Below are 922,746 nucleotides of genomic sequence, written 5' to 3'. Positions count from 1 at the left end.
AACTGTTAAGCTCAGTAATGCACGATGCAAGTAAATTGGAACAATATATTAATGAAGCAAGGCAGGTTGGAATAAACGTCTTATTACCATCAATTAATCATAGTTTTGGAAAATTTACAGTAGAAGGACCTAAATCCGTAAGGTTTGGTTTGTTAGCTATTAAAGGGCTTGGTAAACAGGCTGTTGATGAGATTATAAGAGCCAGGTCCAATAAAGGGTTTAAGAATTTATTTGACTTTTGCCAACGTATTTCATTAAAAGTTATTAATAGAACATTACTTGAATCATTGATTATTGTTGGAGCCTTTGATGAAACCCATTCTAATCGCGCTCAGTTGTTGGCTTCTACGGTACAAGCTATGGATCAAGGAGAGTTATTCTCAGACATAGATGAACAGTCAAACTGGGACTCTGACTTATTTGAAGTCAAAGTGGAATATACAGAAGTTGAGCCTTTTCCGATTTTAAAAGAATTAAATATGGAAAAAGAGGTTATGGGATTTAGAATTAGTCAACATCCGTTATCGACTGTTCGGCGTGCACTGATGCAAAAAGGTTTATTGACGATTAATGAATGGTTAAAGAGACATGCTAATTATGGTGGCACGATTGCAGCTTCTATATCCCGTTTGAAACCAATCCGCACTAAACGTGGGGAACAAATGGCCTTTGCGACGTTACAAGATGAAACGGGGGAAGTAGATGCCGTCATTTTTCCCAAAGTGTTTAGAGAAGTTGGAAGGTGGTTATCTGAGGATCAAATGGTTCAAATAGAGGGACGACTGGATGAGAGAGAAGGTAAATGGCAGGTGATCATTAACCAAATTAAAGAAATAGAACTTGATGAACTTCCTAAAAATAGTGAACACCAAATCTTTATTCGTTTAGAATCAAGTGATGAGAAAGCCCAATTACAAAAACTAAAAGAGATTCATCATCAGTTTCCTGGTACAACACCTATAGCTGTTTACTCGTTAAACTATCGGAAATTGTACCAGCTTTCGCCTAAATTTGACCTTGATTTGAACGAAAAGGTTATTACTATTTTAAAGTCAGAATTTAAACCTGAAAATGTTGTTATTCAGGAGGGTAAATAAAGAATTTTTATCATTTTGATATTTTCAACAATGAGGTAAGAAATACTTTACATGAGCATGAATTTTGTTATAATTAATTCGGTTAGTGGTCAGACCATTTTAATATGGATTGATAATAAAGGAGCGGTATATGTGGCTAACTTAAAAGCAGAAGCACTACACATTCATAGAGCAAATCAAGGTAAACTAGCAACTCATTCGAAAGTACCAATTAAAAACGCTAGGGATTTAAGCTTGGCTTATTCTCCAGGTGTAGCCGAGCCTTGTAAAGCAATATATGATAATAAAGAGACTGTATATGACTATACCATGAAGGGTAACATGGTTGGAGTTATTACCGATGGCTCTGCGGTATTAGGTTTAGGTAATATCGGTGCTGAGGCATCTCTACCAGTTATGGAAGGAAAGTCTGCATTATTCAAAGGGTTTGCGGGTGTCGATTCCTTTCCAATCGCGCTAAACACACATGATGTTGATGAATTTGTACAAGCTGTTAAATTGATGGAACCGACTTTTGGTGGAATTAATTTAGAGGACATAGCAGCTCCCAACTGTTTTGTGATCGAAGAGCGTTTAAAGAAAGAAACAAATATTCCAATATTCCATGATGACCAACATGGTACAGCAATTGTTACTGTAGCTGGTCTTATTAATGCTTTAAAGTTATCAGGAAAAAGCTTTTCTGAAATCAAGGTTGTTGCCAATGGTGCAGGAGCTGCAGGGATTGCTATTATCAAGTTACTTTATAACTTTGGTGTACGTGATATCATTATGTGTGATTCTAAAGGGGCAATCTTTGAAGGTCGTACATATGGAATGAATGAGGTAAAAGACCGCATCGCTCAAATGACTAATAAAGATAAAGTAGAAGGTTCATTAGAAGAGGTAATTAAAGGTACCGATGTCTTTATAGGTGTTTCTGTTGGGGGAGCATTATCTAAAGAAATGGTAGAAAGTATGAATGATGATCCAGTTATTTTTGCCATGGCTAACCCTGATCCTGAGATAATGCCTGAAGATGCTAAAGAAGCAGGCGCTAAAGTTATTGGAACTGGACGTTCAGACTTTCCAAACCAAGTGAACAATGTCTTAGCTTTTCCTGGTATCTTTAGAGGAGCATTAGACGTTCGAGCCACACGAATCAATGAAAAGATGAAAGTAGCAGCGGCTGAAGCTATTGCTGAACTTGTCGGAGACGATCAATTGTCACCAGACTATGTGATTCCAGAACCTTTTGATTCACGTGTTGCACCGTCAGTCGCAGGAGCTGTTGCTAAAGCTGCTATGGAATCAGGCGTTGCTAGAGTTAATGTAGATCCAGAAGAGGTTAGAAAACATACAGAAAAGTTAACACAAATTGATGAATCATAAATCGTAGGAATCGATTGCTGGGGTGCGTTATATGACAAATCGGTCAAAAATGAAGGTATATCAAGAAGTCCTGAATAAAATACGTCATTTTATTGAGGATAATGAACTAAAAGACGGCGACCGTTTACCTTCAGAACGCGAATTATCCGAACAGTTAAATGCAGGACGTTCTTCGATTCGTGAGGCGCTAAGAGCTATTGAACTATTAGGTTTAATCGAAACGCGTCATGGTGAAGGAACGTTTTTACGCACCTATCGACCTTACCATTCCGTCGAGTTATTATCTACCTTTGTCTTGAGGGAAGTAGAAACTAAACAAGAACTTCTTGAAGTGAAGTTTTTATTAGAAAAAATTTGTCTCGAGAAATTAAATGATGGTAGCTGTGATGTTGGAGATATTAGTGATTTTTTCAACGAGAAATCGGCTTGTAATCTCCATACACAGCTTTTCTTACACTTATTTAGCAAAATTGAAAATCATTTGTTATTAAAAATATGGCACCTTGTCGCAGGTTTTACTGAAACGATTGATCAGCCAAGGGTAGATGATTCACAATATCACCAGTTTTATCAATTGATCAAAGAAGGACAATTTAATGATGCAGCTAATTTACATGCCTCCATCTACCAATCGAGTTTAATTAATACGTCTTAAAAGGACTATTTTCATACTGATTACGAATAAAAATCGACAATATTTTTTCCTGTGATCAGTTATATTGAGAGTGTCCGGGCTAAAGGAGGAATCAGCTTGATTAAAGATATGTTTAATAAGAAAAGGAAATATGCAACCATTTCCAAACAAGAAGAATATGAAGATGTCCCAGAAGGTTTAATGGTCAAATGTCCTTCTTGTCGTAAAATTTATTATCGCAAGGAATTGGAAAAAAACTTATTAACTTGCCCAAATTGTGACTATCATCACCAAATGTCAGCCCCTAAACGAATTGAATATTTGTTAGATGAAGGCTCTTTTGAAGAGTGGGATCAAGATATGATTTCAGAAAACCCACTAGAGTTCCCTGATTACATTAAAAAACTAGAAAAAGACCAACAGAAGACCGGTATAAATGAAGCAGTTGTAACTGGAAAAGGAACGATTGATGGTTATCCAACAGCCATTGCAGTTATGGACGCTCGTTTTCGTATGGGAAGTATGGGGTCAGTTGTAGGTGAAAAAATTGCAAGAGCAATCGAAAGAGCTAATGAATTACAAATCCCGATGATTTTGTTTACTGCTTCGGGTGGTGCAAGAATGCAAGAAGGTGTATTAAGTCTTATGCAAATGTCTAAGACCTCGGTTGCTTTAGAACGTTTTGACCGTGCGGGTGGTCTTTTTATTTCTTATATGACTAACCCGACAACTGGTGGTGTTTCAGCTAGTTTTGCCTCTTTGGGCGATTACAATTTTGCAGAGCCTCAAGCATTAATCGGGTTTGCTGGGCGTCGAATTATTGAACAGACGATTCGTGAAAAACTACCAGATGACTTCCAAACAGCTGAATTTTTATTTAAACATGGACAACTTGATCGTGTTATTCCTCGACATGAGATGAAAGGAACGCTGTCAACTATATTAGGAATTCATCATGTTGGAGGTGACGTGTCATGAAAAATGTCTTACCGTTTGAGAAGCCAGTAGTCGAACTAAGGGAGAAGATTGCAGAGCTTAAAAACTTCACGAATGAAAGTGAAGTTGATCTTACCGAAGAAATTGCCACACTTGAAAGTCGCTTGGAAAGGCTTGAAGAAGAAGTGTACGGTAACATGTCACCTTGGGATCGCGTGCAAATGGCAAGGCATGCCGAACGCCCGACGACACTCGATTATATTGATCATATTTTTGAAGATTTTCTAGAGATGCATGGTGACCGTTCATATGGGGATGATGAAGCTATTGTAGGTGGAATTGCCAAATTTAAAGGACAACCTGTCACGATTATTGGTCATCAACGAGGTAAGGACACCAAAGATAATATTCGCCGAAACTTTGGGATGCCGCATCCAGAGGGCTATCGGAAAGCATTACGCTTAATGAAGCAGGCTGAAAAATTCAACAGACCTATAATTACGTTTATTGATACAAAAGGCGCTTATCCCGGTAAAGCTGCAGAAGAGCGTGGTCAAAGTGAAGCGATTGCGAGGAACTTAAGAGAAATGGCCGGCTTAACTGTCCCTATTATTTGTATTGTGATCGGTGAAGGAGGTAGTGGAGGTGCACTAGGCATCAGTGTTGGTGATCGCATCTTGATGTTAGAGAACTCAACATACTCCGTCATCTCACCAGAGGGTGCGGCTGCTTTACTTTGGAAGGATTCCAATTTAGCACAAAAAGCTGCAGAATCGATGAGAATTACTTCTTATGACTTAAAAGAGTTAGAAGTTATTGATGAGGTTATAGAAGAAATTCAAGGTGGAGCTCATCGTGACATAACCAAACAATCAGAATTTATTTCAACGAATATTGAGACATATTTACAAGACTTAAAAGTTTTATCAGCTGAAGAATTGCTTGAGAAGCGTTGGGAAAAGTATAAACAGATTGGTGCAGTGACGACTGTTGTTCAATCATAAAAAGTGGAGCTGTTAATCAGCTCCGTTTTTATTTCCTTTAGAATGGCTTTTATCGATTTTTTGTTTTAAAATATGAAATACAGATGGAGATAGCAATGAGGTGAAAAAATGAAAGCAATAGGAGTACTAACAAGTGGTGGAGATGCTCCTGGTATGAATGCAGCTATACGATCAGTTGTTAGAAGTTGCATTTACCACGGTGTTAAAGTATATGGAATCTATTATGGTTACCAAGGTCTAATTGAAGGAGAAATTAAAGAACTGACGATCGGATCTGTTGGTGATATTATTCAAAAAGGTGGAACTATGTTATATTCCTCTCGATCAGAGGAGTTTAAAACACCAGAAGGTCAAAAGAAAGCGATTGAGCAATTAAAGAAGTTTGAAATTGATGGTCTTGTCGTAATCGGTGGAGACGGATCGTTCCGTGGTGCGAAAAAATTAACTGAACAAGGTTTTCCTTGTATTGGTGTACCTGGTACGATTGATAATGACATTCCTGGTACTGATTTTACCATTGGGTTTGACACAGCACTTAATACGGTTATACAAGCAGTAGATAAGATTAGAGATACGGCAACTTCTCATGAGCGTGTTTATGCGATCGAAGTCATGGGAAGAGATGCAGGTGATTTAGCACTTTGGGCTGGATTAGCAGGTGGTGCTGAAAGTATTTTAATACCTGAGCGTGAATCTAGCTTTGATGAGGTCATTGAAAAGATAAAGCGTGGTCATGAAAGAGGTAAGCGTCATAGTATCATCATGGTAGCAGAAGGTGTAGGAAGTGCGGTTGATTATGCTGATCAAATCAATGAGAAATTAGACCTCTCAACACGTGTTACCGTTCTTGGGCATACACAACGTGGTGGCTCGCCTACAGCTACTGATCGTGTGTTGGCAAGTCGCTTAGGAGCTTTTGCTGTTGACTTGTTAATCAACGGAAAACAAGGCAGAATGGTAGGTATAGAAAATAACCAATTAATCCATCATGATATTATTGAAGCATTAGAACAACAACACAATATTGATGATGGCCTCTATCAATTATCTAATCAACTTTCAATATAAGAACATATATACTTAGGAGGAAACACCCATTATGAAGAAAACAAAAATAGTATGTACAATTGGACCGGCGTCAGAGTCAGTAGAGACACTTAAAGAGCTAATCGATGCTGGAATGAATGTTGCGAGGCTCAATTTCTCACACGGAGATTATGAAGAGCATGGTGCTCGTATAAACAACATTCGCCAAGCAGCAAAAGAAAAAGGACAAACAGTAGCCATACTATTAGATACAAAAGGCCCAGAAATAAGAACTGGAATGTTTGCTGAAAAGGAAGTCGAATTAGTTGAAGGTTCAACTGTCTACTTAGCTATGGATGAGGTAGAGGGAACCCGAGAGCGCTTCTCTGTATCGTATCCAGGTCTTATTGACGATGTGGACCCAGGAGCTACTATCTTATTAGATGACGGACTAATCGGCCTTGAAGTTGTAAATATCAACAAAGAGCAAAATGAAATTGAAACGAAAGTCATGAATACGGGAATCATTAAAGATCGTAAAGGTGTTAATGTCCCAAATGTAAGCGTGAACCTACCTGGCATAACAGAAAAGGATGCGAATGATATTGTCTTCGGTATAGAACAGGGTGTTGATTTTATTGCGGCATCTTTTGTAAGAAGACCTTCAGATGTATTAGAGATTCGTGAGCTATTAGAGGAACATCAGGCAGATCATATCCATATCATTCCTAAGATTGAAAACCGTGAAGGTGTCGAAAATATTGAACAGGTTATTAAAGTTAGTGATGGAATAATGGTTGCACGTGGTGACCTAGGTGTTGAAATTCCAGCAGAGGAAGTTCCATTAGTACAAAAAGACCTTATTTATCAATGTAATGTAGCAGGTAAACCTGTGATTACCGCTACACAAATGCTTGATTCTATGCAGCGTAATCCTCGTCCAACTAGAGCAGAAGCTAGTGACGTAGCTAATGCGATTTTTGATGGAACCGATGCAATTATGTTATCTGGTGAAACTGCTGCTGGTGACTACCCGGTTGAAGCGGTAAGTACCATGAATAATATTGCAGTGTACACAGAACAGGCTTTAGAAGATCAAGGCTCATTTGTACAAGATTTAGGACAGTTAGATATGACGATTACAGATGCCATTAGTCATTCAGTAGCGAACCTGGCAGAGGACTTATCAGTAAAAGCCATCGTTACCCCGACTGAGAGTGGTAACACGGCAAGAACTGTTTCGAAATATCGTCCAAAAGCAAGTATTGTTGCGGTGACGTCACAAGAACATGTTAGCCGTCAGTTAAACCTTGTATGGGGAGTACATGCCATTCAGGGTAGTCGAGTTAATTCAACCGATGAAATGCTTGCACTAGCTGTTGAGAAAGGGTTAGAGACTGAACTCTTTCAACATGGTGACCGGGTTGTGATTACTGCAGGTGTACCTGTTGGCGAAAGTGGTACAACGAACTTAATTAAGGTGCATGTTGTTGGTAACATTGTTGCTAAAGGTCAAGGAATTGGAAAGTTTGGGGCTGCTGGTAAAGCAGTTGTAGCTAAAGATATAAAGGACTTAGAAAAGAATTTTAATGACGGTGATATTATTGTCACATATGGAACTGATAAGGATATGATGCCTTATATTGAACGTTCTGGAGGCGTAGTCGCTGAAGAAGGTGGACTAACAAGCCATGCAGCAGTGATCGGTTTAAACTTAGGCAAACCTGTTGTTGTAGGTGTTACTAAAGCAATGGATCAGATCCAAGATGGTGAAGAAATTACTATTGATCCAACCAATGGTAACATTTATCAAGGCCGAACAACGGTGATCTAGTTTAAGTCCTACTCATCTTGTACTGCTCGAAAGGAGCAATTCCGATGTTTCGTATTATATTTTTGCTGATTGTGATCGTTTCAGCAATAGAAATTGTGTTATTTATTTGGCTAGGCAATCTATTTAACGTTTGGTTTGTACTAGTTGGGATTATTCTAACTGGAATCTTAGGTGCTTTGCTTGCAAAGTATCAGGGGTTAGAAACGCTAAGGAGAGCCCAATTTGAGCTGGCTAATGGACGAGCCCCACGAGAAGAAATCTTTGATGGAATTGCCATTTTAATCGGGGCAATTGTCCTATTCACACCAGGTTTTTTAACCGACTTATTTGGGTTTCTGTTGTTAATTCCTTCTACTAGGAACCCAATCAAACGATGGGGACAGCGAATGATTTACTCCTTAATAAAAAGAGGATCAGTTACTGTTATTCGCCGATAAAGGTCAAAAGAGGCTGGGACATAACGAAGTGAAGAGTTGCTAAAGACGAACAATGAACTGGATTAGCGCAGGAAATATACGTAAACTCCTGGTCGGTGAAAACGCCACGTCCTGTGGCATTACCGACACTAGCACGTCCTGTGCGTCGCGGGAGGAAAGGCCAAGGTGAGACCCCACAGCGCGATAGCGCGAGGAGGCTCACGAGCCGCCCGCGGAAAGCGGAGTATATTTCCGAAGCGGGGTTGAACCAGTCGTTCGGATTTCTTTAGCCAAATCACTTTTGTCCCAGCCTCTTTTTATGTTACTTATCATTTAGTGACATATCTTTTAATGGCTAATAAGAAATCTGATCTTAGTAAAGAAACGATTAGGATCGTAAGGATTGGACTTAATACGATCCCTAATATACCAAAAGTTTTGATCAACACAAAAAGTAGAACTAGCACCACAAAAGGGTGAATACCTAAAGAAGACCCGATTAATTTTGGCTCTAAAATATTTCTCATAATAATGATAATGATCAAAAGGATACTTAATTGAATTGTTAAAGTAAATTGGTTATCAATAAATAGATAGAGAATCCATGGTATGAATATTCCACTAACTCCAATTAAAGGAATGATATCTAGGAACATAGCCACTAAGGCAATTGCTAGAGCGTGCTCGATATTAAAAATAACTAGGCCAACATAAACGATACATCCCGTGATTAAAATTAATAAAGCTTGAGCAAACAAATATTTTTTTATTAAATAATTACTTTCCGACTTTAGCTTTTGTATGAAAAGTAAGTTAGATTGAGGAATGCATGTTTTAATATAATTCATCCAGGTGGGCCCGTCTTTACTAATGAAATAAGTAGCAATTAAGATAAAAATGATGACATAACTATTTTGAATAAGACTACTTAACTGGCTCATAGAGGATTGCAAAAAGCCAACTAGCCAATTCTTACTCGCGTCTTTCATCGATTGTGTCATATCAGTCAATAACGATTTCATCATCTGCTGAGATTCAGGGTGAACGTTACTAGCGAAGTTTTCTAAGGTTTGATAGACTTGTTCAACTGTTTGTGTTGTATAAATTTCAACCTGTTCAAATAAGTCCTCTAAAATAGCTGGTGTCGTTGAGGTAAGGTATTGAAGCAGTTGAATGAATTCAACAACTGCTAACGAAATAACTGAAATAAAACTTATAAATAATAAACATAATACAAATAAGACTGATAATGCTCTGTTTCTTATTAATAATTTTTGAGTTGAGTTTACAATCGGATTAATCGAAATCGCTAACAAAAAACTAATTAAAATAGGTAGAAAGAATGAAAGTCCAAAATATAAAAGTAAGATCAAGCCTATTAAGGCACTGATTAATTTTAACAAATTAACATAATTAATTTCCATATTAAATGCTCCTAAGCTTGTCCATTTAAAAACGATAGAAAGTAGGGTCAACGTGTTATCAACATCTACATTATTTTTATTAATTTTATTAGGGCTAGGTTTTATAGCTAAAAATCAGGCTATTTTGATTGCTGTTTACATACTATTAGGAATTAAGTTGTTTAATTTAGAAGATCGTTTGTTACCTTTTGTTGAGGCTAAAGGGATATTTATTGGCGTGATTATTATTACCATAGCTGTGTTAGTTCCGATTGCTACGGGTGAGATAGGTTTCGCAGAATTATTCGATAGCATGAAATCGTATTATGCATGGATTGCTGTAGCATCAGGTGCTTTTGTAGCCTATGTTGCTAAGGATGGTTTAGATTTACTGGCTAATGAACCTCATTTAACAACGGCCCTAGTTCTTGGCACAATTTTAGGTGTCGTCTTCCTTCAGGGAGTAGCTGTCGGTCCATTAATTGGTGCAGGAATTGCTTATTTAGCGATGCAAACAGTAGATACCTTAATGCGTTTCTTCTCATAAGAGTGCTCCTAATCCAATGTTCTGTCTTATTGGAGTGATGATTCATCGTGACGTTTATGTATTTATTCATAATTAAGGAATGTATAATAACGAATATGCAAGGAATGATATATTTATGAATTTTATGGGAATAAATAGTTTCACTTTCATTTAAATTTTGTTTATAATGGGGATTGGGATATATAGTAGAAACTATGTAGATAGAAGTGTACATACACTAACTGAAATCATTATTCTAAAAAGGAGAGATTGTATGTCAAACACTAAAGGGCTTGAAGGTATTGTTGCAACAGAATCATCCATTAGTTCAATTATCGATGACAAATTAACTTATGTTGGTTATGACATTGATGATTTAGCAGAAAACTCTAGTTTTGAAGAAGTGGTTTATCTACTTTGGAACCTTAAGCTTCCTACAAAAGCTGAATTAGATCAGTTTAAAAATGAATTAGCTGAAAATATGGAAGTGCCTCAAGGAATTATCGACCACTTAAAATCATATGACTTAAAGACAGTACATCCAATGGCTGCGTTAAGAACAGCTGTATCAATGTTAGGTTTATATGATGATGAAGCTGATGAAATGAATGAAGAGGCAAACCGTCGTAAAGCGCTTCGTCTACAGGCTAAAATTTCTACGATTGTAACAGCTTTTGCTCGTATCCGTAAAGGTGAGGAACCAGTTTCTCCGAAGAAAGATTTAAGTTTTGCAGGTAATTTCTTATACATGTTAAATGGTAAAGATCCTGAAGCTATTGAAGAAGAAGCTTTCAATAAAGCACTTGTTTTACATGCTGACCATGAGTTAAATGCTTCAACATTCACGTCACGTGTTTGTGTGGCTACATTGTCTGATGTTTATTCAGGTGTTACAGCAGCAATTGGTGCACTTAAAGGGCCACTTCACGGTGGAGCGAATGAACGCGTGATGAAGATGCTTTCTGAAATTGGTGAAGAAGATAATGCCATTGATTACATCAAAGACAAGTTCGCTAAGAAAGAAAAAATCATGGGTATGGGGCACCGTGTTTATCGTCAAGGTGATCCACGTGCGAAACACCTAAGAGAGATGTCTAAACAATTAACAGAAATCACTGGTGAAACTAAGTGGTACAATATGTCTGTTAAAATTGAAGAGTTTATTAAAGAAGAAAAAGGATTACCAGCGAATGTAGACTTCTACTCAGCTTCTGTTTACCACAGCCTAGGTATTGACCATGACTTATTTACGCCGATCTTTGCAGTAAGTCGTGTATCCGGTTGGCTAGCACATATTCTAGAACAATACGCTGATAACCGTCTCATCCGTCCACGCGCTGACTACGTTGGACCTGGTAAACAACAATATGTACCTGTTGATGAAAGATAAGAATACCAAAAGCCGGGGTTACCGGCTTTTGTGATGTTCAACCCTTTGAAAATTGGCTCTGTTAAAGTTTAGTATTGTTGATTTAAAGAATAGCACTTAGTTGTTGTATGGTGAGAGCGAAGGTGGTGACTCCTGCGGGAACAGCACGAGCTGAAGATCCACTTGGGAAGTGCTTTTTCTTCCCAAGTTAGCTGAAGCCGTGCCCGCGGAAAGCGTCCACCGAAAGCGAAGCACCATAACAACAACGAACTTTAACAGAGCGTTAAAATTATAGAAATTTGTATGGAACTTATAGGAGGTTATGACATTGTCACAAGGAGAAAAAATCACAGTAGAAAACGGAAAGATGAATGTACCTAATCAAGCGATCATCCCATTTATTGAAGGTGATGGAACGGGGCCAGATATTTGGGCAGCAGCTTCTCGTGTGCTTGAAGCAGCAGTTGAAAAAGCATATAACGGTGAAAAAGGCATCGTATGGAAAGAGGTTCTAGCTGGTCAAAAAGCGTTCGACCAAACTGGTGAGTGGTTACCGGATGAAACATTAGAAACTATCCGTGATTATAAAATTGCTATTAAAGGTCCTCTAACAACTCCAATCGGTGGAGGAATTCGTTCATTAAACGTTGCCCTACGTCAGGAGTTAGACCTATTCACATGTTTACGTCCAGTACGTCACTTTGAAGGAGTACCATCTCCGGTTAAACGTCCTGAGGATGTTGATATGCAGATCTTCCGTGAAAATACAGAAGATATCTACGCAGGTATTGAGTGGCAAGAAGGTACTGAAGAAGTTGGTAAAGTCATCGATTTCATCCGTAACGAAATGGGTGTTGATAAGATTCGTTTTCCTGAAACATCAGGAATTGGGATTAAGCCAGTTTCTAAAGAAGGTACAGAGCGTTTAGTTCGTTCTGCAATCGAATATGCACTTAATGAAGGTAAGAAGAGTGTTACACTTGTACACAAAGGTAACATTATGAAATTCACTGAAGGTGCATTTAAAGCATGGGGTTACGACCTTGCAGAGCGCGAATATGGTGATAAAGTCTTCACTTGGAATGAATACGATCAAATTGTTGAGGAAAAAGGTCGTGAAGCAGCAGACCAAGCTCAAAATGAAGCGGAGGAAGCAGGCAAAATCATCATTAAAGATGCCATTGCTGATATTTTCCTACAACAAATCTTAACTCGTCCTAAAGAGTTTGATGTTGTTGCAACCATGAACCTAAATGGTGACTATATTTCAGACGCATTAGCTGCTCAAGTTGGTGGAATTGGTATCGCTCCTGGTGCTAACATCAACTACGAAACAGGTCATGCGATTTTTGAAGCAACTCATGGTACTGCTCCTAAATATGCAGGCATGGATAAAGTAAACCCATCATCAGTAATTCTCTCTGGTACATTAATGCTTGATCACCTAGGTTGGAGAGAAGCTAGTGAGTTAATTCATAAGGCTATGGATAAAACTATTAGTGAGAAAGTGGTTACTTATGACTTTGCACGTCTTATGGACGGTGCAACTGAAGTTAAAACTTCTGAGTTTGCTGATCAATTAATTAAGAATATGGATTAATCCTTTAAAAAGGTTTGAGGAGGAGATCAATGACTATTAAGCGTAGAAAAGTATCAGTGATAGGTGCGGGTTTTACTGGTGCTACAACGGCTTTAATGACTGCCCAAAAAGAACTAGCTGATGTCGTACTAGTTGATATTCCGGACATGGAAGATCCAACTAAAGGTAAGGCACTAGATATGCTTGAGGCTAGCCCTGTACAAGGGTTTGACTCTAACATTATTGGTACTTCTAATTACGAAGATACAGCTGGTTCGGATGTAGTTGTCATCACGGCAGGCATTGCAAGAAAACCTGGTATGAGTCGCGATGATTTAGTAGCAACTAATGCAAAGATCATGAAAAGTGTTACGAAAGAAGTCGTTAAGTATTCACCAGAGTGTTATATCATTGTCCTTACAAACCCTGTAGATGCGATGACTTACTCAGTATTTAAAGAGTCTGGATTCCCTAAAAACCGAGTGATTGGTCAATCAGGTGTTCTAGACACTGCTCGCTTCCGTACGTTCGTCGCACAAGAGCTTAACGTCTCTGTTAAAGATGTAAACGGCTTTGTATTAGGTGGCCATGGTGATGATATGGTACCGATGCTACGCTATTCATTTGCAGGTGGAATTCCACTTGAGAAGCTTATTTCTAAAGAGCGTTTAGATGCTATTGTTGAACGGACACGTAAAGGTGGCGGAGAAATTGTTGGCTTATTAGGTAATGGTTCAGCATATTACGCACCGGCTGCTTCCATTACAGAAATGGTCGAAGCAATCTTAAAAGATCAGCGTCGTATTCTTCCTTCAATTGCTTACCTTGAGGGTGAGTATGGTTATAGTGATATGTACCTTGGTGTTCCTACCATTTTAGGTGGAAATGGCCTTGAGGAAATTATTGAACTAGACCTAAATGAAGAAGAGAAAGCACAGTTAGATAAATCTGCTGACTCTGTTAAAAGTGTGATGAAAGTACTAGCAGATAACGAATAAAATCCATATTAAAACCACTCGCTTATAAGCGAGTGGTTTTGTATTGGTTAAGATCATATAACAGGAATTGATTTTGTCCTAACCTTATATATTGAAAAAGTGTATTAAATGGAAGGTGGAAATATTTACACCACCACATTTGAAATAGAACCCAATGATGTCATCAAAGTTTGTATTGACCAATACTATTCTAACGCTTATTAAATGATTAAGGATTTTCTCACCAACCATACTATGGGTAGATCATGAGAGTAAAGGGTGGTTCGTATGTATTTTGAACAAAATCACAACTTTAAAACTGGAGACGAAGTTTACGTATTATATCGTAATCCCAATGACCATGACCAGGCGAGAGTATTTGAAGGTATTGTAAAAGAGGATCCTAATCAGGCAGAGGAAATGGGTGTTATATTTAACAATGAGTTTCATTCCGTAGATGAAAATATAGCACTTTTTCCAACAGAAATAGAGGCAATGAGAGCTTTTAATTATTATTTTGGAGAAGATGGGAATTTATATAGCTAATAATAAATAATCGGGAATGTGCATTCTCATGCAATTCCCGATTAATTAGGTTAGGATAAACGTATTCCGGTTCGTTCAATTTCAATGTTGTAATTAACCTCAATTTCGATGTCTGGGAACATTTCCTGCCAGTTTTCTTTAGTTCGAATATGTTCGTCCCAGAACTTGGAGTGTTTACCTCTAACGAATTCACCAATCCCGAATATATCGGAACCATCTTCTTGTAGTTGGTCTAGTAAATTTGTCGCGGATTTTTCTGCCACTTTAGCGATTTCCTCCTCTAAACTCCTAAGGTATTCAGGGTCATCTTGGATTCCTTGTTCAACCTTGTTCTCCTCTTCAATAAATCCTTTAGATGTTACATCGAAATGTACGTATGGTTTTCCATCTTTAATCTCAACTTGAATATCACTTTTTCGAGTTTGGCTACGATACATAAATACACCATCATCATTTGGTAATTCAGTGGCAATTGTGTATCCACCTGGATTTTCTGCCACCATGGACATATAAGTGCCAATTTGTAGAGGAGTTGTTTTCCCAACCATCCTATTATCGATAAAATATGCCATCCCATTTATTTGAATATTACCATCAGACATCACTTTTATATGAGGTAAAATTCCTTCCTTACCACTACGAGAAGATGAAATCCAGAAGAAACCCATGTACTCTTTAGGAAACTTTCCGAATTCAACAGTATTATTCATCGTCTCTGCAAGATATAAGGATGGAACCTCTTCTAAGGGAGGAGCCGCGTGAACGGCCTCTTCAGCCCTTCCATGATGAACCAACATCCATGCTGTTCTTCTGGCCTCATGATTTCTTTTAAAAAAATCATTTATATCTGCTAAACCCGATTTAGCAACCTCCTCAGATATGATGACTAACTGTAAGTGGCCTAGATACAGTTCTTGAGCTATTTGTTGTTGAAGGTTTTGAATCGCATCGTCGACTGTGTGACCAATTACCTCGACAATCCATACCTTCTCCTCTGAGGTTCCACCACTACCACCACTGGGTCCAAGGGGAATTCTACCTGGTACGGCAATCTGAACAGTCAGCTTTATTCTTTGGGTATCAATTGGAAAACCTTGTTCAGGGTGGGTAACTTCTGATTCGGTAAATGATTCTTCTTCCTCTTTAGTTAAATAATCAATACCAATCCCCAAAATGATTGCCCTTTCCTCAATTTCAGATCTATCCCAACATCCTGTTAAAACCAGGGAAAAGGATAACAGAGCAAGAATTGACACCAATAATCTCATGAAGGTGTTCCTCCTTTTACCTTGTAGCCTTTAACTTTGGCTACAATGAAAAGTAGTACTGGTACACCTAGTGTTAAGAATAAGGCATTATTGGCAATATAAGTTCCAAGTAGATCGTAAAGATGCAAAATGTCATTAGGCCAAAGAGCAATCAAAAAAACTACTGGATAAATGAAAATGGATACCTTTACTTGACTTTTCCATTTAAACAGCTCTCTTAGTACACGAACAGCAAAATAGTAAGTAGCAAAAACAGTTGTAAAGGCAGCGACAATCCACGCGATCAATAAAAATGCATCAATTCGTTGGAAGATTTCAGCAGGAAATCTAATCAGCCTTCCTAAAACAAGGGTCGGCCACGTCATATCACGTACCTCATTCACTCCAAATACAGCCAAGACGAATGAAACAGTCATGATTAAAACAAGCGCTGAAATTAACCAGCCCCAAACTCCAGCCTTCATCGCATCTAATGGTTTTCTCATAAATGGGATAATAACTGAGATAATGATAAAATTTTGCATGACTTGAGTTACAACAAGTCCACCTTGAGCAATATTATAATATGAAGCCTCATTACCTAAAATCGGCATAATATTAACCCAATCCACATCAGTTAGTGACATTAATAGAATAAACATAATAGGTGCTACTGTTAACGGTATATAGAAATAATGAATATAAGCAAAAGTAGTTGGTGCATGAAAACTCGCTGTTACAAATAGAAGCCCTAATAAAAGGATTGAAACATGGATTGGTGTATCAGTTAATAAAGCACTTTTGATAATTTCACCAAAGTGTCTGGACTCAAGTCCAGTGATGATAATAGCATAAATAGCTAAGAGAAATACCAGGAATTTTCCAAATCGTCCTAACAGTAATTCACTATAACCAACAATCGTCTGCTTGGGAAAAATCTTCCCTAAATAAGTGATCAGTAAAATGCCAAATAATATTAATAATGCCCCAAATAGGCTGGCCGTAGGTGAAGCTGTTTTGGCATAATCAATAACCATACGGGGCATTCCAAGAATCGCTATACTTACTGACGTACTGATTAGAATCATTGTAAATTGAAGTACAGTAATATCTCGTTTGTTATCCATCCTCATTCCCCCGATTTTCCTTGGGACCTAAAACATTCTTTTTCTTAATATTATTTTTTTCAGAAAGCCTTTTGGTATTGTGTGTGTGTAACTCTTCTGGTCGCTTCTTTAACCATTTCAGTGGCGAACGAAAAATAGAATCTTTGAAACCTTGCCAATCTGTCGGTGCGACAGGGCTTAAATAGGGTACACCAAAACTTCTTAAAGAGAGCATATGGTTAATAATGAACATGGCACCAACAGCTAGCCCCAAAAGCCCTAGTGAACCAGCTAGAATAATTAATGGGAATCTAAGTAACCGAAAGGCTACTGCAGCGTTATAAGCTGGGGTAGCAAATGAGCCGATGGTTGATAACGCGATAATTACAACGGTAATTGGTGACACAAATCCTGCCTCAACAGCAGCTTGTCCAATGACAAGCACACCAACAATGGAGATCGCGCCCCCAACTTGTTGTGGCATTCTTACAGTTGCTTCTCGTAATACTTCCATTGCTATCTCCATAAGCAGGACTTCTAAGAATACAGGAAATGGCACACCTGACCTTCCGCTAGTAACAGCTACAGCAAATTGTGCTGGAATTAGCTCGGGGTGAAAGGCCAAGATTGCGACATATAAAGACGGAAAATAGAGAGAAAAATTGAGGGCAAGGAAACGGATAATTCTAACAAAGCTAGACATAAGTGCCCGTTCGTTGTAATCTTCTGGTGTATGATAAAATTGATTAAGAGTTGCAGGACATACAAGTGCAAGAGGAGATCCGTCCATCATGATGACAACCCGCCCCTCGACAAGATTTCCTACTGCGCGATCAGGTCGTTCAGTAAACACGATCTGAGGAAACGGGGACCGAGGATTGTCTTGAATATATTGTTCGATATAACCGGTATCTAATATTTTGTCAGTATCAATCTGTTGAAGTCTTCTTTTTACTTCATCAACTAACTCCTGATTTGTCGTTCCATCTATATACCCGACGACAACTTTTGATTTGGTCATTTCACCGATTTCCATATTTTCCAAACGCAAGTCCGGAGTAGGAAGACGAGATCTTAATAGAGATATATTGGTTTGGAGATGTTCGATAAAACCGTCTCGAGGACCACGAATAACTTGTTCCCCGTCTGGTTGGTCTACACTCCGTTTATCAACCTCTTCAACGGCAAATAGCAAAGCTTCTTTCATTCCATCAATTAATAAGACAGCTTTGCCTCTAAGAATTCCATCAATAATTTGGTCGATTTGAGTAACAGTTTGACCTTCAGCATTATAAATTACTTGATTAAGTAATATATTAGGTGAATCCTTGATTACATCTTCTTTATTAGGCTCAAAGTTCATAAGAGGCTTAATAATATCTTTGTTAATCGTATCTTTGTTAACTAGTGTACTTAAGTACATAATGACTGCTTGATGCTTACCTATAAATTTAAGATCACGTTGAACAAAATCTAGATCATTCTTCAAGACTTGATTGATTTCCTGAACAGTCGGATCAATGTTCTTTTGTGTCTCTTTCTTCTTTTTGTCTTCTAGAGTTTTACTTGGAGGAGCAGTATGTATCTTATTCTTTTTAGAACGTCTAAAAAACATCAGATTCCCCCCTTTTTATCTTTATAGAATGTCCAGAGAGCTAACTGTTATTCACTTATATGTACCTGTTGTTATCTTATAAAAATGATAAGAACCCTCACTAAAATTAACGGTTTATCAACATAAAACGAATAAAAAAGCACATCATAAACGAAAGTGGAAATGGAAAGTATGTGTATCAAGATGAGGAACAAGAAGAGATAAAGGAGTTTATGCATAACCATTTAGAACATTATTTTCCCGAAGCTAAATTTGAGTATTTTGTTTAATAATACGGCAACAATCTAATAACAGGTTGTTGCCGTATTTTTAATGGAATTATTTTATGATCATGACCGCACAATTAGCTCTTTTAGCTACTTTGTGACTGACACTACCTAACACTAACTCTTGAAACCGATTGCGCCCCCTACTTCCAACAACAACAAGATCGAAGTTATTCTCATTAGCGTGTTTAACAATTGAAGGACCTGGTTCTCCGTGTAAAAACTCAATTTCATATTTAATATCAGCGTTCTCAATTTTTTCGACACTTGGACGAACTAGTTGCTTTCTTTGTTCCTGCACACCAAGAGTGTTCCAGTTTTGCAGAACGTCCGATTTTGAGTCCTCTGATACGTAGACGACATGGATAACAGTTTTTGGATTGCATTTAGCAATCTCTATGGCTTCTTCTGTTGCACGTACCGCAAATTCTGAACCATCAGAAGCTAATAATATCTTGTTGAACATCTAATGATCCCTCCTTTTAATGACTGCTTAATTTATCTTTCATTTTATTTACTAATAAGGTGCTGGCTTCATTCATTCCGGTAATTTCAACTTCAGTCCCATTATCATTAAATTTGTTAACGATCTTTTCCATAGCTGCAACTGCTGAATCATCCCATATATGTGCGTGAGTGAAATCTAACTTAATAGAACTAAGACCTTCTTGATAATCAAATTTGTCAATCATTTCTGTTACTGAAGCAAAGAATAGTTGACCTGTTATCACGTAAGTTCTAACTTGGTCCTGTTTATTGAAGTGGCTGTCTACATCCACTTTTGAGATCTTGGAGACAAAGAAAATAGCACTTAATAAAATCCCAGCGAATACCCCAATTGAAAGGTCATGCGTATAAACGACTACCACCACTGTTACAATCATAACTATAGAATCTGTTCGAGGTACAACACGTAAGTTTCTAATTGAACTCCAATCAAAGGTACTAATGGACACCATAACCATAACGGCAGCCAAAGCAGCCATTGGAATCTGAACAACAATATTCCCAGTCAGTATAATTAACAAGATTAAGACGATTCCTGCTACGAGTGAGGACAACCGACCTTTACCACCAGATTTAACATTAATTACAGATTGTCCAATCATTGCACAACCAGCCATTCCACCAAAAAAACCAGCTGTTATATTAGCTACACCCTGCCCTTTACTTTCCCTATTTTTATTACTATCTGTATCTGTCATATCATCAACAATGGAAGCAGTTAGTAAAGATTCAAGAATCCCGACCACTGTTAAAGCTAAGGCTGTTGGAAAAATAATAGATAGTGTTTCAAGATTTAGAGGGATCTCGGGAAATAGAAAAACAGGTAATGTTTGTGTCAATGTTCCCATATCACCAACCGTATAAACATTTGTTCCAGAAAACATCGTAAAAGTGGTTATTATGACAATGGCTACGAGTGTTGAAGGAATTGCTCTAGAAATGTAAGGAAAGAGATAAATAATAACCAGTGTAGCTGCGGCAAGGGCCAATACGACCCAATCCTGTTCAAAAATATAAGGAATTTGTGACATGAAAATGAGTATGGCTAATGAGTTTACAAATCCAACCATGACTGAGCGTGGAATAAATTTCATGAAACGGGCCAATTTTAAATAGCCAAATACTATTTGCAAAATACCAGTTAAAATCGTAGCCGCCAGTAAATACTGGAGCCCATATTCTGCAACTAGATCCACCATTAATAGAGCCATTGCTCCAGTTGCTGCTGAAATCATACCAGGTCTTCCACCTACAAATGCAATGACGACTGGTATGAGAAATGAAGAGTATAGTCCTACCATTGGGTCCACGCCAGCAATAATCGAAAAAGCAATCGCTTCAGGAATAAGTGCGAGCGCTACTACAAGTCCTGCAAGTACGTCCCCTTTTATATTTCCAAACCAATGATGTTTAACTGTATTCACAGTAAGATCCCCTTTTTATATAGTTTCAGTAATTAGTTTGACTAAAGGGACGACTAATATGACCAGAAAATAAAATTCTATAAATTAGACGGCCAAAGATCAATTACCACTGGATGATGACTAGACAGATATCCTTGGAAATAAACAACCATAAAATATAACAGAACACCTTAGAATGATTTAGGCTAAAATGGCATAATTATAAAATTACCTGTAAACATCGATGGGGTAAGGGTTGTTTGTTAATTTCATGTAAAGTCTGAGTCCTGCCTATTGCTTATTTGACAGATAATTATGTACAATTAGTAAAAAGAATTGAGAAGAACCTGGATAATAATGACAAACTATATGTAATTAGGAGAGAGAAGACATGGCTACAAAGGTATTAATTGTCGATGACGAGGAATCCATTACAACATTAATTGATTATCATTTGCAGCAAACAGGCTATCGTACTCAAGTTGTGCATGACGGTGAAGAAGCATTAGACCAGTTAAATAATCAACATTTTGACTTAGCTGTTTTAGATTTGATGCTACCTAATAAAAGTGGATTAGAGATTTGTGAAATGATCCGTAATCAGGGAAATAATATACCGATTATCATGTTAACAGCTAAAGGTGAAGAAGAAGATAAGATTAAAGGGCTTAACGTTGGGGCAGATGATTATGTTACCAAACCATTTAGCCCAAAGGAATTAATTGCAAGAGTTGATGCGGTTTTGAGAAGGATTCCCCGTTCAGATAATGAATCTGATCTCATTAAATTTAGAGGCATCGAAATTAATACTCAATATTACGAAGTCTTTAAAAACGGAAAATCTATTGAATTTACTAGAAAAGAATTTGAACTATTGGTCTATATGGCAAAACAGATCAACAAACCGATTAAACGCGATACGATTTTAAAAGATATTTGGGACTTTGAATATGTTGGAGATACTCGTATTGTAGATGTGCATATTAGTCATCTTCGTGAAAAGTTAGAAGATGACCCAAAAAAACCGACACTCATCAAAACAGTAAGAGGTGTTGGGTATAAAATTGAGGGATAGTATGAAAAACATTGCGGAAAAAAGAACCATTTACGTTTATATTGTGTTAAGTGTTGTGTTTCTAATAGTGATTGGTGTCATTTTTAACCAAATAGGTAGGCATTACCTTGTTAATTCTCATGAAGATCAACTGTTATCTGAAGGAGGGTATATTTCTGAACGAATTGCCAGTGAAGGTGAAGGTGTCAACCAAATACAAAGCGAATTAACCTACTTTCATGATCATTTTAATGTCGATTTATTTTATCAACATTTAGAGGATCAACAACTAATACATACATTTACAGATGGCATGAACATTCCCCAAGAGTTACGATCTGAATCACCATATTTGGATGAAGTGGTGCTATTTAATCAACGCTTAGTGACCTCGTTTGCTTTAGATGATGGGGCTTATTTAACAGTCATATCAGAGCCATTACCACTAGATTCTCTTAGTTCAACAGTATGGTGGAGCGTCTTTTTCTTCTCCATTTTTGTGGTTGTTTTACTTTGGAGTTTTGGCTCTCGGTTATACGATAGTTATGTTAAACCAGTCCGAAAAGCTGCCGACACGACAAAAGCATTAGTAGAAGGTAATTATAAAGCAAGGATTCATGATGCCCCATATGGAATAGCTTCACAATTAAGTCAATCGATTAATCGGTTGGGTCGTTATTTAGAATACATCACTTCAAAGTATGAGAATCAGAATGTTCGACTAAAGACAGTTGTTAATAATATGGAAAGTGGTGTTTTACTAATTAATGAACGAGGATATACTCGTTTAGTTAACGATGCTTTTCTTCAACAATTTTCATTAAAAGCAAACCTCTTTATTGGTCAAATCTATTATGAGGTGATTGACCATCAAGAATTAAATGATGTGATTCAGGAAGCTATATTTAAAGAGAAGAAAAAACAAGTAACCATTCAATTAGAAGGTGATCGATATGTGGAAGCTTATCTCGCCCCGATTAATGACCATGATCAGAATTGGAAAGGTGTCGTTATTGTTTCTCATGAGATTACCGAAATCAAACGTTTAGAAAGAGTACGCAAGGATTTTATTGCTAATGTTTCTCACGAATTAAGAACACCAATAACTTCTATACAAGGATTTGCAGAGACGATTTTAGAAGATAATGAATTAGAGGACGACAAGCGCGAACAGTTTCTTAAAATTATTAAGAAAGAAAGCAAGCGGCTAAATATACTAGTTCAAGATTTATTAGACTTATCCGTCATAGAAAAGGAAGATTTTGTCCTTAAAAAATCAAGGTTCTCTGCTGCTAAGTTAATGAACGATGTTATGGCAATCATGCATGAGTCAATCGAAGAAAAACAACTTAACTTATCCGTTAAAGTTGATGATGATTTAACTATTTATGCTGACTATTATCGGTTGTATCAATTAGTTCTGAACTTACTATCCAACGCTATTCAATATACAAACGAGCAAGGCGAAATTTCCTGGGAAATTGAACAAGAAAATCAATATGTCGCCCTAAAAGTCAGCGATACAGGTATTGGAATCCCTAAAGAAGACCAACCTAGAATATTTGAACGCTTCTACCGTGTTGATAAAGGAAGAAGTCGCAATTCTGGTGGTACTGGACTAGGCTTATCGATTGTTAAGCATATTGTTGAGGCTCATGATGGAAACATTGAGATTGATAGTGCTGAAGGAAAGGGTACTAAGATCACTGTTTACCTACCACAAATAGATGACTAATTTTTTTGTTATAATAGAAACAGTAATCATAGGAAAGTAAAAAGAGGTGTTTCGCTTGTCAGATGATTTAATATTAATTGATGGTAATAGTATCTTGTATCGATCATTCTTTGCATTACCTTTATTAAGTAATGATCAAGGGGTGTATACTAATGCCGTGTTTGGGTTTACTAAGATGTTATTAAAAGTGTTAAAAGAAAATGATCCTTCTCATGTGCTCGTTGCTTTTGATGCTGGTAAGACAACATTTAGGCATGAAACGTATAAAGAATATAAAGGAGGTAGGCAAAAAACACCTCCAGAGTTATCAGAGCAATTTCCTATTATGAGAGAGTTGTTAGATGCATTTGGGGTTAAATATTATGAATTAGATCAATATGAAGCGGATGATATTATTGGTACGATCGCCAAACAAGCTAACGAATCAAATCTCAAAACAACCATCTATTCTGGAGATAAAGACTTGTTACAATTAGCCTCAGAACATACGACTGTTTCTTTAACCCGAAAAGGAATTTCAGAGATTGAAGAGTATACACCTTCGTCATTAAAGGACCGTATGGAAATATCTCAAGATCAAATTATTGATCTAAAAGCCTTAATGGGAGATAAATCAGATAATATTCCCGGAGTTCCTGGAGTTGGTGAAAAAACGGCTATCAAATTGTTGAAACAATTTGGTACACTTGAGAATATTTATGAAAATATTGATGATGTAAGTGGCAAGAAGCTAAAGGAAAATTTAATCGCTCATAAAGATGATGCCCTTATGAGTAAGGAATTAGTAACAATCAATCAAGAGTCACCTGTTGAGCTGACTCTTGAAGACTTAGCTTATGATGGTTATCAAGCTCATGATGTTGTTTCAGCATTTAAAGCTTATGGTTTTCAGTCTTTAATGAATCAGGTTGAAGGTGAAGAAACTGAAGTAGAGCTTGAAGAGATAGATTATGAAGTAGTTGGTCAAATTAATAAGGACATGCTTCATGGTGAAGACAATATATTAATAATGGAAATGTTATCGGATAATTATCACCTTGGTGATATTATTGGATTTTCTCTTATTAATAAACAAGGAAAGTATTTTATACCGACTGAAGTAGCCACTGAATCAGATTCATTTAAGTCATGGCTGACCGACGAGTCGAGTTCGAAAATAGTTTTCGACCAAAAAGGTTTGAGCGTGGCTTTAAAATGGCGTGGATTGAATGTGAAAGGAATCACCTTTGATTTACAACTGGCTTCTTATATCGTTAACCCCTCTAATAGTGATCATGACCTTCCTGCTATTGCTAATGGGTACGGAATCACTGATGTCTCTTATGACGAAGAGGTTTATGGAAAGGGTGCAAAGCAACAAATTCCTCCTGAAGACACTTATCAAGAACATGTTGTAAGAAAGGGAATTGCTGCACAGAAACTCTATGATCGTTTAACCGATGAGCTAAAGAATAATGAACAAGAAGATCTTTACTATCAGCTTGAAATGCCATTATCCGAAGTTTTAGCTGATATGGAATTTAAAGGTGTGAAAATCGATGTTGATCGGTTAAATGATATGCGTGAGGAACTACAGGGACGATTGGAAGCTATAGAACAAAAAATTTATGAGTTAGCTGGTGGATCATTCAATATCAATTCACCTAAGCAATTAGGTAAAGTGTTGTTTGAAGATTTACAGCTACCTGTTATAAAAAAGACGAAAACAGGCTATTCAACATCAGCTGATGTATTAGAAAAATTGCAGCATGAACATGAGATCGTCGAACAAATTTTATTATATCGTCAGTTAGGTAAGCTACAATCTACTTATCTTGAAGGTTTATTGAAAGTGGTCCACAAAGATACTCATAAGATTCATACACGCTTTAATCAAGTTTTAACACAGACTGGAAGACTTAGCTCGATTGAACCTAACCTTCAGAACATTCCAATTCGCCTTGAGGAAGGACGAAGAATAAGACAAGCTTTTGTTCCTTCTAATCCAGGCTGGGTTATGCTAGCTGCAGATTATTCTCAAATCGAGCTTCGTGTACTGGCTCATATTGCTAAGGATGAGAAATTAATTGAAGCCTTTAATGAAAATAAGGACATTCACACACAAACAGCTATGGACGTTTTCGGTGTTAAAGAGGATGACGTTAATGACCTTATGCGAAGACAGGCCAAAGCTGTAAACTTTGGAATTGTTTATGGTATTAGTGATTATGGGTTAAGTCAGAGTTTAGGGATTACTAGAAAAGAAGCGGGACAGTTTATTAATAAGTATTTTGAAAGTTATCCTGGTGTAAAAGCTTATATGGATGAGATTGTCCAGCAAGCAAAACGTGATGGTTATGTTGAAACGATGATGAACAGACGTCGTTATTTACCAGACATTAATAGTCGTAACTTTAATAAGCGTAGTTTTGCTGAGAGAACTGCTATGAACTCCCCTATTCAAGGGAGTGCAGCAGATATTATTAAAAAAGCCATGCTTGATGTCATCCGTGATTTAAAAGCCAGTAATCTTGAAGCAAATATGCTGCTCCAAGTCCATGATGAATTAATCTTTGAAGTGAAAGAAGAAGACGTCAAAGAGTTGGAACAATTAGTACTTCGTGCGATGGAGCAGACGATCCAATTATCTGTCCCACTAATTGTGGATGCATCGTATGGAAGCACTTGGTATGATGCAAAGTAAGAGGGGAAGAGAAAAACGATGCCAGAGTTACCAGAAGTAGAAACAGTTAGACGAACTTTAGAACCTATTATTAAAGGTAAAGCTATTCAACAAGTTAACATCCTTTACCCGGGAATTATCAAAGAGCCTGATGATGCTGAAGCATTTGCTCATCGTTTAGTTAAGCAGCGATTCGGATCAATTGGTCGCTTAGGTAAATTCTTATTGTTTTACTTGGATGACGATGTGTTGATTTCACACTTAAGAATGGAAGGAAAATATGGTGTCTTTGAAAAGGATGAACCATATGATCATCATACACATGTCATTTTCCGGTTAGATGATGGCCAAGAACTTCGTTATCGTGATGTACGTAAATTTGGAACAATGCATGTCAAAACGATTGGTGAAGAATTTAGTACAGCTCCCTTAAATAAGCTTGGTTTAGAGCCCTTTAGCGATGCCTTTACACCTGAATACCTACATGACCATCTTCAAAAAACAACACGATTGATCAAACCGACCTTACTTGACCAATCGATCGTTACAGGTTTAGGGAATATCTATGTCGATGAAGCGTTATTTAAGAGTCGTATTCACCCAGAGCGCGTGGCAAAAACGTTATCATTAAAGGAATGTGAAAAACTACAACAATCCATTGTACAAGTAGTGACTGAGGCCGTAGAGCAAGGAGGAACATCGATTCGTTCTTACCTTAATTCATTGGGGGAAATTGGGATGTTCCAACTAAAGCTAGCTGTATATGATCAAACGAATCAGCCTTGTAAAGAATGTCAAACACCTATCGTCAAGATTAAAGTAGGGGGGAGAGGAACCCATTTTTGCCCAAATTGTCAACCGATTGGGTCATAAACACAGGAATTAAGCTCTTTTCATAAGATATCTTGAATCGCTTATGGAAGGAGCTTTTGCTGTGCTTGATTTAATCTTCCTGACGTTATTGTTAAGTTTTGCCGTAAGTTTCGACAGTTTCTTTTTCGGATTAACCTATCGCATCCGTTCAATCACGGTTAAGAAAACAACGGTACTCATGATTGGTGTGTTTACGTCTGTCAGCTTTTTACTTGGAGGTTGGGCTGGCGAGTTCGTTAAATTTATCATGCCTTTCATTTCTCATATATTAGGTGGCTTGATTTTTATAGCTATTGGTTTATGGGTCATATGGCAATGGATAGAGGACCAAAAAGAAAAAGTACGTTATTACTACCCAATCGAGAATGTTACATTTAATTTTAAGACGATTTGGGAAATATTAAAACAACCACAGATTGCTGACCGTGATCGCTCTGGATCTATTACCGGTATGGAATCTGTCGCAGTTGCAATTGCTTTATCATTAGATTCATTTGCAAGCGGCATAGGCGCAGCCTTTATTGAACTTCCATCATTAGTCGTAGCCTCTGTTGTTGGGTTATCTTCTATGTTCTTCTTACTTTGTGGTAGTGGATTAGGTAAATGGATGCACCGATTTGCTTGGATCCACCCATTATCATTTATTCCAGGGTTAATACTTATAAGTTTAGGAATTTGGAATTTTATAAGGTAGGCGATTAAATTGACACTAGTTATTGGATTAACAGGGAGTATAGCAACAGGAAAATCAACGATAGCCAAAATGTTTAGGGAATGGGAGATTCCTGTCATCGATGCTGATTATATCTCAAGAGAAGTGGTCGAAGTAGGAGAGAAGGCGTATAAACGAATTGTCGACCATTTTGGTAAGGAGATCTTAAATAAGGACGACACCATCAATCGCGAAAGGTTGGGTCAGGTCGTTTTTCAGGATGAAAGCGAACGAAAACAATTAAATGCGATCATTCATCCAGAAATTAGAAAAAAGATGCTACAGCAAAGGGATCGATACATTGAGAAAGACGAAGAGGTTGTCGTCCTAGATATTCCCTTACTTTTTGAAAGTGATTTATTTCATTATGTGGAGAAGGTTCTAGTCGTTTATGTTGATCCAGAAATACAATTACAGCGATTAATGGAACGCGACGAGAGTACAGAAGAAGAGGCTAAGAAAAGAATTAACGCACAAATTCCGATTATTAAAAAGAAAGAACGGGCAGATGCGATTATTGATAATGGTGGCACGATCAAGGAAAGTCGTCAGCAACTTAAGGTACTACTATATAACTGGGGAGTCAAACGAAATTTAGCATAACCCTCCTCTTATAACAAATAATTTTTTATCTTAAATTGTCATAAAAAAACTAACCTATATCCGTTAAATGTGTTATACTATTTTTGAGATTTTAAATAAAGAGTATAACATTAATGGGTAGGGGGAATCTAAATGAGTGTAACACGTATTGCAATAAATGGATTTGGTAGAATTGGAAGAATGGTTTTTCGTCGAGCAATGAAAGATAATCAACTAGAAGTCGTAGCAATTAATGCTAGCTATCCAGCTGAAACGTTAGCTCATTTAATTAAATATGATTCCGTTCATGGAATTTATGACGGTGAAGTTGAAGTAAAAGATGATGAGATATTCGTTGATCGACAACTGATTAAAAAAGTATCTAACCGTAATCCAGCTGAGCTTCCTTGGGATGAATTAAATATTGATATTGTTGTTGAAGCAACAGGTAAGTTCAACTCTAATGAAGAAGCAAAACCCCATATAACCGCAGGTGCCAAGAAAGTGGTTTTAACTGCACCAGGGAAGCCTGCAGACCACACGATTGTGATGGGTGTTAATGAAGAGACATACAATGTAGATGAACATCATGTTATTTCTAATGCGTCTTGTACGACAAACTGTCTTGCACCAGTAGCAAAAGTCTTACATGAACAATTTGGTATTGAAAATGGCTTGATGACCACTGTTCATGCTTTTACAAATGACCAAAAGAATCTAGATAATCCTCATAAAGATTTGCGACGTGCACGTGGTTGTACCCAATCAATCATTCCAACTTCAACAGGTGCAGCTAAAGCAATTAACGAAGTCCTACCAAACCTGACCGGTAAATTACATGGTATGGCACTGCGTGTACCAACACCTAATGTTTCGTTAGTTGATCTAGTTGTCGATTTACAAAAAGACGTAACAGAAGATGAAGTAAATCAAGTGTTTTATGATGCGATGAATGGCTCATTAAATGGAATTTTATCCATTAATAATGACCCGTTAGTCTCAATTGATTATACAACATCTCCATATTCTTCAATTGTCGATGGATTATCAACGATAGTGATGGATGATCGTAAAGTTAAAGTGTTAGCTTGGTATGATAATGAGTGGGGTTACTCTTGTCGAGTGGTTGATCTAGTGAAGTATGTAGGTAATCAATTGTAACCACTACAAAACTGATGAATTGTATATATCTTCTAATCCCAAAAGCCTTGTTTATTACAAGGCTTTTTTCATTTATAATAAAAACATGAGTTAGTATATCCTTAATATTCTTTGTTATAATGGACTAAATGTTGACAACATTCTATACCTAATTTAAGGTGGCGAGAATATGAAATGCCCGAATTGTGATGATAAAAATACTAAAGTATTAGATTCGCGACCGATTGACGAAGGAAAATCAATTAGAAGACGTCGTGAATGTGATGTTTGCCAATATCGTTTTACCACATTTGAACGTTTAGAGGAGATTCCACTGATCGTCGTAAAGAAAGAAGGTACACGTGAGGAATTTAACCGTGAAAAGTTAAAGCGTGGACTCATTAAATCTTGTGAAAAGCGTCCCGTTTCATTAGAACAAATAGAGCAAATTGCATTTCAAGTCGAAAGAGAATTACGTAATCAAGGTCACTCTGAGATTATGAGTCAAGAGATTGGTGAATTAATTATGGATCGCCTAGCAGAGGTTGATGAAGTAGCCTATGTTCGCTTTGCCTCGGTTTATCGACAATTTAAGGACATCAATGTTTTTATGAATGAGTTACAAGATATGATCAACAAAACCAAAAATAATGAACAATCGTAGTATATAATTTGAAGGGAGGGGTGATTGTGCAAGAGAGAATGAAACACCTGTTACCCAATGATCGAATGAAAATCATCCAACAAAATTCGTTCTTTCAGGACGTAGAATCTGTTTTAACTTTACTATACCAACCACTTATAGGAATGAAGAGTATTGCCGTATTCCAAGCCTTATGGAAAGAATCGGATAATAGATCAACACAATCATCTATCTCCCATCATCAAATGATGAGTTTGTTGAATATATCTTTAGATGAGTTTTATGAGGCTCGTAAAAAGTTAGAAGGAATTGGCTTACTTAAAAGTTATAAAGAAGAAGCAACGTATACAACATTCTATTATCTTTTGAAGCGTCCTGTATCAGCTAGACAGTTTTTTGAACATCCAACTTTATCAGTGCTTTTGGAGCACCATGTTGGAAGAGAGGTATATCATCAATTACAAAAAAGGTTGGCGCCCAAGCTAAGTTTCCCTGCAAATGTAACGGAAGTCACTAAAACTTTTGATGAGGTATTTACTACTGTTGCAACCCCTAAGCCGAAAACTTCTCCTAAACAGAGTAAGGAAGAAGATTCCGTGGTCATTGAAACGGATCTTCCGATTGAGTGGCTGTACAAAATGTTGACCCAACAACAAGTCGAACCTAAAAAAATCTTAACCCCATCTAACCTTAATTATATGGAGAAAATGATCAAAATTTTTGATGTGGATTACTTAGAGTTAGAAAAGGCTTTGTTGTGGGCAGTTACAGAAGATGCTATATTTGATCGACAAGAATTTTTAGATATGTGTAAGGATATTTATCATAAGAAGCATGGAACGGTTCCCCCTAGATTATATGCTAAAAGTGAAATGACTGAAGTAACCAATCCTGAGCCAGAAACAGGACAGGCCTCCGAGAGTACACCATCGAAAGAAGAAGCTGTATCTAAAGAGGATCAGTTAATACACCATTTTAATTCGATTACCCACAGGGAACTACTAGAGGACCATTCAAGCTCAGGTATCGCTTCTATGAAAGAAATTGAAATGATTACGAATCTGATGGAAGAGCATGGGTTGACGCAACCAGTGACGAACGTATTAGTTCATTATGTGTTGAAGAAAAATGGCAATAAATTATCGAGAAATTATTTAGATACGATTGCAGCACATTGGAGCCGTGAGAAAATCACGACAGCTAAAGAAGCGATGGACATAGCCAAACGTGAACATCACATGTATCAGAAGTGGCAAGAGAAGAAGAAACAAAAAAATGAAAAACGGTCTGCTGCGAAATCGAATGAAGTTTTACCTAAATGGTTTAAAGAGCAAAAGCAACAAGAACAGGCTAAGCAAGCCACACCAGCTAACGAAAAGCAACCTGATGAAGGTAAGGATTTAGAAGCTTTCTTTAAAAGCTTTTCACAATCGAAACATGAAGGATGATTGATAAATGGAACCGATACAAAACGCTATAAAGCACTGGCTTAAAGGTAAAGAGAGTTTTCAGGCCTCTATGGAAGACATGCGTGAAAAAATATTATCATCAAAACAAGTCCAAGAGCTGTTAGTAAACAATCCGGAGTTGACGCAAGAGAAAATTGATCAGCAGTTAATTAAACTCTATGAATATGACTATCAATCGAAGCGTTGTGAGAAGTGCTCTTCTCTAGGTAGTTGTATAAACGTTATTCCAGGATATGTACCTGAAGCCCGTGTACAAAATGGTAGAATTAAGTTGATCTATCATGAATGTCCACGTAAAGAGAAACAAATTCAAAACCAAAAACAGCGCTCTTTTGTTCAAAGCTTACACATGCCTAAAGAAATTGAAGAGGCTTCATTTTCGCAAATAAAAGTGAGTGAAGAAGGTAGGGATGAGGCGTTAAGAAAGGTTAGAGTATTTTATGAAGAATGTAACCAAAGCTTACCTAGAAAAGGGTTATACCTTCATGGAAGCTTTGGGGTGGGCAAAACCTATTTCTTAGCTGCTTTAGCTAATGAGCTATCGAGTAAACAAGTGGATACGATGTTAATTTATATGCCCGAGTTCGTTCGGGAAATGAAAGCTTCCATAAGTGATTCAACGATTAATGAAAAAATTGATAAATTTAAGCGTGCCTCTGTACTCGTTTTTGATGATATTGGAGCTGAGTTCTTATCACCCTGGTTCCGGGATGAGGTGTTAGGTGCCATTTTACAATACCGAATGATGGAACGGTTACCGGTATTCTTTACATCAAATTATAACTTGACCGAATTAGAATCGATGCTTGCTAAGTCAGGTAAAGGTGAAATTGATCAGTTAAAGGCCGCGCGAATTATGGAAAGAATAAGGCAAGTTAGTGAACCTGTTGAAGTAACAGGTAAAAACCATCGTAATTAGTGAAACTTTATACGCTGGTTGTCTCATGTTTTAGCTTTCTCTTTCATAAACTGTACTACCTTGGTGTATGAAAGAGGGATGTGTTGTGAAAGAAACGAGTTTTTTATTTAGAAACGATCATGAGGCAAACCAGTTTAATTTGTATCTAATTACCACTGAGCATGGAGGTATCGCCAACATAGATAGTCGCACCATCACGTTACCGAATTATCAATTTAATCGGACAAGCTTAATTGACTTTATTTATCCATTTATTTTAGATGTTTATGTTCCAAGAATTGCTCAAAAAATTCTTCAAGAAGCCTACTATTTTGATCAACGAGAAGTTGAACAAATTATTCCTTATGTCATCTCACTTAGTACCACTCCTAAGATCCTGCATAGTGAATTCAAGCACTCTTTATATGAAAGGCTAGTTCAGTTTATCTATCACCTAGAAGATTTGACGGAAATTAATATGAATGAGATTTATCAACAATTATTTCTTCTTGAAGATGATTGGTTTGAGATTGTTGGATATGGAATTGAAGAATGGAAAGAAGAAATGCTTTTCCAAGATCGAATGCACCAGCTAAGGACGTATATTGAAGATCAAGAGCCATTCTTCAGCCACGTGATCGTTTACTACAGGAATCATCCAATTTTATTTCGTCAGAACGGGCAGATCATCCAAGACCACATTATTTCATCTGCCTCAATACCATTTCAAGAGCAAATGGACCAGTCAAAAGTTATTAGTAAATTGTTAGCTATTGCACCTGAGAAGGTTGACGTGTACGCTTCTAACGGTAAGGTTCATGAAATTTATAGCTTAATGAATATTTTTCAAGAGCGTATACGTTTATATCCAATTGAACAATTTCCATTTCAGTCAAAATTAAAAAGAGCTAACGATTAATAATTAACTGACAAAGCGCATCATGATATACCCGTGCTTGATTTTCTCTGTGGATACCGTTATAATACTACATAATTAATTTTATACGGTTAATGCTTTGATGAGGACACGAGCAAAGTGAAACAGCTTTACAGAGAAGAAAGCCTAGGCTGCGAGCTTTCAAGCATGACATTTTGTTTACCACCTCTGAGCATTCATTGTGAAATGATTGAGTAGCAATGAACGTCTATCGGCGATAACGATCGACTGAGTGCTGCAATTTGCAGAATCAGGGTGGAACCACGGGTATATCACTCGTCCCTTTTGTGACATAGGGACGAGTGTTTTTTATTTTTAGGCAAAATTAAAATAATGAAAAGGAGTGCGCATGATGTCAGAAATGATCCAAGTTACATTTCCAGATGGTAATGCAAAGGAGTTCCCTAAAGGAACAACCACTGAAGATATAGCTGCTTCTATCAGTTCTGGGTTAAAGAAACAAGCCTTAGCCGGTAAATTTAACGGTGAGATGGTTGATCTACGTACAGAACTTGTAGAAGACGGTGAAATTCAAATCATTACATACCGTGATGATGAAGGGTTAGAGGTGTTAAGACACTCAACAGCCCACTTAATGGCACAAGCGATTAAGCGTTTGTATGGGAATGTGAAATTAGGTGTAGGTCCTGTGATTGAAGGTGGATTCTATTACGATATTGACATGGAGGAGACCATTACTCCTGAAGATCTACCAAAGATTGAAAAAGAAATGAAAAAGATTGTCGATGAAGCATTAGAAATTCGCCGTGTTGAAGTTTCACGTGAGGAAGCAAAAGAACGTTACCGTGAGATTGGTGACGAACTCAAACTAGAATTAATTGATGATATTCCTGAAGGTGAAGATGTAACGATTTACGAACAAGGTGAATTCTTTGACCTCTGTCGTGGTGTCCATGTACCACATACAGGTAAGATTAAAGTGTTTAAACTATTATCAATCTCAGGTGCATATTGGCGTGGTGATAGCAATAATAAAATGCTTCAACGTATCTATGGAACAGCTTTTGAGAAGAAAGGTCAGTTAGAAGAGCATTTACGATTATTAGAAGAAGCTAAGGAGCGTGACCACCGTAAATTAGGTAAAGAGTTAGAAATTTTTACCGTTTCTCAAAAGGTGGGACAAGGCTTACCACTATGGCTACCTAAAGGTGCAACGATTCGCCGTACGATTGAGCGTTATATTGTTGATATTGAAGAGCGTTTAGGCTATGACCACGTTTATACACCTGTTTTAGGTAGTGTTGACTTATATAAAACAAGTGGTCACTGGGATCATTACCAAGAGGATATGTTCCCAACTATGGAAATGGATAATGAAGACCTAGTTCTGCGTCCAATGAACTGTCCACACCATATGATGGTTTATAAGAACCAGCTTCATAGCTATCGTAATTTACCGGTACGTATTGCGGAACTAGGGACGATGCATCGTCATGAAATGTCAGGTGCCCTAGCAGGATTACAACGTGTACGGGGGATGACACTTAATGACGCACATATTTTTGCACGTCCTGATCAATTAAAAGACGAGTTTACGCGAGTAGTACGTTTAATTCAAAACGTATACAAAGACTTTGGAATTAATGACTATTACTTCCGCTTGTCCTATCGCGATCCAGAAGATAAAGAGAAGTACGTAGATAACGATGAAATGTGGAATAAGGCAGAAGCATTATTAAAAGAAACGATGGAAGAGATGGGCGTTGAACACGTTGAAGCTCAAGGTGAAGCGGCTTTCTACGGTCCAAAGCTAGACGTTCAAGTGAAAACGGCTCTTGGAAAAGATGAGACGCTATCGACAGTTCAATTAGACTTCCATTTACCGGAGCGCTTTGACTTAACTTACATCGGAGAAGATGGTAAGGAACACCGACCAGTCGTTATTCACCGTGGTGTTGTATCAACTATGGAACGGTTTGTAGCTTTCTTAATTGAAGAATACAAAGGAGCTTTTCCAACTTGGTTAGCGCCAGAACAGGTACGTATTATTCCAGTATCTTTAGATGCCCATATGGAATATTCCAAAAAAGTAGAAGAACGGTTGCAAGAAGCTGGCGTGCGTGTCGAGTTAGATGTACGTGATGAAAAATTAGGTTATAAGATTCGCGAATCACAAACGCAAAAGATTCCGTACTCATTAGTATTAGGGGATCAAGAAATGAATCAAGAGGCCGTTAATATCCGTAAGTATGGAGAGAAGGATAGCCAGACAGTTAGTTTAGATGAATTTATTAAGAATATAGTTGACGAAATTACTCATCGTCAGTTATAATTTTTAGGCAGTTGCGTGTTTAACGTGACTGCCTCATATTTTTCTTGACAACTATCAACTACGTCGTTATACTTGATAGAGTAATTAAATAAGGCGAATTAATGACAAGTAGAAGCACCCGCTTCTCACCTGATCGACGCTTGGAGCAGTTGGCAGGTTTGATTTATTTTCTATTTATACGTTTGATCGTATACCATGAGAAAATTGTCGTGTGGGTGCAGTATGTGTACCGACACTTTTTTTATGTTGTTTTACAGAAATCACTTGTCGAGATTGCCTTAATTTTCAAAGATTTTGTGGAGGTGGCTCACTATTAGCAAGGATATGAATGTTAATGAGGGAATTCGAGCTAAAGAATTAAGACTCATTGACGTGAATGGTGAACAATTAGGCGTGAAATCACGCCAAGAAGCATTGGACATTGCAGAGAATGCTAACTTAGACCTCGTCTTAGTTGCACCAAATGCAAAACCGCCTGTTGCTCGTATTATGGACTACGGTAAATACCGTTTTGAACAACAGAAGAAAGAAAAAGAGCAGCGCAAGAAACAAAAGGTGATCAATGTTAAAGAAGTACGTCTGACACCTCAAATTGAGGATCATGACTTTAACACAAAAGTAAGAAACGCTCAAAAGTTTCTTAACAAAGGTGATAAAGTGAAGGTTAGTGTTCGATTCCGTGGTCGCGCAATCACGCATAAAGATTTAGGTCAGAAGGTACTTGAACGTTTTGCTGATGCATGTAGCGAACTAGCTAATGTTGAAACAAAACCGAAGATGGAAGGGCGCAATATGTTCTTAATGCTTGCTCCTAAAAACGAAAAATAAGGTGAGCAACAAATACTGAAGGAGGATTTTATTATGCCAAAAATGAAGACGCACAAGAGTTCACAGAAGCGTTTTAAGAGAACTGGTTCAGGTAAATTCAAGCGTTCTCACGCATTTACAAGTCACTTATTCCGTAACAAAACGAAAAAGCAAAAGCGCCGTCTAGTTAAGAGCGGTTTAGTTGCAAAGAGTGATGAAACTCGTCTAAACAAATTAATGCCTTATAAAAAATAAGTTCGTTTTAAGATAACTAGAAAGATCGATTACAGGAGGGATTACCATGCCACGTGTTAAAGGTGGAACAGTTACACGTCAACGTCGTAAGCGTACGTTGAAACTAGCTAAAGGTTATTATGGTTCGAAAAGAACGTTATTTAAAACAGCAAAACAACAGGTTATGAAATCAGGTCAGTATGCATACCGTGATCGCCGTCAGAAAAAACGTGATTTCCGTAAATTATGGATCGCACGTATTAACGCGGCAGCACGTATGAACGACATTTCATACAGCCGTCTAATGCACGGTTTAAAGCTTGCTGGTATCGAAGTAAACCGTAAAATGCTAGCAGACTTAGCAGTGAATGATGAAAAAGGTTTTGCTCAGCTAGCCGACAAAGCAAAAGCAGCTTTAAAATAAACGTTGATTAAAAGCTTCTCCTAAATAGGGAGGGGCTTTTTTTGTACTAAAGATGATGCTTAACTTATTTGAAGAAAAATTTCCTCAACAAGAAGGTTACGAGATTCAAGTCACAGAGTTTCAAACAACAGGTAAACGTATTCAAGACTTAGAACACTACTTGCAAGCATAATTCGGAGGTAGACATGCAAAAGAGAGAAAAAATAACAAAGGATAAGCGTCTAAATAATGAAATAAAACTAGCAGTATTTTCATTATCATTAATGATATTTACGATTATACTATTAGTTTTGGAAAGGTGAGTTAAAATATGATAAATACGTTTACAACAGAAGAAGACGTAAAAAGATTATTAGAAAAGCGAAATGAAACGTTAGAATACATACAGACTTATGACGATAAACCTCGAAACAACCATCTCTCACGAGTGATTGCTCATAGTGAGTCAGAAGAGTGCTATATTTTTTATATTTATAACGGTGATTATAACATTCTCACAGTACACAGGTACTTTAAAACAATGAATGAGGCTAGATCCTATAATGAGTTTAGATTTAAACCGTTATAGAACAAGGCTCTAACCATTAAGCTTGTCTTTTCGGTTATTATGATAACATGGGCATGTTGCAACTTAGAAACGTTATCGAACAATTCATTTTTTAACACACACATTATTTAAGAGAATCAGAGATGGTTGGGTGATTAAATGAAGAAAAAAGCAGTTATTGCCACAATCATAATATTTCTTTTATCCATAATAGGAATGTTTACCTTGACGAATGATGAACAAGGAATATATACGCATACCAACCACCACTAATTTTGCGTGATTATACATGAACGGTAAGAACATCATCACTTACTGGATATCTAATTTTCAAAAGTATCTTCATAAATATCATGTTTTGAATAATTTAAGTAAGTATTTATAATATCATTCACTTCGTCTAACGATAAATCAGGATTTTCCTGTTCACTTAGGTTCGAGTGCAATTCTTCTTGAGCTTCTGATAAGTAATCCCTAATCGTTTCTAACAACGCTAAGTCATCATCATCAAGCATACCATTTTCATTCATTGGTGGAACTTCGGGGCCAGGGTAAAAATTAACTCCATATAAAAATTCAGCCGCATTAAGAAAGAATTTGCTAATATATAGATCATTATTCATCAAGGTTCTTCCATACGTAATAACAGAATTAGCTTTCCGTAGTTCTCTATCGGTTTCCCGTAAAAACGCATCCAAATCATCGTCTTTTGGTTGCATTTCGATTAAATAGTCAATGCGGTTTATAGAATGTTCGTGCGCAAAATAAAAATAGTTTAAAAATAGTTCCCACTGTCTTTGTTCTTCTTTATATTGATTAATAAATTGATAGGATAACATTCCTACAACTAAAACTAATACAACCATAAAAACTCGAACAACCTTTTGCTTTCTAGATTTAAACATATTATTCCCAACCTTTTTATCAATTCAATATTTCAAACTCAAATATTATGTTATCTAAAATCTTATTAATATTCTATATAATATTCCTATAATTATATATATTCAACATAAATCGAAAAAAAAAGCGAGATAATTAGAAGTAATATTATTACACACGCCTAGATGTTGAATCAACATATGACCTAATTATGATATGTTTGATTCTAATAGAAAGGAGAGAGTAATATGAAAAAAATTCTTGTTTTATTAATGGGTATTCTATTTATGTTGGGTGCAATTAATGTTCAAGCTGACCAAAAAATTGTTTTTTCTGGTGAAGCGTATTTGGACATCCCTCAACGAGATTGGACTTCTTTTGATGATGTTAAAAACATTAAGGCAAGGGCTTCATTTGACGATTTAAGTTTAGAGAACGAAGAGTTAAGCTTAGATGGTTCTATTACTTATGATGGCACTGAATTCGCAATTAATTATGATTTAGAATTAATGAATAGTGTTCAAGACGCAAATAATGCATTTATGCTCGTTTCAGATGAAAAATTACTTAAGGAAGATAACGGAGATGACTTAAAGTTAGTACATGGGGCTATTAGGAATGAAACTCCAATGAATAAAGCATTGATTAATAATAAACTCAGGGAAAAACCAATGATCAGTTTATATTTCTTCAATGAGAACACTAATGATCTATTAATGTTTGAACAACCTATACCTGGTAAAATAAAAAAACAACTAGATTTGATCGACCCAAACTCCCTGGGGGAAACAAATACTGACCTGTGGGAACACAGAGTTGTTGAACCAAGGTTTGAGAGTGGTGATAATATAAGTCCGATGGCTGCTGAAACTAGAACAATTTCTAAGTATGCGTACTATGAAACAGCATTTGGTTTAGCTACGCATTATATTGAACTTTCACTTCATGGTAACATGAATAGTTATCCTGGAAACTCTGATACTCAAGTTAGTAGCATAGTAGAAGTAGAAGAGGCTTATGCAAGAGCATCAACAGGTGAACAAGAAAATGGCTGGTCTAATATTAGAGCTACTCCGACTCAGCATTGGGAAACTGTAGACCTAGGAAATGGAAAGGATCTCTTTTTTGAAAAGAAATTTGACGGTGATTTTTCAGGTAGTGCACCAGAAGTTTCACTTTCAATAGGGTGGGGCCCTTTGTCCACAAACCTTTATAATACTGGTGATCATCTCCCTAACGATTCAATCGAGCGTGGAGGGTTCGAACTAATTAAAGTTGAGCATGATGGAGACTATAACGTTTCTACTGAGAGTGATTATAGTGGGTCATATATCAGAGATGTAGAACAAAAGTATGATACTGCTGTAAAAGTTAGAAATGAGGATGGAACTCGTGGCCCTAGAGCAGTGAGATCAACATGGACAGTTGATTTTGAAGCTGTAAATTACGATGGTAATTTAAGTTCAGAAATTGCAGTAGTTTATTTAAGGTACGATAGGCAGTTTTAATAAGAAGTCAGCCATTATGGCTATTTGGGACTAGCGACAGCCTTTAGATTTTTATTATAGTTTGAATGAGCGCTGCTTGACCTAGGTGGCATATAAAAAACGTTTTGAACCTAAAAATTATGCAATACAAGAGTAGTATACAATAATGTTGTAAATATTCAACATTCTTGTATTATTTAAAAGAATTTCATCTTAGAAATATAAATAACAAATAAAAGCCTTCCTTAAACATACTAAGGAAGGCTTTTCAAGCGTATTTCTATTTAATCCAATGTCCCTAAATCATCCTCAATTTCACCATTTGTGCTAACGTAATCATGTGTTGAAGTGACTACAGTTTGAGAAGCAACTTCTTGTGAATTGTTAACTGCAACAGGCATTAAAAGAGAAATAGTAAATAATATATATAGGATTTTCTTCATATTGACCCTCCTTGTATACTCTGAATTAATTATATATCATTATCATAAAGACAGTTTCTGTCACTTACTCTTGTTTGGTAAAAAAATAGGCATTAAAGATTCAAATAGATTAGTAAGTTTTATTTTCAATAACAATAGTTATATTTTAGATTAGAAAAGGGAGTGTGTAAAAATGGATCGCCAAGGGATGGGCGAAAGAATTACGAATGCTTTATGGGCTTTCACAAAAAGAGCTATCAGAAGGAATATGTACCCAGGCATATATTAGTAAAGTAGAAGCGGGTAATGTTAACATCGCATCCGACATATTATATCAACTTACTGAGCGTTTAGGAGTAGATCCTAATTATTTTCTGTTTTCTTCATATAATGATAAATTTGATTATATGCTTGAGGTGGAGAAACAGGCACGACTCCTAGTAGAAGAAAAAGATTATGAATCACTAAGAAATTTAATAAAAGCAGAGGAAAACAGCCCATTGATTAAATTCCACTACTTTAAGCAATTGATCATTTGGCATAAAGGCATCTGTATTAGGTATATAGATAATGATTTAGACAAGGCGCTAAATTTACTCTATCAATCTTTGAAATTATCAAAGACAAGCCACAAAACAATCTCTCAACGTGAAGTACAAATTTTTTCAAACATCGGAAGTGTTCTTTCTGAGAAAAAAGATTATCCTGCTGCTATAAGTACATATGAATCAACGATAAGTAAATTAAAAACTATACCAAATTATGATATCAACGTAGAAACAAGTTTACTATATAACCTTAGCAGAGCTTATTTACTCAATAATGAAGTAGAGAAAAGTCTTGAGAATAGCCGCAAAGTAATTCAATTATGTGAAAGACATCTACTTATTCAAGGACTAGGTCATTCTTATTTTATACAAGGTCATTGTTATAAGGAATTAGGTAAGCTAGATCAGGCAAAGGAAAGCTTTGAGAAAGCCAAAAACACCTTTGATTTAACCAATCAAAAATCTTATTTAGCAAAAGTAGTGAATCAGTTAAATAAACTATAATTCAAAGCTCACCCATTCAATAAATAACAAGGGAACCTTTCTAATCTAACGATTGTTCATTTATGTACAATCGTTTTTTTATATAACTATGTTTATGTTTCAATTGAAAAAAAGGAGTAATTTGACGATTAGTGTAACTTTTTTGCACACAAACACACACCTTATACAGATAATTCTCAATTATATAAAAACTGGTATATTAACATTAAGCTTTATCGGGAGAGAAAAAGTATCAACTTTAAAAGAATACTTGCATAATATTAATTTTGGTATTACTCTATTTATTTTGCTTTTGATACAACCTAAAAAATACAATGTTTCAGTTTAAACTAAATTAGCCTTTTTATTTAGTTCGATGTTTGCTAAAATATAACTATACTATTATTCTTTTCTTTTTAATTTTTTTGACGCTACTTCTTCCCCTAAAGAAGTATGCCGTTATTTAATATTAGACAACCTTTGGGTTGATTGATTGAATACACTTGTTGTGTCATCAAACAGCCAAATAGGTTGTCTTTTTTTGTATTTAAGAAAAGATGGTAGTTAATAATAACTTTGCAAGGGAGGTATAGGTGTGCAAGATTATGGCATTCACATTTATGATCAAGATGATTCATGGTTTACCGTGGAGCTCTATGAATCTACACCAGACAACGGTTTACAAATGGTTGACCGTGTGCAAGAGGTTAACCGTGATGTAGCTGATAGCTTCATGTTGAAGGTAACTGAAGGTTATAACCTTCATCGTGATACGCCGGTTACATATTACTTGATCAGAGAACATTATCATCATAACAAAGTGATAACAATCAAATGGACTTTGGTATAATTGATGAATCATATAATAGAAATAGGTGTTAACATTGATTGAAACCTTAATAGTCTTAATTCTTTTAATAAGTTTGGTAGGAATGGTTATTATGGGGATTGATAAACAGTTTGCCCGAGCTAAAAAGAAAAGAATACCAGAAAAAACGTTATGGAAAATTGCTTGGTTTGGTGGGGCAATTGGCATGTGGATTGGTATGCTAGTTTTTCGCCACAAAACTAAACATCTATCGTTCAAGCTGGGGCTTCCATCATTATCTATTATTTGGCTTGTCCTATTAATCCTTCTTGTGTCATAAAGGCTCGTCTATTGTCATATCATTAAGTGAATAATTGATTAAATGGGGGGAAGTTTATGGAGGATATTATTTCCTTGGTTGACGAGTTTGATCATCATACAGCTTTATTGGCACCAGCCGTCTTCATTCTTTTCCATATTATCCGCCCATTCTTATTCATACCAGTAGCTTTTATTTGTATTACAGGTGGTCTATTCTTTGGTATCACTTACGGAGCAATCTATTCGTTAATAGGTGTTACTTTGTCCAGTATTTTGTTTTATTTTTTAATGCAGTCGATGCCTTCATTAAGTGCTCGGTTCAGTCGCTTACGTGAAAAGATGTTTGGGCAGCACCAACAATTAAGTGTGCCTCAAGTTATATTATTACGCGTAACTCCATTTATCCATTTTCATTTAATTTCATTACTGATTATTGAAATGACACGCAACTTTAAAGAGTATACGAAACTTTCCGTCTTATCGAATATTCCTTTAGCAATAATATATACAACATTTGGTCAGTGGATCCAATCTCTACAATGGCCTTATATTATTACGTTATTGATCGTGATCTTGATGTTATTTTATTTATTAAGAAGAAAAGAGATCGTTGTGAAATGGGAAGATTTCTTTGCAACTCAGCCAGAAAGGTGACAAAATAGTAATGAAGGATAAAGGGGGGTGGTTTAGCTTGGATTGGAATCGACTTTATGAGTTGCAGGAAATCTTAGATAATCGAATTATTGAAACCATTTCTAAAAGTCGTGAGGATGTGCAAGGTGATAAGTACCTTGCCTTGATGGTTGAAATAAGTGAGTTAGCCAATGAGACAAGGTGTTTTAAGTATTGGAGTCAAAAAGGAGCAAGCGAACGAGAAGTCATTCTTGAAGAGTATGTTGATGGAATCCACTTTTTATTATCAATAGGGATCGATTATGATTATCGATTTGATCAAGAGAAAATTGACTTATGTACATATCCTACATTGACAGAAGCGTTTCACCAGGTGTATGACCAGATTGCAAGGTTCAAAATGGATCCTACAGTAACTAATTATAATCGATTGATGAATGAATATTTAACAGTTGGTGACATGCTTTCATTCCAAACTGATGAAATAGTACAAGCTTACTTAGATAAAAATGAAGAGAATCATCAAAGACAAAGTCAAGGGTATTAAGTGAAAGTTCTGTCTGGTCTAACAAGTATCACGGCAACTAGACAATCAGTACTTGCGTTACCTTAAGAAATGTCAACTTCAGCTCAGTACGATGGTCTCTTCACTTAATCAATTGAGAAAACCCACTAAAGACGTTATAATAACAAGGTGTCACAAAATTTTAAAAAAGGAGGAAGCAGACATGGCAAAATTAGATGAACAGTTAACCATGTTAAAAGATCTAACTGATGCAAAAGGGATTCCTGGAAACGAAAAAGAAGCACGCGAAGTTATGACTCAATACATAACCCCTTATGCGGATGAAGTTACAACAGATCATTTAGGAAGCTTGATTGCTAAAAAGGTAGGGCAAGAAAACGGCCCGAAAATTATGGTGGCAGGCCACTTAGATGAAGTTGGCTTTATGATTACACGCATAGATGACAAAGGATTCCTATATTTCCAAACAGTTGGTGGTTGGTGGAATCAAGTCATGCTAGCACAGCGCGTTACGATTGCAACTCGTAAAGGTGATGTGACAGGTGTGATTGGCTCTAAACCTCCACATATTCTTTCACCAGAAGCTCGTAAAAAACCAGTAGAAATTAAAGACATGTTTATTGATATTGGGGCTTCTAGTAAAGAAGAAGCTGAGGAATTTGGTGTCCGTCCTGGTGACTCAGTCGTTCCTTACTTTGATTTTACAGTTATGAACAATGAAAAGTTACTACTAGCTAAAGCCTGGGACAACCGTATTGGCTGTGCGATCGCTATTGATGTACTAAAGGAACTTCAAGGTGAAAACCACCCGAATGAAGTGTATGGTGTCGGTACGGTACAAGAAGAGATCGGCCTACGCGGTGCGAGAACTTCAGCTCACGCAGTCCAGCCAGATATTGGCTTCGGTGTCGATGTTGGTATTGCTGGGGACATGCCAGGTGTTTCCGATAAAGATGCAGCAGCTAAAATGGGAGATGGTCCACAAATTATCCTATATGACGCCTCAATGGTTTCACACAAAGGTGTACGCGACTTTGTCGTAGAAACGGCTGAAGAAAATGACATCCCATTCCAGTATGATTCTATGGCTGGTGGTGGTACTGACTCAGGTTCAATCCATCTAACAGCAAATGGTGTACCTTCATTATCCATTACTGTACCAACACGTTACATTCACTCTCATGCTGCAATGTTACATCGCGATGATTATGAGAACGCAGTGAAGCTTATTGTTGAAGTAATTAAGAAGTTAGATCGTGAGACAGTCGATAAAATTACTTTTGATTAATTAAAAACACCACTTCGCATTATAGCGAAGTGGTGTTTAACTGTAATTACAGCTTACTTACTTCGGATTCTAATGTAGTTAATACGGTGTTTTTCTCTTCTTCAGATGCATGTTCCCAAAATATTTCAAATAACACACCAAGACCTGGAAGCATCTTCTCTTCACCACTTTCAATAGCATCCACTATTGTAGCTTCAAGCTGTTCTTCATTATTTCCAGCAATATTACTTTTAATAGCATGACGTAAATTTAAATCCATTTGAACACCTCAATTCTCACTTTTGGCTATAGTTTGACCAGAGTGTACATAACTATGTATGATAGATAAAAAACGATTAGGAGTAATAATAAAATGATCGAATCCAAACAAAATCCTCGCGTGAAATACTGGAAGAAATTACATAAGAAGAAATACCGGGAAGAAGAACAGTGCTTTTTAGTCGAAGGCTGGCATTTAGTTGAAGAAGCCATCCATAGTGATTGGCAAATTCAGGAGTTGATCATATCGAATCAAGTTGATTATCCAAGTGAATGGGAATCTGAAAAAATCCAATTGGTTAGCGAAAATGTCTTGGACGAAATTGCTCAAACCGAAGCATCTCAGGGTGTTATCGCTGTCGTTCAACAGCATGAAATAGAGCACAATCAAGATTTCAACCGTTTATTGTTGATAGATCAAGTTCAGGACCCTGGAAATGTTGGTACCATTATACGTAGTGCACTGGCCTTCGGAGTTGATGTAGTTGTTTTAGGAAAGGGAACGGTTGATTTGTTTAATGATAAAGTGATTCGTTCTACTCAAGGAGCTTTTTTCCATCTCCCTGTTGTAAGAGCTGATTTAAATGACTGGATTCATCATTGTCAGGCTAAGAACATAAAAATATATGGAACAGCACTAGATCAATCAGCTCAAGCTTTACCTAATGTCACCCCACTTGAGAAGTTTGCTGTTATTGTTGGTAATGAAGGGGATGGTGTTCAACCGAAAGTTCTTGAACAAGTAGATGAGACCCTGTATATTCCTATTGCCAAAGCAAGCGAATCCCTTAATGTTGGGATTGCAACAAGTATCGTGTTGTATCATTTTAGTTTTAATTAATGTTTTGGCTCGATGGTTGAATATATTGATGGATAGAGAATTCGATTGAACCTTACTTAGAGGGGAGAAATAACCATTTGGAGGAGAAAAAGAAACAAATAATTATAAAAGAAGTCATTTCTTGGGGCAAAACGATTGCTATAGCAATTGTTGTTGTTCTTGTCTGTCGTTATTTCCTTATGACACCCGTTTCTGTCCAAGGTGAATCCATGTTCCCAACTCTTGAGCAGAACAATAAACTTGTCGTTACCAAAATAACTCCGTTAGAAAGATTTGATTTACTCGTTTTTGACTCACCAGATCACGATGATGAGCAATACATAAAAAGAATTATTGGTTTACCTGGAGACACGGTCGAAATGCGTGATGATGTCTTAATTGTTAATGACGAAGTTTATAATGAATCTTATGTCAATAAAGAAGTTGATGGGGAAACCCCGGAGAAAATAACGAATGATTTTACGCTAGAGGATCTAACGGAACGATCTGTTGTACCTGAAGGTCATTATTTTGTATTAGGAGATAATCGTATGAGAAGCCGAGATAGTCGAGACTTTGGATTTATAAGTGAAGACCTTGTTATTGGTGAAGCTAAATTTAGATTTTATCCATTTACTCATTTCGGTGTCGTAGAATAGAAAGGTCTCTAAATATACGACTTGATTAATCCAACATTTTTCTCTATAATATTTGTTTAGAAGAAGTGAATATAAAAAGCAATGAATGAGTTCAGTAATCTTTCGGGTAATTCGTTTACAGGGATGAAGTGTCTTGGACTGAAAATACTTCAAGCGAACGAAAAGATGAATTTCACTCAGGAGCTGGCGCTTGGACCTTATGGATCATAAGTAAAGGTGACCCGGAGCGAATCCGTTAACATGAATGAAGTGGGTATATATCATTAATATACCAACGAGGGTGGTAACACGGAATACAACTCGTCCCTTATTTTTAGGGGGCGAGTTTTTTATATGCTTTGGTTTGTTAAAAAAATCTTTATAAATCGGTAATTTAACAACACCATTTGCCTAAAAAAGGAGGAGCTAGACGTGAAGGAACGATTACAAACGTTAAAACAAGAAGCATTAGATCAAGTTAATTCAGCTTCTGATCAAAGAGCGTTACAAGATGTAAAAGTTTATTACTTAGGTAAAAAAGGACAAATTACAGATGTTCTTAAAGGAATGGGTAAGTTATCAAAAGAAGAACGCCCAGTTGTTGGCCAATTAGCCAATGAAGTAAGAGATGAGATCACAGAAGCCATAGAGACAAAACAACAAACATTAGAAAAACAGGCAATCGAAAAACAGCTTCAAGAAGAAGCAGTGGATGTCACTTTACCAGGTAAGCCATCTCAAATTGGTGGCTCTCATTTACTAATGAGTGTCATCAGAGACATTGAAGATTTATTTACCAGTATGGGTTATCAGGTTGCAGAAGGTCCTGAGGTGGAGACAGACTATTACAACTTTGAAGCCTTAAACTTACCAAAAGGACACCCGGCTCGAGATATGCAAGACTCTTTTTACATTACTGAAGAGTTATTAATGCGTACGCATACTTCACCGGTTCAAGCCCGAACCATGAACAAACACGAAGGTAAAGGTCCCGTTAAAATTATTTGTCCGGGTAAGGTGTATCGCCGTGATACGGATGATGCGACCCACTCACACCAATTCACACAAATCGAAGGGCTTTATGTCGATGAAAATATTCGCATGAGTGATTTAAAAGGAACGCTTAATGTTCTGGCTAAGCATTTATTTGGTGAAGACCGTGAAATTCGCTTACGCCCAAGCTTCTTCCCATTTACAGAGCCATCCGTTGAAATGGATATTTCTTGTAAAGTATGTGGGGGAGACGGTTGTTCTGTTTGTAAGAAAACAGGGTGGATCGAAATACTAGGTGCAGGTCTTGTTCATCCAAATGTTCTTGAAATGGCAGGCTTTGATTCCAATAAATATTCAGGTTTTGCCTTTGGTATGGGGCCTGAAAGAATTGCAATGCTTAAGTATGGCATTGAAGATATCCGTCATTTCTATACAAACGATGTCCGTTTCTTAAAACAATTTCACCGTGTGTAAAGGAGGAGAAAAGAGATGTTAGTATCAACCAATTGGTTAAAGCAATATGTCAATTTGGACCATGTATCGGTGAATCAACTAGCCGAAGATATTACTAAAACAGGTGTGGAAGTTGAGCAAGTGATCCCACCATTAGTTGATAGTGAACATTTAGTTGTTGGATATGTAAAAGAATGTGTTCAACACCCTAACGCTGATAAACTAAACCTATGTCAGGTCGATGTTGGTAATGGAGAGATTGCCCAAATCGTTTGTGGTGCCACAAACGTTACAGAAGGTCAGTACGTTGTTGTGGCTAGACCTGGAGCAGTTTTGCCAGGTGGGTTTAAAATAAAGAAAGCTAAACTACGTGGTGAAGCTTCTGAAGGGATGATTTGTTCGCTTCAAGAACTCGGTATTGATGAGAAGTATATCGACGAAAAATACAAAGATGGCATTTACGTTATTGAAGAAGAAGTTAAAGCTGGTCAATTAGCAGCACCATTACTGAATTTAAATGATCATATTATTGAATTTGACTTAACTCCAAACCGTGCTGACTGTTTAAGCATGATTGGTGTAGGTTATGAGGTTGCTGCAATCTATAATCAGGAAATGAAAACACCTGAATTAAATTTAACGACAGCAGATGAACAATCTAGTGATTATATTTCAGTTGAAATTGAAGACGAACAGGCTAATCCTTATTATGGTGCGTGGATTATTAAAGATCTACAGGTAAAACCGTCCCCACTTTGGTTACAAAATCGCTTGATTAGTGCGGGCATTCGCCCAATTAATAACGTGGTTGATGTGACTAACTACGTATTACTTGAGTATGGTCAACCATTACACGCATTCGATTATGAGCGATTTCAATCAAATAAAGTCGTTACTCGCTTAGCGAAAGACGGTGAAACAATCAAAACGTTGGATGGTGAAGAACGCACGTTAACAGCTGATCAGCTAGTCATCACAAATGGGTCTGAAGCTCATGCCATTGCAGGTGTCATGGGTGGAGAGCATTCGGAGGTACAAGAGGATACGTCAACCGTGCTTCTAGAGGCTGCTTATTTTGAACCACAAACCGTACGCCAATCGTCTAAATACCATGGCATTCGTAGTGAAGCGAGCATCCGATATGAAAAAGGGCTCGATATCACTCGTGTAAAAGAAGCTGCTACTCGCGCGGCGCAACTACTCGCTGAACTAGGAGAAGGTCAAGTTTTAGGTTCGATCGTAGAGGCTGGTTCAACAGAGTGGACAAATGATGTCATTACATTTAATCAGGTAGAAATGGCTGAGAGAATTGGGGCGAATATTTCATTAGAGAATATGACATCTATTATTGAACGTTTGCGTTTTGATTATGAAGTGAATGGTGAAGATATTTCTGTAACGGTCCCACCACGCCGTCGTGATTTAAAGATTAAAGAGGATATGGTAGAGGAAATTGCGCGACTGTACGGATACGACAATATTCCATTTACATTACCAACTGGTGTGATGAATCAAGGTGGATTAACGAAACGTCAAAAACATTTACGTGCCGTACACGGTTATCTTCAGTCTTCAGGTCTTTATGAGTCAGTAACTTACTCTTTAACAACTGAAGATAAGGCTAATCAATTAGTTAGCCCCGAAGTTGAAGTGTTAAATGTCAAGCCAGTTCGCTTAGCAATGCCAATGAGTGACTTGCATAGTCACTTGAGGCTAAGTGCTGTTCCTGAACTCATTTCTAGCCTTCAGTATAATGTTGCTCGTAATCAGTACAATGTCGGTCTATACGAGGTTGGGTCCATTTATACACAAACAGAAGGCGAAGGAACGCAACCAACAGAACGTCTTCGTGCATCTGCAGCCATTACAGGTCTTTGGGAAAATCACCCTTGGCAAGGAGTCAAAAAACCTGTAGATTTCTTTGTCATTAAAGGCATTTTAGAAGGCTTGTTTGATTACCTTAAACTTAATGATGTTGAGTTTGAACAAGCTAACTTAGAATCCTTACACCCAGGACGTACAGCTGTCATAAAGTTATCAGGAAGTGTTGTTGGTTATGTGGGGCAACTACATCCAATGACGCAAAAGCAATATGACATTCAAGAAACTTATGTGTTTGATTTGGATTTAGAAACCATTCTTGGTGCGATGGACGAACGTGATGTATATGAACCTATCACAAAATATCCTGCGATTGCTCAAGACTTAGCCTTTGTGGTGAGCCAAGATCTTCCAGCAAGAGTGCTTGAAGAAGCGATCATGGAACAAGGTCAACCACATCTAAAGTCGGTACGTGTTTTTGATGTTTATGAAGGTGAGCATATGGAAGAAGGTAAAAAATCGATTGCATTCAACTTAATTTTCCAAAACAACGAGCGTACATTAAAAGATGAGGAAATTGAAGAAGCGAGAAAGAGTATTGTTAGTTATTTAGAACAACAGTATCAAGCAGTTTTAAGAGGATAAATAAAAGCTGAGTTTAAGGGAGATCTCAACACTCCCTTTTAACTCAGCTTTTTGCTTTCTTTGTATTGGCAAAATGAACTTTACCAATTTGATTTAAAAATGCTTCTCCTTTTGAGTTGATAATTCGTTTAATCTGTTGGTCGACTTTTGGTGAGGCACCTTTTTGTAAGCTGAATCCAACTTTTTTAGATAGTTGATCCATTTCTTTGACAAAGCGATAACGTGCCAGCATAGACGCTGCAGCCACACAGGTGGATTTGCTTTCTGCTTTTGTAAGGAAAGTAATATTTTCGTGTGGCTTAGCTTTTGTTGCTCTGACTTTGTTGTAATAAACTTCAGGCTGACAAAATTGGTCAATTACGATTCCACTTGGTGATACATGATCTAACTTATTAAATACATGCTGAATGGCGTGGTGATGCATCCAAGCCTTCATTTGCACCTGTGACCAATTTTGCTTTTTTAACTGGTTGTACTTCTCATTATGTAAAGTCACTGTGCTATAAGTGATATCTGTCTTGACGATATCTTTAACAATACGAGTGATCGTATCGTCATTCATACTTTTAGAATCCTTAACCCCTAACTCACGCAATAATTCTTGTTGCTTAGCTGTAGCGTAAACTGCACCAACCGTGATAGGGCCGAAATAATCACCAGTACCTGCTTCATCAGAACCGATGTGATCTTGATTTAAAACTTCGGGCAATTGTTTTGAACGGTTTGATGTTTCATTAGAACTCGATTTTAAATTTTTGTCCCATTGTCCTGCTTCTTCACTGTGACGATCACCTTGAAACATGACTTTTCCAGATTGGTATGCAGTAATTGTACAACCGTTATGTTTAGCGACAAAAACGGTATAAGGTGGTTGTTTATTAAGTTGATAGGGCTGATAGCTTTGTTCCATTTTCTTTAAAGTGGATTGATCCACTTTAATAACTGTTTGTGACATTATAAACTCCTTCTAAACGTTTTTTCGTATTCTCAATGTTTATTTTCGTGATGAGAACATCTATCTCAGCAGGTTTTTTAGTGGGTTGGACTAATTTTGGTGTAGAGAAGTCCTCTCTAAACTATTTTTGACGTGATGAGTATCCATTTTAATATAGAGACGTTTTTTCTATACGTTTTTTCACATCATGGGCATTCATTTTAGTGTAGAGAGCTGAAATGGTATTTTGCCTTAAGTATATCATGTGATTAAATAAGTCGCACCTTTAGTCCGATACTTTCCTAAATAGCTAAAAACGTGTTACTATATGGTTTAGAATAACGGTGAGGAGGCCCCTTGATGTCAGATTCTGAAAAGAATAAAATTACCGTAGAAATACATAAGCGTAAATATACGGTTGTTGGAGAAGAATCACCTGAACAAATTAAGATGGTAGCTAGTCTCGTTGATCAAAAAATGGATGAGATTCAGTATGCCAAATCTTCCTTAGATACAACTCAATTGGCTGTTTTAACAGCTCTAAATACGATGAATGATTACTTAAAGCTGAAACAAGATTATGATGCACTACTACAAAAAGAGAGGAAAGAGGATCGTAATTAATCATGTTTGATATTATACTATTAATCTTACTTATTTTTGGTTTTCTATTAGGTTTAAAACGGGGATTTATTCTACAGCTAATGCATTTAGTAGGTTTCATTGTGGCGTTAATCGTTGCTCGCTTGTATTATCAAGATTTGGCTGCAATTATTGAGTTATGGATTCCAAACCCTAATTTATCGGATGAACATTTTTGGGCGTCATTAATGGACACGTTTAGTATTGCGGATGCCTTTTATAATGGCATGGCATTTATCATTATTTTTATCATTGTTAAGATTATCATGCAAATAATTGCTAACATGCTAAACTTTGTTGCTAATATCCCAATCTTGAATAGTTTAAATAATTTTTTAGGTGCGATTATCGGCTTTATTGAAATGTATTTTATCATTTTCATTATCTTATTTTTATTCTCATTAATATCAGTGGAATTTATACAGGATACCGTTCAAAATTCGGTAATTGCGTCGTTTATGATTGAGAAGACACCTATATTCTCTGAACGAATAAAGGATTGGTGGTTTACTTATTTAGACTAAATGTTGAAGGGGGTTACTCAAGTAGGGGTTAACCTCTTTTCTTTTATGAAGTCATGTAAAAGGTGGTTTCAAATGGATAAAAAACAAGTGATTAAACATCTTGAACAGATTGCTACTTACCTTGAGCTAAAAGGTGAGAATACTTTCAAAATATCTGCTTACCGTAAAGCAGCTCAGGCTCTAGAAAGAGATGATCGTTCATTAAGCGAAATAACTGATTTCGGTGAACTACAAGGAATCGGCAAGGGAACAAAGTCAGTGATTGAAGAGTTGATCAAAAATGGTGAAACTAAAACACTTAATCAACTGATGGAAGACGTCCCTAAAGGTCTTGTTCCACTATTAAAAGTTCAAGGCCTTGGTGGAAGAAAACTAGCTAAACTTTATCATGAATTAGGAGTAGTGGATGAAGCTACCCTACGAAAAGCATGTGAGAGCGGACAAGTTGAAGCATTAAGTGGTTTTGGAAAGAAGTCTGTTGAAAAAATCTTAAAGGCAATTGATGAAGTGGGCACCCGACCGGAACGTTTACCTTTACCAAGTGTCTTACCTGTTAATGAGATCATCCAGCAGTCTCTTCAACAAATAGAAGCAATTGAGCAATATGCAATAGCTGGTAGTCTTAGACGGTTAAAAGAAGACGTTAAAGACCTTGATTACATTATTTCAACCGATAGACCAGACGAAGTAGCTGAACAGTTAACGCAGCTACCCATTGTGAAAGAGGTCGTATCAAAAGGTACGACAAAAGTTACAGTTGTCGTAAGTGGTGAATGGGATTTATCAGTTGATTTTCGATTAGTCGAGCCGACTGCTTTTATTACGACTTTACATCACTTTACAGGCTCAAAAGATCATAACGTTGAAATGCGTCGATTAGCCAAACAACGAGGATATAAGATTAGCGAATATGGGGTTGAAGATATCGAAACAGGACAACTTCATACGTTTGAAACGGAAGTTGAGTATTTTCAGTTTCTAGGTGTACCTTACATCTCGCCAGAGCTAAGAGAAACCGGAGAAGAAGTTAGTCTTGAGAAGCAACCCAACCTAGTTGAGTTAGCAGATATTCAAGGAGATTTACACATGCACACAACTTGGAGTGATGGTGCTCAATCGATTGAGGAGATGGTGACAAAAGCGATCTCATATGGTTATCGTTATATGGCGATTACCGATCACTCCAAATATCTGCAAGTAGCCAACGGGTTAAATGAAGAGAGGTTAAGAAAACAGCGAGAAGTTATACAAACACTGAATGAAAAATATCCTGAAATAACGATTTTCTCAGGTGTTGAAATGGACATTTTACCTAATGGTGAGTTAGATTTCTCTGATGAATTTTTACAGGAAATGGACTTTGTTATTGCTTCAATTCATTCGAATTTCAACCAATCAAAAGACATGATCATGCATCGTTTAAAACAAGCGTTGTTCAACCCTAATGTAGATATGATCGCCCATCCAACTGGCAGATTAATTGGAAGAAGACAGGGTTACCCTATAGATTACGAAGAGTTCATCGACCTCGCTATTGAAACAGGAACGATCATTGAGTTAAACGCTAACCCTAACCGTTTGGATTTGGCATGGCAATGGTTACAAGTCGCCAAAGAAAAAGGGGCAAAAGTAGCGATTAATACAGATGCGCATAACTATCAAATGCTATCTGATATGAAAACGGGTGTCCAAGCAGCTAAGAAAGGCTGGTTGGAGAAAGAAGATGTGGTCAATACGTGGTCTGTTGATGATTTACAACGGTTCTTAATGAGAAAAAGGTGAGTTAATTGGACGAAAAAATCTTATGGCAATTAGAATTTAATAAAATTAAAGAACAACTCCAAGAGCAAACCGAAACAAGCTTAGGTAAAGAGTTAGCTATCAAATTGAAGCCTTCAACTGATTTAGAAGAAGTCACCACATGGCATGAAGAAACGGATGAAGCAGCACAAGTTCTAAGACTTAAAGGTAACGTTCCATTAGGTGGTATTACCGATATCCGTCCACATTTAAAGCGAGCGAGTATTGGAGGGACACTATCGGCTTCAGAGTGTCTTGATGTTGCAAGTACAATATACGGTGGTAATCAGTTAAAGAAGTTTATTGAAGACTTAGAAGATGAAGAGATTAAGATCCCAATCTTAGAGGGTCTTACAGATCAAATTGAAACATTAAAAAATTTAGAGCAATCGATTAAAAGTTGTATTGATGACTATGGACAAGTAATGGATGGAGCATCCAGTAAGCTAAGAACAATTCGTAGTCAGATTCGCTCTTATGAAAGTCGAATTCGTGATCAATTAGATTCTTATACAAAATCGAAAAGTAATATGCTTTCAGATGCGATTATCACGATTCGTAATGAGCGCTATGTATTACCGGTGAAGGCTGAGTATCGCTCTAACTTTGGTGGGATTGTTCATGATCAATCTGCTTCCGGTCAGACTTTATTTATTGAGCCCCAATCAGTGGTTGAGGTAAATAATAAACTTCAAGAAGCAAGAGTTGAAGAACAACATGAAATCGATCGCATTTTGTTATCGTTATCGACGTTAATCAGTGAAGATAGTGGGTTTTTAAGACAAAACATTGATGCATTGCAACAGGTTGATTTTATGTTTGCTAAAGGTAAGTTAGCACGTACTATGAAAGCAGCTAAACCTACTATGAATCAAGAGGGAATTATAAAAATGAGACAGGCTCGTCACCCACTAATTCCTGAAGATGAAGTAGTGAGCAATGATTTTGAAATGGGGGAAGATTATACAGCTATTGTCATTACTGGACCTAACACAGGTGGTAAAACCGTTACACTTAAGTTAGTTGGTTTATGTACGCTGATGGCACAGTCGGGACTTCAGGTTCCAGCTTTAGACGGTTGTCAAATGGCTGTTTTCGATCACGTTTTTGCAGATATTGGAGATGAGCAATCAATTGAACAGAGCTTAAGTACTTTTTCATCTCATATGACCAATATAGTTGATATTTTAGAACGAGTGAATCACAATACATTGGTTTTATTTGATGAATTAGGTGCAGGTACCGACCCTCAAGAAGGCGCGGGGCTAGCTATGTCAATTTTGGACTTTGTAGTAAGTAAGTATGCGCGTGTAATTGCAACTACCCACTATCCTGAGTTAAAAGCTTATGGTTACAATCGCGAGGAGGTAACGAATGCCTCTGTCGAATTTGATGTTAATACATTGAAACCGACTTACCGTTTGTTATTAGGTGTTCCAGGACGGAGTAATGCTTTTGAAATCTCTAAACGATTAGGGTTAAAAGATGAGATTATAAGCCAGGCACAATCGATGATAAGCGACGATTCAAGATCAGTTGAAAATATGATCGCTTCGTTAGAAGAATCAAGAAAAAGAGCAGAGGCGGATTATGATGAAGCTGCCAAACGTTTAGAGGAAGCAGAAGAATTATATCGGACACTCAAGAGTGAATATCATGACTATTTGAATAAGAAAGATCAATACGTTGAAAAAGCAAAGGAAAAGGCAGCCAAGATCGTCAATAATGCTGAAGAAGAAGCAGAATCTGTTCTGAATGATTTAAAGCAAATGCGTCACCAAGCAGAAATTAAGGAACATCACTTCATTGACGCTAAGAAAAAATTAACTGATCAAAAAGAAAGCTTAAAATCGACGAATAAGGGTCATAAACAATCGAAAAGCGTGAAAGAGGATCAAAACCTATTACCAGGTGACGAGGTTCATGTCACATCCTTTAATCAAAATGGACATATCGTCAAGCAGGTCAATAAAAAAGAATACGAAGTCCAATTAGGAATTATGAAGATGAAGGTTTCAAAGGACCAATTGCAGTTTATTAAGCGACCACAAAAAGTTGAGACAAAGCCATTAGCTACTGTTAAAGGTAGTGGCTACCATGTTAAACCTGAATTAGATTTACGTGGTCAAAGATATGAAGATGCACTTTATCAATTAGAAAAATATGTGGATGATGCAGTCTTAGCAGGACATCATCAAGTATCCATTATTCATGGTAAAGGAACAGGCGCACTAATGAAGGGTGTACAGCAGTTTGCTAAAAATCACCGGTCTATTAAAGAATATAAATTTGGACATGCAAATGAAGGTGGTCATGGTGTGACAATCTTTAAGCTGAAATAGTCTAAATAGCTTAACCATTTCATATCATGATAGAAAGGAATGGAAAATGGAAACATTATCAAAAGTTTTAATGGTCGTAGCTGCCATCTTTGTCGTAGTTGGAATTTTATTCGTATGGATGAATTAATTTTAAGCAGTTTCTGGAGTATTTTGCTCGACCAGAAACTGCTTTTTTGATAGCTATTTCACAAAAAAAGATTTTTGACTCAAATAAAGTGCATTCTAATTTGTTACCACTAATCCAACAAATTAATACAATTACCGACATTATATTCAGATAATTTCAAATAATGTTTTTAATTTGAGGTTGTTTATGTTTATAATATTTATAAAGACTGTATCTTAAAGGAGGATAATTTAATGGGGGTTGACGTTTTAAGGCCATGGTTAAAGCACTACCCTGATGAGATCCCACAAACAGTTGAATACGACAATAGGCCGTTACAAAGTTATTTAGAGGAAAGTGCCACTAACTATCCCGATAAGTCAGCTATTTATTTTATGGGGAAAGAGCTAAGTTTCCGAGAAGTTTATGAATCTGCTAAGAAACTAGCGAGTTACTTACAAGGTTTAGGTTTAGAAAAAGGTGATCGCGTTGGAATTATGCTTCCGAACACCCCACAATCGGTTATTTCTTATTATGGTGTGTTAATGGCAGGTGGAGTGGTTGTGCAAACGAACCCACTCTATACTGAAAGGGAGCTTGCCTATCAAATGAAAGATTCAGGCGCAAAAGTATTAATATGCTTAGATATTTTACTCCCTCGTGCAAACGCTATCAAAAATGATACAGATCTAGAACATTTAATCGTGACACGCATTAAAGATTATTTACCATTCCCGAAAAATATGATCCAACCATTACTCCAAAAGCGTGAATATGGGATCTCTGTGAAGCCTGAACATGGTAGTAATACTCATGTTTGGACCAACGTCTTAGCAGAAGCTTCAGGTGAGGTCATGCAACCTGATATCGCCCCACAAGAGGATTTAGCGTTACTGCAATATACAGGTGGTACAACAGGCTACCCTAAAGGAGTTATGCTAACTCATTATAATCTTGTATCTAATACGCAGATGTGTCAAAAATGGCTATATAAAACTGAATACGCTAAAGAGATTGTCCTAGGAATCTTGCCATTCTTCCATGTTTATGGAATGACAACCGTGATGAATCTATCGATCATGATGGCCCAGAAAATGATTTTAGTTCCTAAATTTGATGTTGATAGTGTGCTTAAAGCCATTGAAAAAGAAAGGCCGACACTATTCCCTGGAGCCCCAACTATTTATATTGGTTTATTAAATCATCCTAAGCTAAACCATTATGATTTATCCTCAATAGAGGCTTGCATTAGTGGTTCTGCGCCATTACCGGTCGAAGTACAAGAACAGTTTGAAGAAGTTACTGGAGGTCGCTTAGTTGAAGGATATGGGCTTACTGAGACTTCTCCGGTTACTCATTCTAACTTTGTCTGGGAAAATCGTCGTTCTGGAACGATTGGCGTACCTTGGCCGGATACAGATGCAATAGTAGTCAAAAATGATCAGCTAGAAACAGCAGAGATTGGAGAAGTAGGAGAAATTGCTGTTAAAGGACCACAAGTGATGAAAGGTTATTGGAATCGTCCTGAAGATACTGAGAATTCCTTGAAAGATGGTTGGTTCTTAACAGGTGATATGGGTTATATGGATGAAGATGGGTATTTCTATATTGTTGATCGCAAGAAAGATATGATTATTGCAGGTGGGTTTAACATTTATCCCCGTGAAGTTGAAGAAGTATTATACGAACATGAATCGATTCAAGAAGTAGTTGTTGCAGGTATACCAGATCCTTATCGTGGTGAAACCGTTAAAGCTTATATCGTATTAAAAGATGGAGTTGAGTTAACAGAGGAGGATTTAGATCAATATTGCCGTGAGAACTTAGCAGCATATAAAGTTCCTAAGTTATATGAATTTAAAGATGAACTACCCAAAACAGCAGTAGGTAAAATCCTTAGAAGGAAGTTAGTCGATGAGGAAAAAGAGAAGTTGCAAAATAGTGAAACAGAATAATATAAAAATGTTGACACTTTTCACATTTCTTTATATGATGATAGGTGAATGACCGTTCATTCACTAGTTGTGTTAACAGGGAGAATTAATATGGATAACAAGTCAAAACCTAAGTATAAATTGATACTTGACGCTGCAGTTGAGGTAATCGCCGAAAACGGCTACCATCATTCCCAAGTTTCTAAGATAGCTAAAAAAGCTGGTGTAGCAGATGGGACGATTTATTTATACTTCAAAAATAAAGAAGATATCTTAATTTCTTTGTTTCAAGAAAAAATGGGGCAGTTTGTAGGTAAGATAGAACATGAATTAAAAGATATTCATCAAGCCGATCAAAAACTTTATAAACTTATTGAAATGCATTTCCGTCAATTGTCAGAGGATCCTAATTTGGCAATTGTTACTCAGTTGGAGTTACGCCAATCTAATAAACGGCTTAGATTAAAAATTAATGAAGTGCTAAAGGGGTACCTAACATTAATGGATCAGATTTTAAAAGGTGGCATGGAGGATGGAACTTTCCAAGATCAGCTCAATGTCAAATTAGTAAGACAGGTGATTTTTGGTACCTTAGATGAAGTTGTGACCAATTGGGTAATGAAAGAGCAACGATATAACTTAATTGATCAAGCAAAAGAAGTTCACTATTTAATATATAATGGGCTTCGAAAACATGACTAAAAAGGAGATGTCGTATGAACCACCTCAAATGGACTAAGGAAGATAGTATAGCTCAGGTTGTCATAGACAGCCCTCCAGCAAATGCATTATCATCTGGAATATTGCAGGATTTATCAACTGTATTAGATGAAGTAGAAGCGGACAAATCTATTAAACTCATAATCTTAAAAGGAGAAGGGAAATTCTTCTCGGCTGGAGCAGATATTAAGGAATTTACGTCATTTCAAAAGGCAGATGATTATGAACAATTAGCTAAGAAAGGTCAGAATTTATTTGACCGAATTGAACAATTCCACATTCCAGTAATGGCATCAATTCATGGTGCTGCTCTAGGTGGCGGGCTAGAACTTGCGATGTCATGCCACGTTCGAGTTGCGACAAAAGATACAAAATTAGGATTACCTGAACTAAACCTAGGGATTATCCCAGGATTTGCAGGCTCACAACGCTTACCACGATATGTAGGGTTACCAAAAGCTTATGAAATGATTTTATCGGGGGAGGCCATAACTGGAGAAGAAGCAGCTCATTATGGATTAGTTAATCATGCCGTAGAAGAATCAGAACTAGAGATGAAAACGCTTCAACTAGGTAAGAAGTTTGCTAGTAAAAGTGGACCTTCAATTCAAGCAGTTATGAAACTATTACCATATGCCCATACATCACAATTTGGTCTAGGTGTAGAAGAAGAGGCTAAAGAATTTGGAAAGGTCTTCGGAAACGAAGATGCCAAAGAGGGGATTCAAGCATTTATTGATAAAAGAAAACCTAACTTTAAAGATCAGTAGACCCAAAAGGAGGTAATCCCATGAACATTTTTGTTCTAATGAAAAAGACATTTGACACTGAAGAGAAAATCCAAGTCAATGGAGGCGCCATTGAGGAAGAAGGAGCAGAATTCATTATCAACCCATACGATGAGTATGCGATTGAAGAAGCGATTAAGATTCGTGATGAACACGGTGGTGAAGTGACGGTTGTAACCGTTGGTGATGAAGATTCTGAACAGCAGCTTCGAACAGCTTTAGCGATGGGTGCTGATAAGGCAGTACTAATTAATACGGAAGATGATGTGGAAGATGGTGATCAATTCACAACAGCTACCATTTTAGAAGCCTACCTAAAAGACCAAGACTATGATTTAATCTTAGCTGGTAACGTAGCCATTGACCAAGCAAGTGGGCAGGTTGGACCACGCGTAGCTGATAAACTAGATATCCCTTATGTAACGACGATTACAGCGATTACGATTGATGGTGAAGAAGTTCACATTGATCGTGATGTAGAGGGGGACGTAGAGAAAGTACGAACATCTCTACCTTTATTAGTAACGTGTCAACAAGGTCTAAATGAACCACGTTATCCATCACTACCAGGGATTATGAAAGCTAAGAAAAAACCACTTGAAGAATTAGAGATTGATGACCTAGATTTAGATGAAGATGATATCGAAGCGAAAACGGAGACAACAGATGTTTTCCTTCCACCTGAAAAAGAGGCAGGTAAAGTGTTAGAAGGCGAAATTGATGAGCAAGTGAGTGAGCTTGTATCTCTACTAAGAACAGAAGCGAAAGTACTTTAATTTCAGACAGGTGCAGAAAGGAGAATATGTATCATGAGTAAGATTTTAGCTTTTGGAGAGGCACGTGAAGGTGAATTACGTAACGTATCATTTGAAACCATTGCTGCTGCACGACAAATTGATGAAGATGCAGAGGTTATAGCGGTCGTTTTAGCAGATGGAAATACAGAAACTTTAGCTAATACCATGATTCAATACGGTGCTGATCGCGCAGTAACCGTTGAGCACGCAGACTTAAAAGAATATACGTCAGATGCGTTTACCCAAGCAGCTATGGCTGTTATTGACGAAGAAGACCCTGAAGGAATCGTGATGGGTCACACCTCTGCTGGAAAAGATTTATCCCCACGTTTAGCCAGTAAGTTAGATAGTGGGTTAGTCTCAGACATTACTGGAATTGAGGGATCGGGGGAAGATGCTGAATTTGTCCGTCCAATATACTCTGGTAAAGCCTTTGAGAAGAAACAGATTAAAGAAGGTAAAACGTTTGTCACGATTCGACCAAACAACATTGTCCCATTAGATCAAGATGACAGTCGTTCAGGTGATGTAAATCAACTCGATGTAGACATTAAAGATCTTCGTACGATCATTAAAGATGTTATTCGTAAAGCATCTGATGGAGTTGATTTATCAGAAGCTAATATTATTGTAGCTGGTGGGCGCGGTGTCAAGAGTGAGGAAGGGTTTGAACCATTATTTGAATTAGCCGATGAACTAGGAGCTGCCGTTGGTGCATCACGTGGAGCATGTGATGCAGGATACTGTGACTACTCATTACAGATTGGTCAAACAGGTAAAGTAGTTACCCCGGATCTTTACATTGCTATCGGTATTTCAGGTGCCATTCAGCACTTAGCAGGTATGTCAAACTCAAAAGTCATTGTGGCAATCAATAAAGATCCAGAAGCCAACATCTTTAATGTCGCTGATTATGGAATTGTTGGAGATCTATTTGAAGTCGTTCCCAAACTGACTGAAGAAATTAAAGCCTTAAAGGTATAATAGTCTATCAAAAGAAGCTCTTTGTCTAATGGCAAAGAGCTTTTTTCATGTAAGATACCTTACAAACAAACTATTGGCATGGATTAAAAACATCGTGCTATACTAAGTTTGAAATTGAATGTTTAGGAGGAATTAAATAATGGCAATTGTAAATGCAACAGATCAAAATTTTAATGAAGAAACTTCAGAAGGTTTAGTTTTAGTTGATTTCTGGGCTCCTTGGTGTGGTCCATGTAAGATGATTGCTCCTGTATTAGAAGAATTAGATGCCGATATGGGTGATAAGGTTAAGATAGTTAAAGTTGATGTTGATGAAAATCAAGAGACTGCTCAAAAATTTGGTGTGATGAGCATTCCAACATTGATCGTCTTTAAAGATGGAGAGCAAGTAGATCAAGCACACGGTTTCCAACCAAAAGATGCTTTAGAACAGTTAATTAATAAAAACGCATAATGACCTTATATAATTGGGGCTGACTCGTACGTGGGTTAGCTCTTTGTTTTGGAATAATTTATGAACTGAATCCTTGTTTAGTTTAAACGGATCAAATCTTGAGGTGGGTATGATGAACGAACAGATCAGGGAAAAACTTGCATTGTTGCCCGATAAACCAGGTTGTTATCTAATGAAAAATAAACATGCAGAGGTCATCTATGTCGGAAAATCAAAATTATTAAAAAATCGAGTACGATCCTATTTTACAAGCGCGAATGATTTGAAGACACAACGATTGGTTAATGAAATTGTTGATTTTGAGTATATTGTTACGGGCTCTGAGATGGAAGCACTAATCCTAGAAATGAATTTAATTAAAAAATACGACCCTAAATATAACGTGATGCTAAAGGATGATAAGAGTTATCCTTATTTAAAAATAACCAATGAGAGACATCCACGTTTAATCGTGACCCGTAAAGTTAAAAAGGATCAAGCTAAGTATTTCGGCCCTTACACAAATGTTTATGCTGCTAGAGAGACGAAAAAATTATTAGATCGCATCTACCCATTGCGTAAGTGTAACATTATGCCTAAACGCGTTTGTTTATATTATCATATCAACCAATGCCTTGGACCTTGTGAAAACCATATCAGTCAAGAAACGAATGAGGAAATCGTTCAAAAAATAACTGCATTTCTTAACGGTGGCCATAAAGAAATTAAAAAAGAGCTTGAAGATAGAATGCAGGAATTTGCGGAAAGTTTAGACTTTGAAAAGGCTAAAGAGTACCGTGATTTGATCGAGCATATTGAACAGGTAATGGAAAAACAAACGATGGACTTACAAGATTTAACCGATCGAGATGTGTTTGGTTTTTCCTATGATAAAGGTTGGATGTGTGTTCAAGTGTTTTTCGTACGACAAGGTAAATTGATTGAAAGAGATGTTTCGATCTTTCCTTTTTATAATGAGCCCCAAGAAGCTTTCGTTAGTTTTATTGCTAGTTTTTATACACACTCGAATCACCTTAAGCCTAAAGAGGTTAATGTCCCTGTAGGAACCAAAACTGAGCTTATTGAAAACTACTTAGATGTTAAGGTGAAGGTTCCTTATCGAGGACAAAAGAAGAAACTTGTAGAATTAGCTATGGAAAACGCTCAAATTGCTCTTAAAGAGAAGTTTTCTTTAATAGAAAAGGATGAGGAACGAACAATTAAGGCAGTTGAAGAGCTTGGTGATGCTTTGAACATAGAAACACCACATCGTATCGAGGCCATTGATAATTCAAATATTCAAGGTACCCACCCCGTTTCTGCATTAGTCGTATTTATTGATGGTCGGGCCAAGAAGAGTGAGTACCGAAAATATAAAATTAAAACAGTCCAAACACCTGATGATTATGAAATGATGCGTGAAGTCGTTAGAAGGCGATTTAAGCGAGTTCTTAAGGAAGGATTACCCCTACCAGATTTACTGTTAGTCGATGGTTCGAAAGGACAAATGTCGGCAGCTAAGGATGTCTTAGAAAATGAACTTGGCTTAGATATTCCACTTTGTGGTTTAGCTAAAAATGAGAAGCATAAAACTAGTGAGCTGCTCTATGGTGATCCACCCGAAACTGTTCCGCTCAAACGTAACAGTCAGCCTTTTTATTTAATACAACGTATACAGGATGAGGTGCATCGATTTGCTATTACATTCCATAGACAATTAAGGGGAAAAGGTGCAGTTCAATCGACACTGGATGAAATTGAGGGGGTTGGGCCAAGGAGAAGACAATTATTATTACAGCATTTTGGCTCAATTGACGACATTAAACAAGCCTCCGTTTATGATCTCACAAAGTTAGGAATCCCGAACAATGTTGCTGAGAGTATCAATCAGTATTTTAGTTCTCATAAAAATGAAGATTCCAGTGAAACTTAGTAATAATAGACCTTAAGAGAGAGCCATTTTTTTGAACTAAGTATTCTTGACGCTTTTACGCGTTAGAAGTACAATAAAACATGTCATGTATACTAATATTTGCATAAGGCATGTGAAACTTATTTAAAGTATTGACTTACATCAGATGAGGGGGGTAACACATGGCGGAAAACCGTGAGTTCTTTAATCGCAGGCTTCATTCTTTGTTAGGGGTTGTTCCAATCGGCCTATTCCTAATGCAGCACTTGGTAGTTAACCATTTCGCTACATATAGCCCAGAGGCATTTAACCAAGCTGCACACTTTATGGAAGGTTTACCATTGCGTATCTTTCTAGAATTTGCCGTGATTTATATACCATTACTTTTCCACGCGATTTATGGTGTATATATTGCATTTACAGCAAAAAACAATGTATCACGTTATGGATTTTTCCGAAATTGGATGTTCTTGTTACAGAGAATAACAGGAATTATTACATTGATTTTTATTGTATGGCACGTATGGGAAACTCGTTTGGCATATGCGATTTATGGAACGGAAGTAAACTTTGATATGATGGCCACCATTCTATCATCACCATTTATGTTCTGGTTCTACGTAATTGGTGTCATCTCAGCTATATTCCACTTTGCTAATGGTTTATGGTCGTTCTTTGTTACTTGGGGTATCACAGTAACTCCAAGATCACAGAAGGTCTTAACATATGCAACGCTAGGAGTATTTATTATCTTTACTTACATGGGAATGGCTACGTTAATTGCGTTCGCATACTAAAACTTAATTGACAGTTTATTAATTGACTAAAAAGGGAGTGAAACTTCATTATGAGTAATAAAAATATCGTAGTAGTAGGCGGTGGATTAGCTGGTTTAATGGCAACTATTAAAGCTGCTGAAGAAGGCGTACACGTCGATTTACTTTCGCTTGTTCCTGTAAAACGCTCCCACTCTGTGTGTGCACAAGGTGGTATTAACGGTGCTGTTAATACAAAAGGTGAAGGTGACTCACCTTGGTTACACTTTGATGACACTGTTTATGGTGGTGACTTCTTAGCTAACCAACCACCAGTCAAAGCGATGTGTGAGGCAGCTCCAAGCATTATTCATATGCTTGATCGTATGGGGGTTATGTTTAACCGTACTCCTGAAGGGTTATTAGACTTCCGTCGTTTCGGTGGTACACAACACCACAGAACTGCTTTCGCAGGGGCAACAACAGGACAACAATTATTATACGCACTTGATGAACAAGTTCGCCGTCACGAAGTAAATGGACTTGTTACTAAATATGAAGGTTGGGACTTCTTAGAAGCGGTCCTTGATGAAAATGGAGTATCACGAGGTGTCGTTGCACAGAATATTCAATCTCACGAAGTTAAAGTATTTAAAGCTGATGCGACGATTATGGCTACTGGTGGTCCAGGTATCATCTTTGGTAAATCGACAAATTCTGTTATTAATACAGGTTCTGCAGCATCTAACCTTTATCGTCAAGGTGCTATTTATGCGAATGGTGAGTTTATTCAGATTCACCCAACAGCAATCCCAGGTGACGATAAATTACGCTTAATGTCTGAGTCCGCACGTGGTGAAGGTGGCCGTGTATGGACATATAAAGATGGTAAGCCTTGGTATTTCCTAGAGGAAAAATATCCAGCTTATGGTAACCTAGTTCCACGTGATATTGCAACACGTGAAATTTTCGATGTTTGTGTTAACCAAAAGTTGGGTATTAATGGGGAAAACATGGTGTACCTCGACCTTTCTCACAAAGATCCTAAAGAACTTGATGTCAAGCTTGGTGGTATCATTGAAATTTACGAGAAGTTCGTAGGTGAGGACCCACGTAAAGTACCAATGAAGATCTTCCCAGCTGTTCACTATTCTATGGGTGGATTATGGGTTGACTATGATCAAATGACAAACATTCCTGGTATCTTTGCTGCTGGTGAGTGTGACTACACAATTCATGGTGGTAATCGTCTAGGGGCTAACTCATTACTATCATGTATTTATGGTGGTATGGTTGCAGGTCCAAATGCGATTAAATACATCGATGGTTTAGATGAATTAGCAGAGGATCAATCTTCACAATTGTTTGAAGACAAGAAGAAAGAAGAAGAAGAAAAATTCGAAAATATCATGAGTATGACAACTGGTAATGAAAACGCTTATCAAATTCACCGTGAACTAGGTGAGTGGATGACTGATAATGTGACTGTTGTTCGTGAAAATGATAATCTTCTTAAGACTGATGAGAAAATTCAAGAGTTAATGGAACGCTTTAAAGATATTAATATCAATGACACGTCAAGATGGAGTAACCAAACTGCTATGTTCGTCCGTCAACTAGAAAGCATGTTACACCTAGCGCGCGTTATTACACAAGGTGCTTACAACCGTAATGAGAGTCGCGGAGCTCACTATAAACCAGAATTCCCAGACCGTAATGATGAAGAGTGGTTGAAGACAACGAAAGCCACATTCAACCCTGAGACAAATGCTCCTGAGTTTGAGTATGAGGATGTTGATACATCATTAATCGAGCCTCGTAAGCGTGACTACTCTAAGAGTAAGTAATACAAAAAGGGAGGGGGAAACAACATGGCTGATCAAAAGACTATTAAAATGATCATTCAGCGACAGGATGAGCCAAACGCACAGCCTTATGAAGAGGAATTTGAAATTCCCTATCGTAAGAATATGAACGTTATTTCTGCATTAATGGAAATACGTCGTAACCCAGTTAATGCAAAGGGAGAAAAGACAACTCCAGTTTATTGGGATATGGGATGTTTAGAGGAGGTTTGTGGTGCTTGTTCTATGGTGATTAATGGTAAAGCGCAGCAATCATGTACTGCCTTAATCGACCAATTAGAACAACCTGTACGTTTAGAACCAATGAAAACTTTCCCAGTTATGCGTGACTTAGCTGTTGATCGTAGTCGTATGTTTGACTCACTTAAACAAGTTAAAGCATGGGTTCCAATTGATGGTACTTATGATTTAGGTGAAGGTCCTCGTATGGCTGAAAGTAAGAGACAATGGGCATATGAGTTATCAAAATGTATGACTTGTGGTGTTTGTCTAGAAGCATGTCCGAATGTTAATAGTAAATCAGATTTCATCGGACCAGCACCTCTATCTCAGGTACGTTTATTTAACGCCCATCCAACTGGCGCTTACCATAAAGCAGAAAGAATGGATGCCTTATTAGATGACGGCGGTTTACAAGATTGTGGTAACTCACAAAACTGTGTACAAGCATGTCCAAAAGGTATTCCTTTAACGACATCTATTGCTGCGTTAAACCGTGAAGCAACTGTTCATTCATTCAAGAGCTTCTTTGGTAGTGACTATCACAACTAAGAATTAAATCTACTAAACTTAAAGACTATGAAAGGGCTGACGATTAATGTCAGTCCTTTTTACTTTAATATTTTTAAAGATTGAACGCTCAATGCCATTAGCAATTAAATAGGTGAAAGGTCCGGTGGAGTCAGTTTCAATGCCGATAGAGAGTCCGAAGCCAGTGATAAGGTCAACGAGAAGCGATCTCTCCGCGAAATACCACTTGACAAAGGCCTAAAACATATTAGCACAACCTCACCACGATTACCACGATCTACTTGCCTTTGCCGATCCATCATATCCAATTAAAAACTCAAGGGAGTGTTCTTAATGAAATTACCAAGTTACATAACAGACTTTGACTCGTGGAAAAAAGGTTTCCAGTTTTACACAACAATTAACATTCGCTTTTCAGAAACCGATATGTTTGGCCATGTCAATAATGTTTCACCATTTATTTATTTTGAAGAAGCTCGTATTAATTACCTCAATAAATTAGGGGTATTTGGAACATTAGATCAAGAAACGGAGAAGGTTCCTGTTGTCGGTGATTTGCAGTGTGATTTTTTGCAACAAATGTATTTTGGTGAACAAATTAAGCTATTCGTTAAAGTAGATTACGTAGGCAAAAGTTCGATAGATATTCATTATATGGCAAAAAATGGTAAAGATGACATCTGTTTAACTGGCCGTGGTCGTATTGTTCAAATCAGTTCCAAAACTGGAAAATCCGAACCATTTAATGAAGAACAAATTAAGATTCTTCAACATAAAAAATAATAATTACTTAAAACACATGACATATATCGCGAACGAAGAAAGTCATAGCATCATAGACTATGGTGACTAAGCAATTCCTCATGTAAGAAGTAGCTCACTTCTTTTTAATGGAGGAGGGGTTACCGCTTGGACAGCAAACAGTATAGACCTAGCAATATATTAACAAAGAGAGAAAGAGAAGTTTTTGAATTGCTTGTTCAAGATAAAACAACAAAAGAAATAGCAGAGGAGTTATTCATTTCAGAAAAAACCGTAAGAAATCATATTTCGAACACAATTCAAAAATTACAGGTTAAGGGGCGTTCACAAGCCGTTGTTGAATTAATTCGACTAGGTGAAATTAAACTGTAAAGAATCGGCTATTTTTAGCCGGTTCCTTTACAGTCTTTTTTGCTCTTATACTTGCAATTTTTGTCCAAAAAAGTGAAAATAAAAAGAAAGGCTTGGTTTGGAGGAGGCAATCCATGAATTCAATAATTGATTTAAAAGAGATTGCAGCGTTAGAAAAAAATGTTAGATACATATCACATATGGTCAAACAAAGAGGTCGTGAAATTTTAAATCATTATCCGATAACGCCCCCACAGTTTGTTGCGTTACAATGGCTATTGGATACAGGTGATCTGACTATTGGTGAGTTGTCAAAAAACATGTACTTAGCTTTTAGTACGACGACTGATTTAGTTGATCGAATGGAAAAGAACGAGTTAATTGAACGTGTCAGAGATCCAAAAGATCGTCGCGTTGTTCGTATACATTTGCTACCTAAAGGTAAAGAAATTATAGATGAGGTTATTCAAAAGCGTCAGGAATATCTTCAGGAAGTTCTTAAATCATATTCTGAGGAAGAGGTTGACAAATTAAAAACTTCTATGAATCAATTGTTCGAAGAGATGAGAGAGCATGAAAAACAACATTCAAACAAGTAGAAGGAGTCATCATTGTGGATAAACCAATTGGAGTCATTGATTCAGGAATTGGTGGATTGACTGTTCTTTATGAATTGAAAAGACAGTTGCCTAAAGAAAATTATATTTATTTAGGAGATACGTTACGTTGTCCCTATGGTTCTAAAAAACCTGAAGAAGTTAAGCAATATACTTGGGAAATGGTTGAGCACCTGATGACTTACGATATCAAACTGTTAGTTGTCGCATGTAATACAGCAACTGCGATTGTGCTGGATCAATTGAAGGAATACTTGGATATTCCCGTCATCGGTGTGATTGAGCCGGGAGCACGTGCTGCTATTAAAACAACTAAAACGGGCCATGTAGGTATTATTGGAACTGAGAATACGATTAAGAGTGGCGCTTATGATGATGCTTTAAAACAAATCAATCCAGTTATACAAACAATTAGTTTAGCATGTCCTCAGTTTGTTCCTATGATTGAGTCAGGACAATTTGCAAGTGATGAATCACATAAAGTTGTTCAGGAAAACTTAAAACCGATTATAAAGAACCCTTCGATGGATACATTAATCTTAGGATGTACTCACTATCCAATTATCCAACAACAGATTGAATCTGTGTTAGATCAACAAGTTACAGTGCTATCTTCAGCTTTAGAAACCGGTGCTGAGGTCAGTACAATATTAACTTTTTATGATTTGCATATAAAAGAAATAACAAACGAAAATGTTGATCCATTAATTTTAACAACTGGCACGTTACAGATGTTATATCGCTTAAAAGATGAGTTATTCCAATTTAATAACAGCCAAGTAAGACGAATTTCACTCGTGTAAGAACTTATACCATGAGAAGGTTAGGTATAAGTTTTTTCGTTTTTTATCCTGGTGAATCTTGAAGCTTTATTTTGATAAAATGAATACATTTCTTAGATTAAAGTTATAAATAACATAGAGAGCTATTTGAATGAATTTCAAGACGTTGAGGAGGACATAAGTTAATGAGAATAGATGGAAGACAAAATGATGAGCTAAGAAATATTGAAATTATCACAGATTATACTAAGCATCCTGAAGGTTCCGTATTAATTACAGTAGGAGAAACGAAGGTCATTTGTAATGCAACTGTTGAGCAAAGAGTTCCTCCTTTTATGCGTGGTGAAGGTAAGGGTTGGGTAACTGCTGAGTATGCCATGCTTCCACGTGCTACAGAGCAACGCAACATACGCGAATCATCTAAAGGAAAAATAGCCGGACGTACGATGGAGATCCAACGCTTGATTGGACGCTCGCTCCGTGCGGTGATCGATTTAGAAAAGTTAGGTGAGAGAACACTGTGGATCGATTGTGATGTCATTCAAGCTGATGGTGGTACAAGAACTGCCTCTATTACGGGGGCCTTTGTGGCAACAGCTATAGCTTGTGCAAAACTAGTGAAAGAAGAAAAAGTAGAAAAAATGCCAATTACTCATTACTTAGCAGCAACATCTGTTGGCATATCTCCTAAAGGTGAGGCTATTTTAGACCTGTGCTTTAAAGAGGACTCAGAAGCTGATGTTGATATGAACATTGTCATGACTGATCAAGAAGAATTTGTGGAATTACAAGGGACTGGTGAAGAAGCCACTTTCACGGGTTCACAATTGAATGACATGTTGCAATTAGGCACTAAGGGCATTAATGAATTGTTTACAAAACAAAAAGAAGCATTAAAAGAACATGCAGACTTAATTGGTTAAGGTAAGGAGTACGAGTATGAATAACATTTACATTGCAACTACAAATCAAGGAAAAGTAAAAGAGTTTAAACAAATATTAGCTGACCTTTCAATTGAAGTCGAAAGCTTGTTAGATCAGTTTCCAGATATGGACGATGTTGAAGAAACTGGTAAGACTTTTAAAGAGAATGCGATCTTAAAAGCAGAGACTTACTCATCTAGATACCAGGTCCCAGTGATTGCTGATGATTCTGGATTAGAAGTTACAGCTCTTGATGGAGAGCCAGGTATCTATTCGGCACGCTATGCAGGAGAAGCTAAAAATGATTCGAAAAACCTTGAAAAAGTATTAGCTAAGCTAGAAGAAAAACAGGCGACCAATCGAGAAGCTGCCTTCGTTTGTGTTATGGCTTTTGCAAATCCGGGGCATGATACACTAACGACTGAAGGGCGTTGTGAGGGGAGTATTACAACACAGCCTCAAGGTGACCAAGGTTTTGGTTATGATCCGATCTTTCAACCTAAAGGCTATGAATCAACTCTAGCCGAATTAGGACCTGAGGTAAAAAATGAAATTAGCCATCGAAGACAAGCAATTAATAAGATGGTGGAGCAGTTAAAGACTGTTCTATAAAGGAATTTGGAATGGCTAAGAGAGCAAAACCTTAGCCATTCCAAAAAAAATTGCAAGAATGGTTGACATTTGATTGGTTAATTTTATATAATAAATCTTGTCGCAACAAAGAGCTGAATCTTTAGAGGTCAATCGTGCTCGTTGTTGGATACATAAATTAAATAATATGCGGGTGTAGTGACGAGCAACACATCTGATGAAATGACTACGAGTTGTCCCGAAGCAGAAAACAACCTGAATAAGCTAGAAGATGCAGGGACATAATGGGACTCAGTAATAAGCGTGCTCGTTGTTAAATACATAAATTAAATAATATGCGGGTGTAGTGACGAGCAACACATCTGATGAAATGACTACGAGTTGTCCCGAAGCAGAAAATCAACCTGAATAAGCTAGAAGATGCAGGGACATAATGGGACTCAATAACAATCGTGCTCGTTATAGATACATAAATTAAATAATATGCGGGTGTAGTGACGAGCAACACATCTGATGAAATGACTACGAGTTGTCCCGAAGCAGAAAAACAACCTGAATAAGCTAGAAGATGCAGGGACATAATGGGATTCAATAACAATCGTGCTCGTTGTTAGATACATAAATTAAATAATATGCGGGTGTAGTTTAATGGCAAAACCTCAGCCTTCCAAGCTGATGTTGTGGGTTCGATTCCCATCACCCGCTCCATTTTTATGAAAAGTGATTATGTCCCGGTAGCTCAGCTGGATAGAGCAACAGCCTTCTAAGCTGTCGGTCGCAGGTTCGAATCCTGCCCGGGACGCCATTTACTAATATGCTCAACCTCTTTAATCACAAGAGGTTGAGCTTTTTTAATACCATAAACATTAACTTTAGCTAAGTAAAGAACAACTTGAATTGGGGCAGAATTTTGTATTAAAATTTGTAAAGATTGGTTGAGTGACGATAACTTGGTATGAAGTGTCGTTAACATAATCTTAGGTGACGTTATCATAGCGTGAGTGTTGTTAAATTGGAAAAAAGTATCTTTATTCCACACAGTAGTGACGTTAAATGGGGAAGAAGTGTCGTTATTTCGAAAGTCCTTAATCCAGTTTTAACTTGATAGGGGGAAGGAAAGATGAAAAACAAAATAAGTTCTTTATTAGAAATATTTTTAGTTTCTACTAGGCTCGGTTTCACATCATTTGGTGGCCCCATTGCCCATTTGGGTTATTTTCATGATGAATATATTAAAAGAAGAAAGTGGATGGACGACAAAAGCTTTGCAGACTTAGTTGCACTTTGTCAATTTCTACCTGGACCAGCTAGTAGTCAAGTAGGAATTGGGATCGGTGTAATGAGGGCAGGAGTTCTTGGAGGAATCACATCATTTCTTGGCTTCACGTTTCCTTCGGTAATCGCATTAATTATATTCGCCTTATTACTTCAAAGTATGGGCTTTACTGAAGCAGGTTGGATTCATGGATTGAAAATTGTAGCTGTAGTAGTTGTTGCTCATGCGATCTTAGGTATGGCGCAAAAATTAACACCTGATGTCACTAGAAAGTCTATTGCTTTATTTGCTGTTGTCGTGACCGTTATTTGGCAGACAGCTTTTACTCAAGTTGGGTTAATATTATTAGCAGGAATTGTAGGTTACTTAATTTATAAACATCAAACAAGTAATCAAGAATCACATGAGATGAACTTTCCGATTTCTAAACGATTTGGTGCTATTTCTTTTTCTATTTTCTTTGGTTTATTAGTTGTTCTTCCTTTATTAAGAGAAGCAACAAATTTGAATTGGGTAGCTATGTTTGATAGCTTCTATCGTTCTGGTTCGCTTGTCTTTGGGGGAGGTCATGTCGTATTACCTTTATTAGAACGAGAATTTGTTCCAACTGGTTGGTTAAGTGAAGAAGAATTTCTATCAGGATATGGTGCAGCTCAGGCTGTTCCTGGGCCTCTTTTTACCTTTGCTGCTTATATCGGTGCTGTCATTAACGGATGGCAAGGTGGCCTATTGGCAACAGTCGCGATTTTCTTACCTGCATTTCTACTTATTTTAGGCTCCTTACCATTTTGGGATCTGTTACGCTCCAATTCAAAGATTAGAGGGGCATTATTAGGGGTGAATGCGGCTGTTGTAGGTATTTTAATCGCAGCTCTTTATAACCCTATTTGGACGAGTTCTATTTTATCTCCTGTTGATTTTGCCTTTGCAGCTGTTTTATTCACCATGTTGGTATATTGGAAGCTCCCAGCATGGGTGATTGTTTTAACCGGAGCAACAGGTGGTTTTATACTCTCGTTGATCTAGATTTGACAAAAATGTAGTGAGGCCGGGTCATGTTTTTAGCCCAACCTCACTGCATTTTATACCTAATTCCTCTTCTACCACCTAATGACCATTGTTAATATACAACAATCAGAGCCTTCTACTTGCGAATGCATTTCTAATGTCAGTCCGTCAGGGTTATAATCTATATCTACATTACCGTGAACTCCCGTTGATTCCACCAATTCCTGGACACGTTGTACATCATCAACTTGTGCCGCTTGCATGACTTCAAAGGCGAACTCTTCTGATTGAGCTAACCTTTCAAAAATTTGACTAGCATCATTCATCAAACGTTGAAAAGACTCTGCCGACTTTTTGAACTGAGTAGGATCTACATCGGGGTAGGTTCTATAATACGTACTAACTTCGATGGGTCTCGGGTTCGGGTAATGATAATACGGGTTGACATATACCGGATGAAACATATTATGTGGGTACAATGATTACCCTCCCTTGTTATGTCCTCACCTACAATATATGTCATATTACCCTATTTGTGCTGCTTGACATTAAATATCATTTCAGTTTCAGAAAGAGACATTCTGTTTTACTATTGGTCATTTGATTGGTTCGTTAATAATCGTGTCACACTAAAGTGGTGAATAACTGTTAAAACTAAAATAATAATATTTAGAACACTAATCCATGTCATCTTTCTGACTAAATCATCGTATAAACCTTTATAAGACACTTAAATCACACCTTTTTTTATTATTTTGCCTAGTTTGAGTAGATTATATTCTTTAGCTTAATGTACTGACTCTTATCATTATTGGATCGTAACATCACTTAATTGGTTTTGATATTAACGGTCTATTAATGTAGGTGTCGCTACAAAAAATGAAATGCAATTGTAAAATGGGAATTATAGGTTCAAATAACACGTTATGTTATACTTTTTTTAGGTGAATTTAATAGAAGCTATGATATATAAAAAATGTTATGTTGAAGAAGTTAGGGTCCATCATTTTACCTTATTAATGGGATTATTTTTTCTACCAATAGCAATAGCAAAAAATTGAACTTATTTCGACAAAAGATAGACATCTCAAAACCTCAAACAGTGAGATGTCTTTTCATTTTTGAAAAGATATTTGCTAAAGGAAGATTTCTATGATCAGAAAAATTATCACAGAAGCGTTACAAGAAGTAGGGGATTTCACTAACATTAAAAAGGTGGAACCAGTTCATGGTGGTGAGATAAACCAAAGCTATTATGTTGAAACGGATGAGCAGCAGTATTTTCTAAAGTATAATCCTGATGCTCCGAAAGATTTTTTTAGGTTAGAAGTTGAGGGGCTTAGGCTCATAAAGAGTACTAACACAGTTAACGTGCCTCATGTCATTACTTATTTAGATCAACCAGGAAAATCGATTTTAATGACTGAATGGATTGAGGGGCGAAGTAACACAGATACTGAATATCTGTTAGGTGAACAGTTAGCCAAGCTTCACCAAACTTATGCTAAGCAGCACGGGTTTAAAGAGAAGACATATATAGGTACCTTGCCACAAAAAAACGACTTTTATGACGAATGGGTTGACTACTATCGTGATAAACGGTTAATCCAACAATATCGATTAGGGGTTGAACGAGGACTTATATCAGGTGAACGTCAAAAAGGCTTACAACAGTTAATGGATCAACTACATAAATGGATTCCTACTGGGATTAAACCATCGTACTTGCATGGTGATTTCTGGGGAGGGAATTGGTTGACTGGTCCTAAGGGTGAACCTTACGTTATTGACCCGTCGTTTTTATATGGAGATAGACATTTCGAATTGGCATTTACCGAATTGTTCGGTGGTTTTTCTAAATCATTTTATCGGGGATACAATAGCATTCTTCCTGAAGATGGCTATTATCCACAGGTCAAAAAGCTGTATCAACTATATTATTTATTAGTGCATTTAAATATTTTTGGTGAGATGTATGGATCCTCTGTTGATTCTGTGATTAAGGAATATCGAGTTAGATAAGAATATTTTCCCCTTATATGGCAAAAACTTAGCCTGAATACAAACAAAGGGGATGTCATCGTGGAACAGTTTGAAAAGTTGAATAAAAGCTTTATAGATGGTGACTGGGTGGAAGGTGCTAGTGGTCGTTCTTATGAGAATTTAAACCCATATGATCAATCAATCGTTAATGAAATTCCGTTAGCAACCGAACAACAGTTAGAAGAATCATACCTTAAAGCAAAGGAAGCTCAAAAACAATGGGCGCAAACCCCTGCAGAGGAAAAAGAACAAGTGTTAAGTAAGGTTGCTAAGTATCTTGATGATCACCGAGAAGAGATCATCGCTATTATTACAAGAGAAACTGGTGGCAGTGTCATTAAAGCGAATGTGGAAGTTGACTTAACAATCGGTCTTGTTAAGGAAGCTATTAACATGCCTAAAGAGTTAGATAAAGTTGAAGAAGTAGATGCAATGGTTGAGGGGAAAGTTAATAAGATTCACCGAATTCCTTTTGGAGTGATAACATCGATTTCACCTTTTAACTTTCCAATGAATTTATCTATGCGAACAATTGCCCCTGCAATAGCCTTAGGAAACTCTGTGGTTCATAAACCGGATATCCAAACACCGCTTACTGGTGGTTCAATTATCGCAAGAGCTTTTGAGGTGGCTGGACTTCCTAAAGGTATCTTTAATTGTATCTTAACCGATTTAGAAGAGATTGGTGACCATATGTTAACAACGCCACATTCTCATCTAGTTAGTTTTACAGGTTCGACTCCAGTTGGTAAACATATTGGTGAAACGGCAGGTAAGATGCTGAAACGGATGGCTCTTGAGTTAGGTGGTAATAATCCGTTTATCGTGTTAGAAGATGCGGATGTTGACCGTGCCGTTGACGCAGCAATTTTCGGTAAGTTTATTCACCAAGGGCAAATTTGTATGATCATCAACCGAATTATCGTCCATGAGAAACATTATGATGAATTTATCGAAAAGTTTGTTGAACGTGTCAAGGATTTACCAAGTGGTGATCCAACAAAAGAAGACACCATTATTGGACCAGTTATTAATGAAGATCAAGCGGACCAAGCAATGAAAATTATTGAAAAAGCTAAACAGGATGGAGCTAAAGTCGCTCTTGAAGGAAAACGGGATGGAAACTTATTAACACCGACAGTATTTATCGATGTAGATAATCAAAGTGAGTTAGCGCAGACGGAATTATTTTCTCCGATTGCTACGATCATTAAAGCAGAATCAGACGAACAAGCGATTGAATTCGCGAATGATACTCCGTATGGGTTAAGTTCTTCAATTTTTACAAATGATTTATCACGTGGTGAAGACTTAGCCTTGAAAATAGAGAGTGGAATGACTCATATCAATGATCAGACGGTTAATGATAACCCGACTATTCCTTTTGGTGGAACCAAGGAAAGTGGTGTTGGGAAGTTTGGTAACCCGTGGATCGTTGACAAATTCACAATTACTAAGTGGGTGTCGATTCAAAAGGAATTCAGAGATTACCCTTTCTAACTGATCAAGCTGTAGAGGTGAGGCTAACTATAAATCATTTAGTATTTGTCTCGCCTCTATTTTCATCTTGTAAAGTTATCTTGATCGTCTAACCTATTTAGTTTTGTGAACTTGTCAAAAATCGATGATCTTAATATAATCTGTTACAATAAGTAGAAGTAATCACTTTTAGTTTTGATGTTTTTATACATAGAAAATCGGTTAAATTAGATAGTATCGAAGGAGGTGAGAAATATGAGCCTTGAACGACATGATATAGTTATGTTTCCTGGTTGGAGAAAAGACTTAGAACAAAAAGCATTTGATGCGATTACGCAGAAAAATTTCGAAGAAGCTTTATTACATATCAAAAAATTAGAAGAATTTAATGAAGCACATAGTGAAATTATCACGGCTAAAACAATAGCATTGGTCGAGCTTGGTCGTTATGATGAAGCAATTGGCCTTTGTCGTCAATTAATGAAAGAAGACGAGGATAACTATTATAAATACTTACATATTTATTTATCTATTCTATTCCAAAATAGCCAGTACACTGAATTAATTGATTTACTTGATGAAGTTTTTGAAACGGAAACGGTACCTCCAGAGTATCGTGAAGTGTTCATGCAACTTCATAATTTGAGTAAAGATATGCGTACATCTCAGCCTGAACAAGAAGCAGAAACCCATATTAGTCATTTTTTTGACTCACTGGAGCATGGCAACTTTCAAGAGCAGTGGAAATTATTGTCCATACATAGAAGGAATAATATCGAGCCTTATTTGAAAGGTTTAATACCTTACCTGAGTGATGCCAGGTTAAACCCAGTGATTAAGACAGGAATTTTGTTATGGTTAGTGGAGCAAGGAGTAGATGAAGCAATCGAAGTAGAGAAGTTTGGAAATTCTGATTATATAACGCCGGCAGAGCTGAATGATGTCATGGAGACAGGCTTTGCTAAGAAAGTGTTATCATGTTTAGAAGATGTTGAACAAGAGGATCCAACATTATTTGAATTTACTAAACAAATTTTGTACCGTTTCTTATATATTAAGTTCCCTCAAACTCCTGGAGATGAGGAAGTAGTTGATATATCAGAGGCTGTACTCTTATTAGCAAGAAAATATCTACAACTAAATCATAGTAAGATCATTGAGTCACAAGCAAGTGACAACCAGAAAAATTGGATGGAAGAAATCGAGCATTTAGAGAAAATATATTATTCACAAATTGGTGAATAAAATACGTAAGCAAGAGTGTTGAACCGATTATTTTCTATGTTATAATATAGTGGTTGCATTATGCGTGAGCGTAGAAAATGCATGAACATAACAAAAAATATATGGTATGAATAGATGTTGGAGGGAAAAATTATGTCAGCAAAATGGGAAAAGAAAGAAGGTAATGAAGGCGTCTTAACGGTAGAAGTAGATGCCGAGCAGTTTGATCAAGCACTAGATCAAGCCTTCAAAAAAGTAGTCAAGGATATTCAAGTGCCAGGTTTCCGTAAGGGGAAAGTACCACGTTCAATTTTTGAAAAGCGCTTCGGTGTTGAAGCATTATATCAAGATGCTGTTGATATCGTACTTCCTGATGCTTATATGAAAGCTGTCGAAGAAGCTGGAATTACTCCAGTTGATCGTCCAGAAGTAGATGTAGAGCAAATTGAAAAAGGACAACCATTAATCTTTAAAGCAACTGTTACAGTTAAGCCAGAAGTTGAACTTGGCGAATATAAAGGTTTAGAGGTTGAAGAAGAAGATACAACGGTTACAGATGAAGATGTTGAAGAAGAAATTAAAGCATTACAAGAAAAGCAAGCTGAATTAGTGGTCAAAGAAGATGGCCAAGTCGAGAATGGTGACACGGTTGTCATCGACTTTGAAGGTTTCATGGATGGTGAAGCTTTTGAAGGTGGTTCAGCTGAAAACCACACATTAGAAGTTGGTTCTGGTTCATTTATTCCTGGATTCGAAGAACAGCTTGTAGGAAAGTCAGCTGGTGAAGAGTTAGATGTTGAAGTAAACTTCCCAGAAGATTACCAAGCAGAAGAACTTGCTGGTAAACCTGCAACGTTCAAAGTAAAAATCCACGAAGTAAAAGCGAAGGAATTACCTGAATTAGATGATGAATTTGCTAAAGACGTAGATGATGAAGTAGAATCACTAGATGAACTAAAAACTAAAACAAAAGAACGCTTAGAAGAGCAAAAACAAACTGATACAGAAAACCAGAAGCGTGAAACATTAGTTGAAAAAGCTTCTGAAAATGCTGAAGTTAATATCCCGCAGGCAATGGTTGATTCTGAGTTAGACCGTATGATGCAGGAGTTCGAACAGCGTTTACAAATGCAAGGTATGACATTAGATATGTACTTCCAATTCTCTGGTCAAGATGAAGGTGCACTAAAAGACCAGATGAAAGAAGATGCAGAGAAGCGTGTTCGTACGAATTTAACATTAGAAGCAATTGCTGCAGAAGAGAACCTTGAAGTAACAGAAGAAGACGTTCAAGAACAACTTCAAGAAATGGCAACCATGTATCAAACGGACGTTGACCAGTTAAAGCAAATGCTTGGTGGCAATACCGATGCATTAACGGAAGACTTAAAGCTGAAAAAAGCAATCGACTTCTTAGCTGAGCATGCAAAAACAGTATAAATTTTTTGATCAAGGCAAGGCGCGTATATAACGTGCCTTGTTTTGCACTATAATTAATCTTTTTTTATTATGATACATAGAGTATATTAAATACATTCTTTATTGGATGTAATTTTTGCTAGTAATCGTTCATCAAGATACATATAATGTAAAAAGTTTTTCTTTTGACTAATTTTGATTTGAAGTACATAATGGAGATTATGAAGGAGAAAGATTAGAAAACAGGTTACTTTAAAATTGTTGTTTACGATGGTTTGAATAATTATAAGCGAAATTGGTATGGTTAAATATAGAATTTTTATGGGGTGAAAGTATGTTTAAATTTAGTGATGAAAAAGGGCAGTTAAAGTGCTCGTTTTGTGGGAAAACTCAAGACCAAGTCCGTAAATTAGTAGCAGGACCAGGTGTTTATATATGTGATGAATGTATTGATTTATGTACAGAAATTGTCGAGGAAGAATTAGGTACGGTAGAGCAGGAAGATTTTAAGGAAGTTCCTAAGCCGAAGGAAATTTGCGACATTCTTGACGATTATGTCATAGGTCAAGAAATGGCTAAAAAGTCATTATCCGTTGCTGTATATAACCATTATAAGCGAATTAATTCTAATGTTAAGAATGACGATGTTGAGTTATCAAAGAGTAACATCTTGTTACTTGGCCCAACAGGTAGTGGTAAAACATTATTAGCTCAAACATTGGCTCGTATCTTAAATGTTCCGTTTGCGATTGCTGATGCGACATCATTAACTGAAGCGGGTTATGTTGGTGAAGATGTTGAGAATATTTTATTAAAATTGATTCAAGCTGCGGATTACGATGTAGAAAAAGCTGAAAAAGGTATTATTTACATTGATGAAATTGATAAGGTAGCCCGTAAATCTGAGAACCCATCGATTACACGTGATGTATCTGGTGAAGGGGTTCAACAAGCGTTACTTAAGATTCTTGAGGGGACTCAAGCGAGTGTACCACCTCAAGGAGGACGTAAACATCCTCATCAAGAATTCATTCAGATTGACACAACGAACATTCTCTTTATTGTTGGTGGTGCATTTGACGGTATCGACCAGGTAGTTAAACGCCGTTTAGGTGAACGCGTTATTGGATTTGGTTCAGAATCCACAAATGCAAGACTTAGTGAATCTGAACTATTATCGAAAGTGTTACCTGAAGACTTACTTCGTTACGGATTGATTCCAGAGTTTATTGGACGTTTACCAGTGATCGGTAGCCTACAGCCATTAGATGAGGATGCACTAGTTGAAATATTAACCAAACCAAAGAATGCTTTAACGAAGCAGTATGAAAAGCTATTTGATATTGATGGTGTTGAATTAGAGCTGCAAGAGGAAGCTTTACGTGCAATTGCTAACAAAGCGATTGAACGTAACACAGGTGCCAGAGGTTTACGTTCCATTATCGAAAGTATCATGTTAGATGTGATGTTTGAGTTACCTTCACGAGATGATATTGAGAAGTGTATAATTACAAAAGAAACAGTGGAAAAGGAAAATGGTAAGCCTACTTTAGTCATGGAAGACGGTTCAGTGGTCGATCAAAACAAAGAGACACCTGAAAGTGCATGAAATTAATGAGTTAACATGACATTAGAGGGTACTCTCCTCTTAATTGGTGAGAGTACCTTTTTATTTTGTTTGAACAGCATTCTAAATATTAAGTCAAAATAGTTTAAGTCGAAATGTATATAATAATGTTAGAAGATTACTTAACCTGAACACCCGTGTTATATAACATGAGTGTGAACCGTTATTTGGAGGTGTGTGTTCGTGGGTAGCGAATCTAATCAAGAGATCCCTCTACTGCCTTTAAGAGGAGTCATTGTTTATCCATCGATGGTCCTTCATTTAGATGTAGGCCGTGAACAATCAGTCAAAGCCTTAGAGCAAGCCATGGTGGAAGACCATAAGCTTATGTTAGCAGCCCAAAAAGACTCATCTATAAATGAGCCATCTGAAGAAGATTTATATGAAATGGGAACGATCGTCTATATCAAGCAAATGGTTAAATTGCCGAACGGGACAAGCCGTATTTTGGTTGAAGGCTTAGAACGTGCAGAGATTCAAGCTTTTAAACAGAGTGAACCTTATTTTGCAGTCGATTATGAAGTTATTGACGATGAACATGGCGATGATGTAGAAGAACAGGCTTTAATGCGTATGCTAGTTAGTCAGTTTGATGAGTATACTAAAGTCTCTAAGAAAGTAAAAAGAGAAACTTATGAAACCGTTAAGGATATTACTGAGCCTGGACGGTTAGCTGATATTGTAACTTCTCATTTATCCTTAAAACTTAAGCAAAAACAGCGTATATTAGAAATCATCTATATTCCTGATCGACTAGATCATATTATTCAGATGATTCATAATGAAAAAGAAGTTTTATCAATGGAGAAGAAGATCGGCCAACGTGTTAAGCGATCGATGGAGCGTACGCAGAAAGAATACTATTTACGTGAACAATTAAAAGCCATTCAAAAAGAATTAGGCGAACGTGATGGAAAGAATAGTGAGGTAGCTCAGCTGAAAGAGAAGATTGCAGAGGCTGATATGCCAGAGCGTGTGGAAAAAGTTGCTTATAAAGAATTGGATCGCTATGAGAAAGTGCCTCAAAGCTCAGCAGAAAGCTCAGTAATTCGTAACTATATTGATTGGTTAGTTGCTCTACCTTGGACTAACGAGACTGAAGACAATTTAGATGTTAAACATGCTCAAAAGGTTCTTGATGAAGATCATTATGGCTTAGAGAAAGTAAAAGAACGTGTACTTGAATACTTAGCCGTTCAACAGTTAACCGAATCACTTAAAGGTCCGATCTTGTGCTTAGTGGGTCCACCCGGTGTTGGTAAAACCTCATTAGCTCGATCCATTGCCCGTTCAATCGATCGCCATTTCGTACGGGCATCACTTGGTGGTGTACGTGATGAAGCAGAGATTCGAGGACATCGTAGAACGTATGTCGGTGCGATGCCTGGCCGAATAATTCAAGGAATGAAAAAAGCAGAGACCATTAATCCAGTCTTCTTATTAGACGAAATTGACAAAATGGCAAGCGATTTTCGTGGTGATCCATCTTCAGCTATGCTTGAAGTATTAGACCCAGAGCAAAATAGTACGTTTAGTGATCACTTTGTTGAAGAGCCGTATGACTTATCTAAAGTCATGTTTATCGCAACGGCTAATAACCTTGCGACAATCCCAGGTCCATTATTAGACAGAATGGAAGTTATCTCAATTGCAGGTTATACCGAATTAGAAAAACTTCATATAACCAAAGAACATTTAATTCCTAAACAGCTAAAAGAAAATGGTTTAACCAAATCACAACTTCAGTTTAGAGACGAAGCAATTCTAAAATTAATCCGCATGTATACTCGAGAAGCAGGGGTTCGTAATTTAGAAAGAGAAGTCGCTTCTATTTGTCGTAAAGCTGCTAAAATTCTCGTGTCAACTGATAAAAAGCGTGTGGTCTTAACGGAGAAACAAATTGAAGAATTACTAGGTAAACCTAAATACCGTTATGGACAAGCTGAACATGAGCATCAAATTGGAGCTGCTACTGGTTTAGCTTATACACAAGCTGGTGGAGATACGTTATCAATTGAAGTGTCCGTTGTACATGGAACAGGAAAATTAACGTTAACCGGAAAATTGGGAGATGTCATGAAAGAATCTGCTCAAGCCGCGTTAAGCTATGTTCGTTCTAGAGCAGATGAGTTAGAACTTGAATCGGATTTTTATGACAAATACGATGTGCATATCCATATTCCTGAAGGTGCTACACCGAAAGATGGTCCGTCCGCTGGGATCACGATTGCGACCGCTTTAGTTTCGGCTTTTACCAATCAGCCTGTACGTAAGGAAGTGGGGATGACGGGAGAGATTACGTTAAGAGGACGTGTCTTACCTATCGGTGGCTTAAAGGAGAAATCTTTAAGTGCACATAGAGCGGGGCTAACAACGATCATTATGCCTGAAGAAAATGATAAGGATTTAGAAGAGATCCCTGAAAGTGTTCGTGAAGGTCTAACGTTTATTAAGGTAAAACATCTTGATGAAGTATTGGACCATGCCTTATTGAAAAAGGAGTAAGTGCAAATGAAAGTCAATGAAGCAGAAATCGTACTAAGCGCAGTAAAAAAAGATCAGTATCCCAATGAAAACCTCCCAGAAATTGCGCTTGCGGGTCGTTCCAATGTTGGAAAATCATCGTTTATTAATAAGATGATTAATCGAAAAGCATTGGCTCGGACATCGTCGAAACCCGGAAAGACTCAAACATTAAATTTTTACCGAATTAATAACCATCTGATGTTTACGGATGTACCAGGATACGGCTACGCTAAAGTCAGCAAGAAAGAAAGAGAAAAGTGGGGCCGAATGATGGAGGAGTATTTCCAGACTCGTGATGAGCTCAAATTAACGGTCCTCCTTGTTGACTTACGTCATCCACCAACTGAAGATGATATTATCATGTACGACTTTCTTAAACATATCGGTATACCGACATTGGTTATTGCTACCAAATTAGATAAGGTGAAGAAATCCCAACGTGCTAAACATGTCAAAGTGATTAAAGAAGCACTTGATTTAGAAGAAGGTGACGAACTGGTTCCGTTCTCGGCTGAGACAGGGGAAGGAAAAGATCAGGCCTGGAAAATTATTAGACAAGCTATCTAATAAATGAAAACCACCTTGTGTGGATGAAAACGTAATATACCCCTGAACTAGTCTATACTCCCACGATGTATAGCACATACGGTTAAGTAAAACCTCCCTTTCCACCAAGAAAGGGAGGTTTTTACGTTTACAAAAAGGTCTTTCTACGTCCTGAAGATCCTCCACGAGTATAATACCTTTCTTCTTGATGTGTTTTTTCAAGGATTAAATGGTAATTGTATTCAAGAGCTCTTGTGAGTCTATAGAAGATGAAAGCTGAAAATATAAATTGAAGAATGGTCAGTAAGGTTAATGAAGGAAATGAAAAGTAAAATGCGGTTGCTAAAATACCTTGGATGCCCAATATTGGTAGGTTCTTTAGCATCACACTCATTGCTACAGCAATAATCATGGCTATCATCATAAATTCAGTATTAATAGCCCATAAGTTGATACTTAATAAGTTCATTCTAACACTCCCCTAATTTTTCGCTCTGTTAAAATTTGTTAACAAGAGCCAGTTTTTTTTAAACGTTCCTCCCCTACATTTCCAATATAACAAGATTTAAATTATGAAGAATTGACGTGTGTCAATTAATTAAAATTCGCCTCGAATTATACTTAAGCTAAGAGGTGATCACTTATGCTCTTCTATAAAGTTGTATTATTTTTACACATATTATTTTCCATTCTTTGGTTTGGTGGTGTGTTGTTTATAGGTTCTTGTATATTTCCAATTCTAAGAAAAGTTGATGCTGCTAGTGCTCGAAATTTGCTATTAAAGGTAATGTATTATAGTCACCCTAAATTAGTTTTAGCTGGCATATTAGTGATCTTGACTGGGACTGTTTTAGGGGTTGTGATCGGGCCAATCGACACGATATCTGATCTTTGGCAAACGGACTATGGTGTTTGGTGGTCTAAAGCCTTGATTGTAGGGATTTTAACCCTTGGATACGGAAGTTTCATTGGCTATAAACAAACCGTAAGTGTATTAACTGACGATCTAATTATTCACCTAACTAATAAGGGGCACAGAGGTTTGTTCAATCAAAAGCTTTTTTACTCGTTCTTAATTAGTTCAGTTGAAGGTGTTGGTTTTTTAACTCTTTTATATTTGATGATTTTTAAATAATCGAGGTGAAATCTCAAATGAGTGAACAATTTGTGAAAAGATTTATTTTTAGAAGAAATTGGTTTCAGTTAGCCAGGCCATTAACATTATCTGCCTCTTTAGGACCCATGATTGTTGGATTTTTATTAGCCAATCGATCCTTAGATCTAGACTATTTGTTGCTGATGATGTTTTTGGTGACAGGCTTATTCATGCAATCTTCAGTCAATATGTTAAATGACTATTTTGACTTTAGGTCAGGTCAGGATGTTAATAGGTGGTTTTATTCATATAAGCGTCATAAATCCTGTCCAACCTTGGAACAAATTCCCTGGGTAGCGCTAATATTAGTAGGGATTGGTTCACTGATTACTTTATATATGGCTACTATGACCACTTATTTTATTATTGTCGTAGGAATCATTGGTTTAGGTATAGGGGTGTGGTATTCTGCCTCACCGTATTCATTAGCAGCTCTGGGCTTAGGAGAAGTTGCAGGAGCTATTAGCCTAGGATTTCTGCCAGTTGCAATTGCTTTTCTTTTAAGTGATCAACTTATTTGGAGTGAAGTTTTGTTCGTATCCTTTCCATTTATAGCTTTAATGGTCACCATGGTTCTGTCGAATAACTTAAGAGACCTCGAAAAAGATAAGGGATTTAGAAAAACTCTTCCCATGCGAATTGGTGAAAAAAGAGGGGTTGTACTCTTAGCCATCTTTTTAACACTTCCTTATCTATTCCTCATTGTATTTCATTTGACGTTTGCTACCTCTTACTTTGGAGTTATAGCATTTATTCCAATGTTATTAGCCTTTAAAGTGTTTTCTCTTTTTAAGTCTTATGAACCAAAGGAAAAAGTGAAAGGAATGCAATGGGCAGGTTATCATCACTGGACATTTAGCACGTCATTGATTGTATGGATTGTTTTAGAGTTAGTTTTTTAGTTTTTGTCAAAAAAGTGAAATCTCTCATTTAGTGACTTAGGTCACTAGATAGCTATCTTTGTTGATTTACGCTTAAAGTAACCAAAAGGAAAGGTGGGGAATCCAATGCTAGGTAAAAAGAAATTAGAGTTTAACGAAGAAGATTACAACTCTAGAAAAGGAACATTAGTCTCGGTTTCACTTGTTGGATTGTTTATAGTCGCACTTTGGTTTGGAATATGGGGACTATACATGATGCGCTTTTAAGAAAAGGGGAGGAATAGATTATGCATCGCTATGAGAAGATTTGGTTAACTGCTAGTACAGTTATCATAATTGGATTTATGTTGATTATTGGATATCAAGCATTTGCTTTAGACATGGGGCCACCAAGTGGTCAGGAAACCATTGATCCACAAAATGTTGAAGAGCATCCACCATTTGATGATACTGGAATCCATCAAATCGGTGAAAACGAATATGAAGTGGTTATGACTCTACAAATATTCAGTTTTGATCCTATGGAATTAGAATTCCCAGAAGGGTCTACTGTTCACTTTACATTAACGTCTAAGGATGTCGTACACGGGTTCCAAATTGCTGGAACGAATGTGAACGCGATGATCACACCAGGTCATGTAACAACTATTTCACATACGTTTGATGAACCGGGTGAGTATCTGGTTGTTTGTAACGAATATTGCGGAGCTGGCCATGAGTTAATGGCTACAGAAATTACGATTAAGTAGTTGGAGGTGAATAATGATGACAAAAGCAACGAAAGAAAAAATTACGATGAAGGAAACAAGAGAAAATATAAAGAGTTGGAGTCAAGAACGACCTGGTGATGCATTACTTTCTAAATGGTATATGATTGTATCATTTATTGCATTGTTGGTCGGTGGAACGCTTGGTTTACTTCAGGGTTTAAATCGAGCTGGACTATTTGAACTCCCAAGCTGGTTTAGCTATTATCAAGTCTTAACATCACACGGACTATTATTAATCCTTGTGTTTACAGCATTCTTTACAATAGGTTATTTCTATGCAGGTCTATCTTATACATTAGGTGGTCTACTACCTAAAGTTAAGAAGTTGGGATGGATTGCATTCTTTACCAAAGTATTTGGTTTTGTAATTGCAGTGGTTCCAATCTTAATGAATGAAGCAACTGTACTTTATACATTCTATCCACCTATGGCTGCGTCAGTGTGGTTCTACATTGGTTTAGTATTTATTGTCCTTGGTGTATGGATGAGTGCAGCAGGTGCGTTTATTAGTGTTGCAAACTGGCGTAAGAATAACAAAGGGCAAATTCTACCGATTCTTTCATTCTTCGCAACAGGTGTATTTGTCTTATTAACATTCTCAAGTGCTTTTGTTGCAACAGAGGTATTCATGATTATCCCTTGGGTGTTAGGTTGGGTAGATACGATAAACGTTATGTTATCACGTACCTTCTTCTGGGCGTTCGGTCATACGTTAGTTAATATTTGGTACCTAACAGCTATCTCAGCATGGTACGTCATGATGCCTAAGATCATCGGAGGTAGACGCTTTAGTGATACCTTAACAAGGGTCGTCATCGTACTATTAGTTATTCTAAACATCCCTGGTGGATTCCACCACCAAATCATTGACCCAGGTATTTCAGAACCGATTAAATATATGCACGCTTACATGAGTTTAGCAGTTGGTTTCCCATCACTAATGACAGCTTACGCTATGTTCCATATTATGGAGAGAGCTGGACGTCTTAAAGGTGGAAAAGGCCTATTTGGTTGGTTTACTAAATTACCATGGAAAGATGCAAGATTCTTAGCTTTATTTATAGCGATGGCAGCATTTGTTGTCGGTGGTGCAGGTGGTCTAGTACAAACAATGCACCAACTAAACCAAGTGGTTCACAATACGTTATGGGTGGTTGGTCACTTCCACGTCACACTTGGTATGACAGTCGCCTTAACATTCTTTGGGGTTAGTTATTGGTTGATTCCACATTTATCAGGAAGAATCCTAACTAAACAAATGAATAAATTAGCTTTATTCACAACGATTTTATGGACAATTGGTATGACAGTTATGTCAGTTGCTATGCACCTAGTTGGTTTACTAGGAAGTCCAAGAAGAACAAGTTTCACAAACTATGCAGAAAATGCAACAGCGTTATCATGGGATCCATACCTAATCTTCTTAGCAATCGGTGGTACGGTTCTAATGCTAGCTGTTCTATTACAAGTTTATATCGTATTCCATTTAATGTTCCGCGCTCCTAAAGGTGTAGAGGAATTCCCTATTGGAGAAGTGGAAGAAAACGCAAGTCCAACTCCTTATTGGACAGAAAAGTGGGGCAAGTGGATTGTGATCATGTTATTAGTCATAGCTATGGGATATGTCATTCCTGTAGTTGATATGATTGTTGATGCACCTCCAGGATCACCTCCATTTAGAACTTGGTAATTCAATAATAATTACCATTAACCTAAAGGCTCTGCTAGATTCATATTAGCAGAGCCACATTAAAAGGGGTTTATGATTATGAAAAATCGGCAGACTCTCATCTCACTAAGTATAGTTGTTGTTCTCTTATCGTCCATTTATTATATTGGTACAGACGGGTTCACTGCCTATACTGCAGAGACATCACGTACCAACCAATTAGTGAATTCTCAGCCGGAGTTTCCAGAAGTCGTTTTGGAAGACAGTCTCAATAGAGAATATAACTTTTCTCAATTTGAGGGTCAGTACGTGTTTATTACCTTTTTCTACTCAGCATGTTCGACTGTTTGTATACAGTTAGAGGAAAACATGGGTGAGGTATATGAGGCGCTGCCTGAAGAGTTTCTTGGAGAAGATGTTACGTTTTTAAGTATTAGCTTTGACCCTGAAAGAGATACACCAGAGGTTCTAAATAGTTATCAACAGTATTTCGGCAGTGATGGTGAAACATGGCGAATGGCCAGAATTAATGACGATCAAGAATTAAATAATCTTTTAGATACATTTGAAGTGGTTGTGATTCCAACAGATGATGGCCACTTTACACACAATTCAGCTTTTTATGTTGTTAACCCTGATGGTCATTTGACAGCTGTATTGGACTATCAGGATATCGATTCAGCTGTTGACTATTTATTAGAAGAGTTAGAGGACTAAGAACAATCAAGGGGAGGAGTGATGGTAATGACACAAGGTTTTTATGGGGTGCTACTTCTATTGTTCTTGTTTGCTCCTCCCGTTAGAGATTTCCTTGAATCAATCATGATTTTACACATGCACATGCAAATGCCAATGATTATCATCGCAGGATTTTTAATAGGTGACTATCTAATCAAAAAATTCCCGAATTTCTTCTCTAAATGGAATGAGAATGGAATTCCTGGAGCTGTATTGTTAGTGTTTGTAACTTTGTATTGGATGATCCCTAAAACGATGGATGATGCATTGATTAGTTATACATGGGAAGTATTTAAGTTTATCAGTTTAGCCTTTTTGGTAGGTGTTCCACTACGTGATAGTTGGAAGAGATTATCTGATAGGGTGAAAGACATCGTTATTATCATTTTTGTCTTCTCATTTATTTTAATGGGGGCTCTGTATATCTTCTCGGAGCAGCAATTATGTAATAACTACTTACAAGTTGAACAACTAACACTTGGATGGGGCTTTATAACAATGGGCATCTGCGGCATTATCTACCTCATCCAAGAGTGGTTTATTGATTCCAGTAAATATGAATAATTAATAGAGGATTTGTTCGTGTAAAACATCAAATTCATAATATAAAAATCCATTTTTATTCATATGAAGTAAGTTGTTCTTTTTCAATTTAGTCAATGAACGACTGACCGTTTCACGACTTGAACCGATGATGTTAGCTAATTCCTGATTAGTGATCTTGACGGTAAGAACCGTATAGTCACCTTCTTTTTTACCATTAGCTTCACCAATCCTTAAGATCGCCTTGATAACTTGTTCATAGGCTGTATCAACCATTTTGGATTCTAATCGGTTTTGTAAGTCTACAATTAAGTCGCCTAGAACACTAAGAAGACGAATACAAATTTCCGGGCGTTGGTATAGAAATGATTCAAATTCCATAATTGGGATACAAATCAATTCAACATCGCCAGATGCCTGTGCGTGGGCAGGGTAATTATCTTTTCGGAAAAAACCTTGGTGTGGGAACATATTACCTCTCTTTAAAAAATTAACAATTTGTTCATTCCCGCTATAGCCAGTACGATAGATTTTTACCTGTCCACTAATCATAAAGTATACATGAGAAATAACATCGCCTTGCATAAAGATGTGATCATTCTTCTTAAATTTTCTTATATGTGAAAAGGAAAGAATGGATTGGATTTCATCATCATTTAAATCTTTAAAAATCGTAAAGCTTTTTAATAAATCAATATGTTGTTTCATTATAGTCACCTACTTATAAGGAATATTTAGTACTAAAAAACTCAATGGAGTGATTAACATGTTCAATCGAGACTATCATAAGAATCCCTTTATCGTTATATGGGAATTAACTAGAGCTTGTCAGTTAAAATGTTTACATTGTCGTGCTGAAGCCCAACATCATAGACATCCACTTGAAATTTCTTTTGAAGAAGGTAAAGGGATTGTTGATGAGATTGTCAAAATGGACTATCCAATCCTTGTATTTACCGGTGGCGATCCACTAGAACGAGATGATGTCTTTGATATCGCATCTTATGCAATTGAAAAAGGTGTTAGAGTATCTATGACGCCTTCAGCAACACCAAATGTAACTAAAGATGTCATGCAAAAAGCTAAAGACATTGGTTTATCAAGATGGGCCTTTAGCATTGATGGTCATAACAAAGAGGTTCATGATTACTTCCGTGGTACTGAAGGTTCCTTTGATTTAACGCTAAAGTCAATTGAGCACTTAAAGTCTCTTGAGATGCCTCTGCAAATTAACACCGTTATTTCCAAGTATAATGTTGATTATTTAGAAGAAATGGCCCAACTAATGGAAGAGTTAGAATGTGTCTTATGGAGTGTATTCTTCCTTGTTCCAACCGGACGTGGTAAAGAATCGGATATGATTTCACCAGCTGAACACGAAAAAGTACTTAGATGGCTTTATCAAAAGTCTAAGGAAGTTCCATTCGACATCAAGACAACTGCCGCTCAGCACTACCGAAGAGTTGTTATTCAGCAAAAAATGCGTGAAAACAAACAGCGACCAGATATCATAGATTACCAAGACTCATTAATGTCTGGTAACCTTGATCAGGTAGACGGACTTGGCAGAGCACCTAAAGGAGTAAATGATGGAAATGGTTTCTTATTCATTTCTCATATAGGTGATGTTTACCCAAGTGGTCTCTTACCAGTCAAAGCCGGTAACATTCGTCAGACACCGTTATCAGAGATTTACCGGGAATCAGAAGTCTTCAAACAATTAAGAGACCCTGATTCATACAAAGGTAAATGTGGTGTTTGTGAATTCCGCCATATTTGTGGTGGTTCGAGATCTCGTGCCTATCACGCAACAGGTGATTATATGGAAAGCGAACCATATTGCGTATATATTCCAAAAGCGATGAGAAAACGCAAGAAGTCATCTTAATCATCTTGCAGTAATAGTTTTTCTTCATCACGGCTATGAATTTCATTGACTATGATTAAAGATTCAAAATGAAAGATGATATCATCTGAGAATCCCTCTTCTTTCATTTTGTCTTTAATCTTTTTAATGATAATCCTTAAGATGTCGTGGTCGCGTGTTAATGCGATCACTTCTTCTTTTAATTCAGGTTTTTGTTGTAGTACCTCTTGATAAAACCCGTTTTCTTCTTCTTCTGAATCTGCATGAGTTAAGATACGATTCTCCCAATAGTAGATAAGATCTTCTACAGATTGATTAATCTTTTCTAAGTCTCCTGTTTTTGATACTTCCTTTAAATATTCTATTTTCTGAACTGCGCCTGCTCTACCACCTTCATGAATGGCGTGGTGAGCATGAAGCTGTTTTAATGATGGTCCTGACATAACATATTCCTCCTTTAAGGTTATCAATTTAAAGATTAGCATATGATTTTTTTAATTGAATGGGGGAATTCCCTTAAAATTAAGCTTTAAATGACTAATCAACTTATTTTTGACAGATTCGTAGATGAATCTCTTCAAATAATAGAGGGAGTTCCCCAATTACATTTGAATTCTAAAAGTAAGATAATTAAAGCAACAAATCTTGGAGGGATTCAAATGCAAACAATTACAGAGAGGTCCATTGTTTCTGATATCGTTAGTGATCTTCCGAAAACAAGTGATTTATTTAGGAAACATAAAATTGATTTTTGCTGTAGGGGTAAAGTTCCACTTAAAGATGCTTGTGAAAAAAGAGGATTAGACGTTAAAGGAGTTATTAGTCAACTAGAAGACATTCAACAATTTAGCAAACAATATAATGAAATGAAGCCCAAATCGATGGATGAGGAATTATTGATTAACTATATTCAGTTAAAACATCATCGATATTTGAAAGATGAATTACCAGCATTAGCGCCATATATTAAGCGTGTCTCTAAGGTTCATGGACCCAAGCAACCTCATTTAATTGAGATTGCTAAAATTTATGAGGAGTTAAGCAGTCAGCTATTAGAACATACAGCTATTGAAGATGAACAATTATTCCCGAGTATTAAAGAGTTTATAAGTCAACCAAGTATTGAGGCGTTTGAAAGATTACAGTCACAATTTAAAACGATTGAAAAAGCACATGAGAAAACCAGTGAATTACTCACAGAATTAAGAGAGGCAACGGATAACTTCACGCCACCAGCAAGCGCATGTGGAACATACCAACTTATTTATAAACGTCTTGCAGATATTGAAAAGGATACCTTTGATCATATACACTTAGAAAATAACGTTCTCTTTGATAAAGTAAAAAGTGAATTTTAATACTAGTATGCCACTTCTATTTAGCTTAGAAGTGGCATGAATATTGACTCGAGGTAATCTAAATGAAAAATATCATTTTTATGATGATCTTCGTTCTTCTAATCAGTGGATGTAGTCAAAATACAACCCCTTCACAAACTAATCAAGTCACGATTTTGGCTGCATCAAGTCTCCATTTAATTTTAGAGGACGTAAAAACTGAAATTGAAGAAGATACTAACATAGATATTAAAATCTTATACGGCTCATCTACACAGTTGAAAACACATATCCTTAGAGGACAGGAATTTGATTTGTTCGTCTCGGCCAGTGAGTGGGATATGGATGAACTAGTCAATAAAGGTTATATAAGTGAGCGATACTTAGAGCCCTTAATCTATAATGACCTTGTGTTCATTTCAAACAACGATATAGCTGACCTGAAACATTTAGCCGAAGAACTTCAACAAGGGGAGATTGATTTTATAGCACTTGGCGAACCCAATAGTGTCCCATTAGGTAAATACACTTATGATTATCTATCAAACATAGATATGTGGGATTTATTTAATGAGAATTCTGTGTATGGTAAAGATGCTCAGCAAGTGTTTAATTATGTGAATAATAAACAAGCACAAGCTGGGGTTGTTTATGGGTCTGATCCTAGGATGAGGCAGTTAGATTATATAAGTACAGATTATTATATTTCTTATCAAATGGGGATTAATCAAGATAGAGATGATAAAATAGAAAATCAAGTGATTTTTGAACATCTTTTGTCAGAAAAATGGCAGGAGTTGTTTCAAGATTATGGTTTTATTAGTCGTTAACAAGAATAGATCGAGGGGTAAAGATCATGTTTGATTCGTCTTCACCATTATATTTGTCACTAAAAGTAGGCATCGTTGCAACTTTAATCGTCGTCATTTCAGCGGTAGCCCTTGCCGCTTTATTAGATAAAAAAGAGTTTAAAGGAAAACATTTTATTGAATCTTTAATATTAGTTCCAATGGTTCTTCCACCAACAGTGATCGGCTTTGCGTTAGTTTTTTTGTTTGGAAGAAATGGGCCTTTTGGAATTTTGTTAGAGAATTTATTTGGTATTCATGTTTATTTCTCTTGGTTAGGGGCTGTTATAGCTTCGGTTGTCGTTTCATTTCCATTGATGTACCAAAGTGCCAAAGCTGCTTTTCAAAAAGTCGATTCAAGGTGGCAAAATATTGGCCGGACGATGGGAGCATCAGAGTGGAAAGTATTTAAAGATATCACGATTCCTTTAGCATGGCCAGGTCTATTAGCAGGAGTGATTCTTACTTTTTCACGAGCCATTGGTGAGTTTGGTGCGACACTAATGATAGCGGGATATATTCCTGGAGAAACAGATACTTTACCAATTGCGATATACTTTGCTGTTGAAAGTGGGCAAATGGAGCAAGCTATTATATGGGTTGTTGTCTTATTTTCATTCGGACTAATGATTGTTTATTGGTTGCTGTATTTAAACAATCGTAAGACATCGAAGTGGCTTCAATAATTATTGGGTATAGGGGTAGGAATATGATTGTTAATTTAAGAAAGCAATTAGAAACATTTGAGTTAGCTGTTGACCTTGAGTTTGGTCGTGAAATTACTACTATAGTTGGTCACTCAGGTGCAGGAAAATCAACTTTATTAAACTGTATAGCTGGAATGACTTCCCCAGATGATGGAGAGATCATTTTAGATAATCAAGTTTTTTTTCACTACAAGAAACGGATCCAGTTACCGATCCGCAAACGCAATGTCGGTTATATATTTCAAGAGAATGGACTGTTACCACATTTAACGGTGCAAGAAAATATTTTGTTTAACCATAACCATCAACTTAAAGACCCTCATATTGATAGGTTATTAAATCATTTGCAGGTTGCTCAACTACTGGAGCAATACCCACATCAAATTTCCGGTGGGGAGAAGCAACGTGTTAATTTAGTTCGAGCTTTAGCAGTTAAGCCTGATGTCCTTTTATTGGATGAACCTTTTTCATCATTAGATGACGAAAATCGATTAAAGGGACAAAATCTATTAATGGAGCTTCAAATGGAATGGGAGATTCCGTTTGTGATGGTTACTCATAGCATGGAAGAAGCTGAGAGAACCTCCGAAAGACTGATTAGAATTAACAAAGGTACAGTAACTTTTGATTCATCTAATGAGGAGTAATGGTTATTTAGATAATAAAAAATCTTCCATCAAGTGTGAAGGTTAATAGTGATTAGAAACCGATTCCGTCATAAAAGGGGTGATTCACCAATTAATGTTGGCGATTCATCTATAATAGCTCATATTCAGCAATTATTTTTGCGTATTCATCAAATATGAGAGATGATTCATTAATAAAATAACGTATTCAGTAATAAATTGAGCTATTCATCAATAAAAGCTTCATTCATTAATCATACCACTGATCCATCAATAATCTCACCGTCACTACTCGCAAAAGGCTAATTTAGTATAAATCCCCAACTTTTGTATACGTATTAAACCTCTCGAAAAAAATCATCCACATCCGTAATATTTCGGTGAATTAAGAAAAACTTGGTCAGCTGACCAAGTTTTTTTATTATAGGGGAATTTCTAATGATAATAGGTAATTCCCTAATACATGCAAATAGTAGATTTCTTCATAATGTATGTATGCTAAGTTGAATGATTTAGTATTCCTAGTACGTTAGGAATCGAAAGGTGGAAAGCAAATGAAAGAGAAATTTGGCTTGCGTTATTTCAAACCAGTTGAGCGTTATTCCGGCAATTGGTCTTTGTTAGAGGAGAAAAACCGTGATTGGGAAAATATGTATCGTCAGCGTTGGTCCCACGATAAAGTTGTCCGTACAACTCATGGGGTTAACTGCACAGGATCATGTAGTTGGAAAGTTTTTGTGAAAAACGGCATTATCACTTGGGAGAATCAACAAATTGATTATCCGTCATGTGGTCCGGATATGCCTGAATTTGAACCGAGAGGATGTCCTCGTGGTGCATCATTTTCTTGGTATGAGTATAGTCCATTACGTGTTAAGTACCCATATATGCGTGGTAAATTGTGGCGTTTATGGAAAGAAGCACGTGCTAATTATGAGAGTCCTATTGATGCATGGGCGAGCATTGTAGAAGATGAAGAGAAGGCAAATCTATATAAGAAAGCAAGAGGTAAAGGTGGGCACGTTCGAGTTAAGTGGGAGGATGCTTTAGAACTTATCTCAGCCCAGCTAATTTACACAATTAAAAATTATGGCCCAGACCGTATTGCTGGATTTACGCCTATTCCTGCAATGTCGATGATCAGTTATGCTTCTGGTGCTAGATTTATTAATCTAATTGGTGGCGAGATGCTTAGTTTCTATGATTGGTATGCTGACTTACCACCATCATCACCTCAAATTTGGGGTGAGCAAACAGATGTACCTGAGTCATCTGATTGGTATAACTCTGGTTATGTCATTATGTGGGGATCAAATGTTCCATTAACTCGTACTCCAGATGCACACTTTATGACAGAGGTTCGTTACAAAGGAGCTAAAGTTGTGTCAGTTGCACCAGACTACGCAGAGAACGTTAAGTTTGCGGATAACTGGTTAGCACCTAATCCAGGTACTGATGCAGCAGTTGCTCAAGCCATGACTCATGTCATCTTAAACGAGTTTTATGAACAAAGAAAAGAACCATTATTTGTTAATTATGCTAAGCAATATACGGATATGCCATTTTTAATCATGCTTGATGATGAAGGCGATCAACTAAAAGCAGGTAGATTTTTACGTGCAAGTGATTTAGGTCAGTCTTCTGAAAATGCGGATTGGAAACCTGTTATCTTTGATGAAGCCGCTGATGAAATCATCGTGCCAAATGGAACAATGGGACAGCGCTGGGAAGAAGAAAAAGACTGGAATCTAATTTTAGAGAATGAAGATGGTTCTCGAGTGGAACCTGCGATGTCTGTTGAAGGTCACGACTCAAAGATGCACGAAATTGTATTCCCTTATTTCGACAACCAAGGAAATGGAACCTTCAAACGAATGATTCCAGCTAAAAAGGTCCAGCTAGCCGATGGTACAACAAAGCTAGTTACAACGGTTTATGATTTAATGATTAGCCAATATGGAGTTCCTAAGTTCGGTAATGATTTAGAAGCAAAAGGTTATGATGATGCAGATTCACACTATACACCAGCATGGCAGGAAGCTATTACAGGGGTGAAAGCTTCTGTCGTCACACAAGTAGGTCAAGAGTTTGCTCAAAATGCAATCGACACGGATGGTCGTTCAATGATCATTATGGGTGCAGGAATTAACCACTGGTTTAATAGTGATACTATCTATCGATCTATTTTGAATCTAGTGATTCTTACAGCATCTCAAGGTAAAAATGGTGGTGGATGGGCGCACTACGTTGGGCAAGAAAAATGTCGTCCAATTGAAGGTTGGTCTACGATTGCATTTGCTAAAGACTGGCAAGGCCCACCACGTTTACAGAATGCTACATCATTCTTCTATTTTGCAACGGACCAGTGGAAATACGAAGAAATGGGTACAGATTCGTTAAAATCACCAACTGGTGGGGATCTTCGTTATCAACACCCAGCTGATTATAACGTGTTAGCTGCAAGGTTAGGCTGGTTACCATCATATCCACAATTTAATAAAAATAGCTTAAGTTTAGTTGATGAGGCTAAAAAAGCAGGTAATGATCAACAACAAGATGTCATCAATCACATTGTGAATCAGTTAAAAAATGGTGAGATGAATTTTGCAGTAGAGGACCCAGATGCTGAGGAGAACTTCCCGAAATCCATGTTTGTTTGGAGATCAAACTTAATCTCTAGTTCGGCTAAAGGTCAGGAATACTTCATGAAACACCTATTAGGAACATCGGACGGATTAATGTCCTCCCCTAATGATGTAGATAAACCTGATGAGATTGTTTGGCGTGAGGATGTAGAAGGTAAGTTAGATCTTCTGGTTGCTTTAGATTTTCGTATGACTGCAACGCCAATGTATGCCGACATTGTACTTCCGGCTGCAACTTGGTATGAGAAGACAGACCTTTCATCAACAGATATGCACCCATTTGTGCATCCATTTAATCCAGCTATCGATCCATTATGGGAATCCAAATCAGACTGGGACATTTATCGCTCGTTAGCTAATAAATTCTCTAAGATGGCTGAGGATCATTTGCCTGGTACTTATCATGATGTGGTAACATCACCGCTTGGTCATGATTCTCCAAGTGAGATTGCCCAGCCAAACGGACTTGTGAAAGATTGGAAGAAGAATGAGATCGATCCAATTCCAGGAAAGACCATGCCTTCATTATCAATAGTCGAAAGAGACTATACCGATATCTATAACAAGTTTATTACATTGGGGCCTAAGCTAAAAGATGGAAAAATAGGAGCTCATGGAGTTAACTTCCCTGTCGGTGAAGAGTATGAACAATTAAAACGAATAAATGGCACATATGAAGATGAAACGGTTAAAAATGGTCTACCAAAATTGTACTCAGCTCGTCAGGCTGTTAATGCGGTGTTACATGTTTCGTCTGCAACTAATGGTGAAGTGGCGCAGAAAGCTTGGAAACAACAGGAAAAAGATACTGGAATGGAATTGGCCGATATTTCATCAGATCGAGCTGGTGAGAAAATCACGTTTGACCAAATAACTGCACAGCCCCGTGAAGTTATTCCTACACCAGTTTTCAGTGGGTCAAATAAAGGTGATAAGCGATATTCACCATTTACGACAAATATAGAAAGACATGTTCCATTTAGAACGTTAACTGGTAGACAACATTTTTATATTGACCATGAAATCTTTATGCAATTTGGAGAGTCACTACCAATCTATAAACCAACCTTACCTCCAATGGTTTTCGGACCACGTGATAAGAAGGTAGTGGGAGGCGATGATACGTTAGTACTTCGTTACCTAACACCTCATGGTAAATGGAACATTCACAGTACCTATCAAGATAATTTACACATGTTGACGTTGTTTAGAGGTGGGCCAAATGTGTGGATTAGTGATGTTGATGCGAAAGCACACGGTATTGAAGACAATGATTGGATTGAAGTGTATAACAGAAACGGTGTCGTAACAGCACGTGCAGTTGTTAGTCACAGAATGCCTGAAGGAACCATGTTTATGTACCATGCTCAGGATAAGCACATAAATGTCCCAGGTTCTGAACTAACAGGACAGCGTGGAGGAAGCCACAACGCACCAACGAGAATCCATGTTAAACCAACACAAATGGTTGGTGGCTATGCACAATTAAGTTATGGATTTAACTATTACGGCCCAATTGGTAACCAACGTGATGTCTATGTTGCCGTTCGAAAAATGAAGGAGGTTGATTGGCTTGAAAATTAAAGCACAAGTAGCAATGGTAATGAACTTAGATAAATGTATTGGGTGTCACACGTGTAGTGTGACATGTAAAAGCACCTGGACGAATAGACCAGGTGCAGAATACATGTGGTTCAATAACGTTGAGACGAAGCCAGGTATTGGTTATCCCAAACGTTGGGAGGACCAGGAGCAATATAAAGGTGGTTGGCAATTAAGAAAAGGTAAACTTGAATTGAAATCCGGTAACAAACTATCAAAAATGGCTTTAGGTAAAATCTTTTATAATCCAGATATGCCAGAGATGAAAGATTATTATGAGCCTTGGACATATAACTATGATCATTTAACAAATGCAGAAGAACAAGAACATCAACCAGTAGCAAGACCTCATTCAGCAGTTACAGGCGAAAAAATGGATCTTGAATGGGGACCGAACTGGGAAGATGACTTGGCTGGCGCACATGTAACTGGGCCCCAAGATCCAAACATTCAAAAGATTGAAGAAGAAATTAAGTTTAACTTTGAAAATGCGTTTATGATGTACTTACCGCGTTTATGCGAGCACTGTCTAAACCCGAGCTGTGTGGCGTCATGCCCATCAGGTGCTATGTATAAAAGAGACGAGGATGGTATTGTATTAGTTGACCAAGAGGCGTGCCGTGGTTGGCGTTACTGCATGACAGGATGCCCATATAAAAAAGTTTATTTCAACTGGCAGACTAATAAAGCTGAGAAATGTACTTTCTGCTTCCCAAGAATTGAATCGGGGTTACCGACTGTATGCTCTGAAACTTGTACGGGACGAATCCGTTATCTAGGTGTTCTTTTATACGATGCTGATCGTGTATTAGAAACAGCTGCGACCCCTGATGAAAAAGATTTATATGAAGCACAGTTAGATTTATTTTTAGATCCTAACGACCCGGAAATCATTGAGCAAGCGAAAAAAGACGGAATTGCTGAGGATTGGATCGAAGCAGCTCAGAATTCTCCAATTTATAAATTAGCAATTGAATATAAATTAGCATTTCCATTACACCCTGAGTATCGTACACTGCCGATGGTTTGGTATGTACCACCATTAAGTCCAATCATGAGCTATTTCGAAGGTAAGGATTCTATTAAAAACCCTGATATGATCTTCCCAGCAATAGAAGAGATGCGTACACCAATTGAATATTTAGCAAGTATGCTAACGGCTGGAGATACAGAAGCAGTTAAAGAATCACTACAACGTATGGCGATGATGCGTTCTTACATGCGTGCATTATCAAGTGGAAAAGAATTTGATGAATCAAGATTAGAGCGAGTAGGTCTAACAGCTAGTCAAACACAAAAAATGTATCGTTTATTATCTATTGCTAAATATGAAGATCGCTTTGTCATTCCAACCTCTCATAAGGAAGGGTATATGAACACATATCGAGCACAAGGTTCAGAAGGATATGACATGGATTGTGATGGTTGTGGTCCTGCGATGGGCGTAGGAGCTAAATCAGGTAAAGAAATGTACGAAGATAACTTCTATGGAGGTATTTGGCGTGATTAATTTACAAAAATTACACGATTATAAAATATCTTTTGGATTTTATGCACAGCATCTGTCATATCCAGAATCTGATCACCTTTTTGATGATAAAAAGTTATCGGAAGCGTTTTATAATCAATTAGATAATAAGATTGAAATTTTCTCGTACTGGGAACAGTTAAAACATCAATCACTTGAAGAATTACAAGAAAGATATATCAATACGTTTGACTTCCATGACGAATCAACTTTATATATGACCTACTTCAAGTTTGAAGATAGCAAAGAGCGAGGTCAAATGCTTGCTAAGCTAAAGCTGTTGTACGAAATGTATGGGCTAGAAATGCCAAAAGGGGAGCTTTCGGATTATTTACCATTAATCTGTGAGTTTATCTACGCGGCGGATTGGTTAAATGATGAACGTAGTCCGAAAAGTTTCTCGATGCTTTTTGCTGTATTAGAAGACGGGACGTATCATTTAATGAAGGAACTAGAAAACTTAAATAGCCCCTACTTTCATTTAGTTAAAGCATTAAGAGAGACGTTAAAAGCTTGTGTAGAAACACAGGAGGTGACAACATGATTGACCAACTGTTATGGGTAATCTTCCCATATGTCTGTATGGCATTCTTTGTTTTTGGACATTTCTATCGATATAAGCATGACCAATTTAGTTGGACAGCTAAATCTAGTGAATTTATCGAAAAGAAACAATTAATGATTGGTAGTTTATTATTCCATATCGGGATTATACCAGTTATTTTTGGTCATATATCAGGATTAGGTATTCCTAAAGAGTGGATGAGAGCACTTGGTGTTAATGACCATTTATACCATATAGGTGCAGTATATATAGGAGGTTTTTTTGGTATAGTCACTTTAGCAGGTATGTTGTTATTGACAACCCGACGTCTAGCGAAGCATAATGTTCGTAAACTAAGTGCGACTTCGGATATTATTGTGAACGTCCTTCTTTTAACGATTGTCTTTTTAGGTGTATATGCGACGTTGGTAACAAATCACGCTGTTCCTGATTTTGATTACCGTCAATCAATTTCAGTATGGTTTAGAGGATTATTGATCTTTAACCCAGACGCTAGTTTGATGACAGATGTTCCATTAACATTTAAGATGCACGTTTTATTTGGATTTTTAATATTTGGTTTATGGCCGTTCACCCGCCTTGTTCACGTTTGGAGTGTCCCGTTAAATTATGTAGGAAGAAGTTATATATTATATAGAAGACATCAAAGGAAATAGCAAGTATAATGGAGTGGAAGGAGGAAATCGAGTGCCTAATTTTAACTATCAAGTGGAAGTTGACCAAGTTCGCAACTACCTTAATGCCGATTTAGTACTTTTAGCTATGACCAGTTCAGAGACCAACTTTGAACTGAGATGGCACTACGCTAGTGGAAATAAGAATAATAAATATAAGAGGTTTGTATTGAAATCTGGTAAAGGGATTGCCGGACAGGTTTTCAAAGTTGGGAAACCTATGATTATAGAAAATATAGTCGAAAGTGAAATTAATCAACGACTTTATGAATATCCAATTGTTTTATTTGAAGATATAAAGAGCTTCTTAGCTATCCCATTATGGAAAAATAGTCGTGTCAAAGCAGTGCTATTAGTTGCCTCGAGAGAGAAAAATGATATCACTAATCAAACTTTCAAAGAGTTGATGGGCTATTTGGGTAAATGCTTTGGCTCGTTTGATACACAGGAGATGATGGTATAATGATTCAAATGACGAATGAACAAATGATGTCATTCTTAATGAAAATGTATAAGAATAGTTCGGAGGCGATCTTCTTTCTAGATGATCAAAACCAAATTCTTGCATTGAACCCTTCTGCTGAAAACATCATAGACCCTAGCGTACTTGAGTCGATCAAGGGTGGAGGAATAAGTTCTGTTTGTTCATTCTGTCGTGGTTATTCCAGTGAAGAACAAGAAATAACTTGCACTGAATGTTACCTTCAAGAACCAAGCAAAGATTTTTCATCCTTCCAAGTATATTTAGAAACAAAAAACAGAGGGATCGTTCCTTATGCTGCTACTTATCATTCCGTTGATGAAAATGACAAAGTGTTTGTCTTTATGTTAAGAGATTTGACGACTCAGTATAAAACACAAGAAAGCCTATATAAAAATCAATTAACCAAAAAAACAATCCAAGCGCAAGAAAATGAACGAAAGCGTATTTCCAGGGAATTGCACGATAGTGTCGTTCAGGAGCTTGTAAGTATGTTGGTGGATATGAGAGTCTTGAAATATATGGATAATAAGGATTCGATTGTTGAGCAGGTAAAACAATCAGAGGAATCCTTGAATCGCCTGTTGGAGGATGTTCGTGACTTATCCGTATTTTTAAGACCGGCATCACTTGACGACTTAGGGTTAGAAGCAGCTTTTAGGACGCATTTTAAATGGTTGGAAAATAACTATGGTGTTCAAGTGAATATGCAATCAACCTTAAATCAAAACCGATATTCACCAGATATTGAAACAGCTGTTTATCGTATCTGCCAGGAAGCCGTACTGAATGCAACCAAATATTCAGGTACTGACCAGATTCATGTATTATTGAGTGAAAACAGTGAAGGATTAGAATTAATCGTGCGAGACCATGGTAAAGGATTTAATGTAAATTCGCCTGAAGTCATAGGGACAGGTCTTGGTTTAGGTGGTATGGAAGAACGTGCTGAGATTGTTGGCGGGAATCTAAAGGTTTATTCTGTCCCAAATGAGGGAACAACCATATACTTTAAAGTTCCTGTTGTAAGTCGTGTAGAGGAGGAAGTTCATGAAAATAATCATAGCTGATGATCATGCTGTTGTAAGAAGTGGTTTTTCCATGATTATAAACTATCAAAAGGATATGGAGGTCATTGATACAGCAGCAGATGGGATTGAAGCATATGAGAAGGTTGCTGAACACCAGCCCGATATTATACTACTAGACTTAAGTATGCCACCTGGTGAAAGTGGGTTAATCTCGGCGGGTAAGATTCATGAAGACTATCCAAAGACAAAAGTCCTTATTTTAACGATGCATGATGATGAAGAATATTTATTTCATGTATTAAAAAATGGGGCATCAGGGTATGTATTAAAAAACGCCCCCGATGAAGAACTGATTTCAGCGATACGGACCGTTTATAACGGTGGCACTTACATTGCTCCTAAAATGGCTAATTCACTGGTTAATGAGTTTGTTAAACAAAGTAGTGATGTTGTCGACCCAACGGATCCTTTTCAAATTCTTTCTAAACGAGAATTAGAGATCTTACCATTAGTTGCTAAGGGCTATGGTAATAAGGAAATTGGGGAGAAATTGTATATTTCTGTTAAAACGGTTGAAGCTCATAAAGCAAAGATTATGGAAAAGCTTAATTTGAATAGTAAACCGGAGTTGGTAGAGTATGCTCTTAAGAAAAAACTATTAGACTTTTAAGGTGGTGGGAGTGCAAATGGTCGAAACTCCTTTTCAAAATAGAAATAAGGCGATGCGAATCCTAGAAAATGAACACCGCTATTTACAACACTTAATGGGAGAATGGCATGAGATTATCTTGAAATTTGAAGGTGATGCTTATGAGTCGGAAGAGGAAGCAAGAGTGGCCTTCATAACTTTAAGAAAGAAACTGATTGAATTTCTCGACCCATTAAAGAACCATACTAACAAAGAAGAGAAATATTTCTTTGAAATGTTAGGGTTATATATTGGTAAAGAGCAAGGTCCGATCATGTCTATAGAAGAAGAGCATCAAGAGATCGATGCCTATATCGGGCATTTCCTGCATCATACCATGGATGATCTTAGCCAATATAGCTATGCGGACATGAAAAAGAAGATTACTGATGCCTCTGAAGCATATGAAGTGTTAATGGTTCATTTTGTTAAAGAGGAGAATGTTTTATTTCCAATGGTTGATCGGGTCATGAAAAAAGATGATTTAGATAAGTTAACTGAACAACTCAATACATTAATTATATGAATAAGGGAGTCCTTTGTTAAGAACAGGGGACTCCCTTATTTTTTGATTTACCGGTACCCATTACAATTAGAATATAAAATAAATGAAAATAGGTGAACAATCATGATTAAAAAATTCCAGTTACCATTACAAACAATGAACTTAGTCGTCGGTTTTATGATCTGGGTGATTATCTCAGCATTGATTCCATTCATTCAAGAGGATATCGCTATTGCTCCAGAGAATATTGCAATCCTAACAGCGATACCTATTATTCTAGGTTCTATTTTAAGGATACCACTAGGATATTTGGCCAATTTAATTGGAGCAAGGTTAGTTTTTACTATTAGCTTTGTATTACTTCTATTCCCAGTCTTTTACATTAGTGAAGCATCTAGCTTTACTGATTTAGTTATCGGGGGTCTATTTCTAGGTATCGGTGGTGCGGTTTTCTCTGTTGGTGTTACCTCATTACCGAAATACTACCCTAAAGAAAAGCACGGGTTAGTCAATGGTATTTATGGTGTAGGTAATATCGGTACAGCTATTACTACATTTGCTGCACCTGTTATTGCCACGCAAATAGGTTGGTCATTAACGGTTAAGCTTTATCTAATTTTAATTCTAATCTTTATTGCTTTGAATATCTTTTTAGGTGATCGTAAAGAAGAAAAGATCAAAACACCTATGATGAAGCAAATCAAAAGTGTCTATAAAAATAATAAACTATGGCTCTTCTCATTATTTTACTTTATTACTTTTGGATCTTTTGTTGCTTTTACCGTTTATTTACCAAACTTTTTAGTTTCACACTTTGGGTTAGATAGCGTTGATGCAGGTCTACGTACGGCAGGTTTTATAGCGATCGCCACTTTAATTAGACCCGTAGGTGGTTGGTTAGGCGATAAATTTAAACCATTGTTCATTTTAATGGGCGTATTTTTCGCTATTACAGTTTCTGCGATCATTTTAGCTTTTTCACCATCTATAGGTTTATATACTGTAGGAACCATTTCAATTGCGTTTGCTTCCGGTATTGGTAGTGGTGTTGTATTCAAGCTTGTCCCAACATATTTTAATAAGCAAGCGGGTACAGTAAACGGGATTGTATCTATGATGGGTGGTTTAGGAGGTTTCTTCCCACCTATTATTCTATCAACTGTATATTCATTTACAGGCCATTATGCAATTGGATTTATGCTTTTATCCCAAGTTGCATTAGCAAGCTTAATCTTAGTGATTTGGTTATATTATCAAGATAAATTAGAGATACAAAAAGAGGTCTTCAACTCAACAGGACAGGGGATCATCGTCACAGAAACGGATGGGAAAATTATTTCGGTCAATCCAGCATTTGAATCTCTTACTGGTTATAAAGAAGAAGAGATATTAGGGAAAACCCCTGCTGTTTTAAAATCAGGTAAACAGACAAAAGAGTTTTATGAGAAAATGTGGGAAAGCATTTTACAAAATAATCAATGGCAAGGTGAAATTTGGAATCGTAAAAAGAATGGTGAGCTTTACTTACAATGGCTAAACATAAGTGCGATTCTAGATGATCAAGGAAATCACATACAGTACGTCGCAACTTTCTCAGATATAACGAATCACCGAGTTCATCAGTAAAGGAAATGAGACTAATGGAAAGATATTCGCGCCAAATATTATTTCAGCCAATAAATGAATCAGGCCAACAGAAAATCCTAAGTGCAAAAGTAGCAGTAATTGGTTGTGGTGCTTTAGGTACAGCCATTTCTGAAACATTAACTCGTGCAGGTGTTGGAGAACTTCATTTAGTTGACCGAGATATTGTTGAGTACTCTAACTTGCAAAGACAACAATTGTTTAGTGAATCAAATGCTGATGAAATGAAGCCTAAGGTTGAGGCTGCAAGAGAACGTCTTGTACAGCTTAACAGTGAGGTTACGTTGTATACTTATTTGGATCATGCCGGGGTAGATTTGATTACAACTCTTTGCAAAAGGGTAGACATCATAATAGATGCAACTGATAATTTTGAAACACGTTATATGATTAATGACCTGACCTATAAACATGGAATTCCGTGGATCTACGGCGCTTGTGTGGGAAGCACAAGCGTTGTTTATCCATTTATTCCCCCTCAATCAACCTGTTTAAGGTGTTTGATTGATGTCATTCCTACAACAACGATGACCTGTGATACTGCAGGAATTATTAGCCCAGCTGTTCAAATAACAGCAGCTAGGCAATGTGCTGAAGCTTTAAAATATATTACAGGGCACCAGGACCGAATGGAAACTAAGCTACAGTTTGAAGATGTGTGGGAAGGAATTTCTAAAAAGATAGGTATTCGTAAATTGAAAAATCCAAACTGTCCCACTTGTGGTGAGAAGCCGGAATATCCAAGCCTAACAACTTATCAGCTAGATTCGAATGTATTGTGTGGTCGAAACACCGTGCAATTAATGACATCTAAGGAAAGGCAGTTTTCACTTGAGGGATTAACGACCACATTAGATCAGCAGCAAATTGACTATAAGCGAAATCAGTTTTTTGTTCAGTTCTATTACACGGATTTTAGAATCATAGCCTTTAGTAATGGACGGTTTTTATTCCATGGAACGAAAGATTTAAAAACAGCTAAAAAAGTGTACCACAGTTTGTTTGGTTAGGGGGAAATTTGATGCACAAAGATATAATAGATGACCAAGTCAAAGTCGGTGTCGTTACCATTAGTGATACCCGTGATTACACAACCGATCGTGGAGGTGAACGGGTCCAAAAGTTTTTAGAAGAACAGGGTTATGAAGTGACAAGAGAGATTGTAAAAGATGATATCATTGAGATTAGAAACATCATTGATCAGTTTGTCTATCATCCCTCAATTCATGCAGTGGTGACAACAGGGGGAACAGGTATTGCTTATAGAGATGTTAGTATTGAAGCAATTGAACCATTATATGATAAAAAGATCGACGGATTTGGTGAGATTTTTAGATATTTGAGCTATACAGAGGATATTGGATCCAAGGCAATACTAAGCAGGGCCACTGCTGGTGTTATCAATAGTAGTCCTATCTTTGTCTTGCCTGGATCAGTTAAGGCAGTAGAATTAGCGATGTCAAAGCTGATTTTACCAGAGTTACATCACTGTCTAAATGAATTACACAAATAGTTTTATGAGTTTCTCTGGTAGTCACCTGACTTCCCACCGGATTTATAATCAAGAAATGTGTCACCAATGACCATACCTTTATCGACAGCTTTACACATATCGTAGATCGTTAAAGCGCTAGTAGAAGCGCCTGTTAATGCTTCCATTTCAACACCAGTGTTGCTTTTTGTTTTTACTTTTACACTGATATCAAGGATGTGTTCTTCACTTTCAGAATCACGCCATTGCATGTCAATTTCAACATTCGAAATGGCGATTGGATGACACATAGGGATGAGCTGAGAGGTTTGTTTAGTAGCCATGATCCCAGCCACTCTGGCAACACCTAGAACATCACCTTTTTTATTTTGATGGTTGATTATTTGCTCATAAACTTCTTTATTGGTTCGTATAGATGATTTAGCGATTGCGATTCTAGTCGTTTCATCCTTATTAGAAACATCAACCATGATCGCATTCCCTTTAGAATCAAAGTGGTTGAAATTTGTCGACATCATTGTTTCACCGCCTTTATAATATTTATGTTAGTCATTATACCATGTATCTAAGGAGGGGAAGAAGTGGTAGAAAGAAGAAAGCCTATATTAGTGTCTGAAGCTATTGAAAAATGCATAAAAGAAGTTCAGTTAACTCATGCCACAAAGGTTCCTTTAGACGAAAGCTTAAATTATTTTTTAAGTGAGGATATTATGGCACCATCTGCCGTACCTCATTTTGATCGTTCTCCATTTGATGGTTTTGCCATTCGCTCAACAGATACCGAAAATGCTAGTGGCGATAATCGTATTGAATTTCGAGTGGTAGATCATATCGGAGCAGGGCAAGTATCTGATGTTAAATTAGGTGAAAATGAAGCTGTTCGGATTATGACAGGGGCAGCACTTCCTGAGTTAGCAGATTGTGTAGTTATGTTAGAGCAAACAGTTGAATATGAGGGCAGCTTCACGATCAGAAAGCCTTTTGAAAAAGGAGAGAATGTCTCATTTAAGGGTGAAGATATTCAAAAGGGGGAACAGATTTTAAGTCAAGGTACCAAGATTACCCCTGGCGTTATCGCCGTATTAGCAACTTTCGGATTTGCCGAAGTACCAGTTAGAAGAAAGCCATTAGTTGGAATCTTATCAACTGGTACAGAGCTTTTAGAGGTAAGTGAACCATTAGAACATGGAAAAATCCGCAACTCTAATGGTCCAATGGTAGCTGGGCAACTTAAACGGTTAAACATTCCCTATCGCTTCTATCAAATTTCTAAAGATGACCTAGATACGACCATCGAGTCAGTCAAACAGGCCTTAAACGAGGTCGACTGTTTAATTACAACAGGTGGAGTTAGTGTTGGTGACTTCGATTATTTACCTAAGGTGTATGAAGCTTTAGGTGCAACGGTCTTATTTAATAAGGTTGGCATGCGACCAGGTAGTGTCACAACGGTTGCTAAATACAACGAACAATATTTATTTGGATTATCAGGTAATCCATCAGCTTGTTATACAGGTATTGAATTATTTGCACGACCGGTTTTATTAAAGATGTTAGGGTCCAACCATCCCTTCTTACCTGGCGGAGATGGGGTGTTACAAGAAAGCTTTGAGAAGCCCAATCCGTTTACAAGGTTTATACGGGCCTTTTATGAAGAGAAGGATGGAGAAGTTTACGTTACTCCTGCAGGATTTAATAAGTCAAATGCTATTTCTTCAATTGCGCGTTCTAATGCTTTGATTGTTCTACCTCGAGGGACGCGGGGGTATCAACAGGGTGATGCTGTAAAAGTACTGTATACAGATCGTGATGAAGGAGCGCTGACATGGGCAATCCCAGAGTAATTCAAGTGGTTGGGTATAAAAATAGTGGAAAAACGACTCTTGTATCTTCATGGGTCAAACTTGCGAAGCAAATGAATAAAAAGGTGCTTACTATAAAGAATCATGGACATCAGTCCGATTTGGAGCTCCCAGATTCTTCTGTTGATTCAATGCAACATTTTAACCAAGGGGCAGACTGTTCAATCGCTTTTGGGAATGGTGTCCTCCAAATGCATAAGCGAGTTAGTCAGACAGTTAATTTGGAAAATTTTTTATCTGATTCGGATTTTCAAGAGTATGATCTTATCATCGTCGAAGGGTTTAAACACGAGCGATTTCCTAAGGTTGTTATACTTAGAAATGAAGAGGATCATACGCTAATTAATGAATTGACAAACATAAAATTAGCGATTACACATGGTTCAATAATGAATAGCTTTGATTTAGTTTCGATCAATGATACGGATAAAATAAATACTTGGTTTAAAGGTTGGGTTCATAATGGTGAAAAAATTTGAAATAACAGATCAACCACTTGAAGAAAGGCGAGATACTGATAAGGTTCTCAATTCCAGTCACGGAGCAGTGACGACTTTTACAGGACATGTTCGTGAGTGGACTAACGGTTTAAGGACCGAATATTTATCGTTTGAGGCATACACTTCTATGGCTGAAAAGAAGATGGAAGAGATTGGTGAGGAAGTTAAGCAAAAATGGAAAGGATGCGATATAGCAATCGCTCACCGTGTCGGGTTACTGAATATATCTGATATTGCGGTTGTTGTAACCGTTTCTTCTCCTCACCGTAAAGCAGCATACGAAGCAAATGAATACGCAATGGAACGTCTAAAGCAAGATGTTCCTATTTGGAAAAAGGAAATTTGGGATAATGGGGAAGTATGGGTTGGCCATCAAAATTATAAACCAAAAGGTAGTGAACGGAATGATTAAGGTATTGTACTTTGCGAGTATAAAAGATTTAACTGAGAAAACTGAAGAAGAATTTCACGTAGAGGGTATTACAGTACGTGAGCTATATGAGCAGTTAAAAAAGAATTACGGATCACTCGATCAGTATGGGTTAAGGTTTGCTGTAAATGAAGAGTTTGTAACAGAGGATGAAATATTAAAAAGCGGGGATATTGTTGCCTTAATTCCCCCAGTAAGCGGTGGTTAATATGGAAGTAGTCGGTGTAATGCTAGCAGGAGGGCAATCTAGAAGGTTTGGTTCACCTAAAGCATTTGCCAAAATTAATAATCAACACTTTCACGATTTAGTTTATCAAACGTTGGAAAGAACATGTGATCATATTGTTGTCGTAACACGATCTGAACTGGTAAAGCACTTCCCAACTGATTACGACGTCATTACTGACTTAGAGCAGTATTCTGGGCTCGGTCCTTTAGCAGGAATTTATTCTGCCATGGATTATATTGAGGCACCATCTTATGTAGTGCTTCCATGTGACACACCATTTATTAATCAGGAATTGGTGAACGCTTTGATAAGACAGCGAGATACCAATCATTTTGTCGCGATTGAAGTCAATAATCAACCTTACCCATTAATTAGTTTGTTAAGCTATTCCTTAAAATTGACAGTGAAAAAGGCCTTAGATCATAGGGAATTAAGTATGAAAAAGTTTGTTAAGCGTGTCGGGGGATTTTATATTAACGGAGAAAAGGTTACCCAACACGTTCAAGATTATGTGGAGAATATTAATACAATAGAGGATTTAGAAAGGAGCAGGACTGTATGGGAAAACAAATATTAGATCAGTTTGATCGACCAATGCAAGATTTGAGGGTGTCAGTAACTGATCGTTGTAATTTTCGATGCTCCTACTGTATGCCTAAAGAAGTGTTTGGTGATGACTTCCCGTTTCTTCCGAAAAATGAACTACTTTCCTTTGAAGAGATTGAAAGGATCGTCCAACAGTTTGTTCATTTAGGCGTTAAGAAAGTAAGAATAACCGGTGGTGAGCCACTGATGCGTAGGGATCTAGCTGATTTAATTCAAAGGCTATATGATATCTCAGGTTTAGAAGATATCGGACTGACAACTAATGCCATGCTGTTAAATCATCATATACATGATCTAAAAAGAGCTGGCCTAAAAAGATTGAATATTAGCTTGGATGCCTTAACACCAGAGTTATTTAAGGAAATGAATGGTCGGGGGGTTGGACCAGAAAAAATTCTTAAAAATATTGATCTAGCTCAAGGACTTGGGTTTGAAATAAAGATTAACATGGTTGTACAAAAAGGTGTGAATGATCAAGAGATTATCCCAATGGTCAATTATTTTAAGGATAAAGGGATTACACTACGTTTTATCGAGTTTATGGATGTCGGTAATGATAATCGGTGGTCTTTTGAGAAGGTCGTATCTAAAAAAGAAATTATAAACAGACTAAGTGAAAAGTTCTCTTTGACACCTGTTGAAAGAGATTACTTTGGTGAAGTTGCTTCACGTTATTCAATTGGTAATAGTGAAGTCGGTTTTATCTCGTCAATTTCAGAGTCCTTTTGCTCAACATGTACGAGAATCAGACTATCCTCTGACGGTAAGTTATTTAACTGTTTATTTGCTACTCATGGTAGAGATCTAAAATCACCAATTCGTTCAGGTATTAGTAATCAAGAATTGGCTGAGCTAATTACGAATAATTGGAGAGCTCGAACAGATCGTTATTCTGATGAACGCCATGAACTAAAGGATGTTAGACAAGGCAAAATAGGTATGTCTTACATTGGTGGCTAAATAGCAAGAGAAGAACGGGGCGTAACAAAATGCTTAAATTCATCTATTTTATTGTCATTGTCACCTTTATAGATACCTTTATTCAACTACCAATTATAACGCCATTTGCGTTAAGTTTGGGTGCGAGTGAGGTACTAACTGGGTTCATTGTAGCTATCTATTCTTTATCAAATGTCATTGGTAATGTTATTGGTGGTCATTGGGTAGACAGAATAGGGAGAAAACGTGTTTTAGTTACCGGGATGTTTTTAGTTAGTATTGTTTTACTTGCTTACCCTTTTGCTCAAACTGGTGAGCAGCTATTAGTTATTCGCTTTTTTCACGGTGTTGCAGGTGGTGTGTTAGTTCCTGGTGCTTTTGCTTTAATTGGTGATCGTTCAAGACGTAATGGTGACGGTAAAACCATGGCTTTTGCTGGAGCAGCAATTGGAATCGCTGCTATCGTGGGCCCAGCAATTGGTGGAATGTTAGCTGCTCTAGGGCGAATTGAGTTTGTGTTTATATTCGTTTCGATTGTCTTTATAATAAGTGCGACATTAGGGATCAAGCATATTCCTGAATCACTTAAACAAAGTGATCGGGGTAAGGTAGAGTGGGCAGCCTTTTTGAGTTTATTGAAAAACAGACGATTAATGCAGGCTTCAGTCATTGCATTTGCGCTTATGGTAAGTAATGGAACTTTAGCTTTTGCCTTACCAATCCTTGTTGAAGACATTGGATTTACAACAGCTGCTACCGGCTTATTATTAAGCTTATATGGTATAACAGCGTTAATGATCTTTGTTACAGCGTTAAATCGTGTTTATGTTCGCTTTTTACCACGAGGATTAGCAGTTGCGGGGCTAAGTTTAATTGCAGCATCTATGCTGATATTAAGCTTTTCTTCACACATCATCTTAGCAGTTATTGCCATGATGGTATATGGAGTTGGTTTCGCATTCGTCTTTCCATCTATGAATCAGATGGTTGCCAATGCAACAGATGAACAGAACCGTGGGAAAGCTTACGGTGTATTTTATGCTTTCTTTTCAATTGGAGTTGTCTCAGGTTCTATACTATCTGGTTTTATCACCCAAATATTAGGTCTGCCATTTATATTTTGCGTCTTGATTATCTTACTTAGTCTATTGGTTATGCGAGTAATGAATAAATGATTACCCCTTTTTAAATAATAAGATAAACCCAAATAGCATTAAAAGTGCAGGCCAGAATTGCTCAAGTGTATCGAAAAGCATATCAAACCAATTAAACCATGATGGCATCGCGATAGATGAAATCGCTAAAAATGAAATGACTAGTAAGATTAATCCTGGAATGATGCCATTATTGGTTTTATGAGCTTTAATTAAAAAGGCCAAGCCTATTATTAGGGTGTACATTCCCCAGTGGTCTATCCAGTTTTGCGTATGTTCAAGAGCATGAAAGTGAACTCCCAATCCGGTTAGCACAGCCCCGGGGAAGATATTGTCTCGTTGTTTATTCGCGTAACCACTAATTAAAAAAGCAGCTCCGATAATAACTAAAATAGAAGGCCACGTATTAAAGCGTGATATAAAAGGAATATGAAATTGTTGGATAAAGAAGTAAAACCCGATCCCAATTAAAAATACAGCTAAGAATGTTTTTTGTTGTTTCATAGTTTAAAACGCTCCTGAGTTGGTTTTTTTGAAGGGAAATGATGACTATGTTAATCTACATAATGAGTGTATTTATAATCATTCTAAATTAATACTACCATAAATTTTCATAATATGTTCATTAATATTCATGCGAAATTTGTAGTGAACTGTTATACTATAAAATAGTGAAATGTGCGCCTATGAAGGGGTGAGAAAAATGCATGTTATCGTAACTAGTATAAATTACCGAACCGCACCGGTTGATATACGCGAGAAACTATCTTTTTCTGACCAAGAAGTTGGTGATGCGATGCGCCAACTAAATGAAGAAAAAAGTATTCTTGAGAATGTAATAGTTTCTACTTGTAATCGAACGGAAATATATGTTGTAGCTGATCAACTCCATACAGGTCGCTATTACATGAAACGGTTTTTAGCTGAGCAATTTAATATGGATATTGATTATTTGGCAAACTTTATCGATGTAAAAGAAAAAGAGGAAGCCATTAAGCATTTATTTAAAGTCGCAGCTGGTCTTGATTCAATGGTACTGGGTGAAACACAAATTCTTGGACAAGTTAAACTTGCTTTTCAAATTGCTCAAGAATATGATGCGTCAGGCTTATTGTTTAACCAGTTGTTCAAACAGGCCATTACGAATGCTAAGAAAGCACATAAAGAAACGGGTATAGGCGAGAATGCTGTATCCATAAGTTATGCTGCTGTAGAATTATCAAAAACTATTTTTGATCAACTGAAAGAACAACACGTGGTCATTTTAGGTGCAGGGAAAATGGGCGAGCTGGCTATTAAGAATTTACACGGCTCAGGTGTCCATAATGTGACGGTTGTTAATCGAACATTAGAGAAAGCTGAAGAAGTAGCGTCTCGTTTTTCAGGACAAGCGGCTTCACTTGATCAGTTTGAAAACGTACTAGAAAGTGCAGATATTTTAATTGCTTCTGCCAGCACAGATGAGTATATCTTAACTAAGGAAAAGATGAAACCATTACTTAAGAAACGTCATGGTAAACCACTTTTCTTAGTTGATATTGCTGTACCAAGAAACCTTGCCCCAGATATTAATGAATTAGATGGAGTATTTCTTTACGATATTGACGATCTACAAGGGATTGTTGATCAAAATTTATCAGAACGTAAACAAGCAGCAATTGAAATTGAACAAATGATTCAAGCTGAAATTGCTGATTACGAGGAATGGGTAAAGACGTTAGGTGTTGTACCTATTATTTCCGCTCTACGCAACAAGGCTCTAACTATTCAACAAGAAACGATGGCATCAATTGAAAGAAAAATGCCAGATTTAGATGATCGTGAGCGTAAAGTGCTTCGTAAGCATACGAAGAGTATCGTTAATCAAATGTTGAAAGAACCTATTATGCAAGCCAAGGAAATGGCTGGAGAAGAACATTCTGAAGATATGCTTAAGCTATTTGTACAAATATTTGGTATCGAAGAAGAGGTCAAACAGGAACTTGAAGAACAAAGCAAAAAACACAAGAGTCATGAATCAGTCAATCAATCATTACCAATTGCAAGTTTGATTAAGGCTTTAGGTACCTAAGATGTGAGGGACGCTCATATGAGTGTTTTTGAATATTTCAGGGTTTATGAAATTATCGTATTGTTATATGGTTTGAGTTTAGTTTGCTACTTTTACGATTTCGTCAAACGAGACCGGAAGGCTAATCATATGGCCTTCTGGTTACTTTTATTGGTTTGGGGATTACAAACCATTTTTTTATTTACCAAAATATATATAACAGGTGCATTGCCTGTTTTTAATATAATTGAAGGTTTATATTTTTACACATGGTTAATATTGTTAGTATCGATCGTTATTAATTATTTCTTTAAGATGGATTTAATTGTTTTTGTCATTAATGTGATCGGCTTTTCCATGATGTTAGGATTTCTGGTTTCAAGCCATATGCAGCAGGAAATGGTGTTAAGCGAAAGGTTTATAAGTGAATTACTGTTATCTCATATTGTTCTTGCCTTCATTGCTTATATATTATTTACCCTATCATTTGCTTTTTCCGTTCTTTATCTACTTCAGTTTCATTTACTTAAAAGGAAGAAAGCGCTGCAATTATTAAAACGAATAGGTAATCTGGGTCAGTTAGAAAACCTTTCATTCATATTAATTGTATTAGGCATTCCAATGTTATCAATTTCTCTAATGATTGGAATATCGTGGGCGTACTCAACAGATGATCTATTTTACTGGCTTGATGCTAAGACACTTGGTTCATTTGCTGTTATTGTTATTTATAGTTGTATCTTATACATGAAAACTATTAAGAAAAAAGTGGGTAGAAGTATTGCGATATTCAATTCAATAGCATTTTTGTTTTTATTGATTAACTACGTGATCTCATCTGTATTTTCAAATTTTCACTTTATATATTAAGAAATTGTTGACCCAAACGAATGGGTCATATATAGGAGGAATTAACATGCGTAAGATAGTCATTGGTTCAAGAAGGAGTAACCTCGCTTTAACTCAAACAGAGTGGGTTATCGACCAATTAAGTCAACTAACTGATGAGTATAGTTTTGAGGTCAAAAAGATTGTTACTAAAGGTGATAAAATCTTAGATGTAACTTTATCTAAAGTTGGTGGAAAAGGATTATTTGTTAAAGAAATAGAACAAGCGATGTATGACCATGAAATTGATCTTGCCGTACATAGCATGAAAGACATGCCTTCTACAATGCCAGAAGGATTAGTAATTGGCTGTGTCCCAGAACGAGAAGATCATCGTGATGCATTCATATCCGAGGATCACACTAAATTGGATGATCTAAAAACGGGAGCAGTAATTGGTACGAGTAGTTTACGTCGTGGTGCACAACTATTAGCCTATCGCCCTGATTTAGACATTCAATGGATCAGAGGAAATATAGAAACGCGTTTACGTAAATTAAAAGAAGAAAACTTTGATGCCATTATTTTAGCAGCAGCAGGCTTAAAGCGTATGGGTTGGTCAACAGAGTTGGTTACTGAATTTTTAGAGCCTGAAATCTGCTTACCTGCAGTAGGCCAGGGGGCATTAGCATTAGAATGTCGTGAAGATGATGAAGATTTATTGCAGCTTATAAACCAAATTAATGATGAATACACGGCTAAAACAGTTGAAGCAGAGCGTAAATTCCTAAGTATGCTTGAGGGTAGCTGTTCTGTACCAATCGCAGGATATGCCGTATTGGAAGGTGAAGAGGTTGTTTTACAAGCTCTAGTTTCATCCTCAGACGGTAAAACCATTCTTAAAGAAACAGCGCGGTCTAATGATCCAATAGAAGCTGGACGCAAAGCTGCTGAGCGATTAATTGAACGAGGTGCAAAGGATTTAGTTGAAGAAGCTAAACAAGAATTGGATGGACAATAATGGCTGATTCAAATCAAAAACATGTATTTTTTTCACGTGACTTAAGCAATAACGATCCCCTTGTTTCTAAACTTTCACAACATGACATCGTGGCAACGGGTATTCCTTTGATTAATTGTACTTTATATGATGATCCGGCAGTAACCCAAATGCTAACTAACTTAGCGTCTTTTGATTGGATAATCTTTACGAGTGGTAATGGTGTTAAATATTTTTTTGAAACATTAAAAGTATTCGATAAAGATATTGTTATACCCCCTAAGTTGAAAATAGGTGTTGTTGGCGAAAAAACTGCATCCGCTCTATACACATATGGTGTTAGTGTTGATTTTATCCCTGATGTATTTGATGCTGAACATATGGGAGAACAATTTCTTAATCAGTACCAGCCTAATAACGTCCTACTCGTTAAAGGCAAACAATCACGAAATGTACTCGACCGACTATTTAATGAACGGGCTGTAAATTTTGAAAGGTTGATTGTTTATGAAACAATAACTAATCTAGCAAAGAAAAGTCACGTTCAATCAATTGTTGAAGAAGATTCGATCGACGCCTATTCTTTTACATCGCCATCATCCATTAGGGCTATGCTAGAAATGATCAACAACCATCAGGTAGAAACAGTTATAGAAAAACCTTGTTTTTCTATAGGAGAGACAACCGCAAGTTATGCCAAGGAAGTGGGCTTTAAAAAGACTTTGATCCCGAATCAATATACTTTAGACAGCTTGGTAGAGCGAGTGATACAGTATTATAAGGAGGATTAATATGACTGAGTTAAACTTTGAACGTCATCGCCGTTTACGTAAAACTAGTTATCTAAGAGACATGGTCCGTGAAACTAAACTTCATAAAGAGGATCTTATTTACCCGATTTTTGTTTTAGAGGAAGAGGGTAAAAGAAATGAAGTGGCATCAATGCCAGGAGTGTATCAAGTTTCGCTTGATTATTTGTTAGAGGAAGTACAACAAGTAGTTGACTTAGGTATTCGCTCTATCATTCTCTTCGGTGTACCCAAGGATAAAGATGATGTTGGATCTGAGGCTTACCATGATGAAGGGGTTGTCCAACAAGCGACAAGGTTAATCAAAAAGGATCATCCTGAACTAGTCATTGTAGCTGATACTTGCCTATGTCAATACACCTCACATGGTCATTGTGGTGTGATAGAGCACGACTATGTGAACAATGATCGTACCTTACCGTTATTAGTAAAAACTGCCGTATCCCAGGCAAAAGCTGGAGCAGATATTATTGCTCCTTCAAATATGATGGATGGATTTGTCGCCGCGATTCGTCAAGGACTTGATGAAGCTGGTTTTGAGGAAACGCCAGTTATGTCCTATGCGGTTAAATATGCTTCTGCCTTTTACGGACCATTCCGTGATGCCGCTCATAGCTCGCCACAATTTGGTGATCGTAAAACGTATCAGATGGACCCAGCTAACAGATTAGAAGCGCAACGAGAAGCAAAGTCTGATGTTGATCAAGGTGCAGATTTCCTTATTGTAAAGCCAGCTTTAAGCTATTTAGATATTATGCGCGATTTAAAAGAACGCCATCAACAACCAATTGTTGCTTATAACGTTAGTGGGGAATATTCATTAATCAAAGCAGCCGCACAAAATGGCTGGGTTAATGAAAAGGAAATAGTTCAAGAGAAAATGCTTTCAATGAAAAGAGCAGGAGCTGACCTTATTATTACTTATTTTGCTAAAGATTTAGCAAGATGGATGAATGAAGAAGGAGGTAATTAATATGGCTGAAAATCGATCAAAAATGTTGTTTGATGAGGCAAAAGATTTATTTCCTGGAGGCGTTAATTCACCAGTAAGAGCGTTTAACTCAGTTGACGTCGACCCAATTTATATGGAAGAAGGTAAAGGGTCTAGGATTAAAGACGTAGATGGTAAAGAATATATCGATTATGTCTTGAGTTGGGGTCCACTAATTGTTGGACATGCTCATGACCGTGTACTTAATACGTTACAAGAAGTTATGGCTAAGGGAACTAGCTTTGGTGCTAATGTAGAATATGAGAACAAGCTAGCTAAACTAGTCATCGATCGAGTACCATCTATTGAAATGATTAGAATGGTTAACTCTGGTACAGAGGCTACTATGAGCGCACTAAGATTAGCGCGTGGGTATACTAAGCGTAGTAAAATTCTTAAGTTCGAAGGTAATTACCATGGTCATGGAGATTCCTTATTAATTAAAGCTGGTTCTGGTGTGGCTACATTAGGTTTACCAGACAGTCCAGGCGTACCAGAATCGATTGCTAAGAATACCATTACGGTTCCATATAATGACCAAGAAAGTGTTAAGTATGCTTTTGAGCAGTATGGAGATGATTTAGCAGCTGTCATCGTTGAGCCGGTGTCAGGGAATATGGGTGTCGTACCACCTATTAATGATTTATTAAGCTTTTTACGTGATATAACGAATGAAAATGGGTCTCTACTTATTTTTGATGAAGTGATGACAGGTTTCCGAGTTGGATATCGAAGTGCTCAAGGCCACTTTGATGTTACGCCTGATTTAACGTGTTTAGGTAAAGTGATTGGTGGTGGCTTGCCAGTAGGTGCCTACGGTGGTAAGCGAGAGATTATGGAGATGGTTGCACCAGCTGGTGATATTTATCAAGCAGGTACATTATCTGGTAACCCATTGGCGATGGCAGCAGGGTATGCAACATTAAGTGAATTAACAGAAGAGTCCTATGTTGAAATCAATAAGAAAGCCGACCGTTTAGTAGAAGGTTTTGAAAAAGCAGCCGAAGAAAACGGTGTCCCACTACAAGTAAATCGTGCAGGATCTATGTTGGGCTTCTTCTTTACTAATGAAGATGTCGTCAATTTTGAAACGGCCAAAACGTCTGATTTAAAATGGTTTGCCAAGTACTATCGTTTAATGGCTGAAGAAGGTATTTTCTTACCACCTTCACAGTTTGAAGGGGTGTTCCTGTCGACCGTACACACAGATGAAGATATTGAAAAGACTATTGAAGCAGCACAAAAAGCATTTCAACAGTATCAATAATAATTAATGATGTCACACCTGACTATTTTAATATTTAAATAGTTAGGTGTTTTATTGTGGTTAAGTAAACTTCTATTAAAGGATAAGCTTTTAAATAGCAGACCATCTTAGGTTGACGTTTCCTCATATCGTGAGTCACTAAATTGCTGCACAGTATATGGAGAATGTTCATTAACTAATCTATGTGATCGGGATAAATGGCGTTATGAGTAGCTTGGTGGGGTGAATTGTCCAGGAGATGTGACCTCAATGACGTTTTGCCCTCGTGTGAAGCGCAAAATGTCATCGAGAACCCCGCTCAATGACGTTTTGCCCTCATGTGAAGCGCAAAATGTCATCGAAACGCCACTCAATGACGTTTTGCCCTCATGTGAAGCGCAAAATGTCATCGAAACGCCCACCTAACAAAAAAGATAATGAACTTCATAGCGATAATTTCCCCTAACAAAATTTCGCTTACAACCAAGTTTAGATCACTTCATCCCTTTTCCATAATAATGGACATAGTTCTGAACCCCACGTAATACACATATAGTAATGGATAAAGTGACTATATGAGGGGGATTTTCATTGAATAACTATGATCAAGTACCATATCAGTTTGAAGTAAGGGAGAATATTAGCTTTCGGCGAGGGGAGGAAATTGATGACCTGTATAGTATAGCAATTGACCCCGATGTTAATGTGATTCATGAGAATAGTTTTGTCCAGGTCCGTGGTGTTTTGGTTGTTCGGGGAGATTACCAAACTAATGAACAAAATCTACAGTCACACTACATTGTTGATGAAGATGAACAAAATACGGTGCAACAGGTTAGAGCATTAGATAATGGCTTTATGGAATTTCAGTATCCGATTCCAATCGATATAACCATTCCTAAGAATCGACTAAGAACAGATGATGACATTCAGGTTGTTATTGATTATTTTGATTATGAGCTACCTGAACCTAACACATTGAAAATTTATTCTAATGTACGTTTAGATGGAACTGTTGCATTAGACGAGGCTACCCGAGCAGATGAGAATGATCTGACACAATCAGATTTTGAGTTGAAAGAGTTTCCTACTATGCAAGAAGATAGTTTTGATTCTAACTATGATGATGGTAATGAAGTAACAGAAGCTAGTTCCTTTAATGAAGAATCAGCATATCAAACAGAGGAAACGAATGACTATGATGGTGACCATGATGGTGAAAATGAAAAAGGACGAGAATTATGGAAAAAGCAACAAAAAACTCAATCAATTCAAGAATTCTTTAAAAAGAAAGACCCATATGAGGGCCAGACAGAAGAGGTTGCTCAGGATACTAATGATCCTACAGGAGTTTATCCTGAACAAAGTGACGCAGAATCAGAACATGATGAATATGAGAATTATGATGAAGATTATGATGACCTGGATCCAACTGACTATGATGAGGACCATGATGCAGATGACCATTACGACTCTGAAGATGAAGAGAAGAAGCCGAAGAAGGGAATTAGCTATTTATCTAAGTTTTTCAGAGAGGAAAGTTCTGGTAAAGTAAAGGTGCGTATGCGATTCGTCCAAGAAAATGAGACTTTACAATCGATAGCGAATAACTATGACGTGTCGGTTGCTAAATTAGAAAGAATAAATGGGATCCAGGCTGGTGATGAATTGAACGAAGGTGATGTTATCTATGTTCCCGCAGAAGCTAAGCAACCGTTAGATTAAATCCATTCTAAGTAAAAGGCAATAAATATCCCAACTAATAAACCAGCTAAGAACACATCTAGTGTGGAAGGAAACAATAACGTTCTTGTTAGTTGGAAAATCATAATAGGTAATATACACCTTTCGATCGTATAAATACATTGTCTTGCCCATGGCGGGAGGCGGTAACGATAATATCTGCCCACTTTTAAACCCTCCTCTTATGTTAATGTATGATCAAATAAATTAATTGTGTAAAATAATTGACTTTCTCTCCTCAATTTGTATACAATAATATACAAATTAAATGATCAAAAATGCTGGTAAGAGAGGAGTACAAGTGGAATACTGTACAGAGAAGGAAGCCATGGCTGCAAGCTTCCTCAGTTGAAAACTTGGAAGGTCGCTCTGAATATGCAGCTTCTTTGAAATCTTAGTAGAAGAAGCCGGGAAAACCGTTATGAATTGAGGTGTACAAACGATATAGTTCGTTTGTAAATAAAGGTGGTACCGCGATTGAAAAGCTATTCGTCCTTTTGATAAGGGCGAATAGCTTTTTTATATTTTTTACTTTAGTAAGAGATCTTTTGTTTGGTCAAATTAATCAGATCAAATTGAATGATAAGTAATGTTGAAGGAGGATTTAAAATGGGTGAACAAAACGAAATGTCCATGGCCCCAAAATATAATCCAAATGAAGTTGAAAAAGGGCGCTATCAAAAGTGGGTTGAAGGAAAGTTTTTTGAAGCTAAAAATGATGAATCGAAGGAACCTTTTACTGTAGTTATTCCCCCACCTAATGTCACTGGTCGTCTCCACCTAGGGCATGCATGGGATACAACCTTGCAGGATATTATTACACGCTATAAGCGTATGCAAGGTTTTGATGTTTTATGGTTACCAGGAATGGACCATGCTGGGATTGCTACTCAGGCAAAGGTTGAAGCTAAATTAAAAGAGGAAGGTCAAAATCGTCATGATTTAGGAAGAGAAAAGTTCCTAGAAAAATCTTGGGACTGGAAAGAAGAGTATGCCTCTTTTATTCGTACGCAGTGGGAAAAATTAGGATTAGGTGTTGATTACTCCAGAGAACGCTTTACATTGGATGATGGCTTATCTAATGCCGTACGTGAAGTGTTCGTGACGTTGTATGAACAAGGGTTAATTTATCGTGGAGAATATATTATTAACTGGGACCCAAGTACTCAAACGGCTCTTTCAGATATTGAGGTCATCTATAAGGAAGTACAGGGTGCATTTTATCATATGAAATATCCTTTAAAAGATGGTTCAGGTCACATTGAAGTAGCCACAACTCGTCCAGAAACGATGTTAGGCGATACAGCCGTGGCTGTACATCCAGATGATGAACGTTATCAACATTTAATCGGTCAGAAGGTTACTTTACCTATTATTGGGCGAGAGATTGAAATTGTGGCTGACGATTATGTTGATATGGAGTTTGGTTCTGGTGCCGTTAAGATTACACCAGCTCATGACCCTAATGATTTTGAAATTGGTAACCGTCATAACTTAGAGAGAGTTCTAGTGATGAATGAAGATGGTTCAATGAATGAAAATGCAGGTAAATATAAAGGGCTTGATCGGTTTGAATGTCGTAAGCAGATTGTTGAGGATTTACAGAACGAGGGTGTTTTGTTTAAGATCGAGGAACACACTCACCAAGTAGGTCATTCTGAACGAAGTGACGCCGTAGTTGAACCTTACTTATCAACTCAATGGTTTGTAAATATGCAACCATTAGCTGAACAAGCAATTAAGCTACAAGAGACAGATGATAAAGTTGACTTCGTTCCAGATCGGTTTGAGAAAACTTATTTACACTGGATGGAAACCATTAGAGACTGGTGTATTTCCAGACAACTGTGGTGGGGTCACCGTATTCCTGCTTGGTATCATAAGGAAACAGGAGAGGTTTTTGTCGGGCGTGAAGCACCAGAGGATATCGAGAATTGGGAACAAGACGAAGATGTATTAGATACTTGGTTCTCTTCTGCTCTATGGCCTTTTTCAACAATGGGGTGGCCTGATCAAGACAGCTATGATCTAAATCGTTATTTCCCAACAGATGTTTTAGTGACTGGTTACGATATTATCTTCTTTTGGGTTTCTCGAATGATCTTTCAATCAAAGCATTTTATGGATCGTCGTCCTTTTAAAGATGTCCTAATCCATGGATTGGTTCGTGATGCTCAAGGTCGGAAAATGAGTAAGTCATTAGGTAATGGTGTTGACCCAATGGACGTCATTGATCAGTATGGGGCTGATTCATTACGTTATTTCCTAGCAACAGGTTCTTCCCCTGGTCAAGATTTAAGATTCCAATGGGAAAAAGTTGAATCAACATGGAATTTTGCCAATAAGATTTGGAATGCTTCTCGCTTTGTGATTATGAATTTAGAAGGCTTTAAATATGAAGATATAGATTTAAGTGGCAAAAAATCAGTAGCAGATGAGTGGATCTTAACCCGACTAAATGAGACTGTAGAGAACGTCACTCGTAATATAGATCGTTATGACTTCGGTGAAGCAGGTAGACACCTATACAACTTTATATGGGATGACTTCTGTGATTGGTATATTGAAATGGCTAAGTTGCCATTATATGGTGACGATGAAACAGCTAAACAGACGACAAGGTCTGTGTTAGTAACAACATTAGATAGTATACTTAAGATGTTACATCCATTCATGCCGTTTATTTCCGAGGAAATATGGGAACATATTCCGCACCAAGGTGAATCCATTACGACTGCTGAGTGGCCACAGGTTAAAGAAGCATACAATTATCAGCAGTCACGTAATGAAATGGACCGACTTGTATCAATTATCCGTTCGGTCAGAAATGTACGTGCTGAAGTGGATACACCAATGTCTAAGGAAATTAATATCATCATCAAAGCAAATGATGAGGCAATTGTAGAAGAATTGAACAAAAACGACCATTACCTAAACCATTTCTGTAATCCAGAAAAGCTAACGATTGGTACATCTGTAGAAGTACCTGAACAATCGAAAAGCGCTGTTGTTACTGGAGCAGAAATCTTCTTTCCACTAGAAGGATTAATTGATATTGACGCAGAAATCAATCGCTTAAAAGGTGAGTTAGAAAAGTGGAATCAGGAAGTTGATCGTGTTCAGAAAAAGCTAGCTAATGAGAACTTTGTTAATAAAGCTCCTGAGAAAGTTGTTCAAGAAGAGCGCGACAAAGAGAAAGATTACTCAGAAAAACAAAAGCTAGTTAAAGAACGAATTGCAGAATTAGAGAATGTAAAATAATGATGGTTGGATCGTTGAGCTATCTTTTGATAAAAGGGGTAGCTCAACGATTTGTTTAAAATAGACTAGTAGAGAAGTGAGTGACAAAAATGAATGAACAGGAAGCTATTGACTGGATCCATCAACAGTTGACTTTTGGAATCAAACCGGGGTTAAAGCGTGTTGAGTGGTTATTAGAACAGTTAGATCGTCCACATGATGAACTGAAATTGATTCACATTGCTGGTACGAATGGGAAAGGATCTACAGTTACCTATTTAAGGAATATCCTTCAAGAGCATGATTATCAAGTTGGGACTTTTACTTCTCCATACATAGAAAAGTTTAATGAACGAATAAGTATCAACGGTATTCCGATTCCGGGGTCACAATTAGTTGAATTAGTCCAACAAATCCAACCTTTATGCAAACAATTGTCTGAAACAGATCTTGGCTCACCAACAGAGTTTGAAATTATTACAGTAATGGCCTTCTTACACTTTAAAAAAGAAGGTGTAGATTATGCGATTATAGAGGTGGGGTTAGGTGGAAGGTTGGATTCTACCAATGTAATCAATCCCCTACTTTCAATCATTACAACAATTGGTTATGATCATATGAATATATTAGGAGATAGCCTAGAACAAATTACTTATGAAAAAGCTGGAATCATAAAAAAGAAGACTCCTGTTATTTCTGGTGTTCAACAATCTTCGGCTAAACAGATTATTCAGAAAGTTGCTCAGGAGAATCAATCCCCTCTTTACCAATTAGGTCAGGAATTTAAGACTGTGAATCACCATTCTAGTGCAACGGGGGAACAATTCCACTATATGTCTAAAAAGCTAACCTTAGATCATCTCAAGATCACTATGTTTGGAAGACATCAAATCAATAATTCGGCTTTAGCAATTCATGGTTACTTAGCCTTATCTGAAATAGAAAACTTTTCTTATTCAAAAGCAGCAATTAAAACCGGGTTGACGCAATCAAAGTGGCCAGGACGTTTTGAATATATTCAAACTGAACCAGATATTGTCTTAGATGGAGCTCATAATTACGAAGCCTTAGAAACGTTAGTTACTACTCTTAATCAGCGTTATCGAACAGATCAAATCCATATACTTTGCTCAGTTGTTAAAAACAAACCTATTGAACAAATGGTCAAGCTGTTAACCAAAAACTATCGTCATATTACAATAACTACATTTGACTTTCACCAAAAATATGGATATTATGAACTAAGAGAAAAGTTTGAAAAAATAGACATTTTGGTAGAAAGAGACTGGAAGCTAGCTTTGGAACAGCTGCGAGATAAGTTGAAAGCTGATGAGGTCTTGGTTGTGACGGGTTCTTTGTATTTTATTTCTGAAGTGAGGCAATATTTGAGCACTTTAAATCCTTAAAAGGGGTCTTGTTATGACGCGATCTAAGAATATTATAGTCTGGTTGATTTGGCTTACTTTTTTTCCAACGATTTTGTTTTATTTATATAATACTTTAGAACCATCATTCACTAATTATTGGTTTGATTTAATCGCTTTTGCAGTTGTCATTTGTGCAGTTGCAGTCTTTCCGATACAAGTCGGATCCATAACGATCTTTTTTATAAACGGCGTTAGTTTTGCAATTTTTCTATACTTTGGTTTATTCGCTGAAATTATATTAACACAACTTGCCCTTGTGGCTTTATTCATTAAAATTAGATTGAAGAAAAATGAATTCCACCGTATTGCCACGAATTCAACGATGTTGCTACTAACATCGATCTTTTCTGCAGGAGTCTATTATACTTTAGGTGGCACACACGGTATTCTATCCTTAAGTACTGTAGATGAAATCGTCCCATTAGTTGGCTATATTGTTGCCTCCATTTGTATTAATCAGTTTTTATTAACTCTAATAGATGTATATATTAAGGGGAACAAGCTGTTATCTGTTCCAAAATCGTTATTTGTAGATGGCTTAATAACGATGCTTATCTTCCCTATCGGTCTTATTCTATATATACTATATCTAGAAATTGGTGTAGCAGGTATATTTATAGTAGGTTTTCCTGCTATTCTGTTATCTGTTGTCATTTCTACTTATCATAAAGGAACAAGGGTCAACACTTACCTTCATGAAACAAGTGAAATAGGACATGAACTGTCAAAAAAGTTGAATGTCAAAAGTGTTTTAGACACGTTTATTAATGAAGTAGTCAAGCTAATCCCTCTTAGTTATATCTATGTCTATGATATAACGAGGTCAAGTCAAGTCATGAACGTTATTCGCTTCGCAAACAGTGATGATCCTTCAAGAGATAAACTTGATCTTTCACTAGAATACGGAGAAGGCTTTGCTGGACGAATTTATGAAACTAAGAAAGGTCAAATGTTACTAACTCGTAACCAGATAAATGAAATAACGGATCACGAATTACCTGACGATGTCTATAGTGTCTTAGGTGTTCCGATTCTAAGAAATAATCAGGTTGTTGGGGTATTAGTCGTTGCCTCAAAACAATCACGCGCTTATGAAAAGTATCATCTGATGTTGTTAGAGATCTTAGGTAATTTCTTGTCAGTTGCGATTGAGAATGCTAGACACTACCAAAATGAGAAAAATAAAAGTCAACGTGATCGTCTGACTGGACTATACAATTATCGATTTTTTATGGAACATCTTGAAGAATACGCATTAGACCTAGAAGAAAAAGGATTAGAAGAAAGATTATCTGTTATCTTATTTGATTTAGATTCCTTCAAGCAATTAAATGATACATATGGCCACGAGGCAGGAAATGAAGTGTTAGTTGAACTTGCTAAAAGGATAGAGGAATATATGGGGAATCTAGGCATTGTTGCTCGATATGGTGGAGAGGAATTCACTGTATTATTGAAGGGAATAAATCATGATGAAGCGTTAGGTATAGCTGAGGAGATTTTAAGAGTCATATCTGCTCGTCCGTTCGTACTCAAGCCTTTGACCAACGAGAATGAAAATGTAAAAGTATATGTAACAGCTAGTATTGGTGTTGCAACTTATCCAGATCATTGTGATTCTCCAGAAGAACTTATCCGTCAAGCCGATCGTGCTATGTACGTAGGTGCGAAACGTAGTGGAAAGAATCGTGTTGCTTCTATTGCTACTTAATTTAGATATAATTACTCAGTAAACCTATGTGAATGAAAGTCATTCATATAGGTTTTTTTGTCTTAAAATGGAGAAAAGACGTGACAAAATTTTCGTATTTTTTTACTTGGACTATGATAGGATTCTATCAACACGAATGAAGGTGGTAAAAAAATGGACGAGCAAAAAAAAGTACGCGTCATGTTGAACCAACAATCAAACAATAACCGTCATTCACATGATTTAGAGAAGATTTTGACACCTAAGAAAAAGAAAAAAGGACTTGGTGGACTTTCTAATCAAAAAGGATCTTCGGTAAAGATCTTGCGAGCAGTAATTCTAGCAATTGTACTCGGATCCTTATTTGGTTTTTCAATGATGTATTTCTTTGCTGACATATCTGGTGATCAACAACCTCCAACAGCTACACCAGTTGATTCAAATGAAGAGCAAGAAGAGGAAACCAATGAGGACAATGAAGGTGCAGAAACTACAGCTTTAGAGATTGAATTACCTACTACAGAAGTCGTTCAGCTAGGTATGTTTTCCACAGAAGAAAATGCAGTAGAATTTCAAGATGAACTAGCTCATCTTCCATCAGTTATAACTGATGATGAAGAGTATTATTATTTACTAACGAGCTTGTTACCTACTGATCAATCAAAGGATTTGGCTGTTGAGTTTTTGGAATCTGAAGGACTTGAAAAAAATGAAGATTACTTAGTGAAAAGTTGGTCATTTACTAACGTTGAAATAGAAGAAACTGATGAAGTTAACACTTGGTTAATGGAGGGGCAGGATATTATTCATTCAGATGATCTTTCTGACGAGTGGCTTGCCCAAAGTGAAGAGTGGTTGAGCCAGGTTCCAAGTTCTTTTGAAAACAATCCCTATCTTCACCAAGCCAATGTTATTGTTAATCGGTTAGAACAAGATGATGAGAGTTCGTTTGTACTTGGACAACAGACACTTCTTCTATGTTTTTATTTATTTTTCGATTCAATTTAAGTAAAATTTGTTTAACTTAACTATTTGTAAAACATCTTCATAAATATGACTAATATTCAAGGTTTGTCAGGGGGGAAATAAGTTTTCCCCTCTTTGTTTATATTGTCAGTTTTTTGTAGAATGTAAATGTTTAATGAAAAGAGAGGAGCAAGTTCTATTGAAAACTGATACGATCCTAATTAGAGATGTTCCAAAAGATGAGCGACCTAGGGAGCGCTTGATTCAAAGTGGTCCAAGAGCTTTGTCAAATCAAGAATTAATAGCTATTTTAATTGGAAGTGGAACAAAAGGAAATTCAGCACTATCATTAGCCACCCGGGTGTTAAAGCATTTTGAAGGTTTATCATTACTTCGTGATGCTACCATTACGGAGCTGAAAATGATCAATGGAATTGGAACAGCTAAAGCTGTTCAACTATTAGCAGGTATAGAGTTAGGTAAACGAATTCAATCCTACAAACTAAGTGATCAATACACTATTAGAAGTCCTGAAGATGGTGCTAATTTCTTGATGGAGGATATGCGTGGCTTAAAGCAGGAACATTTCGTATGTTTGTATTTGGACACTAAAAATCGCATTATTCATCGTCAAACTATTTTTATCGGAAGTCTTAATTCATCGATTGTCCATCCTCGAGAGGTGTATAAAGAGGCGATTAAACGGTCTGCTGCTTCAATTATCTGTGCTCACAACCATCCTTCAGGTGATCCATCCCCCTCAAATGAAGATATCCATGTTACAAGGCGTTTAGTTGAATCTGGTAAAATGATCGGAATTGAATTGTTAGATCATTTAGTCATAGGTGATCACAAGTATATTTCCTTAAAAGAAAAAGGGTACTTATAAGCCTTACCTTAACAACCGTCTATAATTTAGTCATAAAAGACTAAATATTTGCGAGCTGTAAATCTATCTATTTCTTTTTTTTTTTCGTATAATATAAATATTAATGTTTATTTAAGCGCCACAATAAAATTATGTTTAAATGTGGTGCTTATTCATTTTTAACCAGACCTGAGCGTACTTTATAGTAATAATATTTACTACGTAGAGAGGACGATCAGGTTGGGTACATCTTTTATTAACAAAGATTTTGGTATTGATTTAGGGACTGCTAATACACTTGTTTATGTTAAAGGCAAAGGAATCACTGTGCGTGAATCTTCTTATGTCGCTAAAAATAACTATAGTGGAGAAATTGTAGCAGTAGGTGATGAAGCTAAAAGAATGATCGGAAGAACACCTGAAAATATATCGATCATAAGACCTATGAAAGATGGGGTAATTGCTGATTTTCATACGACAGCTGCCATGATGAACTATTATATCCGTAAGGTCGTTAACACCAAGTCACTTTTTAACCGAAAACCGAAAGTGATTGTAGGTGTCCCTTCTGGTATTACCATGGTTGAAGAGCGTGCAGTTTTAGATGCCACTAGGCAAGCTGGGGCTAAGGAAGTATACACAATTTCCGAACCATTTGCAGCAGCGATCGGAGCGGGTTTACCTGTTTGGGAACCAACTGGTAGTATGATAGTTGATATTGGTGGAGGCACAACAGAGGTATCTATCATCTCGCTAGGGGGAACTGTGACAAGTCGTTCCCTCAGAATGGCTGGAGATCAAATGGACCATCAAATTGTTCAATATATTCGCAAAAAATATGGTTTATTGATTGGTGATTCGACTGCTGAAAAGTTAAAATTAGAATTAGCCTCTGCACGTAAGACTGAGGAAAATGATATGATGAAAATTAAAGGTCGTGACCTAGTCACGGGTTTACCTCACACGATTTCAGTTAGTAATGAAGAATTAGTAGACGCAATTAGAAGCATAATTAATCGTATTGTAGAAGCCGTAAAACAGGCGATGGAGGAAGCACCACCCGAGCTTTCATCAGATATTGTCGAGCGAGGTATTATGTTAACGGGTGGTGGTGCTAAGCTATTATATTTAGATGAGGTGATCAGCGAGGAAGTGGATATACCAGTATCCGTTTCGGATCATCCATTAGATTGTGTCGCTGTTGGAACGGGTAGAGCCCTTGAGAAAATCGACTATTTTAAAAATACACCAAATGTCTCAGAAAGAAATATAGAAAGTTAAGTAGGTGCAAGAATTATGCCATCGTTTTTAAGAAAGAGAAAGTTAATTGTCTTTTTAACATGTATTATATTAATCGTAACTTTAATTGGTTACTCTCTAAGATCTGATGTATCGACAAGTCTTCCTTCACAGTTCGCTTTGGATACGATCGGTTTCTTCCAAAACATTATCCATACTCCTGTTAATGGATTTATTGAGGTGTTTGATAATGTGGGAGAAATGAGAGATGTTTATCAACAGAATCAAATTTTAAAAGAAGAATTACAAGATTATAAGACGTTGGCATATGAGGTCAATGAACTACAACGAGAGAATGAAGAGTTACGTGAAATAAGCCAAGTAGAATCATCCATTAGCGATTATCAGTCGATCAATGCGACGGTCATTGCCAGAAGTCCAGAAAGATGGTTTGAACAAGTGACGATTAATCGTGGTAAACGTCATGGGGTTGAGCCTAACATGGCAGTTATAACACCAGAAGGAATGGTAGGTAAGGTGACTAGCTCATCACAGCTTACCTCAACAGTTCAGCTGTTAAGTGGCTTTGGAGTTGAGAACCAGGTATCGGCAATCGTTGATGACGATGATTCTATATTTGGCCTTGTAGAGGATTATGACGAGCAAGAACAACAATTGATTTTTCGTGAATTAACCAATGAAGAGGAAATAGAGGAAGGACAAGCCGTGGTTACATCAGGACTGGGAGGAGTGTTTCCAAGAGGGTTAATGATTGGTGAAATAACTTCAGTAGAAGTAGATTCTTACGGCTTAACAACTATTGCTTATGTTGAGCCTGCTGCAGATTTACATGATGTCAACCATGTAATTGTCGTTGACCGAGATATTCACTCAACAGAAATTGATGGTGAGGAGGAAGGTTCATGAAGGTCTTCCTCTTACCGTTATTTATGTTTTTATTTTTAGTTCTAGAAAGTGTTGCTGTGGAGTTAATCCCACAAACTTGGTGGTTAAGTAATCTTTATTATATACCACATTGGACATTAATTTTGGCAGCACTTATGGTTGTGTTTTATGATCAAGAGCACTCATATGTAGGATTACTAAATGGGATTGTATTTGCGTTTATAATTGACTTAGCTTATACAAATGTATTAGGTGTTTATTTGTTGGGCTATGGAATTGCGTTGTATTTAATCCATGTATTAAAGCGGTTTTTTCACCGTAATATGCTTGTCATGCTGTTATTTATTGTGATTGCCTTAGTGAGTGCTGATTTTATTATATACGGTTTGTATTTAGTGATTGGTCAAATTTCACTAGATCTTAATGATTATCTATTAAGTCGGTTAATACCAACAGTTATGATTAATATATTATTTTTATTACTTATTTATCCTATTTTTGCGAAAAGATTTTCCAAATGGAAGCAAGAGATTGAAAATATGAAGTAATACTTATAGTAGTGATGGGGTGTGCCTCAATGACAGAATCTAAAGAATATCTTACAATGAAAGGTACAAATCAAGGGATCATCGTATACTTAGATGATCAATGTACTTTTTCCAAGTTATTAAAAGAACTTGAAAATCAAATTCAATCAAATATGACTCATAATAAGACTTATATCACCATCCATTGTCAAAATCGTTACTTGCACCCATGGCAAATTGAAGAGATTAAGCAAATGGTTGAAAGGGACAGCTCATTAATCGTCAAATCGATTAAATCCAATGTATTAACACATGATGAAGCTCTGACTTGGTTTGAGCATGCGACGGTTAAAACCTTTGTTAAAACGATTAGATCAGGCCAAGTTCTAGAAGTAAATGGGGATGCTTTAATACTAGGTGATGTCAATCCGGGTGCTACAGTTATTGCTACTGGGAATATATTTGTGCTTGGGAAGTTGAAGGGAATTGCCCATGCAGGTTATACTAGTAATGAGCAATGTGTCGTCGTAGCGTCTCATATGAACCCAAATCAAATTAGAATTGCTAATAAGATTAGTAGAGCACCAGATTATGAAGTTGAAGGTTCTGAGCGTGAATTTGCATTTATTAATCAAGCATCAGAGCAAATAGAACTTGATGAGATACATAACCTTCAAAAAGTCCGTCCTGAAATAGCGGATCTAGCAGAAAGGGGATTTTAAGATGGGGGAAGCAATCGTTATAACATCTGGTAAGGGTGGCGTCGGTAAAACGACGACTACAGCAAATGTGGGGACTGCTTTAGCATTGCAAGACCAAAAGGTGTGTCTAATTGATACTGATATTGGTTTGCGTAATTTAGATGTGATCTTAGGTTTAGAAAATAGAATTATATTTGATATTGTTGATGTTTTAGAGGAACGTTGTAAGATTCAAGCCGCATTAGTTAAAGATAAGCGATTTGAGTGTTTACATCTGTTACCTGCAGCACAATCTAGTGATAAAAATCAAGTGACTCCTGAGGGTATTAAACAAATTGTTAACGAGTTGAAACCTGATTATGATTACATATTAATCGATTGCCCTGCAGGTATTGAGCAGGGGTATAAAAATGCTGTAGCAGGTGCCGATAAAGCTATTGTTGTGACTACTCCAGAAAAATCTAGCGTTAGAGACGCTGATCGGATTATTGGCTTACTTGAACAAGAGGAGTTAGAAGCCCCACATTTAATCATCAATAGAATTCGTAAACACATGATGGATAGTGGAGATATGCTTGATGTTGATGATATTGTTTCAACTTTATCGGTTGAGCTTTTAGGCGTTATTATGGATGATGAAGAAGTGATTAAGGCTTCTCATCACGGTAACCCCGTAGCGTTTCAGCCGGATACTAAAGCCTCTATTTGCTATCGCAATATCTCGAGGAGAATTCTAGGTGAATCGGTACCACTAATGTCGTTTGCAGAAGAAAAAGGGTTTATGACTAAATTTAAAAAGATATTAGGAATGAAATAATCTCTATTAATATCTAAGAGTTTAAGCGTTCGGTCGTTTAAGCTCTTTTTTTTGCTCAGCTTTATTTATCATAATTCTCTCGTGCCTGAATAAGCTAGTACAAATGCCGAAAAGGAATGGTGAGTTATGAGTCGAAAATTAAATGAAATCCGTCATAATATTGCAAAGAGAAAACAGACAAGCCGTTCAAAGTTAGAACAAAACAGTTCTATTTTGCCATCAAAAGAAGAAAGTCACGGTTATATACCTGTTTCAGGTGATGAAAAGCTTGGTCTTCCCAAGTTGAAACCAACGTTATTAACTAAATTATTTTTATCAATCTGTTTATTTTTTGTCTCGTTCTTTATCTATCATTCTCCAGCTCCTTGGATGAAGCAAGCTCAAACTCAGGTTCATGACTGGATGACTGAGGATTTGCCATTTGCTACTGTACAAGCTTGGTATGACTCACGTTTTAAATCGGTATTTGTGTCTTCAGCATTAGATCGGCCTGCGAGCCATCAACATGATTCCTCCGAGACAGTACCAGTGAGTGGATTACAGGTGGACGGTGTGACAGAATCAAATGGAGGAGTTCATATCGAAGTAGCTGAAGAACAAGGGGTATATCCAGTTGAAAGAGGTACTGTCTTATTTGCTGGTACGAAACCTGAAACAGGACGAACAGTGATTATTCAACATGAAGATGGACAGAAAACAGTCTACGGTAATCTCAGTGAAATTGATGTATTCCATTATCAGTTTGTTGACCCGAATAAGCAGATTGCCACCGTTAAGCCAGACGAGCTATTAGGGCGCTCTGAGTTATTCTTTGCAATCCAAGAAGGTCATCAATATGTCGATCCGATGCAAGTCATATTAGGTGATTAATTATGTTCGCCCAACAAAAATTCCAAATACACCCACTTTTTCTACTCGTATCGATTATTGCCTATTTCTTAGGTATGTTTGTAGAATTGATTTGTTTGAGTGCTATTGTTTTAACCCATGAGATGGGCCATTATTTAGCAGCAAAGTACTTCAGGTGGAATGTTTCTAAGATTGTCCTATGGCCATTTGGTGGAGTGATGGAAACGGAAGATTATTATAATAGACCAAGTAAAGAAGAGTTGATTGTGACGGTAGCCGGCCCCTTACAGCATATATGGATTTATGGATTCATTTATTTATTATCATACTGGGGAATCAGTACCTCGCTAACTTCGTTGTTATTAATTATGAATACCGTGATCTTGATATTTAATCTATTACCTATTCTTCCGTTAGATGGCGGAAGGTTTCTTTTTATTGCCCTAAATAAAGTGATTGCATTTCATCGCGCGATCGCAACGATGACGATTATTTCGATGCTGATGATTGTTTTAATGAATGGTATACTTTTAATTATCGGCTGGTATAATATCCAACTGACTTGGTTATCCGTGTTTTTACTATTAGATAATTGGTTCACCTGGCAAAGTAAGCATATCTTTTTGTTAAAACACTTACTCTCGCGGTATTTTGTCAGTAATGTGGATCGATCAGACGTCCATATATTACAAATACCTAGTGGAACTCCTGTAAGTGAGTTAGTTAAACAGTTTAAGAAAGGCTGTTATCATTTTGTACATATTGAGAATGAAGGGGTTCTGACAGAAGATGAGTGTTTAAAGATTCTGTTCACTCAGCACCAGTGGGATCTATCACTAAATTTACAATCAGAGGTTAGTTAAATGAGAAAAATTTATTTGCAAACTAAAACCAACCACCAACTTTTATGGGACCTTCTTGATGGCCAAATAACTCATGTACAGTATCAGCAGAAGTCTGCTTACCAAATAGGTGATATGGTTATGGGTGTAGTTCAACAGATTGACGAGCGTATTCAAGCTTGTTTTGTTGATATCGGTTTGAGTGATTTGGCTTATTTACCATTATCATCTATTGATCGAGAGAGCCGTATTTTCAGAGGACAAGCATTGTTACTACAAGTTAAACGGCTTTCAGGTAAAGGCAAAAGTATGACACTTTCACCCCAGGTTGAATTGAAAAATCCATATATGATCTATTTGCCTGGGGAGTCAGTTATTAAGTATTCTAATAAATTGAACGAAGATGACTATTTGAGGGTGAAACACCATCTAGAAGAGGTGGTTGCACCCGATGAAGGAGTTATTGTCAGAACAAGGGCTAAAAATGCAACTAAAGAGCAGTTGCATCAGGCCTTTTTTAATTTAAAAACCACTTGGGAAAGAATTGAAAGATTTCGAGCTAAGGGTTATAAGGGATTCGTTGATCGGACACAGGATCGAATGTATCAATACTTATCTAGATTAAAACCTGAAGAAGTGGATGAAGTAGTGTGTGATGATTTAACGACCACCCAGCATCTAAAAGAATCTAATCCTCAATTGAATGAAGTGATTCATTATGATCGACGTTTTGCCATTCATAAACCTTTTTCTTTTGAACGAACAGGTGAAATGTTAACAAGTCGGAAAGTGAAGCTAGCATCTGGAGCTTCTATAACGATTGACCGTGCCGAAGCCTTGACGGCTATAGATATTGATACGGGATCGTACCGGGGAAATAAATCAAAGGAAGAAGCAGTTAAAGAAATTAATCTTGAAGCGGCTAAGGAATGTGCTAGACAGCTTAGGATAAGAGAGTTGTCAGGAGCGATCATTATAGACTTTCTCAATGTGAAGTCAAAACATCATCAGCACGATATAATCAAAGTCTTTAAACAAGAAGCTACTGTAGATGATGTACCTGTTCATATTGCTGGCTTCACCAACTTAGGTATGCTTGAAGTTACTCGCAAAAGAATGTATCAGGACGCCTATCAATTTTTTGGCATGCAAGATCGCTGCATGCAGTGGGCAAATAACCATTATCAGGCGAAGTTAGAGGAGGATTTATTGACTTATGAAGCATCAATAGTAGAATATTTACAAGTTAAAGTTCGGTCTGATGATTACCATTCTTATAAAAAGTATATTAAGGAGTTAAATGAGCAACATCAGTTTCACTTTGACTGTTATTTAACACAGGATTCCTCTTTACAAGCCCCTTACCAATTGTTTAAAATAGGAGAGGTCGCTTGGTTACTCAACCGAATGAAAGAAGAGGGTAATCATGTTGACAAACTTTTTTAGTTCGTGGTATTATCTAGTATGTTATGTTTTAATGTAGCACCCGTGCTACAACCGCTCAGAAAAGGTTTTAAACTTATAGTCTTATAAGTACCTTGGATGGCGAGTCTGAGTTATTAGAGGAGGTGCAGAGAATGTACGCAATTATCGAAACAGGTGGTAAGCAAATTAAAGTAGAAGAAGGTCAATCAATCTTCATCGAAAAGCTAAATGATGAAGCTGGTGAAGAAGTAACGTTTGACAAAGTACTTTTCGTTGGTGGAGATGACGTAAAAGTTGGCTCACCATACGTAGACGGTGCATCTGTAACTGGTAAAGTTGAAAAGCAGGGTAAAGGTCGTAAGATTACTGTTTTCAAATATAAGCCAAAGAAAAATTACAAGCGTAAACAAGGTCATCGTCAGCCGTACACAAAAGTAACTATTGATAAAATTAACGCGTAAGGATTTTAATTCATGATTGAAGTAATCATTGAACGTCAACCAAATGGAATAATTGAAGGTTTTCAAATGTCGGGTCATGCTAATAGTGGTCCTTATGGTCATGATTTAGTATGCGCTGCTGCATCTGCAGTATCCTTTGGTGCTGTCAATTCGATTATTTCAATATGTGAATGCGATCCTCATATTGAACAAGGTGATGATGGTGGCTATTTAAAAGTGTTACTTCCATCTGATTTAACAGAAGGTCAGCTTGATAAAGCTCAAACACTTTTGGAGAGCATGATCATTTCACTTGAAACAATTGAAAGAGACTATGGTCAATATATACACATTTCGAAAACTTAAGGAGGTGCATGCAAATGCTACGCTTAGACTTACAGTTCTTCGCACAGAAAAAAGGTGTAGGTAGTACGAAAAACGGTCGTGATTCTGAATCTAAACGTTTAGGAGCTAAACGTGCAGATGGTCAGTTCGTTTCTGGTGGATCAATTCTTTACCGTCAACGTGGTACGAAAATTTACCCGGGTCACAATGTTGGCCGTGGTGGAGATGACACACTTTACTCAAAAATTGACGGTGTTGTTAAGTTCGAACGTTACGGACGTGACCGCAAAAAAGTAAGTGTTTATCCTGAAGCACAAGAAGCATAAACGTTTAAAACCGGCTCTAATCAATTAGAGCCGGTTTTTTAAATTCATCAATGTCGTATATGGCATGTTGATGAATTGTGATAAGATAAATGTAAAACAATAAGTGTAGGTGATTTTCTTGCATTCTAAGGAATTTTTAGATTGGTTACGATTATATCGCCATGATTTAATGAATGATTTACAACTTGTTCAAGGCTATGCTTCTATGGGGAAGCACGACAAATCAAAAGAGAAATTAAATAACCTAATTGAACGACTTAATCGTGAACGAAAGTTACAAACTCTTAATGCTCCAGAATTTGTAAGATGGTTACTTACCATTAATTTAGAAGAAAATCATTTGGCTCTCTCTTTTACAGTAGAAGGTGATTCAAATGAATCCGTCATATTTAATGACATTGAGATGAAAAACGATGGGGAACAATTAGTCCGTAAAATTAATAGTTATCTCTCTGAATTTGATCAGTACATAGTTCATGTGATTATTAAACATCAAGAAAATTGGCAGGTTATATATGAGTGGCCTAAACAATTAGAACAGCATGACTCTTTAATGGAAGCTATTCATCATATGACCAACTGTCAAGAGATTAACCAAACAGAAGAGATGATACAATTTGTATTCCATTATCGTTAAATTTAATAAGAGAATAAAGGAATTGGTTTGAAATCATAGTAAACGAACTAAATTCCTTTACTAAGTAGGTGAGTATGATGTTTATAGATCGTGTACAAGTATATGTTAAAGCTGGAGACGGGGGAGATGGTTTAGTCGCCTTCCGTCGTGAAAAATATGAACCGATGGGTGGCCCTGCTGGTGGTGACGGTGGAAATGGAGGCGACGTTGTCTTTGAAGTTGATGAAGGTCTAAATACCCTAATGGATTTTCGTTACCAAAAGCATTTTAAAGCCTCACGGGGTGAAAATGGCATGAGTAAAGGGAAACATGGTAAAAACTCAGAGCCTTATGTTATTCCAGTACCACCGGGAACAACGGTAAGAAATGCTGATACAGGTGAAGTGATTGCTGATTTAGTTGACCATCGACAACAGGCAGTGATCGCTCAAGGTGGACGAGGTGGTAGAGGTAACATTCGTTTTGCAAATGCCAGAAATCGTGCGCCAGAATTGGCTGAAAAAGGAGCGCCTGGGGAAGAACTTTATGTCGAACTAGAGTTAAAAGTTCTTGCAGATGTCGGGTTGGTAGGATTCCCAAGCGTTGGGAAATCCACATTACTATCTGTAGTGAGTGCAGCTAAACCGAAAATTGCTGACTATCACTTTACCACGTTGGCCCCTAATTTAGGAATGGTGAGAACAGATGATGAACGTAGTTTTGTAATGGCAGACTTGCCTGGGTTAATACAAGGTGCACATGAAGGTGTCGGCTTAGGCTATCAATTTTTGCGTCATATCGAACGAACCAGGGTGATTGTACATGTCATTGATATGTCTGGAGTTGAAGGCAGAGATCCTTATGAGGATTATTTAGCAATCAACCACGAATTGGAACAATATGATAAAAAACTGCTAGAACGTCCACAGATTGTTGTTGCTAATAAAATGGACATGCCTGATGCAGAAGATCATCTAGAAATGTTCAAAGAACAACTTGAGGATGATTTACCTATCTTTCCAATCTCTGCATACACAAAGTCAGGCCTTAGAGATTTATTATTTGAAATCGTGAATACGTTAGAAGAGATCCCGAAAGATACTTTCGAAACACGTGATCAAGAAGAAAGTGAAGAGCGAGTCGTTTATAAATTTGAAGGTGATGACGATAGCTTTAATATTACAAGAGATCCAGATGGGGCTTATGTTCTGTCGGGGCCAAAGATTGAACGCTTATTTAAGATGACAGATTTTAATCGAGATGAATCTGTTCGTCGATTTGCTAGACAAATGCGCCATATGGGAATTGATGATGCTCTTCGTGAACGAGGTGCTGAAGCGGGTGATACAGTTCGCTTATTAGATTTTGAATTTGAATTCATCGAATAACGGTTCCTATCCAAGAATATAGATCATCTGGGTAAGTCTTTATTTTTCCAGTGGACCCTGAATTAATGGGTTCGCTGGAAAAACATACATACTAATAACATGAGCTTTATTAGAGATTTGGATAAAATAATATGAATTTTCATTGATTAATCATGCCTTTCTAATATGAATGGTCAACATTTTTACTTTTTTTGCATAAGTTGATACTAGCGCCTAGGTACGACTTCAGAAAGGAGTATGCAAAAGTGAAAATTCATATTGTCAAAAAAGGGGAAACGATGGCCTCCATTGCAAACAGTTATGGGATTACTGAAAGTGAACTACATCAAATGAATAAACAACTTCGTGACCCTAAAGACCTGTTATCGGGGATGAAACTTAAAGTTCCTAAAGATCAGTCGCCAAAACAAGATGATCAAACGACAGATTCAAAAGTGGAGACCACATTAACTGAAGAAAATAGTGAACAAGTCGTAGAGGAAGTATCTTCAGAAAATACTGAAGAAGTAGCCAAGAAAGAAGAAGCTATGACACAAGCTAAATCGAACGAACCAACACAACAACAAAGAGTTAAGACGAAAGAAGACCTACCTTCATATTATCGACTAAGCCCGCCCCCTTCTAAAGAAACAAAGCCAAAACCTATTCCATTTATTCGCGAAGATGAACAATTTGTTTTTGATAAGGAGATTAAACCATATAACGAAGATCAGCAAGAGAAAGAACAAGAGGAACTTTTAGATCCATCGACATTTTATAACCACCAGCAGCCTGTAACTTATTGGTATAATCCTGTTCAAGAACCTGTTAATGCCTATTATAACCCGAATCATTACACCAACTATTATCCTAATCGTTCCTATATGTATTATCCTTATTACCAGCGTCATTGTGGGTGTACAGCTGCACCAATGAATTATTATCATTACGGTTATATGAGAAATTATTATTAAACAATATGTGTTAACAGACTGCTCCCATTTGGGGACAGTCTGTTTTTATTTTGCCATATTTTATGATAAAATTATTTCTATTAATAAAGGGGAGATTATTTATGGATAAACATGTCGATCAATTAGTCAATTGGCTGAAGCAAACCGTTGAAGAAACCAACACAAATGGATTAGTTGTAGGATTAAGTGGGGGTATTGATTCTTCGGTCGTGGCATATTTAATCAAACAAGCACTACCTAATCATTCTTTAGGTGTGATTATGCCGTGTAGTAGCTCCTCAGAAGATGCAGAAGACGCTCAGTTAGTTGTTAATGGTTCGGGAATTAATCAAGTTACTGTTAATTTAACCGAACAACATCAATTATTATTCGATAATATCAAACAACAAGTTCAAAATAAAAATGAATGGAACGAAGAGAAAGAACGGCTAGCAGATGCAAATTTACGAGCACGTCTGAGAATGAGTACACTATATACAATCGCAACGAATTATAATTATTTAGTAGTCGGTACAGATAATGCAGCAGAGTGGTATACCGGTTATTTCACAAAATTTGGTGATGGTGGTGTTGACTTAGTTCCATTATTGCATTATACCAAGTCTGAGGTACGCGAGCTTGGAAAGGCTTTAGGTGTACCTGAGAAAATTATCAATAAAGCACCGAGCGCAGGGTTATGGCATGGTCAAACAGATGAACAAGAGATGGGGGTCTCTTACGATTCTATAGATGCTTATCTAAAAGGTGATAAGATAGATGAACAAGATGCAGATATCATTGAGAAAATGCATCAACGTACTGCTCATAAACGTGCTTTACCAGTAGCACCACCTAATTTCCATCATTTCACACAGGAATAAATGTATGATGAAACACCTCTCATTTCAAACTAATGAAACGGAGGTGTTTTCATGTTCAAGAAGCTAGGTCTGTTGTTAACGTTTACTTTCCTGTTAACTGCTTGTACTTACGTGAATCCAGATGACCCAGATGATTCATCTTTAACGAATAGTGAACAAAGTACTGAGATGCAACTAGACGATGAGGTGACAGATGAGGAATTAATCCGCATTAATATGTATGAAAACCCGCATGAATATTTCAAACACGAAGAGATTGATGATTCATTAGAAAACTCAGATGGACAACCTCATATCTCTGAAGAAACGTCTGAGAACAATGAACAAATGCGTCAAGTTTATTATCAGGTCATGCACTTAGATGAGGTTCGACAAGCAGGGATCTCCATACAAGACGACCAAATTTATGTAGCGATTAATGTTGCAACAAGAACAGATGAAGATGAAGCTATTGCAAAAGTTAAGGAAGTAGTGGAAAATATAACAGACAGATCTGATATTACGGTCTATGTAGATCGCGAATTCCATAATCGCATCGAAGACCGTAAAGACTAATAAGTTGAATCGAGCAGGAGATAATGACTCCTGTTCGAATATACATAGTTATTGGGGGAATTATGATGAAGTTTGCTATTGTAACTGGTGCAAGTAGAGGTTTAGGTGAAGAGGTCGCGAAAAACTTATTAACAAATGATTACCATGTAATCACTATTTCCCGTAAGCGTAAGACGAATGACTTTAAGAACTTTGCAAATGAAAATCGTCAATCTTATTTTCATTTTTCTTGTGATCTAAGTGATTTAGAATCCTTAAATGACACTGCTCATGAAGTGGTCAAAACGCTTAATAAGAATACAGTAGAGGAATTATTAATCGTTAATAATGCAGGTATGGTGACACCCATGGGACCTGTAGGAACATTGGAGAATCATGAAATTGCTAAACATGTTTCATTGAATCTAACTGCTCCCATGCTATTAGTGAACACATTAAAGGCCCATGTAGAAGCAGATCGTTTCACAGTTGTTAATGTTACCTCTGGTGCGGCTGAGAAGACAATTTATGGATGGAATGTCTACAGTTCTACAAAGTCAGCTATTAACATGTATACGCAAACTGCCGCTTTAGAGTCGGATGAACGGGGTACAAATGATTTACATATTGCTTTTAGCCCTGGCGTCATGGATACGGATATGCAAGGGGAAATTAGAGAAAGTGATCAAGATTCATTTAAAGATGTTGAATCGTTTAGAGCTTTAAAGAAAGAAGGAAAATTAAGAAGTGCTAAAGAAGTAGCAGATGCTTTACAAAAGGTTATTAACAATAGAGACCAGATAGAAAATGGTAAAATATATCGTGTCAATGAATTGATTTAAACAATCCTAGGGAGGGGATTATATATGGCTGGACATTCAAAATGGCATAATATTAGACATAAGAAAAATGCCAAGGACGCTAAGCGTGGTAAAATTTTCATGAAATTAGCCAAGGAAATTTACATGGCTGCAAAACAAGGGGGAGCAGACCTAGAAACCAATGCAGCGCTTCGCCTAGCCGTGGATAAAGCTAAAGGTAATAACATGCCGAATGACAATATTGAACGTGCAATTAATAAAGCAACTGGAAATGTCGACGGTGAGAATTATGAAGAGTTTACTTATGAAGGTTATGGTCCAGGTGGAGTGGCCGTCATGGTTGATGTCCTGACTGATAACAAAAATCGAACGGCATCAGAAGTTAGGCATGCTTTTAGTAAGAATAACGGTAATTTAGGGGAAAATGGCTGTGTATCTTTTATGTTTCATCGAAAAGGGTATATAGTTGTTGATCGGACAGAACTTGACTTAGATGAAGATGAATTTATGCTCGAGGCGATTGAAGCAGGTTGTGAGGAAATCGAGACGAATGAAGAGGTTTTTGAGGTTTTTACAGAACCAGCTGATTTCGAATCGGTAAGAGATACTCTAAAAGAAAAGTTTAAACTTGAAGCAGCAGAGATGACAATGGTTCCAGATACTTATACAGAGGTTCCAGAGGACCATTCAGAAGAGATGGAAAAGTTAATTGATATGTTAGAAGATTTAGATGATGTTCAAGAAATCCATCATAATATGCAACAGTAGTATACCAGCCTCTCCTTTACGGGGAGGTTTTTCTATTTTAGCTAGGACTCCTTAGGGAAGACATGTTAAACTATATGATAGAACGTTTGTTCATTTGTATTTAGGAGGAGCCATATGTACGCATATATAGAAGGTGAATTAAAAGATTTGAACGAGGATTATATTATCATTGATGTATTTGGGATTGGTTATGAAGTTTGGTGTCCCAACCCTTATCGCTTTCAAAGTCAGCTAAACCAGAAGACAAAAGTTTATACATACTTATATGTACGTGAAGATTCACAAATGTTATACGGTTTTAAACAGGCCGAGGAAAAGGACCTCTTTAAAAAATTATTGAATGTATCTGGTATTGGACCTAAGAATGCTTTAAGTATTGTTAGTCAAACGTCTGCACATGACTTTGCTGTTGCTGTCGAACAGGAAAATGATGCCTATTTAACAAAGTTTCCTGGTGTAGGGAAGAAAACAGCAAGACAAATGATTCTAGATTTAAAAGGTAAAGTAGATGAGTGGATGCAGGTCCAGACAGATGACATTTTAACTATAGAAAGCGAAGTGTCGACAACCGATCAAAAAGCTTTTGAAGAGGCAATTCAAGCATTACAAACTTTAGGCTATACGAAAAAAGAAATTGATCAAATTAGTCCTAAATTAAAAGCAGAAACGTTAAGTTCAACTGATGATTTAGTTAAACATGGGTTAAAATTATTAATGTGATGGTTAGTAGGTGATAATATGGATGATCGGATGGTTTCAAGTGAAGAACAATGGGAAGACTTAGAAGTAGAACAGAGTTTAAGACCATCAACTTTAAAGCAATATATTGGACAGGATAAAACCAAAGAGAACTTAAGTATTTTTATCGAAGCAGCTAAAATGCGTGAAGAACCACTTGACCATGTGTTATTATATGGTCCACCAGGATTAGGTAAAACGACTTTGGCATCGATTATAGCTCATGAGATGGGCGTGCAATTTAGAACAACATCAGGACCAGCGATTGAACGAGCAGGTGACCTAGCAGCAATCTTATCTTCATTAGAAGCTGGGGATGTCTTATTTATAGATGAAATTCATCGCCTACCAAGATCCGTTGAAGAAATTTTATATCCAGCAATGGAAGACTATGTTTTAGATATCGTAATTGGACAAGGTGATAGTGCTAGGTCGGTCAGGTTGGATTTACCCCCATTTACATTGGTAGGAGCTACAACACGTGCCGGTTTATTATCAGCACCTTTAAGAGATCGTTTCGGTGTATTAAGTCGTTTAGAGTTTTATGATGAGAAGGATTTGCGTTTTATCATCGAAAGAACTGCCACGATCTTTGATTTTACAATCGATGATGAAGCAGCATCAGAAATCGCCTCTAGGTCACGAGGAACCCCGAGAATTGCTAACCGATTACTAAAGCGTGTCAGGGATATTGCTCAAGTGAACCATGAGACAACGATTTCTTTAAAGACGGCCAATAAAGCTTTATCGATGTTACAAGTCGATGCATCTGGGTTAGATCATATCGATCATAAATACTTACTGGCAATCATCGATCAATTTAAAGGTGGACCAGTTGGGTTGGATACATTATCAGCGACGATAGGAGAAGAGTCTCAGACCATTGAGGATGTTTATGAGCCTTATTTACTGCAACAAGGTTATATCCAAAGGACTCCACGAGGTCGTTTGGCGACACATCAAGCATATGAACACTTTAATCGGGAGGTTCATGAAACTTGAGTTTTGGAAAATTATTTATCTTTATCGGTTTACTTTTCATTATCATTGGATTAATTTGGACTGTGATTGGTAAGCTTCCGGGAGATATAACGTTTAAAAAGGGAAATACCACTATATACTTTCCTATTGTGACATCCATTGTCGTCAGCATTATTTTAAGTGTCATTTTTATGATTATCGGTAGGTTAAGATAGAGAGGTAAGGTAACAGCTATGAGAGTAGAAGATTTTGATTTTGAATTACCAGAAGAATTAATTGCTCAATCCCCATTAAAAGATCGGGCAGCATCAAGAATGATGGTGGTTAATCGTGAGACAGATGAAGTTCGTCACGATCGTTTTCAGTCGGTTATAGATTATTTAAATCCTGGCGACTGTTTAGTATTAAATAACACTAAAGTACTACCTGCACGGTTAATCGGTGTGAAGGAGGAAACAGGCGCTAATGTGGAGCTTCTCTTGCTTCACCAAAAAGAAGGAGATCAGTGGGAAGTTCTTGCTAAGCCCGCTAAAAAGTTTAAAGCTGGAACAACGGTTTCTTTCGGTGATGGACTATTAAAAGCCACTTGTATCGAAGAATTAGAGCAGGGTGGTCGGATTGTTGAGTTCTCATATGAGGGGATATTTTTAGAAGTTTTGGATCAATTAGGCGAAATGCCACTTCCACCGTATATTAAAGAAAAACTAGACGATCGTGATCGTTACCAAACAGTTTATGCTGAACAAGTGGGCTCTGCTGCAGCACCTACTGCTGGTTTACATTTTACTCATGAATTACTAGAGCAAATACGAGCTAAAGGTGTTCATATTGCTTATTTAACTTTACATGTCGGTTTAGGAACCTTTCGTCCTGTACAGGTCGACAACCTTGAAGAACATGATATGCATGCGGAGTATTATCAATTAGATCAAGATACAGCTGATTTACTGACTGAAACGAAACAATCTGGAGGACGTGTCATTGCAGTTGGTACGACATCTATTCGAACTTTAGAGACAATTCAAAGGGACCACGGACAGTTTTGTGCAGCCTCAGGATGGACAGATATTTTTATCTATCCTCCTTATCAATTTAGAGCTGTTGATGGATTAATTACAAACTTTCACTTACCTAAGTCCACGTTAATTATGCTAGTAAGTGCCTTTTCTTCTAAAGAATTAATGATGAAGGCATATAAAGAAGCAGTCCATGAACGTTATCGCTTTTTTAGCTTTGGCGATGCGATGTTGATTATATAAAATAGGAGAATCGATATGGCAATTACTTATGAATTAATTAAAACATGTAAACAAACAGGGGCTCGGTTAGGGCGCGTCCACACTCCACATGGCTCTTTTGATACACCAGTCTTTATGCCTGTTGGTACACTTGCGACGGTTAAGACGATGGCACCTGAGGAGTTAAAGGAAATAGGTGCAAATATCATCTTATCAAACACTTATCATCTCTGGTTACGACCTGGAGAGGATATTGTTGAAGAGGCAGGTGGACTGCATAAATTCATGAATTGGGATGGGTCGATTTTAACAGACTCAGGTGGATTTCAAGTGTTCAGCTTGAGTGACATGCGCCAAATTGAAGAGGAAGGTGTCCACTTTCGCAATCATATTAGTGGTGCTAAACTATTCTTATCTCCTGAAAAGGCGATGCATATACAAAATTCACTAGGCTCTGATATCATGATGGCTTTTGATGAATGTCCACCTTATCCGGCAACATACGATTATATGAAATCATCTGTAGAAAGAACTAGCAGGTGGGCTGAGCGCTGTTTAGCTGCTCACCAAAGACCAGAGAGCCAAGGTCTATTCGGCATCGTTCAAGGTGGAGAATATGAGGAATTACGCAAACAGAGTGCGAGAGACTTAGTTAGTTTGAATTTCCCTGGTTATGCGATTGGTGGGCTTTCAGTAGGGGAACCAAAAGATGTGATGAACCGTGTATTAGACTTTACAACGCCACTATTACCAGACGATAAACCAAGATATCTAATGGGCGTGGGCTCGCCAGACTCATTAGTTGACGGTGCAGTACGTGGGGTAGATATGTTTGACTGTGTGTTACCTACCCGAATTGCTAGAAATGGTACTTGTATGACTTCAACTGGGCGATTGGTCGTTCGTAATGCGAAATTTGCGCGTGATTTCACACCATTAGATGAAAATTGTGACTGTTACACATGTCGAAATTATACCAAGGCGTACATTCGTCATTTAATCAAAACCAATGAAACTCTAGGAATAAGATTAACTACTTATCATAACCTATACTTTTTGGTAAAATTAATGGGACAAGTACGAAATGCCATTATGGAGGATCGCCTCGGTGACTTCCGTGATGAATTTTTTGAGCAGTATGGTTTTAATAAACCAGATGCTAAGAATTTTTAGAAAGGGGGCTATAAATATATGGATTTAATTATGACATTAATGCCAATCTTGTTATTTGTGCTGTTGTTTTGGGTTATTTTAATTCGACCACAGCAGAAGCGTCAAAAACAAATTTCAGAAATGCAGAATAACTTGGAAAAAGGTGATGAGATCATTACAATTGGTGGTCTTCACGGTAAAGTTCATGCATTAGATGAAGGGACGATTGTTCTCGAAGTCAATGATGGTCAAAAGCTTACATACGATCGTTCATCTATTCGTGAGAAAAAAGCATAATCACTTAATTAAAGCAGGAAGTGCATAGCGCCTTCCTGCTTTATTCTTATCTAGTTTTACACTAACTTTCAGCTTGTTCCCCTAAGTTAACTCCTAGCATGCTTCCTGTAGTCGTAGCAATGATAAAGATCGTGAAATAAAGAAATTGGTGACTATAAATCCACTCGTTATGAGCTAAAAATTGGTATAACATCACCCCTATGATATAAACAAAACCGATCGATAACCCGGTGACCCATCCTTTATACAAGGTCATCTTACCTCCAATTAATCCTCCGACCATCATAATTAATAGACTCGAGATAAAGGTAATCCATTGTAGGGTCTGACTAGCCAGAAAATCAAAGTGAATAAATAAGGCAAAAACTAGACTTACAACAATCATTAGCACCAAGATAGCTGTCAGCCCATAAAAGATTGCTTTCAGACGTTCATTCATCATCATTCCTCCCCTTTAAGGTACTTAAATGTAAAATCAATGGTTAAAAGTATTAAGTTATAAAGCTGTCCATTGTTGTCCTATTGGTATAAAACTATGCATGTTTTACCAGAAAAAGACGTACTTATTTCATAAGGACATATAAAGATAAAGGGGAATGAACATGGAAGCGATCATTGCTGTAACGGTTTTTGTTATCAGTTACATTTTTTTACTTTTGGAGAAAATTAATCGTGCACTTGTTGCCCTATGTGGTGCGGCCATCTTAATTGTGTTGGGCATTTTTACGATAGATAGTGCTTTGAGTACCTATGTCGATTGGAGCACAATCGTCTTACTATTCTCAATGATGGTACTGATCACGATTACACAAAGAACAGGTATATTTGAATTTATTGCGTTATGGATGATTCAACGAGTAGAAGGTCGCCCTATCCCATTATTTATTTGGGTAGGTGTGTTTACTGCATTTGGCTCGGCATTATTAGATAATGTCACAACAGTGCTACTATTTGTGCCAGTATTACTGCACATGATTCGAAAGTTGGATTTGCCTGCTTTTCCTTACCTAGTCATGGTTATTATATCTTCAAACATTGGAGGAACTGCTACCATGATTGGGGATCCTCCTAATATTATGATTGGACAAGCAGTTGAACATTTTACCTTTATGTCATTTTTAGTCCATTTAGCACCAGTGGTTATTTTTATTTTTGCGATAACCATGTTGATTTTACTGGTGTTATTTAGTAAAACCCTACAGAAAGCGGGACGGATGCGTTCAGATCAACTTGCAGAACTAGATCCAAAAGACTCATTGAAAAAAACACCGTTACTCTATCAGTCGCTAACTGTTCTAGCGTTAACCATATTAGGTTTTATGTTTCATGGTTTTATTCATGTTGAGTTGAATACAATAGCTCTTATGGGCGCATTACTTTTGCTATTGTTGTCTGAGAAAGATGCCTATTGTGAGACGATATTTGCCAAGATAGAATGGACAACGCTTTTCTTTTTTATTGGATTATTTGTATTGGTCGGAGGACTTGAACAAACAGGTATTATTGACGAAATGGCGATAGCCTTTATTAATTTAACAGAAGGGAATCAGATGACCTCTTCTTTTGTGATTTTGTGGTCAGCAGGTCTGCTATCAGGATTTTTAGATAACATTCCTTATGTCGCATCGATGATTCCAATTCTATTTGAGTTAGAAGAATTTGGAATGAGCGCAATCGATCCGATGTGGTGGGCATTAGCATTAGGAGCTTGTTTAGGAGGAAATGGCTCCTTATTAGGTGCTTCTGCTAATGTTGTTGTTGCTGGTATAGCTAGTACACATGGCGTTCGTATCCGTTTTATTAAGTTTATGGTATACGGTTTATTTGTTGTTTTAGTTTCATTAATTATATCTAGCGTTTATTTATATTTCAGGTATTTTTAACTAAGTATAAAAATGTCTGGTTCGTAAATCATAATGGCGAATGATATTAATGGGGATGAACAAGATGTTACAAGAAGTTTTAACGATCATCGTTCGCACTTTTGGCATATACTTAGCTATTTATACCGTATTTAGATTAATGGGTAAAAGAGAGATCGGTGAATTAAGTATACTTGATTTAGTCATCTTTATTATGTTAGCTGAAATGGCTGTTTTGTCGATTGAGCAAACAGAAGAGCCTTTTTGGTTAATGATTCTTCCTATGTTTATCTTATTACTGATTCAGCGCCTTACAGCAGTTATATCGTTAAAAAGTACGAAATTAAGGACCTTATTGGATGGGACACCGTCAATTATTATTCGCGATGGAAAAATAGATGAGAAGGTAATGAAGAAACAAAGGTATAACATGGATGATTTATTAGTTCAGTTAAGAGAACAAGGGGTTGTTGATTTAAGAGATGTAGAGCTTGCCATCTTAGAAACGACTGGCAAGCTTTCTGTATTTAAGAAAGATGATCAACCACCCACTTATTTTGACCCTGTTATTTTGGATGGTGAGCCACAAGAAAAAGCCTTGCAACAGCAAGGCTTAACTGAGGAAACGTTAAAAATTGAGTTGAAGAACTATGGTATACAAGATCTAACCAAAATATCTATAGCTCAACGTTTTGAAGATGGGTCGTTTTTTGTTGATTTCAAAAATAACTAAAAACGGCCCTGTTTTAACTGTTTCCACTCATCTTTAGAAACAATTTTGAAAGCGAATAAACCAATTAGATACAAAATAATAAGTATTACGATCATTAATGTCGTTGCAAGAATGGTTTCGATTAGAATGTTTTGTTCAATTTTACGACCTATTAGATAAATGATTACGACGAGTAATCCCATTCTAAAGGTTAACCATATAGGCATGGTAAACCTAATAAGCTTATATAAGGTGATAAAATGAAGAAATGTTACAACTAATACACCGACAACGATTGCAATAACTACCCCATCTATACCAAATGAAGGTTTAGTAGCTAAAAACCACAGTGTTCCTAATTTAACAACAGCACCTATTAGACTATTAATCATTGCGTGTTTAGCATAATCTAATGCCTGTAATGCGGCTTGAAGAGGCGCTTGAAAATAGAGCATTAAGAAAAATGGGGCCATAAACATTAAAAAGTTAGCTCCGTTATCATTACTATACATGATTTGTAAAATAACAGGAGCCAAAAGCATAAAGACGATCGTTGCAATTCCTCCCGAGGCAAATGATAACCTCAAGGCTTGTCTAATTCGATAATGCACCGTTTGTTGATGGTTCAATGCATTCGATTCACTGATGGATGGAATTAGTGCCACTGATAATGAGTGAGTAATAAATGTTGGTAGTAAAAGTAATGGTAAAACATAACCACTAAGCTGCCCATATAATTTAGTGCTTTCCGAAATGGTATAACCGGCAAGTACTAAACTTTGTGATACGAGAATCGGTTCTAAGAAATAGGTGGTTGAACCTATAAGTCTTGTACCTGCTGTTGGTAATGCAATGTGTAGAATACTGGATAATGTCGATCTCATTTTCCTTTTAGCAACGTTAACACCTAATTGAATGATCGATGCTTTCGTTTTTCGGAAGCAATAGTACATATAAATGAGTGATATTAACTCACCAATAACGATCGAAACCATTGCTCCTGCTGCTGCGTAGGTAATACCGTAAGGCAAGAATGCTTTTACCATTATGACCACAAAAACAATTCGGACTACTTGTTCAATAACTTGAGCAGTAGCTTGTGGTTTCATATTTTGTAAACCTTGAAAATACCCTCTTAACACCGATGAGATCGCAATAATAATGATAATCGGACTTATCATTAGCATAGGTAAATACGTTCTCTCATCAAGAATTAAATAACTAGATACAAATGGTGCTAAAAGAATAAATAGAGTAGTTAAAATGAGACTAAGGGAAATGGTAATGATAAATGATAGTGTCAGTATCTGGTTGATCTTTTGCCGATTATTTTCTGTGTTAGCTTCTGCCACTAATTTGGAAACAGCAACAGGAATACCAATTTGGGATAGTGTAATCATTAGGAATAAGGCAGGTAATGTTAACATGTAAATACCGATTCCTTCTTCACCTAATAGCCGAGCAAGTACAATCCGATTAATCGAACCGAATAGTCGACTAATCATACCTGCAATAATTAAAATGATGGCTCCTTTAATAAAAGTCTGCTTGGACAATTTCAATACCTACCTTCTCAAAAGAGTGAAATTTAGGTACAATAATTTATATGCTTGTATTTGTACATGTCATGATAAATCTTTGTGAAAATACAAAAGAGTTTTTGATGGAATGTAAATACAATTGATCATGAAGTGCTTGATTCGATACCATTTGACTTTAAGAAGAAACGGGGCTACCACTTGGAGACTAGCCTAGTTGGATAAAGGAGGAGTTTTTGTGGAGCCGGTTAAAAAGCATGTAAATGAATGGAAGCCGTATATTAATGAAGTGATCCAGAGTAAAGTAGAAGAATTGGTTATGCTCGGATATGATGGAGCTAGTCAAGCTGAAGTATGGGAGTGTCTTAATCAAAAAGTATGGCGTAAAAATAAAGACAAACAGTTACATGAAGTCGTTCAGGATATATTACATATGAGCGGAAGTGTGTATATGAGCTTTTTAACGGTTCAAGCGCAGCAACAGGATGATCAATTACTAGAACAAATTGAAGCGTTAACCCAGTGGGAAGCTGGACAAGTGGAATCATAACTTGTTCAACCGGTGCTAATAAAGGAGGTAACATAACAGATGAAGAGGAAGGGCAGAATCGTCGCCTTTTTCCTAATTGTTCTACTTTTAGGGGGATTAATCGGTACGACGACCAATTCAATTACAAAGGATATTACACTTGGTTTGGACTTACAAGGTGGCTTTGAAGTCTTGTATGAAGTTGAACCAATCAATGATGATCAAGAAGTTAATGATCAAATGTTAGAAGCTGTGGTTCAAAGCCTTTATCAGCGTGTGGACGTTTTAGGGGTGAACGAACCGTTTATCGATATAGAAGGAGATAATCGGATTCGGGTACAGCTTGCGGGTGTCACCGACCAAAACGAAGCAAGGGAAATCCTATCAACTACTGCACATATATCATTTAGAGGAACGGATGACGAACTATATTTTGATGGTACCGAGCTAGTTGATGGTAGTGCTAGACAAGACTTTAGTGAAATGAATCAGCCTATTGTTACATTGGAAACTAAGCGTAACTTTGAAGAAAGTGATTACGAAAATTTCCATGACGTCACTAGGGAGGTTGCACAACAACCTGAAGGTGAAAACCTTTTAGTTATTTGGCTGGACTATGAAGAAGGGGATTCTTTTGAAGAGGAAATGGGGTCAGATGATCCGAAATTTATCTCTGCACCACGAGTGAAGGAACCCATTCCAGGTACAGACGTGATGATTGAAGGTAGCTTTACGGTTGATGAGGCTAAACAATTAGCTGACCTACTCAACTCAGGCTCCTTACCAGCTGATCTAGAGGAAGTTTACTCAGTGGCAGTCGGTGCTCAGTTTGGTGAACAAGCACTTGAGAAAACGGTATTTGCCGGTATATTAGGAGTTATTCTAATTTACTTATATATCATTGGCTATTATCGATTCCCAGGAATTATATCCGCTGTTACTTTAAGTGCTTATATCTACTTAATTTTACTAGTATTCGAGGCGATCAATGGTGTGTTAACCTTGCCAGGTATTGCTGCGTTGGTGCTGGGTGTCGGTATGGCTGTTGATGCCAATATTATTACTTTTGAGCGTGTCAAAGAAGAGGTTAAATCAGGCAAAACCATAAAATCTGCCTTTAAAGCTGGTAATAAGCGCTCACTATCTACGATTCTCGATGCGAATGTTACGACTATTTTAGCTGCAACAGTCCTATTTATCTTTGGTACCAGTTCAGTTAAAGGTTTTGCGACCATGTTAATAATTAGTATTATTTTAAGTTTTATTACAGCGGTATACGGTACACGTTGGTTAATGGCACTATGGGTTAATAGCAAGGTTTTAAACAATCGTCCGAAATTATTCGGTGTTAAACCTGATGAAATAAAAGATATTACAAAAGGCGAAGAAGTCGAGCCACATTTATTTGGAAAGCAATTCAACTTTGTTGGACATAGGAAAAAGTTCTTCCTCATTTCTAGTTCATTAGTGTTAGCAGGCGCGATCTTCCTAACGGTATTCGGGTTGAACTTAGGAATTGATTTTGAAAGTGGATCTCGTGTACAAGTACTTTCAGAACAATCATTAACAACTGAAGAAATTAATGAGGAGTTTGGCACACTAGGTATGGAACCAACTCAGGTTGTCCTAGCTGGTGATTATGAAGATCAAGCTATGGTTCGTTTTGATCGTGTCCTTGATCAAGATGAAATTGCTGAGGTAAATACACACTTTACTGAGGTTTATGGAAATGAACCAAGTGTCAGTACGGTTACTCCAAAGGTTGGTCAGGAATTAGCCATGAACGCAGTTTGGGCAGTGTTATATGCATCAATCGGAATTATTATTTATGTAACGTTCCGATTTGAACTATTCTTTGCTTTAACTGCCATAATTGCTCTGTTACACGATGCGTTCTTTATCTTGGCGTTGTTTAGCATTTTCCAAATTGAATTTAACATTACGATCATTGCTGCGATATTGACCATAGTCGGTTACTCGATTAACGATACGATCGTTACCTTTGATCGAATACGGGAAAACTTGCGACTGGAAAAACGAGTAAAAACGTTTAAGAATTTAGCTTCGGTCGTGAATAAGAGCTTAATGCAAACTCTTGCTCGTAGCTTTAACACAGTTATTACAGTTTTCTTTGCAGCACTAATGCTATTCCTGTTCGGTGCTCAGGATATTACCTATTTCGCATTTGCATTAATGGTCGGCTTATTAGCAGGTACTTACTCTTCCTTATTCCTAGGTGCTCAGCTATGGTTAGTTTGGAGAGGTAGAAATATTTCAGAAAAGCCGATCGACCTACAGAAAAAGAAACCATCAGGTGGACCACAAGTCTAATCCTGTTTATAAAAACTATAACGTTTTACAAACTAAGAAGGTAAGGGGTAAATTATCCCCTTACCTTTTCCTTTTATTTAGTCCTTCATGTTTTAGGGAAAGGCAAGCTTATTAATGAATGTGGCTTATTATTGGTGAATAGCTCGTTTTATTAATGAATACGGGATTTTATTATGGAATATCCTTCCATAAATGATGAATACGCATGAATAATTAATGAATATGGACTTTTATTTATGAATCACCTACATTAATTGCAGAATGGTTCCATTTATAAAGGTAGTTTTGCCCTTATGTGAAGTGCAAATTGTCAGAGAGAAGCACCACCTAACAAAAAGTTCTGAACATTATATCTATTTTGTGACCTAAACTACTTAAGAACAAGATGTGAATATATCGACAAGTGTTAAGAATTTTCGATATACTATAAATATGAGGAGGTATTTGATGAGACAACAAACATGGATTATTCTCACGTTAATATTTGCAGTCATTATCGCCGTTTTTGCAGTTATTAATGTTGATTCAGTACCAGTTGACTTTTTATTTACACAAACCGATGCACCGTTAATTCTAGTCATATTATTTTCAGTATTATTAGGTGCATTGCTGGCTTTTGGAGTTAGCTTTACTAAATTTTATCAACTTCAAAAAGAAGTCAAACAACTAAAAGAAGATAATCGGGCCTTGCGTGAATTGGCTCCACCGGTAGAAACTGATGAATCTTCAACTTCCCCCAACCAAGAAGATGAAGAAGAGCAAGAAAAAAATAAAGACTAGTTATATTATGACATTGATACCCCTGTGAAGCTCTTGTATAATGAGTGAGTCAGGGGTGAAATTATGTTAGAGAGTACAAAACAATGGATGTTAACGAATCCGAGTCAGACACCTCAATTCGATCTACACATCTCCCCCGTTATTAAACGGATGTTAGCTAAACGAGGTATACATACTCAAGAAGAAGCAGAAGCTTTTTTGTATCTTAATCTGAATGATTTGCATGATCCGTTTTTATTTAATGATATGGAGAAAGTAGTTAAGCGAATTAATTTAGCAATTGATCGTGAAGAAAAGATTTTAATATACGGAGATTATGATGCTGATGGAGTAACATCCACGGCAGTTTTAGTTCATACTTTACGCTCAATGGGAGCCTTGGTAGATTATTACATTCCCAATCGCTTTACAGAAGGTTATGGACCAAATGAGGCAGCTTTTCGAGAAGTGAAAGAAGCGGGTGGTTCATTAATTATAACGGTTGATAATGGTATTGCTGCCCCATATGAAGCTAAAATTGCCAAGGAAATTGGCATTGATCTTATCATTACTGACCACCACGAGGAACAAGATGAACTTCCTGATGCATATGGAATTATCCATCCTCGTTTAGCACCAGATTATCCCTTTAATGATTTAGCTGGTGTAGGTGTTGCTTTTAAACTTGCACATGCTCTTTTAGGAGAACTACCTAAGCATTTACTTGGTTTAGTTGCGATTGGAACGGTGGCAGATTTAGTTCCTTTAAAAGGAGAAAACCGAGTATTTGTTAAACATGGTTTATCAATATTATCCAATTCTGAACACCCAGGGATTAATGCACTTAAGAAAATTGGAAAAATCGATCAAGGGATGACAACTGACCACATCGGTTTTATTATTGGTCCACGACTAAATGCAGTAGGTCGTTTGCAAGATGCTTCTCTTGCTGTTGATCTCTTATTAGAAGAAGATGAGATTCTAGCAGAGGATATAGCCTTAGAAATTGATCAATTAAATCAAGAACGTCAACAAATTGTAAAAAAACTAGCGGATGAAGCTATTAAAGAGATCGAAGCATATCATCGTGATGACTACGTGTTTGTTTTAGCAAAAGAGGGTTGGAACCCGGGAGTATTAGGGATAGTTGCTTCAAGAATAGTCAATAAGTATTATCGCCCAACCATTGTGTTAGGAATAGATGAACAACAGGGAATCGCCAAAGGTAGTGGAAGAAGTATTCCAGCCTATGACTTGTTCAAGCAAGGAATGGAAGTTAATGACCTTTTCTTGCAGTTTGGTGGACACGCACAAGCTGCGGGTATGACGGTTGAAATTGATCAAATTGATGAATTACGTCGTCAGCTCAATGAACAGGCAAAAGATAAATTACAGCCAGATGACTTCATTCCAACTTTGTCTATAGAAGATGAGGTAGATTGGAGTGAGGTAGATCTTAATTTTCCTAATGAAATTCAGTTGTTGGCACCATTTGGAATGGGTAACGAAAAGCCTGTATTCCAAGTCAATGATATTCAACTAAAAGAAATAAGAAAAATAGGAGCCAACCAAAACCATATTAAGTTAAAAGGAAATAAAGGCGATGAATCCATCGAAATGATTGGCTTTAAACTTGGTCATTTAGCGGACCAACTGTCACCAGGAGTACTTGTCGATGCTGTCGGTGAAATTGAAATAAATGAGTGGAATGGCCATCGTAAACTACAAATAAAACTCCAGGACTTACGTTGCAATGAATGGCAATTGTTTGATTGCAGAGGGCAAAAGTTAGTTAATCAGATTGTGGAGAAATTGCCAAACGATGAAACATTAGTTGTTTATACGAATGAACAACCGTCCATTAAATCTGTTGAAATTCACCAATATAATCAACTTCAAGAGGATATAGTGAAGGATATAAAACACTTGGTGTGTGTAGATTTACCGGAGAGATTAACTGATTTTGAAAAGTTACTAAATATAGGATCGTTTACATCTATTTATTTATGCTATCAGAATCAATCACAACAACTTTTCTCACCTATGCCGAATCGAGAGGATTTTAAAATCCTTTATAGCACTTTAAAAAAGCATCAAGTCATTAAAGAACAACAGAAAAAACAGTTAGCACAGGCAAAAAATTGGACTATTGATTGTTTAGACTTTATGTTACAAGTGTTTTTTGAATTAAACTTTGTTAAAATAAACCATGGTGAAATTATTTTTCAAGATAATGTTGAATTTAAACCACTTAACCAATCCATCACTTATCAAAGAAAGCATGAGTTAATGAAGGTTGAGGAAACACTTTATTACTCTTCATATACCGAATTAAAAGAATGGATCGGAAGCAGATTAAGTGTAAGTCTGCAATCGAAGGAAGGGGAAGTTGTACATGGATTATAAGCAGTATATAACAATAGTTGAAGATTGGCCTAAAAAAGGAATACGATTTAAAGACATTACGACGTTAATGGATAATGGACCAGCTTTTAAATCAGCTGTCGATGAAATTGTGCAATATGCTAAAGATATAAATGTGGATGTTATTGTTGGCCCAGAGGCAAGAGGTTTTATTGTAGGGTGTCCGGTGTCCTACGCGTTAGAAGTTGGATTTGCACCAGTTCGTAAAGAAGGAAAGTTACCAAGAGAAACGATTAAGGTAGAATATGGGCTAGAGTACGGTAACGATGCTTTAACTATTCATAAAGATGCTATAAAGCCTGGTCAGCGTGTGTTGTTTACAGATGACCTATTAGCAACAGGTGGAACGGTGGAAGCGACAATTGATTTAGTCGAGCAACTTGGTGGTGAAGTAGTCGGTTGTGCTTTCTTAATCGAATTAAGCTATTTAAACGGTCGAGAAAAGTTAAAAGATTATGATATACTATCATTAATGGAGTATTAACATGATATGGCTGACCTTAATAAAGGGTCAGCCAATGTTTTATTTTAATAAGCAGAAAATAAGTCAAATATCTTTACAATTTTCAATAAATTATTAATAATGTTTAAAAGATACTGAAAATGAACACCCAGGTGATGTTATGGCTAAGCATGAAACAAAGACAATTGAACAAGTTTTAGAAGAGGCTAGTCGTTATTTAAATGAAGAGCATACGACGTTTCTTAGGCTTGCTTATGAATATGCAAAGGAAGCACATAAAGGACAGGTGCGTAAATCGGGTGAGGATTACATTGTCCACCCAGTTCAGGTTGCTAGCATATTAGTAGAGTTAGAGATGGACCCTGCAACCATTGCTAGTGGGTTTTTACACGATGTGATTGAAGACACTGGAATAACGTTTGATGATTTATCAGAAGAGTTTGGAGAAGAAGTAGCATCACTTGTTGAAGGTGTGACCAAGCTTGGTAAGATTAAATATAAATCAAAAGAGGAACAACAGGCCGAAAATCACCGTAAAATGTTCATTGCCATGGCAAAGGATATTCGTGTTATCTTAATTAAACTCGCTGACAGGTTGCATAATATTCGTACACTCGATCATTTACCAGAGCACAAACAAAGACGGATCGCTAATGAAACGTTAGAAATTTTCGCTCCATTAGCTCATCGATTAGGTATTTCTACCATTAAGTGGGAATTAGAAGATATATCACTCAGATATTTAAATCCACAGCAATATTATCGCATTGTTAACTTAATGAAACAGAAACGTGATGAACGAGTTTACTATATTGAGAAGGTTATTGATGAAATTAATGATCAATTAAATGATGTTAATATCTCAGCAGAAATATCTGGACGACCTAAACATATTTACAGCATTTATCGTAAAATGGTTCATCAAAAGAAGGACTTTAATGAAATTTATGATTTGTTAGCTGTACGAGTAATTGTAAAAAGTATTAAAGAGTGCTATGCCGTTTTAGGGATCATTCATACATGTTGGAAGCCAATGCCGGGTCGTTTTAAAGATTATATTGCGATGCCAAAACCGAACCTTTATCAGTCTTTGCATACGACGGTTATTGGACCTAAAGGGGATCCTTTAGAGGTCCAAATTAGAACTCAAGACATGCATGAGATTGCAGAGTATGGTATCGCAGCACATTGGGCCTATAAAGAAGGCAAAGGAGCTAATAATCAGGAGAACATGTCTAAGCAATTAGCGTGGTTCAGAGAGATCCTTGAGTGGCAAAGTGAAACCAACGATGCAGAAGAATTCATGGAATCACTAAAAGTCGATTTCTTCTCCGATATGGTTTACGTATTTACACCTAATGGGGATGTGATGGAATTACCTAGTGGCTCTGTCCCACTCGATTTTGCTTATCGAATTCACACAGAGGTCGGTAATAAAACAGTTGGAGCAAAAGTTAATGGTAAAATTGAACCACTTGATTATAAACTAAAAACGGGTGACATTATTGAGATATTAACCTCTAAGCATTCTTATGGACCTTCAGAAGATTGGTTGAAGATCACCCAGACATCACAGGCCAAAAATAAAATTAAGCAGTTCTTTAAAAAGCAACGCCGTGAAGAGAATGTTGAACGTGGCCGTGAGATGATTGAAAAAGAACTAAAAAATATGGATCTGTCACCTAAAGAGGTATTAGTCGATGAAAATATTGAAAATGCATTGGGTCGTTTCCATTTAAATACTTTAGAAGACCTCTATGCTGCTGTTGGATACCAAGGGATTACAGCGCAACAAGCGGCTAATCGTCTGGCGGAGAAAATAATTCAAAAAGAGCGTGCAGTTGATCTAGAGGACTCAATTAAAGAGGTTCAGCAAGAAGTGGAGACGAGACGTAAAAAATCTCGTGGTGTTGGTGTTAATGTAAAAGGGATCGATAATTTAATGATCCGTCTATCAAAATGCTGCAACCCTGTTCCTGGTGATGAAATTATTGGTTTTATAACTAAGGGTCGTGGTGTTTCTGTCCACAGAGAAGACTGTCCTAACATTCAGCATGAAGATGATACTCGATTAATCGAGGTTGAGTGGGAAACAGGACATCAACAACGCAAAAATTACAGTGTTGATCTTGAAATTTCAGGGTTTGATCGTAACGGTTTATTGAACGAGATCTTACAAGTTGTTAATGAGTCTAACACCGATATCGTTGCTGTGACAGGTAAATCTGATAAGAATAAAATGGCGACGATTAATCTAACGATTTTGATTCATAATGTTGATCATTTAAGACGTATCGTTGAACGAATCAAACATATTAGTGACGTATTTACCGTGCAAAGAACAATACAGTAAGGGGATTTTTATGAAAGCAGTCATACAACGAGTTACTGAAGGTTCAGTAGAAGTTGAGGGCCAAACAACGGGTTCTATTAAAGATGGACTTGTCGTCTTACTCGGTGTTACTCATGATGACACTGAAGAAGATTTAAAGTATATCGCTGATAAAGTAACGAATCTTCGCATTTTTTCTGATGAAGAGGGCAAGATGAATTTATCGATCAAAGATATAAAGGGAAAGATTTTATCGATTTCTCAATTTACTTTATATGGCGATAGTCGAAAAGGTAGACGGCCAAATTTTATGAATGCAGCCAAACCAGATCAAGCTAATCAACTTTATGAACAATTCAATGAGTATGTCGAGTTATTAGGAGTACCAGTTGAAACAGGTGCGTTTGGCGAACATATGAAGGTCTCATTATTAAATGATGGGCCGGTTACATTGATTTTGGATTCTAAAGAATGAAAAAGGCTTGACATTTTCGTTAACGATATATATGATGATTTAAACATTAATGTGTAATTATAGTCTTAAACAATTTCATATTCAAAACCGATGAAGGAAAAAGTAGCAGAATGAGGACAATTACAGAGAAGGTTTATCCTAGGCTGAAAATAAACCTATTCGTTCCATCTGTGAAAGACATTCCCGAGGTGTGGTACCGAACGCGAAACAAACTAGTAGGTATCCATCGCTTATAGCGTTATCTTAATGAAGTGAAAGCGTGACTATTTATCATGCTTTAATCAGGGTGGCAACACGGGAAGAGTCTCGTCCCTATCAAGAAATTGATAGGGGCGTTTTTTATTGTTTAACAAAAAATAATAGTGCCATCGCAAAAGTATAACTGAGTCCTAGAAAACAGAAGATCTAATAAGGAGGTTGACCATGAATATTAACGTTCCACGTGGTACAGAAGATTTATTACCGGAGGATACACAGAAATGGCATGTCATAGAAGAGAGGTTAAAACAATTAGCAGAGCTTTATAATTATCAAGAAATCCGAACGCCTATATTTGAAAGGACAGAGCTGTTTCAACGTGGTGTAGGAGATACAACGGACATTGTCCAAAAAGAAATGTACACTTTTAGTGATCGAGGCGACAGAAGCTTAACATTAAGACCTGAAGGAACTGCATCTGTTGCAAGAGCTTATGTTCAACACAAACTACATGGTTCAGAGCATCAACCTAACAAGCTTTACTATTTAGGGCCTATGTTTCGTTATGAACGACCACAACAAGGACGAACTAGACAATTCACACAATTTGGCATTGAGGCTATTGGAAGTGATGATCCTGCTGTTGATGCAGAAGTTCTTGCTTTTGCGATGGAGTGTTATCAAACACTTGGATTGAAATCATTAAAACTAGTCATTAACAGTCTTGGTGACAAAGAGAGTAGAGAAGCACACCGTCAGGCTTTAATTGACCATTTCAAGCCACACGAAGAGGAGTTGTGTACAGATTGTCAAAATCGCTTAGAACAAAATCCACTTCGTTTATTGGATTGTAAAGTCGATCAGGATCACCCAACGATGCAAAATGCACCATCAATTTTGGACTATCTAAATGATTATTCTCTTAATTATTTTGAGGAAGTTAAAAAGCATTTAGATCAGATGAATATTCCATTTGTAGTTGATGAGACTTTAGTGCGGGGGCTCGATTATTATACACATACCGCTTTTGAAATTATGAGTGAGGCTGAAGGTTTTGGCTCCATTACCACATTATCTGGTGGAGGACGTTATAATGGATTAATTCAAGACCTTGGTGGACCCGAAAAATCAGGAATTGGTTTTGCTTTAAGTATTGAGAGGTTACTAATGGCCTTAGATGCTGAAGGTGTGACATTAGACACCCAGCAAGGAATTGATTGTTATGTGATTACAATGGGGGAAGAAGCGAAATACACTGCTTCCAAACTTGTTTATGAATTAAGAAAAGCTGGAATAAAAACTGATCAGGACTATCTTGATAAGAAGATGAAAGCACAATTTAAAGCAGCAGATCGCTACAAAGCCAATTATGCAGTTATTATTGGTGAGGAAGAAGTACAATCTGGTGTTGTTAATATTAAAAGTCTAGACGATGGAAATCAAAAGTCTGTGTCATTATCAGATATTGTGCAAGAGATCAAGTCAACTATTTAAGGAGGGTCATCATGAAGCGTAATCATTGTGGACATATATCAACCGAATTAGTCGATGAAAAGGTATTATTAAAGGGATGGGTGCAAAGGCGCCGTGATTTAGGTGGGCTAATCTTTATAGATTTACGAGACCGATCTGGAATCGTCCAAACTGTTTTTAGTCCAGAACATAATCAAGAGGCTTTGCAAACTGCCGAGAAACTACGCAGTGAGTTTGTCGTTGAGATTAAAGGATCGGTTAAAAAAAGAGATAGTGAGACGATCAACGACAAAATGAAAACTGGAGAAGTGGAAGTATTAGTTGATGAAGTAACAGTTATTAACCAGTCCAAAGCCTTACCAATCAAAGTCGATGAACATAAAGATTTAACTGAAGAAACTCGGTTAAAGTACCGTTATCTAGATTTAAGACGACAGCCGATGCAGGAGACGTTAATCTTAAGACATCAAACTACTCAGGCGATTAGAAGCTACTTAAACACAAATGGTTTCTTAGAAATGGAAACGCCAATTTTAACCAAGAGTACACCAGAAGGCGCGCGCGATTATTTAGTACCAAGTCGTGTTCATCCTGGTGAATTTTATGCTCTACCTCAATCACCACAGCTATTTAAACAGTTACTTATGGTGTCAGGGTTTGAAAAATACTATCAAATTACACGTTGTTTCCGTGATGAGGACTTGCGCGCAGACCGACAGCCCGAGTTTACACAGGTTGATATCGAAACATCCTTCTTGTCACAAGAAGAGATCATGAGAATGACTGAAGAGATGTTGAAATCAGTGGTTCAAGAAGTAAAAGGTGTTGAGATTCCTGTACCGTTCCCTCGTCTTACTTACACTGAAGCGATGGAACGTTTTGGTTCAGATAAGCCTGATACTCGTTTTGGCCTGGAATTAGTTAATATGAGTGAACTGTTTAAAGATAGTGGGTTCAAAGTCTTTAAACAGGCAGTAGAATCCGGTGGAAAAGTCAGCGCAATTAATGTTAAGGATTCAGCGAATAATTTCTCACGAAAAGATATCGACCAGTTAACTGAATACGTCTCTGTTTATGGTGCGAAAGGCTTAGCTTGGATGAAAGTTGATGAGAATGGTTTAACTGGCCCAATTGCGAAGTTCTTTGAAGAAGAAGAACAGCAAGCCATTAAACGTGAACTAACAGCAGAAACGAATGACTTATTATTATTTGTAGCTGACCAACCAGGTGTGGTTGCAGACAGTCTAGGTGCTCTTAGATTAAAGTTAGGAAAAGAGTTAGGGTTAATTGACGACTCGAAATTTAACTTCTTATGGGTGACGGATTGGCCATTATTTGAATATGATGAAGACGAAGGTCGCTATCATGCAGCACACCATCCATTTACGATGCCACAAACAGAAGATATCGATCAGCTAAATAGTGATCCGGGTTCTGTAAAAGCACAAGCTTATGACGTCGTTTTGAATGGGTATGAATTAGGTGGTGGATCCTTACGTATTTATCAAAAGAATATGCAAGAAAAGATGTTCAAAGCGCTTGGCTTTACTAAGGAAGAAGCAGAAGAACAATTTGGATTTTTACTTGAAGCATTAGAGTTTGGTGCACCACCACATGGAGGTATTGCATTAGGGTTTGACCGTTTAGTGATGTTATTAGCCGGAAAATCAAACCTTCGTGATACAATTGCTTTTCCTAAGACTGCATCAGCTTCTGATTTATTAACTGAAGCACCAGCAAGTGTTGATCAAAAGCAGTTAGAGGAGCTTTATCTAAAGCAAATTCCTAAGAAAAGTGAGTAAGAATAAATGGATTTTTAGTTAATTTATGACCATTGACCTAATGAAATTTACTTGAAACTAACGAGATAACATGCTATTATTTAAATACAAAATTACAAAGCAACTTTATCTTATCAATCCTAATGTGTACGTCGATTCCTCATATGTTTTGACCGAACACTTATATAAAAGGGAGTCTGTAGTTTCCATATTGCGTAAATGCCTTTTTTAAGGACTTACAAAAAGATATGGAACAGGACACCCACCTGCCTTGAGCGGGTTCAAAACAACACGGATAGACGGCACAATTGGGATTGATACATAACAAAAAGGTTATTTCCATTCTTGGAAATAACCTTTTCTTTGTTTATTTAGCAATCTGTTCTAAATTACCGTTCTTCTCCATCTTAAAAGAAGGAGCAGAGACTTCTTCTTCATCAAAAACCATCATTTTTCTAGCTCGATCCATAATGTTGATGAATGTCTGATAATCTTCTTGTAAGCTATTGTATTGTTTTGTGAGCTGATCCACTTGCTCTTTTAAATCTTCATTGTCTTCTTTTAATCGTTCATTCTCCTGTTTAAGAGCTTCAACCTCACTGTTCATCTGTGTATTCTCTTGATTAATATTTTTTAATTGCTTTAGTTGATGAATAATAGAATCTATAGATGGATCTTGTCTCTCTGAACCAGCAGCCATTGGTAGATTTTGCTGAGCGACTTTTGTCTTAGTTTGATATGATGATGATTTCTGTTGTTGTTGTGATCTCTTGCGCTGCTTACGCTGTCTTTTGGCTAAATCTACTGCTTTTTCATAGTTTTTTCTTACTTCAGCATTCCATCTAAAACCACATGCAGCTGCTGTACGATTTAGCTGATCACCAACTTCTTCAAATGCGTTTAACTGTGTACTTCCCTCTCTTATATGGCGTAATACCGTCTCAGCAAGTAGTAAATCATCTTCATGAGACCATGCATCTTGCCTAACCTTTACCATACACTATTCATCCTTTCTATTTTGAAATTTGTTTGTTTGACGATTTAGAATGTTTGTCAGAATTAGGAATCTCTAAGGGTTAATTGATAGTTTCCTATTTCTATCATGCGCAAGAAGATTTATTTATATACATGGATTCGTTATGATTATTCGTAAAAAAGGATGAGAATATAGTAAAATAATAATCAGTTCGACAAAATAAAGGGGTTTGATCTATGTTTTTTAAAGAGCCTTTAGCGTATAGAATGCGACCTGAAGTCATTGAAGAAGTTATTGGACAAGATGACGTCATTGGACGTGATACACCATTATATAAAATGATTCAACAAGGACATGTACCTTCAATGATTTTATATGGTCCACCCGGAACAGGTAAAACTTCATTAGCATATGCTATTTCTGGTACAACCAATAAAGACTTTTATGCCATCAATGCAACCACATCTAGTAAGAAAGATATTGAAGAAATTACAGCCAAGGCGAAAGTAAGTGAGGGTGCTATTTTGTTTATAGACGAAATTCACCGCTTTAATAAAAGTCAACAAGATTATTTATTAAAAGCTTTAGAGGAAGGTGTCATTACCTTAATTGGAGCAACAACTGAAAATCCGTTCCACAGTGTGAATAATGCTATTCGCTCGAGATGTGGCCAGATCAAGCAATTGTCTTTATTGTCATCAAGTGCCGTATTACAATTGTTGAATAAAACTCTTGAAGATGAGATGAAAGGGTTAGGTCATATAAGGGTTGAGATTGATAATAAGCTACTGGAACAAATCGCTTCAGTGACTGGCGATGCCAGAACCGCATTAACCTTATTAGAAGATATTGTCTATGCTTCAGATCAAGATGAGAATGAGGTCTTTCATGTTAAACCAGAGACAGTTGAGTATTGTATAAAAAATAAAGGCTTCACCCACGACAAAAAAGGTGATATTTATTATAATTTACTATCAGGTTTTCAAAAGAGTATTAGAGGCAGTGATGTCAATGCAGCATTACACTACCTTGCCAGATTATTAGCAGGTGGCGATTTGGAGGCAATTACTAGAAGGTTATTAGTTATTGCCTATGAAGATATAGGGTTAGCTAACCCTGCTTTATGCTCTCGAGTATTACCTGCTGTTGAGTCAGTTGAAAGGCTAGGGCTGCCTGAAGCAAGAATACCATTATCAGTCATTACAGTGGAATTATGCTTATCTCCTAAATCTAATACTGCATACAAAGCTCTTGATAAAGCGATTCAACATGTACAAAAGGGAATTACAGATGAAATCCCAGATCATTTAAAGGATGCTCATTATAGTGGTGCTAATCAGTTAGGTCACGGGATTAACTATAAATATCCTCATAACTATCCAAATGGTTGGGTCTATCAGGAGTATTTGCCACAATCACTTAAAAATGCATCTTATTATCAACCGAAAGAAGTTGGTGAGGAGAAAAGATATGCACAAATTTATGAAAAGCTTCGCAATTTACAGTTGCAAGGGAGAAAAGAGCAAGAGTAGCTCTATGTTCAATTTATGGCTTATCATGCTATAATTATCGTTGGTTTTTTGATCCATGTTATAATAAATTCAAAAGTCGCCTTAGTTGTAGAAGGAGGAACATCGTTTTGAAGATATCAACTAAAGGTCGTTATGGGTTAACGATCATGATTGCATTAGCTAAAAACTATGGCAACGCACCGTTACCCTTAAAAACGATTGCTAATGATTATAATTTATCTGAGCATTATTTAGAACAATTAATTGCCCCCTTACGTAATGAGGGGCTAGTGAAGAGTGTGCGAGGGGCAAAAGGTGGATATTTATTAACAAGAGAACCCAAACTAATCACAGCAGCCGATATTATTCGTACCCTAGAAGGACCTATTCGTCCAGTCGAAGAAATGGATGATGAAGAACCAGCCAAGCGAGAATTATGGAAAAGAATTCGAGACGCAGTTAAGGATGTGTTAGATACGACAACCCTTCAAGACTTATCTAACTACGATGATTCGAATTACCAAGAAGAACATATGTTTTATATTTAAAGTAGGTGAAAGGAAATGAAACACATCTATATCGATCATGCAGCGACTACTCCGATTCATGAAGAAGTACAACAGGCAATGACCGAGGCGATGAAAACCCAGTTTGGTAACCCATCAAGTATCCATCAATTCGGTCGGGAAAGTCGTAAGCAATTAGATGATGCTAGGACAACGATAGCTAAAAGCATTCATGCTGATTTCCCTTCAATTATTTTTACAAGTGGAGGTACAGAAGCGAATAATTTAGCGATCTTTGGAACGGCTTATGCTTATCAAGAACAAGGTAAACATATTATTACGACTCAAATTGAACATCATGCGGTGCTTCACCCATGTGAGGAACTAGAAGAAAACGGTTTTGAAGTGTCGTATTTACCTGTTGATGAAACAGGTCGAATCTCAGTTACTGATTTGAAAAATGCATTGAGAGATGACACGATATTAGTAACGGTGATGATGGTTAATAACGAAACAGGTATTAGGCAGCCAATTGAGGAAATCGGCCAGGAATTAAAGGATCATCAATCCATCTTTCATACCGATGCGGTACAAGCATTAGGTGTGGAAGCAATTGATGTGGAAGCTTTACAGGTTGATTTACTATCAGCATCATCTCATAAGATTTACGGACCAAAAGGAATCGGATTTTTATATAAACGCGAAGATATTCATTTAAAGCAGTTAGTTTATGGTGGCGAACAAGAGCGTAAGTGGCGCTCGGGTACAGAAAACACGTTATCAATCGTTGGGTTTAAACGCGCGATTGAACTTGTCTTGGGAGAAAGAGAACAGCGTTTATCACATTATCGTCTCTTGTCAAAAACCTTGTTAGAGGAATTAACCCAACAAGGGGTTGATTTTTCCGTTAACGGCAATGAACCATATAGAACACCAAACATTCTAAATATAAGTTTTCCGGGTACTGATGTTGAGATGTTTCTAACTAATTTGGATTTATCAGGTATCGCCGTTTCGTCTGGATCTGCTTGTACAGCGGGCTCGATTGACCCTTCTCATGTGTTGAAGGCGATGTACGGTTCTGATGATGAACGACTTCGTAATTCTATTCGATTCAGCTTTGGTATGGACAACACTGAAGAAGAAATGAAATTAGTCGCAGAACGGATCAAATCAATTGTAGACCGTTTAACTAATTTATAATCTAGGGATAACAATATTTACCTAAAAACAAGATTCATGGGTAACCAAATCAAGTGTAAGACAATTAATAGAAGGTGGTGAAATCATGGAAGATCGCTCAAACATTAGAGTAGTTGTTGGGATGTCTGGTGGTGTTGACTCATCAGTGACAGCTTTATTATTAAAGCAACAAGGCTATGATGTTGTTGGAATCTTTATGAAAAACTGGGACGATACAGATGAATTTGGTGTTTGTACTGCAACGCAAGATTATGAGGATGTTGCACGTGTTTGCAATCAGTTAGATATTCCTTACTACTCAGTTAACTTTGAGAAACAGTATTGGGATAAAGTTTTCCAGTACTTTTTAGATGAATATAAAGCAGGTCGAACACCGAATCCTGACGTCATGTGTAATAAAGAAATTAAATTTAAGGCGTTTTTAGATCATGCTATGGGCTTAGGGGCAGATTATTTAGCTACTGGCCACTATGCTCGTGTGCGTGAGCAAGATGGTCAGATAGAAATGTTGCGTGGAGTAGATGACAATAAGGACCAAACGTATTTCTTGAATCAAATTCCGAAAGAAATTCTTCCTAAAATTTTGTTTCCATTAGGTGAAATCAATAAAAAAGAAGTAAGGGAAATTGCAGAGAAGCACGATTTAGCAACAGCTAAGAAAAAAGATAGTACAGGTATTTGTTTTATTGGAGAAAGGAATTTTAAAGAATTTTTAAGTGAGTATTTACCAGCTCAACCAGGCAACATGGAAACCTTAGACGGTGAAGTGAAGGGCAGACACGATGGACTTATGTACTATACGATCGGCCAAAGACAAGGACTAGGTATTGGTGGTGCCGGTGATCCGTGGTTTGTTGTCGGTAAAAACCTAAAGGATAACATCTTATATGTTGAACAAGGGTTTGATCATGAAGCACTTTATTCAGATGAATTACATGCTGTTGACGTAAATTGGTTAGTTGACAGAGACTTATCAGAACCCATTAAATGTACGGCTAAATTTAGATACCGTCAACAAGATAGTGGAGTGACTGTTCACGTTCAAGATGATGGTTCGGTAAATGTTATTTTCGATGAGTCTCAGCGTGCTATTACTCCTGGACAAGCGGTTGTTTTTTATGATGGTGAAGTTTGTCTAGGTGGTGGAACGATTGAAACAGCCTATAAAAACCAACAAGCATTGACTTATTTAGGCTAGTTTTTAAGAAAAGTCAGCACAAATAGTGGTGGCTTTTTCTTCTGTTTTTGTCGAAAATATATGAGCCATTTAGGAAGGGGAGTCAGCTAAGATGAGTGAGTTACAAAAGGGAATTGAATACATGCAGGAGCATAAGTTTGAGGAAGCAGCTCAAGCTTTTAATAATTACATTGAAGAAAATCCAGAAGACCCAGTAGGATATATCAACTTCGCTAATCTTTTGGTACACTTAAATGAATATGATAGTGCTGAGCGATTTTATCGTAAATCTTTAGATTTAGAAGAAACACCAGCTGCTCATTATGGATTGGGTAATCTTTATTTTGAACAAGATCAATTTGCCGAAGCTACTAAACAGTTTCAAGAGGCGATGAAACAAGGTCTTGATGATCAGGATCTTTATTTTATGCTGGGTATGTCATTATTGAATCAGGAAATGCCAAAGCTGGCATTACCTTATATGCAAAGAGCCAGTGAGATCAGTCCTAAAGATGTCGACATTCAGTTTCAATACGGGTTAACACTAGCGTATGCCAACATGATTGATCAGGCCTTGGAGCAGATGAATAAGGTTTTATCATTAGATGATCATCATAGCGATGCATATTATAATAAGGGTGTTTGTTATTTATATCAAGAGAAGCCCAACGATGCTTTAGTACAATTTGAACAGGCGTTAGCTATTCAGCCGGATCATTTATTAGCGGGGAACGGAAAGAAACAAGTGGAACAGTTATTGAGAGATCAAGATTCATAAGGGAGAAGCCACATGATGGAAGAAAGAAGTTTTGCAAAGGCTCAATTAAACCATATGATTTTTCATAACTCTGAGGCGCAATTTTCGATTGCGTCTGTTTCTGTTTATGAAACCGATTTAGACCTTGATGAGGAAGAGTTAGTGGTGAAGGGTCATTTTCCACCTTTAACTCATGGCAATGACTATATCTTTTACGGCACCATTCAAAATCATCCTAAGTTTGGTGAACAATTAAATGTCTTTACATATGAAAAAGAGTTACCTAAAACAGAAGAAAGCTTAATTAAATATTTATCCAGTGATTTATTTTACGGAATTGGTAAGAAAACAGCTGAGAGAATTGTCCATACACTAGGAATTGATGCTATTGACCAAATATTAAAAGACACTACAAAACTTGACCAAGTACAAGGGATTAAGCCAGAAACTAAAAAGCAGTTAGTAGCTGATTTAAGAATTCACCAAGGGTTTGAGCAAGTTACTTTAGAGCTTGCTAAATATGGAGTTGGTTTACAGTTAGCTCAAAAGATCTATGATGTGTATCAAGAAAATACCATTAGTCAGCTGCATGAAAATCCTTATCAATTTGTTTTTGATGTGGAAGGTTTTGGCTTTCAGCGAGCTGATGAAATTGCTGAGTCGATGGGAATTAAGGATGACCATCCAACGCGAGTAAAGGCTGGAGTCTTGCATGTATTAGAAAAAGAATCACTAAATGGTCATGTATTTGTTGAAGAGCATGTCTTATTAACCCAACTAAATGGTTTGCTTTACCAGGGGGCACAGGTGGAAGACCAAGATTCATTAGTACAGCATCTTCAATCTTTAATCGAAGAGGATTTAGTTGTACAAGAGCAGAGTCGAGTTTATTTACCCCATCTATACTATGCAGAAGAAGGCGTAGCATCGCAATTAACAAGGATACTCGAAATGGAAGAAGAACAGTCTTTCAATGAAAGTGAATTGTTAAAGGTAATTGGTGAAATTGAAGAACAAGAGGGCATTGCATACGGCGAAGAGCAATATGAAGCTGTTAAAAAAGCATTAACCGAGAAAGTGATGTTACTTACTGGTGGTCCAGGAACGGGGAAAACAACGGTTGTCAAAGGAATTATTCATTGTTATGAAACATTATTTAACCAAGGAAAGGCTAAACACACATCGGATTATATTTTAGCTGCTCCAACAGGTCGCGCAGCAAAAAGACTATCCGAATCAACCGGTCTAAAGGCTAAAACCATCCATAGTTTATTGGGATGGTCAGGTGAGGAACATTTTGAGTACCATTCAGGTAATCAGCTTAAAGGAAAATTAATGATTGTAGATGAATTTTCCATGGTCGATATCTGGCTAGCCAATAGCTTATTAAAAGCAATTCCGAGTGAAATGAAGGTGATTTTTGTTGGCGATGAAGACCAATTACCTTCAGTTGGCCCTGGTCAAGTCCTTGCCGATTTATTAAAATCGAACATTGTCCCGGTTTGTCAGTTATCGGAAATTTACCGACAAAAAAATGATTCGTATATCGTTAAGTTGGCCCATGATATAAAAAATGATCAAATCCCCCTTAAGTCAGTGGGGAAAAAGGATGACTTTAATTTTATTGAAACCACCACCGATCATACACTTCATACGATTAAACAAATCGTTGAAAAGGCTATAAATAAAGGATATTCACAGCGCGATATACAAGTGTTAGCGCCAATGTATAAAACCCAAGTAGGAATCCATCAGCTAAATGAAACGTTACAAAACATATTTAATCCAAAAGTGGAAGGGAAAAGAGAACTACAACACTTCCAGTATACTTATCGTACGGGGGATAAAGTAATTCAGTTAGTGAATCAACCTGAAAAGGACGTATTTAACGGTGATATTGGTGAAATTATTGCCATAAAAGGGTCTAAGGAAACCGAATCTAAAAAAGAGGAAATGGTGATTGACTTTGACGGATTAGAAGTATCCTATACTAAGCAGGATTTTAATCAAATCATGTTAGCTTATGCTATTTCTATCCATAAGTCGCAAGGTAGTGAATTTCCTATTGTCGTGCTCCCGGTTGTAAGACCTTTTAAACGGATGTTAGTTAAAAATCTGATTTATACAGCCATTACCCGTGGTAAGTCTTCTTTAATCATTTGTGGTGAGTATGATGTATTTTTAGAAGGAATGCAAAAGCAACAAGTATTCGATCGAAATACCAGCTTAGTTGAACGAATCCAGGCTTTTAATCAAGCAACACCATCAGAAAGTAAACATGAGACAACAAATGAGGAAGATATTTCTCCTTATGATTTTATGTGAAGCGTGTAAACTAAAAATGTTCATACCTTAGTGGTATAGAACACGGATGAATCGGACAAGATGTAGGCAAAAAAGAAAAGAGGGGTTTGTATGAATTGCCCAAATTGCCATACATCCAATGTCGGTAAAATAGGTGACCAACATTATTATTGTTGGGACTGTTTTATTGAGTTGACCATAGAAGATGGCCAATTGCACGTGCATGAAGTACAAGAGGATGGAACGGTTTCCTCTTTAGATGACCTGTTTTCGGAGTAGTATGATTTTAGGCGAAGTTGACCTTTCTTACAAAGGTGGAATTTAGTGAAAGTATTTGAAAAGGCGTTTGTTAACATCTAGAGTGTCAGTGAAGGTTGGTGATCAACTTTGAACCGAGTTATCTCAACAGGAGTCATGGGAGCAGCAGCCCTCTATCTAATGCGCAACAGAGGTGGAGGTATTTTAAGTAGACGAAACGGGTTAGTAAAACAACTTAGAAAATCAGGTCGTCGCTTAAGAAGACGAGTATTCTAGTGCTCTAACTTGACTGAGGCTGGGACAATACTAAGTGAAACGTATTCGATTATAACACTGCTGTCCCAGCCTCGTTACATAATGATCTTGATTGACATAATGATTACCGTTTTCTATAATAACCACATGAATACAAATATTTAATTAGAATGATGAATAAATCTATGATGGATCGAGTAGATGACAGTCCCACTTAAAGAGAGGCATTTTTTTAGCTGAGAGAAATGCTAAGTGAAGGGTCATCGAAGCTAATCCTGAGAGCGGCTAATCCCCGACGTTACACCACGTTACGGTGACATTGAGTTGATAGGTTTTACCTATAATTAGGGTGGTACCGCGGAATTAACCGTCCCTACATGTAAATGTAGGGGCGGTTTTTTAATTTGTCGTTAATCTAAAGGAGGAAGACTCATGAAACAGCTACAATCACATGAAGTAAGACAGATGTTTTTAGATTTCTTTAAGGAAAAAAACCATAGCATTGAACCTAGTCGGTCTTTAGTACCACAAGACGACCCTACTTTATTATGGATCAATAGTGGGGTCGCGACCTTAAAGAAATATTTTGACGGACGTATTATTCCTGATAACCCGAGAATAGTTAATGCTCAAAAATCAATCCGTACGAATGACATTGAGAATGTAGGTTTCACAGCAAGACACCACACATTTTTTGAGATGTTAGGGAATTTCTCTATTGGTGATTATTTTAAAGAAGAAGCGATTGTGTGGGCTTGGGAGTTTTTAACGAGTGATCGTTGGCTTGGGTTTGATGAGGAAAAATTATCTGTCACCGTTCATCCAGAAGATGAAGAGGCGTATGAAATCTGGTTACATCAAGTAGGCATTCCTGCTGAACGTATTATTCGCATTGAAGAGAACTTTTGGGATATTGGTGAAGGACCAAGTGGGCCAAATACGGAAATATTTTATGATCGTGGAGAAAAATATGGCAATGACCCAAATGATCCTGAATTATACCCTGGAGGAGAAAACGAACGTTACTTAGAAATTTGGAATTTAGTATTCTCACAGTTTAATCACAATCCAGATGATACTTATACTCCTTTACCAAAGAAGAATATAGATACGGGTATGGGGCTTGAACGTGTGGTATCTGTCATTCAGGATACCCCGACGAATTTTGAGACAGATTTATTTAAACCCATTATTAAACATACTGAAGAATTATCTGGGAAAACATATGGAAAGTCTGTCAAAGAAGATTCCGCATTTAAGGTTGTTGCAGACCATGTCAGAACCGTTGCGTTTGCAATCGCAGATGGAGCTTTGCCTTCTAATGAAGGAAGAGGGTATGTGTTAAGGAGGTTGCTACGTAGGGCGATTCGCTTTGCAAAGGACCTAAATATTAATGAACCCTTCATGTATCGATTAGTTGATGATGTAGCTGAAATTATGAATGAATTTTACCCAAATGTTTATGAAAAGAAAGACTTTATTAAAAGCGTGATGGAAAAAGAAGAAGAACGTTTCCATGAAACCTTACAAGAAGGACTTGCGATTTTAGAGAAGGTCATGCAGGTTGAAAAAGATAAGGGGAGCAATGTATTCCCTGGTGAGGAAGTCTTTACTCTTTATGATACTTATGGGTTTCCAAAAGAATTAACAGAAGAATATATTCAGGCTGAGGGCTTTACAATTGATGAAGAAGGCTTTGAAAAAGAAATGAAAAAGCAGCGAGATCGTGCACGTGAAGCAAGACAGAAAGTTGATTCAATGCAAATTCAAGATGAGGTTCTCCAGACGATAACACAAGAAAGTAAATTTATTGGATACGATCAACTACAAGCAAATTCCAAATTAGAAGTCATCGTCCACAACCAAGAGAAAGTTACACAAATCTCACAAGGTGATGTAGCAACCATTGTTCTTAGTGAAACACCGTTTTATGCTGAGAGTGGTGGACAAGTCGCTGATAAAGGAACAATTGAAACAGAATCTGGTAAAGCCATGGTAACAGATGTTCAAAAAGGTCCTAATGGTCAACATCTTCATCAAGTTGAAGTTGAAGAAGGAAATTTAGCAGTTCAGCAACTAGCTAATGCAACAGTTATTAGAAATGAGCGACAACAAACAATTAAGAACCACTCAGCCACTCACTTGTTACATCAAGCTTTAAAAGATGTTTTAGGGGACCACGTCAACCAGGCTGGCTCATTAGTTGCACCTGACCGTTTGCGTTTTGATTTCACGCATTTCAACGCAGTTACCGAAGAAGAAATAAATGAAATTGAAACCATTGTTAATCAGAAGGTTTGGGCATCGATTCCAGTTACAGTTGAACATAAAACCTTAGAAGAAGCTAAAGAGATGGGGGCTATGGCTCTATTTGATGAAAAATATGGTGAGAGTGTAAGAGTTGTTTCTATTGGCGATTATAGTATTGAACTGTGCGGTGGCTGTCATGTGATGAACACAGCTGAAATTGGTTTATTTAAAATCGTACAAGAAACAGGTATCGGTGCAGGAACCAGAAGAATTGAAGCATATACTGGCCCTAGCGCTTATGAATATTACCAAGGTCGCGAACAATTATTAATCGATTCTGCCAATTTGCTTAAAACCACACCTGAGCAAGTGACGAATCGAATTGAGTCCTTATTTGAAGAAATTAAAGGCTTACAAAGAGAAAACGATTCCTTATCAGCTAAACTTGCTAATTACGAATCCGCCAATATTTTAGATCAACTAGAAACTATTGATGGGGTCCCATTATTGGCTCAAAAAGTTTCTGTTAGTGATATGAATGCGTTAAGAAATATGGTAGATGAACTTAAGCAAAAATTGAATTCAGGTATTATATTGTTAGCTATGGAGAATGATGGTAAGGTACAATTAGCTTCAGGCGTATCAAAGGATTTAAATGAAAAAGGTTTTCATGCTGGTCATCTAATCAAAGAAGCTGCTATTCGTTGTGGCGGTGGTGGCGGTGGCCGTCCTGATATGGCACAAGCAGGAGGGAAACAGCCAGAAAATATTGATGCAGCATTAGCTTCTGCAAAAGAATATATTAAAACTGTTTTAACTTCATAGCTTTTACGTTTATAATGATGTTAAAGTGGTATGAGGGGGATTTATTGATGACAAATGATCACACAATGAAATTTCAGTTTTCAGACGACTCTCAAGAGCAGTTAGTTAATGAAATACTGCATACAGTTTATCAGTCACTAGAAGAGAAAGGTTATAACCCAATTAACCAGATTGTCGGTTATTTACTATCGGGTGACCCTGCTTATATCCCTCGTCATAATGATGCACGAAACTTAATTACAAGAGTCGAAAGAGACGAAATTATCGAAGAGGTCGTTAAATATTATTTGAAAGCGAATAAAGAGGAACATAGATGAAAATATTAGGATTAGATGTTGGTCAAAAAACTATAGGTGTAGCTATTTCAGATGCACTTCATTTTACTGCTCAAGGGATTGAAACGATTAAGTGGGATGAAGAAGATTATTCTACGATCAATAATCGTTTTGCCGAATTAATTTCCCAATATGAAGTGAGTAAGATTGTCGTTGGTTTGCCTAAAAATATGAATGGAACAATTGGTGAGCGTGGAGAGGCATCAGAAAGATTTGCGCAATACTTAGAGGAGCAATTTGAATTACCAGTCGTCCTATGGGATGAACGGTTAACAACTATGGCTGCTGAGCGAGTCTTAATTGATGCTGATATGAGTCGTAAGAAACGCAAGAAGGTTATTGATAAGATGGCGGCGGTCATGATTTTACAAAGTTACCTTGATGCAAAACGGTAAAGGAGGGGTTACCATGAGTGAAAAAGAACGAATTATCATCCCAGATGAGTCAGGAGAAGAACATTTATTTGATGTTTTATTTACATTTGATGCAGATCATACAGAGAAATCTTACTTAGTAGCTGTCCCTGCTGAACAAGCAGAGGAGGAAGAGGTAGAGGTATTTGCTTTTCGTTATGAAGAGACGAATGAGGACGAAGATGACTTAACACTTTATCAGATTGATACAGAAGAAGAGTGGGAAATGGTCGAAGAAATGTTAGCTACCTTCACTGAGGAAGAAGAAATCGAATAATTTGTTGATAGCATCAAATAGGGGACTGTTCCAAAGTCATGAAAGGTGACGGATTGGAACGGTCCTCTTTTCTTTTGGTCGACTTTCCTAAATAATTTATAGGTAAAGATAGAAAATTATCGAATTTTATTTTATACTTTAAAATGGTAGCTGAATTGGTTAAGAATAGGGGGATGTACGTTGCCATCCAACGAACATAACGATCAAATGAAACAAGAACGAATTAAAGAGGCTAGCTTAGCAAGAAAGATTATTCTCATTGTATTATTAGTATTTATAATCCTAATATCAATAGGTGGATATTCTGTTTACAATTATATCAAAACAGGTTTAAGCCCGGTTGACCCTGAAGACAATGAAATTATAAATGTTGAAATTCCAATGGGCTCAGGTGTAGGTGATATTGGAGAAATACTGGAGGAGAATGAAGTAATTAGCAACGGTAGTATTTTTCGTTACTATGTTGCTTTTAAAAATGAGTCTGGTTTCCAAGCTGGTGAGTATCAGTTTTCAAAAAGTATGGAAATAGATGAAATTATCGAGTCATTAAAAACGGGTGTTATTTTAGTTGATCCACTATTTACGGTGACTATACCAGAAGGATCTAATATTGAAACAATCGCTGAAATTATTGGAGAGAACACATCTGTTGATGAGGATGAATTTTTAGACCATATGACTGATGAAGAATATATTGAGTCCTTAATTGAGCTTTATCCAAATCTATTGTCAAAAGATATTTTAGATGAAGATATCCGTTATCCTCTAGAAGGGTATTTATACGCGATCACTTACCCATTCTATAGTGAGGATCAAACGGTAAATGAAATAGTTGAAATGATGCTACAACAAACACAAAATCAAATTTATGCTTACATTGATCAAATGACTGAGCAAGGGCTTTCCATCCATGAAGCGATAACAATGGCCTCTCTGATAGAAATGGAGGCTGTTGAAGAAGAGGATCGTCATATGATCTCAGGTGTGTTTTATAATCGCATAGAAGAGAACATGCCTTTACAAACAGATCCGACAGTACTATATGCAATGGGAGAGCATAAGGATCGGGTGTTATGGGATGATTTGGAGTATGAACATCCGTTTAACACATATCTCAATGAAGGGTTACCACCTGGCCCAATCTCTAACATCCATCAGAATGCTATGGAAGCAGCCCTATACCCAACAGAGCATGATTATTTGTATTTTGTGGCTTCATATGAAGGTGACGTTCATTATGCTGAAACTTATGCAGAGCATGAAGAGAACATTGAGGAGTACCGCCCATCTAGGGAGGAATAATTAACAATTGAACAAGAATAGAGGGGGTGCGTAAATCATTCGCATTCCCATCTTTTTTTGTGGTAGAATGACCTCGTTATAAAGGTTGTTTATCATAGGAACCATAAAGGAGTATCATCATGGAGCAAACCAAACAGTATATTCAATCGTTATACAAAGATCAGGACGAATTATTAACTGAGATGGAGCAATATGCCGCCAACCAACAAGTACCGATTATGGAGAAGGACGGAATCGAGTTTTTAAAACAAATTATCCGGATTCATAGGCCTAAGAAAATTATAGAAATTGGAGCGGCTATAGGTTATTCAGCGATTCAAATGGCTAAAAGTGATTCGAATGTGATCATACAGACTGTTGAACGTGATGAGAAACGTTATCATGATGCAATAAGCTTTGTAAAAAAAGCCAACCTTGACCATCGAATTGAAGTGAATTATAACGATGCAGTAGTATGGTTAGAAGAAACAAAACCATCATCTGTTGACCTTGTTTTTATTGACGCAGCAAAAGGTGAATATCAAAAATATGTTGAAGTGGTTCATCCGTTTCTTAAGTCTGGGGGATTAATCATCGTTGACAATGTCCTGTTCAAAGGATATGTTTCTAAAGCAGTACAGGAAAATAAACGATGGGTTAAAATAGGTGAGAAAATAGCCACTTTTAATGAATGGTTATTTAGCCATCCACAGTATGAAACGACGATGATCGAAACTGGTGATGGTATAGCAATTGCTTTGAAGAAATAATTGAATAGTTTACTTAGATTAAGCATAATGGGAAGGGAGTAGTCATAAATTGAATGACAAACCAATCATCATTGGAGTGGCTGGTGGGACAGGCTCAGGCAAAACAACAGTCACAAGAAGTATTTGTGATCAATTTCAAAATACTTCAATACTAATGATCGAACAAGACTCTTACTACAAAGATCAATCTCATCTACCTTTTGAAGAAAGGTTAGGAACAAATTATGATCATCCTTTAGCGTTTGATAACGATTTATTAATTGACCATTTGAAAAAATTGTCTAACCGGCAAACGATTAAAAAACCGGTTTATAATTATGAATTGCATACGCGATCTAATGAATCAATTTTAGTAGAACCAAAAGATGTTATCATTTTAGAAGGAATTTTAGTGTTAGAGGACGAAAGATTACGTAATATGATGGATATAAAAGTTTTTGTTGATACGGATGCCGATATACGTATCATTAGACGAATGATGCGTGATATCAAGGAAAGAGGCAGAACGTTAGAATCTGTCATGGAACAATATATTAATGTGGTGCGCCCTATGCATTTACAATTTGTTGAACCTGCCAAAAGGTATGCTGATATCATTATTCCAGAAGGTGGACAGAATCACGTCGCAATTGATTTGCTTTCTACGAAAATTAAAAGTATCATTGAGAAAAAACAAATCTGAATGAAAATGTAGAAACTTATAGCATAACATACAGAGATCAATAAAGGAGTGTATAAGTCATGGCAGAAGAAAAAAGCTACTATATGACTGAAGAGGGGAAACAGAAATTACAAGACGAATTAGAGGAGTTAAAAACCGTTAGACGTCCTGAGGTAGTTGAACGGATTAAAGTTGCCAGAAGTTTTGGAGATCTATCCGAAAACTCTGAGTATGACGCAGCGAAAGATGAGCAAGCTTTTGTTGAGTCACGCATCTCTCAACTAGAAAACATGATTCGCTACGCGGTTATTATTGAGAATGATGAAGACAATAATGAAGTGGTTCAGCTTGGTAAAACAGTCAAATTTGTTGAACTTCCAGAAGGTGATGAAGAAGAATATCAAATTGTTGGTAGTGCAGAAGCTGATCCTTTTGAAGGAAGAATCTCAAATGATTCACCTATGGCCAAAAGCTTGTTAGGTAAAAAGGTTGGCGATAAAGTCATGGTTCAAACACCAGGTGGGGAATTTGAAGTTGAGATTGTTGAAGTTAAGTAACCCGTTTAAGGATTAATCCTACACAACAAAGTGTAGGATTTTTCTAAAGACAGGTATAATGGTTATGTAAAGGGGGAGACGAATGGATCATCAATCACCAGATATTAGCCGTTCTGAGCGTTACGAGAAACGTCGTAAAAGTACTAGGACTATCAATTATTTAATCTGGTTAATCGTTTTGTTACTCTTAGGTTTAATAGTCATTTGGTTTTTTGGTGGGGACGATGAAAATCAAGATCAATTAAATGAGGAATCTGCTCAATCTGAAGAGTCTGCTAGTGATGAAGAAAATAGTGACGAAGAAGATGGAGATCAAAAGACACCTAATGAACAAACTGAAGGTGATCAAGAGGACTCAAATGATCAAGAGGAAAGCGCAGAGGAAACTGGAACTGAATCTACTTCAGATTCAGATGATGAGAATGTCATTCGTGTCCTCGAGCAAGATTGGCAGCCAATTGGCACTGAACAAGAAGAACCTCATGTGATTGATTTAACCGAAGAATCACAAGATCGCCAGGAAATGGAACAAGCTATTCAGTACGCAACAGGTTTAGAAGAGGATAATATTATTTACTGGTGGTTGGAAAGTGGTGGTGTTCCCGATCGAATTATTGGAACAGTAACAGATCTTGAGCAAAACGATATTTATCGTGTCTATTTAAATTGGGTTGAAGATGAAGGATGGCAACCACAAAAAGTAGAAGAATTATACGTTAACGATAAACACCCAGATTTTGATGAAGAAGAGTTAGAAGATGATAATCATGGCTACGAAGAGTAGAATCTAAACGAAAGGTCGATCAACTATGAAATACGGTATTATTGGTGCAATGGAAGAAGAACTAGAATGGTTAAAATCTCAAGTGGATATTAAAAATGAAATTACAGTCGCGAACTGTAGGTTTTATGAGGGTACTTATGCCGGTGAGGATGTTGTCTTATTACAATCAGGTATAGGTAAAGTTAATGCTGCTCTATCGACAACGATTTTGCATGAGCAATTTCAGCCTGATTATGTTATAAACACGGGTTCATCAGGGGGAACAGATCCAGAATTAGATGTAGGTGACATTGTCATTGGTGAACAGACAGTCCATCATGATGCCGATGCTACGGGTTTTGGTTATAAGTACGGTCAAATTCCACAAATGCCAGAAACTTATCATTCAAATGAAGAACTGATCAAGAGAGCTGAAGAGGTCAAAGGGGTCTTGCCTGATGATGTTAAGGTTATTAAAGGTTTGATAGGTACAGGAGATTCCTTTATGTCAGACCTCGACCGAGTGGAACAGGTGAAGCAGCTATTACCAGGAGTTAAAGCGTTAGAAATGGAGGCAGTATCTATTGCGCAGGTTTGCTATCAATATGGTACACCGTGCTTAATTATAAGGTCTTTATCAGATATAGCAGGAAAAGAATCTAATATCTCATTTGAACAGTACCTCGAGCGTGCAGCTAAAAACAGCGCGAATTTTATTCTAAATATACTCAAATAAAAACCACAGCTACTTCCTTATTTAATGTGAGGAGTAGCTGTGGTTTTTAAGAATAATTTGAGCCTACTATTTAGTGAACTGTGTTAAGTTGAAGTTAAGAAACTAATTGTATTTATCTGGTTGTATAGACATAATAACCACCAAGAATAAGCAGTAGCAATAACGTTACAATCAATAAACCGAAATCGAAACCACCAGAGTCATACGGAGGGTAAGGAGGGTAGTAGGGATAATAAGGTTGACCGTAATACATATCTTCCACTCCTTTTTTAAGACCTTTCATATGATTAATTTATGATGGAGTGGGTGAATGCGGTTATGGTACCTGCCTAATTATAGGACTGATTTTCTCTTTTTTTCTTCTTTTTTTCCTCATCACGATAAAAAGCGTGAAACATCTTCATTAAAGCACGCTTCTCAATTCTAGAAACATAACTACGAGAAATATTTAATGATTTGGCTATTTCACGTTGTGTAAATTCTTTTTGGTTACCTAGGCCATACCTTTTAGTAATCACTTCTCTTTCTCGTTCATCTAATAAATGGATATACTTAAAAATTTGTTCAATTTCTAAAGCTGTTTGGATTTTTTCAGTCAGATCGGGTTGGTCAGATTTCAGAACATCAATCAGACTAATTTCATTGCCTTCTTTATCATGCCCTATTGGGTCCTGCAAAGAAACATCCTTATTACTCTTTTTAGAGGAGCGTAGAAACATCAGGATTTCGTTGTCTATGCATCTTGCGACATATGTAGCTAGTTTAGTACCCTTATCAAGAGAAAAGCTCTCTACGCCCTTTATTAAGCCAATAGTGCCGATTGATATTAAGTCTTCCTGATCTTCCTTGTTTTGTTCGTACTTTTTGGCGATATGGGCGACTAAACGCAAGTTGTGTTCGATTAACTTATTCCTTGCTTCGACATCTCCGTGCTGCCATCGTTCTAGATAATGCTGTTCTTCTTCTGGGGATAAAGGTTGTGGAAATGCGTTGCCTTTAACATAAGCAACGAAAAAATAGGGATTCTGAAAGAGGAGTGAAAGTAATTTTAGAATACTTAACATGTCATCAACTCCACCTTATCTAGGTTGTAGACTTATACTTAAATTGTATGGTGGAGATTGGGTTTCTGTGCGTGTTCAATGGTGATTTTTTATAAAATAATTATGTCATAAATAAAAAGCTGCCTTAAGCTTGCCTGAGATCAGCAACTTTGAAGGCAGCAATTAATTATTTTAGTTCATTTTTTAGGTGATCTTTCTTTGTTTGATGCCATAACTCAACACCAGAGTTATACGCAGCGCGAGAGATCATGTGACCACTGATAGGAGCGGTAATTAAGACGAAGAAGATTCCTAACAATAACTTGCCACTAACAATCCCGACATCTACAAATAAATAGACAAATGCACCTAGAAGTATACCTGCTACTCCTAAAGTTGCGGCTTTCGTGGCTGCGTGTAACCGTGAATAGACATCTGGGAAACGCAAGATGCCTAATGAACCAGAAAGGGTAAAAAATGCTCCAAGTAATAATAGTACACTAACGATTATATCGATCAATGATAACACCCTTTTCTAAGAATTTCGCAATCGCTATTGTCCCGATAAATAAAAGAATACCGATTAATAGTACAACATCATTTAATTTATCGGTCCCAAGATTGATCGCTTGTAGGCCAACCAACGCCATCATATTAATACCAATTGAATCCAACGCTACAGCGCGGTCAGGATTAGTTGGGCCAACGATCACACGATAAACAAGAATAACAATTGAAATTGCGACAACGATAAAGCAAATCGGTAAAACCAATTCCAACATAGAGGAGCCAAATTCATCTAGCATTTAACGTGTCACCTCCATGATTGCTTTCTCGAATGTTTCTTTGATCTCATTAATAGACGATTCTACGTCTGGTAGGTCCATAGCATGAATGTAAATTTTAGAGTTGTCATCAGCTACAGCTACAGATAAGGTTCCAGGTGTAAGAGAAATTAGATTGGCTAATAAAGCAATCTCCCAATTACTTTTTAATTCAATTGGTAATGCAAAAATTCCCGGCTCAATATCCAACGTAGGCTTGTATGCTAATTTGACAATACTAATACTAGATAAGACAAGCTCACGTAAAAATAATAAACACATTTTGACTGTTCTGTACAACCTTGTCATATAGTATATATCAGGTACAAATCGTCTTAAGAAGAAGAGTAGGACTATCCCGATTAAATAACCAGTGAAAAATGACAAAAATGTATATGTTTCTTGAAGAAACATCCACATTAAGGCTATGAGTACATTAAAGATAATCTGAATGGCCATAATAACATTACTCCTTTAAAACAGTACTGATATATTCAGTTCTGTCTAGTAACATATTTGCAATCGCTTCGATATGAGGATAAACCGACTCAGCAGCGATCCCTAAATAAACTGATATACTTAATAGTACTAAACCAGGGATGGTCAAGTTTCTTACTCGCTTACGATTATCTGAAATACCTTCCATCAATTCTCCCCAGAAGCCCCGTATAAAAATGCGCATCATAGAAAACAAGATAAGTAAACTTGAAACTAAAGCGACAATCACGAGTAAAAATTCTTCCTGATCAAGCCCACCCTGTAATAATAGAAGCTTTCCAATAAAACCACTAAAAGGTGGAACTCCAGCAAGTACTAATGATGCGATGAAGAAAAGCCAACCTAATAACGGGTATTTCTGAATGACGCCGGTCATCTTCGTTAAGTCTTTAGTACCCGCAGCTACTATTAGAGCACCTATGAAGAAAAAGAGAGCTCCCTTAATTACCATATCGTGCATTAAATAATAAACAGATCCTGCTATAGCGGTTTCGGTAAACAAACCGACACCCATTAACATAAAACCGATTGCTGGAATAATGTTATAAGTAATAATTAACTTTACATTATTCGTGGATAATGCCCCAATCACTCCGAAGAGCATCGTTAACATGGCTAACCAAATAAAAATTTGGTGAGTAACGCCAGTATCGTGCACGAAAATAAGTGTGAATACACGTAGGATAGAGTAAATACCTACTTTAGTTAATAAGGCACCAAATAATGCGGACACAACCGGATTTGGTACAACATATGAGTTTGGTAACCAATAATAGAGTGGAAATATCGCTGCCTTAACAGCAAAAACAAAGAACAATACAATAGCTACTGTGGTTAAAATCCCTTGTTCTTCAATTTCCCCAACTCGCTCAGCTAAATGAGCGAGGTTGACGGTTCCAGTAATGGCGTAGATAAAAGCCACAGACGTAACGAAAAGCATGGAAGAAAATAGATTAAATAGGACATATTTAAATGATTCTCTTAATTGTATCTTTCCGTTACCAAGTACAATTAATCCGTAGGAAGCCATTAATAATACTTCAAAGAACACGAACAAGTTAAAAAGGTCACCCGTCATAAATGCACCTGATACACCTGATATCAATAAGAAATAGAACGTGTAGAAATAAAACTTTTCTTGTTGTTCCTCTAAAGCAGAAGGTGCATAGAAAATGGCAGCTGTACCAACGATCGAACTTGTTAACACCAATAACATGGATAAGGAATCACCTACAATGGAGATTCCAAATGGTGCATCCCACCCCCCCGACTGCATCACAACTGTTTCATTCGTGAAAACATACCAGGCGAGATAGGCAGCAACAGCTGTTAATAAGACTGAAGTTATTTGCGAAAATTTACGTGCGATATTTAACTTTTTTGGAAAGAACGCTACGATCACACTTGCCACGAGTGGTAGGATGATTGGTAAAACGATTAAGTTATTCATGTTCACTACCTCGCAATTCTTCCATATTATCTGTCTTGTTTAACGTATAAGTACGGTAAGCAAGGACGAGTAAGAAACTCGTCACTCCAAAGCTAATAACAATAGCTGTTAATATTAGCGCTTGTGGCAGTGGATCAGTATATTGTGTCACACCATCTACCACCAATGGTGGGGCACCTCGTTTAAGTTGAGACATAGTCAATAAAAAGAGGTGTGCACCATGAGATACTAGCACGGTTCCTATAACAATTCTTAATAACTGTTTTTGTAACAAGTTATAGATTCCGGTAGCAAATAAAATTGACGCTAACACGGTCATAATAATCTCCATTTATTTCGCCCCCTTATTTCGGCGAAGTTTAATCATAGCATAGACAGCTAAAGCCGCTCCAAATAACACAGCTACTTCAAATAGGGTATCAATTCCCCGGAAGTCGACTAAGATAACGTTAACCATATTATCGCCCCCACCTAATGGGTAGCTGTTTTCAATAAAGAAGTCTGAAATTGGATCAAAAGCGCGACTATTATAGGCACTTATACCAACAACCATCATTAATAAGCCAAATCCAACTGAAATGGCAACATTGATGCCCTTTTGGAATAATGGTGCTTTTGTTTTACTGAGATTTGGTAAGTGATAGAAACAAAGCATAAACAATGCAACCGTAACTGTTTCAACAATTAGTTGTGTTAATGCTAAGTCAGGTGCTCGGTAAAGCACGAATAGTATGGATAAACCATACCCAACAACACCAACCGTTAAGATGACGGCTATTCTGTTATGTGTAAAGATAGTTGCAATAGCTGCAAAAGCAATAAATAAGGCTACAATTACCTCCGTAACTGTTATAGGCGCTACGTCTGTAACTTCCAAATTGATTCCACCTGTTTGAACAAGCACTCCACTCGTAATGACAAAGATCGCCGTTAATAAGAGCACCATATAAAGTCTTAATGAGCCAGTCATATAAGATGTCGTGATCCTATTAGAGGTGGATTCTATCTTTTCTACTAACCAGTCATAAATCCTATTAAAGCTTAGTTTACCTGGTAAGATAGAGTAAACGCCTTCCCATTTGTGTTTTGTTAAATATAAAGCAACGCCTAACACGACAACTGCTAAAGACATATAGAATGCCGGAACTAAACCGTGCCAGAAATAAATGGATTTATTGATTTCCTCACCAAAAACAGCATCTGCTGCATGCGTAATGAGTGATTGGTTAAACACCTCAGGTATTAGGCCAATAAGAATAACTCCTAATACTAATAAGAATGGTGGCAGAAGCATCATTTTTGGTGCTTCATGTGGTTTCTGAGGTAGTTCTTCTTCACGATATTTACCTCTAAATGTCCCAAAGAACAAGTACATAGAATAAACGAATGTAAAGATACTACCAACGACCGCTAATACAGGTATAGCAGCAACTAAGAACTGACCGAATGGTCCAGCTGCTTGATTAAGCAAGGTCGCCTCAAAGAACATTTCTTTACTGTAAAACCCATTTAAAAACGGCAATGGCACCCCTGCCATAGAGAATGTACCAAAGATGGCTAATGTACCCGAAATTGGCATTAGAGTGAATAACCCACCAAGTTTTCGAATGTCTCTAGTACCAGTTTCATGATCGACAATACCAGCAATCATAAACAAACTACCTTTAAACGTTGCGTGATTTAGAATATGGAAAACTGCAGCGAATAAGGCTACATCGGTACCAAAGCCTAACATAGCCATGATCATTCCCAATTGACTGATGGTTGAATAGGCAAGAATTCCTTTTAAATCGGTTTGTCTGACTGCCATATAGGAGGCCCATGCAAGCGTGACAATACCAAATAAGCTAACCACGACAAAGAAGTTTGGTTCCCCAGCAAATATAGGAGAAAAACGAGCAATTAAATAGATCCCGGCCTTAACCATCGTGGCTGAGTGTAGATAAGCACTAACTGGAGTTGGTGCTTCCATAGCATCAGGCAACCAAATATGGAATGGGAACTGTGCAGATTTAGTGAACGCACCTAGTAATAAAAAGACCAGAATAAGTGGGAAATAAGGGCTATCCAAAATAACTTCTGATTGTGCAACCATCTCACGTATACTAGTGGTTCCTGTAACGATATTTAGTAGGATTAATCCCCCTAGTAAACTAAACCCACCGAAAACAGTGATTAACATCGATTTAAGAGCACCGTATCGTGAACGCTCACGGTAATGCCAGTATCCGATTAGTAAAAATGATGAAATAGATGTCATTTCCCAAAATGTGTAAAGAACATACACATTATCAGATAACACAACACCTAACATAGCACTCATAAAAATATAGAGGTATGTATAAAAATGGCCAAGCTGCTCTTTATGATTTAAGTAGTAAATGGAATAAAGAACAACTAACATACCAATTCCACTAATTAGTAGTGAAAAAAGTAAACTTAACCCATCAAGATAAAAACTCAAAGAGATATTGAGTGATGGGATCCAATCAACAGACATGGACTGTGGTTCGAAATTAGGTCCAACAAACTGAAGAAAGTAGATAAAGATTGCTAAAGGTACAGGAAGAATTAGCCAACCTGTATGTACTCGATCCTTCCATCGACTTAAGAAAGGTATAAGTACTGCGAATAATAATGGGGCAAAAACTGCATAAATCATACCGATTTTTCATCCTTTCGAAAACTAAGCCACATAATACAGTAACATTATAACGATATTATATGTCTTTTGAAAAGCAAAACTATCTAAATAAAAGCATAAAAAAACTGACACAACAATATGTGTCAGTGCCTATATATATAGGAAAAAACCAAGACATTAAGAAGTTTCTTTCAAATGATCAGCCAGCCCTCTTTTTTTCAATTCTTTTTCGATCAAAGCAATGAAATCATCATTTAGATCTAATGCTTTTGCCTTTTTGTACGATTCGATTAACAGTTGATCTGATAAGGTTTCCATATGTCGTTAAGCCCTCTTGGCTCGCACCCCCCAAACGATTCACTTTCAAATTTGAATCTATAATACCACTACCGGTTCAGTTACTCAACTTTGTTGCCTTGTGTGTAACCTGTGCATAACTTGTTGATATTCATTAGTAAAAATGTATCAAACCTCGACAGATAGCTATATTAGTTGTGTGTAAAGTTATCCACAATGAAGAATAATATCGTTAATTGTCGAACGAAAATTAGTCCATTTTAAGAATTTTAATATCCTTCTAAGCATAATATGGTGGATTTACCCCTTGAACAAAGACTAGAAAACACCAAATATCTTTTGAAACATTTGAATCGATTGTTTATGATGTAATATAGTGAGAAAGAATTAGAGGTGAATCAATTGTTAAGGAAATTTTTACCTAATGATCATGTTGAGACTGTCGTGGATATTACTCCAGAAAGTTTATTAGAAAAAGGCATTAAAGGTGTTATTACCGACTTAGATAACACATTAGTGGCATGGGACCAACCTGATGCAACACCTGAAATTGCTAATTGGTTTAAAGATCTAAAACGAGCTGGAATCAAAGTGACCATTATGTCGAACAACAGTGAGGACCGTGTGTCAGCTTTTTCAGAACCATTAGATATATCATTTATTCCTAAGGCGAGAAAGCCACTAGGAAATGCTTTTCGAAAAGCAAAGCGTCAAATGGATCTAAATAATGATGAGATCGTAGTGGTTGGCGATCAACTTTTGACTGACGTTTTAGGAGGAAATCGTGCCAAATTCCATACGATTTTGGTTGTACCAGTTGTAGAAACAGATGGGTTTTTTACTCGATTTAACCGTAGAGTCGAACGAAGAATTATGGAACACTTTAGAAAAAAAGGTCAGTTATATTGGGAGGATTAATATGGAAGTTATTTATTGTCAAGGGTGTGGTGTTGAAATCCAAACCGAAGACGAAAAACAGCTAGGTTACGCTCCTCCATCAGCGTTACAACGAGATGATGTGATCTGTAAGAGATGTTTTCGTCTTAAGAATTATAATGAAGTCCAGGATGTAGATTTAACTGATGAAGACTTTTTAAATATGCTGCATGAGATAGGTAATCATGATGGATTAGTTGTTAATGTTGTCGATTTATTTGATGTACATGGCAGTTTTGTTAAAGGGTTAAATCGATTTGCAGGGAAAAATGATGTCGTCTTAGTAGGAAATAAAGTTGATCTCTTACCTAAGTCGACAAACTTAAATAAAATTAAACATTGGATGCGTAAGGTTGCTAATGAATTTGGTCTCAAGGTAAAAGAGATTTATCTAGTTAGTTCAGTAAAAGGAACAGGTATGGAGGAAACCGCCTTTGAGTTAGAACGCATTCGCCAAGGCAAGGATATTTTTGTCGTCGGTTGTACCAATGTGGGAAAATCTACATTTATTAACTATTTAATAAATAAATCTTCCCCCAAGGATCAAGTTATTACAACGTCTTATTTTCCTGGTACCACCTTAGGTTTTATAGACATTCCATTAGATGATACGTCCTCTATGATCGATACGCCTGGAATTATCAATCACCATCAAATGGCACATTATCTATCACGATCTGATTTAAAGCTGGTTACACCTAAAAAGGAAGTAAAACCAAAAGTTTATCAGTTAGAGTCTGCACAAACATTATTTATTGGTGGACTAGCCCGACTTGATATTGACAAAGCCGATCAGCAAAAAGGGTATATTTGTTACTTTTCAAATGATTTGAATGTTCATCGGACAAAGACTGAAAATGCTGATCAACTTTATCAAAACCATCTAGGTGACATGTTAGCACCTCCAACAGAAGAAACCTTGACTGAATGGCCTAAACTTGAAGCAAAAACTTTTCAATTAGACGGTCCAAAAAAGGATGTTGTTTTTTCAGGATTAGGTTGGATCACCATCCCTGAAGGTAAGACAACGGTTACAGCTCATGTTCCAAAAGGTGTTAAAGTTATGATACGAGAAGCTATTATTTAAGGAGAAGAGTGTATGTATCGCTTAGCTTTAATTGGAAATCCAGTCAAACAGTCTAAATCACCAGAAATTCATCAACAGTTCTTTGAACAAACAAGCCTCAAAGGAACGTATGAGTTAATACCTGTAGATCAAGTAGAGCTTGAAGGAAAAATTAATTGGTTGAAAGCAGAAGGTTATCATGGTTTTAATGTAACCGTACCTTTTAAAGAGAAAATTATTGAATATCTAGATGAAATAGTTGGCCCTGCGAAAGCGATGCAATCGGTTAATACGGTGAGCATACAAAATAATCGTTTAGTCGGTTATAATACAGATGGAGAAGGGTATGTATTATCTTTAAATGAGGCTTATCCCGACTTTTTAAGTGATGTTAAACATAAACGAATTCTTATTATTGGAGCTGGAGGAGCTGCCAAAGGAATCGCATATCAATTAAATAAGTATGCCTTTCAATCGATTGATATCATCAATCGAACGGCAGAAAAAGCTAGACAAATCAGTAGAAGTTTAAATCATAGCCGAGCTCTTAGTTTAGGGATGGCAAAAGATATTCTAGAACAGTATGATTTAATTATTCAAACAACAAGTGTAGGTATGAGTCCAAATAATCATGAGCAAATCATATCATTACAAGGTGTTAAGCCAAATGCAATTGCAAGTGACATTATCTATAAGCCAAAATGGACCTCTTTTTTACAAGATGCCGAGCAAAGAGGATGCCGAATTTTATTTGGTGAATCAATGCTACTGTACCAAGCTGCAAAAGCATTTCAAATATGGACGGGACAAGAAATAAAGGATTTCGTCAATTAATTAGGAGGATGAATGTTGTTAACTGGGAAACAAAAACGTTATTTAAGAAAAGAAGCTCATCATCTTACCCCTATTTTTCAAATTGGAAAAAGTGGTGTTAGTAAGAATATGATCGATCAAATAGATGATGTTTTAGAAAAACGAGAACTCATTAAAGTAAGTGTTTTACAAAATAATTTTGAGGACAAACACGAGCTTGCTGAACAAATCGCTAAAGGTACCGATGCCCATATTGTTCAAGTTATTGGAAACATAATTGTTTTATACCGAGAATCAGCTGAGCATAAGCAGTTGGATTTACCATAAGGCGGGTTGTAACATGAGTAGAATTGGTTTGTTTGGCGGAACGTTTGACCCACCTCATATTGGTCATGTATCTATCTGTCAAACGGTAATCAAAGAGCTAAAATTAGACGAGGTTTGGTTAATTCCTACTTATCAACCACCACATAAAGAAGATGCTAAAGCTTCATTTCAAGATCGATATGAAATGTTGAAATTACTCTTTCAAGATCATTCAAATATTCATATTTCTACAATTGAACAAGAGAGAAAAGGTGTCTCTTATACACTTGATACCGTTCGTCAGTTAAAAGAGCAATTTCCGGATAATGATTTTTATTTTATTATTGGTGGGGACATGGTTGAATACTTGCCCAAGTGGCATCGTATTAATGAGTTAAAAGAATTAGTTCAATTCGTAGGGGTTAGTCGAGAAGGTTATGGCTTTTCAGACCCTGATGTTTTGAAGGTTGAGATGGAGGAGGTATTAGTCTCCTCAACTGAAATCCGCCAACAGCTCTTTCAGAATAAGGATCCAATAGGGCTTCCGGATGATGTTTTAAATTATATAAAGGAGAATCATTTATATGCACGTTGAAGAAGCCTTGAAACATGCTAAACAAGTATTACCACAAAAACGTTATGAGCATGTAGAAAGGGTAACAGAGACTGCCCTAGATTTAGCGAGGCACTATGGTGCTGATCCATATCAGGTAGGTATTGCTGCTGCTATGCATGATTATGCTAAGCATATGGAGAAAGATTTATTAAAGAAATGGATCCTGAGCTATACCGATCTTCCCAAAGATTTGCTTAATTACCATCATGAATTATGGCATGGACCAGTAGGAGCAAAAATGATTGAGCATTTATTTTTAATTAAGGATTCGGAAATAATAAACTCAATCCGCTACCACACAACTGGTAGACATGGGATGACATTAGTTGAAAAAATTATTTTTTTAGCGGATTATATTGAGCCAGGAAGACAATTTGATGCCGTACACGAGGCTAGGAAGCTAGTGGATATTGATTTAAATCGTGCTTGTCAATATGCATTAAAACAATCCATTATATTTTTAATGAGTAAGGGCCAGCCTATTTACCCAGACACATTCCAAGCATATAATAATTTAACAAAAGAGATTCAACAACTTAATGGAGGTTTTTAATCAAATGGATAGTCATAAATTATTACAATTAGCAGCGCAAGCTTGTGATGATAAACGTGCCGAAGATCTCGTTGCTTTAGATATGCGTGAGTTATCATTAATTGCAGACTACTTTTTAATTTGTCACGGTTCAACTGAACGTCAAGTTGATGCCATTAGTAAAGGGATTAAGGATGTTGTAGAAGAACAAGGCGTTGAAGTAAAGAAAATAGAAGGTAAAGATCAAGCTCGTTGGGTGTTAGTGGATTTAGATGATGTAGTTATTCATATTTTTCACAAGGAAGAAAGAGGCTATTATAATTTAGAAAAATTATGGGGCGATGCAGATACGGTCCCATTGTCAATTTAGGCATTTGAGGGTGAATGATGTATCAACGAATGGCACAAGTATATGACGACTTGATGAAGGATGCCCCATACCAATCATGGGTTGATTTCACAAATAAACAATTAGGTGATCGCTCAACCAACATTCACATATTGGATGCAGGTTGTGGTACTGGTGAAATATCGGTTCGCTTGGCACAGGATGGCTATCAAGTATCAGCTTTTGATCTATCTGAAGACATGATTGAGCTTGCAGAACAGAAACAAAGTCTGTCCTCTTTTTGTGTGAATTTTTTTCAAGCAGATCTTCGTAGTTTTCAGACTTCAGACTTATATGACGTGGTTATTAGTTATTGTGATGTGCTTAATTATTTGACTGAGGAAAACGAGCTGGAACAGGCGTTCAGTCAAGTTTATCAGCATCTAAAAGAAGAGGGTCAATTCATTTTTGACGTTCATAGTGAAAATTATATAAAGTATTTAGTTGATTCGGAGCTTTTTTCTGAAGTTGGTGATGAAATTAGTTATGTATGGTTTTGTGAAGAAAGCCAAAGACCATCCGAAGTCATTCATGATTTAACGTTCTTTGTTAAAGATGATCGAACAACATATTATGAGAGGTTTGATGAGTCCCATATCCAACGTACGTTTCCAGTTGATGTATACCTTTCTTTATTAAAATCAGTCGGCTTTAAGGAAGTAAAAGTGAAAGGTGATTTTAATCATCAACCTTTAAAGGGATATGAGGATACAGATCGTCTGTTTTTCATCTGTCAAAAATAAATAAATGCAACAAAAGAGTTAGTTGGACTAACTGTTTTTGTTGCATTTTTCTTTTTAACCTGTAAAATATAACTATACTTAATAATGTCTTAATTTTTAGTTAATTGAAAGATCCAATCATTAGCGTTGTCTTGTTCATGGTAAAATTTATCATGTGTTGCATTAAATACTTCGGTGAACCCTTTTGGAAGAGCTTTTTCTAAAGCTATCATCCCCTCTCCAGTTATACCACCTTTCACCATCACTTTTTGTTTTAATGAATCTAAATCATAATATTGATCTTCCAGTAATTTCCCGTAACCAATAATCATGCATTCGACTAGCTCTGTAGCTTGCTGTTGATTGATTCCGGTCTTCTCATGGGCATCAGTAATCATTAACTGTAATAAATAGCTGATAAATGCAGGGCCACATGATACTAAATCTGAAGCGATTCTGACGTGTTCTTCTTCAATTTCCACCGGTTCTGAGAAGAGTTTGCAAGTCTGCAACAACAAATGCTTCATTTCCTCAGTTATATTATTTCCAAAAGTTAACAATGTGGTGCCATACATTGCTCGGTTCGTAATACTTGGTATCATTCTTGCTGTTTGACAGCTCAATAATTCCTCAAGGTTAGCTAAGGTAATCGAACTTGTAATAGAGATCACACATTGGTTTTCACTCACTTGTTTCTCTAACTGATTGGCAATCGAGATTATTTCTTTTGGTTTTGTACAAATAAAAATAATATCACAGGATTCGGCTATGGCATCGATGGTTTGAACGACATGGATTCCAGGGTGATCTTCCTTTAGCTGATAGGCTTTTAAAAAGGTTCGATTATTTACATAAAGGTTTCTTTCATCCACAGCATTACTCGAAATCAGTGCATTCATAATGACGGTTCCCATGTTTCCTGTTCCGATAATTCCCCAATTCATAATGGATCCTCCCTTATAAAACGAACTTACCCTCTACATCTATATGAAGAAAGAAGGTTTAAACGATGAACGTTCCAAAAAAATGGCTAGTTGTTATTATTATTATTTTTATGATAGTGCTAACAGCGATATTACTGTCAAAACCAAAAGAGGAAATTGATTATCAAATTGATGGTTTACATGATTTAGATGATCTTGAGCAATTAGATGAAATCAATGAATTGGAAGAGGAGCCGGAAAAATCGATTTGGATGGTAGATTTAAAAGGGGAAGTTGTTCAGCCCGGGGTATATGAAATTGAACAAGGTAAAAGGGTAGTAGATGTAATCGAGCTTGCGGGAGGCTTTTTGGATTCTGCTGATTTGCATGCAGTTAATTTAGCAGAACATGTATATGATGAAATGGTGATATTCGTTCCTGATCTTCAAAATGAAAATACACAAAATAGTGGGGAGTACCTTCTCTCGGATAGTAAGGTAAGAGTAAATCAAGCTTCACTCTCTGATCTGATGCAGCTTCCTGGTATTGGTGAACAGAAAGCTCGGGATATTATTGATTATCGAGAAGCGCAGGGGCCTTTTTCTAGGCCTGAAGACTTATTGGATGTCAGTGGGATCGGTGAAAAAACTTTAGAAAAATTTTTAGAACAAATAATTGTGCCGTAGTTAGTTTACGTCTTTAAAAGGATTCTATAAAATATGAATAAAAGGAGGATCAAATAATGGAACGAATTTCTTGGGATCAATATTTTATGTCACAAAGTCAATTGCTAGCATTAAGAAGTACGTGCGAAAGGTTATCTGTTGGAGCAACGATCGTTCGAGATAAACGAGTGATTGCAGGTGGATACAATGGGAGTGTATCAGGAGGTGTCCATTGTATAGATGAAGGTTGTAAGGTGGTCGATGGCCATTGTGTTAGAACGATTCATGCTGAAGCGAATGCAATTTTGCAGTGCGCCAAATTCGGGGTTGCGACTGAAGGAGCTGAAATGTATGTGACACATTTTCCGTGCTTAAACTGCTGTAAAACCATTATCCAAAGTGGAATCAAGAAGATTTTTTATGCGTACGACTATAAGAATAGCTCATATGGAATAGAGCTATTGAATGATGCTGGTGTGGAATTTGAAAAGGTCGAACTCGATTATTTACATATCGATACGAATACTAAAGACAAGCTTTATTTTATTTCATCGTTACTTGAGAAGCTTGAAGCTCGTGGGGTCGAAAGTGAAGAATTAAAGGAACTAAGGTTGGAAGCTAATAAATTATTTACATTCGTTGATTAATGCGTGGTCATTGGTACACGATTGTTATTTGTTATTTAGCAGGCTATTTACCAACAGTAATTAGTATTATTTTGTTCATGATTATACTCCTTATTTTCTTAACTTTTAATTCGATTAACCGATTACTGTTGGTGATATCCCTTTTTGCTTTCATTCTCTCCTTCTTCATATCCCCCAAGGTTACAGAATTGACCATGGTTGAAGACTCCCAGGCTTTTAGTGGCCAAGTAAAAGTCACTTCAGTAGAAACCTCAAACAACGACTACCAATATATTTTCAAAATTAAAGGTAGTCAATACTTTCTTCAAGCACGATTTGATCGCTTAAGTCATGATGAGATCTATCCTTTAAAGCATGGGATGGTATGCTCAATGTCAGGTGAACTGACAAGACCTATGGACCCTAGGAATCCCGGACAATTTGATTATCCAGGGTTTTTAAAAAAACAAGGGATTATTGGCATCATGTTTGAGCCTGAAATAAGTGATTGTAATGGTCGTTCTCTACTATCTTATCCCCTAGAAGTACGTGGTCTTTTATTCGATTCTTTAACCTCCCAGTATCGTGAGGAAACAATAACTTGGATTAATGCTCTCATATTCGGTGATCGTTCTTTGTTGGACGATCAAATTATTGAAACATTTCAGTATTGGAATATATCACATTTACTCGCTATATCTGGCTTACATGTAGCATTTTTCTTAGGTTTTTTATATGGTATTTTTCATTACGTTTTAAGGCTGTCAAAAGACCATAGTAAATGGTTAATGCTGATCATCATCCCTTTTTATGTCTTAATAGCTGGGTCTAATCCTCCTGTGGTGCGTGCGGGTATGATGGCCTTTATTTTGGTCATCATAAGTAAATTTCATCGGAAATGGGATACAACAGATGTTATATCATTAGTTTGTCTTATCTTGTTGATTACTAACCCTTATCTTCTCTATCAGCTTTCCTTTCAGTTTTCGTTTCTCGTCACAGTGGCTATTGTCCTCTCTAAGCGAATCATACAAGACGGGAATTGGTTAATGATCTCTCTAAGGATTAGTTTAATCAGTCAGTTGGTCATTTTACCTCTACAATTTATATATTTTCACTTTACTAACGTATTTTCATTTTTAGTTAATCTTTTATTTATCCCATATTATACTTGCTTTGTGATTCCGTATTGTCTAATTCTTCTTTTGACTTCTTGGTTTCCAAACTCCTTTAATCGAGTGTTAGAGGATCTCTTCTTGGTCATCCAAAACTTCACTCATGAACTTCTTATCAACATTGGTGAACCTTCTTTATCCACATGGGTTGTCGGAACACCACATATTATAAGTATCCTCCTGTTTTACGCTCTTTTTGTAGCTATGATGCGATATTGGGATCAACAAAAACTCAATAAAGCTGCTATTTTGGGTACGATGGCTCTATCTGTATTTTTAATCGAACAACTTATTCCACATTTGGATGATACCTATTCCATCACGATGCTTGATGTAGGACAGGCGGAGTCGATTATTATTGAATTACCGAATCGTACCGGTGTATTCATCGTGGATGTAGGTGAAGAGGTTAGTCACTGGACGGATGAAGAGAGGAATAATAATTACCACCATGTCATCAAACCATATTTATGGTCTCAAGGAATTAGCCAAATAGATGGTGTATTTATCAGCCATTTTGATCATGATCATGTAGGTTCGGCCCCTTTATTAGTCGATGATTTTAATCCTCAATATATATTTACTCACCCCTATGTAACCGAATCATCATACTTAGAATCGATAGCGAATAAAAAATTACAGCCATTGTTTGAAGGTGTGTCCTTTGAAATAGGGAAAGCAAAGTTTACGGTTGTTTCTCCTGAGCTGATTAAGGAACCAATCCAGGATGAAAACCAATTGTCTGTAGTTTTTATATTGGACGTTCAAGGTCATCGAACATTATTTACTGGGGATATAGATCAATCTGTAGAAGAAGGGTTGTTAGTATTTGAGTCGCTTCAGGAAGTTGATTTACTAAAGGTTGCACACCACGGAAGTCAAACATCATCCAGTGAGGAATTTCTAAGCGAAATAGCACCTCAACATGGACTTATATCGGTAGGTAGGAATAATATGTACAAACACCCAAATGAAGAAGTGGTTGATCGTTTATTAAAACAGGGGATAGAGTTATGGAGGACTGATCAGAATGGTGCGATAAAAGTTGAAATTCGTAAAGGACAAAGCACAATAAAACCATTTTTGCCATAGATATAAAGTAAAAAGGGACTAAATCATTTAGTCCCTCTGGTGACACGATTTTCATTTAGTTTGCAAAAAGTGTGAAGATCGTACCAATGGCGAAAATTCCAAAGAAGAAAATGAAAGAAAAGCCAAACCCTTTAATGGAATCGACGACATCATTGTTCTTTGATTGCACATCTTTTTCAAATTCGTTCACGACCATCCCTCCTAAATCACATACAGTATAAGTGATTCAACCAAAAAAATCCATTGTTTTTTGCTGAATGTCAAAAAGTTGTAGAAAACAAATTGTTAAGACTTAACAGCCATAAACATACTGATAATACACACAATAAGTATACCACCAAATGTCGCTAAAGACAAAGCTTCCCGGGGGTTTGTTTTTAGCGTTTATATAGATATTGGGGGGGACTTAAAACAGTTCCCCTCTTTACTATGTTTAAACAATTTGCCCCACATTAATTTTTTTATTGTGCTTTCAGCAAAATCAGTATAGGATAGCATCATAAGGGGGAGAGTATTATGCATGCCCAAGAATTTTTACAAAAAAATAATGAAAAGGTATCACCTATTTACCTATTATTCGGTGAGGAACCATTTTTTATACAAAGAGTTAGAGATCAAATATTATCAATGGTTGGCTCCCAATTTAACCAAGAACAAGATGTACAAGCTTATGACATGGAGTCGATTGCCGTCCAAGAAGCTCTTCATGATGCCGAAACGTTTCCTTTTTTTAGTGATCATAAAGTTATTCTGATCAATCGCGCTAGTTTCCTCACGGGTCAAACTAAAAGCGAGGTAGAACATCGATTAGACGACCTTATAGAGTATGTAGAACAACCTGTTGATTTTTCAACAGTTATAATTACGGCACCTTATGAAAAGTTAGATCAAAGGAAGAAGGTTGTCAAAACACTTAAGGCCAATAGCGTTTTGATTGAATGTTCTCCGCCAAATGCACAGGATATGAGGCAAATGACGATTCAGATGGCCAACTCATTAGGACTATCACTGCCGGGTCCTGTTATTGACCTACTGATTGAGCGAGTCGGTGACCATTTAGAAGCATTAACACAAGAATTACATAAATTATCGCTTTATTTCAAGGACTCTGAAGTGAATTTTGAAGCTGCTGAGGAACTGATTAGTACTTATGCTGAAACAAGTACATTTTCATTAATAGATGCAATTGTTGAAAATAATTTAGGAAAATCATTAAATATTCTTAAAGAGCTGAGAAAACAAAATGAGGAACCAATTGCCCTATTAGCGTTATTAACATCACAGATACGGTTGATTTTACAAAGTAAATTACTAAAACATAAAGGATACCAGCAGCAACAGATTGCTAAACAAGTAAAATCACACCCATATGCTGTGAAAATGGCTTTACGTAGAGAGCGATTATTTGATGAGAAACAATTAAAACAGATGATTATAGATGGGACAAAGACCGATGAGAAAATGAAAACAGGAGCCATGGATAAGTGGCTTGCATTGGAGTTGTATTTACAAAGCATTTCCACTAATTATCATAAATAATATAAAAAACGTTCGCAAATGATTAAGCGAACGTTTTTTTATGTTCAAAGGAAATTAGTTTGCGATTTTGCTTACCTGTGACATGAGCTTTCCTTTTTTACGGTCTCCATTGTTTGAATGAAGGATACCACGCTGTACAGCTTTGTCAATTTTACTAATAGCTGTTTTTAATGATTCTTGTGCAGTTGCCACATCATTTTGCTTAACAGCTTCCTCTACACGTTTAACAGCACTACGCATATCAGTACGTACGACCTGATTTTGTGCACGCTTGTCTTGATTAATGCGAATGCGCTTTAGGCCTTGGCGGTTATTTGCCATAATCTTTCACCTCCTGATGAGATTGTCCGTTTCCAATGATTACGTTTCTTGGACAAAAGTATTTTACCAAAGCATCGTAAAGTTTTCAATAGCTGACTGTCAAGATTAATCACTTGTCGTTTAATTTAAAGTAATTTGGAAACGCTAAAGATAGATAGGAGGTATAAAAATGGAAGAGAAATCTTTTCAACCACGAACCGATTTAGCACTTGAAGCAAGGGAGATGTTTGTTGAACAAAATCCCGATAAAAAAGAAGAACTCGATGGAATTATTATTAAGGAATATAAGCATGAAGAAGTTAAATTAACACGTGTGACGATTGATGAACAAGGCAGTGAACGAGTTGGAAAGAATCCAGGTGAGTATATTACGCTTGAATCTCATCGGTTACGTGATTTGGATTATCATTTTGAAAAACAAATCGCTACGATGCTTGGTAATGAATTAGAACGTCTAATCAAAAATCATGATATCCATCCTGATGCAAAATGTATGATGGTCGGATTAGGGAATGATTATGTTACTCCTGATGCATTAGGGCCTCAAACCGTCAATAAAACGTATATAACTTCCCATTTATTTAAATTATATCCTGAATCTGTTGATAAAGGGTACCGTCCTTCAGCAGCGTTCACACCAGGTGTTATGGGCCTAACCGGGATTGAAACTAGTGATACGATATTCGGGGTAGTTAATCAAGTAAAGCCTGACTTTATTGTTGTTATTGACGCTTTAGCTGCTCGGTCAATTGATCGTGTTCATACGACTATTCAATTATCAGATACCGGTATCCATCCCGGTTCAGGAGTCGGTAATGATCGTAAAGAAGTAAGCGAAAAGACACTTGGAATTCCAGTCTTTTCTATTGGCATGCCGACAGTTGTCGATGCGGTGACGATTACGAGCGATACGATTGATTACATCCTTAAGCATTTTGGGAAAGAGTTAAATGAAGGAGATAGAGCAAGTAAGTCATTAACCCCTGCTGGAATGACATTTGGTGAAAGAAGAGAGCTAACTGATGAAGATTTACCTGATGATGAAGTGAAAGAAAAATACTTAGGGGTAGTGGGGGCTTTATCTGTAGATGAGAAGAGACAATTAATTAAAGAAGTGTTAAGCCCAATCGGCCATAACTTAATTGTCACACCAAAAGAAATAGATGAAGTCATTGATCGCATGAGTACAGTTGTTGCATCCGGGATTAACCAAGGGTTACATGCTAAAATTAATCAAGAAAATGCTAAAGATTTTATTGATTAATTGGTTCTACCTTTTCAACTAGCTGAATAAAGTTTTAATAGAACTTTAATAGAAGGGTTGAAAAGGTGAATATGAAAAGACAAATTAATTTCAGGCAATTACGTAAGAACCCAATTGTTTTATTTGTAGTAATTTTCCTATCTTTATGGTTGTTAATCCCATTATTTTCAGTTAAAAACTTCTCAGAAGCATCTACGAACATTCTTCAAGACTGGATGAATGATGTCGATGGTGCTTCTTTTTCTTATTTAATGACAATTGACCAACCAATTATGGATGGTGTTTTAGACGAACAAGAGGAGCCTTTAACATTTGCTAGTGTCATTTTGCCATCGATTACGAGTCTTCCTTATCAGGATCTTCGCATGTTATTTGGACATGAACTACCTAACTTTCCGGGGAAGGATAGCACCATTGCCATTGCCGGTAGTGGAACCAATGTATTTACCGCTTCGGTTGAATCGGCTCCCCCAGAGTATATTTTTGAAGAAGAAGAGCCGGAAGAGGAAGTTGAAGAACCGAAACCCGAGGATAATGATTATTCTGATGAATCGATATTTATCTTTAACTCACATAATAGGGAATCTTTTTTACCTTATATGGAGGATGGAACCACAGCAAACGAAGCGTTTAGTAATGAAAATAACGTCGTTGATTTGAGCTTTACGATACAGGACTTACTTGCTAGTTATGGTATTGAATCGCATGTTGACCAGACTGATCATTACCAGTTGCTTCAACAAAATGATTTAACCTATGGGGATTCATATGATATGGCAAGAAATGTTGTCGAAGAAGTTGCAGCTAATCAAGATGATGTTAAGTATTTTATTGACATCCACCGTGATGCACAACCACATCACATAACAACAACTGAGATTGATGGTGAATCTGTTGCAAAGTTAATGTTCGTTATCGGAGGTAAGCATGAAAACCACGAGGAGAATTTACAACTTGCTGCTAAACTTCACCAGAAGCTAGAAGAAAAATATCCTACCATCAGTCGTGGGGTTGAGGTTAAAGAAGGGCCTGGAACAAATGGTGTGTTTAATCAGGATTTATCAGATAATATGCTTCTCCTTGAAGTAGGTGGAGTTGATAATACCTATGAGGAAATGAATAGAAGTCTGGAAATATTTGCTGAGGTGTTCAGCGAACTATATTTTGAAGAACAAGGCGCGGTTAATCAATAGAAAGGAGATTGGATATGAGGTTGATTGGGTGGTTAGTTGTTATATTTATTGTCTTTCAAATGGGTGTCCAATTTGGTCAAGGTAATGACGAATCAGAAACACCTGTTATCGAGAAAGAAGAGCAAATTGAAGCAGAAATCGAAGAAAAAACTAAAAATCAGGACTCAGACTCCTTTCTAGAGCGTCACGAAGAAGTGATTGCATCTTCAGATGAGGTTCAAGAGGGGCAACAGACAGGTCTATTTTCTGTTGCCTCAGTCCTAGAGTCATATGTCAAACAAATATTCACGTTCTTATTTCATATTTTTTATCGACTTGCAGATACCTTTGGAATCTAAAAAGTTGTCTTTGAATATATTCCAATGACTTAAGAAGTAACTTCATCAATCAGTGTAAATATGACTGTGCTAATATTAATGTAATTGAATAATATTGTTTCTATTGCTATAATCGAGATTATCGAGTTGACGTGATAACAGGAGTGATGAATCTTGACAAACCATAGACAGAAAAATATTCGTAATTTCTCGATTATAGCTCATATCGATCACGGGAAGTCAACCTTGGCTGATCGAATTCTTGAGAAGACTAAAGCACTAACTCAAAGAGAAATGAAAGAACAATTTTTAGACGCAATGGATTTAGAGCGTGAAAGAGGTATAACCATCAAGCTAAATTCAGTGCAGTTAGAGTATGAAGCGAACGATGGAGAGGACTATACGCTCCATTTAATTGATACACCTGGGCATGTCGACTTTACATATGAAGTCTCCCGTAGTTTGGCTGCTTGCGAAGGAGCCATATTAGTAGTGGATGCCGCTCAAGGTATTGAAGCACAAACGTTGGCGAATGTATATTTAGCGCTTGATAATGACCTCGAAATTATCCCAGTCATCAATAAAATTGACCTGCCAAGCGCTGATGTTGACCGTGTTAAAAAAGAGATCGAAGACGTCATCGGAATTGATGCAGAAGACGCTGTTCTTGCATCAGCTAAAGATGGTGTCGGCATTGATGAAATCTTAGAGAGAATTGTCTCTGATATTCCTGCACCCACAGGAGATGTTGAGGAGCCGACTAAAGCATTGATTTTTGATTCGTTATATGATTCCTATCGTGGGGTTATTGCTTACATTTGTGTGAAGGAAGGTTCATTAAAAATCGGTGATAAAATCAAGATGATGCAAACCGATAAGGAATTTGAAATTAATGAACTAGGCGTATTCACCCCAAATCCTGTTGCTAAAGATGAGTTATCAGTGGGAGATGTAGGTTTCCTAACTGCTTCTATAAAAAATGTAAAAGATACAAAAGTCGGGGATACCATTACTCTTGCTAATAATCCTGCGCCACAGCCTTTACCTGGCTACCGACGAATGAATCCGATGGTTTATTGTGGTTTGTTCCCTGTCAGTGCAGATGACTACAACGATTTACGTGAAGCACTAGAGCGTTTAGAATTAAATGACTCTTCATTACAGTATGAGGCAGAAACATCACAGGCGTTAGGCTTTGGATTCCGTTGTGGCTTTTTAGGATTACTTCATATGGAGATTATCCAAGAACGGATTGAGCGTGAATTTGATATTCAACTAATCACAACCGCTCCAAGCGTTATATACGAAGTAGAATTAAACGATGGTGAAACAATTGAGATTGAAAACCCATCTTTAATGCCAGACCGTCAGCAAATTAAAGAAGTACGTGAGCCATTTGTGACAGCCTCTATTATGGTGCCGAATGACTACGTCGGTCCGGTGATGGAAATTTGCCAAAAAAAACGCGGTCAATATTCGGATATGCAATATATGGATGAAAACAGAGTTAACATTGTTTATGATATTCCATTGTCAGAAATCGTCTATGATTTCTTTGATCAATTGAAATCACACACAAAAGGTTACGCTTCTTTTGACTACGAACTGAAAGGGTATAGTCCTTCAGATCTAGTAAAAATGGATATCTTACTAAATGGAGAAACCATTGATGCGTTGTCTTTTATCGTGCATAGAGATTTTGCCTTTCATCGAGGAAAACAAATAGCGGAGAAGTTAAAAAAATTAATTCCACGTCAACAATTTGAAGTGCCGGTACAGGCTGCAATTGGTAACAAAGTCATTGCTCGATCAACAATTAAGGCGATGCGTAAAAATGTCCTTTCCAAATGTTATGGTGGTGACGTTTCCCGTAAGCGTAAGTTACTAGAGAAACAAAAAGAAGGTAAACAACGAATGAAGATGGTTGGGAAAGTAGAAGTACCTCAAGAAGCCTTCATGTCAGTATTAGAAATGGATGATGATCAGAAATAAAAGGTCGGCCGGCATAGGTCTGGCCTTTTGTTTATGATTAATTATGATTTTAAGAGAGTGGGGAAGAAGATGAATGTCACGGCTGTTTATATACACATACCTTTTTGCCATGAGATATGTCACTATTGCGATTTTGCTAAAATGTACTATCACGAAGCAATCGCCGATCAATATTTAGAGTCCCTAAACCAAGAAATGGGGATGTATGTCGAAAATAAACCCATTGCGGTTAGAACCGTATACATTGGTGGGGGCACTCCAACTAGCCTAAACCCTAAGCAGCTTGAACGGTTACTGGAAACCATTTCAACATACATTAATATTGATCAAGTTGAAGAGTTTACAATTGAAGCTAACCCAGGAGAGTTTGTAGAGGATCATGTAAAAGTGATGAAAGCTTATGGAATCAATCGTGTTTCCTTGGGGGTACAAGTATTAGACAACGATTATTTAAAACAACTTAACCGTCACCATACGGTAGAAGATGTTAATCAATCAGTTAAACTTCTACAGGAGTATGACTTAACTAATATTAGTATGGATTTTATCTATTCTTTGCCTGGACAGACGTTAGACCATTTTAAAAACACCTTAAAACAAGCGATCGCTTATGGTCTGCCTCATTATTCTTCGTATGCTTTACAAATCGAACCCAAAACCGTTTTCTATATGCGCTATCAAAAGGGGCAATTGCATAAGCCAGTTGAAGAAGTAGAAGCGAAAATGTTTACAACGTTAATAGATGTAATGGAGGAAAACGGGTTAAGTCATTATGAAATAAGTAACTTTGCTAAACCGGGTTTTGAAAGTCAGCATAACTTAACTTATTGGGCTAATGTGCCATACTATGCCTTTGGTGCCGGGGCTCATGGTTACTTAGATGGATATCGCTATGTCAATTTACGACCAGTTAATCACTATAATGATCGAGTGATTAAGGGAGAAAAACCGATTTTACATCAGGAACAAGTCACTTTGAAAGAAAAAGTTGAAGAGGAACTGTTCTTAGGGCTTAGACGCAGAAGTGGCGTATCTAATTGTCATTTTCAAGAGAAATTTGGTTTTTCTATGTATGAAATTTATCAAGACACGATTGATTATTTACTTAAAAAAGACTGGGTATATGTGAAAGAAGATACTGTTGCTATGACTCGTAACGGTATGATGTTTGGGAATGAAGTCTTCTCAGAATTTCTAATTGATGATCATATATGGGAATCAAAGTTGTCAATTGACAGTCATAAAGGAGTTTGATAATTTATATATAGAATTAGCACTCGATGTGATTGAGTGCTAACAGGGGTGATATGGATGTTGACAGAACGACAATCTTTGATTTTACAAGTGATTGTAGATGAGTTCATCGAAACGGCTCAGCCGATTGGCTCACGTAACATTGCTAAAAAGAAGCAGATCACTTATAGTCCAGCGACCATTAGAAATGATATGGCTGACTTAGAAGATTCTGGTTACTTAAGTAAAACCCATAGTTCCTCGGGGAGAATTCCTTCTGAAAAAGGGTATCGTTTTTATGTGGACCATATTATGTCACCACTTAAATTATCACAAGAGGAAGTCTCTATAATCAAAGGTCAATTTGATGAGCGAATGATCGAGCTTGAAAAAGTGATGCAGAATTCAGCTCATATATTATCTGAGTTAACTAAATACACAACATTAGTATTAGGCCCAGAGGTTTATGAAACAAAACTTAAACAAATACAAATTGTACCAATTAATAAGCAATCAGCTATTGCTATTTTAGTAACTGATACAGGACATGTTGAACATCGTTCGTTCGCGATTCCATCCAATGTTGACCAATCAGATTTAGAGAAAGTCGTTAATATACTGAATGAAAAATTGGTTGGAGTTCCAATTATTTATTTAGATCAGATGATTGAAAGTGAAGTAGTCGATTTAATAAATCGTTACACATCAAATTTTGAACAATCATACCGTATACTCCAACAAGCTTTATTTGGTTCACAATCATCAAGTTTGTATGTGAGTGGTAAATCGAATATTTTAATGCAACCAGAATTTAGCGATATTGAAAAGGCTAGATCTTTATTCAATATGATGGAAAGTGAAGAACAAATCGCCCCTATATTAAAAGCAAATAAACAAGGACTAAATATTTCAATTGGTCATGAGAATCAGGTTGAGGCTATGAATAATTGCACATTAATTACCGCCACCTACAATATGGGAGAAGATCAGGTCGGGACGATTGCCCTACTAGGACCTACGAGAATGGAATATGCAAAAGCAGTCTCCCTGTTAGATTTATGGTCAAGTTACATGAGTCAATCCTTAGATTCTTGGTTTAACGAAGGATAAATCGGGAATCCTTGTAGTGGTTGACGTTCGTAATGTTTTCGATTGACTTGGCAATTAACATTTGCCAAGTTTTCTTAAGGTTTTTTATTTTGTTTTTAGGTTAAAAATGGTATATTAAACAATTGGATTAAGTGATTCGCTACACTAGGAGGTGACAGAAATGGATGAAAAAGTGAACAGTCAAGAAGGTATTGAACCACAAGAAGAGCAACAAGATGAAGAAAAGATTGATGAAACTAATGTAGTTGTCAATGAAGATATTGATACAGAGGAACAAGTTTTTGACGAAGATCAGCGGGACGACGAAGTTACTCGGCTTAAAGAAGAGAACGCGCAGCTCAATGAAAAGATAGCTCGTCTTCAAGCAGACTTTGATAACTTTCGTAAACGTACAAAGAAGGAAAAAGAGAAAGACTTAAAATATAAGGCACAAGACCTAGCTACCGATTTGATTCCTGTTATCGATAATTTTGAACGTGCGCTTCAAGTTGAAGTAAAAGATGAAGCGACTAAATCTTTTGCTGAAGGAATCCAAATGGTTTATGACCAGCTCAAACAGGCATTAGAACAAAATGATATTGTTGAGATTGAGGCAGAAGGTGAACAATTTGATCCACAAAAGCACCAAGCTGTTATGCAAGCTCAAGAAGAAGGATATGAATCTAATCAAGTTATTCAAGTGATGCAAAAAGGTTATCAACTAAAAGATCGCGTTATACGCCCTGCAATGGTTAAAGTTAATGAATAAGATATCTATTAAGTGATTAATAAAGGAGGAAGATTGACATGAGTAAAATCATTGGTATTGATTTAGGTACAACTAACTCTTGTGTTGCTGTGATGGAAGGTGGGGAATCTAAAGTCATTCCTAACCCTGAGGGAAATCGTACAACTCCTTCAGTTGTTTCATTCAAAAACGGTGAACGTCAAGTAGGTGAGGTTGCTAAACGTCAAGCAATCACAAACCCAAATACGATCCAATCTATTAAACGACATATGGGTACAGACTATAAAGTCGAAATAGAGGGTAAAGAGTATACTCCTCAAGAAGTATCAGCAATTATTTTACAACATATCAAATCATATGCGGAAGATTACTTAGGTGAAGAAGTATCTAAAGCAGTTATTACGGTTCCTGCATACTTTAATGACGCAGAACGTCAAGCGACTAAAGATGCTGGTAAAATCGCTGGCTTAGAAGTAGAGCGTATTATTAACGAACCAACTGCAGCTGCTTTAGCTTACGGTATTGACCAAGATCAAGATCAAACAGTACTAGTATACGACCTTGGTGGAGGTACGTTTGACGTATCGATTTTAGATATTGGAGACGGTACGTTTGAAGTAGTGGCAACAGCTGGTGATAATAAACTTGGTGGTGATGACTTTGACCAAGTGATTATTGACCATATGGTAGCAGAATTCAAAAAAGAAAATGGAATTGACCTTTCACAAGATAAAATGGCCCTTCAGCGCTTAAAAGAGGCGGCTGAGAAAGCTAAGAAAGATTTATCAGGTGTGGCACAAACACAAATTTCGCTTCCATTCATTACAGCTGGAGATGCAGGTCCATTACACCTTGAAATGAACCTTACTCGTGCTAAATTTGAAGAGTTAGCTAGTGAATTAGTAGAGCGCACAATGGGACCAACTCGTCGTGCTCTAAAAGATGCTGATATGTCTGCATCAGATATTGATCAGGCTATTCTCGTTGGTGGTTCTACACGTATTCCAGCTGTGCAAGAAGCAATCCAAAAGGAAATTGGAAAAGAACCATCTAAAGGGGTTAACCCTGATGAGGTTGTTGCTCTTGGTGCTGCAATCCAAGGTGGTGTCTTACAAGGTGATGTCAAGGATGTTGTCCTATTAGATGTTACACCTTTATCATTAGGTATAGAAACAATGGGGGGCGTATTTACGAAGTTAATCGAACGTAATACAACCATCCCAACTAGTGAGTCACAAGTATTCTCAACTGCTGCAGATAATCAGCCTTCTGTTGATATTCACGTCTTGCAAGGTGAACGTGAAATGGCTGCAGATAATAAGACACTAGGTCGTTTCCAACTAACTGATATTCCACCTGCACCTCGAGGTGTACCACAAATCGAAGTTAAGTTTGACATTGATGCAAACGGTATTGTGAATGTAAGTGCAAAAGACCTAGGTACGAATAAAGAACAATCTATTACCATTAAATCTTCTTCAGGTCTATCAGAAGAAGAAGTAGAAGAAATGGTTAAACAGGCAGAAGAAAACGCTGAAGAAGATAAGAAACGTCGTGAAGAAGTTGAACTTCGCAATGAAGCAGACCAACTAATCTTTACAACAGATAAGACAATCAAGGACCTTGGTGAAAATGTAACTGAAGATGAAAAGCAAAAAGCAGAAGCAGCTAAGGATGAGCTTCAAAAAGCTCTAGAAGGTGAAGATATCGAGGATATTAAAGCTAAGAAAGAAGCTTTAGAACAAGAAGTTCAAAACTTATCTGTTAAAATGTATGAACAAGCACAACAACAAGCTCAGCAAGCCCAAGAACAAGGTGAGGCCCAAGCTGATGACAATGTTGTAGATGCTGAATATGAAGAAGTAAACGAAGACGACAAGAAGTAAAAAGACAATTCAACTAAAAGTCAAAGTCAAGGGCTGATATTCTTGGCTTTGGCTTTTTTAACGAATACCATCTATTACACTAGGATTGCAGAATCAATCTTTAAAATGTTATGATTAACTTTATGCGAGAAGATACGGGAGTGTGGTCTTCAATTGAGTAAACGAGATTATTATGAAGTGCTGGGTGTGTCTAAAGATGCATCTAAAGATGAAATTAAAAAAGCATATCGTAAATTAGCGAGAAAGTATCATCCTGATGTTAGTGATGACCCAAATGCTTCTGAAAAATTTAAAGAAGCTAAGGAAGCTTATGAGACATTAAGTAACGAGCAGAAAAGACAGCAATATGATCGTTTCGGTCATGCAGGTGCTCAGCAAGGTCAAGGCTTTGGTGGTGGTGCTGAAGGCTTTGGTGACTTTGGAGATATATTTGATATGTTCTTCGGTGGTGGGGGTAGACGAGACCCTAATGCACCGAGACAAGGTCAAGATCTACAATATACGATGGAAATAGAATTTGAAGAAGCCATCTTCGGCAAAGATACAACCATTCATATCCCAAAAGAGGAAAAGTGTGATACGTGTGATGGTTCAGGTGCTAAACCAGGTGCAAAAGTGACTACTTGTTCGCACTGTAATGGCTCAGGTCAACTAAATGTTGAACAAAATACTCCGTTTGGGCGTGTCGTTAACCGAAGAGTATGTAACCATTGTTCTGGTACAGGTCAATTTATTGAGGATAAGTGTACGACGTGTGGTGGAGCAGGTAAAGTTAAAAAACGCAAGAAAATTGATATTAATATTCCAGGTGGTATTGAAGATGGCCAGCAAATTCGAGTTTCTGGACAAGGTGGACCAGGTGTAAATGGTGGACCTCCTGGGGATTTATATGTCGTCGTTCGAGTGAAGAGACACGAATTCTTTGAGCGTGACGGTGACGATATTCTTTGTGAAATTCCGATTACATTTACACAAGCAGCTTTAGGTGATGAGTTAGAGGTACCAACAGTGCATGGTCGTGTGAAACTTAAAATACCTGCCGGAACACAAACAGGTACGCATTTTAGACTAAAAGGAAAAGGTGCACCGAATGTTCATGGTTACGGTCAAGGAGATCAGCATATTCTAGTAAAGGTAATCGTACCTAAGAACTTAAATGACCGTCAAAAAGAGCTGTTAAGAGAGTTCCACGAATTAAGTGGTGAAGATACCTTGGATGAGCAGCAAGATAGTTTATTTAAAAGAATGAAACGTGCATTCAAGGGAGAATAAATGATTAAAGTGAGTTGATGGTACGTGAAATGGTCTGAAATAAAAATTCATACGACTAATGAAGCGATTGAACCTATTTCTAATATTCTGCACGAGTCTGGCGCAAGTGGTGTAGTGATTGAGGATAGGCAAGATCTATATCAAGAAAGGGTTCCTTTATATGGGACTATCTATGAATTAGATCCAGATAATTATCCAGAAGAAGGCGTCTATATTAAAGCTTATTTACCAATTAATAGTTTTTTAGGTGAAACAGTCGATGAAATTAAAGAGTCTATAAATAACCTAGTTAAATTTGATATAGATATTGGGAAGAATAATGTCACCATTTCTGAAGTTAATGAGGAAGAGTGGGCAACCGCTTGGAAAAAATACTACAAACCGGTTAAGATCTCCGAGAAGATTACGATTATTCCTACTTGGGAAGACTATGATCCCGTTAATAGTGATGAGTTAATCATTGAATTAGACCCGGGTATGGCCTTTGGAACAGGAACTCATCCAACAACGGTTTTAAGTCTTCAGGCATTAGAAAGGTATGTTAAAGATGGGGATGTCGTATTAGACGTTGGCTCAGGTTCTGGAGTATTAACGATTGCATCGGCTCTTCTAGGAGCTAAAGAGGTCCATGCCTTTGACCTAGATGAAATTGCTGTTAAAAGTACGACGATTAATGTAAAGTTAAATGGTGTTCAAGATGTAGTATCAGCTAAACAAAATGATTTGCTAAAAGGTGTTGATCAACAAGCTGACATTGTTGTTTCTAACATCCTAGCTGAAATTATTGTACAGTTCACAAGTGATGCTTATGATTCGATTAAACCAGGAGGATATTTGATTACCTCAGGCATTATTAAAGGTAAAAAAGAACTGGTAAAAGATGATTTAATTAAGCATGGGTTTGAAATCCTGGAGATTAACCAGATGGAAGATTGGATTTCGATCATTGCTCAGAAACCTGAACAAAGAGGTTAGAATGATGCAAAGATATTTTATTTCGGCAGAAGAACAATGGGATTTTAATCGTCAAAAAATACTGCTGAATGGTAATGACTACCATCATATTGTCAATGTTATGCGTATGCAATCTTCAGACCAAGTCATTTGTTGTCATCCTAGTCGACATAGTTACTTGGCTCAAATCATCGATATTGATGAATTGGGGAAGCAAGTGGAGTGTAAAATTGTCTCAGAGCTTGATGAACAAAGTGAGTTGCCAATCGATGTAACGATTGCCCATGGTTTACCTAAAGGTGATAAACTTGATTTAATTGTTCAAAAGAGTACGGAGTTAGGCATGCGTGAATTAATCCCGTTAAAAATGGATCGTTCTATTGTGAAATGGGATGCTAAAAAAGAAAGTAAAAAGGTAGAAAGACTTAGAAAAATTGCAAAAGAAGCTAGTGAACAGTCACATAGACAATCGATTCCACAGATTACATCATCAAAATCGATTAAGGATGTGCTAGAAGAGTCAACTTTTGATGAAGTCATTGTCGCTAGTGAATATGAAGCGAAAGTTGATAAAAAACACCACTCGACATTTATCGATGTTTTAAGTAATCTAAAATTAGGTGCAAGGCTTTTAGTCATTGTTGGACCTGAGGGTGGTATCTCTGATGAGGAGATTGAAATATTTAACCAGTATGAATGTAAGCCGATAAGGTTAGGTCCTCGGATTCTAAGAAGTGAGACAGCACCACTTTATATTTTATCTGCAATATCTTTTTATTTTGAAGAATGGAGGTGAATAGCATGACAACTGTTGCATTTCATACCTTAGGTTGTAAGGTTAATCATTATGAAACTGAAGCTATTTGGCAATTCTTTAAAGAAAATGACTATGAGCGTGTGGATTTTGATCAGCGTTCAGACGTATATGTCATCAATACTTGTACTGTGACGAATACTGGTGATAAGAAAAGTCGCCAAGTGATTAGACGGGCTATTCGAAAAAATCCTGATGCGGTCATTTGTGTAACAGGATGCTATGCACAGACATCCCCTGGTGAGATTATGGAAATTCCAGGTGTCGATGTTGTCGTTGGGACTCAAGATCGACGAAAAATGCTTGAGTACATAGAACAATATCAACAAGAACGTCAACCGATTAATGGGGTTTCTAACATTATGAAGACGCGGGTCTTTGAAGAGATGGATGTTCCTTCATTCACTGATCGTACGCGTGCTTCGTTAAAGATACAGGAAGGCTGTAACAATTTCTGTACCTTCTGTATTATTCCTTGGGCTAGGGGGCTGATGCGCTCACGACCACCAGAAGAAGTGGTTAAACAAGCCCAACAGCTAGTTGATGCGGGTTATAAGGAAGTTGTTTTAACAGGTATCCATACTGGTGGCTATGGTGAAGATTTGAAAGATTACAATTTAGCTGCATTACTACGTGATTTAGATGAGAAAGTTGAAGGCTTAAAACGAATTCGTATCTCATCGATTGAAGCTAGTCAGATTACTGATGAAGTAATTGACGTTCTTAACAAGTCTGATAAGGTAGTACGACACTTGCACATCCCTTTACAAGCAGGTTCTGATACTGTCCTTAAGCGAATGAGACGTAAATATACGATGGAGTTTTATCGTGGTCGAATTGAGAAAGTGAAACAGGCATTACCTGGATTAGCCATCACTTCTGATGTTATTGTCGGGTTTCCCGGTGAAACAGAAGAGGAATTTATGGAAACCTATCGCTCAATTCAAGAAATCGGTTACTCTGAGTTACACGTATTTCCTTATTCAATGCGCACGGGAACACCAGCAGCTCGAATGAAGGACCAAGTTGATGATGACGTTAAAAATGATCGAGTGCACCGCTTAATTGAACTTTCTAATCAGCAAGCAAAGGAATATGCTTCACAATATGAAGGTGAGGTTTTAGAGGTTATTCCTGAAGCACCCTTTAAGGAAAAACCGGATAGTGGATTATATGAAGGTTATTCAGACAATTACTTGAAGGTAGTTTTTGAATGTCCTGAGGAATATGTCGGCCAAATCGTCCGTGTCAAAATGACTAAGGCGGGGTATCCTTATAATGAAGGGCAATTCGTTCGCGTAATGAATGACACAGAGGCTGCTCAAAAATCAATACTGTCCTCATAAGTTAGTAAATTTGATGAAGTATGTGTATTAACTCACTTTCTGGTTGTATTCAGTGCTATATTATTCTGCTTACGCTAACGGTGATTTTTCAACGAATATAAGATCATATAAGATTGATAAATAACCTTACTAGCGTAGCGTATTTCCGTAGCGCATTAAAAGCAATACTAACTATTGTATTAAAGTTACTGTACATCAAACTGTTTTATGTCACACGAACCATCTATAAACTAGTTTTTAAGACAAAGGAGAGTTTTAAATGGATAATCAAATTGCAAGCATGATTGATCACACACAACTTAAACCTGAAACACAAGTAGAGAAGATTAACCAAATCTGCAAAGAAGCGAAGGAAAATCAATTTGCTTCTGTTTGTGTTAACCCGACTTGGGTAGCCCACTGTCACGAACTATTAAAGGACACTGAGGTAAAAGTTTGTACAGTTATCGGTTTTCCTTTAGGTGCAACCACACCTGAAACTAAAGCTTTTGAGACCAAACAGGCAATTGAAAACGGTGCAACAGAGGTTGATATGGTTATTAATATTGGTTCATTAAAAGATGGTCATTATGAAGAGGTTCAAAACGATATTGAAGCTGTTGTTAACGAAGCTAAAGGTCAAGCTCTTGTAAAAGTTATTATTGAAACCTCACTGTTAACTAAAGATGAAAAAGTTAAAGCATGTGAAATCTCCAAACGTGCAGGTGCTGATTATGTAAAAACTTCTACTGGTTTCTCTGGTGGAGGTGCCACAGTTGAAGATATTCGCTTGATGCGAACAACTGTAGGCCCAGAAATGGGTGTGAAAGCTTCTGGTGGTGTTAGAAGCCTAGAAGATACAAAAGCAATGATTGAAGCAGGTGCAACTCGTATTGGAGCATCTTCTGGTGTTGAAATTGTTAAAGGTGAGACTTCTACTTCCGATTATTAATAATTTAGGGATTGAGTTCATGATGAGCTCAATCCCTTTTTATTTTTGTGAACCATTGTGACAAAATGGCTGAATGGTTTTAGTAAGATAAGGAAGATGACACCAATTAATACATTGTATAGAATTGAAACATAGACAATTTGTTGTTCAGGATTAGTCGTTAACCATGCCGCTATATTGATCACAGGTTCTCTAAGGATACTAGGAAAAGCAATGATTGCACCCAAAACATTAATCCAAATATGAGAATAAGCTGTTATTTTTCCATAAAATGGCTGACTGATAGATACAATTAAGATGGTAAGGCATGTCCCAATATTGGCACCTAATAGTAAGTAATAAGTATGTGCCAGAGGAATGATTCCCTCGTGAGAAAAACTCATTAATATCCCTGTGACAGTAGTTGATGATTGAATAATCGCAGTTAAAGCAAATCCTAAAAACAATAACTGTAATGTGGACTGTTGTTCACCACCTATTAATTCTTCGATTCGTGTGGTTGGTACAACACTAGCGAGATTTTCAAGGCCGTGTAAGGCTGTAAAAATAACGCCCAGGCCAAATAATATGACACCGGTTGAAAACCATAAATAATGATTTAAAGGAATTAATATTAAAAAAACCCCAACTAATAAACAAAACCACATAAGCTCCAAGTTATTCCACACAAAAAGTTGAGCTGTAAAGGTTGTCCCAATATTGGCCCCAATAATAAAACTAATCGTAAACCGTAGCGAACGATTTACTGATGCCATAAATGTAATTAATAATGCAATTGAAGCAGAGCTACTTTGAAGTAATGCTGTTAGGATTAATCCTGCTACAAAGCCATTCATCGGTGATAGTTTAGGAGTGAATTGTTTGATATGTGTATAGGTTAATGTTTGGAATCCGATTCGCATTAAAACAATACCAAAAATAAATATTCCAATGTAAATAAAAATGAGTAACGATAATGTATACATAATTAACACCTCATTTCATTGTATGTTAACAATAACAAGTCATTCTAAAAGATTGACCTAATGACAAATGTTTAATATAATAAGCAATGATGTGTGATATGATACACATATTGATTTATGCGTTTTATTTGGAGGGAGGGTAGAGCATGTCAAATTCAACTCGCGTTAGAAAGAATGAGTCTATTGAGGATGCTCTTCGACGCTTTAGACGTTCGGTTTCTAAGAACGGTACATTATCTGAGTACCGTAAACGTGAATTCTACGAAAAGCCGAGCGAACGTCGTAAGAAGAAGTCAGAAGCTGCAAGAAAGCGTAGAAAGTAGTAAAAGAGGGTGTAATTTTTAATGGCTTTGCTTGATCGTTTAAACGAAGATATGAAACAAGCTATGAGAAACAAGGAAAAAGATAAGCTTAATGTTATTCGTATGATTAAGTCTTCATTACAAAATGAGGCAATCAAGAAAAGGGATGGAGAGCTGACTGAAGAAGAAGAGCTTCAAGTCCTGACTCGTGAAGTAAAGCAAAGGAAAGACTCCCTCCAAGAGTTCAAGAGTGCTAATCGAGAAGATTTAGTCGAAAAAACAGAGCAGGAATTAGCTCTTATTGAAGGATATTTGCCAGAGCAATTGTCTGATGAAGAATTGCAACAAGTTATTGATGAAACGATTCAAGAGATTGGAGCAACTTCAAAACAAGAGATGGGCCAAGTGATGAGTGCTGTTATGCCTAAGGTTAAAGGAAAGGCTGACGGATCTAAAGTCAATCAAATGGTTCTTAAACAATTGCAATAAAATCAGAAAGATAGGTGCTAGGCACTTTTATAGTGAATTTGTGTAGAAGTTCTCTACACCAGTTCATTATGTGAGTTGCTTAGTACCTATTTTTTGTTATATTGTTGTTAGAATAATAAAAAATTAATTAGTTTTGTCGTATAATAATAATAAGCATCTTTATATAGAAATAAAAAGCCAATTTTGATAGAGAAAGGAGGGAGTAGATGAACAAGAGAATATACTTATTATTGACATTTTTATTAGCTTTTATGTGGTTAAATCATGCAACTATTCATTCTGATAATGATGCGTCGACACCGGTCGTTTATGTCGTTCCAGTCGAGGATGAAGTTGAGCGTGGACTTGTTGCTTTTATGGAGAGAAGTATTCGTGAAGCTGAAGAAAACTTTGCTGATTATATTATTTTTGAAATTGACACACCTGGTGGTCGGGTCGATTCTGCCAATGAAATTGCCGGTTTACTTAACAATTTAACGATTCCAAGTGTTTCCTACGTCAAAAGTCAAGCACTATCGGCAGGCTCCTATATCGCTCTGATGACAGATGAAATTTATATGGGGACAGGTGCTACGATGGGGGCATCGGGAGTCATAACAGGTGATGGGAACGCTGCTGATTCCAAAGCACAATCTGCATGGGTATCTGCAATGGTTGCAGCAGCTGAGCGTAATGACCGTGACCCGATTTATGCACGTGCGATGGCAGATGATTCGATTGATCTTTCGGAATACGGTGCTGGACCAGACAGCTTTTTAACTTTGTCACCTTCACAAGCTTATGAAGTAGGTTATGCTGAAGGGGTGGTTAACAGTCGAGATGAAGTCCTAGAGCAATTGGGTGTGGAGAATCCTCAGATTGTTGAAACTAGCCCAACATTCTCAGAAAATATTGCTCGCTTTGTCACAAGTCCAGTTGTTATTCCGATTTTACTATCGGTTGCAAGTATTGGGTTAATTGTTGAATTATACTCGCCTGGCTTCGGAATTCCTGGTATTATGGGAGTATCTTCTTTATTATTATTTTTCTATGGACATCTGATTGCTGGCTTTGCGGGATATGAATCGATGATACTACTATTAGTTGGGTTAATCTGTATTATACTAGAGATATTTTTCCCAAGTGGTATTCTTGGTGTGATTGGTGGAGGTGCCATATTGGGAGCGATGGTCATATCTGGAGCAGATATGGGTCATATGGCCTTCAGTATTGGAATCTCACTTTTAGTCGCGATTATATTGGCTATTATTCTTTTCCGAAAACTAGACACAAATAGAGGTATATTTAAATTATTAGTACTTAGAGATCAGACGAGTACTGAATTAGGTTATGTTTCTAACGAGAACCGAACAGATCTAATCGGAAAACGAGGTAAAGCACTGACATTTTTAAGGCCATCTGGTGCGGCAGTATTTGATAATGAAAGGTTAGATGTGGTTTCTGAAGGGGCTTTTATTAACCGAGACCAACCAGTAGAAATTGTTAAAGTGGAAGGTTCTCGAATTGTCGTTCGAGAAGTTCACGATAAAGAATAAACATTTAGGAGGAGATTTATAATGGAATTAGCAGAACTGTTTCCACTCATTATTGTTGCAGTACTGATCATTGCTATTGCGATCTTATTCACCTTTGTTCCAGTCATGCTATGGATCAGCGCTTTAGCAGCAGGTGTTAGAATTGGAATTTTCACGTTAGTAGGTATGCGACTACGCCGAGTTGTTCCTAAAATGGTGATTAACCCTCTTATTAAGGCTCATAAAGCAGGGTTAGCAGTCAATACGAACCAACTTGAGAGCCACTATTTAGCAGGGGGGAATGTTGACCGTGTCGTCAATGCTTTAATTGCAGCTCAACGCGCAAACATCGAGTTAAGTTTTGAACGATGTGCTGCAATCGACTTAGCTGGTCGTGATGTATTAGAAGCGGTGCAGATGAGTGTTAATCCTAAAGTGATTGAAACACCGTTTATCGCAGGTGTTGCTATGGATGGTATTGAAGTTAAGGCCAAAGCGAGAATTACTGTACGTGCAAACATTGACCGTTTAGTCGGTGGTGCAGGAGAAGATACTGTTATTGCTCGTGTTGGTGAGGGTATTGTTAGTACAATAGGTTCTTCTGAAAACCATAATAAAGTGTTAGAAAATCCTGATACGATTTCACAAAACGTATTATCTAAAGGATTAGATGCAGGTACAGCTTTTGAGATCCTGTCAATTGATATTGCTGATATTGATATTGGTAAGAACATTGGTGCGATCTTACAAACAGACCAAGCTGAAGCAGATAAGAATATTGCACAAGCTAAGGCTGAAGAACGTCGCGCAATGGCGGTGGCTCGTGAACAAGAGAATATTGCCAAAGTTCAAGAAATGCAGGCTAAAGTTGTCGAAGCAGAGGCACAAGTACCACAAGCTTTAGCTGAAGCACTACGTAGTGGTAATATGGGTGTTATGGATTACGTTAACTACAAAAACGTCCTCGCTGATACAGACATGCGTGAGATGATTGGTAAGTTAAGCAAACACGAAAATGATGAACAAGATGATAAAAAGTAATCTCCCACACTAAGGAGAGTCGATAGACATGGGTGGACTTTTTGAACTGATTGCAGGTAACATATTTATATTGATAGCCTTAGTTGTTGGGTTACTCAGCTTATTTCAAAAAGATCAAAATTCCGATCAACGAAACGAGGGCCCTGTCTTTGGTGAACGCATTCCCAAGCGACCAACACCAGAAACTATACAAGAAACAAGAAGAAACGTTGAAGACAAAGCTCAACAGAAAATGGATGAAATCTCCACTAAAGCAGCGAGTGAATGGTATGAGGCGATGGAAGATTCGAAAGAACGTCTTAAAGAAAGTTCTACTGAAGCTAAAGACTCAATTCAAAATGAAGCTATTGGTGGAATGGATGCTATTAAAGGTGGATCGTTAGTGGATGATGATCGTTCATCAATTTCACGGATTTCCGTTCATCAAAATATTACCCGGAGAAGAATTGTTGAAAGTATTGTCATGAGTGAAGTATTAGGTAAGCCAAAAGCTAAGCGTCAAAAGTCAATATAAATTGAATTGAAACACAGGATGTAGTATACATCCTGTGTTTTTTTCATACATTGATGATGATAGGGGGTAACGATATGAAATATATCCCAAGGAAAGTGAATCGTTTACTTGATCGTTATGGAATGTTACCAAAAGATATTATTTATGATTATCCTCGGATAACAACGGTTGGGAACATACATTTATACATAGAAAACCATAGAGGGTTATTAAATTTTGAAGAGCATGAAATTGTTGTTAAACAAGACCAAGGAACGATTGTAATTAAAGGAAACCAAATGGTGATTAAAAGTTTACTGTCAGAAGAGATTGTCATCGAAGGAACGATTGATCAAGTTTTATGGCAAAAATAGCCTAAGTATGGGAGAGGGGGGATTAATATTAAGAAGCACTTGTCTTTTAAAGGCGTAGTTGATGTAGTAATTAAGAGTGGACAAGTAGAAGCTTTTCTAAATGAATTAGTTGATGAAGGAGTGTCATTACACAGTGTCACACGTATTGATGAAAATACCATTGAGGTAAAGGTTAATTATGCAGCCATTCCACTGATGAAATCAAAAAGAAAAAAATATAAGTGTCAATTGAAATTCAAAAATAGAGAGGGGCTCCCTTTTTTATATAGCCAACGAAAGAAATGGTTACCCATTATGTTAAGTGTCATAATCGCTTTTCTTTTTACTTTTATTTTATCTAATATTGTCTGGAATGTCACCGTTGAAGGTGGGTCCCCTGAGGCTCGATATGAAGTTGATGAAATGCTAGGTGATTTAGGATTAAAACAAGGTAATTGGGTGCAAAATATGAAGGACATCAGTACAATTGAAAGGGAGATTATGAATAACATTGAGGAAATATCCTATGTGGGAATTAACCGCAATGGTACTTCCTATCACGTTTTGATCGAAGAATCTGAAAAAATGGAAGAAAATACACAAAGAGCTCCATCGGATTTGATAGCCAGCAAATCTGGTACGATTGAATCGATGTTTGTGATCAATGGTCAACCTTTAGTTCAAATAGACGATTTTGTTCAAAAAGGGGACAAGTTGGTAACTGGCATTTTGGATCTGAAAAATGAAGCCTTTACCTACTCAGAAGGTGAAGTTATGGCAGAAGTCTGGTATGAGTTAGATGTTACGGTCGACCTTTCACAGTACATGTTGTCATTAGTACCGGATACAAAAAATCGGTACTCGGTCTCATTATTTGACCGATTTGAATGGCTATTTAGTCGAACAGAGGGAAGACGTCTTTTAGCAAAAGATGAGAAACCCCTTTATTTCTTACATTGGGAGTTACCGATTTCAATTAATAAGCATTATTTTTATGAAGAGACTGAAGAAGTCATGGAAACAGATATTGAACAACATATGGAAATGATCATTGATGACCAAATAAAACGACAATTAGGACAATCTGTTGAAGTCATATATCAAAAAGTTTTGCACGAAGAACGGGACAGTGATAAAGTTAAATTAGAAATGTTTGTCAAAGTTTTAGAAGATATTGGCGAGGAACAATTGCTTTCAGAAGAAGATATGAACCCTGAAGAAGATGAAGAAGAAAATACCGACCAAGGAGACTGATTTATGCAAGCAGGAAGCAAAACGATTGACCTACATCTTGAAGATCACAATGATACGTTGAACTTATTTGGAACTAATGACCGACATATTAAACAGATTGAAGAATTTGTACCCGTATCCATCATTACCCGTGGTGGACAAATTAAAATAGAAGGTAAGAACCATGATGATGTTGAAATGGTTCATGAACTGTTACAAAAAGTTCTTAAAGTGATAAAAAAAGGGATTACTGTTACTGAGCGTGATGTAATTTATGGTATCGAACTAGCTCGAACAGGCAAGCTCGAACAGTTTGAGACGTTGTTTGAAGATGAGATTACTAAAAATCAAAACGGCAAGCCTATTCGTGTTAAAACATTAGGACAACGTGATTATGTTTCAGCGATGAAGGCGAATGATTTAGTATTTGGAATAGGTCCAGCCGGGACGGGTAAGACCTATTTAGCAGTTGTGATGGCTGCCAAAGCACTCCGGAATGGTGAAGTTAAACGCTTAATCTTAACAAGACCGGCAGTAGAGGCTGGAGAAAGCTTAGGTTTTTTACCAGGTGACCTAAAAGAGAAGGTGGATCCGTACTTACGTCCACTTTATGATGCTTTACATGATGTGATTGGTACCGAGCACACTGCTCGCTTGATGGAGAGAGGAACCATTGAGATTGCTCCTTTAGCCTACATGCGTGGTCGTACTTTAGATGATGCCTTTGTTATACTTGATGAGGCACAGAATACGACGCCAGAACAGATTAAAATGTTTTTAACGCGACTAGGCTTCGGATCAAAGATGATTATTACAGGCGATATAACACAAATAGATTTGCCTAAAGGTGTGACATCTGGGTTGAAGGTTGCTGAAGATAAATTGAGCAATCTTAAAGGAATTTCGTTTAATTACTTAAAAGGCTCCGATGTCGTTAGACACCCACTTGTACAAAGAATTATTGAGGCTTATGATCAGTAACATTGTAAAGTAGGGATATGATGGTGGGGAAGCGAACAATGGTGGACAATTATCAAAGCATGTTTCCAAAGGTTATCTTTTCAGCAATTACCGCCCCAATGCTTTTTGTCTTGATCATGACGGTACAAATGTTCCAAGGTGAGATTAGTGAATATCATCTGGGCATGACTATATTAATTGCGATATTATTTACGGTAATTATTTCTTTTGAAATTAGTCATTATAAATTTTGGACGAAGAACATGTCTTTGGCTAATTTGTTACTTAGTGGTGGGATGGTGCTACTCATAGCGGCTATTCAAGCGTTCAGTCCCACCATTGATTCAATATTTTATATAGTTCCTATAGCCGCATACGCGGTTTTATTAAATTACCTAGTCCACGAACGTTTTGCCATGGTATCTTCTGTTTTAATGGCTATTATGGGTAGTTTTGTTTTTGCGTTATTCGACTCCGTGTCCTACTTTATGAATGCATTTTTGTATTTTTTAATGTCTCAATGGTTTGCTATATTTCTTTATGATTTTATTAAAGATCGGGTTTCTTTGTTTAAAACATCGATCCCCTTAATAGTGTTACATTTTTCAATGGTATCGGTATTTCAGGTTAGGTCATTTTCGGATTTATTGTCTATAGATTTCATGATGGCAATCGTGTTTTCAGTTTTGTCTACCTTTGTCTCAGCAGTCCTAATTCTAGGTCTACTTCCTTTGTTTGAAGCTGGCTTTAATTTATTAACTGAGTCTAAATTGTTAACGCTATCCAACCCTAACCATTCTTTATTAAAAAAAATATTAGTCGATGCGCCAGGAACGTACCACCACAGTGTGATGGTGGCAAACTTAAGTGAATCCGCTTGTGAAGCAATTGGAGCTAATGGATTATTAGCGAGAGTTGCCGCATATTACCATGATATTGGTAAGTCTTTTCAGCCAAAATATTTTATAGAGAATCAACAAAATATGAAAAATCCACATGATGATTTAGAACCAGAAGTTAGTGCTGATATTATTCTTAGACATCCCTATGAAGGTGCAAGAGTTTTAAGAGAATATGGCTTACCTCAGGAAATTATTGAAATAACACTAGAACATCACGGAACAACGTTACTTAAATATTTTTATTTCCAGGCAAAAGAACAAAATCAAGAGGTTGATGAATCTCGTTTTAGATATAAGGGTCCTACTCCACAGTCTAAAGAATCGGCTGTTATAAATATTTGTGATTCTGTGGAAGCCGCAGTCAGATCTAAATCGAACCCGACTTCCGAAGAGATTAGAAACGTTGTCCGTGCGATTATTCACGATCGTTTACTAGATGGACAATTAGATGAAAGTCAGTTAACTTTAAAGGAATTACGAGTAATTGAAGAAACCATTTGTGATCTGTTAAATGGTATTTTCCATTCGCGGATCGAATATCCAGACGAAAACGATTCAAAGGCCGTCAAGGAGGGCTAGCTAATGCAACTAGAATTAATTGATGAGACAGGAAGTGTAACAGAACAGCAACAGAATCTTCTAAAAAATGTTCTGGAACTAGCAGCAAAACGTGAATCGGTTGAACCAAATGCTGAAGTCTCTCTAACTTTTATAACCGATGAAGAAATTAAAGAAATTAACCGAGATTACAGAGAAAAGGATCAAGTGACAGACGTGATTTCATTTGCATTAGAGGAGCACACAGAGGATGAGTTAGTTGTTCAAGGAGAAGACATTCCCATCCATTACGGTGATATTGTTATATCAATTGATCGCGCCTATGCCCAAGCAGATGAGTATAATCATTCGATTGATCGAGAGTTAGCATTTTTAGCTGTACACGGTTTGCTACATTTAATCGGCTATGATCACCAAACAAAAGAAGAAGAACAGATGATGTTTTCTAAACAAGAGGAAATCCTAAACGAGTATGGGTTAAAACGTCATGAAAAATGATCGGGTTGGATTTAAGTATGCATTTTCGGGTGTGTATTCAGCTTTAAAGACAGAGCATAATATGAAAGTCCATTTTATTATTATGTTCATTACGATCTTTACCGGTTTGTTTTTAGGTCTTACAACTATTGAATGGCTTTTTGTTTTATTAGCTATTGGGTTAGTATTAGCTTTAGAGTTAGTCAACACCGTTGTCGAATTAATAACTGATGTGTTATTTGAGTCACAACACGAAACTGCTAAGTTAATTAAAGATATTAGTGCCGCTTCTGTCTTAGTTGCAGCTATATTCGCCGCACTGGTAGGTTTGATCATATTTTTACCCAAAATATTAGCAATCTTATGATGAATAGTCATAACCGTGTGGTGATCGCACGGTGTTTTTTGTTTTATGTCATAAACATTTGTCGATTATGTGAAAAGTAACTTGATTTGTAGTAAGATTATAAACAACATCTTGAATAGGAGATATGTACAATGACAGAACAATTTCATTCCGGTTTTATTGCCATTATCGGACGACCTAATGTAGGAAAATCAACTTTTATGAACCGTGTGATAGGTCAAAAAGTGGCAATTATGAGTGACAAACCGCAAACAACAAGAAACAAGATTCAAGGGGTCTTAACCTCTGAACAAGCACAGTTCGTTTTTATTGATACACCAGGTATTCATAAACCAAAGCATCGCTTAGGTGATTTTATGGTGAAATCAGCAATTAACACCCTAAATGAAGTCGATGTTATTATGTTTATGGTTAATGCTGATGAAGGATATGGTAAAGGTGACCAGTATATTCTAGAGCGATTAAGTCAAGTCTCAAAGCCGGTAGTATTAGTGGTAAATAAAATCGACCAAGTTCACCCCGATCAACTATTACCCTTGATTGATACGTACAGGGAAAAATTTGACTTTAAGGAAGTTGTGCCAATCTCTGCACTAAATGGCAATAATGTTGATCAATTATTAAACGTTTTACAAGATGAACTGCCTGAAGGACCGCAATATTATCCAGAAGATCAAATTACTGATCACCCTGAACGATTTATCATTAGTGAACTTGTTAGAGAGAAAGTGTTGCACCATACGCATGAAGAAATTCCACACTCTATTGCGGTAGTTATTGACTCAATTAAGCCTCGAGATGGCAAGGATATGATAGATGTACAAGCTACCATTGTTGTAGAGAGAAAGTCACAAAAAGGCATTATTATAGGTAAACAAGGGAAAATGTTGAAACAGATTGGTTCAGAGGCACGTAAAGATATAGAGACGTTATTAGGTTCAGGTGTATTTTTAGAATTGTGGGTTAAGGTCCAAAAGGATTGGCGTAATCGAATGTTTTACTTACGAGATTATGGGTATCGAGATGATGAATATTAATAAATTAACCGCTGATTAAGTCTTATTCATTTTTATAACTGGTAATTATTTTTACTTATGAACTATATCAATCAGGTGAAAATATGGTTGAAAAGGATTTCAGTTAAACAAAGCTGAAAGGTGGCGAATATGATGTTACCATGGAAGATTTTTGAGAAGACAGGTAATGTTGAGGCTTATTTATTAATGAAACAGGTTGAAGGTTTAAATGAACGTAAAAATGACCAGCAATTAAAACGGAGTAATACTTTATCTAGTGTCAACCCCAAAACATAGAACTGAAAGTGGGGAAACTATGCTTGAAAAAGTGAATGGTTTGATCTTAAGAACACAAGATTACGGAGAGACAAATAAAATAGTCACTTTCTTTACAAAAGAATATGGTGTCCTTAGTGCAGTTGCCAGAGGTGCTAAAAAATCAAAAAGTCGAATGGCTGCGGTCACGCAGCCATTTATATATGGCCAATTCTTGCTGCAAATTGGCAAGGGGTTAGGAACAGTTCATCAAGGTGATCCACTTCATAGTATGAGACATATTAGAGAAGACATAATTAAGACTGCCTATGCTACATATATGGGAGAACTCACTATTAAAACATTAAATGATCGTGATAAAAACGTTCCTTTATTCGAGGAATTATTAAAGAGTTTTGAGCGATTAGAAGAAGATGTTCCACCTTTAGCTATAGCGCTAATCTACGAACTTAAAGTATTTCACGTCGGTGGTTACGGCCCTGTTGTTAGTCAATGCGTTAATGGCCATGAGGACTTACCAATAGTCGGATTTTCAGTTTCTGAGGGTGGAGTTGTATGTGAACAGTGCCGCCATCGTTCAGCAGATGTGGTTCCCCTTTCGCCCAAAACATATAGTGTGTTAAGATTAATGAGTCATACAAGTATAGCTAGAGTACGCAACATTTCAATTAAAGAAGAGACGTTGACTTTAATCAATCAAATATTAAACGATTATTATGACTATTACGGTGGGATGCCTCTAAAATCAAAACGTTTTCTAGAACAGATTCATCTTTTTGAGTCATAAATCCAAACAGAGTGACAATATTATCACAAAAAGTCACCCTTTATTTAATAAATCCTTAAAATAGTATATAATAATTAAAATGAGTATGACCTAATTAAGGGTGGTGAAAGACGATGGATTTAACTCACCGTCAAGAACTAATCATTGAAATCGTTAAAAAACATGGTCCGATTACAGGTGAAAACATTGCAGACCAATTAGATTTAACTAGGGCAACACTAAGGCCTGACTTAGCAATCTTAACAATGGCCGGCTTTCTCGATGCACGCCCTCGTGTTGGATATTTCTATACGGGAAAAACAGGCAATGAATTATTAACTGATACATTAAAAAAATTGAAAGTTCGTGATTATCATTCCGTTCCGGTCGTTGTTAATGATCAAGCTAATGCGTATGATGCTATTACAACCATGTTTTTAGAAGATGTTGGTACGCTATTTGTTGTGGATGGACATGGAATGTTAGTAGGTGTCCTCTCACGTAAGGATCTATTAAGGACAAGTATGGGACAACAGGATCTCAACGATGTTCCTGTACATATTATTATGACTCGTTTACCTAAGATAAAAGTTTGTCAAAAAGATGATTTGTTAATTGATGCAGGTATTAAGTTAATTGAAAACCAAATTGATGCACTTCCTGTGGTGGCTGAACATGATAAAGGCGTAGAGGTTATTGGGCGATTGACGAAAACGAACATAACGAAAGCTTTTGTTGAGTTGGTGAAAAATGAAGACGTATAAGGGGGGAAGTTTTAATGCACCCATTAAGATTTTATATCATTTCTGACTCTGTAGGGGAAACGGCAGAGTTATTAGCTAAAGCAGCCCTAAGCCAATTTGTAAATAGTGATATAGAAATTCAACGTATTCCGTATGTTGATGATTTCAAGACATTAGAAGAAGCTGTCTTAACCGCTAAAGAGAACCATAGTTTAGTGGCCTATACACTGGTTAAGCCAGAGTTCAGAGAAAAAATCGATGAATTAGCTAAACAATATGATGTTGTTGCACTAGATTTGATGGGCCCACTTTTAGATCGTTTGCAAAGCCATCTAAAGCAAGAACCTGTGTTAAAACCAGGTTTAGTTCACAAATTGGATGAAGATTATTATAAACGGATCGAAGCGATTGAATTTGCGGTTAAATATGACGATGGACGGGATGCTAAAGGGATTTTAAAGGCAGATTTAGTTTTAATTGGAGTATCTAGAACGTCTAAGACACCACTATCACAATTTCTCGCTCATAAACGATTGAAGGTAGCTAATGTTCCAATTGTACCAGAGGTTGACCCACCTGAAGAGCTATTTCAGGTTCATCCTGATAAATGTATTGGTCTAAAGATTAACGCAGATAAATTAAACCATATTAGAACGGAACGGTTAAAATCTTTAGGACTTGACGGTTCAGCGAATTATGCAAGATATGATCGGATACAAGAAGAAATTAATTATTTTAATAAAGTGGTCGAACAAATAGGGTGTAAAACCATCGATGTTTCAAATAAAGCGGTAGAAGAAACAGCCAATGCTATATTAAATGAGTTAAAGAAGTAATGGATACCCATTACTTCTTTATTTGTCTTCTTTAAAATAATAATAAAATTTTGTCGAAATGAATCAGATTTTTTAATCAAAGTATTAGCATATGATCTAATTTTAAGTTATAATTTTTATTTGTGATGAATAGAGAGAGTAGCCATTAATCAAGAGTATCGGTGTTATTTAGCTGAATTTGGCACAGTAATTTCAACAAAAGTGTGACAAGCTATAATGATCTTAGAAAAAATGTCGATAATTGAAGGTATTTTCTTTTTAATATCGAATATAAAGTTATATGGTGATGCCCATGCAACAAAAAATACCAGAAGAACTGATTGATCAAATTGTTTCACAAAATGACATTGTCGACGTAATTAGTGAGCATGTCAAACTGACTAAGAAAGGTAGAAACTACTTTGGTCTATGCCCTTTTCATGGGGAAAATACACCATCTTTTTCTGTATCTCCAGATAAGCAAATCTTTCATTGCTTTGGCTGTGGAAAAGGTGGCAACGTTATCAAGTTCATTATGGAGTTAAACTCGACAAACTTTGTTGAAGCAATCCAAGCACTTGCTGAGCAAAGTGGTGAAACAATCCCTGAACAATTTATACCTCGGCAAATCGAGGAGACTCTCTCTGAAAGCGAAAAGGATGCATTACAAGCATATGAATGGTCGACGAAATTATTTCATCATGTGCTTAAACACACGACTGATGGTAGAGAGGGTCTGAATTATTTACAAAAAAGAGGGTTTCAACCAGATGATATCGAACAATTTCAATTAGGGTATTCTCCCCCTAAAAACCAATTTTTATCAACGTTTCTACAAAAGAAAGGCTTTTCTTTAGAAAATTTGTTAGATGTTGGTTTATTAAGCAGCCGAGATGGGAATACCTTTTTTGACCGTTTTAAAGGGCGTGTCATTTTTCCGATCCAAAACCATCAAGGAAAAGTAGTTGGCTTTGGAGGAAGAGCTGTTGAAGATGGTGTTGAGCCAAAATATTTAAATAGTCCTGAGTCTAAGCTTTTCCAAAAAGGTAAAATTTTATACAACTTTTATCAGGCTAGGAAACATTTTCAAAAGCAAAAGAAAGCCGTATTATTTGAGGGCTACGCTGATGTTATTAAAGCTCATCGATCAGGTGTTTATCATAGTGTGGCAACACTTGGGACAAGCTTGTCACCTTATCAAGCTAATTTGCTTAAACGATATGTCGATACAGTTATCATTTGCTTTGACGGGGACCAAGCGGGAAGAGATGCAAGTGATCGAGCTGCTAAAACTTTAAAAGAGGCTGGATTAGAAGTTAGAGTAGCAAGCATTCCGAATCAGATGGACCCCGATGACTTTATTGAAAATTATGGTTCTGAGAAATTCCATAAGCAAGTACTAACTCCAGCAGAATCATATATTGCATTCTCACTTAACTTTATGAAAAAAGATTTCAACTTACAGACTGAACACGATCAGTTAGCCTACATCGAAAAAGCACTCGATCTAATCGCCACCGTAGACCATGCAGTTGAAAGAGATGTATATCTTAAAGATTTATCGGAAACATTTGATTTATATCGAGACACTTTAGAACAAGAGATCCAAGAGCGCAGAAGAATAAATAAGCGTGATCATGATAAAGATAATCATGTTAAGAATAATGAGAAACAACCTAAACAATGGAAGAAAAGTGAAAAGATTTATTTAGCGTATCAAAATGCTGAACGTTATTTGATCGCTCACATGTTACAAGATGATCATATAGCAAATCAAGTTCAGCAAAGACTTGGGTCGAAATTCAATATGGAAGAACATCAAGTATTAGTGACTTATTTATACGCATATTATGAGGAAGGGAATCAACCAGATGTTAGTCGGTTTATGCAACGCTTACCTGATGATTCATTAAGACAATTAACAGCCGAACTAGCACTAATTCCGATAAATGAATCTCTAGAACGAGATGAATTAAATGATTACCTTTTTGCCATTACTAAAGAAAGCGATGTAGAACAAGAAATTCGCTCTCTTGAGCAGATGTTAAAAAAGGCTGAAAAAGAAAACGATCCAAAATCTGCAGCGCGAATAGGTATGAAAATACTTGAATTGAGGAAGAAAAGTAATAAATCCAAGCTATAGCAGTCGGTTTGGAAGGAGGGGTATACATGGCTGAGAAGCCAATTGAATCAAAAGAGGTAGATCAAGATCTCACACTAGATCAATCTAAAGAACAGCTTTTAGAAATGGGCAAAAAACGAGGTGTTCTCGTATACGAGGAAATTGCTGATAAACTGGGCCATTTTGAGTTAGATTCAGAACAAATGGACGAATTTTACGAACAGCTAGCAGACCAGGGGATCGATATCATTGGTGAAAATGATGACCCTAGCATGCAAAAAATAGCAAAAGAAGAAGAGTTCGACTTAACTGATTTAAGTGTACCACCAGGTGTTAAAATTAATGACCCCGTTAGAATGTACCTTAAGGAAATTGGTCGCGTAGACTTGTTAACCGCTGATGATGAAATCGAGCTAGCAACAAGAATTGAACAGGGTGATGAAGAAGCGAAAAGACGCTTATCTGAGGCGAATTTACGTTTAGTCGTCAGCATTGCAAAACGCTATGTTGGTCGAGGAATGTTATTTTTAGACTTAATTCAAGAAGGAAACATGGGTCTTATTAAGGCTGTTGAGAAATTTGATTACCGTAAAGGCTTTAAGTTTAGTACCTATGCAACTTGGTGGATTCGTCAAGCAATTACCAGAGCAATTGCTGACCAAGCCCGAACTATTCGTATACCAGTGCATATGGTTGAAACGATTAACAAATTAATTCGTGTCCAACGTCAATTACTACAAGACTTAGGCCGTGAACCAACACCTGAAGAAATTGCAGAAGAAATGGATTTAACACCTGATAAGGTTCGTGAAATTCTAAAGATCGCTCAGGAACCTGTATCCTTAGAAACGCCAATTGGTGAAGAAGATGATTCACATCTTGGTGATTTTATAGAAGACCAAGAAGCCACTTCACCATCAGACCATGCAGCTTACGAGCTACTTAAAGAACAACTTGAGGATGTATTAGATACTTTAACCGATCGAGAAGAGAATGTATTGCGACTAAGATTTGGCTTAGATGATGGTCGCACACGTACTTTAGAAGAAGTAGGGAAAGTTTTTGGTGTGACAAGAGAAAGAATTCGTCAAATAGAAGCAAAAGCCTTACGTAAGCTGAGACACCCTAGCAGAAGCAAACGCCTGAAGGACTTCTTAGAGTAAGTCTTCAGTTTGCTCTCCCGGGAGGGGCGAAGATGGGGAATGACCGTAAAGAAATTATCATCGATGAAATTAAACATTGGAAACAATCAAAGTTACTACCTGAAAAATACTGTGACTTTTTATTAGCCCTTTACACTTATGGGGAAGGAGTTCATGGAGAGAATAAACAAACGGGAAGTGGTTGGCTTAACAATGCATTATTCTCTATTGACATTCTGTTCTTAATCCTCCTTCTACCAATTTCATTTTTAATTACGCATGTTTTACAAGTAAGCATTGTCCTTGAAATAGTCTTGTTTATCAGTTTATTGATAATTATTTTAATCCATTTTTACCATTTTAAACAACATAAAAAGGCGTATATTCACATACCAATAATCGCTTTTTTCCTAGTGTTTCTGATTAGTTCAATATCTGTCTTTCATCACTTTATTGGACAGCAAGGTTGGATTAGTATTGTGATTTTTGCACACTGTTTATTATGGGTAATCTATGGATATAAACGCCAGTATTATTATTTGAGTGCTTCTGGAATTGTTGGGATGATTCTATTTATCGCATTAATATTTATATAATATTCACAAATTATCCCTTTCCTAGCTAGATGTTTTCGAGTAAAATGTATATAGTTTAGTATGCATACATATAGGTGGACACAAGGAGGAAAAGTAACGATGAGAAGAAATCCAGTTGTACCTTACGTAGTAATTGGAATATTAGGTATTTTAGCTATTATTATTATGAGTGGAGTAGGACTTGAACAAATGAATAAAGCAGAAGAAGCTGATGATGGTGAAGAAACTACTGAAGAAGCTTCTGCGGATCCTGAAACCATTTATGAAAATAATTGTATGAGCTGTCACGGTGGTGACCTTGAAGGTGGTACAGGTCCTGAATTAGCTAATGCCAGTGATCGTTTCTCAATTGAAGAGTTAGAAGAAATTATCGCTAACGGTGTTGAAGGTAGTGCTGTTATGACTGGTGATTATGCTTCTGATGAAGAGGCAGAGATATTAGCTGAATGGTTAATGGAACAATAATTTTACCCATTAAAGTCCAGAAGCATCCTTGTAAGTAGTTGCTTACAAGTGTTTCTGGATTTTTATTATGGTAGATTAATGCAGACACACTTCTTATAAGAGGTTATTTTTGTCATATAATGGATAGGATGTGCAGTAACTTTTTGTTTCGTGGTCAGTGTTTCTCAATGACGTTTTGCGCTTCAAACGGCGGTGAAACGTCATCGAGAGAGCGTCTCGCTTACGTTTTGCGCATCAAACAGTGGTGAAACGTCATCGAAAGAGCGCCTCGCTGACGTTTAGCGCTTCAAACGGTGGAGAAACGTCATTGAGGGCGCGTCTCGTTTACGTTTTGTGCTTCAAACGGTGGTGAAACATCATCGAAAGAGCGCCTCGCTGACGTTTAGCGCTTCACACGAGGTCAAAACGTCATTGAGGGCGCGTCTCGTTAACGTTTAGCGCTTCAAACGGTGGTGAAACGTCATCGAAAGAGCGTCTCGCTTACGTTTTGTGCTTCACACGAGGTCAAAACGTCAATGAGACCACTTCTCCTGTACAGTTTAACCCACCGAATTGCTCATCATTTCATTGGGACAGACACAAAACTAGTTAATGAACATCATCCATCAATTTTTCAACAACACTCATGAAGAGCTACACCTAAAATCAAGTGAAAAATGATCGTAATAGGAGCGAATCAAACTATGACAGGCATTCAATTGTCAACGAGGTTAGAACGAGTCAAAAAATACATAACTGATCAGATCAATGCATTTGCGGATATTGGCTCGGACCATGCTTATTTACCCTGCCAAGTATGTCTTGAACATCCTAATATTAAAGCAATTGCCGGTGAAGTTAATCAAGGGCCTTATCAAGCAGCAGTCACCCAAGTTCAAAAAGAAAATTTGCAAGATAGAATTGATGTAAGATTAGGTGATGGGTTAAACGTTATTGCACCTAATGAAGTTGAATGTGTGACGATTGCCGGAATGGGAGGCACACTAATTACAAGTATTTTAGAAAATGGATTGGACCGACTTGAAGGTGCGAACAGGCTAATTCTTCAACCAAATATCGATGCATCATCAATTCGGCAGTTTGCCATCCATCATCAATATGAGATTATAAACGAAGAGATTTTAAGTGAAGATGGTTATATTTACGAAATAATCGTCCTGGAACCGACATCATCTCCAATAGAATATACAGCAAAAGAAGTCTATTTAGGTCCTAAGATTTTGGAGAATAAAAATCAAGCATTTGCTAGCAAATGGCGAAAAGTTTACGATAAGAAAAAATCTATTATCAAACAAATGAAACAGGCAAAAGAACCAGATCAATCTAAAATTGAAAAGTTTGAACAACAATTAGAATGGATTGAGGAGGAATTGTAAATGAGTCAGACGACGGTGAAAGGTGTTACTTCACTACTTGAAGAAATCGCCCCCAAGTCACTAGCTTTTGAAGGTGATAAGATTGGCTTGCACGTTGGTCAAATGAATGCCAAGGTAAAACGAGTAATGCTAGCTTTAGATGTACTTGAAAATGTTGTTGATGAAGCCATTGAAAATGACGTGGATTTAATTATTGCTCATCATCCATTAATTTTTAAGCCACTAAAATCGATTCAATTAAATAGTGAAAAGGGACGAATTATTCAAAAATTAATTAAGCATGACATCAACGTGTATGTGGCTCATACTAACTTAGATATTGCCAGTGGTGGAGTAAATGATATGTTAATGAGCCAATTGGAGATTAAAAGTGACGATGTTCTTGTTGAAACGGAAAGGGAATCATTGTATAAGCTAGTTATTTTCGTTCCAACATCACATGAAGATGAATTAAGAAATGCATTAGCAGAAGCAGATGCAGGTCATATAGGTAATTACAGTCACTGTACATTTAACAGTGAAGGGTATGGTACCTTTAAACCTGAAGAAGGGACAAACCCATATATTGGCAGTACAGATCGGTTAGAAAAGGTATCGGAGCTTAGAATGGAAACGATTGTACCTGAATCTAAATTAGATCAAGCAATTAAACTTGCGACAAAGGCTCACCCTTATGAGGAGATGGCATACGACGTTTATCCATTACAGATCGATGGTGAAAGAAAAGGATTAGGTAGAATTGGAAAACTACCTGAGTCTATGACTTTAGAACAATTTGCTAATTTAGTTAAAAATAAATTTAATGTACCACAACTTAGGTATGTAGGGGATTCAACAAAGAAAGTTAAACAGGTAGCTGTCATTGGAGGAGATGGTAATAAATTTATCCATCAAGCTAAGCATAAAGGTGCGGATGTGTTAATAACTGGGGATGTATACTACCATACAGCTCATGATGCGTTAGGGATGGGTCTTGCATTAATTGACCCTGGTCATCACATTGAGCAAGTTATGAAAGATGAGCTTCTCAAACTGTTAACAAGTAAGGCAGAACAACATCAGTTGGACGTGTCATTTATTTCATCGAACATCGCTACTGAACCTTTTAACTTTTTATAAGAAGATTCTCTTTATTATGAATATTGTTATTTATTCGAGCTTTGTTGACAGTCGTCTATGCGATTGATAATCTACTAATAATATTCAAAATAGAAAGGGGATAGGTTAATTGTGTGGGAGCAAAAGTTTGCAAAAGAAGGCCTAACATTTGATGATGTTCTTTTATTACCTGCTGAGTCAAATGTGGTTCCACGAGAAGTTAATGTCGCAACTGAGTTGACGGAGACGTTGAAGTTGAATGTACCGATAATCAGTGCTGGAATGGATACGGTCACTGAGGCTCAAATGGCAGTAGCCATGGCACGTCAAGGTGGTTTGGGCGTGATTCATAAGAACATGTCGATAGAAGAACAGGCAGAGCAAATCGACAAAGTAAAACGCTCTGAGCGAGGGGTTATTACAAACCCGTTCTACCTAACGCCAGATCATCAAGTTTTTGATGCAGAGCATCTTATGGGTAAATACCGTATTTCAGGTGTTCCGATTGTTAATAACAAAGATGAACAAAAACTTGTAGGAATTATTACTAATCGAGATTTACGTTTTATTGATGATTATTCAATGGAAATCTCTAAAGTGATGACTAAAGAAAATCTAGTAACAGCACCGGTTAATACGAGTTTATTAGAAGCTGAGCAAATTCTTCAAAAACATCGCATTGAAAAACTACCTTTAGTAGATGAGAATGGTGCTCTAAAAGGCCTAATTACGATTAAAGATATCGAAAAAGACGTTGAATTTCCTCAATCTGCGGTTGATGAACAAGGTCGTCTATTAGTTGCTGCAGCAGTAGGGGTCTCTGGTGATACGAAATTGCGTGTTGAAAAACTAGTTGAAGCAGGCGTTGATGCGTTAGTAATTGACACTGCTCATGGTCATTCACAAGGAGTTCTTAACACGATTAAACAAATTCGTGATCAATATCCTACCATGAATTTAATCGCCGGAAATGTGGCAACTAAAGAAGGAACGAAGGCCTTGATTGATGCAGGGGCAGATGTCGTTAAAGTAGGAATTGGTCCAGGTTCAATATGTACGACTCGCGTAGTAGCAGGAGTTGGTGTTCCACAAGTTACAGCAGTATATGATTGTGCAACTGAAGCAAGAAAACATGGTGTGCCAATTATCGCTGATGGTGGTATTAAGTACTCAGGTGATATCGTTAAAGCATTAGCTGCTGGGGGACATGCAGTTATGTTAGGTAGTATGTTAGCAGGAACCAAAGAAAGCCCAGGGGATGTAGAGATCTATCAAGGTCGTCAATTTAAAGTCTACCGAGGTATGGGCTCTGTTGCTTCTATGGAAAAGGGGAGTAATGACCGTTATTTCCAAGAAGGAAAGAAGAAGTTTGTCCCTGAAGGAATTGAAGGTAGAGTTCATTATAAAGGGCCAGTTGGTGATACCATTTATCAAATGATCGGTGGCTTACGCTCAGGTATGGGCTACTGTGGGGCACATGATTTAGTTGATTTAAGAGAACAATCTCAATTTGTAAAGATCACAGGTGCTGGACTTAAAGAAAGTCATCCACATGATGTGCAGGTAACTAAAGAAGCTCCTAACTATTCTTTGTAAATCAGCAAACTTTTAATTAACCTTATAACCTTAAATAAATTAAGTGGCTTCATATATACTCACTAATAAGGTGTGAGAGTATCTACCGGGTTGCCCTAAACAACCTGACTATGAAGGCAGTTTTTGAAGTACAATTCTGCCTTTGTATATCCTTTAGGTGGAGTTGTACTTTTTTATTGTTAAAAAGGTTAATTAAAAAAATCAGTTTAAGGGTTAAAGTAAAGAGGTGAATTCATTGAATCAAATTGATGAAAAGATAATAGTATTAGATTTTGGCAGTCAATATAACCAACTTATAACAAGGAGAATTCGTGAATTAGGTGTTTATAGTGAGTTACATTCTAACCGAATCACTGCAAAAGAATTACAGGAGATGAACCCTAAAGGGATTATTCTCTCTGGTGGACCAGGTAGTGTATATGATGAAGATGCTAAACACATGGACCAAGGAATCTATGACCTAGGAATCCCTATTTTAGGGATCTGTTATGGTATGCAATTAATGGCTAAACAACTTGGTGGTGAGGTGAAAAAAGCGAGTCATAGGGAATATGGTAAAGCAACGATTGATGTGACCAATCGTTCTTCACTGTTCCAAACTTTACCAGAGGAGCAAGTCGTATGGATGAGTCATGGTGACTTAGTGACCGAGTCGCCTAATGGGTTTATGGTTGATGCTACAAGTTCCAGTTGCCCAATTGCTTCCTTCAGTGATGAAGAGCGTCACTTTTTTGGTGTTCAATTTCATCCGGAGGTTAAACATTCTCTTTATGGCAATGATTTGTTAAGAAATTTTGTCTTCAACGTTTGTCATTGCGAGGGCGAATGGACAATGGAGAACTTCATCGATATGCAAGTTCAGGAAATCCAAGAACTGGTGAAAGACCGTAAAGTTTTATGTGCTTTAAGTGGTGGGGTTGACTCTTCCGTTGTCGCTGTATTGTTACATGAGGCGATTGGTGATCAGTTAACTTGTATTTTTGTTGATCACGGGTTACTAAGGAAAAATGAAGCAGACGACGTGATGAAGATGTTCCGTGAAGGTTTTAATATCAATGTTATTAAAGTGGATGCCAAAGATCGCTTTTTAAACAAACTAAAAGGAGTCCATGATCCTGAACAAAAACGAAAAATTATCGGTAACGAGTTTATTTATGTTTTTGACGACGAAGCAGATAAGCTTAAAGAAATGGATTATTTAGCTCAGGGGACATTATATACAGATATAATCGAAAGTGGGACAGAAACAGCTCAAACGATTAAATCTCATCATAACGTCGGTGGTTTACCAGAGAATATGGACTTTCAGTTAATTGAACCTTTAAACACTTTATTTAAAGATGAGGTGAGGAAACTGGGAGAGGAGTTGGGGATTCCACAACATATTGTTTGGCGTCAGCCATTTCCAGGACCAGGATTAGCCATACGAACCTTAGGAGAAGTGACTGAGGAAAAACTAGAAATTGTTCGTGAGTCTGATGCAATTCTTCGTGAAGAGATTAAATTGAATGACTTAGAAAAAGACGTATGGCAGTATTTCACCGTTTTACCAGGTATACAAAGTGTCGGGGTGCAAGGCGATGAACGAACTTATAATCATACGATAGCTATTCGAGCAGTGACTTCTGTCGATGGTATGACCTCTGATTGGGCAAGAATCCCATGGGATGTATTAGAGAGAATATCAACCCGTATTACCAATGAAGTAAACGATGTTAATCGAGTTGTTTATGATATTACAAGTAAACCACCAGCAACAATTGAATGGGAATAAAAATGGATATGAGTCAAATGTTGGGGTGCTCTTGCTTAATGGTCTAAGTAAATTTTGAAAATTTAGGAGCTTCCACCACATTTAGTATCGAGGTTCTGATATATATTGGGCCAAAAAAATAACCACGAAAGGCGTGGTTATTTTTTTATACTTTTTTGGGCTTAACTTTTGGTAATATTTTATTATTTGTAATTTTACTGTTTTGATCCCATGTTGATTGATCTTCAGGATCGTATTGCTCAATAAAGCGTATCACTTCTTTAGTTATTGGAGTAGGAGTAGAAGCACCTGCTGTTATCGCAACTGTATTACAATCTTCTAACCATTCTCTTTTAATTTCACTAACATCAGCAATTCGGTATGCAGTTGTGCCGGCCTTCTCTTTAGAGACTTGAGCTAAACGATTTGAATTGTTACTCTTGGGATCACCGACAACTAACGTCAAGTCAGCGTCTTTAGCTTGTTCAGCAACAGCTTCTTGTCTAACTTGAGTTGCCATACAAATTTCTTGTATCATTTCTGTTTGAGGATATTTTTTCTGTACCTCAAGCATAATATCATAAACATCCCATTGACTCATGGTAGTTTGGTTCGTCACCACAATTTTAGCATTCTTATCTAGATCTAGTTGCTCAACATCTTCTTCAGTTTGAATTAAATGAACATGATCAGGTGCAACGCCTACAGCACCTTCTGGCTCGGGGTGCCCTTTTTTTCCGATATAGACTATCTCATAATTTTCACTTACTTTTTCACGTATTAAATCGTGTGTGCGTGTTACATCTGGACAAGTTGCATCGAGTACAGTTAATCCTTTAACTTCGGCCATCTTTTTAACTTCTGGTGAAACACCATGCGCAGTAAAGATGACAGTACCTTCGTTTATATCTTTTAATAACTGATCACGTGTCTGGTTTTTACCATCTAAGGTAATTACCCCTTCATCTTCAAAAGCTTGAGTCACGTGACTATTATGAACTATCATTCCGAGTATATAAATTGGTCGTGGTAAATTAGGGTCTTTGGCTGCATTACTTGCTATGACCATCGCATCCACCACACCATAACAGTATCCCCTTGGAGCAATTTTAATGACTTCCATGAAAACATGGCCTCCTCATATAATCATCTCTATTCGTTATTATAAAGGTTATGAACAACTTTGACAAAATCTTTCTATGAGTGGCATTTATATTTCGACTCATTTATAATAAATGTTGGTATAAAAAGGAGTTTGAGTACTATGAAAAGATATTTCCAAGCCTATCAGTTAACGGACCATATGCTTGATATTATTGAGGAGTTAAATTTCAAGCATGCAACAGAAATTCAGCACCGTGTCATTCCTCAAGCATTAAGAGGAAAGAACATTATTGGACAGTCACAAACAGGAACAGGTAAAACACATTCATACCTAATACCAATGTTTGACCAAATTAAATCAGATGAACAACAGGTACAAAAGCTTGTGATTGCTCCGACGCGAGAGTTGGCTATGCAAATTTACGAAGAAGTTAAAAAAATGATTTCATTATCAACGACAGAGCCAGAGTGGAGAGCAAAATTGGTTGTTGGTGGAACTGATAAACAAAGAATGCAACAAAAGCTGCAAACACCACCCCACCTGATTGTTGGAACCCCAGGTCGAATACTGGATTTTATCGATGAAGAAGTGATCAACCCTTCATCTGTGGAGACGGTTGTGATCGATGAAGCGGATTTATTGATTGACCTTGGGTTAATGGAAGAAGTGGACCAAATCTTGTATCGTATGCATGAAAATGTTCAGACAATGGTATTTTCTGCGACAATTCCTAAAGGTTTGCAACCATTTTTAAAGAAGTATTTATCCAACCCAGAGCACATTGAAGTTGATGGACAAGCTTTAAGTCCAGAAAAATTAGAACACCGATTAATTCCATTGCGCCATCGAAAACAGGCTGACTTGATTGTAGAAGCTTCAAAGCTTATTCATCCATACATTGCCTTAGTATTTGTTAATAAGAAAGAAGAAGCAGATCGTTTGGCAGGTGAGCTATTAGATCGAGGTTTAGAAGTTGGGGTCATTCATGGTGGTTTGAAACCACGAGAACGTAAACGAGTTTTAAAGGAATTAAAGACCTTACGCTTTCAGTACATCGTTGCAACTGATTTAGCGGCAAGAGGGATTGATATACCTGGTGTTAGTCACGTCTTTAACGCTGAATTACCAACGGATATGGATACGTATATTCATCGTGTTGGGAGAACTGCGAGAGCTGGTTTAGAAGGAACAGCGATTAGCTTTTACCAAGAAGAGGACCTGAAGTTGATTGAGGATTTGGAAGAAAAGGGTATCCAATTTACGAATTATGATATTAAGAAAGGTGCTTGGGTAGAAGTTAAGAAATGGAATGAAAGAAAGAAGCGAGAAAAGAAGGAATCAGAAATAGAGACAGAAGCTTGGAAACGTGTACGCAGACGTAAACAAGTTAAGCCCGGGTATAAAAAGAAAATGAAAAATGAAAAAGAAAAAATAAAGAAAAATTTAAAAAGAGAGCAGTACCGTAAAGGGAAAAGAAAGTAATTGGAGAGGAGATTTCACATGAAGTTAGGTTCACATGTATCCATGAGTGGGAAGAAGATGCTGTTAGGTTCGAGTGAAGATGCTGTATCATACGGGGCAAATACGTTTATGATTTATACGGGTGCTCCTCAAAATACTCGCCGTAAAGCAATTGAGGATTTAAATATTGAAAAAGCTAGAGAGCATATGGTGGATAATGGTATAGAAGAAGTCGTGATACATGCACCATATATTATTAATATCGGAAACACACAAAAACCAGAGACTTTTGAATTAGGTGTCAACTTCTTGAGATCTGAAGTGGAACGAACGGAAGCCATTGGAGCAAAACAGATTGTCCTACATCCAGGTGCACATGTAGGTGCAGGAGCCGAGGCAGGTATCAAAAAGATCATTGAAGGATTAAATAAAGTTTTTGAAGTCAAAGAGGATGTTCAAATTGCTTTAGAAACGATGGCAGGGAAAGGATCAGAATGTGGTCGCAGCTTTGATGAACTAGCACAGATCATTGATGGAGTTACTCATAATGAACGTCTATCAGTTTGCTTTGATACCTGTCACGTTCATGATGCAGGCTACGACATTGTTAATGATTTTGACGGTGTTTTAAAGGAGTTTGACGATATTATTGGTTTAGATCGCTTAAAGGTCCTTCATATCAATGATAGCAAAAATGAACGAGGTGCCCGAAAAGACCGACATGAAAATATCGGGTTTGGTCATATCGGCTTTAAGGCACTTCATCATATTATACACCATGATGATATTATGCATTTACCGAAAATTTTAGAAACGCCTTTTGTAGGAACAGATAAGAAAAACAAGAAACCACCTTATAAGTTTGAAATTGAAATGCTAAAAGGTGATGATTTTGACGAAGAATTAAAAGATAAAATAATGAACCAATAACTTATAACCAATCATCAACATTATATTGTTTAGCTAGTCGGTATAGTAGTTCTGAGGCCTGTTTGGCTTCCTGACTGCCAATTTTCTGTTCAATATATTTAAATGTTTTTAATCGATCCTTTTCAGAGAAAGGGTCGATTTTATTTTGTTTAATGAAGTCCAACAGCATAGTAGCCTGTTTATGATTGATTGGTACTTGGTATTCATGGCTATAACTGACCACTTCATTAGGTGTTGCGTTATATAAACGCGTAGTTATTAATTGTTTTAACATGTTTAAACATCCTTTTTTGCGTATTATCTAATGTTTATGTATATGAATTTTTGGGAAGCGTGTGTATCGAGGCATTTTTTTTGCAATTAACTCGTGACTTGTTTACTATTTATGGTTGGGTGCAATATATAATGATAGGACCTTTAGCTTAGAAAGGAGGGGTAAGCAATGAATTCGAGAGGTTATTTAGTATTATTTATAACAATCTTTGTGATGACTACCGCATTTATAATTAATAATATGTATTATGAACAAACAATTAATGAATTAGAAAATGAAAATCAACAATTAAACACACAGCAGGAATTATTACAATCCAATCAGCAAGCTTATCAAGAATTTAAACAAACAACTAAACAGCAGTTAACTTATTCTGAATGGAATGAGATGGAAGCCCAAGCAGATTATATGGTGATCGATAGTGATGGTCACTTTGACAAATCATGGGCACTATTTTTAGTTCAAAAAGCTAAGGATTATGAAGTTGATCCCTTCATTGTGTACGAGCTTATCAAGGTAGAAACTGGAGAAACCTTTGATCCTGAATTAGTCGGTCCGGCGACTGCATTTGGACATGCTTATGGCTTGTCACAATTTATGGAAAATACAGCTCCGTGGATTGCTGACATGGCAGACTTGCCTTATGAGAAGGAGCTCCTTTTTGATCCCACTTATAGTATTGAGCTTTCTGTTGTTTATTTAGATTTTCTGTATGATGAATTTAACAATTGGGATGAGGCATTAACAGCTTATCATCGTGGTCTTGGTGGTTTAGAGCAATATAAAAAGGATCATGGCGATGCTAAAAGTTGGTATGCTGTAGAAATTCAAGAAGAGGCTGACAAAAAGCGATCTATCGCTTTCGCTAATAATTAATATCCTGTTCATTTCCTTATTTGAAAGGTTTGGAATGGACTGTTAGTATAAAATTTATCTTCCCTCACACAATAAGAATACTTTCAAGGAAAGTGAGGGAAGATGAATGAGCAACCATGATGATCAGCGTCCAAAAAGCTACAGTGAAGACGACAATTATTTTGAGCAAAATAATGAAGTTCATAATGAAGTCAGTCAAGACATTAACCCAACAAATGATCCAATTACAGGTGTTCATAATGCCGAGGCAGACAATATAAATCGAAATAATGATGATGTAGAGTTCGCAGAGGCTGCAACATTTAATCCAGATGAGTTAGATGAAGATAAGGTCAGAATTGAAGAACGCGAAACAAGAATGGAAGAGCATGTTGATGCTGGTTGGGGATGGATCGCTTTAGTCGTATCACTATTGTCTTTTTTCGTTTGGACACTGCTATTTGCAGTTGTCGGTGTCGTAATGGGTATTTACGCTAAACGTCGAGGCGCTGATACGCTAGGTAACATTGCGATTGGTTTAGCTATTGTTGCCGTTGCAGTCCGATTGTTCCTATTTCCAGTCATATAGATTAATCATCCCTTAAATGATTATGAATAAAAATGGTCTACCTATATCTAGGTAGACCATTTTTTATACTTGATGTTTCTCTTCTTCTTGTTTTTTATAATACTCTTCAGCCAGTTTGTCGACTTCTTTTTTTAGCTCATCGACCATAATTTCTTCTGGTACTTTACGGATTATTTCACCATGTCTAAATAATAAACCTTCACCTCGTGCACCAGCAATTCCGATATCTGCTTCTCTTGCTTCCCCAGGTCCGTTCACCGCACAGCCTAAGACGGCTACCTTTATAGGTGCCTTAATTTTTTGGATATACTCTTCAACTTCATTAGCGATTGAAATTAAATCAATTTCAATACGTCCACAGGTAGGGCATGAAATTAATGTAGCCGCGTTAGACGCTAATCCAAATGACTTTAGTAATTCTTTAGCAACCTTTACTTCTTCAACTGGGTCAGCACTTAATGAGATTCTGACTGTATTTCCAATTCCTTTACTTAAAATGGCACCTAAGCCAGCTGCACTTTTGACGGTTCCAGCAAATAACGTACCCGACTCGGTAATACCTAAGTGAATAGGGTATTGAATTTGTTGCGCAGCCTTCTCATATGCCTCGATAGCAAGTTTTACATCAGATGCTTTTAGAGATACAACAATATCATGGAAATCAAGATCTTCTAAAACTTTAATATGGTGTAAAGCACTTTCAACCATTGCATCAGCTGTTGGATAACCATATTTTTCAAGCAAGTGACGCTCTAAGGAACCAGCATTTACACCGATTCGGATTGGAATACCCTTTTCTTTTGCAGCGTTAACAACTGCTTCTACTCGTTCACGTTTACCGATATTTCCAGGGTTGATTCTGATTTTATCAGCGCCACCCTCAATGGCTTTTAAAGCTAATCGATAGTCAAAGTGTATATCGACAACTAATGGTATATTAATTTGCTTTTTAATCTCAGGTATCGCATTTGCAGCTCTTTCATCAGGGCAAGCTACACGTACGACTTGACATCCGGCTTCTTCTAAACGGTGAATTTCGTTAACCGTTGCTTCAACATCATGTGTTTTCGTTGTGGTCATTGATTGGATAATGACCTCATCTTTACCGCCGATCACGACGTTCCCCACACGAACCGGTCGTGTATCTTTACGATGTGTAATCGAAGACATCTTCTCAACTCTCCTTTTATTAACCATGGAAAATATTATAGAACAATCCATCAATTATCATAACATAAATAAAGGTTAATGTGCTAACCTTGTCTCTTGCTATAATAAATATATATTGTATTATTTCCAACTAAAATGATATAAAATGATAAAAGGGAGAGAAAAGGAGGAGAAACGTTTGGTTGAATCGGTATTAGGTGTCTTCGTTGTGACATTTTTGGCTATGCTGCTATTATTTGGTGAAATCTTAGTAAGGTTAAAGGGTATAGGCGCCATCTTAGGCATTATTTCGATCGGTTTTTATTTTTCCACTTTCTTAACATCTACCGACTTAATTTTAGTAGGAATAGGTTTTGTTGTAGGTCTTGCTTTGATTATCATGGATGGTAAATTCATTAATGATGGGATCCTGGGATCGATTGGTTTACTTGTTGTTATATTCTCAGTAGCATTTGCTGCACCAAATGGGTTATTTGCTACATACAGCATTGCAGGCGTCATATTAGGTGCGATTAGCAGTTTGATTTTATTAAAGATCTTTCCAAAGCGAAAGATGTGGGGGAAAATGGCACTATTTGATCAATTGACTAGTGACAAAGGGTATAATTCAATGAATGACACTTATAAAGATTTAATTGATCAACAAGGTAAAACAGTTACTGTCCTTCGTCCAATTGGAACAGTCGATGTGAATGGGCAGATGTACAGTGCTATCTCACGTGGAAAATGGATCGAACAAGGAGTGACTGTTTCAATTGTAGAAGTTGACGGAACGAAAATCGTTGTAGAAGAAAAGCTTATGAATGAGGAATAAACCTCAGTCATAAGCTTATTTTTTATTCAAACTGTTTTGGGATATTGGATAAAATCGTGTGTAAAATAATAAAACGGTTAATCCAAAGGTTCTGTCCAGTGAGTTCTGGTTAATAGTGTAATGGTAAATTCACCTCCTATGGAAAGTATAAAAGAAGGATAACGATATTGGTTTTCATGATTTTATTACCGGCTTGTTAAATTATCTGAAAGAGGTGTATAAAAAACGACTTCTTAAGCCAAACTACTATTTTTGATCGTTTTGTAAAGTTTTTGTTAAGAAAACCGGGAAGCTGTTTACGAATAAGGACGAATCAAACATAATAGAATTGCTTTACACAGCAATGATTCGACATTTTATGAATATGAGGTGAGAGTAATGGAAGATGTATCAATTCAAGAGATGTTATTCTTGTTTATTGGTGGATTGGGTATTTTCTTATTTGGTATTAAGTACATGGGGGATGGATTACAACGTTCCGCTGGAGACAAATTGCGTGATATTCTTGATCGTTTTACAACTAACCCATTTATGGGAGTTTTAGCAGGTATTATTGTTACGGTTCTTTTGCAAACAAGTACCGGTACAACTGTTTTAACGATTGGTTTAGTTAATGCTGGATTTATGACTCTAAGACAAGCTATTGGAGTTATTATGGGTGCCAATATTGGTACGACTGTTACTGCATTCATTATCGGAATTAATATTGAAGCATATGCTTTACCAATTATTGCAGTAGGTACATTCCTGTTATTTTTCTTCAAGAGTAAGAAAGCGACTTACCTTGGACAAACGATTTTTGGATTTGGTGCTTTATTCTTAGGTTTAGACTTTATGGGTGAAGGTTTGAAACCCTTACGTTCATTAGAAGCATTCCAAGACTTGACAGTAACGATGAGTGAAATTCCTATCTTAGGTGTAGTAATTGGTACTGTCTTTACAGTTATTGTTCAGAGTTCATCTGCTACCATTGGGGTTTTACAACAGTTATATTCTGAAGGTGCGATCGAATCTCTAAATGCAGCACTACCTGTCCTATTTGGTGACAATATCGGTACCACCATTACGGCTGTATTAGCAGCAATTGGTGCTAGTGTCGCAGCTAAAAGAGCTGCCGCAACCCACGTTATTTTTAACTTGATTGGTGCTACTCTATTTTTAATCTTGTTAGTACCATTTACAGCACTTGTAGAATATCTAACAAATCTGTTAGAACTGGGACCAAGAATGACAATTGCGTTTGCACATGGAATTTTTAATGTAACAAATACGGTTATACAATTTCCATTTATTGCATTGTTAGCTGTTCTAGTCACAAAAATCATCCCAGGTAAAGGTAGCGTTATTGATGGCAAGCCAAAACATTTGGATCCAATATTTATCGAGCAATCTCCTTCAGTCGCCATCTCACAAGCGAAAGAGGAAGCTTTACACATGGGTGAAGTTGCGATAAAAGGTTTGGAAGAAACACGTGAATATTTAAATACAAACCAATCCAAGCATGCTGAAGTTGCTCTATCTCTAGAAAGTGCACTGAATAATTTAGATAAGAAAATAACTAATTATTTAGTTCAAGTTTCTAGTACTGACCTTACAGTAGCAGATGGTAATACACACTCTGCAGTAGTTGACATCGTTCGTGATATTGAACGTATAGGGGATCACTTTGAAAATATCATCGAACTTAATGAATATAAAATTACGAATAAAGTAAACTTAACTGAACAAGCCATGGAAGATCTTAACCAAATGTATAATTTAACGATTGAAACAGTTGGCCAAGCGCTAAAAGCTTTTGACACGATGGATGAAGATTTAGCCAAAACTGTTATGAAAAAAGAAGATGAAATTGATAAGATGGAAAGAGTATACCGTAAGAAACACATTATTCGCCTAAATGAAGGACACTGTAGTGGTACTGCAGGCATAGTCTTTGTTGATATTATTAGTAACTTAGAGCGTATTGGAGACCACGCGCTAAATATTGCACAAGAAGTTACTGGTAAAGGAGAAGAAGAGTAGGGTTCGTGTTTTTTACTAACTCAAAACATAAAACCAACCGGGATTAATGGACATCCCGGTTGGTTTTAATCATGATCATTTTTCTAAGTAACAATCTCTTTAATAAAAAATTAGCGATAGTGTTGACAAGTTATTCGTATCATGGTAAATTATATCTCGTCGCTGTTGATAAGAACCACTCAAATACGACAGATACTTTATAGCTAACATATATTCATATTCCAGCGTAGCTCAGTGGTAGAGCAGTTGGCTGTTAACCAATTGGTCGCAGGTTCGAATCCTGCCGCTGGAGCCATTTATTTTGGCGGCGTAGCTCAGCTGGCGAGAGCGTACGGTTCATACCCGTGAGGTCGGGGGTTCGATCCCCTCCGCCGCCACCAATTATCATTTCATTTAAATACATATCCATATGGCGGTCGTGGCGAAGGGGTTAACGCACCGGATTGTGGCTCCGGCACTCGTGGGTTCGATTCCCACCGATCGCCCCATAGTGGACCCTTAGCTCAGCTGGTTAGAGCTATCGGCTCATAACCGATCGGTCGCAGGTTCGAGTCCTGCAGGGTCCACCATAACTTAATAAACGGAGGAGTACCCAAGTCTGGCTGAAGGGAGCGGTCTTGAAAACCGCCAGGGGCTTCACGGCCCGCGGGGGTTCGAATCCCTCCTCCTCCGCCATTACATACCAGAACAAGCTAATTGCTTGTTTTTTTTTAATTGAGAGAATGTTATTCAATTAAAATGTGTTTATTCGCCTGCTTTCTATTTTGCTTATAATATTCGATCACTTTGGGGATATAGCTTGTCAAATTTGGACAGCTGATATTAGCTTCATGTAAATCATTAATCGCATTTGTACAGTCAAACTGAGAGCGATAATTGAAATAATCTAATGCTTCCTTCTCAACTTTTAGCCATTTCCTTGTTGAAGAAAAAGATAAAAATTTTTTACTGATAGTAAATGGGACCGGCCCCGTTGGTTTTTTTCCTAAATAGTTTTTCATAAAAAGTTGATAAATTTCTTTAGCCTGATAGGGGTTAGGGTCCGTAATGTGATAGGTTTTATTAACACTTATTTTTGAATGGGCTAAATATAAAACAGCATCAAGGACATAATCAATAGGAACCATATTCACTATGCCTTCCCCGGTGCCTAAATAGGGAATAACAGGCAAATACCTTAGGCGAGTCAGATAATTTAAGATCATATAAGGTCCATCAAACTTAGAAGTAACACCAGTTTTTGAATGACCAATAACAATACTTGGTCTTATAATAGTTGTTGGTACATCGTCTTTTAAATCCTCAACTAATTTTTCTGCTTCAAATTTTGATTGTTCGTAGTAGTTTTTAAATGATTGTCCTTGGTCCAGTTCATGTTCATAAATAATTCCTTCTCTCGTTCCTGAAATAAATGCAGTGCTAAAATAAATATAGCGTTCAAGATGATGACATTTTTTAATAAATTGATTAACCTGATGTGTTCCATTGATATTAATGTTACGTGAAATCTCTTCTTCTACAGCTAGATCGTAAACGGCTGCCAGATGGAAAAAATGAGTAATTTGATTAAATAAAATGTCATGCCAATCCTTTTGTATGTTGAGGTTTTCCTTAGTGATATCACCTTCAAGAATGGTTATTTTATTAAGGTTCAGATCTGAGTTATGATTCATTTCTGTTAAATTTTGTTCTGCTTGCTTACGTGTTTCTCTAAGGGTTAGTAAGTAAATGTGGTCTATGTTTGACTGGTGTTTACATAAGGAGTGTAGTAAATTAGCTGTGATGAACCCAGGAAATCCAGTAAAGAAATATGTATGACCCATAAGGAGTGCCTCCTTTCATATGGTTTAATTTTAACAAACTTTTTTGACAATTGGTGTTAAGTGTTAATGAGAGGTATATGATTCTAACGGAAAATATATGCAAAAAGCTTGCATGTCATCTTTGCGGTTGTTAATCTTTTATTTAGAGTGGAATTCAGAATCATTCTGAATTAAAACTCTGATGAAATTATGATTAAGGAGGAATTACATTATGGCTAAATTTGAACTACCAGAATTACCTTATGCTTATGATGCATTAGAACCACACATTGACAAGGAAACGATGAACATTCATCATACGAAACACCATAATACGTATGTAACTAAGCTAAATGCTGCACTAGAGGGTCATGCAGATCTTCAAGATAAGTCTTTAGACGAATTACTTAGCAACTTAGATTCTTTACCAAGTGATATCCAAACGGCTGTTCGTAACAATGGTGGAGGTCATGCAAACCATACATTATTCTGGACGATTCTTTCACCAAACGGTGGTGGAGAACCAACAGGAGAGTTAGCTGATAAAATTAACGAAGCATTTGGTAGCTTTGATCAATTTAAAGATCAATTTGCTCAAGCAGCTGCTGGCCGTTTTGGTTCTGGTTGGGCTTGGTTAGTTGTAAAGAATGGTAATTTAGAAATCACATCAACACCTAATCAGGATACACCTGTAATGGAAGGTATTACACCAATTTTAGGTTTAGATGTTTGGGAGCATGCTTACTACTTAAACTATCAAAACCGTCGTCCAGACTATATTAACGCTTTCTGGAATGTCGTTAATTGGGATGAAGTAAGTAAACGCTACGATGCTGCAAAATAAAAACATAAGTATAAAAAATCTTAAGACTTGTATCTAAAAAGATACAAGTCTTTTTCTTTTCTTTTAATTCTGTATAAGCGTTTTATCATTGCAAAAACTAACCGGTAGAAACGAGGGAGAAGTATGATGTTAAACCGGTTAAATGTCAGTGATCATGAACGCAAAAATTTATATTTGTTGTTAGCCATTGGTTGGCTATATACTTTAGGAATTTTCTTATCCAATATTTTCGTAAATATTTTTCTATGGAAGCAATCTGAAGATATACAAGTCGTTGCTTATTATAATTTGTTCATTGCCTTAGCTCAAATCTTTATTTATGTTGTTTTTGGTAAATGGGCGAAAAAAATCGACCGTATCTTAATTCTCCGTGGTGGGATTGTTTTAATTTCTATATTTTTTATTTCCGTTCTTTCTTTTGGTGAAAATGCTGCCAATTATAATTATCTCTTAGGTGGATTATTAGGTGCTGGTTATGCATTTTTCTGGTTAGCCTATAATATCCTGACATTTGAGGTGACAGAACCTTATACAAGAGATTATTTCAATAGTACGTTAGGCATGCTGCAATCATCGAGTGGTATGATCGGTCCTATAACAGCCGGTTTTATAATTACTGTACTGAAGGGTTATACGGGATATCTGACAATCTTTTTTATATCTTTTATCCTGTTTATACTGGCTGTTGTGTGTAGCTTTTTTATCGAAAGACGATCTGTTGAAGGACAGTATTCAATTCGGGTTGCAGTTAATGAAAGAAATCAAAATCACCATTGGCGACTACTTCTAAATGCTCACTTTTTTCAAGGTACGAGAGAAGGGGTCTTTTTATTTTTAGTTGGATTATTAGTTTACATGGGAACAACAAGTGAGATGACTGTGGGTGTCTATAACTTTATTTATGCAGGAACTTCTCTTCTTGCTTATCAAGTGGTTGCTCGTGTAGTCACTCCGAAAAATCGAATTAAACTGATTACAGTCGGGGTTATTACACTATATCTGTCCATTTTTTGGTTGTTGATTGCCGATGTTCCTTACGAATTTTTTATCTATGGTGCTGTCGTAGGAATTGCTGTTCCTTTCTTTTTTGCACCTTATATGTCAATCTCATATGATGTGATTGGTAAATCAAGCCAAGCACGTGTGTACCGGATTGAGTATATCGTCTTACGTGAAATTGCGTTAAATATGGGACGAGCTGTTTCGTTAACCCTATTTTTAATCGGCTTATTATTTATTGAACAAAATACTTGGATTCATTATGCCATTATTATTTTTGGTGTAGGATATTTGGTTTCCAATATTTGTGTTGCGAAGATTGTGCGTCATCCTAAGAGTGAATAGAAAACCATTAGTTTCTTCCCTTATAAGTGATCACAAAAAATGCTATAATGAACGTAGTTATATGGGGGAGGAGAAAACATTGGTTAAGAAAAAGAAGAAATCACACTTACCTCTTCGATTAAATTTATTATTTTTTGTGATTTTTTTACTTTTTTCAGTATTGATTTTACAATTGGGTGTTGTTCAAATCTTATATGGACAAGATGCGCAAGATGAGATTAATCGTACAGAACAAGTAACATCACAAACCCCTGTACCAAGGGGGAGAATGTTTGATCGCATGGGGAATTTAATTGTAGATAATGAAGCACAGTTAGCGATAACATACACGCCTAGAAAACATGTACAACCTGAGGATAACTTGAAGTTGGCTAAAGAGCTAGTTGAATTTTTAGAGATGGATACAGACTCAGTATCAGAGAGAAACATGAAGGATTTTTGGATTTTAGAAAATCATGAGAAAGCTTTTAGTCGATTGACTCCGGAAGACTTAGAGGGTGATGACTTAGACCAGTATTACGCGGCTTTAGATTATGTAACTGAGGATGACCTTGATGAAATTACGAATGAGGATATGAAAGTCATTGCAATTAAAAGAGAGCTAGATCAAGCCTATGAATTGACACCGCATATTATAAAACGTGATCAAGTTACTCAGGAGGAGTATGCTATAATTGCTGAAAATTTAAATCAATTTCCTGGTATTAACGTTACAACAGACTGGGAACGTGACTTTTTATACGATGGTACATTCCGTAATTATATCGGGAGTATTACAACAAGTAGGCAGGGGCTACCAAGTGATGATTTAGAATATTTTATTACACGAAATTATAACCGTAATGATCGTGTCGGTCGTAGTGGGATTGAAGAAGAATATGAGCTTTCCTTAAAAGGTCATAAAGAAGTAAGAGAACATATCACCGATTCCAGTGGAAACGTGGTTACGAGTGAGTTAGTTAGAGAAGGTGAACGAGGAAAAGATTTAGTTCTTTCCATTGATATAGAGCTTCAAGAAAGGCTAGATCAAATTGTTCAAGAGGAATTAGAGACAGCCATTGAAATGTACCCTGAAGAAAATCGGTTTATGAATAATGCCATGGCCGTTATGATGGATCCGAATACTGGAGAAGTATTAGCCATTTCTGGTCAGGATTATGATCGCGATGCTGAGGAAGATGAAACTCCATTTAGCGATGAATCATTTCGAGTCATTTATGATTCCCATCTACCGGGATCATCAATAAAAGGTGCAACATTATTAGCTGGATTAGATAGTGGTGTTGTTTCACCAGATGAAGTCATAAATGACCGCCCGATTAAAATTGCTGGTGACGAAGAGAAAAGCTCGATTCGTGATATGGGTAATGTAAATGATATTGATGCTCTACGCCGATCTTCTAATATTTATATGTTCTTTATTGCCATGCGTATGGGTGGAGAATTTAATTATAGTTATGGTGATTCGATTAGCTATGACCAACAAGGTTATGTGGATATGGTCAACTATTTTAAGCAGTTTGGCTTAGGTGTTTCCACGGGTATCGACTTCCCTTATGAGGGAACGGGTGTAAGTGGTGATGGTGATCAAGCTTATGAACTTATTGACTTTGCTATTGGTCAATATGAATCCTACACAACTTTACAATTAGCTCAATACGTATCAACAATAGCTAATGGTGGCTATCGAATAGCACCATCATTGGTTAAACAAATTCATAGTTCAGGCGAGACGGAGAAACTAGGCCCAATCTATTCGGTTAACGAACCTAAGGTATTAAATAAGCTTGGGGTGTCTGATGATCATTTAGATCGTGTTCACGAAGGATTTCGCCAGGCTTTCCAAGAAGAGGGAGGCACGGCTTATTACCAGTTTAACGACGTGGATTATAGCCCAGCCGGAAAAACTGGAACCGCAGAGGATTATGTTTTTATCGATGGTCAAAGACATTACGTACAAAACTTAACGTTAGTTGGTTATGCTCCACATGACCAACCTGAAGTGGCCTTTGCTGTAGTTGTTCCTCATACGGGTGTGATTAGTGGTGGTGAATCACAGCATCCGATCAACTTAACGATTGGAAGACGTGCTTTGGATAGTTATTTTGAACTACAAGAAGAGCGTGAAGAAGACCTTGAAGATGAGCTTGAAGATAACGAGGTTATTGATGATGAAAATGATTTAGAAGATATTGATGAAGTGGACAATTTAGAACAAGAATAAGCTAAAGCCCCTGTTAACAGTGACAGGGGCTTTAACAATGGTATATCTTTCGATTCGATATAATATAATCAACAGGAATATCATAATGATCAAAAGGTAAGTTCTTTACAATTTGCTCTTCCATTGCTATGGATATTTTAGCTTGATTGAAGTTAGCTAAATATCGGTCATAGTACCCCCCACCATAGCCAATCCGATACCCTTGGTGATCAAACAATAAGCCTGGTACGATGATTAGATCGATATCTTCCTTATAAACAAGTTTATGTCTCTCCTCTTTAGGTTCGTAAAGATCTAAATAGACATTTTCTAATTCATGACGATTAGTAAATGAGTAAAACTTCATTTGATGATCATTATTAGGATAGCATTTAGGGATGACGACGTTTTTCCCCTCTTTCCAGGCTTGCTCAATAAGAGGGAATGTATCTAATTCAATTTTTCGAGGGATAGTAACCGCTATGGTATTAGCCTTTAACCAGAGGTTTGAATTAAACAGGTGTTTGGAGATATCATGGATCGCGGTTTGCTTATAGTTCTGGTTAATATTAGTTAAGAGACGTTTACTTAATACTCTAAAGGTTTGTTTATACATAAATTCATCTCCTAGCAGGTATTCTAGAGGATCATAAAAGAGTTTTAGGTAAAGAAAAAAACAGCAGGAGTCTCCTACTGTTTTACTTCGTTTCACGGTGTAACGTATGCTTTCCAAGTCTTGGAGAATATTTTTTCAATTCTAAACGATCTGGATTTGTACGTTTATTTTTAGTAGTGATGTAGTTACGATCACCAGTTTCAGTGCAAGCTAATGTGATTTGTACACGCATGATTATTCCCTCCATTCTACATTCAACATTTTGACCTAACTATCATACCAAAACTGACACAATTATTCAAGGTATTACATGAACATGCTGTTAATTAAACAATGTCTTAATTTAGATAAATTTAATTTGCGATTTCGAATCATGCAAATGATCTAAGGTCAAAGCTTTAAGGATTCAAAGGTCAAAAAGAAGGTAGAGTTACTATTTTGCAAAAACTAATAGCAGAATGGATTTCCTATAAAAGTAATTTCTATTATAAAATGAACGTGGTAAACTATTAGTTGAACAAGTAAATAGAGGTGAACATTATGTTTAATACCATTATTACCTTATTAGTTGTAGGTATTATTTTGTTTATTATATCTTTTTTCATGAATAATCGATTCGATGAACTTGAAAAAGAACTAGAGCAACTGTCGATCAATCAGGCTCAAGATCACTTTACCTTAAAAAACAAAGTAAAAGTATTAGAAGAGGAACTGTTGAAGGATACGGTGAATTTGAATGATCTAACCAAAGGCCATACCAATAGTCAATCTAGTAAACTTCAAACAAGGCGTGATCAAGAACCACCTATTATCAAGGAGATCAAAACTTTGTATGAACAAGGTTTAGGTGTAGAGGAAATCGAAAATAGAACGGGATTAGACCGAAATGACATCAAGGTTATTATCCAACAAAAATCTAACCATCAGTTATTTGGATAAACAGAAAGGGATGAAAGTAGTTGAGAACAGTAGTTATGTCTTTTTCAATTGGTATTCTTGTCTCAACTAGCATTTTAGCAGGTGCATATTATTCAACAGATAGAGAATTAAGCCAGGAACAATCAACTAGTAATCATGAATTGGAACTAAGTGAAGAAAAGGCGACTGAATATTTAACTGAAAGAGGCTTCATGGTTATAGACTCAAACGAATATGATGAATTAAAAGAAGAAATTGAGCAACAGCAGGCATTGCTTGAGGAACAACAGGAAGTAATTAATCAAAATTCATCCGAAGAGGAATTAGACACACAAACTGAAAAAGATAACGACCAAGAACAGACAGCTATTTATACACTCGAAATTACAGATGGAATGAGTTCAAGGGATATTGCATTAGAACTTGAAGAAGCTAACGTGATTTCTGATGCAAGTGAATTTAGTCAATATTTAGGAGAGAACGATTATAGCCGTTCCATTCAAATCGGCTCATATGTTCTAACATCAGAGATGAGTTATCATCAAATAGCCATTACCATTGCTAATTAATCTATCGTATTAAGATTGCTTCAAGCGGGGAGTTGTTCGTTTGTTTGTAACTGAAAAATATGTGATGTTAAAATCCATTGATCATCTGATAAAAGAAGGTCAAGCAGATATACGTTTTATTTCGGAACAGAGGAATGTATTTATTTTAGAGAGGTATGAGAAACAAACAAACACAAGTCATGTAATCATGTTTCAACATAAACAATTCGATTGGTCTAATCATCTGAAACGTGATTTTCAGCAAAATGTTCAATACCTTGATAAAAATATACGAATGCTTCGTGGACGTAAAATCCATTACCATGTGGTGTATGTAGCTAATTTAGCACCTGTTGATGAATGGAAGGATATTAGAACAACCAAGCAAATTAAAGGCGCTAAAAACATCCATACCACAGCGTATTATTTAAGTGAGGAAGATCGAGACGAAGAGCTGCAGAGGTTGTCAAATTACGTACAGCTAGACACGTCGATCACAATCACTTCTTTACCTACTCATGAAGAACAAGAACAACAATCCTTATATCTTGAACAAAAATTATATGGGTTGCATAGAAAGAAAGAGCGAGAATTTAAGCAGGTATTTCACTTTGGAAAAACAAGGGTGACCTTTGTTTTAATTGCTCTTAACTTAGTGATCTTTGCTTTATTAGAAAGGAATGGCAGTAGTACAGATACGTTTCATCTCATTGATTGGGGAGCTAAGTTTAATCCCGCAATCGCCAATGGTGAATGGTGGCGTATAATAACTTCGATGTTTCTGCATATAGGAGCACTACATTTGTTTATGAATATGCTTGCTTTATTTTTCCTTGGCGATGTTGCAGAAAAAATTTATGGGACGAAAAGGTTTTTGTTTATCTATTTTACTGCTGGTGTCTTTGGAGGGGTAGCTAGTTTTGCAACTAATGATGCTGTAGCTGCTGGTGCATCTGGAGCAATATTTGGATTGTTTGGTGCTTTACTGTTCTTCGGGGTACATTACCGGGATTTATTTTTCAAAACCATTGGTTCCAGTTTATTAATCATTGTCGCCATCAATATTGTCTTTGGTTTTACGATTCCACAAATAGACAACGGAGCCCATCTAGGTGGATTGATTGGTGGTTTTTTCGCTGCCCAAATTGTACATTTGCCCAAAAAGAAAGATATAATGAAACAAGTTGTCGCAATTGTTATCATTGTCATATCCATCGTGACTATGGGCAATTATGGCGTGAAACATGCTGAATCTTCTGAAGACCCCCAGACCTTAGCTTTAATTGCCCAACAGTATATCAATGATGAATCTTATTCTCGTGTAGAAAACGTTCTAACTGATGCGATCGAGCAGGGAATTGAGCATGAGTACTTATATTTCTATCGTTCCGTGGCGCTTATTGAATTAGATGAATTAGAACGTGCAGAAGAGGATTTAAAGAAGGCAATAGAACTTAATGAATATTTTTCAGAAGCATACTATAATTTAGGGGTCTTATATGAACAAAAAGGAGATATTCATACAGCAATTGACCATGTCAAACGCGCTTTAGAAATCAGACCAGATGATGAGCAATTTAATCAATATTATGAACAATTGATTGAGTCTTGATCTTACTTTTAGTTGAAAGGAGAAAAAGATGAAAAGCTTCTATGAAGTTCAACAACTACTAAAGCGATTTGGTACTTTAGTATATGTAGGTGACCGTCAATCCGATGCATTATTAATGGAGGAAGAGGTTAGAGAACTATATCAAAACCAATTAATTACTATTGAAGAGTATCGAGATGCTATATTAATATTACAGAAAGAGAAAAAAACTTAAATTGATGATTAACGATAATTAAAAAGGGGTAATAAATAGTTATATTTATGAAACTTTTTTTAGTTCAGATCGTCTAATTATTATGGAAGACCTTTTGATATGTCTGGTTTAGGAAGTGAGGGGTAGGTATGAACCGGATTAAACAAATACCATTGTTTATTGTTGCTGCAATCCTTGTCGGGACTAAAACATATATTGTATATCGATTTTACTTTGATTTATCGATCGAAACAGCTTTCCAAGAAATTATTCTATTCATTAATGCGTTAGCTATTAGCATGTTTATTTTCTTTATTGCTGTATGGTTCCGTCCAAAGAGGCAGAAGCGTTTTATCATCATAACGGCTATAGTTATGTCGTTTGTGATCATCGCTAATTTAATGTATTACAGAAACTTCACCGATTTTGTAACGTTACCAACACTGTTTCAATTTAATAACGCTGGCGACCTAGGAAGTAGTGCAGTATCACTCTTTTATATTTCTGATTTACTTTTATTATTAGACCTTGCGTTAATTTTTATGTTTATAAAATTAGACTGGTTTACTATAAAAGAGTATTCTGGAATGTTTCGTAAAAGAATCGTCGCTGTATCATTATCAGCAATTATGATTAATATGGCCTTAGCTGAAATTGAAAGACCGATGTTATTTCAACGTGGCTTTGACCGAGAATATCTAGTTAAAAATGTTGGTCTATTCACCTTCCATGCTTACGATGCAGTCATAACCGCATCAACCCAGTCAAAACGTTTATTTGCTGATGGATCTGGCATGGATGAGATTGATGAATACGTTAATGACCATGTTCGAGAGATCGAGGAGCCTATTGACTTAACGGGTATTGCTGAGGATAAGAATATTATTTATATTGCCTTTGAATCAGCACAATCTTTTATTATAGATGAGGAATTGAATGGAGAAGAAATAACCCCGTTTTTAAATGATTTTATTGACGATAGTTATTATTTTGAGAACTTCTATCATCAAACAGGCGTAGGTAAAACATCTGATCACGAGTTTGTTATTGATAATGGATTATATTCCTTACCTAATAGTGCTGTCTTTTTCACACACGCTCAGAATGAATATAATTCGTTACCTAAAATCATTGAAGAGGAAAAGGGCTATAAATCTTATGCTTTCCACGCCAATAATGGAAGTTTTTGGAATAGAAACGTCATGTATGAAACACTAGGTTATGATGAGTTCTACGATGTAGAATCTTATGATTTTGAACCTGAAGATGAAATTGGGTGGGGGTTAAATGACAAAAAGTATTTCGAACAATCTATTGATTTAATGAAAGATATAGACGAACCTTACTTTGCGAAGTTTATAACATTAACTCACCACTTCCCATTCGAGATTCCGCCTGAGGAAGCGAGTATAGAACCACATGATTCGGATTCAGTGACTTTGAATCAATATTTCCAAACTGCTCGTTATACAGATGAAGCAATAGAGCAATTTATTAATCAGCTAAAAGATGAAGGTATGTATGAAGATTCAATTATTATCATTTCAGGAGACCATTATGGTATTAGTTCTTATCATAATGAAGCAATGGGTGAGTTTCTTGGAAAAGATATCACACCTTATGAAGAGGCCCAACTCCAAAGAGTTCCGTTTATTGTGCACATTCCTGATCGTGATCATACAGGAACTTTATCAAGGCTGTCAGGTCAAATCGACTTTAAGCCAACGATTCTTAACATGTTAGGTATCGAGAATGAGAAAGACATTGTCTTTGGTAATGATTTGTTCTCACAAAATCGCAAACCATTCATCGCTCTGCGAGACGGTCGTGTAGTTGGTGAGGATTATCTATACGCATCAGGTAACTGTTATGAACATGAAACAGGTGAGGTTGTAGAAGGTTCTTATTGTGATGACATTCGTGAACAGGCTGAACAAGAATTGAACTACTCAGATGAAATAATCTACGGTGATCTCTTCAGATTTTATGACTTTGAAGAAGGCGAGATCGTTGAAGAATAAATTAAACCCTAACAAACTCCAAAATATGGAGTTCGTTAGGGTTTTTCGTTAAGATGGAACCCGGAGTTACAAGCATTATCTGCTTTAAATCTAAAAAATGGCTAACGAATATTCGTTAGCCATTATAATTTAGGACCACAAACCTGGGAATAACTGATTTGTTATTGTCATAAATGAATACCATCCAAATAGGCCAAATGATACTGCTGCAAATGCTACAGCAAAGAAGTTCCGTTTTTTTAGTTCACGTAATACAGCCCATGCACTTAAAATAGTTACGATTAACATTAATATTCCAAAAACAAATTCTCCTACTTCCATGTCTTTTCCTCCTTGAATCAAAAGCTCGCTCTTTGTTATGATTACAATAATACCAAGAATTTATCCGTTTGGCTTCTCCCTTATATTCTATATAAAAATAAACTTTGTGTCGAGTCATTTCCGTAAAAATCAGATGAAAAAGGTGGAAACGTTTTGTGAACATTTATACATTTTCCTTAGGTCTATTAGGAACAAATTGTTATGTTATCGAAAAAGATCAACTAGCCTTAATTTTTGATCCAGGTGGAGATGTAGAAAAACTAGAACAATTGTTTAATGAGAAAGAAATTAAACCTAAGGCTATTGTCTTAACTCATGCACATTTTGATCACATTGGAGCTGTTGAGCCTCTTCGCGAAAGGTATGATGTTCCAGTATATATGCATGAAGCTGAAAAAGAATGGCTAACCAACCCAATGCTAAATGGTTCAGAACTCTTCCAAGTAGGGAAGATCATGGCCCGTGAAGCGGATTATTATATAGATGAAGGGGTTCAGGAGATCGAAGGGTTTAAGTTAGAGATACTTCATACTCCAGGTCATTCTCCTGGAAGTCTTTCATTTTGGCTTAAGGATGAACAGACTTTGATCGCGGGGGATACTTTGTTTCAAATGGGGATTGGGAGAACAGATTTACCACTTGGAAACTATGATACATTGATCAAGAGCATCAATGAGAAGATCTTATCTCTACCTGAAGAAACTTCTGTCTTACCTGGACATGGTCCAAAAACAACGGTTAAAGCTGAAAAACAAAGAAATCCTTTTCTAAGTTAAATAACTGTTATAGAAATGGACGCCATTCCACTTAGTATAGAGCCAAAAGTATTTTAGAGCTAATAAAAACGGCTCATCCTATTTAAAGGACCGAGCCGTTTTTTGTTTGCCAGATAAGTATAAAATTCGGTGTTACTATAAGTACAAATACATTTCTGACTTTGCTCTGATCTCGTTAACGAGTGTTTTAGTGAGCAAATGATGGTTCTAGAAGGAATGTTACGTAATACGTAAAACCTACCATAAAAACAGTTAAATAAGCGCCAAAGATATACATATAAAGACGTTCAGATAGGTTTAAGTAACCGATTCCTAAAAAGAAGATCGTTTGTGCTAGAAATAATACGGATAACCCAATCATATCACCTGCATAGAATAATACGGTGAAAATACCCGTCCAGAATGATATAACACGAAACATACGATCCATGTCTTTTCCTCCTTTGTACAGGAACTCGTCAGACATATTATATACGATGAACATGACGATGTAAATGAACATTTTTTGTCCGATGGGATTTGTTGCTAATCAACTATCTATTTTCGATTATACCATATTAAAACCGTGACTTAAAACGGATCACCCCATCGGTGAGGTACTTAAAAACTTTTAATTAATTTGAGACGTAAAAAGAACTGGGCCACCAGGATTCGAACCTGGGAATCACGAGACCAAAACCCGTTGCCTTACCGCTTGGCTATAGCCCAATTACAGTTATTATTATATATTGATTTTCTTTTGTTTATACATCGTAATATGTGAAATGTTGAAATGTTAGACCTGTATCTGTTTCAACGGTTATTTCTAATTGGAGGAGACTTGAATCCAGTGAATAAAAATCCACCATAACGCTACCCGTCTCATAGTGAAGGGAGAGTTGTTGTTTTTCTGCTGAGGGAGTTAGTAACTCTAATTGTTCGAGTTCATGGATTGAGATTGAAATAAGGTTTTGAATTTTATGTTGTTCATAAGACCATTGATACTGTTCTTGATGATATAAATTCTGCTGCATAGTTATTAACATAAGGGAAGACACCGTTAACAAAATAATCAGTAAATATGGGAACACAAAACCTTTTTCAGAATTAAAATATGTCAATTGATCTATGTGAATAGACTTTTTCAAACTCAGAACCGTCCTTTCGCTTACAGTAGATGGTGAATGTGTGGTCATTAATCATGGTGATTTTGAATTCATCAACGTCAAAGATCATAACCTCATGTCCGGTCCCATTTACTCTTCGTCTAACTAAGCCATCGTATTTTTCTAAGACAGTTTGATCACCGTTATGTTTATAAAAACGTAACTTATCTGGGCTGACCTTAACTACTTTAGACCTATTTAATTCAAAGGCAATCAGAAAGTCAAACTGTCTTAACTCTAAGTGCGACTGATGATTGACGTCTTGTCTCATTTCAGTCATTTTTAAGACAGGAAAAATCATTGGAGTGATCACGATTAAAATTGATAGGGAAATGAGTAATGACACTAAGGTGTAACCTTTAGGATTATTCGTAAGACGGAACATATTGACACATTCTTTCTTCATTATTAGATCGGTTTTTCCAATTAATACAAAAGAGGGTAAACCTTTCATGTGGTTGTGACGTGATGACATAGTCTTGAAGCATTTGATCACTTAAGTTATTTGTTTTAGTTTTCTGTGATAATTGTCCGTCCTTAATATGCTCTTGTAAGACGGTGATAGCCTCATTTTTATGACGAAGATCTTGTTCAGTTATATGAACATGGGCCAATAGTGGAATTAAAAAAGTCGTTATGATCAATAAACAGCTTAGGGATAGTAGTAGGTCATACATGATTATTCCTTTACGACAGTTGAGTAACATAGTATCGTCCTTTTCCAAAAGGGAAGGTTATGCGGTAAGTTTGGTTATGGATAATTACTTCAAAGCTGCCTGGTTGTGAGATGTTACCGGTTGTATTGAAACGGATCTTATGGTTTAGATCGGTTGTATGAAATATAATAGTATCGTCAAATTGACGGACTATATGAGCAGGCATAAGGGGGTTATCATAAATTCGATAACCATGACTATGTGGTTGAAAGGTTAAGGTCAAACGACTCTGATTTAAAAGTGTATACTGTTGTATATAAAAGATATCTTGTTCAAACGTCGCAAAGAATTGATTAATAGTTCTTTTGTTCTGGATCTCTTGGAACATGTTTAATGAAAAATAGGTAATTGTAGTGACTATGCTTAAAACGATTAACACCTCAACAAGCGTGAAGCCTTTACTATTCAATGTCGACACGACCATCAACAAGGCTTAATGAACGATTGTCTGGGCATGATGTACTGTTAATATAATCTTCTTCTTCTAGACTTGTTAAGTCTGATGGATATTCACCAGTGTCTAACTTATAAAGTTGAACCTGGGATTGAACAAGCTCCATATAGGCCTCGCATCCTTTTTCATCTACAAATGTATTGTGCTTGACGACATTTGGAATAGTTAAAATTAATAAGACGGAAATAATGAGTAAAACGACTAACATCTCAACAAGTGTAAACCCTTTGCTATTGTTATACATTTTTTTCACACCTTTATAAATTATTAATGACTTGAAACATTGGAAACATAGCTAATACGTAGATAGAAATGATTAGAATCCCGAGAACACCGTAAGTAATAGGTTGAATGACAACGACTAAGTTTTTGGATTTTTCCTCTAAAGAAGCTGTAACTAATGATGTATAAGCATTTAAGTCTTGAACTAAAGTGCCTTGTTCAGTACTACGTTGGATCAACAATTTTAAATCCTTTTCAATTAACGTTAGTGAATAGAAGCTGTCTACTAGTGGTTTACCATCTTGAAGTTGAGTAATGACTTCGCTAGCATAGTTTTGTAATATCGGTAATTCATATTGATTGTCAATAATCGATAGGGCTTCCTTAATCGTTTTACCGTTACTCATCATTGAAGATAAATGGTAGGAGAATTGTGCGGTTGTGGAGAGCCGATAAAAGGAGCAAACGATAGGTAATCGACTGATGAATGCAATTCTTGTCTGGATAGATGCTTGTTTATGAACGATTAATATAATGATCACCCCCAAGGCGATAATTGAGATAAACACGGTAATGGACAATTGGAATACCTTAATTATTGTGTTAAGCCAAACCATAGATTCTGCATTTCCAAAGCTCTGAAAAGCGGTTTGGTACATAGGGATTAGAAATAGAGTCATAGAAAAAAGGATGATCAATGAAAAAATCATTAAGAATATTGGGTAGCGTAATATTTTCTGGAGTTTCTTTTGAAGCTCATATTTTGTTTTTAACATATTATTACAATTAATTATTTGCTGAGATAAATGGCCTGTTGTTTTAGAGAAGTAAAGAAAAGCAACAACGATTGGTTGAAAGTTTAATTGCCTAAAACAATCCTCAATCGAGATACCCTTTTGTAAGAAATCAACAAATGATCGAGCTAATTTATAGAATTCAGGGTCATACAACATAAACTCTAACGATTGCTTAATGGAGTAATTTTTACCAAGAAGTTTGGCAAGGCGGTCAAGAAAGTCAATTTGCTTCTTTAAAGGAAGGCGATTTCTTTTAAAATACGTTTTTAGTATAGCCGAGTGCATAGGCTTTTCTCCTTAATCGATTAAATGTGTAAAATTCTTGGTTATTCTCTGGTTTTAATCCGTTAACTGCTCTGGTTAAATACTCACCATCAAGTAATTCTGCTATAGCTGCTCTTCCATCTCCTCTTTTTAATTGAATTGTTTTTGAAAGTGGCAAAAGCTGTTGTGAAGCGATACCGATTAGGGTTTGATGCAAATCAGTTTGGCTAATCCCCATTTCCTGTAAACGGTGGATTGTACCATAAGCGTTTCTAGCGTGCACAGTTGTTAAAACCAAATGTCCGGTTAAGGCCGCACGAAATGCAAATTTGGCTGTTTCGCTATCTCGCACTTCACCTATTAAAATAATGTCAGGGTCATGACGTAAAGCTGCCTTGAGTCCAACATCATAATTAAAGCCGGCTTTCTCATTGACTTGGACTTGTAGTATATCAGCAACTGCCTGTTCAATGGGATCTTCTAGCGATATGGTTTGAAATCCATACATTTTTGAAGCTTCACGCATTAAAGCGAACATTGTTGAAGATTTACCGCTACCTGTTGGTCCTGTAAATAAAATGATTCCTGAACGATTTTTGATCCAGTTCAACAGGGTATCAGCCTGAGAAGGAAATAAAAACAGTTCATTAAGGTGAGGGTAATCATACTTAGGTAGGATTCTGATGGCAAGGCTTTCGCTACTTTTCAATGGTAAAGTAGAAAGCCTGAGATCATATGAATGGTTTTCCCGGTTAAAAACTTGGGTCCCGTTTTGTGGTACTCTATTTTCAGCAATATCCATTCCCGATGAAAATTTGAAGTAACTTAAAAGTATTTGATATTCTTGTAAAGTAGTGCGTTGGTAAAACCAGCGTTCACCATTAATTCGAAAGTAGATAGATACATTAAATTCATCGGGTGAAAAATGAATATCTGAGGCCCCCTTTCTGATCGCATAATTGATGATTTTATCGGATAGTTGATCTGGATTATTCAATGCATTCCCCCCTAAAAATTTATAAACAAGTAGGTGATAGTAGAAATGAAGTCTATTGCGTTGGTTGGTTTTATGGGTTCAGGAAAGTCTAGTGTCGGAAAAAAACTCACAGATTATTTAAATATTCCTTTTTATGATACAGATGAAGTTGTGGAAAACCAGTTAGGTATGCAAATTAAGGATATCTTCAAAAGACATGGAGAGGATTATTTTAGAGAAGTAGAAGAAGAGGTATTGCTCTCGATGCCTAGTGATGGCGCAGTAATTGCAACAGGGGGTGGGATCGTCGAATCTCCTGTCAACCGGGAAACATTGAAAAATAACTTTAATTCTATATGGCTACAAGCCTCTTTTCCAACGATTTCGAAACGTTTAGAAGCTGATGCCAAAAGGCCCCTGTGGAATAACAATGATCAGTTAAAGCATGAGCTATTTAGATCTAGACAAAACTTGTACCAACAATCGACCGTTAAAATAATCAAGGTTGACGAATTGGAGATTGACGAATGTGCCCAAGAAATTTTATGTTACTTAAATTTATAACGGACTCTGATAACTAAGTCAATCCACCACAAAAATTCCAAAATGGTGGTTAAGTAAATTATTTTGTGTTTAAAAGAGAAGTTTTATGAAAATAGAAAGAAAACTCTGTTTTCCTTAGACTGAAAAAAATCTAATAAAAAATTATATTGATGTTAACTGATTCGTTTTATCTTTTGAAAGATAAAAAATGCCACCATTGACCCAATTTAATTCAACCTTAGGATAAAGTCGCTCGTAGATCTGTTCTTTATTTTGCTCATAAAAATTTTGACTCTCTTCATCGTTCAGATCAGTTAAATCATCTAACATCTGTATTTCTTTCTCATATAAGGCAACTGATTGATCATAGAAATTTTGTGAGTCCTCTTTGATCCGTTTTGAAAGTTCATAGGTAATTTGTTCCATGGCCCGCTGCGGTGAGATAATTAAAGGTATTGTGTAAGCATAATCTGGAATCGTTTCTGAATACTCCTCATGCATATTTTCTTCCATCCAGTTGAATCGCATGGTTCCATTTGTCAATAATATGCCGAGACTGACCAATTCATCATGAACATACCACCCACGATATTTCACCTGTAAATTACACACAAACCAAGGATAAAGTGGTGTCCTATTTGTTTTCTCTTCCAACTGTTCATATAGGGTCGTATATTTTCCTTCTTCTTTAATGATATCAAATATTTGTTGTAGTCTTGGTGAACCGAAGTGGACCCATTCACCTTCCTCTGAAGTGTTTTCTTTTGATTGAAAAGTCACTGATAACGGTTCACCTTCTTTCCCCATAGCCTGGATATACTGCCAGTAGAATGGGCGATTCATAAGCTTCTGGTCTAGTTCTTTAGTCAATTTAACTTTTAGCAAACCATCTTCATTGTGAAGTATATCTGCTTGTCGTTTGGTAAAGAAGTCATAAAGAAATCCGTGTATCTCAGCTTGATTCATCTCTTAGTTCCTCCTCAGGTTGGTTACTTTGAATGATGGATACTAAGTTATCTATCTTTATTGCTGCTTCACGTTCAGACCGTGATTCATCGAGAATCTCGCTTACTTCGTCTTCAAAATTATCGATACCGAAGTTACTTAAGATCTGATCAATCTCACCAATAACCCCTTTAAATACGGATAGTTTATCGTATAAGAGATGTAGTATTTTTTCATCGATAGTATTCTTTAATACGACATAGTAGATGTTGACATCTTCTTTTTGACCAAAGCGATGAATTCTTCCAATTCGTTGCTCTAATTTCATAGGGTTCCAAGGTAGATCGTAGTGAATCATTGTTCGGCAGAATTGCAGGTTAAGGCCTTCTGCACCTGCATCTGTTGCAATTAATACTTTAGCATTGTTTTTAAATAGTTGTAGCATCCATTGTTTTTTACTTTTTCTAAAGTCTCCATTATAAGGGACAGCACTAATTCCATTCTGCTGACATAACCATTGTAAGTATAGTTGAGTTGATTTATATTCAGTAAATATAATCACTTTTTCATCTAATTCCTGGATCAACTCAATCGTTCTTAATGCTTTTGAGTGATGAGGAAGCTGCTCAATCTTGTTCATTAACTCTTCATTATTAATATTCTCTTGTTTTTGCATGGAAAGATAGCATGCTTCTCGACTAGAACAAAATTCTCTTTTTAAAGTTAAATTAGTTAATGAATGGGATGTGTTGATGCCTTCAAGGTCATGATAAACTTCTTTTTCTTCTTCATTAAAATCAACTTTTATGGTTGAGATGTCTCTTGTCGCCCACTCATCCAGAACATCGCTTTTCTTGGTTCTTACCATCGATTGTTTAATTAAAGTTTGAACTGCATCATAGTTACTTTCTTTTACTTGTTCTTTAAAGATCTTCTTGTCACCTAACAAACCTGGACGAACAATTTGCATTAAGTGATAGATTTCATCAATTTTATTCTGAATTGGTGTTGCAGTTAATAATAAGCAATAGGTTGATTTAATTTGCTTAACAAACTGATAATTTTTAGTGTTAGCATTTTTAAGGCGATGTGCTTCGTCAACAATAAGTAAATCATATTCTTGTTCGATGATTTGTGATGCATGGGGTTCTTTTTTGGCTAAATCAATTGATGAAATGACAATATCGTAAGCTTCCCATGGATAAGAGCGATGTTTCGCTCTTGCTGGTATGAAGAAGGTCTGGTTCATTTCACCAACCCACTGTTGGATGAGCGATGATGGAACTAAAATAAGAACCTTTTGGACAAGACCTTTAGTCATAAGTTCCTTTAAGATTACCCCTGCTTCAATTGTCTTACCCAACCCTACTTCATCAGCTAAAATGGCACGTCCATGCATATGGAATAATACTTTCTCAACTGCTTCTTGCTGGTGGGGCATTAACTCAAGGTTTGGTAAATATTTTAAAGATGTAATTTCATTTCTGTTAGTCATGGATAATTGATTGAGTTGGTAAGCTTTTTTAAATGTATCCCAATCACCACTCGGTGAATCTTTCATTTCATCAACGGCGTTATTAACATGATTAGTCTGAATGTTCAATTCCATAATACATTCCCCTAACTTATTTAGCTCAATTAAATGACAATACTTACACATTTACGTTTCATATGCTATAATGACAAGTGGATTTATTCATACTTTTTGAACAATTAATCTTTTAAATTAGAAAGATTCTAAGTCATATTAGTGTAAGGTTGTTAAGACTTTCAAAAATTTATTATGTCCTAAAAAATAAATATTATGATGCGAATGATTACAAGGGGAGAGTTCACATTAAGTGGCGCCGACGGAGCAAATACGAAAGTATGAATCTCTCAGGCAAAAAGACTCTTGTATGACGCACCTCTGGAGAGAGTTCATGAGTAATGAACCACCAACGATGAAAGCAATACATATTGCAAAACTTTCAGGTGTCAGGACAGAGAGAATTCCGAATGTTTATTTGGTATTCTCTTTTTTAATGCTTAAAAATGGAGGTTATGTTATGGCAGAAGTTAAAAGAACACCATTGTATTCCGAGTATGAAGTACATGGAGCTAAGACGATTGACTTTGGTGGGTGGGACCTACCTGTACAATTTTCTAGTATTAAGGATGAACATCAAGCAACAAGGGAAAGAGCTGGATTATTCGATGTATCACACATGGGCGAAATTACTGTCAAAGGTTCAGGTAGTGAGGCATTCTTACAGAAGATGGTAACAAACGATGTTAGTAAGTTGAAAATTAATCAAGCACAATACACAGCCATGTGCTATCCAGATGGTGGAACCGTTGATGATTTCCTGATTTATAAACTTCAAGAGCAAGATTATCTATTAGTCGTTAATGCGGCCAATACAGAAAAAGATTTTAATTGGTTGAATCAGCACGTTGAAGGAGATGTTGTTTTAGAAAATATTAGTTCGGAAATTGTTCAATTGGCGTTACAGGGGCCAAAGGCAGAGCAAATTCTGCAAAAGTTGACTGATGAAGACTTAAGTGAAATTAAGTTTTTCCGTTTTAAGGATCACGTGAATTTATATGGTATTGAGCACGGTGCACTTGTTTCTAGAACAGGTTATACAGGTGAAGATGGTTTTGAAATCTATATCAATAAGGATTCAGGTCGCTCTTTATGGAGAGCCATTCTTGATGCAGGTGAAAGTGAGGGTGTTCAACCGATTGGTCTAGGCGCGCGTGATACCTTACGCTTTGAAGCAAACCTAGCACTTTATGGGCAGGAACTATCTAAAGATATTACACCAATCGAAGCGGGGATCGGTTTTGCAGTAAAAGTAAAAAAGGAATCTGATTTTATCGGTAAGGAAGTACTTAAAGAACAAAAGGAGCAAGGTCCTTCCCGAAAACTTGTAGGAATTGAAATGTTAGATAAAGGGATACCAAGACATGGGTATGAGGTCCTTAAAAACGATCAAGTGGTTGGTTTTGTTACATCAGGAACGCAATCACCAACGTTAGGGAAGAATGTTGGCTTGGCTTTAGTAGAAAGTGATTTAGCTAAGGAAGGTGAGTCTTTAGCTGTTCAAGTTAGGAAGAGAACTTTGTCAGCGAAAGTTGTTCCAACACCATTTTATAAAAGATCATAAAGAGGGGTGAGGTTTTATGCAACATCGTTATATTCCAATGACAACAACAGACAAACAAGCGATGCTAGATACTATTGGTGTAGCTTCTACAGACGAATTGTTTAGCGACATTCCTGAAGCAGTTAGGTTTAAAGGTGACCTTAATATTAAGCCGGCGAAGTCAGAATACGAATTGACTAAAGAATTAACAGAATTAGCAGGCCAAAATAGTCATTTACAATCACATACTTCATTTTTAGGTGCTGGGGTTTATCACCACTACATCCCATCAATAGTCGATCATGTGATTTCGAGATCAGAGTTTTACACAGCCTACACACCATATCAGCCTGAGATTTCTCAAGGTGAACTACAAGCGATCTTTGAATTCCAAACAATGATTTGTGAAATGACAGGAATGGAAGTGGCAAACTCATCAATGTACGATGGTGGGACTGCTCTAGCAGAAGCTGTGAACTTAAGTGCTGGTCAAACTAAGAAAAAGAAAGTTTTAGTTTCTAAGGCGATTCACCCTGAATCCATGGAAGTTATCTATACTTATGCTAAAGGTTTTAATTTAGAGATTGTTGAAATTGACCATCATGATGGGCTAACTGACTTGAATCAGTTAAGGAATGAATTAGACGATGAAACAGCCAGTGTCGTGATCCAATATCCGAATTTCTTCGGTCAAGTTGAGCCACTTAAAGAGGTTGAAAGCTTATTAGCTGACCAAAAGAAAACGATGATGATTGTCTCTAGTAATCCACTAGCACTAGGATATTTAACACCTCCAGGAGAATTTGGTGCTGATATTGTTGTTGGTGATACTCAAGTGTTTGGTATTCCAGCTCAATTTGGTGGACCACATTGTGGTTACTTTGCAACGACGAAAAAGTTAATGCGTAAAGTTCCAGGACGTTTAGTTGGTCAGACTGTAGACGAAGAGGGCCGTAGAGGTTTTGTATTAACATTACAAGCTCGTGAACAGCATATTCGTCGTGACAAAGCGACGTCAAATATTTGTTCAAACCAAGCTCTCAATGCTCTAGCTTCGTCTGTTGCGATGACGGCTTTAGGAAAACAAGGGATTCGTGAGATGGCAGTCCTGAACATGAAGAAAGCACGTTATGCTAAAAAAGCTTTTGAGGCAGCTGGCTTTGAAGTGCTTACTAACGGGCCATTCTTCAATGAATTTATCGTTAAGGTAGACCAACCTGTTTCAAATATAAATGAAAAACTATTACAACGTGGCTTTATTGGTGGTTACGATTTAGGTCGGATTGATCAAAATCTAACTAATCACATGCTAGTGGCTGTGACAGAGGTTAGATCGAAAGATGAGATCGATCAATTTATTAAGGAAGTTGGTGAGATCAATGGCTAATGAGCAAGATTTTCCAGTCATTTTTGAATTGAGTCAAGAAGGACGAAAAGGGTACAGTTTACCGGAGTTGGACGTAGAGGATTTAGATCTGGATGTTGAATTTGACCAAGAATATGTCCGTCAAGAAGCACCTGATTTACCTGAGGTTAGTGAACTTCAAATTATGCGCCACTATACAGCTTTATCAACAAGGAACCATGGTGTTGATTCTGGGTTTTATCCTTTAGGTTCATGTACGATGAAATATAATCCAAAAATCAATGAGGATATTGCCAGAATTCCAGGGTTTAGTATGATTCATCCTTACCAAGAAGAGAGTTCAATTCAGGGTGCGTTAGCATTAATGTATGACTTACAAACATCACTAAGTGAAATTACGGGAATGGACTCTGTCACCTTACAATCAGCAGCAGGTGCTCAAGGTGAGTGGACTGGGCTAATGATGATTCGTGCATTCCATGAGGCAAATGGAGATGACCACCGAACAGAAGTCATCGTACCAGACTCAGCTCACGGAACTAACCCTGCATCAGCTACAGTAGCAGGTTTTGAGGCAGTTACCGTTAAATCAGATGAAAATGGTTTAGTCGACCTCGAAGATCTTAAACGTGTGGTTAATGAAAATACAGCTGCTTTAATGTTAACAAACCCAAACACCTTAGGACTATTTGAAGAACATATATTAGAAATGGCCACAATTGTTCACGATGCAGGTGGAAAGCTGTACTATGATGGTGCCAATTTAAATGCCATTATGGGTTATACTCGTCCAGGAGATATGGGTTTTGATGTCGTTCACTTAAACTTACACAAAACCTTTACGGGACCACATGGTGGAGGTGGACCTGGTTCAGGACCAGTTGGTGTGACAAAAGAGTTAGCACCATATCTACCAAAACCATTAATCGCTAAAAATGATGAAAGCTATTTCCTTGATTATGACCGACCACAGTCAATTGGACGAATTAAGCCTTACTTTGGAAACTTTGGTATTAACGTGCGTGCTTATACCTACATTCGATCTATGGGACCAGACGGCTTAAAACAAGTAAGTGAAAACGCGGTTTTAAATGCCAATTACATGATGCGTCGTTTAGAAGAAGAGTTTGAGTTGCCATTTAATCAGCATTGTAAACACGAATTTGTTTTATCAGGTAAAAAACAAAAGAAACTAGGTGTTCGCACGCTAGATATGGCGAAACGCTTACTTGATTTTGGTTATCATCCACCAACAATCTACTTCCCACTAAATGTAGAAGAAGCATTGATGGTAGAACCTACAGAAACAGAGTCAAAAGAGACTCTCGATGAATTTATTGATGCAATGATTCAAATATCGAACGAAGCTAAAGAGGACCCTGAGATTGTTCAGGAAGCACCTCATAATACCGTCGTTAGTCGAATGGATGAAACAACTGCAGCAAGAAAGCCAGTTTTAAGGTACTATAAAGAATCTTAAATTGATAAATCAAATAATAAGAGGTTGAAGGAGATCCTGGGAAACCAGAATCTCCTTTTTTTGAGCAAAATAAAAATCTAAACGGGTAAGTAGAGCTCATTTCTTTTCTACTTACACAGTTTAGATTTAGTTAAAATAATTATTCCTTAGTATCCCTTTTGTTTAACTTTGATCTTGCCTGTCCACTTACTGAAGCCACCTTTTAATTGGTTTAAGTCTTGATATCCTTTTTTACGCAAAATATTAGCAGCTTTTGTTGACCTAGAACCTCGCTGACAGTATAGATATACAGCTTGGTCTTTTCGTATTTCACCTAAACGCTGTTTTAATTGTGATAACGGAATGTTTCTTGCACCAAGAATGTGACCTCTCTCAAATTCACGTGGCTCGCGTACATCAATTAATTGCGCTTTCCGGTAGCCTTGTTTGAACTGTTCTTCTGTAAGCGTTTTTAAATGCTTTTGAATACGAAGGTTCCTAAAGACCCCAAATAAAATGAGTAAAGCTATAACTACTAAGATAACTAATAACGTTCCCATCACGCTTCCTCTCTTTCTTCTATGTCTATTCCTATTATATGAAGGATTTCTAATACTTTCAAAGTTTTTTTCTATTGGCTTGTTCTAAATCTATGTTACAATATATTTTCCTTATTGTCAGAAGACAGGATTATGTTACTCTTTTTTTAAATAGTCTTCTGATCGGTCTTGTTAAATAGTTGCCAAGCTAAAACTAATAAGATAAATATAATAAACCATTCTAACATGGTTATCACCCTTTCTAAACCTGTTAAAATTCTATGTTACAATATCATCGTTTTTTTGTCACAACCCCCTAACCATTTAGGTGAAATTGGATAGAAAATGAGTCCTTTTACCGTGTTGACTTTTTTGTAGAAATATGTGCCGAACACAATATATTGTTATTTAATTAAAAACGAAACACTATATATTGATTTATTTTTCATCCTTTGTTAGTGTAATGGTAGATTAATCATTTACTCGATTGAGACTAACAATTTTATATTACATGACGTGGAGGAGGAAACACAATGCAAGGTGTAGTAGAAAAAGACTTAAAATTGGATGTTGACTTATTGAATGAAGACATCAAGCTATTTCCTCACGTACATCCGATTACAGATGACATGACCACAACACATAAAGGTGTGTCGAGATTGGTCATGTTAGATCGATATGCATTTAAGGATACGGAGAAGAAAACGTTAAAGGCAGGAGACTTTGTTGTTCTAACTATAAAAGAGGACCCGAAGTTTCCAGCAAGAGGTACAGGTTTTATTGTTGATTTAGATGTCGAGAACAATAAAGCACTAGTAAGAGTTGAAAGCGATTATGCTAATTTACTAGAAACAGAGGCTGAACAAGAAACAGGAATCATTGAACGATCTTTAAGTGTGATTGATAAGCCATTAGAAGTTTATTATGAGCAAATTGCTTTAAGAAATGCAACTGGACTGGCAGAGGTTGAGACCTCAGAAGAAAAAAGGCAAGAATGGTTTCAACGATTCTATGATGAGTTATCGTCACTAAACTTCATCCCAGCCGGTCGTGTTCTTTATGGTGCAGGTTCTAACACAGATGTGACATATTTTAACTGCTATGTGATGCCTTTTGTTAAAGATTCAAGAGAAGGAATTAGTGATCACCGTAAGCAAGTTATGGAGATTATGTCACGTGGTGGTGGTGTTGGTACCAATGGATCAACTTTAAGACCACGAAATGCTTTAGCTAGAGGGGTAAACGGAAAATCGTCTGGTTCAGTTTCTTGGTTGGATGATATTGCGAAATTAACGCACTTGGTCGAGCAAGGTGGTTCAAGACGTGGTGCACAAATGATTATGCTTAACGATTGGCACCCTGATGTTATTGAATTTATTATTTCAAAAATGCAAAACCCAAGAATTCTACGTTATCTGATTGAAAATATTGAAGATGAAACGGTTCGTCAGTTAGCAAAGGATAAATTAAAGTTCACACCACTATCAAACACTGAAATTCAAATGTATCAAGGTATTGTCAATTATAAACATATTGAAGGCCATGGTGGGTTTACAGAGGAGAATATTAGAGAAGCGGAAATGAAATTGCGTGATGGTGGTACATATAGTGTTCACAATCCAGAGTTTCTAACGGGTGCTAATATTTCTGTTTGTATCACTGATGAATTCATGAAAGCAGTCGAGAACGATGATTGGTACGAGCTTCGTTTTCCAGATGTAGAGAACTATACGGATGAAGAAATGGAGTTTTATAATAGCTACTGGAGTGAGGTAGGAGATGTCCGTGAATGGGAGCAAAAAGGTCTCGCGATTAAAACCTATCAAAAAATCAAAGCTAAAGAATTATGGAATTTAATTAATATTTGTGCCACTTATTCTGCAGAACCTGGGATTTTCTTTATTGATAATGCCAATAAAGAAACAAATGCTTCAGCTTATGGCCAGAAAGTCGTGGCTACTAATCCATGTGGAGAGCAACCACTTGCTCCTTACTCTGTTTGTAACTTAGCTGCAGTTAATCTTGCGGCAATTGCTGATAAGGACGAGAAGAAGCCAGACTTTGAAAAATTAAAGCTCACCGTTGAAACAGGAGTAAGGATGCAAGATAACGTCATTGATTCTACACCTTACTTTTTAGATGAGAATCGAAAGCAAGCATTAGGAGAGAGACGTATTGGTCTAGGTGTAATGGGCTTACACGATCTATTAATCTATTGTGAGACAGAGTATGGCTCTGAGGAAGGTAATGAGTTAGTTGATCAAATTTTTGCGACCATTGCAACGACTGCTTATCGTGCTTCAATTGAACTTGCGAAGGAGAAAGGGAGTTTTCCTTTCTTAATCGGTGATACTGAAGAAGAAACACAACATCTACGTGAAAATTTTATTAATACAGGTTATATGAAAAAAATGCCAGAAGATATACGAGAAGATATCTTGAAATATGGTATTCGAAATTCACACTTATTAACCGTTGCACCAACTGGTTCTACAGGAACAATGGTCGGTGTATCAACCGGTTTAGAACCATACTTTTCTTTCACTTATTATAGAAGTGGTCGCTTAGGCAAGTTTATAGAGGTGAAAGCTGATATTGTTGAAGAATACTATCAACGTCACCCTGAAGCTGAACAAGATACCTTGCCAAATTGGTTTGTGACGGCAATGAGTTTATCACCTGAAGCACATGCTGATACGCAGTGTGTGATTCAACGCTGGGTTGACAGCTCGATCTCTAAGACCGTTAACGCTCCAAAGGGGTACCGAGTCGATCAAGTAGAGCAGGTTTATCGTCGTCTTTATAAAGGCGGTGCCAAAGGTGGTACTGTATATGTAGACGGCAGCCGTGACACACAAGTATTATCTTTAAAAGCAGAAGAGAACGACTTCTCAGAACAAACGGAGCTTTTTGAGGAAGAAGAGCAAAAAGTAGTTTTAATGGACACCGTACAGGAACTTGATAAAACGAATGTAACAATTGGATCTGAAGTCGGTGATACTTGTCCAGTATGTCGGAAAGGCCATATTGAAGATGTCGGTGGTTGTAATACATGTACCAATTGTGGAGCGCAGTTGAAGTGTGGGCTATAAATCATTTAAAATTAGGAGTTTGATCTCTTTGAGGTCAAACTCTTTTTTCATATTTCTGCATTTCAATACATAAAATGAATAGTCAATTCATCTTAAAGAGGTGCTCTTACGTGTATGTGGATGGTGTATTTTCTGGTGGTGGAGTAAAAGCTTTTGCCTATTTGGGAGCTTTAGAGGTACTAGAAGAAAATCAAATCGAATTTAAACGACTCGCAGGCACTTCAGCAGGTGCTCTAGTAGCTGCTTTGGTGACTGCAGGTTATACAGCTAATGAGCTGGAACATATTTTTCAAGATTTACACCCTAAAGAGTTATTGGATGAATCCCCATGGTTTAAAAAGGTGCCATTTTTGAAATGGCTAAATATTTATTTTCGAATGGGTATTTATAGAGGTGACAAGTTAGAGGAATGGTTAACAGAACTTTTATGGAAAAAGGGTATCCATACATTCGCTGATATAGAAGAAGATCAGTTACATATAATTGGGACCGACCTAACCAATGGAAGAATTACTGTTTTTCCTAATGATTTACATAACTACTATGGTATTGACCCTACAACATTTCCTGTTGCACGTGCAGTAAGAATTAGTGTGAGTATCCCCTATTTTTTTCAACCGGTAATCTTACCGACTAAATCGCGCTATAGAAGTGTCTTAGTTGATGGTGGTGTATTAAGTAATTTCCCGTACTGGATATTTAAGCCGGAAGAAAATCAGTCATCAGAAAGACCAGTTTTAGGTGTGAAGTTAAGTTCGAGTGATGCTTATATAGATAAAGCAATACCGGCTCGAACAATCGATAACGCTTTAAATATGTTGGATGGGTTATTTCAAACATTAATTAGGGCACACGATGCTCGTTATATCTCCAATGAGGATGCAAAGAATATCATTTTTATTCCTATTGATCAGGTGAATGCAACTGACTTTCATCTTGATGAGGATGAAAAGAACTACTTACTAAATCTAGGTCGAAGTAAGGCCAAAGCCTTTCTTAAAAAAAGAGGTTATCTTGAGTGAAGTAACCCCACATGATCGAGGTCATGTGGGGTTATTAATTTTTTTATTTTTTATTTCCTCTAATTACTTTTAAATGACTTTTTTGAACATGATTCCGTTTTGATAATTTAGATGGTTTTCTCACTTGTGATTGATATCCCATATGGTGATTTGTGGTTCCATACTTCTGTTTAGATTGTTTAACAGCTTGATGATAGCCTGACTTAGGTGATCGACCACGGTATATTAAAAAGTAGTAGACAGCTGCACCAATTAGAGCTGTGAAGCCAAGCATCATAAGAATACCTTGAATGAATTCGATTGGACTATTAAATAATTGCCCAAATATTCCAATTAAAGCTAGAGAACCAACAATGTATATGATGATTGCATTCTTGCTTCTTGGCATAACGAACCCCTTTCCAGAATAGCAAACGTTTTTACCGTTACCAATTTTTTGATTTGGTTCCATTATACCACGTAAGCGTTTGTTTATACATTTCATCACTATTTAAGCTAAGAATTTTATTTGCTACACGATCGCATGAAATTAAACTGTTCGTACAAGATAAAAACAAAAGGGGTGTAAAGAGTAATGGAACAAAAATTAACGTTAATTTTAAAAAGTTTAGTGACTGGATTCATTGGAGCGATCATTTTTGGCGCATTAGGAACAATCGCTTATTATTTAAATTTCTCTGAAGTATCTCATGCAACATTTATTATTCGTTCGATCTTTGATGGTGAATGGACGACTGGGATCCTAGCAGAACTAATTAGTTTAATGGTTTTAGGTTTCATCGGGGTGATTCCAGCTTTAATTTATTATTTAGTATTGAAAAGGTCGAATGGAGTAACTCCAGGTCTGTTATATGGAATGGTCTTGTGGGCGATCCCGTTTATACTCTTAAACCCATTATTTGAATATGTCCCTAGCCTATATTCAATGGATAGTGATACAATTGTAACAACCGTTTGTCAGTTTATCTTGTATGGAGTTTTTGTAGGATATACTATATCTTATGAGTATCATGGTGAGCGAATTGAGCAAAAAATCTCACAAAATAGCTAAATACTATGATAAACTGATATCTGAAAGGCAATAAAGGGAGACAAATATATGCGTAAACTCTTATTATTAAATGGTCCTAACTTAAATTTATTAGGAAATAGAAAAACAGATACTTATGGAACAAAGTCATTACAGAATATTGAGGAAGAACTAGTTGAACTTGTAGCTACCATGGGCTTTGAACTCGATACACACCAATCCAATCATGAGGGGGAATTGATTGATTGGTTACACAAAGCGAATGAAACTTATCTGGGAGTAGTCTTCAATCCTGGTGCCTATACACATACAAGCATAGCTATTCGTGATGCAATTGAAGCTATAAAGGTGCCAGTGATTGAAACTCATATTTCCAACATACATAATCGGGAGTCGTTCCGAAATCATTCCTATATCTCACCAGCTGCAGCTGGGCTAGTTGTTGGGTTTGGTCCATTAAGTTATAAAATAGGAGTCTATGCATTAATCGAAAAGCTAAATGAAAGGGAGAGAGAAGATGGAGAAAATTAGTCGTTTACGTCAAAAGATGCAAGAAAAAGATATCGATGGTATGTTAATTACCAACGGTCAAAATCGTCGTTATATGACCGGATTCACAGGAACGGCGGGAGTTGTATTAATTACGCTTGAACAAGCTGTTTTTATAACTGATTTTCGTTATACAGTCCAAGCGAGAGAACAGGTGACAGGCTTTGATTTGGTAGAGCACCGTGGACCGATCCATGAAGAAGTTGCTGAACAAGTAAAAAACTTGGGCGTTAATCGTTTAGGCTTCGAAAAAAACCATGTCACTTATCAGGTGTTTGAAGCTTATCAAAATGTATTAACAAGTGAGTTCATCCCAGTAGATGGACTTGTTGAGCAATTACGCTTGTTTAAAACAGAACATGAGATTAACATTTTAAAAGAAGCTGCTGAGATTGCTGATGCAGCATTTGACTATATTCAAACCGTTATTAAACCAGGTGTAAAAGAGATTGAAGTTTCCAATGAACTTGAGTTCTTTATGAGAAAACAAGGGGCTGTCTCTTCATCATTTGACATCATTGTTGCTTCTGGGTATCGTGCAGCATTACCACACGGTGTCGCTTCTGAGAAAACGATCGAATCAGGTGAACTAGTGACATTAGACTTCGGTGCACTCTATAAAGGGTATTGCTCAGATATGACGAGAACCTTTGCGGTTGGTGAGATTAGTGACCAACTTAAAGAAATCTATAATACGGTTCTACAAGCACAGATTCGTGGTATGGAAGGAATTAAGCCAGGTATCACGGGTAAAGAGGCAGATGCCTTAACACGTGATTATATTAAAGAAAAAGGTTATGGTGATTATTTTGGACACTCAACTGGTCACGGCTTAGGCATGGATGTGCATGAAGGCCCATCACTTTCAGTCAAAAGTGACACCGTCTTAAAACCAGGCATGGTTGTTACAGTAGAGCCAGGAATTTATGTGCCAGATGTTGGAGGCTGTCGTATTGAGGATGATACGGTCATTACAGAAAATGGAAACAAACGATTAACACATTCTACAAAAGAATTAATTACGCTGTAAGGAAACATAGAGGAGGCTTTTTACATGATTTCAGTCAACGATTTTAAAACAGGATTGACTATTGAATTAGAAGGATCTATATGGCAAGTTATTGAATTTCAGCACGTAAAACCAGGAAAGGGTTCTGCCTTTGTTAGATCTAAATTAAGAAATTTAGAAAATGGTAATATCCAAGAAAAGACATTTCGTGCTGGTGAGAAAGTGAATAAAGCACACTTAGAACGCCGTCAGATGCAATACCTATATGCAACGGGAGAAAACCACACCTTTATGGATACTGAAACTTTCGATCAAATCGAAATTCCTGGAGACAAAATCCAGCATGAGTTAAACTTCTTAAAAGAAGGTTTGCAGGTTCAAGTCCTAATTTATGATGGAGACACACTCGGTATTGAGCTACCCAATAACGTTGAGTTAGAGGTAGTTGATACAGAACCAGGTATTAAGGGTGATACAGCGAGTGGTGGAACAAAACCTGCAACGCTTGAAACAGGTTATACCGTTCAAGTACCATTCTTCATTGATAAAGGCGAACATCTAGTGATCAGTACAGGTGAGGGTAAATACGTATCACGTGCTTAATTTTTTAAAATGACAAATAATCTTATTCAAGAAGACACCATTTTTTAGAGGTGTCTTCTTTTTTTAACCCACCGGCTCATCACATTGAGCCTGAAAAACCACATTCGTTAATGAAACTTGATCATCAATAATCTCACCGTCTCTCCTTACAAATGACTTAATCTCACCACTCAAATACGCAATTTAAAACCTGATCACGCTTCGAAATAAGTCTATTTTTACTGTGAAAATGATCCCCAATTGAATATAAATCTATTAAAACATAACGGATTTTTTATGTGCTGTTTGTTCATAACATTGCTAGAGCAAACATATGATAGTGATAAACATAGGGGGATTATAAAAGTGGATCAAAAAGTACTTAAATTTTTACCAGAAAGTCTCGTGAACTATATAAATTATACTTTTAACCTCCAACAACTAGAGGATTTAGAAGAGATTAGACTTCGTGTTGATAGACATCCTCAGCTGATTTTTCATGATCAAGAACGAACTTGTCACAGCTATATTTTTCGGAAGGAAGACGCCACAACGTTATTAGCTAGAATTAGTGAATTCTCTGTCTATCGGTTAGAAGAAGAACTGAGGAATGGTTATATAACCGTTCAAGGTGGGCATCGAGTTGGGATTAGCGGGAAGGTGGCTGTGCACAATGGACAAGTTAAAGCTGTTACACATGTATCATCATTTAATATTCGAATGGCGTCAGAAAAAAAGGGAGCAGCCAAGCATATATTACGTCATATCTCAGATAAAAATCTATTAAACACTTTATTTATTGGGCCACCCAAAAGCGGTAAAACAACTATTTTAAGAGATGTCATTAGAACAATCAGTGATGGTGAAGGTGAACTGTTGCCTACAAGAGTTGGACTTGTAGATGAACGTTCTGAGATAGCGGCCTCCTATCATGGTGTTCCTCAACATGATGTTGGATCAAGAACAGATGTTATGTCAGATTGCCCTAAGGCAGAAGGCATGATGATGATGGTTCGCTCGATGTCACCTGAAGTGTTAGCCGTTGATGAAATCGGACGTGAGGAAGATGTTAATAGTTTAATGGAGGCAATATTTACAGGTGTACAAGTTCTATGCAGTGTCCATGGTTATTCGATTAAAGATATTTTGAATCGTCCGAATTTGGCGCCATTAATTGACAGTCAAGTCTTTAGTAGATATGTCGTACTAAGCCCTAAACCAAAACCTGGTCAGATCATTGGTATTTATGATCAACAATTTAAACCATTAAATTCAAAAGTTAGGAGTATTAAAAATGAAATGGGTCGGAGCAATCATGATTCTGTTCACGTGCACGTGGGTAGGAATCGATATCGCTAGGAATTATTCCAGAAGACCAAAGGAAATACGTGAGTTACTACAGGCCCTGCAAATTATGGAAGCTGAAATAGTTTATGCACAAGAACCCTTACATCGTGTTTTTTCATATATATCAAAACAATTATCATTTCCCGTTTCCGATCTCTTTTACGAGTTAGGAGACGAACTAACTCATAGTGATCGCTCTTTACAGGAAATATGGGATGAAACGTTTTCAAGAAAATGGCGAAACACCGCTATGAAAAAGAAAGAGAAAGAAGTTCTTATTCAGTTTGGACAATCACTTGGACTTCACAATTTAGAGCAACAACAGAAACAAATTCAATTAGCTAAAGTTCACCTACAACATGAATTAGACGATGCTTTGGAGGAAGAAAAGCGATTCTCGGGGATGTTTAGAACGTTAGGGGTCTTATCTGGGATTCTTTTCGTCTTATTATTTATATAAGGAGGTCGATTAAATGACCGATATGTTTCTACTGTTTCAGGTTGCTGGTATAGGGATCATCGTCGCGATGATGCATACTCTTCTTAAACAGATGGGAAAAGAAGATTTAGCACATTGGATCACCTTAATCGGTTTTATACTTGTTCTTGTAATCGTGATAGATTATTTGTCTCGATTATTTCAACAAATAAGGTCTGTGTTTTTATTCCAGATGTTAATGTAAAGGATCGAATAACATGCCATTTCTTCAAATGTTATCTGTCATAATTGTAGCTGCTATCTTGATTATTGTTGTCAGGGAAAAAAACGTATCAATTGGTTTTTTATTGACCCTATTAACAGGGGCTCTTGTATTTTTATTTATCCTAACACAAATAAGTGAATTGATGTCAGTCTTTCAACAGGTTACGTCACGGATGGATGTATCCTTGCTACATTTGGATACGATCTTCAAAGTGATTGGAGTTGCTTACATAACCGAGTTCGCATCACAAGTATTACGTGATGCGAATTTAAATTCAATCGCTATCAAAGTAGAAATTGTAGGTAAATTGTTTATCTTACTGATGGCACTACCAATCTTCATAGCTGTAATAGAAACGTTGATGTCATTTATACCTCAGTAGATTTAGAAGGAGATGTAAAATGGTTAGATTCATAATATCCTTCATAGTAATAGGAATGTTGTTGAGTTGGGGTAATTCACCTGTTGTTGCTGAAGAGGAATCTGATCAAGTTATCGAACCAGAATTAGAGCAGATTCTAGAATCAGATGAAATTGAGGAACAATGGCAAAGTCTATTAGCGGAATACCGAGAATATATGCCTCTCAACCAAACAGATAATTGGCGTGACATTATTGATGATGGATCTATTTTTTCGCCATCTGACTGGATGCATGGTTTGACGGCTTTTTTTTTAGATGAATGGCTAACTAATGGTAAAACCTTAGGTATGTTGATATTTCTTACGTTATTGAGTGTTTTACTAAAAGTACTGATTCATTCGTTTGAGAATCAGTCTGTTGCGAAGGTTAGTTATTTTGTCATTTTTGGCGTATTAATGACCATTGCTGTTGCAAGTTTTAAACAAGCAGTTGATTACACAGTAGAGGCTATAGACGCGATGAGTCACTTTATGGTTTCACTTTTACCTTTATTTTTAAGTATGATGGCTGCTTTTGGCAATGTCGCAACAGTTGCTTTTTTTAATCCTTTCATCTTATTTTTCACACAGATTAGTGGTATTTTTATTTCTTCAATAATTATTCCGTTATTTTTCTTATCAGCTATTTTACACATCGCTACAGAAGTGAACGAGGAGTACAACGTTTCTCAGCTGGCCAATTTATTAAGACAAGTTGCCTTTATCTTAATGGGGGGTTTTTTAACCGTATTCTTATCAATTATGTCGTTACAGGGTGTTAATACGGCAGCTGCTGATGGTTTGGCAGTTCGGGCTACTAAATTTGTAACAAGTAATTTTATACCGGTGATCGGTCGGATGTTTACAGATGCTACAGATACGGTATTGTCGGCTTCCTTGTTGATTAAAAATTCGGTGGGAATAGCTGGAGTTGTTATTATCTTAATCATTACTTTATTTCCAGCTTTAAAGGTGTTGGTACTTGGATTAATTTTCCGTGTAGCTGCCGCACTATTACAACCTGTTGCCGAAGGTCCGATCGTTTCAATGATTGATTGGATGGGAAAGCATATTCTTTATATATTACTAGCATTATTAACGGTTTCAATTATGTTTTTCTTCTCTTTAGTCATGCTCGTTATTATTGGAAACATGTCTTTAATGATTCGTTAAACATTTAAAAATAAAAGAAATCGTTATATATATGGACAACCCAGTCATATAGTATTAATAACTTCATATTTTAACTATGGAGCATGAATTGTCAGGAGTTAAAATTGCCACTAGTGGAAGGGGTCTAAGATGTCATTTTTAATTGACTGGATCTCACAGATCGTTCTATTTATATTTCTAGCAACGATTATTTCTTTGTTAATACCAAAAACTTCTCATGAGAAGGTAATCAAAGTTGTATTTGGAATGGTCATTTTCTTATTGTTTCTACATCCTTTATCAACTTTATTTCAAGTTAATCCAGAGTCTATTATTTCTTCTTTTGATATGCCAGAACTGTCTATAACAACTGAAGAGATGGAAAATGAAATTTCCGGCAAAAAAAATGAAATACAAGCCTCAACTGATGCATATATATTAGAACAGCTAGAAGAAAGTATTAGATCATCAATAGAAGAGGAGTTGATACAAGAATATGAAGTTGTGATAGAGGATGTTTCGATAGAGCTCAATGATGATTCAGATGGAGAAGTCCAGGAAAACATTGAAACCATCACCTTTCTCTTGAGTGAAGATGACATCGTTCAGGAGGTGGAAACAGTTCAGATCCCTGCTGAACAGTCAGAGGAGAACACCAACCAGGAACAAATTAAACGAACGATTTCCTCCTTCTTAGGGTTATCGATCGATTCCATTATTATCGAATGGGAAGGAGAGTAAAACATTGAATTGGAAATCCATTTTCAAAATGAAAGATGAATCGGACCGACCAACTAAACGTTCTTACATTTTGTTGATAGGTCTTATAGGTCTACTATTCTTAATCGTTTCAAATATTTTTGGTGGACAATCTGAACCTGAAGATCCTTCCTTTGAAGATGAACAGGAAGTCTGGCTTGGAGATGACGGAGATGAACAAGCATCATCAGAAGGTGACGAGATTGCAGAAATTCAAAAAGAGATGCAAACCGAACTCGAACGAGCATTAGAAGCAATCTATGGAGTATCAGATGTCGAAGTTGTCCTGCAGTTAGATTCATCCGCTCTCAAAGTCTATGAAAGAGATACGATTGAGGGTTATCAGAAAACAGAAGAAAATGATCAAAATGGTGGGGATCGTATTGTTGAAGATGAAACCATCGAGCACCAAACTGTTCTTGTTAGAGATAATAACAGTGAAGAACCACTGTTAATTCAAACGAAAAGTCCTGCTATAAGAGGTGTTTTAGTTATTGCGGAGGGGGTTGATCGAATTCAAGTAAAGGAGATGGTTATTGAATCAGTATCGAGGTTATTAGATGTTTCAACACATCGTATTGCAGTAATGCCAAAAGGTGAGGAGGAATAATATGGTATTGAAAAAACAGACTGTGTGGTTAATTACCATGTTAAGTTTATTAATTGTACTGAGTGTGTACTACATGACTTCCCCAGGGGGTGAACAGGTGGCTTTGATCCCGGATGATGATGAGGATCCACGTCATGAACAACCGGATGAAGACTCCGAAGGTTCACCTGATTCTACAGATACGACTTCTGCTGTTGATGTAGAAATGGACGACCTTTCAGCTGGTGAGTTATTTACAACGATTCGTTTAGAGACAGAAGACACAAGAAGTGAGTTGAAAGAAGAGCTATCTTCTATTGTTGCCTCAGATTCAGCGTCAACTGATGAAAAAAATGAGGCCTGGGAGCAAATGTATGCTCTACAAACAACGGCACAAAAAGAATCAATTTTAGAGCAGATGATTCAACAAGAGAAAGAATTTCGTGATGTCCTAGTTAGACAGGAAGATGATGTCGTTAGAATAACCGTGATCGCAAACGAATTGTCAGCTTCAGATGCTAATCATTTAATGCAGATGGCTAGAGATGAGTTTGGAGATCTAGATGTTCGCGTGAAACTTCAAGAAGAAGAGGCGTAAAGGTACCTCCATATCCGTTTGGGTATGGGGGTTTTCGTTTAAACACTCCTAAATAGGAATAAAATAGTACAAGAATCTTTTTAAATGTTCTTAAAGTTAAAGTTGAAGATATGCTACTATTTATCGTACAATGTTTATTAGGAATTATTAGTACCTGTTAATAAAAAAAAGGAGTGCTAATCGTATGTTAAAAGTACAAGAAATTCGTGAACTAATTAAATTAGTAGATGATTCATCCATTTCTGATTTTACTTATGAATCAAATGGAACTAAAGTAACGATGAAAAAAGAAAATGGTGAGGTTGTACCAGTGACAGCAACTAAACCGGTTACAGTAGAAGCTAAACCGGAACCTCAGCCAGAACCAACACAAGTTGCAGAACCAGCTAAAGAGGAAAAATCAGAGCCCAAGAAGCAAGAGGAAGCACCTCAAGCTGAAGCAACGACTGACTATGATCATGAGATTGTATCCCCAATGGTAGGTACATTTTATGAATCACCATCTCCAGATGATGATCCATATGTACAAGTTGGAGACCAAGTAGATGCAAGCACGGTTGTTTGTATTGTAGAAGCAATGAAACTCTTTAACGAAATTGAAGCAGAGGTTAAAGGAGAAATTGTTGAAATATTGGTTGACAACGGAGAGTTAGTTGAATACGGACAACCATTGTTCCGAGTGAAAAAGAAGTAAGGAGGGATTGTCCGTGATACAAAAAGTATTAGTTGCTAATCGAGGAGAAATTGCCGTACGAATAATACGTGCCTGTAAAGAATTAGGAATTGAGACGGTTGCGATCTATTCTGAGCCGGACCGAGACTCATTGCATGTTCAGATAGCTGACGAGGCTTATTGTGTAGGTCCAACATTGAGTAAAGACAGTTACTTAAATAAAACCAACATTATGAGTGTTGCTAAGTTAACGAACTGTGACGCAATCCACCCAGGGTACGGGTTTCTTTCTGAGAACGCTGATTTCGCAGAGATGTGCGAAGCTTGTAATGTCACTTTTATCGGTCCTAGCGCTGATTCTATATCAAGAATGGGAACCAAAGATGTGGCACGAGAGACAATGAAGCAAGCGGGTGTTCCAATCGTACCAGGTTCTGACGGAATCATTGAGAATGTAGAAGAAGGTAAGAAAATAGCTGAAGAAATTGGTTACCCAGTCATTATTAAAGCCACTGCTGGTGGTGGAGGTAAAGGGATAAGGGTAGCTAGAGATGAAGAAGAATTGATTAATGGGATTAGAATGACTCAAAATGAAGCGGAAACAGCCTTTGGAAATCCAGGTGTTTATTTAGAGAAATTTATTGAGGACTTTAGACACGTGGAAATCCAGGTATTAGCCGATCAGCATGGTCACACCGTTCATCTAGGTGAGCGTGATTGTACCATTCAACGTCGCCTACAAAAACTTATTGAAGAAACACCATCACCAGCTATCAATGATGAGCTACGCCATAAAATGGGAGATGCGGCTGTTAAAGCTGCTCAAGCAGTTGATTATGTTGGAGCTGGCACGATTGAATTTATTTTTGACCAAAAGCAAAACGGTTTCTATTTTATGGAAATGAATACAAGAATCCAAGTTGAGCACCCTGTAACGGAGATGGTAACAGGAGTTGACTTGATAAAAGAACAAATAAAGGTTGCTAATGGGGATCAATTAGCTTTCACCCAAGATGAGATTACCTTTAATGGCTGGTCAATTGAATGTCGGATTAATGCTGAAGATCCATATAAAAACTTCATGCCATCAGCAGGCAAAGTAGCTATGTATTTGCCACCAGGTGGTTTTGGTGTTAGAGTGGATTCTGCAGCGTATACAGGCTGGAATATTCCACCTTATTATGATTCGATGATTGCTAAGCTTATAACACACGGGAAGACACGTGAAGAAGCGGTTGAACGTATGAATCGCGCTCTTGATGAGTTTGTCATTGAGGGGATTCATTCTACAGTTCCTTTCCATAAAAAAATGATGAATCATCCAGTCTTTGTTGGTGGAGATTTTAATACTAAGTTTCTTGAAAATTATCGTGTGATGGAAGATGATGAATAGAGGTGACCAGGATGGATGAGAACCAATTGTTAAATGTGAGTGCTGATAACTCGTTAGGTCGAGTTGAAATTGCTCCTGAAGTCATTGAGGTAATTACAGGTATTGCCGTTAATGAGGTAACAGGTGTTGCTAACATGCGAGGCAATATCGCTTCTAATGTGACAGAAAGATTGGGTAAGAAAAAGCAGCATGGTAAAGGAGTCAAGGTTGAGCTAACTGATGACGGAATTGAAATTGACGTCTATACGGTACTTGACTATGGTGTTTCTATTCCTAAGGTAGCTGAAAAGATTCAAGATAACATTCGGACAACTTTAAAAAATATGACGGCACTAGAGATTATTGAGATCAATGTTCATGTTGTCGGCATACAGATTGAAGAAAAATCAGATGAATTAAAGCCTGAAAAATAAACAGAAAAGTCTAACTCATGGGGTACGATTACTTCGCGTGAGTTAGGCTTTTTTTTGAGTATGTGTTTGAAGTTTGGGGAAACTCTAGTTACGCAAATGAACATTTCAACATGTATGTTTGTATGACCATAAGAATAATAAATTATTTTTTGTATATCACCTGTTTCATGGTAAACTAATTTTGAACGTGATAGGATTAAAAAAAGCAATATAGAAGGAGTAAGACAGTATGAGTCGGAAACATAGTCGAGAAAAAGCTTTTCAAGTGTTATTTCAAATAGATATCAATCCAAATAGCACACCAGATCAGTTAATTCAAGCAATGGATGAGGATTTGAGTGATTTTGCAAACCAGCTAATAAATGGAGTATTAGAACAGAAAGTTGAGTTGGACCAAGCCATTAGTGAAAATCTTGATCATTGGTCTTTCTCTAGAATAGGAACTGTAGAAAAAACATTGTTAAGAATTGCCGTATTTGAAATGAAATACGTTGAAGAAATTCCTGAGAAAGTATCCATCAATGAAGCTGTTGAATTGGCAAAGAGGTTTCATGATGAACAGTCAGGGAAATTTATTAATGGTGTTTTATCGAAATTTATACGGAGTTAGAAGGTGAGTAGTGAATGAGTACGACCATTATGTATGGAAATGTGGTTGCTGACCAAATTCGGTCAAACTTAAAAACAGAGGTTGAACAGTTGAAAGAAAAGGCCATTTTTCCGAGGTTAGTTGTTGTGATCATAGGGAATAATCAGGCATCAAGTACTTATGTTAGAATAAAGAAAAAGGCCGCAGAAAAAATCGGAATTTCATCAGCTGTCTATGAACTTGAGGAAGATACCTCAGAAGACTATTTAATTAATCTTATCAAGCAGTTTAATGAAGATTTGAACACACATGGGATTCTCATCCAACTCCCACTGCCTAAGCATATTAATGAGAAGCGCGTTCTTGAGAGTATTTCGCCAGATAAAGATGTTGATGGTTTTCACCCAATTAATGTAGGACGTTTATCAATTGGTCAAAGAGCATTTCTTCCCTGTACGCCGTTAGGAATTATCAAGCTATTAGATTATTACGGTGTTTCAGCTCAGGGTAAGCATGTCGTTGTTGTTGGAAGAAGTAATATTGTGGGGAAACCCGTGGGGCAAATGTTACTAAATCAACATGCTACCGTTACCTACTGTCATTCCAGGACTAAGAATTTGTTTGATTATACGAAACAGGCTGATCTTTTAATTGTAGCAGTTGGTCAAGCTCACTTGATAACTAAAGAAGCAGTGAAAGAAGGGGCAGTTGTTGTTGATGTAGGTAACACCTTTTTAGAAGACGGTAAAGTGGTTGGTGACGTGGCATTTGACGAATTAAAAGATGTAGTTAGCCATATTACACCAGTACCTAAGGGTGTTGGCCCTATGACAATCACGATGTTATTACATAATACAATTGAAGCAGCTAAACGCTTAAATTAAAGGAGTTATGATCGTGGAGCAAAAATATTTAACAGTTACAGCTCTAACGAAATATATTAAAAGAAAATTCGACATGGATTCACACCTTAAGGGAGTTTGGTTACAAGGAGAGATTTCCAACTTTAATCATCATGCTCGTGGACATATGTATTTTACGATTAAAGATGAAAATGCCAGAATCTCAAGTGTTATGTTTGCCTCCAGTAACAGGAGCTTGAAATTCAAGCCCGAAAATGGGATGAAGGTGCTGTTATATGGTGATGTGAGTGTTTATGAACGAAGTGGCCAATACCAACTGTACGTTCAAAACATGGAACCAGATGGTGTTGGGGCGCTTTATTTAGCTTATGAGCAATTAAAGAATAAACTTCAAGCAGAAGGTTTATTTTCTAATGACCGAAAAAAAGCCATTCCAAGATACCCAATGAATATAGGGATTATTACTTCACCTACTGGAGCTGCTATAAGAGACATATTAACGACGATCAAACGTCGATATCCAATGGTAAAGTGTACGGTTATTCCTGTATCTGTTCAAGGTGAAGCCTCACCACAATCTATTGTAAATGGGATACATAAAGCTAATGAATTAAAGATGTTTGATACTCTAATTATTGGACGTGGTGGAGGTTCTATTGAAGAGCTATGGTCTTTTAACGAAGAAGTGGTAGCTAGAGCCATAGCGTCATCACAGGTACCGATTATTTCGGCAGTTGGCCATGAAACGGATTTCACCATTAGTGATTGGGTCGCCGATTTACGAGCTCCAACTCCAACGGCAGCAGCTGAACTTGCTGTCCCTTCATATGAAGAGTTGAAGCAGCAAGCAACTTCATTAACGCACCGGTTAAATCAACAAATGAAACAAACTCTAAACACCAATTTCGATAAACTTAATTCATTAAGAAATGCTTATGCCTTTAAGTTCCCTGTTCATTTAACAAGACAAAAGGAACAGGACCTAGATCGTCATGTATGGCAACTGACCAAAAATTTTAGAAACTTAACCGATCATAAAGCTCATCATATTAACTCGATGAAAGAACGCCTAAAAGCCAATTCTCCAAAACAAATGATAACAGAGAAAGTACAACAGAAGGATTATTTAACCAATCGTCTAAAATCAAATATGACTAGTTATCACCAACAACAAACTAATCAATTTCAAAAGCACATGGAGAAATTAGCCATTCTCAGTCCATTAGAAACGATGAAACGAGGGTATTCGATCACTTATGATGACTCAAATACGATTATTAAGTCGTCTAAACAAGTAGGCTTAGGTGAGCAAATAAAGGTCTCATTAATTGATGGACAAATAAGTTGTCAAGTATTAGATAAAGAAGAGAGGGATGGTCAAGATGGATAAGGAGAACCTTACTTTTGAACAGGCAATGGATCAGTTGGAGAAAATTGTTGAACAGTTAGAACAAGGGGATGTTCCTTTAGAAAAAGCTATTGAATATTACAAAGATGGTATGCACTTATCTAAAGTTTGCCATCAAAAACTAAAGCATGTAGAAAAAGAAATGACAGAAATTCTTAATGAAGATGGTCAACCAGAGCCATTTTCGGTGGAGGAAGAGTAATTGTGAATAAGCAAACGCTAACAGAGAAACAGAACTGGATTAACGAAAAGCTCTATCAAACGACTAACCATATACAATTACCTAATAAACTAAAAGACGCTTTAATGTACGCTATAGAATCTGGTGGAAAACGATTAAGACCTATATTAATGTTATCTGCATTTGAAGCTTTTTCTAACCATCGTGATAAAATAATTACGCCCGCTGTTGCATTAGAGTTTATCCATACTTATTCGCTTATACATGATGATTTACCGGCTATGGACGATGATGACTTAAGAAGGGGGAAAGCAACTCTTCATAAAAAGTTTGACGAGGCAACGGCCATTTTAATTGGAGATGGTCTATTAACTTTTGCTTTTCAAACGATTACGACCTCCTCGAAACTAGAAGCTGAGGAGAAAGTATATGTTTTAAGTCAATTGAGCAAATCTGCTGGTTTTGAAGGAATGATCTCTGGACAGTTTATGGATATCGAAGCTGAGAACCGTCACATTTCGCCTGAAGTATTAAGTGAAATTCATCATAAAAAAACAGGTGAATTAATTCGCTCTTCAGTAAGAATCGGAGCATATTTAGGAGGGGCAACACCACCACAAATTGAAGCCCTTGATGAGTATGCAAGGTATCTAGGCATTATTTTTCAAGTTCAAGATGATATACTAGATGTCATTGGTAGTGAAGAAGTGATCGGTAAACCAGTTGGCAGTGATGAATCACTAAATAAGAGCACGTACCCACAACTCTTAGGTATGGATGGGGCTATTAAAAGGCGTGACCATTATATGTTACAGGCTAAAAAATCATTAGAAGAAGCTAATGTTGCTCAATCAGATTTATGGGAATTTATTGAGCTGTTTGGTAATCGCACCCACTAAAGCCAATAATAATTGTTAGAAATAAAACGATATGATAAAATATACGTACGCGAGGGATGGTGCAGTATTCTAGTCGGTTCTCCATTTCTGAAGGCGGGCCTAAAAATCCGCCAAAGGGCACATCGATGAAGTTTCTGGTGTTGGCTTGAGGCGCCCAGCCTTGGGTCGATGCTGGGAGTTAAGGTTGTAGGGCGATCCACAATGGCATGTGGGCGTTGACCCTGCTTCCGTGGAGGCCCATATTTGTGCTCTATTAATCTCAATTAATAGGGTATGAAATGGGGTATGAACCTGCATGATAGGAAAAGAACTATCTGCAGCGTAGCCTGCCTTGAGTGGTGTTTAGGGGATTACAATTAATACATTCTTACTCGTGTGGCCAACGTTAAGAATGTTTCACGTTGTATGAAATAGACACTGCAAAAGAGGCTAGGAAATGGTTAAGAACTGTCGAGGAAAACTCCTAGACTGTTCCATCGACACTTGAAAGGGATTATGGTGCGGACTAAGTGGTAATCCAGTCTAGCCTACGGTGACGTGGCTAAAGTCATCTTAAAGGGGAACCGCCGTTGTGGCAACACACGGTGATGACTTGGGAAAACCAACTGGACCTAAGCCGCAATTTTTACCTTTTGAGTGACCATCCCTCTATCGTACATAAGGGTTCTAAAGGATGGCAACAATACGTTTGAGGTTGTAAAATGAAAAAAATAATAAAACAATCAATTAAATTTTGTCTTAGTATAGCCGTTATCACCTTTGTGTTAGCGGCCATTTTTACAATTATATCGCAGTCTATTTTAAGTGGTGTTGGATGGATTGTTGGTATGATTATTGTTTTGTTGATCGTACTAATAGGTGTAGCTTCAGATATGATGGGAATAGCCGCTACTGCAGCTAGTGAGGCACCCTTTCATTCGATGGCCTCAGAGAAGGTTTATGGAGCGAGAAATTCTATCACGATCGTCAGGAACGCAGATAAATTTGCTACTTTTTGTAACGATGTAATAGGAGACATAGCTGGAATTATAAGTGGTACAGCCTCTGCTCTCGTTGTTATTCAATTGGCAGTAGCCATAGGTGACGGACAGTCGTCCACTTTCCAATTTACGATATCTGTTATTTTTACAAGTCTAGTAGCTGCTATAACAGTCGGAGGTAAAGCTCTAGGAAAAGCTATTGCTATTAGGGCATCGACTGATTTAATTTTATTTGCTGGAAAGGTAACGACATTTTTAGAGGAAAACTTACGTATCCGTGTGTTACCATCACATAAAAAGTAAAAGACTAAGACGACTCGAAATTTTAATAAAGGTGAGTGATCCGATATGGATCTTAAAGACATTAAACATCCATCACAGATTAAAAACATGTCAGTAGAACAGTTAAGAAATTTAAGTGAGGAAATACGTACTTTCTTAATAGAGAACTTATCAAAGACTGGCGGACATTTGGGCCCTAATTTAGGGGTGATTGAGTTAACCTTAGCGCTACACCATGCTTTTGATAGTCCGAAAGATAAGTTCTTATGGGATGTTGGGCATCAGGCCTATGTTCATAAGATGCTGACTGGTCGTACAGAACAATTTGATACGCTTAGGCAATATAAAGGGCTTTGCGGCTTCCCGAAGCGTAATGAAAGTGAGCATGATGTTTGGGAGACTGGGCACAGCTCTACTTCATTATCAGCTGCAATGGGAATGGCAATTGCTAGAGATATAAGAGGTGAGAACCATTCGGTAGTGCCGATTATCGGCGATGGTGCATTAACAGGTGGTATGGCACTCGAAGCTTTAAACCATATAGGTCACGAACAAAAAGATATGATTGTCATTTTGAATGATAATGAAATGTCAATTGCACCGAATGTGGGGGCACTACACAATGTTCTTGGACGATTAAGAAGTGGACAAAAATATAATTGGATAAAAGACGAGTTAGAAGTGCTACTTAAAAAGATTCCTTCAGTTGGTGGTAAAATCGCTAATACCGCTGAACGGATTAAGGACAGTATGAAATATATGGTTGTTCCTGGAATGTTTTTTGAAGAACTTGGCTTTACTTACTATGGTCCTGTAGATGGTCATGATTTTGATGATTTGTTTAAATCCATTAACTACGCTAAGAAAACTGAAGGGCCAATTATTATTCACGTACTAACAACAAAGGGTAAAGGATATCAACCAGCAGAGACTGATACAGTTGGTACTTGGCATGGGGTTGGACCATATAAGATTGAATCTGGTCAATCTTTAAAGAAATCCTCTAGTGGCCCTGCTTGGAGTAAAGTAGTAAGTGATACATTAATGCAGGTTGCCGAACATGACCAAGAAGTTGTCGCTATTACTCCAGCCATGACAGTAGGCTCAAAACTAGAAGAATTTAAAAAGAAGTTCCCAGATCGCTTATTTGATGTCGGGATTGCTGAACAGCATGCTACAACAGTAGCTGGTGGATTAGCTACCCAAGGTATGAAGCCATTTTTGTCGATTTACTCAACCTTTTTACAACGAGGTTTTGACCAGGTTGTACACGATATATGTCGACAGAATTTAAATGTTGCATTTGGTATTGACCGAGCTGGTTTAGTTGGAGCAGATGGAGAAACTCACCAAGGTGTGTTTGATATCTCTTTCCTGCGAGATCTACCCAATATGACATTAATGATGCCAAAGGATGCTCAGGAATGCCAAGATATGGTACACACTTCACTCTATCATAATGATGGACCTATTGCTGTTCGTTTTCCACGAGGAAATGCCAAGGACCATCCCGAGAAAGGAAAGTTTAATCCTGTCCCAATTGGTAGTTGGGAAGTGCTGAAAAATGGCGATGATCTGGTTATTCTAACTTTTGGTACCATGGTTGAAAGAGCGTTAACTGCTGCAGCTTCATTAGAGAACTATGATATATCCGTAAGAGTTGTTAATGCGCGATTTATTAAGCCATTAGATCATCAGATGTTAAATCAAATTGCAAAGGAAAATTTACCAATCCTTACCGTTGAGGAACATGCATTGCAAGGTGGCTTTGGTAGTGCCGTTTTAGAATATTATGAAGAACAAAACATCCATGCCCCATTAATTAACCGGATGGGGATCCCAGATCGTTTCATCGAACATGGAAGTGTCGATATGTTATTAGAAGAAGTAGGCCTAACTGTAAGTAATATTGAAAATCAAGTTAGGGAAATGGTACCAACTAAAGAGAAAAGGGCATGAAGAATGAAGAAAGTTCGTTTAGATACTTTATTAGTTGAACAAGGTTACTTTGATTCCAGAGAAAAAGCTAAAAGGTCAATTATGGCAGGTTTAGTCTATACTGATCATGAAAGGTTGGAAAAGCCTGGAGTTAAGGTTGATCCTTCCATAAATATTAATGTAAAAGGCAAAGCAATTCCGTATGTAAGTCGCGGTGGTTTAAAGTTAGAAAAGGCGATCAAAAATTTCAACGTGGATCTGTCCAATCGGTTAGTAATGGATATTGGCTCATCAACTGGTGGCTTTACAGACTGTGCCTTACAAAATGGTGCAAAGGAAGTTTACGCTATTGATGTTGGCTATAATCAATTGGACTGGAAGCTTCGTAAAGACGAGAGAGTTCATGTTATGGAGCGAACCAATTTCCGTTATGTTACCCAGGATGACTTAAAGGAAGGTTTGCCTAGTGTTGCTGTTACAGATGTATCTTTTATATCACTAAGACTTATTTTCCCTGTACTTAAAAACCTTCTTGTTGATCATGCAGATGTAATCGCGTTAATCAAACCACAATTTGAAGCAGGTAAAGATCAAGTTGGGAAAAAAGGCATCGTTAGAGAACGGAGCATACATGTTCAAGTGGTAAAAGATATGATTAAGTTTATCGGTGAACAAGGATTTAGTGTTATTCATTTAGATTACTCCCCGATAACAGGAGGAGATGGAAATATAGAATTTTTAGTTCATGCGAAGTGGACCAAGGGTGATATACAACCCCTTTCTATAGAAGATAGTGATGTTAATCGTATTGTAGACGAGGCTCATGACAGTTTCAAACGTAAACGTGCCAAGGAATAATGAATCGATTATCATCTGTTTTCACACAATGTATTTCAGTAATCAACATTGTAATAATCAAGTTGGTGAGGGTTAAGAGTGAAAAAAGCACAAAGATTATTAAAAATTAGAGATCTTATTTACAAGTATGATATCGAAACACAGGATGAGCTTGTTAGAAAGTTCCATGAGCTTGGTTATGATGTTACCCAAGCAACAATTTCACGTGACATCAAAGAGCTACAGTTAGTTAAAGTGCCAACTAATAATGGTGGATACAAATACAGCCTGCCTGGAGATACAAAAGTTAATCCAACTGAAAAACTTCAAAGAACTTTAATTGAAAGCTTTGTTTCTTTAGATCGTGCAGACCATTTTATCGTGCTAAAAACAGTTCCTGGAAATGCACAGGCTGTTGGAGTACTTGTTGACCAGCTTGATTGGGAACACATTATGGGTAGTATTTGTGGAGATGACACGTGCTTAATTATTTGTCGAACTCCAGATCAAAGCCAACAGATATATGATGAGTTTATGAAAATGCTCTAGAATTTGAGGTGGCTATTCGTGTTAGCACAAATTTCGATAAAAAATTTTGCTATTATTGACGAAGTGAATTTAAGTTTTAATGATGGGTTAACGGTATTAACTGGGGAAACAGGAGCGGGTAAATCGATCATTATTGATGCTATACAATTATTGGCTGGTGCAAGAGCGTCGGTTGAATTTGTAAGACACGAAGCAGATAAAGCATCAATAGAGGGTTTATTCTTCATCGATAACCCTGATCACCATGTTTATCAGACAATGGACCAATTCGACGTTCCAAAAGATGAAGAAGGAAGTATTGTAATTGAGAGGTTTATTACTTCTAAAGGCAAAAGTATTTGCCGTATTAACGGAAAATTAGTTACGTTAGCAATTCTAAAGGAAATCGGATCACAATTAATTGATATTCATAGCCAACATGAGACCCAATCGTTAATGAATCCTGATCGACATATACAACTGCTAGATCAATTTTTCGAAGAAAAGCTAAAGGAGTCAAAGTTACATTATTATGAGCTCTTTGAACAACTTCAGTCATTGAATAGTCGCCTTCAAAAGCTCTCACATGATGAACAAGAAATCGCCCAGCGAATTGACTTACTTAAATTTCAATATAATGAATTAACTGAAGCCCAATTGGAACCAGGAGAAGATGTGCAACTAGAAGATGAGCGAAAGCAGTTGATGAATTACGAGCGTATTTATGAAGGTTTACAAACGGCTTATAATTCTCTTTCCGGAGAAGAACGTGCTTTAGATTTCTTAAGTCATGCCATGATCTCCTTAGAACAGCTTGAGGATGTTGATTCTCACTTTGAAGAATTATCTCAGCAACTAAAGTCCAATTTTTATCAACTCGAGGATCTTTCTTTTCAGATCAGTAATCGATTAGAAGGTCTTGAATTTCAACCGAATCGTTTAGAAGAAATAGAGTCGCGCTTGTTCGAAATTAATCGGTTGAAACGTAAATATGGAAAAGAAGTGGATGAGCTGTTAATTTTAATGGCAGAAATGGAAGAAGAATTGGAGCAACTGGAGAACAAAGATAGTCACCTTCAGTCACTGGAAAATGAAATTGAAGAAATAACTAAAGATGCACTAATGGAAGCTGAACATTTGCATAAGTTAAGAAAAGAAGTTGCCGTACAGTTAAAAGACGCCATTCAAAAAGAACTTAAGGAGCTCTACCTTGAAAAGGCTGAATTTGACACAGAGTTTACAACGTTACCAGGTAATATCTTATGGAAAGACAAAAGTATTAAATTAATAAGACAAGGTCTCGATCACATTCAATTTTTAATAACAACAAATCCTGGAGAACCACTTAAACCTTTACATAAAGTTGCCTCTGGTGGTGAAATATCACGCATCATGCTTGCAATGAAGAGTATCTTTTCACAGCATCAAGGGATGACGAGTGTCATATTTGATGAGGTAGATACTGGCGTAAGTGGACGGGTTGCTCAGTCTATTGCTAAAAAAATCCATCAAATATCAATTGATTCTCAAGTTCTTTGTATAACCCATTTACCACAAGTAGCTGCGATCGCAGACCATCACTACTTAATCGAAAAACAAGTAATTAACAACAGTGTTACTAAGACTCATGTACAGCCACTTAAAGATGATGAATCCATTAATGAAATTGGTCGAATGATCTCAGGGCATGATTTAACAGACACTACTAAGAAACATGCCCAAGAATTAATTCAACAAGCTCAAGAACTTAAAAGCCAAACCACCTAAAGTTAGTATAGGTGAGTTTGGCTTTTTTTATTAATTGGTTTATACAGAAAAACAAAATGCATTGTAGGAAATGATAAACTGATTTACATTTAGTTTTATCGTTTAAAATGACCAGAAAAAGTTCAAATTAACGTTAAGGCTTCAATTAGAAGAAATGAGGAGTGTCAATTTAATGAACCATTCACGTATAATTCTGCATTTAATTCTCCTTGTTTCGTTTGTTCTGCCATTTACAGTGTCTGATCATGTTGCTGCCGATGCCATTAATGAAGTAGAAGAGATAATACCTGGTGGGCATTCCATAGGAGTTAAACTCCACACATCAGGTGTTGTCGTTGTAGGTTTTAGCCCCATACAAACCGATGATGGAAAAATATCACCAGCTGAAGAAACAGGTATCGAAATTGGTGATATTATTTTGCAGGTCAACCAACAAAAAATTGAGGACATGCAAACATTTACTCACCTGATCCAGAAGTATAAGGATGATGACACCCCGATTGAATTATTAGTTAAACGACAGGAGCACATTTTTCCTGTAACCATCACTCCTGTTTCTGATGAAGATGATGAATATCGCCTTGGTTTATTTATAAGAGATGCTACTGCAGGTATTGGCACGATGACTTTTTATGATCCAAAATCAAAACGCTATGGTGCATTAGGACATGTGATTACCGATCACCAAACAAAGCGCCCGATTGATATTTATAATGGAAAAATTGTTCCTTCTAATATTACTTCCATTAATAAAGGTGAAAGTGGTTCACCTGGTGAAAAAAGAGCACGCTTCTCAATGGAAGATAAAAGCTTAGGGACCATTCAAAAGAATAGTGATTATGGAATTTTTGGTAAGCTTGAAGATGAAGGCCCATTTTTAGAAGATCATGTTGATCCATTACCCGTAGCCCAAGCACACGAAGTTAAAGAAGGAGAAGCAAAAATCTTAACTGTTGTTGAGGATAATAAGATTGAAGAATTTGAAGTTGAAATTGTCAGTAGCGTTCCATCGAAACATCCAGAAACAAAAGGAATGGTCGTTCAAATAACAGACCCAGACTTATTAGATGCAACAGGTGGAATTGTACAAGGGATGAGTGGTAGCCCAATCATTCAAGACGATAAGATCGTCGGAGCTGTCACTCATGTGTTCTTAAATGATCCTACAAGTGGTTATGGTGTTCATATAGAATGGATGTTAAATGAAGCTGGTTTGGAAATTAAGGATGAACAGAAGGAAGCAAGTTAATTAATGGAAAGCTGTCTCAAAGGTCACCAGACTTTTAGGGGCAGCTTTTTACTTTCTATTCACGAGCATTAATGTCGAATAATGTATGATTTTGTAGAAGAATATGTTAAAAATAATAAAATATTATATTCATTTAAAAAATTTACATTTAAAAAAGGGATTTTTACCTGTGTGTCGAAATGGTTATATGTGACCGAATGCAATATTTTTAGGAGGGAATAATAAGATGGGAACAATTAAATTAGGTATAGCTGATGACAATCGCGAGCTTGTGGCGATGTTAGAGGAACATTTTTCTGAAGAAGAAGAAATGGAGGTTGTAGGTACGGCTTATAATGGAAATGATTGTCTAACCATGATTGAAGAGAAACAACCGGATCTCCTTATTTTAGATATTATTATGCCACATATTGATGGATTGGCGGTATTAGAGAAGCTACGTAATATGTCATTAGAAAAAACACCGAAAGTTATTATGTTAACGGCCTTTGGACATGAATCAGTCACTAAAAAAGCGGTAGAATTAGGCGCTACATACTACATGTTGAAGCCTTTTGATTTGGATATGTTAAGAGATCAAGTACTAAATATTGCGGGTTCTAAGCAAAACTCAACAATTAAGCAAGAGGTAAGCAGTAGTGCCAGTAAACCTCAGAAGGTTGACTTAGATGCGAATATAACGTCGATTATTCATGAGGTTGGAGTACCAGCACACATTAAAGGCTATCTTTATTTGCGTGAAGCAATATCAATGGTTTATCACGATATTGAATTACTCGGCTCCATCACTAAGGTTTTATACCCGGATATCGCTAAAAAATATAATACAACCGCATCTCGTGTCGAACGTGCGATCCGACATGCTATAGAAGTGGCCTGGAATCGAGGTAATATTGATTCATTGTCAGCTATTTTCGGCTATACAGTTAGTGTATCAAAAGCCAAACCGACAAATAGCGAATTTATCGCGATGATTGCAGATAAACTACGTTTAGAGCATAGAGTAAGTTAATAAGGAATTTTAAAAATAATAATTGCATGTTCGATTAGGAATTATTTTAATATTATTCAAGGTATATGCAACTTTATGCACCTTTTAACATTGCCATATGAAGAGCTTGTCCTATGTGAGGGGCATTCTTCATATGAGCAATCCCTTAAGTGGTAATAAGATATAGCTGTACATAGTTAATTCCCTCTTCAAGATGAAGAGGCTTTTTTTGTGAGTGAGTGGTTGTATAATTTATACATTAATACCTAAATGATTACGCTTTTTGGAAAAATAATAACTACTTATTTTTTTTCGTGATTTAACATGGTAAAATGGTGAATCGAGAATATAAAGAGATAAGTGGTGAAAATAATGAAAGTAGCAAAGTTTGGTGGAAGTTCAGTTGCCGATGCTAACATGTTAAGGCAGGTTTCAAATATTATTAAATCAGATAATGATCGTAAGTTTATCGTTGTTTCTGCTCCAGGGAAACGTTTTTCCGATGATGTTAAGGTCACTGACTTGTTTATTCAATTAGGTAACCAATATAATAGTGGGCAAAGTTATGAACAAACGTTGGAATCAATTTCTGAGCGCTTTTTATCGATAACTGATGACTTAGGTCTCTCACCAGATATCGTCACACGAATCAAAAATGAAGCTAGTCGCCTCCTAAAGGAAACAACCAATACGTGGCAGCAGATGGATTCATTAAAGGCAATGGGTGAGGATTCTTTGGCACGTGTTTTAAGTGCTTATTTAAATAAGATCGGCCTACATGCAACATACGTAAATCCTAAAGAAGCGGGAATAATTGTTAGTAATGAACCAGGTGGAGCTCAAATTTTAGAAAAAAGCTATCAACAAATTTATCATTTGCGTGAACGGGAAGGAATACTTGTTATTCCAGGTTTTTATGGGTACACAGAATCCGGAGTATTAACTACATTTCCTCGTGGAGGCTCGGATATTACGGGTTCGATCATTGCTGCCGGTGTACAAGCAGAGCTTTATGAAAACTTTACCGACGTTAGCTCTGTATATTGTGTAAATCCTCAAATGGTCAAAAACCCTAAAGAGATTACCACTTTGACTTATAAAGAGATGCGAGAGCTATCGTATGCCGGTTTTTCTGTTTTTCACGATGAAGCATTAATCCCGGCTTTTAGAAAAAACATTCCTGTTTGTATTAAAAATACAAATGAGCCAAATAAAAAAGGAACAATGATTGTTGCTAATAAAGAAGATAACGGTCAACCAGTGGTTGGTATTGCAGGAGATAAAGGGTTTTCATCGATCTATGTAAGTAAGTATTTGATGAATCGGGAAATCGGGTTTGGTAAGAATTTATTAGATATTTTGGTTGAGGAGAATATTTCTTTTGAACATGCACCATCAGGAATTGACGATATGTCAGTTATTGTTCGTTCTAGTCAGTTAACACCAGAGAAAGAAGAGCTTTTAGTTAACCGGATTAAAAATGAGTTGCAAGTTGATACGATTACGATTATTCATGGATTAGCCATGATTATGCTAGTAGGAGAAGGGATGAGTAATCGTTTAAATGTTGCAGCAAAAGCAACAAAGGCATTTTCTGAAGCTGTTGTAAATATTGATATGATTAATCAAGGTTCTTCTGAGGTGTCTATGATGTTTGGGATCCATGAGGAAAGCCTTACTGCAGCGGTACAATCATTATACCGAGAGTTCTTCTTATAAAGTTGATTTGACAAAATTGTCAGATAAATTTATATTAAATATATAGTGTTTAATAAAAATCATTACTATTAATAGGATATAGTAATGATTTTTTATTATTTAAAAGGGAAGGGTGAAAGCAGATGGAGTTACATTTAGTTTCATTAACCCCTTGGACCTGGTTTTGGTTTCTTGTACCAATGCCACTACTTGTAGTTTGGGCGTTAATAACATATTTTAAAGAAGGGAATGAAGAAGACTAATGAACCCCACTTATGTAACTTTTATATTGTACTTAGTTGTTTTACTTACCATAGGTGTGATTACTTATCGAATGACAAATACCTTGTCTGATTATATTCTTGGTGGACGCCGGCTTAATAGTTGGGTAGCTGCTTTTTCAGCACAAGCCAGTGACTTTAGTGGTTGGCTATTATTAGGTTTACCCGGTGCAGCCTATGCTGCTGGTTTTGGACAGTGGAGTTTATGGATAGCTGTTGGTTTAGCGATCGGTGCTTTATTTAACTGGCAGTATGTTGCTAAAAGGTTACGTGTTTATACACAATACTCTAATGATTCAATCACGTTACCGGAATTTTTAGAGAATCGATTTCAGGATGGCTCGAGTTTGATTAGAGTGATTGCTGCTGCATTTATTTTGATTTTCTTCTTGTTTTATACCGCATCAGGCTTAGTTGCTGGTGCAAAATTGTTTGAAGGTACCTTTGATTTTGACTATCAAAATGCCTTGATCCTTGGAGCTATCATTATTGTTGCCTATACCTTCTTAGGTGGTTTCTTAGCAGTTAGTTGGACAGACTTTTTCCAAGCTGCACTAATGTTTATTGCTTTAGTTATTACAGCTCTCGTTGGTGTTTACCAAATTGGTGGTTTTGGTGAATTATTCGCTGGTTTAGCTAATGTTAACACGAGCTTAGTCGATGCATTTCAGGGGACAGAGTACGATTTAGCTGAGACGGTTCCATGGGCGTCAGTCGGTGCAATTGGCTTCTTTGGAATTATTTCAGCTTTAGCATGGGGACTTGGTTATTTTGGACAGCCACATATTCTGGCTCGTTTTATGGCGATTCGAGATAAAAATGAGGTGAGAAAATCACGTTTAATCGCGATTACCATGGGGGTTGTTTTACCACTTTATGGAGCGTTATTAGTAGGAATGGTTGGTATCGTTCAGATTGATCAACCACTAGAAGACCCAGAGCAAGTATTTATTGTTCTAGTACAAATGACCTATGACCCTTGGATTGCAGGATTCCTATTAGCAGCAGTATTAGCAGCCATCATGAGCACGGTTGACTCACAACTACTTGTATCATCTAGTGCTCTAACGGAGGACTTCTATCGTCGTTTCTTTAGACGGGAAGCATCTCAATCAGAGCTTGTCTGGGTCGGTCGTATTGCAGTAGTGGTCATTGCACTTATTGCTGTTAGTATTGCCTGGAATGAAACTAGCTCAGTCTTAGATTTAGTTTCCTATGCGTGGGCTGGCTTCGGTGCAACCTTTGGCCCGGCGATACTATTTGCATTATTTTGGAGAAGAGCGACTCGAAATGGTGTTTTAGCTAGTATGCTAGTTGGGGGAATAACCGTATTTGTGTGGGGAGCAATTGATCCACTAGCAGGTTTCTTATACGAAATGGTACCTGGCTTCTTGCTAGCCACCTTAACAATTATTCTCTTCGGATTATTTGGTGATGGACCATCTGATGAAGTAACGGAGGAATTCGATAAAGTTGTTAAAGAAACTTAATAAGTATAAACTATATGGTTAAGAAGGGGCTGTACTTCAGCCTCTTTTTATGAATTACGAACAGGAGGGCACATAATGACGAATTATATTTACGGTAATACTCCATGTTTTTTAGGCGGTAGTAAAGTCACTTTAGATAGTCAAGAGGTTGATGAAAAAGACGTACTTATTTACGGTGTTCCGTGGGAAGGTGCGGTAACTTGGGGCGATTATACAGGAGCTGAATTAGGTCCTAAAGTGATCCGACTAAGTTCAGCAAGATATAGTGGTTATTTACCTGAGCTTGATGATATTGATGTTTTCGAGCATTATAATCTAGGCGATTTAGGTGATGTGGATGTTGTCCCAGCTAATGTTGGAGAAACTATGGAAAGAATTGAAAAGTTCTCCTCGAAAGTTTGGAAAACAGGAAAATTCCCTGTAGCTTTTGGAGGCGACCACGGAATTACTTATCCAATAGTTAAATCTCTTAGTGAACAAATTGATGGAAAAGTAGGGATCATCCATTTGGACGCTCATTATGATAATATGCCTGACCATGAAGGAGATAAATATGCGCGTTCAACTCCATTCGCACGTCTGTATGAAGCAGAAGAGGTAAGAAATGAAAGTATTGTTCATATGGGCATTCATGGACCACGTAATAAGCCAGAGTCTGGTAGGTATGCGAAGGAAGCAGGGGCTACGACGATTTCTAGTCGAGAAATCCGTATGGCTAACGATATTCAAGCTATGGCTGATAAAGCCTATCAGATAGCCAGTGAAGGTACAGAGGCTGTTTATTTATCCATTTGTAGTGATGTCTTAGATTTTGCTTTTAATCCGGCTGGACCGGTTGATGGTAATGGATTAACATCGTTTGAATTAGTTGAATTAGTTCATGCATTTGCTAAAAAAGGTGTTAAGGGAATGGATTTGGTTGAAATTTACCCAATTCAAGATCCAAATGATTTTTCTTCCCACCTTGCATCTACCATTATCTTATATGCATTAGCAGGTAATATCTTGAAAGATCAGTAAACTTATCGCTCTGTTAAAATTTAGTGTTGATTATTATAAGTTTTACTCTTATTTGTTGTATGGTGAAAAGTGAAGGCGGCAACTCCAGGTCGGTGAAAACGCCACGTCCTGTGGCATCACCGACACTAGCACGTCCTGTGGCCAACATCGACATTTGACCGTCCAGGTCTTCAACAAGCCCAATGAAAGCGGTTCATCATAACAACAACGGACTTTAACAAAGGCAAACTTATAAAAAGGAGGCCAACGCGTCAACGATATGACGTGTTGGCCTTTTTTTGTACCTTATTTATTCCGATTAGGAGTTCGGTTTCGTTTACGATCTCTGTGTAATATAAACCCACCAATAAATCCAATACCAACAATAAAGAAAATAACCCCAGCAAACAATTGCAAAAGTACACTATTAAAATAAATAACAGCTGCTTCACCAAAAAAGGAATCACGAATGAGTTTAATACCGTATGCAGCTAACACACCAGGCAGAACAACTATTAGTAATGCGATTAATCTAACCATATTTTCTCTCCTAACTTAATCTATTGTAGTATATCAAATTTTCCTTTGATAAAAAATGAAAAAAACTTGCAAACTTAAAGCGCTTTCATTATGATGGAAGTATGCAAAAATTTGCAAATGTAGGTGTGTAATCATGCAAAAAGTGTTGATCGTCGGGGCGGGCCAAGGTGGAACAGCGATATTGAACTTGTTTCAACAAGTAGAAATTCTTCATGTTAAAGCTGTTGCAGATATTGACCCACATGCTCCAGGTATAAATTTAGCTAAACAATATTCAATCACGACATACCATTCATACGATGAGGCTTTAAATGAGCCTGTAGATATCATTGTAGAAACAACTGGGAAAGAGCAAGTGTTTCAAGATATAAAGAATAATAAACCACAGCAAGCTGTATTGATTCCTGGATCTGTCGCACATATTATGTTTGATCTATTAAATGAAAAGGAATCTTTACTAGCACAATTAAGAAAAGAAACAAACGCTCGTGATTTATTAGTTAATTCGATTCATGATGGTTTAATTGTGATCGGACTTGATGAAAGACTGACCTTTGTTAATGAGGCAGCAGAAAATATTCTCAACCTAAGGAAAGAGGAAATTACCGGTCAGTTCGTCACAGATGTTATTGAAGACTCAAAGCTACCTGAGGTCATGAAAACTAGAAAAAAAGAATTAAATCAATCTTTGAAACTAGCAAATGGTAAGCAAATCATCACAACAAGAATCCCCTTAATAACAGATTCTGGAGAATTATTAGGGGCCTTTGCTGTGTTTAAGGATATAACTGAAGTGGTAAGTCTGGCAGAAGAAATAACAGACTTAAAGAACATTCAAACCCTTCTAGAAGCTATTATCCAATCAAGTGAAGAGGCGATTTCTGTTGTTGACGAAAATGGTCAAGGTTTATTAATTAACCGGGCCTATACTAAGATTACTGGATTAAGTGAATCAGATGTCATTGGAAAACCTGCTACAACAGATATTTCTGAAGGCGAAAGTATGCATATGCAGGTGTTAGAAACGAGAAGGCCTGTGCGTGGAGCTAGAATGAAGGTTGGGCCACTTAATAAGGATGTCTTAGTTAATGCGGCTCCTATTATTGTAGATGGAAAGTTAAAGGGTAGTGTCGCTATTATTCACGACCTCTCAGAAATTGAGTCATTGACATCTGAACTAAAGAAAGCCAGACAAATTATTAGAAATTTAGAAGCGAAGTATACCTTCGATGATATTGTTGCGGTTTCCTCTGACATGAAATTGACTCTAGAACAGGCTAAGGTAGGAGCTAAAACGCCAGTAAGTGTTCTTTTAAGAGGAGAATCTGGAACGGGGAAAGAATTAATCGCACATGCTATTCACAATGAAAGCGAGCGACGCCATCATAAGTTTATTCGCGTCAATTGTGCCTCTATAGAGGAAAAGGCGTTAGAAAAGCTATTATTTGGAGATGAATTAGGCCCTCCGGAAAAACAAAAAGGTTATTTTGAAGAAGCTCATAATGGTACATTGTTTCTAGATGAGATTGGTGACCTATCACTACATTTACAAGGAAGAATCTTGCACGTTTTAGAACATCAAGAAGTTATTCGGGCTGGTGGTAATAAACCGATTTCTGTAAATGTTAGAATTATTACTTCAACCAATGTTAACCTAGAGAGGGCGATGATGGAAAAAGAATTTCGGGAAGATCTGTTTTACCGACTCAATCGTTTGCCGATCATGATTACTCCTCTTAGAAATAGGGTTGAGGATATCAAGCCTTTAGTAAACCATATTATCACTCATTTAAATGAAAACTTTGGCAGGCATGTTTCTAGTATTAGTGATGGTGCATTGAAGCGCTTGAAAAATTATAATTTCCCTGGAAATGTGCGAGAGTTAGAAAATATTTTGGGTCATGCCATCATTAATATGGGAGCGAACGAATTTAAAATTGAGGAACGACACCTTCCAACATTAAGAAGGAATTCGTTTGATGGTTTGGATTTGATTGGTGACTCTAAGGAAAATGAAGTCATTCCTCTTCAAGAAGCCTTAGATGATTTTGAAAAACAGCTAATTTTAGAGACATTGGAGAAGAATAATTATATTAAGTCTAAAACTGCCAAACAGCTTAATATTTCAATACGCAACCTGTACTACAAAATGGAGAAGCATAATTTAGGTAAAGATGTGCAAAGTTAAACGACAAATATTAAGGCCAACAAGAAGGAGATAATCATGGATTTTGAACAGTTAGTCAATGGCTTATGCCAATTAGATACAAAGAAAACAGTTGCCGTAGCAGAAGCTACTAATGTAGAGACGCTAAAAGCAATAAAGGAGGGGGTAGAAAGAGAATTAGCCGCATTTAAGCTATTTGGTAATCTTGAAGAAATTAGGCAAGCAGCTGATGAGATTGATCTTGATTTAAACCAACCCCAGATTACACTTCACCATGCAACCTCGACAGAAAATGCTGTCGAAAAAGCTGTTATGTCAGTTTCTGAAGAACGTTCAGATGTTTTAATGAAGGGGAATGTAGCGACGAAAATTGTCCTAAAAGCGGTATTAAAAAAAGACTCAGGATTACGAAATGATCGAATTTTATCACACGTAGCTTTATTTGAAATCCCAGGACGCGAAAATCTATTGTTCTTAACTGATGCCGGTATGAATATCGCGCCTACTTTAGAAGAAAAAGTGCAAATCATTCAGAATGCTGTTGATGTTGCTAATCGTCTTGGTAATGATGAGCCAAAAGTTGCTCCATTAGCTGCTGTTGAGATTGTCAATCCTGCTATGCAGGCTTCTGTGGATGCAGCTGTTTTATCACAGATGCAAAAACGAGGACAAATCACCAACTGTATCGTTGATGGTCCTCTAGCTTTTGATAACGCCATATCTTTTGATTCTAAAGAAGAGAAAAAGATTGAATCAGATGTCGCTGGGCAAGCAGATATACTGGTTTGTCCGTATATTGAAGTAGGTAATACATTATATAAATCTTTTACTTATTTTGCCGGAGCTAAAGTGGCCGGAATTATAAGTGGGGCTAAAGCTCCAATTGTGTTAACCTCTCGTGCTGATACAGCGGAGAGTAAAATATATTCTTTAGCTTTTGCCTTATCATCATCATAAATTATGGGAGGAATGGAAGATGGAATTATTTACGTATATGGAAGAGTATGATTATGAACAAGTAGTATTTTGCCAGGACAAAAATTCTGGTTTGAAGGCGATTATCGCTATTCATGATACAACATTAGGTCCTGCACTTGGTGGGACTAGAATGTGGACTTATGACTCAGAAGAGGATGCTGTAATTGATGCGTTACGCCTTGCAAAAGGTATGACTTATAAGAATGCTGCAGCTGGTTTAAACTTAGGTGGAGGGAAAACGGTCATTATTGGCGATCCGAAAAAAGATAAGAATCCGGAAATGTTCCGTGCTTTTGGACGATACATTCAAGGATTAAATGGCCGTTATATTACTGCTGAAGATGTTGGAACGACTGAACATGATATGGACTATATTTATATGGAAACAGATTATGTAACTGGTATTTCCCCAGAGTTTGGCTCATCAGGTAACCCATCACCAGCAACTGCCTATGGGATGTATAGAGGTATGAAAGCAGCAGCTAAAGAAGCATTCGGTACCGATTCATTAGAAGGAAAAGTTGTGGCAGTTCAGGGAATCGGTAATGTTGCTTATCATATGTGTAAACATTTACACGAAGAAGGAGCTAAGCTAATCGTAACAGACATTAATAAGAGTGCTGTAGAACGTGCGGTTGAGGACTTTGGAGCGCAAGCAGTAGACCCAGACGATATTTACTCAGTTGATTGTGACATTTACGCTCCTTGTGCATTAGGTGCAACGATTAATGATCAAACGATTCCACAACTAAAAGCAAAAGTTATCGCAGGATCTGCTAATAATCAGTTGGCCGAGTCAAGACATGGTGACAAATTGCATGAAGCGGGTATTGTCTATGCGCCGGATTATGTCATTAACTCTGGTGGAGTTATTAATGTTGCCGATGAGTTAAATGGTTATAACCGTGACCGTGCATTTAAGCAAATTGATGCTATTTATGATAGCTTATCCAAGATATTTGAAATCTCTAAGCGTGACAATATTGCTTCTCATATTGCAGCAGATCGCATGGCAGAAGAGAGAATTACTAGCATGCAGAGAACGAGAAGTACATTTTTACAAAATGAACATAGCATTATTTCAAGAAGAAACTAATTAATGGAGGGCGTCCAGATTGCAACAAAGTTATCGCATATTAGTTATTAATCCTGGGTCAACATCTACTAAAATTGCTGTATTTGAAAATGATAAAAGTTTATTCGAAAAAACAATTAGACATGACACAGATCAATTAAACCAATACTCAAGAATTATTGACCAATATGAATTTCGTAAAGAAGTCATTGTTGAAGCGTTAGATCACGAAGGTTTTAATATCTCTAAGTTGAATGCTGTTTGTGGCCGAGGTGGTCTACTAAAGCCAATTGAAGGTGGCACGTATGAAGTCAATGAAGCCATGCTTAATGATTTAAAAGAGGGTCATTATGGAGAGCATGCGTCTAACTTAGGTGGGATTTTAGCGTTTGAGATAGCTAAGCAAGTTAATATATCTGCTTATATTGTTGATCCTGTTGTTGTTGACGAGTTAGATGATTTAGCAAGATTATCAGGAGCTCCCCAACTTCCAAGGAAGAGTATTTTTCATGCGCTTAATCAAAAGGCAGTCGCTAGAAAAGTGGCACAATCATTAGGTGAAACTTATGAGCAAGTTAATCTTATAGTTTGTCATATGGGTGGAGGAATTACGGTTGGTGCCCACAAAGCAGGAAGGGTCATCGATGTCAATAATGGCTTGAATGGTGATGGACCATTTTCTCCAGAACGCTCCGGCACGTTACCAGTAAGGCAGCTAGTTGACCTCTGCTATTCTAATGCATATTCCAAGGAAGATATTCATAAGTTGATAGTTGGAAAAGGCGGACTCATGGCCTATTTAGATACCTATGATGCTGTCGAAGTTGAGAAGAGAATCGAAAACGGTGATGAAGACGCCAAGTTAGTCTATGATGCGATGGCTTATCAAGTTGCAAAAGAACTTGGAGCAGCTAGTGCAGTTTTACAAGGGGACATTGATGCAATTGTCTTAACTGGTGGGTTAGCATATGGTAAAGGTTTCGTCAGTCAAATAACTAAACGAATCAGTTGGATAGCTGATGTCGTTACGTATCCAGGAGAAAACGAGTTACAAGCTCTAGCAGAAGGAACTTTACGTGTGCTTAAGAATGAGGAATCAGCTAAACAATACGCGTCAATGCCTATTAGAAAGGAGTTTTAGTTATGGCCAAAGAATATGATGTTGTCATACTGGGTGGTGGTACTGGAGGCTATGTTGCCGCTATTAGGGCCAGTCAACTTGGGTTAAAAGTTGCCATAGTCGAAAAAGGTAACTTAGGAGGAACATGTTTACATAGAGGGTGTATCCCTTCAAAAGCTTTGCTTCGTAGTGCAGAAGTTTTTAAGCAAACTCAAGAGTCTGATCAATATGGCATCGAGACGGAAAATACAAAGCTTAATTTCTTAAAAGTACAAGATCGTAAGCAAAAGATTGTCGATCAATTACATCAAGGTGTCCAGGGACTTATGAAAAAAGGGAAAATTGATGTCATTGAAGGACATGGTCGAATTTTAGGACCTAGTATTTTTTCACCTACTGCTGGAACTATTTCCGTCGAGATGAATAATGGTGAGGAAAATGAAATGATTATTCCTAAAAATGTGATCATTGCAACAGGTTCAACCCCAAAAACCCTTCCAGGACTTGAGATCGATGGTGAAAGTGTAATGACCTCTGATGAAGCCCTGCAAATGGAAAGCTTACCCAAATCAATCCTCATAGTTGGAGGTGGAGTGATTGGTATAGAGTGGGCCTCCATGCTTGCTGATTTCGGTGTTGAAGTTACCGTTGTTGAATATTTAGACCAGATTCTACCAACAGAAGATGAAGCTGTGGTAAAAGAAGCTGAAAAACAACTTAAGAATAAGGGAATCAAATTCATAACTGGAGCTAAAGTATTGCCAGATACCTTAGATCGTTCTAACGGTATTAAAATTGATGCAGAAATAGAAGGTTCAACTAAGAGTTTACAAGCAGAACGAATGTTAGTTTCTGTTGGACGTGCACCAGTTGTAGATAACATTGGTTTAGAGAATACTGATATTCAAGTTGAAAATGGAGCCATTAAAGTTAATAAATTTAATCAAACGAAAGAGTCACATATTTACGCGATAGGTGATGTGATCGGTGGTACGCAGCTAGCTCATGTTGCTTCACATGAAGGAATTTTAGCGGTTGAACATATCGCAAATCATAACCCAGATCCAATTAACTATAACCATATCGCTTCATGTATTTACTCTAGTCCAGAGATGGCAAGTATTGGATTGACAGAAAAACAGGCAAAAGATGAAGGTTTTAATCTCAAAGTGGGGAAATTTCCGTTCCAAGCGGTCGGTAAAGCTCTTGTACATGGCGAAACAGAAGGATTTGTTAAGATTATCACGAATAAAGATAATGAAGACTTATTAGGAGTACACATGATCGGACCTCATGTAACAGACATGATTTCTGAGGCTGGTTTAGCCATGGTATTAGATGCAACGGCATGGGAAATCGGTGAAACGATTCACCCACACCCGACACTTTCTGAAGTCATGGGTGAAGCTGCGTTAGCAGTGGATGGTAAACAAATCCACGGATAATTAAAAGGGAGGTATATATGATGGGACAAGTTGAAAATCGTCATCAAGAACTGGGCTTATCTGATGATCAAGTGCTTGATATGTATCGCACAATGCTTCTTGCGCGTAAGATTGACGAAAGAATGTGGCTTTTGAACCGGGCGGGTAAGATTCCTTTCGTTATTTCATGTCAGGGGCAAGAAGCGGCACAAGTTGGTGCAAGTTATGCTTTAAACAGAGAGGAAGACTATGTTGCACCGTATTACCGTGATCTAGGAGTTGTATTAGCTTTTGGCATGACAACAAAAGAATTATTTTTAGCAGCTTTTGCTAAAGCGGACGACCCCAACTCTGGAGGCCGACAAATGCCAGGTCACTTCGGCCAAAAGAAAAACAGAATACTAACAGGTTCTTCACCTGTTACGACGCAATTACCACATGCAGTTGGTGTGGCATTAGCAGCAAAAATGGAAAACAAGAATATTGCTTCATTTGCGACTTTAGGTGAAGGTTCATCTAACCAGGGTGATTTCCATGAGGGATTAAACTTCGCTGGTGTACACAAGTTGCCTGTAATCACAATGGTAGAAAACAATAAGTATGCCATTTCAGTACCACTAGAAAGACAGTTAGCAAGTCAATCAGTTGCTGACCGTGGAGTAGGGTACGGCATGCCTGGATATCAAGTGAACGGTAACGATCCACTAGAGGTGTATAAAGTGGTTAAAGAAGCTCACGAGCGTGCGTTAAACGGAGAAGGACCAACGTTAATCGAAGCGATGACTGAACGTCTAACTGCTCATTCTAGTGATGATAATGATAAGGCTTATCGTTCACAAGAAGAGCTTGATGAGATGAAGAAGAAAGATAACATTCTCTCTTTCGCACAGTACTTAAAAGATGTTGGGATCCTAACTGAGGAGAAGGAAGAAGCTCTGAATAAAGAAATTGATGATGAGATCAATGTAGCAACAGACGAAGCGGAGAATGCACCTTACGCTGAGGCAGAACACGCTTTAAAATATGTATATGCGGAAGAAGGAGGGGAATAAGATGGCTGTCATGTCTTATATTCAAGCTGTTACAACGGCTTTAAGAGAAGAAATGGAACGTGATGAGAAGGTATTTGTACTCGGTGAAGACGTTGGTAAAAAAGGTGGGGTATTTAAGGCAACAGAAGGTTTATATGATCAATTTGGTGAGTCTCGTGTACTAGATACACCTTTAACTGAGTCTGCCATTGCCGGTGTTGGTATTGGCGCTGCTATGTATGGGATGCGCCCAATAGCAGAGATGCAATTTGCTGACTTCATTATGCCTGCAGTTAACCAAATTATTTCGGAAGCCGCTCGAATTAGATATCGCTCTAACAATGACTGGAATTGTCCAATGGTCATTAGAGCACCGTATGGCGGTGGTGTCCATGGAGCTTTATATCACTCACAATCTGTTGAAGCGGTTTTTGCTAATCAACCAGGTTTGAAGATCGTCATGCCATCTACTCCTCATGATGTGAAAGGTTTGCTTAAAGCAGCCATACGAGATGAAGACCCAGTTTTATTTTTTGAACATAAAAGAGCTTATCGCTTAATTAAAGGTGAAGTGCCTGATGATGATTATGTTTTACCAATTGGAAAAGCAGATGTTAAACGTGAAGGTGATGATATCACCGTCATCACATATGGTTTAGGTGTCCACTTCGCTTTAGAAGCGGCTGAGAAGCTAGCTGAAGAGGGGATTTCTGCCCATATTCTAGATTTAAGAACTGTTTATCCGTTAGATCAGGAAGCTATTATAGAGGCCGCTAAGAAAACAGGGAAAGTCCTTCTTGTAACAGAGGATAACAAAGAAGGAAGTATCATGAGCGAGGTTTCAGCAATTATTTCAGAGAATTGCTTATTTGACCTTGATTCACCTGTTGAACGTCTTGCTGGGCCAGATGTTCCGGCGATGCCTTATGCTCCAACAATGGAAAAATACTTTATGATTAATCCTGATAAAGTTGAAAAAGCAATGCGCGATTTAGCAGAATTTTAATCTGGTTTCATTTTTGGAAATAAGGAGGTAAAGATTAATGCCTGTAGAAAAAGTAACCATGCCACAGCTAGGTGAAAGTGTTACAGAAGGTACGATTAGCTCGTGGTTAGTAGGCGTGGGTGATCATGTCAATAAATATGACCCGATCGCAGAAGTAATGACGGATAAAGTAAATGCTGAAGTACCGTCATCATTTACCGGGACCATTAAAGAATTAGTTGCTGAAGAGGGTGACACCATTGAAGTCGGTGGTTTGATTTGTTATATGGAAATAGAAGGTGGAGGATCTGAAGAATCAGTTGACGAAGGTGATTCTTCAAGTTCAGAAGAAACAGAAGATAATCAAACTGAAAACGTACAAGATGAGCAACCGATGAAAAACCGTTATTCTCCAGCTGTATTAAAGCTTGCACAAGAAAATGATATCGATTTAAATCAAGTAGAAGGTTCTGGTAGAGGTGGACGGATTACTCGTAAGGACCTAGAGAAAATCATCGCGTCAGGTGCGGTTCCTCAGCCGAAAGAAGAGCCTGCAGTTGCTCAACAAGCACCTGCCCAACCTGAACCAGCCACGGAAGCTAAACAGCCAGAACAGCCGAAACAGAAAGCGTCAAGTGCACAGCCAGGAGATGTGGAAATCCCGGTTTCAGGCGTACGTAAAGCAATTGCACAAAATATGGTTAAGTCAAAAACAGAGATTCCACACGCATGGATGTCGGTTGAAGTTGATGTGACGAAATTAGTTAATTATCGAAATCAACTTAAAGACGAATTTAAACGAAAAGAAGGATATTCATTAACCTACTTTGCATTCTTTGTTAAAGCTGTTGCACAAGCATTAAAAGAATTTCCAGAACTTAATAGCACATGGGCAGGAGATAAGATTATTCAAAAGAAAGATATTAACTTATCAATCGCCGTAGCGAGTGACAATCAATTATTTGTTCCTGTTATTAAGCATGCAGACGAAAAAAGTATTAAAGGGATTGCTAGAGATATTGTTGAACTTGCAAATAAAGCACGGGATGGAAAACTAACTAATGATGATATGCAGGGTGGCACATTCACCGTCAACAATACAGGATCATTCGGTTCTGTCCAATCTATGGGTGTCATTAACCATCCACAAGCAGCTATTTTACAGGTAGAGTCCATTGTTAAACGTCCAGTTTATATGGATAATGGTATGTTTGGGCCTAGAGATATGGTCAACCTTTGCTTATCATTAGACCATCGAATTTTAGATGGTTTAGTCTGTGGAAACTTCTTAGCACGTGTCAAAGAAATATTAGAAAATATGTCCAAAGAAAATACGTCAATTTATTAATTTGATTCGGGTTGAATTAACATAAACGTCTACTAAAAAAGTAGGCGTTTATTTATGCGCGATATTTGAAACAACCCATATTAATTGATATGATAAAATTAGCATTATTAAAGAAAAAAGGAGCCATGCGATATGGATTTTAACATTTATATGGAAGACTTTGTTAACCAAGCTAGAACTGAAATCAGTGGTGCAGGTTATGAAGAATTAAAGACACCTGAAGAGGTCGATCAAGCATTCTCAAGAGCAGGAACAACACTAGTTGCGGTTAATTCAATTTGTGGTTGTGCTGGTGGAGTTGCGCGTCCAGCTGCTGCTAATTCAATTCATTATGATAAACGCCCAGACCATTTAGTGACTGTATTTGCCGGACAAGACCGTGAAGCAACAGAGCGTGCAAGAAGCTATTTTGAAGGTTACCCACCATCTTCACCATCATTTGCCCTACTTAAAGATGGGGAGATTGTTACAATGGTTGAGCGTCATGAAATTGAAAGCTCAACACCAATGGAAGTAGTTCAGAAGCTTCAAGGCTTGTTCGACGAGCATTGTCAAGAAGTTTAATAATTACGAAATAGCCTGATAACCAATTTAGTGATTCAATAAAACATACAAAATAGCATGTAATTTCCCTAAAGGGAATTCACATGCTATTTTTATTTGTGTTTATGGGTGATACGAGTTTTATAAGTTCATTAACAGGGGTATAGTTCAATATTAGAATGATCACTTTATTTTTTGGACAAATTGACTAATTAATTTTATGATAATAAAGACAATACGATTAAGAGAGGACATTCCATGTTTAAAGTAGGTTCACGTACGGTTAAAACAGCAATTGGTGCTCCTGTGTCAATTATCATTGCACAGGCTTTACAATTAGATCATGCAATTTCAGCTGCGATTCTTACGATTTTGTGTGTACAAGTTACCAGGCAACGGTCTTTTCTAACGGCTTGGTATCGATTCTATGCATGTGTGATTGGCATCGCAATGTCAGGAATCATTTTTGAACTGATTGGTTATCATCCACTCTCCATAGGTCTTGTCTTAATTCTCTTTATCCCTACAACAGTCATGTTGAAAATAACGGAAGGGATTGTGACAAGTTCGGTTATTATTCTACATCTGTATGGAGAACAGGCGATTTCATTTTCTTTGGTAGTTAATGAGTTAGTCTTGTTAACTGTTGGTTTAGGAGTGGCGTTATTATTAAATTTATATATGCCGAGTCTTGACTCGGAGCTGGAGAAGGTTCGGGATGAGCTTGAAGAGAATTTCTCATCGATTCTTAGGGAAATTGCTCATTTCTTAAGAACGGGTGAATACCATTGGTCTGGTTTTGAAATTAGTGAAACAGCACGCTTAATAGAAGAAGCTAATGAGTTAGCTTCTAGAGATGTTGAAAACCATATCTTAAGAAGTCACCATCCGTTTTATCATTATTTCCATATGCGTCAAAAACAGTTCGAAATTTTAGAGCGAATGTTACCTTTAATTAGTCGAATCAAAGCGACAGAAGACGAGTACGTCTATATTAGTGAGCTGTTTGAAGAACTTGCTGACCATGTCCACCCTGGGAACACAGCTGTTCGCTATTTGGAGAAGTTAAGCAAGATTCGTGAAAAATTTAATCAGGAGCCTCTACCTGAGGAAGTCGAAACGTTTGAGGAACGGGCTAACCTTTATTTACTTTTAAATGAAATTGAGCAGTATTTAATTTTAAAACGTTCATATAAAAAAAGTGATATCTAGTTAATTTAACTCTAAGTCAAATATTGCAGAGCCATATTTTTACATTATTAAAAGCTGTCCCTTATTGATAATCTGATAAAGGGACAGCCTTCTTCTTAGTTTGAGTTAAGCATTCTATTTAGAGCTAGTGTGGCTTCTTTGGCAATTTGAGGATCTACTTCAATCCGATTAATGGGATCATCATTTACAAGTGAATCTAGGCACCAGGCAAGGTGAGCTAAATCAATTCGATTCATCGTTAGACAAGGACACATGTGTGGATTCAGTGACATAATGTACTTATCTGGATTCTCTTTTATTAATCTTTTAACTAAGTTCATCTCAGTTCCAATAGCCCATGAGCTACCAGCTGGTGCATTTTCAATCGTTTCAATGATTTTGCGTGTTGAGCCAGACTCATCCGATATTTGAACGACTTCATGACTACATTCTGGGTGAACAATGATGTTCATTTCAGGATGTTTTTCACGAACATCATGAACATTTTGAACGGTAAAGTTTTCATGAACTGAGCAGTGACCTTTCCATAAGATCACTTTGATGTTTTGTTCATCTCCTTCAAAATGAAGTTTTTCTAAGATAGGATCCCAAATAGCCATTTGTTCTAACGGTACCCCTAGTTCATAAGCCGTGTTTCTCCCTAAATGTTGATCAGGTAAAAATAAGATTCGTTCCTTTTGTGTGAATGCCCACTCGATGATACTTGTAGCATTTGATGATGTGACAGTTGCCCCACCATTTCTGCCAACGAAGGCTTTAATCGCTGCAGTTGAGTTGACATATGTAATAGGTAGAATGGTATCACCTAGTTGACTAGTTAAGCTATTCCAGGATTTTTCAGTTTGTTGAATATCAGCCATGTCAGCCATTGAACAACCTGCACGTAGATCTGGTAAATAAACATGTTGTTCATCTGTCGATAAGATGTCAGCTGTTTCCGCCATAAAGTGAACGCCACAAAATACAATATGTTTAGCACTTGTATTCGCTGATAACTGTGCTAAGCCTAAAGAGTCACCACGTGCATCGGCAAAAGCAATTACTTCTTCTTTTTGATAATGATGCCCCGGTATAAATAAATCTTCACCTAGTCGATGTTTTGACTCTTGAATGATTTGATTTAGTTCAGCTTCACTCATCTCTTTAAATCGATCGGGAATTTGTGAAACTGACTGTTCAAGCTGTTGCAAAAAAGACATAGTTGTTCCTCCTTTTAATTACTAAAGGTATTCATGCTAAGGTCGAGTGATTCAATTTGGTGTGTTAAGCACCCTAATGAAATCACATCAACCTTTAATGACCGATATTTGGGTAAATCGGAAATACTTATCCCACCTGATAATTCTACTATGATCTCGCTTGGGATGATTTCTAACAATCTTCTAAGTTCATCAATCTCCATATTATCAAGCATGATGACATCGACATTAGCAGCAATGGCTTCTTTAAGCTGTTGTTCATTTTCCACCTCAACTTCAACTTTTACCATATGGCCAATCTCTGACCTTACTCGTTTCACTGCCTCAGTAATCGAGCCACAAAATGCAATATGATTATCCTTAATTAATACAGCATCGTCTAGCCGAAAACGATGATTGGTTCCACCACCCACTCTGACAGCATATTTCTCAAACATTCTTAGTCCTGGAGTAGTTTTACGTGTGTCAGAAATATTTATTTTGGGATCGTTCAGTAATTGAACGGCTTTTTTAGTTTTAGTGGTAATACCTGATAAGCGTTGCACCATGTTTAATATAACTCTTTCACCATGCAATAGGGTGTTAATGTTTCCATTTATGGAGGCTAGCCTTTGACCCTTCTGAATAGCGTCGCCGTCTGTAACATTCATTTGAACAACAGCTTCTTTGTCTAACAGTTGATAGCCTGTTTTAATAATTTGTTCCCCACAAAAATACCCGTTAGACTTTGCGGTAAGTACAACCGTGCCTTCTTCATTTTTAAAAATACTATCAGTTGTTAAATCGAGATCGCCAATATCTTCTTTAAAATAATAGATTAATTGATCTTTAAGTTTAAACTTGTTCAAGATATTCCCTTCTTTCTATGGAATGCTGAATTCGTAAGCTTTTTAATAAATCATTTTCTAGAGGGAAATCCCTTCTATAATGGGCACCACGACTTTCCTGTCGCTGAATAGCTGATTGACTGATTAGATAAGCTGAAATATAAGCAAACCCTTTGGATGCTAGTGTTAGGCTTGCTTGATCAAAGTGAGCCGACGTTAGCTTATTTACCCCACAGTTTTCTAACCATTTGATTTGATTACTTAAAGCCTCTTGTGTTCTAACAATTCCTACATTCTCCATCATCGCCTCTCGTAAGGCAGACAAAGAAGGAAGCGAGACAAGGGTATCTGTGTTGTGGTTATGATTAGTCACTCTTTTAGGTAGTCTTTCTCTATAAGTGTGTTTGGTGTGGTTGATGTTAATCGCAAGTTCACGACCCATAACTAACCCCTCTAGTAGAGAATTGCTGGCAAGACGGTTGGCACCGTGAATTCTCGTATTAGCTACCTCACCAATTGCGTACAGGTTATTAATTGTTGTTTCACCTGATAAGTTAGCATTTATCCCTCCAATCATAAAATGAGCACCTGGTGTTACAGGAATCAGTTGACGACTCATATCGACTCCGGCTTCATTACACATTTTTGTAATTGAAGGGAAGCGTTTATGAAAGTTACGTATAGGTGATATATCTAAATAGACTTGTTTACCTCTAGAAATTTGCTGGTAAATAGCTTGTGAAACCACGTGTCTAGGGGCCAATTCTTTTAAAGGGTGTACATACTCCATAAACCGTTCTTGATCAGAGTTGACAAGAATTGCCCCCTCACCACGAACAGCTTCTGAAATTAACCCTTTCCCTTTCTCGTCTACAGATAATAGAGTTGGATGAAATTGAATAAATTCCAAATCTGAAACAGTTGCACCAGCAAGATAAGCTAAAGCGACACCGTCACCTAGAGAATACGGATGATTCGATGTATAGGAATAAATTGCTCCACACCCACCGGTCGCTAAAACGGTGTGAGTTCCGATCAGCTCGTGGTGATGATCTTGATCATCTTTGTATTTAACTCCATAACACTGATTGGACTCTTCGTTAACTAGTAATTGATAAGCAAAGGCATTTTCGATCACCTCAGTATGATCTCCTAGTTGATTCATCAGCGTTTCGACGATATGCTTTCCAGTTTGATCTCCACCCGCGTGTACAATCCGGTGATGTGAGTGAGCTCCCTCTTTTCCTAGAGCGAGGTTTTTCTGGGCATAGTCAAATGAACAGCCTTTGTTAAGTAGATCCTGAATGATGTCTGGAGCTTGAATCGTTAGGTATTCAACAGCTGAATAGTCATTTATGTATCTTCCAGCTTCTAATGTGTCTACTGAGTGTGCGTGGAAATGATCTTTTCTTCCTATCGCAGCTGCTACTCCTCCTTGTGCCCTCGCTGAGTTATTTTGGTTAAGCTTTCCCTTAGTAATGATGACTACTTTTAGAGAATTTCTTAACCGAGAAGCTAATTGCAATGCTGCAATTCCACTCCCGATAATGATGACATCAGCATGCTGCATATTACCACCTTATTTTACATGTGTCTTGACACCTATGTTTACATATTATTTAATAGTTTGCAAGAGTAATTTTAATTAATATTTTTGGAGGTCTGTCAATTGTGATATATTTTGATTATGCAGCCACGACTCCCATGAGTGAAGTCGCATTAGAGGCATATGTTGATACAGCTAAGAAATTTTACGGTAATACAAATAGCTTACATGATATAGGGTCAGTTTCTGATCAACTACTTAAGGCGTGTAAAGCCAAAATGGCATCTTTTATAGGTGGGCTTGATTTTCAAATATTCTTTACTAAAGGGGGTTCTGAAAGTAATTTACTTGGTATTGATCAGTTAATCTCACAATCTAAAGGAAATCACGTGATTATTTCTCAAGCTGAGCATAATTCATTACAACAGACAAGACAATTGTTAGAAAGTCAAGGTTATCAGGTCAGTACGGTTTCATTTGATGAATATGGCGTTGTCGATCTGGTACAACTAAAATCTCTTAAAAGAGATGATACTTGTTTAGTCATAGTTCAACACATTAATGGGGAAATAGGGACAATCCAACCGATTAATGAGATTAGTGACTGGTGTAGCCGGCATGGTATTTTCTTGCATGTAGATGCAGTACAAAGTTTTGCTAAGCTTGACTTATCTCAAATTGCTGAGCAAGTGGATAGCTTATCTGTTTCAAGCCATAAGATTTACGGGCCTAAAGGAATTGGCTTTCTATATTTAAGAAATCCGTTAGTTCACCAAATAGAAAGGCAGTCTAGTTATCTATTAAAAGGTAATACAGTTGATTTACCAAGTGTGGTGGCTTTTACAGCTGCAGCTGATCAACAGATTTCTATCATCGAAAGTGAAAATGAACGAATGCTAAGGCTACGACAGTTAATGATGAGTCATCTCGGTAATGAAAAAGCATTTACCATTTATGAGTCTGACGAGATAAAACAGTTGCCATCAATTGTAGGTATGGGTTTAGATGGAGTTGAGGGACAGCTAGTCATGTTAGAATGTAATCGAAAAGGGTTTGCCATTTCTACTGGCAGTGCTTGTGATGTGAAATACCAGAAATTACCGAGTTCGATGTCAGCTTGGAGTGTAGAACCTAATAAAGCTAAGGAATTCTTTAGAGTTTCATTTGGAAAATATACAACTGAAGATGATGTAATTAAATTAGCGAGGGTTTTGAATGATATTGTATTACATCACGTATCAATATAAGTTCGTCAAATTGTTAAATAATTTATGAGGTGATTTTATATGTCTGATCAAAAGAAGCTTAGAGGAGAAGAACGCAGGCAACAAATACTGCAAATGTTAACTGAAGCGAAACAAGCAATTTCAGGTAAAGAGTTAGCTAATCAATTCTCAGTAAGTCGCCAAGTAATTGTAGGAGATGTTGCTTTATTAAAGGCAAAAAACAACCCGATTATCTCCACTAGCCAAGGATATGTCTTCATGAATGAGTCAGAACAAGGGCAAAGGTATGAACGAAAAATTGTTTGTAAGCATAACCGTCAAGAAACGATGGAGGAGTTAAATATATTAGTTGACCACGGTGTGTTTGTTGAAGATGTCATAGTGGACCATCCGATATATGGAGAATTTACAGCTTTACTACATATCGCTAACCGTGTTGATGTCAAACGATTCATTGAGCAACTTGAACAATCCCAAGCAACCTTGCTTCTAGAATTAACTGGTGGGGTCCATATTCATACAATTACAGCTGATGAATATGAGTTACTAGATCAAGCGGAACAAGCTTTAAAAAAGGCGGGGATTGTTGTTGGAGAAAGTGATTAAAACGATTAGTTCAATGTACGATCTTTACTTTAGTAATACACCTTTGTCCCAGCGTTATTTTTAGATCTATATGCAAATTTAATTAATCGATTATAACAATTAGTTATATTACATAATTAACCCCAGTTAGGGATTTTTTATTTAGTCCTTAACTGGGGTATAGTTCATTATTAAGAGACAGCATCTTTTTTGCTTATACAAACATGGCTAAGCCCATCATCAATGAGCTAAGTAACATGGCGATAATCATTAAATAAATTACGATCGTTGTCCACTTCTTTTTCTTTCTACGTGTAGAAGCATAAGGAGCGCGAGGCTTGTTATTCTTTGACACTGTGATTCCTCCCTTTTAATATCCATTAAAAACATTGTAAAAGAAAAACAATGTTTGGACAAGTTAAATCTTTGCTTTACAATTAAAGTGGATGACTAATTATTCGTAAAATTGTAAAATGTAATACGAAGGGAGAGTTTAATATGAGTGAACAATTCCATGATCGCTTCCAAAAATGGAAAGAGCAAGTCAATCGTACTAATGAGAAGTTCCCCGAGCGAAAAGAAAAGTTTGTTAACAAATCGGATATTGAAATTGACCCATTATATATCCCAAAAGAAGATCAGTTGACGAACGATTATTTAGAAAAGATTGGTTTTCCAGGACAATTTCCTTATACCCGTGGAATTCAACCATCGATGTATCGTAACCGTTTTTGGACGATGCGTCAATATGCAGGGTTTGGCTCTGCTAAAGAGACAAATCAACGCTTTCGCTATCTATTAGATCAGGGACAAACAGGATTGTCTGTCGCCTTTGATTTACCTACACAAATTGGATATGACTCTGACGATGACTTAGCAGAGGGAGAAGTAGGTAAAGTTGGAGTTGCCATTGATTCTTTAGAGGATATGGAGACGTTATTGGAAGGAATTCCTTTAGATCAAGTAAGTACTTCGATGACGATTAATGCACCTGCTTCGGTCCTTTTATGTATGTATATTGCAGTAGCAGAAAAGCAAGGTGTTCCAAAAGAAAAAATTACAGGAACCATTCAAAACGATATTTTAAAGGAGTATATCGCCAGAGGGACCTATATTTATCCACCGAAGCCATCCATGCGACTAATCACCAATATTTTCGAATATTGTGCTAAGCATGTTCCAAAGTTTAATACCATTAGTATTTCAGGCTACCATATTCGAGAAGCTGGTTCGACAGCTGTTCAGGAGGTCGCTTTTACTTTAGCAAATGGGATGGCTTATGTTGACGCAGCAATTGAAAGCGGTTTAGAGGTTGATGAGTTTGCACCTCGATTGGCCTTCTTCTTTAATGCACATAATAATTTCTTTGAAGAAGCCGCCAAATTCCGTGCTGCCAGAAGAATATGGGCTAATTTAATGAAAAATAAATATCAAGCCAAAAATGAAAAAAGTTTACGGTTACGCTTCCATACCCAGACTGGGGGCTCTACCTTAACAGCACAACAGCCAGATAATAATATTGTACGTGTCGCACTACAAGCTTTATCTGCAGTCTTGGGAGGCACCCAAAGTTTACATACTAACTCAAGAGATGAAGCATTAGCTTTACCAACTGAGGAATCAGCACGAATTGCTTTAAGAACTCAACAGATCATCGCCCATGAAAGTGGTGTTGCCGACACGGTTGATCCATTAGCAGGTTCATATTATGTCGAGCAATTAACTGATCAAATTGAAGAGGAAGTCTTAACATATTTGGAGCGCATTGAAGAAATGGGTGGAGCTGTTCAAGCGGTCGAAGAAGGATATATGCAGCGCGAAATTCATCAAACAGCCTACGAAACTCAGAAGAAAATTGAGTCTAAAGAAGAAATCATAGTTGGATTAAATGAGTTTCAAGTAGAAGAAGAAGTCCATGAAGATATACTAAGAGTTGATGAACAGTTAGAACAAGAGCAGGTTAGTCAAGTGCAACAAGTACGTCAGAAAAGAGATCAAGAACTAGTTAATCAGAAGTTGGAGAAATTAAGAGCAGCCGCTCGTGATCAAAAAGAGAATTTAATGCCTCATATTCTAGAAGGTGTGAAGGCTTATGCCACGGTTGGGGAAATCTGTCACGTTCTTCGTGATGAATTTGGTGAATATTCTGGAGTGTAATGCGAGAAAGGATGATGGATAATGGAGCGTAAAATACGAGTTTTAATCGCTAAGCCAGGTCTTGATGGCCATGATCGAGGGGCGTTAATTATTGCACAGGCGTTACGAGATCATGGTATGGAGGTCATTTATACAGGATTAAGACAATCAGCATCACAAATTGCTCAAGCAGCAATTCAAGAGGATGTTGATGTCATTGGACTTTCATCATTGTCTGGGGGACATAATACTTTATTTCCGAAAGTGGTGGAATCACTAAAGGAAAAAGGGGCTGAGGATATCCCAGTCATCGGTGGGGGCGTGATTCCAGACGAGGACATACCGTATTTAAAAGAGAAAGGGATCAAGAAAATTTTCACTCCAGGTACGCCTACATCTGAAACAGTAGAGTTTATTGAGTCATGTGTACGAGGTGATCATAGTGAATAAGATTGCTCATATTGGAATTGCTGTATCAAACTTGGAACAAACGATTCCCTTTTATCGTGATCAATTAGGGTTAAACTATCAAGGAAAAGAGTTAGTGGAATCAGAGCATGTAAAGGTGGCATTTTTTAAGATAGGTGAGAGTGCTATTGAATTACTTGAGCCATTAAATGAACAATCACCTATAGCTAAATTCATTGATCGCAAAGGAGAAGGAATTCACCATATTGCTCTAGATGTAGATGATGTTAAGTCACGCCTTGAACATTTAAAGGAAAATGGTATTCCATTAATTCATGAAGAACCTAAAGAAGGTGCACATGGTAGTGAGATTGCGTTTTTACATCCAAAGGCTGCCAATGGTGTTTTATTTGAACTATGTAAGCAGAAATAGGAGGTATCAGTATGGATATATTTGATAAGATTAATGAGCTCTATGATAAGCGCCGTAAAGTCGAACTGGGTGGTGGAGATGACAAAATTCAAAAACAACGTGATAAAGGGAAAATGACCGCTCGCGAGCGAATTGATTACCTATTAGATGAAGGCTCATTTGTTGAACTGAATCCTTTTATGGAGCATCGTGTAACCGATTTCGGTATGGATGATAAAGAGGTTCCTGGTGAAGGAGTCGTAACAGGTTACGGAACGGTTGATGGTCGGCCTATATATCTTTTTGCGCAAGATTTTACGGTCTATGGTGGTGCTTTAGGTGAGATGCATGGTAAAAAGATCGCAGCAGTCATGGACCTAGCAGCCAAAAACGGAACACCTTTTATTGGCCTTAACGACTCTGGTGGTGCTAGGATTCAAGAGGGGGTAGCTTCACTAGATGGTTATGGTCACGTATTCTACCGAAATTCAATCTACTCTGGTGTCATCCCACAAATCTCTGTTATTATGGGTCCATGTGCCGGTGGAGCAGTTTATTCACCTGCGATTACCGATTTTGTTGTGATGGTGGAAGAAACCTCGCAAATGTTCATTACGGGGCCAAAGGTAATCGAAACGGTTACAGGTGAAAAAATCACATCTGAAGACCTAGGTGGAGCAGATGTACATAATACGAAAAGTGGTAACGCCCATTTAAAAGCAAAAACTGAGGAAGAAGCCTTAGATCAAGTAAAGCAGCTAATAAGCTATTTACCACAGAACAGTCAAGAACAAACACCATCAATTCCCAATGGAAAAAAGACTGATTTTCGAGAACAGTTAACTGATATCATTCCTTTTGATCCAATCCGACCTTATGATGTTCGTACGGTAATAGAGGAAGTGGTTGATGATGAAACGTTCTTTGAAATACATCCAGACTTTGCTAAAAATATTGTGGTTGGGTTTGCTCGGATTAAAGGTGAAACAGTTGGTCTAGTTTGTAACCAACCGAAATTTTTAGCAGGTGGTTTAGACATAGACTCAAGTGATAAAGCAGCTAGGTTTATTCGTCTATGTGATTCATTTAACATTCCTATTATCACGTTTGAGGATGTAACCGGATTTTTCCCTGGAATCAAGCAAGAGCACGGAGGGATTATTCGACACGGTGCAAAGATTTTATATGCATATTCAGAAGCGACTGTTCCTAAGATCACCGTGATTACAAGGAAGGCCTATGGTGGAGCTTATGTAGCGTTAAATAGTAAGTCAATTGGAGCAGATCTAGTTTTCGCTTGGCCAAATGCTGAAATTGCTGTCATGGGACCAGAAGGAGCAGCTAACATCATTTTTGCTAAAGACATACAAGAAAGTGCAGACCCTGAGAAAACACGTCAGGAAAAAATCACTGATTATCGAGAAAAATTTGCCAATCCCTATGTTGCAGCTGGTTTAGGGATGGTCGATGATGTGATCGATCCTAGGGAAACAAGAATTAAACTGGCACAGAGTTTAAACATGTTGAAAAATAAAAAAGAAGAAAGACCAAAGAAAAAACACGGAAATATCCCGTTATAACAACCATGGAGGTAACTTATGATTAAGGTAAATAAGCAAAGATTAATCGATGAATTTTTAGAATTAGTACAAGTTGATTCAGAAACGAAACATGAAGGGGAAATTGCTGAGGTATTAAAGGAAAAGTTCACTAAACTCGGCCTCGAAGTCAAAGAAGACCAGGCAAAAGCTGAAACGGGTCATGGTGCAAATAACTTAATATGTACATTGAAGGGATCTAAGGAAGATGTAGAGCCGATTTATTTCACTTCACATATGGATACGGTTGTTCCTGGTCAGGGTATTAAACCATCCATTGACGGCGATTATATCGTATCAGATGGTACGACAATCTTAGGAGCAGATGACAAAGCTGGATTAGCTGCAATGTTAGAAATGATCAAACGATTAAAAGAAGAGGAAGTTGAACATGGTGATATTCAGTTTGTTATTACAGTAGGTGAGGAGTCAGGTTTAGTCGGTGCTAAAGCTCTTGATTCATCATTGCTATATGCCAAGTACGGCTATGCTGTTGATAGTAACGGACAAGTTGGTAATATTATCGTTGCAGCGCCTTCACAAGCCAAACTAGAAATTACCTCAAAAGGGCAAACTGCTCACGCAGGAGTTGCCCCTGAAAAAGGAATTTCAGCTATTACTTTAGCGGCTAAGGCTGTTTCTAAAATGCCATTAGGTAGAATAGATGAGGAAACAACAGCTAATATCGGACGTTTTGAAGGTGGTCAAGCAACCAACATTGTTTGTGATGAGGCTTATATTTTAGCAGAAGCTAGATCACTGGAAGCAAAAAAGCTAGAAGACCAGATTGATAAAATGAAAGAAGCTTGCCAACAAGCAGAGCAAGAAGTTGGTGGTGAAATCGAGGTTAACGTTAAATATATGTATCCAGGTTTTAAACATAGTCAAGGTGATCAAGTCGTTGAAGTTGCACAGGCTGCTGCAAAATCGATTGGCCTATCAAGCGAACTAGAAGCTAGTGGTGGAGGTAGTGATGCTAACATTATTGCTGGGTTCGGTATTCCAACAGTGAATTTGTGTGTAGGTTACGAAAACATTCACACAACTGAGGAACGTATGCCGGTAGATGAATTAGTTAATATCTCAGAATTCTTAACAGCCATCGCCATCCAAGCTAGTCAATAAAATGTTATCATGAGGTTGGGACCGTATTAATTGATTAAATTGAGAATACGTAACTTGTGGCAATTTAGCCATATTAACGAAGTTACACCCTTTCTCCTTTTAGTCTGGACTATTCTGTTAAAAGATACTTGATCCCAACCTCTTTTTAGTAGGTGGTAATATGACAAAACGTCGGATTATTTTTCATGTAGATATGAATAGTTTTTATGCCTCCGTTGAAATCGCTTATCGCCCTGAGCTCAAAGGCAAGCCAGTAGCGATCGCAGGTGACCCCGAGAAGCGTAAAGGAATTATTGTCACTAGCAGCTATGAGGCAAGAGCAAAAGGAGTTAAGACGACGATGCCACTATGGCAAGCGTATGACTTGTGTCCAGATTTAATTGCTCTTAAGCCTAATTTCCCACGTTATAAAGAAGCATCCAATCAAATATTCTCACTCTTAGCTGAAATAACTCCGTTTGTACAACCTATTTCTATTGATGAAGGATATATGGATGTGACGGACTATGATGGAGAATTAACACCGGTTGAATTAGCCCAATGGATTCAAAGAAGAATTCTTGATGAGCTTGATTTACCTTGTAGTATTGGGATTGCTCCTAATAAATTTCTTGCTAAAATGGCTTCAGATATGAAAAAGCCATTAGGAATAACTATTTTAAGAAAACGAGAAATTCAAGAAAAGCTTTGGCCTCTACCCATTGGTGAGATGTATGGAGTTGGAAAGAAGACAGAAGAGAAATTAAAACAAATTGGAATTGAAACTATTGGCGATTTGGCAAAATGTAATATATTAACTTTAAAAAATTTATTAGGGGTTAATGGTGAACGATTACAACAAAGGGCTAACGGAGTTGATAATCGCGAAGTTGATCCAGATGCCGTTCATGACTTCAAAAGTATTGGTAACTCGCAAACTTTATCCTTCGATACGACAGATGAAAATGAAATTCAGCGATTAATCAGCCAACTGTCAAAAAGCGTTTCTGATCGTATGGCTAATAAACAAGTTGTTTCTGAGAACATTCAATTGATGATTCGTTACCATGACCGGAAAACGATTACACGTAGTAGACAGCTAAGAGAGTTTGTCGAGTCGAAAGAAGAGATAAATGGGTTGGCTTTAGATCTTTTTTATGCCCATTGGAATGGGGAGCCCATTCGGCTAATTGGGGTTACAGCTCAGAGCTTAACACATAAAGACGAAGTATCGAAACAACTGGACTTATTTAATTATGAACAAGAGGCTAAGAAGGAGCCTTTGTATCAAGTGATAGATGAAATGGAAGAGAAATACGGCAAGGATGTTTTTGTAAAATTAAAGAACAAAGGAAGCGAGCATATAAGTACTAGTTTTCAGAAAGATTTTCTTGGAGACTACAAAGAAAAAAGATAACCATCCAGTCTGAATAAAAATAAGGACTGGATGGTTTTTTATGTGCTCTTTTAATACGAACGATTAGAACTATGGTTTAAAGATTTTGTTTAATACTTTTTTTGCCATTTTAGATGATGGGTAGCGAAAGCTTAGATCGAATCTAGTTGTTTGTTTTAGGACACTTTTACGATGGGTAAAGGTCGTAAAACTAGACTGACCATGATAACCACCGATTCCACTTGTACCGATTCCACCAAATGGTAGATGGCTATTTCCTAAGTGCATGATGGTATCATTGATACAACCACCACCAAATGACAGGTTTTTAATGATCCAGTCTTGTTTTTGTTCATTCTCAGAAAAATAGTATAGTGCTAATGGGTTTCTAGCTTGATCTACATGATCATTTAGCTCCTCAAGATGCTCGAAAGTTAAGATAGGTAGGATTGGACCGAATATTTCCTCTTGCATGACAGCAGACTCCCAATGAACTTCATCAACTATTGTAGGGCTAATCTTTTGTTTTTGTTCGTTATAGTGCCCACCATAAACAATTTTTTCATCTTTAAGAAGCTCCAATAGCCGATCAAAGTGTTTGTCGTTAATGATTTTCGTGAATTCGTCATGGTTGATGGCATCAGCTGTATACATCTTTTCAATTTCATTAATAAGAGAATGAATCAACTTGTCTTTTATAGATTTATGAACTAAAAGGTAATCGGGAGCGACACAGGTTTGCCCTGCATTGATTAATTTCCCCCAAGTAATTCGGCGTGCAGCTAAGTTAATTTTCGCATCTCGATCAACAATACAGGGGCTTTTGCCTCCTAGTTCAAGAGTTACAGGGATTAGCCTTTGACTAGCCTTTTCCATTACTTTTTTTCCGACTTGAGTACTCCCAGTAAAGAAAATATAATCAAATGGTTGTTCTAATAATTCTTCACTGATCTCTTTTTCCCCTTGTATAACTGTGACATAGTTTCTATCAAATGTTTTTTGAATCATTTGTTCTAATAGCTCACTAGTTTGTTGGGTGAATTCAGAAGGCTTGATCACAGCTGTGTTCCCAGCTGCAATCGCACCAATTAAAGGTGCAATTGCTAAATGTAATGGATAATTCCACGGACTAATAATTAAAGTGACGCCATATGGCTGTTTATATATATAGCTTTTCGCTCCTTTATGACTAGTAGGTGTTTTGACTTTTTCTGGCCTCATCCAATCTCTAAGCTGTTTAATCGTTTCGTTTATTTCATTATATAAAAAGCCTAATTCAGTCAGTAGTACTTCGTAAGAGGATTTATTTAAGTCTTTTTTTAAGGCTTCATATATCTCTTCCTCGTGGCGATTTAACATGTCTTTTAGCTTCTGTAACTGATGATTTCTGAAAGTGTGTGTCATCGTTTTACCAGCGCGAAAAAGCTTTTTCTGACTCTGGACAAGCTGATTAAACTGACTCATGATGATCCTCCTTTCTGTCAATTGTGTAATTATCAAAATCAAAAGCAAATAATGTCTCGTTGAAAATGGTCTTAATATGTTTGAGTTCTTGTTCAAGGTCTTTACTATGATATCTAGAGGAGATATGCGTTAATAATAATTGCTCTACTTGGGCCTGTTTGGCAATTTTAGCAGCATCTTCGCTAGTTGAATGGTTGTATTGTTGGGCCAGCTCTTTGTCTTGGTGAGTAAATGTAGCTTCATGAATAAGAACATCTACCTCCTTAACAAAGTCAGCAAGATCAGATTTAGGTAATGTGTCTCCCATAATGGCGACTTTTCGACCTGGAATGGGTGGGCCAGTGACCTCATCACGAATAATCACGGTTCCATCTGACAATGTCATTCGCTCATTTGCTTTAATATCCTGATAAATAGGTCCAGGTTTTACTCCTTTTTTCTTTAACTTTTCAGGGATCAGTCGGCCTATCTGATCTTTTTCGCGTATTAAAAAACCGTAAGATGGTACACCATGAGCTAACTTTTTTGCATCAACAGAAATTTGCTCATCATCAAAGACGAGCCCCTCTGTTAATTCATGATAATAAATAGGATATTTAAGTTGGGTTGAACTGACTGAAAAGCTTGTTTCCACAAATGCTTTAATCCCCTGTGGGCCATAGATATGGACTGGTGTTGTACCGTCCTGGAAAGAGCGACTACTTAATAATCCAGGTAAGCCAAAAATATGATCACCATGTAAGTGGGTGATGAAGATTTTGGTGATTTTCCTAGGTTTGATTGTTGTATGCATAATTTGATGTTGTGTTGCTTCACCACAGTCAAATAACCAGACTTCATCACGTTCTTGTAGCATTTGTAAAGCCATTGATGAGACATTTCTTATCTTTGAAGGCACTCCTGAACCTGTCCCTAAAAATGTTAATTCCACCGTACGTTCCTCCTATTAACTGGCTATGACCATCCACGCTTGTAAGGTGTTGGTGCTTGAATTTGTGTATTTAAATCGTCAGCTGCCTTTTTTGGCCAGTATGGATTGTTTAAAAATTCTCTTCCTATAAATACTAGGTCTGCTCGTTCATTTTGAATAATTTCTTCTGCTTGGACACCTGATGTAATTAATCCCACAGCTCCAGACAAAATATTAGCCTTATGTTTAATCATTTCTGCAAAAGGGACTTGATAGCCTGGATAAGGAGAGATTTTGGCTGGAACGACTCCACCTGAACTACAATCGATTAGGTCAATTCCTTGTTTTTTCATTTGTTGCGATAAATAAACCATATCATCTAGTGTGTTTCCATCAGAGTGATACTCAGAGGCAGAAATTCGTACAAAGATTGGTCCTTGCCATTCCTTTTGAACAGCTGTGATAATTTGACTTAAAAAGCGATAACGGTTCGTTCTATTTCCTCCATATTCATCACTTCTTTGGTTGGTTAAAGGTGATAAAAATTGATTAATTAAATACCCATGAGCTCCGTGAATTTCAACAATATCAAACTGAGCTTCCCGAGCCCGTCTTGCGGCATGTTGAAAAGCCTCAATAGTATCATCAATATCAGCTTCAGTCATTTGTTTAGGAGTTTGATAATTTTCATTATATGCTAAAGCACTTGGAGCATAGATCGTATCGTTTAACTCAGCTTTTCGGCCTGCATGGGCTAATTGGATTGAGCTTTTAGCTCCATGGTCGTGGATGCGTTCATTCAGTTTCTTTAATCCATCTACATGTTCATCTGACCAAATTCCAAGGTCTTCATACGAAATTCTTCCTTCAGGTTGGACTGCACTCGCTTCAAGCATAATGAGTCCAGCTTGTCCAATTGCGCGACTTTCATAATGGGTCATATGGAATGGCGTGACTTTTCCATCCCTTGTAAAACAGGAATACATACACATCGGAGACATCACAATTCTATTTTTTAACTGAACATCTTTTATAGAGTAAGGTGAAAATAATTGACTCTTCATAATTAGCCCTCCAAATTTTTAGTTGTGAATTGTTTTACTGCTCGGTCTGGAACGTCTGTTATGATGGCTTTTGCTCCTAGTGAAAGACACTTATTCATTGTCTTCAATTTGTTAACTGTATAGACTCTAAAAGGAATATGATGCTGAATAATTCTTTTCATCATCATAGACGGTAAAATTCTTGTATGAATGTGTATACTATTAGCGCCAATTTCTTTTAATAATGAGTCAGTGTTTTTAACTCTCAATTGTGTTAACCACGCGAGTTCGATAGGTGAATCCATTTCACTTAGACGACGAATGGAGTTTGCATTAAAACTAGACAATACCGTTCGATTGTTAAGCTGGTAGTGATCAATGAGTTCTACCACTTTCTGTTCGATATTTGGATATTCGATAACATTTGTCTTTAATTCTACATTAATTTGCAATTGAGTTGAACGTACCCAACTTAAAAAGTCTGCTAAAGAGGGAATGGTTGTTCCTTTATACTTAGCATCGTACCAATAGCCAGCATCAAGCTGTTTCAATTCAGCATATGTATAATCTTTGACCAGGCCTGTTCCGTTTGTCGTTCTCTTCACATTTTCATCATGGATCACCACAGGTACTTGGTCCTTTGTCATTTGAACGTCTAACTCTATGCCGGAAGCTCCCATTTGCTTAGCTAGTTCAAACGCAGGCAAAGTGTTTTCAGGTGCATAATAACATGCTCCTCGATGTGCGAAGATTTTTGTTTGAATAGTGAACACCTCTTTCGATTCTCTGTTATGATTGTGGTGTAAGTCGATTAAAAAGTCAATATTGGAGGGATTTATATGGGTAAATGGCAATCCAAAGAGTCATTAGTACAGTTGTTGTCTCAATTGGTCCAATATCAAAGTATCACAGGTGAAGCTGATGAAATAGCTATTATTGAATATATAGAGCACTTATTAAAGGATTTCACGTACTTTCAACAACATTCAAATCACTTACATATTGAACCTTTAGATGATGGTCGACAACTATTAACTGCACTCGTAAAAAAGAGTGAGAAACCAGATACACTTATCTTATTAAGTCATATTGATGTCGTCGCTGTCGAGGATTATGGTTCCTTTAAACACCTTGCTTTTAGGCCACAAGATTTAACTACAACACTAAAGAAATTTCCTGAGCAGTTGCCTGATGATGCTAGAGAGGACCTCTTCACTAGTGATTGGTTGTTCGGAAGAGGTACGATGGATATGAAAGCTGGAACCACCTTACATTTATCGATGCTTGAACGATTAATCAATGGTGAATGGGAGGGTAACATACTACTTTTAGTTGTACCTGATGAAGAAGCGAACTCGTTAGGAATGTTAAAAGCGGTTTCGGTTCTTAAGCAAATTAAGGAACAGGAATCGCTTTCTTATAAATTGTGCTTAAATAGTGAACCGATGTTTAGACAGTATCCTAATGATGAAAATATGTACCTCTATACTGGTTCTTTAGGGAAGGTTTTACCTGGATTCTTATGCTACGGCAAGGAAACACATGTAGGTGAGCCATTTCATGGAGTTAACGCCAATCTATTAATTAGTTATCTTAATAAAAACTTAGAACTTAACGATACATTCATTGAAAAGCGGGGAAGTGAGGTTACACCACCACCTGTAAGTCTGATGAATCGTGATTTGAAAGAACATTATTCGGTGCAAACTCCAGTAACGGCTGTTTCCATGTATAATGTCTTGTTTATGAAACAGAACATTGGCGAGATCACGGATAAGCTTTATCAGGTAATGAAAGAAACCAAAGAGGAAGTGGAACAACACTTAAATCAACAAGTAATGAAATATCGCTCCTTGATCGGAAAGGAACATGCTGATCCGATACACCAGGTTAAAATCATGGACTATCAGCAATTATATAAAGAAGCAGTAAAACGTCATGGTGAGAATGAGGTTTTACGTAGACAAAACCTTTTATTACATGAAAGAAAATCCGGAGATCGGGATTTCACTACGACTTTAGTTCAAGATTTAGCTTACCTTTGCAAAGACATAGCTCCAATGATTATTTTATTTTACAGTCCACCTTATTATCCAGCTGTCACAAGCTGTGAACACCCAGTTGTTAGCCGAATAACTGAAGCAATTCAAACCTATATGGAAACAGAATATGGCTTAAATTCGACGTCCCTGGCATACTTTAATGGAATATCTGACTTAAGTTTTGTTGGTGAAGCAAACAAGGAGGATCAGCAAAATCAGCTAAAAAATAATATGCCGTTGGAGTTAGCAAGTGGTGAAAAATATCTCCAACAAGCACAGCTTTCAGTCCCAACCATTAATATAGGTCCTCTTGGGAAAGATGCCCACCAGTGGACAGAAAGACTTGAAATAAATTATTCATTTCAGACACTGCCAAATATTATTGCAAAAACAATTTCTTTACTATTTTCAGACTAATTAAACAACATTACTGACAAAGTACATTTTTGTAGTATAATAGAATGAACAACCATTCATTATGGAGGCGTATTATGACCGGTTATTCTATACACCAAATAACGATGCCAACACCGTTTGCCGTAGGAGATGTTCACGCGTATGTCGTTGTTGGAGAGTGCGTAACGCTTTTCGATGCAGGAGTTAATACTGAAGAGGCATGGAATACTTTAAATCAACAATTAAAGGAAATTGGTTACCAACCCGTAGATATCGAACAGGTTGTCTTAACTCATCATCACCCTGATCATATCGGATTATTAGATCGCTTGGATCATGTAGAGCATGTTTTAGGTCACGAATTAATTGATTTATGGTTAAAGCGAGACCAATCTTACTTTAGAAGTTATATTGACTTTTTTAATACCATGTATGATCGATGGGGTGTACCCACACAGTATAGAAACATCACAAAGTACTTAGAAAATGTGATGAGATTTGCTTCAAATAGCGCTTTAAGTCAAACGATAAAAGAAGGAGATCACATTCCTGGATTAGAAGAGTTAGTAACAATTGAAACACCGGGACATGCACAAAGTCACCTTTCTTTTTACGATCAGAAGACTGGGAACATAATAGCTGGAGATCATTTAATTAAGCACATCTCATCCAATCCATTGTTAGAACCACCGTATAAAAGCAATTTAGAGAGACCTAAGCCCTTATTAGCCTATCGAGAATCGATGAAGAAGATGCTGGGTTATAACATTAATCTAATTTACCCTGGACATGGCGAGGTGTTTTCTGGGCACCATCTTCTAATCTCTGAGCGTCTTGAAAAGCAAGAAAAAAGAGCCCATAAAGTGCTATCGTTCTTAGAAGACCAGCCACTAAATCCATTTGAAATTTGTAAAAAGCTATTTCCAAAACATTATGAGAATGAATTTGGCTTAACAATGTCTGAAACGGTCGGTCAACTTGATTATTTAGAAGCGGTTGGGGAGATCAAAGAGATTTATGAAGGCAATCGAGCTTTTTTTGTTGCAAATAAAAATTATGTTTAATGAATCAATTAAAGTTCTTTAGCTACCATTTGTAGCTAAAGGCTTTTTTATTTGGATTAGTTTACAAGGCGTTATGACGATTTTCTATTAAAAATAGATATTTAATAGAGACGGGGTTTGACCTTCTACATAACTTATTATTGATTGACAAGTAAAGGAGGGGTAACAATGGGAAATAACCAAGGCTTGAATCTTTTAAGCCCGGAGGCTCTAGCAGAAGCGATTGCTCTTGCTCTTCAAAATCAAGATCAAAATCAATCACAAGGACAATTACAACAAAACGAACAGGACCAAGAAGGGAAATTTCACGTATACAACGGAAACTCTTATCTAAAAAATAGTGGAAACAGTAGCAATAGTAACGAAACCAATTTAGTGATTTTGATCATAATCATTATCATTTTTGGAGGATTCGCCCCACTTAATGATTAAATAAAACGTTCTTGGAAGGTGTCCATTTTGGGCACCTTTTCTATTGTAAATGCCCTCTCATGATTTTAATAACTCCATACATCTATAATTAAGGATAGTTATGGAGGGGACCCGTATGGAAAGTGAAGCTCGACTTAGAGAAATCATTAAAGAAGAATTAGATCATTATATGGAAAATCAAATGGCTGAGATGGCAAAGCGTTTTTCAACCGAACTTATTAATGAAAATGGAAACTCAAGTGTTAAGCAAAGTGGAAATGGGTTCGTTTATGTTGATAATACAGGGATTGCATATGCGTTAACGTTATTTTTTTATCAGTTTATGTCTGAACAATATCAACAAGATATTCATTTGGATCAAATATTAACTCGATTAGATCAGCATGTTAGTGAAAATAGAAAAATGTTTGAAGATGTTATTAACTATTTTGCTGATGAGAGTCAACACTCTCAGTAAATTTCGTGGTGAAAGGGGTGTAGCCGTGAATTATTTCATTAGACAATTTAGGAACAGTCATCCAGACCAAGTATTAGAAATAACCTTAACAAATAATCAGAGTATTTACTTAACAGATATAAAATTATTGAATAACAATTTTGTTATGGGGGTTAACGAACAAAATGAATCAGCGTACATCCCATTAAATAGAGTGGAAAGTTATTCGGTTATGAACGAATTTCCGCATAATCAAGCATTAATCAATAATTCGATCAAACTTAATCAACCTTTAAATCAAGAGCAAACTCAATATAATCAATCGAATATAAAAGCTACTGAATCCGAGGAACATCTACCAGGAGTTGAGGAGTTAGATGAGAGTTCTAGCAATGATAAAAAGTCAGAGGTTGAAGAAGTAGGGGAAGGTTCTGTGTCTGAACCCTCAAAGACTTACGAAGAGAATGAAAATACAGATCATAATTCGGATGCAAGTGAGCAAGTAGAATCTTTTGAATCCTCGGTAGATGAGAATATAGACTCTTCAACTAGTAAAGATATTTATAGCGAAAATGCTAATTCAATCATTAAGGATAGTGGATCATTTAAGTCAAATGAGCAGTAGGTGGAGATATAAGAAAATGACTGAACGAATAAAAACAGTTGCCATCATCATATGATCGCAACTGTTTATTTATTGTTAACGGTGATTTTGATAAAGACTAGCCTTGGTTATTTGTTGTAGTTTAGTATATAGTTCATCTGAAATAGTTGCTTGGTGATAGGCTTCAATATTGGCTGTTATTTGTTCAGGTTGGCTAGCTCCTAGGACTAAACTACTTACAGTTGGCTGTTTTAATGCATAGCCAATTGCTAAAGATTGTGGCGTAATCCCAGAGTCGCTCGCTAAAGTTTGTAATTCTTTAATCGTTTCAAGTAACGTGTCTGAATTATAGTCAAGAAAGCCTTTTTGTCCTTTAGTGCTCCATTTCTTCATCCCGAAGTTTGTTAACATTCCTTTTCCGAGTACTCCACGGGCTAGGAGACTAATCTGATTTTCAGCAAATAAATCGATAATTTCCTCTTCAGGGCGTCTATCTAGTAAGCTATATTGCATCATCACACTTTCGATGTTTGCTTTCTTAACGAATTGTTTAATGACGTTAGGACGAATGGATGAAAGGCCATAATGTTTAATTAGCCCTTCTTGTTTTAACTCTTCAAAGGTTTCTATCACTTCATCTATTAGGTCATCAATAGTTCCACCATGAAGTTGATATAAATCAACGTCATCTAAACCTAACCTTAAGAGGCTATTCTTAATCGCTTCTTTAAGATATCCTTTAGAAGGGTCCCAATACCATCCCTCTTGACTTGGGTCAAAATGATTCCCCCCTTTAGTCGCGATTACAAGATCATCACGTCTACCTTTAATAGCACGGCCCACAACCTTTTCGTTCTCACCGTAATCGTATAAATCTGCTGTATCAAGATAATTAATACCTGAATCAATCGCTTCGTTAATAATGGACTTGGCTTTGTAAGCGTCTGTTCCTAAGTTCATACAACCTAATGCGATTTCTGAAATATGTAGATTTGTACTTCCTAGTTGGCGATGTTTCATCCAATACCTCCTTTTTCAATCTATTGTAAATACAAAACAGCCCTGATGACAAATGATCGCTACAAGGGAGAGTAAGATATCGAACTTGTGATAAAATAAATGTGAATGTGAGGGGAGGATGAAAATGAAAAACTTTGAAGAAAAAACGATTAATCGACAAACCATTTATCAAGGAAGAATTATTGATCTTCATGTTGATGATGTCGAATTGCCGAATGGTGAAAGTTCGAAACGTGAGTTAGTGTTTCATCCAGGAGCTGTTGCCGTAATCGCGGTTACCGATGAAGGAAAAATCGTGATGGTTGAACAATATAGAAAAGCTTTAGAAAAAAGTATTATCGAGATTCCTGCAGGCAAGTTAGAACCCGGTGAATCACCGGAAATAACAGCTGAAAGAGAATTAGAGGAAGAAACAGGCTATCAAGTGGATTCATTAACCTATGTGATGTCTTATTATACATCACCAGGATTTGCTGATGAAAAGATTTACATTTATCATGCGACAGGGTTACGCCCTTCTTCAAAGCGATCATTGGACGTGGATGAATTTGTAGAATTAAAGGAAGTGACCATTGATGAGGCGTTAGAATTCATTAAGCAAGAAAAAATTCATGATGCTAAGACAATTCATGCGATCTATTATTTACTTCAACAGCAAGGGTGACGTTTGTGGATTTATTGACGTTTTACACAGATCTACATGTACATATTGGCTCAACCTATAACGGAAATCCTGTTAAAATAACAGCGTCTAGTAATCTTACCTTTTCTAATATTATTCATTATGCACATGAATATAAGGGAATAGATATGGTTGGAGTTATCGATGCCCATTCACCAGAAGTGTTACTAGAAATTGATCAATTAATTTCACAAGGACAGTTAATAGAACTTGCTGAAGGTGGAGTATCCAATGGTGAAGTTACTGTTCTGCTTGGAAGTGAAATCGAAATTTACGATCATAACTGTTCTGGCCCAATTCATGTCCTATGTTTTTTACCGTCTTTAGAGAAGATGAAGGAGTTTAGCAACTGGTACCAGTCTTATGTGAAAAATCCCAATTTGAGCTCTCAGCGTATGTATATTGACGCCGTATCATTACAGCAAAAAGTACGGAGCATGAAAGGTTTATTTATACCTGCACATGTATTCACTCCATTTAAGAGCTTGTATGGTAAAGGGGTGAAGTCAAGTTTGACTGAAGTATTGAACCCTGAATTAATAGACGGGGTTGAACTTGGTTTAAGTTCTGATACTCAGATGGCTGAGCAGGTTGAAGAGTTAAAGAACTATACATTTTTAACTAATTCAGACGCTCATTCTTTAGAAAAGATTGGTCGAGAATACCAATCATTAAAATTGTTAAGACCAACCTTTCAAGAATTAAAAAAGGCTCTGTACCGTTTTGAGGGTAGAGAGGTTATCGCAAATTATGGGATGAACCCTCTATTAGGTAAATACTATACGACTAGGTGCCGTGAATGCGATCATTCTTTGCCACAGTATGGCAAGTGTGACTATTGTGGTTCAACTAAAATCATAAAAGGGGTAAAAGAACGGATTTCCGAGTTGAGTAATAAACAAGTAACTAAAAATGTTGATCGCCCACCTTATATCCACCAAGTACCACTACAATATGTACCTGGAATTGGACCTAAAACATTAGAGGTTCTACGTTCACACTTATACCACGATATGTATATCATTCATGATGCAACTTATGAAGAAATCAAGAAATTAACTAATCCTGCAATAGCTCGAAGAATTTATGATCTTAGACAGGGACGCTTAACCGTTAAACCGGGTGGTGGGGGAAAGTATGGGCAAGTTATTGATTAAGAATTCTCTTTAATTGTTCTACATTCATTTCTATTAACATAGTGTTTTACTAGAGTAGAAATGAATGGAGGAACAAACATGAAACGATGGGTAAGAGCATTTACAGTACAAATTCAACCCTACTATAGTTTATATGTCTTTTTATTTGTTCTATTTGTCATTGGAGTGATCTTTGGCTCCATGATGGTTAGTAGTTTAAATTTTATTCAACAGCAAGATTTATATTTCTTTGTTGAACAGTATTTCTTTACGATGACGGAACAACCGGCGGGTAACTTCATATCGTTATTTTGGGATGCATTATGGACACACGGAAAATACATTACCTTTTTATTTTTATTTGGTTTATCTTTTGTAGGCTTACCCGTTGTATGGTTTTTATTATTTATAAAAGGGGTCGTAATTGGTTTTACAGTTGGTTTTTTAGTAAATCAATTGTCTTGGCAAGGTTTTTTCCTTTCTGTTATGTCAATTGCCCCACAGAATCTATTGATTGTACCAGCCTATTTGATCATCGCAGCTAGTAGTATGATCTTCACCATTCATGTGATGCGTATTCTGTTCATTAAACATCAAAGTTCGCATACTATTGCCGATGCGAGTGCGTTATATATTAAATCCTATATCGTTGCGTTAGGATTAATCGCATTTGGATCTGTGTTAGAAACTTTTATCTCAACCAATATGTTACAAATAATAGTTGGTAATTTATAATATTTATAAAATAATATTAATTTTAATAAACTGTTTAAAATAATTATAATTTGACACTGATTTCCCCCTTTCTTATAATTAAAATGAAGCTACGAGGGGAGAGATGGTGTTGGAAAATCGTATTGAGCAAATAAAAAAACAATTGCATTCTCAGAGTTATAAATTAACACCACAACGTGAAGCGACTGTTCGTGTGTTGCTTGAACATGAAGAAGACCATTTAAGTGCTGAAGACGTATATCTCCTCGTCAAAGATAAAGCACCAGAAATTGGCCTTGCAACCGTTTATCGAACACTTGAATTGCTGACAGAATTAAAAGTAGTGGATAAAATTAATTTTGGTGATGGTGTTTCACGTTATGATTTAAGAAAAGAAGGAGCTGAACATTTTCATCACCATTTAGTCTGTGTCGAATGTGGTTCGGTTCTTGAAATAGAAGAAGATTTATTGGGAGATGTTGAGAAAGTAGTCGAATCTCGGTTTGAGTTTGAAGTGCGTGATCACCGTTTGACTTTTCATGGTGTTTGTAAAAGTTGTCAATCCAATTCAAAAAGTTAATAATGATAGTAGATGTAAATATGGCCTTTTATCCACTTAGGAAAAAGGTCTTTTTCATTTTGTACTGTTAAGCGTTTATGACATATAACCTCAATTAAGTAACAGCATGTACGATCTTAAAATTTTTAAAAAAGGGGATCTTGCTATGAAGGATGCTGTCCAGGATTTTATCCATTTTCTAAAAATCGAAAAGGGCTTAGCTGATAACTCGATTAGCTCTTATCAGCGGGACTTGAAACAATATATAACATTTATGAAAGAACAAGAACAGTTAACAAATATTGAAGAGATAGAGCGTCATCATATAAGAAGTTTTTTAAGTGAATTGCATCTTCAAGGCAAGTCATCGGCTAGTATTTCTAGAATGATCTCTACGATTCGCTCATTCCATCAATTCATAGTTCGTGAATATCAAGTTACTCATGATGCTAGTTTACATATCGAGAAACCAAAAACTGAACGCCAACTACCTAAGGTTCTCTCTAATCCAGAAGTCGAACGATTATTAAATATAGAGGGTGACAAGCCCATTGACCTGAGGAATAAGGCGATGATTGAAACGCTTTATGCCACAGGTTTAAGGATTTCAGAATTACTTGCATTAAAAGTAGACGATCTGCATTTATTAATGGGATTTGTTCGTGTCTTTGGTAAAGGTGGTAAAGAACGCATTATCCCATTAGGCCGGCATGCCCAACATGCCATTCAGCAATATGTTGATGAAGCTAGACCTATATTACTGAAAAAAAATAAAAATGATGCTTTATTTCTAAACCATAGAGGGAATAACATGACTAGGCAAGGCTTCTGGAAAGTATTAAAAGCCCTAGCAAAATCGCAAGGAATAGTTAAAGAAATTACCCCTCACATGTTACGGCATTCATTTGCCACACATTTGTTAGAAAATGGGGCAGATTTAAGAGCAGTTCAGGAAATGCTCGGCCACTCCGACATTTCAACAACTCAAATATATACACATGTATCGAAATCTAGGCTAAAAGATATCTATAAGGACTATCACCCACGTGCATAATGAATATGACTTATGTTATATTTGTTAAGCATTTGCTAAAGTTGAATGGTTAAATGGAGGTTATTTAAATGTCATTTAAAAGAGTATTTTTAATTGTAATGGATTCAGTTGGGATCGGGGAAGCTCCTGATGCACAACAATTCGATGATGAAGGGGCAGACACGTTAGGTCATATAGCGCGCCATATGAACGGTCTAACTATGCCTAATATGGGGCGTTTAGGCTTGAGTAATATTCGTGAGGTTGAAGGGATTGAAAAAGCTGAACAACCATTGGCTCATTATACTAAGATGCAAGAGGCATCAGCAGGGAAAGATACAATGACAGGACATTGGGAGATCATGGGTTTACGTATTGATCAACCATTCAGAACCTTTCCAGATGGATTTCCAGATGAGTTAATCAACCGTCTTGAAGAGAAAACAGGGCGTAAGGTGATCGGTAATAAACCAGCTTCTGGAACTGAAATACTTAAAGAGTTAGGGCAAGAACATATGGAAACGGGTGCATTAATTGTCTACACATCTGCTGATTCTGTTCTGCAAATTGCGGCCCACGAAGATGTCATACCAGTTGATGAACTATATGAAATTTGCGAATTTGCAAGAGAAATTACTAAAGATGATCCTTACATGATTGGCCGTATAATTGCAAGACCGTTTATTGGCGAGCCGGGATCTTTTGAACGTACTCCTAATCGTCATGATTATGCACTTAAGCCGTTTGGACGTACGGTTATGAATGAGTTAGAAGATCAGGGGTTAGATGTTATTGCCCTAGGTAAGATTTCTGATATCTATGATGGTGAAGGTGTCACAGAAGCAATCAGAACAGAAGATAATTCAGATGGTATGGACAAGTTAGTTGCATCTATGGACCAAGATTTTCATGGCTTAAACTTCTTAAACTTAGTTGATTTTGATGCTAAATATGGTCATCGTCGCGATCCTCAAGGCTACGGTGAAGCATTAGAAGAATTTGACCGTCGATTACCTGAAGTTCTTGAGAAACTAACGGAAGAGGACCTATTAATTATTACAGCTGACCATGGAAACGATCCAGTCCATCATGGTACTGATCATACAAGAGAGTTTGTTCCATTATTAGCGTATCACCGTCAAATTACACGTGGACAAGAGCTTTCTTTACGTAAGACGTTTGCTGATATTGGTGCTACTGTTGCTGAAAACTTTAACGTTAAACTACCAGAACATGGGGAGAGCTTTTTAACTGATATTAAAAGCAAAGGAGAATAATGATGAACATGATTGAACAAATTCAAGAAACACAACAATACATTGAAAGTAAACTAGATGGTAAAAAGCCGACTATTGGTTTAATTCTAGGCTCAGGCCTAGGCATTTTAGCCGAGGAAATTGAAGGAGCAACAACTATTCCTTATCATGAGATTCCACATTTTCCACAATCAACTGTTGCAGGTCACAAGGGACAGTTAGTTATTGGTGAGCTAAAAGGTAAGCAAGTAATTGCTATGCAAGGTCGTTTTCATTACTACGAAGGTTACCCAATGGAACAGGTGACATTTCCTGTTAGAGTGATGAAAAAGTTAGGGGTCGATCAATTAGTAGTTACCAATGCTGCTGGTGGAATTAATGAGAGTTTTAACCCTGGTGATCTAATGATTATTGGTGATCATATCAATATGATGGGTGATAACCCGCTAATTGGTAAGAACATTGATGAATTTGGCCCACGTTTTCCAGATATGTCTCAAGCATATGACAGAGACCTCATAAATCAAGCTAAAGAGGCTGCTAATCAGTTGGGGATCAATGTGCAACAGGGTGTCTACGTTGGTAACACAGGTCCAATATATGAAACAGGTAGTGAGGTTAAGATGTTAAGAACCCTTGGTGGCGATGCTGTTGGTATGTCCACGGTGCCTGAAGTTATTGTTGCAAACCATGCGGGCATGAAAGTGTTAGGTATTTCTTGTATTTCGAATATGGCAGCAGGAATTCTAGATCAACCACTTTCTCATGATGAAGTCATTGAGACGACGGAGAAGGTTAGAGAACAGTTTATTCAATTAGTTAAGAAAACACTTGAAACCATTTAAGGGGGCATTCCACGATGCGAATGTATGATGTAATTGCCAAAAAACGTGACGGGCACGAGTTAACGAAAGAGGAAATTAATTTTTTTATTGATGGGTATACTGACGGTTCGATCCCTGAATATCAAGCAAGTGCTTTGGCGATGGCTATTTACTTTAACGGTATGACTGAGGATGAACGAGCAACTTTAACAATGGCGATGGTCGAATCGGGAGATACAATTGATTTATCACCAATCAACGGAATCAAAGTTGACAAGCACTCCACTGGAGGTGTTGGTGATACGACTACATTAGTTTTAGCACCATTAGTTGCAGCGGTTGGTGTTCCAGTTGCTAAAATGAGTGGGCGTGGCCTTGGACACACTGGTGGTACAATTGATAAGTTAGAAGCGGTACCTGGATTCCATGTTGAAATTGATAATGATGAATTCATTCGTTTAGTCAATGAAAATAAAATCTCTGTCATTGGTCAATCAGGTAACTTAACGCCAGCAGATAAAAAGTTATATGGTTTAAGAGATGTCACTGCAACGGTTAATTCAATTCCACTAATTGCAAGTTCAATTATGAGTAAGAAAATTGCAGCCGGTGCAGATGCGATTGTCCTAGATGTTAAAACTGGAGCAGGCGCATTCATGAAAAGTGAAGAAGAGTCTGTTGAATTAGCAAAAGCGATGGTGTCAATAGGTAATAATGTTGGTAGAAATACCATGGCTGTAATTAGTGATATGAGCCAGCCGTTAGGTCGAGCGATTGGTAATGCTTTAGAGGTAAAAGAGGCTATTGATACGCTAAGAGGCGAGGGTCCAGATGACCTAACTGAATTATCCTTAACATTAGCTAGTCAGATGGTTGTTCTTGGAGGTAAGGCTGATACGCTTGATGAAGCAAGAAACATGCTTCAAGAAGTGATTGAAAATGGAAAGGCTCTAGAAACATTAAAGACATTTTTATCATCACAAGGTGGAGATGCATCTGTGGTAGATCAAACTGAGAGGTTACCACAGGCGAAGTATAAAATCGAACTACCAGCTAAACAGTCCGGTTATGTAAGTGACATGGTAGCAGATGAATTAGGTAATGCGGCCATGCAATTGGGAGCAGGACGTCAAACGAAGGATTCAGTGATTGATTTAGCAGTCGGTCTTTTTCTTAATAAAAAAGTAGGCGATTACGTTGAAGAGGGTGAATCATTATTAACCATCTATAGTAATAATGAGGATGTCGCTTCCATTAAGGATCAGCTCTATAACCATATCACGCTTACAGAAGACGCTATAGAAGCACCTACTCTAATTAAAACGGTTATTTCTGAATAAAAATTAAACCTGAGCTTTCTCTTTAAAAGAAAGCTCAGGTTTTTTTATTTTTTTGTAATAAAATAACCGACTATGGAAAAAATATGAAACATGAATGGAGGGAAAAGTCATGTTTCGTAAGAGTATATCAATTTTACTGATCACTTTATTATTGTTACCACAATCCAACATATTAGCCAATGAATCATCAGATCTAGCAGAATCATCGAAATCTGCCTTTTTAATTGAGGTGGATACAGGTACCGTCCTTTATAACAAGGATTCCGACAAACGACTCCCACCTGCTAGTATGACAAAGTTGATGACCATGTTACTAGTCATGGAGGAACTTGATTCAGGATCATTAACCTTAGATGAAACGGTTCAAATAAGTGAACATGCCGCTTCAATGGGTGGAACACAAATTTATTTAGAACCTTTTGAAGAAATGAGTGTTAAGGATTTATTAAAAGCGGTCGCAATTGGATCCGCTAATGATGCATCAGTTGCTCTAGCTGAACGCATTGCGGTTACTGAAGAGGCATTCGTAGAAAGAATGAATGAACGTGCAGAAGAGCTAGGGTTAAGTGATACCAATTTTGTCAATGCAACTGGATTACCTGCCGACAATCAATACAGTACGGCACACGACATGGCTAAAATTGGTCAAGCATTACTAGAGCATGAGAAAATCACAGATTACACCAAAGTCTATGAGGATTATTTAAGAGAAGGTACAGACGATGAATTTTGGTTAGTAAATACGAATAAATTAGTTAAGTTTTATCAAGGTGTAGATGGGTTGAAAACTGGCTACACGAGTGAGGCTAAATATAATTTAACAGCAACTGCTAAACGTGGTGAAATGCGTTTAATCGCCGTTGTCATGGGTGCAGAGACAACAAAAGACCGCAATGCTGATATCACCAATATGTTTGATTATGGTTTTGGACAATATGAACTTCATCAATTACACAAAGCTGGTGAAGTATTGTTTTCATGGGATCACATGAAAGCTGACAACGATTATCTTGTAGCTGTACCTAAAACTAATATTTCCTTGTTATTAGAAAAAGGTGACAAGTTAGATGATTACCATACAGAGTTAGCTATGGAAGATTTAGAGCAATGGCCATTATCTCAAGGTGATACAATCGGGAAAATAGAGGTCTATAAAGGTGAAGAGCTTTTACATGAATATCCTTTAATTATTCGTGATGAGGTTGAAGACGCTTCAGTTTGGACATTGTGGAAACGTATGATGAATAAACTTCACCACAGGGAAATGATGTCGAATTCAAACTAGTTTTGTCAATAAGCAGGAATTTTAAATATTAAAGACGAAAAGGCTCAATAGCACCATTTCAAAGGAGGAAAATGCATTGAGCCTTATTTCACATTTTGAAAAAAGAGAAGACGTATTATTGGTACGTTTAGTTGGAGAATTAGATCACCATGAAGCTGAAAGGTTGAGAAATGAATGGCAGGTTCATTTCACTGGTGATATTAAGCATGTAGTAGTCAACTTAGAAAAATTAACCTTTATGGACTCTTCAGGGTTAGGAGTGTTTTTAGGAAGGTATAAGCAGGTCAAATCGGCCAATGGAGAAATGGTCATTTGTTCGATTAATAAATCCGTCAAACGGTTATTTGAGCTTTCAGGCATGTTCAAGCTTATTAACACAGCTAAAGATGAGGCTGATGCTCTGTCTCGTTTGGGGGTGGCATCATGAATAACTACATGAAAGTCGAAATGGCAGCGAAGAGTGAGAACGAGTCCTTTGCGAGGGTTGTTGTAGCCTCGTTTATTTCACAACTTGACCCAACATTGGATGAGCTGACAGAGTTAAAAACCGTTGTATCTGAAGCTGTCACAAATGCAATCATCCACGGTTACGAAGAAAATGAAGAAGGTGTTGTTATTCTTGAATGCACGATTGATGATGGAGAAGTTTCTCTAAAAGTCCAAGACCACGGAAGAGGAATTGATAATATTGATGAAGCGGTTGAGCCCATGTTCACGTCTAAGCCTGAACTTGAACGATCTGGAATGGGCTTTACAATTATGGAAAATTTCATGGACGACTTTGAGGTTCAATCTTCTAAAGAACATGGAACAACAGTGACTTTAAGGAAAAAATTTAACCAAAACCAGACGGCAAATCGTTAGGTGATGACCATGAAAGAAAATAACCATGTCAAAGATGAACGAGCGACGATCTCAAATGATGAGATTAAGGAACTAATTAAGCGCTCACAAGAAGGGGATCACGAAGCACGTGATAAAATTGTAGAGAACAATACTCGACTCGTCTGGTCAGTTGTTCAACGCTTCTTAAATCGTGGATATGAGGCAGATGATTTATTTCAAATAGGTTGTATTGGTTTAATTAAATCGATCGATAAGTTCGATCTAAGCTATGATGTTCGTTTTTCAACATATGCTGTTCCTATGATTATTGGGGAAATTCAACGCTTCATCAGAGATGACGGTACCATTAAAGTCAGCCGGTCACTAAAAGAATTAAATCATAAAATTAGAGCTAAAAAAGATGAGTTAACTAAATCGTTAGGGAGATCACCTTCAATCATAGAATTAAGTGAAGCCTTAGAAATTCCGAAAGAGGAGTTAATCATGGCAATTGAGGCCAATCAAGGTACACACTCAATCCATGAAACAGTTTATGAAAATGAAGGTGATCCAATTACGTTAATGGATCAAATAGCAGATAAAGATACTCGCTGGTTTGATCATATTGCCTTAAAAGAGGCAATACAGAAGCTTGATAAAAGAGAAAGGTTAATTATTTATTTGCGTTATTATAAAGACCAAACTCAATCGGAAGTCGCAAAGCGTTTGAATATTTCACAAGTACAAGTATCAAGATTAGAAAAAAGTATTTTGTTAGAAATGGAAGAGTTTATGAAAAAATAACAAAGACTGTCCTATTAGTCAACCTAATGGGACAGTCTTTTTTTGTTGGAATGGTGCTATGCATAATCGGTATGATGTTCTTTCACTTTTTGTTAGGTGGTCAGTGTTATCTCAATGACGTTTTGCGCGTCACACGGTGGTGAAACGTCATCGAGGGAGCGTCTCGCTTACGTTTTGCGCGTCACAGGGGGTCAAAACGTCAATGAGAGCGCTTCTCCCATACAGTTTATCCCACCGAATTGGGAATTGCTCATAACTTCATTGGGACAGACACCAAACTAGTTAATGAACATCACCAATCAAATGTGCATAAAAATTGAAGAATTTACCCAGGTTTTTCTAATTTCACTTGTACATTTATTACCTATCTCCAGTACATAATAACGATATAGTCTAAAAAAGGGATGATGGCTGATGTCAGACGTGATCTATTTGCGATTAAAACATAAGTGGAGTGTTAGAGTAGGAGATCAAATACAATTAGGGGATATAGCTTGGATCAGTTGTCCCGAAAAGATGCAAGACAAACTTCTTAACTTATTTTTATATGAAGTTAAGAAAGAGGATCAAACTTATATTGTTGTCGACTTGTTTAGTGTTATTAAGAAGATTAACAAGCTTTATCCTGATTATGATGTTGAGTCTGTAGGTCCATCACAAACCATTCTGATTCTGAAAAAACCTAAAGCCAAAATGTATCCTATGTATGTCTTTTTTATCTGGACGTTACTATTTATCGGAGCTGCAATGGCCATCATGAACTTTCACTATGACGTTAATATGCCAGAAGTACAGGGGAAACTCCATCGGATGATGTCAGCTGATGAACTTGATAGAAGTGTGTTATGGTTGCAAATTCCTTACTCAATTGGTCTTGGGTTAGGAATGATCTTATTTTTTAATCACTTTCTAAAGAAACGGTTTAATGAGGAGCCGAGCCCATTGGAAGTTGAAATGTTTAATTATGATCAGAATTTACATCAATATGTCACTTTTAACGAAAATGAGCTGAACCGAGAAAATGATCGTTAGTTATGCCATTGAGATTATTGTCGGCTTGTCTGCAGGTTTAGCAGTTGGCTCAGGCTTCGTCGCTTTTTTAGCAGTACTAGGCGTCATACCAAGGCTTGTTCAAATTTCTAAATCCAAACCTCTTATTCGATATTATGAATGGGCTGTTGTTTTAGGTGCGATTTTTGGAATTTATATAACTTTTTCGGGAATTTTAATAAATGTTCCTGTAATTTTGGAGATTTATTGGGGATTACTTCACGGGATCTTTATTGGTATGTTAGCCGCAGCGTTAACTGAGATCTTAAATGTTTTCCCCATTCTTGCTAAACGAATGCAAGTCGATGACTACATTCAAGGACTCGTATTAGCCATTGTTTTTGGTAAAATTATCGGTTCGTTATTTCAATGGTTAATTTTTGTTGATTAGAAAGGTGATAGACATGATTACGAAAGATAATTATAAGAAATCAATCAAACCGTATCAACCTAAGCCTAAGTATTTTAGAAATTGTATAAAGGCTTTTTTAATTGGTGGCTTAATTTGCTCAATTGGTCAAGGGTTAACCGTTTTTTATATGGAAGTATTTGGCTTTACATCTAAAGAGGCAGCCAATCCTACAGTAGCCACTTTAATACTTATAGCTGCGTTACTAACTGGATTTGGGGTTTATGATAAAATCGGTCAATTTGCAGGTGCTGGAACAGCTGTACCTGTGACTGGCTTTGCGAACTCCATTACTAGTGCAGCAATGGAACATCGTAGTGAAGGATTAGTATTAGGAGTTTCAACTAATATGTTTAAGCTAGCAGGTTCAGTTATCGTGTTTGGGACTGTTGCAGCATATATCATAGGCGTGCTTAGATATTTAATTCAATCGTTCTTATAAGTAAGGGTGAAATAGATGAAACAAGGAAAACAAACATGGGTATTTGATAATGGTGTTTATATCAAGGGTTCTGCCACTGTAACTGGCCCACGAGAGAAACAAGGCCCACTTGGTCAAACTTATGACTATTCTTTTGAAGACTTATATTGTGGTGAAGATACATGGGAAAGGGCTGAACAGGCATTACTTAATAAATCAATTGATTTATGTTTACAAAAAGCAAAGGTTCGAAAAGATGCTGTAGATTTGTTGGTAAGTGGTGATCTGTTAAACCAGAACGTGACATCAAATTATGTTGCCAGGGATTTCCCAAGTTCATTTTTGTGTGTATTTGGTGCTTGTTCGACATCAATGGAAGCCTTAGCAATTGCCTCCTCACAGGTGGATAGTGGTAACAGTGATGTGGCGTTAGCGAGTACAAGTAGTCACTATTCAACTGCTGAGAGGCAGTTTAGATATCCAACAGAATATGGTGGTCAAAAGCCTGATACACAAACGTCTACGGTGACGGGTGCCGGTGCAGCTCTTGTACAAAAAGAAAGAAGTTTTGTTCAAGTTGAAGCGGCAACTATAGGAAAAGTTGTTGACTTCTCAGCTAATGATCCATTAGATATGGGCTCAGCAATGGCTCCAGCAGCAGCTGATACGATTGTACAGCACTTAAAAGACATGAATAGACAACCAGAAGAATATGACATGATTCTTACCGGTGATTTATCAAGTGTGGGAACACCTATTGCCAAAAAATTAACTTATCAATTTGGTTATGATATTGAGAATGTTCACCGAGATTGTGGCTTAATGGTCTATAACTCAAATCAAAATGTATTTGCTGGTGGAAGTGGATGTGCGGTATCAGCAGTTGTCTCTTATGGACATATTATGCAACAACTACGTTCTGGTGAGTTAAATAAAGTTCTTATCGTTGCAACAGGAGCTTTGTTAAGTCCTACAATCGTACAACAAAAAGAAACGATACCATGTATAGCTCATGGTGTGGTATTAAAGCGGGTGAGTGGATCATGATCATGGATTTTGTTTGGGCATTTATAGTTGGTGGTGCTATATGTGTGATCGGTCAATTACTCTTGGATTTGTTTAAGTTAACACCAGCTCACGTGTTATCGTCGTTTGTAGTTGCTGGAGCAGTATTAGACGGATTTAATTTGTATGACCGATTAATTGAATTTGCTGGTGCAGGGGCAACCGTACCGATTTCAAGCTTTGGTCATACACTACTTCATGGAGCTATGGCTCAAGCAGAAGACCATGGATTTGTCGGTATAGCCATTGGTATTTTTCAACTGTCATCTGCAGGTATAGCATCCGCCATCCTATTTGGCTTTATTGTCGCACTGATCTTCAAGCCTAAAGGTTAAGGGAAGGGGTAAATAATGGAACAACAACCTCAACAACCAATAATGAGGTCTATTGAAAAGAATAGAAAACTATTTGAAGAGAAGTTAGGTATAGACGTATCTTTTGATATTGGTTATAGAACGATCAATGTGTTAGGTCGAGACGTTGATTTTTATTACACTAATGGATTAGCTGACACTCAGTTCGTTACGGAAATATTAAAGAAAATCATTGAAATTAATGATTTTGAACATGAAAAACGTAAGGTACCTGAAATTGTAAAAAATAGATTGGCTAATCATCAGTTTGAAGAAATTAAATCAGTTGATGATGCAGCAGTAGAGGTTATGTCTGGTCTACTTGTCGTCATTGTCGATGGACATGATGTAGCTTATGTAGTGGATGTGCGTAGCTATCCTGGACGTGGACCAGAAGAACCGGATACTGAACGTGTGGTAAGAGGTGCCCGTGATGGATTTACTGAAAATATTATTGAAAACGCTGGGTTAGCGAGAAGGCGAGTTCGAGATGAACGTTTAAGGTTAGAAATTATGCAAGTTGGTAGACGTTCAAAGACTGACCTTTCCATAATGTATATAAAGGATATTGCTGACCCAGGGTTGATCGAGAAAGTCCGTCATGATATTAAGCAAATAGATGTTGATGGACTGGCTATGTCTGATAAAACTATTGAAGAATTTATTCTAAAGCAATCTAAAACACCTTTTCCACTTGTAAGATATACAGAACGTCCGGATGTTGCAGCAGCCCACTTATTTGAGGGGCATGTCTTAGTCATGGTAGATACTTCGCCTAGTGTCATGATTACACCAACAACATTTTTTCACCATGTGCAACATGCAGAAGAATTTAGACAAGTCCCGATGGTTGGTACCTTTGTTCGTTGGGTAAGATATCTGGGGATTATGGCTTCACTATTTTTATTGCCTTTATGGATTTTATTTGTGCTACAGCCAGATATATTGCCTGAGGGATTATCTTATATCGGTCCGAGTGATGAAGGCAATATTCCTATTGTCGTACAGGCTTTATTAGCAGATATAGGGATTGAGTTCTTAAGGATCGCCGCCATTCATACACCGACTGCTGTATCTACTGCTCTTGGCTTAATCGCTGCGGTGTTAATTGGTGAGATCGCCATAGAAGTTGGCTTATTCACCCCGGAGATTATCTTGTATATTGCAATTGCCGCCGTGGGAAGTTTTGCTACGCCTAGTTATGAGTTATCAGTAGCGAATAAGATCTCTCGATTGCTACTAGTTATTTTTACAGCAGTATTCGGTGTGAAAGGGTTAGTGATTGGATTTACTTTATACGTATTGATATTGGCACGTACCATTTCCCTAAATACGCCATATTTATGGCCGTTGATTCCATTTAATCCACAGGCGATGTATCATATGCTATTTAGAATTTCTGTACCTTTACAGAAACGTCGTCCAAGCATTGTTCATCCACAAGATAATTATCGTAGACCCCCGGAAACACCGGAGAATTAAAAAGGTGAAAGGTTATCAGTGGCATAAAGTGCTCCTGATAACCTTTTTTATTTGGTAATTTATAAGGTGAATCTTGAATTTGTCTGATGAATACAAATACTGACCCTTTTCTTCATGATATGGTAAAATGATTGTACGAGGGTTATGCATGTGGTAAGTTTATCTTATTAAAAATGTAGTTTAGTTTTTGTTAGTTACTAAGAATGTTGATTTTTATAAAGATTTAGCCTAAAATAAACGATTAGCTTTATCGATGAGATTAATATATAAGTGATAATTTTTCGTCAGTTAATAATTGTCGTATAACAAATATGGATAGGTGAGTGAAAATGAATCAAAAAGAATTGCACATCGGTGGCGTTAATGCCGTGGACCTCATCAACAAATATGGAACACCTTTATTCGTTTACGATGTCGAACGTATTAGAGAAAATGCACGAGCTTTTGTAGATACTTTCAAGGAATTGGAAGTCGATTTTCAAGTAGCATATGCAAGTAAAGCCTTCTCTTCAGTTGCTATGTTACAAGTTGCTAAACAAGAAAATCTTAGTTTAGATGTTGTTTCAGAAGGTGAATTATACACGGCTATGCAAGCAGGCTTTCCCCCTGAAAAAATTCATCTGCACGGAAATAATAAAAGTTTATCTGAACTAGAACTAGCCTTAGATTACGGTGTAGGCTGTATTGTCGTTGATAACTTTTATGAAATTGAATTAATACAAAAATTATTAGTAGATAGGGATCAACAAATGAATGTCTTAATACGTGTAACACCTGGTATTGAGGCGCATACCCATGAATATATTTTGACAGGACAAGAAGATTCAAAATTTGGATTTGACCTATCCAATGGACAAGCAGAGCGTGCGGTTGAGATCATCTTAAATCAGTCACAGTTAAACTTATTAGGCTTGCACAGTCATATTGGGTCACAAATATTTGAAACGACAGGTTTTGAAGCAACTACAGAGCGACTTTTTGAGGCATTAAAGAGCTGGAAGTCACAGTTTGGATTTCAGGCACAAGTGGTTAACTTAGGAGGGGGCTTTGGTATAAAATACACAAATGAAGACCAACCTTTACCCCTAAACGAGTATGTCGTTTCATTAGTTGATTCAGTTAAACAGAGCGCTTTTGAACATGATTTAGCTATGCCAGAAATTTGGATTGAGCCAGGTCGTTCGATTGTTGGAGATGCAGGTGTCACTCTCTATACAATTGGGGCTATTAAGAATATACCAGGCGTGAGGAAGTATGTATCTGTTGATGGTGGAATGACAGATAACATTAGGCCTGCTTTATATCAAGCTAAATATGATGCTGTAGTAGCCAATAAGTTAAATGAACCAGCAGATGATTTAGTTTCAATTGCTGGTAAATGTTGTGAAACAGGTGATATGCTGATTTGGGACTTAAAAGTGCCAAAAATAGACAGTGGTGATTATTTGGCTGTGTTTTCGACAGGGGCTTACGGTTATTCTATGTCTAGTCATTATAACCGTTTTCCCAAGGCAGCTGTTGTGTTTATAGAAAATGGCCAAGATTATTTAGTAGTTGAGAGAGAACGATTCCAAGATTTGACACGTTTTGATAGATCATATGAGTAAAATAGTCGTAAAAGGAGTTTTGTAAAATGAAAAAAGCAACGATTCATTTCGAAAACGGAGAACAGATCAAAATTAATCTATTTGAAGAAGACGCACCCAATACGGTGGAAAACTTTGTGAAGTTAGCCAAGGACCAATTTTATGATGGGTTAACCTTTCACAGAGTTATTCCAGGATTTGTCATTCAAGGTGGGTGCCCAAATGGAACTGGAACCGGAGGACCTGGTTACACAATTAAGTGTGAGACTGAAGGAAATCCAAATAAACATGAGCGTGGTTCTTTATCAATGGCTCACGCTGGTAAGGATACAGGGGGAAGTCAGTTCTTCATCTGTCATGAAGCGCAACCACACTTAGATGGTGGACATACTGTGTTTGGTAAAGTAGAAAGTGGTATGGATGTTGTTAATCGAGTTCAACCAGGTGATGTTATGGATAAGGTTGTTATTGAAGATTAATTTTTGGTGTAAGACTAGTTAATTGGCGCTTAACTTCATTTAACTTGCCTAACGTTCTATAGGTGTTTGCTAGTTGACATTTAAAATATTATAAGTAAAGTATATTATGTAAAATAATGACTAAAATGTAATGATGTTAGGTAATGTTAGTTAAAGAGGGGTTTATATGCTTATTAAATATAAGAAAACTTTTGAAAAGATTGCGATGGGTTTATTATCATTTATGCCTGATGAAAAAGAAGTTAAAAAGCTACAATCTACAATTAAAGAATACGAGACAAATGATCAGTGGCAGCTCTTTTTATGGAAAGAAGATGATGTGTTAGGAGCATTAGGTGTTAGGTTTGAGGATCAAAAGATTGTCGTCCAACATTTGAGTGTGACACCTTCTCATCGTAATCAAGGAATTGGTAAACAGATGGTCAAGGCTCTAAAGGAGCAGTATGGTGATGACTATATTATCTGTGCCAATGAGAAAACTGAAGGTTTCTTTAATCAATGTGAATGATGATTAAGTGGTTTCAACTAATGGTTGAAGCCATTTTTTATTTTTTGTATTTGGCTCTGTTAATTGTTTAATTTATAGTTAATGAAGAATGTTCATTAACTCATTTTTTTGATTGTATTGAGTGCTACGATATCGCTACGGAAATACACTACGCTTTCCGCGGGCTCGCGCTAAGCCTCCTCGTTCGCAAAGAGCGCTCTCTGTGGGGGCTTAGCGTTTTCGCTTTCCCGCGACGTACAGGACGTGCTAGTGTCGGTGATGCCACAGGACGTGGCGTTTTCACCGACCAGGAGTCTCCGTGTATTTCCTTCGCTAGTTAGGTTGTTAATCAATCTTATAAGATCTTACATTCGTTGAAAATCACCACTAGCGTAGGCAGAATACGTAGACTCCTGTGGAAACAACACGAGTCTGAAGACCCCACAGACCGAACGTTTTTTGTGAGGTCGAGGAGGCTTCAGCCGTGTCCATGGAAAGCGGAGTATTCTGCTGGAGCGAAGTTATAGCACTCAATAAATAAAGGAAGAGTTTTTAATGAACATCATATCGATTATGTGACAGACTCTTTAACTTAACCGGAAATTTCAGGTTTAATAAAAAATGATTAATGGTATAGGTCAAGTAGAGGCGAATCATATTCCTTTTTATTCAAAGTTTTGATAATATATTAGTTGAACAGAATGACGAACGTATTGAAATGAGTGACGTCAATGGAGAAAACAGTTTATCAGGTAAAAATCGATGCCTTTGAAGGGCCATTAGATTTATTGCTTCATTTAGTGAATCAATATGAAATAGACATTTACGATATTCCTTTAAAGGATATAACTGATCAGTATATGGACTATATACATACGATGCAAGATTTGCATCTTGATATTGCTAGTGAGTACTTAGTTATGGCGGCAACGTTATTAGAGATTAAGAGTAAAATGCTTTTGCCCAAGCAAGAACTAGAATTAGAAGATGAATATGAAGAAGACCCACAAGAAGAATTAATCCAGCGCCTAGTTGAATATAAGAAGTATAAGGAAGCTGCTCATGTGCTCAAAGAACGAGAGCAAGAGTCTAATCAAATTTACACTAGGCCCCCATTAGACTTAACAGACTACCAATCTGATCGAAAAGTAAGTCGTAGTGAAGTTTTATCTGTAACAGATTTAACAAATGCTTTTCAAAGATTATTAAGAAGAAAACAACTCTTACAGCCTATGGAGACAACGGTTCAAAGACAAGAAATTTCAATTGAAGAACGGATGAATGATGTCTTAGTATCCTTACAAAAGATGAAAGGAAAAGCTTCATTTGAAAATCTATTTGATTATCAGGAACGGTTCGAGATTGTAACCACTTTTTTAGCTTTATTAGAATTGATGAAATCCCTTAAAATCATGTGCTATCAAATGAATAATTTTGAGGATATAACAGTTGCTTTAGTGGAGGATGAATGATGGAATTAAATCAGTTAAAAGGTGTATTAGAAGGTTTATTATTCGTCTCCGGGGACGAAGGATTAGCTATGAGTCAAATAAAAAAAGTACTATCCGTGAACGCGGAGACTGCTGAAATTCTAATTGAAGAGCTTAAATATGACTATGATCACGGTCAAAGAGGCTTATCGATCTTGGAACAAAAAGGAGTTTATTATTTAACGACTAAATCAGAGCATGCCTTATATTTTGAGAAGATGCAGGAGGCCAACTCTAGCTCCAAACTCTCACAGGCTGCTTTAGAGACTTTAGCAATAGTAGCCTACCGTCAGCCAATCACACGAGTAGAGATTGATGAAATTAGAGGGGTTAAAAGTGACGGCCCGATTCAAACGTTAATTTCACGATTTCTGATTGAAGAAAATGGACGAAAGGAGACGAGTGGCCGGCCTATTTTATTCCAAACAACTAAAGAGTTCCTCACATTTTTTGGGTTGAGCTCATTAGATGAATTACCCCCTCTACCCGATGAAGACTTCAAGGAAGCAGTTCAAGAGGCGGATTTATTCTTTGAAGAAATGGATGAACCATCTGCTTAAGTTTTTGATTATATGTACTCTAAGGAGGTCACCTTGTGTCCAATGAGCACACAGTTAAATATTCATGCTAAGAAAATCTATCACCAACTATCTACGCTTGAAAAAGATTTAGGAGAATTTTTAAATAACAAAAGTGTTCATATGATTATTAAAAACGATCTAAATTTAGATAAAGAATATGTCATGGCGATTGTTAAACACCTTCGCTTTTTGGAAGTTTACTGTACAGAGGGTAAGCGAGCTCTTGAACGTTTAATGGTTACAGAGGAGATTCAAGAAGAAGTATTACAAAAGATTTATCAAGGAGTTTATCAAAAGTGTATTCACGAGTTTTTCTCCCCAAAGGATGACCTTTGGCATGAAGACAGTCGAGCTTCATACCTTAATAAGTGCTCGATTGTGTTCCAAAACCATCCAGGTGAGGATATTATTGAGGTTACTCATATCGTTGAGCCTACATTTCATGAGTTAAGAGAGCAACTTGATTTTCTGGAGGCGTTATAAGGTTAGTTATGCTAAGTGTGTTGGGCACACTTAGCTTTTTTTATGTACAGTATTTTCTAAATGATCATTTAATTATGGTATCTAACGTATGGAATAGTAAATGATTCTAAACTGTGGAACATTGCTTAACAGTTTAAGCATACATACAAAACTTGGACATATACTTATTCTTGAGATGGACATGTTGACTAGTGACTAAAGACAGGATGGGAGATTTCTTATGAGAAAAATTATAACGCTTTCTATCATATTTATTTTATTAAGTGTTCCACCTGTACAAACCAAAGCAGAACCACACATTTCTGCTAAAAGTGCTGTTGTACTGGATATGGAAAATTTAGAGGTTCTTTATGAAAAGAATATGAATGACCAACGCCCTATTGCCAGTATTACAAAAATAATGACAGCTATCGTTGCAATTGAAAATAGTGATTTCGATGATCCGGTTGAAATATCTAATCAAGCATCAAAGACGATCGGTTCGTCTATATATACGAAACCAGGGGATGAATACCCGTTAAAAGATTTATTATACGGACTGATGCTTAGATCCGGAAATGACGCAGCTTATGCCATCGCAGAGCATGTAGGTGGAAGTGAAAAAGGGTTTGCCTTTTTAATGAATGAAAAAGCAGATTGGATTGGAATGGAGAATAGTTCATTTCAAAATCCTCATGGGTTAGATGAGGAAGGACATTATTCTACAGCTTATGACATGGCCTTATTAACCGCATATGCGATGAATACAAGCGATGAATTTAGAGAAATCTTTGGGACTAAGCGTTATTTATCCGATCAAGTCGGTTATTATTGGATGAACAAAAATAAATTGTTAATGACATTTGATCAAGTGTGCACGGGTGGTAAAACGGGTTATACAAGTGTTGCAGGTAGAACTTTAGTCACAACAGCCGAGCAAGATGGAAAAGAGATTGTCGTAGTGACCATTGACGCGTCTGATGATTGGAATGATCATCGCGTTTTATATAAACACGGCTTCGAACAAATTGAAGAACAACCGGAAATTCCGATCTTTTTCGATCAAGAGGAAAGTCCAAACACATTCTTTGATTCAATCGTACAATCGTTTCGGTATTTACAAGGAGCGATTTGATGGTAAATATCATTTGGGTAGCTTTGGCTGCTATTGGAATCGTTTATGCGCTTTTTAATGGCACTATTGAAGAAGTGAATGAGGTCATCTTTACAAGTGCACAAGAAGCAGTCACATTAACCATCAGTTTAGTTAGTGTTTTAGTGTTCTGGTTAGGGTTAATGAAAATTGCTGAGGAGGCTGGGTTATTAGAGAAACTGGCACAACTGTTCAAACCGATATTTACTCGATTGTTTCCAGAGATCCCAGCTAATCATCCGGCTATGGGTTATATATTATCCAACTTCTCAGCTAATTTATTTGGGTTGGGGAACGCAGCAACACCTTTAGGAATCAAAGCCATGCATGAGATGAAGAAGCTTAATAATGATAGTTCTGAAGCTTCAAGGTCGATGATAACCTTTTTAGCTTTAAATACCTCAAGTGTGACGTTGGTGCCAACAACCATCATTGGTATTCGCATGCAATACGATTCTATGGCTCCGACCGAAATTGTTGGCTCAACCATTATCGCTACGTTTATTTCAACTATTGGAGCGATATTAGTTGATCGCTATTTTTATTATCGGAGACAAAGGAGACTCACTTAGGATGTTAGTACATATTAGTAATTTAATTATTCCGCTCATTATTTTGGTCGTATTATTATACGGTACATATAAGCGAGTGCCGACTTATGAAACGTTTGTTGAAGGAGGTAAGGAAGGAGTTAAAATGGCCATTTCCTTACTTCCTTTTTTATTAGGAATGATTGTTTCAATTAGTATTTTTCGCGCATCAGGAGCATTAGATGCTTTTGTTGGCTTAATAGATCCCGTTTTATCATTTTTCCATATACCTTCAGAAATTGTACCACTGGCTATTACTCGACCGATCTCTGGTACAGCCTCACTAAGTATAGCTACGGATTTAATTAAAACAGAAGGTCCTGACTCATTTATTGGACAACTTGCTTCAACTATGCAAGGTAGTACGGATACTACTTTGTATGTGTTAACGGTCTATTTTGGAGCAGTTGGAATTAGGAAAATGGGAGATGCGCTTAAAGTTGGACTAGTTGCAGATTTCATTGGTATAATAGCATCGTTGTTTGTATGTTACCTTATTTTTGGTTCATAATGGTATATAAATGAAACAAAGCGTTAACAGGTGAAGTTAACGCTTTTATAATGGCATACTGTTATTAAGGAATATGAAATGTCAGTGGTTAAACTAACGAACTAATTGTAAAAAAGAAGGTGGAGTATATGGAAAGACTACAAAAAGTTATTGCCAAAAGTGGCGTAACATCAAGAAGAAAAGCGGAGACTCTCATTCAAGATGGACGGGTCAAAGTCAACGGGAAAGTAGTTAAAGAATTAGGAACAAAAGTGTCAAATAACGATGAAGTTGAAGTTGATGATATACTTATAGAAAAAGAAGCACCCATCTATATTATGGTTAATAAACCAAGAAGAGTCTTATCTTCTGTAAAGGATGATAAAGGACGTTCCGTGATTACAGATTTATTAGGAGAGGATATTGAAGAGCGTGTTTATCCTGTTGGCAGATTGGATTATGACACGACTGGATTGTTATTACTAACCAACGATGGATCGTTAACTAACAAACTTATTCACCCTAAATATGGTGTTGATAAAGTCTATGTCGCCAAAGTGAAAGGTATGTTAACTAAACAAGATTTAACGACTTTAAAAAAAGGAGTGACACATGAAGGTGAACGACTTAAGTGTGTCCACGCACGAATACTAGAGGTTGATAAAAAGAAAGAGAAAACAAAGGTTGAATTAACCCTTCATCAAGGTAAAAATAGACAAGTTCGTCGTATGTTCGAAGCGATCGGTTATCGCGTTGAAAAACTAAAGCGTGAACGTTTTGGAACATTAACTTTAGGGAAATTACAGCCAGGAGAGTACCGAGAGTTAACACCTCATGAAGTGAAACAACTCGTTGATCTGACAAATAAAAATGTTAAATAATGTTCAAACACTGATAAAGTGTCTGAAATGCCGAGTGATATAATGACCATTAAGAGGTGGTATAGATGGAAAAGAAGAAGAAACGTTTAGTGTTCAGAACGATTGTTTTATCCGTCTTAGTTCTTACATTAATTTTTGTTTTAGTAGTGAACGCTAATCAAGATAGACCAAAGCTGGAAGAAGGTGATCCAGCACCAAACTTTAAGTTAGATCGCCTAGACCAAGAAGGTGAAACGATAGAATTAGCAGATCTAGAAGGTCAAGGAGTTATGATAAACTTTTGGGCAACTTATTGTGAACCGTGTAAAGAAGAAATGCCATATATGGATCAACTTTATGAAGAATATAACGATCAAGGGATCGAGATTATCGCTGTTAGTGTAGATAAGAATGAGATCGTCATCAATAATTTTTATAATAGTTTAGATTTATCTTTTCCTAGTGTTCACGATAAAAATGAAACCGTAATGGAAGCTTATGAGGTTATACCATTACCTACTTCTTATTTTATTAATCCTGACGGGACGATTGAAAGAGTTGTACAAGGACCATTAACACTTGAGAGATTAGAAGAGTATTTCTTAGAAATATTACCTCAGTAATAAACAAACTATAACATCGTGAGGGGTTTGAATGAGCGTTAAATCAGTAAAATGTGATTGTGGACATATTAACCATGAAGGTACGGTGCTCTGTGAGGCTTGTGGTAAACCAATTGAAGGTAATCAACATATAGATGGTAATGACGAAAAACACGTTTTAGAGATGCGTTATGAAGGTAGTGCAAGACGTTCTAAAACCTATAAAAGAACGTTTATTGATAAAACATGGGCGTTTTTCTCTTCTGTAAAAGTGGGTGTATGGCTGATTGTTATTACACTTGTCTTATCTGCGTTAGGAACCATCTATCCACAAGAGAAATTTAAAAATTCACCACTACCTTCTTCACAATTCTATGTTGAAGAATATGGTCTAACAGGGAAAATCTTTTACCAGTTAGGTTTTCATAATATGTACGATTCTTGGTGGTACATAACATTAGTGGCACTCATAGGTGTATCTTTAATTATTTGTAGTATTGATCGTTATGTACCTTTACGCAGGGCTTTGAAAAATCAAAAAACTAAACGCCATGAAATCTTTGTGAAAAGACAACGATTAGTTAGTGAAGATAACAATCTGACAGAAGATGATTTGAACCAGTTAAAAACAAATCTGAAAAGCAAACGGTATAAAGTATACGAAGATGATGGACATATTATGGCAGAAAAAAACCGTTTCTCAAGATGGGGAGCATATGTGAACCATATCGGTTTAATTATAATTTTGATTGCTGCGATTTTCCGAATGTTTGAGGTTATGCACGTAGAGGATTATGTATGGGTCCGTGAAGGTGAAACGAGAGTTATTCCCAGTACAAATCAGGAGTATTATGTAAAAAATGAAGAGTTTATTTATGAAGTTTATGATCCTGTACAACAGGAACAGTTTAGAATGGCTTTAGAAGATGTTGAAAACCCAGTGCCGAAGAACTTCCAAACAAACGCGATTATCTATAAAGCAGTTGGTGAAACAATAACTGGGCAAGAGCCAGAACTTGAAGAGGTTGAGCGAGGAGAAGTTCGGTTAAACCAACCGGTTACATTTGATGGTTATTCACTGTATCAAGCAGGTACTCAAGTCGAATCCGAGTATGATTCCATGACATTTACGGTTAGTTTAGAAGATGAATCCTTAGGTGAGTTCACATTTGATACAGATGATGCCCCACCTCAGTTCGAGTTGGAAAGTGGTACAACTGTTAATGTAGATGGATGGTTTCCAGAATTAGAGTTCACAGAGAGTGGGCCATCATCATTTTCTAAGTTTCCTAGAAACCCAGGGATGATTCTTTCCGTTGAGAACCCTGAAACAAACAATTTAGAACGTTTTTTCTATTTACAAGAAGACATTGTTCCATTATCGGATGAAAACCAATTAGCTGTTGAAGTGACTGAAGTCGATCGTCGTTCAGCTTCAGGCTTATCCGTAAAAAAGGATTATACATTACCACTCTTTGGAGTTGGTGCGGCTATCTTTATGATAGGTGTTGTCCAAGGACTTTATTGGTACCATCGTCGGATATGGATTCACCCGAAGGATGGCAAATACCTCATTGGTGTTCACACCAATAAAAATTGGTTCGGTATGAAACAGGAACTAGATAAGGTAACAAGTGGAACAAATGTAGGCGAATTTACAGACCAGCAGGAGATGAAATAATAGGTTCATGAATAAGGAGGGATATAATGGATTTTTATTCGATCAGTAGTGGCTTTTTATATGCAACATTTTTTATTTATTTAATTGCGACAGCCTTCTTTGGAATGACGCTTGGAAATAAACGAGATGATAATAAAAAGTCCAAAGCTACTAAATATGCGATGATTTTTACTATCATTGGTTTTATATCACAATTAACGTCATATATTTTCAGATGGTTAGAAGCAGGCCATATACCTGTCAGTAATATGTTTGAATATGTGTACTTCTTTGGCATGATGTTAATTCTGGCTTTTATTGTCATTCATTATGTCTACGGAATATCAGCATTAGGCTTAATTGCTCTGCCAGTTGCGATTGTGGTTATTGGGTACGGAAGTATGTTTCCTCAAGAAGTTGCACCATTAGTGCCATCACTACAGTCTAGTTGGTTGTATATTCACGTCACAACTGTAGGGTTAGCACAAGCGATTTTGGCGATCAGTTTTATAGCTGGAATGCTATTTTTAATTGTTAAAGTTGATCAATCTGTTCGTTCTAAAGAAACAACATTCCTAGAATTAATTATTTATGGTATTCTATCTACAATTGGCTTTATTATACTGTCAACGACGTTTGGAGCAATGGATTACGAGGCAGTATTCACAAAAGAAATTGATGGTTATCAAGAGGAGATAGAATATGACATGCCAGCACTTTTTGCTCCACATGATTCAGAAATCATAACTGAGGACCGTTTTGCCTCTGGTCTTGAAACACCAGGGTGGATGCAAGGAGTCGATGCAGGTCCGAAGCTAAATTCACTGGTTCTATCATTAGTTGTTGGCTTAATTTTATACGCTATAATCCGCTTAATTTTACGTCAACGTGTAGCTGCTTACTTACAACCTAAGTTTGGTAAAATCAGTCCAGATGTCGTAGATGACATTATGTATCGTGCGGTTGCCATTGGTTTTCCGTTATTTACACTTGGTGGCTTAATCTTTGCAGCCATTTGGGCACAAGAAGCTTGGGGCCGTTTTTGGGGATGGGACCCGAAAGAGGTATGGGCACTTGTTACCTGGTTTTTCTACGCTGTATTCCTACACTTAAGATTAGCTAAAGGATGGCACGGTAAGAAATCGGCATGGTTAGCAGTGATTGGCTTTGTTATTATCATGTTTAACCTAATCGTTATTAACTTAGTGATTGCAGGCTTACATTCATATGCATAATTAATTTGAAGTTTAAAGGAGTTGTCTTTATATGTCTGAAGAAACTAGGATTTTAGTTGTAGATGATGAGGAGAGAATTCGTCGTCTATTAAAATTGTACTTATCACGTGAAGGCTTTGAAATTGATGAAGCAGAAGATGGAGATTCTGCTTTATCTAAAGCATTAAAGGTCGATTATGATCTCATTCTTCTTGACTTAATGTTACCAAATAAAGACGGGATGGAAGTGTGTGAAGAGCTTCGTGAACAAAAGGCAACACCTGTAATCATGTTAACAGCGAAAGGTGAAGAATCTAATCGAGTCCATGGTTTTGAAGTTGGAGCAGATGATTATATAGTGAAACCTTTTAGCCCAAGAGAAGTAGTGTTGAGAGTAAAGGCCTTACTTAGACGCGCATCTGCAACTAAATATCTTGAAACAAAACCTGATTCACAAGATGTATTAGTTTTCCCACATCTGACTATCGATAAAGATGCGCATCGTGTACTAGCAGATAATGTTGAAGTGAGTCTGACACCTAAAGAGTACGAACTCCTCTATTATTTAGCTAAATCACCAGATAAAGTATTTGATCGTGAAGAGTTATTAAAAGAAGTGTGGGAATATGAATTCTTTGGTGATCTAAGAACGGTTGATACCCATGTTAAAAGGCTACGAGAAAAGTTAAACAAAGTTTCTGAAGATGCAGCTAAAATGATCGTGACTGTCTGGGGTGTTGGTTATAAGTTTGAGGTTATTGATTCATAATGTTTTGGAAAAGCGTCGTTTTTAAGCTCTGGTTTACGATTATTTTACTAGTGGCTTTCGTCCTCATGATTTTAACAGTTCTTCTCCTTGAATTCTTTGAAAATTTCTATGTAGAGGATGCAGAAATGAATTTGTTAAATCAGGCTGAAAATGTAAAAACTGTCATTGAAGGTCACGAGGATGAAGAACTTGGTATGGAGACGATCAATCAGTTGATGGACCCATCAACTAGAGTGACCGTCTTCTTTGATGAACATCAATATTGGCAAAATCAGTCCTCATTAAACTCTATTATGGATATAGAGCCTAGTTGGTTTATTACTAATTCGGAGATTAACCAAGTTTTTGATGAGGATGAATCGATAAAGAAAATAACTACCTTACCCGAATCTAATCAAGAAATTATAATTGTAGGAATCCCATCAAATGATGGCCAAGGCGCGATCTTCGTCTACCAGTCATTAAATGTTGTTGAACAAACGACTGAGCAAACGACAAAGATCATCTTATTATCCGCTTCAATAGCCATTATTTTAACAACTATTTTTGCATTTTTCTTATCAACAAGAATTACTGCACCTCTAATAAAAATGCGTAAAGCTGCAGCTGAGTTATCGAGGGGAGAATTCCATACAACAGTTCCGGTATTAACATATGACGAAATCGGTGAATTGGCGAACTCATTTAATAGAATGAGAAGGCAACTCAATTACCATATTACAGCATTAAACCAGGAAAAATCGCAGCTATCAAGTATTCTGAAGTCGATGGCCGACGGTGTCATAACTGTTAATAAGAAACAAGAAATTATGCTGATTAATCCACCTGCCGAACATTTTCTTGAGCAATTCTCATATGAAGCCAGTGTGAATGAAGACGCCTTGCCTGATGAACTCATCAATTATTTTAAAAAAGTACAAGCAGGTAAAAAGGAATATTCAGTTGAGCTAACGGTTCAAGGACGCTCGTATGTATTGGTGATGACACCACTTTATGACGAATCAGTCGTAACTGGGACAGTCGCCATAATTCGAGATATGACTGATGAAAGACAGTTAGATAAATTAAGAAAAGACTTTCTAGCAAACGTTTCACATGAACTAAGAACACCGATAGCTATGATGCAAGGTTATTCTGAGGCAATTGTAGATGACGTTGCAGAAACAAAGGAAGAAAAGCAAGAATTAGCAAAGATCATTTATGATGAATCACTTAGAATGAGTCGGCTCGTCAATGAGCTATTGGATTTAGCTAGGATGGAAGCAGGTCATATTCAATTAAGCGTAGAAGAAGTGAGAGTCAACCAATTTATTAATCGGATCACGAAAAAATTCTCATCACTAGCTGATGATAAAAACATTCAATTTACCTCGAATGTTCATTTCGAAAACCTATTGTTAAAGTTTGACCCTGATCGTATTGAACAGGTTTTGACTAATCTTATTGATAATGCCTTTAGACATACACACGAGAGTGGCAAAGTAAATGTTGAAGTATATGATCAAGACGGGGCATTAGTAGTGGATGTAACAGATAATGGATCCGGAATAGCTGAAGAAGACTTACCGTTTATCTTTGAACGCTTCTACAAAAGTGATAAGGCACGGACCCGCTCTGAAAAAGGAACTGGATTAGGGTTATCGATTGCTAAACATATTATAGAGGCACATGGTGGAATGATATACGCTAAAAGTAAATTGGGAGAAGGAACAACTTTCACATTTACGATACCCTATGAAAACTAGTGGTATAGGTGGAGCATTATAGGTTGATAAAAAGTCAATCTATAATGCTCCAAATTTTATGTTAAAATATTTGTAACGTTTTATTGAATTAAAACGACTAATAGTAGTGAACGGGGGCTCGAAGATGAAAAACATCTTTCAGGAGCTTTATGAAGAATATCATCAGGACTTATTTCAATTTATTTTTTATATGGTTAAGGATCAAGCAACTACTGAGGATCTTGTTCAAGAGGTATATATCAAAGTTTTGAAATCATATGATTCTTTTGCTGGCAAAAGTAGCCAAAAGACATGGTTATTCTCAATAGCAAGACATATCACAATTGATTATTTTCGAAAACAAGGGACCAGAAAAAAACATACGGCTGAACGTTATGAGTTTGAAGAATATGGACAGTATATCCAAGATCAGAGCCCAATTCCTGAAGAAGTAGCTGTCAAAAACGAGTCAGTTCAGCAAATGTATCGTTGCTTAGACTTATGTTCTGAAAACCATAAATTGGTTATTGTTTTAAGGTATATACAAGAAATGTCGATTAAAGAAACGGCTAATGTTTTAGGTTGGTCCGAAAGTAAGGTAAAAACAACTCAACATCGGGCTCTTAAACACCTAAGAGACATTATGGAGCAAGCGAAGGAGGGCGTGGAAGATGAGTAAATACGAAAACAAAGATATAGAAAAACTGTTGTCGGAAATGCCCCAAATTAAGGACCAACAGACGTTTGATCATTACTATGATAAAATAGCCGAACAGTTAGACGAAAACGTCCCCAAGCGTCATAAAAAGCCTGTATGGATGCCTTTACTTGCAACAGCCGCCGGGTTATTTTTAGCTTTTATTGTCGGTATGCAGTTTTTTGGTAGCGGTAGTCAAATGGAAGATGCTTCGACTTTTGATGCTAATATGGGTCAATCCACTACCGAAGAAAGAGAAGGTTCAGAAGTAGAAAAAAATACGGACGATGACGCTAACAATTTCTCAAGTATGGATGAAGCTGAGCATTTCAACGAAGATACAGCAGAAGACAGCGGCATGGAGTCAGAAATCACTGATGTTAACTTAGAGTCTAAGGCTTTATATGTTGATGAAGATGAAGCTAATCAGTTTGTCACACTTTATATTCCAGATCATCAATTAGAATACCTAGTTCCAGTGACGGTGCCCAATCCAACAAATCAACCGTATGAAAGTATTGATTATATTACAGAGATCTTTGACCAAATGGATGAATTCCAATCATCTCTTTATGAACCTATTCAATATATTGGTGACCATGAAGATGGCCAGCCTATCATTGAGATTGATAACGATGTAACGGATGAGTATGTTGGTGGAAGTTCGGCAGAGAATTTACTTATAACAGGTATATTAAGCTTTTTTGATCAGTTTGGTATCGATTTAGTCAGGTTTCAAAGTGATCAAAATGAAACCGCTATGCTATCACACTTTGGGGAGTTCGATCAGCTTGAAGTACCTGAACGCGAGCCTGAAATATATCGACTCAAAGAAGTTGATGAGGATAGACAAAGTTATTTAGTGCCTGAACAGATAGAGCCAAGTTATACTTTTGAAGAAGCTTTAGAAATGATGAAAGAGGGTAACGAAACACTCGATATTAAATCTACAATTTATGAGGATTTAGAGCTTGTCATTAATGAATTAGATCAACAGACTGTATCCATTGAACTTGATCCAAGTGAGCCACTTGAACCATCTGAAGATTTATTGACCATGATAGAAGCTATTTTATTTACGGCAAAATCATATGGGTATCAATATGTTGAATTTGATACAGAAGATTCTATCGACCATTTAAACCAGTATTTATTGAATGGATCCACTGAAGTACCTGACTATATCAATCCATTAACTAGATAGAGTTAAATTTTAAGTTGCATTTTTCAAAGCAATACTTCACAAATGATGGGTTATGTTTATTAACTAATCTGTGTGTCGGGCTCAATGACATTATGAGCAATTAGGTGGGGTAAATTGTTCGAGAGTGTGGTGTCAATGCCGTTTTGCCCTGGTGTGAAGCGAAAAACGTAAGAGAGAAGGGGTCTCAATGCCGTTTTGCCCTCGTGTGAAGCGCAAAAGGTCAATGAAAAGCACCACCTAACGAAAAGTTACTGAGCATCATATAGCTTATGTGTTAAACGATAAAAAAGCTGTCCCAGTTGTTTTATACAACATGTGGGACAGCTTATTGTTTCAGTTAGCGATTATAACGGGCAATACAATCATCAATTAATTTGTTCGCCGCTTCTACGCCTTCATATTCACCAATTTCGGTTTTCTTACCTTGTAAGTCCTTATATGTCTGGAAGAAGTGTGCAATTTCATCTAGTTTATGTTTCGGAATATCTTCTAAAGAATGAACATCTTTAAAACGAGGGTCCTCAACCGGTACAGCGATTAGTTTTTGGTCCTCATCACCATCATCGATCATATTTAAGAAACCTAATACACGTGACTCAATTACGCAACCAGGGAAAGTTGGATTAGTTACTAATACTAGTGCATCTAATGGGTCACCATCAAGTGCTAAGGTTTCATCAATATAACCATATTCTCCAGGGTAAAACTGAGGTGAAAAGAGTACACGATCCAGCTTAAATACGCCTTGTTCCTTATCGTACTCATATTTGTTTTGGCTACCAGTAGGAATTTCTACAAATACATCAATAATTTTATTATTTGCCACAATCTGTTCCTCCTTATTCTACTTGTTCGATTACTCATTATATCAATCTTTATATAGTAAGGGAAGAAACAACCATGTTAAAATATAGGAAAGTCTAAAAAATTTGTCTGATTGTGTTAGAAGGGGTGTTTGGGATGAAGAGGGAGGATGTTCAAAAGGTATTATCACCTAAATTTAAGCTTGTAAGAATTGAACAAGAACTAACTCAAGATGAAATGTCCAGGATTCTAGGAATATCGAAAAAGTCATTAATTCAAATTGAGAAAGGGAGAATTCTTGCAAGCTGGACAGTATTAGTGGCATTTGTCGCTTTGTTTAATGAAAGCGCCTTGTTAAAGCAAACTCTCGGCGAAAGAAATCCCGTTGAACTGATCCAATCAGTTGGCCGGACAAGTATTAGGCTCGATATAGATAGATCATCTACTTACTTCCATCAGTTTTGGGAAACGATTGATGAGCGCAAAGGTTTGCAATTACAAAGGCATCATTTCTTCAAACACTATCGAATTATTGATCAAGGACTTATAACTCATTTTCGTTCGACTGATATAGATGAAACGCAGAATATTTTCCTTGATTTAATTAAGAAAAGATGGCCGTAAATCAGCCATCTTGTAGTGGTGTAGGACAAATTTAGTATGAAAAGCGATCGGGATCACCATCAAATGGTTGAGACGCTACTCGAATGGACTCTGTTGGACAGCCATCATGAGCATCCTCTAAATCTTCATGTAATTCCGCTGGTAAATTAATAGTTCCTGTGTTCTGATCTACAACGTTAAAGGCAATCCCTTCTTCATCATAATCGAATAAATCAGGAGCGACTGCCCCACAAGCACCACATGCAATGCAAGTGTCCTTTTCTACAATTGTATACTTTACCATGGTCCTTGCCTCCTAATAAGTATATTATTATAGTAGAGGATTAATTAGTAGTTGTAAACTGTATGAAAATTAAGGGAGAGAAGAGAATGAACTTCGATCTATTTATTTTATATTTATTAAGTCATGTTGAAAATGAGAGAACACCCAATTCAATTTTTTACATGCTGCGTGGGAAAAAATCCTCTCAAGCGATTCAAGATGCTTATTTATTTAAATTATCTCCTTATTTTGGTATATACCCTTCATTGCACAAAGCTACTTATGAGAACGTGATTCGTGAACTTGAGAACAAGAAGTTGATTGTGATAGATTCTAGTCAATTTAACCTTACTAAGTCTGGTCGTGAGCTTTTGAATCAAAAGCATTGGTTTTCTTCTTTATTTTGGAATGGGCAGGAATATCATCAGATGGATCAAAGTTTTCACCAAAAGTTACTTCTACTTTGTCAAACGGCATCTCATTTAAGTTATCGGCAATCGAATTTCATCCCAATTATAGAGGGATTCATCATTCAGCAAGAGGTAAGAAAGCATATTCAACAGATTCGTAATAGTGAAGAAGATTTTAAACCGATATTGAAGGAAGTTTATCAGCTTTTTAGCCAATTAACGACTGAAGAAGCAGAACTCTATAGTCTAACTCTAACTGGTGTAGGTCAAGTGGGGTTGAGTTCAGAGCAATTAGCTGAACGATTTGATCAGTCAGTGCACGTTATTCGTTTAAAAGTAAAATCAATTATACATCAGTTCTTACAAGAGTTAATTAATCATCCGAATTCATATCCGTGGTTAAGTCAATTAGTAGATGACAATGAAAACGACAAGCTGATGAAATCGACAAAAGTAACACTAAATTATATAAAAAAAGGAATGAACATTGAGCAAATTGTTCATAGTCGTGGTCTTAAAAGGAGTACAATAGAAGATCATGTGATAGAAATTGCTACGAAAGACCGTACCTTTTCAATCCGTGATTATGTATCATTAGAATTAGAAGAAATGATTAATCAAGCTATTGACCAAGTAAAGTCCAAAAGGTTGAAAAAAATAAAATCACAACTACCAGAGTCCGTCAGTTATTTTCAAATCCGGTTGGTACTAGCTAAACCAAATAATATAATTGAGGATAAGGAGATAGAGGATCTAAATGTATAAAACAAAAGATACTTTAGAAGAGGCATTAAATATCTATTTTGGCTTTTCTACATTCCGTCAAGGACAAAAAGAGATCATTTCTTCGATCATGAAAGGAAACCATACGCTAGCAACATTACCAACTGGTAGTGGTAAATCTATTTGTTATCAGCTTCCAGCCTTATTAGGAGAAGGGGTCACAGTTGTTATTTCACCACTGATATCCTTAATGGTAGATCAAGTAAAAATTCTGAAATCAAAAGGGATTAAACGTGTAGCAGCCTTAAATAGCTTAATGAATCATCAACAAAAGCAACAGGTATTAACACATCTGCAGCAGTACAAAATTGTTTTTTGTTCTCCAGAAATGATGCAGCAAGAGTTTGTTCTTAATAAGCTGAAAGGATGTCACATTAATTATTTAGTCGTTGACGAAGCTCATTGTATCTCTCAATGGGGTCACGAGTTTCGCCCTGATTATTTAAAGATTAAACAGGTACATAATCAGTTAGGCGAGCCTACCTTATTGGCTTTAAGTGCTACAGCAACGCCTGAAGTTCAAGCCGATATAGTGAAGCACTTAAATCTAGATATGCACAAAATTATCTACCCAATGGACAGAGAAAACATTACTTTTGCAGTTAAACACTTAGACATTCATGAGGATAAAGTAGAAGCTTTAGAAAATCTCCTAAGCAACAATCATGTACCTACGATGATTTACTTTTCAAGTAGGAAAGTTTGTGAAGAAGTAAGTAGGCTTTTACAAGGTAAATTCCCCGATAAAAGTGTGTCATACTATCACGGTGGGATGGAACAAGAGGATCGTTTATTGATTCAACAACAATTTATGTATGATCAGTTGGACATTATTTGTTGTACAAGTGCTTTTGGAATGGGTGTTGATAAGCCTAACATACGATTAGTCATCCATTTTCATATCCCACCAACTATCGAATCATATATTCAAGAGGTAGGACGAGCAGGGCGGGATGGTTACCATTGTGTTGCGTTACTTTTATATCAAAAAGGAGACGAATCTCTTCCTTTTCAACTAATTGGTAATGAACTTCCTGAGGATGAGGAAATTGAACAATTTCCTTTTCAAGAAGATAGTAGCTACTTAAAGGAATTGTTATCTGAAACTAAACATAGATTCTTAACCTTTCAGTTTGATCAGTGGCATCAACTGGGGTTCACGACAGATGATGCGATTTCAAAAATTAAATCATTACGAGATGAACGACTAGCTGTTAAAAGAAATAGTATTATAACCATGGTCAATTGGATAAAAACGGACTCTTGCAGAAGAAAAATGTTATATCAAGGGTTCCAAGATTCATTTTCTAGTCCACTTTCTTTTTGCTGTGACCAGTGCGATTTTGATATCGACCAGTGGAACTGGAAAGAGGAAAAACGCTCAAAAGGTATTGAACTAAACTGGGAAGAGCGACTTAGAATTCTTTTTAATAGAAGGTGATTAATTGAAAAGAAAGAGTCAAGCGGAAGTAGTTAAACAGTTAAGTGACCGGGAGTTGCTTTTAAATGTGTATGCCTCACAAGGGTTGTTCTTATTAATTGCGATCATCGTCGGTTGGTTTTTATTTGACAAGTTAGATGACTTTTTAATCTTGTGGCAGTTCGATTTTGCACAAATATGGTATTATGGCGTAGTTCCGGGGATTATCATTGTTGTAATTGATATAATTTTAATTCAATTTTTACCTAAACAATATTATGACGATGGGGGAATTAACGAAAGACTATTTAAATCAATTTCTATTCCTCATATCTTTATTATTGCTCTCGTGATTGCTATAAGTGAAGAGGTATTATTCCGTGGAGTAATTCATACATTTGCTGGGTTAATTATTGCAAGCTTAATTTTTGCGCTTATTCATTTCAGATATTTAAATAAAATGGTTTTGTTAGTTTCTGTATTGCTTTTGTCATTTGTCATTGGATATATGTATGAGCTGACTCATAATTTACTCGTTCCAATCACAGCGCATTTTATCATTGACTTTTTATTAGGTGTTTATTATCGACTGTTTATGAGGTGACAACACATGAATCAAGATCAGCACTTAATCGATAAAGAAGAATCATTAGACCCGCTAAATTTACCTCCTAGAAGTGAGGTGCATCAAAAAACATCAAAGAGTGAAAAAGGTGTGACGAAAAATCCTCTTTTCATTCATAAATTTATCATACATACCTTATTGATATTGTTCATTTTGTTAATTATCGGTATTCCTTTATACTATCTTTCATTTATTCCAAGTTAAGAAAAATTATTAGGAAAAATAAGTTTCAAGAGTTTTTAATTTCACGGACATGTTTTAGAATATATGATATGGTCAAAGATTTATACATGCCTATACAAGCAATTTTAGTGTAGTTAAAAACATATAATATATAGATGACAATTTTGGGGGTGGTTCACGTGAGACTTGAAAGAATAAGCGTTAACCAGTTTAAGATTTTTCTAACCTATGATGATTTAAAAGACAGAGGTTACTCTAGAGAGGATTTATGGAATAACCTTCCGAAGGCTAATCAGCTTTTTCAGGATATGTTGTATGAAGCATCAGAAGAACTAGAAATGGACTTAGATGGAATGTTAATGGTTCGTGTACACATGCTACAAGCACAAGGAATGATCATTGTGGTTACTCAGGATGAATCCACAAATGATGATGAATATATTGAATTAAAAGTGACGATGGATGAAAGCAAGGAATTAATGTTTGCTTTTGATTCATTCGAATCGATTATTCAAGTATCAAAAACGTTAAGAACAAAGCAGTCTTTAAAAACAACGATTTTTCAACTAGATGGTGATTACTTTATGATGATTTCCGGTGAATCACTATCCAGTGATGAACGTGATGATTTGATTTCGATTATGTCAGAGTTTGCTTCTCCAAGCACTGTGACTTCGCATATTTTACAAGAGTACGGTTCTGTAATCGTCAAAGACCGTGCAATTGAGGTCATGAACCAATATTTTAGTTAATTTTGAGGTGAATTCATTGAAAATTGCTGTTTTATATGGTGGGACATCAAAAGAAAGGGAAGTGTCTCTCTCAACAGGTCAAGGGATTATTGAGGCTTTGAGGCAACTAGGGCATGACGTTCTCGCAATTGATTTTAACCCATCTGAATTAATTAACTTGATTGAACAAATTAAAAGTGTAGATTTAGTATTTATTGGTTTACACGGGAAACAGGGTGAAGACGGTACAGTTCAAGGGATGTTAGATCTTTTAGAGGTTCCATATGTTGGCTCAGGAGTCCTATCCTCATCGCTAGCAATGGATAAAGCCAAGGCGAAACAAGTTTTCTCAATGCATGGTATACCAATTGCCAACAGTCAGACATACTATCATTATGAATCACTAAATGATATTTGTACTAAGATCAAGCGTGATTTTAACTTACCTTTTGTTATTAAGCCTAATCAAGAAGGCTCTACATTAGGTCTGACTGTTTTAGAGGAATGGGATCAATTAGAAGAAGCAGTTCAATTAGGTTTCGCGCATGATTCAGCCATAATCGTGGAAACCTTTATAACAGGGAGAGAGTTAACAGTGGCAGTCCTAGGGAACAAAGGTCAAGAGAAAGCTCTACCAATTATTGAAATTGTTCCAAAGAGTAAATACTACGATTACGAGTCAAAATATGCTGAAGGGGGGAGTGAACACATCGTCCCTGCAGAGATTGATCAGGATTTAACCAAACAAATACAGGATCAAGCAGTTTTAGCTCATCAAGCATTAGGGTGTGAAACTTACTCGAGGGTAGACTTTATCCTAAATAAAAAAGAAAGCCCAATCATTTTAGAGGTCAATACATTACCTGGAATGACACCGACGAGCCTTTATCCAGATGCGGCTGGAGCCATCAATATGACCTATGAAGACATGATTAATCAATTTATTCAATTAACTCTACAGAAATATAAACAATAAATAAAGAATTTTGATAAATTTAACTAGCAATTATATTGCATATTCTTTTTTAAGATGTATACTTATCATTGAAAGAAATAATACTTAAAGATTGTTCTATAGATAATAGGAGGTAAACGAATGGTAGCCGAAAAGCCAGCAGATTCTCAAAATGAACAACCAAACGATATTTTATCATCAACACAGTCAGTGATCCGTGAGGCTTTGGATAAGTTAGGTTATCCAGAAGAAGCGTATGAGCTGATGAAAGAACCTGTTCGAATGGTGACTGTTAGAATTCCAGTTCGAATGGACGATGGTAAAGTTAAAGTTTTTACCGGTTATCGTGCTCAGCATAATGATGCTGTTGGACCAACAAAAGGTGGGGTGCGCTTTCACCCTAATGTCAGTGAAACAGAAGTACGTGCGTTGTCAATCTGGATGACGCTTAAGTCTGGTATTGTTGATTTACCATATGGTGGAGGTAAAGGTGGTATTGTATGTGACCCACGAGAGATGTCTTTTCGTGAGCTAGAAGGTGTCAGCCGTGGATATGTTCGCGCATTGTCACAAGTTGTCGGTCCAACTAAAGATATTCCTGCACCAGACGTATTTACTAATTCACAAATTATGGCTTGGATGATGGACGAATACAGTCGAATTGACGAGTTCAACAGCCCAGGTTTTATTACTGGTAAACCAATTGTTCTTGGTGGTTCACATGGTAGGGAGTCTGCTACAGCAAAAGGTGTTACAATTTGTATTGAAGAAGCATGTAAGAAACGAGGAATTGATCTTAAAGGGGCTCGTGTAATTGTTCAGGGCTTCGGTAATGCAGGAAGTTTCCTAGCTAAATTTATGCATGATATGGGTGCAAAAGTGATCGCGATCTCAGATGCCGAGGGGGCGTTATATGATCCTGAAGGGCTAGATATCGAATATCTCCTCGATCGTCGCGATAGTTTTGGCACAGTCACTAATTTATTTGATGATACGATTACTAATGAAGAAATGTTGGAATTAGAAACGGACATTTTGGTTCCGGCTGCTATTGAAAACCAAATTACCAAAGATAATGCACACAATATCAAAGCAGAAATTGTTGTGGAAGCAGCAAATGGTCCTACTACGTTAGAAGCAACAAAAATCTTAACTGAACGTGATATACTGATTGTCCCAGATGTGTTAGCGTCAGCTGGTGGCGTTACGGTATCCTACTTTGAATGGGTACAAAATAATCAGGGGTATTATTGGAAGGAAGAAGAGGTACAAGAAAAACTACGTGAGGTACTTGTTAAGTCTTTCAATAATGTATATACAACCGCACAAAACCGTCAGATTGATATGCGTCTGGCAGCTTATATGGTCGGTGTTCGTAAGATGACAGAAGCGGCCAGATTTAGAGGTTGGATTTAATCTGAATAGTGTTTTCAAGTTGATTAATAAGAACAAATCTCCTATGATTATTTTGGTAGGGGATTTGTTTTTTTACGGCATTTTTTATATAGGTTTTGTTTCACATGAGTGATATGAAGTTCATTACTTTACAGGTTAGTCGGCTAGTTTCTAATTGACGTTCTGAGCTTCACAAGAAGACGTATCGTTCATGAGACTGCTTCTAATTAACGGTAATAGTTACCCGAGGTGGTGGAACGTTAATTAGATTGCGTCTAATTGACGGTGATGGCTTTACAAGGTGGTGGAACGTTAATTAGACCGATTCTCTCGGACATTTCACGCTTGAAACGGGGCTAAAACGGTCTTGAGACCACGTCTCTCGGACATTTTGCGCTTCAAAGGAAGTCAAAACGTCATTGAGACTCCTACTATCAAACGTTTTTACCGCACCTAATTGCTCATCATGTCATCAAACCCGATCACAGCCAAGTCAATAAACATTACCGATCAAGTGCGTTATAATAACTGAACTACTCTTATAGAAGAACGAGAAGGCTATTAACAATTCTAGACTATTGGACTTAAGGTGTTAGTATTCACTAAATACATATGTCATTTAACTTAGATTAAATATAAAAAGCAATAAATGATATGAAAACCATTAATTACATTAAATATTAGGGGTGTTAGAGATGCAAACGGAAGAAGTCATCATCATAGGAGCTGGTCCTTGTGGGTTATCAGCCGCCCTTGAACTTAAAAGGCAAGGAGTAGATCCATTATTAATTGAGAAGGGGAATGTTGCGAACTCTATATATCATTATCCAACTCATCAAACGTTTTTTAGTACAAGCGAGAAATTAGAAGTTGGTCATATACCGTTTATTTCAGAAAGACAAAAACCGGTGAGAAATGAAGCGCTAACTTATTATCGTACTGTTGCACAAAGAGAGAATTTGCGAATAAATACTTATGAAAAAGTTGAAAAGGTTCATAAAGTTGATAGTGGCTATATCATTCAATCCGAAGTTAAAAACGGTCAGAAAAAAGAATATCAAGCACCTTATCTTATAATTGCTACTGGCTATTATGATCACCCAAACAAACTTAATGTGAAAGGTGAATCACTACCCCATGTTTACCATTATTTCAAAGAAGCTCACCCTTATTATAATCAAAAGGTCGTTGTAATTGGAGGGAAAAATTCAGCAGTTGATGCTACACTTGAGCTTGAGAAAGCAGGGGCCCATGTTACTGTTTTATACCGTGGTAAGGATTATTCACCAAGTGTAAAACCATGGATTTTACCTTTATTCGATTCCCTCATACGCCATGAGAAAGTCGACATGGAGTTCAATGCAGACATTAGGGAAATTACAGAAGATCGTGTTCATTATCAGGTTGACGGTGAATTAAGAAGTGTTGAAGCAGACTTTGTCTTCGCGATGATCGGTTACCATCCTGACCAAGGTTTCTTAACTGACTTAGGAATCGACATTGATAATGAGACGGGAAGACCACACTTTAATGAGCAAACTATGGAGACTAATGTGGATGATATTTATATAGCAGGAGTCATAGCCGCAGGTTATAATAATAATGAGATCTTTATAGAAAACGGTCGTTACCACGGCGAGCTAATTGCAAAAGACATTCTACAAAAACGAAATGGTCGGTGAATATAATGAGCAAAGTCGTATTAATCACTACAGGTGGTACGATTGCAAGCAAGCCGAAAGAACCCAGTGGAAAACTTTCATCCGGTGAAATGACTGGTGAAGAGTTAGCTGCTAATTGTGATCTACCAAAAGATATTGAGGTTGTTATTGATTCAGCATTCCAGAAGCCAAGTATTCATCTAGATTCTCAGGATTGGATAAAGTTAAAAAATAAAATCGAGCACCACTTTAAAGATGAATCAGTGAGTGGAGTTGTGGTCACACATGGAACAGATACCATTGAGGAAACTGCTTATTTCTTAGATCTGACTGTCCAAGATGATCGCCCGGTTGTTATAACGGGATCGCAGCGTTCAATTACAGATTTAGGTAGTGACGTCTATATTAATTTAAGACACGCAATCTATTCTGCTTGTAGCCCAGATTTAATTGGTGCTGGGGCCGTTGTCGTTTTTAATGAGAGAATCTTTGCAGCTAAGTATGTAAAGAAAGAACATGCAAGTAATATCCAAGGATTTAACTCTTTCGGGTTTGGTTACTTAGGTATTATTGATAATGACTTAGTGGAAATTTACCAAAAACCGTTAAAACGCGAAGTCTACACAATTAACCATCAACTTCCGCGTGTGGATATAATTAAGTGTTATACGGATGGAGATGGTGTCTTACTTCAAGGCTTAGTCCAGGCCGGGGCTAAAGGGATTATTTTAGAAGGTGTTGGTAGAGGTCAAGTACCACCTAAAATGATGCCGGCAATAAGAGAGTGTTTGAATCAAAATATAGTGGTTGTGATTACTACCGCTTCAGAAGAAGGCGCTGTTTATCCAACGTATGATTATGAAGGAAGTGCTTATCAGCTCATCCAAGAAGGAGTCGTGCTAGGTAGTGATTATGACAGTAAAAAGGCAAGAGTTAAATTGGCTGTACAACTAGCAGCCGGTACTGATAACTTTCATTTTTAGCATAACTAAGGTCGATAGAATAAGATATCGACCTTAGTTTTTTTATTTTAGAAGAATATTACGTCCAAAGATACAAAAAATAAGCATCAAGATTAGACAGAATGAGGAGGATTAAACATTGAGCAGGAAACCTGTTTTGGCAAAACTATTACTACTTATGGTATTAAGTGTTGGAATGACGACATTTGTCCCCGAACATCAAGTAGAAGGATTTAGTGAACAAGTCATTCAAAAAGGGGCAACAGGTGACGATGTCATTGAGTTACAAGCTAGACTTCAATATATCGGTTTTTATAACGGAAAAATTGATGGTGTTTTTGGTTGGGAAACCTACTGGGCTGTTATTAACTTTCAAGAGGAGTTTGACTTGGAGTTAGTTGATGGTTTAGTAGGGGAAAAGACAAAAGATATGTTATTACGTGCAACAGAATTTGATAAAGAATGGGTACACGAACAGATTCGAAGTGGCAAGGATTTTACACATTACGGAGGGCAAGAGCCATATGCTCCTCGAGACCAAAAGGAAGGGGATAAAGGGGAGCAGCCACCTGAAGGACAAGCAGAACAACCACAGGAAGGTCAACCTGATGGTGAACAACAGCCACAAGAAGGCGAACAACCTCAAGAAGGAGAAGGAACCCCCGAAGAACAGCCAGATCAAGGTGCACAACAAGCACCTGAAGATGAAGAGGCAGTTCCGGAAGAGGCACCACAAGAAGAAGCACCTGAAGAAGAAGGAGCTCCTGGGGAGTCAGCTGTTAATGTACCAGGAGGTTTCTCACAGAATGATATCGAGCTAATGGCAAAAGCAGTTTATGCTGAAGGGCGTGGTGAGCCTTATAACGGACAGGTGGCCATTGCAGCAGTTATTTTGAATCGTTTGGAAAGCGACGAATTTCCAGACTCTATTTCAGGCATCATCTATGAACCATTAGCATTTGAGGCAGTTGATGATGGACAAATTAACTTAGAGCCTGATGAACAATCTAGAGAGGCTGTTATGGATGCCATAAATGGTTGGGATCCTTCGGGTGATGCGATTTATTATTTCAACCCTGATACAGCAACCTCTGATTGGATTTGGTCACGTCCACAAATTAAACGTATTGGTAAGCATATTTTTATGAAATAAAAGGAGTGAACTAAATGAGTGGAGCACTAAGGTGGATTATTTATGTTGTTCTCTTGATTGGTGTTATTGGTGCTGTTATTTGGGGTTATCAAGAACAACAAGAGAAAAATGCTGTATTAATAAAGGCTGAAAACAACTACCAACGCGCTTTCCACGACTTGAGTTATCGCGTTGATTTATTAAATGAAAAGATAGATACCGTATTAGCTATGAACACACCAGATAGACTCTCACCTCAAATGACTGATATTTGGAAAATTACATCTGAAGCACAGGCAGATGTCGCACAATTACCTTTAACCTTATTGCCTTTCAATAAAACGGAAGAGTTTCTAAGTAATATTGGTGATTTTGCCTATGAAGTTGCAATCCGAGGTCTAGATGATGATCCTTTAGATGATGAAGAGATGGAAGTGTTACGAGAATTAAGTGAGCAATCTGACGAAGTTAGAAGTGACTTACGATCAGTTCAACACCAAGTATTAAATGATGGTCTAAGATGGATGGATGTTGAAGTTGAACTGGCGACTAACGAACCAAGAGATAACTCAATTATAGATGGAATGCAAACGATAGAGAAAAATGCGGAAAGCTATGATGTATTTAATGAAACTGCTGGACTAACAGTTACTCCTGATGAACAAGATGAAATTCAATTAGAAGGTGAAGATCACACGGAAGAAGAGGTTAGTCAAAAGATTAGAGAGTTTTTTGAGCTTGATGATAATGTTGAGCTAACGATCACAGAGACGGGTGAAGGGGCAGATTTACCTATGTTTAACGTCTCTTTTGATACAGAGGAGTTGCATGGCTATGCAGAGGTTACCAAACAAGGTGGTCATGTGTTGTCATATTTATTAAGTCGAGACTTAGAAGAAAATGAAATTGGCTTACATGAAGGAATGAATCAAGCTCAAGAGCTCCTTGATGACCTTGATTTTGATGATCTAGATGTTGTCGAAAGTATCCAATATGATAAAGTGGGCGTATATGAATTTGTACACAAGGAAGATGATATTTTATACTACCCGGACGGCATTCAAGTTAAAGTTGCGTTGGATACCGGAGAAATCATTGGGTTAACCGCTAGAGACTATGTATTGAACCAAGAAACGCGAACAGATCTAGATTTTGAAGCATCCTTAACACCAGAAGAAGCTAAAGAGGAAGTAAATCCGAACCTAGAAATTTATGAAGAACGATTAACGGTTATAGAGAATGATTTAGGAGAAGAGGTACTTACTTATGAAATCATAGGTACAATCGACTCAACAACTTACCGAGTTTTCATCAATGCAGATACTGGCTTTGAAGAAAGAGTTGAACGCTTAAAACAAAGCGAAGAAGTTTATAGTTAACACAAATAACTAAGGAAAAGACAAAGTTTGTCTTTTCCTTTTTATACTTTTTTGTCATAATAAGATTAACTCGGGTAAAAGGGGAAGTGAGTATGTTTTCAGTTGGTATGAAGCTAACCATTGAAACATTTATAGACAATGAAGTCAAAGAGACGTTCCAAGCAACTATTGTTGACTTAACTAAAAAGAAAATATTTATGGATTTTCCAATTAATCAAGACACGGGGAGAACAGGATATTTCTTAGAAGGATCACAAATTAGAGTCTCATTTATTAGTAAAGGAGTAGTCTACAGGTTTCAAACGGAAATAAAAGGTCGTAAAAAGCTGACGATTCCTGTATTAGAAATTCCATATCCGAAAAAAGATGAATTGATTAAAATCCAACGCAGAAAATTTGTAAGAATTGATAAATCACTTGATATTGCTATTTATTCATTAGAACGCGATATAGAACCACTAATCTCTCGAACAATTGACATCAGTGGTGGAGGTGTAGCTGTTCGAGCTGATACTTGTCAATTTGAACAGGGAGAAGAGCTGGATATTATGATTGTTCTTCCAGTTGAAATTAACCATTATGCTTACCTCTCCATGAAAGGTGAGGTTATAAGTTATACGGTGATTGATGGCCTTGAAACTACATATAAATTATCTATTAAATTCAAATCAATTAAAGAGGAGACGCAAGAGAAGATTATAAAATATTGTTTTGACGAACAATTAGAAAGAAGAAGGAAGCTTAGAGTATCAAAATAGGAATACAGTCATAAACAGAATTTTTAGGAGGATTAAGATGAAAGTAGCAATCGATGGACCAGCAGCCGCAGGTAAAAGTACTGTTGCTAAAAAAATTGCTAAACAACTAAATTATTTATATATTGATACAGGCGCTATGTACCGGGCTTTAACCCTGGCCGCCTTAAGAGAAAATATTGACTTGGAAAACGAAGAAGACCTCGCTAAGTTATCACAAAATGTTGTGATTTCGTTCCGCCATAAAGAGGACGGTCAAGAAGTATTGTTAAATGACGAAAATGTATCAAAAGCCATTAGAGAAGACGATGTAACTAATAATGTGTCCATTGTAGCCAAACATAAGAAAGTTAGAGAGAAAATGGTACAAATGCAAAGAGAGCTTGCAGATGAGGCAAATGTCGTAGTTGACGGACGTGATATTGGAACCTATGTCTTACCTGAAGCAGAGGTTAAAATATTTTTAGTTGCTTCTGTAACTGAACGGGCTGAAAGACGTCATAAAGAAAACCTTGATCAAGGTATGGATTCTAACCTCGAACAATTAAAACAGGAAATTGAACGGCGTGATAAAATTGATTCTGAGCGAGAAATGGCACCATTAACCAAAGCTCAAGATGCAATTGAAATTGATACGACTTCTTTAACAATTGATAAGGTAGTAGATAAAATTTTGACGATCATTAAACGTCAAACTAATGCTAAAGGAGTTTAAGAATATGGTCTATAAAATTGCAAAATACACTGTCTTAATAGTATGTAAATTACTCTTTCGTATTAAAGTTATCGGTAAAGAAAATCTACCTAAAAATGGACCGGTAATTGTTTGCTCGAATCATATTTCTAATTTTGATCCACCCGTAGTCGGTATTACTTGTCCTCGAGATATTAGTTTTATGGCTAAGGAAGAATTGTTCGAAAAAAAATTCATTGGATTATTACTCCGAAACTTAAATGCGTTTCCAGTTAAACGTGGTATGCGCGATAGAAATGCGTTACGCAATGGCTTAAAACAATTGGAAGAGGGTCATACATTAGGGTTATTCCCTGAAGGTACTCGCAGCAAGGACGGTCAATTAAAACAAGGATTGGCTGGAGCAGGATTCTTCGCAATGAGATCAGATGCAAAGGTGATTCCATGTGCAATCATTGGACCTTATCAATATTTTAAACCATTAACTGTAGTATACGGTAAACCAATAGAATTTAAATCTCTAGAAGGTGAGAAGCCATCAGCCCAAGTAGTTACTGATGAAATTATGGAGAATATACAGTCTTTATTAGATGAATATCAAAAATGATGTTATGATTTAATTATTATTAACTACATAAATAATTAAGATCTGACATGAGGAAGAAGGAGGAGTCATGATGAGTGAAGGTCATGAAAATATGAATGAAAAGGTTATAAATGTAGGGGATGAAGTTCAAGCTACGGTTGTTAAACTAGAAGAAAAACAAGTAGTTGTTGATATAGGTGGTAAGTATGATGGTATTATCCCTATCTCAGAACTTTCTCATCTACATGTAGATCATACCAGTGAGGTTCTATCTGAAGGTGATGTATTTAATGCGATCGTTATCAAAGTAGAAGAGGAAGCCATTATCCTATCTAAAAAAGCAAAAGACCAACAACTTGCATGGGATGACCTATTAGAAAAATATGAAAAGGAAGAAACCATTGAAGCTGAAGTAACGGAAGTTGTCGATGCAGGACTAATTGTAAATGTAGGCGTTCGTGGATTTATTCCGGCATCACACGTTGAAACCTATTATGTTGATGATTTAAGTAACTACAAAGGTAAAACACTTTCAGTAAAAATTATTGAAATAGATCAAGAACGTAACCGTGTCATCCTTTCACATCGAGCCGTTACCGAATTAGAGCAGGAAAAAAGAAGGCAACAGGTTATTCAACAAATTGAGCCAGGAGATATCGTTGAAGGGGTAGTTCAAAGAATTGCCTCATTCGGTGTTTTTGTTGATTTAGGAGGACTAGATGGGTTAATCCATATTTCTCAACTATCGCACGACCATGTTGATAAAGCTGAGGATGTTGTTGAGGTTGGACAGCAGGTTAAAGTTAAAGTGATTACAGTCGACCGTGATACAGAACGCATTGGGTTGTCTATAAAAGAAATGCAACCTGGACCTTGGGCTGGTATTAAGGATAAAGTTCAAGTTGGTTCAATTGTGGAAGGTACGGTTAAGAGGCTTGTTAATTTTGGTGCATTTGTTGAAGTACAACCACAAGTAGAAGGTTTAGTGCACGTATCTGAAATATCCAAAGAACATATTGGCTCACCTCAAGAAGTGTTGAAAGTCGGCCAAAAAGTACAAGTTAAAGTGCTAGATGTGAATGAAAAGGAAAAACGAATTTCACTAAGTATTAAAGAAGTTGAAGAAGCTAAAGAGCATGCGGAAGTTGAAAAATATCAAAAAGATGATGATCATTCTTTCCAATTAGGAGACTTAATCGGTGACCAATTGAAAGATTTTAACAAATAAAATAACTAAACGCTTTTTCAAGGTTGGCTATTGCACAAAAGATGGAGAATGTTCATTAACACTCAGACGTTCTTGGTCTCTCAATGACGTTTTGACCTCGTGTGAAGTCCAAAACGTAAGCGAGACGCTCTCTCGATGACATTTCACCACTGGTTGAAGCGCAAAACGTAAGCGAGGCGCCCTTTCGATGACGTTTCACCACCGTTTGAAGCGCAAAACGTAAGTGAGACGCTCTTTCGATGACGTTTCACCACCGTTTGAAGCGCAAAACGTCATTGAGAAACACTGACCAACAACAAAAAGTTAATGAACATCATATTGCTTTTGTGCAATAAACACTTTGCTGTTTAGAATATAGGCCAATAAAAATTTTGGGTGGCTTTTGGCCACTCTTTTCTTCTTCTATATCATGAAACGTTGGTTATAATAATGGACAATAGCAAGACATAAAGGAATGAGAAGAATGAGAAAATCAGTAGTCGCGATTGTCGGTAGACCGAACGTAGGAAAATCAACTATTTTTAATCGTTTAGTTGGTGAAAGAATTTCCATTGTGGAAGATGTCCCAGGAGTCACGCGTGATCGTATTTATGCAGAAGCAGAATGGTTAAATACATCATTTAATGTCATTGATACAGGTGGGATTGATTTAAGTGATGAACCACTTATTGTGCAAATAAGAGAGCAAGCAGAAATTGCCATCAATGAGGCAGATGTAATTATCTTTTTAGTCAATGGACGTGAAGGGATTACTGCTTCAGATGAAGAAGTAGCTAAGATGCTTTTTAAATCAAATAAACCTGTTGTATTAGCTGTTAATAAAATTGATAACTATGAGATGCAAGATTTACTCTACGAATATTATTCACTCGGGCTTGGACAGCCATTTCCTGTTTCAGGAACACATGGTTTAGGTTTAGGGGACGTATTAGATGAAGTGGTCAAGCACTTCCCAACAGAAATTGAACAGGAAGAAGATGAAGATCGCATATATTTTTCATTAATCGGACGTCCTAACGTGGGTAAGTCATCTTTAGTTAACGCTTTACTTGGCGAGGACCGTGTCATTGTTAGTAATATAGCTGGTACTACTAAGGATGCGATCGATACATCATTTACAAGAGAAGATCGAGATTTTACCATCATTGATACTGCTGGGATGCGTAAGCGTGGGAAAGTTTATGAATCAACAGAGAAATATAGTGTGTTACGCGCGTTAAAGGCCATTGAACGGTCTGATGTTGTATTAGTAGTCATTGATGCTGATACAGGAATTATTGAACAGGATAAAAGGATTGCTGGCCATGCTCATGAAGCAGGAAAAGCAATAGTTATTGTGGTTAACAAGTGGGATACGGTTGATCGTGAACAAGACACGATGAAGAAGTTTGAAGAAGAAATTCGTAAACAGTTTCAATACCTGTCTTATGCTCCGGTTGTATTCTTATCAGCTAAAACAACGAAAAGAATACACACATTATTACCGAAAGTGATCGAAGCTAGTGAGAACCATTCTAAAAGAGTGAAGACTAATTTATTAAATGAAGTTATTGAAGATTCACTGGCGATCAATCCAACTCCGTCAATTAAAGGGCAGAAGCTGAAAATCTTATATACAACACAAGTCGCAACTAAGCCACCAACGTTTGTGGTGTTTGTTAATGATCCTTCACTGATGCATTTTACTTATGAGCGCTTTTTAGAAAACCGTATTCGTGAAGCATTTGGTTTTGAAGGGACACCGATTAAAATTTATGCTAGACAAAGATCTTAAAGTGGGGGTGGCAAGTGTGAGAACAATAGCTATTTTAGGTGCAGGTAGTTGGGGAACGGCTTTATCCACTGTATTAGCCGATAATAACCATCGAGTGAAGCTATGGTCACACAGAGAGGAACAAGTTAATCAGATAAATCAGGATAAGGAAAATAAACAGTATCTACCCGGTGTAAAACTAGATGAACAAATTGTAGCTTGCCATCAATTGGAAAAAGCCGTTAAAGATGCCGATGCTGTTTTATTTGTTGTGCCAACGAAGGCGATTAGAGACGTATGTCAACAAGTAAAACCATTTTTAAATGACGATCAATTAATTATTCATGCATCCAAAGGAATTGAGCCTGAGACCAATAAACGGATTTCAGAAATGATGACAGAGGAATTGGGCGAATCATTTGGACAGAAGATTGTTGTTCTATCAGGGCCAAGTCACGCAGAAGAAGTTGGTGAAAGACAACCGACAACGGTGACGGCTTCATCGCTTCAAATTGATCAGGCAGAAAAAACACAGGACTTATTTATGAATGAGAATTTTCGCGTTTATACAAACGAAGATCTAGTTGGTGTTGAAATCGGTGGAGCGTTAAAGAACATTATTGCATTAGGAGCAGGGATCTCCGATGGTTTGGGTTATGGAGATAATGCTAAAGCCGCCTTAATTACAAGAGGTTTAGCAGAAATTGCGAGGTTAGGCAGTGAACTTGAGGCTAATCCATTAACATTTGCTGGTTTAACGGGAGTTGGAGATCTCATTGTTACTTGTACAAGTCAACATAGTCGAAATTGGCGAGCAGGTAATATGTTAGGTAAAGGTTACGTACTACAAGACGTTTTAGATCAAATGGGTATGGTTGTAGAAGGCGTTCGTACTACGAAAGCTGCCTATCAGCTTTCCGAAAAGTTAGGTGTTGATATGCCAATTACTAATGGACTATATGAGTTATTAGTACACGAAAAAGATCCAAAGCAGGTAGTTGATCAGTTAATGAACCGTGGAAAAACACAGGAAGTGGAAAATTAATCACTAATTAAATATGTGATGGGCCTCTAGATTTCTTCAAGCATTGAACACCTTCTTTCTGTTTGCATATATTATTACGAATGCATTCAGTGAAGGAGGTTTCTGCATGAACCAAGACTTTCAACAGTCAATTTTTGAACACTTAAATAAAAAGGCCAATATTTCACCGGAAGAAATCATGCAAGTAGCACAATCAATGCAAAATGCAGACTTTTCGGATGAACAAACTGTAAGAGGTTTAGTTCGTCGACTAGCAAAAATGGCTAATAGACCAATGAGTCAGCAGAAGGAAGATCATTTAGTAGACTTAATTGTGAAGAAAAACCACTCAATAGATTATTCAACACTACAACAGATTTTCAAAAAATAGTTACTTTTTGGGCAAGAGGACTTGGCGTAGCTATGGTAAACTTCATATGATGGAATGTAATAGAATATTGAGCTACTTGTGAGGAGTTAGTCAAAAGAGGTGTACGCCCCTACACCTCTTTTTAAATGTGTAGACAGGCTCTATTTTTAGTTATTTTTTTAATTCATGTTATAATCTGAACGAACAAGCCTTAGGAAAGAGAGGACGTAAGTTATGTCAGAACCAATGTTAAGGATGTACATATCTTTTGCGGGCATGATTTTATTATTTTTAGCAACTGGGTTAATCTTATTGGCCAGACACAAATTAACCGGAATTATTAGTGGTATTGTTACTGCATTAGCTTACATTTGTATGCTTGTCGGAGGCTTTATCATATTCTTCATTGTATTTAGTGGGCCAACACCGGCATAAAGAGAGGGATGACTATGAAGCTTAAAATCGTGACAATTATATTGTCTACCTTGCTATTATCAGCCTGCTTGTATCCGAACGAGCAACGGACTGAAAATCAAGCAACAAATGAAGAACAGTTAAATCGGGTTCAAGATGCCGTTCATGAATACCAAGAGCTCCATAATGGACTATTACCCATTCAAACAAGAGATCAAGAGACTCCGTTATTGATTAAATACCCAGTAAATTTTAACTTATTAAAAGAAGAAAATTTATTAGGTGAAACCCCTGGAAATGCTTTTGAACAGGGTGGCGTTTATTCCTATGTGATCGTTGACCCCGAGGATGAAGCTATTGTAAAAGTCGCAGATACAAGAATCTCACAAAAGCTAAGATCTGTTAATTATGAAATAAATATGTATCGTAGTAAAAATGGACATCCTCCATATGGTGAATCAGTCGGGGATGGGTATTTTAAACTAAATGAAGATAGAATAAATATGAATGTTGAACCTGTTGTGACTAGTCCGTATACTAATCAAGAGCTGGATATTATAATGTCCAGATCAGGTGAGGCAGTGGTCGATTATCGCCCCGAAGTATATCAATTACTTGAAAGAGAAGGTATAGATTCATATGAGGGTGATTTACGTTATTTACTGTTAGATTATTACCCTATTGTACCAGCATATTCCCCGAAGATGATCCTTGAAAATGATCAGATTGAATTAACATCTGAAATAGATGATGACTAAATATGAGGATGATTGAATAGAGATTCTATTATAAGCTGAATAGAATCTCTATTTTTTTATGAATTAAGTCATATTTGATTAGGACAACGACATAAATTAGTAGTGCCAAATCATAACAAGTGGTCGATAATGGATCAGGTCGGAGGGATAAAATGGAAAAGTTTGACGTGTTTCATGACATATCTAGACGGACGAACGGAGACATTTATTTAGGTGTCGTAGGAGCAGTACGTACTGGTAAATCAACATTTATTAAACGGTTTATGGATTTAGTTGTTTTACCGAATATGGCAGATGAACAAGAGAGGGAACGCGCAAAAGATGAATTGCCTCAAAGTGCTGCTGGAAGAACAATTATGACTACTGAGCCTAAGTTCATTCCAAATCATGCTGTTGAGTTAACAGTAGATGATGGATTAGATGTAAAAGTTCGTCTGGTAGATTGTGTCGGGTATACGGTTGATGGAGCTCAAGGTTTTGAAGATGAAAATGGACCTAGAATGATTCATACTCCATGGTATGAAGAAGCGATCCCATTTCATGACGCAGCAGAAATGGGGACACGAAAAGTCATTCAAGAACACTCAACCATAGGTGTTGTTGTTACGACTGATGGTTCTTTTGGTGACATACCAAGAGAAGATTATGTAGAAGCTGAAAGACAGGTTGTTGAAGAATTAAAAGATGTAGGCAAACCATTCATCATGGTACTCAACTCTAGTCAACCTCATCATTTTGAAACAAGCTCTTTAAGAGAAGAGCTGGCAGAAGAGTATGATATACCTGTACTACCAGTATCTGTAGAAAATTTACAAGAAGACGATGTTCAAAATATCCTAAGAGAAGCACTTTATGAGTTCCCAGTTCTAGAAGTTAATGTTAACCTACCTAGCTGGGTTATGTCTCTGAAAGAAGATCATTGGCTTCGCAAACAATTCCAAGAAGCCATCCAAGACACGGTACAGAACATTAAACGGTTACGAGACGTTGACCGAGTCGTAGGTGAATTTTATGATTATGACTTCATCACAGAAGCAAGAATGGCAGGTATGGAAATGGGAGAAGGAGTAGCAGAGATTGATCTGTACGCTTCTGATGAGTTGTACGATCAAATTCTAAACGAAATTGTCGGTGTTGAAATAAGAGGCAAGGACCACTTGTTAGAATTATTACAAGATTACACCGATGCTAAAAGAGAGTATGACCAAGTGTCTGATGCTTTAGCTATGGTTAAACAAACAGGCTACGGAATTGCAAGCCCGTCTCTTGAGGACATGAGATTAGAAGAGCCTGAAATCATTAGGCAAGGTTCTAGATTTGGTGTAAGACTGAAGGCTGTTGCTCCATCTATCCATATGATTAAAGTTGAAGTTGAGTCAGAGTTTGCACCAATCATAGGTACAGAGAAGCAAAGTGAAGAGTTAGTTCGTTATTTAATGCAAGACTTTGAGGAGGACCCTTTATCTATTTGGAAGTCTGATATATTTGGTCGTTCGTTAAGCTCCATTGTAAGGGAAGGTATTCATGCCAAACTAACATTAATGCCTGAACATGCAAGATACAAACTAAAGGATACCTTAGAAAGAATTATAAACGAAGGCAGTGGAGGATTAATAGCCATAATCTTATAACAATTATCAAACAAGTGATACACATGGTGTCACTTGTTTTTTTTATTGTTTTAATCAAACATCCCATTGTAATCTCGTTATTAATAGAGCCTAAATTTAGGTTAATTATGAGACAAAATACCCAAAAATATGATAAAAACACTGATTTCATGCATTTTCGTGTTGAAAGACGATATAGCATATGATAATATGCAAATACAATAGCTAGAAAAAACTGCTATCCCTACATATGGCAAGGCTTCAAAAATTTAAAGTTAATAAAAATTGCTTTATACGTATTTTTGTTTAGAATTTGGTAACAATGGTACCAATTCATTTAAAATTTTGATAAGTTTAAAATTGTCTTAAAAATCTTAATAAAACTTTTAACCATTTTGATGGTAAAAGTTTATTGATAATTTTAAGAAGCTTAGCCTTCTTAAATTTTAATCATCAAACTCTTTGGGAGGAGGTGAGACGTATGAATAAGACAGACCTAATCAATGCAGTAGCAGAAAATGCTGATCTTTCCAAAAAGGATGCATCTAAAGCAGTTGATTCTGTATTTGAAGCAATTACAGATTCATTAACTAAATCTGAAAAGGTACAATTAATTGGTTTCGGTAACTTTGAGGTTCGTGAACGTTCTGCACGTAAAGGACGCAACCCACAAACTGGAAAAGAAATTGACATTCCAGCAAGTAAAGTACCTGCGTTTAAACCAGGTAAAGCCCTTAAGGATGCTGTTAAGTAAGTCATACATAGGGCAAAAAAAGAGGGGGATTCCCCTCTTTTTTTAATTTGTTATTCAATACATTAGATAAAAGGCTTTGAACGTGCTAAAATACTACGAGGGACGTATAACAAAATTTGTTGCTTAGATAAGTTTAGGTGATCAATATGAATTCAAAATCCGATAAATTGTTAGAGTTAAAGTCAGAATTTCTTAATAAGTATAAGCATGAGTATATTAAGTCTTCTTTCTATGATGATGAAATCTTAGCCAAACAAATCTACTTAATCACTCAAATGATGAAAGAAGTTAGAACAGAACACAGAGAACTCATTACTGATGCATTAATTAATATGCAAATTTCATTAAATATACATGATGAAGTGGATCAATTCTTTAGTGATGATGATTCCCATCAATCTTTAGAGAATAATCAAATAAAAGTTCTCATGGGAGATTATCACAGCTCTTTGTTTTATAAATTGTTATCTAAATATCGTAAAACCGAGGCTTTATATCATTTTTTAGGTTATATTAAAATTATTAATGAACATAAAGTTGACTTATTACATAGAAATCGTTCTAAGATTGAGTATCTGGATAAACTTGAGTTAATTTATAGTGGTTTATTTAATGGCATCGCTAGCTACTTTAATGTGAAAGATTATCATAGTAATTGGCTTCCTCTGATTCAATATGAATTAATTTATCAAAATCCGGAATTACCCTGGATTAAGAACTTATTAGAAAATGGAGATCAAGATACGTATGATTACTTTCAACAAAGGAAAGAGTTATTACAAACCAAAACAATTTATCAACAATATTAAAGATAAGGGTAGGAGCAGTCATGGATCCGAAAGTAAAATCAGAAAAGGTACATAACGTTTTTGAAAAAATTTCACATAGATATGATCGGATGAATTCAATCATTTCGTTCCAAAGACATAAATCTTGGAGAAAATCTGTTATGAAAATAATGGATGTTAAAAAAGGGGCAGCATGTCTAGACGTTTGTTGTGGCACTGGTGATTGGACGATATCCTTAGCAGAAGCTACAGGTGAAGATGGCTCAGTTGTTGGATTAGACTTTAGTGAGAATATGCTAGCAGTTGGTCGGGAAAAACAACAAGGACATGGTATTGACCATATTAATTTTATCCATGGTGATGCCATGTCCCTACCATTTGAAGACAATTCATTTGATTATGTAACGATTGGATTTGGATTACGCAATGTCCCCGATTATATGCAAGTACTCAATGAAATGTATCGAGTGGTGAAAAAAGGTGGGAAGGTAGTCTGTTTAGAAACATCACAACCAACCTTACCTGTTTACAAACAGTTTTATTTTTTCTATTTTAAAAATGTCATGCCTCTGTTTGGAAAAGTCTTTGCCAAAAGTTATGATGAATATGCTTGGCTTCACGAATCTACTAAGAATTTCCCAAACAAAGAGAAGTTGAAGCAGATGTTTGAAGAAGCTGGTTTTGAAGAAGTACTGATTAAAAGTTTTGCGCTGGGTGCTGCGGCAATGCACCTAGGTATTAAGTAATCCATTAATCAAAAAGGTGAATTCGATGAAGTTGGCTACAACGATAAGGTTTATGAATGATGATATTAACGAAATTGAAAATCGAATGAAAGAAATTACCGGGGCTGAGCATGAAATTATTTCAGATGCTTCTAACCATTTAATTGAAGCAGGAGGAAAAAGAATTCGCCCTATTTTTGTTTTGCTTTCTTCTCATTTTGGACAAGCTGATACAAGTCAGATTATTAATGTTGCTGTGTCGTTGGAATTAATCCATATGGCTTCTTTAGTTCATGATGATGTGATTGATTTTGCTGATACAAGAAGAGGGAATCAAACAGTTAATAACAAATGGGATAATTTGACGGCTATGTATATGGGTGATTTCCTCTTTGCTCGAACATTAGAGTTAGTCAAAGGAAAGAATGAGGAAGAAATCCACCAGGTCCTTTCTGAAACGATTCATCAAGTGTGTATTGGTGAGATCGAACAAATGAGAGATCAGTTTCAAGTTGATCAAAGTATTTTTAACTATTTCAAAAGAATTAAAAGAAAAACAGCACTGTTAATCGCAACAAGCACTCGATTAGGGGCTATAGCGGCTAATGCTGACCAAGAGGTTATTAATCGATTAGCGCGTTATGGTTATTACATAGGGATGTCTTACCAAATCATTGATGATATTTTAGACTTCACATCAACCGAAGAAGAGCTAGGGAAGCCGGCTGGAAGTGATTTGTTAAATGGTAATTTAACCTTGCCTACGATATTAGCTTTTGAAGATTCAAGTATTTACCAAAGGGTAAGTCGCTTTTTTGCCAACCCTAACCAAACAGAAGAGGTTGAACAAGTTATCTCAGATATTAAACATTCTGATGCCATAGAAGAGGCCTTTCAATATAGTCAGACCTATTTACGTAAGGCGTTGGATCAATTGGATGGTCTTCCAAACACAAAATCAAAACGGACCTTACAAAAAATTGCTGCGTATTTAGGAAAGAGAAAATTTTAAATTGTTTTTTTTAGCAAAATTTGATAAACTTTTTACGGTTTGTATTGAAAATTCTTAAAGAGGTGAATTGAAATGGAACAAACGTTTATTATGGTTAAACCAGACGGTGTGCAAAGAAACTTAGTAGGCGACATCGTGACTCGTTTTGAACAAAAAGGATTTAAATTAAAGGCAGCTAAGTTAATGCAAATTTCTAACGAATTAGCTGAGGAGCATTATGGTGAGCATAAGGACAAGCCATTTTTTGGTGAGTTAACTGGCTTTATTACTTCTGGACCTGTATTCGCAATGGTTTGGGAGGGTGAAAATGTTATTGCTACTGCACGTAAAATGATGGGTGCAACCAACCCAGCTGAGTCTGATATCGGGACTATTCGTGGAGACTTTGGCTTAACAGTAGGTAAAAACGTTATTCATGGTTCTGATTCACCAGAATCCGCTGAGCGTGAAATTGGCCTATTTTTTAATGAAAGTGATTTAATTGATTATAAAAAAGATGCTGATCAGTGGATTTATTAAGAGTGTGAAACGACAAACCTTGTGTACATAGGTGCACAAGGTTTTTTTATATGGCGAATACAGTGACAATGGATGGCATAGTTCTACTTTTTTTAATATAATGGTAGGTATTAAAGAGAAACGGGAGAGAACACCTATGAAGGACGATTACATAGAGTTTATTGAAAGAGTTAAGCACGAGACAGGGATTGATTTAGCTTTATACAAGGAAAAGCAAATGAAAAGAAGGTTAACGACTTTAAGAGAAAAACGAGGGTATGATAACTTTTCATCTTACTTTCATGCACTTAAGGACGATAGTCAATTATTTCATGAATTTTTAGACCGAATGACGATTAATGTTTCGGAGTTTTATCGTAACTATAAGCGATGGGAGACTTTTGAGAAATCGATTCTACCTGAACTTATTAAGGGGAAAGATAGGCTGAAAATATGGAGTGCAGCCTGTTCAACTGGTGAGGAGCCGTATACAATAGCCATGATTTTGAGTGATTATATGCCACTTGATATGATCACTGTTCATGCAACAGATATAGATGAAAATGCTTTAAGTAGAGCTCAAAAAGGCCGTTACCCGGAAAGGTCATTAAAAGAGGTCCCAAGTAAGAAAAGAGCGAAGTTTTTTGAGAAGGATGGTGCTTTGTATCGTCTCTCGGATCAGATCAAACAAAGTGTTGAGTTTAAAAAGCAAAATTTATTGGCAGATCGGTACAACAATAGCTATGACTTAATTGTCTGTCGGAATGTTTTAATTTATTTTACTGAAGATGCAAAATCCTATGTATATAAGAAATTCTCAGATTCTCTTGTTGAGGGAGGAATCTTATTTGTCGGAAGTACTGAGCAAATATTTAATCCACAGAGCTATAATTTAGATATTGCTGAGACTTTCTTTTATAAAAAATGTAAAAAAGATGGGGTGTCATCATGCGATATTTAACGGCAGGGGAGTCGCACGGTAAACAATTAACAACAATTATTGAAGGGGTTCCAGCACAACTTCCCTTAGAGAAGGAAGATGTTAACGAATCACTTATTCGGCGTCAAGGTGGTTATGGTCGTGGACGGCGCATGAAAATTGAGAAGGACCTTGTATCCATCAATAGTGGTGTACGTCATGGGTATACTTTAGGTTCACCGTTAACATTGGTTATAACCAATGATGATTATAAAAATTGGGAAGATATTATGGGCGAAGAGCCTCTAGAAGAAAACGATACCATTAGACGACAAGTTACTAAGCCGAGGCCAGGACACGCTGATTTAAATGGGGCATTAAAATATAATCATCGTGATATGAGAAATGTACTGGAGCGTTCTTCAGCAAGAGAAACAGCAGCAAGGGTTGCCGCTGGGTCCATTGCTAAGAAGTTACTAAAAGAATTAGATATTTCAATTGTAGGGTATGTTAAACGAATTTATGACGTTGAAGCAGAAGATCAACCAATCTCTGTAGGTCAAAAGATCGAACTCTCTAACGCTTCGCCAGTAAGAACGGTCGATCGCAGTAAGGAAGAAGCTATGATGAAAGCGATCGATCAAGCCAAAGAGGATGGCGACTCGATCGGAGGCGTTGTTGAAGTAACTGTTGAAGGTGTACCAGCAGGACTGGGTTCATACGTGCATTTTGATCGAAAGCTCGATGCAAAAATTGCTAGTTCAGTGATAAGCATTAATGCATTTAAGGGTGTCGAATTTGGAGTAGGGTTTCAAGCCGCACAGATGCGTGGAAGTGAAACGCACGACGAAATTGATTACGATGAAACAAATGGCTATTTTCGCCGAACTAATCGATTAGGTGGTTTTGAAGGGGGAATGACAACAGGAATGCCGATAGTGGTAAAGGGTGTGATGAAGCCGATCCCGACTCTTTATAAACCATTAGAAAGCGTGGATATTAATACTAAGGATACGTTTAAAGCAAGTGTGGAACGATCTGATAGTTGTGCAGTTCCGGCAGCAGCTGTCGTGATGGAGCATGTGGTGGCGTGGGAAGTTGCTCAGGCAATTGTTGATCAATTTCCTTCTGATTATCTCGGTCAGTTAAAGCAAGCAATTAATGACTATCGAGAAAGGATTCGAACGTTTTAATGAAGAAAATAGAAGTGAAAAGCATTAGAAATTATTGGATCTATATTGACCAAGGAATACGTAAACGGGCTTGGGACTATATAAAACCTTTTTCATTTAATCAAATTGCGATTATAACTGATGAAAATGTCGCGAATTATTATCTCAACGATTTAGTCGAAGAGCTATCTCCTCACGTTACGGTCAAATCCTATATTTTACCTTCTGGTGAATGGATTAAGTCGCTAAATTACTTTCAAGACTTACAAGAGTTTTTATTGAAGCATTATTTTGATCGCAATTCAGCTGTAATTGCATTGGGTGGGGGTGTAATTGGTGACTTGGCTGGTTTTGTTGCTTCAACGTATATGCGTGGGATTGGCTTTATCCAGATGCCTACGACTTTATTAGCTCATGATAGTAGTGTTGGTGGGAAAGTAGCTATAAATCTAGAGGGAACTAAGAACATCATCGGTCAATTTTATACGCCACATATTGTTTTATATGACGAAGAAACCCTAGAAACGTTAACCTCTAAAGAGTTGAGGTCTGGATTTGCTGAGGTTGTCAAGCACGGTTTTATAAGTGATCCCAACCTACTTAAGTTGTTAATGGATATCTGTTCAAATTCCATTGAAGTTAAACAACTAAAGAGCAACGATGTATTAAGAACATCTATTCAAGTCAAAAAAGAAATCATCGAACAAGATGAAAGAGAACTGGATATACGTCGCTATTTAAATTTTGGACATACATTAGGACATGCAATTGAATCGGTTTATAGCTCATATAAACCTACACATGGGGAATGTGTTATGATTGGCATGATATTTGCTCTGTATATATCGGATCAATTAAATGATCAAAAGTTGTATAACCCTAGATTTCTTCAATGGATTACACGTTTAGGGTATCGTGTTGACTTATCTAAATGGGATATTTCTCGTTTGGTCGATCAAATGTTAAATGATAAAAAGAATTATGAGCAAAAGGTTCATTTTGTATTATTAGAAGGTCTTAGTAAGCCTTATGTTAAATCGTTTGATGCAGAGGACGTCCATCAGCTGTTAGATCAATTTATTAAAGAGCTGAAACAACATAAGTTTATAAAGACTCTTTTTTAAAGGGGAAGTGCTTAATGGAAGAAGTTCATTTTAAAAATCAACCACTAATAGGAGAGCTTCAGGTACCAGGTGATAAATCGATTTCCCATCGAGCCATTATGTTAGGTGCACTTGCCAATGGTACCACTAAAGTTGATAATTTTTTGACCTCGGAAGATTGTATGAGGACAGTAGAAGCATTTAAAGAGCTTGGGGTTGATATTGAAGTTGATAAAACACTTGTCACCATTAAGAGTAAGGGTTATTATTCTTTTCAACAACCTAACCAACCCTTAAATATGGGGAATTCAGGAACAACCACCCGATTAATATCTGGAATTTTAGCTGGATTACCGTTTGAGACAGAGTTGATAGGTGATGCCTCGCTTAGTCAAAGGCCTATGGGAAGGGTTATTGATCCACTAACTAAAATGGGTGCTGATTTTATTACGAGTAATAATAGAATGACACTACCGTTAACGGTCAAGGGTGGGACTTTAAAACCTATTAATTATCACTTACCTGTTGATAGTGCTCAAGTAAAGTCTGCGATTTTACTTTCCGGTTTATTAACAGATGGTCAAACAACGGTCTTTGAACGAAACCAAACTCGCAACCATACAGAAAAAATGCTTTCTGCTTTTGGTGGAGAGGTTGAAGTTAATAACGATCAGATTTCAATTGCAGGTCCACAACAGTTAAGTGGAGCCGAGTTAACTGTACCAGGAGATGCTTCAAGTGCAGCTTTTTGGATCGCAGCTGCAGTCATCACCCCTGGTAGTCATATCCTCATTCAAAATGTTGGATTAAATCAAACTCGCACAGGCTTAGTCGATGTGTTAAAAAGAATGGGGGCAAAGATCAGTTTACAGGTGACTGGGTATATCGGGGATGAGCCAATTGGGAATATTGAGGTGAATTATTCCAAGCTACAACCGACTACTTTAGAAAGTAGTGAAATCCCTAGCTTAATTGATGAAATTCCATTATTAGCTTTAGTCGCCACACAGGCGCAAGGAACTATGGAGATCAACAATATAGAAGAATTACGGTATAAAGAAACGGATCGTATCGAAACAACTGTACAGATTCTTAAGTCTCTTGGCGCCAATATCGATTCCAAAAATGATACGATGACTGTTAACGGTAAAGTTAACTTAACAGGTGGTCGTGTGAGGACGAACGGAGACCACCGGATGGCAATGATGGCAGCAATAGCTTCTACGATTTCAGATCATCCTATCGAAATTGATGATGTTACTTGCATTAACATATCTTACCCAAGCTTTTTTGATCATTTTAAACAACTACTTAGTCGTGAAAGTTAATGTTACGGATAGAATAGAAAGGTGATAATCATGGAAACAATTAGTGAAGCGCTAGAACTTAAAGAACAAGGACGTATTAGTGAAGCTGTTCAGTTACTTAAAAACTACATAAGCGAAGCAGAAGACTCTGAGCGTTTAGATATCGCACAACTGTTACATGAATGGGGTCTTTTAAATGATGCTAAAGAAGTTTATGAAGATATGCTGATCTTGTACCCTAATGATCATTATGTTCGACTTCTACTAGCTGAAATTGAAACTGATCTGGGTAATGATGAAGAAGTCATTGAAATCTTAGAAGAAATCGATTCAGAAGATGAAGCTTACATCCCAGCTTTAGTACAGATGGCTGATATGTATCAATCGCAAGGGCTATTTGAAGTTGCAGAAAAAAAGCTTTTAGAAGCTAAGGAGTTAGATTCGGGGGAGCCTATAATTGACTTGGCATTAGCAGAATTAGCTTTTTCTAATGGTGAATATCAAAAAGCCATACCATATTATGAGAGGGTGGAGCGCTATGATGATGATATTAGCGTCGTTAATATCAAGGAACGTTTAGCGGAATCCTTATCATCTATTGGTAACTGGGAAGAGGCTCTTGGTTATTACGAGCAGGTTAAGTTAGAGTCACCAGATCAACTATTTAAGTATGGCTATACAGCCTATCAATTAGATCGCTACGATATATGTACTAGAGTGTGGAATGAATTATTAGAATTGGATCCAGAGTATACAAGTGTTTACCCTTTACTTGCTACCTCGTTATACGAAGAGGGTGCCCTTCAAGAAGCTTTCGATATAACTGTGCAAGGTATCAAAAAAGATGAACACAATAATGAATTATACTTATTAGCTGCTGAATACGCAGTTAAGTTAAATAAAGTAGACCAAGCCATTGATTATTTAAAAGAAGCAGTTGCTATTGACCCAGGCTATGAAGATGGGGTTGATATGTTAATAAAAATTTATCTTGATGAAGACAAGCTTGATGAAGCCAAAGAATTAGTTGATGAATTACTAAAATTTGAAGGCTATCCTTCCCTGTTAAATTGGCGAGCTGCTCAGGTATATAATGCGTTTGAAGAGTTTGAGGATGCTAAGAAAATGTATGAAAAGGCGTACCCTGAGTATAGTGATGATCCAAATTTCCTAAAAGAATATGGTTTATTTTTAATCGAAGAAGGTGCAACAGAAAAAGCCACACAAATATTAACAACATATCTGCAGCATGAACCAGAAGATGAAGATGTTAGAGAGTTTGTTATAAGAATGCAATCTGAGTAGGGATAAAAGAGGTGGTATTATGGATCTTTCTCCAATCCAAAAAAGAGCCTTTATAGATTGGTTTATGGAGCATTACTCAATGCCTCAGCGAGAATTGGTTTGGCTATTTGACTACATGTTAAAAAGGGATGAATTATTAAATAATATCCATTTTGTTTTTGAAGCTCATCTATGTCCTAGAAGTATGATCATCTCAGTTCAGGATCATGACAATAGACCGTTTCGCTATTATAAGGAGCATGTGGTGACAACCGAAGTTGAGAAAGCCTTTCATGATATTCGCATGAACCCCGAAGAGTCTTTATTTGTGGAAGTTATTTATCCAAATGTACGTCATTCTCAAGAATATATGTCGGTGCTAGAAGACAATCCGTATTTGCCAGATGACTACTACTTGAAGGATAAAGACTATAAAGCCATTGACTCTTTCTTGGACTATGTTATTCAACAACAATATGTGGAGAAACTTAAATCAAAAATTGACATGGCATTAGATAAAGGAGATTTCCAATCGTTTAATTACTACAGTAAACGGCTTAAAGAATTACAGATGCATGATTATGAAGGGAGGTAGTTATACTTGAAATGGATCTATCAGGATGTTCAAAATTATACGCACGCAAAGGAATATATCGATACAGCAATTATGCCTCTTATACCGTATTCCTTCGAAGAGGATGATGATATGAGGAAACTAGCTTTTCAAAATGAAGTAATGGTTATATTCATGACTCAAATAGAAAAGCAACTTAAAGGGCGAGTCTTTTTATTGCCTGTATATAATTACCTCAAACAAAACACACTAGATATGGAGAGCAACCGTCTTCAAGAAACCATTGATCATATTCAAAAACAGCCTTTTGAACATGTATTTCTATTTACATTTGATAAGAAATGGCGTAAATATGGAACGAGCTTAAATGCTGAGTTAATTTGGTTACCTGCACCTAAAGAGGGTGATTTAAATCAAGTGGATAAACAACAGCTTGTACAATCACAAATAGGTGATATTGAAGAACTGATTAAGGAACAATGGAATGAGGAGTCATAAAGTATGAAATGTCACGAGTTTATGACATTTTTATATCCAAAGTATGGTTTTTATTGACCGTTGACAACGTATACGCTATCATTATATTGTCCTAATAAATAAGTGTAAAAACCCTGTTCGTTGTATCAGATGGATAGAGGGGGGAAAGACATGAGTGAAAAGAAAAACAATCAAGTCTCTCGTAGGCAGTTCTTAAACTACACACTGACTGGTGTGGGTGGTTTCATGGGTGCTGCAATGATCGCGCCGATGGTCGGAATGGCTGTTGATCCATTATTAAAGGCTGATTCTTCAGGTGATTTTATTTATGTCATGGATGTTGATGAGATTACAGAAGAACCACAACGTAAAAGCTTTAGTATTGAACAGCAAGACGGTTGGTATGAATCAGAAGCTGAACGTACTGCATGGATTTTCAGAGACGAAAATGGAGATATCTTAGCATTATCTCCAATCTGTACACACTTAGGTTGTGTAGTTGACTGGGAAACAGGAAATCAAGATAATGAATTTTTCTGTCCTTGTCACAATGGTCGTTATGACAGTAAAGGTGTGAATATTCCAGGTACACCTCCGACTGAACCTCTACACGCATATGAGTACAGAGTAGAAGATGGAAGATTATATTTAGGTAGAGCGAATCCACGAGGGGGGGCGTAATTGATGCTACAAAAACTTTATGACTGGGTAGATGAACGGCTAGATATTACGCCTATTTGGCGTGACATCGCTGATCACGAAGTACCAGAGCACGTAAACCCAGCCCACCATTTCTCTGCTTTTGTGTATTGTTTTGGTGGTTTAACGTTCTTTGTAACGGTAATCCAAGTCCTATCTGGTATGTTCTTAACTATGTATTACGTACCAGATATTGAAAATGCATGGAATTCAGTAGAATACCTACAATCACAAGTTGCACATGGACAAATTGTTCGTGGTATGCACCACTGGGGCGCTAGTGTGGTCATCGTAATGATTTTCCTACATACATTACGTGTGTTCTTCCAAGGTGCTTATAAAAAACCACGTGAACTTAACTGGGTTGTTGGTGTGTTACTATTCTTTGTTATGTTAGGATTAGGGTTTACTGGATACCTATTACCATGGGATAATAAAGCATTCTTTGCTACTCAAGTAGGTCTAGAGATTGCTGAGAGTGTTCCTGTGATCGGTACAGATATTAAGACATTGCTAGCAGGTGATCCAGAAATAGTTGGTGCACAGACCCTAACAAGATTCTTTGCGATTCATGTGTTCTTCTTGCCTGCAGCTTTATTCGGGTTAATGGCCTTACACTTTATCATGATTCGACGTCAAGGAATCTCAGGTCCACTATAAGACTTAAAACTTATTGATAAGGAGGGAACACTGTGCATAGAGGTAAAGGAATGAAGTTTGTCGGGGATTCAAGAATCCAAGATAGAAGTGAACGTAATACAATACCCAAAGATTATTCTGAATACCCTGGTAGAACAGAAGCGTTCTGGCCAAACTTTTTATTAAAGGAATGGCTAGTTGGTGCGGTTTTCTTAATTGGTTTTTTATGTTTAGTTGCGGCAGCGCCATCTCCATTAGAAACACAAGCTGACCCAAATAACTCAGCTTATATTCCGCTACCGGACTGGTATTTCTTATTCTTATATGAACAATTAAAATTTGAATATGCCGCAGGTGACTATGTCATTATTGGTACGGTTGGTATTCCAGGTCTAGCGTTTGGTGCCTTACTATTAGCACCTTTCTTAGATCGTGGTCCTGGTCGTCGCCCATCCAAGCGTCCAATTGCAACGGGAATGATGTTAATTGGTGTAATAGCAACTATTTGGTTAACATATGAGTCTGTTGCTGCAGTTGATTGGGATGAGCGTGCTGAGTATTCAGTTGAAAATGCAGTTGAACACGAAGTTGATGAAAGTCACCCAGGATACGAAACGTTTGTTAATAACTGTATGAGTTGTCATGGTGGTAATCTTGAAGGTGAACCTGGTTTAGGACCAGATTTACTTGATTTACCTCATACAGCTGAAGTATTACAAGAAATAGCTGTTGAAGGTATTGGTGATATGCCTCCAGGTATGTTTGATGGTACTGATGAAGAGCTTGAACAGCTTGCAGACTTTATCATTGAAAATACTAGTACAGAGTAAAGTTAAATAAGACACATTATAAAAGCTGACTTTTAATAAAGTCAGCTTTTTCATTACATATTGTATTAGGAGAAGAGTTATTATGAAGTTTTTATTAATAGACCGCAGAATTCTCAATGTACTTTTGATCGTTAATATCTTTGGTACTTTATATGGGTATTATTGGTATCGTTTTCAGTTAGAAACCACACCACCAATTTTTATAGCGTTTGTACCAGACAGCCCGACAGCATCTCTATTTTTTGTATTTGTATTAATTGGATTTTTGTTAAATAGGAATTTTAAATATATGGAAGCTTTAGCGATGCTTACCTTATTTAAATATGGTGTTTGGGCTGTGGTCATGAACATTCTAACTTTTATTCATGGTGCACCAGTTACCATGATGGCACTAATGTTAATATTCTCGCACGGAGCCATGGCCGTACAAGCCCTATTATATTCACCTTTTTACCGTATAGAAATGAAACATTTAGTAGTAGCGGCGGTCTGGACGTTACATAACGATGTAATTGATTATGTTTACGGGATGATGCCAATGTACCGTACTTTATCTGATTATGAACACCACATCGGATATTTTACATTCTGGTTAAGTTTATTATCGATATTTCTAGTATATAAATACGGTATAAAAAGAACCCGTTCTGATGGTTTAGCATAAGCATATAATAAAACTGAAGGTAAAGGGGAGATTCCAGGTGGCCTTAGTTAGTTTTGAGTTGTTTTTACTCCCTTTATTGCTATTGCTTACTGCTAAACAACATGAGTTGGTTACGACGATCATACTTGTCTCATTGATTATTTTAACAACATTGATTTATGTTGGTTGGAAAAAATATAAACAAGAAGAGCAAGATCAAAGCAAACAAATTGACGATGATGAAAGGTTTGACTAAAATTGACCATATAATAATATACGGGAGGAATATGAGATGAGTATTGAAGTTTATTTAATTTACTTTGCAATATTATTAATTCTCCCACTATGGGCACAAAGTAAAGTTAAAAAAACATATCAAAAACATATGAAAATTAGAAATTCATCCAACGTCACGGGAGCAGAAGTAGCCAGACGTCTACTACAAGAGAATGGTATTTATGACGTACGAGTTGAGGAAACGAAGGGATTTCTTTCAGATCATTACGACCCTAGAAAAAAAGTTGTTCGATTATCATCTCATAATTTTCATGAGCCTTCTCAATCTGCAGCTGCTGTTGCTGCTCATGAGGTGGGTCATGCAATACAGGATGCTGAAGAGTATGCATTCTTAAGATTTAGACATGCATTAGTTCCTGTAGCCAGTTTAGGTTCTAATATGTCGTTTTTTCTTATACTCGGAGGTTTGCTTTTAGGATTAACTGAGTTGTACTTACTTGGTATTGTCTTTATGGCCTTTGCTGTATTGTTTCAACTGGTGACGCTACCTGTGGAGTTTGATGCGTCGAACCGGGCGATGGGTCAGTTAGTAAGTACAGGAATGATTAATAGTGCAGAGCACCGGGAAACAAAGAAGGTTCTAAATGCTGCTGCCTGGACTTACGTAGCGGGCGCTGTTGTTGCGTTACTTGAGTTACTTCGTTTTATCCTTATGTTTTTACACATGAATCAAGAATAAATAAGAATGAGACTGGGGCAATTAGCCCCAGTCTCAGTTTATTCAATTGGCTTTTTGTTTTCATCTAATGTAAAGCCCTCACCTAATACATCATGAACTGAGGTGACGGCAACAAATGCATGTGGATCTATTTCTTGAATAATATTTTTCAGTTTAACAATTTCGTTTTTAGCTACCACGCAATATAATACCTTGCGAGTTTCTCCTGTATAACTTCCACTTCCGTTTAAAATCGTTACTCCACGATCCATATGCTTTAGTATATCATCAGCCAGTTCCTGACTATATTCTGATATAATCGTTGCTCCCCTTGCTGCATAAGCTCCTTCTTGGATAAAATCAATGATTCGCGCCCCAATAAAGACGGCGACAAGTGTATACATCCCCTCAATTTCGTTTAGATAAAAGATGACTGAAGCAACAATTACGATGGCATCAAATAAGAACATGGTTCTACCCATACTCCATCCACTATATTTATGGACGAGTCTAGCTATAATGTCAACGCCACCAGTGGTACCGCCAAACCTAAATATAATTCCTAATCCGACACCGATAAACGTACCGGCAAACAAAGCAGCTAAAGTCATATCATCACGTAAGGAAAATTCGTATGTATAAATTTGAAAGATCCATAGAAAAACAGAGGCTGCAACTGTACCGATGACTGTATAAATAAAAGTTATTCTACCTAGTAACCTAAGCCCAATGAAAAAAACCGGAATATTTAAGACCAAATTCATAACGGCGGGGTCTAGTGAAAATAAAAAATAAAGCAATAAAGTAATTCCAGTGAACCCACCTTCAGATAGGTTATTTTGCATATTAAAGTTAACAATTCCAAAACCAAATATGGCTGCCCCTAAAATGATGAACAAAATATTTTTAACTTTAATACCTGTAAACATTAAACCACCTCGATTCTAAACCACTCAAGATATTATATCCAAAATTAGCCAACTGTTCAATTATATACGTGATTATGGTCATATTTTGGCTGAAAATGATAAAATATTAAATAATTTGTATGAATGATTTGTCAAACCACAGTTTCTTAGCTAACATAATGATAGATTGTAAAAGAAGGGTGATTTCTTTGAGTGAAAAAGAATCATTAATACATATGCAAAAACGTGTCGATTCATTTATTAGTCAATTTGAAGAAGGGTACTTCTCTCCACTTACGATGGTAGCTAGATTAACGGAGGAGATGGGAGAGTTAGCTCGGGAAATAAATCATCATTATGGGGAGAAACCAAAAAAGCAATCTGAAGGTGAAAAGGCATTAGAAGAAGAGCTGGGAGACCTTTTGTTCGTATTAATCACTTTAGCTAATTCATTAGATATAGATATGTCAGAGGCATTTGACCTTAGTATGTCAAAAATTGAAAGAAGAGATCAAAACCGTTGGACAAAGAAGGAGAATAAATCATGACAGAAACCGTAAACATTATTTTAGCAGGCCCAAGAGGAAAAATGGGTAAGGAAGCCTTAGAACTCATCAGTAGAACAGATCATTTCAATTTAGTAGGATGTATTGATCGAAAGAATAATGGGTATCTCGTTAAAGATATTGACGGATTACCAAATATAGAATCACCTATATATACTGATGCTGATGAAGCTTTTGAACGATTAAACGCAGATGTTCTTATTGATCTAACCAATCCTGAGGTTGGTTTTCATCACACTAAAACAGCCATGTTACATCAAGTCAGACCGATTGTAGGGACATCTGGTTTTTCTGAAGAGCAACTTGATACACTTAAACGATTAAGTGAAGAGCAGAGAACCGGAATTGTAATTGCACCGAACTTTGCCATAGGTGCGGTATTAATGATGCGTTTTTCTCAAATGGCCGCGAAGTATTTCCCAAATGTTGAAATTATCGAAAGACACCATGATCAAAAATTAGATGCACCATCTGGAACAGCTGTTAAGACGGCCCAACTGATTAAGGAAACTAGAGAGGCACAACAACAAGGTCATCTAGATGAAAAAGAAACGATTAAAGGAGCAAGGGGTGCTGAGTTTGATGGATTTAGAATCCATAGTGTGAGATTACCCGGTTATATTGCTGAACAAGAAGTGGTCTTCGGTCAACCTGGACAAACCTTAAAGATTACTCATAACTCAACTGATCGTTATTCATTTATGAGTGGGGTACAATTTGCGGTTGAGCGAGTCATGCAGATGGATGAGTATGTCTATGGTTTAGAAAATTTAATGGAATAGTAGGTGAACATATTGAAAATTGCTTTAATTGCTCACGATAAAAGAAAACGTAACTTACTAAACTTTGTTACTGCTTATAAGCCTATTTTTAAAGAGCATACACTGATTGCAACTGGTACAACAGGAAAGATGATTAACACGGAAATTGGCTTGGAGGTCAAACGGCTACAGTCTGGTCCACTGGGTGGTGATCAACAGATAGGAGCTAAAATAGCTGAAGACGATTTAGACTTAGTTATTTTCTTTAGAGATCCTTTAACTGCTCAGCCACATGAACCAGATGTCACTGCATTGTTGCGATTATGTGATGTTTTCAAAATTCCTGTTGCAACGAACGAGGCATCTGCTGAGATTATCGTACGTGGATTAGAGAATGGGTGGCTTGACTGGCGAACGGTAAAGGAATCGGCCGTGTTATATGATGAATAAAAAAATAGGTATAGTGTGTTATCCAACAGTTGGTGGTTCAGGTGTAGTGGCAACCGAATTAGGGATGTATTTAGCAGAACAACAATATGAGGTGCACTTTATTTCGACCACGATGCCATTTAGGTTAAAGCGGTTATATCCAAATATATATTTTCATGAAGTAGAAGTAGCTAATTACCCAGTATTTAAACACCCCCCTTATGATTTATCACTAGCAAACAAAATTGCTGAAGTTGTTGATCGAGAGGAATTAGATATTATCCATGCCCATTATGCGATTCCTCACGCGATTTGTTCAATCTTTGCCAAACAAATGTCTAAACGTGACATAAAAATTATCACCACTCTTCATGGGACAGATATTACGGTCTTAGGTATAGATGATAGTTTACAGAATATGATCCGTTTTGCGATTGAGGAATCTGATGCAGTCACAGCTGTATCAGAAAGCCTAAAACAACAAACTATTGATGTTTTTAAGACAAACAAACAAATTGAGGTTATTCATAACTTTATTGACCTTACTGAACGCGTACCGGAAAATGATGAGGGTTTAAAAAATATGTTAGGGATTCCTGAAGATGAAAAAGTCCTTATTCATATTTCTAATTTTCGCAAGGTCAAGCGAGTCGATCAAGTCATCGATGCATTCTCAATCGTCTCTGAACATGTACCGTCTAAATTATTGTTAGTAGGTGATGGACCAGAATACGGAAAAGTTAGGTCCAAAGTGGATGAACTCAATTTGAATGACCAGGTCATTTTCTTAGGAAGACAAGATAATATTCAAGCATTACTTAAAATAAGTGATGTGAAGCTATTGCTGTCAGAGAAGGAGAGCTTTGGTCTGGTGCTATTAGAAGCAATGAGCCAAGGTATTCCATGTATTGGAACTAAAATCGGTGGAATTCCAGAGGTTATAGAGGATGGGTATAATGGTTATTTATGTGAGCTTGGAGATATTGAAACGATCGCTCACAAAACCATTAATTTATTATCTGACAGAAGCTTATGGCATAAGTTATCAACGCATGCAAGGCAGCATGTTGAGCAACACTTTCAAACAGAACAAGTTGTTAAACAATACGAGCAATTGTATCAGCAGATGACTGAGCCATCTGTAGGTCAATATAAATAAAGGATCGAGATTATGTTAGGCTATCCATTTAATCAAGCAAAAAATATTTTCAAGACTTTTAAGAATCATGGATATGAATGTTACTTCGTTGGTGGGGCCGTTCGTGATTATCTATTAGATGTGGATATTGGTGATGTGGATTTAGCGACCAATGCCACTCCTGATACGATGATGGAGCTGTTTGAACGAACTGTTCCTATTGGTATAGAACATGGAACAGTACTCATTTTAGATGGAGATAATGAGTTTGAAGTGACGACTTACCGGTCTGAAGGTGAGTATGATGACTTCCGACATCCAAATTACGTTGAATTCGTGAGTGATTTAACTTTGGATTTAAGTCGTAGAGATTTTACTATTAATGCGATTGCTATGGACTTAGAGGGTGAAGTCATTGATCCTTTTAATGGTATGAATGACTTGAATAACCGATTAATACATACAGTTGGATCAGCAGAAGAACGGTTTAGTGAGGACGCCCTAAGAATGTTGAGAGCTGTTCGTTTTTCAAGTCAATTAGGCTTTCAAGTATCCAATGAAGTTTTAACGGCAATTAAAGAAAATAGAGATTTATTAGGAAAGGTAGCAGTAGAAAGGATTCAAGTTGAGTTAACGAAAACATTCAATGGTTCTAACGTTTCTTGTGGATTAGAGGTTATGGAGGAATCCGGCCTATATAAAGAGTTGCCAATCTTCAAACAACAATTCAGTCTATTTTTTAAATTAAAAAAGCATATAAATGAGCCAGTTAATAGCTTCAGTGTACTAGTGGCTAGTTTACATTTGTTGGACTCAAATTATTCAATTCACGAATGGGTACGTGCCTATAAACTATCTAATCAGGTTAAAAAAGATGCTAAAGCCTTAGTTGAAATCTTTAAGGCATTCCGACTTGACGGGATAACTAATGTCATATTGTACCAACTTGGTCACGATTTGATGCCTCAGTTTGTTCAACTGGTTAACGTTATAACCGGTCAGTTGCTTGATCTTGATGAATTATTAAACCAGTACCGACAATTACCCATACAATCCAAAAGTGATTTAGCCATATCAGGTCACGACCTTGTAAAATTATTTCCTAATGAGAAACGAGGTAGTTGGATTGGGGACTATTTGAGTCGGGTTGAGAATCTAGTCTTAACTGAGAAATTGGTAAATGAAAAAGAAGTCATAGAGAGTCAGGTGAAGACATGGAAGGAACAAGAAAACAGCTAATTGAATTACTATTCTCTCATCAAAGTGATTATGTTTCTGGACAGTTTTTATCCGAACAGTTAAATATTTCTCGCTCTGCTATCTGGAAGCATATGAACGAACTTAAAAAGAGTGGCTATGAAATAGAAGCTGTAACCAATAAAGGCTACCGAATTATCAATGTACCGAATGCTTTATCTGAGGATGCATTAAGGTGGGGGTTAAAAACTGACTGGCTTGGTTCTAGAATTTCATTTCATCAATCGGTTCAATCCACACAGATGGTCGCACATGAGTTAGCAAGAGCAGGAGCTAGTCACGGGACGATCGTTCTTGCAAACGAACAAACTAATGGAAAAGGAAGAATGAAAAGGTATTGGGATTCAAAAAGTGGTCTAGGTTTATGGCTTAGCATGATTCTACGTCCACATGAGTTAGAACCCAAAAATGCTACACAGATTACATTAGTTGCAGCCGTAGCTGTAGCTGATGTCATGAAACAATTAGGCATTGACATTAAAATTAAGTGGCCGAATGATTTGTTTATCAACGATCGGAAACTAGCTGGTATTTTGACAGAGATGCAAGCTGAGCAAGACCAAATTGACTATATTGTTTTAGGAATTGGTTTAAATGTTAACCATGGATTAGATGATTTCGATCAGTCAATTAAACAACAAGCCACTTCGTTACACCTTGAAACAGGAACAATTCATAATTTAAATGAACTGTTTCAGCAAGTTGCCTTAAGTTTTGAACAGCTTTATGAGCGATTTATCGAGCAAGGGTTTCTTTCGATTAAATCGGAATGGGAAGGGTATGCCTATAAACTTGGTGAATGGATTAATGTTAGAGCACAAGGGGAATGGCCAGCAAAACTAGTCGGTATTCATGAGGATGGTGCATTAAAAGTCATCGATCAACAAGGTAATGAACACCTGTTGTATTCTGCTGAAATTTTATGGTCATAAGGTGGGGTGATTAAAGTGAAGACGACAAGGATGTTAAGTAAGAAAAAAATGAATGGTGAGAAGTTGGCGATGATCACGGCCTATGATTATCCATCTGCAAAAGTGTGTGAGGAAGCTGGTGTCGACCTCATCCTAGTAGGAGATTCATTAGGTATGGTTGTTTTAGGTTACGATTCGACGATTCCAGTCACTGTAGATGATATGATTCACCACGGTAAAGCGGTTAGAAGAGGAGCACCTAACACATTTACGGTTGTAGATATGCCATTTATGTCTTTTCATGCTTCTATGGAAAATACACTTCTTAATGCTAAAAGGATGTTCCAAGAAATTCAACCATCTGCCCTTAAATTAGAGGGCGGCGCCGAGGTTTCTGATCAAATTCAATCGTTGACTCAATCAGGTATTCCTGTTGTAGCCCATATTGGTTTAACACCACAAACATTTAATGTTCTCGGGGGTTACCGTGTTCAAGGTAAGTCTGAGGAAGAGGCTAATAAGCTCTTAACCGATGCAAAAGCGGTTGAGCAAGCAGGAGCTGTTGCGCTAGTCTTGGAATGTGTACCATCTACTTTAGCAGAATACATTACAAGTTCTATTTCTATACCAACCATCGGAATTGGTGCAGGAGCTCACTGTGATGGTCAAGTTTTAGTGTATCACGATTTACTGCAATACGGAGTTGATCGTCTAGCTAAATTCGTCAAGCCATATGGAGATGTTAATCATCTAGCAGTTGATGGTATATCAAACTATATTAAAGATGTCAAAGAGGAAAAGTTCCCACAGGAGGAACATATCTACTCGTTGAATGAAGACGTATTAAAAGGGTTGTACGGAGGATCCCATGAGAACGATTAAAACGGTTAATGAGATGAAGGACGTTCAGAAGCATTTACATAAGAAAGGTATGACAATCGGCTTTGTTCCAACCATGGGTTATTTGCACGAAGGTCATTTACGTTTAGTAAAAGAAGCTAGAAAACAGAATGATTTGGTTGTCGTAAGTATATTTGTTAATCCATTGCAATTTAACCAAACTAGTGATTTAGAAGGTTACCCTAGAGACTTCGCTCGTGATGAGCAGCTATTAGCCAACGAACAAGTTGATTATATCTTTTATCCCAGCCAGGAAGAGATGTATCCTTCCCCATTATCCATTGAGATGAGCTTAATTAGACGTGGAGATGTGTTGTGTGGTGCAACCCGACCAGGGCACTTTGAAGGTGTATTAGTTGTTTTAACTAAACTGTTTCATATTATCGGCCCTGACCAAGTCTATTTTGGAATTAAAGATGCTCAACAAGTAGCCGTCGTCGATGCCCTCATCACAGATTTGAATTTTGATCTTAAATTAGTACCTGTTCCAACCGTTCGCGAACCTGATGGGTTGGCAATGAGTAGTCGTAATGTTAATTTAAAAGAGAATGAACGTAAAGAATCCCCTTACCTTTACCAAGCATTATTGGTGGGTGCAAGCTATATTCAAAAGACTGATTCATGGACAAGAAGTCGAGTGATCGATCAGGTAAAAACTTACTTAAAACAACACATTTCAGGAAAGATCGATTATGTTGATTGTCTATCGTATCCCGATTTAGAAGATGACATTCATGGAAATAATGATATAATTATTGCGATAGCTGTAAAATATCAAGACGCACGATTGATAGATAATGTTATCTTGTCATCATCAGGGGACATCAAATACAGGAGTGAATAACATGTATCGCACGATGTTAAATAGTAAGATTCACAGAGCGACAGTCACTGAAGCAAACTTGAATTATATTGGTAGCATTACTATTGATGCGCATATATTGGAACAAGTCGGAATTCTCCCTCATGAGAAAGTACAAATTGTCAATAATAATAATGGGGAGCGATTTGAAACATATGTGATTGCGGGTGAACGACATAGTGGCATTATTTGTTTAAATGGTGCTGCAGCAAGAAGAGTACAAAAAGGTGATACAGTAATTATCATCTCTTATTTGACTCTATCACAAGATGAATTGGCAAGTCATCATCCGAAAATTGCAATCATGGAAGAAAATAATCAAATTGGGGATATAATCGTGGAAGAAACCCCTCTAACTGTTTTATAACTCCCTCGGTTAGGGAGTTATTTTAATTTATTGTTATCGACTAACTGATAATAATTAGACTATCTATTACATAATTACTTAGGGTGAAAGGGGGACCAGATCATATGGAGCGTTTTGTAGTAGTAGACCTAGAAACGACAGGACACGCAGTTAAGCACGGTGATGAAATTATTGAAATCGGTATCGTGTTACTTGAAGGTAATGAAATAGTCGATGAGTATACAACAAAGGTAAAACCAAAATCTAAAATTCCGTCATTTATTTCACATTTAACAGGTATTCAAGAAGATGATGTGAAAGACGCGCCATATTTTGAGGAGGTTATCCCCGATATTATTCCTTTTTTTGAGAATAGCTATTTTATTGCTCACCATGTTCAATTTGATTATGAATTTTTAAGCTCTTCATTAGAACATGCAGGATATGAGCCACTAGCCTGTCCAACCATAGATACAGTAGAACTATCGAGAATCATGTATCCAAAAGCGCAGGGGTATAAATTATCTGATATTACGAGCTATTTAGGTATTGAACACTTCTCACCCCATCGAGCATTATCAGATGCTTTTGTTACAGCGGTACTATGGCAAAAGATGCAAGAGAAAATTAAAACCCTACCATATGTCACTTTAAAGAAACTAAGACCTTTTATCGAACAGCTTAATAGTGAACTTGACGAATTGTTTGACCAGATCCTAGAAACTAAACGAAATCAGTACGATCAAGAGGATCTATATCAAATGAGTAATGGTTTAGCAATTAGCCGACAAGAGAGTTCTCATAAGGAACTTCCTGCTGGTGATGGAAGCTTTCAAACGCTGTTGAATGACGTTTTTCATCATAAGCATTACCGTAATCGAGGCGAACAGCAACAGATGGCACATACAGTATTAGATGCTTTTGATCAACAACAACATACAGTTATCGAAGCAGGAGCCGGCTTAGGAAAAACGACCGCTTATTTATTACCCGCCTGGTTTAAGACTCGAAACAATGACCAAAAGATAGTGATTAGTACAAGTACGATTCAGTTGCAAAGTCAGATCGTCAGTGAAGCTCATGATTTATTTCACAACCACTTAAATAAACGTGCACAAGTGACACTTCTAAAAAGCCCTGATCATTATCTTGATACAGGTAGGTTACAGGCTTGGCTCGACCACTATGAGGATTATGATAACTACGACTTTATCTTGTCATTGGCAATTATATTAGTGTGGTTAACCGAGACCAAAACGGGAGATATTGACGAGTTGCAGTTACCATCTAATGGGTTGGCATTATGGAAGTACATTAATTGTGAGGGAGCTCGATTTAATGATTCTGGGTCATTTTTTCAACAAGCTTTAAATCAAGCTAAAAATTCTCAACTAATTGTGGTTAATCATGCATTTTTACTTAATGATTTATTGCATAAACAAAATAGAATTCCTAATTACGATTATGCCATTATTGATGAGGCTCACCAATTTGAAAATATAGCACGTACTCAGGCATCTAAGGAGTTAAGCTATGTTTTCACTGTTCATTTATTACAGGATATTCAAAAAGTTTTTAATGATGAGCTTATTGATCAGGCAAAGTACTATGCTGATGCCTTTTTCAGGTCAATTTATCAAGCGGTTCATTTCCTGCATGGTCAGGATGATTTGCTTTCTGATACGGGTAAGGTGCAATTAACAATCGATGATTACTATCTAGATTTGTTGATGGATGGCAATATTCGTGTCCAGTTAAACAACTTTTTAATGACGATTGAACGTCTGTTGGAGAAAATAAAGGCATCTAAAGATACAGATACAAGGTCTGTATTAATTATGGATTATGCAACTCAACATTTATCAGAAATGATTAAAGCATTTCAAAGATACTTTGATAAAACAAACACCGATGCTCGATGGATAGAGATTGACCAGCTTGGTGCTAAAAATGCTGCCACTCTTCATTTAGAGCCAGTGACGATGGCGGAGGAAATTAATAGGCAGATCTTAACTCAAGCTGATTCATATGTGTTTATTAGTTCGACCCTTCAAACCAATCAATCGTTTCAATCATTTCTCGAACGAACGGGTTTAAAAGCAAATACACCTTGTATGGTGTTCAAATCACCATTTAATTATGAGGAACAAACAAGAATATTAATTCCTAATAATATACCGGATGTCTCAAAAACTAAGCAGAGCACTTATACGACTTATGTTGCTGACTTCCTAACTAAGTTTATTACGTCTGTTCACGGGAAGGTATTGGTTCTTTTTACCTCATATGAAATGTTAAAGCTGGTTTATAAACATTTAAAATTGCTGAAATCACTTGATGGTTACACAATCATAGGGCAAGGTGTTACTACCGGGAGTCGTGACAAGTTAAAGAAGATGTATGAAAGTGAAGACCATGCTATTTTACTTGGAACCAATTCATTTTGGGAAGGTTTAGACCTTAAAGACGAACCATTTAAAGTTGTTTGTATGGTAAGGCTTCCTTTTGAAACACCTAATCACCCTTTTATACAAGCAAGAAGTAAGCTCTTAGATGTGGACCATAATGTATTTGAAGACCTGGCTTTACCAATCGCTATACAACGGTTTAGGCAAGCGTTTGGTCGTATTATCCGAAACGAACATGACCGAGGAATGTTTATTATTTTAGATCAACGGATTAAAAAGAAAAATTACGGTAAAAAGTTTTTAGAATCGTTGCCTGATGTCCCTGTTATATACGATGAGCAAGATAAGCTATTTAAACGTGCAAAAAAATGGGTATCATATTACGATTAATTTTAACAAAACCTATCCAATAGCAAACATCAAAAAAAGAGATAGGTGTTGGGTTAAATGTGGTTGAAGCTCTTATTAATTGGACTGTTATTTACAAATACAACAATTCAAACGGCATCTGAACGTGAATTGATCTTTACGCCCATTGATTCTGGAGATATAGCTCTATTACATTTAAATGAAGAAGAAATGTTCTTAATTAATACTGGGAATGGGGGAAGTTTACCAAGTGTTAAGGAGATGATTAACCAATGGCCAGAAAAGGAGATTAAAGGAATATTAATAACTGCTTTTAGACCAGAAAATTGTGGAAACCTTAAGGCTTTGTTAGAAGATCACGAAATTGAAAGTGTTTATGTACCACATACCGACTTTCAATCATGTGATGAACCTAAAGATACACGCATATTTTCATTAAATAAACAAGAAACGATTGCATTAAGTAATGACTTTTACCTTCAGTATATAAGCGAAAATGACAGTAAAAAAGGCAGTGTCATGATTTCTAATGATTCCTTTACTGTTTACTGGTATGAATCTTACATGAACCCTGAAAAACATGCAGCCCGTCAAGCAGAATTGATTTATATTCCTTCGTATATTAAGGATGATCATATGCTTGGTGAAGAGGTCATTGAATTAGATCCTGAGATTGCCATTATTAATGAGAAAAAAGACCCTCAAAGAAATAAGCATTTACATGACCTATTTCAAGAAGCATGGGTCGACACGTATTTTTTAAAACGTTTTATAGCGATTCATATTTCCATTTTTGAAAACGATTATGATGTTTACTTAGAAAAGTTAAACCAGCATAAATAAATGGTGACGATTTTGTGTCAATAAGAACTTTAATCGAACTACTCTTTTTTAGCTTTTTTTTAAAAATGTCTAAATTTGTGTTAAAAGTTGTTATAATATAGAGGGTGGATTAATGGTTTTAGTATTTGGGGAAAAGGATGAATATATTGGCACAAAATCAGTCGCTTAAACGAAGAGTTCTGCTTATCTCGTCTGGTATATTAGCAGTCCTGTTAATTGTAGGCTTAGTGGTTTTTTCTTACTTTTATAATACAATTCAAAGTGAGCTTAAGGCAAAACAAGCATCTTATGCTACAATAGCCACGGAGCATTCACCAATTGAGACAATTAAAGAAACTTATGTATATAATGGTGATGGGCCTTATACAGTCGTTTATGGTCAACAGGATCATGAATCTTACTATGTATTTGTTCCCCAGAAGGATGACCTAACAGAAGATGATCTAAAGTGGATTAATACAGAGGATGGATTATCAAAAGATGACATGCTTACTATTTGGGAAGAAGATTGTGATGATTGCCAGCTAATGAGTATCGTACCGGGAGTTGTCAATGACGAATATATCTGGGAAATTATATATGAAGATGCAAACCGGATGTATTTTCAAACATACTTCTTTTCAGATGGTGACTTATATGATTCAATTTCATTTCGCAAAAACTAATTAGGAGTGATACATATGGAATTAGCTGATCGTGTACAATCATTAACTCCTTCAAGTACTTTGGCAATCACATCTAAGGCCAAAGCGTTAAAGGAAGAAGGTCACGATGTTATTGGACTTGGTGCAGGTGAGCCAGATTTTAATACACCTTCTTATATTATAGATGCAGCAAAGGCTGCGATGGATGAGGGTAAAACGAAATATACTGCTTCAGGTGGTTTACCAGAATTAAAACAAGCGATTATAGATAAATTTACACGTGACCAAGGTTTAAAATACCAGGCAAACGAAATTATTGTAACTACCGGAGCAAAACATGCGCTCTATACGTTGTTTCAAGTCTTATTAAATCGAGGAGACGAGGTTATTGTTCCGATCCCATATTGGGTTAGTTATCCGGAGCAGATTAAACTTGCTGAAGGTCAACCTGTTTATGTCACTGCATCTGAGGAGAACAGTTTTAAATTAACACCTAAGCAGTTAGAGGAGTCTATTACTGAATATACTAAAGCTGTGATCTTAAATTCACCTAGTAATCCAACTGGAGTGCTTTACTCAAAAGATGAATTAGAAGCTTTAGGCGAGGTAGCCCTTAAACATAACCTTTACATTGTATCTGATGAAATATACGAAAAGTTAATTTACGGTGATAAGGAACATCAATCCATTGCGGCTATTTCAGATGAACTTAAGGACCATACGATTATTATTAACGGTGTGAGTAAGTCACACTCAATGACGGGGTGGCGAATTGGTTATGCGGCTGGTCATGAATCTATTATCCAAGCCATGACTAATTTAGCTTCACATGCGACGTCAAATCCAACATCCATTGCCCAATACGCAGCAATTGCTGCCTATCAACATTCTGAAGAAGAGATTAACCAAATGAAGGTAGCTTTTGAAGAACGTCTTAATAAGTTGTATAATTGGATATTGGAGATTCCAAATCTATCATGCGTTAAGCCAGATGGAGCATTTTATCTTTTTCCAAACGTGAAAACCATCGTTGAGCGTTCCCCATTCGATTCAACTGATGAATGGGTTAAACAACTTCTTGAGGAGGAGAAATTAGCTATTGTTCCTGGCTCAGGATTCGGTGCTGAAGATAATGTGCGTTTGTCCTATGCAACTTCGCTAGATCAATTAGAGGAAGCGGCCAAACGATTAAAACGATTCGTAGAAAAGTATAGTGGATAGGAGGAAGAATCAGTGAAAACAACTATTGCAAATGTCAACCAACATCTAAACGAAACAGTAACTATTGGTGTCTGGTTACATAATAAACGATCAAGTGGGAAAATTGCCTTTTTACAACTGAGAGATGGTACTGGATTCATCCAAGGGGTTGTAGCCAAATCAGCTGTCTCTGAAGAGGTGTTTGAACAAGCAAAAACGATTACACAGGAATCATCTCTATATATTACAGGGACGGTAGTTGAAGATACTCGTAGTCCTCTTGGTTATGAGCTTCAAGTAACTGATCTAGAAGTCATTCAAGAAGCAGAAGATTATCCAATTACTCCTAAAGAGCATGGTACTGAATTTTTAATGGACCATCGTCATCTATGGTTACGCTCTAAAAAACAACACGCGATTATGAAGGTTCGTAATGAAATTATCCGTTCTACTTATGAGTTTTTTAATAACGAAGGTTTTGTCAAAGTCGATCCACCGATCTTGACTGGTGCCTCAGCAGAAGGAACAACAGAATTATTCCATACAAAATATTTTGATGAGGACGCTTATTTATCTCAGAGTGGACAATTATATATGGAAGCGGCTGCTATGGCTTTAGGAAGAGTATTCTCATTCGGCCCTACTTTTCGCGCCGAAAAGTCTAAGACCAGAAGACACTTAATTGAGTTTTGGATGATTGAACCTGAAATGGCATTTATGGATCATGAAGACAGCTTAAAAATGCAAGAGGAGTATGTTGCATTCGTTGTACAATCTGTACTTAAAAATTGTAAGATTGAATTAGAGACTTTAGATCGTGACACTTCTAAATTAGAAAATATACAAGCACCATTTCCGAGAATTACGTATGATGATGCTATTCAGTTCTTAAAAGATCAAGGGTTTAATGATATTGACTGGGGAGATGACTTTGGTGCACCACATGAAACAGCGATTGCCGAAGCGTATGACAAACCGGTTTTCATCACTCACTTTCCAGTAGAAATCAAGGCCTTCTATATGAAGCCTGACCCAGATAATCCAAACGTAGCTCTTTGCGCTGACTTAATTGCTCCAGAAGGTTACGGGGAGATCATTGGTGGTTCTGAACGTATTGATGATTATGAACTAATGGCCGAGCGATATAAAGAGCACGATTTGGACGGCCCAGCATATGAGTGGTATTTACAACTACGTAAATACGGTACAGTTCCACACTCTGGTTTTGGATTAGGGTTGGAGCGAACAGTGGCCTGGATTACAGGTATTGAACATATTCGTGAAACCATTCCATTTCCGCGCCTGCTTAATCGTCTATACCCATAATAAACTACTAGGGATGACTCATTTACGATTGAGTCATCTCTTTCTATTCATAAAAAAGGACGGGTTGCCATGCAATTACCATTTTCCTACCAAAAGTTATTAACAGAACAAGTGAATATACCTAGTCGGTTGTTAATGGGTTATCGGGAGCTTCATTTGGAAGAAAATGATATGGTAGTTATTTTACAGATTATTAACCTTCAAAGATTAGGTGAATGGTTACCATCGTTTGACCAAATTTCGAGCTATATGACTTTAACTGCTAATGAAGTGGCCAATGTTCTTAAGAAACTAAGAAATAATGGCTATTTATTGATTGAACAACATACCGATGAAGAAAACGCTACATATGAGTGGTATTCACTAACCCCTTTGTTTGAAGCGTTATACGATGTTGCAGAAACATCTACAAGAGAAGAAGAAGGTAAATTATTTCAGCTATTTGAACAAGAATTTGCAAGAGCACTATCACCTATAGAGATTGAGACGATTAGTCACTGGTTAGATGAAGATCAGTTTAAACCACCATTAATCAAAGCAGCTCTTAGAGAATCTGTCCTAATGGGGAAGTTAAACTTTCGTTACATAGATCGAATTTTAAATGAGTGGAAGAAAAAAGGTATTAGATCTGTTAAAGATGTTAAACAACCTCATCAAGGACAAGGACAACAACAAACAAAACCTAAACAAAAACGCGATACGTCCGTTTATTATAACTGGCTGGAAGAATAGGGGGAGGGCTAAGTTGTTAACTAAAAAGGAGATTCGTTTCGTTCTGGATACGTTAAAAGAGATGTATCCTGATGCAGATTGTGAATTGAACCATTCAAATGAATTTGAGCTGTTAATTGCTGTTGTACTATCTGCCCAAGCAACTGATGCTCTAGTTAATAAAGTAACACCTGATTTATTTAAAAAATATAAGTCACCTGAAGATTATGTAAATGTATCCTTAGAAGAATTACAAAATGATATTAAACGAATTGGACTATATCGTAATAAGGCTAAAAATATTCGCAAACTGTCAGCTGATTTAATTGAAAAATTTGATGGGAAAGTCCCTAGTAATTATGAATCTTTAGTGAATTTGGCAGGTGTAGGGCGAAAAACGGCTAATGTCGTCATGTCTGTAGCATTTGGTGAGCCAGCCATCGCAGTCGATACACATGTTGAACGTGTTTCTAAACGATTAGGTATTTGCAGGTGGAAAGATTCTGTATTAGAAGTCGAGAAGACGTTAATGAAGAAGGTTCCAAAAGATGAATGGAGCGCTACACATCATCGGATGATCTTCTTTGGGCGTTATCACTGTCGCGCCAAGTCACCCAATTGTCCGGAGTGTCCGTTGTTAGAAATTTGTCGTGAAGGGCAAAAGCGAATGAAAAAGAGGGAATAATACATGGATTATAGACAGATCGAGGAGAAATTTAAGGCTTGGGAACAAGTATCTAAAACAGTTGAAAATTATGTAAATGATCGAAATTTCCAAGAAGTATCAAGATATGTTAACGCTTATCTTGATGAATTAAAGATGATTATACTACTATGTAATGGCTATGAAACAGAAGATATTGTTGATTTTAGTCAGTTTGATCAACTCGCGTATACACCTATAAATGTCACAGAGCGGTTAGATTTTATCGAAAAGCGCAAACATCACCGTCATGCATATATTCAATTAAATGAACTGTATAAGGAAATGAAAAAAAAGTATGTGACCGGTAAAATTAAAGGCGAAATATAAATTAAAGGGCTGCCCCAAAAGTCATAAAGATTGACTTAAGGGACAGCCCTTTTTTAGGCTGCTTCATCTGATTCGTCTACTGGTAAGTCGATACCAAATTCATCGTCATCATCTATAGGCTCTTCATCGTCATTCTCATCGTCATCATTGTTGCCATCCTCATTTTCTTCCTGTTCTTCATTTTCTTCTTCGTCATTTTCAGCTTCTTCATCTTCTTCTTCGTTTTCTTCTTCATCATCACCAAAGAAGTCGTCCCAGAAGTCAGAGTCTTCATCAGGGATATCAATGGATTCAGCAACAGGTTCACTTCTATTGTCTTGATTGTCAAGATCGTAAACGCTTATTTCAAATGTGTAAGTTTCGCCAGGTTCAACGTTTCCAAAGATATATTCAGTTTCCGTTAGACCATCTTGATTTTCAATGACGTCACCATCCATTAATACATCAACTTCAAAAGCAAGTTCGCGTTCATCGTCATCTTGTGCATGCTGCCAATTAGCTTCTATTAACTGCTCTTCATCATCAAAGTTAAGGGTTAATTGTTCGACCGGGTCAACTACATCATATTCTTCAGAAATTTCCGTGGGTTCATTGCCACTAACAAATAACTCAGTAACAATTTGGTCTGATGGTGTGTATTCGCTAGGTAATCGAGCAGGATTGGACCCTTTTTCAACATCAACATCAACTACCGAGTTTGGTCGGGTAAAGTCGGATGTTTCAGTACCTTCAGATAGATGAGACATTAGATTTTGTAAGATAGGTCTCGTTACACTTGTTACGCCAGGTCTATTATCAGAATATCCATTCCAGATAGAAACAGTATAATTCGTCGTGTAGCCAACAATCCATGAATCTCGGTCATCGTTTGTTGTTCCTGTTTTTACTGCTACTGGTAAATTACCGAAGTTTAGACCACTGGCTGTTCCACCTGAATTATTAACTGTATCTTTGAGCATGTCTGTAATCATATACGCTGTATAATCGGACATCACCGGTTTATTTTCATAGTCAGGCTCAATGGTTTCACCGTCGCGATATTCTATTTTAGTAATCGAATGAGGTTCATTATAGATCCCCTGATTACCAAAAGCAGCATAAGCTCCACTCATTTCTAGTGGGTTTGTTTGTAACCTGCCACCACCAAGAGCGAAGTTTTCATCTGCTTGACCTTCAAAAGTGATGCCTAACTCTTTAGCAAAATCAGTAGCCTGTGATTGGTCGATTTCCTGGAATGTCTGAACAGCTGGTACGTTTAACGAGCGGTACAGTGCCTCACGCATTGATACCCAACCATAGTATTGATTTCTAAAGTTTTGGAATCTAGCTTCTTCTCCACCTTCACCGTGCCAAGAGAACCTGGCCTCTGACTCGTCATCATAATACTGGTGGTATGTGGACCTTTGCTCTTGTTCAATAGCGGGTCCATAAACAATAATAGGTTTAATAGCTGATCCAGGTTGTCTGCCTTCACGGTTTATGGCGTAGTTAAACCCAGCACCAACACCCTCATCTTTGTTTCGTCCACCACCAATGGCTAAAATTTCTCCTGTCGTTGTGTCTGTAACAACAATTCCTGACTCTAATTCTTGATCAGGGTAATCAATTGGACTCTCGTCACTTAGTAAATACTCAACTTGATCTTGTGCTTTAGGGTCAAGCGTTGTGTGAATGGTCAATCCAGCTGTTCCAACATTCATATCTTCATCGATTAAATCTTCCGCTTCGTTTAGTACACGATCAATAAATGAATCATATTTAACTTCAGACTGATATTCACCATGAATCATATCTTCAACCGGAATTTCTTTAGCCTCTTCAGCCTCGTCTTCAGATATCTTATCATGTCGAACCATTAAATCAAGAACAGTGTTACGTCTACTTTCAGCTAGATCTGGATTCTTAATTGGATCGTAAGCAGACGGCCTTTGTGGGATTCCGGCTAACAGTGCTACTTCAGCTATTGTTAAATCATTTAAATCATCTTTGCCAAAATAAACTTCGGAAGCTCTTTGAACACCATAGATGCCATTTGAATAATAAATCTTATTTAAATACATCATAAGAATCTGTTCTTTAGAATATTGACGTTCTAGTTGGAAAGCTAGATACTGTTCCTGAACTTTGCGTTCCATTTTTTTGACATCAGTTAAAAGGAAGTTCTTGATGACCTGGTGGGTTATCGTACTAGCTCCCTGAGCCCCGTAACCGTCCGTAATATTAGCGATGATTGAGCCTCCTAATCGTCTAAGATCAATTCCATTGTGATCAAAAAATCGGATGTCCTCAGCAGCTAAAACAGCATCTTCTAATAAAGGTGATAAATCCTCATAATCGATAACTTCACGGTTTTCAGCACCTAAGTCAGCAACATGGTCTCCATTTCGATCTAAAATCGTTGTAGATGCTGGTACTTGTAGTTCTTCAGCGTTTAGATCAGGTGCATCTTTGATAAATGAATAAAGAACTCCAATACCTACAACGAACCCTATTAAACCTATAATTAATAAAGTAGTAAATATCTTTTTCCAATTTAATTTTTTATTTTTCTTTTTGGCTTGCTTTTTCTTCTTACGACTTTTAGCTTCTTCAGCCATACGAATCTCCTCCGTTAATATACATCGTCAATTACTTGAAGATAATCAACTTTTGCTTGTAATTTAAAAGGGATCGAATAACCATTTTCTTTAATAAAAGAATAGGGTATTGATTTCCTTCCATCTTGGTTTTGTGCTTCTTGCCACACCTTTAAAAATGGACGAATGAACAAGAGAAAAGTTTCATTCCTTAATGAAAATCTGATGACAAAAAAACAGATTCCTCCATGTTCATCGATTCTACGCATATGTTCAACCTGGTGACTATGAATATTGGTTAAGGGTAGTGAGTGTTTATTTTTAGTTTCTTTAGCCTCAAAATCAATGTGCCAGCCACTATAAATTCCATTAAAGTCAGTAGTTGAAGGTCTTCTATAGTAGGCTTCCTTAATGACAGCAGCACTTCTTTTTGGATAATCAACCTGCACTACTTGAATCGGGGTTGGCTTTTTATGAATGACGGCTTTACCCGATTCTAAATAATAGTTATTCGTCTCTACGATGTCCTTTTCGAGGGTCATCCCTCTATTAGCAAATGACTTCTTTTTCTTATTTTGCGTAAAGGATTGATTAGCTAGTTGATCAGGTTGTCTACTCCCTTTAGGATACTTCAACGTGATTCCCCCTATCATAAATATTATAGCAAATTTTAATTTAAAAAGATTTGGATATACTGTGACTAGCAGACTAGATCATAAAATAACAGAAATAAAGGATGGCATTATGATACCTCTTTTGGTTAATTACATTAAAGAACAAACCTATAAACATAATCAAAATAATGTGACTAGAACGAAAGCTTACCTAGACTTTTACCAAGAACATCCAGAAGTAAAGTGGTCGTTTTTGGCAAGCTTTGTTTCAAGAAATACAGGGTGGAACATGACCGACCTACAGTCTCAATCGTTTGAGTCAATGCTAAGTAAACAGCAATTGAAGTCACTCTATTTAACATATGAAAGCATCAATTGGTTTATCTTTCAAGATGCCTTCCCTCAATTACTGATATATAAACTTTCTAAGCAACAAAACAAGCCATTATTTTTCTTGTTTAAACATTTTCATATCTCGTCGATTATGGAGAGGGAATGGTATGCATTTTATCAAAAGCGAGATAAGAATCGATTGATGTATTCACAAATTATCAATGAACAACAATTAATTCAACAACCGATTATTACTAATAACCCTTATCGTCAATCTGTATTTCGTTCATTACCTTATCGGCTTCAAGAGATTCTACATCTTAATGCTGTTTTGTTACCGACTGAGCATGGGAAGCTTTACGGTGAATTTGTACCTCATTTTACACCTGCGAAAAAAAGGATTAAATTTGGAAAAAAGATAGCTGCCATTCTCTTTTATCCTTATTTATATCCTTTATTCCATGATTTCGCCTATCATGTTGACGTTACAGGGAGTCGTGAAGAGTATGAACAATTTATGGACCATCATACTAAATTAGCTACTCGACCACTTATGGAATTATATCGAAATACAGATCATGTAATTACTGAGTCTAGAGAAGATTGGTCAAGAAAGACTAAAATCAAACGTAGTTGGTGGAAAGAGCCTAAGCTAAGAGAAATTGAACCTATTGGATCATCCTTTTACCATAAAAGAGAACAGCTTAACGAGCTTGCCGGTATTAAGACAAAATATAAAGATACCCCTGTCGAAAAACAGTAGATAGCTAGAGGTTTTGCCTATTACATTCTAGTTTTGTCAAGTGTGAAGGATATCAATGTATCAATAGCAAACTTAGACGGTAGAAAGGGGGAATACGGGTGAGTTCAGTTAAGTTGAATCATCAATATTCGAATAAGGAGAAATTAATCCATTCATTTGGCAAATTAGAGATGGCGTTAGATCAATTGAAAGATCGTGTACAAGATGTATATGAGAAAAAGTAGTGAAACGATAGTCAGTTGCATAAATTCGTGATACATTAAAGTAGAAGGGTGATTATAATGAATGAGTTTATGCAACTAACAGTAGAATTAAGAGAAGAAATCTTAGAGGGTTGTTTGGATCGATATGAGCACGGGCAGAAATATGACCGTAAAAACTACGATCATTTTTATTATATTAAAGAAGAAACCAAACCATTATTTGAAAAAATCGAAACCTGGGAAGAAGACGCTCAAGCAATCGTTCATAAACTGCCTATTTTTCCAAACCAAATTCAAAATACGAAAGATAATCTAGAGATTATGATTCTTCATAGCTATTTTCACGATGTAAGAAAGAAACGGTTCATGGAGTTATACCATTCAGTTATGTATAATTTGGACATTGTGTTAAATCAAGAAACATCATCTTGAAATTCATTAAGTTATGATTATAATAGAGATACGACACATCATTTGAGGTGAGAAATAGATGAACAAGGATCAATTAGTTAATGCAGCTAAAGATATGTTAGACCGTGCATTTGTACCCTATTCAAAGTTTCCAGTAGGTGCGGCTTTGTTAACAAAGGACGGTAAAGTTTATCAAGGTTGCAATATTGAAAATGCAGCTTATCCTGTAACTTGCTGTGCTGAACGCGTAGCTATTTTTAAAGCGGTTTCAGAAGGTGAACGTGACTTTGAAGCGTTAGCAGTTATTGCTAATACAGACCGACCAGTTCCTCCTTGTGGGGCGTGTAGACAAGTGATGAGTGAATTCTTTTCACCAGATATGTCTGTTTATATTACTAGTAAGGATATGGAAGTAAAAAGTACAACTGTTGAAGAACTTTTACCTTTTTCGTTTACTCCAGAGGATTTAGAAAAGGGTAGACAGTCATAAGTATTATTTGGCTGTGTTAGATAGTTTTTTTAAAATGAATTTAGAAGAGCTAGTTAAAACTAGCTCTTTTTTTGATATACTATACATATGAGTATAAAATCAATTGCCATTACTGGTTATAAACCGCATGAACTGAACATATTTAAAGAAAAGGATACCAAAATCGACGTAATCAAAGAAGCGCTTAAAAAGAAGCTTTTACCGTTGTTAGAAGATGGGTTAGAATGGGTTGTTATTTCTGGACAGCCAGGTGTTGAAACGTGGGCCTTTGATGTGATTCAGTCACTTAAGGAGAACTATTCGGTTAAAATTGCTGTAATTCCACCTTTTTCAAATCAAGAAAAAGTATGGAAAGAGGACAAACAATTAAGATATCAACAACTACTTAACGGTGCTGATTTTTCAAAGCCACTTAGTGAGAAAGAATATGTAAGTCCAAAGCAGTATCAGACAAAAAATCGCTGGATGGTTGAGAAGACGGATGGTTGTTTAATACTGTTTGAAGAAGAACACGGCGGGTCACCAAAATTTTTTTATCAAACAGCCTTAACCTATCAAGATCATCATTTGTATGAAATAATCGTGCTTGACGCTTTTGAATTAGATGAGGTGGCTCGTGATTTGCAGGAATCAGGATATTGGAATAACTGATGTAAGGGGGATTCAGTGGAAATGAAGAAAACAAATTTATCAAGTCAAGAAATTTTAGACAAAGAGTTTAAAACCTCAATAAGAGGATATAATCAAGATGAGGTTGATGAATTTTTAGATGTGGTCATCCAAGATTATGAACAATTTCAAAAGGAAATAAAACGGTTGAATGAAGAATTAGAAAGAATAAAAAACGCTACAGGCTCAAATGCGCAATCATCACAAACACGTGGGCCAGTAAATTCTGATATTTTACAACGTTTGTCGAACTTAGAAAAAGCAGTGTTTGGAAGGAAACACTCAAACTAATTGGCAAATATTGCATTGGCCATGTAAAGGTGTATGTGCTATAATACTTAACTCAGGCATAAGTAAGGAAACATAAATGTCAACATAATCGCTCAAGCATTTGCTTGAGAGGAAAGTCCATGCTCACACGGGCTGAGATGCTCGTAGTGTTCGTGCTTGACGAAACCATAAGTCAAGGGAGCTTTTTAAAAAGCTTACGGCAGGGAAACAGTCTAAGTCCTTTAGGATATGACTGGATTACCTTTAAAGTGCCACAGTGACGAACTTAATTGGAAACAATTAAGGTGGAACGCGGTAAACCCCACGAGTGAGCAACCCAAAATATGGTAGGGGCACTTTTTGCAGGGAATTCAACCTAGCAAAAAGACAAGTCTTATGGCTTGTAGATAGATGATTATGGCTGGAGTACGAGGTTGACCACCGTTTGTAGTACGAAGGAACAGAACATGGCTTATGAGACATTTATGGGTCAATTCTTACTTATGCCTGAATTTATACATATTTTGAGTCGTCGTTCGAAAGGAATGTGTGTATGACGAACCAAGTGACATTAATAGCTACTGCAGCAATGGGACTAGAAGCATTAGTCAGAGACGAGGTCATCGATTTAGGTTATACAGATGTAACAACGGATAATGGTAAAGTTATTTTTAACTCAGATATATCGGGTATTGCTAGATGTAATTTATGGTTAAGAACGGCAGACCGAATCAAACTTTTGATGAAAGAATTTCCTGCTTATACGTTTGATGAGCTATTTGAGCAAACTAAGGCTTTACCGTGGGAAGATTGGTTACCTGAAGATGCATTCATTCATGTCGTTGGGAAATCACATAAGTCGACATTGTACTCCGTTCCCGATTGTCAATCGATTGTTAAAAAAGCGATTGTATCAAGACTTCAAGATGCTTATCATGTTCATACGAGGTTAGAAGAGTCAGGGACGAGATATAAAATAGAAGTGGCCATTCATAAAGATCGAGTTACCATGACGATTGATACAACAGGAGTTGGATTGCATAAGCGTGGATATCGAGTATCGCAGGGAGAGGCGCCACTTAAAGAAACATTAGCTGCTTCATTAATTAAATTAACGAATTGGACACCTGATCAACCTTTTGTTGATCCCTTTGCCGGTTCAGGAACGATTCCGATCGAAGCTGCACTAATTGGACAAAATATTGCTCCCGGATTTAATCGTGAATTTTCTGCAGAAGAGTGGGATGTGATTCCACAATCTATATGGGATCGTGCATTAGAAGAGGCTGAGGATTTAGCGAATTATGATCAACCACTTGATATTACCGGAACTGATATCAGCCATCAAGCCGTAGAGATGGCTACTGAAAATGCAATGGAGGCTGGACTAGCTGATCTTATTACCTGGAAGCAGATGCAGGTAAAGGATTTCAAACCGAAGACAGATTCTGGTTATCTTGTGGGTAATCCACCGTATGGTGAAAGGTTAAGCGAGAAAGAAGAGGTTGAAAGTATATATCGCAGTCTAGGTGAGATTATGAAAGACTACCCACAATGGAGCGTGTATATTATGACCTCACATCCGGGCTTTGAAAAGCTTTATGGGAAAAAAGCTTCTAAGAAGAGAAAACTCTTTAACGGGTTTATTCGAACAGATTACTACCAATTTTTTGGCAAGAAATAAATACTCACAACAAGAAGGCTATTCAACCAACAGAATAGTCTTCTTTGTTATATGTTTAAAAAGGGAGAGAAATTTATGGAATCATATTTACCTAGCTTTAATTTAACAGGAAAGAATGCAGTTGTAACAGGAGCGACTAAAGGAATTGGACGAGCCATAACGTTAGCTTATGCAGAAGCCGGAGCTAATGTTGTCCTAATTTCACGATCAGAAGATGATCTGAAGACATTGTGTAACCAAATTGAAAATGATTTTAATGTCTCGGCACAATACATTGCAGCATCTGTTACTGACCATCAAGTGATCACGGAAAAGCTAGATCAATTATTTGAAACTCAATCCATTGATATTTTGGTCAATAATGCTGGTATGAATATTCGGTCAGAAGCTTTTGACGTCAGTGAGCTGGAATGGTCCAGAATTGTGGATACGAATATGAAAAGTGCCTTTTTCTTAACACAGTATGTAGCACGTAAAATGTACGAACATCGTGTTTCAGGAAAGATTCTTTCTGTGACATCGGTTGCCGGTCAAACAGCATTAAGAACCGGGGTTGTTTATGGTATGACAAAAGCAAGTCTCATTCAAATGACCAAAACACTCGCTATTGAATGGGGGAAATATGGAATCAATATTAATGCAATCGGACCGTGGTACTTTCCTACAGCCTTGACTGAGAAGTTGTTACAGAATGAACAATATGTGAAAGAAATAAAAGAACGTACGCCTCTTGGAAGAGTAGGGGAACTTGAAGAGATTGCTGGTCCTGCTGTATTCCTTGCATCAGATGCCAGTGATTATATTACAGGTCAAACCCTAATGGTTGATGGTGGTATGACGATTTATGGATTTTAGATTAGCATAAGATAACAGATTATGGTTATGGTAATTAAAAAAAGGATGTCATGAATGGCCATTATTTCTTCAGTAGGAACGGCAGTACCACCACATAAAATGGAGCAAGCTGAGGTTAAGCAATTAATCAAAAGTTTAATCTCCGACCCACAATTACATAAATATTTAACCGTATTTGATGAAGCACAGATTGAACAAAGGTATTTTGTGGCTGATTCTGCCTGGTTAAAACTTCCTCAACCTTTCAGAATGAAAAACCAACTATGGGTCGATCAAGGTGTTGAGTTAGCTGTTACCTCTGCTGAAAAATGTATAAACCAAGTGACAGGTTTTTCGTTCAAGGATATTGATGCGATTATTTCTATTACCAGTACAGGGATCCTCACTCCATCTTTAGATGCTTATTTATTAAATCGTTTAGAGTTGAGAGAGGACATTAAACGGACGCCACTTTTTGGATTAGGTTGTGCTGGTGGTGCAAATGGGTTGGCGCGTGCTTTTGAATTCCTAAAGGCTTATCCAGATCAAAGCGTCCTTTTAGTGGCAGTGGAATTAGCGTCAGTGGCTTTTCATCCGGATTGTTTAGATACTAAAGAAATTGTAGCTTCGGCGCTTTTTGGTGATGGAGCGGCTGCTGTTTTACTGTTAGGGGAAAAGCATTCTAAACGAAAGATTTTAGAAAGAACCATGCTGATTAGAGATGCTAGTTCTAGAACCAAACATCATTCCATGGATGTTATGGGGTGGGAAGTAGGTAATGATGGATTCCACGTTGTTTTTGATAAGGTTATTCCACAATTGATCAAACCATTTTGGCAGCCACACTTCAAAGAGTTAATGCAAAAGCATGGGATAGATCCAGATCAATTAGCATATTTGATTGTACACCCTGGTGGTAGAAAGGTAATCGAAGAAGTGGGACAAATAGTGAATCCAACCAAATTGTCATATTCAAGGATGACCTTAAAGCAGTTTGGTAATATGTCCTCACCAACGGTTCTTTTTGTTTTAAATGAAGTGTTAAAACGACCTTCGATTGATAAAGGTCATGCTATATTATCGGCATTAGGACCAGGATTCTCTTCGGAACTACTTCTTCTGGAGGTGGTTTAACCGATGATTTACATGCTAATAATTATTTATTTAATTAGTTTAAGACTATTGGAGCTAATGATTGCGAAATCAAATGCACGCTATCAAGTAGAAAGAGGAGGGGTTGAGATTAAGGAGTCATATTATCCCTTGATTGTCTTAACTCATATTCTATTTTTAATCAGCTTGATTAGTGAGTCCTATCTTTCGCATGGGTTTGAGACTCCATTTTCAATTACCTTTTTTCTGATTTTTGTGACCTTACAACTGTTGCGAATCTGGGTGATTTTATCTTTAGGGAGAGCATGGAATACTAAGGTGATTGTCAATCCAAATGAGGGTCTTTTAGTTAGAAATGGGTTATATCGTTATATCAAACATCCGAACTATTGGATCGTGTTTCTGGAATTAGTATTTATCCCACTATTGTTTTCTGCTTATTGGACTGCGATGGTTTTCCCAGTATTACATGTATTACTAATGTTAAAGCGCATCCCGGTAGAAAACGAGGCGTTGAGGCGATACCTAAGTTGAAGATAATGATAAACGGGAGGGGAAAATGTGATTATTTCAGCTACAGAGGCCTACTCCAAATCGAAAGATGGAGAGGTCATATTTGTTGATTGTCGCTTTGATTTACAAGACTCATCAAAAGGAAGGGGCTTATTTGAACAAGAGCATTTACCAAATTCAATTTATTTTGATTTAGAAGAGGATCTTAGTGGTCCAGTTGGGGAAAGAGGAGGACGTCATCCACTGCCTAATTTAGAGTCGTTTACAAATAAATTAGCGGCTAGCGGGATTACACCTGATTCAACATTAATTGTATATGATAATAATTACGCCTTTGCTTCAAGGTTTTATTGGCTGATGAAATTGATAAGGCATAAGACGATTTATCTCATTAATGGTGGGTTTAATGCTTGGAAAGAAGCTGGTTATCCAACCACCGATGAACAACCAGTAAACTCAGCTAAAGGTCATTACGGTCCGTTTGAAGTTAATCGAGAAATAATAGCTGTTCAAGAAGAGGTATTTAAAAGTATAAATGAAAAAGGTGTTGCCATTATTGACTCAAGAAGTTACGAGAGGTTCTCCGGTCAGTTTGAACCGATTGATCATAAGGCAGGACATATTCCAACAGCTAAGAACTATGATTGGCAAAATTTATTTGAAAAAGGGTATTTCAAATCAACTAAGGAGTTAATGAATTATTTTAAAGATTTAGCTGGTGCCAACCAAATCATTGTATATTGTGGTTCAGGAGTTACCGCAGCACCAAATGTGTTAGCTTTATGGCAGTGTGGGTTTTCAAACGTTAAATTGTATGTCGGAAGTTTTAGCGATTGGATTTCTAACGACCAAAATGAGGTAAGTACACTTTAATGTCACTTCATTAACATGCTTCGCTTTCCATGGGCACGGCTTCAGCTAACTTGGGAAGAAAAAGCACTTCCCAAGTGAAACTTCAGCTCGTGCTATTCTCACGATGGACAGGACGGACAAGTGTCGGTGATGCCACAGAACGTGGCTTTTTTCACCGACTAGTAATCTACGCATGTTGATTCCACCTAGTACTGCTCACCTAACCAAGTTCAATTTTCAACATGACAGTTGTAACAATAGACGGCACATCACATTTAGTATAGAGCCAGAAATGAGGGTGAATGCAAAAAATCGGCAACCACATAAGTGATTGCCGAATTTATTTTGGTTTTTAATATTTGTTAGTTCAATTATTTTTTAGTTACGTTAGATGCTTGTGGACCACGGTCACCTTCAACGATTTCGAAGTTAACCTCTTGTCCTTCGTCTAAAGTCTTGAAACCATCCTGATTAATAGCAGAGTAGTGTACGAATACATCGTCTCCACCTTCTACCTGGATAAAACCATAACCTTTCTCTGCGTTAAACCACTTTACTACGCCGTTTTGCATTTTAAAAATCCTCCTAAAAACTGCCACCTTAAAAGGTGTTTTATTTCACAACTCAGATGTGAAATGGATAAAAAAATAACTTCTTAAGAAATGAAGGATCACAAATTACACCTTTCACTTCTATAGAAGTTACGTGACTTTCTTTATGATACTTCACATCTTCATTGCAATTTCAGTATACTTAATTTAATGTAGTGAGTCAAGCTAGAACTATTTCCAATAACACTAATATATGTTTAAGGGGGGAATTTGTGTGTTGACGTTAATTGGTTTAACAGGCTGGGGAGATCATCAAGATATTCATCAAGCCGAAATAAATAAACGACATAAATTAGAAGCATATGCTGCACATTTTCCTGTCGTTGAATTAGATAGTGCTTTTTACAGTATTATAAAAAAAGAGCAATACGAAAAATGGTTAGATCAAACACCGTCAAACTTTTCGTTTGTGGTCAAGGCTTATCAAGCATTTACGGGTCATGATCGGAAAATGTATACACGAAAAGAAATGAAAAGTTTGTTTAATGACTATCAGGCAAATCTTGAACCATTGCGAGATGCTGGAAAATTACAATGCATATTGTTTCAATTTCCACCTTGGTTTGATCTTAACTCCACTCATATTAATCGCTTAAAATTTATACGTGAGCATTTTAAAGATTATCCAATTGCTATAGAGTTTCGTAACAGAACTTGGTATGATAAGCGTATAAGAAAAAAGACCATTGATTTTCTAAATGAAAATCAATGGATTCATACCATCTGTGATGAACCTCAAGCAGGTGTTGGTTCAATTCCGACTGTCCTAGAGGTTACCAATCCGCAGCAGGCTTTAATTCGATTCCACGGCCGAAATGTTTATGGCTGGAATCATAATGGGCAGGAAAACTGGCGAGAGGTTCGGTTTTTATATAATTATTCGATTGCTGAACTATCCGAATGGGTTGATCGAATTCATCAACTTAAACAACAGGTAGACCAGTTATCCATATTATTTAATAACAACTCTGGTGGGCATGCGTATCAAAATGCAAAAACTCTGCAACAAATGTTGAATATTTCTTATGAAGAGCTTAATCCTAAACAAATTGACTTATTTTCTGACGGTTAATTTACTGGTTGACGGATCTTGCACCTAGGTACCGGGAATCCCAATATTGCTCTGACATATTGCTGATTGTTACACCGTTAGATAACCCAGCATGGATAAACTGTCCGTCTCCAATATAGATACCGGCATGTGAAGGTCCGGGTTTGTAAGTTTCAAAAAAGACGAGATCACCCACACTTGGCTGTGAGACTGGAGATGTGACATTCCAAATATCATTCACTGTTCTAGGTACTGAGATATCATGCTGTGAAAATACATATTGTAAAAACCCACTGCAATCAAAGCCACTAGGTGATTGCCCACCCCATCTATAAGGGGTACCTAGATACTCTTTGGCTGTTGCGATCACGTTATCGTGAGATACTGAAGCAGTTGTTAGTTGAATTGATGACTGATTTGATTGATTTTGTGTGCCTGAATTTTGATTATTTGTGGTTGTCTGGGATGTTGCAATAGCATCTAAATTAGATAAGTCCATCGACTGATCAGATATTTGATTAAATGCCTTTAGAGCCTTTTTAGTATTTTGACCCACATGACCATCTACATTGTCATGGTAAAGACCGAGAAAGCTTAGTGCTTGTTGAATTTGCTTAACTTTACTTGATTGTTCACCAAAAGCGATTTGCTCACCGTGCTTTTCAATTAAGCTAATGTATTTGTCATGTACCATATGGTCAATTAACTGCATGGTCTCCTGATTTAATTCACCGTTTGCCTTGATGTTTTGATCGACTTGAAAGCTTTTGACTGCATATTCAGTTAAGGCATTATAATGATCAGTGACTTCTCCAGGATAATAGTCGACAGTTTTTAATTTCCTATGTAATTGGACGACGGATTCACCGTGATCACCATAAGAGAGCTGTTGAAGTTCTTTTATTTGTTCTTTAGTGTATGCATCAGTCGGTACATGGAATACAAACGGAGAGCTTAAGGCTAAGCTTCCAGCCATTGCACTAATCATGACATTTCTTGCACGTTTCCGTTTGACCACTTTATCAACACCTTTTCATTATTGTTCGATATAAATTTATATGGTTTATATAAATCATTTATGTATTAAAAAATTGTAATAAACATATGGGGTGAATTATATGAGTATTAAAAATGAACCTGCTTACCTTGAATTATGCCGTTACGTCCTTACTAATGGTATTGACCGACAAGATCGAACGGGAGTGGGGACTAGGTCTATATTCGGCTATCAAATGAAGTTCAATCTCAAGGAGGGATTTCCACTCTTAACGACCAAAAAAGTTCCCTTCCGATTAATTGCTAGCGAGCTACTTTGGTTTTTGAAAGGGGATACCAACATTCGTTATTTATTAAAACACAATAACAATATATGGAATGAATGGGCCTTTAAAAACTGGGTAGAAAGTGATGAGTACTCTGGTCCTGATATGAGCAATTTTGGTATTCGTGCTCAACAAGATGAAGAGTTTAATCAACTGTACCAAGAGCAGATGAAGGAGTTTAAACTAAGAATTTTAGAAGATGATTCATTTGCTGATAAATATGGTCATCTTGGAGATGTTTACGGAAAGCAATGGCGACATTGGAAAAGTACTCAAGGTGAAACAATTGATCAAATAAGTCAAGTTATAGAAGATATTAAAAAGAATCCACAATCGAGACGATTAATCGTATCTGCATGGAATCCAGAAGATATTCCAACTATGGCTCTACCACCGTGTCATACACTATTTCAGTTTTATGTTCAAGACGGTCAGTTATCATGTCAACTATACCAACGTAGTGGTGATTTGTTTTTAGGAATTCCGTTTAATATCGCTAGTTATGCACTGTTAACTCACTTAATAGCAAAAGAATGTGGATTAGAAGTAGGGGAGTTTATTCATACCCTGGGTGATGCTCATATTTATCACAATCATTTTGATCAAATTAAAGAGCAATTGTCTAGAACCCCTAGACAAGCTCCGACTCTAACACTAAATGACTCTAAATCTGACATATTTTCTTTTACGGTTGATGACCTGTCAATAGAGGGTTATCAACCACACCCAGCCATTAAAGCACCTGTAGCCGTGTAATAAGGAGGAGCAAGCTTATGTATTCATTAATTGTGGCGATGGATGAGAACCAGGCAATCGGATATAACAAAGGTATGCCGTGGCATTTACCCAATGATCTAAAATATTTTAAAGAAGTAACCCAAGGGCATCCTATTGTCATGGGACGTAAAACCTTTGAATCAATTGGCAGACCACTTCCCAAGCGACACAATATCATCATGACAAGAGATCCACAATACCAGCAAGAAGGGTGTACCATCATTCATAGTTGGGACCAACTAAAGGAAGTTGTGACGGATGAAAATGAAGTTTTTATTATCGGGGGTTCAGAATTGTTTCAAATAGCCATGCCCCACGTCAGTCGAATGTATCTAACAGTGATTCATGAACAATTTCCTGCAGATACTTATTTTCCAGAGGTTGACTTTTCAGAGTGGAATCTTGTCAAGAAAATTCGTGGTGAACGTGATGAAAAAAATGTTTACGGGCATACGTTTTACGTATATGATAGAAAATAAATTGAACATTTTATAACATAACTGATTTATGTTTGCAAAAATGAATGAAATAAGCGACAATAAGCGTAGGATAGTAACGATTGGCAGGTGTTATGATGACGGTAGGTATTCCAGGCTTAATTTTAATTATATTAATCCTTTTAATTATATTCGGACCTAAGAAATTACCTGAGTTAGGTCAAGCATTAGGTCAAACTTTAAAAGAATTTAAAAAATCAACTAACGAGTTAACGAACGAGCAAGAAGATCAACCTAAAAAGTAACGGTTAGATCTTACTAACCTCTAATGTATTGGAGTGATTTTATGCCTTTTGGTAGTATTGGTTTACCAGGTTTAATATTAATACTTATTGTGCTTTTGTTAGTATTTGGTCCGTCTAAATTACCGGAGATTGGTAAGGCGTTTGGATCATCTTTAAAAGAGTTTAAAAAAGCAACGAACGATCTTATGAGTGATGATACATCAAATACAAACAAGAAAGATTCCGACACACATAACCAATAAGCTTGCATGTCAAGATGTAAGGGAGTCCCTTACATCTTCTTTTATGACGGTTATCATAATCTGTTTTTTTGTGGTTTGATACAAGAGGGTGAAGGAAATGACGAATGAACAATTGAGCCATCAAGAAGAGATGGATTGGACAGAACATTTAGGTGAATTAAGGAAACGTTTCTTCTGGAGTATGCTAATCTTTGTATTAGCTTTTGGTGTGGGCTTTTTCTTTCGAGAAGAAATTTATTTATATATTGAACAGGACGTTCCATTTCAATTAACGGTACTTAGCCCTTTCGATATAATTTGGGTTTACGTGATTATTGGTGTTATGGCAGGACTCATTGTTACGATTCCGTTTTTAGCGTTCCAACTTTGGTTATTTATTAAACCGGGCTTAACTAAACATGAAAAACGAGTGAGTTTACTTTATGTACCAGCTATATTTTTATTATTCATGTTAGGTTTAGCTTTTGGTTATTTTGTCATTAAAGATTTGGTGTTGAACTTTTTACTAAACCTAAGTGATGGATTAGTTAATGAAATGTTCACAGTTAATAATTATTTTCGATTTATTATGCAAATTACTATTCCTTTTGCATTCTTCTTTGAGGTTCCTTTAATTGTAATGTTCTTGACTAGCCTAGGAATCTTAACACCAGAGTTTATGAAGAGAACTCGTAAATTTGCTTATCTAATCTTAGTGATAATAGGTACGATGCTATCACCACCAGATTTTATCCTCCAGTTAGTGGTGGCTGCACCATTAATCGCTTTATACGAACTAGCCATTATCATGTCTGGATTTGTTTACCGTAAGAGGAAGAAGAAACTTGAAAAATTAAATGAGGAAGACAATCAGGATTCTTAAAAAGCAGGTGTTATTATGCGATCGTTTTACCATTATGTGATGCGTTATCGTGGTATTCATGAAAAAAGTGATTATCGTAAACAATTAGCTGACTGGATGTTTCACGACCACGATTTTCCCAAACAGTCAAGTAATTATGATGAGCTTACTAGCTATTTGGAGATGAATAGTCCGTTTCCGGAAGCCTTAAGGATTTTTGATGAACTTTGGAATGAATATCAAGCGTAGTGATTCGGTCAGGTAAACAGTCACAAATGTCATGACTTAAATGTGTATTTAAAAAGCCAGGTGATCATTCACCTGGCTTCTTTACATGGAGGCAGACTAGCAAACGTAGGCGCTACCTACTATAATTAACAGAATGAATAGTACAACGATAAGTGTAAATCCACCACCGTAGTATCCTTTACTCATTTGGCATACCTCCTCATAGGGGGTTTCATTGTTAAGTTATGCAGGTTAGGTGATATGCGTATGGGCTATTAGATCATATTGAATGTTAGATAACGGTTGATATGATAACCTTTAAAAAAGTTAAAATCATATTATAAAATAACAATATATGACAGGAATTTGGGATCTTAATGGCGAAAATAGTGATTTCCTGCGCTTTCCCAGGAAATAGATTGATAATGGAGGAGAATGATGGAGCTACATACGGATTGGAACAGCTTATTAAATGACGAAATTAAAAGCAAATGGTTTAGGGAACTTGAAGGTTCACTAAAACAATTATATCAATCAAAGGTTATTTACCCACCATATAATCAGATCTTTAGAGCCCTCAACTTAACCTCTTTTAAGGATACTAAAGTAGTTATCCTAGGCCAAGATCCATACCATGGGGAAAAACAAGCGAATGGCCTTAGCTTTTCTGTTAACCAAGGAACTAAAATCCCACCATCTTTAAAAAATATTTATAAAGAGTTGGCAGAAGATATTGGATGTGACATTCCTGAACATGGAGACTTGACTCATTGGGCTACAGAAGGAGTTCTGTTATTAAATACGATTTTAACTGTTGAAGATGGGAAGCCTAATTCTCATAAATTATTAGGGTGGGAAGAGTTAACTAATCAAATCATTGAGTTGTTAAGCAATTACAAAGACCATGTGGTTTTCATTCTTTGGGGAAAACAAGCCTTAGAGAAGCAGAAATTTATTGATCAAACGAGACATACGATTATACACGGTCCACACCCTAGCCCCTTATCAGCTTACCGAGGATTTTTTGGGAGTAAGCCGTTTAGTCAAACGAATCACAATTTAATACAAAACGGGCAAGAGCCCATTAATTGGTGTATATAATATTTGCCTATACAGGATATGCTTTCATCCCGTACACTATAATAGTTGATTGAAGGAGGAATGAAGGATGTATCCTGTACGACCAAATCCGTGGAATCAACCACCAAGAGGAAACCCTTTTCATCCAAAGCCATCAGTAATCGATCAGATTGTATCAAAATTTAAAGGATCTAAGCAGCCCACCGACCCATTTCAATTTGGTGCAGGCCCTGTTCAACATGGAATCAATAATTATCAGACTTTACATGAGACCTTAAATCATGTACAAAAAGGATTAGGGATGGTGCAGCAGTTTCTCCCAATATGGAAGCAATATGCTCCGTTGATTAAAAATGCACCGATGTTCATAGATATGGTAAAATTAATGATGACTGAAGATGAATTGTCAGAAGCTGAAACCAATGAACAACCAAAAAAGGTTGAGGATAATTCCACAACAGCAATGCATTCGGTTTCGCAAACTTCCAAACAAACGAAAGAAACAACTCGTCGTTCATCTCAATCCAAACAAGATGAGTTGCAAGGTTTACCAAAACCTAAGCTATATATTTAAATCATGTACTCCTAGGAGTGATTCAATGAGTCAATTAAAGAAAGCGACCTTTGCTGGTGGGTGTTTCTGGTGTATGGTCGAACCCTTTGACCGCCGTCCGGGAATTTATGAAGTGGTCTCTGGTTATACGGGTGGACATACAGAAAATCCAACCTACGAAGAAGTTTGCTCTAATACGACAGGTCATTTGGAAGCAGTACAAATTACGTACGATCCTGATGTTTTTCCATATGACCAGCTATTAGAGCTATACTGGCAACAAATCGATCCGACCGATAACGGTGGGCAGTTTAATGATCGAGGAGAATCGTACAAGCCAGCTATTTTCTATCATGATCAAGAACAAAGAGAATTAGCAGAACAATCCAAGCAAGCGCTAGAGAATAGTGGTAAATTTTCTAAACCTATTGTTGTTGAAATTAGAGAGGCAACCAAGTTTTATCCAGCTGAGGAAGGGCATCAAGATTACTATAAAAAGAATACCTTTCACTACAAACTATATAAAAAGGGCTCTGGTCGCCAAGATTTTATCAACAAGCATTGGTCTAATAACCAAGACATTGAACAACTGAGAGAACATCTGACAGATATACAGTATAAGGTAACTCAAGAAGATGCTACAGAACCTCCTTTTCAAAATGAATACTGGGATCACGAAGAAGAGGGGATATATGTAGATATTGTTAGCGGTGAACCACTGTTCTCTTCCCAAGATAAATACGATGCTGGCTGTGGTTGGCCAAGCTTTACGAAGCCAATTGCTCCCTTAGAAGAAGAATTAGATACATCATTTGGAATGCGAAGAATAGAGGTTAGAAGCCAACATGCCGATTCACATTTAGGACATGTTTTTGATGATGGCCCTAAAGACCAAGGTGGTATGAGATACTGTATTAACTCAGCTGCTCTGAGGTTTATCCCCAAAGAACGTCTTGAAGAAGAAGGTTATGGAAAATATAAGCAGTTATTTAATAATTAATCAAACGTTTGTTTAAATTAAGAGAAAGGTGATAACAGATGATTCATAAAACATGGGAAAACAATGAAACAATGAAACAGATTAAATGTGTTCACACGGATGCTAAGAAGTTTACAGTGGAAAATGTTTTAACCCCGGGGAAAACATATGAGGTCAAGAATGAATCAGAGGAGTTCTACTTTGTCATTGATGACCTTGGAAAAATGGCTGGCTTTTACAAAGATTATTTTGAAGTGATTTAAATAAGAAGAAGTGGCGAATCGTTTTGAAGATTCGCCACTTTTTTAAATAGATTGATTAACTAAAAAGATTCCTAACATTTTTTCATACAACTCATCTAATTGGCTAACCGACAAAGGATTCACACCACTGCCTAACTCGATCGTAAACCCAGGCCTTCTGAAGTCCTGTATAAACCAATCTTTATATCCTGCATGGCTATCAACATACCTGATCGGGTGGTAACCACTTACACGTCCGTATTCACTAGCTATGGTTTGTGAGATCGGAGGTTCTAATCCTTCATATCCCCAAAAAATAATTTCTCCCTGTGTGTGTAATGCTAATACTCGATCGAAATCTTTTGCAAGTGTCAAGTTATAAATGGCCAGGGCTTCTGGTTCGGTTAGTGGACCATAACCTGGAAAATCACGAGGCGCAGGTTGTTTAGGTTTGCGAGCACTTTCGATATTCCAATTAGCGGGAAATTGATTATTTAAATCAACACCACGTATGTTTGCTTTCCATCCGCTAAAATCTAATTGTTGTTGATTAATGTCTAATACTAAATCGCGTAGATTAGGGTCTTCAGGAAGCCCTTCATTAAGTAAATCTACTCCATCTGGATTGACCATGGGAACCAAACTAAGCGTGATCTCTTGAAAGTAATGGTGCATATTCAGACCACGTATCGGCTGATTATTGGTAAGAGCATATAAATAATCATCGATGAAACGCATGATAACAGAGGTGGTTATCGATTCGTGAGCATGAATTGATGCATTAGCATGGATATGTTGCTCTCCATTCCCAATTACAACCTCATAGATGGGTTTACCAGCAATCGATTGACCAATTTCGTTTAAAGAAAAGAGTGGATAAGCAGCTTGGAGCTTATATAAATCCTCTTCCATTCGACGAAATGTATAAAGTTGTTGATCATTAATAATCCGATTTCTCTTCACAGCATTTTCCCTCCCCATTCAATAAAATGTATGTTAATGAGTGAGTGAATTTGCACATTTTATGAAAAGTCATTATAATGTTGGATAGAATTTCTGCTAAGACGTAGTTATTCGTGGAAATTAGTGATATGATTTTAAATAAGAAATAATAAAAGGAGGGGTTAGCTTGGCATTCGTAATATCTTCACCATGTAAAGATGAAAAAGCTGCGGAGTGCGTAGATGTATGTCCGGTTGACTGTATTGAAGAGGGTAAAGACATGTTCTATATAGATCCAGATATTTGTATCGATTGTGGAGCATGCGAAGCTGTTTGTCCGGTAGAGGCGATCTACCACGAAGACGAGCTTCCTGAGGAAGAAAAGGAATATATCGAAATAAATCGTAAATTCTTCCAAGAATAATCATGCGCCTAGAAGAGACTGGATATTTATTCAGTCTCTTTTTTCTTCATATATGTAAAATGAAATAATGATAATAGGGGAATGCAGATGTATAATAAAAGTGAAGCAAATATCGAACAAGTTTTTGCTTGGTTTCGTTGGATTTTATTGATTGGTGTGGCCGGCCTATATTTTTTAGTTGAAGACCGAGCCTTCTTTACTGTCGATTTAGATACTTTTACCTATATACTCACTTATGGTGCTATTTATAGCTTGGTTATACAGTTAGGGATGTATATCTTTAAGCGATTTCAGAAAATGCAAAGCTCCCTTAAGTGGGTAAGTTATTTAATGGATTTTATTTTGTTTTTTGGATTAATCGGAATAACCGGCGGCGTCTATAGTCCGTTAGTTTTTTTAACATTGGTATGGCTGTTACATATTGCTAATTCCTTTAAGACTAAAGGTTTATTAATAGCGATTATTTTAGCATTAGTGGGTTATACAACAACAGGGGTCATTTTAGAACAGTTTAACGGGGACGCCGTTTGGACATATGTGTCAACTGTCAGTCTAATGGTTATTACTGGATTGATGATTGGACTAATAGTTAGTCGTCAAGTTAGAAACCTATACCCGGAAAATATTAATTACCAAGAAGATGCGCTAATGGATTATATTACGGGATTATATAATCATCGTTCTTTTCAAAACACGCTGTATAAACTGATCCAGGGACAAAAACCAATCTCTATTGTACTAATTGATATTGATGATTTTAAAGCCTTAAATGATCAATATGGACATACAACCGGGGATCGAGTGTTATCGATTTTAGGTAAAACATTTGTGTTCTGGGTCGATAAACGCGAGGGATATTGTTTCCGTGTAAGTGGCGATCAGTTTGCGATCATCTTATTTAATACCAATAAGAAAACAATCAAACAACATATAACACGCTGGAATAATTATTTTAATGAACATATTCAATTACTTGAGGAATTACAGGGAAAACAAATGACAATGAGTTATGGTGTCGTCAATCTAATTGAGTCTGACAATCGAGACAGTCTATTGAAAAGAGCTGAAGAATGCCTACAACTTGCGAAACAAAAGGGTAGAGGACAAGCAATCTTTGATGGGACATTTAAGTAGTAAGTGCTATTCTAAATAAAATGTTATTAATTGAGTTTAGAAATAAAGATAACTAGGGGAATTCATATGGTGACAACAGAAGTTAAAACAGAACTTAATTTTGATCAACTACTGTTAGCAGTAAAAGAGAATCGTCAGGATTTACAGACTAAAAAATTATTACAATTATATAATAAGTGGAAAAAACAGGAGGCAATGATTGGTTTTACTGGGCATTTCTCAGCTGGAAAGTCATCTTTAATTAATACAATTGTTGGAGAAACGCTATTGCCTTCAAGCCCAATACCAACAAGTGCCAATATCGTTGAGATTAAACATGGACAAGAGCAGGTAGTCTATCACTTTAATAACAAGGAATACGCAATCGAGCATGATATAGATATTAACCAAATTCAAACACTTTCTAAGAATGGACAAGAAGTAGAATCTCTAACAATCTCTAAACAATTGCCATTTATGGAAAATGTAACCTTAATGGATACACCTGGTATTGATTCAGCTGATGATGAGGAATTCAATCGGACCTTAGCTAAAGTTTACCTCATTGATTATTTCGTCTATGTCGTTGATTATAACCATGTGCAATCTGAGGTAAACTTCGCTTTTCTGAGTGAATTAGAGAAGAAACAGGTACCTTATATAATTGTTGTGAATCAAATCGACAAGCATAATCCTAATGAATTATCTATGTCAGCTTATGATGAAGCTCTTAAGCAAAGCTGTCAAAATTGGGGTTTAGCTCCGGAAGCTATTTTTTATACTTCATTAAAAGAATTAGATCACCCTACTAATCAATTAGAGTTACTGATTGACTATATTCAATCTATCATGAATCAAAAAGAGCATTATATTGATAAGGGCCTAACAGCTGAATTACATCAAATTATACAAGAGTTGGTTGATGAACGGTTTGATCACCTGAATGAAAGCAATGCCATAGAGGATTATTTAATTTTAGAAGAGAAGCTTCATCGCTTACAAGAAGAAATAGCTGAATTAATGGAGAGAAGTCAGTCGTTAAAAGGCTATTATCAAAAGGAGTTAACTCAGTTAGTTGATCAAGCCTATTTAATGACCTTTGAAACACGGGAACTTGCTAGGTTGTACCTAGAATCAATTCAACCTAAATTCAAAGTGGGAACCTTTTTAACGAAAAAGAAAACTGAACAAGAGAAAAAAGATCGGAAAGAACAATTCTTAAAGGTGATTAATGAACAAATCAATAGCCAAATCAATTGGCATGTTCGTGAGTTATTTCAATCAGAAATGGAAACTTATAATATACATGATTCTGAGTTAATTAAAAGGTTTCAAAAGTTTGAATTGATGATAGATGAACATGATGTCAAGCAGGTCGTTAATCCTTCTGCTGAAGTGACAGGTGATTATGTTCTAATTTTTAGTCGAGATTTACAGAAATCACTGGCACGTTTAGTTAAAGAGCAGATAAATCCTGATCTGGACCACTTGGCGAGTTCTCTCAATGATCACATTAAAGAGCGAATCAAGTCCCTTCATCAGCAAAAAGAGCAACTAGTATCAAACCTAGATGACGTTAAAGGTCTTAAAGAAGATCAACAAAATAAAGATCAGCTACAAAAAGAACTAATTTCTCAAACATTCTGTGAATCAAACCATCATCAGTTCATAGAAGAAGCGCTTCAAAGTTATCTCAACAAGTTTCAAAAGGTTAACATTAAAGATGTATTGAAAAAAACAACTAAAGAAAAGAACTTGATGTCTGAAGGAGATGGAACGAAAGAACGACCAATACCAAGTGAAAATCTATCTATTGACCATCTGTTAAACCAGGTTGATCATCTTCAACACCAGATTAAACGATTTCCAATTCTGAAGAATTATCAGGAGCAAATCAACCATAAGCATGAAAAATTAAAACATATGACTTTCACGGTTGCTCTATTTGGGGCATTTAGTGCCGGAAAGTCTTCCTTTGCAAATGCATGGATTGGTGATGACATTTTGCCTGTTTCACCTAACCCTACTACCGCAGCTATTAACAAAATCTGTCCGGTATTTGAACCATATCAGCACAAGGACGTAGTTGTTACCTTTAAATCTCCCAAAACCATGCTTTATCAGATCAATCAACTTATTGCACCTTACATTAACGAGGAATTTAAAGGCCTACAGGAAGTTAATAAATATTTAAAGAAAAACTTAAAAAGCCTTAGTACACAATTATCTAAAACCGATGCATCATTCCTAGAAGCGTTCTTATCAGGCTTTAAGGAATGTGAACGAAAATTGGGAGATGATAAACAGATCACACTTGATTCATTTAAACCTTATGTGACTGAGGAACGTTTGTCATGCTTTGTGGAAGAAATCGCTGTTTATTATGACTGTGATTTAACACGAGCTGGAGTCACGTTAGTTGATACACCAGGTGCAGATTCGATCCACGCTAGACATACAAATGTATCTATGCACTACGTAAAGCATTCAGATGTCTTAGTTTATGTTAATTATTATAATCACGCTTTTGCTCGTGCAGATCGCGAGTTCTTAAAGCAGCTTGGACGAGTAAAGAATGCCTTTACGATGGATAAGATGTTTTTCATATTAAATGCTTCAGATCTCGCAGCATCAGACACCGAATTATCAATGGTTAAGGATTATTTAAACGATCAGTTGCAGCAGTATGGTATTACAAAACCTAATATCTATCCATTGTCGAGTAAACGTTTAGTCGAGCAATCTGGTGTTGATCAAGAAGCAGAGTATTTTTTCAATCGTTTTAATGATTTTATTAAGCATGATGCTAAATTAATGGTAGCGAATAATTTACAGCATGAGATTGACTCAATGAACACTTTTGTCGATCAGACATTAAATGAAGTTGAGCAAAATAAAGATCAACAGCAGCAATTAATTAATGAGTATAAACAAGATCTAAATAACCTTACAGACTTTGTCTCTTCTTTGGATCGATCTATCTTTGTTCAACAAATCGAACAACAAATTGAAGAATTAACTTATTACGTTCAAGAAAGAACGAATATTCAACTAACCGATCTGATGAAAGAAGTGATTAATCCTGCCACCATCCAGTCAAATGGTAAAAAAGGTCAAGATGAGCTTAAAACGGCTATCAAACAATTAGTTGTTGATGTTAATCAGCGGTTATCGAAGGAGTTTCATTCAACTAACATCCTGTTAGATTACCACTTTAATCATGTTGCTCAATCGTTAGTTGAACAGATTAATCATTATATTCATCAACATACCAAGTTTGATGATATTTATTTTGAAGAAATTAAATTACCTAATGCTGAAGTACCAAGAAGTATAGATTCAACTGAATACGTTGATTTAAAAGCAATCGCTGGAATGTTTAAGAATAAGAAAGATTTCTTTGAGCAAAACGCCATCAAAGCAGTATTTGAGCTGAGCCAAAAACAAATTAATGACCACTTAAAGTCTATAGCTGATCAATTCAAGCAAGCTTTTACTAGTCATTTCAGTAAGCAATTTAATCATTATTTTGAAAAGATGGTCTCTGAATATATAAATAGTATTAATTTCATGATTGATTCAAAAGAGCAAATATATCAAGATGAAGAACAAAAAGAGAGATTAAGTGAACTCAATAAATATTTAAAAAATTTATAGAAATTGTCGTTTTTATTCGACAATTCAAATAAGTTGTTTTATGATATGATTACCTAGTTTTATAGTCATTAATGGGCGTTTAACTAGTGAAACTAAAAGATGAATTAGGGGGAGACGATGAGCAAAACTAGACTAGTAGAGGCACAAGATATTTTTCATATCAGTTCCTTAACAGACCCGAGATATTCACCCGATCGCAGTGAGGCTTTATTTGTTAAGACTGAAATTGACGAAAAAGATAATAAGTATTTTTCTAATCTCTATCATTATGATGTAAATACTAAACAAACGACTCAATGGACGTTTGGTAAAGATCGAGTTTCTAATCCTAGATGGTCTCCTGATGGGAACAGTATCATTTTCTTGTCTAATCGTGATGAGAAGAATCAGCTTTACTTGATGTCTCGACACGGTGGTGAGGCAAAGCAGATAACAGATGAAGAACATGGCGTATCAAGAGCTGAATTTTCACCGGATGGTACACGTATTGCCTTACAAACCTCAATTAAATTATCAGAACTAGAAGCAGATTCATCGGATGAAGAAGAAAAAGATCAACTACCTAAACCTACGGTGATTAACCGTATGAAATATAAGGCAGATGGTGCTGGCGTTTTAGAGGAAAAATTCCAGCAAATAAAGCTACTTGACCTTAATAATGAAGAAGTAGAAGTCATTAAACAAGGTAAGCAAAACTATGCATTTCAAACATGGATAAACGACCAACAATTCGTTTATTCTACAGATGAAGAAGAAAATCAAGATTTTAATTTCAACCATGAAGTCTACATTTATCACTTAAAATCACAAAGCGATTTAAAACTATTTACTGAAGAAGGGTATGCATCAGGTTTTACACCGTCACCTAATGGAGAACATTTGTTATTTGCGCACATGGGGCGTACATATAAAAATGCAACCCACATGGAGGTTTATGCTTATCATTTATCTTCTGGTGTGACGGCTTGTTTAACTGAAGGGTTAGATGCACCAGTCGGAGATTTTGTCGTAGCCGATACTCAGCAACAACCCGTGTTACGACCTGTTATTTGGGCAAGTAATGAGGAGTTTTATTTGCCTGTATCAAATCACGGAAATGTCGTATTATACTACGGTCATATAGATGGTAGTTTATATCCTGCCATCAATGAAGATCTTCATGTATATGGGTTTGACCTAGATGCTAAAGAACAAAAAGCTCTATTGACTATAAGTAAGCCAACTAACCCAAGTGAATTATACGAATTAGAGATCACAACAGGTAAACTCGAACAAGTAACCCGTTTTAATGAGTCTTTTATCAATGAGGTGGAGCTAGTTGAACCTGAAGCTATCTCTTATTCTAGTAAGGATGATTGGTCCGTGCACGGTTGGTTTATGAAACCGGCTAACTTTAAAGAGGGCACTCAATACCCAATGGTAGTAAATATCCATGGTGGGCCACATGCGTTTTACGGGAATACATTTTTCCACGAAATGCAGTATCTAGCTGCTAACGGATATGCTGTTCTGTACGTAAATCCGAGAGGTAGTCATAGCTATGGACAAGAGTTTGTTGACGCTGTAAGAGGTGATTATGGTCACGGGGATTACGAGGATATTATGAATGGCGTTGACTATATCTTGAAGCGGTATGACTGGGTTGATGAGGATCGTTTAGGAGTAACAGGTGGTAGCTATGGTGGATTTATGACAAACTGGATTGTTGGTCATACGAATAAATTTAAAGCAGCAGTTACCCAACGTAGTATATCAAATTGGATTAGTTTTCGTGGGGTTAGTGATATTGGTTATTACTTTAATGACTGGCAGATTCAAGCGGATTTAAGCGATGTTGAGAAGTTATGGAAACATTCACCGATCGCTTATGTGGACCAAATTGAAACACCACTTAAGATCATTCATAACGAGCTTGATTTTCGCTGTCCGATCGAACAAGCAGAACAGCTTTATATTGCTTTAAAGTACCAAGAAAAAGCGACCGAGTTTGTACGCTTCCCAGAATCAGATCATAATCTATCACGTACCGGCAAGCCAAATCTCCGTATTGAACGGTTAAATCATATTATTGGTTGGTTTAATCAATATCTAAGTTAAGATCGTAAATGATTATTAAAGTTAAATTTGTAGTTTTACACAGATAAGTGTGATCAGTTGAGCGTTAATCCAATAGGGTTAACGCTTTTCTTGTTAATTTGATTAAAAGTGACTCTACGTGATGCTCATGATTAAGTCCGATTGATCTATACCTATGATTATTTTTCTATAATTTGGTGAAACTTAATTGAAGATGACTTTAATATTAAAAATCTGAGGGAAGCTATGGATAATTATATCAAACGAACAAGGAACGTCGGTTTAAAGCTCACGTTACTCCTGTTGGTACTACACAACTACACCTGAGAAATCCATATATAATTGCATAGTGGTCAGCAGCATTTCCAGGCTTTGGTCATCTGCTTTTATCAAAATATTTAAGAGGGTATGCGCTTTTTATTTGGGAAATCCTTATTAACAATATGGCTAATTTAAATCATGCCATGGTATATTCATTTACAGGAAATATTGATATGGCAAAAGAAGTTTTAGATACAAACTGGCTATTGTTATATATCCCTGTCTATATTTATGGTATTTGGGATAGTTATCGATCATCTGTTGATATGAATAAAGTTTACCTACTAGCGGACCGAGAAAATGCCAAATTTAATTCGTACACAATTCATGCTATCGAAATTAATTATTTAGACAAAAGAAGACCGTTGATGGCCGTAGTATGGTCCATATTCACACCAGGTTTAGGGCAATTATACATCCATCGAGTCATTACAGCTATTTTCACCATGGGTTTTATGATTGCATTTGTTTATTTTTCGAATGTGCTTGTGACTATTCATTTACTTTTTGTGGGCGAACTAGCACAAGCAAATCAAGTTATCGATCCACAATGGTTTATGTTCATACCTTCTCATTTTGGCTTTGCGATATATGACTCTTATGTTAATACGGTTGAAAATAACAAATTATTTGAAAGTGAACAGCGAAACTTCCTAAAAGATCGTTATCAACAATATCGCGTTAAATTACCATGTAAATAAATGAGGTGCAACCAATGCAAATTTTTTCTACTTTCGAACATTCGGCATATCTTGAGTTAGATATAACCGCATTGGAGAAAGCTGGGGTAAAGAAAGAGAATATTCTCGCTGTACCACTTAATAATAGAGTTGAGGAAAGACGACTGTTTGACACACTTCATCGAGCAGATGGCGTAAGTCTTTTTGATAAGGGTGCAGCAATTGCAACAGCCTTATCTGTTGTCGGTGCAAGTGTTGGATTTGTATTGGAGTGGGGCCCAATTTATTGGGGGATAATCGGCGCTGTGGTCGGGTTTATCATTGGATTTTTAATCGACTTCTTTATTTTTAAAGTTGTCCATAAAAGGAAAAGAATCCTAAAGGGTAAGAAGTCGGAAGTGGTTCTTGTTGTGAACTGCTCACATGAACTAGCTGAGAAAGTAGAGGCGGATCTTTGGGAACACCTTGCGTTGGGAGTTGCTAAGATTGAAGATTAAATAACCTGCGAAAATCTTATTATTATCAACACTAAACTTTAACAGAGCGATTATAAAAAAGGTAGTTAACATTTTTAAATATGTTGACTACCCATGAATCTTTTATCCCGGCTTATTTGAGGTGAAGGAAAGAATATATTTTTTACAACGTAAGGATTGTTTATTGCCAATACTTTTCAATGAATTCGTCACGACCTGATTTTTCGCGGTCTTCTTGGTATTCTTCGGGGCTTTTTTGATAAAAGTCTTGATGATAATCCTCAGCTGGATAGAAGGTCTCTGCTTGTTTAATTTCAGTAACAACGGGTTGACTAAATAGACCAGACTGCTCTAGTTGCCGTTTACTATCTTCAGCAAGAATTTTTTGTTTATCGTTATGATAAAAAATAGCTGTTCGATATTGTGAACCCCGATCATGGAATTGTCCATCAGGATCAGTAGGGTCTATTTGCTTCCAATATAAGTCGAGTATCGTTTCATAACTAATAATATCAGGATTATATGTAATTTGTACGGCCTCATAATGGCCTGATTTTCCCTTTTTCACCTGCTCATATGATGGATTTTCTATATATCCACCTGTATAACCAGAAACCACAGAATGAACACCTTCCCATTGATCGAAAGGCTTCACCATGCACCAAAAACATCCTCCTGCAAACGTAGCTCGTTCTAAACGATGATTCATATTTGATCAGCTCCTTTAGATGATGATGTCATTATATCAATTATCATTAAATAAAGGGAACCATTTTGTTTGTTGTCAGAAAAGTCAACTATTCTCACTCACGGTCAGTGATATTTGGTAAAATAAGAATAGAAGAGAAGAAAAGGGGGATAGGATAAATGAGCGTACAAGAAAAGTTAGAACTGTTAGTAAATAGGATGAATAAAGAACCAGAAGGAATAGATGAATTACAGGCCAGTTTTACATTTAATATAACTGATCAAGAAGGATTAAACAGCAGTGTAATCGTTGATGGTCAATCTGTTGAATTGACAAACAGTGTATTAGACAATCCAAACTGCCAGTTAACAATGAATGAAAAAAATTTCGAAAAACTGTTAGACGGTGAACTGAATACTACATCTGCATTTATGATGGGGAAACTTAAAGTCAAAGGGGATTTGACATATGCTTTAAAGCTACAAAACGTATTAAAGAGTTATCTTTAGTCATTTTTGTCGTATCAATTAGTCAGCCAAGAGTGTAATGGAGGTGGACGTAAGTGAAGAAGCTTGGAATTTTATTGTTTGTTATTCTTTCTTTATTGGTGGCCTGCTCTGAAGATGAAGAAGAGGAAGAGCTGGTGACGCCATACGATTCCATGAAAGAATTCTTATCCTTATGGGAAGAAGGAAATTATGAAATCATTTATGAAGATCATCTAACTGAATCAACTAGAGAACAGTTTACATATGAGGATTATGGTGAGCGTTACGAAAGTTTGTATGAAACGTTAGAGGTTGAAGATTTTTCCGTGGAAATAACCGAACAGTCGGAGATGACAGAGGAGCAATTAGAACAGTTAAAAGAAATTAGTGATTATACTATACCGATTCACATTAGTTTTGAAACGCTCGCAGGTTCTGTTGATTATGAACAAGAGGTATCTTTAGAAAAATTAGAAGTTGAGGATGACGATGGACAGCTTGCGATAGAAAAATGGTTAGTTGAGTGGGATCCATCATTTATATTACCAGGTTTAGAGCCTGGTGAAGAGGTTTGGATTGACACGCTAACTGCAAATCGTGGTGATATACTTGACCGACATGGTAACTTTTTAGCCACTACTGGTGAGGTTTATGAAATTGGAGTGACACCAGAAGCTTTTAATGAAAGTCAATTATCTAACTTAGCCGAAATATTGAATTTAACAGAGGATTACATTGAAAATAAATACCAGCAAAATTGGGTAGAACCACATCACTTTGTGCCTATTAGAAATGTTCAAATTACTGATGAAGATATTCGCGATCAAGCCGTGAGTATAGATGGTGTATCTTCTCGAATCATTCTCGATCGCGTATACCCCTATGATGAGGCAGCCGCCCATTTAGTTGGTTATATAGCGCCAATTTCGCAAGAAGAGTTAGAAGAACGAGCTGATGAAGGTTATACGTCGGCAGACCGAATTGGGAAACGAGGCTTAGAACAATTATTTGAATCTAGACTTAAAGGTGAAGATGGAGTCGAAATTTATATCGAAAAGAATAGTGGAGCAACTGAAACTGTTGTTAAACAAGAAGAACAAGATGGAGAAGATATTCAATTAACCATAGATATCGAAATTCAAGAATCGCTATATGATATTGCTAAGGAGGAATCGGGAACAGCCGTTGCCTTAAACCCACAAACTGGTGAGGTTAACGCACTATTAAGCTTTCCATCATTTGATCCTAATCAATTTGTATTAGGGATGTCTAATACACAGCATGAAGAGTTAATGAGTAATGAGCATTTACCAACAGTTAATCGTTTTGCATCGACCTATTCACCAGGGTCTACGATGAAATTATTAACTTCACTCATTGGTTTTGATACTCAAGAATTAGATCCAGATGAAGTGATCAATATTGAAGGAAAACACTGGCAGAAGGAAGGCTGGAGTGATTACAGGGTGACTCGTTTATATGATCAATATACCGATATTGATTTAGAGGCAGCGCTTAAGCACTCCGATAATATATATTTTGCTATGCTTGGATTAGCTATTGGTGGTGATCGATTCGTAGAAGGGTTAAAACAATTAGGCTTTGAAGAGTCAATCCCATTTACTTATCCTGTTACAAAATCACAGATTTCAAATAATGGTCAACTACAGTCTGAAGGGCAAATTGCGGATACTTCGTTTGGTCAAGGTGAAGTATTAGTTAATATTATTCACCTATCTAGTATTTACGGTGGGATAGCTAATGATGGAACCGTCATGACACCACGCTTATTGCAGGATGAATCATCATCTATTTGGTACAATCAATTAGCGAGTGAAGAAGAAGTTGAGCTACTTCAAGAGTATTTACGGCTTGTTGTATCTGAAGGCACTGCACAATCTATTGACATTTCAGGTCGAGAGATGGCAGGTAAGACGGGTACTGCCGAACTTAAGGCTAGTCATGATGACGATAATGATGCCGAAAATGGGATTTTCTTTGCTTATGATCAGGCCCAACCAGATTTACTGTTAGGTATCATCGTCGAGGATGTCGGTGATCGTGGTGGAAGTGGTGTTACAATAGAGTTAAGTAAACTGTTCTTTGAGCAGCATTAATAACAAATTGGAATGATGTCGATGAACCATTCCCCGAAACAAATATCAAAAGTTAATCTTTTAGTGACCAGTTTTTAAGATTCTCCACTTTATAGGGTGCAGCTCACGATGGTCCTTACCGCTTTATTATATATTCGCTCTGTTAAAGTCTGTTGGATCATCAACACTAAACTTTAACAGAGCGTAAATATTAAAATCTTAATTTTTCATACTTTCTATAACTTCTATTAGTAAATCTGGACGGTCTGTAATTATACCATCTGCTCCTGCTTCTAATAGTTCGCGCATGGTCTCTTGGTCATTAATCGTCCAGTAATAAAGATTTAACCCCATACGTTCAGCACCATTGATCACATCATTGGTTGTTAGATCAAATCCACTTTCTGAAGTTGGAATCTGAATAGCATTAACAGTTGGAATATATAAATTCCTCATATATAGTTTATGAAAAATAACAAAATTACGTATGTTTTGTCTACCACCCGAAACGGCAACCCCTTGATCGTCGTATTCCTTAAAAGCTGTGATAATATCATGGTCAAAAGAAGCAATCAAGACTTGGTCAGCCATGTCGTATTCTTCAATTAGCATGGATAGTCTTAAAATGATATCACTGATCATCTCTTCAGGGTTTGTATCCTTAATCTCTATCATAAAGCGCATATCAGGGAACGCTTCAAACAGTTCTTTTAGAGTGATGAGTTCAATTCCTTGCCCTCGAAATGGATGCTGACCTTGTTCATCTTCAAAATAATAACCTGCATCCAAAGATTTTAGCTCTTCTAGTGTCATATCTGAGACATAGCCAGAACCATCTGTCGTACGATCAACTGATGGATCATGAATATTAATTAAGTGACCATCCTTAGACATATGTATATCAGTTTCCAACGCATCAACACCTAATTGAACTGAATTCTCAAATGCAACCATCGTACTTGAAGGTGCTAAATGCTCCCCACCTTGATGGGCTATAACTAAAGGATCGTCATTTTCAAAAAAAGGCGCCGGCGCTACTGAGTGGACGGGGATTAGGTATAGAAGGATATAAATCGCTCCTAATACAGTTAATCCAACAGAAAAAGGTTTTTTGATATTCTTTTTTTGAGTGGTCTTCTTCATATAATATCTCCCTTTATATTGGTTTGTATATTTTAATATATAACGAGTTAATCTATTAATAAATCTACTATACTTTTTTGACTTAAACAATATTTATTTGGTAACCCATAATATTATTATGTAAATTAAAAAGTGATTTGACTTTAATTTTATGCATGTTATCATAATGATAAATTTTGTTAGGGGGAGATTAGACATGAGTGAACAGAAACCAATTATTCAAGTTAGAGACAATGGTTCGATTTTAGTTAAAGGGGATGTTCAGCTATTAGATGCAGAAGGTAATGAATACGAAACAAAGCCCGCATTTTCTTTGTGCCGTTGTGGACAGTCGAAAAATAAACCATTCTGTGATGGCACCCATAAGTCTATCGGATTTGAAGATGAGTCAAGAGCTAAATAAACTGAAGGTACATAATCAAAGCCCCTCCTATAAAAAGCGAGGGGCTTTATTTTTTATTCTTTTTTGTTTGCAAAATGGTCGTAAGCATCTAGTGCTAATGTGACAGCTTGTGCGAATGCAGCTCCACCACCTAATGCTGAGCTAATTCCTATTGCCTCTAAAACCTCTTCTTTTGAAGCCCCATTCACAACAGCGCCTTTCATATGATAGATAATACAATATTCGTCTTGGGCATAAATACTGATTCCTAAGGCAATTAATTGTTTATGTTTTTTGTCGATTGATCCATCTTCAAAAGCCGCTTCTGTAAAGTCAAAGTATCCCTCTGTGACTTTGGGCAGATGTTCTTTTAGAGACTGAGTTCCCTCTTTATAATGAAGAAGAATATCATCAAAAAAGTTTTCCATTTCATCATAGTTATTTTCCAATCAAACCACTCCTCATTTGAGAATAGATACATCCTTATATTTATTTAAACTAATAAAAATATACATGTATCATTTTAAGATGGTGTTCAAGCTACAAGTTGGTATATTACCTTGTCTTTGTTAGTTCTAGGATCCAGTTCTTAAGATCGACAATTCTATGATATTCAGGTTTGGATTCGGTTCCTGCTATGATCATTGCAGTTAATGAATCCTGTTCATGAAGAGATCCGTGATTACCACCATCTAAATGAGTAGGTGAATGATCACCCACAAACTCATAACCTGGTTTGGCATCAACTATTAAGATTCGACCTTCATGGGAGTGAAGCGCACCATGTAACCTTGATAATGCATCTGGGTACTGACCGAAATGGATTGTGTCGTTCTTTACATTCATGTCTAGTACGGTACTGTCTCCACTAACATTCCAAGATTGATCAAATTGATCAGTGAACTCAGTACCTGGTTTAAATTCTAGAGCGTCTTTAGAATCCCCATTCACAACGATGTTTTCCCCGTCTTGGTGCCAGGATAAAAAGTCAATTCTTGAGTCTTTATTTAGTTTGGTTGCGACTTCTAAATAATCAATCTCATCGTTCATTAAATAAATATAAGCCATCCTCTGATTAACCGCTAAAACCATATCGTGTTCATCTTGAATTGGCTCAGTACTATCTGCAACATCATAATTAGTGAGTAAGTCATGAAGAGGAATCAATGCGTCTTTCTCATTCTCAAGCACCTTGGTTTGTCCACTATCACCAATAATAACCCAAGTGACCTCTTCAAGTGCCTCCTCCCATGATGGAAAACTGCTTAAGATCGTTTGAAGATGTTGGTCCACTTCATGAATTCCTTCATTTGCTTCAGGACCATCAGCATGAACGGATTGATCCAATGTAGGTAGATAAGCTAACGTAAATTGAGGTAATTGTTTTTCCTTTATTAAATGTGTTAATTCATTGGTCGTAAACTCATCGTTTATTCCAAATCGACTCCAAGGGTGCGAATAACGCCTGTTGTCATTATTAATACGATGTAATGCCCCTAAAGAGAGAATTTCTGGCCCCTTAACTGATAGCTCTTTGGGTAATAAGTTCAACAAACTTAATATTCTAGGGGTATTCAATTCGTGGTTTTGATTGCCACGATAAATGATCCCGTTAATGGAGGCTGTAGATTGTCCATTTTGTTGAAGTTCTTCAAAAATTGTTGTTGTGTCAGGACTTAAGTGGTTTTGGTTAATATGAAACAGGTTGTCAGTTGTAACTTGTCTAAATCCAGTAGCTAAGATTTCACTGATTCCTGTACCATAGTTAACAACGCGATTTTCCTTCTGATTCATCCATATCAACCCTGGCAACTTATGTTGATCAGGGTAATGCCCTGTCAGCAATGTACTATCAATTGAAACAGACATAGTTGGATAAGAACTTATTAAATCAGGGATATATTCTCCTTCGTTTATTAAAAATTCTAATGCAGGAAGTTCTTCAGTATCTAATATTTCTTGTAGTGGTTCATCCATAAGTGAATCAACAATCATTAATACAACAGGTTTAGATGAGGGAAATGTTACTTCTTCTAGTTCCTCTGTTGGTGTCACAAAACTAAGCCAGTAGCCTCCAATCAACAACATCATCACCATACTGAAAACAACAATTGTTCTTAATAGCATTGAATCATCCTAACCAAGATTATTGGTTGTGTTTTGTTGATTAGACTTTCATTATGCTATAACACCTTAGAAACTATTCATTTAAGATGATCGGGGTGATCAGCATGTTTGTTTTTAGAAACCTCATCAAAGATGTTATGTTTCTGTTGTTGTAGGTTAGTGGGCATTTGAGTTTGATTATTCATATAATTATGCATAAATTGTTTAAATTCCTTAACAGTTAATGGCTTAGCATCCGGCATAAGTTCATAACCTAATTGGCCGTTAGGTTCCAAAGTAGCTATTTTGACATCACTAATATTGGTAATGCCTTGTTGACGTAATCGCATTTCGAGTTGATCAACGGTAAAACGTAATCTTTTTAAATTTTTCTCTTGAAGAAGTCCATTTTCTATTACCACTTTTGATTTCCCAGTAATAAAGTTTTCGAACGCATTGAACTTGACCTGTAAGTATTCAAGTATGACTAAAGTAAAAACAAACACAAATGCAGCGATTCCAGTTTTCCATAAGCTTGTCTGAACGATTGGTTGGATAATGATAGAGCCTATCGAAATCATCACAACGGTTTGAGCTAAGGTCATTTGGGAAATAGACTTTCTACCTGCTAGACGGAGCAATAATAATCCAGCAATAACCATGATCAACGATTCAACAGCAATGTTCATAATAACCTCCGTTTAACGAAAATGTTTATGTTTAATAGTTATTTTTTAAATAAATATATATTTTATACTTTTTATATTTTCAAGATCAAAGCTTCTGGGTTACTATACATTTATGAAGGAATTGAAAATGGGGGAGAGTAAGATAAAATTTGAAAACCGATTATTTATAAATTGGATTAGCGAAAATAGATGGTTTGTTGGTCTGTTAATTTTATTAACGACGCTATTATGGGGATACTCTTGGGCTTTGATGAAGGCTGCCTTAGAATTTATGGGCCCATTCACTTTCTCAGCATTTCGCTTTGGGGTAGGGACTATCACTATGCTTCTCATTCTGGTTTATTTTAAAATTAGTCGACCTACTAAGAAGCAGTTGGCTCATCTAGTTGTCGTTGGCATTTTGCAAACATCAGTCGTTTTTTTACTAGTGATGTATGGATTAAAATTTGTTGATGCAGGAAAATCCTCTGTACTACTGTACTCCATGCCAATATGGAGTAGTTTATTAGCAGCAATGTTATTAAAAGAAAAAATCCCTTACCCAAAAGTCATTGGCCTAAGCATTGGATTACTCGGCTTAATGACTATTCTAGGTTGGGATCTTTGGCTAAGTCAAAATGCTAAAATTGTCTTTGGTGAGTTTATGATAGTTTTAGCAGCCATTTCATGGGGAGCCTCAAATGTCTATTACCGTATGAGGTTAAAAGAATTATCGCAATTACAAGTGAATAGTTATCAAATGTTATTTGGCACGATTGGAATTATTTTAGTGTCATTGATTGTAGAAGGGGGTGACTCGATTGTCATCAACCTTCAAAGCGTTTATTACATATTATTTACTGGATTGTTTGCTTCGGCGCTTTGTTTTACCATTTGGTTTATTTTGTTGAGTGTAATCGATATGGTGACAGCTACAATCTCAACACTATTAGTGCCTGTTTTTGGGTTGGTTTTTGGATGGTTCTTATTAGATGAACAATTAACGGCTAGTGTCACTATTGGTTCGCTATTGATAATAATAGGCATCATAATGGCGACAGGTTATCAAAAAATTAAAAAGGGGCTGTCGCAAAAGTCATAAAAATTGACGCAAGCGACAGCCCTTTGTGTCTTAAAAGAGCAATAACCCAATGGCAATAGGGATAAAACTCCAAATTAATATAATCATACAAAAGCCCATAATATCCTTAACTTTAAGTCCGGCAATAGCTAATAAAGGTAAAGCCCAGAACGGCTGAATCATATTAGTCCAAGCATCACCCCAAGCAACAGCCATAGCAGTCTTAGCCGTATCGACGCCAATCTCCATGGCAGCAGGTATCATGATCGGAGCTTGAACAGCCCATTGGCCACCCCCGGATGGGACGAAGAAATTAACTATTCCTGCGCTTAGGAACGCAAAAAGTGGGAATGTTACTTCATTTGATATATTTACAAACATATTAGACATTTGCTCAGATAGACCAGAAGCAACCATCATGCCCATTATTCCAGCATAAAAAGGGAATTGAATAATGATTCCACCAGCATTTTTAACGGCATCACTAACACTGTTTAAAAATTTCCTAGGTGTTTTATGAAAAAGAATGCCTAAGAATAAAAAGATAAAGTTAACAATATTAATATTTAAGTCAAGACCGTTTTGAATAAAGTGGTAGAGAATAAAAATCAGACCTAGTATCCCAATAAGAAGTGAGATTAATGAACTATGCTCCAACCTCTCTGCAGGTGTTAAATCTTCTTTTTTAGGTTGTTTTTCTTCGTTGGTTTCTGCATGAATTTGTAGTAGCTCAGGATCAATACTGCTCGTTGTTTCCTTCGACCTAAAAAGCATCCAATTCAAGATAGGTAGTGTAATGAGAAGTATAAAGACAATAAATAAATTGAGTTCACTGAGTAAAGTTTCAGTAATTGGTACTTGCCCGATTAGGTCGGCTAGAAAATGATCGTCTGTCGCTATAGTTAGTGGGACAGACCCAGAAAGTCCACCGTGCCATAATAAGAATCCACTATAAGCAGCTGCGATCAGGATACGATAATCTACCGATGGAATTCGTTTTGCAACATGAATGGCGAGTAAAGCGCCAACAACTAATCCAAAACCGTAATTAATTAAACAGGCAATAGAAGCAACGACGGTAACTAAGACAATAGCCTGACCTGGTGTTTTGGCGATATTACTTAAATTTGATAAAAATCCTTTAACTAAAGGGGTGTTGGCGAGGATGTAACCGGTAATCACTATTAAAGACATCTGCATCGCAAATTCTAGTAAATCCCAAAATCCTTGTCCCCAATATTCGACCATTTGGACAGGTGAGCTTCCGGTAAATATCATTCCAAATAAGAAAACAATGATCGTTAGTAAAATGGCAAATAAAAAAGCATCTGGTAGAAAACGTTGAACAAAGCGATCGCAGGCTGATGTAAGTCCTTTTAGCATTTTCCTTCCTCCTTTTTTCAATATTTTTTCATTGCTTTAGACACAAGCCCTCACACTTATACCTATTAAGATAATTACCTAAATATTCAGACTTTAAGTGGGTAAAATAAGAACTGTTGCTATGGTTGAGCAACAGTTCTTAAGGTAAAGAAGTATGGGATTGTGATAGATGAAAATCATTTCCTTTTAAGATTCGATAAAGTAATTGGAAAGGAGTTTCATTTATAGTTTGTTCATGATATTTTTGGAGGTTATAATAGTAGGCTTTAATTTCGTCTTTTTGATTTAGAATATGTTCAAGATCCTCTGACCAATTTTTACACCTAAATATAAGACCTAATTGATCAAGTTCATGTAAATTAATTTGCTCCTGACCTGGAAGTGATTGGTTAACAAAGACTGGGATTCGTTTAATTAAACACTCACTAATCGTTACTCCACCCGGTTTTGTAATAATAATATCCGATTGGTCATAAATCTTGTTCATCTCACTCTTAGAATCTATATAGGTTAACGGTGTCAAATTCGATTGGTTAAGCTGTTTTAAGGCCTGATAGAACTTATGATTTCGACCACATAGGATCGTGTAATTAAACGTTTCAGGTAGTGTGGTTAGAGACTCTTCACAACCAAGCCCTAAATTTCCACCAGCTATTAGGATATTTCGTATCTGTTGATTAAGGCTTGATGGTTTTTTGCTTCTGATTTCCGGGTGCGTTGGGATACCGGTGATGAAAATTTTTGAAGGATGAACTCGTCTTTGAGTAAGATATTCTTTCATCTGATTAGTAGCAACAAAATGATAGTCAATACTTGTCGTTCCCCATAACTTATGAACAAAGAAATCGGTATATACATTAACCACCGGCATCGTGATCTGTCGGGTCTTCTTTAAAATATGTACCATATAAGAGGGAAGAGCATGGGTACATACGATTAAGTCTGGCTTTTCATTGTTAATGATTTCTTTTATTTTATTTAAAAAAAGTAACTCAAAGAAGTAATATCGGGTTTCTTTGTTAAGATTGCGATAAACGATTTGGTGATAAAGCCAGTTATAAGAATTAGGGAAATGGTGAATCCAGCTTAGATAAGTTTCTGATACGATCTTTTCTAAATTCCCAAAACGATCATGTAAAACTTCTTTAGTAACACACTCAATTTGTGGATCAATCTGTTTAAGCCCCTCAGACAGTGCTTCTGCTACGTGATGATGCCCAGTCTTTATTTGTAGAAAGGGGAGAAATAATACTTTACCCATGTTAGTTCAGACCACCTACTGATTTATTTTCCTTATATCCAGTTTTTGCAATTAACTGGATAACATACAAGTTACAAGTAGTAAGAATATATTTTAACTAAAAGATGAAAAATAGTGGGAGATGAGCCTAAACCAAGGGTGATGCGCATGAAAAAACAAGTTAAGAAGCCAATCATTTTTTTAAATATCGATAGTTTGTTGGCTGAACCATTACAGGTTGCTATCCAAACAGGAAAGGCGCCAGCACTTCATTTCTTAATGGAGAAAGGACACTTCATTCCAGACATGGTCAGTTCTTTTCCTACTATGTCAGTTACAATCGATAGTACTTTATTAACAGGTACTTATCCAGATCAGCATCAAATTCCTGGATTAAATTGGTTTGATTGGAACCGTAAGAAGATGGTTAACTACGGTACAGGTATTAGAGAAACGGTAAGATTAGGCTTCACTGATTCGTTAACTAATATGTTTTATCGATTAAATAATCAAGACTTAAGTAAGAAAGTCACAACAATATACGAAGATTTAAATCAGCATGGCTTAACCAGTGCATCTATAAATTCGTTTGTATACAGAGGAAACATCAAGCAAGATATGACTGTACCTTCATTATTGCGATCAATATCTAAATTAGACCAACAGATAACAACTAGTGCCCCACCTTTGTTCTCCTTAGGAGGGTTTACAAGACTTAGAAGGTGGGGATATGCGCCTCAAATGTTAAGTGGTAATTATAAATTTGCTGGGAGGGAATTAAGGTATTTGATCCGTCGTGGACTACTCCCGTCATTCACTTTTTGTATTTTTCAAGACATGGATTTTAGAGTTCATTTCAAAGGTCCATACGATTTGAAGGGGATTTCCAAAATAGATAAAGAAATTCAAAAAACACTCAACCTCTATAGTAGTTGGGAAGAGGCGATTGAGAAAAACATCTGGATCGTTATTGGAGATAATGGTCAATCGAAAACAAGTTGGAATTATAATCAAGTGACAATTAATCTTAGAAAGATACTTAAAGGGCTGCGAGTTAATAAAATACAAAGTCCCGTCCATTCAAAAGACCAAATCGTGCTTTCAGTTAATCAACGTATGGCATACATTTATGTCCTTGACGAAAGGATTCCTCTATCTCAAATTGCTGGCCAACTTAAAACTGACAAACGGATTGATGTGATCGCTTGGAAGGAAGGGGAAGACCACATAGTCATGTCTGGTACAAAAAAAGGAAGACTTAAATTTACTCCTGGTGGAAATGAAGTCGATGTATATAATCAGTCTTGGAATGTTGAAGGTGACCTTGATATATTAAACATAAAAAGAAGGAAGGATGAACGATTAACCTATGATGATTTCCCAGATGCATTAGCTAGGTTATATGGGGCATTGAATTCACATGTAGGGAGATTTATTGTTGTCAATGCTAAGCCAGGTACTGAATTTCGAGCACAGTCTACGCCATTTCATTTGGCTGGGGCTTGTCATGGTTCGCTTCACAAACAAGAATCGTTAATTCCGTGTCTAATCACTGGAGTAGATGATGGTCCAGAGTATTCCCGATTAGTTAATGTAAAAGAGGTGATCATCCGAAATATAGTGGGGGAAATGATATAATTGAACTACATTGGATAATTTTGTCGTTTTATTATAAAATCCAGTCACAAAAGGTCGTTTTCTGCGCTTGCCCAGGAAATAACTCGTAAATAAAAGGGCTCCTGGTACTTTTACCAGGAGCCTATTATTATTTTCTATCCTCGAAATCATCAGGATTTAGTTCATCAGTTATGTCGTCATGTGCTTGCTGGTTTCTAGGACGTCCATTTAGTTGATCGAAATCGTCCGGATTTAATTCATCAGCCATTTCATTTCTAACCTCACGATTTTGAGGGGGCTTGTCATTTCGTTTATAATCAGGTCTCAATTCTTCTGATGCCTCCGTTTGTAAGCGATAGTTGTTGGGTTTTCTCGTATCTCTTTCTGTTGGGCGTTCTCGTTCTTCCTGTTCATGGTCAGATTTCACAAACATGTGGAAGAACAGTTCAAAGACTGTTACACCGATTGCTGCAAATAATGATGCTCCAAAGAGTGGTCCTCCCGGAATCATGAAGCTTAACATGAAGTAAACAACTACAAAGGATAAGATAAAATCAGATATTGTGGCCACTGTATTATTGGTACGAAGTAAAATAAATAAGTCACCAATAATATAAGAAATGGCTCCTAATACCAGAGTGATTAACAATACATTCATAAATGTAACATCATAAACAAAGCCTAAGATAGCGTATAACAGGATTAATGATGCGATACATTTTGTAATAATTAACTTAAAGTGATTCATGGCATATACTCCTTTCTTATCTTTAGTTTAATTATAAAAGGTGGCAATATGCATATACTCATAAACCTTCAGATAACAATATTTGTTATAAAACCGTTAATGAGGATGGTTGTATAGTCACATCAAAAGGAGTTTTACCAATTATTTCACCATCTGCATGCGCAACTAAAGATTGTTTAGATGAAATTTGCACTTTTTTTGCTTTTAATGTGGTCACTGCTGGATGTAGGATGTGTTTTCCTTTAAATACAGACGGAAAAATTCTCAGCAAACTCCATCTAGAAATCCCTTTAACTATACAGATATCAAAAGTCTCATCATTATTCTTAGCATCAGGACAAATCATCATGCCCCCGGCATAACAAGGGGAATTAGCAATCGCGATTAACCAGACTTTTTCTTGTGTTGTTTGATAAGAGTCAATATGTAGCTCTACTTGCGACGGTTTGTACATAAATATGACTTTAAAAAGGCTAATAATATACGAAAGACTACCAATTTTAGTTAGGTTATAGAGCTTTTTATGTTTAGACCGGTTTGTTTGCTGGGCAACTTGTCCATCAAAGCCAACTCCAACAATGGTTGCAAAATACTTATCATTCACCCGTCCAATATCAATCTCTTTTAATTCACCTTTTAGAATTCTTTCGAGAGCTAGTTCATACCTTAAAGGGATGCCCATTGCGCGACAAAAATCATTGCCAGAGCCTGTTGGAATAACGCCTAAGGGAATAGAAGTACCAGTTAACCCGTTGATCACTTCATTAACGGTCCCATCACCACCAACCGCTACAACAGCTGTGATGTTTTTCTTCTCTTTTAGTTCCTTAACAAGTTCTGTCGCATGATTTTGATAATTAGTAAAGACGGACTTATAATTAATACCTCTCGTTTGTAATATCAATTCAATTTCTCTCCAAATCTTCCTTGATATACCACTACCTGAATAATAATTAACAATAAAGTAATACATGTTTTCCACCTCCTTAAAACCATCTTATGGGTTTGATAATTTATTAACTAAGTTAGTTTCAGGAACTGTCTTTTCCTTGGTTTTTAACTCTCGGACTTGCTCCATAATTTGATTAGCTCCCTTTTCGTAGTCAGTTGGTAGCTCACTAGGGTGTATAAGGGTTGGGGCAATGACCACTCTGACCCGTTTTCTAAATTTTACTTCCTCATCATAAACAATAGAAACCGGTAAAACGGGGGTCTGACTTTTTAACGCGAGAAAAGCAACTCCTTTTTTAGGTTTGACATTCTGTTTATTCTTGCATCTTGTTCCCTCTGGAAATATCCCGAAAGTCTCTCCATTTTCAATTACTCTTAATGCTGCTCTGATCGGTCTAATCACTTGCCCACTTTTGCGATCGACCGGGATGGCTTTTACTAATGAGAAAAACCAGTGACAAAGCTTGTTTTTAAACAACTCAATCTTAGCTAAATAATAAATTCTTTTATTTAACACACATGTTAAAACAATGGCGTCATAATTGCTTAGATGGTTAGCTGCAAGAATAAACCGGTCATGACTTGGAATGTTCTCTTTTCCTTCTACCTCCACTTTGAATTTAGTACGAATCCATACTTTGGCAAGTGTCTTTAATAAATGATATAGCATGACGAATCCACCATTCTTTTTAGGTCTTTGTTCTATAATTATTCCTCCCTGCCTAGTATGGTTAATAAATTCATATTGTATGAATATTTACCGACTCTTTTTGCATAAATGCCCTGTTTAAGCGAAAACTACAAGTAAATATAGACGCATAGGGTAAGGAAGGAGGTAACGGTTTGATGGTTAAAATGATTAAAAATTTTTTTGAGGAAATTGAGAAGATGATTATTGCCCTTGTTGAATTCGATTATGAAGAGGCGTTAAAAGAGCAGAATAACAAGTAAGAACTAAAATCATAACACCCTTTCTTACGGATTTTGGAAATTTGTGGTTAATCCAACGTGTTGGTGGACATAATATAATTAGTCGTTTTATAGACTGGAAGGGTCAGGTGATGTGTGATGAAGGAGTTACAGTTTGATTATAAGTTATCACGTTATTTAATTAGTAAAGTAGCAGGGAGGTTTTGGCCATCACTTTACTGGAATTCAAAAACGTCGTGTCTTCGATTTGGGGAACAAAGAGAGCCAAAGCTACCAAATGGTAAATGGGTCAAAGTAAAAGTGAAATATGGTGGAATCTGTGGTAGTGATTTAAATTTACTATCATTAAATGACAGTCCTGCTACGTCACCATTTGCATCATTCCCATTTACTATAGGTCATGAAATTGTAGGTGAAATCACTGAAATAGGGAAGGAAACAGAGCATTTAAATATTGGTGATCGAGTAGTGATCGACCCAATCTTATCGTGTGAACAAAGAGGGATTAAAGATATGTGCTCTGAATGTCGTAATGGTAACTATAGTTTATGCATTCATAAAGCAGACGGAGAAATCTCACCTGGTCTTCTCATAGGTTCTTGTCGTGATACTGGTGGAGGCTGGAGTTCTAGAGTAGTTGCCCACAAGAGTCAAGTTTTTAAGTTACCAGAGAGTGTCACGGATTTAAACGGTGTGATGGTTGAACCCTTTAGCTGCGCGTTACATAGTGTGATGAGAAATCCACCTCAGTCAGGTGATACGGTATTAGTGATCGGTGGAGGAGTCATAGGCATCTGTGTAATAGCTGCGATTAGGGCTTTGGAAATTCCTTGTAAAATAGTAGCCCTAGTTAAACATGACATACAAGCCCAATTAGCCGATAATTTTGGCGCTGATCAAGTCATCCCATTAAGAAGATCGAGCTATGAACAGAATTTGGCAGAATCACTAAATGCCAAAATTTTAAAACCAATTTTCGGACCAACAGTCATTCAAGGTGGAGCTGATCAGGTGTTTGAATGCGTCGGTAGGAAGAAAAGTATCCATGATTCTCTACGTTTTACTAAAAATGGTGGGGAAGTTGTCTTGCTCGGTTTAGCTGGCATTATGGATGGGATTGACTGGACTAATGTATGGTTGAATGAATTGGATATCAAGGGATGCTTTGCTTATAGCACTGAGGAATACAAAGGGGAACAGCGAAGGACGTTTGACATAGCTATTGATTTAATGAAGCAAGGAAAAGTGGACTTATCACCATTAGTTACCCATAGATACCCTCTAGAAAAATATAGACATGCTCTTCAAACCGCCACTAACAAGGGGAACCATTCTGCACTAAAAGTAGTGTTTGAACCAAAGACATGAAGGAGGAATAAAACATGAAACGCTTTACAATTACTGGAGCCGAAAGAAGTGACTTTTTAACATGGTTTACGGAAGGGTTGAAAAAGCAATTTTCTCAAAGAGATTATGAATTCTGTGATTCATCAGAAGATGATTTAAGAGTGGTTTTTAATGTTCTTGACCCAGAGAAACCAAGACCTTTTAGAAGACAAGCGCAAGCAACATTTGTGATTTCAGTGATGGAGAAAAATGAAAAACCAACAAACACATTCCAATCAGCCTACCCTTATCTGATTCGTTCATTGGCAAACCATTTATTATATATTGTTAATGATGGTAGACGTATTGAAGTATATTTTGTTACACCAGAGCAAGGCTTTTATAATATAGGCTATCAGAAAGGTGAAGAAGAGGAATTCTTCAATAAAGTGTACAAAAGGTTAGAACCAGTTGCCTCATCACAACTCGTTATTAACAATGAGTTTAACGAAGATCTTGATGAAGAGTTATGGAATGGAAACGAAGCTACGGAAAGGTTAGCTTTTTCAGGCAAAAGATTAGATGAGATGAACCTACTCCCTGCACCATTTCCATTAGAGAAGTACTTATCTAAGCGTGATATGAGACATCTTAAGAAGTTATATGGTATCGGTGGCCTTAGTTATGGAAACCTTAGCACAAGACACGATGAAAGTAGCTTTTGGATGAGCGCAAGTGGAATTAATAAAGCTAACATGAAAGAAATTGGCAAAGACATGCTATATATTAAAGGATTTAATAAAGAGAAGAATGCCATGGAGATTAGCATTCCACCTAATGTGGCGCCGAAACGGGCTTCTGTAGATGCGATTGAGCACTGGATGATTTATAAAGAACACCCTGATGTCGGAGCAATTGTTCATATTCATGCTTGGATTGAAGGTATACAAGCGACCGAAATCAATTACCCTTGTGGAACCATTCAGCTAGCCGAAACAGTAGCAGATTTAATTAGGAATGAAGAAGACCCATCACGAGCAATTATTGGACTTAAGAATCATGGCTTAACGATAACCGGGCGAAGTCTTGATGATATTTTTGAACGAATAGAAGGCCGAGTACTTGACCAAGTTCCAATGTCAAGTTAAGGGTGGTCGAAATTAATTAAGGCTGGGACCTATTTATTGCTATTTAGTCCCAGCCTTTTACTGATTAATAAGTTAATAGGCCTTCCATTTAACATCCTTTGCTGCTAAATATCTCTTTTCAACCTCATCCCAATTAACCACATTCCACCAGTTATCTACATAGTCTCCACGCTTATTTTCATACTGTAAATAGTATGCGTGCTCCCAGACGTCTAAAACTAATAAAGGGATGACGTCCCATTGGGAAAGGTTTTGGTGTTTTTCTGCCTGTAGAATTTCAAGGCGATGAGATCGTGGTGCCCATACCAATATCGCCCAACCAACTCCTTCAACATGATTGGCTGCTTCGGTAAAATGGTTCTTAAAGGCGTCAAAGCTACCGAATGATTGGTTAAATTCATCTAACAATTCCCCACCTGGCTCACCACCACCATCTGGAGACATGACATTCCAGAAAATAGTGTGAAGGTAGTGACCAGCTCCGTTGAAGGCTGCTTCACGTTCCCAATGTTTAATTAAATCAAAGTCGTTTTTCTTACGGGCTTTTTGCATTTCCTTTTCGGCTTTATTTAACCCATCGACATAGCTTTGGTGATGGTCCTGATGATGTAGACGCATAATCCGTCCACTTATATGTGGCTCAAGAGAATCATAGTCATAGGGAAGGGGAGGAAGTTCATGGCCACCGATTGGAACAGAGCGAGCCTCATTCTTATTATTATTGGATGATTCTTTCAAAGGTTGAGTATGGATCAGTTTATTCCAGCGCCCAAAAAGTTCAGATGCTTGACTTTGTAATTCTCGCGCTGTCTGACTGGTAATAGTCTCTGGATTGGCTTTTAGATCATCAATCTGTAGGATTACGGATTGTAGCAATTGGTTAAAAGAAACACATTCATCTTGTTCCCGCAGATCACCCTCGTGTGAAGCTAAGAAGCGAGACCATTTGTCTTCTAACTCTGAAATCCACTCATCCAACTCTTCTATAAAATGCCTTATTGCTTCATCATTCAAAACGAATTACCTCCTTTTAGTCATCATCCTATGTATATGACATAAAAAGGCATTTTGGTAAGTTGTCTAAGTGTGAAAATTTGGATCACATTAAGCATAAGAAAACCTCAACCCTAGAGTTGAGGTTTCTCACGACTCAATTGAGCTGGGCCCATGAATGCAAATAAAACAAGAATTAAAAAGATACTAATGGATCCATAAAATAAAATATTTCCTAATAGTTGTTGCTGTGAGATCAGAAAGTTGTTACAGACACGAATATTCGTATTAAGATAAAGCCATCCCATTACAAAAAGCATTGAGATCCCATTAGTGATAATAAACCATTTCGCTACACTATGAAGTGATTTCCAACTCCATGCAATAGGTAAGCCTATTAGGATAGGAATGGTTATATATTTGGCTACCATCAAGATTGGTTCTGTTAATGCACCATCAACCATTCTTGGTAGAATCCAATAAATACTAGTGAAGATAGCAATCAAGATTCCGGGAATACCTGAATGATTGTAAGACTTAAAAATAACTAAATGATTCATCTTTAACCATTTACCTAACCAATATCCACTTAGAGTCAAGCCAGGTATTTGAATAAGCATGAGTCCGACCATGCTTGACTCTAGAAATTGACTGACAGGTGAGATGGTTAAAATAAGAAATAAGGTTATGCTGTATAACAGAAACTTGATCGTTTTCATATTCTCTGCACCCTTTAAAAGATCTTCTCTAAATGATTTACAACACTTTCAGGCTGGTCATAATCAAAAATGTTAATTAGACGTCCATTAGGGTCTATAAGGTAAAAAGCCGCATTATGAGCGAATCCACCTTCTTCGTTAGGTATGACAATGACACCTGCTTGATTGAGAAACTGTTGAAGCTCTTGTTGATCTTCAATACGGACAATTCTCCATGTTTCACCATCTGCACCGATCGATTGTTGATACATAGTCAACTGATCAGGCGTATCATATTCAGGGTCAAAGCTTACCGTTAGTAACTGGAGCTTTTCGTCTAGAAATTCACTTGGAATGTCTTCATATAAATCCCGAAAATTCATCGATATGGCAGGGCAAATATCACCACATCTAGTGTATATAAATGTTACAATTGTATAAACATCTTCGCTCTCGCCTAACCTGAATGTTTCTGATTCACTATCCTCAAAAGTCACATCTTTAAGTTGTGGCTGAGTCTTTTCTATTTGAACTCTTCTAGCTTGTTCGGCCGTAAAGGCTTGAAAAGAATCAGTTGCTATGAAGAGAATAGTCAGGCCAATAACCACAATGATAAAAGATAATTTGCCTTCCTTTTTGCTCATGAGATCTTCCTAGTTGACTCATCAAAGCTAGTTTCTGATTTACCAATTTTATGACTGATGACAATGAACCGAAATACGAAAACTAGCATCGCCAAAGTAGCTATCGTACCGAAAATGACGCCAATTATATTTGGTGCAATCCACTCTGGTACATGCTCAGCCCATCTTCTAGGGGTGCTTATTTGACCAGAATAGAGGAAGGATGCTGAGAGGCCAAGGATCCCGATGATAAATGACCAAAAACTAGCTCGATCAATTTCCTGATCTGTCCGATTCGCATCAAACTTCGTTAGGTAAAACATAAAACCGATAATCATCGCGGTTGCCCCAATACCCATGTATAAATGGAAATGTCCTGGAACCCACTGAGTATTGTGCATAACCTGGTTTACAATAATCGTAGCATCTATGATAGCTGGAATAACCCCAATCACCCAGCCAAACATAGATAACATAATAAAACTTGATGTCACATCCCACTTAATACCTGAGCGATAAACAATCATTAAAGCTCCATAAGCCGTAACAATTAGTACGGGAAGTCCGTTCATATATGATAAAACTTGACCGATAATTAACATCCAATTTGGCATGACAAAATCCATTAATAGATGGTGTGGATAAATGATAATCGTGAAAATAGTTGATAGCGTCCAAGCGATTAAAAAGATTTTATAAGACTTCCATGGTCTACCTGTATATCTAGGTAACATTTCATAGACAAGTATAACGCCCATATAGATAATTGAGTTCGCAAAAATATGACCAAATGCATAAATAAGATTCTTAGCTAATAACGGATCAATCGTAAAAGAAGGATTGTATAAGTTGATTAAACTCATTACTAATATTGCTGCGCCGGCAATTAGAGCTGTAATATTAACAATTGAAACCATTGTGCTCGCTACAACTGTAGGAGGTGGCGCATCTTCCTCTTTCCTTAATCCAAAAATGTGGGGCCAACCCAGTGATTGTGCAAAGCTTCCATACTTAGAAATGATCGCACGGGAAACTTCTAGAAATAATAATAGGAAACCACATCCAATCAGAAGCATTCCTCCTAGGTAAAGGGTTGCTCCTGCTTCAGCCCACATACCACCAGACATAGCCGGTAGTGGATATAAGAAAGTCCATCCTCCAGCAAAATCATATTTAAATATTCCTACTAATACACTAACAACACCGAGCAAAAATAGAATAAGATTGATTTGAAATACACGACGGTTCAATTCAACATACTGACTTAGAAAATACCACATAATCCCGGCAGCACCTAAGGCAGCAAAACCAATCATTCCAGTACCATGTATGGTCATAAGTTGATAAAACATTCCCATATTAATTTGGATCATATTAGCTTGATTTAATAACATGATAACTCCAAAAGCCATCATTAAAAAGATGAAAAGACCACTCATTAAGACTGGAAATGTGACCAATCGTTTGGTCATTGGATTTATTTTGACAAGTGGATTGTCCATATGATTTCAACCCCTTTTAAGTTATTTGACTTCAATCTCATGAATCATTAGGTGGTGAGCCGCACCACAGTACTCTAAACATAAAATTTGGTACGTACCTGGCTCTTCAAATTCCACATAGACCGTGTTAGTATAATCTGGCATCGCCTGAGTTTGCGTAAGTAGCATCATGTCTTCATCATAAAACCCGATTCCATGGTTCACATCCTGGCTGGTGACATGAAATGCGTATTTTTCTCCAACCTCAAACTCCTCTTGTGAAAAATCCCAACCGAATTGTAAGGCTTCAACTTCAACTTCAGTTGCATTGACAAATTCAGGAGGCCGGTCATAAGGCAAATCTGTTATAGTATAGAATGTAGCTCCTAAGAGTACTGAAAAAAGAATCACAAAGTAGACATTTCGTATCTTGAATCCTTTTTTCTTAATCCCATCGTAATCTTCTTCCCGATCTTTAGAGTTTTTCAAAATAAACCAAAAGACAATAAACACTAGAGAACTGACTAGTAATGTGATAATCCATGCAGGTTGTTGCACATTTAATGTAATCATCCATGCAGGTTGTGCCACATTCGATTCCTCCTTTTATTCATTAGGTGAGTTTAGTAGAATCCGTGTATCCACGATCACGAGTAGTAATAAGGTTCCAATCGCTAAATGAATCACGGCCCATGAGATGCTGATACTTGTAACAATCGTCAAGACTCCACTTAATAACTGTAATAAAATGACTAAGACCATTAGTAAGGAGCGTCTTTTCAAAAAGGCTCCCATTTTCTTAGCGTAGGAAATTAAGCAGAAATAGAATATATAGAGTAGTGTCACGAGAGCAAGAAAACGGTGGAGTGTCTGTAGTAACTGAGGGAACTCTCTAGGAAGTAAAGTATCTCCACAATATAACCAATGACAAGATAATCCGAATGTCTGATGCTTAATATAAGCTCCTAAACCAATTGTTAAAAAGACTAAGAAGATTAATAGATTTAATTTCCTTTTAATAGATTGACGCTCTAATTGGAAGGGTAGATGGATTCTCCTTTGTTGTTCTTGTCTAAACACCCAAATGAGTATTGAAATAAATAACATCGCTACCAATAAGTGAAGTGTTACAACGATCGGAGGAAGGTCTAAAATAACTACAATCGCCCCAGCTAACACTTGAATTGTAAGGAGGACAACCATCCAATTCGCAGCTTTTAACATCAATTGACTATGTGATTCTTTACGAAGACGAATGAATAATAACCCGATGAGAAAGACTAGAATTAATCCGACAAACCTATGGCCAAATTCAATAAGTGTTTCACCCTCCAAAGTGGGAATAACCTTTCCATTACAAAGTGGCCATTCAGGTCCACATCCCATTCCCGACTCAGATGAAGCTACATATCCACCAAAAACGATTAATATGTACGTCAGCAAAATAGAAAAACCAGCTAAATATTTAATCAATAATTAAGTACCCCCTTTGTTTTCAATACATTTCAAAGGAAGTTTACCAAATTGACCCTAAATTATAAGTGAGCCAGGTCACTGTTAGTCAAAATATTTCATTAATTAAGAAAATATAGAAGGGGAGAGAGGAATCAATGAGCTGTAGATAAAACCACAACTCATTGAATATATTCAGCTCGAAAGGAATTCTCGCCTGAATGGACAGAGAGGAGTGTGTCAGCATATCCCACAAGACGATTAACAATTTCATCTGCAATCAAATAAACAAGAGAATGTAGCTCTGAGTTATAAAGATTTGGATCATCGAAAATAATCGTCGTATTAATAAAAACATCCCGATTTCCGAATAAGTCATAATGAATAATGGCTTTACCGGCTGCACCAGAGTTAATAGGATCCTGATAGTTAGGTAAAAAAATATACCACTCTTCAGCAGTAGCTGAGCGAAAGTTCTTGGTGAATGTCATTCCTTCAACTTCTTTCATGTACTTCTGTTTGATGTGAGAAGGGAGTGTTTCAATTAATTTTTCTCGATCCATCGATTATTCCTCGTCCAATTCTGTAGCTATAGCCACCTCATAGGCATCCAGTATCGATTCTTTTTCTGTATCGTCAGTAATCGGGACCAAATACTGATCATCACCTTCATCTTCAACCCTCATGACGAATATTTCGTTCTCATCTTTTAATAATGCGTAAGATTCTTCATTCATATCAAACATAGCTTCTACTGAAAATTCCCTTTCATTACCGTCTTCATCTTCAACACTTATATAGTCACGTAGTTCCTCACTCATATTTGTTCCTCCTAAATAAGTTCATTTATCTTTATATAGTCTTTACTAGGACAACAACATTATGAAAGAAAACGTAAAATAAACGAAAACGGACGGAATAAATCACTTTTTAAGATATTTCACTATTTAGACAAAGAATAGCTCTTAATTTGTGAACTATTTCACAAATACAAACCCTGTTCTCTCTTAAGATAAAAGTAAGAAAAGGGAGCATACTTCCTTCTCTTACTAATAACTAAGTTGGAGGGATCAAGATGAAAAAGGGACTATTTATTTTATTATTAACTGTCTCTGTCCTTGTGGTTATGGTAAGTATCTATGGATTTCAAAGTAATGATGATGCGAAGAATGACGATGTGAATCAAAGTGAAACTGAAGAAACTGATGAGCAGGATGAACCGAATACCTTTGAACCTCACGAAGGGTTGAATCAAGAACCAGTTCCTGTTGAAATGGAAAGAGTAAGTGAAGATGAAGTCAATATTAAAATGACTTCACAAATAACGGACATTGAGATCGATAAAGGTGTTAATTACAAAGCTTGGACATTTAATGGGGAAGCACCTGGCCCATTAGTGGTAGTTAATGAAGGTGATACGATTAATTTCACACTAGAAAATTTAGACCCTGCCGTACCACATAGCATGGATTTCCACGCTGTTAAAGCGGCACCGGATAAAAAATTTGCCAACGTGATGCCTAACGAAGAAGGTACATTCACCTATACGGCAGATAGTCCTGGTGTATTTATGTATCATTGTGGAACAGACTCTGTATTAAGACATATAGCTAACGGGATGCATGGCGTGATCATTGTTATGCCGGAAGATGGTTATCCAACTGATGATCAGGTAGACCGTGAATTTGCGTTAATTCAAAACGAATGGTATCCCTATGATGATTTAGATGCAATGATGAATGAAGAGCCAACACAAGTCGTTTTCTCAGCAAAAGCACTAAATGAAGATGATATTAATACTAACGGTACCACTAAAGCTCTAAAAGATGAGCCATTACAAGCCAAAGTGGGAGAAACCATTAGAATGTATATTAACAATGTGGGACCAAATGAAATAAGTTCATTCCATGTTGTTGGCACCGTCCTAGATGACGTTTACATTGATGGTAATCCAGAGAACCATATGAAAGGGTTACAAACAGTGACACTCCCAGCTAGTGGAGGAGCGGTTGTTGAATTCACTGTAGAAGAAGCAGGAACATACAAAGTTGTTACTCACCAATTTGACCATGTCGAAAAAGGAGCGGCTGCTCTTTTAGAGGTAACTGAATAATTAAAGTATCTAGAAAGGTTATTAAAAACACGATTCCAATTGGGGTCGTGTTTTTTCTGTTTAAGGTGCATGAAGTTTAAGTTTAGTTAAAAATTAATAAATACTAAGTTAAAAGGAGCTTTCTTATGTTAGAACAACTTGATTGGATGACTTATTTAATGATCATATTAGCGAGTTATCGATTTACACATTTAATTGTATTTGACAAAATAACCGAATTTATTAGGGAACCTTTTTTAAAGAGAAAAAAGATTAAAGATGACTATGGGCTTGAGAAAGTCAAGAAGGTACCAACATCCAAATTCGGCTATTTATTAAATTGTTATTGGTGTGCAGGTGTTTGGAGTGCTATTTTTATTGCGATTGGTTATCTACTTATACCCAATATTGCGCTCCCAGTAATATTTGTTCTATCCATTGCAGGAGCGCAAGCAATTCTGGAAACATTTGTCGGAGTTGGAACGAAGCTCGTGGATTATTTGAAGCGTGAGAGTCAATAAAATAAGTTGAATCACATATTGTAAAGCAGTACTTACACTAATATATAAAGGAGATCGAGTATGAATCAGGATGAATACGTTGAAAAGGTGGAGAGAATTCCCGTTCAGTTTCCAGCACAACATCAAAAATACCATCCGGGACTTGAATATTTAATGGAACCTAGACCTATATCAGAATCCCCTTATGTTCAACCAACGGGAAAATTAAAGGACAAGGTAGCTATTATTTCAGGAGGAGATAGTGGTATCGGAAGAGCGACTGCTTATGCGTTTGCCAAGGAAGGCGCTAATATTGTAATCATTTATTTAAATGAACATAAAGATGCCGAACAGACCAAACAACGAATAGAGGAGATAGGCCAACGTTGCATAGCAATACCTGGGGATCTAGGGCAAGAAGAAACGAGTAACTATGTAGTCAGCCAAACGCTTTCAACATTTGGAAAGATTGATGTTGTCGTCAATAACTGTGCAGAGGCGTATCCTCAAAATATGTTAACAGATATCACAGCCGAACAACTTCAAAGGGTATTTCAATCCAATGTATACTCCTATTTTTTCCTATCAAAGGCAGCATTACCTTATCTAAAAGCAGGGAGTTCGATCATTAATACGACTTCAGCAGTTGCTTATGAGGGCCAGAAGGGTAATTTGGATTATTCAACATCCAAAGGGGCCAATACTACATTTACTCGATCATTAGCTTTAGACTTAGCTGATTATGGTATACGCGTAAACGGTGTAGCACCAGGTCCGGTTTGGACACCGATTATTCCGGCAAGTTTTCCTGCAGAGGATATGAAAACGTTTGGATACAACACTCCTTTAAAAAGAGCCGGTCAGCCTTATGAGTTAGCACCAGCGTATGTTTATTTAGCAAGTGATGATTCAAACTATGTTACTGGTCAAATTATTCATGTCAATGGGGGTGTTATGACGAGTAGTTAATCAAAGTGATTTGAATTCTATGCGCTTTAGTTAAGGATCGTAGTAGAAGATGATAAGATAAAAATCACAACCATCAATGAATGAGAGGAATCAACAATGAAATTAAGTGTACTCGACCAATCTCCTATATCAAGGGGAAGTACTGCTCAAGAAGCATTAAATCATACTGTTGAATTAGCCAAAATAACAGAGCAGCTTGGCTATTATCGCTATTGGATAGCCGAACACCATAGTACTAATGGCCTGGCTGCAACTGCGCCAGAATTGCTGATTGGTCAAGTTGCCGCACATACCAATGAGATACGAGTGGGTTCTGGTGGTGTACTTCTACCACAATATAGCCCACTAAAAGTAGCGGAGAATTTTAAAATGTTATCTGCATTTTACCCAGGAAGAATCGATTTGGGTATTGGCAGATCACCAGGAGGTCCAGAGAAAGTAAGACTAGCATTGACAGATGGTAAGTCCTCAAATCTTGGTTCATTTCCGAGACAATTAAAGGATTTACAAGGATTTTTACATAATTCGCTTGATCAGGATCACCCGTATCGAACGGTAAAAGCAGGACCAAGAGTTGAGGCTGTGCCTGATATGTGGGTATTAGGGTTATCCGAACGTTCGGCAAAACATGCAGCAAGTCTAGGAATAGGGTTTACATATGGACATTTCATTAATCCTAATCAAGGGATTAAGGCCATCAACGAGTATCGTAAAAGGTTTAAACCATCTACTGGCTTGAGTCAACCACAAACGAACGTCTGTATTTTTGTGGTCTGTGCTGATACACAAGACGAAGCAGAAGAGCTTGCACTCAGCCAAGACCTCTGGCTATTAAATGTTGGAAAGGGAAGGGATACCGTCGTTCCATCCATTAATGAGGTGAGACAGCGTGCGTTAAATGAAGAGGACATTCATGTTATGAAGGAAAATAGAAAGAGGGCGATTATTGGTACACCTGCACAGGTTAAGGAACAGTTAATCAAATATATTAACATGTATCAAGTAGACGAATTTTTAATCATCACCCATATTGACGATTTTGATGCCAAGGTTCGTTCATATCAATTAATAGCTGAAGCTTTCTCACTTTCTCATAACAAATATATAATACTTCCTATTATGGTTAAAATATACTCAATGGATTTAACCATTAAATGAGTATATGGGAATTAGGAAGGAAGGTAGTCATGGAACTTACCGAATTAATCATTAGAATCACTGTTGCGTTCGTAATCTTATTCATTCTTGCTAGAATCATGGGAAGAAAAGAAATTAGTCAAATGACGTTTTTTAACTTTGTTTCAGCTATTTCAATTGGTTCGATTACAGCTAGTTTAGCAGTGGACTCAAGTCTTAGTATTAGAAACGGCATTATTGCCTTGATGGGATGGACTATTTTCACCTTATTAATGGGATATATTGATATCAAGTCGAAAAAAGCTAGGAAAATCACAACAGGTGAACCGATCATAGTTATCAAGGATGGGAAGATTATGGAGAATTCACTTCAATCAACTCGACTTGACATAGACTCTCTTACTACGCTATTAAGACAGAAGGGCGTATTCAGTATTAAGGATGTTGATTATGCGGTTTTTGAAACTAGTGGTCAATTGTCTGTGTTGAAGAAGGATCTTAGACAATCTGTTACAAAAGAGGATTTGAATATTGCTATTAAAGAAAAAGTTTATCCAGCAGCAACTGAAGTTATTACTGATGGGTTAATAAATAAAAATAACCTTAAGAGATTAAACCTGGACCACAAATGGTTATTAAAACAGTTAGAAAATAAAGGGATTCAAACGATTGACCAAGTGTTTTACGGGGAGATCCAACAAGATGGTTCACTATATATTGATAAAAAGGATGACCGAATGACTAATTAAATTGGCCCTAATTAATAGTAAGCATTTAAGTTTGTTAATCTTTCCTAAACTGATACGATAAATTATGAATTCACAACATGAAAGGAATTATTAACATGGCAAATACAAACATTCCAGTCTCTGTTTTAAATCTTGCTCCAATTAGAAAAGGTCAAGGATCAAAAGAAGCAATTGATGCTATGGTTGATCTAGCCCAAGCGACTGAAAATATGGGTTATTCACGCTATTGGATTGCAGAACACCACAATTCGCCAACGTTAGTTAGCTCAGCAACGTCTATTTTAATTAAACATACTTTAGAGAATACGAATCATATGCGAATTGGCTCAGGTGGAGTCATGTTACCTAATCACTCACCATTAATTGTTGCTGAGCAGTTTGGCACGATGGCAACAATTTATCCAGATCGTTTAGATTTGGGGTTAGGAAGGGCCCCTGGTACTGACCAATTAACAGCAAGTGCAATTAGAAGATCACAAAATGATTCTGTATATGCATTTCCAGATGACGTCAATGAGCTATTAAAGTATTTCGGGCCAGAGGATAAGCAAGGCTATGTTAAAGCTTATCCTGGTGTAAATACAAAAGTCCCTATTTATATTCTTGGTTCGTCACCAGACTCTGCTCGCCTAGCTGCACAATTAGGCTTACCTTATGTATTTGCATCTCATTTTGCACCGAGATTTATGGAAGAGGCCATCTCTATCTATCGTCAGCAATTTCAGCCGTCTAAGTATCTAGAGTCACCTTACATGATGGTTTGTTTGAATGTCATAGCTGCTGAAAGTGATGAGGAAGCGGAATTTGAATCTACAACGATGCAGCAATTCTTTCTAAATGTCGTTCGAGGTTCACAAAATCCATTAAGTCCCCCTGTTGAAAGTATGGATGGACTTTGGTCAGAGCGAGAAAGGATCGCAGCTACTTCAATGTCGAGCATGACGCTTCTAGGCAGCAAGGAAACGGTGAAGAAGCAGTTAACAAGATTTCAAGAGAAGTATGATGTTCAAGAGCTAATGGCTGTTTCCTATATTTATGACCCTAATAAACAGAAGCGATCCTACGAAATATTAAAGGATATAGTTGATGGAAATTAATGATCAAAAAAAGTAGCCAGTAATCTAAAACTGGCTACTTTTTTACATTTAAAACTTAGTAACCACCATAACCCCAAGAAGCACCAATAATAATTAGTAAAATGAATAATACAACGACTAACGCAAAGCCGCCGCCATATCCATATCCAGCTTTAGTCATTTGAATTCCTCCTTATTTGTGTTTACACCACTAATGTATGTATCACAATTTTGTGTGCCAGGGCGTTTGTTTAGTTTAGCTTGTATAAATTACTAATCAAAGGCCTGTTTCCCGTCTAGACAGTTATAGACTCGTCCAACATAAACATGATGATCATTGAATATAATGAAATGATTGGAATTAAGAATGTCTTTAGTCAAATTTTTATGAAGTTTTTTGAATTGGAAAAGGAATTAATTTACTATATGTCGTATTTAATCTAGAAGAATCTGTTTGATTTTGAATCATAATAGGGGGTGGGATTAATGGGTTTTTTTGATGAAGTTAACAAGAATGATAGTCTTCATAAAGAACTTATTGGTTTTGAAAATGATCTTAAGAAAAGGTACAGGAAACTAAATAAGGCCTATGAAAAATTACATCGGAAACCTTCTTATTCGATAGAAAAATACAAAAAGGTGCAACAAGCGGTGGATGAGTTTACTAATTACTTTGAGCGTAAAGGTTTTAACCTCTCTAAAAGTAATATCTTTGTTATAGCTTCACTTAGAAATAGAAGGGCTGAGTTAGTTGTAACCGATTCATTAGAACTTATTATTAAAGTATATAATGATGAAAGCCTTATTAGTACAAATTCATTAGTGTTGGATGATCAGCATACAGACACACCCCATTTTGAAGGAACCATCCATAATCATGACATTCAGTTATTTAATAAATATAGAGACTTACCTTTACATGAACAGTATCGAACAGCAATGATGGATATACAAAGGGACCTAGAACAGGTTTATCAAATGATTAAAAACAACCATGTACCTGATTTTCAATTTTATGATGAAGAAAATGAAGTTACCTATGAACATGTTGTTGACTTATTAGAAAACTTAAATGTAGAACTCGTGTGATTCCGATAATGAAGTAGTCCCTAATAGGGTGGTTTGCCCTAATATGGGACTACTTTAGCATGTTAGTAAAAGGAGGAAGCTTATGAACATTACCGTAATTGACGGAGGGACTAGGAAAGGTGGAAATACTGAAGTCTTGACCAACTATGCACTGATGGAATGTGAATATAATAAGATAGACTTAAGAGATTATGATATTCGTCCTGTAGTTGATTATCGCCATAGTGAGAGTGGATTTCCAGAGGTTGGCGACGAATATAATGATGTCATCGATCAAGTCTTAAGAAGTGATATAGTTGTTTTTGCGACGCCTATATATTGGTTTGGAATGTCAGGTTTAATGAAAAATTTTATCGATCGTTGGTCACAAACCATGAGAGATGATAGATATCCTGATTTCAAACATCAAATGGCTCAAAAGAAAATGTATGTTATTGCAGTAGGTGGGATAAACCCGAGCATCAAAGGATTATCACTGATTCAACAGTTTCAGTACATATTTGACTTTATCGGAGCTGAATTCGCAGGCTATGTTCTTGGACAAGCAAACAAGCCTGGAGAAATCGAAGGTGATCGAAAAGCTCTGTTGGCTGCAAAACAGTTGATAAGTAATCTTGAGGTGAAAGGATGAGTAAATTTTAACGTACATACGTGTACCAAATATTTAGCTGAAACCATATACATATATCTAGAAAGAATTATTTAGGTAGAAAGGATTTTACACATGAGTATATGGGGAGTAGATTCAGCGTCTAACGTTACTGAAGAATTGTATAACTGTGTTTTACAGAACTTTGGGAAACCGGATTACTGGGGAAGGTATTTAACAAGAGTTGAAGGAAGCTCTGAAGAATTAACCCAGGCTGAAATAGACTTGCTTCATAATAGTGATACTAGAATTATGCCTATATACAATGAATTCTTAGAGGCATTAGGAACTAGACAGGGGAGAGTGACTGCATACAATGCGATCTTTCATGCTAGGCGGTTAGGGATACCAGAGGAGACTCCTTTATTCGCCAATATTGAAAATTTCTTCTCAGTCGATGCAGACTGGGTCGTAGGTTATGTTGACATGATGTTTACGAGTGGTTACAGGCCTGGCTTTTATCATGACCCTGATGAAGGCGATTTTAGTGTAGCCTATTGTCAAGCTGTCGAGCAAAGCCAACAAGTTGCTAATCAATCTATTTTATGGAGTGCTGAACCTGAACCAGGTGTTACGGCAAGAAGAAATGCACCAGAATTTAATCCATCAGAACCTCCATGTCAAGCAAATGTCTGGGGTTGGCAATACGGCCGTGATGCTGATGAATGTCCAATTGATACCAATTTGATTGATGAACGACTATACAATATGCTTTGGTAAATAATAGCGATTAAAGGTCGGCTTCTAGGTCGATCTTTTAATTTTTAGGCTCTGTTAAAGTTCATTGTTGATTTATAAAAAAAGTAAGGATTTCTCAAAAGAGAAATCCTTTATTTATGATTAATCACTTAACTGAGTTCCATCATTTGAAAAAGATTCGGGTTCCAGATGGTTTTCCTTATATTTCATAAGAAAATATAGTAATAGGGGTATATATATAAAAGTTTGAAAAAATAAAGGGACTGAGCCAAGTTGAAATGGAATCAATAAAATATGAAGCGGCAGTAATATCATTAAACTATTTACTTGTTTGTGTCCTTTTAAAGTTATTATTACGATAATGGATAAAGCAATTATTATAGTTTCAAGTAAGTAAAGTACCCCGAGATTTATTCTATACAATGAAGGAATAAATGTAACAAAAATAAATATTCTTAGAATTTGATAAGCTATATGCAACAAAAAAAGTCCCCCTTTAAACTAATTAATATTTCGAATATTAAATATATTTCTTTAATCTAAGTGTATCACTAAGTTTCTAAATTTGGTATTATATTCCTTTAAATTAAGAAATCGTTAATAGTGACTTCATTTCGTTGGTGTTTGATGCTTTCTAAAGTTTGGAACCACGCTAAGTAATTATCCAAATACTTAGTCGCCACACCATTAAAACGCTGTATCCAACCCTTTAGTCTGCGATGATAGTTATTAACGTTCTGAATATGATAGAATCCTTTAGTTCTTATTTTACCATCTGATTTGAATTGATAAATCTCCATTCCTTTTTCAGTCGCATAGGTTTTGAAGGCACGCCAAGCATCCGTACACAAAATATTCTCTTTAGATATTTTTTGTCCGATAGCATCATATAATTGTTCTTTTGTTAACCTTCCCATTCCTAATGTTCGAGAAAAGGTTAATTTATCGCGGTCTCTGGCGACCAACACACATACTTGTTCTTTGCTAATGCCACGCTTCTTTGCGGAACCACCACGCTTACGTGATTTTCGTCCTTTGATATTCTTTTTCCCTTTTTCAGAGTACAAGAAATAGGTCTCATCCATTTCGATGATACCTTGAAACGTTGATACTTCTATTTGTTTGAGAGACGTTAATAGTTTGTGTCTCCAGTAGAATAAAGTGATGTGGGTAACACCCTTAATCAGCGAGGCTGATTTCCTTAAGGAATAACCCTCAATCATACATTCGATAAACTTAATCCATTTATCTAAATACAGAGTGCGGTAAAGAACCGTGTTAGTTAGGTCTGTGAATGTCTTTCGGCAAGATTTACAATGGTAGCGTTGCTTTGTCACTTCTTGGCCTCCAACAAGCGTTGTGTACTTACCAAAACGAACGACGTGTTCTGATGCACATTCAGGACATTCATATCCTTCTTTGTGTTTACGCTCTGCAATTTCCTCAAGAAAATCGCCAGACATCGAAGAGGCAGTAAGATTTTTAATCAAGTATTCCCTTACGCGATGTTTTTCGGCTGGATTCAGTTCTTGAATTTGCTTTACTATTTCTAAGGCTCTCATTCTGTTACCACCTCTAAATATTTGATTTCATTACAGAACATTCGTTCGGGAAATTGTGTGATAATTGATTAGTAGAGGGGGAGAGGTCGTTGAATAAGTTTTGATTACTAGTACTGATAGCTATGACAGCAATTACTATTATCGTATTTAATTTCAATCAGAATAAATAAAAATAGACGTAAATGATCATAAATTTAAAGCACCTGGAAAAAAGGGCGTAAATAACTACAAAGTATTTGCAGAGTTTTCAAGTGGGACGGTGTATTATTATCTGGGGGTTCAAGTTGACTGGTAGGGTCAGTTTTGATCAGAATATTTCCTGGGTAAGCGCAAATTATGATAAAATCCACTAAAGTTAACAACTGCTATTTATTACATAAGACCTCATACACTTAATCTATATGGGCAGAATAAATTCTAATTAAATATTATTGTTAGACTCTGAAACGGTAGGTGGATAGAGAATGGCAGACTCGATTAATAAAAGAAAATCCGATCACATCCAAATTGTCCTTAACGAAGAAGTTACCGGTACAAATATGACCACAGGGCTTGAGAAAGTCAAGCTAATACATAATGCACTGCCTGAAATTGATTTTGAAGAAATAGAAGTTAGCACTCAGTTTTTAGATTATAAATTGAAGACACCGTTTATGATCAGTTCCATGACTGGTGGTGCAGCAATGGCTGAAACGATTAATAAAAATTTAGCGGTTGCTGCTGAAGAAAAAGGGTGGATACTCGCGTTAGGCTCAACACGTGCTCTTATAGAAAGCAAAGAACACCATGCGTCTTTTCAATTAAGAACATATGCCCCCACTATTCCAATCATCGCTAATTTAGGAGCCATTCAGCTTAATTATGGATTCGGTGTAGATGAGTGTAAGCAAATTATCGAAATTACTGAAGCTAATTCGTTAGTTTTACATCTAAATAGTATTCAAGAAGTCGTTCAGCAAGAAGGAAATACGAACTTTAAAGATTTGCTTAATAAGATTGAGGGTTTAACCAGAAACTTAGATGTTCCCGTAGGAGTTAAAGAAGTAGGTTGGGGAATTGATTCTTCTGTTGCGAAGAAGCTTTACAATGTCGGAGTAAGTTACATTGATACGGCAGGTGCTGGTGGGACTTCTTGGAGCCAAGTTGAAAAACTACGGTCACAAGAAATTATTAAAAAGACAGCAGCTGAGGCCTTTTCTGAGTGGGGCAACCCAACGGTAGACTGTATTACTTCGATCAACCAAGAACTAAAAACAATGCCACTAATTGCTAGTGGTGGTATGAATACAGGAGTTGATGCAGCAAAGGCCATTGCACTCGGGGCAGATACCGTTGGTTTTGCCAAATCGATTTTAAAAGCTGCCACCCATTCGGTTGATGACGTACTACAAGTCATGGAAATTAAAGAACTAGAATTGCGTATGGCCATGTTCGGAATCGGAGCAAAAACGATTAAAGACTTAAAAAAAACGAATCGAGTAAAGTTGATTAAATAAATTGTTTAAATTTTCAAATAAATACTATCAATTTTTGAAAATATAGAGTAACATAATAACTGTAACGAAATAGGAGGGATGCTAATGGAATCCAAACCAATATATTATGATGGTAGTGGCCAATTTAATTATGAAATAAAAGAAGCATTATCAAAAGAGTCTTTAAAAGTGACGAAAGCTATCAGGAAAAACATTAGTGCAAATCCATACAATAACAATCCTAAAAAATGAGGACTTTAAAATAAAAAGTTATGTGACAAGGAATGTCTAACAATTAGGCATTCTTATTTTTTTAAGCTATATTAGTTGAAAAACATTTATAACTTAAATTAAAATGGGCTAGTGTTTAAATTACATTATTATGATTATCTTCACAAATTAAGAGATAAGAAAGAAAGGGAGTAAACATGACAAAAGTATTATACATCACAGCACACCCACATGACGACACTCAGTCTTATAGTATGGCGGTCGGAAAGGCATTTATCGATGCGTATAAGGAGAAAAACTCCGATCATGACATCATTAATTTCGATTTATATAAGGAATATATCCCTCAAATTGATGCGGATATATTCAGTGGTTGGGGAAAATTGAAATCAGGAAAAGGTTTTGATGAACTGACTGAAGAAGAAAAAACTAAAGTTGGTAGGCTTTCTGAACTTAGTGAGCAATTTATTAGTGCAGATAAATATGTATTTGTAACTCCATTATGGAATTTTTCTTTCCCACCGGTATTAAAAGCGTATATTGACGCAGTTTCCGTGGCGGGAAAAACATTTAAATATACTGAAGAAGGGCCAATTGGTCTATTAACTGATAAGAAAGCTTTGCACATCCAAGCGCGTGGTGGGGTTTATTCTGAAGGTCCAGCTGCGGCGATGGAAATGGGCCATCGCTACTTGAATGTTATGATGCAGTTTTATGGAATTCCTTCATTTGAAGGATTATTTGTAGAAGGCCATAATGCAATGGCTGATCAAGCAAATGATATTAAAGAAAACGCAATTCAAAATGCTAAGGAATTGGCGCTCAAATTTTAAAATAATTATAATTTAAATAAGTATTAGATAATAAGTTCGCAAGCTTTAATCATAAACACAAACACTAAAGCTTTAATTTAAAGGAATAATAATAGACGCATGGAAGTTCGGGCAACTTCTATGCGTTTTTTTAAACCTATAAATAAAGTTTTGTATATTTGTTTTTTGTATAGGTTTACATAATATTTATTATACCAAGTTATATAGTAGAAATAAGTTATACTTAAATCTTGAAATTATCGTTCAAACACCCTCTGTGACGGTGTAAATTAATAACCTCCCTATTGATGAGGCTTATAATTTACCACGAAAAGCACTAATGCCACTAACGTTATGATTTTATTAACATCTGCTAGTAACAGCACTAATACAATTGCTAACCATATAAAATTCGTATCGAGATCACCTTGACTATAGATGATCATCGTTTTATAACCTATTACTAAAATAAATACTAAGATGATTAGGAAGTTCATTAATCTCACCCCTTCATAGTTCATAGAATAATAGTATAACTTTTGGTAAGACCTTCTCACTTCATTTGATCTAAGTTATAATTTAAGTAATAACTCTAATAATTTATAATTTTCTATCTAATTTTAACATTAACTGAGGTGATTTTGTGACAAAAGCAGTATGGTTTCCAGATGAAAGCGCTTCTAAAGAAACACGATTATATCAAATGATGCAACGTATGGGTTTTGATGATTATGATTCTTTTCACGAGAAAACGATTAAGGATATCTCCTCCTTTTGGGATCAAGCTGTTAAAGAGATTGACATCAGTTGGTATCAACCTTATGATCAACCGGTTGACTTATCGAATGGCGTGATGTATCCCGAGTGGTTTGTGAATGGTAAGCTTAATGTTGCTTACAATGCGGTTGAAAAGTGGGCTTTAAACAAAGATTACGCCAATCAACCGGCATTGGTTTGGGAAAGTGATGAAGGAAAAACAGTCACTTATACATTTAAAGAATTAGATGATGAAGTCAATCGTGTCGCTAACGGTTTAGTTGAACAAGGGGCCAAACAAGGAGATATTTTTACCATTTATATGCCAATGATTCCAGAAACGACCATTGCTATGCTGGCTATTTCAAAAATTGGTGCAATCTTCTCTCCTGCTTTTTCTGGCTATAAGTCGGAAGCTATTTCAACTCGAATGAACGCTGCGCAAGCTAAATATCTAATAACTGCAGATGGTTTTAACCGTGGTGGTAAAACGGTCAACCTTAAAGATGAAGCATCGTTGGCAGTTAAAGATTCTCCTTCTATTGAGAAAGTATTTATGGTTAAACATACAGGTGCTAACGTTACTTGGAATAATCAACAAGATGTTTTGTGGGATGAACTAGTTTCAAAGAGTGCTTCATTTGAAACTGTTCAAACTAACGGTAATGATCCTTACATGATTATTTACACTTCTGGAACAACGGGTAAGCCTAAGGGTGCGCTACATACTCATAATGGATTTCCATTAAAATCAGCCTTTGATGCAGGTATTACAATGGATGTTTACCCAGGTGATACGTTATTTTGGTACACGGATATGGGCTGGATGATGGGGCCGTTTTTGGTCTATGGTGGTCTTTTAAATGGCGCAACGATTTTAATGTTTGAGGGCACCCCTACCTACCCTCAGGCAAATCGGATTTGGGAGATTGTTGAGAAGCATCAAGTAACCCATCTAGGTATTGCTCCAACATTAATTAGAACCCTAATGACGTTGGATGAACGTTATGTGACTCAACATGATTTGTCATCATTAAAACTAATTGGCTCAACAGGAGAACCTTGGAATGAAGAACCTTGGATGTGGTTATTTGATAAGGTATGCCAAAAGAAGATCCCAATTTTCAATTACTCCGGTGGTACAGAGATTTCAGGTGGAATTTTTGGTAATGTTCTTGTCAAACCAATTGCTCCTGTTGGTTTTAATGCTGCGTTACCTGGTATGGATGTCGATGTTTACGATTCTGATGGGAATTCTGTTAGAAATGAAGTAGGTGAACTGGTCTTAAAACAACCATGGGTCGGTATGACTAATGGATTTTACCAAGAAAATGAACGGTATGAAAACACATATTGGAGTCGTTTTAAAGATACTTGGGTTCATGGAGACTGGGTCATTCATGATGACGAAGGTTTTTATACAATTACCGGACGTTCAGATGATACGTTGAATGTTGCAGGTAAACGACTTGGTCCTGCTGAATTAGAGTCAATATTTGTTGAACATGATTCTGTCGTTGAAGCTGGTGTCATTGGCATTCCTGATGAAGTCAAAGGTGAGAAACCAATCGCATTTGTGGTTACTAAAGATCAATCAGAACAACAAGAATTACTTAAGGAAGAGCTCGTCAACCATGCTATAAATCGTTTAGGTAAAGCCATTGCACCAAGAACTGTTTATATAGTTGATGATTTACCAAAGACCCGTAATGCTAAAGTAATGCGAAGAGCGATTAAAGCTGCCTATTTAAATAAAGATGCTGGGGATTTATCCGCATTAGAAAACCCTCATATTGTTGATCAAATTAGAGGCATAGCTAAGAGTTCATAAGAAAAACCAGAGGTCTACTTGAGGCCTCTGGTTTTGTGCATTATGTCGACTGTCGTTCTTCCCAAACCCAAGAAATGATTAGACTCGCTAATGAACATAGAAAGACTATGATGCCATAATCTACAAATGCTGGACGACCTAAAATGAACTCTCCTATTATGATAGAAATGAGTGAAACGATGATGAGCGAACTGAAAATCCAGAGGTTATAATCTTTCGTTAAATTATGCTTACTTTGAAGCAACTTTAATCCAATGGACACCCCAATAAATATAGCGATGATCACGATGAAAAACATAGGCTCCTCCTCCTCAGTATTCGTGGTGAACAAAACTTAGGTTTACATAATGTTAATATAGGAATCTCTATAGAGTTATTTAATCATAGGTTAACATAATATAAATATAGTCATTCTATTGACGGTAGGTTCTTATGACATCTTTGTATGGTTGGATATAATTATAATAACTTTGAGCTAGTCCTTTAGGTAATTCGTCTATATCAAAGTAATCAAATTTTATGGATTCACTATAGTCTATGTCCAATTTGCCTTTGACATCACAAGTGATATAAACGGCAGTAACAGAATATAATTCATCTCCATTTGCTACTTTTAAATAATACTCAGCTCCTGAAAATACGTTTAATAATTTTAAGTGACCAATCGTTAAGCCGGTTTCTTCTTTCACTTCCCTTCTGGCTGTTTCTTCTAAACTTTCAGCAAGTTCCATAATTCCTCCAGGTAAGCCCCATTCCCCCTCACGACGGTGTTGCAATAAGATTTGATTATTTTTATTCAGAATAATGACAACCGAACCGGGTAGAATCAAAGGTCGGTGTCCAACTAATTTTCTTAGTTCTTGAACGTACTCCATTAAATCCTCCTATTTGTTAGGGTTGTAATGTAACAAAAGCATGACTAAGTAATAGTCATGCTTTTGATCTATTAAACTGGATATACCCCATGTTTTCTTTCTGTAAATGTCAGATTCTTAGACTGGTAAACATCTAAGCGTTGCTTAAGAACGTTTCTAAGATCATTCGGTTGTACAATATCATCCACAATCATTTCGGATGCTAACCGATAAATATCAATGTTCTCTTTATATTCCTCTTGCTTTTCTTTAATAAACGCTGGACGTTCTTCTTCTGGTAGCTCTGCGATTTTATTTGCATAAACAGCATTTACCGCAGCTTCTGGTCCCATAACCGCAATTTGGGCAGTTGGTAATGCAATGGTGACATCAGGATCAAAAGCTGGTCCAGCCATGGCATATAAACCTGCCCCATAAGCTTTACGAACGACGACACATATCTTAGGGACAGTGACCTCACTCATAGCTGAGATCATTTTCGCTCCGTGACGGATAATACCAGCACGCTCAACCTTCGTCCCGATCATAAATCCTGGAATATCTGCAAGGAATACTAATGGAATGTTAAAGGCATCACACAATTGAATGAATTTAGCTGCCTTATCAGCAGAATCGTGGAATAAAACGCCACCTTTCATTCTAGGTTGATTAGCAATAATTCCTACTGACTTACCGTCTATTCTCGCTAAACCGGTAATTAATTCTTTAGCGAATTCGCGTTTAATTTCGCAGAAGGAGTCTTTATCAATCAAACGATTGATTAATTGATACATATCAAACGGAGCGTTTTGGTTTTCCGGAATCAAATCACCTATCGTTTTTTCAAACTCCTCTGGTTCCATCGTTTGATTCTCCGGTGGTTGTGATCTAAAGTTTTGGGGAAAGTAGGTTAAGTACTTTTGTGCGTATTCGATGGCCTCTTGTTCACTATTAACGAGTACATCACCTACTCCTGAAACGGAGCAGTGCATCTTTGCTCCTCCCATTTCTTCTAAGCTTACTTTTTCTCCAATTACCTTTTCAGCCATTCGTGGAGATCCGAGATACATAGATGCATTGCCATCAACCATGACAACAATATCACAAAAGGCTGGTATGTAAGCTCCACCGGCTGCCGAAGGGCCAAATAATAAGCAGATTTGCGGAACACGACCAGACATTTTAACTTGGTTATGGAATATGCGTCCAGCACCTCGTCTGTTTGGGAACATCTCGATTTGGTCTGTAATTCTTGCACCAGCTGAATCAACTAAATAAAGCATTGGGACTTCTAGCTTTAGCGCTGTTTCTTGGATGCGAATAATTTTTTCTACTGTTCTTGCTCCCCACGACCCTGCTTTGACTGTAGAGTCATTTGCCATAATAGCGACGGTATCACCATTAATTTTACCTAATCCGGTTACGACGCCGTCAGCAGGTAAAGATTCATCCATACAATTAGCAAAGAATGCATCTTCAACATCTAAGTCATCATCTAATAACATGTTCAGACGATCACGTACGAACATTTTACCTTTTTCAGCATTTTTTTCATGATATTTCTGAGCTCCACCTTTTTCGATGCGTTCTTGTATGTCTTGGTGTTGCTCTTCAGGTGTCATCTGTTTAACCATATCCTTACCTCCCTTTAAAATTAGGCTTTCTTTTTTCTTTAAATGCCTGTAAAGCCTCAAGACGATCGCTAGTTGGGATGGTTGTCATATAGCACTCCTTCTCTATGGATAGTCCAGTTGCAAGATCATGATCAAAACCACGATCTATTGCTTTTTTCGCCATTTTAACGCCAACAGGCCCATTTGAAGCAATTTCCCTAGCGATATTTAAGGCTTTTTCTTCTAGTTTATTTAGTTCTATCACTTCTTCGATCAATCCGATTTCTTTACCTTCAAAACTATCAAATCGTTTAGCGGTTAAAATATAATATTTTGCCTTGGCTAAACCTATTAAACGAGCTAACCTTTGAGTCCCACCTGCACCCGGGATGATCGCAAGAGAAGTTTCTGTCAGTCCCATTTTTGCTTGGTCACTAGCAATTCGAATATCACAAGCGAGGCTCAACTCTAACCCACCACCGAACGCTGCTCCATTAATGGCAGCAATTGTCGGTGTACTTAATTGTTCCACTCTTGAAACGGTTTGACCAATTTTACCTACAGTTTTAACTACTTCATCTTCTGTCATATGACGTCTTTCTTTTAAATCTGCTCCAGCACAAAACGCCTTATCACCTTCAGCTGTTATGATCACAGCTCTTATATCAGTGTTTTGTTCAATGATACTTAATTGATCATTAAAATCGTTTAACAACTGTGTAGATAACGCATTTGCCGCTTCAGGACGATTAAGAGAAAGTTTTGCTATATAGTTATCAGCAATTGATAGATTGACTGTACTCAAACCAACACCCCTTTACTGATTCCTAAAGATCTCCATCTGTTTACTTGGTAGTGGCTTATTGACCTTCGACTGAATAAGCGACGCTGCTTCGATCAGTTTATCTAAATCGATTTGATGGTGAATTCCCATCTCGTTAAGCATATGCACCAAATCGTCAGTCGCCACGTTACCGGAAGCTCCTTTGGCATAAGGACATCCACCCAAACCTCCTAATGAGCTGTCAAAGGTGTGATACCCTAACTGTAAGGCTGCTAATGTGTTAGCAAGAGCCATTCCTCTTGTATCGTGAAAGTGCAGAGCTAATTGATCTTTAGGGAAATAACGTTCTAGTTTTCTTAATAAATAATCCACTTGAATAGGGTTAGCAACGCCTATCGTATCCCCTATAGATAATTCATCGATACCCATCTCTAATAGATTATGGCAAACTTTGATCACTTGCTTTTCGTCTACTTTCCCTTCATATGGGCACCCGAATACCGTTGATACATAACCACGAACTGTTTTCCCAGCCCGTCTAGCCTCATTGACTACTTCCTTTAGGATTGGATAGGTTTGGTCAATGGATTTATTAATATTATTTTGGTTGTGTGATTCACTCGCTGACATAAAGATGGATACTTCATCAATATCAGCTTCAAGAGCTCGCTCTAACCCCTTCATATTAGGGACTAGAGCTGCATAAGTCACTTCTTCATTACGGTTGATGGACTTTGCAACTTCGACTGCATCCTTAAGTTGAGGAATCCATTTAGGATGAACAAATGATGTGATTTCAATATATGATAACCCTGACTCTGAGAGTTGATTGATCCAATCAATTTTGTCTTGTGTAGGTACTTCAGTCTTTTCGTTTTGCAAGCCATCACGAGGACCTACTTCTTTTATGGTTATATTCTCAGGTAAATCCATAAGTTAAAACTCCTTTGATTGTTATTCAACAATGGCGATAACGTCACCTTCATTGACAAAATCCTCTTCTTTAACTTTCAACTCTTTAACAGTTCCTGATACTTCAGCTGCAATAGGAATTTCCATCTTCATGGATTCTAAGATAACTACATCATCACTAGAACCTACCTGATCCCCTTCGCTCACCAATACCTTCCATACATTTCCTGCCATACTTGCTTTTACTTCTGTCATGTTAAAACGCCTCCTGTGAATTGGTTATAAAATCTTGGATAAATGAGGTTCGTGTTTGACCTTCACGAAAAGCCTCTGATTTTGCTACTTCTAGTAAAAATGGAATATTAGTTTTTATACCTTCGACTTGATAATTAGATAGAGCCCATTCTAAGTTTTGTATAGCCTCCAACCGGTCGTTACCGGTAACAATTAACTTAGCAATCATTGGATCGTAGTAAGGAGTAACTGTATAGTTGTCTGTTACACCTATATCATTACGGATTTTCTCCCCCTCAGGAACTGCAATTTTAGTGATTTTTCCTGGTGAAGGGAAAAATGTCTTAGGGTCCTCAGCATAAATTCTTGCTTCAATTGCGTGACCTGTCATATGAAGATCATCTTGATTGAAGGTAAGTTCTTGATTAGCTGCTACTTTAATTTGTTCCTCTACTAAGTCGATTCCGGTAATTTCTTCTGTAATAGGGTGTTCGACTTGTAATCTTGTGTTCATCTCTAAAAAGTAAAAATTTAACTGTTCATCAACTAAGAATTCAATTGTCCCGGCATTGACATAATCAATCGCCTGTGCAGCTTGAATAGCGGCTTGCCCCATCTGTTTACGAGTTGTTTCATCTAATAAAGGAGAAGGCGCTTCTTCAATCACCTTTTGGTGACGTCGTTGAATAGAGCATTCACGATCAAATAAGTAAACATAATTACCGTGTTGATCTGCTAATATTTGAATTTCAACATGGTGTGCATCTTCAATGACTTTTTCAACAAACATGGTTCCATTCCCGAAGAATTGTTCAGCACGACGAGCATTTCCTTCAAATGCTTTAGCTAGTTCATCTTGATCATGAACGATTTGCATCCCAATTCCACCACCTCCATGAGCAGCCTTTACCATTACGGGATAACCAATGTCAGAAGCAATTTTTGACGCCTCTTCAACGGTTTCAACTGGCTCATTGGTTCCAGGAATAATTGGGACTTGTGCCTTTTTCATGGTATTTCTTGCGGTTAGTTTGCTTCCCATTGCATCAATGGAACTAGCTTTTGGACCAACAAAGGTAACTCCTTCATCCTCGAGTCGATTGGCAAAATCAACATTTTCACTAAGTAAGCCATAGCCAGGATGAACCGCTTCTGCTCCAGATTTTTTAACTACATCTATAATTATATCAATATTCAAATAACTTTCGTTAACTTTTGCTTTCCCAATTAAATAGCTTTCATCAGCTTCTTTAACATAAGGAGCTTCAGAATCTGCCTCAGAATACACAGCAACGGTCTGAATCCCGAGTTTTTTACAAGTCCTTATAATACGTGAAGCAATTTCTCCACGGTTGGCAATTAGGATTTTCTTAAACAAAGTTTCATCCTCCTTACTTGTCACCATTTATTCGTTCAAGTGCTTGTTCTCTTAATCTAATTTTTTGGATTTTACCACTAGCTGTCATCGGGTATTCGTCTGTGAAATAGATGTAACTAGGATGGTTTTCCTCACCATTCAAATGTTCTTCACAGTAATCGAAAACTTGCTGTTCTGTTAATGTATCTGTACTCGGTATGATCCAAGCTACTATAATTTCTCCTTTAGACGGGTGTGGTATATTAACGATTTTGGCATCAGTGACATGTGGGTGTTTAGATAAAAAAGATTCTAATTGAAATGGATCTACTTGATTTTTAAATGGTTCCATGATGATCACCCCCTAACTGTTATGGTGTTAAGATAGCCTCTGCTTTTTCTCTTAATTTGTATTTTTGAACTTTGCCACTGGCTGTCATTGGATATTGGTCGATAAATTCGATATATTTCGGGATCTTGTGACGAGCTATTTTTTGGTGGCAAAATCCCTGAATATCTTGTTTAGTTAATTCAACACCTTCTTTAGGGATAATCCAAGCCATTACTTCTTCACCGTACTTAGAATCTGGAACACCAATCACCTGAACATCTAGGATATCTGGGTGAGTGTATAGGAACTCTTCAATCTCTCTAGGGTAAATATTTTCTCCACCTCGAATAACCATATCTTTCATTCGACCAGTTATTTGGACATATCCCTCATCATCCATAATGGCTATATCACCTGTATGCAACCAACCGTCTTCATCAATAGCTTTCTTTGTTTCTTCCTCATTTTGATAATAGCCCTTCATCACATGATAGCCTTTCGTACAAAGCTCACCTGGTTGATATCGTTCAACTTCTTCATTAGTACCTGGTTCCACAATTTTCACTTCTACGTTAGGGTGTGCCTTACCGACACTGCTGACTTTTCGTTCCAAAGGATCGTCTGTTTTAGTTTGGGTAATCGCAGGAGAGGACTCTGTCTGACCATAAGTAATTGTAATCTCAGTCATTCCCATTTTCTCCATTACATCTTTCATGACTTCGATTGGACAGTTTGATCCAGCCATAATACCGGTACGTAAATGTGATAAATCAAACTGATCAAATTCTGGATGATTAAGCTCGGCAATAAACATGGTTGGAACTCCATGTAAAGCGGTACAATTTTCGTTAGAAACAGCCTGTAATACAGCTTTAGGATCAAATTGTTCAATTACTACCATTGTTGAACCATGGGAGACGGCTGCTAAAGTGCCAAGTACACAGCCAAAGCAATGGAATAACGGCACGGGAATACAGAGGCGATCCTCTTCTGTAAGATTCATACAATCCCCAACTTGTTTGCCGTTATTGACAATATTATAATGTGATAACATAACCCCTTTAGGGAATCCAGTTGTTCCAGAGGTATATTGCATATTAATAACTTCATGGCTGCCTAAATCATTTTTTCGCTCTTCTAACATTTGATTAGAAACCCGTGAGACGCCAAGTTGTACAAGCTCATTCCACGTATAGCAACCCGGTTGTGTATGGTCACTTAAAACGATAATATTCTTCAGTTTTGGTAATCGTTTTGAAACGAGTTCTCCTTTTTCAGACTCAGCAAGCTCTGGACACAATTCATTTAAAATATCAATATAAGAAGTTCCTTTAAATGACTCCGTCAAAATTAATGTTGTCGCATCTGACTGTTTTAACAAATACTCTAGCTCTTGTGCTTGATAATTAGTATTGACAGTAACTAAAACGGCTCCCATTTTTCCTGTTGCAAATTGAGTAGTTACCCATTCAGGCTTATTATCTGACCATATGGCTATGTGTTCGCCCTTCTCAATTCCTAAGGCCATCAATCCTTTGGCTGCACCATCTACTCTTTGACTAAATTCTAGATAGGACCAACGAATTCCTTTCTCCGGGTAAACGACTGCTTCATGATCTGGGTGTTTTAATGCCTTTTCATCCAACAAACCACCTAAAGTTAAATCAACTAATGACATATCAACATCCCCTTATTTATAAATTTAGCATCCTAGTTGTCTAGCGATTACTAGACGTTGGATCTCTGATGTACCCTCTCCGATTTCAAGAAGCTTAGCATCTCTTAAGAAACGTTCCACCTCATATTCACGCATGTAACCGTAGCCACCATGAATTTGTATTGCTTCGTTTGCTGAACGGAAGGCAGTTTCTGTGGCATAAAGTTTTGCCATCGCAGCTTCCTTGGTAAATCTTTTGCCCTGGTCTTTTAACCATGCAGCTTTTAAGATCATATTTCTTGCAAGTTCCACTTCCATGGCCATATCTGATAGTTTAAATTGAATCGATTGGAAGTTAGAAATCGGCTGACCAAATTGTTTTCTTTCTTTAGCATAATCGAGAGCTTTCTCTAAAGAAGCTTGAGCGATCCCTAATCCTAAAGCTGCAATTGATATTCGCCCACCATCTAAAGTTTGTAAAAATTGTTTAAATCCTTTCTCAGGATCACCTAATAAGTTGCTAGTAGGAACTCGAACATCTTCAAGAACAATTTCTGCGGTATTAGATCCTCGAACCCCCATTTTGTCGTAATTGTCAGTAATGGTTAGACCAGGCGTATCAGTTGGTACCACAATAGCAGAAATAATATTTTTGCCTCGGTCGTCTTTGCCTGTAACCGCAGTTACAATAATTTGTTTAGCATAAGACGCATTCGTAATGAAACATTTTTCGCCATTAATAATGAAATCATCACCGTCTTTTATAGCTGTCGTTTTGGTACCACCTGCATCAGATCCAGCATTGGGTTCCGTTAATCCAAAAGATCCTAAGGCTTTACCACTAGCTAATGGTTTTAGGAACTTCTCCTTTTGTTCTTCTGTACCGAACTGGTAGATGGGTGAAGAACCTAGTGATACCGCTGCAGCATAACTTAACCCTGTACTACCACATACACGGCCTATTTCTTCAACTGCAAGAGCATAGGTAATCGTATCACCACCAGCTCCACCATATTCCTCAGGGTATGGGATTCCCAATAATCCCAATTCTCCTAGCTCTTTAAAAATATCTTCCGGAAATTCAGCATTTACATCGATGTCAACAGCACGTGGCTTAATCTTTTCCTCAGCAAAGTCTCTGACCATTTTTCTGGTCATTTCTTGTTCCTCACTAAGTGTGAAGTTCATAGTTATGCCCTCCTTATTTTAAGACCGACTAGTTGGTCTGTGGTAAACGAAATAAAAACGCTTTCAAAAAAGCGAAAAACTAAGAATCTATCTGTTCGTGCGTTGTTGACTGTTGATAGCTTTTGAATGCCTGATCGGTTAAGACTCCTTTAAACAGGATATCTATGTAGACATTTGCAATTTCTTCAATTGTCATAGGTCCATCACGCTTATACCACTTATAAGTCCAGTTAACCATTCCTAATATAGACATGCCCGTTATGATCGTAGGTAACTCCTGACGAAATTCACCTTCCTGTTGCCCTTGTTCGATGACTTCAATGACAATCTGTTTAAACTCATCCCTCTTTTGTTTAATCTGATCTTCATATTCAGCTTTTAAGTATTTGTTTTCCTGATAAAAGACAGAAATATGTTCGTTGTATAGATCAAATACACGGACAAAGGACTTGAGAATTTCGTGTAATTGATACATAGGTTGTTGATATTTACGTTTTGATCGGTAAGCTTCATCTAATACATATGTAATAAACAGGTCATGGATGACATATAACAATTCGTCTTTTGATGTGAAGTGATGATAAAAGCCACCTTTTGATGTATTGCAGTATTCTACTATGTCTTTAACAGATACACCATGAAATCCATTTTTAGAAAATAAGACTAATGATGAGTTGATAATTTTATCTTTTAAATGTGACATATTTATGTCCCTACCTTTTGTTAATACCTTATCACAATTTTTAAAATTATCAAATAATATTTCGGAATTGTTTTTTAAAAAATGGCTCTGTTAAAGATTAGTTTTGATATAACTCTAAGTTGTTGTATGGTGAAAAGCGAAGGTGGCCAATCCTGGTCGGTGAAAACGCCAAGTCCTGTGGCCAACATCGACATTTGACCGTCCAGGTCTTCAGAAAGCGAATCACCATAACAACAGCGGACTTTAACAGAAAAAAAATAAAAAGCGAGGATTATCCTCGCTTTTTAATGATCATTCTTCTTCGTTATCGAAATATTTATGGTAAATGGCTTCTTCCATGGTTTCAATGACATGCCCATCATGGTCTGTATCGATTACAAATGATCCATTACTTTGACGTGCTTGGTCTTTAAACTCCATTGGTAATACCGAGTGATGTTCATCGTGATCAGTAATTAACTGAATAGTTTGTCCTTCTCGAACGATATGAAGACCGACAATTCTATGTGGGTTTCGTTTTAATTCCTTAAGCATCACTTGGCCACGTTTAGCTCTAGAGCTTTGTTCAAAGTTGGATATGTTCATTCGTTTACATGCACCTCTTTGGGTGATCATAAACAAGTGAGGATTTGTCAATTCCTCAAAAACTTCTCCATTAATAATTTCCTCTTCATCTTTAAGATTCATTGACTTAACACCAGCAGCTTTAGTTCCTATAGCTTTAACCTCTTGTTCATGAAACCATAAACCATAACCAGTATTTGTTGTTAGGAATATTTCATGGTGTCCAGACGTTTGATGAATATTAACGACTTCATCGTCACCTTTTAATTTCATTCCAACAATTGGTTTTGTGTAGCGCTGAACCTTATAGTCACTTAAAACAGATTTCTTAATCATCCCATTTTTAGTTACAGATAGGATATACTGATCATCATTAAAGTCACGAACTGGAATAGCTTTAATGATACGTTCATCCTTACTAATTGGGATGATATTTGCAATATGCTGACCCATCTCCTTCCACCTAATTTCAGGAAGTTCATGAACTGGAATATATAAATAGTGTCCTTTATTCGTAAATAATAATAAGGTATCTGTTGTATTAATTTCATGTAAATGTTTGAGTCGATCGCCATCTTTCATTTGTAAATCTTCAACATTAGAGGCACTATAGGACCTTAAACTAGTTCTCTTTACATAACCTTCTTTAGTGACTGAGACAACAATATCTTCTGAAGGCACCATAACTTCTAAGTTGATCTTCAAGTCCTCTACCTCTGATTCAATTTGGGTTAGGCGATCACTTTTATAAGTTTTCTTGACACGTCTTAAATCTTCTTTGATAACATTTAAGAGCTTTTGTTCATCAGCCAATATAGATTGCAGATAATCAATTTGTTCTTTAAGTTCTTTTGCTTCTTTTTCTAGTTCGGTTACATCAGTGTTCGTTAAGCGATATAGCTGTAACATGACGATTGCTTCTGCTTGTGGTTCGGTAAAATTGTATATTTCTATTAATCGGTTTTTAGCATCTTTCTTATCTTTAGACGCTCGAATGGTCGCAATCACATCATCTAAAATAGAGACTGCATAAATCAATCCTTCTACAATATGCGCTCTGTCTTGTGCTTTTTTAAGATCATGCTCAGATTGTCGTTTGACCACTTCTTGTTGGTGTTCAATATAGGCATCAAGCATCCCAGGTAATGTCATAACTTTTGGTGTTTTATTAGAAATAGCAACCATATTAAAATGAAAAGATACTTGTAGATCAGTATTTTTATATAAATAATTTAAAACACCTTGGCTGTCTGTGTCCTTTTTAAGCTCAATAACAATTCGCAACCCAGTACGGTCTGTTTCATCGCGTACTTCAGAGATTCCTTCAACCTTTCTCTCAAGTCGAAGTTCATCCATTTTCTTTACGAGATTTGCTTTGTTAACTTCATAAGGAAGCTCGGTAATCACAATTTGCTCTCTACCACCACGTAAAGTTTCAATCGTTGCTAAACCTCGTAGAACGACTTTACCTTTACCTGTTTCATACGCTTTACGTATACCGTCCTTACCTTGAATAATGCCACCAGTTGGAAAGTCCGGACCAGGTAACTTTTTCATGAGCTGATCTATAGAAGCATCAGGGTGTTCAATTTTATAAGTGACTGCATCGATAACTTCAGCTAAGTTATGTGGTGGTATATCGGTTGCATAGCCGGATGAGATCCCTGTTGACCCATTAACTAATAAATTTGGGAATTTAGCAGGTAAAACGACAGGTTCATAATCACTATCGTCAAAGTTTGGAATGAAGTCGACTGTGCTCTTATCAATATCTCTTAATAATTCTGATGAGATCCCTGATAACCTCGTTTCTGTATAACGCATAGCAGCAGGAGGATCTCCATCAATGCTTCCATTATTACCATGCATTTCAACTAACTCTTCACGAACCTTCCATGATTGACTCATTCTTACGAGAGCTTCGTAAACAGAGGAGTCACCATGTGGGTGATAGTTACCGATGACGGTACCAACTGTCTTCGCAGATTTACGAAACGGTTTGTCATGAGTATTCTTTTCTTGGTGCATGGCATATAAAATTCGGCGTTGTACAGGCTTAAGGCCATCGCGCACATCGGGTAGTGCACGGTCTTGAATAATGTATTTACTATAGCGACCAAAACGGTCACCAATAACCTCTTCTAATGGTAAGTCTAAATATTTCGCTTGTTCAGCCAAATCATTCACTCCTAGCTAAGCAATCTATCATTATCTAATATGGTATCGTCTTCTTCCATACCAAAAGCTACATTTGTTTCGATCCATTTACGACGTGGTTCAACCTTGTCCCCCATTAATGTAGCGACGCGTCTCTCTGCACGTGCAACATCATCAATCGTCACTCGAATCAGCGTTCTTGTTTCAGGGTTCATTGTTGTTTCCCACAATTGATCAGCATTCATTTCTCCCAAACCTTTGTAACGTTGAATTGAATAACCGTTTTTAAACTCTTTTAGGAGACGGTCCATTTCTTCATCGTCCCACGCATAAGCCTCTTTAGCATTCTTACCTTTTCCCTTAGAAACTTTGAATAAAGGTGGTAATGCAATGTACACTTTTCCGTGTTCAATAAGTGGTTTCATATAGCGATAAAAGAAAGTTAATAATAAGACTTGAATATGAGCACCGTCAGTATCGGCATCCGTCATAATAATGACTTTATCATACTGCGAATCTTCAATATTAAAGTCAGCTCCCACACCCGCATTGATTGTATGGATGATTGTCGCGATCTCTTCATTTTTAAAAATATCATCAATTTTAGCTTTTTCAGTATTAATGACTTTTCCTCTTAGGGGCAGAACTGCCTGGAAACGGCGGTCTCGGCCCTGTTTGGCAGACCCACCAGCTGAATCTCCCTCAACTAAGAATAATTCATTCTTCTGGGCATTCTTCGACTGAGCAGGAGTTAGCTTCCCGCTTAAAAGCGAATCTTTACGTTTACGTTTTTTACCGTTTCTTGCTTCTTCCCTGGCTTTCCTAGCAGCTTCTCTGGCATCACGAGCTTTAATAGCCTTTTTGATAAGCATCTTCGAAGTTTCTGGATTTTCCTCTAAGAAGTAAGTCAACTGTTCGGCAACCACGCTATCGACCACACTTCTCGCTTCCGGCGTTCCTAACTTACTTTTCGTTTGTCCTTCAAATTGAAGTAATTGTTCTGGTATTCGTGTTGAAACGATTGCGGTTAAGCCTTCACGAATATCATTACCATCTAGATTCTTATCTTTATCTTTAAGGAATTGCATCTTCCTAGCATATTCGTTAAACGCACGGGTAACTGCTGTTTTGGCGCCTGATTCATGAGTTCCTCCGTCTTTGGTTCTGACATTATTGACGAATGAGAGAATGTTCTCCGAATAGCCATCATTAAATTGCATGGCAAAGTCAACTTCAATCTCTTTTTGTTGACCTTCAAAAGATACAACTGGGTGTAAGGAGTCTTTCTCTTCGTTTAAATAAGTAACAAAAGACTCTAAACCATCTGGATAAACGTAAGTTTCCTCACGTCCCTCACGATCGTCCTTTAAGGTGATCTCGATTCCTTTAAGTAAGAATGCGCTTTCTCTTAAACGTTCTGATAGTGTCTCAAAATGAAACTGCGTTGTTGAAAACATTGATTCATCAGGTTTAAAGTGGATGGTTGTTCCTGTTTTTCTTGTATTACCTAACACTTCTAAACCAGTCACAGGATTTCCGCCCTGTTCAAACCGTTGTTCGTGTTTTTTTCCATCACGATAAATGGTAACTTTCAACCACTCTGATAACGCGTTAACCACTGAAGCGCCAACGCCGTGTAAACCACCACTCGTTTTGTAGCCTCCTTGACCAAATTTACCTCCAGCGTGTAAGACGGTAAAGATGATCTCAGGAGTTGGCTTACCCATCTTATGTATACCTGTTGGCATCCCTCGCCCTTCATCAGTAACCGATAATGAATGATCCTTATGTATCGTCACCTGAATCCGTTGGCCATAACCAGCTAAGGCTTCATCTACGGCATTATCAACAATTTCGTATACTAAATGATGTAAGCCACGGTGGTCCGTGCTTCCTATATACATACCTGGCCGTTTACGTACGGCATCTAGTCCTTCTAGTACTTGAATCGAATCATCATTGTATAGCTGATCTGATTGAGTCAATTATAAGACCCCTTTCTCTTTATCGTTCATCATGAAATATACAATTCGCTATGACAAGAGAAATCCCTGCACATATGCAGAGATTTTTCTACAAATTAATTTAAGATTTACCAATAGTTACAGCATGTACAACTTTAATGCATGCATCCATTATGACGGTGAAATCGTTCTCTTTCAACAGTTCATACGCATTTTCGTTAGTTAGTCCTTGTTGTGCCCAAAATACTTTACAATTCGTTTCGAGGGCATCTTTTGCAACTTCTTCTAAATGTTCTGAGCGTCTAAAAACGTTAATAATATCAATTTCTTCATCCACATCAGCTAAAGAAGGGTAGCTCTTTTCACCTAAGACTTCATCAACTGTAGGATTAACGGGTATTATTTTATAGCCTTGTGATTGCATAACCTTTGATACTTGATAAGATGTACGCTCTTCATTCGCAGATAAACCGACAACTGCGATCGTTTTTGCGTTAGTTAGAATGTCTTTCATAACATCTTGTGAAGGGTTCTGCATATAAAATCTCTCCTAGTAAAAAGTATTATTTATTATTAGAATAGCGTTTTTAGCAAGATTTCTCAACTTTGACTTATGAGAAGGTTCATGGTATGACGTGAATTGATAGGTCTTAATATTGTTAAATAATTAGATAAAGGTCATAGTAATAAGTAACTAAGGTATTCTTTATTCCGACATCTTTTGATAAAATAAGAGAGATTCGAATATATAGAAGAGGGGAATACTATGGAGTATATTTTATTCGTCATGATCGCTTACCTATTTGGCTCCATTCCATCAGCTCTTATTATCGGTAGAGCATTTTATGATATCGATATAAGAGAACATGGAAGCGGAAACCTTGGTGCTACCAACACATTTCGAGTACTGGGGATTAAAGCCGGAATGGTTGTCACGATTATAGATATTTTAAAAGGAACATTACCTGTTGTACTGACTGTCTTTTTTGCACCTGAACTTGAACCATTAATTGTTGGAGCATTTGCCGTATTAGGGCACACTTATCCAATTTTTGCTAAGTTTAAGGGTGGAAAAGCAGTAGCCACTTCAGGTGGAGTATTATTAGGAGTTAGCCCTTTATTATTCATTATTTTAGTGATATCTTTCTTTGTTTTCCTTAAGCTTTTTAAGTATGTTTCTTTAGCCTCTATTCTCGCAGGATTAGTAGCGGTGATTACTTCATTGATTATGCAACATCTAGGCTTAATCATTGTAACTTCACTGTTAGCTGTTTTTGTTATCTACCGTCACCGCGAGAACATTAAAAGGATTAAAAATAAAACCGAACCCAAAATAACTTGGTTCTAGAGTGAAAAGTAATAAAGGAATGATTATGTGAATAAGAAGCTTTTAGTGACAAGTGTGTCATTGACGGTATTGTTAGTTGCAATGGGTGTAATTCTTATTTTAAATTTAAATGCAACAAACGGGTCTGAACTTAAGAAAGTTTATGCTTTAGAAGAACCCAAGTTTGTTGATAAGGAACCACGCACGGTGACGACTTCACTAACGTTGAATGCTATAGGGGATATACTAATTCATAGTCCTGTATATGAGGACGCAAGAACTGAAAATGGTTTTGATTTTACACCAATGTTTGAACAGATTAAACCTTATTTAAAAAATGCTGATATTACGTTTGCTAATCAAGAGTCCATTTTAGGAGGAGATGAGATTGGTTTATCTTCGTATCCTAACTTTAATTCACCATATGAAGTCGGTGACGCCTTAAAGGATGCCGGGGTCGATATTGTATCGATTGCTAATAATCATACCATTGACCGTGGTGAACAAGCTGTGATCAATGCCACAAATCACTTGTCAGAGATCGGACTTGAATATGTCGGTGGATATCAAAATGAAAAAGATCGCCAAAGAAAGCGTATCATTCATAAAAACGGCATATCTGTTGGTTTTTTAGCTTATACGTATGGCACCAATGGTATTCCCGTGCCAAATGGAAAGGATTATTTAGTTAATTTAATAGAAGAACAGCAAATCATTGATGCTATTCATGAGATGGAAGAAAAAACTGATTTTATCGTTGTAAGCATGCATTTTGGACAAGAATATCACCCCTTACCAAACGATCAACAAATTCACCTTTCAGAGTTATTAACCAATGAAGGTGCTGATGTCATTTTAGGTCATCACCCTCATGTGTTACAGCCTGTTGATTGGATTTCAACGGAGGAAGGTCATGATCGGTTTGTTGTTTACTCATTAGGCAATTTTCTTTCTAGTCAAATTGGGGTAGATCGATTAATTGGTGCTATTACTCAAGTTAGACTGACAAAAACCATTAATAGTGATACGATTCAACATCAAGTATCAGATGCTAAAGTGATGCCAACTTATAATTATTACAATAACCATAAACAGGATTTTCAGATCGTTCCACTCATCGATGCCGATCAATATGAACTCCATAATGCACAACAACTTTATGACCAGACTGAACAGCACATGCAGTCCTTTACTGACGAAGTCGAAATTGTTCCTTATTTAGAATGAGTTTAAACAATTGAAGGGTGAATGTTTCTTCATGTATACTTAATATATGTCATTATGGATTGGTGCTTTTATGTTGAAAGGAGATCAAAATATGAACGAAACATCGACTAAGAAACAACTTCCAAATAAATCAGATCGTCATAAATTATTCGGCTCTGTTGAACCAGGCCCCAAGACGAAACCTACAGAAAAAAACAAAATGAAGGATCTTCAAAATACGAAGAAAGACTTTTTATTCGAATTAGATGCCGTTGGGATATCAAATGTTAAGCATCCAGTGGTTGTGAAAAGTTTACTGGATCCAAATACGCAAACAACAGTAGGTCATTTTTACTTCGCCTCTTCCATTTCCCAAGATTCAAAAGGTACGAATATGAGTCGATTCACTGAACAACTACAAACCTATCATGAAGAAGGTTTTACCTTAGAAATAGATACGTTAAAATCATTTGTCTATGAGCTAAAGAATCGTTTAGATCAAAAAGATGCAGAACTAACAGTCTCATTTCCTTGGTTTTTTGAAAGGAAGGCTCCCTATTCTGAGAAAAAAGGCTTGAATCATGCAGATGCATGGATCAAAGTTCACTATCATGAGGATAATGGTTATGATATCCAAGTAGGCTTAACAGGAACAATTACGACCTTGTGCCCTTGTTCAAAAGAAATAAGTGAATACAGTGCACATAACCAACGAGGAAACATAACGATGGAAATCACCCTTAACGAGGATTATGATGAACAGTCAATGGATTGGAAAGCCCTATTGCTTGAAGCAGCCGAATCAAATGCTAGTGCAAGAATTCATCCGGTCTTAAAACGTCCTGATGAAAAAATGGTTACTGAACAAGCTTATGAAAATCCAAGATTCGTTGAAGATATGGTTCGTTTAGTAGCAAGTGATTTATATGAGATTGATTTAATTGATCAGTTCTCTGTAAAATGTGTAAATGAGGAATCGATCCACTTGCATGATGCGGTGGCTTCGATTACTTATGACAAACGTTCTGAATAAAGTTGGATTTATATGAAATATATCTTTATTGTACCTATTAAATTTTACCGTAAGTTCATTTCGCCGATGTTTGGCCCTAATTGCCGATTTCATCCAACATGTTCGAGTTACAGCCTAACAGCGTTCGAGCGCTTTGGCGTTATGAAAGGGCTCTACCTTTCTATTAAAAGAATAGTCAAATGTCATCCATTTCACCCGGGGGGATTTGACCCAGTCCCTGAAAAAAAGAAGACGAAATCCTAATAAAAAGCGCTGTCCATTGTTTCAATTTCAGCAATCGACAGCGCTTTTTATTAATTTATTGCTTGACTTCTTTTTTAAATCTTTTTAACTGATCGATTTTCCCTTCAGCTTTTAAGATGTCCTCCTCGAACGATCCAATTAAATCAAAATGGGGATAATGATCATCTAAATGAATCCAATGGGGTTTAAGACCATATTTCTTCCCCCACTGTTTCAATTTTTCTAGATCCTTACAGCCTGCCTTGGTGACAGTGGTCATCTGAGGAAAACGATCATCTACCCAGTAATGAGTTAAAAATGCAATTCGTCCTTCTGCCACCTCTTCTTTCCACGATTGTAATTCTTCACGTTTAATTCCGAACGCCATGAGAATCCCCCATTGCTTGTAAATATGCTTCATGCCAATCTGGGAAATGCTTTCTAATCGAAATAGGTTTGAAGTTAGACTTTTTAACGCATACATGTGATGATGAGCCAGTTACAGCCAAGTTACCGTCTTCAGTGAAAATTTCATATCCATAAATCACACGGAACCCATCGTATTCTTTAATAAATGTTTTAACGGTTGCTGTTTGACCATACCTAACTGGCTTTATATATTTTGCATCAATATCGACTACAGGAGAAACAATTCCTTCTTTCTCCATATCCGCATAATTAAAACCGATTTCCTCTATTAAATGAGTTCGGCCAATCTCAAACCAAACGAGATAATTAGCATGATACACGACTCCCATTTGATCTGTTTCTTGGTAACGAACTTTAACTTCTGTTTCATTTATAATCATGATTTATGTACATCTCCCTTATTCTTTGTGATTCTGGTTCTAAGTCAAATGTTGGGGTGCCCGTTAAGGGCACTCCTTATTTATGCCATGTGTCCTTGTACATGTTTATACTGATGATGTAATAATACTTTTCGGCGCAATCGATCAAAACGTCGAAAGCCAAAGGCTTGTCGCTTAATGACTTTTGTTTGATTATTAAGGCCTTCAACGTATCCGTTGTGTAAATTATACCCAAAGCTATTCATGATCTCTTTTTGCCAATTTTGAAGCGTCTTAATTGCTTTGATGAACTCAGGTATCTCCGATTGTTTTACGGTATTGTAAAATCCATATAAGTTTGCTTTAATCTTCTTTAAATGATCTGCCCCTAAATCCTTAGCCTGATCAACCAATCACAGAACCATTCTTTGATTAAGTAAGCGTCAGTGAGTAGTTCCGATTTATCACAATAATGGTGAAGATACCACGTTTGCTTCTCTGTTAATGTATGGCTACGTTTCATAAAAACATGACGCATTCGCTTGCACTTCTTACGGTCATAGTCATCAAATATGTTCTGAACACGACGTCGCACACGATCCAACGCCCAATAAATATAGCGTACAAAATGAAAACGGTCAGCCACAATAATCGGGGCGTTTAACGCTTGATCCACTGCTGCTTTAACGATGGACTCATATCCATCACCACGACATTCACAGTAACCGTTCCGCTGTATCCTTAAACGTTTTACCATGGATTGTTTCAAGCCCTAAGGCTTGATTAAATTCTTGTGACTGTCTTTGGTAGCGTGCCACAAGGGCATTCGGTTCATCAAAACGCTTCCGACAAGATGACTGATGACATTGATAACGACGCTTATGGTACCAAACGATTGTAGGTCGATTAAATAAACGATTGTGTTTAATCTTTTGCCAGCGATAGTCGTGAATCTTTTGTGTTGAAGTTTGACACACAGGGCAAGGTGTCATCTCACGTGGGCGTTCAACATAAATGTGATAGTAACCATTTTCTTCTCGTGTACCGATTACTTGAAAGCTTTCCAATCCTGGTAATGTCATGTTATGATGCATATGCACGCAACTCCTTTTGTTTTGTTTTAGTGGTATAAAACAAGGATAACAAATAAGGAGTTAGCGTGCTTTATTTTGTATTCCCATGGTAAAGCACAGAGTTGGTATCAGGTGAGGAGCGAAGGTGGCGACGCCTGCGGGAACAGCACGTGTCTCGAGACCCCACAGGCCCCGATTTTTGGGCTGAGGAGGCTCGAGCCGTGCCCGCGGCAAGCGTCCACCGAAAGCGAATCACCTGAAACCAACGGTTCAGGTAAAAGGGACCTATAAACTTTATGGTAATTAATAAATTTTACCGCTACCCCAACAAATATTTTAGAGTCGTGATTCTAAACTTATTTTACCCTAAATAAAAAAGGCTAGCAAAAATGCTAACCTTCTTGTTCTTGGGATTATTTTCTTTTTTCATGCTGGTGTTCATCACGAATTTCATCGCGCATACCTTCAATAGATTGTTTTCTGCGTTCATTTTTACGACGGATTTCTTCTTTCTGAAACTCAGAAGCTGTTTCCATGGAATGTTCTGCTTCCTCAATATTTTCTAATGTGTTTTCAATGTTTTGTTGAATTTTATTCTTATTGTCGCTACGATCATCCGGTTTTGGACGATTGCTATGGTTAGTCATCTCACCATCTCCTTGTCACTATTTTCAATGACTAGTTTGGATAGTGAGCATATAGTTATGCATGTTTTTTCGGATTTCTTACCAATTCCATACGATCTTCTATTTTCTGATAAATCTTATCTAGTTCTTCTGGATTGTTTAAGATTTTTTCCTTTTCATTTTTAACTAACGCTTGGAATGATAAATGATCTTTCTTTCGCAACGTCATCGTCTCCTTTTTCTTTCTAGGATTACCATTAGTTGCGAATTATATACTTAATCAAGCTCTTCAATTTTATCAATCATTTCATCATAAGATAATGGGCCAACTTTACGTGGAATTTGGACAACCCCTTCTGTATTCACGAAATATGTTGTCGGCAAACTTAAAGCTTGATATCGAACATTAACTTCACTGGTATCATCCATTAGAATCGGGAATGTCAGTTCCAGCTCGTCTACAAATTCTTGGACAGTGTCTACCGATGTCTCTTGGCCAGTAGCATTAACAGCTAAAATGACTACTTCATCACCGTATTCTTCGTGAATATCTTGCATATGAGGCATTTCTGCTCTGCAAGGTGCACACCACGTGGCCCAAAAATTAATGAATACTTTCTTACCCTTAAAGTCAGAGAGCTCTATAGTCTGACCATCTAAAGTATCTAATTTGAAGTTAGGAGCCTGATCACCGACTTCAACTCCATCCGTGTCAACATCCATACCTTCAGGCTGAACAAATATAGCTTCATCGGCTGGATCAGAAGTATCGTCCTCAATAAATGTATTATAAACTACAATACCTAATAGAACGCCTATAACCGTTAATGCAATAGCTCTTTTAATCAATATACTCATGATCTTTCTCCTTTCCCGAAAGAACCCATTCATAAATTAAACAACAAATAGCTGCTAGTAATGCTATTAGCAACCAATTGGTGTATAGATCTAAATCACCAGTTAGAAGCTCCAAACTTACCCATAATATTAAGAACCAACGAATAAGTTTGGCTAATAACAGCTTGTTCATCATCTTGGAGAAATGCCAGACAAGTCCCATAAATATTATATATAAAATGGATTCGATCAAGACGTAATAGTCAAAATAATATATAAATACCGTTAAACGATCGAATAAAATCCAAACAACTAATGCTTGGAAAATTAATAATAATTGAAAACTAATCGAGATTTGCCGTCTGTAATATTGAAAATATATATAAATAACTACAGTTAAAAATCCAAGTATAACCCCTATTTTTCCACCATCAAAATAAATAACAGAAAGCGGATTCTCCCATAGATCACTAGGATATAATATGAAATAACATAGCTTCCAAACGATTAAGAAACAAACCCAATACTCAATTACTAAATCACTTGTTTTCTTACTAATTTGAGAGGGTAGCCTTCTAGCCATCATTCCTCCAAATAATGATGAGAGAATGATCGCTATTATGTAAAATAAGTACGGAACATACAAGTTAAAGGTTCCAACCTGAATGATATCGTTCATAAATATATACCCCTCCCCACTCATCATCATATCAAAAGTTGACTAAGATCTCTTTTTTTAAGAATTACGATTCGGTGAACTTTTGACTTGCTCTTTATCATACAGTATAAATTCTCCAGTTTTTGAAAAACTAGCCCTTGAGATTGTAAATTTTGGGAGGTAGCTATGAATGGCGAACAATGATAAAAATATGAAAGATGCTAAAGACAACCAACTAAACGAATATCGTAATAGTTCCCAGGGTGAAAAGCTCACTACTAATCAAGGAGTTAGGGTATCTAACACTTCTGAATCACTAAAAGCTGGTGAGCGTGGGCCGACAATTATGGAAGATTTCCATTTCCGTGAAAAAATGACTCATTTTGACCATGAACGAATCCCAGAGCGTGTTGTTCACGCAAGAGGATTTGGTGCACATGGTTACTTTCAAGTGTATGAATCCATGAAAGATTACACTAAAGCTAAATTCTTACAGGACCCTTCCGTTAAAACCCCTGTATTTGTACGTTTTTCTACAGTTGTAGGTTCTCGTGGGTCTGCTGATACTGTTCGGGATGTCAGAGGTTTCGCTACAAAGTTTTACACTGAAGATGGAAACTTTGACTTAGTGGCTAACAACATGCCGGTCTTCTTTATACAAGATGCCATTAAGTTCCCTGATGTTGTTCACGCCATCAAGCCAGAGCCAGATAATGAAATACCACAAGCATCCGCCGCTCATGATACTTTTTGGGATTGGGTAGTGAATAATCGAGAATCAGCTCATATGATTATGTGGCTCTTATCTGATCGGGGGATTCCAAGAAGCTATCGTATGATGGAAGGTTTTGGTGTTCATACCTTTAGATTTGTTAATGATCAAGGTAAAGCTCACTTTATTAAGTTCCACTGGAAGCCACTACTTGGGGTTCATTCATTAACATGGGACGAATCACAGAAACTAGCAGGTAAAAATCCTGATTACCACAGACAGGACTTATGGGATGCCATTAATAATGGTGAATACCCTGAATTCGAATTAGGAGTTCAGATCATTGAAGAAGATCAGGAATTTAACTTTGACTTTGACATCCTAGATCCAACTAAAATTTGGCCAGAAGAGCAAGTTCCAGTTAAGAAGATCGGGAAGATGACTTTAAACCGTAACCAGGATAATTTCTTTGCGGAAACTGAGCAAGCAGCATTTCATATGGGTAATATCGTTCCGGGAATAGATTTTACCAATGATCCATTATTACAGGGAAGACTGTTTTCGTACTTAGATACGCAATTAATCAGATTGGGTGGTCCAAACTTTCATGAAATTCCTATCAATCGTTCGATTGCTCCTGTTCATAACAATCAACGTGACGGTTTCCATCGTACAACCATTGACTTAGGAAAAGTCGCCTATAGAGCAAATGGAATTGACAACAATGACCCTGCAACTGCTAGTGGTCAAGAAGGTGGCTTTGAACATTATCAAGAAAAAGTTGACGGAGTTAAAATAAGACAGAGAAGTGAAAGTTTTAAAGACCACTACAGTCAAGCGGCGATGTTCTATCATAGTTTATCAGATCATGAGAAAAGACATTTTATTAAGGCGTTTCACTTTGAAGTCGGGAGTGTTAAAGACCCAAAGATTAAACAACAAGTCGTTGAAATGTTTAGTAATGTCAGTCATGAACTTGCAAATGCAATTGCCCAGTCTGTAGGTGTTCAACCACCACAATCAACTAATAATGAAGTTAAACCGAAAATGACTTCACCTGCTATTAGCCAAGCAAAAACAAACTTTAAAGCTCAAACAAGAAAAGTCGGAATCCTTTTAACTGACGGATTTAAATTTAATGAGGTTCAAGAAATGATGACGGCATTAAGGAACAATGATGTACACGTTGAAGTTATTAGTAAAAATCTAGGACAGGCTCATAGTGATCAGAACGAGCCGGTAGAAATCAAGCAAAATTATTCAACGACACATTCGGTGATGTATGACGCTCTATATATACCAGGAGGAAAGCAGCATATCGATCAGTTAATGAAACATAAGGAAGCTAAAGATTTTATAAAAGATACATTTGCTCATGCTAAGACTTTAGGGGCATCAAACGAGGCAGTAAATTTATTGTCACAAGTCCTCCCTGCTCACATATCGCTAGCAGGTGATCAATCAAATAACGAGTTGTTTAATGATTTAGGGGTACTTACCATTCAACAAGCAAGTAATTTGAGTGACTTTAGTCAAACTTTTATTAACGAACTAGCCAAACATCGCCACTGGGAACGTGAGCTTAAAGATGAAAAACAAGCGTAAATAAAAAAGAGGTTGGGACAAAAGTGTTTTTGCTAAAGACTATCCGAACGACTGATTCAAATCTCGCTTCGGAAATACACTTCGCTTTCCGCGGGCGGCTCGTGAGCCTCCTCGTGCTGACGCACTGTGGGGTCTCACCTATGCCTTTCCTCCCGCAGGAGTCTACGTATATTTCCTACGCTAATCCAGTTCATTGTTCGTCTTTAGTACTTTTATGTCCCAACTTCTTTTAATTATTGCTATTTGCTATTAAATTAAACTGTAGTTAGTTTGTTACGTAGAACCATTTGCAAGATTCCACCATGGCGGTAGTAATCTACTTCTACGTCACTATCGAAACGAGCGATCACTTCGAATTCTTTCTTATTACCTTCTTCATCAGTTGCGGTAACCTTAACTAAGTCATGTGGCTTAACATCTTCAGTGATTTGAACGTCGAATGTCTCTTTACCAGTTAGACCTAATGATTCAATGCTGTCTTTTTCTTGGAATTGAAGTGGTAATACACCCATCATAACAAGGTTTGAACGGTGAATACGCTCAAAGCTTTCAGCGATTACAGTTTCAATACCTAATAGGTCTGTACCTTTCGCTGCCCAGTCACGAGAACTACCCATACCGTAATCCTGACCAGCAATGACACATAAACCAGTGTTATCTTCTTTATATTTCATCGCCGCATCGTAAATTGGCATGATGTCACCAGTTGGCCAATAAGTTGTATAGCCACCTTCTTTACCACCAGCAATTTCGTTACGGATTCTGATATTACCGAAAGTACCACGCATCATCACTTCGTGGTTACCACGTCGAGAACCATAAGAGTTAAAGTTACGTGGTGATACACCTTTGTCAATCAGGTATTTACCTGCAGGCATATCTTTAGGGATTGCCCCTGCTGGTGAAATGTGGTCTGTTGTAACAGAGTCACCAAATTTACCAATGACACGTAAACCTTCTAGTGGTTCAACCTCTTTTGGATCTTTAGACATTTCTTCAAAGAATGGTGGGTTTTGAATATAAGTTGAATCTTCATCGAACTCATATAATGGTTCATCTGTCGTTTCAATCTTATTCCACTCTTCGTTAGAGTTGAAAACTTCTTCATACTCTTTACGGAAGATTTCTGGTGTTACTACCTTTTCAATTTCAGCTTTGATTTCAGTAGCAGATGGCCAGATATCCTTGAAGTAAACATCGTTACCTTGATCGTCTTGACCTAGTGGTTCATTTAAGACATCGATATCAACCGTACCTGCTAAAGCATAAGCAACAACTAGTGGTGGTGAAGCTAAGTAGTTAGCACGTACTAATGGATGAATACGACCTTCGAAGTTACGGTTACCAGATAGAACTGATGAAACCGTTAAGTCTGTATCAGCAATTGCCTCTTCAATTTCTGGTAATAATGGACCTGAGTTACCAATACAAGTCGTACAACCATAACCTACTAGGTTAAATCCTAATTTGTTTAAGTATTCCATAAGACCAGAGTTCTCTAAGTAATTAGTAACTACTTTTGAACCAGGTGCTAGAGACGTCTTAACGTAAGATGGTACAGTTAACCCTTTTTCTACTGCTTTCTTAGCTAGTAACCCGGCACCTAACATAACGTGTGGGTTAGATGTGTTGGTACAAGAAGTAATCGCAGCAATGGCTAATGCACCTGTCTTCATCGTCGCTTCAGAACCATCGTTAAACTTAACAACAGCTTCTTTATCTTTATCCTCTTCTGGTAGACCGAAACCATGGTTACCCGCTGGAGCAGTTAATGCTTTATTAAATGATTCTTTCATTTCTGAAAGCGGAATTAAGTCTTGTGGACGTTTAGGTCCTGATAAGTTTGGTTCTAGGTCAGACAGATCAATTTCTACTAACTCAGTGAATTCTGGATCTTCTTGATCTGGCGTATAGAATAAGTCATTCTTTTGAAGATATTCTTTGACAAGTTGAACTTGTTCTTCAGAACGGCCTGTCAAACGCATATAATCTAGTGTTTCTTCGTCTACTGGGAAGAAACCACAAGTTGCACCGTATTCAGGTGCCATGTTTGAAATAGTGGCACGGTCTGCTAGTGGCATATCTGTTAAGCCAGGACCAAAGAACTCAACGAACTTACCAACAACATTCTTCTCACGTAGGACTTGCGTAACTTTAAGTGCAAGGTCTGTTGCTGTTGTAGCTTCTGGCATAGAACCTGTAAGCTTAACTCCAATAACATCTGGAGCTGGGAAGTAAGATGGCTGACCAAGCATACCTGCTTCAGCTTCAATACCACCAACACCCCAACCTAATACACCTAAACCATTAATCATAGTTGTGTGTGAGTCAGTACCTACTAATGTATCAGGGAATGCATCATAGCTTCCATCTTCTTGCTCTTGTTCATGAACAACATTAGCGATATATTCTAAGTTCACCTGGTGTACAATACCTGTTGCAGGTGGAACTGCACGATAATTATCAAAGGCTTTTTGTGCCCAGTGTAAGAATTCGTAACGTTCTTTGTTACGTTCGAATTCCATTTCCATGTTAACTCTTAAGGCATCTGATGTACCATATTTATCAACCTGTACAGAGTGGTCGATTACTAAATCAACTGGTACTTCTGGATTGATTTGGTCAGGACTACCTCCCATATCAACCATTGCTTTTCTTAATGATGCTAAGTCTACTACAGCAGGAACCCCTGTGAAGTCTTGTAAGATAACACGTGATGGTTTAAAAGGCACATCTACCTTTTCACCTTCAGTCCATTTTGCTAGTTTTTGAATGTGTTCATCCTTGATAACATGACCGTCATGTTGACGTAGTACTGATTCTAGTAGTACACGGATTGAGAAAGGTAAACGAGTAACTTTACCATAACCTTGCTCCTCAAGAGCTTTAAGGTGATAGTAATTATACGTCTTACCATTTAACTCAAACTGCTTTTTAGCGTTAAAAGCATGACTATCTCCCATGTTACTTTACCCCCTTAACTGTGAAAATCATCTCGTCTCATTTTTAATAATTAGCGTTTTCTACAGAATAGCCAATCATTCTGCACGTATTCATTTTATATGAAAATCAAAAAGAAGTAAAACATTAAATATATTTTTTGTCATATTGTGATTTTAAGAGATTTCACCTTCTATTAATTTGTCAATTTGATGAATAGCATGTCTTAACAACGCATCTTCATCAGTTGTAATTGTTCTAAAATCAATGAAAATTTTATCATCTTGAACTCTAACAATTACTGGTGGCTCTTGCCTTCTAAACCATTCACTTAACTGATGGGCATGAGCTTCCTCTGAGTAAAGCTTAATTCCGTAAGAAGGTAACACGACATTTGGTAAGGTACCTCCACCTACTTGTGACTCCATGGTACCTACTTCAATTTGCAGATGATTTAACGCAGGTTGACTATCAATAAAATGATTGACTTGAGATCTGATTACATCCTGATTTCTTAATGTATCACGCAAAGTCGGTATGTCTTGTACTGTTTGATTATTATTTAATAGTATCAACCTTAACGTTTCTTCAAGTGCAGCATAACTCATCTTATCTACTCTAAGAACACGTGCTAGCTGATGTTTTTTAAGTTGGTCGATCCACTTTTTCTTACCTACAATAATTCCAGCCTGTGGTCCTCCAAGTAATTTATCTCCACTAAATGAAACAAGGTCCACTCCTGCTTGAATAACTTGATGCACAAGTGGTTCACGACCAATTTGATATGCGTTTAAATCGTAGACTAGCCCACTCCCTAAATCTTCATAGTAAATGAGATTATGCTTAGAAGCTAATTCTGCTAAATCTTCACGATTAACAGATGCCGTAAAACCTTCTATGTGAAAATTACTAGTATGTACTTTCATCAGCATATTTGTTTGCTCAGAGATCGCTTCCTTAAAATCATAAAGATGGGTCTTATTAGTCGTTCCAACTTCTTTAAGTATAGCACCACTTTCTTCCATGATAGATGAAACGCGAAAACTACCACCAATTTCAACCAACTCACCTCTAGAGACAATGGTTTCAAATCCCTTAGCTAATGCTGATAGAATCATAAAGACGCTGGCTGCATTGTTATTAACAACCATAGCTGCCTCGGCACCTGTTAACTCGGTCAGGTAGGATTCTACTATGTCATGCCTCGAGCCACGCTCTCCTTGACTAATGTTATATTCCAACGTTGAATAAGATTGAGACACATTAACAACATGATCAACCACACTTTTTGATAACCTTGCCCTTCCTAAGTTGGTATGCAAAACAGTCCCAGTCCCATTAATCACGGGTTGTAAATTATGACGTAGATAGTCTTTTGCAGCCATGATAACTTGCCGGATAATATAATCTTTTATTTCTACCTGGTTATTAAAAGATTTCTTGCCACTAACCATTGTTTCCCTTGTATTAGCTACTATCTCCTGGAGGGTTGATTTTAATCTATCATTTGAAATTTCATCATTCTCTATTATTTTAACTATGGATGGCTCCTGTAATAGTTCATGAATAGCTGGAATTTGTCGTAATTGTTTATTTACCATGGGAATCCCTCTTTTATCTCGAACTAAAACTAACTTAAAGTCGTTTTAACTGATGATATAATAAATGCCCACCGTGGAGACAACATTTATCCACCACTGATGGGCTGATTGATTAAGCTTTAATCTGATTAATAATAGCTTCTGCTTCAGGAAAAACACCTTGGTCTAACTTTGAGTAAATCTTGTCATTATTGACTGTCACCTCAAAGGCTCCTCCTGAGGCTGGTATTAATTTCATTTCCGAAATTTCATGACGGAACTCTGTAAATAATTCATCTGCGAGACTCGCAGCTTTAGGTGCATAGTTTCACTGCATGCAAAATTCAATTGAAACTTTGTAACTCATATTACTTACCTCCCTGATTATTTATCTCTATTATTTACACTATAAAAGAATCTAGACATTTTCAATCATTTTAACTCGATTCAATTCATTTTATAGCAATTTTCTTTAAATTATAATAAAGTAAATGCTGGAGGTGATTTAGATGAAGCGAAGCGAAGACGAGATCATTCGTCTAACCTCACTATCCTCTAAAGCTGGTTGAGGTTGTAAACTCGCGCCAAGCGAATTGGCTCAAGTTTTGAGTCAAGTTGAAACACGTCAAAATCATGACGCCATGCTACTTAGTCAAGATCATTCTGATGATGCTGGAGTTTATCAAATTACGGATGATATAGCATTAGTACAAACGGTTGATTACTTCACACCTGTTGTCGACGATCCGTATATATTTGGACAGATCGCTGCTGCTAATGCGTTAAGCGATGTTTATGCTATGGGTGCCGAAGTTAAAACTGCGCTTAATATCGTTGGGTTCTCCGTTAAGAAATACGGTGCAAACGTTCTCGCTCAAATTTTACAAGGCGCTGAAGATAAAGTCTTTGAAGCAGGTGGAGCTATTATAGGAGGGCATTCAATAGATGATGATGAACCCAAATTTGGGTTGTCGGTGACAGGGGTTGCTCACCCGGACCATTTATATTCAAATGGTGGTGCACAAAGTGGTGACGTTCTAGTTCTTACTAAACCAATCGGCATCGGAATTGCAACAACAGCTATTAAGCGAGGAACCATTAAAGAACAAACGTCAGCTGAAGCCATTTATTGGATGTCTAAGTTAAATAAAGAAGCTTCTTTATTGTTAAAAGATTTTGATGTTCAGGCTGTTACTGATGTGACAGGTTTTGGACTGTTGGGTCACGCTTTAGAGATTGCCAAAGCAAGCGCTAAAACCTTAACTGTCTTCCAGGAATCTGTACCGATAATTAGTGGCGTTAAAGACTTAGTCCAACAAGGATCAGTACCTGGCGGCTCCAAAGCTAACTTGGAATGGCTTAAAGAAGATCTGAATGTTGCTAAACATATTTCAGAAGAGGATCAGCTAATACTTGCTGATGCAATTACATCTGGTGGGTTATTAATATCGATTAATAAAGAAGACTCTGAAGCTTATATCGAGCGATTAAACCAGATAGATGGTCAATACGCAACCATAATTGGAGAAGTCAATGATTTACAATCAACGTATCTAAAAGTTAGATGAAAGGTATTATTTCAAATGTGGTGGTGTAAAAATTTACACCACCTACTTATTACCCTTTTATTGCTAGAGCTTGGAAAAACCGAACTACTAGCTAGTGCGAATTCACTCTCAGGAAATGCACTTCACTTAAGTAGTGCATGGTTTGGGTTTAAAACTATTACATTTCGTAGGCTCAGCCTCTGCCCTGATGATCGTTGGCAACAACATTTTGGGGTAATCTCGTTTTTTATGACCAAAAACGTTTTTGCTCATCTCTTTTAGTAAATTTTAACTCATCTAATTTTTCTAAAAAGGGGATAAGGTATTTCCTGGAAACACCTAAGTAGTCTTTGGCTTCTTTTAATGTAAATGACTCTCCTGTTTGTTCCCTCAAGCCTTTTAACTGCTGCATAAAGGTTTGCTTATCTACCAGTAATTCTTCCGTTAATGCTATTAAATAATCGAAATGAATGAGATAACTTTTTAGGTCTTCAGCATCCTGTTTATTTAAATCAGTCGTATAATCCAAAAACGGTTTGACTTTAAGTTGATCTGTCTTCACTTGTTGAACAACCTGTTTGGCCTGCATTTGAATAGAACTTGGTATATGAGGCTCAAACTCTGGTAGTGTCATATAATGGTCAACCTGTTTAAAGACTCCTTGATCGATTAAATAATCCAGAATCTTTTTATTAATCGGTTGCTTTAACGGCATTTTTTGTATCAGTTCTGACTTATAAAGTCCAATTAATAAAGGCCTATGTTTATGAAAATCTTCTAGTTGATTGGTTATATCACTAGAAATCTCGTTAATCCAGTCAGTGGAAAATAAAAATGAATCAATTAGTAGCAATCTTCCATCAACCGATAATTGTTTCTTAAGATCGCGATAAGTATCTAAATCAAGGTTAATCGCTTTGATCAGTTCTTGTTGAGTGGCACCAGGATTTTCATTTAAAAAACGAATAATTAACTCATCACTACTAGATTGTGCTTTCTCATGTAAGGTTCTGATAGTTTGTTTTCCAAAACGATGTTTTTCAGCTTGTGCTTCAATGATCTTTCCTCCACCAATGGTTTCAACTGGAGTCGCGCGCCTTAGAACATAATAATCATCACGCATGGCAAAAATCGGATCATCTAGTTCAACTTGAGCATAAATTTGTTCATCATTAGATTCTAGCTTATTTCGGTCAAAGAATATGACTCGACCATATGTTTCACTTGTTCCTGTGTGGAATTTAATGGGAGCGCGTTGTTTAATGGCTGCCGTTAAATTAGGGCTGACTTTTAATTCAACATCAAGTCTTGAAGTAGATAAGGGTGATGAATGGCAAGTTAACACATCACCACGGTTAATATCCTCTAAATCAATACCTTTAAGAGCTATTGCTGTACGGTTCCCTGAATAAGACTGGTTAACATATTCACCAAAATGCTGAATGCTTCTAATTTGCGCGTTTTTATGTTGTGGCTGTATAGTTACTTGCTCGTTAACTTGAATCGAACCTTCAGCTATGGTTCCTCTTACCACTGTACCTGTTCCGTGGACATGGAAAGTTTGATCAATTGGCATTCTGAAGGTTCCCGTATTTTCTTTTTTAGGTAATGAGCTTAGTCGTTTATGTATAGCGTCTTTTAATTCTTTTATTCCTGTTTTAGAAATGGAATCAACTTGGAATAACGGTTGATTCTCAAAAATAGTCCCCACCATCTGTTCTTTAAGGTCGCTAATGACGATCTCTTTTAAGTCTTCCTCAACAGTATCCGCCTTGGTCACAACAATGAAAGCTTGTTTAATCTCTAGGTAAGTTAATATTTCCATATGTTCAATGGTTTGAGGCATAACCCCTTCATCGGCAGCAACAACTACCAAGGCTAAATCTATATTAGCTACTCCTGCAATCATCTGCCTGATAAAACGTTCATGACCAGGTACATCAATAATAGAAACAGACTGATGTGGATCAATCCATAATGGTGCATAACCTAACTCGATCGAGATTTTTCTATCTTTCTCTTCTTGCAGTCGGTCGGTATTATAACCAGTTAGAGCTTTAGTTAATTCCGTTTTTCCATGATCGATATGACCAGCCATACCGATTGTATAATTTTGATTATCCATTTATACACCAACTATCTATGATGGAAAGATTATTTTAAAAGTACTTCCTTTTGGTTCGCGATCTTCAATATGTAAGTCGGCTTGGTGATTTTTAAGAATTCCTAGTGTTACCATTAAACCTAGACCTGTTCCGGTTTCTTTAGTCGTTATAAATGGTTCACCTAATTTTTCTTTAACAACATCAGGAACGCCTTCACCTTCGTCACTTATCTCAACTACTAAAGATCCTTCATATTTAACCTTAACCTCAATCATACCAGAATCTTTCATTGCCTCAATCGCATTTTTGATCAAGTTAATAAAGACCTGTTTAATTTGTGAACGGTCACAATGAAGATAGTATTCATCAACAAATGTTTCTAAAGTTACTTCTTTATCCTCTCTTCTAGCTTGAGACCTCATTAACATACAGACTTCCTCTAACATCGTGACAATGTTAGCTTCCTCGAATTCTTCAGGTGATGGTTTAGCAATATATAATAATTCTGAGGAAATGGATTCAATATTTTCTAGTTCCCTTTTCATTATTCTAAGGTAGGCTTCTTTACCCTTGGTACCTGATTCTAATAATAATTGAAGAAACCCTTTTAATGAAGTAATAGGGTTGCGGATTTCATGGGCAACGCTTGCAGCTAATTGACCGGCTGTAGATAGTTTTTCAGAGTTAACTAGTAACTGTTGTGCTTGCTTTTGCTCAGTGATATCGATAGTCTCACTAATATAGTATAGTTGTTCAAGGTCTGTACTATATATTTTCCCCATATGTACTTGACAATCTACATATCTACCTTCGCTGTGTCGTACTTGGATTTCATGCCGTTGCTTACTTTCGTTTGACATTTGATTTATTAATCCTCTGACACGGTCGTGTTCCTCTGGGTGGATAATATCAAAAATATTAGTGCCAATTAACTCTTGCTTTTTATACCCAAGTACACGTTCAACTGATGACGTCGTATAAATGATATTAAACGATTCATCATAGAGTGTTTTTACTGTCATCGAATGCTGATCGAACCACTTATGTATAGGTTCTAGTAAATCTTCCTTCTCAATGCTATTTACGATTTCTCTTATATCTGAAAACGTTAGAGGTTCGTTCATTGTCGAGTAAATCCTCCTTAAAAAGAGCGAATTTATTACAAAGTATGATGCGACATAACAAAATATAACAACCAATTTTATTTTACCTAACTTATGTACAATTGTCTAAATTTTCACGTGAATATATTTCCATATACTGAATCATTATAATAGATTTTTTCATTTGCGCAACTATTAGGTCGTATGACGTCTTATAATTGCCTTTAATCTTGTAAGGTTGTATAATATTTTTGGAGATTTAAAGATATGGGGCTGGTTACATTGCTGGTGCATGTCGCGGTCTTCAAAACCGTCTGGGAGGCACGTGCTGTCTTCGGTGGGTTCGATTCCCACACAGTCCCGCCAAATTTAAACTTCACGAAGTGAGTGAAAGTATATGTCAACGATAGTAGGAATACTGCTAATTATTTGGTCGTTTATCATGTTAGGTCTACTGACAATTGGTGGCTATTTTATGTTTCGGAAATTCCTAAAAAAACTACCAAAAGAAGATGGCAAATCAATTATTGATTGGGAAGAATATTACGTAAACGAAACAATTGACTTATGGAGTGAAGATAAAAAAGCACTTCTTAACGAACTTGTAGAGCCGGTTCCTGAGCTGTTTAGGGATGTGGCTAAGCAAAAAATCGGAGCCAAGATTGGCCAATTAGCTTTAGAAAGAAAGGCTAATGCTATCACATTAGACCTCTTGATTGAAGGTTATATTTTGGCAACTCCAAGACGTGATCATAAGTTCTTGGTTAAACGCTTAAATGAAAAAGAAATTGATTTTTCACCCTATGAACATTTATTAGAAAAAGAAAATTAAAACAGGAGTTAGCTAGTGCTAACTCCTGTTTTTTCTATCATTTCATCTCTTAATTTTAAAAACTTCTTTAACATGACAATTCGCCATGTCACTAGCATCGCAAATGCTAAAATGTAAAACATGGCACTCATCTCACCAACGGAAATATCATGCCCTAAAATAGTTTTAAATGTAATCCTTCCAATTAATAAACCAATCAATATAAAACCTAATGCTTTTGAAGGTTTAAGGTAAATTTGTTCTTCTCTTATTTCAAAGTGGGAAGTATAAATTAATAAAACGGAAAACAAGATCCCAACAGCTGCTGCTTCAATGACCTGAAGCCAGCCAATTTGAAAATAAGGAAAAAAGAACATAAGTGCACCTGAACTCATAAACAGTGGTGGTAAGATGATTTTTTTGACAGATGCAGGTCTCTTCGCTGCTCGCATTCGAACAATAATCATGGCGCTAGCCATAAACACTGCACCAATACTTATTAAACCTGCTACTATGGGATGGTCAAGTATAGAAAACATTATGCTTTTGCCTTTTCTTCCTTCTCTTCGTCATCATCGGTTGCAATGGTTAAAATGATCGTCATCGTCACCCCAACAACAGCTAAATAGACACCTAAATCAAAAATTAACGCTGTTGCTAACTCGGTTTTCCCGAAGATAGGTAATTCAAAATAATCAAAAGCCTGAGTTAAAAAAGGTGCTCCGAATAATAATGCACCAAGACCTGACAATGTTGCAATTAATAAACCAACAACAAACATAGTTAAGAAGTTTACTGGTAGGATCTTCTCGATTTTCTCATATCCATAAGTTATATACATGAGAATAATAGCAGCTGCTGTCATTAGTCCACCGATAAATCCGCCACCTGGTGCGTTATGACCTGCAAAGAATAAGTAAATTGAAAAGCCTAACAAAATAAATGCAATTATTTGTGTCATTGTTTTAAGGATTAAGTCATTCGTATGTGCCATTAGAAATCCCCTTTGTCTTTGTAAGCTAAATCAATTTTTATTATATGCTATTATCTGCAATCGTTCAATCTTAAAACCCATAGAATCCAAATAAACCAGCTAAATGAGCCGTTAGAATTCTTAGCCAGTCAAAGAATAATGCTACTCCAAGAACAATTAAAATGTATCCCCCAATCTTAACAATCTTTTGGGAATTACGTTTAATCCAGCCCATTTTTCCAATAAAGAATGACATGATAAAGAATGGAATTGAGAATCCAAGTGAATAGGCTGTCATTAAGATGACACCTGATTCAGGATTAGTAGCAGCTAAAGCAAACACTGCTGCTAGAATTGGTCCAGTGCATGGAGTCCAACTCATTGAAAAAGCCGCTCCAATCAATAAAGAACCTAAATATCCAGATGGTCTATTTTTGAAAGTAACTTTTCGTTCTTTCATTAAGAATTCAAAATTGAAAAAGCCAATCATAACGAATCCGAAGAAAATAATTAAAAGAGCACCTAATTGTCTAATTAAGTCCCTGTATGTGTAAAGTATTTCACCAATATAGTAGGCTGAGAAACCTAACATAATGAAAATTGACGAAAATCCAATTAAGAAAAATAGTGTATGTAACATACTTCTCTTTCTTAAAATCGCTTTATCATTTTTTAACTCTTCAACACTCATCCCTGTCACATAAGATAAAAAGACTGGGTAAAGTGGTAACACACACGGTGAAATAAACGATAGAAATCCGGCACCAACTGCTAAAAATATGTTAACTTCCACGTGAATCTCTCCTTACTATCTAACACTACAACCTTCTATCTACCACCATCGTAACAGAAATTGAAAGGATTGATGGCCTTAAAGCTTGACGGTTTTATGAAGAATTAGAAAAAGGGATGAACTAAACAAAAGTTCACCCCTTTTCTAAGGTTTATTTTTTACCATTATTGTCCATCTGTTGAGACATTGAACGCATCATTTGATTAATTTTCTTCTGAGATGGCTTTTGTCCCATTTGCATCATCATTGTACGTAACATTTGCTCATTTATTGGTGGGTTTTTCTTTAGATAACTCATCATTGTCTTACGAGCAATGAAAAATCCTAAAACTAAACCTAGTACCAACGTAGCAATAGCAATTAATACAACCCATATTATATCCATTGCTTAAACTTCCTCCTATCTAGTTGTCTTTATACAGTATAGTAAAACAACTGAATAATGACAATAGAATTACAAATTATAATTAGCTTTTTTTGCTAACGGTAAGATCCACCCACATTCTTGTGCTTCAAAATTCACAACAAATACATAGGGGTGATACTCTTTAATATACCTGAAAAATAGTTGATCTGCATCTATTAAGGAGTCTGCATATACATCAATAGCATAACCATTTTGAACGACTTTCATTTCTTGTCCATTGCCTTTAATCGTTAGTTCATGGCACTCTTGATTTACTGAACGTTCAATTACATAATCTAAATGATGTGATAAAAAATGCTGAGTAATCTCCTCTATATTAATCTCCTCTAAAACAAAACCTACCTGCTTTAAGCTAGATCGGTCTTGTAGCTTCCCGTAGTGATATTGTGATAAGAACCGGTAGAGTATATCTACTTTATAATAAAAGTGCACCGCGTAAATCGATTTAAAAAAATATAAGGAATATTGATACATCATTCGGCCTCCTTTAAGGCTAAGCGTATCAATATTCCATTAAGAATTTTGTCACTTTTTAAATCATTTATATTAAAAATATTGTAACAATCTGTTTAAGTGTGTGAGTTTATTTGTTTAACAAATCTTTAGCACGTTTGACAACATTTTCAACAGTGAATCCGTATTTCTCCACCACTTCGCCTCCAGGAGCTGAAGCACCAAATGTGTCGATTCCTAGAATATCTCCATCTAATCCAACATAGCGTTCCCATCCTAATGGTGTCGCCATTTCAACTGCAAGACGAGCTTTCACATTTGAAGGTAAGACGGTTTCTTTGTATTCAGTTGACTGTTGCTCAAAACGATCCCATGATGGCATGCTAACAACTTGTGCGTCAATTCCTTCTTCTTTTAACTGCTCGCTTGCTTTATGAACAAGTTGAACTTCTGAACCGGTAGCTAATAATAGTATGTCTGGTTGCCCTTGATCAGCTTCTTTTAGAACATATGCACCACGTTTCACGCCTTCTTTTGCTAACTCATTTGTTCTCGGCAAAACAGGTAATCCTTGTCTTGTTAAAACAAGCAGTGTTGGCTGATCTTTAGATTCAACTGCTAATTCCCAAGCAGCTTTGGTTTCATTAGCATCCGCCGGTCTGATTACCGTTAGGTGTGGAATTGCTCGTAACGCTGGTAGGTGTTCTACTGGTTCGTGCGTTGGACCATCTTCACCTACTGCAATAGAATCGTGTGTTAACACATAAGTCACTGGTGTACCCATTAACGCCGATAGTCTGATTGCAGGACGTAGGTAATCACTGAAGACAAAGAATGTTCCTCCAAATACTTTAACTCCACCGTGCAATGCCATACCATTGAGTGCTGCTGCCATTGCAAACTCTCGAACTCCAAACCAAATGTTTCGACCACTATAATCTGTTGGTTTAAAGTCATCTTCACCTTTTAAAGCGGTTTTGTTTGAACCTGCTAAGTCTGCACTACCACCAATTAGGTTTGGTACACTATTAGCAATTGCATTTAAAACTTCACCAGAAGCGGCACGTGTTGCTAACGCTTTTGAATGCTCATCATAAGTTGGTAAATCAGCATTCCACTGTGCTGGCAACTCACCACTGATCGCTTGTTCAAATTCTTGAGCAAGCTCTAGATGCGCCTCTTTATATTGTTTAAGTAATTCGTTCCACTTGTCTTCTGCTTGCTGACCTCGCTCTTGAACTTTCTCTTTAAAGTCAGCTTTTACTTCCTCAGGTACATGGAAATCGTCCTCATAATCCCATCCATAATGCTCCTTTGCAAGCTTAAGCTCGTCTTCACCTAAAGGAGCACCGTGTGAGTCTGACTTACCTGATTTATTAGGTGAGCCATAGCCAATAACCGTCTTAACTTCAATCATAGTTGGTTGTTCAGTATTAGCCTTCGCTTCTTTTAAAGCTTTTTCAATTTCTTTAGTGTCATTTCCGTCTTCAACACGGATCACTTGCCATCCATATGCTTTATAGCGATCTTCAACACTTTCAGAGAATGAACGATTTAAGTCACCATCCAGTGAAATATCATTAGAATCATACATAACAATAAGCTTACCTAATTTTAGGTGACCAGCTAATGATGCTGATTCTTGAGATACACCTTCCATTAAATCCCCGTCACCACAAATGGTATATGTGTAGTGGTCAACTACCTCGTGATCAGCAGTATTATATTTAGACGCTAAGAAACGTTCTGCCATTGCCATACCTGTTGCCATCGCAATTCCTTGTCCTAACGGTCCAGTAGTCGCTTCTACACCATCAGTATGCCCAAACTCAGGGTGACCTGGAGTGTTAGAACCCCATTGGCGGAAGTTTTTTAGATCTTCAATAGTAACGTTATAGCCAGATAGATGTAGTAACGAATAAAGAAGCATAGAACCGTGTCCAGCAGATAAAACAAAACGGTCCCGGTTGAACCATGAAGAATTATTTGGATTTTGGTTCATCACCTTAGTCCAAAGAGTGTATGCCATTGGTGCCGCGCCCATCGGCATTCCAGGGTGACCAGAATTAGCCTTTTCCACCGCATCAATTGTTAATGTTCTTATCGTGTTAATAGATAATTGTTCTGTGTTTGTCATTCTTTTTTATTACTCCCTTCAAATCCTACTATCATTTTCATTTTATTTCCTTTGACTCGTTTCTATTGTAACAAAAACTGACAAGGAATATTGGTGACAATTTAATGTTTTTTATTTTTTTCTTGTTCGTCTTTTAACTTTTGTGGGGTCACATCTGTACCTTCTGGATCAACCACCTTCATAGAATGTAATTGGTTTTTAAATGAATTCCTAAACGACTGTAAATACTCCTGTCGTAATTCCTTTTGTTCTTTTTCTTCTGTTTTTGTTAACCCTTCTGTTTTCTTTTTATTAGCTAACTCATTAATCCTCTTAATTTTATCTTGTGATAACATGCTTAATCTCCTTTAATTTATAGGTTTCCGATTATGATTAAATCAATTCCTACATTATTCTATCGTTTCATATAATCGATGACAAGAATTCTGAATGGTACACGAACGAATGTTTGTTTTTCGAACGAATTATTGCTATAATAATCCATAATAGATTGATGGATATATACGTACATAATAACAAGCTACTTGTATTTGAAATTGACCATGGGGTGAGTAGAATGACAAAGTTATCTAAGAGACAAAAAGAAATTTATGAATTTATTTCAAGCGAAGTGAAAGCAAAAGGTTATCCACCATCCGTTCGAGAAATAGCTGAAGCAGTTGGATTAGCCTCTAGCTCCACTGTTCACGGCCATTTATCCCGACTTGAGGATAAAGGTTATATCCGCCGCGATCCCACGAAACCTCGAGCAATAGAGATCACTTATGATGACGGGGAAGCCGTTCATGAGCGTCAAGCCATGTACGCGCCGTTAATTGGTAAGGTAACCGCCGGGGAACCCATTACAGCAGTTGAGAATGTAGAGGAGTATATCCCTATTCCAAACAACTTCTCAACGACAGAGGATGACGTTTTTGCTTTATCTGTTCAAGGGGAAAGTATGATTGAAGCAGGCATCCTAGATGGAGATGTCGTGATTGTTAGAAAACAAGCTACAGCATCAAATGGTGAAATTGTCGTCGCAATGACTGAAGAAGACGAAGCTACTGTCAAACGATTTTTTATCGACCAAGACAACTATCGTCTAGAACCAGAAAACCCAACGATGGAGCCGATTATTCTTGAGCAAGTAACGATCCTTGGTAAAGTGATCGGGTTATATCGCGATATTGATTAAGCAATTAAAAAGAGTTTGCTACCGTTTCTCCGGTGAAGCAAACTCTTTTTAATTAGTAGAAAATGGCCACTAAACTGAACCATCTTATTCAAAGTGGCCCCCTATCTTTTTCCCACGATCTAGCGCAATACCACCCGATGTATAACTACTAGCTCTAAGTAAGGAGGTTGACCCAAATCGCTCTCGAACTTGATCGATAGCCTGATACAGTTGTTTATGCTGATCCCTTTTTTCAAACAAACTAAGCTGTGTCCCACACTCGTCGGTTAAATTAGTTAATGTCACAGATGCTTTTCTAATGTGGCAGCCTTCTTCATAGAATCGGTCAAATAACTGTAAGCACACTTGATACATTTCCCAGGTATCATTTGTCGGCACATCGATTGAAATCGATCGACTGAACCCCCCTCCATATTCACTAGCGTAGCTGATCGATAAATGAATCGTCTTTCCCTCTTTTTCATCTTTCCTCGCTCGCCTACAAGCTTCTTCACATAAATCTAATATACAAGCATAAATTTCGTCTTTTGTATAATCACGAAGTAATGTTACCCCGTGTCCATATCCTTTTTGTTCGGTTTTCGTAAAATTACCCGTCACTGGACTTAAGTCAATCCCCCACGCATGCCAGTAAAGTTGTTCGCCAATAACTCCAAAGCGTTTTTTTAAAATAGATTTAGAATAATTCGCTAAATTCCCCAATGTGATAATTCCCATGCGATTTAAGTGGGTCATCAAACGTGAACCAATCCCCCAAACCTTCTCGACTGGGATAGGCCAAAGTAAGTCACTTACATCTTCATAACGACACTCGCTAATTCCCTGCGAATTCTTCTTAGCATGAATATCCATCACCACTTTAGCTAAAAATTTATTATCACCGATCCCGATGACGGACTCAATGCCAAACTGCTCACGAATGCTCGCTTGAATTTTTTGGGCTATTTGGTAGGGAGACCCATGCAAGCGCTCAAGTCCATCGACTGTTACCCACACTTCATCAACTGAATAAACATGGATGGCTTCTTTAGGGACAAAGCGCAGCATCAACTTGGTGATTTCTAGAGAAATCGTTAAATAATCGCCCATATGCGCATTGGCAATAACTAAATTAGGATCTTTAGGTAACTCAAAATAGCGACTAACATTACTAATTCCGTGTTTCTTCTTTAGAGCTGGTGAGGCAGCTAATACAATGCTTCCACTTCTATCAGGGTCCCCCACCACAGCAAGCAAAGCCTTTTGTGGATCTAACCCTCTTTTCATGCATTCGACACTGGCGTAAAACGAACGCATATCAATACATAATACGTGATGTCTGGGATAAGGCGTATAATCCACCATAGGACCTCCCTCTTATAAACTGATTTGTTTAATAGTAGCTATTCTGATTGATTGACGATCTCCCTGCTTGGTTTCAAGTCTAACCGTTTGTGGTTCAACCTCTAAATTCAGCACTTTCCCAACCAAATGGTGGTAATGCCCTTGGAGAAAATAAGTTACCTGAACATACGACTGCTCTTGATAAGCTTGCGACAGCAGAAAAGCGTATTCTTCTATTTGCTGTTCATCAAGTAGTGGTTGTTTTTCCACTTCCTCTTCTCGCCACACTTCCTGCAAAGCTTTAACATGTTCTGGTAGCATAAGCGAAGCCCACTTAATGCTTCCACGGTCATGGTGCATATTTTACGCCTCCATTCGCTTTTGTTGTCGGTACGGATAAATGGATAAAATGTTTTCCTTCTTAAATGATCTAACCTGGCGTCTGGTATAACAAAAAGCTAAGATCCTCTCTTCTTCCTCTCGAACAACTCGGATGATACGCTGAGTTAATTGACCTTGGATATCCATGTAGATCATTTCTAATATTTGTTTACTGATTACAGAGTTATGAAAGAAATTTCCCATAGCTTTCACCTCTAAAAGAACATTTGTTCGTATTATACCACGTTCCGAAAAAAGTAACAAACTTCACTGTTTAAATAGTGCAATAGTCCTCGTCTAACCAACTAAAACCCCAGTTAGAGGACAGTAAAGAGTCCCTAACTGGGGTTAGAAGCAGTTAAAAATGACACACATTTCTGGTATATAATTTTCAACATGAGTTTTTATTCCACACTTAATTGAAGTAAGAAAAACCCTTAACACGGATTGTGTCAAGGGTTAACCATATTAATAAGTACTTAAATACTGCTCGCGCTCCCACGGGTGAACTTGTGTGCGGAACATATCCCATTCAATTTCTTTAGCTTCTAAGAAGTGCTCTAATAAATGGCCACCTAACGCACCCTTAATAACATCATCTTCTTTTAGTTTTTGAAGTGCGTCATAAAGTGTTGCTGGTAAGTCCTGAACACCATTTTCTTCTCTTTCCTCTTTATCCATAACATAGATATTGCGATCTACTGGTTCTGGAGCAGTTAAATTATTTTCAACACCGTCTAATCCAGCTGCAAGCATAACGGACATAGCCATATATGGATTTGCTGATGGGTCCACACTACGAACCTCAATACGTGTACTTAGACCTCTAGAAGAAGGCACACGTACTAACGGGCTACGGTTTTGACCGGACCAAGCAACATAACAAGGTGCTTCATAACCTGGAACCAACCGTTTATAAGAGTTGACAGTTGGGTTTGTAACGGCCGTAAAGTTAACTGCATGCTTAATAATCCCTGCAGTAAATTGATGTGCTACTTCACTTAATTGTTCATCGGCATTTTCATCAAAGAATGCATTCTCTTTTCCTTTAAATAAAGACATGTTAGCATGCATTCCTGATCCGTTAACACCGAATAATGGTTTTGGCATGAATGTTGCATGTAATCCGTGTTTACGAGCAATCGTTTTAACCACTAGTTTAAACGTCTGAATATCATCACAATGTTTAATGGCATCGGAATATTTGAAATCGATCTCGTGTTGACCAGGTGCGACCTCATGGTGTGACGCTTCAATTTCAAAGCCCATTTCTTCTAATTCTAAAACGATGTCACGGCGACAATTCTCACCTAGGTCGGTCGGAGCTAGGTCAAAATAGCCACCCTTATCATTTAACTCCATTGTCGGTTCACCAGTTTCATCTAATTTGAACAGGAAGAATTCTGGTTCAGTACCAATGTTAAAAGCAGTGAAGCCTAACTTCTCCATACGCTCGATGTTACGCTTCAAATTATAACGAGGGCAACCCTCAAACGGAGTGCCATCAGGATTGTAAATGTCACAGATAAAACGTGCGACTTTACCTTTTTCAGATGTCCACGGGAATACAACAAATGAATCTAAATCTGGATGTAGTAGCATATCGGATTCTTCGATACGTACAAACCCTTCAATCGATGATCCATCAAACATCATTTTGTTATCTAGTGCTTTATCTAGTTGACTTAATGGAATCTCTACATTTTTGATCGTTCCTAGAAGATCAGTAAATTGTAACCGAATAAATTTCACATTCTCTTCTTCGATTCGCTTGTAAATCTCTTCTCTAGTAAATTTTGACAAAACAAATTGCCTCCCTAAAGATTTTTTTATTATTAATGGTAGAACCGAGATAGTTCTCCCTTAACAATAGATGAATGATTTAAGTAACCTGATTCTATGAGCTCTCGTCTTAGCATTTTGTGAAGATCTTTTTCAGATATGTCCTCTCTCATGGTAACTTCTTCTTTATGTTTAATTGGCTCTTGTTGTTCACTTTTAACTTTTAAAACCTGCTTAATTCCAGCTAAGTTAACACCTTGATCGATCAGTTCTTTAATCTCCAATAGGCGATCGACATCATAAAATGAAAATAATCGTCTATTACCTTTCGATCGAACAGGAGTCACTAACCCTTTCTCCTCGTAGTATCGAACTTGTCTTGCAGTCAGTTCTGTTAGTTCTGTCACGATACTAATCGGAAACAATGGCATTGACTTTCGATCTGAATAAGTCATATCAACACCTCCAACTTGTTAAATAGTATATAATACGTCACCAAACATGTCAACAGATGTTAGAAAAGTTAACATAAAAAATAAGAGGTTATGCAACTCACTGTGCAAAACCTCTTATCATTATTTTGATGTCGTTAAAGATAGTGAGCATAACGCTTCGGTAATCGCCAGTTTAACATGTTCGTAAGTTAATCCACCTTGAACATATAACGTATAAGGTTCCCGAATCGGACCATCTGCTGTTAACTCTAAGCTTGCCCCTTGAATGAACGTACCTGCCGCCATAATCACATCATGATCGTAACCTGGCATATAACTTGGCTCAGGAGTGACATAGGCATTAATTGGTGATTGTTGTTGAATCTTTTGGGCGAACTGAATCATTTCCTCTTTTGTATTAAAAGTAACTGATTGAATTAAATCAGTTCGTTCAGCATCATAACTAGGAGTGGTTGCGAATCCGTGTTTACATAACAATGTTGCGGTAAAGTAAGATCCTTTTAGTGCCTCACCAACAGTGTGTGGTGCTAAAAATAAGCCCTGAAACATTTCTTGCAAACTATTTAACGTAGCGCCAGCTTCTTTACCAAGCCCAGGAGCTGACAACCTATTGGCACATCGCTTAATTAGATCTTGCCGACCGACAATATACCCCCCTGTTCTAACAATTCCGGCTCCAGGGTTTTTAATTAATGAACCAGCTATAATATCAGCCCCAACATTGGTAGGTTCATCAACCTCCACAAACTCACCATAACAATTATCAACAAAGACGATGGCATCTGATTTAATTGATTTGACATATTCTATCATCTTTTTAATATCATCAACTGAAAATGAAGGTCGATTAGCATAACCTTTTGATCGTTGAATGGCAATGACTTTAGTGTGTTCTGACATATAGTCCTTAATTAAGTCTCTTTGTACTTCACCTTGTGTATTTAATGGGATTTCACGATACGTTATTCCGAAGTCAGTCAATGAGCCGTCAACCTGCTGTTTATGACCGATAACGCTTTCTAAAGTATCGTATGGGGCACCCGTTATTGATAATAATTCATCTCCAGGCCTTAATAATCCGAATAAAGTGGTTGAAATGGCATGTGTACCTGAGATGATCTGAGGCCTAACTAACGCATCTTCAGCTCCAAAGACTTCAGCGTATAATTCTTCTAATTTCTCCCGCCCTAAATCATCATAGCCATATCCAGTTGTAGGGGTAAAGTGAACATCACTTACATTTAACCTTTGGAAAGCTTTTAACACTTTGTTCTGATTATATGTGACAAGTCGACTAATTTCGTTAAAACGTTCGTTAAGTTCCGCTTCTGTTTCTTGAATCATTACTAATTGTTGTTCTTCCATGTTGAATCACTCACTTTGCGTTATATTGGTATATAGAGGTGAGTCCTTAGAGACAAACCCTTCAATCACATATGTTTCATCGTCTTCATTAAATGTCTCTGTCGTAATGATAGTATCTCTTTTAAGTTGATTGATCAGTTTACCTTTACTGCTTTTTAATTTCACCTCATAGCTTTCCCACACATCCATTAACGTCTGTTCAATTGTTAGTTTAAGACGGTGTAGATCTTCATTATCTAATGCACTCATCAAAATGTGTGGTGTAGTATAAGGAATAAATGATTCAGAATTTAAATCTGATTTATTATAAACAGTTAATATTGGTATATTACCGGCCCCTAACTCATTTAAAATCTCGTGAACTGTTTTTTCATGTTCAACATAATGACGGTTAGAGCAATCCACTACGTGTAGAATAAAGTCTGCTTCAATCACTTCTTCTAGCGTTGAACGAAATGCTGCTATTAGGGTTGTAGGAAGTTCTTGAATAAATCCAACTGTATCAGAAATTAACGGCTGAAAACCACTCGGCAACGTTATTTTACGAGTCATCGGATCTAACGTTGCAAATAATTTATCTTCAGCTAGCGATTCAGTTTGAGTTAACCGGTTAAATAAAGTTGATTTCCCCGCGTTTGTATAACCGACAATCGAGATTTGAAAAGCAGAATTCTTCTTACGTCGCTCACGGTATTGTTGTCGCTGTTTAACGACCTGGTCAATCGCACGTTTAATCTCTGTTATTCGCCTTCTAATATGACGACGATCGGTTTCTAATTTTGTTTCACCTGGACCACGTGTACCAATACCACCACCCAATCGTGATAAGGCAACTCCTTGTCCATGTAATCGTGGTAATAAGTATTCTAGTTGTGCCAATTCCACCTGCAGCTTACCTTCTTTTGTTCGGGCGCGCATAGCAAAAATATCTAAAATAAGCTGTGTTCGATCAAGCACCTTAATCTCCAAGTGCTCAGAAAGGTTCCGAGCTTGTGAAGGTGAAAGTTCACTATTTACAATTGCAATATCAATTTCTTGTTCAGAGACAAATTCTTTAATTTCTTCAACTTTCCCAGTTCCAATGTAAAGGGCTGAATGTATTTGATCGCGTTTTTGGATAAATGTTTCAACCACCTCAGCATTAACTGTTAAAGCTAGAGCTTTTAGTTCATCCATGGATGTATGAAAAGATTCTTCACTCTGTTTTCCTGTATGACAGCCGATTAAGATTGCTTGTTCTTTCAATATAAAGTCTCCTTTGTAAGTCTGATTCCATTATAAGCATTATTAACAAAATTTCCATCTTTATTAGCATTTAGTTTAATTATAGTGTTGTTTATGTGTAGTCAGTAAACGCTTCGCAAGGATCGCCAGCAAGATTATTGGAGAATTAAGTGTTTATTAATGAATGAGTGATTTTATTATTGAATAGGCGACCTTATTAATGAATACGAGCTTTAATTGATGAATCGCGTTTCATAGTTGATGAATACACATGATTAATTGCTGAATTACCAACATTAATTGCTGAATCCTCCATTTTATTAAGGAATCGAATACAAACTAACATTAACCTTCACATTTGATAGATGATGTTCGTTCACTAGTTTTGTGTCTGTCCCAATGAAGTTACGAGCAATTCGATGGAGTGAAGCACTCTCGATGACGTTTTACCCTCGTGTGAAGCGCAAAATGTAAGAAAGAAGCACTCTCAATGACGTTTCACCCTCGTGTGAAGTACAAAATGTAAGAAAGAAATACTCTCGATGACGTTCTGCCACCGTTTGATATGGAAAACGTCATTGAGAGGCAACGACTAATCCAACCTAACTGCACATCCTATGAGCTTAGCCATGGCATTTGAACCAATCCAAAACGAATAAGCCTATCACTTAATAGTGATAGACTTACGAGAAGCAAAAAACTATAAAAATTATGAATCCAACTCAATATTCTTAACAGGTGCGAATGTTGAAATGGCATGTTTAAAGATGAGTTGTTGTTTACCATCCGTTTCAATTAAAATCGTAAAATTATCAAATGACTTAATGATACCTCTTAATTGAAACCCATTAGTTAAAAATACTGTTAACTGCACCTTCTCTTTTCGCAATTTGTTCAAATAGGCATCCTGTACATTAGTAGAACTTGCCATACGAATCCTCCTCTGTCTATCTAATATTATATTTATTCGTTTAATTTTTCCAAAAATCCTGCTAGATTTGAAAAAATTAACTCAAAAGTTTCCAAATAATGATCAGGGTCGACTTGATACCAATGAACATCTGGTATCTTATTACGATAATATGTCAATTGCCTTTTAGCAAAGCGACGAGTATTTTGTTTAATCTGGTTTACTACTTGTTCTAACGGCTGGTCTTCTTCGAAATAAGGAATAAACTCCTTATACCCTATTCCTTGCATCGCCTGAACATCACCACCAAATTTCTCATATATCCTTGTCACTTCTTCTAATAAACCCTCTTCCATCATCAGGTCAACCCGTTTATTAATTCTTTCATATAATAGTTGACGGTCCATGTCTAAACCGATGATATAAGGTGTATAAGGCGACTCGTTAGATTGTTTAGCTTCATAATCTGACATCGGTAATCCTGTTCGTTCATACACTTCTAATGCTCGGACAACTCGTCTAATATTATTCGGGTGAACCTTACTAGCCTGTACTGGATCTACTTGCTTGAGTTTTTCATAGTATGGCTCAACTCCATTTTCCTTTATGTCTTGAATAGCCGCTTCGACATACTGATCGTCTCTTTTAGCATCGGAAAAATTAAAGTCATAAATAGCAGATTGAATGTAGAAACCAGTTCCACCAACTACTACAGGTAACTTCCTTTTGTTTTTTAGTTGATTAACCTTTTCAGATAGATCATTTTTAAACGAAGCTGCCGAGTAAGAATCTGTTGGTGAAAGTTGATCAATTAGATGATGTGGAATTCCTTCAGCCTCTTCTTCAGTTACTTTTGCCGTACCAATATCAAAACCACGATAAAATTGCATGGAATCCCCATTAATAACCTCACCATTAAATCGTTTGCATATTTCAATACCTAATTTAGTTTTTCCAACCGCTGTTGGACCGATGACACTAATAACAATTGGTTTCACGATGTTCCCTCTCTTATTACATAATTCGTTTAAACATACGTTGTAGCTCATAATCACTAAAATGAACTACAATCGGTCGACCATGTGGACATGTGAAAGGATCATGGCAGGTTCTAAGTTCGTTAAGTAAGTATTCCATCTCATCACGATTTAAGTAGTGATTAGCTTTAATAGACCGTTTACAGGACATAAGGATTGCTGCTTCTTCCCGAATCTTTTCCAAATCAATTGATTTACCTTCTATTAATTCCTCTATCATATCACGAATAATTTGTTCTTCTTCACCAGTTGGAAACCAACTAGGATAAGACCTTACTATAAAGCTATTATCTCCAAAAGGTTCTAAAAATAAGCCTACTTTTTCCAATTCTTGACCATTTTCTTGTATACTGATGGCTTCTTGTGGTGTAAATTCAAACGTTAATGGAATAGCCAATTCCTGTACCTCTTTAATCGGTTGACCTAGCTGCTTCTTATAGAATTCATATTTAATCCGCTCTTGTGCAGCGTGTTGGTCAATCATATAAAGGCCTTGTTCATTTTGAGCGAGAATATAAGTTCCATGTAATTGACCAATCGGACTCAAATATGGTAAACGTTCTCGTTCTTCTTTAAAATGATAAGATTCTACTTTTTCTTGTTGTTCGTGACTGTCATTAAGATCGGACTCAGATTCTAGTTGATTTACATCTTCAAACAATTGTGATGCATCGCCAAATTCCTCAGTTTTCTTTGTTAGTGGTGTATCAAAAGAATCTACACGCTCCTGAACCGCTTCACCCTGTTCAGGTTTATTAACACCTAAGGAAAAATCAAGTGATTCTTGCTCAGATTTTTCTTTTGGCTGTTTAGAAGCTTCAGGAATTAGACGTTGTCTATGGAGAACGTGGTAGACTGCTTCTTTTATGACTTCAAATAACTCTTTCTCTTTACTAAAACGAACCTCAGTCTTGGCTGGATGAACGTTGACATCAACTAGATAAGGATCCATCTCAATTTGTAACACAACTACTGGATAACGCCCAATAGGTAAAAATGTATGATACCCATCAAGAATTGCCTTATTTAAAAACGGGTTTTTAATATACCTTCCATTAACAATTAACGAAATGTAGTTGCGATTAGAACGGGTAATTTCTGGTTTACCAATGAAGCCTTTCACATGATAATCTAGGGAAGTCGTTTCTACTGGTAGCATATTTTTTGCAATCTTCATTCCATATATCTGCTGAATCACTTGTAGTAACTGACTATTACCAGGTGTAAAGAATAACCGTTTATGGTTGTGATCACATTCGAAGCGAATCTCCGGATGAGCAATCGCCATACGGTTAATCACATCTGTTATATGTCCTAACTCAGTATGGACAGTCTTTAAATACTTCAATCGCGCAGGGGTGTTGTAAAATAAGTTTTCAACGTTTATTTCAGTTCCTTTTCGTTTAGTATGTTTTTGCTCACTGATTAGATTTCCTCCGTGTATAACTAATTCTTTTCCAGTCTCTGTGCCTGTGGATGTTCTTAAGGTGAGCTGGCTAACAGAGGCGATACTCGCTAGGGCTTCTCCTCTAAAACCTAAGGTACTTACACGAAATAAATCTTGCTCATCTCCAATTTTACTCGTTGCATGACGGTAAAATGCCGTTTCAACGTCATCATTTTCGATTCCGTCTCCATCATCAATGATTTTTATCGAACGTAAACCAGCCTCTTCTAACTCAATTCTTATCCAACTACTGTTGGCATCGATACTATTCTCTAATAGCTCTTTTACAACTGATGCTGGTCGTTCAACGACTTCACCAGCTGCTATTTTATTAGATAATGCTTCTGGTAGTTCAATAATCTTACCCATTCTACACTTCCTTTAATCTATCTTTTTCTGAAGTTGATATAACACGTTCATTGCATCCATAGGTGTCATGTTTAATAAATTTAACTGTTTTAGTTCATTTACAACATCTTCATGTCCATGATCATGCTTTGGTTTAGTTTCACCTTCAAATAATGTCATCTGTTCTTCTTGAATTTGATTAGAGTCTTTCGTGTCGCCATTTTCAAAACTGGCAAGCAACTCGTTTGCTCGGTTGATAATATCCTCTGGTAACTTTGCTAATTTGGCTACGTGAACACCATAACTTTGATCGGCTTTACCTGGTTTAATATGGTGTAAAAAGACGACCTCTCCATCTTCTTCATCCACCTCAACATGAACGTTGCGTAGTTGAGATAGCGTATTTTCGAGGTCCGTTAATTCATGATAATGTGTTGCAAACAAAGTTTTGGCTCCAACATGATCGTGTAAATGTTCAACAATTGATTGTGCTAAAGCTATACCATCATAGGTACTCGTCCCTCGCCCTATTTCATCAAACAGTATTAAACTTTTACTCGATGCGTGGCTAACTGCATGTTCTGCTTCTAACATTTCTACCATAAACGTACTTTGACCAGATACTAGATCATCAGCTGCACCAATCCTTGTAAACACTTGATCGAATACAGGTAATATTGCATGAGTAGCAGGGACAAAACAACCAATTTGTGACATGATCGCAATTAGCCCAAGTTGGCGCATATACGTACTTTTACCAGCCATATTGGGTCCGGTGATTAACAGAATGTTTGTATCCTGCTCCATCTCAATATTATTCGGTACAAATTGATCTTGCATGACCTGTTCAACAACAGGGTGTCTTCCGTCTTCAATATGGAGATTCTGCTCTTCATTTAATATAGGTTTAATGTAATTGTTCTGTTCACTGACAACTGCTAAACTTATAAGGACATCAATCTTACTGATCTGTTCAGCTAACTTTTGAATAACAGGAATATATTCTTTTATTTGTTCTCGAATCTTAATAAATAGCTCGTACTCTAAAGACGTACTCTTTTCTTTAGCTTCGAGGATTAATCGTTCTTTTTCTTTTAATTCTGGTGTAATAAATCTCTCAGCATTGGCTAATGTTTGTTTACGTTCGTATCTTGATAGATCAATTTGATTTAAATTGGCTTTTGTCACTTCAATATAGTAACCAAAGACTTTGTTATAGCCAACTTTAAGTGATTTGACACCTAACCTTTCTCTTTCGCTTGCTTCTAACTGAGCTACCCAAGCTTTTCCGTTTCTTGATGCTTCACGATACTCATCAAGCTGTGCATTAAAACCATCTTTAATAATATCTCCTTCGGTAATTGAGATCGGTGGTTCGTCATGAATACTACGGTTAAGTAGATCATAGATTTCCTGAAAAACGGAAATATCACCTAATAGGGATGTGACAGAATGAGATTCAATTTGATCAAGCACCTGCTTTAAGGATGGCAAGACGGATAGAGATTTCTTCAATTGAATTAAATCACGCGCATTGACATTACCATAGGATACTCGCCCTGATAAACGTTCAAGATCATAAACTTGTTTTAAACGCTCCCGGATCTCCTCACGTTCAAAAAAGTGAACCATAAACGACTCAACTTGTTCGTGACGTCTTTCAATAGCGTCCTTTGACAACAAAGGACGATCAAGCCACTTCTTCAATCGTCTAGCTCCCATCGCTGTTGATGTTTGGTCCAAGACCGATAATAAGGTCCCCTTTTGACTATGATCTCGAATTGATTCCATTAGCTCCAAGTTGCGTTTGGAATACAAGTCTAATTTCATAAACTGTTCTATTGGAATATACTCAACACGTTGTAAGTGTGTTAAATACCGTTTCTGAGAATGATAGATATACTGGAATAGTCGACCAAAACCTTCAACCAAATGAACATCTTCTAAATTTTCTACTAAATAGAGATAATCTTCAGGTATCTCACTTTTATCTTGGAACGATAAAGTCACATTTAAATAATGAATAAGTGAATGTTTATAATCTTCATTAAAATTTTCTGAAACAACGATTTCCTTGACTGGTCGATTATATAACTCACTTAATACATCTTTAAAACGACCAGCCATTTGACTAACAGAGCATTCGCCTGTTGATAAATCGGTATAAGCAATGACAAAAGATGTCGCCGAATGTGTAATAGAGGCAATAAAATTGTTCTCTGTTTCATCTAACATTTTGCCTTCCATAATAGTACCGGGAGTAATGACTTGTACGACTTCGCGCTTGACGACTCCTTTGGCGGTTTGTGGGTCTTCAACTTGTTCACAAATCGCTACTTTGTAACCTTTGTCTATTAACGTTTTTATATAGCTTTCTGCCGAATGAAAAGGAACACCACACATTGGAATCTTCTCATTACCTGCATCGCGTTTAGTTAACGTGATTTCTAATTCTTTGGCAGCCTTTAACGCATCATCAAAGAATAATTCATAGAAGTCCCCTAAACGAAAAAATAAAAACTCATCTTTATATTCGGATTTGACTTGTAAGTATTGTTCAATCATTGGCGTATATTTGGCCATTTCTATGTATCCCCCAATTGTTGATCTCTATTGGCATTATAGCATAGATTTTTATGTCGATTAATAAAACCATACAGCCGATTTTTGTCAAATCGACTGTATGGTTGAGAGTTAATTAGATTATGGGTATGGGTTACTCTTTATCGACTTCAATTTCGGCTAACTCTGATTCTAATTCATCTAAGTCAACTTCATCCTCATCAAACCCATTTGGTTCCACTTTGGCCCATACTTTTGTTTCACCAATTAAATCAACAACAAATTCTCGTTCTAATTCGACTTTGATGTTTTGTGCAGCTTCATCAATCTGACACTCTAATGTGTTTGGTTGCTGGGTAGCTCTTGCTACAACTTCAAATTCATTAGTAAGGCATTTATTATCTTTCATTGCAATTGGTACTTTATCAACGTATTGCTTTCTTTCCGTAATGACTTCTGTTTTTGTATTATCATTATAAGAATACCAAACATTAATGTCGTAAGCTCCTGCAACTTCAACAACATGCCCTTTCTTTCTCGCTTGATATTGGTGGTTAATAATCCAGCAGCCTAAAATACTCGTAGGCTTGTGATTAGGTGAAACGGTATGGGAAGTCTCGGTAAACTTCTTACCTTTACCACATACTGCCTTGGTAATAATCTCGCGGTAATCACGATCAGACATATTCTTCTCCTCCTCTTTGGTTAGCCATTTTATTATATGGGGGTTAGGCATTTATTGTGATTCAGTTGTATCACTTAAGAGATGTATATTCATTCATATGCTTACGCCTATTGAAACGTTAATATCTTTGAGAAGGAGTAGAAAATATTTTTTTCGAAATTAAAAAGCTGTCTTAAAGTCAAAAGTTATGACTTTAAGACAGCTTTAACATATTATCCTATACCACTTAATAATTAGGTTTAATGTTTTATTTCCGTTCCTGTTTCACCTCTAAGAACATTACCACCTGTAGAACGAATAATTTCATTCGTTACCTCATTGGCAATCGTCTGGGTAACACGTTGTAAAATATCATTAACAACGACCTGAGATTCTTTAAATTCCTGCACAATTGGAATCTCATCTAATTCCGCCTGTAAACGGTCAATCTGTTCTTCAACACGTTGTAAAGCTTCACCCTTACCATAATGCTGTAAATTAACCGCTTGCTTTTGCAGAGCTTTAATCTTTTTAATGTGGCCTTGAACTTTGGTATTCTGGTTAATCTTAACTTCTAGCTGTTTAAAACGTTCAATTTCATCGATATTCGCTAGCTTTTCTGCTAACTCATTTGCTTCTTGAATAACTTCTTGACGTGTGTACTTTGCCATATTAACTCACCTCTATAGATTCTTCGACCATGACTCCATCTAAGGTCCATGTTTTTGCTTCTGTGATTTTAACTTCGACAATTTGACCAATTGCTGATTTCGGCCCGATGAAATTAACCAACTTACTATGCTCTGTATAACCAGCTAATACATCTGGGTTATTTTTACTTTCGCCTTCAACTAAAACTTTTACTGTTTGACCTTCATATTTCTTCATTGCTTCTGCAGAGTAGGCATTCACTTTAGCATTTAAGCGTTGCAAGCGATCCTTTTTCTCTTCCATTGAAATTTTATCGTTAAATTTAGCTGCCGGAGTACCTTCCCTAGGTGAGAAGATAAACGTATAAGCACTCTCAAAACCAACCTCGTCATATAAGGACAAGGTATCTTGGAACTGTTCTTCTGTTTCATTTGGGAAACCAACGATAATATCTGTTGAAAATGATGCGTGTGGGATGGCTTCCTTAATTTTTCTCACTAAATCTAAATAACGCTCACGTGTATATTTACGTCCCATTAGTTTTAATACATCTGAATTACCTGATTGTACTGGTAAATGAATGTATGGCATTAAGTTACCACCCTTAGCTAGCACCTCAATTAAACGATCATCGAAGTCTCTAGGGTGTGAAGTGGTAAACCGAACACGTGGAATATCAATTTTACGGATTTCATCCATCAAATCACCTAATCCGTACTCCATTTCCAAGTCTTTTCCATAAGCATTTACGTTTTGACCAAGCAACGTTACTTCTTTATATCCTTGTGCAGCTAAATGACGTACTTCTTGAATAATATCTTCTGGTAGGCGACTACGCTCCTTACCTCGTGTATACGGAACAATACAGTAAGTACAGAACTTATCACAACCGTACATAATATTAACCCAAGCTTTAATTTTCCCTTGACGTCGTTTAGGAAGGTTTTCAATGACATCACCTTCTTTTGACCACACTTCAACGACACGCTCTTTACTTAAGTAAGCGTTTTGAACAAGTTGTGGCAAACGGTGAATGTTGTGGGTACCGAAGATTAAATCAACTTGATGGTGTTTCTCTAAAATTCGATTAACGACTGCTTCCTCTTGAGACATGCACCCACATACCCCTATGATTAAATCAGGATTTTCAACTTTAAGAGGCTTTAAATGACCGATTTCACCGAACACTTTATTTTCAGCATTTTCACGAATGGCGCAAGTGTTTAATAAAATAATGTCTGCTTCTTTAGTATCAGTAGTAGATTCATATCCCATCTCTTCTAATAGACCAGACATGACTTCTGTATCATGTTCGTTCATTTGACATCCATATGTCCGAATTAAATACTTTTTACCTTTACCTAACCCCTGGAATTGCTCGTCAATTTGAAATTCATCATATTTGACGTCTTGTTTTCCACGTTTTTGTGCTTTTCTTAAGTTAGGTGGTTCGTAGGTCGCTTCGAAATATTTAATAAAATCGTCTGATGTTTTTTCTTTTAGGCGATTCAAGTTATCCTGGTCGGATTTTATGTCCGATGGATTAGTTTGTTTTATTTGATTCTGTTCATGACGTTGCTTCTCGTTCATAACAAGACTCCTTTCAATTTAGTTCAACATACGGCACAAAAACACCTATTAACAGTATAATTGCTCAGTGTGATTTTAACAACAATCGTCCTTGAAATACAAATTAAAACCCAAAAGTTGTCATATTTAAGACACACTTTTGGGTAGACTATTATTTTAATATTTAATTTAATTTTCTTACAAAGTTATCATAACTAAACTTCATGATCTCTTCTTTTGAGTACTTCTCATTCAATTTATTTAATAAGTTTTGATAATCAGCTATATGCTCTAGGTTTTCAACTGTCTTGGTAATCCCATCGAAATCTGAACCAAAAGCAATTGAATCTTGACCACCTAATTCATACATATAATCAAGATGGTTCATTAAATCATCGATGGTTGCAGATTCCTTATCTGATAAGAAATAAGGTACAAATGTTAACCCTACTGGTGCCTTTTGCTCAAAGAAACGAATCAGTTGCTCATCAGAAATGTTACGAGGATGATCATGAACCACTTTTGCATTCGAATGTGAAAGCATAGGGTAATCTGCTAATTCTAAGACATCATCGATCCCTGCAGGTGATAAATGGGAGCAATCTGTATAAACACCAAACTCATTTAACACCTTAACCACAGCTTGACCAAAGTCGGTAAGCCCCTGTTCTGGTTGTTCAACGCAAGTGCCGGATACAGCATTCACATTATTCCAAGTAAGACCAACTGCTTTAACACCTAACCTTAATAGGGTTCTTAATTGTGTGAGGTCTTCGATAACATGACATCCTTCTAAAGTAAGCATAGCTCCTTTTTCATGAGGCCTTAATTCTTCGATATCCTCTTTCGTTTGTACCCACTTTATATCATCATAAGCGTTAATAACCTTCTCATGAAACAAATCAATCATTTCTAAAGCAGCCTGAAAATAATTAGTTTCGATTTCCGGTGGTACATAAATTGCAAAACATTGAACCTTTACTGGGCTTTCCTTCCACTTTGAATACGAGATATGTAAGTCTGAATCATCAAATGATTTAGATGGATCCTGCCAGAGTTTTAACAGGGCATCACAATGCATATCAACTACCACATTCCCCACTCCCCTATCATGATAAAATATTAAAATATGATTACATTTATCGTATCATTTTTTATTTAGAGATAATAGCTTTTCTAGCGTGTAGTTTTTACCAATTTCACGGCGTTAGTGGATATAAAAGCAAAAAAAGATTCAAAGCATCACTAAATAGCTAGCTTTGAATCTTTTAGAAATGTGGACTTATATTATCTAGGCTCCACGATTAACTTAATAGCCGTACGTTCTTCTTGGTCGATCGTAATATCTGTAAATGCTGGAATACATATCAAGTCAACACCACTAGGAGCAACAAAACCACGTGCAATCGCCACTGCTTTAACCGCCTGGTTGAGCGCACCTGCACCAATTGCTTGAATTTCTGCTGAGCCACGTTCACGTAAAACATTCGCTAACGCACCCGCCACTGAGTTTGGATTTGATTTTGATGATACTTTCAATATTTCCATCCCTAGTTCCTCCTTCAATTACTATAGTGATTTCATAATTAATCTATTCAGCATTTTTACGACCTATTCCTTTTATTATGAACTAATTATCGGAAAAATTCAAATAATTTGTCTATTCGAAGTTGAGATGGTCATCATTTATTAAAATTCGTTTAATTTTTTTAGCAGTTCCCTTATCTTTGTCTAAAGAAATAATAACACCACTTAAAACGGTTTTGTCAGTTTCAGGAATGTCAAAACGTACAGGAAGCCCCGTTTTGAATTTACGAATAACTGCCTCTTTTTCAACTCCAAGTATACTATCATAAGGTCCAGTCATACCAACATCCGTAATATAGGCTGTTCGATTAGGTAAAATTCGTTCATCAGATGTTTGTATATGCGTGTGAGTTCCAACCACTGCAGATGCTTGACCATCTAAATACCAACCCATTGCCTGCTTTTCACTCGTTGCCTCTGCATGAAAGTCAACAAAAATATGATTCGTTTTCTTTTTAGCTCTTTCAATTAACGAATCTGCAACGGTAAAGGGGTCATCAATTGGATTCATAAACGTTCGTCCTTGTAAGTTGATAACAGCTACTAATTTTCCAGCAACTTTAGCATATTGTATACCACTTCCTGGTGTACCTTCAGGAAAATTAGCTGGCCTAACTAGTCGATCGGTATCATCGATAAAATCAAAGATTTCTTTTTTATCCCAAGCATGGTTACCAAGTGTAACGACATCTGCACCCCAATCAAGTATTTGCTGATAGATTTTCTTCGTAATACCTTTGCCATGAGCAGCGTTTTCACCATTAACGATCGTTAAATCTGCTTGATGTTTCTTTTTAAGAACAGAAAGATGTTGTTCTAATGCTTTTCTGCCTGGCTTACCTACAATATCTCCAATAAACAGTATATTCATAACTATTTCCTTTCAACTTTTTCTAAGTTTTATCGTTACATAAATTATATAGATAGTCAAAAATAAAAGACGGCTATAGCCGTCTTTTATTATTTAGCATATTCAACTGCTCGTGTTTCACGAATGACTGTGACTTTAATATGTCCTGGATATTCTAAACCTTCTTCAATTTTGTTGCGAATATCTCGGGCAAGTTGTATAGCCGTAGAGTCGTCAATATCATCCGGACGAACCATAATTCGCACCTCACGTCCTGCTTGAATCGCAAATGACTTCTCGACACCTTCATAAGCATCAGCTATTTCTTCAAGCTTTTCAAGACGCTTAATATAATTTTCAAGAGATTCACTACGAGCTCCTGGACGTGCTGCCGATAAGGCATCAGCAGCGGCAACAACTACTGAAATAATGCTAGTAGCTTCCTCATCTCCATGGTGAGACGCAATTGCATTAATAACAACTGGATTTTCTTTATACTTTTGAGCTAGTTCCTTACCAATTTCCACGTGACTGCCTTCAACCTCATGGTCAACGGCTTTACCAATATCGTGTAAAAGACCTGCTCTTCTAGCCAGTTGTTCATCTTCACCAAGCTCAGCTGCTAGTAATCCAGATAAGTAAGCTACCTCTAGTGAGTGTTTTAAGACATTTTGACCGTAGCTTGTACGATACTTTAATCGCCCAATAATTTTAACGAGATCTGGATGGACACCATGTGCTCCCACCTCAAAGGTAGCCTCTTCACCAACCTCACGAATGTACTCATCTACTTCTCTTCGTGATTTTTCGACCATTTCCTCAATTCTTGCTGGGTGGATTCGTCCATCTTGAACAAGATTCTCTAAAGCTATACGAGCAATCTCTCGACGAATAGGGTCAAAACCAGATAAAATAACCGCTTCTGGCGTATCGTCGATAATGAGATCAATTCCAGTTAGTGTTTCTAACGTACGGATATTACGACCTTCACGACCGATAATTCGACCTTTCATCTCATCGTTCGGTAAGTTAACAACAGACACTGTCGTCTCAGATACATGTTCTGCAGCACAACGTTGTATAGCAAGTGATAAGATATCTTTAGCTTTCTTATCAGCTTCTTCTTTGGCTCGTGTTTCTTCACGTTTAATGATCATGGCTGTTTCATGAGTCATTTCTCTTTCGACACGATCTAAGATAACTTGACGAGCTTCTTCTTCAGTATAACCAGAAATTCGCTCAAGTTCAGTCTGCTGCGTCGCCAATAACTCTTCCACTTTGCTTTCAGCTTTATTAAGTTGTTGTTGTTTTTCGTTTAAAGACTCCTCTTTGTTCTCTAAAGTTAGCTCACGTTTGTCCAACGTTTCACTTTTACGGTCAAGCGTTTCCTCTTTTTGCATGAGACGGTTTTCTTGCTTTTGTACCTCACTGCGTCGTTCACGCAATTCCTTTTCTTGTTCTTGACGCAAACGATGGCTTTCGTCTTGAGCTTCTAAAAGGGCTTCCTTTTTAGCAGCCTCGGCATTTCTTCTGCCTTCTTCCTCTATCTTTCGAGCAAATTCTTCAGCACTAGAAATTTTAGCCTCTGCAATCGATTTACGAATCAGATAACCAACAACAGTACCGACAACTAAAGCAAGCAAAATGGAGATGATTAAGATCGCTATACTATCCATACTTTCACCTCCTCTTTGCTATTCATTTGTTTGACAACATTTCATTTTCATTTCAGTCGGTAATGTACAATCATTCATTCTAATATGTTTATAGGTTAAAAAATGAAAATTATACAGTTTAATTTTAATCTTGTCGAACAAACATGTCAAGGAATTGTCAAACTATTTACGTTTTTGTTCATAGAATAATAACACCTTTCCTCTACTATCATAGCAGAGAAAAGGTGTTATGGATATTATTCTAATTCGAGTTTTTCTTGATCTTCCATTTCTTCAGCCTCAGATGGCTCATTATCGAAATTATAATGAGACCTGATCGAGCTATATACCTCTTCATAGACGTCACGATTATCTTTTAGGAATTGTTTAGCATTCTCTCGTCCTTGGCCAAGTTTTTCGCCATTGTATGAGAACCATGCCCCGCTCTTTTGGACAACATCTAAATCCGAACCTATATCTAGGATTTCCCCTTCTTTAGAAATTCCCTCACCATACATGATATCTACTTCGGCTTGTTTGAATGGTGGGGCAACCTTATTTTTCACGACCTTAACACGTGTTTTATTACCTACCATTTCATTACCCTGTTTTAACGTTTCGGCACGACGAACTTCCAAACGTACAGAAGAATAGAATTTCAACGCACGACCACCCGGTGTAGTTTCAGGGTTACCAAACATAACTCCAACTTTTTCACGGATTTGGTTGATAAAAATAGCTGTTGTTTTAGACTTGTTAATAGCACCTGAGAGTTTACGCAATGCTTGAGACATTAATCGGGCCTGTAAACCGACGTGAGAGTCACCCATTTCACCCTCAATCTCAGCTTTTGGTACTAGTGCTGCAACAGAGTCAACTACAATAATATCGACAGCGCCACTACGCACTAATGCTTCAGCAATCTCTAAAGCTTGTTCACCTGTATCAGGTTGTGACAACAATAGTTCGTCTATGTTGACTCCTAGATTCCTAGCGTATACAGGATCCAAGGCATGCTCTGCATCAATGAAAGCAGCTTGTCCACCTTGACGTTGCGCTTCAGCTATCGCATGTAATGCCACAGTGGTTTTACCAGATGATTCGGGTCCATATATTTCTACAATTCTCCCTCTTGGATAACCTCCGACTCCTAAAGCTACATCTAAGCCAAGTGATCCACTTGACACTGTAGAAATTTCCTGTCCCTCTTGTTCTCCTAGTTTCATAATAGACCCTTTACCAAATTGTTTCTCTATTTGTTTTAATGCCATATCTAATGCTTGTTTGCGTTCACTCATTTACATTCCCCTTTCTATCATCTAATACTATCATACTATGAAATGATTCTTTTGCCAACAAAAAAAGCGAATATTTGTTCTGTTTTTTATCGTTTGTTTAACTCGGATAAAAGTAATTTCAAACCTGACTGAACAGCTTCTTCTCGGATTTGACTTCGTTCCCCGACTAACTGTATTGGCTGACAAATAGTGTCTTTACCTTTCTGACTAATAGCTATGTATACAGTACCAGGTTGATGGCCTTCCAATGGATCTGGCCCTGCAACACCCGTAAAGCTAATGGCTATATCAGATGATAACTTATTTAATGTATTTTCAGCCATTAGGCGGGCACACCGTTCACTTACTGCACCGTCCTGATCTAGAACCTCTCGTGGAATACCAACTACCTTTTCTTTAATTTCATTTTGATAGGAAATGATTGAACCTTTAAATAACTGTGAAACCCCTCTATGTTCAACCAGCTTTGCAGCGAATAAACCACCTGTTAAACTCTCGCACGACGAACAGGTTAACCCATGCTCTTTTAATAAGTTGATTAACTGTTTTTCTATTGATAGATTTCCGTATCCAACAAAATATGAGTGAACTCTACTTAATATTTGATGTTCCGATTGATCTAGCAACTTTGAAGCCTCTTGTTCAGATTTCGATTTAGCGGTGAGGCGTATGGTAACATAACCGTTTCCGGCTAAAGGAGCAATAGTAGGGTTTGACTGCGTTTGAATTAAATCAATCAGTTTTGTTTCTAATGTAGATTCACCAATACCTTGGAAAGTTAATGTTCGATGATAAAGCTTACCTTCAACGAAATCAATTTGATATAAATAAGGAATGATTTGCTCATTTATAATCCACTTCATTTCCTTAGGAACACCAGGTAGGAAAAACCAGATAACCCCTTCATATTCGTACTTCAAACCAGGAGCCATGCCCACCTTATTTTCAAAAACAGTCCCTCCTTTAAATGAAAGTGCCTGTTTTCGATTGTTGCTTGTCATTGATAACTGTCTCTTTTGAAAGAAACTTTCAATTTTGTCCATCGTATCATCATCGGTAGTCAAAGTCGTATCAAATAATTCGGCTGCTACCTCTCTTGTTAAATCGTCTTCAGTTGGTCCAAGTCCCCCCGTAACAAAAACGATATTAGATCGTTCTTGTGCTTGTTTAAACACCTTATATAAACGGTGCTTATTATCACCAACTGTCTGTTGATAATAAACATTTAGTCCAAGCTCGTTTAGTTTTTCAGATAACCATGCTGCATTAGTATCTATGATCTGACCTAGCAATAGTTCAGTACCGACTGATATGATTTCACATTTACTATCCATTATTTCGAATCCCTCATGACATGCCAATTTTTCTTAAAGTAATCGATACCAGATATAACAGTGACAACGACCGCTAAATATAAGAGGATTGTTCCGATTGGAAACCCTATGTATGAGAATGGAAAATGGTGTAGTAATAAAAATGCTGCGGAACTTATTTGAAGCATGGTTTTTAGTTTTCCCATTTGACTTGCTGCAAGAACAATTCCCTCACCAGCTGCTACCAGCCTTAAACCAGTCACTGCAAATTCTCGACTAATAATAATAATAACAACCCATGCAGGTGCTAAACCTAACTCAACTAAACAAATTAGAGCAGCTGAAACAAGTAATTTATCAGCTAACGGATCTAAGAACTTCCCTATGTTGGTAACAAGGTTATATTTACGAGCATAGTAACCATCAACCCAATCAGTTAATGAGGCTACAATAAACAGTATACCTGCAAGTAAATGTGCAAAAGGAAGATCATACTCCCCAATGTTTAGAATGCCCCATTCAAAAGGAACCACCAATAATAAGATAAAGATTGGAATTAAGAAAATTCTAGAAATGGTAATTTTATTTGGTATATTCATCGTCTATTCCTCCAATGTTTCTTCTTTTGGTTATAAAATTATGAATAAGAAGACAGAATTCTAATTTGTAACACGGTCCCAACTAAACTTAGACCTATCTTGTTATTAATATAACCTAAAAGAAATCCTTTGCAAAACGAAGCAAAGGATTCTTGTTTTAATCGTTATTCCATTCGATAACAATGTGTTGGTGAACATTTTCACCAGAATCAGGCGTGTTAGGTTCAATTTCATACTCTAAATCAATGCCATTTACTTGGATGTCTAAACTACTCGCTAGTCCAACATTTAACTCAGCAGTCACTTGATCGCCCTCAGACTCAAATTCCAATGGTGAATCATCTGTAGAAAACATACTTTCATAAAGATTGTTCGCTTGTCCATCTTCTGTGACCGTAAGACCTAAGTAAGTCTGATCATCAGTTGATAAATTTAATGTGAATGAGTCAGCATTTTGCAAAGTATAAGTCGTTCTAGGAATATTCCCTTCTTCAACATCCGTCACTGACAATGATGGGGACTCTTCTATTTCTTCCTCTGTCTCTTCTTCGTTTTCGTTTTGTTCTTCCTCTTCGTCTTGATCTTGTTCAGGTTCAGAATTTTGTTCTTCATTTTCTTCTTCATCATCCGAATCTTCAGGAGCTCCAATTATTTCTTGGTCAATATCTTCCATATTTTCCTCGATTAAAGATGGGTGAATCAAATTAACATATGAATACCAAATAGCAAAACCAATTCCGATAATTAATATTAAGACAAATATTTTGGGTAAAAAGGATAACATTTGCTGTCCAGCCTTGGTGCCCTTTTTACTTTTTCTTGAAGGTGTTACGTAATCATACGTGCGTTCATCAACAGATGGCAGCTCATCTGCATGCTCATCTAATAACTCATCACCATTTAAATCAAGAGCTTCAGCATATTCGCGGACAAATGCACGAACGTAAAAATTCCCGGGCATAGCTGAAAAATCATGCTCTTCAATAGCCATTAAGTAACGTTTTTGAATTCTAGTTTGTTCCGCTAGGTCATCTAAACTTATTCCTTTTTCTTTTCTCAGTTCTTGTAGCCTTTTACCCAGTTCCATTCATAACACCATCCATTAAAAATCAAACATTGAAAAGCCATTTTGCTCATCAAATTGTGGTTTTTGTATTTTTTCAAACTTGATTTCTTCTTCTGCATTATTTCTGAGTTCAATAAAATAATCAAAATCATCTAGAGAATATTCAGAGTTCTGTACAAAAACATCAGGATGCTCAATAACTTTTACCGCGGGAATATTCATAACCTCGCGAATTAATTGCCAATGTTTCTCTGTGGACCGTTTGATCGATACAACTCCGTCAATAATAAATAAATTATCATCACTATATTCATCTTTAATAAGCTGACTTCTAATAGTTTGTTTTAATAAAGTACTTGATAAAAACAGCCACCGTTTATTAGCACATACACTTGCTGCAACAATAGATTCAGTCTTACCAACTCTAGGCATACCACGAATCCCAATTAAGACGTGCCCTTCCTTTTTGAATAGCTCTGCCATAAAATCGACTAGTAAACCTAATTCATCACGCACAAAACGAAACGTCTTTTTGTCATCTGAATCACTTTTTATATACCTTCCATGCATAACCGCTAAACGGTCTCTTAATTTTGGTCGACGGATTTTAGTGACTCTGATTGTATCCATCGTATTAAGGATGCTTATTAAACGATCGATTTGTCGGTCTTCTTTACTTAATAATAACATACCTCGTCTATGATCTTCGACACCATTTATCATGACAATATTTATCGATAGCATACCTAAAAGAGAGGAAATGTCCCCTAATAAACCAGGCCGATTATATTTTATCTCATATTCTAAATACCAATCCTTACGATCATCCATATATTTAATCAGCCTTTCATATTAATAATAATATGTACTTTCAAAATATTTCACATACTATTTCTATAATAATGGATTTTTTAGGTAAAGAAAAGGATATAAAGACGAAAATGCACAAATTTCTCATAGATAATCGTTATTTCCTATTTGTGAAATAACCTGTTTTAAATCTCTAGGAAGGCAAAACCCGTAAAATGAGTAAGTTGCTCACTTTACGGGCTTTGGTTTACTACCTATCCGAACCTTCGTTTTGTACCAGTTTAACCATCATGTTAGCAATAGTGTGACGCTCTTCTTCAGAAGCAACATTCCACAAATCACGTAGAATAGCTTCTTCATCATTGTGAGCATCAACTTTATTTGCTAGATGCTCACCAACTTGGTAGGCTAAATTGTTAATGGTGTCTTGATCAACGCCTTGGTTTTGGGCTTGATGTAAGCGATCACCGAGAAAGTCCTTCCATTGTTCAAAATTATCTAATACGGACATCGTTCATCCTCCTTTTTCCATATTCAGTTTTATTTTGAGCGGATAAACGAATTTTATGCATCTAGTCAATAAATCCCACCATTAACTCTTAAAGTATGACCATTGACATAGCTTGATTCATCTGAACATAAAAAGGCTACACATTTAGCTACTTCCTCTACGGTCCCACAGCGATTAAGTGGAACCTCATCAATCCATTCCTCAACATCAACCTCTGATAAACCACTATTCATTTTAGTATTAATCAGGCCTGGTGTAACCGCATTTACACGAACACCTGAGCGACCGACTTCTTTGGCTAAAGAGCGAACAAAAGCTATCTGAGCTCCTTTCATAGTAGAATACCATACTTCATTACTGGATCCTAGCTCACCCCAAATCGAGCTAATCACAATGATGTTCCCTTTCCTTTGTTTAATTAAATCGGGTAGGAACGCTTTAGTGATCAATGCTGTTGCTTTGACATGAACATGATAGAGCTCATCCATAAGTGAATCAGATAAGTCTGTAAGCATTTGATGCGATGCTTGCCCTTGAGCAAAAACGATCGCATCAATGTGAAAAGGAATTGAATCGATTAACTGATGGATTTCCTCATTTTTAGATAAATTTGCTTGGACTGTCATTAATACTTGGTCTTGATTTAATTGATTAACCAGCTGTTCAATACGCCTTTTATTTTGACTATAGTGGAGGATAAATCGTTTGTTAGGTGCATTTAATTGGTGAATAACCGCTTCACCGATTTCCCCACTCGCACCTATGATTAATACGGTTTCCTCTTTCACAATTACTCTCCTTCTGGTACGATCATACAAACTGAAATACGGTCTTCATCAATCCATTCGGATACAATTTGATTAACATCATCTAGTGTAAGGTTTTCTAATACTTCAAATATGTCCCGATAGTCAATTCCTTGTTGATGATATTGTATAAAGTTATTAGCTGTTCCTTCCAAATTGTTAAATTCTCTTAACAGCTCTCCATACTTCTTCTTTTTTGCACGATCAAAATCTGTTTGTTCAATAGGACTTTCCTTCATGTTAAGTAACATTTCTTTAACTTTTTGTCCAAATCCTTTAGGTTTCATCGTGCTAGCGCCAATAGCTGAAAACCCGAAAGAATCTTCTAACACTAACTCTAGTCTAAGCGACTCAATCACTAACCCTTCTTGGTAAAGCTCTTCATAATAATAACCACTTTTAGAGAAATACAAGTCCAATAGCATATCTCTAACTAAATCATTTTTAAGAAGGACATCACGTTGAAGGTGATCAGGTTTCTCCTTTATGCCAACCATACATTTGGGTGTATTCACCGGCATATGAATGATCTCTTCTTTTTGATAAACTTGCTCTTTCTCTGAACCAAATTCACGTTTAATCTCACTTTGAGCTTTAAAAGATTTTTTGTCCTGATTGTCATGAATAAGCTTGCGCATTTCTTCTAAGTCAAAATTTCCAATGACGAATAGTTGCATATTTGAAGGATGATAAAACGTTTCGTAACAAGTGTATAAGTCCTCGTGAGTAATCGAATAGATCGAATCAACAGTTCCAGCAATATCTACTCTCACGGGATGATTTTCAAACATGGAGCCAATCGTACCAAAAAATAAACGCCAGTCCGCTTGGTCATCATACATTTTGATTTCTTGCTCAATTATTCCTTTTTCTTTTTCAACCGTTTCTTCTGTAAAATATGGGTCTTGAACGAAATCAAGTAGCGTCTCAACGTTTTCTTTCACTTCACTTGTGCTTGAAAATAAATAGGCCGTTTGAGTAAACGAGGTAAATGCATTCGCCGAAGCCCCACGTTCTGAGAAATGTTGAAACACATCACCATCCTCTTTTTCAAACATTTTATGTTCTAAAAAATGCGCAATTCCATCTGGTACTGTCGTCATTTCTGAACTGTTTAGTGGTGTAAAAGTTTGATCTATAGAACCATATTTTGTTGAAAAGATAGCGAACGTCTTTTCGACTTCTTCTTTTGGATATAAAAACACATCTAAACCATTGTCTAGTTGTTCGTGATACATATGTTCATTCACACGGGGTATTGTTAATTTATTCATTAGCTACACCTCCATCTTCAGCTGTTAAGAAGTATACAGTATCTAAATGAACTTGATTAGCTACAGCAATGACATCATCTTTAGTGACAGCCTCAATTTGCTCAACCATTTCTTGGTTAGTATATTCTTTACCACCAATCACTTGTTGGTAGTACCATTCAATGATCCCTCGTGAACGATCGATCGTTTCTTTCAGTTGATGAATCACAGCTTTTTTTGTTTGCTCTAATTCTTGCTCTGTGATTTCTCCATTTTTGATGTGTTCATGCTGTTGCATGATTATCTTTTTCGCTTGATCGTATTTTTCAGGAGCAATACCACTAAAGACAAATAATAATCCTTTATGGCTTTCAAACCTGGAGGCTGCATAATAAGCTAGTGAGTGTTTTTCACGTACATTAATAAACAGCTTAGAGTGAGGGAAACCACCAAAAATGCCGTTAAACACTTGTAATGCCGGATATCTTTCATCACTATAGGCAATTCCTGTTCGGTATCCAAGGTGCAATTTCGCTTGCTGAATTTTCTGCTTTTCAGTTAAATCTTTGACTTCTGGAGCTTCCTTTACATTAGGGCCATTTAACTCGACAAAAGGTTGACGATCCATATGGAAAATGGATTCAACAATGGATTTCGTTTTTTCATCATCAATATCCCCAACAATGTAAATATCCAACCGATCCTGTTTTACCATTTGTTGATAACGACGGTATAAAGCTTTGGGATCTATTGAATCAAGGTCTTCTAAGTAACCATGTGAACGAATACCAAACTTTTCATCCTTACACATCTCATCAATTAATCGCATGTTAGCATACTGCATCTTTTCATCAATAATGGATTTTATTTTATTCTCCAGAGTCTCTTTTTCTTTATTCACAATTTCTGGATCAAAGGATTCGCCATCATGTTTTGGATTCGTAGCGACTTCATGCAGAAATTCAATACCTTTTTGAAAAAGTTCATCTTCACCTTGAATGAACTTTTCATTTGGTATGTCTAATGTAAAAGTAATGACATGATTCTCACCTTTTTTACTACTATTAATTGAAAATTTAGCTCCATATAAATCATCCAACTTTAGTCTTAATTCTCGTTCAGATGGATATTTTGTCGACCCTTTCTGTAAGACAAAAGGGATTAGAGCGCGTTCAGTTACAGATTCCCGTTCAATAGGACTCGAGAATTTCAGTGATATCGTATTCGTTTTGAATTTTTTGGTTGGAATTAAATGTAATAGATAGTCATGATATTCAACTTGATGATCAATTAATGTTTGCATAAAAGTCCTCCTTAGCCGTTTCTTACTATATATTTTGCCTTTATGAACTAAATCATACTATTTAACTCAGGTTGTTGAAAATTCAACGTAACCTGAGTTAATAATATAAAACGATGATTATGATGATTGTTCTTCCTGGTGGTTAGTCACTAAAACTTTGCGTGGTTTACTCCCTTCGTAAGGACCCACAATACCTCTTTCCTCCATTGCGTCAATTAATCTGGCTGCACGTGTATACCCGATTCTAAACTTCCGTTGTAGCATAGATACACTTGCACTTTGCATTTCTACAATTAATTGAACAGCATCATCATACAATTCATCATCCACCTCATCTACTTGTTCATTAGACTCACTTGGAATCATTTCCTCTTGATATTGAGCTTTCTGCTGTTCTACACAAAAGTTAACAACACTCTCCACCTCATCATCAGATAGAAAGGCGCCTTGAATTCGTGTAGGCTTAGATGCTCCAACTGGTAGAAATAACATATCTCCCTTACCTAACAATTTTTCGGCTCCACCACTATCTAAAATGGTCCGTGAATCGGTTTGGGAGGATACACTAAACGCGATCCTAGAAGGAATATTAGCTTTGATCACTCCTGTTATGACATCAACAGAAGGTCTTTGTGTTGCAATGATCAAATGAATACCAGCTGCACGCGCCATTTGTGCAAGACGAGTAATGGCATCTTCAACTTCGTTAGAGGCAACCATCATTAAATCAGCTAACTCATCTATTAAAACAACAACATATGGTAGGTGTGGCTGGTTTTCACCTTCTTGTTCATTCACCTTGCTAATGTATTCGTTATAACCCTCGATATTTCTCGTTCCTGTATCAGAAAATAATTCATAGCGTCGTTCCATTTCAGATACAATTTTCTTTAACGCTTGAGCAGCCTTTTTCGGGTCAGTTACTACTGGCGCAAGTAAATGAGGAATACCGTTATAAACATTCAATTCGACCTTTTTCGGATCGATCATCATCATTTTCACTTCATGTGGCTTTGCTCTTAATAAAATACTGGTAATGATGCCATTAACACAAACACTCTTACCACTACCGGTTGCACCAGCTATTAACATGTGTGGCATTTTATTTAACTCCGCTGTAATTGCATCACCAGCAATATCTCGTCCAAGTCCAAATAATAATTTAGACGGGTTTTGCTGTGAATGTTGCATCACTTCACGCAATGAAACTTGAGCGACTTCCGTATTAGGTACTTCAATCCCTATGGCTGATTTACCAGGGATTGGCGCTTCGATTCTAATATCTCTTGCTGCTAATGCAAGTGCTAAGTCATCATGTAAATTGACGATTTTACTGACTTTAACTCCAACGTCTGGATAAACTTCATATTTAGTCACTGCTGGCCCTACATGCACCTTCGTCACTTTGGCCTTAACACCAAAGCTATGAAAAGTTTGTTCTAACTTTTTCACGGTTGATTGAATCTGTGATTTTTCTTGTTGTTGTGAATGAGTTATAGGGTTTTCAAGTAATTGTAAAGATGGAAGACGATAATCCTCATTTTCAACTTCAGTTAAAGGAAGAGGATCCACTTCATCATTCAAATCTGTTTCATCTTCTACATTTTCAGTCCATTCACTCGTTTCAACCTCATTAGTTGTTTGTTGATAACCATTTTCTTGGAAATCTTCAATAACTGGCTCTACATCCTGTTCAAGATCTGGCATTTCGACCGTAACAGTATCGTAATCAGGGTCAGAAATACCTTCAGGTGTTTCCGGTTCAGGTTTATTAGCCTTTACCTTTTCACGATGTTTTCTCCACTTTTCATAGTAGGAACTAATTTTTTCATATACCTTTTTAAGAATCTCTGATAAAGAACGCTCTGATAACATCATCAAACTAACTAAAAATCCGAAAAAAGCTAATACTTTAGCACCTGCAGCTGAAAGTAGATAAAAACTTAAGAAAAACAGTGTCGCTCCCATCATGCCTGACCCTATGTATGAATATGGTACTTCATCTACTTGATAAGCATCAAAATAATCCCAGGTTAAGCCAAAGATCGATTGACTATTGCCTTGTACAAGTGACTCAAACGCTTGGACGTGTGTATATAACAGAATAGATGCCACAAATAAATAAAAACCTATCCAGCGAGTTGATGTGAAGGTCGGCTTTTCTCGTTTGAAAAGCAAATAGGTACCCAATCCAAACATAAATACACTAGCAAAAGCATACCAAAAACCAAAAAGCCATTGTAATAGATTGGTTAATAGATTTGGTATATAACCTTCACTAATAGGTTGAATCCCACTTGAAAATACAGCTAACAAAATTAATACTAATCCTATCAATTCAAATTTTAATAACGGTTTTCTCTTTTTTGATTTTCGCTTCTTTTTTGCCATTTAATCACCTCAAAATGAGTGAAGCAGCCCTCTAGTCAGACAGGCTGCTTTTACACCGTTATTATATCACAGACATCATGCTTTTTGGTAATTATAAGTAATAAATTGAACCGGGTTCTAAATGCTTCTTTAAATAATCGGCAGGGTTGGTAGAGGTCATCTGGACAATTTCGTAACCATTGATTTCATCGGTTTTCTTAAGTTTAACGGTCGCATGGTCGACAGATACCCAACGGAAATCTTCATGATTTTCTTCCTCTTCGAAAATCTCCTCTTCATGTAAAGGTGTGTAGATAATCATTGTACCACCTGATCATCATCTTTATTGATCATCTCATTTAATTTAACCATTGCCTCTTTCACCCCACCAATAGAATCAATTAAACCATGATCAACTGCATCTTGTCCCACAACGTTCGTACCGATATCTCTCGTTAAGTTGCCTTTAGCAAACATTAAGTCCTTAAATTTCTCTTCTTCAATATTCGAATGATGCGTCACAAAATTTATGACACGTTCCTGCATTTTGTCTAGATATTCAAAGGTTTGTGGAACTCCAATAACCAAACCAGTTAAACGGATAGGGTGGATGGTCATAGTTGCTGTTTCTGTGATAAAAGAGTGATCAGCAGAGACAGCTATTGGCACGCCAATTGAGTGACCACCTCCAAGAACAATTGATACAGTAGGCTTAGATAATGAAGAAATCATTTCAGAAATCGCTAATCCTGCTTCAACATCTCCCCCAACTGTATTTAATAATAAGATCACACCTTCGATTTTTGGGTTTTGTTCGATGGCAATTATTTGAGGAATTAAATGTTCATACTTGGTTGTTTTGTTTTTAGCAGGAAGCTGCAAATGCCCCTCAACTTGGCCAATAATTGGCAACACGTGAATATTGGATTCTGGTGCTTGAGGAACATTGGTCTGTCCTAATTGTTTAATCTTGTCCATTAATTCAGAAGAATTATTTTGATTTTCTTGGTCTTGTTTTGAACTATCATCTTGTTGACCTTGATTTTGCATAAATTCATCCATTTATAACACCTTCCTTTATTCGTATATTGTTTACGAATAAAGCCACTTCATACTTCTTAATACATGAAAAACCCCTATATGGCTTAAACCATATAGGGAGTTTATAAATGATTGAGGTTATTAGTATAGAGTGAATATGATGTTTAAACTTTTTGTTGTTGGTCAGTGTTTCTCAATGACGTTTTGCGCTTCACACAATGGTGAAACGTCATCGATAGAGCGTCTCGGTTACGTTTTGCACGTCAAACGGCGGTGAAACGTCATTGAAAGAGCGTCTCGGTTACGTTTTGCGCTTCAAACGGCGGTGAAACGTCATCGAAAGAGCGCCTCGGTTACGTTTTGCGCTTCAAACGAGGTCCAAACGTCATCGAAAGCCCAAGAAAGTCTGAGTGATGATGCACATCATCCATCTTATCTGCATAATTTCAATAAACTTACAAAATCAGGCTTAAATATTTAATGTTGTGGTTAATTCCTTATACTCATCGTTTGTAATAGGCACCAATGGTAACCTCACAGGACCAACATCGACACCGATGTGGTTTAAGGCTGCTTTAACAGGTGATGGTGAAGGTGCCATAAAGCAAGCGTTCATCTTTGGTACTAACTGTCGGTGAATTTCTGCTGCTTTTTTAACTTCACCCTGATGGAACGCTTCTGTCATCGTTTGCATATCATCTCCTAGTACATGTGCTGCAACAGATACAACACCATTTGCACCAACTGACAAAGCAGGCAATGTTAAACTGTCATCACCTACATACAAACTAAATGAATCAGCTGTTCGTTCGATGATTTCACTCATCATGTCCAAATCCCCACTTGCATCCTTGATTGAAACAATATTCGATAAATTAGATAGCGCAACTGTCGTATCCACTGACATATTAACAACAGAACGACCAGGGACATTATATAGCATGATCGGTAAGTTCGTGTTTTCTGATACTGTTTTAAAGTGTTGATACAAACCTTCCTCATTAGGTTTATTATAAAAAGGAGTCACTAACATGACACCATCAACACCTGTATCTTCAGCTGCTTTGGTTAGCTCAATTGTTGCATGAGTATTATTACTACCAGTACCCGCAATGACGGATGCTCTTCCATCAACTAATTGGACGACATGGTTAAATAAGGACAGTTTCTCCTCTTTAGTTAGTGTCGGTGATTCACCTGTTGTACCACCGATGACTAAACCATCTGAACCATGATCTAATAGATACTCCACAAGCTTTTCTGTTTTATCCAAATCAAGTTGACCTTCTGAATCAAATGGTGTGACCATTGCTGTTAATACTTTTCCAAAATCCAATTTTATAAACCCCTTCCAATCATAAATTCTTAACGGCTCTACTTATTATAAAATAATAGTTTAGAGCCTTTAAATGATTTCTACTTTATTCCTTTAACAGCGTGACGAACGCCCATTCCTAAGTATAATTTTATCCTTTAACAATACATTAATCATTGTTAAAGGATAAAAATTCGTCATGTAATGCATTGACCGCTGTTTCTAATTCAGATTCCTTAACTAACACCCAAATGGTCGTGTGACTATCGGCTGATTGTAAAATCTGAATACCATGTTTAGCCAACGCGTTGACGACTTTTGAAGCCACTCCAGGTACACCTTGGATGGCTGCACCAACTGTTGAAACTTTTGCACAATCTTCTTCTAATTGTACGTCATAACCAAGAACCTCAATTATCTGAACTGCCTCACTAAGCCGGGCATTAGGTACTGTAAAGGTAAGACCTTCTGTAGCAATATTAAAGAAATCAACCGAAATACCTGCTTTAGCAAGTTGTTGCAAAACCTCTTGATGTAGTTGAATAGGTTCTTTATTGGCTAAAACCTTAATTTGAGTGATGTTAGCTACATATGCAATACCCGTAACTAATCTTTCTTTAAGGTGAGCATCCATGCTCGAATCAACCTTAGAAGCTACTAAGGTTCCTTCCTCTTCAGAGTAAGTTGATCTAACTCGTAAAGGAATCTTTTCCTGCATGGCTATTTCTACAGCCCGTGGGTGAATAACTTTGGTACCTTGATAAGCTAGATGTACGATTTCATGATAGGTTACTGCCTTAATCGTTTTTGCCTCTTTTACTAAAAGAGGATCAGCAGTTTTAATACCATCAACATCGGTAAAAATATCGACATAATCAGCACCTAGTGCAGCACCTAGTGCAACAGCTGAGGTATCAGATCCACCACGACCTAATGTGGTGATGTTCCCTTCCTCATTCTTACCTTGAAAGCCTGCTACGACCACGACCTCATTGACTTTCATGTATTCTTTCAATTTAGATGTATTTACCTTACTAATTTTAGCATTTGTATATTCACTTGTTGTTAAGAAACCAGCATCCGGACCTGTCATAGCTGCAGCTGTGATCCCAAGCTTCCTTAGTTCATGAGTAAACACAACAGTTGAAATGATTTCACCACATGAGGCTAGTAAATCAACTTCTCGATTAGAAACAGCTGTTTGTGGATACTGAATTAACTCAAGTAACGAATCAGTAGCATAAGGTTCTCCCTTACGCCCCATTGCAGAAACGACAACAACCACTTGATCTCCATCTCTTAAAGCATGCTCTACTTGGTTAATCGCATGCTCACGCGACATAGGATTTCTAACAGATGTTCCGCCAAATTTCTGGATGATTAATCCCATTTTCCACCTCTATGTTCAGACTCCATCTTTTAAATATCAAGAGATGAAGTCGTTTTTCTATAAAGGCTACGTTAATTGGATGATTTACTTGTCGCTATTATACTCGATTAAGGCTTGAGCAATTTGTACAGAGTTCCATGCTGCACCTTTTAATAAGTTATCAGCTACTACCCATAAATGAAAACCATTAGGGACATCAATATCTTTTCGGATTCGACCAACGAAAATATCTAATTTACCTTCTGCAGAAAGTGGAGTAGGATAACCTTGATTTTGGATATCGTCTTCTAACACAATACCCGGTGCATCTTTAATAAGTCCTTGTAACTGTGGTACCGTAACTTCTTCGTTGCCCACTTCAATATAGACACTCTCTGCATGAGAATAAAAGAATGGGAGACGAACACAAGTTGCAGCAACCTTTAATTCCGGTTCGTGCATAATCTTCTTGGTCTCATTAATCATTTTCATTTCCTCAAATGTATAATGATTATCTTCAAATGTATCTATTTGTGGCAAGGCATTAAATGCAATTGGATAATGCCTCTTCTCTGACTTAACAGGTAATACCTCAGAATAGACAGGATCTCCTTCTAAAACAGCTCTTGTTTGATCCTTCAATTCTTCAACTGCATCATGGCCAGAACCTGATACAGACTGATAAGTTGAAACAATCACGCGCTCTAACCCGTATGCCTTTCGAATGGGTTCTAAAGCCGCAACCATTTGAATAGTTGAACAGTTTGGATTCGCAATAATCCCCTTATGGTTTTTAATATCTTCTTTATTAACCTCTGGTACGACCAGTGGTACTTCTTCATCCATACGGAATGCACTTGTGTTATCAATAACTACAGCACCACGTTTGACAGCTTCAGGAGCTAATTGACGTGATACTGAACCTCCAGCAGAGAACAAGGCAATGTCTATATCCTCAAAAGCCTCAGGTTTAGCTTCTTTTACTGTCACTTCCTCACCATTAAAGTTAAATGTTTTTCCTGCTGACCTCTTTGAGGCTAATGGAACAAGATTATCAATCGGAAAATCTACTTTTTCCAACATTTCTAACATTCGTTCTCCGACTGCTCCTGTTACTCCTACGATTGCTACATTGTATCTGCTTTTCACTTCCATTTTTGTTACCCTCCATTAAGTAAACTCCGATTTTATCAATTTAAGTCTTTTCATTTTATCACATTTTAAACACAATCTCATTACAGATCATATTCTTTCAGCATTGGTTGAAGTTGTTCCCCTGCTAAGGCTTTCTCTACGGTATCTTTTAGTAACGACATATGGGCAACTAAAGATGTTGGTTTTTTATATGGGTGATCTTGACCATAAGGAACAAAGTAAACATGTTTAGCTGGTAATAGTTTTGCTAAATTAGCTGCATTTAATCCTAGTGCATCGTTTGTGGAAATTGCTAATACAACTGGTTTTCGGTTTCTTAATGTAGCTTTGGCTGCCATAAGTACTGGGGAGTCTGTCAATGCATTAGCAAACTTGCTCAATGAAGCACCTGTCATTGGTGCAATAACCATACAGTCTAAAGGCTCTTTAGGTCCTAATGGTTCAGCCTCTGGAATCGATGTGATTAACGGTTGATTAGTTATTTCTTTAATGCGATTAATATGATCCTCTGCATCTCCAAACTTTGTATTCGTGGTTTGTACCGTATGCGAAACAATGGGTACAACCTCTGCTCCACTATCAACTAACTCCTGTAAAACAGGAAAAGTCTCATCATATGTGCAATGTGACCCCGTTAAACCAAAACCAATTCTCTTACCTTTTAAATCCATTAAACCGAACCCCTTCCGTTATTCGTGATGATGCATAACGTTTTGAATGACATGGGCTAATATTTTACCGGCCGTCTTAGGAGCAACCATTCCAGGCAAACTAGGTGCTAGGATTGCCTCTATACCACGTTTTTTAGCATAGCGAAAATCAACACCACCTGGCTTAGAAGCCAAATCAATAATCAAACTTTCGGCAGGTAATGAACGAATGACTGTTGGTGTCACAATTAAATCCGGTACGGTATTAATTAAAATATCACAATCGCGCACAGATTCCTCTAAATTAAATTCATCAACGGGTTTAGCATGGTATTCATGAATACGAGCTAACTCTTCTTCTCGTCTAGCATAAGCGGATACATTGGCACCTAACCCTTTGAAGGTATGAACAAGCGTTTTCCCTACTCTACCAAACCCTAAAATAGTGACATTAGAGCTATGGATTGTAAAGTCGGTATACTGAATAGCAAGCATAATCGCACCCTCAACTGTAGGAATTGAGTTATAGATAGCTACATCGTTTCGTTCCATTAACGCTATAACCCGCTCTTCAAATTGATGGTTATTTAAAAACGGTGTTCTAATACCCGTAAAGATGATACAATCCTTTGAAAATTCATTTAGCCACTCTTCTTTAATTTGAGGTGATGACTCACAGTAATGTGCCTCAGCAAAGCCTTCTTGATCAAGTCCTGTAATCGGTAAAATAATTGCATCAATATGTTCCTTAACAACATGATCAGTGTCGGTTAAGTAGACATTGTCTAATTCATCTTCAGCCTCTTCAAAACCGATCGCGTAAACAGTTGCATCAAAAAAAGTAAGCTGTTTGATTAACTCAATATACCTTCCGTCTCCACCAATAATAAGTATGGATTTCCCAGTTAACATACGACCACCTACCTACCCATTATCATTCAATCCAATATATATTATGTAGACGTCTAGAAAAAGTGAAAACTGACCCGAAAAATTTCGAGTCAGTCACATGTTTACACGTGTTTTGTTCTTTTGATGACAATCATATCTTCTCCAATAACTTCAATGTCGGACCACCTTATCGTTGCTGTTGACTCTCCTTTTTTAAAACCTAACATGGAGTAATCCTGTATAACAATTTGTTCAATTTGTCCGGTCGATTCGTTAATTTGGAGATCCGTATGACCCAATACACCTAGTCGTTCACCTCTGTCAGCATCAATCAACTCTTTACCTGATAAGTCCTTATAACGCATAAACATCTGCCTTTCCAACATTATTTGTACCATTATATGCTTTCAGGTAAAATCAATGCACGAGCTGGGTCATGATCAAACAATTGACTTGTCAAATCATGAATAGCATCATGATCAACTTCTTCAAGCTTAAGCATTAATTCATCTATCGTACGGTGCGGTTGATCTAATAACTCATTTCTCCCATTACGACTCATTCGACTACTTGGATTCTCTAGGCCAAGAACTAATTGGCCTTTAAGTTGTTGAATGGTATTTTGTAACTCTGAATCGGTAATACCATTAGCTTTTATGTCATTAACAATGTTATATATGATACTTTCCATCTCATCAAGTTGTTCATGAGCTGTTGCACTATAGATAGTTAAAATCCCATTATCTCTAAACGTATTATGGTAGGAAAATGTCGCATAAGATAGCCCTTTTTCCTCTCTTATTTGTTGAAACAACCTAGAACTCATACTTCCACCAAGAACATTATTCAAGACAGACAGCGTATAAACGGATTCATCACCGACAGGTACACCATTATATCCTAGACAGAGGTGAGCTTGTTTAATATCGTCTTGTTTAACAAGTGAATCAACCGTAAACGTTTTGGTGAAATAGTCTTGTTGGTTTCGGCTTGGTCTTATGGAGCCAAACTGTTCAGATACAATCTCATTAAAGTTAGATGGTACATTTCCTGCAACAGAAATCACCATTCGATCAGATGTATAGTAACGATCTACATAAGCTAACAAATCTGCTCTTGAGAAGTTATTTAGAGTTTCTTTATTGCCAAGAATCGGTTGTGCCAGTGGGTGTCCCTTAAAGCTCACTTCGTGTAAATAATCATGTATTATATCATCTGGCGTGTCTTCAGTCATGAGAATTTCTTCTAAGACCACTTTCTTTTCGCGTTCAAGCTCTTCTTCATCGAATAAAGAATGGTTAATCATGTCAGACAGAATTGACACAGCCGTTTCAATATGTTCATCAATTACCTTTGCATATAGGCATGTATACTCCTTGGAAGTAAAAGCGTTTATATGACCACCTATGGAGTCAAATGCTTCAGCAATCTCTTTGGCGGATCGATTTTTTGTTCCTTTGAATAACATATGCTCGATTAAATGAGAAATCCCGTTTAATGATTTTGGTTCATTACGTGAGCCTGTTAAGATCCAAATCCCAATTGAAACCGACCTTACTGCTGAAAGTTGCTCTTCTACGACCCTCAAACCATTATTTAGTGTATATTTATTGATCAATCTCTATCCCTCTCCCAAACAAATATTTCAACCATAAAAAAGAACTGGTAAAAACCAGCTCTATTTCTTTAAGTAAGTTAATTGATGATTAATTTACAATGATGATTCTGATGATTCTTGTTCTTTAAGTGCTGCTTTTCTCGATAAATTAACTCGACCCTGCTGATCAATCCCTTTTACTTTAACAAGCATCTCATCACCAACATTGGCTACATCTGTTACGTTTTTAACATGGTTCTCATCCAACTCACTAATATGAACTAAACCATCTTTGCCACTAAAGAGTTCGACGAAAGCACCGAATTTTTCAACGCGTTTAACTTTACCCAAATAAATTTGTCCGACTTCTACTTCTCTAACTAAATCCTCGATAATTGACTTCGCTTGGTTAATTTTAGCGCGATCAGGTGATGAAATATAAATTTTTCCATCCTGTTCAATATCAATTTTAACGTCTGTTTCTTCGATAATCTTGTTGATTTGTTTACCACTTGGACCAATTACATCGCGAATCTTATCAGGATTGATCATCATGGATTCAATTTTTGGAGCATAATCTGATAGTTCTTCACGTGGATGTGAAATCACATCATTCATATGATCTAAGATGTCCATGCGTCCTTTTTTCGCTTGTGACAGAGCTTCTTCTAATATTTCACGGGATAAGCCTTCAATTTTTATGTCCATCTGTAATGCGGTAACACCCTCTGATGTACCAGCAACTTTAAAGTCCATATCACCTAAGGCATCTTCCATCCCTTGAATGTCTGTTAGCACTGTGTAGTTCTCACCGGATTTAACTAAGCCCATAGCAATACCAGCTACTGGAGCCTTGATCGGTACACCCGCATCCATCATAGCCATTGTACCTGCACAAATACTTGCTTGTGAGGTAGATCCATTGGACTCTAAAATCTCTGAGACAATTCTAATTGTATAAGGAAATTCATCTTCTGATGGTACTACTTTTTCTAATGCGCGCTCACCTAATGCCCCATGTCCAATTTCACGTCGTCCCGGTCCTCTAACCGGTCCAGTCTCACCAACACTGTACTGTGGGAAGTTATAATGATGCATAAAACGCTTCTCTTCTTCTAAATCTAATCCATCTAATACCTGAACGTCTCCTAAAGCACCTAATGTACAAACGCTTAACGCTTGGGTTTGACCACGGGTAAACATCGCCGAACCGTGCGTACGTGGGAGGACTGAAGTGCGTGAGGAAAGTGGTCTTATTTCATCAACAGCACGTCCATCTGGGCGAATCTTTTCTTCCGTAATTAAACGGCGCACTTCACCTTTAACAATCGATTCAAGAACAGACTTTACTTGATTGATGGTATCTTCGTCTGCCTCATTTTGTTCATACTGTTCGACGATTTGCTTTTTAACCGTATCAATTGCCTCTTCACGAGCCTGTTTCTCTTCTGTTTTAATCGCTTCTACTAACTTTTCTTTAGCTAGCTTTTCAACTTCTTCTGTAATTGATTCTTCAGGAGTGAACAGAGTAACCTCCATTTTCTCCTTACCAACTTCTTTTACAATCTCTTCTTGGAATTCAACTAAACGTTTAATTTCCTCGTGACCAAACATGATTGCTTCTAACATGACCTCTTCAGGCACTTCGTTTGCACCTGCTTCAACCATATTAATCGCATCTTTAGTACCGGCAACAGTTAACTCAATATCACTTTCTTTCATTTGTTCAATGGTTGGATTAATAACAAATTCATCATTAATTCTACCAACATGTACTCCAGCAATTGGACCTTCAAATGGTATGTCGGATATGGAAAGTGCTAACGAAGAACCAATCATAGCAGCTATTTCAGAAGAACAATCTTGATCAACACTCATAACTGTACTCATGACTTGTACTTCATTTCTAAAGCCATCCGCGAATAACGGACGTATAGGACGGTCGATTAGACGTGAGGTTAGTACTGCTTTATCACTCGGCTTTCCTTCACGCTTAATAAAACCACCCGGAATTTTACCTACTGCATACAACTTTTCCTCATAATTAATGGTTAATGGGAAAAATGGTAAGTCTTTAGGTTCTTTTGATGCAGTCGCTGCTACTAAAACAGATGTGTCACCATATCTAACCATAGCAGCTCCATTAGCTTGTTTAGCTACCTCGCCAACTTCAAACGTTAACTGTCTTCCAGCGACATCGATTGAAAATGATTTCATTTCATTCGTCATATTTATTACTACCCCTCTCAAACTGTTGCTTATGTAGTGTACTCACAAGAAACACTTTTATTATTTATTTTAATACTTCTATATATTCTTGTAAAAGCATGAAACTTAAATTTGTCAAAACTAAACGGTGAGGGTATCAAATCATTAGATGATCATTCTTAACTATTAAATACCTTTAGGTATAAAGAAAAAGCGGGAGTTTTATCCCCCGCTTTTTTGATAAATCCTATCGACGTAGACCAAGCTTGTTGATCAATTCACGGTAACGTTGAACGTCTTTGTTACGTAAGTAATTTAGTAAATTACGACGTTTACCTACCATTTTCATTAAACCACGACGAGAGTGGTGATCATTCTTATGCTCACGTAAGTGGTCATTCAAAGTAGTAATCTGCTCAGTTAGGATAGCTACTTGAACTTCTGGTGAACCTGTGTCGTTGTCATGAGTTTTGAACTCACTGATTAATTCGTTTTTACGTTCTTGTGAAATTGCCATCCTATTCACCTCCTATTAGTTATTAATCCCCTTTTCCCTAGCATTCGGCGGAGACTCGTTATGCCAAGCAAAAGGTTAGTGTTACATACATTCTTAAAGATACACGTTATAAACTATAAATGCAAGTGTTATCTACTTATATTAAAAAACTTTTTAACCTTTTTCTCATCTTCTTTAATTTTTTCAACTAATTCATCAACATTATCAAACTTGACTTCATCCCTAATGTATTGGTGAAAATTAACCTTAATATCCTCACCATAAATGTCTTGATTAAAGTCGAATAAGTTCACTTCAATTACCGGTTCATGATGTGAATCATCAAATGTTGGATTGAAACCAACACTTGCCATGCCATATAAATGTTCACCATTTATTTCAGCTGTTACAGCATAAATACCAACTTTAGGAATTTTGTGCTCTGAATCAACATTCAGGTTAGCTGTAGGAAATCCAATTTCTCTTCCTCGTTTAAAGCCCTCTTTGACTTTAGCTGTTATACTAAATGGACGACCCATTAAATTCTCAACATAAGATACTTCACCTTTTGATAACGATTGTCTAATCAATGTGGAGCTGATCTTTTCATTACCAATAGACACTTGATCAACAACTGAAAACGAAAAAGCACCTTTAGAATAATGCCTCATATCCTGAATCTTCCCTGCACCTTTATGTCCAAATGAAAAATCAAACCCACCAACAACATGCTTAACATTTAAATTTATAAAAAATTCATCGACAAAAGTTTGTGGGGATAATTTAGCAAGGTCTTGATCAAAAGTTACAACAATCACGTAATCAACGTCTAATTCTTCAAATATCTCAAGTTTTTCTTCAAGACTAGTAATTAGATAATCAGATAACTTTTGTTGTTTAATAACAGAAAGTGGATGAGGTGCAAACGTCATCACACCTGATTTTATGTTTTGTTTCTCTGCCTCTTCAACAGCTGTCTGAATAACTTCTTGATGCCCCTTATGTACACCATCAAAATATCCAACTGCAACACTCAATTCATCTAATTGAGGAAAACGGCCTAGTTGAGAATAACTTAACTGTAACAGTTCCATCGTTTTTCACCTTCTTTTACGAATACAGTACTTTGAAAGGTTTAATAAGTCCTTCTTTAGAAGGGTGCTTTTGATACACAGCGATTAATTGACCATCTCGATCTTCCACACGGAATAATTCATCGTCTAAAAGGGTATCTGGCCTTGGTAATACTTGTCCATGTTGATAACGGATAGCCTCTTCTTTAGAAGAAACAACGTGGACTGGTAAGAAATTAAGGGCTCGAGAAGGTGACTGGATAAATTCAGCGACCGAGTGTTCCTCTTGTGCTCTTTCTAGTTCAGAAAATGTAACAGCATCATCTTTTGAAAATGATCCAGCATACTCACGAACTAAGCTAGCCATATGCGCTGGGAAACCAAGTTTCTTTCCTATATCTACACAAAGAGTCCGGACATAAGTACCACTTGAACATCTAACCCTAAACTTGAATCTAAAATCATTCTCGGCATGTTGAACTAAAGAACCTTCTATAACGTCAATATATTCAAGGGTCACTTCTCGTGCTGGCCTATCGACTTCAATGCCTTCACGTGCATACTCATACAGTTTCTTACCGTTTATTTTAACAGCAGAATACATAGGTGGAATTTGTTTAATTTGACCTTCAAATTGCTGACACGCAGCCTTACACTCATTAAATGTAATTTGTTGATCGATATTTTCAACCTCAACGACATCACCTGTCTGGTCTTCGGTTGTGGTTTGCTTCCCTAATGATAATTCTGCTAAATAAGTTTTAGGGCGGTCGGTTATTAAAGTTGTTAGTTTAGTAGACTTGCCTATCGTAATAGGCAAAACCCCTTCAACTTCAGGGTCTAAAGTTCCTGTATGTCCGATTTTTTTAGTTTTTAAAAGCTTTCTTAATTTCACCACACAATCATGTGATGTTAACCCTTTTGGTTTCCATAGCGGGATAATGCCGTTCATGATCGCTGCCACCTCTTTATAAACATAGACTAAAGGATAGACATTTGTCTATCCTTTAGTATAAATTAATCTTTATTTAAGTCACCAAGGATTCGTTCAATTTTATTACCATATTGAATCGATTCGTCGATTTCAAATGATATTTCTGGTGTCTTACGTAAACGGATTCGTTTACCAATTTCTGAACGAATAAAACCTTTTGATTTCGCTAAACCAACGAGTGTATCCTCTTGCTGCTGATCATCACCAAAAATAGAGATGAAAACCTTAGCTTGCTGTAAATCACCACTAACTCGAACGTCAGTTACAGTGACAAAACCTACTCGAGGATCTTTGATTTTTCGAGATAATATATCTCCAAGCTCTTTTTTCATCTGTTCTCCAATACGATTTGCTCTAAGATTACTCACCTTCATCACCTCGGAACTAATGAGGATTATAACCATTCATAATCAATAATGGTTACATCCAAATCTGTACGCTGATCGATTAGGTCGATCACTTGCTGTAATTGTTGTTCAGCAGAGACTTTTTCACGAGAAACGATTGCAATACCAAATGCCGTCCTCTGCCATACATCGTGATAGTTCATTTCTGTAATACTCGCATTGAATTTATGACGAATCTGATGCATCGTTTGCTTGATAATGGAACGCTTTTCCTTAAGTGAATGAACATCATATAACAAACACTCAACATACGCGTAACCAATCATTAACGTTCAACTTCCTCCATGATATACGCCTCAATGATATCTCCTTCTTTAATATCATTAAAGTTCTTAATCGTAATACCACACTCATAATTTTGTTGTACTTCTTTAACATCATCTTTGAATCGTTTTAGTGAATCGATTTCGCCTTCAAATTGTACAACACCGTCACGGATTACTCGAATACCAGAATTTCTTGTGATTTTTCCATCAGTCACGTATGAACCAGCGATCGTACCTACCTTAGATACTTTAAACGTTTCACGGACTTCAACCTGACCAATAACTTTCTCTTCATATTCTGGGTCAAGCATTCCTCTCATCGCTGCTTCAATTTCTTCAATTACTTTATAAATAATACGGTGTAGACGAATATCAATACCTTCTGTTTCAGCTGCTCTTTTCGCATTATTATCTGGTCTAACATTAAAACCAATAACAACAGCATTAGATGCAGAGGCCAAGATAATATCTGATTCAGTAATTGCGCCTACACCAGTGTGAATGATGTTAATTTTAACACCTTCAACATCAATCTTTCTTAATGAAGACGCTACAGCCTCAACAGAACCTTGTACGTCAGCCTTAACAATAACGTTAATTTCTTTCATGTCACCTTGTTTGATTTGCTCAAACAATTCATCTAAATTAACTTTACCAGTTGACTCACGTTGTTCTTCTATTTCTTTTTGTTCACGAAGCTCAGCAATTTGCTTAGCTTGCTTTTCATCTTCAAAAACTAAGAATTGATCGCCTGCATGAGGAACAGAATTAAACCCAATAACCTCTACTGGTGCAGAAGGTCCAGCTTTCTCAACTCGTTTACCTAAGTCATCGGCCATAGCGCGTACTTTACCATACGTATTACCAACGACTAACGAATCACCAACTTGAAGCGTACCGTTTTGAACGAGCAAGGTAGCAACACTTCCACGTCCTTTTTCTAGTTGTGCTTCAATCACTGTACCAAATGCCTCACGGTCAGGATTGGCTTTAAGCTCTTCAACCTCAGCAACTAAGTTGATCATTTCGACTAAATCATCGATTCCTTCACCTTTTAAAGCGGAAAGAGGTACAAAGATCGTGCTTCCACCCCAGTCCTCAGGTACTAGTTCATATTCGGTAAGCTCTTGCATAACCCGATTTGGATCGGCACCTTCTTTATCGACTTTGTTTACCGCAACAATAATCGGTACTTCTGCAGCTTTAGCGTGGTTAATCGCTTCAACGCTTTGTGGCATAACACCGTCATCTGCTGCAACAACTAAAATCGCAATATCGGTTACTTGAGCTCCACGAGAGCGCATACTTGTGAAGGCTGCGTGACCTGGTGTATCTAGGAAAGTGATCTTCTTTCCATCATCTTCTATCTGATACGCACCAATATGTTGCGTGATCCCACCTGCTTCACCTTCAGTTACTTTTGTTTGACGGATGGAATCTAACAGTGTCGTTTTACCATGGTCAACGTGCCCCATAATCGTAACAACAGCTGGACGAATTTCTAAGTCTTCTGGTTGATCTTCTTCAATGTAATTATTAAGGTCAGTTTGATCAAGAACTACCTCTTCTTCTACTTCGACACCAAAATCATCACAAATAAGCTCGATGGATTCAGAATCTAATTGCTGATTAATGGTTGCCATCACCCCAAGCATCATTAACTTCTTAATAATTTCTGAGGAATCTTTATTTAGCTTTTCAGCTAATTCTCCTACTGTTAATGAACCTTGGTAAGTGATCTTTTCAGGTGTTTGATTTTTTGCTTTTTGCTGTTGCTGCTGATTATTTTTATGATTTCTATTTTTGTTTCCTTGCTTATGGTTATTATTTTGTTTATTTTGCTTTTGCTTATGGTTATTATTTTGCTTTTGCTTATTATTCACTGGTTTATGACCCCGTTGTTTTGAATTCTTAGATGTATCATCTTTAGGTTTATGTCCACCTTGTTGCTTATTTCCACCCTTTGGTTTTTGATTTGGCTTCTGATTAGATTTCTCATTTGTCTGTTTAGCTTGTTGTTCTGATTGTTTTGAACCAAAGGATTCATCCAATTGTCTAATCGTATTCTCACTAATTGTTGACATATGATTACTTATTTCAACATCTAATTGTTGCAGTTTATTAATGACTTCCTTACTACTTAGATTGTTTTGTTTCGCATATTCGTATACGCGCATTTTTTTCATACATTCACCCCCGAATATTAATCCGATAACAATTGCTTTAGCTTCTCCGCAAACCCTACGTCTTTAATTGCAACTGCTACTCGACCTTCTTGCCCAATCGCTTGTGAGATCGTTTGACGATCATCAACTATAAAATATGGAACATGATAACTGCGACTTTTATCAATTAGTTTCTTTTTCGTATTTGATGATGCATCATTAGCAATAAGTATAAGTTTAGCTTGCTTCGAGCGAATATCCTCAATGATCGCCGGTTCTCCCAAAGTTATCTTTCTCGCACGAAATGCTAATCCTAACAAGTTTAAATATTTATTATCCATATTTCACTCGCCTACTTTGCTTAATAATTCATCATAAAGCTCATCGGTGATTGCTGCATTTAGTTGTCTTTTTAATACATTCTTTTTCTTCGCTTGTTCTATAACTGTGCGATCCTTTTTTAAATAGGCACCACGTCCATTTTTCTTGCCGGTCTCATCAATGAAGACCTCACCCTCTTTGTTACGAACAACACGAATTAATTCTTTTTTAGGAAACATTTCTTGAGTAACAACACATTTACGTAAAGGTTCTTTTTTCTTATTTGCCATTTTAACAGCCCCCTTTACTAGTCGTTATCAACTTCACCATCAAAGTCTTCTAAAACTTCTTCAAACTCATCTTGCTCACCAGTCTGGTTGTAAACACCTGATTCTTCAGCCTCTGATTCACTTTTAATGTCAATTTTCCAACCAGTTAATTTAGCAGCTAGGCGAGCGTTTTGTCCTTTTTTACCAATAGCTAACGATAATTGATTGTCCGGAACAATTACAGTTGTAGCATGTTCTTCCTCATCTACAAGTACTTCTGTTACCTTTGAAGGGCTTAAAGCGTTTGAAATATAAACAACTGGGTCTTCTGAATAGTGGACAATATCTATCTTTTCACCATTGAGTTCATCAACAACTGTTTGTACCCTCTGTCCTCGTTGACCTACACATGAACCAACTGGATCAATTTCAGGATCATCAGCGTGTACACTAATTTTCGAACGATCCCCTGCTTCTCTAGCAACTGATTTAATTTCAACAATTCCTTCATAAATTTCTGGAACTTCTATTTCAAATAAACGTTTAAGGAGTCCAGGATGTGTACGAGACACAAAGACTTGTGGACCTTTACTTGTGTTTTCCACTTTAGTTACATAGACTTTAATACGATCATGGACATTATAAACTTCACCAGGCATTACTTCATTAAAGGGTAATTTCCCTTCAACCTTCCCTAAATGTATGTAGAGAAAGCGTTGGTCTTTACGTTGGACCGTACCAATCATGATATCATCTAAACGGTCAACAAAGTCATTATAAATGACGCCTCTCTCCGCTTCACGCACACGTTGAGTCACGACTTGTTTAGCCGCTTGTGCAGCAATACGACCAAAATTTCGTGGAGTAACCTCACGCTCAACGATGTCTCCTAGTTCATAAGACGGATCAATCTCTTTAGCTTCTTCCAATGAAATTTCCAGGTCTTCATCTTCAACCTCTTCAACAACCTGTAATCTAGCAAACACTTTCATCAATCCATCTTCTGAATCCAATTCTACACGAACATTCGTTTTAGAATTAAAGTTTTTCTTGTAGGCAGATACAATTGCAGCATCTAAAGCTTCATATAATACCTCACGATCAATACCTTTTTCATCTGCCAGTACTTCCATTGCTTCAAATAAATCTGAATTCACCTGTTTTACCTCCCTTAATTAAATGTAACAGCTAAATGAGCTTTGGCAATTTTTGAATAAGGAATAACGACTTCTTTTTCCCTAGTCTTAATTTTAATGGTTAATGTGAGCTCATCATTCTCAAAGCTTTTAATATCTCCATAGAATTCCTTATCCCCGTCAATTGGTTCGTAGGTTTTCACATAAGCATGGGACCCCACAAAGCGTTCAAAATCGGCTCTCTTTTTCAACTTACGTTCAACACCTGGAGATGATACTTCTAAAAAATAGGCACTTTCAATAGGATCTTTTTCATCAAGTTTTTCACTTAATTGTTCACTTACCTTCTCACAATCTTCTATATCAACGCCACCTTCTTTATCAACATAGACACGTAGAAAATGGTTTTTTCCTTCCTTTACGAACTCCACATCGACTAACTCTAGATTCATCTGTTCAACAATCGGCTGAGCTAAGTCTTCTGTTAAGTCAACTATTTTCCTACTCATGATCAGATACCTCCTTAAATCATACTTATTATGTAAAACAGTCGTATTATCATATTGTCCACATTAGAAGAGATTTCTAAACAATAAATTGCCCTGCTGTTGTCAAGTATGACCAGCAGGGTTAGATAAAACGAAAGAGTGGGTGCGACCCACTCTTAAACGTAACCGTATCTTTTGCTTATCCAATATGAAATATACCATACAAAACCAATTATTGCAACCCTTTACGTCTTATATGTGATTTCATTAAATGAGTATGATAGATGATGTTCATTTACTCAGCTTTATAATCAGGCGGCACTGACATCATGAGCAAACGGGTGGATGTAAAATTGTCTGAGAGACGTGATCTAATTAACATTGTAGCACCTCACGAAGGCTTTTCCCTCAATTTGAAGTGGTCTAATTAACGTTGTGCCACCTCATGATGACTTTTCCGTCAATTAGGAATGGTCTAATTAACGTTCCACCACCCCACGATGGCTTTTCTGTCAATTAGAATAGATCTAATTAACGTTTCACCAACTCACGATGACTTTTCCGTCAATTAGGAGTGGTCTAATTAACGTTCCACCACCCTCGATGGATTTTCCGTCAATTAGAAGCAATCTCATGGACAATAGGCCTTCTCGTGAAGCGCAAATCATCAATGAGACGCGTATTAATAAACATCATCTCGCTTATACGTAACAACAGTTTTATTAATCAGTCAATTAAAATAAAGATAATTGATTCTGATCTGGCAAGCCTTCTAAGCAACCATGTTGGTCAAGGTATTCAAGCACTGTCTTAGAAATTCGACTACGCTCTCGTAAATCTTCTTTGGATAAGAACTCACCTTGTTCTCTGGCTTTGACGATGTTAATTGCCGCATTAGTACCTAGACCATCAACTGCATTAAACGGAGGAATTAACGTATCCCCATCAACAATGAATTCTTGAGCATCAGACTTATACAAGTCAACAGATTGAAAAGAAAACCCACGCATCGTCATTTCCAACGCTAACTCTAAAACAGTAAGTAAGCTTTTTTCTTTAGGAGACGCATCATTACCTTTTTCTAAAATTTCTTCTATTCTAGCACGTAATGCATCAGGACCCTTAATCATTGTAGATAGTTCAAAATCACTGGCTCGCACAGTAAAATAAGCCGCATAAAACTCAATTGGGTAATGAACTTTAAAGTAAGCGATTCTTACTGCCATTAATACGTATGCAGCTGCGTGTGCTTTAGGGAACATATATTTAATCTTCTTACAAGATTCGATATACCAATCCGGTACATTGTGCTTTTTCATCTCTTCAATCCATTCATCTTTAAGGCCACGACCTTTACGGACAAACTCCATAATAGTGAATGCTAAAGAAGCTTCTAGACCTTTGTGCATTAAATAAACCATAATGTCATCACGACAACCGATCACATCCCCAATTTCACAAATGCCATCGTTAATTAATTCTTGTGCATTTCCTAACCAGACATCTGTTCCGTGTGATAACCCTGAGATAATGACTAGCTCTGCAAAAGATGACGGTTTTGTATCTTCAAGCATTTGTCTAACAAAACGAGTGCCGAATTCAGGAACCCCTAACGTTCCCGTCTTACACAAGATATCATCTGCTTGAACACCAAGTGGTTCTGGCCCACTAAAAATTTTCATCACTTCTTCATCATTTAGTGGAACGGATTGTGGATCAATTCCTGTTAAATCCTGAAGCATACGAATAACCGTCGGATCATCGTGTCCTAGAATATCTAGTTTTAACAAGTTGTCATGAATCGAATGGAAATCAAAGTGTGTCGTTAACCACTCAGAATTTCTGTCATCAGCCGGATACTGGATTGGAGAGAAGTCATAGATATCATACTCATCAGGAACGACAATAATCCCTCCAGGGTGCTGACCTGTTGTTCGTTTAACCCCTGTGCAACCTTTTACTAGTCGATCGACCTCGGCTTGACGATACATTAGTTGATGGTCCTGAGCATACCCTTTCACATAACCGAATGCTGTTTTTTCAGCAACGGTGCCAATCGTTCCTGCTCTATATACTTTATCCTCACCAAATAAAACCTTTGTATAATGGTGCGCAACTGGTTGATAGGTACCTGAGAAGTTTAAGTCAATATCAGGAACTTTATCACCCTTAAAGCCAAGGAACGTTTCAAATGGAATATCCTGACCATCCCGAATATACTCTTCACCACATTGCTCACAGGTCTTTACAGGAAGGTCATATCCTGAGCCAACACTACCATCGGTGAAAAATTCATGGTGTTGACAGCTCGGACAAACATAATGAGGAGCTAGTGGATTAACCTCAGTAATATCCATCATCGTTGCTACAAAGGATGACCCAACTGAACCACGCGAACCTACTAGATACCCATCATCTAATGATTTTTTAACGATCTTTTGTGAGATTAAATAAATGACTGAGAACCCATTTTCAATAATACTAGTTAGCTCACGTTCTAATCGTTTTGAAACAATTTCTGGCAAATCTTCACCATAGATACTCTTCGCTTTGTTATAACACATATCGCGAATTTCTTGATCTGCACCTTCGATATTAGGGGTATAGAGGTCATCTTTAATTGGTTTTAAGTCATTAATTTGATCAGCTACCCAATTTGTGTTATCAATAACAATTTCTTTCGCCTTTTCTTCCCCTAAAAACGAAAATTCTTCAACCATTTCCCGAGTGGTTTTAAACGGGACTTCAGGTAAAGTTTGTCGATTTAATGGGTTTCCACTTTGGGAGGCAATTAAAATTTGACGATATATTTTTTCATGCTTATCCAAGTAATGGACATTACCTGTTGCCACTACTGGCTTACCAAGCTTTTCTCCAATTTGGACCAATTTTTTGATTAAGTGTTTAATATGTTCCATAGATTGAACATTTTCTTTTTCAATCAAATGATAATAATTCATTGGTGGCTGCACTTCAATGTAGTCATAAAATTCGGCGACTTTTTCAGCTTCTTCTTCTGACTTTAGAGCAATCGTATCGAATAATTCACCCTGATCACAACCGGAACCAATAATTAGACCTTCTCGATGCTTTACTAACTTTGATCTTGGTATTCTAGGTACTCGATAGAAATAGTCAATATGCGATAATGAGACTAATTTAAATAAATTCTTTAACCCTTCTGCAGTTTGCGCCAATAAAATGACATGTGACGGACGAGACCGTTTATAAGCATCACCTTCACCAACATGACGATTGAGTTCCTGATGGTTATTAATATCCTTTTCAGCTGCCGATTTGACTAAACTCCACAATAAATAACCAGTAGCCTCAGCATCATAAATAGCACGGTGATGTTGGGTCAGTTCAATATTTAGGTGTTTACACAATGTATTTAAACGGTGGTTTTTTAATTCTGGATACAAAAACCTTGCTAATTCAAGGGTATCAATAACAGGATTGGTGACTTTAGGAATTTCCATTCGCTGATATGCAGCATTAATAAAGCCAATGTCAAAACTTGCATTATGTGCTACTAAGACATCATCTTGACACCAATCATGAAAATCGGCCATGACTTCCTCTATTTCTGGTGCGTCCTTAACCATATCATCTGTAATTCCGGTAAGATCGATCGTCGTTTGACTCAGCTTTTGGTGTGGGTTAGCAAACCGTTCAAAACGATCAATAATTTCACCCTGATAAACCTTTACCGCTGCTAATTCGATAATTTTATCATAAGTAGCGGATAACCCTGTTGTTTCAACATCGAAAACTATATAAGTCGCATCATTCAAAGAAAGATCGGTTTCGTTATAGGCAATAGGAACTCCGTCGTCAACTAAGTTAGCTTCAACACCATACAGAATCTTGATGTTATGCTTTTGGCTTGCATTATAAGCCTCCGGAAAAGACTGTACAACACCATGGTCAGTAATTGCCACCGCTTGATGACCCCAATTTGCTGCACGCTCGACTAGTTGTTCGGCTGAGACCGTTGCATCCATTTGTGACATAGTTGTGTGAGCATGTAATTCAACACGCTTTTCACCCTCTACACCTTCATCAGTTCGTTTAGATGGTTTCACTTCATTCAAATCATTACCCATCATCATCAATTCATTGGAATAGGTATCTGTTTGAATACTACCACGTGCTTTAATCCACATTCCTTCTTTCACACGTTTAAATAGCTCTTTTTGTTCATCACCCTTCGAGAACATTTTAACTTGAATAGAGTCTGTATAATCAGTGACACTGACAATCAATAGGTCCCTACCAGAACGTAAATTCCTAATATCTACATTAAAAACATACCCTTGTACTATAACTCGCTTTTCCTCTTCTAATATATGGTGCATTTCGATTGGATCTTCTTTAATGGGATATCCAATCTGCAGTGGACCACTACTTTCTTCGGTAGAGTCACCTTTGGATTTCTCTTTTTCAGCCTGATCATGGATAGCTTTTTGTACAAGTTGACGTTCTTCTTCTTGTTTTTGTTGCTGAAAACGCTGAATTTCTTCTTCATCTTGTGTAATTTCAAGGTGAATTTGATAGTTTTTAAGACCATGTTTTTGACAATATTGATTAAATAAAGGATCTAATTTCTTTTTAATAATATTAGCCTCTGTATCGTTTCTAGCTTGTAATGTTACCACGTTTCCTTCTAAGGTAGGCTTCTGTGAACAGACAAAATCTTTATAAGCGGGAAAAAGATCATGGATCGAGTGAATAAAGTCATGCCAATAAGCAGCAAAAGATGACTCTGATAAGTCGGAGTGATCCGTCGTGATCAAAACATCCACTTGAGCAATATGCTGAAAAGCGGTTTGTAAATTAGCTTTAAATAGTGATAAAGCATCATAAACAAAAGGAACTGGATTATGTAAATGAAACTGCCAGGTTTTTGATTCTTTGATAACCGTTAATTTTGCTAGTTTTGTTTCATTAAAATGCTCGGCTATTACATCTTTTGGCATCTCAATCTGTTTTAATAATAAAGACATTTTCTCGTTTGTATTTAGATCCATTTTATTTCCCCCACTTAAGGTTTCTTCTCCTATTATATTATAAAACCCTTGCCTCTTGAGACAAGGGTTAATTGTTTCCTATTTATTTTGTAAGTTGATTTAAAAAACGAACTAATTCATCGATATGAACATCTTGCTGGTCGCCTGTTTTACGGTGTTTAAACTCAACATAACCTTCATTTGCTCGCTTACCAATCGTCACACGATAAGGAATTCCAATTAGATCGCTATCATTGAATTTAACACCTGCACGTTCTTGACGATCATCGTATAAGACATCAAAGTTTTGTGATTTCAATGACTCATAAACCTGATCAGCCACCTCAATTTGCTCGCTCTTTTTAGCATTCAAGTTAATAACATGAACGTCAAAAGGTGTTAGGCTATCTGGCCAAAGTAGACCATTTTCATCATGATATTGTTCAACTACAGCCGATAGTGTTCTTGATACACCAATACCATAGCATCCCATTACGAAGGATTCAGCCTTACCTTGTTGGTTTAAAAAGGACCCACCTAATTTATCCGCATATAAAGTGCCTAGCTTAAATACATGACCAACTTCAATTCCTTTGGCAAATTTAATGGTGCCTTGTCCATCCGGAGAAGGGTCTCCTTCTTCGATTGAACGAAGATCAGCATATTGACTAACCTTAAAATCGCGGTCAGGATTTACATTCGTGTAATGGTAACCATCTTCGTTAGCGCCACAAGATGCGTTAACAAGATATTTAACTGCATGATCGGCAACCACTTCAACTTCTTCTGGTGAGTTGATAGGTCCTAATGAGCCAAATCCAGCTCCCATCACTGATTTCGTTTCATGTTCTGTTGCTAATTCAACGATTTCAGCGTCACATAAGTTTTTAACTTTTACATCATTAACCTCGTGGTCACCTCTTGTCACGACCATGACAAATCGATCATCCACCTTAAACATAATGGCTTTCATACCTTCTTTTAAGGAATGACCTAAATAATCGGCTACCTCTTGCATCGTCTTTGCATTTGGTGTTTCAATTTTCTTTAGTTCTTTAGGTTCAACATTAGGTTTTTCATATTCACTCATTACCGGTGCCATTTCGACATTGGCAGCGTAATCTGAAGTATCGGAGTAGGCAATCGTATCCTCACCTACATCCGAGAGTACCATAAATTCATGAGTGTCTTTACCACCCATTGCTCCTGAGTCCGCAATAACAGCTCGAAAATTTAAGCCACAGCGCTCGAAAATTCTTTTATAAGCTTCAAATAACCGATTATACGTCTCGTCCAATGACTCAAAATCTTCATGGAAGGAATAAGCATCCTTCATCAAAAACTCTCTACCTCGTAAAAGTCCAAAACGAGGTCGTTTTTCATCACGATACTTATTTTGAATCTGATAAACAGTTAACGGAAGCTTTTTATATGAATTGACCTCATCGCGTATAAGGGATGTTACGACTTCTTCATGGGTAGCTCCTAAAGCAAAAGGGCGTTCATGACGATCTTTGAGTCGCATTAATTCGTCTCCCATCGTATTCCAACGCCCGGAAGTCTGCCATAATTCTGCAGGTTGCAAGATAGGCATTTGAATTTCTTGTGCTCCAGCACGGTCCATTTCTTCCCGGACAATATTTTCTACTTTTCGCAGTACTTTTTTTCCTAAAGGAAGAAAATTGTAGACTCCAGAAGCTAATTTACGAATATATCCTGCTTTCAGTAACAATTGGTGACTTGGTAATTCAGCTTCTTTAGGTAGTTCTCTTAATGTCGGAATTAACATATTACTTTGTCTCATAACCGTATCACCTCGTATACATCGTATTTACATAAACAATCGTTCAATATCATTCCATGTCACAATAATCATTAGCAACATTAGAAGTGCAAACCCAATAAAGTGGACGACTCCTTCTTTTTGAGGGTCAATTGGCTTTCCACGTATGGCCTCTAAACCGATAAACATTAATCGACCACCATCTAATGCAGGTAATGGCAATAAGTTAATAATCCCTAAATTTATACTTAACATCGCTGTCCAAGTCAGGAAGTTTAAAAGCCCTGTCTGGACAACATCGTCAGTTGCTGAGTAAATGCCAACAGGTCCGGCTAATGCATCAATTGATAGTTGCCCTGTAACCAATTGCCCCACAGCCTCGATAATAAGTATGGTGATATCGTACGTTTGAGTAAAGCCGTGTAAAATCACTTGACCTGCAGCATCCTCAAACTCACGCATCACACCAATTCGACCAATTGTTTGTCCTTGTTCTGTCACAGATTCCGGTGTGATGGATTCTGTTATTAACTCACCATGACGATCGACCGTAATTTCAAGTTGCTCATCGGGGCGTTCTTGTACATAAAGAACAAAATCCATCCAGCTTTCAACATTAGTCTCATCAATTTGAACTACTTCGTCTCCTTCGACGAGCTCAGCTTGATGAGCTGGTGAACCTTCTTCAACCCCACCAATGATTGCCTCATCGACTGGTACACCTTGAATAAAACCAAGTCCGATAAAAATAGCTATTGCTAATAAGAAGTTCATCATCGGTCCTGCAAAAACTTGAATCCCTTTTTGACTCGTCGTCTTTGAACCGAATTGACGGTCATAAGGGGCAATTAACGTCTCTTTATCATCCATTACAAAGAGAGCTTTACGGTCTACTTGATATCGATGGTGCTCATCGGAGTCCAAATCATAACAATCAAGTGTTAGTTCATGATCTAAGTCGATTTTCTCAACTTCTACAATTTTGGCATTGGGGTAATTGGATTTGTTGTTAACAATAATTTTATTGACATCGCCAAACTCATTTAATTCAATTCCAATATGATGACCCGGTTTTAATTCAATAATCTCGGGATCTTCACCTGCAACACGGACGTATCCACCAATAGGCAGCAACCGTACCGTATATAAAGTTTCATCCTTTCGATATGAGAAAATCTTCGGTCCAAACCCAATGGCAAATTCACGAGCCAACATTCCTGCTCGTTTGGCAAATATTAAATGGCCTAATTCATGAATGAAGACTAATAGGCCAAACATAAATATAAAGGCTATAACGGTATTCAATACTAGCACCTTCCTTTAAGACACTTCACTACGAACACGACTTCTCACTTCTTGATCAATAGATAAAATTGTTTCAAGATCAGGAGAGTTGATTGGATTGTGTTTTTCCAGTTGTTTATTAATTAAATGTTCAATACCAAGAAAGTCTATTCGATCTTGTAAAAACAGCGAAACAGCTTCTTCGTTTGCTGCATTTAATACAGTAGGTAATGAGCCCCCAGCACGTCCTGCTTCATACGCCATTTTTAAACATGGGAAACGTTCGAAACTTAATCGTTGAAAGTGAAGTGTACCAAATGATAATAGATCTAACCCATTAGACATGTTATATGGGTATCTTTCCGGATATGTGAGTGCATATTGAATGGGGATTCGCATATCAGGTGTTCCCAACTGTGCCATAACACTTTGATCGACGAATTCAACCATGCTATGTATCACACTTTCTTTATGCATGATGACATCAATTTGATCATATGGTACATCAAATAACCAATGCGCTTCAATCACTTCTAGTCCCTTATTCATCATTGTAGCAGAATCTATGGTGATTTTGGCACCCATATTCCAGTTTGGGTGATTGAGCGCATCCTGTTTAGTAACCCCAACTAATTCATTTCGTGTACGGTCCCTAAAGCTTCCCCCTGATGCAGTAATAATCAATCGCTTAAGTTCACTTCTGTTTTCTCCACGTAGGCATTGATGAATAGCCGCATGTTCACTATCTACAGGTAGGAGATCAACACCATGTTTCTTAGCCTCATCCATGACCAGATGTCCAGCAGTTACTAATGTTTCTTTATTCGCAAAAGCAATTTGCTTCTTTGATCGTATTGCTTGTAAGGTGGGTTCTAAGCCAACACTTCCTAACAAGGCATTAACTACTAAATCTACTTCATGATGAGTAACAAGATCGTTAATAGCTTCTAAACCACTATATACCTGTACATCATATGTCAGTTTGTCTAAAAGATGACTTTTAATCGTATCATCTTTAACAATAACCACTTTGGGCTTAAGCTCTTCGATAATTGGAGTAGCTACTTCAACCTGCGCCCCAAAAACAAATCCATGCAAGTTAAATGTATTAGGGTGTTCTTTGATGATATCAATAGTTTGTAACCCTATTGAACCAGTCCCACCTAGTAGTACGATATTTTTCATATGTTAGTCCCTCATTTTATCCAAATTAAATAAATTGTATAAAGTGTAAAAATGGTAACATAAAAATCAAGCTGTCAAATCGATCTAAAACACCACCGTGTCCAGGAAGTAAGGTGCCAGAATCTTTTACTTTAAATGTACGTTTTAACGCTGACTCTACAAGGTCTCCAATTTGTGCAAGAATGGAAGCAAGAATAGCTACTAGCATGATCACAAACATTTGGTCATGAATCGGGTAGATAAGCTGAAAGATAACCGCAATGGTTAAGGCGCTAAAAATCCCTCCGACAAACCCTGCAACTGTTTTCTTCGGACTAATTTCAGGCCATAACTTTCTCTTTCCGAGGTATTTTCCAAAGAAATACGCTCCTGAGTCCGTTAACCAAATAATTAATAGAGCGAATAAAATAAACTCTAACCCCGCCAACCTAGTCTCAATAAAATAGGCCAAACCAATACCAATATATGCAACAGAAAGCAGTGTGAAGGCACAATCTTCAAAATTAAATTCATTCTTAACAAGAACGCTATAAATTAATAAAATAAAAATAAAGACATAAACCATCTCACTAAAGGTCAAGGGTATGTAAGATAAAATAGAATATAAAAATTGGTCAATATAGATTACCCATAGTAGAGTTAGACTAAGTATCCCAGGAAAAGAAAGAAGACTAACTCTTTTCATACGCAACACTTCATATAGTCCGACAGATACCATTAACATAACAAAAAGGACAAATGGCCAGTCCCCGTAAACAACAAAAGGAACGAAGACTAATAGACCAACAATTGCTGTTATAACACGTTGTAACACTTAATCACATCCTATAACCCACCGAATCTCCTTTTTCGATGTTGATATTCGATTATGGCCTCATCCAATGCTTCCTCACCAAACTCTGGCCAATACTTATCCGTAAAATAAAATTCTGCATAAGCTAATTGCCATAACAAATAGTTACTTAATCTCTGTTCGCCACTAGTTCTAATTAAAAGGTCCGGATCTTCTAAGTTATGAGTATATAAGTGCTGATCGAATAGCTCCTCATTGATATCATGAATATCTAATTTCTCATCTTTAACTAGTTCACTTATTGATTTAACTGCATCAATAATTTCTTTTCGACTTCCATAATTTAGAGCGAGATTAAGAACTAGACCATCATTGTCTTTTGTTCGATCAATGGCCTTTATAACTGCCTCTTTTGTGAATTCAGGTAATGAGTCAAAATCACCAATTGTTGTAATTGTAACATTATTTTCTATTAAACCTGGTAAATAAGTATCTAAAAATTGAGATGGAAGTTTCATAATAAACTCAACCTCTGTTTTAGGTCTTTTCCAATTCTCTGTGGAAAAAGCGTATAACGTCAGCGCTTTAACCCCTAAATCAGAAGCTCTTCTAACAACTTTCTCAATCGCTTTCATACCTTCACGGTGACCGGCGACCCTAGGTAAGGCTCGTTTCTTTGCCCAACGACCATTGCCATCCATAATAATGGCAATATGTTGGGGTATATTATCAGCATCGATTTCTGTACGTTGCTGAGCTTTAGAGTTCGAACGAAAAAGCATATTAATCCCTCTCTAAGTAAACTAAGAAAAATTCAGCTTTCGCTTAGAACGAGCGAAAGCTGGTGTCAAAATAAATCAGTTAGAAGAATGAACCTATACTTCAGTAATTTCTTTTTCCTTATCTTCTAACATTTGGTCAATCTCATTAATATGTTTGTCAGTTTCTTTTTGAACATCCTCTTGGTAAGAACGTGATTCATCTTCAGTAATTTCGCTTTCTTTTTCAAGCTTTTTAATTTGTTCATTGGCATCACGGCGAATATTACGAATTTGAACACGTGCTTCTTCTGCATACTTTCTAGTTACCTTAACTAGGTCTTTTCTACGCTCCTCCGTTAGAGCAGGAATGTTAATACGAATAACATTACCATCGTTGTTTGGAGTTAAGCCTAGATCCGCTTTTAAAATTGCTTTTTCAATTTCACCCATTGCAGATTTGTCAAATGGTGTAATGACAAGGAGTCTAGCCTCGGGAGCGGAAACAGTCGCCAATTGATTAAGTGGTGTGCTTGCACCATAGTAATCAACATAAACACTGTCTAATAAAGCTGGATTAGCTCGACCTGCTCTAACAGTTGCAAGTTGTCTTCCAAACGCTTGAATGGCACTGTTCATTTTCTCACGGCAATCTTTAATCACTGCTTCACTCATTCTGATTTCCTCCTAATTATAGTACCAATTTCTTCTCCAGTAACTACTCTCTTAATGTTACCTTCTTCCATTATAGAGAATACTATTAAAGCTATATCGTTGTCCATACATAACGATGAAGCGGTTGAGTCCATAACACCTAAACCTTCATTTAAAACTTGTATAAATGATAACTCTTGATATTTATAAGCATCCTCATTGATCTTAGGGTCATCGGAATAAACACCATCAACGTTATTTTTTGCCATTAAAATAACATCTGCTTCAATTTCTGCAGCTCGTAATGCAGCTGTTGTGTCAGTTGAAAAGTACGGATTTCCTGTACCTCCTGCAAAAATGACAACACGCTTTTTCTCCAAGTGTCTCATTGCTTTACGGCGAATATATGGTTCTGCAACCTGGCGCATTTCTATGGATGTTTGAACACGGGTTTGAACACCTAAATTTTCTAAGCTATCTTGAAGTGCTAAAGAGTTCATTACCGTAGCTAACATTCCCATATAATCAGCATTAGCGCGATCCATTCCTACTTCACTACCTACTTTACCACGCCACAGGTTACCACCACCAACAACAATAGCAATTTCAACACCTAGATCGTGTACTGCTTTAACTTGTTCGGCGACTGATTTGATAAAAGCTGGATCAATTCCATTACCATTTTTACCGCTTAGGGCTTCTCCACTTAATTTTAACACAATACGTTTGTATTCCGATGTAGACATAGTTACCTCCGTCATATGTAGGAATAGTATGATTTTTGAAAATAGGGAACACACTGTGTCCCCTATTTTCAAATAGTTTATTTCTTAACTTGACTCATAACTTCATCAGCAAAGTTTTCATCACGTTTTTCCATGCCTTCGCCTACTTCATAACGTACGAATGATTGAACAGTTCCACCTTTAGATTCTACATACTTTTTAACTTTTTGATCAGGATCTTTGACAAAGTCTTGCTCAAGTAAGCAAATCTCTTCAAAGAATTTACCTAAACGGCCTTCAACCATTTTCTCAACAATATGTTCTGGCTTACCTTCGTTTAGAGCCTGTTGCTTAAGTGTTTCACGCTCTTGGTCGACAACTTCTTTAGCAACATCTTCACGTGATAAGTATTGTGGGTTTGATGCAGCAATGTGCATAGATACATCTTTTGCAACACTTTCATCAGTAGTACCCTCAACTAAAGTTAATACACCAATTTTTCCACCCATATGAATGTATGCGCCAAAAGCAGAGTTATCATCTTTTTCTACGATTTCAAAACGACGAAGTGAAATTTTCTCACCAATTTTTGCAATCGCTGCTGTGATATACTCTTCTAATGTTTCACCTTCACCATGAAGCTTTTGTCCCATTGCTTCTTCAACTGATTCAGGCTTCTGATTTAGAATGTGGTTAGCTAGATCATCTAGAAGTGACTTGAACTGATCATTTTTCGCAACAAAGTCTGTTTCAGCATTTACTTCAATCATAACAGCTGTATTACCTTCTGTGACGATATGCGCAGAACCTTCTGCTGCAATACGGTCAGCTTTTTTAGCTGCTTTTGACATACCTTTTTCACGTAGGTATTCAACCGCTTTGTCAAGATCTCCATCAGTTTCTTGTAGTGCTTTTTTACAATCCATCATTCCTGCGCCCGTTTTTTCACGTAGCTCTTTAACTAGCTTAGCAGTAATAGCCATTGTAGTTCCTCCTTGAAATTGAATATAGTTACTGAAATAAGTATACATAGTATTTACATAGAGCGATTATTTCTATCTTTCCATGTAAACCTTTGCTATAAAACATTAAGTGTAAAAAAGGTGATAAAAGGTTCCTCCCTCTTATCACCTACAACCTTTTACTCTTGCACTGCTTCTTGTTCTTCTTGTTCTGTTGCCTCTTCAGCAGCGTCTTCTGTCGCTTCACCTTGTTTTACTTCAAGGATTGCATCTGCCATTCTTGATGTAATTAATTTTACAGCACGAATTGCGTCATCATTTGCAGGGATTACATAATCGATTTCATCTGGGTCACAATTAGTATCTACCATTGCAACAATAGGAATATCTAATTTCTGAGCTTCCTTAACCGCAATTCGTTCTTTTCTAGGGTCAACGATAAATAGAGCTTCAGGTAGCTCATCCATATCTTTAACGCCACCTAAGAACTTCTCTAGGCGCTCTTTTTCTTTAAGGATCATAACTACTTCTTTTTTAGGTAGTACATCAAATGTACCGTCCTCTTCCATTCTTTCGATATCTTTTAGACGATTAACGCGCTTCTCAATTGTTTGGAAGTTTGTTAATGTTCCACCTAACCAACGCTGGTTGATGTAGTACATTCCAGAACGGATTGCCTCTTCTTTAATTGTATCTTGAGCTTGCTTTTTCGTACCAACGAAAAGGATTTTACCTCCGTCTTGTGCAACCTCTTTAATAAAGTTGAATGCTTCGTCAACTTTCTTCACCGTCTTTTGTAGATCGATGATGTAGATGCCGTTACGCTCTGTGAAGATGTATCTCTTCATTTTCGGGTTCCAACGGCGTGTTTGGTGTCCGAAATGAACACCTGCTTCCAATAATTGCTTCATTGAAATTGCTGCCATAAATAATTCCTCCTAAATGGTTTTTATTCCTCCGATCGTTTCATAAATAAACAAGAACTCGATAAGTCGAGCACCTCTCATTTATCTCCACGAACGTGTGTATTAACACCAAAAGTAAATATATCATAAGACCTTATTACAGGCAAGTGTTAATTAGTCAATTTATGATTAAATTTAACAATTAATTCAACTTCTGTATAACCCATATCGAGTGTTTGAGCGATTTGCTCAATAGTATGGCCCGTCTTATATAAATGTAAAACATGACTTTGAGGCGTCAAATGGTCAACATGATCTTCTATTTGCATTTTTGAAGGGTCATAATCAGCTTCAGTATCTTCCACACCTGCGTATGAAGTAGTCTTTTTTTTCTCCTGGTTAAGAAGACTCACGGGATCATATTCATTAGCGCTTTTATCTTTCTTGGGGTGTTCACTTAATCGGTTCGTCTCCGTTGGTGTTTGGCTGTTTGGAGAAACATTTTCGCTAACCACTTTCTCGTTGACTTCCGAATTAGACTTTGGAGTGGGAGAAGATTCATTTTTCGTTTCGAAGTTTGCTAGTTCTTGAATCAGCTTTTTATTTTCATCCTTAATCTCTAATAGATAGGAGCTAAATAAATCCTCTATTTCATTCACTCGTTTCTCAAAAACACGCTCAGACTCTGTCGATTGCTTTAGTTTTTGATATAACCAAAAAATCACGATAAAAGTGATCCCATGTATAATTAAATTAAATATTTCCAAATCCAATACCACCTATTCATCATTGAGTCATCCAGAGAAGTCGACTCGATTTCCTAAATGAGGATGATTCCATTCGGAAGACTCCTCGTGTTGCTTGTGATTATTGCGCCGTTTATGAAATGGTAGCTGATCACGCTCATCATCATGATCTTTAACATGAACATCGTCTCGTTGATTTGCTTCTAACACAGCTTTCCGCTTTCTCTCTAACTCTCTTAACTGCTCCTGTGTTAATTGACTTTGCATGTTTTGACCTCTTTGTTGTAGTTGCTCCTGTAGCTGACTAGCATCCTGTGTTCTTGGTAACGCTATTTGCATCTCAACAGCTTTCCAACTCATTTTGGTCACCCCTAATTATTCTTTTTAAATTGGTGTCAAAGTAAAGTCATGATCTTTATACACAATTGAGACGAATTTTGTTTCTTTACTAATTGCTTTTTTATACTTTCCATATATGATGTCAACGTTCGGGTATAGTATACCATTTACAATCACTTTAGAGAAATCATGATTAACTTCATCTTCATGGTCATATCGGTAAGTCTCATATTCCTCAGCTAGCTCACTAAGTTCTAAACGTGTCTTTTCTATCGAATGCTTCTGCCGTAACAAGGTGACTCTTTCTTTGGTAGTTAATTCCCTAGTTTCCTTTAGCTCTTTAAATTTATGTCCGATGGCATTTAACTTCTTGATTTGGTCTGTCAATTCCTTTATTCTCGATTCTATTTGTGTTCGTTTCTCAACAACTTTTCTGTTTGGTCCAAGGTATAGACTGGTTTTAGTGCTTAGTCTATTACCAATATCCTTCGACTCAATCACTTTACCAGCAGAAACTGAACCACCAATAATGTGCCCCCTTTGGCATAGGACTTTTTCTCTAGCAATGACTTGACTATGTAGAATAGACTGATTAACAACGATATCTCTACCAGCCTCAATCAAACCTTGATTAATGTTACCCACATGTATATCAAGGGTTGCACGAATTTGACCTTTTCCTTGGGAGGAGACTCCTTCTTTAATAAAAATTGAGCCCCCGGCATCTATGTTTGCCGCGTCGACTATTCCTTCTATCGTAACATCTCCTCTTGCTTTAATTGAAAAGCCGTCAGGAACATCACCTCTAATGATAATTGAGCCATTAAAATCAATATTACCAATATTTAGATCTAAGTGGTCGTTTACCTCATAGACCGGTAAAACTCTAATTTCTTTCTCTGTTAAGGAAACTTGACCACTTTCTGTTGCGTAGATGGTAGAGTCTTCTAAGTTGTACTTAGTATTCTCACCACAGACAATTTTAGCTTCTTTGCCCGGTGATTGCTTAACCTCTTCTTGGAAAACATTAAAGCCTTTCTCGCCCTTAGTTGGTTTAATAATTGTTAAGAGTCGATCACCTGTTTCGACAAGAGGGATTTTCATGATTTCTTTAAAATCTATTTTTTGATCATGTTCGTCAACTGAGGATTTAGTTGTAAGGTTTACGTGGTACTCAATATAGCCATCTTTTCCATCAATTGGCTCTTTTCCACTGGCTACCTCAACTGGCCCATTAACCGACCAAAAATTCTCCACTAGTCCAATTATTGCTTCTTCATCAATTCCAAATATCACATCATGTTCCTTTAAAAACTGTTCAATCGACGAAGGGGAAAGTTCATTCTCAAATTCATCATCTGCTACATCAAGTTCATAAATGTAGTCATGATCCACCTCTAAATACGCCTTCATTTTATCCTCACTAAGTTGCATATTTATAAATTGAGATAGCTCCACCCTCATCCCCCCTTATCATATAGATAATAGTTTTTGGAGTTTAGCAATAGATTTGCTATGAATTTGTGATACTCTGGATGTAGAAAGACCTAGTACTTCTCCAATTTCAGTTAAGGTTAGTTCTTCTTTGTAAAATAAACTGATCACCAATTGCTCATTTTCATTCAGATTTTTAATCTTATTAACTAGTTCGTCAATATTTTCGTTCAATTCAAATTGTTCATCTGGTTGGAGTTGATCTTGATCTGGAATCGTATGGCTTAAGCTTTCACGATGGTCATCATGATGATCGTTAGTCTTCTCTTCAATGGAAAGCACATTTGCAAATAATGTATCCTTAATGACTTCAGAGACTTCATCTTGTGCTAGACCAACTTTTTCAGCTATTTCTTGAATTGATGGTTCCCGCTGAAGAGACTGCTCTAAAGCCTCATACGCTTTATCAATCTCTTTGGATTTATCGCGAACAGAACGAGGCAGCCAGTCTTCTTTTCGTAGACCATCAATAATCGCCCCTTTAATCCGAAAGGAAGCATAAGTATCAAATTTAAGATCTCTTTTCGTATCAAACTTTTCTAATGCATCAACTAAACCCATAAAAGCTAAACTTCTAACATCCTGTTTATCTACATTACTGGGTAGGTGAGTATGTATTCTATTAACTTGATAATCAACAAGTGGCATGTAATGTTCGACCAGTAAATTACCTGCTTCTTGATCCTTTTGACTTTGCCACTTATTCCATAAAGTAGATAATGACGTTGTCGCTACTTTCATCATGATTAACCCCCATGTTATTAATCTCTAGCTGCTTTTTCATGAATGATATATTAATTATAGATTTAGCTTTCTAGCGTTTTTGAGTTAGTTTTGCAACTTTTTTAAATGTATGATGTACCTTCATGTATCGTTCTAATTTTCAAGCATGATTGATCAATTAAAAATTCAATCGTTCTTCCACGACTTCCACCAATATCCTCTGCTATTAATGGAATTTGATGTTCTATTAACTGCTTTTTCACCGCTTCTGCATTCCGATAGCCAATCCTCATCATTTCACTACCATTTTTCACATCAAACATTTGCGCTCCGCCAGCCATTTTAGCCTTTAAATGGCTTTTGGTTGCCCCGTGCTTGGATAGTTGTTTAATTAAGTGGCTAATTCCTGTATCAGCAAATTTACCTGGCTTATATGATTCGGTCCTAGCCATAGATGAATCAGGTAACATCACATGTACAAGTCCTGCGATTTGTAAGCGCTCCTCATACAAAATAACTCCGATGCAAGAACCTAACCCTGATGTCATAATTGTTTGAGGGTGTTTAGCAATATCCAGACCAGCAATACCAACTTTCACAGCTTCAGCGACTTTAGTCATGACTAGGTACTCCAAGTGCTGTGAAAATTTTTGCGTAAGCGTCGGGGTTCGGTAATAAGAAAAAGTGACCTTTAATATCTTTTTTGATTCCTTCTATATCATGTAAAACGGTTTCAATCATAATTGCCTGGTCAGATGCAGTTGAAATTTCAATTAATCCTTGTGTCAACATCGCTCCTACCATATCGATAGCTAAATTAGGAACTGATTGACTTATATCTAGATTGGTAAAATCAGATAATGCTCTCAAATAAGAGCCTGTTAAGATATTTCCCAGCTCCATATAAGCAGACTCTGCCATCGGGTCGCCTGTGGAAATTGCTTGATCATCACTACTAAGCATTAACTGAACGAATAAATCGGCTTCCTCAGGGGGGGCAATAAAGAACATACTACCCGTTATATCTCCTTCGAATTGCACGAAGACAGCAGCTTGAACGTTCTCATCTCCCCCAACTTCTTCCATCATTTCTGTAAATGATACAATGTTAACAATCGGAACATCCATTTGGACAGTTCTATTTAAAATACTCGATAAAGATGTTGTAGCATTTCCAGCCCCGATGTTGCCAACTTCCTTTAAAACATCAAGGTGAATTTGCTTAAAATCAAAGTAATCAATCATACTGTTACCTCACGTTAATGATTATTTTCAACCGTTGATAAGTGTTTGACCTCATCTTCAGATAAGACTTTTCCTAAATTTAGTAGGATTAATAATCGCTGTTCTAACTTAGCGACTCCCCTAATATAATCAACATCTACAGAACCCACTACTTTAGGAGCTGGGTCAACTTTTTCACTTGGAATATCAACCACATCGTTCGCACCATCAACAATCATTCCTACATCTTTATCTTCTATGTTTACAATGATAATGCGAGTACTTTCGTTGTACTCAGTTTGCTCAAGCTCAAAACGTTCACGTAAATCGATTACTGGTGTTACAACACCTCGTAAGTTAATAACACCTTTAACAAACTTAGGTGCGTTAGGAACTCTAGTAATCTTCTGCATACGTTCAATAGAACCAACGTTTTCAACTGGCACCCCATATTCCTCGTCTTTTAATTGGAATACAATAACTTTTTCATCTTTTAATGATTGTTCAGTCATATTCATTTCCCCCTTATTTAATCAAAGAATTACTATCGATCACCAAAGCTACCTCACCGTTACCTAAGATCGTAGCACCAGAAATAGCAAAAACATCTGTTAAATAATTTCCTAAACCTTTTAAGACAATCTCTTGTTGTCCAATAAATGAATCAACAACTAAACCAGCCATTTGTTCACCTTTGCGAACAATCACGATAGAGTAATACTCAGCTTCTTGTTCCTGATCATCTTTTCTAGGTACATCAAATACATTCTTTATATCAACTAATGGCACAATATTACCTCTAAAATCGATCACTTCTTTATTATGCGCCTTCATGATGTCTGCCTTCTTAATAACAGCAGTTTCAATTATAGATGACAATGGAACGGCGTAAATTTCCTCCTGAACAACAACTAACATAACTGAAATAATTGATAAGGTTAACGGTAATTGGATTGAAAAAGTTGTTCCTTTACCATACTCGGATTCAATCTCTATTGAGCCACCTAATGACTCTATAGTACTTTTGACTACGTCAAGACCAACACCTCGTCCAGAAATATCCGAAATTTTATCAGCCGTCGAAAAGCCACTTGCTAAAATGAGTTCGTTTATTTGACGGTCAGTTAAGTTAGTTGATTGCTCTTGACTGATTACACCATTGTCAATGGCTTTAGCAAGAACCTTTTCTTGATTAATCCCTTGACCATCATCTTTAATCTCAACAAAAACATGGTTACCACTATGATAGGCCTTAAGAAGTAATTGACCTTGTTTAGGCTTTGCTGCTTGTTTCCTTACTTCAGGTTGTTCAATACCATGGTCAATCGCGTTTCTAATTAGGTGTACTAGAGGATCGCCAATTTCATCAATAACGGTTCGGTCTAGTTCTGTTTCAGCCCCTTCAATTTGCAAATGGATATCCTTCCCTAAATCTCTTGTTAGTTGGCGTACCATACGGGGAAAACGGTTAAAGACCTGATCAATTGGAACCATACGCATATTCAAAATAATATTTTGTAAATCACCTGAGATTCGTGACATTCGCTCTACGGTACCTTTTAGGTCATTATGGTTAAGTTCATGTGAAATTTGTTCTAAACGACCACGGTCAATGACGAGCTCTTCGAATAAGTTCATGAGTACATCTAAGCGTTCTATATTGACCCGGATTGTTTTACTAGCCACACCTTTGTTATTTGCTTTTGCTGGTGCAGCTTCCTCTTTTTGGACTTTGTTGTTTGAAGCTTCTTGATTGCTAAATTCATCAGGAGTAGCACCCGAAGTTTTTTCATCTTCTTCAACAACTTCAAATGGAGTAACTTCAACCGTTTGAACTTCAGAAACTTTTAGGATTTTTGCTTCAAGCTCTTTTTCTGAATCATTTGTGATTATGATGACGTTAAAGGAATCTTCAAAATCTTCATTTTCTAACTCTTCAACTGTTGGAATAGATTTAATAACCTCACCAGACTGTTCTAACACTTCAAAAACCATGAAAACGCGTGCCACTTTTAGTAAACAGTCCTCAGATAATGAAACTTTGGTTTGGAAAACTTTCTGTCCGTCTGCTTTAGCTTGTTGGATAACTGTTTTCTCAAACTGATCAATATCTAATAATGATTCTGAGGAAGGGGGGCTTTGTTTATGTGTTGTTGTATCAGATGTTTGAACAGGTACCTCACCTTTTTCAATGATTTTTAATTTATCAACGATTGAACTGACGTCTTTTGAGCCATCGCCACCTTCTGCTATATTAAAAATCATCTCCTCGAGATATTCAACGGACTCTAATAAAATATCTAAAACATCAGAATTAGCAACTAGACGCTCCTGTCGAATAGCATCAAGGACGTTCTCAAGTTTATGTGTTAAGTCTGCTAAATCTTCATAACCCATCGTAGCGGACATACCTTTTAGTGTATGCGCTGCCCTGAAGATCTCATCAACCATCGACAGGTCAGAAGGGTCTTTTTCTAAATCTAGTAATCGATCATTTACCACTTGTAGATTTTCTTTACTTTCATCAATAAAAACCTCTATGTATTGATTTGTTTCCATGATAGTGCCCCCTTAATTATTAACGACATCAACTAATGATTGAGCAACCCGGTCAATTGGAACGATTAAATTAACACCTACTTTTTCAATCACTGCTTTAGGCATACCGTATATTAATGCCGTTTGTTGTGATTCTGCTATTAAATATGTTTGACCTTGAGCTTTTAGTCGTTTTGCCCCCTCAGTCCCGTCACTCCCCATTCCTGTTAGGACCACAGCTACTTTATTTATTGCATCAACTGTTGAGAGTGATTCGAACAACACATCCACAGAAGGGCGATGTCCACGTACAGGTTCATTTTGCTCCGTACTTAATGCTAATGAACGCCCTATTTTCCTAATAGTTAAATGGTAATTACCTGGTGCTATATAGGCGGTGCCTGGCTTAACAATTTCACCATTTGTCGCTTCTTTTACATGGATCGGTGATAAACGATTAAGCCGGTTAGCCAATGATTTGGTAAATTTCTCCGGCATATGCTGAACAATAAGAAGGGAAGCTTTAAAATCTTTTGGGATTTCCGTTAATAGCTGCTCTAGTGCTTTAGGTCCTCCAGTTGATACGCCAATTGCCACAATCGTTTCGTCATAACTAAAACTAGGAAGTTTACCCTGTACATCTCGAACATCAACTTCTATTGGATTAACTTTTTGAACGTCGTATCTGTTAAAGTTAGCAGTTATCGCTTGTTTAACTTTTTTCCTAATATCTGTGGCAATTTGATCAATATCTAATGAGATGGAACCAGATGGCTTATTAATAAAATCAACAGCACCTAATTGTAATGCTTTTATGGTGCTATCAGCTCCATCAGAAGTCAGACTTGAAAGCATAACTACAGGGGTGGGTCGTTGTTCCATTATTTGTCTAAGTGCTGATAGACCATCTAAGACTGGCATTTCAACATCTAGAGTAACCACATCAGGTTGTAAGTTTAGGGTCTTTTTAACACCCTCTTCCCCATTCCTGGCCGTTCCAATCACATCAAGCTCAGGGTCTTGTTGGATTAAGTCAGTAAGCATTTTTCTCATAAAGGCAGAATCATCAATAATTAAAACTCTTTTTTTGGTCACATTAATCTACCTTTCTATTAAAAAATGACTTCAATCGTGTGACAAATGGCTTGTTTTGAGTGGATGCAACTTCTTCTTTTAGAAACGATGTCACAATTTGATTCATTGATTTGCTGACTTTACTCCTTGGATTTAACGTTAAGAATGGAGTCTGTTGTTTAACAGCTTGCATCACAATTGGATCATCTGGTAAATACCCAATTAAACTTATTCGATAGTCTAAAAACTTGGAGATAACTGAGTTAAGCTTATGGTAGACAAGCTTTGCTTCTCTTTCATTTTGTACTCTATTAATCAACAAAGATACGTCGATTTCCTGCTGACGATGAACCACCATTTGTTTCACTGCAGCATATGCGTCTGTTATAGAGGTTGGTTCCGCTGTTGTAACTACAAAACATTCGTCCGCAGATTGAATAAAAGCTAAATGATCCTCACTCATCCCCGCACCCAAATCGAATATTATATAATCAAAGGTAGTACTTATTGCATTAAATTGTTCTAAAAAGTATTCGTACCTACGTTGATCCATATGGAAGAAATCAGTTAAACCAGTTCCTGCAGCAATATAAGATAGATTATTAGGACCTAATTCTATAATATCAGATATTTGCAATTTTTTCTCTAACATTGTCGATAAACTCTGTTTAGGTTGTAACCCTAATAAAATATCGATATTTCCCATCCCTATATCTAGGTCAAGAATTAGAACTTTTTTACCTTCTCGGCATAGACCAAGACCAAAGTTCAAAGCAACATTCGACTTCCCAACGCCACCTTTTCCACTAAAAATGGCAATTGTATAGGCCTGTTGATTGTTAGTCTTAGCCGTTGCCTTTAACATTCTCTGTCTTAATTCGTAAGCCTGATCCCTTACCATTGGGTTTCACCAACTATCATCTCAGATAACACTTCTGGGGACGCTTTTTGAATATCTTCTGGTACATCTTGTCCATAAGTAATATAAGCAATAGAAAACCGATACTTGTTCCACAAATTATAAATCATTCCGTACTGACTAGTTTCATCAGCTTTCGTGAAAATAACTTTATTAATCGGCAATTGAGTAAATTGACCGTAGATCTCATCAAGGTCTTGCTCTTTACCTGTAAGCGCTAATACCCCGTAAAGCTCATCATGATCTTCAAAATGTATTAATTCCTTTACCTGGTCAATGTACTCTGTTTTCCTAAAGTTCCGACCAGCAGAATCAATAAAAATAATATCTTTCTCAGAGAACTTCTGTTTCGCAGCTTCAAAGTCTTCACGATTGTAAGCGACTTCTACAGGGATATTTAGAATTTTTCCATATGTTTTTAACTGTTCCACTGCTGCAATCCGGTACGTATCAAGCGTAATCAATCCGACATTTTTATGTTGCACAATCGCAGCCTCTGCAGCTAATTTGGCAACCGTTGTCGTTTTACCAACGCCAGTAGGGCCAAATAAATAGATGTTTTTTGTTTGAAGGTCAGGCTTAAAGTTAGTAGCTTGTTCTAATTTTCCCTTTAGGAATTCTTGAGTTACTTTTTTGAAGTGTTCAATATCTTTTGATTTATCATTGGTATAATACTCTTCTAGTAAATAGTCTGCTAACTGATCTCGCAATAAACGGTTGACCCCTTGGGATTCAAGCTTTTTAACTGTCTCTTGGATCACAGTAGGGTAGTTAGGTTGAGAGTCACTAGAAAGCTGCTCTTTTAATTGCTTTATCTCATTGACGAGCTCTTCATTTACATTATTGTTTTGTTTTGTTCCTGTAGCTGTTTGATCTTGCTCTTGAATTAGCATATTTTTCGTCAAATTATTATTAGTTTTTTGGGTTTGTCTAAGATTGACAGGATTAGGATCGACGGCAGCTAAAACCTCAATATTTTTCTTACGAAAGAGGCCTAATATTCCCTTTGTTCGCTTTTCCTTAGAATTAAGAATGACTGCAGAATCACCCAACTCTTTACGAACTTGTTTCATAACTTCAGGCATAGTAGCTGCGCTATATTTTTTTACCCTCATGCGATATTCACCACCCCAGCACTTTCAACTTCTAAATCTGGTTCTAATTCGTTATATGAAAGAACGACTAAGTCGGGTAGGTAGCGACCGACCATTTGCTTTACATACATTCTAATAGCAGGCGAGCATAGTAAAATAGGTGTTGTATCTTGTAAAAATGCCTGACTAGCCTGTTGATGAATCGATTCAATAATTTTTTGTTGTGTTTCTGGATCCATTGATAAGAAATTACCATGCTCTGTTTGCTGAATATTTTCCGCTACCTTTTTCTCGACTTGAGGTGATAACGTGACAACTTTCATTTTGTAATCTTCAGTAGCATATTGTTTAGTTATTTGAATCGATAAGGCCTGACGACAATATTCGGCTAATAAGTCTGTATCATTCGTCATTTTCCCGTAGTCAGCTAATGTTTCAAAAATAACTGGTAGATTACGAATCGAGATTTGCTCTTCAAGCAATTTAGCTAACACCTTCTGAATCTCACCTACTGAAAGTGGCTCAGGTGTCACTTCCCCAACTAAAGTTGGATAACTTTCCTTAAGATGATCAATTAGTTGCTGAGTTTCCTCTCGCCCTAGTAACTTACTAGCGTGTTTCTTAATAACTTCGGTAATATGCGTTGATACCACTGAAGGCGGATCAACTACTGTATAACCTGATAACTCAGCTTCATCCTTCATTTCTTCATTAATCCATTTTGCAGGTAAACCAAAAGCCGGCTCAACCGTGTCAATTCCATCTATTGAATCATCTTCCATACCTGGACTCATAGCTAAATAATGATTCATGTACAGTTCACCTTTCGCCACTTCATTCCCTTTAATTTTCAATTGATATTCATTAGGATTTAATTGAATATTATCTCGAATCCTTACAACAGGAATTACCACTCCTAATTCTAAAGCCAACTGTCTTCGGATCATGACAATCCGGTCTAATAAATCTCCACCTTGATTAGTATCAGCAATTGGTATTAATGCATAACCAAATTCAAACTCTATCGGGTCCATATTAAGAAGTTGAACAACAGAATCCGGTGAAGATATTTCAGTCTCATCTTCTTTCTCTTCTGTCATCTCTTGTTGCGCAACTTCTTCTTCTTTTTGAGAACGAGATAAATAATATCCACCAAAAGTTAATAAACCAGCAATGATAGTCGTTAGCAAGAAATTGATTGGTGTAAATCCTAATAAGAAGATGGTACCAGCAGCAACATATAATAGTTGTGGATAACGGAATAACTGACCGGTTACATCGTGTGATAAATTACCTTCAGCAGCTACTCGAGTAACGATAATCCCCGTAGCTGTTGCAATTAATAATGCTGGAATTTGTGAAACTAAACCATCCCCGACAGTTAAGCGCAAGAATACGTCAACTGTTTCACCTGGAGACAAGCCCCATTGAGTCATCCCAATAATAAATCCAAAGATAATATTGACTAATACGATGACAATCCCTGCAATCGCGTCACCTTTAACAAACTTACTAGCACCATCCATGGCACCATAAAAATCCGCTTCGTTTTCGATTTTCTCGCGACGTTCTTTAGCTTGTTGTTCGGTAATCATGCCTGCGTTTAAGTCCGCATCAATACTCATCTGCTTACCCGGCATAGCATCTAAAGTAAACCTAGCGGCAACCTCTGATACACGTTCCGCACCTTTAGTAATAACAATGAATTGAATAATGACAAGAATCAAAAATATAACGAAACCTACAAAAGGATTACCACCGGTTACAAAATTACCAAACGTATCAACGACAACTCCAGCATCGGCTTCTGAAAGGATTGATCGAGTTGTCGATACATTTAAGCCGAGACGAAATAACGTTAATAGTAGTAGTAATGAAGGAAAGATCGCAAAATCTAGCGCTTCTTGAGTGTTCATCGTTACGAGAATCACAATAAGCGCCAATGATATATTAGTTAAGATTAAAATACTTAAAAGCCATCCCGGTAGAGGAATGACTAGCATCACAATAATTAATATGACACCGAGTAAAACTGACAAATCTCTTGCTGACATGCTCAAAATCCTCTCTTCATTACTTAAGCCTGCTGTTCTAATTTATAGACATAAGCTAGTACTTCTGCTACTTGCTGATAAAAATCTTCAGGAATGACCTCACCAATTTCAACTGCTTGATACAATCCTCTTGCAAGTGGGCGATTCTCAACTTGTACGACATTATTTGCTTTAGCCACTTCTCTAATCTTTAGAGCTACATAGTCGACACCCTTTGCCACAACAAAAGGAGCATCCGATTTAGATTCATCATATTTGAGGGCAATAGAGTAGTGGGTTGGGTTGGTAATAACGACGTCGGCGCTGGGTACCTCACTCATCATACGTTGTTGCGCCATTTGTCTTTGCCTTTCTTTAATTCGTGATTTAATTAATGGGTCCCCTTCAATGTTTTTATGCTCATCTTTAACATCTTGTTTTGACATTTTGATATTTTTTTCATGGTCATAGCGTTGATATAAATAGTCAATCACAGAAATCATCATTAACATAAGCGATGCCGCGACACCAATGATAATCGTTAATTGTCCAAAAAAGTTAATAGATTCAAAGACCGTTTTTTGTGATAGCATCATCATATCATCTTTGTTCATCCATATAATTCCAAAGCACACAGCGCCAACCGAAGTGATCTTTAATAATGATTTTAAAAATTCAACTAAGGCACGCGCAGAGAATATCCTTTTAATACCTTTTAATGGATCAATTTTCTTAAGATCAAACTTTAATGGCTCCCCTGTGAACAAGAAGCCTATTTGCATATAATTGGAGATTAACGCACCCACTATCGCAACAATCATAACAGGCAAAATAATCTTAACTGCCTCGATGGTCATCTGTGAGAAAACTTGTTCAACATTAGATTCCGTTACATCCCAATGTATAAACTCAGTGAATGCATGAGTATAAATACCGGTCAATGTTTCACCCATATATGAACCAAACACAAATAGAAAAACAAATACACAAAATAATAGAATGGCTGTATTAACATCTTGACTTTTAGCAACTTGTCCTTTACGTCTTGAATCTTGTCTTTTCTTAGGAGTGGCTTTCTCTGTTTTCTCTTGATTAAAGTATTGTAAATCTAAGCGTAATAACTCCATCTTACGCCCCTCCTATGATTTGCATGAGGTCTCGCATGGCATAAAACATATATTCAAAAACACGGTTAATTAATAAAGCAAAAAAACCAAATGAAACAAAGATAACTATAAAGCTAACTAATATTTTAAGTGGCAGACCAACAACAAATACGTTCATTTGTGGAACAGTCCTAGCAATCATTCCAAGTGCAACATCAACAAGAAAGAGCATACCTACTATTGGAATAGCCATTTGAAAAGCGATTAAAAACATTCCTGACATCGTCGTGATGATAAAGGTAACAAACGACTCAGAATGAATGGGAATCATGTCAGTAAATCCAACAAACTGATAACTATAAAAAATACCATCGATCAATAAGTGATGTGCATTAGTTACTACAAGTAATAATAAAGCAAAAATATAATAATACTGACCAATAATTGGACTTTGAATACCTGTTTGGGGGTCGACGACATTAGCGATCGCAAATCCCATCTGGAAATCAATAAACCCACCGGCGATTTGAACAGCAGTTAGAATGATATAAGCGACTAGTCCAATCATCAATCCGATGGTTAATTCTTTTAGTAAAAATAAAAAGAACTGACCATCAAGCAATAAAGCTGGGATATCAATCGAAAAATACATCACCCAAGATAAGATAAAAACAAACGCCACACGGTGCATCATGGGAATTGTATGATAGGAGAAAAAAGGAACGAGCATAAAAAATCCTGATAATCTAGCAACGATTAGAAAAAATGCAGGTACTCTAGCAAAATCTATTATCTCTAGCATCTTAACCAACTACTGTAATATTGTTAAATATAGTCATGGTAAACTCAATCATCCGTTGTAGCATCCATGGACCTAAAATAACAATACCAACAAACACAGCAATAATTTTAGGAATAAATGCCAAAGTTTGTTCTTGTATTTGTGTGGTCGCTTGAAAGATAGCTACCGTTAAACCAACGAATAGCGCAATTAATAAAAGTGGACCAACCACCATTAAAATGGTGTATACCCCTTGTTCTGCTAGTGCTATAACCATATCTGGACTCATAAATATTCCTTCTTCCTACGTAAAACTTTCCAACACCGAATGGGTTATTAAATACCATCCGTCAACAAGTACAAACAATAAGACTTTAAACGGCAATGAGATCATGACCGGTGGTAGCATCATCATCCCCATCGACATTAAAACACTCGCAACAGCCATATCAATGACTAAGAATGGGATGAAAATCATAAATCCCATTTGAAAGGCTGTCTTTAACTCACTAATAGCAAATGCGGGAACTAGTGCCGTCAATGGGATATCCTCGATTGTTTCCGGAGCTTCTGCGCCCGAGTAATCGAGAAATAAAGCTAAATCCTTTTGTCGAGTGTGCTGTGACATAAACTCCTTGAAAGGAACACTTGCTTCATCATAAGCTTCTTCCAAGGTAATCTCTTCATTAAATAAAGGTTGTAACGCTTGATCGTTCACTTCATAAAAAGTCGGTGCCATGATAAAAAATGTTAAGAACAAAGCTAAACCTATCAGAACCTGATTGGGTGGCATTTGTTGAGTCGCCAATGATGTACGGACAAAAGATAGAACAATTACAATCCTTGTAAAACTTGTCATCAAAATAAGAATACTAGGAGCCAGTGTTAAGACCGTTAATAAGATTAGTAATTGGACGGCGGTTGAAATATTACCTGGTTCATTTTCTGCAAATATATTTACTACATCAGTCATGGTTTCGGTCATTCCTATCTTGATAACGCTTCGTCATTCGGTGACGTGCCTGTTTCATTGATTCAAGCTCCGTTTGAAATTGACGTTTAGTCTCTTGTTCTTGATACGGATTTCGGTTTCGGTTTTGAAAACTCTGCAATAGTGATTGGAAAGTGTTCGGCTTAGATTCTAGCTCTCCTGTATCGGTCATCTTCTCGATCGTCTCAGGATCATCAATTTTAGTTAACATTTGAACATCATCACCGACACCCAGAAGGTAATATTCATTACCGACCCTGACAACCTGTGCAGATTTATTAGATCCTAATGAAATACCACCGACATTTTCTAGTGATTGAGACTGTTGATAGATTCTAGATCTCTTCTGTAAAAATTTAAGTAAGAAATAGATTAAACCTAATACTAGAATTAAAGCCACAAACATTCTTAAAAAATCTAAAAATAAAGAACGGTTGGACTGACCTATTTGATCAGCTTCTTGACCCTGATTGTCATCGACTATAGCCGGCTGTTGATCATTTTGTTCATTTTCACTTCTCTCAACAGTTTGTTCATCACCTTCATCACCTTCATCTTGTTCAAACCAATCAGATACATGATCACCACTTCCTGGCATAGCCAAGGTAACCTCAGGTTGAAAAAGAAACATCGATAATATTAAACAAAGTGGTATCACTTTAACTAATTTCATGGACATCGACCCTAACAAAGAATAATTTAGCTTAACGCTTTACCTATTGCTTCTAAAACTCGATCAGCTTGGAACGGCTTAACAATAAAATCCTTAGCACCAGCCTGAATGGCATCAATTACCATAGCCTGTTGTCCCATTGCTGAACACATCACGACTTTTGCATTAGCATCTTGAGCGATAATATCTTTTAAAGCAGCAATCCCATCCTTTTCTGGCATGGTAATATCTAAAGTAACCAAATCTGGTTCTAGTTCCGAATACTTATCAACTGCTTCCTGACCATTTTCAGCTTCTCCAACTACTTCATATCCGTTTTTTTCTAAAATGTCCTTAATCATCATTCTCATAAAAGCTGCATCATCAACAATTAAAATTTTATCTCCCATGTTAAGTCCCCCTGTGTTTTATTTATCGTAATTTTTTAATTCGTTCAGATTGGCTGAGAATATCTGAAACACGAACGCCAAAGTTCTCATCAATAACCACCACTTCACCCTTGGCAATCAATTTGTTATTCACTAAAATATCAACGGGTTCACCAGCTAATTTATCCAGCTCTACAATTGAACCGGTATTTAACTCTAAAATTTCCTTAATACTTCGGCTAGAACGACCTAATTCCACTGATACGTTAAGTGGAATATCCATCAATAAGTCCAAATTACGTCGTTCATCAAGTTGTAAATTATTTGGCTGACCAAATTCCTCAAACTGTGCACTTTCAACATTGGATGCTTCAGACTTCTGATATGATTGTTGACCTAATTGTTGGGCACCTGATGGTCGAGAGATACTCTCTTGTTGTTGACTATTCTGTTGTGGTGGAGTTGCAGATACTTCTGCTTTTGGTTCTTCTTTTTGTTCGATTTCAGCTTGTTGATTTGACTCACCCTCATTATTTAACAGGCCATCAACAAATTCTTTGGCAAAATTAATCGGCAGCAATTGCATAATGTTAGAATCAATTAATTCGCCAACTTTCAACTGAAAGGATACTTTAATAAACACACTTTCATCTGGTACATACTCCACCCCTTCACCAGATTCAACATCTAAAAGTGTTGTTTGAGGTGGTGTAATATCGACCCTTTTATCAAAGATAGATGACATACTCGTTGCAGCAGAACCCATCATTTGATTCATAGCCTCTTGTACGGCACTGAGTTGAATCTCACCTAATACTTCTGAAGGTGCTGTGCCATCTCCACCTAACATTAGATCAGCAATCACTGAAGCATCATCACTTTTGATCACAAATAAGTTGGTACCAGAAAATCCATCTGTATAATCAACTTTTACGGCTACATGAGGTGTCGGAAATGCTTTATCTAAAGAATCACTGTCAATTGCTGAAACAGTCGGCGTTGTAATCTCTACTTTTTGATTTAAAAGTGACGACAACGCTGTTGCTGAACTACCAAATGAAATATTCCCCAGTTCCCCAATAGCATCTACTTCAATGTCAGATAAATAGTCATTAATTGACAACGACACCTCCTTATGATCATGATGATTTTCATTAGAAGCTTCGTTTGGCGTATCTTCCTGATCATGATCACCGTTTAATAGGGCATCAATTTCTTCTTGAGAGAGCATATCATCGTTATTATTCATCTTCATCACCCCTAATTTCGCCTAAGATTTGCACTGCCATCTGACGTTTACTCTTGCCTGGCTGTACGTGAAATTTAGGCTCGTCATTTACGTACATCGTTAACGGTTCATCTATTTTCTGACCTAGCATAATGACATCGTCCTCATCCAGATGCAAAAATTCCTCAATAGATATATCAGACTCCCCTAGTATAACTTTGGATTCAACGTCCACCTTAGTTAACGTCTTAGATAAATGCTGGTAGTCTTCTGGATTACTTTTAGAAGATTCGTTTTGCATCCAATAGTGAACTGATAGTTTAGAAATAATAGGTTCCAGCACCATATGTGGAATACAAATATTGATCATTCCTGAACTATCACCCACCGTCACATTCAGAGATACAATGACAACCGTTTCGTTTGGCGAAACCATTTGAATAAACTGTGGATTCACTTCAAATTCCTCTAAAGTTAAATCTATTTCAACTAAGGATTCCCATGCCTCCTCTAATGTCTCAAAAGCTCGCTCGAAGAACCGGGACATAATGCGACTTTCTATTTCTGTCAAATTTTCTACTTTATTTATCCCTTGTCCCTTACCACCTAATGTCCTGTCTAAGACAGCATAAGCAATATTCGGGTTAACTTCATACATAATTCTGCCTTCCAAAGGATCAACTGAGAAAATATTCAAAATAGTACGCTGAGGCATCGAACGAATAAATTCCTCATATGGAACTTGGTCAACTGATGCGACAGTAATATCGGCATAAGTTCTCAATTGACCTGCGAAGAAAGACGTCAATAACCTTGCGAAATTCTCATGAACCCTAGTCAGACCACGGATTTGGTCTTTTGAAAATCTTAAGGCTCTCTTAAAGTCGTAATCTCTTATTTTCTTTTCTTCTTTTTCTTGTTCTTTTAACTCATCGGCATCCATCTCACCACTGGAAATAGCCGAAAGTAAAGCGTCTATTTCACCTTGGGATAATACATCTTCTGACATCTTTTCACCTCCGCTATGGAGCTGTGCTCATCGTTACTGAACAGTTTTTTCAGTAATATACACGTCCGTTACCAACCCTTCAGTTAGTCGATCATTAAGTGTGGCTTGCACTTGCTCTTTGACATATTCAAGATTATTTCTAAAGTCTTCTTCTTCTAATACGGTCAGCTCTTGAATAACTGCATCGTTTAAAACAAAGAACTCACCTTCTTGTAGTTGATTAGTAGCAGATTTACCATCAGTGACAATACGGAATTGAATTCTAACAAAATTCCCATCTGATAGGTCTGTGGTTATTTCATCCGTTACAAAAGAGTGTTTTGCCATATCTTGAATACTTCGCTCACCATCATCAGAGCCATTAAAATCTACGTAAAGTAAGAGAATGATAGCGGTAACCCCAATAATTGTTAATGTGATTAGTGAAGTGAGCATAATCTTAACTGGTTTCGTCATTTTCATCAACTGCCTTTGACTGTAAATCTATTAATCCAACTTGTTGATAGTACTCTGTTGAAAGTCTGATAACGTCATTAATTGATTCTTTAACAAAATACTTTTTGCCATTTGATAAGGTAATTGTCGTATCTGGTAGAGTTTGAACCTTCTCTATGTAAAGCGCATTAATAACAAATTCCTCACCATTTAATCTTGTAACTGTAATCATAAAGGTTGGGGCTAAGCATCGTTAGCCCCTAATCCCCCTATCGTTTTAGGTTAACTAACTCTTGAAGAATTTCATCTGATGTCGTAATCACACGTGTATTAGCTTGGAAACCACGTTGTGAAGTGATCATTTCTGTAAACTCTTCAGCTAAGTCAACGTTTGACATCTCTAACGCACCAGCAAATACGTTACCTGTACCACCTTCACCAGGGGCGAATAAATAACCAACGTCTCCATCAGGATCACCATCTTCATCTAATCCCATTAATCCAGCATTATTTGTAAGGTTAAAGTTATTTCCTCCAGCTTTTTCAAGACCTTCTGGATTAGAAAAGTTAGCTAACATAATCTGACCGGCTATACGTGATTGCCCTTCTTCATCAACAAAATTAACTGTTCCATCTCCACCAACACTAAAACTCTGAGCACCTTCTGGTATTCTAATTCGACCAGTATCATCAGTTAGGTCTTCATCATTCACAGCATTTTCATTTTCAGCATAATTACCTACTAGATACTCTCCATCATCATTAACAATATATCCGTCGTCATCTAAATAAAAGTTACCGGCGCGAGTATAGCTAACATTATCTTCTTCAAGAGAAATGAAGTTAAGAACTGATGATTGCTCATCATCATTTAGGTCATCAAAATCATCATCATGCAAATCATTAGCAACTTCGTCTAGGTTTTCAGCTGACCAACTTCTCTCTGCAACAACAAACATTCCATCACCTTCTATGGCTAAATCAAGTGGACGGTTCGTCGTTTGACGGTTACCTTGCGTATGAATGTTATCAATACTTCCTGTTGATGAACCCAAACCAACTTGCATTGGATTACGTCCACCAAGCTGTCCATCCCCTACAGGACCTGTTGCCCCTTGAGTAGTTTGACTCATTAAATCTGAAAACGTTTGACGCCCTTTTTTAAAACCAAATGTATTAACATTAGAGATATTATTTGATACAACATCTAACTTGTTTTGGAACCCACTCATACCGGAAATTCCTGTGTACATTGAACGTAACATAAGAAAAATCAGCCCTTTCATTCATTTTAAGTATTTAGATTACTGCTTCTGTCGGTCAGCAGCATTTAGGCCTCCATACGGTCCAGCCTTTCATTTAGCTATCTTGCATTAGAATCGTTCCATTAATATTAGTTAACAATTGATTCGTAGCTTCCTGACGATCAAGTGCTGTAATAATGGTATTGTTTTTAGTGCTAGCTACTAAAACAGCATCATTCAAAACAATTGCTGAATCAGTCACGCCTTTTTGCTTCGCTTCATTCATCTTTTCTTGAATCTTAGTCCAATCCTGTTCACTAATTTGAATATTTCGTTCATCTAATCGCTTTTGTGCATGTTTACTAACCTTTAGTTCATCAGTAGCCTCTTGTAAAAACGATTGGAATGATTTTTTAGGTGCCTCGGTTTTATTAGTCAACTTCGGTTGTAATGGAAGTGGCTGTTGATGCTGTAGGTGATTAATTTTATGATTCATTACCATTCACCTCTTCCTCGTTACTGACATCAACTGCTCCTATTTGCATAATCTGTGAGGCATCAATTTCCTCACCATTCTCAAGGGATACGACAATTTCTTCTCCTTCTTTGCGAACGGATTTGACAATTCCATTCTCTTCTCCCACTAACTCACCGGAATCATCATATTCTCCATATGAGACAGCTTGTCCAATTAAATTGGAATATTGTAAAAAGTTAGAGTAACTTTGCTGTTCCATAAATCCTTCAATGTTACTAGACATATTGGTGATTTGCTCAAGTTGAGAAAATGTGGCCATTTGGGCAACGAAATCCTTATCATCCATTGGGTCTAGAGGATCTTGGTTAGTTAACTGAGTCATTAAAATTTGTAAAAATGCATCTTTATCTAAGTCATTTCCACCTTCTCGGACTTGATTATTATTTTGCAAATACAATGAATCATCAATTTTCATCTTTACACCTCCTCTTGGAAAAGATAGTCTTTAAAGCTGCTCAGCGACTCATCAGAAGCTTCGCCTTGCTGCTGTTGGTCTTGTTGTTGATGTTCATTCTCTCCAGACTGTTCTTCTTCTTGTTTGTCACTTGCATTTTGTTGCTTAGTAAAATCGGTATTAGATTGATCAACTTGTCTTTCGATGACAACTTGGCTTGGACTAAACATGTGCCTTAATTGATTTAAGTTATTTTCAAGCATTTCTTTAGCTGCATGACTCATAACGGAGATTTTTACCGCCATCTGCCCATCAATTTGTGTAAATTGTAGGGTCATGTTTCCAAGGTTAGCCGGTTTTAGTTGAATGGTTAATTGGTTGGTACCATTCGACCGACCAAATTGGCTAGATTGAATTATTTTCTGTAATTGTTCAATAATTTGCTGCTGGTTTGATGAACTCGTCTGTTGACCTCCACCTGTTCTGGAAAGGTGAATGGTGTATTGCTCTAGTTTGGACATAGTACCTAGCTGATCCATTGAGTCACCTGGACGAAAGTTCATTTGTAATTGATTGTCCGTTAAACCTTTCGAACTTGATGGTTGGCCAAGAATTTGACGTAAGGCATTTTTAATCATAGATACTTCTTGATCTGATTTTGTCGATAGCTGATTTAACTGGGGTTGCTGACTTGCTAGCTGCTGTGAAACTTTCTGTAATAATTGCTGCCACTTGCTATCAGTTTGCTGAAAACCATTGTTTTGCTGTTGGTTTAAGATCATTGCAATGATCCTTGATACCGTTTGTTCAGCCTTTGGTACTTGGTTAGCTAACTTGGCAAAATCAGAACTTTGACTACTGCCTAGGAATTGCGCCAGGTCTTTCGTCGCAGCTAAATCTACTTCTTCTGTTAATTCTCCTTGTTCCTCTAAGAAGTTTAATAGAAAATCACCAAGAGCCTCTAAGGTTTCCTCATCAGATATACTGGCTAACTCAAGCCCATCATAGCTCTCTGTTTCAAACAACTGGTGTAATGCCTCAATTAATTGACCAAGTTGTGAATCATCCATCTCTTCGGTTAGTTCAAAATCTGTTTCATTTTCTGCTTGTAAAAATTGTTCAACGATTTGCTCAATAAGCTGCATGAGTTCCTCACTAGACAAATCTTGATTTTCCGAGAGGGGCATTGAACTATCCTCAAATATACCAGCTAATACGGCTTGAAACATTCCACCCTCACTAGAGTCATTCCCTGTTTTAGTAGCTGTTTGAGTCAATTGATTTTGTGTCATCATTGGTAATAAAGCTGCCATCCCTTTCATCTTATCACCCCCTTTCAAAGCTTCTTATGTTATTCTGAATCCGAACGTCTCATTAATGAACTGGATAAGTTAGCTGCTAACTCTGAATCCATTGCTCCTAATATTTCACCCCGACGTTCATCACTCATTTCCTCAAGAATATCAAGAGCTAATGCTTGTTCCATTTCAGTGATGATGTCAGCAGCACGAGACGCATCCATTTCAGTAAAAGATCTCGCAAGTCGACTAGTTGACTCTTCTCGTGAAACCCTCGCTTCTTCTGCTTGTTCGAGTTCATTCTCAAGTGTTTGAATTTGGTCATTAAGCTCATCTATTTCTTGATCCTTGGAAGTCAATTGCGATTCCAGATTACTAATCGTCGTATCTTGATCTTGAATCGTTGCTTCATGGCTAGCTAAGTCCTCCATAAGTTGCTCCTCCTCTGGATCATCAATAAAAGTAGAAATAATTGGCGCTTTACTTCCATATTCCTGTGCAACTTGAAATAGATTCACTCCAGCTATTGTTGCAACCACCAATGTGATTGTAACTGCAAATACAACGGGAATGACAATGACATATAAGAACCATTGCAACCTATTCGTTTTTCTCTCTGCTTGTTTGACTTTATTTGCCATCTCATCACCTTTATTTCGTTCGAGAATATTGCTGAACTGATATTTCATCTAAGAATGCGGCCTCAGCCTGTTTTTCCATTAACCTTTGCTGCTCTGTCTTATTTTCGATGAGCTTCTCAAGCTTCTTAAGTTCTGTGTGAGCTTCTTGTAGTGCTTCTTGTTTGTTATACATATTGACCCTTGCTTGGTGTACTTTTTGTTGATGCTTGGATTCTTCTTTATAAAGAGAGTCGTAATACCTCTGATAATCATTTAAATTATGGACTTGAAGCCCACTAACTAACCTTGCATTTAAATTAGCCTCAGTCTTTTCTTTATTTTTTAGAAGATTATAGAGTTTGGTTGCTTCTTGTTCAAAAAAATCAACTGCCCGATTATACTGTGCCTGTACCTCTTCAAGTTCTTTTTCTCTTATTTGATAGAGCTTTTTTAACGTTGTTACTCCATTCATTAAGCATCACCATGATTTAAGAGATTGACTAATTGGTCATATGTTTGTTCAGCAGTTGCAAGTTCATCCATAGATTGTGCCAGGAATTTCATTATTTTAGGGTAATAATGAATAGCTTCATCGATTTTAGCTGAAGTTCCATTTTTGTAGGCGCCAATTTGAATCAGCTCTTTATTCTCTTCATAGGTTGCTAGAATTGATCTAAGACGATGACTAGCCTGTAAGTGTTCTTTTGAAACAATCTTTTGCATCAAACGACTAACCGATTTCATCACGTTGATTGCTGGGTATTGACCTTGTTCGGCTAATTGTCGGTCCATAACTAAATGACCATCTAAAAGTCCACGAACAGCATCAGCTACAGGCTCGTCCATATCATCCCCATCAACTAATACCGTATAAAAAGCAGTGATACTTCCTTGCCCTCCAGTACCCGTGCGTTCTAAAAGCTGAGGTAATAACGCAAATACGCTTGGTGTGTAGCCTTTAGTGGTTGGAGGTTCTCCACTTGCTAATCCTAATTCACGCTGCGCCATTGCAATCCGTGTTAAAGAATCCATCATCAAGTTGACGTGATAGCCTTTATCTCTAAAAAATTCACTAATTGCTGTAGCCGTATAAGCGCCTTTAATCCTTTGTAGAGCAGGTTGATCAGATGTTGCTACAACGACGATCGATTTTTTTAGACCTTCTGAACCAAGCTCATGTTCGATAAACTCTCGGACCTCTCGACCTCTCTCACCTAGGAGTGCAAACACATTAATACCCGCATCACTATTACGTGCTAACATTCCTAACAATGTACTTTTACCAACACCACTACCTGCGAAGATCCCAACTCTTTGTCCTCTCCCGACAGTAATACAGCTATCAATCGCTTTGACGCCTGTTGATACTTGCTCAGTAATAGGTGGGCGATTTAACGGATTTGGTGGTTCTCTAACCGTATCGTAATTACTCAGACCTTTGGGTAAAGGCGTTCCATCTAATGGCTCACCTAATCCATTAAGCACTTGCCCAATTAACTGCTCACCCACACTAATCGTAAGTGATTGGTTCGAAGACTCGACCAAGCTGTTCGGACCTATTTTTTGAGTTTGCTCATATGGCATTAATAAAACATGCTCATTCTGGAAGCCAACGACCTCTGCTTGAACTGGTGTGTGTTCACGATCACCTGGATATATGTAACATACATCACCAATTTTAACTTCGGGGCCATTGGACTCAATAAGTAAACCAACATTCCGATAAACCCGACCATAACGTTTGATTAAGTTTGCTTGATCAATGACATCTAAAAGCTGTTCAAGATTCACCTAGTCATTCTCCTCTACTAGTGAAATCAAATCATTTTGTAACTGATTTAGTTGGGTATCAATACTGGTATCGATTCGACCATAGGGGGATTCAATAATACAATCATTAATTGATAGATGGTCCTTAGGATAAACCGATAACTCAGCTTGTTCATTAAGTAGCTGCTCAATTTTATTGCGATGTTCATTAACTATTGAGTATTGGCTTGGATGAATATAGATACTTAACTTCGGCTGCTCAGCAACTTCTTCGATAGCTTTTTTAATTAGGTCAACAAAAAGTTCAGGTTGCTCTGAGAAGCGTTGATGAATGATCTTATCGGTAGCCTTTAGGGCAATTTGCAAAATATCTTCATCAGCCGAGGCTATTTTCCTTTGGTAATCCTCATTAGTTTGCATCACGATACTCTCAGCCTCTTTTATGTGCTGTTGATATTCCAATTTGGCTTCAGCTTCCCCTTTTTGAAATCCTTGAGCGTATCCTTCTTCTGCTGCTTTTTGAAGGGCTTCCTTCTTCTCTTCTTCAAACCACTCACGCTCTTGTTCAATTTGCGCTTTGGCGTCTTTAAGCATTTGTTCAGCTTCTTGTTGTGCTGTTTCTTTAGTCTTTTCAGCTTGTTTAAAAGTCTCTTCTGCCTCGATTAACTTCTGTTCCAACTCAGATTCCTGCGAGTTAACACTTTCTTCTTGCTCTCGTTCCATTGACAATCCAATTGGTTGAACTTTAATCTTTTTACTACTATGTTGCGTATAACTATTAGTTAAACGGTAAAGGTTAGACAATGATATCATCACCTCCACCACGAGCGATGACGATTTCACCAATATCTTCTAAGCGACGAATCGTCCCCACAATCCTGGTTTGAGCTTCTTCAACATCCTTGAGTCTAACAGGACCCATAAATTCGATTTCTTCTCTCATTGTTTCTGCCATTCGTTGCGACATGTTGTTATATAATACTTCTTTTACTTCATCACTAGCCACTTTGATCGCTAACAACAAGTCTTCATTTTCCGTTTCACGAATAATACGTTGGATTGCGCGATTATCAAGAGTAACAATGTCCTCAAATACAAACATGCGCTTCTTAATTTCTTCAGCTAATTCAGGGTCTTGAATCTCTAGATCATCTAATATAGTTCTCTCAGTTGAGCGATCAACATTATTTAAAATATTGACGATCGATTCAATACCACCTGTTTCGGTATAATCCTCAGTTACAGTTGCAGAAAGTTTCTTCTCTAAAAGGTGTTCGACTTCATTAACGATTTCTGGTGAAGTTGAGTCCATAACTGCAATTCTTCTAGCAATATCAGATTGGTATTCCTCAGGTAACCCAGATAGAATCTGAGATGCTTGTTCTGATTCTAGATATGATAAGACTAATGCAATTGTTTGTGGATGTTCATTTTGAATAAAGTTGTAGATCTGATTAGCATCAGCTTTTCTAGCAAAATCAAATGGCCTTACTTGTAGACTGGTTGTAAGACGGTCGATAATTTTACTTGCTTGACCTTCACCTAACGCTTTTTCTAAGACGGTCTTGGCGTAATTAATACCACCTTGAGAGATATAATCTTGTGCTAGAGCGATTTGGTGAAACTCATCCATTATTTCTTCTTTTTGAGACGAATCAACTTTTTTCACGGATGAAATCTCTAAAGTTAATTCCTCGATCTCTTCTTCTGTTAAATGTTTATATACCTCTGCTGACACGTCCGGTCCTAATGAAATTAGGAGTGCTGCAGCTTTTTGTTTACCACTTAATTCCTTCTTTTGTGCAGACATTTTCCGAGCCCTCCTTTAATCATCAGCAATCCACGATCGGAGTAATTTCGCAAATTCTTCAGGTTTCTCTTTGGCCATTTGCTCTAGTTGTTTTCTTCTTATGACGGATTCTGATTCTACCTCTTCCATGGAATAATCTTGCTCTGTTTCTTCAACTGTTTCTACTAGGTCTGTAGGTGCATCTTCTTGTTTTCGTTTGAATACCATAATTAATAGAATTATAATAACTAATAACATAATCCCACCGACAACATATAACCATGTTGGAATCGCTGGCGTTGTTGGACTTTGGAAATCAGGTGCACCAGAAAACTCTTGAAAGACTATAGATACTTTATCCATGGGTTCAACCGTTTCTACTTCTGAAGAGACAGATGTTTGTATAATCGATCCTAAGATGGACTGAATATCCTCTTCTACAGCCACTTGTTCCGCTTCAGTTAGCTGGACGATTTCATTTCCTTCCTCTACCGTGTTATCAACTGCGACTTGTATACCTAAATCTCTTATTTCATAAGGGCTTTCTACAATTTCACGTTGGATTCGGTTGAATTCATTGTTAATCGTTTCACGTACCATTTCATAATCGGTCACTTCTTCACCGTCTTCAATGACACCAACTAAATTGTCGATATCGGCTTCTCCATCAACTAGTTCAGATCCGTCATAACCTGTGTAAGTCTCAGTTACTCGATCAACACTAACTGGTAGACCTTCCATATTGTCTAGGTCAGTAGGTTCTACTAGCTCTTCAATTCTATTTTCTTGAGTGAAATCAATGTCAGTTGTTACAGAAACAACCACTTTATCCTGACCCATCATCGTGCCTAGCATCTGCTGAACTCTTCTTTGAATATCACGTTCAACATCTTTACGAATTTGCTGGTGCTCAGCATATGTATGATTGGCACCGTTATTTGTGTTTTCTAGGTCGTAATATTCAAAATGCTGATTCATAATCACGATGTTTTCCTCTGGTAAGTTAGGTACAGCTTTAGAAACTAAGTGGTACAAACCTTTCACCTGTGCTTGATCAAAGTCATAGCCATAATCTGTATTAACAACAATAGATGCTGATGAATCATTCATTTCATCACCAACAAAGATCGTATCTCTTGCTTGGTTAATAAGGACATTAGCCTCTGAGATTCCTTGAATATTACTTATGAGGTTGGATAACTCTGTTTGAAGAGCATCTAATTCAATAATTTGCCTTTCTTCATCAGTCATTCCCCAAGAAACATTTTCACTAAAAAACGTATAATCAATATTTCCACTATTAGGAATTCCTTGAGCTGCAAAATCAACAAGAAGTTCATCAGATTGGGCTTCAGGAACTAGTATCGTACTACCACCCTGCTCAATTTCATACGACACGCCTCGGTCTTCTAATTCTTGTCTTAACTCACCAGCTTCTTCTAATGATAAATTACTATATAAAGGCACCATCTTTGTTGAAGAAGCAATAACGGTTATAGTGACAATCAGCGCTATTAACCCCAAAGCCCCTCCAACAATTAATGAGCGTTGGGGGTTAGTTCTTGACTGCCAAAACTCAGTTATTCGATTACGGTATTGTTGTATAGTTTCATTCATTGTGCTCCCCCGACTTCTAAATCTATTACGCTATCTGTTTTTCCATCTCACATTTTGTAACCTTAGATTTAATTTGGTTAATAGGTTTTAATATTAGATTTGCATGCGCATGACTTCACGATAAGCTTCTATAGCTTTATTCTGTATCTCTGTTGCTGTTTGAAGCGTGACACCAGCCTTTTCGGCAGTAATCATTACATCATGTAAGTCTTTAGCTTCGCCATTGATCAACTGTTCAGTTTTCACATTAGATTCGTGTTGTGTTTTATTCACTTCATTGATCGCATTTTTTAATGTGTTAGCAAAACTTTGATGTGCCTCATTCGGCGTAACTTGTTGTGCACGATTATTATTAGTAGGTTGATTAAGCGCCTGAGTAAATAACTGATTGTTAATTGCGTTCATCTTTCACACCTCTATTTCCCAATCTCTAAAGATTTCATTAACATACCCTTTGAAGCATTCAATGCAGTTACATTTGCCTCATAAGCTCTTGTTGTCGACATTAAATCAAGCATCTCTTTTAATGGATCGACATTTGGCATTTCAACATAACCTTCTTCATTTGCATCTGGATGACTTGGGTTGTAGACTTGCTCAAAAGGGGATTGGTCTTCAACAACTGATTGAATCCGGACACCATTTCCAGGGGTATTCGTCTGTTTCATCGATTTTTGCAGAAAGGAATTAAAACTAGAATCCTTAGGCTCTTGAGATACTAATTTACGACGATAAGGCTCCCATTCACCATCTTCATTTAGCTCAGCACGAGTAGTATCAGCATTCGCAATGTTAGAAGATACGACATCCATTTTAAAGCGATTAGCCGTTAACGCACTACCACTCGTATTCATACCATGAAAAATGCTCATGCTTATCTACCTCCAGTTACCGTTTTAATAGAATTAAACTTACCGTTAATTCGTTCGGTTAATGCTTCAGAATAGAGTTGATTCTGAGCTAATTCATTCATTTCTTTATCTAAGTCGACACTGTTTCCGTTATTGTTGTATGTAACATCATTTCTAGCCTTGACAGAGATAGAGCTTTCACCATTTGAAAATGGGATATGCTGTGGTCTTGTCCTCTTAGCCTCCAAACGATCAGATGCCTCATTAAAATGGTCTTTAAAAGTTGCAGTCTTTGCTTTATAGTTTGGTGTATCAACATTAGCGATATTATCTGCGATCGTTTTGTTTTTAACTGAGGCGTAATCCAATCCACGATGTAAATTTTGAAATGTGTTATCAAATAATTTCACTCGACCCCCACCTTTCTTCGACAACTTTCGAATGGTATCATAATCAGAACTTTACAGTATTTTGTCTATATTATTGCATATTTTCTCGAATAATGACACATTTGTTATAAACATTTTAATAGATTTGTCGATATATAATTAAAAAGGTACTTTTTAACTAATTAATTATGTCTACTTAACAGTAAACAATTGTATAAGGTGTTAATAATCTTAAGAAATATTCATAAACCACAAAAAAGGGCTGTACCCAATTAGTCAGTTTTTCATGACTAATGGGACAGCCCTTGTTACTTTATTATAAAGGATTATGAAATATTAAGCTTATCTAATTCAACAAGGAATTTATCATTTAATACTTTAATATACGTACCTTTCATTCCAAGTGACCTAGATTCAATAACTCCAGCACTTTCTAGTTTTCTAAGTGCATTGACAATAACAGATCGCGTAATACCTACACGGTCAGCTACCTTACTAGCAACTAATAAACCTTCATTACTATCTAATTCATTAAATATATGCTCGATCGCTTCCAATTCACTATATGATAATGAATTGATCGCCATTTGAACAACTGCTTTGCTTCTTGCTTCCTCTTCAATTTGTTCCGTTTTTTGATGTAGAATTTCCATGCCAACAACCGTTGCGCCATATTCAGCGAGTAGCAGGTCATCATTATCAAATGAGTCTTCAATACGACTTAGAATTAATGTCCCCAAACGCTCACCACCTCCGATAATTGGTGTGATTGTTGTTAAACCATTTTTAAATAAATCTTTGTTTTCAACAGGGAAAGCAGTATAACTACTATTAATGTCAATATTAGCAGTAGTCTCAGTAATACCAAATAAATTATTTGTATATTCTTCTGGGAATTGGCGTTCTTCTAGCATTGTCTTCATGCGATCATTTTCGATCTCCTGTTTAATGGCGTAGCCAAGTAACTTACCCTTACGACTAAGAACAAAAATGTTTGCACCAATCACATCACGAAGTGTACCTGACATATCGTTAAAGTTGACTGCTTTTCCTTGTGTTTTTTGTAACATTGCGTTAATAACTCTTGTTTTTTCTAATAAATTCATGGTAAATCCTCCTAATCATTTTATAAAATAAACTCAGATAAATCTTTATTTTTAACGATCGTGGATAGTTTTTCATCAACATAAGGTCTTGTTATCTCGATCGTTTCCATCGTAATATCTGGAGCTTCAAAGGATAGATCCTCTAAAAGCTTTTCCATAATCGTGTGTAGCCTTCTGGCACCGATATTGTCGGTCTCTTGATTGACCTCAAATGCAATTTCAGCAATCCGGTTAATTGCCTCATCTGTAAAATTCAGCCCAATCCCTTCTGTTTCAAGCAAGGCTGTATATTGCTTTAAGATAGCGTTTGATGGTTCAGTCAAAATATTAACAAAGTCCTCAATCATTAACTTGTTAAGTTCAACCCTAATTGGGAATCTTCCTTGTAATTCTGGGATGAGGTCTGATGGTTTAGCCATGTGAAATGCCCCAGCTGCAATAAATAACATATAATCGGTTTTAACAGATCCGTATTTAGTCACCACTGTTGAACCTTCAACAATTGGTAAGATATCTCGCTGTACTCCTTCACGAGATACATTCGCTTGCTTTTCTTCCTTCCCACAAACTTTATCAATCTCATCAATAAAAATAATACCTGATTGTTCAGCTTGTTCTATTGCAAGCTGGTGAACCTCATCCATATCAATCATTTTTTCAGCTTCACTTTGTGTTAAAACTTCACGAGCTTCTTTTATAGGTAATCGGCGTTTTTTCGTTTTCTTTGGCATAAACTGACTAAAAGCATCCTGCATGTTCATCCCCATTTGTTCCATACCCGAACCTTGTAGCATGTCAAACATTGAAGATTGTTGTTCTTCAACTTCTATGGTCACTTTCCGGTCTTCTAAGAGCCCTTTATCTAACTGTTCCTTGATTTCTCGACGCTTTTCTGCACGGTCAGTTTCTTCATGATCTTGTGTTTGATTGTTCGCTTCATCAGGTTGGTTAAACAACATTTCTAATGGGTTTTTCATTTGTGGATTGGTTTTTTTCTTACCTGGAACGAGTAACTCTACGATTCGATTATCGGCAGCTCGGCGTGCTTCTTTTTGTACTTCTACCATTTTATCCTCACGAACCATGCGTACACTCGTATCCACCAAATCACGAACCATTGATTCGACATCGCGCCCGACATACCCTACTTCAGTGAACTTTGTTGCCTCCACTTTAGTAAAGGGGGCACCAACTAGTTTTGCTAACCTTCTAGCCAACTCAGTTTTACCTACACCTGTCGGACCCATCATTAAAATATTTTTAGGAACAATTTCATCACGTAAGCTTTCAGGTATTTGCATCCTTCTATAACGATTACGTAAAGCAATAGCAAGTGCACGTTTAGCATCTGACTGTCCGATAATATATTGATCTAACTGTTCAACAATTTGTTTGGGTGTAGCTTTTATACTCATTGACGATCTCCTTTATCACTCAATGTTTCTAATACAATTTCATTATTTGTGTAAACACAGACTTCACCAGCTATCTCTAGTGCTGCCTTTGCAATGCTTTTTGCAGTTTGATCATCACTATACCTTTTTAATGCTCTACCCGCACTTAAAGCATAGTGCCCACCAGAACCGATTGCGAGTATATCATCATCTGGTTCAATCACCTCTCCAGTACCGGAGACTAAGAGCATCTTGTCTTTATTCATCACAATTAACATGGCTTCAAGTCGACGTAACACTTTATCACTACGCCATTCTTTAGCCAATTCAACAGCTGAACGGCTTAAATTACCATTATATTTTTCCAAATTGGCTTCAAACTTTTCAAATAACGTGAATGCATCTGCTACAGAACCAGCAAAACCCGCAATTACCTGGTTATTAAATAGTTTTCGTACTTTTTTAGCTTTATGCTTCATAACGACAGCATTGCCAAAAGTAACTTGCCCATCACCAGTCATAGCAGCTTCACCATTATGTCTAACGGCAAATATCGTCGTTGCATGAAACGATTGTTCCATATTAACACCTCTTCCACTTAAAGTTTTCTAAGCTCTTGGATGTGCGTTCTTGTATACATTTTGTAAATAATCTTTTGTTACGTGTGTATAAATTTGCGTTGATGATAAATTTTCATGACCGAGCAATTCTTGTACAGAGCGTAAATCAGCCCCCTCATTCAGCAAATGAGTCGCAAACGTATGTCGCAATTTATGAGGATGAATGGAAGAAGTTAATGCAGCTCTTTTCATCATGTCATTTAAAATATATCTAACTCCTTCGTCAGTTAGAGGCCCACCACGATGATTCACAAATAATTGCTCTTGTACTTCATCCACTTTTTCAATCAATGTAAGCCTTCCATCATCGATATATCGTTTTAAAGCTTGTTGAGCATATAACCCAAATGGGACATAGCGCTGTTTATTACCTTTACCGTGTACAAGTACAATCCCAAGATTAAAATCAAGGTGTTCTAATTTAATCTGTGTTAATTCACTCACTCGTACACCAGTAGCATATAGTAGTTCAATTAATGCTTGATTACGCTGGCCTAATGATGTCGTTAAATCCTCAACTTGAAAAAGCTTCTGTAATTCTTCCTCGTAAAAGAACTGGGGTATGTATTGATCTTTTTTTGGCATTGACACGTAATGAAATGGATTTTGATCAACTATACCTTCTCTCTCTAAATACAAATAAAAATTTCTTAAGCTTGATAATTTTCTTGATACAGAGACCCGTGATAACCCTTGATCGTATAATTCAGTTAAAAACAATCTTATATCAGAGTGACGCACATCATGAAAAGCCGAGATAACTTCTTTTTGTAGGAAAGTTATAAACTGTTCAACATCTAGAATATAATGTTGAATGGTGTGTTGGGAGGCATTCTTTTCAACAGTAAGAAAGCGCTTGAACTGTTCAACAATTGATTTCAATTCCATATTCACCCTCCCTAAATAAGCAAATTAAATTTTATCAAACTTTTCCGAATAATTCAACAATTATCACATAGTTGTCACCCTTATATTTTTTGTTTAAAATTAATGACATACATAATCCTCAATTCCTTATGTAACAACTTACTAACCAATCGTAAATTCTATATGAATAAAAATTGTGTGTCAATTTTAACAACTCGGCTACTATCATGTTTCACAAAATGTATACAAAATATTCAAAACTCATATAAAAATTTGCTAAAAAATGAAAAAAAAGACGAGTTATTCAAAACTCGTCTTTTTCTATTCTTATTATTGTTGGACATTCTCCGAATAATCGCATTCCGTACATTTAACTTGAACACCTTTTTTCTGTTTCTTCTCAACTAAAAGAGAGGAACATTTAGGACATGGGCGTTCTATTGGTTTATCCCATGAAATGAATTCACATTCTGGGTATTGATCACATCCATAGAAAGTTCTTCGCTTTTTACTTTTACGCTCAACGACATTACCTTCTTTACATCTCGGACATTTTACACCGATTTCTTTTAAGATTGGTTTGGTATTACGACAGTCTGGGAAATTGGAGCATGCTAGAAACTTACCATATCTCCCCATTTTATAAACCATCTCATGTCCACACTTCTCGCAATCTTCACCAGCCGGTTCATCACGGACTTCAATTTTTTCAATTTCTTCTTCCGCTCGATCTAAGCGCTTTTGGAAATCTTGGTAAAACGTATGAATGATTTGACGCCAGTCTTTTTTTCCTTCTTCTACAGCATCTAAATTATTTTCCATATCAACCGTGAACTGTACGTTAACTATCTCTGGAAAGTATTCCTCCAATAACTCCGTCACAAGCCCACCTAATTCAGTTGGGACAAACCGGCGATTATCAAGAGCTACATATCCTCTTCTTTGGATCGTATCAAGTGTCGGAGCATAAGTAGATGGTCGACCAATCCCTTTTTCTTCAAGTGTTCTAACCAGTCTTGCTTCGGTGTATCTCGGAGGTGGCTGTGTAAAGTGTTGGTTAGGGGTGATCTCTTGGGATTTAACCTGTTGCCCTTCCTCTAATGGCGGCAGGACTTTTTGTTCATCTTTTTTCTGATCATCGCTACCTTCTACATATAACTCCATAAATCCTTTGAATTTAATTTGTGATCCTGTTGCTCTAAATTCAACTCCCTGATTAGTTAAATGAGCAGTTACGGTATCCATAACAGCTGGTGCCATTTGACTTGCTATAAACCGGTCCCAAATTAGCTTATACAGTTTATATTGATCATTTGATAATTTAGGCTTAATCGTTTTAGGATCCTTATGAGCAACTGTCGGCCTAATAGCTTCGTGCGCATCTTGTGAGCGGTTATCTTTTTTAGCCTTTGTTTGTTTACCAAGAAACTCCTTACCAAACTTCGCTTCGATTAATTCCGCTGCATCACCTTTGGCCGTATCCGAAATTCTGGTTGAATCTGTTCTCATATAAGTAATTAAACCAGTTGTTCCATCTTTACCACCTAAATCAATACCTTCATACAATTGTTGAGCAATCATCATCGTTTTCTTCGCTCTAAAATTGAGCTTTCGGAAAGCTTCTTGTTGTAACGAAGATGTCGTAAATGGTTGTGCTGGGTTTCTTTTTCGTTCACGCTTGTTAACTTTCACAACTTGAAACTCATCACCATCAAGACGTTCTAACACTGAATTAACATCATTTTCATTTTTTAATTCAACTTTCTCACCATCAATTCCATAAAACTTCGCTTCAAACTTTTTACGCTTATGAGTAAACTCACTGGTTATGGACCAATATTCCTCTGGTACAAAGTTTTTAATTTCATTCTCACGGTCTATAATCAGTTTAACCGCAACGGATTGAACACGTCCGGCACTTAAGCCTTTTTTGACTTTCTTCCATAATAATGGACTGATATTATAACCGACTAAACGATCTAAAACTCGTCTAGCCTGTTGAGAATTGACAAGACTCATATCTATTGAGCGTGGCTCTTTAAATGAATCCTTAACGGCATCTTTAGTAATTTCGTTGAAGACCACTCGACAGTTTGCATCTTCATCAATACCTAAACTATGAGCTAAGTGCCAAGCAATCGCCTCCCCTTCTCTATCGGGGTCGGCTGCTAGAAAGATTTTTTTCGCTTTTTTGGCAGACTTTTTCAAATCATTAAGAACAGGCCCTTTACCACGAATCGTGATATAACGGGGTTCGAAGTTATTATCAACGTCTACTCCCATTTGACTTTTGGGTAAATCAATTACATGTCCCATAGATGCTTTAACTTTATATTTTTTCCCTAAGTAGCGTTCGATTGTTTTGGCTTTTGCTGGTGATTCAACTATAACTAAGTAATCAGACATTAACCTATTCCTCCTACGAGGTATTTTCTTTTTTATTGGATATTTGTGTAAATTTACTTGAACAATTAATCTCATTCATTATTAAATAATTCTATATCATTTGTCAAACACATATGAAAAAAAACTGTTCGACAATTTATTAATTAACACTACCATTTATTGTTTATAGTTGCAAAATTTTTTGCAACCAATTATTTAGTTCATCATTACTGGTGATTGGGATTGCTCCTTCTCTAAGTAATTTATGACATCCTTTGGACTGCTCTAGAAATATAGAATCAGGAACGACGAATATATCTTTTCCTTGCTCGAGGGCTTGATCTGCTGTAATAAGTGTTCCACTTCTCTCTGCTGCTTCAATAATTAAAATAGCAGATGATAAACCACTTATTAAACGATTCCGTTCAGGGAAATGCCATTTTTGGGGTTTGATATGAGGTGGGTATTCCGTTATGACCAGACCTAACTGACTAATTTCCTGAAGTAACCCCTTGTGCATGGATGGATAGATATGATCAAATCCAAACCCTAGTATTGCAATCGTATTTGCGTTTTGTGATAAAGCAAAACGATGGCTCATTCCATCTATTCCTTGGGCCAATCCACTAGTAATAGTAATTTGATTTTCGACTACTGCTGACAGCAATTCTTCTATTTTTTGTTGGGCATATAAAGAAGGGTTTCTTGTTCCAATCACACTTAACATAGGGGTGTTTAACAGAGACAGATTTCCTTGGTAATACAGGACTAAAGGGGGATCTGGGATATGTCTAAAGGCATCGGGATAATTTTCATCAAACCAAGTTAAAACATTAAATTTCTGAAATTGATTCCAGGCGAGTAACTTATGATTATCATTATGGAGATGATTGTAAAGCTGTTGAGCTGAAGATTTTGTGAGGTGAAAATTTTTATGTAAATCTTCCGGAGATGAACTTAAAACTTGATTTAAGGTTGGATCACTGTCCATATATTGTAAGATTTTTCGCCGATTAAGGTCTTGAAAACGCAGTAAATAATAAAGTAAGAAGGCCTGTTTAACACTCAAATAAACCTCACTCCTTATGTTTTGATGGAAAGTATTTATAGGACCTCTATTCATGGTAAAAAAGTTGGGTTTAGAAACCTAAACCCAACTGCTTTAATAGAAATTAATGTGTTTTACATTTATCAACTAAACCTTTTTCTTCAAGAACACTAATCATAGTTTCACCCATAACTGATGGTGTTTCAGCTACTTTAATACCGCATTCATTCATTACACGGATTTTCTCATCAGCTGTACCTTTACCACCTGAGATGATCGCACCAGCGTGGCCCATGCGTTTTCCTGGAGGTGCAGTGGCTCCACCGATAAAGCCAACAACCGGCTTATCCATGTTAGCTTTAACCCATTCTGCTGCTTCTTCTTCAGCCGTACCACCGATTTCACCGATCATAATAACAGCTTCAGTTTCAGGGTCTTCATTAAACGCTTTAAGTACATCAATGAAGTCCGTACCATTAACAGGGTCCCCACCGATTCCTACAGCAGTAGATTGACCGAAGCCATTCTCTGAAAGTTGATGAACTGCTTCATAAGTTAAAGTACCGGAACGTGATACAACACCGATGTGTCCTTTCTTATGGATATAACCTGGCATAATACCGATTTTACACTCTTCAGGCGTAATAACACCAGGGCAGTTAGGACCTACTAAGCGAGTCTTTTTACCTTCCATATAACGCTTAACTTTAACCATGTCCATAACTGGAATATGTTCTGTAATACAAATGACTAAATCTAATTCAGCATCCACAGCTTCCATAATCGCATCAGCTGCAAATGGTGCCGGCACGTATACAACAGAAGCATTTGCCCCAGTTGTTTTCACAGCATCTTCAACTGTATTGAATACTGGAACACCTTCAACTTCTGTTCCACCTTTTTTAGGTGTTACACCACCGACGATTTGTGTACCGTATTCAAGCATTTGTTTTGTATGGAAAAGAGCTGTTCCGCCCGTAATACCTTGAACAATAACTTTTGTGTCTTTATTAATAAATACGCTCATTTTCGCCCGTCCTTTCTTATTTTACTAGAGATACGATTTTCTCTGCGCCATCAGCCATTGATTCTGCTGAAGTAATATTTAGGCCAGATTCATCTAAAATCTTCTTACCTAGTTCGACATTAGTACCCTCTAAGCGTACAACTAGTGGAATTTCAAGACCAACTTGCTTAGTTGCTTCGACAACACCTTCAGCAATAACGTCACACTTCATAATTCCACCGAAGATATTAACTAGGATACCTTTAACATTGGCATCGGACAAAATGATCTTAAATGCTTCAGTAACCTTTTCAGCAGTCGCACCGCCACCTACATCTAAGAAGTTAGCCGGTTCGCCGCCATAATGTTTAATGATATCCATAGTAGCCATTGCTAATCCTGCGCCATTAACCATACAACCAATGTTACCGTCTAATGAAATGTAGCTTAGATCATGTTTTGAAGCTTCGATTTCTTTTTCATCTTCTTCGTCTAAGTCACGGAAATCAACAATATCTTTATGACGGTACAATGCGTTGTCATCAAAGTTTAACTTCGCATCTAACGCTAATACTTCGCCATCACCTGTTGTTACTAGTGGGTTGATTTCTGCGATTGAACAATCTTTTTCAGTAAATACTTGGTATAAGCTCATCATGAACTTAACTGCTTTACCTAATAGTTCATCAGGAATATTTAAGTTGAAAGCTAACCTTCTAGCTTGGAAAGGAGTTAAACCTGTAACAGGGTCAATTACTTCTTTGAAGATTTTCTCAGGAGTTTCAGCTGCTACTTCTTCAATCTCAGTTCCACCCTCTTCAGAACCCATCATTACCACGCGAGATGTCGCGCGATCTAAAACAATTCCTAAGTAATATTCTTTTTGGATGTCGCAACCTTCTTCAATAAGAAGACGTTTAACTTCTTTACCTTCTGGGCCTGTTTGGTGAGTTACTAATGTCTTACCTAAGATTTCATTAGCGTATTCACGTACGTCATCTAAATTTTTAGCGATTTTTACACCGCCAGCTTTACCACGTCCACCAGCGTGGATTTGCGCTTTTACAACTGTTACACCTGAACCTAATTCTTGAGCGGCTTCAACTGCTTCATCAACAGAGAATGCTACTTTACTGTTAGGTACAGCAACATTGTAATTGCGGAAAATTTCTTTCGCTTGGTACTCATGAATGTTCATGTTACATCCTCCCATCAAAAAGTCACTGCAATAAATATATACTAAATATTTAAACCACACTTTGTATATTATACATGAAAATTGTCACAATCAAAAGAAATAGGTTAGGATTTTTCATACTTTTTATCTAGCTGATAAATGAAAGCAAAAACTTCTGCAACAGCTTGATATAAGTCCTCTGGGATGGTCTCATTAATATTAAGTTCACTCATTAGCTCGACTAATGCTTGATCCTCATATACCGGTATATCGTGCTCTCCTGCTGAGTTGATAATATCCTCTGCAATTAACCCTTTCCCCTTAGCAATAACTTTTGGAGCGTCATGATGGTCTTCATTATACTTTAACGCAATTGCCTCTTTCCTCTTGCCATCACTCATACCTTTAAATCCACTCCTTTATAGCCATGGTTAGACTGACCTCTATATGGTGTCTCTAATACTTCATAACTTTGTCTTAACGGTTTAACATCAAAATTTGTTAACTGATACTGATGACTAGCCAAATTAATAGCTAACATCTGTTTGAACTCTTCTGCTAATCCTTTTACTCGATTGGGTTGATCATGATAAATGGTTAAATCAATTTGACTATTTTTCACTTGCATATCTATAACTGTCTCTTCAATATTAGGTAAATTAAGATAGAACATAACACGACAATGCCGGGGATGAATCGAGCCATCTTCACGCTTGGAACCTTCAAAATCCATCCACAGATCTTCGTTTAACCCAAACATCTCTTTAGGTAAATGGGCACTGAATTGAACCCAGTCTCGATTTGCCTCTTGATAAGATAAATGCATGGCTTGTAAGATTTGAATTACAGATTGTAAGTTTTCTTGCATAGCTGTGCCAGACGTCTGAGCAGCCATGGTTGAAATTAGCGATTGAATAGACGGATAATCGGGCAACTGATTTCTTAAAACACTTAGCTCAAACTGTGTTAATTGAAAAAAAGCGCTTAATTGGTTCATAAACGAATTTAAGTTGGTCATTTGGGACTGAACCAATGCGTTCCAAAAATGTAAAGCCCTTTGTTCTTGGCCTACGACTTGACTTGTAAGAAGGTTATTTATTTCTTGATATAATTGTTGACCTTCTTGTGAAGTCAAAAATTGTTGAGCCATTTTCCAATTTTGATTCTGCATCATTTGTGTTAAATGTTGCATGTATGACTGCATGGTCGCGGGTAAAGAATTAGCTAATTGTTGATATGAAGGTAGTTGAGTTATATTGTGCATCAAATTCAACTGATTAGGTGCCATCCTACTAAGTGTTTCGTCTTTTAGCATACCAAGCTGCTGAACAAAAGATTGAAGCATACGTATTTGCCTACTTGAACCATTTAATTGCTGGTTAGCCAATTGGTTAATAACATCACTAATTTGTTTAGATGATACACTGATTGGCAGCTGCTCAGGCTTTATATTACTAGTAAGTTCACTATTAGTGGATAACTGAAATTGAACTTGATTAGTTTGAGCCCAATTTCTCCATAGATTGTCCCACTGGGAAAAATTCATTTGAGATGAAATTAACCCACCCTTTTGAAACAATTGAAAAGTTGTCTGGGACCCTCTTCCAAGCTCGTATAACACTTGATGTACAAACGTATTCAATAACTGTTGTTCGTTCATATTGTTACCAGTTAGAACATTTAAATGAGCTGAGAGTTGTATTTGTTGTGAGGTTAAGCTCTCACTTTGTGCTAACTGCCCTTGGATTTGTTGTATCGATTGACTAAAAGATATAGGTTGATTGACTCGTTGATTAATAGCCCAGTAAAGCTGTTCAGTTAATGGGAAATTACGAGTCAACATTTCTCTAAGGATCGGGTGAGAATTCTCATCAGACCCTAGAGATGCCAAATGAAGAATTTGAGCTAAATTTCTTTCACTGATAGGTAGTTGATCCTTTAATAGTGAAGCTATTAACCTTTGCTCTGCACGACTCGCTGTCAGTCCTGAAGACTTTAGTAAAATTCTAGCTGCTTCATCAGGGGTTTTAGCTGGTTCATCACTCACAATTCTTAACCTTATGTATGGGGTCGTTTGATTTACCTGCATTAAATAATTTTGATTAGCTTGCAAATTCGTAGTTAATTGAGCAACTACCTGCTGTCTACCAATATTAACCATTGCCTTGTTATCAGGAAAAAACTTGACAACTTTCCCCCGTACAACTTGTCCATCCCTTAATGAAAGTTGCGTTGAGTTGGATCCTTTCACACGAATTGATTGGAAAATTTTATTAACTTCTGTCATCCAAATCTACCACCTTTATATGGTATATAACGAGACGGGGTTAAATGATTTTCTATGATAAGGGGTTGGCCCATATTGTTGTAATGCTTCTAAATGTGGTTTGGTTCCATAACCCATATTCTGCCCAAACTGAAATGCTGGGTATTTTTTACTAAAATCTTTCATCATTCGGTCACGCGTTACCTTGGCAACAATACTAGCAGCAGCAATTGAAATGCTTTTTGCATCCCCTTTAATAATAGACTGCTGAGGTACTTTAAGATCTGGCAGCGTCATGGCATCTAATAGTAAAAAATCAGCCTCTAAATTCATATTCTCAATAGCTAGGCGCATAGCTCTCTTAGAAGCTTCATAAATGTTAATCTGATCAATGACACGGTTATCAACGATTCCTACACCTATTGAATAAGCTTGCTTTTGGATAATTTCAAAATACTCAGCTCGTTTTTCTTCTGTCAGTTTTTTGGAATCATTTATTCCTAGCAATGACTGATCATTTATATCCAATATAACTGAAGCAGCGACAACAGGGCCTGCTAAAGGACCTCTGCCAACTTCATCCACTCCAGCAATAGCCCGATAACCTTCTGCTTGTTGGTTATATTCATATTGTTTCATTTGTTCAAACTGGGATAATTGCAATTGTTTAGCTTCCAGCCGTTTATCGTATTGTTTGATAAGTTTTTGTACTCCAGCTCGGTCGTCTTGTCTAAGTTGTTTAATCCAGTCTTCTGAAACATCTGGTTGATTGATCTGTTCCTTAATTTGTGCTATTGTCCCCTGCCCTCTCACGGTTTTACTCCCCCATTTTATTGATCTTTCTCTCTGTTAAAATCCGTTGTTGTTTATATCGAGTTAGCGATAGGATGTTCAGTAACTTTTTTTAGGTGGTGCTTTTCAATGACGTTTTCGCTTCTCACGGTGGTGAAACGTCATTGAAAGTGCTGCTCTCTTACGTTTTTCGCTTCACACGGTGTCAAAACGTCATTGACAGTGCTTCTATCTTACGTTTTTCGCTTCACACGGTGTCAAAACGTCATTGACAGTGCTTCTATCTTACGTTTTATGCTTCACACGGTGTCAAAACGTCATTGAGTTTGCTTCTCTCTTACGTTTTGTGCTTCACATGATGGTAAAACGTCATTGACAGTGCTTCTATCTTACGTTTTTCGCTTCACACGGTGTCAAAACGTCATTGACAGTGCTTCTATCTTACGTTTTTCGCTTCTGACGGTGGTAAAACGTCATTGACAGTGCTTCTATCTTACGTTTTGTGCTTCACACGGTGTCAAAACGCCATTGACAGTGCTTCTATCTTACGTTTTTCGCTTCACACGGTGTCAAAACGTCATTGAAAGCCCAAGAACTCTCTGAGTGATGATGAACATCATCGATCAAATACCAATTATAACAACAATCCCCCTAAAAACAGTCACCAATTATTCCTCTATTCGGTCAAATGTTACCTGTCCCAAATCACCACTTCTTAAATCTTGAATAATGATATCCGCAACTTTATCGTAATCAACCATTCCACCTGAAACTAGACACCCACGCTTTTTGCCAATAGAATCAAACCATTCAACAATATCATCGGTATCTAGGTCTAATGAGTATCTTTCCGTTAAAGCATTCGGATCGTGTTCCTTTAAATAGCGTAAAATGAACACTGCAATATCGTCTAAATGCAGAATTTGGTCTTTAATCGTACCAATAGCAGCTAACTTATAACCAACCTCTTCGTCTTCAAATTTAGGCCATAAGATTCCTGGTGTATCTAAAAGTTCAAACTCACCTTGAACCTTGACCCACTGTTGTTGTTTAGTCACACCAGGTCGATCACCCGTTTCTGCACGTTTTTTATTAACTAATCGATTGATTAAAGTGGACTTCCCAACATTAGGAATACCAATAATCATCGCACGTAACGACCGGGGGTTAATTCCTTTTTCTACACGTCTTTCATTAATTCCTTCGCCTATTTTCTTAGCTTGTTGAACGATTTTCTTTATATCATTTTTGTTATTTACATTAACGGCTAAAGCGTGTAAGTTCTGAGAGTGAAAATAATCGACCCAAGCTTGAGTTAACTTTGGATCAGCTAAGTCACTTTTCATTAATAGAACTAGTTTTTGTTTATCACCTAGCACTTCTTGAAGCATTGGATTTTGGCTAGATAGTGGTGCTCTTGCATCCACTAATTCAACGACTAAGTCGACTAGTTTTAGTTTTTCTTCGACTTCACGTTTGGCCTTGGCCATATGTCCAGGAAACCATTGAATTGTCATCTTTCACTCACCTCTACCTTATATCTTAACGGTTATTTGATCTTAAAACAAAGAAAAAAAGAGCCTGACTTGAAAGCCAGGCTCTTTTCGTTTCATCTTGTTATTATCGTCTTTCTGGAATACGCGCTGCTTTACCACGTAGATCACGTAGGTAATAAAGCTTCGCACGACGTACTTTACCACGACGAGAAACTTCGATTTTGTCTACTCGTGGAGAATGTACCGGGAATGTACGCTCAACGCCAACACCGTAAGAAATCTTACGTACGGTAAACGTTTCGCTAATTCCACCACCACGTCGTTTGATCACAACACCTTCGAATACCTGGATACGTTCACGGTTACCCTCGACAACTTTAACGTGTACCTTTACAGAGTCACCCGCGCGAAATTCAGGTACATCAGTACGCAATTGGTCTTGTGCGACTTGATCTAGAATGTTTTGCATGTTCGTTCACTCCTTCCAAACTAATGCTCTTACTTAACCTCTTAAGTAGCGGAACATCGTTATCAAGCTTAAGTGAACACTTAAGCACTAGCTTAATATATCATAAAGGTTATTCAGATGCAATATCTATCTCTTTTTAATATCTTTTAATATTTTTCGATCTTCTTCACTTAACTGATCCTCATCAATAAGATCTGGTCTTCTTTCAAAAGTTCGTTTAAGTGATTGATAACGGCGCCATTCTTCAATTTTTTGGTGGTTTCCAGACATTAAGACATCTGGTACTTTATGTCCTCTAAAGTCACTAGGACGTGTATAATGTGGATGCTCCAATAGATTTATCGAAAAAGAATCTTTGACAGCAGAATCTTCATTACCAAGTACTCCTGGTAACAAACGAACCACACTATCAGCAATAACCATGGCTCCCAATTCTCCTCCTGTTAACACATAGTCACCAATCGAAATTTCATCGGTTGCTAATTCAGTACGGACTCTCTCATCGAACCCTTCATAATGCCCACAGACTAATACTAAATGTTCTTCTTCTGCTAACTCCTCAGCTTTTTGTTGAGTGTAGCGTTCTCCTTGTGGACACAATAGAACAACCCGTGGCTCAGTTTGATTCTGCTTTTTTAAATCTTCAACCGCATCAAATAAGGGCTGTGGTGTTAATACCATTCCAGCACCACCCCCGTATGGATAATCATCGACTTTACGATGCTTGTTTTCCGTATAATCACGAAAATCAACCAATTGATAATCGTAAGCTCCTTTTTCTCTTGCTTTCTTCAAAATGGACGATTCAAATACACCTGTAAACATCTCAGGAAATAACGTTAAAATATCAAGCTTCATTACGTAAGCAACCCTTCCATTTCTTCAATTACGATTCGTTGATTCTCAATGTCCACTTGTTTTACAACATCATCAATATACGGAATCAGAGCATCCTTTTTACCTTGTCGCTGAACAACCCAAACATCATTAGCTCCTGGAGATAGAATTTCTTTGACGTGACCTATATGTGAACCATCCGTTAAGTAAACCTGACAACCGATAATTTCATAGTAATAAAATTCCCCCTCATCTAATTCATGAAGGTCTTCTTGTGCGACTTTTAACTGATAATTCTTCAAAGGTTCTACCTCGTTGATTGATTCGTAGCCTTCAAATGACAATAGGTCGAACTGTTTATGCTTTCGATGTGTTTTGACGATTAACTCAGTCGGCGATTGCTGTTCATCTAAAATGTACAACCGACTCCCCGGCTCAAAGCGCTCATCAAAATCAGTTACCGCAATAACTCGTACTTCCCCTCGGACACCATGTGTATTAACGATCTTTCCAACATTTAAGTATTCTTTACTCATATCAATCACCTATCTATTCGAACGATTTGACCATCTTGAATGACAACTGCTTTTTCTCCGACAACATCTTCCCATGGATCTCCGATTGACTTTTCAACAATCTCTTCTACTTCACCTTCAATAATTTCGCTTCCTAGAGGTAATTGTTCTAGTTGTGAGATTTGTTGTTCGTACCAATCGATCGATTGCTGGCGTTTAAGTTCCTCTTTAGCAAATTTCTCTTCGACTTTAGCTTGGTCAAAAGTTCGCTGATAAATTAATTTTCTTTTTTCAAATTGTAATTGTTGTATTTCTTTTTTCTTATTGTTTAATAGCTTTTGGAACTTATCCAGTAGCTGTTGTTTACTTGATTCTGTGACGACTTGTTTAATCGTTGTCTTGCGAATAAATTGCATGGAGCATTCACCCCGTCTCCAAAAGAAAAATGGAATCTTATAAAATGCTTAAACTCAATATGGATATAAGCTCATCATACCATTGAGCACGATCACAAAGCCTGAGTAAATGAACATCATCCACCAAATAAAGCAAAAGTCACGAAAAATTATATTTTTAACTACAAAAAAGGGAAAGGTTGTCCCCTCTCCCTCTTTACATAATATCAACAAAAACCTTTTTGCTTGAATTCGTATTAGCTGCGTGGACAACCGTACGAATTGCTTTAGCAATACGTCCATTTTTTCCAATTACTTTTCCAACGTCTTGTTCATGTACTGTTAAATGATAACGAATTTTATAATCCGTCTCCTCAACTGTCACATCAACATCTTCTGGGTAATCAACCAATGGATTTACAATTGTTTCAATTAAGGCTTTCATGCTATCACAAATCCTTATTAGTTATTTTTTGACTCGTGAAACTTCTCCATGATGCCTTGCTTTGAGAATAAGTTGCGTACTGTGTCACTAGGTTTTGCACCTTTAGTCATCCAGTCTAACGCTTTTTCTTCGTCGATTGAAACCTCTGGAGTTTCAGTAACTGGATTATATGTGCCAATTTGCTCAATAATACGTCCATCACGAGGTGAACGTGAATCTGCAACTACTACACGGTAAAAAGGTTTTCTTTTAGAACCCATTCTTTTTAAGCGGATTTTAACTGCCATATCTTACACCTCCATTAAATTGCTTATCACAAGTAAAGATTGTATCAGAGATTTAAAAGTGTGTAAAGGATTTTTCCATTACATAAACGGAAAATTCATTCCACCCTTCTTCCCTTTCTTAGAACTTGTCATTTGTTTCATCATTTTCTTCATTTCATCAAACTGTTTAAGCAAGCGATTGACCTGGGCAACTGAAGTGCCTGATCCCTTGGCAATTCGCTTCTTACGACTAGCATTAATTATGCTAGGGTCGACTCTTTCTTTCTTGGTCATGGATTGGATAATAGCTTCAATATGAGATAGCTGTTTATCATCCACCTGTAGGTTTTTCATGCCTTTCATTTTATTGGCACCAGGCATCATATTTATTAGTTCATCTAATGGCCCCATATTTTTTACTTGATCCATTTGTTCTAGGAAGTCTTCGAATGTAAAAGACATAGACCGCATCTTGTCTTGCATTTCTTTAGCTTTTTTCTCATCGACTTCAGCTTCTGCCTTTTCAATTAAGCTAAAGACATCCCCCATTCCTAAAATACGTGAAGCCATGCGATCAGGATGGAAAGCTTCTAATTGGTCAAGTTTCTCACCCATACCAGCGAATTTAACTGGTTTACCTGTTACAGCTCGAATAGATAAAGCAGCACCACCACGAGTGTCACCATCTAATTTGGTTAAAACAACCCCACTAATATCAAGTTGTTCATCAAAACTTTCAGCAACGTTTACAGCATCCTGACCTGTCATCGCATCAACAACTAAGAAGATTTCATCAGGGTTGGTGTCTTCTTTAATTTGTTGTAATTCTCCCATTAGATCTTCATCGACATGTAAACGACCGGCTGTATCGATGATGACATAATCGTGGTGTTCTTCCTTAGCTTTATCGATCGCTTCATTGGCAATATCAACCGGATTAGCATCAGTTCCCTTAGAATAGACAGGCATATCTAGTTGCGTGCCTAACGTTTCTAACTGATCAATCGCAGCTGGCCGATAAACGTCAGCTGCTACTAACAATGGATTACGGTTATATTTTTTGCGTAGTAAATTAGCTAACTTACCTGTAGTCGTTGTTTTACCCGCACCTTGTAAACCTACCATCATAATAACGGTTGGTGGCTTATTAGCTACAGCAATCTTACTTTGCTCTCCACCCATTAGTTCCGTCAACTCTTCTTTAACCACTTTGATGACTTGCTGCCCTGGTGTCAGGCTCTCTAAAACTTCTTGACCGACAGCTCGTTCTTTTATTCGTTTAATTAAATCCTTTACGACTTTAAAGTTAACATCGGCTTCAAGCAAAGCTAGTCTGACTTCACGCGTCATTTCTTTAACGTCTGCTTCAGATACCTTACCCTTACCTGTAATTTTTTTAATTGTTCCTTGCAGTCGCTCGGCTAAACCTTCAAATGCCATTTGGACCGTCCCCCTACTCTAGGTTTTCCAATTGATCTAGTAAAGTCTTTAGATCATCATATTCTTGGGTATCTAATTTTTCTTTCATTTCTTGAATAAGTTCATTGCGTTTTTCAAAACGTTCATATAAACCCAGTTGTGACTCATATTCTTCTAACATGGCCTCTGTACGTTTTATATTATCATAAACAGCTTGTCGACTTACATGATAGGTTTCAGAAATTTCTCCTAAAGAATAGTCTTCTAAATAATATAATTCCATATATTTTCGCTGTTTATCGGTTAATAACTGTTGATAAAAATCAAATAAATAATTTATACGTGTTGTTTTTTCAAGCACGATAACACTCCTAACGGTCTTTTCACTACCGGAATCATGACTCCTGTTCTGACTCGTTACTTTCTACCATTAAATCACCAAATAATCCATAGACAAACTGATGGGCATTAAATGGTTGCAGATCAGTAATTTGTTCACCGAGGCCAACATATTTAACTGGTATATCTAATTCATTACGAATAGCTAGAACAATTCCACCTCTTGCTGTTCCATCTAACTTCGTTAAAACAATTCCAGACACATCAGTCGCCTCTTTAAAGACCTTCGCTTGGCTCATGGCATTCTGACCCGTTGTCGCATCTAGGACAAGCAATGTTTCATGCGGAGCTTGAGGAATTTCACGTTCAATAACCTTCTTAACTTTAGATAATTCTTTCATAAGGTTAACTTTGTTTTGCAAACGGCCTGCTGTATCACATAATAAGACATCAGCACCACGTGATTTTGCCGCTTGAATGCCATCATAAATAACTGCTGCTGGGTCACTACCTTCATTATGCTTGATGACATCAACATCAGCTCTTTCACCCCATACATCAAGCTGATCAATCGCACCAGCACGGAAGGTATCGCCTGCTGCTAATAACACTGACTTACCCTCTTGCTTTAACTGGTGAGCAAGCTTTCCAATAGTTGTGGTTTTACCTACACCGTTAACGCCCACGATTAAAATGACTGTTAAATCATCTTCTTGAAGGTTTAACTCTTCAACCGATTCATTGTCATCACCATAATAAATATCAACTAACTTCTCAGAAATAACCTCTTTAACTGCCTCAGTGTCTTGGATGTTTTGACGCTTAACCTCCATCTCAAGTTCTTCGATTAACTCCATGACGGTTTCAACACCGACATCAGCAGAGATTAAAATTTCTTCTAACTCTTCAAAGAACTCTTCGTCTACTTTTCGGTAACGAGCAACAAGGTCATTAACCTTTGAGGTGAAATTGTCCCTCGTTTTCGTTAATCCGTCTTTAAATTTATCTGTGACTTGGTCAGTTTGTGTACTAATTTTTTCTTTTAACTTTTTAAAGAAACCCATTTGTCGACTTCCTTTCTTTGCTCTAACCACTAAATTGTGTTGAATAGTAAGTTATGAACTGATCATTTCTTCAGTTTCCTCTAGTTTAACGGAAACTAGTTTAGAAACCCCAGATTCTTGCATGGTGACACCATATAAGACGTCTGCACGTTCCATTGTACCTTTTCGGTGAGTAATCACAATAAATTGTGTTTGAGCTGAGAAATGCTTTAAATATCCCGCAAAACGAACGACATTTGCCTCATCTAAAGCAGCTTCTACCTCATCTAACACACAAAATGGAACAGGACGAACACGTAATATCGCAAATAATAGAGCGATTGCGGTTAATGCCCGTTCGCCACCGGATAACAATCCGAGTTGTTGCAGTTTCTTTCCTGGAGGTTGAGCGATAATGTCCACTCCTGTTTCTAGGAGATCATCAGGATTAGTTAATGTCAATTCAGCCCGTCCACCACCAAAAAGCTCTTTAAATACTTTTGAAAACTCTTCTTGGATTTTAGTAAAGGTTTCGCTAAACTTGCGGATCATTTCATCATCCATTTCAGCGATGATCGAATGAAGAGTTTCTTTTGCCTCTAATAAATCATTACGCTGATCAGTTAAAAAGCCATAGCGTTCTTGAATCCTCTCAAACTCATCTATTGAACCTAAATTGACATTTCCTAGATTTTTGATTTCTCGTTTAATCAAATTCACCTGCTGTTTGGCTTCATTTAAATCATGAGCTGGTCCATAAGTATCTTTAGCTCGTTCAAACGTCATTGTGTACTCATCACTTAATTGCTGCAAGCGATTTTCTAAATCAACATCTAAACGGTTTGCTTGGACTTCCTGTTTTTGTACTTGACTTTTTCTCTCTTCATATTGACGGTTTTTCTCTTTTAGTTCACGCTCTAAATCTTCTTGGAGCTGAATTTCGTTTTCACGTTGACCTCTTGCTTCCTCAAGCTTTGAATCAACAGAAACTAAATGGTTACGATGGTTTTGCAATGTTTCTGTAAGTCCTTCAATCGTATGGGCCTTCTCATGGGACTCTTTTAAATCTTTAAGCTCATCTTCAATTTTCTCTTTAGCACTTTGTTCTTCGCGCAAACTTTCTTGTAACTGCACTAGCCGTTCCTCTTGGTTTCTAACATCTGTGTCCTGTTCGGCTAAACGAATTTGTAAATGATTCAACTGTTCTTGATTTTCATCCTGTTGTGCTTGGTAAGATGACTGGTTTTCCGTTAGGTCATCAATCTTTTGTCTTAAGGTTTCAGATCGTTCGCTTTGATTAACTAACGTATTTTCCAGTTGATCGAGCTGATCTTTAAGCTGTTGTTCTTCTTGGGAAAATTGTTTGTTTTCTTGATCATAGACTTCTAATTGCTTATTAGTATTGGATAGTTGTACTTCAATCGTCGCCAACTCTTGATCGAGTGTATGAACTTGTTCTTGAATTTCATTTTTTTGTTTTTCCGTTTCACTTAAGTCTTTACGCAAACCTGCTAATTTAGCTTGTTTTTGCTCAAGCTCTTGTTTAAATTGGTTGGTTTTGACTTCATAGTTGGCTAACTTTTGAATGACTTCTTCTAGTTCCTGTTCACGAGTAAATAGTGAAACTTGATTACTATTCTTTTTAGCACCACCACTCATTGAACCACCTGGATTAACAACATCACCTTCTAGTGTAACGACTCGGAACCGATGATTGACTTGCTTCGCCAGTTCATTAGCATCCTTTAAGGTTTCCGTCACTAATACATTTCCTAGTAAATTCTCAACGATGGTTTGATAAGATTTCTCAACCTCAACTAGTTCTGAAAATACGCCAACAAAACCTTTAAAACTGGAGACCCTGTCATAGACACGTTGGTCAACCAAGCGTGACTTCATGGTCGAAAGAGGCAGTAAGGTTGCCCGACCACTCTTTGTGCGTTTTAAAAATTGGATGGCGTCCCGAGCAGATTGCTCATTACTGACCACTAAATGCTGCGCTTGTGCTCCTAATGCTGTCTCTAACGCCGTTACGTAATCTTGTGGGACTTGGATCAATTGAGCAACGGCACCATGTATACCTGTTAGTTCGCCACGTTCTTTTGCTTGTAAAATTGCCTTTACACCGTAGTAAAACCCACTATATGAGTCTTTCATATCCTCAAGCATTTCTCTTTTTGATTTCAATTGCTCAATGATTCGGTAGGCCTGATTTAATTTTTCTTCATCACTTTGAATAGCAGTTTGTTGTGATGTGAATTCATTTTCTATACGTTGATAAGCTGCTTTGATTTGATTTAGCCTTTGTGTAGCATTCTCTTTTTCTTCTTTAAATTGATCATAGTTGGATTGTAGAGTTTCACGCTCTAATAGCATTTTCTCAAAACGCTCATCTAGTCGCTTTTTACGTTCGTTGATTTGTTCAATTTGCTTCTCAATGGAGTGTTTCTCATTGCGACTAGCTGCCTGCTCATTTAACAAATCAATATATTCTGCTTTATGCTGTTCAATTTGGTCCTCAATATTTCCTTCTTCAGATGAAAGCTTGGCTTTTAAATGAGCAATCGTTTCTTTAGTCTCGTTTCGTGCACTCCGTAAAACATCCAATCGTTTCTGATAATCATCAATATCAAGCTGATACTGTTCAATTTGATTCTCATGCGTGTGAATGCTTTCCTCTAATTTATCTTTACTTTCATCAAAATGTTTTAAACGTTCTGCAATTAGGTTCTTTTGTCCTTCTAACTGTTCGATTTCTTTGGTTAAGTAAAGTTTCTCATCTTGCCACTTGTTAATTTGTTGTTCTAGTGATTGGATTAATTGACGTTTTTCTTCCAAATGGGCTTCATCTTTTTGAATGACAGCTTTTTCAACTTGTAGTTGCTCATTTAACTGATCAATTGACTTTAATAACTGGTCCCACTCTTCATGAATTTGTTCAATCTCAGTCACTAACAAGGACACTTCGACACGTTCAAGTTCTTCTCTTTTTTCCAGATACTTTCTTGCTACTTCGGCTTGTTTTTCTAATGGCTCTAGTTGACCTTCGATCTCATGAATAATATCTTCTACACGATTTAGGTTATCTTCGGTTTCATCTAACTTCTTTTGAGCGTTTAATTTACGTTTTTTATACTTAAGTACCCCTGCTGCTTCTTCAAAGATACTACGTCGCTCCTCTGATTTCGAACTTAAGATCTCTTCAACCTTCCCCTGACTTATGATCGAGAAGGCCTCTTTTCCTAAACCTGAATCCATAAATAAGTCGGTGATATCTTTCAGTCGACAAGGCTGCTTATTGATTAAGTATTCACTATCACCTGAACGATAAACACGCCTAGTTACAGCTACTTCATCATAATCAATGGGTAGCTGATGATCCTCATTATCTAAAACTAATGTGACATCAGCAACATTTAATGCTTTACGTGTGTCACTTCCAGCAAAAATGACATCTTCCATCTTTGCACCACGTAACGATTTAGCCGATTGCTCACCCAGTACCCAACGAATAGCGTCGGTAATATTGGACTTACCACTTCCGTTAGGTCCCACTACCGCTGTGACACCTGGAACGAAATCAACGGATATGCGTTCTGCAAAGGACTTAAACCCGACCGTTTCTAGCTTTTTTAAAAACATTTATAAACACCTACTTACTTTCTATCCTTACCCTTTAAAATCTAACATTGATTTAAAGAACACAATTTATATGTACACGGTTGTATTTTTATATGAATACACTTAACATTTCAACCTATTTATTTTATCATAAAACATAGAATCAAAGAAGGTTTCAAAATATGAATGGGAGTTGAAAAGATGAATTTAAACGAAGCTACAGCTGAAAATTTAGAATATATTATCGATGAACTAGCTAAAAAGCTACAAGTTATGAACTCTTCGCTTCTAAATCCGGAAGATTATGACCTAGAGCACTATCACGAAATCAAGGATATTTATGACATGCTTACCATGCAAGGACAAGTAAGTGTAGCAGAAATAAACGCTATTATTGACGAGCTAAAAAAGTATCGTAAATAATTATTCACGAATAAAACACCGTACCAAGAACTTTAAACTGGTACGGTGTTTTTAGTAGCACAGTTATTGAATGGCACTTAACGCTTCACGCGCAGCCTCTTGCTCGGCATCCTTTTTGGAACGTCCTTGCCCTGTACCTAACTTCTGATCTTCCACATAAACTGCTGCTATAAATTGACGATTATGATCGGGTCCAATTTCATCAATAATTTGGTATTCAACCGATTTCCCCCGTTTTTGTACAGCTTCTTGTAATTTACTTTTATAATCCATCACATGCGAAAAAGCACCCGGTTCAATATTTGGAAAAATATGCGCTTGTAAGACGGATAAGGCCGTTTCAAAACCTTGGTCTAAATAAAGCGCCCCAATAAAGGCTTCAAATGCATCTGCCAATAACGCTGGCCTGTTTCTTCCACCAGAGGCTTCCTCACCTTTACCAAGCAATACACATTCATTAATCTTTAATTGTTTAGCAAATTGCTCTAGCGAGGGTTCACAGACAATATTGGCACGGAATTTGGTTAATTCTCCTTCACTCATATCAGGATAGTGTCGATATAAATGTTGGGATACAGCGAGCTCTAGTACTGCATCACCTAAAAATTCTAACCTTTCGTTATCTTCTAGTTGTGGGTCCTGATGCTCATTCACATATGATGTATGCATAAAAGCCTGTTTTAAAAGTTGTTCATTTTTAAATTGAATGTTTAGTAACTCTTGAAATTGTTTCAAATCCATATCTTCCACCTTTTCTATTCGTAAATATAACAGAAGAGGATGACTCTTTGATGCCATCCTCAACTCAGATATTTACTGGGTGCTGTTTATGTAGTTCACAGCATCACCTACTGTATTAATTTTTTCTGCTTCTTCATCAGAAATTTCCATATCGAACTCATCTTCAAGTTCCATTACTAATTCAACGACATCTAAAGAATCCGCCTCTAGATCATCTTTAAATGAAGCTGCCTCAGTAACTTTTGATTCATCAACATCAAGACGCTCAACAATGATGTTTTTTACGCGATCAAATACGTCTGCCATGTTGTCACCTCCCTTCAAAGCTTGGACAATTTATTATATTACATTACCATACCACCGTCTACATGTAGGGTCTGACCTGTTAGATAATCCGCATCACTGGATGCTAAAAAGCGTACAACTTTTGCCACATCTTCAGGATCGCCAAGACGGCCTAATGGTATTAAATCATACATTTGTTGTTTAGCTTCATCTGAAAGTTCATCTGTCATATCTGTTGCAATAAATCCAGGTGCTACCGCATTAACATTAATATGACGTGTAGCTAATTCTTTGGCTACGGATTTAGTCATCCCAATCACACCTGCTTTAGCGGCAACATAGTTAGTTTGACCAGGGTTACCAGTAACACCAACAATTGATGCCACATTGATAATTTTACCAGCACGTTGTTTCATCATTTGACGTGTAACCCCTTTGATGCAGTTATATACACCTTTTAAGTTGGTTTCAATTACATCATCAAATTCCTCTTCTTTCATACGCATTAATAAATTATCTCGGGTAATTCCGGCATTATTCACAAGTATATCAACCGAACCAAACTGGTCAATCGTTTCTTTAATTAATGCTTTAACCTCGTCTGCTGACGATACGTTTGCTTGGACAGCTACCGCTTCTTGTCCTAATTGTTTAATCTCGTCAACAACAGCTTCTGCTTTATCTTTGCTTCCTGCATAATTAACAACAACATTAGCACCTTGCTTAGCTAACTCAAGCGCAATGGCTTTTCCAATTCCACGAGATGCACCTGTCACTAAAGCAGCTTTACCATTTAACATGTCTACTCTTCCTCCTTCAACCAATTAATTAGCTGATCAAAACTGTCTTGATCTTGGACACTAAATACTTTTGCTCTACGATGGACTTTTTTAACTAATCCAGATAATACTTTACCATTACCAACTTCAACAAACGCATCAACGTCTTGTTCAACCATATTTTTTAGCGTTTGTGTAAATTGAACCGGTGAGTATAGCTGTTCAATTAATAATTGTTTAATTTGTTCCTGGTCTTGTACCGGCTCAGCTGTTACATTCGCATAGACCGGCAGTTCAGCATCCTTTATATCTGCTTGATCTAACACAGTTGTAAAATCTGCACTTGCTGGTTTCATGAGTTGTGAGTGAAACGGACCGCTAACATTTAAAGGTAAAACACGTTTAGCACCGGCTTCTTTTAAGGCCTCTACTGCTAGATTCACACCCTGAGTCGTTCCGGAAATCACGGTTTGACCTGGGCAATTATAGTTTGCCACATTTACAACGTTACCTGACTTAGTAATTTCGTCAGTTACGTTCATAATGGTCTCATCATCAAGTCCTAATACAGCTGCCATCGTTCCTTGCCCTGACGGCACCGCTTGCTCCATTAGCTTACCACGTTGATGAACCGCTTGAAGAGCATCTTCAAAAGAGATGGCATTAGCAGCGTAAAGAGCGCTATATTCTCCCAAACTATGACCAGCTACCATTGAAGGAGAAACTTCTGCTTTTTTCAACTGTTCAAAAATAGCAACACTATTTAATAATAAGGCAGGTTGAGCATTCTCCGTTTTAGTTAGTTCATCGTCTGGTCCATTAAGCATTAAGTCACTCAATGAATAGCCTAACACTTCATCTGCTTGTTTAAACATCTGCTTGACTTCTGGTACTTGTTCATAAAAGGATTGCCCCATCCCAACACTTTGCGAGCCTTGGCCAGGGAATAAAAAAGCCAATTTCTTCATCATTTAAGTCTCCTCTCTATCCTCTAGTGACTGCACCTCATCTTTAATAAGATTGATGACATCTTTATCTACTAAATGATATGTCTGCTTAATCGCACTAAAAATGGCCCGGTCATTTGATGAACCATGAGCCTTAATAACTGGTGCACTTAACCCAAATAATGCAGCTCCACCATACTCAGAATAATCTAGTTGATCTTTTAAACCTCGCAAATCTGATTTGACCATGGCAGCAGCCAGTTTCGTTTTAGTGCTTTTCATAAACACATCTTTAATCATAGAAAACATGGATAATGCGGTTCCCTCAATTGTTTTTAATGCTATATTACCAGAAAAACCGTCAGTCACAACGACATCGGCTACTCCGTCTAATAAGTCTCGAGCTTCAACATTACCAATAAAGTTAATCGGTGCATCACTCAGTAATTTAAAAGCGTTCTTAGTTAACTCTGTTCCTTTTTGGTCTTCGGTTCCTACATTCAATAAACCTACTCTAGGATTCTTAACTTCTCTAACATTCTCTACGTAAATCGATCCCATAATAGCATATTGAAGTAAATGTTGAGCTTTTGCCTCTACATTCGCTCCAACATCCAATAACAAAAATCCTGATCCGTCAATGGTTGGGAGGGTAGGGCTTAGGGCAGGACGTTCAATCCCTTTAATTCGTCCAACTTTAAACAACCCTGCACTCATCAAAGCTCCGGTATTTCCAGCTGAGATACAAGCATCAGCTGTTTTGTCTTTCACTGCTTCAGCCATAAGCACCATTGAGGCATTTTTTTTCTTACGGACAACTCTTACAGGTTCATCATCATTTTCAATTTTTTCTGTTGTGTGGTGAACACTAATTCTAGGATGCTTTTGCTCCCCAAGTAATGGACGGATCTGGTTTTCATCTCCGAATAAAATAATTGATAAATCCTGATAGTGCTCAAGTGCTAACTTAACTCCTTCAACCACGGCTTGTGGCGCATGATCTCCACCCATCGCATCTATTGCAAGTTTCATAGTCAAAACTCCTTTTTATTGGTCCGTTGTACGATACATCTTAAAACGTCCAGCAAAAACTAGTTCTTGATTAACATAACTGTTGACTTCAACAAGTGTCCTACGCTTATTATCTTCACCGGTAACCTTTGCTTTTGCGACGACACGCTCTTCTAATTTTACAGGGCGTGTAAATTGAATATCTGCTTTAGCCGTTAATGCTAAATCGTCATCAATTACTGCAACTGCTAACGAGTTAGCCTGCGCAAATAAATGGTGTCCACGTGCGATTAAATTGCGTGAAAACACGTGCTCTTCTCTAATATCTAATATAGATATGGCCATCTCATCTAATTTTAAATCTATGACTTCTCCTATAACCTCATCTAAAGGTAAGGCTTTTACCGTTTCGTCCCATTGTTTCTTAGCAACGTATTTAATTCGTTCTCTTAATTCAGGGATAGACAATTCTAATCGGTCCAAACGAATGGTTTGAATACTGACGCCGAATCTTTTGGCTAAATCTTCATCTGTAATAAAAGGACTCTCTTCAATCAACTGTAATAATTGCTTTTGTCTTTCTTTCTTTTTGATTTTCATTTATTTACACCATCCGATTTATGACTAGGTCCTAATAGTAATATATAATACGTTAAGGCAAGATGCAATTATTAATCAAAAATTCGCTCCTTAATTAAAGGATCTGACTCGATCACTTGTTTTAACTCCGCATATTCTGGATCAGTTTCTAATAACTGCTCATTCATTACTTTAACTGCGTCTTTTCTAGCGACTTCCAATGCCCGGTAATCATCAACTATATTGGCGACTTTAAACTCTGGTAAGCCACTTTGTTTTTTACCGAAGAAGTCTCCTGGCCCACGAATTTGTAAGTCGTGTTCTGATAACTCAAATCCATCTGTTGTCTCTGTCATCACTCGCATTCGCTCTTTACCATTTTCAGATTTAGGATCGGCAATTAAAATACAGTAACTTTGGTGACTTCCTCGCCCTACTCTTCCCCTTAACTGATGAAGTTGGGCTAAGCCAAACCGTTCTGCATCGTAGATTACCATGGTCGTAGCGTTCGGCACGTTTACCCCTACTTCGATTACGGTAGTTGAAACAAGTAACTGAATTTCGTTGTTCGCAAACTGTCTCATTAAACTTTCTTTATCCTGTTGAGATAAACGTCCATGCATTAATCCGATATTAACGGTACTTGGTAACACTTCCGATAGTTCTTCAAATAAATCAACGGCATTTTGAATATCAAGTTGATCTGACTCCTCTATTAATGGACAAATTACATAGGCTTGATGTCCTTTTTGAATCTCTTTAATGAGAAACTGATATACTCGCTCTAACATACTCTCTTTAGCCCAATAGGTTTTTACTGGCAGACGACCTTTAGGCATTTCATCAATAACAGATACATCCATATCACCAAACGTCGTAATCGACAGTGTCCGTGGTATAGGAGTTGCCGTCATAAACAGAACATCCGGGGTCAACCCTTTATCACGTAACGTTTTTCGCTGCTCTACTCCGAAACGGTGCTGTTCATCGACAATCACCAAACCAAGGTTATGAAAAACAGTATCCTCTTGAATTAACGCATGTGTTCCGACAACAAGGTCAATCTTTCCTTGTTCTAGTTGTTCTAAGATTTCACGACGCCGCTTACCTTTAACAGACCCAGTTAAAAGCGCTATATTTAGTCGGTCATCAAATAGCTCTTTTAAAGACTGTTCGTGTTGTTCTGCCAGAATTTCAGTCGGTACCATCAATGCCCCTTGCTGATTGGCCATGGCTGTAGCATATAAAGCGATGGCTGCAATAATGGTTTTACCAGAACCGACATCACCTTGAAGTAATCTGTTCATGCGATTATCACTCTTTAAATCAGTTAAAACTTCGTGCAAAACACGTTGTTGACTATCGGTTAATTGGAAAGGCAGTTCTGAAATAAAGTCATTTAATTGATCCGGATCAATATGTTTGGGAATGCCGTGACTATTCATCTTATTCTCGCGTCTAACCCATTGCATTTTTAACTGAAAAATAAATAACTCTTCGTAAATAAACCGTCTACGAGCATGTTTTAGTGTAACTTTAGAAGACGGTTGATGTAATTCCTTAATAGCTTGTCTTCTTTCAGGAATCTTATAATTATGTAAATATGCTTCAGGTAAGATCTCTTCAAGCTCATCTAATGATGTCTTAATCGCATAGGAGATCAATTTTTTTAAATTTGCTGTGGTAAGCTTACCCTTAGTGTGGTAAATAGGTTCAATCGAACTGGCTTCATCAAATGATTGTGGATGAAACTTATGTACCGTTAATTGCAACCGATGCATATCCCATTTGCCGGTTAACGTAACCTTCTCTCCAATGATTAAACGATCTTTCAAAAAGGCCTGATTAAAGAATACTGCCTTGATTGCTACCACACCAACTTGTATGGTACAAGTTAGTCTTGATTTTTTCCTTCCATAAAAGGATACATTAGGCTGAGAGACAACTTCACCTTCGATGGTCGCCACCTCTTCATGACCAATTTCCTCTAACGGCTTTAGTTCTAAAAAGTCATAACGAAAAGGAAAGTGGAAGAGTAAATCTCCCACTTTCTTAATATCTAACATCGCTAATTGTTCTTCAGTTTTTTCTCCGACACTTGGAATATTACTAACAGGTTCATTAAACACGTTAATCACTCACTTCCTAACGCTGGACCGAAGACTTTCTTAGCTAATTCTCTACCAGTAGGCGTTGCGGCTAAACCACCTTCTGCCGTTTCTTTTAAAGCCGGTGACATGCTTTCACCAATTCTAAACATAGCTCCGATCACTTCATCACACGGAATTCGGCTTGTAACTCCTGCTAAGGCTAAATCAGCTGAAACAATAGCCTGTGAAGAGCCCATGGCATTTCTTTTCACACAAGGCACCTCCACTAAACCAGCTACAGGATCACAAACAAGACCAAGCATATTTTTTAGCGTAATTGCCATCGCTTCTGCCGATTGTTGTGGGCTACCACCTGCCATTTCAACAGCTGCAGCACTGGCCATACCAGCAGCAGAACCAACTTCAGCCTGACAACCACCAGCAGCTCCTGAGATTGATGCATTATTAGCAACTACCTGACCAAAAGCACCTGAAGTAAATAAAAAGCGTATCATTTGTTCGCGTGTTGGCTTGAGCCTAGGCTTTAAACCAAACAATACTCCTGGCACACACCCTGCACTACCTGCTGTAGGGGTCGCACAAATTGTCCCCATAGCTGCGTTAACCTCATTCGTTGCTACTGCTTTACTGACCACATCTAACAATAAATTGCCTGACAAGCTATCTTGTTCTTCCATATATTTTTTAATTAAAACAGCATCTCCACCTGTTAAACCAGAGCGTGATTTGACCCCGTTCAACCCGTCTTCTACTGCTTTTTCCATTATATCTAAATTACGTCCCATCTCTGCAACAATCTCTTCTCTAGGTTTATCCGTTTCCTCAACTTCTTGACGGATCATCACCTCAGAGATTGGGATATTTTGAGATTCTGCTAAGTGAATTAACTCACTAACATTTTTAAACACCTGTAACCACTCCCTTCTGTTGTTAATCTGAAATCGTCACAACCTGCGAAATATGATCACAGGTCTTTAATTCCTCCATGATGTCTTTCGGAATTCTCTCATCTGTTTCGATGATCATCATGGCATCCTTTCCTTCCTCACGTCTAGCTACTTCCATATGACCGATGTTAATTTTATAGTTAGCTAGCACATTAGTCACTGACGCAATTGCCCCAAAGCGATCGTTATGCATAACAAGTATCGCTGGAGAACGCCCCGTCAACCTTAACTCAAAGCCATTTAACTCGGTAATCTCTGCTTTTCCACCACCAATTGATATACCAACTAACTCAAATTCACCGTCCTCATCACCCATGTGAATTCTCGCTGTATTTGGGTGTTCTGCAGAACCATCTTCTTCAATAAATTCTATATTTAAATTCGCCTGATCTGCTAATTCTAAAGCTTCTTTAATACGCTCATCATAAGTGTCGAAACCTAATAACCCACCAACAAGCGCAACATCTGTGCCATGCCCTTTATACGTTTTTGCAAAAGATCCATAAAGATGAATTTTTGCCCAGTTCGGTTGTCGGCCAAATAATTCTCTTGCCATTTTACCGATACGAGCAGCACCTGCTGTGTGTGAACTTGATGGACCAATCATAACCGGACCAATAATATCAAAAACCGATCTAAATTTCATATGGACACCACCTTATTGTAATCCTGAGTCTACCTTTATTTTATCGTTAAATAAGTAAAATTCCAACAATTATTCGATAGGTTTGTCATGCAAGTTTAGTTGATAATCGCCCATAATAGGATTATAATATGCTATGGGTTTTTAAGACTCGGGTGGGCGAGGGCTTACAACAAAAGAAGGAGTACTCATGAAAACATGGCCTAACAGTCGTTGGACTAACGAGGTAATTGCTGGAATCATTGGCTACTTAACAACTGTATATATAGTAGTTGTTAATAGTGCTATATTAAGTGATACTGGAATTAACCGAGAAGATGCAATGATTGCGACGATCTTAGCCAGTACCTTTGGTTGTATTTTAATGGGGCTTTGGGCAAGGGTTCCAATTATCATTATACCAGGTATGGGAGTTAACGCTTTATTTGCTTACTCCATTGTTCAGCAGTATGAATTCACTTATGAACAAGGGCTTGGTGTAGTCGTCGTTGCGAGTTTAATATTCCTTGCAACTGTTTTAACACCATTAGGAGAGTCATTCAAGAAAGCTATTCCTGATGCGTTAAAACATGGTATTACTATTGGTTTAGGGCTCTTTCTCGTTTTAATCGGGTTAGAAAATGGTGGTTTAATCGTTAGTGGCGATTATTCAATAATTGCCTTAGGTGATTTCTCATCTTCATATGTCATTGTGAGCTTACTATCGTTGTTAATAGGTGTTATCTTATTTGTTAAAAACGTACCAGCTAACTTCTTATTCACAATGGCGATTGGGACAGCGATTGCCTATTTATTTGGCGTTTTAGACACCGAACAAACAACCATTACTGTAGAGAGTATCACTGATTTCATGGTGGTACCGTCATTTGATCATATTTGGCAGCTCACATTTTGGATTGCTGTGTTACCTTTAGCGATTGTATTAATTTTCGAAAGCATGGGCTTATTACACGGTCAACTTGATATGTTAAATAAACATCATGCTTTTAAGAAAGCTAATCAAACAAGTGCAATTGCTGCTACTTTAAGTGGTTTCTTTGGGACATCGCCAACAATACCAGCTGCAGAGAGTGCAGCGGTCATTGCGGCTAAAGCCCGAACTGGTCTAACCAGTGTGGTGATCGGTATATTATTTCTAGGGACATTTTTCATAATCCCTTATATTTCTATGATTCCATCTAATGCTATTAGTCCGATCTTAATTATTGTTGGTGTGCTCATGATGCAAAACATTAAGCACATTAAAGTTGATGATCTGACCGAAGCATTCCCAACGTTTCTAATTATGTTTATGATTCCGTTTACTTATAGTATTGCAGATGGAATGGCGTTTGGTTTCATTGCTTATCCAATCGTAAAAATCGTGGCTGGTAAGAAAGACGAAGTAACGCCATTGTTAATCATTATCTCAAGTTTATTCTTACTAGAGTTTTTAACCAAAGCTTTTATGTAGGTGGACGTCTTTTTTTGTTCACAATTGGTGGATGATGTTCGTTACTCAGACTTTGTGATCGGGATCAATGATATGATGAGCAATTTGGTGGAAAAAACGTCGGATGGAAGTGGTCTTCATGGACGTTTCGCCTCTGTTTGAAGCGTGAAATGTCCGTGAGACGGGGGCTCAAGACTGTTTTAGCTCTGTATGAAGCGCAAAATGACCATGAGACAGGGTCTAATTAACATTTAACTACCTCGCGAGGCTATTACCGTCAATTAGAAGTGGTCTAATTAACGTTTCACTGCCTCACGAAGCTATCACCGTCAATTAGAAGCAGTCTAATTAACGTTTAACCACCTCACGAAGCTATTACCGTCAATTAGAAGCAGTCTAATTAACGTTTAACCACCTCACGAAGCAATTACCGTCAATTAAGATTCATTACTTTAGTTCGATTGTGGGTTGGCGCGTCCCACTCACGTTTTGCGAGTAAGCGTGTTCAACGAAGATTGATTTTGATAATTAGTTTTCATATATAAATAAGCCCCCTGCACATTTCGTGTTCAGGGGGCTTATTATCATTTACTATTCAACTGAAAAAATAAACGAATAGATTGGTTGGTTTCCTTTATGGACTTCCACTTCAATATCTTCAAACTTTTCTTCGATAAAACTCTCGATCAGTCCTACTTGTTCGTCTGTTGCTTCAGCACCCTGAAGGATTGTTACAATTTCATCCTCTTCATCATCAACCATTTCTAAAAGCAATTCATAAATAGCTTCCATTTGATCAGGATTAACAGCTTTAATTGAACCATCTAATATTCCCATGAAGTTACCCTCTTCAATGTCTTTGCCATCAATTTGAGTATCTCGTACGGCGTAAGTAACTTGTCCTGTTTTCACAAATTGCATCGCTTCAGACATTGCTTCATGATTTTCTTCTAAGCTTGCCTCTAAATTAAGGGCTAACATGGCACTCATACCTTGAGGTACCGTTTTAGTCGGTACAACTTTAACCTTAGCATCTGCCAACTCTTCTGCTTGTTCTGCAGCCATAATAATATTTTTATTATTCGGTAGAACTAAGACATGGTCAGCATTGGCTTGGTTGACAGCCTCAACAATATCCGATGTACTCGGGTTCATCGTTTGGCCACCTTCAATAACAACTGTTGCACCTAAACTCTCGAACATTTCCTTAATACCATCACCCATCCCAACTGTAACGACAGCTAATGGTGAACGCTTAGTATTGGCTTCTGGCTTCACTTGTCCTTCTTTTTGATCACCGACAATAGACGTATGCTGTTCACGCATATTCTCGATCTTAATATTGATCAAGCTACCATATTTTTGACCTAATGTCATGACTTCTCCAGGGTACTCTGCGTGAATATGCACTTTAACTACGTCATCATCAGAAACGACTAATAACGAATCACCATGCTCACTTAACGCTTGACGATATTCATTTTCATCAAAAGGGTTTTCCTTTAGCTTATCTTCTTCAAATTTAACCATAAATTCTGTACAATAACCAAATTCAATATCCTCAGTTTCCATGAAATCTTGATGCATCTTGTGGTGCTCAGCATTAACCAATTCATCTAATGAAGGAGCAGAATGATCTTGTGGTAATTCTTCTCCTTTTAAAGATGCTAAGAACCCTTCATAGACTGTTACCAACCCTTGTCCACCACTATCAACCACGCCTACTTCTTTTAAGACGGGAAGAAGCTCTGGTGTATGTTCAAGCGATTTCTTTGCTTCAGTTAGAACAGCCTCAAAAAATTCAATGAAATCATCTGATTGCTTGGCCACTTTTAGACTAGCTTTTGCAGCATCTTTTGCGACAGTTAAAATCGTCCCTTCAACCGGCTTCATGACTGCTTTATATGCCGTTTCAACACCAGCTTCAAGCGCCTCAGCAAAATCTTTCGTTGTTAAAGTTTCTTTATTTTGAACGCTCTTTGAAAAACCACGAAATAATTGAGAAAGAATAACACCGGAGTTACCACGAGCACCCATTAGCAAACCTTTAGCTAAAGAAGTACCCACTTCCCCGACATGATTATTTGAAACCTTTTCAACTTCACTTGCTCCAGAAGTCATCGTTAAGTTCATATTCGTCCCTGTATCACCATCTGGTACAGGAAAAACATTAAGAGAGTCAATCATTTGCGATTGGTTTGATAGGTGATTAGCACCTAGTAAAACCATTTGTGCAAACTTCTCACCATTTAATGTATGATTAGACACACTATTTTCCTCCTTCACTCACTGCAATAGATCTATGTAGTCACGCGTACACCGTGTATAAAAATATTGACGGATACGACGTCCAATCCAACCATCCTCTTTAAGGCATATTTCACTTGATTTTGAACATTATGGGCCACTTCAGAGATTTTCGTACCGTAACTAACAATAATGTACATATCTATGTTTAACTCGTCTTCCTCTTGTCTGACAACGACACCTTTAGAAAAATTTTCTTTTCCTAAAATTTCGGACAATCCATCTTTGAATTGCTTTTTAGAAGCCATACCGACTATACCATAGCATTCCATAGCGGCGCCACCAGCAATCGTAGAAACGACTTCCTTTGAAACCGTTACTTGACCATAATTGTTCTGAAACTCAATTGACATATCCATCCTCCTCGGTTCGTAACAATGACTACCGATATTTTACTACAATACAACTCATTTTAAAAGATTATTGATACAAAGACTGGGTGTCAAGTCCTAAAACTTGATAATTATCTAACTCAAACGTTGAAATCAAAGTGCCTCTATGATAAAGTAGAAAAGTAATTTAAAAGAGATTATTGATGAAGCAGGAGGGATTTTCAGATGGCACGTAAATGTCAAGTAACTGGACGTAAAACGACAACTGGTAACCATCGTTCACACGCGATGAATGCCAATAAGCGTAAATGGAAATCAAACGTACAAAAAGTGCGTATCATGGTAGATGGCAAACCTAAAAAAGTTTATGTATCTGCTCGCGCGCTTAAATCCGGTAAAGTAGAACGCGTATAATGAAACAATATACGTAAAAAGGGCTGAACCTTAAAGATTGAATAAATCCTTTAGGTCAGCCCTTTTTTACGTGTTCTTGACTATTCCTTCTTAAATAGCCCCATCATTGACTTAACGATCCCTCCTAAAAACTTAGGAAGCTTAATTGTGTAAAATTTCATCTTCCCCCTCCTATACAAACACCTTTCATCAGAATAAATCTGAGTTAATCACGACTCTTTACAACTATTAATATGCCTTCACTAAACAAATAAGTACCTATTTTTTCTTTCCATTCATTTGAAACGGTTAGTGTCGAACCCCAATGAAGCTCGTGATCGACCAACTCATATAAAAAACCTTTAATCGTGATATCAGACACAACTGGTGATAAAGGAATAAAAGACACATATTTGAAAGAATCATCTCTTACTAATTGGTGGTGACCAGGACTTTTAACCGTTATTTCATTCTGTTCATTACAAATCCAAGCATCGATTCCCTGATCGGTGATAGATTTTAATAACAGAATATGACTGATTTCATGGTCCATTCTTCCACCAGTTGCTCCAAATATATATATGCACCTAGGGTTAAATTTGATCGCATTTTCAATAGCTAACTCTAAATCTGTTTCGTCTTTTTCCTGTTGATAGTAAGTTATATGCTTGGATTTAGATTCTATTCGTTTCAATTCTGTATCATTAACAGAATCGAAGTCTCCGATGGATAGATCGGGGGAAATATCTTGTTCACACAACCTTAACGCTCCACGGTCTGCACCTATCCATAAGTCTATAGGATAATTATGAAGAGGCGGAAGACCCTCCTTAGGGCCTCCCGCCACAATACCGATTACATTCACATTCAACACACCTTATTTGCTATTTGTAACTATCTCTAATCTTTTGAATAGCTAATGGTCGATCTGCTTGATTAAAAACGGCACTTCCAGCTACTAAAACATCTGCTCCTGCATTGACACAGGTCTTAGCAGTACCTTCTTTCACACCACCATCTACTTCGATTTCATAGTTTAGTCCCTTTTCTTCTCTTAACTGGGCTAACTGTTCAATCTTTGATACAGTAGACTCGATAAATGACTGACCTCCAAAACCAGGGTTCACCGTCATAACGAGAACTAAATCGACATCCTCTAAAACAGGTTCGATCAAGGAAACCGGTGTTCCTGGGTTAATAACCACTCCAGGCTTAACCCCTTCATTTCTAATTTTTTGGATTACTCGATGTAAATGAGGACACGCTTCTTGATGGACACTAATGATATTTGCCCCTGCTTTCGCAAAGTCAGAAACATAATCTTCAGGGTTTTCAATCATCAAATGAACATCTAAAGGTAAATCCGTGACCGGTCGAAGCGCTTCGACAATTAAAGGACCTATAGTAATATTAGGAACAAAATGACCATCCATAACATCTACATGAATATAATCAGCATCTTGTTCGACCGTTTTAATCTCATTTGCCAACTCAGCAAAATTAGCTGATAAAATCGATGGAGCTATCTTAACCATGACTAATACCTCGGCTTTCTATTTTTGATTTCCTCATAAAATTGTTGGTAGTGATGATAGCGAAACTCTTCTATTTCACCATCTTGAACAGCTTTTTTTATCGCACATTTAGGCTCATTAATATGATAACAGCCTCTGAATTTGCATGACTCTTCATATAACAAAAACTCACGGAAACAAAAACGTATATCCTCTAACGATAACTCGTCAAACTCTAAAGCGCTAAAACCAGGCGTATCAGCAACAAAACCCCCACCTACCATAAATAACTCAACGTGTCTGGTTGTATGTTTACCTCTACCTAAACTTTTGGAGATATCACCTGTTTCAATGTTTAGATGTGGGTCTAAATTATTTAGGATAGTTGATTTACCAACGCCAGATTGACCCGCTATAACTGAAACTTTATCTTTCAAATACGGTTTTAAAGTAGTCGTTAGATCACCCACCTTACTTGAAACCATCAATACATCATAACCAATTCGCCGATAAATGTCAGCATAGTTCTGCATGATTTCTTGTGTTTCATTATCTAAAAGGTCCTTCTTGCTAAATAACAGCAATGGCTTGATTTCTTTGTCTTCAACTAAGACAAGAAATCGATCAAGTAACAATGGATTGAAGTCTGGTTCGACCATTGATGTGACAATAATAGCCTGGTCGACATTAGCGATAGGTGGTCTGACTAATTGATTGATCCGGTCCTTAACAACCTGAATGGTGCCAACTTGTCCCTCTTCACCATCTTTTGACTCTTGGAGGGTAACTTCAACATAATCACCAACTAAAGGAGTGATTTTTTGATTTCTGAATACACCACGCCCTTTACAGCGATACACTTGATCATCAATCAATACATCATAAAAGCCACTTAACGCTTTGACAATTTTTCCGTGAGTCATGAACTAATCCTCTCCTGATCTTTCATATGGAATTTCTTCCTGTTCATAAAGTTCACCGTCTTTTAACACACGATACATACCAACTTCATCAGGTTCAATAGTGAGTTCAATCGTATATTCAACGTCTTGATAAATAATTTCCTCATGATAAACTTCATCAATACTATTGTCCTGATCTTCAACAAAAATCTCGACATGTTGACCCAACTGCTCATTATTCTCATCATCATCTAAGTAATCTAGATCCTCATCGTAAGTAACCGTGAAGGATACCTCTTCTGTAATCGGCTCAAGTTCAGGTCCTTCTGAAATATAAACAGTCACTTCATCACCCTGGTCTAATTCTGAATTAGCACTAGGTTCCTGTCGAATGACTCGATCCTCTGATACCTCATCAGAATGTTCCTCTTCAGTTACTAAGGATAGTTCTTCTTCCTGAACATACTCTTGAACTTCCTCTAAAGTCCAATTCCTAAATGATGGAATCGTGATCTTCGGTGGACCAACACTAACATCAAATATCACTCTCGTATCTTCAGGGATGATTTCCTCGCCTGCATCAGGTTGGATCTGTCTGATAATTGATCCCTCAGGCTCTTCAGATTCTCTTTCATATGAAATGACTTCACGATAACCATTTGATTCTAAGTATCGACGAGTCTGTTCATAATCACTGCCTACATAATCAGGAAATTCTATTTTTTCCTGTCCTAAACTAGTAAATAAAGTAACATCTGAACCTTCTTTAACAGTTGAGCCACTTCTTGGAGAGGTACGAACGATATGACCTTCTTCAATTTCATCGGAAAATACCGATTCACGCTCAACTTCTAGATCTAGATTGGATAACTCAGTTACCGCTTCCTCATAAGTATAGCCCTCTAAGTCTGGAATGGTTACATCTTCTGGCATAAATAGACTTGGTAAAACAAACAAAGCTACAATAAATGCCGTAATAAGAATGGCGACTAAAGACGATAAAAAAATCACCCACTTCTTAGACCTTTTCTTAGGTTCTTGCTGAGAGTCCTGACTACTACCTGCTCCTGCTGTATGGTCCTGTTCGTGGCCATCGTCAGCCTGGATTGCAGGAATGACTTTTGTATCCTCCCCTTCTTCTTCAGGAGGAATATAACGGGGTTCATGAAGTCTGGAAGAATCAAACACCGTCTCTAAACTTGCTCTAAGTTCCTCAATAGAACTGAAGCGATGAAGTGGATTTTTAACTGTTGCTTTTAACACCACATTTTCTAGACTTTGAGGAATGTCGGGATTGAATGACCTAACGAATGGTGGGTCTGTTTGCATGTGCTTTAAGGCGATCGAAACAGCAGACTCTCCCGAAAAAGGTAATCGTCCTGTTAATAATTCATATAAAACAATCCCTAATGCATAGATATCAGACTTTTTAGTTGCAACGCCTCCCCTAGCTTGTTCTGGCGATAGATAATGAACTGAGCCTAATACATCATTCGTCTTTGTTAGTGCCGTTGAACTTAGTGCTCTAGCAATACCGAAATCTGTGATTTTAACCTTACCTTGATGATCAATTAATATATTTTGAGGTTTAATATCACGGTGGATAATACCGTTATCATGTGCATGTTTGACAGCTTCAGATAACTGAATCATAATACGTACTGCTTCATCCATAGAAACAGTGCCTTTTTGTTGGATATATTCTTTTAACGTCGTACCATCTACATGCTCCATCACCATATAATAGATGTCGTCTTCTTCACCAACATCATAAATACTAACGATGTGTTCATTCGATAAACTAATCGCAGATTCTGCTTCACGGCGAAAACGTTCGATAAACTCTTGGTTGTCCGAATACTCCATTTTTAGTATTTTAATAGCCACGTTTCGGCCAAGAATTAAATCTTTAGCTAAATAGACATTAGCCATTCCTCCGCCACCAATATATTGGATGATTTTATAACGATCATTTAACACATTCCCTATGACCATGATGAATCACCTTCTTCATCATGAGATAATTGAATTAATGCAACCGTAATATTATCCTCCCCACCACGCTGATTGGCTTCATTTAATAAATTATCAACCTTATTTTCCATTGATTCCTCTTCAATAAGACGGTCTAACAACTCGGAGTCTGATAATTTATTCGTTAACCCATCCGTACATAGAAGACAGTATGAGTGATCTTCCCAATCAAAAGACAATGTATCAACAGTTACTTCATTTTCGGTTCCTAATGCACGAGTGAGAACATTTTTTCGTGGATGTGATTCCGCTTCTTCTTTAGTTATATGACCTTGTAGGACAAGTTCATTAACGAACGAGTGGTCATCTGTTTTCTGATCTATTTCCCCGTCGTGGATATGATACAAGCGACTATCTCCAATATGTCCTGCTATAACCTGTTGATCAATGACAGATGCTGCGATTAAAGTTGTTCCCATTCCGGCACATTCCTGATGAATTTCTGCATGTTGTTTTAAGACTTCGTTCGTATCAGTGATCACATTTTCTAGCCAATCTTTCAGTTCATTAACATCAGTGAACTGATTCATATGTTCCCATTCTTCTCGTAAATGTTCGACCGCTAGGCGACTAGCCACATCTCCAGCTTGATGACCACCCATTCCATCAGCAACAACTGCTAACAGTTGACCATCGACATTATAGAAAATACCACCAGCGTCCTCGTTTGCTTCTCGAATTTTCCCTTTGTCAGTTTTAAAAACTGCATGCATAGGTTCATGCACCTCTTTTCATCTATTTCAAAATTTCTTCTTTCGTATTCGGGTCATAAAAAATCCATCAGCATCAAAGTCATGTGGGAATATTTGGATTCCATAAGGGGTTAACCCTGCTAATCCACTACAAGCATCCGGTAATTCTTCAAAGAATGTAGGATCCACCTCATATTCCGTTAACTCCTCTAAAAGCTGAATCACTTGCTCTTCATTTTCTTGGCGATCAACTGTGCATGTACTATATACTAGTTTACCATTTTCCTTTAATAAAGGAAGAACTGAGCGTAATAAATCGGATTGGATTTTTGCTAGCTGTTCGATATCTTTTTCTGATTTTTGATATTTAATATCTGGCTTACTTCGTAGAACACCTAAGCCAGAACATGGTGCATCCAATAAAATACGATCAAATTGTTGCTCTGGATGAATTTCTTGAAGGTTTCGACTGTCATACGCTCCAGTCTGAATAATCGTTAGTCCTAAGTCTGTCGCCTTATTCTTTACTAAGTTAACTTTCTTTTCGTGCAGATCATAAGCAAAAATCTGACCTCGGTTGTTCATTTTCTCAGCTATATGTGTAGTCTTCCCACCAGGTGCACTACACGCATCTAAAACTGTCATATCAGACTTTACATCTAACATTTCTGAAACGAGCATCGACGTTTCATCTTGAATCGTTAATAGGTTTGGGAATAGCTCACTATGTAAAACATTTCCCTTTTTAATAATCAACCCTTGATTAGATAACTCGGAACGTTTTACTTCAATTCCTTCATTTTTAAGGTGACTGACCGCTTGATCAATTGTAATCTTTAAAGGTTGAATACGAGCCGAAACATTTTTAGCATAAACATTTGATTCGCACATTCTTTGAACGGTATCAAAACCGTATTGTCGCTCCCACCTTTTAACAAGCCATTCCGGGTGGCTTGTTTCAATTGAGAGTCGTTTAATTGGGTCTGTAATTTGTTCAGTTGATGGGACACCTTTTCTTTGAATATTACGAAGAACTCCATTAACAAATCCACTAATTCCTCGATGACCTTTCTGTTTAGCAATGGTTACTGCTTCATTAATTATCGCGTGGTCAGGCACTTTAGAAAGATAATATTTTTGGTAAACAGATATTCTTAATAACCAACGCACCCATGAGTCAATTTTCTTTCCCTTTATAAATGGTTCTAAAAAATAATCAAGTGTCAGCTGACGTTGTAAGGTTCCATATACTATTTCTGTTAGTAATCCTTTATCTTCTTGTTTTAATTGATGTTTACCCATTGCCTGATTAATTAAAATATGGCTAAATCCACCTTGATCACCGATGCGATTTAATAATGTAACTGAAATCTCTCTCACTGATGGCTTTCCCATGTGATCACCCTAACTTTTCACCAATTTTAAAATAGTCCTTGGAACCACGCAGGAAATCGGCCGTTTTCATGCGATTCTTTCCAGATGGTTGGATTTCTGTTAGTAAAATAGCTTTCCCATCTCCTGTTGCAATAACCAAGCCTTGTTCTTGTATATCAATGATCGTTCCAGGAGCTTCTTCAGTCGTTTGGTTAAGCTTCTCGCCCCACCAGACCTTAATTGTCTGATAGTTATAAGTGGTGAAAGCTACCGGCCATGGATGTAAACCACGAATGTGATTATAGATTGCCTCTTGAGAGTTAGTCCAGTCAATTCTTTCTTGATCACGTTTAATATTATAAGCAAAGGTTGCTTCATGGTGATTCTGTGGCTCGGCATCTATTTCTCCTCTAATCAATTTAGGCAGTACTTCCTTTAGTAACGTCGCTCCTACTTGTGATAGCTTGTCATGAAGCGTTCCAACATGATCACTCTCTTCAATTTCAACTGATTGTTTTGCAATCATATCCCCAGCATCCAAGGCTTCTACCATATACATAATCGTTACCCCTGTTTTTTTCTTGCCCTCTAAAATCGCATAATGAATAGGTGCTCCACCTCTTAACTCTGGAAGTAAGGATGCATGCACATTAATACACCCCAGTGGTGGCACCTCCAAAAGCTCCTTTGGCAAAATTTGGCCAAAAGCCGCCGTCACAATTAAATCAGGGTTATAATCTAGTACATCTTGATACTCATGCTTAATCTTCTCTGGTTGAAGTACTGGTATTTCATGTTCTTGTGCACAAACCTTTACAGGGGAAGGAGTCAGTTTACGTTTCCTTCCTTTTGGTCGATCCGGCTGAGTCACGACAGCTACAACGTCATATGTTGAATTAATTAACTCCTCTAGAATAGGTACACTAAAATCTGGCGTTCCCATAAATATAATTCTTTTCGACATAAAAAATCCCTTCTTTTTCTACATAAAATAGTATGGTTCAAAATCAATGGTTAAATATAAATCATTTTTATTCACATCTTTTTGAAAAGTAGCTAATACGTTTTGTAAGGCTACATCAACTTCTTCACGCTTTTTATATTTTATCATGCATTGGTAACGATAACGATCCTTTATACGGAGCATTGGAGAGGGTGACGGCCCCATCAGTTGACTCTCAGCCGAGAGTTCCCGTGCTAACATATTAGCGATTTGTTGTGACGCTTCAACCACTTTAACATGGTTCTCATGGGAAATATTAATTAATACTAAATAAAAATAAGGCGGATAAGCAAACCGTTTACGAATTTGCATTTCACGTTGAAAGAAAGCTTGATAATCATAATTGGCAGCTAGCTCAACAGTGTAGTGTTCAGGTGTATACGTTTGCACAATGACCTCACCGGGAAGTTCATGTCTTCCTGCCCTTCCACTCACTTGAGTTAATAGCTGGAACGATTTTTCGGCTGCTCGAAAATCAGGTAAGTGAAGCATCGTATCGGCTGCAATGACACCTACTAAGGTGACATTTTCAAAGTCAAGGCCTTTAGCAATCATTTGAGTACCTAGGAGTATGTCTGCCTCATGGTTTCCAAATTTCTTTAATAGTTTCTCATGTGCTCCTTTACGACTGGTTGTATCTACATCCATTCGAATAATCCTAGCATGTTCAAACTGTTGTTGTAATGCTTCTTCGACTTTTTGAGTTCCCGTTCCAAAAAAGCGAATAGCGTCACTTTCACAATTTGGGCATTGATTTGGCATCGGGTGTTCATCACCACAATAATGACATTTTAATCGATGATTGGTTCTGTGGTATGTCATGGAAATATCACAATGCGAGCACTGTACGGTTTCACCACACTCACGGCACATGACAAAAGTCGAATACCCTCTTCTATTCAACATAAGAACAACCTGCTCACCATTATTGATTCGTTTATTGATTGCTTCTACAAGCAAGTCTGAGAACATCGTCCGATTGCCTTTTTCAAGTTCCTTCCTCATATCAACGATCTCCATATGAGGGAGTGATTGTTCGTTGACACGTTCTGTTAACTCCAAGAGGTGGTAAACACCCTTTAAGGCACGTGCGTACGATTCTAAAGTTGGAGTTGCACTTCCTAATACAACCGGACAATCATGATAATCGCCACGGTATTTGGCAACCTCTCGTGCATGATACTTAGGATAATCCTCCTGTTTATAAGTTGTCTCATGTTCTTCATCAATAATAATAATTCCTAAGTTTTCAAATGGTGCAAAAATGGCCGACCGTGCACCGACAACAACTCTCACTTCTTTACGATGAATTTTACGCCATTCATCATATTTTTCCCCCGTTGATAAACCACTATGTAAAACAGCAACCTCATCTCCAAATCTTGATTTGAATCGAGTCACCATTTGAGGGGTTAAAGCAATTTCAGGTACTAACACGATCGCTTCTTTCCCCTGTTTTAACACTTGTTCAATTGATTGTAGATATACCTCCGTTTTTCCACTACCGGTGATCCCATGTAAAAGGAACATGTCGTGTTGGTTTTGCTCGATTGACTTTAAAATTGGTGAGATCACTTGCCTTTGTTGTGTAGTTAACGGAAGTGGATAGCTATGTTCATCTCGATTAGTATCAGGGCCTCGGTAAACTTCCTTTTGCACCAATTTAATTAAACCTTTTCGCTCAAGCGCTTTAACTGGAGCTCTAGTGATTTGCAATTGCTCTAAAAGCTCTTTTAATCGTACTGAATTTTCTTGTTTAATCATATAGTCTAAAACATCATATTGTTTTCTAGCTTGTTTACCTAATTCCTCTTGATGTTCTATTAACCGTGGTAAATCAACCGAGTGCTCTACATAAGTATCTGTTTTGACCCGATTCTGGCCTTTTACAACGTATCTAACTTCTATTTGGCCCTCTTTAATCAATTGTGTAATTTCCTGAGGACTAATATTTGCCTCTTCTAATTCTTGAAATAAGAAAACTTCTCGACCTTGGGTGATCAAACGCCAAGCATCAGGTAATTCCTCTTCATCAGTCAGTAACCAAATTTCCTTTTCATATTTGGCTTTAAATACTGCTGGTAACATCGCTTGTAAAGCTGATACTCTAAAACACAAGGTCTGTTCTTGTAACCATTTGGATAAATCTATTAGTTCTGGTGTTAGGATAGGCTGATAATCCATAACCGAGTCAATCGGTTTAAGACGATCGAATTCACTATGATCAGTTGTCTCAACGACAAACCCCATTACCTTCCTTGGACCAAAAGGCACAATCACACGAATCCCTGGTTTTACAACTGATTGAATGTAAGTAGGGATTTCATAATCGAATAATGAATCGATTGCTGAAGCAGCAACATCCACGACAACCTTAGCTACTTTCACGATGGATCACCCTTTTGGTCCTCGATAAAAACAGACCATAATTGACTAGCTATTTCTTGTTTAGTTTGTAAAGGAATGGCCTTACTCTTCCCACTCTTTGTGAGTACGTGTACAGCATTAGTATCAGACTTGAAGCCTGAATTTTCTTCACTAATATCGTTAATAACGACTGCATCAAGGTTTTTTCGGGTAAGCTTCTCTTGCCCGTAATCCAGTAAGTGATCAGTTTCTGCTGCAAACCCAACTAGGTATTGAGTTTGCTTCTTCTCACCTATCGTTTTTAAAATATCTTCTGTACGTTCTAACTCAATAGAGAGATCGCCATCTTTCTTTTTCATTTTATTAGAGAATTGTTGCTTCGGACGATAGTCAGCAACTGCAGCAGCTTTTATAATCATATCTTGCTGTTCAAACCGAGACACGACCGCTTCAAACATCTCCTTTGCAGACTGTACAGGAACCATCTCCACACCCGGAATAGGGTCTAACTGTACTGGTCCACTAACTAATGTCACATCAGCCCCAAGATCTCTGGCTTCAGTTGCTATGGCGTACCCCATTTTGCCTGATGAGTGGTTCGTGAAAAACCTTACAGCATCGATGACTTCAACTGTAGGGCCTGCCGTTACCAGCACCTTTTTACCTCGTAGCGTTTGTTGTTTACTTTCACGCGTTGCGATTACATCGATAATATTTTCTGGTTCTTCTAGGCGTCCTTTACCAACATAACCACACGCTAAATAACCATTCCCGGGTTCGATAAACCGGTAATCATATGTTTCTAACGTCTTTAGATTTTCTTTAACGGCAGGATGATCATACATATGTACATTCATAGCTGGTGCTACATAAACTGGAGCTGTTGTTGCTAATAAAATAGTCGTTAACATGTCATCGGCTAAACCATTAGCCACTCGTCCTAGCAAATGCGCTGTCGCTGGAGCTAAAATAACGATATCAGCCCAATCAGCTAAATCAATATGTGCAATTTTCTCCGGATTTTTTTCATCAAAAGCATTGGTGTAAACAGGGTTTCTGGATAAAGCTTGGAAAGTCAGTGGGTTAACAAATTGTGTTGCACCTTCTGTCATGACCACTTTAACTTCAGCACCTTGTTGTACTAATTTACTTGTTAAAGCACAAGCTTTATAGGCCGCAATTCCACCGGATACACCTAATAGTACGTTTTTGTTTTTTAGCATAACCTCTCCTCCAAATTGAACCTAGTCATAAAGAAAAAACAACCTGACTCGCAGGTTGTTTAAACATTTGTGTAAGGTAAGTCAATTGTACTCAAAGTCGGTGAAACATCAATTATTTAACCACCAAACTGATGAATGACAACACCCACCTGCAAGCGTTTGGTGTTAGTCTTCAGCGCCAGTTACAGATAACTTTTCATCGATCACTTCTTCTAACGCCTGCCCAACATGCTTAGTTGACTTATAACTGTCCAGCATATGATTTTTCTCATCATGAAGCTCTCTGGCACGTTTAGCTGAAGTAATGACGATTGCGTATTTTGAATCAATCTTTTTAAGTAAATTATCAACCGATGGCTCTAAGATCATAAAACATCACTCCCCAGTGCTTTTTTATATTGTTTTGCTATTCTCTCACGTTTACAATGTTCACTCAAGACTATTGCTTCAATTCGTTTAACGGCTTGGTCAATTTGGTCATTGACGACAACATAATCATAAGCATCCATCATATCAATTTCTTTCTTTGCCTCTAATAATCGATTCTTAACTAGATCCTCAGATTCTGTCCCACGACTAATAATTCGATTTTTTAATTCTTCAAGACTCGGTGGGAATAAAAATATAAATACACCTTCAGGGAAATTTTCCTTCACCTGCATCGCACCTTGAACTTCTATTTCTAAAAAGACATCTCGTCCCTTATTCAACGTTTGTTCAACATATGCCTTTGGTGTTCCATAATAATTCCCAACATACTCAGCATACTCGATAAATTCTCCCTCTTCAATCATTCGCTCGACTTCTTCTTTCGTTTTAAAAAAGTAATCAACTCCATTTTCTTCACCTTCACGTGGGTTTCGAGTTGTTACTGAAATCGAATATGCTAAATCAGGATCTTGCTCAAATAACGCTTTTCTAACTGTTCCCTTTCCAACACCAGATGGTCCAGAAAGAATAAACAGGATACCTTTTTCACCTTTCAAAACATTTCCTCCTAGTTGTCAATGTTCATATCTTCATTAACGACACGTTGTCCGACTGTCTCAGGTTGGACAGCTGATAAAATGACATGATCACTATCGGTTACAATGACTGCTCGGGTACGTCTTCCGTATGTAGCATCCACCAATTTATTGTTGTCACGAGCAACCGTAATAATACGTTTAATCGGGGCTGATTCGGGTGATACAATCGAAATAATTCGATTGGCTGAAACAACATTTCCAAACCCGATATTAATTAATTTTAGATTCATTCTACTATACTCCCCTAACATTTTGTTCTATTCATATAATATACTATTATAGTCTAAATAGAGTCAAAAACTCAAATTTCATTCAATATTTTGTACTTGTTCTTTAATTTTCTCTATCTCACTCTTTAAAGCTACAGTAATCTTACTTATGTTTACGTCATTAGATTTTGAGCCAATCGTATTTGTTTCACGATGCAACTCTTGTGTTAAGAAATCCAATTTGCGCCCAATCGGCTCATCTAACTCCAGTAACTCTCTCATTTGTTCAATATGAGAGTGCAAGCGTGTCACCTCTTCAGTAATATCTCCTTTATCAACCAATAACGCTACCTCTTGAAGCAACCGACCTTCATCGACTTGATAATCCTGCAAACTCTCCTTTAACCGGGCTATGACTTTATCCTGATAGTAAGATTGAATGGTATCCTTCTTTTCTTTTAGGGTTTGAATATGTTGATCAATTTGGTCAATTCGCATTAAAATATCTTTATGTAAAGCTGATCCTTCTTCCATACGCATGTTCAAGACTCGTTTTAAAGCTTCCTCTATTGCAGTGAGAATGGGTTCTTCAAGGGTCGTATCAAAATCACTTAGTTCTTCAACTGAGAAAACATCATCCAATTGCAGTAAATGATCTAATTGTAGATCCCCTTGAATAGATGTAGAGTTTTTCACCTCTTTGACCCGTTCGATATACTGATTGAGGATCGACCAATCTACGTTAATTTGCTTTTCCTTAAGGGAATCACCATTAATATTAATGTAAATGTCGACTCTTCCACGTTCAATATATTGATTGACTAGTCTTTTCATTCGTTCTTCTAAAACTAATAATTCGCGTGGCATTTTGAATGAACAGTCAAAAAAGCGATGATTCACTGTTTTAACTTCAACTGTTATGGTTGAGTTCTCCAATTTTTGATTAACCTGTCCATAACCTGTCATACTAGTAACCATTTCAATCACCCACTTTATATATTCTCTATTATTGTGGCATTAAACCAAACTTGTTTTCAACTGATATTAATATAAATCTATATCTAACAGCTATTTATTCATGATATACTTAGTGATTATGAGGTGATAAAAATGCCATTTGACGGAATTGTGACTCGTGCCGTTACACATGAGTTAAAAGAAAATATTGAAGGTGGACGAATTCAAAAGATTTATCAACCAACAGATAGCGAAATCATTATAAATGTGAGGAAACAAGGGAATAATCACAATTTATTAATTTCAACACATTCTAGTTATGCTAGAATCCACTTAACCAATCAGAAATACACAAATCCTAAAGAACCTCCTATGTTCTGCATGGTATTAAGAAAATATTTAGCTGCTGGGTTCATTGATTCCATTGAGCAAGTTGATTTAGAAAGAATTATTCATATATCTGTAAGAAGTAAAGATGAAATTGGTGATGAAAAAAACAAAACACTCATCATTGAATTAATGGGGAAACATAGTAATGCCATTTTAGTTGACCCAGAACGTCATGTCATCTTAGATAGTTTAAAACATGTGAGTCCAGCACAAAACAGACATCGAGCGATTTTACCAGGTCAAACATATATTACTCCGCCTGAACAAGGTAAACTAAACCCTTTAACATTAGATGGTGAAACTTTTGTTAAGAAGTTAGATTTTAATCAGGGGAAATTGGAGCAGCAGATGCTACGATTATTAATGGGCTGTTCACCTGTTGTGACCCAATCTTTAGCTCAACAAGCTTATCTGGGTACCAATGATACGTATATAAAGGTCTTTGATCAATTTCAACAGCAACTTACCAACCATCAATACATGCCAAGAATTTTCACTGGTCAGAACGAAGACTTTCATGTGCTTGAGAATGTGGCATTAGAAGGTGATGAATCACACTTTTCAAACGTGAATGAGATGATCGATACGTTTTACAAAGGAAAAGCAGAACGTGACCGAGTTAAGAATCAAACTCACGATATCATGCGTTTACTTAAAAATGAAAAATCTAAAAATGAACGCAAAATTGACAAGCAGCAAAAGACTTTAAAAAAGGCTGAAAAAGCAGATGAGTACCAAAAGTACGGAGAGTTGTTAACCGCACACTTACACTTGGTTAAACCTGGTGATGAAACGGTAGACGTGGTCGATTATTATGATCCGGACCAACAGCAAATAACCATTGAACTAAATCCAAATAAATCACCAAGTGAAAATGCTCAACATTACTTTAAGCAGTATCACAAACTAAAAAAATCTAAAGAAGTCGTTCTGGTTGAGATTGAAAAAGCCAAACGGGAAATTGAATATCTTGAGCGACTAATCCAACAACTAGAACAAGCTCGTGAGGATGACATCGAGGATATTCGAGAAGAACTTCAAGAAGAAGGTTACTTGAAGCAAAAGCAAACAAAGAATAAGAAAAAGAAGAAAAAGCAACTTTCACCCGATCGCTATCGCGCTTCAGATGGTACCGAGATCTATGTTGGAAGAAATAATAAACAGAATGAGTTTGTCACGAATCGATTAGCCAATAAAAACGACATTTGGCTTCATACCAAAGATATTCCTGGGTCACATGTCATTATTCGTTCTCATGACCCTAATGAAACAACTATCTTAGAAGCTGCACAAATTGCTGCATACTATAGTAAGGCTAAACTCTCATCTTCTGTTCCAGTTGATTATACCTATGTCAAACACGTTAAAAAACCAAACGGAGCAAAACCGGGGTATGTGATTTACGATAATCAGCACACCATTTATGTCACACCAGATGAAAAATTAATCAACCAACTAAAAGATAAAGTTAATTAATTTCTTGAAAATAATGAGGCTGAGACAAAAGTAATTTGGCTAAAGGCTTTCCAAAACGATTGGTTCAATTTAACGTTTTGGAAATATACTTCGCTTTCCGCGAGAGGCTCAGGAGCCTCCTTATGCAGGAGTCTACGTATATTTCCTATGCTAATCCAATTCACTTTAGCATCCCTTTACTTCTTTATGTCCCAGCCTCTTTCAGTTAATGATAAAAGATTGTCGTATCATCAAGCAATTAGGCTCCAATATCGCTAACTAAGAACCAAATCATCACGCCATGCAAGTAGGTTATCTTGTTCACTCTTAGCGATGTCATTCCGCTCCACTAATTGACCAATAATATCATCAAAAGTGACTAAAGATTCATGAGTTAAATTCGCATCCACGAAGTTGTCCTTAGCACAAGATAAACCATAAGTAAAAATTGAAAATACTTTCTCAACGTGACATCCTTCATTCTTTAAAGCGTTAGCCACTTGTATAGCACTTTGACCTGTAGAAACTAAATCCTCAATAACCACGACTCGATCACCCTTCCTAAACGAGCCCTCGATCAAGTTATTAAGCCCATGTTCTTTCGGCTTACTTCGTACATAGATCATAGGCAGGTCTAACTGTTGTGAAATAAAAGCCGCATGGGGAATACCAGCTGTTGCACAACCCGCAACAATATCTACTTGTTCATGATCCATCTCTTTTATAAAGGCCTGTGCGATCATGTTTCGAATTTCGGGATAAGACATCGTTAGTCGATTGTCACAATAAATTGGCGATTGAATTCCAGATGACCATATAAATGGATCAGCCGTATCTATTTTAACCGCTCCAATTTCAATTAATTTATCTGCTATTCTTTGACGTAAGATAAGGACCACTCCTTTAACATCCTTTGATAAGCTTCATTAGGTTGACAAGCCTTTGTCACACTTCTTCCGACAACAATACAATCACTATTAACCTTTCTAGCATCAGATGGTGTTGCGATTCGCTTTTGATCATCAGGATGATCATTAGAAAGACGAATCCCAGGACAGACAGTTATAAACGTTTCACCACAAATTGATTTTATTACCTCGACTTCACGTACTGAGCAAACCACGCCATCAACTCCACTTATTTGACTTATTTTAGCGTAATGCTTTACCGTATCTTCCATCGAATGATGAATTAAAAGATCATTCTTCAAGGAATGATCGTCCATTGAAGTCAATTGAGTAACAGCTAATAGCTTAGTTTGATTTCCCGATGCTTCAATACCTTCCTTAGCTGCCTCAATCATTTGCCGACCACCAGCGCTATGAACATTAATAAAGTCAAGCTCATAGTCACTTAGGCTTTTGATTGCTTGTTTAACCGTGTTAGGTATATCGTGTAATTTTAAATCAAGAAAAATAGGGTGATCTTTACTTTTTAAGTAATCTAATACTTGATGACCTTCAGCGTAAAATAGTTGCATCCCAACTTTAACTGGAATCCCTGCTAATTCGTGAGTCTCTAAAAATAATTTAGTTTCCTCTAAACTATGAAAATCTAAAGCGAGATAGACGGATTTACACATGAATCGAACATCACCTCCTTTAAGGAAGAGTAACCATACTTTGATAAGGTGTCTGGTAACTGTAAAATGATGTTTTGACAAATATACGGGTCTTGAAAATTAGCTGTTCCTACCGCTACCGCATTAGCACCGGCTAATAAAAATTCTAAGACATCTTCTGCTGAGGTAACCCCTCCCATGCCGATAATCGGTAACTGTGTTTGCTGCCGAACTTCATAAATCATTCGTATGGCAATCGGCTTAATTGCTGGTCCTGAAAGCCCTCCTGTTTGGTTGGCTAACAAAGGCTTCTTACCAGATAAATCTAGCTTCATCCCTGTTAATGTGTTAATCATGGATAACCCATCTGCCCCTGCCTGTTCTACGGCTAGCGCAATGTCTGCGATGTTCGTTACATTTGGTGAAAGTTTTACGAATAATGGTTTTGTTGTGACGGCTTTAACGGCATTAGTTAATTCAAAAGCTAGCGTAGGGTCTGTACCAAACTGAACTCCCCCTTCTTTAACATTTGGACAGGAGATGTTAAGCTCTAACGCTTTAATCACAGGTTGTTGATCTAATTGAGAGGCGACTTTAACATATTCCTCTTTTGTACGACCTGCTATATTGGCGATTATCGGTGTTTGATAATTGTCAAGGAATGGAAGATCCTCTTTAATAATCTGGTCGACACCTGGGTTTTGTAGGCCAATTGCATTTAGCATACCTGATGATGTTTCAGCAACACGTGGTGTGGGATTCCCCAAACGAGCCTCTTGAGTTGCGGCTTTTATCATGATCGCACCTAATTCGTTTAAATCATAAAACTTACTAAACTCTTTACCAAAACCGAAGCAACCTGATGCTGGCATGATCGGATTCTTAAGTGGTAAACCTGCTATATTCACTGAAAGATTCATAGAATCACCTCATCTGCATTGACAACTGGGCCATCCTTGCAAATTTTAATATAACCTTTGTTACATCGAGTTTGACAAACACAGGCTAAACAAGCTCCAATCCCACAACCCATTCGTTCTTCAAGTGATAAATAACCCTTTATATCTGACAATTGACTTTGAACGGACTTTAACATCCCATTAGGTCCACAGGCATAATAAGTCGTAAAGCTACCCAATGAAGCGATTAATTCTGTTACGAGACCCGAATAACCATAAGAGCCATCATCTGTCGTGATCCACGTCTTGGCAATCTGGCTAAACTCACTTTCATAAAATATCGCTTCACTCGTCTGAAATCCTAATACTGCAGTAACATGGTTATGTTTAGATAGCTCTTTAGCAGCATAGTATAATGGGGGAACACCAACTCCTCCACCTACTAGTAGGATACTTTCACCTTTATGTTGTTGGAGTGAGAAACCATTACCTAATGGACCTAACCCATCTATTTCATCGCCTATTATCCTGGTACTTAACCAGTTGGTCCCGTGGCCGACTACTTTATAAATAATAGTGATCGACTTCTCTTCTCTGTCAACATCTGCAATGCTGACAGGTCTCCTTAACATAAACTCACTCACCTGACCTATTTTCAGGTGAATAAATTGACCTGGTTGACTAAGTATTGGTAGCACTTCACCTTGAAGTCTCATCTCATACGTATCTAAAGCCAGTTGATGGTTTTCAATAACCCGAAGACATTCTAATTTCACGAGGAGACCACCACCTCATTTTTTGGCATGGCACTTGCTGTAAATGTCATCGACTCAATCACTGACAACATAGCCTCTGCGGTATCTAGCGATGTTAAACAGGCAATCCCACGTTCCACGGTTTCCCGACGAATTTTAAAACCGTCCGTATAAGTCTGCTTTCCACGTGATAACGTATTAATCACTAGTTGGACTTTGCCTTCTTCAATCACATTTAAGATATGGTGATTATGATCATCAATTTTTTGAACCGTATTAACAGGTAACCCTGCTTTTTGGATGGCTTTTGCTGAGCCTTGTGTTGCATATAATTCAAAGCCTAGTGAATGAAAGCGATTAGCTAGTTTAATCATGTCCTTTTTGTCCGAATCAGCAACTGTTAATAAAACTGCTCCTTCTGTTGGAACCTCTAACCCCGAAGCGATAATTCCTTTATATAAAGCTTTATCTAAATAGTGATCTCTACCAATCACTTCACCAGTAGATTTCATCTCTGGACCTAATGTAATGTCAACGCTACGTAACTTCTCAAAAGAAAAGACAGGAACTTTAACCGAAATAACATCATCTTCTTCGACTAAACCACTTTGATAACCTAAATGGCTTAGTTTTTCTCCAAGCATGATTTGTGTAGCTAGGTTGGCCATTGTCACCCCAGTTACTTTACTTAAGAATGGAACGGTACGGCTGGACCTAGGATTGACTTCTAATACGTATAATTCCTCTTCGTGATAAACAAATTGAATATTAATTAAGCCTTTGACCTGTAATTTCTGCGCTATTTGAGTCGTGATCTGCACACACTTCTCTTTAATCACCTTAGGAATACTTTGTGTTGGATAAACGGCGATAGAATCTCCTGAATGGACACCGGCACGTTCAATATGTTCCATCATTCCCGGAATCACCACGGTTTCTCCATCACTTATTGCATCAACTTCTAGCTCTTGACCAATTAAGTAACGATCAATTAAGACAGGGCGATTTGGGTGGACACTCACGGCTTCTTTTATATATCGTTTTAATTCAGATTCTTCATGAACAATCTCCATCGCACGGCCACCTAACACATAAGAAGGTCTAACTAAAACTGGGTAACCAACTTCTTTAGCAAGTGCGAGTGCCTCAGATTGACTAGTTGCTATTCTCGCTTCTGGTCTAGCAATAGTTAACTCTTCTAGGGTTTGTTCAAACAGGTCGCGATCCTCAGCACAGTCTATAGATGCTTTTGAGGTACCTAGAATCTTTACACCACGCTGTTCTAAGTCATCGACTAAAGAAATAGCCGTTTGTCCACCAAATTGAACAATGACCCCATCAGGTTGCTCATGATCAATGACATGCATCACGTCTTCAATGGTTAGTGGCTCAAAATAAAGCTTATCGGATATATGGAAATCCGTTGATACTGTTTCAGGGTTATTATTAATGATAATCGCTTCATAGCCTGCTTCTTTTAAAGCGATCACTGAGTGAACCGTCGCATAGTCAAACTCAATACCCTGGCCAATTCGAATGGGTCCTGATCCTAAAACGACTACCTTCTTGTTAGTGGATTGAATCGATTCATTTTCCTCTTCATAACTGCTATAAAAATATGGAGTTTGTGATGTGAACTCAGCTGCGCATGTATCAACCATTTTAAAAACAGGAGTTAATCCATTCTCTTGACGCCAACGGTAAACTTGAAGTTCATCACATTGCCATAGTCTAGCTAGTGTTTCATCCGAAAAGCCTTTCTCTTTCGCTTGTTCCGTTAAATCAACACACCAGGCTTCGTGTTGTAATTTTTTCTCAAGTTGAATTAACTGTTGGAATTTGAATAAAAACCAACGATCAACCTTAGTCAATTCATATATTTCTTCCAATTGAAATCCTCTTCGAAAAGCCTCAATTAAAAGAAAGATCCTTTCATCATCCGCTTTAGTCATACGTTCTATCAAATCAGTTGTTGTTAGATACTCTAACTCTGGTAAATACAACTCATTCGTATTAATTTCTAACGAACGAATTGCTTTTTGAATCGACTCTTCAAACGTTCGACCAATAGCCATCACTTCACCAGTTGCCTTCATTTGTGTACCTAGTTGACGATTGGCCGCTTGGAATTTATCAAATGGCCATCGAGGAATTTTGGAAACTACATAGTCAAGAGCTGGTTCGAAGTGCGCGTAAGTAGTTCCTGTAACTGGGTTGTTCATCTCATCTAAGGTTAATCCGACAGCAATTTTGGCAGCGAGTTTTGCAATCGGGTATCCAGTAGCTTTAGAAGCTAAAGCAGATGACCGACTGACTCTTGGATTCACTTCTATCACATAATAATCAAAACTGTCTGGATCGAGAGCTAATTGAACATTACAGCCACCTTCGATTTGTAAAGCTTTAATAATTTTTAAGGAAACATTTCTTAACATCTGGTATTCCCGATCACTTAACGTTTGGGAAGGAGCAACGACTAACGAATCTCCTGTATGAATACCTACTGGATCAATATTCTCCATGTTACATACAACAATTGCATGATCATGGTGGTCTCGCATCACTTCATACTCAATTTCTTTAAACCCTGCGATATTTCGCTCGATTAAACACTGGCTTGCTGGGGATACAGCTAACCCATTTTGAACGACCTCAAGTAACTCATTGTAGTTATAACACATCCCCCCACCAGTGCCACCTAGCGTATAAGCAGGTCGCACGATGAATGGATAACCGATCTTCTCGGAAAATTCCACAGCCTCATCAACACTACTGACAATCGAACTTTCAGGAATTGGCTCATTTAAATCAATCATTAGTTGTCTAAATAACTCTCGGTCTTCTGCTTGTTCAATGGCATGTAAATTAGTACCTAATAACTCCACTTGATAAGCTTCAAGCACCCCTCGTTTATTAAGTTCTATGGCTAAATTTAAACCCGTTTGACCTCCCAATGTGGGAAGAATAGCATCTGGTTTTTCTTTGCGAATAATCTTTGCTAAAAATTCCGGTGTTAATGGTTCCATATAAACAACGTCCGCTATCGTTTCATCTGTCATAATTGTAGCTGGATTGGAATTAGCTAATATAACTTCATACCCTTCTTCTTTCAAAGACTGACAAGCCTGTGTTCCTGCATAGTCAAATTCTGCAGCTTGCCCAATAATGATCGGGCCAGAACCAATGACTAAGATCCGACGAATGTCTGTACGTTTTGGCATGTTTTTACTCCCCCTATATTTTGCTCTTCTTCAATACGTGTTAAAAACTGGTCAAATAGATGATGACAATCTTGAGGTCCTGGAGAGCTCTCTGGATGAAATTGAACTGAGTAAACCGGGTGATCCGTATGAGCTAATCCTTCTACCGTTCCATCATTTATTGCAACATGAGTGATTTTTAATGGTGTATGGTTAACTGAAGCTTCGGAAACGGAATACCCATGATTTTGTGATGTCATCCACACCTCACCTGTTTTTAAGTCTCTGACGGGATGATTACAGCCACGGTGACCAAATTTTAACCCCTCTGTGTTGGCACCACAGGCTAAAGCAATTAATTGATGTCCTAAGCAAATACCGAAAATCGGCAATTTCCCTATCAAGTTTTTGACTAATTCAACTCCTTCAGGGACATCCTTGGGGTTCCCAGGGCCATTAGATAAAACAACGCCATCTGGCTGCATTTGTAGTAATTCATCAGCTGTAACATTGTAAGGGACCACCGTCACATGACAGCCGCGCTCGGTTAACTCGCGTAAAATCCCATGCTTCATTCCATAATCGACTAGGATCAATCTTCTTCCACGCCCAGGGACAATATAGGGCTTTACGGAAGATACCTGCGAAACTTGATCATTTCTCAAAGGTGTTTGAACAAGTTGGCTTACTTGATTTTCTACATCATCTAAATGATCGGTAATAATTGCTTTCATCGTTCCACGCTCACGAATATGTCTAACTAATCGCCGTGTATCGACTCCTTCAATACCAGGCACATTCTTTTGTTTTAAGTATTCATCTAACGATTGTTCACTTCTAAAATTTGATGGAAATTGAACACATTCTTTAACGATTAACGCGTTTAAAGCAGGTCTTACCGTTTCAAAATCATCTCGATTAATTCCATAGCTACCGATAAGAGGGTAAGTCATCACCACCATCTGTCCACAATATGATGGGTCTGATAGGGTTTCCTGATAACCAGTCATCCCTGTTTGAAACACGACTTCCCCTATTTGATCAGTCGTTGTTTCTCCGAAAGCTCTACCCTTAAACACTTGACCATCTTCCAAGATTAAATAACGCTTAGACATAGATATCCTCCTCCTGCCAGACAACCTCTCCATCTACCATGGTCATCGTAGGATTTCCTTTAACTTCCCATCCAGCAAATGGCGTATTATGACCTTTTGAATAAAAGGTTTTGGGATCAATTATCGATGTTTCATTTAGATTGACTAAGACAAGATCGGCAGGTTGACCGATTTCAAGTTTTCCATATGGTAAATTGAAAACTTTTGCCGGTTTAATGGTTAACCAATCCACTAACTGTTCTAAGGTAACTATATTGGTTTGAACAAAATGGGTATAAAGTAAAGGAAATGCCGTTTCCAATCCGACGATTCCAAATGGAGAATGAAGAAAACCTTGGGACTTCTCATCACTCATATGTGGTGCGTGATCAGTTGCAATACAATCAATTGTCCCATCTAATAAACCTGCAATTAACGCTTGACGGTCTTCTTCACTTCGAAGGGGTGGGTTCATTTTAAAATCAGCTTGATCGCCAGGAATATCGTGTTCTGTTAGAAGTAAGTGATGTGGGGTCACTTCAGCCGTTACAGGAATTCCTACCCGTTTAGCATCACGTATGATACGAACAGATTCTTTCGTACTAACATGACAAACGTGATAGTGACATCCTGTTGCTTCAGCCAATAATAAATCTCTGGCAATATGTACAGATTCACTAATAGAAGAAATACCGGGAAGGTTCAATTCTTTATTTCTCTTACCTTCGTGCATGACACCTTGATTAACAAGTGAATTTTCTTCACAATGTGCCACAATGGAAGTTTGATGCTTACTTGCTAATTGCATCGCCTCATGCATCTTACCAGCCGTTTGGACACCGACACCATCGTCAGTGAAGGCTACAGCTCCTAATTGTTTTAATGATTGAACGTCAACTAATTCTTTACCTAATTGACGTTTAGTAATAGCCGCATATGGTAGAACGCGAACATGACCATGTTTACTAATTAACTCATTAACATATAATAAATTCGCCTGATCATCTGGAACTGGTCGAGTATTTGGCATTGCACATACGGTCGTAAAACCACCTCTTGCTGCTGCTTTTGTCCCAGTTTCAATTGTTTCTTTAGCTTCACCTCCAGGTTCACGAAGGTGCACATGAATATCGACGAAACCTGGGAGTAAGTATTGACCTTTTCCATCGATCACATGATCAACTTCACCAATTTCCAGCTGACCAATAGCTTTAATCTTTCCGTTTTCTACTAAGACATTGACCTCTTCTTTCATTGACAGTAGTCGCACTTGCTTAATAATGATTTTCATGTAAAACTCCTCCTTTTTGTATGCAAAAATCTATAATGGCTTGGCGAATATAAACGCCATTATTCATCTGTTTGAAGATTCTTGATCGATCACATTCCACCAGTTCTGAATCAATCTCTACTCCCCTGTTAACCGGTGCAGGATGCAGGATGATACTTCTAGGTTTCATTTTTCGTTCTCGATCTTTCGTTAAACCATACTGTTGTAAATAAGAATGAGAATTGACTAAACCACCATTTTTATGTCTTTCCTTTTGGACACGCAATAACATGAGTACATCTACCTGTTTAATGGCTTCGTCCATCGCAATATATGGGTAAGGTAAAGTTGGATCCTGCCATTCCTCTTCAGCGACTAAAACTACATCGGCTCCTAGTCGATGAAGGACACGGGCATTCGATTTGGCTACACGGCTATGTTTGATATCACCACAGATTGCAACACTAAGACCGTTAAACCCACCAAATTCTTGTTTAATCGTTAACAAATCGAGTAATGATTGACTCGGGTGCTCGCCCGTACCGTCACCTGCATTAATTAAAGGAACATGAAGATCAGTATATATTCCTTCATAAAATTGTTCATCTGGATGGCGAATAACGATAAAATCGGCCCCTAAAGATTCAATAGTCTTAACCGTGTCATAAAGTGACTCTCCTTTAGTGACACTTGATGTTTCCTTAGAAAAAGAAAGCAAGTTGATATTCATTTGATGACAGGCCATTTCAAAGCTGAGCTTTGTTCTAGTTGAAGGTTCATAAAATAACAAACTTCCAGTCAATTTAAACTCATATTGATTTGATTGACCGTCAATAATCAGTTGAGCTTGGTCTAACAAATAATTAATTTCATCATTTGTTAGATCGTTCATGGTTAATAAGTGCACAACAACACGCCCTTTTTATTAATCTTCAAACATTTGCCCACTATTACCTGCTTCATTTCTACCTGGTAAAATAGCATTCAATAATACACCTGCGATTGCTGCAATTGCTAAGCCTGGAATTTCTACACCTTCTGCTAATTCGATTAAAGCCCCTCCTGCACCAATTACTAGGATGACAGAAGAAATGATAAGATTTCTTCTCACACCTAAATCTACATGGTTATCGATTAGCATTCTCATACCACTAGAGGCAATGACACCAAATAATAGGATTGAAACACCACCCATAACTGGTTCAGGGATCGACTCAATCAATACGGCAATCAAGTCAACAAATCCAAATAGAATGGCTAACAGTGCTGCTCCCCCAATGACAAACACACTGAAAACTCTTGTGATGGCAAGCACTCCGATATTCTCACCATAAGTAGTGTTTGGTGGTCCTCCTAAAAATGATGCGATCATGGTTGCAACACCATCACCTAACAATGATCGATTTAGGCCTGGCTGTTTGATAAAGTTCCTATTGGCAATCTTGGATAGGACCATTTGATCTCCTATATGCTCCGTGATGGTAACTAGAGCAACTGGTACCATAATGAACACAATTGATAAGCTAAGAACATCTAGTGGCTGGTAGTCAACAAATGGAATGATAAAGTCTGGAGTTACAAAGAGTGCGTCAAAGAATTCAGCAACTGATTGACTGGAGTTCAAATTATCCCAACTAGCAACCAATCCTGTGGTATTAACCACTCCGGTTACTAAAGCAGTCAGATAACCTCCAACAATTCCTAAGAGAATCGGGATCACATTCCAAAAACCTTTAAAAAACATCGTCGCTATGATCGTAATAAGTAAAGTGCTTATCGAAACCAGTACATAAGTACCGTTATAAACCCCTTCATCATACATCGCCATATCAATCGCAGTTGGTGCTAGGCCTAGACCTATAACCATAATAACTGGACCAACTACTACAGGAGGTAATAAACGTAACAACCAATTAACCCCACTTGCTTGAATCATAAGTGCAACTATCCCATAAACGATACCTGCTAAAAAGGCACCTACCATTGCTCCTGCTAACCCATCCGCAGCACTGGCCGCAACTATAGGCGTAATAAAAGCAAAACTTGATCCTAAATAAGCAGGAATTTTACCTCTCGTAATGATTAAATAGGCAAGTGTTCCTAAACCACTCGTTACTAAGGCTACATTAGGTGGCATATCGACAAGATAGGGCACTAAAATAGTAGCTCCAAACATAGCAAATAGATGCTGCAAACTTAATAAAAACCACTTGGTCCATTTCGGTACTTCATGAACGTCTAATACTTTTTCCTCATTACTCATCTGTCTCTCTCCCTTTTTAAATTCGTCTAGATATACAAAAAAAAGCCTCTTTACGAAAAAGTCGCAAAGAGGCATACGTACACACACTTCCCCAATTGGGTACGCAAAAAGCTTTTACGACCTTTTTAGCCTCTCTGGACTAACCTTTAAAGGTCCTTTATGTTATTAAATTGTTGATAATAATTATTCATAAATACTGACTTGATCGTTGCCATCAGTTTCTGATAATTGAACTTTAATCACTTCTTGTAATGATGTTGGTATATTTTTACCCACATAATCAGCTCTAATTGGTAATTCACGATGTCCACGGTCAATTAAAACAGCTAATTGAATTTGTTTAGGACGACCTAAGTCAATAATGGCATCTAAAGCGGCTCTAACTGTCCTACCAGTAAACAATACATCATCCACCAATATGACCGTTTTACCTGTAATATCTTCATCAATGGTTCGTTGATTAACCGTTGCTTCATCGTCCAAATCCTTATTAGATAAATCATCTCGGTATAAAGAGATATCCAGTTCACCTGTAGGGACGTTCACTTGCTCAATTTGACTTATCGATTCTTGCAGCCGTTTGGCTAAAGGGATTCCACGTGTCTTAATTCCGACAACAACTAAATCATCGGTCCCTTTATTTCGTTCAATAATCTCATGTGAAATCCGTTTAATCGCTCTAGATATTGCTGGTTGATCCAATATCTGTGTTTTTTCTTTCAATAAAATGCCCCCTTACATACAGCACGTGTACTTGAATTAGACCATTAAAAAACCCTCTTTTGTTAACCAAGGTAACAAAAGAGGGTATAAGTAGACACACTTATTCCTATAACGACATTTGTCACCTTGCTAGCCTCTCTGGACTATGTTAAAGGTTATAATGTAACTTTTATTCTTAATAACTTATTTTAAAGGAAACAATCGAAAAGTCAAGACATTCTTTTAATTTCTTCAATCGTATCCAAAAAGATTTGTGGTGGTTCTGCTGTCAATAACAGTTCTTCTTTAGTTATAGGGTGAGTAAACTCAAGACGTTTAGCATGGAGTGCCTGCCCCTCTACATCCAGCGTTTTCCTCGGTCCATATTTCGGATCGCCAACTAATGGATGTTTAATGTATTTAAAATGAACCCGGATTTGGTGAGTTCTACCTGTTTCTAATTCGCAAACGACATGGGTATAACGATCAAATTTTTCAAGTACCGTAAAATGTGTGACAGCTTCCTTACCACCGTCGACGATCGCCATCTTTTGTCGGTCATTTAAGTCTCTTCCAATCGGCGCATCAATGGTTCCATGTTCATGTGAAATAACCCCATGGATGAGCGCTTCATATTGCCGTTTTACTTTTTTATTCGCAAGCATTTCCGACAACTTCTCGTGAGCTTGATCATGCTTAGCTACAACTAACAGTCCACTCGTGTCCTTATCAATACGGTGCACGATACCAGGGCGATTTACTCCATTTATACCAGATAGATCATCACAGTGGTATAAAAGAGCATGAACTAATGTACCTGACTCATGACCGTGAGCGGGGTGAACCACCATCCCCTTAGGTTTATTAACGACCAATAAGTGCTCATCCTCATAACGAATATCAAGGGGGATATTTTCCGGTTCAATCTTCATCTCTTTGGGCTTTGGAATTTCCCACTTAACTTCATCATCTAGTTGGCACTTATAATTACTCTTGACAGGTTGATTGTTAACAGATACTAGTCCATCTTTGATCCAAGTTTGGACTTGACTTCTAGAGGCTTCTTCATTTAGTTCAGCTAGAACTCGGTCAATCCGCTTATTCGAATCAGCCTCATTAATTTTGTAAGTATATTTATTGGTCATTTTCACTCTTCCTTTTACTGTTCCACTCGTCATATAAAATTAATAAAATAACTATCGTAACACCCACAGTTAAGGCGATATCCGCCACATTAAAAATTGGGAAATTGTAATTAAAAATAATAAAGTCTAGAAAATCAACAACCTCTTGCATCATCATCCTATCAATAAAGTTCCCGATCGAGCCACCTAATATTAGAGCAAATCCAATATTCAATAAAGGATAGCCCTTTTTATATTGCTGCATAAAGTAAACGATCACACCTACAACAAAGGCAGTCACTAAATAAAAAAGCCACATCTGCCCTTGTAGCATACCCCATGCTGCTCCACTATTTCTGTGTGATGTTATATAAAAGAAGCCAGAAATAACTTCAATCGATTCGTGAATATTCATGGTACGAACAATGATCCATTTCGTTACCTGATCTAAACCAATGATAAATAAAGCCAATATGTAATATTTCACTTGACTACCTCCACATTCATTAACTACATTAAAATTTTACCATAACTTAGACGATTTAACGATAGCACAAAGTGATTGTTATTTGGGATACCTAGTGGATATAATGTTCATTAACTTTTGGTTACGTGGTGCTTTCCATTGACGTTTTGTGCTTCAAACGGTGGCGAAACGTCATCGAAAGAGCGTCTCGCTTACGTTTTGTGCTTCAAACGGTGGCGAAACGTCATCGAAAGAGCGTCTCGCTTACGTTTTGCACTTCACTCGAGGCCAAAACGGCATTGAGAGCATTTCTCCCGTACAGTTTAACCCACCAAATTGCTCATAACTTCATTGGGACAGGCACAAAACTAGTTAATGAACATCACCCATCAGTTCATCACATAACTAAGGCCCCACTCAGATGTGGAGCCTTTTAAATTATTATACTTTTTCTGCTACGACTGATGCACAACGACTACATAACTCAGGATGTTCTTCATTGGCGCCAATTGAATGAGATGATACCCAGCAGCGTTGACATTTCTCTCCATCATGCTTCTCAACCGCCACAGAAACGGTATCATATGCTTTAGCCGTTTCATAACTGGAGATCAACTCAACATCAGAAACGATTAAATATTGATGCAAGTTTTCTACAGACTCAAGAAGCTCCAACGTGTTCTCATCTTTAGGGACAATTGTCACTTTAGCTTCTAGTGATTTACCAATCACCTTATCATGACGTGCTTCTTCAAGTGCTTTTAATACATCTTCTCTAATTGTCATTAAACGTTGCCATTTCACTTTTGTTGTCTCTTCATTAGCAATCGTTCTTGCTTCAGGAAGATCAGTGAGTTGAACACTCTCTGCTTCAACACCAGGGATATATTTCCAAATTTCATCAGCTGTATGCGTTAAGATTGGAGAAAGCAGCTGTGTTAAGCTAACAACGATTTCATGATAAACTGTTTGAATACTACGACGACGCTTACTATCTGCTTCCTCAATATATAGAATATCTTTAGCAAAGTCTAAATAGAAGGCACTTAAATCGACGGTACAGAAGTTATTGATCGTATGATAAATAACGGAAAAATCATATTCATCGTAAGCTTTTCTAACCTTTGCAATCGTCTCTTGAAGACGGATAAGCATATAACGATCGACTTCTTCAAGATCCCCCTCAGCTAATGCATGTGTGTTGGGTTCAAAGTCGTGTAAGTTACCTAGAAGGAAACGCATTGTATTTCTGATCTTACGATAAACTTCTGATACCTGCTTTAAGATTTCATTTGAAACGCGCACATCTGCTGAATAATCAGTACTTGCGACCCATAGGCGTAAAATATCTGCACCTAATTGCTTCATGATTTTGCTTGGTACCATTACATTACCAAGTGACTTACTCATCTTACGACCTTCACCATCTAAAGTAAATCCATGACTTAAAATTCCTTTGTAAGGTGACTTACCTGTAATCGCAACAGATGTAGTCAATGACGAATTAAACCAACCACGATACTGATCCGATCCTTCTAAGTAAAGGTCAGCTGGGCGATCTAGATCCTCTCGCTCTACTAAAACACCTTGGTGAGTAGAACCCGAATCGAACCACACGTCCATGATATCCGTTTCTTTCGTAAATTGACCATTCGGACTTCCCGGGTGTGTAAATCCTTCTGGTAATAATTCATTAGCCTCTCGTTCAAACCAAATGTTAGAACCGTGCTCACGAAATAGATTGGATACATGTTCAATCGTCTCATCCGTAATGATCTCTTCGCCATTCTCTGCGTAAAATACAGGAATAGGAACACCCCATACTCTCTGACGAGAAATACACCAATCTTCACGGTCACGCACCATGTTATGCATCCGAGTTTCACCCCAATCAGGGTGCCAATCTACTTCCTTAATCGCTTTTAGTAAATCATCACGAAAGTCTTTAACTGAAGCAAACCACTGAGATGTTGCACGGAAAATCGTTGGTTTCTTAGTTCGCCAATCATGTGGGTATGAGTGAGTCATAAATTCAAGCTTTAATAAAGCCCCTACCTCTTCTAACTTTTCGGTAATATTTTTGTTAGCTTTATCATAAAACATTCCTTCAAAGCCTGGAGCTTCTTCAGTAAAGACTCCCTTACCATCTACCGGACATAAAACATCTAGTCCGTACTGTTCACCGACCCAAAAGTCATCTTCACCATGACCCGGCGCTGTATGAACACATCCAGTACCTGATTCAGTCGTCACATGATCTCCTAAAATAATTAAAGACTCACGGTCATAAAATGGGTGCTTAGATACAACATATTCTAGATCTTGACCTTTAAATGTTTTAACAACTGTTGGGCTTTCCCATTCTAATTTTTCTGCGACTTCATCTAGTAGATCATGGGCAATAATATACTTGTGACCATTAGCTTCTACTGATACATACTCTAACTCAGGATGTAGCGCTATAGCTAAATTAGCAGGGATGGTCCATGGTGTTGTCGTCCAAATAATGAATTTCTCATCACCATCTAAAACATCTTTACCATCTGTTACATCAAATGAAACATAGATAGATGGTGAGCGTTTATCTTGATATTCAATTTCTGCTTCGGCTAAAGCTGATTCTGATGAAGGGGACCAATAAACGGGCTTTTTACCCTTGTAGATAAAACCTCTTTTAGCCATATCACCGAACACTTTAATTTGTTGAGCCTCAAAAGCAGGATCTAAAGTAATGTATGGATTATCCCAATCTCCACGCACACCTAACTGCTTAAATTGAACACGCTGATTATCGATCTGCTGGAGTGCATATTCCTTACACATTTCTCTAAATTCAGCAATAGATAATTCTTTACGGTTGATTTTCTTTTTCTTCGTTAAAGCAACTTCAATCGGCAAACCATGTGTATCCCATCCAGGAACATAAGGTGCATGATAGCCGGACATCGATTTATACCGAACAATAAAGTCCTTTAAAATCTTGTTAAGAGCATGCCCCATGTGTAAGTCACCATTAGCATATGGAGGGCCGTCATGTAAAATAAATAATGGGCGTCCTTCTGTACGTTCTTGTACTTTTTCATACAAACCATCTTCTTCCCATTGCTTTTGCATTTCGGGTTCACGGTTTGGTAAATTCCCACGCATGGGAAACTCGGTTTTTGGCATTAATAACGTTTCTTTATAACTCATGTAAATCCTCCTCAATCATTTAACGTCGAGCAAAAAGTCATATTTTAGATCTGTCACAATAAACTTTATAAAATTAAATAAAAAAGCTTGCTCATCCCTAACTGACTTAGGGACGAGCAAGCTCGCGGTACCACCCTGATTGAATAAAGAATGACTCTTTATCCCACTCAAACATTCGTAACGTGAATGAACGTCCTTTTTTACTCAGTTTTCAAAAAGGAAGCTCCAGGATGATCTTCCTTGAAGGTCTGTTACTAGGCTCGCACCAACCCTAGCTCGCTTAAACAGAATCTCTTCAAGTACTGTTCCCTTCTAAGCTTTATATGACAGATTCATTTGTTTATATACATTCTTATGATATGAAATTATAGGTAAAAATAATAGCTAAGTCAAGCACAAACTCTTCATGATTACCAAATTATATTAATCTAAAGAAAATGTGTGACACTTATTCAGAATAAGCCCTTTCAGCTGAAGAATCTAATTGCCCATCATGAGAAGTTTCAGTATCAATCTCAAACAAATCTTCCCAATCCTCATTTTCAATGATATCTAGTTGAGCCTCAACTAACATTTTCAAACGCGTTCTAAATACTTTAGCCTGCTTCTTTAATTCCTCAATTTCCATTGAAACTTGGCGTGATTTGGCCAATGCATCATTAACGATTCGGTCAGCATTCTTCTCCGCTTCTTTTATAATTAATTTTGCTTCTTTATTCGCATTATTTTTCACTTCATCTGCCGTCTCTTGAGCAACAAGAATAGAACGGTTTAACGTTTCTTCGATATTACTAAAGTGCCCTAGTTTCTCTTGAGATTCATTGACCTTCTCTTCTAGTGCTTTCTTTTCACGGATTACTTTCTCAAAATCTTTAATTACTTGATCTAGAAATTCGTTAACCTCATCTTCATCATAGCCTCTAAACCCTCTAGTAAATTCTTTATTATGAATGTCTAATGGCGTTAAACCCATAACATGACCTCCTTTAATTCTCTTACGCTTGTCCTTATGTATCCATATTCGACACAATATACAAGATTCCTTCTAAAGTTGATAATTATTTTAGCTTAGCAGTTTTAATTCGAAGTTTATTCTTCCGAGTCTCTCCTAAAATACTGACCACCTTACTCCTTCCAAACGATTTAACAGATAGAAGGTCGCCTGGCTGCAGTTGGAATGCCGGTTGGTCAACCACTCGATAATTAACTTTAACTGCTTCTTTCTCAATTAAATCTTGAGCTTTTTGACGTGATAACTGGTAAATCTCTTTTAAAATGGCATCTAATCTAATGGAAGAGACCGTTCCTTCTTTCTCCTGCCAACTATGTTGAGGTTCAATCACGTCTTGTTCACTTACTTCAGACAGTTTGATTGATGTGTTTTTTATTTTGGTCAAATTCATCTTTAAATAAAAGGCCATGTCCCGATCACATATAATTTGAAAAGTACCATCTTCAACTAATAAATCTCCAATTTTTTTACGTTGAATACCTAAAGACATTAAAGTTCCTAACAGGTCTCTATGCGATAATGAGACGAATTTGGTAGGATAGTTGCCTTGCAGTATACTCAGTGTAAAATCACTGTTTTCAATGGTTTCATAAAATGGAGCTAATACGGCTCTTTTGCGTTCTGATTGGTGATATCCACCATAAAAGTCAAGATTGATTTGCTCATTTTGTCCAACCACAGAACTAAAAATCAATTGCTCTCTAGGATCGAGAAAATCTGTGACAACCGTTCGATATTGTCTATCAGCTTGTTCTAACCAGTCCGTCACTTGATCAATAAATGGTTGTTCTTCTGGACGAAAATGTTGATAGATATCCATCTCATTCCTCTTTCTACCTTATTGGGTCTTACTTTACATCAGCATACCTTGTAATACCATTAAACCTGATGTTGCTAAGTGTAAAGTAATAATCGCAACAATTGGTGAAATATCAATCATGCCTAATGGTGGTATGATTTTTCTAAATGGCTCTAGATACGGCTCACAAGCTTTAGCTAAAAACTGACCGAATTGTGAATCGCGTGCCCCAGGAAACCATGACATTAAAATATAGCCAATTAACATAAATGAATATAAGTTAATCGCCAAGTATAGCAAACTAAATAACTGGCCCATTTATAAACTCCTTTCTTCCGACTGTTTAGTCAAATCGGTTCTCATTCATGATTTCAGAAATACTACCTGATATATCAACATGTTCAGGCGTACATAAAAACGTCTGCTGACCTAATTTTTGAATGTTACCGCTTAAAGCATAGACAGTACCACTCAAAAAGTCAACAACTCTTACACTAGTTTGATGATCTAATCGTTGTAAGTTAACAACTACTGACTTTTTCCTTTTAATGTGATCCGCAATTTCTTGAGATTCATCAAAGTCAGATGGTTCACACAACACCATTTTAGTATCATTTTGGATCGTTTTTAAGCTAACAACATTATCTTTTTCTTTAGAAGCTATCGGACTTTCCACTTCTTTTCTAGCTTCATGTGTCTCATCGTAAGAAGCTTGCTCATCTAATTCAAAAAATGCTTTAAACTTTTCTTTGAAACTCATGAGAATCCTCTCCTATTTTACTTCATTTCCAACTAAACTTGAACCGATACGTATATGTGTTGCACCTTCTTCAATAGCAATGGGATAGTCATTACTCATCCCCATCGATAAATGATCGCACGGAGCATGCGAAAAGTTATGACTTTGAACCTCTTGTTGCAACCGGCGAAGCTTTTGAAAACATAAACGAATCGCTTTTTCATCGTCCGTATATGGAGCCATGGTCATTAAACCATGAACTCGAACGTTAGGATAATTAGCTAAAAGCTTCACAAATGATGTAACCTCTTCTGGAGCAAGCCCATGTTTTGATTCCTCACCACTGGTATTCACCTGAACGAAACAATCAACAGGCTTCTTCGCTCGTTTATTAATCTCTTTAGCTAAAGATTTCCGGTCCATAGAATGAATAGCATCGACATAATCAATTAAGTCTTTAACTTTTCTGGATTGAAGAGTTCCAATAAAATGCCAATTAGGTTGGTCACCAATGGCTTCGTATTTTTCTAAGAAACCTTCTAAACGGTTCTCACCTATATGGCTCACACCCGAAGCAAGCGCTTCTTTGGCACGATCTATGGAGACATATTTAGTAACTGCTATAACTTTGATCTCACTTGGGTCTCGTCCAACCTTCTGACAAGCTGCTTCAATTTCTGCTTTTATGGATTCGTAATTATCTTTTACAGACATGTATAACACCCTTGTATATTGTTTATTTCAATGAAATAAAAGCCATCATTCGACCGGTAAGGCCATGGTCACGCCTAAATGAATAAAATAACTCTTGATCACGATAAGTACAATACTGACTAATTGAAACATGTTCCTTTAAAATCCCAGCTTCTTGTAAATAGATGAAATTTAACTCCTTAAGGTCTAATAAATAACGATTCTCGTTCTGACTAGGTGTTAGTATAGACGTGTGATATTCTTGTGGAATTTGATTGATAACATGATCATCCACTTCATAATACGGTTGAGAAATGCAAGGTCCTATTGCTACTTGGATTTGACTAGAATCCACACCTTGTTTCACTAGCTCATTAACCATCTCACGTCCAATACCACTAACAGTCCCTCTCCACCCCGCATGAGCTAAACCTATCCATTTCTGCTTAGGAGCTATAAAATAAAGTGGCACACAATCAGCATAGTAAGTTACAAGTAAATGCTCGGGGTGATTCGTAATCATCCCATCAGCATCTTCACTTGGATTTTCGTGAAAGAATTGATGTTTAGAGGTTTCTTCTTTAGCTAAATTTAGAACTCTTGTACTGTGAACTTGGTTTAAACACTTCCACTGATCTAATGGTTTTTTTAAGTGACTGGCTATGTACTGACGGTTTTGTAAGACGTCTTGCTTATTGTCATCGACATGGATTCCAACATTCAATGTATTGTAAGGTGGTTTACTAACACCAGCTTTTCTAGTTGAAAACCCTGCCATAACGTCATACTTTTCCCACTCATTTATCTGTAAGTACGTCTCATGTTGTTCTTGAAACAATTCACTCATCTTCTTCCAGCCCCTTTTAATTCATATTCTATCATATCTTTTATGAATTTTCTTATGACGATTGGACGATTATGTCGATTGTTTAATCATCCTAACTAAAATGACGTCAGTTCCAATTTTTTCAATTTGGGACCAAGAAATCGCTACTTCCTCCTGTTGGCCAAATACACCAAACCATTTACCACGAACGGTAACGATTAAATATAAAATAACCCCAACAGTCACATCTAACTCTAAGTCACTAATAAACCCGATTTTTTCACCATTTTCAATTTCAATAATATCCTTCGTTTGTAATTCTGACAATAGCATTTTAACATTCCTCCCCATTACCCTATTTATATGATTTTGACCAAAAGAAAAAAACCTCCAACATAGGAGGTTTTCTAACGTTTGATGATTACGAGTCTAAAACACTTTTATTCATTTCTTTAATAGCTGATTTTTCTAAGCGAGATACTTGTGCTTGGGATATACCGATCTCATCGGCAACTTCCATTTGTGTCTTTCCTTCAAAAAATCGTTGATTAATAATCAATTTCTCTCGTTCATTTAACTTCTTAATGCCTTCTCGAATGGCTAATTCATTAATCCAGGAGGAGTCCTTTTGTTTGTCATCCTTTAGTTGGTCCATGACAAAGATCGGATCACTTCCGTCATTATAAATAGGCTCAAATAATGACACGGGGTCCTGAATGGCATCAAGTGCAAAGATTATATCTTCATGAGGGATGTCCATTTCTTTGGCAATCTCTTGTGTCGTCGGTTCCGTTGACCGTTTACTCATTAATTGTTCCCTAACCTGTAATGCTTTATAGGCAATATCTCTTAACGACCTTGAAACTCGAATTGGATTGTTATCACGTAAGTATCTGCGAATTTCACCGATAATCATCGGTACAGCATATGTTGAGAATTTAACATTTTGACTTAAATCAAAATTATCAATGGACTTCATTAATCCAATACAACCAACCTGAAAAAGATCATCAACATTTTCTCCTCTGTGATTAAATCGTTTAATCACACTTAATACTAATCTTAAATTACCATTCACTAGCTCCTCTCTTGCTGATTCGTCACCAGCTTGTACCCTTTTAAATAAAAAACGCATTTCATCATTCTTTAAAACAGGTAACTTTGACGTATCTACACCGCATATTTCTACTTTATTTCTCGTCATGTTAGCCCCTCCCATTTGGAGATGATGTCAGTCTCATTTTCTCCATAATGGGAGTTTTTATTCGGTTATATTCGTTAAACAAGTCGGAAGAACTAGTGTCTAATGGTTGTAAAAAAGTTGAGATTTCAAGTGTCCCATGGGGTTAGACCATTTTATTAAACTCTCTTTTTAATCTTCTTATAATTTTTTTCTCTAACCTTGATATATATGATTGTGATATTCCTAGTTGGTCAGCCACATCTTTTTGTGTTTGTTCTTTATATCCACTCAGTCCAAAACGCATCTCCATAATTTGTTTTTCTCGTCCATTTAATGTTGATAATGCCGATATTAATAAAGTCTTGTCAACAGAGGTTTCTAAATCCTTTGTAATCAGATCCTCTTCTGTCCCTAACACATCTGATAATAATAACTCATTACCATCCCAATCAACATTTAACGGTTCATCAAATGAGACTTCCGTTTTACGTTTATTGTTCCTTCTTAAGTACATGAGTATTTCGTTTTCAATACAACGAGAAGCATAAGTGGCAAGTTTAATCTTCTTCTCAGGATTAAACGTGTTGACAGCTTTAATAAGCCCAATAGAACCAATACTGATCAAATCCTCTATATGAATTCCAGTGTTTTCAAATTTTTTAGCAATATATACAACTAACCTTAAGTTATGTTCAATTAGCATCGATTTAGCGGATTGATCACCCTCCATCATCCTCTCGAGTACATTTCTTTCTTCATCTTTTGACAAAGGAGGTGGTAATGCTTCACTTCCACCGATGTAATAAATTTCGCCACGTTTCAATTTTAGTTTGACTAGTAATTTAATATAAAATCGTTGAAAAATCATCCATAAACGACGCATTATGATACCCCCTTTACTTCTTTTACGCGCATTCTTTTTGACTGCAATAGTAACGGGTTTAACAAACATTGATACTCCATTTGCTTAGAAAATTCACCAAAATGTACACCAACATAGACCTTTTTGGTTGTAAGTAACTGGTTGTCTTGCATAACCGTGACTTGATCAGCCAAAAAAACTGGTAGCATTCCTTGTTGCCCTCCTGCTTTTTGATATGGTATGAACTGTATGAGACCATCTTGCTCTTCTTCTAGGACATTTAGATTATTTTTCAATCTCATTAATAAGTCATCGTCAAGCCAATTCCTAGCTGTCTTTTCATTAACTAAAATAACTGGACGTTGTGTAAGTGGGTGAGTTAATTGGTTACCAGTATCCAAAAAGCCCAATACCTTAACGTTTGTTTGACGATACTCAATCCAGGCATCATATTGTTTTTGAAATTTAAATTGAAACATCGTTAATTGTTGTAGTTGATCCTTTGTGAAATACAAAGCTACTGGAAATAACGTCAGTACCACCACCCAACTAACAAGATCACCGAAGCTAGTCTGATTGATTAAAACCATGTCCGAATTCGTAGTTAAGAAAAAGTGAATTCCAAATACAGCACCACCTATAGCAAAGTTAATAAAATAAAAACTGACAAATCGAATCAAAAATATCCGCCATTTAGTGTAAGAAAAGCCAATCATAATAATAATAATAGAATATATAAGCTTGAAGATCGGTGAATGAACACCCTCCCAGCTAACCAAAAACGATAGCGGAATAATTAATGATGCAAATAACCCTGCTAAGAAAATGCGAGTATGTGAAAACGGATACCTCGAAACCCAAGCGACTAATAGTAAAATCATCCAATCAAATAAAAAATTTAGTAACCAAATTAGATCGATATATAATTGCACTACCCACATCCCTTTTAAGTTGCTTACAAGAAGTATAAAAAAAGAAGCCTAAAAAACATGTCAGTTTCTAGGCTTCTAAGGTATCTATTTTTGGGATCTTTTGTCTGAAATAGACAAGACCCATTCACTACTTAATAGTGAACAGATCTTAGATTAATTTTATTTAATATTTAGGGTTGCTTTAATAATATGTAGTTGATGGATCTGTTAGGGTCATAGTGGGGCTAAATGACATTATAAGCAATCAAATGAATCAAAATGTCCGATAAAACCACTCTCATTAACGATAATCCATCTTAAATAACACATAACGTCATAGAGAACCGGCCTCATTGACGATAACTCACTTCGTAAAGTGCATAACGTCATAGAGAACCGGTTCCACTTAAAACTTAATCTATGAATTCTACCTAAATGCGTATTACTGATCGCGATTGCGATTACGTAAGAACGTTGGAATGTCTAACGTATCCTCTTCATATTTTGGTCGCTGTGTAGGGGTCTGTCTCCCTTGACTAGGTGACTGCCCTATTGGAGAAGTGGATTGTTGTTGTCGTGGTTGTGCCGGGTTTGGTTGTTTTTCACTCTCATCAAAACCAGTCGCAATAACGGTTACAACAATTTCATCTTTCAAATTCTCATTAATTACCGAACCAAAAATGACATTAACCTCTTGGTCTGCTGCAGACGTTACGATTTCTGCAGCCTCTTGTACTTCATATAAGCTTAAGTTCTGACCACCTGAAATATTCATTAACACACCATGAGCTCCATCAATTGATGTTTCTAATAAAGGTGATGAGATAGCTTTTTTAGCTGCTTCTGCTGCTCTGCTCTCCCCTGTTGCAACACCGATTCCCATTAATGCAGAACCTTTATCAGACATGATTGTTTTGACGTCTGCAAAGTCTACATTAATAAGTCCTGGCACCGCAATTAAATCAGAAATGCCTTGAACACCTTGTCTTAAGACATTATCAGCTTCACGGAAAGCTTCTAGCATTGGCGTATTTTTATCTACTAGTTCTAATAGACGATCGTTTGGAATAACAATTAGTGTATCAACATTTTCTTTTAAGGAGTCAACTCCAGTGCTAGCATGAGTTGATCGTTTACGACCTTCAAATAAGAATGGACGAGTGACTACTCCAACAGTTAATGCACCAAGCTCTTTAGCAGTTTGAGCAATAACAGGTGCTGCACCCGTACCTGTTCCACCACCCATTCCAGCAGTAACAAATACCATGTCGGCACCATGAAGTGCTTCTTCAATCACTTCTTTACTTTCCTCAGCAGCTTTTTTACCGACTTCGGGATTAGCACCTGCACCTAATCCACGAGTAAGCTTTTCACCGATTTGTAATTTGGTATCTGCTTTGGAAAGATTCAATGCTTGTGCGTCTGTATTAACCGCAATAAACTCGACACCTTGAACTCCATGTTCAATCATACGATTGACAGCGTTGGAGCCACCGCCACCAACACCGATTACTTTTATTGTTGCTAATTGATCCATATTTGCTTCAAAATCTAACATGTCTCGTTCCTCCTACTTGTTCATTATTCCTTTTACATTACCTTTGAAGGAAACGTGCGAATTAATCAAAGAAATAGTTTTGAATTTTTTTCATGAAACCTTCTTTATCTTTTGCTTGATTGGCTTGCTTACGTTGAGCTTTAATAGATTCTTTTGGTTTTGGTTCAGACTTTGCTTGGTGGCTTTCAATTCCAACAGCATAGGCTTTGCCTTGTATTTTCGCATTTCTATAGGCGAATTGCAAGGTACCTAAACCGACTGTGTAATAAGGTTCACGTACACCGATATGCGTAGGAATAGATAACCGCACATTTGCTTGAAATACATCACGAGCGAGATCTAACGTACCTGGAATTCTCATTAAACCACCCGTTAACACATAGCCACCTGGTAGCTGTGGGTATCCCATCCGTCTAAACTCTTGCAAAATAAAGTGAAAGATTTCATCAAGACGTGCTTCAATGATTTCTGCAATTTGTACTTGGTTAAATGTTTGTTTTTCATCACTACCAATTGTTGTCACAGTGAAGCTATTGTCTTCTAAAGCAGAATTCAAGTAGGCATGTCCATACTCTAGTTTGATGTTCTCTGCTTCCTCGGTAGTTGTTTTTAAACCGATTGAAAGGTCCTTGGTTATATTATCTCCACCAAGCGGAATAACAGATGTGTTCACTAAATTACCTTCTATAAATACAGACACCGTTGTACTTCCTGCACCTATATTAATTAAACCTACACCTAGACTTTTCTCATCTTGGGATAAGGCAACTTCACCAGCTGCTAATGGTTGTAAGCAAATATCCTGAACATCAAGTCCAGCTCTTTCTACACATTTTAAGATGTTATGTAAATTGGTTTTCCCACAAGTAATAAGGGTTCCTTGCATCTCCAAGCGAACACCAATCATTCCACGTGGGTCGGTAATTTCATCTTGACCATCAACAATAAATTGTTGTGGAATGACATCGACAATCTCCCTTTCAGGAGGGATTTGCATAACTTGTGATGCTTCAATGACCCTTGTCACATCTTCATCATCAATTTCTCGTGTCTCACTTGAAACCGCGACAACTCCGTGACAGTTTTGTAATTGTATATGATCACCATTGACGGTGACAATCACCCGTTTAATGGACATATCGACCATTCTTTCTGCTTGGTCAACTGCATTTTGAATGGCATGTACAGTTTGGTCAATATCGACAATGGCACCTTTTTTCATTCCGACTGACTCAGCCGTGCCAACGCCGATTACATTTATGGTTTCATTCGAAACTTCTCCTACGATTACTTTTACTTTTGATGTACCAATATCTAAACTAACTAGTACTTCACTTCGGTTCATGTTTGCACCTCCGGTAAGGCCTGTGTTCACTTTAACGTTGATTAGGACATTTATTAGTTTCTTATTAACATACTTCCATTTTAATTACTATAATACCTTCTTTTCTTACATTTTTCTTCACTTTTCTACAAGAATTCCTTAAAAAGATTCCTCTAATGGAATCTCATCAATTTCTAGTTCCATGTCTTGGTCCTCAAATGGGACAAAATAAGCACCGACATCAATGTGGAGAACGCCTTCAAGATCATCATTGATTTGTGCAGAAATAGAAGGATAAACTTCCATTTTAGAGGCAAAATTGGAAATGACCCCGACCACCTCTTGTCCGTCAACCGTATAAAATCTTATTCGGTCTCGGTTAACTTCATCAGGATCCCAGTAAATCTCAGAAATCAATAGACTGATAGAATCTGGTAATGAAGCTAATTGTTCGGATATTTCACTTAAATAATTCGAATCTTCAAACCCGTGTAGAAGTGGTGCATCACTTCGTGGCTTGTCTAACTTCACCTCTGATAAGAGTTCACCATTTTGAAGAATTGGATAATAACTCTCTCCATCCTTTTGATAAGCAACCCTTTTATATTCTTGAACACTGATTACAAATGAATTATACCAACTTCTTTCGACTTCAGCTTGTTCAATTTCTGGATGCTCCTGAATATTTAGAGCTATTTCGTCTGTATTTTGCTTCCAATATGATTCATCCCAATCAATACCTGCTAAGTCAGTAATCTGTTCGACTGATACAACACCATTGTTTTCAACTTCAACAGATTTAACATGACTTAATGGTGATTGCATATAAACAATGACAAGAACGAGTAGTAATATAACCGATAAATATAAAATAAATCTCCTATTAGCTTTTCGTTTTCTAGCCTGTTTAAGTTGTGGTATACGATCTTCAATAGAAACAATCTTTTTTTCAGCCATTAGAAAAGCTTCTCCTTATTATCATACATTAATCCATCATTACACAGGGTCTATTATTGGAACTATTGAATTACTATATAAGTATTATTTTTATATTATATCATAGATTAGCCTTGATAGAATAAGGTCTTTTGTTCTAAATTATACATTTTATAATTCGATAACAACTTTTAACTTCCCTGCTATATTCACAAATAAATTTTATATGCAATGATAAAGAAGCTTTTCATATGGTGTACTTTATGTTATTTTCGCATATCGACTAATATTTAACAATATGCCAAGCGATAAAAGTGTGATGGTTAAAGATGAGCCCCCATAGCTTAACAGTGGTAAGGTAATTCCTGTTACCGGAATGAGACCAATCACAACACTAATATTAATCATGACCTGAATAGTAATCATAGCGGTGATTCCAAATGCTAATAAAGAGGCCGACAACTCTTGGGTGTTCAAGGCGACTAATACACCCCTCCATATAACAATTAGAAAGAGTCCTAACACAAATGTTCCACCAATTAATCCAAGTTCTTCAGCAATCACGGCAAATATGAAATCTGTTTGTGGTTCTGGTAAATAGAAGTACTTTTGCATACTATTGCCAAAACCTAGACCCATCAATCCACCTGGGCCAACTGCATATAGTGACTGAATAATTTGGAATCCATCACCTAAAGGGTCTTCCCAAGGATTTAAAAAAGCTTTAATCCTATTGATTCGGTATGGAGCTGAAATAATTAAGCCGATAAAAGCAATCACACCAATAGAAGCTAAAGCAGCGAAGTGGCTAACTCGAGCACCAGCAATAAATAGCATAAGCATCCCTGTTGCTACATAAACTACACCTGTTCCTAAATCTGGCTGAAGCATAATCAGGCCAAACGGAATAACTAGTAATAGTAGAATGGGAAGGAAGCCTTTTGTAAAGTGCTGAATCTCTCGCTGTAATTTAGGAAGAATGGCAGCGAACAACATAATCATACCAATTTTCATAAATTCACTTGGCTGGATACTAAATGCTCCAACACCGATCCAACTTTGTGCTCCACCACGAACCATGCCAATACCCGGAATTAAGACCACAATTAATAAAATAAAACAGATTACATAAATCGAAACAGAGTAATTTAACCATTGATAGTAAGGAATCTTTAAGGTGAGATAAATTCCAATAATACCCAAAAAGGCAAACAATGCTTGTCTTTTTAAATAGAAGGTAGAATCATCGAATTTGTAATCTGACCACACAGAAGAAGAACTGTACACCATTACTAAGCCTATTAGTAGTAACATCGCAATCGCTGTTAAAAGTACATAATCGACTGATTGTTTTTTCTCCAAAAAAAACACCCCTAACTCCTCCAAGAAGTTGGGGCTGTGTCGTACAAGCCCCTATTACAGCTTATGCACGACATCGATAAACATGTCACCTCGAGTTTCAAATGAAGAGAACTGATCCCAGCTGGCGCATGCGGGTGACAATAACACAATGTCCCCTGGATCACTTTGTTGGTAGGCCACATTAACAGCCTGTTCTAGACTCTCAACAATGGTAATTGCATCATAATCATACTTTGATGCAGCATTTTTAATTTTGGTAGCAGATTCACCATACGCCACACAATGCTTAACATTTTCAAATTGATGGATAAGCTCATCAAATCCATTTCCACGATCTAATCCACCAGCAATCAAAACGATTGATTGATCAAAAGCTTGAATGGCTTTAGTTGTTGCTAGAATATTCGTCGCTTTAGAGTCATTGTAAAAAAGGCGTCCTTCCTTTTTACTCACAAACTGTAACCTATGTTTGACACCAGAAAAAGTCTTTAGCACTTTAAGGATAACCTGGTCAGTTACACCTAACTGTCTTGCTACAGCAATACTAGCTAAGACATTTTCCAAATTATGTTTACCAGGTAGAGCAATATCCTTCCGAACAACTAATCGATGACCGTTAACATAAATCGAACCATCTACAAATGAAATTCCGTTATCCAATAGTTGTTTCATTGAAAACGGTACCCGTTTAACAAGCGAATCCTTTTGGAGATGGTTAATCGACGGGTCATCATCATTCACAACCAACACATCACCTTTTGTTTGGTTTTTCGTAATATTCCACTTAGATTCAACATAATCTTGTCTTGTTTCATGATAATCTAAATGAGCCTCTGTTAAATTTAGCAAGACCGCAATATCCGGTTTTAGATGTTTAGTCGCTTTTAATTGGAATGATGACAGTTCCATAACAACGGGCTGTCCACTCTTTTGGTTACGTACAACTTCTGAGGCAACCTTACCAATATTTCCAGCTATCAATGGTTCTTTATTACCTTCTTTTAGTATTTCATAAATTAAAGTCGTCGTTGTTGTTTTTCCGTTAGTACCAGTAATAGCCACTAAAGGACCATCAATAAGTTGGTAAGCAAGTTCAACTTCTGTTACAACAGGAATTCCCTTAAACTCTGCTTGCTCAACAATATGATGACTATGGGGAATTCCAGGGTTTTTCACAACTAAGTCGACACCGTCCAAAACTGAAATTGGATGGCCTCCAGTGACCACTTCAACTCCTAAGCGTTGAAATTGTTCAGCTATCGGGTTGTCTTCTAAAGGAGTCTGGTCATTAATTAAAAAAGTAACTCCACTATCATAAAGTAGCTGTGCTGCTGCTTTCCCACTCTTAGCCAATCCTAAAACTAATACTCGTTTATAAGGAAAGTTCTGTAATGTTTTCACTAGATCCACACCTCAATATAAATCCCAAATGCTGCACAAATCATCCCAACTAGCCAAAATGTTACAACGACACGCCATTCAGACCAGCCAGCTAATTCATAGTGGTGATGTAAAGGACTCATTTTGAAGACTCGTTTTCCTGTCGTTTTAAATGAAATCACTTGAATAATAACTGATAACGTTTCAAGCACGAAAACTCCACCGATAATAATTAATAACAATTCTAGCTTCATTAGAATAGCAATAATCGCTAATGAGGCTCCGATTGCTAATGATCCTGTATCTCCCATAAATACCTTGGCTGGATGACTATTAAATACTAAAAAACCTAGTAAAGCGCCGACCACAGCAAACATGAAGATAATTAGATCCGATGGCATTTGGTAATACCAGCCAATAATTGCGAAAGCTGCAAACGCAACGGATGCAGTTCCTGCAACAAGACCATCTAAACCATCTGTTAAATTAACAGCATTTGAAGATCCTACTAACATAAGTAGAATAAAGATACTATAAAACCAACCAAGTTCAACTGACCATGATGTACCAGGAATGACTATGTCTGTCGCAAAACCATGGTTGTTTAAAATTAAATAAACAACGATCGCAATAAAGATTTGACATAACATCTTTTGTTTAGACGTTAAGCCCAAGTTACGTTTCTTAAGAATTTTGATAAGATCATCTAAAAACCCTATAAGTCCATAACCGATTAAAACAAATAATAAAATAAATGTTTCACTTGTAAAACTACTAAGGTCATCTCGTAGCACCATGATTAACGTCGTAGCAACGACTGAGAAAATAATCATGACACCGCCCATTGTTGGAGTGCCAGATTTTGTTTTATGAGATTCTGGACCATCCTCACGTATACTTTGCCCAAATTTAAGTCGCCTTAAAAACGGGATTAATAGTGGTGATAATAAAACGGTAATTAAAAAAGCAACAGCGATGGTTATAAGAATTAATAACTGTGACAAATTAGACTCTTCCTTTCTTCCACTACTTATCTCTGTAAATGGTCAATCATATCTTCAAATTTCATCCCACGAGAAGCTTTAAATAATATGACTGTACCTTCTGTCATCTGATCTTTTATCTGTTTAATCAAACTGTTTTGCTCAGTATAGTGCTTGGATTCACCCGTAAATGATTCAGGTAATGAATCGATGATATAACGACTGTCTTCCCCTAGCGTGAACACAGCATCGATTGAAGAATTAATTGATTTGGCCACTTTCCGATGCTCACTTTCTGAGAAGGCTCCTAATTCAAAAATATCTCCCAGAACTAATACTTTTCTTTTATAAGGTAAATTTTTAACAACATCAATTGAGGCCATCATGGATGTAGCAGACGCATTATAAGCGTCATTGATTAAAACGGCTTTAGAACTAGTTTCAATCATTTCAAATCTCATACTAGGAAGTTCTAATGAAGCAAGTGCATTAGCTAGTTGATTCGAATCTATGTTCAGCCAATCACCAACTGCAACTGCAAAAGCAGTGTTTTTCGCCTGATGCGTTCCTAATAATGGAATTCGGTAACTCATACCATTAATCGTAAACTCTGTCATGTTCTCAAACTGTTTAATGTTTTGAACTTGGTAATCTAACCCTTCACCTATACCACAAGTAATTCGATGTAGAGAGGTGTCAATGTCTAATAAAGGTTCATCACCATCAACAATTAACACGCCATCTGGATTCATTCCCTTTAATATTTCTAACTTGGCCTTAGCAATTCCTTCACGACTTCCTAAATATTCAATATGCGATTCACCAATATTGGTAATGACAGATATATTAGGTTGAGCGATGTTTGATAGGGCTTCAATTTCTCCAAAGCTATTCATACCCATTTCTAGCACTAATAAATCGCAATCACGTTCCATCTTAAGAATAGATAATGGTAAGCCGATCAAATTATTGAAGTTACCTTCTGTTTTCGCTACTTTGTAATGAGGAGATAAACTTCCTGCTAGAATTTCTTTAGTTGTTGTTTTACCATTGGATCCTGTTACGCCAATAACGGTTGGATCGACATCTAAACGGTACTTATTGGCAAGGAGCTGCAAAGACGATAAAGTATCTTCAACAAAAAATACCGGGAAATCCGTCGGCACTTCTTCAGGAAGCTGTTCCTCTTCATTCCATAATGCTGCAACTGCTCCATTTTCAATGGCTTGTAAAATAAAATCGTGCCCATTAAAACGCTCACCGATAATAGGCACGAATAGTCCATCCGTAACAACTTCTCGACTATCGATAAAAACTTGTTGAACAGCTTGATTTTGCTTATTTACTAGTTGATTGTTAGGAAACAATTTATGTAAGAAAGTTAATGTGAATTTGACCATTTTATTTACCCCTTTTTTAATCGAGAAAGGATCATTTCCCTCGCAACTTCACGATCATCGAAATGAATTCGTTCTCCTTGAATTTCTTGGTATGTTTCGTGCCCTTTTCCTGCAATAAGAATAATATCATTTTCGTTTGCCATGTCAACTGCCTGTTGGATCGCCTGTCGCCTGTCTTCAACTATTGTATAAGACTCTTCATTTAAATGAGAAGTCATATCTTTTAAGATGGAAGCCGGTTTTTCACTTCTTGGGTTATCAGTTGTAAAAACAGTCTGATCACTATAATAGATCGCAACATCAGCCATTTTCGGCCTTTTCGAACGATCACGATCTCCCCCACAACCTACGACCGTAATGACTTGCCTTTGCCTAATCTCTTGAATCGATTGTAATACGTTTTCTAACGAATCAGGTGTATGTGCGTAATCAACAATCACTGAAAAGGACTGCCCAAGGTCGATTGCTTCAAAACGACCTGGTATCCCTTTTATGTTACTTAATGCTTCTTTGACAGTTTCAAGTGGAATATGATGAGCATATGCCACACCAACTGCTGCCAAGGCATTATAGACATTAAATTTCCCAGATAAAGAGGTGTGAATTTGACCTACACCATTAGGCAGCTTTACCTGAAATGACGTTGAACCCGGCTTAAGCTGTATATCCGTTCCATAAATCATTGCTTCGTCATTTAGACCATAAGTGATCGTTGGTTGTGCAGTGGCTCGCTGTATAGTTTGGGTATAATTTGCGTCATTATTAATCACAGCTGTTTTTTGTTTGTTATATAGATGATTACCCAACTGCGCAAATAATAACGATTTTGTATAGGCATATTCATCCATATTGGAGTGGAAGTCGAGGTGGTCCTGTGACAAATTAGTATAAACAACTGTATCAAAGTCAACTCCATAAACGCGTCCCAAACTAAGTGAGTGTGATGAAACCTCCATAATAATTGTATCAATTCCATCATCAATCATTTGTCGAAAATTCTGGTGTAAAAATAGCGCATCTGGTGTTGTATTTTTTAGCTCTTTTTGAGTATTACCATATTTTAAACTTATGGTACCAATTATAGCATTTATATGACCATGTGCTGAAAAAATTTCATCAAGTAAATAGGTTAATGTCGTTTTACCGTTCGTCCCTGTTACCCCAATAACATTTAAATGTTGACTTGGCGAACCATAATAGTAATCTGCTAACAACGCTAGTGCCCTTACAGTGGATGGAACCTTAATAACGGGGACATCTGCTTTCACATTTTTCTCAACGACAATTGCACATGCCCCTCGTTCTTCTGCTTCTTTAATAAAGTCGTGTCCGTCCACATGATAACCTTTAATACAAACATATAATGAGCCTTCTTTTACACGTCTTGAATCCATTTCAATAGAGGTAACCTCACACTGTGGTAAAGTGCTTTGTAGTTCGTAAAACTTTAAAGCAGCAATTAAACGATCTAACCTCATGTTATCACCTATTCTCTTAGAAGACCTAACACTATGGCAAGATAACGTTATTAATCCCCTTCACCTAAATAAACCCTAACGGTTGAACCAGATTCAACTTTTACACCACTTTCAGGGGATTGTGTTGTTACAACATCTCCTTCACCCTCTACTTCAATCGTGATATTCGTTAAATATTGCTGCAATTCATTGACAGATTCACCGACTAATTCAGGTACCTCAACAGTGGGTACGTCAGGCCATTGATAGTCCTTCTCAATACCTTCATCACTTCTAGGAACACCTTTGTGATGTAAAGCGTCTCCTATGATTTGCCCAGCAATAGGGCTGGCCACGACTCCCCCAAATTGCACGGTATCCTGTGGGTTATCAACCGCAACATAAACCAGGATTTCTGGATCATCTGCTGGAGCGAATCCGATAAATGAGACAATATGATTATTTTCTAAATACTGTCCGTTCTCACCAACTTTTTGAGCGGTACCCGTCTTACCACCAACACGATAACCCTCAACATAAGCTCCTCGACCTGTACCAAGTGCGACCACATGCTCTAATGCGTTTCTAACCTCTTCAGATGTTTGGTTGGAGATGACTTGCTGACGTAAAGTAGGCTCTCGTTCGTCTAGCATTTCTTCTGTTATTGGGTCCTTTACACCTTTTACAACATACGGTTCGTATAAGTACCCTCCGTTTATGGCTGCCGCTACCGCAGTAACTTGTTGAATTGGTGTAACAGATACTCCTTGACCAAAGGCCGTTGTGGCTAGTTCAACCGGGCCAACTTGTTCTTCATCAAATATAATTCCAGAGCTTTCTCCTTGTAGGTCAATACCTGTTTTTTCACCAAAGCCAAATTCATCAATATACGTGAATAATCGTTCCTCACCAACCTTTTGACCGAGGGTTACAAATCCAGGGTTACAAGAATTTTGTACCACTTCTAAATAAGATTGTTCCCCATGACCACCATTAGTCCAACACCTGAGTCGCGCTCCATCTACTTCTACATGCCCTTTGTCATAATACGAATCTTCCTCTAAATCAACCAGACCTTCCTCTAAGGCTGAAGCCAACGTAATAATTTTAAAAGTAGAACCAGGTTCATAGGTGCTAAATACGGGTAAATTTCGGTTATATACTTCAGGTTCAACGGATTGATAATCAATCGGGTGAAAGTTTGGTCGACTTGCCATAGCTAAGATTTCTCCATTATTAGGGTCCATTGCAATAGCAAGGGCCCCATCAGGATTATATGATGCAACAGCTTGGTCTAATTCCCTTTCAACTATTGCTTGAATATCTGCATCGATGGTTAACGAGAGATCTTTCCCGTCTTCAGGTGGTGTATAGCGATTAGATAAATCATTTAACCTTCTTCCTTTAGCATCGGAGAAAAAGGATAATGCACCTTCCTCACCACTTAACACATCATCGTAGCTAGCTTCTAAACCCATTAATCCTTGGTTATCTATTCCGGTAAACCCTAGTACATGAGCTAATTGCTCATCATATGGGTAATATCGTTTAGAATCTTCAGCCAAGTAAAGACCTGGTAGATTTAACGTTCGAATTTGTTCAGTCTGTTCCTTAGTTAGCTTACGCCCCTCTGGATGGATCGCTTCTACAGAAACATTTTTCGTTAAATGGTCATATAACTTGTCCTCGCCAATTGAAATAATCTTTGTCAACTGTTCAACAACATAGTCTGGGTCTTCTATTTGTCTAGGTACAACAACCAAACTTGGAGCGACTTCATTTTCAACTAAAATATCCCCATTTCGATCAACGATTTTACCTCTTTCCGGTTGAAAGGGGATATCCCTACTCCATAAATCTTCCGCTTTTGCTACGATATCTTTTGCGGATATAAGCTGAACGTAAGCTAATTTACCAAACATCACAACAAAATAAACAGCAATACATAAAAAAACAATGGCCAGTCGTTTTCTCACTGTCACAACAGATACACGCTTCATGGATCATTCTCCTTTACAAGCTATGCTTGTATTAAGCGTATGAGAAAAAACGACTAATTAGACCATTGCCAATTACTCAATTTCGAATTCAGGATCTTCGCTTTCTTCAGTTGCATCCTTTTCTTCACGTTCATTCAGTTCAACCACAAGAATCCGGTCTTGACTAAAGGTGGAGTTCATTTCAATACTTTGGTCAGTGACAAAACCTGTTCCAATATAATCAATTTTAATATCAGTTAATTGACCTAATGCCAACACTTCTCTTAACGACCAGCCAGTAAGATCAGGCATGGTCATCTGCCCATCCGTTAATAGTAGAACTCGCTGGTTCTGTAATACCTGACTTCCTGTGTTTGGCCAAATACTTTCGACCTTCTCACCATCACCAATAACTTCTACTTTTAAATGACTAGACTCCAATTGTTCTTTAACCTCGTCAACTGGTTCACCATCTACTTGTTCTAGACCAATGGCTTCAACACTTTGTTCTTGATCTTGGTCCGGTGTTACTTCTAGATAGTGTAAACTATTCTCCATAACTGTTCGATAGATATAAGATGTTGTCAAACCACCTTCGTTATAATAATCAACATCAGGTTGTTTAACGGCCACATACATCATTAACTCCGGTTCTTCACTAGGTGCCATTCCTATGTAGGAGAATACATAGTCATTATGAGAAGTTAAATACCCACCAGATTCAGAGTCAGGGATTTGGGCAGTTCCTGTTTTCCCGAATGACGTAAAGTCATCCAGGGCAAATCTCCTACCTGTTCCAATATCTGAAGTTACTGACTCCTCTAACAACTCAACGACCTCATCTACTGTTTCAGGTGAAATCGGTTGTCCAACAGTTTCTGTTTCATTTTGATGAAGTAATTCTCCTGTTGTAGAATCAGTAATACTAGAGACCACATATGGACGAACCATTTCACCCTCATTGGCAAGTGCTGTCGTAGCTTTCATCAGTTGAATTGGTGTAAATGTTGACCCCTGACCAAATGAAGTGGTTATCTGTTCCATAGGATATCGGTACTGGATCACCCCTAATTCCTCACCAGATAAATCGATTTCCGTTAAACGATCAAAATGAAAATCATGGAGGTAGTCTAGAAATGAATCCGGACCTAACTCTTCCCATAATAGCTTAGCAAAAGCCACGTTTGAGGAACGCATCACACCTTCATCATATGTAATAACTCCCCAACCATCACGGTCATGGTCACGCACCGGTCGAAAATTCTCGTTAATTCGATACTGACCGGACTTAAACGTATCTTCACCATCATAGACACCTTCTTCTATAGCTGCGGCTAATGAGAAGATTTTCAGGGTTGATCCAAGTTCAAATGGAGTAGAAATAATATCGTTATACCAATTTTCAATATTTTCCCTTGTATTAGGATCAAACGTCGGTCGATTTGACATCGCCAATATTTCACCAGTATTAGGATCCATTACAGCTGCCATAACTCGCTCTGGATCATAGGTCTCTTCTACAGATGTTAATGCATCTTCTAAAAAAGTTTGTATTTTTTGATCAATTGTTAACTCAACATGATCACCATTCTCAGGTGATTGCACAGTTTCTTCTGCATTTAACAACTGATATCCGTAACTATCTTGATAGTATTTAACAAAGCCATCAGTACCTTGAAGATATTCATCTAATTCGGACTCAATCCCATATGCACCTTTAAGACTTTCTTCTCCACGTTCTGTAAAACCAATGACTTGAGAGGCATATAAACCATTTGGATAATACCGTTCTAAATGACCTTCAAAATTAATTCCAGGTAGATTTAAAGATTCGATTTCCTCTTTTTCTTCCTTACTTAACCTATTACCATTAGTTCCGAATTCTACTTGGAACTGATCATTTTCTCTACCGTTTTCTAATATGCTTCTAATTGAAGATACGTCCATATCAAGGTATGGAGCTAACTGTTCCGCTGTTTCATTAATATCTTCAACGTGTAATGGAGTAGGTGAGTTTTCAGAATATGATTCACGTAAGATGGCATAAAGCTTATAAACTGGACGATTATCAGCTAAGGTCATACCAGAACGATCATAAATTTTGCCTCGTTCAGCTGTTAATGTCGAATTGGCTTCACGATATTTCTCCGAATAACTCACTAAATCGACAGACTGAACCTCACCTGTCACTTGGATAAACATAAATCGGCCAAGGATCGTGATAAAAAGAGCAGAGAAAATAATCACAACAATTAACAAAATAATTCCACTTTGTTTTTTATTCTCCATGACTCATCACGACCTATGGAGTATAAACTTGCTTAACATCCGCATGACGAATGTCCAAGCCATTTTCTTGAGCGATAGATAGTATACGGTTAGGGTTGCTCAACTCTTGTACTTCAGCTTGTAGGGAAGTGTTTTGAGATTGCAACTCCTGAACTTCGTTGTTTAAATTTTGCACATCTCTATTCATTGAATCAACAGAAGATGAAAAGCTGACGACAACAATGGCTGTTATCGCCATAATAACAATACCTAATGTGTAAAGAACTTTTTCCCCTTTCGTAAACCAAGGTTTTTGGACTGGCTTAGGTGTAGGGATGGGTTGTTGTTCAACTCTTCTTTTAGGTTCTTGAACTTGATAAGACCTTACTTGTTCTAAAGCCATAGGTTATAAACTCCTCTCCTCCATTGCATATTGTTCGTCCCATTCTTTTACTTTTTCAACTATTCTTAGTTTAGCTGATCGCGAACGCCTATTTTCCTCAACTTCTTCTTCAGAAGGCACAATTGGTTTTTTAGTTATTAATTTAAAAGGAGGCGCGATTTCATCAGGCATCACTGGTATATCCTTAGGAATAGGTGGTTCTGTACTCCACTTTTTCATAGCCTGTTTACAAATTCGATCCTCTAAAGAGTGAAAGGTAATGACTGCTAACCTTCCCCCAATAGCCAGCTTACGAGCTGATTGATGAAGTGCTCCGTGAAATACGTTTAGTTCATCATTAACGGCAATTCTAATCGCCTGGAAAACTCTTTTAGCCGGATGTCCCCCTTTTCTCCTTGCAAAGGCAGGAATCGCTTCTTTAATAACTTCTACTAGCTGTAAAGTCGTTTCAATTGACTGTTCACGGCGTTGTTTCTCAATTTGTCTGGCAATCTGTTTGGAAAACTTCTCTTCACCATAACGAAAGAAAATCTTAACTAAGGCTTCATAAGACCACTCATTGACGACAGTATAAGCATTCAAAGGATTCGATTGGTCCATTCGCATATCTAATGAGGCGTCCTGATGGAAACTAAACCCACGTTCTCCTTCATCCAGCTGTGGTGAGGAAACACCTAGATCAAAAATAACCCCATCTACCTCATCAACTTGAAGCCCATTTAATTCTTCTTCTAAGTAAGCAAAATTATTCTTAATAAAAGTAACTTGTTTTTCTTCATCTTTTAATATGTCTTTAGCATACTGAAGGGCTGTCTCATCTTGGTCAAAAGCAATTAATCGTCCTTGCTTAGACAACTTCTCCAATATTCTCTTCGAATGACCAGCACCACCTAATGTGCAGTCAACGTAAGTACCATCTTCTTTAATGTTCAACCCTTGTATAGCTTCTTCATTTAAAACGCTGTAATGTTCAAACATGTTGGCACCTCATTACGTTTAAATATCAAAATCCATCATATTCTCTGCAATCTCAGCAAAAGAATCCTCTGACTCTTCTACATACTCTTCCCACTGATCTTTAGCCCATAATTCAACACGGTTTGATACCCCGATTACAACACATTCCTTCTCTAAATCAGCGTAAGTACGAAGAGGTGATGGTACATTTATTCTTCCTTGTTTATCAATTTCGCATTCAACAGCTCCTGAAAAGAAAAACCTTGTGAAGGCTCGGGCGTCTTTTTTGGTTAATGGGAGCTTTTTGAGCTTCTCCTCTAAAATCTTCCACTCTTCCATTGGGTAAGCAAATAAACACTTGTCCAATCCTCTGGTAATAACAAAGGACTGTCCTAACCCATCACGGAATTTGGCCGGTACTATTAACCGACCTTTAGTGTCTATATTATGTTGATATTCTCCCATGAACATAGACTTCGCCCACCTTTTAAAATAGTTTACCACATCCCCCCACTTTCTACCACTCTATTTCCGAAAAAAACAAAAAAATACACGTTTAGTCCTAGACTAAACGTGTACAACGCTTCATATAATAGGTATTTTAATCATCAATCATAAAGTGGGAGGTTGTGGAGGGTAAGTGGTTATAAGTAGATGATTTGGTGATCTTGTTCCCATCTTGGTGGTACACCTAATAGTCGCTCGGGTAACTCAATTCCATACTCATTCATCCAATAGACCACATTCCACACTCTCTCTTGTAAACCTTCATAAGGATGGTAATAATCCTCCAACTCATCAAATCGTTCAATAACTTGTGCGTGATTATCTTTTATTTGCTGAGTGATTCGTTTTTTTACAAATTCAATTTCCGCTTCTATTTTGTGCAGATTCTTCTTCGCTAAATCATTTAGATCTCCACTTACCGAATTAGCTAATTCCTGAATCGGCAGGTGCGCTTTTCCCATTTGTTTTTTTACTTCTTCAATGGTTTCTTCAATTGGATAATAACTTTGGCGTTTTAAATAGTTCATTTTTGAATCATAACAACCATCATTAACAATCGACTCACCATCCACGCCCAAACGTTCCATCAGTTTGAGATGGTTACCTTTCATTAAAGTTAATGACAATCTTGGTGTCACAATTGGCAATTGTAAATCCAAGGCATGAAAAGCCCCTTTTAAAGTGGACCAATAAGCAACCTCCCCTGGTCCAGCTATAAAGGACAAGACCGGGAACACTAACTCTTGCATCAATGGTCTAGTAACAACATTATTACTAAATCGATCTGGGTGATCGGTTATTAATTGAAGTAATTCTGATTCTGTAAATGAAAGCTGGCCGTCTTTTGTCTGAAACTGGCCATGTTCACCTAACTCCAACAGTAATCTTTCGCCGTCATGATGATAAAATAAATGAACGTCTTTCGCGGTAACGTCAAGAGCAACATGATATCCGTCTTGATTTAACTCATTTAATGAAGTAACAACACTCTGTGCAATTTCTTGTTGATTTAATAACATTGCTTTAAAATATTCTGACTCTAAATATCTTAACTCTGAGTCATCAGCATCCACTAGAACAAGCCCTTCATTTTTAAACATATCACTTGTTAGTAAAGCAAAGAAATCAACATATGATTGACTATTTACTAACCGGGATTTGATCAACTCATATAAATCCCTTGTATGTTCGGTCTCTTTAAACGTAGCAAAGACGTGCTCTAACCAATTAAGAGCGTTTTCTTTTGGAATTTCTCGCTTAGATGCCGTAATTTTGGTTTCAAATGGTACCGGGTCTGTTACCCTAACCTTTTCTAAGTTATTTTCCTGATATGTATAAATATGATCAATCTCAAGAAAATCATGATCTTCCCCAGCAATCCAAAAAACTGGAACCACAGGCTTACCTAAGTGTTCTCTTTGTTCTCTTGCTTGTAAAATAATTGAAATGATCTTATGAATTGTATAGAGTGGCCCCGTTAATAGTCCAGCCTGCTGACCACCAATAATGACAGAAGACTCCGGGTCAAGGAGCTCTGTTATATGTTTATCCGTTTCCTCAGATAATCCCCATTGTTCATTTTGCTTTCTGAGAATCCTTACTAAAGATTCTCGTTGAAATGAGAGACTAGATACATAGTCTTGCCTTCTTTGAAAACTTTGAAGTTGATACGGATCATAATGAAAATGCTTAAAAACACTTTCCTTTCGATCCCGATAATCAGTCAATAATTGGGATTGATTCCCTAATCTCATCGCTTTAGTTTCCATGCGCTATACCTTCCTTTAACCACTAATCCTACAACATAAATATTGTACCAGAATAAGTTTATATCATTCACTTCATCTGTTTATTAAAATTGTAAATAAATCGCAATTGGCACTAACAAAAAATAAGCTACTGTTAACATAACAAAACTTATGCGCCAAACAAAACGAACTGCTTGTAAAAACTGAACTTCCTCTTCTCTACGCCACTGTCTGGTTATCATAATACCAATAAAAATCATGTAAAAAATGATACTTTCCCACCAAATCGATAAGCCAAATATATAATCAACCAATCCTATGACAGCAACTAAAAATAAAACACACGACCAATCTGCAGCTAGTTTAGTTGAGCGAGTCGCCTGATTAGTTACTTTTTTTAAAATCATAAACATAATAATGAATACTAAAAACGGGAGCGTCGATAGAACAGCAAGTATAGAGGTTATCATCTCCATATCGATTCCACCTCTCTTACTCGCTCTTTTCCTTTCACCATTCGATAAACCAATTGCTGAGTAGGGGCAGGATGTTTTGCTTTCTCTATTAAATAACCATTCATATAATCAATCTCCGTACCCCGTCCATTCCGATAATCGATCAGCATTGATGAAGCATTTTGAGCCGTGTTCTGACATATGTTTTGAACGGTCTGCCACATATCTTCAACTTCATGCTCAAGAATTTCGCAAGCTTCTTTCGTTAACTGATAAGCAATCCACCGAATGTCTTGATTTTCTAACAATTGACCGTTTCTTAACTCAAAGATCATCGTTAGTGGGTTAATAACGCTATTAACAATTAATTTTTTATGTAATGTCGACTTTAAGTCCTGCTCATATATAAAAGGAAAATCATGGTTTTCTAAGTGATGAACCACGTTTGAATCTATGTTAGTATGCAAACTGGTAAATAATATCTTACCCATGCCATTCAACTTCACTTCATGATCACTTACCTTCTCCACTCCATGTTCACAAACGCCTACCATCACTTTTTGAGGTAACTTTTCAATAAGATGAATATGTCCCATACCATTTTGTAAAAATAACAATGTAGTTTGATGATGGTGTTGATGAAAATAATCTATTAATGGACTTAAATTGGTTTGTTTAGTACAAATAATCATTAAATCATGTTCATCCATTGAAGATGATAAAGCGACCTTAACTCTTTTTTGGTGATCACCTAGCCTTATACCGTATTGTTCAATTTGATCCTTTTGGTCAACTCTCCGGCAATAGCAGGTTAGATCGTCACCCATTGAGGATAGCTGATGGGCCACGAACATCCCAATTGCACCAGTTCCAACAACAGCAATATTCATGAATTACACCTTCTTATCTATTTTAACTTGTATCATAATAACTTTTAACCGTTTTCTTATAGCTTCTTTTATACTATAATATACTACAGAAACAGTAAGGGGGAAGAATGATGCCAACAAAAGTTGAACGATTATTAATAAACTTTAAAACACTAGAAGAATTTAAGAAGTTCAAAGCCTACGGCATACAGGAACTATCCATGTTAGAAGACTTAGAGCACAATATGATTGAAAATAATAGTGAATCCCCATTTTATGGCATTTACTTTGGTGATGAATTAGTTGCTCGTATGAGTCTTTATCGAGTGGACAAAAAGTACGATTATTATTTTGAACCTCCGCAAGACTATTTGCAACTATGGAAATTAGAAGTACTAGAAAATTACCGAGACAAAGGATTTGGAAAACAGCTTGTTGACTTTGCTAAGAGCCATAACCTACCAATTAAAACGAATGCTCGCATTAATTCTCATGAGTTTTGGGAAAAGCAAGGATTTCAACCTGCTACCTACGAAATGGAACGAGACTTTGGCGAAAATCCTTACATATGGATGCCTGAAGGTGTAAAAGAAAAAGACAATTCTTAGAGGGTAATGTTCACTTTATATTTGACGGATGATGTTCATAATCACTCAGACGTTCTTGGGCTCTTAATGACGTTTTGACATCTTGTGAAGTGCAAAACGTAAGAGAGAAGGACTCTCAATGACGTTTTGACACCTTGTGAAGTGCAAAATGTAAGAGAGAAGCACTCTCAATAACGTTTTGACACCTTGTGAAGTGCAAAACGTAAGAGAGAAGCACCCTCAATGACGTTTTGACTCCGTGTGAAGTGCAAAATGTAAGAGAGAAGCACTCTCAATGACGTTTTGACACCTTGTGAAGTGCAAAACGTAAGAGAGAAGCACCCTCAATGACGTTTTGACTCCGTGTAAAGTGCAAAACGTCAATGAAAAGCACAAATCTAACCAAAAGTTACTGAACATCACATGGTTATGTGAACTAAACATTATCCAATCAGTCACTAAACACAAAAACCGGACTTCCATAATTTATGGAAGTCCGGTTTTTATTGTTCCTTTTCTACAACTTCTTTAGTGATCTCATAAATCTTCTCGATACAGCGCTCATAAGCCCTAACTCGATTCCTTAGCTCCTCTAGTTCATTTGAAGAGCCCTGCTCAACAGATGATTGTTGATTTGGTAAATACTCTACTTTCAATTTTTCTAGTTGAGCAATCACCTCGTCAAAAGTTTTCAACTTATAATTATTAGTCTGATCACTAACCTTTTGTTCAAGGGGAAATTGGTCATTAAATTGTTTCCGATCCTTCTTAGCTAACTCTATCGCCTGCTGGTATTGTTTACGTAAGTTGGCATTCCAACGAAATCCACATGCTTGTGGCGTTCTAGACAGCTTTTTACCAACATCTTCAAAGGCCTTCATTTGTGTTTTTCCTTCTCTTATGTATCTAATGACCATTTCGGCTAATAACAAATCTTCATCTTTAGTCCATGCATCTTGTCGCGTCGACACGCCGCCTCCTCCTTCGCTCATAGTCTTTTACTTTCAATCTATGCAACAAAGAGAGGAGATAGACACATTAATTTTGCTTTCTGGTAAAAAAGTTATCAACAGCTTGCTTATGAGCCTCACTCACCCATAATCTACTACAAGCTTCAACTTCGTCATCCATTCGTTGTTTGAGTATATTCAATTCTCTAGATTCAAGCCACTGTGACTTCCAATGACGTAACTGTTCATAGCTTCTTGATATAAAGGGTTTTAAGAGTTCATGCTTACTGTCTAGCTGTGAATTGGTAAAGCTATCTTGAGAGAACCTTATTTCCTTTAACTGTTCAGCTGATCGAACATCTGCTTTAACTAGCCACTCATAGGCATCCTGTGGGTGAATTCGCTCATATAATAACGTTCCACCACCCCAACCAGTCGATATCCCTAACTGACCTTGGGTAAAGCCGTAAGTACCTTGTTCATGAACAAAGCGGAAATCACAAGCGGATGCCAGCTCCATTCCCCCACCTCTTGCGCTTCCATTCATCCAAGCGATCGTTGGGACCGGTAACGTGACGACATCCCATAAAACTTCTTGCATGTCTTTTAATAGATTGAAGGAGTCTGCTTCATCCATTTCACCATGGAAATCATTTAAATCCCCACCTGCACAAAATGCTTGATGACCACTTCCTGTGATGATGATTAATTTATCAGAATGGTATCCATAGTGAATATCACGAACTACTTGCTTAAATTCGTTAATAACATCGCGTGAAATGGCATTTCTTTTCTCCGGACGATTAATGGTTATAACAGCATATCCATCTTCATAGGACTTATAATTCACTAAATTCCCCATTGCATTCTCTCCTCATCGTATTAAAATAAGCTATAAAAAAAGATGCCTTATTCTTGAGGCACCTTTTTTCATACTTACTGTTCAACAACTTCTTTTCCGTTATAATGACCACATTCCTTACAAACGTGGTGTGATTTTACGTACTCACCGCAATTTTGACATTCAACCATACCTGGTAATTGAAGCTTTTTATGCGTACGACGTTGGCGCTTTACTTTTTTAGAAGTTCTTCTCTTTGGTACTGCCATGTGTTACACCTCCCTTTAACTATAAGACCCGCATGTATCAAGGATCAATCAAATCAATTTTTATCATCTTTAAAGTATTGTTTTAATGATGACAAACGAGGATCAACTGTCTTTTGTTTCTCTCTTTCAAACTTTTCGTGCTGCATGGCTTCCTGTTCCTCATACTCATCTTCGTCAAGGACCGTAAAACCTTCTTGATGTGAGACAACATCCTCAATTTTAGTTTCATCACTAAACACGCGAATTGGTACTTCCAATAAAATATTTTCCTTGATATAAGGCGTTAAGTCAAGCACTTCTTGGTCAATATAATGAATCTCTTCATCTTCAGAGGCTTTATGTTGAGCAGTGGTAAACTGTTCATAAGCCTCAATTGTAAATGGGTAAGCAACATCGACTAACGTTCTCGCACATGGTAGAATCATGGTACCACTGACTTGAAAACGAAAAGTAAACAAACCTTTATCTACCGTTGCTTCTCCAGATACATCAACCGTTTCTAACCGTCGAATATCATTATCCATTTCCTGAAGGTCAGATACATCGACTGTTTCTCCAAACTTGTAAGGTTCATTCACCTTAATTTTTTGTAAAGGTATTTTCATTGCTAATCACCTCAAGGCAACAAGAGTTATTTTAAAAGGAATTGTAGTATTTGTCAATATTTTTTCTTAACAGCTAAAGGGGTTAAATTCCTATTTGTAACTAGTTTGTCCATTAATTAAAAGTTGTACTTGTTTTTTTAGCTAATTATTTCTACCATATAATTAAAATCTAATCTAAAAAAAGGTCGTGAACGATGTGAAAGCATGTGGTTTAATTGTCGAATATAATCCGTTTCATAACGGTCATTTATACCATCTTCAAGCATCACGACAACAAACCAACTCAGATGTGACCGTAGTAGTCATGAGTGGCTCTTTTCTACAAAGAGGTGAGCCAGCAATAATCGATAAATTTAAAAGAACGAAGGCTGCTCTCACTCATGGCGTGGATGTCGTCTTAGAATTACCCTTTGTATATGCTGTTCAATATGCTGATTTATTCGCTAAAGGCGCTATTTCGGTTCTTGATGCATTAAAAGTAGACTATGTATGCTTCGGAAGTGAAGCTGGTCAAATTACTCCGTTTATTAATGGCTATATGCATTTTAAAGAAAATCAATCAGAATTTCAAACCTTACTACAGAATTACTTACAACAAGGCCTTTCTTTCCCTAAAGCAAGTACATATGCTTACGAACAAATAGGTCTTAGAACAGGTGAAATCGACTTAGGACAACCTAACAACATTTTAGGGTTTAGTTATGTAAAGGCCATTCATGAATTAAATAGTCAAATACAGCCTGAAACGATTCAGCGTTCAAAAAGTGGTTACCATGACCAATCTATTGAGACTCATATAGCTAGCGCAACCAGTATACGTAAGGAAATTTTAGAACAAAAACAATTAACTGAGCTCGCTAATTACGCTTTACCAAAAGAAACCGTTAAACAACTGAAGAATTATCAATCTGAAAGCGGCCTCTGGCATGAATGGGAACATTACTTTCCATTTTTACAATTACTTGTTCAAACACAATCTGTGGACCAACTAAGACGAATCCACGGCATGATTGAAGGGTTAGAATATCGACTGAAGCAAACGGTTAATCAATGTAGATCCTTCAAAGATTGGATGGAACAATTAAAAACCAAACGTTATACTTGGACTAGACTACAACGAATGTTTGTACATCTTTTAACAAACACCACTAAAGAGGAAATAGATCAATACAGAAGCATTACCACCCAACCTTATATTCGCTTATTAGGTATGAGTCAAACAGGCAGACAATTTATCCAACAACGCAAAAAAGATCTAGACGTGCCCTTAATTTCAAATTATCAACAACTCAAACACCCTATGTTACAAATTGAAGAACGGGCAACAGACGCCTATTACTCAGTAATTGCGGCTGATAAAAGGAGCCAGTTACGAAAACAAGAAATAATAGGCCCCGTCATGATGTAATATGATCAAACCTGTGTTCTATCCCATTCATTAATAAAGGGGGTTCTCACTTATAAAAAGAATGAGAACCCCTTGTCCAAGAAAAATGCTAATTTGCAGCCATTTTGGACGCCTAAAATGAAGTTGTGGTGTTTTTGGTTAATCGATTGAGTTTAAATAATCTAACGCATCCTGGAACGTATCAATAGGTACCACTTCTAAATCTGCATCGATTTCCTCTGCTTTCTCAAGTGCTTCTTCATAATTCGAGCCTTCACGCCCATTTTCATTGGCCGCAAAAAAGATATCCGCATTTTCGCGTTCAGCTGATACGACTTTTTTATCAATACCACCAATCCGGTAGATATTCCCTTCATAATCAATTTCTCCTGTACCGACAATCGTTAATCCGTTCGAAATGTCATCCATCGTTAGTCGATTATAAACTTCTAAAGCAAACATTAAACCAGCACTTGGACCACCAATCCGGCCACTATCGTATAGCACTTCCGGTTCAACACTAACATCCCGATCTGTCACAATCGAAATCCCCATTCCTGGACGGTCCGGATCATCAGGCATCGCCTCTAGCTCAAGTGAAATGTCTTTCTCTACTTCATCTCGAATAACGGTTACATCAACAGTGTCGCCAATATTTAGCGAGGATGTCGCCGCTACAACCTCTTCGGCTGATGAAATATCTTCACCATTAATCTTAATAATCTCATCACCAATCTTTAATTTCCCATCAGCTGGCATTTCCTCAACGACCATGGCCACATAAGCGCCTTGATAATCAATAGAAATATTTCCATCTGCTGCTTCAAAAGCGACAACAGTCGCAGCCTCTTGAGAACTTTCCATATAATGTAGTTGAGTTTCCATATACTCTTCTTGACTAATCCCTTCTGGTCTCACTTGTTCTAAGTCAACAATTTCATAATGTGGTCTTATCAAAGCCCACAAATAATACAAAGGGGTTGCCTGCCCACCTCTAACCGTCACTAAGTGTAATTCTCCTTCACTTTCAAAACTATCCTCCATCTCAACTACTGTTGATAAGGGGGTAGTATCTCCCGGTTGATAAATATAATAATCCAATTGATAATATGATAAAAACAGCGCTAACCCTATTGTAATCACTAATGTGATAAATTGCTTCTTATTAAACATCTATATCATCCAATCTTTCATACTTTTTTTAATTGATTCTATGTTTTTCTCAGCCACTTCTTCTCCTTTTCCAATGATCGCGTTGACATTGGAATAATCTCTAGAACTGTATTGATAAACTTCAGGTCTTAATATGAAATTAGCATCCATCATCATGTGCTCTGCAATCTCATCTTGCATGATATCCAGGCTTTGCATAATGATGTCATAAATAGAATGTATATCAGTATTCTCTTCAAATTTAGAGCAATCAACAGCAATAATAATATCAGCCCCCATTTCTCTGACGACTGAAATCGGCACACGATCCACAACCCCACCATCAACTAAAAGTCGATTGCCGATTCGTTCCGGTACAAAAATACCGGGAATTGAAATACTTGCTCTTACTGCCGTAGCTGCATGACCTTCAGTAAAAATCACGCGCTCACCCCTATGAACATCTGTTGCCACGACTGCGACAGGAATATTAAACTCTTCTAAATTTTTATCATATGTAAACATGCGAATATACGATTTGATTCGTTCTCCACTAATTAACCCCATCTTAGGAACCGTTAAATCCATGAAGTATTTTCTTCGGAAAGTTAGAGCCAAATTATATAAATCATCAATCTCTTGACCTGCTCCATAAAAGGCTCCTACTAATGCACCCATGCTACTACCAGCAATATAATCAATCGGAATACGGTTTTCTTCTAAAATTTTAATAACCCCTAGATGAGAGAAACCTCTCGCACCTCCAGACCCTAAAGCAAGACCAATTTTTGGCCTCGACACATATGACACCTCCTTCTATTCGTAGTGACGATTGCATATCTATTTATAAGCAGAATAGATTTCCATTAAGCCCATCTAATAATATTTATTTTACTATGCAAGTTCCTATTCGTACAGTTTCACACAAGATTAGGGGGACAAGACGTGTATACTAAAATCGCTTCAGTATTATATGCTATAAGTGCCAGTTTCTTAGCTATTGCCATTATTTCTTACCCAGATCAATCATTCGAAGCTTCCATTCGTGGTCTTAATTTGTGGTTAGAAATTGTTTTCCCTTCATTATTACCTTTTTTTATTGTCGCTGAACTCCTCTTAGCCTTTGGAGTTGTCAAATTTATCGGAGTCTTACTCGAACCCCTGATGCGCCCATTATTTAATGTCCCTGGAGCAGGTGGAGTTGTCTTAGGGATGGGATTAGCAAGTGGGTACCCTTCTGGTGCCAAAATCTCGGCACGACTTAGGCAAGAAAATGTCTTAACCAAAACAGAGGCTGAACGGCTAGTTTCATTTACCAATGCATCGAACCCGTTATTTATCTTTGGGGCTATTGCAGTGGGTTTCTTTCACGATGCCAAGATAGGTTTGTTACTTGCTGCCTGCCATTACCTTGGTTGTATTTTAGTGGGTTTATGTATGAGGTTTTATCGACGTCATTCAAACGACCGATCAATCGATCACATTCGTCACCACGGCTCTACAATAGGACGGGCCTTTTGGGCATTACATAATCATCGAACGAAAAATCACGAGCCACTTGGGAAAATATTAGGGAATGCCGTTATGTCTTCAATCCAAACGTTAGTCATGATTGGTGGCTTTATCGTTCTTTTTTCTGTTTTAAATAAGTTACTCTTTCTAACAGGTATTTCATCTTTCTTTGCATCTTTTCTTGAGAACATTCTTAGTTGGTTATCACAACCAAAGGAGTTCGCCTTACCATTGATGAGTGGACTTTTTGAAATTACCCTTGGGGCTCAAATGATTGCCCAAACAGAACAAGCCACGTTACTAGCACAATTAATGTTAGTTAGTGGGATTTTGGCATTTAATGGGTTATCGATTCATGCACAAGTGGCAAGCTTATTAGCACCAACTGATATTCGATTTGCACCTTATTTTATCGGTCGTTTAATCCATATTGTCTTTGCTGTGATGTTAACTTTCTTGTTATTTAAGCCGTTGTATATCAATCGTGAGACTCAATCACCGTCAGATGTGCCAGTTGATACACAAACCGATTATACTTCATCATCAGTTGCGATTATAGAATGGCTTGAACAATTTGGACCAATGATCACGATTGGAACCTTATTTATTGGCTGTCTCATCCTCATCTCAAATAGAACACAAAAACAGGCTGGGGTATAAAACTGTTACCCTCAGCCTGGTTTTAAATCATATTTTATTGGTAGACCTCTAGTAAGGCATTTTTATTTATTTTTCCAACATGTGTTTTTGGCAATTCATCCAAAAATACAAATTCTTTAGGGATTTTATAACGACTTAACTTTTGCGCACAAAAAGTGACTAATTCAGATGTGTTTAACTCACTACTCGTTTTAGATAAAAAAGCAACGACTTTCTCTCCCCAGTAATCATCAGGAACACCTACGACTGCTACTTCATTAATATCAGGATGAGAGTCTAGCCAATGCTCAATCTCAAGTGGATAAATATTCTCGCCCCCTGAGATGATCATCTCTTTCTTTCGCCCAACAATATAAACACATCCTTCTTCATCTCGGCGAGCTAAATCTCCTGTTTTAAACCACTCACCTACAAATTGATTAGTCGTTGCCTCGTCATTATCCCAATAATATTCGAACAAATGCTTCCCTTTTAGCCGAAGTTCCCCTACTTCATCGCTAGGTACTTCATCCCCATCACGGTTAACGATACTAATGTCATTGAAAATCATTTCTCTTCCAACTGAGCCATTCTTTACTTGTGCTTCTACAGGGTGAATGTAGAAGTTATTAGGACCTGCTTCAGTTAAACCGTAGCCTTCTTTAAAAGATAGCCCTTTTTCATTGAATTTACGATAAATTGTTAGTGGACAAGGGGCTCCTCCAGACAGAAAGACTTTCATATGAGGAAATTCACTCACCTTAAACAAATCGGTTTCAGTAATCATGTGATACATCGTTGGAATGAACAAAACGATGGTGCATCGAAATTTGATTAAATCCTCAACAGCTCTTTCTGGTTCAAACGCCGAATGAATAATGACTTTCCCACCAGCTAATAGAACAGGGACCGACAGTGCATTTAATCCTCCTGTATGAAACATAGGAATGGCTGTTAATGTCGTATCCTGCTTGGAAATTCCCCAACTAATAACCGTATTAATACCATTCCAAAGAATTGAACGATGACTAAGCACAGCTCCTTTTGGTTTTCCGGTCGTCCCACCCGTATAAATCATAGCTAGCGGAGTCGTTTCTTGAATATGAACTGTTTGTAGTGATTTCTTTTCTAATTGATCAACATAATGTGGTCCATCAATAGTCAAACTAGGATAACGCTTATTAACCCACGTCACCTCATCACTAAACTGCCGATGAACCAATACCAACTTGGGTTGACAATCTTCTAAAACATATAACAGCTCTTCTTTAGACAAACGCCAATTTAAAGGAACAAATATGAGACCGGTTTTCATACTCGCAAACAATAAATCAAAATAACTTATATGATTAGGTGCTAGTAAGGCTACACGATCACCTTTTTCTAAACCAAACCCAGTTAAGCCCTCAGCCAATGCTTGTGAGCGTTTATTTAGCTCCCGATAGGTAACCGTATACCCCTCATCAACATCCACGATCGCCTCATCGTTTGGATATAATTTTGCGCGTGAACTCAACCAATCTAGTTCTCCTAGCATAATGCTTAGCTCCCTTCACGATCTAATATGTAAGTTGATTATAAAAAGGAAAAGTTACAACTTAGTTACAAGATGACTCAATTAATATATACAAAAACACTCAGGGAGTAATCCTGAGTGCCTATTACATCATTATTGCTCCATCTACATTAATAACTTGACCATTTACATAGTTTGAATCCTCACTAGCAAGATATAGGTAAGCTCTCGCGATATCTTCCGGCTTCCCTAACCTCCCCATAGGTACTTGTTTCTTTAATCCCTCAATAATATGATCCGGTACACTTTCCACCATCGACGTCTCGGTGAACCCAGGAGCTATAGCATTCACATTGATTTGCTTACGTCCAAGCTCTTTAGCCCAAGTCTTAGTCATCCCGATAATACCTGCTTTAGCTGCGGCATAATTGGTCTGTCCAACATTTCCATATGTACCCGAGACAGACGAGGTATTAATCACCTTGCCTTTTCCTTGGTTAATCAAATGAGGTAAAACAGCTTGAGTACAATGAAACACTCCTGTTAAATTCACTTCAATCACTTGCTTAAATTGTTCTTCAGTCATTTTCGATAGCATCGCATCCCTAGTAATGCCAGCATTATTAATTAAAATATCAATTTGCTGATATTGTTTGATTGTAAAATCGACCATCTCGTTGACACTTGCGCGATTCGCAACATTAACCTTAACGGCTGAAACATCAAACCCTTTATTCCGTAGCTCTGTTTCACGTTTTTCAGCGGTTTCGACATCAAAATCCGCAATGACCACTTTAGCTCCTTCAGCTCCGAACAATCTAACAGCCTCTAACCCTATTCCATTAGCCCCACCAGTAATGATGGCAACTTTACCCTCTAGCCTTGACATAACTATCATTCCTTTCCTAAGAATTCCTCAATTGTAGAAGTCAATAATTCAAGGTTGTCAATCATTGGTGAATGACCACAACCTGTTAATTCAACATACTCAACCTCACCTTTTAGATCTTCTAAGATTTCATTCTTCATATGGTCTAATACAACATAATCAAGGTTTCCATGCATAACTAAAACAGGTACTTGAATTTGATCAACTTCACCCGTCCCCTCAACTAAACCATTATGAACATGACTGATGTTAAATTGGTTTAAAGCATGATAGCACTCGGCAATATTTCGTTGAGTAAGAATATCCTCCAAGTATTCATCGTAAAGATCTGGTTGTGGTTTATTTTGTGTGTAAATAGCAGCATCCCAAACCATACGCATCGTTTCTTTATCCTTATTGCGTTGAGCTGTTTCCATCGCTAGTGTTTTGACCGGGTCTTGCTTGACCTCTTCGTACGTCTTCATTCGCTGATCAAGGTTTGGGGTGCCATCAGAGTTGGTCGCATAAAATGGGTACCCTCTAGTAGAGCCTGAAGCTAGTAATAATAACTTGTCGCATCCATTTGGATAATCGGCACAATATTGCATGGCAATCGCTCCACCCATAGACCAGCCAAGGATAGCACAAGGGTTAATATCTACAGCTTTAATAAACTGTCGAACAGTATCTGAAAAGTCTTTGATACTTTTTATTTTATGTCGGTAAGTTGATTGTCCAAACCCAGGCAAATCAAGTGCAATTAACGAATACGTTTCATCCAGTGACTTCATGAGTAGATCCCAATGCTTAGAGGAGACCATATTTCCGTGAATTAATAAAACAACTCTTTCTCCAGACATTCGTTCACGATAGGCTATTCGCTCTCCGTTTGGTAACTCAATCTCTTTTAACATGGGCATTCCCCCTTTTATTCTATTCCCCATTTGATCACGGTCGCCCCCCATGCATAGCCAATTCCTGCACTGACGAAAACGACAATATCTCCGTTGTTAATTTTACCGTCTTTAAGAGCTAACTCTAATGATAGAATTTGATCCATCTGCCCAATATGACCATAATCCTCAAGATAAATAGATTGATGGTCGTTTAAACTAAGTTGTTGTAACACATACTGATGTGCTGACCTTTTCATGTGCAATATAGCTAGATAATCAATGTCACTTTCTGAATATCCTGATTTTGATAGCGCTTTGCGAATGACTTTAAGGAAGTTTTTCATAGACTTTTCCTCGAGTCTTTGTTTCATTCCACCTGGGTCAAGTACATCTAGTTGGTATTGGTTATTATTCAAAACATCAACAGACATTGGATGTTTGGTACCACCTCCGACAACCACCACATCTTCAGAGAATGATCCGTCTGTCATTATTGAGCTTTCTAAAACAACGTTTTCCTCATGGCCTTTTTGTAAGATCATAGCCGCGCCACCTGCCCCAAGGTTATACATGAATCTCGTTCTTGGATTATCATAGCGAATAAAATCACCATTACGATAACCACCAGCTAAAAGTACACAGTTTATATCTGGATCGGTTAACATTAACGATTTAGCCACTTTCATTGCCATAATAGTCGTGCCACAACGCAAAGCTACATCAAACGCCCACGCATTGGTACAGCCGAGTTCTTCTTGAGTTTTAATCGCTGCAGTCCATAAGGGATATTCTTTATGCTCCTCCCCGATATAAATCACAATATCAATATCTTTTGGGTCTAATGAACAGTTAGAAAAAGCTTGGCGAGCCGCTTTCACCCCCATCTTAGCTGTGTGATCTTCGGCTCCAGGTACCGGCTTACTTTTGATTCCCATTTTCTCAGCTATGATGTCTTCAGGAATTCCCGATTCTTCTGCAATCTCCTTCCCTGTTATAAATCGATCAGGAATATAAACACCCGTTGACACAATTCCTATTGACAAGTCAGGTCCCCCATTTCATTCTATATGTTTTTGGACGATCCGCTTCATATATAGATAAGCATCTTCTAAGGATTCGAAATAAGTATCATCATCTTTAAACACGTTCGTCACTCTTACTTTTACTAAAGATTGACCCTTATATTGGGTAGTCTGATAGCGTATAACAAATGAGTGAATCATAGATTCTTGCATCATGCATGTTTTTTCCCTTCATCTAATTCCTCTTGCTTCTCAACTTCTAAAATTCGCCTTTTCATTCGCCGTTGCTCAACTTTTTGTTTAATCGTTCCAACAATCCCATTTGGAAAAAAGATCATGGCTAAAATAAAAATGACACCAAAAAGAATAACCCATCTTTGAAAAATCCAGTGTACATTGGCTAAATCGGATAAGAAATGATGTGATAGATTAATAATTGCTGAGCCGATAATTGGGCCAATTAATGTACCAACACCACCAATAATAGTCATTAGTAAAGCGTCTAAAGTTACTTCAATATCAAATACTTGAGTATTCACGAACCTTAAGCTAATCGCGTATAAAACCCCAGCTAAAGCAGCAACAACCCCAGAAATAATACTAATCAACACTTTATAAGGCATTATTCGAAACCCTAGTGACTCAACTCGCTGGTCGTTCTCACGAATCCCAACTAATACTCGACCTAACGGCGATTCAGTTAACCTTTTCATTCCAAAGAAAAGAATGACCATCATAAATAAAGTAAATAAATAGATAACTAGATTACGATGATCCTGTAAAGCTCCTGGTAACTCAGGAATTCTAAAAGTAAAACCATCATTCCCACCAGTTACCGAACGCCACCTTTCGGCAATATATAAAAACATTCCTGCCAAAGCCAAAGTTAACATAGCATAATAATGACTTTTTAACTTTAAGGTTAAAATCCCTGCAAGAAAAGCAACGATTCCAGAAGCAAATACAGCAACCAGTACACCTAATAAGAAACTAGGAAATGTTGATTCCATTCGATTCATCGTAACAGCAACGCTATAGGCACCAATCCCAAAAAACATGGCATGACCAAATGACACGATCCCTGTGTAACCTAGTAATAAGTCATAGCTCATCGCAAAGATTGCAAAAACGAATATTTGGATCATTAAAAATAAGAACCAACGATCATCTTTAAAGAAAGGCAATAAAATTAGAACAAAAACAATCGCAAAATATATCCATGTAGACTTGTGTAACTTCTGCATGATCATTTATTTGACACCCCACTTACATTAAATAATCCTTGTGGGCGGAAGATGAGTACAACTAACATAATAAGCATGGTGACAACCATTGATAAAATAGGGACATAGTAAGCAGTAAATGTATTAGCCATACCTACAAGTAACGCCGCTAGCAATGAACCTGGAATACTTCCCATCCCACCGATAATCACCACAATAAAGGCAAATATACCAAATTCCATTCCCATTTCAGCGTAGATAGCACCAGAGCTTGGAGCAAACAATGCTCCACCTAATGCAGCCAATGCAGAACCAACCATAAAGACAATAACAAATACTTTTTTAATATTTACACCTAGAGCTTGAATCATTTCTTTGTTCATCACTCCAGCCCGAACCACTAAACCTACCTTGGAATAACGTAGAACACTGTACATAACGATGAACAATATTAGACCCACTGCTATAATAAACGCTCGGTATTTGATGATCGTAATATCTCCAATCATCCAACTACCTTGTAAATATTCAGGGGTCGGTGCATTAATAATATTCGGCCCAAAAACAACCTTTAACATCTCTGTTAATACCAACATAAAACCAAGGGTAATAAGTATTTGTCTGATATGGTTACCATAAACAGGTCGCACAATCAAAAATTCAGTAATCCAACCTAAGAGAATACCAGTTACAATAGCTAATAAAATCCCAAGCCAGAAATTATCTAATAATACATAAAAGAAAACTCCACTATATGCACCCCAAGCGAAAAGCCCACCATGAGCAAAGTTAAGTACGCTCATTAATCCAAAGATTAATGTTAAACCAGAAGCTATTAAAAAAATTAACATACCCATGGCAACCCCATTAATCGCAAGGTTAATAAAAAGTTCCATCTCTCCATCCCCCTTTTTAGCCGATTCCTAAGTATTTGCGTTTAAGCTCCTCATTTTCATCCAGTTCATTCATATAACCTTCATGAACGGACAAACCGTCATCTAAAATATAAAAACGATCTCCAAGACGTTTAGCCATATAGAAGTTTTGCTCAACTAATACAACTGTGGTGTGTTCTTTAATTTTCTCTATCGCTTCTATAACCTTCTCTACGATTACAGGTGCTAAACCTTTACTAGGTTCATCAATGAGTAAGAGATCTGTTTCATTCACAAAAGCCCTTGCAATCGATAACATTTGCTTTTGACCACCACTTAATTGTCCACCCGGTTTCTTCCAAAACTTCTTTAAGTCAGGAAATAATTCAAGTGAGGATTCCAATCTTTTTTGCGTAGCATCATCTTCTTTCATCATGGCCACTCGCATGTTCTCACCTACAGTTAAATCGTAAAAAATCCCTTGATCTTCCGGAACATAACCGATCCCCTTTTTAGCAATTTTATAAGGGGGAATAGCAGAGATGTCTTCACCGTTAAACATGACACGGCCTTTAGTAGGAGGATTCAATCCAATGATTGTTCGTAATGTCGTCGTCTTACCTGCACCGTTTCGGCCTAAAAGCAGGGTCAATTCCCCTTTTTTGACTGTGAAATTAACATTTTGAAGGATGTGAAATTGATCAATATGAGTATTCACTTTCTCTAAGTTAAGTAGTGGCTGTTGTGACATTTGGGTCCCCTCCAATATAAGCTGTTTGTACTGTTTCATTATTCATAATCTCTTCAGGCGTCCCTTCAGCTAACAATTCCCCATTAAATAAAACCATCATTCGGTCGGAAAGGTTCAGCACCATATCCATTTTGTGTTCAATTAACACTACCGTTCGGTCTCCTTGGTCTTTAATATTTTCAATGACATTTAAAATCGCAGGTACTTCCTCAAGTGACATACCAGCTGTTGGTTCATCTAAGAGTAATACTTCTGTATTGAGAGCTAACAACATAGCTATCTCTAGCTTACGCTTCTCCCCGTGAGATAGAGTTGCAGCTGGAATTTCAGCTTTTTCCTCTAGTAAAACCATTTTCAATAGACTCATAGCTTCTTCTTCAAACTGCTTATAATTTTTAAAATGACGAAATAAATCAAACCGAACCCTTTCCCGAGATTGAACAGCTAATCTAACATTTTCTAATACGGTTATGTTAGGAAAGACATTCGTGATCTGAAAGGAACGTCCAATTCCATTTCTGGTTCGCTCAATTACCGACTGCTTCGTAATATCCTCTTCTTTATAAATAACCCGGCCACTCGTTGGTGATAGCTGACCACTAAGAAGATTAAAAAAGGTTGTTTTACCCGCTCCATTTGGACCAATAACAGAAGTGAAAGTATTCCTCTTAATCTCAACTGACACATTATTCACGGCTAAATGTCCCCCAAAGGCAATTGATAATTCTTCAGTCTTAATGATCGTTCCCATTTGACATCGTCCCTTCAAAAAATAATGAGGTATGTATAATAATGGGGCTAAGGACATAACTAAAAGTACCATCCGAAACAAATGACTACACACTTAGGAAAATATATAAACTATTTACGATTAAAACACCACACTCTGTTGCTACAGGTGTTCACATGTTTGCATATTTCCATACCTTCATAATGAGAAGTAGTTGTTCGGAGTTACTTAAAGACAAGCCTTTTGCCCCAGCCAATCTATTCTCTATCTAACTAATCCTGATTTAATATTGGTGGTTCTGTTTCCTCAGGTGATAACTCACGTATTAATGTCGGAACTGGATAATCAAATCCTTCACGCTCTTCTAATGTAATAGCATATAATGCTTGTAAAGCTTGATGATCCTCAGGTCGGAACGTCATCGTACCTTTTGGCGATTCAAAGCTCATACCTTCCATAACATCAATTAATTCATTAGCATCTGTACTACCATCAGATTGCTCTAAAGCTTCCATAATAGAAAGTGCAGCACTCATTCCACCAGGAGTAAATAAATCAGGAATGGTATCATACTGCTCATCGACTTGTTCAATTAGCCAATCATTGACTTCATTATCCGGAAGATCATGGTAATAAACCGTAAACCCTTCCATTCCGACCAAATCTCCCATTGTAGATAAAGCCGCAATATCTGGCGCACCTGTCGAAATCTGGATGCCACGATCATCTAAGTTCATATCTGCAATTTGATTCCATGGACTGTTTGCACCCGCCCAAATAACAAACATGTAATCTGGGTCATGTTCGATAACACGTTGAATATTTGGGGTAAAGTCAGTCGCCTCTGGGTCAACAAACTCCTCTAAAACGATCTCAGCACCTAATTCTTCTGCTGCGGCACTAAAAGCTTCTACACCATCCCAACCAAATGCATAGTCAGGTGCGAACGTAGCTATTGTCACTCCTTCATCCGCAATTGCTGCTGCTCCTGCTACAGCATCCTGTGATGAATTACGTCCAGTTCTAAAAATGTAATCATTATATTCACTTCCTGTAATACTATCCGCAACTGCTGGTTCTACGACCATAATGGTTTCATACTCTTCAGCTAAGCCAATAACCGATAACGTATCACCCGAATCGGAAGAACCTACTAAGAAATCAACTTCTTCATCATCGAGTAATTGAAGCGCCTTTTGTCTTGCTACATCCGATTGAGTTTCTGTGTCTTCATAGATGACTTCAATTTCACGACCATCAAATTCCATCGTTCCGTCAGTTGCATACTCCAACCCTAAGTCAAATCCTTGTTGGGTCTGTACGCCATAAGCTTCTAATGGACCTGATAATGAGGCTAAAACACCGATTTTTATCGGGCCACTCTCATCGCCTGATGATTCCCCAGAGTTACAGGCAGTTAATAAAAAAACAGTGATCATGCCAATGAGTAAAAGTCCGCCAAATCTCTTAACAGACATCTTTCATTCCCCCTATTAATTTTTTAAGCTAGTTTAGCTTGTTGACAGTGTAAGTAAGTATAGTTACACACGAGTTACAACTCACCACCTAATGACCGTTGACGCCCATGTATACCCTGTACCTGCAGACATGGTGATAATAATATCCCCTTTCTTAACATCACCTCTCTGTTCGAGTAAATGAAGGCCATAACAAGGATCTAAAGCTGACATATGACCGTATTCATCTAAGTAAACAGTCTGTTCAGGAGTTAGATTAAGTCGTTTAATTAACAACTCAAACATTGATCTTTTAGTATGAAGTGGTAATAACCAGTCAATATCATCTATGCTTAGGCCACTTTTTTCTAATGCAAGTGACACTGATTTGATAAAATTATCTACGGTAACTTTGTCTAACCTCTCCTTCATAGACTTTGGGTGAGGAACATCTATATAATGCTGTCTTTTTTCAACCGTCTCAATGCTCGCAGGATAAACTGTTCCCCCAGCTGGAACGAACACATCCTCTGAAAACGATCCATCCGTAATAATCCCCGAATCAAGAATTTGATGATTTGAGTTTCTGCCAATAAGTACAGCAGCTCCTCCATCAGCAAAATTAAACATAAAACGAGATCTTGGGTTATCGTAATCGACAATCTGTGATTCCTTACAACCTCCTACAAGCAGAATATGGTTAATAGATTGATCAGAAGTCATCATATCTTTTGCTATCTTTAAGGCTATCGGAAAGCACGAGCTAACATTCATAACTTCAAATGCATAAGCATTCGTTAACCTCAATTGGTGTTGAATACGTGGCGCACACGACCAAACCTGATAATCTTTATGTGGGCTCCCAAAGTAGATTAATACATCAACTTCATGACGATTTACGTTTCGTAACAGCTTTTCGCCAGCCTTAATGGCTAAATCTGAAGTATGTTCATTTGAGTCGGCAATGTACTTTTGCTTTAGCCCAAATTTATCTTTAATAACTTGTTCTGGAATTTTGGTTTTTTTCTCTAAATCTCTGGCGCTTTCGGTATATTCAGGCGTGTAAATGGCTGTTCGTTTAACACCTATCATTTAATAGCCCCTTTCATTTTGAACATCATGCAACCCTAACCGAATCAATCTATCTCCTTTTCTTGATAGATCTGATCAACAAGCTTTGATTTCAATACCTTCCCAGTAGCATTTCTAGGTAATTCACTAACTTCATAGAATCTTTTTGGAATTTTATATTTACCCAAATACTTTTGACACTCGGAAATCAGTTGTGAACGGTCAATTTTTTCTCCCTGAATCAATTTGATATACGCAACTGGAACCTCACCCCATGTCTCATCAGGATGACCGACAACTGCTACTTCTTCAATTTCATCTAACAGATCAATCACCTGTTCCACCTCAAGGGGGTAAACATTCTCTCCACCAGAGATAATCATGTCTTTTTTTCGACCTGCAACCCAATAGAATCCTTCTTCATCTTGACGAACTAAATCACCAGACGCTAGCCAACCTTCGTAAAAGGTATTTTTAGTTTCCTCTGGTAACCCCCAGTATGCATCCATCACATTTGGCCCTTTAATGTGAAGCTCACCAGTTTCACCCTGATTGACCTCCCGTTTATGATCGTCTAATATTTTGACATCATTAAATAATGCTGGCTTACCAATCGATCCAATCTTTCGCTCGTAATCCTCTTTCGTTAACATAAAAATTGTTGGTGAGGTTTCACTCATTCCAAACCCTTGACCAAACGGGATCCCTTTAGATAAAAATCGTTTAATTACATCTTGGGATATTGGTGCTCCTCCGTTATAAAACCAACGAACATGACTGAAATCTGCTTGTTTAAATTTAGAACTATTTAGTAACGCTTCATGAATTGCAGGAACTCCCATCACCACTGTTATTTTCTCTTGTTCAATTACGTGGATGGCTTGATCTGGATTGAATTTACCAGGGACAACCACAGCGCCTCCAGCCAATATTGTTGGAAAAGCGAAAAGACCAATCCCCCCTATATGAAACAGGGGTAATAACACAATGACACGGTCATATGAGGTAAGGTCAATAGCCGTTATATTGTTAATTGCATTCCAAAACATATTTTCATGAGTTAGGACGGCTCCCTTTGGCCTACCAGTTGTTCCCGATGTATAGCAAATGATAAATGGTGTGTGTGGGTCTGTTACTTTTGATGAAATGTGGGTTGAGGTACTTAAAGTTGAAGTGTCTTTTAAGCATTGACCAAGTTCGAAAACGCTTTCAAATCGGTGTATAAGTTGTAGTTCAGTTACTGATTGCTCGAAGTCATGATCGTAAAGTAGATGTTTTGCGCCACTATCGTTGATTTGAAATTCCCATTCCTTAAGAGATAATCGAGTGTTTAGGGGAACGACAATCGCGCCTACCTTGGCTAAAGCAAAATAAGTTATTAAATAACTAACACTATTATGTGCTAAAATTGCTACTCGATCTCCCTTTTGGATGTTCATGTCATCTTGAAAAAACACAGCCATACGATTCATAACTATGGCCACTTGGTGATAATTCCATGTCTGATAATCACCCCTAAAAGCCACTCTTTCAGGAGATATCATGGCTCGTTTATCAATCCAATAATCAATTGAATACACTTAACCACTCCTTTTTATATTTCCAAAAATAAATGACATCGCAGCTTCAAACTTATCTTCTGGGACAGGTTTTTGGTTCCAATATATCCACCTCATTCCTAGAAACTGGCCAATACCCATAAAACAATAAGCCATTGTCTCTGGATCAAGAGATTTAATCTCACCTGAATCAATAGCCTGGTTGATCGCTTTAATAAAACCACTAGCCAGCTTTTCGTAATACCATTCATATAGTGATAGATCGACAAGCACAGCTTGTTGAATGATGCTATATAAGTTTCGGTGGTTTTGAACCCACTCAAAAAAAGCTAAAAACCCCTCGCGTTGGGCTTCCTCAAATGTTTCGGTACCGGAGATTCTTTCTTTTATATACCTCCTTAGTTGGCTGCTCATTTGATAGACAAGTTCATCATATATGGATTTCTTAGAAGGGAAATAGTTATAAAACGTCCCTTGAGCTACCCCTGCCTCTTGCGTAATATCAACGACTGAGGACTCAAAATATCCATTTTCTCCAAATACACGTTCAGCCGTTTGTAGTAATTTAAATCGCGTTATTTCACCTTTTTTAGTTAAACGTTTCTCTTCTGAAATTGACATGTGAATCACCTCTCAATAATTAGATTATACAAAAATTTCTGAAAAGTCAAGATAAAAAAGAACTGGAACAAAAGAGCTTTTGTCCCAGCCATTATTTGATTAGTTCATACATATCTTTTGTTGCCTGAGTCGGGTCTAAATCAAGTTCTTTTTCCAACACTTCTTCACATCGTTTATACCACTTGATTGCTTGTGGACGATTATTCAATCGATAATAACTGTACATCATTAACCGATAAGCTTCTTCCCACGTACGATCTTGTTGTAAAATTTGATCACACCAGTATAAACAACGATCGTACTCTTCTAATCGTGTGGAAATCTGAGCTAGTTTCTCTGCTCCTTTAAGAAATAAAACTTGAATCCTTTCACGTTCACTCATAATCCAATCTGTAGTTCTTCTTGGAGCGATATAATCGCCTTCATAAATCGTCAAGCCTTTTAATAACAATTCCTTCGCTTTTTCTGGGTTATCTTCTTCAAGTCCAGCTTGTACATAAGCTTCAAAATCATCTAAATCTAATTTATAACCTGCCTTTGGATTTAACCGGTAAGTACTACCTTGACGTTCAATAAAGTAAGATTCTTGTCGCACTTTTCGCCCGGGTTCAAGTACTTTTAGCAGACTGTTTAGTGCTACTTTAAACTTTTTGTTTGCACTTTCCTCAACTTCACCAGGCCACAAATTTTCAAAAATCTCCTCTTTAGTTAACACTCTATTACGTTTAGTAACTAGTAACTCTAAAAGCTCTTTGGCTTTTTCTCTTTGCCAGTGTCTTCCACTGATTACTTGGTTACCCGTTTTGACTTGGAAAGAACCTAATGTCTTTATTGTTAATGTATAGCCGGGGTGATTTTCCAATTGAGCAAACCCTAATTCGTGAATCAGCCTGATAATATAACTTCTTTGTAGATCATTTTCTAATGCTGACTGAAGTAAAGGTGCAATACTTTGCAAATCATTCGGACCACATAGCGTGCGATATTTTAAGAAATATTCGTAGTTTCCTGTCTGTAATAATGTTAAAAACCTTTTCATCGATTGACAAAACAATGGATTATTTTGAGTATAGTAGGCTAAATATGCCTGCCAAAAGTTAACTAGCATTAACCCATGATCATCTTCACAACGCTCAAAGTGATCTTTCGCATCTAGTAAAAACTCATATGCACGTTCATGGCGTTGACAGTATGTTGCTGATATACCTAAGCACAATAAAATTAAAGCAGATAACCAAGGATCACTGACCTTTTCAGTTTCTAACAGACCTTTTTGTCCTGCTTCATAAGCCTGCTCATACTGACCTTGATTACCATATAATATGCACAACCCCATATAAGGCTCGGCCATCCCACGAGATACATTTAACTTTTTCATGATTTCTAACGCTTGATGGTAACATGATGAAATCGTCTCATCATCATACCTAGCTAGTAGTTGTGAAGCATGACCAATCCTCATCCAGCCACAAGCTTCGACAAATGGTGAATCATTTTCAACCCCTTGTTGCAACCCTAATTCAGCATAGTATTTAGCTTCTTCTGCTTCCCCCATAAATGCACAAATAATCGACAGTAATATATCCGTTTCTCTATGTGACTTCGGTAGTTTCAAGTTCGCTTCGTCTGTCAGTTGTTCCTTCTTATGCGTTAGGTATTGCTTCGCTTTCACTAGTCTACCTGTTCGCAAATAAATTCTTGCCTCCAAATTCACATCATCTACTGGTAAATTAGCTGATTTAGCTTGATCTAGCCACGACTCGGCTTTTTTAGCTGAACCTGAATTGAGTAAGTTCTCACCTAACATATAGTAAAGTCGAGCTAATTCAGCTTCTTCAACCTCTAATTTCTCTCGATAAGAAATAGCTTGTTCTAAAATCCGTTTAGCCTTTACTGGTCTGATTGTATCTAAATAGATTTTAGCCTTCCCTTCATAGGCTAAACTGATAACATAGTTTTGCTTCAAATTTTCAGCCACTTTGATCGCTTGAATATAGACCTTTTCAGCTTCCTCATATTTTGATCGATAACGCAAAATCTCTCCGGTTAAAAACCAAAGTAAAGGCGAAGATTGCCTAATTTGATAAGGAATCTTGTCCAGTATAGTTTGTAATTGCTCTAACTTTCCCTCTTCTAACATCCTTTTTCCATGATCTTCAATTAATTGAGTGACTCGCTCATGAGCAAATACGTTTTGATGATGAACAATAGCTGCTTCAAAATCACGTGTATCTTCGAAATGTCTGGCAGCTTTTCGGTTAAGTTGTTCGTATTCATCAAATGCATTAGCTTTCAACCTTTTAATTAAAAACTCTTTAAACAAATAATGGTATCGATAATGTTCATCATCCAATTTATGTATAAATAAATTCTGTTTAAGAAGATTCTCAAGAATCTGTTGCGAACCACCCATGCCTAATATAACATCACATGCTTCAACGGACATAACGTCTAAAACGCTTGTTTGCTCAAGAAACTTTTGAATCATAAAAGGTTGTTTCGAAAGGATTTCATAGTCCATATATTCGAAAAGATCAGAATGCATAGCTTGTTGATGATGATCTAGATTCTTTGTTGGATCGCCCTGTTTTATTTGCTGCCCCATCATCACACAAGCTATTGGCCATCCCTCAGTATGATGGTAAAGCGTTTCGATTTGATGTTTCTCTAAGTTAACCCCATACAAATCAACTATTAAATGTTCAAATTCATCAAGAGAAAACGCCAGATCAGACTGATTAATTTCTAATAATGCACCTTTGACCTTCAATTGAGAAAGGATGCCCCATCTAGGTTTATAACGAGCTGATAAGACTATATGCAAGTTATCAGGTATATGTTCAATAAATAACTCAAGCCAGTGAATAACTGTTTTTGATTGCATTAAATGGTGAGCATCATCCACTATGATTGTTGTTGGAGTTTCTAACTCGATACAAGCATTCACTGTTACGGTCATCAATCTCCACACATCTTGATCGTAGATTCGACCCTTAGTCTCGGTTAAAGCTTCAATAACCTCATCTCCAAACCCAGGATGAGCTGTTTGTATAGCATAGATTAATTTAGTTAAAAAAGGGATTAAATCCTCGTCATACTTCGAAACCGAGTACCAGCACATATATTGATTGGAAGTATGAACGAATTGACTCAACCCAATACTTTTACCATAGCCTGCACCAGAATGAATGATGGTTAATGGATATTGGGTTATCGTTTGTAATAATCTTTGTAAATGACTTCGATTAATTATGGCGTCCTTCATGTTTGGTGGTTGATGTTGAGAGTCCAGGATGGGATGAGTATCCATCATCAACAAAGCTCCTCTCCCAATTCAGAATTATCTGTCTTTTATTCTAACACAAGTAGCTATTACCCGAGAATAACTTATCTCATTAAAAACAAAAGATCTTGGACAAAATACGATGAAATGGGATTAAAGAATCATTAATAGACTAGCCTTAACGGAGCGATTGTTTGTAAACAGTTTAGATATCAATCGATTTTACTCGGTTGAAACTTATCCTTCAAAGCTTCTTCAACCACAGATGGAACTAATTCAGATACATCAGAATGGTATCTTGCCGCTTCCTTAACAATACTGGAACTTAGAAATGAATATTTACTGTTGGTCATCATAAATAATGTTTCAATATCTTCGTTGAGTTGACGATTCATAGAAGTAATCTGCATCTCATATTCAAAATCACTAACTGCACGTAATCCACGTAAAATTGCATCTACCTGTTTCTTTTGCGCATAGTCGACTAAAAGCCCATGACTAACATCCACTGATACATTAGGAATATGCTTAGTAGCTTCCTTAATCAGATGTAATCTTTCATCCACATCAAAGAGTGGAGACTTTGATTGGTTATTAAATACAGCGACAATAACATGGTCAAATACTTTTGCTCCTCGTTCAATAATATCTAAATGACCATTTGTGATCGGATCAAAACTTCCTGGACAGATTGCTACTTTATTCATTATTTAGCCTCCTTAATGATAACGATAAACAGTTAAACCAATTAAATCGCTATATGTATCATGCTTGATGATTTCATACCCATCTAAATGAGTAGGTAACACTTCTACTTGAGAGTGTTCACAAATGACTATTGAACCTGTTTTAATAAGATTGTGCTCCTGGATCAACTCAAATAACTTATTAAATGATACTTTATTATAAGGGGGATCTAAAAACACATAGTCAAACTGCTTTCCCCTTTTACCGGCAGCTTTAATAGCCCTAAACGCATCATTACGGTAAATTTCACAACGGTTTTCTATTTTTAAGTTCTTTACATTTTCACGAATAGTCTGGATGGCTTGGTACTGTTGGTCAACAAACACCACATGATCAATTCCTCTACTAATGGCTTCTATACCTAAATTTCCACTACCAGCAAAAAGATCTAATGCCTGCCCTCCTCCGAAATAAGGACCAATCTGGTGAAATAAAGACTCTTTAACTTTATCGGTTGTCGGTCTTGTTTTCATATTTGGTACCGCTTTTATAGGATGCCCCTTTAAATCTCCTGATATGACCCGCATATATTTCACCAACTTTATTTAAAATTCATTAACCTTACTATATCCACAAAAATCAATGTTAAAAAATGCAAAAAAATCTTTTGAAAAAGGTATATTTACAAGAACTCTGGAGAAAATGTCTACTAGGAACGGTTTTGAGGAAATCCGTTCTATTCGGAGAAGTCTTATCATTCCCCATAAGACCTTCTTCCGGTTTCTCCTCTCCCTTTTTGTACTCTTTGCGAAAGCAAAGAGACTGTGGCTCTTTTTCATGTTTGAAAAAGAGCCATTTTTTTATGCAATTTACACTCCGTTTAAATAGATTGATTCGGCATCTTGCTCTAACTCAATCTGTAGTAAATCAGACAATAAGTCAGAATCAATAAATAACTGTCCGTTTATTTCGACCCAATCAAACTCCTCAGCCATATATCGTTCATCATTAATGTGGTAAACATCACGATCTATATACAGCCTTATACTACGTGACTGATGCTCAAAGAACCATTCGCTTCCACCTTTTACAGAAAAATAACGTTCTATACCTAACGATTCTAAACTCTCTGCAAAAGGAAAGTAATGGCGATTATTATAAATAACACTTTCCCATTCTACTTCTTGTCGCTCATCATTAATCATAATGTCTCGATCGTCAACACCATAGAGCCTAACTAAATCATCTGTTTCAGAATTCAACTGAAAAAAGGTTGTTTGAAACCTCATTACCTCACTCAATAATTCATCAACGACTTCCTTTAGAGGATCTGATGGACTATTAACATCTGATAATTGTTGGTGCAGTTGCTCTATCTGATTAGATGATGTTTGACTTATTAACTCATCGACGACAGCTAATTCATGTTCATTTTCTGAACGATTTGTTTGATAGATTAAATCTGAAAGAACTCGTAAAATCCAGTGCTCCTCTTGATGAAAGTCGGTTTCAGTAATTAGATTACTCATTAAGAATGAACTTAAAATACTTCTTTTCTCTGAACTGCTCACAACAGAAAAAGAGTCTCTCTCCATTTTTGCACCATTTGGGTCAATAATTAGAATGTGGTGAAGATCCTGATTGAACTGATCAACACTTTCTTCAATGATCGTGGTGTCAACTGGAATAGAACTAACTACTTGGATTCCGTTAATATGAGCTTGATATTGGAAATCTTCGTCAAGGCGAACAAATACGACCGGCTCTGATGGTTCAAGATGCCATTGGTAAAATTCAGTTGCCTCTTTTTCACTTGTAAACACAGGGTCTTTCACACTAGACCAACTACCCTTGTCTTTTTGTCCAACTATCGAGACCCTTAAGGAGGTAGAAACGGGTTCATCGTCACTCAACCATTCAGCAAATGAGTCTGCTATATGTAAATAGGGATCATCAGGCTGTTCAATAGGGATCTCATACTTCAGTGAAACTTGACTTGGGTCTTCAATCAAAATCGTATTAGCATCCTCTAAACATGTGGTTTCACGGTTTATTTGGCAACTGTTAATAGGAATTTGGGTTGGTACATCGATTGAATACTCTCCAGCCTGCAATTCATTGATTGTATGTTCTACAGATAGGTAATCATGTTCATCTGTGATCGTTATCCTTTCATTTGGATGGCTCGTATTTTCAGGATTGGATTCATGTTGATATGAACTCCAATGATAGAATCCTAATAAGCCACTTAGTGACAGTAGAAAAATAATCATTCCTGCCAAAACCTTCATTAAATGTTCCACCTTATTCGTTCAATGTCTCAGATTCGATAATTCGGTTTTATTTTACCAAATACGACAGGGAGTTACTACGTTTATTTCACAAAATTTCTAATACATGATAAAGTAATGAAAGATTAAATACCTAGGAGGAGCGATATGACACAACGTTTCATTAAATTAGGTGAAGGCTACGGCGATGTATATGAGCTGTTTACTTTAATTGAATCAATGCCAAACCGAGTAGAGCATCTATTAGCTTTTCATACTAAAAAAAATGACCAAGAAGTCACTTCATTAGCAGTAATTTTCAAACCAACTACACAAGGTAATTTTCAACCGATTTACATTTGCTTAGAAGGAATTCCGAAGCCAAATGATCAAAAAAGTAATGTACGTTACGACCAGTTTAGTAAATTAAGTGAACAATTAGGTCTTACGATCATTGACTTAGATGTTCCACCATCCTCTACTTACCATGAAGAAGAACTTTATTATCAGCAATTAACATCGATCTTACGGTTAAACCACTTATTGCCCCCACTATAAAAATACTAAAACAATCCACTAAACTCCATATTGTCCTGTTTTTCAACCAAAAAAAGTGATGACCATTTAGCCATCACTTTTTATTAACTACTCTTATAAAAGCTTTCCCATTCTTCTTCCATTTCAAGGTCTTTCTCTTCCTTAGATTGATAAACTGTATCAATATAAGGTTTATAAGAAGGTTCTACCTGCTTAACGAAATTAAGTTGATTAAGTTGATCCATAACCTCTTCTACCTGTTCTTGATTGACATAAAGCAAAACATACTTTCGTCGTTTTGAACCATAAATGACATGCCCATAGCGGCGAAGCTTACGTAATTGTTTGATATGTTTAACCCATACAATGATTCCTTGTCGTTTAGTCAACATCGATTAATCCTCCAATTCACATGCTACAACTATGACGCTTGGCAACCGCATTGTCCCCCACTACCGCAGCCACAACCATCGCCTGAATCCTTTAAGGCAATTCCATCACGTGGTGCTTTAATATTTGGGCTAATTGAATGGGCTACAATTTCTGAAACATCATCTAACAACGTTTGTAATTGGGTTTCCTTTTGTTTAAAAGCAGCAACCGAATCGTGCATATCTAAATCACGTTTGAGTTGGCGAATCTCTTTCATAATTTTTGTATAGTCAGGATGGTATCGCCCAAAACGCTGAACATCTTCATAATCGTCTTTCATATTCTGAAAATCGGTCATTAACCGATTAGCTTCTGGATCTTGATAAAGTGCCTTTTTATATTCTGTATATATTTCATAGTCCTCAGACTCTTTAATCATTTGGCCAAGTTTTTCTGCTTGTTCTAATACATCAATAACTTCCATATTAGCGAGCATAAATCCACCTCCGTACCCTTATCATATCAAAATCCTAGTCATATTACCAACAGATTTAAAACTTTGGAAAACGATTTGGGTCATGGTAAGGACCAGGTTTCTGATTGAAAGGAAGTTGTTTACCTTGGCTTTTAAACTGATGACTTAATTGTTGGATTTGATCTAAAGCTTTTGATAGTTGTCTGATATTTTTCTCAACTTGATCCACATCTAATTCGGCGACCTTTTTCATGACATCGTGAACCTTTCCAGAATTAAGTGGTGAACTTTTTCCTTCTGAAGAAGGGCTTGCTTTAAATTGATCCCAGAATGGAGAGTTTTCACCTTCTTTTTGCCAAATATCAAATATTTCTTGCCATGTATAGACATTTCGCTTAACTTCTTCAGCCACACCTGGGTAATACATAATGAAATTCTTAAACTCCTCCACTTCCTTTGGTAAACGAATATATCCCATTTAACTCACTCCTTTAACGAATAATTCCTACTATAAGATACGAAACTAACGGTTAAATGGTTCAAATTCAGTTCATGATTCATTCAGTAAACTTTACAATTGAGAATATGAATAATTTGTTACACAGTAATATAATTGTCACGAAATAATTGATAAATTACCGATTTCATAATATGATGAATTTGATGAGAAGAATTTAGAAGAGGTGAACGAAATGAAAATAGAACAATTTTCAATCGATGGTACCTTAGTCGATCTCCAGCCACTAACTCATATTTTAGAGAATAATGGGTTTGTCTTAGCTGGACAATGGGACTATGAGCGTGTGACTTATGACTTGAAGATTAACTCACCAGAACCAAACATTACTTACTATTTAAGAGTACGTGGAATAGCTGTTGAAGGAGATATTGATTCTGGAAAAGCTCTCATAAAGCTGATGACACCTTTATTAGGTAAGCACTATTACCCACACGGTGTTGAATATGGTGAAGAAGACTTCCCTAACAATGTACTTGAAAGAACTAACCGTGTCTTATCAAAAGTTGAGAGCGAGTTACAAGAGTTCCAAGAGAAGAAAGCTCAATAACCCACTTAAAGAAGGTGACCCTAGTTTTTAAACTCAGGGTCACCTTTTAAAAAATAATCATATCAGTTCTTAGTTACTATATACTAATTAGTATTATAGACTTATTAATCATCAAAATATTTAGAACCCCAAACTATTCTTAAGCTTCTGAACATGCTATCATGGATGTAACTGTTGGGAAAGGAGACTTAAATTGCATTGCTGAAAAATATTTCTAAGAAACAATGGACAATCTTTTTTGCCATCATTATTCTAATCATCATTGGTTATTTTATTTTACCTATTTCAATCCCACTTATTCTAGCATTTTTTACAGCTTTATTTCTAAACCCAGTCATCCGAATGTTCATGCTAAGGCTCAGAATGTCAAGAGTTATTGCGGTGACGGTTGTTTTTCTATTGTTTTTAATATTAATTGGAACGATCGGTACATATACAACAATGAAAACAATTGGTCAAGTTGTAAAAATCGCAGAGAATGCACCGGAATATATCGAGAATGTTGAAAGTACTCTAATAAATTTACAAGACCAAATTGATACTTTTACAGAGGACTGGCCGTCTAACTTTGTTAAAGAGGTTGAGAGCGCTGCGATTGATAACTTAGAGTCTTTTTCTGAACAAATAACGGATCGGATTGATATTGAAAATCTTGTACCGGCAGTCATGAAAATCCCAGAATTTCTAATAAGTTTTATCGTATACATGATTGCTCTTTTCTTATTCATGCTTGATATGCCAAATTTGCGTCATAAAATGTACGGTATGATGACAGATAAAACGAAAGAAAAGTTTAAGTTCATGAACGAAAGGTTAGCACATGTTCTATTGGGATTCTTCAAAGCCCAACTCCTTGTCAGCTTAATTATCTTTACGGTAACATTAATCAGTTTAATTTATATTACCCCTGAGATCGCCTTTATTATGTCTCTTTTGATCTGGTTAGTCGATTTAATTCCTATCATTGGATCAATCATTATCCTTGCTCCGTGGTCTATTTATATGTTTTTAGTTGGTGATACATTAATGGGCATACAGCTAGGTGTCTTGGCCATTGTCTTATTGACGATTAGAAGAACGGTCGAGCCAAAAGTTATGGGGCATCATATCGGCCTTAGACCACTACCAACTCTAATTGCTATGTATATTGGGTTACAATTGATTGGAGTTTTAGGCTTCTTCTTAGGTCCAATCGTTGTCATTGTCTTTAACTCAGCTAAAGAAGCAGGAATTATTAAATGGCGAATTAGGTTTTAACTAAAAAACAGTGCCACTCTTGGCACTGTTTTTTTAAGCTCTATACTAAATATGGTGGTGTCTACTGTTACAACGGTCATGTTGCGAAGTTGATGAATGAGCCGTTGGTGGTCGAGAATCTATCATTTTCTAATTCTTATCCTCCAAGGATTGCACGAAATACACTTGTGCTATGTCCACCATCATAAATGACGTAAAGTAATAAATAGACGACTACTCCTGTAATGGCCGTGCAAAACCAGATCACACTAGTTATTGGACCAATTTTTCGGTGTTTTTCAATACGGCGTTTGAAAGCTAAAAATAACGTAACAAGTCCAAATATGGCACCTGTAGTAGCTAAGATGATATGAAATACCATAAAAATAGTATAGTACAACTGCATTTCTTCAGGTCCACCAAAGCTTGTATTACCAATAAAAACAGTCCTTGATACATAAAGAATAAAGAATGTTAACGCAGAAATGGCTGCAGCTAACATAGTGAGTTTATGAGCTCGATAATTTCCTTTAGCTATAAAACCCCACCCAATCGCCACAAGGATAGCACTAACGACGATAAAAAATGTACTGATTGTAGGTAAAAATGGCATAGTTAAATCATCCTCTTTCTGCGTTTACTGACACGGATTGTTGTGGTAGTGGATCAATTCCTTTACTTTCACTCTGATACCAATCATAAAAGATTTTGGCTAGTATACCTCCATAAAGAAACTCTTGTGTCACCTTCATAATAATCCCTGCTGCTTGTTGATCATAGACTAATGGCATATTTAAGAAAACTTGAGGTCCTCCGAGGTTCATGCCTGATAAAACACTCGTAGGCACGCATAATGCTAAGGCAGTCATGAACGCATCTGGTTGAGAATATGTTGCATATAATGGTTGATCAGCAAAAATAATTAACGCACAAGCTGGTGTAATTAATAAACCATTCCCGAACATGTAAAGTATTTTATATAATGGTTTAATTAAGACACGATCTTTAAACGGAGTCATAATCGGCCACCACATACAAAACGCCGCAAACAAAATGAATAGTGTCACTGGCCAATGGATCCAGTTACTTGTCTTTGAAAAATCCAGAATCTCAGGTATATGGTATAGTGAGAATGATACATTGAAAAACAGTAAGGCAATAATTGGTCTGGTAAGTAAGTTAAGTACCTGTTTAAGTACTGGCGTTTCAAAGATCTTCCTCCACCACGGTTCAGGGATCCCTTTGATGACTAGTAGTGGTACAATTAAATAAAAGATAGCCATCTGAGTCATATGTGCCATCATGACAATGTGTGATAATAAGTACAATGGCGATCCTTTTACAACATAAAACAACAAGATCGCAGAGTACATAGATATCTTTTGGCCCCTAGTCGGTTCCTCTGTTAACCCTGTTTTATGTTTTAAAGGTCCTGTAAATAAAAAGTATAAAACCATAAATAATAACGATATCAAAATAATCATCGGACTCCACAAAGCTTGAAATCCAAAAATTTGTATTTTATCCCACATAATTTTGCTCACCTCAGCGGTCAAATTCGTCTCTTTCATCTTACATCCTTTAGTATACAACAATCCAATTGAATACTCGACCATTTCGGCAGACGTTAATAAAATTGTTGAAATTAAAAAAACCTAGGTCAACAACCTAGGTTTAGTTTAATGACAATTTATGATAGTATGTTACTTTTACCCTTTTTACCTTTAGTTCTTCATCTTTGGGTCTAATGCATCCCTCAAACCATCTCCAATTAGATTGAAGCCTAGTACCACAAGCATAATCGATACTCCAGGGAAAACGAGTGTCCATGGAGCTAATTGAATAAAGTCTCGAGAATCAGCCAACATTTTGCCCCACTCAGGTGTAGGTGGCTGGGCTCCAAGTCCTAAAAAGCCAAGTGCCGCTGCTTCTAAAATGGCTGTACCAAAACCAAGAGTTGCTTGCACAATGATAGGTGCCAAACTATTAGGAAGAATATGGTGCATTAAAATTCTTCCATTTTTCATACCTTGCGCTTTAGCAGCCATGATATACTCTTCTTCTCTTAAACTAATAACCTTAGACCTAACTAAACGTCCAAATATTGGAATATTAATGATAGCAATGGCAATTAAAGCATTTTGTAAAGATGCACCTAAAATGGCTACAACTGCAATAGCTAATAAAATACTTGGAAAGGCTAAAAGTATATCAAAGATTCTTGAAATCAACATATCAACCCATCGTCCAAAGTACCCAGAAACAATTCCTAAAATTGTACCAAAGACTAATGCTCCCGTAACCGCAACAAACCCAACCATTAATGAAATCCTTGCTCCATATGCAATTCTCGTTAATATATCTCTACCTAAATGGTCAGTTCCTAGCCAGTGTTCTGCAGATGGAGGCTGCAAGCGATTAACAGGTATCATGTCATCAATTTCATGAGGTGAAACCCATGGGGCTAGTAGCCCTAACAACGCAAAAAATACTATAATTAATAAACCAGAAATTGCTAAGCGGCTCTTTTTTAGTTGTCTTAAAGCGTCCTTCCAAGGAGAAATCGCTTCTATTTCCTCGGAATCAACATGATAGTTTTGGTCATTAGGGTTCGATCCGATCTGTTCAACTGGTTGAGTATTATCTTTTGTTTCCATTTGCAATCCCCCTAATATTTAACCCTTGGATCAATATAAGCATATAGTAGGTCAACGATTAAATTGATTATGACGAAAATAAAGGCAATAACTAAAATACCTGATTGAATTACCGGATAGTCACGATAATTAATCCCTTCATACACATATCGTCCGATGCCAGGCCAACTAAAGATCGTCTCAGTTAGAATCGCTCCTCCTAATAACACCCCTGTTTGCAACCCAATAACCGTTAAAACAGGAATCATGGCATTTCGTAAAGCATGCTTATAGATAACTAAGAATTGTCCTGATCCTTTTGCCCGAACAGTACGAATATAATCCGATTTCATCACTTCTAACATGGTTGAACGGGTCATTCTAGCTATAATCGCCATCGGTATCGTGCCTAATGCAACACTAGGTAAAATTAAATGTTTTAATACAGATATAGTTCGCTCAAAATCCATGTGTAAAATAGAGTCTAGTACAAAGAAATACGTGATCGGTTCAATTGGATCTAGACTACTTTGCCTACCAGATGACGGTAGCCAACCTAGCTCTTGAGCAAAAATCCATTGTTCCATTAAAGCTAACCAAAAGACAGGCATAGATACACCCACTAAAGCAAAAATCATAGCTGAAAAATCGAACCATGAATTTTGCCTCCACGCACTGATAATACCTGCATTAATCCCTATAATAATAGCAAAGATCATCGCAAAGATCGTTAGTTCGAAGGTGGCTGCAATTCTTGGGCCAATTTCACTTGTAATACTTTTATTCGTCCGTAAAGATGTTCCTAAATCTCCTTGGGCTAAGTCAGCAAGATAGATTCCATATTGGACGAAGTATGGTCTATTGATCCCCATCGACTCTCGTAAATCAGCAATTGCCTGTTCAGTTGCTGTCTCACCCAAGATTACCCGTGCTGGGTCACCGGGTATTAAATGAACAATTGAAAATACAATCAACGTCATCCCAAATAAAACAGGAATCATTATTAATAATCGGCGTGTTGTATAGGCTAACATGTTTTCACCTCGATTCATTCGTATGTATCCATGTCGAAAACATAAAATATCGTGATTTAATTCGTTTAATATGAAGAATGAAAGGTAGTAGAATGACTCTACTACCCTCCATCATTAAAAATTTACTGCAACTCCACTTCAGCTAAAGATTCACTTGTAGATGGATGTGGTACATAGTTTTGTACATTACTTAATGAAGCTAAAACCGGCTCAGAGTGGACTAACGGAATCATCGCAGACTCTTCATAGATAATTTCTTGCGCTTGTGCATAAAGCTCCGCACGTTCCTCTGGTTCAACAGCTCTTTTCGCCTGATCTAACAGTTCATCTACTTCTTCGTTACTATAGTAAGAAGCGTTACTTGAACCAATATTACTACTGTGCAATAGGGCACCTAAGAAGTAGTCAGGATCACCATTTGTACCAGACCAACCAAGCATAAACAGCTCATGCTCACCCGCGTCTGTTTTTTCTAAGTATGGCGCCCACTCTTCTCTGTGAATGTTCGCTTCAATACCAATTTGTGCTAAGTCATTTTGAACGATCTCAGCTACTGTTTCTGGTGATGGCATATATGGGCGTGCAACCGGCATCGTCCATAAATCAATTTCAAAACCATCAGCATAACCAGCTTCTTCTAATAACTCTGCTGCACGATCTAAATCAAACTCATATGGTTCAAGATCGTCGTTGTAACCCAAATATCCAGGTGGTACCGGGTTTGCAGCTGGAATAGCGTAACCAGCATACAAGGCATCAGCAATTGCTTGACGGTCAATTGAATGGTTAATTGCCTGACGTACTAAAACGTCATCTAAAGGTTCTTTCTCATGTTGGAAACCTAAGTAACCAAAGTTGTTTGCTGCACGTTTATAAAGAACCGTCTCTTCTGCTGCGTCAACTCCAGCCGCATCATCTGGATTTAAACCATCCATAATATGGACTTCGCCAGAGTTAAGAGAGATTAAACGTGAAGAGTTATCAGGAATAACTTCAAAAATGACACCATCTAATTTTGGTAATCCTTCCACACGGTAATCATCAAACTTCTCTAATACAATTTGGTCATCACGATCCCAGCTAACAAATTCAAATGGTCCTGTACCTACAGGGTTTTCATTAATTTCTGGTCCATATTCTTCTAATGCTGCAGGTGAAGTGATAGCAAAGTAACTCATCGCCATATTTTGTAAAAAGAAACCTAGAGGTTCACTTAACACAAACTCAATTTCATGATCATTAATCACGTTGATTTCATCAATTACGTGACCATCGTCTCCATCAAAACCACCGAACATTGTTCCATACATTGAATAAACGTATCCGTCATCTTCAAATGAATAAGTATCATCAGCACCAGACCAACGCTCAAAGTTTGTTTTAACAGCATCTGCATTAAAATCAGTACCATCATGGAAAGTAACATCTTCTTCTAGATAGAAGGTGTAAACTAAACCGTCATCACTCACATCCCAGTCATGTGCTAAACCAGGTTTTAAATCAAATGATTCATCTTCAAAATCTAATAAACTCTCATAGATTTGCTTGGTTACACGAGAAGATTCTCCATCTGTTGTACTAGCATAGTCTAAACTTTCAGAGTCACCACCACGAGCATAGATTAGAACTTCATCATCATCACTAACTTCTGGTTCATCATCTGTCTCGTCATCTGACTCTTGCTCTGTTGAGTCATCTGGATCGCTGTCTTCTGGATCAGACGCTACATCGTCATCATCACCACAAGCAGCAAGTACAAGTACAAATGCAAGCATGATTGCAAGCAGAAATGAGTACTTAAACTTCATTAATATTACCCCCTAAAAATTTTTTTATAGTCAAACACTTCATCACCAATCACTAGTTATATAGATGACAGGCAACAAAATGTTGATCCCCATCTTCCTTAAATTGTGGTTTATCTTCTTTACAAACATCCATTACTAATGGACACCTTGTATGAAATGGACATCCAGAAGGTGGATTGGAAGGACTCGGCACATCCCCTTCTAAGATAATTCTATCCCTTTCCTCATCAGGATCAGCAACAGGAACTGCTGATAATAATGCCTGAGTATAAGGGTGTTTAGGATTTTCATATATTTCATCTTTATCTGCTAGTTCAACCATTTTGCCTAAATACATCACTCCGACACGATCACTAATGTGCTTAACAACACTCAAATCGTGTGCAATGAATATGTATGTTAAATTAAATTGATTCCTTAAATCCTCCATCAAATTTAAGATTTGCGATTGAACGGACACATCAAGAGCTGAAACAGGTTCATCACAAATGATTAATTTGGGATTGTTAGCTAAAGCACGAGCAATTCCTATTCGTTGTCTTTGACCACCACTAAACTGGTGGGGGTACCTTGACGCATGATAAGGCCGTAACCCGACAACTTCTAATAATTCTTTAACACGAGCTTTTCTTTCTTCTTTTGAATTCATTCCGTGCACTAACAATGGTTCTCCGATGATCTTCTCTACAGTATGGCGAGGGTTCAACGATGCATATGGATCTTGGAAGATGATTTGCATGTCTTTTCTTAATAGCCTCATCTGTTCCGATGAGATCGACGTGATATCTTGATCTTCAAATTTCACTTCCCCATCAGTCGGTTCTATTAGTCGCAATAATGCTTTTCCAGTTGTTGACTTACCACAGCCTGATTCACCAACGATCCCCAAGATCTCCCCTTCATTTACAGTAAACGAAACATCGTCAACAGCTTTGACTTCGCCAACTTTCCGACCAAAAACGCCACCTTTAACGTCGAAGTACTTCTTTAAATGGTTAACCTCTAGAATCGGTTTGGACATGCTCTTCTACTCCCCTCTCTTCGTTGTCATATAAAAAGCATCTACTACTTCGTTCATTAGCTAATTGGTAGAGCTCAGGATTTTCTTTAAAGCAACGATCAAACGCAAATTCACAACGTGGTGCAAAACGACAACCTGTTGCGTCCATTGTCGGCTTAGCAACAGTTCCTGGGATTGAATATAGTTTTTGCTCCTTTTCGTGAATTTTTGGTAGAGAACGAATGAGACCTTTTGTATAGGGATGCTTAGGATCTTTTAATATCTCCCTTACCGTCCCCTCTTCAACAACTTGGCCAGAATACATCACAACAACCCGATCACACATTTCTGCCACCACGCCTAAGTCATGGGTGATTAATAGGATGGCCGTATCCTGTTCCTGATTTAACTTTCTCATCAAATCAAGTATTTGGGCTTGTATCGTTACATCCAATGCTGTTGTTGGCTCATCTGCAATCAAGACTTCAGGATCACATGACATAGCCATCGCGATCATCACCCTCTGTCTCATACCACCCGACAGCTGATGCGGGTACTCATCAATAACTTCATCAGATCTTGGAATCCCAACTAACTGAAGCATCTCTATTGCCTTAGCACGTGCTTCATTTTTACTTAACTTTCGATGCATTCTAATCGCCTCAACGAGTTGATTACCAATTGTATAAACAGGGTTTAAAGACGTCATTGGCTCCTGAAAAATCATAGCAATTTCATTACCACGAATCTGTTTCATTCGCTTTTCTCTAAAATTAACTAAATTGTCGTCCTTGAAATTTATTTCCCCTCTAACAATTTTTCCAGGTGGATTTGGAACGAGTTGCATAATGGACAAGGAAGTCACACTTTTTCCACAGCCTGATTCACCAACGATACCAACAACTTCTCCTTTATGTAATTTAAAGCTTACTCCATCAACGGCTGGCACTTCACCACCATCAGTAAAAAAGTGAGTATGTAAATCTTTTAGCTCTAAAATGACATCTGACATAATGGTTCCCCCTTATGAGTGTGACAGTGACGAAAATTGTCTAATTTTCTGATTAATAGAATATTACAAATATTATTAATTGTTTATAAATATACTGAATAACTAGACAATAATCAAGATGTTTTAGGAAATTTCTTCTTTTCCACTATATATTCATTAAAAATTAGTAATATTCTTTATCACAATGAAGTTCATATTTTTAACTAAATACATAAAAAAAGAAGGTACAGATTGAACTGTACCTTCTTTAAAAAGTAATTAAATTTTACCACCATACGATGGTCGTTAAAGCCAAAATGGTTAAAAATGCAGCGAAAATACCTGAATAAATCATTACGGATGGCCATTGATGCCCTTCTTCGTTCATGTGCATAAAATAATACAACTGAAAAAGAACTTGCACAGCCGCTAATATTAGGATAATTGGAACTGTAAACATCGGACTGACGTCTGCCATAGCTAATCCAAAAGCTATAATCGTAAAAGCGATCATCATAGCAAACGTAAGCACTTGATGCTTCATTTGATCTCTATGCTTCTTTTTATAAAAATGTTTTTTCTGATTAGAGGAATTGGTGTTTACCATTATAATACCACTCCCATCAAATAAACAACTGTAAAGATGAATACCCATACAACGTCAATGAAGTGCCAGTAAAGACTTGCAACGTAGAACTTCGGAGCATTGTATAAGTTCAATCCACGTTTGGCATTACGTACCATTAATGAAATGATCCATGCTAAACCAAATGCAACGTGTGCACCGTGGAATCCAACTAGGGTGTAAAAGGCTGTTGAAAAGGCTGATGTTGTATAGCCAAATTCATAATCATGTACATAATGTACAAACTCATAAATCTCAAGCCCTAGGAAAGCTAATCCTAATACAACAGTGATTCCTAACCATAGCTGCATTTTCTTAAAATCATTATTTTTCATATGGTACATCGCGTAAACGCTTGTTAATGAACTTGTTAATAGGATAACCGTCATTAAGAAAACTAACCCAAGACCAAATAATTCTTGACTTGACGGACCATCAACAGTTGAATTACGTAATGCTAAATACGTACCGAATAAACTTGCGAATAATACAGTTTCTCCACCAAGGAAGAACCAAAATCCTAAAAATTTATTGCGACCTTCAAGGGTGGCTCTTTCAGGATTTTCCGGCAGATTACCTGATTTTAACATATCATCAGCCATTAGAACCATCCCCCTCTTTTTCTAAGTCTTCTTTATGAATATGGTAACCTAAATCATCCTTCATGGAACGATACAACATACTACCTGCTGTAATAGCGAATCCAATAGCTGCTAAGACCCACATGCTTCCTTGATACACCACACCAAATGCTGCAATAAATAGACCTAGTGAAAGCATAAATGGCGCAAATGAGTTGTTCGGCATGTGAATATCACCTAAAGGCTCAGCAGGTTGAATTTTACCGTTACCTTGACGCTTTTCAACCCATAATGGGTCTAATCCACGTACTAAAGGCTCTTGCTTAAAGTTATAAAAAGGTGGTGGTGACGGAATACCCCACTCTAGCGTACGTGCATCCCAAGGGTCGCCTGATACTTTTTCACCTTTTAGCTGAGTTACAATTACGTTATATAAGAACACGATCGTACCTGCAGCCATAAAGAAGGCACCAATTGTACTAATTAAGTTAAATAAGTCTAAACCTTGGTCCGGTAAGAACTTCCAGTAACGACGTGGCATTCCCATTAGTCCTAAGAAATGCTGGACAAAGAATGTTAAATTGAAACCAATAAAGAATAGCCAGAAGAACCAATGATTCAACTTCTCGTTTAACATCGTACCAAACATTTTTGGCCACCAGTAAATTAATCCGGCAAAAATACCTAATACAACACCACCAACTATTACATAGTGGAAGTGAGCTACAACAAAGTAAGAATCGTGGTATTGAAAGTCTGCTGCAGCTGATGCAAGCATAACCCCGGTAATACCACCGATAGTAAATGTAGGGATAAACGCCAATGCAAACACCATTGGAGAGGTAAGGCGTATGTTTCCACCCCACATCGTAAACAACCAGTTAAATATCTTAATACCAGTTGGCACCGCAATTGCCATCGTTGCAACCGCAAAAATTGAGTTAGCAATTGGTCCTAAACCAACTGTAAACATATGGTGTGCCCAAACCATGAAACCTAGGAATGCGATTAACACAGTCGCAAACACCATTGAAGAATAACCGAATAATCGCTTCTTCGAAAATGTAGGTATAATCTCACTAAAGACACCGAATGCAGGTAGTATTAAAATATATACTTCTGGGTGTCCAAAAATCCAGAATAAGTGCTCCCAAATAATAACGTTACCACCCATTTCCGGATCAAAGAAGTTACCACCGAACAGGCGATCAAATGTTAATAGGAATAAACCTACTGTTAATGCTGGAAATGCGAATAAAATAAGGACACTTGCAATGAATGAAGTCCATGTAAACAACGGCATACGCATAAAACTCATACCAGGTGCACGCATATTAATAACAGTAACAATAAAGTTAATACCTGCCATCAACGTACCAAAACCTGAAATCTGTAAACCGATCGCATAATAATCTACACCGTGTCCCTCAGAGAAAATAGATAATGGTGCATATGCTGTCCAACCAACATCTGGTGCTCCTCCTGCAAACCAAGAAACGTTTAGGAAAATACCACCAAAGAAGAACAGCCAGAAACCTAGCGCGTTAACAAAAGGGAAAGCAACATCACGCGCTCCAATTTGTAACGGTAGTACGGCGTTCATTAAAGCAAATAGTAATGGCATCGCCGCAAGGAAAATCATTGTCGTACCATGCATTGTCATCAATTCGTTATAGAACTGTGCAGAGATAAATTCATTATCTGGCGAAATTAGCTGAATACGAATTAACATCGCTTGGAGTCCACCAAGTAGGAAGAAAAACAGACCGCCGATTAAATATAGAATCGCAATCTTTTTGTGGTCAACGGTCGTCAAATATTCCCACAACGTGGATCCAAAACCAGCTTTTTGATTAGCTGTCGTGCTCACGCTTTTAACCTCCCTTAATCATATGTTGTTATGTGTTACTCTTCTTCTTCATCTTCTACTTCGTCATTTTCATCTTCTTGTTCTTCATCGTCTTCTTCCTCTTCTTCAGGGAAGAGATTGCTTAGATCCGAGTCCTGATAAACCCCGTTTTCAGCACTTTCTGGAGTAATTTCACTAGGACTTAGAGTCATTAAGTACTCAATAATTTGATAAATTTCTTCTTCTTCTAAATCATAAGGTGCATCAACCATCATATTTCCAGGTTTCATGTTTTCACCTTTAGTATCAATCCACTCATACAAATTCTCTTCAGTAAAATCAAATACTCCTGCTAATTTATCACGATCAGCAAAACTTGTTAGGTTTGGACCAACCTTGTTTGGTGATGATCCAACTGCGTGACAAGCTAAACAGTTGTCTGAGAATAATTCTTGCCCGTCTTGTGCAGTATCTGACTCAGGGACCTCTTCTCCAGTGACTCCCTGCATATCCTCTACCCATTGTTCAAACTCACCAGGGCTCACTGCAACTACTTTAAAGTCCATTAATGAGTGTGATGGCCCACATAACTCGGCACATTTACCCCAGTATAGACCTTCTTCTTCTGCTTGGATAAACATTTCATTTTGGTTCCCTGTCGGGTTAACATCCATCTTACCTTGTACTGATGGAACCCAGAATGAGTGAATAACATCATCAGAGATCATAGATAGATAAACACGACGATCTGTTGGAATATAAATTTCTTGGCTCGTTGTAATATCTAAGCCTTCATATTCAAAATGCCACCAGTATTGTTTACCAGTTACATCGATCCAAATCTGCTCGTTTTCTTCTCCCTCTTCATTTACTTCTGGATTCATGTCTGCTAATGCAAACGTGTATTGAACAGTTGGTACTGCTAGAATCAATAGCAAAATAATTGGAATAACTGTCCAAAGTGTTTCTAAGGCATGACTACCTTCTGTCTGTTTTGGAATATGATCCTCTTGTCCCTTCTTCTGACGGAACTTAAAGACAACAAACACATAAATGATCATTACCACTAGAAAGACGAATAACATAATGACAGTACTCAAGATCATTAATTCCATAATCATTGCAGCACCTTCACCTCTCGGTTGTAGTGCACTTAAGAATGGCTCACCACAGCCCGATAGGATTAAGGCTAACACTGATAAAGCAAAAACCGCTTTAATCCGACTCATCCAGCCTTTCATTTTTTTTGATACCTCTCTTTCTCTTAATTCATTGTTGTCATGCATGTTCAATGCATTTTTATATTCTTAATTAAGAAAAAATATTTTCTTAATTGAATCACAGTAAACTTGGAATCGTAGCAATCAAAAATCCAAAAAATAATAGAGTTAAATAATTTAACGAATAAATGAACATCCACTTAGCCCATTTATCATCGTCCTTCATATAGAATCCATAAAAACCTAAAATAACCCACCCTAAATTAAGGAGGCTCGCAAACACAATAAATGCCGTCCCGAGTGAAAAGAAATAAAACGGTAACGGTAGTAAGCAAACTGTATAAATAACGATTTGACGTTTAGTAATAGCATTACCATGAACTACTGGTAGCATCGGTATATTAACCAACCCGTACTCCTCTTTCTTGCGGATAGCTAAAGCGAGGAAGTGTGGTGTTTGCCAGATGAACATAATTAAAAATAGGACAAATGCTGCTGGGTGTAATGTAGCATCTACTGCCGCCCACCCGATTAATGGAGGTGCAGCACCTGAAAAGCTTCCGATTACCGTATTTATTGTATACCTGCGTTTTGACCACATGGTATATAAAACGACATATACAAACCAACCTATAAAGCCGAATAACGCAGCAATTGGCGTTGTTAAGTATAATAATATAATCCCAATTATGGAAAATGCAATTCCTAAGCTTAGTATTAGGGAAAGTGGGATTGTACCTGTAATAGTTGGGCGTTTTTTCGTACGTGACATATTCCAGTCAATGTCACGGTCATAATAGTTATTAAGAACACAGCCACCAGCAATAACTAGCGCTGTACCTACCATGACTAACAAAAATTCCTGCCAGTAACTTAAGGGTGCCTGGTTTGTAAAGTATAAAGCTAGCCAAAAACCAACGAAAGTCATCATTAGATTAGAATTAATAATACCAATCTTAATTAAGGCAAGGAAGTCAGTCCATACTTGTTTTAAAATCGTTTGAGGGCTATCTACAACCTTTGATGTTGTAGAAAAAGAGCGTGACTCACTCATGTTTCTCGACCTTCCTCTCGACCTTCTATATAAAGATCAGATAGATCTTATTCTTAAAAGGGTACTTAGTTTATTTATCATAATTCAATCATATTGTACCATGTAAATCCTTACACTTCTATTTAATCACATTAAATCGTTTTAGTTGTGAAAAATATGTGAAAAATATGTGAGAAATCACAATCAAACTTTAAGTTAGCATATTTCGACTAATTTTGTAACTACAAATATTAAAATTTAGTTACATTTTTCATCTCATCTTAAAATGTTATAAATTTGTAACGAATTTATTTTCCAAACTGAGCGATATATATTAAGATAGTCTAAGAAGCTTCTCAGACAAAGTGAGGTGTTCTTAGATTAAATGAGTAAATTATTTCATCCAAAAGTTACAGCAGTCATATCTGTTATGATTATGTTATTCGTGTTAGTCGGAGGAGCTCTTGTAACAAAGACCGAATCTGGACTAGGGTGTGGTCGTAGTTGGCCACTCTGTCACGGTGAGCTAATCCCTTCAAATATTACCTTTGAATTGATCATTGAGTATAGTCACCGGCTTGTTACCGGTGTCTCTATTTTGTTCATTGCTCTTTTATGTTTTCAGGCTTGGAAATATTTTAAGCATGTAAGAGAATCAAAATTTCTCATTATAACAACAATCCTATTTTTTGTGATCCAATCATTATTAGGTGCTGCAGCTGTGATATTCGAGCAATCCGATCTAATTAAAGCTTTACATTTCGGTATTTCACTGATCTCTTTTGCATCGGTATTTTTATTGGCTGTCATTATCTTTAACGTGGACAGAACATTTAATACCGCTACCGTTAAGATACCTAAAAAGCTAAGATTACACTTTTACAGCTTATTTGTCTTCACCTTGATTGTTGTGTATACCGGGGCTTTAGTTAGGCATAAACAATCAAGTCTTGTTTGTGGAGATTGGCCATTTTGTGTAAATGATCAGCCATTCAGTATTAACTCTTACACATTAGAACAAGCGATTCAGATGGGACACCGTATGTTGGCTGGTACGCTATTTATATGGGTTATTGGATTACTAATCTATATCTATAAACACTATAGGCAAGATCGTGTTCTATATATTGGTTGGTTAATCGCGTCGCTATTTATGATCAGTCAAGTTATTTTAGGAGCTCTTATTGTGATCACTGTTCTAAACAGCGCAATTTCTTTAATGCACGCAACCATGATATCTTTATTTTTTGCTTTACTTTGCTATTTCATTATGTTGTCAATAAGAGTAGCTAGAAAAGAAACTAAGCACTGATCCTAAATTGATCAGTGCTTAGTTTTTATTTATTCTAATTCAATTAATAGATCCCCGGTCTCTAGGGACTCACCATCTCTTACATAAATGCGTTTGACTTTCCCTTCAAAAGGCGCTTGAATCGTTGTCTCCATCTTCATAGATTCTGTAATCATTAAATGATCGTTTTTCTTTACAAGTTCCCCCTCTTTAACTATGACATTGACAACTGTTCCTGGCATTGAAGCTCCAATCTGATTTGGGTTATTCTCATCTACTTTGACCCTGGTTTCTGTGACATCTTGAATGCTCTCGTCACGCACAACGACTTCACGAGGTTGTCCATTCAATTCAAAGTAGACGACACGAGTACCATCCTTTTGAGCCTCACCGATGGATACTAATTTCACAATGAGGGTTTTACCTTGCTCAATTTCAACTGCAATCTCCTCACCTAAGCGTAACCCAAACAAGAAAGCAGGTGTATCTAACACAGAGATATCTCCGTATTGTTGGACAAACTTCTGATAGTCTAAATATACTTTAGGGTATAATGCATAAGAAATTATTTCATACGGAGTTACTTGGCGATCTAATTTTTCAAATAACTGTTCCTTTAACGCCTCAAAGTTTACCGGCTTCAGTTGTTCACCCGGACGTGATTCAATAGCTTGCCGACCTTTTAAAACGATCCGTTGCAGCTCCTTAGGAAAGCCTTGATACGGTTGACCAATATATCCTTGGAAAAATTCAACGACTGAATCAGGAAAATCTAAGGATTCACCCTGTTCATAGACGTCATCTACTGTTAGATTATTTTGAACCATAAAGAGTGCCATATCACCAACCACTTTGGACGACGGTGTTACTTTAACCACATCACCAAATAGATCATTAACAGTGCGATACATCTCCTTAATATCATCCCACTTGTCAGCTAATCCTACAGCTTTAGCTTGTTGTTGAAGGTTGCTATATTGTCCACCAGGCATTTCGTGAAAATAAACCTCCGTATGAGGAGCTTTCATTCCACTTTCATAGGTACTATAATACTCTCTGACATCCTCCCAGTACCTTGCTAAATCGTTATAAGCTTCAATATCTATATTAGGCTGACGATCGTGCTGTTCTAAAGCATAATACAAACTATTGGCACTAGGTTGAGACGTATTACCTGCCATTGAGCTTACTGCCACATCTACAGCATCTACTCCCGCTTCCGTTGCTCTTAAATACATGGCGACTCCATTTCCACTAGTATCATGTGTATGCAAATGAATAGGAATGCTGATTTCTTCTTTTAGAGCTGTAATTAACTGATAAGCAGCTTCCGGCTTTAATAAGCCTGCCATGTCTTTAATGCCAAGAATGTGGGCCCCCGCTTTCTCCAATTCCTTAGCCATTTCGAGATAATAGTCCAGGTCATACTTATCGCGCGTCGGATCTAAAATATCCCCCGTGTAACAAATAGAAGCTTCTGCAATCTTATTCTGATTACGAACTGCCTTAATTGCAGGTTTCATTCCTTCAATCCAATTTAAACTGTCGAATATTCTAAAGATATCGATACCAGCTTCTGCACTTGTTGCAACAAACTCTTCAATTACATTATCTGGGTAGTTTTTATAACCAACGGCATTACTCGCTCGAAGTAACATCTGGAATAACACATTAGGCATTTTTTCGCGCAAGTTTTGCAGACGTTCCCAAGGGTTTTCTCTTAAAAAACGATACGATACATCAAACGTAGCACCACCCCACATCTCAACTGAGAACAAATTAGGTAGGAGTTTGGATGTTGGCTCCGCGATTCTTATTAAGTCTTTCGTTCGTACCCTTGTTGCTAGTAATGATTGGTGTGCGTCACGGAAAGTCGTATCAGTTAACAGCACTTCTTTTTGATCCTTCATCCATTCGGCAACTGCTTCTGGTCCTTTTTCATCTAATAACTGTTTAGTGCCTCGTTGGTGGGCTATGGTTTTTGACACTTCGGGTAACCGTGGTTTAGGGAAGATTGGCTTTTTATCAACCCCAGTTTGGACTGGACTATTAACCGTTGTATATCCTAAAAACGATAAGAGTTTAGTCCCTCGATCCTTTCTCTTAGAGAATACGAACAACTCCGGCGTGGAGTCTATAAACGTTGTATCGTATGTTCCATTAATAAACTTTTTGTGTTGAATAACATTTTCTAAAAATGGGATATTCGTTTTAATTCCTCGAATTCTAAACTCCTTTAAGTTACGAACCATCTTCTTAGCTGCTTGATTAAAAGTTAAAGCCCATGTTGACACTTTAACAAGTAATGAATCATAGTGAGGTGAAATTACAGCACCTTGAAAACCATTTCCTGCATCTAAGCGAACACCGAAGCCACCACCTGTCCGGTAAGCCATAATCTTACCCGTGTCGGGCATAAAGTTATTAAGTGGATCTTCAGTTGTGACTCGTGATTGAATAGCATAGCCATGTGTTGTGATTTTACTTTGTTCTGGTATGCCAATAACATCATCATGTAAGTGATGCCCCATCGCAATTCTCAGTTGAGACTGAACAATATCAACACCTGTAATCATCTCAGTAATCGTATGTTCCACTTGAACTCGTGGATTGACTTCAATAAAGTAAAATTCGTTATCTGTCACTAAAAATTCTACCGTTCCAGCATTAATATAATCGACAGACTCCATCAATTTCACAGCAGCTTGACAGATTTCATCACGCTGTTGATCAGCTAAAGATATACTTGGTGCAATTTCAACAACCTTTTGGTGGCGTCTTTGAATGGAACAGTCACGCTCGTATAAATGAACGATGTTGCCAGCTAAATCCCCTAAAATTTGAACCTCTATATGTTTTGGATTCTCGACCAACTTCTCAACATATACTTCATCACTACCAAATGCTGCTTTAGCCTCTGATTTTGCACGTTCGTATGATTCCTTTAATGAGTTTTGCGAACGGACAATCCTCATCCCTCGTCCACCCCCACCTAGGGCAGCCTTAATCATAATAGGTAAACCGTGTTGCTCAACAAACGATTCAACTTCCTCAATCGACGCAACAGGTCCATCTGTCCCGGGGATCACTGGAATCTTCGCTTTAATAGCTTGTTCACGTGCCTTTACTTTATCACCAAATGTATTTAGCATATCACTAGAAGGACCAATAAAGGTGATGCCTTCTTCCTCGCAGCGCTTAGCAAACGTAATATTTTCGGAAAGGAAGCCGTAACCAGGATGAATCGCATCAGCTCCAACCTCTTTAGCAATTTCAATAATCCCTTCAATATCTAAATAAGCTTCAATCGGCTTTTTTCCTTCTCCGATTAAATAGGATTCATCTGCTTTATACCGATGATATGAACCTGTATCTTCTTCAGAATAGATCGCTACTGTTCGAATGCCCATTTCCGTACAAGCCCTAAAAACTCGAATGGCAATTTCACCTCGGTTAGCGACCAAAACCTTATTAAATGGTTTAATTTCACTCATGTTGACCCTCCATATAGTCAGTCTTTTTTTACTATACCCACTTGCATTAATTTCTACATTCTTTGCGATATTCCTTTATCATTGAATAAATATTCATAAAAATCAGACTATAAAATGTTAAAATAAAACCCAAACTATATTTAGTTTGAGTTCCTTTAAGATTTATAATATTTGTCATGAACCAACACTATGAAGACTGTTGTGCCTGAGCTGCCTCATGAAGGGCACTTAATTCTCGCTCTAAATTTTCCATAATTTCCTTACCAGTCGATTCATGGATAAGTTTTAGCCTAACAGCAAAATTTATTTCACGAGAAAGTCCAAACATTTGTGTATCTAGAACCTCTTCATAAAGAGGGCACTGAGGCATAGTTAAGTTGTCCATCTGCACCTTAATCAGTTGCAAAATTTTATCCGCATCTGCCTTTAAGAGGGCTAGTGCTTGTTCATTTTCTTCAAGCGCTGTATGAGATGACACTTCGATTCCCCCTCACCTATTAATCCTACCTATTTTATTATACTATAACCTAAGGCAGCAAAATGCAAGAAAAATAGGTGTTTTTAGAACATTGACCAATGTTTTTCCTGAGCCATCTTCTCCAAAAAGTGAATGCCGACAACACTATTTCCTTTCTCATCCAATGCAGGGCCAAAAACAGCGATACCACCCTTATTCCTTAGCACACCAACAATAGCGCCAGAAACGCCACTTTTGGCTGGAATCCCGACATTTATAGCGAATGTTCCTGATGCATTATACATTCCACAAGTCACCATGAACGTTTTACAAATTCGAGCCACATGTGATGGGACTAATGGGTTATTTGTTTCTGGATCACGCCCATCATTAGCAAATACAGCACCTATTCTGGCTAATTGCTTAACGGTCATGGTTATCGCACATTGTTTAGTATAAACATCTAACAACTCTTCAACACTTCCTGTGACAATACCATTTTGTTTCATAAAATAAGCCAAAGAACGGTTAAGAAAAGCCGTTTCAAATTCTGATTTAGCTACTTCTTCATCATAAGTGATGGATTCATCATTAGCCAACATTCTAACTAATTTAAGGATTTCATGAACCATCTCTTCTGAATCGCGTCCACGAATCATATTTGTAACTGCAAGTGCACCTGCATTAATCATGGGATTAGAAGGTTTAGCCGGTTCTTCTACTTCAAGTGTACCAATAGAATAAAACGGATCACTCGTAGGCTCTTTATCCACCCGATTAAACACAGCCGATTCCCCATGTTGCACTAATGCTAATGCTAACGTAATCACTTTTGAAATACTTTGAATCGTAAAGGTATACTCTGACTGCCCTGCGTATAATACCTCACCATCAATCGGATAATAAGCTACTGCATTAATTTCAGGCTGCTGATTTGCAAGAGCTGGAATATAATCAGCTACATCCCCATTATTCGCATAAATTCGTACATGTTCTAGCCAATATTCCAAATCCTTCTGTGAAATTTCTGTCATCCTAATCACTCCTTAGTGCATAATCGGTAATTTTTCGATATAATCTTACTAGCAGACTTAACTAACGTATCATATGTTGTCTGTGATTCATATTAGTTAATCTTCCTAGAAAGAGGTGTACTTATGATTGTACAAATTGATGGAAATGTTGGATTCCCAATTACATTAGATCCAACAGTTTGGATATTTGATGATCGCAAAATTGAACTTCAAGAAGCTTTTCAAAAATCTGATCAAGACCAAAGTGGTAATGATCAACAGGAAGTATGGACTCGTGATGAGTATCAGCAAAAGTTACGACCACCTGTTAATAAAAGTTTGACTCGATATGAGCGTACAAAAGTATTGGAAAACAGTTATGTAATGCCAATTCATCATTTTCTTAAGAATGCTGAACCCAATCAAAATGCGACTGAAGCCATTTTACATACAACTGATGGTGAACAAACCATTACTTTTGAACAATTAGAGAATGCATACTTATTATTTGCATTAGATGGAAAACCATTAAAAGAAGATGGACCCGTTCATGTTATTTTCCAAGATGGATCTAATCAACAAGATCCTTTTACAGGTGTTAATAAAATATCCATTAAATAATTAACCTATATTTACTATTCATAAAAACTCCTTTTAACCTACAAAATAAGGTAAAAAGGAGTTTTTCGTTTATGGGATACAAACATTTTAACATCATGATGGTTGTGATTTTATTCTTAGCTGGTTGTATGTCACAACAAGGTCAAGGTCAAAATCCAAACCGACCTCTTGACGATGAGATTGATGAAAATCACATTATCCAAGTTCGCGATTCTGAGATCGAACAAAATCGTGACCATACTAATGGTGAAGCTGCCGAGCGCCTAGCTGAAATTGCTGCCAATGTACAAGGGGTAGAAGATGCAACTGCTCTCGTCTTCGGCGCTTACACAGTTGTTGGTGTAGATGTATCTGGTGAACTAGAACGTTCAAGAGTAGGTACAGTTAAATACTCGGTAGCTGAAGCCATAAAAGACGATCCTTATGGACATTATGCATTTGTGATTGCTGATGGTGATGTAACTGACCGGATTAATGAGATTAATCGAGGTATCCAGCAAGGACAAGGAACTCACTCAGTTATAAATGAGATTGCCAACCTAGTTGGCCGTTATATACCAGAGACCCCACCAACAGAACGCCAAGAGGGTCCTGAATACGAAGAGCGTTTCGATGATGACCAACCAGATGATACACCACAACAAACTGAATACAACTAAAAGTAACTCCCATGCCCATTAGGCGTGGGAGTTTATTAGTGACCGTTACGTTTTTACCTCATTATAATATTGGACTCCAAATTGAGATCCCTCAGACACCATATTAGCATTTTCGAGGTGATCGACCTCAGGCATACCTGCTTGCTCGATTGGAAACTCTGACTCTTCATTAGACCTTTGAGATAAGCCTAAATATTTTTTGACACGTTCTCTTCGATCATCATCCATCAAAACGTATGATATCAAGCCTGTCCCAATTGCAGTAATAGAAGAGATGATATATTTCTTTTTCACCATAATCCCTCCATTTCAATCTATTTATTGATCATTTCCCTATACTTAATTTTTTCAAACCTCAAAGCATAGATCGATTAAACATGATACAATAGAGAAAATGGTCAAATGGACGAGCAGTAAATGAGGTGAAATACATGAGAGTAAAATGCGTTTTATGTGATCAAACAGACCAGGTAGAATCGTTCTCTTTACTGGCTAAGCAATTAAGAAAAAGACGGAAATTATCCTACTTATGTGATGCGTGTCACGATCGAATCGCGAACAAAACCAACGAACGAAAGAAAAGCTCAGAGTTTAAATTATATGAACCAGAAAAAGAAGACGATTATATTAAATAAAGCCAGCTGATCGGATCAGCTGGCTTTTATATTCAATCTATTCATCCCGTTCATCTCGTTCCCGGTGCAGTCTGAAGCGATAAATCCCCAATACCAAGGCAATGACAATCAATACTTCAACAATCGGTAATGAAAATATCGCAAATATAATTAGGATAAAACAACCTAAAATCAATAATATGTATACAATTAGTGATTTAAGTATTGGTAACTGCTTAGCAAAACCTAATTTATAAGTCACAATAGCAAGAATCGCAATCGTTAAAAATAATAACCAGAAGCCTAATTCGCCACCTACATCAATAAAGAAATATCTTTCTACCGGCGAAAAACGAAAGTGCTGATCCGCAGCTTGGATTGATTCCGTGTCCATCTATTTAAATCCCCCTCTTCTCGACATTCCTACCCTTAATCATACTAAATTAAATTTTACCATGCTATAAAAAAATTAATGTTTTCAAATTTTGTCACATCATGTACACTTAGACTATTGAGGTGAAGAGAGATGAAACATGAAATAAAAATGCTTTTATTAGCGATACTCGTAGTAGCCAGTTTTGTAGCTGCTGCAATTGCGATTAGCTACAGGAGCTATGGACTATTGATCCTTTTCCTATTTTTAGGTTTTGGGATGATGGGCTATGGGTTAAGATTAAAACGACTGTACCAACAGGATGCAAATTAACAAAAAGGATAACTCGGCAGAGCGAGTTGTCCTTTTATTTTTCGATAATATAAGTTAGTAATTCTTGATGAATCGCTTGATTGGCACAAACAACTGTATTACCACTCAACATGCCTATCTCTGAACCATCCACTCTAGTTGTCACTCCACCCACTTCACTTACAATGATCATCCCAGCAGCAATGTCCCAGGGCGATAGCCTCATGGTAATATAAGCATCAAGGGTTCCATCGGCAATATAAGCAAATTCTAATGAAGCAGATCCATACGAACGTGTACCTTTAACATTCCGAGATAACTCCTGCATCTTCTTTTCATCTAAACGGCGATTAGGTATAACCCATGTATTATTTAACCCGATCATCGATTCTTCAAGCGTTTTTTGTGGGTCAATAGGATCTAATTGTGTCCCGTTTTTATAAGCCCCTTGATGACGGACCCCTTCATACAAATCATCAGCCATGACATCATATATAAAACCAACTTCACCAACGCCATCGATATAAATCCCGATAGAAATGGCAAAGAACCTCTGTTGATGAACAAAATTTAAAGTCCCATCAATCGGATCGATAATCCAAACCGTCCCATCTAATGATGTAACCTCTTCTCCCATCCCTTCTTCACCAAGAACTTTGTGGTCAGGGTATTTTTCACTAATTTTATCAATGAAAAATTGCTCAGAGCGTCGATCGACTTCGGTAACTAAGTCTTTTCTATCTTTTTTAGTATCAACCGCAAAAGGCTGATTCATGGACTCTTTGATTAACTCACCCGCTTCTAAGATCCATTCCTTTGCATCATTTCGTAACTGTTGAATTATTTCTTGACTCATCTTTTCAAGAACTCCTTTTCAGATCGAATGTCATTCTGCTATGTTTATCATTAAGTATATCATGACAAGATATGCTAAAATATTCATAAACCTTATAAGAAAATAATCCACTTAATGTTAGAGCTTAATCGTAAAATACTATTATAATAAAGGATGGGTATATAAAATGCAATTTAACGGCTTTAATCAACATGATTTTGAAACCTTTCAAATCGAAGGTCTTGACGAAAGAATGACTGTAATCCAAGAGAGAATTCAACCAAAATTCCAAGCAATTGGTGACGTGATTGCTGCTGACTTAGCAGCCATGATTGGAAATGAGATGTTTTTACATATTGCCAAACACGCAAGACGAACGGTCAATCCACCTTCTGATACTTGGTCAGCCTATTGCCATGACAAACGAGGATATAAGAAACACCCACACTTTCAAATCGGTCTATGGGACGACCACCTGTTTCTATGGCTAGCATATATTTATGAAATGCCGAATAAAAACACGATTGGTAACCAATTTTTACAAAACTCAGATGTCATTACATCTAATGTTCCAACTGATTACGTGATATCGCTTGACCACACTAAAAAGGATGCCCAAACGTTAGAGGAAATAGACCTTACTAAAGCCCTCGAACGGTTTACGAACGTCAAAAAAGGTGAATTCCTAATCGGTCGCCACATAAGTAAAGACGATCCGATATTAACAGATGGCGACGCTTTACTAACAGAAATCCGAACAACCTTCGAAACCTTATTACCTATCTACAAATTATCAATGAAATGAAACAGTTGACACTTTGCCCTATATCATAAACGACACCCCAGTTAGAGAACTAAGTAAAAAAAAGTTCTTAACTGGGGTTGTATGTTTTACATCATTTTATTGTATTCGCTGATTCAGAAGTCTCAGAGGACATCTCCACATGTTAGTATCAGATTTCAGCAACTATTTTTCCAACCTTTTATTTTGAAATGAATTGCTTTTATGGATTCTGAAATTAAAAACGTAACCAAGACGATTAACATCACCATCAATCCGACATTAAACATAAAAGGAGTTTTGGTTACTCACCTCTAGTCGTAACCTTAAGACAATGAGACCAAACTTCCCTCATCAGACTCTTTAGCTCGTTTCACAACTTGGTATGGGACATAACCTGACTGTTTTTCAAAATCTTTAAACAGAGACTTTTCCTCATTTTTAGCCGGGATGACGCGTTTAAAGGCATGGTATGCATCTAACACGTCATCTCTTGCCACTTCATTTTCATACGCTTGTTCAACTATATGGAAGAAATGAATGACGTCCATCACTTCTTCTGTTGACCAATCTGGATCAATTGGATAATGGTAATTCATACTGTCACCTCTTAAAATTTACTCCATTTATCTTTAATTTCTTCTACATCTTGAAGGATTTGCTGAAATAACGTCTGGACAGTTGGGATCTCATCAATACGCATCGATACTTGTCCAGCCCAGGCAAACCCTTCTTCTTGATTGCCTTCATAAATATATTTTTTATTAGCTTCCCCACTAATGTAATCTTTCAATCCTTCATAACCAACTTCTTTTTCTTCTAATTGTAAAATTTCATCCGTCCAATTATTTTTTAGCGCTCGAGCAGGTTGACCAAGGGATCGTTTGATTAGGACGGTTGCTTTTTCATCAGCTTCAAGTAATGCTTGCTTATAAGATTCATGAGCATGAACGCATTCTTTAGTTGCAATAAACCTTGTGCCCATTTCAATACCTTCAGCACCAAGCGCTAAAGCAGCCATCAAGCCTCTTCCATCACTTATTCCACCAGAGGCAACAACAGGAATATCAACCGCATCAACAACTTCTGGTGTTAAGACAAAGGTACCAATATCATCGCGACCTAAATGACCTCCACCTTCATGACCTACCACCATGACAGCATCTGCTCCTAACTCCGCAGCTTTAACGGCCTGACGCTTAGCAGCCACTAACACTAATACCTTAATCGGTGTATCTTTAACCATATCAATTACCGGCTTAGGATTACCTCCAGTTACCGAAATGGCTGGAACTTTTTCATCGATCGCCACCTGAACCATCGATTCAAACGGACGTCTTTGTTGTCCAATTGCGAAATTCACACCATAAGGGCGATCAGTCATTTGTTTAACTTTATGTATTTCCTCGCGTAATGCATCTTCATTCGGTAGGCTCATCGCCGTAATTTGCCCTAAGCCACCAGCATTTGAAACCGCTGCTGCCAGATCAGCATACGCCAAGTGAGCTAAGCCTCCTTGAATAATAGGCAATTCAATACCAAGTAGCTCGGTTATCCTTGTTTTCAATGCCATTGTTTACCAGCCTCCCAATCATTTCTTTCTATATCTTACCATGTTTTAAATGAGGATTAAAAGTTCGTGAATTCTGACTAAAATTTAACGAATTGATTATGGTCGTTAAACGAATTCAAACATAAAAACCCAACTATCGATAATCTTCGATAGTTGGGCATTTAACTATAACCTTTATTTTTTCTTATTCTTACATTGACACCGGCTACTATATAACACTGTTACCTTTTCATCCTCAAAATAGTCAATCACGCGCTGGCAGCTAGAACAAACAATCGTACCCACCCGTATCGCCCCTTCCAAAAGAAAATATTAAGTGTGTTATACTTTATTATATTATGTCATACTATTTTGTGCAATATGTGATACTAATTTAATTATGTATAAACAGTATATTATTTTAATGCTTATTTATGTCACTCTATATCACAAAAAAACCGAGCTTATTTCAGCTCGGTTTTCTAGTTAATCTTTATGTGGATTCAGAATTAATTCCGGGTCTAGCATTTCATAGCCTTTATCACGTAGACCTTCAACGATATCTTCCAATGCCTCATTTGTCCACTCACGATCGTGCATTAGTAGATTCGCTCCACTTGATAACAAATCAGTATTTACCATAATATCAGTAAGTTCTTCTTTTTCCATGTAACCTTCCATAAAATCATAACCATAAGACCAGTTCATTAATAACATACCTTCATCTGCTATTAAATCTCTAGCATAATCAGTATTTAAACCATGTGGTGCTCTAAAATATTCTGGCTTCTCTCCAGTCACCTCTTCAATTAACTCGTTTAGGCTTATGATCTCTTCATATTGCTCTTCTTCTGAAAGGTCTTTTAAGCTCTTGTGACCGTATGTGTGGTTTCCAATCGGAAAGCCCATGTCATGAATTTGTTTAACAATATCCTGACTCTCTTCGTCCTCCATGAAAATTCCATTCACAAAAAAGATTGCTGATGCATCTAGTTCATTAAGATTTTCTGCCATCTCTAATGCGTTTCCATCAGGAGCATCGTCAATTGTAAGTAAAACAACATCCGATTCAGCGTCATCAATCGGTGTCAATGACCAATGTTCAGTTAATTCATATTGTGATTCTTGTGGTTCATTTTGTTTGTCTGTTGTTTGTTCATCTTCATTTTGCTCTTCTTCAGAGTCTTGGGAATCTTCTTCGTTGGTTTCCTCTGATTCATCTTGTTCCTCATCTGTTTCTTGATCTTCTGATTGTTCTACTTCTTCCCCAGTTTGTGACTCTTCATCAGTATCTGGTTCATCATTGCTACAAGCAGCTAGTACAAGCATCATTGCTAGCAATAATACGAATAAATACCTCATCATCTAAGTTGATCCTCCCTTTTGCGTCCTAATAATTTAATTATATAACAATATGTAGTTGTTTGAATATAATATTTGTCGTTTTTTATTATAAATTGTTACAGTTTTTAAATAATTTTTTTAAGAAAACTGGTGTGGGGTTCCACGACCGTCGGATGAGACGGCTGAGCGTCGGACAAAGCTTCATGACCGTCGGATGAGAGGACTGAGCGTCGGACAATGCTCCGCAACGGTCGGACGAGCATGTTGAGCGCCGGACAAAGCCCCACGACCGTCGGATGAGACGGCCTAAAAGTCGGACAAGCACCACTGACAGTCGGACGAGCAAGATAAGCGCTAGATTATCAGCACCGTCACAGGAGGCAAAATTTGATTTCATAATATATAACCAATAAAAAACGGTAAAGATGAAGTTCATCTTTACCGTTTTTTCCATACTCATTATTTTGCAATGTGTATTGGCATACCGATTGCAACTTCTGCTGCTTCCATGACTGTTTCACCTAGAGTTGGGTGAGCGTGAATAGTAAGAGCTAAGTCTTCGGCTGTCATACCAGCTTCAACAGCTAGACCTAATTCAGCAATTATATCACTTGCATTTGGACCTGCAACTTGAGCACCGATCACTAAACCGTCAGACTTACGTGTAACAAGTTTCACGAAACCATCTGAGTCATTTAGAGATAGTGCACGTCCGTTAGCTGCGAATGGGAATTTAGAAGCTTCAACCTCATATCCAGCCTCTTTTGCACTTTCTTCAGTATGACCCACGCTTGCAAGCTCTGGATCACTGAAGACTACTGCAGGAATACCAAGATAATCGATCTCTGATTTTTCGCCACTAATAGCTTCAGCAGCAATCTTACCTTCATAGGATGCTTTGTGTGCAAGTGGTGGTCCTTCAACGATGTCACCAATTGCATAAATGTTATCTAAGTTAGTGCGACATTGTTTATCAATCTTAACTAGACCTCTATCATCCATTTCAAGACCAATTTCTTCAAGGCCAATCTCATCAGTGTTTGGACGACGCCCAACAGTTACTAATAGGTAGTCAGCTTCAACTGTTTTCTCTTCACCTTTATGTTCATAAGTAACTTTCACACCGTTATCAGTTTCCTCGACACCTTGTGCCATAGCTTGTGTGACTACATCAACGCCTTTTTTCTTCAGACGCTTTTTAACAAGCTGAGTCATTTGTTTTTCGAAACCACCTAGAATGTCTTTTTCACCTTCTAGGATCGTCACTTCAGTACCAAAGCTTGCGTAAGCACCACCAAGCTCTGTACCGATGTAACCTCCACCGATCACGACCATTTTCTCAGGAATTTCATCTAATTCAAGAGCACCTGTAGAATCAAGAACACGCTTAGAGTAAGGGAATGGTTTTAACTCAATCGGACGAGAACCAGTGGCAATAATACAGTTTTTAAACTTATATGTTTGTGACTGTTTATCGTCCATAATTTTTGCTGTATTTTGGTCGACAAAGTAAACTTCACCTTTAACGATGTCCGCTTTATTAGCTTTTAATAAACCTTCAACACCGCCAGTTAACTTATTAACGACTTGTCCTTTCCATTCTTGAACTTTTGAAAAGTCAACAGACACTTTTTCAGCTACAATTCCCATATCTTCTGAACCACTTGCATGCTCATAACGGTGACCTGCCGAAATTAAGGCTTTTGAAGGAACACAACCTACGTTTAAGCATACGCCACCTAAATTACCTTTATCTACGATTGTTACCTTTTGGCCCATTTGCGCTGCACGAATCGCAGCTACATATCCACCTGGGCCTGCTCCTACGACTAACGTATCTACCTCTACCGGGAAATCTCCTACTACCATAAATTACGCCTCCATCATAATTAGTTGTGGGTCATTTAGTAAACGTTTAACATGATTCATTGCATGCTGAGCTGTTGCGCCATCAATCATACGATGGTCAAAGCTTAATGAGATCGCAAGAACTGGTGCAACTACAACCTCACCATCACGTGCAACAGGCTGTTCACTAATACGACCAATGCCTAAAATAGCCACTTCTGGATGGTTAATAACTGGAGTAAACCATTTACCACCAGCAGAACCAATATTGGTAATTGAACTTGATGCACCTTTCATTTCTTCTGAAGATAGTTTACCATCACGTGCCTTTGTTGCCAACTCGTTAACTTCTGCAGAAATGTCAAAGATTGATTTGCGGTCAGCATCTTTTACAACTGGTACTAAAAGACCCTTTTCAGTATCTGCTGCAATACCAATATTGTAGTAATGCTTTTGAATAATTTCTTCTGTATCATCATCGAAAGAAGTATTTAGGACTGGGAACTTCTTAAGCGCAGAAACTAACGCCTTAACGACATATGGTAAGTATGTTAGCTTAATATCCTGTTCTGCTGCAACTTCTTTAAACTTCTTACGATGAGCAACTAGTGCACTCACATCAACTTCATCCATTAATGTCACGTGAGGTGCAGTATGTTTAGAGTTAACCATCGCTTTCGCAATAGCTTTTCGGATTCCACTGATTTTCTCACGCGTTTCTGGATATTGTCCTTCTAAGACTGGTACTTGAGCCGGTGTTTCAGTTCCAGCCTCAGGTGTTGCCTCAGTTGTATCCTGAGTTGTATCAGCTTTAGGCTGATCACCGCTTAAGAATTGGTCAATATCACCCTTAAGTACTCGGCCGTTCTTTCCTGAACCTTGAACTTGACGGATGTCGACATCATTATCCCTTGCATATTTACGTACAGATGGCATAGCAATCACGCGCTGATTCTCATCAACTTTTGTTTCATTGCCACCAACTTTTTCTTCTGATGCTACTTTCTCTTCCTGTTTCTGATCTGTAGCAGGCTCTTCAGGTTCCGCTTCTGGCTCAGAAGAATCATCGCCACCTTCTGATTCATAGCCTTCAGCTTCAATCGTTACAATTGTATCACCAACAACTGCAACATCACCTTCATTAACTAAAACTTCTTTAACGGTACCTTCAACTGGGGAAGGGATTTCAACAACTGCTTTATCATTTTGGACTTCACATAAAACATCATCTTCTTGAATCTCATCGCCAGCTTTAATGAACCATTTAACAATTTCACCTTCATGTATACCTTCACCAATATCAGGTAACTTAAATTCAAAGGCCACGTTAATTCCCTCCTGTTCTAAGCGTTCTTAAAAGTTAATCGATTGCTTTGCTTTTTCCACGATATCCTTATGGTTTGGTAACCATACTTCTTCTGCTTCTGAAAACGGATAAACCGTATCTGGAGCTGCAACACGTAAGACAGGTGCTTCTAAATGAAGAATTGCACGTTCTTGAATTTCTGTCACGATATTCGCTGCGACACCTGCTTGTTTTTGTGCTTCTTGGATCACAACTGCACGGTTTGTCTTCTTAACCGATTCGATAATAGTATCAATATCAATAGGAGCAACAGTACGTAAGTCAATAACCTCAGCTTCAATACCTTCTTCTTTAAGTTCATCTGCAGCTTTTAACGCTGAGTGAACCATCGCACCATAAGTGACAAAAGTAATATCACTACCTTCACGCTTAACATTAGCTTTACCAAGTTCTACTGTATATTCTTCCTCAGGAACTTCTTCTCTAAAGGAACGATATAATTTCATATGTTCTAAGAAGATTACCGGATCATTATCACGGATTGATTGAATTAATAATCCTTTGGCATCATAAGGGTTTGACGGAATGACAACTTTTAAACCTGGTTGTTGTGCCATTAATCCTTCTAAACTATCTGCGTGTAATTCTGGTGTGTGTACTCCACCACCAAATGGTGATCTAATCGTAATCGGTGCATGCCATCTACCACCAGAACGATAACGCATACGAGCCGCCTGTCCACTGACTGCATCCATTGCTTCATATACGAAGCCGAAGAACTGTATTTCAGGTACCGGACGTAAACCTTGTGTTGACATACCAACAGCTAAACCAATAATGCCTGATTCAGCTAATGGTGTATCAAATACGCGCTCTTCCCCAAACTCTTCTTGCAAGCCTTCTGTTGCACGGAAGACCCCGCCGTTTTGACCAACGTCTTCACCGAACACAAGGACATTTTCATCATTTTTTAATTCTGTCTGTAGCGCATTTGTAATCGCTTGAATCATTGTCATTTGTGCCATGGTTTACTTCGACTCCTTTTCTTTGTATTCTTCCATTTGTTCTTGTAGGTTAGATGGAAGTTCCTCATAAGTAATGGAGATTAAGTCCGTTACTTTTTGTTTTTCTTGTTGGTCTGCTTTCTTAATCGCTGCTTTTATTTCTTCTTTGGCTGTTTCGATCACTTCATTTTCTTTCTCTTCGGACCATAAGCCTTTACCTTCTAAGTATTTACGGAAGCGCACAAGTGGATCTTTTTTCTCCCACTCATCATCCATATCATCTGTACGATAACGAGTTGGATCGTCACCGGCCATAGTATGAGGACCATAACGATAAGTCATCGTTTCGATAAGTGTTGGCCCTTCACCATTAACTGCACGTTCACGGGCTTGTTTAACAACTGCATAAACTGCTAATACATCCATTCCATCTACTAAATACCCTGGAATTCCTACAGCTGCTGCTTTTTGTGCTACTGTCTTAGCAGCTGACTGCTTTTCTACTGGAACAGAAATCGCAAACTGGTTGTTTTGAACGACAAATACAGCAGGTGCTTGATAAGCTCCAGCAAAGTTCATACCTTCATAGAAGTCACCTTGTGATGCACCACCATCACCAGTATAAGTTAGGGCTATATTAGCCTTACCTTTGCGTTTAAAACCTAAAGCAACACCAGCAGCCTGCGTAATTTGCGCACCGATAATAATCTGTGGGCTTAACGCATTCATATCCTCAGGCATTTGGTTACCATGGAAATGACCACGCGAGAATAAAAATGCTTGATATAGTGGTAAGCCATGAAAAATTAATTGAGGGACATCACGATAAGCAGGAAGTAAAAAGTCCTCTTTCTCCATCGCAAAATGACTTCCTAACTGAGAAGCCTCCTGTCCTGCTGTCGGCGCATAGAAACCTAGGCGACCTTGACGATTTAGTGCAATTGAACGCTGATCCAATACACGAGTATAAACCATACGACGCATTAACTCGACTAGGTCCTCATCAGATAAATCCGGCATAGCATCTTCATTAACGATTTTACCGTTTTCATCTAAGATTTGAATCATTTCAAATTTCTCTTCGATACCTTCAAGTGGATTGTTAAAACTCACTCTCGTCACCTCTTCCTTCCTAACAAAAATATTTGCTAATTATTAGTTTACCAATTCTTTTCAGTACTAATCCTACCTTTTATAGTATGTACCCATTTTTATTCGGTCTTAACCATGTAAACTGTTACACGTTTTAGACGCTAGTGACTAGTACACCCTTCACCTAACTTGTAGTTTATCCTATCAATATATTGTTCGTCAAACAGTTTATCACCAATGTTTTCACAGCAGTGATTCCTACTAAAAGGTTTATAGCATCACACAATCTGTTATAGTTAAATTATATTTCTGTGTTATAACAGAATAACGCCTTCATGACTACAAATAAAAAAGTGCACACCTTGTCAGTATGCACTGTATTAAAACACGTAATCTTAATTATTCGACAAATTCAACTTCAAGTTCAGCAGCTTCATAAAATTGACGCTTCAAATCATTAAATTCATTTGTATATTCATTAAAGGTTTCTTGAGCAGCAGAAATTTCATCATAACTTTCATTAACTAACTCAACTTGCTCATCTAGTGTTTCCTTTTCCAAGTCCTCATCTTTTAACATATTATATAACTCCTCATCACGATCAAGTGATGTTTGATAGGATTCGTATAATTCAACAAATGCTTGGTATCGATCTTCTTTGGTTGAAATCATATCATTAGCCACTTCCCCAGCTGATTCGTTTAAATCATCTAAGTAGCCTTCAATTTCATCAAACTCTTCCTTAGCAGCATCAATGCTATCCATTTCAACTTCCATTAACTGTCTGCGTTCTTCAACAATGGATAGTGCTTGATCAGCAGTTTCTTCAATTTCATCTAATTCATCCATGTTGACTTCAATCATCTCAAGGTAAAGATCATTTTCTTGCTGTTCTAGCTCAACTAATTCTGATTGCGCTTCATGAAATTCACTCTCTAATTCAACAGAAGCCTCTAAGTGTTCATACATACTTTCTGCAGCTTGATTGTGAGGATCCGTACAAGCAGCTAACATCATGATCGTCAATCCAATCACTAAAGTGAGCATCCATTTCTTCATCGTTCAATCCCTCTTTCTATAGCTTCGTCTCTGATTCCTAAAAAACAGTATAACATATCTTACTTCACAAAAATATTAGTCTTTTATTATGATTATCAAAAAGTTATGATAAAATTATTCAAGAAAGATGAAACTTCTGATTGTACATAGGTTTGTTGAAAGGATGAAACACATGATAACCATGAAAGATATTGTTCGTGAAGGACATGACGTACTAAGACAAAAGGCCGAAGAAGTATCCTTACCACCTACAAGTGAAGAAAAAGAAATGCTAAATGATATGCTTCAATTTATAAAAATTAGTCAGGATGATGAATTAGCTGAAAAATATGATTTACGTCCTGGTGTCGGCTTAGCAGCTCCACAAATTGGAGTTTCAAAACGCATGATGGCTGTTCATTTTGTCGATTTTCATGGCAAAGAGTACAGTTATGGCTTGTTCAATCCAAAAATTGTTAGCCATTCCGTTGAACAATCCTACTTACCAGGAGGCGAAGGCTGTTTAAGTGTGGATCGGGACGTACCAGGCATTGTTCCACGCCACGCACGAGTGACTGTAAAGGCAACAACATTAGAAGGTGAAGAGATCAAGGTCAGACTAAAAGGGTATGCTGCTATTGTTTTTCAACATGAAATTGACCATTTAAATGGCGTTATGTTTTATGATCATATTAATCAGGATGATCCTTTAACGCCACCAGAAGGCGCCATATCAGCAGAAGAGATCTAAAAATTAGGAAAACAAAAGTGCTGAATTAAAACTTCAGCACTTTTTTTGTATTAAATATTTTATTTGTGGCTACTTAGAGTATATAATAAAGGTAAGAAGTGGATAATATAAAAAAGTAAGTGACCAACATTAGATTTAGTTCGATTTAAAGTAAAACGTGTTCTATATCATACGTAAAGGAGTTGTATGATATAATGTTAAAACGTTTAAAAGATAAGATAAAAAACCGAATGAAAAAATTACTTAAATCAAAACAAGGTTTAAACGCCTAATTTAATGGTGTGTATATAATGCATTCATGCATTTAATATAGCTATACGGATAGGAAGGGACGCTAAAACATCAAAGTAAGGAGAGAAAATAATGATTTTTAAAGTATTATATCAAGATGAAATAACAGAAGCTCCCGTTCGTGAAGAAACAAAAGCGATGTACATCGAAGCAGACAGTAAACGCGAAGTCCGTAAAAAGCTAGCTGACCGTAACTACAATATTGAGCATGTCCTCGAGTTAAGTGAGTCGCACTTAGCTTATGAACAACAATCCGAAGATTTTAAAGTGGAGAAGATCTAACCTAATGAAATTCGTAAAAAATGATCAAGTCGCAATATTTGCATTAGGTGGTCTTGGTGAAATTGGTAAAAATACGTATGGCATTCAATTTCAAGACGAAATTATCTTAATTGATGCAGGTATTAAATTCCCTGAAGATGAGCTTCTCGGAATTGATTATGTCATTCCTGACTATACGTATTTAATCCAAAATCAAGACAAAATCAAAGGATTGTTTATCACACACGGACACGAAGACCACATCGGTGGAATTCCATATTTGTTACGAGAAATTAATGTGCCAATTTACGGTGGCAAGCTAGCAATCGGATTGCTTCGTAATAAACTTGAGGAGCATGGTTTATTACGTGGCGCAAACTTGAATGAAATCCAAGAAGATGACCTTATTAAATTCCGAAAAACGTCTGTGACATTTTTCCGTACGACACACAGTATTCCAGATTCATTCGGAATTGTTGTAAAAACACCACCAGGAAACATCGTCCATACAGGAGATTTCAAATTTGATTTTACTCCTGTTGGTGAACCAGCCAACTTAACTAAAATGGCTGAAATTGGTGCAGAAGGTGTCCTATGCTTATTATCTGATAGTACAAACAGTGAAGTACCTGGTTTTACGTTATCTGAAAGTGTTGTGGGCAAAAGTATTCAAGATATTTTCGACCATGTTGAAGGTCGTATTATCTTCGCAACCTTTGCATCAAACATTTATCGATTGCAGCAAGTAGTAGAATCTGCAGTAAAAAATGGTCGTAAAATCGCCGTGTTTGGACGAAGCATGGAAAATGCGATTAAAATTGGTCAAGACCTTGGATATATTCGTGCACCAAAAGAAACATTCATTGAAGCTAATCAAATTAATAAATTACCAAGTGATGAAATCTGTATTTTATGTACAGGCTCTCAAGGTGAATCTTTAGCAGCATTATCAAGAATAGCTAATGGAACTCACCGTCATATCCAGATACAGCCAGATGATACGGTTGTATTCTCATCATCACCTATTCCAGGTAATACAATTAGCATCAACCGAAATATCAACAAATTATATCGAGCAGGTGCCAAGGTCATCCACGGTTCTTTAAATGATATTCATACGTCAGGTCACGGTGGCCAAGAAGAGCAGAAATTAATGCTTAGATTGATGAAGCCAAAATACTTCATGCCGATCCACGGTGAATATCGCATGCTTGCTGAGCATATTAACTTAGCAGAAGATTGTGGAGTTGACCGAAACAATAGCTTTATCATGGATAATGGTGATGTGTTAGCTATTGGTAAGAATAAAGTCAATATAGCCGGTAAAATTCCATCTGGAAATGTTTATGTCGACGGAAGTGGAATTGGAGATATCGGAAATATCGTATTAAGAGACCGACGCATTTTATCTGAAGAAGGCTTAGTCATTGTGGTCGTCAGTATCGATATGAAAGAATTTAAAATTGCGTCCGGGCCTGACATTATCTCAAGAGGGTTTGTCTACATGCGCGAATCAGAAGATCTAATCAAAGATGCGCAAAAACTAGTATCAAACCATCTAGAGAAGGTCATGGAGCGTAAAACGACACAATGGTCTGAAATTAAAAATGAAATTACAGATACGATTCAGCCATTCTTATATGATAAGACTAAACGTCGTCCAATGATTTTACCGATTATTATGGAAGTTTAATTTTTCGTCCAACCTATCCAAATAGCGAAAATACGGAGTTGCCCTAACAGTCATTAGACGTTTGGGGCAACTTTTTTATAATCACAAAATATAAAAACCAATTGAGGTGTTTGACACTCCCAATTGGTTTAACAAAGCCATTATAATTAATGTATAGTATGGTAAAGATTTATTAATCTTCAATGACCAGATCTTTTTCAAAACGATGAATATCTTTATCAGAACCAATGACAATTAATATATCTTCACCATGAATAACATCATCAGCCATTGGTGATACGTTAATATCCTTACCTCTTTTAATCGCGACAATGTTACAGCCATAACGAGCACGAATATCCAAATCAACAAGCGTTTTTCCATCCATCTTATCGCCTGCTTTAACTTCCACGACACTATGCTCATCAGACAGCTCTAAGTAATCTAGAATGTTGCTAGAAATAATACTATGGGCAATACGCTTTCCCATATCCCTCTCAGGGTGAACGACCTCATCTGCACCAATTTTATTTAACACTTTCTCATGATAATCGTTCTGAGCCTTCACCGTAATTTTATCTATTCCTAATTCTTTTAAGATTAAAGTTGTTAGTATACTAGCATGAACATTATCGCCAATAGCCACAATGACATGGTCAATATTTCTAAAGCCTAAATCTTTTAACGCTAATTCATCAGTCGAATCAGCAATTACCGCATGAGAAGCAATTTCCTTAAACTCATTAACCTTTTCCTCATCTTGATCTAGAGCAAGAACTTCCATGCCTTCTCGACTTAATTCTTTACATATACTACCGCCAAATCGGCCTAAGCCTATTACTGCATATAATCGTTTTTTCATCTGTCTTCCTCCTATTTGGCCTATCTGCGAATAGCATACCATATTATAATTAGCTTGTGTGCAAAATATACCAAGTATTCATCTTTATTTATCAAGGGTGTTTTGACCGTCACCACGCTTGGTTCGCCCCTCAGAACACTATTCAGGCCGTCAGGAGTCTCCAGCAGGCTATTTAATCAACGCTCTGTTAAAGTTCGTTGTTGTTATGGTGATTCGCTTTCGGTGGACGCTTTCCGTGGGCACGGCTTCAGCTAACTTGGGAAGAAAAGGCACTTCCCAAGTGGACCTTCAGCTCGTGCTGTTCCCACAGGAGTCGCCACCTTCGCTTTCACCATACAACAACTAATTGCTATTCTTTAAATCAACTACACTAAACTTTAACAGAGACTTAATCAAAAACTGGCCCCATCATTTTGGAGCCAGCCCTCTTAGTTTACATTTCATCTAAAGCTTCAAACTGTGATTTCACTAATCCGTAATACTCTCCCTCTTTTTCCATCAATTCATCATGGTTTCCTTGTTCTAAAATTCTACCGTTTTCTAGGACTATAATATTGTCGGAATCACGAATCGTTGACAATCGGTGAGCAATGATAATGGATGTGCGACCTTTTAAAAGCTTCTTAAGTGCATTTTGAATTTTAACTTCTGTTTCAGTATCAATACTTGCAGTAGCTTCATCCAGGATAATAATTTTCGGGTCAGCTAACAGCGCACGCGCAAACGATAATAGCTGGCGCTCCCCTGCTGATAAGATATTACCTCTTTCTTCTACTTCAGTCTCATAACCGTCAGCTAAACGTTGGATGAAGTCGTCTGCACCAACGATTTTGGCAGCTTCAATGACCTCTTCATCTGCGGCATCAGGTCGACCAAAGCGTATATTCTCCATAATAGTGCCTGAGAAAATAAATGTATCCTGAAGAACCACACTTATTTTTTGGCGTAAGTCATCTAATTTAACATCGCGTAGGTCGTGGCCATCCACCTTGACGGCTCCTTTAGTCGGGTCATAAAAGCGACTGATTAAATTTGCAATCGTGGTTTTACCCGAACCAGTATGACCGACTAATGCTACGGACTGACCTGGTTTCATTTCAAGGGTAATTTCATGTAATGCAATACGTTCCTCATCATAGGCGAATTGTACATGATCAAACTCAATATGCCCTTGAATATCATCTAATGAAATCGCATCTTCCTTCTCTTTTACATTAGGCTGTTCATCTAAAAATTCAAAAATACGTTCAGACGCTGACATCGCCATTAGTAGCTGGTTATACATTTGACCTAATCTAGAGATAGGCTCCCAAAACATTCCAATAAAGAAGGCAAATACGATAAAAGTACCTAATGTAATCGTCTCATTAATAATTAAATATGATCCAAATGATATTAAAATCACCGTACCAATCGCATTACTCATTTCCACAAACGGACGGAACATAGCACTTTTCTTAACGGCAATTTGCCATCTTGAGAAGTTATCTGTGTTCACCCCATCGAAGAACTCTGAATTTTCCTTTTCCTGAGCAAAGGACTGTGTAATACGAATCCCTTGAATACTTTCGTTTAAATGTGAATTCAAGCGAGATTGTTGAATTCGAACATTCTGCCAAGAGCGACGAATATTTTTACGTAATTTAGTTGAAATATAGAACATGATTGGAATAATAATCATGACTGCCAGTGCTAGTTGTGGACTCAAAATGAATAATATCACCATAATACTAATGAGTGTCACAATGTCCATAATTAAATTGATAATACCATTGGTGAATAACTCTTGTAGCGAGTTAATGTCATTCATGATTCTAACGATAATACTTCCTGCCGAACGGTTATCAAAGAATCGATTTGAGAGTCGTTGGACGTGAGCAAATAACGTTCTTCTTAAATCATAAATGACGTTTTGCCCGAGTAGGTTAACAAATTTAATCCGAACCATATTAGCGACGTAACTTAAGGCGTACATAATCGCAATACCTACAATTAACTGGATTAATAAGTTAGCATTATGATTCGCGATCGCAACATCAATCGCCACTCTACCAATAATAATCGGTACAACTAATCGTACAACCGTAGAAATCAACATCGCGATGACTGCGATGGGTAATAGTGTTTTGGCATATGGTTTAACAAACTTTAATAATCTAACAAGCTGTTGCCAGTTAAACGGTTTATCAACTGCAACGTCTACGGTGTAATGAAATCGTTTCAAATGCGGACTCTCAGGTCTCGTCTCTGTTGCCATCATGTTCCCCTCCTTCTATGCATACTGCTTTCCCAAAATGGCTTCTTTATCTTGATATTGGATGTCATATATACGTTGATATGGACCGTTATTTTGAAGTAAGAATTCATGCTTGCCTCGTTCGACAATCTCACCTTCATCTAAAACGATAATCTCATCAGCATGCATTAATGATGAAATTCGATGGGCAATAATAAATGTCGTCCTGTCATGCATCACTTCTTTTAACGCCTCTTGGATCTTAGCTTCTGTCTGCATATCAACTGCAGATGTCGCATCGTCTAACACTAAAATACTTGGGTTAATTAACAATGCACGAGCGATGGAAATTCTCTGCTTTTGACCACCCGACAGACCCATTCCTCGTTCGCCTAAAAGTGTGTCATAGCCATTTGGCATTTCCATAATAAAATCATGTGCCTGCGCTCGTTTAGCCGCATCCATAATGTCATCCATAGATGCTTCAGGGTTTCCATAAGCAATATTTTCTTTAATAGTCGTTGAAAATAAAAATGGTTCCTGTAGGACAAAACCAATTTGTTGACGTAGATCCTTTAAGGAATAGTCATTAATCGACTTGCCGTCAATTAACACATCTCCTTGTTCTGGTTCATAAAATCGAGTCATCAACTGAGTAATACTTGATTTACCAGAACCTGTTGCACCAATTAATCCAATGGTCTTACCTGGAGGTGCATCAAAAGAAATATTTTTAAGGGCTTCATCATCATCTTCAACATATGTTAAAGTTACATCCTTAAATGTCACATGTCCTTTAATTTTCTCACCCTTAGGAGATTTTGAATCTTCAATTTCTAAGTCAGATTCTAATATTTCTAATAAACGCTGTCCTGACGCTTTCGCTTGGGAGAACATATTAACGACGAAACCAAAGTTCATTAGTGGTCCTAAGATATACCATACAAGGCTAAAGAAGGCGAATAACTCACCTACTGCAAGTGTTCCCTGCATCACTAAGTAACCACCATATGTTAATAACGCAACGACAGAAACATTTCCGACAAACTCCATAAACGGAAAGTACTTTGCCCAGATCTTAGCCGTCTTTAAGTAATGATCGCGGTAATTTTCACCTTTCTCCTCGTAGCGACCAATCTCAAAGTCCTCACGCGATAATGATTTAACCGTATTCATGCCTGAGATATTTTCTTGTACACGTGTGTTTAAGCGCCCAAAAGAGCGACGGATACCTAAAAAGGCTGGGTGCACCTGTTTATCAAACATATAAACCGATACAGCTAAAAACGGCATTGACGCCATCGTTACTAAAGCTAATGGCACCGAATAGTAAAACATGACACACAAGCTAACTGTAACTAATGAGAACACCCGTAATAACTCGGCAAATCCAGCTGATAAAAAGAAACGAAAACCTTCAACATCAGCTGTTAAACGGGACATTAGGTCACCTGTTTTAGCATTATCATAATATTTAAATGATAAGCGCTGTAATTTTCTGTATAAGTCATTACGAACTTCATATACGGTCGAGATTCCAAATAACTCCCCTAAATACTGCTGTGTAAAAGTTGTTAAAGCTTTCAATCCCATTAAAAGTAAAAATGTAATCGCAATAATAGGTATGAGTTCATAATTTGCTGGTGTAATCACATCATCTATCGTAATTTGTAACACAATTGGATAAACCACAGTGATCAAAGTTACAAACAACATCGAGATTAATGAAAAAACAAAATACCAGCGATATGGCCAATAATACTTTTTGAGCTTTTTAAATATGTCCAAGCCATCTCCCCCACTTTCTGTTTAGTCAAAAAATTTTGTGCTTTATTAAATATATCGAGTTCCGAAATAAATTTCCACCCTTTTGCACAAATTTTTTGAAAAAATATTTATTTCATAACTTTATAACTAATTCAAAAGGAATACATCGCTTTTAAGATGGAAAATGACTCCGTCTTAAGTCTGAGAACAAAAAACTAGGCACTGATGACTCTTCCATCAACAGTGCCTAGCTTAATCTCAATATGGGTTTACTATTTACCTAATACACGATTAACACGTTTAGTTAACATTTTCATACCACTTCCACCAGCTTGGAAGTGACGTAGGTTACCCTCTGCATCGAAAACGTAATAGGCAGGAACATATTCGTTTTCAAATGCATCTGTTAATTTATGTTCGTTATCAACGAAGATCGGTTGAGTAATTCCATGCTCTTTAGCAACTTCTTCAATTTGATCTAAATCTAAGTCTTTTTCAGAGCGTGGCATATGAACAGCAACAACGTTTAATTCATCAGCATAATCATCTCTAAATTGATTGACCTGTGGCATCGCTTCTTTACACATACCACAGCTAACAGACCAAAAATGAATTAACGTTGGTTTGTCACCAACTAAATCATCACGTGTCACTTCACCATTTAACCACTTCGTCGCTCCTTCAAGCTCAGGCATAGGTGTACGTAGCTTCATCAGTCTACCTCCCTTATTCTCCTAGATGTATGAAAAAGGCCTAACACTGAATCAATGTTAGACCCTTCAGTTTATAAGTACGACACTCTAAACTTATAGAGTTTTTTGACCTGGCTTCCAGTTAGCTGGGCATAGGCCACCAGTTTGAAGTGCTTGTAGTACACGTAGAGTTTCATCTACATCGCGACCTACATCATTATGGAAAACAGTTTGATATTTTAATTCGCCTTCAGGATCAATGATGAAAAGTCCACGAAGAGCAACACCTTCTTCTTCAATTAACACACCATAATCTTTTGATACTTGGTGATTTGTATCAGCAGCAAGTGGATATTGTAATTGTTCAAGACCATTGTCATCACGGCTAGTGTTGATCCATGCTAAGTGTGTATGAATAGTATCAGTTGAAACGCCGATCACTTCAGCGTCTAAGTCTTCAAATTCATCATAACGATCAGACATCGCTGTGATTTCAGTTGGACATACGAAAGTAAAGTCCATTGGATAGAAGAATAATACTGTCCATTTATCATTCTTCATGTTTTCTTCTAAAGAAACCTTACCGAATTCTTTGTTTGCCATTACTGCATCCATTTCAAAACGTGGTGCTTGTTTACCTACCATGCGTTCTGCCATGAAAAATCCCTCCATTATAGTTATTCTTTTTTGCAAAATCATCTTAAATTATAACAAATATAAACAAGCCGTCAACAAGAAAACCTTTTCTATAACTAATGTTCACGCTTTTTTCATTATTTCCAAATAGATCCATTCTTAAACAAGACCGTTTTCCCGATCGACAATCTATTTAGAAAATGAACTTAAACACCCATAGAGAAATAGCTGTGATTTAAATCAGCTAAACTTGGGTATGAATTATGTATAGAAAGGAGACATGATTTGATGCTTACTAACTATTTTAATACAAACAACCTATTAGATTCCATTATTACGATCGGTGGACAAGCTCTCATACTAGTAATCGCCTATATGATTGCTGCTCCCTTGGGTAGAAAAGTAGTTCGCTCGATTATTAACCAGATGGCAAAGCGTCAACAGCTAAGTGAGAATCGAGGGAAAACTTTAGAGAACCTATTAATTAATGTTTTTAATTACACATTGCTATTCTTATTTATCGTCACCTTGCTTGGTGTATTAGGAATACCGATAGGACCATTGCTTGCTGGTGCGGGGATTATTGGATTGGCGATCGGCTTCGGTGCACAAGGTCTTGTGAGTGATGTTGTTACAGGATTCTTTATTTTAATTGAAAAACAATTAGATGTCGACGACTATGTAACAGCTGGAGGCCATGATGGTATTGTTGAAGAATTAGGTTTAAGAACGACCAAATTGAGAGGATTTGATGGCACCCTCCATTACATACCAAACCGTAATATCCAAGTCGTCAACAATCATACTCGTGGAAATATGCGTGCGTTAGTTGATATTAGCATAGGCTATAGCGAGAATATTGATGAGGCTATTAAAGTTTTACAAAATGTGTGTGATGAGTTTGCTAAAAATGATCATCGTATTAAAGATGGACCAAATGTTGTCGGTGTCCAAAGTTTCGGCTCTTCAGATATTGTTTTACGGGTTATCGCCCAAACAGAAAAGATGGAACAATGGGGTGTTGAGCGTGACCTGCGCAAGCAATTTAAAGAAGCATTAGACGAAGCTAACATCGAAATTCCTTTTCCACACCGAGTGATTGTTAACAAGTGATAGTATAAAATCAGGTGTTCTCACATGAACTTTGTTATCGAAACAGGTAGTGTGCAGTATCTTTAACGAGAAAGACGAGTAGTTCGAATACCAGAACGCCGAAATAGGGTGCTGACGGTCGGATGAGCTTAATGAGCGTCGGACTAAGTTTGATAACCGTTGAAACAGAGCTACGATTTCACATTAAATTGAATGATTCAGTAATTATATTAGACGATTCAGCAATAATTGCTCGATTTCAGCATTTAATCTTGCTTATTCAACAAACATTAGAAGCGATTCATTAATCACAACACGAATTCAACATTAGATTTTCCTATTCATTATTTAATCGGTCGATTCATTAATAAATACCTATTTATCCATAATAATGATAATCAACCGACCACTAATCTTTACACTATCACTTGTAAAGGAGTAACTTACTAAACTTAAGCCATTAATCTAGTTTCATAAAACAAAAGAAAACGGGGTGTAAAAATGAAGTACGTGATTATTGGTGGTGATGCTGCAGGTATGAGTGCTGCTATGCAGATCAAGCGCCAAGGAAGTGATGAAGACGAAATCGTTACTTTAGAACGTGGTGAATATTATTCATATGGTCAGTGTGGGCTTCCCTATGTCATTAGTGGACAAGTGGGATCTACTGAGGATGTCATTGCTCGCTCAGTAGAAACATTTCGAGGAAAGTACGGAATTGATGCTCGTGTTAATCATGACGTGACTAAGGTTGACACTGAACAACAAACCGTATTTGGAACTGATTTATCTAGTAATCAGCCCTTTTCCATTAAATACGATAAATTATTAATCGCAACAGGCGTCAGCCCCGTGAAGCCTAATTGGTACGGCACAGACCTAGAAGGAATTTTTTCATTGAAAACTATCCCTGATACTGAGGAGCTTATAGCTTATATCGAACAAAATAATGTCAAACAAGTCACCATTGTCGGTGGTGGTTTTGTTGGCTTAGAGCTAGCAGAAAACTTCAAGGAAATTGGTGTCAACGTTAGAATCATTCAAAGAGGGGACCAACTGATGAATCCATTTGATTTCGATATGGCTGAACTTATTCATGAGGAAGCTGACAAACAAGGTGTCGAAGTCATTTTTGATGAGGCGGTTCAGGGTTTTACAGGAGAACAACATCTATCTACCGTAGTTACCGACAAAAACAAGTATCATACAGATGTAGCGTTAATTAATGTTGGGGTTAGACCTAATACTCAAATGATTGACAAACAGCAATTTTATGTAGGAGAGAAAGACGAGTTATTAGTTAATGCCTACATGGAAACAAACATTCCAAATGTCTACGCAGCAGGAGATTGTGCTAGTCACTATCATATCGTCAAACAAGTCAATGACTTCATTCCACTTGGTACAACCGCCAATAAACAAGGAATGATTGCCGGACTTAACATGGTCAGTCAAACTAAAGCTTTCCAAGGAGTTGTAGGCACATCCATCCTAAAATTTTTAGATCTTGATATAGGTCGAACGGGCTTATCTGAAAAGGAAGCTAAAGCACTTGGTTTATCTTATGAAACAGTCAAACTCCAAACAAATGCAGTTGCAGGATACTATCAAAAAGGTGAAACTCTTACAGTTAAACTAGTTTACGAAAAGGACTCCAAAAGACTCCTTGGTGGACAAGTGATTGGACGCTCTGGTATTGATAAACGTATTGATGTACTTGCAACAGCACTGTATCACAAGATGACAACAGATGAATTACTCAATTTAGACCTATCTTATGCACCACCATATAATGGCGTTTGGGACCCAATTCAACAAGCTGCAAGACGTACCCTATAACAATTTCTTAATGCCTGACGCACTTCATTGTAGAGAATCAGCTAAATTGTGAAAAAATGCGACAAATTTCACATTTTCTCTTGATATTTCACTAAGATCATAGAACAATTGTAGTAAGATAAAAGAATAGAATTTATTAGGGGGATTATGATGGGGAGTAAAAGGTTTAGATTTAGTTTACGTTTGAAATTGGTCGTCTTCACCACAATTTTAGCCATGATTACATATTCTACAAGTGCCATTTTTATCTATGTATTATCAGATTTCATCGTTGATTATATCAACATTTCTGAAATTGTTTTCACTTTGGGAACACTAATTTTAGGTATTATCTGGTCAGGAATTTTAGCTTATTTTGCTGCTAAAATTATTACTAAACCATTAAACAGGCTTGAGAACGTTGCGTCTGAAGCATCTATGGGGAATATTAACCAACAAGTAGAAGTTAAAAAATCTGATGATGAAATTAGAGCACTAAGCCTATCATTTAATAATATGCTCTTAAACCTAAAAGAAATGGTAACAAACATTAATCGTAATTTTAATACGACCAATCAAACGGTTAATCAAATTACAGAAGTGACCGATCACGCAACTGATCAAATCGAACAAATAAAGACTACAATTGAAGATATTTCAGCTGGAGCAGAAAATTCATCTTATGCGATTCAAGGTACAGCTGAGTCAATCGAGAATACAACTACATTAGCAAAGAAAGTTAAAGATCAAGCACAAAGCTCAAAAGACTCTTCACAAATCATGCTAAATACTTTAGATGAAAGTAAAAACATTACTAGCTCCCTAGTATCAGGTATTCAGCACTTAGCCAAACAACAAGAAGAGTCTCTCGAATCTTTTGAGAGATTAGAAGAGAATGCGAATAAAGTTGAGAGAATTATTACCTTAGTTGGAGATATTGCTGAACAGACCAACCTCCTTGCTTTGAATGCATCGATTGAAGCTTCACATGCTGGTGAGCACGGAAAAGGTTTCGCTGTTGTTGCTGAGGAAGTCCGTAAGCTAGCTGATCAAAGTACTAAAGCAGTTGATGACGTTTCAACACTTATTACCAATATCCAAGAGGATGTTAATTCGGTAGTTACACAGATTAATAATCAGGTTAAACAAGCAAATTCAGAAGCTTCCAAAGGCTCTCAAACCAATGATTCAATCGAAAAAATGTCCCATTCTGTCAATGAAGTTGCTGAAGCAGTGACAGAAATTTCATCGTTAGTGGATGATCAGTTACAAACATTAGAAAAAACATCTAATCAATCACAAGAAGTAGCAGCCATTGCCGAAGAAACATCGGCTGGCACTCAAGAAGTCAATGCTACCATTCAAGAGCAAACATCACTCATGACAGATATTAGCCATATGACTCATGAGCTGATTCAGCAAGCTAACGAATTAAATGATCAAATCCAACGCTTTAAACTAAATGAAAATACTACAGAATAACCATTTCTATATTCAAAGAGGCTGCCCTTAAAGTCCATCTATGACTAATAGGGCAGCCTCTTTAACGTTATGAATTTGATCCTCACACTTAACGAACTAAGATTCAATCATCCTGACAACCGCTTCAATACCCACTTCAATCGCATCTTCCTTAGGTTTTAATTGACTGTGATGTAGTCCGTATGGGGAATCTACACCTAGCCAAAACATAAAACCTGGTAGTTCTTTTAACATGTAGCCAAAATCCTCACCTGTCATAGCCTCTTCAGCCTCTACAAACTCAATCTCTGTACCTTCTAAAACGTTTCTGAACTGTTCAACGTACTTACTATCATTGTCGACCATATAATAATTAGCCCCATAGTCAACAGCTGTTCGACAATCGTATCGTTCTTCAATTCCTTTCAAAATCCGTTCAATTGAAGCTTTGATCAACGGCATGGTTTTTGCTTTTGTCGTTCTAATCGTACCTTCTACACGTGCAGTTTCAGGAATAATATTTTGTACAGTTCCAGCCTCCATTTTGCCTAAAGTAACCACTGCGTCTTCTAATGGATTTACCATACGACCGACGACTTGCTGTAGCTGGATATTAAAGGCACTCGCAGCCATCATCATATCTTTTGTTTCATGTGGATAAGCCGCATGACCACCTTGTCCATGAAAGTCAATAAATAATTCACTCGTATTAGCGAATAGTAATCCTTCTTTACTAGCGACAGTACCAACTGGACGTTTGGGGTCAATGTGAAGCGCAAAAATATAATCAATATCGTATTGGTTCATCTCATCACTGGCTAGCATTGGTTGTGCGCCCCCTGGCCCTTCTTCTGCAGGCTGAAAAACAAATAACACATGATTCTCCACTCGCTCCTCAACAACTTGAGTAAGAGCACCTAAAGCAATCGTCATGTGAAAATCATGGCCACAAGCATGCATTCTACCTTCATGTTGTGACGCAAAGTCATAACCTGTTTGCTCATGTATAGGTAGACCGTCAATATCGGCTCGGTAGGTGACTGTCTTCTCCCCTACTGTTCCGTTAACAAATACCAACACTCCTGTCTTCCATGTGGTCACTTCTATATGATTTTGTGGTAATTTTTGAACGTAATCCAATATGTATTGTTGTGTTTTATATTCTTTAAAACCCAACTCTGGAATTTGATGAAGCTCTCGCCTAATTTTGGTCCAATTTGATTCAGTCATGTTTCACTCCCGCTTTCCTGATTTAATACGTATGAATAAAGAGGCTGGGACAAAAGTGTTTTGCTAAAGAATGATCCGAACGAACGACTGGTTCAAACCACCGCTTCGGAAATATACTTCGCTTTCCGCGGGCGGCTCGTGAGCCTCCTCGTGCTAACGCGCTGTGGGGTCTCACCTAGGCCTTTCCTCCCGCAGGAGTCTACGTATATTTCCTACGCTAATCCAGCTTATTGTTCATCTTTAGCATCTTTTCACTTCGTTATGTCCCAGCCTCTTATTAAGTAAAAACATATAAATAACTATTAATTAGTTATCAAGCTTACGTAGCTCTTGTTTAATCTCTGTTTTTGAACGTGTTTGGTCATCAATCTCTTTAATCACTTTAGCTGGTGTACCGGCAACAACTGTGTTTGCTGGAACATCTTCAGTGACGATTGAGCCTGCTGCTACAACCGCTCCTTCACCAACCGTTACGCCTTCAAGAATGACTGCGTTTGCGCCAACTACTGCACCATCTTCAACAACCACAGGCTTAGCAGATGGTGGCTCAATCACACCAGCCAATACAGACCCAGCACCAATGTGACAGTTCTTACCTACTGTAGCACGACCACCTAAGACAACATTCATATCAATCATCGTACCTTCACCAACAACTGCACCAATATTAATGGATGCTCCCATCATGATCACCGCACCGTCACCAATTTCAACTTGGTCGCGAATAATCGCACCTGGTTCAATACGAGCATTAATATTTTTCATGTCTAATAGTGGAATCGCTGAGTTACGGCGATCATTTTCGATCACATAATCCTCAATAGCTGATTCATGCTTTTTGAGTTCTTCTGAAACCACACTCCACTCACCAAAAATCACACCAGCTTGCCCATCAACAAACGCTTGAACATCTTCATGAAAGTCAATCTCACTTAGCTGATCACCTTTCACGTAAACTTTGACAGGTGTTGATTTTTTAGCATTGGAAATAAAATTAATAATTTCATTTGCATCCATCATTTTCATTATTGAAATCCTCCATCTCATGTTTTACCATTTTAATTTAACAAAGTATGCATATATGTTACAAGTAAAATATTATCCTTTGTTTTGTAATCGATAATACTGATTGCGAAATTGTTTTAAAATCTGCCTACGTGTTAGGATCCCTACCATTTGTTGATCAAAATCTACTACACAAATAAATGTATGATCAATTAACACATGTAACGCTTGCTCCATTGAATCATGAAGGTGGAGTGTTGGAATCGATTGGTCCATGACATCTCCTACATTTTTTTCTTCTAATCGTTTTACTTCAATTTCTTCAACACCAAACATTGTTTCTAGAATATTGGATTTGCTTATTATTCCTTGGAAGATCCCGTGGAAATCTAGGACGGGTACAGCGTTATAACCAGTTTTTGTGAGAACTAATAAAGCATGTTCTAATGGATTGTTAACTTGGACGTGTGCTACTTTCTCGGCGTCAATCATCATTTCTTCTACAAGAGTTGTCGATAGATCGAACTCTTTAGTTTCTAACATCTTTGTCCCCCTCACACAACGAAACATTAAAATTGTCTCGCTTCCGTGAACATTTTAACACAAATTCACGTGAATGAGTAATGTTTCACTGCCTTATGATTTACGTTATAATGGATTGAATAGAAAAGAGGTTTGTGTTCTTATGCCATATAATTATTCAAATAAGGAAGAAGCGGTCAATGCACTAACACATGGGCTCGGAGCTTTTCTCAGTATAGCGGGTCTAGTCATCTTGATCGTGTTTTCATCATTAAACGGCAATCCATGGCAAGTGGTCTCCGTTACTATTTATGGAGTAACGATGTTGATGATGTATTTATCATCAACACTTGTTCACAGTTTGCCAAAAGGAAGAGCAAAAGAGTGGTTTTTATTTATAGATCATTCTGCTATTTACTTATTTATAGCTGGTACATATACGCCTATTTTGCTCGTGTTACTACGTGGTCCAGTTGGTTGGACTATGTTTGGGGTCATTTGGGGTGTTGCCATTTTAGGCATTATCTTTAAAGTTTTCTTCGTGAATCGATTTATGATTGTATCAACGTTAATTTATATCTTCTTAGGTTGGTTTATTGTGTTTGTATGGAAACCTTTATCGGCAGAAATGGACTTAATGGGGTTAATCTACTTAATCATAGGTGGTATCCTTTATTCTGTTGGTAGTATCTTTTATATGTGGCGTGGCTTTCCGTATCACCATGCAGTCTGGCACATGTTTGTTGTTGCAGGGAGCGCTTTTCACTTCTTTGCGATTTTGTTTTATGTCGTTTTAGCTTAAGTTTAAGAGGAAAAAAAGAGGCTATGATGGACGACGGCTTGTTAGAGTCATCGCTCAGGAAGACCTAAGTCTCTAGTGGCTGGGATGATTCCGACGTTCACACAATTAAACTGATGAACGCCGGGAACCATCCAATCATCATTCTAGCACTTATAACGACATCCATTTTCTTAAAATGGATATTGATTTAACGACTGCCCACCGTCTAGTGTAATCACTTCACCATTCATATATTTAGCTTTGTCTGACAACATAAAGTAAGCGAGTTCGGCTATTTCTTCCGGTTCACCCAATCTCTCTAACGGAACTGATTTAATGGTTCGCTTCGCCGCTTCTTCTGACTCCCAAAGCTTATCTGCACCACCTGTACGGTCGATCGGACCAGGGGCAATCGCATTGGCTCGTATTCCGTATCGACGCCCCCACTCTACTGCTAAAGTTCTAGTCATTGCTAAAACACCTGCTTTTGCTGAAGCTGAATGAATGACACCCGGTCCAGCATCCCATGCATAAGTGGCGACCATATTAATGATCGTTCCTTTAATTCCATTTGCAATCCAATAGTTGCCAACAGCATGACTACAGTAAAATGTTCCGTTTAAGACAATATCAATTACGGCATTCCATCCATTTGGCGAGAGCTCTTCTGCTGGGACAATAAAATTACCTGCAGCGTTATTAACTAGATAGTCAATCGTGCCAAAATGCTGCGTCACTTCCTCAACCATGCGATGAACATCGTCAATATTTCTTACATCCATGACGACTGTTGCAATATCGTCTGTTGCTACTGGCGTCATTTCTTCTTTAGCATTAAGAAGCTTGTCTTGATTCCTTCCTGTAATGACGACTTTCGCACCTTCTTTTGCAAATTTCTTTGCCATGTGTTTACCCATTCCACTGGAACCACCTGTTACAATAACGACTTTACCTCGCATGTAATCCTCTCCTATTTAGTAAAATTTCGCCCTTATTCATCTTTAATAGTGACTTTTCGTTCTCCATACCCGTTCACTTTAAAATGAATGAATGTTCATTCTTTTATTTTACCTCTAATTATCATTATTTTCAAAAAATATCTTCACTAGTGGTATAACAATTCAATTACGAATACAAAATTAACAACAGTTGCGTTTTAAACCATGCTATAATTCTATTAAACTATATAGTTACAGGTTAGGCTTTAGATACTTAACTATTCCATACATAAAAGGATGAACTTGATGAAGAAGAAAATGACTAGACGATCTTTTTTAAAAAAAGCCACATTAGGAACCTTCGGAGTCATTGGAGCTTCATACGGGGGTTATTATTACGCGCATGATATTGAACCTTTTTGGTTAAAAGCTCACCATGAATCCATTGAATCTTCAAGAATACCCAAGAGTTTTGATGGGTTTAAAATCTTACAATTTACCGATACGCATATCGGTTTTCATTACCGTACAAAGGACTTAAAAAAACTAATTAATGCGATTAATAACCAACAACCAGATTTAGTCGTATTTACTGGAGATTTAATGGATGACCCCTCACTAGTTGCCCATGATAAATATCACGATATTACCGACGAATTAAAGCGTATCAATCCAGAGTTTGGGAAGTATTGGATTTATGGAAACCATGATCACGGCGGGTATGGAACGAATGTCATTCTTAACGTCATGCATGATGCCGGATTTGAGCTTCTTATGAACGACACTGTCACGCTCGAAAAAGAAGGGGAACATATCAATCTTTCTGGTTTAGACGATATTTTACTTGGTAACCCTGATCCTGACTCCCTGCTAACAGAGGATCAAGAAAATGATTTTAATGTTTTATTATGTCATGAACCTGACTATGCTGAAACTATGAAAGATTACCCGTTTGATATTCAGCTTTCTGGACATAGTCATGGAGGGCAAGTTCAAATCCCTTTCTATGGCTATGTGGTAACTCCTGCTTTGGGTAGAAAATATGTAGAAGGTAAACATATACTGGGTTCTCGTCCTATGCAATTGTTTACTTCACGAGGAGTTGGTACTACCCGTTTACCTTTTCGCTTTATGTGTAGACCGGAAATCAACATCTTTACACTACGAGCTGATAGCTAAATACTGTTTGTCAATAAATTGTTAAATAACCAGTCGCTAAACGTTCCTTTAACGATTTTAAACGTGTTAGAATAAGAATCAACCAAACATTGGAGTTGATCTTTTATGTTATATCGTCATAAACATGTGATTTGGCTAATTGGGATCACGGGCTTACTGCTTATCTTAAGTGGTTGTAATTCACAAGACATTGAACAAGAACTTCAAGTTGATGTCGAATCCTTCGAATACATGAATCAAGATGAAGAAATGGTTTCATTAGAGGATTTAAAAGGAGATTATTGGGTGGCTAACTTTATTTTCACCAACTGTGAAACGGTATGTCCACCGATGACATCCAACATGGCCAATCTACAAGATGAAGCTGATGAATTAGGCTTAGATGTTCGTTTTGTTTCTTTCTCTGTGGACCCTGAACTTGACGACCCGGAAACTCTACGAGAGTTCGCTGACCAATTTGAAGCCGATTATTCAAACTGGGACTTCCTTACGGGGTATTCTCAAGAAGAGATTGAAAGTTTTGCTGCTAACTCTTTTAAAACTCTTGTCACAAAAGTAGATGGAGAAGATCAGGTCAATCATGGAACTACGTTTTTTATCGTTGACCCAGAAGGAACAGCAATCCATAACTTCTCTGGCACTCAACTAGATGAAATGGATCAAATCATTGACCATTTAGAATACTACTTAAACTAAAAAAGGTTGGATTCAAACAACATTGAATCCAACCTTTTTCTATGTTACCTCTATTCTCTATCGCTAGTCATTACGTATAATTAGATAGACAATTAAGCCCATCACCGGGAAGAAAAGTGTTCCAATCAATACAATGATTGCATACTCCTTACTCTTTCCCTTCTCAATCGAATCACGATAAGCCCATACACTAGTCATAATGTTTAAAATAAAAATGAACAGGCCAAAAATCAAGAACATAAAAATAACTTCCATGTCGTCTCCCCCTCACTATTCTTTTTCTATTGTATGATAGTTTGGGGGTTACATGAAGTACTTAAGCCACACTTTTTGTCTTAAGATGTCGTATTTCTGTTCCGAATAATTTGTGATAAACTTCTAGATAGTGAATAACCGACCAATATTAGGCCAAATGAGGAAAAAGCGACAGACAAGCTGATCACTAATTGCTTCATTCCATCTTTACTATGAACTAATTCATGACCAGTTATATGTAAATATCCGACGATGACAAAAAATAAAGTCGAAGTTGTTAACCAATACAAAATTGCGTGAAGACAATTTTTTCTAATCCATAATTTTATAACTGGTTTCAATAAAAAATATAGACAAACCATCATGATCAAAAATAAACTGATAAATAACCAGTTCATGGCTATTAAGTGAATGACTTGATCCATACCCATCACCCTCCTGATTCCATTATCAACTGAATGCCAACTATTTAAACACAAAATAGTCAAATAACATAATATTTTGAAAAGTAATCTATAAGAAAGAAAGAAAGGTGTCAACATGGAACAATTGATAAACAGAAACGTAAAGGACATTGAAATATCAGGTATTCGTAAATTCTTTAATCTCGTATCTACTAAGGAAGATATCATTTCTCTTACGATTGGCCAACCGGACTTCCATACACCAGATCACATCAAAGAATCAACTAAACAAGCTATTGATGAAAATCAAACCGTATACACACCTAATGCTGGGATCCTCGAACTACGACAAGCTATTCAGTCGTTTACAAACGAAAAATACGGCCTATCTTATGACCCAGAAAATGAAATCATCGTAACAGTTGGAGCTTCACAAGCAATCGATATCACACTACGAACGATTATTAACCCTGGAGATGAGGTGTTATTACCAGGCCCTGTCTATCCAGGATACGAACCACTTATTCAATTAGCTGGTGGAACTCCAATTCATATTGATACACGCGAACATGATTTTAAATTAACAGCTGATTTAATTAAATCTCACATGAATGAAAAAACCAAATGTGTCATTCTCCCTTATCCTTCAAACCCTACCGGAGTGACACTTTCTAAAGAAGAATTAATGGAAATTGCTCAATTATTAAAAGACGAGCCTATCTTTATCTTGGCAGATGAAATCTATAGCGAATTAACCTATAGTCAAGACCATGTATCAATTGCCAGCTTCGATGAAGTGAGGAAGCAAACCATCGTCATCCAAGGAGTTTCTAAATCACACTCTATGACAGGATTTAGAATTGGCTACCTACTAGCAGACCGTTCGATTCGAAAGCACATTCTTAAGGTTCATCAGTACAACGTTTCCTGTGCAACTTCGATTAGTCAATATGCTGCACTAGCTGCTTTAACAACAGGAAAGAATGACAGTCAGAAAATGCGCGATGCTTATCAGGAAAGGCGTGATTATGTATTAAATAGGCTATCAAAGATGGGGCTTGAAGTCGTTAGTCCAGACGGTGCTTTTTATGTATTTCCTAAATTATCAATTCCAAACTATAGTTCTTTTGAAGTTGGACTAAAATTAGTTGATGAGGTTGGTTTAGCATTAGTTCCTGGAGATGCCTTTTCTGAATATGGACAGGGATATATGCGTCTTTCATACGCTTACAACATGTCCATTTTAGAAGAAGGATTAAATCGATTGGAGAGGTTTTTGAAATAAACCAGTGAACGACTAACCACTTAACTACACTTGCAGAGGGGTAAAAAAGACCGTCTTTGGCTTAAGACGGTCTTTCTTTATCATTATAATATTACTGATCATAATCAGCTTTTAATTTTAAATACTCATTAATCAACTTATCAAGCTCTTGTGAAGTCTTGACCGATTCTTGGCTGGTATAACCTTTATCCGATGCAACGTCAATCATTTCTTTACGTAAACGCTCAATCTCGATCTCTAATTTCTCTAATTGAGTTTGTACCTTCACTAATTTTCCTCCTAAATAAAAAAACGTAGGCCTGAATTAAATATTTTATTCGTAAAATCTTATGATGTCAAAACATCCTATGTTAATTTAGGAAAATCATATACTGTTTTCAAGAAGCCTAGTTCTTGTTGTGTCTAATAATACCATCATACCCATTTTTTCAAGGCATCAAACCTAGGATTATATTTTTTCACCGTGTGTTAAAAATTATGGTACGATATATATAAGTAATGAAGGAAAGGAAGAGCCCCGTTGAAAAGAGAAATATGGGAATGGACAAAGGCTATACTAATCGCTTTAATTATCGCTTTTATATTACGAACTTATATTTTTGCTACCTCTGTAGTCGAAGGGGCAAGTATGGATCCAACTTTAGAAAGTGGAGAGCGTGTTATTTTTAATAAAGCTGTTTACTTACTTGATTCACCAGATCGAGGGGATATTGTCATTATTCAACACCCGAATAAAAATTATGTCAAACGTGTGATCGGATTACCTAATGAAACAGTAGAAATCAGAGATGACGTTCTGTATATTAATGGAGAACGTTTTGAAGAAGAATATCTTGAGGAAGTAGACATTGATGGAACAGGAAATCACGGCCCCATGGAAATTCCTGATGACCAATATTTTGTTATGGGAGACAATCGGTCAATCAGTAAAGATAGTCGTAACGGGTTAGGTATGATTCATGAAGATGATATCATCGGCCGCTCAGAAGTAATCATTTTCCCTTTTACGAATATATCTATAACTAGGTAAAATCACCGAATTTAACCCACCATTGACGTATCGTACATAACAATGGTGGGTCTATTTATTTATTGATTAAGTATGCTGGTATTTTAGTAATTGATTCATTGAGTTCCTCTAGTTTCTTTTCTATTCGATGTAACAAATAGAACGTCACAAGAATAGGAAAGCCAACATCAGGAATCCAATTAATCCATGACTCCATCGTTATACTCCTTTCTGATTTTAAAGAAGATGACCCATTGGGATGAGTCATCTTCTTATGGATTTACATCTCTAAAGTAACATCTTCAACTGTTCGCTCAACTACCTGAGCATGAGAAATTTCAGTAATCGATTGATCATTTGATGTAAACACATCTTCAGCTACAATTTTATCCATGACTTGTTTAACTTGTTCTGGGTCCACAGGATATTTAGGATCATCCATACTAATCGTAACCAATCGACCATCTTCATTTCTGAATTTCATTTCAAGTCGCTTTGACATTCAATCTACCTCCTTTTTATTGGTTATTTAATAACAGTGACTGATCATTTCGAAATGCTTCTTTTAATTCAGCATCTCTTAGTGAAGCAAGAGCTAAAGCAACCTCATTAAGAGGGGTTGTTTCTACATCAGGCTTAATATTGTTGTAATTCTTTCGTGCTAGAATCTCTCCTCCATCATTATCAAACCCGATTACAAAAACTAATTGCAGTTGACTATCTATTGTTTGTTCAATTGCCATGTCGCCAACCTCCTTTCAATTCTATAATCGTTCAAAAATAAAAAAAGTGTGAAATGTTATGAAACATTTCACACTTTTCCTTCGTCTAATAAATAGTTACATAATTTAATCTTTAGCGTTATCAAAACAGCAAAAACCAATATAAGTCACCACAATACCTAAAGAAATAATTCCTAAAATAGTATCCATTGCTTCCATGGTGGCTGCACCTCCTGATTCACTTACATCATGCGTTTAGGTTTATTTTAACAAAAAATGTGGTATTTGAGTATTATTATATCTATTTTTATGATATTTCATAAGTTATTCACAAAGTTCGCTATTTCGGAGGTATGCTCCAAAATTATACAAAATTATTACAAAATAAACAGCTAATCTTTCCATCAAATATGTTAAAATTTATTAGGTAATAAGAAAGGAAACACTATAGGTGATCAAAATGATGTACTGTCCAAAATGTGGAGCAAAAACAAAACATGATGAAGCATACTGCGTTGTTTGTGGTGCGCAGCTTCCAAAAGACTTAGAAGAACGCACTCAGAATATTGATGGTTTTAACCGTTGGTGGTTAGCTCCTATTATCACTTTTGCCTGTATTCTGTTATTAGGAATTGGTCTTCATTTTTATTTAGAATATAACAATTCTAAAGCAATTGAGGCATATGAAACAGGGGTTGAATATGCGTTAGAAGGTCAATATAAGCGTGCGCAGGACCATTTCGAAGAAGCTTTAACATACAATAGTAACCTTGAAGTAGCTTCAACTAATGTTGATTTCATGGATATTGCTCTTGAAATTAATGATCAACTTCAAGACATTGATACGTTAATCGAACAAGGTGCTTTCCAACAGGCCATGCAAATCACACAAGAATCGGAAAATCGGCTTAGTAACTATAACGGAGAAATTATCAATCAACTCCTCGATTCCATTATTGATAAACGAAACCAAGTTCGATTAAGCCAAGTTAAACAACGGATTGAAGAGGATCCTCCAATTGAGGAGCTTAAGATCCTATTATGGCAACTTGACTCAGTTGATCATGACGAAGCAGAAGAATTAAGGGAAATGATGCGTAATCGTATTATCAACTATACGGTATCTGAGGCCAACGAAATGTTGCAAGATCACCAATTCTCTACTGCTAAGGCTATTGTTGATGATGGCTTACGGATTGACCCTGAAAATGAGCGATTAACTAGTTTAAAGACAACTATCGAAAAACAACGAATCGACTTTGAAACGCAACAACGTGAAATAATTGAGCAAGCCATGTCTCAATACGAATTAGAACAAGAACAAAACGAAAATCATGCAGTAGAATTGTTAGACGTTGAAGTTGATGTAAACGAATTCGATGAAGTTATTGTCGCTGGTGAACTGAAAAGTGTTGCAACAGTACCAATCCACTCCATTAGAATTCAATATAGTCTTTTTGATGAGGATGAAGAATTGGTTACAGAAAATGAAACCTACTTATTCCCTGATACATTGTACCCTGATGAAGTTGGGGAGTTTGAACATACACACTATGATATTCCTGAAAACGTAACAATTAATATTGATCAAATTACATGGTACTTAGAAAATGAAAATGAATAGAGGTGAACTCTTTTGTCATATCAATTCAAAAAATTGATTCCGATTGCCATCACGGCGTTATTAGTGATTGCCGGCATTATTTCTTTAACATCTTACTATTCCAATTGGCAAGAAACCGCGCTTGGTTCAAGTGATGGAATAGTAGAATATGTCGCTGATGAAGAAGCACAGGAACACGACTTACAATCTATCATTCACGAAGCTCAAAAAAATGTAGTCCAAATTGAATCAACAGGATCTTCTGGTAGTAACCAAGGGTCTGGATTCATTTACAATGATAAAGGAGATATTATCACCAATGCTCATGTAGTTAAAAATGCTGACTCAGTTTATGTAAAGACTTCAGATGCTCACACATATCCTGGAGCCGTTATTGGAATTGGTAATAATGAGGACGTGGCAGTCGTTAGAGTACCACAATTAGCCAATCATTCAAGCACTTTAGAGATCGATGTGAACTTTGAGCCCACAATCGGTGATGATATTATTGCTGTTGGTAGTCCACACGGCTTTCAAAACACAGTCACTTTAGGAATCGTTTCCAATAAAGGACAAAGTTTTACCGTCGATAACTATGAATACAACGATCTGTACCAAATATCAGCCAATATTACTCAAGGTAATAGTGGAGGTCCTTTAATTCATGAGGAAACGGGCAAAATTATTGGTATTAACTCAGCAGCAACTACAGAAGGTACTATTGGATTTAGTATCCCAATTTCTCAAGTATACGACCGTGTACAAATGTGGTCTGATACTGCCAATGATGAAGAATTGAATTATGATGGAGATCCGACTTCATTCCATGATCTTGATCCTAGTACTTTAAGGTCTGATGCTGAATATTTAATTAATTATTATTATGAAACATTGAATGTAAGGGATTATTTCACAGCCTACTCATTACTGGGTAGTGATCCACAAATGCAAATGTCATATCAAGACTTTCGCGAGCTTATTGTTTCATCCACTGATATCGAAATAACTAATAAAGAGGTGGAAGAAGTAGAGGATAATCGCGTAAAAATCTCTGTTTATACTGACCATCAAGTAAGAACAGACTCTGAAACAGAGGAAACCCATCACTATAAAACTGAATATAAAATTGGTTATGAGAATGACCAATTAAAAATTGTTGATTTAGAGCGTGAATTATTATCTCGAACCCAAAATACAGATACAGATTCCGATTCAGAATCTTAATGATGGATTTTTAAAAATTAGGTGTGTAACCATTCACCTCTCCACCAATGTCATATAGATATATTACATGACTTGGGAGGTGATTTGATTGTTCCACCAAGGCTATTCTAATGGAGCGTACGGGTATAACAATTTTGCATTAATTGTTGTACTCTTCATTTTATTAATCATTGTTGGTGCAGCTTTTTATTGCTAAATAACTAATTAGTTTTATAGAATTTAAAGAGGCTGTCCCAAAAGCCGTTTTGAAATCAGTAAAACCAGTTGTGAATAAATATATTCACAACTGGTTTTATTATTTTGGTTATTAAAGATATATTTAGGAGACAACTGAAATTTGAATTCTTTTTACTTATTAAAATCGCTCTGTTAAAGTCCGTTATTGTTATGGTGCTTCGCTTTCGGTGGACGCTTTCCGTGGGCACGTATTGCAACTTGATCAAAAATGGCTGCCCTGCAGTCATTTTTGACTTTTTGGACAGCCCCTTCTTTTTTCAACTAGTTATAAAGAAGTTTTTAACGTCATTCGCTGGAATAGGCTTACTAAAATAATACCCTTGAACTTCATCACACTTTTCTTGTAGTAAGAAATCCAAGTCTTCTTTATTCTCAACACCCTCAGCAATGACCCGTAAATTTAATGAATGTGATAAATGAATAATAGTTTTGACAATCGCAATATTTTGTTCGCTTTGATTTTGAATAAACATACGGTCTATTTTTATTTTACTTAATGGAAATTGGCTTAAATATTTCAATGATGAATAGCCTGTCCCAAAGTCGTCTAAAGCGACTTTAACCCCAAGCTGTCGAAACTCATTTAAAGTTTCAATAATATATTTCTCATTAGACATCGCCATCGACTCGGTAATCTCTAGCTCTAGATAGTCTGGTTCTAAACCCGTTTCAAAGAGAATATCCCTCACCTTATCGACTAAGTTTTTTTGTAAGAATTGTTTAGCAGATAGGTTTACACTAACCTTAACTTTAGGTAAACCTTGATCTTGCCAAAGCTTATTCTGACGACATGCCTCACGAATCACCCAATCACCTAACTCAAAGATTAGCCCCGTCTTTTCCGCTAAAGGAATAAATCGATCTGGAGGTATAAAACCCATCTCTTCATGTTGCCAGCGACACAAGGCCTCAAATCCGATAACCTCGGTCGTTTTTAAATCAAGTTGTGGCTGAAAGTGGAGCTCAAATGCTTTTTGTTTTAACGCTTTATGTAATTCCGTTTCGATATGAAGACGTTCTTTAAAATCTTCTTTTAAAGAAGGTTCAAATATCCGATAATCATTTCTACTTTCTTCTTTAATCAAATACATTGCCGAGTCCGCATGTTCAACAACTTCGGATGGTGTTTCAGCTAGGTCTGGATAAATACTAATCCCAACACTGACTGACGTATAAATTTCATAACCAACCAAGTTCATAGGTTGCTTGAATAACTCAATGATTTTTTCAGCCAATGCCTCAACTTCTTCCGTGTCAGTTATATTCCGTTGAAGAATTAGAAACTCATCGCTTGTCATCCTCGCGATAAAAACATCTTCCAATAATAGTTTTTTTAATCGCGTAGCACAGCCCTTTAAGAGAGCATCCCCCATTTGATAGCCTAAAGTATCATTAATGTGTTTAAAATAATCCAAGTCAATGAAATGAACGGCCAATTTTTGACCATTTTCATCAGCATTTTTCGTTTCCTCTTGCAAAACTTTTTGAAAGTAATTGCGATTAGGTAAATCAGTAAGTGCATCATAATAAGCCATAAATTCAATCTGCTTTTCATTTTCAACTCTTTCTGTGATATTCCTTACAATCGCCACTCGCAAGTGATTATTATCATCATTGACTGGTTCAGGTAATATCTCAGCATAAATAGTTGTACCATCTTTCTTAAACCCACGTAATGGGTATGGTGTATCATGGTGCCATTGTTGCATATGCTCATATAATGTTTGATGATCTTCCTTATGTACAAGGTCAAAGACAGACATACCCACTAATTCACTTCTTTTGTACCCAATCATGCTAGAAAAAGCGAAATCACAGTCGACAATCTTCCCACGGTTATGCATCATAACTCCCTCATAAGGACCGTTGCGTGCATGGTTCAACGTATACAGTAGTGAATCTTTCTTGGCTTTTAGGCCGCCCTCTTTAAGGTTTAAACACATATATTCACCTATTTGAATGGCTCGCATGATCACAAGCCGTTCAGGCTTCGTCTTTGTTCGGACCAACATTTCTTTTTTATACGGCTTTGTTACAAAGTCCATATCAATATAGTCTTCTGCTTTTAACCTCTCTGTAGGTTCTGGATCCATGCGCAACAACTCAAAGCTAGCTTGATTAGCTGCCACGATCTCTCCATGTGAGTCGACAAAGATAATGGAGTCCGAAGCATTTTCGAACAGCCAGTCATGTATCGGTAACTGTAGTTGATCTAAAGATTTAAACACTATTTATCCTCCTAAATAAACGCTATTGATTAGCCGATATTAATTTTCTCTTTTGGATAACGATAGTTGCTCTTACTCTTCCCTCGATTAAACGAGAATAAAAAGGTTAAAATTCCGATTCTTCCAATTAACATGAGTGTAATAAGTAGTATTTGACTAAATGTTGAAAGATCTGCGGTGATCCCCATTGATAATCCGGTTGTTCCGAAAGCTGAACTGACTTCAAAAATAATACTGGTTAACGATAAATGCCCATCCACTGCAGTAATAATGATAACGACAGAAAAGAACATAAGCATCGCTAGTAATGTAACAACTACCGCCTTAAATAAATCTTCCTCCTCGATCTCTCTTCCAAAAATCCGGATTCGGTTTCGTCCACTGGCAAAACTTAAAATAAAGATAATCACTAAGGCAAAAGTTGTCGTTCGAATACCCCCACCTACACTACTTGGTGATGCTCCGATAAACATCATCGATGACAAGAATAATTGTGTTTGAGCAGTAAACTCATTCATATCCATCGTCGCTAAACCACCACTTCTAGCCGTGGTTGACTGAAACAAACTATAAAATAGTGTTTCATGCCATGATTTATCGGCAAAAAAATGATTGAACTCTAAAATAATAATAACGACAAAGGAAAAAGCAAGTAAAACAAAATAAGTTAATGTAGTCAATTTAGTGAATAATGAAAATCGCTTAATATTACGTTCTTCTTGTGAAATTTGTAAATACTCTTTTACTTCAATTAATACAGGGAATCCAATAGCTCCAGCAATAATCAACAACATATTAATAAACTGGACAAAATAATCATGAGCAAATGGTTCTAGAGAAGCCCCAGTAATGTCAAAACCACCATTTGTCGTTGCACTTACTGCAGCAAAGAAGCCCTGGTAATAAGCTTCAATCGCCGAGTCAAAATAATTTAAATAGTAAGTACCTAATATCAAAAAGCCAACAAATTCAATTGCTAAAATAACAACAAACATTTCTTTTACCAAGCGAACGATCCCAGAAATAGACTTCGTGTTCTGGTCAGTCATAATTAAACGTCGCTCTTTAAAACCAATCTTCTTCCCTAGTACAATCCAAATAAGCGTACCTAAGGCCATTACACCTAATCCACCTATTTGAAGAGCAACAGCAATCATAAAAACCCCAAACACACTGAATGTATCTGCTGTAGTCACAACCGTTAAGCCTGTTACACTAACGGCACTAACTGCCGTAAACACCACTTCCATAAAAGAAAGTCTTATGCCATCCTGTTGTGAGATTGGTAAGGCTAAAAGAATCGTTGCAATCGTAGCTGCGATAAAATAATATAAAGAAATTAACTGGACAGCTGTTAGTTTATCTAAAATAGATGTTTCAGGTTTAATCCTTCTCATCGGGTTCATATATACATCTTTCTCCTTCTATCCTGCAAAATCCTTCAAATTATAAAATTTGTTGTCGTTTTTTGTTCATTTTTTTAATATAAAGAAAACCCTATCTACATCATAGCAGATGAGGGCTTTTATACACAGTTCAATTTATCTTTTAGAACAGGCTTTCTTGGTTCTTTTCTTTAAACTTCTCTAATAAAGAAGCACCTTGGTAACCAGCTTCAATCAAATTCTGTAGAATCCTTTCTACTTGCTCACGACCACGGTTAACCATATCTCCTGTAAGAATCACATTCATATTTTCTTCAATCTCATTGACGCCTTTTATATCTGCAAGGATGGTTGCTTTCGGGTTAGATTCTTTGGTGATTCTAACCTGAATAACAAGTTCTTGTTTGCCTTCAAGTTTATCTTTAAAGTATTCATAATATTTCATAGGAATGTATGATTCAATTAGCCAACGATCATGATCAATTTCCCTATCAATGATCAAAGCATCATAGAATTCAATCTCTTTATTAACCAAATCGTCGCCTGACTTCTCTAGAGTTTCAAATGAGACTAGTTTAAAAGTTTTCATCGAATCTTCCTTTCCTAATTACCTTCATTATAAAGGAAATTCAAGGAAGACAAAAGCCAAAATCCAGAAAACCATCGCTTTTGATCAACCTTTTTTAGGATATGTGGTTTAATCTGTTTTAAACGTTCACCGATTAGTAATTACTTACCAGCGATAGATTACTTTAAACGACACTAATGAAATAAGCACTAATCCCATAAATGTTAAAAACACATTACTATATACAGCACTTTCCCCTATGACGGCTAGGAAGTTTACTGCTCTTGTTGGCTGAAACAGATCCAGGGTTACTCCAACAATCGCACCACTTAATGCACCGGAGACGAAATTCAGTAAATTAAACACACCCATGCCTACACCAGTTTCATTTTTCTCCAACATATTAGCAAGTAAATCGGCACCAGAAGCTTGTACAAGTGGAAAGCAAATCATAGGAAACACAAGCATCAAACTAACAATCACAGGATTTAGTCCCACCGTAGAAGATACAATCAAGAATCCAATGGCTAATAATCCTAGACTGATCATGAATATAAGTCTTGAACCTTTTTGGTCAACTAATCGGCCCCCTTTACGACCAATTAATGCAGCACTAATAGCACCAGGAAACATGACTAAGCCAATCTCCATCGTTGTTAATTGGTATATTTCCCTTAGCATGATCGGGACACTGAACATAAGACCGAATAGACAAGCGACAGCCAGAAAGCTTGATAAGAGTGCAACTACATAGTTACGGTTTTTAAATAGATGTGGTGGAATAAATGGATTTCTTGCCTTAGTCATTCGCAAGAAAGTGAGTGCTGCCAAGATCACTGCTAACCCTAATGACGGCATGACACCTAATGTGATACCTATTAACGTTGTCCCAATAGTTAAACCAACGAGCACCGCGCCTAAGTAGTCTAACTTAACATGAATCGTCTCCTCATCAGGTAGATTTCTTAGTAAAAATGGTAATGTGACAATTATTAACCCTGAAGTTAGAAATAAAAATTGCCAAGATAGAAAACCAGCAATAACACCACCTAAAATCGGGCCAATTCCTGACGCAAAAGCCATCACTGAAGCAATAATTCCGAGAATCTTCCCACGTTCATTAGGAAAATAGCGAATAGGTGCAATAAACGCAATCGCAGGCATCATCGAACCACCAATCGCCTGAACGACACGTGCAATTAAAACAAAGAAGTAGTTTGGAGCTAGAAAACCAATCAAAGAACCAATCGTAAAAACGATTAAACCAAAGGTAATTAACTTTTTAAAGGCGACGGTATCTGCTAGCTTTCCATAAATTAACGCTCCAACTGCATAGACCATAATGTACCCTGTCATCACCCAACTGACTTCAGATGGCATTAGATCGAATGCCTCTGCAATATCAGGTATAGCGATGTTAAACATCGTCCCGTTCATCACTGAAAACATCAAGACGAAACAAATCGAAAACAATAACATTTTTGGATTTCTTATATATATATCTTGTTCATTATTTAATTCTTTCATAAAGTGTCCCCTCTCATATAACCTTTATCATCATAACGGTTTGAATATAAGGTTGCAATGTTATTGCATGGAACGACATTAACAAACATTTCTCATTATAAAGAAATAATGGTATATTTGTTATTAGAATATTTGGAGGTGTCTGAATGGTCCAACAAAATTCACAAAATGTAACAGAGTTTTCTTTAAAAAAGAAAAATAAGTTAATGTTCTGGTTGTTATTAACGATTACACTAGTTAGTACAGCTGCTAATTACGCTGCAGGATTAGACTTAACCGTTATTTTAATCGTGTTGGTCGGAGGATTAAGTATTTTATCGATTGCAGGTATCTTAATTAGGCTAAATGTTGCAACAGCAGCAATTCCGTACATCTACATAATTGGATTGTCGTTAATTTTGGGATTAATCATTTTAGAAGTTAGTGTCTCAACACATAATTTCGGATTAATTTTCTTCCTACTCGTTGCCTCTGCGATTTATATGTCTAGACCGTTATTCCTTATTGGATTTGCTAGCAGCCTAATCATTTTTCATTCGTTTGTCTTCTTACATGGTGACATATTAGACCTAAGATATGAGACCGCATTATCCTTCATTTTATTTACGGCTATTATTTTATATGGTTTACAAATCATTACTAAACAAACAGATCATCAGCTAGAAAAATTACGCCAAGAAAACCAAGAACGTTACCAATTACAAGCACAACAAAAACAAGAGAACGAAAATCAAGCCACTATTATCAAAAGAAGCATGGAACAGATTGAATCCCAATCCATGTCATTTAAGCGTTCATTAAACGAAATGAACCAAGCTATAGAAGAGATTGCCTCAGGAACAGAAACACAAACAAACGATTTGTCGAATATCCAATCAACGATTTCAGATACCTTCACGAATATGGGACAAATGATGGAGGATTTAGCCAATATACAAGAAGAGACGACTAAAACGACAGAAGAAGCTAAAATAGGTCGTCATGAAGCTGATCAACTTATTGAAAAAATTCAATCTTTCGAACAACAGATGAAAACCATGCGTGAGTCATTTAATGCTTTAAGTGATAAAGTCGATTCTTCAGCAAAATTCATTAAGTCCATACAGGAGATTACTGAACAGACAAGCCTTCTTTCGCTTAATGCATCGATTGAAGCAGCACGTGCAGGTGAACATGGAAAAGGGTTTGCTGTTGTGGCAGAAGAAATTCGCAAGCTTGCAGAACATACTGAAACGACAGCTGACAATATCTCTCACAATTTACGCATCATGAGAGACACAAACCATGAAACCGATCAGTATATGGGACAGCTACTTGAAGAGTTAAGTGCTAACATCCAACTGACCCATCAAAGTGGAAAACGCTTTGACAGTTTTGAAGAACATACCAATCAGTTAAACAAACAACTTGATCAATTTGTCCATATCGCTAATACTGTATACCATGATGCGAAAAATATTGATCAAACCATGGAAAATATCTCTTCTCGAGTCGAACAGACAACTGCTAGCATTGAGGAGGTAACAGCAACAGTCCAAGAACAATCTGATCATAACCATCAGCTACACGATGAAATTGAGAAAACAACAAAGGCATTACAACAGCTTACAAAGGAGAGTTAACCGTGAATCAAACGATTGATCTATTACAGAACCATCGCTCTATTAGAAAGTTTAAAGACCAATCATTATCAAAAGAACAAATTAAAACGATTGTTAAAGCAGCTCAATCGGCTTCAACTTCAAGTTATTATCAGGCTTATACCATTATTGGTATCACCGATTCACAATTAAAAGCAAAATTAAGACAAGTAAGTGGTCAGCAGTACGTTGAAGACAATGGTCACTTGTTTGTCTTCTGTGCCGACCTTAACCGTATGTATCAATCACAACCTGAGGAAATACAGGAAAAAATGAAAGACAACATTGAGAATACTGAATTCTTTATGATGTCGGCCATCGATGGAGCGTTAGCCGCTCAAAATGCAGCTATCGCCAGTGAATCAATGGGACTAGGCATATGCTACATAGGTAGCCTTAGAAATGATATTAACCGTGTAAATGACTTATTAAATTTACCACAATATGTCATCCCACTGTTCGGAATGGTTGTTGGTATTCCAGATGAAGATCCAGATGTTAAGCCACGGTTTGATTTCGATGCCATCTATCACGAAAATCAATATGGTTATCAACATGAACATGTTGAACGTTTTGATCAGACAACTAAACAATATTATGTAGATAGATCCTTTAACACAAAACAAGACAGTTGGAGTCAGCAGGTCGGAAGAAAACTCTCAAATCCGATTCGCATGGACGTAACTGATTTTGTTAAGAACAAAGGACTCAATAAACGTTAGATATGATGAGGCTGGGACAAAACCCCCAGCCTTTTATTATCAATTATTATCTTCTTTCTTCTTCTTTTTCCTACGTTTGATTCTTAACTTTTCTTTTACTTTTTTATAATCCAAAATAATGGTTTTCGGCTCATATTGATCGTCAGCGATTAGGTCACCTGTTGATGTTCTCATAAACGACCATGCAATCATAAACATTATGAAAATAAGTGGGAATCCACCTATGATACTTGCTGTCTGTAGCGTCTCTAAACCACCGAGATACATTAACGTTAAGGGTAACAAACACAACGTAAATGCCCAAAACATACGGTTCCATCTTAACGGCTCTTCGTTTGCAACCTTTTTTTGAGTAACGGCAGCTAAAATGAATGAACTTGAATCAAATGTTGTTGCTAGAAATACAACTGATAAGAAAACAAATAAAGCAACCATGACCGTTGAAAAAGGTAATTGGTTAATGATTGAAATAATCGCTGCTGGTGCCCCTTCATCATTTAATAGTGAGACTACATCAAACTCCCCAGTTAACTGTAAATATAAACCGAAATTACCCATAACACCGAAGAACACTAAACAGCCTAATGTTCCATAAATCATCGTACCAATAATCATCTGCCTAATCGTTCGCCCGCGAGATATTCTCGCAATGAACAAGCCAACAAAAGGCGCATAAACTAGCCACCACGCCCAATAGAATACAGTCCATGCTTCAGGAAAACCGGTTTCTTCAAAGCCGGCAACCTGTGCAAAAGGCTCTGTCCAAGTACTCATTCTAAAAAAGTTGTCAAAGATAAGCCCAATGCTGTTAGTCGTCGTTTCAGCAATAAATAACGTCGGACCCATAACAAACACAAAAACTAACAATAAGATCGATAACGCTAAGTTAAGATTACTTAATCGTCTAATCCCTTCTTTTAAACCGACATAAGAACTCACAGCAAAGATCGCCGTGACAATTAATAATATAATGGTTCTCATGATCATATTGTCTTCTAACCCGGTTAAATCAGATATTCCTCGTGAAATTAATGGTGTACCTAAAGCCAGTGTCGTACCAGCCCCACCTAACAAACCAAAAATAAATAGCACATCAATAAATTTACCAACATACGTATCTGTCCAACCTTTTAATAACGGACGAACTGTCTCACTAATTTTAATGACGGGCGTTTTTCTGACGTAAAAGAAGTAAGCCATCGGTACAGCTGGCAACACATAAATGGCCCAAGCTATCGGGCCCCAGTGAAAAATTCCATAAGTTGAAGCCCATTGAATGGTTTCTAACTCTTGCGAACCTGGTTCAATTCCAAATGGTGGACCTTGATAATAAAAAGCCCACTCAATGGTTCCCCAATATAGAATACTCGAACCGATTCCAGCACTAAATAACATACCTGCCCATGTGGCCGTTTTAAACTCAGGCTTCTCATCTTCTTCCCCCAATTTAACTTGGCCATTTTGGCTAAATGCTACAAAGACTAAAAACAGAAAGATTCCTAAGCCCATTAATAAATATAAAAATCCAAAGTAACCTGAAATATAGTCATTAAGCTCAGCAATAAGCTCACTACCTGCTTCAGGAAAAAGAACTAACGGAATAACAACAGCTAATATTATAATAAAAGACGCAATAAACGTCGGCCAATCAATTAACTTTTTTCCCATATACATGTCCCCTCTTCATAGATGTGATACTTTATAGCCTGTATAAAATCTCAAATTTTATTAAAGGGGACATTTAAATCCTGAAATTTTAACACTTTCATGTCCTTTGCTGTCGTTTTATTTACTTTTTAACCTAGGAAACTTTATAATGAACGGTGGAGTAAATTGATGAGGTGAAATTATGACTAATAAACAAAAGGCTTTAATCGCTGGGATTTTGATTGTTCTAGCCCTGATTATTATTATCTCTTACTTATCATATGTTGGGATATCAGAAGACCCAGAAAAAGCTGAAGAGGTCACAGTTGCTGCGGAAAACTATATTGATGAAACATTCGATCAGCCGATGCATGTCGTTGATACATTAATTGACCAAACAGGAATTTACGATCCTTTTCACTATGCGGCAATTGTAGAGCTAGAAGAGCATGATGATTTTCGCGTGTTAGTTTATGAACACAATGAAGCTAATGAATATCAAGATAGTTATGTTGCAGAGGTTTGGGAACACGAATTAGAGACACTATTAACCCCTGAGATCAAAAAGCGCTTCGGCCAAGATTCTGTGGAAGAATTATGGTTGACTTATCCGAAAGATATCGGCTATCAACTTGGGATTGATCATCAAGATGTCCCTTCCTTACAAGGACAAGATGCGAATCCAATTATTCGCCTTACCTTAAACCGAGGAAAAACGGATGATGATGAGCAACAACTAGAAGAATTAGTTGAGTGGATGCAAAATGAATTAAAGATCCCCGGTGGAAATATAACGTTAAGCTTTAATGATGGCGCATTAATCTTTGGTGATAAGAACATTCGCGAAAGCTTTTAGATAAAAAAACTGACACTTAAAAAGGTGTCAGTTTTTTTAGGATAATAATTTCTCAACATCTTTACTGATTTTGGATGGAGTAACTTGTGGTGCATACCGGCGAACGACTTTCCCTTGTTGGTCGACTAAGAATTTCGTAAAATTCCACTTAATCTCCCCACCTAAGAACCCTTTTTTAGCCTCGGTTAAATATTGAAAGAGCCCTGTTTGCTGGTCACCCTTCACATCTATTTTCTTATAAATAGGGAAGGTTACACCATATTGAGTTTGACAGAAACTTTCGATCTCTTCTTGATTAGCAAACTCTTGATTCATAAATTGGTCACTTGGAAAGCCTAATACTTCAAAGCCTTGCTCGTTGTAGGTTTCGTAAAGCTCTTGTAATCCTTTGAATTGGGGGGTGAAGCCACATTTACTTGCGGTATTAACAATCAACATTACTTTCCCTTTAAATTCCTCTAAGGGTTGAAGTTCACCATCACCCTTTTCTACCTCAATGTCGTAAATTGATTTCAACGTATCTCCTCCTATTTTGGTTTGGCACACTTAGAGCAATAAAGCTTGCCACCTTCATGGACACCATCCAAAAATCCACTCCGACAATAAACTCCTCGATTACATTTAACACAATACCCTACCAATTCAACCATCTAAACACACTTTCTAGGAATTTTAACCACTACCATTTTATCAAATATTCTAAATATTTAAAGGGAATCTAACTAAAAAACCTCTTCTTTGCTGGGAAAGAAGAGGTTCTAGTTAATAGATGATCAATCACGGAGTATTAATCTTGGTCGTGATAAGACCATTAGGATAATGATTACTGCTGTTAAAATAAAGCCTGGAATTAAATAAGTTGAGTTATAAATCAAAGAATACATCCAGACAGACTGACCTTCTGGTGCAGCGGTTCTAAAGAAAATGATTCCTGCAGCAAAATGCGAGGCAAATCGCAAGGCCACACCAATTAACACGGCAACCGTGATATAGGAAACCATTTTCCCTTTATGATTGTTTTTAACCGCATTCCTTAGCGACTTGGCAAAGATACCTGCTACGCCAAGTAAGGCAAAGGCAGCAATGTAATCTAAGATCGCTTGGAACCAATGAACGATATATCCCCCGAAAATCATGTTTAAAAACCCAAAAATCAATCCTGTTAATACACCTGCTCTTAATCCCCATCTTAACGCAATGATAAATACCGGGACCATTGCAAATGAAACCGATCCACCTTGAGCCCAAATTTTAAATTGAAGCCCTGGGATCATATCCAGTAAAAATGCAATCGTCGCAAAAATCGCGATTTCCACTAACATTAATGTTCGTTTATTCACGATAAATCCTCCCCCTTTTGTAACTTTTCCATTTCCACGCAAAAAAAGCAATGCACGGGAGGCTCTATCATGGATCTACCCAGCATTGCACCATCGATAAAGCCACATCCCTACGCTAGCACTAACTAACAGGTTCAAAGGGTCAGAATCCTTAGATTCACTCTCAGCCATGACGGCTCCCCCTGTGGACTTTTAATTATGCTTTTTTTGCCAATTTCATTGTACCTAAAGGTCTATAAATGTGCAAACAAATTAACACATTTTTACCAATAGTATTTAAAAATCAAATACAAATGATATATAATGATGTTAAAACTATATTCAGGCAGGTGAGTGCAAATGAGTCTAAAGTCAAAAATTTATAAATTCCTTCGTATATGGAATGATGTTGATGCTGTTAGGAAAGGTCGCGTTCAACAACGAGTTGGCCGTAGGATTACTGGACGAGCAGCAGGAAAAACTATTAGGAAACTGTTTAAATAAGTTTATTTTTTCTCGACAACCTTTATATCTGCCTCACTATCTACTTGATTGGATGCGAAGAAATCTTTTAATAACAGATGAATCTCATTTAAATCACTACTTCCGATTAACTCACCGTTCACGTATAATTCGTATTCCTTATCAGACAGATCCTTTTGTTCACCCTGATCTTCTAAGTTTATGTCACATGCTTTACATTTCTGATACAACTGACTGGGCTCATCATCGTCTTCCCAATCTCCTATATGTAAGTAATGACAATAACCATTCTCATCAGTGTCACGTTTCAAATCTATATCCCAAAACGGACAGGTGCCATTCTTGTCATAACAATATGGGCCATCGGGGATGAACCTCTCCGGATATAGCCTTTTCTCTTCGTAGTCAAATGCTTCTTTAATTTCATCCTCAGTTAAATGATCCCATTGTTTAATAACCTCCTCCAGAGTACCAAATTGATAGAGGTGCCTTGGTTCAACATCAGTACTTTGAATATAAACTTTTTCGTTTCCACGAGCATCTTTTTTCTTCTCAAGATAGGTATATTTATGGATAAAATCCTTCATATTCATTCTCACCTCATTATTTGATTAAATTTTCAGAATCCTCCTCTTTTATCTTAATATACAAATCCCACTTCCACAATATTAGCTGCAACATAAAAAGAGATTGCACGCTATTCCATGCAATCTCTTCAAATTAAGAAGCTATCCTTACGTCTAAGACCACCCCTAAAGTGGCATCTACCAAGACTTCGTATTGTTCCTTTTCCTGATCTATTTTTACATAATACACTAATTCACCTTGTCTATTTTCAAGTTCGGCTGAGGTGGCTTTTCCATTAACGGTTTCAAGGGCCAGTTCAATCGCATCAATTTTTTCAATGGTTGATAATGAGAATAGCTGTTCATAAGACCTGCCATCGTCTACATCAATATGCTTAATTTCTCGTCCATGAACTGGATTAGCCGTATTTTCCAGAACCATGCCTGTATACGCATCGATGACAAGGCTATGTACTCGATTTGAACGATCCTTTACTTGAACTTCAAATTGCTGATTATTGTTGAGTTCAACTTGCTCAATGGTACCCGATATATTTTCAAATACAATCTCTTCTAATTCATAATGCCCGAGTAATTTATTAGCTTCCAACATGGCTTTCACTTCCACTTCTGTTTCGTTATTAGACATGTTTATTTGGGGTTGATTGTCTGAATGGCTAATGGCCGATGCTCCAAGTGCACTACCGAGCATAAACGTACTAGCAAATGTTCCAAAAATTAATTTCCTTCGCATATCGATCCCTCACTCTCACTCTTCATCACAAATACCAGTTTAGACAACCTACATGAGAAAGAATGGAAAGAAAGATTAAAATTTGATTAGAAATTCAAAAAGCCCACCTCCTATTAGGAGATGGACTTTTGTGTGTCTATTCTTCAGCTTGGCGCTCTTCCCACGTTACTGATTGAATTTGACCTGAGAAAGCATTGATTTGGAGTAAAACTTGTTCATCATCAACAATCAATTCAACAACGTAGTAAAGAATACCGTCTACTTCACGAATAGCTACTTGTTCTAGCTCACCTTCTACCTCGTTTAAAGCGATTTCAATCGCTTCTTCCTCGGTCACGACGGTTTCAGGTGTTTTCTCTTCACGTTCAAGCGATAGAATGGATCCACTATATGCATCGATCATCATATACGTTGAAGCTTCTTCACCTTCAATAATCAGTTCATAGTAAGGTTCTTCTTCCTCGACGAATTCTAACATTTGGATGGTACCCTCTTGTTGTGTTAAGCCAATGTCAATAATTTCATCATGCGTTAATAACGTAGGTTCTGGTGATGGCTCTTCCGGTTCATCTTCATCATTTTCAACAGGTTCGTCATGACCCGTCTCATCTTCAATGGACTCATCACCTTCCATTTCTTCAGGAACGTCTGGCTCTTCATGTTCCTCAACCGGTTCATTATCTGCTTCATACACTTCCGTTTGCTGAACATTTTCAATCGAACCTCTTTCTTTATTCACGGTAATTTGATAAATTCCTGTTGTTAATTCTAATTCGACCTGATAATGGTCTAGTCGGTCTTCAATATCAAGGACCTCACCTTGAAAACGATCCAATACTCTTTGTTCCGCTTCACCAACGGACAACTCCTCAGCTGAGGCAGTATTAAAGAGATATGGCTGAGCTAAAAAGAAGACGAAAGCCGTTAATAACCCACCCCCTAAAATCCATGCAAGTTGTTTCCTTCTCATGAGTAACACCCTTTATCAACATTTTATCCTCATTATAAAAAATAAAGATTAAAATTTAGTGAGAACGTTCAGTGAAAATAATATAAACTGTGGTGCCAACATCAACTTCACTTTCTAAGTGAAGCCCCAGCTCAAGTACATCGGCGATTTCTTTGGCTAGCGTTAAACCTAAGCCACTTCCACCAGTTTGCCGGTTTCTTGCTTCATCAACACGGTAAAAACGTTCAAATACTTGATTTTGTTTCTGTTTAGGAATCCCGATCCCATAATCAACAACCTTAATCACTGGTTGTCCTTCTTTGTCACTAAGGTGAATTTTCACTTCGTCATCACTATATTTCAAAGCATTATCTAAAATAATATACAGCAATTGAGTTAATTTCTGATCATCCGTTAACACGTGGAGATCGGCTTCTAAATTAGAGATGAAATTAACTGACCGATCATAAGTCTGTGACATTTTATGACTGACATCGGTAAGCAGCTGATTGATATTAACTTCTTGTCTTATCATTCGCCAATCTTGATCGCGTTTAGCTAACAACAGTAATTGTTCAGTCAGTTCTTTCATACGTAAGGACTCGGAGTGAATGGCCTCAATTGCTTCTTCGACTACCTCCGGACGGGATAAACCGTGACGTTTAACTAAGTTCGCGTAGCTTTCAATCACAGTAAGTGGCGTCCTCAGCTCATGGGAAGCGTTAGAAACAAATGCTTCTTGCTTTTCGTAGTTCTCCTTAAGTAAGCTGATCATATCATTAAATGTCGCGCTCATCGTGTAGAGTTCATCTTTAGATTGACGGTTTAGTGGGATCTGTTTAAAGGTTTGATCCTCTTTAATTTCATTCATCGTCCGAATTAAAGATTGAATAGGTTCAATAATTAAATCGGTCAACAGCTTACCAGAAACAATCGCTGGAATGATTCCCATTAGGACCACAAAGAGGAGCACAAGCTGTAAATTACTTAGGTTTTCATCAATATGCCCTAAGTCTTCAACAACTTGAACATAAACAACTTGTCCATCTACCCAGATCATCGGCTCCTGAATGAGTGCGAGCTTCCCTTCTTCATCATCAATGATTTCGACTGTTCTTCCAGTTCGTTCAGGTAAAGAAAGATAATAAAGCTCTGTTTGGTCTCCTGCAGCAATTGAAGTTATAATGTCTAAGTCTTGATCCAACACGCGAATCATTCCATTTGAAGGGACATAAGCTCGGAGCAAATCATTTACAGGAATCGTGTCACTAACCTCTGCTAAACTACTGACCATATTTTCTGTCTCTATTTGAATTCGGTCTAATTCTCTGTCGTAAGTATTCTCTGAAAACAACACATTAATAGCTACCGCAAACGCTGTGAGCAATACAATAAATAAACCGGTTGTAAAGAAGAAGATCTTATTACTTAACTTCATGAGTATCCTTCATCACATAACCTACGCCACGAACGGTGTGAATCAATTGCTTATCACCTTCTTGGTCGACTTTTTTACGTAAATAGCGAATATAGACATCCACAACGTTCGTATCGCCAATGTAATCATAGCCCCAAACCCTATCAAGTATTTGCTCACGCGTCAGCACTTGTTTATGATTCTTCATTAAATAGACCAACAGATCGAATTCACGTGGCGTTAAGTCAATCGTTCGCTGGTTACGATTAACTTCACGCGTTCCTTCATTTAACCTAAGATCTGAGAAAATCAGCCAATCTCCAGTTTGATCAGGCGAATTTGATGCTTGGCGCAAATGCACCCGAACGCGTGCTAATAGCTCTTCAATTTGAAAAGGCTTAGTTACATAATCATTAGCACCCGAGTCAAGACCTGACACTTTATCCTCAACAGCATCTTTAGCCGTCAGCATAATGACAGGTGTTTGTTGATCATCTTTTCGTAAACGGCGCAACAATTCCACACCACTCATTTCAGGAAGCATTAAATCAAGTAAAATTAAATCCCAAGTAGAGGTGCGAATTTTTTCTAATGCGTCATATCCTGTCATCGCCTTAGTGACTTGATAACCTTCAAACTCAAGTTCTAATTCTAATACTCGTGCGATTTTCTCTTCATCTTCTACAACTAAAATATGTGAACTCATACCATCACCTACAAAATATTTAACAGACGTTTTTTAGTTATGAATATGATACCATATAAGGGAGGATAAGTATTAATAAAGAGGTGTTTACATGCTCGTTTGTGCCAATTGTCATTATCAATTTCGCTATAAAGAAGCCCTACCTTTTAGCTGGAAAACAAGAGTAGGCCACGAATGCCCAAATTGTCATAAAACTCAATACTATTCAGCTAAAAGCAGAAAAACGTCATTATATATGACGTTAATCGGCGTAATCATTATTATGTTTTTAAATATGCTAGACGTTAGCTTTCCTATTGTCTTTTCAATTGCCTTGTTTTTAATTGCTTTCTTTTTATTTATATCACCATTTACGATGGAATTATCAAATGAAGAGGAACCTTTGTGGTAAGCAGGTGTCGATTTATAAAAGGGAGAGGTGTGTCATAATGAAGGTGGTTATTTTGTTCGATGGCGTTTGTAATTTATGTAATGGGATCGTTCAGTTTCTGATTAAGCGAGACCAACACGATCATTTTCGTTTTGCTCCATTGCAGAGTGATGCAGGTGAACGTTTGTTAAATGAACAAGGCATCAATATCCCACCTGAGAGTATGGTTGTTATTTCGAATGGGGAAGTTTATACAGAATCCTCTGCAGCATTAATTATTGCTAAACATATGTCCAGCTTTTGGAAATTAGCTTATGGATTCGTGATCATTCCTAGACCTATTCGTAACCGGCTTTATCAGATTATTGCTCGAAATCGCCTAAAGCTGTTTGGCCAGCGTCAAGAATGCATGATGCCGACACCTGAATTAAAAAAGAAGTTTTTATCTAATTAATACTTTATTTCACAGCTACTTGACTCTTTACAATTTTGTCAGAAACAGCTTTCGTTAACAGTTCAGATGTATGGGGAACCATGCTTTTTAAAACTGTATTAAGTACTGGTCCTTTTACTCCTGCTGCACTCATTTCCAAATTACCACTAATTCGTGTGCTCGTTTCCATGATTTTATCTGCCCTAAAATATCCATGACCTACAACTTTCTCGTTAAGTCCAGTTAAATTAAATGTAACTTTGGACGGTTCAACCCACTCGATAATATCTACTCGAACCGTGACCATTTTGTGCATTCGCCCAAATTCACCTTTAAATGTCCACTCCGATTGGCGAGGATTTATCATTTTATGGTTTTGATATCCCGGGACTAACGGGGCCCAATTATCCATCTCACTGACAAACTCCCAAACCTTTTCAATAGGGACATCAATATGAACCTGATGTGTACCACTTGGCATATCATCACCTCAAGGTTATTGATGCTTTAAATATATGCCTATCTAGAGTTGTCTTATACAAGGGCAAAAGTAGTTAAAGTCAAAATAGGTAAAATTAAGCACGTGACTGCCTAATAAAAATTTGGCAAAACCACGTGCTTAATAAAAACCTGTTATTTAGAGATAAACATCTGAGTCCAATATGGGTTCATGTTACCACTATCTTCATATCCAACTCCTATGTGTGTCATGGAATCATTAAGGATATTTTCACGGTGTCCTTCACTATTCATCCATTCTTGAACAACCTCTTCAGCAGAGTGCTGACCAGCAGCGATGTTTTCTGCTGCGGCTGTATAAGACACATTATAGTGGTCAAGCATATCAAATGGAGATCCATATGTTGGAGATTGGTGACTAAAATAGTTATTATCAGCCATATCTACAGATTTACGTTGAGCAACATCCGTTAGTTGCGTATCTAATTCAAGTGGACTTAGTCCATGCTGCTCTCTTTCAGCGTTAGTTAACTCCACTACTTGTTCGATAACATTCATATCGACGTCTACATCAGCTTGTTCATCTTGTTGTTGTCCTGGTTGCTGTGCTTCTTGCTGTTGTTGATCTTGTTGTTGCTGATCCTGCTGTGGCTGTTGTTGATCTTGTTGTTGCTGATCTTGCTGTTGCTGATCTTGTTGTTGCTGATCTTGTTGACCGTTCCCTTCTTGAGTTTGACGGTCACGTTCGGCATGTTTGAAATCAAAACGCCCTTCACCAGAGCGACGGTTATTAAAGTCGAATGGCTCCCAGTCGTTTACATTTTCGCGACCACGAATGTTATAGTTAATTCCTTCATCTGTCTCATAAGGAAATTGAACATTCTCATCTTGTGTTGTGCCAGTTCCCTGATCTCCTTGGTTACCACCAAATCCAATTTGCTGAAGGTTATCTTCAGTACCCGTTTGACGATTAGCACCTTCATCATCCATTTGACATGCGGTTAACATAAGCATCATTGTCGTTAATCCCACAATAAACTTTTTCATGCTGCTCCCTCCAATCATGATGCAAGCATATTTTTTAACCTGAGATTAAAAATATACCGTGATCTGATTGGAAGTTTTTATATTTACCGACATGATAGACTGAGTGGCAGGTGGTAATTAATGTCGGCACTTATTTTGCTGACTCAACACCGATATTAAGTGAAAAATCCCTCTCGCTCTCATCAGCGAAAGGGATTCAAAAGGGATTTTACTTTACCTTTAAACATATAACTCCTTTGGAAGTGACTTGAACGCTTGATCTAAGTCACCAATTAAATCATCGATATCCTCAATACCAGCGGAATATCGAACCAGTCCTTCAGGGATTCCCATGGCCGCCCGTTCTTCAGGTGTACATTCAACGTGGCTAGTTGTGGCTGGTGGGCCAATAATGGTCTGAACACAACCTAAACTAGCCGCACGTTTGGCTAATTTCATTTTTGGTAAAAGATGGTTAACGGTTTCCAATCCACCATTAACCGAAAAACTAAGCATACCACCGAAACCTTTCATTTGTCGTTTAGCAATATCGTGTCCTCTATGCTCTTCTAATCCAGGATAAAAAACATCCTCCACCCAATCAACTGTTTTTAGATATTGTGCGACTTTCATGGCATTTTCATTCTGTCGTTCAACTCTTAAATGAAGTGTTTTCATGCCACGGAGCAATAAATAAGCGCCCATTGGATTGATCGTCGCTCCATTAATTTCGCGATAATGATAAATCTGATCAATGAGTGCTTGACTTCCACAAACAACGCCACCTAAGGCATCAGAATGTCCACCTAAATACTTAGTTGCACTATGGAGGACTAAATCCACACCGAGTTGTAAAGGATTTTGATTGACTGGAGTGGCAAAAGTACTATCAATAATTACTAATGCACCAGCTTCGTGAGCTGCTTTTGCCATTCTTTCAATATCGATAATCTTTAACGTTGGATTAGTCGGGGATTCAATATAAACCACTTCGCATCCTTTGGCTACCTCTTGCTCCATTTCTTCATGATCGCCTGTTTCACAGAACACGACTTCAACTTGACTACGTGGTAAGAACTCCGTAAAAATTTTATTTGTCCCACCATAAGTGTCCTTGATCGTCACTACTCGATCACCTGGTTTTAAAAACGTATAAAGCGTATTGGAAATAGCAGCCATCCCGGTAGCAAAACTCGTTGCCGCTTCTGCCCCTTCTAAATCTTTAACCTTATCTTCAAAAGCTTGCGTCGTCGGATTCGTATTTCTCCCGTAAATATGTCCTTCCCGCTGACCAGTGGCAATTTCATACCATTCATCCATGTCATCATACCCAAATGACACACTGTGAACGACTGGTACTTGAGTAGCGCCATAAGCTAGTTGTTCCTTCTCCCCTGACCATAATGCTTTTGTTCCTGGTTTGAATTCTGTCATATCTAGACCCCTCCTAAAATTATTCGTTTATTAAAAAATATGCTAGTGATTAACTAATAATCCCTTTACTATCATCTGGTAAGTGGTAAGGACTTTGAATAATTAATTCACGTGGATAATGAGTGAACATTTCAACGCCATCCTCTGTTACTCTAAAGGTCTCACTCATTTCAATTCCGTCATTGTCAAACCACAATCCCGGAATAAAATGAAATGTCATATTCGGCTGTAATACCGTCTGATCTCCTTTTCTTATGCTTGCTGTGTGCTCACCCCAATCAGGTGGATAGTTAACACCTGTTGAGTAGCCTAGTCTAGATTCCTTTTCAATGCCGTACTTTTTCGTGGACTCACGCCAAGCCTCTTCTAATTCCTCTAAATAAATTCCTGGCTTTGCTCGTGCTAAGACATTTTCAATTCCTTCTCGAACAATGTCTGCTAAACGTTCAAGTCGTTCAGTAGGTTGACCAATGGAAACGGTTCTAGCTAACGGGACGTGATAGCGTTTATAACAACCAGCTAACTCCACAATTACGGCATTACCCTCTTCAAAATGTTGATCCGACCAAGTTAGATGAGGAGCAGACGTGTTTTCACCCGTCGGTAACATCGGAACAATAGATGGATAATCACCACCAAACTCTTCAGTACCTTTAACTAATTCATAATAAATCGACGCCGCTGCATCACATTCTCTTGAACCATTATGAATAGTTGAGACACCTGCTTGCATGGCGTTTTCTGCAATCTTTCCTGCACGGCGCATAAACTCAATTTCTTGGTCAGATTTAATGATTCGAATCCAATTCACTAACGATGTCGCATCTTTAAACGACGCATCAGGTAAATTTTCTTGAAGTTTAATATATGCTTTAGCTGAGAAGTAGTATTGATCCATCTCTACCCCAATGGTTCGCTTTCCATGCCCCATTTGTTTTAACATCTCTGCAATGTAAGCCATTGGGTGGTACACATCAGAATGAACATAATAATCCGGATAAGCCAAAATCTTTTCATCGTACATCCATGTCGTTGACTTAGCTCCGTTCGCATCCATTAACCGACCAATCCATATGGGTTGTGGCTCATCAAGAATGACCACCAACATTTGATGCACATAAAAAGACCAAGCATCATAACCAGATAAGTAGTTCATATTAGCTGGGTCTGTAATCAGGAGTACCTCGATCCCCTGTCGTTCCATACTTTCTTTCGTCCGTTTCAACCTTTCTTGGTACTCCAAGATATCAAACGTAAGCATCTTCCTCCCTCCTTTTCCTCTCGACAAAAATTTAAATATTCTGTTAATAATATTATATTTGCAAACGCTTTCGTTGATAATATACAAAGTGTATGAACTTTAATTGCTTCTTGTTATACACTTTTAAAAGTCATAAAAAATACCGGCAGAGTACGCTCCAACTCTGCCAGTAAAAGTCATTTATTTAAACTGTTTTAATAGCCATAAACGAATACTAAGTTCTAACAAAAATGAGTCATCTGCGTCAATTAACGACAAATTCGTCAAATTCTCAATGTTTTTAAGTCGGTAGAGTAATGATTGCCGGTGTAGGTTAAGGGCTCTAGCTGTTTGACTAACATTACCCTTATATTTTTGATAAGTCATAAACGTATGGATCAGCTCAGCTTGACGTTTCAGATCATACTCAACCAGTGGCTCAATCGTCTCTTTAACCATCTGAATCAGCTCGTGATTTTCAGCAATACGCATAAGTAAGCGATTAACCTTTGTCTCTTCAAAGAAAGTTCTCTCCCCGAAACCATGCTGCTCAGTATGAATATCTAAAGCTGTTCGTGCTTCGTGATAACTTTCATAAAAAGATTGGAACCCGTCATTATGTAAGCCTACTCCCCAGGCAAAGTAAACGGGTGCCAACTGGTCATGTAAACGCCGTTCCACCATGTCTAAAAAATGATTGACCGTTTCCTGGTAACCACTTTGGTCAATCTCTAAAAAAATGATGACTTCCCCTTCATCAAACGTAGACATCGTTTTTCGTTCAAGCTGCTGACTAGCGTGAGTAATCTCTTTTTGTACATAATAATTGACACTATGTAAAGAGGACTGTCCTGATTGGTCTTGCTCATCATCCCAGGACGCATCTTTGACTTCCTCAATTTGGAAATCCCCAACCAGACAAGCGTATGGCAGTGATAAATCATAGCCTAGTAACTCGCCTTTCGATAGCGCTTTAGCATCGAGGATTTGTTTTTCTTTTGCAAGCTGATAAACAAAGTTATCTTTTAGCCTGATCTCTGTCATTTCCACAGCGTTTTCCGTAAGAAAGTATAAAGCACATGCAGTTAATCCATGCTCTAAGGCGTGGATTGTAAACCAATTTAGCTGTGACTTATGTTTAGGCATAAATAGAAGATAGCCTTGTTTTTTACCATTTGAAAAAATCGTTAACTCATAACACGTCTGACCATCCACATCATATTGGTCTAAATGGTGGTACAAGGGGTGTTCGTCTAATGGTACATCCGGCACATCAACTTTTTTAACCGGCGTATCGCTAAACCCATTTAGTGCATCTATAACCTTTGTGTCAAAATCATAATTAGCACGGACTTTTTTCTCGTCATCACTAATTGCTACTGGAATGTTGATTTCGTCATACAAAATTCTCATCAAATCTTCAAGCGACTGCCCATTTAGAACTCCATTTGTTAACTTTTGCCTTAAAGACTCAGCTTGATTTCTTTTATATTCGTTATTTTTATTAATCGCATCCAGTACATCATGAAAAATATCTGAAAAAGGGACCTTCCATGGAATTTCGATGATGATGAAGTCTTGACCCTCAGCGAATTCCAATACCTGTTGAGGAATCTCAGTAATATACCGACCTGTTGCAATAGTTAATGCCGAAGCACCTGATTGAATAACATCTTGTACAAACGTTCCTAACGTTTCTGGATCATCTTGGCAGCCAATCCCTGTTGTCAGAACGATTTCGTGTTTTCTGATGAAGTTTTCAACAGGTTCTTCAATGACAGAAACCCACTCAATTTGCTGATCAGCTAACTGCTCCTGACCGGTTCTAACAACAGCATGCTTCATCACATTTAAATCAAGCACTTCCTGAACGCAAATTCCCATGACACACCCCACCATTCTTCATCATCTATCTTATAATTATGATATGAAAGGAATTAACAGTCAATTTAGAAAATTTAAAATACCCTGTTAACTGGGGAGAATTTCTTAAGGAAGTGAGAATTAGCCTAAAAAGATAAGTACAACAGATACCAAGGCAATTAAACCAAGAACAGAAATAGTGGCTGTCTTTCCAACATCACTTTTATGATACCAATATACAAACACAAAATAAAAAACACCACTCGCACCAAAGAAAGCAAGACCTTGAATCGCATCTCCCCAAGAATAATGATCCAAGCTAGTAAGAAAATATAAGACAATGGATGCGAGCGATACGATGCCAATCAAATACATAAACCTAATCGTACTCATCGGGGTTACCTCCTTAACCAGTTTTACCTTAGCTTTTTCTATAATCTGATCTCGAGTACTGGCAGTTTTATGAATTGATTATCCAGACGTTGATGTTGGTAGCTGAGCGTAGACGTCTCTATCCGTGTGATTGTGCTTCCAATCCGTGAAAATCGCCCTCCAATCCGTGAAAATCGCCCTTCAATCCGTATGAATTCAATCCTATCCGGTTCCATAAGCTCAAAAGAAAAAGCCCAGCTTAGATGAGATCCAAGCTGGACTGCTATTAAACCTAATTTTCTAACAAGGCCACTTCTTTCGGGGAAAATCTCGCGTTAAAAAAGCGTAATGTCGGTGGTTCGTAATCCATTTGTAGACCTTTAATTTGATGGCGTTTTTGATAGAGCTCAATCACTGAATCGGCGACAACATCCATATGATTGTTCGTGTAAACCCGTCTAGGGATGGTGAGGCGAACCATTTCTAGTTTGGGCTTATTATGTTCGCCAGTTTCTTTATTTCGCCCTGCTGAGACAATACCTCGTTCCATTGCACGAACACCTGAATCTAAATAAAGTGCTGCAGCAAGAGCTTGAGCTGGGAACTGGTCCTGATCCAGATGATCTAAAAAAGCTCTAGCATCTAAGAAAATGGCATGCCCTCCAATTGGACGAACCATAGGAATGCCTGCCTCAATGAGCTGATCGCCTAAGTAACGAACCTGCTGAATACGATGTTCAATATAATGATCATCTACCGATTCATAAATCCCTTGCGCCATCGCTTCCATATCGCGACCAGCCATTCCACCATATGTAGGCATGCCTTCATAAACGACGACTAATTCACGAGACCTTGTGTACAGCTCTTCATCATTCATAGCTAAAAATCCACCAATGTTAACTAGCGCATCCTTTTTCCCGCTCATCGTACAGCCATCTGAATAAGCGAACATTTCCTTTAAAATATCTTTAATCGGAGTGTTTTGATAACCTGGTTCACGCTCTTTAATAAAATAGGCATTTTCAACGCAACGAGTTGCATCGTACATTACATCAATCCCATGCTCTTGGCAAAGCTCATACACCTCACGCATATTCGCCATACTCACCGGTTGACCACCTGCCATATTGACTGTTACGGCTAGACAAACAAAAGGAATTCGCTCTGCTCCCACTTCCATAATTAAATTTTGTAGCTTATTTAAATCAACATTTCCTTTAAAATCTAGCTCTGCATTAGGGTCATGAGCCTCATCAATGATGACATCAACAAAGGTGCCACCGTTTAGTTCCTGGTGCGCACGAGTAGTCGTAAAATACATATTTCCTGGGACATAATCCCCGTCTTTCACCTTAAGCTGTGACAGTAAATTCTCTGCCCCACGTCCTTGGTGAGTCGGTAAGACATACTTATAACCATACACCTCTCGAACTGCTTCTTGAAGACGATACCAACTCTTACTACCCGCATAGGCCTCATCCCCTACCATGAGACTTCCCCACTGTTGGTCACTCATAGCACTCGTTCCACTATCCGTTAATAAATCAATATAAACGTCTTGACTGTCTAATAAAAACGTGTTGTATCCAGCTTTTTCAAGGGCTTGCTTCCTTTCCTCGTGTGATAAAATGTTGAGTGGTTCCACAGCTTTAATTTTGTAAGGCTCAGCCGTACGCCGTTTAGTCATCTAATCATCCTCCTTATTAAATTATCTTAATTTTCAGTTTAAATGAGAGGATTCTTAGAAACAAGCACACGAGTAAAACGATAAACGCTTTAAAACGTTAAAAGCTAGACACCTAAACAAGGTATCTAGCTCTTATCAAATTACTCATTCAACAAATAGAAATAATGAGTTAACGTTTCCATTCCTTGATCAAAGTTCTCTAGATGAAAATGTTCATTCGGTGCATGAAGATTTTCATCTGGCAAGCCAAAGCCCATTAACACTACTGGCACGTCTAAAATACGGTCTAGCTCAGCAACGATCGGGATCGATCCACCACCACGAATGTACGCAGTATCTTTTTGATAAACAGTCTCGTAAGCTTTAGCTGCTTTTTGAATAACTGGATGATCAAATGGTGTTACATATGGCTTACCTTTGTCAAAAGGCGTCACGTCCACTTCAACACCAACTGGCTTGTTGGCATGAACATGCTTCGTTAATTGTTCAACAATGTGATCTGGATCCTGGTCTGGAACTAAGCGACACGTGACTTTAGCCGTTGCTTCATTTGGCAGTACGGTTTTAATCCCTTCACCTTGGAAACCTCCATAGATACCATTAACCTCCAAAGTTGGTCGGACTGATGTACGCTCAACATAGGAATACCCTTCTTCACCATCTAATTCACTAACACCAAGTTCTTTTTTAAGTTGATCTTCATCAAATGGCACTTCAGCTAATGCGTCACGCTCTTCTTGGGAAAGCTCTGGAATATCACGATAAAAATCGTCCACCAAGATGCGATTATTTTCATCACGGAATGAATCAACAATCTTAACAAGTGCATGAATTGGATTAACCACTCCACCACCATATTCACCTGAGTGAAGATCACTGTTCGCTCCTTTGACATCGATTTGAATGCCTGCAAGACCACGCAGTCCATATGTAATCGTTGGCTTTCCTTTCTCAATTAATGCAGAGTCAGAAACTAACACCAAATCAGCCTTTAATAGATCAGCATTCTCCTCAGCAAACTTTGGTAGGTTCGGACTACCGATCTCTTCCTCGCCTTCAATCAATACCTTAAAGTTAACTGGTGGCTCTTCATCTTGATTTAATACTGCTTCCATCACTTTTAAATGCATGAAGACTTGCCCTTTGTCGTCTGTTGCTCCACGTGCATATATTTTGTTATCACGAATCGTTGGTTCAAATGGCTCAGAATCCCATAAGTGCACAGGATCTACAGGCTGTACATCATAGTGCCCATAAACTAAAACAGTCGGCTTGCTTTCATCCGTTGTATATTCACCGTACACAACCGGTTTGCCGTCTGTCTCCATCACTTTGGCATCATGAAACCCGATCTTCTTTAACTCAGCCTCTACCCATTCAGCTGCTTTAATCGTATCTTCACGATGTTCACTTAATGAGCTGATACTAGGAATTTTTAAGAAGTCCTCTAGCTCTTTTAAATGTCGGTCTCTTTGGTCTTTTAAATACTGAATAACCTGTTCCTTCATCTAAACCCTCCTATGTTTTTACGAATTAACCTCTATTATAAGGGAAAATAACGAATTGTGCATAAGAGTGACATATAAATCACAAAAATACAGGCAAATGAGCCATTAGAAGACATAACAAAAGATAACCATAGGATGAGGAGCCATGATGTCACCATTAAAGAAATCAAATGAAGATCAACGTACTTCATACATTTTCCTTACCATTGCCATACTAGTTTTATGTCTGTGGTATTTTCAACTTGAACCACCTGAACAAGTAGAACCACATGATTTCTTTGAACATGATCATGAAGGTCCTCTCGTTATCGCTCACCGGGCAGGTGATTTAATCGCACCTGGTAATACGATGACAGCCATTGAAAAGTCATACGATTTAGGTGTTGATATAATTGAATTAGACATTCACCTAACCAAAGATGAAGAGCTTGTCTTAATTCACGACCCTACCGTTGATGGAACAACAGACGGTGTCGGATACATTACCGATTTTACCTTAGATGAATTTTTAGAACTAGATGCCGGATATCACTTTGAAGATGAAAATGGAAATTATCCTTACCGTGGTGCGGGTGTTTATAACCCAACATTACGAGAAGTGTTCGAACAGTATCCTGATATGAAATATATGCTCGAAATTAAACACACCATCTCACCTGAATACCATGAAACAGTAACCAAAAAATTATGGGATCTAATCGTCGAGTACGATATGAAAGACCAAGTATTAATCAGCTCTTTTGACCAAAGTATCATTCAAGAGTTCAACAAATTTGGAGAAGGTGAAGTCGCACTAGGATCAGGAAGAGCAACTGCCTTCGATTTTGTTTTCACTCACAAACTTTATATAAGAAATCTTTTTCAACCAACAGGACACGTGATTCAACTACCCAAAGATAACAAGTGGTTTCGATTTTTCGATGATCAATTAATTGCTGGCGCTAAACGAATTGGCATGCAAATTCATTACTGGACTATCAATGATGAACAAACGATGCGTGAGATGATTGATGCAGATGTCGACGGGATCATTACCGACCGACCTGATTTATTAATCGATATTTTGGAAGAAAAGGGTTTGAGGTAGTTGGTCAATGTGGGGAGTTTGTGGTGTGGTAGTCTGGCGATCTGGTTGGTGCATCATGTAGTCAGGCGCGCACGTTCAGGAATTAACGGGACCAATCCGACAGACAGCAAGTGACTCTGGGGCCAATTAAAAAAGCGCAAGAGGCATAAACCTCCTGCGCTTACACTTAAATTACTCTTCAATCACAAATTCAAATGAAGCCTGTAGTTTAACTTCCTTACCGATTAAAACGCCACCTGTTTCAAGTGGTGCATTCCATGTTAAGCCGTAATCTTCACGGTTAATAGAACCTTCCACGTCAAAACCAGCAACCATGCTACCACTCATTGGGTCTTTAGCAACACCATTTGCTTCTACTTTAAATGTTTCTTCATTAGTGACGCCTTTGATCGTAACATCTGCAACGATTTCATATTCAGAGTCATTAATTTTTTTAACTAACTTACTTTCTATAGTGATTTCTGGATACTGTTCAACATTAAAGAAATCTTCAGACTTTAAGTGACCATTACGATCTTCATTATTCGTGTCAATAGAATCTGTGTAAATTGTCGCTTTCACATTTGCAGATTGTAAATCATTAATATCGCCAGTGAAATCTACATCAAAGTTTTGGAACTCCCCTTTTGCTTTTGACACCATCATATGCTTAACCTGGAAGTTAACTGCACTGTGCACCTTGTCTAATGTAACATTTGCCATAATAAAACTCCTCCTCAACCTTTTTGTTATTAACTTACTTTATGTAAGTAAGTGTATAATGAATAGTCAATAAAGTCAAGTTAGTTAGTGAGTTTTCTTTTCAAGAGTTTTTAGTTATAATATAAGTAAGAGGTGAAGACCTATGGCTGATCAAACTATTTGTCCAAAATTTGAAAAAGCATTAACAATTATTAATAAACGTTGGGCAGCTTTAATTATTTTTCAACTTCTTGAAGGTTCGCAACGTTTCTGCAATATAGAATCAAGCATTGGTGTAAGTGGACGTGTATTATCTGAACGATTAAAGGACTTAGAAAAAGAAGGACTCGTTAAAAGAACTGTCTATGACGAGACTCCTGTCCGGATCGAATATTCACTTACCGAAAAAGGAAAATCCTTAAAACCTGTCCTCCAAGCAATTCAAGAATGGGCAGATCATTCAATAGACCTTAATCAGAACGATTAAATCCTTAGCAATTGCTAAGGATTTTTTATTTGCCCGACCATAGAAGACGCGTCTCTCTTAGTTGGTTATTTCGTTATAAAGAGCAAGTCTATCGGGCATTTCTCCTGGCATCCGATGTCATTTTGGTCTTGAGAGCACGTCTATGTGGTCATTTCCCCTGCGTCCGAGGTTACTTTGGTCTTGAGAGTAGTTACCCCGATCATTTCCCCCTCCCTTCCATAAAATTTTTTCTTAACCACTATTCCCGATATAACGCGAATTCCCCCGTCGGTCGAAAAGAATTTGTCCCATTAACCCGTATACACCCTCCTATAGTCTAGTGTTATTTTCAGAGCTTTTGTCTTTTTACGTACAAAAACCACTCTAATCGCTCAAAACGCCCGTCATGACTGGGATAGAAGGTGTCGAAATATCCTCTTAACTTTTGAGTCTATTAGCTCAAGGAAGTTCATATGCCTTTAGAGAAAAGCTTAGATACACTCTTTTTATTAAAAGGTGGAGAGCTTTTCTAAAAATAAAATAATGGAGGGAATCGAGTGAAGAAATGGTTCAGTAAACCGATTTTAATTTTAATCGCATTAATGCTTACGTTTTCATCAATGGGCTTTTCACATTCATCTAGTCAAGACACAGGTGACACATCAAGGCTAGCGACCATTCATGGTGATTATGACTTTAAATCTGATACGGTGGCCACAGTCATCGTTGAATTAGAAGAGCCTTCGATTATCGAGGCCAAGCATACTGGTCAAAGCCAATCTAGAGGGGACTTAGCCAAATCTAGGCAACAGGTGATGGACCGTATTGCTGAGTCTGCTCCAAGTAGTTCTTTTGATCGTGAGTATGACTATCTTTTCAGTGGCTTCTCAGTTGAAGTTAAACAAAGTGAATTACGTGACTTAGCTAGTGTTGAAGGAGTTCAGGCTATTCACGAAAATGTCTCATACCAAGCAGAAACCATTGAAACAGTCGAAATTGGTGGCGATGAGGTATCTGCTAATATGATAGACAGTGCACCATTTATCGGTGCTAACGATGCTTGGGAGAATCTCGGTGTCACCGGTGAAGGTGTCACTGTTGCGGTAATTGATACAGGGGTGGATTACACGCACCCTGACCTATCACATGCTTTCGGTGATTATAAAGGTTGGGATTTTGTTGATCAGGATGATGACCCACAGGAAACACAACCTGGGGATGTGGATAATGCTGATGACTTGACTAACCACGGTTCGCATGTCGCAGGTACTATAGCGGCAAATGGTGCCATTAAAGGTGTCGCTCCTGATGCGAATCTTCTAGCTTACCGTGTTTTAGGTCCTGGTGGAAGTGGTGCAACTGTTGACATCATTGCTGCCATTGAACAGGCCGTACAAGACGGTGCTGATGTGATGAATTTATCATTAGGTAATACCTCTAATGACCCTGATTATGTCACATCTATAGCATTAGACAACGCAATGGCTGAAGGGGTCATAGCCGTTTCTTCAAACGGTAATAGTGGTCCATACGAATGGACTGTTGGCTCTCCAGGAACAAGTCGTGATGCCATTTCGGTTGGTGCGACAGAGCTTCCATATATGACTTATGATGTGGAAATCGCAACAGAAAGTGGTTATAATTTCTCATCAGCTTCTTTAATGGGGCACTCTGGTGAAACAGACTTAATGGCACTTAATGATGAAGAATTTGAATTTGAATTTGTTGGATTAGGTTCAGCTGATGAATTCGATGAAGTGGATGTCGAAGGAAAAATCGCGTTAATCGAACGTGGTGAATATCCTTTTGTTGATAAAGCAGCAAATGCTCAAGCAGCTGGAGCTGTTGGTGCGATTATTTTCAATAATGTAGAAGGAGAACAACCTGAAATAGCAGGTATGGCTGTTCCAACGATTAAAATGTCTCAGGCAGACGGTCAGCAACTCCTACAAGAGTATGAAGAAGGAGACAACACTGTTTCTATCGACATTGAGGAAGCTGGGATGATGGGAGAAACGGTTGCTGACTTCTCATCTCGTGGTCCCGTACTTGACACTTGGATGGTGAAGCCAGATGTATCAGCCCCTGGTGTCAATATTATCAGTACAGTCCCAACGCACAACCCAGCGCAGCCTCACGCATATGCATCTATGCAGGGAACGAGTATGTCAGCTCCACATGTAGCTGGTTCAGCGGCATTACTTGTTCAGGAGCATCCAGACTGGGACCCTCAAGAAGTTAAAGGTGCCTTAATGAACACAGCTGAAAAGCTAACTGATGAAAATGGAGACGTTTACCCTCATAATACACAAGGTGCCGGTAGCGTTCGTATTGTCGATGCACTCACAACAGAAACATTAATGGCTCCCGGCTCTTACTCATTTGGAACTTTTGAAAAAGACAACGGAAAACAAGTCGAGCGACAACATTTTGAAATCCAAAACCTTTCTGATAAGGACAAAAAATATGATATTGACTTTGAATTCTTCGATGGCGAAGAGCACATTAAAGTCAATTCAAGTGATAACCTAAATGTCAAAGCAGGCGGAACCAAACAGGTTAACCTGAACGTACAAGTCGATTCTAGTAAACTAGAACCTGGATACTACGAAAGCATGATCACACTCACTCATGAAGATGAAGTGATCGAGATTCCATCCATTCTATTCGTACAAAACCCTTATGAAGTGGTCCCAGGATTAGATGGTTTGTATGAATCAGGAAGCTTTACATTAGAAGACGGTATATTCGACGTATCAGTAAACCTCAAAGTCGATGTTGACTACGTAGAATCCATGATCTATACAAGTAACTTATCACCAGTTGGAACTATAGATGTGCAAGAAAACTTACCAGCAGGTGAAAACAATTTTGAAATAGATGCCAATTCGGCGCTAGATCAACTACCACCTGGAACATATGCATTGGTAATTTGGGTAGGTAAAGCAGGATTTAGTGAAGAAGGATGGATTTTAGGTGAGTTTGAGGTTGAAGAAGATGAGGACGAAGAAGAAACTGATTAAGGTGGATCAATAGGCTGAGGAAAATGGTTTATAATTAAAGTCAGACCGTACAATGAGCTAATCTTTTTACTCATTGTACGGTCTTTTATACGCTTCATTAAATACTCCACTCTGCGCCAGATTGATTCAATCTCACTCCTGAAATAAATCGATTGTTTTTTAGTCGACCGACATTCATTGATCCAAGTCACGCTTCAATTCCAGACCGAACTAGCCTCTCCTTTGCCACCTTATTCAAACGCTTAATCTCTGCTTCTCTTTTCATAGCTTCTGACTTTGTTTTAAACTCTTCTTGATAAACAAGCTCAACAGGCAACTTTGCTCGCGTATATTTCGCTGCCTCACCCGCTTGATGTTTAGCCACTCGCGCCTCCACATCATTCGTATAACCCGTATATAAAGAACCATCCTTACAACGCAACATATATGTATAAAACATTTCACTTAACTCCTTTAATAAGATGATCCTTTTTTCCGTGTAGGAAAAAATTCATTCTATAGAATCTCTATTCAAAAATAAATCAGTGGATTAAGCAATTATTGTTGATGATTCCACAATTAATCTTAAACATTCGTCAATTATTCAGACGGATCCATCAATAAAAATTACTATTCATCATTAAACCCACTCATTCACCAATAAAGATAATCTAATTTTTATCTTAATTTAAAAATCCGAATCTGTCACCGTTTCAACACCATTCAATTTGGCAACAATGCTCATAAAAGGAGTGATCATAATGTTTCACACTGCCCTTACGATTGTTTTAATCATTGCATTAATCCATCTCTTAATCGTCAATCGTCAGAAAACCAAACAATCGGAACAACTATATCATTTTCTTAATAAAAATGAAGACTTAAAACGAACTCTCGCCATGGGTCTCTACTACCGATTTAATTTCAAAAAAGACGCAGATACCGGTGAATTCAATGAAAAAACAACAAACTTATTTATTCAACAGGTTAACTATGAATTTGAAGGTTTCGTAGCCGAAGTCATGAAGGCTAAATTTGGTGGCAATCCAATTGTTACTGGGAGAATCGGTGATTATGGTGTGGATATTAGGCACCACCGAGAAGATGGTCTCTATCTCGGTCAAGTCAAAGCTTACAAAAATGACGTGCCATTCGATGCGATTGCCATCATCCACTCCAACATGATCAAAGAAAAAGCTAAAGGTGGATTCATCGTAACAACAAGTGACTTTACTGACAACGCCAAAAAATACGCCGAGTCCCTGAACATTGAACTGATTAATGGCCAACAGCTCATCACCTATTTACTCGAAGGACTCGAAAACGAAGAAAAAGAAATCATCGGAGGACAACCCTCAGAAGCCTAACCCATTTACTGACAATTTTTAAGTATCAATCAACGTAAGTAGGAAAGATTATTAGTAAGACTAAATTAGGAGTGAAGACCACTATGACATTAAGGTTACAGCACATAATCATTCCTTTCATTCTTATCTTACTAATCATGAACCTTAGGCCAGTTCAAACCGTTGCAGAAGAACAATGGCCTTTAAGCATATGTGTCGCAGAACATGAACAAAAACAGCAAGAATACAATGATAAGGTTCTACAAGCGATTATTGATAATTTTAAATTAGACCTAACCGGCTATGTTGAACTGACCTTTGATGATTTAAACCTAATTGAAGGACAAAGTATGCATGATCATTACGATAAACTCACATTACAACACCTTTTCGTTGGCACCAGTCAGGGCGATAGAAGATTATTTATCAAAGGTGGACTAGATGGTAACCAAGGTTATTTACTCTTCCAACGACCAGACGGAAATCATGTCAAAAAAACGATCTCCAAAACAGGTAACGTCTGGCTGATCATGTCAGAAGAAGAACTACCTGCTGAAAAAACCGACATGCCTTCGATCGATTGGGATCGATGCGAAAAAGACATGCCTCTATAAAACACGAAAAGAGCTGTTTTCAAATGTCATTATACCTAACATCTGGGACAGCTCTTTTTAGCTTTCAATAACTACCAATTCTCAATAAACTCCACTACCTCATCCAAGTCACTTGAATAATACTCAAGCCCATCCTCACTAATAACTAGCGCAACTGGTAACTCCTCTTCAATCTCAAACGCTTCGATTAAGTCATAAGCAGGAACACCATCACGGTGACGAGCATCTCCAAACCCTCTGACCGCTTCATAATCGATCAAGAACTCAAGTTCAACAAAATCAAACTCATCATGCCTTTCCTCAGGATCGGAAATGATCCCAATATACAGTTCATCTGATCCCTCTGGTGGCGCCATACGACCAACCATTTCATCCTTGGTTACCGTCTCATGTATTAATAGGTCAGTTGCAAACTCATTATCCCCCTGTTCATAATCAGTAATATCATATTCTAAATAGATTTTATCCCCTTCATTTAAGTCATCGATGGAAAGCTCCTGATTATTTTTGTCAACCACCTCAAGATCATCTGTTTTCTCCACTTTAAGCGTATATAGCATTGAGTCGACCCCATCATACCCCAGTTCATGAATCGCATGATCAGCCCGAGCTTGTGAAATATTCAAATCAATATACTCGTCTGATGTTCCTAAAAAATATGTTCGAATCACTTGGTCAGTAAAATGCAACTCCTCATCAAACGCCTCTTCCCAAATGTCTATATCTGAATTCCCACTATCACCAGACTTAGCTTCATCTTGATGATCAACAGCAGTACCACAAGCCGTTAAAAGTAAGACTAGACATATAAATAAACACCTTTTCACCATAGTCAGACCCCCTTCACCCTATTAGACGAAAGGAATAATGAAATGTTTCGGGGCCAGGACACATAAAAATCACGTGGAACTCATGGCCAATTCACGTGCCAAATCACCCTACTGAATTTATCATTAGATTTAGCCCAAACTCCTACCTACTGTAATCGCCCCAAATAATAACCACCAAGGAAGATCGTCACAATGAGCACAAAATGAACAATCACCCATCCAATTTTTCCAAACCGAAGATGCTCAGCCTTAAGTGGTTTTCGCAAATGATCCGGAATGACTTTCCCACCAAACCACTCAAAAAAGAGAAAATAAACCCACCACCACGTATAAGAATCCCACAAATCCCACTTGAACTCATATTGAATAATGTCCGTATAGATCAATACTAAGGATTCAAACAACATAACGCCATGAACTAAAACCCAATAAAAAGGCAATTTCCAAGCCCATTTCTGAGGACTATAACGAACAGACAGCAACACTAAAAAAGGCACGGCTAACGTCATAGCTATAATCGGCATCTCAGACAGTTGTGGAAACAAACGATATGGATACGTATAAAAATCAAGCGTGACGAAAATAAAACACAAAACATTCCCCACCATCGCACTAGCAAGAGCCAACAACCCAAACCGTTTCCAATCCATCCGCAAATAAGAAATAAGACCAATTAATCCCACCAAACAGACACTAACTAATAGGTAAGATTCAATATTAAACCCAATATTAATATATTTATCCACTACTGAAACCCCTCGACTGATTAATATGTTCTTATTATGATGTTTCAGATAGTAGTTTATGTAAATATATGTCATCAAGCTTTTTAAAGCAATCTTATCTTCTTATTTAAGTGTAGCAATCTCATTAACCACCGAATCGACTTCCGTACTATCTTTAATGACAAATAGATGATCCGCTTCACCTTCTACTGGGTCCTTAACATCTTCTTTTAACGAATCAGCTTCCTGGCGTTGTAGTACTTCTTCAAAACTTGAAGCGCTTCTAAATATATTAGTACTACGCTGACTATGGCTCACACGTTCTAAAAGAACCTCATCAGGCAGATCAAAATGAACCAAAATTCGGACAAACTCATCTTTTGGAAATAGCTCTTTTAGTAAGTACATGCGCCCCTGATGACTTCGATTGGAATTACAAATGATTAAGTGAGAGTCCGTATATATTTTGGCATAATCAACAATCACTCTAGAAATCGCATGTTTAAGCGTATTCGGTCCCTTTTTTGGCTGTAATTTTGCGTAGTAACGATTAATAAATTCAGCATGATAATCTTGATCCATCACAACTGAGTTGGCTAATTGCTTTTCTAGCTTCCTCGCAAAAGTCGTTTTCCCACTATGGGTTTTACCAACTGTGATTATAACCAGCCTTTTCATGACATCAACTCCATTGGTTATCGTTTAGTTTGTCGTTTAAAATATAAACACCCACCTATTGTTGATGTTCCTCAACAAAACGTTCCACCCAGTCTACATCCACCGGTCCGTTGACGACACGATAAGGACCAGAACCTAGATCCAGCACACGCTCTTCATAAACGGACGTCATAATAATTGGTTTCTTAATGGTATGAATCGTAAACCTGAACCCTCGTTCTTTTGAGACATCGCCATCCCACTCACCATGGCTCATCCGTTTCACGCGATATTGACTCAAAAATTCAATTAACTCTTCTACATGTTCCTCATCATCCGTTCTCCATTCAAACTGTGTACCTTCATAGAAAGCCAATGATTGGACATTTTCTAGGTTAAAGTTAATCGCATAATCTAAATCTTTCTCTCGGTATTCATGATAAATGTCCAGCGCGAATAAGGTCACTGGAATAACAACCACGACCGTCACAAAGATCATCTTAAACCTTTTGCTATATGGTTGATCGACATTAAAGGAATATTTCACAAGTTTTTCAGATAAAAAGGCTGTTAATGGAATCAAACCGAAAAGATAAACAACAATCACCAATAGATCGAGTAAATCAGACTTCCATCCCCACGGAATCAATGAATGGTAAAGTAACCGGTAGATATACGTGTATATAATTAGTAAAACAATAAATGATAGAAACACTAATGATTTTTTCAACATTTAATCCATGACCTCTTTCAACTCATTTTCCAAAAACATCTTATTCAGTAGAGACCACTCGATCTTCCACCTTAATTTTCAGAAGCATGACGATCTCATCCTCTTCGATCATTCTTTCTACCGATTCTTCATCCTGTAAATCAACTGGTTTAAGAGCCTGACTTTTTCGATAGACTGCAAGAATTTCTGGTTCTTCTAACTCTAATTCTACAGCCTCATTTTCGATTGCATAACTCCAAGTACTAGTAAAACCTGACTCTAACTCAATATCAAATTCAGTTGGTTGAGATCCAACACCTGGGGCAAAGAGAAAGGCTAAATATCCCACGGGATGGGTTTCAATCAATCCAAACCCTAATTTCCCCTCTTCTATCTCAGACGGGCTGTTTCCATAAGATAATTGGGTTATCGGTTCAGACTCCATTTCCCCATCGACATACCTTTCCACCCAAAGATTCACCCAGCGCTCATCAGCCCTTGGTAGATAAAAGTCAAAATCAAAAAGAATCCCCAAATTTAAATCAGCAAACGTCTTCTCATATTCAGAATCCTCATTCTTTGAAATCGTCGGTGCGTCTGAATCCTGCCCAACAAAACAACCACTCAAAAGAAGTGCAGTACTCATTATCAACCACGCTAACGTTCTTTTCATCCATCTCACCTATCTTTCAAACGACCGTAACCGGTAAATTTTAAATGTCCATTAATTCAGCTGTCACCATGTCCACCATTTTAGTTACTAATATCATAAATAAATATTAACACAAAATTCCAAAAATTAAGAGTTCGATATTAGAAATTTCTTCCTTCCTCCATAAACACCACGCCAAAAAGGCATATACGTTCGTCTTGGTGTGCATATTTTCCTATCAATTTCATATAAATGAACTAACCATAATAGATTTGGGGGATTGATGATGACGAATTCAACGGACATGGAATTATCAGAGGAACTGTTAAAGCGATACTATGAATTAAACCAACAAAAACTTGAGATAGACAAAGAACTAAAGCAGATCAAAAAGCAGATTCATAACTACTTAGATGAAACCTATGGAAAAGAACAAAAAGGCGAAGTGAAGCTAGGAAGATATAAAGCGCAGCGAGTGATCCGATCATCTGTTAGCTACGATGACGAAAAGACGGTAAAGAAATTAAAAGACTTAAACTTAGAAGAATTTATTGAAGTCGTTAAACGGCCAGATACTAAAAAGTTAGAAGCCGCGATGGAACTAGACTTGGTCGATGATAATGAGTTTGCCGATTGCAAAAAGAAAAAACAATCCCAAGCTATTACCGTTAAAGAATTAAGTTTGTAGTTTCGGGTGGTTTTGTTATGAGTGGAGGGTGAAATTTTTGTTCAGACGGGGGATGGTATTCTCTCTTCCCGGTTATCGCATTTTGGGTGGCTTTGGGTCAGTGAGAACATCCCTCTCTTCCCGGTCAGCGAATCTTGGGCGACTTTGAGGCAGTGAGAACGCTCCTCTTTTCCCGGTCAGCGCATCTTGGGGGGCTTTTGGGCATTGAGAACGCTCCTCTTTTCCCGGTCAGCGCATCTTGGGGGGCTTTTGGGCATTGAGAACGCTCCTCTTTTCCCGGTCAACGCATTTTGATTGGCTTTTGGGCATTGAGAACGCTCCTCTTTTCCCGGTCAACGAATTTTGATTGGCTTTTGGGCAACGAGAACGCTCCCTTTTCCCGGTCAACGCATCTTGGGGGGCTTTTGGGCAACGAGAACGCTCCTCTTTTCCCGGTCAACCAATCTTGGGTGGCTTTGAGGCATTGAGAACGCTCCTCTTTTCCCGGTCAGCGCATCTTGGGGGGCTTTTGGGCATTGAGAAGGCTTCTCTTTTCCCGATTAGCGAATCTTGGGGGGCTTTTGGGCATTGAGGCAGCCCCTCTTTTCCCGGTCAGCGCATCTTGGACTACTTTGGGGGATACGAGACAGCCCCTCTTTTCCCGGTCAACAAATCTCAGACGACATATAGGCATTGAGACAGCCCCTCTCTTCCCAATCAACCAATCTCAGAAAACAATTTGGTTCTTCTGTTGCACATAAACAACTTTACCATTCTACCTTCTCATCATCGCTCTCTGTTACCATCTCAATATTTATATCCTGCTCAACCTTACCTTGTTCCTTCATGACCTCATAAAAGTCAGACTCGCTGTCTTTGATTAGATCAAACTCTTCTTCAGTAATCAAATCACGCCCTATTGTGGTAAGGGCTGTTTCCATTGGATCTCCATTAGCAAAGGATCCAACGACATCTGTCACATGAAGATATTTCTTACCGACTTTAGGTGAAACGGCTATGGTTGGCTCACCACCTCGGTCATGGTAATTAACAATACGATACGTTTCCTGTTCATCTTCACTAAAAGGCTCAACCAGCAACAATAACCCTTTACCTTTGGCCACTTTAAAGATTTTCCCATCATCGCCCTCAATCCATTTCCCTAAAAATGGAGCGATCTTTTCTTCAAATTGTTGGTGTTCCTTAATTAGCTCCTCTCGCTCACGCCAATCCATTTGCACCACATCATCACGATCAACATCACTGCCACAGACATCACAATGATACTTATATGGGAATACAAAAGGAATCCAGCAAAACAAAATACCAAACGGAACAACGATTGCGAGTAACAGGCAAACAAGGACACGAAGACCCATTGAATACCCTTTCTCCAAACTATCACTCTTACACTTCGGACATATATTCATATTTTCACTCCTTATTCAAAACCCACTAACTTCAATGTTATTTTTTTATGTTCCCTCAAAAACAGCCCTTTAGCTACTGAAAAATGAACCAAACCTTCTTTTCATCAACCTTTCACAACCTATCATACAAAAATATCCATCTACTACTATACATTGTTTTCAGCGTATACGTAACCCTTATTATCAAAATATTCAAATCGAAATAAAATCAGTAATAACTTTTGATACAACAGATTAAACACTAAATTATCGTCCTCGTTCACGGTGACACGACGACCACGTTCATAGCAAATAAAAAACGTACCGAGCATGACCCGATACGCCTAATCACATTATTCCTTTTTCATTTCCTTAAATAAAACCATCGCTCGTTTTCCATAAAAGAAAGCTAGGACTCCAAGACCTACCACAAAAACCACACTAAAGAAAATCCATAAATAACCTAAATATTCCGGTGCCGCAACACTCACTGCAGCCACTAATAATATACCAATCAATAAGTACGTTAAGATTCGTGCGATCATAAAAAAGAACCTCCAACAAAAAAAGTATTGACATTTATAGTATAAGCTATTATATTAATACTTGTCGATAAATTAATATTATGTATTCAAACGACTCCGTAGCTCAGCTGGGAGAGCGCCACCTTGACAGGGTGGAGGTCGGTGGTTCGAGCCCACTCGGAGTCATAGGGTGCCAAACCTAACTAGACCTCCCTCGCCTTAACGGCCCGGGAGGTCTTTTCACGTTCTATCTTAAATTGGGTTAGTGCAGATTACCAGTATAACGACCATAAAGGATACAACATTATCCCCTCTGCATTAGGATGTTTTTTCATATGTTAAACATTGGTTGTCCTACTAAAATATGCGTATTATGACGTATGTTTGTAAGGCCTAGTAAGTCAATCACTTGTTGGTTGACCTTTCTATTTCATTATCCATTGTCTTCTCCCCATTAACCCCATCTTACTTAACAACGGAATTATTAATTTATAATTTTATATCTAGTTTAATAATATTTCGCCCACAGATGTCATTTTGACAGATTTGGTCTCTTTTGTATGATGTTATGAACATTAGAAGTACCAATAGTTTCATGTGCATCTCACCTAAAATAAATAAAACGAATACTTCATATCACCCTGCAACAAAGTAGTTAGTCTGATCAGTTTTTTTATAAAGAGATATTATTATTATTGAATGTGACTCTATGTAGGATTAGAGGGATAGTAATTGCGTATTTTAGTTAGTTTGGTTGAAAAACTCTTTGATCTGTTTATGATCCAAGTCAAATGGCTTATTTTCTGAGAGATAGTCTCTATTTTCATGTGATTGCTTGAATTCACTTAGGGCCTCACCCATTTGTTGAGTTGAAGAAGTAGTACTGTCACCTGAACCACTAACCCCTGCGTTGTAATCGCTATCATTAAGCAAACTATACAACGTTATGCAATTATAATTTCCCATACTAAAGCGGGTATAAACAATTTGTTGTCCTGCTTTATTGAAACCAAAAATGTCATGACCCATAAAATTTCTCCTATCAGTTTCACAAATATAATTTAGAAAAAGATACTTAGGTAGGACAATGAGAGATAAGCGACGTATCTATTGTTATGCGAAGATTTCTTTAGATGGATAACTTCGTTAAAGAAATTGAGATAGATCAAGTAGAATTTCCGAGTTGAAACAGGGGGAATGTGAAGTATTCTCTATAATCATTGCACGAACATATATTCTTGTCAATGTTAACGATTTATGAAGATACTAGTAAATTCTTAGATACTATGGTGATCAAAAACCAAATACTACTTTTCACAAATTTATACATCCTCTCTCTTCTATGTTAAGATGTATAAAAACAAATTATGGGAGAATGTGGTATGAAGGATCTAATTTTCGAGATAAAGAAGTTTAACAGCACTGAATTGAATCATTTACATACTGTATATCTGAATAACTATCCTGTTGTGTACATATTGTACAATCACAATAAAAAGCCAACTGCTTACATTGGACAAACTGTTCATGCAAATCGAAGACTTCAAGATCACTTAAGCGATCCTAAACGAAAAGTTCACGAGCAAACTATTCTGATCGGTCATGAAAAGTTTAATCAGTCTGCAACATATAACATTGAAACTAATCTCATTAATTACTTTATTGCTGATAATCATTACAAACTTCAGAATGTCAGTCAGACTACTAACAAAAAGATGCATAACTACTACCAGAAAGAACTTTATGACAAAGAGATATTTAATCAAATATGGACAAAGCTTAGAGAAGAAGAAATTGCTCAAAATAGTTTAGAAGACTTACAAAATAAAGATATTTATAAAATCTCACCTTATAAAGAGCTATCTGAGCAGCAACTGGAAATTAAAGAAAGTATTATTGAGTTTTGTAAGAAAAATGCCCAAAAGCCAGGTCAGCATGTATTTGTTGTTGAAGGCGACTCTGGAACTGGAAAAAGTGTATTGTTGAGCTCCCTGTTCAATACATTACAGGATTATGCTAATGATCCAAGTTCTTCACTATATAACACCAATAACTATTTATTGGTTAATCATAGTGAAATGTTAAAAACGTATCACAACATTGCCTACAGTTTACCTAACTTAAAGAAAAAACAATTTAAAAAACCTACACCATTTATTAATTCTATGGATAAAACAAATGAAAAAGCTGATATCACCTTAGTAGACGAAGCACATCTATTACTTACTAAAGAAGATTCATATAATAACTTTAGATATGATAATCAGCTAGATGAAATTATAAAGAGGAGCAATATCACTATTGTTATTTTCGACCCTAAACAAGTCTTAAAAATAAAGAGTTACTGGAATGAAAAGTTATTACAGGAGATCACTAACCAATATAAAGCCGAAACACTAAAACTTTCCCACCAATTCCGTATGAATGCAGCTCCTGAAACATTAGAGTGGATTGACAACTTTGCTGCAAAGAAGTTGAAACCTATTCCTTATAAAGAAAATCATGAGTTTGAGTTAAAAGTGTTTGAAGACTCGGAACAATTTAAACAAGCAATTACTAAGAAAAATACTCAATATGGTCTAGCTAGGATAGTATCAACTTTTGATTATGTTCATAAAAAAGATGGTGACACATATTATGTAGATCCAACTGGTATCAACATGCCGTGGAATATCACCCATAATAATAAAACATGGGCAGAAGAAGCGGATACTATTTATGAAGTCGGCTCCATCTATACGGTTCAAGGGTTTGATTTAAATTATGTTGGCGTTATTCTAGGCCCATCAGTTAGCTATGATGAAAAAAGCGATCAACTTTTTATTGATCCAGATAAGTACCAAGATAAAGGCGCCTTCACCTCAAGGAAGGATTTATCTGCAGAAGAAAATGAAAGGATTAAGGAGGAAATAATTCTTAACTCAATTAATGTATTAATGAAACGTGGCATCCATGGACTTTATATATATCCAACTGATCCAAAGCTAAGAAAACGTCTACTACAATTGAAAGGAAACGATTAAGATGAACGATATTAATAACCTAATCAATTCCATTAACAAATTCAGAGATGAACGAAATTGGCGACAGTACCATAATCCTAAAGATTTAGCCATTTCTATCGCAATTGAAGCAGCTGAGTTACTAGAAGACTTTCAATGGAAAGACAGTGAAGAAGCATTAGAATACAACAACGATAACATACAAGAAGAAATAGCTGATGTTTTAATTTACTCCCTAATGTTGTCTTCAGATCTAGAACTAAATGTCGAGGAGATTATTCAAAATAAACTAAAGAAAAATGCCAAAAAGTACCCTATTGAGAACGGCTAATAGTCATCTTTAACTAATTTAAACTTACCATCAAATAAAGCAGGTGCCATACCATGAACGTCACGACTATACTCAATATCAACATAAAACCATTCCTATACCACCTCTCTCTAGTCATCATTGGGACGGGTATCATTGGGGCTGGTTGGAATAGTTCGAGAAACGAGGCTGTTTTGATTGCGTTTCTCTTAATGTTGTTGTTGCATTTTATCGTTGGTTTTTTACTCAAGAATTATCACGCTTGGTATAAACCCTGTTATCTGTTCTACTAGTTTTTATCTTTCATTTCATCCTATTTATTTACGGTCAACTTTCCAATATTGAGTTTCAGTCTTTAATTGATTATGTATTTATTATGTTTAAGTTCCCTTTCTTATATCTCTTAGGATGGGATGGACCCAATTATCCGTTATTGGTCACTTTCCTACCGTCCTTGTTATTATGGTTTGGTTTAGAGAGTAAGCGTCTCATGGTCAAGTCTAGACACAGACCGAACTGATAGTGGGAAAGAACCGGAAGCCGGCACACCTTATCTAGAAAAGCTTCTTCTATTTAGCCAATCAATGTTTATTAATAGATTCTACAAAAATCAAAAGCGATCCCAACAACGGGATCGCTTTTTCCTTACCTTATATTTTCTGGTTCTACTTAAACACTTGTACTTTTCTCCGACTCTTAAACGAGAACACTGTTAAAAATAAAGATACAAACAGGAACATGAATCCTAATAACTGCCAGCCCGTCAGTACCTCACCAAATACTGAGACTCCCACTAATACAGCAATAACAATTTCAATGGAAGATAGGATCGTGGCTTTGCTAGATTCAATATAGGAAAGCCCAATAGTATACAACAGGTATGCTGCCACTGTTGAGACGATGACGATTCCAAGAATATTGATCCAGACTTCTCCATTCATAAAGGCTTGGTGATGTTCCCAAATGCCACTTGTTGGGATTAAGAATATAGCACCACAAAGTAATGCGTAAAACGTAATCGTAAATGGATGATACCATCTGCTGACGTTTTTTCCGACTAGGCTATAGGTTGAACAGAAAAATCCAGCCAGTAAGCCATATATAATGGTTTGAATCGTTAATGAGAATTCTCCAATTGGTAAGAATTCGATGGCAAATGCACTTCCAGTAATAGTTAGGATAATGGCAATGATTTTAGGTAAGGTTAGTGCTTCATTGAAAAAGATTTTAGCGATGATGGCTGCAAAGACGGGTGATGTGTAGACGAATATGACGGCGACTGAGAGTGATGCGAGATCCATGACTTGAAAGTAGAACCAGTTGAAAAAGGCGATACTTAAAACGCCAAGTGCAATGAAATACGGTAGATCTTTCAATCTGATTTTCAAATGGTTTCTAGCCACGATAGCGAGCATGATTAGTAGAATTAAGCTGGAAAATGTTAAGCGTAGTGTGACGACTTGCCATGGTGTAAATCCATATGCATACAGGTTTTGGACAAACAGACCGGTTAATCCCCAGAAACCTGCACCAAGGATCACCATTCCATAGGCAATAACGTGATTCATTCTCATCGTTAAACCCTCCCTTTTCTCTCTATCTATCAGGTTCAGGTCAAACTACTAAGAAGTTTGATTTAATTGTGTCAAGCGTGTTAATCTTACAACGGTTTGAAGAAATATTCAATCTTATTCGTGAAAAAATTTTTACCAAATTTTATAGTTATTTTATTTCAGCGATTTCGCATCTAACATACGGCACAATAATTGGTGTGAACTTAACGAAGGACCAGTTGTGTTTGGTGATTAATTAATCACAAAATTCTTCCTTCCATGTAGTCGAATGGTGCCATCTTCTAAATATTCAACCCCATTTTTAAAAGAATATGTTTTATCTCCTTCAAATGTACCACAATATCTCAACTTTCCGCTCTCATCGTATAAATGACCTTCAACATAACACCTTGCTCCGTAGTAAAAACGGGGTGTTGTCTTGAAGGTACCTTTAAATTTGACTTGGCCGTTTTTAAAATATTCGATTCCCTTCCCCACATATTGCAGCTCTTCTGTTTCTCCTTCATATCGTATGGTTCCATTAGGGTAATAATATTTGCCGACTCCTTTTGGTTGACCCTTGGCAAATTCTCCGATATACCACTTATGACCGTTTTCCCAGTAGGCAACCCCGTGGCCATGTGGGACTTGATCGATCATTTCACCTTGGTATTTTATTGAACCGTCCTCGTAATATAATAGCCCGTTATTCGTCATGTGTTACTCTCTCCTTTTCTAAGCGTCTTCTCTTTAATTCTCTAGTATTGGGTTCCCACTTGACCGGAAGATTTAGTTAGTTCGCCGGTTAACGTTTTGATCATCGTCGTCTTTCCAGATCCACTCGGTCCAAGCAAGCCAAAGATCTGCCCCTTTGGCACCTGAAAAGTTATATCTTTTAATGCTTCGTTATTGCCATAGCTTTTACGTAAATTTTCTACATGGATTACTTGTTCCAAAGCTCCTTCTCCCCCTCTAAATCTCTCTATTTAAATACTATCATAGTTAGGTTAAGATAGTGACTCCCATTTTATATGTTTACCTTTGATAATTCATAATCCCCTTTTTCACTTACATCATTTACCAGTTTATAACGTTCAAGTTTATGTTAAGATATACGTTTAACTCATTCGCTCTGTTACAGACAAAACGATTTAATGATCAACACTAAACTTTAACAGAGCCAACTCATTTAAAAATACTTGGTTAAATAGATATCTTATTGATAAAGGGGGTCATGATCTTGGCAAAAAAATCCATGGTCGTTAAACAACAGCGCCAGGCAAAGTTCAAAGTTCAAGAATATACACGGTGCGAACGCTGTGGCCGACCACACTCTGTCCTGCGTAAATTCAAACTTTGCCGAGTATGTTTCAGAGAATTGGCTTATGAAGGTCAAATCCCGGGCGTTAAAAAGGCAAGCTGGTAAAAAAAGTCAACCTAAATTTAGGTTGACTTTTTTTTATAAACTATTAGTTCTTCATTTGTTAATGTGGTTACTGCTGTATGATCTGAATGAGGTTACCACATGTATCGTCGAAGATAGCCATAGTAACCTCTCCCATTTCTGTAGGCTCCATTTTAAATTCTACACCTTGTTCCTTTAAACGTTTGTACTCATTATGAATGTCTGCCACACCAAACATGGTTGCTGGAATGCCATCAGCAAATAACCTCTCTTGATACTCTTTAGCAGCAGGATGACCATTCGGTTCGAGTAACAGTTCAGTACCGTCTTCCTCACCCGGAGAGACGAGTGTAATCCACCTAGCTCCTCCAGCTGGGACGTCATGTTTTTTGATAAAGCCTAAAGTTTCTGTATAAAACCGCAATGCCTTGTCTTGATCTTCTACAAATACACTGGTGACGATTATGTTCATTTATTTTGCCTCCTTAGTTATCCAACTAATTTCAAGGTGAGGTTTTTGTTATCCACATACTACACATATTAACACAATATTCCTAATGTTTTCGGAGAATTTTTTGATTTGAACCACGCCACTGTTGTGATTAACTCATGAAAAAGAGCCAATCCCTACGATTGACTCTTCTACACAACATCTTATTGATTTCCTTGTTTAACCCATTGCGCAACAGTAACGGTGCGTTTCGCTTGATGTTTTACAGCCGCTTCAACGTCTTCAACCATATTACCGTCCTGATCGACTGTGACACTTGTACCATATGGATTTCCACCTGAACCAAAAATGACTGGATCAGAGTAACCAGGTGTTGCGATGATCGCACCCCAATGCATCATAGATGTGTATAAAGATAATAATGTCGCTTCCTGACCACCATGAGGGTTTTGTGCTGAGGTCATTCCACTCACTACTTTATTTATCGTCTTACCACTAGCCCAAAGCCCTCCTTGTGTATCAAGGAATTGTTTCATTTGTGAAGGCAAGTTCCCAAATCGTGTTGGAAAACTAAAGATAATTGCGTCTGCCCACTCTAGGTCATCTGATGATGCAACTGGTACATCTTTTATTTCGTCAACTGTTGCTTTCCAAACTTCATTCTCTTCAACCACTGATTCTGGGGCTAACTCTTCAACTTTTAACACTTTAACCTCAGCGCCTAATTCTTTGGCTCCTTCTTCGGCCCATTTAGCTAATTGGTAATTCGTTCCACTCATGCTATAAAAGACAACTGCTAATTTTGCGTTTGACATATGATCCATCTCCTTCATTTCTTCAAGTAACTTGTAGCAATTTGCTGATAATCACCATTTTTATACCTATGTTTTATTGTGCTCAACCATCCAATTGTTAAACATAACCGTTGATTATTTCTTCCACACGCGCTCTAATACCACAGCGATCACCGTCCCGACTAATAGGCCGTTACTGATCACTTGTTTAACTGTCTCAGGTAGTAAGGCAAAGCTTTCTGGTGGGATGAACATTAATCCCGAACCTAGTAACATGGAGACCGTGATGATCGTGATTCGCCGTTCGTTTAATGGTTCTGAGAATAAATTACGTAACCCTAAGCCCATTAATTGCACAAAGCTTGCGAGTAAAGCTGCATTAGCGACAGGAGATGGAATCATCGCTAGTTTTGCAATGATCACTGGAAAAAAGGAAACGATCATTAATAATGCAGAAGCCCACATGAATGGTGATTTTTTCATCTGACCCGTTAGTTGCAAGAAGCCGGCTGTTGATGCTAACGGCACAACGGCAACACCAGAAAACATACCCGAAATCCCGTGGTTCATCCCAAGTACAAAGCTACCTCGATTCATTTGTGTTTGGTTAAAATCAACTTCACCCTTGATCACGTTAGATGTTGCTGATAGTGATGCCACAATATTAGAGAGTAAAATGAACGCCGTTAACAGCGCAATCGGAACCACACTCCAATCGAAAATCGGTGCTCCCCACGCAAACATTTCAGGAGCCTGGAAGAGTGGAGCATTGTCGAGAGTTGTTTGCTCTTGATCTAATAATAAAGCGAACAAAAGCCACCCGACAGAAATCCCGATTAAAACGGCATAACCTTTCAACCAGCCTTCGAAAAAGATGGATAAAATTAATACTAAACTAAATGTGATGAGTGCGATCGTAAATTGGCTAACCTGTATGTATTCGGCGCCATTTCCTAAACCAAACATCCCCTCTAAAAATGTCCCACTTAACTGAAACGTTAACAGAGTTAAAAATACGCCTGTCACGAGTGGGGTGAATAAATAAATCACTTTCCCCGAAATTTTGAGTATGCCAAATGCCATTAGAAAGACACCTGTCAAAATCATCGCCGCTTCTAATAAACGCAAGGCTTGAACGCCGTCTGGGCCGGCTGAACCGATGCTAATCGCAAAAACCGCAAACGTAGAAATCCATAAGCCAGCAGGTCCATCCACGATCGGCAACTTGTGTCCGAGCCAACCCTGTAGAAAGCAAGCGATCCCCACAATGAAGAATGTACGCTGCATGAGCATCATAATTTCTATAGCTTCCATTTGAAAAATCGATCCAATCACAATCGGAATCGCCATGGCATTCGCTAATAAAAAGATAAACCACTGTATGACTGTAAACACTTGCTGTTCCCCCTAAACTCCCAAATCATGTACCATATTTTATCATAGAAGATGGGGTTGAGTGGTGTTTTGGGCGTGGAGTTGTGTTTTTAACGTTTAACCGGAGGCAAATATGAGGGTCTAATTGACGGTTCTTCCTCTGTCATCACCGTTTCCGTTAATTAGACCTCTCCTTATTGACGGTTCTTCCTCTGTCATCGCCGTTTCCGTTAATTAGAGCTCTCCTTATTGACGGTTCTCCCTCTGTCATCGCCGTTTCCGTTAATTAGACACCCGCTCATTGACGGTTCTTCCTCTGTCATCACCGTTTCCGTTAATTAGAGCTCTCCTTATTGACGGTTCTCCCTCTGTCATCGCCGTTTCCGTTAATTAGAGCTCTCCTTCTTAACGAAATTCCAAGCGCAAACTCTCTTTTGGAGCAAATAGACATCGCCACAGCACAAGATTCCCTCCATTGATCACCGCAGTCACCCAAAAATAATTAAGGAGCAATCCCCTAAATGAGGATCTGCCCCTTATGTTTATTTGACGATTTGTACTTTTTGAATCGAACGTCCGTTAATTTCAACGATTTTAAATGTGAGATTATTTCTCTCGATTGTGTCTTCTTCTTGTGGAAAATAATTAAATTCTTTAAGTAAGTATCCTGCTAAAACGTCTTCATCCTCAGGTATGTCGGTGTGAAAGATGGAGTTCAAGTGGTGTAAAGTAATTTTCCCGTCGCAGATGATTTCTGTTTCGGTAAGTTTTTCAACCATAGGATCATTTTCTAAATCCATCTCGTCCTCTATTTCTAAACCGATCATGTTTTCTATGATATCTTCATGGGTTAAAATTCCTTCTGTACCTCCGTATTCATCAAGGACAATGGCCATATGCTTTTTCTCTTTTGTCATGCGACGGAACACCCATTCAATTGTGTGAAATTCATATACGATTAACGGGTTGGTATCGCTTAGTTCCATAATGGGCCTTTCTGGTTCTGTTGACCATTGGATTAGGTGCTTGGAGTGAAAGACACCTATTATCTGGTCGATATCATCTTCAAATATGGGATACCTTGTAAACGGATGTTGAATCACGATGTCTCTGACTTCTTCATATGTCGCATTGTTGGGTAAAGCTTCAATCTCGACACGTGGTGTTTTTAAGACATCTTTGACATTTAGATTACGGAAGTCAAGTACACCTTTAATTCTATAAGATTCATCTTTTTGAAGCATTCCTTCTGAGTCGGCTATATCCACAATCGCTCGAAGCTCATCTTTTGAGACTGACATAAGATCTTCATCGCCTCTGGATAAAGCTTTAGTTATTAATCCCGTTAATCCGTTTAAGATAACAGTGACCGGTTTAAAAACAATGACAAAAAACCTGATAACCGGATAAACTAAAAACGAGATTCGCTCGGGAAAAGCCGCTGCAATTGACTTAGGTATCACCTCAGCAAACACGATCACAGTAATAGTGAGGATCGCCGAGGCAATCCCAACATTCACACCGTATTGAATCGCCAGGGTGGTCACAAGTGTAGGCAGCAAAATATTAGATATATTATTTCCGATTAATATCGTTGTAATGAATTCACTCGGTTTTGAGACTAACTGTAGTAATTTTTCCGATTGATGCTCCCCATTGTTCGCTTTTGATTGTAGTCTCATTTTATTGGTTGCTGTTAGGGCTGTTTCACTTCCAGAAAAAAACAGGGACACAAACAACAATAGGATGATCGCGATGATCACTTAGATTTCCTCCTCGATGACTACCAATTTAACATTCTCCAAAAAGAAACACCCACTTGAAATGTAGCTAAGTGGTGAGTAGTTCTCATAGTGTATTTATCCTATAACATTTTTTAAAATAACCTTAGTAGAAGTCGTGTTATCAGCCAACTATAAGTTTAATATTCATCGTTATCACCTGTAGTATACCTAAAGGAACATTTGTGAATCAGAGAGATCCATCTTATTTGTTGAGTTTGGGTTAAGCGATTTTCAGTTAGCGTATAACCTAACTTTTTAGGAAGGACTTACCCAATATAAGTAATTCGACATTGTAAAAGACCCGGATTTGCCCCAACTTCGTTATACAAATTCTATCCGTTTAACAACGAAATAGGCTCGTCTATTTTTTCATCTTTCGCATAGGATGTGACGAGGTGAAGAAATTGAGGATCACAGCCATAAATAAGATGCATATTTTTGCAGTCATGTTTTTGATGAGTTTAGTGATGAGTATCCAGTCTCCACTTTTTGCGCCTTATGCTGCTACACTTGGAGCTTCAAGTGTCTTAATAGGCATTATGTTAAGCTCAGCACAAATAGCCAATTTATCTGGAAATTTAATTGCAGGTCCGTTGGTTGATCGTTACGGGAAGAAGTTGTTTATTACACTGCCAATGTTTTTAGCCGGAATTTTATTTATCAGTCATGGATTGGTAGCTGATCCAACTAGTTTATTGCTACTTCGTATTTTGAACGGGTTTGCGTTAGCTTTTTTAATTCCTGCAGCACTAGCTTTGTTATCCAGCTACGCCGTCGATAGTCGGCAGCAAGGTAAAAACATGGCTATTTACGGGATGCTAATGACGATTGCCAGTATTGTCGCGCCTCTTATAGGTGGGAATCTAGGAGCGTTTCTTGGTTATGAGAATACTTATTACTTAATTGGTGCAGCTTTATTAATCGTTGCTTTTTATACGTTCGGATTTGTTCGAGATCAGAAACAGCAAACCTCACATGTTAGAAATAGCGCTTCGAGTAACTTAACCTTCAGAAAGGTACTTGCCATTCCTAAAGTACATATCGTTTTGATGACTGGTTTTGCGGTGATGTACATCCATGGCGTCATCATCTATGAGGTTCCCTACCTAGCCGTTGAACAGGGATACTCAACAGCTACTACAGGTGTCATGTTAAGTTTAATGGCTTCCGGAACATTAATTTCTCTGTCATTATTCTTCATGCATCGTTTTGATCCGGTGAAGCGCTTGATGTTTGGCTTATTTGGGATGTCCATGAGCTTGTTTGCCATTTTTAATGAAATGTGGACCTTACCGGTGCTACTCTTTTCAGTTGGCTTCTTTTTTGGTATTGTTATGCCAGCAATGGCCATCGCTGTTACAGATGCCGTTTCAAAAGAGGGACATGGACGAGCATTCGGATTAATGTCTTCTTTCTATTCATTAGGGATGATTGTCAGCTCCTTTGTGACAGGGGTCATCCGAGATAGTGTGAACCCTTATTTTATTGCTTTTTTAGTCGGCATGGTTATCTTTACTTTGGTGGGATATAAGAAAATGAGCATTCAACAGGTTCAGGAACAGAGAGTGTATCGATAAATTTGAGATGCTTTGTAGCTGTAGATCCGGGTTATTGAGTGAGGTGGCCTCTTTGAGTGGTTCCTGCTTCCAAACGCCTTCCCCGGGAATAGACACGCTCTCTCTTTGTCCGGCTCCTACCCCCGCCTTCCCCGGGAATAGACACGCTCTCTCTTTGACCGGCTCCTACCTCCAAACGCCCGCCCCGGAATAGATACGCCCTCTCTTTGGCCGGTTACTGCCCCCAAATGCGTGCAGTGGGAATCGAGAGACGGCCTCTTTGACCGGTACCTGCTTCCAAATGTGTGTGGTGGGAATTGAGAGGTGGCCTCTTTGTCCAGTACCTGCTTCCAAACGCCTCCCCCGGGAATAGACACGCTTTCTCTTTGACCAAACCCTACCCCCAAACGCACGCTCCGGGAATAGACACGCTCTCTCTTTGACCAAACCCTACCCCCAAACGCACGCTCCGGGAATAGATACGCCCTCTCTTTGTCCGGCTCCTACCCCCAAACGCACGCTCCGGGAATAGATACGCCCTCTCTTTGTCCGGCTCCTACCCCCAAACGCCTGCTCCGGGAATAGATACGCTCTCTCTTTGTCCGGCTCCTACCCCCAAACGCACGCTCCGGGAATAGATACGCCCTCTCTTTGTCCGGCTCCTACCTCCAAACGCCCGCCCCGGGAATAGATACGCCCTCTCTTTGACCAAACCCTACCTCCAAACGCCCGCCCCGGGAATAGAGAGGGGGCCTCTTTGTCCGGTACCTGCTTCCAAATGCCTGCTACGGGAATTGATACGCCCTCTCTTTGGCCGGTTACTGCCCCCAAATGCGTGCAGTGGGAATCGAGAGGTGGCCTCTTTGACCGGTACCTGCTTCCAAATGCCTGCTACGGGAATTGATACGCCCTCTCTTTGGCCGGTTACTGCCCCCAAACGCCTGCTCCGGGAATAGATACGCCCTCTCTTTGTCCGGCTCCTACCCCAAACGCACGCTCCGGGAATCGAGAGGTGGCCTCTTTGACCGGTTCCTGCTTCCAAATGCCTGCTCCGGGAATTGACACGCTCTCTCTTTGACCGGTTCCTGCTTCCAAATGCATGTGGCGGGAATCGAGAGACGGCCTCTTTGACCGGTTACTCCCTCTAAATGCGTGCAGTGGGAATTGAGAGGTGGCCTCTTTGACCAAACCCTACCCACAATCGCCCGCCCCGGGAATAGATACGCCCTCTCTTTGACCGGCTCCTACCTCCAATCACCTGCTACGGGAATTGAGAGGTGGCCTCTTTGACCGGTACCTGCTTCCAAATGCGTGTGGTGGGAATTGAGAGGTCGCCTCTTTGACCGGTACCTACCTCCAATCGCCTCCCACGGGAATAGATACGCCCTCTCTTTGACCGGAGCACTCCTACTCCTGGCATTAGCCACTACTCCTTTATCAATTACTCAAAAAGGACAACCCTTTATTCGTAAAGTTGTTAATCATTTCGGCCATTTCTTTTGGTGATTGATCCATATCTTTCTCAATCCACTCTTTGATCACGTTGATTGCTCCACTGACGACAAAGGTACTTAAATACTCTGATTGTTCATAGCCAAAGGAGACCATTTCCTCCCAGTTTTTGATTAAAAATTGTCTGGCAACGTCCATGACTCGCTTTTCAAATGTCAAATCAACATGGTCGTTTAATAACACTTGGAATATCTCCTTTTTTGAGGTGATATATTCGATTAGTTTTTCGGTCATTTGAATCGATTCTTGTTCACCTGTGAAGTTGTAACTACTGAGATAGTTGTTTAAATCAGCAATAATTTCTTCCTCAATTTTGGCGAGTAAGTCATATTGGTCATGATAGTGGGTATAAAATGTTGAACGGTTAATATCAGCACGAGCACAAATCTCTTTCACAGTAATTTTGGAAATTGATTGATTAGTTAATAACGAGATCAGACTTTCTTTAAGCATCATGCGGGTATATTTTTTACGTCGGTCTAGTTTGTCACTCATGGAAATTCTCCTCCTTAAATTTATGACATTTTTATTGCAATCCAACAGTTTCACAAAATGTGTTGGAGAATTGACATTGACAATCAAACTGTTTGTTGAATATCCAACACAGTGTCCATATAATATTAAGATGGAATAAGATTAATTGCAAGAAAGGGTGAATCCTATCGATCTATCAACACGAATTATTAAACACAAAAAATCGATTGTTATCACATTTATCGTTATTGCGTTAGTCAGTGCTATAGCGCAATTCGCGGTAGCTGTTAATTACAATATGGTCGATTATTTACCGGATGACGCACCGTCAATGGAAGCGCTAGAGGTCATGGATGAAGAGTTTGATGATGAAGTGGCTAATACACGAGTCATGATCCATGATGTTTCCATTCCAGAGGCGCTAGCTTTTAAAGCTGAACTTGAGGCAGTTGATGGCATCAGTGCGGTCACCTGGTTGGATGATATCATTGATTTAAAAACACCCGTTGAATTAGCTGATCAAGACACAGTCGAATCTTACTATAAAGATGGGAAAGCTCTTTTTTCTTTTCATGTCCGTGATGGTGATGAAGTTAAGATTACCGATGAGGTTTATGAATTGATTGGTGAAGAGAATGCGATGACAGGTGATGCTTTAGACACGGCCATTTCTCAGAAGATGACGGGCAAAGAGACGATGTACGCAGCCGCGTTACTGATTCCAATCATCATTTTAATCCTTGTCCTTTCAACGAACTCTTGGATGGAGCCGGTATTCTTCCTGACTGCGATTGGTATTTCGGTGTTGATCAATTTAGGTACGAATATTTTTATCGGTGAAATTTCGTTTGTTACTCAATCAGTTGCTCCTGTGTTGCAACTCGCGGTCTCACTTGACTATGCAATCTTTTTACTTCATAGTTTTTCAGACTATCGGAAGAAAGTTTCTGATCCAAGTGAAGCGATGCGCCTAGCGATCAAGCGTTCATTCCCTGCTATTGCAGCGAGTGCATCCACGACTTTCTTTGGGTTTACGGCGCTAACGTTTATGAATTTTGAGATTGGCGCTGATTTAGGTTTGAATCTAGTTAAGGGGATTGCGCTAAGTTTCATTAGTGTGATGGTCTTCTTACCTGCTTTAACTCTGTTATTTTACAAATGGATCGATAAAACTCAGCATAAACCATTTATGCCTAGTTTTAAGAGCATTGGCAGTCGTGTGTTAAAACTAAGAATCCCAGCTATTTTATTAGTTTTCTTATTGATTGTGCCTGCCTTTTTAGCACAAAGCCAAACTTCCTTTATTTATGGTGTTGGCGATCAGCCGGAATCAACACGTGCCGGTGAGGATCAGCTAGCTATACAAGAGGATTTTGGAAAGTATACGCCTATGGTTTTATTAGTTCCTAAAGAAAATACCGCTAAAGAAGTTGAGCTAGTTAATAGTTTAGAGAATTTGAACTATGTTACAAGCGTCTTATCTTATACGAATACCGTTGGGGCTGCGATTCCAGCTGAGTATATTGATGAGTCTATTACAGAGTCCTTTTACTCGAATGATTATGCCAGAATCACCATTAATACTGAAACGGATAATGAGGGTGAGGCCACTTTTTCATTAATTGATGAGATTAAAGACATCACTAATTCCTATTATGAGGATGACGTGCACCTTACTGGCGAAAGTGTCACCTTGTATGATATTCGAAATACCGTACAAAAAGATAATACGCTCGTCAACTGGTTAACGGTGATAACCATTGCCATTGTTCTTTTAGTGACGTTTCGTTCACTTACTATTCCGGTCGTGTTATTACTTACGATCCAGGCAGCGGTTTGGTTTAACTTAGCCGTTCCGTACTTTACCGATTCCTCACTGGTCTACGTCGGGTACTTAATTATAAGTACTGTACAGTTAGCCGCAACCGTTGACTATGGGATTTTGTTTACCGAAAATTATAAGCATTATCGTCAGGATTTACCAGCTTATCAAGCCATGAAGAAAACGATTAATGAAAAGACATTTGCGATCTTTATCTCAGCTGCAATTCTATCAAGTGTTGGGTTCATTTTAGGAATGACTTCAACCAATCCAATCGTCTCTTCCATTGGCTTGTTATTAGGAAGAGGTGCACTATTAGCATTTGTGATGGTGCTGATATTCCTACCGGCGATGCTGTTAGTGTTTGATAAAGTAATTGAAAAAACGACGTTCAAAGCTAAATTTCATAAGGGGAAATGATCATGAGAAGAACACGAATATTACTAATTATAATCGCTTGTCTTCTTGTTGGATGGTCACCATTTTTCGTAATGGCTAATTCCAATGATGAGGCGTCATCTAGTGATAAGACAACTCAAACAGATGGTGCTTATTCTGAAAAGGATGAAGTCGTTTATGCTACATTAAGTGCGACCGGTGAACAACAAGAAATGTATGTCATTAATAGTTTTGATATAACTGAGCAAGGGACCATGGTTGACTATGGCTCTTACACGAACGTTAAAAATTTAACCAATTTATTAGAAATAGATCACGATCGTGAACAAGTTGAGTTTACTGCCGAGGAGGAGCAATTCTATTACCAAGGTGACCTTGATGGGCATCCTTTACCCTGGAACTTCGAGATAACTTATCGTTTAAATGGAAAAGAAATGACTCCAGATGAGCTTTTAGGTCAGGAAGGATCCTTAGAAATTTCAATTGACACGTCAGCTAATGATGCAGTTGATCCCACTTTCTTTGACCATTATTTAATGCAAATATCCGTAACTCTCGATTCAGATGTTTACCGTCAGATTAGAGCTGAAGACGGAACAGTCGCGAATGCAGGAAGAGATCAGCAAGTGACATTTACCGTGATGCCTGAACAAGAAGAAACCCTAGTTCTAGAAGCACTTGTTCAAGATTTTGAATTTGATGGGGTCGAAATATCAGCTCTTCCTGCCTCGATGTCAGTCGATCAACCTAATACGGAAGAAATGAATGATGAACTGGGGTCTTTAGCTGATGGCATGGCTGATTTACATGACGCAGTGGGCGACCTACTTGGTGGTGTTCAAGAATTAAATGATGGGGTCGTTGAATGGTATGATGGTTCTTCTGACTATCAAAATGGCATAAGTGAGTTGAATCAAGGCTCAAGTGATTTAATTGAAGGCTCAGAAGCCATTGATCGCGCACTTGAAGATATGAATCGATCTTTAGAAAATCAAGACGGTATGGATCTAAGTGACTTTGAAGAGTTAGAACAAGGCCTACGAGAAATTGCTGAAGGTTTATATGATACAGAAGAAGGTTTAAACGACTTAAGAGATAATTACCTTCAAGCCTATAATTCCTTAGATGAAGCGATGAATGGGATTCCTTCAAGTAATTTATCAGAAGAAGACATTCAAGCACTTTATATGAGTGATGCTGACTCTGAGGTAATCGATACCTTAGTTGAAACCTATGAAGCATCAATGATTGCAAAAGGGACTTACGAGGAAGTTCAAGAGGCCTTTCAAGCAGTAGGACCTACCCTTGAAGAGGTTACCCCTTCTTTAAATGAGATGGCTAACCAATTAGAAACAATGGCTGATGAGCTTGCAGAAAGTATTGATCAATCAAACTCAAATGACGGCATGACACAGCTTAAAGAAGGAATAAGCGAGCTATCAACTAATTATCAAGACTTCCATTCAGGATTAGTCGATTATACTGATGGTGTTGGCCAATTGAATGATTCATATCATTCGTTACACAAAGGGGTTGGCGAATTATCGGATGGAACGATTGAATTAGAAGATGGCGTTTCGGAATTACATGACGGGACTGAGGAACTTGCTGTTGAAACCGAAGATCTGCCTAATCAAATGCAAGATGAGATTGATCAAATGATGAATGATTACGAGGGAAATGATTTTGAACCCGTTTCATTTGTCTCTGATCAGAACGAACAAATTGAAACAGTTCAATTTGTGATTCAGACGGAAAGTATCACCTTCGAGGAAACTGAAGACGACGAGGAAGAATTTGAAAAAGAAGATAAAGGAATTTGGGAGCGATTTTTAGATTTATTTAGATCTTAATTACTGAGAGGCTGGGACAAAAGTGATTTGGCTAAAGATAATCCGAACGACTGGTTCAACCCCGCTTCGGAAATATACTCCGCTTTCCGCGGGCGGCTCGTGAGCCTCCTTGCGCTATCGCGCTGTGGGGTCTCACCTTGGCCTTTCCTCCCGCAGGAGTCTACGTATATTTCCTACGCTAATCCAGTTCATTGTTCGTCTTTAGCAACTCTTCACTTCGTTATGTCCCAGCCTCTATTTTGCAAGAACCATTGCATCAACAATTATGAACCTGGAAAAAATCAGGTCACATCAAAAATAAGAGTGAGTGTTAACGAACCTCAATCATTCGACTTAGACTTTTTATCTCAAAAAAATTCTAAGGGGTAGAATAATCCACCTAAACTGGGGAATAAACAAAGTAAATAGAAAATAAATCTTCATAAATAACGAACCTAAACATAACATAATTGACGAATAAACAAGCTGAATTTCACTAAAAATGATCCAAAATACCAATAATAACCGTGACGTTTTAAAAGCTTTGCGTCATACCATATAGTAAGACTAGGAAGGTGGATAACCATGAAAAATGAGCTTCATTTCTCCAATTCAACACAGCACGATATGACTTTTGAAGATGTAGTCAGTCATATGGAACAATTTATTGCTTCTTCTCCTGATGCTGCCTATCTTTTATCAATTGGAACCGACGCTCAAGTCTATCCGGGTGAAACCGAATTTGCGACAGGTATTATCTTACGACGAATTAAAAATGACTGTGGCCAAGGGGCTTGGTGTGCGATTCATAAGCAGTCGATTAAACGCCCGATCCACTCATTACATGAGAAAATCTCTCTAGAAACATCAATGAGTCAACATGTCGCTTCTCATTTTACTCCTGATGTCATTGAGAGATTTGTTGATATTTTAATCCCATACATCGACCAAGGCGCACAGTTCGATGGGCCAGAAATTCACCTAGACATTGGCGAGCGTGGACTGACTCGCTCTTACATTCAAGAGATGGTTTCTCGAATTAAAGCAATGGGCTTAGAGGCCCGGATTAAACCAGATGCTTATGCGGCTTCTAATTTTGCTGATCGCTATGTAAGATAGTCTTATCTGATCGAAAACAGTGCTCAAATGCACTGCTATAAGTCATTAAACGTTTTCCCCTTGTTCTTTTAACTTTTGCACTTCCACAATAAGTTCGTCTAATTCTTGACTTATTTGAATGGTACTTTCATAGCTTAGTCCCATTTCTAAACCGATTTCGATCATCTTTTCTCTTTTATACTGAAGTTGATTGAGTAACTCTTCTTTTCGTTTTGAGTCCATCCGTTCAAAACACCCCTGCTAAAGTTTACACATTTACTTCAAATCAGTTAATTATTTTGCCAACATATCTAATGGTACTATTTCACTAATAAATTTCAATAGAAAATATTGAAAAAATTAAAAATTCGTGACACTGGTGAATTAAATGTAGTTAAGTTTTTCAATTAAGTGCCTATTTTTTATATGGATCTTAAAGATTTCTAGAAGCCTATATGCCGATGACGATGCCCTTCCACCTAGCTTTAAGGCTAATACAACGTCGTTCTAGACATTCCTCATATCGACTTTCGCCTTGTCGAACTGACTCATGTTACATATGTTATTAGTAACTAAACACAAGGAGGGATATGAATGGGCTACGGATATGGAGCTAGAGGCGGTTTTACATTAATCGTCGTATTATTCATTCTTCTGATCATTGTTGGGGCTTCTTATGGTTATGGTGGTTATTAATCCAACCAACCACGCTATTCTCTAAGCCAGTGTGTCTAAACTACACTGGCTTTTATTTTTTCTTCCCTTAGATTCCTCCCCTCTTTTATTAAGAATTTTCCTATAAAATTTTCTTGAGAATTTGACAAATTAGCCAAAGACATTTACATTAATTTTGTAAAGAAAAAATTTAACGTTCTTAACTTTTAATAAAAAATTAAAGGGAGGTGAGTCATTTTCAATAAGTAGACATCTGATTATCTACATAGACAGTCTACTATGGGGTAGCGTTAGAAGTGGCTATCCTTTAAAATGAAGTTTGTCATTTAAAGAGAGAAAAAATTTAAATAACGAGAGGGGATTTTATGAGCTTTAAAAACTTCAAATTATTTTTACTAATGACGGGACTACTAATGGTTTTAGCTGCATGTGGAGACAACGGGGAAGATCAAGCCGATCAAACTGAACAAGAGGAAAATGATGAGCCTGTTTCTGTTGAAATTGGACAAATTAACTGGGCTGAAAATATTGCCGTGACAAATATGTGGAAAGTCATTCTCGAAGATCGTGGTTATGACGTTGAGTTAACGAACCTGGATATGGGACCAACTATGTCTGCCTTAGCTAACGATGAGCTAGACTTGAGTCTAGAAATATGGCTTCCTGTTCAAGACCAGCATTACTTAGAGGAATATCAAGACCAGATTAATTTTTCTGATGAGACTTGGTATGACAACGCTAAGGTTGGTCTGGTAGTACCAGAGTATCTTGAAGACATCAATAGTATTGAAGACTTAAACGAGCATGCCGAGCTATTTGACTATCAAATCACCGGCTTCGATTCAGGTGCTGGTACGATGGAAGTGGCTGAAGAAATGGTACAAGAATACGACTTAGAACTAGAATTAGTTCCAAGTTCTGAACCAGCCATGATTGCAGCAATTGATCAAGCTGTTAAAAATGAAGAACCAATTGTTTCACCACTGTGGAATCCACACAGTATCTTTGCTGAACATGATTTAAAATATTTAGATGATCCTAAAGAATCCTTCGGTGGAGTTGAAAAGATTCACCATGCTACTCGTCATGGATTTGAAGATGATTATCCTGAATTTAGCGAATGGCTAAAAAACTGGAAGATGAATGACGAAGAGATTGGTGAGTTAATGGGTTATGTTGAAGAAGCTGAAGAGCCAATTGATGGTGCCAAAGAATGGGTTGAAGAAAATGAAGACCTAATTGATGAGTGGATCAACTAATAGGAAAAAACTTAAAGCCCCAAACCTAGTGTGACTAAAATCACGGGTTCGGGGCTTTTCTATCCTATTTAACTTGCTGGATCGTCAGCCGTTATCCATTTGGTTTTCTTTTGATAAGGGGTTCGTTCACCTTTTTCTTTCATGACCTCTGGATAACCCAAATAAATAAAGCCAAGTACTTCATCTTGCTCCCTTAAGTTAAATAGTTGTTTCATCTTTGGATGATAAGTAGGCTTTCCGGTTCGCCAAATGGCACCTAAACCTAGACCATGTGCTGCTAAAAGCATGTTTTGTACAGCTGCATTGACTGCACCGATCTCTTCAAGGTTAACAACTTTTGGTTGATCAGAAGGTTTCACCGCAACAGCAATCACCACAGGAGCGCGAAATGGTTTTTCTTCAATTCTTTTTAATTTATCTTGGCATTCCTTAGTTGTTGGGTCCTAAAATAACTTAGTTTAACTAGCCCACTCAAAAAGATGATCTGTCGTTTGATCAATTACACGATCACCAAGTTCATTTGGAAGCAGGTCTTCTAAGCCATTCATCACTTCTTGACCTGATGGAGGATTAATCCCCTCTTCAATGGTGACAACTGTTCCTTTTGGGATATAGTCAAATAAGTCCATGATATCTGAATTCGTTAAGCGTATGCATCCAAGGGTTGATTGTTCTTGTATAGGCTCATCACTTTTCGTACCATGAATGGCTAAATCTCCTCCAATACCAAGACCTGCATCCCCAAACATCCCACTAGTCTCTCCCACTGGCTCAATGACGCGATTTATTACTTGAAACGTCCCCTGTGGCGTTAACCCTTCTTCTCCCACTCCAATTGGCTTTTGAGCAATGGTATATACTCCACTGTAGACTGCTAAGGTTTGCTGCTGTGGATCAATCATAATTTCTATTTCCTGAAATGGGATATCTATTGAATCACGAACTTGAGGATGATTGGGGTAAAACATGGTTTCAAGAGTAGCTGCATGACGGTCATACACCCACCCTCCTTCATCAGTTAAACGTTCCTGAACTTCGTCTGACTGAGTCATAGGTTCATCAGGAATAAAACTTAAATAGTTATTTGGATAATCTTGGACGAGCTCACTCACCTTCTTTGGAGGAGCACCGTGTTCTTCAATGTAAGTTTGTAACGCCGTTCGGACTAAATTAGCACCAATGACAGTTGGAGGGTCAACACCTGCTTGTTGGTGTAAGAACCTAATTTTAACGTGGTCATCTATAGCTGGGTGATATTCTGCTAAAACAAAGGCACGTTCCTTTAAGGAATCAGTTCTTAACGGGGTAACTTCATAAAATAGTTCAACATCTGAAGTTTTGAGGCCATATATGACAATCGATTGATCTGGTTGATTGGAACCCAACTCCACCGCTTCACGGTGCAAAACATCTTCCACGTCACGTTCGGTTGAATCACTTGGCAAATAAATGATATAGGGGGTTTCGACTGTTTCGTATACCACATCAACCCCCGTATCCCAGCTTTTTAAAGACGAAACGATTCCATGGATCGGCTTAGGCCAAAATAATAGTAAAAATAGGATACAAAGATTAAATATAATCACAAATGAAATGATTGATTTAACCAATAACGGGGTCTTTTTAGGACTCGTTAAGGTAGAAGATGAACGATCTAGCTGTTTAGAAGCATTAATTTTATCCTCTAACCGTTTCAAGGACTTTCTGGATTTGAAGTAATAAGGTGAATCAGCATGCTTAACGACCTTTTGAAAATGCTCACGGGCTTTTTCATATAACCCCTCTTGTTCTGACTTAATACCTAAGTAATAGTGTGCTTCAGGAGAAGATGGGTCTTTATAGCGAAGAATTTTTTCATAATATTGCGTATCACTTTCTGATAGATACAAGTTTCGATCCACTTTAACTAAATGTTTTTTTAAATAACTATCAAAACGCCCCATTTCTATCCCCTCCTTAGAAAACCTATTAATATGTTTATTTAGGAAAGGAAGAAATAGAACTAGATTATTGAAAGATTAAATAGTAAAACCTCCAAGCCTGACATATAGACTTGGAGGTTTGATTACACTTGGTTATATTTATTGGCTTCATAAAGGTCAATCAACTCAACTTCAGGGTGGCGATCCTTAAATAGATTGAGGGTAAACTCATTTTTGAATAGTACCACTGGATTTCCTTCTCTGTCCTTGACAAGAATACTACGGTCATCAAACAGCTTTTCGTCGACTTTTTGATTCTTATCAAGCCATCTTGGTATACGCTCGCCAATATTTTCCAAAATCACTTCGGAATTATATTCATTTTGCATGCGGTATTTGAATACGTCAAACTGTAGTTCACCCACCGCACCAATAATATAAGTTTCCGTGTGGAGTTTGGTAAATAATTGTATAGCACCTTCTTGAACAAGTTGTTCAATCCCTTTTCGAAACTGCTTAGACTTCATAACGTTTTTAGCCGTCACCGTTTTGTACTGTTCTGGTGGGAACTTTGGTAGTTCATCGTATTCAAACAACTCTTTACCTTCCAAAATGGTGTCGCCAATATGATAAACGTTAGGGTCATAAATTCCAATAATATCACCAGCATACGCTTCTTGGATCGTATCTCGTGATGAGGCGACAAATTGTTGTGATTGCGATAAGTTAATCGTTTTTCCCGTTCTGGCTAGCTTAACACTCATCTCTCGTTCGAACTTTCCCGAACAGATTCGGACAAAAGCAACACGGTCTCGGTGTGCAGGGTTCATGTTCGCCTGAATCTTAAAAATAAAGCCAGAAAAATCCGGATTATCAGGTTGAACGATTCCTTCGGTGGATTTCCTTGGAGCCGGTGGTGGCGCCATGGAGATAAAGGTATCGAAGAAGGTCTGAACTCCAAATGGTGCTAAAGCACTTCCGAAAAAGACTGGTGTTTGATGACCACTGAGTACTTTATCTAAAGAAAATGCTTCTCCAGCTTCATCTAATAGTTTCACCTCATCCTTAGCCATTTGAAATTCTTCTTGTTTGACTAAATCGCTATACTCTGGCTGATCCAACTCAGAATACGCGATATGAGTTTCCTCTTCATTACCCGTAAATCTAACGAATTGATCCCCATGACGATCGAAGGTGCCAAGAAATCTCTTCCCCATACCTGCAGGGTAGTTCATCGGATAGGTCTCAATGTCTAGCACTTCTTCAATTTCCTCAAGTAAATCTAGTGGTTCTCTTCCTTCACGGTCGAGTTTATTGATAAACGTAAAGATGGGGATCCCACGCATTCGACAAACTTTAAATAATTTCTTAGTTTGTGCTTCAATTCCTTTCGTGGCATCAATAATCATCACGACGCTATCAACTGCTGTTAGTGTTCGGTACGTATCTTCACTGAAATCCTCGTGCCCTGGCGTATCTAAGATGTTAACCTGATAGCCTTGGTAAGGAAAATTCATCACACTAGATGTCACAGAAATCCCACGCTGCTTTTCAATTTCCATCCAATCAGATGTCGCAAACTTTCCAGACTTTTTCCCTTTAACGGTTCCTTGTGATCGGATGAGATTCCCAAAGAGCAATAAGGTTTCTGTTAATGTCGTCTTACCAGCATCAGGGTGTGAAATAATCGCAAATGTTCTTCGTTTATTTACTTCTTCTTGAATACTCATTTAGATGTCCTTTCCCTTTAAACATTTAACCATTCAAATATTATCATAATCAGCCTAATTCTTGTAGCTAGAACCTTTAGGATCTGGTTCTATTCCAAGTAGGTTATGTAAAAATTTATACCACCCACTGATTACCCTGTTAATTGATCACTAAAAAAAGATCCCAACCAATATTGGTCGAGATGGTTAATGATTTATATATTTTGACGATTAAATTCATGCATCAGCTTTTGTGCTTTGTGGTAGTCATTCTCCAAATTATTGATAAATTCTCTTTTCTAAACGATCTTCTATATCAGTTGGTGATAAAGGTTTATCGAAATAGTAACCTTGCATCATATGACAATTAAAGCTCTCTAATATTTTGCATTGTTCAATCTCTTCAATGCCTTCTGCAATGATATCAATGTCTAAGTTCTTGGCTAATTCGATAATGGTCTTGACGATCATCTGTGATTTATGATTATTGGTGATGTCGCTAATAAAGCCTCTGTCTATCTTCACTTTATTAAAGGTGACAAGCTTAAATTCCAATAAAGATGAATAGCCCTTTCCAAAATCGTCCAATGCCAACTGGATACCCATAGCCTGAATCGCATCTAGTTGTTGCACGGCTTCAGTCGCATCCTTCAATTCTATACTTTCAGTTATTTCAAAGATAAGGTAATGTGGGTCCATTTCTGTTTCTTCAATGACCTTTCTCGTTTGATCGATAAAATCACTACTTTTCAGCTGTTCAAGTGAAATATTGATCGCAATCGGTACTGGTTTGTACCCTTCTATCTCCCATTGTTTCCATTGATGACAAGCTTCACGCAAGACCCACTCGCCTAAATGATGGATCAGTCCCGTTTCCTCTGCAACTGTTATAAATTGATCAGGCATAATGAATCCATGTCTAGGGTGAATCCAACGAACCAGGGCTTCAAGTCCAACCAGCTGATGTGATGACGAATCAATTTGTGGTTGATAATTCAACGTTAATTCATCATGGTTAATCGCATACTCAAGTGACTTGACGAGATTCCTAGGATTGTAAATATCATTCGGATCATAAACAATAAAGGCATTCTTCTCTTGTGTTTTCGCTTTATATAAAGAGCCATCAGCATAACGCAATAGCTCCGACATATCTTTTGTATGGTCCGGATAAATCGAAGCCCCCATACTCCAAGTGACTTCTACATCTATTCGAATACTATCGACCATAATATTGCAAGGTTCATTTTCTAATTTATTACTAATCATTTCAGCATGTTTGGTGATCAACTCAATATTAGATTCAGGGAATATAACCGCAAACTCATCTCCAGATAACCTAGCAGCAAAGCCATCGTCTGTTAAACAGGTACTAATCTTATTAGCGACTTGTATGAGAACTTCATCACCAACGCCATGACCATAAGTATCGTTAATTTCTTTAAAGTTATCTAGATCAAGAACAATCACACCAAGTGAAGAACCATGGTAATCGGCTACTTCCATCTCTTCTTGTAGCTTCCGATTAAAATGGCGACGATTAGGTAGACCAGTCAATTGGTCGTGATTGGCTAAATGATTCAAGCTGCGTTCCATTCTTTTTCGTTCACTGATATCCCTTGTTAAGACAAATATCCGCTTAATCATTCCCTCCTCAGAAAAAATTGGCGAAAAAGAAATACTGACATCTATGGTTACGCCATCTTTTCGAATTCGTTTAGACTCATAATCTGTGAAAGTTTTCCCCTGCAATACCTCTTGAGCCATCTGTGCAGACTCTTCTTGCAGATGCTCGGGAATCAGTTTACTCATGTCCACTAATTCATGCTGATTCCAACCAAAAACATGTTCAAAAGCGGGGTTAGCATCAACTATCTTACCTTCCTGGTCCAATATATGGATTGAATCTTGATTATAAAGAAAAATCGATTCATATTCATCTTTCTTCCTTCTTAGTCGATCTTGAGACCTTTGGAAGTTAATTAAATAATAAGTGAAAATGATTAACAGCCCCCAACCAATAATGGAACTCACCACTAAATTGGCTAAATTGGGAATAGCTGAATGGCTACCAGCTTGAGCGATTTCTAATGCGTATTTTAGAGTTGAAAATATGACCCCTATACCAATCGCATATTTCCATGAAGGATATAACATAATAGTGAAGGCAACTGGAAGTGCATAAAGACCCCAGAACAACTGTGTCCGTTCACCAAAAATCAAAATATCTAACGAAAGTGGTAATAATAACAACAAGATTAAAATTAGGATTTTAAAAAAACGATGCATAACATTTTCCAAACCTTTCATGATTAGTACATTCTATTTGCTATAGTGAGCTACTCATGTTGAATGTATTTTGCATTCCGGTCAAACCTAATTAAGCTTTTCAACCTCCTTAAGTCGAATTACTCATATATACCCAATCATTTAACTTTTAAAACAACAAATATAAAATTGTGAACTTCCCTAGTTTACGCTAATATGACGTATTTGATCAATCTTTAGTTTCCTATATGCTCTGGTGCTTTATGAATCGATTGCCTTAGTCAATAAGGTCCATAACAAAAAGAACCACCCCAATAGTTATCAATCATAACTGTTGAGACAGCTCTTGTTATTATCATGTTTAAAAAGGGAAGGTGACTCTTTCTCCGTCCTTGAGTATTCCCTTAATGACATACTTTAAGTGAATATCTTCTTCCTCTTTTCTAAAAATACCCATATAATCCTCACCTGTTGTAAGGTCGTTGGCAAATTGTTGCCATTCAACTCCATAAATAACTGAGCTAGTTGGGCTTTTTCTAACCTTCTCCTCCTCAGTGGTTCGTGAGCTCCAGTTCATATCAACTTCCTCATAGGATTGGCCAGATAATAACCAATCCTCATCCTTAATTGATATATCCTTTTCATTAAATATGTACGTCTTAAACATCACATATGGATCATCGTCAACGTACTCCCTAATTTCCCTTTGGACCTCAGCGTCTTGATCATAGATTTTGACCGAGTGAACCTCTTCAAAACGATCCAAATCTTCCAAGACTTCCTTAGAATAGGAGGCTTCACTGTATGTTAATGGGGGTAATATGTAATGTAGTAACATAAATCCGACTAAAGAGAAAGCTAAGGTTAAATATTTGAGAGCCTTATTAGTTTTAGATAACTTCAACACTACAAAAAAAGCCATAACGATCCCGATTGGAATATAAAGATTACCAAGTCCTAACCAAATAAATAAAGTTAGATATAACCCAATCAATTTTACCCATAAGTACTTTTCTTGCTCTTTATTCTGAATGAAAGTGACTAAAGTCAACAATAACAAAAGAGCCCCTAAAACGATGTAACTCATTTTCCCCCTCCAACATACAAAAGCCCTGAGTCTAATGAAAAACCCGAGGATAATATTATTTAAATATGTCTCTAGAATACCATAGATTGGTATTAAGATTATAGGTTTAAAGAAAAATAAACAAATGAAGTTCCTAGTCAACTCAAGTCCTTCTATATAAATAAAGCTGAGGATAGACCAACTTTATGTTGTCCCCCAGCCTTATGATCACTAACTACGGTTTCAAAACAACTTTAATACAATTTTCCACTTTCTGATCAAAGATCTCATATCCACGTTTAGCTTCATCTAACGGTAGTGGATGAGTAATAATATCACTTAAATCCACCTTACCCTCTTGGATTAAATCATGGATATGTGGCATGTAATGGATCACAGGTGCCTGACCAGTACGTATGTTAACATTGCGCATGAAGAAATCACCTAGTGGAAAGGCATTATATCTTGTTCCATAAACTCCAGTAACTTGTACGTTTCCACCTTTACGTACCGCTTGACTAGCCATGACCAAGGCTCCCATCGACCCACCTTGTAACCGTAACCCTGTGGCTAAAAACTCAAGATCAGTCATTTTCCCATCCATACCAACACAGTCAATCACTACATCAGCCCCACCTTTGGTTAACTCATGGAGATATGCACCCACATTTTCATAATCCTCAAAATTAATCACTTCTACGTTATTGGTACGCTTGGCATGCTCGAGGCGATAACTGACATAGTCAACCGCAATCACGCGCCCTGCTCCTTTCAGCCAAGCGAACTTTTGTGCCAGTAAACCAACCGGACCACAACCTAAAATGATAACCGTGTCTCCTTCTTTCATTCCAGAATTATCCACACTCCAATATGCGGTTGTACCCGCATCAGAAATGAGCACAAGGTTGTCATCATCAACCTCGCTATGCTCTGGAATCTTATAAGGGGTGAAGTTACCATAAGGAACGCGCATATATTCTGCCTGGCCACCGGGATATCCTCCCGTTGTGCCTGAATAACCAAAATAGGCGCCCATTTCCCCATTATCATTAGCATGGTCACATTGACTTTCTAAGTGATTTTGGCAAAACCAACACTCACCACAGCTCACATTGAACGGAACGACGACACGATCTCCTTTTTTCACCTTCGTGACTTCAGGCCCAACCTCTTCAACGAAGCCCATTGGTTCATGACCGATGATGTAGTCTGGTTGAACATTTGGAATCATACCATGTATGAGGTGTAGATCTGAACCACAAATAGCCGTATTCGTTAGTCGGACAATAACATCATCGGGTTTTTGGATACTTGGTGCTTTAACGTCTTTTACGACTACCTCTTTCACACCTTGATAGGTAACTGCTTTCATTATCTTGCTCCTCCATTCTTATTCAGGTGGTGTTGGAAATAATCCTTTTCGGTTGTTGTTATTAGGGAAAAGGTCTAAACCAGCAATATCCACTGCTGTTTGTGCTGCTTTTAAGTCGAGTAATTGTTGCTCACTTAAATCATATGGATGAAACCATTTTTTCTTTTTTAAAAGCTCAACTACCTCTTCGTAGTAGTCAATTGCTGCTTCCATTTGGTTACGTATCGTCGTTCGCACCTCTGGACTAGCTGCTTCCGATAGCGCAATTGAATAATTTCGCACCGTTTCTTTTGCTGTAATCAAGAGATCAAGGGCAATAGCTGAATCAACTTGTTCAGGCATACCTACCGAATTGATCGGGTCTAAATAATCATTCATGCTGTCACCTCGTTTATTCAGATTTTGTATAGTGATACAGACGTTGTAATTCCTTAATATCTTTAACAGACATGTCGACGTTCTTTTGCATGAGGTTACGTAGGTCTTGGTCAAAAACAACCCCTTGCATCATTTTCGACTTCAGTAATGCCACTGTCTTCATGTTTAATAATTCATGGGTGTCCATCGTTTCATGATAAGCCAGGTCCTCTTTCCCCATCGGAAATCCTCCTCACGTTTTAATCAGCTAAAGCTATTTTGTCACTAATCACACAGAGCTATTCAACGTTAAAAACAGCAGACCCATTAAGAATAATTGATCTTGTTCTACGTAACCTAATGCAAAAGCCTAGCAAATGAGGAGAGTGAACAATGGTCGACCAATTAGCACTTCATGAACGATTGGAATTACATGAAATACTAACCTTAAAAAATATTAGCCTGACAAAAGCCGCAACGATGTATGGATTAGTTGGATGTGAGGAATTAAAGAAGATTCTTTCTGATGAAGTGACAACAGGAAAGCAACATGTCAAACAATTAAACGATCTCTTAGAAAACGGGAGTGTGCAAAAATGACGAATATGCTTCAAAAGATTGCAGGGATGGCTGGTATGACCGATCAGGTAATTGCCACTGACTATCTTATTTCAAGTAAATCGGCCGTGAGAAATTTAACCTTTGCGTTAACAGAAGCAGCAACACCTGAAGTTAGAAACGTGTTACGTGCCCAATTAAATGATGCGATTGAAGCACACGAAAAAATTAGCCAGTACATGGTCAAACAAGGTTATTACCACCCAAGTGATTTGGAGGAACAATTGGAAGTTGACCTAAAAGCTTCTAAAGCCGCATTAAAAATAGCTGATTAACTCGTGACAAGTGGTTGGTAAGTCAAACGCTTTAATTTTTGGCTCTGTTATAGCTTAGTGTTGATAATAAGAAGATTTTCGCTTAGTTGTTGTATGGTGAGAGCGAAGATGGCGACTCCAGGTCGGTGAAAACGCCACGTCCTGTGGCATCACCGACACTAGCACGTCCTGTGCGTCGCGGGAACAGCACGAGCTGAAGATCCACTTGGGAAACGCTTTTCTTCCCAAGTTAGCTGAAGCCGTGCCCGCGGTCGATTAAATTCGGCCACGTCCTGTGGCCAACATCGACATTTGACCGTCCAGGTCTTCAGAAAGCGTCCACCGGAAGCGAATCACCATAACAACAACGGACTTTAACAGAGCCTAATTATTAGTAACAGGTCTCGTTCTTTGCCGAACAAATATTTTCGAAACATAAAAGAGGCTGGGATTTTCCAGCCTCTTCATCTTATTAGTTACGATTAAATACGATAAACTTCTTTAATTTGGTCGCTGTTTTTCGATTTACAGTGATAAGACTCCTCATACTCAACGACATCTATTTGACAACCAGGTCCAATTTCTACCTCTTTCCCTTTAACAATTTTAGCAGTCGTGTTTTCAAGATAAATTCGCTGACCTTCAACCACATCGACTTCAAGCAAGCCAGGTTTTCTAAAAAAGCATCTGCTTTTAACAGAAATACTCTCCCCACTAATCTCCTTAGCTCTACTCAGTGCCACTTGAAGATTAAGCATAAGATTTTTTACCTTTACCCTTCCGTCAACACTAAAGCCACCTCGGCCATTGATTGTCTCTACCTGCATATGGTTATAGGTTGTCACGAAACCTTTTAGCTGTAAGCGATCTGCTTTGAGTGATCCATCTACAAAAAGATCACCCGCCACCTTCAGCTGATCACTAATGAAGTTTCCGTTAACATCAGCCTTACCAACTAAACTACATTGGTTAAAAGTAGCTGGACCTTGAACACTAGCTTCGCCAACAAACTTAGCCATACTCGCTTCAATATCACCAGTGATTGTGCCTTTTCCTATAACCTTAACGTGGTCATAACTGCCTCCATCATAAACCCCTTCACCAGTAATCTTGATACTTTTTGAATTAGCTGACATATAACTCCCTCCAACTACTCACTAGTGAATTTACTTTTCTATATAATAAATATTTCGATAAAGTAGCTGGAAAACCTTTTTCTTTTCATGAATTAACTTTTCTCAATTAGCTCTAAATAGAAATCACCGACTGATCCCTTCTCATATAAGTTGGTAAACGACGTTGTGTAGTTTTGAATGGTGGCCTGAAATTGAAGATTCTCTTCTGGTATGGTGATGTCAAAATCGTTTTTGTACAATAGAGTCGTTATATCATGATAATCTTCATGTTTCACTTTAAATTCGAGCTGGACCAAACGCTTGGCCGAACTGTTATGTTCCATCTGTTTTGATGTCATTTTGTCTACTTCAATTGGATAGTCATTCACTAATATCTTTGTCATGATCTGCCCTCCTATGAACTAAAAAGCAGCCGCACGGTATATGGTGTGTGACTGCTTCTTGGTTACTTTTTTGTTTGTGAATCCTTTAGTTTGAATTCCATTTCAGCTACAGGTAATGGACGACTATAATAATAACCTTGTCCAATCACCGGCTTGTCTAATAAAAAGTCCACTTGCTCCTTTGTTTCAATTCCTTCAACAACGACTCTCGAACCAATTTCAAACCCCATTTGCATAATGGCTTCTAGTAAAATAGCAGACTTTTCACTTTTCATCACATCATACAGGAAGGACTGGTCAATTTTCAAACAATCAATTTCAACGGAGCGAATCATACTAAGTGACGAGTAACCAATACCAAAGTCATCGATGGCAACTCTCACCCCGTTGGCTCTTAACTGGCGAATCAGTTCGGCCGCTTCTTCAATATCAAGCATGACTCGTTCAGTAATTTCAATCATTAATTGATTAGCAGGAAGCCCTGTTTCAGATAAAATATCAGATACCGTTTGAATGAATTTTGGTTCCATAAATTGACGAGCCGATACGTTGACAGAGATAGGAATAGGTTCGAAACCTGATTGTCTCCATTGTTGAGCTTGATGACAGGCTTCCTTTAACACCCATTCCCCAATATCTACAATTAGCCCCGTCTCTTCAGCTATCGGGATAAATTCAGCCGGTGATACGAAGCCGAATTCAGGGTTCCAACGTAGTAAAGCCTCAACCCCCTTAAGCTCATTCGTTACTACATCGTACTGAGGTTGATAATGTAAAGAGAACTCTTGTTTATCAAGTGCTTTTCTTAGAGCCTTTAAGATTTGATTATTACGGATAATCCGATCATTTAAAGCATCTGTATAGTACTGATAATTATTACGGCCTCTTTCCTTTGCTAAGTACATCGCGATGTCAGCATTTTTAATTAATGTTGAGGAATTCACATCATATTCTGGATAAACACAAATGCCAATACTTGGAGTAATAAAAACTTCATGCCCTTTTAATTCAATCGGTTGACTAAATTTATCGATGATTCGTTCACAAATTTGGTTAATTGCATGCTCATTAACGCCCTCAACTAAAATTAAGAATTCGTCGCCACCTTGTCTTGAAAGAACATCTTCTTTTCTTAAGCTTTCTTTCATCATCTCAACCAGTGTTTTTAGAATTTCGTCACCAAACTCATGTCCTAAAGTATCATTGACAGTTTTAAAATTATCAAAATCAATAAAAAGTACTGCTAATGATTCCTTATTTTCTTTAGCCCGGTTCATTGCTTCATTCAATTTGATACTGAATAACGAGCGATTTGGCAGCTTCGTTAACGAATCTTTATAAGCCAGTTCTCTTATTTCATTTTCTGCTCGTCTTTTTTCGGTTATATCTTGAATGAAGGAAATGACGTTGACCTCACCGTCCTCTTCATAAACAGGAATAGCATTGACATAGACGCTGGCTTGCTCGCCATCTTTCCGGATCATGCTCACTTCAACGCGTTGGGCTTCACCACTAAGGACGTGATTAAATGCCTCTAGAGCTTGATCAACGTCTTGTGGTGCGATTAATTCTTTAATTCCTAGTTGAGTTAATTCTTCCTTACGGTAACCGGTTATCATTTCAGCTACTTCATTCACATGTGTATACTGTCCTTTATGATTAATTTCGATGATAGCATCTAATGTATTTTGATAAATAGAGTTAAATTTTTGTTGAGTTTTCTCAAGGAGTTGAGTAACCTCCTTTTCCCGGGAAATATCCTTCGAAATGGAATAGATACCTACGACTTCTTCTTCAATTTTCATTGGGAATAAAGTAACCTCAACTGGAACCACATGACCTTCTTTATGAAAAACGCTAATTTCAAAGTGTTGCGAATGACCCTTTTTAACCTCTTCGTTATATTGAATAGTTCTATCAAGGTCATCTGGATGAACAAATTCCTTGTATGAAATATTTATTAATTCCTCTCTGCTTCTCCCCATCGCCATTTCCATAGCAGGATTGACACTTAAAATATTCCCCTCTAAATCTGTTGAACATATCATATTGGGACTATGTTCGAACAAGGATCGATACCTCTCTGTAACAGTATGAATCGTCTTAATCGATTCCTGTAATCGTTGTTCGTTTTTCTCGGTTTTCTCTAACTCAGAATCAACCATTTGAATACTCGGACGTAAATCAACAAACCACCAAATGAATGGTATTGAGATTAATATGCATGTGATCAAGGCTCTTGTAAAAACATTGAAAACCTCGACAAAAACACTGATGAAAAATAAATCTAAAACTAACGCAATATAAGTAAATAGTAATAATGCAAAGATTAATCGTGATGTCTTTATTCCTTTACTTAATTGTTTTTTTAATGGCTTCACTTCTATAAGCTCCTTATTAAATGAAAACTAGGTAAATATATCGTGTCGAAATTTGTCTAACTTCAATTTAAGGTTTACTTCTAGTGAAGTCAAATTATTTGGTAAGGGTCGTTGAAGTCATTAATTAATTTTAGTGACGGTATATTCCTTTGTCGGTTCATTATAAGAATAAAGTCATACCTCCTCCAACAAAAGTCATACACTTACAAGGAGAGGAGGTGGAATACATGGGGGTAAAATTGATCAAGATTTCAGTGATCTATTTTGTAATCGGTGTGTCGTTGGGGTTATATATGTCGATCACCAGTCAATACCATTTTACTGGTGTGCATGTACACGTTAATTTACTTGGATGGACATCTATGACTCTTGCTGGAATTTTATACCTAATGTTCCCTAAAGCAGGTATGAGTGTACTTGGTAAAATTCATTTCTGGATTCATAATATTTCCTTACCGGTGATGATGATTGGTTTATTTTTCTTAATCTTAGGTCATACCGCATTGTTTCCATTCGTAGCATTAGGAGGAGTATTTATAGTTATAGCCGTCATTCTCTTTGCTATCAACATTTTAATTTATGTTCGTCAGCCAGAACAGGAAAACGAAGTTTAGCTTCAGTTTGGATGTGTAAGATCGTCATTTTTGCTCACAATAGGGGTAAATGCGATTGAAATGGAGGATGAATGATGTCAAAGAAGAACCAAAAAGCCAACCAAAAAGACAGCAACAAGATTGCCGAAAATAATTACGATCCATCATATTATAATGAAGACGGCCAATTTGAACAGGGGTTAGCTGAAACACATGAACAAGTGTCTGATGATTATCATGAAGGTACAATCGACCGTAAATTAGGTAAAGAAGACTAATCAATAACTGACAAAACATGAACCTATTAGAGGGTGATTTTTGTTAAAGGAGTTTGGATTACAAACTCCTTTTTTGTATGTTAATTGAGTCAATTTCTACACCTGCCCACTCACCATTACTAAAATCGCATATGATGTAGTGAAAATATCTAGAGGAGGTGCTCTGGATGGGTAACTATGCAGGCTATGGAAATTCTTTTGCGTTAATTGTTGTGTTGTTCATTCTTCTAATCATTGTAGGTGCATCTTTCTACTACTAATATGACGTTCATTAGTCTTTAGACACCTCAATGATGCTTATGACACTAAAATGAAAGAGGCTGGTAAATAACCCAGCCTCTTTTTGATTTATGACACTTCTTGACCGTCTGCCGGTTCTTTTTCTTTCTTCTTCGTCAGTATAAAGAACGCGAGAAATCCAATAAACGATGTGCTAAATAAGATCAGTCCCATTGGTATAGCTGTTGTTTCATTAAGTCCTACAAGTGGCGATACGATGGAACCAATGATTAACGGAAGAGTCCCTAAAACCGCACTCGAACTTCCCGCACGATGACCTTGATTTTCCATTGCGAGTGTAAAGGTGCTTGTTAAGATCATTCCCATAGAAGTCATATAAATGAAGATTGGAATGACTAATGAAATTAATGGTCCTTCAATAATCGTCATCAGGAGCAAAAATGACGTCGCACTTAGGGCAATGATGACTGCGGCTCGAAGTAAATGACGTTCATGAGTAATTGCTCCTAACCTTCCTATTAAAAAGCTTCCAATGATAATACCTAAACCATTCATCCCAAAGAGAATACTAAATACTTGTGGCGATACGTCATAGATTCCTTGATAAACGAAAGGTGTACCAGAAACATAGGCAAAACTTCCACCATGAATAAATCCGACCGTTAAAGCGTAACCAATGAACGAACGATCTATCAACAGACTTCCCATCGTACGTACTGAATGACCGACCGAACTAGGAATTCGTTTTTCTGGTGGTAAGGTTTCTGTTAATCTCATTGCCATAACTAAAACAATCAATAATCCTAACAACCCTAAAAAGTAAAAAATTGTATGCCATGTAGCAAACGGAAGCATCAGAATCGCTCCACCAGCCATAGGAGCAACTAACGGTGCTGTGGAATTAATCACCATCAGTAACGCAAAGAATTTCGTTAATTCTCTACCCGAAAACACATCACGGACGACCGCCCGTGATAATACGATTCCGGCAGAAGCCGTAAATCCTTGTAAAAATCTAGCAATGACCAACATCGTAATATTCGGTGCAATCGCACAAAGTAAAGAGGCTATAGCAAATAAGAAAATACTTATTAATAATGGCTTTCTTCTTCCTTGAGCATCACTGATCGGGCCGACCACAATTTGTCCGACCGCTAATCCAATCAGACATGTCGTCAAACTTAACTGAACCATTGAGGCACTAGTCCCAAGGTCATTTGCTATTCCGGGAAAACTTGGCAAGTACATATCGATATTTAATGGCCCTAAGATGGCAAGCATTCCAAGTAATAATGCTAATCCTAGGCGCTCTTTACCTTTTGGGTTATGTAACATGATGTCAAACTCCTCTCCCACACTCTTTCTTTAGTCTTATCAGTTTATCACAGAAAAGTTAGTATTTTAATATAATTTAAAGGATTGTTTGAAATTGTGGGAAGTTTAGGAGATCAAAGAAAGAGGTTGGAACATAACGAAGTAAAGCAATGCCAAAGACGCTTGAGTTATTAGTTAACATAGGAAGTTTAACATGGGTTATGTAACATGATGTCAAACTCCTCTCCCACACTCTTTCTTTAGTCTTATCAGTTTATCACAGAAAAGTTAGTATTTTAATATAATTTAAAGGATTGTTTGAAATTGTGGGAAGTTTAGGAGATCAAAGAAAGAGGTTGGAACATAACGAAGTAAAGCAATGCCAAAGACGCTTGAGTTATTAGTTAACATAGGAAGTTTAACATAGGAATATACGTAAACATTAGCTCCAACCTCTTAACTTTACCGTTAAGGTCTATTCCATCTTTACAATGGGTTTAATCACTGAACCGTTTTTCGAGTCTTCAAAGGCTTGATTGATGTTATCAAACGGATAGAATTTTACTAATTTGTCAAAAGGAAATCTTCCTTCTTTATAATATTCAACTAATTTGGGGATGAACAGCTGAGGTACTGCATCTCCTTCAATGACGCCAACCATCGTTTTTCCTTCTGCCATAATTTCTTCGTGGACATTGATTTCCATTTCAGGTGTGACTCCAACGACTGCTAGCTTTCCAAGTGGTCTAAGTGCTCTTAATCCTTGACGCACAACCTCGGGAACACCTGTTGTATCAATTCCGTAATGAGCTCCTCCTCCTGTTATTTCTTTGATTCGATCCTCTACGTTTTCATTTTTACTATTAATGACGTTTGTTGCACCTAGTTCTTTAGCGATTTCTAGTCGGCTATCGTGAATATCAACAGCAATGATATGTTTACATTCGGTGATTGCTGCTGCCATAATGGCACTTAAACCAACTGCACCACTACCGTAAATAACAATTGATGAACCGAACTCAGGCTTAAACGTATTTAATACCGTACCACTTCCCGTTTGAATACCACAGCCCAGAGGTCCAAGAAGAGTTAAGTCCACCTCTTCATCTACCTTTACGACATTTCGTTCATTTGCAATCGCATACGTTCCGAACGACGATTGTCCAAAAAAAGTTGATAATCCTTCACCACTTTGATGTAGACGATGTGTATCGTCTTCCATTTTCCCTCCGAAGTTTAACTCGTTGAAATCCGTGCAGACAGTCGGATGTCCTGTTAGGCAGTTTTCACATCGACCACAATAGGCAAAGGATAAAACAACGTGGTCCCCCTCACTTAAATTTTTGACACCTTCACCTACCTTCTCTACGATGCCAGAACCTTCATGCCCTAATACAGCTGGGTATGGGGTGATTGCTAGATCACGCGCGACTGCGTCTGTATGACAGACACCTGAAGCAACAATTTTCACTAAAACCTCATTTGTTTTCGGCTCAGAGAGTTCCACCTGTTCAAGCTTAAAATCTTCTCCTTTATCATGGGTGACTGCCGCTTTAATTTCCATTATTCATCCATCTCCTTTAATTGTAAAATACACAATCATCCTAAAGCTTTACCTATTTAGAAAGAATTATGAAGTCTAGCTGTACCTAAGAGATCCTTCCCCAACCACATTAATTTCAATTAATTGAGAATCACTTTCAAAAAAATTCGTTTATGTGATTCATCTCACTGCTAGGCTTATTAGGAGAAGTTATAGTTAGGTTGTACAAATTATTGGAGGGATGATCATGCAATTTACAGTAGATACAAAAACAGGTGACATTGTCACTCAATTTCCTAAAGCAAGCTCCATTTTCAAACAATATCAGATTGACTTCTGTTGTGGTGGTAATCGCCCAATCGGAGAAGCTCTGGACGAACTAGAGTTAGATCGTGAGAAAGTATTAAAAGAAATCAACGACTTATATCAAGGAGCTAATACTGAAGAAGACACTGATTGGACACAAAAGAGTAATAGTGAACTAGTTAATCATATTGTTAGCGAGCATCATGACCATTTAAGACAGGTGCTGCCAGAAATCAGTGCATATGTCACTAAGGTGTATCATGTCCACGGTGGTAATCACCCGGAACTAACAACTATTTATACAGCTTTTCACCAATTAAAACAAGAGCTTGAATCTCACTTATACCAAGAAGAAAAAGCGCTCTTCCCGGTTATAAAGAATTATCGTGAGGAAGGCTCTTTAGATAAAGAAGAGATTGCACAAACCATTCGTGAACTAGAAGATGACCACGATCATTCAGGAGATCTACTAAAACAAATGCGAGAAGCAACGCAAGGATACCGAATTCCTGACGGTGCATGTAACACATTCCAATTAACATACCTAAAACTTGATGAACTAGAATCAGATATGTTCCAACACATTCACTTAGAAAACAACATTCTCTTCCCAAGATTCCTAGACGAAACAGCATCTTAAATTCAAAGCCACCCGCTCACACGGGTGGCTTTTTTTTGGTGCCTGTCACTTCCCGATTTTTGTCGAATTGTACCAATAAGTGGAAAGCGCTATGCATAAAATTGGAAACGTTGTTTAATAATAAGCGATGTGTATCTTTATGCAGGTAAGTTTTGGTATTTATTTAGGAGGTGAAGGATATGACGGGTCCGGCTTTAAAGAAGGTGGATGATCATGCGGCTATTCATGAGGCTGCTTTAAATGAAGCTAAGGAATTGAATGCGATTCTTTTTAAATTATTAATGAAAGATCAAAAAGAGAAAGCTTTAGAAGTGGCTCATGTTGCTATTGAACATTGGGAAACGCGAACATTAAGACACGCTGAGGCAGAAGAAACAGGATTGTATAAAGATCTTGTTAACGAATCGCCTGAACTAAAAGATTCAGTCACAGCTCTGATTCGTGATCATGATACGATGCGATATCTAGTAAAAGAAATTAAAGAAACGTTAGAGACAGATGGCATGAGCCATGAAGTCCTACAACAATTTCACACGCTCATTCATGTCGATATGTATCACAACTTAGAAGAAGAACGAATTCTTTCAAACCATTAACCTAGCTCATTGGAGGTGTACTTGATGAGTCAAAAAGAAACAAAAGAAAAATCTCAATCACTCATTTCCGTTTCACCAAAGCTCAATCGCGAAATAGTTTCAAGATTAGAAGAGCAATATCATATTCACTCGTACGATATTCAGGCAAATGCGATTAAGAAAGAAAACGGAATTCACATTTTGATTTATTTTGGTGAACACTTTACTCACAAGGAAGATGCCTTTTTCACCTATGAGCAGATCAATCAAATCAGTGATGAGATTAAGGAATTCATCGAAAAGACAGGAGAAGCTTGTAAACAAGTCTTAATTGATGATTACTACAAAATGATGGCACCTAAGTCGTCTTAAAAAGGAGGAGAAAAATTGTTCTTATTCGAGAATGAAGCAGATTGCGTTCAAGACCGGGAAGATCTCTTGCAGGTCCTTCGCATGCGATTCGGTGAAATCGCACCAGGTATTGTCGAAAAAATCTATGACATTAACAAGATCGAAACCTTGGAGCGTCTAATTCTAGCAGCTGCGAATGCACCATCCCTTCGAGTCTTCTTAGAAGAATTAGAGGCTGGCGATGAAAGCTTCAGATTAGTTGGAGAACGGTTTAATCCAATCGAAGCCACACACGAAGGGAGCGATACATATGGCGAAGAGAAGCAATAAAATTCTTGAGTCATTTAAATATATTAAAAAGGGTAAGAAAATCAATGATGGCTGGACAGAGGAAAGTCCAAGACCACGTGATTCAGAAGAAATTTACCGGAGAAGATGGCAGCATGATAAAATTGTCCGCTCCACTCATGGAGTTAACTGTACAGGATCCTGTAGTTGGAAAATTTACGTTAAAGACGGCATTATCACCTCAGAAACCCAACAAACTGATTACCCTTCAACTGGAGACGACTTCCCAGAGTATGAACCACGTGGATGCCCTCGTGGTGCGAGTTTTTCATGGTATACCTATAGTCCAGCAAGAGTGAAATACCCATATGTACGTGGCGATTTGTATGAGCTTTGGAAGGCAGAAAGAGAACAAGGTCACAACCCAGTAGAAGCTTGGGAGAATATTCAAAAGGACCGAGAAAAGCGGAATCGAATTGTTAAAGCACGTGGTAAAGGTGGTTTTGTACGAGCGGAATGGAGAGAGATCTGTGAAATTATTGCTAGTTCTCTCATTCATACGATTAAAAAATACGGTCCAGACCGAATTGTTGGTTTCAGTCCTATTCCAGCGATGTCTATGGTGAGTTATGCAGGTGGCGCTCGCTTTTTATCATTACTCGGTGGTACGTTACTCAGTTTCTATGATTGGTACGCCGACCTCCCTCCTGCTTCACCTCAAGTTTGGGGAGAGCAGACGGATGTTCCTGAAAGTGCTGATTGGTATAACACAAAATACTTTATTATTTGGGGGACCAATCTGCCACAAACACGGACACCTGATGCTCATTTCATGGTGGAAGCAAGATATAACGGTACCAAAGTCGTTGGAGTTAGTCCCGACTACGCCGAGTACGATAAATTTGCTGATGTATGGCTACCAGCAAGAGCGGGTACAGACGGGGCACTCGCAATGGCTATGACTCACGTGATTTTAAAGGAGTTTTACGTCAAACAACAAACTCCTTACTTTACCGATTACGTTAAGCGTTATACCGATTTACCATTCCTAGTCACTTTAAAAGAACATGATGGTGAGTATCGAACTGACCGATTCCTACGTGCAGCAGACGTTGATCGCTCGTATGAACTTAGCGAATGGAAAACGGTTGTTTGGGATCAGGCATCGAAACAAACAGAAATCCCAAATGGTAGCCAAGGTTTCCGTTGGGATGAAAGTAATCAATGGAACCTGGAATTAGAAAAAGAAGAAGGCACGGAAATTGATCCCCAATTAAGCTTCATTGGTGAATCCGATGAAGTTCTAAAGGTGACGTTCCCTTATTTTGCCGAGGAGGATGGTGGCTCTGTTCAAAGAGGTGTCCCGGTAAAATATATAACCGATCAAAATGGAAATCAGTTAAAAGTGACAACGGTTTATGATCTCATGATGGCTCATGTTGGTGTCGATCGTGACTTGCCAGGAGATTATCCTAAAGACTATAATGACGAACGCCCTTACACACCAGCATGGCAAGAAAGTATTACAGGTGTGAATAGGAATCACGTCATAAAAATTGCCAAGGAATTTGCTGATAACGCAGCGCGCACTAAAGGAAAATCAATGATTGCCATGGGTGGTGGAACGAACCACTGGTATCACAGTGATCAAATTTATCGCTCCATCTTAAACTTAATTCTTTTAACTGGTTCACAAGGTGTCAATGGTGGAGGTTGGGCTCATTATGTTGGTCAGGAGAAAGTTCGTCCAGTTGAAGGTTGGAGTGTAGTTTCGTTCGCACAAGATTGGGGCAATGTCCCACGTCAACAGAACGGAACGTCCTTTTTCTACTTTGCCACTGAACAGTTTCGCTACGAATCAGATGCAAATAAAGAAAATACAACATGGAGTGGCAAATACAACAACATGCATCCAGCTGATGTGAATGCTCTATCAGCCCGTCTAGGATGGCTCCCTTCTTTCCCACAATTCTCGCAAAACTCGATTGATATCGTGAAGGAAAGTCGTGATCAGGGGGCGCAAAATGATCAAGAAGTAATTGATGACGTCGTTAAGAAAATAAAATCAGGTGAAATTGAATGGTCGATTGAAAACCCTAATGATCCAAGAAACTTCCCAAGGGTCTTTTTCAATTGGCGTTCTAATCTTTTAGGGGATAGTGGTAAGGGCCATGAATATTTCGCCAAGCATTTAATTGGTGGAGAAAACCAGGTGATGACTGATGTCAAAAACTCCTGGCAGCCAGAATCTGTTAACGTAACTGACGATGCTCCTGAAGGTAAAACCGATCTATTTGTCAGTATTGACTTTAGAATGACGAGCTCTGGCTTATTCTCGGATATTGTCCTTCCTGCGGCGACTTGGTATGAGAAATATGATATTAGTAGCACGGACATGCACCCGTTTATACACCCGTTCAATGCAGCTATTTCACCACCATGGAAATCAAAGAGTGACTGGGATACATTCCGTGAGATTGCTAAAGTGTTCTCTGAATTAGCCGAGCAATATTTACCGAAGACTGAAGAGTTGTTAATGCGCCCATTAGGACACGATTCCCCTGGTGAGATAGCTCAGAGCTACGGGAAAATCAAAGACTGGCGAGAAGGTGAAGTCGAGCCAATTCCAGGTAAGACGATGCCGAATTTACAAATTGTTGAGCGGGACTATCCAAATGTCTTTAAGAAAATGACCTCAATTGGGCCCGAACTTAAAAAAGGCTATGGAGGTAAGGGTGTCAAAATTCCAGGCGAACCCGTTTATAAAGAATTGACCGATCGCTTAGGTGAATCAAAACAGGACGGTATCGGAAAAGGGTGTCCTGATATTTATTCCGACCGTAAAGCCATCGATGCAATTCTGCTTATGTCTGGTGCAACGAACGGTAAGCGAGCCGTAGCCGGTTGGAAATCCCTTGAGGCTAAAACAGGCCAAGAATTAACCGAACTTGCCGAAGCTAAAGAGGAAGAAGATTACACTCTAGGAGCATTAACGGTCCAACCAAGAACTTCTATTACGACACCCGTTTGGAGTGGTATGGAAAAAGACGGCAGACGCTACTCTCCGTTTACGGTCAATAAAGAATACAACATTCCGTGGCGTACGCTAACAGGAAGACAAAGTTTCTACCTTGATCACGAGATGATGTTAGATTTCGGAGAAGGTTTGCCATTATACCTTCCGCCACTTAAACATGATCCGTTCTTGAAAACGGATCAAGGTGTTGAAGAGAAAGGTAAATCGATTACGGTCAGATACCTAACTCCCCATCAAAAATGGGGAATCCACACAATGTTCACCGAATCAACCCAAATGGTTCAGCTATTTAGAGGTTGGCAAGTTGTCTGGATGAATGAAGAAGACGGAGCTGAAATTGGCATTAAGGATAACGACTTTATTGAAGTCTATAACCGAAACGGTGTTATTTCAGCAAGAGCTGTATTAACCTACCGAATCCCAAGAGGCATGGCTTATATGTACCATGCTCAGGACCGAACGATGGGAGTCCCTGGAACGTCGATCAACAAACAGCGTGGTGGTACACATAATAGTGTCACTCGAATCACCTTGAAACCAACCCATATGATTGGTGGATACTCTCAACTAAGTTATGGATTTAACTATTACGGTCCAACTGGTCACCAACGGGATACGATGGCGGTAATCAGAGCTCTTAAGGAGGTCGATTGGCTTGAGAATTAAAGCACAAGTTGCGATGGTGATGCACCTTGATAAATGTATTGGTTGCCACACGTGTTCAGTAACTTGTAAAAATACTTGGACAAACAGACCGGGTACAGAATATATGTGGTTTAATAACGTCGAAACACGCCCAGGTCCAGGGTACCCGAAACGCTGGGAAGACTTAGATCGCTATAAAGGTGGCTGGATTTTAAAAGATGGTACATTGCAATTAAGAGCGGGTGGCCCAATCTCCAAATTAGCAAACATCTTTTACAATCCAAACATGGCTGAGATGGAAGATTTCTATGAGCCATGGACTTACGATTATGACAATTTAATTCATAGTCCAAAAAGTGAAAACCTACCCGTTGCTCGTCCGCAATCACAAATTACTGGTGAGTATATTGATAAGCCTGAGTGGGGATCGAATTGGGACGATGATTTAGCTGGTGGTAGTGAAGTCGTCCCCCTTGATCCTAACGTTGAGAAGATGCAAGAGCACATCAAGATGGAATATGAAAAGACCTTCATGATGTATTTGCCTCGTATTTGCGAGCATTGTTTAAACCCATCTTGTGTGGCTTCCTGTCCTTCTGGAGCATTATACAAACGGGATGAAGACGGAATTGTTTTAGTCGACCATGATGCTTGTCGTGGCTGGAGATTCTGTCAAAACGGCTGTCCTTACCATAAGGTTTATTACAACTGGAATACGCATAAAGCGGAAAAATGTAACTTCTGTTATCCAAGGACTGAAGCAGGTCTACCAACAATTTGTTCAGAAACATGTGTCGGCCGCATTCGTTATATCGGTGTCGTTTTATATGATGCAGATAAAGTAAAAGAGGCCGCTTCTGTTGAAGACCCACAAGATTTATATGAAGCTCAACTATCTTGTTTCTTAGATCCATTTGACCCTGAAGTTGAGAAACAAGCTAAAGAAGCAGGAATTACTGAACCTTGGTTAGATGCAGCTAAAGAATCACCCGTTTATAAAATGGCGATGAAGTGGAAAATTGCTTTACCACTTCACCCTGAGTACCGTACATTACCAATGGTTTGGTATGTACCACCACTTAGCCCGATTATGAATCATATTACCAACGAGGATGAGCTAGATACAGACGGTTATATTCCAGCTGTTGATCAGATGAGAATCCCAGTTAAATATTTAGCCTCCATCCTTTCAGCTGACGATGAAGAGGTTATTCGGAAGGTTCTGCTTAAATTAACAGCAATGCGAGTATTCATGCGTGGTAAAACAGTCGGTGGTGTCGATGAATTTAAGCAAAGTGAATTAGTTAAAGAGGCCAATACCAGTCCTGAGGAGATTGAAGATATGGCACGATTACTAGGTGTAGCTAAATATGATGAACGCTACGTCATTCCAACGGGTCGAAGAGAAATGGATGATGATTTATATTACCAACAAGGTGCATGTAGCTTAGAAGATCTTGCACCAAAAGAAGGCATGAACCCTACATTTGCCTATATGAAAGCGAGAGAAAAAGATCATGAAACAGGATAAAAATGTGTTATTAATCAGTGGTTCGCGCTTACTCAGTTATCCGAGTAACCAATTTTTTTGGGACTTAAAAGAACTTAGAACGGTCATTGAAGACTTAGTGGATTCTGATCAAATTAAAGAACAATTAGATCAGGTTTTCGATTCGTTGATGTCCCTCTCTAGAAAAGATCTACAAGAATTATATGTGAGAAGCTTTGATCTACGAGAAAAAACCGGATTATATTTAACCGCCCATGAACTTGGCGATAGTACCAGACGTGGTGCTGCGTTGATTAAATTACAAAAAATGATTAATCAAGCTGGTTTTGAACGTGAAGATCAGGAGTTAGTCGACTATATTCCAATGCTTTTGGAATTTCTCTCGGCTGCTCCTTCAACAAACGAAATCGAACGTTTAGAGAGTCGATTAGCTGTCGCACTTGGCAGGATCTTAGACAATCTAGATGAGGACAACCCGTATCAAGAAATTCTGATGCTTCTATTGGAGCATGTATTCCCTACCCCATCTAAAGAAGATATTGAGCAATTGGAAAACAACCGAGAAGAAGCAGACTTAGAAGAACTGCCATACCCAATCATGTATCAATAATGTGTGGCATCCAATTTTAATCCAAGAGGAGGGATGTATATGACCGATATTTTTTGGTGGGTCATATTCCCATATATATCGATCACGATTTTAATTGTAGGTTTGATCTACCGGTATGCTTTTAACCAACTAAGTTGGACAGCCCCCTCAACAGAGTTTTTAGGAAAAAAATCACTACGGGCCGGGACTCTGTTATTTCACTGGGGAATCATCTTTGCATTTATTGGGCACCTCATGGGTATTTTAGTTCCTATTGAGGTTTATGTTGCACTTGGTGTGTCTGATTCAGCCTATAAATTCGGTGCGATCTATGGAGGGGGATTCGTCGGATTGATGGTTATGGCTGGGCTGATCATCCTATTAATACGTAAGGCAACGGTTGACCCTGTTCGAGTTAAAACAAGTTTTGCTGACTATTTCACCGTTCTAGCTCTACTATTTGTAGCTGGGACCGGCGTTTATATGACCATCATTTATAATCTAACGGTTGTTCATTATGAATATCGCTTAACCATTGGCCCGTGGTTTCGCAGTTTATTCACCTTGCAACCTAACTATGAATTGATGAGTGCTGTTCCGTTTATCTTTAAATTACATGTTATTTCTGCATTTGCGTTATTTGCATCTATCCCGTTCACCCATTTAGTTCACATGTTTAGCATTCCCGTTAAATACCCAGCAAGGCCACCACAACAATACCGTTCTAGATCAAACTACCGTGAAGAACAGCTGTAGTTTAGGTATAAAGGAGAACCGATCGAGATAAGGATGATCTCGATCGGTTCTTTGGTTGGATAGAGTGTACGATAGTGGGATTAATTTATGTGGTATGGGGGTGGGGCGAGGGTCGTGGATGAGGGTGGCTCCTTATTGACGGTTCACCTGCTTGTGGGAGGATTTCCGTTAATTAGATCGCTCCTTATTGACGGTTCACCTGCTTGCGAGAAGATTTCCGTTAATTAGACCGCTCCTTATTGACGGTTCACCTCGTTACGAGAGGATTTCCGTTAATTGGATCGCTCCTTATTGACGGTTCACCTCGGTGCGAAGGGATTTCCGTTAATTAGATCACTCCTTATTGACGGTTCGCCTCGGTGCGAAGGGATTTCCGTTAATTAGACCGCTTCTTATTGACGGTTCGCCTCGGTGCGAGAGGATTTCCGTTAATTAGATCGCTCCTTATTGACGGTTCACCTCGTTACGAGAGGATTTCCGTTAATTGGATCGCTCCTTATTGACGGTTCACCTCGGTGCGAGAGGATTTCCGTTAATTAGACCGCTCCTTATAGACGGTTCACCTCGGTGCGAAGGGATTTCCGTTAATTAGATCACTCCTTATTGACGGTTCGCCTCGGTGCGAGAGGGTTTTCGTTAATTAGACCGCTCTTCTTTGACCTCACGCTTCCTCTCAAGTGTCGTATCGGCATTGACACCACTTCTCTTTGACCTTACACTGACTCTCATGCATCGTATCGGCATTGAGACTTAGATCGTCCTCTCATTCAAATACACATACCATATCCTCAATCCATTTAAATAGCAAAAAGAGTTGTCTCTACAATTAAAGACAACTCTTACGGACTTCGAAACACTTCCAATCCATACTTTTGCAACGAAAATGCGCACCCATCAATATTCCTAACACCTACCATAAATAACTTTATGACTTATCCTCACCAAGATCATTAAAGACACCTACATAATATTGAGTCCTACCTACATTATTTTTAATCGGACTAATCGTAAGAAGCTCTGAATAAATGTCACCGTTCTTGCGTTTATTCCAAATCTCACCTTCCCAGAACCCTTCTTCTTCAATCGAGTTCCACATATCCTCATAAAACTCAGGACCATGTTTACCGGAATGGAGAAGTCGTGGGGTTTGACCAACTGCCTCATCCTTCGTATAACCGGTAATGCGAGTAAACGCAGGGTTAACATTTTGAATGACACCGTCCTTATTGGTGATCATGATCCCTTCTGCTGCACTTTCTATGACTCGTCGTTCAACATTAACTTGATCTTGATAATACATGAAAACAACAATTACAAAGCTGACTAGTGCAAACTCTGACAATAGCATAAAAGCAATCGCATGATGGCCGGTAATATTGTTGACGGCGGTTAACAGCAGTGGTGGGAAAAATCCACCAAGTCCCCCCATAGCCGAGACAATCCCGTTAACAATCCCAGCCTGTTTTGAAAAATATAATGGTACCAGCTTAAAGACCGTACCATTTCCAATACCAGCGGTCACCGCTACGGCCAATGAACCGACCGTGTACCAAATGATATCTGGTGAGAAGGATAGTAAAACTCCGGAAAAAGTAACCCCTAAAAAGACAAACATTAGTATTTTATAAGCATTAAATTTATCTGCTAAAAGCCCACCAACAGGTCGCATCAATGTCGCAATAACAATAAAAATAGCTGTCCGAATCCCCGCATCGACCGGTTCTAATTCAAAATTATCAACAAGAAAACTCGGTAAAAACATCGTAAAGGCCACAAATGCTCCAAACGTTATAAAGTAAAATAGACTTAAAAACCATAACGTTGCATTACTGTAGACACCTTTAATTTGCTCCACCATTGATTTTTTCGCACGTTCTTCTTTTCTGTCACCAAAAAAGAAGACAATTGCTGCAAATAATAATAGAAGGATTATAAAAGCGCGAACTGAATTTTGCCAGCCAATATAATCGGCAATGATTGGTGCACCAAAGGTTGTAATCGCAGTACCAATATTACCGACCCCGTAGACACCGTTAATAAATCCGTGTTTCTCTTTCGGATAATATTTAGGTAAGGAAGTTACACCAATTGAGAATGTGGCACCACCAATACCTAAAATCAATCCACCAATAACTAAATCGGCAAATGTTGTCGCGATACTGATATAAAAAACCGGAAATAACAAAATAATGAAGCTAATTAAAAACATTGTTCTCGCGCCAAAACGGTCGGTATAAAACCCTAAAGGGATACGCATTAATGAACCTAATATGACAGGAATCGCTGTCACTAATGAGGCTTGTCCTGATGTTAGCTCAATGTCCTCTCGAATATAGGGCATTAACGAAGAAATTAATACCCAAACCATAAATCCAATCACTAAACTGGAGGTCTGAACGGTTAGTTGTAATCCTGGTTTTTTCATCTCCTACCACTCCTCCTATTCCCTAAATATTGTTTGTTATTTGATCGGTTTTAAACGAGTAAATTGGACGAATAAACACTCGTTTGTAGTGATTAGTGATAACTTGTATCTTTGCTCATATGATTTAGGAAGGACACTCCCACTTTTAAGGAGGAATTTTGTGGCAACATTAAAGGATCGGTTTGGAAGACCTTTACAGGATCTAAGAATTTCCGTCATCGACCGATGTAATTTTAGATGTACTTATTGTATGCCTCGTGAAGTTTTCGGCAAGGATCACGTCTTTATGCCAAAAGACGAATTACTTAGCTTTGAAGAAATTGAGCGGTTAGCTACGATATTTTCAGAATTAGGAGTTAAGAAGATTCGTTTAACAGGTGGAGAGCCACTGTTAAGAAGAGATTTACCAATATTAATAAATAAACTCAGTCGCATTTCCGGTATAGAAGATCTTGCATTAACAACCAATGCTTCTCTTCTTACAAAAATGGCTGATGACTTAAAAGAAGCAGGACTTAATCGCGTGAATGTTAGTTTGGATGCATTAGATCCAGCTTTATTCCAATCCATTACTGATAGTAGCGCTACTTCTAGGCAAATTTTAAATGGAATTGACGAAGCTAAAAAAGTTGGCTTAGGGATTAAGGTCAATATGGTGCTCAAAAAAGGAATGAATGAGGAAGAAATCATTCCTATGGCTAAATACTTTAAAGACAAAGGGATTACACTTAGGTTTATTGAATTTATGGACGTTGGAAAGTCTAACGGATGGGACTACTCACAAGTCATTAGTAAACATGAAATTTTAGAAATGTTAGGTAATCACTTTAAATTAGAAGCTGTTGAACCAGAATACATAGGGGAAGTCGCCAAGAAATACCGATATGTCGGCACGAACACTAAAATCGGAATTATCAGTTCTGTCTCAGAGCCGTTCTGCTCATCCTGTACAAGAGCGAGGATTGCTGCCGATGGAATGATGTATAATTGTCTCTTCGCTGAGAAAGGAATCGATTTTAAAGCCAAACTTCGTAGTGGTCAAACAAAAGCAGAGATTAAATCAGCCATCACGAATATTTGGCAACAACGCAATGATCGATACTCAACCGAACGCACCCAACAAACAGCCAAACAGAAAAACAAAATTGAAATGTCTTATATCGGAGGATAGCTAAGTGCCAGGCACCTGTCGAAGGATACCGAATTCCTGACGGTGCATGTAACACATTCCAACTAACATACCTAAAACTTGATGAACTAGAATCAGATATGTTCCAACACATTCACTTAGAAAACAACATTCTCTTCCCAAGATTCCTAGACGAAACAGCATCTTAGATTAATAAGTAGAATAGCAAGTAATAAATGAAAAATGAGGTGCATTTGCACCTCATTATTTTTGTGATTAACATATTCTTTATCAATAGAGTTAGCGTCATTTCCCACTTGTTTTGCATATTCATATATCTGTATGAGCTTATTAAGCTAACACCCCATTCACTTCAATTTTTTAACTTATTGAATTTCCCATTGTAGTTTTTGAGTAGGATTTTCATGGTTTTTATACCACTCCATTAAGGCTTCAAATGAAGTATCGTCAATTTCAGCTATCGTGGTTATTAAACGTCCATCCTTCCATTCAATGCTAGATATCGGATATTCGAAACTCTCCAGCATTGCTAAGTTTTCTGGTGGTGAGATTTTCTGAAAATCCTCTAAATTAAAAATAACTACTTCATTTCTAAGGACTTCATCACCCTCATTTCGTCCAAAGAGAAAAGCTAGATAATCATTGTTCTGTTTTGAAACCTGCATAAAACTAGCTTCCGAAACCTTAAATGTATTAAAGTCACCCTGATTATGTTCTAACAAGAGTTGGTCACAAAGATTCGTTCCACAATTGTAACTAATAAGAAAATAATCCCTCTGCTTGTTTGAAAGTAAATAGTTACTTCGCATTCTATTCACTTCACTTTTCGGTTCATCAAACTGTTCTAAATATGATTGAAGAATTGGGATGTCCTTCTCTATATTGATATGTATAGTTTTTTGGTTAGGCAGTTCAATATCAAGAATTATTTTGTCGTCTTCCGTTTGATCTTCATTATTTCCTGATGAATTATCCTCATTTTCAGACGATTGGGTATGGTTCTCTTCTGTTTCGTTTTCATTGCTTGGACTACACCCGAACAAAATCATATTAGTGATTATTAGCATACTAATTAAGAATAGATTCTTCATAGTTGTCTCAGCCTCCCAAACCTCATTATAAAATCACTCTAACGGGAGCTTAATAAACACACCCACCTGCAAAAATAGCTAAAAACAACCCAAACACAAATATAATTAGCGATGCTTTCCCGTAATTTTGGAGGGTCTCATTCTGGGTCGCAAACGCTAAAGCTAAAAAGACGAAGAAGTTAATAAAAGGAATGGCTGTCAGAATTAAAATGATCACCCAAGTTCCGATCGATACGACATCATCATTAGATGGCCCCCAGTTCGGACCAGAACCACCATTATTTTCATTTAAAAATCGGTCGTGTTTATATTTACTTTCATAAGCATCATGGTACGGGTCCAAATTCGCCACCTCCGAATAATATGTAAACCTTCATCCTAGTAAAAAGTTACTTGCATTCAATTTACAGAAATTACTGACAAATTAAATATTAACATATATTTGCCATTTCAACAAAAAAGAGGTGTCATCAACACCTCTTTACATACACAAGAATTAATAATGATTTTCTGCTGCCATCGCGATTTCTTTTGTTTCATGAACTGTTCCGTATGGATGTTCAGGTGGCGCATAGATTGAGTAAAGCTTAAGTGGGACGTTACTTAAATTGGTTAAATTATGCCATTTTCCAGCTGGGACAAAGATCGCATAGCCCGGGCGAACTTCCGCTTGAAAATCTAGGTTATGCTCTGAATCTCCCATTTGCACTAATCCGTGACCCTGTTCAACACGTAAGAATTGATCAAGGTCTGGATGAAGTTCTAAGCCAATATCTTCTCCAACGTCGATACTCATCAACGTAAGCTGTAAGTATTCACCGGTCCATAAAGCCGTGCGGAAAGTATTGTTTTGCTTGGTTATTCCGGCGATATCGACAACATATGGATTGGTTCCGTAATCTTGAATGCTCTGAGTACTGTAGCCATATTTCTGAGGTGGTTGCTGGTGACCCCAATGTTGATTCATCCATTGATAATACATATGGTCATACCATTGTTCAGGACAACACGGACGATAATACATCATTTATCTCCTCCTAAAAATCATTTATCCACTGTATACTATGTTATTGACCACATTTTGGTAATAAATTTTATGTTTGCGAAAATAAGTGATGGCCTCTGTTCCCAGTATGTGATCTATTACCGACTTTCCGGGCAATGACGTGCACTCTCTTTTCCCGGTAACTGCCCTCTGACTGACTTTCCGGGCAATGACGTGCGCTCTCTATTCCAGGTAACTGCCCTATGACGGACTTTCCGGGCAGTGATACGTGTTCTCTTTTCCCGGTAACTGCCCTATGACGGACTTTCCGGGCAATGACACACCCTCTCTTTTCCCGGTAACTTCCCTATGACCGACCTTCCGGGCAATGACATGCGATCTCTTTTCCCGGTAGCTGCCCTATTACCGACTTTCCGGGCAATGACGTGCACTCTCTTTTCCCGGTAACTGCTCTATGACCGACTTTCCGGGCAATGACGTGCGCTCTCTTTTCCCGGTACTCGCTCTATGACTGACTTTCCGGGCAATGACGTGCACTCTCTTTTCCCGGTAACTGCCCTCTGACTGACTTTCCGGGCAATGACACACGATCTCTATTCCAGGTAACTGCTCTATGACTGACTTTCCGGGCAGTGATACGTGTTCTCTTTTCCCGGTAGCTGCCCTATGACTGACTTTCCGGGCAGTGATACGTGTTCTCTTTTCCCGGTAACTGCCCTATGACCGACTTTCCGGGCAATGACACACCCTCTCTTTTCCCGGTACTCGCTCTTAAACCGACCTTCCGGGCAATGACACACCCTCTCTTTTCCCGGTAGCTGCCCCCTGACTCGTGCACCGGTAATGAAACATTCGCTCTCTTCCCGGTGCACAGCTGTTAATCACTTCACCCGTCATAGAAAAACCAGTAGCCCGAAAACTAACCCACCGTACTATAATCATCCAAAAATAAACGACCTTAGCTCTTCATAATACTGAGCTAAGGCCGTATGATCACCACTTATAGACGTTCACAGAGTAAGGTTCATCCAACTCAAAAGCAGTACTGCCCATAATATCCATTCCCATTTGTTCATCGCTTAAAACGGCTTCCCTTCATACAATTCCCAATCCTCGAGTAACGCCCACGTAATACCAGGCTCACCATTGTCAGATTTCATAACCCCGACATAAACATGATCATTGAATCTGCCCGTCGTTTCATAGTGCTGAGCGATTTCTTTATTGGTTTGGGTGACGTCTTCATTTGGAATATCTCGATAGGGAATCCACTTCAACTCCCCTTCTTCACTTGCAACTAAATCAGATTCCTTACTCATTTCACCGAAGAAAATATACTGAATCCGAATTTCCTCAACACCCTTCATCCTGTAAAGAATATAGCGTAGTTGTAAATTATGATAATCATCGTTATCTAAGCCAGATTCTTCTTCAATTTCTCGAATACATGCTGATTCTGGAGCATTCATCTCGCCTTCTTTCATATGCCCTCCCACCGGAACGAGCATACCACTAAGGAATGATGCATCTTCTTTCTTCTGTAAAAATAAAACCTCTTCATCTTCGTTAAATAAATAAGCAGCTGCGAATTGCTTTAGCTTCATCATTGCGTCATCCTTTGTTTGTAATTGGTATAGTACGCTAAAATTAGTTTGGTTGAATCACTTAGTTTTATAGGATTTTAAAAAAATTTAGCATAACTTCACCAAAAAAACAATCGAAATCCACAAAAGTCGTTCGGTCACCTTTTCCTAGAACCCTCCAAAATTGGTCGGTTTCTGACGTGATTTTTCTTTTGCTATTTCAACTTCAAGTTCTTTTTCCTGCTCACTTTTTTCTCTGTTCTGCAGGTGTGAACGTGGGTGTTTTTTCTTTTTGCGCCGATCGAAAAAAATCATTAATGCTAAAACTAAAACAACCAACAGACCCCATAACATATTCTCAATCATTGAATAACCTCCACAGTGCATAGTCTCGATTACATAAAGCTCTTCAGGTGTTAATCTAGATTCTTCTCGATTCTTCTGACAACTTCTCGGTAGAAATCCATATGATGTGGAACAAAATCATCAATTCCAACTCGCTCACAAATTGAATATTTACGTCCGTCTTTTGTTATTTGAAACCCGTCAACCTTGACTCGTTCTTTTTTTCCAAACCATAGCTCACTGAAATCCCCAAAGCTCATTTTGACCATTCCAGCGACTTCATCAGGTTGAATCGTTAAATCTTCTAAGCTTAATTCACTTTTATATAAAAATACATGAGAAAATTCTCGGTCGATAAACTCTCCGTCTTCTATTGTAAAATTGATCACCCCGAGTGGCTCTAGCACTTCAAACGACACATCGATTCCGATTTCTTCTTTAACCTCACGCACCCCATCTTCAACCGCTTCATTTGCTAACAGATGACCAGCAGCTGATATGTCTAAAAGGTTTGGATAATCTTTCTTCTTTTGACTACGAAGTTGCAAGTAAACATCATATTGACCTGCCCGTTTACCAATTAACCAACAATGGAAAGCCTCATGCCATAGCCCTTGTTTATGTACTTCTTTACGTGAAGCCACACCGATTTGATTATGTTCTCGATCAAAAATTTTCAATTGTTCTTCGCCCATGCTTACTCCCCTACTCATTATTTCTTTTGCCTTGCTCTTCTAATGCCTAGCCCCATCACGATTCCAGCTAAGCCGAAGAACGTGATAAAAACCATATAATTCAAGTTATTTCCTTCATCAACATAAAGGCTAATGGCAATAATGGCAAGCACAAATCCTATGATCAATACTCCCCAGCGACTAATAAACTGTCCCATTCCAATACCTCCAAGATTTACTAGAGTGATTAAATTTGCCATTTATATGGAACTAACACTCACATAATACCACAAAATGACAAATGAAGGGGAAAAACAACGAGCGAATCTAATTGAGATTTAATCCAAAAACCACTCATCGTCTTTTGGCTTCTTCGGCCTTTTTAGACTTTCTAATTCATTTAAAATATCTTGGTTTTGTTGTTTAAGCATTTCGACTTGTTTTAAAGCGCTTTCATTTTGCTGTTTAAGCTGTTCGACCTGATCGTCATATTTTTCCGAAGTCATGACCAACTTCTCTTTGGTTAACGCATAAATAAAAAGAGCGGTGACGATCACGACAATGATAGTTGGTAAGTGAAAGATGATTAGATCAAAAAATCCAGGTATATGCATAGATGCACCTCCTTGTATTGATGAATATTCACCAATCTAAAGACTCCAAATAAGCTGCGATATCATGATGAATCTTCTCACGTTCATCCCCTAAAGTCATGATATGCCCAGAGTTCTTATACCATTTCAATTGTTTTTCTTCGGTATGGATCCGTTCAAAAATCAGCTTGGCACTCTCATGGTATAGCTGTTCATCCAAGCATCCTTGCAGTATGAATGTTGGGGTGGTGATCGACGTCAGTTTTTCGCTTGTTGTTAAAATGAATTGTTGTAAACCTTTTAATGAGGTAGTTGGTAGTGACTGCTCTAATTGACTCAATTCTACATGGATCTCGGCAGGATTTTTACCCTCAAGTTTTTTGTATCCCGTCGCGTAATCGAGTACGCGCTTTTTTAGATCCTCGACGCTCTTCTCTTTAGCAGGTGCCGACATCGTCGCGATCCCTGTTACCGGTCGTTTCATACCCAGTTTAAGTGAAAAAACACCACCTAGTGACACCCCAACGACAGCAATCCTTTCGTATCCTTTAGACTTCAAGAAATCATATCCTGAAATCACATCCTGCCACCAATCTTCAGGACTCGTATGGATCAATTGTTCTGGCTTTCCCCCATGACCTTTGTATAAAGGGGCATGACATGTATAACCACGGTTATGCAAGTACTTCGCAAGTCTTCTAACGTCGACTGTACTGCCAGTAAAACCATGAAGTAATAAGACGGCTCTGTTTCCAGCTATATTTGTGATGGGTTTTGGTGTAACGATTTTCATGATTTCAAACTCCTTTATGGACTTAGATGTAAAGTTAATTATTTTTGAAATTACCTGGCCTCTATTTTATACTCTAGCTGAATACTCGTTAAAGGAGCGCGACAATTTTGATTGAAGTCTATACAGATGGTGCAGCTAAAGGAAACCCTGGCCTAAGTGGGGCTGGTATTTACATTAAAGCTCACGGAAAACAATATGAATACGCCATTCCACTTGGAACGCTTACGAGCCATGAAGCCGAATTTATGGCTGTGATTAAGGCACTAGAGATTTGCCAAGAACATTTTCCTGATGAGATTTTATCTTTTCGATCAGACTCTCAGATTGTCGTCGATGTACTGGAAAAGGAATATACAAAAAATAAATCATTTCTACCTTATTTAGAAAAAATAACCGATATGGCTAACCCTTTTCCCTTCTTTTTCATTAAATGGATTCCCAAAAAGCAAAATAAACATGCCGACCAATTGGCCAGTGAAGCTATTCAACTGAATGAGTAGCATGGTACGATACGCTTATTCACTTGCCCATACTACCTTTCCTTAGCCTCTTTCATCACCACACCGTTTCAAAAACTTCCTCACGCTGTTCCCACTTTCCGTTCAGTTAAAGAAATAATGAGTTATGAAGTTAGATATTAAGATATTTTTCTGAATCTTAACATTTATTTTACCATACTTAATAAGCAGGAAATTTTTTATGGTAAATCTTTGTAACGAAATTGTAATCTTTACGTCTAACTAAAACAACAGATAAATTTATGGAAAGTGGTGAAGATGTGTTGAAAAAAATAATTTGGTCGATCAGTGTGATGACTATAATTGGTTTCGGCGTTTTAATTTTTAATCTAACGACAAACAATATATCAGCCGAAATCCCTTCAGCATCAAGTTATGTATCGACGTCTAAAGATTGGTCTATTCACTTTGACGATTCAATGGACCCAAGTACATTTACAGATGAAACAGTAACTGTATTAGATGAAGAAGGACACCCTGTTTCAGTCGATTTTGATTGGAATAAGGACCATACGATTTTAACTTTGTATTCCCCGGAAGATGGATATCAGTTAGATGAAACCTATCAGATCGATATTTCCGATGAGGTTCAAACGGCGAATGGAAAGCAGTTATCTCAATCCTTTGTTCACTCATTTGAAACAGTTGCAGAATTACCAAACATTGAAAGTGAGGAACAACTATGGGCACTATTAGATGAACGAGCTGAGGCTCGAGAACAGTCAAAACCTCAACAAATGCAAGATGAAAGTGCTGATGGTGCACGGGAAAGTCTCGGTTTAGGAGCTGGAGATGATTCATCGGCTAGCAATGAGGCATCAACTTCTGAAACGAATGTTCAAGTCGACGGCATCGATGAAGGTGACATCGTTAAATCAGATGGTGACTATATTTATTTTGCGAGACAAGATGATATTGTTATCGCTTCTTCGGATGATGAGGATAGTCGTGTCGTTAGTCAAATCAGTGAAGATAATTACCATATCCAAGAGTTATACTTGCACGATGATTTACTAATTACCATTGGATCAACACACGAGCCGATTCGAGAGATGGATGAAAATTCAAATCAGGGAACTGAAGCAGAGACCATGATTTATCCTCCTATGATGACCCAGACAACTGTTTACGTATATGACATGGCTGATCGTGAAGATCCTGAGCAAATTAGAGAGTTTTCCATGGAAGGGTCCTTGTCAGCTGCTCGTTTAATGGACGGTTACCTATATTTGGTTGGGAACAATCGCCCACCTGTTCATATTTTGAGAAATGAAGATGATGAGCCCCAGGATGATATAGATGTTCGACCATTTATTAAAGATACAGCTGTTAGCGATGAAGGTGAGCCGATTGATTTTGAAGACTTATACTTCTTCCCCGAAAGTGATGATGAAAGCTTCATGCTATTGGGCTCGCTCGATTTAAATAATATGAATGAAGAGGCTAATGTTGAAACTTATTTAGGTGCATCAAACCAGATGTACATGTCAGAGGATCATATTTATACAGCCGTGAACAAATATAATACAGAATCAGCGAATAATGATGATACCTCGGATCGAATAATGATTGCGCGACCAGCAAATACAGAAATTAACCAATTTAAAATCGATGATGGAGAAATCACGTTCAACACGTCAACTGTCGTCAATGGAACTTTATTGAACCAATTTTCAATGGATGAAAGAGACGGCACATTTAGAGTGGCGACAACTAAAGGCGATATGTGGGATGATGAGGAACCATCAACTAACAATTTATACACCTATGATTTGGACTTGAACCCGTTAGGTGCAGTTGAAGGCTTAGCTGAAGGGGAACAAATTTTCAGTGTCCGGTTTATGGACCAAGTCGCTTACATGGTCACGTTTGAACAAGTCGATCCATTATTCGTGATCGATTTGGAAGACCCAAGTGACCCTGAAGTTTTAGGCGAATTAAAAATTCCAGGCTTTAGTAATTACCTGCACCCTCTTGATGATGACCATGTTGTAGGATTTGGACAGCATACCGAACTCAAGGAAGTCGAATGGTCTGATGAACCCATTGTCCGTCAAGTTGGCTTAAAACTATCAGTATTTGATGTCAGTGATCCATATAGTCCCGAAGAAAAGCACATTGAAATACTTGGTGAAGGTGCTGCCCATTCAGAAGTCACCTATAACCATAAGATCTTATATCAACACCCTGAAGAGGAAAATCTCTTTGGTTTCCCAGCTGAATTAATGGAAACAGAAGAAGTTACAAGAGATGGTCACACTTATGAAGAACATTCATTTATTTTTGAAGGGGCCTTTTTATATGATATCTCTCCCGATGATGGTATTACGTTAAGAGATAACATCACCCACCAAGAACCCGACATTGACCACCCGGACTGGGAATCGCGCGTCATGCGCATGGTATCTGTAGGAGACACGCTCTACACCCTATCACAAGACCGAATGAATGTTTATGATCTATCGAGTGGTTCTGTGATCGATACAGTTGAACTACCTGAGCGACAGCAAAGATATTAGTCTTGGTGTCAGTTATGAGTTTTCCGACGTTCGCCGGATTAATTCGGCGTTCGCCGGAAAGCTTAAATTTTCGCCGAATTCCCTGCTCACTTCTCCGGAAAAATTTTCGCCGAATTTCCCCCACCCACTTCACCAGAAAGTAACTAATATTCCAGTTTCGTTTATCAAATTGACATATCTATGAAGCATCCAATCTGTTAAAATAAACATAATCATTTATCGATAAGGAAGATTTCATGAACCAAGTAGCCCTCGATCAATTAAATTACTACTTTGGTTACGCTTCTTTTCGCCCTGGACAAGAAGCTGCCATAAGCCATATATTAAATCATCACCATACATTAGCAGTCATGCCTACAGGTGGTGGTAAATCGCTATGCTACCAAATTCCAAGTCTTGTCCAAGATGGAACAGCACTTGTTATTTCACCTCTTATTTCATTGATGAAAGATCAAGTCGATGCACTCACAACATTAGGAATCCCAGCAACCTATATTAATAGCTCGATTTCGACCATGGAACAAGAACAGCGACTTGAGTCTATGTCAAATGGTGATTATAAGTTGGTTTACGTAGCTCCAGAACGTTTTGAATCACCTTACTTTATCAACAAAATGAACGAGACTCACTTATCGTTAATTGCATTTGATGAAGCCCATTGTATCTCTCAATGGGGGCATGATTTCCGACCTAGCTACCGTTCTGTTGTATCTAATCTCAATAAGCTGAAACAAAGACCACCACTTATGGCCTTGACGGCAACTGCAACTCAACATGTCATCGATGATATTCAAAACCTATTAACGATTGAACCCCAGCATACCGTGATCACTGGTTTTTCTAGAGAAAATCTCCATTTTAATTTAATAAAAGGCATGAATAAAAATGATTTTCTTCTTAATTATTTAGCTAAGCATACCCATGAGTCTGGAATCATTTACACACCAACTCGAAAACTAACTGAACAAGTCTTTGAACTTTTAAACAATAGTGGGTATAAAGTCGGCCGTTACCATGCGGGAATGTCAGAAGATGAGCGAAAAGAGGCACAAGCTGCATTTATTTCCGATGATGCCGACATCATGGTTGCGACAAACGCCTTTGGAATGGGGATTGATAAGTCAAACGTGCGATTTGTGATTCACTACTCAATGCCAATGAACATTGAATCCTATTACCAAGAAGCTGGTCGTGCGGGAAGGGATGGTGAAGTAAGTGAATGTTATCTCTTATTTTCTGCTCAAGACATTCAGTTGCAAAAATTCCTACTAGAACAATCGACACTTGGTGAAGACGTGAAAAACGAGGAATATAAAAAGTTACAAGATATGATTAGCTATTGCTATACACATCAGTGTCTACCGAGTTATATATTAAATTACTTTGGCGACACTGAGCACGAACCGTGTGGCCATTGTAGTAACTGTCGCGATGATGCTGATCGACAAGACATCACCAAAGAAGCACAAATGATTCTTTCCTGTGTGAAACGGATGGGAGAACGATTTGGTGTCTCCTTAACCTCCAAGGTTCTTAAAGGATCTAAAAGTCAGAAAGTGCTAGATTTTAACTTTCAGCATTTATCAACCTATGGACTGCTTCAACACTATACAGAAAAAGAAATTACTAATCTTATAAACTACCTTTTGGCTGATGGTTATCTGAGTACGACGGCTTCTCAATTTCCTGTATTACAGCTTAACCAAGCATCAATTGACGTGTTAAAAGGATCAAAGCAAGTTTGGATTAAGCAGTTTAAAGAAAAACGACTAGAAATTAATAAGGATGACCAAGAGCTATTCGAACGTCTACGCGAGCTCAGGAAAACAATTGCTAGGGAAAAAGGCGTACCACCATACCAAGTTTTTTCCGATGCCACCTTAAAAGAGATGTCACGAACACTTCCTAAAAATCAAGTTTCAATGCTACAAGTTAAAGGTGTCGGCCAAACTAAATTCGAACAATTTGGGGAAGACTTCTTGGTCAAGATAAACGAGTTTATTGAAGAAAAAGGTGATGACTTAAGTTTACTTGAAGAAATTCCAAAGAGCATACCTCAAAAGACTCGGGAAAAACCTAATGAACCCACTCATATGACTAGCTATCAATTATTTATAGAGGGAAACACCCTAAAAGAGATTGCAAGTACCCGAGACCTCACCACCTCAACCATTGAGAAGCATCTATTTAAAGCTTTCGGTGAAGGTCATGAACTTGATTGGAGCTACTTTTTCAATAGCGAAATTGAGCAGTTGATCTTACAGGAAGTTAAGGCTTATAATGATCAACCCATTCGTCTCAAACCTATTAAAGAAAGACTTCCTGACGAGATTAGCTATACGACTATTAAAGCTGTTTTAGTTAAACATGACTATTAAAAAAACATCCGGCCAGGGGAAATTCATCTCTTGGTCGGATGTTTTACGGTTGAAACGTTTGTTAAGGGGCGTTATCCTGGCGTTCTGATATTCTAATCCGGCCGTGAGCAGCTCTTGTCCGACTGTCAGATGCTCCTGTCCGACTTTCAGCTCCTCTTATCCGGCTGTCAACTGCTCCTGTCCGGCCGTCAGCTCCTCCTGTCCGGCCGTCAGCTCCTCCTATCCGACCGTCAGCTCTTCCTATCCGGCCGTCAGCTCCTCCTATCCGGCCGTCAGCTCCTCCTGTCCGACCGTCAGCGCTCCTGTCCGGCTGTCAGATGCTCCTGTCCGACTCTCAGCTCCTCTTATCCGGCTGTCAACTGCTCCTGTCCGGCTGTCAGCCCCCTCTGTCCGACTGTCAGCAAATTCATTCACTTTTTTCTACTAACTTAGGAATAAAGTAAGAAATTGCCGCTGCAACTAAAGCGATAGCCAAAGTCATATCCACTGCTCCACCTGTGATTGTTACTTCTCGTGGGGCATTAGCACTTGCCTCCCATGCTTCAGATAGATCAAGGCTATAAGTAGCAGTTAATATAAGTCCTGCCCCCCACTGAAATGCTAAAAATAGTACAATAAAACTAGCTAGATAAATCAAAAATCTCTTCATAAATTAACTCTCCTTACTGCGATATGCTTTCTCAGTTATACGCGATGAATTCCTGCCATTTGTATTGGTAGTTGATTACGGCTACACCTGCGTGGAAGTTTTTATCAGACTTTCATGAAATTCATCAATAAAAACCTCTATTCACCATTTATGTGGCGTGATTCCACAATTAATTATGATGATTCTACATTAAACTCATACGATTCATAAATAAATTGCTTCTATTCCATAATAAAACTTCCCATTCAATAATAATAGTCCCTATTCATTAATAAAACTCCCTATTCATCAATTAATGCCACTATTCATTAATAAAACTCCCATTTCATCAATTAATGCTCCTATTCATGAATAAAACTCCCAATTCATTAATAGATCCACAGCATATGCGTTAATTAATCTAGCGATTCCACAATTTATTAAAAGAAAAGAGTTTGATTGAATCAATCAAACTCTTTTTCCACCTTAAAATTCAAATATCTCGAACGACTCAGCGATTTTTATGATTTCTTCTTTTGGTAATAGGTCACCTTCGTCGCTTCTGATCGCGATGTTAAAGACAACTTCGCCTTCTTGCCAAAGAAGCTCTTGTACAAACTCTCGCTGATCATACCTTGCTTCTATATCACCATTAAGGGTCACTGCTTCAAAATCATCTTTTTCACTCAGCTGCATATGCTGATCATCTAAATAAACGGTTAGTTGATATCTAGGTTCTTCTTCTGAAAAATAATTAATCCCTGGCGTTAAATAGTCAGGGTCATCTCCTTGCACATAATGTACCTGACCATCTTTTGGCTCCCGGTCACCCCAATACAACTCATCATATTCAATCTCACCGATCTCAAATGGAGCATAGGTCGGAAACTTCAAGACGTGATCAAATTTCTCCAGTTCTTCTATTCCCCGAAGCTCCTCTTCAGCTAAAAAAGCAGCACCTCCAAACGGTCCACTTGGCATCACAAAAATAACCATGGCCAACAGCGCGACGGCTAAAGTACCTCCGACAGATATAAACCATCCTTTAATACGACTATCACCAAGTTGTTCTTCTGATTCATCTCTCTCAAGTATATTTTGAAGCATCTTCCTTTTCTTATGTTCTTCTAGTTTCACCTTTGGCATAGACTGAAGCTTCTGATCCAATCGATCTTTATTCATCGAACTGACCTCCTAACTTTTTCTTTAAAGCCTGCTTGGCCCGATGATAGGTCGAACGTGTTTTATTTTCGGTCCACCCTAAGATCTCAGCTGTTTCACTAACCGAAAATTCCTTGATTCCCCGTAGGATCAACACATCCCTATAGTTAGCTTTTAAAGATTGAATGACACCATAAAGCTTCTTATTTTCTTCCTTTAGATCCAATAGTTTTTCTGGTGTTTCTTCGCTTTTCGGCGTCTTAGCTGAATCAAACGGTATGACTGATTTCCACTTATGATGCTGCCGTCGCCTGATTTCGTCAATTGCTAAATGACGTGCAATGCTAAATAACCACGTCTTTGGATTGGCATTGCCTTCATATGAATCGAGCCCATTCATTGACTTAATAAAAACTTCCTGTAGTAAATCATCAACATCAGTTTCTCCCACACGATAGATTAAGAAGTTGTAGATGTCATCACTATACACTTCGAACCATTCAGCGATTATTCTCTCCTTATCCATACATAACGTCCCCTCTACCTTTTTCTATTTAATTAGACGATACCGACATCTTGTTATCGCACTTTTACATAAAAAAAACGAGCACTAATGGCTCGCTTTTAGAGAGTCGGGTATCTACTTACAATTCATCTTCATCAAACTCAACTAGCCGACCTTCTGTAAATAAGTCCTCAAACTCCGCAAAATATTCTCCAAAAGAAAGGATACCATGCTCCTCGGCATCTCCCGCACTTCCTACAGAATATACCTGCTGAGTCTCTTCATTCCAATAGAGGTTGAAAGAAACATAGTCTTCTTCACCTTTTATATTTTCAATTTGTTCATCAATACTCATGCCTAAGATTCTTCCATCCTCGTCATCTTTAATTTGATAGATCTGAACATTTTCAAATTCCATCGAATATGTATCCTCTTCAATCTCCATCGTTGCTTGTCCAGAAGCCTTTAGAGAATAAGGGTTGTCCTCGATTTTCTCACGATGGTTAATCAATACCTCCAGTTTCCCTTTGGTGTCTTCATCGCGCATATCAATCCCTAACTTTTCTTGGATTGGTTCTACATACATCGAAGTCTGGCTTGCCACTTCATTCATAATATCTGTGTTCATTTTGGCGCTAATTTCCCAACCCGAATCGCTAACCTCCATAAACGGATCCTCTCCAGTTTGAGAAGTAGCAATTGTCACTGTGCCAATTACTAATAATACTAGAATAGCTGCAATAATGATAAGTTTTTTTGACATAAAAACGACCCCTTATGATAGAAATCTACTATTATATTTTAGAACTTGTCTATCATGACTTTCCTAACATAGCACAGAATCTTATCCACGCATTAGAACCCTTAGGACAAACAGCCCAATAAGTAAAGCAGCAGCCAAGATAAAAAATAATAAAACTTTATGCTCCCGTTTCATGACGTTATGTCACCCCAACCTTGACGAAGTTTTATCACAACTATACCACCAATCATTCAATTCCTCAAAAAGTCAAAAAAAATTACACGCATGAGAATAGGAAAAGGTAGAGGGAAGGTCAATACTTGATAAATCGTTCTAAAGGAGATGACTTACGGAAGAATATGCAAGCATTATCCTTTCATAAGAAAGGGATAAAATAATTGAAGACTTAACTTTTATTTAATTTTAAATAGATGATGACTTTCCAGACAATCGAAACCATCATGATTATTAAAATCGAGTAGAGTCCCACCTGTAACACAATTTCTGAAACCTGATAACGCTCTGATGATTGTATGGTGACGTCTGGTAAACTACGGTGCTCTTTATCAGTTATTTTCCATGAATGCGGAAATAGATAGGACAATAGATAAATAGCTGTATAAAAAAAGGAGGGCATAACTAATGCTTTAATTACCACACTATCAATACTTAAGTCGTCACGTTGCATTAGAATTGTTAACGAAATAAAAATTAGACTAATAACGATCATCCCACACCAAATCCACATATTGTAAATGCCTACTTGGGAAACACTTGTAAAACTTCCACCAAAATAGCCACCCAGGATCATGGAGCCTATGACATACATAGGAACGATGATCATTAATGAGATGACTAGAAATTTCTCGATTTTCACCTTCACCACTCCCTGGAGTTAAGTTAAGGAATATAAAGCTCCTTAATTAAAACAACCTCCCCATCATTTTCAAACAGCTGAAGGAAGTTACCACCCTTTCGTTCCATCTCATCCCATTCTACATTCACAAGAGTCGAAGGGTTTTCTAACATATAAATGGGAACATCTCGATCTATAGTTAAAGTATCGTCATCTTGTTCTTCAAGATAAAATCCGTTCGGGGCGCTGTCATCATTGATTTTTTCAGCGTATGTAATATTTATTTCTAAGTCCCCTCTATCATTTTGCGTGTCCTCTAAAATGGCTGTTTGTGTATCCATTGCTAGGCTAATCGCCTCATTCAGTACATGAAGATCTTGTGATACCCTCGATGTATAGTCATTTAACTCTTTATTGGAATCCTCTAAAGAGTTGATATCGTCCTCATAATATTGAATCACCGATTGCTGATCCATCATCGTTTGTTCAAGGTAATTAATCCGATTCTCCATTTCGGATAATTTATTTTGCATTTCATCCGAGTTTGTCTGATCGGTACAACCAGTGACAAATAAGGTTATAACTGGAACCATCACCAAGCAAATTTTCCTCAAAATCATTCGCCTCCGATTCGCTTTTCATGACTCATTAACTAAATCTTAACATTATTTTCTTTGTAATAGTAGGATATTTTTAACTTTTCAGAAATTTTCTGCAATCCTTTACCCTATCAATTAAAGCAATTGCCTGCTTGTCGTATTTGACAAGCAGGTCTAACACTTGCATTAATTAGCGCTCCTTTTTAAAGACCCTGCAGACATATCCTTTTCCAAAACCTTTACATTTGGTATTTTCTTCAATTTGGTTAAAACCGTGCTTTTCAAAGATTTCTTGATAATTTCGTGGAAAATGTCTACTAGAATCCCATGTTTCATCCTCTATAATAATAAGATAGGAATGAGTAACCCTTGAAATCTCTTTAAAAACCCAGTCACTATCAGGGTGAATGTGTTCAAGGACTGCCATTGAAAAAGTTAAATCAAAATGGTCATCTTTAAAGTTAGTTATTACCTCTTCAATGGTGCCTTCATAAATATCTGCCTCTCTTCCTAGATCCGGAAAGTGTTTATTTAACAGTTGAACGGCTTCCTCATTTATCTCGATTCCTGCTACCTTTTGATAACCTCGTTCAAATAAAAAATTTAAATTTCTACCTATATTGCAACCAGGCTCTAGTAGTCGGGCATTTTGATCGACATATTTTTGTATATAGTTGTAAAGAAACTCAGACCGAGTCAACTTTCTTAAATACCGTTCTGGTCTATTATTATCCCCCGGTTTTTTCCAATACTCATGTAAAGCTTTAGATTCATTATGGTCCATATCCCATCATTCCTTTATTAAGTAGTTCCATAATTTATATTATTCCATTCTAGAAAGATAGGGTGAGTATATGACCGTGTTATATTTAATTGGTTAAAGTATCATGGAAATAAAAAAGAGAGGATTTAATCCTCTCTATCATCATTAGTTGGTATTTGGAAAGATGGTCGGGCACTGTGGTGGTCTAGTTGGTGCTGGGCATGGTTGCACAGGTAGTAAGTCTCTTGG

Annotated in this window: 945 protein-coding genes, 10 tRNA genes, 2 other RNA genes, 4 pseudogenes, 3 riboswitches and 8 other annotated features (1 of these 972 only partly in view); of the genes and pseudogenes, 517 read left to right on the top strand and 444 right to left on the bottom strand. The window is 37.3% G+C overall.

Annotated features, from left to right (window positions below; genetic code table 11):
* The 8 genes from dnaE to HWQ49_RS04760 form a co-directional block, all read left to right on the top strand.
* Positions 1-1,097 carry the 3' portion of a DNA polymerase III subunit alpha gene (gene dnaE, locus HWQ49_RS04795; protein WP_188206410.1) on the top strand. The gene continues 2,248 nt to the left of window position 1, outside the view, so 1,097 of the gene's 3,345 nt are visible here — the last part of the coding sequence; the start codon falls outside the window, past its left edge; its stop codon occupies positions 1,095-1,097.
* Between the two features lie 132 nt (positions 1,098-1,229).
* Positions 1,230-2,468 (top strand): NAD(P)-dependent malic enzyme, encoded by a 1,239-nt coding sequence (locus HWQ49_RS04790; protein ID WP_188206409.1) that lies wholly within the window; start codon positions 1,230-1,232, stop codon positions 2,466-2,468.
* Positions 2,469-2,499: 31 nt separating this feature from the next.
* Positions 2,500-3,123: a FadR/GntR family transcriptional regulator gene (locus HWQ49_RS04785; protein ID WP_188206408.1), complete on the top strand. Its 624-nt coding sequence runs from the start codon at positions 2,500-2,502 to the stop codon at positions 3,121-3,123.
* 96 nt (positions 3,124-3,219) lie between these two features.
* Positions 3,220-4,080, top strand: coding sequence for an acetyl-CoA carboxylase, carboxyltransferase subunit beta (gene accD / locus HWQ49_RS04780; RefSeq protein WP_188206407.1), 861 nt, complete (start codon positions 3,220-3,222; stop codon positions 4,078-4,080).
* Positions 4,077-5,042, top strand: coding sequence for an acetyl-CoA carboxylase carboxyl transferase subunit alpha (accA, locus tag HWQ49_RS04775; protein ID WP_188206406.1), 966 nt, complete (start codon positions 4,077-4,079; stop codon positions 5,040-5,042). The genes accD and accA overlap by 4 nt, the downstream gene beginning before the upstream one ends.
* Positions 5,043-5,150: 108 nt before the next feature.
* Positions 5,151-6,110 carry a 6-phosphofructokinase gene (gene pfkA / locus HWQ49_RS04770; RefSeq protein WP_188206405.1) on the top strand — a complete coding sequence of 320 codons (960 nt, stop codon included), beginning with the start codon at positions 5,151-5,153 and terminating at the stop codon, positions 6,108-6,110.
* Positions 6,111-6,141: 31 nt separating this feature from the next.
* A complete protein-coding gene (pyk, locus tag HWQ49_RS04765) occupies positions 6,142-7,902 on the top strand; it encodes a pyruvate kinase (protein WP_188206404.1) in 1,761 nt (586 codons plus the stop codon).
* Positions 7,903-7,946: 44 nt separating this feature from the next.
* On the top strand, positions 7,947-8,339 hold the full coding sequence (locus HWQ49_RS04760) for an FxsA family protein (RefSeq protein ID WP_188206403.1): 393 nt from the start codon (positions 7,947-7,949) through the stop codon (positions 8,337-8,339).
* Positions 8,340-8,647: 308 nt separating this feature from the next.
* Here the strand turns inward: HWQ49_RS04760 and ytvI (HWQ49_RS04755) are convergent, their stop codons facing one another.
* Positions 8,648-9,742 carry a sporulation integral membrane protein YtvI gene (ytvI, locus tag HWQ49_RS04755; RefSeq protein ID WP_188206402.1) on the bottom strand — a complete coding sequence of 365 codons (1,095 nt, stop codon included), beginning with the start codon at positions 9,740-9,742 and terminating at the stop codon, positions 8,648-8,650.
* Between the two features lie 52 nt (positions 9,743-9,794).
* Here ytvI (HWQ49_RS04755) and HWQ49_RS04750 point away from each other — a divergent pair, with 52 nt between their 5' ends.
* The 5 genes from HWQ49_RS04750 to HWQ49_RS04730 all read left to right on the top strand — a co-directional run bounded on the left by HWQ49_RS04750 (position 9,795) and on the right by HWQ49_RS04730 (position 14,718).
* Complete coding sequence (locus tag HWQ49_RS04750) at positions 9,795-10,268, top strand: DUF441 domain-containing protein (protein ID WP_188206401.1); 474 nt, start codon at positions 9,795-9,797, stop codon at positions 10,266-10,268.
* Positions 10,269-10,521: 253 nt separating this feature from the next.
* Positions 10,522-11,637, top strand: a complete 1,116-nt coding sequence (gene citZ, locus HWQ49_RS04745; protein WP_188206400.1) for a citrate synthase — start codon at positions 10,522-10,524, stop codon at positions 11,635-11,637.
* Positions 11,638-11,944: 307 nt separating this feature from the next.
* On the top strand, positions 11,945-13,216 hold the full coding sequence (gene icd / locus HWQ49_RS04740) for an NADP-dependent isocitrate dehydrogenase (protein WP_188206399.1): 1,272 nt from the start codon (positions 11,945-11,947) through the stop codon (positions 13,214-13,216).
* Positions 13,217-13,245: 29 nt separating this feature from the next.
* Positions 13,246-14,193, top strand: a complete 948-nt coding sequence (gene mdh / locus HWQ49_RS04735; protein ID WP_188206398.1) for a malate dehydrogenase — start codon at positions 13,246-13,248, stop codon at positions 14,191-14,193.
* 267 nt (positions 14,194-14,460) lie between these two features.
* Entirely contained in the window at positions 14,461-14,718 is a 258-nt protein-coding gene (locus tag HWQ49_RS04730) for a transcriptional regulator SplA domain-containing protein (RefSeq protein WP_188206397.1), read from the top strand.
* A 50-nt stretch (positions 14,719-14,768) separates the two neighbouring features.
* Here the strand turns inward: HWQ49_RS04730 and HWQ49_RS04725 are convergent, their stop codons facing one another.
* From HWQ49_RS04725 to HWQ49_RS04715, 3 genes are read right to left on the bottom strand one after another with little or no spacing between them, the layout of a single operon-like run.
* The gene (locus tag HWQ49_RS04725; protein ID WP_188206396.1) at positions 14,769-15,986 is read right to left on the bottom strand and encodes a Ger(x)C family spore germination protein; all 1,218 of its coding nucleotides are present in this window, start codon (positions 15,984-15,986) and stop codon (positions 14,769-14,771) included.
* Positions 15,983-17,092, bottom strand: a complete 1,110-nt coding sequence (locus HWQ49_RS04720) for a GerAB/ArcD/ProY family transporter (protein WP_188206395.1) — start codon at positions 17,090-17,092, stop codon at positions 15,983-15,985. Before HWQ49_RS04720 ends, HWQ49_RS04725 begins: the two co-directional genes overlap by 4 nt.
* Positions 17,085-18,686, bottom strand: coding sequence for a spore germination protein (locus tag HWQ49_RS04715; RefSeq protein WP_188206394.1), 1,602 nt, complete (start codon positions 18,684-18,686; stop codon positions 17,085-17,087). Before HWQ49_RS04715 ends, HWQ49_RS04720 begins: the two co-directional genes overlap by 8 nt.
* Before the next feature lie 116 nt (positions 18,687-18,802).
* Between HWQ49_RS04715 and HWQ49_RS14870 the strand changes: the two genes are divergently transcribed.
* Positions 18,803-18,955 (top strand): spore photoproduct lyase family protein, encoded by a 153-nt coding sequence (locus HWQ49_RS14870; protein WP_394810758.1) that lies wholly within the window; start codon positions 18,803-18,805, stop codon positions 18,953-18,955.
* Positions 18,956-19,004: 49 nt separating this feature from the next.
* Here the strand turns inward: HWQ49_RS14870 and HWQ49_RS04710 are convergent, their stop codons facing one another.
* Together HWQ49_RS04710 and HWQ49_RS04705 are read right to left on the bottom strand one after the other, a co-directional pair.
* Positions 19,005-19,418, bottom strand: coding sequence for a universal stress protein (locus tag HWQ49_RS04710; RefSeq protein WP_188206393.1), 414 nt, complete (start codon positions 19,416-19,418; stop codon positions 19,005-19,007).
* Between the two features lie 16 nt (positions 19,419-19,434).
* The gene (locus HWQ49_RS04705; RefSeq protein ID WP_317450905.1) at positions 19,435-20,883 is read right to left on the bottom strand and encodes a SulP family inorganic anion transporter; all 1,449 of its coding nucleotides are present in this window, start codon (positions 20,881-20,883) and stop codon (positions 19,435-19,437) included.
* Between the two features lie 370 nt (positions 20,884-21,253).
* Between HWQ49_RS04705 and HWQ49_RS04700 the strand changes: the two genes are divergently transcribed.
* The 17 genes from HWQ49_RS04700 (at position 21,254) to HWQ49_RS04620 (ending at position 37,893) form a co-directional block, all read left to right on the top strand.
* The gene (locus tag HWQ49_RS04700) at positions 21,254-21,937 is read left to right on the top strand and encodes a response regulator transcription factor (protein ID WP_188206392.1); all 684 of its coding nucleotides are present in this window, start codon (positions 21,254-21,256) and stop codon (positions 21,935-21,937) included.
* Position 21,938: 1 nt separating this feature from the next.
* Positions 21,939-23,651, top strand: coding sequence for a two-component system histidine kinase PnpS (gene pnpS, locus HWQ49_RS04695; RefSeq protein WP_188206391.1), 1,713 nt, complete (start codon positions 21,939-21,941; stop codon positions 23,649-23,651).
* Between the two features lie 55 nt (positions 23,652-23,706).
* Positions 23,707-26,334 (top strand): DNA polymerase I, encoded by a 2,628-nt coding sequence (gene polA / locus HWQ49_RS04690; protein WP_188206390.1) that lies wholly within the window; start codon positions 23,707-23,709, stop codon positions 26,332-26,334.
* Between the two features lie 18 nt (positions 26,335-26,352).
* Positions 26,353-27,186, top strand: a complete 834-nt coding sequence (mutM, locus tag HWQ49_RS04685) for a DNA-formamidopyrimidine glycosylase (RefSeq protein ID WP_188206389.1) — start codon at positions 26,353-26,355, stop codon at positions 27,184-27,186.
* Between the two features lie 61 nt (positions 27,187-27,247).
* Positions 27,248-27,880 carry a sporulation membrane protein YtaF gene (gene ytaF / locus HWQ49_RS04680; protein WP_188206388.1) on the top strand — a complete coding sequence of 211 codons (633 nt, stop codon included), beginning with the start codon at positions 27,248-27,250 and terminating at the stop codon, positions 27,878-27,880.
* A 9-nt stretch (positions 27,881-27,889) separates the two neighbouring features.
* Positions 27,890-28,501 carry a dephospho-CoA kinase gene (gene coaE / locus HWQ49_RS04675; protein WP_188206387.1) on the top strand — a complete coding sequence of 204 codons (612 nt, stop codon included), beginning with the start codon at positions 27,890-27,892 and terminating at the stop codon, positions 28,499-28,501.
* A 132-nt stretch (positions 28,502-28,633) separates the two neighbouring features.
* A complete protein-coding gene (locus HWQ49_RS04670) occupies positions 28,634-29,641 on the top strand; it encodes a glyceraldehyde-3-phosphate dehydrogenase (RefSeq protein ID WP_188206386.1) in 1,008 nt (335 codons plus the stop codon).
* Between the two features lie 169 nt (positions 29,642-29,810).
* Positions 29,811-30,284, top strand: coding sequence for a transcriptional regulator NrdR (gene nrdR / locus HWQ49_RS04665; RefSeq protein ID WP_188206385.1), 474 nt, complete (start codon positions 29,811-29,813; stop codon positions 30,282-30,284).
* 26 nt (positions 30,285-30,310) lie between these two features.
* Positions 30,311-31,711 (top strand): replication initiation and membrane attachment family protein, encoded by a 1,401-nt coding sequence (locus HWQ49_RS14820; protein ID WP_188206384.1) that lies wholly within the window; start codon positions 30,311-30,313, stop codon positions 31,709-31,711.
* Between the two features lie 7 nt (positions 31,712-31,718).
* Positions 31,719-32,651, top strand: coding sequence for a primosomal protein DnaI (gene dnaI, locus HWQ49_RS04655; RefSeq protein WP_188206383.1), 933 nt, complete (start codon positions 31,719-31,721; stop codon positions 32,649-32,651).
* An 85-nt stretch (positions 32,652-32,736) separates the two neighbouring features.
* Positions 32,737-33,549 (top strand): sporulation protein YtxC, encoded by an 813-nt coding sequence (gene ytxC, locus HWQ49_RS04650; RefSeq protein WP_188206382.1) that lies wholly within the window; start codon positions 32,737-32,739, stop codon positions 33,547-33,549.
* Between the two features lie 88 nt (positions 33,550-33,637).
* Positions 33,638-33,854: a binding site (T-box leader), on the top strand.
* A gap of 65 nt (positions 33,855-33,919) precedes the next feature.
* Complete coding sequence (gene thrS / locus HWQ49_RS04645) at positions 33,920-35,860, top strand: threonine--tRNA ligase (RefSeq protein ID WP_188206381.1); 1,941 nt, start codon at positions 33,920-33,922, stop codon at positions 35,858-35,860.
* Positions 35,861-35,960: 100 nt separating this feature from the next.
* Positions 35,961-36,108 (top strand) — a sequence feature (ribosomal protein L20 leader region).
* The gene (locus tag HWQ49_RS04640) at positions 35,962-36,177 is read left to right on the top strand and encodes a hypothetical protein (protein WP_188206380.1); all 216 of its coding nucleotides are present in this window, start codon (positions 35,962-35,964) and stop codon (positions 36,175-36,177) included. Its footprint overlaps the feature before it by 147 nt.
* Positions 36,178-36,184: 7 nt before the next feature.
* The gene (gene infC / locus HWQ49_RS04635) at positions 36,185-36,688 is read left to right on the top strand and encodes a translation initiation factor IF-3 (RefSeq protein WP_188206379.1); all 504 of its coding nucleotides are present in this window, start codon (positions 36,185-36,187) and stop codon (positions 36,686-36,688) included.
* 33 nt (positions 36,689-36,721) lie between these two features.
* Positions 36,722-36,922 carry a 50S ribosomal protein L35 gene (gene rpmI / locus HWQ49_RS04630; RefSeq protein ID WP_188206378.1) on the top strand — a complete coding sequence of 67 codons (201 nt, stop codon included), beginning with the start codon at positions 36,722-36,724 and terminating at the stop codon, positions 36,920-36,922.
* A 46-nt stretch (positions 36,923-36,968) separates the two neighbouring features.
* Complete coding sequence (gene rplT, locus HWQ49_RS04625) at positions 36,969-37,325, top strand: 50S ribosomal protein L20 (RefSeq protein WP_188206377.1); 357 nt, start codon at positions 36,969-36,971, stop codon at positions 37,323-37,325.
* A gap of 310 nt (positions 37,326-37,635) precedes the next feature.
* Positions 37,636-37,893, top strand: coding sequence for a hypothetical protein (locus tag HWQ49_RS04620; RefSeq protein ID WP_188206376.1), 258 nt, complete (start codon positions 37,636-37,638; stop codon positions 37,891-37,893).
* A 302-nt stretch (positions 37,894-38,195) separates the two neighbouring features.
* Here HWQ49_RS04620 and HWQ49_RS04615 read toward each other — a convergent pair whose 3' ends face one another.
* Positions 38,196-38,777 (bottom strand): hypothetical protein, encoded by a 582-nt coding sequence (locus tag HWQ49_RS04615; RefSeq protein WP_188206375.1) that lies wholly within the window; start codon positions 38,775-38,777, stop codon positions 38,196-38,198.
* A gap of 225 nt (positions 38,778-39,002) precedes the next feature.
* Here HWQ49_RS04615 and HWQ49_RS04610 point away from each other — a divergent pair, with 225 nt between their 5' ends.
* A complete protein-coding gene (locus tag HWQ49_RS04610) occupies positions 39,003-40,262 on the top strand; it encodes a hypothetical protein (protein WP_188206374.1) in 1,260 nt (419 codons plus the stop codon).
* A 263-nt stretch (positions 40,263-40,525) separates the two neighbouring features.
* On the opposite strand, the gene HWQ49_RS04605 is transcribed toward HWQ49_RS04610, so the two are convergent.
* A complete protein-coding gene (locus HWQ49_RS04605) occupies positions 40,526-40,684 on the bottom strand; it encodes a hypothetical protein (RefSeq protein WP_188206373.1) in 159 nt (52 codons plus the stop codon).
* A 206-nt stretch (positions 40,685-40,890) separates the two neighbouring features.
* Between HWQ49_RS04605 and HWQ49_RS04600 the strand changes: the two genes are divergently transcribed.
* The 6 genes from HWQ49_RS04600 (at position 40,891) to HWQ49_RS04575 (ending at position 45,270) form a co-directional block, all read left to right on the top strand.
* Positions 40,891-41,715, top strand: a complete 825-nt coding sequence (locus tag HWQ49_RS04600) for a helix-turn-helix domain-containing protein (RefSeq protein ID WP_188206372.1) — start codon at positions 40,891-40,893, stop codon at positions 41,713-41,715.
* A gap of 574 nt (positions 41,716-42,289) precedes the next feature.
* Positions 42,290-42,544 carry a hypothetical protein gene (locus HWQ49_RS04595; RefSeq protein WP_188206371.1) on the top strand — a complete coding sequence of 85 codons (255 nt, stop codon included), beginning with the start codon at positions 42,290-42,292 and terminating at the stop codon, positions 42,542-42,544.
* An 82-nt stretch (positions 42,545-42,626) separates the two neighbouring features.
* A complete protein-coding gene (locus tag HWQ49_RS04590; protein ID WP_188206535.1) occupies positions 42,627-42,842 on the top strand; it encodes a DUF1294 domain-containing protein in 216 nt (71 codons plus the stop codon).
* A 56-nt stretch (positions 42,843-42,898) separates the two neighbouring features.
* Complete coding sequence (locus HWQ49_RS04585; RefSeq protein ID WP_188206370.1) at positions 42,899-43,477, top strand: TVP38/TMEM64 family protein; 579 nt, start codon at positions 42,899-42,901, stop codon at positions 43,475-43,477.
* 37 nt (positions 43,478-43,514) lie between these two features.
* On the top strand, positions 43,515-44,003 hold the full coding sequence (locus tag HWQ49_RS04580) for a dUTP diphosphatase (protein ID WP_188206369.1): 489 nt from the start codon (positions 43,515-43,517) through the stop codon (positions 44,001-44,003).
* A 181-nt stretch (positions 44,004-44,184) separates the two neighbouring features.
* On the top strand, positions 44,185-45,270 hold the full coding sequence (locus tag HWQ49_RS04575; RefSeq protein ID WP_188206368.1) for a M42 family metallopeptidase: 1,086 nt from the start codon (positions 44,185-44,187) through the stop codon (positions 45,268-45,270).
* A 46-nt stretch (positions 45,271-45,316) separates the two neighbouring features.
* On the opposite strand, the gene sspI is transcribed toward HWQ49_RS04575, so the two are convergent.
* Positions 45,317-45,529: a small acid-soluble spore protein SspI gene (gene sspI / locus HWQ49_RS04570; protein WP_188206367.1), complete on the bottom strand. Its 213-nt coding sequence runs from the start codon at positions 45,527-45,529 to the stop codon at positions 45,317-45,319.
* A 93-nt stretch (positions 45,530-45,622) separates the two neighbouring features.
* Between sspI and HWQ49_RS04565 the strand changes: the two genes are divergently transcribed.
* The 4 genes from HWQ49_RS04565 to pheT all read left to right on the top strand — a co-directional run bounded on the left by HWQ49_RS04565 (position 45,623) and on the right by pheT (position 50,898).
* The gene (locus HWQ49_RS04565; protein ID WP_188206366.1) at positions 45,623-46,369 is read left to right on the top strand and encodes a TrmH family RNA methyltransferase; all 747 of its coding nucleotides are present in this window, start codon (positions 45,623-45,625) and stop codon (positions 46,367-46,369) included.
* A 77-nt stretch (positions 46,370-46,446) separates the two neighbouring features.
* Positions 46,447-47,007 (top strand): signal peptidase I, encoded by a 561-nt coding sequence (lepB, locus tag HWQ49_RS04560; protein WP_188206365.1) that lies wholly within the window; start codon positions 46,447-46,449, stop codon positions 47,005-47,007.
* Between the two features lie 72 nt (positions 47,008-47,079).
* Positions 47,080-47,318 (top strand) — a binding site (T-box leader).
* Between the two features lie 100 nt (positions 47,319-47,418).
* Entirely contained in the window at positions 47,419-48,453 is a 1,035-nt protein-coding gene (gene pheS / locus HWQ49_RS04555) for a phenylalanine--tRNA ligase subunit alpha (protein ID WP_188206364.1), read from the top strand.
* A 15-nt stretch (positions 48,454-48,468) separates the two neighbouring features.
* Entirely contained in the window at positions 48,469-50,898 is a 2,430-nt protein-coding gene (gene pheT, locus HWQ49_RS04550) for a phenylalanine--tRNA ligase subunit beta (RefSeq protein ID WP_188206363.1), read from the top strand.
* A gap of 43 nt (positions 50,899-50,941) precedes the next feature.
* Here the strand turns inward: pheT and rnhC are convergent, their stop codons facing one another.
* Positions 50,942-51,853, bottom strand: a complete 912-nt coding sequence (gene rnhC / locus HWQ49_RS04545; RefSeq protein WP_188206362.1) for a ribonuclease HIII — start codon at positions 51,851-51,853, stop codon at positions 50,942-50,944.
* Positions 51,854-52,192: 339 nt separating this feature from the next.
* Here rnhC and zapA point away from each other — a divergent pair, with 339 nt between their 5' ends.
* The 23 genes from zapA (at position 52,193) to HWQ49_RS04430 (ending at position 74,513) form a co-directional block, all read left to right on the top strand.
* Complete coding sequence (zapA, locus tag HWQ49_RS04540; RefSeq protein WP_188206361.1) at positions 52,193-52,456, top strand: cell division protein ZapA; 264 nt, start codon at positions 52,193-52,195, stop codon at positions 52,454-52,456.
* A 2-nt stretch (positions 52,457-52,458) separates the two neighbouring features.
* The gene (locus HWQ49_RS04535; protein WP_188206360.1) at positions 52,459-52,998 is read left to right on the top strand and encodes a CvpA family protein; all 540 of its coding nucleotides are present in this window, start codon (positions 52,459-52,461) and stop codon (positions 52,996-52,998) included.
* A gap of 72 nt (positions 52,999-53,070) precedes the next feature.
* Positions 53,071-54,780: a DNA polymerase/3'-5' exonuclease PolX gene (gene polX / locus HWQ49_RS04530; RefSeq protein WP_188206359.1), complete on the top strand. Its 1,710-nt coding sequence runs from the start codon at positions 53,071-53,073 to the stop codon at positions 54,778-54,780.
* A 5-nt stretch (positions 54,781-54,785) separates the two neighbouring features.
* Complete coding sequence (locus HWQ49_RS04525; protein ID WP_188206358.1) at positions 54,786-57,140, top strand: endonuclease MutS2; 2,355 nt, start codon at positions 54,786-54,788, stop codon at positions 57,138-57,140.
* Between the two features lie 360 nt (positions 57,141-57,500).
* A complete protein-coding gene (locus tag HWQ49_RS04520) occupies positions 57,501-59,201 on the top strand; it encodes a long-chain-fatty-acid--CoA ligase (protein WP_188206357.1) in 1,701 nt (566 codons plus the stop codon).
* Positions 59,202-59,291: 90 nt separating this feature from the next.
* Complete coding sequence (locus HWQ49_RS04515) at positions 59,292-59,882, top strand: TetR/AcrR family transcriptional regulator (RefSeq protein WP_188206356.1); 591 nt, start codon at positions 59,292-59,294, stop codon at positions 59,880-59,882.
* Between the two features lie 14 nt (positions 59,883-59,896).
* Positions 59,897-60,670, top strand: a complete 774-nt coding sequence (locus HWQ49_RS04510; RefSeq protein ID WP_188206355.1) for an enoyl-CoA hydratase — start codon at positions 59,897-59,899, stop codon at positions 60,668-60,670.
* Positions 60,671-60,690: 20 nt separating this feature from the next.
* The gene (locus HWQ49_RS04505; protein WP_188206354.1) at positions 60,691-61,464 is read left to right on the top strand and encodes an electron transfer flavoprotein subunit beta/FixA family protein; all 774 of its coding nucleotides are present in this window, start codon (positions 60,691-60,693) and stop codon (positions 61,462-61,464) included.
* Between the two features lie 33 nt (positions 61,465-61,497).
* A complete protein-coding gene (locus tag HWQ49_RS04500; protein WP_223154995.1) occupies positions 61,498-62,469 on the top strand; it encodes an electron transfer flavoprotein subunit alpha/FixB family protein in 972 nt (323 codons plus the stop codon).
* Positions 62,470-62,608: 139 nt separating this feature from the next.
* Entirely contained in the window at positions 62,609-62,923 is a 315-nt protein-coding gene (trxA, locus tag HWQ49_RS04495) for a thioredoxin (protein WP_188206353.1), read from the top strand.
* Between the two features lie 112 nt (positions 62,924-63,035).
* Positions 63,036-64,835: an excinuclease ABC subunit UvrC gene (uvrC, locus tag HWQ49_RS04490; protein WP_188206352.1), complete on the top strand. Its 1,800-nt coding sequence runs from the start codon at positions 63,036-63,038 to the stop codon at positions 64,833-64,835.
* Positions 64,836-64,996: 161 nt separating this feature from the next.
* Positions 64,997-65,611, top strand: a complete 615-nt coding sequence (locus HWQ49_RS04485) for a succinate dehydrogenase cytochrome b558 subunit (protein WP_188206351.1) — start codon at positions 64,997-64,999, stop codon at positions 65,609-65,611.
* 50 nt (positions 65,612-65,661) lie between these two features.
* Positions 65,662-67,416: a succinate dehydrogenase flavoprotein subunit gene (gene sdhA / locus HWQ49_RS04480; protein ID WP_188206350.1), complete on the top strand. Its 1,755-nt coding sequence runs from the start codon at positions 65,662-65,664 to the stop codon at positions 67,414-67,416.
* Positions 67,417-67,440: 24 nt separating this feature from the next.
* On the top strand, positions 67,441-68,205 hold the full coding sequence (sdhB, locus tag HWQ49_RS04475) for a succinate dehydrogenase iron-sulfur subunit (protein ID WP_188206349.1): 765 nt from the start codon (positions 67,441-67,443) through the stop codon (positions 68,203-68,205).
* Positions 68,206-68,517: 312 nt separating this feature from the next.
* Entirely contained in the window at positions 68,518-68,967 is a 450-nt protein-coding gene (locus tag HWQ49_RS04470; protein ID WP_188206348.1) for an acyl-CoA thioesterase, read from the top strand.
* Between the two features lie 126 nt (positions 68,968-69,093).
* On the top strand, positions 69,094-69,318 hold the full coding sequence (locus HWQ49_RS04465; RefSeq protein ID WP_188206347.1) for a helix-turn-helix domain-containing protein: 225 nt from the start codon (positions 69,094-69,096) through the stop codon (positions 69,316-69,318).
* A gap of 113 nt (positions 69,319-69,431) precedes the next feature.
* Complete coding sequence (locus HWQ49_RS04460; RefSeq protein WP_188206346.1) at positions 69,432-69,896, top strand: MarR family winged helix-turn-helix transcriptional regulator; 465 nt, start codon at positions 69,432-69,434, stop codon at positions 69,894-69,896.
* Between the two features lie 14 nt (positions 69,897-69,910).
* Positions 69,911-70,717, top strand: a complete 807-nt coding sequence (racE, locus tag HWQ49_RS04455) for a glutamate racemase (protein ID WP_188206345.1) — start codon at positions 69,911-69,913, stop codon at positions 70,715-70,717.
* A 164-nt stretch (positions 70,718-70,881) separates the two neighbouring features.
* Positions 70,882-71,619, top strand: coding sequence for a ribonuclease PH (rph, locus tag HWQ49_RS04450; protein ID WP_188206344.1), 738 nt, complete (start codon positions 70,882-70,884; stop codon positions 71,617-71,619).
* Between the two features lie 16 nt (positions 71,620-71,635).
* Positions 71,636-72,232 carry an XTP/dITP diphosphatase gene (locus HWQ49_RS04445; RefSeq protein WP_188206343.1) on the top strand — a complete coding sequence of 199 codons (597 nt, stop codon included), beginning with the start codon at positions 71,636-71,638 and terminating at the stop codon, positions 72,230-72,232.
* 613 nt (positions 72,233-72,845) lie between these two features.
* Positions 72,846-72,919, top strand: a tRNA-Gly gene (locus HWQ49_RS04440).
* Between the two features lie 20 nt (positions 72,920-72,939).
* Positions 72,940-73,016, top strand: a tRNA-Arg gene (locus tag HWQ49_RS04435).
* Between the two features lie 315 nt (positions 73,017-73,331).
* Positions 73,332-74,513, top strand: a complete 1,182-nt coding sequence (locus tag HWQ49_RS04430) for a chromate transporter (protein WP_188206342.1) — start codon at positions 73,332-73,334, stop codon at positions 74,511-74,513.
* 74 nt (positions 74,514-74,587) lie between these two features.
* Here HWQ49_RS04430 and HWQ49_RS04425 read toward each other — a convergent pair whose 3' ends face one another.
* On the bottom strand, positions 74,588-74,974 hold the full coding sequence (locus HWQ49_RS04425) for a hypothetical protein (RefSeq protein WP_188206341.1): 387 nt from the start codon (positions 74,972-74,974) through the stop codon (positions 74,588-74,590).
* 110 nt (positions 74,975-75,084) lie between these two features.
* A complete protein-coding gene (locus HWQ49_RS04420) occupies positions 75,085-75,225 on the bottom strand; it encodes a hypothetical protein (protein ID WP_188206340.1) in 141 nt (46 codons plus the stop codon).
* A gap of 422 nt (positions 75,226-75,647) precedes the next feature.
* Here HWQ49_RS04420 and HWQ49_RS04415 point away from each other — a divergent pair, with 422 nt between their 5' ends.
* The 7 genes from HWQ49_RS04415 to yihA all read left to right on the top strand — a co-directional run bounded on the left by HWQ49_RS04415 (position 75,648) and on the right by yihA (position 85,380).
* Positions 75,648-76,517 carry a fructosamine kinase family protein gene (locus HWQ49_RS04415; RefSeq protein WP_223154994.1) on the top strand — a complete coding sequence of 290 codons (870 nt, stop codon included), beginning with the start codon at positions 75,648-75,650 and terminating at the stop codon, positions 76,515-76,517.
* Between the two features lie 60 nt (positions 76,518-76,577).
* Entirely contained in the window at positions 76,578-78,038 is a 1,461-nt protein-coding gene (locus tag HWQ49_RS04410; protein ID WP_188206339.1) for an aldehyde dehydrogenase family protein, read from the top strand.
* Between the two features lie 234 nt (positions 78,039-78,272).
* Positions 78,273-79,262 (top strand): tetratricopeptide repeat protein, encoded by a 990-nt coding sequence (locus HWQ49_RS04405; RefSeq protein ID WP_188206338.1) that lies wholly within the window; start codon positions 78,273-78,275, stop codon positions 79,260-79,262.
* Positions 79,263-79,394: 132 nt separating this feature from the next.
* Positions 79,395-80,681 (top strand): trigger factor, encoded by a 1,287-nt coding sequence (tig, locus tag HWQ49_RS04400; protein ID WP_188206337.1) that lies wholly within the window; start codon positions 79,395-79,397, stop codon positions 80,679-80,681.
* 313 nt (positions 80,682-80,994) lie between these two features.
* Positions 80,995-82,269: an ATP-dependent protease ATP-binding subunit ClpX gene (gene clpX / locus HWQ49_RS04395; protein ID WP_188206336.1), complete on the top strand. Its 1,275-nt coding sequence runs from the start codon at positions 80,995-80,997 to the stop codon at positions 82,267-82,269.
* A gap of 267 nt (positions 82,270-82,536) precedes the next feature.
* Positions 82,537-84,792 (top strand): endopeptidase La, encoded by a 2,256-nt coding sequence (gene lon, locus HWQ49_RS04390; protein ID WP_394810757.1) that lies wholly within the window; start codon positions 82,537-82,539, stop codon positions 84,790-84,792.
* Between the two features lie 6 nt (positions 84,793-84,798).
* The gene (yihA, locus tag HWQ49_RS04385; protein WP_188206334.1) at positions 84,799-85,380 is read left to right on the top strand and encodes a ribosome biogenesis GTP-binding protein YihA/YsxC; all 582 of its coding nucleotides are present in this window, start codon (positions 84,799-84,801) and stop codon (positions 85,378-85,380) included.
* Between the two features lie 127 nt (positions 85,381-85,507).
* On the opposite strand, the gene HWQ49_RS04380 is transcribed toward yihA, so the two are convergent.
* A complete protein-coding gene (locus HWQ49_RS04380; protein ID WP_188206333.1) occupies positions 85,508-85,828 on the bottom strand; it encodes a hypothetical protein in 321 nt (106 codons plus the stop codon).
* A 174-nt stretch (positions 85,829-86,002) separates the two neighbouring features.
* Here HWQ49_RS04380 and HWQ49_RS04375 point away from each other — a divergent pair, with 174 nt between their 5' ends.
* From HWQ49_RS04375 to HWQ49_RS04345, 7 genes are all read left to right on the top strand, one after another.
* Positions 86,003-86,494 (top strand): hypothetical protein, encoded by a 492-nt coding sequence (locus HWQ49_RS04375; RefSeq protein ID WP_188206332.1) that lies wholly within the window; start codon positions 86,003-86,005, stop codon positions 86,492-86,494.
* A 17-nt stretch (positions 86,495-86,511) separates the two neighbouring features.
* Entirely contained in the window at positions 86,512-87,417 is a 906-nt protein-coding gene (locus HWQ49_RS04370; RefSeq protein ID WP_188206331.1) for a prenyltransferase, read from the top strand.
* A 105-nt stretch (positions 87,418-87,522) separates the two neighbouring features.
* Positions 87,523-87,663, top strand: a complete 141-nt coding sequence (locus HWQ49_RS04365) for a cytochrome c oxidase subunit 2A (RefSeq protein WP_188206330.1) — start codon at positions 87,523-87,525, stop codon at positions 87,661-87,663.
* Positions 87,664-87,683: 20 nt separating this feature from the next.
* Positions 87,684-88,145 carry a cytochrome c oxidase subunit II gene (locus HWQ49_RS04360; RefSeq protein WP_188206329.1) on the top strand — a complete coding sequence of 154 codons (462 nt, stop codon included), beginning with the start codon at positions 87,684-87,686 and terminating at the stop codon, positions 88,143-88,145.
* Positions 88,146-88,158: 13 nt separating this feature from the next.
* Positions 88,159-89,856, top strand: a complete 1,698-nt coding sequence (locus HWQ49_RS04355) for a cbb3-type cytochrome c oxidase subunit I (RefSeq protein ID WP_394810753.1) — start codon at positions 88,159-88,161, stop codon at positions 89,854-89,856.
* Positions 89,857-89,934: 78 nt separating this feature from the next.
* Positions 89,935-90,552 (top strand): SCO family protein, encoded by a 618-nt coding sequence (locus tag HWQ49_RS04350; protein ID WP_317450904.1) that lies wholly within the window; start codon positions 89,935-89,937, stop codon positions 90,550-90,552.
* Positions 90,553-90,579: 27 nt separating this feature from the next.
* A complete protein-coding gene (locus tag HWQ49_RS04345; protein ID WP_188206327.1) occupies positions 90,580-91,137 on the top strand; it encodes a hypothetical protein in 558 nt (185 codons plus the stop codon).
* Here the strand turns inward: HWQ49_RS04345 and HWQ49_RS04340 are convergent, their stop codons facing one another.
* Positions 91,138-91,824 carry a Crp/Fnr family transcriptional regulator gene (locus HWQ49_RS04340; protein WP_223154992.1) on the bottom strand — a complete coding sequence of 229 codons (687 nt, stop codon included), beginning with the start codon at positions 91,822-91,824 and terminating at the stop codon, positions 91,138-91,140.
* A 58-nt stretch (positions 91,825-91,882) separates the two neighbouring features.
* Between HWQ49_RS04340 and HWQ49_RS04335 the strand changes: the two genes are divergently transcribed.
* A complete protein-coding gene (locus tag HWQ49_RS04335) occupies positions 91,883-93,004 on the top strand; it encodes a TIGR04053 family radical SAM/SPASM domain-containing protein (protein ID WP_188206326.1) in 1,122 nt (373 codons plus the stop codon).
* On the opposite strand, the gene HWQ49_RS04330 is transcribed toward HWQ49_RS04335, so the two are convergent.
* The gene (locus tag HWQ49_RS04330; RefSeq protein ID WP_188206325.1) at positions 93,001-93,426 is read right to left on the bottom strand and encodes a hypothetical protein; all 426 of its coding nucleotides are present in this window, start codon (positions 93,424-93,426) and stop codon (positions 93,001-93,003) included. The genes HWQ49_RS04335 and HWQ49_RS04330 overlap by 4 nt on opposite strands.
* A gap of 216 nt (positions 93,427-93,642) precedes the next feature.
* Here HWQ49_RS04330 and ric (HWQ49_RS04325) point away from each other — a divergent pair, with 216 nt between their 5' ends.
* The 15 genes from ric (HWQ49_RS04325) to HWQ49_RS04255 all read left to right on the top strand — a co-directional run bounded on the left by ric (HWQ49_RS04325) (position 93,643) and on the right by HWQ49_RS04255 (position 109,377).
* Positions 93,643-94,341, top strand: coding sequence for an iron-sulfur cluster repair di-iron protein (ric, locus tag HWQ49_RS04325; RefSeq protein ID WP_188206324.1), 699 nt, complete (start codon positions 93,643-93,645; stop codon positions 94,339-94,341).
* A gap of 62 nt (positions 94,342-94,403) precedes the next feature.
* Positions 94,404-95,150 carry a molybdate ABC transporter substrate-binding protein gene (modA, locus tag HWQ49_RS04320; RefSeq protein WP_188206323.1) on the top strand — a complete coding sequence of 249 codons (747 nt, stop codon included), beginning with the start codon at positions 94,404-94,406 and terminating at the stop codon, positions 95,148-95,150.
* 26 nt (positions 95,151-95,176) lie between these two features.
* A complete protein-coding gene (gene modB / locus HWQ49_RS04315) occupies positions 95,177-95,854 on the top strand; it encodes a molybdate ABC transporter permease subunit (protein WP_188206322.1) in 678 nt (225 codons plus the stop codon).
* A gap of 23 nt (positions 95,855-95,877) precedes the next feature.
* Positions 95,878-96,522, top strand: a complete 645-nt coding sequence (locus tag HWQ49_RS04310; protein ID WP_188206321.1) for an ATP-binding cassette domain-containing protein — start codon at positions 95,878-95,880, stop codon at positions 96,520-96,522.
* 533 nt (positions 96,523-97,055) lie between these two features.
* A complete protein-coding gene (locus HWQ49_RS04305; protein WP_188206320.1) occupies positions 97,056-100,730 on the top strand; it encodes a nitrate reductase subunit alpha in 3,675 nt (1,224 codons plus the stop codon).
* Positions 100,720-102,258: a nitrate reductase subunit beta gene (narH, locus tag HWQ49_RS04300; RefSeq protein ID WP_188206319.1), complete on the top strand. Its 1,539-nt coding sequence runs from the start codon at positions 100,720-100,722 to the stop codon at positions 102,256-102,258. The genes HWQ49_RS04305 and narH (HWQ49_RS04300) overlap by 11 nt, the downstream gene beginning before the upstream one ends.
* On the top strand, positions 102,251-102,820 hold the full coding sequence (gene narJ / locus HWQ49_RS04295; RefSeq protein ID WP_188206318.1) for a nitrate reductase molybdenum cofactor assembly chaperone: 570 nt from the start codon (positions 102,251-102,253) through the stop codon (positions 102,818-102,820). The genes narH (HWQ49_RS04300) and narJ (HWQ49_RS04295) overlap by 8 nt, the downstream gene beginning before the upstream one ends.
* On the top strand, positions 102,817-103,497 hold the full coding sequence (narI, locus tag HWQ49_RS04290) for a respiratory nitrate reductase subunit gamma (protein ID WP_188206317.1): 681 nt from the start codon (positions 102,817-102,819) through the stop codon (positions 103,495-103,497). Before narJ (HWQ49_RS04295) ends, narI (HWQ49_RS04290) begins: the two co-directional genes overlap by 4 nt.
* A gap of 31 nt (positions 103,498-103,528) precedes the next feature.
* Entirely contained in the window at positions 103,529-103,978 is a 450-nt protein-coding gene (locus HWQ49_RS04285; protein WP_188206316.1) for a GAF domain-containing protein, read from the top strand.
* Positions 103,978-105,066 carry a sensor histidine kinase gene (locus tag HWQ49_RS04280; RefSeq protein WP_188206315.1) on the top strand — a complete coding sequence of 363 codons (1,089 nt, stop codon included), beginning with the start codon at positions 103,978-103,980 and terminating at the stop codon, positions 105,064-105,066. The genes HWQ49_RS04285 and HWQ49_RS04280 overlap by 1 nt, the downstream gene beginning before the upstream one ends.
* Positions 105,047-105,697, top strand: a complete 651-nt coding sequence (locus HWQ49_RS04275) for a response regulator transcription factor (RefSeq protein ID WP_188206314.1) — start codon at positions 105,047-105,049, stop codon at positions 105,695-105,697. Before HWQ49_RS04280 ends, HWQ49_RS04275 begins: the two co-directional genes overlap by 20 nt.
* 16 nt (positions 105,698-105,713) lie before the next feature.
* Positions 105,714-106,241: a hemerythrin domain-containing protein gene (locus HWQ49_RS04270; protein WP_188206530.1), complete on the top strand. Its 528-nt coding sequence runs from the start codon at positions 105,714-105,716 to the stop codon at positions 106,239-106,241.
* Between the two features lie 102 nt (positions 106,242-106,343).
* Positions 106,344-107,846: a nitrate/nitrite transporter gene (locus HWQ49_RS04265; RefSeq protein ID WP_188206313.1), complete on the top strand. Its 1,503-nt coding sequence runs from the start codon at positions 106,344-106,346 to the stop codon at positions 107,844-107,846.
* A 14-nt stretch (positions 107,847-107,860) separates the two neighbouring features.
* Positions 107,861-108,874, top strand: coding sequence for a ThiF family adenylyltransferase (locus HWQ49_RS04260; RefSeq protein ID WP_223154990.1), 1,014 nt, complete (start codon positions 107,861-107,863; stop codon positions 108,872-108,874).
* Between the two features lie 11 nt (positions 108,875-108,885).
* Positions 108,886-109,377 (top strand): MogA/MoaB family molybdenum cofactor biosynthesis protein, encoded by a 492-nt coding sequence (locus HWQ49_RS04255; protein ID WP_188206311.1) that lies wholly within the window; start codon positions 108,886-108,888, stop codon positions 109,375-109,377.
* A 2-nt stretch (positions 109,378-109,379) separates the two neighbouring features.
* Here HWQ49_RS04255 and moaC read toward each other — a convergent pair whose 3' ends face one another.
* Positions 109,380-109,874: a cyclic pyranopterin monophosphate synthase MoaC gene (gene moaC / locus HWQ49_RS04250; protein ID WP_317450903.1), complete on the bottom strand. Its 495-nt coding sequence runs from the start codon at positions 109,872-109,874 to the stop codon at positions 109,380-109,382.
* A gap of 63 nt (positions 109,875-109,937) precedes the next feature.
* Between moaC and HWQ49_RS04245 the strand changes: the two genes are divergently transcribed.
* Genes HWQ49_RS04245 through HWQ49_RS04215 form a run of 7 tightly spaced genes read left to right on the top strand, consistent with a single transcriptional unit; the run spans position 109,938 to position 115,097 of the window.
* The gene (locus HWQ49_RS04245; protein ID WP_188206310.1) at positions 109,938-111,200 is read left to right on the top strand and encodes a molybdopterin molybdotransferase MoeA; all 1,263 of its coding nucleotides are present in this window, start codon (positions 109,938-109,940) and stop codon (positions 111,198-111,200) included.
* A complete protein-coding gene (gene mobB, locus HWQ49_RS04240; protein WP_188206309.1) occupies positions 111,182-111,697 on the top strand; it encodes a molybdopterin-guanine dinucleotide biosynthesis protein B in 516 nt (171 codons plus the stop codon). Before HWQ49_RS04245 ends, mobB begins: the two co-directional genes overlap by 19 nt.
* A complete protein-coding gene (locus HWQ49_RS04235) occupies positions 111,684-112,130 on the top strand; it encodes a molybdenum cofactor biosynthesis protein MoaE (protein WP_317450911.1) in 447 nt (148 codons plus the stop codon). The genes mobB and HWQ49_RS04235 overlap by 14 nt, the downstream gene beginning before the upstream one ends.
* Positions 112,123-112,356 (top strand): molybdopterin converting factor subunit 1, encoded by a 234-nt coding sequence (gene moaD, locus HWQ49_RS04230; RefSeq protein WP_188206307.1) that lies wholly within the window; start codon positions 112,123-112,125, stop codon positions 112,354-112,356. The genes HWQ49_RS04235 and moaD overlap by 8 nt, the downstream gene beginning before the upstream one ends.
* A 1-nt stretch (position 112,357) precedes the next feature.
* Positions 112,358-112,954 (top strand): molybdenum cofactor guanylyltransferase, encoded by a 597-nt coding sequence (gene mobA, locus HWQ49_RS04225; protein ID WP_188206306.1) that lies wholly within the window; start codon positions 112,358-112,360, stop codon positions 112,952-112,954.
* The gene (moaA, locus tag HWQ49_RS04220; RefSeq protein ID WP_188206305.1) at positions 112,936-113,943 is read left to right on the top strand and encodes a GTP 3',8-cyclase MoaA; all 1,008 of its coding nucleotides are present in this window, start codon (positions 112,936-112,938) and stop codon (positions 113,941-113,943) included. Before mobA ends, moaA (HWQ49_RS04220) begins: the two co-directional genes overlap by 19 nt.
* Positions 113,944-113,972: 29 nt before the next feature.
* Positions 113,973-115,097, top strand: coding sequence for an MFS transporter (locus HWQ49_RS04215; RefSeq protein ID WP_188206304.1), 1,125 nt, complete (start codon positions 113,973-113,975; stop codon positions 115,095-115,097).
* On the opposite strand, the gene HWQ49_RS04210 is transcribed toward HWQ49_RS04215, so the two are convergent.
* Complete coding sequence (locus HWQ49_RS04210; RefSeq protein ID WP_188206303.1) at positions 115,098-115,580, bottom strand: LiaI-LiaF-like domain-containing protein; 483 nt, start codon at positions 115,578-115,580, stop codon at positions 115,098-115,100.
* Positions 115,581-115,779: 199 nt separating this feature from the next.
* Between HWQ49_RS04210 and hemA the strand changes: the two genes are divergently transcribed.
* The 7 genes from hemA to HWQ49_RS04175 all read left to right on the top strand — a co-directional run bounded on the left by hemA (position 115,780) and on the right by HWQ49_RS04175 (position 123,725).
* Complete coding sequence (hemA, locus tag HWQ49_RS04205) at positions 115,780-117,147, top strand: glutamyl-tRNA reductase (RefSeq protein ID WP_188206302.1); 1,368 nt, start codon at positions 115,780-115,782, stop codon at positions 117,145-117,147.
* Between the two features lie 18 nt (positions 117,148-117,165).
* The gene (locus HWQ49_RS04200) at positions 117,166-117,996 is read left to right on the top strand and encodes a cytochrome C assembly family protein (RefSeq protein WP_188206301.1); all 831 of its coding nucleotides are present in this window, start codon (positions 117,166-117,168) and stop codon (positions 117,994-117,996) included.
* Between the two features lie 46 nt (positions 117,997-118,042).
* Positions 118,043-118,975, top strand: coding sequence for a hydroxymethylbilane synthase (hemC, locus tag HWQ49_RS04195; protein WP_188206300.1), 933 nt, complete (start codon positions 118,043-118,045; stop codon positions 118,973-118,975).
* On the top strand, positions 118,975-119,745 hold the full coding sequence (locus tag HWQ49_RS04190; RefSeq protein WP_188206299.1) for a uroporphyrinogen-III synthase: 771 nt from the start codon (positions 118,975-118,977) through the stop codon (positions 119,743-119,745). Before hemC ends, HWQ49_RS04190 begins: the two co-directional genes overlap by 1 nt.
* 1 nt (position 119,746) lies before the next feature.
* The gene (gene hemB, locus HWQ49_RS04185; RefSeq protein WP_188206298.1) at positions 119,747-120,736 is read left to right on the top strand and encodes a porphobilinogen synthase; all 990 of its coding nucleotides are present in this window, start codon (positions 119,747-119,749) and stop codon (positions 120,734-120,736) included.
* Between the two features lies 1 nt (position 120,737).
* Positions 120,738-122,021 (top strand): glutamate-1-semialdehyde 2,1-aminomutase, encoded by a 1,284-nt coding sequence (gene hemL / locus HWQ49_RS04180; RefSeq protein ID WP_188206297.1) that lies wholly within the window; start codon positions 120,738-120,740, stop codon positions 122,019-122,021.
* A gap of 570 nt (positions 122,022-122,591) precedes the next feature.
* Positions 122,592-123,725 (top strand): LysM peptidoglycan-binding domain-containing protein, encoded by a 1,134-nt coding sequence (locus HWQ49_RS04175; protein WP_188206296.1) that lies wholly within the window; start codon positions 122,592-122,594, stop codon positions 123,723-123,725.
* Here HWQ49_RS04175 and HWQ49_RS04170 read toward each other — a convergent pair.
* Complete coding sequence (locus HWQ49_RS04170) at positions 123,722-123,910, bottom strand: hypothetical protein (protein WP_188206295.1); 189 nt, start codon at positions 123,908-123,910, stop codon at positions 123,722-123,724. The genes HWQ49_RS04175 and HWQ49_RS04170 overlap by 4 nt on opposite strands.
* 106 nt (positions 123,911-124,016) lie before the next feature.
* Positions 124,017-124,243 (top strand) — a binding site (T-box leader).
* A 109-nt stretch (positions 124,244-124,352) separates the two neighbouring features.
* On the opposite strand from HWQ49_RS04170, the gene HWQ49_RS04165 reads away from it, so the two are divergent.
* The 29 genes from HWQ49_RS04165 to yajC all read left to right on the top strand — a co-directional run bounded on the left by HWQ49_RS04165 (position 124,353) and on the right by yajC (position 150,697).
* Entirely contained in the window at positions 124,353-127,004 is a 2,652-nt protein-coding gene (locus HWQ49_RS04165; protein ID WP_188206294.1) for a valine--tRNA ligase, read from the top strand.
* Between the two features lie 89 nt (positions 127,005-127,093).
* Positions 127,094-128,389, top strand: coding sequence for a bifunctional folylpolyglutamate synthase/dihydrofolate synthase (locus tag HWQ49_RS04160; protein WP_188206293.1), 1,296 nt, complete (start codon positions 127,094-127,096; stop codon positions 128,387-128,389).
* A 13-nt stretch (positions 128,390-128,402) separates the two neighbouring features.
* Positions 128,403-130,121, top strand: coding sequence for a sensor domain-containing diguanylate cyclase (locus HWQ49_RS04155; RefSeq protein ID WP_188206292.1), 1,719 nt, complete (start codon positions 128,403-128,405; stop codon positions 130,119-130,121).
* Positions 130,122-130,274: 153 nt separating this feature from the next.
* The gene (locus HWQ49_RS04150) at positions 130,275-131,108 is read left to right on the top strand and encodes a hypothetical protein (protein ID WP_188206291.1); all 834 of its coding nucleotides are present in this window, start codon (positions 130,275-130,277) and stop codon (positions 131,106-131,108) included.
* Positions 131,109-131,265: 157 nt separating this feature from the next.
* Positions 131,266-131,955, top strand: coding sequence for a RadC family protein (gene radC, locus HWQ49_RS04145; RefSeq protein ID WP_223154988.1), 690 nt, complete (start codon positions 131,266-131,268; stop codon positions 131,953-131,955).
* Between the two features lie 219 nt (positions 131,956-132,174).
* On the top strand, positions 132,175-133,215 hold the full coding sequence (mreB, locus tag HWQ49_RS04140; protein WP_188206289.1) for a rod shape-determining protein: 1,041 nt from the start codon (positions 132,175-132,177) through the stop codon (positions 133,213-133,215).
* A 15-nt stretch (positions 133,216-133,230) separates the two neighbouring features.
* Positions 133,231-134,100, top strand: coding sequence for a rod shape-determining protein MreC (gene mreC, locus HWQ49_RS04135; RefSeq protein WP_188206288.1), 870 nt, complete (start codon positions 133,231-133,233; stop codon positions 134,098-134,100).
* Positions 134,097-134,627, top strand: a complete 531-nt coding sequence (mreD, locus tag HWQ49_RS04130; RefSeq protein WP_188206287.1) for a rod shape-determining protein MreD — start codon at positions 134,097-134,099, stop codon at positions 134,625-134,627. Before mreC ends, mreD begins: the two co-directional genes overlap by 4 nt.
* A gap of 29 nt (positions 134,628-134,656) precedes the next feature.
* Positions 134,657-135,328 (top strand): septum site-determining protein MinC, encoded by a 672-nt coding sequence (minC, locus tag HWQ49_RS04125; RefSeq protein WP_188206286.1) that lies wholly within the window; start codon positions 134,657-134,659, stop codon positions 135,326-135,328.
* 1 nt (position 135,329) lies between these two features.
* On the top strand, positions 135,330-136,124 hold the full coding sequence (gene minD / locus HWQ49_RS04120) for a septum site-determining protein MinD (RefSeq protein WP_188206285.1): 795 nt from the start codon (positions 135,330-135,332) through the stop codon (positions 136,122-136,124).
* Between the two features lie 126 nt (positions 136,125-136,250).
* Complete coding sequence (locus HWQ49_RS04115; protein ID WP_188206284.1) at positions 136,251-136,994, top strand: M23 family metallopeptidase; 744 nt, start codon at positions 136,251-136,253, stop codon at positions 136,992-136,994.
* Between the two features lie 2 nt (positions 136,995-136,996).
* Positions 136,997-137,836 carry a M50 family metallopeptidase gene (locus HWQ49_RS04110; protein WP_188206283.1) on the top strand — a complete coding sequence of 280 codons (840 nt, stop codon included), beginning with the start codon at positions 136,997-136,999 and terminating at the stop codon, positions 137,834-137,836.
* Positions 137,837-139,261: a ribonuclease E/G gene (locus tag HWQ49_RS04105; protein WP_188206282.1), complete on the top strand. Its 1,425-nt coding sequence runs from the start codon at positions 137,837-137,839 to the stop codon at positions 139,259-139,261.
* A gap of 39 nt (positions 139,262-139,300) precedes the next feature.
* Positions 139,301-139,378 (top strand) — a sequence feature (ribosomal protein L21 leader region).
* A 14-nt stretch (positions 139,379-139,392) separates the two neighbouring features.
* Positions 139,393-139,701, top strand: a complete 309-nt coding sequence (gene rplU / locus HWQ49_RS04100; RefSeq protein WP_188206281.1) for a 50S ribosomal protein L21 — start codon at positions 139,393-139,395, stop codon at positions 139,699-139,701.
* A 12-nt stretch (positions 139,702-139,713) separates the two neighbouring features.
* Positions 139,714-140,046 (top strand): ribosomal-processing cysteine protease Prp, encoded by a 333-nt coding sequence (locus HWQ49_RS04095; protein WP_188206280.1) that lies wholly within the window; start codon positions 139,714-139,716, stop codon positions 140,044-140,046.
* Between the two features lie 14 nt (positions 140,047-140,060).
* Entirely contained in the window at positions 140,061-140,351 is a 291-nt protein-coding gene (gene rpmA / locus HWQ49_RS04090) for a 50S ribosomal protein L27 (RefSeq protein ID WP_188206279.1), read from the top strand.
* Positions 140,352-140,469: 118 nt separating this feature from the next.
* Positions 140,470-140,988, top strand: a complete 519-nt coding sequence (locus HWQ49_RS04085) for a Spo0B domain-containing protein (RefSeq protein WP_188206278.1) — start codon at positions 140,470-140,472, stop codon at positions 140,986-140,988.
* 77 nt (positions 140,989-141,065) lie between these two features.
* Entirely contained in the window at positions 141,066-142,355 is a 1,290-nt protein-coding gene (gene obgE, locus HWQ49_RS04080; protein ID WP_188206277.1) for a GTPase ObgE, read from the top strand.
* A 245-nt stretch (positions 142,356-142,600) separates the two neighbouring features.
* Complete coding sequence (locus tag HWQ49_RS04075) at positions 142,601-143,308, top strand: LysM peptidoglycan-binding domain-containing protein (protein WP_188206276.1); 708 nt, start codon at positions 142,601-142,603, stop codon at positions 143,306-143,308.
* A 101-nt stretch (positions 143,309-143,409) separates the two neighbouring features.
* Complete coding sequence (nadE, locus tag HWQ49_RS04070) at positions 143,410-144,168, top strand: NAD(+) synthase (RefSeq protein WP_188206275.1); 759 nt, start codon at positions 143,410-143,412, stop codon at positions 144,166-144,168.
* A gap of 51 nt (positions 144,169-144,219) precedes the next feature.
* The gene (locus HWQ49_RS04065) at positions 144,220-144,723 is read left to right on the top strand and encodes a YhcN/YlaJ family sporulation lipoprotein (protein ID WP_188206274.1); all 504 of its coding nucleotides are present in this window, start codon (positions 144,220-144,222) and stop codon (positions 144,721-144,723) included.
* Positions 144,724-144,788: 65 nt separating this feature from the next.
* Positions 144,789-145,544 (top strand): (S)-benzoin forming benzil reductase, encoded by a 756-nt coding sequence (locus HWQ49_RS04060; protein WP_188206273.1) that lies wholly within the window; start codon positions 144,789-144,791, stop codon positions 145,542-145,544.
* A 24-nt stretch (positions 145,545-145,568) separates the two neighbouring features.
* Positions 145,569-146,291, top strand: a complete 723-nt coding sequence (locus tag HWQ49_RS04055) for a YebC/PmpR family DNA-binding transcriptional regulator (protein WP_188206272.1) — start codon at positions 145,569-145,571, stop codon at positions 146,289-146,291.
* 114 nt (positions 146,292-146,405) lie between these two features.
* Complete coding sequence (gene ruvA / locus HWQ49_RS04050) at positions 146,406-147,011, top strand: Holliday junction branch migration protein RuvA (RefSeq protein ID WP_188206271.1); 606 nt, start codon at positions 146,406-146,408, stop codon at positions 147,009-147,011.
* An 18-nt stretch (positions 147,012-147,029) separates the two neighbouring features.
* Positions 147,030-148,031 (top strand): Holliday junction branch migration DNA helicase RuvB, encoded by a 1,002-nt coding sequence (gene ruvB, locus HWQ49_RS04045; protein WP_188206270.1) that lies wholly within the window; start codon positions 147,030-147,032, stop codon positions 148,029-148,031.
* Positions 148,028-148,225 (top strand): DUF2905 domain-containing protein, encoded by a 198-nt coding sequence (locus HWQ49_RS04040; RefSeq protein ID WP_188206269.1) that lies wholly within the window; start codon positions 148,028-148,030, stop codon positions 148,223-148,225. The genes ruvB and HWQ49_RS04040 overlap by 4 nt, the downstream gene beginning before the upstream one ends.
* A gap of 18 nt (positions 148,226-148,243) precedes the next feature.
* On the top strand, positions 148,244-149,269 hold the full coding sequence (gene queA, locus HWQ49_RS04035; protein WP_188206268.1) for a tRNA preQ1(34) S-adenosylmethionine ribosyltransferase-isomerase QueA: 1,026 nt from the start codon (positions 148,244-148,246) through the stop codon (positions 149,267-149,269).
* Between the two features lie 15 nt (positions 149,270-149,284).
* Positions 149,285-150,421, top strand: a complete 1,137-nt coding sequence (tgt, locus tag HWQ49_RS04030) for a tRNA guanosine(34) transglycosylase Tgt (protein ID WP_188206267.1) — start codon at positions 149,285-149,287, stop codon at positions 150,419-150,421.
* A gap of 18 nt (positions 150,422-150,439) precedes the next feature.
* Positions 150,440-150,697 carry a preprotein translocase subunit YajC gene (yajC, locus tag HWQ49_RS04025; RefSeq protein ID WP_188206266.1) on the top strand — a complete coding sequence of 86 codons (258 nt, stop codon included), beginning with the start codon at positions 150,440-150,442 and terminating at the stop codon, positions 150,695-150,697.
* Positions 150,698-150,758: 61 nt separating this feature from the next.
* Here yajC and HWQ49_RS04020 read toward each other — a convergent pair whose 3' ends face one another.
* Positions 150,759-151,136 (bottom strand): TIGR04086 family membrane protein, encoded by a 378-nt coding sequence (locus HWQ49_RS04020; RefSeq protein ID WP_188206265.1) that lies wholly within the window; start codon positions 151,134-151,136, stop codon positions 150,759-150,761.
* 163 nt (positions 151,137-151,299) lie between these two features.
* Here HWQ49_RS04020 and HWQ49_RS04015 point away from each other — a divergent pair, with 163 nt between their 5' ends.
* Both HWQ49_RS04015 and HWQ49_RS04010 read left to right on the top strand, forming a co-directional pair.
* A complete protein-coding gene (locus tag HWQ49_RS04015) occupies positions 151,300-152,580 on the top strand; it encodes an ArsB/NhaD family transporter (protein WP_188206264.1) in 1,281 nt (426 codons plus the stop codon).
* Positions 152,581-152,644: 64 nt separating this feature from the next.
* Complete coding sequence (locus tag HWQ49_RS04010) at positions 152,645-153,292, top strand: DUF421 domain-containing protein (protein ID WP_188206263.1); 648 nt, start codon at positions 152,645-152,647, stop codon at positions 153,290-153,292.
* On the opposite strand, the gene spoVB is transcribed toward HWQ49_RS04010, so the two are convergent.
* Positions 153,289-154,833, bottom strand: a complete 1,545-nt coding sequence (spoVB, locus tag HWQ49_RS04005; protein ID WP_317450902.1) for a stage V sporulation protein B — start codon at positions 154,831-154,833, stop codon at positions 153,289-153,291. The two genes, HWQ49_RS04010 and spoVB, sit on opposite strands and share 4 nt — an antisense overlap.
* A 214-nt stretch (positions 154,834-155,047) precedes the next feature.
* Here spoVB and HWQ49_RS04000 point away from each other — a divergent pair, with 214 nt between their 5' ends.
* From HWQ49_RS04000 to ssrS, 10 genes are all read left to right on the top strand, one after another.
* Positions 155,048-155,359: a post-transcriptional regulator gene (locus HWQ49_RS04000; RefSeq protein ID WP_188206262.1), complete on the top strand. Its 312-nt coding sequence runs from the start codon at positions 155,048-155,050 to the stop codon at positions 155,357-155,359.
* A 39-nt stretch (positions 155,360-155,398) separates the two neighbouring features.
* Positions 155,399-157,669 carry a protein translocase subunit SecDF gene (secDF, locus tag HWQ49_RS03995; RefSeq protein ID WP_188206261.1) on the top strand — a complete coding sequence of 757 codons (2,271 nt, stop codon included), beginning with the start codon at positions 155,399-155,401 and terminating at the stop codon, positions 157,667-157,669.
* A gap of 447 nt (positions 157,670-158,116) precedes the next feature.
* Positions 158,117-158,449 carry a LapA family protein gene (locus HWQ49_RS03990; RefSeq protein WP_188206260.1) on the top strand — a complete coding sequence of 111 codons (333 nt, stop codon included), beginning with the start codon at positions 158,117-158,119 and terminating at the stop codon, positions 158,447-158,449.
* Positions 158,450-158,512: 63 nt separating this feature from the next.
* Positions 158,513-160,834, top strand: coding sequence for a single-stranded-DNA-specific exonuclease RecJ (recJ, locus tag HWQ49_RS03985; protein WP_188206259.1), 2,322 nt, complete (start codon positions 158,513-158,515; stop codon positions 160,832-160,834).
* Positions 160,824-161,336, top strand: coding sequence for an adenine phosphoribosyltransferase (locus tag HWQ49_RS03980; protein ID WP_188206258.1), 513 nt, complete (start codon positions 160,824-160,826; stop codon positions 161,334-161,336). Before recJ ends, HWQ49_RS03980 begins: the two co-directional genes overlap by 11 nt.
* Before the next feature lie 139 nt (positions 161,337-161,475).
* The gene (locus HWQ49_RS03975; RefSeq protein ID WP_188206257.1) at positions 161,476-163,668 is read left to right on the top strand and encodes a RelA/SpoT family protein; all 2,193 of its coding nucleotides are present in this window, start codon (positions 161,476-161,478) and stop codon (positions 163,666-163,668) included.
* Between the two features lie 10 nt (positions 163,669-163,678).
* Positions 163,679-164,122, top strand: coding sequence for a D-aminoacyl-tRNA deacylase (dtd, locus tag HWQ49_RS03970; RefSeq protein WP_188206256.1), 444 nt, complete (start codon positions 163,679-163,681; stop codon positions 164,120-164,122).
* An 81-nt stretch (positions 164,123-164,203) separates the two neighbouring features.
* Positions 164,204-164,439, top strand: a binding site (T-box leader).
* Positions 164,440-164,545: 106 nt separating this feature from the next.
* On the top strand, positions 164,546-165,814 hold the full coding sequence (gene hisS, locus HWQ49_RS03965) for a histidine--tRNA ligase (RefSeq protein WP_188206255.1): 1,269 nt from the start codon (positions 164,546-164,548) through the stop codon (positions 165,812-165,814).
* Between the two features lie 11 nt (positions 165,815-165,825).
* The gene (aspS, locus tag HWQ49_RS03960) at positions 165,826-167,595 is read left to right on the top strand and encodes an aspartate--tRNA ligase (RefSeq protein ID WP_188206254.1); all 1,770 of its coding nucleotides are present in this window, start codon (positions 165,826-165,828) and stop codon (positions 167,593-167,595) included.
* A 113-nt stretch (positions 167,596-167,708) separates the two neighbouring features.
* A non-coding RNA gene (gene ssrS, locus HWQ49_RS03955) (6S RNA) lies at positions 167,709-167,893 on the top strand.
* 48 nt (positions 167,894-167,941) lie between these two features.
* Here ssrS and HWQ49_RS03950 read toward each other — a convergent pair.
* A complete protein-coding gene (locus HWQ49_RS03950; RefSeq protein WP_188206253.1) occupies positions 167,942-168,571 on the bottom strand; it encodes an RsfA family transcriptional regulator in 630 nt (209 codons plus the stop codon).
* Between the two features lie 215 nt (positions 168,572-168,786).
* Between HWQ49_RS03950 and HWQ49_RS03945 the strand changes: the two genes are divergently transcribed.
* The 18 genes from HWQ49_RS03945 (at position 168,787) to mtnN (ending at position 185,389) form a co-directional block, all read left to right on the top strand.
* A complete protein-coding gene (locus HWQ49_RS03945; protein WP_188206252.1) occupies positions 168,787-170,082 on the top strand; it encodes a replication-associated recombination protein A in 1,296 nt (431 codons plus the stop codon).
* A gap of 107 nt (positions 170,083-170,189) precedes the next feature.
* Positions 170,190-170,609 (top strand): cysteine metabolism transcriptional regulator CymR, encoded by a 420-nt coding sequence (cymR, locus tag HWQ49_RS03940; RefSeq protein ID WP_188206251.1) that lies wholly within the window; start codon positions 170,190-170,192, stop codon positions 170,607-170,609.
* 15 nt (positions 170,610-170,624) lie between these two features.
* Positions 170,625-171,770, top strand: coding sequence for a cysteine desulfurase family protein (locus tag HWQ49_RS03935; RefSeq protein ID WP_188206250.1), 1,146 nt, complete (start codon positions 170,625-170,627; stop codon positions 171,768-171,770).
* An 85-nt stretch (positions 171,771-171,855) separates the two neighbouring features.
* The gene (gene mnmA, locus HWQ49_RS03930) at positions 171,856-172,968 is read left to right on the top strand and encodes a tRNA 2-thiouridine(34) synthase MnmA (protein ID WP_188206249.1); all 1,113 of its coding nucleotides are present in this window, start codon (positions 171,856-171,858) and stop codon (positions 172,966-172,968) included.
* 91 nt (positions 172,969-173,059) lie between these two features.
* Positions 173,060-173,725 (top strand): tetratricopeptide repeat protein, encoded by a 666-nt coding sequence (locus tag HWQ49_RS03925; protein ID WP_188206248.1) that lies wholly within the window; start codon positions 173,060-173,062, stop codon positions 173,723-173,725.
* A 12-nt stretch (positions 173,726-173,737) separates the two neighbouring features.
* Positions 173,738-176,029, top strand: a complete 2,292-nt coding sequence (gene recD2, locus HWQ49_RS03920; RefSeq protein ID WP_223154984.1) for an SF1B family DNA helicase RecD2 — start codon at positions 173,738-173,740, stop codon at positions 176,027-176,029.
* Positions 176,030-176,119: 90 nt separating this feature from the next.
* On the top strand, positions 176,120-176,287 hold the full coding sequence (locus HWQ49_RS03915) for a hypothetical protein (RefSeq protein ID WP_188206247.1): 168 nt from the start codon (positions 176,120-176,122) through the stop codon (positions 176,285-176,287).
* Between the two features lie 108 nt (positions 176,288-176,395).
* Positions 176,396-176,542 (top strand): hypothetical protein, encoded by a 147-nt coding sequence (locus HWQ49_RS03910; protein WP_188206246.1) that lies wholly within the window; start codon positions 176,396-176,398, stop codon positions 176,540-176,542.
* 155 nt (positions 176,543-176,697) lie between these two features.
* Positions 176,698-176,899, top strand: a binding site (T-box leader).
* A gap of 54 nt (positions 176,900-176,953) precedes the next feature.
* Positions 176,954-179,596 carry an alanine--tRNA ligase gene (alaS, locus tag HWQ49_RS03905; RefSeq protein ID WP_188206245.1) on the top strand — a complete coding sequence of 881 codons (2,643 nt, stop codon included), beginning with the start codon at positions 176,954-176,956 and terminating at the stop codon, positions 179,594-179,596.
* A 47-nt stretch (positions 179,597-179,643) separates the two neighbouring features.
* Positions 179,644-179,913, top strand: a complete 270-nt coding sequence (locus HWQ49_RS03900) for an IreB family regulatory phosphoprotein (protein ID WP_188206244.1) — start codon at positions 179,644-179,646, stop codon at positions 179,911-179,913.
* Positions 179,910-180,326 (top strand): Holliday junction resolvase RuvX, encoded by a 417-nt coding sequence (gene ruvX, locus HWQ49_RS03895; protein ID WP_188206243.1) that lies wholly within the window; start codon positions 179,910-179,912, stop codon positions 180,324-180,326. The genes HWQ49_RS03900 and ruvX overlap by 4 nt, the downstream gene beginning before the upstream one ends.
* A 13-nt stretch (positions 180,327-180,339) precedes the next feature.
* Positions 180,340-180,621 carry a DUF1292 domain-containing protein gene (locus HWQ49_RS03890; RefSeq protein WP_188206242.1) on the top strand — a complete coding sequence of 94 codons (282 nt, stop codon included), beginning with the start codon at positions 180,340-180,342 and terminating at the stop codon, positions 180,619-180,621.
* A 180-nt stretch (positions 180,622-180,801) separates the two neighbouring features.
* On the top strand, positions 180,802-181,923 hold the full coding sequence (gene mltG, locus HWQ49_RS03885; protein ID WP_223154980.1) for an endolytic transglycosylase MltG: 1,122 nt from the start codon (positions 180,802-180,804) through the stop codon (positions 181,921-181,923).
* A gap of 119 nt (positions 181,924-182,042) precedes the next feature.
* A complete protein-coding gene (locus tag HWQ49_RS03880; protein WP_188206241.1) occupies positions 182,043-182,672 on the top strand; it encodes an O-methyltransferase in 630 nt (209 codons plus the stop codon).
* Between the two features lie 49 nt (positions 182,673-182,721).
* Positions 182,722-183,354: a uridine kinase gene (gene udk / locus HWQ49_RS03875; RefSeq protein WP_188206240.1), complete on the top strand. Its 633-nt coding sequence runs from the start codon at positions 182,722-182,724 to the stop codon at positions 183,352-183,354.
* A gap of 59 nt (positions 183,355-183,413) precedes the next feature.
* Positions 183,414-183,890 (top strand): transcription elongation factor GreA, encoded by a 477-nt coding sequence (gene greA / locus HWQ49_RS03870; protein WP_188206239.1) that lies wholly within the window; start codon positions 183,414-183,416, stop codon positions 183,888-183,890.
* Positions 183,891-183,972: 82 nt separating this feature from the next.
* Positions 183,973-184,674, top strand: a complete 702-nt coding sequence (locus HWQ49_RS03865; RefSeq protein ID WP_188206238.1) for a YrrS family protein — start codon at positions 183,973-183,975, stop codon at positions 184,672-184,674.
* A 25-nt stretch (positions 184,675-184,699) separates the two neighbouring features.
* Positions 184,700-185,389, top strand: coding sequence for a 5'-methylthioadenosine/S-adenosylhomocysteine nucleosidase (mtnN, locus tag HWQ49_RS03860; protein ID WP_188206237.1), 690 nt, complete (start codon positions 184,700-184,702; stop codon positions 185,387-185,389).
* A 112-nt stretch (positions 185,390-185,501) separates the two neighbouring features.
* Here mtnN and HWQ49_RS03855 read toward each other — a convergent pair whose 3' ends face one another.
* The 9 genes from HWQ49_RS03855 to sda form a co-directional block, all read right to left on the bottom strand.
* Positions 185,502-185,642 carry a hypothetical protein gene (locus tag HWQ49_RS03855; protein ID WP_188206236.1) on the bottom strand — a complete coding sequence of 47 codons (141 nt, stop codon included), beginning with the start codon at positions 185,640-185,642 and terminating at the stop codon, positions 185,502-185,504.
* 76 nt (positions 185,643-185,718) lie between these two features.
* Entirely contained in the window at positions 185,719-186,453 is a 735-nt protein-coding gene (sigK, locus tag HWQ49_RS03850; RefSeq protein ID WP_188206235.1) for an RNA polymerase sporulation sigma factor SigK, read from the bottom strand.
* 166 nt (positions 186,454-186,619) lie between these two features.
* The gene (gene mnhG / locus HWQ49_RS03845) at positions 186,620-186,952 is read right to left on the bottom strand and encodes a monovalent cation/H(+) antiporter subunit G (protein ID WP_188206234.1); all 333 of its coding nucleotides are present in this window, start codon (positions 186,950-186,952) and stop codon (positions 186,620-186,622) included.
* Positions 186,933-187,238 carry a Na(+)/H(+) antiporter subunit F1 gene (locus HWQ49_RS03840; RefSeq protein WP_188206233.1) on the bottom strand — a complete coding sequence of 102 codons (306 nt, stop codon included), beginning with the start codon at positions 187,236-187,238 and terminating at the stop codon, positions 186,933-186,935. The genes mnhG and HWQ49_RS03840 overlap by 20 nt, the downstream gene beginning before the upstream one ends.
* On the bottom strand, positions 187,239-187,715 hold the full coding sequence (locus tag HWQ49_RS03835) for a Na+/H+ antiporter subunit E (protein ID WP_188206232.1): 477 nt from the start codon (positions 187,713-187,715) through the stop codon (positions 187,239-187,241). It lies immediately after the preceding gene.
* A gap of 7 nt (positions 187,716-187,722) precedes the next feature.
* Positions 187,723-189,204, bottom strand: a complete 1,482-nt coding sequence (locus HWQ49_RS03830) for a Na+/H+ antiporter subunit D (RefSeq protein ID WP_188206231.1) — start codon at positions 189,202-189,204, stop codon at positions 187,723-187,725.
* Positions 189,197-189,535 (bottom strand): Na(+)/H(+) antiporter subunit C, encoded by a 339-nt coding sequence (locus HWQ49_RS03825; RefSeq protein ID WP_188206230.1) that lies wholly within the window; start codon positions 189,533-189,535, stop codon positions 189,197-189,199. The genes HWQ49_RS03830 and HWQ49_RS03825 overlap by 8 nt, the downstream gene beginning before the upstream one ends.
* Entirely contained in the window at positions 189,536-191,866 is a 2,331-nt protein-coding gene (locus HWQ49_RS03820; protein ID WP_223154978.1) for a Na+/H+ antiporter subunit A, read from the bottom strand.
* A gap of 159 nt (positions 191,867-192,025) precedes the next feature.
* Positions 192,026-192,166, bottom strand: a complete 141-nt coding sequence (gene sda / locus HWQ49_RS03815) for a sporulation histidine kinase inhibitor Sda (protein ID WP_188206229.1) — start codon at positions 192,164-192,166, stop codon at positions 192,026-192,028.
* A 381-nt stretch (positions 192,167-192,547) separates the two neighbouring features.
* Between sda and HWQ49_RS03810 the strand changes: the two genes are divergently transcribed.
* The 8 genes from HWQ49_RS03810 to HWQ49_RS03775 are packed head-to-tail and all read left to right on the top strand — an operon-like array spanning position 192,548 to position 197,545.
* On the top strand, positions 192,548-193,063 hold the full coding sequence (locus HWQ49_RS03810; RefSeq protein ID WP_188206228.1) for a YqeG family HAD IIIA-type phosphatase: 516 nt from the start codon (positions 192,548-192,550) through the stop codon (positions 193,061-193,063).
* A gap of 1 nt (position 193,064) precedes the next feature.
* Entirely contained in the window at positions 193,065-194,168 is a 1,104-nt protein-coding gene (yqeH, locus tag HWQ49_RS03805) for a ribosome biogenesis GTPase YqeH (protein WP_188206227.1), read from the top strand.
* A 12-nt stretch (positions 194,169-194,180) separates the two neighbouring features.
* A complete protein-coding gene (gene aroE, locus HWQ49_RS03800) occupies positions 194,181-194,981 on the top strand; it encodes a shikimate dehydrogenase (RefSeq protein ID WP_188206226.1) in 801 nt (266 codons plus the stop codon).
* A 15-nt stretch (positions 194,982-194,996) separates the two neighbouring features.
* Entirely contained in the window at positions 194,997-195,287 is a 291-nt protein-coding gene (gene yhbY, locus HWQ49_RS03795) for a ribosome assembly RNA-binding protein YhbY (protein WP_188206225.1), read from the top strand.
* Between the two features lie 13 nt (positions 195,288-195,300).
* Complete coding sequence (locus HWQ49_RS03790; protein WP_188206224.1) at positions 195,301-195,861, top strand: nicotinate-nucleotide adenylyltransferase; 561 nt, start codon at positions 195,301-195,303, stop codon at positions 195,859-195,861.
* The gene (yqeK, locus tag HWQ49_RS03785) at positions 195,851-196,435 is read left to right on the top strand and encodes a bis(5'-nucleosyl)-tetraphosphatase (symmetrical) YqeK (RefSeq protein ID WP_188206223.1); all 585 of its coding nucleotides are present in this window, start codon (positions 195,851-195,853) and stop codon (positions 196,433-196,435) included. Before HWQ49_RS03790 ends, yqeK begins: the two co-directional genes overlap by 11 nt.
* A gap of 4 nt (positions 196,436-196,439) precedes the next feature.
* Entirely contained in the window at positions 196,440-196,784 is a 345-nt protein-coding gene (gene rsfS, locus HWQ49_RS03780; RefSeq protein ID WP_188206222.1) for a ribosome silencing factor, read from the top strand.
* Positions 196,785-196,801: 17 nt separating this feature from the next.
* Positions 196,802-197,545, top strand: a complete 744-nt coding sequence (locus HWQ49_RS03775) for a class I SAM-dependent DNA methyltransferase (protein WP_188206221.1) — start codon at positions 196,802-196,804, stop codon at positions 197,543-197,545.
* A gap of 89 nt (positions 197,546-197,634) precedes the next feature.
* On the opposite strand, the gene comER is transcribed toward HWQ49_RS03775, so the two are convergent.
* Entirely contained in the window at positions 197,635-198,468 is an 834-nt protein-coding gene (comER, locus tag HWQ49_RS03770) for a late competence protein ComER (RefSeq protein ID WP_188206220.1), read from the bottom strand.
* A gap of 65 nt (positions 198,469-198,533) precedes the next feature.
* Between comER and HWQ49_RS03765 the strand changes: the two genes are divergently transcribed.
* The 3 genes from HWQ49_RS03765 to HWQ49_RS03755 are packed head-to-tail and all read left to right on the top strand — an operon-like array spanning position 198,534 to position 202,005.
* Positions 198,534-199,133, top strand: a complete 600-nt coding sequence (locus tag HWQ49_RS03765; protein WP_188206219.1) for a helix-hairpin-helix domain-containing protein — start codon at positions 198,534-198,536, stop codon at positions 199,131-199,133.
* Positions 199,134-199,189: 56 nt separating this feature from the next.
* Positions 199,190-199,759, top strand: a complete 570-nt coding sequence (locus tag HWQ49_RS03760; RefSeq protein ID WP_188206218.1) for a ComE operon protein 2 — start codon at positions 199,190-199,192, stop codon at positions 199,757-199,759.
* Positions 199,759-202,005 carry a DNA internalization-related competence protein ComEC/Rec2 gene (locus tag HWQ49_RS03755; protein ID WP_223154976.1) on the top strand — a complete coding sequence of 749 codons (2,247 nt, stop codon included), beginning with the start codon at positions 199,759-199,761 and terminating at the stop codon, positions 202,003-202,005. Before HWQ49_RS03760 ends, HWQ49_RS03755 begins: the two co-directional genes overlap by 1 nt.
* Before the next feature lie 55 nt (positions 202,006-202,060).
* Here the strand turns inward: HWQ49_RS03755 and HWQ49_RS03750 are convergent, their stop codons facing one another.
* A complete protein-coding gene (locus HWQ49_RS03750; protein WP_188206216.1) occupies positions 202,061-202,195 on the bottom strand; it encodes a YqzM family protein in 135 nt (44 codons plus the stop codon).
* Between the two features lie 326 nt (positions 202,196-202,521).
* Here HWQ49_RS03750 and holA point away from each other — a divergent pair, with 326 nt between their 5' ends.
* Complete coding sequence (gene holA, locus HWQ49_RS03745; RefSeq protein WP_188206215.1) at positions 202,522-203,544, top strand: DNA polymerase III subunit delta; 1,023 nt, start codon at positions 202,522-202,524, stop codon at positions 203,542-203,544.
* A 54-nt stretch (positions 203,545-203,598) separates the two neighbouring features.
* Here holA and rpsT read toward each other — a convergent pair whose 3' ends face one another.
* Positions 203,599-203,865, bottom strand: a complete 267-nt coding sequence (gene rpsT, locus HWQ49_RS03740) for a 30S ribosomal protein S20 (RefSeq protein ID WP_188206214.1) — start codon at positions 203,863-203,865, stop codon at positions 203,599-203,601.
* Between the two features lie 169 nt (positions 203,866-204,034).
* Here rpsT and gpr point away from each other — a divergent pair, with 169 nt between their 5' ends.
* From gpr to deoC, 13 genes are all read left to right on the top strand, one after another.
* Entirely contained in the window at positions 204,035-205,129 is a 1,095-nt protein-coding gene (gene gpr, locus HWQ49_RS03735) for a GPR endopeptidase (protein ID WP_188206213.1), read from the top strand.
* 71 nt (positions 205,130-205,200) lie between these two features.
* Complete coding sequence (gene spoIIP / locus HWQ49_RS03730; protein WP_223155032.1) at positions 205,201-206,322, top strand: stage II sporulation protein P; 1,122 nt, start codon at positions 205,201-205,203, stop codon at positions 206,320-206,322.
* A 14-nt stretch (positions 206,323-206,336) separates the two neighbouring features.
* Complete coding sequence (locus HWQ49_RS03725; RefSeq protein ID WP_188206211.1) at positions 206,337-206,660, top strand: hypothetical protein; 324 nt, start codon at positions 206,337-206,339, stop codon at positions 206,658-206,660.
* A gap of 153 nt (positions 206,661-206,813) precedes the next feature.
* The gene (gene lepA, locus HWQ49_RS03720) at positions 206,814-208,631 is read left to right on the top strand and encodes a translation elongation factor 4 (protein WP_188206210.1); all 1,818 of its coding nucleotides are present in this window, start codon (positions 206,814-206,816) and stop codon (positions 208,629-208,631) included.
* 69 nt (positions 208,632-208,700) lie between these two features.
* Positions 208,701-209,885: a radical SAM family heme chaperone HemW gene (gene hemW, locus HWQ49_RS03715; RefSeq protein WP_188206209.1), complete on the top strand. Its 1,185-nt coding sequence runs from the start codon at positions 208,701-208,703 to the stop codon at positions 209,883-209,885.
* Positions 209,886-209,942: 57 nt separating this feature from the next.
* Positions 209,943-210,974, top strand: a complete 1,032-nt coding sequence (gene hrcA / locus HWQ49_RS03710; protein WP_188206208.1) for a heat-inducible transcriptional repressor HrcA — start codon at positions 209,943-209,945, stop codon at positions 210,972-210,974.
* 160 nt (positions 210,975-211,134) lie between these two features.
* Complete coding sequence (gene grpE / locus HWQ49_RS03705) at positions 211,135-211,722, top strand: nucleotide exchange factor GrpE (RefSeq protein WP_188206207.1); 588 nt, start codon at positions 211,135-211,137, stop codon at positions 211,720-211,722.
* 38 nt (positions 211,723-211,760) lie between these two features.
* Positions 211,761-213,587 (top strand): molecular chaperone DnaK, encoded by a 1,827-nt coding sequence (dnaK, locus tag HWQ49_RS03700; protein WP_188206206.1) that lies wholly within the window; start codon positions 211,761-211,763, stop codon positions 213,585-213,587.
* Between the two features lie 153 nt (positions 213,588-213,740).
* Entirely contained in the window at positions 213,741-214,859 is a 1,119-nt protein-coding gene (gene dnaJ / locus HWQ49_RS03695; protein WP_188206205.1) for a molecular chaperone DnaJ, read from the top strand.
* 24 nt (positions 214,860-214,883) lie between these two features.
* A complete protein-coding gene (prmA, locus tag HWQ49_RS03690; RefSeq protein ID WP_188206204.1) occupies positions 214,884-215,834 on the top strand; it encodes a 50S ribosomal protein L11 methyltransferase in 951 nt (316 codons plus the stop codon).
* Positions 215,835-215,838: 4 nt separating this feature from the next.
* Entirely contained in the window at positions 215,839-216,609 is a 771-nt protein-coding gene (locus HWQ49_RS03685; RefSeq protein ID WP_188206203.1) for a 16S rRNA (uracil(1498)-N(3))-methyltransferase, read from the top strand.
* Between the two features lie 5 nt (positions 216,610-216,614).
* Entirely contained in the window at positions 216,615-217,973 is a 1,359-nt protein-coding gene (gene mtaB / locus HWQ49_RS03680) for a tRNA (N(6)-L-threonylcarbamoyladenosine(37)-C(2))-methylthiotransferase MtaB (protein ID WP_188206202.1), read from the top strand.
* A gap of 259 nt (positions 217,974-218,232) precedes the next feature.
* Positions 218,233-218,904, top strand: coding sequence for a deoxyribose-phosphate aldolase (deoC, locus tag HWQ49_RS03675; RefSeq protein ID WP_188206201.1), 672 nt, complete (start codon positions 218,233-218,235; stop codon positions 218,902-218,904).
* Positions 218,905-218,921: 17 nt separating this feature from the next.
* Here deoC and HWQ49_RS03670 read toward each other — a convergent pair whose 3' ends face one another.
* Positions 218,922-219,869 (bottom strand): Na/Pi symporter, encoded by a 948-nt coding sequence (locus tag HWQ49_RS03670; RefSeq protein WP_188206200.1) that lies wholly within the window; start codon positions 219,867-219,869, stop codon positions 218,922-218,924.
* A gap of 146 nt (positions 219,870-220,015) precedes the next feature.
* Here HWQ49_RS03670 and rpsU point away from each other — a divergent pair, with 146 nt between their 5' ends.
* The 24 genes from rpsU to guaA all read left to right on the top strand — a co-directional run bounded on the left by rpsU (position 220,016) and on the right by guaA (position 242,343).
* Entirely contained in the window at positions 220,016-220,192 is a 177-nt protein-coding gene (gene rpsU / locus HWQ49_RS03665) for a 30S ribosomal protein S21 (RefSeq protein WP_188206199.1), read from the top strand.
* Positions 220,193-220,213: 21 nt separating this feature from the next.
* Positions 220,214-220,660: a GatB/YqeY domain-containing protein gene (locus tag HWQ49_RS03660; protein ID WP_188206198.1), complete on the top strand. Its 447-nt coding sequence runs from the start codon at positions 220,214-220,216 to the stop codon at positions 220,658-220,660.
* A 206-nt stretch (positions 220,661-220,866) separates the two neighbouring features.
* Complete coding sequence (locus tag HWQ49_RS03655; protein WP_188206197.1) at positions 220,867-222,195, top strand: NfeD family protein; 1,329 nt, start codon at positions 220,867-220,869, stop codon at positions 222,193-222,195.
* Between the two features lie 21 nt (positions 222,196-222,216).
* Positions 222,217-223,215 (top strand): flotillin-like protein FloA, encoded by a 999-nt coding sequence (floA, locus tag HWQ49_RS03650; RefSeq protein WP_188206196.1) that lies wholly within the window; start codon positions 222,217-222,219, stop codon positions 223,213-223,215.
* Between the two features lie 28 nt (positions 223,216-223,243).
* Entirely contained in the window at positions 223,244-223,729 is a 486-nt protein-coding gene (locus HWQ49_RS03645; RefSeq protein WP_188206195.1) for a hypothetical protein, read from the top strand.
* A 74-nt stretch (positions 223,730-223,803) separates the two neighbouring features.
* Positions 223,804-224,082, top strand: coding sequence for a sporulation protein YqfC (gene yqfC, locus HWQ49_RS03640; RefSeq protein WP_188206194.1), 279 nt, complete (start codon positions 223,804-223,806; stop codon positions 224,080-224,082).
* Between the two features lie 39 nt (positions 224,083-224,121).
* The gene (gene yqfD / locus HWQ49_RS03635; RefSeq protein WP_188206193.1) at positions 224,122-225,315 is read left to right on the top strand and encodes a sporulation protein YqfD; all 1,194 of its coding nucleotides are present in this window, start codon (positions 224,122-224,124) and stop codon (positions 225,313-225,315) included.
* A gap of 3 nt (positions 225,316-225,318) precedes the next feature.
* Entirely contained in the window at positions 225,319-226,275 is a 957-nt protein-coding gene (locus tag HWQ49_RS03630; RefSeq protein WP_188206192.1) for a PhoH family protein, read from the top strand.
* 38 nt (positions 226,276-226,313) lie between these two features.
* Complete coding sequence (locus tag HWQ49_RS03625; RefSeq protein ID WP_188206191.1) at positions 226,314-227,735, top strand: HD family phosphohydrolase; 1,422 nt, start codon at positions 226,314-226,316, stop codon at positions 227,733-227,735.
* A gap of 3 nt (positions 227,736-227,738) precedes the next feature.
* Complete coding sequence (gene ybeY / locus HWQ49_RS03620) at positions 227,739-228,212, top strand: rRNA maturation RNase YbeY (protein ID WP_188206190.1); 474 nt, start codon at positions 227,739-227,741, stop codon at positions 228,210-228,212.
* Complete coding sequence (locus tag HWQ49_RS03615; protein ID WP_188206189.1) at positions 228,202-228,558, top strand: diacylglycerol kinase family protein; 357 nt, start codon at positions 228,202-228,204, stop codon at positions 228,556-228,558. The genes ybeY and HWQ49_RS03615 overlap by 11 nt, the downstream gene beginning before the upstream one ends.
* A 131-nt stretch (positions 228,559-228,689) precedes the next feature.
* Positions 228,690-229,595 carry a GTPase Era gene (era, locus tag HWQ49_RS03610; protein ID WP_188206188.1) on the top strand — a complete coding sequence of 302 codons (906 nt, stop codon included), beginning with the start codon at positions 228,690-228,692 and terminating at the stop codon, positions 229,593-229,595.
* A gap of 132 nt (positions 229,596-229,727) precedes the next feature.
* The gene (locus HWQ49_RS03605) at positions 229,728-229,871 is read left to right on the top strand and encodes a YqzL family protein (protein ID WP_223154973.1); all 144 of its coding nucleotides are present in this window, start codon (positions 229,728-229,730) and stop codon (positions 229,869-229,871) included.
* A gap of 19 nt (positions 229,872-229,890) precedes the next feature.
* Positions 229,891-230,637 (top strand): DNA repair protein RecO, encoded by a 747-nt coding sequence (gene recO / locus HWQ49_RS03600; RefSeq protein WP_188206186.1) that lies wholly within the window; start codon positions 229,891-229,893, stop codon positions 230,635-230,637.
* A 113-nt stretch (positions 230,638-230,750) separates the two neighbouring features.
* Positions 230,751-231,380 carry a helix-turn-helix transcriptional regulator gene (locus HWQ49_RS03595; protein ID WP_188206185.1) on the top strand — a complete coding sequence of 210 codons (630 nt, stop codon included), beginning with the start codon at positions 230,751-230,753 and terminating at the stop codon, positions 231,378-231,380.
* 14 nt (positions 231,381-231,394) lie between these two features.
* Entirely contained in the window at positions 231,395-232,195 is an 801-nt protein-coding gene (locus HWQ49_RS03590; RefSeq protein WP_188206184.1) for a pyruvate, water dikinase regulatory protein, read from the top strand.
* 292 nt (positions 232,196-232,487) lie between these two features.
* Positions 232,488-234,317, top strand: a complete 1,830-nt coding sequence (dnaG, locus tag HWQ49_RS03585) for a DNA primase (RefSeq protein WP_188206183.1) — start codon at positions 232,488-232,490, stop codon at positions 234,315-234,317.
* Positions 234,318-234,343: 26 nt separating this feature from the next.
* Complete coding sequence (gene rpoD / locus HWQ49_RS03580; protein WP_188206182.1) at positions 234,344-235,459, top strand: RNA polymerase sigma factor RpoD; 1,116 nt, start codon at positions 234,344-234,346, stop codon at positions 235,457-235,459.
* A gap of 32 nt (positions 235,460-235,491) precedes the next feature.
* Entirely contained in the window at positions 235,492-236,034 is a 543-nt protein-coding gene (locus HWQ49_RS03575) for a hypothetical protein (protein WP_188206181.1), read from the top strand.
* A 99-nt stretch (positions 236,035-236,133) separates the two neighbouring features.
* The gene (cccA, locus tag HWQ49_RS03570; RefSeq protein ID WP_188206180.1) at positions 236,134-236,499 is read left to right on the top strand and encodes a cytochrome c550; all 366 of its coding nucleotides are present in this window, start codon (positions 236,134-236,136) and stop codon (positions 236,497-236,499) included.
* 683 nt (positions 236,500-237,182) lie between these two features.
* Positions 237,183-237,875 (top strand): tRNA (adenine(22)-N(1))-methyltransferase, encoded by a 693-nt coding sequence (locus HWQ49_RS03565; protein ID WP_188206179.1) that lies wholly within the window; start codon positions 237,183-237,185, stop codon positions 237,873-237,875.
* Positions 237,876-238,994, top strand: a complete 1,119-nt coding sequence (locus HWQ49_RS03560) for a Nif3-like dinuclear metal center hexameric protein (protein WP_188206178.1) — start codon at positions 237,876-237,878, stop codon at positions 238,992-238,994.
* A gap of 111 nt (positions 238,995-239,105) precedes the next feature.
* Complete coding sequence (guaB, locus tag HWQ49_RS03555; RefSeq protein ID WP_188206177.1) at positions 239,106-240,569, top strand: IMP dehydrogenase; 1,464 nt, start codon at positions 239,106-239,108, stop codon at positions 240,567-240,569.
* A 29-nt stretch (positions 240,570-240,598) separates the two neighbouring features.
* Positions 240,599-240,700: riboswitch (purine riboswitch) on the top strand.
* Positions 240,701-240,804: 104 nt separating this feature from the next.
* Entirely contained in the window at positions 240,805-242,343 is a 1,539-nt protein-coding gene (gene guaA / locus HWQ49_RS03550; protein WP_188206176.1) for a glutamine-hydrolyzing GMP synthase, read from the top strand.
* A 145-nt stretch (positions 242,344-242,488) separates the two neighbouring features.
* Here the strand turns inward: guaA and HWQ49_RS03545 are convergent, their stop codons facing one another.
* The gene (locus HWQ49_RS03545) at positions 242,489-243,445 is read right to left on the bottom strand and encodes a 4-hydroxy-3-methylbut-2-enyl diphosphate reductase (RefSeq protein ID WP_188206175.1); all 957 of its coding nucleotides are present in this window, start codon (positions 243,443-243,445) and stop codon (positions 242,489-242,491) included.
* A gap of 141 nt (positions 243,446-243,586) precedes the next feature.
* Here HWQ49_RS03545 and HWQ49_RS03540 point away from each other — a divergent pair, with 141 nt between their 5' ends.
* Positions 243,587-244,909: a DEAD/DEAH box helicase gene (locus HWQ49_RS03540; protein ID WP_188206174.1), complete on the top strand. Its 1,323-nt coding sequence runs from the start codon at positions 243,587-243,589 to the stop codon at positions 244,907-244,909.
* Between the two features lie 18 nt (positions 244,910-244,927).
* Positions 244,928-245,818 carry a deoxyribonuclease IV gene (locus tag HWQ49_RS03535; protein ID WP_188206173.1) on the top strand — a complete coding sequence of 297 codons (891 nt, stop codon included), beginning with the start codon at positions 244,928-244,930 and terminating at the stop codon, positions 245,816-245,818.
* 1 nt (position 245,819) lies between these two features.
* Here the strand turns inward: HWQ49_RS03535 and HWQ49_RS03530 are convergent, their stop codons facing one another.
* Positions 245,820-246,092, bottom strand: coding sequence for a DUF2624 family protein (locus HWQ49_RS03530; RefSeq protein WP_188206172.1), 273 nt, complete (start codon positions 246,090-246,092; stop codon positions 245,820-245,822).
* Between the two features lie 168 nt (positions 246,093-246,260).
* On the opposite strand from HWQ49_RS03530, the gene HWQ49_RS03525 reads away from it, so the two are divergent.
* Together HWQ49_RS03525 and HWQ49_RS03520 are read left to right on the top strand one after the other, a co-directional pair.
* Positions 246,261-246,968, top strand: coding sequence for a lytic transglycosylase domain-containing protein (locus tag HWQ49_RS03525; protein ID WP_188206171.1), 708 nt, complete (start codon positions 246,261-246,263; stop codon positions 246,966-246,968).
* Between the two features lie 106 nt (positions 246,969-247,074).
* Positions 247,075-247,536, top strand: a complete 462-nt coding sequence (locus HWQ49_RS03520; protein WP_188206170.1) for a hypothetical protein — start codon at positions 247,075-247,077, stop codon at positions 247,534-247,536.
* 63 nt (positions 247,537-247,599) lie between these two features.
* Here the strand turns inward: HWQ49_RS03520 and ispG are convergent, their stop codons facing one another.
* Positions 247,600-248,697, bottom strand: a complete 1,098-nt coding sequence (ispG, locus tag HWQ49_RS03515; protein ID WP_188206524.1) for a flavodoxin-dependent (E)-4-hydroxy-3-methylbut-2-enyl-diphosphate synthase — start codon at positions 248,695-248,697, stop codon at positions 247,600-247,602.
* Between the two features lie 187 nt (positions 248,698-248,884).
* Here ispG and HWQ49_RS03510 point away from each other — a divergent pair, with 187 nt between their 5' ends.
* The 7 genes from HWQ49_RS03510 (at position 248,885) to HWQ49_RS03480 (ending at position 252,217) form a co-directional block, all read left to right on the top strand.
* Positions 248,885-249,520 carry an NfeD family protein gene (locus HWQ49_RS03510; protein WP_223154969.1) on the top strand — a complete coding sequence of 212 codons (636 nt, stop codon included), beginning with the start codon at positions 248,885-248,887 and terminating at the stop codon, positions 249,518-249,520.
* Between the two features lie 378 nt (positions 249,521-249,898).
* Positions 249,899-251,542, top strand: coding sequence for a Na/Pi cotransporter family protein (locus HWQ49_RS03505; RefSeq protein WP_188206168.1), 1,644 nt, complete (start codon positions 249,899-249,901; stop codon positions 251,540-251,542).
* Between the two features lie 220 nt (positions 251,543-251,762).
* Positions 251,763-251,837 (top strand) — tRNA-Asn (locus tag HWQ49_RS03500).
* Positions 251,838-251,845: 8 nt separating this feature from the next.
* Positions 251,846-251,922: transfer RNA gene (locus tag HWQ49_RS03495), tRNA-Met, on the top strand.
* Positions 251,923-251,954: 32 nt separating this feature from the next.
* Positions 251,955-252,030 (top strand) — tRNA-His (locus HWQ49_RS03490).
* Between the two features lie 4 nt (positions 252,031-252,034).
* Positions 252,035-252,111: transfer RNA gene (locus HWQ49_RS03485), tRNA-Ile, on the top strand.
* Positions 252,112-252,124: 13 nt separating this feature from the next.
* Positions 252,125-252,217, top strand: a tRNA-Ser gene (locus HWQ49_RS03480).
* Positions 252,218-252,267: 50 nt separating this feature from the next.
* Here HWQ49_RS03480 and HWQ49_RS03475 read toward each other — a convergent pair.
* Entirely contained in the window at positions 252,268-253,365 is a 1,098-nt protein-coding gene (locus HWQ49_RS03475) for an SDR family oxidoreductase (protein WP_188206167.1), read from the bottom strand.
* 211 nt (positions 253,366-253,576) lie between these two features.
* Here HWQ49_RS03475 and HWQ49_RS03470 point away from each other — a divergent pair, with 211 nt between their 5' ends.
* The 3 genes from HWQ49_RS03470 to HWQ49_RS03460 all read left to right on the top strand — a co-directional run bounded on the left by HWQ49_RS03470 (position 253,577) and on the right by HWQ49_RS03460 (position 257,756).
* Positions 253,577-254,188 carry a superoxide dismutase gene (locus HWQ49_RS03470; protein ID WP_188206166.1) on the top strand — a complete coding sequence of 204 codons (612 nt, stop codon included), beginning with the start codon at positions 253,577-253,579 and terminating at the stop codon, positions 254,186-254,188.
* 126 nt (positions 254,189-254,314) lie between these two features.
* Positions 254,315-255,532, top strand: coding sequence for an MFS transporter (locus HWQ49_RS03465; RefSeq protein ID WP_223154967.1), 1,218 nt, complete (start codon positions 254,315-254,317; stop codon positions 255,530-255,532).
* 79 nt (positions 255,533-255,611) lie between these two features.
* Positions 255,612-257,756, top strand: coding sequence for a peptidoglycan D,D-transpeptidase FtsI family protein (locus HWQ49_RS03460; protein WP_317450901.1), 2,145 nt, complete (start codon positions 255,612-255,614; stop codon positions 257,754-257,756).
* Positions 257,757-257,787: 31 nt separating this feature from the next.
* Here HWQ49_RS03460 and HWQ49_RS03455 read toward each other — a convergent pair whose 3' ends face one another.
* Both HWQ49_RS03455 and rpmG read right to left on the bottom strand, forming a co-directional pair.
* Positions 257,788-258,351, bottom strand: a complete 564-nt coding sequence (locus tag HWQ49_RS03455; protein ID WP_188206163.1) for a 5-formyltetrahydrofolate cyclo-ligase — start codon at positions 258,349-258,351, stop codon at positions 257,788-257,790.
* An 82-nt stretch (positions 258,352-258,433) separates the two neighbouring features.
* Positions 258,434-258,583, bottom strand: coding sequence for a 50S ribosomal protein L33 (gene rpmG / locus HWQ49_RS03450; RefSeq protein WP_188206162.1), 150 nt, complete (start codon positions 258,581-258,583; stop codon positions 258,434-258,436).
* A gap of 308 nt (positions 258,584-258,891) precedes the next feature.
* Here rpmG and HWQ49_RS03445 point away from each other — a divergent pair, with 308 nt between their 5' ends.
* From HWQ49_RS03445 to HWQ49_RS03425, 5 genes are all read left to right on the top strand, one after another.
* Positions 258,892-259,290, top strand: coding sequence for a hypothetical protein (locus tag HWQ49_RS03445; RefSeq protein ID WP_188206161.1), 399 nt, complete (start codon positions 258,892-258,894; stop codon positions 259,288-259,290).
* A gap of 20 nt (positions 259,291-259,310) precedes the next feature.
* Entirely contained in the window at positions 259,311-259,838 is a 528-nt protein-coding gene (locus HWQ49_RS03440) for a hypothetical protein (RefSeq protein ID WP_188206538.1), read from the top strand.
* Positions 259,839-259,878: 40 nt separating this feature from the next.
* Positions 259,879-261,429, top strand: a complete 1,551-nt coding sequence (locus tag HWQ49_RS03435; protein ID WP_188206160.1) for a rhomboid family intramembrane serine protease — start codon at positions 259,879-259,881, stop codon at positions 261,427-261,429.
* 28 nt (positions 261,430-261,457) lie between these two features.
* The gene (locus tag HWQ49_RS03430; RefSeq protein WP_188206159.1) at positions 261,458-261,643 is read left to right on the top strand and encodes a YqgQ family protein; all 186 of its coding nucleotides are present in this window, start codon (positions 261,458-261,460) and stop codon (positions 261,641-261,643) included.
* 128 nt (positions 261,644-261,771) lie between these two features.
* Positions 261,772-263,643 (top strand): LTA synthase family protein, encoded by a 1,872-nt coding sequence (locus HWQ49_RS03425; protein WP_188206158.1) that lies wholly within the window; start codon positions 261,772-261,774, stop codon positions 263,641-263,643.
* Positions 263,644-263,772: 129 nt separating this feature from the next.
* Here HWQ49_RS03425 and HWQ49_RS03420 read toward each other — a convergent pair whose 3' ends face one another.
* A complete protein-coding gene (locus tag HWQ49_RS03420; RefSeq protein ID WP_188206157.1) occupies positions 263,773-263,964 on the bottom strand; it encodes a DUF2759 domain-containing protein in 192 nt (63 codons plus the stop codon).
* Between the two features lie 155 nt (positions 263,965-264,119).
* On the opposite strand from HWQ49_RS03420, the gene HWQ49_RS03415 reads away from it, so the two are divergent.
* The gene (locus HWQ49_RS03415) at positions 264,120-264,740 is read left to right on the top strand and encodes an MBL fold metallo-hydrolase (protein ID WP_188206156.1); all 621 of its coding nucleotides are present in this window, start codon (positions 264,120-264,122) and stop codon (positions 264,738-264,740) included.
* A gap of 187 nt (positions 264,741-264,927) precedes the next feature.
* On the opposite strand, the gene HWQ49_RS03410 is transcribed toward HWQ49_RS03415, so the two are convergent.
* The 9 genes from HWQ49_RS03410 to comGA form a co-directional block, all read right to left on the bottom strand.
* Entirely contained in the window at positions 264,928-265,170 is a 243-nt protein-coding gene (locus HWQ49_RS03410) for a DUF2626 domain-containing protein (RefSeq protein WP_188206155.1), read from the bottom strand.
* A 206-nt stretch (positions 265,171-265,376) separates the two neighbouring features.
* Positions 265,377-265,448: transfer RNA gene (locus tag HWQ49_RS03405), tRNA-Gln, on the bottom strand.
* Positions 265,449-265,483: 35 nt separating this feature from the next.
* Positions 265,484-265,765, bottom strand: a complete 282-nt coding sequence (locus HWQ49_RS03400; protein ID WP_188206154.1) for a hypothetical protein — start codon at positions 265,763-265,765, stop codon at positions 265,484-265,486.
* A 61-nt stretch (positions 265,766-265,826) separates the two neighbouring features.
* Positions 265,827-266,231 carry a ComGF family competence protein gene (locus HWQ49_RS03395; RefSeq protein ID WP_188206153.1) on the bottom strand — a complete coding sequence of 135 codons (405 nt, stop codon included), beginning with the start codon at positions 266,229-266,231 and terminating at the stop codon, positions 265,827-265,829.
* Between the two features lie 19 nt (positions 266,232-266,250).
* A complete protein-coding gene (locus tag HWQ49_RS03390) occupies positions 266,251-266,592 on the bottom strand; it encodes a hypothetical protein (RefSeq protein WP_188206152.1) in 342 nt (113 codons plus the stop codon).
* On the bottom strand, positions 266,573-267,010 hold the full coding sequence (gene comGD / locus HWQ49_RS03385) for a competence type IV pilus minor pilin ComGD (protein WP_188206151.1): 438 nt from the start codon (positions 267,008-267,010) through the stop codon (positions 266,573-266,575). Before comGD ends, HWQ49_RS03390 begins: the two co-directional genes overlap by 20 nt.
* Positions 267,003-267,299 carry a competence type IV pilus major pilin ComGC gene (gene comGC / locus HWQ49_RS03380; protein ID WP_188206150.1) on the bottom strand — a complete coding sequence of 99 codons (297 nt, stop codon included), beginning with the start codon at positions 267,297-267,299 and terminating at the stop codon, positions 267,003-267,005. Before comGC ends, comGD begins: the two co-directional genes overlap by 8 nt.
* A gap of 13 nt (positions 267,300-267,312) precedes the next feature.
* Complete coding sequence (locus HWQ49_RS03375; protein WP_188206149.1) at positions 267,313-268,359, bottom strand: type II secretion system F family protein; 1,047 nt, start codon at positions 268,357-268,359, stop codon at positions 267,313-267,315.
* Positions 268,328-269,335, bottom strand: coding sequence for a competence type IV pilus ATPase ComGA (comGA, locus tag HWQ49_RS03370; protein ID WP_188206148.1), 1,008 nt, complete (start codon positions 269,333-269,335; stop codon positions 268,328-268,330). The genes HWQ49_RS03375 and comGA overlap by 32 nt, the downstream gene beginning before the upstream one ends.
* Positions 269,336-269,380: 45 nt before the next feature.
* Between comGA and HWQ49_RS03365 the strand changes: the two genes are divergently transcribed.
* Positions 269,381-269,878 (top strand): shikimate kinase, encoded by a 498-nt coding sequence (locus HWQ49_RS03365; protein ID WP_188206147.1) that lies wholly within the window; start codon positions 269,381-269,383, stop codon positions 269,876-269,878.
* Between the two features lie 141 nt (positions 269,879-270,019).
* Here the strand turns inward: HWQ49_RS03365 and HWQ49_RS03360 are convergent, their stop codons facing one another.
* Both HWQ49_RS03360 and HWQ49_RS03355 read right to left on the bottom strand, forming a co-directional pair.
* On the bottom strand, positions 270,020-270,823 hold the full coding sequence (locus HWQ49_RS03360) for a YqhG family protein (protein WP_188206146.1): 804 nt from the start codon (positions 270,821-270,823) through the stop codon (positions 270,020-270,022).
* Entirely contained in the window at positions 270,810-272,411 is a 1,602-nt protein-coding gene (locus tag HWQ49_RS03355; protein WP_188206145.1) for a DEAD/DEAH box helicase, read from the bottom strand. Before HWQ49_RS03355 ends, HWQ49_RS03360 begins: the two co-directional genes overlap by 14 nt.
* A gap of 204 nt (positions 272,412-272,615) precedes the next feature.
* A riboswitch (glycine riboswitch) is annotated at positions 272,616-272,706 on the top strand.
* A gap of 144 nt (positions 272,707-272,850) precedes the next feature.
* Between HWQ49_RS03355 and gcvT the strand changes: the two genes are divergently transcribed.
* From gcvT to gcvPB, 3 genes are read left to right on the top strand one after another with little or no spacing between them, the layout of a single operon-like run.
* On the top strand, positions 272,851-273,954 hold the full coding sequence (gene gcvT, locus HWQ49_RS03350; RefSeq protein ID WP_188206523.1) for a glycine cleavage system aminomethyltransferase GcvT: 1,104 nt from the start codon (positions 272,851-272,853) through the stop codon (positions 273,952-273,954).
* A gap of 16 nt (positions 273,955-273,970) precedes the next feature.
* Positions 273,971-275,320: an aminomethyl-transferring glycine dehydrogenase subunit GcvPA gene (gcvPA, locus tag HWQ49_RS03345; RefSeq protein ID WP_188206144.1), complete on the top strand. Its 1,350-nt coding sequence runs from the start codon at positions 273,971-273,973 to the stop codon at positions 275,318-275,320.
* Positions 275,313-276,779, top strand: a complete 1,467-nt coding sequence (gene gcvPB / locus HWQ49_RS03340) for an aminomethyl-transferring glycine dehydrogenase subunit GcvPB (RefSeq protein WP_188206143.1) — start codon at positions 275,313-275,315, stop codon at positions 276,777-276,779. The genes gcvPA and gcvPB overlap by 8 nt, the downstream gene beginning before the upstream one ends.
* Positions 276,780-276,925: 146 nt before the next feature.
* Here gcvPB and HWQ49_RS03335 read toward each other — a convergent pair whose 3' ends face one another.
* Positions 276,926-277,318, bottom strand: a complete 393-nt coding sequence (locus HWQ49_RS03335) for a rhodanese-like domain-containing protein (RefSeq protein ID WP_188206142.1) — start codon at positions 277,316-277,318, stop codon at positions 276,926-276,928.
* Positions 277,319-277,830: 512 nt separating this feature from the next.
* Between HWQ49_RS03335 and HWQ49_RS03330 the strand changes: the two genes are divergently transcribed.
* A complete protein-coding gene (locus HWQ49_RS03330) occupies positions 277,831-280,389 on the top strand; it encodes a vitamin B12-dependent ribonucleotide reductase (protein WP_188206141.1) in 2,559 nt (852 codons plus the stop codon).
* A gap of 110 nt (positions 280,390-280,499) precedes the next feature.
* The gene (locus tag HWQ49_RS03325; RefSeq protein WP_188206140.1) at positions 280,500-281,411 is read left to right on the top strand and encodes a patatin-like phospholipase family protein; all 912 of its coding nucleotides are present in this window, start codon (positions 280,500-280,502) and stop codon (positions 281,409-281,411) included.
* Positions 281,412-281,454: 43 nt separating this feature from the next.
* Here the strand turns inward: HWQ49_RS03325 and HWQ49_RS03320 are convergent, their stop codons facing one another.
* Positions 281,455-281,799, bottom strand: coding sequence for an SA1362 family protein (locus tag HWQ49_RS03320; protein WP_188206139.1), 345 nt, complete (start codon positions 281,797-281,799; stop codon positions 281,455-281,457).
* Between the two features lie 186 nt (positions 281,800-281,985).
* Between HWQ49_RS03320 and HWQ49_RS03315 the strand changes: the two genes are divergently transcribed.
* From HWQ49_RS03315 to HWQ49_RS03170, 30 genes are all read left to right on the top strand, one after another.
* Complete coding sequence (locus HWQ49_RS03315) at positions 281,986-282,462, top strand: YqhR family membrane protein (protein ID WP_188206138.1); 477 nt, start codon at positions 281,986-281,988, stop codon at positions 282,460-282,462.
* A gap of 48 nt (positions 282,463-282,510) precedes the next feature.
* The gene (aroQ, locus tag HWQ49_RS03310) at positions 282,511-282,972 is read left to right on the top strand and encodes a type II 3-dehydroquinate dehydratase (RefSeq protein WP_188206137.1); all 462 of its coding nucleotides are present in this window, start codon (positions 282,511-282,513) and stop codon (positions 282,970-282,972) included.
* Complete coding sequence (locus HWQ49_RS03305) at positions 282,959-284,020, top strand: M24 family metallopeptidase (protein WP_188206136.1); 1,062 nt, start codon at positions 282,959-282,961, stop codon at positions 284,018-284,020. Before aroQ ends, HWQ49_RS03305 begins: the two co-directional genes overlap by 14 nt.
* Before the next feature lie 24 nt (positions 284,021-284,044).
* Positions 284,045-284,602, top strand: a complete 558-nt coding sequence (gene efp, locus HWQ49_RS03300; protein WP_188206135.1) for an elongation factor P — start codon at positions 284,045-284,047, stop codon at positions 284,600-284,602.
* A 345-nt stretch (positions 284,603-284,947) separates the two neighbouring features.
* On the top strand, positions 284,948-285,940 hold the full coding sequence (gene spoIIIAA / locus HWQ49_RS03295; RefSeq protein ID WP_317450900.1) for a stage III sporulation protein AA: 993 nt from the start codon (positions 284,948-284,950) through the stop codon (positions 285,938-285,940).
* Positions 285,876-286,388 (top strand): stage III sporulation protein SpoIIIAB, encoded by a 513-nt coding sequence (gene spoIIIAB, locus HWQ49_RS03290; protein ID WP_188206134.1) that lies wholly within the window; start codon positions 285,876-285,878, stop codon positions 286,386-286,388. The genes spoIIIAA and spoIIIAB overlap by 65 nt, the downstream gene beginning before the upstream one ends.
* 13 nt (positions 286,389-286,401) lie before the next feature.
* Entirely contained in the window at positions 286,402-286,611 is a 210-nt protein-coding gene (spoIIIAC, locus tag HWQ49_RS03285) for a stage III sporulation protein AC (protein WP_188206133.1), read from the top strand.
* A gap of 13 nt (positions 286,612-286,624) precedes the next feature.
* Positions 286,625-287,014 carry a stage III sporulation protein AD gene (gene spoIIIAD / locus HWQ49_RS03280; protein ID WP_188206132.1) on the top strand — a complete coding sequence of 130 codons (390 nt, stop codon included), beginning with the start codon at positions 286,625-286,627 and terminating at the stop codon, positions 287,012-287,014.
* A gap of 19 nt (positions 287,015-287,033) precedes the next feature.
* Positions 287,034-288,206: a stage III sporulation protein AE gene (gene spoIIIAE, locus HWQ49_RS03275; RefSeq protein WP_188206131.1), complete on the top strand. Its 1,173-nt coding sequence runs from the start codon at positions 287,034-287,036 to the stop codon at positions 288,204-288,206.
* A gap of 129 nt (positions 288,207-288,335) precedes the next feature.
* Positions 288,336-288,926 (top strand): stage III sporulation protein AF, encoded by a 591-nt coding sequence (spoIIIAF, locus tag HWQ49_RS03270; RefSeq protein WP_188206130.1) that lies wholly within the window; start codon positions 288,336-288,338, stop codon positions 288,924-288,926.
* Between the two features lie 4 nt (positions 288,927-288,930).
* Entirely contained in the window at positions 288,931-289,554 is a 624-nt protein-coding gene (spoIIIAG, locus tag HWQ49_RS03265; RefSeq protein WP_188206129.1) for a stage III sporulation protein AG, read from the top strand.
* A gap of 1 nt (position 289,555) precedes the next feature.
* A complete protein-coding gene (locus tag HWQ49_RS03260) occupies positions 289,556-290,131 on the top strand; it encodes a SpoIIIAH-like family protein (protein ID WP_188206128.1) in 576 nt (191 codons plus the stop codon).
* A gap of 184 nt (positions 290,132-290,315) precedes the next feature.
* Complete coding sequence (gene accB, locus HWQ49_RS03255) at positions 290,316-290,825, top strand: acetyl-CoA carboxylase biotin carboxyl carrier protein (protein ID WP_188206127.1); 510 nt, start codon at positions 290,316-290,318, stop codon at positions 290,823-290,825.
* 13 nt (positions 290,826-290,838) lie between these two features.
* Positions 290,839-292,197: an acetyl-CoA carboxylase biotin carboxylase subunit gene (gene accC, locus HWQ49_RS03250; protein WP_188206126.1), complete on the top strand. Its 1,359-nt coding sequence runs from the start codon at positions 290,839-290,841 to the stop codon at positions 292,195-292,197.
* 11 nt (positions 292,198-292,208) lie between these two features.
* Positions 292,209-292,610 carry an Asp23/Gls24 family envelope stress response protein gene (locus HWQ49_RS03245; RefSeq protein WP_188206125.1) on the top strand — a complete coding sequence of 134 codons (402 nt, stop codon included), beginning with the start codon at positions 292,209-292,211 and terminating at the stop codon, positions 292,608-292,610.
* A gap of 229 nt (positions 292,611-292,839) precedes the next feature.
* Positions 292,840-293,220 carry a transcription antitermination factor NusB gene (nusB, locus tag HWQ49_RS03240; protein ID WP_188206124.1) on the top strand — a complete coding sequence of 127 codons (381 nt, stop codon included), beginning with the start codon at positions 292,840-292,842 and terminating at the stop codon, positions 293,218-293,220.
* 14 nt (positions 293,221-293,234) lie between these two features.
* Positions 293,235-294,083, top strand: a complete 849-nt coding sequence (locus HWQ49_RS03235; RefSeq protein WP_188206123.1) for a bifunctional 5,10-methylenetetrahydrofolate dehydrogenase/5,10-methenyltetrahydrofolate cyclohydrolase — start codon at positions 293,235-293,237, stop codon at positions 294,081-294,083.
* 13 nt (positions 294,084-294,096) lie between these two features.
* Positions 294,097-295,452: an exodeoxyribonuclease VII large subunit gene (gene xseA, locus HWQ49_RS03230; RefSeq protein WP_188206122.1), complete on the top strand. Its 1,356-nt coding sequence runs from the start codon at positions 294,097-294,099 to the stop codon at positions 295,450-295,452.
* Complete coding sequence (locus HWQ49_RS03225) at positions 295,445-295,672, top strand: exodeoxyribonuclease VII small subunit (protein WP_188206121.1); 228 nt, start codon at positions 295,445-295,447, stop codon at positions 295,670-295,672. Before xseA ends, HWQ49_RS03225 begins: the two co-directional genes overlap by 8 nt.
* 2 nt (positions 295,673-295,674) lie before the next feature.
* Positions 295,675-296,550: a polyprenyl synthetase family protein gene (locus HWQ49_RS03220; RefSeq protein WP_317450899.1), complete on the top strand. Its 876-nt coding sequence runs from the start codon at positions 295,675-295,677 to the stop codon at positions 296,548-296,550.
* A 701-nt stretch (positions 296,551-297,251) separates the two neighbouring features.
* Positions 297,252-297,833, top strand: coding sequence for a hypothetical protein (locus tag HWQ49_RS03215; RefSeq protein ID WP_188206120.1), 582 nt, complete (start codon positions 297,252-297,254; stop codon positions 297,831-297,833).
* 45 nt (positions 297,834-297,878) lie between these two features.
* A complete protein-coding gene (gene dxs / locus HWQ49_RS03210; protein ID WP_188206119.1) occupies positions 297,879-299,771 on the top strand; it encodes a 1-deoxy-D-xylulose-5-phosphate synthase in 1,893 nt (630 codons plus the stop codon).
* Positions 299,772-299,774: 3 nt separating this feature from the next.
* Positions 299,775-300,608 carry a TlyA family RNA methyltransferase gene (locus tag HWQ49_RS03205; RefSeq protein ID WP_188206118.1) on the top strand — a complete coding sequence of 278 codons (834 nt, stop codon included), beginning with the start codon at positions 299,775-299,777 and terminating at the stop codon, positions 300,606-300,608.
* A 78-nt stretch (positions 300,609-300,686) separates the two neighbouring features.
* Positions 300,687-301,136: a transcriptional regulator AhrC/ArgR gene (gene ahrC, locus HWQ49_RS03200; RefSeq protein WP_188206117.1), complete on the top strand. Its 450-nt coding sequence runs from the start codon at positions 300,687-300,689 to the stop codon at positions 301,134-301,136.
* Positions 301,137-301,154: 18 nt separating this feature from the next.
* A complete protein-coding gene (gene recN, locus HWQ49_RS03195; RefSeq protein ID WP_188206116.1) occupies positions 301,155-302,882 on the top strand; it encodes a DNA repair protein RecN in 1,728 nt (575 codons plus the stop codon).
* A gap of 172 nt (positions 302,883-303,054) precedes the next feature.
* Positions 303,055-304,131, top strand: a complete 1,077-nt coding sequence (gene spoIVB, locus HWQ49_RS03190; RefSeq protein WP_223154960.1) for a SpoIVB peptidase — start codon at positions 303,055-303,057, stop codon at positions 304,129-304,131.
* Positions 304,132-304,357: 226 nt separating this feature from the next.
* Positions 304,358-305,143, top strand: coding sequence for a sporulation transcription factor Spo0A (spo0A, locus tag HWQ49_RS03185; protein WP_188206114.1), 786 nt, complete (start codon positions 304,358-304,360; stop codon positions 305,141-305,143).
* Positions 305,144-305,494: 351 nt separating this feature from the next.
* On the top strand, positions 305,495-306,841 hold the full coding sequence (locus HWQ49_RS03180; RefSeq protein WP_188206113.1) for an aspartate kinase: 1,347 nt from the start codon (positions 305,495-305,497) through the stop codon (positions 306,839-306,841).
* Between the two features lie 241 nt (positions 306,842-307,082).
* Entirely contained in the window at positions 307,083-308,591 is a 1,509-nt protein-coding gene (putP, locus tag HWQ49_RS03175; RefSeq protein WP_188206112.1) for a sodium/proline symporter PutP, read from the top strand.
* A 75-nt stretch (positions 308,592-308,666) separates the two neighbouring features.
* Positions 308,667-309,611 carry an agmatinase family protein gene (locus HWQ49_RS03170; RefSeq protein ID WP_188206111.1) on the top strand — a complete coding sequence of 315 codons (945 nt, stop codon included), beginning with the start codon at positions 308,667-308,669 and terminating at the stop codon, positions 309,609-309,611.
* Positions 309,612-309,896: 285 nt separating this feature from the next.
* Here HWQ49_RS03170 and HWQ49_RS03165 read toward each other — a convergent pair whose 3' ends face one another.
* Positions 309,897-310,130 (bottom strand): DUF2627 domain-containing protein, encoded by a 234-nt coding sequence (locus HWQ49_RS03165; protein WP_188206110.1) that lies wholly within the window; start codon positions 310,128-310,130, stop codon positions 309,897-309,899.
* A 133-nt stretch (positions 310,131-310,263) separates the two neighbouring features.
* Between HWQ49_RS03165 and HWQ49_RS03160 the strand changes: the two genes are divergently transcribed.
* The 10 genes from HWQ49_RS03160 (at position 310,264) to HWQ49_RS03115 (ending at position 322,013) form a co-directional block, all read left to right on the top strand.
* Entirely contained in the window at positions 310,264-312,318 is a 2,055-nt protein-coding gene (locus HWQ49_RS03160; protein WP_188206109.1) for a sigma 54-interacting transcriptional regulator, read from the top strand.
* Between the two features lie 36 nt (positions 312,319-312,354).
* Complete coding sequence (locus HWQ49_RS03155) at positions 312,355-313,254, top strand: bifunctional enoyl-CoA hydratase/phosphate acetyltransferase (RefSeq protein ID WP_188206108.1); 900 nt, start codon at positions 312,355-312,357, stop codon at positions 313,252-313,254.
* 19 nt (positions 313,255-313,273) lie between these two features.
* A complete protein-coding gene (locus HWQ49_RS03150) occupies positions 313,274-314,371 on the top strand; it encodes a Leu/Phe/Val dehydrogenase (protein WP_188206107.1) in 1,098 nt (365 codons plus the stop codon).
* Between the two features lie 19 nt (positions 314,372-314,390).
* Positions 314,391-315,491: a butyrate kinase gene (gene buk, locus HWQ49_RS03145; protein WP_188206106.1), complete on the top strand. Its 1,101-nt coding sequence runs from the start codon at positions 314,391-314,393 to the stop codon at positions 315,489-315,491.
* A gap of 2 nt (positions 315,492-315,493) precedes the next feature.
* Complete coding sequence (gene lpdA / locus HWQ49_RS03140; RefSeq protein ID WP_188206105.1) at positions 315,494-316,915, top strand: dihydrolipoyl dehydrogenase; 1,422 nt, start codon at positions 315,494-315,496, stop codon at positions 316,913-316,915.
* Between the two features lie 20 nt (positions 316,916-316,935).
* Positions 316,936-317,946, top strand: coding sequence for a thiamine pyrophosphate-dependent dehydrogenase E1 component subunit alpha (locus HWQ49_RS03135; protein ID WP_188206104.1), 1,011 nt, complete (start codon positions 316,936-316,938; stop codon positions 317,944-317,946).
* A gap of 1 nt (position 317,947) precedes the next feature.
* Positions 317,948-318,931 carry an alpha-ketoacid dehydrogenase subunit beta gene (locus HWQ49_RS03130; RefSeq protein WP_188206103.1) on the top strand — a complete coding sequence of 328 codons (984 nt, stop codon included), beginning with the start codon at positions 317,948-317,950 and terminating at the stop codon, positions 318,929-318,931.
* Between the two features lie 37 nt (positions 318,932-318,968).
* Positions 318,969-320,258 carry a dihydrolipoamide acetyltransferase family protein gene (locus tag HWQ49_RS03125; RefSeq protein ID WP_188206102.1) on the top strand — a complete coding sequence of 430 codons (1,290 nt, stop codon included), beginning with the start codon at positions 318,969-318,971 and terminating at the stop codon, positions 320,256-320,258.
* Between the two features lie 132 nt (positions 320,259-320,390).
* Positions 320,391-320,822: a BrxA/BrxB family bacilliredoxin gene (locus HWQ49_RS03120; RefSeq protein WP_188206101.1), complete on the top strand. Its 432-nt coding sequence runs from the start codon at positions 320,391-320,393 to the stop codon at positions 320,820-320,822.
* 237 nt (positions 320,823-321,059) lie between these two features.
* A complete protein-coding gene (locus tag HWQ49_RS03115; protein ID WP_188206100.1) occupies positions 321,060-322,013 on the top strand; it encodes an aromatic acid exporter family protein in 954 nt (317 codons plus the stop codon).
* A 95-nt stretch (positions 322,014-322,108) separates the two neighbouring features.
* Here the strand turns inward: HWQ49_RS03115 and nadA are convergent, their stop codons facing one another.
* From nadA to nadB, 3 genes are read right to left on the bottom strand one after another with little or no spacing between them, the layout of a single operon-like run.
* Positions 322,109-323,212: a quinolinate synthase NadA gene (gene nadA, locus HWQ49_RS03110; RefSeq protein ID WP_188206099.1), complete on the bottom strand. Its 1,104-nt coding sequence runs from the start codon at positions 323,210-323,212 to the stop codon at positions 322,109-322,111.
* 14 nt (positions 323,213-323,226) lie between these two features.
* Entirely contained in the window at positions 323,227-324,060 is an 834-nt protein-coding gene (gene nadC / locus HWQ49_RS03105; protein ID WP_188206098.1) for a carboxylating nicotinate-nucleotide diphosphorylase, read from the bottom strand.
* Positions 324,047-325,609, bottom strand: a complete 1,563-nt coding sequence (gene nadB, locus HWQ49_RS03100) for an L-aspartate oxidase (RefSeq protein ID WP_188206097.1) — start codon at positions 325,607-325,609, stop codon at positions 324,047-324,049. Before nadB ends, nadC begins: the two co-directional genes overlap by 14 nt.
* Positions 325,610-325,710: 101 nt before the next feature.
* Here nadB and HWQ49_RS03095 point away from each other — a divergent pair, with 101 nt between their 5' ends.
* Together HWQ49_RS03095 and HWQ49_RS03090 are read left to right on the top strand one after the other, a co-directional pair.
* Positions 325,711-326,832: an IscS subfamily cysteine desulfurase gene (locus HWQ49_RS03095; RefSeq protein WP_188206096.1), complete on the top strand. Its 1,122-nt coding sequence runs from the start codon at positions 325,711-325,713 to the stop codon at positions 326,830-326,832.
* Positions 326,833-326,871: 39 nt separating this feature from the next.
* Positions 326,872-327,417 (top strand): transcription repressor NadR, encoded by a 546-nt coding sequence (locus HWQ49_RS03090; RefSeq protein WP_188206095.1) that lies wholly within the window; start codon positions 326,872-326,874, stop codon positions 327,415-327,417.
* 193 nt (positions 327,418-327,610) lie between these two features.
* Here the strand turns inward: HWQ49_RS03090 and prli42 are convergent, their stop codons facing one another.
* Positions 327,611-327,751, bottom strand: coding sequence for a stressosome-associated protein Prli42 (gene prli42 / locus HWQ49_RS14815; RefSeq protein WP_188206094.1), 141 nt, complete (start codon positions 327,749-327,751; stop codon positions 327,611-327,613).
* Positions 327,752-327,894: 143 nt separating this feature from the next.
* Here prli42 and HWQ49_RS03080 point away from each other — a divergent pair, with 143 nt between their 5' ends.
* The 6 genes from HWQ49_RS03080 to HWQ49_RS03055 all read left to right on the top strand — a co-directional run bounded on the left by HWQ49_RS03080 (position 327,895) and on the right by HWQ49_RS03055 (position 334,471).
* Positions 327,895-329,553 (top strand): acyl-CoA mutase large subunit family protein, encoded by a 1,659-nt coding sequence (locus tag HWQ49_RS03080; RefSeq protein ID WP_188206093.1) that lies wholly within the window; start codon positions 327,895-327,897, stop codon positions 329,551-329,553.
* A gap of 21 nt (positions 329,554-329,574) precedes the next feature.
* Positions 329,575-329,982 (top strand): cobalamin B12-binding domain-containing protein, encoded by a 408-nt coding sequence (locus tag HWQ49_RS14810; RefSeq protein ID WP_188206092.1) that lies wholly within the window; start codon positions 329,575-329,577, stop codon positions 329,980-329,982.
* Positions 329,975-330,373 (top strand): methylmalonyl-CoA epimerase, encoded by a 399-nt coding sequence (gene mce / locus HWQ49_RS14805; protein ID WP_317450898.1) that lies wholly within the window; start codon positions 329,975-329,977, stop codon positions 330,371-330,373. Before HWQ49_RS14810 ends, mce begins: the two co-directional genes overlap by 8 nt.
* A gap of 11 nt (positions 330,374-330,384) precedes the next feature.
* Positions 330,385-331,932 carry an acyl-CoA carboxylase subunit beta gene (locus HWQ49_RS03065; protein WP_188206090.1) on the top strand — a complete coding sequence of 516 codons (1,548 nt, stop codon included), beginning with the start codon at positions 330,385-330,387 and terminating at the stop codon, positions 331,930-331,932.
* Between the two features lie 18 nt (positions 331,933-331,950).
* Positions 331,951-333,075: a M20/M25/M40 family metallo-hydrolase gene (locus tag HWQ49_RS03060; protein ID WP_188206089.1), complete on the top strand. Its 1,125-nt coding sequence runs from the start codon at positions 331,951-331,953 to the stop codon at positions 333,073-333,075.
* A gap of 160 nt (positions 333,076-333,235) precedes the next feature.
* Positions 333,236-334,471: a DNA polymerase IV gene (locus tag HWQ49_RS03055; RefSeq protein ID WP_188206088.1), complete on the top strand. Its 1,236-nt coding sequence runs from the start codon at positions 333,236-333,238 to the stop codon at positions 334,469-334,471.
* A gap of 69 nt (positions 334,472-334,540) precedes the next feature.
* Here the strand turns inward: HWQ49_RS03055 and HWQ49_RS03050 are convergent, their stop codons facing one another.
* Genes HWQ49_RS03050 through HWQ49_RS03035 form a run of 4 tightly spaced genes read right to left on the bottom strand, consistent with a single transcriptional unit; the run spans position 334,541 to position 338,640 of the window.
* On the bottom strand, positions 334,541-335,914 hold the full coding sequence (locus tag HWQ49_RS03050; protein ID WP_188206087.1) for an aldehyde dehydrogenase: 1,374 nt from the start codon (positions 335,912-335,914) through the stop codon (positions 334,541-334,543).
* Positions 335,901-336,845 (bottom strand): ribonuclease Z, encoded by a 945-nt coding sequence (rnz, locus tag HWQ49_RS03045; protein WP_188206086.1) that lies wholly within the window; start codon positions 336,843-336,845, stop codon positions 335,901-335,903. The genes HWQ49_RS03050 and rnz overlap by 14 nt, the downstream gene beginning before the upstream one ends.
* Positions 336,846-336,868: 23 nt before the next feature.
* Complete coding sequence (gene namA / locus HWQ49_RS03040; protein WP_188206085.1) at positions 336,869-337,888, bottom strand: NADPH dehydrogenase NamA; 1,020 nt, start codon at positions 337,886-337,888, stop codon at positions 336,869-336,871.
* A gap of 2 nt (positions 337,889-337,890) precedes the next feature.
* Positions 337,891-338,640, bottom strand: coding sequence for a glycerophosphodiester phosphodiesterase (locus HWQ49_RS03035; RefSeq protein WP_317450897.1), 750 nt, complete (start codon positions 338,638-338,640; stop codon positions 337,891-337,893).
* A gap of 66 nt (positions 338,641-338,706) precedes the next feature.
* On the opposite strand from HWQ49_RS03035, the gene HWQ49_RS03030 reads away from it, so the two are divergent.
* The 5 genes from HWQ49_RS03030 (at position 338,707) to HWQ49_RS03010 (ending at position 342,862) form a co-directional block, all read left to right on the top strand.
* Positions 338,707-340,326, top strand: a complete 1,620-nt coding sequence (locus HWQ49_RS03030) for a M20/M25/M40 family metallo-hydrolase (RefSeq protein ID WP_188206084.1) — start codon at positions 338,707-338,709, stop codon at positions 340,324-340,326.
* 74 nt (positions 340,327-340,400) lie between these two features.
* On the top strand, positions 340,401-341,369 hold the full coding sequence (locus HWQ49_RS03025) for an MBL fold metallo-hydrolase (RefSeq protein WP_188206083.1): 969 nt from the start codon (positions 340,401-340,403) through the stop codon (positions 341,367-341,369).
* Between the two features lie 168 nt (positions 341,370-341,537).
* A complete protein-coding gene (locus HWQ49_RS03020) occupies positions 341,538-341,801 on the top strand; it encodes a hypothetical protein (RefSeq protein ID WP_188206082.1) in 264 nt (87 codons plus the stop codon).
* 115 nt (positions 341,802-341,916) lie between these two features.
* Positions 341,917-342,258, top strand: coding sequence for a hypothetical protein (locus HWQ49_RS03015; protein WP_188206081.1), 342 nt, complete (start codon positions 341,917-341,919; stop codon positions 342,256-342,258).
* A 25-nt stretch (positions 342,259-342,283) separates the two neighbouring features.
* A complete protein-coding gene (locus tag HWQ49_RS03010) occupies positions 342,284-342,862 on the top strand; it encodes a hypothetical protein (protein WP_188206080.1) in 579 nt (192 codons plus the stop codon).
* Between the two features lie 75 nt (positions 342,863-342,937).
* Here the strand turns inward: HWQ49_RS03010 and HWQ49_RS03005 are convergent, their stop codons facing one another.
* Complete coding sequence (locus HWQ49_RS03005) at positions 342,938-343,861, bottom strand: aldo/keto reductase (RefSeq protein ID WP_188206079.1); 924 nt, start codon at positions 343,859-343,861, stop codon at positions 342,938-342,940.
* Between the two features lie 124 nt (positions 343,862-343,985).
* Here HWQ49_RS03005 and HWQ49_RS03000 point away from each other — a divergent pair, with 124 nt between their 5' ends.
* The 35 genes from HWQ49_RS03000 (at position 343,986) to HWQ49_RS02830 (ending at position 375,147) form a co-directional block, all read left to right on the top strand.
* On the top strand, positions 343,986-344,525 hold the full coding sequence (locus HWQ49_RS03000; protein WP_188206078.1) for an NUDIX hydrolase: 540 nt from the start codon (positions 343,986-343,988) through the stop codon (positions 344,523-344,525).
* Positions 344,526-344,530: 5 nt separating this feature from the next.
* Positions 344,531-345,700 carry an endonuclease Q family protein gene (locus tag HWQ49_RS02995; RefSeq protein ID WP_188206077.1) on the top strand — a complete coding sequence of 390 codons (1,170 nt, stop codon included), beginning with the start codon at positions 344,531-344,533 and terminating at the stop codon, positions 345,698-345,700.
* A gap of 78 nt (positions 345,701-345,778) precedes the next feature.
* Positions 345,779-346,414 carry a stage II sporulation protein M gene (gene spoIIM / locus HWQ49_RS02990; RefSeq protein ID WP_188206076.1) on the top strand — a complete coding sequence of 212 codons (636 nt, stop codon included), beginning with the start codon at positions 345,779-345,781 and terminating at the stop codon, positions 346,412-346,414.
* A gap of 109 nt (positions 346,415-346,523) precedes the next feature.
* Positions 346,524-346,973 carry a ferric iron uptake transcriptional regulator gene (gene fur, locus HWQ49_RS02985; RefSeq protein ID WP_188206075.1) on the top strand — a complete coding sequence of 150 codons (450 nt, stop codon included), beginning with the start codon at positions 346,524-346,526 and terminating at the stop codon, positions 346,971-346,973.
* A 145-nt stretch (positions 346,974-347,118) separates the two neighbouring features.
* Complete coding sequence (gene xerD, locus HWQ49_RS02980; RefSeq protein ID WP_188206074.1) at positions 347,119-348,006, top strand: site-specific tyrosine recombinase XerD; 888 nt, start codon at positions 347,119-347,121, stop codon at positions 348,004-348,006.
* 68 nt (positions 348,007-348,074) lie between these two features.
* Complete coding sequence (gene deoB, locus HWQ49_RS02975) at positions 348,075-349,262, top strand: phosphopentomutase (RefSeq protein WP_188206073.1); 1,188 nt, start codon at positions 348,075-348,077, stop codon at positions 349,260-349,262.
* Between the two features lie 2 nt (positions 349,263-349,264).
* The gene (locus HWQ49_RS02970; RefSeq protein WP_188206072.1) at positions 349,265-350,086 is read left to right on the top strand and encodes a purine-nucleoside phosphorylase; all 822 of its coding nucleotides are present in this window, start codon (positions 349,265-349,267) and stop codon (positions 350,084-350,086) included.
* A 14-nt stretch (positions 350,087-350,100) separates the two neighbouring features.
* Positions 350,101-351,405 (top strand): pyrimidine-nucleoside phosphorylase, encoded by a 1,305-nt coding sequence (locus HWQ49_RS02965; protein WP_188206071.1) that lies wholly within the window; start codon positions 350,101-350,103, stop codon positions 351,403-351,405.
* Between the two features lie 109 nt (positions 351,406-351,514).
* Positions 351,515-352,690, top strand: a complete 1,176-nt coding sequence (locus HWQ49_RS02960; protein WP_188206070.1) for a D-alanyl-D-alanine carboxypeptidase family protein — start codon at positions 351,515-351,517, stop codon at positions 352,688-352,690.
* 76 nt (positions 352,691-352,766) lie between these two features.
* A complete protein-coding gene (gene spoIIAA / locus HWQ49_RS02955; RefSeq protein WP_188206069.1) occupies positions 352,767-353,117 on the top strand; it encodes an anti-sigma F factor antagonist in 351 nt (116 codons plus the stop codon).
* A complete protein-coding gene (spoIIAB, locus tag HWQ49_RS02950) occupies positions 353,114-353,554 on the top strand; it encodes an anti-sigma F factor (RefSeq protein ID WP_188206068.1) in 441 nt (146 codons plus the stop codon). Before spoIIAA ends, spoIIAB begins: the two co-directional genes overlap by 4 nt.
* Before the next feature lie 9 nt (positions 353,555-353,563).
* Positions 353,564-354,319, top strand: a complete 756-nt coding sequence (sigF, locus tag HWQ49_RS02945; RefSeq protein WP_188206067.1) for an RNA polymerase sporulation sigma factor SigF — start codon at positions 353,564-353,566, stop codon at positions 354,317-354,319.
* Between the two features lie 414 nt (positions 354,320-354,733).
* Positions 354,734-355,351 carry a stage V sporulation protein AA gene (locus HWQ49_RS02940; RefSeq protein ID WP_188206066.1) on the top strand — a complete coding sequence of 206 codons (618 nt, stop codon included), beginning with the start codon at positions 354,734-354,736 and terminating at the stop codon, positions 355,349-355,351.
* The gene (locus HWQ49_RS02935) at positions 355,341-355,760 is read left to right on the top strand and encodes a stage V sporulation protein AB (protein ID WP_188206065.1); all 420 of its coding nucleotides are present in this window, start codon (positions 355,341-355,343) and stop codon (positions 355,758-355,760) included. Before HWQ49_RS02940 ends, HWQ49_RS02935 begins: the two co-directional genes overlap by 11 nt.
* Before the next feature lie 13 nt (positions 355,761-355,773).
* Positions 355,774-356,220, top strand: a complete 447-nt coding sequence (spoVAC, locus tag HWQ49_RS02930) for a stage V sporulation protein AC (protein ID WP_188206064.1) — start codon at positions 355,774-355,776, stop codon at positions 356,218-356,220.
* Positions 356,221-356,235: 15 nt separating this feature from the next.
* Positions 356,236-357,246: a stage V sporulation protein AD gene (gene spoVAD, locus HWQ49_RS02925; RefSeq protein ID WP_188206063.1), complete on the top strand. Its 1,011-nt coding sequence runs from the start codon at positions 356,236-356,238 to the stop codon at positions 357,244-357,246.
* A gap of 2 nt (positions 357,247-357,248) precedes the next feature.
* On the top strand, positions 357,249-357,599 hold the full coding sequence (spoVAE, locus tag HWQ49_RS02920; protein WP_188206519.1) for a stage V sporulation protein AE: 351 nt from the start codon (positions 357,249-357,251) through the stop codon (positions 357,597-357,599).
* A 15-nt stretch (positions 357,600-357,614) separates the two neighbouring features.
* Positions 357,615-359,099 carry a spore germination protein gene (locus HWQ49_RS02915; RefSeq protein ID WP_188206062.1) on the top strand — a complete coding sequence of 495 codons (1,485 nt, stop codon included), beginning with the start codon at positions 357,615-357,617 and terminating at the stop codon, positions 359,097-359,099.
* 329 nt (positions 359,100-359,428) lie between these two features.
* The gene (lysA, locus tag HWQ49_RS02910) at positions 359,429-360,706 is read left to right on the top strand and encodes a diaminopimelate decarboxylase (protein WP_188206061.1); all 1,278 of its coding nucleotides are present in this window, start codon (positions 359,429-359,431) and stop codon (positions 360,704-360,706) included.
* A gap of 26 nt (positions 360,707-360,732) precedes the next feature.
* A complete protein-coding gene (locus tag HWQ49_RS02905) occupies positions 360,733-361,164 on the top strand; it encodes a peptidylprolyl isomerase (protein ID WP_188206060.1) in 432 nt (143 codons plus the stop codon).
* 166 nt (positions 361,165-361,330) lie between these two features.
* A complete protein-coding gene (locus tag HWQ49_RS02900; RefSeq protein ID WP_188206059.1) occupies positions 361,331-361,672 on the top strand; it encodes a GNAT family N-acetyltransferase in 342 nt (113 codons plus the stop codon).
* 710 nt (positions 361,673-362,382) lie between these two features.
* On the top strand, positions 362,383-363,123 hold the full coding sequence (locus tag HWQ49_RS02895) for a segregation/condensation protein A (protein ID WP_188206058.1): 741 nt from the start codon (positions 362,383-362,385) through the stop codon (positions 363,121-363,123).
* Positions 363,123-363,701: an SMC-Scp complex subunit ScpB gene (gene scpB, locus HWQ49_RS02890; RefSeq protein ID WP_188206057.1), complete on the top strand. Its 579-nt coding sequence runs from the start codon at positions 363,123-363,125 to the stop codon at positions 363,699-363,701. The genes HWQ49_RS02895 and scpB overlap by 1 nt, the downstream gene beginning before the upstream one ends.
* Positions 363,702-363,743: 42 nt before the next feature.
* A complete protein-coding gene (locus tag HWQ49_RS02885; protein WP_188206056.1) occupies positions 363,744-364,205 on the top strand; it encodes a DUF3907 family protein in 462 nt (153 codons plus the stop codon).
* Positions 364,206-364,425: 220 nt separating this feature from the next.
* Positions 364,426-365,319 carry a D-alanyl-D-alanine carboxypeptidase family protein gene (locus tag HWQ49_RS02880; protein WP_188206055.1) on the top strand — a complete coding sequence of 298 codons (894 nt, stop codon included), beginning with the start codon at positions 364,426-364,428 and terminating at the stop codon, positions 365,317-365,319.
* Complete coding sequence (locus HWQ49_RS02875; RefSeq protein WP_188206054.1) at positions 365,319-365,909, top strand: nucleoside recognition domain-containing protein; 591 nt, start codon at positions 365,319-365,321, stop codon at positions 365,907-365,909. Before HWQ49_RS02880 ends, HWQ49_RS02875 begins: the two co-directional genes overlap by 1 nt.
* A gap of 1 nt (position 365,910) precedes the next feature.
* A complete protein-coding gene (locus HWQ49_RS02870; protein WP_188206053.1) occupies positions 365,911-366,438 on the top strand; it encodes a spore maturation protein in 528 nt (175 codons plus the stop codon).
* Between the two features lie 128 nt (positions 366,439-366,566).
* Positions 366,567-367,298: a pseudouridine synthase gene (locus HWQ49_RS02865; protein WP_188206052.1), complete on the top strand. Its 732-nt coding sequence runs from the start codon at positions 366,567-366,569 to the stop codon at positions 367,296-367,298.
* Between the two features lie 65 nt (positions 367,299-367,363).
* Positions 367,364-367,900 carry a thiol-disulfide oxidoreductase ResA gene (gene resA, locus HWQ49_RS02860; RefSeq protein WP_188206051.1) on the top strand — a complete coding sequence of 179 codons (537 nt, stop codon included), beginning with the start codon at positions 367,364-367,366 and terminating at the stop codon, positions 367,898-367,900.
* Between the two features lie 31 nt (positions 367,901-367,931).
* On the top strand, positions 367,932-369,560 hold the full coding sequence (resB, locus tag HWQ49_RS02855) for a cytochrome c biogenesis protein ResB (protein WP_188206050.1): 1,629 nt from the start codon (positions 367,932-367,934) through the stop codon (positions 369,558-369,560).
* A 26-nt stretch (positions 369,561-369,586) separates the two neighbouring features.
* The gene (ccsA, locus tag HWQ49_RS02850; RefSeq protein WP_188206049.1) at positions 369,587-370,774 is read left to right on the top strand and encodes a cytochrome c biogenesis protein CcsA; all 1,188 of its coding nucleotides are present in this window, start codon (positions 369,587-369,589) and stop codon (positions 370,772-370,774) included.
* Between the two features lie 31 nt (positions 370,775-370,805).
* Positions 370,806-371,522, top strand: coding sequence for a response regulator transcription factor (locus tag HWQ49_RS02845; RefSeq protein ID WP_188206048.1), 717 nt, complete (start codon positions 370,806-370,808; stop codon positions 371,520-371,522).
* Positions 371,522-373,267, top strand: coding sequence for an ATP-binding protein (locus HWQ49_RS02840; RefSeq protein WP_223154958.1), 1,746 nt, complete (start codon positions 371,522-371,524; stop codon positions 373,265-373,267). Before HWQ49_RS02845 ends, HWQ49_RS02840 begins: the two co-directional genes overlap by 1 nt.
* A gap of 124 nt (positions 373,268-373,391) precedes the next feature.
* Positions 373,392-373,925 carry an RNA polymerase sigma factor SigX gene (locus HWQ49_RS02835; protein WP_188206047.1) on the top strand — a complete coding sequence of 178 codons (534 nt, stop codon included), beginning with the start codon at positions 373,392-373,394 and terminating at the stop codon, positions 373,923-373,925.
* Positions 373,918-375,147, top strand: a complete 1,230-nt coding sequence (locus HWQ49_RS02830; protein ID WP_188206046.1) for a hypothetical protein — start codon at positions 373,918-373,920, stop codon at positions 375,145-375,147. The genes HWQ49_RS02835 and HWQ49_RS02830 overlap by 8 nt, the downstream gene beginning before the upstream one ends.
* A gap of 337 nt (positions 375,148-375,484) precedes the next feature.
* On the opposite strand, the gene HWQ49_RS02825 is transcribed toward HWQ49_RS02830, so the two are convergent.
* Positions 375,485-375,976: an inorganic diphosphatase gene (locus HWQ49_RS02825; protein WP_188206517.1), complete on the bottom strand. Its 492-nt coding sequence runs from the start codon at positions 375,974-375,976 to the stop codon at positions 375,485-375,487.
* 131 nt (positions 375,977-376,107) lie between these two features.
* Here HWQ49_RS02825 and HWQ49_RS02820 point away from each other — a divergent pair, with 131 nt between their 5' ends.
* Positions 376,108-376,575 carry a helix-turn-helix transcriptional regulator gene (locus HWQ49_RS02820; protein WP_188206045.1) on the top strand — a complete coding sequence of 156 codons (468 nt, stop codon included), beginning with the start codon at positions 376,108-376,110 and terminating at the stop codon, positions 376,573-376,575.
* Positions 376,576-376,606: 31 nt separating this feature from the next.
* Here the strand turns inward: HWQ49_RS02820 and HWQ49_RS02815 are convergent, their stop codons facing one another.
* Positions 376,607-376,858 carry a ferredoxin gene (locus HWQ49_RS02815; protein WP_188206044.1) on the bottom strand — a complete coding sequence of 84 codons (252 nt, stop codon included), beginning with the start codon at positions 376,856-376,858 and terminating at the stop codon, positions 376,607-376,609.
* A gap of 86 nt (positions 376,859-376,944) precedes the next feature.
* Here HWQ49_RS02815 and HWQ49_RS02810 point away from each other — a divergent pair, with 86 nt between their 5' ends.
* The 39 genes from HWQ49_RS02810 to HWQ49_RS02620 all read left to right on the top strand — a co-directional run bounded on the left by HWQ49_RS02810 (position 376,945) and on the right by HWQ49_RS02620 (position 412,065).
* The gene (locus HWQ49_RS02810; protein WP_188206043.1) at positions 376,945-378,012 is read left to right on the top strand and encodes a helix-turn-helix domain-containing protein; all 1,068 of its coding nucleotides are present in this window, start codon (positions 376,945-376,947) and stop codon (positions 378,010-378,012) included.
* Complete coding sequence (locus tag HWQ49_RS02805) at positions 378,005-379,471, top strand: RecQ family ATP-dependent DNA helicase (RefSeq protein ID WP_188206042.1); 1,467 nt, start codon at positions 378,005-378,007, stop codon at positions 379,469-379,471. The genes HWQ49_RS02810 and HWQ49_RS02805 overlap by 8 nt, the downstream gene beginning before the upstream one ends.
* Positions 379,472-379,475: 4 nt before the next feature.
* Positions 379,476-380,054 (top strand): CPBP family intramembrane glutamic endopeptidase, encoded by a 579-nt coding sequence (locus tag HWQ49_RS02800; RefSeq protein WP_188206041.1) that lies wholly within the window; start codon positions 379,476-379,478, stop codon positions 380,052-380,054.
* A 6-nt stretch (positions 380,055-380,060) separates the two neighbouring features.
* Positions 380,061-380,279, top strand: a complete 219-nt coding sequence (locus HWQ49_RS02795) for a hypothetical protein (RefSeq protein WP_188206040.1) — start codon at positions 380,061-380,063, stop codon at positions 380,277-380,279.
* 158 nt (positions 380,280-380,437) lie between these two features.
* Positions 380,438-381,010: an adaptor protein MecA gene (locus tag HWQ49_RS02790; protein WP_188206039.1), complete on the top strand. Its 573-nt coding sequence runs from the start codon at positions 380,438-380,440 to the stop codon at positions 381,008-381,010.
* A gap of 16 nt (positions 381,011-381,026) precedes the next feature.
* A complete protein-coding gene (locus HWQ49_RS02785; protein WP_188206038.1) occupies positions 381,027-381,965 on the top strand; it encodes a D-alanine--D-alanine ligase family protein in 939 nt (312 codons plus the stop codon).
* Positions 381,966-382,085: 120 nt separating this feature from the next.
* Entirely contained in the window at positions 382,086-383,360 is a 1,275-nt protein-coding gene (locus tag HWQ49_RS02780) for a Glu/Leu/Phe/Val family dehydrogenase (RefSeq protein WP_188206037.1), read from the top strand.
* A 674-nt stretch (positions 383,361-384,034) separates the two neighbouring features.
* Positions 384,035-385,021, top strand: coding sequence for a YpdA family putative bacillithiol disulfide reductase (locus HWQ49_RS02775; protein WP_188206036.1), 987 nt, complete (start codon positions 384,035-384,037; stop codon positions 385,019-385,021).
* 5 nt (positions 385,022-385,026) lie between these two features.
* Positions 385,027-385,983 (top strand): asparaginase, encoded by a 957-nt coding sequence (locus tag HWQ49_RS02770; protein WP_188206035.1) that lies wholly within the window; start codon positions 385,027-385,029, stop codon positions 385,981-385,983.
* A gap of 118 nt (positions 385,984-386,101) precedes the next feature.
* A complete protein-coding gene (gene sleB / locus HWQ49_RS02765) occupies positions 386,102-387,115 on the top strand; it encodes a spore cortex-lytic enzyme (protein ID WP_223154954.1) in 1,014 nt (337 codons plus the stop codon).
* A 14-nt stretch (positions 387,116-387,129) separates the two neighbouring features.
* Positions 387,130-388,473, top strand: a complete 1,344-nt coding sequence (ypeB, locus tag HWQ49_RS02760; RefSeq protein WP_188206034.1) for a germination protein YpeB — start codon at positions 387,130-387,132, stop codon at positions 388,471-388,473.
* A 92-nt stretch (positions 388,474-388,565) separates the two neighbouring features.
* Positions 388,566-389,231, top strand: a complete 666-nt coding sequence (locus HWQ49_RS02755; RefSeq protein ID WP_188206033.1) for a flagellar brake protein — start codon at positions 388,566-388,568, stop codon at positions 389,229-389,231.
* A gap of 37 nt (positions 389,232-389,268) precedes the next feature.
* Positions 389,269-389,943, top strand: a complete 675-nt coding sequence (cmk, locus tag HWQ49_RS02750) for a (d)CMP kinase (RefSeq protein WP_188206032.1) — start codon at positions 389,269-389,271, stop codon at positions 389,941-389,943.
* A 4-nt stretch (positions 389,944-389,947) separates the two neighbouring features.
* Complete coding sequence (locus HWQ49_RS02745) at positions 389,948-390,529, top strand: lysophospholipid acyltransferase family protein (RefSeq protein ID WP_188206031.1); 582 nt, start codon at positions 389,948-389,950, stop codon at positions 390,527-390,529.
* Positions 390,530-390,599: 70 nt separating this feature from the next.
* Positions 390,600-391,736, top strand: coding sequence for a 30S ribosomal protein S1 (gene rpsA / locus HWQ49_RS02740; RefSeq protein ID WP_188206030.1), 1,137 nt, complete (start codon positions 390,600-390,602; stop codon positions 391,734-391,736).
* A gap of 463 nt (positions 391,737-392,199) precedes the next feature.
* Positions 392,200-393,510: a ribosome biogenesis GTPase Der gene (der, locus tag HWQ49_RS02735; RefSeq protein WP_188206029.1), complete on the top strand. Its 1,311-nt coding sequence runs from the start codon at positions 392,200-392,202 to the stop codon at positions 393,508-393,510.
* A gap of 16 nt (positions 393,511-393,526) precedes the next feature.
* Positions 393,527-394,534 (top strand): NAD(P)H-dependent glycerol-3-phosphate dehydrogenase, encoded by a 1,008-nt coding sequence (locus tag HWQ49_RS02730; RefSeq protein ID WP_188206028.1) that lies wholly within the window; start codon positions 393,527-393,529, stop codon positions 394,532-394,534.
* 106 nt (positions 394,535-394,640) lie between these two features.
* Positions 394,641-394,904, top strand: a complete 264-nt coding sequence (locus HWQ49_RS02725) for a stage VI sporulation protein F (RefSeq protein WP_188206027.1) — start codon at positions 394,641-394,643, stop codon at positions 394,902-394,904.
* 213 nt (positions 394,905-395,117) lie between these two features.
* Positions 395,118-395,318 (top strand): DUF2768 domain-containing protein, encoded by a 201-nt coding sequence (locus tag HWQ49_RS02720; protein ID WP_188206026.1) that lies wholly within the window; start codon positions 395,118-395,120, stop codon positions 395,316-395,318.
* A gap of 14 nt (positions 395,319-395,332) precedes the next feature.
* A complete protein-coding gene (locus HWQ49_RS02715) occupies positions 395,333-396,055 on the top strand; it encodes a hypothetical protein (RefSeq protein WP_188206025.1) in 723 nt (240 codons plus the stop codon).
* Positions 396,056-396,207: 152 nt separating this feature from the next.
* Positions 396,208-397,686, top strand: a complete 1,479-nt coding sequence (spoIVA, locus tag HWQ49_RS02710) for a stage IV sporulation protein A (RefSeq protein WP_188206024.1) — start codon at positions 396,208-396,210, stop codon at positions 397,684-397,686.
* A gap of 460 nt (positions 397,687-398,146) precedes the next feature.
* Entirely contained in the window at positions 398,147-398,419 is a 273-nt protein-coding gene (locus tag HWQ49_RS02705) for an HU family DNA-binding protein (RefSeq protein WP_188206023.1), read from the top strand.
* A gap of 146 nt (positions 398,420-398,565) precedes the next feature.
* A complete protein-coding gene (locus HWQ49_RS02700; RefSeq protein ID WP_188206022.1) occupies positions 398,566-399,228 on the top strand; it encodes a heptaprenyl diphosphate synthase component 1 in 663 nt (220 codons plus the stop codon).
* A gap of 2 nt (positions 399,229-399,230) precedes the next feature.
* Positions 399,231-399,953, top strand: a complete 723-nt coding sequence (locus HWQ49_RS02695; protein ID WP_317450909.1) for a demethylmenaquinone methyltransferase — start codon at positions 399,231-399,233, stop codon at positions 399,951-399,953.
* Positions 399,954-399,978: 25 nt separating this feature from the next.
* Positions 399,979-400,944: a polyprenyl synthetase family protein gene (locus HWQ49_RS02690; RefSeq protein ID WP_188206021.1), complete on the top strand. Its 966-nt coding sequence runs from the start codon at positions 399,979-399,981 to the stop codon at positions 400,942-400,944.
* Positions 400,945-401,016: 72 nt separating this feature from the next.
* Positions 401,017-401,463, top strand: a complete 447-nt coding sequence (gene ndk, locus HWQ49_RS02685) for a nucleoside-diphosphate kinase (RefSeq protein WP_188206020.1) — start codon at positions 401,017-401,019, stop codon at positions 401,461-401,463.
* A 136-nt stretch (positions 401,464-401,599) separates the two neighbouring features.
* A complete protein-coding gene (locus HWQ49_RS02680) occupies positions 401,600-402,403 on the top strand; it encodes a CheR family methyltransferase (RefSeq protein WP_188206019.1) in 804 nt (267 codons plus the stop codon).
* A complete protein-coding gene (gene aroC, locus HWQ49_RS02675; RefSeq protein WP_188206018.1) occupies positions 402,391-403,554 on the top strand; it encodes a chorismate synthase in 1,164 nt (387 codons plus the stop codon). The genes HWQ49_RS02680 and aroC overlap by 13 nt, the downstream gene beginning before the upstream one ends.
* Positions 403,554-404,657, top strand: a complete 1,104-nt coding sequence (gene aroB, locus HWQ49_RS02670) for a 3-dehydroquinate synthase (RefSeq protein WP_188206017.1) — start codon at positions 403,554-403,556, stop codon at positions 404,655-404,657. The genes aroC and aroB overlap by 1 nt, the downstream gene beginning before the upstream one ends.
* A 14-nt stretch (positions 404,658-404,671) precedes the next feature.
* Positions 404,672-405,964: a 3-phosphoshikimate 1-carboxyvinyltransferase gene (aroA, locus tag HWQ49_RS02665; RefSeq protein WP_188206016.1), complete on the top strand. Its 1,293-nt coding sequence runs from the start codon at positions 404,672-404,674 to the stop codon at positions 405,962-405,964.
* Positions 405,965-405,994: 30 nt separating this feature from the next.
* Positions 405,995-407,248, top strand: a complete 1,254-nt coding sequence (locus tag HWQ49_RS02660; RefSeq protein WP_188206015.1) for a tetratricopeptide repeat protein — start codon at positions 405,995-405,997, stop codon at positions 407,246-407,248.
* A gap of 19 nt (positions 407,249-407,267) precedes the next feature.
* Positions 407,268-407,822 carry a ReoY family proteolytic degradation factor gene (locus HWQ49_RS02655; protein WP_188206014.1) on the top strand — a complete coding sequence of 185 codons (555 nt, stop codon included), beginning with the start codon at positions 407,268-407,270 and terminating at the stop codon, positions 407,820-407,822.
* Positions 407,823-407,828: 6 nt separating this feature from the next.
* Positions 407,829-408,299 (top strand): DUF2487 family protein, encoded by a 471-nt coding sequence (locus HWQ49_RS02650; RefSeq protein WP_188206013.1) that lies wholly within the window; start codon positions 407,829-407,831, stop codon positions 408,297-408,299.
* Positions 408,300-408,449: 150 nt separating this feature from the next.
* Positions 408,450-408,959, top strand: coding sequence for a ubiquinol-cytochrome c reductase iron-sulfur subunit (locus HWQ49_RS02645; RefSeq protein WP_188206012.1), 510 nt, complete (start codon positions 408,450-408,452; stop codon positions 408,957-408,959).
* A 3-nt stretch (positions 408,960-408,962) separates the two neighbouring features.
* Complete coding sequence (gene qcrB / locus HWQ49_RS02640) at positions 408,963-409,637, top strand: menaquinol-cytochrome c reductase cytochrome b subunit (protein WP_188206011.1); 675 nt, start codon at positions 408,963-408,965, stop codon at positions 409,635-409,637.
* Positions 409,638-409,669: 32 nt separating this feature from the next.
* Entirely contained in the window at positions 409,670-410,446 is a 777-nt protein-coding gene (locus tag HWQ49_RS02635) for a menaquinol-cytochrome c reductase cytochrome b/c subunit (RefSeq protein WP_188206010.1), read from the top strand.
* An 82-nt stretch (positions 410,447-410,528) separates the two neighbouring features.
* Positions 410,529-411,110 (top strand): DUF1405 domain-containing protein, encoded by a 582-nt coding sequence (locus HWQ49_RS02630; protein WP_188206009.1) that lies wholly within the window; start codon positions 410,529-410,531, stop codon positions 411,108-411,110.
* Positions 411,111-411,147: 37 nt separating this feature from the next.
* The gene (locus HWQ49_RS02625; protein ID WP_188206008.1) at positions 411,148-411,345 is read left to right on the top strand and encodes a sporulation protein YpjB; all 198 of its coding nucleotides are present in this window, start codon (positions 411,148-411,150) and stop codon (positions 411,343-411,345) included.
* A gap of 36 nt (positions 411,346-411,381) precedes the next feature.
* Positions 411,382-412,065, top strand: coding sequence for a zinc metallopeptidase (locus HWQ49_RS02620; protein WP_188206007.1), 684 nt, complete (start codon positions 411,382-411,384; stop codon positions 412,063-412,065).
* A gap of 38 nt (positions 412,066-412,103) precedes the next feature.
* Here the strand turns inward: HWQ49_RS02620 and HWQ49_RS02615 are convergent, their stop codons facing one another.
* Positions 412,104-412,973 carry a YitT family protein gene (locus HWQ49_RS02615; RefSeq protein WP_188206006.1) on the bottom strand — a complete coding sequence of 290 codons (870 nt, stop codon included), beginning with the start codon at positions 412,971-412,973 and terminating at the stop codon, positions 412,104-412,106.
* A gap of 158 nt (positions 412,974-413,131) precedes the next feature.
* Here HWQ49_RS02615 and HWQ49_RS02610 point away from each other — a divergent pair, with 158 nt between their 5' ends.
* The 17 genes from HWQ49_RS02610 (at position 413,132) to HWQ49_RS02530 (ending at position 428,656) form a co-directional block, all read left to right on the top strand.
* Positions 413,132-413,500 (top strand): nucleotide pyrophosphohydrolase, encoded by a 369-nt coding sequence (locus tag HWQ49_RS02610; RefSeq protein ID WP_188206514.1) that lies wholly within the window; start codon positions 413,132-413,134, stop codon positions 413,498-413,500.
* Positions 413,497-414,300, top strand: coding sequence for a 4-hydroxy-tetrahydrodipicolinate reductase (dapB, locus tag HWQ49_RS02605; protein ID WP_188206005.1), 804 nt, complete (start codon positions 413,497-413,499; stop codon positions 414,298-414,300). The genes HWQ49_RS02610 and dapB overlap by 4 nt, the downstream gene beginning before the upstream one ends.
* Positions 414,301-414,312: 12 nt before the next feature.
* Complete coding sequence (mgsA, locus tag HWQ49_RS02600) at positions 414,313-414,729, top strand: methylglyoxal synthase (protein WP_188206004.1); 417 nt, start codon at positions 414,313-414,315, stop codon at positions 414,727-414,729.
* Complete coding sequence (gene bshA, locus HWQ49_RS02595; RefSeq protein WP_188206003.1) at positions 414,719-415,867, top strand: N-acetyl-alpha-D-glucosaminyl L-malate synthase BshA; 1,149 nt, start codon at positions 414,719-414,721, stop codon at positions 415,865-415,867. Before mgsA ends, bshA begins: the two co-directional genes overlap by 11 nt.
* Positions 415,868-415,879: 12 nt before the next feature.
* Positions 415,880-417,085, top strand: a complete 1,206-nt coding sequence (locus tag HWQ49_RS02590) for a CCA tRNA nucleotidyltransferase (protein WP_188206002.1) — start codon at positions 415,880-415,882, stop codon at positions 417,083-417,085.
* A complete protein-coding gene (locus tag HWQ49_RS02585) occupies positions 417,061-418,035 on the top strand; it encodes a biotin--[acetyl-CoA-carboxylase] ligase (protein WP_188206001.1) in 975 nt (324 codons plus the stop codon). Before HWQ49_RS02590 ends, HWQ49_RS02585 begins: the two co-directional genes overlap by 25 nt.
* Positions 418,036-418,050: 15 nt before the next feature.
* Positions 418,051-418,896, top strand: coding sequence for a 3-methyl-2-oxobutanoate hydroxymethyltransferase (panB, locus tag HWQ49_RS02580; RefSeq protein ID WP_394810752.1), 846 nt, complete (start codon positions 418,051-418,053; stop codon positions 418,894-418,896).
* Positions 418,883-419,758 carry a pantoate--beta-alanine ligase gene (gene panC / locus HWQ49_RS02575; RefSeq protein ID WP_188206000.1) on the top strand — a complete coding sequence of 292 codons (876 nt, stop codon included), beginning with the start codon at positions 418,883-418,885 and terminating at the stop codon, positions 419,756-419,758. Before panB ends, panC begins: the two co-directional genes overlap by 14 nt.
* A gap of 1 nt (position 419,759) precedes the next feature.
* Complete coding sequence (gene panD, locus HWQ49_RS02570; protein ID WP_188205999.1) at positions 419,760-420,143, top strand: aspartate 1-decarboxylase; 384 nt, start codon at positions 419,760-419,762, stop codon at positions 420,141-420,143.
* 104 nt (positions 420,144-420,247) lie between these two features.
* Positions 420,248-422,920, top strand: coding sequence for an ATP-dependent DNA helicase DinG (gene dinG / locus HWQ49_RS02565; protein ID WP_188205998.1), 2,673 nt, complete (start codon positions 420,248-420,250; stop codon positions 422,918-422,920).
* 57 nt (positions 422,921-422,977) lie between these two features.
* Positions 422,978-423,742, top strand: a complete 765-nt coding sequence (locus HWQ49_RS02560) for a hypothetical protein (RefSeq protein ID WP_188205997.1) — start codon at positions 422,978-422,980, stop codon at positions 423,740-423,742.
* A 146-nt stretch (positions 423,743-423,888) separates the two neighbouring features.
* Positions 423,889-424,407 (top strand): cell wall elongation regulator TseB-like domain-containing protein, encoded by a 519-nt coding sequence (locus HWQ49_RS02555; protein WP_188205996.1) that lies wholly within the window; start codon positions 423,889-423,891, stop codon positions 424,405-424,407.
* Between the two features lie 15 nt (positions 424,408-424,422).
* Positions 424,423-425,607 carry a pyridoxal phosphate-dependent aminotransferase gene (locus HWQ49_RS02550; protein WP_188205995.1) on the top strand — a complete coding sequence of 395 codons (1,185 nt, stop codon included), beginning with the start codon at positions 424,423-424,425 and terminating at the stop codon, positions 425,605-425,607.
* 12 nt (positions 425,608-425,619) lie between these two features.
* Positions 425,620-426,912 (top strand): asparagine--tRNA ligase, encoded by a 1,293-nt coding sequence (gene asnS, locus HWQ49_RS02545; protein ID WP_188205994.1) that lies wholly within the window; start codon positions 425,620-425,622, stop codon positions 426,910-426,912.
* A gap of 69 nt (positions 426,913-426,981) precedes the next feature.
* Positions 426,982-427,644: a DnaD domain-containing protein gene (locus HWQ49_RS02540; protein ID WP_188205993.1), complete on the top strand. Its 663-nt coding sequence runs from the start codon at positions 426,982-426,984 to the stop codon at positions 427,642-427,644.
* Positions 427,645-427,657: 13 nt separating this feature from the next.
* Positions 427,658-428,308, top strand: coding sequence for an endonuclease III (gene nth, locus HWQ49_RS02535; RefSeq protein WP_188205992.1), 651 nt, complete (start codon positions 427,658-427,660; stop codon positions 428,306-428,308).
* Positions 428,309-428,311: 3 nt separating this feature from the next.
* Positions 428,312-428,656, top strand: a complete 345-nt coding sequence (locus tag HWQ49_RS02530) for a YpoC family protein (RefSeq protein WP_188205991.1) — start codon at positions 428,312-428,314, stop codon at positions 428,654-428,656.
* 53 nt (positions 428,657-428,709) lie between these two features.
* Here HWQ49_RS02530 and HWQ49_RS02525 read toward each other — a convergent pair whose 3' ends face one another.
* Positions 428,710-431,253: a transglycosylase domain-containing protein gene (locus HWQ49_RS02525; RefSeq protein WP_188205990.1), complete on the bottom strand. Its 2,544-nt coding sequence runs from the start codon at positions 431,251-431,253 to the stop codon at positions 428,710-428,712.
* 14 nt (positions 431,254-431,267) lie between these two features.
* Complete coding sequence (gene recU / locus HWQ49_RS02520; RefSeq protein WP_317450908.1) at positions 431,268-431,873, bottom strand: Holliday junction resolvase RecU; 606 nt, start codon at positions 431,871-431,873, stop codon at positions 431,268-431,270.
* Positions 431,874-431,976: 103 nt separating this feature from the next.
* Here recU and HWQ49_RS02515 point away from each other — a divergent pair, with 103 nt between their 5' ends.
* The 12 genes from HWQ49_RS02515 (at position 431,977) to HWQ49_RS14735 (ending at position 440,002) form a co-directional block, all read left to right on the top strand.
* Positions 431,977-432,942, top strand: coding sequence for a DUF2515 family protein (locus tag HWQ49_RS02515; RefSeq protein ID WP_188205988.1), 966 nt, complete (start codon positions 431,977-431,979; stop codon positions 432,940-432,942).
* Between the two features lie 98 nt (positions 432,943-433,040).
* Positions 433,041-433,166 (top strand): hypothetical protein, encoded by a 126-nt coding sequence (locus HWQ49_RS14740; RefSeq protein ID WP_262926652.1) that lies wholly within the window; start codon positions 433,041-433,043, stop codon positions 433,164-433,166.
* Positions 433,167-433,223: 57 nt separating this feature from the next.
* Complete coding sequence (locus HWQ49_RS02510; RefSeq protein WP_188205987.1) at positions 433,224-433,577, top strand: DUF1798 family protein; 354 nt, start codon at positions 433,224-433,226, stop codon at positions 433,575-433,577.
* Between the two features lie 58 nt (positions 433,578-433,635).
* Positions 433,636-434,046, top strand: coding sequence for a cytidine deaminase (locus HWQ49_RS02505; protein ID WP_188205986.1), 411 nt, complete (start codon positions 433,636-433,638; stop codon positions 434,044-434,046).
* Positions 434,047-434,133: 87 nt separating this feature from the next.
* Positions 434,134-434,697, top strand: coding sequence for an SLOG family protein (locus HWQ49_RS02500; protein WP_188205985.1), 564 nt, complete (start codon positions 434,134-434,136; stop codon positions 434,695-434,697).
* A gap of 21 nt (positions 434,698-434,718) precedes the next feature.
* Entirely contained in the window at positions 434,719-435,006 is a 288-nt protein-coding gene (gpsB, locus tag HWQ49_RS02495) for a cell division regulator GpsB (RefSeq protein ID WP_188206512.1), read from the top strand.
* Positions 435,007-435,082: 76 nt separating this feature from the next.
* An RNA gene (gene rnpB, locus HWQ49_RS02490) (RNase P RNA component class B) lies at positions 435,083-435,465 on the top strand.
* Between the two features lie 73 nt (positions 435,466-435,538).
* Complete coding sequence (locus HWQ49_RS02485) at positions 435,539-436,669, top strand: THUMP domain-containing class I SAM-dependent RNA methyltransferase (protein WP_188205984.1); 1,131 nt, start codon at positions 435,539-435,541, stop codon at positions 436,667-436,669.
* 75 nt (positions 436,670-436,744) lie between these two features.
* On the top strand, positions 436,745-437,524 hold the full coding sequence (locus tag HWQ49_RS02480) for an SDR family NAD(P)-dependent oxidoreductase (protein ID WP_188205983.1): 780 nt from the start codon (positions 436,745-436,747) through the stop codon (positions 437,522-437,524).
* Positions 437,525-437,578: 54 nt separating this feature from the next.
* Positions 437,579-438,637, top strand: coding sequence for a type III polyketide synthase (locus HWQ49_RS02475; protein ID WP_188205982.1), 1,059 nt, complete (start codon positions 437,579-437,581; stop codon positions 438,635-438,637).
* Between the two features lie 3 nt (positions 438,638-438,640).
* Positions 438,641-439,150 (top strand): isoprenylcysteine carboxyl methyltransferase family protein, encoded by a 510-nt coding sequence (locus HWQ49_RS02470; RefSeq protein WP_188205981.1) that lies wholly within the window; start codon positions 438,641-438,643, stop codon positions 439,148-439,150.
* A gap of 27 nt (positions 439,151-439,177) precedes the next feature.
* Positions 439,178-440,002, top strand: a complete 825-nt coding sequence (locus tag HWQ49_RS14735; RefSeq protein ID WP_188205980.1) for a sulfurtransferase — start codon at positions 439,178-439,180, stop codon at positions 440,000-440,002.
* Positions 440,003-440,352: 350 nt separating this feature from the next.
* Here the strand turns inward: HWQ49_RS14735 and HWQ49_RS02460 are convergent, their stop codons facing one another.
* The gene (locus tag HWQ49_RS02460; protein WP_188205979.1) at positions 440,353-440,553 is read right to left on the bottom strand and encodes a cold-shock protein; all 201 of its coding nucleotides are present in this window, start codon (positions 440,551-440,553) and stop codon (positions 440,353-440,355) included.
* Positions 440,554-440,809: 256 nt separating this feature from the next.
* Between HWQ49_RS02460 and HWQ49_RS02455 the strand changes: the two genes are divergently transcribed.
* Positions 440,810-441,664, top strand: a complete 855-nt coding sequence (locus tag HWQ49_RS02455) for a DUF72 domain-containing protein (RefSeq protein ID WP_223155023.1) — start codon at positions 440,810-440,812, stop codon at positions 441,662-441,664.
* Position 441,665: 1 nt separating this feature from the next.
* Here the strand turns inward: HWQ49_RS02455 and HWQ49_RS02450 are convergent, their stop codons facing one another.
* The gene (locus HWQ49_RS02450) at positions 441,666-442,661 is read right to left on the bottom strand and encodes a C40 family peptidase (protein ID WP_188205977.1); all 996 of its coding nucleotides are present in this window, start codon (positions 442,659-442,661) and stop codon (positions 441,666-441,668) included.
* Between the two features lie 100 nt (positions 442,662-442,761).
* Between HWQ49_RS02450 and HWQ49_RS02445 the strand changes: the two genes are divergently transcribed.
* The 6 genes from HWQ49_RS02445 to HWQ49_RS02420 all read left to right on the top strand — a co-directional run bounded on the left by HWQ49_RS02445 (position 442,762) and on the right by HWQ49_RS02420 (position 445,816).
* Entirely contained in the window at positions 442,762-443,721 is a 960-nt protein-coding gene (locus HWQ49_RS02445; protein WP_223154950.1) for a thymidylate synthase, read from the top strand.
* A gap of 17 nt (positions 443,722-443,738) precedes the next feature.
* Positions 443,739-444,221, top strand: coding sequence for a dihydrofolate reductase (locus tag HWQ49_RS02440; RefSeq protein ID WP_188205976.1), 483 nt, complete (start codon positions 443,739-443,741; stop codon positions 444,219-444,221).
* A gap of 92 nt (positions 444,222-444,313) precedes the next feature.
* Positions 444,314-444,484 carry a twin-arginine translocase TatA/TatE family subunit gene (gene tatA / locus HWQ49_RS02435; RefSeq protein ID WP_317450907.1) on the top strand — a complete coding sequence of 57 codons (171 nt, stop codon included), beginning with the start codon at positions 444,314-444,316 and terminating at the stop codon, positions 444,482-444,484.
* 41 nt (positions 444,485-444,525) lie between these two features.
* Positions 444,526-444,726, top strand: coding sequence for a twin-arginine translocase TatA/TatE family subunit (tatA, locus tag HWQ49_RS02430; protein ID WP_188205975.1), 201 nt, complete (start codon positions 444,526-444,528; stop codon positions 444,724-444,726).
* A 97-nt stretch (positions 444,727-444,823) separates the two neighbouring features.
* On the top strand, positions 444,824-445,588 hold the full coding sequence (gene tatC / locus HWQ49_RS02425) for a twin-arginine translocase subunit TatC (RefSeq protein ID WP_188205974.1): 765 nt from the start codon (positions 444,824-444,826) through the stop codon (positions 445,586-445,588).
* A gap of 15 nt (positions 445,589-445,603) precedes the next feature.
* Complete coding sequence (locus tag HWQ49_RS02420) at positions 445,604-445,816, top strand: YozE family protein (RefSeq protein WP_188205973.1); 213 nt, start codon at positions 445,604-445,606, stop codon at positions 445,814-445,816.
* 96 nt (positions 445,817-445,912) lie between these two features.
* Here HWQ49_RS02420 and HWQ49_RS02415 read toward each other — a convergent pair whose 3' ends face one another.
* Positions 445,913-446,002, bottom strand: coding sequence for a YjcZ family sporulation protein (locus HWQ49_RS02415; RefSeq protein ID WP_188205972.1), 90 nt, complete (start codon positions 446,000-446,002; stop codon positions 445,913-445,915).
* Between the two features lie 228 nt (positions 446,003-446,230).
* Between HWQ49_RS02415 and HWQ49_RS02410 the strand changes: the two genes are divergently transcribed.
* The 4 genes from HWQ49_RS02410 to HWQ49_RS02395 all read left to right on the top strand — a co-directional run bounded on the left by HWQ49_RS02410 (position 446,231) and on the right by HWQ49_RS02395 (position 448,670).
* Entirely contained in the window at positions 446,231-446,896 is a 666-nt protein-coding gene (locus tag HWQ49_RS02410) for a uracil-DNA glycosylase (RefSeq protein ID WP_223154948.1), read from the top strand.
* Between the two features lie 67 nt (positions 446,897-446,963).
* Positions 446,964-447,449, top strand: a complete 486-nt coding sequence (gene vrrA, locus HWQ49_RS02405; RefSeq protein WP_188205970.1) for a VrrA/YqfQ family protein — start codon at positions 446,964-446,966, stop codon at positions 447,447-447,449.
* Between the two features lie 25 nt (positions 447,450-447,474).
* A complete protein-coding gene (gene msrA, locus HWQ49_RS02400; protein WP_188205969.1) occupies positions 447,475-448,428 on the top strand; it encodes a peptide-methionine (S)-S-oxide reductase MsrA in 954 nt (317 codons plus the stop codon).
* Between the two features lie 38 nt (positions 448,429-448,466).
* On the top strand, positions 448,467-448,670 hold the full coding sequence (locus HWQ49_RS02395) for a DUF6501 family protein (RefSeq protein ID WP_188205968.1): 204 nt from the start codon (positions 448,467-448,469) through the stop codon (positions 448,668-448,670).
* A gap of 42 nt (positions 448,671-448,712) precedes the next feature.
* On the opposite strand, the gene HWQ49_RS02390 is transcribed toward HWQ49_RS02395, so the two are convergent.
* On the bottom strand, positions 448,713-449,612 hold the full coding sequence (locus HWQ49_RS02390; protein ID WP_317450896.1) for a M14 family metallopeptidase: 900 nt from the start codon (positions 449,610-449,612) through the stop codon (positions 448,713-448,715).
* Positions 449,613-449,778: 166 nt separating this feature from the next.
* Between HWQ49_RS02390 and HWQ49_RS02385 the strand changes: the two genes are divergently transcribed.
* From HWQ49_RS02385 to HWQ49_RS02360, 6 genes are all read left to right on the top strand, one after another.
* Entirely contained in the window at positions 449,779-450,015 is a 237-nt protein-coding gene (locus tag HWQ49_RS02385; protein ID WP_188205966.1) for an indolepyruvate ferredoxin oxidoreductase subunit alpha, read from the top strand.
* Positions 450,016-450,102: 87 nt separating this feature from the next.
* Positions 450,103-451,149, top strand: a complete 1,047-nt coding sequence (locus HWQ49_RS02380) for a GGDEF domain-containing protein (RefSeq protein WP_188205965.1) — start codon at positions 450,103-450,105, stop codon at positions 451,147-451,149.
* Between the two features lie 66 nt (positions 451,150-451,215).
* Positions 451,216-454,785, top strand: coding sequence for a dynamin family protein (locus tag HWQ49_RS02375; protein ID WP_188205964.1), 3,570 nt, complete (start codon positions 451,216-451,218; stop codon positions 454,783-454,785).
* Positions 454,786-454,902: 117 nt separating this feature from the next.
* The gene (locus tag HWQ49_RS02370) at positions 454,903-456,882 is read left to right on the top strand and encodes a S9 family peptidase (RefSeq protein ID WP_188205963.1); all 1,980 of its coding nucleotides are present in this window, start codon (positions 454,903-454,905) and stop codon (positions 456,880-456,882) included.
* A 473-nt stretch (positions 456,883-457,355) separates the two neighbouring features.
* Complete coding sequence (locus HWQ49_RS02365; protein WP_223154946.1) at positions 457,356-457,883, top strand: hypothetical protein; 528 nt, start codon at positions 457,356-457,358, stop codon at positions 457,881-457,883.
* A 14-nt stretch (positions 457,884-457,897) separates the two neighbouring features.
* Positions 457,898-458,359, top strand: coding sequence for an inorganic phosphate transporter (locus HWQ49_RS02360; protein ID WP_188205962.1), 462 nt, complete (start codon positions 457,898-457,900; stop codon positions 458,357-458,359).
* A gap of 160 nt (positions 458,360-458,519) precedes the next feature.
* On the opposite strand, the gene msrA (HWQ49_RS02355) is transcribed toward HWQ49_RS02360, so the two are convergent.
* Complete coding sequence (gene msrA / locus HWQ49_RS02355) at positions 458,520-459,047, bottom strand: peptide-methionine (S)-S-oxide reductase MsrA (protein ID WP_188205961.1); 528 nt, start codon at positions 459,045-459,047, stop codon at positions 458,520-458,522.
* Positions 459,048-459,205: 158 nt separating this feature from the next.
* Here msrA (HWQ49_RS02355) and HWQ49_RS02350 point away from each other — a divergent pair, with 158 nt between their 5' ends.
* Together HWQ49_RS02350 and HWQ49_RS02345 are read left to right on the top strand one after the other, a co-directional pair.
* Complete coding sequence (locus HWQ49_RS02350; protein ID WP_188205960.1) at positions 459,206-459,535, top strand: SCP2 sterol-binding domain-containing protein; 330 nt, start codon at positions 459,206-459,208, stop codon at positions 459,533-459,535.
* A 53-nt stretch (positions 459,536-459,588) separates the two neighbouring features.
* Complete coding sequence (locus HWQ49_RS02345; RefSeq protein ID WP_188205959.1) at positions 459,589-461,631, top strand: penicillin-binding transpeptidase domain-containing protein; 2,043 nt, start codon at positions 459,589-459,591, stop codon at positions 461,629-461,631.
* Between the two features lie 198 nt (positions 461,632-461,829).
* Here the strand turns inward: HWQ49_RS02345 and HWQ49_RS02340 are convergent, their stop codons facing one another.
* Positions 461,830-462,753: a glycerophosphodiester phosphodiesterase gene (locus tag HWQ49_RS02340; RefSeq protein WP_188205958.1), complete on the bottom strand. Its 924-nt coding sequence runs from the start codon at positions 462,751-462,753 to the stop codon at positions 461,830-461,832.
* Between the two features lie 196 nt (positions 462,754-462,949).
* On the opposite strand from HWQ49_RS02340, the gene HWQ49_RS02335 reads away from it, so the two are divergent.
* On the top strand, positions 462,950-463,156 hold the full coding sequence (locus HWQ49_RS02335) for a CDGSH iron-sulfur domain-containing protein (protein WP_188205957.1): 207 nt from the start codon (positions 462,950-462,952) through the stop codon (positions 463,154-463,156).
* A gap of 53 nt (positions 463,157-463,209) precedes the next feature.
* Here HWQ49_RS02335 and HWQ49_RS02330 read toward each other — a convergent pair whose 3' ends face one another.
* The 3 genes from HWQ49_RS02330 to HWQ49_RS02320 form a co-directional block, all read right to left on the bottom strand.
* Positions 463,210-463,563, bottom strand: a complete 354-nt coding sequence (locus HWQ49_RS02330; RefSeq protein ID WP_188206508.1) for a carboxymuconolactone decarboxylase family protein — start codon at positions 463,561-463,563, stop codon at positions 463,210-463,212.
* A 127-nt stretch (positions 463,564-463,690) separates the two neighbouring features.
* A complete protein-coding gene (locus HWQ49_RS02325) occupies positions 463,691-465,262 on the bottom strand; it encodes an alkaline phosphatase family protein (RefSeq protein WP_188205956.1) in 1,572 nt (523 codons plus the stop codon).
* A gap of 77 nt (positions 465,263-465,339) precedes the next feature.
* Positions 465,340-465,930, bottom strand: a complete 591-nt coding sequence (locus HWQ49_RS02320; RefSeq protein ID WP_188205955.1) for a DUF421 domain-containing protein — start codon at positions 465,928-465,930, stop codon at positions 465,340-465,342.
* Positions 465,931-466,057: 127 nt separating this feature from the next.
* Between HWQ49_RS02320 and HWQ49_RS02315 the strand changes: the two genes are divergently transcribed.
* Complete coding sequence (locus HWQ49_RS02315; protein ID WP_188205954.1) at positions 466,058-467,011, top strand: DMT family transporter; 954 nt, start codon at positions 466,058-466,060, stop codon at positions 467,009-467,011.
* Positions 467,012-467,041: 30 nt separating this feature from the next.
* Here HWQ49_RS02315 and HWQ49_RS02310 read toward each other — a convergent pair whose 3' ends face one another.
* Together HWQ49_RS02310 and HWQ49_RS02305 are read right to left on the bottom strand one after the other, a co-directional pair.
* Positions 467,042-468,373 carry a short-chain fatty acid transporter gene (locus HWQ49_RS02310; RefSeq protein WP_188205953.1) on the bottom strand — a complete coding sequence of 444 codons (1,332 nt, stop codon included), beginning with the start codon at positions 468,371-468,373 and terminating at the stop codon, positions 467,042-467,044.
* A 139-nt stretch (positions 468,374-468,512) separates the two neighbouring features.
* Complete coding sequence (locus HWQ49_RS02305) at positions 468,513-469,634, bottom strand: MGDG synthase family glycosyltransferase (RefSeq protein ID WP_188205952.1); 1,122 nt, start codon at positions 469,632-469,634, stop codon at positions 468,513-468,515.
* Positions 469,635-469,781: 147 nt separating this feature from the next.
* On the opposite strand from HWQ49_RS02305, the gene HWQ49_RS02300 reads away from it, so the two are divergent.
* Positions 469,782-471,251 (top strand): alkaline phosphatase family protein, encoded by a 1,470-nt coding sequence (locus HWQ49_RS02300; RefSeq protein ID WP_188205951.1) that lies wholly within the window; start codon positions 469,782-469,784, stop codon positions 471,249-471,251.
* A gap of 127 nt (positions 471,252-471,378) precedes the next feature.
* On the opposite strand, the gene HWQ49_RS02295 is transcribed toward HWQ49_RS02300, so the two are convergent.
* From HWQ49_RS02295 to HWQ49_RS02285, 3 genes are all read right to left on the bottom strand, one after another.
* Positions 471,379-471,978 carry a YndM family protein gene (locus tag HWQ49_RS02295; RefSeq protein ID WP_188205950.1) on the bottom strand — a complete coding sequence of 200 codons (600 nt, stop codon included), beginning with the start codon at positions 471,976-471,978 and terminating at the stop codon, positions 471,379-471,381.
* An 85-nt stretch (positions 471,979-472,063) separates the two neighbouring features.
* Positions 472,064-472,951 carry a diacylglycerol/lipid kinase family protein gene (locus tag HWQ49_RS02290; protein WP_188205949.1) on the bottom strand — a complete coding sequence of 296 codons (888 nt, stop codon included), beginning with the start codon at positions 472,949-472,951 and terminating at the stop codon, positions 472,064-472,066.
* A 24-nt stretch (positions 472,952-472,975) separates the two neighbouring features.
* Complete coding sequence (locus tag HWQ49_RS02285) at positions 472,976-473,599, bottom strand: lysophospholipid acyltransferase family protein (RefSeq protein WP_188205948.1); 624 nt, start codon at positions 473,597-473,599, stop codon at positions 472,976-472,978.
* A 398-nt stretch (positions 473,600-473,997) separates the two neighbouring features.
* Here HWQ49_RS02285 and HWQ49_RS02280 point away from each other — a divergent pair, with 398 nt between their 5' ends.
* Together HWQ49_RS02280 and HWQ49_RS02275 are read left to right on the top strand one after the other, a co-directional pair.
* Positions 473,998-475,227, top strand: a complete 1,230-nt coding sequence (locus tag HWQ49_RS02280) for a zinc-dependent alcohol dehydrogenase (protein WP_188205947.1) — start codon at positions 473,998-474,000, stop codon at positions 475,225-475,227.
* 14 nt (positions 475,228-475,241) lie between these two features.
* A complete protein-coding gene (locus HWQ49_RS02275) occupies positions 475,242-476,333 on the top strand; it encodes a class II aldolase/adducin family protein (protein ID WP_188205946.1) in 1,092 nt (363 codons plus the stop codon).
* A gap of 72 nt (positions 476,334-476,405) precedes the next feature.
* On the opposite strand, the gene HWQ49_RS02270 is transcribed toward HWQ49_RS02275, so the two are convergent.
* From HWQ49_RS02270 to HWQ49_RS02235, 8 genes are all read right to left on the bottom strand, one after another.
* Positions 476,406-477,347, bottom strand: a complete 942-nt coding sequence (locus tag HWQ49_RS02270; RefSeq protein ID WP_188205945.1) for a superoxide dismutase — start codon at positions 477,345-477,347, stop codon at positions 476,406-476,408.
* A 113-nt stretch (positions 477,348-477,460) separates the two neighbouring features.
* Positions 477,461-478,045 carry a hypothetical protein gene (locus HWQ49_RS02265; protein WP_188205944.1) on the bottom strand — a complete coding sequence of 195 codons (585 nt, stop codon included), beginning with the start codon at positions 478,043-478,045 and terminating at the stop codon, positions 477,461-477,463.
* Positions 478,046-478,059: 14 nt separating this feature from the next.
* On the bottom strand, positions 478,060-478,668 hold the full coding sequence (locus HWQ49_RS02260; RefSeq protein ID WP_188205943.1) for an SCO family protein: 609 nt from the start codon (positions 478,666-478,668) through the stop codon (positions 478,060-478,062).
* Positions 478,665-480,149, bottom strand: coding sequence for a cbb3-type cytochrome c oxidase subunit I (locus HWQ49_RS02255; RefSeq protein WP_188205942.1), 1,485 nt, complete (start codon positions 480,147-480,149; stop codon positions 478,665-478,667). The genes HWQ49_RS02260 and HWQ49_RS02255 overlap by 4 nt, the downstream gene beginning before the upstream one ends.
* A 21-nt stretch (positions 480,150-480,170) precedes the next feature.
* Positions 480,171-480,719 carry a cupredoxin domain-containing protein gene (locus tag HWQ49_RS02250; RefSeq protein WP_317450895.1) on the bottom strand — a complete coding sequence of 183 codons (549 nt, stop codon included), beginning with the start codon at positions 480,717-480,719 and terminating at the stop codon, positions 480,171-480,173.
* A 15-nt stretch (positions 480,720-480,734) separates the two neighbouring features.
* Positions 480,735-481,601, bottom strand: a complete 867-nt coding sequence (locus HWQ49_RS02245; RefSeq protein WP_188205941.1) for a COX15/CtaA family protein — start codon at positions 481,599-481,601, stop codon at positions 480,735-480,737.
* 161 nt (positions 481,602-481,762) lie between these two features.
* Positions 481,763-482,089 (bottom strand): hypothetical protein, encoded by a 327-nt coding sequence (locus HWQ49_RS02240; RefSeq protein ID WP_394810756.1) that lies wholly within the window; start codon positions 482,087-482,089, stop codon positions 481,763-481,765.
* A 57-nt stretch (positions 482,090-482,146) separates the two neighbouring features.
* A complete protein-coding gene (locus HWQ49_RS02235; protein WP_188205939.1) occupies positions 482,147-482,401 on the bottom strand; it encodes a DUF1292 domain-containing protein in 255 nt (84 codons plus the stop codon).
* 254 nt (positions 482,402-482,655) lie between these two features.
* Between HWQ49_RS02235 and HWQ49_RS02230 the strand changes: the two genes are divergently transcribed.
* The 6 genes from HWQ49_RS02230 to HWQ49_RS02205 all read left to right on the top strand — a co-directional run bounded on the left by HWQ49_RS02230 (position 482,656) and on the right by HWQ49_RS02205 (position 488,124).
* Positions 482,656-483,693, top strand: coding sequence for a multicopper oxidase domain-containing protein (locus HWQ49_RS02230; protein WP_188205938.1), 1,038 nt, complete (start codon positions 482,656-482,658; stop codon positions 483,691-483,693).
* Positions 483,694-483,818: 125 nt separating this feature from the next.
* Positions 483,819-484,193, top strand: a complete 375-nt coding sequence (locus HWQ49_RS02225; RefSeq protein WP_188205937.1) for a DUF1360 domain-containing protein — start codon at positions 483,819-483,821, stop codon at positions 484,191-484,193.
* Positions 484,194-484,253: 60 nt separating this feature from the next.
* A complete protein-coding gene (locus tag HWQ49_RS02220) occupies positions 484,254-485,141 on the top strand; it encodes an SDR family oxidoreductase (RefSeq protein WP_188205936.1) in 888 nt (295 codons plus the stop codon).
* A gap of 96 nt (positions 485,142-485,237) precedes the next feature.
* The gene (locus HWQ49_RS02215; protein WP_188205935.1) at positions 485,238-486,299 is read left to right on the top strand and encodes an LLM class flavin-dependent oxidoreductase; all 1,062 of its coding nucleotides are present in this window, start codon (positions 485,238-485,240) and stop codon (positions 486,297-486,299) included.
* Positions 486,300-486,328: 29 nt separating this feature from the next.
* Positions 486,329-487,027: a DUF421 domain-containing protein gene (locus HWQ49_RS02210; RefSeq protein ID WP_188205934.1), complete on the top strand. Its 699-nt coding sequence runs from the start codon at positions 486,329-486,331 to the stop codon at positions 487,025-487,027.
* A gap of 95 nt (positions 487,028-487,122) precedes the next feature.
* A complete protein-coding gene (locus HWQ49_RS02205; RefSeq protein WP_188205933.1) occupies positions 487,123-488,124 on the top strand; it encodes an LLM class flavin-dependent oxidoreductase in 1,002 nt (333 codons plus the stop codon).
* Between the two features lie 55 nt (positions 488,125-488,179).
* On the opposite strand, the gene HWQ49_RS02200 is transcribed toward HWQ49_RS02205, so the two are convergent.
* On the bottom strand, positions 488,180-488,284 hold the full coding sequence (locus tag HWQ49_RS02200) for a YjcZ family sporulation protein (RefSeq protein WP_188205932.1): 105 nt from the start codon (positions 488,282-488,284) through the stop codon (positions 488,180-488,182).
* 305 nt (positions 488,285-488,589) lie between these two features.
* Between HWQ49_RS02200 and HWQ49_RS02195 the strand changes: the two genes are divergently transcribed.
* From HWQ49_RS02195 to HWQ49_RS02185, 3 genes are all read left to right on the top strand, one after another.
* Entirely contained in the window at positions 488,590-489,192 is a 603-nt protein-coding gene (locus HWQ49_RS02195) for a hypothetical protein (protein WP_188205931.1), read from the top strand.
* An 82-nt stretch (positions 489,193-489,274) separates the two neighbouring features.
* Positions 489,275-489,823, top strand: coding sequence for a flavodoxin family protein (locus HWQ49_RS02190; RefSeq protein WP_188205930.1), 549 nt, complete (start codon positions 489,275-489,277; stop codon positions 489,821-489,823).
* A gap of 93 nt (positions 489,824-489,916) precedes the next feature.
* Positions 489,917-490,561 (top strand): glycoside hydrolase domain-containing protein, encoded by a 645-nt coding sequence (locus HWQ49_RS02185; RefSeq protein ID WP_188205929.1) that lies wholly within the window; start codon positions 489,917-489,919, stop codon positions 490,559-490,561.
* A gap of 560 nt (positions 490,562-491,121) precedes the next feature.
* Here the strand turns inward: HWQ49_RS02185 and HWQ49_RS02180 are convergent.
* The gene (locus HWQ49_RS02180; RefSeq protein ID WP_188205928.1) at positions 491,122-492,102 is read right to left on the bottom strand and encodes an IS1595 family transposase; all 981 of its coding nucleotides are present in this window, start codon (positions 492,100-492,102) and stop codon (positions 491,122-491,124) included.
* A gap of 464 nt (positions 492,103-492,566) precedes the next feature.
* Between HWQ49_RS02180 and fni the strand changes: the two genes are divergently transcribed.
* The 3 genes from fni to HWQ49_RS02165 all read left to right on the top strand — a co-directional run bounded on the left by fni (position 492,567) and on the right by HWQ49_RS02165 (position 494,641).
* A complete protein-coding gene (fni, locus tag HWQ49_RS02175; protein WP_188205927.1) occupies positions 492,567-493,598 on the top strand; it encodes a type 2 isopentenyl-diphosphate Delta-isomerase in 1,032 nt (343 codons plus the stop codon).
* Between the two features lie 84 nt (positions 493,599-493,682).
* Entirely contained in the window at positions 493,683-493,829 is a 147-nt protein-coding gene (locus tag HWQ49_RS02170) for a hypothetical protein (RefSeq protein ID WP_188205926.1), read from the top strand.
* Between the two features lie 176 nt (positions 493,830-494,005).
* Positions 494,006-494,641 (top strand): FMN-dependent NADH-azoreductase, encoded by a 636-nt coding sequence (locus HWQ49_RS02165; RefSeq protein ID WP_188205925.1) that lies wholly within the window; start codon positions 494,006-494,008, stop codon positions 494,639-494,641.
* A 281-nt stretch (positions 494,642-494,922) separates the two neighbouring features.
* Here HWQ49_RS02165 and HWQ49_RS02160 read toward each other — a convergent pair whose 3' ends face one another.
* On the bottom strand, positions 494,923-495,117 hold the full coding sequence (locus HWQ49_RS02160) for a hypothetical protein (protein WP_188205924.1): 195 nt from the start codon (positions 495,115-495,117) through the stop codon (positions 494,923-494,925).
* 206 nt (positions 495,118-495,323) lie between these two features.
* Between HWQ49_RS02160 and HWQ49_RS02155 the strand changes: the two genes are divergently transcribed.
* Positions 495,324-497,207 carry an AMP-binding protein gene (locus HWQ49_RS02155; RefSeq protein ID WP_188206506.1) on the top strand — a complete coding sequence of 628 codons (1,884 nt, stop codon included), beginning with the start codon at positions 495,324-495,326 and terminating at the stop codon, positions 497,205-497,207.
* A 40-nt stretch (positions 497,208-497,247) separates the two neighbouring features.
* Here HWQ49_RS02155 and HWQ49_RS02150 read toward each other — a convergent pair whose 3' ends face one another.
* From HWQ49_RS02150 to HWQ49_RS02085, 14 genes are all read right to left on the bottom strand, one after another.
* A complete protein-coding gene (locus tag HWQ49_RS02150) occupies positions 497,248-497,505 on the bottom strand; it encodes a hypothetical protein (RefSeq protein ID WP_188205923.1) in 258 nt (85 codons plus the stop codon).
* 115 nt (positions 497,506-497,620) lie between these two features.
* On the bottom strand, positions 497,621-498,082 hold the full coding sequence (locus HWQ49_RS02145; RefSeq protein WP_188205922.1) for an NUDIX hydrolase: 462 nt from the start codon (positions 498,080-498,082) through the stop codon (positions 497,621-497,623).
* Between the two features lie 71 nt (positions 498,083-498,153).
* Positions 498,154-499,695, bottom strand: a complete 1,542-nt coding sequence (locus HWQ49_RS02140; protein ID WP_188205921.1) for an acyl-CoA carboxylase subunit beta — start codon at positions 499,693-499,695, stop codon at positions 498,154-498,156.
* Positions 499,696-499,699: 4 nt separating this feature from the next.
* Positions 499,700-500,479, bottom strand: a complete 780-nt coding sequence (locus HWQ49_RS02135) for an enoyl-CoA hydratase (RefSeq protein ID WP_188205920.1) — start codon at positions 500,477-500,479, stop codon at positions 499,700-499,702.
* A 12-nt stretch (positions 500,480-500,491) separates the two neighbouring features.
* Complete coding sequence (locus HWQ49_RS02130; RefSeq protein WP_188205919.1) at positions 500,492-501,391, bottom strand: hydroxymethylglutaryl-CoA lyase; 900 nt, start codon at positions 501,389-501,391, stop codon at positions 500,492-500,494.
* A gap of 21 nt (positions 501,392-501,412) precedes the next feature.
* Positions 501,413-501,625 carry an acetyl-CoA carboxylase biotin carboxyl carrier protein subunit gene (locus HWQ49_RS02125; RefSeq protein WP_188205918.1) on the bottom strand — a complete coding sequence of 71 codons (213 nt, stop codon included), beginning with the start codon at positions 501,623-501,625 and terminating at the stop codon, positions 501,413-501,415.
* Position 501,626: 1 nt separating this feature from the next.
* Positions 501,627-502,982, bottom strand: coding sequence for an acetyl-CoA carboxylase biotin carboxylase subunit (locus HWQ49_RS02120; RefSeq protein WP_188205917.1), 1,356 nt, complete (start codon positions 502,980-502,982; stop codon positions 501,627-501,629).
* Between the two features lie 13 nt (positions 502,983-502,995).
* Positions 502,996-503,313, bottom strand: coding sequence for an AMP-binding enzyme (locus tag HWQ49_RS02115; protein WP_188205916.1), 318 nt, complete (start codon positions 503,311-503,313; stop codon positions 502,996-502,998).
* Between the two features lie 19 nt (positions 503,314-503,332).
* The gene (locus tag HWQ49_RS02110; protein WP_188205915.1) at positions 503,333-504,970 is read right to left on the bottom strand and encodes an AMP-binding protein; all 1,638 of its coding nucleotides are present in this window, start codon (positions 504,968-504,970) and stop codon (positions 503,333-503,335) included.
* Between the two features lie 24 nt (positions 504,971-504,994).
* Complete coding sequence (locus tag HWQ49_RS02105; protein WP_188205914.1) at positions 504,995-506,137, bottom strand: acyl-CoA dehydrogenase; 1,143 nt, start codon at positions 506,135-506,137, stop codon at positions 504,995-504,997.
* Positions 506,138-506,216: 79 nt separating this feature from the next.
* Positions 506,217-506,840, bottom strand: coding sequence for a TetR/AcrR family transcriptional regulator (locus tag HWQ49_RS02100; protein ID WP_188205913.1), 624 nt, complete (start codon positions 506,838-506,840; stop codon positions 506,217-506,219).
* 291 nt (positions 506,841-507,131) lie between these two features.
* On the bottom strand, positions 507,132-509,582 hold the full coding sequence (gene parC / locus HWQ49_RS02095; RefSeq protein WP_188205912.1) for a DNA topoisomerase IV subunit A: 2,451 nt from the start codon (positions 509,580-509,582) through the stop codon (positions 507,132-507,134).
* 11 nt (positions 509,583-509,593) lie between these two features.
* On the bottom strand, positions 509,594-511,546 hold the full coding sequence (gene parE, locus HWQ49_RS02090; RefSeq protein WP_188205911.1) for a DNA topoisomerase IV subunit B: 1,953 nt from the start codon (positions 511,544-511,546) through the stop codon (positions 509,594-509,596).
* 100 nt (positions 511,547-511,646) lie between these two features.
* Positions 511,647-512,063, bottom strand: a complete 417-nt coding sequence (locus HWQ49_RS02085) for a CoA-binding protein (RefSeq protein WP_188205910.1) — start codon at positions 512,061-512,063, stop codon at positions 511,647-511,649.
* Between the two features lie 228 nt (positions 512,064-512,291).
* On the opposite strand from HWQ49_RS02085, the gene plsY reads away from it, so the two are divergent.
* The 4 genes from plsY (at position 512,292) to yidD (ending at position 515,334) form a co-directional block, all read left to right on the top strand.
* Positions 512,292-512,873 (top strand): glycerol-3-phosphate 1-O-acyltransferase PlsY, encoded by a 582-nt coding sequence (gene plsY / locus HWQ49_RS02080; protein ID WP_188205909.1) that lies wholly within the window; start codon positions 512,292-512,294, stop codon positions 512,871-512,873.
* A gap of 27 nt (positions 512,874-512,900) precedes the next feature.
* Positions 512,901-514,079 (top strand): CapA family protein, encoded by a 1,179-nt coding sequence (locus HWQ49_RS02075; RefSeq protein WP_317450893.1) that lies wholly within the window; start codon positions 512,901-512,903, stop codon positions 514,077-514,079.
* A gap of 91 nt (positions 514,080-514,170) precedes the next feature.
* Positions 514,171-515,091 (top strand): GTP cyclohydrolase FolE2, encoded by a 921-nt coding sequence (folE2, locus tag HWQ49_RS02070; protein WP_188205908.1) that lies wholly within the window; start codon positions 514,171-514,173, stop codon positions 515,089-515,091.
* Positions 515,092-515,103: 12 nt separating this feature from the next.
* Positions 515,104-515,334 (top strand): membrane protein insertion efficiency factor YidD, encoded by a 231-nt coding sequence (gene yidD, locus HWQ49_RS02065; protein ID WP_188205907.1) that lies wholly within the window; start codon positions 515,104-515,106, stop codon positions 515,332-515,334.
* A gap of 55 nt (positions 515,335-515,389) precedes the next feature.
* Here the strand turns inward: yidD and HWQ49_RS02060 are convergent, their stop codons facing one another.
* From HWQ49_RS02060 to HWQ49_RS02030, 7 genes and pseudogenes are all read right to left on the bottom strand, one after another.
* Positions 515,390-515,701, bottom strand: a complete 312-nt coding sequence (locus HWQ49_RS02060) for a hypothetical protein (RefSeq protein ID WP_188205906.1) — start codon at positions 515,699-515,701, stop codon at positions 515,390-515,392.
* Positions 515,685-516,122: an acyl-CoA thioesterase gene (locus HWQ49_RS02055; RefSeq protein ID WP_188205905.1), complete on the bottom strand. Its 438-nt coding sequence runs from the start codon at positions 516,120-516,122 to the stop codon at positions 515,685-515,687. The genes HWQ49_RS02060 and HWQ49_RS02055 overlap by 17 nt, the downstream gene beginning before the upstream one ends.
* A gap of 80 nt (positions 516,123-516,202) precedes the next feature.
* Positions 516,203-517,201 (bottom strand): annotated as a pseudogene (locus tag HWQ49_RS02050) (transposase).
* A gap of 386 nt (positions 517,202-517,587) precedes the next feature.
* A complete protein-coding gene (tlp, locus tag HWQ49_RS02045) occupies positions 517,588-517,821 on the bottom strand; it encodes a small acid-soluble spore protein Tlp (protein WP_188205904.1) in 234 nt (77 codons plus the stop codon).
* A 55-nt stretch (positions 517,822-517,876) separates the two neighbouring features.
* A complete protein-coding gene (locus tag HWQ49_RS02040) occupies positions 517,877-518,023 on the bottom strand; it encodes an FbpB family small basic protein (protein ID WP_223154944.1) in 147 nt (48 codons plus the stop codon).
* Between the two features lie 53 nt (positions 518,024-518,076).
* On the bottom strand, positions 518,077-518,658 hold the full coding sequence (locus tag HWQ49_RS02035) for a redoxin domain-containing protein (RefSeq protein ID WP_188205902.1): 582 nt from the start codon (positions 518,656-518,658) through the stop codon (positions 518,077-518,079).
* Positions 518,642-519,316, bottom strand: a complete 675-nt coding sequence (locus HWQ49_RS02030) for a hypothetical protein (protein WP_188205901.1) — start codon at positions 519,314-519,316, stop codon at positions 518,642-518,644. Before HWQ49_RS02030 ends, HWQ49_RS02035 begins: the two co-directional genes overlap by 17 nt.
* Positions 519,317-519,485: 169 nt before the next feature.
* Between HWQ49_RS02030 and HWQ49_RS02025 the strand changes: the two genes are divergently transcribed.
* Positions 519,486-521,612: a catalase gene (locus tag HWQ49_RS02025; RefSeq protein ID WP_188205900.1), complete on the top strand. Its 2,127-nt coding sequence runs from the start codon at positions 519,486-519,488 to the stop codon at positions 521,610-521,612.
* Positions 521,613-521,866: 254 nt separating this feature from the next.
* Here HWQ49_RS02025 and acnA read toward each other — a convergent pair whose 3' ends face one another.
* From acnA to HWQ49_RS02010, 3 genes and pseudogenes are all read right to left on the bottom strand, one after another.
* Positions 521,867-524,575, bottom strand: a complete 2,709-nt coding sequence (gene acnA, locus HWQ49_RS02020; protein WP_188205899.1) for an aconitate hydratase AcnA — start codon at positions 524,573-524,575, stop codon at positions 521,867-521,869.
* Between the two features lie 153 nt (positions 524,576-524,728).
* Positions 524,729-526,153 (bottom strand): L-seryl-tRNA(Sec) selenium transferase, encoded by a 1,425-nt coding sequence (selA, locus tag HWQ49_RS02015; protein ID WP_188205898.1) that lies wholly within the window; start codon positions 526,151-526,153, stop codon positions 524,729-524,731.
* A 112-nt stretch (positions 526,154-526,265) separates the two neighbouring features.
* Positions 526,266-526,448: pseudogene (locus HWQ49_RS02010) on the bottom strand (Rdx family protein); the annotation flags it as partial.
* 193 nt (positions 526,449-526,641) lie between these two features.
* Here HWQ49_RS02010 and selD point away from each other — a divergent pair.
* Positions 526,642-527,700, top strand: coding sequence for a selenide, water dikinase SelD (selD, locus tag HWQ49_RS02005; protein WP_188205897.1), 1,059 nt, complete (start codon positions 526,642-526,644; stop codon positions 527,698-527,700).
* A gap of 226 nt (positions 527,701-527,926) precedes the next feature.
* On the opposite strand, the gene selB is transcribed toward selD, so the two are convergent.
* Positions 527,927-529,804 (bottom strand): selenocysteine-specific translation elongation factor, encoded by a 1,878-nt coding sequence (gene selB / locus HWQ49_RS02000; RefSeq protein ID WP_188205896.1) that lies wholly within the window; start codon positions 529,802-529,804, stop codon positions 527,927-527,929.
* A 15-nt stretch (positions 529,805-529,819) separates the two neighbouring features.
* The gene (locus tag HWQ49_RS01995) at positions 529,820-530,908 is read right to left on the bottom strand and encodes an ATP-binding protein (RefSeq protein WP_188205895.1); all 1,089 of its coding nucleotides are present in this window, start codon (positions 530,906-530,908) and stop codon (positions 529,820-529,822) included.
* A gap of 248 nt (positions 530,909-531,156) precedes the next feature.
* On the opposite strand from HWQ49_RS01995, the gene HWQ49_RS01990 reads away from it, so the two are divergent.
* Together HWQ49_RS01990 and HWQ49_RS01985 are read left to right on the top strand one after the other, a co-directional pair.
* Positions 531,157-531,253: transfer RNA gene (locus HWQ49_RS01990), tRNA-Sec, on the top strand.
* 31 nt (positions 531,254-531,284) lie between these two features.
* A complete protein-coding gene (locus HWQ49_RS01985; protein WP_188205894.1) occupies positions 531,285-531,719 on the top strand; it encodes a DUF2621 family protein in 435 nt (144 codons plus the stop codon).
* Positions 531,720-531,727: 8 nt separating this feature from the next.
* Here the strand turns inward: HWQ49_RS01985 and HWQ49_RS01980 are convergent, their stop codons facing one another.
* From HWQ49_RS01980 to HWQ49_RS01950, 7 genes are all read right to left on the bottom strand, one after another.
* Positions 531,728-532,237: a CcdC family protein gene (locus tag HWQ49_RS01980; RefSeq protein ID WP_188205893.1), complete on the bottom strand. Its 510-nt coding sequence runs from the start codon at positions 532,235-532,237 to the stop codon at positions 531,728-531,730.
* Positions 532,237-532,692, bottom strand: a complete 456-nt coding sequence (locus HWQ49_RS01975) for a Na(+)/H(+) antiporter subunit B (RefSeq protein WP_188205892.1) — start codon at positions 532,690-532,692, stop codon at positions 532,237-532,239. The genes HWQ49_RS01980 and HWQ49_RS01975 overlap by 1 nt, the downstream gene beginning before the upstream one ends.
* Before the next feature lie 70 nt (positions 532,693-532,762).
* The gene (locus HWQ49_RS01970; protein WP_188206504.1) at positions 532,763-533,470 is read right to left on the bottom strand and encodes a cytochrome c biogenesis CcdA family protein; all 708 of its coding nucleotides are present in this window, start codon (positions 533,468-533,470) and stop codon (positions 532,763-532,765) included.
* 145 nt (positions 533,471-533,615) lie between these two features.
* On the bottom strand, positions 533,616-533,849 hold the full coding sequence (locus HWQ49_RS01965; protein WP_188205891.1) for a YneF family protein: 234 nt from the start codon (positions 533,847-533,849) through the stop codon (positions 533,616-533,618).
* Between the two features lie 69 nt (positions 533,850-533,918).
* Entirely contained in the window at positions 533,919-534,365 is a 447-nt protein-coding gene (sirA, locus tag HWQ49_RS01960) for a sporulation inhibitor of replication protein SirA (protein WP_188205890.1), read from the bottom strand.
* Positions 534,366-534,474: 109 nt separating this feature from the next.
* Positions 534,475-536,481, bottom strand: coding sequence for a transketolase (gene tkt, locus HWQ49_RS01955; protein ID WP_188205889.1), 2,007 nt, complete (start codon positions 536,479-536,481; stop codon positions 534,475-534,477).
* Positions 536,482-536,582: 101 nt separating this feature from the next.
* Positions 536,583-536,816 (bottom strand): DUF896 domain-containing protein, encoded by a 234-nt coding sequence (locus HWQ49_RS01950; RefSeq protein WP_188205888.1) that lies wholly within the window; start codon positions 536,814-536,816, stop codon positions 536,583-536,585.
* A gap of 221 nt (positions 536,817-537,037) precedes the next feature.
* On the opposite strand from HWQ49_RS01950, the gene lexA reads away from it, so the two are divergent.
* Positions 537,038-537,658: a transcriptional repressor LexA gene (lexA, locus tag HWQ49_RS01945; protein WP_188205887.1), complete on the top strand. Its 621-nt coding sequence runs from the start codon at positions 537,038-537,040 to the stop codon at positions 537,656-537,658.
* 84 nt (positions 537,659-537,742) lie between these two features.
* On the opposite strand, the gene HWQ49_RS01940 is transcribed toward lexA, so the two are convergent.
* From HWQ49_RS01940 to smc, 115 genes are all read right to left on the bottom strand, one after another.
* Complete coding sequence (locus HWQ49_RS01940) at positions 537,743-538,999, bottom strand: DNA polymerase IV (protein ID WP_188205886.1); 1,257 nt, start codon at positions 538,997-538,999, stop codon at positions 537,743-537,745.
* A 15-nt stretch (positions 539,000-539,014) separates the two neighbouring features.
* Positions 539,015-539,341 (bottom strand): YolD-like family protein, encoded by a 327-nt coding sequence (locus tag HWQ49_RS01935; protein ID WP_188205885.1) that lies wholly within the window; start codon positions 539,339-539,341, stop codon positions 539,015-539,017.
* A 3-nt stretch (positions 539,342-539,344) separates the two neighbouring features.
* Positions 539,345-539,566 carry a hypothetical protein gene (locus tag HWQ49_RS01930; RefSeq protein ID WP_188205884.1) on the bottom strand — a complete coding sequence of 74 codons (222 nt, stop codon included), beginning with the start codon at positions 539,564-539,566 and terminating at the stop codon, positions 539,345-539,347.
* 264 nt (positions 539,567-539,830) lie between these two features.
* Complete coding sequence (gene glnA, locus HWQ49_RS01925) at positions 539,831-541,165, bottom strand: type I glutamate--ammonia ligase (RefSeq protein ID WP_188205883.1); 1,335 nt, start codon at positions 541,163-541,165, stop codon at positions 539,831-539,833.
* 32 nt (positions 541,166-541,197) lie between these two features.
* The gene (locus tag HWQ49_RS01920; protein ID WP_188205882.1) at positions 541,198-541,599 is read right to left on the bottom strand and encodes a MerR family transcriptional regulator; all 402 of its coding nucleotides are present in this window, start codon (positions 541,597-541,599) and stop codon (positions 541,198-541,200) included.
* 120 nt (positions 541,600-541,719) lie between these two features.
* Positions 541,720-542,964: a methionine gamma-lyase family protein gene (locus HWQ49_RS01915; RefSeq protein ID WP_188205881.1), complete on the bottom strand. Its 1,245-nt coding sequence runs from the start codon at positions 542,962-542,964 to the stop codon at positions 541,720-541,722.
* Positions 542,965-542,970: 6 nt separating this feature from the next.
* Positions 542,971-544,212, bottom strand: coding sequence for a GTPase HflX (hflX, locus tag HWQ49_RS01910; protein ID WP_188206503.1), 1,242 nt, complete (start codon positions 544,210-544,212; stop codon positions 542,971-542,973).
* Positions 544,213-544,897: 685 nt separating this feature from the next.
* Complete coding sequence (gene hfq, locus HWQ49_RS01905; RefSeq protein ID WP_188205880.1) at positions 544,898-545,119, bottom strand: RNA chaperone Hfq; 222 nt, start codon at positions 545,117-545,119, stop codon at positions 544,898-544,900.
* A gap of 32 nt (positions 545,120-545,151) precedes the next feature.
* Positions 545,152-546,096: a tRNA (adenosine(37)-N6)-dimethylallyltransferase MiaA gene (gene miaA, locus HWQ49_RS01900; RefSeq protein WP_188205879.1), complete on the bottom strand. Its 945-nt coding sequence runs from the start codon at positions 546,094-546,096 to the stop codon at positions 545,152-545,154.
* A 16-nt stretch (positions 546,097-546,112) separates the two neighbouring features.
* On the bottom strand, positions 546,113-547,951 hold the full coding sequence (gene mutL / locus HWQ49_RS01895) for a DNA mismatch repair endonuclease MutL (protein WP_188205878.1): 1,839 nt from the start codon (positions 547,949-547,951) through the stop codon (positions 546,113-546,115).
* 12 nt (positions 547,952-547,963) lie between these two features.
* Positions 547,964-550,513, bottom strand: a complete 2,550-nt coding sequence (gene mutS, locus HWQ49_RS01890) for a DNA mismatch repair protein MutS (protein ID WP_188205877.1) — start codon at positions 550,511-550,513, stop codon at positions 547,964-547,966.
* A 133-nt stretch (positions 550,514-550,646) separates the two neighbouring features.
* Positions 550,647-551,177: an outer spore coat protein CotE gene (gene cotE, locus HWQ49_RS01885; RefSeq protein ID WP_188205876.1), complete on the bottom strand. Its 531-nt coding sequence runs from the start codon at positions 551,175-551,177 to the stop codon at positions 550,647-550,649.
* Between the two features lie 239 nt (positions 551,178-551,416).
* Positions 551,417-551,827, bottom strand: a complete 411-nt coding sequence (locus HWQ49_RS01880) for a RicAFT regulatory complex protein RicA family protein (RefSeq protein ID WP_188205875.1) — start codon at positions 551,825-551,827, stop codon at positions 551,417-551,419.
* Position 551,828: 1 nt separating this feature from the next.
* A complete protein-coding gene (gene miaB, locus HWQ49_RS01875; RefSeq protein ID WP_188205874.1) occupies positions 551,829-553,397 on the bottom strand; it encodes a tRNA (N6-isopentenyl adenosine(37)-C2)-methylthiotransferase MiaB in 1,569 nt (522 codons plus the stop codon).
* Positions 553,398-553,560: 163 nt separating this feature from the next.
* Positions 553,561-554,469 carry a dipeptidase gene (locus tag HWQ49_RS01870; RefSeq protein ID WP_188205873.1) on the bottom strand — a complete coding sequence of 303 codons (909 nt, stop codon included), beginning with the start codon at positions 554,467-554,469 and terminating at the stop codon, positions 553,561-553,563.
* A gap of 194 nt (positions 554,470-554,663) precedes the next feature.
* A complete protein-coding gene (locus tag HWQ49_RS01865) occupies positions 554,664-554,924 on the bottom strand; it encodes a stage V sporulation protein S (protein WP_188205872.1) in 261 nt (86 codons plus the stop codon).
* Positions 554,925-555,036: 112 nt separating this feature from the next.
* Positions 555,037-555,834, bottom strand: a complete 798-nt coding sequence (locus HWQ49_RS01860; RefSeq protein WP_188205871.1) for a TIGR00282 family metallophosphoesterase — start codon at positions 555,832-555,834, stop codon at positions 555,037-555,039.
* 89 nt (positions 555,835-555,923) lie between these two features.
* Positions 555,924-557,489, bottom strand: coding sequence for a ribonuclease Y (rny, locus tag HWQ49_RS01855; RefSeq protein WP_188205870.1), 1,566 nt, complete (start codon positions 557,487-557,489; stop codon positions 555,924-555,926).
* Positions 557,490-557,725: 236 nt separating this feature from the next.
* Entirely contained in the window at positions 557,726-558,766 is a 1,041-nt protein-coding gene (gene recA / locus HWQ49_RS01850; protein ID WP_188205869.1) for a recombinase RecA, read from the bottom strand.
* 86 nt (positions 558,767-558,852) lie between these two features.
* Positions 558,853-560,100, bottom strand: coding sequence for a competence/damage-inducible protein A (locus HWQ49_RS01845; RefSeq protein WP_188205868.1), 1,248 nt, complete (start codon positions 560,098-560,100; stop codon positions 558,853-558,855).
* A complete protein-coding gene (gene pgsA / locus HWQ49_RS01840) occupies positions 560,100-560,678 on the bottom strand; it encodes a CDP-diacylglycerol--glycerol-3-phosphate 3-phosphatidyltransferase (RefSeq protein ID WP_188205867.1) in 579 nt (192 codons plus the stop codon). Before pgsA ends, HWQ49_RS01845 begins: the two co-directional genes overlap by 1 nt.
* Before the next feature lie 157 nt (positions 560,679-560,835).
* Entirely contained in the window at positions 560,836-561,765 is a 930-nt protein-coding gene (locus HWQ49_RS01835) for a helix-turn-helix domain-containing protein (protein WP_188205866.1), read from the bottom strand.
* Positions 561,766-561,780: 15 nt separating this feature from the next.
* Complete coding sequence (locus HWQ49_RS01830; protein WP_188205865.1) at positions 561,781-562,575, bottom strand: DUF3388 domain-containing protein; 795 nt, start codon at positions 562,573-562,575, stop codon at positions 561,781-561,783.
* Between the two features lie 229 nt (positions 562,576-562,804).
* Positions 562,805-563,065, bottom strand: a complete 261-nt coding sequence (locus tag HWQ49_RS01825) for a DUF3243 domain-containing protein (RefSeq protein WP_188205864.1) — start codon at positions 563,063-563,065, stop codon at positions 562,805-562,807.
* Positions 563,066-563,130: 65 nt separating this feature from the next.
* A complete protein-coding gene (gene ymfI, locus HWQ49_RS01820; protein ID WP_188205863.1) occupies positions 563,131-563,853 on the bottom strand; it encodes an elongation factor P 5-aminopentanone reductase in 723 nt (240 codons plus the stop codon).
* Positions 563,854-563,855: 2 nt separating this feature from the next.
* Positions 563,856-565,145, bottom strand: coding sequence for an EF-P 5-aminopentanol modification-associated protein YfmH (gene yfmH / locus HWQ49_RS01815; RefSeq protein WP_188205862.1), 1,290 nt, complete (start codon positions 565,143-565,145; stop codon positions 563,856-563,858).
* Entirely contained in the window at positions 565,138-566,427 is a 1,290-nt protein-coding gene (gene yfmF / locus HWQ49_RS01810) for an EF-P 5-aminopentanol modification-associated protein YfmF (RefSeq protein ID WP_188205861.1), read from the bottom strand. The genes yfmH and yfmF overlap by 8 nt, the downstream gene beginning before the upstream one ends.
* Before the next feature lie 117 nt (positions 566,428-566,544).
* Positions 566,545-568,818, bottom strand: a complete 2,274-nt coding sequence (locus HWQ49_RS01805) for an FtsK/SpoIIIE family DNA translocase (protein WP_188205860.1) — start codon at positions 568,816-568,818, stop codon at positions 566,545-566,547.
* 91 nt (positions 568,819-568,909) lie between these two features.
* Positions 568,910-569,119, bottom strand: a complete 210-nt coding sequence (locus HWQ49_RS01800; RefSeq protein ID WP_188205859.1) for a YlzJ-like family protein — start codon at positions 569,117-569,119, stop codon at positions 568,910-568,912.
* Complete coding sequence (locus HWQ49_RS01795) at positions 569,116-569,859, bottom strand: ClpP family protease (RefSeq protein ID WP_317450892.1); 744 nt, start codon at positions 569,857-569,859, stop codon at positions 569,116-569,118. Before HWQ49_RS01795 ends, HWQ49_RS01800 begins: the two co-directional genes overlap by 4 nt.
* Before the next feature lie 448 nt (positions 569,860-570,307).
* Positions 570,308-571,174: a 4-hydroxy-tetrahydrodipicolinate synthase gene (dapA, locus tag HWQ49_RS01790; protein WP_188205858.1), complete on the bottom strand. Its 867-nt coding sequence runs from the start codon at positions 571,172-571,174 to the stop codon at positions 570,308-570,310.
* 148 nt (positions 571,175-571,322) lie between these two features.
* Complete coding sequence (dapG, locus tag HWQ49_RS01785; RefSeq protein WP_188205857.1) at positions 571,323-572,543, bottom strand: aspartate kinase; 1,221 nt, start codon at positions 572,541-572,543, stop codon at positions 571,323-571,325.
* Between the two features lie 84 nt (positions 572,544-572,627).
* Entirely contained in the window at positions 572,628-573,677 is a 1,050-nt protein-coding gene (locus HWQ49_RS01780; protein ID WP_188205856.1) for an aspartate-semialdehyde dehydrogenase, read from the bottom strand.
* Positions 573,678-573,757: 80 nt separating this feature from the next.
* Entirely contained in the window at positions 573,758-574,348 is a 591-nt protein-coding gene (locus HWQ49_RS01775) for a dipicolinate synthase subunit B (RefSeq protein WP_188205855.1), read from the bottom strand.
* Positions 574,349-574,366: 18 nt separating this feature from the next.
* Positions 574,367-575,239: a dipicolinic acid synthetase subunit A gene (gene dpaA, locus HWQ49_RS01770; RefSeq protein ID WP_188205854.1), complete on the bottom strand. Its 873-nt coding sequence runs from the start codon at positions 575,237-575,239 to the stop codon at positions 574,367-574,369.
* Positions 575,240-575,340: 101 nt separating this feature from the next.
* Positions 575,341-575,616 (bottom strand): YlmC/YmxH family sporulation protein, encoded by a 276-nt coding sequence (locus tag HWQ49_RS01765; protein WP_394810751.1) that lies wholly within the window; start codon positions 575,614-575,616, stop codon positions 575,341-575,343.
* On the bottom strand, positions 575,616-576,836 hold the full coding sequence (locus HWQ49_RS01760) for a M16 family metallopeptidase (protein WP_188205853.1): 1,221 nt from the start codon (positions 576,834-576,836) through the stop codon (positions 575,616-575,618). Before HWQ49_RS01760 ends, HWQ49_RS01765 begins: the two co-directional genes overlap by 1 nt.
* A 93-nt stretch (positions 576,837-576,929) precedes the next feature.
* On the bottom strand, positions 576,930-579,044 hold the full coding sequence (pnp, locus tag HWQ49_RS01755; protein WP_188205852.1) for a polyribonucleotide nucleotidyltransferase: 2,115 nt from the start codon (positions 579,042-579,044) through the stop codon (positions 576,930-576,932).
* A gap of 226 nt (positions 579,045-579,270) precedes the next feature.
* Entirely contained in the window at positions 579,271-579,540 is a 270-nt protein-coding gene (gene rpsO / locus HWQ49_RS01750; protein ID WP_188205851.1) for a 30S ribosomal protein S15, read from the bottom strand.
* Between the two features lie 128 nt (positions 579,541-579,668).
* Positions 579,669-580,613 carry a bifunctional riboflavin kinase/FAD synthetase gene (locus HWQ49_RS01745; protein ID WP_188205850.1) on the bottom strand — a complete coding sequence of 315 codons (945 nt, stop codon included), beginning with the start codon at positions 580,611-580,613 and terminating at the stop codon, positions 579,669-579,671.
* A 16-nt stretch (positions 580,614-580,629) separates the two neighbouring features.
* Positions 580,630-581,547 carry a tRNA pseudouridine(55) synthase TruB gene (gene truB / locus HWQ49_RS01740; protein ID WP_188206500.1) on the bottom strand — a complete coding sequence of 306 codons (918 nt, stop codon included), beginning with the start codon at positions 581,545-581,547 and terminating at the stop codon, positions 580,630-580,632.
* Positions 581,548-581,609: 62 nt separating this feature from the next.
* Positions 581,610-581,954: a 30S ribosome-binding factor RbfA gene (gene rbfA / locus HWQ49_RS01735; RefSeq protein ID WP_317450891.1), complete on the bottom strand. Its 345-nt coding sequence runs from the start codon at positions 581,952-581,954 to the stop codon at positions 581,610-581,612.
* A 26-nt stretch (positions 581,955-581,980) separates the two neighbouring features.
* Positions 581,981-582,259 carry a DUF503 domain-containing protein gene (locus tag HWQ49_RS01730; RefSeq protein WP_188205848.1) on the bottom strand — a complete coding sequence of 93 codons (279 nt, stop codon included), beginning with the start codon at positions 582,257-582,259 and terminating at the stop codon, positions 581,981-581,983.
* Positions 582,259-584,445, bottom strand: a complete 2,187-nt coding sequence (gene infB / locus HWQ49_RS01725) for a translation initiation factor IF-2 (protein ID WP_188205847.1) — start codon at positions 584,443-584,445, stop codon at positions 582,259-582,261. The genes HWQ49_RS01730 and infB overlap by 1 nt, the downstream gene beginning before the upstream one ends.
* Before the next feature lie 17 nt (positions 584,446-584,462).
* Positions 584,463-584,765 (bottom strand): L7Ae/L30e/S12e/Gadd45 family ribosomal protein, encoded by a 303-nt coding sequence (locus HWQ49_RS01720; protein WP_188205846.1) that lies wholly within the window; start codon positions 584,763-584,765, stop codon positions 584,463-584,465.
* A gap of 3 nt (positions 584,766-584,768) precedes the next feature.
* Entirely contained in the window at positions 584,769-585,035 is a 267-nt protein-coding gene (gene rnpM / locus HWQ49_RS01715; RefSeq protein WP_188205845.1) for an RNase P modulator RnpM, read from the bottom strand.
* 17 nt (positions 585,036-585,052) lie between these two features.
* Positions 585,053-586,171, bottom strand: coding sequence for a transcription termination factor NusA (gene nusA / locus HWQ49_RS01710; protein WP_188205844.1), 1,119 nt, complete (start codon positions 586,169-586,171; stop codon positions 585,053-585,055).
* A 14-nt stretch (positions 586,172-586,185) separates the two neighbouring features.
* Complete coding sequence (rimP, locus tag HWQ49_RS01705; protein ID WP_188205843.1) at positions 586,186-586,659, bottom strand: ribosome maturation factor RimP; 474 nt, start codon at positions 586,657-586,659, stop codon at positions 586,186-586,188.
* A 713-nt stretch (positions 586,660-587,372) separates the two neighbouring features.
* Entirely contained in the window at positions 587,373-591,671 is a 4,299-nt protein-coding gene (locus tag HWQ49_RS01700; RefSeq protein ID WP_188205842.1) for a PolC-type DNA polymerase III, read from the bottom strand.
* An 82-nt stretch (positions 591,672-591,753) separates the two neighbouring features.
* On the bottom strand, positions 591,754-593,454 hold the full coding sequence (locus HWQ49_RS01695; RefSeq protein WP_188205841.1) for a proline--tRNA ligase: 1,701 nt from the start codon (positions 593,452-593,454) through the stop codon (positions 591,754-591,756).
* Between the two features lie 27 nt (positions 593,455-593,481).
* Complete coding sequence (gene rseP, locus HWQ49_RS01690; RefSeq protein ID WP_188205840.1) at positions 593,482-594,738, bottom strand: RIP metalloprotease RseP; 1,257 nt, start codon at positions 594,736-594,738, stop codon at positions 593,482-593,484.
* 15 nt (positions 594,739-594,753) lie between these two features.
* A complete protein-coding gene (dxr, locus tag HWQ49_RS01685; protein WP_188205839.1) occupies positions 594,754-595,902 on the bottom strand; it encodes a 1-deoxy-D-xylulose-5-phosphate reductoisomerase in 1,149 nt (382 codons plus the stop codon).
* Between the two features lie 25 nt (positions 595,903-595,927).
* Positions 595,928-596,716 (bottom strand): phosphatidate cytidylyltransferase, encoded by a 789-nt coding sequence (locus tag HWQ49_RS01680; RefSeq protein WP_188205838.1) that lies wholly within the window; start codon positions 596,714-596,716, stop codon positions 595,928-595,930.
* 11 nt (positions 596,717-596,727) lie between these two features.
* Complete coding sequence (locus tag HWQ49_RS01675) at positions 596,728-597,477, bottom strand: isoprenyl transferase (protein WP_188205837.1); 750 nt, start codon at positions 597,475-597,477, stop codon at positions 596,728-596,730.
* 93 nt (positions 597,478-597,570) lie between these two features.
* Positions 597,571-598,128: a ribosome recycling factor gene (gene frr / locus HWQ49_RS01670; RefSeq protein ID WP_188205836.1), complete on the bottom strand. Its 558-nt coding sequence runs from the start codon at positions 598,126-598,128 to the stop codon at positions 597,571-597,573.
* On the bottom strand, positions 598,125-598,853 hold the full coding sequence (gene pyrH / locus HWQ49_RS01665; protein WP_188205835.1) for a UMP kinase: 729 nt from the start codon (positions 598,851-598,853) through the stop codon (positions 598,125-598,127). The genes frr and pyrH overlap by 4 nt, the downstream gene beginning before the upstream one ends.
* Positions 598,854-598,930: 77 nt before the next feature.
* Entirely contained in the window at positions 598,931-599,815 is an 885-nt protein-coding gene (tsf, locus tag HWQ49_RS01660; RefSeq protein WP_188205834.1) for a translation elongation factor Ts, read from the bottom strand.
* Positions 599,816-599,973: 158 nt separating this feature from the next.
* Positions 599,974-600,720 (bottom strand): 30S ribosomal protein S2, encoded by a 747-nt coding sequence (gene rpsB / locus HWQ49_RS01655; protein ID WP_188205833.1) that lies wholly within the window; start codon positions 600,718-600,720, stop codon positions 599,974-599,976.
* Positions 600,721-600,869: 149 nt separating this feature from the next.
* Positions 600,870-601,466: a hypothetical protein gene (locus HWQ49_RS01650; protein WP_188205832.1), complete on the bottom strand. Its 597-nt coding sequence runs from the start codon at positions 601,464-601,466 to the stop codon at positions 600,870-600,872.
* A gap of 27 nt (positions 601,467-601,493) precedes the next feature.
* Complete coding sequence (locus HWQ49_RS01645; protein ID WP_188205831.1) at positions 601,494-601,805, bottom strand: hypothetical protein; 312 nt, start codon at positions 601,803-601,805, stop codon at positions 601,494-601,496.
* A gap of 24 nt (positions 601,806-601,829) precedes the next feature.
* Positions 601,830-603,242, bottom strand: coding sequence for a DUF342 domain-containing protein (locus HWQ49_RS01640; protein WP_188205830.1), 1,413 nt, complete (start codon positions 603,240-603,242; stop codon positions 601,830-601,832).
* A 15-nt stretch (positions 603,243-603,257) separates the two neighbouring features.
* Positions 603,258-604,019 carry a FliA/WhiG family RNA polymerase sigma factor gene (locus HWQ49_RS01635; RefSeq protein ID WP_188206499.1) on the bottom strand — a complete coding sequence of 254 codons (762 nt, stop codon included), beginning with the start codon at positions 604,017-604,019 and terminating at the stop codon, positions 603,258-603,260.
* A gap of 104 nt (positions 604,020-604,123) precedes the next feature.
* On the bottom strand, positions 604,124-604,621 hold the full coding sequence (locus tag HWQ49_RS01630) for a chemotaxis protein CheD (protein ID WP_188205829.1): 498 nt from the start codon (positions 604,619-604,621) through the stop codon (positions 604,124-604,126).
* Positions 604,614-605,246: a chemotaxis protein CheC gene (locus HWQ49_RS01625; protein ID WP_188205828.1), complete on the bottom strand. Its 633-nt coding sequence runs from the start codon at positions 605,244-605,246 to the stop codon at positions 604,614-604,616. The genes HWQ49_RS01630 and HWQ49_RS01625 overlap by 8 nt, the downstream gene beginning before the upstream one ends.
* 14 nt (positions 605,247-605,260) lie before the next feature.
* Positions 605,261-605,737 carry a chemotaxis protein CheW gene (locus tag HWQ49_RS01620; RefSeq protein ID WP_394810750.1) on the bottom strand — a complete coding sequence of 159 codons (477 nt, stop codon included), beginning with the start codon at positions 605,735-605,737 and terminating at the stop codon, positions 605,261-605,263.
* Between the two features lie 13 nt (positions 605,738-605,750).
* Positions 605,751-607,784, bottom strand: a complete 2,034-nt coding sequence (locus HWQ49_RS01615) for a chemotaxis protein CheA (protein ID WP_188205826.1) — start codon at positions 607,782-607,784, stop codon at positions 605,751-605,753.
* 12 nt (positions 607,785-607,796) lie between these two features.
* Complete coding sequence (locus HWQ49_RS01610) at positions 607,797-608,858, bottom strand: protein-glutamate methylesterase/protein-glutamine glutaminase (RefSeq protein ID WP_188205825.1); 1,062 nt, start codon at positions 608,856-608,858, stop codon at positions 607,797-607,799.
* A gap of 1 nt (position 608,859) precedes the next feature.
* Positions 608,860-609,738: a MinD/ParA family protein gene (locus HWQ49_RS01605; protein WP_188205824.1), complete on the bottom strand. Its 879-nt coding sequence runs from the start codon at positions 609,736-609,738 to the stop codon at positions 608,860-608,862.
* Positions 609,732-610,871, bottom strand: a complete 1,140-nt coding sequence (gene flhF, locus HWQ49_RS01600) for a flagellar biosynthesis protein FlhF (protein WP_188205823.1) — start codon at positions 610,869-610,871, stop codon at positions 609,732-609,734. The genes HWQ49_RS01605 and flhF overlap by 7 nt, the downstream gene beginning before the upstream one ends.
* Positions 610,868-612,904, bottom strand: a complete 2,037-nt coding sequence (gene flhA, locus HWQ49_RS01595) for a flagellar biosynthesis protein FlhA (RefSeq protein WP_188205822.1) — start codon at positions 612,902-612,904, stop codon at positions 610,868-610,870. Before flhA ends, flhF begins: the two co-directional genes overlap by 4 nt.
* A gap of 23 nt (positions 612,905-612,927) precedes the next feature.
* Positions 612,928-614,010 (bottom strand): flagellar biosynthesis protein FlhB, encoded by a 1,083-nt coding sequence (flhB, locus tag HWQ49_RS01590; protein WP_188205821.1) that lies wholly within the window; start codon positions 614,008-614,010, stop codon positions 612,928-612,930.
* Between the two features lies 1 nt (position 614,011).
* Complete coding sequence (fliR, locus tag HWQ49_RS01585; RefSeq protein WP_188205820.1) at positions 614,012-614,791, bottom strand: flagellar biosynthetic protein FliR; 780 nt, start codon at positions 614,789-614,791, stop codon at positions 614,012-614,014.
* Position 614,792: 1 nt separating this feature from the next.
* Positions 614,793-615,059 (bottom strand): flagellar biosynthesis protein FliQ, encoded by a 267-nt coding sequence (fliQ, locus tag HWQ49_RS01580; protein WP_188205819.1) that lies wholly within the window; start codon positions 615,057-615,059, stop codon positions 614,793-614,795.
* A 15-nt stretch (positions 615,060-615,074) separates the two neighbouring features.
* Positions 615,075-615,743, bottom strand: coding sequence for a flagellar type III secretion system pore protein FliP (fliP, locus tag HWQ49_RS01575; protein ID WP_188205818.1), 669 nt, complete (start codon positions 615,741-615,743; stop codon positions 615,075-615,077).
* Entirely contained in the window at positions 615,736-616,434 is a 699-nt protein-coding gene (locus HWQ49_RS01570) for a flagellar biosynthetic protein FliO (RefSeq protein WP_188205817.1), read from the bottom strand. The genes fliP and HWQ49_RS01570 overlap by 8 nt, the downstream gene beginning before the upstream one ends.
* 26 nt (positions 616,435-616,460) lie before the next feature.
* Positions 616,461-616,823 (bottom strand): response regulator, encoded by a 363-nt coding sequence (locus HWQ49_RS01565; RefSeq protein WP_188205816.1) that lies wholly within the window; start codon positions 616,821-616,823, stop codon positions 616,461-616,463.
* 22 nt (positions 616,824-616,845) lie between these two features.
* Entirely contained in the window at positions 616,846-618,051 is a 1,206-nt protein-coding gene (gene fliY, locus HWQ49_RS01560) for a flagellar motor switch phosphatase FliY (RefSeq protein WP_188205815.1), read from the bottom strand.
* Positions 618,044-619,039 carry a flagellar motor switch protein FliM gene (gene fliM, locus HWQ49_RS01555; RefSeq protein ID WP_188205814.1) on the bottom strand — a complete coding sequence of 332 codons (996 nt, stop codon included), beginning with the start codon at positions 619,037-619,039 and terminating at the stop codon, positions 618,044-618,046. The genes fliY and fliM overlap by 8 nt, the downstream gene beginning before the upstream one ends.
* A 33-nt stretch (positions 619,040-619,072) precedes the next feature.
* On the bottom strand, positions 619,073-619,495 hold the full coding sequence (locus tag HWQ49_RS01550) for a flagellar basal body-associated FliL family protein (RefSeq protein WP_188205813.1): 423 nt from the start codon (positions 619,493-619,495) through the stop codon (positions 619,073-619,075).
* Positions 619,479-619,706, bottom strand: a complete 228-nt coding sequence (locus tag HWQ49_RS01545; RefSeq protein WP_188205812.1) for a flagellar FlbD family protein — start codon at positions 619,704-619,706, stop codon at positions 619,479-619,481. The genes HWQ49_RS01550 and HWQ49_RS01545 overlap by 17 nt, the downstream gene beginning before the upstream one ends.
* Before the next feature lie 37 nt (positions 619,707-619,743).
* Entirely contained in the window at positions 619,744-620,739 is a 996-nt protein-coding gene (gene flgG / locus HWQ49_RS01540; RefSeq protein ID WP_188205811.1) for a flagellar basal body rod protein FlgG, read from the bottom strand.
* Between the two features lie 94 nt (positions 620,740-620,833).
* Positions 620,834-621,214: a TIGR02530 family flagellar biosynthesis protein gene (locus HWQ49_RS01535; RefSeq protein ID WP_188205810.1), complete on the bottom strand. Its 381-nt coding sequence runs from the start codon at positions 621,212-621,214 to the stop codon at positions 620,834-620,836.
* On the bottom strand, positions 621,204-621,671 hold the full coding sequence (flgD, locus tag HWQ49_RS01530; RefSeq protein ID WP_188205809.1) for a flagellar hook assembly protein FlgD: 468 nt from the start codon (positions 621,669-621,671) through the stop codon (positions 621,204-621,206). Before flgD ends, HWQ49_RS01535 begins: the two co-directional genes overlap by 11 nt.
* 2 nt (positions 621,672-621,673) lie before the next feature.
* On the bottom strand, positions 621,674-622,972 hold the full coding sequence (locus HWQ49_RS01525; protein ID WP_188205808.1) for a flagellar hook-length control protein FliK: 1,299 nt from the start codon (positions 622,970-622,972) through the stop codon (positions 621,674-621,676).
* Between the two features lie 29 nt (positions 622,973-623,001).
* Complete coding sequence (locus HWQ49_RS01520; protein ID WP_188205807.1) at positions 623,002-623,589, bottom strand: MotE family protein; 588 nt, start codon at positions 623,587-623,589, stop codon at positions 623,002-623,004.
* A gap of 10 nt (positions 623,590-623,599) precedes the next feature.
* Positions 623,600-624,040: a flagellar export protein FliJ gene (gene fliJ / locus HWQ49_RS01515; protein ID WP_188205806.1), complete on the bottom strand. Its 441-nt coding sequence runs from the start codon at positions 624,038-624,040 to the stop codon at positions 623,600-623,602.
* Positions 624,040-625,359, bottom strand: coding sequence for a flagellar protein export ATPase FliI (fliI, locus tag HWQ49_RS01510; RefSeq protein ID WP_188205805.1), 1,320 nt, complete (start codon positions 625,357-625,359; stop codon positions 624,040-624,042). Before fliI ends, fliJ begins: the two co-directional genes overlap by 1 nt.
* A complete protein-coding gene (gene fliH, locus HWQ49_RS01505; protein ID WP_188205804.1) occupies positions 625,360-626,142 on the bottom strand; it encodes a flagellar assembly protein FliH in 783 nt (260 codons plus the stop codon).
* Positions 626,135-627,148, bottom strand: a complete 1,014-nt coding sequence (gene fliG / locus HWQ49_RS01500) for a flagellar motor switch protein FliG (protein WP_188205803.1) — start codon at positions 627,146-627,148, stop codon at positions 626,135-626,137. Before fliG ends, fliH begins: the two co-directional genes overlap by 8 nt.
* Positions 627,149-627,163: 15 nt before the next feature.
* A complete protein-coding gene (gene fliF / locus HWQ49_RS01495) occupies positions 627,164-628,744 on the bottom strand; it encodes a flagellar basal-body MS-ring/collar protein FliF (protein ID WP_188205802.1) in 1,581 nt (526 codons plus the stop codon).
* Positions 628,745-628,837: 93 nt separating this feature from the next.
* Positions 628,838-629,149: a flagellar hook-basal body complex protein FliE gene (gene fliE / locus HWQ49_RS01490; RefSeq protein WP_188205801.1), complete on the bottom strand. Its 312-nt coding sequence runs from the start codon at positions 629,147-629,149 to the stop codon at positions 628,838-628,840.
* 11 nt (positions 629,150-629,160) lie between these two features.
* Positions 629,161-629,616: a flagellar basal body rod protein FlgC gene (gene flgC / locus HWQ49_RS01485; RefSeq protein WP_188205800.1), complete on the bottom strand. Its 456-nt coding sequence runs from the start codon at positions 629,614-629,616 to the stop codon at positions 629,161-629,163.
* A 2-nt stretch (positions 629,617-629,618) separates the two neighbouring features.
* Positions 629,619-630,005 carry a flagellar basal body rod protein FlgB gene (gene flgB, locus HWQ49_RS01480; protein WP_188205799.1) on the bottom strand — a complete coding sequence of 129 codons (387 nt, stop codon included), beginning with the start codon at positions 630,003-630,005 and terminating at the stop codon, positions 629,619-629,621.
* Between the two features lie 305 nt (positions 630,006-630,310).
* Positions 630,311-631,090: a GTP-sensing pleiotropic transcriptional regulator CodY gene (gene codY, locus HWQ49_RS01475; RefSeq protein ID WP_188205798.1), complete on the bottom strand. Its 780-nt coding sequence runs from the start codon at positions 631,088-631,090 to the stop codon at positions 630,311-630,313.
* A 20-nt stretch (positions 631,091-631,110) separates the two neighbouring features.
* Entirely contained in the window at positions 631,111-632,505 is a 1,395-nt protein-coding gene (gene hslU, locus HWQ49_RS01470; protein ID WP_188205797.1) for an ATP-dependent protease ATPase subunit HslU, read from the bottom strand.
* Positions 632,502-633,065 carry an ATP-dependent protease subunit HslV gene (hslV, locus tag HWQ49_RS01465; protein WP_188205796.1) on the bottom strand — a complete coding sequence of 188 codons (564 nt, stop codon included), beginning with the start codon at positions 633,063-633,065 and terminating at the stop codon, positions 632,502-632,504. Before hslV ends, hslU begins: the two co-directional genes overlap by 4 nt.
* 27 nt (positions 633,066-633,092) lie before the next feature.
* A complete protein-coding gene (gene xerC / locus HWQ49_RS01460) occupies positions 633,093-633,992 on the bottom strand; it encodes a tyrosine recombinase XerC (RefSeq protein ID WP_188205795.1) in 900 nt (299 codons plus the stop codon).
* A 309-nt stretch (positions 633,993-634,301) separates the two neighbouring features.
* Entirely contained in the window at positions 634,302-636,377 is a 2,076-nt protein-coding gene (topA, locus tag HWQ49_RS01455; protein ID WP_188205794.1) for a type I DNA topoisomerase, read from the bottom strand.
* A 163-nt stretch (positions 636,378-636,540) separates the two neighbouring features.
* A complete protein-coding gene (dprA, locus tag HWQ49_RS01450) occupies positions 636,541-637,425 on the bottom strand; it encodes a DNA-processing protein DprA (RefSeq protein ID WP_188205793.1) in 885 nt (294 codons plus the stop codon).
* A gap of 103 nt (positions 637,426-637,528) precedes the next feature.
* Positions 637,529-638,431, bottom strand: coding sequence for a succinate--CoA ligase subunit alpha (sucD, locus tag HWQ49_RS01445; RefSeq protein WP_188205792.1), 903 nt, complete (start codon positions 638,429-638,431; stop codon positions 637,529-637,531).
* A 16-nt stretch (positions 638,432-638,447) separates the two neighbouring features.
* Positions 638,448-639,608, bottom strand: coding sequence for an ADP-forming succinate--CoA ligase subunit beta (sucC, locus tag HWQ49_RS01440; protein WP_188205791.1), 1,161 nt, complete (start codon positions 639,606-639,608; stop codon positions 638,448-638,450).
* 104 nt (positions 639,609-639,712) lie between these two features.
* Entirely contained in the window at positions 639,713-639,988 is a 276-nt protein-coding gene (locus HWQ49_RS01435) for an EscU/YscU/HrcU family type III secretion system export apparatus switch protein (protein ID WP_188205790.1), read from the bottom strand.
* Positions 639,985-641,874 carry a hypothetical protein gene (locus HWQ49_RS01430; RefSeq protein WP_188205789.1) on the bottom strand — a complete coding sequence of 630 codons (1,890 nt, stop codon included), beginning with the start codon at positions 641,872-641,874 and terminating at the stop codon, positions 639,985-639,987. Before HWQ49_RS01430 ends, HWQ49_RS01435 begins: the two co-directional genes overlap by 4 nt.
* Before the next feature lie 15 nt (positions 641,875-641,889).
* On the bottom strand, positions 641,890-642,666 hold the full coding sequence (locus HWQ49_RS01425; RefSeq protein ID WP_188205788.1) for a ribonuclease HII: 777 nt from the start codon (positions 642,664-642,666) through the stop codon (positions 641,890-641,892).
* Positions 642,667-643,313: 647 nt separating this feature from the next.
* The gene (gene ylqF, locus HWQ49_RS01420) at positions 643,314-644,162 is read right to left on the bottom strand and encodes a ribosome biogenesis GTPase YlqF (RefSeq protein ID WP_188205787.1); all 849 of its coding nucleotides are present in this window, start codon (positions 644,160-644,162) and stop codon (positions 643,314-643,316) included.
* 103 nt (positions 644,163-644,265) lie between these two features.
* Positions 644,266-644,610, bottom strand: a complete 345-nt coding sequence (rplS, locus tag HWQ49_RS01415) for a 50S ribosomal protein L19 (protein WP_188205786.1) — start codon at positions 644,608-644,610, stop codon at positions 644,266-644,268.
* A 126-nt stretch (positions 644,611-644,736) separates the two neighbouring features.
* Positions 644,737-645,468 (bottom strand): tRNA (guanosine(37)-N1)-methyltransferase TrmD, encoded by a 732-nt coding sequence (trmD, locus tag HWQ49_RS01410; RefSeq protein WP_188205785.1) that lies wholly within the window; start codon positions 645,466-645,468, stop codon positions 644,737-644,739.
* Positions 645,468-645,983, bottom strand: a complete 516-nt coding sequence (gene rimM, locus HWQ49_RS01405) for a ribosome maturation factor RimM (protein ID WP_188205784.1) — start codon at positions 645,981-645,983, stop codon at positions 645,468-645,470. The genes trmD and rimM overlap by 1 nt, the downstream gene beginning before the upstream one ends.
* A 5-nt stretch (positions 645,984-645,988) precedes the next feature.
* Positions 645,989-646,378: a YlqD family protein gene (locus HWQ49_RS01400; RefSeq protein ID WP_188205783.1), complete on the bottom strand. Its 390-nt coding sequence runs from the start codon at positions 646,376-646,378 to the stop codon at positions 645,989-645,991.
* Positions 646,379-646,574: 196 nt separating this feature from the next.
* Positions 646,575-646,802 carry a KH domain-containing protein gene (locus tag HWQ49_RS01395; RefSeq protein ID WP_188205782.1) on the bottom strand — a complete coding sequence of 76 codons (228 nt, stop codon included), beginning with the start codon at positions 646,800-646,802 and terminating at the stop codon, positions 646,575-646,577.
* A 17-nt stretch (positions 646,803-646,819) separates the two neighbouring features.
* Positions 646,820-647,089, bottom strand: coding sequence for a 30S ribosomal protein S16 (rpsP, locus tag HWQ49_RS01390; protein WP_188205781.1), 270 nt, complete (start codon positions 647,087-647,089; stop codon positions 646,820-646,822).
* A gap of 78 nt (positions 647,090-647,167) precedes the next feature.
* Positions 647,168-648,508, bottom strand: a complete 1,341-nt coding sequence (gene ffh, locus HWQ49_RS01385) for a signal recognition particle protein (RefSeq protein ID WP_188205780.1) — start codon at positions 648,506-648,508, stop codon at positions 647,168-647,170.
* Between the two features lie 13 nt (positions 648,509-648,521).
* Entirely contained in the window at positions 648,522-648,848 is a 327-nt protein-coding gene (locus tag HWQ49_RS01380) for a putative DNA-binding protein (RefSeq protein WP_188205779.1), read from the bottom strand.
* A 34-nt stretch (positions 648,849-648,882) separates the two neighbouring features.
* Positions 648,883-649,890, bottom strand: a complete 1,008-nt coding sequence (gene ftsY / locus HWQ49_RS01375; protein ID WP_188205778.1) for a signal recognition particle-docking protein FtsY — start codon at positions 649,888-649,890, stop codon at positions 648,883-648,885.
* A 51-nt stretch (positions 649,891-649,941) separates the two neighbouring features.
* A complete protein-coding gene (gene smc, locus HWQ49_RS01370) occupies positions 649,942-653,511 on the bottom strand; it encodes a chromosome segregation protein SMC (protein WP_188205777.1) in 3,570 nt (1,189 codons plus the stop codon).
* A 180-nt stretch (positions 653,512-653,691) separates the two neighbouring features.
* Between smc and HWQ49_RS01365 the strand changes: the two genes are divergently transcribed.
* On the top strand, positions 653,692-653,913 hold the full coding sequence (locus HWQ49_RS01365; RefSeq protein WP_188205776.1) for a DUF1128 domain-containing protein: 222 nt from the start codon (positions 653,692-653,694) through the stop codon (positions 653,911-653,913).
* Positions 653,914-653,976: 63 nt separating this feature from the next.
* Here HWQ49_RS01365 and rnc read toward each other — a convergent pair whose 3' ends face one another.
* From rnc to sdaAB, 9 genes are all read right to left on the bottom strand, one after another.
* Entirely contained in the window at positions 653,977-654,654 is a 678-nt protein-coding gene (rnc, locus tag HWQ49_RS01360; RefSeq protein ID WP_188205775.1) for a ribonuclease III, read from the bottom strand.
* A 72-nt stretch (positions 654,655-654,726) separates the two neighbouring features.
* Positions 654,727-654,960, bottom strand: a complete 234-nt coding sequence (locus tag HWQ49_RS01355; protein WP_188205774.1) for an acyl carrier protein — start codon at positions 654,958-654,960, stop codon at positions 654,727-654,729.
* Between the two features lie 38 nt (positions 654,961-654,998).
* On the bottom strand, positions 654,999-655,739 hold the full coding sequence (gene fabG, locus HWQ49_RS01350) for a 3-oxoacyl-[acyl-carrier-protein] reductase (RefSeq protein ID WP_188205773.1): 741 nt from the start codon (positions 655,737-655,739) through the stop codon (positions 654,999-655,001).
* A 2-nt stretch (positions 655,740-655,741) separates the two neighbouring features.
* Positions 655,742-656,686, bottom strand: coding sequence for an ACP S-malonyltransferase (fabD, locus tag HWQ49_RS01345; RefSeq protein ID WP_188205772.1), 945 nt, complete (start codon positions 656,684-656,686; stop codon positions 655,742-655,744).
* Positions 656,687-656,689: 3 nt separating this feature from the next.
* Positions 656,690-657,697 carry a phosphate acyltransferase PlsX gene (gene plsX / locus HWQ49_RS01340; RefSeq protein ID WP_188205771.1) on the bottom strand — a complete coding sequence of 336 codons (1,008 nt, stop codon included), beginning with the start codon at positions 657,695-657,697 and terminating at the stop codon, positions 656,690-656,692.
* 15 nt (positions 657,698-657,712) lie between these two features.
* The gene (gene fapR / locus HWQ49_RS01335) at positions 657,713-658,276 is read right to left on the bottom strand and encodes a transcription factor FapR (protein ID WP_188205770.1); all 564 of its coding nucleotides are present in this window, start codon (positions 658,274-658,276) and stop codon (positions 657,713-657,715) included.
* A gap of 71 nt (positions 658,277-658,347) precedes the next feature.
* Positions 658,348-660,384 (bottom strand): ATP-dependent DNA helicase RecG, encoded by a 2,037-nt coding sequence (gene recG, locus HWQ49_RS01330; protein WP_188205769.1) that lies wholly within the window; start codon positions 660,382-660,384, stop codon positions 658,348-658,350.
* A gap of 5 nt (positions 660,385-660,389) precedes the next feature.
* Positions 660,390-661,274 carry an L-serine ammonia-lyase, iron-sulfur-dependent, subunit alpha gene (gene sdaAA, locus HWQ49_RS01325; RefSeq protein ID WP_188205768.1) on the bottom strand — a complete coding sequence of 295 codons (885 nt, stop codon included), beginning with the start codon at positions 661,272-661,274 and terminating at the stop codon, positions 660,390-660,392.
* A gap of 22 nt (positions 661,275-661,296) precedes the next feature.
* The gene (gene sdaAB / locus HWQ49_RS01320; protein ID WP_188205767.1) at positions 661,297-661,959 is read right to left on the bottom strand and encodes an L-serine ammonia-lyase, iron-sulfur-dependent subunit beta; all 663 of its coding nucleotides are present in this window, start codon (positions 661,957-661,959) and stop codon (positions 661,297-661,299) included.
* A gap of 187 nt (positions 661,960-662,146) precedes the next feature.
* Between sdaAB and HWQ49_RS01315 the strand changes: the two genes are divergently transcribed.
* The gene (locus HWQ49_RS01315; RefSeq protein WP_188205766.1) at positions 662,147-663,409 is read left to right on the top strand and encodes an NCS2 family permease; all 1,263 of its coding nucleotides are present in this window, start codon (positions 662,147-662,149) and stop codon (positions 663,407-663,409) included.
* Positions 663,410-663,979: 570 nt separating this feature from the next.
* On the opposite strand, the gene HWQ49_RS01310 is transcribed toward HWQ49_RS01315, so the two are convergent.
* Together HWQ49_RS01310 and HWQ49_RS01305 are read right to left on the bottom strand one after the other, a co-directional pair.
* Positions 663,980-665,656, bottom strand: a complete 1,677-nt coding sequence (locus HWQ49_RS01310) for a DAK2 domain-containing protein (RefSeq protein WP_188205765.1) — start codon at positions 665,654-665,656, stop codon at positions 663,980-663,982.
* 32 nt (positions 665,657-665,688) lie between these two features.
* Complete coding sequence (locus HWQ49_RS01305; RefSeq protein WP_188205764.1) at positions 665,689-666,048, bottom strand: Asp23/Gls24 family envelope stress response protein; 360 nt, start codon at positions 666,046-666,048, stop codon at positions 665,689-665,691.
* A gap of 204 nt (positions 666,049-666,252) precedes the next feature.
* Here HWQ49_RS01305 and rpmB point away from each other — a divergent pair, with 204 nt between their 5' ends.
* On the top strand, positions 666,253-666,441 hold the full coding sequence (gene rpmB / locus HWQ49_RS01300) for a 50S ribosomal protein L28 (RefSeq protein WP_188205763.1): 189 nt from the start codon (positions 666,253-666,255) through the stop codon (positions 666,439-666,441).
* A gap of 80 nt (positions 666,442-666,521) precedes the next feature.
* On the opposite strand, the gene spoVM is transcribed toward rpmB, so the two are convergent.
* From spoVM to HWQ49_RS01230, 14 genes are all read right to left on the bottom strand, one after another.
* Positions 666,522-666,602, bottom strand: a complete 81-nt coding sequence (gene spoVM / locus HWQ49_RS01295; RefSeq protein ID WP_188206498.1) for a stage V sporulation protein SpoVM — start codon at positions 666,600-666,602, stop codon at positions 666,522-666,524.
* 44 nt (positions 666,603-666,646) lie between these two features.
* On the bottom strand, positions 666,647-667,285 hold the full coding sequence (locus HWQ49_RS01290; protein ID WP_188205762.1) for a thiamine diphosphokinase: 639 nt from the start codon (positions 667,283-667,285) through the stop codon (positions 666,647-666,649).
* A gap of 19 nt (positions 667,286-667,304) precedes the next feature.
* Positions 667,305-667,955 carry a ribulose-phosphate 3-epimerase gene (gene rpe / locus HWQ49_RS01285; protein WP_188205761.1) on the bottom strand — a complete coding sequence of 217 codons (651 nt, stop codon included), beginning with the start codon at positions 667,953-667,955 and terminating at the stop codon, positions 667,305-667,307.
* A 2-nt stretch (positions 667,956-667,957) separates the two neighbouring features.
* Positions 667,958-668,857 (bottom strand): ribosome small subunit-dependent GTPase A, encoded by a 900-nt coding sequence (gene rsgA / locus HWQ49_RS01280; protein ID WP_188205760.1) that lies wholly within the window; start codon positions 668,855-668,857, stop codon positions 667,958-667,960.
* A gap of 3 nt (positions 668,858-668,860) precedes the next feature.
* Positions 668,861-670,831 (bottom strand): Stk1 family PASTA domain-containing Ser/Thr kinase, encoded by a 1,971-nt coding sequence (gene pknB, locus HWQ49_RS01275; RefSeq protein WP_188205759.1) that lies wholly within the window; start codon positions 670,829-670,831, stop codon positions 668,861-668,863.
* A complete protein-coding gene (locus HWQ49_RS01270; protein WP_188205758.1) occupies positions 670,822-671,583 on the bottom strand; it encodes a Stp1/IreP family PP2C-type Ser/Thr phosphatase in 762 nt (253 codons plus the stop codon). Before HWQ49_RS01270 ends, pknB begins: the two co-directional genes overlap by 10 nt.
* A 27-nt stretch (positions 671,584-671,610) precedes the next feature.
* Complete coding sequence (gene rsmB, locus HWQ49_RS01265) at positions 671,611-672,957, bottom strand: 16S rRNA (cytosine(967)-C(5))-methyltransferase RsmB (protein ID WP_188205757.1); 1,347 nt, start codon at positions 672,955-672,957, stop codon at positions 671,611-671,613.
* A 4-nt stretch (positions 672,958-672,961) separates the two neighbouring features.
* Positions 672,962-673,900 carry a methionyl-tRNA formyltransferase gene (gene fmt, locus HWQ49_RS01260; protein ID WP_188205756.1) on the bottom strand — a complete coding sequence of 313 codons (939 nt, stop codon included), beginning with the start codon at positions 673,898-673,900 and terminating at the stop codon, positions 672,962-672,964.
* Between the two features lie 18 nt (positions 673,901-673,918).
* Positions 673,919-676,327, bottom strand: a complete 2,409-nt coding sequence (gene priA, locus HWQ49_RS01255; RefSeq protein ID WP_188205755.1) for a primosomal protein N' — start codon at positions 676,325-676,327, stop codon at positions 673,919-673,921.
* Positions 676,324-677,529 carry a bifunctional phosphopantothenoylcysteine decarboxylase/phosphopantothenate--cysteine ligase CoaBC gene (coaBC, locus tag HWQ49_RS01250; protein ID WP_188205754.1) on the bottom strand — a complete coding sequence of 402 codons (1,206 nt, stop codon included), beginning with the start codon at positions 677,527-677,529 and terminating at the stop codon, positions 676,324-676,326. Before coaBC ends, priA begins: the two co-directional genes overlap by 4 nt.
* A gap of 165 nt (positions 677,530-677,694) precedes the next feature.
* Positions 677,695-677,898: a DNA-directed RNA polymerase subunit omega gene (rpoZ, locus tag HWQ49_RS01245; RefSeq protein ID WP_223154925.1), complete on the bottom strand. Its 204-nt coding sequence runs from the start codon at positions 677,896-677,898 to the stop codon at positions 677,695-677,697.
* Complete coding sequence (gene gmk, locus HWQ49_RS01240; protein ID WP_188205753.1) at positions 677,895-678,515, bottom strand: guanylate kinase; 621 nt, start codon at positions 678,513-678,515, stop codon at positions 677,895-677,897. The genes rpoZ and gmk overlap by 4 nt, the downstream gene beginning before the upstream one ends.
* Before the next feature lie 11 nt (positions 678,516-678,526).
* A complete protein-coding gene (gene remA / locus HWQ49_RS01235; RefSeq protein ID WP_017186428.1) occupies positions 678,527-678,787 on the bottom strand; it encodes an extracellular matrix/biofilm regulator RemA in 261 nt (86 codons plus the stop codon).
* Positions 678,788-678,865: 78 nt separating this feature from the next.
* The gene (locus HWQ49_RS01230; RefSeq protein ID WP_188205752.1) at positions 678,866-679,744 is read right to left on the bottom strand and encodes a YicC/YloC family endoribonuclease; all 879 of its coding nucleotides are present in this window, start codon (positions 679,742-679,744) and stop codon (positions 678,866-678,868) included.
* 132 nt (positions 679,745-679,876) lie between these two features.
* On the opposite strand from HWQ49_RS01230, the gene HWQ49_RS01225 reads away from it, so the two are divergent.
* Entirely contained in the window at positions 679,877-681,589 is a 1,713-nt protein-coding gene (locus HWQ49_RS01225) for an Rqc2 family fibronectin-binding protein (protein WP_188205751.1), read from the top strand.
* A 254-nt stretch (positions 681,590-681,843) separates the two neighbouring features.
* On the opposite strand, the gene pyrE is transcribed toward HWQ49_RS01225, so the two are convergent.
* From pyrE to HWQ49_RS01030, 39 genes are all read right to left on the bottom strand, one after another.
* Complete coding sequence (pyrE, locus tag HWQ49_RS01220; protein ID WP_188205750.1) at positions 681,844-682,467, bottom strand: orotate phosphoribosyltransferase; 624 nt, start codon at positions 682,465-682,467, stop codon at positions 681,844-681,846.
* On the bottom strand, positions 682,440-683,150 hold the full coding sequence (pyrF, locus tag HWQ49_RS01215; protein ID WP_188205749.1) for an orotidine-5'-phosphate decarboxylase: 711 nt from the start codon (positions 683,148-683,150) through the stop codon (positions 682,440-682,442). Before pyrF ends, pyrE begins: the two co-directional genes overlap by 28 nt.
* On the bottom strand, positions 683,123-684,049 hold the full coding sequence (locus HWQ49_RS01210; RefSeq protein WP_188205748.1) for a dihydroorotate dehydrogenase: 927 nt from the start codon (positions 684,047-684,049) through the stop codon (positions 683,123-683,125). Before HWQ49_RS01210 ends, pyrF begins: the two co-directional genes overlap by 28 nt.
* Entirely contained in the window at positions 684,046-684,804 is a 759-nt protein-coding gene (locus tag HWQ49_RS01205; protein ID WP_317450890.1) for a dihydroorotate dehydrogenase electron transfer subunit, read from the bottom strand. Before HWQ49_RS01205 ends, HWQ49_RS01210 begins: the two co-directional genes overlap by 4 nt.
* Positions 684,801-688,004: a carbamoyl-phosphate synthase large subunit gene (gene carB, locus HWQ49_RS01200; RefSeq protein WP_188205747.1), complete on the bottom strand. Its 3,204-nt coding sequence runs from the start codon at positions 688,002-688,004 to the stop codon at positions 684,801-684,803. Before carB ends, HWQ49_RS01205 begins: the two co-directional genes overlap by 4 nt.
* Complete coding sequence (locus HWQ49_RS01195; RefSeq protein WP_188205746.1) at positions 687,971-689,098, bottom strand: carbamoyl phosphate synthase small subunit; 1,128 nt, start codon at positions 689,096-689,098, stop codon at positions 687,971-687,973. Before HWQ49_RS01195 ends, carB begins: the two co-directional genes overlap by 34 nt.
* Positions 689,091-690,368: a dihydroorotase gene (locus tag HWQ49_RS01190; protein WP_188205745.1), complete on the bottom strand. Its 1,278-nt coding sequence runs from the start codon at positions 690,366-690,368 to the stop codon at positions 689,091-689,093. The genes HWQ49_RS01195 and HWQ49_RS01190 overlap by 8 nt, the downstream gene beginning before the upstream one ends.
* Positions 690,352-691,254, bottom strand: coding sequence for an aspartate carbamoyltransferase catalytic subunit (locus HWQ49_RS01185; protein ID WP_317450889.1), 903 nt, complete (start codon positions 691,252-691,254; stop codon positions 690,352-690,354). The genes HWQ49_RS01190 and HWQ49_RS01185 overlap by 17 nt, the downstream gene beginning before the upstream one ends.
* An 18-nt stretch (positions 691,255-691,272) precedes the next feature.
* The gene (locus HWQ49_RS01180) at positions 691,273-692,610 is read right to left on the bottom strand and encodes a uracil-xanthine permease family protein (protein ID WP_188205744.1); all 1,338 of its coding nucleotides are present in this window, start codon (positions 692,608-692,610) and stop codon (positions 691,273-691,275) included.
* Between the two features lie 183 nt (positions 692,611-692,793).
* The gene (gene pyrR / locus HWQ49_RS01175; protein WP_188205743.1) at positions 692,794-693,333 is read right to left on the bottom strand and encodes a bifunctional pyr operon transcriptional regulator/uracil phosphoribosyltransferase PyrR; all 540 of its coding nucleotides are present in this window, start codon (positions 693,331-693,333) and stop codon (positions 692,794-692,796) included.
* Positions 693,334-693,542: 209 nt separating this feature from the next.
* The gene (locus HWQ49_RS01170; RefSeq protein ID WP_188205742.1) at positions 693,543-694,457 is read right to left on the bottom strand and encodes an RluA family pseudouridine synthase; all 915 of its coding nucleotides are present in this window, start codon (positions 694,455-694,457) and stop codon (positions 693,543-693,545) included.
* Entirely contained in the window at positions 694,447-694,923 is a 477-nt protein-coding gene (gene lspA, locus HWQ49_RS01165) for a signal peptidase II (protein ID WP_188205741.1), read from the bottom strand. Before lspA ends, HWQ49_RS01170 begins: the two co-directional genes overlap by 11 nt.
* A gap of 420 nt (positions 694,924-695,343) precedes the next feature.
* Positions 695,344-698,094, bottom strand: coding sequence for an isoleucine--tRNA ligase (gene ileS, locus HWQ49_RS01160; protein ID WP_188205740.1), 2,751 nt, complete (start codon positions 698,092-698,094; stop codon positions 695,344-695,346).
* Between the two features lie 105 nt (positions 698,095-698,199).
* Positions 698,200-698,418, bottom strand: a binding site (T-box leader).
* A 124-nt stretch (positions 698,419-698,542) separates the two neighbouring features.
* Entirely contained in the window at positions 698,543-699,067 is a 525-nt protein-coding gene (locus HWQ49_RS01155) for a DivIVA domain-containing protein (RefSeq protein WP_188205739.1), read from the bottom strand.
* Between the two features lie 85 nt (positions 699,068-699,152).
* Positions 699,153-699,926: a YlmH family RNA-binding protein gene (locus HWQ49_RS01150; protein WP_188205738.1), complete on the bottom strand. Its 774-nt coding sequence runs from the start codon at positions 699,924-699,926 to the stop codon at positions 699,153-699,155.
* A 33-nt stretch (positions 699,927-699,959) separates the two neighbouring features.
* Positions 699,960-700,223, bottom strand: a complete 264-nt coding sequence (locus HWQ49_RS01145; RefSeq protein WP_188205737.1) for a YggT family protein — start codon at positions 700,221-700,223, stop codon at positions 699,960-699,962.
* A 25-nt stretch (positions 700,224-700,248) separates the two neighbouring features.
* Complete coding sequence (locus HWQ49_RS01140) at positions 700,249-700,665, bottom strand: cell division protein SepF (protein ID WP_188205736.1); 417 nt, start codon at positions 700,663-700,665, stop codon at positions 700,249-700,251.
* 12 nt (positions 700,666-700,677) lie between these two features.
* Positions 700,678-701,358 carry a YggS family pyridoxal phosphate-dependent enzyme gene (locus tag HWQ49_RS01135; RefSeq protein WP_188205735.1) on the bottom strand — a complete coding sequence of 227 codons (681 nt, stop codon included), beginning with the start codon at positions 701,356-701,358 and terminating at the stop codon, positions 700,678-700,680.
* A gap of 22 nt (positions 701,359-701,380) precedes the next feature.
* Positions 701,381-702,184 carry a peptidoglycan editing factor PgeF gene (pgeF, locus tag HWQ49_RS01130; protein ID WP_188205734.1) on the bottom strand — a complete coding sequence of 268 codons (804 nt, stop codon included), beginning with the start codon at positions 702,182-702,184 and terminating at the stop codon, positions 701,381-701,383.
* Between the two features lie 69 nt (positions 702,185-702,253).
* Positions 702,254-702,496, bottom strand: a complete 243-nt coding sequence (locus HWQ49_RS01125) for a YlmC/YmxH family sporulation protein (RefSeq protein WP_188205733.1) — start codon at positions 702,494-702,496, stop codon at positions 702,254-702,256.
* Positions 702,497-702,584: 88 nt separating this feature from the next.
* Entirely contained in the window at positions 702,585-703,367 is a 783-nt protein-coding gene (gene sigG, locus HWQ49_RS01120) for an RNA polymerase sporulation sigma factor SigG (protein ID WP_188205732.1), read from the bottom strand.
* Positions 703,368-703,509: 142 nt separating this feature from the next.
* Positions 703,510-704,229, bottom strand: coding sequence for an RNA polymerase sporulation sigma factor SigE (gene sigE, locus HWQ49_RS01115; protein WP_188205731.1), 720 nt, complete (start codon positions 704,227-704,229; stop codon positions 703,510-703,512).
* The gene (gene spoIIGA / locus HWQ49_RS01110; RefSeq protein WP_188205730.1) at positions 704,229-705,140 is read right to left on the bottom strand and encodes a sigma-E processing peptidase SpoIIGA; all 912 of its coding nucleotides are present in this window, start codon (positions 705,138-705,140) and stop codon (positions 704,229-704,231) included. The genes sigE and spoIIGA overlap by 1 nt, the downstream gene beginning before the upstream one ends.
* 421 nt (positions 705,141-705,561) lie before the next feature.
* On the bottom strand, positions 705,562-706,677 hold the full coding sequence (gene ftsZ, locus HWQ49_RS01105; protein ID WP_188205729.1) for a cell division protein FtsZ: 1,116 nt from the start codon (positions 706,675-706,677) through the stop codon (positions 705,562-705,564).
* 61 nt (positions 706,678-706,738) lie between these two features.
* Positions 706,739-708,022: a cell division protein FtsA gene (gene ftsA / locus HWQ49_RS01100; RefSeq protein ID WP_188205728.1), complete on the bottom strand. Its 1,284-nt coding sequence runs from the start codon at positions 708,020-708,022 to the stop codon at positions 706,739-706,741.
* Positions 708,023-708,160: 138 nt separating this feature from the next.
* Positions 708,161-708,958 carry a cell division protein FtsQ/DivIB gene (locus HWQ49_RS01095; RefSeq protein WP_188205727.1) on the bottom strand — a complete coding sequence of 266 codons (798 nt, stop codon included), beginning with the start codon at positions 708,956-708,958 and terminating at the stop codon, positions 708,161-708,163.
* 240 nt (positions 708,959-709,198) lie between these two features.
* Positions 709,199-710,299 (bottom strand): stage V sporulation protein E, encoded by a 1,101-nt coding sequence (gene spoVE, locus HWQ49_RS01090; protein WP_188205726.1) that lies wholly within the window; start codon positions 710,297-710,299, stop codon positions 709,199-709,201.
* A 54-nt stretch (positions 710,300-710,353) separates the two neighbouring features.
* Positions 710,354-711,700 carry a UDP-N-acetylmuramoyl-L-alanine--D-glutamate ligase gene (gene murD, locus HWQ49_RS01085; protein WP_188205725.1) on the bottom strand — a complete coding sequence of 449 codons (1,347 nt, stop codon included), beginning with the start codon at positions 711,698-711,700 and terminating at the stop codon, positions 710,354-710,356.
* Complete coding sequence (mraY, locus tag HWQ49_RS01080; RefSeq protein ID WP_188205724.1) at positions 711,700-712,683, bottom strand: phospho-N-acetylmuramoyl-pentapeptide-transferase; 984 nt, start codon at positions 712,681-712,683, stop codon at positions 711,700-711,702. The genes murD and mraY overlap by 1 nt, the downstream gene beginning before the upstream one ends.
* Before the next feature lie 26 nt (positions 712,684-712,709).
* Positions 712,710-714,062 carry a UDP-N-acetylmuramoyl-tripeptide--D-alanyl-D-alanine ligase gene (locus HWQ49_RS01075; protein ID WP_188205723.1) on the bottom strand — a complete coding sequence of 451 codons (1,353 nt, stop codon included), beginning with the start codon at positions 714,060-714,062 and terminating at the stop codon, positions 712,710-712,712.
* A gap of 5 nt (positions 714,063-714,067) precedes the next feature.
* A complete protein-coding gene (locus HWQ49_RS01070; protein ID WP_188205722.1) occupies positions 714,068-715,540 on the bottom strand; it encodes a UDP-N-acetylmuramoyl-L-alanyl-D-glutamate--2,6-diaminopimelate ligase in 1,473 nt (490 codons plus the stop codon).
* 50 nt (positions 715,541-715,590) lie between these two features.
* A complete protein-coding gene (locus HWQ49_RS01065) occupies positions 715,591-717,519 on the bottom strand; it encodes a stage V sporulation protein D (protein ID WP_188205721.1) in 1,929 nt (642 codons plus the stop codon).
* A 72-nt stretch (positions 717,520-717,591) separates the two neighbouring features.
* Complete coding sequence (locus HWQ49_RS01060) at positions 717,592-719,787, bottom strand: penicillin-binding protein (RefSeq protein WP_188205720.1); 2,196 nt, start codon at positions 719,785-719,787, stop codon at positions 717,592-717,594.
* 13 nt (positions 719,788-719,800) lie between these two features.
* Positions 719,801-720,169, bottom strand: coding sequence for a cell division protein FtsL (ftsL, locus tag HWQ49_RS01055; protein WP_188205719.1), 369 nt, complete (start codon positions 720,167-720,169; stop codon positions 719,801-719,803).
* Between the two features lie 3 nt (positions 720,170-720,172).
* Positions 720,173-721,147 carry a 16S rRNA (cytosine(1402)-N(4))-methyltransferase RsmH gene (rsmH, locus tag HWQ49_RS01050; protein ID WP_188205718.1) on the bottom strand — a complete coding sequence of 325 codons (975 nt, stop codon included), beginning with the start codon at positions 721,145-721,147 and terminating at the stop codon, positions 720,173-720,175.
* A gap of 18 nt (positions 721,148-721,165) precedes the next feature.
* On the bottom strand, positions 721,166-721,597 hold the full coding sequence (mraZ, locus tag HWQ49_RS01045; protein WP_188205717.1) for a division/cell wall cluster transcriptional repressor MraZ: 432 nt from the start codon (positions 721,595-721,597) through the stop codon (positions 721,166-721,168).
* 173 nt (positions 721,598-721,770) lie between these two features.
* A complete protein-coding gene (bshC, locus tag HWQ49_RS01040; RefSeq protein ID WP_188205716.1) occupies positions 721,771-723,402 on the bottom strand; it encodes a bacillithiol biosynthesis cysteine-adding enzyme BshC in 1,632 nt (543 codons plus the stop codon).
* An 83-nt stretch (positions 723,403-723,485) separates the two neighbouring features.
* Positions 723,486-723,857 (bottom strand): DUF3397 domain-containing protein, encoded by a 372-nt coding sequence (locus HWQ49_RS01035; protein ID WP_188205715.1) that lies wholly within the window; start codon positions 723,855-723,857, stop codon positions 723,486-723,488.
* Positions 723,848-724,726 (bottom strand): 2-dehydropantoate 2-reductase, encoded by an 879-nt coding sequence (locus HWQ49_RS01030; RefSeq protein WP_188205714.1) that lies wholly within the window; start codon positions 724,724-724,726, stop codon positions 723,848-723,850. The genes HWQ49_RS01035 and HWQ49_RS01030 overlap by 10 nt, the downstream gene beginning before the upstream one ends.
* Positions 724,727-724,833: 107 nt before the next feature.
* Here HWQ49_RS01030 and HWQ49_RS01025 point away from each other — a divergent pair, with 107 nt between their 5' ends.
* Complete coding sequence (locus HWQ49_RS01025; protein ID WP_188205713.1) at positions 724,834-725,313, top strand: N-acetyltransferase; 480 nt, start codon at positions 724,834-724,836, stop codon at positions 725,311-725,313.
* 482 nt (positions 725,314-725,795) lie between these two features.
* Here the strand turns inward: HWQ49_RS01025 and HWQ49_RS01020 are convergent, their stop codons facing one another.
* The 4 genes from HWQ49_RS01020 to HWQ49_RS01005 form a co-directional block, all read right to left on the bottom strand.
* The gene (locus HWQ49_RS01020; RefSeq protein WP_394810755.1) at positions 725,796-726,209 is read right to left on the bottom strand and encodes an RsfA family transcriptional regulator; all 414 of its coding nucleotides are present in this window, start codon (positions 726,207-726,209) and stop codon (positions 725,796-725,798) included.
* Between the two features lie 121 nt (positions 726,210-726,330).
* The gene (locus HWQ49_RS01015; RefSeq protein WP_188205711.1) at positions 726,331-727,104 is read right to left on the bottom strand and encodes an enoyl-CoA hydratase/isomerase family protein; all 774 of its coding nucleotides are present in this window, start codon (positions 727,102-727,104) and stop codon (positions 726,331-726,333) included.
* Positions 727,105-727,178: 74 nt separating this feature from the next.
* Positions 727,179-727,352, bottom strand: coding sequence for a 50S ribosomal protein L32 (gene rpmF / locus HWQ49_RS01010; protein ID WP_188205710.1), 174 nt, complete (start codon positions 727,350-727,352; stop codon positions 727,179-727,181).
* Positions 727,353-727,405: 53 nt separating this feature from the next.
* Entirely contained in the window at positions 727,406-727,957 is a 552-nt protein-coding gene (locus tag HWQ49_RS01005) for a YceD family protein (RefSeq protein WP_188205709.1), read from the bottom strand.
* Positions 727,958-728,153: 196 nt separating this feature from the next.
* Here HWQ49_RS01005 and HWQ49_RS01000 point away from each other — a divergent pair, with 196 nt between their 5' ends.
* Complete coding sequence (locus tag HWQ49_RS01000) at positions 728,154-729,365, top strand: nucleotidyltransferase (RefSeq protein ID WP_188205708.1); 1,212 nt, start codon at positions 728,154-728,156, stop codon at positions 729,363-729,365.
* 138 nt (positions 729,366-729,503) lie between these two features.
* On the opposite strand, the gene HWQ49_RS00995 is transcribed toward HWQ49_RS01000, so the two are convergent.
* Positions 729,504-730,517 (bottom strand): SepM family pheromone-processing serine protease, encoded by a 1,014-nt coding sequence (locus HWQ49_RS00995; RefSeq protein ID WP_188205707.1) that lies wholly within the window; start codon positions 730,515-730,517, stop codon positions 729,504-729,506.
* Positions 730,518-731,297 carry a patatin-like phospholipase family protein gene (locus tag HWQ49_RS00990; RefSeq protein ID WP_188205706.1) on the bottom strand — a complete coding sequence of 260 codons (780 nt, stop codon included), beginning with the start codon at positions 731,295-731,297 and terminating at the stop codon, positions 730,518-730,520. It lies immediately after the preceding gene.
* A gap of 144 nt (positions 731,298-731,441) precedes the next feature.
* Between HWQ49_RS00990 and ylbJ the strand changes: the two genes are divergently transcribed.
* Positions 731,442-732,668, top strand: coding sequence for a sporulation integral membrane protein YlbJ (ylbJ, locus tag HWQ49_RS00985; RefSeq protein WP_188205705.1), 1,227 nt, complete (start codon positions 731,442-731,444; stop codon positions 732,666-732,668).
* A 34-nt stretch (positions 732,669-732,702) separates the two neighbouring features.
* Here the strand turns inward: ylbJ and HWQ49_RS00980 are convergent, their stop codons facing one another.
* The 17 genes from HWQ49_RS00980 to HWQ49_RS00900 form a co-directional block, all read right to left on the bottom strand.
* Positions 732,703-734,184 carry a class I adenylate-forming enzyme family protein gene (locus HWQ49_RS00980; RefSeq protein WP_188205704.1) on the bottom strand — a complete coding sequence of 494 codons (1,482 nt, stop codon included), beginning with the start codon at positions 734,182-734,184 and terminating at the stop codon, positions 732,703-732,705.
* 124 nt (positions 734,185-734,308) lie between these two features.
* Positions 734,309-735,052: a 3-oxoacyl-ACP reductase FabG gene (gene fabG / locus HWQ49_RS00975; protein ID WP_188205703.1), complete on the bottom strand. Its 744-nt coding sequence runs from the start codon at positions 735,050-735,052 to the stop codon at positions 734,309-734,311.
* Positions 735,053-735,057: 5 nt separating this feature from the next.
* The gene (gene phaZ, locus HWQ49_RS00970; protein ID WP_223154919.1) at positions 735,058-735,945 is read right to left on the bottom strand and encodes an intracellular short-chain-length polyhydroxyalkanoate depolymerase; all 888 of its coding nucleotides are present in this window, start codon (positions 735,943-735,945) and stop codon (positions 735,058-735,060) included.
* A 14-nt stretch (positions 735,946-735,959) separates the two neighbouring features.
* Complete coding sequence (locus HWQ49_RS00965) at positions 735,960-736,970, bottom strand: 3-oxoacyl-ACP synthase (RefSeq protein WP_188205702.1); 1,011 nt, start codon at positions 736,968-736,970, stop codon at positions 735,960-735,962.
* A 15-nt stretch (positions 736,971-736,985) separates the two neighbouring features.
* Positions 736,986-737,165 (bottom strand): hypothetical protein, encoded by a 180-nt coding sequence (locus tag HWQ49_RS00960; RefSeq protein ID WP_188205701.1) that lies wholly within the window; start codon positions 737,163-737,165, stop codon positions 736,986-736,988.
* The gene (locus HWQ49_RS00955) at positions 737,162-738,199 is read right to left on the bottom strand and encodes a branched-chain amino acid ABC transporter permease (RefSeq protein WP_188205700.1); all 1,038 of its coding nucleotides are present in this window, start codon (positions 738,197-738,199) and stop codon (positions 737,162-737,164) included. The genes HWQ49_RS00960 and HWQ49_RS00955 overlap by 4 nt, the downstream gene beginning before the upstream one ends.
* A complete protein-coding gene (locus HWQ49_RS00950) occupies positions 738,196-739,068 on the bottom strand; it encodes a branched-chain amino acid ABC transporter permease (RefSeq protein WP_188205699.1) in 873 nt (290 codons plus the stop codon). Before HWQ49_RS00950 ends, HWQ49_RS00955 begins: the two co-directional genes overlap by 4 nt.
* A 16-nt stretch (positions 739,069-739,084) precedes the next feature.
* Positions 739,085-739,798: an ABC transporter ATP-binding protein gene (locus HWQ49_RS00945; protein WP_188205698.1), complete on the bottom strand. Its 714-nt coding sequence runs from the start codon at positions 739,796-739,798 to the stop codon at positions 739,085-739,087.
* Positions 739,776-740,549 (bottom strand): ABC transporter ATP-binding protein, encoded by a 774-nt coding sequence (locus HWQ49_RS00940; protein ID WP_188205697.1) that lies wholly within the window; start codon positions 740,547-740,549, stop codon positions 739,776-739,778. The genes HWQ49_RS00945 and HWQ49_RS00940 overlap by 23 nt, the downstream gene beginning before the upstream one ends.
* A gap of 251 nt (positions 740,550-740,800) precedes the next feature.
* The gene (locus tag HWQ49_RS00935) at positions 740,801-742,006 is read right to left on the bottom strand and encodes a substrate-binding domain-containing protein (protein WP_188205696.1); all 1,206 of its coding nucleotides are present in this window, start codon (positions 742,004-742,006) and stop codon (positions 740,801-740,803) included.
* An 81-nt stretch (positions 742,007-742,087) separates the two neighbouring features.
* Positions 742,088-743,077 (bottom strand): 3-oxoacyl-ACP synthase, encoded by a 990-nt coding sequence (locus HWQ49_RS00930; protein WP_188205695.1) that lies wholly within the window; start codon positions 743,075-743,077, stop codon positions 742,088-742,090.
* Positions 743,078-743,121: 44 nt separating this feature from the next.
* The gene (gene menE / locus HWQ49_RS00925) at positions 743,122-744,636 is read right to left on the bottom strand and encodes an o-succinylbenzoate--CoA ligase (RefSeq protein WP_188205694.1); all 1,515 of its coding nucleotides are present in this window, start codon (positions 744,634-744,636) and stop codon (positions 743,122-743,124) included.
* A complete protein-coding gene (locus HWQ49_RS00920) occupies positions 744,637-745,236 on the bottom strand; it encodes a TetR/AcrR family transcriptional regulator (RefSeq protein ID WP_188205693.1) in 600 nt (199 codons plus the stop codon). It abuts the gene before it with no gap.
* Between the two features lie 91 nt (positions 745,237-745,327).
* Positions 745,328-748,549, bottom strand: a complete 3,222-nt coding sequence (locus tag HWQ49_RS00915; RefSeq protein WP_188205692.1) for a BTAD domain-containing putative transcriptional regulator — start codon at positions 748,547-748,549, stop codon at positions 745,328-745,330.
* A 182-nt stretch (positions 748,550-748,731) separates the two neighbouring features.
* On the bottom strand, positions 748,732-749,226 hold the full coding sequence (gene coaD / locus HWQ49_RS00910) for a pantetheine-phosphate adenylyltransferase (RefSeq protein WP_188205691.1): 495 nt from the start codon (positions 749,224-749,226) through the stop codon (positions 748,732-748,734).
* Positions 749,227-749,238: 12 nt separating this feature from the next.
* On the bottom strand, positions 749,239-749,793 hold the full coding sequence (rsmD, locus tag HWQ49_RS00905) for a 16S rRNA (guanine(966)-N(2))-methyltransferase RsmD (protein WP_188205690.1): 555 nt from the start codon (positions 749,791-749,793) through the stop codon (positions 749,239-749,241).
* Between the two features lie 282 nt (positions 749,794-750,075).
* Entirely contained in the window at positions 750,076-751,497 is a 1,422-nt protein-coding gene (locus HWQ49_RS00900; protein ID WP_188205689.1) for a hypothetical protein, read from the bottom strand.
* 147 nt (positions 751,498-751,644) lie between these two features.
* Here HWQ49_RS00900 and HWQ49_RS00895 point away from each other — a divergent pair, with 147 nt between their 5' ends.
* The gene (locus tag HWQ49_RS00895) at positions 751,645-752,034 is read left to right on the top strand and encodes a DUF7147 family protein (protein ID WP_188205688.1); all 390 of its coding nucleotides are present in this window, start codon (positions 751,645-751,647) and stop codon (positions 752,032-752,034) included.
* A gap of 83 nt (positions 752,035-752,117) precedes the next feature.
* On the opposite strand, the gene HWQ49_RS00890 is transcribed toward HWQ49_RS00895, so the two are convergent.
* From HWQ49_RS00890 to ylbD, 3 genes are read right to left on the bottom strand one after another with little or no spacing between them, the layout of a single operon-like run.
* Positions 752,118-752,405 (bottom strand): YlbG family protein, encoded by a 288-nt coding sequence (locus HWQ49_RS00890; RefSeq protein WP_188205687.1) that lies wholly within the window; start codon positions 752,403-752,405, stop codon positions 752,118-752,120.
* 29 nt (positions 752,406-752,434) lie between these two features.
* Entirely contained in the window at positions 752,435-752,881 is a 447-nt protein-coding gene (locus tag HWQ49_RS00885; RefSeq protein WP_188205686.1) for a YlbF family regulator, read from the bottom strand.
* Between the two features lie 55 nt (positions 752,882-752,936).
* Positions 752,937-753,338, bottom strand: a complete 402-nt coding sequence (ylbD, locus tag HWQ49_RS00880) for a spore coat protein YlbD (protein ID WP_188205685.1) — start codon at positions 753,336-753,338, stop codon at positions 752,937-752,939.
* A gap of 214 nt (positions 753,339-753,552) precedes the next feature.
* Here ylbD and HWQ49_RS00875 point away from each other — a divergent pair, with 214 nt between their 5' ends.
* On the top strand, positions 753,553-753,927 hold the full coding sequence (locus HWQ49_RS00875) for a YugN family protein (RefSeq protein WP_188205684.1): 375 nt from the start codon (positions 753,553-753,555) through the stop codon (positions 753,925-753,927).
* Between the two features lie 198 nt (positions 753,928-754,125).
* Positions 754,126-755,184, top strand: a complete 1,059-nt coding sequence (gene ytvI, locus HWQ49_RS00870; RefSeq protein WP_188205683.1) for a sporulation integral membrane protein YtvI — start codon at positions 754,126-754,128, stop codon at positions 755,182-755,184.
* A gap of 136 nt (positions 755,185-755,320) precedes the next feature.
* Here the strand turns inward: ytvI (HWQ49_RS00870) and HWQ49_RS00865 are convergent, their stop codons facing one another.
* The 12 genes from HWQ49_RS00865 to cyoE all read right to left on the bottom strand — a co-directional run bounded on the left by HWQ49_RS00865 (position 755,321) and on the right by cyoE (position 767,961).
* Positions 755,321-755,776, bottom strand: coding sequence for a DUF420 domain-containing protein (locus tag HWQ49_RS00865; RefSeq protein WP_188205682.1), 456 nt, complete (start codon positions 755,774-755,776; stop codon positions 755,321-755,323).
* Between the two features lie 7 nt (positions 755,777-755,783).
* Complete coding sequence (gene ctaG, locus HWQ49_RS00860) at positions 755,784-756,695, bottom strand: cytochrome c oxidase assembly factor CtaG (RefSeq protein ID WP_188205681.1); 912 nt, start codon at positions 756,693-756,695, stop codon at positions 755,784-755,786.
* A 192-nt stretch (positions 756,696-756,887) separates the two neighbouring features.
* Complete coding sequence (locus HWQ49_RS00855; protein ID WP_188205680.1) at positions 756,888-757,820, bottom strand: ABC transporter permease; 933 nt, start codon at positions 757,818-757,820, stop codon at positions 756,888-756,890.
* 11 nt (positions 757,821-757,831) lie between these two features.
* On the bottom strand, positions 757,832-758,833 hold the full coding sequence (locus HWQ49_RS00850) for an ABC transporter permease (RefSeq protein ID WP_188206493.1): 1,002 nt from the start codon (positions 758,831-758,833) through the stop codon (positions 757,832-757,834).
* 122 nt (positions 758,834-758,955) lie between these two features.
* Positions 758,956-760,641 carry an ABC transporter substrate-binding protein gene (locus HWQ49_RS00845; RefSeq protein ID WP_188205679.1) on the bottom strand — a complete coding sequence of 562 codons (1,686 nt, stop codon included), beginning with the start codon at positions 760,639-760,641 and terminating at the stop codon, positions 758,956-758,958.
* A 52-nt stretch (positions 760,642-760,693) separates the two neighbouring features.
* Positions 760,694-761,662 carry an ABC transporter ATP-binding protein gene (locus HWQ49_RS00840; RefSeq protein WP_188205678.1) on the bottom strand — a complete coding sequence of 323 codons (969 nt, stop codon included), beginning with the start codon at positions 761,660-761,662 and terminating at the stop codon, positions 760,694-760,696.
* A complete protein-coding gene (locus tag HWQ49_RS00835) occupies positions 761,637-762,653 on the bottom strand; it encodes an ABC transporter ATP-binding protein (protein ID WP_188205677.1) in 1,017 nt (338 codons plus the stop codon). The genes HWQ49_RS00840 and HWQ49_RS00835 overlap by 26 nt, the downstream gene beginning before the upstream one ends.
* A 265-nt stretch (positions 762,654-762,918) precedes the next feature.
* Positions 762,919-763,239 (bottom strand): cytochrome c oxidase subunit IVB, encoded by a 321-nt coding sequence (ctaF, locus tag HWQ49_RS00830; protein ID WP_188205676.1) that lies wholly within the window; start codon positions 763,237-763,239, stop codon positions 762,919-762,921.
* Positions 763,239-763,859, bottom strand: a complete 621-nt coding sequence (locus HWQ49_RS00825) for a cytochrome (ubi)quinol oxidase subunit III (RefSeq protein WP_188205675.1) — start codon at positions 763,857-763,859, stop codon at positions 763,239-763,241. Before HWQ49_RS00825 ends, ctaF begins: the two co-directional genes overlap by 1 nt.
* Positions 763,852-765,708: a cytochrome c oxidase subunit I gene (gene ctaD / locus HWQ49_RS00820; RefSeq protein ID WP_188205674.1), complete on the bottom strand. Its 1,857-nt coding sequence runs from the start codon at positions 765,706-765,708 to the stop codon at positions 763,852-763,854. The genes HWQ49_RS00825 and ctaD overlap by 8 nt, the downstream gene beginning before the upstream one ends.
* A 35-nt stretch (positions 765,709-765,743) precedes the next feature.
* Positions 765,744-766,928 (bottom strand): cytochrome c oxidase subunit II, encoded by a 1,185-nt coding sequence (gene coxB / locus HWQ49_RS00815; RefSeq protein WP_188205673.1) that lies wholly within the window; start codon positions 766,926-766,928, stop codon positions 765,744-765,746.
* A gap of 97 nt (positions 766,929-767,025) precedes the next feature.
* A complete protein-coding gene (gene cyoE, locus HWQ49_RS00810; protein ID WP_188205672.1) occupies positions 767,026-767,961 on the bottom strand; it encodes a heme o synthase in 936 nt (311 codons plus the stop codon).
* Between the two features lie 364 nt (positions 767,962-768,325).
* On the opposite strand from cyoE, the gene HWQ49_RS00805 reads away from it, so the two are divergent.
* Positions 768,326-769,252, top strand: coding sequence for a COX15/CtaA family protein (locus HWQ49_RS00805; protein ID WP_188205671.1), 927 nt, complete (start codon positions 768,326-768,328; stop codon positions 769,250-769,252).
* A gap of 29 nt (positions 769,253-769,281) precedes the next feature.
* On the opposite strand, the gene pyc is transcribed toward HWQ49_RS00805, so the two are convergent.
* The 3 genes from pyc to glsA all read right to left on the bottom strand — a co-directional run bounded on the left by pyc (position 769,282) and on the right by glsA (position 774,216).
* The gene (gene pyc, locus HWQ49_RS00800; protein WP_188205670.1) at positions 769,282-772,725 is read right to left on the bottom strand and encodes a pyruvate carboxylase; all 3,444 of its coding nucleotides are present in this window, start codon (positions 772,723-772,725) and stop codon (positions 769,282-769,284) included.
* A 187-nt stretch (positions 772,726-772,912) separates the two neighbouring features.
* On the bottom strand, positions 772,913-773,203 hold the full coding sequence (locus HWQ49_RS00795) for a DUF1507 family protein (RefSeq protein ID WP_188205669.1): 291 nt from the start codon (positions 773,201-773,203) through the stop codon (positions 772,913-772,915).
* Positions 773,204-773,286: 83 nt separating this feature from the next.
* Positions 773,287-774,216, bottom strand: a complete 930-nt coding sequence (glsA, locus tag HWQ49_RS00790; RefSeq protein WP_188205668.1) for a glutaminase A — start codon at positions 774,214-774,216, stop codon at positions 773,287-773,289.
* A 123-nt stretch (positions 774,217-774,339) separates the two neighbouring features.
* Here glsA and HWQ49_RS00785 point away from each other — a divergent pair, with 123 nt between their 5' ends.
* Positions 774,340-774,816 (top strand): molybdopterin-binding protein, encoded by a 477-nt coding sequence (locus tag HWQ49_RS00785; protein ID WP_188205667.1) that lies wholly within the window; start codon positions 774,340-774,342, stop codon positions 774,814-774,816.
* A gap of 71 nt (positions 774,817-774,887) precedes the next feature.
* Positions 774,888-775,475 (top strand): YhcN/YlaJ family sporulation lipoprotein, encoded by a 588-nt coding sequence (locus tag HWQ49_RS00780; protein ID WP_188205666.1) that lies wholly within the window; start codon positions 774,888-774,890, stop codon positions 775,473-775,475.
* Positions 775,476-775,520: 45 nt separating this feature from the next.
* Here HWQ49_RS00780 and HWQ49_RS00775 read toward each other — a convergent pair whose 3' ends face one another.
* Positions 775,521-775,769, bottom strand: a complete 249-nt coding sequence (locus tag HWQ49_RS00775) for a hypothetical protein (RefSeq protein ID WP_188205665.1) — start codon at positions 775,767-775,769, stop codon at positions 775,521-775,523.
* A gap of 137 nt (positions 775,770-775,906) precedes the next feature.
* On the opposite strand from HWQ49_RS00775, the gene HWQ49_RS00770 reads away from it, so the two are divergent.
* Positions 775,907-776,110, top strand: coding sequence for a YlaI family protein (locus HWQ49_RS00770; protein WP_188205664.1), 204 nt, complete (start codon positions 775,907-775,909; stop codon positions 776,108-776,110).
* 37 nt (positions 776,111-776,147) lie between these two features.
* On the opposite strand, the gene HWQ49_RS00765 is transcribed toward HWQ49_RS00770, so the two are convergent.
* A complete protein-coding gene (locus HWQ49_RS00765) occupies positions 776,148-776,483 on the bottom strand; it encodes a YlaH-like family protein (RefSeq protein ID WP_188205663.1) in 336 nt (111 codons plus the stop codon).
* 132 nt (positions 776,484-776,615) lie between these two features.
* Here HWQ49_RS00765 and HWQ49_RS00760 point away from each other — a divergent pair, with 132 nt between their 5' ends.
* Entirely contained in the window at positions 776,616-776,795 is a 180-nt protein-coding gene (locus HWQ49_RS00760) for a DUF5325 family protein (protein ID WP_188205662.1), read from the top strand.
* 34 nt (positions 776,796-776,829) lie between these two features.
* On the opposite strand, the gene HWQ49_RS00755 is transcribed toward HWQ49_RS00760, so the two are convergent.
* Positions 776,830-777,630, bottom strand: a complete 801-nt coding sequence (locus HWQ49_RS00755; protein ID WP_188205661.1) for an inositol monophosphatase family protein — start codon at positions 777,628-777,630, stop codon at positions 776,830-776,832.
* A gap of 166 nt (positions 777,631-777,796) precedes the next feature.
* Between HWQ49_RS00755 and HWQ49_RS00750 the strand changes: the two genes are divergently transcribed.
* Positions 777,797-778,414, top strand: coding sequence for a YktB family protein (locus HWQ49_RS00750; RefSeq protein WP_188205660.1), 618 nt, complete (start codon positions 777,797-777,799; stop codon positions 778,412-778,414).
* 302 nt (positions 778,415-778,716) lie between these two features.
* Here HWQ49_RS00750 and HWQ49_RS00745 read toward each other — a convergent pair whose 3' ends face one another.
* The 9 genes from HWQ49_RS00745 to HWQ49_RS00705 form a co-directional block, all read right to left on the bottom strand.
* Positions 778,717-778,989 carry a UPF0223 family protein gene (locus tag HWQ49_RS00745; protein WP_188205659.1) on the bottom strand — a complete coding sequence of 91 codons (273 nt, stop codon included), beginning with the start codon at positions 778,987-778,989 and terminating at the stop codon, positions 778,717-778,719.
* 11 nt (positions 778,990-779,000) lie between these two features.
* On the bottom strand, positions 779,001-779,963 hold the full coding sequence (locus HWQ49_RS00740) for an NAD(P)H-dependent flavin oxidoreductase (protein WP_188205658.1): 963 nt from the start codon (positions 779,961-779,963) through the stop codon (positions 779,001-779,003).
* Between the two features lie 174 nt (positions 779,964-780,137).
* Positions 780,138-780,248 (bottom strand): GapA-binding peptide SR1P, encoded by a 111-nt coding sequence (locus HWQ49_RS00735; RefSeq protein ID WP_188205657.1) that lies wholly within the window; start codon positions 780,246-780,248, stop codon positions 780,138-780,140.
* A gap of 180 nt (positions 780,249-780,428) precedes the next feature.
* On the bottom strand, positions 780,429-781,307 hold the full coding sequence (locus HWQ49_RS00730; RefSeq protein WP_317450887.1) for a polysaccharide deacetylase family protein: 879 nt from the start codon (positions 781,305-781,307) through the stop codon (positions 780,429-780,431).
* A 438-nt stretch (positions 781,308-781,745) separates the two neighbouring features.
* Positions 781,746-783,155, bottom strand: a complete 1,410-nt coding sequence (gene lpdA, locus HWQ49_RS00725; protein WP_188205656.1) for a dihydrolipoyl dehydrogenase — start codon at positions 783,153-783,155, stop codon at positions 781,746-781,748.
* 3 nt (positions 783,156-783,158) lie between these two features.
* Complete coding sequence (locus tag HWQ49_RS00720; RefSeq protein WP_188205655.1) at positions 783,159-784,460, bottom strand: dihydrolipoamide acetyltransferase family protein; 1,302 nt, start codon at positions 784,458-784,460, stop codon at positions 783,159-783,161.
* 27 nt (positions 784,461-784,487) lie between these two features.
* Positions 784,488-785,465: an alpha-ketoacid dehydrogenase subunit beta gene (locus HWQ49_RS00715; protein WP_188205654.1), complete on the bottom strand. Its 978-nt coding sequence runs from the start codon at positions 785,463-785,465 to the stop codon at positions 784,488-784,490.
* Positions 785,466-785,468: 3 nt separating this feature from the next.
* The gene (pdhA, locus tag HWQ49_RS00710; protein ID WP_188206491.1) at positions 785,469-786,512 is read right to left on the bottom strand and encodes a pyruvate dehydrogenase (acetyl-transferring) E1 component subunit alpha; all 1,044 of its coding nucleotides are present in this window, start codon (positions 786,510-786,512) and stop codon (positions 785,469-785,471) included.
* Positions 786,513-786,935: 423 nt separating this feature from the next.
* A complete protein-coding gene (locus tag HWQ49_RS00705; protein WP_188205653.1) occupies positions 786,936-787,595 on the bottom strand; it encodes a YkyA family protein in 660 nt (219 codons plus the stop codon).
* A gap of 172 nt (positions 787,596-787,767) precedes the next feature.
* Here HWQ49_RS00705 and def point away from each other — a divergent pair, with 172 nt between their 5' ends.
* The 3 genes from def (at position 787,768) to rnjA (ending at position 790,570) form a co-directional block, all read left to right on the top strand.
* Positions 787,768-788,325: a peptide deformylase gene (gene def, locus HWQ49_RS00700; RefSeq protein ID WP_188205652.1), complete on the top strand. Its 558-nt coding sequence runs from the start codon at positions 787,768-787,770 to the stop codon at positions 788,323-788,325.
* A gap of 363 nt (positions 788,326-788,688) precedes the next feature.
* The gene (locus HWQ49_RS00695; protein WP_188205651.1) at positions 788,689-788,898 is read left to right on the top strand and encodes a DNA-dependent RNA polymerase subunit epsilon; all 210 of its coding nucleotides are present in this window, start codon (positions 788,689-788,691) and stop codon (positions 788,896-788,898) included.
* A gap of 4 nt (positions 788,899-788,902) precedes the next feature.
* Positions 788,903-790,570 carry a ribonuclease J1 gene (gene rnjA / locus HWQ49_RS00690; protein ID WP_188205650.1) on the top strand — a complete coding sequence of 556 codons (1,668 nt, stop codon included), beginning with the start codon at positions 788,903-788,905 and terminating at the stop codon, positions 790,568-790,570.
* A gap of 172 nt (positions 790,571-790,742) precedes the next feature.
* Here the strand turns inward: rnjA and HWQ49_RS00685 are convergent, their stop codons facing one another.
* The 5 genes from HWQ49_RS00685 to HWQ49_RS00665 form a co-directional block, all read right to left on the bottom strand.
* Positions 790,743-791,411: a potassium channel family protein gene (locus HWQ49_RS00685; RefSeq protein ID WP_188205649.1), complete on the bottom strand. Its 669-nt coding sequence runs from the start codon at positions 791,409-791,411 to the stop codon at positions 790,743-790,745.
* A 433-nt stretch (positions 791,412-791,844) separates the two neighbouring features.
* Positions 791,845-793,668: an ABC transporter ATP-binding protein gene (locus tag HWQ49_RS00680; protein WP_188205648.1), complete on the bottom strand. Its 1,824-nt coding sequence runs from the start codon at positions 793,666-793,668 to the stop codon at positions 791,845-791,847.
* A gap of 15 nt (positions 793,669-793,683) precedes the next feature.
* Positions 793,684-795,435 carry an ABC transporter ATP-binding protein gene (locus HWQ49_RS00675; protein WP_188205647.1) on the bottom strand — a complete coding sequence of 584 codons (1,752 nt, stop codon included), beginning with the start codon at positions 795,433-795,435 and terminating at the stop codon, positions 793,684-793,686.
* A gap of 251 nt (positions 795,436-795,686) precedes the next feature.
* Positions 795,687-796,127: a TlpA family protein disulfide reductase gene (locus HWQ49_RS00670; RefSeq protein WP_188205646.1), complete on the bottom strand. Its 441-nt coding sequence runs from the start codon at positions 796,125-796,127 to the stop codon at positions 795,687-795,689.
* 93 nt (positions 796,128-796,220) lie between these two features.
* A complete protein-coding gene (locus tag HWQ49_RS00665; protein ID WP_188205645.1) occupies positions 796,221-796,763 on the bottom strand; it encodes a peroxiredoxin in 543 nt (180 codons plus the stop codon).
* A gap of 267 nt (positions 796,764-797,030) precedes the next feature.
* On the opposite strand from HWQ49_RS00665, the gene HWQ49_RS00660 reads away from it, so the two are divergent.
* The 4 genes from HWQ49_RS00660 to HWQ49_RS00645 all read left to right on the top strand — a co-directional run bounded on the left by HWQ49_RS00660 (position 797,031) and on the right by HWQ49_RS00645 (position 801,134).
* Positions 797,031-797,855 (top strand): mechanosensitive ion channel family protein, encoded by an 825-nt coding sequence (locus tag HWQ49_RS00660; RefSeq protein WP_188205644.1) that lies wholly within the window; start codon positions 797,031-797,033, stop codon positions 797,853-797,855.
* A 131-nt stretch (positions 797,856-797,986) separates the two neighbouring features.
* On the top strand, positions 797,987-798,142 hold the full coding sequence (locus HWQ49_RS00655) for a hypothetical protein (protein WP_188205643.1): 156 nt from the start codon (positions 797,987-797,989) through the stop codon (positions 798,140-798,142).
* A gap of 193 nt (positions 798,143-798,335) precedes the next feature.
* Positions 798,336-799,673, top strand: coding sequence for an FAD-dependent oxidoreductase (locus HWQ49_RS00650; protein ID WP_188205642.1), 1,338 nt, complete (start codon positions 798,336-798,338; stop codon positions 799,671-799,673).
* A 147-nt stretch (positions 799,674-799,820) separates the two neighbouring features.
* Positions 799,821-801,134: a methyl-accepting chemotaxis protein gene (locus HWQ49_RS00645; protein WP_188205641.1), complete on the top strand. Its 1,314-nt coding sequence runs from the start codon at positions 799,821-799,823 to the stop codon at positions 801,132-801,134.
* Between the two features lie 96 nt (positions 801,135-801,230).
* On the opposite strand, the gene HWQ49_RS00640 is transcribed toward HWQ49_RS00645, so the two are convergent.
* From HWQ49_RS00640 to cbpB, 3 genes are all read right to left on the bottom strand, one after another.
* On the bottom strand, positions 801,231-802,343 hold the full coding sequence (locus HWQ49_RS00640; protein ID WP_188205640.1) for an N-acetyldiaminopimelate deacetylase: 1,113 nt from the start codon (positions 802,341-802,343) through the stop codon (positions 801,231-801,233).
* A gap of 306 nt (positions 802,344-802,649) precedes the next feature.
* Positions 802,650-803,369 carry a 2,3,4,5-tetrahydropyridine-2,6-dicarboxylate N-acetyltransferase gene (gene dapD, locus HWQ49_RS00635; protein WP_188205639.1) on the bottom strand — a complete coding sequence of 240 codons (720 nt, stop codon included), beginning with the start codon at positions 803,367-803,369 and terminating at the stop codon, positions 802,650-802,652.
* 72 nt (positions 803,370-803,441) lie between these two features.
* Positions 803,442-803,891, bottom strand: a complete 450-nt coding sequence (cbpB, locus tag HWQ49_RS00630) for a cyclic-di-AMP-binding protein CbpB (protein WP_188205638.1) — start codon at positions 803,889-803,891, stop codon at positions 803,442-803,444.
* A 142-nt stretch (positions 803,892-804,033) separates the two neighbouring features.
* On the opposite strand from cbpB, the gene trhA reads away from it, so the two are divergent.
* The gene (gene trhA, locus HWQ49_RS00625; RefSeq protein ID WP_188205637.1) at positions 804,034-804,672 is read left to right on the top strand and encodes a PAQR family membrane homeostasis protein TrhA; all 639 of its coding nucleotides are present in this window, start codon (positions 804,034-804,036) and stop codon (positions 804,670-804,672) included.
* Positions 804,673-804,842: 170 nt separating this feature from the next.
* On the opposite strand, the gene fadH is transcribed toward trhA, so the two are convergent.
* Positions 804,843-805,610, bottom strand: a complete 768-nt coding sequence (gene fadH / locus HWQ49_RS00620; protein ID WP_188205636.1) for a 2,4-dienoyl-CoA reductase — start codon at positions 805,608-805,610, stop codon at positions 804,843-804,845.
* 285 nt (positions 805,611-805,895) lie between these two features.
* Between fadH and HWQ49_RS00615 the strand changes: the two genes are divergently transcribed.
* Together HWQ49_RS00615 and HWQ49_RS00610 are read left to right on the top strand one after the other, a co-directional pair.
* Complete coding sequence (locus tag HWQ49_RS00615; RefSeq protein WP_223154913.1) at positions 805,896-806,768, top strand: metallophosphoesterase; 873 nt, start codon at positions 805,896-805,898, stop codon at positions 806,766-806,768.
* A 105-nt stretch (positions 806,769-806,873) separates the two neighbouring features.
* Positions 806,874-807,464 carry an SCO family protein gene (locus HWQ49_RS00610; protein WP_188205635.1) on the top strand — a complete coding sequence of 197 codons (591 nt, stop codon included), beginning with the start codon at positions 806,874-806,876 and terminating at the stop codon, positions 807,462-807,464.
* Positions 807,465-807,527: 63 nt separating this feature from the next.
* Here the strand turns inward: HWQ49_RS00610 and HWQ49_RS00605 are convergent, their stop codons facing one another.
* Together HWQ49_RS00605 and HWQ49_RS00600 are read right to left on the bottom strand one after the other, a co-directional pair.
* Entirely contained in the window at positions 807,528-807,719 is a 192-nt protein-coding gene (locus HWQ49_RS00605) for a PLDc N-terminal domain-containing protein (RefSeq protein WP_188205634.1), read from the bottom strand.
* 80 nt (positions 807,720-807,799) lie between these two features.
* Positions 807,800-808,144 carry a hypothetical protein gene (locus HWQ49_RS00600; protein ID WP_188205633.1) on the bottom strand — a complete coding sequence of 115 codons (345 nt, stop codon included), beginning with the start codon at positions 808,142-808,144 and terminating at the stop codon, positions 807,800-807,802.
* A 115-nt stretch (positions 808,145-808,259) separates the two neighbouring features.
* Here HWQ49_RS00600 and HWQ49_RS00595 point away from each other — a divergent pair, with 115 nt between their 5' ends.
* The gene (locus tag HWQ49_RS00595) at positions 808,260-809,408 is read left to right on the top strand and encodes an aminotransferase A (RefSeq protein ID WP_188205632.1); all 1,149 of its coding nucleotides are present in this window, start codon (positions 808,260-808,262) and stop codon (positions 809,406-809,408) included.
* 91 nt (positions 809,409-809,499) lie between these two features.
* Here HWQ49_RS00595 and HWQ49_RS00590 read toward each other — a convergent pair whose 3' ends face one another.
* Entirely contained in the window at positions 809,500-809,676 is a 177-nt protein-coding gene (locus HWQ49_RS00590) for a Spo0E family sporulation regulatory protein-aspartic acid phosphatase (protein WP_188205631.1), read from the bottom strand.
* Positions 809,677-809,928: 252 nt separating this feature from the next.
* On the opposite strand from HWQ49_RS00590, the gene lepB (HWQ49_RS00585) reads away from it, so the two are divergent.
* Positions 809,929-810,438, top strand: a complete 510-nt coding sequence (gene lepB / locus HWQ49_RS00585) for a signal peptidase I (protein WP_188205630.1) — start codon at positions 809,929-809,931, stop codon at positions 810,436-810,438.
* 55 nt (positions 810,439-810,493) lie between these two features.
* Here the strand turns inward: lepB (HWQ49_RS00585) and HWQ49_RS00580 are convergent, their stop codons facing one another.
* The 3 genes from HWQ49_RS00580 to HWQ49_RS00570 form a co-directional block, all read right to left on the bottom strand.
* The gene (locus HWQ49_RS00580) at positions 810,494-810,634 is read right to left on the bottom strand and encodes a YvrJ family protein (RefSeq protein WP_188205629.1); all 141 of its coding nucleotides are present in this window, start codon (positions 810,632-810,634) and stop codon (positions 810,494-810,496) included.
* A 63-nt stretch (positions 810,635-810,697) separates the two neighbouring features.
* Entirely contained in the window at positions 810,698-810,919 is a 222-nt protein-coding gene (locus HWQ49_RS00575; RefSeq protein WP_188205628.1) for a DUF2922 domain-containing protein, read from the bottom strand.
* Between the two features lie 16 nt (positions 810,920-810,935).
* Positions 810,936-811,160: a DUF1659 domain-containing protein gene (locus HWQ49_RS00570; protein WP_188205627.1), complete on the bottom strand. Its 225-nt coding sequence runs from the start codon at positions 811,158-811,160 to the stop codon at positions 810,936-810,938.
* Positions 811,161-811,599: 439 nt separating this feature from the next.
* Here HWQ49_RS00570 and HWQ49_RS00565 point away from each other — a divergent pair, with 439 nt between their 5' ends.
* The 3 genes from HWQ49_RS00565 (at position 811,600) to HWQ49_RS00555 (ending at position 814,162) form a co-directional block, all read left to right on the top strand.
* Entirely contained in the window at positions 811,600-812,763 is a 1,164-nt protein-coding gene (locus HWQ49_RS00565; RefSeq protein WP_188205626.1) for a zinc ribbon domain-containing protein, read from the top strand.
* Positions 812,764-812,775: 12 nt separating this feature from the next.
* A complete protein-coding gene (locus HWQ49_RS00560) occupies positions 812,776-813,966 on the top strand; it encodes a S1C family serine protease (protein ID WP_188205625.1) in 1,191 nt (396 codons plus the stop codon).
* Between the two features lie 88 nt (positions 813,967-814,054).
* Positions 814,055-814,162, top strand: a complete 108-nt coding sequence (locus tag HWQ49_RS00555) for a YjcZ family sporulation protein (protein WP_188205624.1) — start codon at positions 814,055-814,057, stop codon at positions 814,160-814,162.
* Positions 814,163-814,460: 298 nt separating this feature from the next.
* Here HWQ49_RS00555 and HWQ49_RS00550 read toward each other — a convergent pair whose 3' ends face one another.
* The 4 genes from HWQ49_RS00550 to HWQ49_RS00535 form a co-directional block, all read right to left on the bottom strand.
* Positions 814,461-816,431, bottom strand: a complete 1,971-nt coding sequence (locus HWQ49_RS00550; RefSeq protein ID WP_188205623.1) for an EAL domain-containing protein — start codon at positions 816,429-816,431, stop codon at positions 814,461-814,463.
* A 29-nt stretch (positions 816,432-816,460) separates the two neighbouring features.
* A complete protein-coding gene (locus HWQ49_RS00545) occupies positions 816,461-817,828 on the bottom strand; it encodes a TrkH family potassium uptake protein (protein ID WP_394810754.1) in 1,368 nt (455 codons plus the stop codon).
* Between the two features lie 151 nt (positions 817,829-817,979).
* Entirely contained in the window at positions 817,980-818,405 is a 426-nt protein-coding gene (locus tag HWQ49_RS00540; RefSeq protein ID WP_188205621.1) for a YwpF family protein, read from the bottom strand.
* 144 nt (positions 818,406-818,549) lie between these two features.
* A complete protein-coding gene (locus HWQ49_RS00535) occupies positions 818,550-819,911 on the bottom strand; it encodes an MFS transporter (protein ID WP_223154911.1) in 1,362 nt (453 codons plus the stop codon).
* Between the two features lie 146 nt (positions 819,912-820,057).
* Here HWQ49_RS00535 and HWQ49_RS00530 point away from each other — a divergent pair, with 146 nt between their 5' ends.
* Positions 820,058-821,533 carry a methyl-accepting chemotaxis protein gene (locus HWQ49_RS00530; protein WP_188205620.1) on the top strand — a complete coding sequence of 492 codons (1,476 nt, stop codon included), beginning with the start codon at positions 820,058-820,060 and terminating at the stop codon, positions 821,531-821,533.
* A 2-nt stretch (positions 821,534-821,535) separates the two neighbouring features.
* Positions 821,536-822,273 carry an oxygen-insensitive NADPH nitroreductase gene (gene nfsA, locus HWQ49_RS00525; protein ID WP_188205619.1) on the top strand — a complete coding sequence of 246 codons (738 nt, stop codon included), beginning with the start codon at positions 821,536-821,538 and terminating at the stop codon, positions 822,271-822,273.
* A 39-nt stretch (positions 822,274-822,312) separates the two neighbouring features.
* On the opposite strand, the gene HWQ49_RS00520 is transcribed toward nfsA, so the two are convergent.
* A complete protein-coding gene (locus HWQ49_RS00520) occupies positions 822,313-823,941 on the bottom strand; it encodes a BCCT family transporter (RefSeq protein ID WP_188205618.1) in 1,629 nt (542 codons plus the stop codon).
* A gap of 181 nt (positions 823,942-824,122) precedes the next feature.
* On the opposite strand from HWQ49_RS00520, the gene HWQ49_RS00515 reads away from it, so the two are divergent.
* A complete protein-coding gene (locus tag HWQ49_RS00515) occupies positions 824,123-824,776 on the top strand; it encodes a hypothetical protein (protein WP_188205617.1) in 654 nt (217 codons plus the stop codon).
* Between the two features lie 36 nt (positions 824,777-824,812).
* On the opposite strand, the gene HWQ49_RS00510 is transcribed toward HWQ49_RS00515, so the two are convergent.
* Together HWQ49_RS00510 and thiT are read right to left on the bottom strand one after the other, a co-directional pair.
* Entirely contained in the window at positions 824,813-825,292 is a 480-nt protein-coding gene (locus tag HWQ49_RS00510) for a glutathione peroxidase (protein WP_188205616.1), read from the bottom strand.
* Between the two features lie 257 nt (positions 825,293-825,549).
* Positions 825,550-826,116, bottom strand: a complete 567-nt coding sequence (gene thiT, locus HWQ49_RS00505) for an energy-coupled thiamine transporter ThiT (RefSeq protein WP_317450886.1) — start codon at positions 826,114-826,116, stop codon at positions 825,550-825,552.
* A 90-nt stretch (positions 826,117-826,206) separates the two neighbouring features.
* A riboswitch (TPP riboswitch) is annotated at positions 826,207-826,309 on the bottom strand.
* A gap of 146 nt (positions 826,310-826,455) precedes the next feature.
* Between thiT and HWQ49_RS00500 the strand changes: the two genes are divergently transcribed.
* On the top strand, positions 826,456-826,599 hold the full coding sequence (locus HWQ49_RS00500) for a hypothetical protein (RefSeq protein WP_188205615.1): 144 nt from the start codon (positions 826,456-826,458) through the stop codon (positions 826,597-826,599).
* A gap of 2 nt (positions 826,600-826,601) precedes the next feature.
* On the opposite strand, the gene HWQ49_RS00495 is transcribed toward HWQ49_RS00500, so the two are convergent.
* From HWQ49_RS00495 to HWQ49_RS00475, 5 genes are all read right to left on the bottom strand, one after another.
* The gene (locus HWQ49_RS00495; protein WP_188205614.1) at positions 826,602-827,165 is read right to left on the bottom strand and encodes a hypothetical protein; all 564 of its coding nucleotides are present in this window, start codon (positions 827,163-827,165) and stop codon (positions 826,602-826,604) included.
* A gap of 133 nt (positions 827,166-827,298) precedes the next feature.
* Positions 827,299-827,898, bottom strand: a complete 600-nt coding sequence (locus HWQ49_RS00490; protein WP_188205613.1) for a PepSY domain-containing protein — start codon at positions 827,896-827,898, stop codon at positions 827,299-827,301.
* Positions 827,899-828,034: 136 nt separating this feature from the next.
* Positions 828,035-828,868, bottom strand: coding sequence for a PepSY domain-containing protein (locus tag HWQ49_RS00485; protein ID WP_188205612.1), 834 nt, complete (start codon positions 828,866-828,868; stop codon positions 828,035-828,037).
* Between the two features lie 55 nt (positions 828,869-828,923).
* Positions 828,924-830,285 (bottom strand): sensor histidine kinase, encoded by a 1,362-nt coding sequence (locus HWQ49_RS00480; RefSeq protein ID WP_188205611.1) that lies wholly within the window; start codon positions 830,283-830,285, stop codon positions 828,924-828,926.
* On the bottom strand, positions 830,272-830,970 hold the full coding sequence (locus tag HWQ49_RS00475; RefSeq protein WP_188205610.1) for a response regulator transcription factor: 699 nt from the start codon (positions 830,968-830,970) through the stop codon (positions 830,272-830,274). Before HWQ49_RS00475 ends, HWQ49_RS00480 begins: the two co-directional genes overlap by 14 nt.
* A 91-nt stretch (positions 830,971-831,061) precedes the next feature.
* Here HWQ49_RS00475 and HWQ49_RS00470 point away from each other — a divergent pair, with 91 nt between their 5' ends.
* Positions 831,062-831,361, top strand: coding sequence for a TIGR04104 family putative zinc finger protein (locus HWQ49_RS00470; protein WP_188205609.1), 300 nt, complete (start codon positions 831,062-831,064; stop codon positions 831,359-831,361).
* A 37-nt stretch (positions 831,362-831,398) separates the two neighbouring features.
* A complete protein-coding gene (locus HWQ49_RS00465) occupies positions 831,399-831,794 on the top strand; it encodes a thiol-disulfide oxidoreductase DCC family protein (RefSeq protein ID WP_188205608.1) in 396 nt (131 codons plus the stop codon).
* 4 nt (positions 831,795-831,798) lie between these two features.
* Here HWQ49_RS00465 and HWQ49_RS00460 read toward each other — a convergent pair whose 3' ends face one another.
* The 8 genes from HWQ49_RS00460 to HWQ49_RS00425 form a co-directional block, all read right to left on the bottom strand.
* Entirely contained in the window at positions 831,799-832,254 is a 456-nt protein-coding gene (locus HWQ49_RS00460; protein WP_188205607.1) for a CoxG family protein, read from the bottom strand.
* A gap of 152 nt (positions 832,255-832,406) precedes the next feature.
* Positions 832,407-833,279, bottom strand: coding sequence for a CAP domain-containing protein (locus HWQ49_RS00455; protein ID WP_223154909.1), 873 nt, complete (start codon positions 833,277-833,279; stop codon positions 832,407-832,409).
* A gap of 219 nt (positions 833,280-833,498) precedes the next feature.
* Positions 833,499-834,692: a cystathionine gamma-synthase family protein gene (locus HWQ49_RS00450; protein ID WP_188205606.1), complete on the bottom strand. Its 1,194-nt coding sequence runs from the start codon at positions 834,690-834,692 to the stop codon at positions 833,499-833,501.
* A gap of 49 nt (positions 834,693-834,741) precedes the next feature.
* Positions 834,742-835,953, bottom strand: a complete 1,212-nt coding sequence (locus HWQ49_RS00445) for a M24 family metallopeptidase (protein ID WP_188205605.1) — start codon at positions 835,951-835,953, stop codon at positions 834,742-834,744.
* A gap of 180 nt (positions 835,954-836,133) precedes the next feature.
* On the bottom strand, positions 836,134-837,816 hold the full coding sequence (locus HWQ49_RS00440; RefSeq protein ID WP_188205604.1) for a PucR family transcriptional regulator: 1,683 nt from the start codon (positions 837,814-837,816) through the stop codon (positions 836,134-836,136).
* A 120-nt stretch (positions 837,817-837,936) separates the two neighbouring features.
* Positions 837,937-838,188, bottom strand: a complete 252-nt coding sequence (locus tag HWQ49_RS00435; protein ID WP_188205603.1) for a hypothetical protein — start codon at positions 838,186-838,188, stop codon at positions 837,937-837,939.
* Between the two features lie 271 nt (positions 838,189-838,459).
* Positions 838,460-839,857 carry a tyrosine phenol-lyase gene (locus HWQ49_RS00430; RefSeq protein WP_188205602.1) on the bottom strand — a complete coding sequence of 466 codons (1,398 nt, stop codon included), beginning with the start codon at positions 839,855-839,857 and terminating at the stop codon, positions 838,460-838,462.
* A gap of 140 nt (positions 839,858-839,997) precedes the next feature.
* Positions 839,998-841,365: a dipeptidase gene (locus HWQ49_RS00425; RefSeq protein WP_188205601.1), complete on the bottom strand. Its 1,368-nt coding sequence runs from the start codon at positions 841,363-841,365 to the stop codon at positions 839,998-840,000.
* 145 nt (positions 841,366-841,510) lie between these two features.
* Here HWQ49_RS00425 and HWQ49_RS00420 point away from each other — a divergent pair, with 145 nt between their 5' ends.
* On the top strand, positions 841,511-842,452 hold the full coding sequence (locus HWQ49_RS00420) for a glycerophosphodiester phosphodiesterase (RefSeq protein WP_188205600.1): 942 nt from the start codon (positions 841,511-841,513) through the stop codon (positions 842,450-842,452).
* 171 nt (positions 842,453-842,623) lie between these two features.
* Here HWQ49_RS00420 and HWQ49_RS00415 read toward each other — a convergent pair whose 3' ends face one another.
* Positions 842,624-843,154: a YceI family protein gene (locus HWQ49_RS00415; RefSeq protein WP_188205599.1), complete on the bottom strand. Its 531-nt coding sequence runs from the start codon at positions 843,152-843,154 to the stop codon at positions 842,624-842,626.
* A 142-nt stretch (positions 843,155-843,296) separates the two neighbouring features.
* On the opposite strand from HWQ49_RS00415, the gene HWQ49_RS00410 reads away from it, so the two are divergent.
* Together HWQ49_RS00410 and HWQ49_RS00405 are read left to right on the top strand one after the other, a co-directional pair.
* The gene (locus tag HWQ49_RS00410) at positions 843,297-843,620 is read left to right on the top strand and encodes a winged helix-turn-helix transcriptional regulator (RefSeq protein WP_188205598.1); all 324 of its coding nucleotides are present in this window, start codon (positions 843,297-843,299) and stop codon (positions 843,618-843,620) included.
* 536 nt (positions 843,621-844,156) lie between these two features.
* Positions 844,157-846,622: a S8 family serine peptidase gene (locus HWQ49_RS00405; protein WP_317450885.1), complete on the top strand. Its 2,466-nt coding sequence runs from the start codon at positions 844,157-844,159 to the stop codon at positions 846,620-846,622.
* A 187-nt stretch (positions 846,623-846,809) separates the two neighbouring features.
* Here HWQ49_RS00405 and HWQ49_RS00400 read toward each other — a convergent pair whose 3' ends face one another.
* Positions 846,810-847,061: a GIY-YIG nuclease family protein gene (locus HWQ49_RS00400; RefSeq protein WP_188205597.1), complete on the bottom strand. Its 252-nt coding sequence runs from the start codon at positions 847,059-847,061 to the stop codon at positions 846,810-846,812.
* A 301-nt stretch (positions 847,062-847,362) separates the two neighbouring features.
* Between HWQ49_RS00400 and HWQ49_RS00395 the strand changes: the two genes are divergently transcribed.
* Together HWQ49_RS00395 and HWQ49_RS00390 are read left to right on the top strand one after the other, a co-directional pair.
* Positions 847,363-847,968, top strand: a complete 606-nt coding sequence (locus HWQ49_RS00395) for a restriction endonuclease (protein ID WP_188205596.1) — start codon at positions 847,363-847,365, stop codon at positions 847,966-847,968.
* Between the two features lie 83 nt (positions 847,969-848,051).
* Positions 848,052-848,561 carry a hypothetical protein gene (locus tag HWQ49_RS00390; protein WP_188205595.1) on the top strand — a complete coding sequence of 170 codons (510 nt, stop codon included), beginning with the start codon at positions 848,052-848,054 and terminating at the stop codon, positions 848,559-848,561.
* 71 nt (positions 848,562-848,632) lie between these two features.
* Here the strand turns inward: HWQ49_RS00390 and HWQ49_RS00385 are convergent, their stop codons facing one another.
* From HWQ49_RS00385 to HWQ49_RS00365, 5 genes are all read right to left on the bottom strand, one after another.
* On the bottom strand, positions 848,633-849,391 hold the full coding sequence (locus HWQ49_RS00385; protein WP_188205594.1) for a hypothetical protein: 759 nt from the start codon (positions 849,389-849,391) through the stop codon (positions 848,633-848,635).
* Positions 849,392-849,537: 146 nt separating this feature from the next.
* Positions 849,538-850,137, bottom strand: coding sequence for a CBO0543 family protein (locus HWQ49_RS00380; protein ID WP_317450884.1), 600 nt, complete (start codon positions 850,135-850,137; stop codon positions 849,538-849,540).
* Positions 850,138-850,239: 102 nt separating this feature from the next.
* A complete protein-coding gene (locus HWQ49_RS00375) occupies positions 850,240-850,794 on the bottom strand; it encodes an ATP-binding protein (RefSeq protein ID WP_188205593.1) in 555 nt (184 codons plus the stop codon).
* A gap of 55 nt (positions 850,795-850,849) precedes the next feature.
* Positions 850,850-851,506 carry a hypothetical protein gene (locus HWQ49_RS00370; RefSeq protein WP_188205592.1) on the bottom strand — a complete coding sequence of 219 codons (657 nt, stop codon included), beginning with the start codon at positions 851,504-851,506 and terminating at the stop codon, positions 850,850-850,852.
* 40 nt (positions 851,507-851,546) lie between these two features.
* Positions 851,547-852,158, bottom strand: a complete 612-nt coding sequence (locus HWQ49_RS00365) for a hypothetical protein (RefSeq protein WP_188205591.1) — start codon at positions 852,156-852,158, stop codon at positions 851,547-851,549.
* Positions 852,159-852,423: 265 nt separating this feature from the next.
* Here HWQ49_RS00365 and HWQ49_RS00360 point away from each other — a divergent pair, with 265 nt between their 5' ends.
* The gene (locus HWQ49_RS00360) at positions 852,424-852,825 is read left to right on the top strand and encodes a hypothetical protein (protein ID WP_188205590.1); all 402 of its coding nucleotides are present in this window, start codon (positions 852,424-852,426) and stop codon (positions 852,823-852,825) included.
* A 746-nt stretch (positions 852,826-853,571) separates the two neighbouring features.
* Here the strand turns inward: HWQ49_RS00360 and HWQ49_RS00355 are convergent.
* Positions 853,572-854,234: a hypothetical protein gene (locus HWQ49_RS00355; RefSeq protein WP_188205589.1), complete on the bottom strand. Its 663-nt coding sequence runs from the start codon at positions 854,232-854,234 to the stop codon at positions 853,572-853,574.
* Between the two features lie 332 nt (positions 854,235-854,566).
* Positions 854,567-854,758, bottom strand: coding sequence for a hypothetical protein (locus HWQ49_RS00350; protein ID WP_188205588.1), 192 nt, complete (start codon positions 854,756-854,758; stop codon positions 854,567-854,569).
* A gap of 92 nt (positions 854,759-854,850) precedes the next feature.
* On the opposite strand from HWQ49_RS00350, the gene HWQ49_RS00345 reads away from it, so the two are divergent.
* Positions 854,851-854,923, top strand: a tRNA-Val gene (locus tag HWQ49_RS00345).
* Between the two features lie 555 nt (positions 854,924-855,478).
* Here HWQ49_RS00345 and HWQ49_RS00340 read toward each other — a convergent pair.
* Positions 855,479-855,766, bottom strand: a complete 288-nt coding sequence (locus HWQ49_RS00340) for a hypothetical protein (protein WP_188205587.1) — start codon at positions 855,764-855,766, stop codon at positions 855,479-855,481.
* Between the two features lie 353 nt (positions 855,767-856,119).
* Between HWQ49_RS00340 and HWQ49_RS00335 the strand changes: the two genes are divergently transcribed.
* Together HWQ49_RS00335 and HWQ49_RS00330 are read left to right on the top strand one after the other, a co-directional pair.
* Entirely contained in the window at positions 856,120-857,760 is a 1,641-nt protein-coding gene (locus HWQ49_RS00335) for a DUF2075 domain-containing protein (protein ID WP_188205586.1), read from the top strand.
* A gap of 1 nt (position 857,761) precedes the next feature.
* Positions 857,762-858,070 (top strand): nucleotide pyrophosphohydrolase, encoded by a 309-nt coding sequence (locus tag HWQ49_RS00330; protein ID WP_188205585.1) that lies wholly within the window; start codon positions 857,762-857,764, stop codon positions 858,068-858,070.
* A gap of 644 nt (positions 858,071-858,714) precedes the next feature.
* Here HWQ49_RS00330 and HWQ49_RS00325 read toward each other — a convergent pair.
* The 3 genes and pseudogenes from HWQ49_RS00325 to HWQ49_RS00315 all read right to left on the bottom strand — a co-directional run.
* Positions 858,715-859,623 carry a DMT family transporter gene (locus HWQ49_RS00325; protein ID WP_223154907.1) on the bottom strand — a complete coding sequence of 303 codons (909 nt, stop codon included), beginning with the start codon at positions 859,621-859,623 and terminating at the stop codon, positions 858,715-858,717.
* A gap of 231 nt (positions 859,624-859,854) precedes the next feature.
* On the bottom strand, positions 859,855-860,319 hold the full coding sequence (locus HWQ49_RS00320; protein ID WP_188205584.1) for a toxin-antitoxin system YwqK family antitoxin: 465 nt from the start codon (positions 860,317-860,319) through the stop codon (positions 859,855-859,857).
* Positions 860,320-860,378: 59 nt separating this feature from the next.
* A pseudogene (locus HWQ49_RS00315) lies at positions 860,379-860,558 on the bottom strand (ATP-binding cassette domain-containing protein); the annotation flags it as partial.
* A 284-nt stretch (positions 860,559-860,842) separates the two neighbouring features.
* Between HWQ49_RS00315 and HWQ49_RS00310 the strand changes: the two are divergent.
* Positions 860,843-861,028: a type Z 30S ribosomal protein S14 gene (locus HWQ49_RS00310; protein ID WP_188205582.1), complete on the top strand. Its 186-nt coding sequence runs from the start codon at positions 860,843-860,845 to the stop codon at positions 861,026-861,028.
* 67 nt (positions 861,029-861,095) lie between these two features.
* On the opposite strand, the gene HWQ49_RS00305 is transcribed toward HWQ49_RS00310, so the two are convergent.
* The 4 genes from HWQ49_RS00305 to HWQ49_RS00290 all read right to left on the bottom strand — a co-directional run bounded on the left by HWQ49_RS00305 (position 861,096) and on the right by HWQ49_RS00290 (position 865,389).
* Positions 861,096-861,479 (bottom strand): VOC family protein, encoded by a 384-nt coding sequence (locus HWQ49_RS00305; protein ID WP_188205581.1) that lies wholly within the window; start codon positions 861,477-861,479, stop codon positions 861,096-861,098.
* A 182-nt stretch (positions 861,480-861,661) separates the two neighbouring features.
* On the bottom strand, positions 861,662-862,273 hold the full coding sequence (wrbA, locus tag HWQ49_RS00300) for an NAD(P)H:quinone oxidoreductase (RefSeq protein ID WP_188205580.1): 612 nt from the start codon (positions 862,271-862,273) through the stop codon (positions 861,662-861,664).
* 114 nt (positions 862,274-862,387) lie between these two features.
* Positions 862,388-863,647 (bottom strand): purine/pyrimidine permease, encoded by a 1,260-nt coding sequence (locus HWQ49_RS00295; RefSeq protein ID WP_188205579.1) that lies wholly within the window; start codon positions 863,645-863,647, stop codon positions 862,388-862,390.
* A gap of 521 nt (positions 863,648-864,168) precedes the next feature.
* Positions 864,169-865,389, bottom strand: coding sequence for a hemolysin family protein (locus HWQ49_RS00290; RefSeq protein WP_188205578.1), 1,221 nt, complete (start codon positions 865,387-865,389; stop codon positions 864,169-864,171).
* Positions 865,390-865,805: 416 nt separating this feature from the next.
* Between HWQ49_RS00290 and HWQ49_RS00285 the strand changes: the two genes are divergently transcribed.
* Positions 865,806-866,987, top strand: a complete 1,182-nt coding sequence (locus tag HWQ49_RS00285; protein ID WP_317450883.1) for an MFS transporter — start codon at positions 865,806-865,808, stop codon at positions 866,985-866,987.
* A gap of 903 nt (positions 866,988-867,890) precedes the next feature.
* Here the strand turns inward: HWQ49_RS00285 and HWQ49_RS00280 are convergent.
* Both HWQ49_RS00280 and HWQ49_RS00275 read right to left on the bottom strand, forming a co-directional pair.
* Positions 867,891-868,031 carry a hypothetical protein gene (locus HWQ49_RS00280; protein WP_188205577.1) on the bottom strand — a complete coding sequence of 47 codons (141 nt, stop codon included), beginning with the start codon at positions 868,029-868,031 and terminating at the stop codon, positions 867,891-867,893.
* Between the two features lie 372 nt (positions 868,032-868,403).
* The gene (locus HWQ49_RS00275; protein WP_188205576.1) at positions 868,404-868,973 is read right to left on the bottom strand and encodes a TetR/AcrR family transcriptional regulator; all 570 of its coding nucleotides are present in this window, start codon (positions 868,971-868,973) and stop codon (positions 868,404-868,406) included.
* A gap of 277 nt (positions 868,974-869,250) precedes the next feature.
* Here HWQ49_RS00275 and HWQ49_RS00270 point away from each other — a divergent pair, with 277 nt between their 5' ends.
* From HWQ49_RS00270 to HWQ49_RS00260, 3 genes are all read left to right on the top strand, one after another.
* Positions 869,251-871,194, top strand: coding sequence for an efflux RND transporter permease subunit (locus tag HWQ49_RS00270; protein ID WP_223155002.1), 1,944 nt, complete (start codon positions 869,251-869,253; stop codon positions 871,192-871,194).
* A gap of 2 nt (positions 871,195-871,196) precedes the next feature.
* A complete protein-coding gene (locus tag HWQ49_RS00265; protein ID WP_188205575.1) occupies positions 871,197-873,026 on the top strand; it encodes a coiled-coil domain-containing protein in 1,830 nt (609 codons plus the stop codon).
* A 564-nt stretch (positions 873,027-873,590) separates the two neighbouring features.
* A complete protein-coding gene (locus HWQ49_RS00260) occupies positions 873,591-874,124 on the top strand; it encodes a ribonuclease H-like YkuK family protein (protein WP_188205574.1) in 534 nt (177 codons plus the stop codon).
* A 45-nt stretch (positions 874,125-874,169) separates the two neighbouring features.
* Here HWQ49_RS00260 and HWQ49_RS00255 read toward each other — a convergent pair whose 3' ends face one another.
* Complete coding sequence (locus HWQ49_RS00255; RefSeq protein ID WP_188205573.1) at positions 874,170-874,346, bottom strand: aspartyl-phosphate phosphatase Spo0E family protein; 177 nt, start codon at positions 874,344-874,346, stop codon at positions 874,170-874,172.
* 351 nt (positions 874,347-874,697) lie between these two features.
* On the opposite strand from HWQ49_RS00255, the gene HWQ49_RS00250 reads away from it, so the two are divergent.
* Positions 874,698-874,799: a YjcZ family sporulation protein gene (locus HWQ49_RS00250; RefSeq protein ID WP_188205572.1), complete on the top strand. Its 102-nt coding sequence runs from the start codon at positions 874,698-874,700 to the stop codon at positions 874,797-874,799.
* A gap of 344 nt (positions 874,800-875,143) precedes the next feature.
* Positions 875,144-876,037: a glycine betaine ABC transporter substrate-binding protein gene (locus HWQ49_RS00245; protein ID WP_188205571.1), complete on the top strand. Its 894-nt coding sequence runs from the start codon at positions 875,144-875,146 to the stop codon at positions 876,035-876,037.
* Positions 876,038-876,105: 68 nt separating this feature from the next.
* Here the strand turns inward: HWQ49_RS00245 and HWQ49_RS00240 are convergent, their stop codons facing one another.
* The 8 genes from HWQ49_RS00240 to HWQ49_RS00205 form a co-directional block, all read right to left on the bottom strand.
* Positions 876,106-876,441, bottom strand: coding sequence for a nitroreductase family protein (locus HWQ49_RS00240; protein WP_188206481.1), 336 nt, complete (start codon positions 876,439-876,441; stop codon positions 876,106-876,108).
* 54 nt (positions 876,442-876,495) lie between these two features.
* Positions 876,496-877,980, bottom strand: a complete 1,485-nt coding sequence (locus HWQ49_RS00235; protein ID WP_188205570.1) for a L,D-transpeptidase family protein — start codon at positions 877,978-877,980, stop codon at positions 876,496-876,498.
* 122 nt (positions 877,981-878,102) lie between these two features.
* Positions 878,103-879,689 carry a peptide chain release factor 3 gene (locus HWQ49_RS00230; RefSeq protein WP_188205569.1) on the bottom strand — a complete coding sequence of 529 codons (1,587 nt, stop codon included), beginning with the start codon at positions 879,687-879,689 and terminating at the stop codon, positions 878,103-878,105.
* Between the two features lie 258 nt (positions 879,690-879,947).
* Entirely contained in the window at positions 879,948-881,978 is a 2,031-nt protein-coding gene (locus HWQ49_RS00225; protein WP_188205568.1) for a putative bifunctional diguanylate cyclase/phosphodiesterase, read from the bottom strand.
* Between the two features lie 319 nt (positions 881,979-882,297).
* Complete coding sequence (locus HWQ49_RS00220; protein WP_188205567.1) at positions 882,298-883,023, bottom strand: hypothetical protein; 726 nt, start codon at positions 883,021-883,023, stop codon at positions 882,298-882,300.
* A gap of 214 nt (positions 883,024-883,237) precedes the next feature.
* Entirely contained in the window at positions 883,238-884,374 is a 1,137-nt protein-coding gene (locus tag HWQ49_RS00215; RefSeq protein ID WP_188205566.1) for a zinc-dependent alcohol dehydrogenase, read from the bottom strand.
* An 18-nt stretch (positions 884,375-884,392) separates the two neighbouring features.
* Positions 884,393-884,752 carry a spore coat protein gene (locus HWQ49_RS00210; RefSeq protein WP_188205565.1) on the bottom strand — a complete coding sequence of 120 codons (360 nt, stop codon included), beginning with the start codon at positions 884,750-884,752 and terminating at the stop codon, positions 884,393-884,395.
* A gap of 13 nt (positions 884,753-884,765) precedes the next feature.
* Entirely contained in the window at positions 884,766-884,972 is a 207-nt protein-coding gene (locus HWQ49_RS00205) for a spore coat protein (RefSeq protein WP_188205564.1), read from the bottom strand.
* A 152-nt stretch (positions 884,973-885,124) separates the two neighbouring features.
* On the opposite strand from HWQ49_RS00205, the gene HWQ49_RS00200 reads away from it, so the two are divergent.
* Both HWQ49_RS00200 and HWQ49_RS00195 read left to right on the top strand, forming a co-directional pair.
* Positions 885,125-885,331 carry a hypothetical protein gene (locus HWQ49_RS00200; RefSeq protein ID WP_188205563.1) on the top strand — a complete coding sequence of 69 codons (207 nt, stop codon included), beginning with the start codon at positions 885,125-885,127 and terminating at the stop codon, positions 885,329-885,331.
* Positions 885,328-885,624, top strand: coding sequence for a spore coat protein (locus tag HWQ49_RS00195; RefSeq protein ID WP_188205562.1), 297 nt, complete (start codon positions 885,328-885,330; stop codon positions 885,622-885,624). The genes HWQ49_RS00200 and HWQ49_RS00195 overlap by 4 nt, the downstream gene beginning before the upstream one ends.
* A 461-nt stretch (positions 885,625-886,085) precedes the next feature.
* Here the strand turns inward: HWQ49_RS00195 and HWQ49_RS00190 are convergent, their stop codons facing one another.
* From HWQ49_RS00190 to HWQ49_RS00180, 3 genes are all read right to left on the bottom strand, one after another.
* Complete coding sequence (locus tag HWQ49_RS00190) at positions 886,086-886,739, bottom strand: hypothetical protein (protein ID WP_188205561.1); 654 nt, start codon at positions 886,737-886,739, stop codon at positions 886,086-886,088.
* A 92-nt stretch (positions 886,740-886,831) separates the two neighbouring features.
* Entirely contained in the window at positions 886,832-887,122 is a 291-nt protein-coding gene (locus tag HWQ49_RS00185) for a DUF3219 family protein (RefSeq protein WP_188205560.1), read from the bottom strand.
* A gap of 62 nt (positions 887,123-887,184) precedes the next feature.
* A complete protein-coding gene (locus HWQ49_RS00180; protein WP_188205559.1) occupies positions 887,185-889,503 on the bottom strand; it encodes an EAL domain-containing protein in 2,319 nt (772 codons plus the stop codon).
* A 227-nt stretch (positions 889,504-889,730) separates the two neighbouring features.
* Between HWQ49_RS00180 and HWQ49_RS00175 the strand changes: the two genes are divergently transcribed.
* The 3 genes from HWQ49_RS00175 to HWQ49_RS00165 all read left to right on the top strand — a co-directional run bounded on the left by HWQ49_RS00175 (position 889,731) and on the right by HWQ49_RS00165 (position 890,634).
* On the top strand, positions 889,731-890,117 hold the full coding sequence (locus HWQ49_RS00175) for a cytochrome-c oxidase (RefSeq protein ID WP_188205558.1): 387 nt from the start codon (positions 889,731-889,733) through the stop codon (positions 890,115-890,117).
* Between the two features lie 71 nt (positions 890,118-890,188).
* Positions 890,189-890,374: a YozQ family protein gene (locus HWQ49_RS00170; protein WP_394810749.1), complete on the top strand. Its 186-nt coding sequence runs from the start codon at positions 890,189-890,191 to the stop codon at positions 890,372-890,374.
* A gap of 167 nt (positions 890,375-890,541) precedes the next feature.
* On the top strand, positions 890,542-890,634 hold the full coding sequence (locus HWQ49_RS00165) for a YjcZ family sporulation protein (RefSeq protein ID WP_188205556.1): 93 nt from the start codon (positions 890,542-890,544) through the stop codon (positions 890,632-890,634).
* 88 nt (positions 890,635-890,722) lie between these two features.
* Here the strand turns inward: HWQ49_RS00165 and HWQ49_RS00160 are convergent, their stop codons facing one another.
* Together HWQ49_RS00160 and HWQ49_RS00155 are read right to left on the bottom strand one after the other, a co-directional pair.
* Positions 890,723-891,949: a Bcr/CflA family efflux MFS transporter gene (locus tag HWQ49_RS00160; protein WP_188205555.1), complete on the bottom strand. Its 1,227-nt coding sequence runs from the start codon at positions 891,947-891,949 to the stop codon at positions 890,723-890,725.
* Positions 891,950-892,403: 454 nt separating this feature from the next.
* Positions 892,404-893,492, bottom strand: coding sequence for an NAD(P)-dependent alcohol dehydrogenase (locus HWQ49_RS00155; RefSeq protein ID WP_188205554.1), 1,089 nt, complete (start codon positions 893,490-893,492; stop codon positions 892,404-892,406).
* Between the two features lie 226 nt (positions 893,493-893,718).
* Between HWQ49_RS00155 and ric (HWQ49_RS00150) the strand changes: the two genes are divergently transcribed.
* From ric (HWQ49_RS00150) to narI (HWQ49_RS00115), 8 genes are all read left to right on the top strand, one after another.
* Positions 893,719-894,417 carry an iron-sulfur cluster repair di-iron protein gene (gene ric, locus HWQ49_RS00150; RefSeq protein WP_223154905.1) on the top strand — a complete coding sequence of 233 codons (699 nt, stop codon included), beginning with the start codon at positions 893,719-893,721 and terminating at the stop codon, positions 894,415-894,417.
* Positions 894,418-894,596: 179 nt separating this feature from the next.
* Positions 894,597-895,013: a hemerythrin domain-containing protein gene (locus HWQ49_RS00145; RefSeq protein ID WP_188205552.1), complete on the top strand. Its 417-nt coding sequence runs from the start codon at positions 894,597-894,599 to the stop codon at positions 895,011-895,013.
* Between the two features lie 24 nt (positions 895,014-895,037).
* Positions 895,038-895,364 carry a hypothetical protein gene (locus HWQ49_RS00140; protein ID WP_188205551.1) on the top strand — a complete coding sequence of 109 codons (327 nt, stop codon included), beginning with the start codon at positions 895,038-895,040 and terminating at the stop codon, positions 895,362-895,364.
* 15 nt (positions 895,365-895,379) lie between these two features.
* Positions 895,380-895,673, top strand: coding sequence for a hypothetical protein (locus HWQ49_RS00135; RefSeq protein ID WP_188205550.1), 294 nt, complete (start codon positions 895,380-895,382; stop codon positions 895,671-895,673).
* On the top strand, positions 895,654-899,334 hold the full coding sequence (locus tag HWQ49_RS00130) for a nitrate reductase subunit alpha (protein ID WP_188205549.1): 3,681 nt from the start codon (positions 895,654-895,656) through the stop codon (positions 899,332-899,334). The genes HWQ49_RS00135 and HWQ49_RS00130 overlap by 20 nt, the downstream gene beginning before the upstream one ends.
* Entirely contained in the window at positions 899,324-900,844 is a 1,521-nt protein-coding gene (gene narH / locus HWQ49_RS00125; protein WP_188205548.1) for a nitrate reductase subunit beta, read from the top strand. The genes HWQ49_RS00130 and narH (HWQ49_RS00125) overlap by 11 nt, the downstream gene beginning before the upstream one ends.
* Positions 900,831-901,433 (top strand): nitrate reductase molybdenum cofactor assembly chaperone, encoded by a 603-nt coding sequence (gene narJ, locus HWQ49_RS00120; RefSeq protein ID WP_188205547.1) that lies wholly within the window; start codon positions 900,831-900,833, stop codon positions 901,431-901,433. The genes narH (HWQ49_RS00125) and narJ (HWQ49_RS00120) overlap by 14 nt, the downstream gene beginning before the upstream one ends.
* A gap of 39 nt (positions 901,434-901,472) precedes the next feature.
* Positions 901,473-902,168 (top strand): respiratory nitrate reductase subunit gamma, encoded by a 696-nt coding sequence (narI, locus tag HWQ49_RS00115; protein WP_188205546.1) that lies wholly within the window; start codon positions 901,473-901,475, stop codon positions 902,166-902,168.
* A gap of 925 nt (positions 902,169-903,093) precedes the next feature.
* Here narI (HWQ49_RS00115) and HWQ49_RS00110 read toward each other — a convergent pair.
* Positions 903,094-904,593: a nitrate/nitrite transporter gene (locus HWQ49_RS00110; protein ID WP_188205545.1), complete on the bottom strand. Its 1,500-nt coding sequence runs from the start codon at positions 904,591-904,593 to the stop codon at positions 903,094-903,096.
* 160 nt (positions 904,594-904,753) lie between these two features.
* Between HWQ49_RS00110 and moaA (HWQ49_RS00105) the strand changes: the two genes are divergently transcribed.
* Both moaA (HWQ49_RS00105) and HWQ49_RS00100 read left to right on the top strand, forming a co-directional pair.
* Complete coding sequence (gene moaA / locus HWQ49_RS00105; protein ID WP_188205544.1) at positions 904,754-905,764, top strand: GTP 3',8-cyclase MoaA; 1,011 nt, start codon at positions 904,754-904,756, stop codon at positions 905,762-905,764.
* A 26-nt stretch (positions 905,765-905,790) separates the two neighbouring features.
* Positions 905,791-905,931: pseudogene (locus HWQ49_RS00100) on the top strand (iron-sulfur cluster repair di-iron protein); the annotation flags it as partial.
* Positions 905,932-906,108: 177 nt separating this feature from the next.
* Here HWQ49_RS00100 and HWQ49_RS00095 read toward each other — a convergent pair.
* From HWQ49_RS00095 to HWQ49_RS00055, 9 genes are all read right to left on the bottom strand, one after another.
* Entirely contained in the window at positions 906,109-906,834 is a 726-nt protein-coding gene (locus HWQ49_RS00095) for a hypothetical protein (protein WP_188205543.1), read from the bottom strand.
* 49 nt (positions 906,835-906,883) lie between these two features.
* Complete coding sequence (locus HWQ49_RS00090; RefSeq protein WP_188205542.1) at positions 906,884-907,177, bottom strand: hypothetical protein; 294 nt, start codon at positions 907,175-907,177, stop codon at positions 906,884-906,886.
* Positions 907,178-907,330: 153 nt separating this feature from the next.
* The gene (locus HWQ49_RS00085) at positions 907,331-907,858 is read right to left on the bottom strand and encodes a cupin domain-containing protein (protein ID WP_188206479.1); all 528 of its coding nucleotides are present in this window, start codon (positions 907,856-907,858) and stop codon (positions 907,331-907,333) included.
* 1,061 nt (positions 907,859-908,919) lie between these two features.
* Positions 908,920-909,444, bottom strand: a complete 525-nt coding sequence (locus HWQ49_RS00080) for an NUDIX hydrolase (RefSeq protein WP_188205541.1) — start codon at positions 909,442-909,444, stop codon at positions 908,920-908,922.
* 147 nt (positions 909,445-909,591) lie between these two features.
* Positions 909,592-909,789 carry a hypothetical protein gene (locus HWQ49_RS00075; RefSeq protein WP_188205540.1) on the bottom strand — a complete coding sequence of 66 codons (198 nt, stop codon included), beginning with the start codon at positions 909,787-909,789 and terminating at the stop codon, positions 909,592-909,594.
* A gap of 50 nt (positions 909,790-909,839) precedes the next feature.
* Positions 909,840-910,463, bottom strand: a complete 624-nt coding sequence (locus tag HWQ49_RS00070; RefSeq protein WP_188205539.1) for an NUDIX hydrolase — start codon at positions 910,461-910,463, stop codon at positions 909,840-909,842.
* A gap of 17 nt (positions 910,464-910,480) precedes the next feature.
* Entirely contained in the window at positions 910,481-910,660 is a 180-nt protein-coding gene (locus HWQ49_RS00065) for a hypothetical protein (protein ID WP_188205538.1), read from the bottom strand.
* A 120-nt stretch (positions 910,661-910,780) separates the two neighbouring features.
* Positions 910,781-911,056, bottom strand: coding sequence for a hypothetical protein (locus HWQ49_RS00060; RefSeq protein WP_188205537.1), 276 nt, complete (start codon positions 911,054-911,056; stop codon positions 910,781-910,783).
* Between the two features lie 28 nt (positions 911,057-911,084).
* Positions 911,085-911,828: an alpha/beta hydrolase gene (locus HWQ49_RS00055; protein WP_188205536.1), complete on the bottom strand. Its 744-nt coding sequence runs from the start codon at positions 911,826-911,828 to the stop codon at positions 911,085-911,087.
* A 107-nt stretch (positions 911,829-911,935) separates the two neighbouring features.
* Here HWQ49_RS00055 and HWQ49_RS00050 point away from each other — a divergent pair, with 107 nt between their 5' ends.
* The 3 genes from HWQ49_RS00050 (at position 911,936) to recQ (ending at position 917,243) form a co-directional block, all read left to right on the top strand.
* A complete protein-coding gene (locus HWQ49_RS00050; protein WP_188205535.1) occupies positions 911,936-912,328 on the top strand; it encodes a ribonuclease HI family protein in 393 nt (130 codons plus the stop codon).
* Between the two features lie 278 nt (positions 912,329-912,606).
* The gene (locus tag HWQ49_RS00045) at positions 912,607-914,865 is read left to right on the top strand and encodes a beta-propeller domain-containing protein (protein WP_188205534.1); all 2,259 of its coding nucleotides are present in this window, start codon (positions 912,607-912,609) and stop codon (positions 914,863-914,865) included.
* 236 nt (positions 914,866-915,101) lie between these two features.
* Positions 915,102-917,243, top strand: coding sequence for a DNA helicase RecQ (recQ, locus tag HWQ49_RS00040; RefSeq protein ID WP_188205533.1), 2,142 nt, complete (start codon positions 915,102-915,104; stop codon positions 917,241-917,243).
* A 406-nt stretch (positions 917,244-917,649) separates the two neighbouring features.
* Here recQ and HWQ49_RS00035 read toward each other — a convergent pair whose 3' ends face one another.
* The 7 genes from HWQ49_RS00035 to HWQ49_RS00005 form a co-directional block, all read right to left on the bottom strand.
* The gene (locus tag HWQ49_RS00035) at positions 917,650-917,892 is read right to left on the bottom strand and encodes a hypothetical protein (RefSeq protein WP_188205532.1); all 243 of its coding nucleotides are present in this window, start codon (positions 917,890-917,892) and stop codon (positions 917,650-917,652) included.
* A 465-nt stretch (positions 917,893-918,357) separates the two neighbouring features.
* On the bottom strand, positions 918,358-919,053 hold the full coding sequence (locus HWQ49_RS00030; RefSeq protein WP_188205531.1) for a hypothetical protein: 696 nt from the start codon (positions 919,051-919,053) through the stop codon (positions 918,358-918,360).
* Complete coding sequence (locus HWQ49_RS00025; RefSeq protein WP_188205530.1) at positions 919,046-919,558, bottom strand: RNA polymerase sigma factor; 513 nt, start codon at positions 919,556-919,558, stop codon at positions 919,046-919,048. Before HWQ49_RS00025 ends, HWQ49_RS00030 begins: the two co-directional genes overlap by 8 nt.
* 118 nt (positions 919,559-919,676) lie before the next feature.
* Positions 919,677-920,300, bottom strand: coding sequence for a hypothetical protein (locus HWQ49_RS00020; RefSeq protein ID WP_188205529.1), 624 nt, complete (start codon positions 920,298-920,300; stop codon positions 919,677-919,679).
* 385 nt (positions 920,301-920,685) lie between these two features.
* On the bottom strand, positions 920,686-921,156 hold the full coding sequence (locus HWQ49_RS00015) for a hypothetical protein (RefSeq protein ID WP_188205528.1): 471 nt from the start codon (positions 921,154-921,156) through the stop codon (positions 920,686-920,688).
* Between the two features lie 23 nt (positions 921,157-921,179).
* Positions 921,180-921,749: a hypothetical protein gene (locus tag HWQ49_RS00010; RefSeq protein WP_188205527.1), complete on the bottom strand. Its 570-nt coding sequence runs from the start codon at positions 921,747-921,749 to the stop codon at positions 921,180-921,182.
* A 175-nt stretch (positions 921,750-921,924) separates the two neighbouring features.
* Entirely contained in the window at positions 921,925-922,518 is a 594-nt protein-coding gene (locus tag HWQ49_RS00005) for a class I SAM-dependent methyltransferase (RefSeq protein WP_188205526.1), read from the bottom strand.
* Positions 922,519-922,746 lie beyond the last annotated feature (228 nt).

It is taken from the genome of Alkalibacillus aidingensis, assembly GCF_014595945.1.
Taxonomy (GTDB): Bacteria; Bacillota; Bacilli; order Bacillales; family Alkalibacillaceae; genus Alkalibacillus; species Alkalibacillus aidingensis.
This window is presented reverse-complemented; position numbering and strand designations above follow the sequence as displayed.

What these genes read in the sequence shown, in the direction of transcription:
- HWQ49_RS04785 (WP_188206408.1), top strand. Translation starts at nt 2,500, where the DNA reads ATGACAAATCGGTCAAAAATGAAGGTATATCAAGAAGTCCTGAATAAA.
- accA (WP_188206406.1), top strand. Translation starts at nt 4,077, where the DNA reads ATGAAAAATGTCTTACCGTTTGAGAAGCCAGTAGTCGAACTAAGGGAG.
- pfkA (WP_188206405.1), top strand. Translation starts at nt 5,151, where the DNA reads ATGAAAGCAATAGGAGTACTAACAAGTGGTGGAGATGCTCCTGGTATG.
- pyk (WP_188206404.1), top strand. Translation starts at nt 6,142, where the DNA reads ATGAAGAAAACAAAAATAGTATGTACAATTGGACCGGCGTCAGAGTCA.
- HWQ49_RS04760 (WP_188206403.1), top strand. Translation starts at nt 7,947, where the DNA reads ATGTTTCGTATTATATTTTTGCTGATTGTGATCGTTTCAGCAATAGAA.
- ytvI (WP_188206402.1), bottom strand. Translation starts at nt 9,742, where the DNA reads ATGGAAATTAATTATGTTAATTTGTTAAAATTAATCAGTGCCTTAATA.
- citZ (WP_188206400.1), top strand. Translation starts at nt 10,522, where the DNA reads ATGTCAAACACTAAAGGGCTTGAAGGTATTGTTGCAACAGAATCATCC.
- mdh (WP_188206398.1), top strand. Translation starts at nt 13,246, where the DNA reads ATGACTATTAAGCGTAGAAAAGTATCAGTGATAGGTGCGGGTTTTACT.
- HWQ49_RS04730 (WP_188206397.1), top strand. Translation starts at nt 14,461, where the DNA reads ATGTATTTTGAACAAAATCACAACTTTAAAACTGGAGACGAAGTTTAC.
- HWQ49_RS04725 (WP_188206396.1), bottom strand. Translation starts at nt 15,986, where the DNA reads ATGAGATTATTGGTGTCAATTCTTGCTCTGTTATCCTTTTCCCTGGTT.
- HWQ49_RS04720 (WP_188206395.1), bottom strand. Translation starts at nt 17,092, where the DNA reads ATGGATAACAAACGAGATATTACTGTACTTCAATTTACAATGATTCTA.
- HWQ49_RS04715 (WP_188206394.1), bottom strand. Translation starts at nt 18,686, where the DNA reads ATGTTTTTTAGACGTTCTAAAAAGAATAAGATACATACTGCTCCTCCA.
- HWQ49_RS04710 (WP_188206393.1), bottom strand. Translation starts at nt 19,418, where the DNA reads ATGTTCAACAAGATATTATTAGCTTCTGATGGTTCAGAATTTGCGGTA.
- HWQ49_RS04700 (WP_188206392.1), top strand. Translation starts at nt 21,254, where the DNA reads ATGGCTACAAAGGTATTAATTGTCGATGACGAGGAATCCATTACAACA.
- pnpS (WP_188206391.1), top strand. Translation starts at nt 21,939, where the DNA reads ATGAAAAACATTGCGGAAAAAAGAACCATTTACGTTTATATTGTGTTA.
- mutM (WP_188206389.1), top strand. Translation starts at nt 26,353, where the DNA reads ATGCCAGAGTTACCAGAAGTAGAAACAGTTAGACGAACTTTAGAACCT.
- HWQ49_RS04670 (WP_188206386.1), top strand. Translation starts at nt 28,634, where the DNA reads ATGAGTGTAACACGTATTGCAATAAATGGATTTGGTAGAATTGGAAGA.
- nrdR (WP_188206385.1), top strand. Translation starts at nt 29,811, where the DNA reads ATGAAATGCCCGAATTGTGATGATAAAAATACTAAAGTATTAGATTCG.
- dnaI (WP_188206383.1), top strand. Translation starts at nt 31,719, where the DNA reads ATGGAACCGATACAAAACGCTATAAAGCACTGGCTTAAAGGTAAAGAG.
- thrS (WP_188206381.1), top strand. Translation starts at nt 33,920, where the DNA reads ATGTCAGAAATGATCCAAGTTACATTTCCAGATGGTAATGCAAAGGAG.
- HWQ49_RS04640 (WP_188206380.1), top strand. Translation starts at nt 35,962, where the DNA reads ATGACAAGTAGAAGCACCCGCTTCTCACCTGATCGACGCTTGGAGCAG.
- infC (WP_188206379.1), top strand. Translation starts at nt 36,185, where the DNA reads ATGAATGTTAATGAGGGAATTCGAGCTAAAGAATTAAGACTCATTGAC.
- rpmI (WP_188206378.1), top strand. Translation starts at nt 36,722, where the DNA reads ATGCCAAAAATGAAGACGCACAAGAGTTCACAGAAGCGTTTTAAGAGA.
- rplT (WP_188206377.1), top strand. Translation starts at nt 36,969, where the DNA reads ATGCCACGTGTTAAAGGTGGAACAGTTACACGTCAACGTCGTAAGCGT.
- HWQ49_RS04620 (WP_188206376.1), top strand. Translation starts at nt 37,636, where the DNA reads ATGATAAATACGTTTACAACAGAAGAAGACGTAAAAAGATTATTAGAA.
- HWQ49_RS04615 (WP_188206375.1), bottom strand. Translation starts at nt 38,777, where the DNA reads ATGTTTAAATCTAGAAAGCAAAAGGTTGTTCGAGTTTTTATGGTTGTA.
- HWQ49_RS04610 (WP_188206374.1), top strand. Translation starts at nt 39,003, where the DNA reads ATGAAAAAAATTCTTGTTTTATTAATGGGTATTCTATTTATGTTGGGT.
- HWQ49_RS04605 (WP_188206373.1), bottom strand. Translation starts at nt 40,684, where the DNA reads ATGAAGAAAATCCTATATATATTATTTACTATTTCTCTTTTAATGCCT.
- HWQ49_RS04600 (WP_188206372.1), top strand. Translation starts at nt 40,891, where the DNA reads ATGCTTTATGGGCTTTCACAAAAAGAGCTATCAGAAGGAATATGTACC.
- HWQ49_RS04590 (WP_188206535.1), top strand. Translation starts at nt 42,627, where the DNA reads ATGGTTATTATGGGGATTGATAAACAGTTTGCCCGAGCTAAAAAGAAA.
- HWQ49_RS04585 (WP_188206370.1), top strand. Translation starts at nt 42,899, where the DNA reads ATGGAGGATATTATTTCCTTGGTTGACGAGTTTGATCATCATACAGCT.
- HWQ49_RS04575 (WP_188206368.1), top strand. Translation starts at nt 44,185, where the DNA reads ATGGCAAAATTAGATGAACAGTTAACCATGTTAAAAGATCTAACTGAT.
- sspI (WP_188206367.1), bottom strand. Translation starts at nt 45,529, where the DNA reads ATGGATTTAAATTTACGTCATGCTATTAAAAGTAATATTGCTGGAAAT.
- HWQ49_RS04565 (WP_188206366.1), top strand. Translation starts at nt 45,623, where the DNA reads ATGATCGAATCCAAACAAAATCCTCGCGTGAAATACTGGAAGAAATTA.
- pheT (WP_188206363.1), top strand. Translation starts at nt 48,469, where the DNA reads ATGTTAGTATCAACCAATTGGTTAAAGCAATATGTCAATTTGGACCAT.
- rnhC (WP_188206362.1), bottom strand. Translation starts at nt 51,853, where the DNA reads ATGTCACAAACAGTTATTAAAGTGGATCAATCCACTTTAAAGAAAATG.
- zapA (WP_188206361.1), top strand. Translation starts at nt 52,193, where the DNA reads ATGTCAGATTCTGAAAAGAATAAAATTACCGTAGAAATACATAAGCGT.
- HWQ49_RS04535 (WP_188206360.1), top strand. Translation starts at nt 52,459, where the DNA reads ATGTTTGATATTATACTATTAATCTTACTTATTTTTGGTTTTCTATTA.
- polX (WP_188206359.1), top strand. Translation starts at nt 53,071, where the DNA reads ATGGATAAAAAACAAGTGATTAAACATCTTGAACAGATTGCTACTTAC.
- HWQ49_RS04520 (WP_188206357.1), top strand. Translation starts at nt 57,501, where the DNA reads ATGGGGGTTGACGTTTTAAGGCCATGGTTAAAGCACTACCCTGATGAG.
- HWQ49_RS04515 (WP_188206356.1), top strand. Translation starts at nt 59,292, where the DNA reads ATGGATAACAAGTCAAAACCTAAGTATAAATTGATACTTGACGCTGCA.
- HWQ49_RS04510 (WP_188206355.1), top strand. Translation starts at nt 59,897, where the DNA reads ATGAACCACCTCAAATGGACTAAGGAAGATAGTATAGCTCAGGTTGTC.
- HWQ49_RS04505 (WP_188206354.1), top strand. Translation starts at nt 60,691, where the DNA reads ATGAACATTTTTGTTCTAATGAAAAAGACATTTGACACTGAAGAGAAA.
- HWQ49_RS04500 (WP_223154995.1), top strand. Translation starts at nt 61,498, where the DNA reads ATGAGTAAGATTTTAGCTTTTGGAGAGGCACGTGAAGGTGAATTACGT.
- trxA (WP_188206353.1), top strand. Translation starts at nt 62,609, where the DNA reads ATGGCAATTGTAAATGCAACAGATCAAAATTTTAATGAAGAAACTTCA.
- uvrC (WP_188206352.1), top strand. Translation starts at nt 63,036, where the DNA reads ATGAACGAACAGATCAGGGAAAAACTTGCATTGTTGCCCGATAAACCA.
- HWQ49_RS04485 (WP_188206351.1), top strand. Translation starts at nt 64,997, where the DNA reads ATGGCGGAAAACCGTGAGTTCTTTAATCGCAGGCTTCATTCTTTGTTA.
- sdhA (WP_188206350.1), top strand. Translation starts at nt 65,662, where the DNA reads ATGAGTAATAAAAATATCGTAGTAGTAGGCGGTGGATTAGCTGGTTTA.
- sdhB (WP_188206349.1), top strand. Translation starts at nt 67,441, where the DNA reads ATGGCTGATCAAAAGACTATTAAAATGATCATTCAGCGACAGGATGAG.
- HWQ49_RS04470 (WP_188206348.1), top strand. Translation starts at nt 68,518, where the DNA reads ATGAAATTACCAAGTTACATAACAGACTTTGACTCGTGGAAAAAAGGT.
- HWQ49_RS04460 (WP_188206346.1), top strand. Translation starts at nt 69,432, where the DNA reads ATGAATTCAATAATTGATTTAAAAGAGATTGCAGCGTTAGAAAAAAAT.
- rph (WP_188206344.1), top strand. Translation starts at nt 70,882, where the DNA reads ATGAGAATAGATGGAAGACAAAATGATGAGCTAAGAAATATTGAAATT.
- HWQ49_RS04445 (WP_188206343.1), top strand. Translation starts at nt 71,636, where the DNA reads ATGAATAACATTTACATTGCAACTACAAATCAAGGAAAAGTAAAAGAG.
- HWQ49_RS04430 (WP_188206342.1), top strand. Translation starts at nt 73,332, where the DNA reads ATGAAAAACAAAATAAGTTCTTTATTAGAAATATTTTTAGTTTCTACT.
- HWQ49_RS04415 (WP_223154994.1), top strand. Translation starts at nt 75,648, where the DNA reads ATGATCAGAAAAATTATCACAGAAGCGTTACAAGAAGTAGGGGATTTC.
- HWQ49_RS04405 (WP_188206338.1), top strand. Translation starts at nt 78,273, where the DNA reads ATGAGCCTTGAACGACATGATATAGTTATGTTTCCTGGTTGGAGAAAA.
- tig (WP_188206337.1), top strand. Translation starts at nt 79,395, where the DNA reads ATGTCAGCAAAATGGGAAAAGAAAGAAGGTAATGAAGGCGTCTTAACG.
- clpX (WP_188206336.1), top strand. Translation starts at nt 80,995, where the DNA reads ATGTTTAAATTTAGTGATGAAAAAGGGCAGTTAAAGTGCTCGTTTTGT.
- lon (WP_394810757.1), top strand. Translation starts at nt 82,537, where the DNA reads ATGGTCCTTCATTTAGATGTAGGCCGTGAACAATCAGTCAAAGCCTTA.
- yihA (WP_188206334.1), top strand. Translation starts at nt 84,799, where the DNA reads ATGAAAGTCAATGAAGCAGAAATCGTACTAAGCGCAGTAAAAAAAGAT.
- HWQ49_RS04380 (WP_188206333.1), bottom strand. Translation starts at nt 85,828, where the DNA reads ATGAACTTATTAAGTATCAACTTATGGGCTATTAATACTGAATTTATG.
- HWQ49_RS04375 (WP_188206332.1), top strand. Translation starts at nt 86,003, where the DNA reads ATGCTCTTCTATAAAGTTGTATTATTTTTACACATATTATTTTCCATT.
- HWQ49_RS04370 (WP_188206331.1), top strand. Translation starts at nt 86,512, where the DNA reads ATGAGTGAACAATTTGTGAAAAGATTTATTTTTAGAAGAAATTGGTTT.
- HWQ49_RS04365 (WP_188206330.1), top strand. Translation starts at nt 87,523, where the DNA reads ATGCTAGGTAAAAAGAAATTAGAGTTTAACGAAGAAGATTACAACTCT.
- HWQ49_RS04360 (WP_188206329.1), top strand. Translation starts at nt 87,684, where the DNA reads ATGCATCGCTATGAGAAGATTTGGTTAACTGCTAGTACAGTTATCATA.
- HWQ49_RS04355 (WP_394810753.1), top strand. Translation starts at nt 88,159, where the DNA reads ATGATGACAAAAGCAACGAAAGAAAAAATTACGATGAAGGAAACAAGA.
- HWQ49_RS04350 (WP_317450904.1), top strand. Translation starts at nt 89,935, where the DNA reads ATGAAAAATCGGCAGACTCTCATCTCACTAAGTATAGTTGTTGTTCTC.
- HWQ49_RS04345 (WP_188206327.1), top strand. Translation starts at nt 90,580, where the DNA reads ATGACACAAGGTTTTTATGGGGTGCTACTTCTATTGTTCTTGTTTGCT.
- HWQ49_RS04340 (WP_223154992.1), bottom strand. Translation starts at nt 91,824, where the DNA reads ATGAAACAACATATTGATTTATTAAAAAGCTTTACGATTTTTAAAGAT.
- HWQ49_RS04335 (WP_188206326.1), top strand. Translation starts at nt 91,883, where the DNA reads ATGTTCAATCGAGACTATCATAAGAATCCCTTTATCGTTATATGGGAA.
- HWQ49_RS04330 (WP_188206325.1), bottom strand. Translation starts at nt 93,426, where the DNA reads ATGTCAGGACCATCATTAAAACAGCTTCATGCTCACCACGCCATTCAT.
- ric (WP_188206324.1), top strand. Translation starts at nt 93,643, where the DNA reads ATGCAAACAATTACAGAGAGGTCCATTGTTTCTGATATCGTTAGTGAT.
- modA (WP_188206323.1), top strand. Translation starts at nt 94,404, where the DNA reads ATGAAAAATATCATTTTTATGATGATCTTCGTTCTTCTAATCAGTGGA.
- modB (WP_188206322.1), top strand. Translation starts at nt 95,177, where the DNA reads ATGTTTGATTCGTCTTCACCATTATATTTGTCACTAAAAGTAGGCATC.
- HWQ49_RS04310 (WP_188206321.1), top strand. Translation starts at nt 95,878, where the DNA reads ATGATTGTTAATTTAAGAAAGCAATTAGAAACATTTGAGTTAGCTGTT.
- HWQ49_RS04305 (WP_188206320.1), top strand. Translation starts at nt 97,056, where the DNA reads ATGAAAGAGAAATTTGGCTTGCGTTATTTCAAACCAGTTGAGCGTTAT.
- narI (WP_188206317.1), top strand. Translation starts at nt 102,817, where the DNA reads ATGATTGACCAACTGTTATGGGTAATCTTCCCATATGTCTGTATGGCA.
- HWQ49_RS04280 (WP_188206315.1), top strand. Translation starts at nt 103,978, where the DNA reads ATGATTCAAATGACGAATGAACAAATGATGTCATTCTTAATGAAAATG.
- HWQ49_RS04275 (WP_188206314.1), top strand. Translation starts at nt 105,047, where the DNA reads ATGAAAATAATCATAGCTGATGATCATGCTGTTGTAAGAAGTGGTTTT.
- HWQ49_RS04270 (WP_188206530.1), top strand. Translation starts at nt 105,714, where the DNA reads ATGGTCGAAACTCCTTTTCAAAATAGAAATAAGGCGATGCGAATCCTA.
- HWQ49_RS04265 (WP_188206313.1), top strand. Translation starts at nt 106,344, where the DNA reads ATGATTAAAAAATTCCAGTTACCATTACAAACAATGAACTTAGTCGTC.
- HWQ49_RS04260 (WP_223154990.1), top strand. Translation starts at nt 107,861, where the DNA reads ATGGAAAGATATTCGCGCCAAATATTATTTCAGCCAATAAATGAATCA.
- HWQ49_RS04255 (WP_188206311.1), top strand. Translation starts at nt 108,886, where the DNA reads ATGCACAAAGATATAATAGATGACCAAGTCAAAGTCGGTGTCGTTACC.
- moaC (WP_317450903.1), bottom strand. Translation starts at nt 109,874, where the DNA reads ATGATGTCGACAAATTTCAACCACTTTGATTCTAAAGGGAATGCGATC.
- mobB (WP_188206309.1), top strand. Translation starts at nt 111,182, where the DNA reads ATGGGCAATCCCAGAGTAATTCAAGTGGTTGGGTATAAAAATAGTGGA.
- moaD (WP_188206307.1), top strand. Translation starts at nt 112,123, where the DNA reads ATGATTAAGGTATTGTACTTTGCGAGTATAAAAGATTTAACTGAGAAA.
- mobA (WP_188206306.1), top strand. Translation starts at nt 112,358, where the DNA reads ATGGAAGTAGTCGGTGTAATGCTAGCAGGAGGGCAATCTAGAAGGTTT.
- moaA (WP_188206305.1), top strand. Translation starts at nt 112,936, where the DNA reads ATGGGAAAACAAATATTAGATCAGTTTGATCGACCAATGCAAGATTTG.
- HWQ49_RS04215 (WP_188206304.1), top strand. Translation starts at nt 113,973, where the DNA reads ATGCTTAAATTCATCTATTTTATTGTCATTGTCACCTTTATAGATACC.
- HWQ49_RS04210 (WP_188206303.1), bottom strand. Translation starts at nt 115,580, where the DNA reads ATGAAACAACAAAAAACATTCTTAGCTGTATTTTTAATTGGGATCGGG.
- hemA (WP_188206302.1), top strand. Translation starts at nt 115,780, where the DNA reads ATGCATGTTATCGTAACTAGTATAAATTACCGAACCGCACCGGTTGAT.
- HWQ49_RS04200 (WP_188206301.1), top strand. Translation starts at nt 117,166, where the DNA reads ATGAGTGTTTTTGAATATTTCAGGGTTTATGAAATTATCGTATTGTTA.
- hemC (WP_188206300.1), top strand. Translation starts at nt 118,043, where the DNA reads ATGCGTAAGATAGTCATTGGTTCAAGAAGGAGTAACCTCGCTTTAACT.
- HWQ49_RS04190 (WP_188206299.1), top strand. Translation starts at nt 118,975, where the DNA reads ATGGCTGATTCAAATCAAAAACATGTATTTTTTTCACGTGACTTAAGC.
- hemB (WP_188206298.1), top strand. Translation starts at nt 119,747, where the DNA reads ATGACTGAGTTAAACTTTGAACGTCATCGCCGTTTACGTAAAACTAGT.
- hemL (WP_188206297.1), top strand. Translation starts at nt 120,738, where the DNA reads ATGGCTGAAAATCGATCAAAAATGTTGTTTGATGAGGCAAAAGATTTA.
- HWQ49_RS04165 (WP_188206294.1), top strand. Translation starts at nt 124,353, where the DNA reads ATGGGTGAACAAAACGAAATGTCCATGGCCCCAAAATATAATCCAAAT.
- HWQ49_RS04160 (WP_188206293.1), top strand. Translation starts at nt 127,094, where the DNA reads ATGAATGAACAGGAAGCTATTGACTGGATCCATCAACAGTTGACTTTT.
- HWQ49_RS04155 (WP_188206292.1), top strand. Translation starts at nt 128,403, where the DNA reads ATGACGCGATCTAAGAATATTATAGTCTGGTTGATTTGGCTTACTTTT.
- HWQ49_RS04150 (WP_188206291.1), top strand. Translation starts at nt 130,275, where the DNA reads ATGGACGAGCAAAAAAAAGTACGCGTCATGTTGAACCAACAATCAAAC.
- mreC (WP_188206288.1), top strand. Translation starts at nt 133,231, where the DNA reads ATGCCATCGTTTTTAAGAAAGAGAAAGTTAATTGTCTTTTTAACATGT.
- mreD (WP_188206287.1), top strand. Translation starts at nt 134,097, where the DNA reads ATGAAGGTCTTCCTCTTACCGTTATTTATGTTTTTATTTTTAGTTCTA.
- minC (WP_188206286.1), top strand. Translation starts at nt 134,657, where the DNA reads ATGACAGAATCTAAAGAATATCTTACAATGAAAGGTACAAATCAAGGG.
- minD (WP_188206285.1), top strand. Translation starts at nt 135,330, where the DNA reads ATGGGGGAAGCAATCGTTATAACATCTGGTAAGGGTGGCGTCGGTAAA.
- HWQ49_RS04115 (WP_188206284.1), top strand. Translation starts at nt 136,251, where the DNA reads ATGAGTCGAAAATTAAATGAAATCCGTCATAATATTGCAAAGAGAAAA.
- HWQ49_RS04110 (WP_188206283.1), top strand. Translation starts at nt 136,997, where the DNA reads ATGTTCGCCCAACAAAAATTCCAAATACACCCACTTTTTCTACTCGTA.
- HWQ49_RS04105 (WP_188206282.1), top strand. Translation starts at nt 137,837, where the DNA reads ATGAGAAAAATTTATTTGCAAACTAAAACCAACCACCAACTTTTATGG.
- rplU (WP_188206281.1), top strand. Translation starts at nt 139,393, where the DNA reads ATGTACGCAATTATCGAAACAGGTGGTAAGCAAATTAAAGTAGAAGAA.
- HWQ49_RS04095 (WP_188206280.1), top strand. Translation starts at nt 139,714, where the DNA reads ATGATTGAAGTAATCATTGAACGTCAACCAAATGGAATAATTGAAGGT.
- rpmA (WP_188206279.1), top strand. Translation starts at nt 140,061, where the DNA reads ATGCTACGCTTAGACTTACAGTTCTTCGCACAGAAAAAAGGTGTAGGT.
- obgE (WP_188206277.1), top strand. Translation starts at nt 141,066, where the DNA reads ATGTTTATAGATCGTGTACAAGTATATGTTAAAGCTGGAGACGGGGGA.
- nadE (WP_188206275.1), top strand. Translation starts at nt 143,410, where the DNA reads ATGGATAAACATGTCGATCAATTAGTCAATTGGCTGAAGCAAACCGTT.
- HWQ49_RS04065 (WP_188206274.1), top strand. Translation starts at nt 144,220, where the DNA reads ATGTTCAAGAAGCTAGGTCTGTTGTTAACGTTTACTTTCCTGTTAACT.
- HWQ49_RS04060 (WP_188206273.1), top strand. Translation starts at nt 144,789, where the DNA reads ATGAAGTTTGCTATTGTAACTGGTGCAAGTAGAGGTTTAGGTGAAGAG.
- HWQ49_RS04055 (WP_188206272.1), top strand. Translation starts at nt 145,569, where the DNA reads ATGGCTGGACATTCAAAATGGCATAATATTAGACATAAGAAAAATGCC.
- ruvA (WP_188206271.1), top strand. Translation starts at nt 146,406, where the DNA reads ATGTACGCATATATAGAAGGTGAATTAAAAGATTTGAACGAGGATTAT.
- ruvB (WP_188206270.1), top strand. Translation starts at nt 147,030, where the DNA reads ATGGATGATCGGATGGTTTCAAGTGAAGAACAATGGGAAGACTTAGAA.
- queA (WP_188206268.1), top strand. Translation starts at nt 148,244, where the DNA reads ATGAGAGTAGAAGATTTTGATTTTGAATTACCAGAAGAATTAATTGCT.
- tgt (WP_188206267.1), top strand. Translation starts at nt 149,285, where the DNA reads ATGGCAATTACTTATGAATTAATTAAAACATGTAAACAAACAGGGGCT.
- yajC (WP_188206266.1), top strand. Translation starts at nt 150,440, where the DNA reads ATGGATTTAATTATGACATTAATGCCAATCTTGTTATTTGTGCTGTTG.
- HWQ49_RS04020 (WP_188206265.1), bottom strand. Translation starts at nt 151,136, where the DNA reads ATGAATGAACGTCTGAAAGCAATCTTTTATGGGCTGACAGCTATCTTG.
- HWQ49_RS04015 (WP_188206264.1), top strand. Translation starts at nt 151,300, where the DNA reads ATGGAAGCGATCATTGCTGTAACGGTTTTTGTTATCAGTTACATTTTT.
- HWQ49_RS04010 (WP_188206263.1), top strand. Translation starts at nt 152,645, where the DNA reads ATGTTACAAGAAGTTTTAACGATCATCGTTCGCACTTTTGGCATATAC.
- secDF (WP_188206261.1), top strand. Translation starts at nt 155,399, where the DNA reads ATGAAGAGGAAGGGCAGAATCGTCGCCTTTTTCCTAATTGTTCTACTT.
- HWQ49_RS03990 (WP_188206260.1), top strand. Translation starts at nt 158,117, where the DNA reads ATGAGACAACAAACATGGATTATTCTCACGTTAATATTTGCAGTCATT.
- recJ (WP_188206259.1), top strand. Translation starts at nt 158,513, where the DNA reads ATGTTAGAGAGTACAAAACAATGGATGTTAACGAATCCGAGTCAGACA.
- HWQ49_RS03980 (WP_188206258.1), top strand. Translation starts at nt 160,824, where the DNA reads ATGGATTATAAGCAGTATATAACAATAGTTGAAGATTGGCCTAAAAAA.
- HWQ49_RS03975 (WP_188206257.1), top strand. Translation starts at nt 161,476, where the DNA reads ATGGCTAAGCATGAAACAAAGACAATTGAACAAGTTTTAGAAGAGGCT.
- dtd (WP_188206256.1), top strand. Translation starts at nt 163,679, where the DNA reads ATGAAAGCAGTCATACAACGAGTTACTGAAGGTTCAGTAGAAGTTGAG.
- hisS (WP_188206255.1), top strand. Translation starts at nt 164,546, where the DNA reads ATGAATATTAACGTTCCACGTGGTACAGAAGATTTATTACCGGAGGAT.
- aspS (WP_188206254.1), top strand. Translation starts at nt 165,826, where the DNA reads ATGAAGCGTAATCATTGTGGACATATATCAACCGAATTAGTCGATGAA.
- HWQ49_RS03950 (WP_188206253.1), bottom strand. Translation starts at nt 168,571, where the DNA reads ATGGTAAAGGTTAGGCAAGATGCATGGTCTCATGAAGATGATTTACTA.
- HWQ49_RS03945 (WP_188206252.1), top strand. Translation starts at nt 168,787, where the DNA reads ATGTTTTTTAAAGAGCCTTTAGCGTATAGAATGCGACCTGAAGTCATT.
- HWQ49_RS03935 (WP_188206250.1), top strand. Translation starts at nt 170,625, where the DNA reads ATGAAACACATCTATATCGATCATGCAGCGACTACTCCGATTCATGAA.
- mnmA (WP_188206249.1), top strand. Translation starts at nt 171,856, where the DNA reads ATGGAAGATCGCTCAAACATTAGAGTAGTTGTTGGGATGTCTGGTGGT.
- HWQ49_RS03925 (WP_188206248.1), top strand. Translation starts at nt 173,060, where the DNA reads ATGAGTGAGTTACAAAAGGGAATTGAATACATGCAGGAGCATAAGTTT.
- recD2 (WP_223154984.1), top strand. Translation starts at nt 173,738, where the DNA reads ATGATGGAAGAAAGAAGTTTTGCAAAGGCTCAATTAAACCATATGATT.
- HWQ49_RS03915 (WP_188206247.1), top strand. Translation starts at nt 176,120, where the DNA reads ATGAATTGCCCAAATTGCCATACATCCAATGTCGGTAAAATAGGTGAC.
- alaS (WP_188206245.1), top strand. Translation starts at nt 176,954, where the DNA reads ATGAAACAGCTACAATCACATGAAGTAAGACAGATGTTTTTAGATTTC.
- HWQ49_RS03900 (WP_188206244.1), top strand. Translation starts at nt 179,644, where the DNA reads ATGACAAATGATCACACAATGAAATTTCAGTTTTCAGACGACTCTCAA.
- ruvX (WP_188206243.1), top strand. Translation starts at nt 179,910, where the DNA reads ATGAAAATATTAGGATTAGATGTTGGTCAAAAAACTATAGGTGTAGCT.
- HWQ49_RS03890 (WP_188206242.1), top strand. Translation starts at nt 180,340, where the DNA reads ATGAGTGAAAAAGAACGAATTATCATCCCAGATGAGTCAGGAGAAGAA.
- HWQ49_RS03880 (WP_188206241.1), top strand. Translation starts at nt 182,043, where the DNA reads ATGGAGCAAACCAAACAGTATATTCAATCGTTATACAAAGATCAGGAC.
- greA (WP_188206239.1), top strand. Translation starts at nt 183,414, where the DNA reads ATGGCAGAAGAAAAAAGCTACTATATGACTGAAGAGGGGAAACAGAAA.
- HWQ49_RS03865 (WP_188206238.1), top strand. Translation starts at nt 183,973, where the DNA reads ATGGATCATCAATCACCAGATATTAGCCGTTCTGAGCGTTACGAGAAA.
- mtnN (WP_188206237.1), top strand. Translation starts at nt 184,700, where the DNA reads ATGAAATACGGTATTATTGGTGCAATGGAAGAAGAACTAGAATGGTTA.
- HWQ49_RS03855 (WP_188206236.1), bottom strand. Translation starts at nt 185,642, where the DNA reads ATGTATTACGGTCAACCTTATTATCCCTACTACCCTCCTTACCCTCCG.
- sigK (WP_188206235.1), bottom strand. Translation starts at nt 186,453, where the DNA reads ATGTTAAGTATTCTAAAATTACTTTCACTCCTCTTTCAGAATCCCTAT.
- HWQ49_RS03840 (WP_188206233.1), bottom strand. Translation starts at nt 187,238, where the DNA reads ATGCTAGATGAATTTGGCTCCTCTATGTTGGAATTGGTTTTACCGATT.
- HWQ49_RS03835 (WP_188206232.1), bottom strand. Translation starts at nt 187,715, where the DNA reads ATGGCCATTCAGATTATCTTTAATGTACTCATAGCCTTAATGTGGATG.
- HWQ49_RS03830 (WP_188206231.1), bottom strand. Translation starts at nt 189,204, where the DNA reads ATGAATAACTTAATCGTTTTACCAATCATCCTACCACTCGTGGCAAGT.
- HWQ49_RS03825 (WP_188206230.1), bottom strand. Translation starts at nt 189,535, where the DNA reads ATGGAGATTATTATGACCGTGTTAGCGTCAATTTTATTTGCTACCGGA.
- HWQ49_RS03820 (WP_223154978.1), bottom strand. Translation starts at nt 191,866, where the DNA reads ATGATTTATGCAGTTTTTGCCCCATTATTATTCGCAGTACTTATACCT.
- sda (WP_188206229.1), bottom strand. Translation starts at nt 192,166, where the DNA reads ATGGAAACCTTATCAGATCAACTGTTAATCGAATCGTACAAAAAGGCA.
- yqeH (WP_188206227.1), top strand. Translation starts at nt 193,065, where the DNA reads ATGGAAGTTATTTATTGTCAAGGGTGTGGTGTTGAAATCCAAACCGAA.
- aroE (WP_188206226.1), top strand. Translation starts at nt 194,181, where the DNA reads ATGTATCGCTTAGCTTTAATTGGAAATCCAGTCAAACAGTCTAAATCA.
- HWQ49_RS03790 (WP_188206224.1), top strand. Translation starts at nt 195,301, where the DNA reads ATGAGTAGAATTGGTTTGTTTGGCGGAACGTTTGACCCACCTCATATT.
- yqeK (WP_188206223.1), top strand. Translation starts at nt 195,851, where the DNA reads ATGCACGTTGAAGAAGCCTTGAAACATGCTAAACAAGTATTACCACAA.
- rsfS (WP_188206222.1), top strand. Translation starts at nt 196,440, where the DNA reads ATGGATAGTCATAAATTATTACAATTAGCAGCGCAAGCTTGTGATGAT.
- HWQ49_RS03775 (WP_188206221.1), top strand. Translation starts at nt 196,802, where the DNA reads ATGTATCAACGAATGGCACAAGTATATGACGACTTGATGAAGGATGCC.
- comER (WP_188206220.1), bottom strand. Translation starts at nt 198,468, where the DNA reads ATGAATTGGGGAATTATCGGAACAGGAAACATGGGAACCGTCATTATG.
- HWQ49_RS03765 (WP_188206219.1), top strand. Translation starts at nt 198,534, where the DNA reads ATGAACGTTCCAAAAAAATGGCTAGTTGTTATTATTATTATTTTTATG.
- HWQ49_RS03760 (WP_188206218.1), top strand. Translation starts at nt 199,190, where the DNA reads ATGGAACGAATTTCTTGGGATCAATATTTTATGTCACAAAGTCAATTG.
- HWQ49_RS03755 (WP_223154976.1), top strand. Translation starts at nt 199,759, where the DNA reads ATGCGTGGTCATTGGTACACGATTGTTATTTGTTATTTAGCAGGCTAT.
- holA (WP_188206215.1), top strand. Translation starts at nt 202,522, where the DNA reads ATGCATGCCCAAGAATTTTTACAAAAAAATAATGAAAAGGTATCACCT.
- rpsT (WP_188206214.1), bottom strand. Translation starts at nt 203,865, where the DNA reads ATGGCAAATAACCGCCAAGGCCTAAAGCGCATTCGCATTAATCAAGAC.
- gpr (WP_188206213.1), top strand. Translation starts at nt 204,035, where the DNA reads ATGGAAGAGAAATCTTTTCAACCACGAACCGATTTAGCACTTGAAGCA.
- spoIIP (WP_223155032.1), top strand. Translation starts at nt 205,201, where the DNA reads ATGAAAAGACAAATTAATTTCAGGCAATTACGTAAGAACCCAATTGTT.
- HWQ49_RS03725 (WP_188206211.1), top strand. Translation starts at nt 206,337, where the DNA reads ATGAGGTTGATTGGGTGGTTAGTTGTTATATTTATTGTCTTTCAAATG.
- hemW (WP_188206209.1), top strand. Translation starts at nt 208,701, where the DNA reads ATGAATGTCACGGCTGTTTATATACACATACCTTTTTGCCATGAGATA.
- hrcA (WP_188206208.1), top strand. Translation starts at nt 209,943, where the DNA reads ATGTTGACAGAACGACAATCTTTGATTTTACAAGTGATTGTAGATGAG.
- grpE (WP_188206207.1), top strand. Translation starts at nt 211,135, where the DNA reads ATGGATGAAAAAGTGAACAGTCAAGAAGGTATTGAACCACAAGAAGAG.
- dnaK (WP_188206206.1), top strand. Translation starts at nt 211,761, where the DNA reads ATGAGTAAAATCATTGGTATTGATTTAGGTACAACTAACTCTTGTGTT.
- HWQ49_RS03685 (WP_188206203.1), top strand. Translation starts at nt 215,839, where the DNA reads ATGCAAAGATATTTTATTTCGGCAGAAGAACAATGGGATTTTAATCGT.
- mtaB (WP_188206202.1), top strand. Translation starts at nt 216,615, where the DNA reads ATGACAACTGTTGCATTTCATACCTTAGGTTGTAAGGTTAATCATTAT.
- deoC (WP_188206201.1), top strand. Translation starts at nt 218,233, where the DNA reads ATGGATAATCAAATTGCAAGCATGATTGATCACACACAACTTAAACCT.
- HWQ49_RS03670 (WP_188206200.1), bottom strand. Translation starts at nt 219,869, where the DNA reads ATGTATACATTATCGTTACTCATTTTTATTTACATTGGAATATTTATT.
- rpsU (WP_188206199.1), top strand. Translation starts at nt 220,016, where the DNA reads ATGTCAAATTCAACTCGCGTTAGAAAGAATGAGTCTATTGAGGATGCT.
- HWQ49_RS03660 (WP_188206198.1), top strand. Translation starts at nt 220,214, where the DNA reads ATGGCTTTGCTTGATCGTTTAAACGAAGATATGAAACAAGCTATGAGA.
- HWQ49_RS03655 (WP_188206197.1), top strand. Translation starts at nt 220,867, where the DNA reads ATGAACAAGAGAATATACTTATTATTGACATTTTTATTAGCTTTTATG.
- floA (WP_188206196.1), top strand. Translation starts at nt 222,217, where the DNA reads ATGGAATTAGCAGAACTGTTTCCACTCATTATTGTTGCAGTACTGATC.
- HWQ49_RS03645 (WP_188206195.1), top strand. Translation starts at nt 223,244, where the DNA reads ATGGGTGGACTTTTTGAACTGATTGCAGGTAACATATTTATATTGATA.
- yqfC (WP_188206194.1), top strand. Translation starts at nt 223,804, where the DNA reads ATGAAATATATCCCAAGGAAAGTGAATCGTTTACTTGATCGTTATGGA.
- HWQ49_RS03630 (WP_188206192.1), top strand. Translation starts at nt 225,319, where the DNA reads ATGCAAGCAGGAAGCAAAACGATTGACCTACATCTTGAAGATCACAAT.
- HWQ49_RS03625 (WP_188206191.1), top strand. Translation starts at nt 226,314, where the DNA reads ATGGTGGACAATTATCAAAGCATGTTTCCAAAGGTTATCTTTTCAGCA.
- ybeY (WP_188206190.1), top strand. Translation starts at nt 227,739, where the DNA reads ATGCAACTAGAATTAATTGATGAGACAGGAAGTGTAACAGAACAGCAA.
- HWQ49_RS03615 (WP_188206189.1), top strand. Translation starts at nt 228,202, where the DNA reads ATGAAAAATGATCGGGTTGGATTTAAGTATGCATTTTCGGGTGTGTAT.
- era (WP_188206188.1), top strand. Translation starts at nt 228,690, where the DNA reads ATGACAGAACAATTTCATTCCGGTTTTATTGCCATTATCGGACGACCT.
- HWQ49_RS03605 (WP_223154973.1), top strand. Translation starts at nt 229,728, where the DNA reads ATGTTACCATGGAAGATTTTTGAGAAGACAGGTAATGTTGAGGCTTAT.
- recO (WP_188206186.1), top strand. Translation starts at nt 229,891, where the DNA reads ATGCTTGAAAAAGTGAATGGTTTGATCTTAAGAACACAAGATTACGGA.
- HWQ49_RS03595 (WP_188206185.1), top strand. Translation starts at nt 230,751, where the DNA reads ATGGATTTAACTCACCGTCAAGAACTAATCATTGAAATCGTTAAAAAA.
- HWQ49_RS03590 (WP_188206184.1), top strand. Translation starts at nt 231,395, where the DNA reads ATGCACCCATTAAGATTTTATATCATTTCTGACTCTGTAGGGGAAACG.
- dnaG (WP_188206183.1), top strand. Translation starts at nt 232,488, where the DNA reads ATGCAACAAAAAATACCAGAAGAACTGATTGATCAAATTGTTTCACAA.
- rpoD (WP_188206182.1), top strand. Translation starts at nt 234,344, where the DNA reads ATGGCTGAGAAGCCAATTGAATCAAAAGAGGTAGATCAAGATCTCACA.
- HWQ49_RS03575 (WP_188206181.1), top strand. Translation starts at nt 235,492, where the DNA reads ATGGGGAATGACCGTAAAGAAATTATCATCGATGAAATTAAACATTGG.
- cccA (WP_188206180.1), top strand. Translation starts at nt 236,134, where the DNA reads ATGAGAAGAAATCCAGTTGTACCTTACGTAGTAATTGGAATATTAGGT.
- HWQ49_RS03565 (WP_188206179.1), top strand. Translation starts at nt 237,183, where the DNA reads ATGACAGGCATTCAATTGTCAACGAGGTTAGAACGAGTCAAAAAATAC.
- HWQ49_RS03560 (WP_188206178.1), top strand. Translation starts at nt 237,876, where the DNA reads ATGAGTCAGACGACGGTGAAAGGTGTTACTTCACTACTTGAAGAAATC.
- HWQ49_RS03545 (WP_188206175.1), bottom strand. Translation starts at nt 243,445, where the DNA reads ATGGAAGTCATTAAAATTGCTCCAAGGGGATACTGTTATGGTGTGGTG.
- HWQ49_RS03540 (WP_188206174.1), top strand. Translation starts at nt 243,587, where the DNA reads ATGAAAAGATATTTCCAAGCCTATCAGTTAACGGACCATATGCTTGAT.
- HWQ49_RS03535 (WP_188206173.1), top strand. Translation starts at nt 244,928, where the DNA reads ATGAAGTTAGGTTCACATGTATCCATGAGTGGGAAGAAGATGCTGTTA.
- HWQ49_RS03530 (WP_188206172.1), bottom strand. Translation starts at nt 246,092, where the DNA reads ATGTTAAAACAATTAATAACTACGCGTTTATATAACGCAACACCTAAT.
- HWQ49_RS03525 (WP_188206171.1), top strand. Translation starts at nt 246,261, where the DNA reads ATGAATTCGAGAGGTTATTTAGTATTATTTATAACAATCTTTGTGATG.
- HWQ49_RS03520 (WP_188206170.1), top strand. Translation starts at nt 247,075, where the DNA reads ATGAGCAACCATGATGATCAGCGTCCAAAAAGCTACAGTGAAGACGAC.
- HWQ49_RS03505 (WP_188206168.1), top strand. Translation starts at nt 249,899, where the DNA reads ATGGAAGATGTATCAATTCAAGAGATGTTATTCTTGTTTATTGGTGGA.
- HWQ49_RS03475 (WP_188206167.1), bottom strand. Translation starts at nt 253,365, where the DNA reads ATGGGTCATACATATTTCTTTACTGGATTTCCTGGGTTCATCACAGCT.
- HWQ49_RS03470 (WP_188206166.1), top strand. Translation starts at nt 253,577, where the DNA reads ATGGCTAAATTTGAACTACCAGAATTACCTTATGCTTATGATGCATTA.
- HWQ49_RS03465 (WP_223154967.1), top strand. Translation starts at nt 254,315, where the DNA reads ATGTTAAACCGGTTAAATGTCAGTGATCATGAACGCAAAAATTTATAT.
- HWQ49_RS03455 (WP_188206163.1), bottom strand. Translation starts at nt 258,351, where the DNA reads ATGTATAAACAAACCTTTAGAGTATTAAGTAAACGTCTCTTAACTAAT.
- rpmG (WP_188206162.1), bottom strand. Translation starts at nt 258,583, where the DNA reads ATGCGTGTACAAATCACATTAGCTTGCACTGAAACTGGTGATCGTAAC.
- HWQ49_RS03445 (WP_188206161.1), top strand. Translation starts at nt 258,892, where the DNA reads ATGTTTAATACCATTATTACCTTATTAGTTGTAGGTATTATTTTGTTT.
- HWQ49_RS03430 (WP_188206159.1), top strand. Translation starts at nt 261,458, where the DNA reads ATGAAAAGCTTCTATGAAGTTCAACAACTACTAAAGCGATTTGGTACT.
- HWQ49_RS03425 (WP_188206158.1), top strand. Translation starts at nt 261,772, where the DNA reads ATGAACCGGATTAAACAAATACCATTGTTTATTGTTGCTGCAATCCTT.
- HWQ49_RS03420 (WP_188206157.1), bottom strand. Translation starts at nt 263,964, where the DNA reads ATGGAAGTAGGAGAATTTGTTTTTGGAATATTAATGTTAATCGTAACT.
- HWQ49_RS03410 (WP_188206155.1), bottom strand. Translation starts at nt 265,170, where the DNA reads ATGGATCGTATGTTTCGTGTTATATCATTCTGGACGGGTATTTTCACC.
- HWQ49_RS03400 (WP_188206154.1), bottom strand. Translation starts at nt 265,765, where the DNA reads ATGTTAATAACTATGCAGCAGAATTTATATCATCAAGAACAGTATCAA.
- HWQ49_RS03390 (WP_188206152.1), bottom strand. Translation starts at nt 266,592, where the DNA reads ATGTTACTCAACTGTCGTAAAGGAATAATCATGTATGACCTACTACTA.
- comGC (WP_188206150.1), bottom strand. Translation starts at nt 267,299, where the DNA reads ATGTATAACAATAGCAAAGGGTTTACACTTGTTGAGATGTTAGTCGTT.
- HWQ49_RS03375 (WP_188206149.1), bottom strand. Translation starts at nt 268,359, where the DNA reads ATGCACTCGGCTATACTAAAAACGTATTTTAAAAGAAATCGCCTTCCT.
- HWQ49_RS03365 (WP_188206147.1), top strand. Translation starts at nt 269,381, where the DNA reads ATGAAGTCTATTGCGTTGGTTGGTTTTATGGGTTCAGGAAAGTCTAGT.
- HWQ49_RS03360 (WP_188206146.1), bottom strand. Translation starts at nt 270,823, where the DNA reads ATGAATCAAGCTGAGATACACGGATTTCTTTATGACTTCTTTACCAAA.
- HWQ49_RS03355 (WP_188206145.1), bottom strand. Translation starts at nt 272,411, where the DNA reads ATGGAATTGAACATTCAGACTAATCATGTTAATAACGCCGTTGATGAA.
- gcvT (WP_188206523.1), top strand. Translation starts at nt 272,851, where the DNA reads ATGGCAGAAGTTAAAAGAACACCATTGTATTCCGAGTATGAAGTACAT.
- gcvPA (WP_188206144.1), top strand. Translation starts at nt 273,971, where the DNA reads ATGCAACATCGTTATATTCCAATGACAACAACAGACAAACAAGCGATG.
- gcvPB (WP_188206143.1), top strand. Translation starts at nt 275,313, where the DNA reads ATGGCTAATGAGCAAGATTTTCCAGTCATTTTTGAATTGAGTCAAGAA.
- HWQ49_RS03335 (WP_188206142.1), bottom strand. Translation starts at nt 277,318, where the DNA reads ATGGGAACGTTATTAGTTATCTTAGTAGTTATAGCTTTACTCATTTTA.
- HWQ49_RS03330 (WP_188206141.1), top strand. Translation starts at nt 277,831, where the DNA reads ATGCAAGGTGTAGTAGAAAAAGACTTAAAATTGGATGTTGACTTATTG.
- HWQ49_RS03320 (WP_188206139.1), bottom strand. Translation starts at nt 281,799, where the DNA reads ATGCCAAGAAGCAAGAATGCAATCATCATATACATTGTTGGTTCTCTA.
- HWQ49_RS03315 (WP_188206138.1), top strand. Translation starts at nt 281,986, where the DNA reads ATGGAACAAAAATTAACGTTAATTTTAAAAAGTTTAGTGACTGGATTC.
- aroQ (WP_188206137.1), top strand. Translation starts at nt 282,511, where the DNA reads ATGCGTAAACTCTTATTATTAAATGGTCCTAACTTAAATTTATTAGGA.
- HWQ49_RS03305 (WP_188206136.1), top strand. Translation starts at nt 282,959, where the DNA reads ATGGAGAAAATTAGTCGTTTACGTCAAAAGATGCAAGAAAAAGATATC.
- efp (WP_188206135.1), top strand. Translation starts at nt 284,045, where the DNA reads ATGATTTCAGTCAACGATTTTAAAACAGGATTGACTATTGAATTAGAA.
- spoIIIAB (WP_188206134.1), top strand. Translation starts at nt 285,876, where the DNA reads ATGAAATGGGTCGGAGCAATCATGATTCTGTTCACGTGCACGTGGGTA.
- spoIIIAC (WP_188206133.1), top strand. Translation starts at nt 286,402, where the DNA reads ATGACCGATATGTTTCTACTGTTTCAGGTTGCTGGTATAGGGATCATC.
- spoIIIAD (WP_188206132.1), top strand. Translation starts at nt 286,625, where the DNA reads ATGCCATTTCTTCAAATGTTATCTGTCATAATTGTAGCTGCTATCTTG.
- spoIIIAE (WP_188206131.1), top strand. Translation starts at nt 287,034, where the DNA reads ATGGTTAGATTCATAATATCCTTCATAGTAATAGGAATGTTGTTGAGT.
- spoIIIAF (WP_188206130.1), top strand. Translation starts at nt 288,336, where the DNA reads ATGTCATTTTTAATTGACTGGATCTCACAGATCGTTCTATTTATATTT.
- HWQ49_RS03260 (WP_188206128.1), top strand. Translation starts at nt 289,556, where the DNA reads ATGGTATTGAAAAAACAGACTGTGTGGTTAATTACCATGTTAAGTTTA.
- accB (WP_188206127.1), top strand. Translation starts at nt 290,316, where the DNA reads ATGTTAAAAGTACAAGAAATTCGTGAACTAATTAAATTAGTAGATGAT.
- HWQ49_RS03245 (WP_188206125.1), top strand. Translation starts at nt 292,209, where the DNA reads ATGGATGAGAACCAATTGTTAAATGTGAGTGCTGATAACTCGTTAGGT.
- nusB (WP_188206124.1), top strand. Translation starts at nt 292,840, where the DNA reads ATGAGTCGGAAACATAGTCGAGAAAAAGCTTTTCAAGTGTTATTTCAA.
- HWQ49_RS03235 (WP_188206123.1), top strand. Translation starts at nt 293,235, where the DNA reads ATGAGTACGACCATTATGTATGGAAATGTGGTTGCTGACCAAATTCGG.
- HWQ49_RS03225 (WP_188206121.1), top strand. Translation starts at nt 295,445, where the DNA reads ATGGATAAGGAGAACCTTACTTTTGAACAGGCAATGGATCAGTTGGAG.
- HWQ49_RS03215 (WP_188206120.1), top strand. Translation starts at nt 297,252, where the DNA reads ATGAAAAAAATAATAAAACAATCAATTAAATTTTGTCTTAGTATAGCC.
- dxs (WP_188206119.1), top strand. Translation starts at nt 297,879, where the DNA reads ATGGATCTTAAAGACATTAAACATCCATCACAGATTAAAAACATGTCA.
- HWQ49_RS03205 (WP_188206118.1), top strand. Translation starts at nt 299,775, where the DNA reads ATGAAGAAAGTTCGTTTAGATACTTTATTAGTTGAACAAGGTTACTTT.
- spoIVB (WP_223154960.1), top strand. Translation starts at nt 303,055, where the DNA reads ATGAACCATTCACGTATAATTCTGCATTTAATTCTCCTTGTTTCGTTT.
- spo0A (WP_188206114.1), top strand. Translation starts at nt 304,358, where the DNA reads ATGGGAACAATTAAATTAGGTATAGCTGATGACAATCGCGAGCTTGTG.
- HWQ49_RS03180 (WP_188206113.1), top strand. Translation starts at nt 305,495, where the DNA reads ATGAAAGTAGCAAAGTTTGGTGGAAGTTCAGTTGCCGATGCTAACATG.
- putP (WP_188206112.1), top strand. Translation starts at nt 307,083, where the DNA reads ATGAACCCCACTTATGTAACTTTTATATTGTACTTAGTTGTTTTACTT.
- HWQ49_RS03170 (WP_188206111.1), top strand. Translation starts at nt 308,667, where the DNA reads ATGACGAATTATATTTACGGTAATACTCCATGTTTTTTAGGCGGTAGT.
- HWQ49_RS03165 (WP_188206110.1), bottom strand. Translation starts at nt 310,130, where the DNA reads ATGGTTAGATTAATCGCATTACTAATAGTTGTTCTGCCTGGTGTGTTA.
- HWQ49_RS03160 (WP_188206109.1), top strand. Translation starts at nt 310,264, where the DNA reads ATGCAAAAAGTGTTGATCGTCGGGGCGGGCCAAGGTGGAACAGCGATA.
- HWQ49_RS03155 (WP_188206108.1), top strand. Translation starts at nt 312,355, where the DNA reads ATGGATTTTGAACAGTTAGTCAATGGCTTATGCCAATTAGATACAAAG.
- HWQ49_RS03150 (WP_188206107.1), top strand. Translation starts at nt 313,274, where the DNA reads ATGGAATTATTTACGTATATGGAAGAGTATGATTATGAACAAGTAGTA.
- lpdA (WP_188206105.1), top strand. Translation starts at nt 315,494, where the DNA reads ATGGCCAAAGAATATGATGTTGTCATACTGGGTGGTGGTACTGGAGGC.
- HWQ49_RS03135 (WP_188206104.1), top strand. Translation starts at nt 316,936, where the DNA reads ATGGGACAAGTTGAAAATCGTCATCAAGAACTGGGCTTATCTGATGAT.
- HWQ49_RS03130 (WP_188206103.1), top strand. Translation starts at nt 317,948, where the DNA reads ATGGCTGTCATGTCTTATATTCAAGCTGTTACAACGGCTTTAAGAGAA.
- HWQ49_RS03125 (WP_188206102.1), top strand. Translation starts at nt 318,969, where the DNA reads ATGCCTGTAGAAAAAGTAACCATGCCACAGCTAGGTGAAAGTGTTACA.
- HWQ49_RS03120 (WP_188206101.1), top strand. Translation starts at nt 320,391, where the DNA reads ATGGATTTTAACATTTATATGGAAGACTTTGTTAACCAAGCTAGAACT.
- HWQ49_RS03115 (WP_188206100.1), top strand. Translation starts at nt 321,060, where the DNA reads ATGTTTAAAGTAGGTTCACGTACGGTTAAAACAGCAATTGGTGCTCCT.
- nadA (WP_188206099.1), bottom strand. Translation starts at nt 323,212, where the DNA reads ATGTCTTTTTTGCAACAGCTTGAACAGTCAGTTTCACAAATTCCCGAT.
- nadB (WP_188206097.1), bottom strand. Translation starts at nt 325,609, where the DNA reads ATGCAGCATGCTGATGTCATCATTATCGGGAGTGGAATTGCAGCATTG.
- HWQ49_RS03090 (WP_188206095.1), top strand. Translation starts at nt 326,872, where the DNA reads ATGTCTGATCAAAAGAAGCTTAGAGGAGAAGAACGCAGGCAACAAATA.
- HWQ49_RS03080 (WP_188206093.1), top strand. Translation starts at nt 327,895, where the DNA reads ATGAGTGAACAATTCCATGATCGCTTCCAAAAATGGAAAGAGCAAGTC.
- HWQ49_RS14810 (WP_188206092.1), top strand. Translation starts at nt 329,575, where the DNA reads ATGGAGCGTAAAATACGAGTTTTAATCGCTAAGCCAGGTCTTGATGGC.
- HWQ49_RS03065 (WP_188206090.1), top strand. Translation starts at nt 330,385, where the DNA reads ATGGATATATTTGATAAGATTAATGAGCTCTATGATAAGCGCCGTAAA.
- HWQ49_RS03060 (WP_188206089.1), top strand. Translation starts at nt 331,951, where the DNA reads ATGATTAAGGTAAATAAGCAAAGATTAATCGATGAATTTTTAGAATTA.
- HWQ49_RS03055 (WP_188206088.1), top strand. Translation starts at nt 333,236, where the DNA reads ATGACAAAACGTCGGATTATTTTTCATGTAGATATGAATAGTTTTTAT.
- HWQ49_RS03050 (WP_188206087.1), bottom strand. Translation starts at nt 335,914, where the DNA reads ATGAGTCAGTTTAATCAGCTTGTCCAGAGTCAGAAAAAGCTTTTTCGC.
- namA (WP_188206085.1), bottom strand. Translation starts at nt 337,888, where the DNA reads ATGAAGAGTCAATTATTTTCACCTTACTCTATAAAAGATGTTCAGTTA.
- HWQ49_RS03030 (WP_188206084.1), top strand. Translation starts at nt 338,707, where the DNA reads ATGGGTAAATGGCAATCCAAAGAGTCATTAGTACAGTTGTTGTCTCAA.
- HWQ49_RS03025 (WP_188206083.1), top strand. Translation starts at nt 340,401, where the DNA reads ATGACCGGTTATTCTATACACCAAATAACGATGCCAACACCGTTTGCC.
- HWQ49_RS03020 (WP_188206082.1), top strand. Translation starts at nt 341,538, where the DNA reads ATGGGAAATAACCAAGGCTTGAATCTTTTAAGCCCGGAGGCTCTAGCA.
- HWQ49_RS03015 (WP_188206081.1), top strand. Translation starts at nt 341,917, where the DNA reads ATGGAAAGTGAAGCTCGACTTAGAGAAATCATTAAAGAAGAATTAGAT.
- HWQ49_RS03005 (WP_188206079.1), bottom strand. Translation starts at nt 343,861, where the DNA reads ATGAAACATCGCCAACTAGGAAGTACAAATCTACATATTTCAGAAATC.
- HWQ49_RS03000 (WP_188206078.1), top strand. Translation starts at nt 343,986, where the DNA reads ATGAAAAACTTTGAAGAAAAAACGATTAATCGACAAACCATTTATCAA.
- spoIIM (WP_188206076.1), top strand. Translation starts at nt 345,779, where the DNA reads ATGAAACGATGGGTAAGAGCATTTACAGTACAAATTCAACCCTACTAT.
- xerD (WP_188206074.1), top strand. Translation starts at nt 347,119, where the DNA reads ATGAAGGATGCTGTCCAGGATTTTATCCATTTTCTAAAAATCGAAAAG.
- deoB (WP_188206073.1), top strand. Translation starts at nt 348,075, where the DNA reads ATGTCATTTAAAAGAGTATTTTTAATTGTAATGGATTCAGTTGGGATC.
- HWQ49_RS02970 (WP_188206072.1), top strand. Translation starts at nt 349,265, where the DNA reads ATGAACATGATTGAACAAATTCAAGAAACACAACAATACATTGAAAGT.
- HWQ49_RS02965 (WP_188206071.1), top strand. Translation starts at nt 350,101, where the DNA reads ATGCGAATGTATGATGTAATTGCCAAAAAACGTGACGGGCACGAGTTA.
- HWQ49_RS02960 (WP_188206070.1), top strand. Translation starts at nt 351,515, where the DNA reads ATGTTTCGTAAGAGTATATCAATTTTACTGATCACTTTATTATTGTTA.
- spoIIAB (WP_188206068.1), top strand. Translation starts at nt 353,114, where the DNA reads ATGAATAACTACATGAAAGTCGAAATGGCAGCGAAGAGTGAGAACGAG.
- sigF (WP_188206067.1), top strand. Translation starts at nt 353,564, where the DNA reads ATGAAAGAAAATAACCATGTCAAAGATGAACGAGCGACGATCTCAAAT.
- HWQ49_RS02940 (WP_188206066.1), top strand. Translation starts at nt 354,734, where the DNA reads ATGTCAGACGTGATCTATTTGCGATTAAAACATAAGTGGAGTGTTAGA.
- HWQ49_RS02935 (WP_188206065.1), top strand. Translation starts at nt 355,341, where the DNA reads ATGATCGTTAGTTATGCCATTGAGATTATTGTCGGCTTGTCTGCAGGT.
- spoVAC (WP_188206064.1), top strand. Translation starts at nt 355,774, where the DNA reads ATGATTACGAAAGATAATTATAAGAAATCAATCAAACCGTATCAACCT.
- spoVAD (WP_188206063.1), top strand. Translation starts at nt 356,236, where the DNA reads ATGAAACAAGGAAAACAAACATGGGTATTTGATAATGGTGTTTATATC.
- spoVAE (WP_188206519.1), top strand. Translation starts at nt 357,249, where the DNA reads ATGGATTTTGTTTGGGCATTTATAGTTGGTGGTGCTATATGTGTGATC.
- HWQ49_RS02915 (WP_188206062.1), top strand. Translation starts at nt 357,615, where the DNA reads ATGGAACAACAACCTCAACAACCAATAATGAGGTCTATTGAAAAGAAT.
- lysA (WP_188206061.1), top strand. Translation starts at nt 359,429, where the DNA reads ATGAATCAAAAAGAATTGCACATCGGTGGCGTTAATGCCGTGGACCTC.
- HWQ49_RS02905 (WP_188206060.1), top strand. Translation starts at nt 360,733, where the DNA reads ATGAAAAAAGCAACGATTCATTTCGAAAACGGAGAACAGATCAAAATT.
- HWQ49_RS02900 (WP_188206059.1), top strand. Translation starts at nt 361,331, where the DNA reads ATGCTTATTAAATATAAGAAAACTTTTGAAAAGATTGCGATGGGTTTA.
- HWQ49_RS02895 (WP_188206058.1), top strand. Translation starts at nt 362,383, where the DNA reads ATGGAGAAAACAGTTTATCAGGTAAAAATCGATGCCTTTGAAGGGCCA.
- scpB (WP_188206057.1), top strand. Translation starts at nt 363,123, where the DNA reads ATGGAATTAAATCAGTTAAAAGGTGTATTAGAAGGTTTATTATTCGTC.
- HWQ49_RS02885 (WP_188206056.1), top strand. Translation starts at nt 363,744, where the DNA reads ATGAGCACACAGTTAAATATTCATGCTAAGAAAATCTATCACCAACTA.
- HWQ49_RS02880 (WP_188206055.1), top strand. Translation starts at nt 364,426, where the DNA reads ATGAGAAAAATTATAACGCTTTCTATCATATTTATTTTATTAAGTGTT.
- HWQ49_RS02875 (WP_188206054.1), top strand. Translation starts at nt 365,319, where the DNA reads ATGGTAAATATCATTTGGGTAGCTTTGGCTGCTATTGGAATCGTTTAT.
- HWQ49_RS02870 (WP_188206053.1), top strand. Translation starts at nt 365,911, where the DNA reads ATGTTAGTACATATTAGTAATTTAATTATTCCGCTCATTATTTTGGTC.
- HWQ49_RS02865 (WP_188206052.1), top strand. Translation starts at nt 366,567, where the DNA reads ATGGAAAGACTACAAAAAGTTATTGCCAAAAGTGGCGTAACATCAAGA.
- resA (WP_188206051.1), top strand. Translation starts at nt 367,364, where the DNA reads ATGGAAAAGAAGAAGAAACGTTTAGTGTTCAGAACGATTGTTTTATCC.
- resB (WP_188206050.1), top strand. Translation starts at nt 367,932, where the DNA reads ATGAGCGTTAAATCAGTAAAATGTGATTGTGGACATATTAACCATGAA.
- ccsA (WP_188206049.1), top strand. Translation starts at nt 369,587, where the DNA reads ATGGATTTTTATTCGATCAGTAGTGGCTTTTTATATGCAACATTTTTT.
- HWQ49_RS02845 (WP_188206048.1), top strand. Translation starts at nt 370,806, where the DNA reads ATGTCTGAAGAAACTAGGATTTTAGTTGTAGATGATGAGGAGAGAATT.
- HWQ49_RS02840 (WP_223154958.1), top strand. Translation starts at nt 371,522, where the DNA reads ATGTTTTGGAAAAGCGTCGTTTTTAAGCTCTGGTTTACGATTATTTTA.
- HWQ49_RS02835 (WP_188206047.1), top strand. Translation starts at nt 373,392, where the DNA reads ATGAAAAACATCTTTCAGGAGCTTTATGAAGAATATCATCAGGACTTA.
- HWQ49_RS02830 (WP_188206046.1), top strand. Translation starts at nt 373,918, where the DNA reads ATGAGTAAATACGAAAACAAAGATATAGAAAAACTGTTGTCGGAAATG.
- HWQ49_RS02820 (WP_188206045.1), top strand. Translation starts at nt 376,108, where the DNA reads ATGAAGAGGGAGGATGTTCAAAAGGTATTATCACCTAAATTTAAGCTT.
- HWQ49_RS02815 (WP_188206044.1), bottom strand. Translation starts at nt 376,858, where the DNA reads ATGGTAAAGTATACAATTGTAGAAAAGGACACTTGCATTGCATGTGGT.
- HWQ49_RS02810 (WP_188206043.1), top strand. Translation starts at nt 376,945, where the DNA reads ATGAACTTCGATCTATTTATTTTATATTTATTAAGTCATGTTGAAAAT.
- HWQ49_RS02805 (WP_188206042.1), top strand. Translation starts at nt 378,005, where the DNA reads ATGTATAAAACAAAAGATACTTTAGAAGAGGCATTAAATATCTATTTT.
- HWQ49_RS02795 (WP_188206040.1), top strand. Translation starts at nt 380,061, where the DNA reads ATGAATCAAGATCAGCACTTAATCGATAAAGAAGAATCATTAGACCCG.
- HWQ49_RS02780 (WP_188206037.1), top strand. Translation starts at nt 382,086, where the DNA reads ATGGTAGCCGAAAAGCCAGCAGATTCTCAAAATGAACAACCAAACGAT.
- HWQ49_RS02775 (WP_188206036.1), top strand. Translation starts at nt 384,035, where the DNA reads ATGCAAACGGAAGAAGTCATCATCATAGGAGCTGGTCCTTGTGGGTTA.
- HWQ49_RS02770 (WP_188206035.1), top strand. Translation starts at nt 385,027, where the DNA reads ATGAGCAAAGTCGTATTAATCACTACAGGTGGTACGATTGCAAGCAAG.
- ypeB (WP_188206034.1), top strand. Translation starts at nt 387,130, where the DNA reads ATGAGTGGAGCACTAAGGTGGATTATTTATGTTGTTCTCTTGATTGGT.
- HWQ49_RS02755 (WP_188206033.1), top strand. Translation starts at nt 388,566, where the DNA reads ATGTTTTCAGTTGGTATGAAGCTAACCATTGAAACATTTATAGACAAT.
- cmk (WP_188206032.1), top strand. Translation starts at nt 389,269, where the DNA reads ATGAAAGTAGCAATCGATGGACCAGCAGCCGCAGGTAAAAGTACTGTT.
- HWQ49_RS02745 (WP_188206031.1), top strand. Translation starts at nt 389,948, where the DNA reads ATGGTCTATAAAATTGCAAAATACACTGTCTTAATAGTATGTAAATTA.
- rpsA (WP_188206030.1), top strand. Translation starts at nt 390,600, where the DNA reads ATGAGTGAAGGTCATGAAAATATGAATGAAAAGGTTATAAATGTAGGG.
- der (WP_188206029.1), top strand. Translation starts at nt 392,200, where the DNA reads ATGAGAAAATCAGTAGTCGCGATTGTCGGTAGACCGAACGTAGGAAAA.
- HWQ49_RS02725 (WP_188206027.1), top strand. Translation starts at nt 394,641, where the DNA reads ATGAACCAAGACTTTCAACAGTCAATTTTTGAACACTTAAATAAAAAG.
- HWQ49_RS02720 (WP_188206026.1), top strand. Translation starts at nt 395,118, where the DNA reads ATGTCAGAACCAATGTTAAGGATGTACATATCTTTTGCGGGCATGATT.
- HWQ49_RS02715 (WP_188206025.1), top strand. Translation starts at nt 395,333, where the DNA reads ATGAAGCTTAAAATCGTGACAATTATATTGTCTACCTTGCTATTATCA.
- spoIVA (WP_188206024.1), top strand. Translation starts at nt 396,208, where the DNA reads ATGGAAAAGTTTGACGTGTTTCATGACATATCTAGACGGACGAACGGA.
- HWQ49_RS02705 (WP_188206023.1), top strand. Translation starts at nt 398,147, where the DNA reads ATGAATAAGACAGACCTAATCAATGCAGTAGCAGAAAATGCTGATCTT.
- HWQ49_RS02700 (WP_188206022.1), top strand. Translation starts at nt 398,566, where the DNA reads ATGAATTCAAAATCCGATAAATTGTTAGAGTTAAAGTCAGAATTTCTT.
- HWQ49_RS02690 (WP_188206021.1), top strand. Translation starts at nt 399,979, where the DNA reads ATGAAGTTGGCTACAACGATAAGGTTTATGAATGATGATATTAACGAA.
- ndk (WP_188206020.1), top strand. Translation starts at nt 401,017, where the DNA reads ATGGAACAAACGTTTATTATGGTTAAACCAGACGGTGTGCAAAGAAAC.
- HWQ49_RS02680 (WP_188206019.1), top strand. Translation starts at nt 401,600, where the DNA reads ATGAAGGACGATTACATAGAGTTTATTGAAAGAGTTAAGCACGAGACA.
- aroC (WP_188206018.1), top strand. Translation starts at nt 402,391, where the DNA reads ATGCGATATTTAACGGCAGGGGAGTCGCACGGTAAACAATTAACAACA.
- aroB (WP_188206017.1), top strand. Translation starts at nt 403,554, where the DNA reads ATGAAGAAAATAGAAGTGAAAAGCATTAGAAATTATTGGATCTATATT.
- aroA (WP_188206016.1), top strand. Translation starts at nt 404,672, where the DNA reads ATGGAAGAAGTTCATTTTAAAAATCAACCACTAATAGGAGAGCTTCAG.
- HWQ49_RS02660 (WP_188206015.1), top strand. Translation starts at nt 405,995, where the DNA reads ATGGAAACAATTAGTGAAGCGCTAGAACTTAAAGAACAAGGACGTATT.
- HWQ49_RS02655 (WP_188206014.1), top strand. Translation starts at nt 407,268, where the DNA reads ATGGATCTTTCTCCAATCCAAAAAAGAGCCTTTATAGATTGGTTTATG.
- HWQ49_RS02645 (WP_188206012.1), top strand. Translation starts at nt 408,450, where the DNA reads ATGAGTGAAAAGAAAAACAATCAAGTCTCTCGTAGGCAGTTCTTAAAC.
- qcrB (WP_188206011.1), top strand. Translation starts at nt 408,963, where the DNA reads ATGCTACAAAAACTTTATGACTGGGTAGATGAACGGCTAGATATTACG.
- HWQ49_RS02630 (WP_188206009.1), top strand. Translation starts at nt 410,529, where the DNA reads ATGAAGTTTTTATTAATAGACCGCAGAATTCTCAATGTACTTTTGATC.
- HWQ49_RS02620 (WP_188206007.1), top strand. Translation starts at nt 411,382, where the DNA reads ATGAGTATTGAAGTTTATTTAATTTACTTTGCAATATTATTAATTCTC.
- HWQ49_RS02615 (WP_188206006.1), bottom strand. Translation starts at nt 412,973, where the DNA reads ATGTTTACAGGTATTAAAGTTAAAAATATTTTGTTCATCATTTTAGGG.
- HWQ49_RS02610 (WP_188206514.1), top strand. Translation starts at nt 413,132, where the DNA reads ATGATAGATTGTAAAAGAAGGGTGATTTCTTTGAGTGAAAAAGAATCA.
- dapB (WP_188206005.1), top strand. Translation starts at nt 413,497, where the DNA reads ATGACAGAAACCGTAAACATTATTTTAGCAGGCCCAAGAGGAAAAATG.
- bshA (WP_188206003.1), top strand. Translation starts at nt 414,719, where the DNA reads ATGATGAATAAAAAAATAGGTATAGTGTGTTATCCAACAGTTGGTGGT.
- HWQ49_RS02590 (WP_188206002.1), top strand. Translation starts at nt 415,880, where the DNA reads ATGTTAGGCTATCCATTTAATCAAGCAAAAAATATTTTCAAGACTTTT.
- HWQ49_RS02585 (WP_188206001.1), top strand. Translation starts at nt 417,061, where the DNA reads ATGGAAGGAACAAGAAAACAGCTAATTGAATTACTATTCTCTCATCAA.
- panC (WP_188206000.1), top strand. Translation starts at nt 418,883, where the DNA reads ATGAGAACGATTAAAACGGTTAATGAGATGAAGGACGTTCAGAAGCAT.
- panD (WP_188205999.1), top strand. Translation starts at nt 419,760, where the DNA reads ATGTATCGCACGATGTTAAATAGTAAGATTCACAGAGCGACAGTCACT.
- dinG (WP_188205998.1), top strand. Translation starts at nt 420,248, where the DNA reads ATGGAGCGTTTTGTAGTAGTAGACCTAGAAACGACAGGACACGCAGTT.
- HWQ49_RS02560 (WP_188205997.1), top strand. Translation starts at nt 422,978, where the DNA reads ATGTGGTTGAAGCTCTTATTAATTGGACTGTTATTTACAAATACAACA.
- HWQ49_RS02550 (WP_188205995.1), top strand. Translation starts at nt 424,423, where the DNA reads ATGGAATTAGCTGATCGTGTACAATCATTAACTCCTTCAAGTACTTTG.
- HWQ49_RS02540 (WP_188205993.1), top strand. Translation starts at nt 426,982, where the DNA reads ATGCAATTACCATTTTCCTACCAAAAGTTATTAACAGAACAAGTGAAT.
- HWQ49_RS02530 (WP_188205991.1), top strand. Translation starts at nt 428,312, where the DNA reads ATGGATTATAGACAGATCGAGGAGAAATTTAAGGCTTGGGAACAAGTA.
- HWQ49_RS02525 (WP_188205990.1), bottom strand. Translation starts at nt 431,253, where the DNA reads ATGGCTGAAGAAGCTAAAAGTCGTAAGAAGAAAAAGCAAGCCAAAAAG.
- HWQ49_RS02515 (WP_188205988.1), top strand. Translation starts at nt 431,977, where the DNA reads ATGATACCTCTTTTGGTTAATTACATTAAAGAACAAACCTATAAACAT.
- HWQ49_RS02510 (WP_188205987.1), top strand. Translation starts at nt 433,224, where the DNA reads ATGAATGAGTTTATGCAACTAACAGTAGAATTAAGAGAAGAAATCTTA.
- HWQ49_RS02505 (WP_188205986.1), top strand. Translation starts at nt 433,636, where the DNA reads ATGAACAAGGATCAATTAGTTAATGCAGCTAAAGATATGTTAGACCGT.
- HWQ49_RS02500 (WP_188205985.1), top strand. Translation starts at nt 434,134, where the DNA reads ATGAGTATAAAATCAATTGCCATTACTGGTTATAAACCGCATGAACTG.
- gpsB (WP_188206512.1), top strand. Translation starts at nt 434,719, where the DNA reads ATGAAGAAAACAAATTTATCAAGTCAAGAAATTTTAGACAAAGAGTTT.
- HWQ49_RS02485 (WP_188205984.1), top strand. Translation starts at nt 435,539, where the DNA reads ATGACGAACCAAGTGACATTAATAGCTACTGCAGCAATGGGACTAGAA.
- HWQ49_RS02480 (WP_188205983.1), top strand. Translation starts at nt 436,745, where the DNA reads ATGGAATCATATTTACCTAGCTTTAATTTAACAGGAAAGAATGCAGTT.
- HWQ49_RS02475 (WP_188205982.1), top strand. Translation starts at nt 437,579, where the DNA reads ATGGCCATTATTTCTTCAGTAGGAACGGCAGTACCACCACATAAAATG.
- HWQ49_RS02470 (WP_188205981.1), top strand. Translation starts at nt 438,641, where the DNA reads ATGATTTACATGCTAATAATTATTTATTTAATTAGTTTAAGACTATTG.
- HWQ49_RS02460 (WP_188205979.1), bottom strand. Translation starts at nt 440,553, where the DNA reads ATGCAAAACGGCGTAGTAAAGTGGTTTAACGCAGAGAAAGGTTATGGT.
- HWQ49_RS02445 (WP_223154950.1), top strand. Translation starts at nt 442,762, where the DNA reads ATGAGTATTAAAAATGAACCTGCTTACCTTGAATTATGCCGTTACGTC.
- HWQ49_RS02440 (WP_188205976.1), top strand. Translation starts at nt 443,739, where the DNA reads ATGTATTCATTAATTGTGGCGATGGATGAGAACCAGGCAATCGGATAT.
- tatA (WP_317450907.1), top strand. Translation starts at nt 444,314, where the DNA reads ATGATGACGGTAGGTATTCCAGGCTTAATTTTAATTATATTAATCCTT.
- tatA (WP_188205975.1), top strand. Translation starts at nt 444,526, where the DNA reads ATGCCTTTTGGTAGTATTGGTTTACCAGGTTTAATATTAATACTTATT.
- tatC (WP_188205974.1), top strand. Translation starts at nt 444,824, where the DNA reads ATGACGAATGAACAATTGAGCCATCAAGAAGAGATGGATTGGACAGAA.
- HWQ49_RS02420 (WP_188205973.1), top strand. Translation starts at nt 445,604, where the DNA reads ATGCGATCGTTTTACCATTATGTGATGCGTTATCGTGGTATTCATGAA.
- HWQ49_RS02415 (WP_188205972.1), bottom strand. Translation starts at nt 446,002, where the DNA reads ATGAGTAAAGGATACTACGGTGGTGGATTTACACTTATCGTTGTACTA.
- HWQ49_RS02410 (WP_223154948.1), top strand. Translation starts at nt 446,231, where the DNA reads ATGATGGAGCTACATACGGATTGGAACAGCTTATTAAATGACGAAATT.
- vrrA (WP_188205970.1), top strand. Translation starts at nt 446,964, where the DNA reads ATGTATCCTGTACGACCAAATCCGTGGAATCAACCACCAAGAGGAAAC.
- msrA (WP_188205969.1), top strand. Translation starts at nt 447,475, where the DNA reads ATGAGTCAATTAAAGAAAGCGACCTTTGCTGGTGGGTGTTTCTGGTGT.
- HWQ49_RS02395 (WP_188205968.1), top strand. Translation starts at nt 448,467, where the DNA reads ATGATTCATAAAACATGGGAAAACAATGAAACAATGAAACAGATTAAA.
- HWQ49_RS02380 (WP_188205965.1), top strand. Translation starts at nt 450,103, where the DNA reads ATGTATAATAAAAGTGAAGCAAATATCGAACAAGTTTTTGCTTGGTTT.
- HWQ49_RS02375 (WP_188205964.1), top strand. Translation starts at nt 451,216, where the DNA reads ATGGTGACAACAGAAGTTAAAACAGAACTTAATTTTGATCAACTACTG.
- HWQ49_RS02370 (WP_188205963.1), top strand. Translation starts at nt 454,903, where the DNA reads ATGAGCAAAACTAGACTAGTAGAGGCACAAGATATTTTTCATATCAGT.
- HWQ49_RS02365 (WP_223154946.1), top strand. Translation starts at nt 457,356, where the DNA reads ATGGCAAAAGAAGTTTTAGATACAAACTGGCTATTGTTATATATCCCT.
- HWQ49_RS02360 (WP_188205962.1), top strand. Translation starts at nt 457,898, where the DNA reads ATGCAAATTTTTTCTACTTTCGAACATTCGGCATATCTTGAGTTAGAT.
- msrA (WP_188205961.1), bottom strand. Translation starts at nt 459,047, where the DNA reads ATGAATCATCGTTTAGAACGAGCTACGTTTGCAGGAGGATGTTTTTGG.
- HWQ49_RS02350 (WP_188205960.1), top strand. Translation starts at nt 459,206, where the DNA reads ATGAGCGTACAAGAAAAGTTAGAACTGTTAGTAAATAGGATGAATAAA.
- HWQ49_RS02340 (WP_188205958.1), bottom strand. Translation starts at nt 462,753, where the DNA reads ATGAAGAAGACCACTCAAAAAAAGAATATCAAAAAACCTTTTTCTGTT.
- HWQ49_RS02335 (WP_188205957.1), top strand. Translation starts at nt 462,950, where the DNA reads ATGAGTGAACAGAAACCAATTATTCAAGTTAGAGACAATGGTTCGATT.
- HWQ49_RS02330 (WP_188206508.1), bottom strand. Translation starts at nt 463,563, where the DNA reads ATGGAAAACTTTTTTGATGATATTCTTCTTCATTATAAAGAGGGAACT.
- HWQ49_RS02325 (WP_188205956.1), bottom strand. Translation starts at nt 465,262, where the DNA reads ATGCTATTAAGAACAATTGTTGTTTTCAGTATGGTGATGATGTTGTTG.
- HWQ49_RS02320 (WP_188205955.1), bottom strand. Translation starts at nt 465,930, where the DNA reads ATGAACATTGCTGTTGAATCGTTGATCATGGTTATTGCTGGATTATTA.
- HWQ49_RS02315 (WP_188205954.1), top strand. Translation starts at nt 466,058, where the DNA reads ATGGGGGAGAGTAAGATAAAATTTGAAAACCGATTATTTATAAATTGG.
- HWQ49_RS02310 (WP_188205953.1), bottom strand. Translation starts at nt 468,373, where the DNA reads ATGCTAAAAGGACTTACATCAGCCTGCGATCGCTTTGTTCAACGTTTT.
- HWQ49_RS02305 (WP_188205952.1), bottom strand. Translation starts at nt 469,634, where the DNA reads ATGGGTAAAGTATTATTTCTCCCCTTTCTACAAATAAAGACTGGGCAT.
- HWQ49_RS02300 (WP_188205951.1), top strand. Translation starts at nt 469,782, where the DNA reads ATGAAAAAACAAGTTAAGAAGCCAATCATTTTTTTAAATATCGATAGT.
- HWQ49_RS02295 (WP_188205950.1), bottom strand. Translation starts at nt 471,978, where the DNA reads ATGAATCACTTTAAGTTAATTATTACAAAATGTATCGCATCATTAATC.
- HWQ49_RS02290 (WP_188205949.1), bottom strand. Translation starts at nt 472,951, where the DNA reads ATGTATTACTTTATTGTTAATTATTATTCAGGTAGTGGTATATCAAGG.
- HWQ49_RS02285 (WP_188205948.1), bottom strand. Translation starts at nt 473,599, where the DNA reads ATGCTATATCATTTATTAAAGACACTTGCCAAAGTATGGATTCGTACT.
- HWQ49_RS02280 (WP_188205947.1), top strand. Translation starts at nt 473,998, where the DNA reads ATGAAGGAGTTACAGTTTGATTATAAGTTATCACGTTATTTAATTAGT.
- HWQ49_RS02275 (WP_188205946.1), top strand. Translation starts at nt 475,242, where the DNA reads ATGAAACGCTTTACAATTACTGGAGCCGAAAGAAGTGACTTTTTAACA.
- HWQ49_RS02265 (WP_188205944.1), bottom strand. Translation starts at nt 478,045, where the DNA reads ATGAAAACGATCAAGTTTCTGTTATACAGCATAACCTTATTTCTTATT.
- HWQ49_RS02260 (WP_188205943.1), bottom strand. Translation starts at nt 478,668, where the DNA reads ATGAGCAAAAAGGAAGGCAAATTATCTTTTATCATTGTGGTTATTGGC.
- HWQ49_RS02255 (WP_188205942.1), bottom strand. Translation starts at nt 480,149, where the DNA reads ATGGACAATCCACTTGTCAAAATAAATCCAATGACCAAACGATTGGTC.
- HWQ49_RS02240 (WP_394810756.1), bottom strand. Translation starts at nt 482,089, where the DNA reads ATGAAAGAAGTTGAAGGAATGACATTCACCAAGAACTTTCGCTCAGCT.
- HWQ49_RS02235 (WP_188205939.1), bottom strand. Translation starts at nt 482,401, where the DNA reads ATGAGTGAGGAACTACGTGACTATATAAGTGTTGAAGATGAAGACGGT.
- HWQ49_RS02230 (WP_188205938.1), top strand. Translation starts at nt 482,656, where the DNA reads ATGAAAAAGGGACTATTTATTTTATTATTAACTGTCTCTGTCCTTGTG.
- HWQ49_RS02225 (WP_188205937.1), top strand. Translation starts at nt 483,819, where the DNA reads ATGTTAGAACAACTTGATTGGATGACTTATTTAATGATCATATTAGCG.
- HWQ49_RS02220 (WP_188205936.1), top strand. Translation starts at nt 484,254, where the DNA reads ATGAATCAGGATGAATACGTTGAAAAGGTGGAGAGAATTCCCGTTCAG.
- HWQ49_RS02215 (WP_188205935.1), top strand. Translation starts at nt 485,238, where the DNA reads ATGAAATTAAGTGTACTCGACCAATCTCCTATATCAAGGGGAAGTACT.
- HWQ49_RS02210 (WP_188205934.1), top strand. Translation starts at nt 486,329, where the DNA reads ATGGAACTTACCGAATTAATCATTAGAATCACTGTTGCGTTCGTAATC.
- HWQ49_RS02205 (WP_188205933.1), top strand. Translation starts at nt 487,123, where the DNA reads ATGGCAAATACAAACATTCCAGTCTCTGTTTTAAATCTTGCTCCAATT.
- HWQ49_RS02200 (WP_188205932.1), bottom strand. Translation starts at nt 488,284, where the DNA reads ATGACTAAAGCTGGATATGGATATGGCGGCGGCTTTGCGTTAGTCGTT.
- HWQ49_RS02195 (WP_188205931.1), top strand. Translation starts at nt 488,590, where the DNA reads ATGGGTTTTTTTGATGAAGTTAACAAGAATGATAGTCTTCATAAAGAA.
- HWQ49_RS02190 (WP_188205930.1), top strand. Translation starts at nt 489,275, where the DNA reads ATGAACATTACCGTAATTGACGGAGGGACTAGGAAAGGTGGAAATACT.
- HWQ49_RS02185 (WP_188205929.1), top strand. Translation starts at nt 489,917, where the DNA reads ATGAGTATATGGGGAGTAGATTCAGCGTCTAACGTTACTGAAGAATTG.
- HWQ49_RS02180 (WP_188205928.1), bottom strand. Translation starts at nt 492,102, where the DNA reads ATGAGAGCCTTAGAAATAGTAAAGCAAATTCAAGAACTGAATCCAGCC.
- fni (WP_188205927.1), top strand. Translation starts at nt 492,567, where the DNA reads ATGGCAGACTCGATTAATAAAAGAAAATCCGATCACATCCAAATTGTC.
- HWQ49_RS02170 (WP_188205926.1), top strand. Translation starts at nt 493,683, where the DNA reads ATGGAATCCAAACCAATATATTATGATGGTAGTGGCCAATTTAATTAT.
- HWQ49_RS02165 (WP_188205925.1), top strand. Translation starts at nt 494,006, where the DNA reads ATGACAAAAGTATTATACATCACAGCACACCCACATGACGACACTCAG.
- HWQ49_RS02160 (WP_188205924.1), bottom strand. Translation starts at nt 495,117, where the DNA reads ATGAACTTCCTAATCATCTTAGTATTTATTTTAGTAATAGGTTATAAA.
- HWQ49_RS02155 (WP_188206506.1), top strand. Translation starts at nt 495,324, where the DNA reads ATGATGCAACGTATGGGTTTTGATGATTATGATTCTTTTCACGAGAAA.
- HWQ49_RS02150 (WP_188205923.1), bottom strand. Translation starts at nt 497,505, where the DNA reads ATGTTTTTCATCGTGATCATCGCTATATTTATTGGGGTGTCCATTGGA.
- HWQ49_RS02145 (WP_188205922.1), bottom strand. Translation starts at nt 498,082, where the DNA reads ATGGAGTACGTTCAAGAACTAAGAAAATTAGTTGGACACCGACCTTTG.
- HWQ49_RS02140 (WP_188205921.1), bottom strand. Translation starts at nt 499,695, where the DNA reads ATGGTTAAACAGATGACACCTGAAGAGCAACACCAAGACATACAAGAA.
- HWQ49_RS02130 (WP_188205919.1), bottom strand. Translation starts at nt 501,391, where the DNA reads ATGGATTTACCTGAGAATATAACCATAAAAGAAGTAGGTCCTCGTGAT.
- HWQ49_RS02125 (WP_188205918.1), bottom strand. Translation starts at nt 501,625, where the DNA reads ATGACAGAAGTAAAAGCAAGTATGGCAGGAAATGTATGGAAGGTATTG.
- HWQ49_RS02115 (WP_188205916.1), bottom strand. Translation starts at nt 503,313, where the DNA reads ATGGAACCATTTAAAAATCAAGTAGATCCATTTCAATTAGAATCTTTT.
- HWQ49_RS02110 (WP_188205915.1), bottom strand. Translation starts at nt 504,970, where the DNA reads ATGTCATTAGTTGATTTAACTTTAGGTGGTTTGTTGGATGAAAAGGCA.
- HWQ49_RS02105 (WP_188205914.1), bottom strand. Translation starts at nt 506,137, where the DNA reads ATGAACTTCACACTTAGTGAGGAACAAGAAATGACCAGAAAAATGGTC.
- HWQ49_RS02100 (WP_188205913.1), bottom strand. Translation starts at nt 506,840, where the DNA reads ATGTCACATTTAAAAGATAAAATTATCAACTCATCATTAGTCTTATTT.
- HWQ49_RS02085 (WP_188205910.1), bottom strand. Translation starts at nt 512,063, where the DNA reads ATGCAGAACCCTTCACAAGATGTTATGAAAGACATTCTAACTAACGCA.
- plsY (WP_188205909.1), top strand. Translation starts at nt 512,292, where the DNA reads ATGGAGTATATTTTATTCGTCATGATCGCTTACCTATTTGGCTCCATT.
- folE2 (WP_188205908.1), top strand. Translation starts at nt 514,171, where the DNA reads ATGAACGAAACATCGACTAAGAAACAACTTCCAAATAAATCAGATCGT.
- yidD (WP_188205907.1), top strand. Translation starts at nt 515,104, where the DNA reads ATGAAATATATCTTTATTGTACCTATTAAATTTTACCGTAAGTTCATT.
- HWQ49_RS02060 (WP_188205906.1), bottom strand. Translation starts at nt 515,701, where the DNA reads ATGGCGTTCGGAATTAAACGTGAAGAATTACAATCGTGGAAAGAAGAG.
- HWQ49_RS02055 (WP_188205905.1), bottom strand. Translation starts at nt 516,122, where the DNA reads ATGATTATAAATGAAACAGAAGTTAAAGTTCGTTACCAAGAAACAGAT.
- tlp (WP_188205904.1), bottom strand. Translation starts at nt 517,821, where the DNA reads ATGACTAACCATAGCAATCGTCCAAAACCGGATGATCGTAGCGACAAT.
- HWQ49_RS02035 (WP_188205902.1), bottom strand. Translation starts at nt 518,658, where the DNA reads ATGAGTATATTGATTAAAAGAGCTATTGCATTAACGGTTATAGGCGTT.
- HWQ49_RS02030 (WP_188205901.1), bottom strand. Translation starts at nt 519,316, where the DNA reads ATGAACGATATCATTCAGGTTGGAACCTTTAACTTGTATGTTCCGTAC.
- HWQ49_RS02025 (WP_188205900.1), top strand. Translation starts at nt 519,486, where the DNA reads ATGGCGAACAATGATAAAAATATGAAAGATGCTAAAGACAACCAACTA.
- acnA (WP_188205899.1), bottom strand. Translation starts at nt 524,575, where the DNA reads ATGGGAGATAGTCATGCTTTTAACGCTAAAAAGCAGTTTGAGTTAAAT.
- selA (WP_188205898.1), bottom strand. Translation starts at nt 526,153, where the DNA reads ATGGTAAATAAACAATTACGACAAATTCCAGCTATTCATGAACTATTA.
- selB (WP_188205896.1), bottom strand. Translation starts at nt 529,804, where the DNA reads ATGGATAATCAAAATTATACAATCGGTATGGCTGGTCATATCGATCAT.
- HWQ49_RS01995 (WP_188205895.1), bottom strand. Translation starts at nt 530,908, where the DNA reads ATGAACGAACCTCTAACGTTTTCAGATATAAGAGAAATCGTAAATAGC.
- HWQ49_RS01985 (WP_188205894.1), top strand. Translation starts at nt 531,285, where the DNA reads ATGTCAACGATAGTAGGAATACTGCTAATTATTTGGTCGTTTATCATG.
- HWQ49_RS01980 (WP_188205893.1), bottom strand. Translation starts at nt 532,237, where the DNA reads ATGTTTTCTATACTTGACCATCCCATAGTAGCAGGTTTAATAAGTATT.
- HWQ49_RS01975 (WP_188205892.1), bottom strand. Translation starts at nt 532,692, where the DNA reads ATGGCACATACGAATGACTTAATCCTTAAAACAATGACACAAATAATT.
- HWQ49_RS01965 (WP_188205891.1), bottom strand. Translation starts at nt 533,849, where the DNA reads ATGGATATAATATGGGTTGTATTAATTGCTATTGCTACGTTGGTACTA.
- sirA (WP_188205890.1), bottom strand. Translation starts at nt 534,365, where the DNA reads ATGTATCAATATTCCTTATATTTTTTTAAATCGATTTACGCGGTGCAC.
- tkt (WP_188205889.1), bottom strand. Translation starts at nt 536,481, where the DNA reads ATGACAAACACAGAACAATTATCTATTAACACGATAAGAACATTAACA.
- HWQ49_RS01950 (WP_188205888.1), bottom strand. Translation starts at nt 536,816, where the DNA reads ATGTTATCACAAGATAAAATTAAGAGGATTAATGAGTTAGCTAATAAA.
- lexA (WP_188205887.1), top strand. Translation starts at nt 537,038, where the DNA reads ATGACAAAGTTATCTAAGAGACAAAAAGAAATTTATGAATTTATTTCA.
- HWQ49_RS01935 (WP_188205885.1), bottom strand. Translation starts at nt 539,341, where the DNA reads ATGCACCATGACCGTGGAAGCATTAAGTGGGCTTCGCTTATGCTACCA.
- HWQ49_RS01930 (WP_188205884.1), bottom strand. Translation starts at nt 539,566, where the DNA reads ATGGGAAATTTCTTTCATAACTCTGTAATCAGTAAACAAATATTAGAA.
- HWQ49_RS01920 (WP_188205882.1), bottom strand. Translation starts at nt 541,599, where the DNA reads ATGACTTATTCAGATCGAAAGTCAATGCCATTGTTTCCGATTAGTATC.
- HWQ49_RS01915 (WP_188205881.1), bottom strand. Translation starts at nt 542,964, where the DNA reads ATGGAAGAACAACAATTAGTAATGATTCAAGAAACAGAAGCGGAACTT.
- hfq (WP_188205880.1), bottom strand. Translation starts at nt 545,119, where the DNA reads ATGGCAAGTTCTACTAATGTACAGGATGCCTATTTGAACAAATTGCGA.
- mutL (WP_188205878.1), bottom strand. Translation starts at nt 547,951, where the DNA reads ATGGGTAAGATTATTGAACTACCAGAAGCATTATCTAATAAAATAGCA.
- mutS (WP_188205877.1), bottom strand. Translation starts at nt 550,513, where the DNA reads ATGGCCAAATATACGCCAATGATTGAACAATACTTACAAGTCAAATCC.
- cotE (WP_188205876.1), bottom strand. Translation starts at nt 551,177, where the DNA reads ATGTCTGATCGTGATTACCGCGAGATTATTACCAAGGCAGTATGTGGT.
- HWQ49_RS01880 (WP_188205875.1), bottom strand. Translation starts at nt 551,827, where the DNA reads ATGGCAAAGTACACACGTCAAGAAGTTATTCAAGAAGCAAATGAGTTA.
- miaB (WP_188205874.1), bottom strand. Translation starts at nt 553,397, where the DNA reads ATGAACGAGAAGCAACGTCATGAACAGAATCAAATAAAACAAACTAAT.
- HWQ49_RS01865 (WP_188205872.1), bottom strand. Translation starts at nt 554,924, where the DNA reads ATGGAAATATTGAAAGTATCATCAAAATCAAATCCAAACTCAGTGGCG.
- HWQ49_RS01860 (WP_188205871.1), bottom strand. Translation starts at nt 555,834, where the DNA reads ATGAATATACTGTTTATTGGAGATATTGTAGGTAAGCCAGGCAGAAAA.
- rny (WP_188205870.1), bottom strand. Translation starts at nt 557,489, where the DNA reads ATGGATAGTATAGCGATCTTAATCATCTCCATTTTGCTTGCTTTAGTT.
- recA (WP_188205869.1), bottom strand. Translation starts at nt 558,766, where the DNA reads ATGAGTGAACGCAAACAAGCATTAGATATGGCATTAAAACAAATAGAG.
- HWQ49_RS01845 (WP_188205868.1), bottom strand. Translation starts at nt 560,100, where the DNA reads ATGGATAGTAAATGTGAAATCATATCAGTCGGTACTGAACTATTGCTA.
- pgsA (WP_188205867.1), bottom strand. Translation starts at nt 560,678, where the DNA reads ATGAATATACCAAATAAAATTACCATTTCTAGAATTTTCTTAATTCCA.
- HWQ49_RS01835 (WP_188205866.1), bottom strand. Translation starts at nt 561,765, where the DNA reads ATGGAACTGGGTAAAAGGCTACAAGAACTGAGAAAAGAAAAAGGAATA.
- HWQ49_RS01830 (WP_188205865.1), bottom strand. Translation starts at nt 562,575, where the DNA reads ATGGATGATCGTAAGGATTGGTATTTAGAATATGAGATAAAATATAAT.
- HWQ49_RS01825 (WP_188205864.1), bottom strand. Translation starts at nt 563,065, where the DNA reads ATGTCCGTATTAGATAATTTTGAACAATGGAAGGACTTTCTCGGTGAT.
- yfmH (WP_188205862.1), bottom strand. Translation starts at nt 565,145, where the DNA reads ATGAATAAATTAACAATACCCCGTGTGAATGAACATATGTATCACGAA.
- yfmF (WP_188205861.1), bottom strand. Translation starts at nt 566,427, where the DNA reads ATGCAAACATTAATTGATCATCAAGTTGAATATCATGACTATCTATTA.
- HWQ49_RS01805 (WP_188205860.1), bottom strand. Translation starts at nt 568,818, where the DNA reads ATGGCAAAAAAGAAGCGAAAATCAAAAAAGAGAAAACCGTTATTAAAA.
- HWQ49_RS01800 (WP_188205859.1), bottom strand. Translation starts at nt 569,119, where the DNA reads ATGATTATCTACACACCTTTACATGAAGAGGAGATTTTCGAAGAGGAA.
- HWQ49_RS01795 (WP_317450892.1), bottom strand. Translation starts at nt 569,859, where the DNA reads ATGGATGAATTTATGCAAAATCAAGGTCAACAAGATGATAGTTCAAAA.
- dapG (WP_188205857.1), bottom strand. Translation starts at nt 572,543, where the DNA reads ATGGGATTAATCATCCAGAAATTTGGCGGAACATCTGTTAGAAATCCT.
- HWQ49_RS01780 (WP_188205856.1), bottom strand. Translation starts at nt 573,677, where the DNA reads ATGGAAGTGAAAAGCAGATACAATGTAGCAATCGTAGGAGTAACAGGA.
- HWQ49_RS01775 (WP_188205855.1), bottom strand. Translation starts at nt 574,348, where the DNA reads ATGGATTTAAAAGGTAAGAGAATTGGTTTTGGTTTAACGGGGTCACAT.
- dpaA (WP_188205854.1), bottom strand. Translation starts at nt 575,239, where the DNA reads ATGTTAACTGGGAAATCCATACTTATTATTGGTGGAGACGGAAGGTAT.
- HWQ49_RS01765 (WP_394810751.1), bottom strand. Translation starts at nt 575,616, where the DNA reads ATGGTACAAATAATGTTGGAAAGGCAGATGTTTATGCGTTATAAGGAC.
- pnp (WP_188205852.1), bottom strand. Translation starts at nt 579,044, where the DNA reads ATGACGAATGAAATGAAATCATTTTCAATCGATGTCGCTGGAAGACAG.
- rpsO (WP_188205851.1), bottom strand. Translation starts at nt 579,540, where the DNA reads ATGGCAATTTCACAAGAACGTAAAAACGAATTAATCAGTGAGTTCAAA.
- HWQ49_RS01745 (WP_188205850.1), bottom strand. Translation starts at nt 580,613, where the DNA reads ATGGAACTGTTACAGTTAAGTTATTCTCAACTAGGCCGTTTTCCTCAA.
- HWQ49_RS01730 (WP_188205848.1), bottom strand. Translation starts at nt 582,259, where the DNA reads ATGATTGGTTACGCGTATGTTGAGTGTTTGTTATATGATGTTCATTCA.
- infB (WP_188205847.1), bottom strand. Translation starts at nt 584,445, where the DNA reads ATGAAAAAAATGCGCGTATACGAATATGCGAAACAAAACAATCTAAGT.
- HWQ49_RS01720 (WP_188205846.1), bottom strand. Translation starts at nt 584,765, where the DNA reads ATGGATAATAAATATTTAAACTTGTTAGGATTAGCATTTCGTGCGAGA.
- rnpM (WP_188205845.1), bottom strand. Translation starts at nt 585,035, where the DNA reads ATGGCAAATAAGAAAAAAGAACCTTTACGTAAATGTGTTGTTACTCAA.
- rimP (WP_188205843.1), bottom strand. Translation starts at nt 586,659, where the DNA reads ATGAGTAGGAAAATAGTTGACTTAACAGAAGACTTAGCTCAGCCGATT.
- HWQ49_RS01700 (WP_188205842.1), bottom strand. Translation starts at nt 591,671, where the DNA reads ATGGATCTAAATACAAACGAGAAAATGTCTTTATTATTAAAACAGATT.
- HWQ49_RS01695 (WP_188205841.1), bottom strand. Translation starts at nt 593,454, where the DNA reads ATGAGACAAAGTAATATGTTAATTCCGACATTAAGAGAACTACCTAAA.
- dxr (WP_188205839.1), bottom strand. Translation starts at nt 595,902, where the DNA reads ATGAAAAATATCGTACTACTAGGTGGGACTGGTTCAATAGGGTTACAA.
- HWQ49_RS01675 (WP_188205837.1), bottom strand. Translation starts at nt 597,477, where the DNA reads ATGCTTTTTCGTTCGAACTCTAAAGCTCAGCAACGTACAGAAATCGAT.
- frr (WP_188205836.1), bottom strand. Translation starts at nt 598,128, where the DNA reads ATGAGTGAAGCAGTGATTAAAGATTGCCGTGAGAAAATGAACAGTGCC.
- pyrH (WP_188205835.1), bottom strand. Translation starts at nt 598,853, where the DNA reads ATGTCTACATCGGAATACAAACGTATTGTGTTAAAATTAAGTGGAGAA.
- tsf (WP_188205834.1), bottom strand. Translation starts at nt 599,815, where the DNA reads ATGGCTATTACTGCTAAGCTAGTTAAAGAGCTACGTGAAAAAACGGGC.
- rpsB (WP_188205833.1), bottom strand. Translation starts at nt 600,720, where the DNA reads ATGGCAGCAATTTCAATGAAGCAATTATTGGAAGCAGGTGTTCATTTC.
- HWQ49_RS01645 (WP_188205831.1), bottom strand. Translation starts at nt 601,805, where the DNA reads ATGAGTTGGAAAGCTGTTGAGATGCAAATAGCGTTACCAAGAACACAG.
- HWQ49_RS01635 (WP_188206499.1), bottom strand. Translation starts at nt 604,019, where the DNA reads ATGAAAGTAGCGACAACGTCATTATCTACTTTATGGAATAAGTGGCAA.
- HWQ49_RS01630 (WP_188205829.1), bottom strand. Translation starts at nt 604,621, where the DNA reads ATGACTAAAGTCGCTGAAGCTGTGAAAGTTGGTATTGCTGGTCTGGAT.
- HWQ49_RS01625 (WP_188205828.1), bottom strand. Translation starts at nt 605,246, where the DNA reads ATGATTGATTACTTTGATTTTAAGCAAATTCACCTTGATGTTTTAAAG.
- HWQ49_RS01620 (WP_394810750.1), bottom strand. Translation starts at nt 605,737, where the DNA reads ATGACTGAACAATCATTAAAAGATGAAAAAGTTATTGTATTCCAATTA.
- HWQ49_RS01615 (WP_188205826.1), bottom strand. Translation starts at nt 607,784, where the DNA reads ATGGAAACAAATCAATACATAGAGGTTTTTATTGATGAAAGTAAAGAA.
- HWQ49_RS01605 (WP_188205824.1), bottom strand. Translation starts at nt 609,738, where the DNA reads ATGGTAAGGGATCAGGCTTACGAATTAAGACAGAGAATGTTAAAGGCA.
- flhF (WP_188205823.1), bottom strand. Translation starts at nt 610,871, where the DNA reads ATGAGGGTAAAAAAATATAGCGCAGCTACTATGCCTGAAGTTATGAAA.
- flhA (WP_188205822.1), bottom strand. Translation starts at nt 612,904, where the DNA reads ATGTCAGCAAGAGATTTGTCAGTTTTACTCGGTGTCATATTAATTATT.
- flhB (WP_188205821.1), bottom strand. Translation starts at nt 614,010, where the DNA reads ATGGAGTTATTACGCTTAGATTTACAATACTTTAATCAAGAGAAAACA.
- fliR (WP_188205820.1), bottom strand. Translation starts at nt 614,791, where the DNA reads ATGCTAGAGATAATAGATTTTGCTAGAGTACCTGCATTTTTTCTAATC.
- fliQ (WP_188205819.1), bottom strand. Translation starts at nt 615,059, where the DNA reads ATGAGTCCAGATATGGTTATAGCACTAGCAGAACAAGGGGTATACACC.
- fliP (WP_188205818.1), bottom strand. Translation starts at nt 615,743, where the DNA reads ATGACTGATGTAGTAAATATATTTGCAGAAAATGAACCAGGTAATATT.
- HWQ49_RS01570 (WP_188205817.1), bottom strand. Translation starts at nt 616,434, where the DNA reads ATGAAATTAGTTAAAGTGATACCACTTTGTTTAATATTATCGATGTTT.
- HWQ49_RS01565 (WP_188205816.1), bottom strand. Translation starts at nt 616,823, where the DNA reads ATGGGAGATAAAATTTTAATTGTTGATGATGCAGCTTTTATGAGAATG.
- fliY (WP_188205815.1), bottom strand. Translation starts at nt 618,051, where the DNA reads ATGAATAATAACGATGATATGCTCTCTCAAGAAGAAATTGATGCCCTA.
- fliM (WP_188205814.1), bottom strand. Translation starts at nt 619,039, where the DNA reads ATGTCAGAAGATGTATTATCCCAAGGTGAAATAGACGCTTTACTTTCG.
- HWQ49_RS01550 (WP_188205813.1), bottom strand. Translation starts at nt 619,495, where the DNA reads ATGACGAAACCAGTTAAGATTATGCTCACTTCACTAATCACATTAACA.
- HWQ49_RS01545 (WP_188205812.1), bottom strand. Translation starts at nt 619,706, where the DNA reads ATGATTACAGTTACAAGATTAAATGGTGAGGAATTTGTTATTAATGCG.
- flgG (WP_188205811.1), bottom strand. Translation starts at nt 620,739, where the DNA reads ATGTTACGTTCAATGTACACAGGAATTTCCGGTATGAGTGGGTTCCAA.
- HWQ49_RS01535 (WP_188205810.1), bottom strand. Translation starts at nt 621,214, where the DNA reads ATGAATCATAAAATTAATCACCTACAGCATCAACAGCCACTTCCATTA.
- flgD (WP_188205809.1), bottom strand. Translation starts at nt 621,671, where the DNA reads ATGAAAATTGATGATTCATTGTATTTGCAAAATAATAATCAAGTCCGA.
- HWQ49_RS01525 (WP_188205808.1), bottom strand. Translation starts at nt 622,972, where the DNA reads ATGAAAGGGATGGCAGCTTTATTACCAATGATGACACAAAATCAATTG.
- HWQ49_RS01520 (WP_188205807.1), bottom strand. Translation starts at nt 623,589, where the DNA reads ATGGCAAATAAAGTCAAACAAGCAGAGAGAAAAACGAATAGGTTGCAA.
- fliJ (WP_188205806.1), bottom strand. Translation starts at nt 624,040, where the DNA reads ATGAATGGAGTAACAACGTTAAAAAAGCTCTATCAAATAAGAGAAAAA.
- fliG (WP_188205803.1), bottom strand. Translation starts at nt 627,148, where the DNA reads ATGTCTGCACAAAAGAAGGAATTAAGTGGTAAACAAAAAGCTGCAGCA.
- fliF (WP_188205802.1), bottom strand. Translation starts at nt 628,744, where the DNA reads ATGAATGAAACTATACAACAATACCGTAATCGAATAACTGAGTTTTGG.
- fliE (WP_188205801.1), bottom strand. Translation starts at nt 629,149, where the DNA reads ATGAACGCAATTAACAATCAGTTATTTACTCAGGCGCTTAATCAACCT.
- flgC (WP_188205800.1), bottom strand. Translation starts at nt 629,616, where the DNA reads ATGAGCATTTTTCATGGTATGAATACGAGTGGTAGTGCGTTAACGGCT.
- codY (WP_188205798.1), bottom strand. Translation starts at nt 631,090, where the DNA reads ATGAATTTATTAGAAAAAACAAGAGTTATTAACGCAATGTTACAAAAA.
- hslU (WP_188205797.1), bottom strand. Translation starts at nt 632,505, where the DNA reads ATGAGTATAAAAGCTACACCCAAACAAATTGTTGAACAGTTAGATCAA.
- hslV (WP_188205796.1), bottom strand. Translation starts at nt 633,065, where the DNA reads ATGGAACAATCGTTTCATGCAACGACGATATTTGCCGTTAGACATAAT.
- xerC (WP_188205795.1), bottom strand. Translation starts at nt 633,992, where the DNA reads ATGGAATTGAAATCAATTGTTGAACAGTTCAAGCGCTTTCTTACTGTT.
- topA (WP_188205794.1), bottom strand. Translation starts at nt 636,377, where the DNA reads ATGTCTGATTACTTAGTTATAGTTGAATCACCAGCAAAAGCCAAAACA.
- sucD (WP_188205792.1), bottom strand. Translation starts at nt 638,431, where the DNA reads ATGAGCGTATTTATTAATAAAGACACAAAAGTTATTGTTCAAGGTATT.
- sucC (WP_188205791.1), bottom strand. Translation starts at nt 639,608, where the DNA reads ATGAACATTCATGAGTACCAAGCGAAAGAAATTTTCCGCAATTACAAT.
- HWQ49_RS01435 (WP_188205790.1), bottom strand. Translation starts at nt 639,988, where the DNA reads ATGAGTGATGGCAAGAGGAAAGAGGCAATTGCGTTAAAGTATAATGAA.
- HWQ49_RS01430 (WP_188205789.1), bottom strand. Translation starts at nt 641,874, where the DNA reads ATGACAGAAGTTAATAAAATTTTCCAATCAATTCGTGTGAAAGGATCC.
- ylqF (WP_188205787.1), bottom strand. Translation starts at nt 644,162, where the DNA reads ATGACAATTCAATGGTTTCCTGGACATATGGCCAAGGCCAAACGTGAA.
- rplS (WP_188205786.1), bottom strand. Translation starts at nt 644,610, where the DNA reads ATGCAAAACATTCTAGATCAAGTCGCACAAGACCAATTGCGTACTGAT.
- trmD (WP_188205785.1), bottom strand. Translation starts at nt 645,468, where the DNA reads ATGAAGCTTGATATTTTAACGTTATTTCCTGAGATGTTTACAGGTGTA.
- rimM (WP_188205784.1), bottom strand. Translation starts at nt 645,983, where the DNA reads ATGAGTAAAGAATACTTAAATGTTGGAAAGATCGTTAATACACATGGT.
- HWQ49_RS01400 (WP_188205783.1), bottom strand. Translation starts at nt 646,378, where the DNA reads ATGCAATTTATTCGCAAGACAACGATTAAACAAGTCGTCACAGAATCA.
- HWQ49_RS01395 (WP_188205782.1), bottom strand. Translation starts at nt 646,802, where the DNA reads ATGAAAGCCTTAATTGAAACAATTGTAAATCCATTGGTTGATTACCCA.
- rpsP (WP_188205781.1), bottom strand. Translation starts at nt 647,089, where the DNA reads ATGGCAGTTAAAATCCGCTTAAAAAGAATGGGTTCTAAAAGAAAACCT.
- ffh (WP_188205780.1), bottom strand. Translation starts at nt 648,508, where the DNA reads ATGGCATTTGAAGGTTTAGCCGAGCGACTGCAAGGAACAATTAAAAAA.
- ftsY (WP_188205778.1), bottom strand. Translation starts at nt 649,890, where the DNA reads ATGGGTTTCTTTAAAAAGTTAAAAGAAAAAATTAGTACACAAACTGAC.
- smc (WP_188205777.1), bottom strand. Translation starts at nt 653,511, where the DNA reads ATGTTTTTAAAAAAGCTAGAAACGGTCGGGTTTAAGTCCTTTGCAGAA.
- HWQ49_RS01365 (WP_188205776.1), top strand. Translation starts at nt 653,692, where the DNA reads ATGAATTTAAACGAAGCTACAGCTGAAAATTTAGAATATATTATCGAT.
- rnc (WP_188205775.1), bottom strand. Translation starts at nt 654,654, where the DNA reads ATGGATTTGAAACAATTTCAAGAGTTACTAAACATTCAATTTAAAAAT.
- HWQ49_RS01355 (WP_188205774.1), bottom strand. Translation starts at nt 654,960, where the DNA reads ATGGCAGACGTATTTGATCGCGTAAAAAACATCATTGTTGAGCGTCTT.
- fabG (WP_188205773.1), bottom strand. Translation starts at nt 655,739, where the DNA reads ATGTTAAATGGTAAAGCTGCTTTAGTGACAGGTGCATCTCGTGGAATT.
- fabD (WP_188205772.1), bottom strand. Translation starts at nt 656,686, where the DNA reads ATGAAGAAATTGGCTTTTTTATTCCCTGGCCAAGGCTCGCAAAGTGTT.
- plsX (WP_188205771.1), bottom strand. Translation starts at nt 657,697, where the DNA reads ATGAAACTTGCAATAGATGCGATGGGTGGAGATCATGCGCCACAAGCC.
- fapR (WP_188205770.1), bottom strand. Translation starts at nt 658,276, where the DNA reads ATGAAAATCAAAAAGAAAGAAAGACAAAAGCAATTATTACAGTTGATT.
- sdaAB (WP_188205767.1), bottom strand. Translation starts at nt 661,959, where the DNA reads ATGAAATTTAGATCGGTTTTTGATATTATTGGTCCGGTTATGATTGGT.
- HWQ49_RS01315 (WP_188205766.1), top strand. Translation starts at nt 662,147, where the DNA reads ATGAAAACATGGCCTAACAGTCGTTGGACTAACGAGGTAATTGCTGGA.
- HWQ49_RS01305 (WP_188205764.1), bottom strand. Translation starts at nt 666,048, where the DNA reads ATGTCAATTGAGTTTCAGAACAATTATGGTCAAGTAACGGTTTCAAAG.
- rpmB (WP_188205763.1), top strand. Translation starts at nt 666,253, where the DNA reads ATGGCACGTAAATGTCAAGTAACTGGACGTAAAACGACAACTGGTAAC.
- spoVM (WP_188206498.1), bottom strand. Translation starts at nt 666,602, where the DNA reads ATGAAATTTTACACAATTAAGCTTCCTAAGTTTTTAGGAGGGATCGTT.
- rpe (WP_188205761.1), bottom strand. Translation starts at nt 667,955, where the DNA reads ATGGTTAAGATAGCTCCATCGATTTTATCAGCTAATTTTGCTGAGTTG.
- rsgA (WP_188205760.1), bottom strand. Translation starts at nt 668,857, where the DNA reads ATGACTCACGGAAAAATTGTCAAAGCGTTAAGTGGCTTTTATGATGTA.
- pknB (WP_188205759.1), bottom strand. Translation starts at nt 670,831, where the DNA reads ATGGTCATAGGGAATGTGTTAAATGATCGTTATAAAATCATCCAATAT.
- HWQ49_RS01270 (WP_188205758.1), bottom strand. Translation starts at nt 671,583, where the DNA reads ATGCATGCAGTTTTTAAAACTGACAAAGGGAAAATTCGAGAAGCAAAC.
- rsmB (WP_188205757.1), bottom strand. Translation starts at nt 672,957, where the DNA reads ATGGGAAAGCCATCAGTGAGAGAGATTTCAGTTACATTATTAAATCGC.
- fmt (WP_188205756.1), bottom strand. Translation starts at nt 673,900, where the DNA reads ATGTCGAAAAGAATTATATTTATGGGAACGCCAGATTTTAGTGTACCT.
- coaBC (WP_188205754.1), bottom strand. Translation starts at nt 677,529, where the DNA reads ATGCTAAAAAACAAAAACGTACTATTAGGTGTATCCGGTGGAATTGCG.
- rpoZ (WP_223154925.1), bottom strand. Translation starts at nt 677,898, where the DNA reads ATGATCTTAGAGCCATCGGTTGATAATTTACTTAAAAAGATTGATTCA.
- remA (WP_017186428.1), bottom strand. Translation starts at nt 678,787, where the DNA reads ATGAATCTAAAATTAATTAATATCGGGTTTGGAAATGTTGTTTCAGCC.
- HWQ49_RS01230 (WP_188205752.1), bottom strand. Translation starts at nt 679,744, where the DNA reads ATGGTTACTAGTATGACAGGTTATGGACAGGTTAATCAAAAATTGGAG.
- HWQ49_RS01225 (WP_188205751.1), top strand. Translation starts at nt 679,877, where the DNA reads ATGCCATTTGACGGAATTGTGACTCGTGCCGTTACACATGAGTTAAAA.
- pyrF (WP_188205749.1), bottom strand. Translation starts at nt 683,150, where the DNA reads ATGTGTAAATCCGTCTATCTCGCTTTAGATTTTCATAGTTTAGAGGAA.
- HWQ49_RS01210 (WP_188205748.1), bottom strand. Translation starts at nt 684,049, where the DNA reads ATGAATCTTTCAGTGAATATAGCAGGTTTACCACTTAAGAATCCGATC.
- carB (WP_188205747.1), bottom strand. Translation starts at nt 688,004, where the DNA reads ATGCCAAAACGTACAGACATTCGTCGGATCTTAGTCATTGGTTCTGGC.
- HWQ49_RS01195 (WP_188205746.1), bottom strand. Translation starts at nt 689,098, where the DNA reads ATGTCTAAGCGTTATTTAATCTTGGAAGATGGTCAAGTGTTTAAGGGT.
- HWQ49_RS01190 (WP_188205745.1), bottom strand. Translation starts at nt 690,368, where the DNA reads ATGAAAATCATTATTAAGCAAGTGCGACTACTGTCAATGAAAGAAGAG.
- HWQ49_RS01180 (WP_188205744.1), bottom strand. Translation starts at nt 692,610, where the DNA reads ATGAGTAATGAGGAAAAAGTATTAGACGTTCATGAAGTACCGAAATGG.
- HWQ49_RS01170 (WP_188205742.1), bottom strand. Translation starts at nt 694,457, where the DNA reads ATGACCAATAAATATACTTACAAAATTAATGAGGCTGATTCGAATAAG.
- ileS (WP_188205740.1), bottom strand. Translation starts at nt 698,094, where the DNA reads ATGAGTTATAAAGAAACGTTATTAATGCCAAAAACCGAGTTTCCCATG.
- HWQ49_RS01155 (WP_188205739.1), bottom strand. Translation starts at nt 699,067, where the DNA reads ATGGGTTTAACGCCATTAGACATTCATAATAAAGAATTTACTAGAGGG.
- HWQ49_RS01150 (WP_188205738.1), bottom strand. Translation starts at nt 699,926, where the DNA reads ATGGATATCTATCAACATTTTCGTCCAGAAGAACAACCATTTATTGAT.
- HWQ49_RS01145 (WP_188205737.1), bottom strand. Translation starts at nt 700,223, where the DNA reads ATGGGCCAGTTATTTAGTTTGCTATACTTGGCGATTAACTTATATTCA.
- HWQ49_RS01140 (WP_188205736.1), bottom strand. Translation starts at nt 700,665, where the DNA reads ATGAGTTTCAAAGAAAAGTTTAAAGCATTTTTTGAATTAGATGAGCAA.
- HWQ49_RS01135 (WP_188205735.1), bottom strand. Translation starts at nt 701,358, where the DNA reads ATGTCTGTAAAAGATAATTACGAATCCATAAAAGCAGAAATTGAAGCA.
- pgeF (WP_188205734.1), bottom strand. Translation starts at nt 702,184, where the DNA reads ATGAGTGAATTGTTTCAAGAACAACATGAGACGTACTTACAGATAAAT.
- HWQ49_RS01125 (WP_188205733.1), bottom strand. Translation starts at nt 702,496, where the DNA reads ATGCTATTGTCAGAATTACAAACGAAGGATATTATTGAAATTGAAAAT.
- sigG (WP_188205732.1), bottom strand. Translation starts at nt 703,367, where the DNA reads ATGACGAGAAATAAAGTAGAAATATGCGGTGTAGATACGTCAAAGTTA.
- sigE (WP_188205731.1), bottom strand. Translation starts at nt 704,229, where the DNA reads ATGCGTCGTTTATGGATGATTTTTCAACGATTTTATATTAAATTACTA.
- ftsZ (WP_188205729.1), bottom strand. Translation starts at nt 706,677, where the DNA reads ATGTTAGATTTTGAAGCAAATATGGATCAATTAGCAACAATAAAAGTA.
- ftsA (WP_188205728.1), bottom strand. Translation starts at nt 708,022, where the DNA reads ATGAACCGAAGTGAAGTACTAGTTAGTTTAGATATTGGTACATCAAAA.
- HWQ49_RS01095 (WP_188205727.1), bottom strand. Translation starts at nt 708,958, where the DNA reads ATGGCTGAAAAAAAGATTGTTTCTATTGAAGATCGTATACCACAACTT.
- HWQ49_RS01075 (WP_188205723.1), bottom strand. Translation starts at nt 714,062, where the DNA reads ATGGTCAAATTCACATTAACTTTCTTACATAAATTGTTTCCTAACAAT.
- HWQ49_RS01070 (WP_188205722.1), bottom strand. Translation starts at nt 715,540, where the DNA reads ATGAGGTTAGATCGTTTAATTGCTGCTTTAAAGTTTTACGAACTACAA.
- HWQ49_RS01065 (WP_188205721.1), bottom strand. Translation starts at nt 717,519, where the DNA reads ATGAAGCGTGTATCTGTTGTGACAGTGAGAAAACGACTGGCCATTGTT.
- HWQ49_RS01060 (WP_188205720.1), bottom strand. Translation starts at nt 719,787, where the DNA reads ATGGAGAATAAAAAACAAAGTGGAATTATTTTGTTAATTGTTGTGATT.
- ftsL (WP_188205719.1), bottom strand. Translation starts at nt 720,169, where the DNA reads ATGGCTTTAGAACAAGTAAGGTCTTATCAAGTTCAAGAACCTAAAAGA.
- rsmH (WP_188205718.1), bottom strand. Translation starts at nt 721,147, where the DNA reads ATGTTTGAACATTACAGCGTTTTAAATGAAGAAGCTATACAAGGGTTG.
- mraZ (WP_188205717.1), bottom strand. Translation starts at nt 721,597, where the DNA reads ATGTTCATGGGAGAATATCAACATAATATAGACACTAAAGGTCGGTTA.
- bshC (WP_188205716.1), bottom strand. Translation starts at nt 723,402, where the DNA reads ATGGAAACTAAAGCGATGAGATTAGGGAATCAATCCCAATTATTGACT.
- HWQ49_RS01035 (WP_188205715.1), bottom strand. Translation starts at nt 723,857, where the DNA reads ATGGAGATGATAACCTCTATACTTGCTGTTCTATCGACGCTCCCGTTT.
- HWQ49_RS01030 (WP_188205714.1), bottom strand. Translation starts at nt 724,726, where the DNA reads ATGAATATTGCTGTTGTTGGAACTGGTGCAATTGGGATGTTCGTGGCC.
- HWQ49_RS01025 (WP_188205713.1), top strand. Translation starts at nt 724,834, where the DNA reads ATGATGCCAACAAAAGTTGAACGATTATTAATAAACTTTAAAACACTA.
- HWQ49_RS01020 (WP_394810755.1), bottom strand. Translation starts at nt 726,209, where the DNA reads ATGGTCATTAGATACATAAGAGAAGGAAAAACACAAATGAAGGCCTTT.
- HWQ49_RS01015 (WP_188205711.1), bottom strand. Translation starts at nt 727,104, where the DNA reads ATGGGGAATTTAGTGAATTATAAGTCCTATGAAGATGGATATGCTGTT.
- rpmF (WP_188205710.1), bottom strand. Translation starts at nt 727,352, where the DNA reads ATGGCAGTACCAAAGAGAAGAACTTCTAAAAAAGTAAAGCGCCAACGT.
- HWQ49_RS01005 (WP_188205709.1), bottom strand. Translation starts at nt 727,957, where the DNA reads ATGAAAATACCTTTACAAAAAATTAAGGTGAATGAACCTTACAAGTTT.
- HWQ49_RS00995 (WP_188205707.1), bottom strand. Translation starts at nt 730,517, where the DNA reads ATGTTTAATAAGAAGCAATTTATCACATTAGTGATTACAATAGGGTTA.
- HWQ49_RS00980 (WP_188205704.1), bottom strand. Translation starts at nt 734,184, where the DNA reads ATGCTAGGAGAACTAGATTGGTTGAGTTCACGCGCAAAATTATATCCA.
- fabG (WP_188205703.1), bottom strand. Translation starts at nt 735,052, where the DNA reads ATGTCAAGGCTAGAGGGTAAAGTTGCCATCATTACTGGTGGGGCTAAT.
- phaZ (WP_223154919.1), bottom strand. Translation starts at nt 735,945, where the DNA reads ATGTTAAAAGAGATTGAGTTACCAAACGGAGAGCGAATAGCCTATCGT.
- HWQ49_RS00960 (WP_188205701.1), bottom strand. Translation starts at nt 737,165, where the DNA reads ATGATGCAAGAATCTATGATTCACTCATTTGTTATACGCTATCAGACT.
- HWQ49_RS00955 (WP_188205700.1), bottom strand. Translation starts at nt 738,199, where the DNA reads ATGATCATGCAGAAGTTACACAAGTCTACATGGATATATTTTGCGATT.
- HWQ49_RS00950 (WP_188205699.1), bottom strand. Translation starts at nt 739,068, where the DNA reads ATGGAACTTTTTATTAACCTTGCGATTAATGGGGTTGCCATGGGTATG.
- HWQ49_RS00945 (WP_188205698.1), bottom strand. Translation starts at nt 739,798, where the DNA reads ATGTCACAACAGCCACTACTTAACTTAGAGAAAGTGAATACTCATATT.
- HWQ49_RS00940 (WP_188205697.1), bottom strand. Translation starts at nt 740,549, where the DNA reads ATGGGAACGATCATTAAGACTGAAGAATTATCAATTGCCTTTGGGGGA.
- HWQ49_RS00935 (WP_188205696.1), bottom strand. Translation starts at nt 742,006, where the DNA reads ATGTCTGTTAAGAGATTTGGCGGACTTTTACTCATTGGCATGATCACT.
- HWQ49_RS00930 (WP_188205695.1), bottom strand. Translation starts at nt 743,077, where the DNA reads ATGATAGGTGTTAAACGAACAGCCATTTACACGCCTGAATATACCGAA.
- HWQ49_RS00920 (WP_188205693.1), bottom strand. Translation starts at nt 745,236, where the DNA reads ATGTCAATTTCAGAAGAGAAACGTTTAACTAAAAAAGGTGAAATAACG.
- HWQ49_RS00915 (WP_188205692.1), bottom strand. Translation starts at nt 748,549, where the DNA reads ATGATGGATACTCATCCCATCCTGGACTCTCAACATCAACCACCAAAC.
- coaD (WP_188205691.1), bottom strand. Translation starts at nt 749,226, where the DNA reads ATGAATAAAGTAGCAATCTGTCCAGGAAGTTTTGATCCGATCACAAAT.
- rsmD (WP_188205690.1), bottom strand. Translation starts at nt 749,793, where the DNA reads ATGCGGGTCATATCAGGAGATTTAAAGGGGCATCCTATAAAAGCGGTA.
- HWQ49_RS00900 (WP_188205689.1), bottom strand. Translation starts at nt 751,497, where the DNA reads ATGAAGGTTTTGGCAGGAATGATTATTTTTCTACTGTCACTAAGTGGC.
- HWQ49_RS00895 (WP_188205688.1), top strand. Translation starts at nt 751,645, where the DNA reads ATGACACAACGTTTCATTAAATTAGGTGAAGGCTACGGCGATGTATAT.
- HWQ49_RS00890 (WP_188205687.1), bottom strand. Translation starts at nt 752,405, where the DNA reads ATGTTGACTAAACGACAAGGAATCATTGTATGGGTTAAACATATCAAA.
- HWQ49_RS00885 (WP_188205686.1), bottom strand. Translation starts at nt 752,881, where the DNA reads ATGCTCGCTAATATGGAAGTTATTGATGTATTAGAACAAGCAGAAAAA.
- ylbD (WP_188205685.1), bottom strand. Translation starts at nt 753,338, where the DNA reads ATGGGATATATTCGTTTACCAAAGGAAGTGGAGGAGTTTAAGAATTTC.
- HWQ49_RS00875 (WP_188205684.1), top strand. Translation starts at nt 753,553, where the DNA reads ATGAAAATAGAACAATTTTCAATCGATGGTACCTTAGTCGATCTCCAG.
- HWQ49_RS00865 (WP_188205682.1), bottom strand. Translation starts at nt 755,776, where the DNA reads ATGCCATTTTTACCTACAATCAGTACATTTTTTATCGTCGTTAGTGCT.
- ctaG (WP_188205681.1), bottom strand. Translation starts at nt 756,695, where the DNA reads ATGTGGGATAAAATACAAATTTTTGGATTTCAAGCTTTGTGGAGTCCG.
- HWQ49_RS00855 (WP_188205680.1), bottom strand. Translation starts at nt 757,820, where the DNA reads ATGGAAACAAAAGATAATACTCAACCAGTTGAACAGATCGGATCGAAC.
- HWQ49_RS00850 (WP_188206493.1), bottom strand. Translation starts at nt 758,833, where the DNA reads ATGTTAGCCTATACAACACGCCGATTATTAATAATGATTCCTGTTTTA.
- HWQ49_RS00845 (WP_188205679.1), bottom strand. Translation starts at nt 760,641, where the DNA reads ATGAAGTTTAAGTACTCATTTCTGCTTGCAATCATGCTTGCATTTGTA.
- HWQ49_RS00840 (WP_188205678.1), bottom strand. Translation starts at nt 761,662, where the DNA reads ATGTCCAAACCGATTCTAGAGGTTAACCATTTAAAGAAGTACTTCGAC.
- HWQ49_RS00835 (WP_188205677.1), bottom strand. Translation starts at nt 762,653, where the DNA reads ATGTCAGATGTCATTTTAGAGCTAAAAGATTTACATACTCACTTTTTT.
- ctaF (WP_188205676.1), bottom strand. Translation starts at nt 763,239, where the DNA reads ATGGTAAACACCAATTCCTCTAATCAGAAAAAACATTTTTATAAAAAG.
- HWQ49_RS00825 (WP_188205675.1), bottom strand. Translation starts at nt 763,859, where the DNA reads ATGGCTGATGATATGTTAAAATCAGGTAATCTGCCGGAAAATCCTGAA.
- coxB (WP_188205673.1), bottom strand. Translation starts at nt 766,928, where the DNA reads ATGAAAGGCTGGATGAGTCGGATTAAAGCGGTTTTTGCTTTATCAGTG.
- cyoE (WP_188205672.1), bottom strand. Translation starts at nt 767,961, where the DNA reads ATGAGTGAGTCACGCTCTTTTTCTACAACATCAAAGGTTGTAGATAGC.
- HWQ49_RS00805 (WP_188205671.1), top strand. Translation starts at nt 768,326, where the DNA reads ATGAGTAAATTATTTCATCCAAAAGTTACAGCAGTCATATCTGTTATG.
- pyc (WP_188205670.1), bottom strand. Translation starts at nt 772,725, where the DNA reads ATGAGTGAAATTAAACCATTTAATAAGGTTTTGGTCGCTAACCGAGGT.
- glsA (WP_188205668.1), bottom strand. Translation starts at nt 774,216, where the DNA reads ATGACAGAAATTTCACAGAAGGATTTGGAATATTGGCTAGAACATGTA.
- HWQ49_RS00785 (WP_188205667.1), top strand. Translation starts at nt 774,340, where the DNA reads ATGATTGTACAAATTGATGGAAATGTTGGATTCCCAATTACATTAGAT.
- HWQ49_RS00780 (WP_188205666.1), top strand. Translation starts at nt 774,888, where the DNA reads ATGGGATACAAACATTTTAACATCATGATGGTTGTGATTTTATTCTTA.
- HWQ49_RS00770 (WP_188205664.1), top strand. Translation starts at nt 775,907, where the DNA reads ATGAGAGTAAAATGCGTTTTATGTGATCAAACAGACCAGGTAGAATCG.
- HWQ49_RS00765 (WP_188205663.1), bottom strand. Translation starts at nt 776,483, where the DNA reads ATGGACACGGAATCAATCCAAGCTGCGGATCAGCACTTTCGTTTTTCG.
- HWQ49_RS00760 (WP_188205662.1), top strand. Translation starts at nt 776,616, where the DNA reads ATGAAACATGAAATAAAAATGCTTTTATTAGCGATACTCGTAGTAGCC.
- HWQ49_RS00755 (WP_188205661.1), bottom strand. Translation starts at nt 777,630, where the DNA reads ATGAGTCAAGAAATAATTCAACAGTTACGAAATGATGCAAAGGAATGG.
- HWQ49_RS00750 (WP_188205660.1), top strand. Translation starts at nt 777,797, where the DNA reads ATGCAATTTAACGGCTTTAATCAACATGATTTTGAAACCTTTCAAATC.
- HWQ49_RS00745 (WP_188205659.1), bottom strand. Translation starts at nt 778,989, where the DNA reads ATGAATTACCATTATCCAATTGATCCAGATTGGTCAACAGAAGAAGTG.
- HWQ49_RS00740 (WP_188205658.1), bottom strand. Translation starts at nt 779,963, where the DNA reads ATGGCATTGAAAACAAGGATAACCGAGCTACTTGGTATTGAATTGCCT.
- HWQ49_RS00730 (WP_317450887.1), bottom strand. Translation starts at nt 781,307, where the DNA reads ATGATGAGGTATTTATTCGTATTATTGCTAGCAATGATGCTTGTACTA.
- lpdA (WP_188205656.1), bottom strand. Translation starts at nt 783,155, where the DNA reads ATGGTAGTAGGAGATTTCCCGGTAGAGGTAGATACGTTAGTCGTAGGA.
- HWQ49_RS00715 (WP_188205654.1), bottom strand. Translation starts at nt 785,465, where the DNA reads ATGGCACAAATGACAATGATTCAAGCGATTACAAATGCGCTACAGACA.
- pdhA (WP_188206491.1), bottom strand. Translation starts at nt 786,512, where the DNA reads ATGATTCAAATCTTAGATGAAAACGGTAAAATCGTTAATGAAGATGCT.
- HWQ49_RS00705 (WP_188205653.1), bottom strand. Translation starts at nt 787,595, where the DNA reads ATGAAGAAATGGATGCTCACTTTAGTGATTGGATTGACGATCATGATG.
- def (WP_188205652.1), top strand. Translation starts at nt 787,768, where the DNA reads ATGATAACCATGAAAGATATTGTTCGTGAAGGACATGACGTACTAAGA.
- HWQ49_RS00695 (WP_188205651.1), top strand. Translation starts at nt 788,689, where the DNA reads ATGATTTTTAAAGTATTATATCAAGATGAAATAACAGAAGCTCCCGTT.
- rnjA (WP_188205650.1), top strand. Translation starts at nt 788,903, where the DNA reads ATGAAATTCGTAAAAAATGATCAAGTCGCAATATTTGCATTAGGTGGT.
- HWQ49_RS00685 (WP_188205649.1), bottom strand. Translation starts at nt 791,411, where the DNA reads ATGAAAAAACGATTATATGCAGTAATAGGCTTAGGCCGATTTGGCGGT.
- HWQ49_RS00680 (WP_188205648.1), bottom strand. Translation starts at nt 793,668, where the DNA reads ATGGCAACAGAGACGAGACCTGAGAGTCCGCATTTGAAACGATTTCAT.
- HWQ49_RS00670 (WP_188205646.1), bottom strand. Translation starts at nt 796,127, where the DNA reads ATGAAGCTACGTACACCTATGCCTGAGCTTGAAGGAGCGACGAAGTGG.
- HWQ49_RS00665 (WP_188205645.1), bottom strand. Translation starts at nt 796,763, where the DNA reads ATGGCAGAACGCATGGTAGGTAAACAAGCACCACGTTTTGAAATGGAT.
- HWQ49_RS00660 (WP_188205644.1), top strand. Translation starts at nt 797,031, where the DNA reads ATGCTTACTAACTATTTTAATACAAACAACCTATTAGATTCCATTATT.
- HWQ49_RS00655 (WP_188205643.1), top strand. Translation starts at nt 797,987, where the DNA reads ATGAGCGTCGGACTAAGTTTGATAACCGTTGAAACAGAGCTACGATTT.
- HWQ49_RS00650 (WP_188205642.1), top strand. Translation starts at nt 798,336, where the DNA reads ATGAAGTACGTGATTATTGGTGGTGATGCTGCAGGTATGAGTGCTGCT.
- HWQ49_RS00645 (WP_188205641.1), top strand. Translation starts at nt 799,821, where the DNA reads ATGATGGGGAGTAAAAGGTTTAGATTTAGTTTACGTTTGAAATTGGTC.
- HWQ49_RS00640 (WP_188205640.1), bottom strand. Translation starts at nt 802,343, where the DNA reads ATGACTGAATCAAATTGGACCAAAATTAGGCGAGAGCTTCATCAAATT.
- dapD (WP_188205639.1), bottom strand. Translation starts at nt 803,369, where the DNA reads ATGAAAATGATGGATGCAAATGAAATTATTAATTTTATTTCCAATGCT.
- cbpB (WP_188205638.1), bottom strand. Translation starts at nt 803,891, where the DNA reads ATGTTAGAAACTAAAGAGTTCGATCTATCGACAACTCTTGTAGAAGAA.
- trhA (WP_188205637.1), top strand. Translation starts at nt 804,034, where the DNA reads ATGCCATATAATTATTCAAATAAGGAAGAAGCGGTCAATGCACTAACA.
- fadH (WP_188205636.1), bottom strand. Translation starts at nt 805,610, where the DNA reads ATGCGAGGTAAAGTCGTTATTGTAACAGGTGGTTCCAGTGGAATGGGT.
- HWQ49_RS00615 (WP_223154913.1), top strand. Translation starts at nt 805,896, where the DNA reads ATGAAGAAGAAAATGACTAGACGATCTTTTTTAAAAAAAGCCACATTA.
- HWQ49_RS00610 (WP_188205635.1), top strand. Translation starts at nt 806,874, where the DNA reads ATGTTATATCGTCATAAACATGTGATTTGGCTAATTGGGATCACGGGC.
- HWQ49_RS00605 (WP_188205634.1), bottom strand. Translation starts at nt 807,719, where the DNA reads ATGGAAGTTATTTTTATGTTCTTGATTTTTGGCCTGTTCATTTTTATT.
- HWQ49_RS00600 (WP_188205633.1), bottom strand. Translation starts at nt 808,144, where the DNA reads ATGGATCAAGTCATTCACTTAATAGCCATGAACTGGTTATTTATCAGT.
- HWQ49_RS00595 (WP_188205632.1), top strand. Translation starts at nt 808,260, where the DNA reads ATGGAACAATTGATAAACAGAAACGTAAAGGACATTGAAATATCAGGT.
- HWQ49_RS00580 (WP_188205629.1), bottom strand. Translation starts at nt 810,634, where the DNA reads ATGGAGTCATGGATTAATTGGATTCCTGATGTTGGCTTTCCTATTCTT.
- HWQ49_RS00575 (WP_188205628.1), bottom strand. Translation starts at nt 810,919, where the DNA reads ATGTCAAAGCGACTTGAAATGAAATTCAGAAATGAAGATGGTCGATTG.
- HWQ49_RS00570 (WP_188205627.1), bottom strand. Translation starts at nt 811,160, where the DNA reads ATGGCAATTGAACAAACAATAGATAGTCAACTGCAATTAGTTTTTGTA.
- HWQ49_RS00565 (WP_188205626.1), top strand. Translation starts at nt 811,600, where the DNA reads ATGATGTACTGTCCAAAATGTGGAGCAAAAACAAAACATGATGAAGCA.
- HWQ49_RS00545 (WP_394810754.1), bottom strand. Translation starts at nt 817,828, where the DNA reads ATGAGAAGGATTAAACCTGAAACATCTATTTTAGATAAACTAACAGCT.
- HWQ49_RS00540 (WP_188205621.1), bottom strand. Translation starts at nt 818,405, where the DNA reads ATGAAAACTTTTAAACTAGTCTCATTTGAAACTCTAGAGAAGTCAGGC.
- HWQ49_RS00535 (WP_223154911.1), bottom strand. Translation starts at nt 819,911, where the DNA reads ATGAAAGAATTAAATAATGAACAAGATATATATATAAGAAATCCAAAA.
- HWQ49_RS00530 (WP_188205620.1), top strand. Translation starts at nt 820,058, where the DNA reads ATGGTCCAACAAAATTCACAAAATGTAACAGAGTTTTCTTTAAAAAAG.
- HWQ49_RS00520 (WP_188205618.1), bottom strand. Translation starts at nt 823,941, where the DNA reads ATGGGAAAAAAGTTAATTGATTGGCCGACGTTTATTGCGTCTTTTATT.
- HWQ49_RS00515 (WP_188205617.1), top strand. Translation starts at nt 824,123, where the DNA reads ATGACTAATAAACAAAAGGCTTTAATCGCTGGGATTTTGATTGTTCTA.
- HWQ49_RS00500 (WP_188205615.1), top strand. Translation starts at nt 826,456, where the DNA reads ATGAGTCTAAAGTCAAAAATTTATAAATTCCTTCGTATATGGAATGAT.
- HWQ49_RS00495 (WP_188205614.1), bottom strand. Translation starts at nt 827,165, where the DNA reads ATGAAGGATTTTATCCATAAATATACCTATCTTGAGAAGAAAAAAGAT.
- HWQ49_RS00490 (WP_188205613.1), bottom strand. Translation starts at nt 827,898, where the DNA reads ATGCGAAGGAAATTAATTTTTGGAACATTTGCTAGTACGTTTATGCTC.
- HWQ49_RS00485 (WP_188205612.1), bottom strand. Translation starts at nt 828,868, where the DNA reads ATGAGAAGGAAACAACTTGCATGGATTTTAGGGGGTGGGTTATTAACG.
- HWQ49_RS00480 (WP_188205611.1), bottom strand. Translation starts at nt 830,285, where the DNA reads ATGAAGTTAAGTAATAAGATCTTCTTCTTTACAACCGGTTTATTTATT.
- HWQ49_RS00475 (WP_188205610.1), bottom strand. Translation starts at nt 830,970, where the DNA reads ATGAGTTCACATATTTTAGTTGTAGAAGATGAAGAGAAAATCGCACGA.
- HWQ49_RS00470 (WP_188205609.1), top strand. Translation starts at nt 831,062, where the DNA reads ATGCTCGTTTGTGCCAATTGTCATTATCAATTTCGCTATAAAGAAGCC.
- HWQ49_RS00465 (WP_188205608.1), top strand. Translation starts at nt 831,399, where the DNA reads ATGAAGGTGGTTATTTTGTTCGATGGCGTTTGTAATTTATGTAATGGG.
- HWQ49_RS00460 (WP_188205607.1), bottom strand. Translation starts at nt 832,254, where the DNA reads ATGCCAAGTGGTACACATCAGGTTCATATTGATGTCCCTATTGAAAAG.
- HWQ49_RS00455 (WP_223154909.1), bottom strand. Translation starts at nt 833,279, where the DNA reads ATGAAAAAGTTTATTGTGGGATTAACGACAATGATGCTTATGTTAACC.
- HWQ49_RS00450 (WP_188205606.1), bottom strand. Translation starts at nt 834,692, where the DNA reads ATGACAGAATTCAAACCAGGAACAAAAGCATTATGGTCAGGGGAGAAG.
- HWQ49_RS00445 (WP_188205605.1), bottom strand. Translation starts at nt 835,953, where the DNA reads ATGCTTACGTTTGATATCTTGGAGTACCAAGAAAGGTTGAAACGGACG.
- HWQ49_RS00440 (WP_188205604.1), bottom strand. Translation starts at nt 837,816, where the DNA reads ATGGGAATTTGCGTTCAGGAAGTGCTTGATTTAAATGTGATGAAGCAT.
- HWQ49_RS00435 (WP_188205603.1), bottom strand. Translation starts at nt 838,188, where the DNA reads ATGAGTACGATTAGGTTTATGTATTTGATTGGCATCGTATCGCTCGCA.
- HWQ49_RS00430 (WP_188205602.1), bottom strand. Translation starts at nt 839,857, where the DNA reads ATGACTAAACGGCGTACGGCTGAGCCTTACAAAATTAAAGCTGTGGAA.
- HWQ49_RS00425 (WP_188205601.1), bottom strand. Translation starts at nt 841,365, where the DNA reads ATGAAGGAACAGGTTATTCAGTATTTAAAAGACCAAAGAGACCGACAT.
- HWQ49_RS00420 (WP_188205600.1), top strand. Translation starts at nt 841,511, where the DNA reads ATGATGTCACCATTAAAGAAATCAAATGAAGATCAACGTACTTCATAC.
- HWQ49_RS00415 (WP_188205599.1), bottom strand. Translation starts at nt 843,154, where the DNA reads ATGGCAAATGTTACATTAGACAAGGTGCACAGTGCAGTTAACTTCCAG.
- HWQ49_RS00410 (WP_188205598.1), top strand. Translation starts at nt 843,297, where the DNA reads ATGGCTGATCAAACTATTTGTCCAAAATTTGAAAAAGCATTAACAATT.
- HWQ49_RS00400 (WP_188205597.1), bottom strand. Translation starts at nt 847,061, where the DNA reads ATGTTTTATACATATATGTTGCGTTGTAAGGATGGTTCTTTATATACG.
- HWQ49_RS00395 (WP_188205596.1), top strand. Translation starts at nt 847,363, where the DNA reads ATGTTTCACACTGCCCTTACGATTGTTTTAATCATTGCATTAATCCAT.
- HWQ49_RS00390 (WP_188205595.1), top strand. Translation starts at nt 848,052, where the DNA reads ATGACATTAAGGTTACAGCACATAATCATTCCTTTCATTCTTATCTTA.
- HWQ49_RS00385 (WP_188205594.1), bottom strand. Translation starts at nt 849,391, where the DNA reads ATGGTGAAAAGGTGTTTATTTATATGTCTAGTCTTACTTTTAACGGCT.
- HWQ49_RS00375 (WP_188205593.1), bottom strand. Translation starts at nt 850,794, where the DNA reads ATGAAAAGGCTGGTTATAATCACAGTTGGTAAAACCCATAGTGGGAAA.
- HWQ49_RS00370 (WP_188205592.1), bottom strand. Translation starts at nt 851,506, where the DNA reads ATGTTGAAAAAATCATTAGTGTTTCTATCATTTATTGTTTTACTAATT.
- HWQ49_RS00365 (WP_188205591.1), bottom strand. Translation starts at nt 852,158, where the DNA reads ATGAAAAGAACGTTAGCGTGGTTGATAATGAGTACTGCACTTCTTTTG.
- HWQ49_RS00360 (WP_188205590.1), top strand. Translation starts at nt 852,424, where the DNA reads ATGACGAATTCAACGGACATGGAATTATCAGAGGAACTGTTAAAGCGA.
- HWQ49_RS00355 (WP_188205589.1), bottom strand. Translation starts at nt 854,234, where the DNA reads ATGAATATATGTCCGAAGTGTAAGAGTGATAGTTTGGAGAAAGGGTAT.
- HWQ49_RS00350 (WP_188205588.1), bottom strand. Translation starts at nt 854,758, where the DNA reads ATGATCGCACGAATCTTAACGTACTTATTGATTGGTATATTATTAGTG.
- HWQ49_RS00340 (WP_188205587.1), bottom strand. Translation starts at nt 855,766, where the DNA reads ATGGGTCATGACATTTTTGGTTTCAATAAAGCAGGACAACAAATTGTT.
- HWQ49_RS00335 (WP_188205586.1), top strand. Translation starts at nt 856,120, where the DNA reads ATGAAGGATCTAATTTTCGAGATAAAGAAGTTTAACAGCACTGAATTG.
- HWQ49_RS00330 (WP_188205585.1), top strand. Translation starts at nt 857,762, where the DNA reads ATGAACGATATTAATAACCTAATCAATTCCATTAACAAATTCAGAGAT.
- HWQ49_RS00325 (WP_223154907.1), bottom strand. Translation starts at nt 859,623, where the DNA reads ATGAGAATGAATCACGTTATTGCCTATGGAATGGTGATCCTTGGTGCA.
- HWQ49_RS00320 (WP_188205584.1), bottom strand. Translation starts at nt 860,319, where the DNA reads ATGACGAATAACGGGCTATTATATTACGAGGACGGTTCAATAAAATAC.
- HWQ49_RS00305 (WP_188205581.1), bottom strand. Translation starts at nt 861,479, where the DNA reads ATGAACATAATCGTCACCAGTGTATTTGTAGAAGATCAAGACAAGGCA.
- wrbA (WP_188205580.1), bottom strand. Translation starts at nt 862,273, where the DNA reads ATGTCAAACGCAAAATTAGCAGTTGTCTTTTATAGCATGAGTGGAACG.
- HWQ49_RS00275 (WP_188205576.1), bottom strand. Translation starts at nt 868,973, where the DNA reads ATGAGTGACAAACTAGACCGACGTAAAAAATATACCCGCATGATGCTT.
- HWQ49_RS00270 (WP_223155002.1), top strand. Translation starts at nt 869,251, where the DNA reads ATGGTCGATTATTTACCGGATGACGCACCGTCAATGGAAGCGCTAGAG.
- HWQ49_RS00265 (WP_188205575.1), top strand. Translation starts at nt 871,197, where the DNA reads ATGAGAAGAACACGAATATTACTAATTATAATCGCTTGTCTTCTTGTT.
- HWQ49_RS00260 (WP_188205574.1), top strand. Translation starts at nt 873,591, where the DNA reads ATGAAAAATGAGCTTCATTTCTCCAATTCAACACAGCACGATATGACT.
- HWQ49_RS00255 (WP_188205573.1), bottom strand. Translation starts at nt 874,346, where the DNA reads ATGGACTCAAAACGAAAAGAAGAGTTACTCAATCAACTTCAGTATAAA.
- HWQ49_RS00250 (WP_188205572.1), top strand. Translation starts at nt 874,698, where the DNA reads ATGGGCTACGGATATGGAGCTAGAGGCGGTTTTACATTAATCGTCGTA.
- HWQ49_RS00245 (WP_188205571.1), top strand. Translation starts at nt 875,144, where the DNA reads ATGAGCTTTAAAAACTTCAAATTATTTTTACTAATGACGGGACTACTA.
- HWQ49_RS00235 (WP_188205570.1), bottom strand. Translation starts at nt 877,980, where the DNA reads ATGGGGCGTTTTGATAGTTATTTAAAAAAACATTTAGTTAAAGTGGAT.
- HWQ49_RS00230 (WP_188205569.1), bottom strand. Translation starts at nt 879,689, where the DNA reads ATGAGTATTCAAGAAGAAGTAAATAAACGAAGAACATTTGCGATTATT.
- HWQ49_RS00225 (WP_188205568.1), bottom strand. Translation starts at nt 881,978, where the DNA reads ATGAAAGGTTTGGAAAATGTTATGCATCGTTTTTTTAAAATCCTAATT.
- HWQ49_RS00220 (WP_188205567.1), bottom strand. Translation starts at nt 883,023, where the DNA reads ATGAGTTACATCGTTTTAGGGGCTCTTTTGTTATTGTTGACTTTAGTC.
- HWQ49_RS00215 (WP_188205566.1), bottom strand. Translation starts at nt 884,374, where the DNA reads ATGAAAGCAGTTACCTATCAAGGTGTGAAAGAGGTAGTCGTAAAAGAC.
- HWQ49_RS00210 (WP_188205565.1), bottom strand. Translation starts at nt 884,752, where the DNA reads ATGAATGATTATTTAGACCCGATCAATTCGGTAGGTATGCCTGAACAA.
- HWQ49_RS00205 (WP_188205564.1), bottom strand. Translation starts at nt 884,972, where the DNA reads ATGGGGAAAGAGGACCTGGCTTATCATGAAACGATGGACACCCATGAA.
- HWQ49_RS00200 (WP_188205563.1), top strand. Translation starts at nt 885,125, where the DNA reads ATGGTCGACCAATTAGCACTTCATGAACGATTGGAATTACATGAAATA.
- HWQ49_RS00195 (WP_188205562.1), top strand. Translation starts at nt 885,328, where the DNA reads ATGACGAATATGCTTCAAAAGATTGCAGGGATGGCTGGTATGACCGAT.
- HWQ49_RS00190 (WP_188205561.1), bottom strand. Translation starts at nt 886,739, where the DNA reads ATGTCAGCTAATTCAAAAAGTATCAAGATTACTGGTGAAGGGGTTTAT.
- HWQ49_RS00185 (WP_188205560.1), bottom strand. Translation starts at nt 887,122, where the DNA reads ATGACAAAGATATTAGTGAATGACTATCCAATTGAAGTAGACAAAATG.
- HWQ49_RS00175 (WP_188205558.1), top strand. Translation starts at nt 889,731, where the DNA reads ATGGGGGTAAAATTGATCAAGATTTCAGTGATCTATTTTGTAATCGGT.
- HWQ49_RS00170 (WP_394810749.1), top strand. Translation starts at nt 890,189, where the DNA reads ATGATGTCAAAGAAGAACCAAAAAGCCAACCAAAAAGACAGCAACAAG.
- HWQ49_RS00165 (WP_188205556.1), top strand. Translation starts at nt 890,542, where the DNA reads ATGGGTAACTATGCAGGCTATGGAAATTCTTTTGCGTTAATTGTTGTG.
- HWQ49_RS00160 (WP_188205555.1), bottom strand. Translation starts at nt 891,949, where the DNA reads ATGTTACATAACCCAAAAGGTAAAGAGCGCCTAGGATTAGCATTATTA.
- HWQ49_RS00155 (WP_188205554.1), bottom strand. Translation starts at nt 893,492, where the DNA reads ATGGAAATTAAAGCGGCAGTCACCCATGATAAAGGAGAAGATTTTAAG.
- ric (WP_223154905.1), top strand. Translation starts at nt 893,719, where the DNA reads ATGCAATTTACAGTAGATACAAAAACAGGTGACATTGTCACTCAATTT.
- HWQ49_RS00145 (WP_188205552.1), top strand. Translation starts at nt 894,597, where the DNA reads ATGACGGGTCCGGCTTTAAAGAAGGTGGATGATCATGCGGCTATTCAT.
- HWQ49_RS00140 (WP_188205551.1), top strand. Translation starts at nt 895,038, where the DNA reads ATGAGTCAAAAAGAAACAAAAGAAAAATCTCAATCACTCATTTCCGTT.
- HWQ49_RS00130 (WP_188205549.1), top strand. Translation starts at nt 895,654, where the DNA reads ATGGCGAAGAGAAGCAATAAAATTCTTGAGTCATTTAAATATATTAAA.
- narJ (WP_188205547.1), top strand. Translation starts at nt 900,831, where the DNA reads ATGAAACAGGATAAAAATGTGTTATTAATCAGTGGTTCGCGCTTACTC.
- narI (WP_188205546.1), top strand. Translation starts at nt 901,473, where the DNA reads ATGACCGATATTTTTTGGTGGGTCATATTCCCATATATATCGATCACG.
- HWQ49_RS00110 (WP_188205545.1), bottom strand. Translation starts at nt 904,593, where the DNA reads ATGAAAAAACCAGGATTACAACTAACCGTTCAGACCTCCAGTTTAGTG.
- HWQ49_RS00095 (WP_188205543.1), bottom strand. Translation starts at nt 906,834, where the DNA reads ATGAAGAATCTATTCTTAATTAGTATGCTAATAATCACTAATATGATT.
- HWQ49_RS00085 (WP_188206479.1), bottom strand. Translation starts at nt 907,858, where the DNA reads ATGTATTATCGTCCGTGTTGTCCTGAACAATGGTATGACCATATGTAT.
- HWQ49_RS00080 (WP_188205541.1), bottom strand. Translation starts at nt 909,444, where the DNA reads ATGAAGCTAAAGCAATTCGCAGCTGCTTATTTATTTAACGAAGATGAA.
- HWQ49_RS00075 (WP_188205540.1), bottom strand. Translation starts at nt 909,789, where the DNA reads ATGATTGAGAATATGTTATGGGGTCTGTTGGTTGTTTTAGTTTTAGCA.
- HWQ49_RS00070 (WP_188205539.1), bottom strand. Translation starts at nt 910,463, where the DNA reads ATGGGCGAAGAACAATTGAAAATTTTTGATCGAGAACATAATCAAATC.
- HWQ49_RS00065 (WP_188205538.1), bottom strand. Translation starts at nt 910,660, where the DNA reads ATGGGACAGTTTATTAGTCGCTGGGGAGTATTGATCATAGGATTTGTG.
- HWQ49_RS00060 (WP_188205537.1), bottom strand. Translation starts at nt 911,056, where the DNA reads ATGCATATACCTGGATTTTTTGATCTAATCATCTTTCACTTACCAACT.
- HWQ49_RS00055 (WP_188205536.1), bottom strand. Translation starts at nt 911,828, where the DNA reads ATGAAAATCGTTACACCAAAACCCATCACAAATATAGCTGGAAACAGA.
- recQ (WP_188205533.1), top strand. Translation starts at nt 915,102, where the DNA reads ATGAACCAAGTAGCCCTCGATCAATTAAATTACTACTTTGGTTACGCT.
- HWQ49_RS00035 (WP_188205532.1), bottom strand. Translation starts at nt 917,892, where the DNA reads ATGAAGAGATTTTTGATTTATCTAGCTAGTTTTATTGTACTATTTTTA.
- HWQ49_RS00030 (WP_188205531.1), bottom strand. Translation starts at nt 919,053, where the DNA reads ATGAATAAAGATCGATTGGATCAGAAGCTTCAGTCTATGCCAAAGGTG.
- HWQ49_RS00025 (WP_188205530.1), bottom strand. Translation starts at nt 919,558, where the DNA reads ATGGATAAGGAGAGAATAATCGCTGAATGGTTCGAAGTGTATAGTGAT.
- HWQ49_RS00020 (WP_188205529.1), bottom strand. Translation starts at nt 920,300, where the DNA reads ATGTCAAAAAAACTTATCATTATTGCAGCTATTCTAGTATTATTAGTA.
- HWQ49_RS00005 (WP_188205526.1), bottom strand. Translation starts at nt 922,518, where the DNA reads ATGGACCATAATGAATCTAAAGCTTTACATGAGTATTGGAAAAAACCG.